The sequence below is a fragment of the Arthrobacter sp. NA-172 genome, from assembly GCF_043952055.1.
Lineage (GTDB): Bacteria > Actinomycetota > Actinomycetes > Actinomycetales > Micrococcaceae > Arthrobacter.
Map to the genome: position 1 here is coordinate 800989 of NZ_JBINOT010000001.1, position 918943 is coordinate 1719931.

755 protein-coding genes, 13 tRNA genes, 1 other RNA gene, 140 pseudogenes and 3 riboswitches are annotated in these 918943 nt (G+C 62.8%); of the genes and pseudogenes, 352 read left to right on the forward strand and 557 right to left on the reverse strand.

Annotated elements, in window-relative coordinates; all coding sequences use genetic code 11:
- Positions 1 to 45 precede the first annotated feature (45 nt).
- Together leuD and leuC are read right to left on the reverse strand one after the other, a co-directional pair.
- Positions 46 to 648, reverse strand: a complete 603-nt coding sequence (leuD, locus tag ACF0H6_RS04045) for a 3-isopropylmalate dehydratase small subunit (RefSeq protein WP_395248553.1) — start codon at positions 646 to 648, stop codon at positions 46 to 48.
- Between the two features lie 10 nt (positions 649 to 658).
- Positions 659 to 2112: pseudogene (gene leuC / locus ACF0H6_RS04050) on the reverse strand (3-isopropylmalate dehydratase large subunit).
- Positions 2113 to 2224: 112 nt separating this feature from the next.
- Here leuC and ACF0H6_RS04055 point away from each other — a divergent pair.
- The 4 genes from ACF0H6_RS04055 (at position 2225) to ACF0H6_RS04070 (ending at position 5833) form a co-directional block, all read left to right on the forward strand.
- On the forward strand, positions 2225 to 2944 hold the full coding sequence (locus tag ACF0H6_RS04055) for an IclR family transcriptional regulator (RefSeq protein WP_395248554.1): 720 nt from the start codon (positions 2225 to 2227) through the stop codon (positions 2942 to 2944).
- Between the two features lie 215 nt (positions 2945 to 3159).
- The gene (locus tag ACF0H6_RS04060) at positions 3160 to 4677 is read left to right on the forward strand and encodes a purine-cytosine permease family protein (protein ID WP_395248555.1); all 1518 of its coding nucleotides are present in this window, start codon (positions 3160 to 3162) and stop codon (positions 4675 to 4677) included.
- Positions 4670 to 5257, forward strand: a complete 588-nt coding sequence (locus ACF0H6_RS04065; RefSeq protein WP_395248556.1) for a TetR/AcrR family transcriptional regulator — start codon at positions 4670 to 4672, stop codon at positions 5255 to 5257. Before ACF0H6_RS04060 ends, ACF0H6_RS04065 begins: the two co-directional genes overlap by 8 nt.
- A gap of 9 nt (positions 5258 to 5266) precedes the next feature.
- The gene (locus ACF0H6_RS04070; protein ID WP_395248557.1) at positions 5267 to 5833 is read left to right on the forward strand and encodes a DUF1697 domain-containing protein; all 567 of its coding nucleotides are present in this window, start codon (positions 5267 to 5269) and stop codon (positions 5831 to 5833) included.
- Between the two features lie 95 nt (positions 5834 to 5928).
- On the opposite strand, the gene ACF0H6_RS04075 is transcribed toward ACF0H6_RS04070, so the two are convergent.
- A tRNA-Glu gene (locus ACF0H6_RS04075) sits at positions 5929 to 6001 on the reverse strand.
- 156 nt (positions 6002 to 6157) lie between these two features.
- Positions 6158 to 6229, reverse strand: a tRNA-Gln gene (locus ACF0H6_RS04080).
- A gap of 327 nt (positions 6230 to 6556) precedes the next feature.
- Between ACF0H6_RS04080 and ACF0H6_RS04085 the strand changes: the two genes are divergently transcribed.
- The gene (locus ACF0H6_RS04085; protein WP_395248558.1) at positions 6557 to 8020 is read left to right on the forward strand and encodes a hypothetical protein; all 1464 of its coding nucleotides are present in this window, start codon (positions 6557 to 6559) and stop codon (positions 8018 to 8020) included.
- A 36-nt stretch (positions 8021 to 8056) separates the two neighbouring features.
- On the opposite strand, the gene ACF0H6_RS04090 is transcribed toward ACF0H6_RS04085, so the two are convergent.
- The 4 genes and pseudogenes from ACF0H6_RS04090 to ACF0H6_RS04105 form a co-directional block, all read right to left on the reverse strand.
- A complete protein-coding gene (locus tag ACF0H6_RS04090) occupies positions 8057 to 8770 on the reverse strand; it encodes an HAD family hydrolase (RefSeq protein ID WP_395248559.1) in 714 nt (237 codons plus the stop codon).
- Positions 8771 to 8782: 12 nt separating this feature from the next.
- Positions 8783 to 10297, reverse strand: coding sequence for a glutamate--tRNA ligase (gltX, locus tag ACF0H6_RS04095; protein ID WP_395248560.1), 1515 nt, complete (start codon positions 10295 to 10297; stop codon positions 8783 to 8785).
- 125 nt (positions 10298 to 10422) lie between these two features.
- Positions 10423 to 11199 (reverse strand): fumarylacetoacetate hydrolase family protein, encoded by a 777-nt coding sequence (locus tag ACF0H6_RS04100; RefSeq protein ID WP_395248561.1) that lies wholly within the window; start codon positions 11197 to 11199, stop codon positions 10423 to 10425.
- A 57-nt stretch (positions 11200 to 11256) separates the two neighbouring features.
- Positions 11257 to 12080: pseudogene (locus ACF0H6_RS04105) on the reverse strand (MBL fold metallo-hydrolase).
- A gap of 114 nt (positions 12081 to 12194) precedes the next feature.
- On the opposite strand from ACF0H6_RS04105, the gene ACF0H6_RS04110 reads away from it, so the two are divergent.
- The gene (locus ACF0H6_RS04110) at positions 12195 to 12914 is read left to right on the forward strand and encodes an SGNH/GDSL hydrolase family protein (protein WP_395248562.1); all 720 of its coding nucleotides are present in this window, start codon (positions 12195 to 12197) and stop codon (positions 12912 to 12914) included.
- 84 nt (positions 12915 to 12998) lie between these two features.
- Here the strand turns inward: ACF0H6_RS04110 and ACF0H6_RS04115 are convergent, their stop codons facing one another.
- The 10 genes and pseudogenes from ACF0H6_RS04115 to ilvD form a co-directional block, all read right to left on the reverse strand.
- On the reverse strand, positions 12999 to 14111 hold the full coding sequence (locus tag ACF0H6_RS04115) for a branched-chain amino acid aminotransferase (protein ID WP_395248563.1): 1113 nt from the start codon (positions 14109 to 14111) through the stop codon (positions 12999 to 13001).
- A 115-nt stretch (positions 14112 to 14226) separates the two neighbouring features.
- Positions 14227 to 15291 (reverse strand): 3-isopropylmalate dehydrogenase, encoded by a 1065-nt coding sequence (locus tag ACF0H6_RS04120; RefSeq protein ID WP_395248564.1) that lies wholly within the window; start codon positions 15289 to 15291, stop codon positions 14227 to 14229.
- 65 nt (positions 15292 to 15356) lie between these two features.
- Positions 15357 to 16916, reverse strand: a complete 1560-nt coding sequence (metG, locus tag ACF0H6_RS04125; RefSeq protein WP_395248565.1) for a methionine--tRNA ligase — start codon at positions 16914 to 16916, stop codon at positions 15357 to 15359.
- Between the two features lie 78 nt (positions 16917 to 16994).
- Positions 16995 to 17750, reverse strand: coding sequence for an ABC transporter ATP-binding protein (locus tag ACF0H6_RS04130; RefSeq protein WP_395248566.1), 756 nt, complete (start codon positions 17748 to 17750; stop codon positions 16995 to 16997).
- A pseudogene (locus ACF0H6_RS04135) lies at positions 17747 to 20550 on the reverse strand (FtsX-like permease family protein). The gene ACF0H6_RS04130 and the pseudogene ACF0H6_RS04135 overlap by 4 nt, the downstream one beginning before the upstream one ends.
- 210 nt (positions 20551 to 20760) lie before the next feature.
- On the reverse strand, positions 20761 to 22356 hold the full coding sequence (gene serA, locus ACF0H6_RS04140) for a phosphoglycerate dehydrogenase (RefSeq protein ID WP_395248567.1): 1596 nt from the start codon (positions 22354 to 22356) through the stop codon (positions 20761 to 20763).
- Positions 22357 to 22542: 186 nt separating this feature from the next.
- Positions 22543 to 23568 carry a ketol-acid reductoisomerase gene (ilvC, locus tag ACF0H6_RS04145; RefSeq protein ID WP_395248568.1) on the reverse strand — a complete coding sequence of 342 codons (1026 nt, stop codon included), beginning with the start codon at positions 23566 to 23568 and terminating at the stop codon, positions 22543 to 22545.
- A 117-nt stretch (positions 23569 to 23685) separates the two neighbouring features.
- Positions 23686 to 24198 carry an acetolactate synthase small subunit gene (gene ilvN / locus ACF0H6_RS04150; protein ID WP_395248569.1) on the reverse strand — a complete coding sequence of 171 codons (513 nt, stop codon included), beginning with the start codon at positions 24196 to 24198 and terminating at the stop codon, positions 23686 to 23688.
- Positions 24199 to 24200: 2 nt separating this feature from the next.
- Positions 24201 to 26102: an acetolactate synthase large subunit gene (locus ACF0H6_RS04155; RefSeq protein ID WP_395248570.1), complete on the reverse strand. Its 1902-nt coding sequence runs from the start codon at positions 26100 to 26102 to the stop codon at positions 24201 to 24203.
- A 332-nt stretch (positions 26103 to 26434) separates the two neighbouring features.
- Complete coding sequence (gene ilvD / locus ACF0H6_RS04160) at positions 26435 to 28156, reverse strand: dihydroxy-acid dehydratase (RefSeq protein ID WP_395248571.1); 1722 nt, start codon at positions 28154 to 28156, stop codon at positions 26435 to 26437.
- 245 nt (positions 28157 to 28401) lie between these two features.
- Between ilvD and ACF0H6_RS04165 the strand changes: the two genes are divergently transcribed.
- The 3 genes from ACF0H6_RS04165 (at position 28402) to ACF0H6_RS04175 (ending at position 29766) form a co-directional block, all read left to right on the forward strand.
- Positions 28402 to 29358, forward strand: coding sequence for a hypothetical protein (locus tag ACF0H6_RS04165; protein ID WP_395248572.1), 957 nt, complete (start codon positions 28402 to 28404; stop codon positions 29356 to 29358).
- A 187-nt stretch (positions 29359 to 29545) separates the two neighbouring features.
- Positions 29546 to 29621 (forward strand) — tRNA-Lys (locus tag ACF0H6_RS04170).
- Between the two features lie 69 nt (positions 29622 to 29690).
- A tRNA-Lys gene (locus ACF0H6_RS04175) sits at positions 29691 to 29766 on the forward strand.
- A gap of 148 nt (positions 29767 to 29914) precedes the next feature.
- Here ACF0H6_RS04175 and ACF0H6_RS04180 read toward each other — a convergent pair.
- Positions 29915 to 30403 carry a MarR family winged helix-turn-helix transcriptional regulator gene (locus tag ACF0H6_RS04180; RefSeq protein ID WP_395248573.1) on the reverse strand — a complete coding sequence of 163 codons (489 nt, stop codon included), beginning with the start codon at positions 30401 to 30403 and terminating at the stop codon, positions 29915 to 29917.
- A gap of 109 nt (positions 30404 to 30512) precedes the next feature.
- Between ACF0H6_RS04180 and bcp the strand changes: the two genes are divergently transcribed.
- The 7 genes and pseudogenes from bcp (at position 30513) to ACF0H6_RS04215 (ending at position 39604) form a co-directional block, all read left to right on the forward strand.
- The gene (gene bcp, locus ACF0H6_RS04185; protein ID WP_395248574.1) at positions 30513 to 30986 is read left to right on the forward strand and encodes a thioredoxin-dependent thiol peroxidase; all 474 of its coding nucleotides are present in this window, start codon (positions 30513 to 30515) and stop codon (positions 30984 to 30986) included.
- A 144-nt stretch (positions 30987 to 31130) separates the two neighbouring features.
- Positions 31131 to 31212, forward strand: a tRNA-Leu gene (locus ACF0H6_RS04190).
- Positions 31213 to 31346: 134 nt separating this feature from the next.
- On the forward strand, positions 31347 to 33014 hold the full coding sequence (locus tag ACF0H6_RS04195) for an ABC transporter substrate-binding protein (RefSeq protein WP_395248575.1): 1668 nt from the start codon (positions 31347 to 31349) through the stop codon (positions 33012 to 33014).
- A gap of 79 nt (positions 33015 to 33093) precedes the next feature.
- Entirely contained in the window at positions 33094 to 34599 is a 1506-nt protein-coding gene (locus ACF0H6_RS04200; protein ID WP_395248576.1) for a malate:quinone oxidoreductase, read from the forward strand.
- A gap of 64 nt (positions 34600 to 34663) precedes the next feature.
- Positions 34664 to 37884 (forward strand): annotated as a pseudogene (locus ACF0H6_RS04205) (efflux RND transporter permease subunit).
- A gap of 125 nt (positions 37885 to 38009) precedes the next feature.
- Positions 38010 to 39143 (forward strand): LLM class flavin-dependent oxidoreductase, encoded by a 1134-nt coding sequence (locus tag ACF0H6_RS04210; RefSeq protein WP_395248577.1) that lies wholly within the window; start codon positions 38010 to 38012, stop codon positions 39141 to 39143.
- Positions 39144 to 39145: 2 nt separating this feature from the next.
- The gene (locus ACF0H6_RS04215) at positions 39146 to 39604 is read left to right on the forward strand and encodes a MarR family winged helix-turn-helix transcriptional regulator (RefSeq protein WP_395249872.1); all 459 of its coding nucleotides are present in this window, start codon (positions 39146 to 39148) and stop codon (positions 39602 to 39604) included.
- A gap of 48 nt (positions 39605 to 39652) precedes the next feature.
- On the opposite strand, the gene ACF0H6_RS04220 is transcribed toward ACF0H6_RS04215, so the two are convergent.
- Both ACF0H6_RS04220 and ACF0H6_RS04225 read right to left on the reverse strand, forming a co-directional pair.
- Entirely contained in the window at positions 39653 to 40459 is an 807-nt protein-coding gene (locus tag ACF0H6_RS04220) for a transglutaminase family protein (protein WP_395248578.1), read from the reverse strand.
- Positions 40460 to 40539: 80 nt separating this feature from the next.
- Positions 40540 to 41355 (reverse strand): hypothetical protein, encoded by an 816-nt coding sequence (locus ACF0H6_RS04225; protein ID WP_395248579.1) that lies wholly within the window; start codon positions 41353 to 41355, stop codon positions 40540 to 40542.
- A gap of 118 nt (positions 41356 to 41473) precedes the next feature.
- On the opposite strand from ACF0H6_RS04225, the pseudogene ACF0H6_RS04230 reads away from it, so the two are divergent.
- The 4 genes and pseudogenes from ACF0H6_RS04230 (at position 41474) to ACF0H6_RS04245 (ending at position 43523) form a co-directional block, all read left to right on the forward strand.
- A pseudogene (locus tag ACF0H6_RS04230) lies at positions 41474 to 42143 on the forward strand (DUF1684 domain-containing protein).
- Positions 42144 to 42166: 23 nt separating this feature from the next.
- On the forward strand, positions 42167 to 42850 hold the full coding sequence (locus tag ACF0H6_RS04235; protein WP_395248580.1) for a fumarylacetoacetate hydrolase family protein: 684 nt from the start codon (positions 42167 to 42169) through the stop codon (positions 42848 to 42850).
- Between the two features lie 13 nt (positions 42851 to 42863).
- Positions 42864 to 43019 carry a fumarylacetoacetate hydrolase family protein gene (locus ACF0H6_RS04240; RefSeq protein ID WP_395248581.1) on the forward strand — a complete coding sequence of 52 codons (156 nt, stop codon included), beginning with the start codon at positions 42864 to 42866 and terminating at the stop codon, positions 43017 to 43019.
- A 12-nt stretch (positions 43020 to 43031) separates the two neighbouring features.
- Complete coding sequence (locus ACF0H6_RS04245) at positions 43032 to 43523, forward strand: GtrA family protein (RefSeq protein WP_395248582.1); 492 nt, start codon at positions 43032 to 43034, stop codon at positions 43521 to 43523.
- Positions 43524 to 43536: 13 nt separating this feature from the next.
- On the opposite strand, the gene ACF0H6_RS04250 is transcribed toward ACF0H6_RS04245, so the two are convergent.
- From ACF0H6_RS04250 to ACF0H6_RS04275, 6 genes and pseudogenes are all read right to left on the reverse strand, one after another.
- The gene (locus ACF0H6_RS04250) at positions 43537 to 44694 is read right to left on the reverse strand and encodes a cysteine desulfurase family protein (protein ID WP_395249873.1); all 1158 of its coding nucleotides are present in this window, start codon (positions 44692 to 44694) and stop codon (positions 43537 to 43539) included.
- A gap of 36 nt (positions 44695 to 44730) precedes the next feature.
- Positions 44731 to 45597 (reverse strand): annotated as a pseudogene (nadC, locus tag ACF0H6_RS04255) (carboxylating nicotinate-nucleotide diphosphorylase); the annotation flags it as partial.
- Positions 45590 to 47316 (reverse strand): annotated as a pseudogene (gene nadB / locus ACF0H6_RS04260) (L-aspartate oxidase). The pseudogenes nadC and nadB, both read right to left, overlap by 8 nt.
- Before the next feature lie 37 nt (positions 47317 to 47353).
- The gene (gene nadA, locus ACF0H6_RS04265; protein ID WP_395248583.1) at positions 47354 to 48661 is read right to left on the reverse strand and encodes a quinolinate synthase NadA; all 1308 of its coding nucleotides are present in this window, start codon (positions 48659 to 48661) and stop codon (positions 47354 to 47356) included.
- Complete coding sequence (locus ACF0H6_RS04270) at positions 48658 to 49368, reverse strand: NUDIX hydrolase (RefSeq protein WP_395248584.1); 711 nt, start codon at positions 49366 to 49368, stop codon at positions 48658 to 48660. The genes nadA and ACF0H6_RS04270 overlap by 4 nt, the downstream gene beginning before the upstream one ends.
- Positions 49369 to 49460: 92 nt before the next feature.
- A complete protein-coding gene (locus ACF0H6_RS04275; protein ID WP_395248585.1) occupies positions 49461 to 49943 on the reverse strand; it encodes an Lrp/AsnC family transcriptional regulator in 483 nt (160 codons plus the stop codon).
- Between the two features lie 174 nt (positions 49944 to 50117).
- On the opposite strand from ACF0H6_RS04275, the gene ACF0H6_RS04280 reads away from it, so the two are divergent.
- The 5 genes and pseudogenes from ACF0H6_RS04280 to ACF0H6_RS04300 all read left to right on the forward strand — a co-directional run bounded on the left by ACF0H6_RS04280 (position 50118) and on the right by ACF0H6_RS04300 (position 54848).
- Complete coding sequence (locus ACF0H6_RS04280; protein WP_395248586.1) at positions 50118 to 51500, forward strand: amino acid permease; 1383 nt, start codon at positions 50118 to 50120, stop codon at positions 51498 to 51500.
- Positions 51501 to 51621: 121 nt separating this feature from the next.
- Positions 51622 to 52660, forward strand: a pseudogene (locus tag ACF0H6_RS04285) (thiamine pyrophosphate-dependent enzyme).
- Complete coding sequence (locus ACF0H6_RS04290) at positions 52653 to 53690, forward strand: alpha-ketoacid dehydrogenase subunit beta (protein WP_395248587.1); 1038 nt, start codon at positions 52653 to 52655, stop codon at positions 53688 to 53690. Before ACF0H6_RS04285 ends, ACF0H6_RS04290 begins: the two are co-directional and overlap by 8 nt.
- Positions 53683 to 54011, forward strand: a pseudogene (locus tag ACF0H6_RS04295) (biotin/lipoyl-containing protein). Before ACF0H6_RS04290 ends, ACF0H6_RS04295 begins: the two are co-directional and overlap by 8 nt.
- 4 nt (positions 54012 to 54015) lie before the next feature.
- Positions 54016 to 54848 (forward strand): annotated as a pseudogene (locus tag ACF0H6_RS04300) (alpha/beta fold hydrolase).
- A gap of 12 nt (positions 54849 to 54860) precedes the next feature.
- On the opposite strand, the gene ACF0H6_RS04305 reads toward ACF0H6_RS04300, so the two are convergent.
- Positions 54861 to 55181 (reverse strand): MarR family transcriptional regulator, encoded by a 321-nt coding sequence (locus tag ACF0H6_RS04305; protein ID WP_395248588.1) that lies wholly within the window; start codon positions 55179 to 55181, stop codon positions 54861 to 54863.
- A 174-nt stretch (positions 55182 to 55355) separates the two neighbouring features.
- On the opposite strand from ACF0H6_RS04305, the gene ACF0H6_RS04310 reads away from it, so the two are divergent.
- Positions 55356 to 56105, forward strand: coding sequence for a phosphoribosyltransferase (locus tag ACF0H6_RS04310; RefSeq protein ID WP_395248589.1), 750 nt, complete (start codon positions 55356 to 55358; stop codon positions 56103 to 56105).
- Positions 56106 to 56174: 69 nt separating this feature from the next.
- Here ACF0H6_RS04310 and hpaB read toward each other — a convergent pair.
- Both hpaB and ACF0H6_RS04320 read right to left on the reverse strand, forming a co-directional pair.
- A pseudogene (gene hpaB / locus ACF0H6_RS04315) lies at positions 56175 to 57781 on the reverse strand (4-hydroxyphenylacetate 3-monooxygenase, oxygenase component).
- Positions 57702 to 58259: a flavin reductase family protein gene (locus tag ACF0H6_RS04320; protein WP_395248590.1), complete on the reverse strand. Its 558-nt coding sequence runs from the start codon at positions 58257 to 58259 to the stop codon at positions 57702 to 57704. The pseudogene hpaB and the gene ACF0H6_RS04320 overlap by 80 nt, the downstream one beginning before the upstream one ends.
- 147 nt (positions 58260 to 58406) lie before the next feature.
- On the opposite strand from ACF0H6_RS04320, the pseudogene ACF0H6_RS04325 reads away from it, so the two are divergent.
- A pseudogene (locus ACF0H6_RS04325) lies at positions 58407 to 59142 on the forward strand (IclR family transcriptional regulator).
- A gap of 39 nt (positions 59143 to 59181) precedes the next feature.
- Here ACF0H6_RS04325 and ACF0H6_RS04330 read toward each other — a convergent pair.
- The 7 genes from ACF0H6_RS04330 to ACF0H6_RS04360 form a co-directional block, all read right to left on the reverse strand.
- The gene (locus tag ACF0H6_RS04330; RefSeq protein ID WP_395249874.1) at positions 59182 to 60567 is read right to left on the reverse strand and encodes an MFS transporter; all 1386 of its coding nucleotides are present in this window, start codon (positions 60565 to 60567) and stop codon (positions 59182 to 59184) included.
- Positions 60568 to 60811: 244 nt separating this feature from the next.
- On the reverse strand, positions 60812 to 61828 hold the full coding sequence (locus ACF0H6_RS04335) for an SbcC/MukB-like Walker B domain-containing protein (RefSeq protein WP_395248591.1): 1017 nt from the start codon (positions 61826 to 61828) through the stop codon (positions 60812 to 60814).
- A 38-nt stretch (positions 61829 to 61866) separates the two neighbouring features.
- Positions 61867 to 63825: an AAA family ATPase gene (locus ACF0H6_RS04340; protein ID WP_395248592.1), complete on the reverse strand. Its 1959-nt coding sequence runs from the start codon at positions 63823 to 63825 to the stop codon at positions 61867 to 61869.
- Positions 63822 to 64055, reverse strand: coding sequence for a hypothetical protein (locus tag ACF0H6_RS04345; protein WP_395248593.1), 234 nt, complete (start codon positions 64053 to 64055; stop codon positions 63822 to 63824). Before ACF0H6_RS04345 ends, ACF0H6_RS04340 begins: the two co-directional genes overlap by 4 nt.
- Positions 64056 to 64087: 32 nt before the next feature.
- Entirely contained in the window at positions 64088 to 65011 is a 924-nt protein-coding gene (locus tag ACF0H6_RS04350) for an exonuclease SbcCD subunit D (protein ID WP_395248594.1), read from the reverse strand.
- Between the two features lie 90 nt (positions 65012 to 65101).
- Positions 65102 to 66058, reverse strand: a complete 957-nt coding sequence (locus tag ACF0H6_RS04355) for an MIP/aquaporin family protein (RefSeq protein WP_395248595.1) — start codon at positions 66056 to 66058, stop codon at positions 65102 to 65104.
- Between the two features lie 144 nt (positions 66059 to 66202).
- Positions 66203 to 66907: a DUF202 domain-containing protein gene (locus ACF0H6_RS04360; protein WP_395248596.1), complete on the reverse strand. Its 705-nt coding sequence runs from the start codon at positions 66905 to 66907 to the stop codon at positions 66203 to 66205.
- A 76-nt stretch (positions 66908 to 66983) separates the two neighbouring features.
- Between ACF0H6_RS04360 and ACF0H6_RS04365 the strand changes: the two genes are divergently transcribed.
- A complete protein-coding gene (locus ACF0H6_RS04365; protein ID WP_395248597.1) occupies positions 66984 to 68069 on the forward strand; it encodes an ADP-ribosylglycohydrolase family protein in 1086 nt (361 codons plus the stop codon).
- A gap of 6 nt (positions 68070 to 68075) precedes the next feature.
- On the opposite strand, the gene ACF0H6_RS04370 is transcribed toward ACF0H6_RS04365, so the two are convergent.
- From ACF0H6_RS04370 to ACF0H6_RS04385, 4 genes are all read right to left on the reverse strand, one after another.
- Positions 68076 to 68624 (reverse strand): DUF4395 domain-containing protein, encoded by a 549-nt coding sequence (locus ACF0H6_RS04370; RefSeq protein WP_395248598.1) that lies wholly within the window; start codon positions 68622 to 68624, stop codon positions 68076 to 68078.
- A gap of 70 nt (positions 68625 to 68694) precedes the next feature.
- Positions 68695 to 69723, reverse strand: coding sequence for an exonuclease domain-containing protein (locus ACF0H6_RS04375; RefSeq protein ID WP_395248599.1), 1029 nt, complete (start codon positions 69721 to 69723; stop codon positions 68695 to 68697).
- A gap of 32 nt (positions 69724 to 69755) precedes the next feature.
- On the reverse strand, positions 69756 to 70016 hold the full coding sequence (locus tag ACF0H6_RS04380) for a DUF4235 domain-containing protein (protein WP_395248600.1): 261 nt from the start codon (positions 70014 to 70016) through the stop codon (positions 69756 to 69758).
- Between the two features lie 73 nt (positions 70017 to 70089).
- On the reverse strand, positions 70090 to 70266 hold the full coding sequence (locus tag ACF0H6_RS04385; protein WP_395249952.1) for a hypothetical protein: 177 nt from the start codon (positions 70264 to 70266) through the stop codon (positions 70090 to 70092).
- A 221-nt stretch (positions 70267 to 70487) separates the two neighbouring features.
- Between ACF0H6_RS04385 and ACF0H6_RS04390 the strand changes: the two genes are divergently transcribed.
- The 3 genes from ACF0H6_RS04390 to ACF0H6_RS04400 all read left to right on the forward strand — a co-directional run bounded on the left by ACF0H6_RS04390 (position 70488) and on the right by ACF0H6_RS04400 (position 72445).
- Positions 70488 to 71210, forward strand: a complete 723-nt coding sequence (locus ACF0H6_RS04390; RefSeq protein ID WP_395249875.1) for a histidine phosphatase family protein — start codon at positions 70488 to 70490, stop codon at positions 71208 to 71210.
- A complete protein-coding gene (locus ACF0H6_RS04395) occupies positions 71194 to 72108 on the forward strand; it encodes an NAD(P)H-hydrate dehydratase (RefSeq protein ID WP_395248601.1) in 915 nt (304 codons plus the stop codon). Before ACF0H6_RS04390 ends, ACF0H6_RS04395 begins: the two co-directional genes overlap by 17 nt.
- Positions 72109 to 72178: 70 nt before the next feature.
- Entirely contained in the window at positions 72179 to 72445 is a 267-nt protein-coding gene (locus tag ACF0H6_RS04400) for a hypothetical protein (RefSeq protein WP_395248602.1), read from the forward strand.
- A gap of 14 nt (positions 72446 to 72459) precedes the next feature.
- On the opposite strand, the gene ACF0H6_RS04405 is transcribed toward ACF0H6_RS04400, so the two are convergent.
- The 3 genes from ACF0H6_RS04405 to ACF0H6_RS04415 are packed head-to-tail and all read right to left on the reverse strand — an operon-like array spanning position 72460 to position 74209.
- Complete coding sequence (locus ACF0H6_RS04405) at positions 72460 to 72711, reverse strand: hypothetical protein (protein WP_395248603.1); 252 nt, start codon at positions 72709 to 72711, stop codon at positions 72460 to 72462.
- A 38-nt stretch (positions 72712 to 72749) separates the two neighbouring features.
- Positions 72750 to 72950 (reverse strand): hypothetical protein, encoded by a 201-nt coding sequence (locus ACF0H6_RS04410; protein ID WP_395248604.1) that lies wholly within the window; start codon positions 72948 to 72950, stop codon positions 72750 to 72752.
- Positions 72951 to 72988: 38 nt separating this feature from the next.
- On the reverse strand, positions 72989 to 74209 hold the full coding sequence (locus ACF0H6_RS04415; protein WP_395249876.1) for an MFS transporter: 1221 nt from the start codon (positions 74207 to 74209) through the stop codon (positions 72989 to 72991).
- 182 nt (positions 74210 to 74391) lie between these two features.
- Between ACF0H6_RS04415 and ACF0H6_RS04420 the strand changes: the two genes are divergently transcribed.
- Positions 74392 to 75132, forward strand: coding sequence for a VTT domain-containing protein (locus ACF0H6_RS04420; RefSeq protein ID WP_395249877.1), 741 nt, complete (start codon positions 74392 to 74394; stop codon positions 75130 to 75132).
- Positions 75133 to 75238: 106 nt separating this feature from the next.
- On the opposite strand, the pseudogene rdgB reads toward ACF0H6_RS04420, so the two are convergent.
- From rdgB to clpS, 6 genes and pseudogenes are all read right to left on the reverse strand, one after another.
- Positions 75239 to 75878 (reverse strand): annotated as a pseudogene (gene rdgB / locus ACF0H6_RS04425) (RdgB/HAM1 family non-canonical purine NTP pyrophosphatase).
- 8 nt (positions 75879 to 75886) lie between these two features.
- Entirely contained in the window at positions 75887 to 76645 is a 759-nt protein-coding gene (gene rph / locus ACF0H6_RS04430; RefSeq protein ID WP_028264720.1) for a ribonuclease PH, read from the reverse strand.
- A gap of 82 nt (positions 76646 to 76727) precedes the next feature.
- Positions 76728 to 77526, reverse strand: a pseudogene (locus tag ACF0H6_RS04435) (MBL fold metallo-hydrolase).
- Positions 77523 to 78593 (reverse strand): glutamate racemase, encoded by a 1071-nt coding sequence (gene murI / locus ACF0H6_RS04440; RefSeq protein WP_395248605.1) that lies wholly within the window; start codon positions 78591 to 78593, stop codon positions 77523 to 77525. The pseudogene ACF0H6_RS04435 and the gene murI overlap by 4 nt, the downstream one beginning before the upstream one ends.
- Before the next feature lie 104 nt (positions 78594 to 78697).
- Positions 78698 to 79264, reverse strand: a complete 567-nt coding sequence (locus ACF0H6_RS04445; RefSeq protein ID WP_395248606.1) for a DUF2017 domain-containing protein — start codon at positions 79262 to 79264, stop codon at positions 78698 to 78700.
- Positions 79257 to 79640, reverse strand: a complete 384-nt coding sequence (gene clpS, locus ACF0H6_RS04450) for an ATP-dependent Clp protease adapter ClpS (RefSeq protein WP_395248607.1) — start codon at positions 79638 to 79640, stop codon at positions 79257 to 79259. Before clpS ends, ACF0H6_RS04445 begins: the two co-directional genes overlap by 8 nt.
- 152 nt (positions 79641 to 79792) lie before the next feature.
- Here clpS and ACF0H6_RS04455 point away from each other — a divergent pair, with 152 nt between their 5' ends.
- Both ACF0H6_RS04455 and ACF0H6_RS04460 read left to right on the forward strand, forming a co-directional pair.
- Positions 79793 to 81121 (forward strand): nicotinate phosphoribosyltransferase, encoded by a 1329-nt coding sequence (locus ACF0H6_RS04455; RefSeq protein ID WP_395248608.1) that lies wholly within the window; start codon positions 79793 to 79795, stop codon positions 81119 to 81121.
- Positions 81122 to 81736: pseudogene (locus ACF0H6_RS04460) on the forward strand (isochorismatase family protein); the annotation flags it as partial. It lies immediately after the preceding gene.
- A 21-nt stretch (positions 81737 to 81757) separates the two neighbouring features.
- Here ACF0H6_RS04460 and ACF0H6_RS04465 read toward each other — a convergent pair.
- From ACF0H6_RS04465 to ACF0H6_RS04500, 8 genes and pseudogenes are all read right to left on the reverse strand, one after another.
- Complete coding sequence (locus tag ACF0H6_RS04465) at positions 81758 to 83536, reverse strand: DEAD/DEAH box helicase (RefSeq protein ID WP_395248609.1); 1779 nt, start codon at positions 83534 to 83536, stop codon at positions 81758 to 81760.
- A gap of 320 nt (positions 83537 to 83856) precedes the next feature.
- The gene (locus ACF0H6_RS04470) at positions 83857 to 84198 is read right to left on the reverse strand and encodes a DUF3039 domain-containing protein (RefSeq protein ID WP_395248610.1); all 342 of its coding nucleotides are present in this window, start codon (positions 84196 to 84198) and stop codon (positions 83857 to 83859) included.
- Between the two features lie 64 nt (positions 84199 to 84262).
- Positions 84263 to 85045, reverse strand: coding sequence for a glucosamine-6-phosphate deaminase (gene nagB, locus ACF0H6_RS04475; RefSeq protein WP_395248611.1), 783 nt, complete (start codon positions 85043 to 85045; stop codon positions 84263 to 84265).
- Positions 85046 to 85131: 86 nt separating this feature from the next.
- A complete protein-coding gene (locus tag ACF0H6_RS04480) occupies positions 85132 to 86703 on the reverse strand; it encodes a transporter (protein ID WP_395248612.1) in 1572 nt (523 codons plus the stop codon).
- Positions 86685 to 87477 (reverse strand): annotated as a pseudogene (locus tag ACF0H6_RS04485) (ABC transporter ATP-binding protein). Before ACF0H6_RS04485 ends, ACF0H6_RS04480 begins: the two are co-directional and overlap by 19 nt.
- A gap of 25 nt (positions 87478 to 87502) precedes the next feature.
- Positions 87503 to 88606: an NADH:flavin oxidoreductase/NADH oxidase gene (locus ACF0H6_RS04490; protein ID WP_395248613.1), complete on the reverse strand. Its 1104-nt coding sequence runs from the start codon at positions 88604 to 88606 to the stop codon at positions 87503 to 87505.
- Positions 88606 to 89571, reverse strand: coding sequence for a co-chaperone YbbN (locus tag ACF0H6_RS04495; protein WP_395248614.1), 966 nt, complete (start codon positions 89569 to 89571; stop codon positions 88606 to 88608). Before ACF0H6_RS04495 ends, ACF0H6_RS04490 begins: the two co-directional genes overlap by 1 nt.
- A 36-nt stretch (positions 89572 to 89607) precedes the next feature.
- Positions 89608 to 91414 (reverse strand): annotated as a pseudogene (locus tag ACF0H6_RS04500) (hypothetical protein).
- Positions 91415 to 91713: 299 nt separating this feature from the next.
- On the opposite strand from ACF0H6_RS04500, the pseudogene ACF0H6_RS04505 reads away from it, so the two are divergent.
- A pseudogene (locus ACF0H6_RS04505) lies at positions 91714 to 92906 on the forward strand (AI-2E family transporter).
- A gap of 20 nt (positions 92907 to 92926) precedes the next feature.
- On the opposite strand, the gene ACF0H6_RS04510 reads toward ACF0H6_RS04505, so the two are convergent.
- Together ACF0H6_RS04510 and ACF0H6_RS04515 are read right to left on the reverse strand one after the other, a co-directional pair.
- Positions 92927 to 93721, reverse strand: coding sequence for an alpha/beta hydrolase (locus ACF0H6_RS04510; RefSeq protein WP_395248615.1), 795 nt, complete (start codon positions 93719 to 93721; stop codon positions 92927 to 92929).
- A gap of 18 nt (positions 93722 to 93739) precedes the next feature.
- The gene (locus ACF0H6_RS04515) at positions 93740 to 94072 is read right to left on the reverse strand and encodes an ATP/GTP-binding protein (protein WP_395248616.1); all 333 of its coding nucleotides are present in this window, start codon (positions 94070 to 94072) and stop codon (positions 93740 to 93742) included.
- 57 nt (positions 94073 to 94129) lie between these two features.
- On the opposite strand from ACF0H6_RS04515, the gene nucS reads away from it, so the two are divergent.
- The 3 genes and pseudogenes from nucS to ACF0H6_RS04530 all read left to right on the forward strand — a co-directional run bounded on the left by nucS (position 94130) and on the right by ACF0H6_RS04530 (position 96655).
- A complete protein-coding gene (gene nucS / locus ACF0H6_RS04520) occupies positions 94130 to 94825 on the forward strand; it encodes an endonuclease NucS (protein WP_395248617.1) in 696 nt (231 codons plus the stop codon).
- Between the two features lie 84 nt (positions 94826 to 94909).
- Positions 94910 to 96158, forward strand: a pseudogene (gene nagA / locus ACF0H6_RS04525) (N-acetylglucosamine-6-phosphate deacetylase).
- Positions 96159 to 96451: 293 nt separating this feature from the next.
- Entirely contained in the window at positions 96452 to 96655 is a 204-nt protein-coding gene (locus tag ACF0H6_RS04530) for a cold-shock protein (protein WP_395248618.1), read from the forward strand.
- Positions 96656 to 96774: 119 nt separating this feature from the next.
- Here the strand turns inward: ACF0H6_RS04530 and ACF0H6_RS04535 are convergent, their stop codons facing one another.
- The 14 genes and pseudogenes from ACF0H6_RS04535 to ACF0H6_RS04600 all read right to left on the reverse strand — a co-directional run bounded on the left by ACF0H6_RS04535 (position 96775) and on the right by ACF0H6_RS04600 (position 110085).
- Positions 96775 to 99267 (reverse strand): bifunctional lysylphosphatidylglycerol flippase/synthetase MprF, encoded by a 2493-nt coding sequence (locus ACF0H6_RS04535; protein WP_395249878.1) that lies wholly within the window; start codon positions 99265 to 99267, stop codon positions 96775 to 96777.
- 68 nt (positions 99268 to 99335) lie between these two features.
- A complete protein-coding gene (locus ACF0H6_RS04540; protein ID WP_395248619.1) occupies positions 99336 to 100589 on the reverse strand; it encodes an alpha/beta hydrolase in 1254 nt (417 codons plus the stop codon).
- Positions 100590 to 100612: 23 nt separating this feature from the next.
- Positions 100613 to 101044, reverse strand: a complete 432-nt coding sequence (locus ACF0H6_RS04545) for a DUF2550 domain-containing protein (protein ID WP_395248620.1) — start codon at positions 101042 to 101044, stop codon at positions 100613 to 100615.
- Positions 101045 to 101054: 10 nt separating this feature from the next.
- Complete coding sequence (locus tag ACF0H6_RS04550) at positions 101055 to 101339, reverse strand: F0F1 ATP synthase subunit epsilon (RefSeq protein WP_395248621.1); 285 nt, start codon at positions 101337 to 101339, stop codon at positions 101055 to 101057.
- Position 101340: 1 nt separating this feature from the next.
- Positions 101341 to 102795 (reverse strand): F0F1 ATP synthase subunit beta, encoded by a 1455-nt coding sequence (gene atpD / locus ACF0H6_RS04555; RefSeq protein WP_395248622.1) that lies wholly within the window; start codon positions 102793 to 102795, stop codon positions 101341 to 101343.
- A gap of 86 nt (positions 102796 to 102881) precedes the next feature.
- A complete protein-coding gene (locus ACF0H6_RS04560; RefSeq protein ID WP_395248623.1) occupies positions 102882 to 103769 on the reverse strand; it encodes a F0F1 ATP synthase subunit gamma in 888 nt (295 codons plus the stop codon).
- A gap of 94 nt (positions 103770 to 103863) precedes the next feature.
- Positions 103864 to 105501 (reverse strand): F0F1 ATP synthase subunit alpha, encoded by a 1638-nt coding sequence (atpA, locus tag ACF0H6_RS04565; protein WP_395249879.1) that lies wholly within the window; start codon positions 105499 to 105501, stop codon positions 103864 to 103866.
- A gap of 82 nt (positions 105502 to 105583) precedes the next feature.
- Complete coding sequence (locus ACF0H6_RS04570) at positions 105584 to 106411, reverse strand: F0F1 ATP synthase subunit delta (protein WP_395248624.1); 828 nt, start codon at positions 106409 to 106411, stop codon at positions 105584 to 105586.
- Positions 106411 to 106971: a F0F1 ATP synthase subunit B gene (locus ACF0H6_RS04575; RefSeq protein WP_395248625.1), complete on the reverse strand. Its 561-nt coding sequence runs from the start codon at positions 106969 to 106971 to the stop codon at positions 106411 to 106413. Before ACF0H6_RS04575 ends, ACF0H6_RS04570 begins: the two co-directional genes overlap by 1 nt.
- A gap of 54 nt (positions 106972 to 107025) precedes the next feature.
- Positions 107026 to 107244 (reverse strand): ATP synthase F0 subunit C, encoded by a 219-nt coding sequence (gene atpE, locus ACF0H6_RS04580; protein WP_028264751.1) that lies wholly within the window; start codon positions 107242 to 107244, stop codon positions 107026 to 107028.
- A gap of 80 nt (positions 107245 to 107324) precedes the next feature.
- Positions 107325 to 108125 (reverse strand): F0F1 ATP synthase subunit A, encoded by an 801-nt coding sequence (gene atpB, locus ACF0H6_RS04585; protein ID WP_395248626.1) that lies wholly within the window; start codon positions 108123 to 108125, stop codon positions 107325 to 107327.
- Between the two features lie 81 nt (positions 108126 to 108206).
- Positions 108207 to 108547 (reverse strand): annotated as a pseudogene (locus ACF0H6_RS04590) (hypothetical protein).
- Positions 108534 to 109022, reverse strand: a complete 489-nt coding sequence (locus tag ACF0H6_RS04595) for a hypothetical protein (RefSeq protein ID WP_395248627.1) — start codon at positions 109020 to 109022, stop codon at positions 108534 to 108536. The pseudogene ACF0H6_RS04590 and the gene ACF0H6_RS04595 overlap by 14 nt, the downstream one beginning before the upstream one ends.
- A 118-nt stretch (positions 109023 to 109140) precedes the next feature.
- The gene (locus tag ACF0H6_RS04600) at positions 109141 to 110085 is read right to left on the reverse strand and encodes an MraY family glycosyltransferase (RefSeq protein WP_395248628.1); all 945 of its coding nucleotides are present in this window, start codon (positions 110083 to 110085) and stop codon (positions 109141 to 109143) included.
- A gap of 388 nt (positions 110086 to 110473) precedes the next feature.
- On the opposite strand from ACF0H6_RS04600, the gene ACF0H6_RS04605 reads away from it, so the two are divergent.
- Positions 110474 to 111370, forward strand: coding sequence for a glycosyltransferase (locus ACF0H6_RS04605; protein WP_395248629.1), 897 nt, complete (start codon positions 110474 to 110476; stop codon positions 111368 to 111370).
- A gap of 25 nt (positions 111371 to 111395) precedes the next feature.
- Here the strand turns inward: ACF0H6_RS04605 and ACF0H6_RS04610 are convergent, their stop codons facing one another.
- From ACF0H6_RS04610 to argS, 10 genes and pseudogenes are all read right to left on the reverse strand, one after another.
- A complete protein-coding gene (locus ACF0H6_RS04610) occupies positions 111396 to 112184 on the reverse strand; it encodes a WecB/TagA/CpsF family glycosyltransferase (protein WP_395249880.1) in 789 nt (262 codons plus the stop codon).
- A 219-nt stretch (positions 112185 to 112403) separates the two neighbouring features.
- Positions 112404 to 113072, reverse strand: a pseudogene (locus tag ACF0H6_RS04615) (L-threonylcarbamoyladenylate synthase); the annotation flags it as partial.
- Positions 113073 to 113084: 12 nt separating this feature from the next.
- A complete protein-coding gene (prmC, locus tag ACF0H6_RS04620; RefSeq protein ID WP_395248630.1) occupies positions 113085 to 113957 on the reverse strand; it encodes a peptide chain release factor N(5)-glutamine methyltransferase in 873 nt (290 codons plus the stop codon).
- 30 nt (positions 113958 to 113987) lie between these two features.
- Positions 113988 to 115061, reverse strand: coding sequence for a peptide chain release factor 1 (prfA, locus tag ACF0H6_RS04625; protein ID WP_395248631.1), 1074 nt, complete (start codon positions 115059 to 115061; stop codon positions 113988 to 113990).
- 176 nt (positions 115062 to 115237) lie between these two features.
- Positions 115238 to 117442 carry a transcription termination factor Rho gene (rho, locus tag ACF0H6_RS04630; RefSeq protein WP_395248632.1) on the reverse strand — a complete coding sequence of 735 codons (2205 nt, stop codon included), beginning with the start codon at positions 117440 to 117442 and terminating at the stop codon, positions 115238 to 115240.
- 301 nt (positions 117443 to 117743) lie between these two features.
- A pseudogene (gene thrB / locus ACF0H6_RS04635) lies at positions 117744 to 118719 on the reverse strand (homoserine kinase).
- 2 nt (positions 118720 to 118721) lie between these two features.
- Positions 118722 to 119828 carry a threonine synthase gene (gene thrC, locus ACF0H6_RS04640; RefSeq protein ID WP_395248633.1) on the reverse strand — a complete coding sequence of 369 codons (1107 nt, stop codon included), beginning with the start codon at positions 119826 to 119828 and terminating at the stop codon, positions 118722 to 118724.
- Positions 119829 to 121152 (reverse strand): annotated as a pseudogene (locus ACF0H6_RS04645) (homoserine dehydrogenase). It abuts the gene before it with no gap.
- Entirely contained in the window at positions 121145 to 122635 is a 1491-nt protein-coding gene (gene lysA, locus ACF0H6_RS04650; protein WP_395248634.1) for a diaminopimelate decarboxylase, read from the reverse strand. The pseudogene ACF0H6_RS04645 and the gene lysA overlap by 8 nt, the downstream one beginning before the upstream one ends.
- Positions 122636 to 122640: 5 nt before the next feature.
- A complete protein-coding gene (argS, locus tag ACF0H6_RS04655) occupies positions 122641 to 124290 on the reverse strand; it encodes an arginine--tRNA ligase (RefSeq protein WP_395248635.1) in 1650 nt (549 codons plus the stop codon).
- Positions 124291 to 124531: 241 nt separating this feature from the next.
- On the opposite strand from argS, the gene ACF0H6_RS04660 reads away from it, so the two are divergent.
- From ACF0H6_RS04660 to ACF0H6_RS04690, 7 genes and pseudogenes are all read left to right on the forward strand, one after another.
- On the forward strand, positions 124532 to 124969 hold the full coding sequence (locus ACF0H6_RS04660) for a hypothetical protein (protein ID WP_395248636.1): 438 nt from the start codon (positions 124532 to 124534) through the stop codon (positions 124967 to 124969).
- 5 nt (positions 124970 to 124974) lie between these two features.
- Positions 124975 to 125847: an FAD:protein FMN transferase gene (locus tag ACF0H6_RS04665; protein ID WP_395248637.1), complete on the forward strand. Its 873-nt coding sequence runs from the start codon at positions 124975 to 124977 to the stop codon at positions 125845 to 125847.
- A complete protein-coding gene (locus ACF0H6_RS04670) occupies positions 125844 to 127364 on the forward strand; it encodes an FAD-dependent oxidoreductase (protein ID WP_395248638.1) in 1521 nt (506 codons plus the stop codon). The genes ACF0H6_RS04665 and ACF0H6_RS04670 overlap by 4 nt, the downstream gene beginning before the upstream one ends.
- Positions 127365 to 127470: 106 nt before the next feature.
- Positions 127471 to 127543, forward strand: a tRNA-Arg gene (locus tag ACF0H6_RS04675).
- 494 nt (positions 127544 to 128037) lie between these two features.
- Positions 128038 to 128208, forward strand: a complete 171-nt coding sequence (locus ACF0H6_RS04680) for a hypothetical protein (protein ID WP_395248639.1) — start codon at positions 128038 to 128040, stop codon at positions 128206 to 128208.
- 95 nt (positions 128209 to 128303) lie between these two features.
- Positions 128304 to 129348: pseudogene (locus ACF0H6_RS04685) on the forward strand (M4 family metallopeptidase).
- A gap of 33 nt (positions 129349 to 129381) precedes the next feature.
- Complete coding sequence (locus ACF0H6_RS04690) at positions 129382 to 129693, forward strand: protealysin inhibitor emfourin (protein ID WP_395248640.1); 312 nt, start codon at positions 129382 to 129384, stop codon at positions 129691 to 129693.
- A 45-nt stretch (positions 129694 to 129738) separates the two neighbouring features.
- Here ACF0H6_RS04690 and ACF0H6_RS04695 read toward each other — a convergent pair.
- A pseudogene (locus ACF0H6_RS04695) lies at positions 129739 to 130707 on the reverse strand (GlxA family transcriptional regulator).
- Between the two features lie 87 nt (positions 130708 to 130794).
- Between ACF0H6_RS04695 and ACF0H6_RS04700 the strand changes: the two are divergent.
- The 3 genes from ACF0H6_RS04700 (at position 130795) to hrpA (ending at position 136013) form a co-directional block, all read left to right on the forward strand.
- Positions 130795 to 130956, forward strand: coding sequence for a hypothetical protein (locus ACF0H6_RS04700; protein ID WP_395248641.1), 162 nt, complete (start codon positions 130795 to 130797; stop codon positions 130954 to 130956).
- 79 nt (positions 130957 to 131035) lie between these two features.
- Positions 131036 to 132022, forward strand: a complete 987-nt coding sequence (locus ACF0H6_RS04705; RefSeq protein ID WP_395248642.1) for a helix-turn-helix transcriptional regulator — start codon at positions 131036 to 131038, stop codon at positions 132020 to 132022.
- Positions 132023 to 132035: 13 nt separating this feature from the next.
- Complete coding sequence (gene hrpA / locus ACF0H6_RS04710; protein WP_395248643.1) at positions 132036 to 136013, forward strand: ATP-dependent RNA helicase HrpA; 3978 nt, start codon at positions 132036 to 132038, stop codon at positions 136011 to 136013.
- Positions 136014 to 136037: 24 nt separating this feature from the next.
- On the opposite strand, the gene ACF0H6_RS04715 is transcribed toward hrpA, so the two are convergent.
- The 3 genes from ACF0H6_RS04715 to ACF0H6_RS04725 all read right to left on the reverse strand — a co-directional run bounded on the left by ACF0H6_RS04715 (position 136038) and on the right by ACF0H6_RS04725 (position 138637).
- On the reverse strand, positions 136038 to 136466 hold the full coding sequence (locus ACF0H6_RS04715) for an HIT family protein (protein WP_395248644.1): 429 nt from the start codon (positions 136464 to 136466) through the stop codon (positions 136038 to 136040).
- On the reverse strand, positions 136463 to 137680 hold the full coding sequence (locus ACF0H6_RS04720; protein ID WP_395248645.1) for an NAD(P)-dependent alcohol dehydrogenase: 1218 nt from the start codon (positions 137678 to 137680) through the stop codon (positions 136463 to 136465). Before ACF0H6_RS04720 ends, ACF0H6_RS04715 begins: the two co-directional genes overlap by 4 nt.
- Before the next feature lie 105 nt (positions 137681 to 137785).
- Positions 137786 to 138637, reverse strand: coding sequence for a sulfurtransferase (locus ACF0H6_RS04725; RefSeq protein WP_395248646.1), 852 nt, complete (start codon positions 138635 to 138637; stop codon positions 137786 to 137788).
- A 115-nt stretch (positions 138638 to 138752) separates the two neighbouring features.
- On the opposite strand from ACF0H6_RS04725, the gene ACF0H6_RS04730 reads away from it, so the two are divergent.
- The gene (locus tag ACF0H6_RS04730; RefSeq protein ID WP_395248647.1) at positions 138753 to 139841 is read left to right on the forward strand and encodes a PLP-dependent cysteine synthase family protein; all 1089 of its coding nucleotides are present in this window, start codon (positions 138753 to 138755) and stop codon (positions 139839 to 139841) included.
- Positions 139842 to 139852: 11 nt separating this feature from the next.
- Here the strand turns inward: ACF0H6_RS04730 and ACF0H6_RS04735 are convergent.
- Positions 139853 to 140510, reverse strand: a pseudogene (locus tag ACF0H6_RS04735) (MBL fold metallo-hydrolase).
- 109 nt (positions 140511 to 140619) lie between these two features.
- Here ACF0H6_RS04735 and ACF0H6_RS04740 point away from each other — a divergent pair.
- Positions 140620 to 141102 (forward strand): Fur family transcriptional regulator, encoded by a 483-nt coding sequence (locus tag ACF0H6_RS04740; protein WP_395248648.1) that lies wholly within the window; start codon positions 140620 to 140622, stop codon positions 141100 to 141102.
- Here ACF0H6_RS04740 and ACF0H6_RS04745 read toward each other — a convergent pair.
- The 5 genes and pseudogenes from ACF0H6_RS04745 to ACF0H6_RS04765 form a co-directional block, all read right to left on the reverse strand.
- Positions 141099 to 142020 (reverse strand): annotated as a pseudogene (locus ACF0H6_RS04745) (metal ABC transporter permease). The gene ACF0H6_RS04740 and the pseudogene ACF0H6_RS04745 sit on opposite strands and share 4 nt — an antisense overlap.
- The gene (locus tag ACF0H6_RS04750) at positions 142021 to 142854 is read right to left on the reverse strand and encodes a metal ABC transporter ATP-binding protein (RefSeq protein WP_395248649.1); all 834 of its coding nucleotides are present in this window, start codon (positions 142852 to 142854) and stop codon (positions 142021 to 142023) included.
- A 122-nt stretch (positions 142855 to 142976) separates the two neighbouring features.
- Positions 142977 to 143921, reverse strand: coding sequence for a metal ABC transporter solute-binding protein, Zn/Mn family (locus ACF0H6_RS04755; protein WP_395248650.1), 945 nt, complete (start codon positions 143919 to 143921; stop codon positions 142977 to 142979).
- 131 nt (positions 143922 to 144052) lie between these two features.
- The gene (locus tag ACF0H6_RS04760; RefSeq protein WP_395248651.1) at positions 144053 to 145123 is read right to left on the reverse strand and encodes a hemolysin family protein; all 1071 of its coding nucleotides are present in this window, start codon (positions 145121 to 145123) and stop codon (positions 144053 to 144055) included.
- Positions 145120 to 146507, reverse strand: a pseudogene (locus ACF0H6_RS04765) (hemolysin family protein). Before ACF0H6_RS04765 ends, ACF0H6_RS04760 begins: the two are co-directional and overlap by 4 nt.
- Between ACF0H6_RS04765 and ACF0H6_RS04770 the strand changes: the two are divergent.
- The 6 genes from ACF0H6_RS04770 to ACF0H6_RS04795 all read left to right on the forward strand — a co-directional run bounded on the left by ACF0H6_RS04770 (position 146457) and on the right by ACF0H6_RS04795 (position 153429).
- Positions 146457 to 146588, forward strand: a complete 132-nt coding sequence (locus ACF0H6_RS04770; protein WP_395249953.1) for a hypothetical protein — start codon at positions 146457 to 146459, stop codon at positions 146586 to 146588. The pseudogene ACF0H6_RS04765 and the gene ACF0H6_RS04770 sit on opposite strands and share 51 nt — an antisense overlap.
- Positions 146589 to 147128: 540 nt before the next feature.
- Complete coding sequence (locus tag ACF0H6_RS04775) at positions 147129 to 150929, forward strand: multifunctional oxoglutarate decarboxylase/oxoglutarate dehydrogenase thiamine pyrophosphate-binding subunit/dihydrolipoyllysine-residue succinyltransferase subunit (RefSeq protein ID WP_395248652.1); 3801 nt, start codon at positions 147129 to 147131, stop codon at positions 150927 to 150929.
- Between the two features lie 144 nt (positions 150930 to 151073).
- A complete protein-coding gene (locus ACF0H6_RS04780; protein WP_269992429.1) occupies positions 151074 to 151673 on the forward strand; it encodes a GDSL-type esterase/lipase family protein in 600 nt (199 codons plus the stop codon).
- Positions 151674 to 151782: 109 nt separating this feature from the next.
- On the forward strand, positions 151783 to 152631 hold the full coding sequence (locus ACF0H6_RS04785) for a DUF4097 family beta strand repeat-containing protein (RefSeq protein WP_395248653.1): 849 nt from the start codon (positions 151783 to 151785) through the stop codon (positions 152629 to 152631).
- Positions 152631 to 153245 carry a PadR family transcriptional regulator gene (locus ACF0H6_RS04790; RefSeq protein ID WP_395248654.1) on the forward strand — a complete coding sequence of 205 codons (615 nt, stop codon included), beginning with the start codon at positions 152631 to 152633 and terminating at the stop codon, positions 153243 to 153245. Before ACF0H6_RS04785 ends, ACF0H6_RS04790 begins: the two co-directional genes overlap by 1 nt.
- A gap of 109 nt (positions 153246 to 153354) precedes the next feature.
- Positions 153355 to 153429: a 50S ribosomal protein bL37 gene (locus ACF0H6_RS04795; RefSeq protein ID WP_369299106.1), complete on the forward strand. Its 75-nt coding sequence runs from the start codon at positions 153355 to 153357 to the stop codon at positions 153427 to 153429.
- Positions 153430 to 153524: 95 nt separating this feature from the next.
- On the opposite strand, the gene rsrA is transcribed toward ACF0H6_RS04795, so the two are convergent.
- Both rsrA and ACF0H6_RS04805 read right to left on the reverse strand, forming a co-directional pair.
- Entirely contained in the window at positions 153525 to 153782 is a 258-nt protein-coding gene (gene rsrA / locus ACF0H6_RS04800) for a mycothiol system anti-sigma-R factor (protein ID WP_395248655.1), read from the reverse strand.
- The gene (locus ACF0H6_RS04805; protein WP_395248656.1) at positions 153779 to 154528 is read right to left on the reverse strand and encodes a sigma-70 family RNA polymerase sigma factor; all 750 of its coding nucleotides are present in this window, start codon (positions 154526 to 154528) and stop codon (positions 153779 to 153781) included. Before ACF0H6_RS04805 ends, rsrA begins: the two co-directional genes overlap by 4 nt.
- 306 nt (positions 154529 to 154834) lie before the next feature.
- Between ACF0H6_RS04805 and ACF0H6_RS04810 the strand changes: the two genes are divergently transcribed.
- From ACF0H6_RS04810 to ACF0H6_RS04840, 7 genes are all read left to right on the forward strand, one after another.
- Positions 154835 to 155350, forward strand: coding sequence for a DoxX family protein (locus tag ACF0H6_RS04810; protein WP_395248657.1), 516 nt, complete (start codon positions 154835 to 154837; stop codon positions 155348 to 155350).
- Between the two features lie 7 nt (positions 155351 to 155357).
- A complete protein-coding gene (gene aroA / locus ACF0H6_RS04815; RefSeq protein ID WP_395248658.1) occupies positions 155358 to 156797 on the forward strand; it encodes a 3-phosphoshikimate 1-carboxyvinyltransferase in 1440 nt (479 codons plus the stop codon).
- Positions 156798 to 156799: 2 nt separating this feature from the next.
- Positions 156800 to 157915 carry a ribosome small subunit-dependent GTPase A gene (gene rsgA, locus ACF0H6_RS04820; RefSeq protein WP_395248659.1) on the forward strand — a complete coding sequence of 372 codons (1116 nt, stop codon included), beginning with the start codon at positions 156800 to 156802 and terminating at the stop codon, positions 157913 to 157915.
- Between the two features lie 112 nt (positions 157916 to 158027).
- Complete coding sequence (gene hisN / locus ACF0H6_RS04825) at positions 158028 to 158840, forward strand: histidinol-phosphatase (RefSeq protein WP_395248660.1); 813 nt, start codon at positions 158028 to 158030, stop codon at positions 158838 to 158840.
- A 161-nt stretch (positions 158841 to 159001) separates the two neighbouring features.
- Positions 159002 to 159114: riboswitch (SAM riboswitch) on the forward strand.
- Positions 159115 to 159149: 35 nt separating this feature from the next.
- On the forward strand, positions 159150 to 160562 hold the full coding sequence (locus ACF0H6_RS04830; protein WP_395248661.1) for an aminotransferase class V-fold PLP-dependent enzyme: 1413 nt from the start codon (positions 159150 to 159152) through the stop codon (positions 160560 to 160562).
- Between the two features lie 52 nt (positions 160563 to 160614).
- Positions 160615 to 161391, forward strand: coding sequence for a class I SAM-dependent methyltransferase (locus tag ACF0H6_RS04835; RefSeq protein ID WP_395248662.1), 777 nt, complete (start codon positions 160615 to 160617; stop codon positions 161389 to 161391).
- A 29-nt stretch (positions 161392 to 161420) separates the two neighbouring features.
- The gene (locus ACF0H6_RS04840; protein ID WP_395248663.1) at positions 161421 to 162134 is read left to right on the forward strand and encodes a metal-dependent transcriptional regulator; all 714 of its coding nucleotides are present in this window, start codon (positions 161421 to 161423) and stop codon (positions 162132 to 162134) included.
- Between the two features lie 8 nt (positions 162135 to 162142).
- On the opposite strand, the pseudogene ACF0H6_RS04845 reads toward ACF0H6_RS04840, so the two are convergent.
- Positions 162143 to 163595 (reverse strand): annotated as a pseudogene (locus ACF0H6_RS04845) (MFS transporter).
- A 74-nt stretch (positions 163596 to 163669) separates the two neighbouring features.
- On the opposite strand from ACF0H6_RS04845, the gene ACF0H6_RS04850 reads away from it, so the two are divergent.
- Both ACF0H6_RS04850 and ACF0H6_RS04855 read left to right on the forward strand, forming a co-directional pair.
- On the forward strand, positions 163670 to 164044 hold the full coding sequence (locus ACF0H6_RS04850) for a hypothetical protein (protein ID WP_395248664.1): 375 nt from the start codon (positions 163670 to 163672) through the stop codon (positions 164042 to 164044).
- A 135-nt stretch (positions 164045 to 164179) separates the two neighbouring features.
- Positions 164180 to 164320 carry a hypothetical protein gene (locus ACF0H6_RS04855; RefSeq protein ID WP_234747959.1) on the forward strand — a complete coding sequence of 47 codons (141 nt, stop codon included), beginning with the start codon at positions 164180 to 164182 and terminating at the stop codon, positions 164318 to 164320.
- A 64-nt stretch (positions 164321 to 164384) separates the two neighbouring features.
- On the opposite strand, the gene ACF0H6_RS04860 is transcribed toward ACF0H6_RS04855, so the two are convergent.
- Positions 164385 to 165383, reverse strand: a complete 999-nt coding sequence (locus ACF0H6_RS04860) for a S1C family serine protease (RefSeq protein ID WP_395248665.1) — start codon at positions 165381 to 165383, stop codon at positions 164385 to 164387.
- Positions 165384 to 165774: 391 nt separating this feature from the next.
- On the opposite strand from ACF0H6_RS04860, the gene ACF0H6_RS04865 reads away from it, so the two are divergent.
- The 4 genes from ACF0H6_RS04865 (at position 165775) to ACF0H6_RS04880 (ending at position 167862) form a co-directional block, all read left to right on the forward strand.
- Positions 165775 to 166140 (forward strand): hypothetical protein, encoded by a 366-nt coding sequence (locus ACF0H6_RS04865; RefSeq protein ID WP_395248666.1) that lies wholly within the window; start codon positions 165775 to 165777, stop codon positions 166138 to 166140.
- Positions 166141 to 166305: 165 nt separating this feature from the next.
- Entirely contained in the window at positions 166306 to 166560 is a 255-nt protein-coding gene (locus ACF0H6_RS04870; protein ID WP_395248667.1) for a hypothetical protein, read from the forward strand.
- A 579-nt stretch (positions 166561 to 167139) separates the two neighbouring features.
- Positions 167140 to 167448, forward strand: coding sequence for a hypothetical protein (locus ACF0H6_RS04875; protein ID WP_395248668.1), 309 nt, complete (start codon positions 167140 to 167142; stop codon positions 167446 to 167448).
- Between the two features lie 3 nt (positions 167449 to 167451).
- The gene (locus tag ACF0H6_RS04880) at positions 167452 to 167862 is read left to right on the forward strand and encodes a MauE/DoxX family redox-associated membrane protein (RefSeq protein WP_395248669.1); all 411 of its coding nucleotides are present in this window, start codon (positions 167452 to 167454) and stop codon (positions 167860 to 167862) included.
- 14 nt (positions 167863 to 167876) lie between these two features.
- Here the strand turns inward: ACF0H6_RS04880 and ACF0H6_RS04885 are convergent, their stop codons facing one another.
- A complete protein-coding gene (locus ACF0H6_RS04885; protein WP_395248670.1) occupies positions 167877 to 168347 on the reverse strand; it encodes a MarR family winged helix-turn-helix transcriptional regulator in 471 nt (156 codons plus the stop codon).
- 123 nt (positions 168348 to 168470) lie between these two features.
- On the opposite strand from ACF0H6_RS04885, the gene ACF0H6_RS04890 reads away from it, so the two are divergent.
- From ACF0H6_RS04890 to menE, 6 genes and pseudogenes are all read left to right on the forward strand, one after another.
- Positions 168471 to 169415 (forward strand): SDR family NAD(P)-dependent oxidoreductase, encoded by a 945-nt coding sequence (locus tag ACF0H6_RS04890; RefSeq protein WP_395248671.1) that lies wholly within the window; start codon positions 168471 to 168473, stop codon positions 169413 to 169415.
- A 1-nt stretch (position 169416) separates the two neighbouring features.
- Positions 169417 to 170310, forward strand: coding sequence for an amidohydrolase family protein (locus tag ACF0H6_RS04895; RefSeq protein WP_395248672.1), 894 nt, complete (start codon positions 169417 to 169419; stop codon positions 170308 to 170310).
- A gap of 1 nt (position 170311) precedes the next feature.
- Positions 170312 to 171538 (forward strand): acyl-CoA dehydrogenase family protein, encoded by a 1227-nt coding sequence (locus ACF0H6_RS04900; protein ID WP_395248673.1) that lies wholly within the window; start codon positions 170312 to 170314, stop codon positions 171536 to 171538.
- A gap of 34 nt (positions 171539 to 171572) precedes the next feature.
- A pseudogene (locus ACF0H6_RS04905) lies at positions 171573 to 172027 on the forward strand (MaoC family dehydratase).
- Between the two features lie 43 nt (positions 172028 to 172070).
- Positions 172071 to 173436: pseudogene (locus ACF0H6_RS04910) on the forward strand (MFS transporter).
- A gap of 32 nt (positions 173437 to 173468) precedes the next feature.
- Positions 173469 to 175036, forward strand: a pseudogene (gene menE, locus ACF0H6_RS04915) (o-succinylbenzoate--CoA ligase).
- Between the two features lie 42 nt (positions 175037 to 175078).
- On the opposite strand, the gene ACF0H6_RS04920 reads toward menE, so the two are convergent.
- On the reverse strand, positions 175079 to 176008 hold the full coding sequence (locus tag ACF0H6_RS04920) for a PaaX family transcriptional regulator C-terminal domain-containing protein (protein ID WP_395248674.1): 930 nt from the start codon (positions 176006 to 176008) through the stop codon (positions 175079 to 175081).
- A gap of 598 nt (positions 176009 to 176606) precedes the next feature.
- On the opposite strand from ACF0H6_RS04920, the gene ACF0H6_RS04925 reads away from it, so the two are divergent.
- The 3 genes from ACF0H6_RS04925 (at position 176607) to ACF0H6_RS04935 (ending at position 180277) form a co-directional block, all read left to right on the forward strand.
- A complete protein-coding gene (locus ACF0H6_RS04925) occupies positions 176607 to 177977 on the forward strand; it encodes an MFS transporter (RefSeq protein ID WP_395248675.1) in 1371 nt (456 codons plus the stop codon).
- An 81-nt stretch (positions 177978 to 178058) separates the two neighbouring features.
- Complete coding sequence (locus ACF0H6_RS04930; protein WP_395248676.1) at positions 178059 to 179807, forward strand: CocE/NonD family hydrolase; 1749 nt, start codon at positions 178059 to 178061, stop codon at positions 179805 to 179807.
- Positions 179804 to 180277, forward strand: coding sequence for a DUF3237 domain-containing protein (locus tag ACF0H6_RS04935; protein WP_395248677.1), 474 nt, complete (start codon positions 179804 to 179806; stop codon positions 180275 to 180277). Before ACF0H6_RS04930 ends, ACF0H6_RS04935 begins: the two co-directional genes overlap by 4 nt.
- 1360 nt (positions 180278 to 181637) lie before the next feature.
- Here ACF0H6_RS04935 and ACF0H6_RS04940 read toward each other — a convergent pair.
- Positions 181638 to 181847, reverse strand: a complete 210-nt coding sequence (locus ACF0H6_RS04940; protein ID WP_395248678.1) for a hypothetical protein — start codon at positions 181845 to 181847, stop codon at positions 181638 to 181640.
- 106 nt (positions 181848 to 181953) lie between these two features.
- Here ACF0H6_RS04940 and ACF0H6_RS04945 point away from each other — a divergent pair, with 106 nt between their 5' ends.
- A complete protein-coding gene (locus tag ACF0H6_RS04945; RefSeq protein ID WP_395248679.1) occupies positions 181954 to 184077 on the forward strand; it encodes an acyltransferase family protein in 2124 nt (707 codons plus the stop codon).
- 297 nt (positions 184078 to 184374) lie between these two features.
- On the opposite strand, the gene ACF0H6_RS04950 is transcribed toward ACF0H6_RS04945, so the two are convergent.
- The gene (locus tag ACF0H6_RS04950) at positions 184375 to 184617 is read right to left on the reverse strand and encodes an SOS response-associated peptidase family protein (RefSeq protein ID WP_395249881.1); all 243 of its coding nucleotides are present in this window, start codon (positions 184615 to 184617) and stop codon (positions 184375 to 184377) included.
- 753 nt (positions 184618 to 185370) lie between these two features.
- Between ACF0H6_RS04950 and ACF0H6_RS04955 the strand changes: the two are divergent.
- Positions 185371 to 185460, forward strand: a pseudogene (locus ACF0H6_RS04955) (DUF2510 domain-containing protein); the annotation flags it as partial.
- 678 nt (positions 185461 to 186138) lie between these two features.
- The gene (locus ACF0H6_RS04960) at positions 186139 to 186684 is read left to right on the forward strand and encodes a DUF3761 domain-containing protein (protein ID WP_395249882.1); all 546 of its coding nucleotides are present in this window, start codon (positions 186139 to 186141) and stop codon (positions 186682 to 186684) included.
- Between the two features lie 44 nt (positions 186685 to 186728).
- Here the strand turns inward: ACF0H6_RS04960 and ACF0H6_RS04965 are convergent, their stop codons facing one another.
- From ACF0H6_RS04965 to ACF0H6_RS05040, 16 genes are all read right to left on the reverse strand, one after another.
- Entirely contained in the window at positions 186729 to 187169 is a 441-nt protein-coding gene (locus tag ACF0H6_RS04965; RefSeq protein ID WP_395248680.1) for a tyrosine-type recombinase/integrase, read from the reverse strand.
- Positions 187066 to 187575, reverse strand: coding sequence for a hypothetical protein (locus ACF0H6_RS04970; protein WP_395249954.1), 510 nt, complete (start codon positions 187573 to 187575; stop codon positions 187066 to 187068). Before ACF0H6_RS04970 ends, ACF0H6_RS04965 begins: the two co-directional genes overlap by 104 nt.
- The gene (locus tag ACF0H6_RS04975; RefSeq protein ID WP_395248681.1) at positions 187527 to 187853 is read right to left on the reverse strand and encodes a hypothetical protein; all 327 of its coding nucleotides are present in this window, start codon (positions 187851 to 187853) and stop codon (positions 187527 to 187529) included. Before ACF0H6_RS04975 ends, ACF0H6_RS04970 begins: the two co-directional genes overlap by 49 nt.
- 147 nt (positions 187854 to 188000) lie before the next feature.
- Positions 188001 to 188369: a transfer-messenger RNA gene (ssrA, locus tag ACF0H6_RS04980) on the reverse strand.
- A 126-nt stretch (positions 188370 to 188495) separates the two neighbouring features.
- Positions 188496 to 188966: an SsrA-binding protein SmpB gene (gene smpB, locus ACF0H6_RS04985; RefSeq protein ID WP_395248682.1), complete on the reverse strand. Its 471-nt coding sequence runs from the start codon at positions 188964 to 188966 to the stop codon at positions 188496 to 188498.
- A 67-nt stretch (positions 188967 to 189033) separates the two neighbouring features.
- Positions 189034 to 190410, reverse strand: coding sequence for a peptidoglycan DD-metalloendopeptidase family protein (locus tag ACF0H6_RS04990; protein WP_395249883.1), 1377 nt, complete (start codon positions 190408 to 190410; stop codon positions 189034 to 189036).
- A gap of 74 nt (positions 190411 to 190484) precedes the next feature.
- A complete protein-coding gene (ftsX, locus tag ACF0H6_RS04995; protein ID WP_395248683.1) occupies positions 190485 to 191399 on the reverse strand; it encodes a permease-like cell division protein FtsX in 915 nt (304 codons plus the stop codon).
- Positions 191396 to 192160 carry a cell division ATP-binding protein FtsE gene (gene ftsE / locus ACF0H6_RS05000; RefSeq protein ID WP_395248684.1) on the reverse strand — a complete coding sequence of 255 codons (765 nt, stop codon included), beginning with the start codon at positions 192158 to 192160 and terminating at the stop codon, positions 191396 to 191398. The genes ftsX and ftsE overlap by 4 nt, the downstream gene beginning before the upstream one ends.
- 163 nt (positions 192161 to 192323) lie before the next feature.
- Positions 192324 to 193439: a peptide chain release factor 2 gene (gene prfB / locus ACF0H6_RS05005; RefSeq protein WP_395248685.1), complete on the reverse strand. Its 1116-nt coding sequence runs from the start codon at positions 193437 to 193439 to the stop codon at positions 192324 to 192326.
- Positions 193440 to 193505: 66 nt separating this feature from the next.
- The gene (locus tag ACF0H6_RS05010) at positions 193506 to 193952 is read right to left on the reverse strand and encodes a pilus assembly protein TadG-related protein (RefSeq protein WP_395248686.1); all 447 of its coding nucleotides are present in this window, start codon (positions 193950 to 193952) and stop codon (positions 193506 to 193508) included.
- A gap of 29 nt (positions 193953 to 193981) precedes the next feature.
- Positions 193982 to 194605: a hypothetical protein gene (locus tag ACF0H6_RS05015; RefSeq protein WP_395248687.1), complete on the reverse strand. Its 624-nt coding sequence runs from the start codon at positions 194603 to 194605 to the stop codon at positions 193982 to 193984.
- The gene (locus ACF0H6_RS05020) at positions 194586 to 195005 is read right to left on the reverse strand and encodes a TadE family protein (RefSeq protein WP_395248688.1); all 420 of its coding nucleotides are present in this window, start codon (positions 195003 to 195005) and stop codon (positions 194586 to 194588) included. The genes ACF0H6_RS05015 and ACF0H6_RS05020 overlap by 20 nt, the downstream gene beginning before the upstream one ends.
- A 3-nt stretch (positions 195006 to 195008) precedes the next feature.
- The gene (locus tag ACF0H6_RS05025) at positions 195009 to 195272 is read right to left on the reverse strand and encodes a hypothetical protein (RefSeq protein ID WP_395249884.1); all 264 of its coding nucleotides are present in this window, start codon (positions 195270 to 195272) and stop codon (positions 195009 to 195011) included.
- 110 nt (positions 195273 to 195382) lie between these two features.
- Positions 195383 to 196321, reverse strand: a complete 939-nt coding sequence (locus tag ACF0H6_RS05030; RefSeq protein WP_395248689.1) for a type II secretion system F family protein — start codon at positions 196319 to 196321, stop codon at positions 195383 to 195385.
- The gene (locus ACF0H6_RS05035) at positions 196318 to 197172 is read right to left on the reverse strand and encodes a type II secretion system F family protein (protein ID WP_395248690.1); all 855 of its coding nucleotides are present in this window, start codon (positions 197170 to 197172) and stop codon (positions 196318 to 196320) included. Before ACF0H6_RS05035 ends, ACF0H6_RS05030 begins: the two co-directional genes overlap by 4 nt.
- Complete coding sequence (locus tag ACF0H6_RS05040) at positions 197172 to 198395, reverse strand: CpaF family protein (protein WP_395248691.1); 1224 nt, start codon at positions 198393 to 198395, stop codon at positions 197172 to 197174. The genes ACF0H6_RS05035 and ACF0H6_RS05040 overlap by 1 nt, the downstream gene beginning before the upstream one ends.
- 500 nt (positions 198396 to 198895) lie before the next feature.
- Here ACF0H6_RS05040 and istA point away from each other — a divergent pair.
- The 3 genes and pseudogenes from istA (at position 198896) to ACF0H6_RS05055 (ending at position 201910) form a co-directional block, all read left to right on the forward strand.
- Positions 198896 to 200445, forward strand: a pseudogene (gene istA / locus ACF0H6_RS05045) (IS21 family transposase).
- Positions 200442 to 201188: an ATP-binding protein gene (locus tag ACF0H6_RS05050; protein ID WP_395248692.1), complete on the forward strand. Its 747-nt coding sequence runs from the start codon at positions 200442 to 200444 to the stop codon at positions 201186 to 201188. The pseudogene istA and the gene ACF0H6_RS05050 overlap by 4 nt, the downstream one beginning before the upstream one ends.
- Positions 201189 to 201427: 239 nt before the next feature.
- Positions 201428 to 201910: a hypothetical protein gene (locus tag ACF0H6_RS05055; RefSeq protein ID WP_395248693.1), complete on the forward strand. Its 483-nt coding sequence runs from the start codon at positions 201428 to 201430 to the stop codon at positions 201908 to 201910.
- A 273-nt stretch (positions 201911 to 202183) separates the two neighbouring features.
- Here the strand turns inward: ACF0H6_RS05055 and ACF0H6_RS05060 are convergent, their stop codons facing one another.
- A complete protein-coding gene (locus tag ACF0H6_RS05060; RefSeq protein ID WP_395248694.1) occupies positions 202184 to 202405 on the reverse strand; it encodes a hypothetical protein in 222 nt (73 codons plus the stop codon).
- Positions 202406 to 202475: 70 nt separating this feature from the next.
- On the opposite strand from ACF0H6_RS05060, the gene ACF0H6_RS05065 reads away from it, so the two are divergent.
- From ACF0H6_RS05065 to ACF0H6_RS05075, 3 genes are all read left to right on the forward strand, one after another.
- Positions 202476 to 204542 (forward strand): lysozyme, encoded by a 2067-nt coding sequence (locus tag ACF0H6_RS05065; protein ID WP_395248695.1) that lies wholly within the window; start codon positions 202476 to 202478, stop codon positions 204540 to 204542.
- 184 nt (positions 204543 to 204726) lie between these two features.
- Positions 204727 to 205746: a substrate-binding domain-containing protein gene (locus ACF0H6_RS05070; RefSeq protein ID WP_395248696.1), complete on the forward strand. Its 1020-nt coding sequence runs from the start codon at positions 204727 to 204729 to the stop codon at positions 205744 to 205746.
- Positions 205743 to 207440: a DUF2142 domain-containing protein gene (locus tag ACF0H6_RS05075; RefSeq protein ID WP_395248697.1), complete on the forward strand. Its 1698-nt coding sequence runs from the start codon at positions 205743 to 205745 to the stop codon at positions 207438 to 207440. Before ACF0H6_RS05070 ends, ACF0H6_RS05075 begins: the two co-directional genes overlap by 4 nt.
- A 114-nt stretch (positions 207441 to 207554) precedes the next feature.
- Here the strand turns inward: ACF0H6_RS05075 and ACF0H6_RS05080 are convergent, their stop codons facing one another.
- The 3 genes from ACF0H6_RS05080 to ACF0H6_RS05090 are packed head-to-tail and all read right to left on the reverse strand — an operon-like array spanning position 207555 to position 210756.
- The gene (locus ACF0H6_RS05080) at positions 207555 to 208964 is read right to left on the reverse strand and encodes a sugar nucleotide-binding protein (protein WP_395248698.1); all 1410 of its coding nucleotides are present in this window, start codon (positions 208962 to 208964) and stop codon (positions 207555 to 207557) included.
- Positions 208965 to 208967: 3 nt separating this feature from the next.
- Positions 208968 to 209966 carry a dTDP-glucose 4,6-dehydratase gene (gene rfbB / locus ACF0H6_RS05085; RefSeq protein WP_395248699.1) on the reverse strand — a complete coding sequence of 333 codons (999 nt, stop codon included), beginning with the start codon at positions 209964 to 209966 and terminating at the stop codon, positions 208968 to 208970.
- Positions 209967 to 210000: 34 nt separating this feature from the next.
- Positions 210001 to 210756 (reverse strand): glycosyltransferase, encoded by a 756-nt coding sequence (locus ACF0H6_RS05090; protein WP_395248700.1) that lies wholly within the window; start codon positions 210754 to 210756, stop codon positions 210001 to 210003.
- A 96-nt stretch (positions 210757 to 210852) separates the two neighbouring features.
- Here ACF0H6_RS05090 and ACF0H6_RS05095 point away from each other — a divergent pair, with 96 nt between their 5' ends.
- The 10 genes and pseudogenes from ACF0H6_RS05095 to ACF0H6_RS05140 all read left to right on the forward strand — a co-directional run bounded on the left by ACF0H6_RS05095 (position 210853) and on the right by ACF0H6_RS05140 (position 218921).
- Positions 210853 to 212091, forward strand: a complete 1239-nt coding sequence (locus ACF0H6_RS05095; RefSeq protein ID WP_395248701.1) for a polysaccharide biosynthesis protein — start codon at positions 210853 to 210855, stop codon at positions 212089 to 212091.
- A gap of 10 nt (positions 212092 to 212101) precedes the next feature.
- On the forward strand, positions 212102 to 212455 hold the full coding sequence (locus tag ACF0H6_RS05100; RefSeq protein WP_395248702.1) for a glycosyltransferase: 354 nt from the start codon (positions 212102 to 212104) through the stop codon (positions 212453 to 212455).
- A 10-nt stretch (positions 212456 to 212465) separates the two neighbouring features.
- Positions 212466 to 213035: a hypothetical protein gene (locus ACF0H6_RS05105; RefSeq protein ID WP_395248703.1), complete on the forward strand. Its 570-nt coding sequence runs from the start codon at positions 212466 to 212468 to the stop codon at positions 213033 to 213035.
- A 14-nt stretch (positions 213036 to 213049) separates the two neighbouring features.
- Positions 213050 to 213803: pseudogene (locus ACF0H6_RS05110) on the forward strand (glycosyltransferase family 2 protein).
- A complete protein-coding gene (locus tag ACF0H6_RS05115) occupies positions 213803 to 214186 on the forward strand; it encodes a DUF2304 domain-containing protein (protein ID WP_395248704.1) in 384 nt (127 codons plus the stop codon). The pseudogene ACF0H6_RS05110 and the gene ACF0H6_RS05115 overlap by 1 nt, the downstream one beginning before the upstream one ends.
- Positions 214187 to 214194: 8 nt before the next feature.
- The gene (locus tag ACF0H6_RS05120) at positions 214195 to 215082 is read left to right on the forward strand and encodes a glycosyltransferase (protein ID WP_395248705.1); all 888 of its coding nucleotides are present in this window, start codon (positions 214195 to 214197) and stop codon (positions 215080 to 215082) included.
- A 10-nt stretch (positions 215083 to 215092) separates the two neighbouring features.
- Positions 215093 to 215263: a hypothetical protein gene (locus ACF0H6_RS05125; protein ID WP_395248706.1), complete on the forward strand. Its 171-nt coding sequence runs from the start codon at positions 215093 to 215095 to the stop codon at positions 215261 to 215263.
- A gap of 25 nt (positions 215264 to 215288) precedes the next feature.
- A complete protein-coding gene (locus tag ACF0H6_RS05130; protein WP_395249885.1) occupies positions 215289 to 216008 on the forward strand; it encodes a glycosyltransferase in 720 nt (239 codons plus the stop codon).
- Between the two features lie 72 nt (positions 216009 to 216080).
- Positions 216081 to 216944, forward strand: a complete 864-nt coding sequence (rfbA, locus tag ACF0H6_RS05135) for a glucose-1-phosphate thymidylyltransferase RfbA (RefSeq protein ID WP_395248707.1) — start codon at positions 216081 to 216083, stop codon at positions 216942 to 216944.
- A gap of 9 nt (positions 216945 to 216953) precedes the next feature.
- Positions 216954 to 218921 carry a DUF6541 family protein gene (locus ACF0H6_RS05140; protein WP_395248708.1) on the forward strand — a complete coding sequence of 656 codons (1968 nt, stop codon included), beginning with the start codon at positions 216954 to 216956 and terminating at the stop codon, positions 218919 to 218921.
- 49 nt (positions 218922 to 218970) lie between these two features.
- Here ACF0H6_RS05140 and ACF0H6_RS05145 read toward each other — a convergent pair whose 3' ends face one another.
- The 4 genes from ACF0H6_RS05145 to glf are packed head-to-tail and all read right to left on the reverse strand — an operon-like array spanning position 218971 to position 223770.
- Complete coding sequence (locus tag ACF0H6_RS05145) at positions 218971 to 219732, reverse strand: ABC transporter ATP-binding protein (protein WP_395248709.1); 762 nt, start codon at positions 219730 to 219732, stop codon at positions 218971 to 218973.
- A gap of 1 nt (position 219733) precedes the next feature.
- Positions 219734 to 220603 carry an ABC transporter permease gene (locus ACF0H6_RS05150; protein WP_395248710.1) on the reverse strand — a complete coding sequence of 290 codons (870 nt, stop codon included), beginning with the start codon at positions 220601 to 220603 and terminating at the stop codon, positions 219734 to 219736.
- Positions 220604 to 222568, reverse strand: a complete 1965-nt coding sequence (locus ACF0H6_RS05155; protein WP_395249886.1) for a glycosyltransferase — start codon at positions 222566 to 222568, stop codon at positions 220604 to 220606.
- Between the two features lie 14 nt (positions 222569 to 222582).
- Positions 222583 to 223770: a UDP-galactopyranose mutase gene (gene glf, locus ACF0H6_RS05160; protein WP_395248711.1), complete on the reverse strand. Its 1188-nt coding sequence runs from the start codon at positions 223768 to 223770 to the stop codon at positions 222583 to 222585.
- 212 nt (positions 223771 to 223982) lie between these two features.
- Between glf and ACF0H6_RS05165 the strand changes: the two genes are divergently transcribed.
- Positions 223983 to 225878 (forward strand): FHA domain-containing protein, encoded by a 1896-nt coding sequence (locus ACF0H6_RS05165; RefSeq protein ID WP_395248712.1) that lies wholly within the window; start codon positions 223983 to 223985, stop codon positions 225876 to 225878.
- Positions 225781 to 228162 carry an FtsK/SpoIIIE domain-containing protein gene (locus ACF0H6_RS05170; protein WP_395248713.1) on the forward strand — a complete coding sequence of 794 codons (2382 nt, stop codon included), beginning with the start codon at positions 225781 to 225783 and terminating at the stop codon, positions 228160 to 228162. Before ACF0H6_RS05165 ends, ACF0H6_RS05170 begins: the two co-directional genes overlap by 98 nt.
- Positions 228163 to 228198: 36 nt before the next feature.
- Here ACF0H6_RS05170 and ACF0H6_RS05175 read toward each other — a convergent pair whose 3' ends face one another.
- A complete protein-coding gene (locus tag ACF0H6_RS05175) occupies positions 228199 to 228696 on the reverse strand; it encodes a hypothetical protein (protein ID WP_395248714.1) in 498 nt (165 codons plus the stop codon).
- 228 nt (positions 228697 to 228924) lie between these two features.
- On the opposite strand from ACF0H6_RS05175, the gene ACF0H6_RS05180 reads away from it, so the two are divergent.
- Positions 228925 to 229173, forward strand: a complete 249-nt coding sequence (locus tag ACF0H6_RS05180; protein WP_003804966.1) for a WhiB family transcriptional regulator — start codon at positions 228925 to 228927, stop codon at positions 229171 to 229173.
- Between the two features lie 144 nt (positions 229174 to 229317).
- Here ACF0H6_RS05180 and ACF0H6_RS05185 read toward each other — a convergent pair whose 3' ends face one another.
- Genes ACF0H6_RS05185 through ACF0H6_RS05200 form a run of 4 tightly spaced genes read right to left on the reverse strand, consistent with a single transcriptional unit; the run spans position 229318 to position 237683 of the window.
- Positions 229318 to 230787 (reverse strand): sensor histidine kinase, encoded by a 1470-nt coding sequence (locus ACF0H6_RS05185; RefSeq protein WP_395248715.1) that lies wholly within the window; start codon positions 230785 to 230787, stop codon positions 229318 to 229320.
- A 30-nt stretch (positions 230788 to 230817) separates the two neighbouring features.
- Complete coding sequence (locus tag ACF0H6_RS05190) at positions 230818 to 235671, reverse strand: NAD-glutamate dehydrogenase (protein ID WP_395248716.1); 4854 nt, start codon at positions 235669 to 235671, stop codon at positions 230818 to 230820.
- A gap of 57 nt (positions 235672 to 235728) precedes the next feature.
- Entirely contained in the window at positions 235729 to 237042 is a 1314-nt protein-coding gene (locus ACF0H6_RS05195) for a CpaE family protein (RefSeq protein ID WP_395248717.1), read from the reverse strand.
- Positions 237039 to 237683, reverse strand: a complete 645-nt coding sequence (locus ACF0H6_RS05200) for an SAF domain-containing protein (RefSeq protein ID WP_395248718.1) — start codon at positions 237681 to 237683, stop codon at positions 237039 to 237041. Before ACF0H6_RS05200 ends, ACF0H6_RS05195 begins: the two co-directional genes overlap by 4 nt.
- A gap of 152 nt (positions 237684 to 237835) precedes the next feature.
- Here ACF0H6_RS05200 and ACF0H6_RS05205 point away from each other — a divergent pair, with 152 nt between their 5' ends.
- Entirely contained in the window at positions 237836 to 238051 is a 216-nt protein-coding gene (locus ACF0H6_RS05205; RefSeq protein WP_395248719.1) for a helix-turn-helix domain-containing protein, read from the forward strand.
- A 10-nt stretch (positions 238052 to 238061) separates the two neighbouring features.
- Here the strand turns inward: ACF0H6_RS05205 and ACF0H6_RS05210 are convergent, their stop codons facing one another.
- The gene (locus tag ACF0H6_RS05210; protein WP_395248720.1) at positions 238062 to 238655 is read right to left on the reverse strand and encodes a hypothetical protein; all 594 of its coding nucleotides are present in this window, start codon (positions 238653 to 238655) and stop codon (positions 238062 to 238064) included.
- A 120-nt stretch (positions 238656 to 238775) separates the two neighbouring features.
- Between ACF0H6_RS05210 and ACF0H6_RS05215 the strand changes: the two genes are divergently transcribed.
- Positions 238776 to 239591 (forward strand): LysM peptidoglycan-binding domain-containing protein, encoded by an 816-nt coding sequence (locus tag ACF0H6_RS05215; RefSeq protein ID WP_395248721.1) that lies wholly within the window; start codon positions 238776 to 238778, stop codon positions 239589 to 239591.
- A 50-nt stretch (positions 239592 to 239641) separates the two neighbouring features.
- Entirely contained in the window at positions 239642 to 240151 is a 510-nt protein-coding gene (locus ACF0H6_RS05220; RefSeq protein ID WP_395248722.1) for an Rv3235 family protein, read from the forward strand.
- A gap of 22 nt (positions 240152 to 240173) precedes the next feature.
- Here the strand turns inward: ACF0H6_RS05220 and secA are convergent, their stop codons facing one another.
- The 7 genes and pseudogenes from secA to mtrA all read right to left on the reverse strand — a co-directional run bounded on the left by secA (position 240174) and on the right by mtrA (position 250647).
- Entirely contained in the window at positions 240174 to 242918 is a 2745-nt protein-coding gene (gene secA / locus ACF0H6_RS05225) for a preprotein translocase subunit SecA (RefSeq protein ID WP_395248723.1), read from the reverse strand.
- Between the two features lie 42 nt (positions 242919 to 242960).
- A pseudogene (locus ACF0H6_RS05230) lies at positions 242961 to 244289 on the reverse strand (winged helix-turn-helix domain-containing protein).
- Between the two features lie 32 nt (positions 244290 to 244321).
- Positions 244322 to 245047, reverse strand: a complete 726-nt coding sequence (gene hpf, locus ACF0H6_RS05235; RefSeq protein WP_395248724.1) for a ribosome hibernation-promoting factor, HPF/YfiA family — start codon at positions 245045 to 245047, stop codon at positions 244322 to 244324.
- Between the two features lie 158 nt (positions 245048 to 245205).
- The gene (locus ACF0H6_RS05240) at positions 245206 to 246195 is read right to left on the reverse strand and encodes a ComF family protein (protein WP_395248725.1); all 990 of its coding nucleotides are present in this window, start codon (positions 246193 to 246195) and stop codon (positions 245206 to 245208) included.
- A gap of 118 nt (positions 246196 to 246313) precedes the next feature.
- A pseudogene (locus ACF0H6_RS05245) lies at positions 246314 to 247976 on the reverse strand (LpqB family beta-propeller domain-containing protein).
- 53 nt (positions 247977 to 248029) lie between these two features.
- A pseudogene (gene mtrB, locus ACF0H6_RS05250) lies at positions 248030 to 249866 on the reverse strand (MtrAB system histidine kinase MtrB).
- 106 nt (positions 249867 to 249972) lie between these two features.
- Positions 249973 to 250647: an MtrAB system response regulator MtrA gene (mtrA, locus tag ACF0H6_RS05255; protein WP_395248726.1), complete on the reverse strand. Its 675-nt coding sequence runs from the start codon at positions 250645 to 250647 to the stop codon at positions 249973 to 249975.
- A gap of 986 nt (positions 250648 to 251633) precedes the next feature.
- Between mtrA and ACF0H6_RS05260 the strand changes: the two genes are divergently transcribed.
- From ACF0H6_RS05260 to ACF0H6_RS05280, 5 genes are all read left to right on the forward strand, one after another.
- A complete protein-coding gene (locus tag ACF0H6_RS05260; RefSeq protein ID WP_395248727.1) occupies positions 251634 to 252074 on the forward strand; it encodes a hypothetical protein in 441 nt (146 codons plus the stop codon).
- A complete protein-coding gene (locus ACF0H6_RS05265) occupies positions 252035 to 253816 on the forward strand; it encodes a DUF4350 domain-containing protein (RefSeq protein WP_395248728.1) in 1782 nt (593 codons plus the stop codon). The genes ACF0H6_RS05260 and ACF0H6_RS05265 overlap by 40 nt, the downstream gene beginning before the upstream one ends.
- 193 nt (positions 253817 to 254009) lie before the next feature.
- Entirely contained in the window at positions 254010 to 255134 is a 1125-nt protein-coding gene (locus ACF0H6_RS05270; RefSeq protein ID WP_395248729.1) for an AAA family ATPase, read from the forward strand.
- A 35-nt stretch (positions 255135 to 255169) separates the two neighbouring features.
- A complete protein-coding gene (locus tag ACF0H6_RS05275; RefSeq protein ID WP_395248730.1) occupies positions 255170 to 256462 on the forward strand; it encodes a DUF58 domain-containing protein in 1293 nt (430 codons plus the stop codon).
- Between the two features lie 101 nt (positions 256463 to 256563).
- A complete protein-coding gene (locus ACF0H6_RS05280) occupies positions 256564 to 257295 on the forward strand; it encodes a DUF4166 domain-containing protein (RefSeq protein WP_395248731.1) in 732 nt (243 codons plus the stop codon).
- Positions 257296 to 257316: 21 nt separating this feature from the next.
- Here the strand turns inward: ACF0H6_RS05280 and ACF0H6_RS05285 are convergent, their stop codons facing one another.
- The gene (locus tag ACF0H6_RS05285; RefSeq protein ID WP_395248732.1) at positions 257317 to 258354 is read right to left on the reverse strand and encodes a hypothetical protein; all 1038 of its coding nucleotides are present in this window, start codon (positions 258352 to 258354) and stop codon (positions 257317 to 257319) included.
- Between the two features lie 4 nt (positions 258355 to 258358).
- Positions 258359 to 258745 (reverse strand): chorismate mutase, encoded by a 387-nt coding sequence (locus tag ACF0H6_RS05290; RefSeq protein WP_395248733.1) that lies wholly within the window; start codon positions 258743 to 258745, stop codon positions 258359 to 258361.
- Between the two features lie 76 nt (positions 258746 to 258821).
- On the opposite strand from ACF0H6_RS05290, the gene ACF0H6_RS05295 reads away from it, so the two are divergent.
- Positions 258822 to 259481: an NADPH-dependent F420 reductase gene (locus ACF0H6_RS05295; RefSeq protein WP_395248734.1), complete on the forward strand. Its 660-nt coding sequence runs from the start codon at positions 258822 to 258824 to the stop codon at positions 259479 to 259481.
- Between the two features lie 80 nt (positions 259482 to 259561).
- On the opposite strand, the pseudogene ACF0H6_RS05300 reads toward ACF0H6_RS05295, so the two are convergent.
- The 5 genes and pseudogenes from ACF0H6_RS05300 to mnmA form a co-directional block, all read right to left on the reverse strand.
- A pseudogene (locus tag ACF0H6_RS05300) lies at positions 259562 to 261270 on the reverse strand (dipeptide ABC transporter ATP-binding protein).
- The gene (locus ACF0H6_RS05305) at positions 261267 to 262301 is read right to left on the reverse strand and encodes an ABC transporter permease (protein ID WP_395248735.1); all 1035 of its coding nucleotides are present in this window, start codon (positions 262299 to 262301) and stop codon (positions 261267 to 261269) included. The pseudogene ACF0H6_RS05300 and the gene ACF0H6_RS05305 overlap by 4 nt, the downstream one beginning before the upstream one ends.
- Position 262302: 1 nt before the next feature.
- Complete coding sequence (locus ACF0H6_RS05310) at positions 262303 to 263391, reverse strand: ABC transporter permease (protein WP_395248736.1); 1089 nt, start codon at positions 263389 to 263391, stop codon at positions 262303 to 262305.
- A 115-nt stretch (positions 263392 to 263506) separates the two neighbouring features.
- A pseudogene (locus ACF0H6_RS05315) lies at positions 263507 to 265140 on the reverse strand (ABC transporter substrate-binding protein).
- A 252-nt stretch (positions 265141 to 265392) separates the two neighbouring features.
- Positions 265393 to 266514 carry a tRNA 2-thiouridine(34) synthase MnmA gene (gene mnmA, locus ACF0H6_RS05320; protein WP_395249887.1) on the reverse strand — a complete coding sequence of 374 codons (1122 nt, stop codon included), beginning with the start codon at positions 266512 to 266514 and terminating at the stop codon, positions 265393 to 265395.
- Between the two features lie 219 nt (positions 266515 to 266733).
- Between mnmA and ACF0H6_RS05325 the strand changes: the two genes are divergently transcribed.
- Positions 266734 to 267969, forward strand: a complete 1236-nt coding sequence (locus ACF0H6_RS05325; protein WP_395248737.1) for an NAD(P)/FAD-dependent oxidoreductase — start codon at positions 266734 to 266736, stop codon at positions 267967 to 267969.
- Here the strand turns inward: ACF0H6_RS05325 and ACF0H6_RS05330 are convergent.
- The 3 genes and pseudogenes from ACF0H6_RS05330 to ACF0H6_RS05340 form a co-directional block, all read right to left on the reverse strand.
- Positions 267948 to 269181: pseudogene (locus ACF0H6_RS05330) on the reverse strand (cysteine desulfurase family protein). The gene ACF0H6_RS05325 and the pseudogene ACF0H6_RS05330 sit on opposite strands and share 22 nt — an antisense overlap.
- A 184-nt stretch (positions 269182 to 269365) precedes the next feature.
- Complete coding sequence (locus ACF0H6_RS05335; RefSeq protein ID WP_395248738.1) at positions 269366 to 269920, reverse strand: helix-turn-helix domain-containing protein; 555 nt, start codon at positions 269918 to 269920, stop codon at positions 269366 to 269368.
- An 80-nt stretch (positions 269921 to 270000) separates the two neighbouring features.
- On the reverse strand, positions 270001 to 270411 hold the full coding sequence (locus ACF0H6_RS05340) for a diacylglycerol/lipid kinase family protein (protein WP_395249888.1): 411 nt from the start codon (positions 270409 to 270411) through the stop codon (positions 270001 to 270003).
- A gap of 79 nt (positions 270412 to 270490) precedes the next feature.
- Between ACF0H6_RS05340 and ACF0H6_RS05345 the strand changes: the two genes are divergently transcribed.
- The 5 genes from ACF0H6_RS05345 (at position 270491) to ACF0H6_RS05365 (ending at position 274536) form a co-directional block, all read left to right on the forward strand.
- Entirely contained in the window at positions 270491 to 271450 is a 960-nt protein-coding gene (locus tag ACF0H6_RS05345; RefSeq protein ID WP_395248739.1) for a J domain-containing protein, read from the forward strand.
- 98 nt (positions 271451 to 271548) lie between these two features.
- Positions 271549 to 272016, forward strand: a complete 468-nt coding sequence (locus tag ACF0H6_RS05350) for a tRNA (cytidine(34)-2'-O)-methyltransferase (protein ID WP_395248740.1) — start codon at positions 271549 to 271551, stop codon at positions 272014 to 272016.
- Positions 272017 to 272249: 233 nt separating this feature from the next.
- Complete coding sequence (gene sigK, locus ACF0H6_RS05355) at positions 272250 to 272846, forward strand: ECF RNA polymerase sigma factor SigK (protein WP_395248741.1); 597 nt, start codon at positions 272250 to 272252, stop codon at positions 272844 to 272846.
- Position 272847: 1 nt separating this feature from the next.
- Positions 272848 to 273714 (forward strand): anti-sigma factor domain-containing protein, encoded by an 867-nt coding sequence (locus ACF0H6_RS05360; RefSeq protein WP_395248742.1) that lies wholly within the window; start codon positions 272848 to 272850, stop codon positions 273712 to 273714.
- Between the two features lie 60 nt (positions 273715 to 273774).
- Positions 273775 to 274536 carry a MerR family transcriptional regulator gene (locus tag ACF0H6_RS05365; RefSeq protein WP_395248743.1) on the forward strand — a complete coding sequence of 254 codons (762 nt, stop codon included), beginning with the start codon at positions 273775 to 273777 and terminating at the stop codon, positions 274534 to 274536.
- Between the two features lie 104 nt (positions 274537 to 274640).
- Here ACF0H6_RS05365 and ACF0H6_RS05370 read toward each other — a convergent pair whose 3' ends face one another.
- The 6 genes and pseudogenes from ACF0H6_RS05370 to ACF0H6_RS05395 all read right to left on the reverse strand — a co-directional run bounded on the left by ACF0H6_RS05370 (position 274641) and on the right by ACF0H6_RS05395 (position 281192).
- The gene (locus ACF0H6_RS05370) at positions 274641 to 276014 is read right to left on the reverse strand and encodes a gluconate:H+ symporter (protein WP_395248744.1); all 1374 of its coding nucleotides are present in this window, start codon (positions 276012 to 276014) and stop codon (positions 274641 to 274643) included.
- A complete protein-coding gene (locus tag ACF0H6_RS05375; protein ID WP_395248745.1) occupies positions 276011 to 276556 on the reverse strand; it encodes a gluconokinase in 546 nt (181 codons plus the stop codon). Before ACF0H6_RS05375 ends, ACF0H6_RS05370 begins: the two co-directional genes overlap by 4 nt.
- A 73-nt stretch (positions 276557 to 276629) precedes the next feature.
- On the reverse strand, positions 276630 to 277409 hold the full coding sequence (locus tag ACF0H6_RS05380; protein ID WP_395248746.1) for a PIG-L deacetylase family protein: 780 nt from the start codon (positions 277407 to 277409) through the stop codon (positions 276630 to 276632).
- Between the two features lie 5 nt (positions 277410 to 277414).
- The gene (locus ACF0H6_RS05385; RefSeq protein ID WP_395248747.1) at positions 277415 to 278368 is read right to left on the reverse strand and encodes an electron transfer flavoprotein subunit alpha/FixB family protein; all 954 of its coding nucleotides are present in this window, start codon (positions 278366 to 278368) and stop codon (positions 277415 to 277417) included.
- Positions 278369 to 278382: 14 nt separating this feature from the next.
- A pseudogene (locus ACF0H6_RS05390) lies at positions 278383 to 279184 on the reverse strand (electron transfer flavoprotein subunit beta/FixA family protein).
- Between the two features lie 319 nt (positions 279185 to 279503).
- The gene (locus ACF0H6_RS05395; RefSeq protein WP_395248748.1) at positions 279504 to 281192 is read right to left on the reverse strand and encodes a trypsin-like peptidase domain-containing protein; all 1689 of its coding nucleotides are present in this window, start codon (positions 281190 to 281192) and stop codon (positions 279504 to 279506) included.
- A gap of 331 nt (positions 281193 to 281523) precedes the next feature.
- Here ACF0H6_RS05395 and ACF0H6_RS05400 point away from each other — a divergent pair, with 331 nt between their 5' ends.
- Together ACF0H6_RS05400 and ACF0H6_RS05405 are read left to right on the forward strand one after the other, a co-directional pair.
- Positions 281524 to 283572 carry a TPM domain-containing protein gene (locus ACF0H6_RS05400; RefSeq protein WP_395248749.1) on the forward strand — a complete coding sequence of 683 codons (2049 nt, stop codon included), beginning with the start codon at positions 281524 to 281526 and terminating at the stop codon, positions 283570 to 283572.
- A gap of 101 nt (positions 283573 to 283673) precedes the next feature.
- A complete protein-coding gene (locus ACF0H6_RS05405; RefSeq protein WP_395248750.1) occupies positions 283674 to 284462 on the forward strand; it encodes a PspA/IM30 family protein in 789 nt (262 codons plus the stop codon).
- Between the two features lie 111 nt (positions 284463 to 284573).
- On the opposite strand, the gene ACF0H6_RS05410 is transcribed toward ACF0H6_RS05405, so the two are convergent.
- The 13 genes from ACF0H6_RS05410 to ACF0H6_RS05470 form a co-directional block, all read right to left on the reverse strand.
- Positions 284574 to 285710: an acyl-CoA dehydrogenase family protein gene (locus ACF0H6_RS05410; RefSeq protein WP_395248751.1), complete on the reverse strand. Its 1137-nt coding sequence runs from the start codon at positions 285708 to 285710 to the stop codon at positions 284574 to 284576.
- A 57-nt stretch (positions 285711 to 285767) separates the two neighbouring features.
- Entirely contained in the window at positions 285768 to 286700 is a 933-nt protein-coding gene (locus ACF0H6_RS05415) for a cytochrome b/b6 domain-containing protein (protein ID WP_395249889.1), read from the reverse strand.
- Positions 286701 to 286790: 90 nt separating this feature from the next.
- Positions 286791 to 287762: an electron transfer flavoprotein subunit alpha/FixB family protein gene (locus tag ACF0H6_RS05420; protein ID WP_395248752.1), complete on the reverse strand. Its 972-nt coding sequence runs from the start codon at positions 287760 to 287762 to the stop codon at positions 286791 to 286793.
- 13 nt (positions 287763 to 287775) lie between these two features.
- Positions 287776 to 288543, reverse strand: a complete 768-nt coding sequence (locus ACF0H6_RS05425) for an electron transfer flavoprotein subunit beta/FixA family protein (protein WP_395248753.1) — start codon at positions 288541 to 288543, stop codon at positions 287776 to 287778.
- A 107-nt stretch (positions 288544 to 288650) separates the two neighbouring features.
- Positions 288651 to 289400 carry a hypothetical protein gene (locus tag ACF0H6_RS05430; RefSeq protein WP_395248754.1) on the reverse strand — a complete coding sequence of 250 codons (750 nt, stop codon included), beginning with the start codon at positions 289398 to 289400 and terminating at the stop codon, positions 288651 to 288653.
- The gene (locus tag ACF0H6_RS05435) at positions 289393 to 290901 is read right to left on the reverse strand and encodes a hypothetical protein (protein WP_395248755.1); all 1509 of its coding nucleotides are present in this window, start codon (positions 290899 to 290901) and stop codon (positions 289393 to 289395) included. Before ACF0H6_RS05435 ends, ACF0H6_RS05430 begins: the two co-directional genes overlap by 8 nt.
- Entirely contained in the window at positions 290901 to 291194 is a 294-nt protein-coding gene (locus ACF0H6_RS05440) for a hypothetical protein (RefSeq protein ID WP_395248756.1), read from the reverse strand. The genes ACF0H6_RS05435 and ACF0H6_RS05440 overlap by 1 nt, the downstream gene beginning before the upstream one ends.
- Positions 291191 to 292000 (reverse strand): ABC transporter ATP-binding protein, encoded by an 810-nt coding sequence (locus tag ACF0H6_RS05445; protein ID WP_395248757.1) that lies wholly within the window; start codon positions 291998 to 292000, stop codon positions 291191 to 291193. The genes ACF0H6_RS05440 and ACF0H6_RS05445 overlap by 4 nt, the downstream gene beginning before the upstream one ends.
- Before the next feature lie 12 nt (positions 292001 to 292012).
- Complete coding sequence (locus ACF0H6_RS05450; protein ID WP_395248758.1) at positions 292013 to 292258, reverse strand: hypothetical protein; 246 nt, start codon at positions 292256 to 292258, stop codon at positions 292013 to 292015.
- A gap of 590 nt (positions 292259 to 292848) precedes the next feature.
- Positions 292849 to 292925: transfer RNA gene (locus ACF0H6_RS05455), tRNA-Met, on the reverse strand.
- Between the two features lie 156 nt (positions 292926 to 293081).
- A tRNA-Met gene (locus ACF0H6_RS05460) sits at positions 293082 to 293155 on the reverse strand.
- 228 nt (positions 293156 to 293383) lie between these two features.
- Positions 293384 to 296398 (reverse strand): UPF0182 family protein, encoded by a 3015-nt coding sequence (locus tag ACF0H6_RS05465; RefSeq protein ID WP_395248759.1) that lies wholly within the window; start codon positions 296396 to 296398, stop codon positions 293384 to 293386.
- A 133-nt stretch (positions 296399 to 296531) separates the two neighbouring features.
- Entirely contained in the window at positions 296532 to 297560 is a 1029-nt protein-coding gene (locus tag ACF0H6_RS05470; protein WP_395249890.1) for a PDZ domain-containing protein, read from the reverse strand.
- 357 nt (positions 297561 to 297917) lie between these two features.
- On the opposite strand from ACF0H6_RS05470, the gene ACF0H6_RS05475 reads away from it, so the two are divergent.
- Positions 297918 to 299315, forward strand: coding sequence for a zinc-dependent metalloprotease (locus tag ACF0H6_RS05475; RefSeq protein ID WP_395248760.1), 1398 nt, complete (start codon positions 297918 to 297920; stop codon positions 299313 to 299315).
- On the opposite strand, the pseudogene ACF0H6_RS05480 reads toward ACF0H6_RS05475, so the two are convergent.
- From ACF0H6_RS05480 to nudC, 3 genes and pseudogenes are all read right to left on the reverse strand, one after another.
- Positions 299312 to 299936: pseudogene (locus ACF0H6_RS05480) on the reverse strand (M48 family metallopeptidase). The gene ACF0H6_RS05475 and the pseudogene ACF0H6_RS05480 overlap by 4 nt on opposite strands.
- Entirely contained in the window at positions 299936 to 302068 is a 2133-nt protein-coding gene (locus ACF0H6_RS05485) for an ATP-dependent DNA helicase UvrD2 (RefSeq protein WP_395248761.1), read from the reverse strand. Before ACF0H6_RS05485 ends, ACF0H6_RS05480 begins: the two are co-directional and overlap by 1 nt.
- A complete protein-coding gene (nudC, locus tag ACF0H6_RS05490) occupies positions 302065 to 303099 on the reverse strand; it encodes an NAD(+) diphosphatase (RefSeq protein ID WP_395248762.1) in 1035 nt (344 codons plus the stop codon). The genes ACF0H6_RS05485 and nudC overlap by 4 nt, the downstream gene beginning before the upstream one ends.
- Before the next feature lie 144 nt (positions 303100 to 303243).
- On the opposite strand from nudC, the gene ACF0H6_RS05495 reads away from it, so the two are divergent.
- The gene (locus ACF0H6_RS05495) at positions 303244 to 304464 is read left to right on the forward strand and encodes a macrolide 2'-phosphotransferase (protein ID WP_395248763.1); all 1221 of its coding nucleotides are present in this window, start codon (positions 303244 to 303246) and stop codon (positions 304462 to 304464) included.
- A gap of 60 nt (positions 304465 to 304524) precedes the next feature.
- On the opposite strand, the gene ACF0H6_RS05500 is transcribed toward ACF0H6_RS05495, so the two are convergent.
- The 4 genes and pseudogenes from ACF0H6_RS05500 to ACF0H6_RS05515 form a co-directional block, all read right to left on the reverse strand.
- Positions 304525 to 304986 (reverse strand): PD-(D/E)XK nuclease family protein, encoded by a 462-nt coding sequence (locus ACF0H6_RS05500; RefSeq protein ID WP_395248764.1) that lies wholly within the window; start codon positions 304984 to 304986, stop codon positions 304525 to 304527.
- Positions 304895 to 308119: an ATP-dependent helicase gene (locus ACF0H6_RS05505; protein WP_395248765.1), complete on the reverse strand. Its 3225-nt coding sequence runs from the start codon at positions 308117 to 308119 to the stop codon at positions 304895 to 304897. The genes ACF0H6_RS05500 and ACF0H6_RS05505 overlap by 92 nt, the downstream gene beginning before the upstream one ends.
- A pseudogene (locus ACF0H6_RS05510) lies at positions 308116 to 311443 on the reverse strand (ATP-dependent helicase). Before ACF0H6_RS05510 ends, ACF0H6_RS05505 begins: the two are co-directional and overlap by 4 nt.
- 170 nt (positions 311444 to 311613) lie before the next feature.
- On the reverse strand, positions 311614 to 312030 hold the full coding sequence (locus ACF0H6_RS05515) for an MGMT family protein (RefSeq protein WP_395248766.1): 417 nt from the start codon (positions 312028 to 312030) through the stop codon (positions 311614 to 311616).
- An 89-nt stretch (positions 312031 to 312119) separates the two neighbouring features.
- Between ACF0H6_RS05515 and ACF0H6_RS05520 the strand changes: the two are divergent.
- The 4 genes and pseudogenes from ACF0H6_RS05520 to ACF0H6_RS05535 all read left to right on the forward strand — a co-directional run bounded on the left by ACF0H6_RS05520 (position 312120) and on the right by ACF0H6_RS05535 (position 315659).
- Positions 312120 to 312831, forward strand: a pseudogene (locus tag ACF0H6_RS05520) (3'-5' exonuclease).
- Between the two features lie 353 nt (positions 312832 to 313184).
- Positions 313185 to 314139 (forward strand): annotated as a pseudogene (locus ACF0H6_RS05525) (ABC transporter substrate-binding protein).
- A 12-nt stretch (positions 314140 to 314151) separates the two neighbouring features.
- Positions 314152 to 314925 carry an amino acid ABC transporter permease gene (locus tag ACF0H6_RS05530; protein WP_395248767.1) on the forward strand — a complete coding sequence of 258 codons (774 nt, stop codon included), beginning with the start codon at positions 314152 to 314154 and terminating at the stop codon, positions 314923 to 314925.
- A complete protein-coding gene (locus tag ACF0H6_RS05535; RefSeq protein ID WP_395248768.1) occupies positions 314922 to 315659 on the forward strand; it encodes an amino acid ABC transporter ATP-binding protein in 738 nt (245 codons plus the stop codon). Before ACF0H6_RS05530 ends, ACF0H6_RS05535 begins: the two co-directional genes overlap by 4 nt.
- Positions 315660 to 315780: 121 nt before the next feature.
- Here the strand turns inward: ACF0H6_RS05535 and ACF0H6_RS05540 are convergent, their stop codons facing one another.
- The 10 genes and pseudogenes from ACF0H6_RS05540 to hemE all read right to left on the reverse strand — a co-directional run bounded on the left by ACF0H6_RS05540 (position 315781) and on the right by hemE (position 327045).
- Positions 315781 to 317085, reverse strand: coding sequence for a glycoside hydrolase family 3 N-terminal domain-containing protein (locus ACF0H6_RS05540; protein ID WP_395248769.1), 1305 nt, complete (start codon positions 317083 to 317085; stop codon positions 315781 to 315783).
- 57 nt (positions 317086 to 317142) lie between these two features.
- The gene (hemL, locus tag ACF0H6_RS05545; protein ID WP_395248770.1) at positions 317143 to 318462 is read right to left on the reverse strand and encodes a glutamate-1-semialdehyde 2,1-aminomutase; all 1320 of its coding nucleotides are present in this window, start codon (positions 318460 to 318462) and stop codon (positions 317143 to 317145) included.
- 60 nt (positions 318463 to 318522) lie between these two features.
- The gene (locus tag ACF0H6_RS05550; RefSeq protein WP_395248771.1) at positions 318523 to 319599 is read right to left on the reverse strand and encodes an LLM class flavin-dependent oxidoreductase; all 1077 of its coding nucleotides are present in this window, start codon (positions 319597 to 319599) and stop codon (positions 318523 to 318525) included.
- Complete coding sequence (hemB, locus tag ACF0H6_RS05555; RefSeq protein WP_395248772.1) at positions 319599 to 320579, reverse strand: porphobilinogen synthase; 981 nt, start codon at positions 320577 to 320579, stop codon at positions 319599 to 319601. The genes ACF0H6_RS05550 and hemB overlap by 1 nt, the downstream gene beginning before the upstream one ends.
- Positions 320576 to 321469: a uroporphyrinogen-III synthase gene (locus ACF0H6_RS05560; protein WP_395248773.1), complete on the reverse strand. Its 894-nt coding sequence runs from the start codon at positions 321467 to 321469 to the stop codon at positions 320576 to 320578. The genes hemB and ACF0H6_RS05560 overlap by 4 nt, the downstream gene beginning before the upstream one ends.
- Positions 321470 to 321491: 22 nt before the next feature.
- On the reverse strand, positions 321492 to 322463 hold the full coding sequence (gene hemC / locus ACF0H6_RS05565) for a hydroxymethylbilane synthase (RefSeq protein ID WP_395248774.1): 972 nt from the start codon (positions 322461 to 322463) through the stop codon (positions 321492 to 321494).
- The gene (locus ACF0H6_RS05570) at positions 322460 to 323704 is read right to left on the reverse strand and encodes a ferrochelatase (RefSeq protein ID WP_395248775.1); all 1245 of its coding nucleotides are present in this window, start codon (positions 323702 to 323704) and stop codon (positions 322460 to 322462) included. Before ACF0H6_RS05570 ends, hemC begins: the two co-directional genes overlap by 4 nt.
- A complete protein-coding gene (gene hemQ / locus ACF0H6_RS05575) occupies positions 323701 to 324402 on the reverse strand; it encodes a hydrogen peroxide-dependent heme synthase (RefSeq protein WP_395248776.1) in 702 nt (233 codons plus the stop codon). Before hemQ ends, ACF0H6_RS05570 begins: the two co-directional genes overlap by 4 nt.
- Positions 324403 to 324474: 72 nt before the next feature.
- Positions 324475 to 325911 carry a protoporphyrinogen oxidase gene (gene hemG, locus ACF0H6_RS05580; protein ID WP_395248777.1) on the reverse strand — a complete coding sequence of 479 codons (1437 nt, stop codon included), beginning with the start codon at positions 325909 to 325911 and terminating at the stop codon, positions 324475 to 324477.
- Positions 325912 to 325916: 5 nt separating this feature from the next.
- A pseudogene (gene hemE, locus ACF0H6_RS05585) lies at positions 325917 to 327045 on the reverse strand (uroporphyrinogen decarboxylase).
- A gap of 148 nt (positions 327046 to 327193) precedes the next feature.
- On the opposite strand from hemE, the gene ACF0H6_RS05590 reads away from it, so the two are divergent.
- Complete coding sequence (locus ACF0H6_RS05590) at positions 327194 to 328525, forward strand: glutamyl-tRNA reductase (RefSeq protein ID WP_395248778.1); 1332 nt, start codon at positions 327194 to 327196, stop codon at positions 328523 to 328525.
- 35 nt (positions 328526 to 328560) lie between these two features.
- Here ACF0H6_RS05590 and ACF0H6_RS05595 read toward each other — a convergent pair whose 3' ends face one another.
- Both ACF0H6_RS05595 and moeB read right to left on the reverse strand, forming a co-directional pair.
- Positions 328561 to 329553 (reverse strand): SDR family NAD(P)-dependent oxidoreductase, encoded by a 993-nt coding sequence (locus ACF0H6_RS05595; RefSeq protein ID WP_395248779.1) that lies wholly within the window; start codon positions 329551 to 329553, stop codon positions 328561 to 328563.
- A gap of 34 nt (positions 329554 to 329587) precedes the next feature.
- Entirely contained in the window at positions 329588 to 330799 is a 1212-nt protein-coding gene (gene moeB, locus ACF0H6_RS05600) for a molybdopterin-synthase adenylyltransferase MoeB (RefSeq protein ID WP_395248780.1), read from the reverse strand.
- A gap of 86 nt (positions 330800 to 330885) precedes the next feature.
- Here moeB and ACF0H6_RS05605 point away from each other — a divergent pair, with 86 nt between their 5' ends.
- Genes ACF0H6_RS05605 through ACF0H6_RS05615 form a run of 3 tightly spaced genes read left to right on the forward strand, consistent with a single transcriptional unit; the run spans position 330886 to position 332156 of the window.
- On the forward strand, positions 330886 to 331542 hold the full coding sequence (locus tag ACF0H6_RS05605; protein ID WP_395248781.1) for a TetR/AcrR family transcriptional regulator: 657 nt from the start codon (positions 330886 to 330888) through the stop codon (positions 331540 to 331542).
- Positions 331543 to 331592: 50 nt separating this feature from the next.
- Positions 331593 to 331817: a DUF3107 domain-containing protein gene (locus ACF0H6_RS05610; protein ID WP_395248782.1), complete on the forward strand. Its 225-nt coding sequence runs from the start codon at positions 331593 to 331595 to the stop codon at positions 331815 to 331817.
- 36 nt (positions 331818 to 331853) lie between these two features.
- Positions 331854 to 332156, forward strand: a complete 303-nt coding sequence (locus ACF0H6_RS05615) for a hypothetical protein (protein WP_395248783.1) — start codon at positions 331854 to 331856, stop codon at positions 332154 to 332156.
- On the opposite strand, the gene ACF0H6_RS05620 is transcribed toward ACF0H6_RS05615, so the two are convergent.
- From ACF0H6_RS05620 to thiO, 4 genes are all read right to left on the reverse strand, one after another.
- Complete coding sequence (locus tag ACF0H6_RS05620; protein ID WP_395248784.1) at positions 332153 to 332470, reverse strand: 4a-hydroxytetrahydrobiopterin dehydratase; 318 nt, start codon at positions 332468 to 332470, stop codon at positions 332153 to 332155. The two genes, ACF0H6_RS05615 and ACF0H6_RS05620, sit on opposite strands and share 4 nt — an antisense overlap.
- 16 nt (positions 332471 to 332486) lie before the next feature.
- Positions 332487 to 333293 (reverse strand): thiazole synthase, encoded by an 807-nt coding sequence (locus ACF0H6_RS05625; RefSeq protein ID WP_395248785.1) that lies wholly within the window; start codon positions 333291 to 333293, stop codon positions 332487 to 332489.
- Positions 333294 to 333296: 3 nt separating this feature from the next.
- A complete protein-coding gene (gene thiS / locus ACF0H6_RS05630) occupies positions 333297 to 333533 on the reverse strand; it encodes a sulfur carrier protein ThiS (RefSeq protein ID WP_395248786.1) in 237 nt (78 codons plus the stop codon).
- A complete protein-coding gene (thiO, locus tag ACF0H6_RS05635) occupies positions 333530 to 334846 on the reverse strand; it encodes a glycine oxidase ThiO (protein WP_395248787.1) in 1317 nt (438 codons plus the stop codon). The genes thiS and thiO overlap by 4 nt, the downstream gene beginning before the upstream one ends.
- Positions 334838 to 334957: riboswitch (TPP riboswitch) on the reverse strand. It overlaps the preceding gene by 9 nt.
- A 26-nt stretch (positions 334958 to 334983) precedes the next feature.
- Here thiO and thiE point away from each other — a divergent pair.
- From thiE to ACF0H6_RS05655, 4 genes are all read left to right on the forward strand, one after another.
- Complete coding sequence (thiE, locus tag ACF0H6_RS05640) at positions 334984 to 335673, forward strand: thiamine phosphate synthase (RefSeq protein ID WP_395248788.1); 690 nt, start codon at positions 334984 to 334986, stop codon at positions 335671 to 335673.
- A 37-nt stretch (positions 335674 to 335710) separates the two neighbouring features.
- A complete protein-coding gene (locus tag ACF0H6_RS05645; protein WP_395248789.1) occupies positions 335711 to 337204 on the forward strand; it encodes an RNB domain-containing ribonuclease in 1494 nt (497 codons plus the stop codon).
- A 290-nt stretch (positions 337205 to 337494) separates the two neighbouring features.
- Positions 337495 to 339201, forward strand: a complete 1707-nt coding sequence (locus ACF0H6_RS05650) for a DEAD/DEAH box helicase (RefSeq protein ID WP_395248790.1) — start codon at positions 337495 to 337497, stop codon at positions 339199 to 339201.
- Positions 339202 to 339209: 8 nt separating this feature from the next.
- On the forward strand, positions 339210 to 340073 hold the full coding sequence (locus ACF0H6_RS05655; RefSeq protein WP_395248791.1) for a DNA-methyltransferase: 864 nt from the start codon (positions 339210 to 339212) through the stop codon (positions 340071 to 340073).
- Between the two features lie 40 nt (positions 340074 to 340113).
- Here ACF0H6_RS05655 and ACF0H6_RS05660 read toward each other — a convergent pair whose 3' ends face one another.
- Positions 340114 to 340959 carry a PHP domain-containing protein gene (locus ACF0H6_RS05660; RefSeq protein ID WP_395248792.1) on the reverse strand — a complete coding sequence of 282 codons (846 nt, stop codon included), beginning with the start codon at positions 340957 to 340959 and terminating at the stop codon, positions 340114 to 340116.
- Between the two features lie 81 nt (positions 340960 to 341040).
- Between ACF0H6_RS05660 and ACF0H6_RS05665 the strand changes: the two genes are divergently transcribed.
- The gene (locus ACF0H6_RS05665; RefSeq protein WP_395248793.1) at positions 341041 to 342624 is read left to right on the forward strand and encodes an aminopeptidase P family protein; all 1584 of its coding nucleotides are present in this window, start codon (positions 341041 to 341043) and stop codon (positions 342622 to 342624) included.
- A gap of 77 nt (positions 342625 to 342701) precedes the next feature.
- Here ACF0H6_RS05665 and ACF0H6_RS05670 read toward each other — a convergent pair whose 3' ends face one another.
- Genes ACF0H6_RS05670 through ACF0H6_RS05680 form a run of 3 tightly spaced genes read right to left on the reverse strand, consistent with a single transcriptional unit; the run spans position 342702 to position 344077 of the window.
- Positions 342702 to 342956: a Txe/YoeB family addiction module toxin gene (locus tag ACF0H6_RS05670; RefSeq protein ID WP_395248794.1), complete on the reverse strand. Its 255-nt coding sequence runs from the start codon at positions 342954 to 342956 to the stop codon at positions 342702 to 342704.
- The gene (locus ACF0H6_RS05675; protein WP_395248795.1) at positions 342953 to 343198 is read right to left on the reverse strand and encodes a type II toxin-antitoxin system Phd/YefM family antitoxin; all 246 of its coding nucleotides are present in this window, start codon (positions 343196 to 343198) and stop codon (positions 342953 to 342955) included. Before ACF0H6_RS05675 ends, ACF0H6_RS05670 begins: the two co-directional genes overlap by 4 nt.
- Before the next feature lie 60 nt (positions 343199 to 343258).
- Positions 343259 to 344077, reverse strand: a complete 819-nt coding sequence (locus ACF0H6_RS05680) for a general stress protein (RefSeq protein WP_395248796.1) — start codon at positions 344075 to 344077, stop codon at positions 343259 to 343261.
- A 76-nt stretch (positions 344078 to 344153) separates the two neighbouring features.
- On the opposite strand from ACF0H6_RS05680, the gene ACF0H6_RS05685 reads away from it, so the two are divergent.
- Genes ACF0H6_RS05685 through ACF0H6_RS05695 form a run of 3 tightly spaced genes read left to right on the forward strand, consistent with a single transcriptional unit; the run spans position 344154 to position 347270 of the window.
- Complete coding sequence (locus tag ACF0H6_RS05685) at positions 344154 to 345437, forward strand: magnesium transporter MgtE N-terminal domain-containing protein (protein ID WP_364532998.1); 1284 nt, start codon at positions 344154 to 344156, stop codon at positions 345435 to 345437.
- 49 nt (positions 345438 to 345486) lie between these two features.
- The gene (locus ACF0H6_RS05690; RefSeq protein ID WP_395249891.1) at positions 345487 to 346131 is read left to right on the forward strand and encodes a DUF1003 domain-containing protein; all 645 of its coding nucleotides are present in this window, start codon (positions 345487 to 345489) and stop codon (positions 346129 to 346131) included.
- A gap of 11 nt (positions 346132 to 346142) precedes the next feature.
- Complete coding sequence (locus tag ACF0H6_RS05695; protein ID WP_395248797.1) at positions 346143 to 347270, forward strand: Mrp/NBP35 family ATP-binding protein; 1128 nt, start codon at positions 346143 to 346145, stop codon at positions 347268 to 347270.
- Positions 347271 to 347272: 2 nt separating this feature from the next.
- Here ACF0H6_RS05695 and ACF0H6_RS05700 read toward each other — a convergent pair whose 3' ends face one another.
- From ACF0H6_RS05700 to sigE, 3 genes are read right to left on the reverse strand one after another with little or no spacing between them, the layout of a single operon-like run.
- Positions 347273 to 347656, reverse strand: coding sequence for a twin-arginine translocase TatA/TatE family subunit (locus ACF0H6_RS05700; RefSeq protein ID WP_395249892.1), 384 nt, complete (start codon positions 347654 to 347656; stop codon positions 347273 to 347275).
- Positions 347657 to 347687: 31 nt separating this feature from the next.
- Complete coding sequence (locus tag ACF0H6_RS05705; protein WP_395248798.1) at positions 347688 to 348596, reverse strand: hypothetical protein; 909 nt, start codon at positions 348594 to 348596, stop codon at positions 347688 to 347690.
- Between the two features lie 6 nt (positions 348597 to 348602).
- On the reverse strand, positions 348603 to 349247 hold the full coding sequence (sigE, locus tag ACF0H6_RS05710; protein ID WP_395248799.1) for an RNA polymerase sigma factor SigE: 645 nt from the start codon (positions 349245 to 349247) through the stop codon (positions 348603 to 348605).
- A gap of 258 nt (positions 349248 to 349505) precedes the next feature.
- On the opposite strand from sigE, the gene ACF0H6_RS05715 reads away from it, so the two are divergent.
- On the forward strand, positions 349506 to 350138 hold the full coding sequence (locus ACF0H6_RS05715; RefSeq protein WP_395248800.1) for an O-methyltransferase: 633 nt from the start codon (positions 349506 to 349508) through the stop codon (positions 350136 to 350138).
- A 101-nt stretch (positions 350139 to 350239) separates the two neighbouring features.
- Here the strand turns inward: ACF0H6_RS05715 and ACF0H6_RS05720 are convergent, their stop codons facing one another.
- The 4 genes from ACF0H6_RS05720 to ACF0H6_RS05735 all read right to left on the reverse strand — a co-directional run bounded on the left by ACF0H6_RS05720 (position 350240) and on the right by ACF0H6_RS05735 (position 353131).
- Positions 350240 to 350407, reverse strand: a complete 168-nt coding sequence (locus ACF0H6_RS05720; protein WP_009357720.1) for a DUF3117 domain-containing protein — start codon at positions 350405 to 350407, stop codon at positions 350240 to 350242.
- A gap of 231 nt (positions 350408 to 350638) precedes the next feature.
- Positions 350639 to 351910, reverse strand: a complete 1272-nt coding sequence (locus ACF0H6_RS05725) for a hypothetical protein (RefSeq protein ID WP_395248801.1) — start codon at positions 351908 to 351910, stop codon at positions 350639 to 350641.
- Positions 351907 to 352242, reverse strand: coding sequence for a DivIVA domain-containing protein (locus ACF0H6_RS05730; protein WP_395248802.1), 336 nt, complete (start codon positions 352240 to 352242; stop codon positions 351907 to 351909). Before ACF0H6_RS05730 ends, ACF0H6_RS05725 begins: the two co-directional genes overlap by 4 nt.
- Before the next feature lie 37 nt (positions 352243 to 352279).
- Positions 352280 to 353131 carry a TIGR00730 family Rossman fold protein gene (locus ACF0H6_RS05735; protein ID WP_395248803.1) on the reverse strand — a complete coding sequence of 284 codons (852 nt, stop codon included), beginning with the start codon at positions 353129 to 353131 and terminating at the stop codon, positions 352280 to 352282.
- Positions 353132 to 353315: 184 nt separating this feature from the next.
- Here ACF0H6_RS05735 and ACF0H6_RS05740 point away from each other — a divergent pair.
- The 4 genes and pseudogenes from ACF0H6_RS05740 to ACF0H6_RS05755 all read left to right on the forward strand — a co-directional run bounded on the left by ACF0H6_RS05740 (position 353316) and on the right by ACF0H6_RS05755 (position 356580).
- Positions 353316 to 354072, forward strand: a pseudogene (locus ACF0H6_RS05740) (amino acid ABC transporter ATP-binding protein).
- A gap of 116 nt (positions 354073 to 354188) precedes the next feature.
- A complete protein-coding gene (locus ACF0H6_RS05745) occupies positions 354189 to 355022 on the forward strand; it encodes a glutamate ABC transporter substrate-binding protein (protein WP_395248804.1) in 834 nt (277 codons plus the stop codon).
- A gap of 62 nt (positions 355023 to 355084) precedes the next feature.
- Positions 355085 to 355732: an amino acid ABC transporter permease gene (locus ACF0H6_RS05750; RefSeq protein ID WP_395248805.1), complete on the forward strand. Its 648-nt coding sequence runs from the start codon at positions 355085 to 355087 to the stop codon at positions 355730 to 355732.
- On the forward strand, positions 355729 to 356580 hold the full coding sequence (locus ACF0H6_RS05755) for an amino acid ABC transporter permease (RefSeq protein ID WP_395248806.1): 852 nt from the start codon (positions 355729 to 355731) through the stop codon (positions 356578 to 356580). Before ACF0H6_RS05750 ends, ACF0H6_RS05755 begins: the two co-directional genes overlap by 4 nt.
- Positions 356581 to 356662: 82 nt before the next feature.
- Here ACF0H6_RS05755 and dapE read toward each other — a convergent pair whose 3' ends face one another.
- Positions 356663 to 357787: a succinyl-diaminopimelate desuccinylase gene (gene dapE, locus ACF0H6_RS05760; RefSeq protein WP_395248807.1), complete on the reverse strand. Its 1125-nt coding sequence runs from the start codon at positions 357785 to 357787 to the stop codon at positions 356663 to 356665.
- A gap of 86 nt (positions 357788 to 357873) precedes the next feature.
- Here dapE and dapD point away from each other — a divergent pair, with 86 nt between their 5' ends.
- A complete protein-coding gene (gene dapD / locus ACF0H6_RS05765) occupies positions 357874 to 358899 on the forward strand; it encodes a 2,3,4,5-tetrahydropyridine-2,6-dicarboxylate N-succinyltransferase (RefSeq protein ID WP_395248808.1) in 1026 nt (341 codons plus the stop codon).
- Positions 358900 to 358910: 11 nt separating this feature from the next.
- Positions 358911 to 359752: pseudogene (locus ACF0H6_RS05770) on the forward strand (hypothetical protein).
- A 4-nt stretch (positions 359753 to 359756) separates the two neighbouring features.
- On the opposite strand, the gene ACF0H6_RS05775 reads toward ACF0H6_RS05770, so the two are convergent.
- Positions 359757 to 360368, reverse strand: coding sequence for a hypothetical protein (locus tag ACF0H6_RS05775; protein ID WP_395248809.1), 612 nt, complete (start codon positions 360366 to 360368; stop codon positions 359757 to 359759).
- A gap of 70 nt (positions 360369 to 360438) precedes the next feature.
- On the reverse strand, positions 360439 to 361056 hold the full coding sequence (locus ACF0H6_RS05780) for a TetR/AcrR family transcriptional regulator (protein WP_395248810.1): 618 nt from the start codon (positions 361054 to 361056) through the stop codon (positions 360439 to 360441).
- Positions 361057 to 361170: 114 nt separating this feature from the next.
- Here ACF0H6_RS05780 and galE point away from each other — a divergent pair, with 114 nt between their 5' ends.
- Positions 361171 to 362184, forward strand: a complete 1014-nt coding sequence (gene galE / locus ACF0H6_RS05785) for a UDP-glucose 4-epimerase GalE (RefSeq protein ID WP_395248811.1) — start codon at positions 361171 to 361173, stop codon at positions 362182 to 362184.
- 67 nt (positions 362185 to 362251) lie between these two features.
- On the opposite strand, the gene ACF0H6_RS05790 is transcribed toward galE, so the two are convergent.
- From ACF0H6_RS05790 to fdxA, 3 genes and pseudogenes are all read right to left on the reverse strand, one after another.
- On the reverse strand, positions 362252 to 363535 hold the full coding sequence (locus tag ACF0H6_RS05790; RefSeq protein WP_395248812.1) for a citrate synthase: 1284 nt from the start codon (positions 363533 to 363535) through the stop codon (positions 362252 to 362254).
- 244 nt (positions 363536 to 363779) lie between these two features.
- A pseudogene (gene dapC, locus ACF0H6_RS05795) lies at positions 363780 to 364927 on the reverse strand (succinyldiaminopimelate transaminase).
- A 15-nt stretch (positions 364928 to 364942) separates the two neighbouring features.
- Positions 364943 to 365269, reverse strand: coding sequence for a ferredoxin (fdxA, locus tag ACF0H6_RS05800; RefSeq protein ID WP_018776555.1), 327 nt, complete (start codon positions 365267 to 365269; stop codon positions 364943 to 364945).
- Between the two features lie 136 nt (positions 365270 to 365405).
- On the opposite strand from fdxA, the gene ACF0H6_RS05805 reads away from it, so the two are divergent.
- Positions 365406 to 365648, forward strand: coding sequence for a hypothetical protein (locus tag ACF0H6_RS05805; RefSeq protein ID WP_395248813.1), 243 nt, complete (start codon positions 365406 to 365408; stop codon positions 365646 to 365648).
- Positions 365649 to 365677: 29 nt separating this feature from the next.
- Here the strand turns inward: ACF0H6_RS05805 and ACF0H6_RS05810 are convergent, their stop codons facing one another.
- From ACF0H6_RS05810 to ACF0H6_RS05820, 3 genes and pseudogenes are all read right to left on the reverse strand, one after another.
- Positions 365678 to 366157 carry a hypothetical protein gene (locus ACF0H6_RS05810; RefSeq protein ID WP_395249955.1) on the reverse strand — a complete coding sequence of 160 codons (480 nt, stop codon included), beginning with the start codon at positions 366155 to 366157 and terminating at the stop codon, positions 365678 to 365680.
- Positions 366158 to 366349: 192 nt separating this feature from the next.
- Positions 366350 to 366583, reverse strand: a pseudogene (locus ACF0H6_RS05815) (type IV toxin-antitoxin system AbiEi family antitoxin domain-containing protein); the annotation flags it as partial.
- A gap of 102 nt (positions 366584 to 366685) precedes the next feature.
- Positions 366686 to 367966 (reverse strand): MFS transporter, encoded by a 1281-nt coding sequence (locus ACF0H6_RS05820; protein WP_395248814.1) that lies wholly within the window; start codon positions 367964 to 367966, stop codon positions 366686 to 366688.
- 63 nt (positions 367967 to 368029) lie between these two features.
- On the opposite strand from ACF0H6_RS05820, the gene ACF0H6_RS05825 reads away from it, so the two are divergent.
- On the forward strand, positions 368030 to 368536 hold the full coding sequence (locus ACF0H6_RS05825; protein ID WP_395248815.1) for an ArsR family transcriptional regulator: 507 nt from the start codon (positions 368030 to 368032) through the stop codon (positions 368534 to 368536).
- Here the strand turns inward: ACF0H6_RS05825 and ACF0H6_RS05830 are convergent.
- The 7 genes and pseudogenes from ACF0H6_RS05830 to ACF0H6_RS05860 form a co-directional block, all read right to left on the reverse strand.
- The gene (locus tag ACF0H6_RS05830; RefSeq protein ID WP_395248816.1) at positions 368533 to 368913 is read right to left on the reverse strand and encodes a hypothetical protein; all 381 of its coding nucleotides are present in this window, start codon (positions 368911 to 368913) and stop codon (positions 368533 to 368535) included. The genes ACF0H6_RS05825 and ACF0H6_RS05830 overlap by 4 nt on opposite strands.
- 43 nt (positions 368914 to 368956) lie before the next feature.
- The gene (gene typA / locus ACF0H6_RS05835; RefSeq protein ID WP_395248817.1) at positions 368957 to 370885 is read right to left on the reverse strand and encodes a translational GTPase TypA; all 1929 of its coding nucleotides are present in this window, start codon (positions 370883 to 370885) and stop codon (positions 368957 to 368959) included.
- Between the two features lie 297 nt (positions 370886 to 371182).
- Positions 371183 to 372898: pseudogene (locus ACF0H6_RS05840) on the reverse strand (dipeptide ABC transporter ATP-binding protein).
- 11 nt (positions 372899 to 372909) lie between these two features.
- Positions 372910 to 373861, reverse strand: a pseudogene (locus tag ACF0H6_RS05845) (ABC transporter permease).
- Positions 373851 to 374779 (reverse strand): annotated as a pseudogene (locus ACF0H6_RS05850) (ABC transporter permease). Before ACF0H6_RS05850 ends, ACF0H6_RS05845 begins: the two co-directional pseudogenes overlap by 11 nt.
- 133 nt (positions 374780 to 374912) lie before the next feature.
- Positions 374913 to 376598, reverse strand: a pseudogene (locus tag ACF0H6_RS05855) (ABC transporter substrate-binding protein).
- Between the two features lie 422 nt (positions 376599 to 377020).
- Positions 377021 to 378868 carry a dipeptide ABC transporter ATP-binding protein gene (locus ACF0H6_RS05860; protein WP_395248818.1) on the reverse strand — a complete coding sequence of 616 codons (1848 nt, stop codon included), beginning with the start codon at positions 378866 to 378868 and terminating at the stop codon, positions 377021 to 377023.
- A 79-nt stretch (positions 378869 to 378947) separates the two neighbouring features.
- Between ACF0H6_RS05860 and ACF0H6_RS05865 the strand changes: the two genes are divergently transcribed.
- Complete coding sequence (locus ACF0H6_RS05865; protein WP_395248819.1) at positions 378948 to 379484, forward strand: PH domain-containing protein; 537 nt, start codon at positions 378948 to 378950, stop codon at positions 379482 to 379484.
- An 87-nt stretch (positions 379485 to 379571) separates the two neighbouring features.
- Here ACF0H6_RS05865 and ACF0H6_RS05870 read toward each other — a convergent pair.
- The 4 genes and pseudogenes from ACF0H6_RS05870 to ACF0H6_RS05885 all read right to left on the reverse strand — a co-directional run bounded on the left by ACF0H6_RS05870 (position 379572) and on the right by ACF0H6_RS05885 (position 384947).
- A pseudogene (locus ACF0H6_RS05870) lies at positions 379572 to 380696 on the reverse strand (ABC transporter permease).
- Complete coding sequence (locus ACF0H6_RS05875; protein ID WP_395248820.1) at positions 380693 to 382234, reverse strand: ABC transporter permease; 1542 nt, start codon at positions 382232 to 382234, stop codon at positions 380693 to 380695. Before ACF0H6_RS05875 ends, ACF0H6_RS05870 begins: the two are co-directional and overlap by 4 nt.
- A 180-nt stretch (positions 382235 to 382414) precedes the next feature.
- A pseudogene (locus tag ACF0H6_RS05880) lies at positions 382415 to 384192 on the reverse strand (ABC transporter family substrate-binding protein).
- Positions 384193 to 384704: 512 nt separating this feature from the next.
- Positions 384705 to 384947, reverse strand: coding sequence for a hypothetical protein (locus ACF0H6_RS05885; protein WP_395248821.1), 243 nt, complete (start codon positions 384945 to 384947; stop codon positions 384705 to 384707).
- A 2-nt stretch (positions 384948 to 384949) separates the two neighbouring features.
- On the opposite strand from ACF0H6_RS05885, the gene ACF0H6_RS05890 reads away from it, so the two are divergent.
- On the forward strand, positions 384950 to 385087 hold the full coding sequence (locus ACF0H6_RS05890) for a hypothetical protein (RefSeq protein ID WP_395248822.1): 138 nt from the start codon (positions 384950 to 384952) through the stop codon (positions 385085 to 385087).
- Between the two features lie 96 nt (positions 385088 to 385183).
- Here the strand turns inward: ACF0H6_RS05890 and ACF0H6_RS05895 are convergent, their stop codons facing one another.
- A complete protein-coding gene (locus tag ACF0H6_RS05895; protein WP_395248823.1) occupies positions 385184 to 385696 on the reverse strand; it encodes a hypothetical protein in 513 nt (170 codons plus the stop codon).
- Between the two features lie 792 nt (positions 385697 to 386488).
- Between ACF0H6_RS05895 and ACF0H6_RS05900 the strand changes: the two genes are divergently transcribed.
- Positions 386489 to 388549 (forward strand): phosphocholine-specific phospholipase C, encoded by a 2061-nt coding sequence (locus ACF0H6_RS05900; RefSeq protein ID WP_395248824.1) that lies wholly within the window; start codon positions 386489 to 386491, stop codon positions 388547 to 388549.
- Between the two features lie 126 nt (positions 388550 to 388675).
- On the forward strand, positions 388676 to 389899 hold the full coding sequence (locus ACF0H6_RS05905) for an alkaline phosphatase family protein (protein WP_395248825.1): 1224 nt from the start codon (positions 388676 to 388678) through the stop codon (positions 389897 to 389899).
- Positions 389900 to 390407: 508 nt separating this feature from the next.
- On the opposite strand, the gene ACF0H6_RS05910 is transcribed toward ACF0H6_RS05905, so the two are convergent.
- The 3 genes from ACF0H6_RS05910 to ACF0H6_RS05920 all read right to left on the reverse strand — a co-directional run bounded on the left by ACF0H6_RS05910 (position 390408) and on the right by ACF0H6_RS05920 (position 392563).
- A complete protein-coding gene (locus ACF0H6_RS05910; RefSeq protein ID WP_395248826.1) occupies positions 390408 to 390947 on the reverse strand; it encodes a hypothetical protein in 540 nt (179 codons plus the stop codon).
- Between the two features lie 45 nt (positions 390948 to 390992).
- Complete coding sequence (locus ACF0H6_RS05915; protein WP_395248827.1) at positions 390993 to 391607, reverse strand: isochorismatase family cysteine hydrolase; 615 nt, start codon at positions 391605 to 391607, stop codon at positions 390993 to 390995.
- Between the two features lie 65 nt (positions 391608 to 391672).
- Positions 391673 to 392563 carry an MBL fold metallo-hydrolase gene (locus ACF0H6_RS05920; protein ID WP_395248828.1) on the reverse strand — a complete coding sequence of 297 codons (891 nt, stop codon included), beginning with the start codon at positions 392561 to 392563 and terminating at the stop codon, positions 391673 to 391675.
- Between the two features lie 162 nt (positions 392564 to 392725).
- Between ACF0H6_RS05920 and ACF0H6_RS05925 the strand changes: the two genes are divergently transcribed.
- Positions 392726 to 393271: a TetR/AcrR family transcriptional regulator gene (locus tag ACF0H6_RS05925; RefSeq protein ID WP_395248829.1), complete on the forward strand. Its 546-nt coding sequence runs from the start codon at positions 392726 to 392728 to the stop codon at positions 393269 to 393271.
- Positions 393272 to 393522: 251 nt separating this feature from the next.
- On the opposite strand, the gene ACF0H6_RS05930 is transcribed toward ACF0H6_RS05925, so the two are convergent.
- Positions 393523 to 393708 (reverse strand): hypothetical protein, encoded by a 186-nt coding sequence (locus tag ACF0H6_RS05930; protein ID WP_395248830.1) that lies wholly within the window; start codon positions 393706 to 393708, stop codon positions 393523 to 393525.
- A gap of 400 nt (positions 393709 to 394108) precedes the next feature.
- Here ACF0H6_RS05930 and ACF0H6_RS05935 point away from each other — a divergent pair.
- The 6 genes and pseudogenes from ACF0H6_RS05935 to ACF0H6_RS05960 all read left to right on the forward strand — a co-directional run bounded on the left by ACF0H6_RS05935 (position 394109) and on the right by ACF0H6_RS05960 (position 399400).
- Positions 394109 to 394815 (forward strand): annotated as a pseudogene (locus tag ACF0H6_RS05935) (histidine phosphatase family protein).
- Between the two features lie 9 nt (positions 394816 to 394824).
- Positions 394825 to 395385: a DUF3090 domain-containing protein gene (locus ACF0H6_RS05940; protein ID WP_395248831.1), complete on the forward strand. Its 561-nt coding sequence runs from the start codon at positions 394825 to 394827 to the stop codon at positions 395383 to 395385.
- Positions 395385 to 396152 (forward strand): SCO1664 family protein, encoded by a 768-nt coding sequence (locus ACF0H6_RS05945; RefSeq protein WP_395248832.1) that lies wholly within the window; start codon positions 395385 to 395387, stop codon positions 396150 to 396152. The genes ACF0H6_RS05940 and ACF0H6_RS05945 overlap by 1 nt, the downstream gene beginning before the upstream one ends.
- Positions 396153 to 396308: 156 nt before the next feature.
- Entirely contained in the window at positions 396309 to 397094 is a 786-nt protein-coding gene (locus tag ACF0H6_RS05950; protein WP_395248833.1) for an SDR family NAD(P)-dependent oxidoreductase, read from the forward strand.
- A gap of 318 nt (positions 397095 to 397412) precedes the next feature.
- The gene (locus ACF0H6_RS05955) at positions 397413 to 398099 is read left to right on the forward strand and encodes a helix-turn-helix domain-containing protein (RefSeq protein WP_395248834.1); all 687 of its coding nucleotides are present in this window, start codon (positions 397413 to 397415) and stop codon (positions 398097 to 398099) included.
- 623 nt (positions 398100 to 398722) lie between these two features.
- Positions 398723 to 399400, forward strand: coding sequence for a hypothetical protein (locus ACF0H6_RS05960; protein ID WP_395248835.1), 678 nt, complete (start codon positions 398723 to 398725; stop codon positions 399398 to 399400).
- A 159-nt stretch (positions 399401 to 399559) separates the two neighbouring features.
- On the opposite strand, the gene ACF0H6_RS05965 is transcribed toward ACF0H6_RS05960, so the two are convergent.
- Entirely contained in the window at positions 399560 to 400027 is a 468-nt protein-coding gene (locus ACF0H6_RS05965; protein WP_395248836.1) for a DUF2199 domain-containing protein, read from the reverse strand.
- Positions 400028 to 400224: 197 nt separating this feature from the next.
- Here ACF0H6_RS05965 and ACF0H6_RS05970 point away from each other — a divergent pair, with 197 nt between their 5' ends.
- Positions 400225 to 400884 (forward strand): DUF3841 domain-containing protein, encoded by a 660-nt coding sequence (locus tag ACF0H6_RS05970; protein WP_395248837.1) that lies wholly within the window; start codon positions 400225 to 400227, stop codon positions 400882 to 400884.
- A gap of 174 nt (positions 400885 to 401058) precedes the next feature.
- Here ACF0H6_RS05970 and ychF read toward each other — a convergent pair whose 3' ends face one another.
- Complete coding sequence (gene ychF, locus ACF0H6_RS05975; RefSeq protein ID WP_395248838.1) at positions 401059 to 402144, reverse strand: redox-regulated ATPase YchF; 1086 nt, start codon at positions 402142 to 402144, stop codon at positions 401059 to 401061.
- Between the two features lie 147 nt (positions 402145 to 402291).
- Here ychF and ACF0H6_RS05980 point away from each other — a divergent pair.
- A pseudogene (locus tag ACF0H6_RS05980) lies at positions 402292 to 403508 on the forward strand (DNA recombination protein RmuC).
- A 36-nt stretch (positions 403509 to 403544) separates the two neighbouring features.
- Here ACF0H6_RS05980 and ACF0H6_RS05985 read toward each other — a convergent pair.
- A pseudogene (locus tag ACF0H6_RS05985) lies at positions 403545 to 404602 on the reverse strand (4-hydroxy-3-methylbut-2-enyl diphosphate reductase); the annotation flags it as partial.
- Entirely contained in the window at positions 404599 to 405474 is an 876-nt protein-coding gene (locus tag ACF0H6_RS05990; protein WP_395248839.1) for a hypothetical protein, read from the reverse strand. The gene ACF0H6_RS05990 and the pseudogene ACF0H6_RS05985, both read right to left, overlap by 4 nt.
- A gap of 261 nt (positions 405475 to 405735) precedes the next feature.
- Between ACF0H6_RS05990 and xseA the strand changes: the two are divergent.
- Together xseA and ACF0H6_RS06000 are read left to right on the forward strand one after the other, a co-directional pair.
- Positions 405736 to 407099: pseudogene (xseA, locus tag ACF0H6_RS05995) on the forward strand (exodeoxyribonuclease VII large subunit).
- 3 nt (positions 407100 to 407102) lie between these two features.
- Positions 407103 to 407363 carry an exodeoxyribonuclease VII small subunit gene (locus ACF0H6_RS06000; protein WP_395248840.1) on the forward strand — a complete coding sequence of 87 codons (261 nt, stop codon included), beginning with the start codon at positions 407103 to 407105 and terminating at the stop codon, positions 407361 to 407363.
- Positions 407364 to 407449: 86 nt separating this feature from the next.
- On the opposite strand, the gene ACF0H6_RS06005 is transcribed toward ACF0H6_RS06000, so the two are convergent.
- The 7 genes and pseudogenes from ACF0H6_RS06005 to ACF0H6_RS06035 form a co-directional block, all read right to left on the reverse strand.
- Positions 407450 to 408304 carry a polyphosphate kinase 2 family protein gene (locus ACF0H6_RS06005; RefSeq protein ID WP_395248841.1) on the reverse strand — a complete coding sequence of 285 codons (855 nt, stop codon included), beginning with the start codon at positions 408302 to 408304 and terminating at the stop codon, positions 407450 to 407452.
- Between the two features lie 49 nt (positions 408305 to 408353).
- A complete protein-coding gene (locus ACF0H6_RS06010) occupies positions 408354 to 409574 on the reverse strand; it encodes a pyridoxal phosphate-dependent aminotransferase (RefSeq protein ID WP_395248842.1) in 1221 nt (406 codons plus the stop codon).
- Between the two features lie 171 nt (positions 409575 to 409745).
- Positions 409746 to 410693 (reverse strand): annotated as a pseudogene (locus ACF0H6_RS06015) (ABC transporter substrate-binding protein).
- Positions 410690 to 411435, reverse strand: a pseudogene (locus ACF0H6_RS06020) (ABC transporter permease). The pseudogenes ACF0H6_RS06015 and ACF0H6_RS06020 overlap by 4 nt, the downstream one beginning before the upstream one ends.
- Positions 411432 to 412142, reverse strand: coding sequence for an ABC transporter permease (locus tag ACF0H6_RS06025; protein WP_395248843.1), 711 nt, complete (start codon positions 412140 to 412142; stop codon positions 411432 to 411434). The pseudogene ACF0H6_RS06020 and the gene ACF0H6_RS06025 overlap by 4 nt, the downstream one beginning before the upstream one ends.
- The gene (locus ACF0H6_RS06030; RefSeq protein ID WP_395248844.1) at positions 412142 to 413227 is read right to left on the reverse strand and encodes an ABC transporter ATP-binding protein; all 1086 of its coding nucleotides are present in this window, start codon (positions 413225 to 413227) and stop codon (positions 412142 to 412144) included. Before ACF0H6_RS06030 ends, ACF0H6_RS06025 begins: the two co-directional genes overlap by 1 nt.
- Positions 413228 to 413362: 135 nt before the next feature.
- Positions 413363 to 413822: pseudogene (locus ACF0H6_RS06035) on the reverse strand (NUDIX hydrolase).
- Positions 413823 to 413878: 56 nt separating this feature from the next.
- Here ACF0H6_RS06035 and ACF0H6_RS06040 point away from each other — a divergent pair.
- Positions 413879 to 414923: pseudogene (locus ACF0H6_RS06040) on the forward strand (pirin family protein).
- Positions 414924 to 414946: 23 nt separating this feature from the next.
- Here the strand turns inward: ACF0H6_RS06040 and ACF0H6_RS06045 are convergent.
- Both ACF0H6_RS06045 and ACF0H6_RS06050 read right to left on the reverse strand, forming a co-directional pair.
- Positions 414947 to 415877: pseudogene (locus ACF0H6_RS06045) on the reverse strand (N-acetylglucosamine kinase).
- A gap of 34 nt (positions 415878 to 415911) precedes the next feature.
- Positions 415912 to 416886 carry a LysR substrate-binding domain-containing protein gene (locus ACF0H6_RS06050; RefSeq protein ID WP_395249893.1) on the reverse strand — a complete coding sequence of 325 codons (975 nt, stop codon included), beginning with the start codon at positions 416884 to 416886 and terminating at the stop codon, positions 415912 to 415914.
- A 124-nt stretch (positions 416887 to 417010) separates the two neighbouring features.
- Between ACF0H6_RS06050 and ACF0H6_RS06055 the strand changes: the two are divergent.
- Positions 417011 to 418257, forward strand: a pseudogene (locus ACF0H6_RS06055) (MFS transporter).
- A 6-nt stretch (positions 418258 to 418263) separates the two neighbouring features.
- Here ACF0H6_RS06055 and ACF0H6_RS06060 read toward each other — a convergent pair.
- Positions 418264 to 419427: a trans-sulfuration enzyme family protein gene (locus tag ACF0H6_RS06060; RefSeq protein WP_395248845.1), complete on the reverse strand. Its 1164-nt coding sequence runs from the start codon at positions 419425 to 419427 to the stop codon at positions 418264 to 418266.
- A gap of 131 nt (positions 419428 to 419558) precedes the next feature.
- Here ACF0H6_RS06060 and ACF0H6_RS06065 point away from each other — a divergent pair, with 131 nt between their 5' ends.
- The gene (locus ACF0H6_RS06065) at positions 419559 to 420062 is read left to right on the forward strand and encodes an Lrp/AsnC family transcriptional regulator (RefSeq protein ID WP_395248846.1); all 504 of its coding nucleotides are present in this window, start codon (positions 419559 to 419561) and stop codon (positions 420060 to 420062) included.
- A gap of 34 nt (positions 420063 to 420096) precedes the next feature.
- Here ACF0H6_RS06065 and ACF0H6_RS06070 read toward each other — a convergent pair whose 3' ends face one another.
- From ACF0H6_RS06070 to ACF0H6_RS06080, 3 genes are all read right to left on the reverse strand, one after another.
- The gene (locus tag ACF0H6_RS06070; RefSeq protein WP_395248847.1) at positions 420097 to 420324 is read right to left on the reverse strand and encodes a 2-nitropropane dioxygenase; all 228 of its coding nucleotides are present in this window, start codon (positions 420322 to 420324) and stop codon (positions 420097 to 420099) included.
- A complete protein-coding gene (locus tag ACF0H6_RS06075) occupies positions 420321 to 420986 on the reverse strand; it encodes an ArsR family transcriptional regulator (RefSeq protein WP_395248848.1) in 666 nt (221 codons plus the stop codon). The genes ACF0H6_RS06070 and ACF0H6_RS06075 overlap by 4 nt, the downstream gene beginning before the upstream one ends.
- A 102-nt stretch (positions 420987 to 421088) precedes the next feature.
- On the reverse strand, positions 421089 to 422327 hold the full coding sequence (locus ACF0H6_RS06080; protein ID WP_395248849.1) for an MFS transporter: 1239 nt from the start codon (positions 422325 to 422327) through the stop codon (positions 421089 to 421091).
- A 167-nt stretch (positions 422328 to 422494) separates the two neighbouring features.
- Here ACF0H6_RS06080 and ACF0H6_RS06085 point away from each other — a divergent pair.
- From ACF0H6_RS06085 to zapE, 3 genes and pseudogenes are all read left to right on the forward strand, one after another.
- Positions 422495 to 423056, forward strand: a pseudogene (locus ACF0H6_RS06085) (Lrp/AsnC family transcriptional regulator).
- Between the two features lie 9 nt (positions 423057 to 423065).
- Positions 423066 to 423491 carry a DUF1761 domain-containing protein gene (locus ACF0H6_RS06090; protein ID WP_395248850.1) on the forward strand — a complete coding sequence of 142 codons (426 nt, stop codon included), beginning with the start codon at positions 423066 to 423068 and terminating at the stop codon, positions 423489 to 423491.
- Between the two features lie 7 nt (positions 423492 to 423498).
- Entirely contained in the window at positions 423499 to 423945 is a 447-nt protein-coding gene (zapE, locus tag ACF0H6_RS06095; protein ID WP_395248851.1) for an AFG1/ZapE family ATPase, read from the forward strand.
- Positions 423946 to 424086: 141 nt separating this feature from the next.
- Here the strand turns inward: zapE and ACF0H6_RS06100 are convergent, their stop codons facing one another.
- The 9 genes and pseudogenes from ACF0H6_RS06100 to ACF0H6_RS06140 all read right to left on the reverse strand — a co-directional run bounded on the left by ACF0H6_RS06100 (position 424087) and on the right by ACF0H6_RS06140 (position 430076).
- Positions 424087 to 424944, reverse strand: coding sequence for an NAD(P)H-dependent flavin oxidoreductase (locus tag ACF0H6_RS06100; protein WP_395248852.1), 858 nt, complete (start codon positions 424942 to 424944; stop codon positions 424087 to 424089).
- A 62-nt stretch (positions 424945 to 425006) separates the two neighbouring features.
- The gene (locus ACF0H6_RS06105; RefSeq protein ID WP_395248853.1) at positions 425007 to 425570 is read right to left on the reverse strand and encodes a GNAT family N-acetyltransferase; all 564 of its coding nucleotides are present in this window, start codon (positions 425568 to 425570) and stop codon (positions 425007 to 425009) included.
- A gap of 264 nt (positions 425571 to 425834) precedes the next feature.
- Positions 425835 to 426311 carry a hypothetical protein gene (locus tag ACF0H6_RS06110; protein ID WP_395248854.1) on the reverse strand — a complete coding sequence of 159 codons (477 nt, stop codon included), beginning with the start codon at positions 426309 to 426311 and terminating at the stop codon, positions 425835 to 425837.
- Positions 426312 to 426446: 135 nt separating this feature from the next.
- Entirely contained in the window at positions 426447 to 427103 is a 657-nt protein-coding gene (locus tag ACF0H6_RS06115) for a nuclease-related domain-containing protein (RefSeq protein WP_395249894.1), read from the reverse strand.
- A gap of 54 nt (positions 427104 to 427157) precedes the next feature.
- Positions 427158 to 427715, reverse strand: a pseudogene (locus ACF0H6_RS06120) (dihydrofolate reductase family protein); the annotation flags it as partial.
- A gap of 382 nt (positions 427716 to 428097) precedes the next feature.
- Complete coding sequence (locus ACF0H6_RS06125; protein ID WP_395248855.1) at positions 428098 to 428358, reverse strand: ribbon-helix-helix protein, CopG family; 261 nt, start codon at positions 428356 to 428358, stop codon at positions 428098 to 428100.
- A 319-nt stretch (positions 428359 to 428677) separates the two neighbouring features.
- Positions 428678 to 429046, reverse strand: coding sequence for a fluoride efflux transporter CrcB (gene crcB / locus ACF0H6_RS06130; RefSeq protein ID WP_395248856.1), 369 nt, complete (start codon positions 429044 to 429046; stop codon positions 428678 to 428680).
- Complete coding sequence (locus ACF0H6_RS06135) at positions 429043 to 429543, reverse strand: fluoride efflux transporter FluC (protein WP_395248857.1); 501 nt, start codon at positions 429541 to 429543, stop codon at positions 429043 to 429045. The genes crcB and ACF0H6_RS06135 overlap by 4 nt, the downstream gene beginning before the upstream one ends.
- Positions 429540 to 430076 (reverse strand): universal stress protein, encoded by a 537-nt coding sequence (locus ACF0H6_RS06140; protein WP_395248858.1) that lies wholly within the window; start codon positions 430074 to 430076, stop codon positions 429540 to 429542. The genes ACF0H6_RS06135 and ACF0H6_RS06140 overlap by 4 nt, the downstream gene beginning before the upstream one ends.
- Before the next feature lie 105 nt (positions 430077 to 430181).
- On the opposite strand from ACF0H6_RS06140, the gene ACF0H6_RS06145 reads away from it, so the two are divergent.
- From ACF0H6_RS06145 to ACF0H6_RS06180, 8 genes are all read left to right on the forward strand, one after another.
- On the forward strand, positions 430182 to 430526 hold the full coding sequence (locus ACF0H6_RS06145) for an SOS response-associated peptidase family protein (RefSeq protein WP_395248859.1): 345 nt from the start codon (positions 430182 to 430184) through the stop codon (positions 430524 to 430526).
- A 167-nt stretch (positions 430527 to 430693) separates the two neighbouring features.
- A complete protein-coding gene (locus ACF0H6_RS06150; RefSeq protein ID WP_395248860.1) occupies positions 430694 to 431929 on the forward strand; it encodes a tyrosine-type recombinase/integrase in 1236 nt (411 codons plus the stop codon).
- Positions 431930 to 431955: 26 nt separating this feature from the next.
- Complete coding sequence (locus ACF0H6_RS06155; protein WP_395248861.1) at positions 431956 to 433995, forward strand: tyrosine-type recombinase/integrase; 2040 nt, start codon at positions 431956 to 431958, stop codon at positions 433993 to 433995.
- Positions 433995 to 434489: a DUF6262 family protein gene (locus ACF0H6_RS06160; protein ID WP_395248862.1), complete on the forward strand. Its 495-nt coding sequence runs from the start codon at positions 433995 to 433997 to the stop codon at positions 434487 to 434489. Before ACF0H6_RS06155 ends, ACF0H6_RS06160 begins: the two co-directional genes overlap by 1 nt.
- Positions 434489 to 435388 (forward strand): SOS response-associated peptidase, encoded by a 900-nt coding sequence (locus tag ACF0H6_RS06165; protein ID WP_395248863.1) that lies wholly within the window; start codon positions 434489 to 434491, stop codon positions 435386 to 435388. The genes ACF0H6_RS06160 and ACF0H6_RS06165 overlap by 1 nt, the downstream gene beginning before the upstream one ends.
- Positions 435389 to 435491: 103 nt before the next feature.
- On the forward strand, positions 435492 to 435983 hold the full coding sequence (locus ACF0H6_RS06170) for a pilus assembly protein TadG-related protein (protein WP_395248864.1): 492 nt from the start codon (positions 435492 to 435494) through the stop codon (positions 435981 to 435983).
- Entirely contained in the window at positions 435904 to 436500 is a 597-nt protein-coding gene (locus ACF0H6_RS06175; RefSeq protein WP_395248865.1) for a hypothetical protein, read from the forward strand. The genes ACF0H6_RS06170 and ACF0H6_RS06175 overlap by 80 nt, the downstream gene beginning before the upstream one ends.
- A 403-nt stretch (positions 436501 to 436903) precedes the next feature.
- Positions 436904 to 437401 carry an SOS response-associated peptidase family protein gene (locus ACF0H6_RS06180; RefSeq protein WP_395249895.1) on the forward strand — a complete coding sequence of 166 codons (498 nt, stop codon included), beginning with the start codon at positions 436904 to 436906 and terminating at the stop codon, positions 437399 to 437401.
- A 1-nt stretch (position 437402) separates the two neighbouring features.
- On the opposite strand, the gene ACF0H6_RS06185 is transcribed toward ACF0H6_RS06180, so the two are convergent.
- The 13 genes and pseudogenes from ACF0H6_RS06185 to ACF0H6_RS06245 all read right to left on the reverse strand — a co-directional run bounded on the left by ACF0H6_RS06185 (position 437403) and on the right by ACF0H6_RS06245 (position 453001).
- A complete protein-coding gene (locus tag ACF0H6_RS06185) occupies positions 437403 to 437672 on the reverse strand; it encodes a hypothetical protein (RefSeq protein ID WP_395248866.1) in 270 nt (89 codons plus the stop codon).
- A gap of 98 nt (positions 437673 to 437770) precedes the next feature.
- Positions 437771 to 440118 (reverse strand): annotated as a pseudogene (locus ACF0H6_RS06190) (gluconokinase, GntK/IdnK-type).
- Entirely contained in the window at positions 440108 to 441337 is a 1230-nt protein-coding gene (gene manD / locus ACF0H6_RS06195; RefSeq protein ID WP_395248867.1) for a D-mannonate dehydratase ManD, read from the reverse strand. Before manD ends, ACF0H6_RS06190 begins: the two are co-directional and overlap by 11 nt.
- Before the next feature lie 193 nt (positions 441338 to 441530).
- Complete coding sequence (uidB, locus tag ACF0H6_RS06200) at positions 441531 to 442889, reverse strand: glucuronide transporter (protein ID WP_395248868.1); 1359 nt, start codon at positions 442887 to 442889, stop codon at positions 441531 to 441533.
- Positions 442890 to 443151: 262 nt separating this feature from the next.
- Positions 443152 to 444481, reverse strand: a pseudogene (locus tag ACF0H6_RS06205) (mannitol dehydrogenase family protein).
- An 86-nt stretch (positions 444482 to 444567) separates the two neighbouring features.
- A complete protein-coding gene (gene uxaC / locus ACF0H6_RS06210) occupies positions 444568 to 445974 on the reverse strand; it encodes a glucuronate isomerase (RefSeq protein WP_395248869.1) in 1407 nt (468 codons plus the stop codon).
- A gap of 89 nt (positions 445975 to 446063) precedes the next feature.
- Positions 446064 to 447110, reverse strand: a complete 1047-nt coding sequence (locus tag ACF0H6_RS06215) for a LacI family DNA-binding transcriptional regulator (protein WP_395248870.1) — start codon at positions 447108 to 447110, stop codon at positions 446064 to 446066.
- A 98-nt stretch (positions 447111 to 447208) separates the two neighbouring features.
- The gene (locus ACF0H6_RS06220; RefSeq protein ID WP_395248871.1) at positions 447209 to 447775 is read right to left on the reverse strand and encodes a Gfo/Idh/MocA family oxidoreductase; all 567 of its coding nucleotides are present in this window, start codon (positions 447773 to 447775) and stop codon (positions 447209 to 447211) included.
- Positions 447729 to 448376: a Gfo/Idh/MocA family protein gene (locus ACF0H6_RS06225; RefSeq protein ID WP_395248872.1), complete on the reverse strand. Its 648-nt coding sequence runs from the start codon at positions 448374 to 448376 to the stop codon at positions 447729 to 447731. Before ACF0H6_RS06225 ends, ACF0H6_RS06220 begins: the two co-directional genes overlap by 47 nt.
- 55 nt (positions 448377 to 448431) lie before the next feature.
- A complete protein-coding gene (locus ACF0H6_RS06230) occupies positions 448432 to 449379 on the reverse strand; it encodes a sugar phosphate isomerase/epimerase family protein (protein ID WP_395248873.1) in 948 nt (315 codons plus the stop codon).
- A gap of 76 nt (positions 449380 to 449455) precedes the next feature.
- Positions 449456 to 450463, reverse strand: coding sequence for a Gfo/Idh/MocA family protein (locus ACF0H6_RS06235; RefSeq protein ID WP_395248874.1), 1008 nt, complete (start codon positions 450461 to 450463; stop codon positions 449456 to 449458).
- A gap of 43 nt (positions 450464 to 450506) precedes the next feature.
- Positions 450507 to 451382 (reverse strand): sugar phosphate isomerase/epimerase family protein, encoded by an 876-nt coding sequence (locus ACF0H6_RS06240; protein ID WP_395248875.1) that lies wholly within the window; start codon positions 451380 to 451382, stop codon positions 450507 to 450509.
- 170 nt (positions 451383 to 451552) lie between these two features.
- Positions 451553 to 453001, reverse strand: a complete 1449-nt coding sequence (locus ACF0H6_RS06245) for an MFS transporter (protein WP_395248876.1) — start codon at positions 452999 to 453001, stop codon at positions 451553 to 451555.
- Positions 453002 to 453367: 366 nt separating this feature from the next.
- Here ACF0H6_RS06245 and ACF0H6_RS06250 point away from each other — a divergent pair, with 366 nt between their 5' ends.
- Complete coding sequence (locus tag ACF0H6_RS06250; protein ID WP_395249896.1) at positions 453368 to 454828, forward strand: SLC13 family permease; 1461 nt, start codon at positions 453368 to 453370, stop codon at positions 454826 to 454828.
- A gap of 58 nt (positions 454829 to 454886) precedes the next feature.
- Here the strand turns inward: ACF0H6_RS06250 and ACF0H6_RS06255 are convergent, their stop codons facing one another.
- The 9 genes from ACF0H6_RS06255 to ACF0H6_RS06295 form a co-directional block, all read right to left on the reverse strand.
- Positions 454887 to 456599, reverse strand: a complete 1713-nt coding sequence (locus ACF0H6_RS06255) for an ABC1 kinase family protein (RefSeq protein ID WP_395248877.1) — start codon at positions 456597 to 456599, stop codon at positions 454887 to 454889.
- Positions 456600 to 456604: 5 nt separating this feature from the next.
- Entirely contained in the window at positions 456605 to 457147 is a 543-nt protein-coding gene (locus tag ACF0H6_RS06260; RefSeq protein WP_395248878.1) for a PadR family transcriptional regulator, read from the reverse strand.
- Positions 457148 to 457770: 623 nt separating this feature from the next.
- Positions 457771 to 458649, reverse strand: coding sequence for an SMP-30/gluconolactonase/LRE family protein (locus ACF0H6_RS06265; RefSeq protein ID WP_395248879.1), 879 nt, complete (start codon positions 458647 to 458649; stop codon positions 457771 to 457773).
- A 99-nt stretch (positions 458650 to 458748) separates the two neighbouring features.
- Positions 458749 to 459894, reverse strand: a complete 1146-nt coding sequence (locus ACF0H6_RS06270; RefSeq protein WP_395248880.1) for a mandelate racemase/muconate lactonizing enzyme family protein — start codon at positions 459892 to 459894, stop codon at positions 458749 to 458751.
- A gap of 154 nt (positions 459895 to 460048) precedes the next feature.
- Positions 460049 to 460699 carry a gluconate 2-dehydrogenase subunit 3 family protein gene (locus ACF0H6_RS06275; protein WP_395248881.1) on the reverse strand — a complete coding sequence of 217 codons (651 nt, stop codon included), beginning with the start codon at positions 460697 to 460699 and terminating at the stop codon, positions 460049 to 460051.
- Positions 460700 to 460716: 17 nt separating this feature from the next.
- Entirely contained in the window at positions 460717 to 462387 is a 1671-nt protein-coding gene (locus ACF0H6_RS06280) for a GMC family oxidoreductase (RefSeq protein ID WP_395248882.1), read from the reverse strand.
- Positions 462388 to 462571: 184 nt separating this feature from the next.
- The gene (locus ACF0H6_RS06285) at positions 462572 to 463189 is read right to left on the reverse strand and encodes a type 1 glutamine amidotransferase domain-containing protein (protein ID WP_395248883.1); all 618 of its coding nucleotides are present in this window, start codon (positions 463187 to 463189) and stop codon (positions 462572 to 462574) included.
- A gap of 233 nt (positions 463190 to 463422) precedes the next feature.
- On the reverse strand, positions 463423 to 464067 hold the full coding sequence (gene dhaL, locus ACF0H6_RS06290) for a dihydroxyacetone kinase subunit DhaL (protein WP_395248884.1): 645 nt from the start codon (positions 464065 to 464067) through the stop codon (positions 463423 to 463425).
- 2 nt (positions 464068 to 464069) lie between these two features.
- Positions 464070 to 465071, reverse strand: a complete 1002-nt coding sequence (locus ACF0H6_RS06295; protein ID WP_395248885.1) for a dihydroxyacetone kinase subunit DhaK — start codon at positions 465069 to 465071, stop codon at positions 464070 to 464072.
- A 390-nt stretch (positions 465072 to 465461) separates the two neighbouring features.
- Between ACF0H6_RS06295 and ACF0H6_RS06300 the strand changes: the two genes are divergently transcribed.
- The 10 genes from ACF0H6_RS06300 (at position 465462) to ACF0H6_RS06345 (ending at position 474003) form a co-directional block, all read left to right on the forward strand.
- Entirely contained in the window at positions 465462 to 465818 is a 357-nt protein-coding gene (locus ACF0H6_RS06300) for a hypothetical protein (protein ID WP_395248886.1), read from the forward strand.
- 7 nt (positions 465819 to 465825) lie between these two features.
- Positions 465826 to 466167, forward strand: a complete 342-nt coding sequence (locus ACF0H6_RS06305; protein WP_395248887.1) for a cysteine hydrolase family protein — start codon at positions 465826 to 465828, stop codon at positions 466165 to 466167.
- Positions 466168 to 466374: 207 nt separating this feature from the next.
- The gene (locus tag ACF0H6_RS06310; RefSeq protein WP_395248888.1) at positions 466375 to 467985 is read left to right on the forward strand and encodes a sugar ABC transporter ATP-binding protein; all 1611 of its coding nucleotides are present in this window, start codon (positions 466375 to 466377) and stop codon (positions 467983 to 467985) included.
- The gene (locus tag ACF0H6_RS06315; RefSeq protein WP_395248889.1) at positions 467982 to 468296 is read left to right on the forward strand and encodes a hypothetical protein; all 315 of its coding nucleotides are present in this window, start codon (positions 467982 to 467984) and stop codon (positions 468294 to 468296) included. The genes ACF0H6_RS06310 and ACF0H6_RS06315 overlap by 4 nt, the downstream gene beginning before the upstream one ends.
- 11 nt (positions 468297 to 468307) lie before the next feature.
- On the forward strand, positions 468308 to 468985 hold the full coding sequence (locus ACF0H6_RS06320; RefSeq protein WP_395248890.1) for an ABC transporter permease: 678 nt from the start codon (positions 468308 to 468310) through the stop codon (positions 468983 to 468985).
- A gap of 11 nt (positions 468986 to 468996) precedes the next feature.
- Positions 468997 to 470064 carry an ABC transporter permease gene (locus ACF0H6_RS06325; protein WP_395248891.1) on the forward strand — a complete coding sequence of 356 codons (1068 nt, stop codon included), beginning with the start codon at positions 468997 to 468999 and terminating at the stop codon, positions 470062 to 470064.
- Positions 470065 to 470167: 103 nt separating this feature from the next.
- On the forward strand, positions 470168 to 471325 hold the full coding sequence (locus ACF0H6_RS06330; RefSeq protein WP_395248892.1) for a sugar ABC transporter substrate-binding protein: 1158 nt from the start codon (positions 470168 to 470170) through the stop codon (positions 471323 to 471325).
- A 183-nt stretch (positions 471326 to 471508) separates the two neighbouring features.
- The gene (locus ACF0H6_RS06335) at positions 471509 to 472234 is read left to right on the forward strand and encodes a FadR/GntR family transcriptional regulator (RefSeq protein ID WP_395248893.1); all 726 of its coding nucleotides are present in this window, start codon (positions 471509 to 471511) and stop codon (positions 472232 to 472234) included.
- A 108-nt stretch (positions 472235 to 472342) separates the two neighbouring features.
- A complete protein-coding gene (locus ACF0H6_RS06340; RefSeq protein WP_395248894.1) occupies positions 472343 to 473011 on the forward strand; it encodes a bifunctional 4-hydroxy-2-oxoglutarate aldolase/2-dehydro-3-deoxy-phosphogluconate aldolase in 669 nt (222 codons plus the stop codon).
- A complete protein-coding gene (locus tag ACF0H6_RS06345; protein WP_395248895.1) occupies positions 473008 to 474003 on the forward strand; it encodes a sugar kinase in 996 nt (331 codons plus the stop codon). Before ACF0H6_RS06340 ends, ACF0H6_RS06345 begins: the two co-directional genes overlap by 4 nt.
- Before the next feature lie 29 nt (positions 474004 to 474032).
- Here ACF0H6_RS06345 and ACF0H6_RS06350 read toward each other — a convergent pair whose 3' ends face one another.
- Positions 474033 to 474302 (reverse strand): hypothetical protein, encoded by a 270-nt coding sequence (locus ACF0H6_RS06350; protein ID WP_395248896.1) that lies wholly within the window; start codon positions 474300 to 474302, stop codon positions 474033 to 474035.
- A gap of 77 nt (positions 474303 to 474379) precedes the next feature.
- Between ACF0H6_RS06350 and glgX (ACF0H6_RS06355) the strand changes: the two genes are divergently transcribed.
- The gene (gene glgX / locus ACF0H6_RS06355; RefSeq protein WP_395248897.1) at positions 474380 to 476431 is read left to right on the forward strand and encodes a glycogen debranching protein GlgX; all 2052 of its coding nucleotides are present in this window, start codon (positions 474380 to 474382) and stop codon (positions 476429 to 476431) included.
- A 42-nt stretch (positions 476432 to 476473) separates the two neighbouring features.
- On the opposite strand, the gene ACF0H6_RS06360 is transcribed toward glgX (ACF0H6_RS06355), so the two are convergent.
- The 3 genes from ACF0H6_RS06360 to ACF0H6_RS06370 all read right to left on the reverse strand — a co-directional run bounded on the left by ACF0H6_RS06360 (position 476474) and on the right by ACF0H6_RS06370 (position 480479).
- Positions 476474 to 477373 (reverse strand): diacylglycerol/lipid kinase family protein, encoded by a 900-nt coding sequence (locus ACF0H6_RS06360; protein WP_395248898.1) that lies wholly within the window; start codon positions 477371 to 477373, stop codon positions 476474 to 476476.
- A gap of 709 nt (positions 477374 to 478082) precedes the next feature.
- Positions 478083 to 479843 carry a hypothetical protein gene (locus tag ACF0H6_RS06365; RefSeq protein ID WP_395248899.1) on the reverse strand — a complete coding sequence of 587 codons (1761 nt, stop codon included), beginning with the start codon at positions 479841 to 479843 and terminating at the stop codon, positions 478083 to 478085.
- Between the two features lie 6 nt (positions 479844 to 479849).
- The gene (locus ACF0H6_RS06370) at positions 479850 to 480479 is read right to left on the reverse strand and encodes a peptidoglycan-binding protein (protein WP_395248900.1); all 630 of its coding nucleotides are present in this window, start codon (positions 480477 to 480479) and stop codon (positions 479850 to 479852) included.
- A gap of 320 nt (positions 480480 to 480799) precedes the next feature.
- On the opposite strand from ACF0H6_RS06370, the gene ACF0H6_RS06375 reads away from it, so the two are divergent.
- The 8 genes from ACF0H6_RS06375 (at position 480800) to ACF0H6_RS06410 (ending at position 485357) form a co-directional block, all read left to right on the forward strand.
- Positions 480800 to 481360, forward strand: a complete 561-nt coding sequence (locus ACF0H6_RS06375) for a hypothetical protein (protein WP_395248901.1) — start codon at positions 480800 to 480802, stop codon at positions 481358 to 481360.
- A gap of 152 nt (positions 481361 to 481512) precedes the next feature.
- Positions 481513 to 481683, forward strand: coding sequence for a CsbD family protein (locus ACF0H6_RS06380; protein WP_395248902.1), 171 nt, complete (start codon positions 481513 to 481515; stop codon positions 481681 to 481683).
- A 216-nt stretch (positions 481684 to 481899) separates the two neighbouring features.
- Positions 481900 to 482793 carry a serine/threonine-protein kinase gene (locus ACF0H6_RS06385; protein ID WP_395248903.1) on the forward strand — a complete coding sequence of 298 codons (894 nt, stop codon included), beginning with the start codon at positions 481900 to 481902 and terminating at the stop codon, positions 482791 to 482793.
- Entirely contained in the window at positions 482765 to 483289 is a 525-nt protein-coding gene (locus ACF0H6_RS06390; RefSeq protein ID WP_395248904.1) for a GAF domain-containing protein, read from the forward strand. Before ACF0H6_RS06385 ends, ACF0H6_RS06390 begins: the two co-directional genes overlap by 29 nt.
- Positions 483290 to 483451: 162 nt before the next feature.
- Positions 483452 to 483877, forward strand: a complete 426-nt coding sequence (locus ACF0H6_RS06395) for an Hsp20/alpha crystallin family protein (protein ID WP_395248905.1) — start codon at positions 483452 to 483454, stop codon at positions 483875 to 483877.
- A gap of 244 nt (positions 483878 to 484121) precedes the next feature.
- Positions 484122 to 484583 (forward strand): J domain-containing protein, encoded by a 462-nt coding sequence (locus ACF0H6_RS06400; protein WP_395248906.1) that lies wholly within the window; start codon positions 484122 to 484124, stop codon positions 484581 to 484583.
- 63 nt (positions 484584 to 484646) lie between these two features.
- A complete protein-coding gene (locus ACF0H6_RS06405; RefSeq protein WP_395248907.1) occupies positions 484647 to 485024 on the forward strand; it encodes a hypothetical protein in 378 nt (125 codons plus the stop codon).
- 186 nt (positions 485025 to 485210) lie between these two features.
- A complete protein-coding gene (locus tag ACF0H6_RS06410; protein WP_395248908.1) occupies positions 485211 to 485357 on the forward strand; it encodes a lmo0937 family membrane protein in 147 nt (48 codons plus the stop codon).
- A gap of 345 nt (positions 485358 to 485702) precedes the next feature.
- On the opposite strand, the gene ACF0H6_RS06415 is transcribed toward ACF0H6_RS06410, so the two are convergent.
- The 9 genes and pseudogenes from ACF0H6_RS06415 to galU (ACF0H6_RS06455) form a co-directional block, all read right to left on the reverse strand.
- Positions 485703 to 485942 (reverse strand): XRE family transcriptional regulator, encoded by a 240-nt coding sequence (locus ACF0H6_RS06415; protein WP_395248909.1) that lies wholly within the window; start codon positions 485940 to 485942, stop codon positions 485703 to 485705.
- 485 nt (positions 485943 to 486427) lie between these two features.
- Positions 486428 to 486637 (reverse strand): hypothetical protein, encoded by a 210-nt coding sequence (locus ACF0H6_RS06420; RefSeq protein ID WP_395248910.1) that lies wholly within the window; start codon positions 486635 to 486637, stop codon positions 486428 to 486430.
- A 285-nt stretch (positions 486638 to 486922) separates the two neighbouring features.
- Positions 486923 to 487985: pseudogene (locus tag ACF0H6_RS06425) on the reverse strand (YhcG family protein).
- Positions 487986 to 488058: 73 nt separating this feature from the next.
- Positions 488059 to 488181 (reverse strand): hypothetical protein, encoded by a 123-nt coding sequence (locus ACF0H6_RS06430; protein ID WP_395248911.1) that lies wholly within the window; start codon positions 488179 to 488181, stop codon positions 488059 to 488061.
- A gap of 393 nt (positions 488182 to 488574) precedes the next feature.
- A tRNA-Ala gene (locus ACF0H6_RS06435) sits at positions 488575 to 488647 on the reverse strand.
- A gap of 31 nt (positions 488648 to 488678) precedes the next feature.
- Positions 488679 to 489479, reverse strand: a complete 801-nt coding sequence (locus tag ACF0H6_RS06440; RefSeq protein ID WP_395248912.1) for an SDR family oxidoreductase — start codon at positions 489477 to 489479, stop codon at positions 488679 to 488681.
- A gap of 6 nt (positions 489480 to 489485) precedes the next feature.
- Positions 489486 to 490211, reverse strand: coding sequence for a hypothetical protein (locus tag ACF0H6_RS06445; protein ID WP_395248913.1), 726 nt, complete (start codon positions 490209 to 490211; stop codon positions 489486 to 489488).
- Between the two features lie 307 nt (positions 490212 to 490518).
- Positions 490519 to 491124 (reverse strand): GNAT family N-acetyltransferase, encoded by a 606-nt coding sequence (locus ACF0H6_RS06450; RefSeq protein ID WP_395248914.1) that lies wholly within the window; start codon positions 491122 to 491124, stop codon positions 490519 to 490521.
- Positions 491125 to 491145: 21 nt separating this feature from the next.
- Complete coding sequence (gene galU, locus ACF0H6_RS06455) at positions 491146 to 492051, reverse strand: UTP--glucose-1-phosphate uridylyltransferase GalU (protein ID WP_395248915.1); 906 nt, start codon at positions 492049 to 492051, stop codon at positions 491146 to 491148.
- Between the two features lie 117 nt (positions 492052 to 492168).
- Here galU (ACF0H6_RS06455) and ACF0H6_RS06460 point away from each other — a divergent pair, with 117 nt between their 5' ends.
- The 3 genes from ACF0H6_RS06460 (at position 492169) to ACF0H6_RS06470 (ending at position 494032) form a co-directional block, all read left to right on the forward strand.
- Entirely contained in the window at positions 492169 to 492774 is a 606-nt protein-coding gene (locus tag ACF0H6_RS06460) for a 5-formyltetrahydrofolate cyclo-ligase (RefSeq protein WP_395248916.1), read from the forward strand.
- A 157-nt stretch (positions 492775 to 492931) separates the two neighbouring features.
- Entirely contained in the window at positions 492932 to 493195 is a 264-nt protein-coding gene (locus ACF0H6_RS06465; protein ID WP_395248917.1) for an FmdB family zinc ribbon protein, read from the forward strand.
- A gap of 135 nt (positions 493196 to 493330) precedes the next feature.
- A complete protein-coding gene (locus tag ACF0H6_RS06470; RefSeq protein WP_395248918.1) occupies positions 493331 to 494032 on the forward strand; it encodes an SAF domain-containing protein in 702 nt (233 codons plus the stop codon).
- Here ACF0H6_RS06470 and ACF0H6_RS06475 read toward each other — a convergent pair.
- From ACF0H6_RS06475 to ACF0H6_RS06535, 13 genes and pseudogenes are all read right to left on the reverse strand, one after another.
- Positions 494025 to 494153, reverse strand: coding sequence for a hypothetical protein (locus ACF0H6_RS06475; RefSeq protein ID WP_395248919.1), 129 nt, complete (start codon positions 494151 to 494153; stop codon positions 494025 to 494027). The two genes, ACF0H6_RS06470 and ACF0H6_RS06475, sit on opposite strands and share 8 nt — an antisense overlap.
- 41 nt (positions 494154 to 494194) lie before the next feature.
- A pseudogene (locus ACF0H6_RS06480) lies at positions 494195 to 498371 on the reverse strand (AAA family ATPase).
- Between the two features lie 126 nt (positions 498372 to 498497).
- On the reverse strand, positions 498498 to 500105 hold the full coding sequence (gene guaA / locus ACF0H6_RS06485) for a glutamine-hydrolyzing GMP synthase (protein WP_395248920.1): 1608 nt from the start codon (positions 500103 to 500105) through the stop codon (positions 498498 to 498500).
- A gap of 106 nt (positions 500106 to 500211) precedes the next feature.
- The gene (locus ACF0H6_RS06490; protein ID WP_395248921.1) at positions 500212 to 500760 is read right to left on the reverse strand and encodes a DUF3817 domain-containing protein; all 549 of its coding nucleotides are present in this window, start codon (positions 500758 to 500760) and stop codon (positions 500212 to 500214) included.
- Positions 500757 to 501599, reverse strand: coding sequence for an SURF1 family protein (locus tag ACF0H6_RS06495; RefSeq protein ID WP_395248922.1), 843 nt, complete (start codon positions 501597 to 501599; stop codon positions 500757 to 500759). The genes ACF0H6_RS06490 and ACF0H6_RS06495 overlap by 4 nt, the downstream gene beginning before the upstream one ends.
- A 104-nt stretch (positions 501600 to 501703) precedes the next feature.
- Positions 501704 to 502192, reverse strand: coding sequence for a PTS sugar transporter subunit IIA (locus ACF0H6_RS06500; RefSeq protein ID WP_395248923.1), 489 nt, complete (start codon positions 502190 to 502192; stop codon positions 501704 to 501706).
- A gap of 43 nt (positions 502193 to 502235) precedes the next feature.
- Positions 502236 to 503996, reverse strand: a complete 1761-nt coding sequence (locus ACF0H6_RS06505) for a glycerol-3-phosphate dehydrogenase/oxidase (RefSeq protein WP_395248924.1) — start codon at positions 503994 to 503996, stop codon at positions 502236 to 502238.
- A 103-nt stretch (positions 503997 to 504099) separates the two neighbouring features.
- Positions 504100 to 505236 (reverse strand): GuaB3 family IMP dehydrogenase-related protein, encoded by a 1137-nt coding sequence (locus ACF0H6_RS06510; RefSeq protein ID WP_395248925.1) that lies wholly within the window; start codon positions 505234 to 505236, stop codon positions 504100 to 504102.
- 179 nt (positions 505237 to 505415) lie between these two features.
- Positions 505416 to 506927 carry an IMP dehydrogenase gene (gene guaB / locus ACF0H6_RS06515; RefSeq protein WP_395248926.1) on the reverse strand — a complete coding sequence of 504 codons (1512 nt, stop codon included), beginning with the start codon at positions 506925 to 506927 and terminating at the stop codon, positions 505416 to 505418.
- Positions 506928 to 507128: 201 nt separating this feature from the next.
- Positions 507129 to 509165 (reverse strand): acyltransferase family protein, encoded by a 2037-nt coding sequence (locus tag ACF0H6_RS06520; protein WP_395249897.1) that lies wholly within the window; start codon positions 509163 to 509165, stop codon positions 507129 to 507131.
- Between the two features lie 257 nt (positions 509166 to 509422).
- A complete protein-coding gene (gene groL, locus ACF0H6_RS06525; RefSeq protein ID WP_395248927.1) occupies positions 509423 to 511033 on the reverse strand; it encodes a chaperonin GroEL in 1611 nt (536 codons plus the stop codon).
- 87 nt (positions 511034 to 511120) lie between these two features.
- Positions 511121 to 511417 carry a co-chaperone GroES gene (gene groES / locus ACF0H6_RS06530; protein WP_133202308.1) on the reverse strand — a complete coding sequence of 99 codons (297 nt, stop codon included), beginning with the start codon at positions 511415 to 511417 and terminating at the stop codon, positions 511121 to 511123.
- A gap of 225 nt (positions 511418 to 511642) precedes the next feature.
- Entirely contained in the window at positions 511643 to 512053 is a 411-nt protein-coding gene (locus tag ACF0H6_RS06535; RefSeq protein ID WP_395248928.1) for a hypothetical protein, read from the reverse strand.
- Between the two features lie 87 nt (positions 512054 to 512140).
- On the opposite strand from ACF0H6_RS06535, the gene ACF0H6_RS06540 reads away from it, so the two are divergent.
- The gene (locus ACF0H6_RS06540) at positions 512141 to 513376 is read left to right on the forward strand and encodes an SAM-dependent methyltransferase (protein WP_395248929.1); all 1236 of its coding nucleotides are present in this window, start codon (positions 512141 to 512143) and stop codon (positions 513374 to 513376) included.
- A 7-nt stretch (positions 513377 to 513383) separates the two neighbouring features.
- Here the strand turns inward: ACF0H6_RS06540 and ACF0H6_RS06545 are convergent, their stop codons facing one another.
- The 3 genes from ACF0H6_RS06545 to ACF0H6_RS06555 all read right to left on the reverse strand — a co-directional run bounded on the left by ACF0H6_RS06545 (position 513384) and on the right by ACF0H6_RS06555 (position 515602).
- Positions 513384 to 514202, reverse strand: a complete 819-nt coding sequence (locus tag ACF0H6_RS06545; protein ID WP_395248930.1) for a shikimate 5-dehydrogenase — start codon at positions 514200 to 514202, stop codon at positions 513384 to 513386.
- A 50-nt stretch (positions 514203 to 514252) separates the two neighbouring features.
- Positions 514253 to 514375 carry a type B 50S ribosomal protein L36 gene (ykgO, locus tag ACF0H6_RS06550; RefSeq protein ID WP_395248931.1) on the reverse strand — a complete coding sequence of 41 codons (123 nt, stop codon included), beginning with the start codon at positions 514373 to 514375 and terminating at the stop codon, positions 514253 to 514255.
- Positions 514376 to 514441: 66 nt separating this feature from the next.
- Positions 514442 to 515602 carry a GTP-binding protein gene (locus ACF0H6_RS06555; protein WP_395248932.1) on the reverse strand — a complete coding sequence of 387 codons (1161 nt, stop codon included), beginning with the start codon at positions 515600 to 515602 and terminating at the stop codon, positions 514442 to 514444.
- Between the two features lie 168 nt (positions 515603 to 515770).
- Here ACF0H6_RS06555 and ACF0H6_RS06560 point away from each other — a divergent pair, with 168 nt between their 5' ends.
- On the forward strand, positions 515771 to 516922 hold the full coding sequence (locus ACF0H6_RS06560; RefSeq protein ID WP_395248933.1) for a glutamate--cysteine ligase: 1152 nt from the start codon (positions 515771 to 515773) through the stop codon (positions 516920 to 516922).
- Positions 516923 to 516928: 6 nt separating this feature from the next.
- Here the strand turns inward: ACF0H6_RS06560 and tsaD are convergent, their stop codons facing one another.
- From tsaD to ACF0H6_RS06595, 7 genes and pseudogenes are all read right to left on the reverse strand, one after another.
- Positions 516929 to 518053 (reverse strand): tRNA (adenosine(37)-N6)-threonylcarbamoyltransferase complex transferase subunit TsaD, encoded by a 1125-nt coding sequence (gene tsaD / locus ACF0H6_RS06565; protein WP_395248934.1) that lies wholly within the window; start codon positions 518051 to 518053, stop codon positions 516929 to 516931.
- Positions 518050 to 518490 carry a ribosomal protein S18-alanine N-acetyltransferase gene (gene rimI, locus ACF0H6_RS06570; RefSeq protein WP_395248936.1) on the reverse strand — a complete coding sequence of 147 codons (441 nt, stop codon included), beginning with the start codon at positions 518488 to 518490 and terminating at the stop codon, positions 518050 to 518052. The genes tsaD and rimI overlap by 4 nt, the downstream gene beginning before the upstream one ends.
- A 61-nt stretch (positions 518491 to 518551) precedes the next feature.
- Positions 518552 to 519205: pseudogene (gene tsaB / locus ACF0H6_RS06575) on the reverse strand (tRNA (adenosine(37)-N6)-threonylcarbamoyltransferase complex dimerization subunit type 1 TsaB); the annotation flags it as partial.
- Complete coding sequence (tsaE, locus tag ACF0H6_RS06580) at positions 519205 to 519795, reverse strand: tRNA (adenosine(37)-N6)-threonylcarbamoyltransferase complex ATPase subunit type 1 TsaE (protein WP_395248937.1); 591 nt, start codon at positions 519793 to 519795, stop codon at positions 519205 to 519207. The gene tsaE and the pseudogene tsaB, both read right to left, overlap by 1 nt.
- Positions 519792 to 520998 (reverse strand): annotated as a pseudogene (alr, locus tag ACF0H6_RS06585) (alanine racemase). Before alr ends, tsaE begins: the two are co-directional and overlap by 4 nt.
- A gap of 93 nt (positions 520999 to 521091) precedes the next feature.
- The gene (locus tag ACF0H6_RS06590) at positions 521092 to 522198 is read right to left on the reverse strand and encodes a carbohydrate kinase family protein (RefSeq protein ID WP_395248938.1); all 1107 of its coding nucleotides are present in this window, start codon (positions 522196 to 522198) and stop codon (positions 521092 to 521094) included.
- Between the two features lie 74 nt (positions 522199 to 522272).
- Positions 522273 to 522698, reverse strand: coding sequence for a GNAT family N-acetyltransferase (locus ACF0H6_RS06595; RefSeq protein ID WP_395248939.1), 426 nt, complete (start codon positions 522696 to 522698; stop codon positions 522273 to 522275).
- A gap of 254 nt (positions 522699 to 522952) precedes the next feature.
- Here ACF0H6_RS06595 and mshA point away from each other — a divergent pair, with 254 nt between their 5' ends.
- Entirely contained in the window at positions 522953 to 524197 is a 1245-nt protein-coding gene (mshA, locus tag ACF0H6_RS06600; protein ID WP_395248940.1) for a D-inositol-3-phosphate glycosyltransferase, read from the forward strand.
- A gap of 104 nt (positions 524198 to 524301) precedes the next feature.
- The gene (locus ACF0H6_RS06605; RefSeq protein ID WP_395248941.1) at positions 524302 to 525996 is read left to right on the forward strand and encodes a formate--tetrahydrofolate ligase; all 1695 of its coding nucleotides are present in this window, start codon (positions 524302 to 524304) and stop codon (positions 525994 to 525996) included.
- 88 nt (positions 525997 to 526084) lie between these two features.
- Here the strand turns inward: ACF0H6_RS06605 and ACF0H6_RS06610 are convergent.
- The 9 genes and pseudogenes from ACF0H6_RS06610 to glmS all read right to left on the reverse strand — a co-directional run bounded on the left by ACF0H6_RS06610 (position 526085) and on the right by glmS (position 538899).
- Positions 526085 to 527171, reverse strand: a pseudogene (locus tag ACF0H6_RS06610) (inositol-3-phosphate synthase).
- A 165-nt stretch (positions 527172 to 527336) separates the two neighbouring features.
- Positions 527337 to 528373 (reverse strand): annotated as a pseudogene (mgrA, locus tag ACF0H6_RS06615) (L-glyceraldehyde 3-phosphate reductase).
- A gap of 94 nt (positions 528374 to 528467) precedes the next feature.
- Positions 528468 to 530225, reverse strand: coding sequence for a malto-oligosyltrehalose trehalohydrolase (gene treZ / locus ACF0H6_RS06620; RefSeq protein ID WP_395248942.1), 1758 nt, complete (start codon positions 530223 to 530225; stop codon positions 528468 to 528470).
- A gap of 58 nt (positions 530226 to 530283) precedes the next feature.
- Positions 530284 to 532603, reverse strand: a pseudogene (gene treY / locus ACF0H6_RS06625) (malto-oligosyltrehalose synthase).
- Entirely contained in the window at positions 532600 to 535023 is a 2424-nt protein-coding gene (gene glgX, locus ACF0H6_RS06630; RefSeq protein ID WP_395248943.1) for a glycogen debranching protein GlgX, read from the reverse strand. The pseudogene treY and the gene glgX (ACF0H6_RS06630) overlap by 4 nt, the downstream one beginning before the upstream one ends.
- A gap of 73 nt (positions 535024 to 535096) precedes the next feature.
- Entirely contained in the window at positions 535097 to 535897 is an 801-nt protein-coding gene (locus ACF0H6_RS06635) for an NAD(P)H-hydrate dehydratase (protein ID WP_395249898.1), read from the reverse strand.
- A complete protein-coding gene (locus ACF0H6_RS06640) occupies positions 535789 to 536640 on the reverse strand; it encodes an NAD(P)H-hydrate epimerase (RefSeq protein ID WP_395248944.1) in 852 nt (283 codons plus the stop codon). The genes ACF0H6_RS06635 and ACF0H6_RS06640 overlap by 109 nt, the downstream gene beginning before the upstream one ends.
- 14 nt (positions 536641 to 536654) lie before the next feature.
- Positions 536655 to 537002 carry a holo-ACP synthase gene (locus tag ACF0H6_RS06645; RefSeq protein ID WP_395248945.1) on the reverse strand — a complete coding sequence of 116 codons (348 nt, stop codon included), beginning with the start codon at positions 537000 to 537002 and terminating at the stop codon, positions 536655 to 536657.
- Between the two features lie 4 nt (positions 537003 to 537006).
- Positions 537007 to 538899, reverse strand: coding sequence for a glutamine--fructose-6-phosphate transaminase (isomerizing) (glmS, locus tag ACF0H6_RS06650; protein ID WP_395248946.1), 1893 nt, complete (start codon positions 538897 to 538899; stop codon positions 537007 to 537009).
- Between the two features lie 179 nt (positions 538900 to 539078).
- Here glmS and coaA point away from each other — a divergent pair, with 179 nt between their 5' ends.
- The 3 genes from coaA to mscL all read left to right on the forward strand — a co-directional run bounded on the left by coaA (position 539079) and on the right by mscL (position 541357).
- Complete coding sequence (gene coaA / locus ACF0H6_RS06655) at positions 539079 to 540044, forward strand: type I pantothenate kinase (RefSeq protein ID WP_395248947.1); 966 nt, start codon at positions 539079 to 539081, stop codon at positions 540042 to 540044.
- A gap of 5 nt (positions 540045 to 540049) precedes the next feature.
- A complete protein-coding gene (locus tag ACF0H6_RS06660; RefSeq protein WP_395248948.1) occupies positions 540050 to 540877 on the forward strand; it encodes a D-alanyl-D-alanine carboxypeptidase family protein in 828 nt (275 codons plus the stop codon).
- A 90-nt stretch (positions 540878 to 540967) separates the two neighbouring features.
- Positions 540968 to 541357 (forward strand): large conductance mechanosensitive channel protein MscL, encoded by a 390-nt coding sequence (gene mscL / locus ACF0H6_RS06665; RefSeq protein WP_395248949.1) that lies wholly within the window; start codon positions 540968 to 540970, stop codon positions 541355 to 541357.
- A gap of 83 nt (positions 541358 to 541440) precedes the next feature.
- On the opposite strand, the pseudogene glmM reads toward mscL, so the two are convergent.
- The 3 genes and pseudogenes from glmM to rplM all read right to left on the reverse strand — a co-directional run bounded on the left by glmM (position 541441) and on the right by rplM (position 544025).
- Positions 541441 to 542806: pseudogene (gene glmM / locus ACF0H6_RS06670) on the reverse strand (phosphoglucosamine mutase).
- 228 nt (positions 542807 to 543034) lie between these two features.
- The gene (gene rpsI / locus ACF0H6_RS06675; RefSeq protein WP_395248950.1) at positions 543035 to 543544 is read right to left on the reverse strand and encodes a 30S ribosomal protein S9; all 510 of its coding nucleotides are present in this window, start codon (positions 543542 to 543544) and stop codon (positions 543035 to 543037) included.
- 37 nt (positions 543545 to 543581) lie between these two features.
- Positions 543582 to 544025, reverse strand: coding sequence for a 50S ribosomal protein L13 (gene rplM / locus ACF0H6_RS06680; RefSeq protein WP_024817563.1), 444 nt, complete (start codon positions 544023 to 544025; stop codon positions 543582 to 543584).
- A gap of 295 nt (positions 544026 to 544320) precedes the next feature.
- On the opposite strand from rplM, the gene ACF0H6_RS06685 reads away from it, so the two are divergent.
- From ACF0H6_RS06685 to ACF0H6_RS06740, 12 genes and pseudogenes are all read left to right on the forward strand, one after another.
- Positions 544321 to 544974, forward strand: coding sequence for a prepilin peptidase (locus tag ACF0H6_RS06685; protein WP_395248951.1), 654 nt, complete (start codon positions 544321 to 544323; stop codon positions 544972 to 544974).
- A gap of 267 nt (positions 544975 to 545241) precedes the next feature.
- Positions 545242 to 545445: a Flp family type IVb pilin gene (locus tag ACF0H6_RS06690; RefSeq protein ID WP_395248952.1), complete on the forward strand. Its 204-nt coding sequence runs from the start codon at positions 545242 to 545244 to the stop codon at positions 545443 to 545445.
- A 356-nt stretch (positions 545446 to 545801) separates the two neighbouring features.
- Complete coding sequence (gene cpaB / locus ACF0H6_RS06695; protein WP_395248953.1) at positions 545802 to 546548, forward strand: Flp pilus assembly protein CpaB; 747 nt, start codon at positions 545802 to 545804, stop codon at positions 546546 to 546548.
- A pseudogene (locus ACF0H6_RS06700) lies at positions 546545 to 547741 on the forward strand (AAA family ATPase). Before cpaB ends, ACF0H6_RS06700 begins: the two are co-directional and overlap by 4 nt.
- A pseudogene (locus ACF0H6_RS06705) lies at positions 547738 to 549183 on the forward strand (CpaF family protein). Before ACF0H6_RS06700 ends, ACF0H6_RS06705 begins: the two co-directional pseudogenes overlap by 4 nt.
- Complete coding sequence (locus tag ACF0H6_RS06710; protein ID WP_395248954.1) at positions 549180 to 550127, forward strand: type II secretion system F family protein; 948 nt, start codon at positions 549180 to 549182, stop codon at positions 550125 to 550127. The pseudogene ACF0H6_RS06705 and the gene ACF0H6_RS06710 overlap by 4 nt, the downstream one beginning before the upstream one ends.
- 8 nt (positions 550128 to 550135) lie before the next feature.
- On the forward strand, positions 550136 to 551038 hold the full coding sequence (locus ACF0H6_RS06715; RefSeq protein WP_395248955.1) for a type II secretion system F family protein: 903 nt from the start codon (positions 550136 to 550138) through the stop codon (positions 551036 to 551038).
- Positions 551039 to 551106: 68 nt separating this feature from the next.
- Positions 551107 to 551562 carry a TadE/TadG family type IV pilus assembly protein gene (locus ACF0H6_RS06720; RefSeq protein WP_395248956.1) on the forward strand — a complete coding sequence of 152 codons (456 nt, stop codon included), beginning with the start codon at positions 551107 to 551109 and terminating at the stop codon, positions 551560 to 551562.
- Positions 551550 to 552854: a pilus assembly protein TadG-related protein gene (locus ACF0H6_RS06725; protein ID WP_395248957.1), complete on the forward strand. Its 1305-nt coding sequence runs from the start codon at positions 551550 to 551552 to the stop codon at positions 552852 to 552854. Before ACF0H6_RS06720 ends, ACF0H6_RS06725 begins: the two co-directional genes overlap by 13 nt.
- Before the next feature lie 499 nt (positions 552855 to 553353).
- Entirely contained in the window at positions 553354 to 553935 is a 582-nt protein-coding gene (locus ACF0H6_RS06730; protein ID WP_395248958.1) for a glycosyltransferase, read from the forward strand.
- Positions 553818 to 554579, forward strand: a complete 762-nt coding sequence (locus ACF0H6_RS06735) for a GtrA family protein (protein ID WP_395248959.1) — start codon at positions 553818 to 553820, stop codon at positions 554577 to 554579. The genes ACF0H6_RS06730 and ACF0H6_RS06735 overlap by 118 nt, the downstream gene beginning before the upstream one ends.
- A 361-nt stretch (positions 554580 to 554940) precedes the next feature.
- On the forward strand, positions 554941 to 556521 hold the full coding sequence (locus tag ACF0H6_RS06740; protein ID WP_395248960.1) for an ArnT family glycosyltransferase: 1581 nt from the start codon (positions 554941 to 554943) through the stop codon (positions 556519 to 556521).
- A gap of 365 nt (positions 556522 to 556886) precedes the next feature.
- On the opposite strand, the pseudogene ACF0H6_RS06745 reads toward ACF0H6_RS06740, so the two are convergent.
- The 8 genes and pseudogenes from ACF0H6_RS06745 to ACF0H6_RS06780 all read right to left on the reverse strand — a co-directional run bounded on the left by ACF0H6_RS06745 (position 556887) and on the right by ACF0H6_RS06780 (position 562191).
- Positions 556887 to 557778: pseudogene (locus ACF0H6_RS06745) on the reverse strand (tRNA pseudouridine synthase A).
- Positions 557779 to 557810: 32 nt separating this feature from the next.
- Positions 557811 to 558353 carry a 50S ribosomal protein L17 gene (gene rplQ / locus ACF0H6_RS06750; RefSeq protein ID WP_395248961.1) on the reverse strand — a complete coding sequence of 181 codons (543 nt, stop codon included), beginning with the start codon at positions 558351 to 558353 and terminating at the stop codon, positions 557811 to 557813.
- 66 nt (positions 558354 to 558419) lie between these two features.
- Positions 558420 to 559430 carry a DNA-directed RNA polymerase subunit alpha gene (locus ACF0H6_RS06755; RefSeq protein WP_265979357.1) on the reverse strand — a complete coding sequence of 337 codons (1011 nt, stop codon included), beginning with the start codon at positions 559428 to 559430 and terminating at the stop codon, positions 558420 to 558422.
- A gap of 143 nt (positions 559431 to 559573) precedes the next feature.
- Positions 559574 to 559975 carry a 30S ribosomal protein S11 gene (gene rpsK / locus ACF0H6_RS06760; protein ID WP_028265083.1) on the reverse strand — a complete coding sequence of 134 codons (402 nt, stop codon included), beginning with the start codon at positions 559973 to 559975 and terminating at the stop codon, positions 559574 to 559576.
- Positions 559976 to 560020: 45 nt separating this feature from the next.
- Positions 560021 to 560398: a 30S ribosomal protein S13 gene (gene rpsM, locus ACF0H6_RS06765; RefSeq protein ID WP_011775569.1), complete on the reverse strand. Its 378-nt coding sequence runs from the start codon at positions 560396 to 560398 to the stop codon at positions 560021 to 560023.
- 191 nt (positions 560399 to 560589) lie between these two features.
- Positions 560590 to 560703: a 50S ribosomal protein L36 gene (gene rpmJ / locus ACF0H6_RS06770; RefSeq protein WP_011775570.1), complete on the reverse strand. Its 114-nt coding sequence runs from the start codon at positions 560701 to 560703 to the stop codon at positions 560590 to 560592.
- A 73-nt stretch (positions 560704 to 560776) separates the two neighbouring features.
- Positions 560777 to 560998, reverse strand: coding sequence for a translation initiation factor IF-1 (gene infA, locus ACF0H6_RS06775; RefSeq protein WP_009358723.1), 222 nt, complete (start codon positions 560996 to 560998; stop codon positions 560777 to 560779).
- 257 nt (positions 560999 to 561255) lie between these two features.
- Positions 561256 to 562191 carry a P1 family peptidase gene (locus tag ACF0H6_RS06780; protein ID WP_395248962.1) on the reverse strand — a complete coding sequence of 312 codons (936 nt, stop codon included), beginning with the start codon at positions 562189 to 562191 and terminating at the stop codon, positions 561256 to 561258.
- A gap of 235 nt (positions 562192 to 562426) precedes the next feature.
- Between ACF0H6_RS06780 and ACF0H6_RS06785 the strand changes: the two are divergent.
- From ACF0H6_RS06785 to ACF0H6_RS06795, 3 genes and pseudogenes are all read left to right on the forward strand, one after another.
- Positions 562427 to 563378: pseudogene (locus tag ACF0H6_RS06785) on the forward strand (carbohydrate ABC transporter permease).
- Positions 563375 to 564313: a carbohydrate ABC transporter permease gene (locus ACF0H6_RS06790; RefSeq protein WP_395248963.1), complete on the forward strand. Its 939-nt coding sequence runs from the start codon at positions 563375 to 563377 to the stop codon at positions 564311 to 564313. Before ACF0H6_RS06785 ends, ACF0H6_RS06790 begins: the two are co-directional and overlap by 4 nt.
- A gap of 94 nt (positions 564314 to 564407) precedes the next feature.
- Entirely contained in the window at positions 564408 to 565754 is a 1347-nt protein-coding gene (locus ACF0H6_RS06795) for an ABC transporter substrate-binding protein (protein WP_395248964.1), read from the forward strand.
- Positions 565755 to 565845: 91 nt separating this feature from the next.
- Here ACF0H6_RS06795 and map read toward each other — a convergent pair whose 3' ends face one another.
- The 23 genes and pseudogenes from map to rpsJ form a co-directional block, all read right to left on the reverse strand.
- Entirely contained in the window at positions 565846 to 566673 is an 828-nt protein-coding gene (map, locus tag ACF0H6_RS06800; protein ID WP_395248965.1) for a type I methionyl aminopeptidase, read from the reverse strand.
- 116 nt (positions 566674 to 566789) lie between these two features.
- Positions 566790 to 567359 (reverse strand): adenylate kinase, encoded by a 570-nt coding sequence (locus tag ACF0H6_RS06805; RefSeq protein WP_395249899.1) that lies wholly within the window; start codon positions 567357 to 567359, stop codon positions 566790 to 566792.
- Between the two features lie 5 nt (positions 567360 to 567364).
- Positions 567365 to 568676, reverse strand: a pseudogene (secY, locus tag ACF0H6_RS06810) (preprotein translocase subunit SecY).
- A gap of 186 nt (positions 568677 to 568862) precedes the next feature.
- A complete protein-coding gene (rplO, locus tag ACF0H6_RS06815) occupies positions 568863 to 569351 on the reverse strand; it encodes a 50S ribosomal protein L15 (RefSeq protein WP_395248966.1) in 489 nt (162 codons plus the stop codon).
- Positions 569351 to 569557 carry a 50S ribosomal protein L30 gene (rpmD, locus tag ACF0H6_RS06820; RefSeq protein ID WP_395248967.1) on the reverse strand — a complete coding sequence of 69 codons (207 nt, stop codon included), beginning with the start codon at positions 569555 to 569557 and terminating at the stop codon, positions 569351 to 569353. Before rpmD ends, rplO begins: the two co-directional genes overlap by 1 nt.
- 2 nt (positions 569558 to 569559) lie before the next feature.
- The gene (gene rpsE / locus ACF0H6_RS06825; protein ID WP_395249900.1) at positions 569560 to 570231 is read right to left on the reverse strand and encodes a 30S ribosomal protein S5; all 672 of its coding nucleotides are present in this window, start codon (positions 570229 to 570231) and stop codon (positions 569560 to 569562) included.
- Between the two features lie 44 nt (positions 570232 to 570275).
- Positions 570276 to 570659, reverse strand: coding sequence for a 50S ribosomal protein L18 (rplR, locus tag ACF0H6_RS06830; RefSeq protein ID WP_395248968.1), 384 nt, complete (start codon positions 570657 to 570659; stop codon positions 570276 to 570278).
- A gap of 3 nt (positions 570660 to 570662) precedes the next feature.
- The gene (gene rplF, locus ACF0H6_RS06835; protein WP_236812277.1) at positions 570663 to 571199 is read right to left on the reverse strand and encodes a 50S ribosomal protein L6; all 537 of its coding nucleotides are present in this window, start codon (positions 571197 to 571199) and stop codon (positions 570663 to 570665) included.
- 18 nt (positions 571200 to 571217) lie between these two features.
- On the reverse strand, positions 571218 to 571616 hold the full coding sequence (rpsH, locus tag ACF0H6_RS06840) for a 30S ribosomal protein S8 (RefSeq protein ID WP_028265096.1): 399 nt from the start codon (positions 571614 to 571616) through the stop codon (positions 571218 to 571220).
- 77 nt (positions 571617 to 571693) lie between these two features.
- A complete protein-coding gene (gene rplE, locus ACF0H6_RS06845) occupies positions 571694 to 572269 on the reverse strand; it encodes a 50S ribosomal protein L5 (protein WP_395248969.1) in 576 nt (191 codons plus the stop codon).
- The gene (gene rplX, locus ACF0H6_RS06850; RefSeq protein ID WP_184740616.1) at positions 572269 to 572631 is read right to left on the reverse strand and encodes a 50S ribosomal protein L24; all 363 of its coding nucleotides are present in this window, start codon (positions 572629 to 572631) and stop codon (positions 572269 to 572271) included. The genes rplE and rplX overlap by 1 nt, the downstream gene beginning before the upstream one ends.
- 3 nt (positions 572632 to 572634) lie before the next feature.
- Positions 572635 to 573003: a 50S ribosomal protein L14 gene (gene rplN / locus ACF0H6_RS06855; protein ID WP_003803789.1), complete on the reverse strand. Its 369-nt coding sequence runs from the start codon at positions 573001 to 573003 to the stop codon at positions 572635 to 572637.
- A 347-nt stretch (positions 573004 to 573350) separates the two neighbouring features.
- Positions 573351 to 573650, reverse strand: a complete 300-nt coding sequence (gene rpsQ / locus ACF0H6_RS06860; protein WP_059387365.1) for a 30S ribosomal protein S17 — start codon at positions 573648 to 573650, stop codon at positions 573351 to 573353.
- A complete protein-coding gene (gene rpmC, locus ACF0H6_RS06865) occupies positions 573647 to 573970 on the reverse strand; it encodes a 50S ribosomal protein L29 (RefSeq protein ID WP_269995957.1) in 324 nt (107 codons plus the stop codon). The genes rpsQ and rpmC overlap by 4 nt, the downstream gene beginning before the upstream one ends.
- 2 nt (positions 573971 to 573972) lie before the next feature.
- Positions 573973 to 574389, reverse strand: coding sequence for a 50S ribosomal protein L16 (gene rplP, locus ACF0H6_RS06870; protein WP_013601829.1), 417 nt, complete (start codon positions 574387 to 574389; stop codon positions 573973 to 573975).
- Entirely contained in the window at positions 574390 to 575229 is an 840-nt protein-coding gene (gene rpsC / locus ACF0H6_RS06875; protein WP_395248970.1) for a 30S ribosomal protein S3, read from the reverse strand.
- A complete protein-coding gene (gene rplV, locus ACF0H6_RS06880) occupies positions 575230 to 575595 on the reverse strand; it encodes a 50S ribosomal protein L22 (protein WP_184740617.1) in 366 nt (121 codons plus the stop codon).
- A gap of 38 nt (positions 575596 to 575633) precedes the next feature.
- Complete coding sequence (rpsS, locus tag ACF0H6_RS06885; RefSeq protein WP_011775591.1) at positions 575634 to 575915, reverse strand: 30S ribosomal protein S19; 282 nt, start codon at positions 575913 to 575915, stop codon at positions 575634 to 575636.
- A gap of 12 nt (positions 575916 to 575927) precedes the next feature.
- The gene (gene rplB / locus ACF0H6_RS06890; RefSeq protein ID WP_028265104.1) at positions 575928 to 576767 is read right to left on the reverse strand and encodes a 50S ribosomal protein L2; all 840 of its coding nucleotides are present in this window, start codon (positions 576765 to 576767) and stop codon (positions 575928 to 575930) included.
- 29 nt (positions 576768 to 576796) lie between these two features.
- Positions 576797 to 577102 carry a 50S ribosomal protein L23 gene (gene rplW, locus ACF0H6_RS06895; RefSeq protein WP_059387362.1) on the reverse strand — a complete coding sequence of 102 codons (306 nt, stop codon included), beginning with the start codon at positions 577100 to 577102 and terminating at the stop codon, positions 576797 to 576799.
- Positions 577099 to 577716 carry a 50S ribosomal protein L4 gene (gene rplD, locus ACF0H6_RS06900; protein ID WP_395248971.1) on the reverse strand — a complete coding sequence of 206 codons (618 nt, stop codon included), beginning with the start codon at positions 577714 to 577716 and terminating at the stop codon, positions 577099 to 577101. The genes rplW and rplD overlap by 4 nt, the downstream gene beginning before the upstream one ends.
- A gap of 4 nt (positions 577717 to 577720) precedes the next feature.
- Positions 577721 to 578372: pseudogene (gene rplC / locus ACF0H6_RS06905) on the reverse strand (50S ribosomal protein L3).
- Positions 578373 to 578389: 17 nt separating this feature from the next.
- Positions 578390 to 578698 (reverse strand): 30S ribosomal protein S10, encoded by a 309-nt coding sequence (rpsJ, locus tag ACF0H6_RS06910; protein WP_003803825.1) that lies wholly within the window; start codon positions 578696 to 578698, stop codon positions 578390 to 578392.
- A 399-nt stretch (positions 578699 to 579097) separates the two neighbouring features.
- Here rpsJ and ACF0H6_RS06915 point away from each other — a divergent pair, with 399 nt between their 5' ends.
- Complete coding sequence (locus tag ACF0H6_RS06915; RefSeq protein ID WP_395248972.1) at positions 579098 to 580525, forward strand: GH1 family beta-glucosidase; 1428 nt, start codon at positions 579098 to 579100, stop codon at positions 580523 to 580525.
- A 32-nt stretch (positions 580526 to 580557) separates the two neighbouring features.
- On the opposite strand, the gene ACF0H6_RS06920 is transcribed toward ACF0H6_RS06915, so the two are convergent.
- The 7 genes and pseudogenes from ACF0H6_RS06920 to rpoB form a co-directional block, all read right to left on the reverse strand.
- A complete protein-coding gene (locus tag ACF0H6_RS06920) occupies positions 580558 to 580683 on the reverse strand; it encodes a hypothetical protein (protein WP_395248973.1) in 126 nt (41 codons plus the stop codon).
- A gap of 139 nt (positions 580684 to 580822) precedes the next feature.
- Positions 580823 to 582014, reverse strand: a pseudogene (gene tuf / locus ACF0H6_RS06925) (elongation factor Tu).
- Between the two features lie 238 nt (positions 582015 to 582252).
- Positions 582253 to 584367 carry an elongation factor G gene (fusA, locus tag ACF0H6_RS06930; RefSeq protein WP_395248974.1) on the reverse strand — a complete coding sequence of 705 codons (2115 nt, stop codon included), beginning with the start codon at positions 584365 to 584367 and terminating at the stop codon, positions 582253 to 582255.
- A gap of 68 nt (positions 584368 to 584435) precedes the next feature.
- Positions 584436 to 584906, reverse strand: a complete 471-nt coding sequence (gene rpsG, locus ACF0H6_RS06935; RefSeq protein ID WP_395248975.1) for a 30S ribosomal protein S7 — start codon at positions 584904 to 584906, stop codon at positions 584436 to 584438.
- 1 nt (position 584907) lies between these two features.
- Positions 584908 to 585282: a 30S ribosomal protein S12 gene (gene rpsL / locus ACF0H6_RS06940; protein WP_011692814.1), complete on the reverse strand. Its 375-nt coding sequence runs from the start codon at positions 585280 to 585282 to the stop codon at positions 584908 to 584910.
- Between the two features lie 401 nt (positions 585283 to 585683).
- Positions 585684 to 589584, reverse strand: a pseudogene (locus ACF0H6_RS06945) (DNA-directed RNA polymerase subunit beta').
- Between the two features lie 103 nt (positions 589585 to 589687).
- Positions 589688 to 593194: pseudogene (rpoB, locus tag ACF0H6_RS06950) on the reverse strand (DNA-directed RNA polymerase subunit beta).
- Between the two features lie 427 nt (positions 593195 to 593621).
- Between rpoB and ACF0H6_RS06955 the strand changes: the two are divergent.
- Positions 593622 to 594830, forward strand: a complete 1209-nt coding sequence (locus ACF0H6_RS06955) for an acetyl-CoA C-acetyltransferase (protein ID WP_395248976.1) — start codon at positions 593622 to 593624, stop codon at positions 594828 to 594830.
- Positions 594831 to 594862: 32 nt separating this feature from the next.
- Positions 594863 to 595330, forward strand: a complete 468-nt coding sequence (locus tag ACF0H6_RS06960) for an aminoacyl-tRNA deacylase (protein WP_395248977.1) — start codon at positions 594863 to 594865, stop codon at positions 595328 to 595330.
- Positions 595331 to 595466: 136 nt separating this feature from the next.
- Here the strand turns inward: ACF0H6_RS06960 and rplL are convergent.
- The 9 genes and pseudogenes from rplL to ACF0H6_RS07005 all read right to left on the reverse strand — a co-directional run bounded on the left by rplL (position 595467) and on the right by ACF0H6_RS07005 (position 601192).
- Positions 595467 to 595845 (reverse strand): annotated as a pseudogene (gene rplL, locus ACF0H6_RS06965) (50S ribosomal protein L7/L12).
- A 76-nt stretch (positions 595846 to 595921) separates the two neighbouring features.
- Positions 595922 to 596539, reverse strand: a complete 618-nt coding sequence (gene rplJ / locus ACF0H6_RS06970) for a 50S ribosomal protein L10 (protein WP_395248978.1) — start codon at positions 596537 to 596539, stop codon at positions 595922 to 595924.
- A 301-nt stretch (positions 596540 to 596840) separates the two neighbouring features.
- Positions 596841 to 597973, reverse strand: a pseudogene (locus ACF0H6_RS06975) (GNAT family N-acetyltransferase).
- A complete protein-coding gene (locus ACF0H6_RS06980; protein WP_395248979.1) occupies positions 597970 to 598128 on the reverse strand; it encodes a hypothetical protein in 159 nt (52 codons plus the stop codon). Before ACF0H6_RS06980 ends, ACF0H6_RS06975 begins: the two are co-directional and overlap by 4 nt.
- 191 nt (positions 598129 to 598319) lie before the next feature.
- Entirely contained in the window at positions 598320 to 599027 is a 708-nt protein-coding gene (rplA, locus tag ACF0H6_RS06985; protein ID WP_234749040.1) for a 50S ribosomal protein L1, read from the reverse strand.
- 228 nt (positions 599028 to 599255) lie between these two features.
- A complete protein-coding gene (rplK, locus tag ACF0H6_RS06990; protein ID WP_184741995.1) occupies positions 599256 to 599684 on the reverse strand; it encodes a 50S ribosomal protein L11 in 429 nt (142 codons plus the stop codon).
- Between the two features lie 129 nt (positions 599685 to 599813).
- Positions 599814 to 600641 (reverse strand): transcription termination/antitermination protein NusG, encoded by an 828-nt coding sequence (nusG, locus tag ACF0H6_RS06995; RefSeq protein ID WP_395248980.1) that lies wholly within the window; start codon positions 600639 to 600641, stop codon positions 599814 to 599816.
- A 114-nt stretch (positions 600642 to 600755) separates the two neighbouring features.
- Positions 600756 to 601037 (reverse strand): preprotein translocase subunit SecE, encoded by a 282-nt coding sequence (secE, locus tag ACF0H6_RS07000; RefSeq protein ID WP_395248981.1) that lies wholly within the window; start codon positions 601035 to 601037, stop codon positions 600756 to 600758.
- 82 nt (positions 601038 to 601119) lie between these two features.
- Positions 601120 to 601192 (reverse strand) — tRNA-Trp (locus ACF0H6_RS07005).
- A gap of 325 nt (positions 601193 to 601517) precedes the next feature.
- On the opposite strand from ACF0H6_RS07005, the pseudogene ACF0H6_RS07010 reads away from it, so the two are divergent.
- Positions 601518 to 602744: pseudogene (locus tag ACF0H6_RS07010) on the forward strand (pyridoxal phosphate-dependent aminotransferase); the annotation flags it as partial.
- 86 nt (positions 602745 to 602830) lie between these two features.
- On the opposite strand, the gene ACF0H6_RS07015 reads toward ACF0H6_RS07010, so the two are convergent.
- Entirely contained in the window at positions 602831 to 603502 is a 672-nt protein-coding gene (locus tag ACF0H6_RS07015; RefSeq protein ID WP_395248982.1) for a LuxR C-terminal-related transcriptional regulator, read from the reverse strand.
- Positions 603499 to 604886 (reverse strand): annotated as a pseudogene (locus ACF0H6_RS07020) (PspC domain-containing protein). Before ACF0H6_RS07020 ends, ACF0H6_RS07015 begins: the two are co-directional and overlap by 4 nt.
- Positions 604887 to 605011: 125 nt before the next feature.
- Here ACF0H6_RS07020 and ACF0H6_RS07025 point away from each other — a divergent pair.
- From ACF0H6_RS07025 to ACF0H6_RS07045, 5 genes and pseudogenes are all read left to right on the forward strand, one after another.
- On the forward strand, positions 605012 to 606568 hold the full coding sequence (locus tag ACF0H6_RS07025) for a PspC domain-containing protein (RefSeq protein WP_395248983.1): 1557 nt from the start codon (positions 605012 to 605014) through the stop codon (positions 606566 to 606568).
- A 1-nt stretch (position 606569) separates the two neighbouring features.
- Entirely contained in the window at positions 606570 to 606893 is a 324-nt protein-coding gene (locus ACF0H6_RS07030) for a hypothetical protein (protein ID WP_395248984.1), read from the forward strand.
- Between the two features lie 59 nt (positions 606894 to 606952).
- Complete coding sequence (locus ACF0H6_RS07035; protein ID WP_395248985.1) at positions 606953 to 607210, forward strand: PspC domain-containing protein; 258 nt, start codon at positions 606953 to 606955, stop codon at positions 607208 to 607210.
- 195 nt (positions 607211 to 607405) lie between these two features.
- Positions 607406 to 608432: pseudogene (locus ACF0H6_RS07040) on the forward strand (ATP-dependent 6-phosphofructokinase).
- Between the two features lie 82 nt (positions 608433 to 608514).
- Entirely contained in the window at positions 608515 to 609246 is a 732-nt protein-coding gene (locus tag ACF0H6_RS07045; RefSeq protein WP_395248986.1) for a GNAT family N-acetyltransferase, read from the forward strand.
- A gap of 113 nt (positions 609247 to 609359) precedes the next feature.
- Here ACF0H6_RS07045 and ACF0H6_RS07050 read toward each other — a convergent pair whose 3' ends face one another.
- From ACF0H6_RS07050 to ACF0H6_RS07080, 7 genes and pseudogenes are all read right to left on the reverse strand, one after another.
- Complete coding sequence (locus ACF0H6_RS07050; RefSeq protein ID WP_395248987.1) at positions 609360 to 610874, reverse strand: DHA2 family efflux MFS transporter permease subunit; 1515 nt, start codon at positions 610872 to 610874, stop codon at positions 609360 to 609362.
- Between the two features lie 66 nt (positions 610875 to 610940).
- Positions 610941 to 611501 carry a PadR family transcriptional regulator gene (locus ACF0H6_RS07055; protein WP_395248988.1) on the reverse strand — a complete coding sequence of 187 codons (561 nt, stop codon included), beginning with the start codon at positions 611499 to 611501 and terminating at the stop codon, positions 610941 to 610943.
- A 119-nt stretch (positions 611502 to 611620) separates the two neighbouring features.
- Positions 611621 to 612033 (reverse strand): annotated as a pseudogene (locus ACF0H6_RS07060) (ankyrin repeat domain-containing protein).
- Positions 612030 to 613115 carry a YgfZ/GcvT domain-containing protein gene (locus ACF0H6_RS07065; protein ID WP_395248989.1) on the reverse strand — a complete coding sequence of 362 codons (1086 nt, stop codon included), beginning with the start codon at positions 613113 to 613115 and terminating at the stop codon, positions 612030 to 612032. The pseudogene ACF0H6_RS07060 and the gene ACF0H6_RS07065 overlap by 4 nt, the downstream one beginning before the upstream one ends.
- 22 nt (positions 613116 to 613137) lie before the next feature.
- On the reverse strand, positions 613138 to 613860 hold the full coding sequence (locus tag ACF0H6_RS07070) for a flavodoxin family protein (protein ID WP_395248990.1): 723 nt from the start codon (positions 613858 to 613860) through the stop codon (positions 613138 to 613140).
- A 99-nt stretch (positions 613861 to 613959) separates the two neighbouring features.
- The gene (locus ACF0H6_RS07075) at positions 613960 to 614559 is read right to left on the reverse strand and encodes an FABP family protein (protein WP_395248991.1); all 600 of its coding nucleotides are present in this window, start codon (positions 614557 to 614559) and stop codon (positions 613960 to 613962) included.
- Positions 614560 to 614725: 166 nt separating this feature from the next.
- Positions 614726 to 615460 carry a permease gene (locus ACF0H6_RS07080; protein ID WP_395248992.1) on the reverse strand — a complete coding sequence of 245 codons (735 nt, stop codon included), beginning with the start codon at positions 615458 to 615460 and terminating at the stop codon, positions 614726 to 614728.
- Between the two features lie 279 nt (positions 615461 to 615739).
- On the opposite strand from ACF0H6_RS07080, the gene ACF0H6_RS07085 reads away from it, so the two are divergent.
- The 8 genes and pseudogenes from ACF0H6_RS07085 (at position 615740) to asd (ending at position 623887) form a co-directional block, all read left to right on the forward strand.
- Positions 615740 to 616438, forward strand: a complete 699-nt coding sequence (locus ACF0H6_RS07085; protein WP_395248993.1) for a winged-helix domain-containing protein — start codon at positions 615740 to 615742, stop codon at positions 616436 to 616438.
- 248 nt (positions 616439 to 616686) lie between these two features.
- On the forward strand, positions 616687 to 617658 hold the full coding sequence (gene mshD, locus ACF0H6_RS07090; RefSeq protein ID WP_395248994.1) for a mycothiol synthase: 972 nt from the start codon (positions 616687 to 616689) through the stop codon (positions 617656 to 617658).
- A gap of 101 nt (positions 617659 to 617759) precedes the next feature.
- Positions 617760 to 620008 (forward strand): annotated as a pseudogene (locus tag ACF0H6_RS07095) (RNA degradosome polyphosphate kinase).
- Between the two features lie 11 nt (positions 620009 to 620019).
- On the forward strand, positions 620020 to 620988 hold the full coding sequence (locus ACF0H6_RS07100) for an NUDIX domain-containing protein (RefSeq protein WP_395248995.1): 969 nt from the start codon (positions 620020 to 620022) through the stop codon (positions 620986 to 620988).
- Positions 620989 to 621006: 18 nt separating this feature from the next.
- Entirely contained in the window at positions 621007 to 621810 is an 804-nt protein-coding gene (locus ACF0H6_RS07105) for a thymidylate synthase (RefSeq protein ID WP_395248996.1), read from the forward strand.
- Positions 621807 to 622409 (forward strand): dihydrofolate reductase, encoded by a 603-nt coding sequence (locus ACF0H6_RS07110; protein WP_395248997.1) that lies wholly within the window; start codon positions 621807 to 621809, stop codon positions 622407 to 622409. Before ACF0H6_RS07105 ends, ACF0H6_RS07110 begins: the two co-directional genes overlap by 4 nt.
- Positions 622410 to 622411: 2 nt before the next feature.
- Entirely contained in the window at positions 622412 to 622633 is a 222-nt protein-coding gene (locus tag ACF0H6_RS07115; RefSeq protein WP_395248998.1) for an NF038396 family protein, read from the forward strand.
- 102 nt (positions 622634 to 622735) lie between these two features.
- Positions 622736 to 623887, forward strand: coding sequence for an aspartate-semialdehyde dehydrogenase (gene asd / locus ACF0H6_RS07120; protein WP_395248999.1), 1152 nt, complete (start codon positions 622736 to 622738; stop codon positions 623885 to 623887).
- Between the two features lie 48 nt (positions 623888 to 623935).
- On the opposite strand, the gene ACF0H6_RS07125 is transcribed toward asd, so the two are convergent.
- Both ACF0H6_RS07125 and ACF0H6_RS07130 read right to left on the reverse strand, forming a co-directional pair.
- Positions 623936 to 624676, reverse strand: coding sequence for a winged helix DNA-binding domain-containing protein (locus tag ACF0H6_RS07125; RefSeq protein WP_395249000.1), 741 nt, complete (start codon positions 624674 to 624676; stop codon positions 623936 to 623938).
- Entirely contained in the window at positions 624633 to 625055 is a 423-nt protein-coding gene (locus ACF0H6_RS07130; protein ID WP_395249001.1) for a DNA glycosylase AlkZ-like family protein, read from the reverse strand. The genes ACF0H6_RS07125 and ACF0H6_RS07130 overlap by 44 nt, the downstream gene beginning before the upstream one ends.
- Positions 625056 to 625166: 111 nt before the next feature.
- On the opposite strand from ACF0H6_RS07130, the gene ACF0H6_RS07135 reads away from it, so the two are divergent.
- Positions 625167 to 625637 (forward strand): hypothetical protein, encoded by a 471-nt coding sequence (locus ACF0H6_RS07135; RefSeq protein ID WP_395249002.1) that lies wholly within the window; start codon positions 625167 to 625169, stop codon positions 625635 to 625637.
- A 178-nt stretch (positions 625638 to 625815) separates the two neighbouring features.
- On the forward strand, positions 625816 to 626310 hold the full coding sequence (locus ACF0H6_RS07140; protein ID WP_395249003.1) for a hypothetical protein: 495 nt from the start codon (positions 625816 to 625818) through the stop codon (positions 626308 to 626310).
- Positions 626311 to 626353: 43 nt separating this feature from the next.
- Here ACF0H6_RS07140 and ACF0H6_RS07145 read toward each other — a convergent pair whose 3' ends face one another.
- From ACF0H6_RS07145 to ACF0H6_RS07185, 9 genes and pseudogenes are all read right to left on the reverse strand, one after another.
- Positions 626354 to 627421, reverse strand: coding sequence for a UDP-N-acetylmuramate dehydrogenase (locus tag ACF0H6_RS07145; protein WP_395249004.1), 1068 nt, complete (start codon positions 627419 to 627421; stop codon positions 626354 to 626356).
- Between the two features lie 9 nt (positions 627422 to 627430).
- A pseudogene (locus ACF0H6_RS07150) lies at positions 627431 to 628776 on the reverse strand (MFS transporter).
- Positions 628773 to 629210 carry a MaoC family dehydratase gene (locus tag ACF0H6_RS07155; protein WP_395249005.1) on the reverse strand — a complete coding sequence of 146 codons (438 nt, stop codon included), beginning with the start codon at positions 629208 to 629210 and terminating at the stop codon, positions 628773 to 628775. Before ACF0H6_RS07155 ends, ACF0H6_RS07150 begins: the two are co-directional and overlap by 4 nt.
- Before the next feature lie 2 nt (positions 629211 to 629212).
- The gene (locus ACF0H6_RS07160; RefSeq protein WP_395249006.1) at positions 629213 to 629662 is read right to left on the reverse strand and encodes a MaoC family dehydratase N-terminal domain-containing protein; all 450 of its coding nucleotides are present in this window, start codon (positions 629660 to 629662) and stop codon (positions 629213 to 629215) included.
- A gap of 41 nt (positions 629663 to 629703) precedes the next feature.
- A complete protein-coding gene (locus ACF0H6_RS07165; RefSeq protein WP_395249007.1) occupies positions 629704 to 629928 on the reverse strand; it encodes a DUF3188 domain-containing protein in 225 nt (74 codons plus the stop codon).
- Positions 629929 to 629949: 21 nt separating this feature from the next.
- Positions 629950 to 630588: a DUF2797 domain-containing protein gene (locus ACF0H6_RS07170; RefSeq protein ID WP_395249008.1), complete on the reverse strand. Its 639-nt coding sequence runs from the start codon at positions 630586 to 630588 to the stop codon at positions 629950 to 629952.
- A gap of 291 nt (positions 630589 to 630879) precedes the next feature.
- Positions 630880 to 631744: pseudogene (locus ACF0H6_RS07175) on the reverse strand (HpcH/HpaI aldolase/citrate lyase family protein).
- 99 nt (positions 631745 to 631843) lie between these two features.
- The gene (locus ACF0H6_RS07180; protein WP_395249009.1) at positions 631844 to 632809 is read right to left on the reverse strand and encodes an aldo/keto reductase family oxidoreductase; all 966 of its coding nucleotides are present in this window, start codon (positions 632807 to 632809) and stop codon (positions 631844 to 631846) included.
- A gap of 168 nt (positions 632810 to 632977) precedes the next feature.
- Positions 632978 to 634681: a glycoside hydrolase family 13 protein gene (locus ACF0H6_RS07185; protein ID WP_395249010.1), complete on the reverse strand. Its 1704-nt coding sequence runs from the start codon at positions 634679 to 634681 to the stop codon at positions 632978 to 632980.
- A 106-nt stretch (positions 634682 to 634787) separates the two neighbouring features.
- On the opposite strand from ACF0H6_RS07185, the gene ACF0H6_RS07190 reads away from it, so the two are divergent.
- A complete protein-coding gene (locus tag ACF0H6_RS07190) occupies positions 634788 to 635528 on the forward strand; it encodes an ROK family protein (protein ID WP_395249011.1) in 741 nt (246 codons plus the stop codon).
- A gap of 107 nt (positions 635529 to 635635) precedes the next feature.
- Positions 635636 to 635995, forward strand: coding sequence for an ROK family protein (locus ACF0H6_RS07195; protein WP_395249901.1), 360 nt, complete (start codon positions 635636 to 635638; stop codon positions 635993 to 635995).
- A gap of 36 nt (positions 635996 to 636031) precedes the next feature.
- Here ACF0H6_RS07195 and ACF0H6_RS07200 read toward each other — a convergent pair whose 3' ends face one another.
- On the reverse strand, positions 636032 to 637603 hold the full coding sequence (locus tag ACF0H6_RS07200) for a Na+/H+ antiporter (RefSeq protein WP_395249012.1): 1572 nt from the start codon (positions 637601 to 637603) through the stop codon (positions 636032 to 636034).
- 150 nt (positions 637604 to 637753) lie between these two features.
- Positions 637754 to 638411, reverse strand: a pseudogene (locus tag ACF0H6_RS07205) (NAD(P)H-binding protein).
- Positions 638412 to 638952: 541 nt separating this feature from the next.
- On the opposite strand from ACF0H6_RS07205, the gene ACF0H6_RS07210 reads away from it, so the two are divergent.
- Entirely contained in the window at positions 638953 to 639888 is a 936-nt protein-coding gene (locus tag ACF0H6_RS07210; RefSeq protein WP_395249013.1) for a LysM peptidoglycan-binding domain-containing protein, read from the forward strand.
- A 282-nt stretch (positions 639889 to 640170) separates the two neighbouring features.
- Here ACF0H6_RS07210 and ACF0H6_RS07215 read toward each other — a convergent pair.
- Together ACF0H6_RS07215 and ACF0H6_RS07220 are read right to left on the reverse strand one after the other, a co-directional pair.
- Positions 640171 to 640244, reverse strand: a tRNA-Met gene (locus ACF0H6_RS07215).
- Positions 640245 to 640306: 62 nt separating this feature from the next.
- A tRNA-Thr gene (locus ACF0H6_RS07220) sits at positions 640307 to 640378 on the reverse strand.
- 640 nt (positions 640379 to 641018) lie between these two features.
- Here ACF0H6_RS07220 and ACF0H6_RS07225 point away from each other — a divergent pair.
- Positions 641019 to 642308: an ISL3 family transposase gene (locus tag ACF0H6_RS07225; protein WP_395249014.1), complete on the forward strand. Its 1290-nt coding sequence runs from the start codon at positions 641019 to 641021 to the stop codon at positions 642306 to 642308.
- A gap of 21 nt (positions 642309 to 642329) precedes the next feature.
- Here the strand turns inward: ACF0H6_RS07225 and ACF0H6_RS07230 are convergent, their stop codons facing one another.
- The 6 genes from ACF0H6_RS07230 to ACF0H6_RS07255 all read right to left on the reverse strand — a co-directional run bounded on the left by ACF0H6_RS07230 (position 642330) and on the right by ACF0H6_RS07255 (position 649196).
- Positions 642330 to 643559 (reverse strand): DDE-type integrase/transposase/recombinase, encoded by a 1230-nt coding sequence (locus ACF0H6_RS07230; RefSeq protein ID WP_395249015.1) that lies wholly within the window; start codon positions 643557 to 643559, stop codon positions 642330 to 642332.
- A gap of 170 nt (positions 643560 to 643729) precedes the next feature.
- A complete protein-coding gene (locus ACF0H6_RS07235; RefSeq protein WP_395249016.1) occupies positions 643730 to 645943 on the reverse strand; it encodes a DEAD/DEAH box helicase in 2214 nt (737 codons plus the stop codon).
- A 414-nt stretch (positions 645944 to 646357) separates the two neighbouring features.
- Complete coding sequence (locus ACF0H6_RS07240; protein ID WP_395249017.1) at positions 646358 to 647020, reverse strand: MOSC domain-containing protein; 663 nt, start codon at positions 647018 to 647020, stop codon at positions 646358 to 646360.
- 21 nt (positions 647021 to 647041) lie between these two features.
- A complete protein-coding gene (locus ACF0H6_RS07245) occupies positions 647042 to 647716 on the reverse strand; it encodes a response regulator (protein ID WP_395249018.1) in 675 nt (224 codons plus the stop codon).
- Positions 647713 to 648321: a sensor histidine kinase gene (locus tag ACF0H6_RS07250; RefSeq protein WP_395249019.1), complete on the reverse strand. Its 609-nt coding sequence runs from the start codon at positions 648319 to 648321 to the stop codon at positions 647713 to 647715. The genes ACF0H6_RS07245 and ACF0H6_RS07250 overlap by 4 nt, the downstream gene beginning before the upstream one ends.
- Complete coding sequence (locus ACF0H6_RS07255; RefSeq protein WP_395249020.1) at positions 648318 to 649196, reverse strand: DUF4118 domain-containing protein; 879 nt, start codon at positions 649194 to 649196, stop codon at positions 648318 to 648320. Before ACF0H6_RS07255 ends, ACF0H6_RS07250 begins: the two co-directional genes overlap by 4 nt.
- Positions 649197 to 649291: 95 nt before the next feature.
- On the opposite strand from ACF0H6_RS07255, the gene ACF0H6_RS07260 reads away from it, so the two are divergent.
- Positions 649292 to 650476 (forward strand): acyl-CoA dehydrogenase family protein, encoded by a 1185-nt coding sequence (locus ACF0H6_RS07260; RefSeq protein ID WP_395249021.1) that lies wholly within the window; start codon positions 649292 to 649294, stop codon positions 650474 to 650476.
- A 26-nt stretch (positions 650477 to 650502) separates the two neighbouring features.
- On the opposite strand, the gene ACF0H6_RS07265 is transcribed toward ACF0H6_RS07260, so the two are convergent.
- The 4 genes from ACF0H6_RS07265 to ACF0H6_RS07280 form a co-directional block, all read right to left on the reverse strand.
- Positions 650503 to 651867 (reverse strand): MFS transporter, encoded by a 1365-nt coding sequence (locus tag ACF0H6_RS07265; RefSeq protein WP_395249022.1) that lies wholly within the window; start codon positions 651865 to 651867, stop codon positions 650503 to 650505.
- Positions 651864 to 652394, reverse strand: a complete 531-nt coding sequence (locus ACF0H6_RS07270) for a winged helix-turn-helix transcriptional regulator (protein ID WP_395249023.1) — start codon at positions 652392 to 652394, stop codon at positions 651864 to 651866. The genes ACF0H6_RS07265 and ACF0H6_RS07270 overlap by 4 nt, the downstream gene beginning before the upstream one ends.
- A 158-nt stretch (positions 652395 to 652552) precedes the next feature.
- Positions 652553 to 653716 carry a cystathionine gamma-synthase gene (locus ACF0H6_RS07275; RefSeq protein WP_395249024.1) on the reverse strand — a complete coding sequence of 388 codons (1164 nt, stop codon included), beginning with the start codon at positions 653714 to 653716 and terminating at the stop codon, positions 652553 to 652555.
- A 14-nt stretch (positions 653717 to 653730) separates the two neighbouring features.
- Entirely contained in the window at positions 653731 to 655116 is a 1386-nt protein-coding gene (locus ACF0H6_RS07280; RefSeq protein WP_395249025.1) for a cystathionine beta-synthase, read from the reverse strand.
- A 198-nt stretch (positions 655117 to 655314) separates the two neighbouring features.
- Here ACF0H6_RS07280 and ACF0H6_RS07285 point away from each other — a divergent pair, with 198 nt between their 5' ends.
- On the forward strand, positions 655315 to 655746 hold the full coding sequence (locus tag ACF0H6_RS07285; protein ID WP_395249026.1) for a VOC family protein: 432 nt from the start codon (positions 655315 to 655317) through the stop codon (positions 655744 to 655746).
- A gap of 76 nt (positions 655747 to 655822) precedes the next feature.
- On the forward strand, positions 655823 to 656956 hold the full coding sequence (locus ACF0H6_RS07290) for an SLC13 family permease (RefSeq protein ID WP_395249902.1): 1134 nt from the start codon (positions 655823 to 655825) through the stop codon (positions 656954 to 656956).
- Positions 656957 to 656971: 15 nt separating this feature from the next.
- Here the strand turns inward: ACF0H6_RS07290 and ACF0H6_RS07295 are convergent, their stop codons facing one another.
- Complete coding sequence (locus ACF0H6_RS07295; RefSeq protein ID WP_395249027.1) at positions 656972 to 657370, reverse strand: VOC family protein; 399 nt, start codon at positions 657368 to 657370, stop codon at positions 656972 to 656974.
- A 215-nt stretch (positions 657371 to 657585) separates the two neighbouring features.
- Between ACF0H6_RS07295 and ACF0H6_RS07300 the strand changes: the two are divergent.
- Together ACF0H6_RS07300 and ACF0H6_RS07305 are read left to right on the forward strand one after the other, a co-directional pair.
- Positions 657586 to 659563: pseudogene (locus ACF0H6_RS07300) on the forward strand (amino acid transporter).
- A gap of 71 nt (positions 659564 to 659634) precedes the next feature.
- Positions 659635 to 660630: pseudogene (locus tag ACF0H6_RS07305) on the forward strand (DNA-3-methyladenine glycosylase family protein).
- Between the two features lie 128 nt (positions 660631 to 660758).
- Here the strand turns inward: ACF0H6_RS07305 and ACF0H6_RS07310 are convergent.
- Together ACF0H6_RS07310 and ACF0H6_RS07315 are read right to left on the reverse strand one after the other, a co-directional pair.
- Positions 660759 to 661616, reverse strand: a complete 858-nt coding sequence (locus ACF0H6_RS07310; protein WP_395249028.1) for a hypothetical protein — start codon at positions 661614 to 661616, stop codon at positions 660759 to 660761.
- 131 nt (positions 661617 to 661747) lie between these two features.
- Positions 661748 to 663422, reverse strand: a pseudogene (locus ACF0H6_RS07315) (AMP-binding protein).
- Positions 663423 to 663524: 102 nt separating this feature from the next.
- Between ACF0H6_RS07315 and ACF0H6_RS07320 the strand changes: the two are divergent.
- Positions 663525 to 663803 carry a putative quinol monooxygenase gene (locus ACF0H6_RS07320; protein ID WP_395249029.1) on the forward strand — a complete coding sequence of 93 codons (279 nt, stop codon included), beginning with the start codon at positions 663525 to 663527 and terminating at the stop codon, positions 663801 to 663803.
- Here ACF0H6_RS07320 and trxA read toward each other — a convergent pair.
- Both trxA and ACF0H6_RS07330 read right to left on the reverse strand, forming a co-directional pair.
- Complete coding sequence (gene trxA, locus ACF0H6_RS07325; RefSeq protein ID WP_395249030.1) at positions 663800 to 664171, reverse strand: thioredoxin; 372 nt, start codon at positions 664169 to 664171, stop codon at positions 663800 to 663802. The genes ACF0H6_RS07320 and trxA overlap by 4 nt on opposite strands.
- A gap of 131 nt (positions 664172 to 664302) precedes the next feature.
- Positions 664303 to 664848, reverse strand: a complete 546-nt coding sequence (locus tag ACF0H6_RS07330; RefSeq protein ID WP_395249031.1) for an acyl-CoA thioesterase — start codon at positions 664846 to 664848, stop codon at positions 664303 to 664305.
- Positions 664849 to 664986: 138 nt separating this feature from the next.
- On the opposite strand from ACF0H6_RS07330, the gene ACF0H6_RS07335 reads away from it, so the two are divergent.
- Together ACF0H6_RS07335 and ACF0H6_RS07340 are read left to right on the forward strand one after the other, a co-directional pair.
- The gene (locus tag ACF0H6_RS07335; RefSeq protein ID WP_395249032.1) at positions 664987 to 665202 is read left to right on the forward strand and encodes a hypothetical protein; all 216 of its coding nucleotides are present in this window, start codon (positions 664987 to 664989) and stop codon (positions 665200 to 665202) included.
- Positions 665203 to 665370: 168 nt separating this feature from the next.
- Positions 665371 to 666519: pseudogene (locus tag ACF0H6_RS07340) on the forward strand (IS3 family transposase).
- Positions 666520 to 666784: 265 nt separating this feature from the next.
- Here ACF0H6_RS07340 and ACF0H6_RS07345 read toward each other — a convergent pair.
- Both ACF0H6_RS07345 and ACF0H6_RS07350 read right to left on the reverse strand, forming a co-directional pair.
- Positions 666785 to 666869 (reverse strand) — tRNA-Tyr (locus tag ACF0H6_RS07345).
- Between the two features lie 130 nt (positions 666870 to 666999).
- On the reverse strand, positions 667000 to 667266 hold the full coding sequence (locus ACF0H6_RS07350) for a hypothetical protein (protein ID WP_395249033.1): 267 nt from the start codon (positions 667264 to 667266) through the stop codon (positions 667000 to 667002).
- Positions 667267 to 667468: 202 nt separating this feature from the next.
- On the opposite strand from ACF0H6_RS07350, the gene ACF0H6_RS07355 reads away from it, so the two are divergent.
- The 4 genes and pseudogenes from ACF0H6_RS07355 (at position 667469) to efeB (ending at position 671763) form a co-directional block, all read left to right on the forward strand.
- On the forward strand, positions 667469 to 667960 hold the full coding sequence (locus tag ACF0H6_RS07355) for a YajQ family cyclic di-GMP-binding protein (RefSeq protein WP_395249034.1): 492 nt from the start codon (positions 667469 to 667471) through the stop codon (positions 667958 to 667960).
- 229 nt (positions 667961 to 668189) lie between these two features.
- Complete coding sequence (gene efeU, locus ACF0H6_RS07360) at positions 668190 to 669059, forward strand: iron uptake transporter permease EfeU (RefSeq protein ID WP_395249035.1); 870 nt, start codon at positions 668190 to 668192, stop codon at positions 669057 to 669059.
- A 61-nt stretch (positions 669060 to 669120) separates the two neighbouring features.
- A pseudogene (gene efeO / locus ACF0H6_RS07365) lies at positions 669121 to 670336 on the forward strand (iron uptake system protein EfeO).
- Complete coding sequence (gene efeB, locus ACF0H6_RS07370) at positions 670333 to 671763, forward strand: iron uptake transporter deferrochelatase/peroxidase subunit (protein ID WP_395249036.1); 1431 nt, start codon at positions 670333 to 670335, stop codon at positions 671761 to 671763. The pseudogene efeO and the gene efeB overlap by 4 nt, the downstream one beginning before the upstream one ends.
- 159 nt (positions 671764 to 671922) lie before the next feature.
- Here efeB and htpX read toward each other — a convergent pair whose 3' ends face one another.
- Together htpX and ACF0H6_RS07380 are read right to left on the reverse strand one after the other, a co-directional pair.
- Entirely contained in the window at positions 671923 to 672789 is an 867-nt protein-coding gene (htpX, locus tag ACF0H6_RS07375) for a zinc metalloprotease HtpX (protein WP_395249037.1), read from the reverse strand.
- Between the two features lie 99 nt (positions 672790 to 672888).
- A complete protein-coding gene (locus ACF0H6_RS07380; protein WP_395249038.1) occupies positions 672889 to 674160 on the reverse strand; it encodes an MFS transporter in 1272 nt (423 codons plus the stop codon).
- A gap of 186 nt (positions 674161 to 674346) precedes the next feature.
- Between ACF0H6_RS07380 and ACF0H6_RS07385 the strand changes: the two are divergent.
- Positions 674347 to 675034, forward strand: a pseudogene (locus ACF0H6_RS07385) (response regulator transcription factor).
- Positions 675035 to 675071: 37 nt separating this feature from the next.
- Here the strand turns inward: ACF0H6_RS07385 and ACF0H6_RS07390 are convergent.
- A complete protein-coding gene (locus tag ACF0H6_RS07390; protein ID WP_395249039.1) occupies positions 675072 to 676115 on the reverse strand; it encodes a sensor histidine kinase in 1044 nt (347 codons plus the stop codon).
- 507 nt (positions 676116 to 676622) lie between these two features.
- Positions 676623 to 676964, reverse strand: a complete 342-nt coding sequence (locus ACF0H6_RS07395) for a hypothetical protein (RefSeq protein ID WP_395249040.1) — start codon at positions 676962 to 676964, stop codon at positions 676623 to 676625.
- A gap of 388 nt (positions 676965 to 677352) precedes the next feature.
- Between ACF0H6_RS07395 and ACF0H6_RS07400 the strand changes: the two genes are divergently transcribed.
- The 3 genes and pseudogenes from ACF0H6_RS07400 to ACF0H6_RS07410 all read left to right on the forward strand — a co-directional run bounded on the left by ACF0H6_RS07400 (position 677353) and on the right by ACF0H6_RS07410 (position 680018).
- Positions 677353 to 677757 carry a Fur family transcriptional regulator gene (locus ACF0H6_RS07400; RefSeq protein ID WP_395249041.1) on the forward strand — a complete coding sequence of 135 codons (405 nt, stop codon included), beginning with the start codon at positions 677353 to 677355 and terminating at the stop codon, positions 677755 to 677757.
- Positions 677758 to 677775: 18 nt separating this feature from the next.
- Positions 677776 to 679259, forward strand: a pseudogene (locus ACF0H6_RS07405) (catalase).
- Positions 679260 to 679383: 124 nt separating this feature from the next.
- Positions 679384 to 680018: pseudogene (locus ACF0H6_RS07410) on the forward strand (DUF2461 domain-containing protein).
- 63 nt (positions 680019 to 680081) lie between these two features.
- Here ACF0H6_RS07410 and ACF0H6_RS07415 read toward each other — a convergent pair.
- The 6 genes and pseudogenes from ACF0H6_RS07415 to ACF0H6_RS07440 form a co-directional block, all read right to left on the reverse strand.
- Positions 680082 to 681614, reverse strand: coding sequence for an amino acid permease (locus ACF0H6_RS07415; RefSeq protein ID WP_395249903.1), 1533 nt, complete (start codon positions 681612 to 681614; stop codon positions 680082 to 680084).
- 104 nt (positions 681615 to 681718) lie between these two features.
- Positions 681719 to 682141: a DUF779 domain-containing protein gene (locus ACF0H6_RS07420; RefSeq protein ID WP_395249042.1), complete on the reverse strand. Its 423-nt coding sequence runs from the start codon at positions 682139 to 682141 to the stop codon at positions 681719 to 681721.
- 3 nt (positions 682142 to 682144) lie between these two features.
- Positions 682145 to 683667 (reverse strand): annotated as a pseudogene (locus tag ACF0H6_RS07425) (aldehyde dehydrogenase family protein).
- Positions 683668 to 683812: 145 nt separating this feature from the next.
- Entirely contained in the window at positions 683813 to 684286 is a 474-nt protein-coding gene (locus ACF0H6_RS07430) for a hypothetical protein (protein ID WP_395249043.1), read from the reverse strand.
- Between the two features lie 227 nt (positions 684287 to 684513).
- Positions 684514 to 685879 (reverse strand): annotated as a pseudogene (locus tag ACF0H6_RS07435) (GAF domain-containing protein).
- Positions 685880 to 686021: 142 nt separating this feature from the next.
- Positions 686022 to 687455, reverse strand: coding sequence for an FAD-dependent oxidoreductase (locus tag ACF0H6_RS07440; RefSeq protein ID WP_395249044.1), 1434 nt, complete (start codon positions 687453 to 687455; stop codon positions 686022 to 686024).
- Between the two features lie 276 nt (positions 687456 to 687731).
- Between ACF0H6_RS07440 and rarD the strand changes: the two genes are divergently transcribed.
- A complete protein-coding gene (gene rarD / locus ACF0H6_RS07445) occupies positions 687732 to 688658 on the forward strand; it encodes an EamA family transporter RarD (RefSeq protein WP_395249045.1) in 927 nt (308 codons plus the stop codon).
- 145 nt (positions 688659 to 688803) lie between these two features.
- Positions 688804 to 690081, forward strand: coding sequence for a low temperature requirement protein A (locus ACF0H6_RS07450; RefSeq protein WP_395249046.1), 1278 nt, complete (start codon positions 688804 to 688806; stop codon positions 690079 to 690081).
- Between the two features lie 127 nt (positions 690082 to 690208).
- Here the strand turns inward: ACF0H6_RS07450 and gabT are convergent, their stop codons facing one another.
- Entirely contained in the window at positions 690209 to 691576 is a 1368-nt protein-coding gene (gene gabT / locus ACF0H6_RS07455; protein ID WP_395249047.1) for a 4-aminobutyrate--2-oxoglutarate transaminase, read from the reverse strand.
- Positions 691577 to 691592: 16 nt separating this feature from the next.
- The gene (locus ACF0H6_RS07460) at positions 691593 to 693023 is read right to left on the reverse strand and encodes a gamma-aminobutyraldehyde dehydrogenase (RefSeq protein WP_395249048.1); all 1431 of its coding nucleotides are present in this window, start codon (positions 693021 to 693023) and stop codon (positions 691593 to 691595) included.
- Positions 693024 to 693167: 144 nt separating this feature from the next.
- Between ACF0H6_RS07460 and ACF0H6_RS07465 the strand changes: the two genes are divergently transcribed.
- A complete protein-coding gene (locus ACF0H6_RS07465; protein WP_395249049.1) occupies positions 693168 to 694610 on the forward strand; it encodes a PucR family transcriptional regulator in 1443 nt (480 codons plus the stop codon).
- Positions 694611 to 694648: 38 nt separating this feature from the next.
- Positions 694649 to 695212 (forward strand): annotated as a pseudogene (locus ACF0H6_RS07470) (FadR/GntR family transcriptional regulator); the annotation flags it as partial.
- 90 nt (positions 695213 to 695302) lie between these two features.
- Here the strand turns inward: ACF0H6_RS07470 and ACF0H6_RS07475 are convergent.
- The 7 genes and pseudogenes from ACF0H6_RS07475 to ACF0H6_RS07505 all read right to left on the reverse strand — a co-directional run bounded on the left by ACF0H6_RS07475 (position 695303) and on the right by ACF0H6_RS07505 (position 703698).
- Positions 695303 to 696682: a rhodanese-like domain-containing protein gene (locus ACF0H6_RS07475; RefSeq protein WP_395249050.1), complete on the reverse strand. Its 1380-nt coding sequence runs from the start codon at positions 696680 to 696682 to the stop codon at positions 695303 to 695305.
- A 140-nt stretch (positions 696683 to 696822) separates the two neighbouring features.
- The gene (locus ACF0H6_RS07480; RefSeq protein ID WP_395249051.1) at positions 696823 to 698289 is read right to left on the reverse strand and encodes an FAD-dependent oxidoreductase; all 1467 of its coding nucleotides are present in this window, start codon (positions 698287 to 698289) and stop codon (positions 696823 to 696825) included.
- A gap of 34 nt (positions 698290 to 698323) precedes the next feature.
- Positions 698324 to 699580, reverse strand: coding sequence for a uroporphyrinogen-III C-methyltransferase (gene cobA / locus ACF0H6_RS07485; RefSeq protein WP_395249052.1), 1257 nt, complete (start codon positions 699578 to 699580; stop codon positions 698324 to 698326).
- Between the two features lie 79 nt (positions 699581 to 699659).
- A complete protein-coding gene (locus ACF0H6_RS07490; protein WP_395249053.1) occupies positions 699660 to 700700 on the reverse strand; it encodes an LLM class flavin-dependent oxidoreductase in 1041 nt (346 codons plus the stop codon).
- Between the two features lie 112 nt (positions 700701 to 700812).
- Positions 700813 to 701752 (reverse strand): annotated as a pseudogene (locus ACF0H6_RS07495) (ABC transporter permease).
- Positions 701742 to 702479, reverse strand: a complete 738-nt coding sequence (locus ACF0H6_RS07500) for an ABC transporter ATP-binding protein (protein WP_395249054.1) — start codon at positions 702477 to 702479, stop codon at positions 701742 to 701744. The pseudogene ACF0H6_RS07495 and the gene ACF0H6_RS07500 overlap by 11 nt, the downstream one beginning before the upstream one ends.
- A gap of 46 nt (positions 702480 to 702525) precedes the next feature.
- A complete protein-coding gene (locus ACF0H6_RS07505; protein ID WP_395249055.1) occupies positions 702526 to 703698 on the reverse strand; it encodes an ABC transporter substrate-binding protein in 1173 nt (390 codons plus the stop codon).
- Between the two features lie 709 nt (positions 703699 to 704407).
- Here ACF0H6_RS07505 and ACF0H6_RS07510 point away from each other — a divergent pair.
- From ACF0H6_RS07510 to ACF0H6_RS07525, 4 genes and pseudogenes are all read left to right on the forward strand, one after another.
- Positions 704408 to 704572 (forward strand): annotated as a pseudogene (locus ACF0H6_RS07510) (alcohol dehydrogenase catalytic domain-containing protein); the annotation flags it as partial.
- 155 nt (positions 704573 to 704727) lie between these two features.
- A complete protein-coding gene (locus ACF0H6_RS07515) occupies positions 704728 to 705429 on the forward strand; it encodes a zinc-binding dehydrogenase (protein WP_395249056.1) in 702 nt (233 codons plus the stop codon).
- Positions 705430 to 705487: 58 nt separating this feature from the next.
- On the forward strand, positions 705488 to 706636 hold the full coding sequence (locus tag ACF0H6_RS07520) for a zinc-dependent alcohol dehydrogenase (RefSeq protein WP_395249057.1): 1149 nt from the start codon (positions 705488 to 705490) through the stop codon (positions 706634 to 706636).
- Positions 706637 to 706649: 13 nt separating this feature from the next.
- Positions 706650 to 707237: a hypothetical protein gene (locus ACF0H6_RS07525; RefSeq protein WP_395249058.1), complete on the forward strand. Its 588-nt coding sequence runs from the start codon at positions 706650 to 706652 to the stop codon at positions 707235 to 707237.
- A 13-nt stretch (positions 707238 to 707250) separates the two neighbouring features.
- Here the strand turns inward: ACF0H6_RS07525 and ACF0H6_RS07530 are convergent, their stop codons facing one another.
- From ACF0H6_RS07530 to ACF0H6_RS07550, 5 genes and pseudogenes are all read right to left on the reverse strand, one after another.
- Positions 707251 to 708663, reverse strand: coding sequence for a sulfate adenylyltransferase subunit 1 (locus tag ACF0H6_RS07530; protein ID WP_395249059.1), 1413 nt, complete (start codon positions 708661 to 708663; stop codon positions 707251 to 707253).
- Positions 708663 to 709625 carry a sulfate adenylyltransferase subunit CysD gene (gene cysD, locus ACF0H6_RS07535; RefSeq protein WP_395249060.1) on the reverse strand — a complete coding sequence of 321 codons (963 nt, stop codon included), beginning with the start codon at positions 709623 to 709625 and terminating at the stop codon, positions 708663 to 708665. Before cysD ends, ACF0H6_RS07530 begins: the two co-directional genes overlap by 1 nt.
- The gene (locus ACF0H6_RS07540) at positions 709622 to 710338 is read right to left on the reverse strand and encodes a phosphoadenylyl-sulfate reductase (protein WP_395249061.1); all 717 of its coding nucleotides are present in this window, start codon (positions 710336 to 710338) and stop codon (positions 709622 to 709624) included. The genes cysD and ACF0H6_RS07540 overlap by 4 nt, the downstream gene beginning before the upstream one ends.
- Positions 710335 to 712084, reverse strand: a pseudogene (locus tag ACF0H6_RS07545) (nitrite/sulfite reductase). Before ACF0H6_RS07545 ends, ACF0H6_RS07540 begins: the two are co-directional and overlap by 4 nt.
- Positions 712085 to 712217: 133 nt before the next feature.
- A complete protein-coding gene (locus tag ACF0H6_RS07550) occupies positions 712218 to 712976 on the reverse strand; it encodes a sirohydrochlorin chelatase (RefSeq protein WP_395249062.1) in 759 nt (252 codons plus the stop codon).
- Between the two features lie 63 nt (positions 712977 to 713039).
- On the opposite strand from ACF0H6_RS07550, the gene ACF0H6_RS07555 reads away from it, so the two are divergent.
- The gene (locus ACF0H6_RS07555) at positions 713040 to 713711 is read left to right on the forward strand and encodes a trimeric intracellular cation channel family protein (RefSeq protein WP_395249063.1); all 672 of its coding nucleotides are present in this window, start codon (positions 713040 to 713042) and stop codon (positions 713709 to 713711) included.
- Positions 713712 to 713724: 13 nt separating this feature from the next.
- Positions 713725 to 714147, forward strand: a complete 423-nt coding sequence (locus ACF0H6_RS07560) for a hypothetical protein (protein ID WP_395249064.1) — start codon at positions 713725 to 713727, stop codon at positions 714145 to 714147.
- Between the two features lie 224 nt (positions 714148 to 714371).
- On the opposite strand, the gene ACF0H6_RS07565 is transcribed toward ACF0H6_RS07560, so the two are convergent.
- The 5 genes and pseudogenes from ACF0H6_RS07565 to ACF0H6_RS07585 all read right to left on the reverse strand — a co-directional run bounded on the left by ACF0H6_RS07565 (position 714372) and on the right by ACF0H6_RS07585 (position 718893).
- Positions 714372 to 715109 carry a hypothetical protein gene (locus tag ACF0H6_RS07565; protein WP_395249956.1) on the reverse strand — a complete coding sequence of 246 codons (738 nt, stop codon included), beginning with the start codon at positions 715107 to 715109 and terminating at the stop codon, positions 714372 to 714374.
- Positions 715110 to 715193 (reverse strand): annotated as a pseudogene (locus ACF0H6_RS07570) (hypothetical protein); the annotation flags it as partial.
- A 420-nt stretch (positions 715194 to 715613) separates the two neighbouring features.
- Positions 715614 to 716717 (reverse strand): polyprenyl synthetase family protein, encoded by a 1104-nt coding sequence (locus tag ACF0H6_RS07575; protein ID WP_395249065.1) that lies wholly within the window; start codon positions 716715 to 716717, stop codon positions 715614 to 715616.
- A gap of 9 nt (positions 716718 to 716726) precedes the next feature.
- Complete coding sequence (locus ACF0H6_RS07580) at positions 716727 to 718085, reverse strand: geranylgeranyl reductase family protein (RefSeq protein ID WP_395249066.1); 1359 nt, start codon at positions 718083 to 718085, stop codon at positions 716727 to 716729.
- 31 nt (positions 718086 to 718116) lie between these two features.
- Positions 718117 to 718893, reverse strand: coding sequence for a demethylmenaquinone methyltransferase (locus ACF0H6_RS07585; protein WP_395249067.1), 777 nt, complete (start codon positions 718891 to 718893; stop codon positions 718117 to 718119).
- A gap of 92 nt (positions 718894 to 718985) precedes the next feature.
- Between ACF0H6_RS07585 and ACF0H6_RS07590 the strand changes: the two are divergent.
- From ACF0H6_RS07590 to ACF0H6_RS07605, 4 genes and pseudogenes are all read left to right on the forward strand, one after another.
- Positions 718986 to 720327, forward strand: a pseudogene (locus tag ACF0H6_RS07590) (isochorismate synthase MenF).
- Positions 720328 to 720527: 200 nt separating this feature from the next.
- Positions 720528 to 721481: an ABC transporter substrate-binding protein gene (locus ACF0H6_RS07595; protein WP_395249068.1), complete on the forward strand. Its 954-nt coding sequence runs from the start codon at positions 720528 to 720530 to the stop codon at positions 721479 to 721481.
- 35 nt (positions 721482 to 721516) lie between these two features.
- Positions 721517 to 722491, forward strand: coding sequence for an amino acid ABC transporter permease (locus tag ACF0H6_RS07600; RefSeq protein WP_395249069.1), 975 nt, complete (start codon positions 721517 to 721519; stop codon positions 722489 to 722491).
- Positions 722488 to 723264 (forward strand): amino acid ABC transporter ATP-binding protein, encoded by a 777-nt coding sequence (locus ACF0H6_RS07605; protein WP_395249070.1) that lies wholly within the window; start codon positions 722488 to 722490, stop codon positions 723262 to 723264. Before ACF0H6_RS07600 ends, ACF0H6_RS07605 begins: the two co-directional genes overlap by 4 nt.
- A 112-nt stretch (positions 723265 to 723376) precedes the next feature.
- Here ACF0H6_RS07605 and menD read toward each other — a convergent pair whose 3' ends face one another.
- The 3 genes from menD to ACF0H6_RS07620 form a co-directional block, all read right to left on the reverse strand.
- The gene (gene menD / locus ACF0H6_RS07610; RefSeq protein ID WP_395249071.1) at positions 723377 to 725086 is read right to left on the reverse strand and encodes a 2-succinyl-5-enolpyruvyl-6-hydroxy-3-cyclohexene-1-carboxylic-acid synthase; all 1710 of its coding nucleotides are present in this window, start codon (positions 725084 to 725086) and stop codon (positions 723377 to 723379) included.
- A gap of 120 nt (positions 725087 to 725206) precedes the next feature.
- The gene (locus tag ACF0H6_RS07615) at positions 725207 to 727300 is read right to left on the reverse strand and encodes a PhoX family protein (RefSeq protein WP_395249072.1); all 2094 of its coding nucleotides are present in this window, start codon (positions 727298 to 727300) and stop codon (positions 725207 to 725209) included.
- A gap of 109 nt (positions 727301 to 727409) precedes the next feature.
- Positions 727410 to 728402 (reverse strand): o-succinylbenzoate synthase, encoded by a 993-nt coding sequence (locus ACF0H6_RS07620; RefSeq protein ID WP_395249073.1) that lies wholly within the window; start codon positions 728400 to 728402, stop codon positions 727410 to 727412.
- Between the two features lie 150 nt (positions 728403 to 728552).
- Between ACF0H6_RS07620 and ACF0H6_RS07625 the strand changes: the two genes are divergently transcribed.
- Entirely contained in the window at positions 728553 to 729632 is a 1080-nt protein-coding gene (locus ACF0H6_RS07625) for a LacI family DNA-binding transcriptional regulator (RefSeq protein WP_395249074.1), read from the forward strand.
- A 31-nt stretch (positions 729633 to 729663) separates the two neighbouring features.
- Here ACF0H6_RS07625 and ACF0H6_RS07630 read toward each other — a convergent pair whose 3' ends face one another.
- Genes ACF0H6_RS07630 through ACF0H6_RS07645 form a run of 4 tightly spaced genes read right to left on the reverse strand, consistent with a single transcriptional unit; the run spans position 729664 to position 734393 of the window.
- Positions 729664 to 731097: a glycoside hydrolase family 32 protein gene (locus ACF0H6_RS07630; RefSeq protein WP_395249075.1), complete on the reverse strand. Its 1434-nt coding sequence runs from the start codon at positions 731095 to 731097 to the stop codon at positions 729664 to 729666.
- A gap of 19 nt (positions 731098 to 731116) precedes the next feature.
- Positions 731117 to 732004, reverse strand: coding sequence for a carbohydrate ABC transporter permease (locus ACF0H6_RS07635; RefSeq protein ID WP_395249076.1), 888 nt, complete (start codon positions 732002 to 732004; stop codon positions 731117 to 731119).
- An 8-nt stretch (positions 732005 to 732012) separates the two neighbouring features.
- Complete coding sequence (locus ACF0H6_RS07640) at positions 732013 to 732972, reverse strand: carbohydrate ABC transporter permease (RefSeq protein ID WP_395249904.1); 960 nt, start codon at positions 732970 to 732972, stop codon at positions 732013 to 732015.
- 2 nt (positions 732973 to 732974) lie between these two features.
- The gene (locus ACF0H6_RS07645) at positions 732975 to 734393 is read right to left on the reverse strand and encodes an ABC transporter substrate-binding protein (RefSeq protein ID WP_395249077.1); all 1419 of its coding nucleotides are present in this window, start codon (positions 734391 to 734393) and stop codon (positions 732975 to 732977) included.
- 174 nt (positions 734394 to 734567) lie between these two features.
- Between ACF0H6_RS07645 and ACF0H6_RS07650 the strand changes: the two genes are divergently transcribed.
- The gene (locus ACF0H6_RS07650) at positions 734568 to 735488 is read left to right on the forward strand and encodes a phosphatase PAP2 family protein (RefSeq protein ID WP_395249078.1); all 921 of its coding nucleotides are present in this window, start codon (positions 734568 to 734570) and stop codon (positions 735486 to 735488) included.
- A gap of 31 nt (positions 735489 to 735519) precedes the next feature.
- Here the strand turns inward: ACF0H6_RS07650 and ACF0H6_RS07655 are convergent, their stop codons facing one another.
- The 4 genes from ACF0H6_RS07655 to ACF0H6_RS07670 all read right to left on the reverse strand — a co-directional run bounded on the left by ACF0H6_RS07655 (position 735520) and on the right by ACF0H6_RS07670 (position 740500).
- Entirely contained in the window at positions 735520 to 736746 is a 1227-nt protein-coding gene (locus ACF0H6_RS07655) for an acyltransferase family protein (protein ID WP_395249079.1), read from the reverse strand.
- 121 nt (positions 736747 to 736867) lie between these two features.
- Positions 736868 to 738088 (reverse strand): MFS transporter, encoded by a 1221-nt coding sequence (locus tag ACF0H6_RS07660; RefSeq protein WP_395249080.1) that lies wholly within the window; start codon positions 738086 to 738088, stop codon positions 736868 to 736870.
- A gap of 346 nt (positions 738089 to 738434) precedes the next feature.
- Positions 738435 to 739388, reverse strand: coding sequence for a hypothetical protein (locus tag ACF0H6_RS07665; protein ID WP_395249081.1), 954 nt, complete (start codon positions 739386 to 739388; stop codon positions 738435 to 738437).
- Positions 739389 to 739588: 200 nt separating this feature from the next.
- Positions 739589 to 740500 (reverse strand): hypothetical protein, encoded by a 912-nt coding sequence (locus ACF0H6_RS07670; RefSeq protein WP_395249082.1) that lies wholly within the window; start codon positions 740498 to 740500, stop codon positions 739589 to 739591.
- A 1359-nt stretch (positions 740501 to 741859) separates the two neighbouring features.
- On the opposite strand from ACF0H6_RS07670, the pseudogene ACF0H6_RS07675 reads away from it, so the two are divergent.
- Positions 741860 to 741973 (forward strand): annotated as a pseudogene (locus ACF0H6_RS07675) (hypothetical protein); the annotation flags it as partial.
- A gap of 1348 nt (positions 741974 to 743321) precedes the next feature.
- On the opposite strand, the pseudogene ACF0H6_RS07680 reads toward ACF0H6_RS07675, so the two are convergent.
- Positions 743322 to 744810: pseudogene (locus ACF0H6_RS07680) on the reverse strand (SDR family oxidoreductase).
- Positions 744811 to 744894: 84 nt separating this feature from the next.
- On the reverse strand, positions 744895 to 747318 hold the full coding sequence (locus ACF0H6_RS07685; protein ID WP_395249083.1) for a glycosyltransferase family 2 protein: 2424 nt from the start codon (positions 747316 to 747318) through the stop codon (positions 744895 to 744897).
- Between the two features lie 208 nt (positions 747319 to 747526).
- Between ACF0H6_RS07685 and ACF0H6_RS07690 the strand changes: the two genes are divergently transcribed.
- Positions 747527 to 747910 carry a hypothetical protein gene (locus ACF0H6_RS07690; protein ID WP_395249084.1) on the forward strand — a complete coding sequence of 128 codons (384 nt, stop codon included), beginning with the start codon at positions 747527 to 747529 and terminating at the stop codon, positions 747908 to 747910.
- Positions 747911 to 748488: 578 nt separating this feature from the next.
- Positions 748489 to 749085, forward strand: a complete 597-nt coding sequence (locus tag ACF0H6_RS07695) for a carbohydrate-binding protein (RefSeq protein ID WP_395249905.1) — start codon at positions 748489 to 748491, stop codon at positions 749083 to 749085.
- Positions 749086 to 749110: 25 nt separating this feature from the next.
- Here ACF0H6_RS07695 and ACF0H6_RS07700 read toward each other — a convergent pair.
- A pseudogene (locus ACF0H6_RS07700) lies at positions 749111 to 749928 on the reverse strand (MBL fold metallo-hydrolase).
- A gap of 255 nt (positions 749929 to 750183) precedes the next feature.
- Between ACF0H6_RS07700 and ACF0H6_RS07705 the strand changes: the two are divergent.
- Entirely contained in the window at positions 750184 to 751308 is a 1125-nt protein-coding gene (locus ACF0H6_RS07705; RefSeq protein WP_395249085.1) for an EAL domain-containing protein, read from the forward strand.
- Positions 751309 to 751327: 19 nt separating this feature from the next.
- On the opposite strand, the pseudogene ACF0H6_RS07710 reads toward ACF0H6_RS07705, so the two are convergent.
- A pseudogene (locus tag ACF0H6_RS07710) lies at positions 751328 to 751982 on the reverse strand (TetR/AcrR family transcriptional regulator).
- Positions 751983 to 752205: 223 nt separating this feature from the next.
- Here ACF0H6_RS07710 and ACF0H6_RS07715 point away from each other — a divergent pair.
- The 16 genes and pseudogenes from ACF0H6_RS07715 to ACF0H6_RS07790 all read left to right on the forward strand — a co-directional run bounded on the left by ACF0H6_RS07715 (position 752206) and on the right by ACF0H6_RS07790 (position 771462).
- Positions 752206 to 753727, forward strand: a pseudogene (locus ACF0H6_RS07715) (FAD-dependent oxidoreductase).
- 866 nt (positions 753728 to 754593) lie between these two features.
- On the forward strand, positions 754594 to 755682 hold the full coding sequence (locus ACF0H6_RS07720) for a polysaccharide biosynthesis protein (RefSeq protein ID WP_395249086.1): 1089 nt from the start codon (positions 754594 to 754596) through the stop codon (positions 755680 to 755682).
- Positions 755670 to 756821 carry a glycosyltransferase family 2 protein gene (locus ACF0H6_RS07725; protein ID WP_395249087.1) on the forward strand — a complete coding sequence of 384 codons (1152 nt, stop codon included), beginning with the start codon at positions 755670 to 755672 and terminating at the stop codon, positions 756819 to 756821. The genes ACF0H6_RS07720 and ACF0H6_RS07725 overlap by 13 nt, the downstream gene beginning before the upstream one ends.
- 298 nt (positions 756822 to 757119) lie before the next feature.
- Positions 757120 to 758442 (forward strand): ISL3 family transposase, encoded by a 1323-nt coding sequence (locus ACF0H6_RS07730; RefSeq protein ID WP_395249088.1) that lies wholly within the window; start codon positions 757120 to 757122, stop codon positions 758440 to 758442.
- A 151-nt stretch (positions 758443 to 758593) separates the two neighbouring features.
- Entirely contained in the window at positions 758594 to 758857 is a 264-nt protein-coding gene (locus tag ACF0H6_RS07735; protein WP_395249089.1) for a hypothetical protein, read from the forward strand.
- 159 nt (positions 758858 to 759016) lie between these two features.
- Positions 759017 to 759187: riboswitch (M-box (ykoK) riboswitch) on the forward strand.
- Positions 759188 to 759439: 252 nt separating this feature from the next.
- Positions 759440 to 761101: an Nramp family divalent metal transporter gene (locus tag ACF0H6_RS07740; protein ID WP_395249090.1), complete on the forward strand. Its 1662-nt coding sequence runs from the start codon at positions 759440 to 759442 to the stop codon at positions 761099 to 761101.
- Between the two features lie 668 nt (positions 761102 to 761769).
- Positions 761770 to 762339 (forward strand): YdcF family protein, encoded by a 570-nt coding sequence (locus ACF0H6_RS07745; RefSeq protein WP_395249091.1) that lies wholly within the window; start codon positions 761770 to 761772, stop codon positions 762337 to 762339.
- A 222-nt stretch (positions 762340 to 762561) separates the two neighbouring features.
- Positions 762562 to 763115, forward strand: a pseudogene (locus ACF0H6_RS07750) (IS21 family transposase); the annotation flags it as partial.
- A 184-nt stretch (positions 763116 to 763299) separates the two neighbouring features.
- Positions 763300 to 764097 carry a tyrosine-type recombinase/integrase gene (locus ACF0H6_RS07755; RefSeq protein WP_395249092.1) on the forward strand — a complete coding sequence of 266 codons (798 nt, stop codon included), beginning with the start codon at positions 763300 to 763302 and terminating at the stop codon, positions 764095 to 764097.
- A 3-nt stretch (positions 764098 to 764100) separates the two neighbouring features.
- Complete coding sequence (locus ACF0H6_RS07760; RefSeq protein ID WP_395249906.1) at positions 764101 to 764562, forward strand: tyrosine-type recombinase/integrase; 462 nt, start codon at positions 764101 to 764103, stop codon at positions 764560 to 764562.
- Complete coding sequence (locus ACF0H6_RS07765; RefSeq protein ID WP_395249093.1) at positions 764559 to 765524, forward strand: tyrosine-type recombinase/integrase; 966 nt, start codon at positions 764559 to 764561, stop codon at positions 765522 to 765524. Before ACF0H6_RS07760 ends, ACF0H6_RS07765 begins: the two co-directional genes overlap by 4 nt.
- The gene (locus ACF0H6_RS07770; RefSeq protein ID WP_395249094.1) at positions 765521 to 766234 is read left to right on the forward strand and encodes a tyrosine-type recombinase/integrase; all 714 of its coding nucleotides are present in this window, start codon (positions 765521 to 765523) and stop codon (positions 766232 to 766234) included. Before ACF0H6_RS07765 ends, ACF0H6_RS07770 begins: the two co-directional genes overlap by 4 nt.
- Before the next feature lie 86 nt (positions 766235 to 766320).
- Positions 766321 to 767295 (forward strand): annotated as a pseudogene (locus tag ACF0H6_RS07775) (IS21 family transposase); the annotation flags it as partial.
- Positions 767292 to 768080: an IS21-like element helper ATPase IstB gene (gene istB / locus ACF0H6_RS07780; RefSeq protein ID WP_395249095.1), complete on the forward strand. Its 789-nt coding sequence runs from the start codon at positions 767292 to 767294 to the stop codon at positions 768078 to 768080. The pseudogene ACF0H6_RS07775 and the gene istB, both read left to right, overlap by 4 nt.
- A 1900-nt stretch (positions 768081 to 769980) precedes the next feature.
- A complete protein-coding gene (locus ACF0H6_RS07785; protein WP_395249096.1) occupies positions 769981 to 770235 on the forward strand; it encodes a hypothetical protein in 255 nt (84 codons plus the stop codon).
- A 132-nt stretch (positions 770236 to 770367) separates the two neighbouring features.
- The gene (locus ACF0H6_RS07790) at positions 770368 to 771462 is read left to right on the forward strand and encodes a glycosyltransferase family 4 protein (protein WP_395249097.1); all 1095 of its coding nucleotides are present in this window, start codon (positions 770368 to 770370) and stop codon (positions 771460 to 771462) included.
- Between the two features lie 313 nt (positions 771463 to 771775).
- On the opposite strand, the gene ACF0H6_RS07795 is transcribed toward ACF0H6_RS07790, so the two are convergent.
- The 5 genes and pseudogenes from ACF0H6_RS07795 to pdhA all read right to left on the reverse strand — a co-directional run bounded on the left by ACF0H6_RS07795 (position 771776) and on the right by pdhA (position 776910).
- Positions 771776 to 772414 carry an acyltransferase family protein gene (locus tag ACF0H6_RS07795; RefSeq protein ID WP_395249098.1) on the reverse strand — a complete coding sequence of 213 codons (639 nt, stop codon included), beginning with the start codon at positions 772412 to 772414 and terminating at the stop codon, positions 771776 to 771778.
- 20 nt (positions 772415 to 772434) lie between these two features.
- The gene (locus ACF0H6_RS07800; protein WP_395249099.1) at positions 772435 to 772920 is read right to left on the reverse strand and encodes an acyltransferase family protein; all 486 of its coding nucleotides are present in this window, start codon (positions 772918 to 772920) and stop codon (positions 772435 to 772437) included.
- A 213-nt stretch (positions 772921 to 773133) separates the two neighbouring features.
- Positions 773134 to 774564, reverse strand: coding sequence for a dihydrolipoamide acetyltransferase family protein (locus tag ACF0H6_RS07805; RefSeq protein ID WP_395249100.1), 1431 nt, complete (start codon positions 774562 to 774564; stop codon positions 773134 to 773136).
- Between the two features lie 2 nt (positions 774565 to 774566).
- On the reverse strand, positions 774567 to 775685 hold the full coding sequence (locus tag ACF0H6_RS07810) for an alpha-ketoacid dehydrogenase subunit beta (RefSeq protein WP_395249101.1): 1119 nt from the start codon (positions 775683 to 775685) through the stop codon (positions 774567 to 774569).
- Positions 775682 to 776910, reverse strand: a pseudogene (gene pdhA / locus ACF0H6_RS07815) (pyruvate dehydrogenase (acetyl-transferring) E1 component subunit alpha). Before pdhA ends, ACF0H6_RS07810 begins: the two are co-directional and overlap by 4 nt.
- Positions 776911 to 777095: 185 nt before the next feature.
- Here pdhA and ACF0H6_RS07820 point away from each other — a divergent pair.
- Positions 777096 to 777546, forward strand: a pseudogene (locus ACF0H6_RS07820) (Lrp/AsnC family transcriptional regulator).
- Between the two features lie 3 nt (positions 777547 to 777549).
- Here ACF0H6_RS07820 and ACF0H6_RS07825 read toward each other — a convergent pair.
- Complete coding sequence (locus ACF0H6_RS07825; RefSeq protein ID WP_395249102.1) at positions 777550 to 777684, reverse strand: hypothetical protein; 135 nt, start codon at positions 777682 to 777684, stop codon at positions 777550 to 777552.
- 462 nt (positions 777685 to 778146) lie between these two features.
- Between ACF0H6_RS07825 and ACF0H6_RS07830 the strand changes: the two genes are divergently transcribed.
- From ACF0H6_RS07830 to ACF0H6_RS07850, 5 genes and pseudogenes are all read left to right on the forward strand, one after another.
- Complete coding sequence (locus tag ACF0H6_RS07830) at positions 778147 to 779673, forward strand: polysaccharide biosynthesis tyrosine autokinase (protein WP_395249103.1); 1527 nt, start codon at positions 778147 to 778149, stop codon at positions 779671 to 779673.
- A gap of 92 nt (positions 779674 to 779765) precedes the next feature.
- Positions 779766 to 780635, forward strand: a complete 870-nt coding sequence (locus ACF0H6_RS07835) for a glycosyltransferase family 2 protein (RefSeq protein WP_395249104.1) — start codon at positions 779766 to 779768, stop codon at positions 780633 to 780635.
- A gap of 116 nt (positions 780636 to 780751) precedes the next feature.
- Positions 780752 to 781180 (forward strand): annotated as a pseudogene (locus tag ACF0H6_RS07840) (ISL3 family transposase); the annotation flags it as partial.
- A 79-nt stretch (positions 781181 to 781259) separates the two neighbouring features.
- A protein-coding gene (locus ACF0H6_RS07845) for an IS3 family transposase (RefSeq protein WP_395249105.1) occupies positions 781260 to 782407 on the forward strand; the annotation gives its coding sequence in 2 pieces (ribosomal slippage) (positions 781260 to 781533 and positions 781533 to 782407; 1149 coding nt in all).
- 28 nt (positions 782408 to 782435) lie between these two features.
- Positions 782436 to 782612: pseudogene (locus ACF0H6_RS07850) on the forward strand (ISL3 family transposase); the annotation flags it as partial.
- Positions 782613 to 782654: 42 nt separating this feature from the next.
- Here ACF0H6_RS07850 and ACF0H6_RS07855 read toward each other — a convergent pair.
- From ACF0H6_RS07855 to ACF0H6_RS07865, 3 genes and pseudogenes are all read right to left on the reverse strand, one after another.
- A complete protein-coding gene (locus ACF0H6_RS07855) occupies positions 782655 to 782888 on the reverse strand; it encodes a transposase (RefSeq protein ID WP_395249907.1) in 234 nt (77 codons plus the stop codon).
- Positions 782876 to 783382 (reverse strand): transposase, encoded by a 507-nt coding sequence (locus ACF0H6_RS07860; RefSeq protein ID WP_395249106.1) that lies wholly within the window; start codon positions 783380 to 783382, stop codon positions 782876 to 782878. Before ACF0H6_RS07860 ends, ACF0H6_RS07855 begins: the two co-directional genes overlap by 13 nt.
- A 188-nt stretch (positions 783383 to 783570) precedes the next feature.
- Positions 783571 to 783987 (reverse strand): annotated as a pseudogene (locus ACF0H6_RS07865) (transposase family protein); the annotation flags it as partial.
- A gap of 70 nt (positions 783988 to 784057) precedes the next feature.
- On the opposite strand from ACF0H6_RS07865, the pseudogene ACF0H6_RS07870 reads away from it, so the two are divergent.
- A pseudogene (locus ACF0H6_RS07870) lies at positions 784058 to 784781 on the forward strand (ISL3 family transposase); the annotation flags it as partial.
- Positions 784782 to 784835: 54 nt separating this feature from the next.
- Here the strand turns inward: ACF0H6_RS07870 and ACF0H6_RS07875 are convergent.
- The 6 genes from ACF0H6_RS07875 to ACF0H6_RS07900 form a co-directional block, all read right to left on the reverse strand.
- Positions 784836 to 786101: a hypothetical protein gene (locus ACF0H6_RS07875; RefSeq protein ID WP_395249107.1), complete on the reverse strand. Its 1266-nt coding sequence runs from the start codon at positions 786099 to 786101 to the stop codon at positions 784836 to 784838.
- A 74-nt stretch (positions 786102 to 786175) separates the two neighbouring features.
- The gene (locus tag ACF0H6_RS07880; RefSeq protein WP_395249108.1) at positions 786176 to 787459 is read right to left on the reverse strand and encodes a lipopolysaccharide biosynthesis protein; all 1284 of its coding nucleotides are present in this window, start codon (positions 787457 to 787459) and stop codon (positions 786176 to 786178) included.
- 122 nt (positions 787460 to 787581) lie between these two features.
- Positions 787582 to 788670 carry a glycosyltransferase gene (locus ACF0H6_RS07885; RefSeq protein ID WP_395249109.1) on the reverse strand — a complete coding sequence of 363 codons (1089 nt, stop codon included), beginning with the start codon at positions 788668 to 788670 and terminating at the stop codon, positions 787582 to 787584.
- A 14-nt stretch (positions 788671 to 788684) separates the two neighbouring features.
- Complete coding sequence (locus ACF0H6_RS07890; protein WP_395249110.1) at positions 788685 to 789692, reverse strand: glycosyltransferase family 4 protein; 1008 nt, start codon at positions 789690 to 789692, stop codon at positions 788685 to 788687.
- Between the two features lies 1 nt (position 789693).
- On the reverse strand, positions 789694 to 790698 hold the full coding sequence (locus ACF0H6_RS07895) for a glycosyltransferase (RefSeq protein WP_395249111.1): 1005 nt from the start codon (positions 790696 to 790698) through the stop codon (positions 789694 to 789696).
- A 67-nt stretch (positions 790699 to 790765) separates the two neighbouring features.
- The gene (locus tag ACF0H6_RS07900; RefSeq protein WP_395249112.1) at positions 790766 to 791272 is read right to left on the reverse strand and encodes a glycosyltransferase; all 507 of its coding nucleotides are present in this window, start codon (positions 791270 to 791272) and stop codon (positions 790766 to 790768) included.
- Positions 791273 to 792159: 887 nt separating this feature from the next.
- Here ACF0H6_RS07900 and ACF0H6_RS07905 point away from each other — a divergent pair.
- The 5 genes and pseudogenes from ACF0H6_RS07905 to ACF0H6_RS07925 all read left to right on the forward strand — a co-directional run bounded on the left by ACF0H6_RS07905 (position 792160) and on the right by ACF0H6_RS07925 (position 798615).
- Positions 792160 to 793658: pseudogene (locus ACF0H6_RS07905) on the forward strand (sugar transferase).
- A 67-nt stretch (positions 793659 to 793725) separates the two neighbouring features.
- Positions 793726 to 795039 carry a UDP-glucose dehydrogenase family protein gene (locus ACF0H6_RS07910; protein ID WP_395249113.1) on the forward strand — a complete coding sequence of 438 codons (1314 nt, stop codon included), beginning with the start codon at positions 793726 to 793728 and terminating at the stop codon, positions 795037 to 795039.
- Between the two features lie 2 nt (positions 795040 to 795041).
- Positions 795042 to 796928 carry a DUF4012 domain-containing protein gene (locus ACF0H6_RS07915; protein ID WP_395249114.1) on the forward strand — a complete coding sequence of 629 codons (1887 nt, stop codon included), beginning with the start codon at positions 795042 to 795044 and terminating at the stop codon, positions 796926 to 796928.
- A 250-nt stretch (positions 796929 to 797178) separates the two neighbouring features.
- Entirely contained in the window at positions 797179 to 797727 is a 549-nt protein-coding gene (locus ACF0H6_RS07920; RefSeq protein WP_395249115.1) for an LPXTG cell wall anchor domain-containing protein, read from the forward strand.
- A gap of 284 nt (positions 797728 to 798011) precedes the next feature.
- Positions 798012 to 798615 (forward strand): annotated as a pseudogene (locus ACF0H6_RS07925) (low molecular weight phosphatase family protein).
- Here ACF0H6_RS07925 and galU (ACF0H6_RS07930) read toward each other — a convergent pair.
- Entirely contained in the window at positions 798612 to 799502 is an 891-nt protein-coding gene (gene galU, locus ACF0H6_RS07930; protein ID WP_395249116.1) for a UTP--glucose-1-phosphate uridylyltransferase GalU, read from the reverse strand. The pseudogene ACF0H6_RS07925 and the gene galU (ACF0H6_RS07930) overlap by 4 nt on opposite strands.
- A 568-nt stretch (positions 799503 to 800070) precedes the next feature.
- On the opposite strand from galU (ACF0H6_RS07930), the gene ACF0H6_RS07935 reads away from it, so the two are divergent.
- Complete coding sequence (locus ACF0H6_RS07935; protein WP_395249117.1) at positions 800071 to 803796, forward strand: fibronectin type III domain-containing protein; 3726 nt, start codon at positions 800071 to 800073, stop codon at positions 803794 to 803796.
- A 188-nt stretch (positions 803797 to 803984) separates the two neighbouring features.
- On the forward strand, positions 803985 to 804680 hold the full coding sequence (locus ACF0H6_RS07940) for a hypothetical protein (protein ID WP_395249118.1): 696 nt from the start codon (positions 803985 to 803987) through the stop codon (positions 804678 to 804680).
- Between the two features lie 43 nt (positions 804681 to 804723).
- On the opposite strand, the gene ACF0H6_RS07945 is transcribed toward ACF0H6_RS07940, so the two are convergent.
- Together ACF0H6_RS07945 and ACF0H6_RS07950 are read right to left on the reverse strand one after the other, a co-directional pair.
- A complete protein-coding gene (locus ACF0H6_RS07945) occupies positions 804724 to 805206 on the reverse strand; it encodes a carboxymuconolactone decarboxylase family protein (protein WP_395249119.1) in 483 nt (160 codons plus the stop codon).
- Between the two features lie 48 nt (positions 805207 to 805254).
- Positions 805255 to 806616, reverse strand: a complete 1362-nt coding sequence (locus ACF0H6_RS07950; RefSeq protein ID WP_395249120.1) for an LCP family protein — start codon at positions 806614 to 806616, stop codon at positions 805255 to 805257.
- 174 nt (positions 806617 to 806790) lie between these two features.
- Between ACF0H6_RS07950 and ACF0H6_RS07955 the strand changes: the two genes are divergently transcribed.
- Positions 806791 to 807306 (forward strand): DUF2127 domain-containing protein, encoded by a 516-nt coding sequence (locus ACF0H6_RS07955; RefSeq protein WP_395249121.1) that lies wholly within the window; start codon positions 806791 to 806793, stop codon positions 807304 to 807306.
- A gap of 110 nt (positions 807307 to 807416) precedes the next feature.
- Positions 807417 to 808951, forward strand: a pseudogene (locus ACF0H6_RS07960) (HNH endonuclease).
- A gap of 38 nt (positions 808952 to 808989) precedes the next feature.
- Here the strand turns inward: ACF0H6_RS07960 and ACF0H6_RS07965 are convergent.
- The 11 genes from ACF0H6_RS07965 to paaA form a co-directional block, all read right to left on the reverse strand.
- Positions 808990 to 809820: a permease prefix domain 1-containing protein gene (locus tag ACF0H6_RS07965; protein WP_395249122.1), complete on the reverse strand. Its 831-nt coding sequence runs from the start codon at positions 809818 to 809820 to the stop codon at positions 808990 to 808992.
- Positions 809769 to 810092: a PadR family transcriptional regulator gene (locus ACF0H6_RS07970; RefSeq protein ID WP_395249123.1), complete on the reverse strand. Its 324-nt coding sequence runs from the start codon at positions 810090 to 810092 to the stop codon at positions 809769 to 809771. Before ACF0H6_RS07970 ends, ACF0H6_RS07965 begins: the two co-directional genes overlap by 52 nt.
- 131 nt (positions 810093 to 810223) lie before the next feature.
- Entirely contained in the window at positions 810224 to 811471 is a 1248-nt protein-coding gene (locus ACF0H6_RS07975; protein WP_395249124.1) for a hypothetical protein, read from the reverse strand.
- A gap of 254 nt (positions 811472 to 811725) precedes the next feature.
- Positions 811726 to 812046 carry a type II toxin-antitoxin system PemK/MazF family toxin gene (locus tag ACF0H6_RS07980; protein ID WP_395249125.1) on the reverse strand — a complete coding sequence of 107 codons (321 nt, stop codon included), beginning with the start codon at positions 812044 to 812046 and terminating at the stop codon, positions 811726 to 811728.
- Positions 812043 to 812249, reverse strand: a complete 207-nt coding sequence (locus ACF0H6_RS07985) for an antitoxin MazE family protein (RefSeq protein WP_395249126.1) — start codon at positions 812247 to 812249, stop codon at positions 812043 to 812045. Before ACF0H6_RS07985 ends, ACF0H6_RS07980 begins: the two co-directional genes overlap by 4 nt.
- Positions 812250 to 812341: 92 nt before the next feature.
- Positions 812342 to 813121 carry an enoyl-CoA hydratase/isomerase family protein gene (locus ACF0H6_RS07990; protein WP_395249127.1) on the reverse strand — a complete coding sequence of 260 codons (780 nt, stop codon included), beginning with the start codon at positions 813119 to 813121 and terminating at the stop codon, positions 812342 to 812344.
- Between the two features lie 11 nt (positions 813122 to 813132).
- Complete coding sequence (gene paaE / locus ACF0H6_RS07995; protein ID WP_395249128.1) at positions 813133 to 814368, reverse strand: 1,2-phenylacetyl-CoA epoxidase subunit PaaE; 1236 nt, start codon at positions 814366 to 814368, stop codon at positions 813133 to 813135.
- A gap of 10 nt (positions 814369 to 814378) precedes the next feature.
- A complete protein-coding gene (gene paaD, locus ACF0H6_RS08000) occupies positions 814379 to 814933 on the reverse strand; it encodes a 1,2-phenylacetyl-CoA epoxidase subunit PaaD (RefSeq protein ID WP_395249129.1) in 555 nt (184 codons plus the stop codon).
- Between the two features lie 5 nt (positions 814934 to 814938).
- Positions 814939 to 815880 carry a 1,2-phenylacetyl-CoA epoxidase subunit PaaC gene (paaC, locus tag ACF0H6_RS08005; protein WP_395249130.1) on the reverse strand — a complete coding sequence of 314 codons (942 nt, stop codon included), beginning with the start codon at positions 815878 to 815880 and terminating at the stop codon, positions 814939 to 814941.
- Entirely contained in the window at positions 815877 to 816194 is a 318-nt protein-coding gene (paaB, locus tag ACF0H6_RS08010; protein ID WP_395249131.1) for a 1,2-phenylacetyl-CoA epoxidase subunit PaaB, read from the reverse strand. The genes paaC and paaB overlap by 4 nt, the downstream gene beginning before the upstream one ends.
- On the reverse strand, positions 816191 to 817186 hold the full coding sequence (gene paaA, locus ACF0H6_RS08015) for a 1,2-phenylacetyl-CoA epoxidase subunit PaaA (RefSeq protein WP_395249132.1): 996 nt from the start codon (positions 817184 to 817186) through the stop codon (positions 816191 to 816193). Before paaA ends, paaB begins: the two co-directional genes overlap by 4 nt.
- Positions 817187 to 817590: 404 nt before the next feature.
- Here paaA and ACF0H6_RS08020 point away from each other — a divergent pair.
- Positions 817591 to 818760, forward strand: a pseudogene (locus ACF0H6_RS08020) (DDE-type integrase/transposase/recombinase); the annotation flags it as partial.
- 101 nt (positions 818761 to 818861) lie between these two features.
- Here ACF0H6_RS08020 and ACF0H6_RS08025 read toward each other — a convergent pair.
- From ACF0H6_RS08025 to ACF0H6_RS08035, 3 genes are all read right to left on the reverse strand, one after another.
- Positions 818862 to 819254, reverse strand: a complete 393-nt coding sequence (locus tag ACF0H6_RS08025) for a hypothetical protein (RefSeq protein WP_395249908.1) — start codon at positions 819252 to 819254, stop codon at positions 818862 to 818864.
- Between the two features lie 259 nt (positions 819255 to 819513).
- Positions 819514 to 820713, reverse strand: a complete 1200-nt coding sequence (locus tag ACF0H6_RS08030; protein ID WP_395249133.1) for a sensor histidine kinase — start codon at positions 820711 to 820713, stop codon at positions 819514 to 819516.
- A 116-nt stretch (positions 820714 to 820829) separates the two neighbouring features.
- Complete coding sequence (locus tag ACF0H6_RS08035) at positions 820830 to 821213, reverse strand: hypothetical protein (RefSeq protein WP_395249134.1); 384 nt, start codon at positions 821211 to 821213, stop codon at positions 820830 to 820832.
- A 253-nt stretch (positions 821214 to 821466) separates the two neighbouring features.
- On the opposite strand from ACF0H6_RS08035, the gene ACF0H6_RS08040 reads away from it, so the two are divergent.
- Positions 821467 to 822309, forward strand: coding sequence for a response regulator transcription factor (locus ACF0H6_RS08040; protein ID WP_395249135.1), 843 nt, complete (start codon positions 821467 to 821469; stop codon positions 822307 to 822309).
- Between the two features lie 11 nt (positions 822310 to 822320).
- On the opposite strand, the gene ACF0H6_RS08045 is transcribed toward ACF0H6_RS08040, so the two are convergent.
- From ACF0H6_RS08045 to ACF0H6_RS08110, 14 genes are all read right to left on the reverse strand, one after another.
- Positions 822321 to 822776, reverse strand: a complete 456-nt coding sequence (locus tag ACF0H6_RS08045; protein WP_395249136.1) for an Hpt domain-containing protein — start codon at positions 822774 to 822776, stop codon at positions 822321 to 822323.
- 126 nt (positions 822777 to 822902) lie between these two features.
- A complete protein-coding gene (locus tag ACF0H6_RS08050; protein ID WP_395249137.1) occupies positions 822903 to 823787 on the reverse strand; it encodes a type II secretion system F family protein in 885 nt (294 codons plus the stop codon).
- 8 nt (positions 823788 to 823795) lie between these two features.
- Positions 823796 to 824728, reverse strand: coding sequence for a type II secretion system F family protein (locus tag ACF0H6_RS08055; protein ID WP_395249138.1), 933 nt, complete (start codon positions 824726 to 824728; stop codon positions 823796 to 823798).
- A gap of 7 nt (positions 824729 to 824735) precedes the next feature.
- The gene (locus ACF0H6_RS08060; RefSeq protein WP_395249139.1) at positions 824736 to 826262 is read right to left on the reverse strand and encodes a CpaF family protein; all 1527 of its coding nucleotides are present in this window, start codon (positions 826260 to 826262) and stop codon (positions 824736 to 824738) included.
- On the reverse strand, positions 826262 to 827455 hold the full coding sequence (locus tag ACF0H6_RS08065; protein WP_395249140.1) for a CpaE family protein: 1194 nt from the start codon (positions 827453 to 827455) through the stop codon (positions 826262 to 826264). Before ACF0H6_RS08065 ends, ACF0H6_RS08060 begins: the two co-directional genes overlap by 1 nt.
- Positions 827452 to 827928 (reverse strand): RcpC/CpaB family pilus assembly protein, encoded by a 477-nt coding sequence (locus ACF0H6_RS08070; RefSeq protein ID WP_395249141.1) that lies wholly within the window; start codon positions 827926 to 827928, stop codon positions 827452 to 827454. The genes ACF0H6_RS08065 and ACF0H6_RS08070 overlap by 4 nt, the downstream gene beginning before the upstream one ends.
- Complete coding sequence (locus ACF0H6_RS08075) at positions 827865 to 828221, reverse strand: hypothetical protein (RefSeq protein WP_395249142.1); 357 nt, start codon at positions 828219 to 828221, stop codon at positions 827865 to 827867. Before ACF0H6_RS08075 ends, ACF0H6_RS08070 begins: the two co-directional genes overlap by 64 nt.
- Before the next feature lie 33 nt (positions 828222 to 828254).
- Entirely contained in the window at positions 828255 to 829286 is a 1032-nt protein-coding gene (locus tag ACF0H6_RS08080; protein ID WP_395249143.1) for a pilus assembly protein TadG-related protein, read from the reverse strand.
- Positions 829274 to 829648 carry a TadE/TadG family type IV pilus assembly protein gene (locus ACF0H6_RS08085; protein ID WP_395249144.1) on the reverse strand — a complete coding sequence of 125 codons (375 nt, stop codon included), beginning with the start codon at positions 829646 to 829648 and terminating at the stop codon, positions 829274 to 829276. The genes ACF0H6_RS08080 and ACF0H6_RS08085 overlap by 13 nt, the downstream gene beginning before the upstream one ends.
- Before the next feature lie 124 nt (positions 829649 to 829772).
- Entirely contained in the window at positions 829773 to 830000 is a 228-nt protein-coding gene (locus tag ACF0H6_RS08090; protein WP_395249145.1) for a Flp family type IVb pilin, read from the reverse strand.
- A 49-nt stretch (positions 830001 to 830049) separates the two neighbouring features.
- Positions 830050 to 830262 carry a Flp family type IVb pilin gene (locus ACF0H6_RS08095; protein ID WP_395249146.1) on the reverse strand — a complete coding sequence of 71 codons (213 nt, stop codon included), beginning with the start codon at positions 830260 to 830262 and terminating at the stop codon, positions 830050 to 830052.
- Between the two features lie 276 nt (positions 830263 to 830538).
- The gene (locus ACF0H6_RS08100; protein WP_395249147.1) at positions 830539 to 831204 is read right to left on the reverse strand and encodes a PAS and ANTAR domain-containing protein; all 666 of its coding nucleotides are present in this window, start codon (positions 831202 to 831204) and stop codon (positions 830539 to 830541) included.
- Between the two features lie 129 nt (positions 831205 to 831333).
- Positions 831334 to 831642 carry a DUF4190 domain-containing protein gene (locus tag ACF0H6_RS08105; protein ID WP_395249148.1) on the reverse strand — a complete coding sequence of 103 codons (309 nt, stop codon included), beginning with the start codon at positions 831640 to 831642 and terminating at the stop codon, positions 831334 to 831336.
- A 91-nt stretch (positions 831643 to 831733) separates the two neighbouring features.
- Entirely contained in the window at positions 831734 to 832696 is a 963-nt protein-coding gene (locus ACF0H6_RS08110) for a plastocyanin/azurin family copper-binding protein (protein ID WP_395249149.1), read from the reverse strand.
- Positions 832697 to 833193: 497 nt separating this feature from the next.
- On the opposite strand from ACF0H6_RS08110, the gene ACF0H6_RS08115 reads away from it, so the two are divergent.
- The 5 genes from ACF0H6_RS08115 to ACF0H6_RS08135 all read left to right on the forward strand — a co-directional run bounded on the left by ACF0H6_RS08115 (position 833194) and on the right by ACF0H6_RS08135 (position 839465).
- The gene (locus ACF0H6_RS08115) at positions 833194 to 833817 is read left to right on the forward strand and encodes a TasA family protein (protein WP_395249150.1); all 624 of its coding nucleotides are present in this window, start codon (positions 833194 to 833196) and stop codon (positions 833815 to 833817) included.
- A gap of 95 nt (positions 833818 to 833912) precedes the next feature.
- On the forward strand, positions 833913 to 834971 hold the full coding sequence (locus ACF0H6_RS08120) for a signal peptidase I (RefSeq protein WP_395249151.1): 1059 nt from the start codon (positions 833913 to 833915) through the stop codon (positions 834969 to 834971).
- A 91-nt stretch (positions 834972 to 835062) separates the two neighbouring features.
- Positions 835063 to 835527, forward strand: coding sequence for a hypothetical protein (locus ACF0H6_RS08125; protein ID WP_395249152.1), 465 nt, complete (start codon positions 835063 to 835065; stop codon positions 835525 to 835527).
- A 63-nt stretch (positions 835528 to 835590) separates the two neighbouring features.
- A complete protein-coding gene (locus ACF0H6_RS08130) occupies positions 835591 to 837801 on the forward strand; it encodes a S9 family peptidase (protein WP_395249153.1) in 2211 nt (736 codons plus the stop codon).
- Between the two features lie 38 nt (positions 837802 to 837839).
- Positions 837840 to 839465 carry an ATP-binding protein gene (locus tag ACF0H6_RS08135; protein WP_395249154.1) on the forward strand — a complete coding sequence of 542 codons (1626 nt, stop codon included), beginning with the start codon at positions 837840 to 837842 and terminating at the stop codon, positions 839463 to 839465.
- Positions 839466 to 839472: 7 nt separating this feature from the next.
- Here the strand turns inward: ACF0H6_RS08135 and ACF0H6_RS08140 are convergent, their stop codons facing one another.
- The 3 genes and pseudogenes from ACF0H6_RS08140 to ACF0H6_RS08150 all read right to left on the reverse strand — a co-directional run bounded on the left by ACF0H6_RS08140 (position 839473) and on the right by ACF0H6_RS08150 (position 841263).
- Positions 839473 to 839649 (reverse strand): hypothetical protein, encoded by a 177-nt coding sequence (locus ACF0H6_RS08140; RefSeq protein ID WP_395249155.1) that lies wholly within the window; start codon positions 839647 to 839649, stop codon positions 839473 to 839475.
- Between the two features lie 99 nt (positions 839650 to 839748).
- Complete coding sequence (locus ACF0H6_RS08145) at positions 839749 to 840582, reverse strand: response regulator transcription factor (RefSeq protein ID WP_395249156.1); 834 nt, start codon at positions 840580 to 840582, stop codon at positions 839749 to 839751.
- 125 nt (positions 840583 to 840707) lie between these two features.
- Positions 840708 to 841263, reverse strand: a pseudogene (locus tag ACF0H6_RS08150) (GNAT family N-acetyltransferase).
- 163 nt (positions 841264 to 841426) lie between these two features.
- On the opposite strand from ACF0H6_RS08150, the gene ACF0H6_RS08155 reads away from it, so the two are divergent.
- The 3 genes from ACF0H6_RS08155 to ACF0H6_RS08165 are packed head-to-tail and all read left to right on the forward strand — an operon-like array spanning position 841427 to position 843904.
- Complete coding sequence (locus ACF0H6_RS08155; protein WP_395249157.1) at positions 841427 to 841909, forward strand: hotdog fold thioesterase; 483 nt, start codon at positions 841427 to 841429, stop codon at positions 841907 to 841909.
- A gap of 7 nt (positions 841910 to 841916) precedes the next feature.
- A complete protein-coding gene (paaK, locus tag ACF0H6_RS08160) occupies positions 841917 to 843260 on the forward strand; it encodes a phenylacetate--CoA ligase PaaK (RefSeq protein ID WP_395249158.1) in 1344 nt (447 codons plus the stop codon).
- A gap of 41 nt (positions 843261 to 843301) precedes the next feature.
- Positions 843302 to 843904 (forward strand): TetR/AcrR family transcriptional regulator, encoded by a 603-nt coding sequence (locus ACF0H6_RS08165; RefSeq protein ID WP_395249159.1) that lies wholly within the window; start codon positions 843302 to 843304, stop codon positions 843902 to 843904.
- Between the two features lie 26 nt (positions 843905 to 843930).
- Here the strand turns inward: ACF0H6_RS08165 and ACF0H6_RS08170 are convergent, their stop codons facing one another.
- The 9 genes from ACF0H6_RS08170 to ACF0H6_RS08210 all read right to left on the reverse strand — a co-directional run bounded on the left by ACF0H6_RS08170 (position 843931) and on the right by ACF0H6_RS08210 (position 852365).
- Positions 843931 to 844338, reverse strand: a complete 408-nt coding sequence (locus ACF0H6_RS08170) for a VOC family protein (protein ID WP_395249160.1) — start codon at positions 844336 to 844338, stop codon at positions 843931 to 843933.
- A gap of 71 nt (positions 844339 to 844409) precedes the next feature.
- Positions 844410 to 846512 (reverse strand): phenylacetic acid degradation bifunctional protein PaaZ, encoded by a 2103-nt coding sequence (gene paaZ / locus ACF0H6_RS08175; RefSeq protein WP_395249161.1) that lies wholly within the window; start codon positions 846510 to 846512, stop codon positions 844410 to 844412.
- 245 nt (positions 846513 to 846757) lie between these two features.
- The gene (locus tag ACF0H6_RS08180; protein WP_395249162.1) at positions 846758 to 847483 is read right to left on the reverse strand and encodes a tyrosine-protein phosphatase; all 726 of its coding nucleotides are present in this window, start codon (positions 847481 to 847483) and stop codon (positions 846758 to 846760) included.
- A gap of 106 nt (positions 847484 to 847589) precedes the next feature.
- Complete coding sequence (locus ACF0H6_RS08185) at positions 847590 to 848189, reverse strand: GNAT family N-acetyltransferase (RefSeq protein ID WP_395249163.1); 600 nt, start codon at positions 848187 to 848189, stop codon at positions 847590 to 847592.
- 43 nt (positions 848190 to 848232) lie between these two features.
- Positions 848233 to 849096 carry a 3-hydroxyacyl-CoA dehydrogenase family protein gene (locus tag ACF0H6_RS08190; RefSeq protein ID WP_395249164.1) on the reverse strand — a complete coding sequence of 288 codons (864 nt, stop codon included), beginning with the start codon at positions 849094 to 849096 and terminating at the stop codon, positions 848233 to 848235.
- Positions 849093 to 849905 (reverse strand): enoyl-CoA hydratase/isomerase family protein, encoded by an 813-nt coding sequence (locus tag ACF0H6_RS08195; RefSeq protein ID WP_395249165.1) that lies wholly within the window; start codon positions 849903 to 849905, stop codon positions 849093 to 849095. The genes ACF0H6_RS08190 and ACF0H6_RS08195 overlap by 4 nt, the downstream gene beginning before the upstream one ends.
- Positions 849905 to 851128: a thiolase family protein gene (locus ACF0H6_RS08200; protein ID WP_395249166.1), complete on the reverse strand. Its 1224-nt coding sequence runs from the start codon at positions 851126 to 851128 to the stop codon at positions 849905 to 849907. The genes ACF0H6_RS08195 and ACF0H6_RS08200 overlap by 1 nt, the downstream gene beginning before the upstream one ends.
- Before the next feature lie 122 nt (positions 851129 to 851250).
- Positions 851251 to 851907, reverse strand: coding sequence for a pentapeptide repeat-containing protein (locus tag ACF0H6_RS08205; protein ID WP_395249167.1), 657 nt, complete (start codon positions 851905 to 851907; stop codon positions 851251 to 851253).
- On the reverse strand, positions 851907 to 852365 hold the full coding sequence (locus ACF0H6_RS08210; protein ID WP_395249168.1) for an SRPBCC family protein: 459 nt from the start codon (positions 852363 to 852365) through the stop codon (positions 851907 to 851909). The genes ACF0H6_RS08205 and ACF0H6_RS08210 overlap by 1 nt, the downstream gene beginning before the upstream one ends.
- Positions 852366 to 852444: 79 nt before the next feature.
- Between ACF0H6_RS08210 and ACF0H6_RS08215 the strand changes: the two genes are divergently transcribed.
- Together ACF0H6_RS08215 and ACF0H6_RS08220 are read left to right on the forward strand one after the other, a co-directional pair.
- The gene (locus ACF0H6_RS08215) at positions 852445 to 852846 is read left to right on the forward strand and encodes a dienelactone hydrolase family protein (protein WP_395249169.1); all 402 of its coding nucleotides are present in this window, start codon (positions 852445 to 852447) and stop codon (positions 852844 to 852846) included.
- Positions 852812 to 853183 carry a dienelactone hydrolase family protein gene (locus tag ACF0H6_RS08220; RefSeq protein WP_395249170.1) on the forward strand — a complete coding sequence of 124 codons (372 nt, stop codon included), beginning with the start codon at positions 852812 to 852814 and terminating at the stop codon, positions 853181 to 853183. Before ACF0H6_RS08215 ends, ACF0H6_RS08220 begins: the two co-directional genes overlap by 35 nt.
- 89 nt (positions 853184 to 853272) lie before the next feature.
- Here ACF0H6_RS08220 and ACF0H6_RS08225 read toward each other — a convergent pair whose 3' ends face one another.
- Entirely contained in the window at positions 853273 to 854751 is a 1479-nt protein-coding gene (locus ACF0H6_RS08225; RefSeq protein ID WP_395249171.1) for an amino acid permease, read from the reverse strand.
- 232 nt (positions 854752 to 854983) lie between these two features.
- On the opposite strand from ACF0H6_RS08225, the gene ACF0H6_RS08230 reads away from it, so the two are divergent.
- The 5 genes from ACF0H6_RS08230 to ACF0H6_RS08250 all read left to right on the forward strand — a co-directional run bounded on the left by ACF0H6_RS08230 (position 854984) and on the right by ACF0H6_RS08250 (position 859301).
- Entirely contained in the window at positions 854984 to 855712 is a 729-nt protein-coding gene (locus tag ACF0H6_RS08230) for a lysostaphin resistance A-like protein (RefSeq protein WP_395249172.1), read from the forward strand.
- 76 nt (positions 855713 to 855788) lie between these two features.
- Entirely contained in the window at positions 855789 to 856226 is a 438-nt protein-coding gene (locus ACF0H6_RS08235; RefSeq protein ID WP_395249173.1) for a VOC family protein, read from the forward strand.
- 21 nt (positions 856227 to 856247) lie between these two features.
- Positions 856248 to 857201 carry a 1,4-dihydroxy-2-naphthoyl-CoA synthase gene (locus ACF0H6_RS08240; protein WP_395249174.1) on the forward strand — a complete coding sequence of 318 codons (954 nt, stop codon included), beginning with the start codon at positions 856248 to 856250 and terminating at the stop codon, positions 857199 to 857201.
- An 11-nt stretch (positions 857202 to 857212) separates the two neighbouring features.
- The gene (locus ACF0H6_RS08245; RefSeq protein WP_395249175.1) at positions 857213 to 858346 is read left to right on the forward strand and encodes an AMP-binding protein; all 1134 of its coding nucleotides are present in this window, start codon (positions 857213 to 857215) and stop codon (positions 858344 to 858346) included.
- 73 nt (positions 858347 to 858419) lie between these two features.
- On the forward strand, positions 858420 to 859301 hold the full coding sequence (locus ACF0H6_RS08250) for a 1,4-dihydroxy-2-naphthoate polyprenyltransferase (protein WP_395249176.1): 882 nt from the start codon (positions 858420 to 858422) through the stop codon (positions 859299 to 859301).
- A gap of 73 nt (positions 859302 to 859374) precedes the next feature.
- On the opposite strand, the gene ACF0H6_RS08255 is transcribed toward ACF0H6_RS08250, so the two are convergent.
- Positions 859375 to 859701 carry a DUF4229 domain-containing protein gene (locus ACF0H6_RS08255; protein WP_395249177.1) on the reverse strand — a complete coding sequence of 109 codons (327 nt, stop codon included), beginning with the start codon at positions 859699 to 859701 and terminating at the stop codon, positions 859375 to 859377.
- 81 nt (positions 859702 to 859782) lie between these two features.
- Here ACF0H6_RS08255 and ACF0H6_RS08260 point away from each other — a divergent pair, with 81 nt between their 5' ends.
- Positions 859783 to 860160 carry a PLD nuclease N-terminal domain-containing protein gene (locus ACF0H6_RS08260; protein WP_395249178.1) on the forward strand — a complete coding sequence of 126 codons (378 nt, stop codon included), beginning with the start codon at positions 859783 to 859785 and terminating at the stop codon, positions 860158 to 860160.
- A 129-nt stretch (positions 860161 to 860289) separates the two neighbouring features.
- Here the strand turns inward: ACF0H6_RS08260 and ccsB are convergent.
- The 5 genes and pseudogenes from ccsB to ACF0H6_RS08285 form a co-directional block, all read right to left on the reverse strand.
- A pseudogene (gene ccsB / locus ACF0H6_RS08265) lies at positions 860290 to 861359 on the reverse strand (c-type cytochrome biogenesis protein CcsB).
- On the reverse strand, positions 861359 to 863098 hold the full coding sequence (locus ACF0H6_RS08270) for a cytochrome c biogenesis protein ResB (protein ID WP_395249179.1): 1740 nt from the start codon (positions 863096 to 863098) through the stop codon (positions 861359 to 861361). Before ACF0H6_RS08270 ends, ccsB begins: the two are co-directional and overlap by 1 nt.
- Positions 863098 to 863853, reverse strand: a complete 756-nt coding sequence (locus ACF0H6_RS08275; protein WP_395249180.1) for a cytochrome c biogenesis CcdA family protein — start codon at positions 863851 to 863853, stop codon at positions 863098 to 863100. The genes ACF0H6_RS08270 and ACF0H6_RS08275 overlap by 1 nt, the downstream gene beginning before the upstream one ends.
- A gap of 14 nt (positions 863854 to 863867) precedes the next feature.
- On the reverse strand, positions 863868 to 864500 hold the full coding sequence (locus tag ACF0H6_RS08280) for a TlpA family protein disulfide reductase (RefSeq protein ID WP_395249181.1): 633 nt from the start codon (positions 864498 to 864500) through the stop codon (positions 863868 to 863870).
- Between the two features lie 2 nt (positions 864501 to 864502).
- Complete coding sequence (locus tag ACF0H6_RS08285; protein ID WP_395249182.1) at positions 864503 to 865168, reverse strand: histidine phosphatase family protein; 666 nt, start codon at positions 865166 to 865168, stop codon at positions 864503 to 864505.
- 203 nt (positions 865169 to 865371) lie between these two features.
- On the opposite strand from ACF0H6_RS08285, the gene ACF0H6_RS08290 reads away from it, so the two are divergent.
- The 3 genes from ACF0H6_RS08290 to ACF0H6_RS08300 all read left to right on the forward strand — a co-directional run bounded on the left by ACF0H6_RS08290 (position 865372) and on the right by ACF0H6_RS08300 (position 867941).
- Complete coding sequence (locus tag ACF0H6_RS08290) at positions 865372 to 865920, forward strand: YceI family protein (protein ID WP_395249183.1); 549 nt, start codon at positions 865372 to 865374, stop codon at positions 865918 to 865920.
- 205 nt (positions 865921 to 866125) lie between these two features.
- Complete coding sequence (locus ACF0H6_RS08295) at positions 866126 to 866827, forward strand: hypothetical protein (protein WP_395249184.1); 702 nt, start codon at positions 866126 to 866128, stop codon at positions 866825 to 866827.
- A gap of 229 nt (positions 866828 to 867056) precedes the next feature.
- Positions 867057 to 867941, forward strand: a complete 885-nt coding sequence (locus ACF0H6_RS08300) for a hypothetical protein (protein ID WP_395249185.1) — start codon at positions 867057 to 867059, stop codon at positions 867939 to 867941.
- Between the two features lie 48 nt (positions 867942 to 867989).
- On the opposite strand, the gene ACF0H6_RS08305 is transcribed toward ACF0H6_RS08300, so the two are convergent.
- Together ACF0H6_RS08305 and ACF0H6_RS08310 are read right to left on the reverse strand one after the other, a co-directional pair.
- The gene (locus tag ACF0H6_RS08305) at positions 867990 to 868697 is read right to left on the reverse strand and encodes a redox-sensing transcriptional repressor Rex (RefSeq protein WP_395249186.1); all 708 of its coding nucleotides are present in this window, start codon (positions 868695 to 868697) and stop codon (positions 867990 to 867992) included.
- A gap of 53 nt (positions 868698 to 868750) precedes the next feature.
- Entirely contained in the window at positions 868751 to 869005 is a 255-nt protein-coding gene (locus tag ACF0H6_RS08310) for a glutaredoxin family protein (RefSeq protein ID WP_395249187.1), read from the reverse strand.
- Between the two features lie 131 nt (positions 869006 to 869136).
- Here ACF0H6_RS08310 and ACF0H6_RS08315 point away from each other — a divergent pair, with 131 nt between their 5' ends.
- Complete coding sequence (locus ACF0H6_RS08315) at positions 869137 to 869955, forward strand: HAD family hydrolase (RefSeq protein WP_395249188.1); 819 nt, start codon at positions 869137 to 869139, stop codon at positions 869953 to 869955.
- 174 nt (positions 869956 to 870129) lie between these two features.
- On the opposite strand, the gene ACF0H6_RS08320 is transcribed toward ACF0H6_RS08315, so the two are convergent.
- The 3 genes from ACF0H6_RS08320 to ACF0H6_RS08330 form a co-directional block, all read right to left on the reverse strand.
- Complete coding sequence (locus tag ACF0H6_RS08320) at positions 870130 to 870228, reverse strand: 30S ribosomal protein bS22 (protein ID WP_395249189.1); 99 nt, start codon at positions 870226 to 870228, stop codon at positions 870130 to 870132.
- Positions 870229 to 870401: 173 nt separating this feature from the next.
- Positions 870402 to 870614 carry a helix-turn-helix domain-containing protein gene (locus ACF0H6_RS08325; protein ID WP_234758321.1) on the reverse strand — a complete coding sequence of 71 codons (213 nt, stop codon included), beginning with the start codon at positions 870612 to 870614 and terminating at the stop codon, positions 870402 to 870404.
- A 159-nt stretch (positions 870615 to 870773) separates the two neighbouring features.
- Entirely contained in the window at positions 870774 to 871931 is a 1158-nt protein-coding gene (locus ACF0H6_RS08330; protein WP_395249190.1) for a 3-deoxy-7-phosphoheptulonate synthase, read from the reverse strand.
- A 335-nt stretch (positions 871932 to 872266) separates the two neighbouring features.
- On the opposite strand from ACF0H6_RS08330, the gene ACF0H6_RS08335 reads away from it, so the two are divergent.
- Positions 872267 to 873280 carry a LacI family DNA-binding transcriptional regulator gene (locus ACF0H6_RS08335; protein WP_395249191.1) on the forward strand — a complete coding sequence of 338 codons (1014 nt, stop codon included), beginning with the start codon at positions 872267 to 872269 and terminating at the stop codon, positions 873278 to 873280.
- Here ACF0H6_RS08335 and ACF0H6_RS08340 read toward each other — a convergent pair.
- A complete protein-coding gene (locus tag ACF0H6_RS08340) occupies positions 873270 to 873974 on the reverse strand; it encodes a FadR/GntR family transcriptional regulator (RefSeq protein ID WP_395249192.1) in 705 nt (234 codons plus the stop codon). The two genes, ACF0H6_RS08335 and ACF0H6_RS08340, sit on opposite strands and share 11 nt — an antisense overlap.
- Before the next feature lie 82 nt (positions 873975 to 874056).
- On the opposite strand from ACF0H6_RS08340, the pseudogene ACF0H6_RS08345 reads away from it, so the two are divergent.
- A pseudogene (locus ACF0H6_RS08345) lies at positions 874057 to 875363 on the forward strand (alpha-hydroxy-acid oxidizing protein).
- 19 nt (positions 875364 to 875382) lie between these two features.
- On the opposite strand, the gene gdhA reads toward ACF0H6_RS08345, so the two are convergent.
- The 3 genes from gdhA to ACF0H6_RS08360 form a co-directional block, all read right to left on the reverse strand.
- Positions 875383 to 876720, reverse strand: a complete 1338-nt coding sequence (gene gdhA / locus ACF0H6_RS08350) for an NADP-specific glutamate dehydrogenase (protein WP_395249193.1) — start codon at positions 876718 to 876720, stop codon at positions 875383 to 875385.
- Between the two features lie 187 nt (positions 876721 to 876907).
- Complete coding sequence (locus ACF0H6_RS08355; RefSeq protein ID WP_395249194.1) at positions 876908 to 877474, reverse strand: ArsR/SmtB family transcription factor; 567 nt, start codon at positions 877472 to 877474, stop codon at positions 876908 to 876910.
- 108 nt (positions 877475 to 877582) lie between these two features.
- Positions 877583 to 878794, reverse strand: a complete 1212-nt coding sequence (locus tag ACF0H6_RS08360) for an acetoin utilization protein AcuC (RefSeq protein ID WP_395249195.1) — start codon at positions 878792 to 878794, stop codon at positions 877583 to 877585.
- Positions 878795 to 878906: 112 nt separating this feature from the next.
- Here ACF0H6_RS08360 and ACF0H6_RS08365 point away from each other — a divergent pair, with 112 nt between their 5' ends.
- Both ACF0H6_RS08365 and ACF0H6_RS08370 read left to right on the forward strand, forming a co-directional pair.
- The gene (locus tag ACF0H6_RS08365; RefSeq protein WP_395249196.1) at positions 878907 to 880337 is read left to right on the forward strand and encodes a TrkH family potassium uptake protein; all 1431 of its coding nucleotides are present in this window, start codon (positions 878907 to 878909) and stop codon (positions 880335 to 880337) included.
- A gap of 40 nt (positions 880338 to 880377) precedes the next feature.
- The gene (locus ACF0H6_RS08370; protein ID WP_171983496.1) at positions 880378 to 881016 is read left to right on the forward strand and encodes a TrkA family potassium uptake protein; all 639 of its coding nucleotides are present in this window, start codon (positions 880378 to 880380) and stop codon (positions 881014 to 881016) included.
- An 82-nt stretch (positions 881017 to 881098) separates the two neighbouring features.
- Here the strand turns inward: ACF0H6_RS08370 and proC are convergent, their stop codons facing one another.
- The 7 genes and pseudogenes from proC to ACF0H6_RS08405 all read right to left on the reverse strand — a co-directional run bounded on the left by proC (position 881099) and on the right by ACF0H6_RS08405 (position 890088).
- Positions 881099 to 881929: a pyrroline-5-carboxylate reductase gene (proC, locus tag ACF0H6_RS08375; protein ID WP_395249197.1), complete on the reverse strand. Its 831-nt coding sequence runs from the start codon at positions 881927 to 881929 to the stop codon at positions 881099 to 881101.
- A 379-nt stretch (positions 881930 to 882308) separates the two neighbouring features.
- Positions 882309 to 883146: pseudogene (locus ACF0H6_RS08380) on the reverse strand (sugar phosphate isomerase/epimerase family protein).
- A gap of 1 nt (position 883147) precedes the next feature.
- Positions 883148 to 884212 (reverse strand): Ppx/GppA phosphatase family protein, encoded by a 1065-nt coding sequence (locus ACF0H6_RS08385; protein ID WP_395249198.1) that lies wholly within the window; start codon positions 884210 to 884212, stop codon positions 883148 to 883150.
- A gap of 71 nt (positions 884213 to 884283) precedes the next feature.
- Complete coding sequence (locus ACF0H6_RS08390; RefSeq protein ID WP_395249199.1) at positions 884284 to 884793, reverse strand: SseB family protein; 510 nt, start codon at positions 884791 to 884793, stop codon at positions 884284 to 884286.
- Between the two features lie 164 nt (positions 884794 to 884957).
- Positions 884958 to 887684, reverse strand: a complete 2727-nt coding sequence (gene topA / locus ACF0H6_RS08395) for a type I DNA topoisomerase (protein WP_395249200.1) — start codon at positions 887682 to 887684, stop codon at positions 884958 to 884960.
- A 119-nt stretch (positions 887685 to 887803) separates the two neighbouring features.
- Positions 887804 to 888445, reverse strand: a complete 642-nt coding sequence (locus tag ACF0H6_RS08400; protein ID WP_395249201.1) for an ArsR/SmtB family transcription factor — start codon at positions 888443 to 888445, stop codon at positions 887804 to 887806.
- Between the two features lie 35 nt (positions 888446 to 888480).
- Positions 888481 to 890088, reverse strand: a complete 1608-nt coding sequence (locus tag ACF0H6_RS08405) for a methyltransferase (RefSeq protein WP_395249909.1) — start codon at positions 890086 to 890088, stop codon at positions 888481 to 888483.
- A 202-nt stretch (positions 890089 to 890290) separates the two neighbouring features.
- Here ACF0H6_RS08405 and ACF0H6_RS08410 point away from each other — a divergent pair, with 202 nt between their 5' ends.
- Entirely contained in the window at positions 890291 to 890728 is a 438-nt protein-coding gene (locus ACF0H6_RS08410) for a hypothetical protein (protein ID WP_395249202.1), read from the forward strand.
- Between the two features lie 43 nt (positions 890729 to 890771).
- On the forward strand, positions 890772 to 891308 hold the full coding sequence (locus tag ACF0H6_RS08415; protein WP_395249203.1) for a DUF6023 family protein: 537 nt from the start codon (positions 890772 to 890774) through the stop codon (positions 891306 to 891308).
- Between the two features lie 40 nt (positions 891309 to 891348).
- Here ACF0H6_RS08415 and ACF0H6_RS08420 read toward each other — a convergent pair whose 3' ends face one another.
- A complete protein-coding gene (locus ACF0H6_RS08420) occupies positions 891349 to 892242 on the reverse strand; it encodes a rhodanese-related sulfurtransferase (RefSeq protein ID WP_395249204.1) in 894 nt (297 codons plus the stop codon).
- 126 nt (positions 892243 to 892368) lie between these two features.
- Between ACF0H6_RS08420 and ACF0H6_RS08425 the strand changes: the two genes are divergently transcribed.
- The gene (locus tag ACF0H6_RS08425) at positions 892369 to 893064 is read left to right on the forward strand and encodes a GNAT family N-acetyltransferase (protein WP_395249205.1); all 696 of its coding nucleotides are present in this window, start codon (positions 892369 to 892371) and stop codon (positions 893062 to 893064) included.
- Positions 893065 to 893195: 131 nt separating this feature from the next.
- Positions 893196 to 895521 (forward strand): annotated as a pseudogene (locus tag ACF0H6_RS08430) (DEAD/DEAH box helicase).
- Positions 895522 to 895541: 20 nt separating this feature from the next.
- Here the strand turns inward: ACF0H6_RS08430 and ACF0H6_RS08435 are convergent.
- The 7 genes and pseudogenes from ACF0H6_RS08435 to ssd form a co-directional block, all read right to left on the reverse strand.
- On the reverse strand, positions 895542 to 896027 hold the full coding sequence (locus ACF0H6_RS08435; RefSeq protein WP_395249206.1) for an Rv3654c family TadE-like protein: 486 nt from the start codon (positions 896025 to 896027) through the stop codon (positions 895542 to 895544).
- Positions 896024 to 896467, reverse strand: a complete 444-nt coding sequence (locus tag ACF0H6_RS08440) for a TadE family type IV pilus minor pilin (RefSeq protein ID WP_395249910.1) — start codon at positions 896465 to 896467, stop codon at positions 896024 to 896026. Before ACF0H6_RS08440 ends, ACF0H6_RS08435 begins: the two co-directional genes overlap by 4 nt.
- A 27-nt stretch (positions 896468 to 896494) precedes the next feature.
- A pseudogene (locus tag ACF0H6_RS08445) lies at positions 896495 to 896653 on the reverse strand (DUF4244 domain-containing protein); the annotation flags it as partial.
- Positions 896654 to 897014: 361 nt separating this feature from the next.
- Positions 897015 to 897647 (reverse strand): type II secretion system F family protein, encoded by a 633-nt coding sequence (locus ACF0H6_RS08450; protein WP_395249207.1) that lies wholly within the window; start codon positions 897645 to 897647, stop codon positions 897015 to 897017.
- On the reverse strand, positions 897647 to 898438 hold the full coding sequence (locus ACF0H6_RS08455) for a type II secretion system F family protein (RefSeq protein WP_395249208.1): 792 nt from the start codon (positions 898436 to 898438) through the stop codon (positions 897647 to 897649). Before ACF0H6_RS08455 ends, ACF0H6_RS08450 begins: the two co-directional genes overlap by 1 nt.
- The gene (locus ACF0H6_RS08460; RefSeq protein WP_395249209.1) at positions 898435 to 899688 is read right to left on the reverse strand and encodes a TadA family conjugal transfer-associated ATPase; all 1254 of its coding nucleotides are present in this window, start codon (positions 899686 to 899688) and stop codon (positions 898435 to 898437) included. The genes ACF0H6_RS08455 and ACF0H6_RS08460 overlap by 4 nt, the downstream gene beginning before the upstream one ends.
- A complete protein-coding gene (ssd, locus tag ACF0H6_RS08465; protein WP_395249210.1) occupies positions 899685 to 900428 on the reverse strand; it encodes a septum site-determining protein Ssd in 744 nt (247 codons plus the stop codon). The genes ACF0H6_RS08460 and ssd overlap by 4 nt, the downstream gene beginning before the upstream one ends.
- Positions 900429 to 901006: 578 nt before the next feature.
- Here ssd and ACF0H6_RS08470 point away from each other — a divergent pair.
- Together ACF0H6_RS08470 and ACF0H6_RS08475 are read left to right on the forward strand one after the other, a co-directional pair.
- The gene (locus ACF0H6_RS08470; RefSeq protein WP_395249911.1) at positions 901007 to 902704 is read left to right on the forward strand and encodes a bifunctional 3'-5' exonuclease/DNA polymerase; all 1698 of its coding nucleotides are present in this window, start codon (positions 901007 to 901009) and stop codon (positions 902702 to 902704) included.
- A 43-nt stretch (positions 902705 to 902747) separates the two neighbouring features.
- Positions 902748 to 903611 (forward strand): CHAD domain-containing protein, encoded by an 864-nt coding sequence (locus ACF0H6_RS08475; RefSeq protein WP_395249211.1) that lies wholly within the window; start codon positions 902748 to 902750, stop codon positions 903609 to 903611.
- On the opposite strand, the gene ACF0H6_RS08480 is transcribed toward ACF0H6_RS08475, so the two are convergent.
- From ACF0H6_RS08480 to ACF0H6_RS08490, 3 genes are read right to left on the reverse strand one after another with little or no spacing between them, the layout of a single operon-like run.
- Entirely contained in the window at positions 903608 to 903928 is a 321-nt protein-coding gene (locus ACF0H6_RS08480) for an EamA family transporter (protein ID WP_395249912.1), read from the reverse strand. The genes ACF0H6_RS08475 and ACF0H6_RS08480 overlap by 4 nt on opposite strands.
- Positions 903819 to 904595, reverse strand: a complete 777-nt coding sequence (locus tag ACF0H6_RS08485; RefSeq protein WP_395249212.1) for a DMT family transporter — start codon at positions 904593 to 904595, stop codon at positions 903819 to 903821. The genes ACF0H6_RS08480 and ACF0H6_RS08485 overlap by 110 nt, the downstream gene beginning before the upstream one ends.
- On the reverse strand, positions 904592 to 904969 hold the full coding sequence (locus ACF0H6_RS08490; RefSeq protein WP_395249213.1) for a DUF2000 family protein: 378 nt from the start codon (positions 904967 to 904969) through the stop codon (positions 904592 to 904594). The genes ACF0H6_RS08485 and ACF0H6_RS08490 overlap by 4 nt, the downstream gene beginning before the upstream one ends.
- 109 nt (positions 904970 to 905078) lie before the next feature.
- Between ACF0H6_RS08490 and ACF0H6_RS08495 the strand changes: the two genes are divergently transcribed.
- Positions 905079 to 905555: an Lrp/AsnC family transcriptional regulator gene (locus ACF0H6_RS08495; protein ID WP_395249214.1), complete on the forward strand. Its 477-nt coding sequence runs from the start codon at positions 905079 to 905081 to the stop codon at positions 905553 to 905555.
- Positions 905556 to 905755: 200 nt separating this feature from the next.
- Here the strand turns inward: ACF0H6_RS08495 and ACF0H6_RS08500 are convergent.
- Positions 905756 to 906110: pseudogene (locus tag ACF0H6_RS08500) on the reverse strand (recombinase family protein); the annotation flags it as partial.
- A gap of 7 nt (positions 906111 to 906117) precedes the next feature.
- Positions 906118 to 906690, reverse strand: a pseudogene (locus ACF0H6_RS08505) (recombinase family protein).
- A gap of 241 nt (positions 906691 to 906931) precedes the next feature.
- On the opposite strand from ACF0H6_RS08505, the gene ACF0H6_RS08510 reads away from it, so the two are divergent.
- The 3 genes from ACF0H6_RS08510 to ACF0H6_RS08520 all read left to right on the forward strand — a co-directional run bounded on the left by ACF0H6_RS08510 (position 906932) and on the right by ACF0H6_RS08520 (position 909318).
- Positions 906932 to 907456: an RNA polymerase sigma factor gene (locus tag ACF0H6_RS08510; RefSeq protein WP_395249215.1), complete on the forward strand. Its 525-nt coding sequence runs from the start codon at positions 906932 to 906934 to the stop codon at positions 907454 to 907456.
- A complete protein-coding gene (locus tag ACF0H6_RS08515) occupies positions 907453 to 908652 on the forward strand; it encodes a hypothetical protein (protein WP_395249216.1) in 1200 nt (399 codons plus the stop codon). The genes ACF0H6_RS08510 and ACF0H6_RS08515 overlap by 4 nt, the downstream gene beginning before the upstream one ends.
- A 150-nt stretch (positions 908653 to 908802) precedes the next feature.
- Positions 908803 to 909318: an AAA family ATPase gene (locus ACF0H6_RS08520; RefSeq protein WP_395249217.1), complete on the forward strand. Its 516-nt coding sequence runs from the start codon at positions 908803 to 908805 to the stop codon at positions 909316 to 909318.
- Between the two features lie 330 nt (positions 909319 to 909648).
- On the opposite strand, the gene ACF0H6_RS08525 is transcribed toward ACF0H6_RS08520, so the two are convergent.
- Positions 909649 to 910047 carry a VOC family protein gene (locus ACF0H6_RS08525; protein WP_395249218.1) on the reverse strand — a complete coding sequence of 133 codons (399 nt, stop codon included), beginning with the start codon at positions 910045 to 910047 and terminating at the stop codon, positions 909649 to 909651.
- 91 nt (positions 910048 to 910138) lie between these two features.
- On the opposite strand from ACF0H6_RS08525, the gene ACF0H6_RS08530 reads away from it, so the two are divergent.
- Complete coding sequence (locus ACF0H6_RS08530) at positions 910139 to 910618, forward strand: MarR family winged helix-turn-helix transcriptional regulator (RefSeq protein WP_395249219.1); 480 nt, start codon at positions 910139 to 910141, stop codon at positions 910616 to 910618.
- 117 nt (positions 910619 to 910735) lie between these two features.
- On the opposite strand, the gene ACF0H6_RS08535 is transcribed toward ACF0H6_RS08530, so the two are convergent.
- Positions 910736 to 911053: a hypothetical protein gene (locus ACF0H6_RS08535; RefSeq protein ID WP_395249220.1), complete on the reverse strand. Its 318-nt coding sequence runs from the start codon at positions 911051 to 911053 to the stop codon at positions 910736 to 910738.
- Positions 911054 to 911255: 202 nt separating this feature from the next.
- Here ACF0H6_RS08535 and ACF0H6_RS08540 point away from each other — a divergent pair, with 202 nt between their 5' ends.
- Positions 911256 to 911480, forward strand: coding sequence for a MafI family immunity protein (locus ACF0H6_RS08540; RefSeq protein ID WP_395249221.1), 225 nt, complete (start codon positions 911256 to 911258; stop codon positions 911478 to 911480).
- Positions 911481 to 912083: 603 nt separating this feature from the next.
- Here ACF0H6_RS08540 and ACF0H6_RS08545 read toward each other — a convergent pair.
- The 3 genes from ACF0H6_RS08545 to ACF0H6_RS08555 form a co-directional block, all read right to left on the reverse strand.
- Positions 912084 to 913418: an MFS transporter gene (locus tag ACF0H6_RS08545; protein WP_395249222.1), complete on the reverse strand. Its 1335-nt coding sequence runs from the start codon at positions 913416 to 913418 to the stop codon at positions 912084 to 912086.
- Positions 913419 to 913534: 116 nt separating this feature from the next.
- Positions 913535 to 913924, reverse strand: a complete 390-nt coding sequence (locus tag ACF0H6_RS08550; protein WP_395249223.1) for an RpiB/LacA/LacB family sugar-phosphate isomerase — start codon at positions 913922 to 913924, stop codon at positions 913535 to 913537.
- Positions 913921 to 914877, reverse strand: coding sequence for a PfkB family carbohydrate kinase (locus tag ACF0H6_RS08555; RefSeq protein ID WP_395249224.1), 957 nt, complete (start codon positions 914875 to 914877; stop codon positions 913921 to 913923). The genes ACF0H6_RS08550 and ACF0H6_RS08555 overlap by 4 nt, the downstream gene beginning before the upstream one ends.
- Before the next feature lie 186 nt (positions 914878 to 915063).
- Between ACF0H6_RS08555 and ACF0H6_RS08560 the strand changes: the two are divergent.
- From ACF0H6_RS08560 to ACF0H6_RS08570, 3 genes and pseudogenes are all read left to right on the forward strand, one after another.
- A pseudogene (locus tag ACF0H6_RS08560) lies at positions 915064 to 915438 on the forward strand (LacI family DNA-binding transcriptional regulator); the annotation flags it as partial.
- Positions 915439 to 915526: 88 nt separating this feature from the next.
- A complete protein-coding gene (locus ACF0H6_RS08565; protein WP_395249225.1) occupies positions 915527 to 916057 on the forward strand; it encodes a substrate-binding domain-containing protein in 531 nt (176 codons plus the stop codon).
- A 252-nt stretch (positions 916058 to 916309) separates the two neighbouring features.
- Positions 916310 to 916477, forward strand: a complete 168-nt coding sequence (locus ACF0H6_RS08570; RefSeq protein WP_395249226.1) for a hypothetical protein — start codon at positions 916310 to 916312, stop codon at positions 916475 to 916477.
- 101 nt (positions 916478 to 916578) lie between these two features.
- Here ACF0H6_RS08570 and ACF0H6_RS08575 read toward each other — a convergent pair whose 3' ends face one another.
- The 3 genes from ACF0H6_RS08575 to ACF0H6_RS08585 are packed head-to-tail and all read right to left on the reverse strand — an operon-like array spanning position 916579 to position 918409.
- Positions 916579 to 917259: an NUDIX hydrolase gene (locus ACF0H6_RS08575; protein WP_395249227.1), complete on the reverse strand. Its 681-nt coding sequence runs from the start codon at positions 917257 to 917259 to the stop codon at positions 916579 to 916581.
- Positions 917256 to 918047 carry an endonuclease III gene (gene nth, locus ACF0H6_RS08580; protein ID WP_395249228.1) on the reverse strand — a complete coding sequence of 264 codons (792 nt, stop codon included), beginning with the start codon at positions 918045 to 918047 and terminating at the stop codon, positions 917256 to 917258. The genes ACF0H6_RS08575 and nth overlap by 4 nt, the downstream gene beginning before the upstream one ends.
- 11 nt (positions 918048 to 918058) lie before the next feature.
- Positions 918059 to 918409, reverse strand: a complete 351-nt coding sequence (locus tag ACF0H6_RS08585) for a hypothetical protein (protein WP_395249229.1) — start codon at positions 918407 to 918409, stop codon at positions 918059 to 918061.
- Between the last annotated feature and the right edge of the window lie 534 nt (positions 918410 to 918943).

Genomic DNA, 918943 nt, shown 5'->3' on the forward strand with positions numbered 1-918943 from the left:
CCTGCGGCCTGCCCGGCGTTCGGCTGCCCAAGGGGGGTCGCGGGCCTACTGGGTCCGGGCTGGCAAGGTCTTCGGCTTGAACGAGGGCCGCGTAGCCTCGTAGGCCGTGATGTCTTCCTCATGCTGGAGCGTCAGGCCGATGTCATCGAGGCCCTCCAGGAGGCGCCAGCGCGTGTAGTCGTCTATTTCGAACGGTGCCACCACGTTGCCGCATTCAACGGTCTTGGACACGAGGTCCACCTTGACCTCGGTGCCGGGAGCATTTTCCAACACCTTCCAGATGAGTTCGATGTCGTCCTGGGCAAGCTCGGCCGCGAGAAGGCCCTGCTTCCCCGAGTTTCCGCGGAAGATATCCGCAAATCGGGAGGACAACACGGCTTTGAAGCCGTAGTCCTTGAGGGCCCAGACTGCGTGTTCCCGCGATGAACCGGTGCCAAAGTCGGGGCCGGCAACCAACACTGAGCCCGCGCTGAACGGTTCCTGGTTCAGGATGAAGGACGGGTCCTTGCGCCAGGCTGAGAACAGGGCGTCTTCGAAGCCTGTACGCGTAATGCGCTTCAGGTACACAGCCGGAATGATCTGGTCCGTGTCAACATTGCTTTGGCGCAGCGGAACACCGATGCCGGTGTGGGTGGTGAACTTTTCCATGAGGGTCCTCCTAGACGGCGTCGGTGGCGGTGGATGCGGAGACGAAGGCGGGCTCCAGGTCCGACGGCGAGCTGAGCGTCCCGCGCACTGCGGTGGCTGCAGCGACCACCGGCGAAACCAAGTGCGTGCGGCCGCCCTTGCCCTGGCGTCCTTCGAAGTTGCGGTTCGAGGTGGAGGCGCAACGCTCCCCCGGTTCGAGCTGGTCGGGGTTCATGCCCAGGCACATGGAGCAACCGGCAAAGCGCCACTCGGCACCGAATTCCTTGAACACCTTGTCCAGGCCTTCGGCTTCGGCCTCGAGGCGGACGCGTGCCGAGCCGGGAACCACCAGCATGCGCACCTTGGGATCCTTTTCCCTGCCGCGGATAACATCGGCCGCGGCACGGAGGTCCTCGATGCGGGAGTTGGTGCAGGAACCGAGGAAGACCGTGTCCACCCGGATGTCCTTCATGGGCGTGCCGGCCTCAAGACCCATGTACTGCAGCGCGCGTTCGGCCGCCAGCTTGGCGTTCTCGTCACCGAAGTCCGCGGGGAACGGCACTGCTTCGTTGAGCGAAATACCCTGACCCGGGTTGGTCCCCCAGGTCACGAACGGCTCCAGGGTATCGGCGTCGAGCTCCACCTCGACGTCGAAAGTGGCGTCGTCGTCGGTGTGCAGCGTGTTCCAGTATTCGACGGCGGCATCCCACGCTTCACCCTGGGGCGCATGCGGGCGGCCATCCATGTAGTCGTACGTGGTGTGGTCCGGAGCTACCAAGCCCGCGCGGGCACCAGCTTCGATGGACATGTTGCAGATGGTCATGCGGGCATCCATGGAAAGCGCCCGGATGGCCGAGCCCCGGTACTCCAGGACATAGCCCTGGCCGCCGCCGGTGCCGATCTTGGCGATGACCGCCAGGATGATGTCCTTGGCCGACACACCAGGGCGCAGGGTGCCCTCAACGTTGATGGCCATGGTCTTGAACGGTTTGAGGGACAGCGTCTGGGTGGCCATGACGTGTTCCACCTCGGAGGTGCCAATGCCCATGGCGAGCGCACCGAATGCTCCGTGCGTCGACGTGTGGGAATCGCCACAGACAACGGTCATGCCGGGCTGCGTGAGGCCCAGCTGCGGTCCGACCACGTGCACGATTCCCTGCTCAGCGTCGCCGAGTGAGTGCAGCCGGACACCAAACTCCTCGCAGTTGTTGCGCAAGGTCTGGATCTGGGTGCGGCTCGTGAGATCGGCAATCGGCTTGTCGATGTCCAGCGTGGGGGTGTTGTGATCCTCGGTCGCGATGGTGAGGTCCGGCCGGCGCAAGGGACGCCCGGCCAGACGCAGGCCTTCAAAGGCCTGGGCGAGGTCACTTCATGCACGAGATGCAGGTCGATAAACAGAAGATCGGGCTGGGCGTTGGCTCCTTCGCCTTCGCCCTTACGCACCACGTGCGCATCCCAAACTTTCTCGGCCAGTGTCTTTCCCACGGCCTGCTCCCTTCACTGCGGTTGGCTTGACTACTTCCACTGAACAACAGCGATCCGAAGTACGCCAGCGAAACAACTTGCATCTCAGATATTGAGACGGCAATATCATCACATGGACAATTCTAGTGGAGTCGGCGTCATCGATAAAGCGGCCCAGGTGCTCGACGCACTTGAGGCGGGGCCCACCACCCTCGCACAACTTGTGGCAGCAACCGGGCTGGCCCGCCCCACTGTGCACCGGCTGGCGTTGGCTCTGGTGCACCACCGCCTCGTCAGCCGTGACATCCAGGGCCGCTTTGTGCTGGGCAGCCGCCTTGTCGAGCTTGCTTCGGCGGCCGGCGAAGACAGGCTTATCGCTTCGGCCGGACCCGTCCTCATCCAACTCCGGGATGCGACCGGAGAAAGCGCCCAGATTTTCCGACGCCAGGGCGACTGGCGCGTCTGCGTTGCCTCGGCCGAACGCCCGATCGGCCTGCGGGACACCATTCCCGTGGGCACCCAGCTCTCGATGAAGGCCGGCTCCGCCGCCCAGATCCTGCTGGCATGGGAAGACCACGACCGCCTTCTGGACGGACTTCAGAATGCCCGGTTCACGCCGACCGTCTTGGCAGGAGTACGACGCCGGGGCTGGGCTCAGAGCCTCGGCGAACGCGAGCCTGGAGTCGCCTCGGTTTCCGCCCCGGTGCGCGGACCTTCCGGACGGGTTATCGCCGCGGTGTCCATCTCGGGCCCCATCGAGCGCCTGACCCGCCAGCCGGGACGCCTCCACGCGGAGGTTGTGTGCAGTGCCGCCCGCGTACTGACCGAGGCCCTGCGCAAGAACAACGACTGACCCGTTTCTCCAAAGGTAGGGTGGGCCGCCTGCCATTTATGGTCGGGCCGCCACTCAAGCGCCCCCACCACGCAGCCCCTCCCGCGACACAAAAGGACGTGCGTTCCAGACCTGCCCCTTTCGCCGTCATATCCGCAGCACTATTGACTGAAAATTCAGTCAGGATTATGGTTGTGGAACACATCACCGTGATGTAGCTCACGAAAGGGCTTGCCATGATCAGCACGCGCATTCGCAAAGACGCGAATTCCGCCGGTGCCGCATCCGCGCACAAAGACAGCTTCGGCCGGGTCGAATCGGCCGGCATTGAGTTCATTCCCGACGCGGAACGCACTTCCCGCCCCCGGAACCTGTTCACCGTGTTCTTCGGCGGGAACTTCGCGTTCTCCGTCATCGTCTTCGGTTGGCTCCCCATCACTTTCGGCCTCGACTTCGTAGGAGCGGCCACCGCGAGCCTCACCGGACTCCTCCTGGGCACTCTCCTGATCGGCCCGCTCGCCCTCCTCGGCCCACGAACCGGCACCAACAACACCGTCTCCAGCGCCGCCCACTTCGGCACCCGCGGCCGGTTGATCGGATCAGGGCTGACCCTGCTGTTCGCCTTGGCCTATGCGGCCATTGCCGTCTGGACCTCCGGCGATGCGCTCGTCGCCGCCGCCCAACGCCTGCTGGGAGTCCCTGTCGACGGCGTCACGCTCGCCATCGGCTACGCCGTGATTTCGGTAGAAATCGTCCTTGTGGCACTCTTCGGGCACGGCACCGTGGTGGCCATGCAAAAGTTCGTGGCGCCCGTGGTCGGCATTCTGCTGCTGATCGGAGTTTTCGCCTTCGCGCCCACCTTCAGCCCCACAACAGTCGACGCCACATACCTCCTCGGCGACTTCTGGCCCACCTGGATTCTGTCCGTGGTGATCTCCATTGGCGGCCCCCTCTCCTATGCGCCGACGTTGGGCGACTACAGCCGGCGTATCTCCAGCACACGGTATTCGGACCGCTCCGTCATGGGTTCCGCATGCCTGGGCGTCTTCCTCGGCCTGTTCGTCACTGCACTCTTCGGCGCATTCACTGCCTCGGCCATCCCGGAGCTGGGCGGATCCTACGTTGCGGACCTCGTACGGTCCTCGCCGGCCTGGTACCTGCTGCCCATCCTCATCATCGCGCTGGCCGGTGGCCTCGGCCAGGGCGTGCTCAACCTCTATGCAAGCGGCCTGGACCTCGAAGCCCTGTTCCCCCGGCTTCGGCGTATCCACACCACCCTCATTACGTCGGTGATCGCCGTCGGGCTCCTCTACGTCGGGGTCTTTGTTTTCAATGCGGTGGATTCCATCACGGCGATGACGCTGGTCCTCAACGGCTTCGCGGGACCTTGGGTGGCCATCAACGTCCTGGGCTTCCTGGTGGCGCGGCGAGGAAAATACTACGCCGGCGACCTGCAGCTTTTCCGGGCCAGCGGCCCTCGGGGACGCTACTGGTTCAGCAATGGGTGGAACCTGCGTGCAGTGATCCCCTGGGCTGTGGGTTCGCTGTTCGGGGTCCTCGCGACCGACACTTCCCTCTACACGGGCCCCCTCTCGCAGCTCGCCGGCGGGATCGACCTCAGCTTCATCGGGTCAACGGCGATTGGCGCCGTCGGGTACCTGCTCGCGCTCCGGCTCTGGCCCGAACCGGCCGCCGCCCCGGCCGAGGCCTCAGCGGAGAACGGTGATCAGGCATTAGTGTCAAATCATGAGTGAAAAACTAGCCAGGATCCTCACTGCCGCGACCACCTGCATCGCCAGGAACGGGGTCCGGGGAATGCGGGTCAATGACGTGGCCGCGGAGGCCGGGGTGTCGCCGGGGCTGCTCTACTACCACTTCACGGACCGTGCCGGCCTGCTTGCCGCAACGCTTGACCACATCAATAAGCAGGTCGGGAAGGACGACGCCGCCCCCTCCCCCGACGTCGAAAGCCGCACCAAGCATTACCGCCACCTTCTCCTGGACGAGGTCAAGGACGATCCCGACGTGCGCCGGAATTCGGTGGCATGGAACGAACTGAGGGCTTGCTCCATCTTCGAACATGACATCGCAGAACCCCTCTCCCGGACCACTGCTGAATGGAACCGGGAAATCGCCCAGGCCATCGCTGCCGCCCACGAAGGCTTCAGCGAGGACAGGGCTGCCATCAGCGCAGAGATCCTCACGAGCTTGGTGGAAGGCATCTCCGGCCGCTGGCTCAATGGCTTCATCACCACAGAGCACGCGCGCTCCTTGATCACCACGGCGATCGAATCTCTCACCGCCGCCATCAGCCCCGCGCCAGCCCCGTTATAGGGTTGGCGCATGAACAGCTTTGCTGTATTCCTGCGCGGCATCAACGTGGGCGGGATCAACATCAAGATGGCCGATCTCAAAGCGGCCCTCAAGGGATACCCATTCACTGACGTCAAAACCCTGCTCGCCAGCGGCAACGTGGTTCTCCAAAGTGAGCTTGACGTAGCGGGAGTCAAAAAGCAGTTTGAAAAGTGCTTGAGGGAAGCATTCGGTTACGACGCCTGGGTGGTTGTTTTGACCGCCGAAAGAGTTGCCGAACTAGTGGAGGCCTGCCCTTACCCGGCCGACGACAAAACCACGCACAGCTACATCACTCTTGCGTCGGACACGGCGATGCTGGACGAACTGTTCGACGCAGGCACGGCCCTCGGCAGCCCTGGCGAGGGCGGCGTGGAACACGTCAGGCTGGGCGCGGAAGCCTCAGCCTGGCTCGCTCCGGCGGGAGGCACCTTGGACAGCCCGTTCAGCAAACTTGCTTCGAAGGCCCGCTACAAGGCGAGCACCACTACCCGGAACCTGCGCACGCTCATCAAGGTAAGAGACGCCGCAGGAGCCCTCCAAAAGGACAACACCTAGGCGTTCCGAGCGGACCTCTAGGAGTTGACGTGAATTGGGCGTGACAAGCAAAAAAGAATCCCCCGGAACCTGTTGGTTCCGGGGGATTCATCTTGTGACCCCAGCGGGATTCGAACCCGCGTTACCGCCGTGAGAGGGCAGCGTACTAGGCCGCTATACGATGGGGCCGTGCACTTTGAAAGCAATACTTTTCAATATCGCAGTTTTTGAATGCCGCTTCCGGCATTCAAGCTGAATGATTGTTTCATACATTCACCTTCGTTTCAAAACGGCGAACCGTTTGAAACTCCCGAATTCCCGCGCAATTAGGCGGATTATTCAGAGCTGGGATACCAGGACTCGAACCTAGAATGACGGTACCAGAAACCGTAGTGTTGCCAATTACACCATATCCCATGGGCGCTTTTAGGCCGGATTCGATGGCCTAAACCTTCGCTCCGTGCCCCTCAGCACGAGTAATTACTTTACCCGAGACTTTCGATGCGCACAAATCGAGCGCGCCAGTCCGCGAGCAACGCCACCTCCAACGATCCGACCAAGATCGCGAAAACCCTTGCAATACCCCGGACCTTAAGTTTACTCTCGGTAAGTTACCACTCGGTAACCCAAGCCAAACATTTGTTTCGTGGCACAGCTGCAGGTCAAGCAACCTGTTAGCTGCGTCACATGGGGGGATCCCCGGCAGCAGCGCCGCGGCCGGGAAGTCATCGAGAGGAATTGCCCATGACACGCAACCCTGTCATCGCCATCAAAACACGAAGCCGCGCCCAAATCATCGCTATTGCTGTCCTCGCACTCTTGCTGATCGCCCTCCTCGGCTTCTATACCCTGGTCATGGGGAAGATCGCAGCAGGATCCGGACAGCTTAATGACGGTGCAGGCCAGGCATCAGCAGGCGCTGGTCAGCTGAAGGACGGCGCCGCAAAGCTTGCGGGAGGAGCCGCCCAAGCCGGGACTGGTGCAGCCAAGCTGGCTGACGGCGCGGCAAAAGTCCAATCCGGAATCCAGGCGAAACTTGCTCCGGGGGCCCAGCAGTTGAAGGACGGCGCCGACAAACTGGCGACAGGGGCAGTGAAGATCCAAAACGACGTCAACGCCAAGCTTGCTCCCGGGGTCTACAAAGTGGACGACGGCGCACAGAAACTTGCCGCCGGGGCCGTGCAACTCTCCGCCGCGTTGACCCCGACGCCGGCCGGTAACGCGGAAAACAATCTCGCTGACGGGGCCACCCAGCTCAACAACGGCGCGAACCAGCTCAACAGCGGAGCCGCTCAACTCGACGCCGGTGCAGCCCAACTCGACGCCGGATCCGCCCGGCTGGCAGCGGGCACCGATCAACTCAAGGGTTACCCCGGTGCTGGAAACGATCCCACCCGGGGAACTGGTTCCGCTGCTTTGGCACAGGGGCTCCAGCAACTTGCGGATGCTGCCAACGGGATCCAGGGCGTCGTGCCGCTGGCCGCGTTGAAGGCCCAGATCAACGCCCTCAACGATGGCGCACATCGGCTTGACGCCGGAGCAGGGCAACTGCAGGCCGGGGCCGGTCAGCTTCGGGCCGGCGCGGCACAGCTCCACGACGGCACGGGACGCCTCGCAGACGGCACCGGGAAACTAGCGGCAGGCACCGGAAAATTGACTGCAGGTTTTATGACACTCGCCGGAAAGCTCAACAGCCAGGACCCGGCCGCACCTGGCGTGGTGCTTGGTACCCAAATGCTCGCTGATGGAACGTCCAAGATCCGCGTGGGCATGGACGGAGTTCCGGGAGACCCCGAGCACCCCGGGCTCCTCAAAGCCACGGCCAGCATGACCGATGGAACATCCCGTCTGGCCGCAGGCACGGATGCGCTGATGGCCGGCATCAAGGGAAGCCCGGCTGATCCTTCCACCCCCGGCCTCCTTGATGGCTCAACTGCCTTGGCGGCGGGTGCCTCCAAGTTGTCCGATGGAAACGCCCAGCTGGCCGCAGGCTCAGCTCAGTTGTCCACCGGCGCCGACAAGCTCGCCGACGGGAACGCCCGGATCGCGGCGGGCACGGCAGAGCTTCACCAGGGAGCCGCGGCAGTGTCGCCGTCGAGCATGGCAGAGAAGTCGGATACCGGCACTGCGCTTGGACTTGTGGGCGTCTTGGGTGCCGGTTCCGTGGGCGCGTTCGTCTTCCTGCGGAAGTTCCGGCTCGCCGGGTAGCTGTGTAGCCATATAGCCGGGTAGCCCGGGAAAGCGTCAGGCGAGCAGCCGCGACAGGGAGTCTATTTCCGGGCCGGAAAAGTCCGGGACGATCTCCCCAGTGCGGTTCAGCCAAACGCCCCGCAATCCTGCCGCGGTTGCTCCGTCGGCGTCGAGCAGGCGGTTGTCTCCCACGAAGAGAGTTTCAGCCGGAGAAATGCCCAAACGCCGGACCCCCTCCAGATAAATTGCGGGGTCCGGCTTGGGCACCCCGACCGTGTCCGTTCCTACAAGGACGGAGACTCTGGCAAGTCCGGCGCTGTCGAGCTTGACCCGCTGATAGTCGTGGACGTTGTTGCTCACTGCGCCATAGGGAATGCCGGCAACATCCAGTGCATCAAGGACGGGCAGCACATCGCTGAAGGCCTTGACATAGCTGGGCTGCAAGCGGGAGTAGTCGTTGAGCCAAGTGTGCGAGTCCTCGCCCCCGAGCTCGACGCCGAAATGCCCCAGGGCCGCACGGCCACGCAGGAGCCGTTGCTCGTTGAAAGTCAATTCACCGGCGAGGTAGCGGTCATAAAAATGCGTGGTCTCGTGCGTGAAGATCCGTCCGAACCTCTCCCACCCGGCCTGGTCCAGGCCGGGGAGGAGATGTTCACTGACGTCGCGAAGGGCCGTGGTCATGGAGAACTCGAGGTCCACCAAGGTGTCGTCGATATCGAACAGGACGCCCCGGACCGTGCCGAATGACTCATGAAGTGCGTTGATCACGGCGTGCCCGGATTAGCCGCGGAACGAACGCAAACGGGTGAGCGAGGAATCCTTGCCCAGGATGACCATCGACTCGAAGAGCGGCGGTGAAATGCGGCGGCCGGAGATTGCCGTGCGCACAGGGCCGAAGGCCAGGCGCGGCTTGATTCCGAGGTCCTCCACGAGGGCCTGCTTGAGGGCAGCCTGGATGCTCTCCGCGCTCCAGTCATCAAGGGGCTCCAGGGCAACCAACGCGGCGTCCAAAACTTCGCCCAGGTTCGTGGGAAGGCCCTTGAGGGCATCCTCCGCGACGTCGATTTCGCCGTCGTTCTTGAACAGGAAGGCGAGCATTTCGGGAGCCTCCCCCAGCAGCGTGATCCGCTCCTGGACCAGCGGCGCAGCCTCTGCGAGGATTTCTTCCTGGCGCGGGGTCAGGATCTCCCCTACGAAACCGGCGGCACGCAGGTACGGGACGAGCCGTTCCCGGAAATCCTCCGGGGGGAGCATGCGCACATGGGTGCCGTTGATGGCTTCGGCCTTCTTGATGTCGAAGCGCGCCGGGTTACCCAGAACGTCGTGGATGTCGAAGTTGGCGACAAGCTGCTCCACCGTGAAGATGTCCTCGTCGGCGCTGAGTGACCAACCCAGGAGGGACAGGTAGTTGAGCAGTCCTTCGGGGATGAAGCCACGTTCGCGGTGCAGGAACAGGCTGGACTCCGGATCGCGCTTGGAAAGCTTCTTGTTGCCCTGGCCCATGACGTAGGGAAGGTGGCCGAACTCCGGCATGTACTCGGCCACGCCAATGGCGTACAGCGCACGGTAGAGGGCGATCTGCCGCGGAGTGGAGCTCAGCAGGTCCTCGCCGCGGAGAACGTGCGTGATGCCCATGAGTGCGTCATCAACCGGGTTTACCAGGGTGTACAGCGGCGCTCCGTTGGCACGCACCACGGCGAAGTCAGGCACGGAGCCCGCTTTGAACGTGATCTCTCCGCGCACAAGGTCATTGAAGGTCAAGTCCTCGTCCGGCATGCGCAGGCGCAGAACGGCCTGTCGGCCCTCGGCCTTGTACTGGGCGAGCTGCTCTTCCGTGACGTGGCGGTCGAAGCCGTCGTAACCGAGCTTCGGATCGCGGCCCGCGGCGCGGTGCCGCGCTTCGATCTCGTCCGGCGTGGAATACGACTCGTAGATGTGGCCGCCGGCTTTGAGCTTGCCGATGACGTCTTGGTACAGGTCGCTCCGCTGGGACTGGCGGTACGGTTCGTGCGGTCCCCCGACCTCCACACCCTCGTCCCAGTCGATGCCCAGCCACTTCAGCGCGTCCAGCAGCTGGTGGTAGCTTTCCTCGCTGTCGCGGGCCGAGTCCGTGTCCTCGATGCGGAAAATCAGCTTGCCGCCCGTGTGCCGCGCGTAAGCCCAGTTGAAGAGGGCGGTACGGATCAATCCGACGTGCGGGGTTCCGGTGGGTGACGGGCAGAACCGGACGCGGACCGGGGTTTCGGCATTCACGGCAGGGATAGCAGCAGAGTTCGACGCAGCAACAGTAGTCATAATGGTTCCAACTTTACCGCCTGCCCGTGGACGGAATTTCTCGTGCTTCTGCCCCCGGAGTTTGTGTACAGCTCGTGCCCCTTAAGACCGACCTTAAGGGGCACGAACTGTACATAAACTCTCCCCTACCGCCGCACTACCGGGTTCGACAGGCGGCCGATGCCTTCGATCTCAATCTCGTAGCGGTCGCCTTCCTGGACCAGGCCGACGCCGGCCGGAGTGCCGGTCATGATGACATCGCCCGGGAGCAAGGTGAAGGCCTGCGAAACGATCGACACGAGCTCCCGCACGCTGCGGATCATCTGGTTGGTGCTGCCATCCTGGCGGAGTTCGCCGTTGAGCCAGCCCTTGATGGCCAGGTCTTCTGGGTCCAAGTCGGTCTCGATCCACGGACCCAGGGGGGCCGAGGTGTCGAAGCCCTTGGCGCGCGCCCACTGCAGGTCGGTCTTCTGGACGTCGCGGGCCGTGAGGTCGTTGCCGCAGGTGTAACCGAAAATGACATCGTCCACGCGGTCTTCGGGCACGTCCTTGCAAATGCGGCCGATGACCACGCAGAGTTCCGCTTCAAAGGAGACTTCCTCAGAGAACTCGGGCAGCACGATCGGGTCCCCTGGACCGACGACGGCGGTGTTCGGCTTCAAGAACAGCAGGGGCTGCTGAGGGACCTCGTTGCCAAGCTCGCGCGCATGCTCCGCGAAGTTCCGTCCGACGCCGATTACCTTGCTGCGGGGAATGATGGGTGCCAGCAGGCGCACATCTTCCAACTTATGGCGGACCGAAGTCCGCTCCACGCCATTGAAGAAGGGATCGCCGTGGATGACAGTGACGACTTCACTGCCGGGCTCACCTTCGACGACGCCGTAGACGGGATCAGAATCAACAACAAACCGGGCGATACGCATGGTTTCTACCCTACAGTCCAAGCACAGCTGCCAAGCCCGACCGAGTGGTTGGGCAGGCTAGTCCCGCAGGTAATCCAACTGGGCCGCAACCGACGTCTCCGCCGCCCACCGCACCGCAGGATCGACGTCGGGATACACAGCGTCAGTGACGGCCTGGACCCCGGCTTGGGCTCCGAGGCGGGCCAATGCTTCGCGGATCTGATCGAGCCGCATCTCCCGGTGGGCCCGGTACTCGCGGCACACAGCGTCCACAGCCGGCAGGACGGGCCCATGCGCAGGCAAAAGCGTGGCCGGAGCACCAGGTTTTCGAGGATGTCGAGGCTGGCAAGGTAATCCCCCAGCCTGCCGTCCGGATAGTCCAGGACTGCGGTGCCGCGTCCGAGGATGGTATCGCCCGTCAGCACAGAGCCGTCGGGGCCGTCACCGGGAAGGTGGAAGCAGACTGAATCCGAGGTGTGCCCCGGTGTCGCGAGGACTCGGATCTCAACCCCCGCCGCCTCAATGACCTCGCCGTCCGCCAATGGCGTGCCGCCATGGCAGTGCATTGGATCCGCCGCGCGGACCGGTGCGCCAGTGAGTTCGTGGAAGCGGGCCGAGGCCTCGGTGTGGTCCCCGTGGCGATGGGTGATGAGGACGAGCTCAACCGTCCCGCTGGCCGCCAAAGCCGCAAGATGCATCTCGTCGAGAGGCCCGGGATCGACCACCACCACGCCCCCGGAGTCCGGCGCGGCAATGACGTACGAGTTGGTGCCGTCGAGGCTCATCGGCCCCGGATTGGGAGCCAGCCGGAAGCGGGTAAGGGTGCTGCTGTATTGGAAAGAGGCGTCATCGTCCGAACTCACGACTCCATCCTTGCACAGGCCTCTTTGCACAGGCCTCATGGCCGGACTTTGGCCAAAGTGCCAAGGAGTCGGGAACCGCACACGACGTACCATGGTTCCTAAGCATTGAGACAGGCAGGCACCTTGGGCACATGCAGAGGAGTGATCGAATTGTTGCGGACTCAAGCCTCACGAAAAGGTCTCCTCTGGACGACGACAGCGATCACCACCGTTTGCCTCTCCGTCCTCGCGATCCTCAGCGCATGTTCGTCCGACGCCGGCCCCCGTTCTTCGGCAGCATCGGGCCAACCCACTGTGGTGATCATCGGAGACTCCCTCAGCACAGGTCATGGCACCTCGCCTGCCGACGCGTGGCCGAAACTCGTGGAGAACGATCCCGCCTTTCAACCGCTCCAGGCCAACATCGTCAATGCTGCGAGGGACGGCAGCGGCTATGTTTCGGCCGGCGACAACGGATCGACCTTCGGATCCCAAGTGGATGCGGCCGTCACCGACGCGACGCGTGTGGTGGTGTTCTTCGGCTCCGAAAACGATATGGGTACTGCCTCGGGCGAGACCGAGCTTGCTGCGGCCCAAGCCTTTGCATCGGTGAAGGCCCGGGCTCCCCACGCCGATATCGTGGTGGTGGGACCGCCGTCGTACACCAGCTCGCCGGAACCGGGAAGGCTCGACATCCGCGATCAGGACAAGGCCGCCGCCCTGAAAGCAGGCGCCGACTTTGTGGATCCGATAGACCTCGGCTGGATCATGAACGATGCCCCGAACCTTATTGGCCCCGACGGCGACCACCCCTCCGCTGCCGGCCAACTGTACCTACAGGCCAAGATGGAAGCGCTCATCGAACCGCTGATTCAGCGAGACCGCCCCCAATAGCCGCGGCTTTCCGCGGAGACGCCGACGGCGGCCCGCCCACCGAAGTGGGAGGCCGACGTCGGGCACTTCAGGTGCCGCTATGCCCTACGCGAGGCGCGTCAGCCACCCATGCGTGTCTTCGACCGTTCCGGTCTGGATGCCGAGCAGCTGCTGGCGGATTGCCATAGTGGTTTCGCCTGCCGTCGCGTCTTCGGAGCCGATGAACTCGGTCTTGTCTTTGAGCACGCCGATGGGTGTGATGACGGCCGCGGTGCCGCAAGCGAAGACCTCGGCGATCTCGCCGGAGGCCACGCCGTCGCGCCACTCCGCGAGGGTGATCTTGCGCTCGGAAACTTCGCGGCCCATGTCCTTGGCAACCTGGATGACGGAAGAACGGGTCACGCCTTCAAGGATGGTTCCGGAAAGTGCCGGCGTGACGAGTGAGCCGTCCTTCATGACGAAGAAGACGTTCATGCCCCCGAGCTCCTCGACGGCGTCGTCGTTGAAGTGATCCAGGAAAAGGACCTGCTTGCAGCCGTTCTCCTCGGCTTCCATCTGGGCAATCAGGGAAGCGGCGTAGTTTCCGCCGCACTTGGCTGCGCCGGTGCCGCCGCGGCCCGCACGCGCGTATTCACGGGAGATCCAGATGGATACCGGCTTGAGCTCGCCGCCGAAGTAGTTGCCTGCCGGAGATGCGATGACCCGGAAGGAAACCTCGCGGGCAGCGCGGACGCCAAGGAACGCCTCGGTGGCGATCATGAACGGGCGCAAGTACAGGGCTTCGCCGTCGCCGGACGGGACCCATTCCCGGTCTGCCTGCACGATTTCGCGGATGGCGCCGAGGAAGTATTCCTCGGGCAGTTCCGGGAGGGCCAAGCGGCGGGCCGACTTGTTCAGGCGTGCCGAGTTGGCTTCGGGACGGAAGGTCCAAATGGAGCCGTCGGCGTGACGGTAGGCCTTGAGCCCCTCGAAGATCTCCTGGCCATAGTGCAGCACGGCTGCCGACGGGTCCAGGGAGATCGGTCCGTATGCCTCGACCCGGGCGCTGTGCCAGCCGCCCTTGCCCTCGGTGTCAACGCTGTAGTCGACAATGACGGTGTTGTCGGTGAAGTAGTCGCCAAACCCCGGGTTTGCCAGGATCGCTGCACGCTCCTCAGCAGACTTCGGGGTCGCCGAGAGCTGCTGGCTGAATTCGACGCCGTGGGCAGTCTGAGTCATGTTTCCTCCAGTCGGCTGCCGCGCAGTGCGAACCTTCTCGCGGAGGATATGGTTCAGCGTCGGACCACGGCAGCAGGTAAATAATTCAAGTAAAGCTTACGCCTGAGTGCTTGCCCTAAAGTGCCGCGGCGATGGCGTCGCCGATGGCCGCGGTGCTGCGGCTGTCGCCATTGCGGCTCTCGATATCCGCCACGACGGCGGCTTCGATCCTTCGGGCGGCCGTGGCATAGCCGAGGTGGTTCAGCAGCAGGGCCGCGGACAGGATGGCCGCGGTGGGATCAGCCTTCTGCTGGCCGGCGATGTCCGGAGCGGAGCCGTGCACGGGTTCGAACATGGAAGGCGCGGTGCGGTCCATGTTGATGTTGCCCGAGGCGGCCAGCCCGATGCCGCCCGTGATGGCCGCGGCGAGGTCAGTGATGATGTCGCCGAAGAGGTTGTCGGTGACAATAACGTCGAAACGCGAAGGGTCGGTCACCATGAAGATCGTGGCTGCATCGATGTGCAGGTAGTCGTGGGTGACCTCCGGGAATTCCTTCGCTACGGCCTCAACCGTGCGCTTCCACAGGTGGCCGGCGAAGACCAGCACGTTGTGCTTGTGGACCAGAGTGACGTGCTTGCGGGGCCGCTCGCTGGCGCGGCGGAAAGCGTCACGGACGACGCGCTCGACGCCGTGGGCCGTGTTGAGCGACACTTCGGTGGCCACCTCATGGGGGGTTCCTCCGCGCAGCGTTCCGCCGTTGCCGACATAGGGACCCTCGGTGCCTTCACGGACCACGATGAAATCGATGTTTCCGGGGTTGGCCAAGGGGCTGCCGACCGTGCCATAGAGGCGCGAGGGGCGGAGGTTCACAAAGTGGTCCAGGCTGAAGCGGAGCTTGAGCAGCATCTCGCGTTCAATGATGCCGGAAGGAATGCGGGTGTCTCCCGGTGCCGCACCGACCGCGCCGAACAGGATGGCATCCCGGGTGCGCAGATCGGCCAAGACCTCATCCGGGAGAGTCTCCCCGGTCTCAAGCCAGTGCTGGGCTCCGAGCCTGTATTCGGTCTGCTCCAGGGTGACGCCTTCTTCGGCAACAACCTTTTCAAGGACCTTGAGGGCTTCGGCAATGACTTCGGGGCCAATGCCGTCGCCGGGAATGACAGCCAGGTTGATCGTTGCGGCGGGTTGCGTTGCGCTCATGTTTTCAGACTGCCAACCCATCCACATGTTGGTCAAAATAGTCTCATCATTTGAACGCCCAACGCTTAGGGCTCGGCGGGCTCTTCGTAACGAGGGAAGATCGGGGCCGGGGCCGGAAGCTCCGTGCCGGGGACGATCGGAGTGCCGATGGCCGCGAATTGGCGGGCCTCCCCTTCCGGTTGTCCCAGCACCTCGAGCAATTTAGCCGCCGACGTCGGCATGACCGGTTGGGCGAGGACCGCCACGATGCGGACGACTTCCAGCGTGACGTACAGGACCGTGTTCATGCGCTCGACATCGGTCTTTCGCAGCACCCACGGAGCCTGCTCCGCGAAGTACGCGTTGGTGTCGCCCAGCACGGCCCAGATTGCCTCCAGGGCACGGCTGAATTCCTGCTTTTCGAAGGCAGCCCGAGCCACCTCCAACAGTCCGCCGGCCTGCGCCAGCAGCGCAGAGTCCTCGGGGGTAAAGGACCCGGGAACTGGTACCTTGCCTTCGCAGTTTTTGGCCACCATGGACAGCGAACGCTGCGCGAGGTTGCCGAAGTTGTTGGCGAGGTCGGCATTCATGCGGCCCACGATTGCCTCGTGGTTGTAGCTGCCGTCCGCGCCGAAGGGCACTTCGCGGAGGAAGAAGAAACGCACCTGGTCCAGGCCGTACTGCTCCACGAAATCCGCAGGAGCAACAACGTTGCCGAGGGACTTGGACATCTTGACGCCGTTGTTGGTGAGGAAGCCATGGATCATGACCCGCTTGGGCAGTTCCAGGCCGGCGCTCATCAGGAAGGCAGGCCAGAAGATGGCGTGGAACCGGGAGATGTCCTTGCCAATGACATGGACGTCCGCGGGCCAGTACTTTCCGAATGCCTCCGAGTCGGCATCCGGGTAGCCGACTCCGGTCAAATAATTGGTCAGGGCATCAACCCACACATACATGACGTGTTTGTCGTTCCCCGGCACCGGAACACCCCAGTCGAACGTGGTACGGCTGATGGACAAGTCCTGCAGGCCCTGCTTGACGAAGCTGATGACCTCGTTGAAGCGGTACTGCGGCGCACCGAATTCCGGCTGCTCCTCGTACAAGGCGAGCAGCTTGTCCTGGTAAGCGGACAGCCGGAAGAAGTAGCTCTCTTCCGCAGTCCAGGTCACCTCGGTGTCCGTGCCGCGCGAGTAGCGGACGCCGTCGTCCTTCAGGACGGTCTCGTCCTCCGTGTAGTAGGCCTCGTCGCGGACGGAGTACCAGCCCTCGTACTTGGACAGGTAAATGTCCCCCTTGGCTTCCATCTTCTTCCAGATGGCCTGCGAGGCGGCGTAGTGATCAGCATCCGTGGTGCGGATGAAGCGGTCGTAGGAGATGCCCAGGGCAGCATGGGCCGCCTTGTAGATTTCGGCATTCCGGTCCACGAGCTCCTTGGGCGTGATGCCTTCCTTCTCCGCCGCCTGGGCAATCTTCATGCCGTGCTCGTCCGTGCCCGTCAGGAACATCACGTCGTAGCCGTCGAGGCGCTTGAACCGGGCCATTGCATCGGTGGCGATGTACTCGTAGGCATGGCCGATGTGCGGCACGCCGTTCGGATACGTGATGGCGGTGGTGATGTAGAACGGGGGTTTTTCTGGAGACGTCACTCTACGAAGTTACCTTCTCTTGGAGATGGAAAGACCGGGCTGGCCGCATGTGACGGCCAGCCCGGAGGCAATCTGTTACTAGTTCAATTCAGTCAGCGTATCGCTGAGCCGGACCAGTTCGTGGTCGTGCGACGCCACCAAGACCGCGATGCCGTCGCTGGTGGTGTCCTTCAGGATGCTGATGATGCGGTTGGCCGAGGTCCGGTCCAAGCTGGCCGTGGGTTCGTCCACCACCAGGACGCGGGTGCCCAGAATCAGGGCGCGGGCAATAGCGACGCGCTGGCGCTCACCGCCGGAAAGCTGTGCCGGACGGTGGCGCATGCGCCGGCCCAGGCCGACCAAATCCAGCAAGTCCTTGGCCATTTCGGTGCGCTGCTCCACTTCGCCGTCGGGAACAGCAGGCAACAGCACATTTTCCAAGGCACTCATGCCGTCGATCAAGGCGCCGCCCTGGTCAACATAACCGATCAATGCGCGGCGGCGGTCGGCGATTTCGTCGTCGCCCATCGTCTCGAGGGAGTCGCCCTCCCAGAGAACACGGCCCGACGTCGGAAGCGTGAGTCCGGCTCCCACTGTCAGGATGCTGGTCTTGCCGGAGCCGCTTCGCCCGGCGACGCAATGCATCTCACCGGCGTGCAGGATCAGGTTGAAGTCCTCGACGACGGTGACCGGCTCCGCGCCACCCTTGTCTCCGCCATAGCGGATGGTGATGTTGCTCAACTGCAGGGGCATGCCGTGGTCGGCAGCCCGCACGATGGTGTTGGCGCGGGTCTGGAACGACTCGTCGGTGGATTCCGTGGTCGCAGTCAGATCGGGTTCGAGATTGTCAGTCATTTGACCACTTTCGTTGCAATGGGAATCCAGCAAAGTACGGCCAACACTCCGGCCAAGGCGGCCCATAGTGCGGCATAAGGAGCGAGCAACAGACCAAGGCCCAGCGCTCCCAGGACGCCAGGATCAGGGCCACAGCCCCGACCAAGGCATTTTCGAAGAACCGGACCTGGCCAAGCATGTCCGGATTCCAGCCCATGGCCTTGAGCGTGCCGAGCTGTTCACGCTTGGCACGGAGTTCGAATCGTCCGGTGACCAGAGTCAGCACGAGTCCCACGAGCACCCCGCAGACTGCCAGGATGACGCTCGGCAGCGCGACGGTGGCCGAGGCCACTCCGCTGAGGGCGCTGGCTCCTGCCGCCCGCGGGATGTCAATGAGCAAGGCGATCAGGGCACCGACGGCGGCCCCGAAAACGCCCACGGCCACGGCCAGCGCCACCGAGTTGAAACGGTTGGTGGTCAGCTGGCGGTATGCGAAGGCAAGTGGCGAATCCACGGCCATGAGGCGTTCATCGTGTTGCGGTTCTTGGTCCACAACGTCCCGGTGCCGCAATTGCCGCGCAGCGAGGTAGGCGGCCGCAAAGTAGATGATCAACACCGACGCGGAAACGATGATCGTGGCCAGGTTCCAACTCAAAAGGCTCAACGCGATGCCTGCGACGGCGAGTATCCCGGCGCCAATGCCGAACTCCTCAAGGACCCATCTGCGGATCCTCTTTTGGGTCCAGCCCATAGCCCGGAGGATCCCGGCTTCGCTGCGTCGTTGACGGATGTAGCTGACGGTCGAAGCGCCAGTCAGCAAGGTGGCGCCGCACAGGGTCAGGAACAAGAGGGTGATGTTGGTGCCCGTCAGGGAGCCGGAAACGGCGTCCGCAGCATTCTGCCGGACCCAGGACTGCTGTACGGTGCCCAGAGCGGACTCCTTGCCGGCGTCGTCCTTTGAATAGCCCGGGATGTAGATGTTGGCGTCTTCACGTGCGGAACCGGCCACAACCGTGGCTTCGAGGCCCATGTCGCGGATCTGGGCCGCGAGCTTGTCTACCTCCGGCTGGGCTTGCTTCCAGTTACCAGGGGCGCTGGCGCGAACCCGGACAGCATCGATCACGTTGGCGTTGGAATCGTACCCGCGCGCCGCGGCGAGGCCGTAGTAGTCGGTAATGGCACCGGCAGACTGGCTCACGAGGCCCGAGGCGCTCAGCGAGGGCTTGAGCCTCTTGGCGGCGGTGTCATTGCCTGCGGCGTCCTTTTGGAGCGTCATCGGTGCGGGGTCGTAACCGCCCAAAGGCAACTTGTTGACGTCGCCGGATGCCTTCTGGATCTGGGCGGGATCAAAGGTCCCGTAAACCATCGGCAAAGGCGTTGCCGGCTTCGATCCCGTAGAGAGGTTTTCGCGATACGAGCGTTCGTCGACCGGCTTGCGCTGGGACTGGTCCACGATGGCCCCGAAGGCCGACTTCTCGGGCAGCTTGTTGACAGTCACCCAATCGCCCGGCGTCGCGGATTTGCCGACGGCGCCGTTCGCGGAAGTTGCGCCGTCTTTGTATTTCGGCGCTGCTGCGAAGTCCGTGCTCCATTGGGCGGGCTGGTACAAGCCCTGGCTGAAGTTGCCCATATTGCCGAGCAACTGGCTGTGGTCCGTGGATCCGGGCCATTGCAGGGCGAATGGTGACTTTGACACGAAGGGCAGGTAATCCTTGTCCAGGGAACGCGAGACAGTGCCGACGTCGTTGATGACCTTGCCGGAAGCATCGATTTCCTGGATCTTGACCGAGTACTTCAGATCAAGTGAGGTTCCCTGGCGGACGATCAATGGAATCGCCTGCGAGGCATCCGTGATCTGGCCGGACAGCTTGGCTTGCTGGTACTGGGTCATGAGGGGTGCCCAGTATTTGAGCTTGACGCCCATGAAATCCGGGCCTTGTTCGAGCTCCTGCTGCGTAGGGCTCTTGGCGAAGAGCTGTTCGAAGTAGCGGCCGATGGCACCGGCATTGCGTGTGTCGGCGGGCGGTGCCTTTTGCAGCGGTGCCAGGAAGTCACCTGCCGAGCCAAGGAGGGCACGTTCGGCTGTCGGGTCGACGGCGACCACGGACTCGGTGACCTGGGGAGCCATGGGCAGCGCCACCGAAAGGTTGAAGAGGTTGTGTTCCGAGCCACCGGCAGGCGCAGGGAACTTGATGCCGGTCTCCCCTGCGGGGCCCGCGATGCGGATGCTCTTGCCTCCGGCAGTCTGCTGCTCGACCACACCGCCCTTGCCGAGGGTGCCCTCAGCGCTGGTGCTGAACAGGGTCTGCTGGGATACACCGTCCGAGCTCACGGCGCTTGCCGTCAGCCGGTATTTCTTGGGCTGAGCAGAAAGGACTGACTCGGGCGCCGGCCAATTCTTGGAGTCCGTTCCAGTCGGGTCTCCCGCCGTCGCGCCACCAGCCAGGCCGGCGTTGTAGCCGAGGTAGTCCATCGCATCGAGCCGTGGCGTCTCCAGGTTCTGTGTGACCCTGGAAACCAAGCTGATGGGGGCAGCAACGGACGTCCCGCCCAACCCGCGGATCTTCTCGAGCTGCGGGAAGCTGATCCCACCCTGGCCGTTCGCGATGTCCGGCTGGATGAGTGCCCCGGTGTCCTTCACATTCGGTGACTTGGGCTGCACCAGGATGTCGTACAGGCCTCGAGAGTTCTCATCCACTGTCCGGTTTAGCGCGGCCTGCGACTGGCTCTGGATGAATACGGACAAGCACATGGCGACGATCAAAATGGCCGCGGTCAACAGAAGCACGCGGCTTCTGATGAACCTCTGGACGGCGTTCATAGGGCTCCCTGAGTCCTGGATTGCGGGCGTGCACACTGCTCTCCCTGGAACCATGCCGAGGCAAGAGGGATCCATCGGGTGTGTGCAAAAGGTATTGGCCGGCCTGCCGCCGGATCCGAATTTCGGACCAAGCCATTGTATGCAGACCGGCCAATCATATGTGGCCGAGGTGAACTCCGGCGCACGTAGCTAGCTCAAACGGGTTCGGTCCTAATCCTCCAGGTCCACTTCACGAACCATGTCGGCACCGATGCCGGCCTTGATGGCTTCGAGGACCTGCTGCGGCACCGACGTGTCGATCGTCAGCAGCGCCAGGGCCTGGCCGCCCTCGCTCTGACGGGCCACCTGCATGCCGCCGATATTGATGTTGTTCATTCCCAGGATGTGGCCGATGGTGCCGATGACGCCCGGACGGTCAGCGTAGGAAACAACCACCAAGTGCTCGCTGATCGGGATTTCGACGTCGTAGCCGTTGACGCCCACCAGCTTCTGGACCTGCTTGGGTCCCGTGAGCGTCCCGGCCACCGAGATCTGGGAGCCGTCGCTGAGCGCACCACGGATGGTCAGGACGTTGCGGTAGTCCTCGGCCTCCGGCGTCGTGATCAGGCGGGTATTGATGCCGCGCTGCTCGGCGATGACCGGAGCGTTGACGTAGGAGACTTGCTCGGTCACGACGTCGGCGAACACGCCTTTGAGGGCCGCGAGCTCGAGGACCTTCACGTCGAGGCTGGCGATTTCGCCTGCAACCTCGACGTCGATCTGCGTCAGGGATGCGTGGGTCAGGGCGGTGAAGATACGGCCGAGCTTCTCGATCAGCGGGATTCCAGGGCGTACGTCGGAAGCGATGACACCGCCGGCAACGTTGACGGCGTCCGGCACCAGTTCGCCGGCGAGGGCGAGGCGCACGGACTTCGCCACGGAGACGCCGGCCTTTTCCTGGGCTTCATCGGTGGAGGCGCCGAGGTGCGGCGTCACGATGACGTTGTCCAGGCCGAAGAACGGGAGGTCGGTACTTGGCTCCTTGACGAAGACGTCGACGCCGGCTCCGGCGATCTGACCGTCTTCCAGGGCTTCGTGAAGGGCTTCCTCGTCAATCAGGCCACCGCGGGCGACGTTGACCACGTAGGCCGTTTCCTTCATCTTCTTGAAGGCATCGGCACCCAGCATGCCCACGGTTTCCGGGGTCTTGGGCATGTGGATGGTGATGAAGTCGGATTTCTCCAGCAGTTCGTCCAGCGTGACCAACTTGACGCCGAGCTGCGCTGCGCGAGCGGAAGTGATGTACGGGTCATAGGCAAGGATCTCGGTCTCGAAGCCCTGCAGGCGGGCGGCTACGAGCGCACCAATGCGTCCGAGGCCGATGATGCCGATCTTCTTTTCGAAGAGCTCGATGCCGGTGTACTTGGAGCGCTTCCATTCGCCGCCCTTGAGGGCGGAACTGGCCTGCGGAATGTGGCGGGCAAGGCTGAGGATGTGACCGACCGTCAGTTCGGCAGCGGACACGATGTTGGACGTCGGTGCGTTGACCACCATGACACCTGCCTGGGTGGCGGCCTTGATGTCGACGTTGTCCAGGCCGACGCCGGCGCGGGCGATGATCTTGAGGTTCTTGGCTGCGGCAATTGCCTCTGCGTCAACCTGGGTGGCTGAACGCACGAGGATGGCGTCGACGTCGACGATTGCGGAGAGCAGCTGGGAGCGGTCCGCGCCGTCGGTTTGGCGGATCTCGAAGTCCGGACCAAGGGCCTCGATCGTGGCGGGCGAAAGTTCCTCAGCGAGGAGTACTACTGGCTTGGTGCTAGTCACCGGTGACCTCTTTAGCTCTCTTTATTCAGGCGGGGTTTTGGTGAAACGATTCTTTGACGACGAAGGCCGGACCCGGTATACCGGGTCCGGCCTCCATGCCGGGCGGCTTCTTTTCGAGCCTATCCCGAACGGCGTTCTGTGTTGAATTGCTACGGCGCCTGCCGCGGCTTCAACGGGTGCCTTGGCTTAGCGGGCTACAGAGCCATCCACGTAGTCTTCGTCCTGCTGCTTCCAGGAGAACAAAGAGCGCAGTTCACGGCCAACGGCCTCGATCGGGTGCTGCTCGCCCTTGGCACGCAGCTCCTTGAACTCGGCGCCGCCGTTGTCCTGGTCTTCGATGAAGCGCTTCGCGAAGGCACCGGACTGGATGTCGGCGAGAACGCCGGCCATGTTCTCCTTGACGCGGGGGTCGATGACGCGCGGGCCGGAGACGTAGTCGCCGTACTCTGCGGTGTCGGAAACGCTCCAGCGCTGCTTGGCGATGCCGCCTTCCCACATGAGGTCAACGATCAGCTTGAGCTCGTGGAGCACCTCGAAGTAGGCGATCTGCGGCTGGTAGCCGGCCTCGGTCAGGGTCTCGAAGCCGTACTGGACCAGCTGGGAGACGCCGCCGCACAGCACAGCCTGCTCGCCGAAGAGGTCGGTTTCGGTCTCTTCGGTGAAGGTGGTCTTGATGACGCCGGCGCGGGTGCCGCCGATTGCCTTCGCGTAGGACTTGGCCAGGTCCCAAGCAGCGCCGGAAGCGTCCTGCTCAACGGCAATGATGTCCGGGATGCCACGGCCGGCTTCGAACTCGCGGCGCACGGTGTGGCCCGGAGCCTTCGGTGCGATCAGGATGACGTCAACACCTTCGGGCGCTTCGATGTAGCCGAAACGGATGTTGAAGCCGTGGGCGAAGGCAAGCGCCTTGCCCGCGGTCAGCTTGTCCTTGATGGAGTCGTTGTAGATCGCGCGCTGGTGCTGGTCCGGCGCCAGGATCATGATGACGTCGGCCCATTCGGCGGCGTCGGCAACGTTCTTGACCGTGAAGCCTGCGTCTTCGGCCTTGGCGATCGACTTGGAGCCCTCCTTGAGGGCAATGACAACCTCGACGCCGGAATCACGAAGGTTCAGCGCGTGGGCGTGGCCCTGGGAACCGTAGCCGACAATGGCAACCTTGCGACCCTGGATGATCGACAGGTCTGCGTCGTCGTCGTAGAACATTTCAGTCACTTGCGTAACTCCTCTTGAGTGGTTTGTAGATATTGTCTGTGGTTCGGTATCGGGCTGCTGCGCAGTGCCTAAGACGGTGTCAAAGACGGTGTCTTACTCTGTGTCTTACGCAGTGTCTTAAGCGCTGCGTAGAGCCCTGTCACTCATGGAGCGGGATCCCCGCCCAACGGCCAAGGTGCCGGACTGCACTATTTCGCGGATGCCGAACGGCTCGAGCACTGAGAGCAGTGCCGCGAGCTTTTCCGGGGTACCAGTCGCCTCAATGACCACCGAGTCTGTGGAAACGTCAACCACTGAGGCACGGAACAAGTCTGCAGCTTGGGTGACCTGCAGGCGTGTCGCGGCATCCGCACGTACCTTGACCAGGATGTGGTCACGCTGCACGGAAGATTCTGAGGTCAGCTCGACAATCTTGATCACGTTGATCAGTTTGTTGAGCTGCTTGGTGACCTGTTCGATGAGGTCGCCATCGGCGTCGACGACGACGGTCATCCGGGAAACCCCGTGGACCTCCGTGGGGCCGACCGCGAGGGAGTTGATGTTGAAGGCGCGCCGGGCAAAGAGGCTGGCAACGCGGGTCAACACGCCGGGCTTGTCTTCGACCAGAACGGACAGTGTGTGGCGGCTCATGGCTAGTCCTCCTCTTCCCAATCCGGGGTCATATTGCGGGCAACCTGGATCTGGTCATTGGAGACCCCCGAGGGGACCATCGGCCACACCATGGAGTTCGGACTGACCACGAAGTCGATGACCACGGGGCGGTCATTGATTTCCAGGGCCTTCTGGATGGTGGCATCGATGTCCTCGTCCCGCTCGCAGCGGAACGCGGCGCAGCCGTAGGCATCTGCCAGCTTGACGAAGTCCGGGATGCGGACGGTGTCGTGGCCGGTGTTCAAATCGGTATTCGAGTAGCGGCCTTCGTAGAACAGGGTCTGCCACTGGCGCACCATGCCCAGCGAAGAGTTGTTGATGATGGCAACCTTGATGGGAATCTTGTTGATGGCGCAGGTGGCCAACTCCTGGTTGGTCATCTGGAAGCAACCATCGCCGTCGATCGCCCAGACCACACGGTCCGGTTCGCCGACTTTGGCGCCCATGGCTGCCGGCACGGCATAACCCATGGTGCCGGCGCCGCCGGAGTTCAGCCAGGCATGGGGACGCTCGTACTTGATGAACTGAGAGGCCCACATCTGGTGCTGGCCGACGCCCGCGACATAGATGCCTTCCGGACCCGTCAGCGCACCGATGCGTTCAATGACCCGTTGGGGGGCACTGAGTCCGTCCTCAGGTTCCGTCCAACCCAGGGGGTAGGTGTCGCGGAGGTTGCCCAGGAACGCCCACCAGCTGGCCAAGTCCGGGGTGCCGGACAGTTCGAACGCTGTCCTGACTGCCTCACTCAGCTCCGGAATGATCTCCTTCACGGATCCCACGATCGGAACGTCCGCCACGCGGTTCTTGGAAATTTCCGCGGGATCGATGTCCGCGTGAATGATCTTTGCATGCGGAGCGAAGGTGCTCAAGACGCCCGTCACCCGGTCGTCGAAGCGGGCGCCCAGGGTGATCAACAGATCGGACTGTTGCAGTGCGGTGACCGCGGAGACCGTGCCGTGCATGCCTGGCATGCCGACGTGCAAGGGGTGCGAATCCGGGAAGGCACCACGGGCCATGAGCGTCGTCACCACAGGTGCGCCGGTCAGCTCTGCGAGTTCGCGAAGCTCGGCCGAAGCATGCGCTTTGACGACGCCGCCGCCTACATACAGCACAGGCTTGCTTGCCGCGGCGATCAGCCGGGCCGCTTCCCGTACCTGCTTGTTGTGGCCGCGGACCACCGGACGGTAGCCCGGCAGATCGATCTTTGGCGGCCAGGAGAAGGTCATGGTGCCCTGCTGGGCGTTCTTGGCGATGTCCACGAGGACCGGACCGGGACGTCCGGTGCTGGCAAGGTGGAACGCCTCGGCCATGACATGCGGAATGTCGTTGGGATCGGTCACCAGGAAAGAGTGCTTGGTGATCGGCATGGTGATGCCGACGATGTCTGCTTCCTGGAACGCATCAGTGCCGATCACGGAAGCCGACACCTGGCCGGTGATGGCCACGAGCGGCACGGAGTCCATGTGGGCATCCATGATGGGGGTAACGAGGTTGGTGGCACCGGGGCCCGAGGTGGCGATGCACACGCCAACCCGTCCGGTAACCATGGCGTAGCCTTGGGCTGCGTGGCCGGCTCCCTGTTCGTGACGGACCAGGACGTGATTCATCTTGGAGGCCATCAAAGGGTCATAGGTGGGGAGGATCGCGCCACCGGGCAAACCAAAAATATCGTCGACGCCGAGTTCTTCGAGCGAGCGGACAATAGCTTCCGAGCCTGTCATCACCGTTGGGGGTACAACGTTGTTGGGCCCGAGTACAGGAGAGAGAGTTGCAGCATTGTCGACGACGGTGTCAGCCGGACGGTCGACCTTTTCCGGAGCCTTGGGGGCTCCAGCGGACTTTGCAGCCATCAGCGAGGGGCTGATCGGCGATCCTTTGCTCATCGGACTCTTCCTTTGGGGATCTTCAATTAGTGAGTTACTGCTGGGGTACTGCGGTCCCACGGGTTCTTGCTTGGTGCGCTTTCTCCCGGGGGAAATAAAAAAACCCCTCAGCCTTGCGGCTCTTCGAGGGGTTGCGCGTGACGGTTCGTTACCAGTCGGGCTAGGAGGCCACGCGCTTGGTAAGTACGACAGTGCCAACGTTGGCGCCGACTGTAACGAATGCGATCATGCGTTCAGTGTTCCCTCTTTGTGAGATGAGTGTCAACGCCAAGAGGCGTCATCTCACTATGTGGACCTCTTTGTCCGCGGATTGGTACTCCCCCGCTCCGGCATCACCCGCAGTAGGCCCCGGTGGAGGCGCTGTGCACGAGCTTGGCGTACTTGGCGAGGACACCCTTGGTGAACTTGGCCGGGAGGGGCTCCCAACCGATCTTGCGGGACTCGAGCTCGGCTTCATCCACCAGGAGGTCGAACGAGCGGGCGCCAATGTCCACACGGATCTTGTCGCCGTCCTTGACGAACGCGATGGGACCGCCGTCGACGGCTTCAGGCGCGACGTGGCCGATGCACAGCCCCGTGGTGCCGCCGGAGAAACGGCCATCGGTCAACAGGAGCACGTCTTTGCCCAGCCCCGCGCCCTTGATGGCGCCGGTGATGGCGAGCATCTCACGCATGCCCGGGCCGCCCTTGGGACCTTCATACCGGATCACGACGACGTCCCCCGCCTTGATCTCACCCTGGTCCAGCGCGTCGAGGGCGCCTTGTTCCCGTTCGAACACGCGGGCGGTTCCTTCGAAGACATCGGCGTCGAAGCCGGCACTCTTGACCACCGCACCTTCCGGCGCCATGGAACCGTGCAGGATGGTAATGCCGCCGGTCTTGTGGATCGGGTTGTCCAGGGCGCGCAGGATCTTGCCGTCGAGGTCCGGCGGGTTGATGGCGGCAAGGTTCTCGGCAAGGGTCTTGCCGGTGACGGTCAGGCAGTCGCCGTGCAGCAGGCCGGCGTCGAGAAGTGCCTTCATGATGACCGGCACGCCCCCGATCCTGTCGACGTCGGTCATGACATAGCGGCCGAAGGGCTTGAGGTCACCCAGGTGCGGGATCTTGTCGCCGATGCGGTTGAAGTCGTCCAGGGTCAGTTCCACCTCGGCTTCGCGGGCAATCGCGAGCAGGTGCAGGACGGCGTTCGTGGAACCGCCAAAGGCCATGGTGACGGCGATGGCGTTCTCGAACGCCTTTTTGGTCATGATGTCGCGGGCGGTGATGCCGAGGCGGAGCAGGTTGACCACTGCCTCGCCGGACTTGCGGGCAAAGTCATCACGACGGCGGTCTGCCGACGGCGGGGCGGCCGAGCCCGGCAGGGACATGCCCAGCGCTTCGCCGATGCACGCCATGGTGTTGGCCGTGTACATACCGCCGCAAGCGCCTTCACCCGGGCAGATAGCCCTTTCGATGCGGTCCAGGTCCCCGCGGCTCATCTTGCCGGCGGCGCATGCTCCCACGGCTTCGAAAGCGTCGATGAGGGTGACTTCCTTTTCCGAGCCATCCTCGAGCTTGACCCAGCCTGGCATGATCGAACCGGCATAAAGGAAAACGCTCGCGAGATCCAGGCGGGCAGCCGCCATGAGCATGCCCGGAAGCGACTTGTCGCAGCCGGCCAGCAAAACCGAGCCGTCGATGCGCTCGGCCTGCATGACAGTTTCCACGGAGTCGGCAATGACTTCACGGGAAACCAGGGAAAAATGCATGCCCTCGTGGCCCATGGAAATGCCGTCCGACACGGAGATGGTGCCGAACTGCATGGGGAACCCGCCGCCGGCGTGCACGCCTTCCTTGGCGCCCTGGGCGAGCCGGTTCAACGAGAGGTTGCAGGGCGTAATTTCGTTCCACGAGCTCGCGACGCCGATCTGGGGCTTGGCGAAGTCATCATCGCCCATGCCTACGGCCCGGAACATGCCTCGCGCTGGGGCAGCATGGATGCCGTCCGTGACGACCCGGCTGCGCGGCTTGATGTCCGGCTGGTTGTCTGTGGCAAGGGGAGTGTGGTCGCTCATGGGCACGAGTCTATGACTCCAGAGCTGTGGCCAACGAACACTCTTGGTGGGTTAAGGCAAATTCTGGTCTATTTCATTCAATATTTCATTTCAGATAATGGACGGCCGTCTCAATATATGAGACTCAGCCGGAACGGCCCCTCATAGGCCCGCCTCGAATCGATTGACTAATCTAGACAGCCCCGTGACACGGACGTAACGTCAAATCACGAACAACTGTGCCACTCGAACAGAAGGGCTCCTCCATGGATTGGTTGATCTGGGTCATCGTCATTGTGTTGATCGTCGCAATTGTCTGGTGGCTCATGAGCCGCAACAGCTCCAAATCTTCCGCGGGCAGCATGACTCCATCCTCTCCGTCGCAAAGTGCCTCGTCTCCTCAGATAGACACGACGGCCGCCGCTTTGACAGGCTCCGCCCCTTTGCTCGCCGCAGCGGCGACCGCCGAACAAGATGTATCCGCGACGCACGCAGCCGTACCGGAACCCGCGCCGGAACCCACGCCCGACCCCGCCTTGGAGTCCACGGCGGAGCCGGTGCTCGATGAACCCACCCTCGAGGAACCTCTGCTGGACGAAAACACCGTTTCCGCAGCCACAGGAAGCGCGGCACCCGAACCGGAACTCCAAGGCGGCGTGACAGCCGATGACGTGACGGCGGCCGACGTCGGACCTTCCACTCCCCTCGTGGGCGGCGGTCCGGAACTACCCACCCCCGAACAACTCGCTGACAGCGCCGAGTGGGAAGCAACCTGGAGCGAGGGCGGCGCGCAAGCGGCCGCCGTCGCACCGGCCCACCACCATGAGTACACGGACACGCATGCGCCGACACTCCCCGGCGCGGAATCCGCCGCGGCGGAGGGAGCCGAATCCGCTCCGGACGGTGCGCAAGAAGACTGGACGACGGCTCCCGACGTCGTTGCGGCGCCCACGGCGGTGGACAGCCCGTCCCCAGAGGCCGCTGACGCAACGCCGCTTGGCGGGCATCTCGCCGCCGAGCAGCCGTACGGCGACGGCTCCGCGGCGGCTGCGGCTGACGGGAGCGGACCTGATGGCTACACCGTCAAGGGCAATGCGGACACCATGATCTATCACGATGAAGACAGCCCGTCCTATGAGGACGTCAGAGCCGAGGTCTGGTTTGCGTCGAGTGCCCACGCTGAGGCCGCAGGCTTCAGGCCGCCCCGCAGGGACCGGCGCTGAGGCCGCAGGCCGCACCCGGCACTGCGCTGATACGACCGTCGACGGCGGAGCTCCCCGAGCCTCAACGATGGCTGGCCGGACCGAGTCCGGGTCGATTTCACACTTCGGCAAGTGTCGTGTAGAGTTACATGTCGTTGCGGAGATCAATGGGGGAAGAAAAGCCCTCAGCTGATCGAAATCGACAAATGCACCTCTAGCTCAATTGGCAGAGCAATTGACTCTTAATCAATGGGTTCCGGGTTCAAGTCCCGGGGGGTGCACCAAGGGAAGGGCCCTTGAGCGGCAGTAGCCGTTCAAGGGTTATTTCTTTGCATTGTGAGAAAAAAATAATTGCACCTCTAGCTCAATTGGCAGAGCAATTGACTCTTAATCAATGGGTTCCGGGTTCAAGTCCCGGGGGGTGCACCAAGGGAAAGATCCTTGGATGGCTGAAACGCTGTCCAGGGATCTTTTTTGTTTCCGGCGCGCCCCGGGAACCGGGCCGCCCTCCGGAACCGCTTGCCCCCGGGAAACGCTTGCCCCTCCCCGGCCGAACGATGGGCGACTGAGCCGGAGATTAGCTGTGGGCTTCGCCCTGAGACGCGCCCGGATCGCTTGCGGCCACAATCTCGCTAACGGCGGCAGAGGAAGTATTGTTGGCCAGTTCCCGCACCAAGGCTTGAAGCTCCCGCCGCAGTTTGGCGGTATCCACGGGAACGGGGTCAAGCACTTCCCCTTCCAATTGCGTGGCGAGGCCGAGAGTGTGGACTCCCGCTTCGGTCAGGCTGACCACCTGGCTTCGGCGATCGGAAATGCTGCGCGTACGGCTGACATGGCCGTGGGCCTCCAGCCTGGCGAGCGTCTTACCCATGGTTTGCGCCTGGACCCGAACAGTCTGGGCGAGCATCGACTGGGTGGTGGGACCTTTGACAGCAAGTACTTCCATGACAATGACACCGGCGTGGGTCAGGCCCATTCCGCGCAATTTCTCGTTCCAGGCGTGCTCCACGAGACGCGCCGCAGTGGAGAGCAGGCGCCCGGTGGGCCACCGTTCCATATCAGGCATAGGGGTCAGTATATCGGTCACATTGTGCAGATGTGCACCGGGGTCAATTCGTGAACCGAACGGCTCATCACTAAGCTCAGTGGTCGTTAGCGAAAGCAAGGAGCACATCATGGCTGAACGACTCATTCCAGGCGACACTGCGCCCGATTTCACCCTCAAGGACCACACTGGCCGGGAGGTCAGCCTGGCTTTCTACCGTGGCCGCAAGACGGTCATCTATTTCTACCCAGCGGCGTCCACCCCTGCATGCGCCAAGCAAGCCTGCGATTTCCGAGATTCCCTCGCGACCCTGCAGGCTGCAGGCTACGAGGTCCTTGGCGTCTCCCCCGACACGGTCAAGGACCTCGAGAAGTTTGTGGCCGAGGAATCGCTGACGTTCCCTCTGCTGTCCGACGAAGGACACCAGGTAGCTGACGCCTATGCGGCATGGGGCGAAAAGAAGAACTACGGACGCACCTACCAGGGACTGGTCAGATCGACGATCGTGGTCGACCCCGACGGCAAGGTAGCCGTGGCCCAGTACAACGTGCGGGCCACCGGACATGTCGCCAAGCTCCGCAGGGATCTCAAACTCGACAAGTAGCCGCACCGAGTAGCCGCACCCAGCGTCCGCTGAAACGGCCCACACAAAACCGCGGGTACAATAGAGGGCGGTATATGCCCGGACCCAGGACCCGAACGAGGAATCGAACCAGCTCCTCTGGATCCCGGCCCAGGTACCGCACCAGCGCGAGTGGTGAAATTGGCAGACACGCAGGATTTAGGTTCCTGTGCCTTCGGGCGTGGGGGTTCAAGTCCCCCCTTGCGCACATGTCGGAAGTGCCCCGGTCCCTTGACCGGGGCACTTCCCGTTTTCAGCCAGGACTCAGGGCCCTGAACTAGACTGGACTGCGGTCCGGCTGCCACGGGCCCCAGCCCGTCCAACTGCCTTGAGGGGACAAGAGTGGTAAGCAGCAAGCTTCGCCGAGTCACGCTACACATCGGCGCAGGCCTCCTGGCCATGGCCTTGACCTCGTGCACGGTATCTCCGGGACCGGCACCTTCAACGTCGTCCGCAGGCGACGCTGCGGCGGAGCCTAGCAAGACCTTCAACTTCGGCACACCGTCCATGCCCCTTGGACTCGATCCCGCCCTGACGAACGATTCCGAGTCGTACCGCATCACCCGGCAGGTGATGGAGGGCCTCGTGGGAGTCGATCCCTCCACCGGCCAACCAACACCGTTGCTGGCCACATCCTGGTCCCAAGGGAACGACGGGCTCAGCTACGACTTCACCCTTCGGTCAAAAGTCACTTTCCAGGATGGAACCACCTTTGACGCCGCGGCTGTCTGCAGCAACTTCAACCGCTGGTTCAATTTCCCGGCAACCCTGCGCCAGCAGGTGCCCGGCATTCCCTTCAGGAGCGTCTTCAAGTCCTTCTCGGACGAGGCTGCGCTTTCTCTCTTCAAAAGCTGCAAGGTCATCTCTGCCGACCATGTCGAGATCAATCTGACCAAGCCCTTCACCGGATTCCTCCAAGCCTTGACGCTGCCGGCTTTCGCTATGTCTTCGCCGAAAGCGATGGCCGAACGCAACGCCAACGTGCTGGACCAGAAACTGGCAGGGCAGCCGGCATCCGCCTACGCCTCCCACCCCGTGGGCACCGGACCTTACGTCTTCTCGTCGTGGGCACCGGACCGGATCACCCTCACGAGCTACAAGGGTTACTGGGGCAATCGTGGACAAATAGCCACCGTGAACTTCATACCCTTTGACTATCCGCAAGCCCGCGTTCAAGCCCTCCTTGCGGGCACGATCGACGGCTATGACCTCGTCACCGCCGGCACCTTCGACCAACTGGTGAAGAAGGGCATGCAAATCGTCCAGCGGGATCCGTTCTCCGTGATGTATCTGGGCATCAACGAATCTTCGGGGCCCCTGCAGAAGCTCGAGGTCCGCCAGGCAATCGAAATGGCGATCGACAAAGACACCATCATCCACAAGTTCTTCATCGACAACACCTCACCGGCATCCCAGTTCGTTCCGCCCAAGCTGAGCGGATTCAACAACAATGCTCCGTCGCTGGGATATGACCCGGACAAGGCCAAGCAGCTCCTCGCGAAGGGCGGGTACAAGGGCGAAGAAATCAAGTTCTACTACCCCCTCAACGTCACACGGGCCTATATGCCTACCCCGGAAAAGATCTACGCGGAGATCAGCGCGGAACTGACGGCCATCGGGCTCAACGTCAAACCGGTGCCCGTGAACTGGGACGACGGTTACCTCCAGAAGGTCCAGTCTCCCGGCGACCACGGACTCCACTTGCTGGGCTGGAATGGCGCCTACTCCGACCCGGACAACTTCGTCGGAACCCTTTTTGGTGAGAACAACGGCGAGTTCGGCTACAGCGATCCGCAGGTATTCTCAAAAATCGACCGGGCCCGGGGCCTTCCCGAGGGCTCTGACCGGAACTCCCAGTACCAAACCATCAATGCCCAAATCGCTGCGACCGTTCCGGCGGTCCCCATTGCCTTCCCCATCTCGGCTTTGGCCCTTTCCGACCGCGTTGAGAAGTACCCTGCTTCGCCGGTCTTAAACGAAGTTTTTACAAACGTTCGCCTGAAGTCTTGACGGCCCGGCGCAATTTCAGTTATGTGGCTACGCGGGGATATTCTGTGACAGCCAGTGCCGCCGCTATCGGAGATTGATCGTGACCTTCATTTCCAAGACAAACCACGCTGACGTCGTCCTTATTGGGGGCGGGATCATGAGCGCAACCCTGGGTGCGTTCATCAAGCAACTCGAACCCAACTGGACCATCTCCCTCTTCGAGCGACTCGACGAAGCCGGCCTTGAAAGCTCCGGGCCGTGGAACAACGCCGGAACCGGACACGCAGCCCTCTGTGAGCTTAATTACTCCCCCGCGGCGAAAGACGGATCGGTCGACCCGTCCAAGGCCCTGCACATCAACGAGCAATTCCAGCTTTCCCGGCAGTTCTGGTCCCATTTGGTGGACAACAAGCTGATCGGCTCCCCCAAGGGATTCATCAACACCGTTCCGCACATGAGCTTCGTCATCGGCGACAAGCACGCGGACTTCCTCAAGAACCGCTACGAGGCGCTCAAACCCAACACGCTCTTCCGCAGCATGGAATACACGGAAGACCAGGCACAGATCGCCAAGTGGGCGCCGCTGATCGTCAAGGGCCGCGACGCGAAGCAGCGCGTTGCAGCCACCCGCGCAGCGGAAGGCACCGACGTCGACTTCGGCGCGCTGACCCGTGAGCTGACCGGCTACCTCGCCAACAACGGCGTTGAAGTCAACTACGGCCACAACGTCACCAATGTCCGCAAAGCGTCCGACGGCGGCTGGGACCTTTCGATCAAGCACCCCGCTTCCGGCGAACACGGCCAGATCCACGCAAAGTTCGTGTTTGTCGGTGCCGGCGGTGGAGCACTCCACCTGCTGCAGGCATCCGGCATTCCGGAGAGCAAGGGCTACGGCGGTTTCCCGGTCTCGGGCCAGTTCTTCCGCTGCACCGACGAGGCCATCGCCGGCCAGCACAGTGCCAAGGTGTATGGTCAGGCTTCCGTGGGCGCCCCGCCCATGTCCGTGCCCCACCTGGATACCCGCTACGTCAATGGCAAGCGTTCCCTGCTTTTCGGTCCGTACGCCGGTTTCTCCACCAACTTCCTCAAGACCAGCAGCTATCTTGACCTGCCGCTGTCCATCCGCCCGGGAAACATCATCCCGATGCTGGCCGTGGCCAAGGACAACATGGACCTGACGGCCTACTTGATCAAGGAAGTGGCCAAGCGCCACGATGCCAAGGTGGAGTCCCTCCGCGAGTACTACCCCCAGGCTGAGGGTGGAAACTGGGAGCTCATCACCGCCGGCCAGCGTGTGCAGATCATCAAGAAGGACTCCAAGAAGGGCGGCGTGCTGCAGTTCGGCACCGAAGTCATCACTGCTCGCGACGGCTCCATCGGCGCACTGCTCGGCGCCTCCCCCGGTGCGTCCACCGCTGTTCCCATCATGATCGAGATGCTGCAGCGCTCCTTCCCGAAGAACTTCAAGGGCTGGCAATCCAAGCTCAAGGAAATGATGCCCGGCTACGGCGTCAAGCTGAACGACAATGCGGAACTCGCCGCCGAGCTGGAAGCAAGCACGTCCCGTTCGCTCCAACTTGACGCCGCGGAAGCCATCCAGCACTAGCAACAATCCTGGCTGCGGCCGGTTCCCGACACGAAACAGACCGTAGACCCCAGGAGACAACCCAATGTTCCGTCTGGCTAGGCTTTCACTCGGGAACAGGGCACTGATCGCGCTGATCACCGTTTTCGCGGCGGTGTTCGGCGTGATCACCATGTCTTCCCTCAAGCAGGAACTCATCCCCTCGATCGAGTTTCCGCAGATTTCAGTGATTACCTCAATGCCGGGCGCGTCCCCCGACGTCGTCGACAAACAACTGAGCCGTCCCCTCGAAACAGCATTGAACAGCGTCGAGGGGCTGGAATCGACCACCTCGACATCGCGCAACGGCGTCTCGCAGATCACCATGGCGTTCACGTACGGATCCAACCTGGACCGCGCGCGCAATCAGATCGATCGCGCCATTTCCAACGCCAAGCGGGTGCTGCCGGCCAACGTCGATCCCCAGTCCTTCGCCGGCAGCATCAGCGACTTCCCCATCGTGTACCTGGCAGTGTCTTCCGACAAGCCGTTAAGTGAACTGAACACGGACCTGCAGCGCCTGAGCGTTCCCCGCCTCCAGAAGCTGGACGGGGTCCGTAGCGCTGACGTCACGGGCGGCGCCACCCAGCACATCCTGATCCAGCCCAAAGCCCCGGCCATGGCTGCCAGCGGCGCCACAGTCCAGTCGCTCACGAATGCCCTCAAGAACAACGGAACCCTGGTCCCGGCGGGAACCATCGAGGACCAAGGCAAGACGCTCTCCCTGCAGATCGGCAGCCCGGTGGACTCCCTGGATGTCATCAAGGGCCTGCCCCTCACCGGGGCCAAGGGTGGGACGACGATCGGCACGGTTGCCGATGTGAGTATCCAGGACGACGCCGCGACGTCGATCACCCGCACTAACGGAAAGCCGACCCTGGCCCTGTCCGTCACGAAGAAGCCCGACGGCGATACCGTTGCCATTTCGCACGCCGTCAAGGATTCCATTGCCCAGATGGAGGCCGAACTCGGCTCCAACGCGCATTTCACCCCGGTGTTCGATCAGGCCCCCTACATCGAAAAATCCATCAAGGACCTCACCACCGAAGGGCTCCTTGGACTCGGTTTCGCCGTGGCGGTGATCCTTGTATTCCTGATGTCCGTCCGGTCCACCCTGGTGACGGCAGTATCCATTCCGTTGTCGCTCCTGATCACGTTCATCGGAATATCGGCAACCCACTATTCACTCAACATCCTCACCCTCGGCGCGTTGACCATTGCGATCGGCCGCGTAGTGGACGACTCGATCGTGGTGATCGAGAACATCAAGCGCCACCTGAGCTACGGCGAAGACAAACTCGCGGCCATCCTCAATTCCATCCGGGAAGTCGCCGGGGCCATTACGGCGTCCACCCTGACCACCGTTGCCGTCTTCCTGCCGATCGCGTTCGTGGGCAATCTGGCGGGCGAACTGTTCCGGCCTTTCGCCCTCACGGTAACCATCGCGCTGTTGTCCTCGTTGCTGGTGTCCCTCACCATCGTTCCCGTGCTGGCCTATTGGTTCCTCAAGTCGCCGTCTGGGGCGGGTGCCGCGGACGCCCGGGAAGCGGCGCGCGCCCTTGCCGCGGCGCATGAGGCGGAACAACGCAGCTGGCTGCAGCGCGGCTATCTGCCGGTCCTGGCCAAAACACAACAACACCCGGTCCTGACCATCGTCGCGGCAGTTCTGGTGCTGGGCGGCACGGCGGCCATGTCGCCTCTGCTTGCCACGGACTTGCTGGGCAATTCCGGCCAAAACAGCATGACTGTACGCCAGGTCCTTCCTGCGGGTACCAGCCTGCAACAGACCGGTGCCGCTGCCGCTCAGGTGGAATCAGTCCTCCGCGGGATAGATGGCATCAAGGACGTCCAGGTGACGTCGGGCAATGCCCGGACGGGTTTCGCGGCCCTCAGCTCGAACGGCGCGTCGAACTCGTCGTTCACAGTGGTCACCGACGACAAGGCTGACCAGGGAAACTGCAGGACACGGTCCGGTCCCGGCTCGCTGGCGCTTCGGCGGCCGGGAAAGTCACGGTTGGTGCGCAGCAGGGTGGCCTGGGCACGTCTTCCAGCGTGGACATCACCATCAACGCCGCCAACTCAGCTGACCTCAAGTCCGCCAGCGACGCCGTGGCGAAGGCCATGGACGGCGTGCCCGGCAGTTCCGAGGTAGCCACCAACCTGGACGCCAGCCAGTCCGTGGTCCAGGTAAAAGTTGATCGAGCGAAGGCCGTCGCGGCCGGGCTGAACGAGGAACAAGTCGGCGCCGTCCTGGCCGCCACAGTCAGCCCGGTTCCGGCCGGCACGGTCCGGATCGACACCACGGATTTCCCGGTACAGATCGGTGAAGGCACGCATTTCACCAGCATTGCCGACGTCAAAGCCATCACCCTCCCGACGGCGGCTGGGCCCGTTACGCTGTCCAGCATTGCTTCAGTTGAGCAGGTGGACACCCCGGTTTCCATCACCAGCAGCAACGGCCAGCGAAGCGCGAAGGTGACGGTCACGCCGTCGGGCTCCAACCTTGGCGCCGTCAGTACGGCAGTCAGCGACCGGCTGGCCTCTGTGCAGCTGCCGGCAGGCGTTACCGCCACGATCGGCGGCGCCACGACCCAGCAGGCGGACTCCTTCCGCCAGCTCGGCCTCGCGCTCCTGGCCGCCGTCGCGATTGTCTACGTGATCATGGTGGCCGCGTTCAAATCCCTCATCCAGCCCCTCATCCTGCTGGTGTCCGTGCCGTTTGCCGCCACGGGCGCCATCGCGTTGCTCCTGGCCACGGGCGTCCCGCTTGGACTGCCCTCACTGATCGGCATGTTGATGTTGGTGGGAATCGTGGTCACTAATGCGATCGTGCTGATCGACCTCATCAACCAGTACCGCAAGCCACACGATGGCAGCCCCGGAATGAGCGTGGCCGATGCGATTACCCATGGTGCCCGGCGGCGGTTGCGGCCCATCCTGATGACCGCCCTCGCCACCGTTTTCGCCCTCACGCCCATGGCCCTGGGTATCACGGGAGGCGGCGGGTTCATATCCCGGCCGCTGGCGATCGTGGTGATCGGTGGACTGGTTTCGTCCACGGCGCTGACCCTGGTTTTGGTGCCGGTCCTCTACAAACTGGTCGAAGGCCGGCGCGAGAAGAAGGCACTGCTCAAGGTACTGGCACAACGCCCCGATGTCGTCAAGGACGGCACCGCCGGCCACGGCGATGCCGACCCCCTGGACTGGACCACGGGAATGATCCCCAGGGTCACCGGCCGTCGAGCCGCTCCGGGCCCCGCCGAGTAGGCAGCACACCGGGAACAAAATGGTGCCGAGCCCTGTTACAGACGTCGATACATGCAAATGCATCTATCTTGCGGTAGACTGTTGGAAGCGCTCGAACACCAATCGGGCAGGCAGAAAGGCACATCATGGAGATCGGCGTATTCAGCGTCAGCGACATCACCACTGACCCCACCACGGGCCACACCCCCACGGAAAACGAGCGCATCAAGGCCTCCGTGGCCATCGCCAAGAAGGTTGAAGAGATCGGCATGGATGTCTATGCGATCGGCGAGCACCACAACCGCCCCTTCTTCTCATCGTCCCCCACCACCACCTTGGCCTACATCGCGGCACAGACGGAACGCATCACGCTGTCCACGGCCACCACGCTGATCACCACGAATGACCCCGTGAAGATCGCCGAAGACTTCGCCATGCTCCAGCACCTGGCAGATGGCCGCGTGGACCTCATCATGGGCCGCGGCAACACGGCGCCGGTGTACCCCTGGTTCGGCAAGAACATCCAGGATGGGATCGAACTCGCCGTTGAAAACTACTCCCTGCTGCGCCGCCTCTGGGACGAGGAAACGGTGAACTGGAGCGGCAAGTACCGCACCCCGCTGCAGAACTTCACGTCCACGCCCCGCCCGCTCGACGGCGTCGCCCCCTTTGTCTGGCACGGCTCCATCCGGAGTCCCCAGATCGCGGAGCTCGCCGCATATTATGGCGACGGCTTCTTCGCCAACAACATCTTCTGGCCCAAGGAGCACTACCAGCAGCTCATTGGCCTGTACCGCGAACGCTATGAGCACTACGGCCACGGCAAGGCAGACCAGGCCATCGTGGGACTCGGCGGGCAGTTCTTCATGCGCAAGAACTCCCAGGACGCCGTCAAGGAGTTCCGTCCTTACTTCGACAACGCTCCGGTCTATGGCCACGGGCCCTCGCTGGAGGACTTCACCTCCCAGACCCCGCTGACCGTCGGCAGCCCGCAGGAAGTCATCGAAAAGACCCTCACTTTCCGCGAGTACTTCGGCGACTACCAGCGCCAGCTGTTCCTGGTTGACCACGCGGGCTTGCCGCTGAAGACCGTCCTGGAGCAACTGGACCTCTTCGGCGAAGAAGTCTTGCCGGTCCTGCGCAAGGAGTTCGAGGACCGCAAGCCGGCCCACGTACCGGACGCTCCAACTCACGCTTCGCGGGTCGCCGCGTCGCTCGCCGGTGCTTCCAGTGACGATCTGGCCGATCCCGTCACAGAATCCGCCAGGAGGGATGTGTGAGCATCAAAGCGCCATCCTCGTCGTCCGTGCGCCTTGCCGCCGAAACCTGGGAGTCCTTGTTCCGCTCCCAGGTGGCGGTGATGCGCCGGCTCCAGGCCGGGCCGGCGTTCAAGAAGCTGCCCATCAGGGAGTACGACGTTCTGTTCACCCTTTCGCGGTGCCCTACGGGCAAACTCCGGTTGAACGAGATCAACGATCACGTCCTGCTCAGCCAGTCCAGCCTGAGCCGGCTGGTGGATCGCTTGGAGAATCGCGGATTGGTGGAACGCAGCATTGCCCCCGACGACGGCCGCGGGATCCTGCTCGGGCTGACGGCGGCCGGGCAGGAGCTGCAAAAGGAGATCGGCCGCGAGCACGTCCGCGATATCGCCGATCTTGTGGCTCCGGCCCTCACAGCCGACGAGCAGCGGGAGCTTCTCCGGCTGACCGAAAAGCTGCAGGCGTTCGTCGCGAGCAAGTAGGAAGTTGCCGCTGCCGCTCCTGCTGCTGTCGCAGCTTTGGAGGGGCGCCTAGCGCAGGACGATGAGCTTTGCCGGATCCTCATCCGGCAGCTCGTCGGCCACCACCGCGGTAACCTTCAGGCTCTTCAACGACAGGCTGCCGCCCACCGTGGAAAGGAACGCGGTGTCCGAGGAATCGCGTCCGGCGGTGATGCGGAGCATGGCTTCGCGCGGGGCCAGGCCAGTGGGGTCGATCACATACCAGGTTCCGTCAATGTGCGCTTCTGCCACCGCGTGGAAGTCCATGGGGCTCAATCCCGGCGCATACACCGCAGCGAGCCGGGCCGGGATGTCTTTGGAGCGGAGGAGGGCGATGGCCAAGTGGGCGAAATCCCGGCAAACACCTTTGCGGTGCAGGAGCGTTTCCACCGCACCGTCCGTCCCCCGCGAGGAACCGCTCACATAACGAAGTTCATCGTGGACCCAGTTCCGGACTGCCTGTAGCAACTCTTCGCCATGCAGGCCCCCGAACTCCGCGTACGACGTCGGAAGCAGCCGGTCCGACTCGGCATAGCGGCTGGGCCGCACGTAACGGATGAGCTCCATCCGCGAGGGCTCGTCGGGGACGCCGAAACCCTCCACTGAGGCGCGATAGTCGACCGTCACCTCGCTGGGCTCAGCGAACTCCATGTAATGGAAACGCCCACCATGGTGGTCCGTCAGCTCAGTGAGCGGAACGGCTTCGCCTTCCACCGTGACAGACAGCTCTTCAGTCAACGAGTCGTAGCCTGAATTGCTGGCCACAGCGATTGCCATGGCCACCTTGGTATTCGCGACGGTCTTAAAAACGAGCTGCGCAGCAACGTTGCGTTCCATGGATCTCCGGAGGGTTGCGGCTGGACAACCCGTTAAATATCCAGGGTTGGCGCCGGCGTGTTGATAAGTCAATCGTTGTTCTACAGATTGATCTTCAGAGACAGTAGCATCCGCTGGACATTGGCGAATTCCGAACTCTGGTCAACGTACTTGGCGGCTTGGTCGAGGGTGTCAAAAGACTTCGCAGGGGCAACTACTTCGTCCGTGGCAAAGGGATGCACGGACGGCATATCGCCGAAGTAGTAGTTGCCCTTTCCTGCTGGGCCCATCACAAGGTTCCTGAGCTGGCAGGCCTGGCCATCCGATCCGGCCACGATGTTGGTGATGCCGTACGAACCGAAGAATTTGTAGCCCTGAATGACCCGGAAAACTACGTGCGGAGGAATCGTGGAATCACCGTCGGCATGGGGCAAGTCAATAGGAACGCTGTTGACTACCACGTAAGGGCGCTTGGCGGCCGGGCTGCAATCAGCCGGGCTCGCCGTGGGCAGACCGGTGGCCAGGGTTGCCAGATAACCGCCCTTGGCGTCCTTAACTACGATTTTCAGAGCGCCCGGCATCGAACCGGCGTCGGGCGTGGCCGATTGCGCGATCCAGTCGCTCGGGAGATCAAAGCTGACGGTCTTGGCCGTGTCCGAGTAGGTTTTCCACGACGACGCCGTTGGTCCCGGCGTCGCGGTACTTCCAGCGGAGGGATTTCCCGAAGCAGTGGAACCGCCCGACGGCGTGGCCGTACTGGCGCCCGACGCTGCCGGGGTTCCGGGTGCCGTGCTGGAACCAGCCGTCCACACTGGCCCGCCTGCGCCGCCCCCGGAACTGCAGCCGGCCGCGGTTGCGACGATGAGCGCACCCAGGACGGCGACTGAAATCTTCAACGGGATCCGCTTCGCTCTCATGCCCACCAGCCTAACGGGGCAGCACCGCCGACTCCCCGTCCGGGTCGGCGTTTCGCGACGACAAGCCGCCAAGAGGGTAGGGCGCCGCTTGCCCGCACCGTGGGACTAGGCTGGACGCATGTCTCCCAATCAGTTTGATGAGGACGAAAACAATGTGGCGGGAATCTCCGCGGTCGATATCGCGGACTGGCGTTTGCGTACATTCGCCTTGTACGACGAGGTACGTAAGATTGCGGTGACCGACCCCTTCCAAGCCCATGTCTACTGGCGCCAGGAAACGCGACCGCATGTTCGGAACGCATGCAGCGTCGGCATTGACTCCAGCCAGCAAGCAAGCTTTCTCGGGCCTCCGCACCGCAGACTATGATTCCCGCTATCGCCGCTACGCCACATTGTCGCCGGAAGGCGCCGGCCAGGAGATGAACGTCCAGACTGGTACCGACGGCGTGGTCCCGTTCGTGCGCCTGGGCACTTTCGATCTCGACGAGCTTGGCTCGCTGGCTGTCTGGCGCCTCCGCAGCTACGGCGGCGGCATCTTCGTACCTTTCCGCGACGCCACAGCAGGCAAACCCGGAGGGAGCTACGGCGCTGGCAGATACCTGCTGGACACCATCAAGGGCGCTTTCCACGGCCTTCGGGGATCCGGGCAACAGGAGTTCGTACTCGACTTCAATTTCGGCTACAACCCGTCCTGCGCGTACAACGAGGCCTGGGCCTGCCCGCTGGCCGGGCCGGCGAATCGCCTGGCCGCGGACATCCCGGTCGGAGAGCTTTACCTTCCGGCCTAGCTTAGAGGACGTAGGATGTCTTCATGACTTCTTCACGTTCACGTCGGATTGCCCGCGTCCGTCCGCTCTCCCCTGCCGCGCCGGACGAACAATTCTTCGTGGAGAACGACGCCGTCGACTTCGCCTCCCCCGCCGGCCGAAGCTGGAAAGTGGTGGATAGCCCCTTTCAGGGCTCGCCGGCTAATTCCAACAGCGCGGCGCGGAGCGGGTGGCACACGGGCGCGGAGGTTTCGGAGGATGCATTTGCTTTCCTGGCTCCGTCTGTCCCTGCCAACGTTTTCGGAATGGCACACAACACCGGCCAGCCCGGCCGGGACCTGCCTGCGCAGGCGTTCCACAAGGCCGCCACGAGTGTGATCGGACCGGGCGACGCCATCGAACTCGCCTCGGACGTGGGCTACGTGGACCCCGAAGCGGAACTGACCGCCGTCGTCGGCCGCAAAGTCCGAGGGCTGACGCTCGGCAACGCGCGCGAGGCCATCCTGGGCCTCACGATCGGCAATGATGTCTCGGCGCGGGACCTGCAGAAGACCGACGAACTATGGATCAGCGCCAAGAGCCAGGACACCTTCACCCCTGCCGGACCATGGATCGTGACTGACCTGAACGACAGCGATCTTTCGATCGGCATCGTGCACAATGGCCGGGAGTTGCGGACGGCCAGTTCCGCCGACCTCGGCTGGAAAGTGGACGAGATCCTGGTCTGACCTGAGCTCGTTCATGACCTTGCACCCGGGCGACCTGGTGCTCACGGGATTCCCTGCAGAATGCGCCCGGATCCAACCCGGCGACACAGTGACCTGCCGAGTCGAGGGCATCGGGGAGCTCAGCAACCCGGTCAAAGCCGCTTCTTGGGAGAAACACAGCTTGGTGTGACAGGCTTGTGACATGGAGTCCCCTGCCGCGCCCGCCGCTGACCCGCGGCAGACATTCCTCTCGAGGACAGCGGCAAGCAAGCGCCGCAAAGGTGTACTGCGCTATCCGGTGGTCCGCCAGCTCATCCGTTTCACCGGCGTCGGGATCATATGCACCGCGACGTCGCTGGCGCTTTACGCGCTGTTCCGCCCATGGATGGGCCCGCAATTTGCCAACGCCGCAGCACTGATCATCACTTCGCTCATGAACACGGCGCTCAACCGGCGGCTGACCTTCAAAATCACCGGCAACCGGAAAAGGACCCGGGACCATCTGAACGGGCTGATCGTGATCGCGGTGGCGTTGGTCATCACAGGCGGGAGCCTTGGCATACTCCATGCGTTCCGCCCCGACGCCACCCTCGAGGAGGACCTCTGGACCACCACGCTGTCCGGATTCGTCGCCACGGCCGTGCGGTTCACGATGCTGCGGCACTGGATTTTCCGCAGGGCACGCAACGCCTGATCCACCGTTGGCGTCAGCGTCGGCCGAGCCCCTGCACGCTCCCGACGGCGGCAGCCACGGCTTCCGCGGCTTCCTCCAGCTCCGCTTGAGTCACCGTCGAGTTGAAGCTGAAGCGCACGGCCGTGTGGGCTACCTCGGGCTCAATTCCCAAAGCCAGCAGCACTGGAGAGGGCGCGTCCGAGCCCGCCGCACATGCCGATCCACTGGAACACACCACGCCTAGGCGCTCAAGCTCCAGGAGGACCGACTCTCCGCTGGTGCCCGGGAAACAGAAAGACGCAACTGAGGGCAGTCGCTGCGAGGGGTGACCGGTCAGCACGGCACCATGCACGGCTTCAAGGACAGAGCCGATGAAGGCATCCCGCAGCTCCGTGACACGCGCGGCGAGTCCTGACAGCTCGGCGTGGGCCATCGTCAAGGCCGTGGCGAGTGCAACGGCACCCGCAACGTTTTCCGTTCCGGAGCGCCGGCCGCGCTCTTGGCCGCCGCCGTGAAGCAGCGGCTCGAGCTGCAGCCTTCCCTTCGCATAGAGCACCCCGCTGCCCTTTGGCGCGCCGAGTTTATGGCCCGAAATGCTGAGCGCGTCGACTCCCAGTTCCTTGACGTTTATCGGGAGCCACCCGGCGGCTTGGACGGCATCCGTGTGGAAGGGCACGCCGTGTTCCGCGGCCACCTCCGCGAGTTGCCGCACGGGCTGCACCGTTCCGATCTCGTTATTGGCATACATGATGCTGATGAGGGCCGTCTCCGGACGCAGGGCAGCCCGGAGCGCCTCAGCCGTCACTACACCGTGCCGGTCCACGGGGACCACGTCCAGTTCGAACCCATGGACGCGATGCAGGTAAAGCGCGGATTCCTCGACGGCGGGATGCTCGATGGCGCTGATGACGACGCGATTCAGGGAGGGATCCGCCGCGCGTCTCGCGAGGGCGATTCCTTTCACCGCCAGGTTGTCCGCCTCTGTACCGCCGGAAGTGAAGGTGATCTCCCCCGGCCGGCAGCCCAGTGCCTTAGCTACCGCCGCGCGGGCCGCGGACAACGCGTTCGCGGCTGCTTCGCCGAGGCTGTGATGGCTCGAGGGATTGCCGAATTCCCCCGTCAGATACGGCCACATCGCTTCGAGCACTTCCCTGCGGACGGGTGTGGTCGCCGCGGCGTCGAGGAAGATCATGGCGTCAGCCGGAAGAACCAGGGATGGGTCGGGCGTCACGTCGAGCGTCACGTCCAGGCCCAGATCCAGGGCGTTGACACTGTGCGTGAGTCCGCCGATGGAAATAACATCCACTCCCGTGGCGGCGATTTCCGTCACAGTGTTGACGTTGACGTTGCCGCTCGCCTCGACGACGGCGCGCCCCGCCACCTGCTTCACGCCTGCACGGAGCTCCTCAATCGAGAAGTTGTCCAGCATGATCGTGTCCACACCGGCCGCCAGTACGGGTTCGATCTGCTCGGCACTGTCCACTTCAACTTCGAAGTGCGTGGTGTGGCCCAGCTGGGCCTTGGCGGCTTTGAGGAGTGCGGTCAACTTGGTGGAATCGCCACCAGTCATCACCGCCAAGTGGTTGTCCTTGGCCAGAACGGCATCGGACAAGCTGTAGCGGTGGTTGGCTCCCCCGCCGCAGCGCACGGCATAGCGTTCCAGGACACGCAGCCCTGGGGTCGTTTTCCGCGTGTCCGTGATGCGTGCTTTGGTGCCGTCCACCAGTCTGACGAATTCAGCGGTCTTGGTGGCAATGGCGCTCATGCGCTGGGCAAGGTTGAGCCCCACGCGTTCGGCCAGCAACACCGAGCGGGCGCGGCCACTGACCTTGGCGAGGTGGGTTCCGGCGTCGAACGCTTCACCGTCAGCGAGCAGCAGTTCCACTTCGGTGTCCGGGTCGATGATCAGCATGGCGTCGCGGAACACCGTTCCTCCGCTGAAGACCCCCGGGACCCGGGCATTCAGCACGGCGGTGGCCCGGGCTTCAGCGGGAATGAGCAGCTGGGAGGTGATGTCGCCGCTCGGCGCGTCCTCCGCGAAAGCCCGCTCCAGAATGTCCCGGACGGGTGTTGCGGGGAGGGTCAGGCTAGTCATTGACGAGGCTCGCTTTCCGGCGGATGGTGTATCTCTGGTTTGGTTCTTCAGGCAGCAATGCGGCATCGCTGTCACTGCGGTAGTGGGCGCCCAGCGATCCCTGCCGCGCCCCCGCAGCCCGCACCAACAACTGCGCAGCCAAAAGGAGGTTGGCATCCTCGTGCACCCGCGGGTCCACAGAATCCGAAACAGCCTCAGGAAGCACGACGTCGGCCCAAGCGTTGAGTGCCTCAGCCGCCTCCTCGAGCAACCCCCCGGTCCGGAGCACCCCGGCCTTGGCAGTCATCAACCGACGAAGGGCAGCGCGGCCGAATGGCGTCAAAGAATAATCAACCGACGCGGCGAGGCGACTATCGACTGGCGGTATCCCGGCAGCGTGCGTAAAAGCGAGGCCGCCCGCGGCCGAGCTAGCACGCAGAGGGTTGCCGTCAGGCGGCCCCAAAGGCGACCCGACAGCGTCGAGAAGGAAGGCTTCGACTGCCCGCCGCCCGAACACCAACCCTTCGAGCAAGGAGTTGCTGGCCAACCGGTTGGCGCCCTGCACGCCGGTGCACGCAACTTCGCCAGCGGCGAGCAGCCCTGGCACTGAAGTGCGGCCGTGCAGATCGGTGACGACGCCGCCCATCCAATAGTGGGCAGCCGGGGCGACCGGAACGGGCTCGAGGGTCCAGTCGATGCCGGCTTCGCGAGTCCGGGCGCTGAGCGTGGGGAAACGCTTCTCAAGGAAGCCCTCTCCCTTGTTCGCTTCCACGACCCGGGCGTCAAGGAAGACGTGACCGTTGGGATGACCCAGCGCAGCCAGGTGGAGGGCGATGCTGCGGGAGACGACGTCGCGCGGTGCTAATTCGGCGTCCGGGTGGTAGTCAGGCATGAATCGCTGGCCCTGGCGTCCACCAGGATGGCGCCTTCGCCTCGCACGGCTTCGGAGATCAGGAGGGGCTCGGCACTTTCTCCGGTGTTTCCGGCGGCCGAGAGCACCATGCTGGTCGGGTGGAACTGGAAGAACTCCAGGTCCGCGAGCTCAGCTCCTGCCCGCCAGGCGAGTGCGAGACCGTCGGCCGTTGCAACCGAAGGGTTGGTGGTCTGGGCAAAGAGCTGCCCCGCTCCACCAGTGGCAAGCAACACGGCATCGCCAAATACGCTTTCGAGGCGTCCGTTCCTCAGGAATTCAACCCCTGTCACCCGCCCCTCGGACTGGATCAGAGAGGTAGCTTGCGCATGCCCCAGCACCCGGATTTTTCCGGCTGCCTGCGCGTCCAGGACCGTGCGGATGAGCGCCTTCGCGACTCCTGCGCCCGTGGCGTCACCGCCTGCGTGCAGGATCCTTGGAGCAGAGTGGGCGGCTTCGAGCCCCAAGGCGGGATCGCCGTCGTCGTCCGCGTCAAAACGGACACCGAACCGCTCCAGCCCCATGATGTCCAAGCGCGCTTCGGTGCACAGCACCCGTACGGCTTCGTCGTTGCAGTGTCCCGCCCCGGCCTTGAGGGTGTCGGCGATGTGCGCGGCAACCGTATCACCGGGAGCCGGATCATCCAGCACTGCAGAAATGCCGCCCTGGGCGAAAAAGGTGTTGCTGTCCGCGAGCGCGCCTTTGCTGAGCAGGACGACGTCGGCACCGGCTTCGGCGGCCAGCAGGCCGGAATATAGTCCGGCAATACCGCTGCCGACGACGACGAGTCGTGGCCGCGCCGGCGTACCGGGTGTGCGTTCTGCAGTCATGTGAGGCTCGATTCGACTGGTTGCTACGGGGAGATACCTAGAGCGGACGCGCGGCGAGCATGCGTTCGAGGGCGATCTTGGCGTTGTCTTTGACGGAGTCGTCCACCGTGATGCGGTTGACCACGCGGCCTTCCACCAGCTCCTCAAGGACCCAGGCAAGGTAGCCGGGGTGGATGCGGTACATCGTGGAGCAGGGGCAGATCACCGGGTCCAGGCAGAAGATGGTGTGCTGCGGGTTCTCGGCGGCAAGGCGATTCACCATGTTGATTTCGGTGCCGATCGCAAACGTGGTGGGCTCGGTCGCGGCCGCAATGGCCTTCTTGATGAAGTCTGTGGAGCCTGCACCGTCTGCTGCGTCAACAACTTCCATGGGGCATTCGGGGTGCACAATGACGTTCACGCCCGGGAATTCGGCGCGGGCCTTCTCAATCTGGCCCACGTTGAAGCGCTTGTGGACCGAGCAGAAGCCGTGCCAGAGAATGACTCGGGAATCCATCAGGGTTTGCTGGTCGTTGCCGCCGAGTTCCTTGCGCGGGTTCCACATGGGCATCTGCTCCAGCGGCACGCCAAGGGCTTTGGCGGTGTTGCGGCCCAGGTGCTGGTCTGGGAAGAAGAGCACCCGCTGGCCGCGTTCGAAGGCCCATTCGAGCACCGTCTTGGCGTTGGAGGACGTGCAGACAATGCCGCCGTTGCGCCCACAGAATGCCTTCAATGCGGCCGAGGAGTTCATGTACGTGACGGGGATGACCGGCGCACGGCCCTCGGAATCAGGAGCGTTCCCGAAGAGCTCTTCCAGCTGTTCCCAGCACTCCTCCACTGAATCCTCGTCTGCCATGTCTGCCATGGAGCAGCCAGCGGCCAGGCTCGGCAGGATGACGGCCTGGTCCTCGCTGGAGAGAATGTCCGCGGTTTCGGCCATGAAGTGCACACCACAGAAGATGATGGCCTCGGCGTCGGGCTTGGTGAGCGCCGCGTTGGCCAGCTGGAAGGAGTCACCCACGAAATCCGCATACTGGACCACTTCGTCACGCTGGTAGAAGTGGCCGAGGATGACGGCACGGTCTCCCAGTGTCGCTTTCGCGGCGCGGATACGGACATCCAACTCGGCGTCAGTGGCCAGCTTGTACTCTTCGGGCAGCTGACCTTGGCGAGGGGTGGCCTTCGGGGCGTCGTCGGAGCTTGAGGCGCCGGGACCGTAAGCAGGGACGCCGGCGAGCGCCTCAGCGAGGTCGTATTCCCACGGGCCTTGGGCCAGCGCCGGGCTGCACGTCTCGCCCTTTGCCGACGAACCGCGTTCGGCTTCCTCCCGCGTAATCAGCTGGATCGCTGTGTTGACGCTGCTCATGGTGTGCTCCTAATGTCTGGCCCGAGACCGGGTGTGCCGGTAAAGCGATAGAGGCGTGGCGGGCGGTGTTTTCCGCCCTGGAGGTATTCGCCGGTCTCTTCGATTTCCGGCGCTCCCTTGATTTGCCGGCGGAAGTTCGCCGGGTCCAACCGACGGTCCAGGACAGCCTCATAGACTTCGCGGACCTGTGCAAGGGTGAAGAACTCCCCCAGCAAGTGATAGGCGATGGACCCGTAGGCCATCTTGTTGCGCAGCCGCCACAGGGCGTAGTCCACGATCGAGTTGTGATCGAAAGCCAGTTCCGAGAGCCTGTCTGCGCGAAACCAACGCACATTTTCGGACTCGTCGGCCAAGGCGGCTTCCGTGGGCTGAACCAAAGCCCAGTAGACGATCGAGACGACCCGCTGGGCGGGCGAGCGATGCAGGCCGCCGAACGCGTAGAGCTGTTCGAGGTAGTGCGGCGTCAAGCCCGTGGTTTCGCGCAGGTTCCGCGAAGCGGCATCCTGAAGCGAATCATCGTGCTGCAGCGGGCCCCCGGGCAGCGCCCACATGTCTTTGAACGGTTCCCGAATGCGGCGGACCAACGGCAGCCACAGCGTAGGGCGGCCAGAGCTTTCACTCGGGCGGAGGGCGAATATCACGGTCGATATGGCCAACGACGGCGGCGCGAGCCTGCGCTCTGCCACATTTGCGGAGTTGGCGTACACGGCATTTACCCCGCTTCGTTGCCCTAGGAATAGTTATAGTCAATATGACTAGAACTAATGGTACGACCACCACCGAACAGTTTCCAAATGTTTCACCCTGCGTTCTCCTTGGCAGCTGCTTCAAGCAGCGGCAAAGTGCGGCCCTGGAAATGGGTGTTCAGCACGATCACCGACGACGATCTGAGCACGGTCTTGGTGGCGATGAGCGAATCCAGTACGCGCTGCAGATCAGAGTTGGACTTGCCCACCACCCTGACCATGAGGTCCGAACTGCCGGAAACCGTGTGGATCTCAATGAGTTCGGGGATGGCTGCCAAGGCTTCGACGACGGCGTCGTGCCCCAAGTCCTGATTGATAGTCAAAGAGCAGAAGGCCACCACCGGATAACCGAAGCCGGCAGGGTCCGGCTGGGGAACCCACGGAGCCACCACTCCTCGTTCAGCCATTCTGTCCAGCCGCGACTGGACCGTAGCCCGTGCGACCTTCAAGACACGGGAAGCCTCAAGAACGGACGCCCTCGGAGAGTCGGTGAAAAAACGAACAACCTTTGCATCGAGCGCATCAACGGCTACCAATTTTCCCGACCTCCACACAGAAACTGTACAAATCGATACACAATTCTCCAATTCCAGTTCACATTGCATCAATCCTCCCACAGGTGTTCTTCGCCACTTTGCTGTGTGAAGCGGTAAATTCGATAAGTCCCATCAGGACCACCTGACAATCCGTCCACAAGAAGGTAAGCACGAATGACAACGAAGTCCGCCGCTGTTCAACCCGCCATTCATTCGGAAGGCCTTGGCCACTCGATGAAGCCGCGCCAACTCACCATGATGGGTTTGGGCAGTGCCATCGGCGCAGGACTGTTCCTCGGCTCTGGCGCCGGAATCCACGCCGCCGGACCCGCAGTGCTGATCTCCTACCTGGTAGCCGGCACGCTGATCATCCTGGTGATGTGGGCGTTGGGCGAGATGGCTGCCGCCAACCCCAACAGCGGCGCCTTCTCGGTCTATGCCGAAAAGGCCATGGGTAAGACCGCCGGATCCACAGTTGGCTGGCTATGGTGGCTGCAGCTTGTGGTGGTCATCGCCGCAGAGGCACTCGGCGCGGCAGGACTCCTGTTCTCCGTTTGGCCGATCATTCCCGTGTGGGCACTGGCTTTGGTCTTCATGGTGGCCTTTACCGCGATCAACCTCGCCGGAGTCAAGAACTTCGGCGAGTTCGAATTCTGGTTCGCTATCTTGAAGGTTGCCGCCATTGTGGTGTTCCTCATCATCGGCGCGGCACTGATCTTCGGCTGGCTGCCCGGCGTGGCTTCCCCGGGCCTCGGAAACATCACCGGCAATTTCGCTCCGTCCGGCTGGGCTGGAATTGCTACAGCGCTTTTCGTAGTGATTTTCGCCTTCGGTGGCACCGAAATCGTGAGCGTGGCGGCTGCCGAGACGCAGGACCCGGTCCGCAGCGTCGGCCAAGCTATTCGCACGGTTGTATGGCGCATCTTGGTTTTCTACATCGGCTCGGTCTTCGTCATCGCGGCCGTCCTGCCGTCAGACTCCGATGGATTGAAGTCGCCCTTTGCTGGTGTCCTGAACCTTGCGGGCATCCCGGGAGCCGGTACCACCATCACCCTTGTTGCCGTGGTTGCCTTGCTTTCGGCACTCAACGCGAACCTCTACGGCGCGTCGCGTATGGTCTTCTCCTTGTCCGAACGCGGCGAAGCACCCGCCTTCCTGTCGCAGCTGCGCGGCGCGCAGGTGCCCATGGCCGCCGTCGGGGTCTCTGTTGCATTCGGCTTCATCGCCGCGGTGCTGGAATTGCTCTTTCCCGACCACGTCCTGCCAGCCCTCCTCAACCTCGTAGGCTCCACGTGCCTCGTGGTGTGGGGCACCGCCCTCGTGTCCCAGCTGATCCTCCGCCGGCGTGCGGACCGCGAGGGAACTGAACTGCCCCTGCGAATGAAGGGATTCCCCTTCTTGACGATCTTCGGGCTGGCGCTGCTTGGCCTCATCTTCGTGGTGGGCTTCTCGAACGCCGAGAGTGCCGGCCAGTTGATCGGCACGTTCCTGCTGATCGCGGGCATCGCGCTGGCTTGCTGGATCGGCGCCAAGGTCAAGTCTGCACGAAACGCCTAACCCCGCGGGAGGTGCGCAAACTGCTATGCGTTTCACGCGAGCCGCTGGCAGTTCATGGCAGTTTGACTAGCCTCAAGTAGGCGGATTGCCCACGGCACGTACAGTGACTACGGTCACGTCCATGGACTCATTTCTTCCCGCTGTGGCCGCAGCCGACGCCGCGCCCCTGGCCTCAGAACAGCTCAGGGAGCTTTACTCCCTGATGGCTGCCGTTCGATACCTGGACACCTCGGCCGTCGCCTGGCAGCGTCAGGGAATCATTCCCGGCTATGCGCCCGAACTCGGCCAGGAAGCTGCCCAGGTCGGCAGTGCCTACGCCTTGGATACCGCCCGCGATTTCGCGTTTCCGACCTACCGCGAAATGGGCGTTGCCCGGACCATGGGCGTGGACATGGTGGCGTACATGTCCACTCACAAGGCAACGTGGCACGGCGGCATGTACGATCCCCTCGCAAGCCGCCTCGCGCCCATCCAGGCAGTGGTAGCCGGCTCGGTTCTCCATGCTGTCGGCTGGGCGCACGGCCAGACACTCGGCGGAAACGACGGCGTTGCCCTCGCCTACTTCGGCGACGGCGCCTCCTCCCAAGGCGATGTCCATGAGGCCATGAACTTCGCCGCCGTGATGAAGGCTCCCGTTGTCTTCTTCATCCAGAACAACGGCTGGGCGATCTCCGTACCCACGGAGCGGCAGGTAGCTGGCGGGTCCGTAGCCGCCCGCGCCGGAGGTTACGGCATCCCGGGCGTTCAGGTAGATGGTAACGATGTGGTGGCCGTCTATGAGGCCTCGCGCGACGCGTTCGCCCATTGCCGCGCGGGAAATGGCCCCGTGGTGGTCGAAGCGAGGACGTACCGCCGCGGCCCGCACTCCACAGCCGACGATCCCGGCCGGTACCTGGAGCCTCGACGACGAGCGCATCGACGCCGGCGAGGACCCGCTGGAGCGTCTCCGCAAGCGATTGCTCGCTGACGGCGTGGCGGACGAAGCCTTCTTCGCCGCGGCCCACGAAGCTGCCCAGGCGAGGAAGAAGTGATCCGTACGGGAATCGAAGCCCTCGGTTCCCGGCCCGGCAACGAGATGTTCGAATTCGTCTTCCAGGAAACCACCCCCGCTCTTGAAAACCAGGCCGACCCGTTGGCGCGAGGAGTCCGAACATGTCTGAGAGCATCACAGCCACCATCGAAGCCGAAGGAACCGCCGAGACGCGGCAGTCCACCCGGCTTTCCATGCAGCAGGCACTCAACCGGGCGCTGGACGAGGTCCTCACCACCGATCCAAAATCCCTCGTCTTCGGTGAGGACTGCGGCCAATTGGGCGGAGTCTTCCGCATCACCGACGGACTTCAGGCCAAGCACGGCGATTCCCGCGTTTTCGACACACCGCTCGCGGAGTCCGGCATCCTGGGTATGTCCGTGGGACTGGCCATGGCCGGCTTCCACCCGATCCCGGAGGTCCAGTTCGACGGTTTCGCGTATCCCGCGATCAACCAGATCGTGTGCCAGATCGCCCGGATGAACTACCGCAGCCGGGGCAAGGTGCCGATGCCCATCACGCTGCGCGTACCCAGCTTCGGCGGCATCCGCGCGCCGGAGCACCACGGCGAAAGCCTCGAGGCACTCTTCGCACACGTTCCGGGCCTCAAGGTGGTCTCGCCGTCGGACCCGCACGACGCCTACCACCTGCTCAAGTACGCGGCTTCGCGGCCCGACCCGGTGATCTTCATGGAGCCCAAGTCCCGCTATTGGCAAAAGGGCGACGTCGACGCGTCCGACGGCGGTACCCTCACCGGCGCCCGCATTGTCCGGCCAGGGCGGCACCTGACCCTCGTGGCCTGGGGTGCGATGGTGGCCCGGTGCCTGCAGGTTGCCGAACTCGCGGCGGAAGACGGAATCGACGTCGAGGTCCTGGATTTGCGTTGGCTCAAGCCGATCGACGCCGAATCCCTGGCGAGGTCCGTCGGGAAGACGCGGCGCGCCGTCGTCGTGCACGAAGCTCCGCTGACCTCAGGACTCGGTGCCGAAGTAGCCCAACTGATCACGCAGAGCTGCTTCGATACCCTCAAGGCACCTGTGGAGCGCGTTACCGGCTTCGACGTGCCGTATCCGTCCGGCGATCTGGAGGACGAATACATTCCGAACATTGACCGCATCCTCCTGGGGATCGAACGAGTACTGGAGTATCGACGTGGCTGAAATCAGCTTCCCCCTGCCCGATCTTGGCGAAGGCCTCATCGAAGCGACCGTGCTGGACTGGCTCGTCGCGCCGGGCGACCAGGTGAACGGAACCAGCCCCTCGTGGAGCTGGAAACGAGTAAATCCGCTCTCGAGTTGCCGAGTCCGCAGGCGGGTAAAGTGATCCGTATCCACGGTGCGCCGGGCGAGACCATCAACGTCGGTGAGCCGCTGGTGGTGTTCGAGGTGCCGGACAATACTGCCGGCATCGTGGGCACGGTTCCTAAGGAAGACGCACCCAAGCGCCGGGTCCGCCTGAGCGCCGTACTTGATGAGGACTGACACCATGAGCGGCAGGCACACAGGAGAGCACCTACATACGGTGGAAGGGACGGATCCGCATATTTTCGTGGAAGTCCATGAACCCGCCGCAGGGACCGATGCCGGACTGCGCCCCATCCTGTTGCTGCATGGATTCTCGTCTTCGAGCAAGCTCAACTGGGGCGACACGGGCTGGATTTCCACCCTTCAGGCAGCCGGCCGGCGCGTCATAACCGTGGACCTTCCGGGACACGGCCGCAGCGCTTCGCCGGAGGACCTGGAACTCTCTACTCCCCCAGCCGGATTCGCGCGGACCTTCTTCAGATAGTGTCCGACGCCGGTGTACGGCCATTGCGCGACGGCGATCCTGCCAGCGGGCTCGACGTCGTCGGCTATTCCTTGGGCTCCCGGCTCGCCCTGGAGTTCGGGGCAACCCAGCCGGAATTCGTCCACCGGCTGGTGCTGGGCGGCCCGAACAAGGAAGACCCGCTGGCGTCCTTCGACCTGGCGGCGGCACAGCGCTACCTCGCGGACGGCACAGCCGTTGAGGACGAGTCCACTGCGGGCTTGCTCAAAATGGCGCAGCTCTTGCCGAGCAACGATCTCTTTGCGCTCTTGTCCCTTATCGAGGCCATCAAGGGCGAACCGTACGATCCCGCGGAAGCCGTCCCGCACATGCCGATGCTGCTCGTGGCCGGCGACAAGGACGAACGGGCTGTCACCATGCCAGAGCTCGCTGCCATCGCGGCCCACGCCGGCGGCATGGTGGAACAGCTGCTCATCCCGGGCCGGAACCACAGCAATGCCGTGACCAGCAGGCTGTTCAAGGACGCGACGGTGGCATTCCTCGGCGTCTAGGACGGCTGGCTTCTACCGAGCCAGCCGCTCCGCGTTGAGTGTCATGCGCTCCAGCACGCTGAGGGCCATGGCATATTCGTCCATTCCGATCCCCATCGAGATGTCCAGCCGGGAGTCTTCGACGAGCCGCTGGGCTTCCGTGTTTTTGGCGTGACCCAGTTCGCTCAAGCTGATCCGGTCGTGAACCATGATGATCAGTCCGCGCCCCACCAGCGCGGCCAGCTCGCTTTCGCGACGTCGCGTATCGCTGCCCCAAAAGGGGTTGAGAACACCGTCAAGATCTCCTGGGCTGAGCGGCGCGTCGGCCAGGACATTGAGGGTTTGCCACTGCATCCGGCTGAGTTTCAATCTCGCCAAGGTGCTGTCCAGATGCGCGTCCAATGCGGCATCCAGCGTTTCATCCAGTAACCGATGGGCTTGTTCACACGGCCAATCGTGGCAGCGCGGAGCGGTCCCGGCAAGAAAGGTAGGCTTGTTTCAGCGCCGGATGACGTGGAAATGAGACGAATGGGCATGCGCTTCAAGGACCGTGCGGAGGCCGGACGCCATTTGGCAGCCGTGCTGGCACAGCTCCGGGAACGGCCGGACACCATCCTGCTGGGTCTCGCCCGCGGTGGTGTCCCCGTCGCGGCGGCTGCCGCCGTCGAGCTTGACCAACCCTATGGTGCCGTCTTGGTGCGCAAACTTGGCATTCCGGGGCGCGAAGAAACAGCGTTCGGCGCCCTCGCCTGTCTCAACGGCAGGATTGTCCGTATGGTCAACCGGCCCCTCATCGAACGCATGCGTCAGCACGGAATTCTTCAGGATTCGCTCGTCGCCGTTGAGGCGCGCGAGCGGGGCGAACTCCTGCGGCGTGTGGAAACCTACCCGGCTATCAGCTTCGATCTCTCGGGCAAAACCGTAGTACTCGTTGACGACGGTCTGGCCACAGGAGCAACAATGCGGGCAGCGGTCGAGGCTGTCCGCGCAGGCGGCGCGGTGACCGTGGTGGCGGCTGTTCCGGTTTCCTCCTTGGAGGCGCAAGCCTCGATCAGCCGCGTGTGCGACGCCATGATGTGCCTGCACACGCCGGGTAGGTTCCACGCCGTGGGTGCGTTCTACGAGCATTTCGAACAGTTGACCGACGACGACGCCGTGCGGCTCCTGGAAGCGGGCGGGCGTCTAATGGCACACGCGTCCGGAGTGGGCCCGCGTATTCTCGACGCACATCCGGCCTCGCGCGCCGCTAAATCCATTTCGACGCGGGAATTCCGGTAGCGCCAGTCATTTACTGCGTCGGCATAGAGAACCTGCAGTGATGGGGTCGTTCTCGCCCGCGCGGCGCGTTCAGTCTTGCCGCTCGAGGAATTCCCGGACGCGGGCGCGGGCCGGTTCGCGGTCATAGCTGTTGACGAGGGCACCAGCCATGCGGACGGGATCGCCAAAGAAGAAATACTCGTACAGCGCCTGCGGCCGGCAAATGAAGAAATGCTGGCGTCGAAGGCAAGCTTGAAGAGGCGCACGCGCTCCGGGCCCGTCAGGGTCTTCGCCTGCAGGTAGAGCTCAATATCCGGCAATGCATCGCTGGCCACGTCGGCTTCGCCGGGCAGCGCCATCAGCCCTGACGCGGAGAATTTGCGGATGATCGCCGGGAAACGCTGGGCAACCTTGGGGTACCAGTTCCGGGCTGCATTCAGGGTGGGCCAATGCGGCAGGAATACGCCATCCGGGCTGGGAGCAGCTTGAGCCTCCGCGGCCACCATCAGGGCCTTGCCGATTTCAACCGTCTCGATCAGCTCAGCCAGATCTTCCTGGATGTGCTGGAAGCCGTCAATCCCGATCGATGCCGCGATCTCCGAGGCGAGGCCCAGGAAGAACTCGCTCTTCGCAATGGTCCGCGTCACCACTTGATGGGTCATAAGGGCGCCGGCGCCTGTCTCCGAGTAGAAGGCGTTGCACAATTCCGGATGGCCGAGCATGAAGATCCGCTCGTTGGGAACAAACACATGATCGAAAACCACGACGGCGTCCATCTCCTCGAAGCGGCTCGCGAGGGGCTCGTCGTGCGTACTTCCGCCGTTGTAAAGGGAGCTCCGGCACAGGTAGCGCATTCCCGGCGCGTCATTCGGGAGGGCGAAGGCGTAGGAGTACGGAGCGTCTTCCGGCGTCGCGCGAAGGAGGGTCGAAGGGAACACGAGGAGCTCGTCGGCGATTGGGGCGATGGTTGCGAGCATGCGCGCACCGTGGACAACGATTCCATCCTCACGCTCCTCCACTACCCTGGCCGAGAGCTGCCCGCCGAGTTGTTCGGATCCGGACACCGAGCGGTTGACTTGCGGCGGAATCAGGGTGTGCGTGGCAAGCAGATCGTTCTCGCGGCAATGTTCGTAGTATTTGCGGATGTTTTCGCCGAACATCGGATCAGCCTGGGCAAACCACTTTTCCGCAGCCGAGAGCGCCGTAAGCGCACCGTTCATGTAGTCGCCGGTCCGGCCCAGGAATCCGTGGGAGTATTCCGCCCAAGTGCGGATTGCCGCATGCCGGCGCTCGAGGTCCTCCTTGCTGCGCGGCACGAGGAACGAGGCACTCACCCGATCACCCGTGGTCGGGGATTCATAGGTGAGGGCGTCCGCATACTTCGGGTCATGCTGCATATCGAAGAGCTTCGCGTACGTGCGGGCCACGTTCCTGAAGGACGGGTGGTCAGCGATCTTTTCGGTCACCATTTCGCCGTCGATCAGGACGTGCGGGGTCATCGCGTTGAGTTTGTCCAGGTACTGCTGTCCGGTCCGGATTCCCATGGTTGCCTCCAATGATGGTTGAGCTGAAACGGCATTATTGTGACGAATGCGGCATTCCGGGCGCCGCGGGCAACTACAGAAGGTCCTCCATTCCCAATTGGCTTTCCGGAATGGTGGTGAAGGAACTGTTGGCGAAGGCAAGCGCGTCGCCATTGCGGTAATTGAAGTCCACCACTTCGCCCAGATAAAGGGTGTGGTCTCCGCCGTCGTAGGCGGCCCACGGCTTGCATTCGAAATAGGCGAGCACATTCGAGAGCCGGGGTGCCGTGCCGCCTTCGACCCACAGGGGTTCCGGCCCTGGCCGCCCCGCGAAGTGCAAGGCGAGCTGTTGTTGCTCAGCCCCCAGGATGTTGACGCTGAAGGGCCGCCCGGGGAGCTCGTCGTGGGCTTTCGTCGTGCGGGCGATGCTCACGAGTACCAGCGGGGGCTCCATGGACACCGAGGTGAAGGAATTGACGGTGATGCCATGACGTTTGCTGGTTCCACCTACTCCAGGGGCACCGTCGAACGTCACAATGGCGACGCCCGTGGCAAACCGGCCGAGGCTACCGCGGAAATGATGTGCCCGCGGCCGCGTGGTGCGGCTCAAGGGGCCCGGTTCCCCATTGTGGCTGGACTTGGCAATCATCATTGGTTCCCGGCTGGAGATTGTTCCATATGCGAACCTGTTCTATATTTGAACAAGAAATTCTCATACAGAACCCTAGTCTCTTGCTTCTCACAGCACAAGACAAGAGGGCCGTCCGTGTGAGGACCCCAACATAGGATGGAGCGCATGATGTCTCCCAGCGCCGCGAACAATCTGCAGGAAACGACGGCGACCGTCTCGCCGTCGCAGACCCTCTCCCGCGGAATCCAGGCCTTGGAAATCCTGGCCGCCGCCGAGCGCTCCCTCACCATTGCAGAACTCGCCGGCGCCCTCGGCGTTCATCGCTCGGTGGCGTACCGGATCCTGCGCACCCTTGAGGACCATTCACTACTGGTGCGCGACGACGCCGGCCGCGTCCAGCCGGGCCCGGGCCTGGCGGTGCTGGCGCGAGGCGTCTCCCGCGATCTTCAGACGGCCGCGCTCCCCGAACTCACCCAGCTCGCAAACACCCTGATTATGACGGCCTTCGTGGCGGTCTGGGACCATCAGGACTGCGTCACATTGGTCACAGTGGAGCCGCGCCATTCGGCTGCGACTTTGGCCCAGCACCCGGGTACCCGCCACCCCGTCAACACCGGAGCGCCGGGTATCGCCATCCAGTCCACCATGAGCGAGGAAGAATGGGCCGCCCGCGCCCCCGGGTTGCCCTATCGGCCCGAAGCCGCGGAAGCACGCAGGCTCGGCTACGCCGCAAGCCACGACGAGGTCATCGCGGGACTGTCATCCTTAGCTGCCCCCATCCAGGTTTCCAGGCGGACGGCCCGCCGCGATCGCCGTCGTCTACATTCGCCGCGAACAGGACCAGGCAGCAGTCGGGGAGGCACTGGCCGCGAGTGCGGCGCGCATAGAGTCCCAGCTGGCGTAAGGACGGGGAGGTCAACCACCCTACGGTCGGGTGCTTGGCTTACGCCGGTTGGGTGCTTGGCCTCTGCCGAAGTATGAATCGCGCAACGATGCCGAGCACCAGGAGCGCGCCGGACGCTGCGGAGGACACCACAAAGGCAGCGGCTGGCCCCTGCGTTTGCGCCAGTTGGCCTGCAAAGTAGGCACCCAAAGCCGTACCCGCCACAATCCCGCTCGCCAAGGCCGTCATGACGGTGGCCATGCGGCCCGCCGGCGCCACCACTCCCCCGATACTGAAGACCGTCACCATGACGGGTCCCACAGGAATACCGAGCACCAGCAGGACTATGACCATGGGCCAGAGTCCGGCCGGCAGGAACAGCAAAAGGGAGAAAGCAGTCATCGCCCCCGCGGCAGCAACCCATCGGCTGGCCAGCCCGAAACGCTGTGGCCAGTAGGCGACCGAGAGGGCCGCGACAGCAGAACTCAGGCCCATGACGGAATACATCAGTCCGGCGATTTCCGCGGTCGCGAACTGGGCCGAAAAAGCGCTCAATGCATTCTGCGTGGCACCGAAGAACGTTCCCATGCAGACCATGGCCAACACGGGAATTGCCACCTTCACCAGTGAGCGAACGCTTGATTTCCGGCCCGCAGGACCGCTCCCGACGCCGGCCTGCGCCTTGCGCTTTGCCGGCACCACCGCCAACTGAGAAGGGTGGACGGCGAAAGCGGGCACCAAGGTGGCAGTGAGGACGGCAGCCAATCCCAGTGGTAGCCACGGTGCTACGAGGCTGGCCAGAATGCCGACCAGCGCCGGCCCCAGGACGAACGTGACCTCGTCAGCGGTTCCTTCGTAGGACAAGGCCGTGTCAAGGTCTGCTCGATTGGCTGCAACGCTGCCGGAACCAGCAGTTTTACCGCTGGCTCCGGAGCTCGGGTTCCGTGGGCTCGGGTTGCTTGTGCTCAGGTTGCGCGTGGTCAGGTTGCGCGTGGTCAGGGCCATCCACCTGACGCGGGCCATGGGACCCACCTGCGGGCAGCTCGCTCCGGACAGGAAGGCGGTCACCAGAATAGCGAGAGCGTCCGTAGGGACAGTGAAGTCGGGCGTCAGGTATGCGGCGAACAGGAGTGCAACAACCGTGGCGGCGTTGACGGCCGCGGCGACCAGCAGGACCGGGCGCTGGCCTACCCTGTCAGCCAGCGAACCGAGCACGGGCGCACCCAGTGCCGATCCGATGCCGACAGCTCCAGCTGCCAAGCCGCCAATGGCGTAAGAGTGGCTGACCGCCGTGACAAGGGTCAGCGTGCCAACGGTCAGCATGGCGAGGGGCAGCCTTGCGAAGAGCCCCAGCGGCAGGAAGCTTCGGCCGGCGAGTTCGGGCAGGCGCGCGAAGCGGCCGGGCAAACGCGAGCGGCGCGGCGCGGCCGGAGAACTAGCCGGCATCGCGGCCGCATCGCGGGATTTCACGCCGGGAGCTTCGGTGCCGGCTTCCTCAAGCTGAGGAGCCGGAGATGAAGGGTCAGAATGGAGCGCGGTGTCGGCCGCAGAGTTCCGTGGGGAGGAGTTCATGATTCCGGGTTCGCTGAAAGATGCGCATCGTCCCTCCTCCCGATGCGCGCGACCCGGTGTAACCCTTCAAGTCTAGCGGATGTCCTGCTGGACCGCCTCTGATTCGAGTGGCCTGCCCCTATGCAGCTGCGGCGTCCACGATTCGCACGGTGGAGCCGGTTCGGGTTTTGATTACCTGCAACTGGCTGCTGATCCTCTGCTTCATTTCCGCAACGTGGCTGACGAGCCCGACCACCCTGCCGCCGTCGCGCAGTCCCTCCAGCGCGTCCATGACTTGTTCAAGGGACTGCTCATCGAGGCTACCGAAGCCTTCGTCAACGAACAGGGTTTCGATGTCCACACCTCCCGCCTCCTGCTGCACCACGTCGGCGAGTCCCAGGGCCAAAGCCAGCGAAGCCATGAAGGATTCGCCTCCGGACAGTGTGGCGGTATCCCGCCGCTGGCCCGTCCACTCGTCCACGACCTCGAGACCCAGCCCGGATTTCGCGCCCCGGGCTGCCTTGGCGTCCGTGTGTTGAAGCGTGTAACGGCCATCGCTCATGGCGACAAGGCGCTCCGAGGCTGCAGCCGCGACCTGTTCGAGCCGGGCCGCAAGGACATAGCTGTTGAGGCTCATTTTGTAGCCGTTCTCGCCGGACCCCCGGGCGGTTTCGGCCAGCTCGCCGAGTACCCGGGCGCGTTCCCGGGGTTCCCGACCGGATGCCGCCGCTTCTTCGTACTGCGAGCGAATCGCTGTCAGGCTGGTCACCGTCCGGGCGGCGAGTCCCGCAGCAAGCGCCGCAGTGCGTGACATTTCATCCGCCTGCCCGGCCTCCTGTTCAAGTGCGGCGAGTTCGACGGCGGCCAAGGGCACCTCGCCCAGCCGTGCTTCCTTTGCAGCGAGCACAAGATCCTCGGACTCGAAAAGCTCGGCAAGACGGGCGTTCTCGGTCTCGGCGGCCCTGATGCCTTCATCCAGCCGGGCGAGGTGCTGCTCGTCCAGGATTTCGTTCCGAGCAGCCTCAGCCGTGGCGAATCCATTTGCCGCCAGGCCTCGTTCCAAGGCGCTGGACGCTTCGTCGAAGGCCTCCCGGGACCTTTCCAACTGGACACCTGCATTGACGGCGGACTGCAGGAGCTCACGCTGTCCGGTCAATGCCTCGATCCTGCCCCGAATTGTGCCGAATCCATCCCTCAGCCCGGAAAGGAGGGTCTCCAGGATTCGCGCTGTTCGTTCAGCAGGGCCATGGCGGACTCAGCCTGCGCCGTTGCCGTGTCCTCCTGAAGTTGCTCTTCTTCCAAGCGGGCAATGCCCTCCAGCACGCGGGCAAGATCCGTCTTGACCCGCTTGAGTCCGTCCACGGCGGAGCGCGCCGAGACCAGGGCAGCCTTGGCCGCGGTGTCCGCCAAGGCGGCTTCCTTTGGATCGAGATCCCCGCCTTGGGCGGCCAGCACGGCGACCTCCTGCTCGGCCGACGACAGTTCAGCTGCGGCCTGCAGAAGTTCATGCTCGCTTTCGTCGTAGCGTTCGTGAGCGGATTGCTCTTCTTCGGCGAGAGCGAGGGCCGTCACTCCGGCAGGCGCCGGCGTGGGGTGCTCAGCACTTCCGCAGACAGGGCATGGGTCGCCATCCCGTAGCTTCGCGGCCAACTCGGCGGCTGCGTTGGCGAGCCGGGATTCGCGCAGGTCCAACCAGAGTTGGCGGAGATCTTGGGAGAGCGCGCGGGCAAATGCGTGCCGCTTCACCGCCGCAGAGAGGGAATCCACGGCAGTTTTGTAGCGGGCCACGGTCTCGCGGGTGATTTGCGCCGTTGCAGCTTCGCGTTCCCTGAGCGGCAGTTCCACAGCTGCCGCCTCCAACGGGTCCAGATCGTTTTCCAACCCGGAAGCTTCCGCCCGAAGCCCGGCCAAGGCGATGGAGGTCTCTTCCTTTGCCGCGGCCCGCTTTCCCGCGGAAACGCCGAACGCGGCAAGCCTGGCGGCGATGTCTTCAAGCTTCTGTTCGTCCGCAGCCCGGGCTTCGAGGATGGCCATGGTTTCCTGGATCCCGGCCAGGGCCGAGGCGGGATCTTCTGCGTCCAGGGATGCCGCGAGAAGCCTCGCCGTTGCCGACTCGGCCTTTGATGCTGCAGAGCCCAGCGCCTTCGAGGTACGTTCTACGGCGTCAAGCTGTCCGCCGAGGACGGCAGCCTTCCGGTGGCGTCCAAGACGGTCACGATATTCCTGGACTTCTGCCGCACGGGCGGTAAGCGTTTCGCGTCGGCGCTTTGCGGCGTCGAGCTTCGCATGCCGTTGAACCTGTTCCCGTGAGGAGTGGAGCTTGTCCGCGAGCCGAAGCCGGACGGCTTCGGCAGAGACTGCCGCTTGCTGCCGCCCTAGCGATTCTGCCTGTGCCTGGGACTCGAGGAGTTCCAAGCGCAGTTCCGGCGAACCGACGCCGGGGTCATGGTCCTCCGACTCCTTGGACTCTTCGATGCCCAGTTGCGCATACTCCGCCTCCGCGCGCTGCATGATTAGCTGAAGACGGTTCTGGTTGTCCTCGACCTTTGCGCGCGCGGCATGCGCCTGGAGTGTCAACTGCTGTTCGATGGCTTCAAAACGCTGGGTGCCGAAGAGCTTCTGCAACAGGTCCAGCCGGTCAGAAGCCTTGGACCTCAGGAAGGCAGCGAAGTCTCCTTGCGGAAGCATGACCACCCTGGCGAACTGCTCGCGGTCCATTCCGAGGACGTCACCGATTTCCGCGCCGGCCTCGTCATTGCGGGAAGTCTTTTCTTCCCACAAACCATTAACCCGTTCGCGCAGGAGGGTTTTGGCCTGCTGGGTGGTGAAGCCGTTACGCCCGCGGGCACTGGGCCTGTCCCATGCCGGAGAGCGAGTGACCTCGAAGCGCCTGCCGCGCGCAGAGAATTCGCACGAAACACGAGGCTCCGCAGCCGGTTCCGCGTGGTCGCTCCGCAAGCGTTTGCCGTCCTGCCGGGCACCCGGTACCGAGCCGTACAACGCGAAGCAGATAGCGTCGAGCACGCTCGTCTTACCCGCGCCAGTAGCACCGTTCAGGAGGAACAACCCTTGGGCGCCCAGCTGGTCGAAATCAATCGACTGCTGCCCGGCAAACGGCCCGAATGCCTCGATCTCAAGGCGGTGGATTCTCACAGCTCTGCTCCTGCCAGCCGGACCTCTTCCAAGGCATCACGAAGAGCGGAAAGTTCAGTTTCGTCAGCAGGCCGCCCGCGCACGTGGTCTAGGAAGCCGCAGCAAACGCCGAGATCGTCTTCCGCTTCGGCAAGCCTGCTGCTGTAGCTGGCCTTGACTTTTCCTGCGGCGTCTTCGGGATCGAAGCCCAGCACCAGGGTGTCCGGGAACCGCGTCCGCAGCTGTTCCATGGCCTGCGCCGGGCGCGCGGAGTCCGTCAGGGTTACCTGCAGTATGCCGACTCTGCCCAGCGGTACTCCTCAAGTTCCAGCAACTCGGCAAGCTTCCCCCTGAGGATCGCGAGTTCCCGCGGTGCTTTCCACAGGATTTCCTCGACGTTCCCGACGCCGTCGGCGCCGACGTCGATCAACCATGCACCCTTCCGATGCCTCGCTTCGGAGAACGAGTAGGCCAGCGGGGAACCCGAATAGCGAACGTGCTCCGAGAGTTCCTGGCTGCCCGTGAAGGTGACCCAAAGCCGTGTAGCCAAATCCATCGAAGAGATCCAGGGCACCGCTCCCAAGCCCCCGATGCTCAGATCGCGTTCGCTGTCCGAAGTGATGCCGCCACTCGCGAAGGTATGTGCCAGCACCACCGAATGCACCGGTCCCGATTCGCTCCGCCGCGCGATGTCCTCACGTATGAGCTGCACCGCGGCCCGGGTGACATCGAAATGGCTCGCCGTTTGAACGCCGAGCCGTTCCGCGACAAGCCTCGGTTCAAGATACGGAATACCGTAGACCGCAAGCACCGGGGCGTCCGGTTTGGCAGACCCGGCGCCGTTGCCATCCAGCCCGAACAGGACCGGGGAATCAAGATCCTCCACGCGGGTCCTCAGATGAACCCCTCCCCGCTCCAGCAAACGGGACGCGAAACCGAGGCGGATGGCGGAATCGTGATTGCCGCTGGTCAGTACCACTTTGGCGCCCGCGTCCGTGATCCGCACCAAGGCATCGTCCAGAAGCTTCACGACATCCAGGCCAGGAAGCGCGCGGTCGTAGACATCGCCGGCAATCAGCACGACGTCCACCGACTGTTCACGGATAACCGACAACAATTGTTCGATGAAGTTGCGCTGGGCGTCGAGCATCCCGACGCCGTGGAAGGAACGTCCGAGGTGCCAATCCGAAGTGTGAAGAAGCCTCATGTTTTTCACGCTAACCGGAGGCTCCGACATTATTGGCGCGGCGCGGCGGCACCGGCAATATCAGGGCCTTCCAGGCGGTAATTTTCGGTCTCAGCCCCGTTTACCGTCGAAGAAGTCACGCGCCGGGTCTGCCTCCGGCTTCGCAGCCGGCGCGACGTCGGGCTGCGCTTCGGCGGGTGCAGCAGCTGGTACGGCAGCGTCGTCGGCGCGTTCAGCAACAGGTGCGCCTTCAGTAACACGGGCGTCAGTGTCGCCGTCGGATGCTGCATCCCATTCCTCGTCGTGAGCGGGCTCTTCGATCTCAGCGACGGCTGCCGGAGCAGATTCACCAAAGCCGCGGAAGATGAGGCCCGCGATCGCTGCGCCTACCAACGGGGCAACCCAGAAGAGCCAGAGCTGCTCCAGTGCCCAGCTCGAGCTGAAAATCGCGGACGCGGTTGCACGTGCGGGGTTGAAGGCGAGGTTGCCGGTGGATTGCCCCAACTGCAGCAACACTGCGAAGGTCAGGCCGACGGCGAACGGCGCGGCGGCTTTGCCGGGATTGCGGCGGGCGGTGACGCCCAAGAAGACCCCTACCAAGATTGCGGCGCCGATGACCTCTATAAGCATCACGCCAGTGATAGGGACCTGGAAACTGGAATGCGTTCCGAACCCCGAGGTTGCGGTGTCAAATACGGTGCGGCTGTCCGTGATCCCAGGCACCGTCCGCACAACGGCGAAGAGCGCCAAGGCACCCAACAGGCCGCCCACAATCTGGGCCCCAATGTACGCAGCGCCGTCCACGAGCTTGATGCGGCCGGCAACCATGTGGCCAACCGTGATTGCGGGGTTGAAGTGCCCGCCGGACAGGTAGCCGAAGGCGAGCATTGCAGCCGCCACAGCCAGGCCACTGGCGAGTGATCCCGGCATGGGAACCGCCTGGGGGTTAATGAAAATAAGCACGCCCAAGCCAATAACCACAAGGAACAGCGTCCCCAGAGCTTCAGCGAACGCCCGGGCAAGAAGCCGGGTACCGCGGGAGGAGGGACCGGACACAGCTGTGGTCATGTCGAATGATTCCTTAGTTCGAAGTTCGGTTGGCCTTTGGCGGAGCGCATTCTCCAAGCACGGCGGCAGGCGGCCATGCAATGGACCAAGCGCTTGCCCTGCAGCATCCTGTCAGCCGAGTCTGGACGCTTCCTGAATCCGAGCCTAGTCGCCCAACGCGATCGCGGCGACCGCAGCGCAGCCGAGGGCAACAATGGACAGTGCGCTTACCAGCATCAAAACGGCCGACGCTTCTTCCACTCCGTGGTGGAGCTGCCGGGACCGCGTCCAGACAACGCAGCCCAGGACGATCGTCGCTGCGGCGGCCGTCAGGGCACAGATTCCCTGGTAGTCGAGCCCCGGTATTCCGGTGGAAATCTGCCCTGCGCCGGCCTTGGCAGACAGCCACCTGCGCCAAAGAAACAGATCCACTACCAAGAGCGAAATCAGCGTCCGGCGCCACGCGAGGGTTGTGCGCTCCGGCTGTAGCCCCGGGTCCCTTGCTTCACCGTTCAACGCGCCACCAGGATCAATACCGCAAAGGTGAAGGCCGCCGCGGCCACCACGATGGTCATGAGCAGCATGACCCGCGAGAAGGGCAGGGCCCTGGTCATTGCGCATGGCCGCTTCCATCTGCGCCCACCTGCGGTAGGCAAGCGTCGCGAGGCCCGCGCCAATGATGGAAAGCACGACGCACAGGACAATACGCACGGGTTGCGGCGCGATGTTCGGAGCCAGCTGATCTATCGCAACAGCACCTGCCAGGAGGGCCAGCGCAGTACGGATCCAGGCAAGGAAAGTGCGCTCGTTTGCGAGGGAGAATCTGTAGTCCGGGGTCTTTCCGGATTTCCGCCACGCCGGTTCACGCATTGTTGCCTCCTGGTTCAGGTGCCACCGTATCAGTGGGCATGTGAAGTCCCGGAAGCAGCCGCGGTAAATTACCACTATGAGCGCTGAACCTTCCCCCTCCGCCGTGCCAACCTTCGAATCCAGGGTCCACGGTTGCCTGCTCGGAGGCGCCTTGGGCGATTCGCTCGGCTACGCGGTTGAATTCGACAGCATCAACGCCATCCGATCGCGCTACGGCACCGCGGGCCTCACCTCTTTTGGGCAGCTCGACGGCGGCAGTCACTTTTCGGACGACACCCAGATGACGCTGTACACCGTGGACGGGCTCGTAGAGGCCCTCGAATGGGCCAACGACGGCGTGGCCGCGGATGAAACGGCGTGCCTTTGGCTGGCCTACCTCCGCTGGCTCGCCACCCAGGGGGTCCCGTTGCCGGCGTCGGCTCCGGTTCCTCAACCGCGCTGGATTGACGGCCAGGACGTCCTCCGGCACCGCAGGGATCCCGGCTCTGCCTGCCTCAGCGGGCTTGCCACCGGAGACATGGGAACTGTCGCCCGTCCGGTCAATCCCGATTCGAAGGGTTGCGGCACCGTGATGCGGTCAGCGCCCTTTGGCCTTGTCCCGCACATCCCGGAAGCCGCGGTCTACAGGTTGAGCGCTGCTGCGGCCTCCTTGACCCACGGTCACCCTTCGGCCCGGCAGAGCGCCGCTGCCTTCAGCCTCCTCGTACACAAGTTGGCTACGGGCTCGGATGTGCGGACTGCGGCTGAGCACGCCTTGAGTGTTGTGGAGGCATTGCCGGATCCTGCCCCGGAACTCTTGGAGCGCCTACGCCAGGCGCTAATATTGTCCGCAACCGGCACCCTGCTCAACCCGGAGGAACTCACCGCGCAGCTGGGCGAGGGATGGGTCGCGGAGGAGGCACTCGCCGTCGGGCTCTATTCAGTGTTGGCAACCGAAGCTACGGCCGATGTGCAGCTCGATCCGGCCGCCCATTTCCGGAGGGCGATCGGCGTGGCGCTGAACCATAGCGGTGACAGCGACTCCACGGCCTCCATCGCGGGAAACATCCTGGGGGCACTCCATGGCGAGGCTGCCCTTCCTGCGGACTGGCTCGAGGCCCTTGAGGCTCCGGACGTCATCCGCGGGATGGCGCAACGGCTGATCGCCGTCACTGTCGGCTAGTAGCACTCAGCGGCGGCGAAGCGCGATGTTGTTGCAGGCTTCGCAGACATCTTCGGGGATCAGGCCATGCTTCTGCAGGAAACCGAAAATGGTGCAGCCCAGGCAGAACCCCGCAAAAGATTCGAGGGATGCCGCCACAATCAGCAGCGCGAGCAGGATCCACGCTCCCAAAGCGAAATCGGCGAAGAAGAGAATTGCAGCCGCCGTGCTGAGCACTGCACCGATTCCCTGGGCGAAACGCTTGGGCGGTCCCGGGACGAGCTTGGCTGGACCGATCCGGGGAGCCAGGACTTTGACGGACAGCAGGGCAAACGGCGAGATTCTCGGCCCGAACAGCACCCGCAACCAGAAACCGGCCGCGATCAGTACAAGTCCCCAGCCGAAGCCACTCACGAGGGTGGCTACCGCCGCCAGCACCACCAGGCCGGCCGTGATTCTCGCCGCATACTCATTAACAGGATTGGGAAAAGCGAAGACTGCCCGCCATCCGGACACGGCTGACGGCTGGGTTCCGGCGGCGGAACGCGCGATGTCGATCTGATTGCCCTGTGTCATGGCTCAAGGCTAGGAGCGCACGGAGGGAACTGGAAGTTTTGTTGCTTCGTGTGAATTGTGGGCCGGATTCCTAGCTGCCGCCAACCATTTGCAGGAACTCCCCTTCGGACAGCACCTCGATCTGTTGGCCGCGGCTATGCAGTTCCAATACCCGCTTTGCCTTGCCCGTGAGCCGGCCGTTCCGGAGATCCCCGGCCACGAACCCGTCGCCCACCACGAGGACCGTGGTCCTCCCGGTCACCCGGCTCTCTGGACGCGCGCCCATTTCCGCCGCCCGCTGTTTCGCTTCCGGCCGGGCAATCGCAAGCTCACCGGTGAAGACGACGGTCTGTCCGAACAGTGGGTGGCCAGGTTCCGCGGCGGGGTTGGGCACGGGATTGCTGCCCTCCTCGGGCCAGTTGTTCCAGGCCCGCCCAAGGACGCCGTCGCCGATCCCGACGCCGGGCCGCCCCGCAGGCGCTCCGTCCCGCACTGCGCCGACGGATGCGAGCGCCGCGATCGTTTGCTTCGAGAAGGTTTCTCCGGGCCGGAAGCCCTGCTGTTTGGGCAACGCCAGGCCGAGTGACAAATAGAGCTCAGCAATACTATTGGCGTTGTTCCTGCGGGCGATATCCACCAGGATCCCTGCGCAGGCCCGGGCGTCCTCGGCGGCATCGTGATGGTTGATGAGGGGCACGCCGGCTTCCTGCGCCGCGTAGGGCAAGGAATTGGAGACCAAGGAATAGCAGCGCCTGGACAACATCACAGTGCACACGTATTCATAGGCGGGCCCGGGCAACCCGGAAACCTCAAGCCCGGAGCGGATGACCCCGAGATCGAAAGCTGCATTGTGGGCTGCCAAAATATCCCCGCCGATGAAAGCGCCGATTTCAGGGAACAGTTCGCCAAAGCGGGGAGCATCGGCGACGTCTTGGGCCCGGATGCCGTGGATACGCGTGTTGTGGTACTCGAAGTGGTCGTGGTTTTCCGGCGGCCGCATGCGCCAGGAAGCTTCTTCCACCACGACGCCGCCGCGGACCTTGCTTAAGCCAACCGAACACGGCGAACCCCTGAAGCCGTTCGCAGTTTCAAAGTCGATCGCTGTAAAGTCCAATGCCACTGGTCAAGGTTACAGGCGTTTGACGGACGGTCTCAGACTTCACTCGCCGTCTCTTGCAATTTGACGAGGGCGTTCTTGGTTGTCCTTTGGGTGAGGACATGAATGACTGCCCCGACCCCGGCCCCCGCAAGGGCAAACAGGATTACGCCGGGCAAGGAATCCTCCAGATTGGTCGCGTCCTTGGGGGCGGGCTTGCCGGTTGACTTGCTCCAGATGGACTCCAAGGCCTTGTTCGCCGCAATTCCGGCACCCATTCCCGCCAACGTACCCAGCAGCTTGATCAGGACATTCATCTCGTTCCCCTTTTGCTCTAGGCTGATTTAGCATCTGGATAATAAGCATACTTAGATGCTCCGCGCCGGCCGCTCACCGCAAGCTCCCCAATGCCCGCGCGGACGTCTTCACCGGCAAGTTTTTCTCCAGTTCGCTGGTCGTGTTCGCCATCATCGCTGCCACCGCGGCCGTGTGCGCGGCGTCTTGCTCCTCTTCAGGCAGGTACGTGAAGGCAACGTCCGCTCCTTCCCGGGCATAGGCAATCGCCACAACGTTGATTTCATGACTGAGGGACGGGCTGCGCCTCTAGCCTTTCCCCCGAGCGCTCGGTATCGTGTGGCGCACCGGGCGAGCGAGGGTTGGATTGGCGCCCGGGACGACGATCCGGCCGGCATCGACGCCGGCCGGCAGTCCGGCCCCTATCACGGCGAAGGAGATTCTTTGTGAGCGATAGCACTCGAGCGCGATCCGGCCAGGGAGCCGTCGAACTGATGCTGGTCCGTCACGGTGAGAGCTTGGGAAATGTGGCCGCCTCGGCTGCCACATTGTCCGGAGCGGAGGTCATTGACGTCCCGGCGCGGGATGCCGACATTGATCTTTCCCGGATCGGTCACGAGCAGGCCGCCGCGTTAGGCAGTTCATTCACCAAGCTCCCGCCTTCGGAGCGCCCGGACATCGTCTGGTGCTCCCCGTACGCCCGGGCGCGTCGTACTGCGGAAATCATCGTCGCGGCCGCTGGCTGGACGGTCCCGGTCCTCGCGGACGAGCGGCTCAGGGACCGCGAGCTTGGCATCCTGGACATGCTTACCGCCGAGGGTGTTGAACTCAGGCTGCCGGAGGAGGCGCACCGTCGCCGATGGTTGGGAAAGTTCTACTACAGGCCGCCCGGTGGTGAGTCGTGGACCGACGTCGCACTGAGGCTGCGGAGCTTTCGCTCCGACGTCGAACAGCTCTCCAGAGGGGAGCGGGTACTCGTGGTCAGCCATGATGCCGTTATCCTGCTGTTCCGGTACCTTCTGGACGGCCTCTCCGAACAAGGGCTCCTCGATATCGCAGCCACCACCACGATTCTGAACGCTTCCCTCACACGGTATGTCCGCGCCGAAGGTCTCGGTCCCTGGACCCTTGAGAGCTTCAACGTCGCAGACCATCTTATGGAGCACGGGGTGACCCTCACTGAACACGGAAGCGATGCCGATGTCCATCCGCGATGACCTTCCACCCATCCCGGTGACCCCGACCCTGTTGCGGAGTTGGCCACTGCCGGCAACCGGCTCCGGCAAGCTCCAACGCGGGTCCGTTCTCGTCATCGGCGCGGCCCGGAAGACGCCGGGTGCCGCTCTTCTCGCCGGCACCGCTGCGCTCCGTGCGGGCGCCGGCCGCCTGACGCTTGCCGTTGCCGAATCAACGGCCGTAGCCTTGGCAGTCGCCATGCCTGAGGCCGGCGTGATCGGCCTGCCCGAAACGCCCGCCGGCTCGGTCCGCTCGACAGGACTTGAGGCGTTGGAAGCGGAACTGGAGGCAGCCGACGCCGTACTCATCGGGCCAGGCCTGGATAACCCCGAAGAGACGGCACAGTTACTGCGATACCTTGCGGCCAGGGAGCGGCTTCCCGAAAACCAGTCAATCATTTTGGACGCCTATGCCCTGGGCGTCCTTCAGCAGCTTTTGCCTCATATCGAGCCTTGGGCCGGCCGCCTCATCCTCACTCCCAACCGGGTCGAACTGGGGCGGCTCCTCGGTCGCGATCCCGCAGAACTACGCGAGGACGTCGCGGAAGTTTCCGATACCTACCATGCGGTGGTCAGCTGTCAGGGCATCGTTGCCCGGCCCCGCGACGCAGACCCAGGGGAAACCGATTCGACCGCCTGCTGGGAGATCACCACCGGTTCCGGCGGGCTGGGAACTTCCGGCAGCGGCGACGTCCTTGCCGGCACCATCGCCGGACTCCGGGCCCGCGGAACAACGGACGTGCAGGCGGCCTGCTGGGGATCGCACCTGCATGCCGCAGCCGGGGACCGGCTGGCCAGCCGGAAAGGAAGCCCCGGCTACCTCGCCAGGGAACTTGCCGACGAACTACCACCCCTCATGATGGAACTGGGCACATCATAGAACGGGACCATGGACCAAATCGAAGCACTCTTAGTAGAGGCCTTGGCGGGTAGCCTGTGCGGATTTTCTGATGACCACCAGCCCGAACGCAATCTTGTATTCCGCGATCGACGGATGGCGCGTGTTGGAGGACGAGCTGCTGGCGGTCGAGTCCTCTCGCGACCTTGACCGGATGCAGATCCTGATGGATCTTTCCGGACTCGGCATCAGCGATTATTCCCGGCGAAAGGATCAACGCCGCCGTGGTCGACTACCTGGAAACAGGGCTCAAAGCCGGCATGGTCCTCCAGGACCCGGCGGACCCGAGCCTGAAACAATCCGGGTCCTCCGGCATTAGGCAGCGCTGAACTGCTAGTCGCTCGGCGCCAAGTCGGTGGTCAGGCCGCGGTCGTCTCCCCCGGCATCGTCCTGGTCTTCTGCCGGGCCGCTCGGTCCGTCGGCCTCGCCGCCGGAGACATTCCCGAAGTCGGCAGGCCTTTCGTCCGGTTGGTGCAGCGGCCGATCCTCGGAAGGGCCGCCCGACTCCTTGGGGACCGGGTCGGTCCTGTCCTGCACGCCGTCGTGGACGGGTTCCTCCGGATTGCTCGTCGGCTCAACGCCCATGTCCGTTCCTTCCTCAACCGGCCCCTGCGGCCGGAGAATCAGCTTCCAGTTTCTTCGGGGTGCTTCCGGGCGCGCTCTTCATCGGGGTTTTCGTGGCTTTCGGCCGGGATGAAGTCCGGGTCCAGCTTGCTCCCCACGGTTGCGGCCGGGAGGTCCATGCCACGCTCTTCGCCGGGTTCCCCAGCCCCCTTCCTGTCGTCCCCCGTTTCGTCCCGCTTTGGCACATGCTCTTCGCTCATACGCCCAAGGTAGCGGCGCGGGAGAAGACTGTCGAGGCCTAGCCCGGTCGCCTCGCGTGAGTCCGGGCCCGTAACTCCCGGGGGCCGGCGGGGTAACCGCCGCGGCGGCTCGCCACGATGATCGCGAGGGCTGCCGCCGTCGGGACAGCTGCGGCCAGTGGCACCAGCTCGGCTCCGGCGGTGGTCAGGGCCAGCGCACCGTACCCTGCCCCTAAAGCGATGCCGAGCTGAATGGTGACAACCGTGAGGCCGTTGGCTGCGTCTTTATGTTCTCCACCGGCGCGGAGGATCGCGGCCTGGTTGTAAATGCCGATCGCTCCAAATGCGGTTCCCCACATGGTCACCAGTACGAGTTCCCCCACCCAGGTGCCGCCCAGAAGCGGCAACAGCGCGAAGGCAGCCACGAGCAGGCCCACCGCGGAGAGCAGCGAACGTCGCGGGCGGGAATCGGCCGTGAGGCCGGCAATCCAGATCCCCACGAGGCTCGCGACCCCGACCACCGACAAGGAGATGCTGGTGGCCGCACTCGGAAGGCCTGCGGCGTGGAGGAACGGGGCAATGTAGGTGAAGAGGGTGAAATGGCCCAGGAGCAGGAGCGGCCAGGCTGTCGCTATGGCGATCACGCCTGGCAACTTCAGGGCTCCGCGGAGGGTCGGCGTCGCCGCCGTGCCTTCATCCGGGGCTGCAGGCAGCATCCACACCGCCAGGAGCGCAAGGACCGCGCCGACCCCGGCAAGGACAAGGAAAGAAGCCCGCCAAGTCAGCACCGTGCCCATGAGCGTTCCGATCGGAGCACCTACTGCCATGGCGATGCTGTTTCCGCTGAAGACAATAGCCATCGCCTTTCCGACCGAGTGCGCAGGAACGATCCTCGCCACGTAAGGAGCCATGCTTGACCACAGCATCCCGTGGGCGACGCCACCGAGGAGCCTCGCTGCGACCGCCAAGCCCAGGCTGGGGCTGGAGGCCAACAACACATTGCTCACAGCGAATGCGAGGACGGTCGCAATCAACAACGCCTTGCGGGGTATCCGCCCGCTCAACAGCCGCGACAAAGGCAGCGCGGTGAAAACGATCACGGCCGCGTAGGCCGCCGTCAGAGACCCCACAGCCGATTCCTCCACACCCAGGTCCCTGCTGATCTGCGGCAGCAGCCCGGACGGCAGGAGTTCGGTGGTGACGGCGGTGAACCCCGCAGCGGCGAGAATCAAGAGTCCACCCCACGGGAACTTTGCCGCGTGCCCCGCGCCCTCCGGCATTACCCCCGGCGAAGCGGTCTGCACAACCTGCAACTCACGATTTTCTTCTCTACTCTCCACGCCCATCACGTTACGCAGCCCGGGCGGCAAGAGGCAGGTCCTGTCAGACACCCCCACATTCGTGACGTTCAAAGCGTCCGACGGCGGTTGTCCCGTACCCTTGAGGGGTGACCCTTTCTGCGATAAACGACTTTGCCGTATCCGCTTTGGGCGGCGCAGGACCGGTGCAGCCGCACATGTCCTCGCTCCTCCCCGACTGGTTGAACCCCCAGGTCTTCCTGGCCGACCCTGCTTTGGCTCCGTGGGTTGTCCTGCTCGTGTGCGGCATTGTGTTTGCCGAGACAGGACTCTTGGTGGGATTCTTCCTGCCTGGCGATTCCATGCTCTTCACCGCCGGACTGCTCGTCGCCACGGGCACCATCAAGTTCAACATCTGGGCACTCGCGGCCCTCATCGTCGTCTCGGCCATCCTTGGCAACCAGAGCGGCTACCTCATCGGTTCCAAAGCCGGCCCCGCCCTCTTCAACAAGCCTGATTCCAAGCTGTTCAAGCGGGAGAACGTCGAGAGCGCACACACATTCTTCGAAAAGCACGGCGGCAAGGCCCTGATTCTGGCCCGATTCGTTCCGATCATCCGCACCTTTGTTCCGGTGATTGTCGGCGTGGCGCAAATGGACAAGCGCAAGTTCTTCTTTTTCAACGTGATTGGCGCCGTGCTGTGGGGCGGTGGCGTTACTTTGTTGGGCTACCTTCTGGGAGACCGCGTGCCGTGGGTCCGTGACAACCTCGACATCATCTTTGTGGTGATCGTGCTGCTCTCGGTGATTCCTGTGGCGGTCGAGGTGATCCGTAGCTTCCTGACCAAGCGCAAGTCCACGGCCGGCGAAACAGCACACGAAACCAGCAAGCGCAGCGAGGGCTAAGTTCCCCGTCGCGGAGCTTTAGACATAACCCAGAGCTTAAGACTCATGAAGAGAGGCACCCAGCAGCTGCTGGGTGCCTCTCTTCATGAGCTTGACCTGCACGGAATCAGCGCAGGGCGTCCACGATGGCCGGGAGCAGGGCCCGGAAAGCCTTGCCGCGGTGGCTGATGGCGTTCTTCTCTTCCGAACTCAGTTCAGCGCAGCTGCGGTCGAGGCCCTGGGGCAGCAACACAGGATCGTAGCCGAATCCACCGGCACCGCGGGGTTCACGCAAGAGGGTGCCTTCCAGCTGGCCGTATTCGACCACCTCGCGGGCGCCGCCGTCAACGACGCCCGGTACGGCGAGTGCCGCCGCGCAGACAAACGCCGCTCCCCTGTGTGCTTCGGGGACGTCGGAAAGTTGCGCGAGCAAGAGCTTCCAGGTTGGCGGCATCGTCACCGTGCCGTCCGGACCAGCGGGCAGAGAAGATGCCGGGTGCTCCGCCCAGTACATCCACGGCCAGTCCCGAATCATCGGCGATCGCCACCAGCCCTGTGGCTTCGGCCACAGCCCGTGCCTTCAGCAGGGAGTTTTCGGCGAACGTCACCCCGGTCTCGGCAACGTCAGGTGCACCGGCCGCCGCTGCGTCGATCACTTGGGTATCGACGTCGAGTCCCGGCACCTGCCCTCTGAGGAGCTCCCTGAGTTCGCGCAGCTTGCCCTTGTTGTGGGTGGCGAGAACGAGTCGCGGCGAAACTTCTGTCATCGCCCCGCTCACGGGGCCTCGGCCAGGGTTTCGCGCTGGATGGCAGCCAGCTCGCCGGTGCCGATGAGGGCCAGGTCCAGCAAGGCATTCAGCTCGTCGCGGTCGAAGGGAGCACCCTCGGCGGTTCCCTGAACTTCCACGAACTTTCCTGAGCCGGTGACCACCACGTTCATGTCGGTCTCGGCGCGTACGTCTTCGACGTAGGGCAGGTCCAGCATCGGAATACCGTCGATGATCCCCACCGAAACAGCAGCGATCGTGTCGATCAGCGGCTGCGCATTCTTCGCGATCATTTTGTTCTCCCGCGCGAAGCGGATGGCCTCGGCGAGCGCCACGTAGGCTCCGGTGATGGCCGCGGTGCGGGTGCCGCCGTCGGCCTGCAGGACATCGCAGTCCAGGACGATCGTGTTCTCGCCCAGCGCTTTGGTGTCGATGATGGAGCGCAGCGAGCGGCCGATCAGGCGCGAGATCTCGTGGGTGCGTCCACCGATCTTGCCTTTGACCGACTCACGGTCGGAACGGGTGTTTGTGGCGCGCGGCAGCATGGCGTATTCGGCCGTGACCCAGCCGCGCCCTTCACCTTTGAGCCAGCGCGGAACGCCCTCGGTCAGGGAAGCCGTGCAGAGCACCCGGGTGTTGCCGAATTCGATGAGTGCAGAGCCTTCGGCCTGCTTGGACCAGCCGCGGGTGATGCTGATGGGGCGGAGCTGATCGGGAGTACGGCCGTCGGCACGGATGACGGGAACAGATGTGGCTTCGGAAGTCATACTGCAAGCTTAGCGATCCCCCGGCCCTCGCCGGACTGCCCAGTTGGACTGCGCAGCCGGATCCATTCGTCGGGCGGTGGGTTCAGATGGTGTAGTGAACCCCGGCCACAGCGACGGCGACATCGCCCGCGAATTCAGGCCGCGCCTCGGCCATGACTTTGGTCTGTGACGTCCACACGGGGATGTGGGTCAACAGGAGGCGCCGGGCTCCAGCGGCTGTGGCTGCTTGTCCCGCCCGTTTGCCGGTCAGGTGAACATCTTTGATGGCGTCGTCGCGCCCTTCTTCGAAGGCTGCTTCGCACAGGAAGAGATCCGCGTTGCGGGCGGCATCCTCGAGTCCCTGGCAGGAGTCGGTGTCCCCGGAATACGTCAGGGTCGCTGGTGGCGGGATTTCCTTCTTTGTCCGGCTCCGTGACCTCCACGCGCAGGGCATAGGCTTCTTCGACCGGGTGGTTCACGGCGTACGGCGTCACGGTGAACGGGCCCAGCTGAACGGACTGGCGTTCGCTCCAGTTGCTGAAATCGAATTCCTCGTGCATTCCTGGGTCCAACTCCAACCCATACGCCGTGGCCATGCGGTTCGCGGTCGCGGCTGGCCCCCAAACGGGGATCCTGTCCCGTCCCCAGCCGCCCGGCTTCCAACGCACGGCAACGTGCAGTCCACACAGGTCCATGCAGTGATCCGGGTGCAAGTGGGTCAGGAAGATAGCGTCGATGTCTTCGAGATCTGTGTACCGCTGCATGGCCCCGAGAGCCCCGCTGCCGAGGTCCATGACAATCTTCCACTGACGTTCGCCGTCGTGCGCGGTCAGCAGATAGCACGACGCCGGGGAGCCGGGACCGGGAAAGGAACCTGTACAGCCAACGATGGTCATTTTCACTGGATGCGGCCCCCGCGGGCCGCGCCGAATTCATTCACGGTGAAGGCCGCAGCGTCAACGAAGTTGGACCTCCTGGCGTGGTGGCCTCCTGCGCGGGCGGCCTCAAGCATTTCCGGCGTGATGCGGGCGAGGCTGCCGGTGGGGTACTGGGCGGCTACGTGGTCCACGTGCCGCACGGAAAGGACCTCCGGACCGAGGAAGCGCCGGGCCAGGGTTTCGAACTGGACGGCATCGCCGGTCGCCATGAAGTCGTGGCGGGGATGGCCGGCTTCAGTTCGCTGGATTCCGTGGGTAGCCAGCGCGCGGTAGACGTCCTTGGCCGTTTCCTCGGCACTTGACACGAGAGTGACATCCTCGCCCATGACGTACGCGATCACTCCGGTCAGCAAGGGGTAGTGGGTGCAACCCAGCACCACAGTGTCTACCCCGGCGTTCTTGAGCGGTTCCAGGTACTCGTGGGCTGCGGCCAGGAGCTCGGGGCCGGTGGTGATTCCGGCTTCCACGAAACTCACGAATTCCGGGCAGGCCGCCGAGGTGATGCTCAGGTCCGGGGCCGCGGCGAATGTGTCCTCGTAGGCGCGGGAACCCACGGTGGCCGATGTCCCGATCACGCCGATCCGGCCAGATCGCGTAGCGGCGACGGCCCGGCGCACGGCCGGCTGGATGACCTCGATGACGGGAATTCCGTAGCGCGCCGTATAGCGTTCGCGGGCATCGCGCAGGACTGCTGCCGAGGCCGAGTTGCACGCAATGGTCAGGAGTTTGACGCCGGAGTCCACCAGCTCGTCCATGACGCCGAGGGCGTTTGCCCGGACTTCGGCAATGGGGAGCGGACCGTACGGTCCGTTGGCGGTGTCCCCCACGTAGATGATTGATTCGTTGGGCAATTGGTCGATGATGGACCTCGCCACGGTGAGTCCGCCGACTCCGGAATCAAACACACCTATGGGGCGTGATCCCAACAAAGTGCTGTCTGCATTGTTGTTCAATGTTTCCGACGTGCGCTGGGATTCCGGCGCCGGTGTAGCGCGCTCCCCAACCGATCCCGGGTCCGATGCTGAGTTCATGATTCTTAGAGAATAAGGCAACGTATGTGCTGCAGCCATGACTTGTGGCGGGGGCCTCGTGTCTGATTTGTCACACGCACGGCCGCGGGCACAGGTTTTTCACCTCAGGATTTCCGCTCCATCGAGGCCATCATGGCCTGCACCAACGTTTCCTGAAGCCAGGTGGTGAAGTTGTAGACGAGCGCCAGATAGCTCTCGACGTCTTCGGCCTGGGACCAGTCCTGCATGGCGTGGACGTGGTCCGCATCGGCTTCGTCCCGGATGTCGAGGCGCTCGGCCAGGCCCAGGCGGACGTCGTTGAGCGCCTTCGACCAAAGCTTCGCTTCCTCCGGCGTGAGGACGAGCTCGTTGCGGTCCAGGCCCATCGCTGCGGCCCGAAGGGCCCCGATTTTCCCTTCCCTCAGCGAGCGCTCAGTGAGCTGACGGAACTCGAGGGACGCGGCGTCGTCGTTCTTCATGACGTTCGGCAACAACCGCAGCAAGGCGCGATCAGACGGCTCCTTGACGTTCATGTCCAGGCCGATCAGTGCGGTCAAGGGGTCTTCATCCCGGGACAGCTGTGGTTCCAGCATGGAAATGACATCGTCCAGGAGCCCACGCAGGAGTTCCCGCTCGGCGGGCTCAAGGTAACCGGTAATGCCCTTGAGTCCGTACTTGAAAGCCTTAGCCACGTGCGCCGCCCTTGCGTCCCCGGCCGTCGCCGTTGCTGTTCGCTTTTTCAACCGTTGCCCACAAACCATAGCCGTGCATGGCAACTGCGTGCTGCTCCACCTGTTCCTTGCCACCATAGGCCACGATGGAACGGCCCTTCTTGTGGACCTCCAGCATGAGTCTGTTGGACTTGGCCTCGGAATAGCCGAAGTAGCTCCGGAACACGTAGCTCACGTAGCTCATGAGGTTGACGGGATCGTTCCAGATCACGAGGTTCCAGGGGATGTCAGCAGCGCTCAGGAGGTCGGTGGACGACTGCTCCGCGGTGTCCGTCCGTCCCTCTCCGTTGAGGCCCGCATCTGTCACGGGGGCGCCGGGGGCAACGGTAGTGGTCATCTGTCCATTCTAAGGCGATGGTGGGCCCACGCCGGCGAGGGCCCCTGGTCGAGCGGGGCGAGGCCTGGGAGCCGGTGGGTGGGCCCACGCCGGCGAGGGCCCCTGGTCGAGCGGAGCGAGACCTGGGAGCCGGTGGGGACTAGAGTGAATTCGTGAGTAGATCCGTCGCCTGGGACCACCCCCGCACGTCGTTGTACACCGACCACTACGAGCTAACCATGCTGGAGGCCGCCCTCCATTCCGGTGCGGCTCACCGGCGCTCAGTCTTCGAAGCATTCGCCCGGCGCTTGCCCGACGGCCGCCGCTACGGCATCGTCGCCGGAACCGGCCGGCTGCTTGAGGGAATCAAGGACTTCCGTTTCGGCGACGCCGAGCTCACCTTCCTGGACCGGAACAAAGTCGTGGACCAGCAGACACTGGACTTTCTTGCCGACTATAGGTTTACCGGCGACATCTGGGGCTATCCGGAGGGCGAGGCCTACTTCCCCAACTCCCCTATCCTGATCGTCGAATCCACGTTCGCTGAAGCATGCATTCTGGAAACGTACATTCTGTCCGTCCTGAACCATGACACTGCCATTGCCTCCGCTGCCTCCCGCATGACCGGTGCCGCAGGAAACAGGCCATGCATCGAGATGGGTTCACGACGCACCCAGGAGGAATCGGCGACGGCGGCGGCCCGCGCCGCGGTCATCGCCGGCTTTGGCAGCACCTCCAACCTTGAGGCCGGCCGGCGCTTTGGGCTCAAGACGGTGGGCACGGCCGCCCATTCGTTCACGCTCCTGCATGACACGGAGCGCGCGGCCTTCGAAGCGCAGATCTCGGCATTCGGGCCGGAAACCACCCTTCTGGTGGACACATACGACGTCGAGACCGGGGTGCGCACCGCCGTCGAACTCGCCGGTGACAAGCTCGGCGCCGTCCGCTTGGACTCCGGAGGCCTGGTGGCCCAGGCGCAATCGGTCCGTGAATTGCTGGACAGCCTCGGAAACGTCAATACCAGGATCGTCGTTACCTCGGATCTTGATGAATTCGCCATCGCAGCCCTGCAATCGGCCCCGGTGGATGTCTACGGCGTAGGTACCTCGCTGGTCACAGGATCGGGAGCGGCGACAGCCAGCATGGTCTACAAGCTGGTCAGCCGGACCAACGACGCGGGGGAATTCGTCTCCGTCGCCAAACTTGCCAAAAACAAGGCGAGCGTAGGTGGCCGCAAATACGCCCTTCGTAAACTCAACGAGCACGGCATCGCAACCCAGGAAATTGTCGGCATCGGACACCGGCCCGAAGACGACGGCAACGATCGCCAGCTGCTCCAGCAGTTCATCAAGAACGGAGAACTGCTTCCCGGGTGGACAGGGCACGAGGGCGTGGTCCGGGCACAGGAGCGCCATACTTCCACCATGGCCGAACTCCCGCCGGTGGTCCGGCGGCTGCAACGCGGCGAGCCGGCAATCCCGACCATCTACGAGGAGGACTGAATGTCCCGTGCCCTGATCATCGTCGACGTCCAGAACGACTTCTGCGAGGGCGGTTCGCTCGCGGTGGAGGGTGGTGCCGCCACCGCCGCCGCCATCAGCGAGTACCTTGATGACAACCACCAGCATTTCGACCACGTCGTGGCGACGCAGGACTGGCATGTGGATCCGGGCAGCCATTTTTCCGACGAACCGGACATGGTGGACAGTTGGCCTCCACATTGCCGCGCCGGGACCAAAGGCGCTGAGCTTCATCCGGACCTCGACGCCGAGTACATCCAGGCTTATTTCCGCAAGGGGCAGTTCACGGCGGCCTACTCAGGATTCGAAGGGGTCCTGGCCCCGGAGGACGAGGTGCCTATGGGCGAGCTCACGCCCGGCGCGGTTCCCACGGTGGAACTGGACGAAGATTCCTTGGGGCTCGACGACTGGCTGCAGAGCCACGGGGTGGAGGACGTAGTGGTCGTGGGAATCGCCACGGACTATTGCGTCAAGGCAACCGCCTTGGACGCTGTTCAGGCGGGCTATTCGGTGACTGTTATCAGCGAACTCACCGCGGGCATCGCTGAGGACCTGAGCGAGACTTACGCTGAACTCGAGGAGAACGGCGTCGAGCTCGCCCAGGGCCTGAACAGGCTCCTACTTCCGCCCGATGAACCAATCCTGAAGCTTGCGCAGCCGCGCCTGCAATTGCTCTTCGTTCGCCTGTGCCACAGCGGGCCCGCCGCACACTTCGCGCAACTTGGTGTGAACGACGCCGTGCGGGGTGCCCGTCCGGGCAGACCAGGCCGCGACGTTCTTCGCGAGTTCGTTGCGCAGGTCCATCAGCATGCGGTGGTCCGGGACCGCGGGTGACGCCGCGGCAGCCAACGGCGACTGGCGCTTCTTCCGGGACTGTTGGTCATGCTGGCGTTGCCGGAGCAATGTGCCCACCTGTTCGGCGTCGAGCAATCCCGGGATGCCAAGGAAATCAAGCTCGTCCTCGGACCCGATATCGGCTCCAGTACCGAATTCGCCGCCGTCAAAGAGCACACGGTCAAAGGACGCTTGGGAATCGAGGGCCTCGAACTTGCCCTTTTCGAGGGAATCCGAGGCCTTCTCTTCGCGATTCGCCTCCGCCATGAGATTTTCTTCGGGATTGAAAAGTCCGTCCGCGTCTTCCTTCTCCGGCCGGTCCAGGGCGTGGTCCCGCTCGGCTTCCATGGAGTTGGCCAGCACCATGAGAGGCGGCACGGAGGGCAGGAAAACCGAGGCGGTTTCGCCGCGTTTGCGGGCACGGACAAAGCGGCCCACGGCTTGGGCGAAGAACAATGGAGTGGACGTTGACGTCGCATAGACGCCGACCGAAAGCCGGGGGACGTCAACGCCTTCGGACACCATGCGGACAGCCACCATCCAGCGCTTGTCGCTGGCGGTGAACTCCTCGATCTTGTGCGAAGCCTTGGAATCGTCGGACAGAATCACCGTGGGCGACTGGCCCGTGATCTTTTTGAGCTGACCCGCGTACGCCCGGGCGTCGTCGTGATCCGTGGCAATGACCAGGCCGCCGGCGTCGGGTACTGTTCGGCGCACTTCGCTGAGGCGCTTGTCGGCGGCGGCAAGAACCGCAGGGATCCACTCTCCGCTGGGATTCAACGCTGTACGCCATGCCTGCGAGGTGATGTCCTTGGTCACGGCAGCTTCGCCAAGGGAGGCTGCCATCTCGTCGCCCGCGCTGGTCCGCCAGCGCATCTGGCCTGAATACGCCATGAACAACACCGGGCGGACAACATGGTCCCTCAAGGCATTGCCGTAGCCGTACGTGTAGTCCGCCTTCGAGCGGCGGATGCCGTCGCGGTCTTCGGCATATTCAACAAAAGGAATGGGCGAGGTATCCGAGCGGAACGGCGTACCGGTAAGCGCCAACCGGCGGGCGGCGGGATCGAAAGCCTCACGCAGACCGTCGCCCCAGGACAATGCCTCGCCGCCGTGGTGGATTTCATCCAAAATGACCAGCGTACGGGCGGCCTCGGTCTTGGCCCGGTGGAGCATTGGCTTGCTGGCCACCTGCGCGTAGGTCACTGCGACGCCCACGAAGCCCCGGCCGTGCTGGCCGTCGGAATTCTTGAAGTTCGGATCGATGGCAATCCCCACCTTGGCCGCCGCATCCGCCCACTGCCGCTTGAGGTGGTCCGTAGGGGCCACGATCGTCACGCGGTTGACGGTCCCGCTGTCGAGAAGCATCGACGCGATCCGGAGTGCGAAGGTGGTTTTACCGGCACCCGGAGTTGCCACGGCGAGGAAATCGCGCGGGCTGGCGCCCAGGTAGAGGTCCAGGGCTTCCTGCTGCCAGGCGCGCAGCTTCTGGGCGGTTCCCCAGGCTGCGCGTTCCGGATATGCCGGAGGCAGCCCGGGGCCGCCGAAAAGTGTTTCAGTCATGCAGATTCCACCTGCCTCGCAGCGACGATTCCAAGCAAGGCCGCTGCAGCCAGCGAAACCCAAATAACCACAAAAACACCAATCTGTTCCGAATGCGCAGGATCACGCACGATCACGCACGGCGGCAATATCATCCCGGCTCCGCGGCGCCGATCACCGCACGTGATCGTGCCGGGCCACGCCGCCAAGTGAGGGGCCGAAGTTCCGGCCGCGCCCGTCCTGGCCAGAAAACTCAGCACAAGGACCGGCGTCGTCGCTGAGACCACACCGATGCCGCACCGACAACCGTCGGCGGATTCAGCATGCAGTGCCGCTCAATCCTACTTGGAGTCGCCCGAGCCGCTGCCCTTGTCTCCGCCGTCCTTGCCGGGGCGAAGTCCATCATAGATTTCTTTGCACTCGGGGCAGACCGGGAACTTCTGCGGGTCACGGCCAGGAGTCCACACTTTGCCGCACAGGGCAATCACGGGTTCGCCCGTCATGGCGGATTCCATGATCTTTTCCTTGCGGACATAGTGCGAGAACCGCTCCCGGTCACCGGGTTCCACTTCCTGGCGCACTTCCTCGCGCTCAATGGTTGCAGTGGATGTTCCGGCTCCGGAAAGCTCGCGCATGGGATCGTTTTCGAATGGGTCCGGAGGCAGCGTCGTCATGCCTTCCATCTTAGCCGCTGCGGCTAAGGCATTGGCTGCACCGCGTCAGTTGCCCGGCGTCAGTTGCATCGCGTCAGATGCTTTGCCACTGAGGCTTGTTGTCGTAAGTGTGACGGTAGTAGTCCGCAAGCTTGAGCGAGGAAGCCGCGGCTTCGTCAATCAGGATGGTGGCGTGCGGGTGCATCTGCAGCACCGACGCAGCGCAGATAGCTGCTACCGGCCCCTCCACGAAGTCCCGGACAGCCTGGGCTTTCTGCGCGCCGGTGGCGATCAGGACCACATGCCGGGCATCCATGATGGTTCCGAGGCCCTGGGTGACCACATGGTGGGGAACGTCGTCGATGCTCTTGAAGAAGCGGGCGTTGTCCTTGCGCGTCTGCTCGATCAGGGTCTTGATGCGGGTCCTCGACGCGAGGGAGGAACCTGGCGCATTGAAGCCGATATGACCGTCCGTTCCCACCCCGAGAATCTGCAAGTCCACGCCGCCAAGTTGCCGCATGGAGTCCTCGTACGCTTGGCAGGCGGCAGGAAGGTCCGTTGCGGTACCGTCCGGGCTGTGGACGTTGGCGGGGTCGATGTTGACCCTGTCGGTGAATTCGCGGCGGATGACCTCCCGGTACGATTCCGGATGCCCAAGCTCCAGCCCGACGTATTCATCAAGGGCGAAGCCATGCGCCTGGCTGAAGTCTAGGCCCCCTTCCTTGTGCCGGCGCGCAAGTTCATCGTAGACAGGGAGCGGAGAGGACCCCGTGGCCAGGCCAAGGACGGCGTTCGGCTTTCGGCTGAGCAGCGCCTCGATGGCATCCGCGGCCAGTGCCCCGATCTGTTTGCTTCCCGGAAGGATGACAACTTCCATCGTCCACGACCTTTCTCGTTATGTTGTCCGGAGGACTGGTTCAACTGTGAGGTTATCCCATGTCCCACAAGTTGTCATTGTTCGATTCAACGGTTGACGATCAGCTGCGCGAAGAGCTCCGGCCCGCGTTGGTCGAGCCACCGGCCTCCGATCCGGACACCTGCCACGAAGAGGATGACCCCCAGGACTGCACCAACGGCCAGATTGATCCATCCCCACAGCGGATCGCCCGTGACGGATTGCACTATGACAAGCGCTAATTCCGGAAGGACAAGAAGGAACAGTACCGCCATTCCCCCGAACTGGACGGCGAGTGTCTGGGCAACGTTTCCCGGCGGTTTCTTGAACGGACTGTCGCCAGGCAACGGCACGTTTGACGTGTACCGGGCCGACACAACGGAGGACAAACCCAGGCCTGTGAACAGGACGCCCAGGGAAAGGCCAAGAACGCCGGGAAGCCAACTCCAGTCCCTCGTCAGGAAAAAGGGTCCGACGGCGAAGATCAGCACCACGGGGAGCGCGAATGACAGGCACGCCAAGGCCCGCCCCAGCCTGTCATGGACCCCGCGGACTCCGGCGGCCAGATGCAAGGCAAACGCCGTGTTGTCATACGAGACGTCGGCTGCAATGGACCAGGCAAGGACAAATGCGCCCAGAGGTCCCAGAATCGTCAGCATTGAGTAGTTTCCGGACTGGCTGGACTGGAACAGGAAAATTGCCGGAAACAGCGGGACCACCAGCAGGGCAGCCGCATACCGCGGATCGCGGAGCCAGTAGCTGAGGGACCGTGCGGCCACGGCCCCCGTGGGAGTGGCCGGAAGGATTCCGAACAGGCCGAGTTTTCCGCCACGTTTTCCCGATCCGCCGGAGTATGGCGGAGTGACCAGCGCGCGCTTGAGCAAGGCGTTCCAGCAAGCGAACAACGCGAGAAGGGTGGCCAAAGCGATAAGCGCCTTGAGAAGGGCAGCCGCGACATTTCCCGACGCCAGATCCCCGCCAACAGCCCATGCGGCTCCAAGCGGAGTCCAGGAGACCGTCCGGGCAAGCTCCGGAAGATACCCCGTGGAGCCGGACACTCCCCGTCCGACGACGGCCACGATCGGCCCCATCAGCATCAGCGGCACCAGGACCGCCACGCCGCTGACGTCCTTGAAGCGACGGGACGCGGCAAGGCTGGCTGTCGCCGTCGTGATCACTTTCGACAACACGACGCAGATCAAGACGCCGAGCACGGCACCCACCAGCGCGCCGACGGCCGCCGGCACACTGCGCCACCAGGTTGCCACCGTGAACAACGCCACCACGAGAGTCGACAACCCGGGCAGACCGATGAAGCCAGCGAGGGCAAGGCCAAGCAACAATTGGCGCATGGGGATCGCCGACGTCGTGAAGCGGGCAGGGTCAAGCGTCATGTCAGCGGCGGAAGCCAGCAGCGGGACCACCGCCCAGCCCAGGGTCGCAGCGGCGCCGCCAAGGACGACGGCGGTATGAGCCGTTTCGATGTCGGCCCAGCGCAGGCTAACGAGCCCCACCAGGAGGGCGGCCACGACTCCGAGCGCGTAGAGCCCCCCGATCGCGATACCCACAACCTGGCCCGGACTTCGCCGGAAACCGTTCAGCAGGAGCCGCCACTTGAGGCTCAGAAGGTGCGCAACCATTCCAGGCCTTCCGTCCGGTTTCCGCCGCCCACCAGCTGCACAAAGCGGTCTTCCAGCGTTGCGCCGTCACGGACCTGATCCACCGTCCCGGCAGCCAGGACCCTGCCGGCTGCCACTACGGCCACATGGTCGCACATGCGTTGCACGAGGTCCATGACGTGGCTGGAGACAATGACCGTCCCACCCGAGGCTACATAGTTGTCCAGGATCCCGCGGATGTTCGCTGCGGATATGGGATCCACTGATTCAAAAGGCTCGTCCAGCACCAGGGAGTCGTGGAGCATGGATGAGCGCCGAGGCGAGGGCGATCTTCTTCGTCATGCCGGCGGAATAGTCCACCACGAGCGTTCCGGCGTCTCCGCTTAAATCCAGCGCGGCCAGCAGTTCGCCCACCCGGTGGGCAACCACTTCCCTGTCCATGACGCGGAGCAGGCCGGCGTAAGTGACCAGTTGTTCACCGGTCAATCTGTCGAAGAGTCGAACCCCGTCCGGCAGGATTCCCATCAACTTCTTGGCTTCCAGCGGTTTCGCCCAAACGTCGACGCCATGGATGAACGCGGTTCCGAAGTCCGGCCGCAGGAGCCCGGTTGCCATGGACAACGTGGTGGTTTTCCCCGCACCGTTGGGGCCGACGACGCCGTAGAAGGAGCCGGCGGGCACGTCCAGGCTGATGCCGTCGACGGCGATCTTGGCACCGAAGCGTTTCGCCAGTCCCCGCAACGCCAATGCAGGCACCGGGTAGGCGGGAGAGGACTCGGCAGGCTGGGCACTCATGCAGCCAGCCTAGTCCCGGCGACGCTCAGAAGCTGTGCCGTGGAACCGCGCGCTGATATTGCGGCGCCCATTCCAAGGGGAAACCGAGTTCAAAGGCTGCGCGAAGCCACCAATGCGGATCGCGGAGGGCCGCCCGCGCCATGAAGACGCCGTCGGCTTGGCCTGTGGCCACCGTGTGTTCGGCCTGTCCGGAGGAGGTCAGGAATCCGACAGCCCCTGTAGCCACCCCTGCCTCGCGCCTGATCTGCTCCGAGAAGCCTGTCTGATAGCCGGGCCCTGCTTTGATTTGCTGGTGGGCCACAGCACCACCGCTGGAGACATCCACCAGGTCCACACCGTGCTCGGCCGCCGCCCGGGCAAGGCGCACGGAGGCATCAATGCCCACGCCACCATCGGCCCAGTCACTGGCGGAAATCCGCAGCAGCAAGGGCATCGAATCGGGGATGACAGCACGGACTGCGTCGATCACCGCGAGCATCAGGCGGTTACGGCCCGCCTCGCTGCCTCCCCACGCATCGTCGCGCTTGTTGATCAGCGGGCTTTGGAACTCGTGCAAGAGATATCCATGGGCGCCGTGAATCTCGACCGTGTCGAACCCCGCGTCCACCGCCCGCACCGCTGCAGCAGCGAAATCGGAAATCACGGCCTCGATGTCAGCCTCGCTCATGGCTACGGGCTCCGCCAGCCCCGCAAAAGCCTCGTTGCCTGGACCACGGGCCACCCAGCCGCCGTCGGCCTCCGCGACCGACCCGCTTTGTTCGGCGAAAGGCCAGTAGGTCGAAGCCTTCCGGCCGGCATGCGCCAGTTGGGCGCCGATCTTGCCGGACACGGCGCTGTTGCGGTGGACGAAGTTGACGATCCGTTCCCAAGCAGCCGCCTGCTCATCGGTATACAGGCCGGCATCCCGTGGACTGATCCGGCCCTCGGGATTGACTGCCGCCGCCTCGGTGAGAATGAGGCCGGCACCGCCCGCGGCAAAGGCCCCCAGATGCACGAGGTGCCAATCGTTGGGTACCCCGCCACCGCCGTCGGGCGAGCAACTGTACTGGCACATCGGCGAAACCCAGCCGCGATGCGGCAAAGTCAGGGAACGCAACTGAAGGGGGCTGAACAGCGCCGGCTGCGCCATCAGAAGAGGACCCGTGCGAGGCCCTGCCGGGCCTTGGCCACGCGTTCATCCGACATCCCGACGACGTCGAACAGTTCCAGCAGGCGCACGCGCGCCGTTTCGCGTTCCGGCCCGAAGTTGCGGCCAATAAAGGCAATGATGCGGTTGAGCGCGTCTTCGATGTGTCCACCTGAGATGTCCAGATCCGCCACGCCGAGCTGCACCTGGATGTTGTCAGGTTCCTGTGCCGCCAGATGGCGCAAGGCCTCTGCGTCTTGCGCAGTCAGGGATTCGATCCTGCCCATCAATTCCACCTGGGCGAGTCCGGCCTTCGCTTCGGCATCGGCAGGCATTTCCGCGAGGGCCTGGCGGTATGCCACCGCCGCAGCGGCGTAGTCCCCGGCCTCAATGGCATCAAAGGCTGCTTGGTGCAGGGGCGGCAAGGGCGGCGCTTCGGCGTCGGGAGCTCCCGCACCGATTGCGCCAGTCACTCCGTTGGCTTCGGCCACTTTGAGGAGCTCATCGACGAGGCCGCGGATTTCCTGGTCCGAGGCGGGCCCCTCGAAGAGCGGCACGGGCTGGCCCTTCAATACCGCGATGGCAGTGGGGATGGCCTGGACCTGGAATGCCTGCGCAAGCTGCGGGAATGCGTCAACGTCCGCCGCGGCCAACACCACTTTACCGGCGTAGCTTTCTACGACGCTTTCGAGGCTGCGCAGCAGGGTCGAAGCTTCCACGGAGCGGTTGGACCACAAGAGGAAAAGGACGGGAATCTGGGAGGACAGCTGGACGAGGTCCTGAAAATTGGCCTCAGTGGCATCTACGCGGAGCGGCTGGCCGTTTCCGCGGTTTCCGCCGGAGGCAGCAACGCCACCGTTCGACGGCGGGGCCGCGGGGCGCCGCAACGCAGAGAGGTCGACGGCGCCGCGAAGGTTGAGCTGGCTCGCAGCGGCTGGAGGGACGGGACGGGATCCTGGCGAACTCATACCGTCCACTCTAGCCGCTGCGCCGGCAGCGTTTACTTACTTGAAGCTGGCTCCCACCAAGCCGCGGACCGCGGCCACAAGCTTCATCGGAGCAGTTGAACCGGCGGGCGGAATGTACACGGCCACTGACTCCGCGAAGGTCTGCACGAGGCCGACCTTGGTGGAGTCCCCGCCCGCAAGCACGGCTGCAGCCTTGTCTACTGTCAGAGTGTCGCCGTCGGCCTTGGGCTTGCTGGTGAAGTCAAAGTCCAGCTTGCCTACCACCACGGCACCGCCATCGGACGTACGGAACACCGAGGTGTCCGCGGGCGTCGGTGTGTGGGTGAACGTGAAGTTTCCATTGGTGCCGGACTTGACGGTGCTCGCCTGGTAGTCCAGGACGTCAGCAATATAGGGCGAGTTGGTTCCCTCTACCAGCTTGTCCTTGAATGCCGAATCCGCCTTGGTGAGGCGATCGCCCAAGGCTGCCAGCGCCTCGGTACCGCTGTACTGCAGCCCGGACTTGTCCCCGGCCGCCACCTGCTGGGTTCCGCCCAAGGGGATCGCCGGGAAGGAGGTCCCGGGCTGAAGCGGAGACGTGTTCTTCAATTTGTAATTCTCGCGCGGCGACGCTTGGACAAGGGTCAGGATCTGGGGAACCACATTTCCGTCACCTTGCGTCACGGCGATGACGGTGCGCGGCCATGAGCGCTGGGTAGTGATGACGCTGCCCAGCAACTTGGTGGAGCGAACGGGCATTCGTGCCTCGTGCGTCGCAACCTGTGACCGGATCTTGTAGTTCTGCGTACGCACTTGAAGTTCCGTGCCATCAACGCGCGGGCTGAGTTTGGCCGCGTCACGCGCCGCGTCGCCCGCGGACACCGCGCCGGCGACCTGCTCCAGGATGCGCTTGAGCTGTGCGTCCACGAGAACAGGCGCGGTCTGCGCACCTGTTGCCCCGGACGGGACCGCGGTGGAGGAGCCGGACGGAGACGGGGTCTCCGCCGCTTGGGCGCCGGCCGCAGTGCCGCCTACCAGCGCGGCGGCAACAACCGCAGCCACTACCGAAACACGGAGCGCGGGGCCACTGCCTGCACCCTCCTTGGGGTCCCGTCCCGCGACGTCGCCACCGGATTCGCTGGTGTGAGCGTCACCAGTGTGAGGGTCAACCGCGTGGGCGGATTCCGTGTTCTCGACCGGTGCCGGAGTGCCGCGTCCCGGACCCTTGGGTCCTACGCCTTTGCCGCGGCCGCGGGTGAACTTGCTGACGAACGGCAGCGCCGCACCCGCGAGGATGAGGAGCACGCCAATGACTATCAGCGGGACGGCCCACGGCATGGTGGCATCGTTGGCATACGTCACCGAGATCGACGACGGCGCAGGCTTGGTTCCGTCGCTCGCAAGGAGGAGCGACCAGTTGCCAGCCGCCGGAGGGGTCCAGGTGTAGTCCAACTGGCCGTTGGCGTTCTCCGTCACCACCCACAGGTCCGATCCGGCCGGAGACGGAGCCGTAGCCTCGCCATCAGTGCCGGCAGACCTGGAGCGCCTTGCCGTCCGCGGACACACCGGTGACGCTGTTGTGCGCGGTCTTGCCTACCCATGCATCAACGTCATCCGGACGCCCGACAGCCAGCACGAAGGTGCCGTCTCCCTTGATGCTGATCTTTGTGGGTCCCCCCTTGTGTCCCAACACGTCTTGGTTGATCACGGTCAGTGGAGCGGCTTTGGAGTCGCCAGGGGCGGACGCGGTCACGGTCTCGGCCGGGGCCCAAAAGGTCAGCTGGCCGATGCCGGCCAACAGTGTCAGCAGGCCAAGCAGCACCAGCGAAACTGCAGTCTTCAATCGCACAGGAATACCAATCATCAGCGGTCGTTGAACTTCAAGGGTAACGGTTTTGTTACCGAACAGTCAGTTCGGGGTCCTTCCAAAGGTCCTCCCGACGCACCGATTGCCGCCTGGAATTCGGCAATTCGGCCCTGCTGATAGTGTGGCGAACAACATCACATCGGGCATCCCCGGAGCCTGACCGCAGAACGAAAAGGCAGCTGAAACACGTGAAAGAGCGCAAGGATCCGACTCCCGCCGGACAACACCCCGGGACCATCCCGGATGGCCCGGTTAACGGGTCCGTCCAGGATGGCAAGGATCACAGCGACGGGCTGATGGCATCCTTCGTCCGCCGGCTCCGCCAGCCGATTCCCGGCGCCCAACCGCGGGTCCGCTTCGAAATGCCTCCCGAGCTTGAGCACGATGAAACAGCCGACACCGAACAGGATGAATCAGGCGGTCCGCGCTTCGGCTCCCCCGGCCCCCGGATGTCCACGCAACATCCGCTGTACCTGGGATTCATGGGCACCGCCGGCGTCGGCATCGCCCTCTTGCTGTTCTACATCGGCACCAATACCGCACAACTGTTGTTGTGGATCGTCACTGCGTTGTTCATCGCGCTCGGCTTGGATCCCGTGGTCCGCTGGCTCGAAGGCCGCAAAGTTCCGCGCCCGGCCGGCGTCGCCATCGCCGTCGGGGTACTCGTTGCCGGAGTTGCAGCATTTTTCGCCACCCTTATTCCCACGATCGTGGAGCAGGTCTCGCAGATCGTGCAACAAGCTCCGGACTGGATCCGGGGTTTTGTGGATTCCGATTTCTTCCGGTCCCTTGACAGCCAGTTCGGCGTGCGAGACAAGATCAGTCAGGAACTGGACAAGTTCGTCAAGAACCCCGACGCCATGAGCGGTATCTTCGGCGGGGTGGTCGGTTTCGGCTCAACCGTGGCAAACGGCGTTTTCGGCACGCTGATTGTCCTGGTCCTCAGCCTCTACTTCCTTGGCGCGCTGCCGGCCATGAAGAGGTGGGGCTACCGGCTCGCACCCCGGTCACGCCGGCCACGGGTCGAGGCGCTGTCCGAGGAAATCACGCGCTCTGTTGGCAACTACGTGATAGGCCAGGTGTGCGTCGCACTGCTGAACGCCTTGTTCGCGTTCATTGTCATGAGCATCCTGCACATTCCATTCAGCGTCCTCTTGGCCTTCATCGTCGCCCTTCCTGGCGTTCATTCCCCTGGTCGGGGGGTTGATCGCAGCTGTAGTGGTCAGTCCTGGTGGCGCTGACCAGCGGCTGGCAGACAGCCGTGATCTATGCCATCTGCTACTTCGCCTACCTGCAGTTCGAGGCGTACTTCATCTCTCCGCGCATCATGCAGAAGGCCGTCGCCGTTCCGGGTGCTGTTGCCGTGATCTCGGTGATCGCGGGCGGCAGCCTGCTGGGTGTCCTGGGTGCCTTGATTGCCATCCCGACGGCAGCAGCCATCATGCTACTGATGAAGGAAGTCTTCATCGCCCGCCAGGACCGCCACTAAACCGTCTGCCGGGACGGCCGCTAGGCCGTAGCTACTGGACCTGACCATTGGCGCGGCAGACCATCAGGTCCGGCACCGGCTTCCGTCACGTCGTCGACGATTTCGTCGAGGACCCGCGCCGCGTACTTCTCCCCCACCCACAGGTGCTTGGCGCCGTCGATCCCCAGGACCCGCGCCTGCGGCACCAGGCTGAAACGCTCAACGGCTTCGGCTGGCTGAAGATAATCGTCGTGTTCCGGAACGAGGACAGTCAGCGGCTTGCCCGACGCGGCCCACTCCTTCAGGTGCACATCCGTGGCCCGGTGCAGGGGCGGCGACAGGAGGACAGCGCCCTCCACGTGGGGCGCCACCGGCTCAACTGCCCCGTACATCAACGCGAGCTCCGTGCCAAAGGACCAGCCCACCAACCAACGGTTCGGGAGCCCGCGGTCAACGGCAAAGCGAACGGCGGCCTCTACGTCGAACCGTTCACCGATTCCCTCTTCAAAGTGACCTTGGCTGGTCCCGCGGGGTGAGTGCGTGCCCCGCGTATTGAAACGTAAAACCGCGACGCCGGCTAGCGCCGGGAGCCGATAGGACGCCTTGCGGTACACGTGCGAATCCATGAATCCGCCGTGAGTGGGCAAAGGGTGCAGGGTAATAAGGGTTGCCGAGATCTCACCGTTTTCCGGCAGGGCCAGCTCTCCCACGAGCAGTTTGCCGTCTTCCGTGACGATCTCCACGTTTTCGCGGTGCGCCGGCAGGACCGTGGACGCGCGGATATCCGTGGCAGACTCCGGCTGGCTGAAAACAAGGGAGGCGGGATCGAAACTCATGCTTCCAAGCTTAAGTGGTCAACGGTACCTATAGGTGCGGCCAGTCCAGCAGTTGTTGTGCCAGTGGCGACGTTCAGCCAGTCCTGCGGCGTCGCCGAAAAGGTGCGTCTCGGACCACACCACAAGGTGCGCGATGCCGGGGACGATCGCCATTGAACAGCCGGGGCACACATAAGTCTTCTCGGCATTCCGGGCAGTCATGGTCCGGACCATCCAGTCACCGTCGGGAGCGCTTTCCCTTCGGGCAATGCCCGACCGGGCACGTTCCAGATCCAACTCCGGCGACTCGCCGGTCCGTTTCCAGCTTGCCTTGGCTGATTCGGTGCGTCGGGGGCGGTTGGAGCGGGGCATGACTCCATTCTGCCCCAGTCGCCGATTGGAGGCGGCGGAGGAAGTAAAGTTGAGCGGGTGCGACTCGTCATAGCCCGTTGTTCCGTTGATTACGTTGGCCGCCTGAAGGCCCACCTCCCGCTTGCCACCCGGCTCTTGGTCGTCAAGGCCGACGGCTCTGTGCTGGTCCACTCCGACGGCGGTTCCTACAAGCCGTTGAACTGGATGAGCCCACCCGCCACCCTGCGGGTGACAACGCCGGAGGAAACCGAGGTCGAAGAAGGCGTGGTGGAACAGTGGACCGTGCAGTCGGCGAAGACCGATGACCGGCTCATCATCAACATCTACGAGCAAATCCACGACACCTCCCATGACCTCGGCACGGACCCCGGGCTCATCAAGGATGGTGTCGAAGCCGATCTGCAGCGGCTGCTGGCCGAACAGATCGAGACCCTCGGCAGTGGCTATTCGCTGATCCGCCGCGAGTACTTCACTGCCATCGGGCCCGTGGACATCCTCGCGAGGGACGGCGACGGCGGGACAGTCGCCGTCGAACTCAAACGGCGCGGCGACATCGACGGCGTCGAACAGCTCACGCGCTACCTTGAACTCCTCAACCGCGATCCGTTGCTGGCACCGGTGCGGGGCATTTTCGCCGCCCAGCAGATCAAGCCACAAGCCAAAGTCCTCGCCAATGACCGGGGAATTGACTGTGTCACCTTGGACTATGACGCCATGCGCGGCGTAGATGACAGCGAGTCGCGCTTGTTCTAGATGGCCTCCGGGCCACCAGGTGTCCCAGTCGTTCCTCCTGGGCAAACCGGGTCAGATGCAACTACGGGCAACTAGAATCAGAGCATGACTGTCCCAGACCAGCCGGCACCCTCTACTGCGCCTGTGCGCCACCTCATCACCGGAACCATCGTCAGTGACGGTGTGGTGATCGAGGATGGCTTGGTTGCCGTGGAAGACGACCGCATCGCTTTTGCTGGGCCGGCCGCCGAGTTTCACGAAGCAGCCCTTGAAGGCTTCGAGGAAACGCCGCGGACCGATTTCCCGGACGAGCGGTACATTGTTCCGGGATTCGTTGACGTGCACTGCCACGGCGGAAACGGCGGCGACTTCCCGGCGGCCGATGAATCCTCGGCACGCAAAGCCATCGATTTCCTGCACCGGTCCGGAACTACGACTTTCCTCGCCAGCATGGTCACGGCGCCACGGGAAGACCTCCTCCGGGGCATCGAGCTCTACGTGCGGCTGGCAGATGAAGGACTTGTCGCCGGAATCCACCTTGAAGGGCCCTTCCTGTCCCACGCCCGTTGCGGCGCGCAGAACCCGGCCTATCTGCTGGAGCCGGATCTGGCGCTCATGAATGAACTGGTTGAGGCCGCTGCAGGCAAACTGGCCACCATGACATACGCCCCCGAGCTCCCCGGCGCGGCTGCGCTGGTTGACTTGATGACGTTCCACGGTGTGACCCCATCCCTCGGTCATACGGATTGCGACGACGCGACTGCGGCGGCTTCGCTCGTTGCCGCACGGGAAGGCCTGGAATCCGCCGGGTTCGACGGCGTCAGCTCGCTGCCTACCGTCACGCACCTTTTCAATGGCATGCCGCCCATGCACCACCGCGCCCCCGGTCCAGTGGCCGCCTCTCTGCGCGCGGCACAGGAAGGCAAAGCCGTCGTGGAGCTGATTGCCGACGGTACCCACCTGGACCCCAGCACGGTCGCAACTGTTTTTCAACTCGTCGGTGCCGCAAACGTTGTCCTCGTGACCGATTCGATGGCTGCAGCGGGACTCTCCGATGGAAACTACATGCTGGGCCCCTCCCCCGTAACAGTGACGGCCGGTGTGGCCACCTTGGACGCCACCGGTTCCATTGCGGGCGGCACCGCCACCATGCTCGACGTCGTCCGCCGTACCGTTGCGGCCGGCGTCGGACTCGCCGATGCCATATGCTCGGCGACGGCGGTTCCCGCCGCCGTCGCTGGGCCTCTCCGATGAACTTGGCGGCGTTCGCAGGGGTTTGCGCGCTGACCTTGTCATCGTGGACAAGGATCTACAACTCGCGGGGGTATTGCGCAATGGAGATTGGCTGGCCTAGGTACAATTCAGGGCCGCCCAATGGTGGAAGCGCGCTTTCTTCCGTTACCTTCTTTTTACTTAGAATTTGTCGGAATTCCTGAAAAGACCGTTGACCTCCAGTATTCGCCATGAAAGTGTTGTAGCAGTCTTTGTGTAGGTGTGATTCATGCTCGCAAGACGTGTTGCGAGCGTGAAGCGCCTGCGAAGCCAACCAAGCCTGTCTTGGACGGAAAACCAGGTCTTCTCGCGGAGTAACCAAGGCCGGCACGCGGTGTGCCGGACTTAAAAGTTCCACAATGAGGAGAAACAAAAATGGCACTGGGCACCGTCAAGTGGTTCAACGCTGAAAAGGGCTTCGGCTTCATCACTCCGGACGACGCCGATGGCGACGTCTTTGTCCACTATTCCGAGATCCAGACCGGTGGCTTCCGCACCCTCGACGAGAACCAGCGTGTTCAGTTCGAGATCGGTCAGGGCGCCAAGGGCCCGCAGGCCACCGGCGTCACCGCTGTCTAGTTTGACTGTTTGAATTCTGCTGCAGATTTAGCTACAGGGGATTCAACAACAATGGAGCCCCGTGCTGAGCACGGGGCTCCATTTGTTGCGCGGGTCTTTCCAAATGATATTTGGGTTGGTCAGGCAACAAGGGTGCGGAGGAGCCTGGCAGTTTGCCTCACCGACAGTCCAGGCAGATATGCCCGGCTTAGCGCCGCTCCGATTGCGGGAATCTCCAAGCTGTCCTGATAGTACATATAGAGGGTCCTGTACTCAGGCTGGAACCTTGATTTGAAGCGGGCCAGGGACCGGAATCCGTAAACCGGTTCCAAGGTCCTTCCTACGAGGTCAAGGATGCCCGCCATACCGGCTTCTCCGTCAGGGAATTCCTCGGCTTCCCCGGCCAGGGGTGAACCCGACAAGGAAATTACTTCCACACCTTGCCGCAACTCCTGCACGGCCGAAGCAATCATGAATTCCATGATGCCCGGGAAGGCATCGCTGCGTCGACGCATGAAGTCAAGCGTCCAACTGACCACCTGGCCCTCACGAAACACGGGCAGCCAACTGGTGACCCCATAGACAAACCCCTTGCGGTCGACGGCGATGCAACACAGCACTTCATCGTCCATCAACTCGTCGAGGGAACCCAGGGTGAAGCCCATCTCGGGTACCTGTTTCCTGGCTGCCCACTCCTCCGACACCTCGCCGAGTTGGGAGCGTAGGTGTTGTGAGAACTCCGAGTAGCGCCCCCAACGGGCTTCAACACCCGCCTTCTGTGCCCGGTTCCTCGCAGTCCGGACGTTTTGCCACGCTTTGCCCGTGAACTCCAGGTCGCGGATGGAAAGCCTGGTTTCCTGCGCGACCGCTATGCGGCGGAACCCGATGGGCTGCAGCATAGGCCACAGTTCTTCGGTGCAGGAGTAGAGGCACGGCACCAAAGCGTGCTCCGCGCAGTAGTCCAGGAAACCCTCGGTGGCGGCGCGGGCTTGTCCTGGAGCGCCGAACGGACCAGCAAGAGTCAGGGCGACGTTTCCGTGCTGCTGGTAGGCAATGCCTGCGTCCCTACCTGGGGTAAACCAGAACTTGTTCGGCTCCCACAAGGCCATCCAGGAGAGGGATTCCCCACCGCGCTTGAGTAATTCCCTGGCCATGAAACGGGCCGGGTCGTCCCCGCCAGGGCCGTGTTGCCGCTTGAGGAGCAACGTCCAGACTGCGGCGAGGGCCACAAGCCAGAAGATAATCCCCGACCACGCGAACAATATCGATTCCGCAGCACTGCGGCCGGCAAACACCCGCCCGAACGCTGACGGTATCGGCAATGGGAGATATTGCCGGGCGAGTTCGGCAACGAGTTTCAGGATGCCGCCGTCGTGCTCCAAACCGCCCGAGCCGAGCCAGGCACCAGCGTATGCGCTCGCCAACACCAGCCAGGTGGTACCAACCAGCCACGCCATCTTCCGGCGAAGAGGTGCCCTCGATCCCACCACAAAGTTGCCCCTGAACAGGAAAAGCAGAACCGCCAGGACCAACGGAACCAGCGCGAGGGCCAAAATGTGGAAAACTGCCGAGCCCATCACCACCGTTCGCCCCCGCCCCGGAAAGTGCGGAATGCTGGCAAACAGGACCAGGTAGGCGAAGGACAGTGCCACGACGCTCAGTTGCACTCCGATGGCGATCTTCAGTGCCAGCCGCCTTCCTTGGCGCATGCCGACCGCACAGATCAAGAGGAGCAACGCCGGCACCACCGCGAGGGCCACGCCGGCTGGACCGGGATAGCCTTGCCGCCCAAGTTGCAGGCAGCTGATGTCCACGGTTCCGCCGCAGTTGGCCTGCAGTTGCGTGATGGTCGGAACCGGGTTCAGGACCATTTCGCGGAGCAGCGCCAGCGGCCCCGTCGGGCTCCTGACGGCGCCCGCCACGAGGGGCCCGACGCCGAAAATCGCCACCATCAGGGACAGCAGGTTCCGCGTCTCCCTCCTGGTGGCGCGATGGCTCGGCTGAATCCCCTGGTCGAGCTGAAGCCACAGGCCGGCCCCGAGACCGAGCAGCGCGCCGGCCAGTGCCATGACAGCCGAGGGGTCGCCCACGTACAGGACCAACAGAAGCGCAAGCGAGACAACCGTTGCCCTTAACCGTCGACGCCACAGGGTGGACAGGAGGCCGCTCGCCGCCATCGAGACGAAGAGCGTTGCGGGGAGGGGCCCGGACGTCCTCGCATCCATCATCCGGCCGAGCCAACCGTCGTCGGCATAGGCAGCGAGCTGAACCACCAACATGAACGCGGTGACCGTCGCAAACTGGCCCCCGAGGAAGCCTGCCGCAGTACGGAACCATCCCAGTTTGCGCTCGGAGGAGCCGAGCAGGACGACCAGCAGCAACGAGCTCATCACATAGTCGAACGGGTTGGCCGCAAAGAACATCGAAGTCCATATGGACCACCAGTCCCCCGATTTCAATCCGCCACCGCTCACGTTGGCGATGTGTCGCACCACGTCGGGGCTGAAAGAGACGTCTCCGTCGAAGATCGCTGGAGCCAGCAGGTAAAGCGCGAGCACCACCACCGTGAACGGGATCGCGCCAATATGGGCAGCGGCGTTTCCCACCAAAGCCCGGATCAGCATTGCGGCCATCTTCCGCGCTGGCTTTGCCTCGGTACGGTCGGCTGAGCTCTCCGTGGACAATCGCGCTTCTTGGGTGCTCACTTGGTCAGGCCCCATCGAGGCGCCAGGAACTCCATGGCGGAAGGGAGCGCTTGCACGGCCACGGCCCACGAGTGGCCGGCACCGGAGACCGTCATTTCCCTCAGGTCAAAACCGGAATCGCGGGCTGCCGCCCCTAGCTCGGTGGCGTAGCGGATGAATTCGCCATCCGATCCACCAACGGCAATAAAGCCCGCATGGCCGGCATAGCTTTGCTTCTTCATCATAGTCAGGTGTGTCCGGGCATCGAAGGCGGCGGAGTCACCGCCAAATGCAGTCTGGATGGTCCGCTTGCGATCGGGACCAAGTGACGGCTCCCGCTCGCCCGAGAAAGCAATGAAAGAAGGGTAGATCTCGGGATGCAGGGTGGTCATCTGCATGGCGCAGGTTCCACCAAAGGAGAACCCGCCAACCGCCCATTTCCTGGGATCGGCGGACACCTCGATCGTCGAGTTGATCCAGCGTGGAACATCGATCGAGAGGTAGGTATCGGCACGCGCGATCCGGCTGTCCATGCACATGGTATTGGCCGTGTCTGAGCCGTTGGGATCGACCACCACGACGACGGGCGACACGCCTCCGTGCCGGGCCGCGAAGGAATTCATAGTGGGCTCGATCATCCCGCCAGTCAGCCAATCGGCGGGACGTCCGGGCTGGCCCGCAAACAAGACCAGCACGGGAAGCTGGCTGCGGTCGGCCTTCAGGTAGCTCGGTGGCAGGTAAATAAAGGCATCCTGCGCCCTGAAGCCGGATTCGATCCCCGGGATCGATGCCTTGCGGACAAATCCTGCACCAGGCGCTGACGCGGGCAGGGTTCCGGAATTGCCCCTCTTGAACCCCTCCTCGAGCACGGGGATGCGCCCCACGTTATGGCCGAAGAGATCCGCCGCCGTGTGGTTGAGGCCAAAATAGCTGTTGATCTGAAGCGAGGACAAGAGAAGAACCGCCACGAAAGAGGCTGCGGCGACGCTCCTTCCACCCCACGAAGAACCCACGAGCCGGAACAGGAAAAGGAACAACGCTGAGAAGGCAACCACGGACCAGGCGAGGACATCGAAGGGCAGATCCTCGGGAAACACAGCCAAGGCATTGACAAGCAACCAGTGGATGACCGCAACAACTCCGCATGCTGCGGCGACGGCGAGAACAATGGCAAGGAGCCAGCGCCGGCTCCGCCGGAAGAGGAGGAATGCGCTCCCAAGGATTCCGAACGCAAGGACAACCCAGAACAGAGGACCGTCAACAAGACTCATTTTGTCCAGGAAGTCCACTGTCTTCAGCGCCAGGTGCCAACGCCCACCACGGGGCCGGCTTCAAGCCAGGAAGACAACCCGGCGTAGGCGTCAAATCTCATCGCCAGCATGAACGACTGACCTTCATGCAGGAGCTCCACAACCACGACGTCGGGCTGAAGGCTTGTCCGTTCTTCCTCGGTGGGCTTCCGTCGGCCCAGGAGCTCCAAAGAGCTCCGGCGGAAGCTGTGCCTCGGACGGAAGCTGAGGGAGAGCAGGCGGAACCATTCGAGTTCCGAGTCCTGATAACGACAAACCCCCATCCGCCAGCTGTTTCCAGCCGTGCAAATGGAGGCGTCGACCGTGCCGAGGGCGCGCCGCAGATTAAAGCGGCGCACCCCGACGAGGCACAGTATAAAAATCAGCAACGCAAACGCCGTTGCCAAGGCGATGAACGGAATAGCAGAATCGTCCATCAAGGTCTTGCTATCGGATCCCTGCAGTAGCTGCTTCGCCCAGCTGGGCGTTGTCAGCGACGATCACCACGCGGTTGTTGTCGACGGAGAAGAACCCACCGTCCACAACGACTGCCAGGCGGTCTCCGGTTACCGGCTCGATGGCCAGCTCTCCCGCGGCCAGAATGGCGAGGAGCGGTGAGTGGCCGGGCAGGATCCCGATTTCACCATCGCTGGTGCGGGCCTTGACCATCTTGGCCGCACCGGACCACACAAAGTGGTCCGCTGCGACAATCTCAACCTCGAGCTCAGCCATACTACTTGGTCTGTTCCTGGATCTTGGCCCACTGGCGCTCGACGTCATCCAGGCCACCGACGTTGAAGAACGCCTGCTCTGCGATGTGGTCCAGCTCGCCGTCGCAGATCGCCGTGAAGCCTTCCACGGTGTCCTTGATGGACACGGTGGAACCCTCGACGCCGGTGAACTGCTTGGCGGTGTAGGTGTTCTGGGACAGGAACTGCTGGATGCGACGTGCACGCGACACGACGATCTTGTCTTCTTCGGACAGTTCGTCAACACCGAGGATGGCGATGATGTCCTGGAGTTCCTTGTTCTTCTGCAGGATCTGCTTCACACGGACAGCCGTGTTGTAGTGGTCCTTGCCGATGTACTGGGGATCCATGATGCGGGACGTCGACGTCAGCGGGTCAACGGCCGGGTACAGACCACGGGATGCGATTTCACGGGAAAGTTCCGTGGTCGCGTCGAGGTGTGCGAAGGTCGTTGCCGGAGCCGGGTCGGTGTAGTCATCAGCGGGCACGTAAATGGCCTGCATCGACGTGATCGAGTGACCCTTGGTCGAGGTGATGCGCTCCTGGAGGAGGCCCATCTCGTCGGCGAGGTTCGGCTGGTAACCAACTGCGGACGGCATGCGGCCGAGCAGCGTGGAGACCTCGGAACCGGCCTGCGTGAAGCGGAAGATGTTGTCGATGAAGAGCAACACGTCCTGGTTCTGCACATCGCGGAAGTACTCCGCCATGGTCAGCGCAGAGAGTGCCACGCGCAGTCGCGTTCCCGGCGGTTCGTCCATCTGGCCGAACACAAGGGCGGTGTCCTTGAGGACGCCGGCCTCTTCCATTTCAACCCAGAGGTCGTTGCCTTCACGGGTACGCTCGCCAACACCGGCGAATACGGAAGTACCACCGAAGTTGCGGGCAACACGGGTGATCATTTCCTGGATCAGAACGGTCTTGCCAACACCGGCACCACCGAACAGACCGATCTTTCCACCCTTGATGTACGGGGTGAGAAGGTCGATGACCTTGATACCGGTCTCGAGCATCTCCGTGGAGCCCTCGAGGGACGCGAAAGCCGGAGCCTTGCGGTGGATCGGCCAGTAGGCGTCAGCCTTGATCTCGGACTCGTCAACGTCCAGCGGCTTGCCGAGAACGTTGAAGATGTGGCCCTTGACGCCGTCGCCCACAGGCACGGAGATCGGGGCGCCGGAGTCCTGCACGGAGGTGCCGCGGACGAGTCCGTCGGTGGCCTGCAGGGAAATGGCGCGGACGAGGTTGTCTCCCAAGTGCTGGGAGGTCTCGAACGTGATGGTCTTGGTCTCACCGTTGAGGGTTACCTCGGTGGTGAGTGCGTTGTAGATCGACGGGATTGCGTCAGCCGGGAATTCGACGTCGACAACCGGGCCGATGACGCGGGCAATGCGGCCGGTGGCGCCGGCCGTTGCGGCTACGTGCTCGGTAGCGGTGGCAGTCATCTCTCTCACTTCACTCAGTAGATGGCGTGGGGTTAAGTTTAGCTATTTGGTGCAGGTGCAGCTTGCGCCGAACCGTGCACCGGCGATTACGCGCTCAGAGCGTCGGCGCCGGCAACGATTTCGGAAAGCTCCTGCGTGATCTCGGCCTGGCGGGCCGTGTTGCGCAGACGCGTGTACTTCTTGATCAGGTCGGTCGCGTTGTCGCCGGCCGACTTCATGGCCCGCTGGCGGGCGGCGAGCTCGGAAGCTGCTGCCTGCAGCATCGCTGCGAAGATGCGGGACTCGATGTAACGCGGCAACAGGGCGTCAAGCACCTGCTCCGATTCCGGTTCGAATTCGTACAACGGCAGAAGGTCGGACTCGCTGACTGCCTGCTCTTCAACTTCGAGCGGCAACAGGCGAACAACCGTGGGTTCCTGCGTCACCATCGACTTGAAGCGGGTGTAGACGACATGGATCTCATCCACTCCACCCTCAGCGAAGTCGTTGGCGAACTCTTCGAGAAGAGCAGTACCGATTTCCCTGGCAGTCCCGAATTCCGGTGCGTCAGTTCCGCCGGTCCAAACCCGTGCGTACGAACGGCCACGGAAGTCGAAGTATGCCTGGGCCTTGCGGCCAAGCAGATAGGTCTTGACTTCCTTGCCCTCTGCACGGAGGAGCTCGTTGAGTCCTTCGGCCTGCTTGAGCACGCTCGCGGAGTAAGAACCAGCAAGGCCACGATCCGAGGTGATGACGAGGACAGCGGCACGGCGGATCTGCTCCGGCTCGGTGACCAGCGGGTGATCGATTTCGCTCTGGCTTGCGACAGCAGAAACAGCACGGGTAATCGCGTTTGCGTAAGGCAGTGAAGCAGCAACGCGGGCGCGGGCCTTACCGATGCGCGAGGTAGCGATCAGTTCCATCGCCTTGAAGATCTTGCGCATCGACGTCGTCGAGCTGATCTTCTGGCGGTAGACCCGAATCTGGGCTCCCATACATTTCCTTTCCTAAGATCCCGATGGATCAGCGGCTAAGGCTTTGGCGAAGGCCCCGGGCCTGCGTTGGTACGCGGGCCCGGGAACCAATGCTCTAGCGCTTCTGCTTGACGATCTTTTCCTGGTCGACTGCGCCACCGGCGATCGCTTGGTGCTCTTCGTGGCCGGCACCAACCAAGTGGCTGTCGCCTTCGCCGAAGAAACCCTTCTTGAAGTCGATGATCGAGGACTTCAGCGCTTCAGCGGTGTCGTCGTCCAGGACGTTGGTCTGTGCCAGCGTGGTCAGGATCGAAGACGAGTGCTTGAGGTGCTCCAGGAACTCGGACTCGAAACGGCTAATATCCTCAACCGGGACATCATCCAAGTAGCCCTTTGTACCGGCCCAGATGGAAACAACCTGGTCCTCGACCGGGAACGGCGAGTACTGGCCCTGCTTGAGCAGTTCCATCAGGCGGGCGCCACGGGTCAGCTGCTGGCGTGACGCGGCGTCGAGGTCGGATGCGAACATCGCAAACGCCTGCATGTCGCGGTACTGTGCCAGGTCCAGCTTCAAAGTACCGGAGACCTTCTTCATGGACTTGACCTGTGCAGCGCCACCAACGCGGGACACGGACACACCAACGTCAACAGCGGGGCGCTGGTTGGCGTTGAAGAGGTCGGACTGCAGGAAGATCTGGCCATCGGTGATGGAGATGACGTTGGTCGGGATGTAGGCCGAGACGTCGTTTGCCTTGGTTTCGACGATCGGGAGACCGGTCATCGAGCCCGCGCCCAGCTCGTCGGAGAGCTTGGCACAACGCTCCAGCAGGCGGGAGTGCAAGTAGAAAACGTCACCCGGGTATGCTTCGCGTCCCGGCGGGCGGCGGAGCAACAGGGAGACTGCGCGGTAGGCTTCGGCCTGCTTCGACAGGTCATCGAAGATCACCAGTACGTGCTTGCCGCCGTACATCCAGTGCTGGCCGATAGCCGAGCCTGCGTACGGAGCCAGGTACTTGAAGCCGGCCGGGTCCGAAGCCGGGGAAGCCACGATAGTGGTGTATTCCAGCGCGCCGTGGTCTTCCAAGGTCTGGCGGACAGCGGCAATGGTGGAAGCCTTCTGGCCGACGCCGACGTAAACGCAGCGAACCTGCTTGGTGACATCGCCCGAAGCCCAGTTGGCCTTCTGGTTGATGATGGTGTCCACGGCGATGGCGGTCTTGCCCGTCTGGCGGTCACCGATGATCAGCTGACGCTGGCCACGGCCGATCGGAATCATGGCGTCGATAGCCTTGAGACCGGTCTGCATGGGCTCGTGAACCGACTTGCGCTGGGTCACGCCCGGAGCCTGGAGTTCCAGTGCACGGGTGGTCTCGGCCTTGATCTCGCCGAGGTCATCGATCGGCTGACCCAGGGGGTCAACCACGCGGCCCAGGAAGGCGTCGCCTACCGGGACGGACAGGATTTCACCAGTGCGGTGAACTTCCTGGCCTTCTTCGATACCGGTGAAGTCTCCGAGGATAATGACGCCGATTTCGCGGACGTCAAGGTTCTGGGCCAAGCCCAGGGTGCCGTCTTCGAAGCGAAGCAACTCGTTCGCCATGACCGAGGGAAGACCCTCAACACGGGCGATGCCGTCACTTGCGGCGGTCACGCGGCCGACCTCTACGCGCTCTGCGTTTCCGGGTTCGTAGGACGCCGCGAACTCGTTCAACGCATTACGGACGTCGTCGGCGTTGATGGTCAATTCGGCCATCTGCAGTCCCTGCTCTCCTGTTTCGTGATCATCGTTGCTCACGATGACCGGTTTTTGTATCAGTTAAGTTGTGCTTGTCTGGCTAGCCAGCGAGTTGCCGGCGGAGCTCGGACAGTCGGGCGACGACGGATGCATCAAGCACTTCGTCCCCAATCTGGACCCGGATTCCACCGATCAGCGTCGGATCAACGCTGACGTTGACCTTCAGCTCGCGGCCATAGAGGGCATCAAGCCCGGCCTGCAGACGGCTGGCCTGCGCTTCCGTCAGCGGACGGGTAACGCGGACAGTTGCGATCCAGCGCTGCTGGCGCTTGGCTGCAAGCTTGGCGAAGTTGTCGATGAGCTTGCTCGGCTTGATGCCGCGCGGCTGCGACACAGCCTGGCCGATGAGAAGCTTGGCCTCCTCGCTTGCGCCAGGAACGAGCCTCTCGGCCAGGGTGATCTTAGCCGCAGCATGTGCCTGCGACTCTCCCAGGGCACGTTGTACCTCGTGGCTGGAAGCAACGGCCTGATTGAAAGCAAACAGATCGTTTTCCAGCTCTTCCAGCCCCGTGATTCCGGAGGCAGAAACGGCCGACTTGTTTTCAGCCACGGCAATGACCACCGTGGCGGCAAGAGTCTCGAGTGCATCGCCGATATCACGCGCGGATGCCCAGCGTAAGCTGGCCAATCCACTCGCGATTTCCGCAGCATCAGCGGAGACTTTCCCGCCAACCAGCTGCTTGACCAGCGCCGACTTTTCCTCTCCGCTGCGGGAGGGGTCAGTCAGGGCGCGGCGCAAGCCAGCCGAGCTGTCCACCGTTCCCAGGATTCCGAAGAGGTCCTTAGCCAACTGCAGCGAGGCCGTGGGAAGCATGGCTTCCAACTGCTCCAGCGCTTTGGTCAGCGATTCGCTCGATACACCTGCCATTACTTAGCTGCACCTGCGCTCTGGGTCTCCAGATCTGCCAGGAAACGGTCCACTACGCGGGCTGCACGCTCGTCATCGCTGAGCGATTCGCCAACGATGCGCTCAGCCAGGGTCGTGGCCAACGTGCCCACCTCGGAACGCAGGGAGACAACAGCTGCCTGACGCTCTGATTCGATCTGGACGTGTGCCTGCTCGGTGATCCGTGCCGACTCGGCTGCTGCCTTGGTCTTCAGGTCCGCAAGGATCTGAGCACCTTCGGCACGAGCTTCTTCGCGGATGCGGTTGGCCTCGGCGCGGGCGTCGTGGAGCTGCTGCTTGTACTCTTCGAGAGCTGCAGAAGCTTCAGCCTGAGCCTTTTCAGCCTTGGCAATGCCGCCCTCAATCGCCTCTGCCCGCTCGGCAAAAGTCTTCTCGAACATCGGGACAACAAACTTGACCACGATGTAATAGAGGACCGCGAAGCCTGCGAGGACGACGCCCATTTCCCAGAGGTTGGGAACGAGCGGATTAGCCGACTCGGCGGCGCCTTGAGCGGCGGCTGAGATGATCTGCTGATTCATATTTCACCCGTCCTTATCTACTCGGTTCTGAATGTTCGCTTGGTTCTTAGCGGTTTACTTGAGAACGAAAGCGAAGACCAGGCCGAGGATGGCGAGGGCTTCCGTCAGAGCCAGACCAAGGAACGCGATCGGCTGGAGCACGCGCTGGGCTTCCGGCTGACGTGCAACACCGTTGATGTAAGCAGCAAATACGAGACCCACACCGATACCACCGCCGATTGCGGAGAGACCGTAGCCAATGAGGTTAAGGGAGCCGTTGATATCGCCGTTCATTGTTTTCCTTTCAAGATGCCGCACTCGCGGCAGGTTGTTTGGTTTGCTTCAACCCCCGAGGGGGAAGATTAAGGGATTGCCTAGTGGCTGTCGGCGTGGAGTGCGCCTTCGATGTAAATCGCAGTCAGCAGGGTGAAGACGTAAGCCTGAAGCACCATGATCAGCGCCTCCAGCATGTACATGGCGATGGCACCTGCAAGGACCAACGCCGAAGCACCCTTGAGCAGGACGTTCTCCTGCATGACAAGGAATTCAATGCCCGAGCCGGCGATCATCACAATGAGGTGTCCTGCCATCATGGTGGCAAAGAGACGAAGGCTGTGGGTGACCGGACGTACCAGGAAATTCGAGATGATTTCGATCGGAACGACGATAATCAGAATGGGCCACGGAATACCGCTCGGAACGGTGGCGAGCTTGAAGTACTTCAAGCCGTTCTTCTTGATGCCGATGCCGATCCAGGTGATGTACACGACGACTGCCAGCACATAGGCTCCGCCGACGTGGGAGAAGCTCGGAAGCTGGATGACGGGAATGGCGCCGTAGATGTTGTTCACCAGGATAAAGAAGAACAGGGAGAACAGGAGCGGCACGTACTTCATGAAGTCCCGGCCGCCGATGATGTCCTTGGCGATGCTGTTGCGGACGAAGCCATAGGCCATCTCGCCTGCGAACTGCAGCTTGCCGGGAACCAGCTGCTGCTTCCGTGCAGCGCGAATAAAGAATGTAGCGATAAGGACCACGGACAGGATCACCAGAAGCATTTGCTTGGAGAAACCATCGCTCGCACCCCACGGCAGAATAGCCGGCAGGTGCATTTGGTCGATTCCGGGAGGAGTGAAGGTCCCTGAATCCTGGGCCGGGAGCGCAAGCGCGATCAACGCGTTTCCTCTCTGCAGTGTCCATCATTGGGCGTTGTTGAGGATCCGGCCGCGTTACTTGCAGCCATTTCCCGTGTGAAATTATTTGGCATTACTGTTCCCGTTCACTGGGACGGACCACTGTCTGCTGTGCTCTCACTGGATGACGAGCGCTGACTAGTGAGGCCGTGCATATGGGAAAGATAGAACCCTCCTGCAGCTCCAAGCAGAGCGCCAAGGAGCACAATCCAGCGAGTCCCCCACAGATTATCCAGACCCCAGCCTATCAAACTCCAGACTAGGATTCCGCCAATAATGTAGCTGAAGACGGCGATGCCGGCGTTGTATCCGCCGTCGTTTCCGTCAGTGGCAGCCCCGACGGAATCGCCGGGTTTCGCGGATTTGGAAATGGCCGAGTGTCCCTTGTTCTTACGAATGGACATCATCGCCCCCTTTACCCGCGGTGGGGTCGTTGTAGATCTGGAGCCGGGCCTTGCTGAAGCCGTAGATTTCTGCCGCCTGCCAGGAGACGACGGCGACGACGGCGCCGATCACGAACCAGCGTCCGTGCAGCCAAGCAGGTGCGCCGAGAACAAACAGCACCACGGCGAAGCCGACCACCTTGACGAAATAGCTGGCAACAAAGAGGCCGACGGCTCCGGAAGGGTTGTCCCGGCCGACAAAATGGCCGATCAGCAAGCTGATGGCAAAGAACGCCATTACCAGCACGCCGCCGAAAGCGGCAGAAAGAACGCCTACGCCGCCGTTCATCAGGGCGGCGACAACGGAGGTTGCCGCAAGAGCCAGCACGGCCGCCGTCGAACTGAGAAACAGAAGCCGGAGCCACAGCGAGGAGGGGGCCCGGGAGCCAGCAACGCCGCTCGAGTCGGACTGTTGTCCGCCGGCGTTGGAAGTCATGGGGATGCCAATCGTCGTGGCAATGATGCCAAGTTCTCAAAAAAGGGTGGGTGCGCGGGCGAGTGACTGTCCGCCCTAAAATTCTACACGAGATAGAACTGTGATGTTAACGCCCCCGTCATACGCCGTCTACGGGACGACGCCCTCTCCGGACAAAATACGGCCAGGCTGTCACGACGGCCATGATGAACGCTGCAACGATGTCCGCGGTGAGGACCATCTGCCACGGGAAAATGGCGAATGCCAAGCCGCCGAAGGCCAAGATGCAGGTCCAGACATACATCATGAGTACCGCCGTCCGGTGCGTGTGTCCGAGCTCGATGAGCTTGTGGTGCAGATGCCCGCGATCAGCGGACCACGGCGATTGCCCACGTGCCGTACGCCGCAAGACGGCCAGGCCGAGGTCGAGCAACGGTAGGGAGAGAATCGCGAACGGCAGCAGGATGGGGACGATCGTTGGAATACCACTCGCGCGGTCGTAGAGTCCTGAACTGATCTGACCGGTGGACACCACGGCGGCCGAGGCCATGACGAGGCCCAAAAGCATGGCGCCGGAGTCACCCATGAAGATCTTGGCAGGGAACCAGTTGTGCGGCAGGAATCCGATGCAGCTGCCTACGATGATGGCCATCAGGAGCGCGGCCAGGTCAGAACGGTCAGTGAGAACGGCATTGCGGTGGACCCAGTACGCGGTCAGGAAGAACGCAACGCCGCCAATGGCAGCGACGCCTGCTGCTAGGCCATCAAGCCCATCGATGAAATTGACGGCGTTCATGGTGGTCACGATGAGGAGGGCAGTCAGGACGATCCGCAGCGGTTCCGAATCAATCCGGATGGGCTCCGGAACAAACGGAATGACCGACATCTGCACGCCCCAGATCGCGACGATCAGGCCGGCAGTGCACTGACCGATGAGTTTGACCCACCAGCGGATGTCCATGAGATCGTCGGCAACCCCCACTGCCACGATCACGAGCGCGCCGGCCAGGATCCCCCATGGCGCACCGTTCCCATGGAAGATGTCCTTCACGAAGAACGAATTACTCGCCACGAAGAGGGCCACGGCAAAGCCTGCGAAGAGTCCCAGGCCGCCAGCCTGGAAATGGGCACTGAGTGCATGTCCCGGCTGCGGATGGGGGCAAACAACCGAAGTTTTTTCCCCATCCGGCGCGCTCCCCAGGTCGCAAGATAGGACACGACGGCAGCCGTGAGCATCATGAGCGAATACATGATCACGTGGCGGCTCCTGTAGGCGGTGGTGGTGGATTTTCGTCCCTGGCGATTAGCTGCCGGCACAAGACCTGCAACACCTCTGCGCACCGCCGAATATTGCTGTACTACAGTTGGACTCTGTCAAGATACTAGCGGCTACGGCGGCTTTGCTCCGTTTCACGCGCCCCTAGGGCGAGCCGGGAGGACACTCCCCCGCGACTGCCCGGAAGGAACCCTACATGACTGTCTCCGTTGCCGTTGCGGCCGTAACCTTTGACCGCCGCGCAGAGCTTGCAGTCCTGCTCGACGCCGTCAACAAGCAGTCCGTAGCGGTGGACACGATCTGCCTCGTGGACAGCGGTACAACCCCTTCGCGGGAGCTTGCATCGAGCCATTCAAACGTAGACTACGTTCGCTCCGAGGCCAATCTGGGCGGAGCGGGAGGCTTCGCCCTTGCGATCCTCAAGGCTGTGGCCAGCGGCGCTGAATGGGTCTGGATCATGGACGATGACGCCGAACCGGGCGATCCCGAATGTCTCCAAACCCTGATTCGCGAAGCGGAAGCCCGCGGGTTGGATGCCGTGGTCCCGCTCGTGGTGGCACCCGGCCATCCGGACAAGCTCTCCTTCTTCTTCCGGATAGACGGCAAAGTGACCCACGACCGGGCGGAAGTCGAGAAGGCGGGGTTCCTGCCCGACGTCGGGCACTTCTTCAACGGCGCGCTCATCCGTTCAAGTGTCTTCTTCAAAGTAGGCGTGCCGGACATCCGGCTCTTTATCCGGGGCGATGAAGTAGATTTCATGATCCGCCTCAGGAAAGCAGGAGTACGTTTCGGTACGGTCGCGACGGCGTGGATCACCCACCCGCATGCGTTCACCGAGACGAAGCACGTCTTCGGCGCCCGCTGGCACGTGATCGTGCCGGATTCGGCGTTCAAACGCTACTTCTACTACCGCAATCGCGGCTATTTGATCCGCCGCTATCGCCGCGGCAAGTCCATGGTGGCCGACGTCGGAGGCTACCTGGGCTATTTCCTCCAACGCGGTGACTTCCGCGGACTCGCGGAGTGGTTCCGCGCGTTTTCCGCCGGTTTGCGCAATAAGGGCTTCGGTCCGTTGGAGGACCAGAAGTTCTGACAGTCCACCTAGGCCCGTCTTTGGCTCAGTTTGCGGTCTTAGCCAGCCGACGGCGGACCAGCAGGCCGAGAAGCACCCACGGCTCTCCGAACACCCGATACGCGACGCGTCCCGGGTGAAGCACGAGCCGCCAGGCCCACTCCAGCCCGAGCCGGCCGAGCCAGCGCGGGGCGAGCTTCTGGAGGCCCGCCAACTGTTCGATCGCCCCGCCTACAGTGCAGTAGATCGCTGGCGGAAGCTCGTCCAGACGGCGGTGGAGGACTGATTCCTGCAGGGGCATGCCGAGACCGAGAAGCACCAACTGGGGACGGAATTCCGTCAGCCACGCAACCGCCGCCTCCTCGCTTGCGCTGTCCCAATTTTCGCCTGAGCGCCCGGCGACCTCGGCCCCCGGCACGATTCCGCGGAGCCGTTCGACCGTCCTGGCGTTCGCCTCGGGACCCGCTCCGACGACGGCGATCCGGTGCAGACCCCGGACACCGCCCAACGCCGGCACCCAGTCCGTCGAGCCCAAGCGGTGTTCCATCAGCCCCGGGCCGTCGCTTCGCGGGCCTCCCCGGCGGCCAAGTCCCCAGAGCATGGCAACAGGCGCACCATCCATCAGGACCACGTCGCCGCGTTCGTAGAGAAGCCGAAAGTCGGGGCTGGAGTGAAACAGCGTGACACTGTGAAGGTTGTGTCCCAGAACCACCTTGGTGGAGCCGTCCGAAACGAATCCGCTCATGGCCTCGATGAGTTCGTCGGCGCACAGGGCGGTGACGTCTACGTCCAGAAGGGGAACACGATCCCGGACCAGGCTCGATTCGGCCCTTATCTCGCCGGGAACAGCGGTTTTGCTGGGAAGCGAAGCTTCGCCCTCGACGGACTCGCCGGGAGCTTCAGTCTCGCCGGCTGTCGGCTCGGCTGCGGGCTCCGCTGCGGGCGCAGCTGTCGGCTCCGCTGTTGGCTCGGGTGCGGGCGCAGCTGCGGGCTCCGCTGTCGGCTCGGCTGTTGGCTCGACTGCGGGCTCAGGTGCTGGCTCGGCTGCCGCTTCAGGCGCAGTTTCTCCGAAGCCCAGCACACCCGGAACAACCTCGCGGAGGCGTTCGAGGGAAATTGCGCCATCCCGGACAACGCGGAGCGGCACGGTGGTGGCGTCGACGATGGTGGATGGGAGAGATTCGGTTCCTTCGACGGGCCGGAACCCGCCCTCGAGGTAGACCTCCACTGATTCAGCGAGCTGGGTCCGTGCCTCAGCGGCCGTCTGTGCGGCAGCTTGGCCAGTGCGGTTGGCCGACGACACCGCGAGCGGTCCGGTGCGGCGGAGCAACTCAAGGGCGATTTCGTCGTCGGGCATGCGCAGGGCCACGGTTCCGCGAGTCTCGCCCAGATCCCAGTCAAGGGACGGCTGGGCGTGGAAGATCAGGGTCAGGCCACCGGGCCAAAAGGCATCCGCAAGTTTGCGGGCTTCCTCCGATACCTCGGTTGCGAGCCCGTCCATGGCATTTTGCCGCGGGATCAACACCGGCGGCGGCATGTGGCGGCCTCGGCCCTTGGAGACGAGGAGCATAGTCACGGCCTGCGGCGAGAACGCATCGGCGGCGATACCGTAGACCGTGTCGGTCGGCATGACGATGCACTTCTTCTCGTTGATGGCGCGCTGGGCATGCTCCAGGCCTTCGGCGCGATTTTCCTCTGACGTGCAGTTGTAGCTAGTGGTCACAGCGCTATTCTTTCACTCCCCGGAGGCAGCGATGGCCAACACCGCACTTGTGGCACGTTCCTTGCCATTGAGATCGACGTGCGTGGTGACCTGCGTCCAGCCGCCAACGCTCCTCAAATGGTCGGCAATCCACCGTGCCTGAACCTCAGCATGCTCCATCACGAAGTAGCCGCCGGGCTTCAGGAGCCGGGCAGCCGACGCGGCGGCCGCCGTCGGGAGTTCCATCCCGTCCGCTCCCCCGCCGTACAGGGCCTCGGGTGGATCGTGCAGGGCCACTTCAGGTTCGTTCGGTATCGCCGCTGCGGGGATATAGGGCGGATTGGAAACGACGACGTCGAAGGTGCCGTTGTGTTCCGGTAAAGCATCGCGGAGGTCGCCCTGCACCAGCTTGACGCCGAGTGGCTTCAAGTTCTTGGTGGCCCACGCATGGGCGAAAGTACTGAATTCGACGGCGTGGACCTCGGCCCCTGGCACTTCGTGGGCGATCGAGCCGGCAATCGCACCCGAGCCTGTGCCAAGATCGACAACCTTGGAGTGCGCCATGCCCCGCAAATGGTCAATAACCAGTTGGACCACCGATTCCGTTTCCGGCCGCGGAATGAAAACGCCCGGTCCCACAGCAAGCGTGAGGTTGCGGAAGTGCGCGACGCCGGTGATGTGCTGCAGCGGAACCCGCTGCGCGCGCTCGGCCACCAGGTCGGCGTACCCTTCAGGGGCAGCGGAATCGCCGAGCAGCATGGCCCGGAGGCGGCCGAGGCCAACACCCAGGAGGTGTTCCGCAAGCAGTTCAGCGTCCACGCGCGGAGTGGGTACTCCGGCGTCGGACAAGATGGCGGTAGCCTCGCGAACGGCGTCAGCGAGGCTTTGGCCCGAATAGAGCGTCATGGAGATCCCTGCAGGCTGTTACTCGCGTTCCTAGTCCCCGAGGGCATCCAGCCGCGACTGTTCATCCATCTCGATAGCCGATTGGATGACCGGTTCCAGATCGCCGTTCATGACCTGGTCCAGGTTGTACGCCTTGTAACCGGTGCGGTGGTCGGCAATCCGGTTTTCCGGGAAGTTGTAAGTGCGGATGCGCTCCGAGCGGTCCATGGTGCGGATCTGCGACTTGCGCTGGGCCGAGTTTTCGGCGTCAATCTGTTGCTGCTGGTGGGCGAGGATGCGGGCGCGCAGGACGCGCATACCGGCTTCGCGGTTCTGCAGCTGGGACTTTTCGTTCTGCATGGCCACCACAATGCCTGTGGGAAGGTGGGTGATGCGAACTGCGGAGTCGGTGGTATTGACGGACTGGCCGCCGGGACCCGAAGACCGGTAGACGTCGATCTTGAGATCGTTCTGGTTGATTTCGAGTTCCTCGGGCTCATCCACTTCCGGGAGCACCAGGACACCGGCTGCCGACGTGTGGATACGGCCCTGCGACTCGGTGACGGGAACGCGCTGGACACGGTGCACGCCGCCTTCGAACTTCAACCGGGCGTAGACACCTTCGGCCGGATCGTTCGAATTTCCCTTGACGGCCATCTGGACGTCCTTGTAGCCGCCAAGATCGGATTCCGTGGCGGAAATGAGTTCGGTCTTCCAGCCGCGCGACTCGGCGTAGCGCATGTACATGCGGAGCAGGTCGCCAGCGAAGAGGGCAGCCTCGTCCCCGCCTTCGCCGCCCTTGACCTCGAGGATGACGTTCCGGGCGTCGTCGGGATCGCGGGGAATCAAGAGCCGACGCAACTTCTCCTGTGCGGCTGGGAGCTGCGCCTCGATGTCAGCTACCTCAGCAGCAAAATCGGCATCCTCCGCAGCCATTTCCTTGGCCGCTTCAAGATCGTCCATGAGTCCGTGCCAGCGGTTGTAAGCCTCCACGATGCCCTGCAACTGAGCAGAACGCCGCCCCAGCTTGCGAGCCAACGACTGCTCGGCATAAACAGCAGGATCACTCAACTGCGCCTGAATAGCAGCATGCTCATCAAGCAATCCCTGTACGGACTCAAACATTTCAAACCTCTTTCGACTTCTACAAGTCTAATAACTGCAACGCGGGGTCACTTACGGCCCATCCCAAGGGCCAACATGGGCCGTATCTGACCCCGCGTTGCAAAGCGAAGGGGCGGGGGCGGAACATCCGCGCGGCACCAACCGCACGAACGAACCAGCGCCCGCCCCTAAAACAGCTACTTGTCGTTATCCGACTTGGCTCCAAGAGTCGTCTTCTGCACCTGCATGAGGAACTCGACGTTGCTCCCGGTCTCCCGGATCTTGTTGGTCAGGAGTTCAAGGCTCTGCTGGGTCTCAAGTCCGGAGAGGACGCGGCGCAGCTTCCACATGATCTTGACTTCCTCAGCCGAGAGCAGGTTCTCTTCGCGACGGGTACCCGAGGCGTTGACGTCCACTGCCGGGAAGATGCGCTTGTCCGCCAGCTGGCGGGACAAGCGGAGCTCCATGTTGCCGGTGCCCTTGAACTCCTCGAAGATGACCTCGTCCATCTTGGAACCGGTCTCCACGAGGGCGGTTGCCAGAATGGTCAGCGAGCCACCGTTTTCGATGTTGCGCGCAGCACCGAAGAAACGCTTCGGCGGGTAGAGCGCAGCGGAGTCGACGCCACCGGACAGGATACGGCCGGAGGCCGGTGCTGCCAGGTTGTAAGCGCGGCCCAGGCGGGTCATGGAGTCCAGGAGGACCACCACGTCCATGCCCATCTCCACGAGGCGCTTGGCGCGTTCGATGGAAAGCTCGGCAACGGTGGTGTGGTCATCGGCGGGACGGTCGAAGGTGGAGGCAATGACCTCACCCTTGACTGTGCGCTGCATGTCCGTGACTTCTTCGGGACGTTCGTCAACCAGCACCATCATGAGGTGGACCTCAGGGTTGTTGGTGGTGATTGCGTTGGCAATGGACTGCAGGATGAGAGTCTTGCCGGCCTTGGGCGGGGAGACAATCAGGCCACGCTGGCCCTTGCCGATCGGGGCCACGAGGTCGATGACGCGCGGGCCGATCTTCTTGGGGTCCGTTTCGAGGCGCAAGCGCTCGGACGGGTACAGCGGGACGAGCTTCGCGAATTCGACGCGGTCCTTGAGCTCTTCCGGCGTCTTGCCGTTGACCGACGTGACGCGGACGAGCGCGTTGAACTTCTGGCGCGCGGACTGCTGGCTGCGGTCCTCGCCGTCGCGCGGGGCGCGGATTGCGCCGACGACGGCGTCACCCTTGCGCAGGTTGTACTTCTTGACCTGGGCGAGGGACACGTATACGTCGTTGGCGCCGGGCAGGTAACCCGAGGTGCGGATGAACGCGTAGTTCTCCAGTACGTCTAGGATGCCGGCAACCGGCAGCAGGACGTCGTCCTCGGTGACCTCGACGTCGTCGACGTCGGGCCCCTGGCCACGGCCACGGCGGCGTTCGTTGCGGTCGCGGAAGCGGTCGCTGCGCGTGTTTCCATCGCGGTTGTCACGGTTATCGCGGTTGTCCTGCGTCCCCGGGCGATCGTTGCGGTCGCGACGGTTGCGCCGGTTACGGCGGTTGCCTGTGTCGTCGCCATCGTTGTTGTCGTCGCGGCGGGTGCGGGTGTTGTCGCGACGTTCGCGCTGGCCGGATTCGCCTGCCTCGACGGAGGCCTGCTCACCTTGGCGCGGCTGTGCTTGACGCTGCTGATCGGCCTGCCGCTGATCGCCTTGACGCTGCTCTGCTTGACGCGGTTCTGCCTGACGCTGTTCACCTCGGGGCTGTTCAGCCTGAGGCTGCTCGGCCTGGTTCTGCTCGGCGGCGCGGGTGTCGCTGGATTCGCCGGCTTCCGGGGAAGCAACGGGGGCCTCACCACGACGGCGATTCCGCGTGCGCGGCTGGCGGCGTTCGCTACCGGCCTCGGAAGCGGGAGCAGCGGAAGCGGGAGCAGCGGAAGCGGGAGCAGCGGAAGCGGGAGCAGCGGAAGCCTCGGCAACGGGAGCCTCTACAGCGGCCGGAGCCTCCGGGGTTTCCGTCGCAGCGGGAGCTGCAATAACGCCGTCGCTGGTCGCGCGCCGGCTACGGCCACGGCCACGTGCCCGGGTGCCTTCCTGCGCGGAAGCTTCGGTGGACGCTGCTGCCGACGAGGCAACGGTCCCCGCATCCGGAGCTACGGACGGCGCTGATTTTGCTGCCACGGCCTTGGCCGTGGTAGGAGCCTTGCTGGTTGATGCACCGGCACGGTGGGCTGAAATAGCCGAAACCAAGTCCCCCTTGCGCATCCGGGATCCGCCCGAAATGCCCAGCTGACTGGCCAAGGCCTGAAGCTGCGCGAGCTTGAGGCCTGCAAGGCCGCTGCTCTTAGCGGTTGCGGCCGTTGACGACTCAGCTGCAGAAGATGTTGTGTCCACAGCTGAAGCCAGCTCAGTGGTTTCTGTCACGAAGGATCCTTCCCCCTCGACGGCGTCCAGACCTAGAGCTGGACGCGATGATTTGTTCTGGACTGCAGTTCAGATCTGCAGCCGTGATTTCGGTCTTGCCGGTTTAGTTTCAGCAGGGCCGGATACTGATACGTCTTCGATGCTCCGGCGGGCGGGGCGCGGGCTGACGGTTCGGTTGACAGAAAGGGTTCTGTGGCACGTGCGACAGGCCGATAAGTAGACGGCACCGGCAGACTTCGACACAGTAGAAGACGGGAACGGCATTGAGCCGGGATCCAATGTCAGGGAACTGCCCGCGGTATTACCGCCGGTGCAAGTCCACTCTAGCACCTTCAACGTCCACTGCCAGCGTCATAACGCGCCAAGCAACGTCCGGTGTGTTGTCCGCAATGAAAGAGGCAATCAATCCCGTAATCGCTTCGGCTTCATCCGTGCCGTTTGCCAATGCCAGTGACGGTGGGTCCCGCACCGGAAACAACGGCCGCATGGCCCGAAGACCGCAGTGCCGAAATCAACGCTGCACTGGGCCGCATTGCCTCGGCGCGGTAGCTCTGGTGCAGATAGTCCTCGGTTCCCGGAAGCAGGAAACGGGGCTCCGCAGTCAGCGCGTGAATCAAGAGCGCTGCACGCCCTGAATTCATGGCGGCCGCGTGGTGGCCGATGGAGGCAGGAAGCAGACCACGGGCGGTCTCGGTGGACAATTCGTAGTCCGGCACCGCAACGATGGGGATGACCGATGGGAGTACTTCCGCGCGAGTGCTGCTGTACTGCTCGCTGTCCTGCCACGACAAGGCCAGTCCGCCGAAAATCGCCGGTGCGACGTTGTCCGGGTGGCCTTCCATCTCGCTCGTGAGCTGCAGGATCCACTCGCGGTCGCGCTGCGCCGACTCGGGTACCAGAGCGTTGGCTGCGATCACGGCGGCGACGACGGCCGAAGCCGAGGAACCGAGTCCGCGGCCGTGCGGATTGACGTTGTTTGCGGCGATCCTCAGACCGCTGTGCCGGAAGCCAAGACGCTCCAGGGCCGTGGTGATGGCACGGACAACGAGGTGGCTGGCATCGCGCGGGAGCGTGTCTGCCCCCTCACCGGAGAGCTCGAATTCGAGCTCTCCGGTGGTGAGTGTTTCGACCGTCAAGGTGTCGTAGATCGACAATGCCAGGCCGAGGCTGTCGTAGCCGGGACCCAGATTGGCGCTGGTACCGGGTACCCTGACCGTCAGCTGCTGGCCTGCCGCGACAAGCTGGAGACCGGTCGCGGTGGGCTGCGTGGTTTTCACTCTTAGTTTTCTTCCAGTCCCAGTTCAGTTGCCACCGTCACGACGTCGTTCGATACCTTGACTGGCTGAACCTCGCTGCCGTCTTCGGTGCGGAGGGCCCACTGCGGGTCCTTGAGTCCGTGCCCGGTGACCGTGATGACGATCGTCTTGCCGACGGGAACCTCGCCTGCGGCGTGCTTCTTAATGAGGCCGGCAACGCCCGCTGCGGAGCCCGGTTCCACGAAGACGCCTTCTTTAGCGGAGAGCCAGCGGTGGGCGTCGAGGATTTCCTCGTCGGTCACGGCCTCGATGAAGCCGCCGGATTCATCGCGCGCTGCGATCGCAGTGTCCCAGGACGCCGGGTTGCCGATGCGGATGGCCGTGGCGATGGTGTCCGGTTCAGTGATGGGGTGGCCTGCCACAAAGGGTGCAGCCCCCGCTGCCTGGAAGCCCCACATGGCGGGCGTCTTGGTGGAGACGGCGGGGAGGGTGCCGGCGGTTGCGGACTCGAAGGGCGCGGAATACTCCTTGTAGCCCTTCCAGTACGCGGTGATGTTGCCCGCGTTGCCCACCGGCAGGACGTGGATGTCCGGGGCGTCTCCGAGGGCGTCGACGATTTCGAAGGCACCGGTCTTCTGGCCCTGGATACGCGCCGGGTTGACGGAGTTCACGAGGAACACCGGGTAGGACTCACCGAGCTTGCGGGCAATGTCCAGGCAGTTGTCGAAGTTGCCGTCCACCTGCAGGAGGGTGGCCCCGTGCGCGATCGCCTGGCTGAGCTTGCCCATGGAAATCTTGCCTTCGGGAACCAGCACGGCACACTTGAGCCCCGCGGCCGTGGCGTACGCAGCGGCAGAAGCTGAGGTGTTGCCGGTGGAAGCACAAACCACCGCCTTGGCACCTGCCTCAACAGCCGCCGTCATGGCCATGGTCATGCCGCGGTCCTTGAACGAGCCGGTGGGGTTCATGCCCTCCACCTTCAGGTACACGGTGGAACCGGTGAGATCGGAAAGCTTCTGCGCGTGGACGAGCGGAGTGCCGCCTTCGCCGAGGGTAATGACCTTCGTGGCTTCAGTTACGGGCAAACGATCGGCATATTCGCGGATTACTCCGCGCCATTGGTGAGCCACTTAGACCCCTTCTACCCGCAGGACGGATGTCACAGAATTGACGACGTCCAGGCCCTTGATGGCCTCGACGGTTGCCGCGAGTGCGGCTTCGGATGCACGGTGGGTGACGATCTTCAGCTCGGCCGACTCAACCTTCGAAGCGGCATCGCGCTGGATCTTCTGGCGCATGATTTCGATGGACACGCCGTGCTCCGAGAAGATGTGGGCGATCCGGGCCAGAACGCCGGCCTGGTCTGCGACGTCGAGACCAACGTAGTAGCTGGTGTTCGATGCATCGATCGGAAGTGCGGGCACGTAGCCGGTGGTGGTCTCGGTTCGGCCGGGGCCGCCGAGAACCAAACGGCGGGCAGCAGAGACGAGATCGCCCAGGACGGCAGACGCGGTCGGGGTTCCGCCGGCGCCCTGGCCGTAAAACATCAGCTCGCCAGCGTTTTCCGCCTCGATGAAGACTGCGTTGAACGCACCGCGAACGGCTGCAAGCGGGTGTTCGCGGGGCAAGAGCGTGGGGTGGACGCGCACCGAGATGCCTCCGCCGTTGCCGGGTTCCGCGCTCTCGATCTTCTCGGCGATGGCGAGCAGCTTGATGACAAAGCCGGCTTCCTTCGCTGCTGCGATATCCGCTGCGCTGACCTTTGTGATGCCTTCGCAGTAGACGTCGTCGAGGGCAAAGCGCGTGTGGAAGGACAGCGAAGCAAGGATGGCGGCCTTGGCCGCGGCGTCATGGCCCTCGACGTCGGCAGTCGGGTCGGCTTCTGCGTAGCCGAGGCGCTGGGCCTCGGCAAGGGCGTCGGCGAACTGTGCACCGGTGCTGTCCATCTGGTCAAGGATGAAGTTGGTGGTGCCGTTGACGATGCCGAGGACCCGAGTGATGCGGTCGCCGGAAAGGCTGTCGCGGATGGGGCGCAGGATCGGAATGGCTCCGGCGACGGCGGCCTCATACGAGAGCTGGACGCCTGCCTTGTCGGCCTCTTCGTAGAGAGTAGGGCCGTCCTGTGCGAGGAGCGCCTTGTTGCCGGTGACAACGCAAGCGCCGTTCTGCATGGCGGTCAGGATGAGCGAACGGGCCGGCTCGATGCCGCCCATGAGCTCGATCACCAGATCGGCGTCCTTGACCAGGGTGTCCGCGTCAGTAGTAAAGAGTTCGCGCGGCAGCTCGACGTCGCGCTCTGAATCAACGTTGCGCACGGCGATGCCGGACAGCTGCAAGCGTGCGCCTGTGCGGGCCGCAAGGGCGTCGGCGTCGTCAAGGAGAATCCGCGCTACCTGGGCTCCCACGTTGCCAGCAGCCCAGGAGGGCCACCTTCAGGGTTCGCACTTCAGACATTCGCCACTCCCATGTCGCGGTTCAAAAGATCTTCTTCGGTTTCCCCGCGGACGATCAGCCGGGCGGATCCGTTGCGCACAGCGACAACGCCAGGCCTGGCCAGATAGTTGTAGTTGCTTGAGAGGGCCCAGCAGTAAGCGCCGGTTCCCGGTACAGCGAGCAGATCACCGGCTGCCACGTCTTCGGGCAGATATATATCTCTAACAACTATGTCGCCGCTCTCGCAATGTTTGCCCACTACTCGGGACAGTTGCGGAGCCGCGTCTGAGGCCCGCGAGGCGAGAATTGCCGAATAATCCGCGTCGTACAGCACCGGACGGGCGTTATCGCTCATGCCGCCGTCCACCGACACATAGCGACGCGGGAACGTAACGTTTTCCTGACCTGCTGCTTCCTGCCCTGCTGCCCCTGCAGGCGCATCCACGCGAACTGTTTTCAGCGTCCCGACCTCGTACAAGGTGAATGTGCTGCTGCCGACGATTGCGCGGCCGGGTTCGATCGAAATGCGCGGCGAAGTAATTCCCAGCTCTGCGCATTTGGAACGCACGACGGCGGCCATCGCCCCCGCGATCTCGGCTGGCGGACGCGGGGTGTCCACCGGCGTGTAGGCAATGCCGTAGCCGCCACCCAGGTCCAGTTCCGGCAGGACGATGGAGTACTTGTCCTGCATTGCGGCGAGGAATCCCAACAGTTTCTCGGCGGCCACAGCGAAGCCGTCCGGTTCGAAGATTTGCGAACCGATGTGGCAGTGCAGGCCCAGCAGATCGACGTTGGGGTAGGACGTGGCCGCAGCCACGGCTTCCTCCGCAGCAGAGAGGCCGGCTGCCTCGGTGGAGTCCTCGGCCATGGATAGACCGAATTTCTGGTCCTCGTGGGCCGTGGCAATGAACTCGTGGGTGTGGGCGTGGACGCCGGGGGTCAGCCGCAGCATCACTTTCACAGTTTCGCCTCGGCCGGAGGCGATCTTGGCTACCCGCTCCAGCTCATCGAGGCTATCCACCACGATGCGTCCGAGCTTCATGTCCAGCGCCCGGTTGATTTCGGCGTCGGACTTGTTGTTGCCGTGAAGGCCCAGGTTGGCTCCGTCGATGCCGGCACGGGCCGCAACAGCGAGCTCGCCACCGGAACAGGTGTCCAGACGCAGGCCTTCCTCGGCAACCCAACTGGCCACGGCCGTGCACAAGAAGGACTTTCCGGCGTAGTAGACGTCCACTCCCCCGCAAATGTCCTCGAAAGCTGCATCAAAGGCATCCTTGAAGGAGCGTGCGCGCGCACGGAAATCGCTCTCGCTCATGACGAACAAGGGGGTGCCGAACTGGGCCTTGAGTTCGCTGACGGGAATGCCGTCGATGGCGAGCTCGGCGTCGTCGTTCCTCCGGACGTCCGCAGCCCACATCGGGGCGTGCAGCGCGTTCACATCCTCGGGGACGGCGAGCCATTCGGGCGCAAGCGGTGAGGCTGCGCTTTCGTTATGGTGCTGCACGCCGATCACATCCGTTCCGGAGCCGAAACGCCAAGGAGGTCAAGTCCGTTGGCCAGCACTTGGCTGGTGGCGTCGTTGAGCCAGAGCCGGGTGCGGTTGACGTCCTGAACCGGCTCGTCCCCCAATGGCGAAACGCGGCACGCGTCGTACCAGCGGTGGTAGGCGCCCGCGATGACCTCAAGGTGCCGGGCAACGCGGTGCGGTTCACGGAGTTCGGCAGCCTTGGCCACGATGGACGGGTAGCTGCCCAAGTAGGAAAGCAGTTCGTTCTCGGTGGGGTGGTCCAGCAGGGATGCATCGAAAGCGCTGTGGTCCACGCCGGCCTCGATCGCGTTGCGGGCAGTTCCGCGCGAACGGGCGTGTGCGTACTGGACGTAGAAAACCGGGTTTTCATTGCTGTTCTTCTTCAGCAGTTCCGGATCCAGCGTCAGCGGCGAATCAGCGGGGAAACGGGCCAGCGAATAGCGGACCGCGTCCTTCCCGAGCCACTCGATCAGGTCCTTGAGCTCGATGATGTTTCCGGCGCGCTTGGACAGCTTGGCGCCGTTGACGGAGACCAGCTGTCCGATCAGGACCTCGATGTTAACCTCGGGGTCGTCACCGGCACAGGCGGCAATGGCCTTGAGCCGGTTGATGTAACCATGGTGGTCCGCACCAAGCAGGTAGATCTTCTCCGTGAAGCCGCGGTCCTTCTTCGACAGGTAGTAGGCAGCGTCGGCAGCGAAATACGTGGGTTCGCCGTTGGCGCGGATCATCACGCGGTCTTTGTCATCGCCGAAGTCCGTGGTGCGCAGCCAGACCGCCCCGCCGTCGTCGAACACGTGGCCTTGCTCCCGCAGGCGCGCGACAGCGGACTCGATCGCGCCGGCGTCGTGCAGTTCCTGCTCCGAGAAGTAGACATCGAAGCTCACGCCGAACTCGGCAAGCGTGACCTTGATGTCCTTCATCTGGGCCTGGTAAGCGGCGGCCCGGATCACCGGCAGGGCGGCTGCGTCGGTGAGCTCGCGGATGCCGGGGTGTGCCTTGAGGACCTCGTCCCCGAGTTCCCGGATGTACTCACCGGGATAGCCGCCCTCCGGAACACCGCGTCCGTGCAGGCGGGACAGCACCGAGTTCCCAAAAACGTTCATCTGCGAGCCGGCGTCGTTGATGTAGTACTCTGCGGTGACGTCCGCACCGGAGGCGCGCAGCACGCGGGCAATGGAATCACCCAGGGCGGCCCAGCGCGTGTGGCCAATGTGCAGCGGTCCCGTGGGGTTCGCCGAGACGAATTCCATGTTGACCACGTGGCCTGCGAGCGCCTGGTTCGTTCCGTAGGAACTTCCCGCCTCGACAATGACCTTGGCCAGCGCACCGGCTGCGGCTGCGTCCACGGTGATATTGAGGAACCCGGGGCCGGCGATTTCCACTGCGGTGACGCCGCGGATTGCTTCCAACCGCTTGCTCAGGATGGTGGCGAATTCGCGTGGGTTGGTGCCGGCATGCTTAGCCAGCTGCAAGGCAATGTTGGTGGCCCAGTCGCCGTGCTCCCGGTTCTTGGGTCGCTCCACGCGCACGTCCTCCGGGAGGGCGGATTCGGAAAGCGCAAGCTCGCCGGCGGCGACAGCGTCTTTCAGGCAGGCGGATATGGCGGCGGAGAGTTCTTCGGGAGTCACTCGTCTAGCCTACCGGTGGGGCTTGCAAGTGGTGGAATTCTTTGCGTTCACGACCGCATACACGCGAGCGCCAGCCAGCATCCAGCGGGCGCACAGCTTCACCCCCTGGAGCTCTCAGGCTGAACCGATACGCTTGGTTGAACGTTGAACATGTGAGCGACCCCCGGGCCTCGCAGCCGTTGAGCCCCGGACCTTTTCTTGTCCAGTTGACCTTTTCTGTCCAGTTGAAACGAGCAGATCCATGACCACGCCACTCCGCAAGAGCCTCCTCGTCGGCGCCGCCGGCCTTTCACTGGCCGGGTCCGTGGCAGGCTGCGCGCCCGCAGCACAAGGCAGCACGCAGCAAAACCCTGCACAGCCCAAACCGAGTTCTTCTTTTTCGGCGCCCTATAAGGACGGCACCTACAGTGCCGACGGCAACTATGTGTCGCCCAACGGCGACGAGACCTTGGGCGTCCAATTGACCCTGTCCGGCAACACCGTCTCGAAGGTCGACGTCACCGTCCACCCGACCAGCCCGAACACTCAGATGTTCCAGAGCCAGTTCAAGGACGGCATTGCCGCGCAGGTGGTCGGAAAGAAGCTGGATGACATCAATGTCTCCAAGGTAGCCGGCTCTTCGTTGACCGGCGGCGGGTTCAACCAGGCCGTGGAACTTATCAAGGCCAAGGCCAAATAACCGCCATGCCGCACGGGGGCTGGAGCGACTTCAGCTTCGACGGAATCGGAACCCGGTGGGAGATTTCGACGCCGGAGCAACTGTCGGGAGCGGTGCGCGGCAAGCTGTTGGAAGTTGTAGAGGATTACGACCGAAGCTACTCGCGGTTCCGCGGCGACTCCTTGATCGCTGGACTCTCCCGGGAAGCCGGATCCGTCACTCTCCCGGCAGGCGGCGCCGAACTGGAAGCGCTATTCGGGAAGTTGTACCGGCTCAGTCATGGCGCCATGACGCCACTCATTGGCGGCAGCCTTGAGCAATTGGGCTACGGAGCGGACTACGCCCTGCGGCCTCTCGGCCATCCGGTGCCGGCGCCGCGGTGGGAGGACGTCCTCCTGTGGACCGGCACGGAAATCACCACGTCCGCGCCCTTGGTGCTGGACATTGGAGCCGCCGGTAAAGGCCAACTGGTGGACCTCACGGCCGCCGTCCTGCGCGCCGCTGGAATCACGGAGTTCATTGTCGATGCGAGCGGTGACATGCTCCATTCCGGGCCGGAGCCGCTGAGTGTGGCCCTTGAACACCCTTACGACCCCACCCAGGCGATCGGCGTCGTCGAACTCCACGGAGGTGCGTTGTGCGCCTCCGCGGCCAACCGGCGCGCGTGGGGCGACGGCCTGCACCACGTCCTCGACGGCGCCACCGGGCGCCCGATCCAGACGGTGGTGGCGACGTGGGCCATGGCTGCCACCACAATGGAAGCCGACGCCCTGGCTACAGCGCTCTTCATGGTGGACCCGAAGACGCTTGAGGAAGAATTCGATTTCTCCTGGCTCAATGTCTATTCGGACGGACACGCTGCTTTTTCGGCGGGATTTGAAGGGACACTTTTCACATGATTGCCATCAAAGCCCGCGTTGACGCCTGGCTTGGCCGTTTCACGATGTACCGGCTGATTCTCTGGGTCCTCGGCGTCCTTGTGCTCTACAGCATGGTGTTGAACATCCTGGGCTGGCTCACTTTCGGCCTGCCTGAAATGCTGGTCCACCTGCTGCTGTGCCTCGGATTGACGTATGCGTCCAGCCGGCTCGTGGCCATGCTGTTCAAAGTCCAGCCACACTCCGAATCCGCGCTCATCACCGGCCTTCTGTTGTACTTCCTGTTCTGGCCAACTGAGCTGATTCCCTCAGTCCAGCTGCCGAATCTCGCCGGAGTCGCCTTGGCGTGCGTCGTGGCTTCGCTCTCCAAATATGTTTTGGCCTTCCGTGGCCGTCACATCTTCAATCCTGCCGCGGCTGGCGCCTTCGTTGTTGGCCTCACCGGCCTCAATGTCGCTACTTGGTGGGCAGCAACTCCGGCCATGCTGTGGCTCCTGGTGCCGGGCGTCCTGCTCGTCTTGTACCGGACCCTCAAGGTGCAAATGGCGGCCACTTTCCTTGTGGTGACTGTAGCCATCGTGTGCGCCGTGCTCTTGCGGAGCGGCATGAGCTTCGGGTCAGCCCTGTGGCAGCCGATCTCGCAGCAGCCCCTCCTGTTTTTCGCCGGCTTCATGCTGACGGAGCCCCTTACCCTGCCTCCCCGGCGGTGGCAGCAAATGGCGCTGGCGATCGTGGTCGGAGTCTTCTTTGCGGTGCCCTTCCACGTAGGCATCGTTGCCAATTCGCCCGAACTCGCGCTCCTCATCGGAAACCTCCTCGCGTTCCTTGTAGGACAGCGAGGAGGGGTCATGTTGACGTTCAAGGGTTCGCGTCCGCTGACGCCATTCACCACCGAATTCCGCTTTGAGCCACAACGGCCCGTTCGCTTCTTGCCGGGACAATTCATGGAACTCAACCTCCCGCACTCGAGGTCCGACGGAAAAGGGCGGCGACGCGTCTTCAGCATCACCAGCGCGCCGGACGCGCCCGAGGTGACTTTCGGCGTCGGCACCGGGGAGCCTGTCTCCACCGCCAAACGTGCGCTGCTCGCGCTTGAGCCGGGCGAATGCGTTCGCGGCACCTCTGTGGGTGGCGACTTTATCCTTCCTCCCGACGCCGGCAAACCCGTGCTGCTTATCGCGGCGGGAATCGGGATTACGCCTTTCCTGTCGCAACTGGCGTCCGGCGACTCCCGGAGAAGGGACATCGTCGTGTTGTATCTCGCCCCCAGCGCCGCCGAGCTTGCCGGGCACGAAGTTCTGGAGGCCTCCGGGGCGCGGGTCATTGCGCGCGTGGCAGACGGTTCCGCGCCGCCGTCGTTCATGAGCGACGCCGGACGCCGCCGGATCGACGGCGACTCACTGCGGGAACTCGTGCCGGACGTAGCAGACCGGGATGTGTACGTTTCCGGGTCCCCGGCAAACGTGGACACCCTCCGTGCTGCCGCACGCCACGCGGGAGCCCGGCGAATCCACGTGGACTCATTTTCGGGCTACTGACGGCGCGCGCCGCCCGTTTTCCGTTGCAGCGTCCCGTTTTCCATTGCGGTGCGGTGACCTGCTAAGCTCATGGACGTCCCTCCGGCAACGGATGGGAGCCCCGGATGCCCTCGTAGCTCAGGGGATAGAGCGTCTGCCTCCGGAGCAGAAGGCCGTAGGTTCGAATCCTATCGAGGGCACAACAAAAACCCCGTCAGTTCAGAGAACTGACGGGGTTTTTCCTTGCGCTTTCCGGCAGCGAGGGGTGACACGCCGGGGTCGATAGGGGTTATAGGACAAGACGTGTGTAACTCCCGGGTGTGTCACGTCCGCGTCCGGCCAGGGGTGGAGCCGTCCTGACCTTCTTTGGAGGAGCTCCTAGCACAACACGCCGCCGACACGCCATTCAGAGGGCCACTTCGCGGTCAAAGAGGGTCAGGACGGCGCTCGGCTGAGCGCTCGCCGTGCTGCGGTGGGCCGGTACAAAAACGGCCCGGCGCCAAAAATTTGCGTAAATTGGCGTCACGTTTTGGGTCCTGCGCCCACATAGTCCTTGTGCAGACCGCCAACGAGGAGGAGCCGATGTCCGCTTTCCCGGAGCTGGAGATCAAAACCCCAGTCCTCGCGATGAAGCTTTCGCGACTTCCCCCGTCGCAGCTCGCAACCATCCTTTGCCCCAAACCCAAGGACACCGATGCCTGAATGTGAAGCAGCCCGCCGCAACAAGCAAGCCCTCTACGAAATTGAGCTTGCATGGGGCAATGGCATCGTGGATCTCGGAAAGCTGCGAGGGATCCTGATGGGATCCGAAAGAGAGGCGGAACCGTTAGAAGTTTGCCTGGTGGAGGACTCCCACCGCTCGTGATCCCGGACATGCCGCACGTGGCCGGCCAAAATGTCGGTGGCCACTCCTAAGCTGTTCGTACCCGGCCAAGTCCAACAGCTACGAAAGGGTTCGCCATGATCTGTTCCATTATTCCGCCCTACATGCTGCGCAGGTTGGCCACCCAGAACGAGCCCCGCCTTCGGATCATTGCGCGCGCGGCCAAGGAATCCCTGCTCCAGATCAAGAGCCTCCAGGCGGTCCGCGCCCTTCCTGTGCCGCCCGCCATACCCACGGCGCGCCAGGCGAAACCCGGTCCACCCAAACGGACCATCTTCGACGCCGGCTCCACCGAAGCGCTGCCCTGGCAAGCTCATCCGCAAGGAGGACGGCCCGGCCACGGGGGACGCAGCCGCCGATGAAGCCTACGAAGGACTGGGCGAAACCCACAGGCTCTACGCAGAAGCGTTCAGCCGAAATTCGATCGACGGAGCCGGCCTGAAACTCAACGCGACGGTCCACTACGGTGAGCTCTACGACAACGCGTTCTGGAATGGCAGCCAAATGGTCTTCGGCGATGGCGACGGCGAGATCTTCCAAAGGTTCACGAAGTCGCTCAGTGTGATCGGCCATGAACTTACCCACGGCGTCACCCAGTACACGGCTGCCCTCGCCTACCGGAACCAAGCCGGCGCCCTCAACGAGTCCATGTCTGACGTCTTCGGCGCGCTCGTGGAACAACATGCGAGGAACCAGTCTGCTTCCGAGGCCAGTTGGCTAATCGGCGAAGGCTTATTCACTGACTCCGTCCAGGGCGCCGCCCTCCGTTCAATGAAAGCCCCCGGCACGGCCTACGACGACGACGTCCTCGGCAAGGATCCGCAACCGGACTCCATGGACAGCTACGTCCGCACCACAGCGGACAACGGCGGCGTCCACATCAACTCGGGAATCCCCAACCGTGCCTTTTCGACGGTTGCCCTTGAACTGGGCGGCAATGCATGGGAGGCGCCGGGACAGATCTGGTACAACACTCTGACCAGCGGTTCGCTTCCTGCCACGTGCACTTTCAGGCGCTTCGCGAAGGCCACCGAGGCGTCGGCAGAGGAGCTGTTCGGCACTGGTTCAACCGAGCACGACGCCGTCTTGAAGGCATGGGAAACTGTGAAGGTAAAGCTCTAGCAACCCCTCCGGAGCCGTGGAAGCCGTCGAACAATGAAAATCACCGTCCAGCGCAGCGGCGGCGTCGCCGCAATGACGCGCATCTGGACCGTGGATGTAGCCAGCTCCGAAGACAAGCTGCGGTGGATGCCGATCGTGGAAGCCTGCCCTTGGGACGAAGTGCCCTCCCGCCCGCAAACTGCCGGGACGGCGAGCCCTGCGGCAGGCGGCGAGGCTGACAGGTTCGTGTATTCGATCCGCGCCGGACAACGCAGGGCCACACTACCGGAGAACGCAGTGACCGGGCCCTGGCACATCCTCGTGGAGAAGGCCAAGGGAGAGGGGCGGGAGACCTTCCGCCGCTAGCGGGCGTTCCGGTGCAGCGCGCGGGGAACCCGGCTTCCCGCCGTTCTAGCTGACTTCTGCCAACTGGCCGCGGAACGCCCTCCGGTATGACTGCGGGCTCGTATCCAAGACCTTCGCAAAGTGGTGCCGCAATAGCACTGGATGTCCGAACCCGGCAGCGCGAGCGACTTCGTCAATGTTCAAGTCCGTGGTTTCCAGGAGCTTCCTGGGCCCGGAGCACTCGCTGTGAACTGCGCCAGGCCGCGGGCGTGGCGCCCGTTTCTGCCCGGAAACGGCGCGCGAAGGTTCGGGCGGACATGTGCAGCCGCGCCGCGAGCTCGTTGACACTGTGGTCCCGCTCAAGGTTCTCCACCATCCAGCGCAGCAACGCCTCCATGGGGGCGGAGCCGCATGTTGGCATGGGTCGGTCAATGAACTGGGCCTGGCCGCCGTCCCGGTGCGGCGGAACCACCATGTCCCGTGCAATGGCTGCTGCGACGTTTGCGCCCAACTCCACCCGGATCAGATGCAGGCAGGCGTCTATGCCCGCTGCCGTGCCCGCACTCGTGATCAGCTTTCCGTCCTGGACGTAAAGCACATTCTCGTCAACGTGGATCTTCGGAAACCTGCTCGCCAAGTCCTGCGAGTAGTGCCAGTGCGTGGTGCAGCGGCGGCCGTCCAAAAGTCCCGCCCGCGCGAGTGCGTAGGCGCCGGAACAAATCGACATGACCCATGCTCCGCGGGCATGCGCAGCCGTCAACGCATCGAGCACGGAAACCGGCACGTCCTCGTCGCGGCCGTAGGGGGCCATGATGACAAGGTCGGCATCGGCCGTTGCCTCCAGCCCGAGGGGAACGTGCATTGACAGGCCGGACTTCATTAGCACCTCGCCTGGGTTCGGCGTGCACACCCTGAATTCAAAGCGTGGAACGCCGCTCCCCGGGCCTCCCGGTCAATGCCAAAGACCTCACAGGCGGTCCCGAACTCGAACATCGAAAAGTTGGGAACAACAATGATTGCCACCGTTTTCAACATGATTCCATCATGGCAGAAAATTGCTTAAGTGGGTCGTTTCTGCCACTGTTTCTTGACCCGGAGAAAGAACACGATGGAGTCATGGAAATGGTCGGAGTCTTAGTGTTCATCCTCCTCCTCGTCACGCTCGCGGGTACCGTCTCAGCTGTCCTTCGGGACGGCCGCGGCCACCATCTGCCCGACCACGCCGAGCCTTGGTCCGCGCGGGACCTGCCTAGCAACTCTTGCTGGACGCTGCGCGCGTTTTAATCAACCTGCCTTTCGACCCACGTGCCCTTCAAAGAAATAAGGACGGCTATTGTCCGCATAGTGGGCTAGATTCAATGCCATGATCCAGACGTCTGCCAGGCTGCTGCAACTGCTGTCCTTGCTGCAGGTCCGGCGCGAATGGACAGGCCCGGCCTTGGCCAACCGCATGGGCGTCACCGAGCGGACCGTTCGCCGCGACATCGACAAACTACGCAACCTCGGCTACCCCATCCACGCTTCGCCCGGGATAGCCGGGGGCTACCAGCTGGGCGCCGGCGCCCAGCTCCCGCCCTTGTTGCTCGACGACAATGAAGCCCTCGCCGTCGCCCTGGGCCTGAACTCCGTGGCGGCAGGCCCCGTGGCCGGCATCGGAGAAGCCTCTGTAAGGGCTCTAGCCAAACTCGAACAGGTCCTGCCCTCGCGCCTCCGCCCCAAATTCGCCATGCTCAAGGCCGCGGTCACCACCCTGCCCAGCAATGCGGCCTCCGTGGATCCCCAGCAGCTCACCGTGGTCTCCGCGGCGATCGCGGACAAACGGCAGCTCAGTTTCGACTACGTCAAAGCCGACGGCGACGCCGGCCGCCGCTTGGTAGAGCCTTACCGACTGGTGGATACCGGGAGACGTTGGTATCTCGTGGCGTGGGACGTTGACCGGGAAGACTGGCGCACGTTCCGCGCCGACCGCATCGCTTCCCTGCCTGTCGAACGGAAAAAGTATGCGCCGCGCCCCTTGCCCGCCGAGGACCTCGCGGACTATGTCCAACGCTCGGTCACCCGCTCGCCATACCGCTACGACGTCGTGGTGCGCCTTCACGCCCCCATCGGCGACGTGGCCGCCGTCGTCGGCCCGCAACTCGCCAGCTTGAGCGACGACGGCGGGAACGCCACCCTCCTCCGGGCTGGCTGGGACAGCCTCGCTCAACCGGCAGCGCACCTCGCTGCCCTGGACATGGACTTCGAGATCATCTCTCCGGAGGAGTTCAAAGACTACGCCCGCGTCATGGCGGGGCGACTGGAAAAAGCGGCCGGCGATCACGCACTGCAAGGCAACGCGCCGCCGCAGTAGACTGTCAGCAGCCATGACACTTCATATTTCCTACCCCGCAGAGCTGCCCGTTTCCGAGCGCCGCGAGGACCTGATGGCGGCTATCGCCGCAAACCAGGTGACCATCATCGCCGGTGAGACCGGTTCCGGCAAGACCACCCAGATCCCGAAGATGTGCCTGGAACTCGGCCTCGGGGACAAGGGCCTGATCGGCCACACCCAGCCCCGCCGCCTTGCCGCGCGGACCGTTGCCGAACGCATCGCGTTCGAGATGGGCGTGGAGATCGGCCAGGAAGTCGGCTTCCAGGTCCGTTTCACCGGCGAGGTCAGCAGGGCTACGAAGATCAAGCTGATGACGGACGGCATCCTGCTGGCAGAAATCCAGCGCGACAAACTGCTGCGCAAATACAGCACGATCATCATCGACGAGGCGCACGAGCGCAGCCTCAACATTGACTTCATCCTGGGCTACCTCAAGCGGATCCTTCCGCAGCGGCCGGACCTGAAAGTCATCATCACCTCGGCTACCATCGATCCCCAACGTTTCGCCAAGCACTTCGGCAGCGAGGAAGAACCCGCACCGATTATCGAGGTCTCAGGCCGGACGTACCCGGTGGAGATCCGCTACCGGCCGCTGTCCCAACCCGCCCCGGGCTCGGCTGAAAGCGATGAGGACGCGTCCGACGACCAACTCGAGGAAGACCGCGATCCGCTAGACGCCGTGTGTGACGCCGTCGACGAACTTTCGAAGGAGGCGCCAGGAGATATTCTTGTATTTTTCTCCGGCGAGCGCGAAATTCGCGACGCAGCCGAGGCCCTCAACGGCCGGATCCAGTCCAACCGCAGGCTGGCCGGCACAGAGGTTCTGCCCCTTTTCGCCCGGCTGAGCCTGCAGGAGCAGCACAGGGTCTTCAACCCCGGCGGAAAACGACGCATCATCTTGGCAACCAACGTCGCGGAAACGTCCCTGACGGTGCCCGGCATCAAGTACGTCATCGACACCGGCACCGCCCGCATTTCGCGCTATTCGCACCGCACCAAGGTGCAACGGCTGCCGATCGAACGCGTATCACAGGCCTCGGCCAGCCAGCGCTCCGGACGCTGCGGGCGTGTATCCGAGGGCATTGCCATCCGGCTCTATTCCGAAGAAGATTTCAAGTCCCGCCCCCAATTCACCGATCCGGAGATCCTGCGAACCAATCTGGCCGCTGTCATCCTTCAGATGACGGCCATGGGAGTGGCCCGCGGCCCCAAGGACGTCGAGAACTTCCCCTTTGTTGAGCCGCCGGACTCCCGCGCCATCAACGACGGCGTCACTTTGCTTCGCGAACTCGGCGCCCTGAGCGCCGCCCGCACTAGCGACGGCGGCAACGGGCGCACGGGAGGCCTCACCGCCGTCGGGCAGAAACTGGCGCAACTGCCAGTGGACCCCCGGCTCGGCAGGATGATCGTGGAGGCCGGGAAGCGCGGCTGCGTCAAGGAAGTCATGATCCTGGCGGCTGCACTCACCATCCAGGATCCGCGTGAACGCCCCCAGGGGGACGGCTCTGGCAAACAACAGCTTGCTGCGGAGAAGCACGCACGCTTCCGGGACGAGAATTCCGACTTCACCGGATTCCTGAACCTGTGGAACTACATCCAGGAAAAGCAGCAGGAGCTCTCCTCCACGCAGTTCCGCCGGCTGTGCAGGAACGAATTTATCAACTACCTGCGCGTCCGCGAATGGCAGGACCTCTTCCAGCAATTGCGCCAGCTCGCGAAGCCGCTGGGCATCACTATCGACAACAAGCGCGAGGCCGACCCCGTGGGTAACAACGAGGGCATCCACATCAGCTTGCTTTCGGGGCTCCTGAGCCACATCGGCATGCTGGATGAACGAAAGCGCGAATATGCCGGGGCCCGGGGCAGCCGTTTCGCCATCTTCCCGGGCTCGGCACTGTTCAAGAAATCGCCGGTGTTTGTCATGGCCGCGGAATTGGTTGAAACCAGCAGGCTGTGGGCGCGGGTCGCTGCGAAATTCGATCCCCTGTGGGCCGAGCAGGTAGCTCCGGATCTCGTCAAGCGCTCGTACAGCGAACCACATTGGTCCACCCGCACGGGCTCGGTCATGGCGCACGAAAAGGTCATGCTCTACGGGGTTCCCATCATCCCGAACCGCCGGATCAACTACGGCAGGATCGACCCCGAGCTCTCCCGCGAACTCTTCATCCGGCATGCCCTCGTTGAGGGCGATTGGCGGACCCACCACAAATTCTTCCATCGCAACCGTGCCCTGCTCCTTGAGATCGAAGAACTCGAGACGCGAATGCGTCGGCGTGACATTCTGGTGGACGACCACGCACTATTCGAGTTCTATGACGCCAGGGTCGGCAAGGACGTCGTCTCCGAACGGCACTTCGACAAATGGTGGAAGGAAGCCCGGCAGCAGGATCCGACGCTGCTGGACTTCGACCAATCGCTGCTCATCAGCGAGGACGCCGAGGCACTGGACGATTCCGCCTACCCTAAGACCTGGCTACACAAGGGTTTTGAATTGCCACTCAGCTACGAGTTCCATCCCGTGGCTCCGGGATCGCTCCCCAACCCCTCGGACGGTGTCACAGCCGAGGTCCCGGTGCTGTTCCTCAACCAGCTCGACGACGCCGCCTTCCGTTGGCAGATCCCCGGCCAGAGGGTGGAGCTCGTCACGGCATTGATCAAGTCGCTGCCGAAGCAGATCCGCAAAAACTTCGTTCCCGCTCCGGATGTTGCCCGGCAAGCCACGGCCGCTTTGGAAAACGACTTCGAACCTGAGTCAGACGATCTTGAGTCCTCACTGGAGCTCGTGCTGCGCCGAATCCGCGGCCACATCATCCCTCCCGGCTCGTGGAACTGGGACGCCGTGCCGGCGCATCTGCGCGTCAGCTTCAAAGTAGTGGACAGCCGCGGCAAGGTGCTGGACGAGGGCAAGGACCTCGCAGCGCTTCAAGAGCAGCTGGCCCCCGCTACCCGCCGCGCCATCGCGGAATCCCTCGGAGTAACGCCCGCGACGGCGGCACGCACCAAAGTTCCGCAAGGCACCGGAGCTGCCATCGAGGCCGCTACTGCTCGTGTCTCCGCTTCTCCCGGCGGCAGCGGCGGACCGCAGACCGCAGGTTTTCTGTCTGAGCAGTCCGGGCTCACCGAGTGGACGTTCGGAACGATCGAGCGTCAAGTGACCCGCATGGTGAAGGGCCACGACGTCACGGGATTCCCGGCCCTGGTGGACGAGGGCAAGTCTGTCGCGTTACGCGTGTTCCAAACCCGTGCGGAGCAAGAGGCTGCCATGCGCGGCGGCGTTATCAGGCTCCTTGCGCTCCGGGTTCCCGCCCCGGACCGCTATGTCCTGGAACACCTGAACAACACCGAGAAACTCACCTTCAGCCAGAACCCGCACGGTTCAGTGAGCGCGCTGATCGCCGACTGCGCCCTGGCGGCCATCGACAAGCTAACCCCGGCCGAGCTTCCGTGGGACAAGAAAGCGTTCGATGCCCTGTATGAGGTGGTCCGCGCGGAACTGATCGACACCGTCTTCACGGTGACGGCCGTCGTCGAACGCGTCCTGGCGAGTACCCGGCGGATCGAAAAGCAACTTAAGGGCAGTACCAGTCTTGCCTTGATCAGCTCGCTGAACGACATGAAAAGCCAGCTGGAGCAGCTCGTGTTCCCCGGTTTTGTGGCACGGACGGGCTACGCCCAGTTGAGCCAGTTGCCGCGCTATCTGGCCGGAATCGAGAAGCGCCTCGAAAAGCTCCCGAACAATGTCCAGCGCGATGGGCTGAACATGTCCGTTGTCCAGGCTCTGGAAGATGACTACGACGACGCTGTCTCGGCGCTGCTGCCCGGCCGGCGGGCCGGCGCTGAGCTGACCCGGGTGCGCTGGATGATCGAAGAACTTCGCGTGAGCCTTTTCGCCGTCGAGCTCGGCACGGCCTACTCGGTGTCGGAAAAGCGTATCCGAACGGTCCTCAACCGGGCTTTGGCCCCGGCGTAGGCGGGGCCAAAGCCTCAAGCCGGTTCAGTTAGCCGGCACGAACTCGCCGTGGCCTGCGTCAATGAGGCCTGCGCGGAGTTTCGCCGCATTCGCGTCGAGCCGGGCAGGGTCCGGGTTGTGCTCTACGGTTCCGAAGTCGAAGTCAGCCAGGGACGTTGCCGGGAAGACGTGCACGTGGAAGTGCTCCACTTCGAAGCCGACCACTGACAAACCCGCCCGGGGTGCGTCGAACACCTTCACCTGGGCCTGGCCGACGGTCTGGGCAACGGCCATGACCTTCACGAGAAGTTCGGGAGCCGCATCCGTCCAACGGTCCACTTCCTGGCGCGGCACCACGAGCGTGTGGCCGTCGGTCAGCGGAGCGATGGTCAGGAAGGCCACCACGTCGTCGTCCTTCCAGACAAAACGTCCGGGAATCTCGCCGTTGATGATCTTGGTAAACAGGGTGCTCATACGTCTGCCTTTTCCGAAGCGGGCTGAAGGGTCTTGGTATCGAGGACGAAACGGTATTTCACGTCGCCGGCAACCATGCGGTCGTAGGCCTCGTTGAGTTGCCGGGCAGTAACGACTTCGACGTCGCTGACTACGCCATGCTCCGCACAGAAGTCCAGCATTTCCTGGGTTTCGGCGATGCCGCCGATCAAGGAGCCTGCATAAGAAAGCCGACGCCGGATCAGTGCACCGGGGCTCACCGGTGGCATGGCAGAGGATGGCAGTCCCAATTGGAAGAGGGCCCCTTCCAGGCGCAGGGTGCGGAAGTACGGGTTCAGGTCATGGGGTGCCGCTACCGTATCGATGATGACGTCGATCGTCCGGTCTGCGCCCTCCATGGCTTCCGGGTCCTTCGAAAGGATCACCTCGTCCGCCCCGAGTTCCCTTGCCGCATCGATCTTGGCGTCCGACGTCGTAAACACCACCACCTGTGCCCCCATGGCCTTGGCAATCTTGACAGCCATATGGCCCAGGCCTCCGAGACCGACGACGCCCACCACGTTGCCTTCATCGACGTCGAAGTAGCGCAGTGGCGAGTAGGTGGTGATGCCCGCGCAGAGCAGGGGCGCCACCGCGGCGGGGTCCAGGCCCTCGGGCACGCGCAGGACGAACCGGCGGTCCACCACCACCGAAGTGGAGTAACCGCCCTGGGTGATGGAATCTCCGTTGCGGGCGTCCTTGACGCCGTAAGTGCCTACGTTTCCGCGTTCGCAATATTGTTCCAGGCCTTTGAGGCAGCTTTCGCATTCCCGGCAGGAATCCACCAAGCAACCGACGCCAACCAGATCACCCGGCGCGAAGTCGTCGACGGCGGAGCCCACGCTCCGTACCCGGCCCACGATTTCGTGGCCGGGAATCAGTGGATAGCTCTGTGCGCCCCACTCGCCCCGTGTCGCGTGCACATCGGAGTGACACAGTCCGCAGAAATCGATCTCGATCTCGACGTCGTCCTCTTTGGGGGCGCGGCGGGCCACGGTCAGCGGGACAAGACCGCTCTCCGCGGAAGTGGCGCCGTAGGCGGCCGCGAGGGTTGGCGTGCCGTAGGCGGCCGCGAGGGTTGGCGTGCCGTAGGCGGCCGCGAGGGTCGGCGCGTCAGACGGATCGGCGCTCGGTGTCTCGTCATTCAAGAGGAGCGGCTTGCCAAGGGGCGGGGGAACGGGGCGTCCGGGAGTCATGCTCCGACGCTACCCCCGCTGGCTGAATCTTTGCCAGTCGGCGTTAGCCACTCCCCCTCGGATTCAATGGCAGGCTTCATTGGCCCGGTTCATCGGCCTGGTTCATTAGCCCGCGGATCCAAGCGGCTCGGCTCCGGTGACTACGGGGTTGGAGTCAAGCGAGGACCACTGCGAAAAGGATCCCGGGAAGAGCGCCGCCCTGAATCCGGCAATCTCGAGGGCGGCGATTTCATGGGCCGCCGTGACACCGGAGCCACAGTAGACTGCAACCTTGCTGCCATCGTCCACGCCCAGGCCTGCGAACCTGGCGCGGAGCTGGTCCGGCTTGAGGAAGCTGCCGTCCGGGCCAAGGTTTGCGCTGGTGGGGGCGCTCAGCGCGCCGGGAATGTGTCCGGCCCGGGGATCGATGGGTTCGATCTCGCCGCGGTAGCGCTCCCCCGCCCGGGCATCGAGAAGAATTCCACGGCTGTGCCAGTCCGCTGCCTCGTCCATGCTGATGGCATCCATGTGGCCGTGTCCAAGCACGACGTCGCCCGGAACCGGCGGTTGCTCGTCCTGCGCCAGCGGATAGCCGGCCGAGCGCCAGGCGCCCAAGCCGCCGTCGAGCAGTAGCACGGAATGGAAACCGGCATCGCGGAGCAGCCACCACAACCGCGCCGCAGCGGTGCTGCCACTGTCGTCGTAGGCCACTACGGTGTCGCCGTCGTTGATGCCCCAGGCACGGGCGCTGCGCTGCAGCGCCGCAGTGGGCGGCAGCGGGTGCCTGCCCTGGCCCTCGGCGGTGGGATCCGCAAGTTCATTGTGCAGGTTCACGTAGACGGCGCCCGGGATATGGGCCTGGCGGAAGTGCGAATGGCCGTGGGGATCGCCCAGAACCCAGCGGACATCGAGCAATACGGTCCGCCGGCCCGCATCCATGCGGTCCTTGAGCGCGGCTACGTCAATGAGGGTGGCCATCAAATCTCCTTCGTTGTGCAGTAGCTACCAGACGACTATCGAGCTGCTGCGCTGCAGCTGCCGACCGGCTCCCAGCCTATCCTTGGGCGGCAGACAGCGCCGGTAGGCTGGATCGGTGAGCACTCTACGCAATCAGGACCGGGCTTGGGCCAGCGAAGCAATACGCCGAATCGAGGCCGAGAACAACCGCTCGGCGGATACGCACCTCTATGCCGTCCCCCTCCCCGAACACTGGGGTGTCCAGCTCTATCTCAAGGACGAGTCAACCCACCGTTCCGGCAGCCTCAAGCACCGCTTGGCCCGCTCACTCTTCCTGTATGGCCTGGTCAACGGCTGGATCACGGAGGGGACCACCATCGTCGAGGCTTCCAGCGGGAGCACAGCGGTCTCCGAAGCGTACTTCGCCCGGCTGATCGGGCTTCCGTTCATCGCTGTGATGACCCGGACAACCAGCCCGGAAAAGATTGCCCTCATCGAGGAATTCGGGGGCGCCTGCCTACTGGTGGACCATGCCTCCGAGGTCTACGCCATGGCGGAGGACGTTGCCCGTACGTCCGGCGGTTATTACATGGACCAGTTCACTTACGCTGAGCGCGCTACCGACTGGCGGGGCAACAACAACATCGCGGAATCGATTTTCGAGCAACTCGCCCTCGAAGAGCATCCGGTCCCCGAGTGGATCGTGGTGGGTGCCGGAACCGGCGGGACCAGCGCAACGATCGGCCGGTATTTGAGGTACCACTGCCACCAGACCCGGCTAGCCGTGGTCGATCCCGAAAATTCCGCGTTCTACCCCGGCTGGCGCGACGGCGTGCCGGACTACTCCACAGGCATGCCCTCCAGGATCGAAGGCATTGGACGGCCGCGCATGGAGCCCAGTTTCGTTCCGGCCGTCATCGACACCATGATCCAGGTTCCGGATGCTGCCTCCGTGGCCGCCATGCGGCAATTGCACCGGCTCGCAGGGCTCCATGCCGGACCGTCCACGGGAACCAATCTGTGGGGGGTCTGCCAGGTGGTCGCCGACATGGTGGCACAAGGGAAGCGCGGCAGCATTGTGTCCCTCATGTGCGACGCCGGCGATCGTTACGCGGGAAGCTATTACAACCCGGACTGGCTCGCCGAACGTGGCCTGGATCCTGCTCCCTACGAGGCCGTGCTGGCTGACTTTTTCGAAACCGGCACCTGGCCGGGCAATATATAGCCAGCTTCCGGCTAAACCTCCACCGAGTCCCGCGGCGACAGCCGCGAGTAACTGGTGCCGTACTTCGCGCCGATCCTGGTCACGTGGGCTTCCACGAGGCCACGGCCGAGTTCGTTGAGCAACGCGTCGTGAACCGGATAGGCCTTGGGCGCCCGGACGGCGATCACAAAGTCAACCACTTCGCCCACTTTCGAGCCAGGGCGCGTGGAGGGGAACCAGCAAGGTCTGTACGTCAATGCCGTCGGGCACAACAAAAGAGTCTCCCGGGTGGAAGACGTTTTCGTCCACCAGATAGCCGATGTTGGCCACTACGGGAATCTGCGGGTGGATGAGGGCATGCTGGCCTCCGAAGGAACGCACGGCAAAGCCGCCCGCCTCAAAAGAGGTTCCCGGTTCGACGGCGTGCACGCGGCCGCCGTCGTCCCCTGCCTTGTCAGCAAGCTGGGAAGCGAGACCAGAGGGCGCATGCACCTGCAGTCCGGGGTTTCCTTTGAGCGCTTCGACGACCGCGTCGGCATCCACGTGGTCCGCGTGCTCGTGCGTGATCAGCACGGCATGAGCGCCCGTGAGCGCTTCCGCCGACTCTGAAAAGGTACCGGGATCAATCGCCAGGACCTGGCTGTCCTTTTGCAGGCGGACACAAGCGTGGGTGAACTTGGTGAGCTTCATGAAGCCAGCCTAGGGGCGGTCCTCCGGCGCTGTCCACGAACCGGGGCCGAAGCGTGGCCGGCTGGTAACCTTGGTGTCTGCGAACATCCACATCGAAATGAGTCCACGAATGTCAAACGGCGCCAGTGCCGCCACGTCCGGGCCCGCAGCCCAGCCGCTTCCGGTTGCAAAGGATCCCGCCGTCAAGGAGCAACGCGTCACTAAGCAGCGCTTGGCTGTCAGCGCCGCCTTGGACGAACTGGACGACTTCGTGAGCACCCAGGAACTGTACCGGCTGCTCCAGAACAACGGTATCTCGGTATCTTTGGCCACGGCCTACCGGATTCTGCAGTCGCTCGCCGATGATGGCCTGATCGATGTCCTCCGCAATGCCGAGGGTGAGGCGGTCTACCGACGCTGCGCGGTCACCGGCCACCACCATCACTTGCTGTGCCGCAATTGCGGCAAGGCGGTCGAAGTGGAGGCCCCCGCCGTCGAGACGTGGGCGGCGAGGGTGGCAGCAGAAAACGGCTATACGGCAGTGGCGCACACCGTGGAGATTTTCGGACTCTGCCCTGAGTGCACCGCCAAGAAGGCCGCGGGCCAGCTCTAGCTGGCTACCGACCGATCCTCTGCCGTTTGGGCGATGGCAGCCTGATGTGGACGGACCACCCTGCCGTTGATTCCGCGTTTGGCGCGCACGTTGCCCATGATCCGGCACACCACGTAGATCAGGAACGACAACGTGGTGACATACGGGCTGATCGGGATGCTGCTGCCGAGCGCCAGGAGGATGCCGCCCACCGTGGCCGTGATCGCAAAGAGGACGCTCAGCAGGACAACCAGCCGTGGTGACGTGGTGACCCGCAGGGCGGCCGCCGCCGGAGTGATCAGCAATGCCAGCACCAGCAGGGCGCCGACTATCTGGATAGACAAAGCTACGCTGACACCGAGCAACACCATGAAGGCAATCGCCAGGGCGCGAACCGGCACTCCCCTGGCTTCCGCCATTTCGGGGTCGACGCTGGCGAAGTTGAGGGGCCGCCACATTGCGGCTAACGCGATCATGACGATCACGGCCGTGCCTGCCAGAACCTGGAGCTGCACCGTGTCCACGGAAACGATCTGGCCCGTCAAGAGCCCGAACTTATTGGCCGCCCGGCCCTGGTAAAGCGCCAGGAACAAGATCCCGAGGCCCAGCCCGAACGGCATGATGACGCCAATGATCGAGTTCTTGTCCCGTGCCCGGACGCCCATGAGTCCCAACAGAAGCGCGGCCGCAACGGATCCTGCAAGCGAACCGAAAATGATGTCCGCTCCAACAAGCAAGGCGAAGGAGGCACCCGCGAAGGACAATTCCGAAATGCCGTGAACCGCGAAAGCGAGGTCCCGCTTCATGACGAAAGTGCCGACGAGCCCGCCGAGCAGGCCCAGGACGGCACCGGCCCAGATGGAATTCTGCACCAATGCCAGCAGTTCGCCGTAGTTTTCAAAGTTGAAAGATGGCGTGAAGGATGCTTCCGAGGTCCATTTAGTGCCCCTCGTCCACGCCTGCGTGCGCGTCATCGTGGTAGTGCGTGGTAGCGTCCGGGAGCCCGACGACGACGATCCTGCCGTTCGCGCGGATGACCTCCACATTGCTGTTGTACAGCTCGGACAAGACCTCGGTGGTCATGACCTCTTCCGGTGTTCCCACCCTGAACCTGCCTCCTGCGAGATAGAGGACACGGTCAACATATTCAATGACCGGGTTGATCTCGTGGGTCACGAACACCACTGCGCTGTTCCGATCGTGGCATTGTTCGTTGATGAGGGAGCTCACGGCCTGCTGGTGGTGCAGATCCAGGGACAGCAGCGGTTCGTCGCAGAGCAGGAGCTCAGGCTCCGCGGCCAGCGCCTGCGCCACCCGGAGCCTCTGCTGCTCTCCCCCGGACAATTGGCCAAGCGGCACGCGGGCGTAGTCGCTCGCCCCGACCAATTCCAAGAGACCGTCAACACGCTCGTTGACGGCCCTGGCGTTCATCCGCAGGCCCCAACGGTGGCCGTCGACGCCCAGGGCAACCAAATCCCTGGCACGCAAGGGCGCGTCGGGGGCAAAAGACTTCTGCTGCGGAACGTAGCCGATCTTCCGGCTGCCCCGTTCCACGGGAAAGCCGCTCACCGTCACTGTTCCGGCATGAAGCTTCTGCAGGCCGAGCAGCACCTTGAGGAAGCTGGTCTTGCCGCTGCCGTTGGGACCAAGCACGGCAAAGAACTCGCCTGCTTGGATATCCACATCGAGATCCTTCCACAGGGCCCGTTGGCCAAATTGGAGACCCGCGCCGCGAAGGCTCACTACCGGTGTCAAAAAGAATCCTCGATCCATGGGGTTCGCGAAGCTATGCTGCTGGCGGCCCGCGCTTGGATGAAAAGAGAAGGCCCCGCAGCCGCCCTGTATATCTTAGGACGATTGCGGGGCCTGCCTGTCCTTATTGTGCTTGGGGCCGTCTACTTGCTCAGCGCGGCTGCCACGTTGCTCACATTGGCTGTCATCCAGGTGACGTAGTCCTTACCTTCCGGGAGCGTTTCCGTGAAACCGACAACCGGAACTCCGGCAGTTGATGCTGCGGCCTTCAGCTTTTCCGTCTCGGCGCTCGCGGTCTGCTCGTTGTATGCCAGGAAGCGAACGGCTTTCGAGGTGATCAGATCGCTCGTTTCCTTGACCGCTGCAGGCGGAACGTCCGAGCCCGCTTCAATCGCATGGCTAAAGGCTTCCGGTGTCTTGTTTTCCAGGCCCGCAGCGTCAAGCAAATAGCCCGGGACAGGCTCGGTGATGGCTACCGGAGCGGAAGCCTTGGAAGCCTTGATCTCAGCGACTTTGGCGCTCAGCCCGGTCAGCGAGGCCTTGAACTTGTCCGCGTTGGCAGTGAAGGTCTTGGCGTCGGTGGAGTTCAAGCTTCCGAGCTTCGCGGCCACGGCATCGGCCACCTTTCCCATAGCGTCAAAGTTGTACCAGACATGCTCATTGAACCCTTCCGGTACCGCTGCAGGAGATGCGCTGCTGGTGCCCGCGGGCAGGAGACCGGATGCGTTGACGGCGGTAATGATTTTGTCCGCCGGGACTTTACTGTCACTGCTGAGCTTGGTGAAGAAGTCGTCATAGCCTGCGCCATTGTCGATCAGCAACTGGGCCTTGGAGATGGCCAGCTTGTCCTGGGTGTTTGCCTCGTAGGAGTGCGGATCCTGGCTGGTCTTGGCGATGATGGACGTCACGGAAACTTTGTCACCGCCGACCGTCTTGACGATGTCGCCGTAGACACTCGTGGAAGCGACCACATTTATCGCGCCTGTTGAGGACGACGGCGCCGTCGCGCCGGGTGCCGCGCAGGCGGCGAGCAGAACGGCAAGTCCAGCGGAAGCGGTCAGTGAAAAACGGGCGGCGAGACGTCGCACGGGAACCTCGGATCTACTCTAATGAGAATCAAGCACAATAGTTGGCTCACTGAGTCTATCCATAAATGGGAATGATTCCTATTTAGGATTTGAGAAAGCCCTTGCCGGCCTCTTGAGGGCCGGCAAGGGAGCTATCCGGACTCTGATCCGCCCAGCCTCCGGATCCCCGTTGCCTGGGTCGCATCCCGGATCTCGCCAACCAACTGCTCGATAACGTCCTCCAGGAACAACACACCCAGCGTCGCCCCACCTGTGCCCACAACACGGCCAAGGTGGGACCCTGTCCGCTGCATGACGGACATGGCATCCTCAATCTCGTCTTCAGGAGCGAGGTTCACGAGGGACCGAATCCTGCTTTCCGCAATCGGATAGCGTTGCCCTTCCTCCGGGATGGAGAGCACATCCTTGATATGCAGGTAGCCAGTCAGCGCGCCGTCGTCGTCCAGCACAGGGAAGCGCGAGAACCCGGTGCGGCTCACAACCTTCTCGAGTTGCCGCGGCGTAGAGCCAGGCTTGAGCATTACCAACTTGTCGATCGGCACCATGATGTGTGCCGCTGTGTGCTCAGAGAATTCCAAGGCACCGCTTAGCAATCCTGCGCCGTCGGCCACCAATCCGTGCCGCGTCGATTCCTGGACGATTGACTGCACCTCTTCGAGCGTGAAAGAGGAGGTCACCTCATCCTTCGGCTCGATCTTCATCAGCCGCAGGATGTGGTTCGCCAACCAGTTCAGTGTCCAGATAACGGGCTTCACGAACCGGGCGATATGGACCAGCGGAGGTGCGAGCAACAACGCTGCCTTGTCCGCTACGGAAACCGAGATGTTCTTGGGGACCATCTCGCCAAAGGTTACGTGCAGGAAAGTCACCGCCAACAAGGCAATCGCGAAAGCGATGACGTCCGCCAGTTCAACCGGGACACCCACGGCCTCTAGAGGCGCACCGAACAGGTGGTGGATGGCGGGCTCGGCCACTTGGAGGATGAGCAAGGAGCAGACGGTAATGCCGAGCTGGGCACAGGCCAACATCAGCGAGACGTTCTCCATCGCATGCAGTGTGGTCTGAGCGCGCTTGGAACCGTCCCGGGCCAAAGGCTCGATCTGGCTGCGGCGCGCAGACATCACCGCAAACTCCGCGCCCACAAAAAAGGCGTTGCCGATCAACAGCACCACGAGCCACAAGATTCCAGCCCAGTCACTCATGCTGCACGGCCTTTGCGGTTGGATTTGGCTGCGGAGTTGCGCACAGCGTCGCCGGCGGACTTGCCGCTGCTCCTGGCCGCCCGCTTGCTGGCTTGCTTACTGCTTTGCCATGCGGCCGAAGCCAGATCCACCGCCCCGCCTTGGTCATCATCTTCATCGTCAGGGCCGAGCACCGTGGGATGGAAACAGATGCGGTCGATCCGGCGCCCGTCCATGCGGGTGACGGACAGGGTGCCGCCGCCTGCTTCGACAGCATCGCCAACAACGGCGATCCGCCCCAGTTGGCTCATGACATAGCCGCCCACTGTTTCATACGCGGGATCATCAGGAACCGTCAGGCCCGGGATCTGTTCGCTGACTTCGTCCGGGCGCAATAGTCCGGGAAAGTACCAATCCCCGGAGGCACTTTGCAGCAAGCCCGGCCGGACCCTGTCGTGTTCATCCGCCACTTCGCCCACAATTTCCTCCACCAGGTCCTCAAGGGTTGCAATCCCTGCGGTTCCGCCGTATTCATCGAGCACGACGGCGAGTTGCAGGTTGCCCTCGCGGAGTTCCAGAAGCAGGGAGTCAAGATGGATGGTTTCGGGAACGCTCAAGACCTCAGACATGATGGCACCGGCCTCAAGGCGGCCCCTGCGTTCCGCGGGAACGGACACTGCTTTCTTGATGTGCACCACGCCGCGGATGTCATCGGCGGAATCACCAATGACCGGAAAGCGCGAATATCCCGTGCGCCGGGCAGCCTCGATGATGTCCGATACCGGCTGATCGGCGTCGATGGTTTCCATGCGGATGCGCGGCGTCATGACATCGGCCGCCGTGCGGGCTGAGAATTTCAGCGTCCGCGCAACGAAGTTTGCCGTTCCGGCGTCGAGGGTCCCCAACTCTGCCGAACGGCGCACCAGGGACGCCAGTTCAGAAGGCGAGCGGGCGCCCGAAATCTCTTCTTTGGCCTCGAGCCCCACGAGGTTGAGCATCTTGTTGGAAAAACCGTTGAGCACCACGATGGCGGGTTTGAAGACGGCCGTGAACACGAGCTGCGGCCGGGCCAAGGCGCGGCCCAGGGAAACGCCAAGGCGATGGCCATGTTCTTGGGGACGAGCTCACCGATCAGCATCGACAACACCGTGGCGAAGACCATCGCGAGGATGAGTGACAGGGACTCCGCGGCGGCCTCAGGCATTCCCACCCAGAGCAGCGGCCCATGCAGGAGGTAGCCGACCGACGGCTCCATGACGAAGCCGGTCAGCAAAGTGGTCAGGGTGATCCCCAATTGGCAGCTCGAGAGCTGCGTTGATAAGGATTTAAGGCACTTGAGGAGCGCGACGGCGGCATGGTCGCCGTCGTTGACTGCTCTTTGGACGGTCGCCTGGTCCAGTGCCACAAGAGAGAATTCGACGGCGACGAAGAAGCCCGTGCCAAGAATCAGGAGCACGCCGGCGAGAAGGAGCAACCACTCCATTAAAGGCCACCACCGGATGCAGCAGACAGCCGGGAAAAACGCCGGCGAACGTTAGAGGCTGGTTGACCCGGCGGGGGTTGGTCGGACGCAGCGGATGAACGATCCGCTGCCGCGCCGGCCTGGAGCTCCGGGGTGCGATGGGCATGTGTACGGGCATTGCCGGCTCGACGGGTGCGCTGCGCGGAGGTTGCCAAGCGGCTTCCCCTGCAGTTCCCAGGCCGGCACCTAGAATTACTGTCCATAAGAACTCCAGTCTACAGTCCGGCAGCCTGGCGAATTCACCAGCCATAGCAAGGCCAGCAGGCGTCTGAACAGTTGCCAGCCGCGGAAAAACACAGGAAAATCGGCCCCCCTCAAAGTGCGGGGCACGGCGCAAATCCGGATTGACATGATTTAGGTCACCACTATTGGCAGATAGACGTCGCACGTCACTAGACTGGCTAGGGTCTGAGTTCGCGGGACCCAGACCCTGGCTTGCCTTTGCATCCCTGCAGTTTCCCGGGCCAGCTGGAAATCAACACTCATGGAAGAGGCGTATTTCAAGTGCCAGAGCAGCCAAGCCACCGTCTACCCGAGGAATTTGGCGGAAACGAGTGGCTCGTTGACGAACTGTACGAGCGGTACCAGCAGGACAAGAACTCGGTGGACGCCAAGTGGTGGCCGCTTTTCGAATCCTTCGATACCGCTGACGGCACTTCTTCCAACGGAACCTCCGCAGCCCCTTCGAATCCTCCCACTCGTGAACTTCCTGTCGTGGCACAGGCCGCCGCAACGGCAATGACGCCGATTGCGCCCGTGGTTGCCCCGGCAGCCGCCTCCACACCCGCTCCGGCTGCTCCCGCGCCGGTCAAGAAGGCTCCGGCTACTGTCGCCAAGGACGGCGCACAGAAGGTGTCCGACGGCAGCCAGTCCCAGCCGATTCCGGCACAGCTTCCCAAGAGCACCAAGGCTCCCACCCCGCCGGAAGAGGACGTCGTCTCCGTCCTCCGGGGCCCGGCCAAGGCCATTGCCACCAACATGGTCATGAGCCTCGAAGTTCCTACCGCGACGAGCGTCCGGGCCGTGCCCGCAAAGCTCCTGATCGACAACCGCGTTGTCATCAACTCCAACCTTGCCCGTGCCCGCGGCGGCAAGGTCTCCTTCACCCACCTCATCGGCTACGCAGTGGTCCGCGCACTGTCCCAATTCCCGTCGATGAACGTGTACTACGACGAAGTAGACGGCAAGCCCGTTGCCGTGCAGCCCGCACACGTCAACTTCGGCATCGCCATTGACATGCCCAAGCCCGACGGCACCCGCCTCCTGATGGTTCCCAACATCAAGAAGGCCGAGACCATGAACTTCGCGGAGTTCTGGCATACCTACGAAGACCTCATCAAGCGCGCCCGCAACGGCAAGCTCACGGCCGACGACCACGCGGGCACTACCGTCTCCCTGACAAACCCGGGTGGCATCGGTACCGTGCACTCCGTGCCCCGGCTCTCGAAGGGCCAGGCCGCCATCATCGGCGTCGGCGCGCTCGACTACCCGGCTGAATGGCAAGGCGCCAGCGAGAAGATCATCGCCCAGAACGCCATCAGCAAGATCCTCACCCTGACGTCCACCTATGACCACCGCGTCATCCAGGGTGCCGGCAGCGGCGAATTCCTCAAGCTCGTCCACCAGCTGCTCCTCGGTGCCCAGAACTTCTACGACGAGATCTTCGAAGCCCTGCGCATTCCCTACGAGCCCGTCCGTTGGAGCCCCGACCTCCAGGTCGATCCCGCTGACGAGATCAACAAGGTCGCCCGGATCCAGCAGCTGATCCACTCCTACCGGGTCCGCGGCCACCTCATGGCAGACACGAACCCCCTCGAATACGTCCAGCGCAAGCACCCGGACCTCGATGTCCTGACCTATGGCCTCACCCTGTGGGACCTGGACCGCGAGTGGCCCACCGGCGGTTTCGGCGGCAAGCCGATGCTCAAGTTCCGCGACATCCTCGGCGTCCTTCGCGATGCCTACTGCCGGACCACTGGCATTGAATACATGCACATCCAGGAGCCTGAGGAACGCAAGTGGTTCCAGGACCAGGTGGAACACCCGTATTCGAAGCCGAGCCGCGAAGAGCAGCTGCGCATCGTTTCCAAGCTCAACGCAGCAGAGGCTTTCGAAACGTTCCTGCAGACCAAGTTCGTGGGCCAGAAGCGCTTCTCCCTCGAAGGCGGCGAATCCCTGATTCCGCTGCTGGACACCATCATTTCCGACGCCGCCGACGACGGCCTTGACGAGGTTGCGATCGGCATGGCCCACCGTGGCCGGCTCAACGTGCTGACCAACATCGCCGGCAAGACCTACGCCCAGGTTTTCCGCGAATTCGAAGGCACCCAGGACCCCCGCTCCGTGCAGGGCTCCGGCGACGTCAAGTACCACTTGGGCACCGAAGGCACCTTCACTTCGGACAACGGCAATGAGACCAAGGTCTACCTCGCCGCCAACCCGTCCCACCTTGAAGCAGTGGACTCCGTGCTTGAAGGCATCGTCCGTGCCAAGCAGGACCGGCTGGACCAGGGCGAGGCATTCCCCGTGCTGCCCATCATGGTTCACGGCGACGCCGCCTTCGCAGGCCAGGGCGTAGTGGCAGAGACGCTCAACCTCTCCCAGCTGCGTGGCTACCGCACCGGTGGAACCATCCACATCGTCGTGAACAACCAGGTCGGCTTCACCACCGCCCCGTCGTCCTCGCGCTCGTCCACCTACTCCACCGACGTTGCCAAGATGATCCAGGCACCGGTCTTCCACGTCAACGGAGACGACCCCGAGGCCGTTGTGCGCATCGCGCAGCTTGCCTACCAGTTCCGCCAGCGCTTCCACAAGGACGTCATCGTGGACATGGTGTGCTACCGCCGCCGCGGACACAACGAGGGCGACGACCCCTCGATGACGCAGCCGCTCATGTACAACCTGATCGAGGCCAAGCGTTCCGTCCGCAAGCTCTACACGGAATCCCTCATCGGCCGTGGCGACATCACCGAGGACGAAGCCGAACAGCTCCTCCGCGACTACCAGGAACGCCTCGAACGCGTCTTTGCCGAGACCCATGCGGCGCAAACGTCGCCGATCCCGATCATCACGGCGGACTCCGCTGCGGTTTCCGACATCGAGCGTCCCATCGCCCAGCAGGCGGACTTCGGCACCAACTCACCGACGTCTACTGCCATTTCGGCCGAGATGCTCCACCGGATCGGCCAGGCGCACCTGGACATTCCGGAGGACTTCACCGTTCACTCAAAGCTCAAGCAGCTCCTGGAGAAGCGCGAGCAGATGTCCCGTGAGGGCGGCATCGACTGGGGCTTCGGCGAGATTGCGGCCTTTGGTTCGCTCAGCATGGAGGGCGTCCCCGTGCGCCTCGCAGGCCAAGACTCCCGGCGCGGCACGTTCGTGCAGCGCCACGCGGTCTTCCACGACCGCGCCAACGGCAGCCAGTGGATGCCGCTTGCGAACCTCAGCGATGACCAAGCCAAGCTGTGGATCTACGATTCGCTGCTGTCCGAATACGCCGCTATGGGCTTCGAATACGGTTATTCCGTGGAACGCCCGGATGCGTTGGTGCTCTGGGAAGCCCAGTTCGGCGACTTCGTCAACGGCGCACAGACCATCATTGACGAATTCATCTCCTCTGCCGAACAGAAGTGGGGCCAGCGTTCCTCACTCGTGCTGATGCTGCCGCACGGCTACGAAGGGCAGGGACCGGACCATTCGTCCGCCCGGATCGAACGATTCCTACAGATGTGTGCCGAGGACAACATGATCGTGGCCAATCCCACCACGGCTGCCTCGCACTTCCACCTGCTGCGTCGCCAGGCATACAGCCGTCCGCGCAAGCCGTTGATCATCTTCACCCCGAAGCAGCTTCTGCGCCTCAAGGCTGCGGCTTCGGGGGTGGAGGACTTCACCACGGGCGGCTTCAACCCGGTCATCGGTGAGCACGAGAACTTCGATGCGCAGAAGGTCGACCGAGTGATCCTCGTGTCCGGCCGCCTCTACTACGATCTGCTGTCGAACCGCCAGAAGACCGGCGATACCTCCACCGCGATCGTCCGCGTCGAGCAGCTGTACCCATTGCCCCAGGCTCAGATCGAGGCGGAACTGGCCAAGTACCCGAACGCGGACATCGTCTGGGCACAGGACGAGCCGGCCAACCAGGGCCCGTGGCCGTTCATTGGCTTGAACCTTCCGCAGGCATTGGAGCGCCACGTCCGCCTTGTGTCGCGTCCGGCGTCGGCCTCCACCGCGGCCGGTTCCATGAAGCGCCACAGCGCGGAGCAGGCCACTTTGCTGAAGCAGGCATTCGAACGCAAGTAAACTCTCAATACAGAAAGCCGCCCGGCTGGAGGTTCAATACCCGCTTCCAGCCGGGCAGTTCTGTTAATGGAACAAGTGTCCGGCAATCCAGCCGCCCAGCCGGACACAATGCAAGGACCGCAACGTTTTGGTAAAGAGGTAACTGTGGAAGACAGGAAGCTGCGCATTGCAGCTGTTGGTGATGAACTACTCGCCGGGCTCGGTGACCCCCGGGCTCTGGGCTGGCTCGGAAGGGTTCTCGCGCGCACTCCCCAGGACGCCGTTCTTGTCGAGAGCTATTCCCTCCCCTGCCCCATGGAGGGCACTGAAGGGCTTGCGGGGCGCTGGCTCGACGAAGCCGGACGACGCTTCAGCAATGTCCACGAGAACCGCCTCGTGATCGGACTGTCCGGCCGCGACATCGAATTCGGCGTGTCCACTGCGCGGAGCCGCCTGAATCTGGCCAACATCCTCGACGGGGCCTCACAAAGCAACATCGAAGTATTCGTCGTAGGGCCCCCACCCACGCTCGACCCGGCCAAGAACCGCCGGATCGCTGAACTCAACGCCGCTTTTGCCGACGTCACGACGCGCCGCAACCACCAGTATGTGGACACCTTCTCGCCCTTGCTCAACCACGAACAGTGGCGCACCGACCTCGCAGCCAACGGAGGCACGCCGGGCCAGGCGGGATACGGGCTCATGGCGTGGCTCGTGCTACATCGCGGCTGGTTCCAGTGGCTCAGGATCGCCCAGCCCGAGTAGGCCAAACAAAACCTATTATCAAGACCCATTGCCAACTCCGCATTCGCGATATATCGTGAATTTATGACGCGATATATCGCGTTGGGGGGAATTCACCATTGGAGGGGTCATGACAGAAGAGAACTGGACCGTTACCGGTCCGCAAACCATCGACGTCGACGGCGTGAGCTCACTCAAGCTCGGGATCGTCAAGGGGCGCTTTGACGTCGTCACCCACGATGAAGCGGCCACCAGGATCGAAGTCTCGGAGATCGACGGCGACCCCCTGATGGTGAGCCTCGTTGATGGCCGGCTTGAGGTCCGGCACCAGCTGCACGGGGCCCAGGGCTGGTTCCGCAACCTGATGGGAACTGTCAACAACACCAGCGCAAACACGATCGTCATCAGCATCGCCTTGCCGGCCGGCGTCGACGTTGAGGCGGGAACCGTGAGCGGGGACGGCATGGTGTCGCGCGTGACCGGACACATCCGCCTGAACACTGTGTCGGGCTCCGTTCTCGCAGACGGCACCCACGGCGAGCTCCATGTCAATACCGTCAGCGGCGAAGTCATTGCCCGGAATCACGACGGCGTGATGACCGCCAAGAGCGTCTCGGGCGAAGTCACGGCTTCGGGCCGCTTCAAGAACATCCGGGCCAACACTGTCAGCGGCGACCTCAGCTTCGACCTCCACGGCTACACCAAGGATTTCGGTGCCAATTCTGTCTCGGGTGACCTCACCATCCGCTTGCCCCACGACCTGGGGGTAGACATCGTGGCCAAATCGGCCACTGGCACCGTCATGATCGATGACAGGCTCTATGCCCAACCCGGCGTCAAGGTCGAGACGATCGCGGGTCCCGACGAGCAGCTCATGGTGTCGCGCACCAACACGGTCTCAGGCAAGACCTTCATCATCCACGCCAGCGCGCCCACGCCCGGAGCGGCGCACTCGGTTCCGGGGGAAGAGGGACTCTGATGCCGCCCGTCTTTGCGCACGGAGCCCTCCGGCTCTATTTGCTGGCGCTTCTCGAATCTGGCCCCAAGCACGGTTATGAACTCATCAAGGCCCTCGGCGAACGCTTCGGCGGGACCTACTCCCCCAGCGCCGGAACCATCTATCCGCGACTCGGGAAACTGGAGGAGGAGGGACTTGTCGCCACAAGCAGCGACGGGCGCCGGACCAACTACTCCATCACCGTTGCCGGGTTGGCGGAACTTAACAGCCGCCGCGAGGAACTGGCCGACGTCGAGGACAACATCTCCGCCTCCGTGCGGCGGTTGGCTGACAATCTCCGCGATGACATCCGCAGCAACATGCGCGGCTTGCGTGCAGACCTGGCCGCGACCGCCGAAGCCGCGCGAGCCAATGCGAAGTCCGCGGAATTCCAGTCCTGGGCCGGTAGCTACTCTCCGGAGGGTCACCGCATCCTCAAGGAGGCCGAGCTGATGGTCCAGTCCTTCCGCGACGACCTCCGCATCGAGCTGCGCCAGCATGCCGGCTCCAAGGCTTTGACCCCGGTGGCTCTGGAAACCGTGCGGACTGTCCTGAACCAGGCCAGGATCTCCATCCGGAATTCGCTGCGGGGCTGACTCCGGAATCCGGTCCGCGGCCGAACCCTCGCGGTTCGCGGGGCGCCCCCCGGATGTGGGAGACTGGAGGGCAGCTTTATTGAGTATCAAGAATCTAAGGAGGCCAGCTATGAGCAAGCGTGCACGTAAGCGTCGTGACCGTAAGCGCGGCGGCGCAAACCACGGCAAGCGTCCCAACACCTAAGCCAACGGCTTAGCGTAAGACTTAATGCGGAGGGCCCCGGAAACCATCAGGTTTCCGGGGCCCTTGCCGTTCACGCTCTTAGACGTTCCAAGCTCTTAGACATCCACCGACTTCATCGAGTGGATCCTGTCCAGGATCGAGGCCTTGAGGTTCTCAGGAGCCGCCTCCGTGCAGGAGCGCTTGACCACGGTGCGGATGACGCACTCAAGGTCGTATTGCTCAGTGCACTCCGGGCAGTCTTCCAGATGTACTTTGATCTCTGCGATGTCTTCGCGGGTCAATGCACCATCGAGGTACTCGTAGATACGCTGCATCCGAGCATCGTCGCAGTCGCCCAATCCTTGGCAGCTCATTTCCTTTTCTCCTGTTTTTTGCTTGTAGCCGCGCCGACGGCCGAGGCCTTTTCTTCCGCGCCGGCGCTGATTCCCCGTTCTGCGGCATAATCCGCCAGCAAATCGCGCAACATTTTCCTGCCGCGATGAAGCCGGGACATCACGGTCCCGATCGGGGTATTCATAATGTCTGATATTTCCTTGTAGGCGAAGCCTTCGACGTCAGCGAAGTACACCGCGAGCCGGAATTCCTCCGGAATGGACTGCAGGGCGCTCTTCACGTCCGAGTCCGGTAGATGATCCAGTGCCTCCGCCTCCGCAGAGCGCAGCCCCGTGGACGTATGGGATTCCGCCCGCGCCAGCTGCCAGTCTTCGATGGTGTCCGAATTCGACTGCAGTGGTTCGCGCTGCCGTTTCCGGTAGAGGTTGATATAGGTGTTGGTCAGGATGCGGTACAGCCACGCTTTGAGGTTGGTACCCGGCTTGTACTGGTGGAAGGCCGAGAAAGCTTTGGTGTAGGCCTCTTGAACCAGGTCCTCCGCGTCCGAGGGATTTCTGGCCATGCGCATGGCGGCCGAATAGAGCTGGTCCACATACTGCATGGCGTCGCGCTCGAACCGCGCCCTCCGTTGCTCAGGCGTCTCGGATGCGAAATCGACTGCAACCTCGACGTCGGCCTCAACAGTTGCGTCGTCACCGGGCTTTGCGTCCGGGACTTCGGTGGCTGCTTTATACATGGCCGCTGCGGCCGGATCCATGGTGCTCATTGAATCCAAGTCTACTGTCACCCTCCGCGGGTCCACTCGCAGCTCCCGCCCAGGCGCCAAGTGTTCCTCGCGATCCTTAACCAAGGTCAAAAAACCATCTCCGCTCCGTGACGTGACACAGGCGCAGCGCAATGCGCACACTACAACCCGAGGTCCAGCCAATACCGCACCTTCTTCTGACAACGGCAGGTTCCGGGCAAATATTCCGCAAAGATGCAAGACTAGACCCGACTGCACCCTTGAACTACGCCCCATTCGAACGCAGCACCACCTGAACATCGTGGCACGCCATCCAGGAGGCAAAATATGTCCCTCGTCCGTTTTCTCGCCAGGCCAATGTTGGCTTCCAGCTTTGTTATTGCCGGGCTGAACAAGCTCAAGAACGCAGACGATACTGCCAAGCAGCTCTCACCGCTGCTCCGCCGCGCTTCGACGTCACTGCCCTTCCCTGCGGACGAGAAAATGCTGGCGCGGGTCATCGGCGGTACCCAGGTGGGTGCCGGCGCGTTGCTCGCCCTCGGCAAGTATTCCCGGTTCTCGGCCACCCTCCTTGCGGGCATCTCGGCACTCAACACCTTTGTCGAGTGGCGTTCCGCGGACATTAGCACCAAAGAAGGCCGGCTCGCCCGCCGCGCCAAGTTGCTCAAGAACATCTCCCTGACCGGCGGCGTCCTGCTTGCCGCCGTCGACACCGCGGGCAAGCCAGGCCTGGCATGGCGCGCAGAACACCTCGCCATGGACGCCAAGAAGGCCACGGGCAAGCAGATCAAGAAGACAGACCGCGCCGTTCGCAAGGCCGTAGACAACGCAGTTGGAGCATAAAGAAGCAATGCCAGCATCCCCCGCCACGCAGACCGGCGATTCAGGCAGCACTGCGGCCCCCATGCTCCCGTTGTGGCCGGCGCCCTTCGCCAGCCACCCGGTGGATGCCACTGTTACCGTTCCTGGATCGAAGTCGCTGACCAACCGCTACCTCGTTCTGGCGGCATTGGCAGACGGTCCTTCACGCCTGCGGGCACCCTTGCATTCGCGGGACTCTGCACTGATGGTCGAGGCCCTGCGCCAGCTTGGCGCCACGATCACCGAGATCCCCGGCGACGGGCACTACGGCCCTGATCTCGAAATCACCCCGATCGACCCCGCTGTGGCGGGATCCGAGGCCGCGATCGATTGCGGACTCGCCGGCACGGTCATGCGCTTCGTCCCGCCGCTTGCGGCCCTCCGCAGGGGCGCTACCGTGTTCGACGGCGATCCGCACGCCCGTCAGCGCCCCATGGGCACCATCATCGAAGCCCTGCGGGCCCTCGGAGTAGACGTGGGCACGGAGGGCGGACAGCCCGCTACATCTTTGCCGTTCAAGGTTGCAGGCACGGGTTCCGTCAACGGTGGCCACTTGGTGATCGACGCGAGTGCTTCTTCGCAGTTCGTCTCCGCCTTGCTGCTGGTTGGTGCCCGCTTCGACGAGGGCCTCCACCTTGAGCACGTCGGCAAGCCCGTACCCAGTCTCGACCACATCAACATGACCGTCTCGGTCCTGCGCGGCGTGGGAGTGCAGGTGGATGACTCCGTGCCGAACCATTGGCGCGTTGCCCCCGGCATCATTGAAGCCTTCGACCAGCGGGTCGAGCAGGATCTCTCCAATGCGGGCCCCTTCCTTGCCGCGGCGCTGGCCACCAGGGGAACCATCCGCATTCCCAACTGGCCGGTCAACACCACCCAGGTAGGAGACCTTTGGCGGGACATTCTGAGCACCATGGGCGCCGCAGTTACTCTGGAAAACGGCACGCTGACAGTCACGGGCGGCTCCGAAATCCTCGGTGCGGACTTCGACGAAACCAGCGAGCTGGCCCCCACGGTTGCAGCACTGTGCGCGCTGGCCTCGAGCCCGTCGCGGCTCACGGGCATCGCGCATTTGCGTGGCCACGAAACAGACAGGCTGGCAGCGCTGGTCGCTGAGATCAACAGGCTTGGCGGCGACGCCGAGGAAACCAGCGACGGGCTGGTCATCCGGCCCGCAACGCTGCATTCCGGCGTCGTCCGCAGTTATGCCGATCACCGCATGGCGACGGCGGGCGCTATTCTTGGGCTCGCCGTCGAGGGCGTCCAGGTTGAAGACATAGCCACGACGTCCAAGACCATGCCCGAATTTCCGCTCATCTGGGCGGCGATGCTCGCTGCTGGGCCTCAAGCCGCAGGCGCCGTTTCTCCAGGCGCCGTTTCTCCAGGCGCCGTTTCTTCAGACACCGGTTCTACGGACACAAGCAACTGACGATGGCTCGAGACGCACGTTCCTGGGATGAATCCGATGTCCGGATCCGGCCCAACAAGAAGGGCTCACGCCCCCGCACCAAGGACCGCCCCAGCCACGACGACGCGGTGATCGGGCGCATCATCACGGTGGACCGCGGACGCTACACCGCCGTAGTGGGCGAGGGTTCAGACAACGAACGCGTAGTCATTGCGGCGCGCGCCCGTGAACTCCGCCGCTCCCCCGTGGTTCCGGGAGACTTCGTGGCACTTGTTGGTGATGTGTCCGGAGCGCCGGACACGCTCGCCCGGCTGGTACGAGTCCAGGAGCGCAAGACCCTCCTGCGACGAAGCGCCGATGACACGGATCCCATCGAACGGGCCGTGGTGGCGAACGCCGATCAACTCGTGGTGGTGGTTGCGGCCGCCAATCCGGAGCCCCGCACCGGATTTATCGACCGCGCTTTGGTGGCAGCGTACGACGCCGGGATCGAACCTTTACTGCTCGTCACCAAGGCGGACGTCAAGGATCCGACAGAGCTTCTGGCCAACTATGTGAGCCTGGGCTTCCCGATCATCATCAGCCGCACGGCGGATGCCGGCGCCTCCGGCATCGACGCCCGTTCCGACGACGGCCTGTCCGCCCGGCTTGATGGGGATGCTGTGGGACAGCTGCGGGACTACCTCGACGGCAAGGTCACAGTGCTGCTGGGCCACTCCGGCGTCGGAAAATCCACCATGGTGAATGCCCTGACCGGTGCCGAGCGCGCCACCGGCGGAGTCAACGCGGTGACGGGCCGTGGCCGCCACACCTCATCCTCCGCCCTTGCCCTGAAACTCAACGAGGCCCCCGACGGCAGCTGGATCATCGACACCCCCGGGATCCGCTCCTTCGGCCTCGCCCATGTGAACCCGGACCGCATCCTCCATGCGTTCCCGGACCTGGAACCGGGAACGGAAGTGTGCGAGCGAGGCTGCAAACACGACGCAACCGCTGTCCGTTGCGGCCTGGATTCGTGGGTCGCCGACGGGCATGCCGGAGAGTCGGGTCCCGCCCGCCTCGCGTCGTTGCGCAGGCTCCTTGGCGCAGACCCGCGGCTGGAAGCCCAGGAAACCAAGGAACTAGGCAGCGTCAACTAAAAAGCGGCGTTAGCAAAAAGCAGCGCCGACTAATCCTCAGCGCGAAGCAACGGCGTGGCCCTTGCCGTCCTACCTCCCCGTTTCACCGGCAAATTGACGATAGTTTGGAACCATGATCCAACCCGATTCGAGCTACAACGACGACCTGCGGCTGGCCCATGTCCTGGCCGACTCCGTCGATTCCCTGACCATGGACCGGTTCAAGGCACTGGACCTTCAGGTAGAGACCAAACCGGACCTGAGCCCCGTCACCGATGCAGACAGGGCGGCCGAGGAGGCAATCCGCGGGCAGCTCTCCCGTTCCCGTCCCCGCGACGCCGTTCTCGGAGAAGAATTCGGCAGCACGGGGCACGGCTCGCGGCGCTGGATCATTGATCCCATCGACGGGACCAAGAACTTTGTGCGTGGAGTTCCCGTCTGGGCAACGCTGATCGCCCTGGTGGACGAGGGCGAGGTAGTGGTGGGTCTCGTCAGCGCTCCGGCTCTCGGCAAGCGCTGGTGGGCGGCCAAGGGATCGGGGGCCTACATGGGCCGGTCGCTCGCCGCGGCCACCCGCCTGAAGGTCTCCAATGTGTCACGCATCGAGGATGCATCACTTTCCTACTCCGAGCTTTCCGAATGGAAGCAGCACGGTTCGCTCGACAACTTCCTCGGCCTTGAGAACGATGTCTGGCGTAGCCGCGCCTACGGGGATTTCTGGTCCTATTGCCTGGTGGCCGAGGGCGCCGTGGACATCGCCGCCGAGCCGGAACTCCAGCTCTATGACATGGCCGCTTTGGTGCCGATCGTAACGGAGGCCGGCGGACGCTTCACCTCGCTGGAAGGCGCGGATGGTCCCTTTGGCGGAAATGCCGTTGCCACGAACTCGATCCTGCACTCCGAGGTCCTCAAGCGGCTGAACCCGGAGCTCGACGATCTCCTCTGAACAATCCTGATCACTGAATAATCGACGGCGGACGCTCCCTTTTCGGGGCGTCCGCCACTTTTTATTCGGCGGAAGGCACATTTTTCGTTGACCGTAATAATCCGCTTAACAATCGCCGGTCACATTGGAACCGGCCTTGTGGGTGTCCTACTCTTTTTATAGGTCACGAGTGCCAGCGCGAAACCCCGGTTTGCTGGCCGGCAACCCTCCATCGCGGCGGGGTGCCCCGGGTGACGACCCGGCCGGTCCGGAATGGATGCGGCAAGCGCGGACCCCCTGCACGCAGGGGTCCCTCTTGAGTGAGGTCCCATGAGCACAGCCACGTTTACTTCTTCCGCTATTGGCGCTCCCCGTGCCGCGCAGGGCAGCAACGCCACGGCGTCGCGTCCATTGGCCGCCGTCACCGGGGCCGAGCTTCAGGCCCCCCTGATCCAAGGCGGCCATGTCCGCTACGCCAACCTTGACTACGGCGCATCAGCACCTGCCCTGACCGTGGTTTCGGCGTATCTCAACGAAATCCTCCCGTACTACGCGAGCGTCCACCGCGGCGCAGGCTATGCCTCCCAGATCAGCACCTCGGTCTATGAGAACGCCCGCAACATCGTCCGTGATTTCGTTGGCGGCCGGGCGGACGATTCCGTCATATTCACCCGCAACACCACCGACTCCCTCAACCTTCTGGCCGGTTGCCTGCCCGTAGAGGATGGCCGGCACACCGGCGAAGTCCTGTACTTGGACATCGAGCACCACGCCAACCTGCTGCCTTGGCAAGGCGTCCCGCACCGCAGCATTGTGGCAGCGGGAACCTTGGCGGAGACTATCGCCAAGGTTCGAACGGCCCTCTCCCAAGGTGGCATCAGCCTTCTGGCAGTCACCGGCGCCTCGAACGTGACCGGCGAGATCCTGCCCATCACGGCCCTTGCGGCCCTGGCTCATGAATTCGGGGCGCGCATAGTGGTGGACGCCGCACAGCTCGCTCCGCACCGCCGCATAGATGTCGCCGCCGCGGACGTTGATTACCTGGTCTTCTCGGGGCACAAGCTCTATGCGCCCTTTGGCGCAGGTGTACTGGTGGGCCGCTCTGATTGGCTCGACGCCGGCACTCCCCATCTGGCAGGAGGCGGAGCCGTCCGCGAGGCACGCCTGGACTCCGTCAGTTGGGCGACAGGACCGGCCAGGCACGAAGGCGGCTCGCCGAATGTGCTCGGTGCTGCCACCCTCGCCCGGGCCACCCAAGTCATTGCCGGCCTCGACCACGACCAATGGCACGCACACGAAGCCGCCATCCGGACGCATTTGGTCGAGGGCCTCAACGAGATCGAGGGCGTGACCGTCCACCACATCTTCAGCGATACCGATCCCCAGGACACCATTGGCGTGGTGAACTTCTCCCTTCAGGGTTACGACGCCGGCCTGGTGGCGGCTTATCTTGCAGCCGAGCACGGCATTGGCCTGCGCGACGGACGCTTTTGCGCACACCCGCTGCTCAAGCGCCTTGGCCTTCCGTCCGGATCCCTGCGCGCCAGCTTCGGCGTGGGCTCGCGGCTCGAGGACGCCACCCGGCTCATCACAGGGATCAGGGCGCTCAAGAGCAATGGCCTGGGCTGGGACTACGTCGTGGATGCCGGCCGTTGGGTGCCTTCGAACGACCACCGCAGCTACCCGGAGTGGGCACCCAACACTCCGGGAACCGCAGGCGCGGCCCCCTGCAGCACCGACTGATTGCGGTAGATTCGTAGGGTATTTTTCATCATCACCCTAAAGGAGTCCCTGCGTGGCCCCGCGATCCACAGGCACCTCAGCCGGCCCCAAGCTCTACGAGGAACGGCGCCTTGAGCTTGGCCAGAGTTTCCAGGACGGCGGCGAACACTATGACCGCGTCCGGCCCGGCTACCCCCCGGATTCCGCAGACTGGTTCTTGCCGGGCGGGGCGCGGGACGCGGCCGACGTCGGTGCCGGCACCGGAAAATTCACGGCGCTCCTGGTGGAACGCGGACTGAACGTGTCCGCCGTCGACCCTTCCACGGACATGCTCACCCAGCTCCGCAGGATGTATCCGCAGGTCGTCTCTTTGGAGGGAACGGCAGAAGCGACGGGACTGGCGGACTCAGCATTCGACGTCGTCAGCGTTGCCCAAGCCTGGCACTGGTGCGATCCCCTCGCAGCCAGCACCGAGATCGCCCGGATCCTCCGGCCCCAGGGGGTGATCGGATTGATCTGGAACCAATTGGATACCTCCGTGCCCTGGGTTCACCGCTTGTCCCGCATCATGCATGCCGGCGATGTCCACAAACCGGATTTCCGGCCCGTGATTGGCCCCGAGTTCGCGGGCCTAGAGAGCCACCGGACGCGTTGGGAAGATCCCGTGACCCCGGCCGACATTCTCGAATTGGTGAAGTCGCGAAGCTACTACCTGAGAGCCAATGACGCTACCCGGGCCAAGGTCATGGGGAATCTGCAGTGGTATCTCTCCGAGCGCCTGGGCCATTCCGAGGGCGAGGTTATCCCGTTGCCCTATCTCACGCAAAGCTGGCGGGCGCGGAAGGTCTGAGCGCGCCGGTTCACGATAGGCTTGGGACCGTGAAGACCAGTGCGCCCTCCTCCTCGATCGAGGACTACGTCAAGGTCATCTACTCCTTTACGGAGTGGCAGGACAAACCCATCACGTCCTCGCAGCTGGCGCAGCGGCTGGGCGTCGCCAACTCTTCCGTCTCGGAAATGGTCCGGAAACTCAAGGGCCAGGGCCTCGTGGACCACCAGCCGTACAGCGCAGTCACGCTGACGCCTCAGGGAGTCCGGCTTGCGCTGGGCATGGTCCGCCGGCACCGCCTGATCGAGACGTATCTTGTCAGGGAATTGGGCTACAGCTGGGACGAAGTCCATGACGAGGCCGAGATGCTGGAGCACGCGGTCTCAGACACCTTCATCGATCGCATGGCAGCGAAGCTTGGCAATCCCGGACGCGATCCGCACGGCGATCCCATTCCGGCGGCGGACGGTTCGGTGACATTGCCCCACGCGCACCGGATGATCGAACTCGACGACGGCCACTCTGGGAAGATCACCCGGATCAGCGACGACAACCCGGAGCTGCTGCGTTACCTGGCTGCCGAGGAAATAGACCTCGATGCCAGTGTCCAGGTGATTGGCCGCAAGCCGTTTGGCGGTGCGCTGGTGGTCCGGATCGGCAAGGGCCCGGGCAGCCGCGATTACGATCTCGCCGATGAAGTAACTTCTTCGCTATGGGTGGCCACGGACGCAGCTCACGAAGGTTGCGTCCTCGCGGAACGCTGACGAAACTGTCAGGCGTGCTGGGCGGCCGCACCGCCGTCGTCGGGGGCTGGGCCTTCCGAAGATTCCGTCACGGCGGCCCCCAACACCGGATTCCGGATCCCGACGGCGGAAGCCGCCGCCCCGATGAAGAACAGCACCGCGGTGACCACCACGGCATTCATGAGACCTTGGCGGCTGAAGACCGGGCCGATGATGAGCCCGGCGAAGGCGATGCAGATCAAGCCTGCGATGCGCGCCACGGCGTTGTTTACTGCGGAACCGATCCCTGCCTCTTCGGTAGGTACCGCCCCGAGGATGGCCGCCGTGAGGGGCGCCACCAAGGCGCTGAGGCCGATCCCGAAGACGATCTGCCCGGGCAGCACCTGCGTCCAGTAATTCAAGGGCTCCTGGACGGCCAAGGTCATGAGGAACCCGATCCCGCAAATGAACGGACCGGCCGTCATGAACCACCGCGGACCGTACTTGCCCGCCAGTCCGCCGAAGAATGAGGCCGTGAGCATCAGGAGGACCGTCGCGGGGAGCAACGCGATGCCGGCAGTGGTGGCCTTCATCCCTCCCACTTGCTGCAAGTAGATTCCTACGGCGAAGAAGCCCAGAGACAGGGCGCCGTAGATGGCCAGCGTGGCGATGTTTCCCCAACCGAAATTGCGGATGCCGAACAGCCGCAAGGGCAGCATCGGCTCCGGGGTTCTGGCTTCGTGGATCAGGAAGAGAACCAGTCCAACGGCCCCAAGGGCGAGCGGCATCCAGACCACCATGTTCCCCCAGCCCATGCGCCCTTGTTCGATGAAAGCGTAGACCGGGCCACCGAGTCCCACCATGGCCAGGAAACGCGCCGAGGTAGTCGATCTTCTTGCTCCTGTCCGTGGCGGCATCGGACTTGCGGAGCCCCGCGAGAATCGGCCACACGGCGACGGCGGGTACCACATTGATGAAGAAGATCACCCGCCAGGACAACAAGTCCACGGAGGCGCCGCCGATGAGCGGGGCGACGATGGCGGCAGCGCTGGTCCATCCGGACCATTGACCGATTGCCTTGGATTGCGCGGGCCCGGAGAAGAACGTGACGATCATGGCAAGCGAACTCGGGACAAGCAGGGCACCGGCGATCCCTTGGAGGGCCCGCGATACCACCAGCACCTCCCCGTTCCAGGCGAGTCCGCACAAGACGGAGGTGAGGGTGAAGCCGGCGAGTCCCCATTCAAGGATGCGTGCCCGGCCGAAATGGTCGGACAAGGACCCTGCAACCAGGATCAATGCCCCAAGGGTCAAAAGGTAGGCATCCACCACCCATTGCTGGATGACCAGTCCGCCGCCCAGCTCACGGCCAATCGCCGGAAGTGCCAGGTTCACCACGAAGCCATCCAAAATGGCGATGAAGGAAGCCACAATAGCCACAACAAGGACCCGCTTTTGGAGCGGAGTGCTTGGCAGCAGGGCCGCTGCGTCGGTCATGAGCACAGCCTACGCCTGCTTGTCCGTTGGCGCCCGGATTCCTGCCCGGTCCTGCCACCGCGAAAGTCCCGTATCGTTGAATGGTGATTAGCAGACGTGACGCCGCCCTGGCCCTTGATATTCCGATGGAAATGGCCCAACGCCACGGCATCCCCTCCAGGCTTTCACAAGCCGAGCTGAACGAGCTGCAAGATAATCCACCCCAGTGGCTCGTGCAGTCACGCGCCAATCGCACCGGCAAGCGTCCTGTGTGGGTGCACCTGAGCTGCGTCGTCTGCGGTTACACCGAAGCGGCACGTCCCAAGAAATGGTGGCCGGAGTTCACCTACGTCTTCTGTGGCCACCACCGCAACAGCGAGGTTCCCGGGATCCTGCCCGGTGAGGTACGCAGCGAATACGAAGGAATCGGCTCCCGGTTTGTGGGCGTATTGGACGTCCCTGCGTCCAAGGCTTAGCCGTTTTGGGCCTCTTATTGGCGCCCAGCGGGCACGGTTGCTTTCGCCTGAAACAGGCGTAACTTACAAGGAGAGGGCCTTTCAGGACCCTCTTTGCAGGATCTTCAGGGAAGATCCGTAGTTAGGGAGCATGACATGCCTGACAAAGCGCCGCACCAGCACGAAACGAAAAAGAGCATCAAGACCATCAAGGAAAAACGGGCAGTGAAACGTGCCAAGCACGAATCCGACGCCGCGGTGGATCCGGTGGCCCATTTGAGGATGCGGAAGAAGTAAGAACAGCCGGGACCGCTGTGGCCCCGGCTGTTTCATGTTCCTGCACTTCCTGAATCGCGCTGTTTCACAAGTCCGTGTCAGTCATTTCGCTCGGGACCGCCACGAGATCGTGGATCTTGCCGTCACGCATGACCGTCAGGGGAAACGGCTCCCCTATCGCTTGGGAAAACAAGAGTTTTTGAAGGCTCTCAGCACTCGATACTGCCCGCGACTGTGCACTGAGGACCAGGTCGCCCGCGAGCAGTCCTGCCCGCTCCGCCGGAGATCCGGCGATGACTTCCACCACCCGGAGCGCTTCCTTCTGGCCTGTCCGGATCACCGCACTCGCGTCCAACGGAATAGGGGTGCTCACCAAGCCAAGGTATGCCCGGCGGACCCGGCCGTCCCTCAGCAAGGCGGCGATGATCCGTTGAGTGGTGGTGTTGATGGGCACTGCGAGTCCGAGGCCTAAACCAGCCACGGCGGTGTTGATTCCCACAATTCGCCCCTTGGTGTCAGCAAGGGCGCCTCCGGAATTTCCCGGATTCAATGCCGCGTCAGTCTGGATCACGTCCTCGATGACCCTGCTGTGCCTACCGGATCTGACTGGAATGGACCGTCCCAGGCCACTAACAACGCCCGCGGTCACGGATCCTGCCAGCCCGAGCGGGTTGCCCACAGCGATCACCAATTGGCCCACGTGCAGCGACTCCGCGTTGCCCAAAGTGGCGGGCAGCGGCGTGTGATGCCCCCGGACAATAGCGAGATCGGACAAGGGGTCCGCGCCAACCAGTTCGACGTCGGTATGGGTTCCGTCGGCGAATATTGCGCGTCCGGAGCGGAGCCCGGCGACCACGTGGGCATTGGTCAGCATGTAGCCGTCCCCTGTGAACACCACAGCCGAGCCGCTTCCCATCCTGACTTGGCCGTTCCTGCGAGCGCTGCTCATCTCCAAAGCTGCAACATGCGGCGTGACCGTCTCTGCGACGTGCATCACCGTCCGCGAGTAGGCGTCCAGGGCTTCGTCGTCCGACGGGGCGTCAGGGATGTCCTCGGGAAAAGTTTGTTCCGGCAATGTAGTCATCGTGCACCTCCTGTAACCGGTGGTGTCTATATCAACGAATACGCAGCTGCGGTTAGTCCGTTCCGCCCTACGCCGTGGGTGAACTCCGTCACGCCGCGTCAGAGGCGATGCCCGACGAGCAGAGGAGATTATAAGCACCATGACATTTGCCTGACCAAACCATCATTGACTTAATTTCTGCTTTTCTGCTAGCTTCGGGGAACTCACAAGGACGTTTGGAATTTCGGGGGGGAAATTCATGCGCACTTCAATAAAAGCAACCATTCTCGTCGGCGCAGTCTGCGTTTCCGGCATCACACTGACAGCCGCAACGCTCAACGCTCCTCCGTCGATATCATCAGCCTCAGACGTCGTGCCGGCTTTCTTATCCCGTCAGGTGGAGTCTGATAAATTGCCGGACACATTCATTGCCACTTTTGGGCCAACGGCCGCTGATCTGACAAACGCCCGGTTTCTTGGGGCCGGCCCTAACGCCCGATACTTCGCTGTCACCCGCGGTTCGGACAAGATTTGCATCGCAACCGTCGGCAAAGCTGCCGAGCCACTCGGTTTGTCCTGCACCAACGTCAGGGGCTTCGAGGGATATGGTCTGCGGGTTGGCAACGATGACCACAGCGAACAGGCCTGGTTGATATCTCCACGCGGCATCGCGGGAAATACGCTGAAGAGCGCTGACGCCGTGGCTGCCACGAGCAAGGGCGGTCAATGGAAACAGGTTGCCTCCAGCCTCCTTGTACTGGAGCCGAGTAACCAATAGACGAGCAGTCAACGTTCAACTCAAAATTCCTGTCATGAATTTGGGGGAAGTATGAGAAACATCAAGCGATTTACAATCGTTGTTCTCACAATCGTGTGTTCCGGGTTCATCTCAGCTCCACCGGCAAATGCCTACGGAGCCAACACATGGCAGGCTCAGCCATACATGTGTAACCCGGGCACGTTCTGGGGCGGCAGCAGTTGGCTCTATTACGGCGTGGCAAAGGCTGAAACGAAAGAGGACGGCAACTTTTGTTGGAACGGAAACAACACCGTTTCCGCCGCCGTCCACGATAGCTATCGCAACGGATACAACTGGGCCGTCGGCCACAACGCGGTGGAAACCTACTACTCCACGCCGTATTACTCCACCTGGGGCGGCTTCCATTCGTGGGGCAACTCGGGCGCGCAGGTCACCTAATTGGACGAGTGGCGGGCCACCGTCATTACCGACCAACCTTGCCTCGCTTTCCCTTCCAGGAACTCACTGGCAGGGCCGGCCCCAAGTGGCTCGAACTCTAGCGAACACTGCCTACTCGGCTCAAAGTTGGTTTGCGCTCACGTGCCGTGATTGGCGTTAGTTGCCACATTGGAATCCAGCAGCCACCGCCACACCGCCTTCGGAAGGCGTTAGCAGCAACATCGAAAGAATGGATGAGCATGATGGATCGTGATGAAAGCAAGGTTCCTCACCGGCCCAGCACGAGAAGATCCTTCATAAAGGGGGTAGCAGGAACTCTCGGCGTGGGTGCGATTTCAGCAGCTGGATTGGCATCCGCAGCCGGGACCGCATTCGCGGAACCAGCTCACCAGCATTGCGTCAGCACGGCACAGAAATTCATCGGAATGAGCTGCATAAACGGCGTATGGTGGTATTACTACAAAGTGTAATGCACCGTTTGCCTCGGGACATGCGGGCCGGATCGTGCGATAAACCAGTGTGTGCTTTGCTAGCGCCCCAAGACGTCACTGCGCCTATTCCAAATTAGGAGAGTTTAACGTGAAAAACAAACTAATTCTTGAGTATGTAGGGGACTATCCATCCGGGGAATCTCCTGATCCGAGCAACACCGGAATAATCAGCTTGGAATTCGCACTCAATCATCATGGCGGGTATAGCTTTGACATGGAATTGCCAGATGGCACTTTCATCCCCGTCTCCCTCGAGGAATTTCGCGGCAAAAATCCCAAAACCACATTCATTGTCCTCGGGGTTGAATTAATCGACGACGGCCCCGAGGACCGCGCACGTTGGGAGGCCAGTGTCGTTGCCAAGCGCGGGCCTTTTCGGAAAACACCGCTCAGGTAGTCAATGACCGTCCTGCGGATCGCTCTAACGGGATACTTGGCAATGACGCTGCTGTTCCCCGCCATCCAAAAGTTCCGCGCCCGGGGGAGGCTGTCGTCCTACTATGCGGAGCTATTCAACATGAACGAGCCTCGGGCTCGCGCGGGGATCGTTGCTCTGTGCGCTATCGAGGCCGTCCTCGCCGTTCTCCTTGTACTTCACGTCCAGCCGATCATCACAGGTGTTGCAGTAATCGCACTTTTCCTGGGATTCCTTGCCTTCCGACTCAGACTCCTACAACGATTCAACGGCACCGCCGATTGCGGATGCAACGCCGAAACCGGAGCGACCACGCGGTCGGAAAGCCGCGGAGGTGTAGCAGGCGTAAGCCTGCTGGTCGTCTTCGCCTTTGCCTGGACCCTCGTAGCCATCTAGAGCGCCCGCAACGCCTACCCCCACAATGCCTTCCCCAGCAGAGCCCTAAGCTGCTCAAGTTCCCGATCATCAAGCGACGCGAGCACCCTGGCCTCTGCGCGGCCAGCGGCGACGGATGCCTGGGCCAGAAGTTGACTTCCTTGGACGGTTGCCGTCACCGTCTTGGCCCGGCGGTCCTGTTTTCCGGGCGCTCTGACCACCAGCTTCCGCTTTTCAAGCTCATCCACCAAAGACACAATCTGGCTGGGATCAAGGCTGAGGAAGTCCGCGAGCTCCCGTTGGGTGGGCTCCAGTCCGCTGTCGGCCAGCATCAACACCGAGTACGAGCGTTCCTTGAGGTCGAACTCGGCAAGCGCCCGGTTGTTCACGGCCGACCCGCCAACATGCAGCTTGGCCAACAGGAACCCCACGTCCTGGCTGATCCGTGAGGCAACCAGCCGGTCCTTCGTGGCAGCCTGCTGCTCGTCCTGCGCCTCGATCGTCATAACAAACTCCAATAATATTCAAAATCAATCATTGACATTTTCAACTATGCGTATTCTCATGGATATAGAACAGCATCCCACGCCGCAGGGCGGGATGCACACGGAACGCGCAAAGGAGCAGCGATGAGCCTGTCAGGAAAAGTAGCGATTGTCACCGGAAGCGGACGCGGCTTGGGGCTGGCTTACGCCCGGGAACTCGCCCTCCAAGGCGCAGCAGTGGTCATCAACGACGTCGACGCCGGGGTGGCTGAAGAAGCAGTCCGCACCATCGAGGCCGACGGCGGCCGGGCAGTCGCCGTCGTCGCTCCCGTCGGCTCCTCGGAAGCCGCAAAGCAGCTGGTGGAGAAGGCGGTGGAGGCCTTTGGCCGACTGGACATCCTGGTCAGCAACGCCGGAATCCTGCGCGACAAGAGCCTCCTGAAGATGACGGACGAAGATTTCGACCTCGTCATCAACGTCCACCTTCGCGGCACCTTCACGTGCGCCCGGGAAGCGTTCGGATACTTCAAGGAGAACGGCATCGCCGGGCGCATCATCGCGATCGGTTCCCCCACCGGGCAGCGCGGCACCTTCGGCCAGAGCAACTATGCTGCGGCGAAGGCAGGAATCGTGGGCATGGTCCGGACCTGGGCGCTGGAAATGAAGAAGGCGGGAGTCACCGCCAACGTAGTCATCCCCGTGGCCGCCACGGCCATGACCAAGACCATCCCGTATTTCCAGAAAGCCGTGGAAGCCGACGAGCGCGGCGAGTCCATGCCACGCTTCTTCCGCCACGAGCTGGGCTTTGGAACCGCCGACGACGTCTCCGGGCTCATTGCCTTCCTCGCCTCCGACTCCGCGAGCGGGATCACCGGGCAAGCCATCGGCGCCGGCGGTGACCGCCTCCAGCTGTGGACACACCCGGAAGCCGCCGCAACTGAGTACCGCGAGGGCGGCTGGGGTTACCAGGACCTCGTGGAATCATTCGACTCACTCTTCGGCGACAAGCTGCAAAGCGTCGGCGAAGACTTCCTGCCCCTCCCGGCGGAGCTGCAGCCCGAAGCCGCCACGGCTGCACAGGTTCGCTGACATGGCTGCACAGCGCTACGAGCCCGGCATCCACGTTGCAAAGCTTGATGCCATCGACATGCACGTCCACCTCGAAGTGGACGGGCACGGCCACGAATCCCTGCCGCAAGTACTGACGGAAGCGTCCGCCAAGTACTTCAAGGCCGAGGACCGCTCCCCTTCGCTGGACCGGATCGCCGAGGTATACCGCGAACTGAATATGGCCGCCGTCGTGTTCACCGTCGACGCCCGCACACAGCTCAAACACGAGCCCAACAGCATCCCGGAACTCATCGCGGGAGCCGCAAGGAACAACGACGTGCTGATCCCCTTCGGCAGTGTGGATCCCCGCACCGGCGCCGAAGCCATCCAGGGCGCCAAGCACCAGGCGATCGATCTGGGGGCCCGCGGCTTCAAGTTCCACCCCAGCCTGCAAGGCTTCGATCCCTCCAACGAACAGTTCTACCCGCTCTGGGAGACGCTCCAGGAGCTCGGGCTTCCGGCCATTTTCCATACTGGGCAGAACGGAATGGGAGCCGGCCTTCCCGGGGGCTACGGCATCAAACTTGCCTACTCCAATCCGCTTCTGCTGGACGCTGTGGCCGCCGACTTCCCCGAACTGCAAATCATCATGGCCCACCCGTCGGTACCGTGGCAGGACGAGGCCAACTCCATCGCTACGCACAAATCCAACGTGTTCATCGACCTCTCCGGTTGGTCTCCCAAGTACTTCCCGGAGTCACTGGTCAGGATGGCCAACTCGGTGCTGCGGGACAAAGTCCTCTTTGGCACGGACTTCCCGCTCATTACGCCGCAGAAGTGGCTTGGCGCCTTCGCGGACCTCCCGCTCAAGGATGAGGTCCGGCCCAAGATCCTCAAGCACAACGCAGTGCGCCTGCTCGGGTTGGAGGGCTGACATGGGCTTGGAGACGCGCACGGGGACGGCGGCAGCGGAGCGCCTCTACAACGTCTGCGACTATTACGACGCCGAATCCCTCCTCACTGCGGACGAGCGGCACGTACTTGGCAGGCTGCGCAATTTCCTCGACCAAAACGCGCGGCCGTTGTTGGCGGACTACTGGGAGCGGGGCGAGTTCCCCTCCCAGTTGGCCCAGCCACTCATCGATCTGGACCTCATGGAACCCGCTGAACTCACGGGTCCCGGGCCAAGGAACATCCCGGCCCGCGGCATCTACCACGGGTTCAGGATCTTCGAACTGGCCCGCACGGACGCTTCACTCGCGACGTGGTACACGGCGCAAGCAGGCCTCTTCCGCACGGCTATCCGCGTAGGCGCCTCGGCGGAACAGCAAGCCGAGTGGATGCCGCAGGTTGTCGATTTTTCCCTCAAGGGCGTCTTCTCCTTGACGGAACCAGAGTCCGGTTCGGACATTGCCGGTGGACTATCCACCACGGCCCGCCGCGGAAGCGACGGGAACTGGACACTCGACGGAGCCAAGCGCTGGATCGGAGGCGCGTCGACGGCGGACGTCCTCGCGGTGTTCGCCCGGGACGTTGCTGACGGCCAGGTCAAGGCGTTCCTCGTTGACCGCGAGGCGGCTGGCGTGACGCTGGAGAAGATCCATCGGAAAACGTCCTTGCGGATGATGCAGAACGCTCACATCACGCTGAACAACGTCCGGGTTCCCGAGTCCATGCGCCTGCACAAGGTGAATTCCTTCAAGGACGTGGCCGCGATGCTCAGGGCAATGCGCTCGGACGTTGCGTGGATCGCCACGGGCATCCAAGCCGGCGCGTTCGAGGCGGCGCTTCGCTATGTCTGCGAGCGCCGGCAGTTCGGCCGCTCCCTTGGTTCCTTCCAGTTGGTGCAGGAGAAGCTGGCCCGCATGCTCGGCAACCTCACGGCGTCGTTGTCCCTCGTGGTCCGGCTGACCGAGCAGCAGGCCGCGGGCGTTTACCGCGACCAGGACTCGGCCCTCGCGAAGATGCAGAGCTGCCTGGCAATGCGCGAAACCGTTGCCCTCGCCCGCGAATTGGTCGGCGGCAACGGCATCACGCTGGACAGTGATGTCGCCCGGTTCCATGCCGACGCCGAGGCCGTCTATTCCTATGAAGGAACCCACGAAATCAACGCGCTGATCATTGGGCGCGCACTCACCGGCGAAAGCGCCTTTGCGCGCTAGCCATTGTCATCAAAACCCACAACAGGAGGCCACAATGCCCAATCTCGTCGTCGACTTCGAGAAACTGCTTTCCCTCGCCGGCAGCGATCTCGGCGTCACAGAATACCGCGAAATCACCCAGGAACAGATCAACAGGTTCGCGGACGCAACCGGAGATCACCAGTGGATCCACGTCGATCCGGAACGCGCGAAGGATGGTCCGTTCGGCGCTCCGATCGCCCACGGCTTCCTCACGCTCTCTTCATCATCCCGTTCTGGGGCGAATTGTTCGACGTCGAAGGCGTCACCACGAAGGTGAACTACGGCTTGGACAAAGTCCGCTTCACGTCACCGGTCAAGGCGGGAGCCCGCATCCGCATGCAGGCCACCATCGCCGAGGTCACCGAGGTCAAGGGCGGCGCCCAGATCAAAGTAGCCAGCACCATCGAAATCGAAGGCCAGGACCGCCCCGCGGTCGTGGCTGAATTCCTCGCCCGGTTCTACAAGTAAACAGCCTCCAAAAACACCCTCGCCCCTGCTTTAAGGAACAACGATGTCCCAAATATCGCAGCTTCAATCCATGGACGTGGCCGCCAAGCGCAAGGAAGCGCGCACCGTCATTGCCTCCAGCTACCTTGGCAGCACCATTGAGTACTACGACTTCCTTCTCTATGCCACAGCCGCAGCCGTGGTCTTCCCCAAAGTCTTCTTCTCCGGAATGGACGATTGGGTAGGGGTGGTTGCCTCTTACAGCACTTTCGCCGTCGGATACGTCGCCCGTCCGCTGGGCGGCGTCATCTTCGGGCACTTTGGCGACAAACTGGGCCGAAAGGGAATGCTCATCGTCTCCATGTTGGTCATGGGGATAGCTTCCACGCTGATCGGCGTGGTCCCCGACGCATCGGTGGCCGGACCGTGGGGCGCCGTCCTGCTTGTTGTCCTTCGAGTTTTCCAGGGCATCGCGGTTGGCGGCGAGTGGGGCGGAGCCGCCTTGATGGCACTGGAGCACTCGGAATCGGGGAAGCGCGGTTTCGCAGCCTCGTTCGTCAATGCAGGGGCACCGTCGGGCGCCGTTCTAGGCACCCTCGTCATGGGCGCCTTCGCGGCCTTGCCGAATGCGCAATTCCTCGCCTGGGGGTGGCGTGTGCCGTTCCTGCTCTCCTTCGTCCTACTCGGAGTGGGCATGTTCGTCCGGCTGAAAGTGTCAGAAAGCCCGATCTTCCAAGCCGCCGTCGAGCAGGAAACGGCAGCCCGGGCTGCGGACGCCGGTGCCGGCGCCGAAACCAAGCCCGTCATCCCGCTCCTCCAAGTGCTGCGCCGGCCCAAGACCCTGATCTTCACTGTGCTCGCCGGAGCCGGCGGCTTCGCCCTCCAAGTGGTCCTTTCAACGTTCGCGGTCACGTTCGCCGTCTCCAAGGGCGCCGACCGCCAGGGCGTGCTGTACGCCTTCGCCGCTGCCGCCTTCGTATCCATCGCCTTCGTGATTCTTGGCGGCAAACTCTCGGACAGGCTCGGAAGGCGGCCCGTGATGATTGGCGGACTCGTGCTTTTCATCGCTTACCTGATCCCGATGTTCCAGCTATTGTCCTCGAACAACATCTTCCTGATCTTCGTGGCCTTCGCCGTGGGGCTGATGATCCACTCAACACTGTTCGGGCCGCTGGCCGCGTTCGTGTCCGAGCAGTTCGGCACTACCTCCCGCTACACGGGAGCTTCGCTCGGATACCAGCTCGCGACGCTCCTTGGTGGGGGTTTCACGCCGGGGATCGTGGCCCAGATCTTCAAGGATTCGGGCCAGAACACGGGTTCCGTGGTCTTCTACCTGGGCTGCAATGTCCGTGGTCTCCATCATCTTCATCCTGTTGACCCGGGAACCGAAGAACAACGATTTGCAGACCGTCCGGCCCGGAGACCGCTGAGCGGTCTAGCTTGGGAAGAAGAAAGGACCATCATGGAGAATTTTGGCATCGGATCGTGGCTGCAGCGTCGCCGCCCGAAGTCCGGAAGCAAGATTGCGTTGATCTACGGAGACCGGTATCTCAGCTATAAGGATTTTGCTGAACGATCGGACAAACTGGCCAATGCCCTCAAGGTCGAAGGTGTGGCCAAGGGAGACCGGGTGGCCTATCTCGGCGAAAACCATCCCGCCTTCCTGGAAACGCTTTTTGCTTGCGGGCAGCTCGGGGCGATCTTCGTACCTCTCAACACGCGGTTGGCCCCGCCGGAGATCACCTTCCAGCTTCAAGACTGCGGTGCCGTTGCGCTGATCCACTCCGCGAGCCTGGGCAGACTTGCGGCCAGCGGCGCGAAAGGTACCCCAGGTAACTCGGCGCATCGCCGTCGGGGACTCCTTCCCGGACTCCGCAGAGGCATCCGGCCGCGGAGAACCTGAAATCCCGACGGCGGTGGAGGACTATGAGGATGTCCTCGCCTCGGGGGCTCCCCGGTACCTCGACGTGGAAGTAGGTCTCGACGACGGCGCCATGATCCTTTACACGTCCGGAACCACGGGACGTCCCAAGGGTGCCCTGCTGACCCACGGCAACATCACATGGAACTGCATTAACGTGATTGTCGACTTCGATTTCTCCTCCACCGACGTCGCCTTGATGATCTCGCCGATGTTCCACGTCGCTTCGCTCGACATGGGAGTGCTGCCCACGCTGCTCAAGGGCGGAACCGTCGTCACTGGAGTCGAAGTTCGATCCGCAACGGACCCTGGAACTCATCGAGCGGCACAAGGCCACCACCATTAGCGGAGTGCCCACCACCTACCAGATGCTCTGCGAGCATCCGGCGTGGCCGACGTCGGACCTTGGCTCCCTCAACAAGCTGACCTGCGGCGGATCGGCCGTCCCAATGCGGGTGCTGGAAGCGTACGAGGCGCGCGGGCTGCGATTCTCCAACGGCTACGGAATGACGGAGACCGCGCCGGGCGCCACCACGCTGCCAGCCTCCCGGTCCCGGGACAAGGTGGGATCATCCGGGCTCCCCCACTTTTTCAGCGACGTCCGGATTGCCGACATCGCCGGAGGGCTTGCCGAACAGGGCGAGGTCGGGGAAATCCAAATCAAGGGTCCCAACGTCATCCACGAATACTGGGAGCGGCCCGACGCCACTGCCGAGTCCTATGCAGACGGCGGCTGGTTCAAGTCCGGAGACATGGGCTACAAGGACTCGGACGGTTTCGTCTTCGTCTCGGACAGGCTCAAGGACATGATCATTTCCGGAGGCGAAAACATCTACCCCGCCGAGGTGGAACAGGCGATCAGCGAACTAGAATCCGTGGGCAGCGTCGCCGTCATCGGCGTTCCGGACGAGAAGTGGGGAGAGGTACCACGCGCCGTCGTCGTGCTCCGGGAGGGAGCCCTTTTGACGGAGGACGAACTCAAGGCACATTTGGCGGGCAAACTTGCCCGCTACAAAATCCCGAAGACCGTGGTGTTCGTGGAGGACATGCCGCGAACGGCAAGCGGAAAGATCCGGAAGAGCGAACTACGCCGGAGCACCGTTTCCTGAGGTATTCGCTTGTCAGGTGCACGGCGGATCAGCCTTGTTTCGTCAGCGTCCGGCCTCGATAGGGAGGCATGACGCAGTTGCGCGAAGGGATGGTGCGGCGTCTTCAACGATCGCACCGACATGGCCCAGGGCCGAAGCTGCAAGGCCGTCGTACAGCCGTACGAAGATCTTGCGGGCTTCGGCCAATGGCCATTTTTCGGGCAGAAGTTCTGCCGGCAGATCGGGGTCGTTCCAAGGAAAGGCGCGCCAGGCGTCCATGGCCATCGTGCGGATGCGGAATGCGTCCGCAGCAGTAACCAACCCAGCATCCGCCTTCTCAAGCCAGGGGCCGTAGGTTTCGATGAAGGGCTCGTACTGTTCCGAAAGTTCCTCGGGCGACCACGCCGCGATGAGGCTTTTCCCGCGCAGGGACTGGTCCGAGGTCCGGAAGATGACGTAGTCCTCGACGCCGAATGACGCACAGTTTTCTTCCAGCTCCTCCGCATGGTCACGCGGGGACACCCACAGCGCGCCGTAGAGCGGAGCGAATCCCCGCCACCGAAGCCGCGAACGGAACAAGTCACGGATTTCCCTGGACGTCTCGGGAACGGAAAAAGCAATCACCGTCCAAGAGCCGTCCCAAGGGCTGGTTTGGCCACCGAATGAGCGCACTTGTTCGAATCCGATCCGCAGCCGGACCCGCGCAAGCTTCGTGAACCGGTACCGCGAGGTCCGTCCTGCGCTGGACTGCTCCAATACTCCCCGGCTTGCCAAGCGGCTAAGGCCGGTTGCACACGCGGACGGCGACACTCCAAGCGATGCCGCCAACGCCGTGATGAGCTTGGCCGGAATCCAATCGTCCGTGTTCTGCCAGAAGTCACCGAGCATCGTAATGAGCAGGTGCTGGGTCGAAGAGCCCTTCAGGGGTCGCGGAAAATCCACTGCGGCCCCGGGGACCAGCCCAGGAGCGGAGGAGGCAGTCACTGGCGTCACCCCTTCATTCTGCCAGCCTCCGCACGAGCCTAGGAAAGTGCCAGGCCTGGAATGCTGAAAAGCGATGTCCGTTTTGCGACACGATCCGGGCAGGACGGGCACATAGAGAGTGTCTGGCATGAGGGGACGGCGTTCCCTGAGGACCTGTTGGGGGACCTCGAGAGACGTCCTACTGAAATCGCGTGCCAGGCCGTGCCATTGGCGGTTTGCGTTCCCCATGCGACCCGTGCCGCCTGGTGCGCGCCGGTACAGGGATCCCGGCAAAAGCGTGCGGCCGGGTCCTGAGACCGCCCGGCCGCACGTTCCCCGCCCGGACCGCCGCGTTCCGCGGGTTCCGCGGGTTCCGCCTATGGCGAAGTGCACAACCGACCACACAGCCGATCCACCCGACGGCGGGTGCGAAGGTCGCCCATTTACTGTCTTTCCAGGATCTCCGCGACCGCGTTTCGAAATCTTACTATGCATATGCATTGACGGACGTGTATTAAGTCGCATAGTATTCTTGTACGAGTGATGCAGACCACAATTCTCGGCGGAAACTCGAACCCTGCTGCGCCGCGAGCCCCAAGCCTCCCCCTTTACCTTCAGGAGATCCGCAATGACCGCTGGTCCCATCGATCCACCGACGGCACTGACGCCGTCGACTGACATCGCCCCTTCCACCGCGCACTCCGGCACCGGGCATGCCCGCCGGGCTGCCGCCGCCAGCTTCATCGGAAGCACCCTTGAGTACTACGACTTCTTCATCTACGGCTCGGCGTCGGCCTTGATCTTCAACAAGATCTTCTTCCCGGGCATCGACCCGGCCCTGGGAACCACCCTTTCCTTGGCGACCATCGGCGTCGGCTATTTCGTCCGCCCAATAGCCGCCGGCGTCATCGGGCACTTCGGTGACCGGGTTGGCCGCCGCCAGATGCTGGTCCTCACGCTCGTCATGATGGGCATCGCCACGTTCCTCATCGGCTGTTTGCCGCCCACTGCCGCGATCGGGGCTGCCGCCCCGGTGCTGCTCGTGGTGTTGCGCGCCCTGCAAGGCGCTTCCGCTGCGGGAGAGTCTGTGGGCGCGGTCACCATGACGCTGGAACACGCGCCGAGCAACAAGCGCGCGTTCTACGGGAGCTGGGTCAACACGGGCGCCGTTGCCGGAATCATGCTCGCCTCCCTGGCGTTCCTCGCTGTGTCCCTCTTACCGCAAGCCGAATTGCTGAGCTGGGGTTGGCGGCTGCCGTTCCTCGCCAGCATCATTGTGGTGGCGGTCGGTCTGTACATCAGGCTCCGCCTCCCCGAGTCCGAGGTATTCGAATCTGCGAAGGACGAGGAAGCCTCTCGTGAACTGCCCTTGAAAGTGGTCCTGCGTGACCACTGGACCACCATCATCAAGGTCATCTTCTTTGGCCTCTGGAGCGTCGTGTCCTCGATCTTCGCCGCCTTCGCGCTGGCCTACTCCGGAAAGTTCGGAGTTCCGGCGGCTGTCATGCTCACCGTCACCATCGTGACCGCGGCCCTCGGAATCGTCGCCCAGCCCTACGCAGGCATGCTCGCGGACCGAATCGGGCGCAAGCCGGTGTTCATTGCCGGCAACATCATCTGCTCGGTGGCAGCCTTCGCATTCTTCTGGTCCATCAGCGCCGGCTCCATCACGCTGATTTTCATCACGGCCATCCTGTTCATGACGGTCGGCTACGGCCTGGTCAACCCGCTCGGACCGGCCATGACGGCCGAGATGTTCGAAACCCGAATCCGATACACCGGCGCCGCCACGGCCTCCCAGCTGGGATTGATCGTCACCGGATTCGCGCCCACCATCGCCGCAGCAATCGTGCAGCCCGGCCCTAACGGCTGGATTCCTGTGGCTGCCTTCACCGCTGGCTGCTGCCTCATCTCAGCCGCCGTGACGGCCATCTGGGTCAAGGAAACCTACAAAATACCGACCGAGGCATTGGGCACCAAAGCCTCAAGTCACTCCTGAACGTTCCGTGGAAGAGGCACGGGCGCGCCCGTGCCTCTTCCACGGAACCCTTAACTCCCTCCAAGCAAAAGGACCGCCCGCGTGAGCCCGCTCCCCGTACTCATCGAACCCGACGTCGAAACGCGCATGAGCGACGGGACGGTCCTGCGTTCGACCGTTTATCGCCCAGCGAACGACGGCGGACGCTACCCGGTCCTGCTGACCAGGACCCCTTACGGCCGGAACCTCGCGGTGAATTCCGCCTACTTCAACCCCGCGACGGTAGCCGCAGAGGGCTACGGAGTGATCCTCCAGGACTGCCGGGGCAGGTTCGGTTCCGACGGCATCTTCAATCCATCGGTCAACGAGGCGTCCGACGGCGCGGACACCATCGCGTGGGCGGCCGGATTGCCCTGGTCCAATGGCAGCGTCGGGATGTGGGGCCGATCCTATTTTGCCGAGACACAATGGCGCGCTGCGTCCTTGTCCCCACCCGCCCTTCGCGCCCTCGCTCCCGGCATTTCGGCCGGCGGGAATGCCAACAACGGCGCACTTTACCGGGGCGGGGCCTACGAGCTCGGCAGCAGGCTTGGCTGGGGCCACGCCTCCATCTCGGCGAACGAACTGTTGCGCGAGTTCGACGACGATCCCGAGCGCCGCGAAAAGGAACTCGAGTCCTGGCTGGACCTTGACCGCGGCTTCGCCGACGGATCGCTCTTCGAGACGCTCCCGCTGCGCAAGCTCTCTTCGCAACTCGGATCGTTCATGAATTCCCACGTTCTGCCCTCCGCGGGTGAAGATCCCGGCAGCCCCTTTACCCGGCTATGGGATGCTGCATCAGAGAAGCCTGTGCCTCTGCCCACCCTGCACATCGGCGGCTGGTTCGACATCTTCGCGCCGAACACCTTCGATCAGTACAGTGGGCAACTCGAGATGAGCCGGTCCCAAAAGGGACCCGTACCGCGCTTAATCGTCGGCCCCTGGACCCACACAAACTTCACCGGCTCATACCCGGACATCAACTTCGGCATCGCCGCAGCCTCCGGGATGATGGACGGATTGGGCGACTTGTCGCGGCTCCACACAGACTGGTTCGACGCCGTCCTCAAAGATCGCCCCGAACGCCTACACCGCGTCCCCCCGGTGTTGCTGTACTTCATGGGCGAGAATCGTTGGCGCGGCTTCGAGGAACTCCCCGTTCCGGCCGGCGAACGATCCTGGTACTTCGGATGCGACGGCGCCCTCTCCCCCGAGCCGGGACCAAGTGGCGCTGCCGAATACGATTACGATCCGTTAGACCCCGTGCCCACTGTCGGCGGAGCCACGATGATCCACGGCGCCTTCCCGGCAGGACCCGCGCACCAGAAAACCATCGAGGCGCGGGACGATGTCATAGTCTTCACCAGCGAAGCCTTCACCGAGTCGCTCACCCTTTTCGGGGAAGTGCGCGCCAGCTTCTTCGCTTCCACCTCCGCCGTCGACACTGACTTCGTAGTGCGTCTTTGCCGCGTAGCCGCGGACGGAACGTCCTTGTCACTAGCCGACGGAATCGTGAGGGCCTCCTGGCGGCACAGCTACACAGGCAACGGCCGTTATGTGCCTGGCCACGAGCCGTCCCTGGTTGCCCCCGGCAGCGTCCATGAATACACCGTAAGCCTCTGGCAGACGGCCTACACCTTCGCACCCGGCGAACGGCTCAGGGTCCAGGTCACCTCCAGCTGCCATCCGCGGTGGGACAGGAATCTGAACACCGGAAGGAGCGCCTACGAGTCCGCCGAAACCGTAGTCGCGCGGCAAAGAATCCACTTCGGTGAGCTGCACCCCAGCCGACTGAGCGCAGGCATACTGTGACTCCAGACCGGAATGCGGCGCCCGCGCTGACTTTCTTCGCCGAGTTGTCCGTCGCCGTCGGGGCGCCCATCGACGTCGGGCCTACACCGGAGGGCCACCGCCGGATCGTGCCAATCATCGGAGGCACTTTCAACGGACCGCAGATCAACGGCAAGGTTTTGAGCGGCGGCGCGGACCACCAAATCCTTCGCAGCCGGGAGCTCACCGAACTCGATGCCAGATATGCGTTGGAAACGGACGCAGGGCAGCGCATCTACGTGCACAATACTGCCCTACGCCATGGAACGGCGGAGGACATCGAGTGCCTGAACCGCGGCGAGGAAGTCGCCCCTGAGCGCATCTATTTTCGCTGCTGGCCGCGCCTGACTACTTCCGCGCCCGAACTCGCCTGGCTCAACAACCAGCTGGCCGTCGGAACCGGCGAACGCCATCCCGGCCGCGTAGTGGTGCGGGTCTTCCTGATCGACTAGTGCTGGTTGGTTAACTACCGGAGCAGGTGGCGTTGGCAAAGTTGTTGCGTATGAAATCACGAAGCCGAGTAATGACCACTCGCGACGTCAGCTAACCGCGGACTTAGGCTGGCAGATGGTGTCCATCCTGGGATGGACGGGCTGATTGCGACGATGGGGCCCACGGCGTCGATGGGTCCACAACCAAGGTACAAAGCGAAAACGGCTGGACGGAGTACTCGCAGTTCAAGAATCAGGGTCAGGTGAACTGACTTCTAACCGGGTCTGTCATCCCGGCCTAGTCCGCCGGAGCGAGGGTCCTTCGCAGTGATACCGGACTCAGCTGACCGGTTGGATTGGGGCCGAACTTGGACGGGCAACAATGGATATGGGTTGTGATGGTGCTTGTTGGAGCGGCGGTGGTAGCAACCGTAATGGTTTTTGGACGCCAGCGGCGGAACCGGGACGACCGCCGACACGTAGCCAAGCATCGTGAACCGGACTCTGGATTTCCTCCGGAGATCGATGAACGTGCGGCTGACGAGCCCGAGCTTCACGGGCAGCGGACCGGCACTCCACATCCGAAGTCCAGACAAAGAAAAACACCCCGGTCCGAAGACCGGGGTGTAACCGATGACTCGAGCCATCCGTGAAGGATGTCTCGACTCATCACAAAAGTGGAGATGGGGGGAATTGAAATCCCCATCTGCCACTTTTTGCGGATCATCCATGATGGACTTCCGCAGAGTCTCGGGGATTTTCAAGCATCCGTGTTCCCTGAGGCAACGCCAGACTAGCCGCGAAACCGACGATGATCCCCGATGGGAACCGAGCGCAATGATCGACATCTCACCTCCGGGTGAGGGGCTGTTTCGTTTGTTTAACGGACGTGACGCTCGGGGGAGCTCACGCTGCCGAATATCGGCAGGTGCCGCTCGAATCGGTTGAAGGCTACACGAATTGGGGCGGATAGATCCGGCTTCGGTTTCTGCGCAATTCGCGATGGCGTGGATGCGATCAAAGCATTTGACCTAGTCGGTCGACTGCACACCATCCCCATGTCGTGAGGTGCTTTTTTGTGTTTACCGTACCCTTGGATCGATCTTTCGGCGGCGCACCTTGGACGCTGCAACCCACACCTGTTTGCCCGCCCTCGTAGTATTCCTCCGGCCATGGCACGTTCACGAGGACGAGCGTCTTCGTCCAGCCGTATGCGAACGTTGGCACCTCGTGACTCTCGCCGTTGTCGTAATCCAGCATCACAAAACCGGCATAGCCTCACGAGCCCTGGTCGCACGTTCCACGGCGGCCGGATCCACCGGCGCCACCACGGGCGGGGGTCCATTCCCACGCGGCGGACATTGCCGGCGGGTATCCATGCTCATTGCGGCCGGCGGTCGTCGTCCTCCCAGCGTGCTTGTACGTGGGTCCGGTTCCAGCGTTCGGCGTGCGCGTAGACGGTTCCGGTCGTGTGGGTGATGGTGGCACGGACCTTGGGGTAGTGGCCGTACACCCAAGAGCGGGTGCTGTCAGGGTCGCCGGGTGGGGTCCTCATGCACGTACGTGACCCGTCAAGGGTGAATGATGCCATGGCGTAATCGTAGCGGGCACTAAAAGGGGACCTGCCCACCGAAATGGACGGGGCATATGGCGGCATCGGATAGAATCTTTTGCAGGTCTCAAGTTGGGGGAATTCCATGTCGATTCAAACGGCACCTCGTCATGCCACAAATCCCGCAGTGGCCAAGGCACAAAACAGAAGCAAAATCCGTCTCGACATCCAGGGCCTTCGCGCACTGGCCGTTCTTTCCGTCGTCGCAGATCACTTCTTCAAGTGGCCGACCGGTGGGTTCGTTGGCGTGGACGTATTCTTCGTCATCTCAGGCTTCCTGATCTCGGGCATTCTCTTGCGGTCCTACGAAAAGCAGGGGCGAATTTCCTTTGCGGATTTTTACCGGAAGCGTGCCCGTAGGATCCTCCCCGCCGCGCTGCTGGTTCTAGCGGTGACGATCGCTGCTGTCTGGGCTTTATTCCCCAGTGGGCGCGCAAAAGAGGTAACTTGGGACGGCCTGTTCGCCCTGGTATTCGGAGCGAACTGGCGGTTCGTTATCGCCGGTACTGACTACATGCAGGCCGCTGGCCCAGTATCGCCGCTCCAGCACTTCTGGTCATTGGCGGTCGAGGAACAGTTCTACGTGGCCTGGCCGCTCATTATCGTGGGAGTCCTCGGATTACTCGTACATCGCATGGGCTGGGATTTCGCCAGGGCACGACGGGTTCTGACGTTGTCAATGGTCATCATCGTCGCCGGCAGCTTCCTGATCTCGGTGGCCCAAACCGCCAACGCTCCCACGATCGCCTATTTCTCAACAACGTCCCGCGTGTGGGAGCTGGGCATCGGCGCGCTACTGGCTCTGATGGTCCCGGTGCTCCAGCGAATACCAGCCGCGGCGCGGCCAGCGCTTGGCTATGTCGGACTCGGCGGAATCATTGCCAGCCTTTTCGTCATCACATCGGAGACCCCGTTCCCGGCACCCGGAGCGGCGCTGCCGGTAATTGCCACGGCAATGGTTATCGCTTCTGGCACTGGCGGCAGCAACTTCCTGTACCCGCTCACGAATCGGGTGGCTGTCTACGTGGGAGACATTTCTTATTCTCTGTACCTCTGGCACTTTCCGATCATCATCGTCGGTGCGGCGCTCTTGCCCCGCACCCGTGCCGCCGTTGACCTGCTCTTCCTTGCCGCTATGTTCGCGGTTTCGGCTGCCTCCTACCATCTAGTGGAAGACAAGGTACGGAAATCATCGTGGCTTGAACCAGGCGGGAAAAGCGGCCGGCCCCAGCCCGTAGGCAACAGGTTTAAGTTGGTCGCGGTCGGCATGCTCGCTCTACTGATCTTTGCCACCACGGCTATGGCTCTTGCTGTTCCGAATACGCCATCTGCGGCCAGCGCCTCGGCACAGCCTGCTGATGCTTCGGTCACCCCGGAGCAAGCGCTGGCTGCCCAAGTGAAAGCGGCCGTGGATGCCGATGTTTGGCCCGAGTTGCAGCCAAGCGCTGACTCCCTCAATGGCAACTTCGTTCCTGAGTGGAAGGATGACAAGTGCCTGGACACGAACGACCAGAATGTCGCGAGGTGCGTGTATGGGGACCCCACAGCCACCAAAACGGCCGTCCTGCTGGGCGACTCCGCCGCCATCAGCTGGATGCCAGGCCTGCGTGAGTCCCTCGGTAAGCAGGGGTGGAAGATTCAGGCTCTGACGCTGGCCCAGTGCCCCGCGATCGAAGTACCGATGACCCGGCCCAATGACCCGACCTTCGCAGAGACTTGCAGCGCTCACCAGCAGTGGGCCTTCGAGAAGGTACGCCAGATTCAGCCGCAAATGGTCATCGCATCAAGTACCCTCGCGACACCAGTCCGAATGGTGGGGGCGAAGGGGGATCCCAATGTGTTCAACATTTGGCGTGACGCGAGCACGAAGACGCTCACCAAGATTCGGGGGCTATCCAAAGCGCAGGTAGTGCTTTTGTCCCCGCCGCCTAATGGCAAGAACCTTGAGGTGTGTGCTACCAAGATCAGCAAACCGTCCGATTGCGTGTCTGATGGCGGGCCGTTCAAAATCGTACTTCAGGCTAATAAGGATGCGGCGGCGGCGGTGCCCGGAGTGCGCTATGTATCGACCTCATCCTGGTTCTGCACACAGGAGGGCGTCTGCCCCTCATTCGTTGGCAACACTCCGGTCTCTGTGGAGGGGGAGCACCTAACGCCGGCCTTCTCTGCAAAGCTGGCGCCAGTTCTTGGCCGCGCCATACTGGGCTAGCCTCTAGCGCCGGACCCCTTCCCCGGGGCCCGGGCGCGGGTATTAGCAGGTAGTGGCGTCGAGGGTGAAGACGGCCACGGAGCCACCGTATCCGGGCACGACAAAGGCCCCCGTACCAGCAGGGATACGGGGCCTTATGCTTGTGTCATGCGACCTATTGACCGGCTTATTGCGTGGTGGTTATTCGCCCGCGCCAAACCAAAGCAGTGTGAGGTATGCCGGGACATCCTCAGGGTGGGTCAGGACCGGCGACTTTGTTCCGGCGCCTGCGCCGACGCCTATCACGAGGCACACGCCCTATAGGTTCAGGCCGGGGCTGAAGCCTAACCTTGTTCGCTGTCTGCTGGATCGCTTAGGAGTAGACGGCGTGTCCTCCCCGGAGTTCCGCTCCAGAATCAACGGCACGGTGTCAGTTGGGGCGACGTTGTAGGAACGCTGCAGCCCATCGACGTACGACTCATGGACGTCGAAGGCGGCCATGAGGTCAGCAGTCGATTTCGAAACAACGTAGCGTCCACACGTGACTTCATCATGCCGCAGCGAGTCGAAAGTTACTCATCGCCCCTAGTGCCAGCGGATTGGATGGCCACAAGACAACGCTGTCTGGTGGTAAGGCATCAAGCAGATGTCCATCAACGTGGTAAACCTGCGAGGAAGAGGGCTGCGGTGCACCTGCGGGTGCTGTGCTGGCGGAGGGGCTGGGTGCCGGCTGACGATCTGGCTTAATTGTTTGCCCTCTCAGGCAATTGCGCCTTTCCGGTCACAGGCTCCACGGTTGATCCCGGTCTGTATACCGACTGGACCAGTCCGCTCAGAGGCGTCCCCAACGGAGATAGCCGCGCGCGCCCCTTCGAACGAGTTGCCTGAAAGAAGTGAGCAGTTGTTCAAGATACGAAGGCCGTGCAGGTTGAACAGGAGGTCGACACCGCCGTGGCGGGGATTTTCTTGGTAGCGGTGGGGAGGCTCGATCTCCCGACCTCACGATAAGGAGTCGTGCGGTGCGGACACTACCACAGCGCAGCGGCAGCCATTCCGGGCCGCTTCTTGGCTCACCATTGCTGCTCGTCGTGCAGCAAGTCCGACCCGGTCCAGCGATTCTGGCGCCGCTGTTGGAGGTGGTTGCCAGCACTCAGCCCTGGAACCCAGAAACCGAACCTGGTCTTGGCCGCATTGTGTAACCGAGGAAGGAAGCGCTAAAGGCGTTGATCACGGTTCCCCCGCTACATTTCTGGTCCTATGATGAGGTGTTATCCGGCGGCGTCTCCGCCATAGTCGCACTTCGGGGGCAGTAAAATGGCAGTACCTGCTGGCTGGTATCCGGACTCGAATGTTCCAGGACAGCTACGGTGGTGGGACGGCAACAAGTGGACTCCACAGGTTCGCCCTCCGCAGAAGCATGTCCTCCCTTCTAACGTAATCAGTCAGGGCCTCTTAGCCACGCCAACAAGGCCGGCCAGAAAGGGGTTCTTTCGGCGCATGGGGGCCTCAACCTACGTGGCGATTGGCTTGCTCGGATTGCTGGGACTGCTCATGATCCCTGTCGGAATCAGCGGATTCTTGGTATGGCTTTTCCTCATTACGATTGTCGTGTTCGTCACTGGCCTGTACACCACCATCACTGGGCGCCGATCGTGGGCTCATATCGCGGGGCGGCGCGTGGGGATTATTGTCGTTGCTGCAAGCTTCGTAGGATTCTTAACCTCGGCGGTAGCAGTGGGGGCCACAGCCCCGGCTAGTTCGTATACACCCGTCACTCCGACGTGGGCTGCGGTGGCGCCAACTAATACCGCTTCATCAGCTTCCTCCCCCACGCCGGCCCCCTCCCCGACACGGACGGCGACCGCGACACCCACGCCCACTCCGACACCTAGCCCTTCGCCGACGACAGATCCTCTGGCTGGCGCAAACACCCGAGGCACCCCTGCGCTCAACGCTGCTGGGGCGATCTTACCGGACAGAACTGTCACGCCCGGAGCCACGAACCCTGCCGTCCTCCAAGGGACGATTTCCCAAACGATCTGCGTAAGCGGCTGGACCGCCACCATTCGACCAGACTCTTCGGTGGCCACTGCCCTCAAGGTGCGCCAGCTGGCTTCCGGCTATGTGTACCAGGGCGATGCCAACCCCGCAGACTATGAAGAGGACCACCTCATTCCGCTCGAGCTTGGCGGAGCTCCTCAGAGCGCCCTAAATCTTTGGCCCGAACCATATAGCGTCCCGGAGGGCGCCACGGTGAAGGACACCCTCGAAAATAAACTCCACGACCTGGCCTGCTCGGGATCGTTGCAATTGGCTACAGCCCAACAAGCCATAGCCTCCGACTGGTGGGCGGCCTACGAAACTTACGTTGGGCCCGCACCAGCACCCGCCGCACCAGCACCAGCTCCAGCCGCACCCGCACCCGCCCCCGCACCGGAGCCAGCGCCCGCGGCACCTGCACCAGTTGCACCACCACCAGCTGCACCGGCACCGGAGCCAGCGCCCGCACCGGCGCCGGCACTCGGTGGCGGTGCTACCGCGCTATGCGTAGACGGTACGTATTCGTTCTCTGCAACGCACCAAGGCACCTGCTCCCACCACAAAGGTGTCGCCGTCTGGTACAAGTAGCCCAACCGCACAAGGGAGCCTGGCGCGCATCGGGCCTGACGGGGCTAGCCCAGCGCGTCGGCAGCGGCAGCGTTAGAGGCTTTGGAGAGTCGAGCGTAGACGCGAAGGGTGGTCTGCGGGTCTTCGTGGCCAAGCCGGGCCTGTACGACATGCACCGGCACATTGGCGTCCAGCAAACGAGTGGTGTGCGCGTGTCGAATCTCGTATATCCATGGCTTCCTGTCCAAACTGCCATCCTCTAGCAGCTTGGCCATGAGTGGCTGCCATACCTCCTTGTGAAAGCGCGAGTTACGCACATACTCACCGTCCGGCTGCTGGAACACGAACGCATCCAGGCCGAGCGGCTTCATGTGCTCGATCAGGTCTTCCGTGAGCTTGGCGTTACATGTTACAGTTCGCTTGGCTTTCTTGGTCTTGGGTGGTCCGATTTCTTCGCCCTTGCCGACTGACTTCCATGCCCGCGTCACGTTGACGACTGCGCTCACGAATTGTAATGTCACGCCGACGGAGCGCGGTTGCCTCTGAATATTGGAGTCCTGTCCCTGCGAGAAACCGGATAAACAGCGAATAGTGCGGGTCGATGCGTTCGGCCAGCATAGCGAGATCTTCCGGTTCAAGGTAGACGGCCTCGCGGGCCTCGTTGAGGTCGGCCTCCGCAACACCCTTGGCCGGGTTCCGGGTCATGAGCTCAAGGTCAATGGCCGTCACGAAGGCTGCGGACACGAGAGCGTGAAAGTTCTGCTTCGACTTTTGAGCGAGGGGCTCCCCCACCTTCTGATTTACGCCCTTCAGCACCTTGAGTTGGTCGAGCCAATCGATCACCGCAGACTTGGTGACTTTGTCTACCGGGGTCTTACCAAGGTCGCTTGGATCGATATGGCCGGCGGCCAAGCGCCGGTACTTGGCATAGTGCCCGCCTGCGGCTTGCGAAGCAGATCGAGATGCCGCACCACAACTTCGGAGACGGTCGGTGCGGTTGAGTCCTTTCGAGCCTTAGCCTTCGAGGCAAGCGCGAAGGTATTCCCGTTCGCGTCTAGAAAATCCTTGAGTTCACGGGCTTTGTCAGCATCGCTATAGGTGCGGGACTTGAATGCACCACCAGGCTCCCGCCACGTTACCGTGTGCGAGGCGCCGCCCTTCTTGAGCTCCCGCGTACGAACGGTTGCCATGGGTCAGCCTCGTTCTTCCCGTACGGCTCTGTCCTCGTGCTTCACCAACCCTGTCCCCTATCTGTACCGTTTCCGTCAACAAAGTCGGGGTTCCGGCCAACAGGCAAAAAGAAAACCCCTAGATCACAAGGATCTAGGGGCTATCTCTGGTGGAGATGGGGGGAATTGAACCCCCGTCCGATGTCGTGTTGTCAGGGCTTCTCCGGGCGCAGTTCGCGTCGGATTTTCTCGGCCCCAGCCATCCTGCGAACAAGTAGCTGATCCGGGCCCAGTCATCTAAGAGTCCCGTTTACCTCGATGACGAAGGTAAACAGCAGTGGCTATCTAAATGACGCCAGGATCCGGGGCAATAGCAACCTCGGGCTGACGGACTGTCTTACTGCTTAGGCAGCAAGAGCGAAGTCAGTGCGCTTAGAATTGGCACTTATTGGTTTGCAGACAGCGTTTACGAGATAATTCTGCATCCTCGGCCCGCTTCACCTGTCGCGACTAACATCGTCGAAACCGATCATCCCCGTATTTTGTTATCAATCCTGCAGGATCGCGATCGCTCTGGAGCCATCACTTAAAATCCCTGCCGGGTTACTTATCATAACGCATGACTGCGCTGGAACATTCCGGGACACACCCGGGCTGAGCGTGCTAACGCCGGTTGCGCTCGCGTAGTTCACGAAGTGATTCGCGCTTGTCCTGCTGCTCCCGCAGGGTCTGCCTCTTGTCGTAATCCTTCTTGCCTCGAGCCAAGGCAATCTCGACTTTGGCGCGTCCGTCCAGAAAATACAGTTGGAGCGGCACCACCGTGAGGCCTGTTTCCCGGATCTTTCCGGAGATTTTGTTAAGTTCCTCGCGGTGAAGCAATAGCTTCCGACGGCGGCGGGCGGCGTGGTTGGTCCAGCTCCCCTGGCTGTACTCAGGGATGTGGATGCCCTCCATCCACAGCTCATCGTTGTAGAAGGTGCAGAACCCATCAACCATGGAGGCATGACCCTCGCGCAGGGACTTTACTTCAGTCCCCATGAGGGCAATGCCAGCCTCATAGGTATCCATGATGTGGTAGTCATGCCGGGCCTTGCGATTGGTGGCCACTACCTTACGGCCACTTTCTTTGGGCACGGTAGAACTCCTTGGTTGTCGAAGAATCCCACTAGTCTACGCCAGCGGAGAACCCCGCAGTGTGGGGCTACAAAAGGTTCATGGGGTCCACGGCTTGACCATTTACCCAGGTTTCAAAGTGCACGTGGCAGCCGGTGGAGTTACCGGTGGTCCCTGAATAGGCAATGAGCTGCCCCTGGGCCACCTGTTGTCCGGAGGAAACCACCACGCTGGTGTTGTGGTAGTAAATGGTGGTCAAGGTATCTCCGTTGATGACTCCGTGCGAAATCTTGACTCTGTTGCCACCGCCGTCGTTACCCCAGCCAGCCGAAAAGACCGTGCCGGCCGCGGCTGCGTAAACAGGCGTGCCGCAAGGAGCGCCGAAATCGATACCAGTGTGCATATAGCCGCCCTGGCCGTAGAAATCAATCGTTCCTGGCGGCGTCGCACGCCAACCGAAGCCTGAGGTGATGGGGATGTTCGACGGAACCGGGTGGATCAGGCCGAAGTTGCCGCGCGGGTTGCTCGCTGGCGGGACATAGGGCTGCGGGGCCGGGGCCTGAGCCTGGCCCTGCGCCTGGGCGGCGGCCGCAGCGGCTGCCGCAGCGGCCGCCGCCAGTCGCTGTTGCTCAGCCAGCCACGCTTCACGAAGCTTACGGTCGCGATCAGCGATATCCGCGGCGACCGCGTCCTGCTGGGCCTTCACCTGGGCAAGCTGAGTCTGGATCCCCGGTTTGGCCGCCTGCAGCTGGCTATCGAGCCGGGTGGTGTCGGAAATGAGCTTGTCGACATCCGCTTTCTTGGCCGCGGCGTCATCGCGAGCGGCTTTTTCACGCTCAAGCGCCGCGTCGGCCTTCGCCTTGAGATCGCGGATTTCCTGTTCGACGGCGGCCAGCCGGGCCTGGGAGTTGACGTTGGTGGCGCTCTGCTGCGTCAATTTGGTCATCGCCGCGTTCTGGCTGCGCATCGCCTGATTGGCGAGGTCCATGCTTTCGGTGAGGTTACCGCCGTCGTTCGATCCGAACATCAAAGCCACGTTCGTCGGTACGCCACCGGATTTGTACGCCTGGGATGCGATCTGGCCGATAAGTTTCTTGGTGTCGGTGATCTTTTGCTTGTCGTTTTCCAACTGCTGGGTGATATTGGCCTTGCTTTGCTGCGCCAGATCCACCCGTGCTGCCAGCGCGTCGGCCTCCTTGACGGCGGACGCAACCCTGCCTTGGGCTTCGAGCAGAGCCTGCTGCGCTCCTGGGAGCCTGCCCTGGTAGATCACCAGGTCGCCGGCGGCCTTGGCGATGTTGGCGTCGACGAATTCCAACGATTGTTGTACGCGCGCCGATTCGGCGTTGAGTGCCGCCTGCTGGTCATCAAGGTTGTCTGCGTGTGCCAGGGGCGCGGTCCCGAGGCTCGCCGCCAGTGCGAGGACGAGCACGGAGCCGGCAACCTTCGCACGGCCGTTCACCATGCGCAGCTGCAGGGCAGCCTGGTACTTTCCGGTCATCAGCCGTCCTGTCCGCTCGAGGTCATTGTTTTTCATCGCTACACCTTGAGGTATCGGCGAAGGGTCAGGAGCGAGGAGATCCCGGCCAAGCCGCCGCCCAGCGCTATCAGGACCGGCGCTATCACCAGCACTTGGGTCGAAGAGATAAAAGGGGTATTCAGGAACTGTTGCGACAAGTTTCCATTGAGCCAGAACTGGGCCACCAACCATAGTGTGCCGGACGCCAGGACCGCTCCCACTACGGCGGCAATGACACCTTCAAGGATGAACGGCAACTGGATCACGGTCTTTGATGCTCCCACGAGACGCATGATGCCAGTCTCCCTCCGTCTACTGAACGCGGAGAGCCGAATGGTTGTTGTGATGAGCAGGACTGCACAGAAGATCATGACTCCCGCCACGACCATGGCCGCCAAGGAGGCGCCGTTCATCCACTCGAAGATCCGCTCCAGCACCTGCCGCTGATCGCTGACGGTTTCCACACCTGCCTGGGAGGAGAACGTCTCGCTGATGATTTGGTATTTCTCGGGGTTCTTCATGTTGATCCGGAAGGACGCCGGCAGCTGATCCTGGGTCACCGAGTCAACAATCGGAGAGTTGGAAAACTGTTCTTTGAAGTGTTTGAACGCGTCGGCCTGCGACTCGAACTGGTAATCGCTGATGTACTGCTTCACGGCCGGGGAATCAAGCATCTTCGCCAGGTTGGCCTGCTGTTCCTTGGTCACCGCGCCGGACGCACAGCCTGCCGCCGTGGACGAATCATTGCAGAGGAAGATGGCGACCTGGACTTTGTCGTACCAGTACCCCTTCATCTGGTTGATCTGCATCTGAAGCATGCCGGCCGCGCCGACGAAAGTCAGGGATACGAACGTCACCAGGACGACGGAAATCACCATGGACAGGTTCCGGCGCAGACCGCTGCCGATCTCGCCCAGAATAAATGCGAGCCTCACAGCTGGACCCCCTGTGCACGGTCGATTTCCGCTCCGCTGGCGTCTTTCATGCGACGGGACTCCCCCACGACCGGAATCATCGAGGTGTAAAGAGCCCTTGCTTCGTCGCGAACCACCACTCCGTTCCGGAGCTCCACTACGCGCTTGCGCATCTCGTTCACAATGTCGTCGTCGTGGGTGGCCATGACCACGGTAGTCCCGTTCTGATTGATTTTGTCGAGCACCCCCATGATGCCCATCGAGGTGATGGGGTCCAGGCTTCCCGTCGGTTCGTCCGCCAGCAGGATACCGGGACGGTTGACGACGGCGCGGGCAATTGCCACTCGTTGCTGCTCACCGCCGGAAAGCTCGTGGGGCATGCGGCGTTCCTTGCCTTCAAGTCCGACCGTCTTCAGCACTTCGGGGACGGTCTCCCGGATGATGCTCCGGCTCTTGCCGATCACCTGCATGGCGAAAGCCACATTGGCGAAGACATTCTTCTGCGGCAGCAGACGGAAGTCTTGGAAGACGACGCCGATGCCACGGCGAAGCTTGGGGACCCGCCAGCTCGAAATATTGGCTACGTTCTGGCCGGCCACGTAGACGGAACCGGATGTTGCCCGGTCTTCCTTCAGAATGAGCCGTAGAAACGTCGACTTGCCAGAGCCTGAGGCCCCGACGAGGAACGTGAATTCCCCGCGGTCTATCTCAAGGTTGACAGCATCCAGTGCTGGACGGGCATGGGGGTCGTAGACCTTGGTGACATTCTCAAATCGGATCATGACTCTTCAGAACCCCGCCGGACATGCCACGTTAGGCCGGTCCAACCGCCAGCGCACGGGCTTTCGATGGGGGAAGTTGAGCGCCGGCTCTCCGACTATATCCACGCTCCGTGGCGTATTTGTGGGCTTGTTGGGGTGTGTCGCCCAATCAGGCTTCCGGGGCCTAGGTTCCTGCGTTGCGGTTACCGGTGCGCCACCGGATGCCGGCGTCGATGAAGTCGTCAATATCGCCGTCGAGCACCGCCGAGGTGTTGCCCACTTCGTGTTCGGTGCGCAGATCCTTGACCATCTGGTACGGGTTGAGGACATATGAGCGCATCTGGTCGCCCCACGAGGCCTTCACGTCGCCCGCGAAGGCCTTCTTCTCGGCGTCCTCCTGCTCCTTCTTCAGCAGGAGGAGACGCGATTGGAGCACGCGCATGGCCGCTGCGCGGTTCTGCAGCTGGGACTTCTCGTTCTGCATGGACACCACAACCCCCGTAGGGATGTGAGTCAGGCGTACGGCGGAGTCGGTGGTGTTGACGGACTGCCCGCCGGGACCGGAAGACCGGAAGACATCGACGCGGATCTCATTGTCCGGAATGTCGATCGAGTCGGTCTGCTCAATGAGCGGGATGACTTCGACGGCGGCAAACGAGGTCTGGCGGCGGCCCTGGTTGTCGAAGGGGCTGATGCGGACCAGCCGGTGCGTTCCGGCTTCGACGCTCAGCGTACCGAAGGCATAAGGCGCCTTGACCTCGAACGTGGCCGATTTGAGCCCCGCCTCTTCTGCGTACGAGGTGTCCATGACAGTCGTCGGGTAGCCGTGGCGTTCGGCCCAGCGAAGGTACATGCGCATAAGCATCTCTGCGAAATCGGCGGCGTCCACTCCCCCGGCACCAGCACGGATGGTGACCACGGCCTCGCGTTCGTCATATTCTCCCGAGAGCAAGGTAACTACCTCAAGCTCAGTGAGGGCCTTGCGGATTGATTCAAGTTCCGTGGCGGCTTCGACCATGGAAGCGTCGTCGTCTTCGTCCTGGCCGAGCTCTACGAGAACTTCGAGGTCGTCCATGCGGCCCGCCAGCTTGTTCAACCGTTCGAGTTCGGATTGGCGGTGGGACAACTTGGAGGTAATCACCTGCGCGGAAGCGGGATCGTCCCAGAGGTTCGGCTCACCGGCTTGCTCGCTTAGCTCTGCGATCTCTTCCTTGAGCTTCTCGACATCGGAAACCTGTTCGATGGAGCGGTAGGTGGAGCGAAGCGCGCGGATTTCTGCGGGAAAGTCAATCTGAGCCATGGTTGTTCCAGACTACGCCATCAGCTGGCTGGCACCGCGCGGGTAGCGGAACCGTGACAGCGTCAACTAGCGGCTCAGCCGGGAACGGGCAGTGGACCGGGCTTCGATCAACACGCCGTCGGGTAGCAGGAAGCTGACCACGGGCAGATGGGCCACCGCGTTCAGCACTACCTCGGCCGTGGAGCTGTCCGGACTTCCTGTGCCAGGTCCGACCGCGAGTTGATCGAAACGTGAATGGGCGCTGTTTCGGAGCAAGTAAGTCTCGGTAGCGCCTCGCACCCGCTCGCTGGAGAGGACGGCAGATGGCCTTTCGACGCTTCCTTCCACCTGACCGAGCGAATAGCTGTCTGCTGCGGCCACCGATGCTCCATCCGCCATGGAGAGGAGCTTCTTGTGTTCGATGTAGATTGCCGAGGCCGCCGCAACGACAGTTGCCAGCAAGAGTGCGATCACCACATAGCCGATGATCAGGAGCATCATCTGGCCCTCTTCGCTGGCCGTCTCAGGCCTCACGGGAGCTCCCGCCGTGGGACGAAGACCTTTCATTGAAACCGTCCGACGATTTGGGTGGCAGACGAATTCAGATGCGCGGCATCCAGATGCAGGGCGTCGCCGAACGGCACCATCGTCAGCGGCACCGTGAGCTTGACAGTAACTGTGACCGCTGTTCCGGCAGATAGACAATCTTCGCGGTCGCACCCGACGTCCACCGAAGCCCGCTCTCCAGGATGCCCATAGTCGGCAAGCGTGATGAGGGCTGCCTGTTCAGCAGCGGCACGCGCGCGGGAAGCATCCTTCTGTGTGACATAGACCTTGGCGGCTTGGTCCGCAGCCCCCACCACCGCGAAGGAACCGCCCTGGATCTGTCCAATCGTCACGACGAAATAGACCACGGGAACCATGAGCAGGAGGGACAGGAACGTGAACTCGACCACCGCGCTTCCCTGCTCGGAAGAGGCCCGCTCCGAGGCGGCCTGTCCTGCGTCGGATTGTTCGGAGTCGGATTGTTCGGGATCGGATTGTTCGGTGTCCGGCTCCCCGGAGACGCACTGCTGGGGCGCAATCCGAGGGCCGTCCGTTCCCGCGGCTTCCCGGACCTGCAGACAGAGAGCCTCGCCGAAGCGAGCACGCCCGGCCCGGAACAGATTAGTCAGAGAACGCAGCATGACCTCTCACTTCCAGGCCCGGTCCCGCGCCAATAAGCCCGATGACCGGCAAGGGCGCCCGGACTATCACCTCCAGGGTGCGGATGCCTCGGGAACTAGCCTCCGACGTCGAGATGTCCCGGGAATAGTCTGCGTTCAGAGCGGTGCCGATCAAGTCTGCAGTGCGCTCACGCGCATCGCTGGGCGTCCGGTCCGCGAGAGTTCCGTATCGGGCTCCGGACGAGGCAGCGTCAACGAGGGTGTTATGTACATGGAGCACCAGTGTCAGCTGAATGATTGCAAGGAAGAACACCGTCAGAAGGCCGCCGACCAAGACGAAATCCACCACAGCAGATCCCCGCTCGTCACGGCGGCAGGCACGGGGACGGCTGTCCTCCGTCACCGGGTCGCGGAACGGCATGGGCTACTTTCCGACTTTGCTGATGGCCTGGTTGAAGAGTCCTTCGAGCGCCGGACCGGCCAGCGCCAATAGTCCCGCTACCAACGCCGCCGTCATCAAAGTAATCATGACCCAACCAGGTACGTCGCCGCGCTCGGCGTGATCCTCTCCGGGGGCCAAATTCTTGTAATGGCCAGTTTTGAAGCCTGCTCCGGATGGCAAGAGGGTCCACAGTTGCCAAAGCAAAAGTCCTGACGGGCGCAAACTGCGGCCTCCGAATTTCTTCATCATTCCCCATTTCCGTGTGCAGGAATCCATATTGGAAAATCCGTGCGGTTCTTTATTGATGGACATTCAGGCGAATACCCATGTTCGAAAAGCTTGTTGGAGATCACGCGTCAGAATCCAAGACTCAACGCGGCCAGGCCGGGGTAGACGGCGAAGATCACCGTCAATGGCAGGACACCGAAGATAAGCGGCACCATCATGGCGATTTCCTTGCGCCCCGCCGCTTCCATCAGTTCCCGTTTGGCGGAGTCGCGGGCGTCTGCAGCCTGTGCCCGCAACACATCAACCAAGGGAGTACCCCGTTCGACAGCAACGACCATTCCGTCCACGAACCGGACCAAGGGGCCGAGTTCGGTTCGTCCCGAAAACTCATGAAGGGCGTCGACCAGAGGTTTACCTGCACGCGTGGCGGCCAGTACCAAGGCAAATTCCTTCGCCAATTCACCCCTGACGGTACGACCCACTCGATCAAGGGCACCTATAGCGCTCTCCCCCGCCCCCACAGCAAGCGCCATGAGCTCGGCAACGCTGGGGAATTCCGACAGCATCCGGCGCTCACGACGTTTGATCTGCACCCCCAGCAGGTAGTCACGGAAAAGGAAACCGCCCGACGCACAAACGAGGACCGCGACAACGGCAAGCATTGGACTAAACCGGCCAGCCGTTGCGCTGAGAACCACAGTGACAACCGCGATGACAAAACCTGCCGCTGCCCACAGCAACTGCTCCGCCCGGAAGTCCAAGGCAGTCTTTCGGGAGCCGGCCTTGGCCAATCTCTTGTTGAGGGCAGCAGTCCCGAAGTTGAACCGCGCCAGATAATGAAGGGCGTCCCGGAACACGGGTCGCAGAATGCGCTCCAAAGGCCCGAACGGGGCGAGGTCAGAGGTTGAAGCCAAGAGCCGAGATTCAAGGTTGTGGGACTTGAGTTGCGGCTCAACGCGCTCCGCGAACGTCGTGGCGCGCATGAACGGCAGGCGAACGAAGATGAGCCACAACCCGGCTCCCAGAAGCAGGCCGAACAACACGGTCACCGCGGTCAAGGCGGTCATCGAAGCACCCGTTCGTCATCGGGAAGGGCACCGATGCGCAGCATGACCCAGTAACAAAGCGCAGAGATCAACAGTCCGCCTCCCAACACGCTGATGCCCGCCGCCGAGTTGTACGCGGCAACGGCTTCCGGTCTGCTCGCCAGCAGCATCAGGACGATCCAGGGAGCGGCAACCGCAAGGCGCGCCGCATTGATGGTCCAGGATTGTCGCGCCTCAAGCTCACTGCGGGTTCTGGCGCTCTCACGAAGGAACTCCGCGAGCGTTCCAAGAAGTCGGCCGAGATCGGAGCCGCCTACCTCACGGGTCAGTCTCAGCGCCTCGATGATCCGGTCGGCAACCGGATCGGCCAACCGCTCCTTGAGCTTGTTCAATGCTGAATCAAACTGCCCGCCGGAGCGGTAATCTGCACCGAACTCCCGAAAAAGGCCCCGAAGCTCCCCGGGGCCCTTATCGCCGAGCTGGATGAGCGCTTCGGGCAGCGAGAGCCCAGCTCGAATTGCGGAGCGTAAATGGTCGACGACGTCCGGCCACAGTGCGCGCAGCATGGCTGTCCGCTTGCGCGCCCGCCACCTGACCACGGCCAAGGGAAGCCAGGCACCGAACAGGCCGAAGCACGCCGCGATCGACAAGGAGGCAGTCATGATGAAAACCACCAGCATTGTGAAAAGGCCCAGTCCCAGACAGGATGCGATGAATCCCCCGCGGCTCACCTTTTCGATTCCGGCAGTGAGCAGCAACGTCTCCAGGCGTTTCGGCGTGGGTTCCTTGACCGTGACCGGTTGTTGCACCCAGGCGGACCACCAGATGAGAAATATGCCCAAGCCACACAGAACGCCCAGCAGCGGCGCCATTATCCGTTCTCCAGGAGCGAGGCAACGTCAAATCCTGCCCGCGCAAACTTCTCGGCGGCAGGCATGGAATTCAATTTGGGCTCAAGCCTGCCGTCCTGCAATGCGAATACTGTGGACGATTCAATGATTCCGTTCTCCACGCGCCGGCCAAGCGAAAGGATTTCGGTAACTTGCCTGCGTCCATCCGCATGGCGGCTGCAGTGGACCACAAGGTCGATGCAGGATGCCACCGTGGGAACGACGAACGCGCTTGAAATGTTTTCTCCGGCCAGCAGCGGCAAGGTGCAGATCTTGGTCACGGCGTCGTGGGCAGAGTTTGCGTGCACGGTACACATACCGGGAAGGCCGGAATTCAAGGCGATGAGCATGTCCAGGCTTTCGGCTTCACGGACTTCCCCCACCACGAGACGGTCCGGCCTCATGCGTAGAGCCTCCTTGACGAGCCGGCGGAGCGGAATTTCGCCCTGACCTTCAAGGTTTGGCTGCCGACACTGCAGACCGACGACGTCCCGCAGCGGGAACTGAAGTTCAAAAATCTCTTCGACAGTAACGACGCGCTCGCGCGAACCGATATTGGCAGCCAGGCAATTGAGCATGGTGGTCTTTCCAGCCTGGGTGGCTCCAGAGACCAGTATGTTCAGGCCGCTGGCCACCGCCGCTCCCAAAAACCGGGCTGATTGAGGCGTCAAGGTACTCAATTCGACCAGGTGTTCGAGCCGGCTCGCCTTCACGACGAACTTGCGAATGTTCACTGCCCAATGCCGGCGAGTGACATCGGGAATGACAACGTGCAGCCGCGAACCGTCGGGCATGGCTGCATCGACAAACGGCGACGAGAGATCCAGCCGACGTCCTGAACTCTTAAGCATCCGTTCCACGAGGTCGCGAACCTGCTGTTCGCTGAGACTTAGCGAGGTGAGCTCGGACTCGCCGTTTCGTGCAACGTAAACCTCGTTCGGGGCGTTGAGCCAGATCTCTTCGATGGCGGGGTCATCCAGAAGCGGCTGCAGCGGACCGAAGCCCGCAACGGCGTCGAACACGTACTTCCGCGCGGTGTCCGGATGCCCTAGCGGAGGCAACGGACCGAGGAGGGCGCGCTCATCGTAATCGCCTACAGCAGCCTCGACGAGCCGAATTATCTCGGCCGCCTGATTGAGCGGGTCCAGGCCACGCCGCCGGATCAGCTCGCGGACTTCATCCTCGACGATGCGCAATGCATCCATTATTCCCCCAATTCAGCAAGCACCCCGGGCGCACCGAAAACCATCAATGAGGTTAAAAATAGGCGAGAATTCACCACGGAACCAAGTCAAATTGCGGCAACTGTGGATAACTTTTAACTCACTGGTCGCACCCGTAACATATGCAACTCTGGTCACTCCAGATAACGGGAACTACATTGACATTGGGCCTGCATCGATTGATCTTCATCGCAAACAGGCAACGCTTCCAGATCCGCGAAGTAGGAACGGATTTTTCGCCCTACTCGAGTGTTGGCGGTGATTACGAGCGAGTTTTGACACCCCCAAAAGTCGCAGCTAATAACAAATGAATGCCCACTGAATATTTGCGCTTTTGGGGTCCATCTGTCGTGTGTTTGGGGGCCGGTTGGCAGAGCGCGCAGTAGCGGCCTTGGGTGCCGGTAGTGGCGTGTCTGGGGGCCACCGAGTTTAGGCTCCTTCCGTCGTGTGTATAGGGCGCACGGCGGAAGGAGTAATCATCAATGGTACGGAAGATTAGAGCGAAGCTCGTGTTGCAGTTGCGCGCCGAGGGCCTCTCAGGCCGGGCAATCGCGGCATCGCAGGGAATGTCGCGCAAGAGCATCACGGCGGTGCTGGAGGCTGCCGACGCGGCCGGCGTGGTTTGGGACGATATCGCCGACAGCACGGACCGCGAGGTGTATGCCCGGTTGTTCCCGGGGCGCGGTGAGCATCAAAGCGTGTTCGCGCAGCCGGACTGGGAGCAGGTCCACCGGGAGATGGCCCGGGTCGGGGTGACGCTGAAGCTGCTGCATGGCGAGTACGCCGATTCATGCGCCGCTACCGGGGAGCCGATGATGGGTTATGACCGGTTCTGCAGGACCTACCAGCGGCATGTGTTGGTCACGGGGGCGGCATCCCGGGTCGGGCATAAAGCCGGGCAGACGGTGGAGGTCGACTGGTCGGGGCCGACGATGCAGCTGGCCGATCCGGTCGCGGGCAAGGCCAGGACCGTGTATCTGTTCGTGGGATGCCTGCCTTTCAGCCGGTATGCGTTCGTTGAACCCGCCCTGGACATGAAGCAGGACACCTGGTTGCGGGCCCACGTGGCGATGTTCGAGGCCTTCACCGGTTCGGTGCCGCGGATCGTGCCGGACAATCTGAAGACCGGTGTCATCAAGCATCCCCGTGAGGGCGAGGTCGTGCTCAATGACGCTTACGGGAGATGGCGGCGCACTATTCGGCGGCGGTGCTGCCGGGGAGGGTGAAACACCCGAAGGACAAGGCCAGCGTGGAGAACACGGTCGCCCACGTGGCTACGCTGGATCATCGCCGGGCTGCGTCAGCGGCAGTTCACTTCGTTGCCGGAGCTCAGGGCCGCCATCATCGAGCGGGTGGCGGCCTACAATGCGGAGCCGTTCCAGAAGCGGGCCGGGTCCAGGGCCAGCGTGTTCGCAGCCGAGGAGCAGCCGTTGCTGACGGGGCTGCCGGCGGCGGCCTACGAGATCAGCAAGTGGGCATACGGGCGCCGGGTGGGCCGGAACGGGCACGTGGTCTGGGAGAGGAACTACTACTCGGTGCCCTTTGCCAATATCGGCACCACGGTGGACCTGCGGATCACCGATCGGGTGATTCAGGCCTACCGGGGCACCGAACGGCTGACCAGCCACCTGCTGCTGCCCGAGGGCGCGGCCAACGAGTACCGCACCAACGACGCCGACCTGCCAGCCGGCGAGAAGTACCGGCAGTGGGACCCGGCCCGGGTGCGGGAGTGGGCCGGACGGATCGGACCGGCGGCGGTGACCGTGGTCAACCGGATCTTCGAGTCCGTCCCGGTCGACGAGCAGGGCCTGGACGCGGCACTGGCCGTGTTGCGGCTCTCCCGGCGGTACTCGGCGCGGCCTGCCGGCTTGCGTTGGCAGGCCGGGTGCGGTCCCCGCGGTATGCGCATCTGCAGCCGATCCTGGCCACAGATCAGGACAAAGCCGCCGGTCTCAGGCCACCACGGGATGAACCGGCCGAACACGGCGGATACGTGCGCGGCGCCGAATACTACGCCGGTGGTGCCAAGTGAGCGGGATCGATATCGAAACCAAACGCAAGCTCCGCGAGATGGGTGCCGCCCCGATGCTGGAGGCGCTCGAGGCTCAGGACGAGACGCTCGTGCTCGGCATGGCCTTCGAGGAACGGCTCCGCCTGATCGTCGACGAGGCCCACTCCGGGTTCAACCACGCCAAAGTTGAAGGACTGATCCGGCGGGCCGGGCTACGCTACCCAGGCGCGGATCTGCGCCGGCTCGACCTCGTGGACGAGCGTGGTCTGGACCGGAACGTGATCGCCCAGCTCGGCACGTGTTCGTTCATCGAACGGCAGCAGAACGTCGTGCTTCAAGGATTCACCGGATCCGGGAAGTCCTACCTGGGGTGCGCTCTGGCCAAACAGGCCTGCCAGCACCGGATCCGGGCCCACTACGTCCGCATGCCCGACCTTGAGGAAGCCTGGGCGCTGGCGAAGGACAAGCCACAGGGACAAACCAAATTCCTGAACAAGTACGCGGCCTTCACCCTGCTCGTGATCGACGAATGGCTTCTCGACCACCCCGACGAAGGCATGCGCAGCATGCTGCTGGAGCTGCTCGAGCGCCGGTACGACACAGCTTCGACCGTGTTCTGCACCCAATACGCCAAAAAAGACTGGCACCAGCGGCTCGGCTCCGGCGTCCACGCCGATGCGATCATGGACCGCATCGTGCACAACACCATCTGGGTCGATACCGGCAACCACAACATGCGCCAACACTCCGCCATGAAGCAGTAAGAACACGTCGGTGGGAGCCGGTGGCCCCCACAACCCCGGCCACTGGCCCCCACCGGCAATATCAATGGCCCCGAAAGGGAATATCAGGTGGCTTCCAAACCTTCAAATACTCACCCACGATGAGTACTGGCAAATCCGATCTGTGCAAGCGGAAACACATATGCCCCTGAAGGTCCCACCAGTCAGGTTGAATTGAAAGGGAATGACGGGAACCTTCTTCCTTCCCTCCGGCTACCTGAATGCGCCGACCTCTGAAAAGCAAAACCGCTCCAACGCTGACTGAAGTCGCTGAACCGTTGCCGTGTCCAGCAGCGGACCTCTATTTCACCAGGGCACGTGACGAGGTGGACAACAACAGCACCCCGGTGGCACCGAACCGAACTGTCTCTTTCCAAGTCGGCGGGGTGAGTGGAATACCGACGACGGTCTCGGCAGTGACGCTTAGACTCACGGTTGCGAATCCGACGTCGTTCGGTTTCGTCACGGCCTACCCCTCCGGGACCGCGAGACCGAACGCTTCGAACCTGAACTACGCCGCCGGGCAGATCGTGCCCAAGCTGGTCACCGTACCGGCAGGGGCCGACGGGAAGGTCACCCTTTACAGCGCGTCGTCCGGTACAACTCAACTCATCACGGAACATCGCGGACCGCGACCGTTCGTCCGCGGCCCAGGGTGTCGTGCCGGCGCTGGCCAACTGAGGGCTTACGATTTCGAAGGCTGATATGGCAGTGGAAGCAACTGCCGCTTCTTTTACCCGCCACGCGGGGGATTCACTCAAGTCCCACTGACCACATTGGCACCACCTTGCACATCGATGTTATGGTTGCCTTCGAATTAGATGTGCCAATAGTCAATTACCGCCGCACCGCAGGTTTGCAGCGGCGGAATAATCGGGTGCCGATCTGCCAGGAAACGGTATTCTCACGTGGAGCCAAGAAATGAAGACCATTCAATCTAAAGCCTCTGCCTCCACTCTCCGGGCGCGCACCTTCCATCATCTTGCGCTAACCGCCATGTGCGGCGCAGCGGTCTTGCTTCTTTCGGCGACGACGGCGATCGCGGCACCGGCGCCTTCCCCGACAGCGTCCACCGCAACCTCGACGCAGTCGACGCCGGTACCCTCGCCGACCGCGTCACCCACAGCTCCTCGGCAATCAACGCCTTCGCCGACGTCGTCGTCGGGCGCCACGACCCAGCCGGCATCGCCGTCACCCACCCCGACCAGCTCAACCAGCGCAGATCGCCAAGCCGCAATGCGGGCGGCCGCTGGTCCGGGTGGTGCGCAAATGGGACAACGCTCCCCGCGTGTACAAGGACTCCTGACAACACAAAGCAGCTGGACTCCGCCGTTCGGCGTCCAGGGCCTCGATGTCAGCTCCTACCAGCCTTCAGTCGATTGGCAGGCACAGTGGAACATGGGCGTGCGCTTCGCCTACGTCAAGGCCACTGAGGGGAACTACTACACGAGTCCTACATACAGTTCGCAGTACAACGGTTCCCGCAGTGTCGGAATGATCCGGGGCGCCTACCACTTCGCGATTCCCAGTTGGTCAACAGGTGCGGACCAAGCAAACTACTTCGTACAAAACGGCGGGGGATGGAGCTCCGACGGGGCAACGATGCCTCCGGTCCTCGACATCGAATACGCGCCGTCATACGTGGGAACAAATAGCTGCTACGGGATGTCGCCCTCCGCGCTCGTCGCGTGGATCCACAACTTCGGCGATACAGTCCGTTCCCTCACGGGCCGGAACCCAATGATCTATTCGACGACCGACTGGTGGCAGACCTGCACAGGCGATGCGACCGGATTCAGCGACTATCCCCTCTGGATTGCGTCGTACACCACCAACACGGCAATCAGCGTCCCGTCCAGCTGGTCGACATACAGCGTGTGGCAGTACAGCAGCACCGGACCCTTCGCCGGCGACTCCAATGTTTGGAACGGGGACTACTCCTCGCTGCAAAAATTCGCCGGCGATCCGGCAAGGGGTTCCTTCGATTCGCTCGCCTTGGTCCGGGACACCACCTCGGCATATCTCAGGTTCACAGGTTGGTCGGTTGACCTCTCAAGACCGTGGGTATCGACTCCCGTCAACATATCGGTAACGGATCCGAACAACACCACCACCGGGTATTCCTATACCGCTAACAGCTACCGGCCAGATGTGGACCAGGTATACGGCTATGGCCCGGCGCACGGCTTCGACAACAACATCCAAATCACCGCATCGGGCACGTATAAGGTTTGTGCCAGTGCGGTCAGTGTGAACGGCACCGTCGATCTTGGTTGCAAGAGCTTTCAGGCAAGTGGTGTTGAACCGCCGGTCGGTTCCTTCGATACGTTGTCTCAGGTCCGTACGCCCACCGATGTTTCGCTGCGCCTGACCGGCTGGGCAGTGGACCGCGCGAACGCCAGCACTGCTTCGTTCGCTGATGCGTACATCACGGACCCCAGCGGACAGACCACGGGCTATCGCATCGCTGCAAACGGATCCAGGCCTGACGTGGGAACCGCCACCGGGTACGGCCCGAACCATGGTTTCGATAAGTCGTTCAGCCTCAGCAACGCCGGCAATTACCACGTGTGCGTTTACGCCATTGGGCAGTACTACAACACAGCTATGGGCTGCAGAGACATAACGGTCGGGTCCAACCCGGCGCCGAAGGGTTACTACGATTCCATTCGCATAGTGCAGGCGCCGGGCGCGGCCAACATCGTGGTGACGGGCTGGGCCTTCGATCCCACCAACACCGCAGCCAGCATTCCTGTCCATGTGTATGTCCAGGCTCCGGATGGAAGCACTGTCGGCACTCCTTTTACTGCAAACCAATCACGGCCCGACCTGAACAATGCCTTCGGAATAACCGGCAATCACGGGTTTAGTGCTTCGGTGGGCGTCAAGAGCACCGGCACTTATACCGCGTGCGCTTACGCCATACCTGTCGCTCCCCTCGCGTCCGGCAATACGGCACTTGGATGCATGGCCATCCAGATTGGCAACACGCCTAGCCCCAGCGGTTATCTCGATTCAGTTGGAATTGCCAGTGTCTCGGGACAAGCCAATATCAGGGCGACTGGATGGACGTACGACCCAGCGGTTCCGGGCTCGTCCAACCCTGTGCATGTGTACATCACCTATCCGGACGGCACTCGTCAGGGATACCCCTTTACGGCCAATCTCCCCCGGGCCGATGTGAACAATGCCTTTGGTCTCACGGGAAACCACGGCTACTCCACCTTGGTTCCTGTGACTCAACGGGGCAAATATTCCGTCTGCGCCTACGGCATCGGCATAGCGCAGTTCAGCTCAGGAAACGTATTGCTCGCTTGCCAAAACCTCACATACTGAACTGACGGGGACACGACGGGCGTCGCACCCCTACCGCTTAGCTCCTGCCGTGCCGCTGCCCACGGGCCGCGGCCTGCAGGCTGAACGGTTAGGGTTATTAAGACGCAAGTCTCAGCTATACCCGTCATCGAAAGGACCCCCGGTGCATCATCGGTCGATTCCCCGGGCGGCAGGATGCCTCCTGTTGCTCGGCATCAGCTTGGCCGCCTGTGCCAGTCCCCCAGCCAAGCAGGAAGTCCGCGGCGCTCTGACTGCGATTGGAAGTCCCATCCAAAGCGATCCGATCGGTGCTTGGGCCAGTGCCTGGAAGAATACCCACACAGCCACTTCATTGAACTACTCACCGGACGGCGCCGACGTCGGGCTGAATGCCCTGGCCACAGGCCAGGCCTACTACGCTGCCCTGGACGCCCCTTTGACGCAGCAACAACAGGACTCGACAAAGGCTCAGTGCGGCCCCGGCGGCGCGTTCAGCGTCCCGACCTCGGTCACCTCGATCGGTGTCGTATTCAACATGCCAAGCATCCGGAGCCTCAAGCTCAACCCGGACGTCCTTGCGAAGATTTTCTCCGGCGACATCAATCGCTGGAACGACAAGGCGATCGCGGCCATCAATCCGGGAACCACGCTGCCGAACGGGCCAATTGTTCCGATCACCGCCACCACGGCTTCGGCCCTCACCTCCGCCAGTACGCGTTATCTCTCGACCTCCGCCAATTGGTCCGCGGGGGTGACCGCCAAGTGGGCGAAGGCACCGGGCGGCCAGCAGGTCAAGAACTTCAGCGACGTCGCGAAGAAAGTCGACGATACCGCCGGCGCAATCGCATTCATGGATACAGCGTCGATTGGATCCCGGTTTGACACAGCTTTGTTGTCCTTCGGGGGCGGTTTCGTCAGGATGTCGAAAGACTCCGTGGCTGCAGCGGTCCAAGACGGCACAACCACTACGGCAGGCACGGGCGTCGAATTCCATCTTCCGGACAAGACGGATCACGGCTATGCCTTGGGGAACGTGAACTACCAGGCATTTTGCACCACCTACAAGAACGAGCATGTTGCTTCCCTTGTGAAGTCCTGGGCGGATTTCGTGGTCGGTGCCAACGGGCAGGTTGCCGCAACGTATTTCGCAGGGGTGGCCTCACCCAGCGAACAATCCCTGCAGGATGCTTCGCGCCTGATTGAGAAGATCGGGAGCACCCAGTGATCCACCAACCAGCTACCAACGGCCCCACACGCCTCGACACGTCGGAAGAAAAGCCCGCGCCTGCGGGGCGTCTCCGATCCCGGGCCCGAAATGTATCGCCTGAAACCAAGGCGGGCTTCGGATTCTTCATCCGCATCTTTGCGTTATTGGCCGCGCTGATCACCTTGTGGATCCTCGCCACTCCACTGATGGCTTATCCTGACGAGCCCGCGCACACGATCAAGGCTGCGGCCGTCGCGCGCGGCCAGTTCTTCCCGGCGCTAGGCGAGTCCTATGGCAACGGCATCCATGTGCAGGTGCCCTCCTACATTGCCAACGTCGACTCCCAGCGGTGCTTTGCCTTCATCATCGGGAAACCCGCAGGTTGCGCGCCCGATATCCCCCTTGATGACAGCTACACGACCATTGGCGTGACTTCAGCCGGCTTGTACAACCCCTTCTACTATTGGTTCGTCGGGCTGCCCAGCCTCTTCATGTCCGGGGCTCCCGCGATCTTCGCCATGCGGATCGTCAGCGGACTTATGTCCGCGGCCTTCTACGCTGCCGGTTTCACCGCATTGTCCAGGCTCCGGCATCCCAAGTGGCCCATGGTTGCGGCCGCGGTTGCCACGACGCCCATGGTGTTCTTCCTGGCTACCGGCGTCAATCCAAATTCACTCGAAGTCGCGGCATCGATGGCGGCGTTCTGTGGTTTGGTCTCTGTCCTTGAGAACTCAAGGCAACTCCATCTTGCCCGCCCCGGAATCCTGGCAGTCGGCATATCGGCCGCGACATTGGCCAACACAAGGAATGTCTCCTTAGTGTGGCTTCTTTGCGGCGCAATCGTGGCTTGCCTCTTCTTCCGAGGGGCCGACATCGTCGCGATCTTCCGCAACCGGCTATTGCTCGTCGTTGCAGGGCTGTCCGCGATCGGGGTGGCGCTCGGTGTCATGTGGAACTTCGTCATGCTGGCGGCGCCGCCGTCAGCCGGCGAAGCACCTGCCGGAATCTCCAACACGGTCGAAGGTCTTCGCCCGTCCAACGCATTCGTCACTATGCTGGACCGTTCCTTCGATTTCGTGAATCAGTACATCGGGGTCGCTGGTTGGCTTGATGCTCCCGTGCCCCAAGCAGTCCTGATGTTTTGGAACATGCTGCTCATAGCGCTCTTGCTGATGGTTTTCCTGATGCGCCCAGCGCGATTGCAACTGGGTTTCTGGGTGGCCATTGGCATGCTTGCAGTGGTTCCTGCCTTGGTTCAGGCGGCCCTCATTACCACCAGCGGTTTCATTTGGCAGGGAAGGTACAGCCTGCCACTGTTCGCGATCGCGGTCATTTCGGCCGGCCTAGCGCTTCGCTTCCGGAACTTCAAGTCCAATCTCATCAGCCGGAGACTCACCAAGATCTTGTTGTGGGCGGGGTGCGTAGCCCATCTGTATGGCTTCGTGTACATCCTGCGGCGCTACGTGGTTGGCATCCCGGATTTCGCGAACTGGCTGGTGATGTTCACAAAGCCGGATTGGCAGCCGCCTCTTTCGTGGGAAGTCCTCACAATCCTTTTCGCTGCCGCGTTAGTGTTTGCCGCATCCCGGCTATATCGCTTCCTCTATCCCGGCATGCACTTCCTCCCGGACAGAGTGAACCGTGCTCTGCGTTGGGCGGCGCGCCGCCCCTCATCCAGCGTCCCGGTCAAAGTAAGCAGCCCAGTCAAATAAGTAATCCAGTCAAGTAGGCAGCCCGTCCGGTAACCAACCCGGCCGGAAGAGACGAAACGCAAAGGGTCTGGCCAGGCGATGCCTGGCCAGACCCTTTTAGCTTTGTCCTAGCAACTAGCCCCGAAGATACTCAGCCAGCCTGCCGGCGCTGCTGGCTGGAGCGAATCCTGCGTCTTTGATCTTGCCCAGGCTCAGGGTGCTCTTCAGCGGACGCGGCGCCGCGGCTTTGCCAGCGAAGTACTCCTCGGTGCTCACGCCTGTAACGTCAGCCCCCGATGCGCCGCAGAGCTCGTAGACGTCGCCTGCGATGTCCGCCCAGGATTGCGGTTCGCCATCATTGCTGAGGTTGTAGGCACCATACGGGGCGTTGGACTCCAGCAAGTGCTTGATTCCGGCCGCGATGTCTTCCGTGAAGCTGAGCCGCCCGATCTGGTCATTGACGACGCTCGGCTTGATTCCACGGTTAGCGAGCGAGGCCATGGTCCGGACGAAGTTGTTGCCCTCTCCAATGACCCAGCTGGTCCGCACAATATAGTGGCGCGGAACCACACTGACAACGGCGTCCCCGGCGGCCTTGGTCTGGCCGTAGACGCCAAGCGGGGTGAACGGCTCATCCTCGTCATGCGATTCGCGCGTTCCATCGAATACATAGTCCGACGAGATATGGACCAAAGTCAGATCCTGCTCAATCGCGGTCCTGGCCAAGCGTGCCACTGCGGATACGTTGACCTGCCAGGCGGCTTCCCGGCCCTCGGAGCTTTCAGCAGCGTCGACGGCGGTGAATGCGGCCGCGTTGACGATCGTGGAGTATTTCTTCCAGTTCCGCGCGGCAAACGACTCGTCCTTCGACAAGTCAAAATCCGCCCTTGCTGCGAACTCGACGGAAGCGTCGCCGTCGTACGCTGCACGCAACGCCTTACCGAGCTGTCCGTCGGCACCCACGACGAGGATCTTTCGGGCAGGCATCGGCGCCACTTCGGCCAAGCGTGGGTGGGCTTTGTCCTTGTCAGAGAGCTCTGCCTGATCCAACGGGACGGGCCAGTCGATAGCCGCTGTTTCGTCTGCAAGGTTCAGGAACGTGTATTGGCTCTGAGCGTCCGCGGACCAATGGTCATTGACCAAATACGTGTAGGCAGTGTTGTCTTCCAGCGTTTGAAACGCGTTGCCCACCCCGCGCGGAATGAAGATGGCCTGGCTCGGATCAAGCTCCGTGGTGAAGACCGCTCCAAAGGACGGACCTTCGCGCAAGTCGACCCAGGCACCGAAAATCCGGCCTGTGGCCACAGAGATGAACTTGTCCCACGGCTCCGCGTGGATCCCGCGGGTTGTACCTGCCTTCTCGTTGAAGGAAATGTTGTTCTGAACCGGGCGGAAGTCCGGCAAACCAAGAGCCAGCATCTTCTCGCGCTGCCAGTTCTCCTTGAACCACCCGCGGTTGTCGCCGTGAACGGGGAGGTCATAGACAACCACGCCCGGAATCGGCGTTTCGTGGGCAGCGAGAGGCTTCGAGAACTCGATCGTCATCTTCTACTGTCCCTGTTCCTTGTACTTGGCTTCAGTAGCAGCTTTCTGCGACCGCCACCAGGACTCATTGTCCCGGTACCAAGCAATGGTGGCCTCTATTCCGGCGTCGAAGTTGGAATATTCCGGCTGCCAGCCGAGTTCGTCGCGGAGCTTGCTGGAATCGATCGCATAGCGGAGGTCGTGGCCAGGCCGGTCCACAACGTGGTCGTAAGCGTCAGGCGACTGGCCCATGTGCTTGAGGATGAGCTCAACAACGTCCTTGTTGTTCTTCTCGCCATCAGCGCCGATCAGGTACGTCTCGCCGATCCGGCCCTTTTCAATGATCGCAAGCACGGCGGACGAGTGATCATTTGCGTGAATCCAGTCACGAACGTTCTCGCCCTTGCCATAGAGCTTGGGCCGGATTCCGTCAATCACATTGGTGATCTGGCGGGGAATGAACTTCTCGACGTGCTGGTACGGACCATAGTTGTTGGAGCAGTTGCTGATGGTCGCCTGGAGTCCGAAGGACCGCACCCAAGCGCGCACCAACAAGTCGGAGCCCGCTTTGGTTGAAGAGTAAGGACTCGACGGATTGTAGGGGGTAGCTTCCGTGAAGCGCTCAGGGTCGTCCAATTCGAGGTCACCGTAAACCTCATCCGTGGAGATGTGGTGGAAACGCTTGCCGTGCTTCCGTGCGGCCTCGATCAGCGTGTACGTTCCAATGATGTTGGTGTCCAGGAACGGGCGTGGGTCGTGCAAGGAGTTGTCGTTGTGCGACTCCGCTGCGTAGTGGACAACCACGTCACAGTCTCCAACGAGCCGATCCACCAGCTCAGCATCGGAAATGTCGCCCTGAACAAACTGGAACCGTTCCTTCGGTAGGCCATTCAAGGATTCAAGATTGCCCGCGTACGTTAGTTTGTCGAGAACCGTAACGTTGTCTTCGGTCCGCTCGAGGACATAGTGGACAAAATTCGAACCGATGAAGCCGGCACCGCCGGTGACCAGAAGTTTTTGCATGAGACCAGCCTACCGAACGCCAAGGTCAAGGCAGTCAAGACCTCAGGCGCACCCGGCGTGTGGCTTCGAACATGAGTCGAAGAATCATGATGCGTGCCTTCACGATTCTCGACAAGGAACGCCACCCTGCCGGTGTCTGGTTGTCGTCATGCAACCGGCGAAGCACAGTGGATTCATCGAGGTGGCGAATCGAACGGGCAACATTGCCGCAGATGGCCAGCCAAAGGTCATGGGATTCATTGACATACGCAGGGATCGGCACGAAATAGCTCAGCGCTTCCCGGCGGAAGCCCATCGCGCACCCGTAGTACGCCCGGTATCCGAGCAGGATCGCAAAAAGATTGGCCAGATGCCGTCGGGAGTCCGACGAGCGCAGGCGAGGGATCCACGGCCGAGGTCCACCACCGAGGACGTCAAAATTTCCAGCAACGATCTTGTGGTCTGCCAACGCCGCCAGCATGCGGTCCACTCTCCCATGAACCCACACGTCGTCCTGGTCGGAAAGCATGATGAACTCGCCCCGGCTCAATTCCACGGCCTGTTCAAACGTCCGGACATATCCCTTGTTGACCGATGCTCCAACGAAGCGGATTCTGGGGTCCACATTGGCACTGACGATTGCCGCGGTGTTGTCGGGCGACGCATCGTCCACAATCACCAACTCATCGTCAGGCCCAAGGTCACTGAGAATGGAGTCAATCTGCTCTTCAATAAAGAGGGATCCCTTGTAAGCCGCCATGCAGACACTCACCCGGATCGCCTGCCCGTCCGGCGTCGTCGAATCGTTCATGAACTCCACTCTAGGCGAGTTGCCAAGACGTAGGCGGGCATGCCTAATCACGTATCATCGTAAGGTCACGCCGTCGAGCAATAGGACCTATCAGTAATGAAACCCGTGTTGCTCCGACTCGCCGGCTTCACGCTGCTTCCTCTTCTCGCCTTGGTACTGCCCTTCCTCCTGTTGCCTGTCATCGCCCGCGTCGTAGGTGCCGCGGGGTGGTCGAGCATTACATCCGGCCAAGCCATCGGGGTCTTTGGCGCCACCATCATTCTATGGAGCTGGAATATTTCCGGCCCCGTTGCCATTGCGCGGAGCCGCTCCCCCAAGGATCGCGCGTCGATTTATTCAAGAAGCCTGCGGACGCGGATTGTCATTGCCGTCGTGGTCCTTCCGCTCATGAGCATCGTCGTGGCCCTCGTCGCACGCGAGGGCTACCGTCTCGACGCAATCACGATGGCCTGGTCCACGGCCCTCACGGGGTTTTCTCCAGCGTGGTTCGGAATCGGCACCGGTCAACCGCGGATTTTGGCTATTTACGACACCCTCCCCCGGTTTTGCGGAGCACTGCTGAGCGTTCCCCTGATTATTCTCACAGGGCAGATTTGGATCTATGGTGTCCTCGCACTGCTCGCAACCGTTGCCGCATTGGTGGCGTTCCAGCGGCGGTTCGGAGAAGTCGGCACCTGGTTTCCAGCGCGTCCCGGGAATGTCATTCGGGAGATCGCTCCGGAAACGGGGACCGCGGCCATCAATTTTGCCGGCAGCGCCTACGCCTCGTCCCCCGTTCCTATCGCAACCGCAACTGTGCCGCTCGCCACGGCAACGGCCGGTTTTGCTTCTGCGGACAGCATCTACCGGTTCGGTCTTTTCAGCGTCGTGGCCGTCGGGAACACTTTTCAAAGCTGGACTCTTGAAGGCAGTCCGGAGGACTCCCGACGGCGGCATGCAGTGGCACTGCTGACCAACCTCGCGCTCGGGGCAGTCGGCGCGCTTGGTTTGGGATTCCTTGGTCCTTGGGCTTCAGCGATCCTGTTCAGCGATGTAAACAAGGCGGACACCGTGACATCGGTCTTCTATGGGCTGTCCTTCTTTTTCCTCTCGGCGTCTACACCGCTGATCAGAAATCTCCTCATTCCAGCCGGGCGTCAAAGAACAGTCCTGATCTGGACGGGGCTGTCGGCCGTGGTTGGAGTCGCGTTCATGGTCGTGGCGGGCCTAGGCTCGAATGTTTCGGGTGTGGCACTGGGAATGGCCATCAGCGAGGCATTGCTCTTCTTCGGACTTCTCCTTCCGGCGTCAAGGCTGCTACCCGCCAAGGCGCTTCCTGTAAGTGTGGACAGGTAGGATCGTCTCCGTGATTGAAAGCCCACAACGACGAACCGCAGCAGTCATCGCTGCGTTCAACCCGGACGATGATCTGCTTAGCAACGCTGAATCCATTGGGAAGCAAGTTGACGAAATCATCGTCGTCGACGACTGCAGCACGTCGCCGGCGTCGGAGTCGATCCTTGATCAGCTTGCCGCGACCGGAGTGAAGATCCTGCGGCTGAGCAGCAACTCCGGCATTGCTGCCGCGCTCAATTTCGGAATCGAAGAATTGGAGTCGACAACTCGACCTGATTTTGTGCTGACCTTCGATCAGGATTCACTCCCAGTTCCAGGATTACGTCGCAAAGGCGCTTGCGACGCTCGACCGCGCGACCGCTGATGGACACAAAGTGGGCTTCGTAAGTGCTGAAACGTTCAGCGGACATCCAGTACCGTCCCTCGGAACGTCCAACGGATTGTCAGAAGCGTTCGACCCCATGCAGTCAGGCTTCTTCATACCGAGTTCCACTTTGGCCGATGTCGGCAAGTTCGAGGCGGGGTTCTTCATCGACTGCGTGGATTCCGAGTTCACTGCACGCGTGAGGGCTGCCGGCTACAGCATCGTCATCGGGACCGGCTGCGAAGTCGGGCACCGCCTCGGCGCGCGTCTCCCGGCGAAGGTACTAGGACTGCCTCTGCGGCTTCGTGGAAATGATTTGTCCTTCAACTACTACTCACCTTTCCGGATGTACTACATCATGCGGAACGGGACTACCCTCGCGCGGAGGTACTGGCTTCGCAATCCAGGATGGGTCCTGCGGCGGATGGTCGAAGACGCGAAGGCACAGCTTCTCCGCTTCGCGTTCAGCCCGGATCGACGATATCTGGCGATCGCCGCTTGGGAGGGGCTCATCGATTCATGCCGCGGACGGCAAGGTCGTATCAGCCAAGATCTCCTCAACCGCATCCAGCCACGTTGACATATAGGAGAACGATGGAAATTCATGATTCAACGAGGGTCCTGGTCATCATGCCGGCATGGAACGAAGCCGAATCAGTGGGCAACACAGTTCGCGAAGTGCTTGGAGTCGGACGCCCCTACGATGTCTTGGTCGTCAATGATGGTTCCACCGATGCCACAGCGGAACTTGCCGCGGAGGCAGGCGCCACGGTACTGAACCTTCCCTTCAACCTCGGCGTCGGCGGAGCCATGCGCGCTGGCTTCAAATACGCCAAGCGCTTGGGCTACTGCCGGGTCATCCAGGTCGACGCCGATGGGCAACATGACCCGCGGAATATCGGCGAAGTCCTCGCTGGACTTGAGCATGCCGACATTTCGATCGGTGCCCGATTCGCTGAGAAGGGCGAATACCAGGGTAAGCGGGCCTCGGAAGTGGGCAATGCAATTCCTCGCGAAAGTCATCTCCGGCCTGGCAAAAACCCGCCTCACCGACGTGACGTCGGGCTTCAGGGCCGCCAACGATCGTGCCATCACCCAATATCTGGACCACTACCCTGCCGAGTACCTGGGCGACACCATCGACTCTCTCGTCGTAGCAATCCGTTCGGGATGCAAGGTAACCCAGATCCCGGTCGCGATGCGCCCGCGGCAGGGCGGCACTCCTAGCCACAACCCCGCCAAGGCAGCGATCTATCTTGGCCGCTCCACGTTCGCGCTCCTCTTCGCGCTTACCCGTAAGCGGTCCGCCATTCCATCTGTATCATCGTCGGCCCAGGGGGCTTCCTGATGGGAAATCTTGCTGCCTTCCTCCTCGCTTTGGCGATTGTGGGAATTGTGTTTGAGATGCTTCGGCGCAAGAAGCTTCGTGAGAAGTACGCTGCGCTGTGGCTTGTCGTCGGCATCGGAACGCTTGTCCTTGCTGCGTTCCCGCGACTGCTGACTATCGTTGCCGAGCTGGTCGGCGTGCAGCTGCCATCAAACCTGCTATTCATCATCAGCATCCTGCTGCTGTTGGGAGTCTGTTTACACCTGTCCTGGGAGATTTCCGTCGTTGAAGACGAGACCAGGACGTTGGCTGAAGAAGTTGCCATCATGCGTGCCCTCCTTGAGCGCCTGCAGAGCACCGAAACCGCGGAGGATGACACCCCAACTCCCTCCAGCCCGAAGTAAGGAACCGAATGGCCCTGGACATCTTCATCCCCTATTGGGGGGATCCTGACTACATGCGGCAGGCAGTTGACAGCGTACTGGCACAGGATTCGCACGATTGGCTCCTGACCGTTGTGGACGACGCGTATCCCGGTGACGAGGTCCGCCTATACCTGGAGCAGATCAACGATCCTCGAATCACCTACATTCGCAAGGAAAACAACGAGGGCATTACGGAGAACTTCCGGACATGTGTCTCACTGGCAACACAGGACACGCTGGTAGTCATGGGTTGCGACGACGTCCTCTTGCCCAACTTCGTTGACGTCGCGCTCCGTGCCCACAAGGACTTCCCGGATGCCTGGATCATCCAGCCAGGCGTGCAGGTGATCGATGAAGCCGGCGAAACCGCGCGGCCGATTGCGGATCTTGTGAAGCAGCACTTGGTCAAACCCCGCGGATCCCAAGCCAGGGTGGTCAGCGGCGAGAAGTTGGCCGTCAGCCTCCTTCACGGCGACTGGCTCTATTGGCCGTCTTTGATTTTCCGACGGGACAGGATCACGGACTTCGATTTTCGTGACGGCCTCCACGTCATTCAGGATCTTGGACTGATCATCGACATGGTCCTGGCAGGGGCCGAGCTACTCATCGAACCCGAAGTGTGTTTCGCATACCGCAGACACACTGGCAGCGCTTCATCGAGCAAGCTGCTGGATGGTTCCCGTTTCGCCGGGGAGCGTGCATATTTCGATCTTGCCGCCGATCTCTGCATGAAGAGAGGATGGCGGAAGGCATCGCGAGCCGCGGCCTTGCGCATCACGTCCAGGGCGTATGCACTCCTCCTCCTCCCGAATGCGGCATTGCACGGCGGCCGCGCGGCAGTCGGTTCCCTCCTTCGGCACACTCTTGGAAACTAGGGAAATCGACGTGAACCCCGATAATGACGCGTCCACGCGGCTGAGCCACGTTGCCGCCGTAGTTACCGCCTTTCGGCCGACGGCTCACCTGGTCGAAAACGTCTCGTCCTTGCTTCGGCAACTAACAACTGTGGTCGTCGTCGACGACGGCGGCGGACCTGCGTTTCGACCAGGTCTTTGACTCCGCTGAGGAAGCCGGCGCTTTGGTGCTGCGTCTCAAGGAAAACTCCGGAATTGCATCAGCTCTGAACGCGGGGATCGAACTGGCACGAACCAAGCCTGTCGAGTACATCATCACGGTTGACCAAGATTCGCTCCTGACCGCCGAATATGTCCGCCGGCTAGTGGACGCTGCTGACTCTGCGGCGGCTGCCGGTATCACCCCGGGGCTCGTATCGCCTGCACGAATTCATGGCAATCCGGTCAAAACAGCTGGTTCGAAGTCCGGAGTCCCGCTGGGTCGCGAGCCAATTCAATCAGGATTGCTGATACCGGTTTCCACCCTGGATACGATCGGCAACTTCTGGGACGGCTTGTTCATCGACCTCGTGGACACGGAGTACTACTTCCGCGCCCTCGACGCTGGGCTGCCAACGGTACTAGCGGATGCGGAATTCGATCATTCGCTGGGGACGTTGGTAGATGCCAACATTTGGGGCAAAGACATCAATTTTCAGGATAGGGCCCTGAAAGTCCGCATCGCGGCTTCCTGGCGCTATTACTACATCTTCCGAAACAGGATTCTTGTCGGTCGGCGATATATCAAAGTCCATCCGGGCTGGGTAGCGGGGGGTTTGTTCTTGGACCTAAGGCACCTCCTTTTCGTCACCGTGCTTGCACCGGGCCGCGCTGCACGTCTGAAGTCAGCGTTCAAGGGAACCATTGATGGCATCCGTGGGCGAAGCGGACGGGCGCACACCAGCTAGACGTTTGGATCCTGTCCCCGCGTTCAACTGCTGGTTTTGCCGCGGACTGGAAGGTAGGGGATGATGGAGACCATGCGTGGAATCATTCTTGCCGGTGGCACCGGCTCTCGGCTGCATCCTATTACTCACGGCATCAGCAAGCAGTTGGTCCCGGTGTACGACAAGCCAATGATCTACTACCCCCTCTCCACGCTCATCCTGGCGGGCATTCGCGACATCCTCGTTATCACGACGCCGCATGACGCAGAGCAGTTTCAACGGCTCCTGGGGGACGGATCCCAGTTCGGCGTGAACATTTCCTACGTCCAGCAGCCTTCACCTGACGGACTCGCCCAAGCGTTTATCCTCGGCGAGGAACACATCGGAAATGAAACCGTCGCCCTCGTACTGGGTGACAACATCTTCTACGGGCAGGGCATGGGCACGCAATTGCGGAAGCATGCAAACATCGACGGCGGCGCCGTCTTTGGTTATTGGGTGAAAGACCCCAAGGCCTACGGCGTGGTGGAATTCGATGAAGACGGCAAGGCGATTTCACTTGAGGAAAAGCCTGAACACCCCAAGTCGCATTATGCAGTTCCCGGCCTGTATTTCTATGACAATGACGTTGTGGAGATCGCGAAGAATCTGAAACCTTCGGCTCGCGGCGAGCTCGAAATCACCGACATCAACCGGACATATCTTCAGAACGAAAAGCTTCGTGTCGAGATCCTTCCGCGGGGCACTGCCTGGCTCGACACTGGTACTTTCAACGATCTGAACGACGCCTCAAACTTCATCCGGACGGTAGAGAACCGCCAGGGCCTGAAGATCGGCGCTCCTGAAGAAATCGCGTGGCGGCAGGGCTTCCTTTCAGACGACGAGCTGCGTGAACGTGCCGAGCCTCTGATAAAGAGTGGTTACGGAGCATATCTCCACGGCCTGCTCGAAGGTTAGTCCCGGCCCGTGTGGTGGTCTGTCCTGCCGCAATTAGTCGGCGCTGCCCTGTTGCTGCTTGCGCCGGGCCTGCTTGTGGCACTGGGATTGCGCTACCGCGGGTTTGATGCCTTGGGCATCTCCCCTGCCCTCTCGGTAGGCGTGATCGCCATTGCTTCGACCGCGAGTCCGTTCGTGAATGTGCGGTTCAACCTGATTCCGGTGGCCGCTGTGGCCGTGGTGCTTGGCGTCGTCGCATTCTTTGTTTCGCGATCCCGCAGGGGCACGGAAAAGACCCCGAGACCAGGCCTTTGGCGGCGTTCCGTTCCGTTCGTTTCCGCCGGATTGGCGATGGTGGTGATCGGCGCCCGCGTCATGCAAGCTGTCGGCGCCCCCGAACATTTTTCTCAGACCTACGATGCCGTTTTCCATCTCAATTCCGTCAAGTACGCCCTTGACACTGGTAACGCCTCGTCCTTGACGATTGGAAACATGACCGGCGGCGGCTTCTACCCGGCCGGCTGGAACGCAGTGGCAACTCTGGTTGCCTCCACCTTCGCGCTGGACGTGCCTTCAGCGGTGAATATCACCAGCATCGTCATTGCGGCAGTATTTTGGCCACTGAGCTGTCTTTTGATGGCCCGGTGGGCCATTGGCCGCTCTGCTGCCGTGGCGCTGACAACGGGAGTCGCCTGCGCCTCACTTGGCGCGTTCCCGCTGCTGATGATGGATTTTGGTGTGCTATACCCCAATCTTTTGTCAATCAGCATTTTGCCCGGGTCCATTGCACTCGCCGTGGCGATTTCCCGCGTCTCCCCCACGTGGTTGCCCCGCGATCTGCCGGCGATCCTTGCCCTCTTGTTGAGTCTGTCCGGACTGGTCGTGGCGCATCCAACCACCTTCATGGCGTGGCTGACGTGGACTGCACCCATGGTTGGCGTCCTAGCTTGGAAGGCTTTCAAGCTCCGCCGAAGCGGTCTGCTACGTGTCCGCCGGGCAAGGCTAATAGCACGCTTGATCGCCTATTGCGTGGTCTTCATTGTCCTCTGGGTGGTTCTCCGGCCACCATCCGACGCATCGTTCTGGGGCCCGTACCACACAGCCCCTCAAGCTCTCGGCGAGGCTCTAGTTTTCTCCCCGCTAGATTTGCCGACCGCGTGGTTGGTGGCACCGGTCGCGTTGTTGGGTGTTTGGACATGCTTCAGGAGACCCCGGTATAGGTGGATCGCCGCCGTCTTCCTGATTTTCACTGTTTTGTTCGTCGTTGTTTCGGGCCTCCCCATTTCCAGGATGAGGAGCCTGCTTACTGGAGTTTGGTACAACGACAGCTACCGCATCGCTGCCCTTCTTCCAGTAGTTGCCGTCTTGCTTGCCGCGATCGGCGTCGAATGGATCTGCCATAACCCGCATGTTTCCCGGTGGTTCCAGCGGCTTTTCCGAAGTGGGCGCGTGCTTGGAGCCGGTCGTTCGGGTCTCGGCATTGCCCTTCAGGGCTGCGTAGGCGTCGTTCTCATTGCCATGGCCGTCTTTCTGGGGCAACTAGGCGGGGTCAACAAGGAAGTTGAGCAAGCGGCGTCGAAATATGCCTTGTCAGTGAACTCGCCCCTGGTCTCGAGCGACGAGTTGGCCATCATCCAAAGACTGCACAACGTTGTTCCGCAGGACGCAGTCTTGATCGGGAACCCGTATACAGGAGCGTCGCTTTCCTACGCTCTGGGTGACCGTAAGTCAGCGCAGCTTCATATTCTCAGTTACGTTTCCCCTGATCTCCAAGAGATATACGACCACTTGGGAACCATCTCGAAAGACCCTGATGTATGCAGGGCCGTCCGGAGCCAGCATACCTACTACGTTCTTGACTTCGGTCTGCTGGAAGTCCACGGCGGCAACCACACGCCGGCCGGCCTCACGCATCTGGACCAAAACCCGGGAGTGCAACTGCTCGACAGCCAGGGAGACGCCAAGGTCTACAAAATAGCAGCCTGCGGAAGTAACTGATCCAGGCTGTTTGCGATTCCGTGCCGCAGCGGACCGGTTCGAGCCGCTGCTAAGCGGCGGACCGCCGTCGAAGTTCCTTCACCACTGCGTGCACTTCGCCATCCATGATGATCTCACCGTGTTCCAAGAGCACGCCCCGCTTGCACACCGAAGCCACCAGATCCAGGTCGTGGCTCACCACGAAGAGAGTCTTACCTGCGGCCGCCAGTTCGTTGATTTTGGTGATGCATTTGCGTTGGAAAGGTTCGTCGCCCACAGCCAGGATCTCATCGATGAGGAAGACTTCGGGGTCTGTGTGGACCGCAATGGAAAACGCCAGCTTCAGGTACATGCCCGAAGAATAGAATTTGACCTCAGTGTCGATGAATTCTCCGATCTCGGAGAACTCAACGATTGAATCGAACATGTCATCGATCTGGCTCTGGCTCATACCTAGGATCGCGCCGTTGAGGTATACATTGTCACGGCCACTGAGGTCGTGATGGAACCCGGCCCCGACTTCGATGAGCCCAGCGACCCTTCCCCGCGTATGCACGGTACCCTCATCCGGCTGCAGGACTCCTGATATGAGCTTCAAGAGTGTTGATTTACCCGAGCCGTTGAGACCTAGCAAAGCCACGGTTTCGCCCTGTTCGACGTCCAACGAAACGTCCTTCAGCGCGTCAAACTTCTTGGACAGATCCCCTTTTCGCCCTGTCAGCAACCATACGATTGCTTCCTTCATGCTGCGGGTGTGCCTGAGCACAAATTTCTTCCGCAGATTGCGGCAGGTAATAGCCACGCTGTCGGAGACTCCCGTTGGTACAGCCATTTCAGAGTTCCTGGGCAAAATGTACGGACAGCTTCATGAAGACGAGCTGGCCGATCACGAGGACAAGTACAGCCACGCCAAAGGCTGATGGGAACCAGACAGTAAGCAGGTCCGGGGGCATGGAAATCGAGCCCGCTTGCGCGGGGCTCAGCGTCGGTGACCAAAACGCCCAATGGAAAATCTCGACGGCGACAGTCACCGGGTTCAGTTGGTACAGGAAGAACCAAGGACCCATGACCCGTTGCACCATTGGCCACACATAAAGCACGGGCGAGGCCCAAGTGACGATCATCAGGATCATGTCGACGATGTTCTCCGAGTCACGGAAGTACACATTCGCAGCGCCGAACAACAATCCGAGCCCGGTGGAAAGAATCGCCGTGAGAACGAAGGCCCCAACCACCGCTAGCAGTTGCCATATTGAAGGGCTCCAGCCAGTCAGCAAGCAAGCGCCGACCAACACCACCACTTGGGGAAGCAGGTGGGCCGCTGAAACCCATACCGTAGAGACCGGGAATAGTTCCCTGGGCAGGTAGATCTTACGGATGAGATCTCTATTGTCGACAATGGAACGCGTTGCGTTGCCTAGCGACTCCGTAAAGAAATTGACCAGCACGATTCCTGCAAAAAGATACACCGCGTAGTTCGGCGTTCCCTTTTGCATGTCGAGGAAAACACCGAGGGCCACGAAGTAGATCAAGAACTGCATCAACGGCTTCACGTACGACCACAGCAGTCCCAGCACAGAACCGCGGTAGCGGATCTTGATCTCCTTGCGGACAAGCAGTTGGAGAAGGAACTTGTGTTTGTAGACGTCGACGATGCCGCGGCCACGACCAGGTTGGACCAACTCGGTCACGGGCTGTGTCATCTAGTGACCTTCCTCGTCGGCCAGGCCAAACGTCTTCTTCCAGGCTTCCATGGAGGTGATCTCCGGCAGTGCCTTCCGGTACTGCTCCGAGAGTTTCTCCCATTGGCGATAGAGATTGGCGTGTTGTTTTCCTGCTTCGGCCAGCATGGACTTGAGCTTTTCGGGGTCCCGTTTGTACCAAGAGGCAGCCGTGCCGTCCGCATTGGAGACCACGACGCTGTCATAGTGCGCCAGCCGGAACCATCGGTTGTCCCGGTGGGCAAGGAAGCCTTGAGGCCGCTCTGCGGATTCTGCCGACGGCCTCTTCACCAACTGGCGGGCCACAGTGGTGACTCCCCATTTGACGAGATCCTTTTTGTTAGGAAGCCCGATGGGTTTGAGGCCGGAGGGCCCTTGGCCCAAGGCCGGAGCCGGGAAGTCATCAACGTTCTCCCGCATCTCTGCATCGGGATACTGCGACTTCAACGCATTAATTTCGCCGAGCTTCGTGGCAATATTGCGATGCAGGTGTTCGGGCCCGAGGAAGAGGTCCTGCAAAGCGTCGAGCCGGGACTGTTCGGTGAAGTACTGCATGGAAACCAAGTGCTTTACGTCGGCCTGGAACGATTCCCGAATAACGCGGCCCCCCTTCTTATAGGGGCTGTAGATCAGCGTTGTGATGAGGCGGTTCCGGCCATGGAAATAGGCCTGCCAGCCCACCAGATCGTCCTTGTCGATCCAGGACACATGCCACACTGCGGCACCTGGCAATGACACCGTGGCGAAACCTGCTTCACGAGCGCGAAGTCCGTACTCGGCGTCGTCCCACTTGATGAAGAGCGGGAGGGACAGCCCTATCTCCCGGATGATCGCGGTCGGGATCATGCACAACCACCAACCGTTGTAGTCGACGTCGACCCGACGGTGAAGCCACGGCGTTTGCCGAAGGTTCGCGACGCTGAAGTCATGCCTCATTTCCATATCGGCATGGGGCATTGCGGGCACAAAGCGATACGGATCCACCACTTCGCCAAAGGTGTGCAGTACGCTCCGGCTGTAGAGGTCGAACATGTGGCCGCCCACGATGGTGGGCTTACTGCAGTGGTCAGAGAAAACCAGCAGCCGCGAAATGCTTTCCGGCTCGATAACGACATCGTCGTCCAGCAGGAGCGCATAGTCGCTGCCGTTTTCCACAGCCTCATACATTCCGCGGGAAAAGCCACCGGAGCCACCGAGATTGGCTTGGTCGATGATCCGGAGCTTGTCTCCGAGTGCTGCCTTCACGTCGGCAAAACCGGGCTGCTCGGCGACCTTCTGTGTTCCTTGATCCACGATGAGGATCTCCCGGACGTGCTTCAGCACGTCCGGATGTTCCGAGAGGATCCTGGCGTTGTTAAGGCAGAAATCCGGCTTGTTCATAGTGGTTATTTCGAGGGTCACCGTGCCAGGATTACCCTCGCGCTCCGAGCCCTGCCATTCCGCGGAATCAAGCGTCAGTTCTTCGCGGCTGGAAGCAAGATCGAACCAGTACCAGCCGCCGTCGCCGAAGGGCTTCAGCGAAAGGTCGAATTCGGTAACGGCAGTGCCTTCGACACGTGCGCCGTCAACGCGCTGGATAGTGCCCCGCGCGTTCGACTTGTAGACCGTGACGGTGCCGTGGCCGGTTGTGCGGACAACGAGTCGGATCGACCGAAGGTCAGTCCAGCGGCGCCAGTAACTCGCTGGAAATGCATTGAAGTACGTTCCAAACGAGAGCTGCTCTCCAGCGCGGAGCCTGACCGAGCTCCTTGAGAGGACGTCTTCAAAATGGACCTCTTCGGTACCCGAACTGACGAAGTGCAGCTTCTCTTCAGAGGACTTGGGGTTCCGGGCGAACTCGTCGTTTTCGCGCAAGCGGATACCATTTGCGGGGCCGGCATCCACGTAGAGGGCCGTGGTGTCGAGTTGGTCATCGGCGGGCAGGATAACCCGCTGCAGTACTTGCATTTTGGTTTCGGTGCTCACGCGTCCACTCCTCCGCTTTCAATTGCTGCACCGCTTTCGAAATGCGGCCGGATCTTGTTGTCAAACATGGAGAGCGCCGAACCGATTGCCATGTGCATGTCCAGGTACTTGTAGGTGCCCAGCCTGCCGCCGAAAAGTACGTCTCTTTCCGAGGCAGCGAGATCCCGGTACTTGAGCAACTTCTCGCGGTCCTCCGCGGTATTGACCGGATAGTACGGTTCGTCGCCCTTTTCCGCGAAGCGGGAAAACTCCCGCATGATGACGGTTTTTTCGGTCTGGTATCCACGCTCAGGATGGAAATGGCGAGGTTCGATGATCCGGGTGAACTGGACGTCGTCGTCGTTGTAGTTCACTACGGAAGTTCCCTGGAAGTCTCCAACATCCAGGACCTCTTCCTCGAAATCGATCGTTCGCCACGAAAGGTCGCCGGCCACAAAGTCGAAGTAGCGGTCAACCGGGCCGGTGTAGACAACGGGAATCTTCCCAACGACCTTGTCCTTCGAATACTCATGCGAGTCGTCAAAGAAGTCCGTATTCAGGCGTACTTCGATGTTCGGGTGCTCGGCCATCTTCTCGATCCACGCCGTGTACCCGTTGGTCGGGAGACCCTCGTATTTATCATTGAAGTAGCGGTTGTCATAGTTGTACCTGACAGGAAGCCGCGAAATGATCCCAGCTGGCAGGTCCTTGGGATCCGTCTGCCATTGCTTCCCGGTGTAATGCTTGATGAAAGCCTCGTACAGGGGGCGACCGATCAGTTGGATGCCCTTGTCATTGAGATTCTGCGGATCAGTTCCCGCGAGTTCGCCCGATTGCTCCTTGATCAGGGCCTGCGCCTGGCTGGGAGTCAGATTGGCACGGAAGAACTGGTTGATCGTTGCCAGGTTGATGGGCAGGGAGTACACCTCGCCCTTGTGGACGCCGTACACCTTGTGAACGTAGTTCGTGAACGTCGTAAACCGGTTGACGTACTCCCAAACCCTCTCATTTGAGGTATGGAAAAGGTGTGCACCATAGCGGTGCACCTCGATTCCGGTCCGCTCTTCCGTTTCGCTGTATGCGTTGCCTCCGACGTGATGCCGGCGGTCGATGACAACAACCTTCAAGCCCAGCTCGGTGGCTGCCTGTTCTGCGATTGTCAGGCCAAAAAAGCCTGACCCGACAATGACGAGGTCAGCGGTCACAAAATCTCCTGGTTCGAATATGAGCAGCCCAATGGTCTGCATTGGCTGCAGGTCAAGCCTACCTGAGATGCCGCATCCAATTGCCGCATCGCCGGTTCAATACCCGGCGAGCGCGGGGTTTTCCACATAGGCCAACTGACCAAAGACATCCGGTCCTCATCGCACATACCTTGGAAGGAACATCGATCCCGCGAGCCGAAGGAGCGGACCCAGTGACATTCCATTGCACCCTGGTCCGGGGCCCGCTGGCGCTGCTGCAAGATCCACCCGTTGAGCTGGCTATCACCATCGTCGACGGCGGCTCGGGCGCCCTCGTCCAGGCCGCGGTCGCCGCCGAATTCAAGACCGGGGAACTAGTGGTTGGCGGATTGCCGCTCAGCGGCCTCACTGTCGGGGCGCCGCCCCTCGTGCCTGGAGCCGTGTTGGTTGACGGCGCGGACCCAGGAGAACAGGACGCCCCCCACGCCGGACCCGGCCCTGCTGCGTTATCCCTGCTTGTCCATGCGGGACCGGCTGCCGGCGTCATCGTTCCGCTGGAACGGGGCAGTTACAGGATCGGCCGCAGCCACACGGATATTTGCCTCGCGGATCCCGACGTTTCCAGGGATCACGCGGTCCTCACGGTTTCCGAAACGGCGGTCACGATCACCGACAACGCGAGCTCGAATGGAACCACCGTGGACGGACGGAAAATCCGCACCGCGGTCCTCTCAACGGCTTCCAGAATCCGATGTGGTGACTCCGTCATGTCAATAGTCTTCGACCACGACGAACTCGGAATAGACTCACTACGCGCAGCGGGCCGGAGCGTCGCGGAGCCCCTCTCGGTGCCACGGAGCAGTCATGCAAGCAGCAGAGCCCAAGTGCTCCTCACCGCCGGGCTGCCGCTCTTGCTCGGAGTCGCCATGGCCCTCGCCACAGGCATGTGGATGTTCCTCGGATTCACTGCAATATCCGCAGTCGCGGTTCTTGCCCCGGCGATCGCGGGAAGGCGGCAACGCCACGCGCTGGCCGTCGCCGTCGAAGAGGCCGTGGAACAAGACCGGAATCGACGACGGCGGTCCTCACCGTCCGCAGCCGAACTCGCCTTCACCATCAACTCATCTTCTTTCGTTGCTGCACGGGAACGCGGGCCAAACCAGTTGACTGTGCCAGTAGCCGGGACGGCGCACGTTACTGGAGCGGGGCAGGGAACCGGGACGACGAAGGGAACTGTTGCGGCGGAGGGAACAACCACCGGCCAGGAAACAGTGGCGTGTAACGAAATATGGCTTCGGATCGGCACCAGTCAACAAAAAGCCCGGGTTGAACTGGATCCCGTCGATCCAAGCTTTCAGCCGCCGCTGTTGGGTCAAGCTCCTCTTACGCTCGACCCCGGGATCCAGACCGTTTCGGTAGCCGGACCTCAAGCCAAGGTGGAAGGCATGTTCAGATTTCTGCTCATGCAACTCGCAGCCTTTCCGGCCGTGACGGACATTCCTGTCCTGATACACGGCCCCCTCGCACATCTGCCAATCGGTGCCCGTTTCCTGCCCGGTGTCGCCATGTCCGTGGACCTCGATTCGGCCGAAGCCATTCTCTCCGCCCGGGCCAACAGAGCCGGGGCGCTGTTCCTGGTCGGGTCCGTGCTTGACTCCGGTGTGGCCGCACTACGGCAAAAGGCGGTCCAATCCGGTTGGCGGGTTTTCCAATGCACTGAGGACGGAGATCAGGCAGAGTGCGTGGTGGAGCTTTGGGACAAACGCGCGGTCCTCCGCTCCGGGCTTTCGAAATCGGAATTTGACCCTGATCTGGTCCCGCACTTTGTCTTTGATCGTTTTTGCCGCTCGTTGGCAGCGATGCCCGTTGTGACGACCCAGGGCTTCGGTGATGCCCTCTGCCTGTTCCTTGGTGGACTTGCATCCAACGGACTCCTCCGGAATCGCGGCCCATTGGAGCGCCTCTTCAGCGCGGGGTGGATTATTCGCAGTCATTGGGCAAGGGGCCGGCCGGCCCCAGTCTTTGGATCTCGTGTCCGACGGTCCGCATCTCCTGGTGGCCGGAACCACCGGATCGGGAAAGTCCGAGCTCCTGCGCACTATTGTGTCGGCGATCTCGCTGACCCATAGCCCGGACAAGGTCAATTTCTTGTTCGTTGACTTCAAGGGAGGCTCCGGCCTCGGGCCTTTGGTCGATCTGCCTCATTGCGTCGGAATGGTCACGGATCTCAGCGAACACGAGCTGGAGCGTACTCTCTCCTCGCTCCGGGCTGAGGTCCGGTTGCGGGAAGCGTGCCTGGCGAAGGCGAATGTCCCTGACCTGCCGGCATATTGGGGCACGTTCATCGCGGCTAAGGAAGGGATCGCGGCAGGACGACGGCAACAATATCCAGTCTTTCCCCGTCTCGTACTTGTGATCGACGAATTTAGGATGCTCATTGAAACCGCACCGGCGGCCCTAACCGAACTTATGCGGATCGCCACAGTGGGCCGATCTCTGGGCATACACCTGATCATGGCGACGCAACGCCCGCAGGGCGCCCTGAGTCCCGACATCAGGGCCAACGTCACCACCAGCATCGCTCTTCGGGTCCAATCAGAAATGGAATCCCGGGACATCATCAATTCGCCGGCAGCGGCAGCGATTCCGGTATCCCTCCCCGGCCGTGCCTATATTGTCCGCGGCTCGGAGGAGGCCGAGCCTTTCCAGTCAGCGGTTCTCTCCTTCAGGGAGCGCCCTCGACTACCGGCAGGGACCGTTGCGCGAACGGCGGCCGAATCGCTCAGCCTCGGCGGCTCGTCGCCCACTGCCGAAGCGGGGATTCACTGTCCGGCGGAAACCCCCGCGGAAGCCGCGCGTCCAACTATCAAAGCAATCAGTCGGGCTTGGGACATGCATGGAAAGAGGACGCTCCGAAGACCTGTTGCGGACCCTCTTCCGGAGTTCATCCCCCCGCGCCAATCCCTCGGCTCCGCTGCATCGGCGGGCAAGCATGCGGCACCCGGAAGACCGGCAGGCCCAGCGGCGTACCTTGGCTTGGTCGATTTGCCGGCCCACCAACGGGTTGCCACCCTGCGTTGGATCCCCCATGCCCACGGGAGCCTCGCTCTGCTGGGTCCTTCTGCGAGTGGAGTCGAAGGCGCCTGCCGCTCTGCAACGGCGCAGCTTGTGGAAAGTACGGAATTACTCCACGTCTATGTACTCGACGGAGACGGCTCTTTTGCCGATGCGGCCGCTGAAGGGTGCATCGGAGCTGTGGTGCCCCTCGACCACGTCAGAAGGGGCGTCCGCGTCTTGGAGAGGCTGGCGGCTGAAGTCTCGTCGCGGCAATCCCGCAGCCCCGTGGCTCGTGAGATTCCCTTGCTGCTCGTCATTTCCAGTTGGGGTTCCTGGGTGGGGCAATTCCGTGCCGGGCCGCTGGCGTGGGCCGAAGACCTCGTCCACACAATAGTCCGCGATGGCCCGAAGACGGGATTGACTGTCTTGCTCACAGGCGACCGCGAACTGGTCGCCTCCCGTATGTTCGCGTCGATTCCCAACCGCGCATATTTTCCCACCGGCACTACGGAAGAGGGGCGGCTGGCGTGGCCGCGTTTTGCTGCAATGAAGCCACTCCAAGGCCGGGCGATCGTGAGCGGTACTTTCCTTGACGCGGACACGGCTGTTGCCCAGTTCATCGCAGCGCCGCCAAGGACGCCGTGGCCCTCCGTCGAGATTCTTGAGCCCGAACGTCGACCATTCAAGGTGGAACCGTTGCCGCCCATCGTCCGGGCCTCGGACATCATGGCAGATGCTCACATCGCGGCCGCCGCCTTTTCCCCAGCCGGAGCGGCTCGAGCAGTCCTGCTTGGTTTAGGCGGCGACGAAGCCGAACCCGCCTGGATCACGCTACCGCGCACGGCCGTCCTTTTGGTCCTTGGCGGTCCCGGTACAGGGAAATCATGGCTGCTCAAGGCATTGCCCCTCCTCAACCCAAGCCAACAGCTCAACCCAAGTCAACAGCTCAACCCAAGCCGTCAGTGGCTCTCAGCGCCCGCGGAGGCAGATCCCGACACCTTCTGGCGCGACTTCTGCAGGGACGCAAGCCGCAATCTGGACGGCGCCGGCACCATTCTCCTCGTGGACGACGTCGAACGTTTGGAAAGCAGCACAGGAGCTCTCCTTGCTGAACTTCCAGGCAAGGGTTTCTCCGTGGTGGCAACTGCCGCGCACCATCCAGCCCTGCTCCAACGCGCGGCGCTTGCTTCCCTCGCCCGGACCCAAGGAACCGGGATACTGCTAGGCCCTCGCTCGCCTAACGATGGGGACTTCTTCGGCCTCCGCGTCGACGTCGAACAGGAGCCGCCGCCTGGGCGTGCTGTCCTGATCGAAAACGGTCGAACCCGTGCGCTCCAGATCGCCGCTCCCGAATAAGGCGCCGCGATAAGGCGCCGCGCCCTGGCTAAACCGTCAGAGCGCCGAGCGGGATCCACCGGTTCGTGACGCAAAGGAGATGACTCGCTTGGAGAACAAAAAGACAATCACAGCCAAAGCCGGTACCACCATGGCGAGGCCTGCGAGGAGTAGGCCGCCGGTCATCGTCGGAAACCCGATCGTCAGGACGAACAACTGTGCCACCAATGCGGCCGAGCGGGGCCAACGGTAGCCGCGGAACAGGAAGTGGCCCACCGCAAACAACCACGCAGAGAAAGCGAGCAACAGGCCCAGGGTGAAGACGGCTCCCCAGAATGAGGCCACGGGCGCCCCGATGACCAACTGGTAGGTATACAGCGCCGCTGCGGTCAGTAGCGCCAAGGCTTCGAGCACGACGACTATCGAAATAACAACGATTCCCACCGGTCGCTGATCCCCGCCGGATGCTCCGGCAGAGTGGTTGGGGGCAGTCCCTTGGCCATCGTTGCCAGGTGCGGCTGGGTCATGGGGGGAGTTCAGCGGGGGTCTTGACACACTGGCACACTACCCGACATAGTCGGATACCTGTGAGCACACCTTCAGCCGATGTGATGCATCGCTCACGGTTTCAAACGCTTGAACCCCTTGTTTACATGGCGTTAACATGACACGCTTGACTCAGACGACCGAGGGGGCCCAATGGGTCCCCTTTCCTATGAAGCCTCTCGTGAATATTTTCACAAAAGGCTTAACTAGTACTCACGAATGGAGTGACTGATCAGCATGGATTGGCGTAACCGCGCAGCCTGCCTCGACAAGGACCCGGAGCTTTTCTTCCCAGTAGGCAATACCGGCCCTGCGCTTCTTCAAATCGAGGAAGCAAAGAGCGTCTGCCGTCGCTGTCCAGTGGTGGACACCTGTCTTCAGTGGGCTCTTGAATCGGGCCAGGACGCCGGTGTCTGGGGCGGGATGAGCGAAGACGAGCGCCGCGCACTCAAGCGCCGGGCCGCCCGGGCCCGCCGCGCTTCCTAAGGCGTCTGGACCCAACACAGCGCCCGTCACCAACGCAGCGCCTGCAGTCAAAAGAATAAAGAAGGATGGCCCGGACCTTAGGTCCGGGCCATCCTTCTTTATCTCACCGCAATTGCCGGCCCTGCGGCTCGTTGGCACACAGTCTCAGCTTCGCACCAAGTTCAGGACGATCTCGACGGCGGTGCCCCCGCCGTCGCGCGGCATCCACTGGATGCTGCCTCCAAGCTCACTGGTGACAAGCGTTCGAACGATTTGAAGGCCGAGGCCCTCTGTGTATGAGCCCTCCGGCAGTCCGACGCCATCATCTGCAATCGTCACCGTCAAGAGCTCGTCGTCGCGCTCCCCCTTAGAACGATCGGCCATCAGCCATACTGTTCCGGCCCGGCCTTCGAGGCCGTGCTCCACGGCGTTCGTCACGAGTTCATTAATGACAAGGGCAAGGGGGGTGGCGAAGTCGCTCGGCAATTCACCGAACAGGCCCGCGCGCTCAGTCCGGACGTGCTGCGAAGGGGACGCTACTTCCGCCGAGAGCCGGAACTGACGTCCAATGAGTTCATCGAAATCAACGCTCTGCGTGAGGCCTTGGGAAAGGGTCTCGTGCACCAGGGCAATAGTCGCCACGCGGCGCATTGCTTGTTCCAAGCCTTGCTTCGCCTCATCGCTGACCATGCGCCGCGACTGCATGCGCAGCAAAGCCGCCACCGTCTGCAGGTTGTTTTTGACGCGGTGGTGGATTTCACGGATCGTCGCGTCCTTGGTCACCAGCTCGAGCTCACGGCGTCGCAGTTCGGACACATCGCGGCACAGCACTAAGGCACCGAATCGATGCTTTTCATCGCGCAACGGAATCGCGCGCAACGACAAGCTGACGCCGCGGGACTCAATTTCGCTCCGCCACGGCATACGACCGGTAACGACGAGCGGCAACGTCTCGTCCACCATCCGCCGATCCTTGAGGAGGCCTGCTGTGACCTCCGCAAGCGACCGCCCTTCCAAGGTCTCCACCTCGCCAAGGCGACGGAAAGCGGAGACACCGTTCGGACTCGCATACTGGACGATCCCATCGGCGTCGAGCCTTATCAAGCCGTCGCCCACGCGGGGCGCACCGCGACGGGAGCCCGTGGGAGAGGCGAAGTCGGGCCACAACCCGAGTGTTCCCATGCGGAGCAGATCGTAGGCGCATTGCCTGTACGTCAGCTCCAGACGGGAAGGCATCCGTGAACTGGAGAGGTCCATGTGCGAAGTAACCACAGCAAGAGTCCGGCCATTTCGAACCATGGGCACTGCTTCAACCCGCAGTGCCATCTCGCTGCTCCAACTCGTTTCGCTGGAGCGCTCGATGGAACGGCTGGACCATGCCTTGTCGACTATCGGCTGCAGGTCGGAACGGATCCCTTCGCCCACGAAGTCCGCATGAAACACCGTGTGGCTCGTTGACGGCCGCACGTGTGCCAACGCGATATAGCCGAACTCCGGATGCGGAAACCACAGAGCCAGGTCCGCGAACGCAAGGTCGGCGACCATCTGCCAGTCGCCGACCAGGAGGTGCAGCCATTCAGCATCTCCAGGCCCGAAATCAGCGTGCTCCCTGATGGGGTCTGTAAAGATTGCCACTGCACCTCCATATAACGCCGGGGCTTGTCCCTAGCGTCGAACGATTGACCTCAAGAGCCTCAATGCTACCGACAGAGAAGCCATGTCGTCGGCCTCCAACGCGTTGACCTCGTCGAACATGCTCTTCGCACGCCCCAGTTGATCGGCGTTGAGGTCCTCCCACGCCCGCAAACGGGCTTCGGCGTCGAGGGCGGGGTCGGTCGATTCGAGCACCGACGTCGTCATGTCCGCGACTGTCGAGTAGAGATCGTCCCGCAGTGCCGCACGGGCAAGCGCCTGCCACCGGTCATTTCGAGGAAGTGCCGTGATCCGCTCGAGCAATGAATCGGCATGGAACCGGTCGAACACCGTGTAGAAGACGTGGCTGACCTCTTCCACCCGGGACCCGCGGCTTTGCGCGATCTTTGCGATGTCGAGAAGCACGAAGCTCTCGAAGAGCTCAGCCCAGCGATGGGCCAGCATGTCGGGGAGGCCCCATGCGCGCGCCTTCTCGAGCCAACCGGTCACCCGCTCCTTGTCGCTGCCACGCAAGTAGTCAAGCACGCGTGCCCGCATCGGATCCATCATCGGCTTGAATTCAGCGACGACCTCCGAGATCGGCATGGAAGCGTTGCCCTCGGTCAGCAACCAACGAACCGCGCGGTCCAGGAGCCTCCGAATGTCGAGATGGACGGTGCTCCAATGTTCCGTGGGGAACGAAGCCGGCAGTGCATTGAGTTCCCGCACCATCGAATCCAATTCGTAGATCTCGCGGAGGGCTACGAACGCCTTCGCTACGGCAACCTCGGTGGCCGAGGTCTCTTCCATAGTGCGGAACGCGAAGGTAATGCCACCCAGATTGATCATGTCGTTGGCAACTACAGTCGCGATGATCTCGCGACGCAGGGGGTGCGTGTCCAGTTCCGCGTCGAACCGTTCCCGGAGCTGCTTCGGGAAGTAGGAACGGATCGTCTTGCGGAGCCAGGGGTCGTCCGCCAGATCGCTGTCGCGCAATGCCGATCCCAATTCGATCTTGGCGTATGCGGCGAGGACAGACAGTTCCGGAGACGTCAGGCCCTGGCCCTGTTCCAGCCGCTCGCGAAGCGTGTCGGTGGTCGGCAGCGCTTCGAGGTCGCGCTTGAGGTCGGCGGACTTCTCCAGCCAGTCCATCAGCCGCTCGTAGCTGGGGCTCCATTCGGCAACGCGGGTACGGTCATTGAGCAACAGGATGTTCTGATCGATGTTGTCCTCGAGCACCAGGCGGCCGACCTCGTCGGTCATGTCAGCGAGGAACGACGTGCGCTCTGAGGCATCAAGTTTACCTGCGGCAACCATACGGTCGACGAAGATCTTGATGTTGACCTCATGGTCGGAGCAATCCACACCGGCCGAGTTGTCGATGGCGTCAGTGTTGAGGATGACGCCCTGAAGTGCGGCCTCAATTCGTCCGCGTTGCGTCATTCCGAGGTTGCCACCTTCGCCGACAACCTTGACCCGCAACTCGCGCCCGTTCACGCGGATGCCGTCGTTTGCCTTATCCCCCACTTCGGCGTGGGACTCGGTGCTGGCCTTGACGTACGTCCCGATCCCACCGTTGTACAGGAGATCGGCCGGTGCCAGGAGTATGGCCCGCAGAAGTTCCGGAGGGCTCAGCTGTACCGTTCCGTCCGGAAGGCCGAGCGCCCTGCGGATCTCCGGCGAGACCGGAATGACCTTGGCCTGACGCGGGAACACCCCGCCGCCTGCACTGATGAGCGAGCGGTCGTAGTCATCCCAGGACGAGCGGGGAAGATCGAAGAGACGCTGCCGCTCAACGAACGATGAAGCGGCATCCGGCGTCGGGTCCAGGAAAATGTGGCGGTGGTCGAAGGCGGCCAGCAGGCGGATGTGCTTGGAAAGCAGCATTCCGTTGCCGAAAACGTCGCCGGACATGTCCCCCACGCCCACCACAGTGAATTCCTCGGTCTGGGTGTCCAAGTCCAGCTCGCTGAAGTGGCGCTTGACCGATTCCCAAGCGCCACGTGCCGTAATGCCCATGGCCTTATGGTCGTAGCCGATCGAACCGCCGGACGCGAATGCATCACCGAGCCAGAATCCATACTCGGCGGCCAGGCCATTGGCGGTGTCGGAGAACGTTGCCGTGCCCTTGTCGGCTGCCACCACGAGGTAGGAGTCGTCGTCATCCTGCCGAACAACGTCCGACGGCGGCACGATCGTCTCGCCGTCGGCCGTCGTCACGAGATTGTCGGTGAGGTCGAGCAGACCTCGGATGAAAGTCTTGTAGCTCTCGATGCCTTCGGCCATCCAAGCTGCGCGGTCAATTGCCGGGTCCGGAAGCTGCTTCGCGAAGAAACCGCCCTTGGCGCCGGTGGGCACGATCACGGCGTTCTTCACCGTCTGCGCCTTGACCAGGCCCAGGATCTCGGTCCGGAAGTCTTCACGACGGTCCGACCACCGGAGGCCGCCACGGGCCACCTTGCCGAATCGCAGATGCACGCCTTCAACGCGCGGGGAGTACACCCAGATCTCGTACTTTGGCCGCGGGAACGGCAGGCCATCGATCTTCGTCGGATCCAGCTTGAAGCTGACGTAGGACTTGCCTTGGAAGTAGTTCGTGCGCAGCGTCGACTCGATGAGGTTGACGAAGGTTCGCAAGACCCGGTCGGCGTCGAGCGTGGCCACCTGGTCAATCGCCTCAGCCAGTGCACCACGGGCGCTTTCCTGGCGCGACGGACGCGCAGCCTCATCCGAAGCAGGATCGAAACGGGCTCCGAAGAGATCAATCAGGCCCCGGGCAACCTCGGGGTTGGCGAGAAGGGTGTCTGCAATGAACTCGAAGGAGTTGGTGTTTCCCATTTGGCGCATGTACTTCGCATAGGCGCGGAGCATCACCACCTGCCTCCAGTGAATCCCCTCGCGGAGGACCAGCCGATCGAAGCTGTCCGATTCCACCGCGCCGGTTACGGCTGCGCTGAAGGAGTCAGCCAGGAGCTGACCGGTGGCAACGGGATCTACCCCGGCAGGGTACTTCAGGCCGAGGTCGTAGAGGAAGAAGTCCCGGTGGTCTGCCGTCTCAATTTCGAAGGGGCGTTCGTCCAGGACTTCGAGGCCAAGATTGTGGAAGTAGGGCAGGATCTGGCTCAGGCTCTTGGGCTCCAGGAGGTAGAGCTTGACGCGCGCATCTTCCTCGAGGGCCTCGCCGGCGCCGCTGGGCAAGTAGACATGAACACCGGGAATCCCCTGGACGGCGACGCCAGAGTCATCGCTCGTGGCACCGTACTTCTCGAACCGTTCAATGTCCTGAAGGGCATCCTCGACCTCATAGTCCACGCGGTAGCCCGCTGGGAATGCATCTGCCCAGAGGGCGGACAATTTCTCGGAATCCAAACCGCTGGCATTCTCGCGAAGTACTTCCGCCACCCCTTCTGCCCAGGACCGCGATGCCCGGACAAGGCGCATCTCGAGTTCCCGGGTGTCGACGTCGCGCAGTTCGGCCTCACGTGGGAGCCGGATACGGAAGAAAACCCTAGCCAGTGCAGACTCCGTTATACGGGCCTCATAGTCGATGCTCTCGGCTTCGAACGTCTCGCGGAGTTCCTGTTCGATTCGCTGCCGGACGTTGGTGGTGTAGCGGTCGCGGGGCAGGTAGACCAGGGCGGACATGAACCGTCCGTAAATATCGGGACGCAAAAAGAGCTTCGTGCGGCGCCGTTCCTGGAGCCGCTGGATGCCCAAAGCCGTTGCGGCCAGATCTTCGGTCTCGATCTGGAACAGTTCGTCACGGGGATACGTCTCGAGAATGCCTACGAGGTCCTTGCCGGAATGGGAATCCTGGGGGAACCCAGCCGAGCGGAGGACGGCGTCCACCTTTTCCCTGACGATGGGAATATTCCTGACGGAACCGGTGTAGGCGCTCGTGGCGAAAAGGCCGATGAAGCGGCGCTCGCCGTTGACGTTGCCTGCCACATCGAAGCTCTTGACACCGATGTAATCCAGGTACGCGGGGCGGTGCACAGTGGAGCGCGAGTTGGCCTTGGTGATGACCAGGGCCCGCTTCTCGCGTGCCTTCCTGCGTCCGGCATCAGTGAGGTGCTGGATCTGGTGCGGATGATCACCCGCCCGCAAGAGACCCAAGCCGCTCCCGTCACGCAGCTCAAGGACGTCTTCGCCGTTTTCGCTAACGAGGTCGTACTCCCTGTAACCGAGGAAAGTGAAGTTGCCGTTGTCCAACCAACGCAGGAGATCTTGGGCTTGCCGGAGTTCAGTAATGTCCTCGGGGTGGGCCACCTTATCCAGGGATGAAGCCAGCTCCAGCGCCTTGGTGCGCATCTTGGGCCAGTCTTCGACGGCGGCGCGGACATCACTCAGGACACGGTGGATTCCTTCGACGAGTTCCTTCTGGAAGTCATCCGCCACCCGGTCAACCTCGACTGCGATCCACGACTCCATGTGGGAGATATTGTCGCCCTGGGCGATCAGATGGGCGACGTTCGGCATCGCGGCGGTGTCGCCGCTCGAGATGCCGAGAGTGGAGGGCACGCGGGCAATGTCGGAAAGATCGCCTGTCCGGTGATCACGCGACACCACGAAGAGCGGGTGCATGACGAAACGGATAGCGCAGTTCTGGCGCACGAGTTCTGCGTTAACCGAGTCCACCAGGAACGGCATGTCATCCGTCACGATGTACAGCACGCTGCGGTCCGCCTCGTTGGCAATCGTGACGTTGGCGGTTCCCGGTTTGCGGGTCATTCCTGCTTCCCGGTGGGCACGTGCCCTTGAGGTCAGCTGCTCGGCAGCGTATCCGCGTGCGTCCTCCTCTGCGAGATGCTCGTAGTAGTCTCCGAAGAACCCCTCACGGACTACTGCAGGTTTCGAACGATCCTCCACGCTGGATCCTGACGACATCTACAAACGCCTCCATCACATCTTGATTGCTGCGTCCTTGCAGCCCACATGGCGAGCCTAACGCTTTAGCCGCCGCCTTGCTCTGGAATAAATGACAGAGGATTTGCCATTTTGCTGGACGGGTGCACAGACCAATTTGACGATTGCATGCCGCAGGGCCGATTCGGGCGCAGTTTCGAAGAGCACTGCGCCCGACAGCAGGGCAGCATCGCAAGCCCCCGGGTCGGACGGAAGGAAGGCCTCGACACCGCGATCGGGGCCATACCGTTCCCAGGCTTCGCGAAGTTCACGCTCGGGTGACCGGCCCGCGGAAGCTGCCCGGACCCTGTTCAAGACCACTCTTGGCGCTGCCTGCGGGATGGCCCGTTCGAGTTCGGCGAGGCCACGCACGAGGCGCGGGACCCCGATGGCATCGGCCGAGCCCACTGCGTACACCGTGTCCGCCAGTTCGATGCTGCGGAGGGTGGCGGCGTTGCGCCTCGGGGCAATGCTGTCGAAACTGAGTTCTTCGTCGGCTTCCAGGCAGAAGCCTGCATCAACCACCACGACGTCGGCGACCTCCTTGGCGTATTCCAGCACCGAAGATAGTGCGGCCGCCCGGAGCTCGGTCCACCGATCTGCACGTGTAACGCCCGTAAGAACCCTGAAGACCCCGGCCTTCGTGAAGACGGGCGAGGCGATCCGCTTGAGCGATTCCGAATCCAACAATCCTTGATCGGCCAATCGACAAGCCTGCGCGAGACCGGCGGACTCGTCCAGCAGGCCCAGGGAGGCCGCGACGCTGGCCCCGTAGCTGTCCGCATCCACCAGGATGACGGAGTTCCCTTCGCGCGCGAGCTCCGCGGCGATGTTGACAGCCACAAAAGTCCGGCCCGGCGCTCCGGCAGGTCCCCAGACCGCGATGATCCTGCCGGCCCCTGCTGGTTCGTGTTCTGTTTCCTGCGCAACACCGGAGTGACGGAGTTCCGCGGCGGGGTCCGCATACCCCGAGTCCCGCCGCTCCTCACGTGGCCGCGCCTGTCCTGCCAGCTGACCAACTGCAACGGAGATCTTTGAAGCCAGCGTCGCGGAATCTACATCCAACGGCGCTGTCACGACGCCGATGCTGCGCAGCCGGACCACCTCGGCCGGATCATCGCTCAGGGCGACGACGGACACGCCGACAGCCGCCAGCCGATCGACCAGCGATGCCGACAGCTCTTCTGCACTCTCGGCGATGACTGCTGCGCGCGCGAGGCCGCTTTGGCACGCGGCCAGAAGTTCGGCGAGTTCTCCGCACCGACGCACTACCGTCACCGGCCCGTGGAGCCGTTCTAGGCCTCCGACCAAATCTTCCCGGGACTGCCCAACCGTAACAACGGGGATACTCACTTGCCGGCACCGCCCGGATTCCAAACAACTGCAACCTTTGCCTTGTTCGCCTGCGCACCAAGGAGTTTCGGCATCTGGTCATCGGTCACCAGGGCCAGGACAACTTTCTCCTTGGATCCTCCGAGCGAGGACGCGCCTTCGGTGACATGGGCGATTTCCGCACCGGGCAAGAGCAGCTGTGGCGTGCCGAAACCATTACGCGCATCCGGGAGGGACACCCAGACGTCAACACGCGATCCCGCCACGGCCTGGGCCGGCAGTGATTCCTGGATCGGGATTGCGACCGGTTTGCGGTCCAGGGAATCGGCCGCTCCCAGGCTTTCCTGTGGCACTAGCTGGTTCTTGGCGATTCTCTGGACTGCAACCTGTCCCTCGGGTAAGCCCTCCGCGACAGTCACATAGCTGGACTCGACGTCGTCGAGCCGCACTTTGACGACATCGAGAACGTCCTTGCTGACTCGCTGACCAACTGCAATCGGTTCGCGAGCGGCGTAGACCTGAATGGTACGGTCCGCGCTTCCCACGACGGCTATAACACCGGTCAGCGACGCCAGGGCCAGGAGAATCCCCACCAGAAGGCGAGGGTCCTTCCACGACGGTCGCTTGAGTCTCGCTGCAGCTGCCGCGGTGGTGATACTCATCCTGCTCCCCCAATTGCGTAGATCGTCGACGTGACCTTCAATAGGACCTCATTCTGACCACAGGGAGGCAGCTTCCAAAAGCCAAGTGCTTCAAATCACCTCAAACTGTGGATAACCCCAGCGAGGGGGGTGAAGAGTGGCAAAATAGAGGCATGCCCCGATTCCTCACCTTGGCTGATGTTGCCGAACAGCTCCAGATCAACTCACCGCAGGCATACTCGCTGGTGCGAAGCGGAGAACTCAAAGCAATCCAGGTGGGTGGCAGGGGGCAGTGGCGCGTGGAAGAGAAGATGCTTGAGCAGTACATCGAGGAACGCTATGCCGAGGCCAGCAGGATGATCCAAGAGGCCAAATCCAAGTCCTCGTGATCCGCATGTGTTACCGGTCCTCGCCCCGTAAGGAACGCAGCGCCGCAAGGGATTGGAAGGGCACTGTGGCCACGGAAAGGACATTGCCGGAGCGGCGCACTTCACCCGGCATCACGATGGCGAGATCAAAATGGTCCTTGCCCACACGGTCAATCACACCGCGCATCGCCGGGCCCTCGGACGTCCCCGCAAGCAGATAGACCGCCAGTTCCGCCCTGTCCCGGGCAAGCATCCGGAATGCGCTGGCCATGCCAAGCCGCTGCGGGATCTTCGACCGACCAACTGTCACCTGGCGGCCCAACCCCTGATACGTCAACACTGCCGCTCCCGGCACGAACCACTGATGGCGGCCTTCATTCAGGACCAACCATTCGCTCCCCACGTGGCTCAAAGCCCCGGACGCTACCCTTCCTGAGCGGAGCATCACATCAATCGTGAGGCCGACCGCTCCACGAAGCCTGTCGGAAACTTCAATTCCGGCGATTTCCACCCGCGCTCGCTCTGAAATCTCGGATTCAAGCTCCAGCAACCGTTCAGAGGCAAGCTGTGCCTCCATGTCTTCAAACAGGGCATCCCAACGCATTGCGCCAGCGTAAGCGGGCACTCCTTGCTGGTCAATCCTTCTCCGCCCACACAAATCATAGACAAGTGACGCATTTTGTGGTCAAAATTGTCTTAGATGTATCAAATTGCATCAAATGACATCAAATGGGCAGGGGGCCCGATGGAACAGAACACCCTGGATCCGAACGCCGAGGATCAAACCGCCAAAATCGTCCGGAATGACGCTGCCATGGCAACGACCGTTCTTGCTATCGGCCTTCTGCTTGCTGCCGCCGGGCTGACCTTGATTGCCCGTTGGCAGTCCGCAGCAAGTCGTCACGAAGCACACGCGTTCGAGGATCTCCTCGGATTTGTTGCAACTGCCGCCGGACTTTTGATCGTGGGATGGTGGATCACGACGTTTCTCCTGGCCATGGCCGAAGTGTTGCTCCGGAAATCGGGAAAGGGTCGCATCGCAGCCGCCACCGCCAGGCTCAGCCCGGCCTTCATGCGCAGGCTGGCGGTGGTGATTCTTGGCCTGAACCTCGCGGGAATTCCCATTGCGGACGCTGCGCCGGCACCCGTTGAACCGGGGTGGAACCCCACGAACTGGACGGGGACAACCCCTAGCGTGTCCGCCCCACGGACGCCCGTCTCCGGCCCGCCGGCGCAACGATTCAGTGTGCCTTCAAGTGAGTCTGTTCCGCCCGCGATCGAACCGAAGTGGCAACCGCGCGCACCGTCTATCGAGCCCGGGCTTCTGGGGTCACAGGCGCAACGGGCCACGGAACAAACTTCCTCGCCTGGCCAAGGCGCAGTAGTGGTAGGCCGCGGAGATTCGTTGTGGTCGATCGCCGCGCGGCAGCTGGGTCCGATGGCCAGCGACGTCGACATCGCCCTTCGCTGGCCTCAGTGGTACGCCGCGAACCGGGCCGTCATCGGAGAGGACCCCGGATTCCTCGTCCCGGGGCAGATCCTCCAGCCACCGCCGCCATAGCCGAACCACGCCATCCGCAACCATTCACCGATCCCTACCCGAGGACCTCCATGAGCGCAACATCAGCCACCCACCCTCCGTCCAATACCATCCGGACGGCAACGGCGCCACGCGTTGTTCCTGTCCTGGCCGCACCGCCCCCTCGCGCCAAAGCCCGGCGGCGCAGCGGTTCGGGCGAAGGTCCGGGTTCCGCCCCCAAGGTGGTCCGAATGGTCAGTGGCGGCAGGGAAATACACACCTTGGCACGAAGTATCGCCCAGGCCGCTGTCGAAGTCCTTGCCGGCACCCGGCCTGTCCATCAGCTCTCACGGTCCCTGGACCCGAGATCCCTCAACGCACTGCAGCATCGGGCAGCGTTGACGCGGGCCTATTCAGCCCGCGCCGGGCGGTCACGGCTTCACCGCAGTCCGATAGTCCGGTCGGTCCATGTATGCAGCGTGAGCGAAGGAGTGTACGAGGCCAGCGTGGTTGTCTCCGAAGAACTCCGCTCACGCGCCGTAGCCATGAGGCTGGAAGGAAGCAACGGCGTGTGGAAGGTGACAGCGCTTGAAATTGGCTGAGGCGATGTCAGCAGCGGGCTGGTTAGCGGCGCTTCTTCTTGCTGCTCCCGCGCTGCTTATCATCGGCCGCGGCCTTGGCGGGGTTTCCTGAGCGTCCGGAGGCCCGTCCCTCAATCCGGGTCTGGCTCGCCCCGTCTTCGCCGGGCGCTGTGTACTGCAGCTGGACAGGCTTCTCAGGGGCTTCGAGGCCGGCGGCGCGGATCTGCGGGTCGTGGTGTTCCACGTGACCGCCATCAGGGCTGCCGTCCATCACCACTACGTCTTCGGCGGGAGTTACCTCAACTTCCAAGTTGTAAAGGAAGCCGACGCTCTCCTCGCGGATGGCCTCCATCATGCTCTGGAACATCATGAATCCCTCGCGCTGGTATTCGACCAGGGGATCCCTTTGGGCCATGGCGCGCAGGCCAATACCTTCCTTGAGGTAGTCCATCTCGTAGAGGTGTTCTTGCCACTTGCGTCCGAGCACCGAGAGAACAACCCTGCGCTCGAGTTCGCGCATGCTCTCCGAGCCAATGGTTTCCTCGCGCTCCTTGTAGACGAGCTGGGCATCCGAAAGGATCTCATTCTTGAGGAACTCCACGGAAATCCGGGACTTTCCACCGGCTTCGTCAATGACATCCTGAGCGGTGACAGTTACCGGGTACAAGGTTTTGAGGTTGGTCCAGAGCTGGTTGAAGTCCCAATCGTCGCCGGTTCCCTCCGCCGTAGCAGCCTCGATCGCGGCATTGATGGTGTCTTCAAGGAAGAACTGGACCTTTTCATGCAGGTCATCGCCCTCGAGGATCCTCCGGCGGTCGCCGTAGATGGCTTCACGCTGGCGGTTCAGGACGTCGTCGTACTTAAGGACGTTCTTGCGCTGCTCAGCGTTTCGGCCTTCAACCTGGCCCTGAGCCGAAGCGATGGCGCGGGACACGAGCTTGGATTCCAGGGCGACGTCGTCCGGTATGGAACTGTTCATGAGGCGCTCGGCACCACCGGAGTTGAAGAGCCTCATGAGGTCATCGGTCAGCGAGAGGTAGAACCGGGACTCCCCCGGGTCACCTTGGCGGCCTGAGCGGCCGCGGAGCTGGTTGTCGATGCGACGGGATTCGTGGCGCTCGGTGCCCAGCACGTACAGTCCGCCAAGTTCAAGCACTTCCTCATGCTCGTCCTTGACTGCCTGCTTGGCGGCTTCGAGTGCATCAGGCCACGCGGCCTCGTACTCCTCGGAGTTTTCTTCAGGATCCAAGCCCCGCGAGGCCAATTCCGCGATAGCCGTGAACTCGGCGTTTCCGCCCAGCATGATGTCAGTACCACGGCCGGCCATGTTGGTAGCGACAGTGACTGCGCCCTTGCGTCCGGCTTGCGCGACGATTGCCGCCTCGCGTGCGTGGTTCTTTGCGTTCAGGACCTCGTGGCGGATGCCTTCCTTGGCAAGCAGCTTGGCAAGGTATTCGCTCTTCTCCACGCTAGTGGTACCGACGAGCACGGGCTGGCCGTTTTCGTGGCGTTCCGCGATGTCCTTCACTACGGCGTCGAACTTAACGATTTCGTTCTTGTAGACGAGGTCCGACTGGTCGATGCGCTGCATATCCCGGTTGGTGGGGATGGGCACAACGCCAAGCTTGTAGGTGCTCATGAACTCGGCTGCCTCGGTCTCAGCCGTACCGGTCATGCCCGAGAGCTTCGAATACATGCGGAAGTAGTTCTGCAGCGTGACAGTGGCGAGCGTCTGGTTCTCAGCCTTGATCTCGACGTTTTCCTTGGCCTCGATCGCCTGGTGCATGCCTTCGTTGTAGCGACGTCCAGCGAGGATGCGGCCCGTGTGCTCATCAACGATGAGGACTTCGCCATCCAGGATGACGTAGTCCTTGTCCCGTTTGAAGAGTTCCTTGGCTTTGATGGCGTTATTCAGGAAGCCGATGAGCGGGGTGTTGGCGGACTCGTAGAGGTTCTGGATGCCCAGGTAGTCCTCGACCTTTTCGATGCCGGCCTCGAGAACACCGACTGTCCGCTTCTTTTCGTCCACTTCGTAGTCGGTTTCAGGCTGGAGACGCTGGACGACCTTGGCGAATTCGCTGTACCAGCGGTTGGTGTCGCCTTGGGCCGGACCGGAAATAATGAGCGGGGTACGCGCCTCGTCAATAAGGATGGAGTCGACTTCGTCGACAATCGCGAAGTGATGGCCGCGCTGGACGAGCTCGGACTTGTCCCATGCCATGTTGTCACGCAGGTAGTCGAAGCCGAATTCGTTATTGGTGCCGTAGGTGATGTCTGCCGCGTACATCTCCCGGCGCACTGCGGGATCCTGGTTGGACAGGATGCAACCACTGGTGAGGCCCAGGAAACGGTACACACGGCCCATGAGTTCGGACTGGTACTCGGCGAGGTAATCGTTGACTGTGACGACGTGCACGCCATTGCCTGCAAGGGCATTGAGGTAGGCCGGAGCGGTGGCCACGAGGGTCTTGCCTTCACCGGTCTTCATTTCGGCGATATTGCCGAGGTGAAGGGCGGCCCCACCCATGAGCTGGACATCGAAGTGGCGCATGCCAAGCGTGCGGGAGGAAGCCTCGCGCACAGCGGCGAAAGCTTCCGGCAGGAGCTCGTCCAGCTGCTCACCGTCCGCGTGGCGGGCACGAAGCCTGTCCGTCTCTTCGCGCAATTCGGCGTCGGAGAAGGTCTTGAAAGAGTCTTCGAGGGCGTTGATGGAATCGGCATAGACCCGCAGTTGCCTTAGGGTTTTTTTGTCACCCGTGCGGAGAAGTTTTTCGATAAGTGATGCCACGTGAAGTTGCTCCCAGTCTCAAGCTGCCGAATTCTGGCGGTTTCAGTCTACGGGAGAGACCAAGGCCACGCAGTTCCGTTTCCCTGAGAGCGGAGCGCCGGGTTTCGCGTTGCCCGGCATCCCCCTGAACTCAGCCCCGGGCCGTTGCAGCGGCGAGCGCCGGGGAGAGGTCGCCCATCGGTGACACGACGACGTCGTCGAGCCCGAGCCAGTCCGCCATGAGCCGCAGCTCGGCAGAAAGTTCGACGGCGGTGTCCGGCGGCGCGCCCGGCTCAGCATGAGCGGCGCGCACCAGAAGCTGCTTGGCGGTGCGGTCCGCCTTGAGGTCAACGCGGGCCACCACGGCGTCCCGGAGGAGGAAAGGCAGCACGTAATAGCCGAACTTGCGCTTCTCCGCAGGAGTGTAGATTTCGATTCGGTAGTGGAATCCAAACAGCTCTTCAAGTCGCCTTCGCTCAAAAACCAAGGAATCAAAGGGACTGAGCAAAGCCCGGCCGGTGGCGGAGCGTGGAAGGCGCGCTTCCGCGTGACGATACAGCGGCCGGTCCCAGCCGCGGACCGTGACCGGCTCCAGGCGCCCTGCAGCGACGAGTCGGCCGAGCGACGCGGCAGCAGCCTTCACCGGGGTCCGGAAATAGTCGGCGAAGCAGCGGATGGTGCCTATGCCATGGGCCTGGGCCGCGGCGTCGATCAACCTGTCCATGGATGCCGCCAGGCAATCGGCGTTGCCGTCCTCAAGCGCTTCCGAGCGAGCGATGGCGGAGGGAAGTCCTGGCGGCAGAACCCTCGACGTCAGCGTGTACCTGCGCTCGAACTGCTCAGTCCTTGACGCAGCCGTCACCAGTCCTTCTTCAAAGAGGTGTTCCAGGACCCTTTTGACCAGGTTCCAATTCCAGCCCCAGTTGTCCTGCTGCCGGTTCTCCTCGTGCCCCAAATGCGCCGTCAATTGGGCAGCCGTCATGGGCCGCCCGAGAGAGAGGGCGCCAGGATCCGGTTGGCCATTTCTTCCCGGATTCCGCGCTCAAGATGGGCCGCTCCAACCCAAGCACGGTTTTGCCACAGAAGCAGGTCCTGAAAGTGTTCCGGGCGGATGAAGCTGGCCTCGTGCGCCCAGTACTCCATCATGCGACGAGGACTTCGCCCGGCCATCGTATGGAGGATGCTTCGGTCGTAGTTGCCTAGCCGTGAAAAGAAGGGGAGGTAATGGCTGCGTGAAAGGACATTGACAGAGTCGATCTGCACCACCTGGAGGCGGGCAAAGGTGCGGCCCACCGTCCGTGATGTCACGGGGCCGGTGGGCCGTTCCTTGTCCAATCCTTGGGCTGCCAATGCAATCCGCCGTGCCTGCGTGAGGCTCAGCGAAGCGGCCATGCCAGTCCTTTCATTGGAGATACACAAGCAACCTAGGCTGTGGCAGCTTGGTCATTGGAGCGATACGCGTGGATCTTTTCCTCCACGGGTTCAACTCCTGGTTCGCACGTGGAGTCGAGAGTGATGACTCCGTACGTCCAGCCACGGCGACGGTAGACAACCGACGGCGTGTTGGTTTCCTTATCCACGAACAGGTAGAAATTGTGGCCCACCAATTCCATGTTGTCCACCGCGTCATCAAGGGTGAGCGAAGCGGCAGGGAAAACTTTACGACGAATCAGGACCGGGGAATCGCCGGCCGGAATGTCATTGTCGACGTCGTAGGGGGAAGTCTCCACCGGGGGCGTCGTTGGCTCCTGGTGGTTGCTGGCCTCTACGTAAATGGGTTCGCTCGCGCTGGCAGGCTCAAGCGTTGCAGTGGCCTCACGGACGGCTTTGGGCGTGTGGCGGCCGTGGTGGACCTTCTTGCGGTCCTTGGCCCGGCGGAGTCTTTCCAGCAGCTTGCTGTAGGCGAGATCGAAGGCGGCAAACTTGTCAGCGGCGCTCGCTTCGGCCCGGATCACGGGGCCTCGGCCCAGAACTGTTACTTCCACCGTGAGCTGGTCCGGCGCCTGCCGCGGATTGGTTTCCTTTGAAACCTTCGCGTCAACCCTCTGGACCTTGTCCCCAAGCGATTCAATCTTTGAAATCTTCTCGCCTGCATACTCGCGGAAGCGATCCGAAACGGTCAGATTACGGCCGCTGATCATGAACTCCATGGTGCCCTCCAAACAACTCAGGTGACACGATAAGGGCGCTTCTAGGGGCTGATCTGACGGACAGTCGAGCCCCTTTCCGAGCCGCTATCGACAGGTACATCTGTTCTTGGTACCCATAACCGACGTTAGTTCATCGTCACAGGTAATTCACCCTTTCGTCACTTATTTTTTGTTTGAGTCGGTCTGGAACGTTCCTTCGAACCCTCTCCCGAGGGACCGCTTCCGGCTGGCGGCCGGGTGGCCGCAAGGACCACCGCGCCGCGCACCGAGCCTCCCGCCGCGGTCACAGCCCGGGCGGCTTCGGCGAGTGTGGCGCCCGTGGTGAGGACATCGTCCACGATGATGCAGTCCCTGCCCTGCAAGGAGCGCTCCCGGAAGAGCCGGACCGCCATAGAGCCGCGGACACGGCGCACGCGATCCCCTCGGCCCAAGCCTTTTTGCCCGCTTCCCCGCCCTTGGACTCCCGGTCCGATCCCACGGGAGGCGTCGCTGCTTCCGATCACTCGCTCCGCAATTCTCTCCACCCGGGCCAGCAGGGCGAGGGATCTCCCTGCCGGCCCTGGCCCCACCTTCCTCAAGGCATCCCTCATGTGCAGGCCGGACAATGCGTCCCGGCGTAGCAAATGACCGAGCAAGAGATGGACCGGACTGAATCCGCGCCGTCGGAAGGCTGCGTTACTGCTGGGAACAGGTACCAGGCAGAGATCCGCCGTTTCCCCGACCGCTGCCTTGATGGCCCTGCCTAACGCAGGCGCGAGCACCGAGGCCACCCGCCGCTGGCCCAGATGCTTCAAAGAAAGCAGGGCTTGGGCCAGTTCGTCCCGGTATTGGCCTGCGGCAACAACGGGCAGCATTACTGACCCGTCCACGCTGAGCAAGGCCGGCGCCTGCCCCTCGGCGCGGAATGGGCTGCTACACAGATGGCGCAGCTGACGCGCGCACGCACCACAGAGCGACGAATCCTCGGCACCGCAGCACACGCATTCCACGGGAGCCACCACAGCCAGCAGCTCGGTGCAGGCATCGCCCAGGCCTTGTGCGAGCCGCATCAAGAGAACGGGGTGGATTCCCCGATGCCGTCCTGAGTCGCTCCGGGGGTCCGCGAGGTCCGGATCACGCGCACGGCGGCGTCTGGTGTCATTCCCCATCCAGCAAGCATCCGGCTCCGCGGCCCGGGCCAACAGTGTGTAGCCCGCCTATGTGAATAACAGACTGTGTGGAACAGGCTATGTGGGGAACAGGCTGCGTGGGGGGAACCCGCCGGAGCTAGCCCGGGAAGGACGGATCCAACGGCCCCTTGAGTTGCAGTTCCCAGCCGTTGCCTACCCGTTGGAACACCCCGGCCGCGGACTGCCCGAAAGCCTGGTCAGGTCCGTTGCCGGCGCTGATGGTCGTGAGGCCCGGCCAAGCTGGCAACAGCTGCGGCTGACCGGATGTCAAAGAGAGCAGCTCGGGAACTACGTTTTGGGTGGACGAGCCCTTCATCACCGCGACCGTCGTGGAATTGACCCACACCCCTTGGTCGGCAGGGGCAGAAGAGAGCAAGGTAACCGGGGCGGTCAGATCCTTCGGGGTGCCATCAGGATTGCGGACAATTCCCGTGACCTGCACCGAGGACTTCCCCTTCGCCTCGGAAATGACCAGGGCGCGCGTGCCTTCGCGGGATATGCGGAAGTCCGTGACCACTCGCCCTGCCAGCCATGGCGGCGTGATGGTCACTGCGGGGACGGGCTGGCCTTGCGGGACGTTGGACGGTTTGAAGGCAACAACCTCGGTGGCACCGTTGGCTCCGGGACCTGCCGTCCAGACCCAGTCCTGCGGGCTGAAGGAGGGATGGCTCAGAGTGCTCCTGGTGGTCAGTTGACGGGCAGGCTGGCCTGGAATTATCGAATACAGCACCGTTCCGGCGTCGCCGAGGAAGGCCACGGCCTGCGAAGTCGGTGACTCTGCAGGCGCCCTCGGGTTCAGCCCTGCCACCGGCTGCATCTCCGCAAGCGGTGAGATTCTGTTGTTCTCGTACCGCACGAGCTCGCCGTTGCTGACCGCGATCTGGCGCGCAGGCGTGTTCTTCTCAACCACGGGGGGTAGCACGGAGCCATTGTCTTCCACCCGGACAAGATCCTGATCGGCCCGGAGCTGGACGTTCACCACATCCGTTTGGCTGCGGAAGGTCAAGGCAAGTTGATTTTGCATGCGCTGCCGGTCTTCGGCGGAGGCGTCGACGAGTTCCTTCGCGGACAAGTCCACTTGCGCTGCTCCGGACACGACGGGTACCGATTCCCTGGCCAGCTTCATGCCCGACGGAAAAGCACTGACGACGGCGCCGCGGAGGTAAGGCGCCGGGCCGGCAAGCAAGGCACTGGTCATTGCCTTCACGGTGTTCTTCTTGATGAACCAGCGGATATCCGGAACCGCGTAGGTGAAAGTGGGGTCATAGAAGTAGATGGGCTGGGCCGCATAGATGACCTTGAACGTTTCTTCCGGGATAGCGGTGCCGTCCGGGACCGCCGAGATCCGCCACTCGCCGTCGGCACTGGTCCAGGGTCACCGGGATCGTTTCGGTGGTTCCCTCAGGGAACTGAGTGGCGACGCCGTCGGCGTCGACCGCGTAGGCCAGGTCGAGCTGGTACTTGAACTCGTTTTCCACGCCGGTCTTGACTACTGTCGCCTTGCGGAAGACGAGTGTGCGCTTGTCGGATTTCCAACTGACTGACAACGACTGCGTAAGGTATTGCCGTGCCACCGCATAGTCGCCTTCGTAGCCGCTGCCGGCGCCGTAGAAGTCCTCGATGATGGAGGCCGGGCTGGCCCCGGGGTGTGGCGGCGGAGGGAAGAAGACGGGAGCATTCGGGTTGCCTGCGCTCTCATCCTTGCTCTTCCCCACTGGCCCGGACCGTGGAATCTGCGCGCAGGAACTGAGGACTACCATGAGGACCGCAAGAATGGCGATCACCGCTTTGAGGAGGTAGGGGCGTCGGGAACTCATGGTGCGGTCCCCCCGGGGGCGTGATCGGCGTCGGACTCTCCTGCCGGCGGCAGGGCCGGAGTGTCGTCGGCACTTGGATCTGCCGCCAAACCCTGCTCCGGTGACCCATCGCCCGTCCCTAGGACGACCATCTGACGCTCGGGGGCGGCGCCAGGTAAGTGGACATCTGCGGGTTCAAGCTGCAGTGGTGATTTCACAATGGTGCCTCCCTTCTTGAGGGGCAAAGTCAGGCGGAAGTTGGACCCGGATCCTTTGCGGCCCCACGCCTGCAGCCAACCGTTGTGGAGCTTGGTGTCCTCCTCGGCGATGGACAGCCCCAGGCCGCTGCCGCCTGTGGTCCGTGCGCGGGCCGGATCTGCCCGCCAAAAGCGGTCAAAGACCCGCGCGGCCTCCGCAGGCGTCATGCCGATGCCGAAGTCGCGCACCGAGATGGCTACGGCGTCATGGTTGGCTGCGACGGAGACATGGACCGGCCTCCCCTCACCATGCTCGACGGCGTTGAGCAGCAGGTTCCGCAGGATGCGGTCGATCCTGCGGGCATCCATCTCCACGATGATGCGCTTGTGGCGGGACGTGAGACGCACTTCGGAGCCGTATTCCGCGGCAACCGGCGAGGCGCCGTCGATAACGTGGGCTACAACTTGGAAAATATCGGTGGGCTCAGCGTCCAAAACCGCAGCACCGGCGTCGAAGCGCGAAATCTCCAGCAGGTCCGAGAGCAACGATTGGAAACGCTCCACCTGGTTGTACAGCAGTTCCGCGGAGCGCTTGTTGATGGGATCGAATTCGTCCCGGGCGTCATACAGCACCTCGGCTGCCATCCGGACGGTGGTAAGCGGTGTGCGCAGTTCGTGGGATACGTCGGACACGAACCGTTGCTGCATCTGGGACAAGGTGGCCAACTGCGTAATCTGTTCCTGCAGGCTCGCCGCCATGTGGTTGAAGGAGGCACCCAATCTGGCCACCTCGTCTTCACCCTTGACCACCATTCGCTCCTGCAACTGGCCGGCGGCCAGCTTTTCGGAGACGACGGCGGCATGGCTCACCGGACTCACGACGTTTCCTGGTCACGTACCAGGCGATACCGCCGATCATCAGGATGAGCGCGGCGCCGCCAGCCCACAGGACGTTTTGGATCTCATCCAGGGTTTGTTGGGCCGTGTCCAGGTCGTAGAGGAGGTAGAGCTCGTAGACGGTGCCGTTGAAGGTGACTTTGTTTCCGACGGCGATGCCCGGGTGGTCCTGGTTGCCGACCGGGAACTCCGTGGACGCCCAGTACTGATCCTTGCCTGATTCCTGAACCGATTTGCGCAGTGCCGGGGGGATGACGCGGACCGTCAATTGGTCCGATGCCCGCGATTCCACCCAGCGGTTGCGCGGCTTGGTTTGTTCAGGCATGGCTTCGAAGACGTATCGCCGCTGGATGACCGACCCGTTGCCCTCCACTGCCTTGAGGGTGTCGTAGACGAGCGTGATGACACTCGATTGGTCGTTGGCCTGCGAACCGTCGAAGGTGTCCTGGACTTGCTTCACGTAGTAGCGGCTCTCGGATTCGGCTTGCTTCAGCCGCTCCTGGAACAGGTTGTTCGCTATTTGATTGGAGAGGTACGCGCCGACCACCGCAAAGGACATGATCGACAGGACGATGGTCACGGCCACGGTCCTGAACTCAAGCGAGCGGCGCCACCGGCGGATCAATGCGCGCCACAAATACCGGATTCCCGGACGAATGTGGCGAAGGCCCGTCACCACCAAACGGGATACACGCAGCGTCAGGATCAGGGCGCGGCGAGTCCAGATCCGGGTACGTTCAGGATTCCAGGGGAGGTTCAGCGCCCGGGCGTCGGTGTGCTCCGGAACCGGATGTCCCGCACCGTGGTGATCGACCTCAGCCGGGGTTTCTGCCGCCTGGCCGCTTCCGGACTCACCGGTGGAAGACTCAGGAACCTGCTTTATATCCGACACCACGAACCGTCAATACAACTTCGGGGGCTTCCGGATCACGCTCGATCTTTGACCTCAGCCTCTGGACATGGACGTTGACCAGCCGCGTGTCGGCAGCGTGGCGGTAACCCCACACCTGCTCGAGGAGCAGTTCCCGTGTGAATACCTGCCAAGGCTTGCGCGCCAGCGCCACCAACAGATCAAACTTCAGGGGCGTCAGCGAAATCCGTTCTCCGCCCCGCGTCACCAAGTGGCCCGCTACGTCAACTGTGACGTCGGCAATCCGCAGGGTCTCAGGGGCTTTCTGGTCTCCCGGGCGAAGCCGGGCGCGAACCCGGGCCACGAGTTCGGCCGGCTTGAAAGGCTTGGGCACGTAGTCATCGGCACCGGATTCGAGGCCGCGGACAACATCGGAAGTGTCCGATTTTGCGGTCAGCATGACGATGGGAACGTCGGACTCCCCGCGGATCTGGCGGCACACTTCGATGCCGTCGGACCCGGGCAGCATCAGGTCAAGCAGGACAAGATCGGGCTTCGAGGAACGAAAGACCTCGAGTGCCTGCCCTCCGTCGGCGCAAAAGACCGGGTCGAAGCCGTCGTTCCGCAGCACGATGCCGATCATTTCAGCCAGCGCTTCGTCGTCGTCTACTACCAGGATGCGTGCCTTCATAGTTATATATTCCCTTATCCCCTAGCCTTTGTCCCGTTGAGCCGGATCACGGCATGGCGCGATGCGGCTCGCAAGCGCAATGGGCTATGAGGCGCGACGGCGGAACTATAGGCTGGAGCGAACGGTCCCCCACAGGGTCCGTGCATTGCTGCGGACCGCATCTTTTGGGGAGGAAAACGTGTCACAGCCATATCCCGGCAACGGACCTGAACAGGGACCGCAAGCGCCGTGGGGTACCCAGCCACAGTGGGGTCCTCCCCAGCCGGGCGCCCAGCCACAGTGGGGTCCTCCCCAGTTTCCCGGGCAGTCTTGGGGCGCCCCGGCCGATCCCCGCTGGCCGGCAGGCGGTCCCCCCCCGTACGGCCAGCCCCGTTATGTCGCTCCCCCGAAGCCCGGAATCGTGCCGCTCCGTCCGCTCTTGTTCGGCGAGATCATGGACGGCGCCTTTCAAACCATCCGCCGGAACGCCAAAACCATGTTCGGTTCCGCTCTCATAGTCCAAGGAATTACTGCGGTCTTGAGCGGTGCCGCCACGCTGGGAATGCTTGGCATCGCCCAGACCCCTGTGGGAGGTTTCAGGACCCAGTCCGAGGCCATGCAATACCTCGGCCCGATCCTCGGCATGGTTGCGGGGATCCTGGGCATTTCAATGCTGGCCATGGTGCTCGCCTCCATCCTCCAAGGTGTGATGTCAATCCCGGTCGCGAGATCGGCGTTGAACCGCCCCACCGGGTTCAAGCAAATGTGGTCCTTGGCCCGTTCCCGTATCTGGCCCCTTGTGGGTTTCGCTTTCCTCCTGCTTGCCGGATCACTACTGTTCTTCGTGGTTCTAGCAGTGCTGTCCGCCCTGATCGTGGCTGGCGCGGGCCCGGCCGGGTTGCTTTTGGTTCTTCCTTTAGTGATCGGGGCCGCAGTCATCTTTGCCTGGGTCTATACCAAGGTCCTGGTGGCGCCAGCAGCCATCACAATAGAAGGGATCGGCGTCTTTGCCGGCCTTCGGCGCTTCCTGGACCCTCACCACAAGGAACTGGTGGCGGATCTTTGGCATCACGCTTCTGGTTTCCTTTATCGTGGGAGTCGTCGAACAGGTCATCCAAATACCTCTCAGCCTGGCGTCAGGCGCAATGACCTCGGTCTTCGCCCCCCATGCCGGCGTCCAACAAGTGACCACAACCTCCGTTGTCCTGGTGGTGGTGTCGATGATCGTCGCAACCTTGGTGAGTGCGGTCGGCTTCGCCTTCAAAACCTCAGTGGCAGCGCTGATCTATATGGATCTGCGGATGCGGCGTGACGGATTGGATGTGGAACTGCTGCGGCTCCTGGAGACTGGAGAAGATCCCGACGGCATTCCCGGCCGCCGCACGGCGCATCAAGCCGGTGCGCCGACATGGCCGCCCATGACCGGTCAGGGTTCGCCAACAGGATGACCCCTGCGTCCGTTTCCATCGCCCTTTTTCCTGCCTTCGAGCCTCCCGTTGATCCAAACCGTGAGGAGGCCCGCCGGTGGGCAGCTGAGGAACTCTCCAAGGCGCAATACGCATCAGCCAAACCCTCATGGATCGATGACATATGGAACCAGTTTCTCGAGTGGCTGCGCTCCCTGAACAGCGGTTCCCTCAACGGGACGAATATCAGCTTGCCGGTGATCGGCGCGCTGGCAGTGGTCCTCATCGTGGTTGCCGTAATGGTGGTCAGACCGCGGCTGAATGCCCGACGGAAGGAATCGGCGGAGGTTTTCGACGGCGAAGTGTCCGCGAATGCCGATGTTTTCCGCGCCCGGGCATCCGCCGCGGCGGCCCGTGAAGACTGGCAGACGGCCGTCGTCGAGCAGTTCCGCGCAGTGGTTCGTTCGGCTGAGGACCGGGCGGTCATTGATATTCAGGCTGGCCGGACAGCGGATGAGGCGGCGGCTCAATTGGGGCGCGCCTTCGGGACCGCCAGTTCGAACCTTAAGAACGCCGCAGCGCTGTTCGACGGGGTGAAATACGGCAAGGCTCCTGCCACCGCCGCCGATCACGCTTCCGTCCTCGCGTTGGACATGGAAATGTCGGCGATGAAACCCGACTTCGCCGGACAAGCCAGGCAACGGCTTGGCGGTACCGCGATGACTTTGAATTCCAGCAGAGCCGCTGAACACAGTTCGCCCAGCTCCGCCGCCGATGGAACTCCGGACAGAACCCCGGACGAAACCCCGGACGAAACTCCGGACGCGCGAAAAGCCCATTGGCCCGCCCTGTTGCGGGGCTGGTCACGGCGTCACATGGCTTGGATCATCATCGGAGGAATCGTCGCCGTGCTGGGCGTAGTCTCCGTGGCCGAGTCCCCGGCCAACACGGACAAAACACCCCTGTCTGCCCGTAATCCGGCGCCGAACGGTGCCATGGCAGCGGCCGAAATCCTCCGGCGGCATGGCGTCACGGTCACGGAATCCGATGCGTTCACCACCACCACTTCACTCCTAGCCAAGAGCCCAGACGCCACCGTCTTGTTGTATGACCGCAACGGTTACCTCGACTCCACGCAGCTACACGCCCTGCTGGGGTCGGCCGGCCGCGTGGTGGTGGTGTCCGCTGGCTACAGGACTCTCACCGGACTGGGTAGCGGGATCCGGTCCGCCGGGGTGGTCCCGAGCGGCAATTCAACGTTGGAACCCGGATGCGGGCAAACGGATCCACTCGCCGCGGGGCCTGTCTCCGGCAAGGACGGGTTCCTCTACACGGGAGCCGACACGATTTGCTATAGGCCAGGCAGCAGCGACGGCGGCATGTACGCGGCCAGCGCAGACGGACGGCTGGTGGTTCTCGGCAGCACGGCCCTGCTCAGCAACGGTCTTCTGCAAGAGGAGGGCAATGCGGCATTGGCCTTCCGGGCCCTTGGAGCTGCCCCGGACCTCATCTGGTACCTCCCGGGACTGGGAGATGTGCCGAGGGACGGCAGTCCGCCGACTCTCGATGAACTGGCGCCGCCGTGGGTTGGCTTCCTGGGACTCTGGCTGGCGGTGGTCGCCGTGCTCGCTGTCCTGTGGCGCGGACGGCGGCTCGGGCCGCTCGTGTTCGAACCATTGCCCGTGGTGGTCAAGGCCGCAGAGACGGCCGAAGGACGCGCCCGCCTATCCAGGACTCCCGCGCAGTGGGCCGGGCCGCAGACAATCTCCGCGCGGGCACTTTGACGAGGCTTGCCAAGCATTTCCGGCTTGGCCCCGACGCCGGTGCGGACGCAGTCCTTGGCGCTGTGGCCGGAAAAATCGACCGGCCGGCACACGAGCTGCGGAGCCTACTGTTGGACCATCGGCCCCGCACTGAATCCGAACTGGTCCGGTGGGCACAAAGCATTGAAAAACTCGAGCAGGAGGCAATAGCCCGATGAGCACCCAAGCAAGCGGCTTCACCGACGGTAACTCCGGCTACTCGGGAGGATCGGCATCGCCGTGGCCACCGGCGCAAGCGCCCACACAACAACAGCAACCCGCACACCAGCAATCTGCCCACGAGGCCGCGGCGGTCAACCCAGGCCAGCAGGTCCGGACCTCTGCGGAGTCCGATCCCGCCCGCAAGGCGCTGCTGGACGTCCGCCACGAAGTGGGCAAGGCCGTGGTCGGGCAGGATGCGACCGTGACGGGCATGCTCATCGCGCTGCTCTGTGGTGGTCACGTTCTCCTTGAAGGAGTGCCCGGAGTTGCCAAGACGCTACTGGTGCGAGCTTTGTCCACGGCGCTGAGCTTGGACACGAAGCGCGTCCAGTTCACCCCGGACCTCATGCCTGGTGACGTCACGGGCTCGCTCGTTTACGATTCCCGCACCTCGGACTTCACGTTCCGCGAGGGACCGGTCTTCACCAACATCATGTTGGCGGACGAAATCAATCGAACGCCGCCGAAGACCCAGGCCTCCTTGCTGGAGGCCATGGAAGAGCGTCAGGTATCCGTGGACGGAATCTCCCGTCCCTTGCCATCGCCGTTCATCGTCGCCGCAACGCAGAACCCCGTGGAATACGAAGGAACCTATCCCCTGCCTGAGGCACAACTGGACCGGTTCCTCCTCAAGCTCTCCATGCCGTTGCCCGGCCGTGCCGAGGAAATCGAAGTGATCCGCAGGCACTCGGAAGGCTTTGATCCGCGCAACCTGCTGGCTGCCGGAGTCAGGCCGGTGGCCGGCGCCGCCGAACTCAATAACGCCCGCGAGGCTGTCGCCGGAGTGACGGTCGCCCCGGAGATCCTCGCCTACATTGTGGACGTGGTCCGGGCGACGCGAGCTGCCCCGTCGTTCCAGCTGGGAGTCTCCCCACGTGGCGCCACCGCGTTGCTGAACACAGCGCGGGCGTGGGCCTGGTTGTCGGGCCGCAATTTCGTGACCCCTGATGATGTCAAAGCCCTGTCCCTGCCGTGTTTGCGGCACCGGGTGGGCCTTCGTCCCGAAGCCCAGATGGACGGGGTCCAGGTGGACGATGTGCTGGGCAGCATCCTGGCTTCCGTGCCTGTGCCGCGCTGATGAGGCCGCGTCCCATGACCGTCCCGGGGTACTGAATGGCAATCACAGGCCGTCTGGTGCTGGTGGCATTCGCCGCGTTGGCTCCTCTGGTGCTTTTTCCCGGCTGGGGAACGGTCCTGCTCATCGTCGCCGTGCTGTTGGCGGCCGTGCTGTCTGACATTCTGTTGGCCGCGTCGCCGGCGAAAGTTGTTCTTCAGCGAAAGGATCCGGGCAATGTCACCCTCCACTCGGACACGGAATCCATACTGACACTGCACAACGGTAATCGACGGACTCTCCGCGCCCTCGTGCGGGACGCCTGGCAACCATCCGCGGGCACTGTCGCCCCGGTCCAGCGCGTCGAAATTCCTGCCGGCGAGCGGCGTCGGATATCGGTACGGCTAAGGCCAACACGTCGCGGCGATCTTGCAGCGCCGCACGTCACGCTGCGTTCTTTCGGCCCCCTCGGCCTGGCCGCGAGGCAACGAACGGTACCCCTTCCTGGCCGGCTGCGGGTGCTTCCGCCGTTCCACTCCAAGCGGCACCTACCCTCCAAGCTGCGCAAACTACGGGAACTCGACGGCAAGGCGGCCGTCCAGATCCGTGGGGCAGGCACGGAGTTCGATTCCCTCCGCGACTACGTCCGGGGCGACGATGTCCGCTCGATCGATTGGCGCGCAACCGCGCGCCGCACCGCCGTCGTCGTCCGGACCTGGCGTCCCGAACGGGACCGCCGCGTGGTGATCATGCTCGACACCTCGCGCACGGCAGCAGCAAGGATCGAGGACGAGCCCCGCCTGGATACCGGGATCGAGGCAGCCCTCCTGTTGGCTGTGCTCGCAGAGCGGGGCGGAGACCGCGTGGATTTCTTCGCCTTCGATCGACGCATCCGCGGACGCGTCGATTCAGCAGCCAAGGGAAATCTCCTCGGCTCCCTGGTCCAGGCCATGGCTCCCCTCGAAGCCGAACTCATCGAGATGGACTGGGGCCAGATCCCGGCCCAGGTCCGGGCAATATCCGCGCACCGTTCACTGGTGGTGCTCTTGACGTCGATCGACGGCGGAGCCCCGGAGGAAGGACTCATTCCCTTGGTGGCGCAACTGGTCCGGCAGCACGTGGTGCTGGTCGCGTCGGTCCGGGACCCTCTGCTAGGCCGGATGAAGGAAGAACGGACGACGGCGAGCCATGTCTTCCGTGCCTCCGCCGCCGAACGTGCCCTCCTCGACCGTGAAGCGGTCAGCGCCCAGTTGCGCCAGCTTGGCGCCGAGGTGGTCGACGCCGAGCCGCTTGAACTCCCGCCGCGCCTCGCAGACGCGTACATTCGGCTGAAGGCAGCGGGCCGCTTGTAGCCGAATCACGCGCGTTGCGTCCAGTCGCGGAACCCGACACCGAACACCGACTACCGATTACCGATTACCGATTACCGAGCACCGAGCACCGAGGAACCACCATGAGCACTCCGATTTACGAGTTGGCGCTAGGCACCAAGTTCCGTCAGCTGCAGCCTGAACTGCAGGAGTATTTCTCCCTTGCGCCAGGTGCCGGATCCTACGGAATCGGCGAGGGCGTGTTCGACGTGGTCGGTTGCCGGCAGGCATGGCTCCGGCCCCTCCTTGCCACCGTTTCCGGGGAACAGGCGTTCTTCCCGGAGTACGGCGAACGCGTCCCGTTCCGCATCGAAAACCATGCGCACCTCGACCCGTTCGGGCGGTCCAGCCTGACGGCCCGGCGCGAAATCTTCTTTCCCGGGCGTACCCGGCTGTTCCAGGACACCACCGTCGCGGAAACCAGCCACGGCGGCACCCGGCTCATCGACTACCTCGGCCGCTACCGCAGGCTCGCCACGGCACTTGACCTGGATGTCACACCCGAAGGGCGGCTTCGCGGCGTCTCAAGCGCCTCGCGGTTGTTCCTGGGTCCCCTTAGACTCACCTTGCCGGCTTCCCTTGACGCGACAGCCTACGCGGAACAATGGTGGGACGCGGCAGATGGCAAGCATCGGATCCAGGTGAAGGTGCTCCAAAAACACGTCGGCCTGGTCCTTATATACGCAGGTTCCTTCGACTATCGTCTGGCACCCTCGCTGCCCAACGGGGATGGTGCGGCAGCCACACGGACCGCCACCGCCGCCGTCGGGCTCCCGCGTTATGCCGAGCCGGACCGCTGGGAACGGCGGGTGTAGCGCATCGGGAGGAGGCGAAAGCTAACCGAGCGCCAGCTGGTTCAGCCCATCAGCGAGCTGGGTCAGGCGGTTCAGGACCTCTTTGGCGCCCGACGGCGAGTACCCGGCCAGCCCGTCCGACGGCGTCACGCGCACGGCGCCCAGGCTCGACGCCGGCAAGCCAAGCTGGTGCCAAGGCCGCCAGACCGTGGCCACCAGATCGGAGGTGCGCGGCAAGGAAGCCCCCGGATTTTCTGTAGGCAAGGCCCCGGCCCAGACGCGTTTGCCCGCCTCCACCGCCGTGGCAAGGTGCTCCCACTGGCGCGTAGTCAGCGCTTTGAGAGGAAGCGCAACGCCGTCGGCCCCGGAGGCAAATATCTGCTGGATGGGTGCTTCGATTTCAGGAACGGACACTACTGTTTCCGCCACGCCGGCGGCGCACAGCGCGTCGATCACCAGCCGCCAGGCAGCCGTGACCTCCTCGCCCGGGATGGAGCGCAGAGTGCGGTAACCGCTCGCCGTGGGAATGGTGCCGGCCAACACGGAAGCAATGTCCGGTTCGTCGAGCTGGATCACCAGCCCGGCGCCCGGCACTGCAGCGCGGAGCCGGGACACGTGCTCGGCGACACCGGCCGCCAGCGACTCCGCGATGTCCCTGCGGGCGCCGTAATCAAGGAGGGCGCGCTCCCCGTTGTGCAGGTACAAGCCCGCAGCGAGGCTCATGGGGCCGCGGAGCTGGATCTTCAGTTCTTCAGCGGAGGATTCTTCCGAGCCGGCAATGTCGGCAAGGACGTTGATGTCCGTCGCAAGGGCGGACTTCGCACGCCGGAGGTCTTTTCCCGGGCGGTCAACCAGGCGCCAGCCGTGCGGCTGCACATCGATGGCCAAGTCAACTAGAAGGGATGCGGTCCGGCCGAGCGCGTCGGAACCGACGCCACGGTCCGGAAGTTCTGCCAGGAACGGCAAGTGCGGACTGCCCAGCTCGCCCCGGATGACCCGTGTAGCCTCAACGGGATCCGTCCCGGGCCAAGGCCCCAACGCCGTGGCGGTGACCTGGTCCTGCGCGGTTTCGGCAGGCACGTGTTCAGGCCTGCGCGATGGAAGCCTGGTGGCCTTCGGCGATTGCGTCGTGGTGCCGGATGACCTCACTAATGATGAAATTCAGGAATTTCTCGGCGAAGGCAGGGTCGAGGTGCGCTTCTTCGGCGAGCCGGCGGAGCCGCGCAATCTGGGCGGACTCGCGGCCCGGGTCCCCGGCGGGAAGCTTGTGCGTTGCCTTGAGGACGCCCACTTTCTGGGTGGCCTTGAAGCGTTCCGCGAGGAGGAAGACCAGGGTGGCGTCGATGTTGTCGATGCTGGAGCGGATGGAGAGCAACTCGTCCATAACGGCCTGGTCCACGCGGCCAGCGAGGGAGCTGGCGGAGGGATCGAAGGAGTCGGCGTCGGGGAGGGCGTGGTTCTGCTCGGTCATTCCTCCAGTCTAGGGTGTGCCGGCCGGCCCTTGAGGGGCAGAATGGGCATGTCCGCGCCGATGATAAGGAGCACGCATGAAAATCGCAGTTCTTGGCACCGGAATGGTGGGGCACACCCTGGCCGGCAAATTGGTAGCGATGGGCCACGAGGTCATGATGGGTTCCCGGGAGGCCGGCAATCCCAAGGGGACGGCGTGGGCGGCACAGTCGGGTCCCGGAGCAAGCTCCGGTTCCTTCGCGCAGGCCGCCGCCATGGCCGAGATCGTGGTCAACGCAACCCCGGGCACCGTCTCGCTGGCGGCGTTGAGCGAAGCCGGCACAGCAAACCTTGCGGGCAAGGTCCTGGTGGATGTGTCCAACCCGCTGGACTTTTCCGCCGGCTTCCCGCCGTCGCTCTCCGTCTGCAACACCGACAGCATCGCCGAAACCATCCAGCGTGCCTTCCCCAACGCCCGTGTGGTCAAGGCCCTCAACACCTTGACTGCTCCCCTGATGGTCGACCCGCTCAGGCTTGCCGAGGGAGCACATGACGTCTTCGTGGCGGGGAACGACGACGACGCGAAAGCCACCGTCGTCGCGCTCTTGCGGGAGTTCGGCTGGATCCCGGAACACATCCACGACCTGGGCGGGCTCGATGCCGCGCGCGGCCTTGAAATGTGGATGCCGCTATGGCTCCAGATCTTCATGCGCCGGCCGAAGGACAAGCTCTTCAACATCAGCATCGTGTCCGAATAGCCCCGATAGAACGCGCATGCCCGCCCTTCGCGGAGAAGGGCGGGCATGCGCGTCTTACGGATCGCTGCTTGGAGGGCGGGCTAGATGCCCAGCAGCGCGCGGTGCTCTTCCCGGCGTCGGGCCTGTTCGTCAGGATCCGGTACCGGCAGCGAGGCGATGAGCCTCCGGGTGTAGTCGTGCTGGGGATTGCCCATGATCTGGCTGCCGATCCCCTGCTCCACGAGCTCGCCCTTGTACAACACGCCCACCCAATGGGAAAGAATGTCCACCACGGCGAGGTCGTGGCTGATGAACAGGGCGGCGAAGCCGAACTCTTCCTGGATGTCCTTGAACAGTTCCAGGACCTTTGCCTGCACCGAAACGTCGAGGGCCGAGGTGGGCTCATCGGCAATCAGGAGGCGCGGATTGAGCGCGAGCGATCGCGCCAACGAAGCGCGCTGGCGCTGTCCGCCCGAGAGCTCGTGCGGGAAGCGCTCGGCGTACGACGCCGGTAGCTGAACCGACTCGAGCAACTGCGCCACACGCAGGCGTGCTTGGGCAGGACTCGGGCGAGTATGGATCAGCAGCGGTTCCGCAACGCATTCGCCGATGGTCAGGTGCGGGTTAAAGACGCTGCCGGATCCTGGAAGACGAAGCCGATGTCCTTGCGCAACGGCTTGAACGTGTGCTCCTTGAAGCCCAGCATTTCGTAGCCGAGGACCTTGAGGCTGCCGCCGGTTGCCCGGTTGAGGCCCGCAATGGTCCGGCCGATGGTGGACTTGCCCGATCCGGACTCGCCAACCAGGCCGAAGACCTCGTTCTCGGAGAGCGTGAAGCTGACATTGTCCACCGCTTTGAAGCCCGGCTTGCCAAGGCGGCCCGGATACTCGATGGTGAGGTTCTTGGCCTCGACCAGGATCTTTCCGCTTTGGTGCAACCGTTCGGTGGCCCCTTCGGACGCTGAGTTGCGGCCAAGGTGGGGCACGGCGGCCAACAGCTTCTTGGTGTAATCCTGCTTGGGCTCGGCGAACAGTACCTTCGCCGAAGCTTCCTCCACGACGTCGCCCTGGTACATGACCACCACACGGTCGGCCAGGTCAGCCACCACACCCATGTTGTGCGTAATGAGCACAATAGAGGTGCCGTACTTGTCCCGCAGGTCCCGGAGCAGCTGCAGGATCTCGGCCTGGACGGTGACGTCCAGGGCCGTCGTCGGCTCGTCCGCCACAATGAGGCCCGGGTTCAAGGCGAGGGCGGCTGCGATGACCACGCGTTGCTTCTGGCCACCGGAAAGCTGGTGGGGATAATAGTTGACCCGAATTTCGGGATCGGGGATGCCCACCTTCCGCAGCGCTTCGGTAGCCCGTTTCTTGGCTTCCTTGGCCGATATCCGGTGTCCGTCCGAGGCATGGGCCCGGATGCCTTCGGCGATCTGCCAGCCGACGGTGAACACCGGGTTCAAGGCGGTGGAGGGTTCCTGGAAGACCATCGCCACGTCACGGCCGCGGATCTTGCGCAGTTTGGACGCGCTGACGCTGATGACGTTGTTGCCCTTGATCAGCACCGTTCCCGAGCTGATGGCCGTTTCCGGGAGCAGACCGAGAATGGACTTGGCCGTGACAGTCTTGCCGGAGCCTGACTCCCCCACGATCGCCAGGACTTCGCCGGCTTTGACCTCGAGACTGACGTCCTTGACGGCGTAGACGTCGCCGCCGTCCGTCGCAAACGTGACTTTGAGCCGCTCGATGTTCAGGACGGGCTGTCCGGAGGGCAATGGCTGGTCCGAAATGTTGCCGATGTTGGTGGTCATGCCTTACCTGCTTCTGGGCTGCCTGTTTCTGGTTTGGGAGCGGTGGTGGCCTCTGTGTTCGTGCCTGCCTTTGTTCCTGAGGCTTTGCTCCCGGCCCGCTTACGTCCGCGAAGGCGGGGGTCATTGAGGTCGTTGATGCTCTCGCCGACCAAGGTCAAACCGAGCACGGTGAGGACGATGGCGATACCGGGGAAGACGCCGGTCCACCAAATGCCGGAGGATGCATCGGCCATGGCCTTGTTGAGGTCGAAGCCCCATTCAGCGGCGGAAGACGGCTCGATGCCGAAACCCAGGAAGCCGAGGCCTGCAAGAGTCAGGATGGCCTCCGAAGCATTCAGCGTGAACATCAATGGCAGTGTCCGGGTCGCGTTCTTGAAGATGTGGCGGGTGATGATCCGCAGGCTGGACGCACCCAGGACCATGGCCGATTCCACAAACGGCTCAGCCTTGAGCCGGATGGTTTCGGCCCGGATCACGCGGAAATACTGAGGAACGAACACCACAGTGATCGAGAAGGCGCAAGCAAGGATGCCGCCCCAGAAACTCGACTGGCCACGGCTGATGACGATGGACATGACGATCGCCAGAAGCAGGGACGGGAAGGCATAGATGGCGTCCGCGATAACCACGAGGACCCGGTCCAGCCAGCCACCGAAATAGCCGCTGAGGAGACCAAGCGCGACACCGAGGAAGATGGACATCGCCACGGCGACGACGATCACGGTCACCGCGGTCTGAGAACCCCAGAGAACCCGGGACAGGACGTCGTAACCGCCGACGGTGGTGCCGAGGAAGTGCTTGCTGCTGGGAGCTTCCTGCGTGGGGAAAGTACCGGAAGCGTCGCTGAGCTGCGCATACCCGTACGGGGCAATGAACGGTGCCAGGACCGTAGACAGCAGGAAAAGTCCGGTGAGTACCAGCCCGGTGATGAGCATGCCCCGCTGGAGGCCAACGCTCTTGTTCACGTGGGAAATGACTGGGAGTCCGGACAGGAAGGACTTCTTCCGTCCTGAAATTGTCGAAGTGCTCATGTCAGTACCTCACTCGCGGGTCAATCAGCGCGGCGACGACGTCCACGACGAAGTTAGTAAATGCGACGATGACAGCCAGCAGCACCACAATGCCCTGAACCGCTACGAAGTCCCTGGCGTTCAGGTACTGGACCAGCTGATAGCCGAGTCCCTTCCATTCAAAGGTGGTCTCGGTGAGCACGGCTCCACCGAGCATGAGCGCGATCTGCAAGCCCATGACGGTGATGATGGGGATGAGCGCCGGCTTGTAGGCGTGCTTGGTCACCAGCCGGAACTCGCTGACGCCACGTGATCGGCCGGCCTCGACGTAGTCCTTGCCCAGGGTGCCGATGACGTTGGTGCGGACCAGGCGCAGGAAGACGCCGGCGGTGAGGAGGCCCAGGGCAATAGCGGGCAAAATAGCGTGCGAGATGATGTCACCCAGGGCAGTGAAGTCGCCGCTACGCAGGGCGTCGAGCCAGTAGATGCCGCTCGGGGAGGCCAATTGGCCCATGGTCAGCTCGGTGCGGGTGGAGACCCGGCCGGCCACCGGGAGCCAGCCGAGCCAGACGGAAAACGTCAGCTTGAGCAGGAGGCCCGAGAAGAAGACCGGCGTGGCGTAGCAAAGGATCGCGAAGCACCGGAGGAAAGCATCTGCGGACTTGTCGCGGCGCTGTGCGGCAATCAGTCCAAGCGGGATGCCGACGGCGAGGGCCACGATCAGTGCGTTGATTGACAGCTCAAGGGTGGCTGCGCCGAAAGTCGACAGCATCTCGACGACGGGGCGCCGGTCGGTAATGGTGGTACCGAAGTTGCCGGTGACCAGCTGGCCGAGGTATTCGAAGTACTGGACGATAATCGGCCGGTCGTAGCCGGCGTCGTGAATTCGCTGAGCGAGGACGTCCGGAGGAAGCCGCCCACCTTGGGCGGCGGTGATGGGGTCTCCGATGACCCGCATGAGGAAGAAGACCAGAGTCACGAGGATAAAGATCGTGGGGATGATCAGGAAAAACCTGACCACGATGTACCTGCCCAGACCCCCGCCCGCTGATTTGCTCTTGGGAGCGACCGCGTCCGGTTCGACGTCGGGCACCTCTATAAGTGTTGTCATTGCTACCTAAAGTTCATTGCCCGCGGATCGCGCGGGGTTTTGCTCAAAATGTGAGGCAATCAGCAATAAGGGGAGGCAAAGCACCTGTTGGCACCCGCCTCCCCCTACCGGCTGCTTACTTTGAAACAGTTCCCAGTCGGAACTTGAAGGAAGCGTCAAGCGTCTTGTCGACGCCGTTCACGCCCTTCGCCGAGATGGCAGCCTGGGACACCCTGGAGCAGCGGCAAAGTGGAAATGTCCTTCGCCAATGCGTTCTGGGTGTCCTTGATAGCCGACTCGCGGGCCGTCTTGTCCGTGGTGGTCAGCTGCTTGTTGATCAGATCCGTCACTGCCGGGTTGTTGTAGTGGTTCTTCAGGAAGCCGCCGTTCGGGAAGAACGGTGAGAGGTAGTTGTCGGCGTCGCTGAAGTCCGGGAACCAGCCAAACTGGAACAGCGGGTATTCATCGGCACGGCTGGCCTTGCTGTAGGTCACCCATTCGGTGGACTGCAGGTTGACCTTGAAGAGGCCCGACTTCTCCAGCTGGTCCTTGATCATGGCGTACTCGTCGCCCGAGGACTTGCCGTAGTGGTCCGGGTTGTACTGGAGGTTCAAGGTCACAACGTCCTTGACTCCGGCGTCGGTGAGAACCTTCTTGGCCTTGTCGAGGCTCGGCTTGCCGCTGCCGTCGCCGTATGCGTCCTTGAACGACTCGTTCGCGCCGAGGAATCCGCTGGGGACGTTCGAGTACAACGGCAGGTAAGTGCCCTTGTAGACCTGGTCTGCGATTGCCCTGGCGGTCAACGAGGTTGGCGATGGCCTGGCGCACTGCCAATGCCTTGGTCGGGTCCGCGCCGGCCGCCTTGGCGCCGAACGGCATGGTGTCGAAGTTGAACGTGATGTAGCGGATTTCGCCGCCCGGGCCAACGTTTACCTTGACCTTCGAGTCCTTCTTGAGGTCGTCGACGTCTGTGGCGCTGAGGCTACGGTTGGCAACGTCGATGTTGCCCTGCTGGATGTCCAGCTTCATGTTGGTCGGCTCGGCGTAGTACTTGATGGTCGCTGCATCATTGGCCGGCTTGCCCAGTACACCCTTGTAGTCCGGGTAGGCCTTGAGGCTGATGAGCTCGTTCTTTTTGTAGCTGTCGATCGTGTACTGACCGTAGAAAGCCTTGGCCTTGATGATGTCATCATCGGAAAGGAGCTTGTCCGCCGGGAAGACCTGGTGGTCGACAATCGGCGCGGCCGGGCTGCTGAGGATCTGCGCAAACGTCTGGTCGTTGGCGAGCTTCAGCTTGAAAACCGCGGTGTTCGCATCAGGGGTGCTGACGCTGTCCAGGTTTGCGAGCAAGCTGGCCGGACCGGCGGGGTCGTTGATCTTGAGCTGGCGGTCAAAGGAAAACTTGACGTCCGTGGAGTCCAGCGTGTGGCCATTGGCCCACTTCAGTCCGGCCTTCAGCTTCACGGTGAACTCGGTGGGGGACGTGAACGACGCCGACTCCGCCAAGTCCGGAACAGGCTCCGCGCTTCCCGGCTTCGAGTTGAGGAGGAAGGAATAGACCTGATTCATCACCATGAAGGAACCGTTGTCGTACGAACCCGCGGGATCGAGCGCGGTCACTTTGTCGGTCGTGCCGTAAGCGATCGGGGCGCTGGCAGCTGAAGAAGCAGAACCGCCACCGCCGGACGGGCCCGTGCAGGCCGTCAAAGCGAATACGGAGATGCCCGCGAACGCGATAGCGCTTCGCAAGGCTTTTTTGTTCAATGCCATCAGTGAACTTTCTGTTCGATGGATACGGCGAACCGCCGTCGGTAATTTCCTAGGAGCACATCTCCTGACTCCACGATTCAATCAGAAGCTTTTCTGGTGAAACGTTTGATTTTGTGAGTTGAGACACAAAATTTACTTTTCTTTGGCCGCAAAGTCAGCTACGCGAGTAGCGGAAAGGGTGCGCCGGGCACGCCAAAGGAACCTTCAGAGTCCTGAGGGCCCGTCTAGAGTGCCGCTGTTGGTTGTGCCTGCCTAGAGCGCTTCGCGCTGGAGCGAACGGGCGGCGTCGATGGTTGCCTGGCCCAACACGCGCGTGCCCTGGTAGAGCACGATGGTCTGCCCCGGGGCCACTCCGCGGAGGGGATCAATGAGCGTCACTACGAGGCCTTCGCGCTCGACTCCGGATTCATCATTGTGCCGCTGTACAGATGCCTTGGCAGGAACGGGGTCGCCGTGTGCACGCACCTGGGCGTAGCAGTCGAACTCGGCGCCGGAAGCAACTTCGGCGATGGGCAACCCGGCCCAAGACACTTTGATTCCGCGGATTTCGTCGATGGCGAGCATGGCTTCCGGTCCTACCACCACTTTGTTTTCCTTGGGCCGGATTTCCAGCACGAAGCGCGGCTTGCCGTCAGCGGCCGGGGTACCCAGCTTGAGCCCGCGGCGCTGGCCGACGGTGAACGCATTGGCGCCCGGGTGCTCCCCCACCTTGACGCCGGTCTCGTCCACAATTTCACCCGTGGTCATTTCGATCTTCTCGGCAAGCCAACCAGCCGTATCGCCGTCGGGGATGAAGCAGATGTCGTGGCTGTCCGGCTTGTTTGCCACGGACAGTCCGCGCCGCTCGGCCTCTGCCCGGACCTCTGCCTTGGAGGGAGTCTCAGCCAGCGGGAACATGGAATGCTTGAGCTGCTCGTGGGTCAGGACGCCTAGTACATAGCTCTGGTCCTTGGCCCAATCGGCCGCACGGTGGAGCTCGGGATTGCCCTCGGCATCCTGGATGACCTTGGCGTAGTGTCCCGTGCAGACGGCGTCAAAGCCGAGCGCAATGGCCTTCTCCAACAGGGCAGCAAATTTGATCCGCTCGTTGCAGCGCATGCACGGGTTGGGGGTGCGGCCTGCGGCGTATTCATCAATGAAGTCCTGGACGACGTCTTCTTTGAAGCGTTCCGAAAAGTCCCATACGTAGTAGGGAATCCCGAGCACGTCGCACGCACGCCAGGCGTCACGCGAGTCTTCGATCGTGCAGCACCCGCGGCTGCCCGTACGCAAAGTTCCTGGCATCCGGGACAGCGCCAAGTGGACGCCGACGACGTCGTGCCCCGCCTCGACGGCGCGGGCGGCTGCAACGGCGGAGTCGACTCCGCCGCTCATGGCTGCAAGAACTCGCATGCTGGCTTTCTGTTGTTGGGGAGAAGAAGCGCGGCTGAAGACAGCAAGCGCCCAACTATTCTAGCGCCCACGGGAATCCGCGCCAAAAAGGCCTTGACCGCCACCTCCGGCGATTCTAAAGTCAAAACTATCAGTTTTAGATGGACGGTGTGGGCCGTCCGCGCTCACGTGAACCTCCACGCCCTCGCGAATCGAGTCACCATGGACACTGAACACATCGTCATCGTGGGCGGCGGGCTGGCTGGCGCCACCGCCGCCAAAACTTTGCGGGCCGAAGGGTTCCAGGGCAAGGTCACCGTGGTTTGCGCCGAGGACGAGCAGCCTTATCTGCGCCCACCGCTTTCTAAGGAGTTTCTCCTGGGCAAAGCCGGCGAGGACACCGTCCCGGTGCTCCCGGACGGCTGGTACCGGGAGAACGACGTCGGGCTCCTCCTTGGTGAGGCTGCCGTAGCGGCCAATCCCGCGGCCCACGCGGTACTGCTGCGTTCAGGCACCGAGCTTCAGTTCAGCAAGCTGCTGATCGCCACAGGCGCCCAGCCCCGGCGGATTCCGCTACCTGGTTCCGATCTGGCCGGTGTCATGACGTTCCGTACCTTCAATGATTCGCGCAGGCTCAAGGAAGAACTGGCAGCCGGCGGCAAGAAGGTGGTGATGGTCGGCTCGGGATGGATCGGCATGGAGCTCGCCGCGGCCGCCAGCAGCTACGGCAACACGGTAACCCTTCTGGGCTTGGAGGACGTGCCGCTCAGCACGGCCATCGGACCTGAATTGGGCGGTTTCTTCCGCAGCTTGCACGAAAAGCATGGCGTGCAGTTCAGGCTTCCCGCGAGCGCAGCGGAAATCACCGGAGTGGGCAAGGCTGAAGCGGTCGTCACGAACTCCGGCGAGGTCCTCCCCGCCGACCTCGTGGTGACGGCTGTGGGCGTGGTTCCGGACACGGCTTTGGCCGAAGCCGCCGGGCTGGATATCCGGAACGGGATCGTGGTGGATTCTTCGCTCCGGACCAGCAGCCCGGACGTGTTCGCCGCAGGAGACGTGGCCAATGCCCTCCACCCGTTCACGGGCGAGCACCACCGCAGCGAGCACTGGTCCAATGCGCTCAACGGCGGGAAGGTGGCTGCGAAAGCAATGCTCGGACAGGACGTAATGCTGGACATAGTCCCGTATTTCTACACGGACCAATTCGACGTTTCCATGGAGTACTCGGGGTACCCCACCCTCGCGGCGGGCGCCGTACCCGTCATCCGCGGCTCATTGGAAGAGAACAGCTTCATCGCCTTCTGGCTCCGGGACGGGGCCGTGGTGGCGGGCATGAACGTGAACCAACAGCGGGTGCAAAAGCCCATCAAGGCACTGATCTCCGGGCGCGTTCAAGTAGACGTAGGCCGCCTCACGGATCCAGCAGTTCCCCTGGATCAGTTATTGCCGGTGCCGTAGCCCCGGGCCACCGTAGCCGCTGTCTGGATGCTGGACTCATGGCCGGCCATCCCGGCCACCTTAGCCCGGGCATGGGCATCCGGAAGAGCATTGAGCAACGCGTCCACGTCGGCGTCGTTCGAAGAATGGCCCAGGCTGAATCGCTGCGTCCCGCGGGCGGTGTCCTCATCCAGCCCCATGGCGAGCAACACATGCGACGGCCTGGGGACTCCGGCAGTGCACGCCGATCCCGTGGAGGATTCGATGCCCGCGAGGTCCAGGAGAAACAGGAGGGAATCGCCTTCGCAACCCGGGAAAGTGAAGTGTGCGTTGCCAGGGCAGCCGCGCGTCGCCGGGCGCTCCGCGAAGCACCGCCTCAGGAACGGCAATGGTGACCCCGTCAATGATCCGGTCCCGCAAGGCACTGATACGCACCCGCTCTGCCGCCAGGTTCTGCGCGGCCGACTCCGCCGCGGCGGCGAAGGCCGCGATCGACGCCGTATCCAGGGTTCCCGAGCGGACGTCGCGTTCCTGCCCTCCACCATGCTGGACAGGCGTGACCTTCGTAGACCGCCCGAGGAAGAGTGCGCCTACTCCCACGGGTCCGCCGATTTTGTGGCTCGAGACCGACATCGCGGCGAGCCCTGACTCCCGGAAGCCAAGGGGAATCGAGCCGAACGCCTGGACGGCGTCCGAGTGCACAGGAATTCCGTGGGCCGCGGCGAGTTCCACGATTTCCCGGACGGGCTGGATGCTTCCTACCTCGTTGTTTGCCCACATCACGGTGACCAAGGCCACCGAGCCCGGATCACGGCTGATCTCTTCCCGCACGGCTTCAAGCTGGACCACGCCTTGGGAATCGACGGGGAGCCAGACTGCTTCAGCCCCTTCGTGCCGCTCCAGCCATTCCACCGTGTCCTGCACGGCATGGTGCTCGACGGCGGAGCAAAGGATTCGCTTGCGGCGGCCGTCTTCGTCGCGGCGGGCCCAGAAAAGGCCTTTGACGGCGAGGTTGTCGGCCTCAGTGCCGCCGGAGGTAAAGATGAGCTCTGAAGGATGCGCCCCGGCCGCGGCGGCGATCGCCTCCCGCGCCTCTTCCACGGAACGCCGGGCGCGGCGTCCCGAAGCGTGCAGCGATGAGGGATTCCCCGTCCGGGCCAGCTCGCGGGTCATCGCAGTGAGGGCAACGGCGGCGATGGGCGTCGTGGCGGCATGGTCCAGGTAAACAGGCACTACCCAAGTCTATCGACGGAGCGGGATTCAGGCTTCCCAGGCAGGAGGCAGGAGGCCGGAGATCTATCGCCGCCTCAATCCGCCGGACGGATCCTCGCGCAGCAATGGCCTTCGCGGTTGTCATCGGCAATCCGGTCTTCGGGCAGTCCGCAGGCGGCTGCCGCTCCGCTCAGGAAGGCTCCGTTCATGGCGCAGACAACGTCGGTGTGACCTTCTGCGAGGCGGTGGAACGGGCAGTTAACCAAGGAGTACCCGCCGTCGTCATCGGCTTCCGGCCGGTAACCATAGTTCGCCAGGACTTCCTCGAAGCGTGGCTCCGCGTTCCCGGCCTCACGGCCCCGGGCATAGGCAGTTTCGAGAAGTGCTTCACGGGGGGATCCCCCTCCGCCATCAAGTTCTGTATAGCGGAGGCCATCACTTCCCCGGCGAGGTCATAGTGACGTTCCGGAACCGAAGCGCCGATCTCGTCCATGACAGGAGCGTAAAGTTTCGCGGGCCGCCCGGAACCCGGTCCTACCTTGCCACCGAGCTTGCGGAATTCAACGTTGAGGAGCCCGTCCCGGACCAGCCTGTCCAGGTGGAACGAGGCGGTGCTGCGGGGAAGCCCAAGGGCCCTCGCCGCGTCGTCGCGGCTCACCGCAAGGCGAGCTCCGCGGACGTGTTCGTACAAGCGGCGGCGGTTGCCGTCGTCGAGCGACGCCAGCGCGGAAAGTCGACGCAGCCAGGGAAGTCCGGTCATGCACCCAGCTTACTTCTAAAATCAACACTCGTTGCTTTTTTAGAATGACTGATTGCTTGTCTGCCGCGGCCCGGCGCTAGTTAGTCACGCCAACACACGGAGGGCACCTGGAACCGTGAACAGATCGCGTCGAGCACGCGCCCACCGTCGGCGAGCGCCGAAATCACGCGGGCGCAGGATCCCGCAACATCCTGCAAGGGCAGTCCAAGCATCCGCGCGGCGTCGTTTCCGGTGCCTACGGGCACTATTCCGAGGGGCAGCCCGGTCCCGGCAAGCAAGTTGACACCTAGATTGACCATGCCATCGCCGCCCACCACCACCAGAGCGTCGACGCCTGGGCGAAGTGCTTCGTCCACAGCCTCCCGCAATGCATCCATGCTGTCGCGTCGAAGGACGACGACGTCGGTGCCGGCGGCGCGGAGGCACCGGGCGGCACTGGCTCGCGTGGGATTCCGGGAACTAAAGACCGGACCGCCGTCGTTCTCATGGATGGCTGGCTAGACTTGCCAGGATCGCCGCTTTCATACCGGAACGGCGGGACTCTTCAGAATCCCAGAGAAAGGCCCATGGTTGGCTGAGGGCAGCAGTTCCCACTATCAGATCCTCCGGGTTCCCGTCACTGCGACGGACAAGGAGATCAAAGTGGCCTACCGCAAAGCTGCCAGGAGCGCCCATCCGGACCATGGCGGGGATCCGGAAGTCTTCCGCCAGGTCACGCTCGCGTACGAAACACTGATTGATCCCAAGCGGCGCGCGGATTACGACCGCCGCTATGGCAGCGGTGCTTCCGGAAGGGTTGGCCCGCAGCCGGCGCAGAGGCCGGACTACGGCGGAGCGGGAGCGCCCGGGCCGGAAAGCCATACCGCCACCGGAGTCCACCGGCCGAACGTCCCCCGCAATACCGCCGGCGACGCCCCGGTCTATGTTCCGCCCTTTGACGATCCCCACGAGGTGCCCCTCCTCTCCAAGGGCGATGCCGCGCTGCAGATCCACGGAATTCCGCGCAAGCGTGGAATCTTCGGCGCCGAGGCGCGCATCCAGCGGGAAATGCGGACAGTTCAGCTCATCAGCCGCCAAATCCTGCCTGCCGTTCCCGCAGCACGGCTCATCAACGGGCTCCTCTCCCCCTCGGACAACAGCCACATCGATCATGCCCTGCTGTCCGGTTATCGTCTGGCGTTGATCGGTTCCATGCTGCTGCCCAAGGGTGCGTATGCCTGGGATGGAGCATCGCTCCGGCACGGCGGCCGTTCGGTGCCGCCGCCGCAACTCGAACTGATCGTGCGCCATATGCAGGAAATCTTCCCGGAGCTGAACGTGACGGGGTGGGTGGTAGTGCACAGCCCGGACGGCAACCCGCACGAGCCGGTCATCGACAACTACCGGCGAACCGAAGGAGACTTTGGTTCGGTACAGATTGTCAATGCTTCGGGCCTGGCCCGCGGCCTCAAGCAGTTCCTGAGCTCCGGGCCTGTGCCGAACACGGTGGTCGTCCCTGTCCTGGCCCGGCTGCTCCGCGGCATGCACTGAGCCCTTCGCATGCACCGAATCCGTGGCATGTGCTGAGCCGGCGGCCTCGATTTGCCCCGCCGGAGGAAGCCGGCACCGCCGCTGGATAGGATGGGTACGTGTTCCGCATTCTCTTCCACACCCCTGAAATCCCGGGCAACACGGGAAACGCCATCCGGCTTGCCGCCATCACCGGCGCGGAACTCCACTTGGTGGAACCGCTCGGCTTTGACTTCTCCGACGCAAAACTGCGCCGGGCAGGACTCGATTACCACGATCTTGCCGTTGTCACGGTGCATAAGGATATCGAGGCTGCCTGGGTGGCATTACAGCCCGAGCGCGTCTTTGCCTTCACGTCCGACGGCGAATCCTCCTATACGGATATTGCGTACCAGGAAGGGGACGTACTGATGTTCGGTCCAGAATCAGTTGGACTCCCGGACTGGCTGAAGCAGGATCCGCACGTCACGGCCCGGGTTCGTTTGCCCATGCTGCCGTCCCTCCGCTCGCTGAACCTGGCCAATGCGGCCTCCATCGCGGTGTATGAAGCCTGGCGGCAGCACGGCTTTGCGGGAGCACGGGTCTAGCCGGCTGTCCCCGTGACGGCTGTCCCGACAGCTGGCGCCGGCGGCCCCGTGAACAATTTGCAACAAACGCCTGCGGGCTTCCCATCCACACCGCCCACTGCACCGAATAACCTATACAGGCACCAAAAGGCCTGTGGGACGACGGGCCGTAGAAGGGGCGCACGTGACTACTCTCAAGACTCTGAGTGCCCCTGGTACTACTCAGGGTCCCCAGCAACCTATGCTGGACGGTAATGGATACACCGAATGCGAGAGGCCCCGAGGCACCTGGCCTCCTTGCCGGCTCCAATGCGCAGCTTGCGGATTTGCTGGCTTTGATGGCCGACGGCGATCAGGCCGCCTTCAGCGAGTTCTACCGACTCACCGCACGGAGGGTCTTCGGCATGGCCAAGCGCGTCCTGGTGGACGCCGGCCTGAGCGAAGACACCACGCAGGAAGTATTCATCCAGGTCTGGCAGAACGCGGCAAAATTCGATCCTGCTGCGGGTAGCCCGCTCGCATGGCTGATGACCATCACTCATAGGCGTGCGATCGACCGCGTCCGTTCGGCCCAGTCCGCCACGGACCGCGAAGCAAAGTATGGTGCCGCGAGCCAAAACCTGGACCACGATTCCGTGGAAGAGGAAGCAAGTGGCCGGCTTGAGGCCGAAGCTGTCACGCATTGCCTCGGCACCCTCACTCAAACGCAATTGGAATCCGTGCGGCTCGCCTACTACGGGGGGCTCACCTACCGGGAAGTCGCCGAAAAGCTCGGTGCCGCGATTCCAACCATCAAGTCCCGCATCCGCGACGGACTGCTGCGGCTCAAGACCTGCCTGGGGGTGATCTGACATGACCGGGCACGACGACAAAAACCAGAACTTCGGGAAGGAAGGATACCCCCGCAGGATGTTCGCCACCGATATTGCCACTGATCTTGCCGAAGGCCGGGTCTTGGAACTTGCCGAGATCTACGCTTTGGACGCGCTCACCGATGCCGAGCGCGCAGAAATCGATCACTACATTGCCACCGCCCCCGAACGTGCTGCGTTTTTTGACAGGGTCAGGCAGTCGCGGGAGATACTAGCGACCAGCTTCACGGCCGAGGCCGAACCCCCGGCCGGGCTGCTGCAGGATATTCTGCGTCAGCTTCCCCCACAGCCAAACACAGCATCTGCGCCGTCGTCGGTGATTGAAACCGCAGGTGACAGCACCGTGGACGCAACCTCCGGCGTCGTGGACTTCGCGGCGGCTCGCAAGAAGCGCGATCGTCGGCGCTTCGGCGGCGTCCGTGGTTGGGTCGCGGCGGCTGCTGCTGCAGCAGTGATTGCCTTGGGCGGTGTAGGCGTGGGTGTCTACGTGGCCGGGCAGAACGATCCCGTCAGCCAGGTCCTGCAGGCAGGCGATGTCCGGCAAGCTACCGTCAACGTGAACGGCGGCGGCACCGCAACCGTGTCCATTTCCAGCTCGAGGAATGCCATGGTGGTCCGTATGAACGGAGTTCCCGCGCCTCCCGCCGGCAAGGTCTACCAGATGTGGCTGATCCCCAAGGATGGTTCCGATCCTGTATCCCAGGGACTCATGGATGCCGAGGCGTTGAGCCATCCGGCAGTTGTCTCGGGTATTTCCGCAGCCGCGGCGATTGGTATCACCGTGGAACCTTTGGGCGGCTCCAAGAAACCCACCCTTCCTACGGTTGCCGCTGCGCCCCTTGTCTAAGGGAACGGCACTTTCAATAAGGCTTGACCTTGACGTAGCGTCAACTTCTACGCTGGATACATGAAGCAGGACAAACCCAATACCTGGACCATTTCCGAAGTGGCGAAAGCCAGCAAGGTTTCCTCGCGAACGTTGCGGCACTATGACCAACTCGGACTGTTGGAGCCCGCCCACACGGGACACAACGGCTACAGGTATTACGGCCAGCCCGAACTGCTGCGCCTGCAGCGGATCCTCCTGCTTCGTGAACTTGGCCTGGGGCTCGAGACCATCGGCGAAGTTCTGGATGGCCAGGCAGATCCCGCAGAGGCACTTGCCGTGCACAGGAACTGGTTGCTGGCCGAGCGTGACCGCCTGGACCGGATGTCCCGGACGGTCGACGCGACTATCGCAGCACTACGTCAAGGAGAAATCATGACCGCGGAGAATATCTTTAAGGATTTCGACAGCAATCCGTACGAAGCCGAGGCGCGTGAGCGCTGGGGCGATCGAGCCGTCGAGCAGAGCAAGGCCCGCCACTCGGCCATGACACCGGCCCAAAAGCAGGCGTTCATGGAAGAGTACGCTGCCCTGAATCAAGATCTGGCCCAGTGCTTCGACGCGGACCTTCCAACGGATCACCCCGCCGTCCAGGCCGCCGTCGAACGCCATTACAAGTGGATCTGTGCCAGTTGGACACCGAATGCGGAGTCCTATGTGGGTTTGGGGCGGATGTACGTGGACGATCCCCGGTTCACCGCGAATTACGACAAGGTGCGGGCCGGTTTGGCGCCGTATCTGCTGGAAGGCATCAAGGTCTACGCAGCGGAAAAGCTCAGCTAGGGCACTGCTACTGAAAACGCAGCTGAAAACCCGACGGCGGCCCGCCTCCCCCTGAAAACAGTGGGGAGACGGGCCGCCGTCGTCGAAGCAGCCAGGTAGCCCGGCTAAATAACCAGCGAGAGCAGCATGATGAACGCGAAGCCGACCACGGAAATGAGCGTCTCCATCACCGACCACGTCTTGAATGTCTGTCCCACCGTCAACCCGAAGAGCTCCTTCACGAGCCAGAATCCGGCGTCGTTGACGTGCGAAAGGAAGAGCGAACCGGCGCCGATTGCCAAGGCCAGGAGTGCCGCGTGCGTCGGGCTCAGGGAGCTGCGCAGGGGTGCCACGATGCCGGCAGCCGTCACGGTGGCAACCGTCGCCGAGCCTGTCGCCAGGCGAAGCCCCACAGCCACAAGGAAGCCCAGGACCAGCACGGACATGTTGGCGCCTTCGGCCCATTTCTTGACGGCGTCACCGACGCCGGCCCCGATCAGCGTCTGCTTGAAGCCACCGCCGGCGCCGACGATCAGGAGGATCGCGGCAATCGGTCCGAGGCTGGCGCTCAACTTCGACGTGATCTTGCTTCCGGAGAAGCCGACGGCGTAACCGAAAGTCACCATGGCCGCGAGCACGGCCAGGGTCATGGCCACGAGGGGCTGCCCTACGAAGTCCAGGACCGTGCGGATCATCGGCGCAGTCTTGGGGTCCGCCCAGACAATGTCTGCTACGGCCTTCAGGAGCATGAGCACCACCGGGAAGATGATGGTCAGCAACGTGACGATGAAGGTCGGCTGACGCTTGACTTCACTGAGATCCACCGCGTGCTTGGTGTCGATACCGCCGGCCACCGCAGGAGCATCCACGGGAACCCAACGCGCAGCCAGGCGGGAGAACAGCGGACCACAAATGATTACTGTCGGGACGGCTACCAGGAGACCCAGTGCCAGGGTGGTGCCGAGTTCAGCCTTCACAGCGCTGATCGCGATGAGTGGCCCCGGGTGCGGAGGCACCAGGCCGTGGAGCACGGAGAGGCCCGCGAGCGCAGGGATGGCGATACGCATGAGCTTCATCTGTGAGCGCTGGGTGGCCAGGACGATCACGGGCAGGAGAAGGACCAAGCCAATCTCGAAGAACATCGGCAGGCCGATGATGACCGCCACCAGTGTGATCATCCAGACCACTTTGTTGCCGCTGGCCTTCGCCAGCAAGGTGTCCACCACCCGGTTCGCTCCGCCGGAGTCGGCCAGGAGCTTACCCAGCATGGCTCCGAGGGCAATCAGGATGCCTACTTCTTTAAGGACGCCGCCTACGCCGTCCTCGAAGTTGCTGATGACCTTTGCCAGTTCCACTCCGGATGCCAGGCCGACGAACGCCGAGCCGAGCACCAGGGACAGGAAGGGATGGACTTTGAATTTGGCGATCAACAGGACAATCAGCGCGATGCCGATTGCTGCGACCACAAGGAGTTGGGTATCGTGCCCAGTCCAGTTCACGCTGCGCCACCTATCGTTGGGGAGGGCTGGGTCTCAAGGCCGAGCCGCTCAATAATTTCGTCTGCCTCTTCTGCCGGGGAGGCAGAGACGCAGAGGGAGATGTAGTTCTCATCCTGCGTTGGCTCTTCCAACGCATCGAACTGGGATTCGAGCAACGAGGGAGGCATGAAATGACCATGACGCGAAGCCAACCGGTCGGAAATCTTGTCCTTGCTTCCTTGGAGGAAAACGAACACGACACCCTCGCCGCGCAGGACGTCCCGGTAGCGCTTCTTCAAAGCCGAACACGTGATGATGCCGGGCTTGCCGGCAGCGGTACGCTCCTTGATCCAGTCGGCAATGATGTCCAGCCAGGGCCAGCGGTCCTCATCGGTGAGCGCCTGCCCTGACTGCATCTTTGCCACATTCGCTTCGGGGTGGAGGTCGTCGCCTTCGGCGAGGTCCCAACCCAGCCTGCCGGACAGAACCCCGCCCACTGTCGATTTGCCGGAGCCGGACACGCCCATGATCACCAGCACCGGTTGTTGTGCAGTCTTCGCCATCAAAGTCTGCCTTCCTCAATTAAATATGATTTAAACGAGGCAAGCATATGACACAGATAACACAACTGCAATTTCAGAATCCGGCGATGGTTTGGGACCCGTTGACTTCCACAACATGGAACGCCTCGGCACTGCGCCCGTCGGGCAAGCCAGCGCGGGAGGCATTGTGCCGGAGCATGGCCCGGACACCCCGTTCCATACCTTCCAGGTCGGGGTGCTGGCTCGCGTGGATACGGATGGCGGCCAGTTTCGCGTCGATGTGGTCGGTGACGTCCACGAAATAATTCTCACGGGTTTCGGGGCCGGCGAAGAGCCATAGCCACGGCAGCCTGAAGGCCTCGAGGCCGGCTTCGGCCAGTTCCGGGTAGGCGAAGGGATTCTCAAGTGCGGGGTACACCGCCCGCGTCACGATCTCCCCCACTGCAAGGTGGTCCGGATGGCTCTTCTGGATCCTCTCCCAATTGCGTTCCGGGTGCATGGCAAGAACGATGTCCGGCCGGATTTCGCGGATGAGTTTCACCACTTGCTTGATGACCTCATGCGTCGGTTCCAGGTATCCATCGCGCTCATGGAGGTAGTGCACCTCCGTCACACCGACGAGTGCCGCGGCCTGTCTCTGTTCCTCGGCGCGCATGGCGATAATCTCTTCGCGGTGGGCAGGATCGAATCCTCCGGCATCGCCGTCGGTCACGACGCAGTAGCTGACCTCGACGCCGGCAGCTGTCCAGGCCGCGATGGTGCCTGCCGCGCCGAAGTCGACGTCGTCCGGGTGGGCGGTAAAACAAAGCACCCGCTCAACGCGCCCCGTGGAAGCGTTGAACGGGCTCTTTGCTGACGTGGTGTCAGGAGACAACGGGATCAGCCTTTCCGCTTTTTGATCTCTTCGGTGGCCTGCGGAACAACCTTGAAGAGGTCACCGATGATGCCAAAGTCCGCGATTTCGAAGATCGGCGATTCAGCATCCTTGTTGATCGCGACGATGACCTTCGAGGTCTGCATGCCGGCCTTCTGCTGGATGGCACCCGAAATACCCGCCGAAATGTACAGCTGGGGGGAAACGGTCTTCCCTGTCTGGCCTACCTGGTAGTCGTGGCCGATCCAGCCCGCATCCGTTGCGGCACGGGAAGCGCCGAGCGCCCCGCCCAGCGCGTCGGCCAGGTCTTCCAACGGGCCGAAGTCGCCGTCGACCCCGCGTCCACCTGCAACCACGATCCGGGCTTCGGTGAGCTCGGGACGAGCACTGGCCGGCTTGTCGGCACGCCCGGTGATCCGTGCGGCGTTCGCAGTGGCATCGGCCGGGATCTCAACGGTCACGGTTTCCGGTGCTCCTTGCGCGGCCGCGGCTTCAACGTCAACACTGTTCGGCTTGACCGTCAGCACTGCGACGGCGGTGCGTGCCTTTGCCGTGGTGGTGTACGAGCCGGCCAGGACCGACTTGTGCGCGGTGCCATCGGCGTCGACGCCCACAACGTCTGTGATGACGCCGGCGTTGAGCTTCACGCCCAGGCGGGCCGCGATTTCTTTGCCGTCAGCCGTGTTCTCCAACAAGACAGTTTCGGCGCCGGACGCAGCAACTGCCGCAGCGAGATACGCAGCTTTCGGGGCGACGAGGTACTGGTCGAGGTCCGTCGCTGACGGCCGGTAGAGGGCAGAGGCGCCGTGCGCCGCCAGGGCGGCCGCGACGTCGTCGTTCAGCTCGCCGTTGAAGGCGACCACCGCTTCCCCGAGGGAACGTGCGATCGTCAGGAGTTCCAGGCTGCTCTTCTTGAGGGCCGCGCCCGGGTTGTCAATGAATACAAGTGCTTTTGCCATGTGTCGGAATCCTCTTAGAGCAGCTTCTGGGCGGCCAGGAACTCAACCAGCTTGATGCCGGCGTCGCCTTCGTCAGTGATGATGGTGCCGGCAGTGCGCGGCGGCCGCGCGTCTGCGGTCTCGACGGCGGTCAGTGAACCCGCGGCGCCGAGCCTGGGCTGCATCGACACCGATATCGGCCAAAGTGAGTGCCGTGATTTTCTTCTTCTTCGCGGCAAGGATGCCCTTGAAGTTGGGGTATCGCGGCTCGTTGATCTGGTCCGTCACGGAGACCAAGGCCGGCAATGTTGCCTCGACGGTATCCGAGTGGGCGTCACCGTCGCGGCGCGCGACGACGCGATCGCCATCGACGTCGAGCGAGGAAGCAAAGGTGACTTGCGGCAGCCCGAGCCGCTCGGCAAGCTGGGCGGGAACCAAGGAGGTTTCACCGTCGGTGGAGGCCATGCCCGTCAGGACAAGGTCCACGGGCGCATCAGCGCCGAGGTACCGGATCGCCGCGGCGAGGGCCAGCGAGGTGGCCGAGGCATCGGAACCGGCCAAGGCGTCGTCGCTCAGATGGGCTCCCGAGGAGGCACCGATCTGCAAGGACTTCTTGACAGCGTTCACGGCGCCGGCGGGACCCATGCTCAAAGCGATGACCTCGTTGCCGGCCTTCGCGCCTCCGCGGTCCTCGCTAAGCTGCAGCGCGGCTTCGAGCGCATACTCGTCGAGCTCCGAGAGGATGCTCTCGTCGCGGTCCGTTGTGTTTCCGGGGCCTGTGAGGTGTCGGTCGAACTGCGCGTCCGGGACGTGCTTGACCAGAACAACAATCTTCAATGTATCTCCCACTGTGTTCGAGGCAGCCTTCCATATTCGGGGATGGCCAGCAGTTGGGGCATGGCCCGGAGTGCCCAGCGAATGGGCTCATCCTAGCTAAGCATATTGCGGGACAAGTCGGGCAACGGCGAGTACCCGCGTTAACTCCCGTTTCGTGGATCCCGTTGCGCGGGGCGCCCGCTCGCCACGGTAAAACGCGCGACGGCGGGCGGCACCGGTGTGATGCCGCCCGCCGCTCTGTTGCACAGCGTGAATCTTCAGTTATGGCGTTGCCGTTATGGTGCTGCTGTTACGGTGCGGGTGGTTACGGTGCGGGCTGTTACGGAGCGGCGTCCAGGGTCACGCTGAGCTCCTGAGCCTGTCCGCCACGCTGGACGGTGACCTTGACCGTCGCACCTGCGGGCTGCTCACGAACATCCGCGGTCAGCTGCTCAGGATCGGTGACGTCCATACCGGCGAACTTGATCACAACGTCACCCACCTTGAGTCCGGCCTTATCCGCCGCGGATCCCTGGGTCACGCTTGCCACCTGGGCGCCCACCGAGAACCCGGAGGTGCTTCCCGTGGCCGACTTGGGCTGCACGCTCACCCCGAACTGGCCATGGGTGGCCTTGCCGGACTTGATGATTTCCTGCGCAATGCGCTTCGCGTTGTTGATCGGGATGCTGAAGCCTACACCGATGTTTCCGCTGGACGACGACGAGGAACTGCTGCTGCCTGCGGAGGCAATGGCCACGTTGACCCCGATGATCTCACCCTTTGTGTTGACCAGCGCGCCACCGGAGTTGCCCGGGTTGATGGCCGCGTCGGTCTGGATGACGTTGAGCGAAACGCTGCCCTGGCCGGTGCTGCTCTGGCTCTGGCCACCATTTGGAGGTGCGAACTGGAATCCGCCCTGGCCACCGCCCTGCGAGTTGTCCGAGCCGCCATTGGGAACGGCCGAGGACGCCACGCTGATGGTGCGGTTGAGGGTCGAGACGATGCCGTCGGTGACGGTTCCCGGCAGGCCTAGCGGCGCGCCGATGGCGACTGCGTTGTCACCGACGTTGATCTTGCTTGAATCACCAAGGGTTGCCGGGGCGAGGCCGGACGCGTTGTCGACCTTGATGATGGCGAGGTCCGAAAGCGGATCCGTACCAACCACGGTCGCCTTCATGACGCGTCCATCGCTCAGGCGCACTTCAATCGCGGCATTGGCGCTGGCGCCGTCGAGGGTCACCACGTGGGTGTTGGTCAGGATGTGTCCCTGGTCATCGAGGATGATGCCGGAGCCGGTGCCGCCCTGGCTTCCGCTTGAAGCCATGATGGTCACCACGCTAGGCGAAGCCTTGGCGGCGGCAGCGGTAATGGCATTGACGTTGTCCGTATTGTTGACGATCACCGTTCCCGTCTGGCTGCTGCTGGCCGCGGCCGGAGTCCGGCTGCTGAACAACTGGTCGCTTGCGGCCACAACGCCGCCGCCGACGAGCCCGGCTGCGAGGATGCTGGCCACCAAAGTCCCGACGCCGAAGAGGGGCTTGCGCTTGGGGCCAGCCGCCGGACCCTGGTGGCCTGTTCCCATCGGGTGCCCGGGTGCCGCCGACTGGAACTGCTGGTTGGGATAGTGCTGGGTGGGGTTCGGTCCGCCGTAGAAAGGCTGGTGCTGCGGGTATTGGTGACCTTGGCCTGCAGGGTAGTCCGGGCGCTGGGGATCAGCATGCTGCGGAGCCGCACTGTGCTGTGGTGCACCGTGCTGCGCGTAAGCCTGCTGCTGCTCCTGCGGCTGCGTGTAGTCCTGCTTGGCCGTGTAATCGTGCTGCGCTGTGTAGTCGTTCGGCGCAGTGTAGTCGTCCGGCGCAGTGTAATCCTGCTTGGCCGTGAAATCCTGACCCGGCTGATATGCCGGCAGCGGGACCGTCGGCTGGGGATTGGCTTGCTTGTCCGCCTCCGCCTTGCCGGCGCCCTCAGGACCATGGTTGTCGGGGCCATTGTTCTCAGGCGCGGCGCCCTGTGCTGGGTTCTCCGTCATGGGACTTCCTTTCTTCCTCGTCCCCTTAACTATGGTCGCTCTTGCTGAATCAAGAGTCGACGTTCGCTGGGAGCTTGCTGAACGCTGTCGTCGACGCCGGATACGTGTTCGAATTGCCACGACTAGCCCCCACAACGCTTGGGAAAGGCAGATCTCTCCCCGTTTCGCTGGCGGCATATTTACCGCTGTGGACGCCCCAAAAGGTGCACCATAGTATCAAGTGGAATTGCCACAGCGACCTGCGGCTCGACAACCATGCGTGGGGGCGCTGAAGCATTCTGTTTCGATTGTTCCGGCCCGGACCAGTCGCAGACGTGCTGAAGGGTTGCACATGCGGTCAATGTTGAAACGTGTACTCGCCGTGATCGGCCTTGCTGGAGTGCTGGCGCTTCCGGCCACAGCAGCGTGGGCCGCTGACCCGGTGACTATCCCGTCCGGTCAGAACATCACCGATGACGCCGGCGTCCTTCGGGACAAGGCTGCCGTTCAAAACGCCATCAAGTCCCTTTACGGTGACCACCAGTTCAATCTGTACGTTGTCACCGAAAAAACCTTCACCAACCCCAGTTCGCCTACCGACTGGGCCAATGCGGTGGCAAAGAACAAGTCCTTCGGATCCACTGACGTCCTGTTGGCGATCGCCACGGACGATGGCAAAGTGAACATCACCCGCGGCCCCGGCAGCAAGATCACCAATTCCCAGCGTGACGACATCGTCAACAAGGCTGTTCTTCCCAACTTGATCCAGGGCAAGAAGAACTACGACCAAGCCGTGATTGATGCCGCCAAGGCCATCGGCGACACCCAGAATTCCGGCGCGGGCACCGCGGCACTCGTGGGTGCCGGCGTCGTTGCGGCTGGCGGCGTGGGCACGTACCTGTACTTCCGCAACCGTCGCAAGAAGAGCCAGGCAACCAGCGTTAGCTACGGCCCACAGGGAGAACAACTCGATCCCCTGGCTTCCTTGAGCATCCCGGAATTGCGGCGCAAATCCGGATCCCTGCTCATCGAAGCGGATGACACCATCAAGTCCAGCGAGCAGGAACTCGGCTTCGCCCAGGCGCAATACGGCGATGCCGCCGTCGGAAACTTCACCCAGGCGTTGCTGGAAGCAAAAAACCACATGACAGAGTCCTTCAAGCTGCAGCAACAGCTTGATGACCAGATCCCGGATACCGAAGAGCAGCAGCGCAGTTGGCTTGGCGAAATCATCCGGCGCTCGGAGGCTGCCCTTGAGTCGCTGCGAGAGCAGAAGGCGGATTTCGACTCCTTGCGTGAGCTCGAGAAGAACGCGCCCCAGGCCTTGGCCGCGGTTGCTGCGGGCGCCAAGGAAGCCGAAGCCAAGATCAACAGTGCCGAGCAATCCCTCAACGGGCTGCGCGAGAAGTACGCAGACAGTGCACTTGGCCACGTGAGCGACAACATCACGCAGGCCAAGGACCGGCTGGTATTTGTCCAGAACGCTACGACGACGGCCCAGCAAAAGCTGGCGGCAGGTGAGAGCAGCCTCGCCGCCGTGGCTGTCCGCGCCGCGGAAGAGGGGTTGCACCAGACCAACGTTCTGATCGACGCGATCTCCAAAGTAGCCGGCAGCCTCGACGAAGCACGGAACTCGCTGGAGAGCGCGGTGGTGGAAACAACCCAGGACCTCGCGCAGGCGAAGGCCATGATCCAGTCCGGGGAGCACCCCGAATTGGCTGGGCCCGTAGCTGGAGTGGAAGCCGCCCTGGCGCAGGTCAAGACCGAAATCCAGGGCGGAAGGATCGATCCCATCGCCACCCTGGACCGGGTGGAGAAGGCACACCAGACATTGGACCAGTCCCTCTCCGGAATCCGGGACCACCAGGAACAGGCCCGGCGCGCTCAGGCATCCCTGCAGCAGACCATCATGGCTGCGCAGTCCCAGATCAGTGCCACCTCGGACTACATCGCCGCGCGACGTGGCGGTGTAGGACCCGAAGCCCGTACCCGCTTGGCTGAGGCCCAACGGAATCTTGACTACGCGTTGTCCATTTCCCGCAACGACCCGATCACCGCACTGACCTACGCCCAGCAGGCCCAATCGCTCGCGGCACAGGCGGGACAGCTGGCACAATCCGACGTCGATCAGTTCGGCGGCTTCGCCAACCAAGGCTACGGCCGTGGCGGCATGTTCGGTGGTGGAGGCAGTGGTGGCGGCCTCGGCGGAGCGATCCTTGGCGGCATCCTCATCAACTCCATCCTTCACGGCGGCGGTGGCGGCTGGGGCGGCGGAAACGACGGTGGAGGCGGCGGGGGATTCTTCGGCGGCGACGGCGGCGGAGGAGGCGGCGGCTTCTTCGGTGGCGACGGCGGCGGCGGAGGCTGGGGTGGCGACTCCGGTGGAGACGGGAGCTTCTAGCCCACAAATGACTAGGTGGGGGCCGGTCCCCCACCCAGAGCGGTACAAGAACTGATCACTGGATTCAGTGGGCCCCACTGAGCAGGACGAAAGGCAACACCATGGTTAAGCAGTCCATTTTCGGGCGGATCTCTCAGCTCGCCAAGGCGAACATCAATGCCTTGCTCGACCAAGCTGAGGACCCGCAGAAGATGCTGGACCAGATGGTCCGCGACTACTCGAACAACATCGCCGAAGCCGAGTCCGCGGTGGCCCAGACCATCGGCAATCTTCGCATGCTCCAGGCCGACTACAACGAGGACATCAAGAACTCCCAGGACTGGGGCAATAAAGCCCTCGCGGCGTCCCGGAAGGCCGACGAATACCGTTCCGCCGGAAACACCACCGACGCCGGGAAGTTCGACAACCTTGCCAAGGTAGCCATCCAGCGGCAGATGTCGGCCGAAAACCAAGCCAAGGCCGCCGAGCCCAACATCGCTTCCCAGTCGGAGATTGTGGACAAGCTCAAGAGCGGTCTTGACCAGATGAAGGGCAAGCTTAACGAGCTGACCAGCAAGCGCAACGAGCTGGTAGCGCGCTCGAAGACCGTAGCCGCGCAGACCCAGATGCACGATGCCCTCAAGAGCATCGACATCATGGACCCCACCAGCGAAGTGGGCCGCTTCGAAGAGAAGATCCGCCGCGAAGAGGCCAAGGTCCTCGGCCAGCAGGAACTCGCCGCTTCCAGCCTGGACGCCCAGTTCAACCAGCTTGAGGACCTCGGTGAGCAGACCGAAATCGAGGCCAGGTTGGCGGCCTTGAAGTCGGGCGGTTCGAAGGCTGCGATTGGCGCCGGCGCCACGGCCTCGGAAGATGCCACCGTGGACGAAGCAGACTTCGACAAACTCTAGGACATCGCCGGCTGCAGCTTCCGGCAATATTGCATCAAAGGAATGGCCGGACCTCTTGAAGGTCCGGCCATTCCTGCTTTGCTCCGTTTGTGAGGACTCGCAGGCCCGTGTTTATGCCCCCACGGCAAGCCGGCCGACAATCAGCCGCATGATCTCGTTGCTGCCTTCCAGGATCTGGTGGACACGCAGGTCCCTGGCGATCTTCTCGAGGCCGTACTCGGAGAGGTAACCGTAGCCGCCGTGAAGCTGGATGGCCTTGTTTGCCACGTTGAAGCCAGCGTCCGTGGCGACACGCTTCGCCATTGCGCACAACCTCACGGTGTCCGGGGCTCCTCTGTCCAGGGCATCCGCGGCCCGAAGGATCAGGGTCCTGGCGGTTTCAAGTTCTGTATCCATGTCGGCGATATCAAACAGGAGGGACTGCTGGTTGATGAGCGGTCCACCGAATGCCGAGCGCGACTTCAGGTAGGCGATGGATTTTTCCAGGGCCGCTTGGCCGCCCCCGAGGGAGCAAGCACCCATGTTGACCCGGCCTCCGTTGAGGCCCTTCATGGCAATGCCGAATCCGGTGCCCTCCTCGCCAAGGCGGTTGGCCACAGGGACCCGTACATTCTCGAAGATGACCTGCCGCGTGGGTTGGGCATTCCATCCCATCTTCTTTTCGTTCGGGCCGAAGGAGAGGCCCGGCGCGTCGGCCGGGACCACGATTGCCGTGATGCCCTGGCTGCCAGTATCCGCGGTTCGTGCCATGACCACATAGATGCTGGAAGCTCCGGCGCCCGAAATGAACTGCTTGGTTCCGTTGAGGACGTAGCTGTCGCCGTCGAGCACTGCTTTGGTGCTGAGTGCGGCGGCGTCGGAGCCTGCTCCCGGTTCGGTGAGGCAATAACTGCCCAGGGCCTCCATGGACGCCAGCTGCGGCACCCACTGCGCGCGCTGTTGCTCGTTGCCGAAAGCATCGATCATCCAGACCACCATGTTGTGGATGGAGATGTACGCCGCGATGGTGGGGTCTGCCTTGGCCAATTCCTCGAAGATCAGGGCGGCATCCGTGCGGGTCATCCCTGAGCCGCCGAACTCTTCCCGGACATAGATGCCTCCCATGCCCAGGGTGCCGGCTTCCTGCAGGACGTCGACCGGGAAGTGCTTGGTCTCGTCCCACTCGGCGGCGTGGGGGGCAATGGCAGTCGCAGCAAAGTCGCGCACCATCTCCACCACCGCTTGCTGGTCCTCCGTGAGCTCAAACATTGGCACTCCTTTTTCCCGGCTTCCCGGTAATTCCCGGTTTTTGGCTATTTCTTGCGATTACTTGCTGACTTTCCCCATCAGCGAGGCGATGGGGCGAAGGAACAGGGGCCTGGCGAGGAACCACGCGCCCACAATCACCAGGAGCGACACGGCGAAGATGCCGAAGCCAACCCAATTGATGTCGTCGCTGCCGCCGTACATGTGGTTCAGGTTGCGCAGTGCCCCGGTAGCGAGGACCAGGGTGACGTGCACGATGGTGAAGAGCACGAAGTACACCATCACGGGGAAATGCACCGCACGCGCCAGTTCGATGGGATAGAGCCTGTTGACCGTGCCAGCCTTCTTCGGCCATGCCGAGGAGGTGCGCAGGCCGGTGATGATGGCAAGCGGGGCAGCGATGAAGACAGTGACGAAGTAGGTCAGCAACTGCAGGGCGTTGTAGTTGACCCAGCCGTCCTCAGTGGGCCAGTTCAAGGATGCGTACTGGAGAGCCGCGGAAATGGCGTTCGGAAACACGTCCCAGCTGGTGGGAATGATCCGCATCCATTGCCCGGTGGCAAAGATCACCACAATAAAGACAATGCCGTTCAGCACCCACAGGGCATCAAGGGTCAGATGGAACCACAGGTCCAGGCTGATCTTGGTCGGCGCACCCTTGGTCCGGATGAAGCCCTTGTTGTTGCGGGTCCATTGTGCCGGGGGCCTCTTCGCAGTGCGAACCTGCCAACCGGAACGGACAATCAGCACCAGAAAGAAGACGTTCAGGAAGTGCTGCCATCCGAGCCATGCCGGAAACCCCACGGGGGCACTCTCCGGGAGGCTGGATGCGCCCGGGTAGTCGTGCAAAAACGACTGCACACCCGAAAGGCCCGTCAACCATTTGGCCAACAAGACGATGATCAAAAGTACGATCAGCACGCCCGGTACCACCCAAATGGGTTGGGACCACTTGCTCTTGGCGGCTGTCGACTTTTTCGCGGGGGTGGACATCTTCTCAGACACCTCTCGGAAGAACTTTGCAATCACGGACGCATCAAGCTAACAGGCTTTGGGCTGAAGCAGCCAAAGCCTGTTACGCCGTCAGTTGGATCGGGCTTTGACGGCCTCGATGAGTTGAGGAACCACGGTGAAGATATCGCCCACGATTCCAAAGTCCGCCACCTCAAAAATGGGCGCGTCCTCGTCTTTGTTGATGGCCACAATGGTCTTGGCGGTCTGCATGCCGGCCCGGTGCTGGATGGCCCCGGAAATTCCCAAAGCGATGTAAAGCTGCGGGGACACGCTGACGCCGGTCTGGCCCACCTGGGCCGTCTGGGCAATGTATCCGGCGTCGACGGCGGCACGTGACGCGCCAACCGCCGCGCCGAGAGTGTCGGCGAGCTGTTCAACCAAAACAAAGTTTTCGGACGAACCGAGGCCCCGCCCGCCGGAGACCACCGTAGCGGCGCTGCGGAGCTCGGGCCGGGCGGAAATTGCGGCATCGTCATTGAACTGCTCGACGACGGCGGCGCCCCCGGTTCCGGCTTCCAGGGACACTGTGCTGACGTCCGGTATGGCCGCGGGAGCCTTGCCTTCGATCGCACCCTGCCGAATGGTGAGGATGGGCAATCCACCTTCCACCGTTGACTCAACGGTGTAGGCGCCGCCAAAAACCGAATGCTCGGCAACGACGGTTCCGCCGTCGCTGCGCACCTGGACAATGTCGGCAAGGACGCTGCCGCCAGTCCGCACGGCAAGCCGGGCGGCGGCTTCGCGGCCATCAACTGAGTTCGCTGTTAGGACGGCGAGCGGCTGGTAGGCTTCGACTGCCCCGCTCAGAGCGTCCACGGCAGGGGCGACCAGAACAGCGCCGGCGTCGGGCCTCACAGCCACGTGGACGCGCGCTGCCCCCAACTCGCCCAGGCGCGCGACGTCGTCGTCCGCCAGCGTTGTTGACGACACCACGACGGCGACCGGCGAACCAAGCGTGGCTGCGGCAGCCAGCAGTCCGCGGGCGGAGGCGGCAATCTCGCCCAGGTGGGAAATTTCGATGAGCGCCAAGACGTTTGACATTATTCTTTCTCCCCTAAACCAGACGATTCGCAACGAGGAAGTCGGCCAGCTCGCTTGCTGCCGTTCCGTCGTCGATGAGTTTCCTGCCAGCCGCACGTGCTGGCCGTTCAACCGTTGAAATCACCGTCGTGCGGCTGGCGGAGGCCGGGACCGCGAGCTCGGCGACCGACAAGGTGGTCACCGGTTTGCGCTTGGCCGTCAAGATGCCTTTGAAATTCGGAAACCGCGCCTCAGGGAATCGCTCGGTGACGGTGAGGATGGCTGGCAGAACGGCACGGACCTTGAGGGTGCCCCCTTCGCCCTGGCGGACGCCGCTTACTGCGCCGTCCGTGATTTCGGCGGAGATCAGCGACCCCAACAGCGGCAGCTGGAGGTGTTCGGCCACCATCGCAGGCACGACGCCGGAGCGCCCGTCGGTGGACTCGTTTCCGGCCATCACTACGTCAAAGCGGGTAGACCTCAACGCAGCCGCCAGAATCGCTGCCGTTCGGCCGGTATCGGCGCCGTTCAGGGAATCATCAACGATGTGCACGCCTGAGTCCGCCCCAATGGAGAGGGCCTTGCGCAAGGCCTGGCTGGCATCATCCGGCCCCATGGTCATTGCCACTACTTCGGTGCCCTTGTTGGCGTCCTTGATGCGCAATGCCGCCTCAAGGGCGCGCTCGTTGATTTCATCCACCACATTGTCCGGGGCCTCGCGATCGAGCTGGCCCGTTGCCAGATCTAGCTTCCGCTCTTCGGCCGTATCCGGCACTTGTTTGATGAGCACGACGATCTTCATTCAACAGCTCCCTCGATGCAAATGGCTGACGCTTGAGATCGAGAATACTAGGAACTCCTACTATTTACCATGGAGCGATCTGAGCTGTGCCGGATGCCCGCCCAAAGCTAACCTTCAGGCGGACGCTGTCCCAGGGCCGCGCGGAGCATCCCTCCGTCGCCGTCGTTGCGAAGCAGCAGGACAAGATGCGAACCTGCCACCACCGCCGAGGTCCAGAACAGGACAGGCAGCCCACTGTAAAAAGGGGACAGCAACAACGGAAGAACCCACGGAGCGGCTGGCCCGGCAACGGTGACGGCAACGTCCTGATACCTGGGCAGGCTGCATCTGACGAGCCGGAACCGCCCGGAACGGACACTGAACAAGGCCGGCGCCGAAGGGGCAAGGAATCTGAAAACTGCAAGGTGTCCTAGTTCGTGCAGGATCAGCGAGACCAGGATGAGGAAAGCCAGCGAGCCAAGCAGTGCAAAGGTTCGCTGGCCGGCGGCCTCCAAGGCGCACCAAACTGCCGCGATGAGCACCAATGGCCATCCGAGGGTTCTAAGCATCATCGCCATGGCCTGTGCAAGGGAGCGGGCGCTGCCCGGGGGCACCGCCACCGATTCGGTAGCAAGCACCGGACGGGGACACCGCAGTAAGGCAAGAGGGCCCCGGCGCGCCGCGTGCCGGGCCGACGCGAGTCCGGAATCAAGCGCCTCGTGCGCGCGTGTAAATGCTTCCGGGCTGCTGCCGAGCGTAAGGAACTGCGGCGGAGCGGGAACCGATATGCCGAGCGGGGCGTACTCCCACCTTCCGTCCAGCACGGAAATGCCCTCAACAGGATAAAGCGCGGTAATTCGGATGGCCCCATCAGCCATCTTTGGAAACCCGGACAGCAAGGAAAAACAGCATCGCCGAAAGGAGGACAGTCAAGACTGCGCTGGAGAGGATCTCGCCCATGTAGCGCGCATCACCGAAGAAATTCCCGAGTTCCGCCCCCGTCCAGCGCGCAGCCCAAGAAGAGGCCCCGTAGATCAGGAAGACCGTGAATCCCGTGGCTCCGCTGGCCAAAGGCTGTTCGCGGCTGAAGGGCACCAGCACCCCGCCAATCATGGCCGCAGTCCAGGCCAGAACAGCGTCGAATATCAGCCTCGGCCATTGATCCGCGGTGAGGAGACCAGCTGTGAACAGCGCTCCGACGAATGCGATGCCAATCGCTAACGAGATCATTGCGCACGCGATCAGCTTGGGTGCCACCCAAGCAGTGGTGCGTCCGGTGAGATGCCTGAGCGCCCAGTGGGTCCTGCTTGTCAGCCCATAGGATTGCATGCCGACGATGCAAGGTGCCACGGCCAGGCTCGGTGCAATGGCTGCTGCGAGGAACCCGAGTTCAGGGCTCCTCGATAACGCGATGGCACCGGCAAGCCCTATCGCCATCAGGAGAATCAGCACTGTGAACTGGTGGCTGCGCAAAAGTTGGACCCCGTCGATATACGCAGAGGCAAGCAGCTTGTTCCGCGGAAGCGGCGCGTTGGCGAACAGCCGAAGGGTCATGTCCTCCTGGTTGTCGATGTCCGCGCGGGCCACGAGGTACATCATCCCCAACGGGACCGCCAGCCACATCAGGCCCACCAGGAGGTCAATCCACGGCACAGGGGCGCCGGTCCACAACGGGGCCAGTGCACGGCCCCAGACGCGGTGCATGGCAAAGTTGCGGGGTCCAGCGACCGTATCGGCCATGGTTTCCGGCAGCGGGAGGATATCGGTCCAGACGAGCACCGTACTCACGATGAAACAAGAAACACCCGCGAAAGTCAGGGCGTAGTACCGCGGCAGCCGAAGCCAGCGCCTGTACCCGTAACCAAGTCCCTGGAACAAAGCGAGAACGAACAGCTGGGAGGATGCCAAGAAGGCCACAAGCAGAACTGACACAATGGCGGCCACCCACCAGTTGGCACTGCTCCGCCACAACGCGGCGAGGGACGGGATGCAGAGGCTGAAAGCCAAAATGTATGACAACGCCAACACCGGTATCTGCAGCCCAGCGAACACGGCCCTGCGGGACACCGGAAGCATCTCCAGCACGGTCGCAAGGGCGTTCCGGGATGGACCAAGTATCGAGAAGAGGGCGGTGAGAAAGGCGATCGTGAGGAAGGAGCCGCCCATCATGAAAGAAAGCATTCCCGGGGTGAGCTGGATCTGTTGAGTGCCTTCGGTCCCACCGGTCATCAAGGCAAGCATCGACCCGAAGGCGAGGGCTAAAATCACGGCTGTCACCGTGAACGCCCGGATCGCACTAACGGGGAGCCGGAGCTGCCCGGCTGTCTCGCGGGTCCAGGCTAAAAGCGCGGTTCGCGCGACCGTGGCGGCAGCGCCCACTAGTGGGGTCCTGCTTGTCGCGGGGAGGCATTGCTGTTTCGCACTGCCACCACCACGCTTATCAGCACCGACAGCACGATGACCACCACGATTCCGGCGAAGTTCGGCCGGAACTCCAGGGCCAATGCTCCGTTCTCAGTACCGGCAGTGGCCGTGAATACGCCCGGTATGGTTGCCGGGGATCCCGTCGAAATAGCGATCACGCTGGTGGCCACGCACAGAATGAAGGACAGGGCCACACCGACGGCCACTCCCCCGACGGCTGCTCCAATTACTTTCGACGTCTTGTTCATTGAGGTCCCTCCTCGAGTTGGTCGACGCGAAGCGCCGCCTGCAGTTGTTCGAGGCGCTGCGCCTGGAACTCGTCAAGTTTTGTTGCCTGGAGGAACACTGCCTCAAGCGATGCGAGACCTCCATAGGCTGCGCGAAGTCCGGCGGGGCTGCCCAGGGCAGCCTCCTCCCCGTTATGGAGGATCATCACCCGATCGCAGTCCAGCTCAGCCCGCAGCATGTCGTGAGTGGCAATGAGCACCGAGCCGCCAGCCCCGGCGAACATCTCCAGCAGGTCCCGAAGCACGGCTGCCGCTTCTGGATCGAGCCCTCGGAAGGGTTCGTCAAGGATGAGCAGCTGAGGAGAATGCATGACGGCCGCGATCAGCTGCAGCTTCCGCTTCATGCCATGCGAGTATCCGCTGATGGATCGTCCGAGAGCCGGAGTCAGACCGAGCACTTCCGCCAATTGGGCAGCAACGTCCCGGTCGTTACGCTTCCGGAGCCGGTGATGAAGGTCGAGGTATTCAGTGCCGGTCAAGGACAAAGGCAGCGGCAAGTCATCCGGCGCGAACCCGATCCACTTCCGGGCTTCCTTATCCTCGATGGGAACGCCTTTGACTTCGACATTTCCGTGGCTCGCTTCAAGCAAGCCGGTCAGGATGTGGAGCGTGGTTGATTTTCCGGACCCGTTCGGGCCGAGGAGACCGAAGACTTCTCCGGGCACCAGCGTGAACGAGATGTCCCGCACCGCTTGTACCGTTCCATAGTCCTTTCCGAGCTCCTCGACCCTGCAGGTGAAATGCGCAGATTCCAATCGTTCATTCACTGTTGGGATGATCTAGGCCCGGCAATACAGCTTCCAAGTGCCGCCGGACTGCCAGCTCGGCATGTCCATTGCCGGCCAGGCTCCGCGCTGCTGGCAATACCAGAACCAGGCGGCTGCCAGCCCCATGAAGATGATTGCGGCAATCGGGATAAGGATCAGGAACCAAACGACGTCGTTCTGACGCCGCCCTACTGGACCCGCTGCCTGTTGCCGCACGAGCACCGGCGCCGCGAGCAATAGCGTTGAGGGTTTTTGCATCGATTTCCTCCTATTTTCTTGAACTGGCGGAGGGGAAAGTCCAGCGATAAATCTCTGCTCCCCCGTCAAGAAAGTAACCCCACGAATTGGTCTCTACGTGGTCGAAGTGGCCAATCTCCGTGCAGAAAAGCCCGAACTCCGTGTGTTTTTGGCCAATCTCAGTGTGGATCTCGACCGGTCTACGTGTATGGGTCCGTTGCGAGCGATCGACAACGCGCTCACTAGGCGCACCACAACTCAGGCAAACTCAGGCGCAAACGGGATCGGCGCACAACAACCCGTGGCAATTGGACGCGTTCCTGGGATGGCTGCTGCTCCCACCCGGCCTATAACCCGGCGCAAGAGCTGAGCGACTCGGCAAATGGATTTCGACGCGTGAATTCCGGTGTCGACAGGTATTTAGCGCAACCGCAAGTAATTTGCGCGTCGCGAGGTTCCGGGGGGTATCGGGACGAAGGCCTCTGGCACCGCAAAGGCTGGGCCGGACGCACATGACACACCCGGGATTTACACACGTTTTGTCCTAAAACCCCAAAAACTCACGACAAAGCAAAAGAGTCCACCCTCTTGGGCGGACTCTTTTGCTTATCTGGTTGCGGGGACAGGATTTGAACCTGTGACCTCTGGGTTATGAGCCCAGCGAGCTACCGAACTGCTCCACCCCGCGTCGCAGGATCAACTCTACCGCACATTGAGGGCCGCCTCGGACCATGCGGGTGTGGGCTGTGGCACGTTGCGAACGAGGCTGATTTCCCATCCACCCACGCCATGGAAAACAAAAAGATCCGGCACAGTGTTTCCACTGTGCCGGATCTTTCTTCAGTTGCGGGGACAGGATTTGAACCTGTGACCTCTGGGTTATGAGCCCAGCGAGCTACCGAACTGCTCCACCCCGCGTCGCAAGAACTACTTTACCTGCAGGTGAATGTCAGGCCAAATCCACGCGACGTGACCTCCGTCTCCCCTGTTGCTGTTGGGCCCGCCGGGGCACGTTGTCGGCTCGCCGACGCCTTTCGAGGCCGCCAGATCGAGGCGGATCAAAAAGAAGACCGGACCAACCTGTGTGGGCTGGCCCGGTCTTCCATTCCTCCTAGCCAGGCCGAAACCGGCCAGCAGGAGGATTGCCTACTTGCTTGGCGAGGGCGTCGCTCTCGGTGTGGCACTCCCCGTCGGCGACGGGCTCGCAGACGGTGTGGCACTCGCCGTCGGGGCCGGGGTGACGCCGAGGCGAGACTCTGCGTCGATCGCTTTTTTCAGTGCGGCGGACAGAAGGCTCTGCTGGGTGCCGTATCCCGCGAAGTCGCCCTTTGCCAGCGCGGCCTGGCCGTCCTGGATGGCCTTGTTAGCCGCATCCAGCGCTGCCTTCAGTTGCGCTTGGGCATCCACAGCTGCGGGCGGAGTCGTGGTGCCCGGCGTGGTCGGAGTCTGGCCGTTGTTGGCCGAGTCCCCTGCCGAGGCACCGGAGTCGCCGCCGAACAAACTCTTCAGCGCGGCATCCAAGGTCGAAGCGAAGCCTACCTTGTCCCCGAAGGCCACGAGCACTCGCTGAAGCGTTGGATAGGACGTTTCACCCGTTGACTTCACGTACACCGGCTGCACATACAGCAGGCCGCCACCCACTGGAAGCGTCAGAAGGTTGCCGTTGAGCACATCCGAGGCTCCTTGCCTGAGCAGGTTAAGTTGCTGCGACACCTCAGGGTCGGAGTTGAACTTGTTCTGGGCCTGACCCGGGCCCGGAACCTGGGTGTCCGTGGGAAGTTGCAGCAAACGCAACTGCCCATAGCTGGCGGCTTTCACTCCCGCCTGGCTACCGGCGTCGGAATCGGCTGCCAGGAAGCCGTACAGGATATTCCTCGCATTACCGTTCACCACCTGTGGAATAAACGAGGAGGTCAACTGGAACGCCGGCTTGGTCTGGCCAGGCATCTGCAGGGAAAGGTAGTACGGGGGCTGCCGGACAGGATCGGTGACGGTGGGATCGTTCGGAACGCTCCACGCGTCATTGTTCTGGTAAAAGCTGTCCGCATTGGTCACGTGGTAACGCCCGAGCAGCTCCTGCTGCACCTTGAAGAGGTCCTCCGGATACCGCACGTGGCTCATGAGCGGTCCGGACATCTCCGAGAGCGGTTTGATGGTGTTAGGGAAGATCTTCTGCCACGACTTCAGGATGGGGTCCTGGGTATCCCAGGCGTAAAGCGTCACTGAGCCGTCATAGGCGTCAACCGTGGCCTTGACCGAGTTCCTGATGTAGTTAACGGTGCTGTTCGGCAGGGCCGCGGTGCGTCCTGAGGTCGTCTGAGAATCAGCAGTAGCGGTTTGCAGTTGCTGCTGCTGGGAGTACGGGAAGTACTGGCTGGTGGTGTATCCATCCACAATCCATTTCACCCGGCCGTCGACAACCGCGGGATAAGAGCTGCCGTCCACGGTAAGGTACGGAGCGACCTTTTCCACCCGCTGGCGCGGGGTCCTGTCATAGAGAATCTGCGACTTCTCGTTGACGCCGTCAGACAGGAGCAGGTCCGAGGACTGGAACTTGATGGAGTACAGGAGCTTGTTGAACCAGCTGCCCACGCTGGGGCCACCGTTGCCGGTAAAGGTGTACTGCGTTTCGGCCGAGCTGTCCGCGGCGGCCGGACGGTCCTGCTCACGGTGCGGAGCGCCGTCCGGGGCGCCAACTACCGAGTAGTCGGGCGAATCTTCACCGAAGTAGATACGCGGTTGGTAGCTCGCATCGCTGCCGAGGGTACCCATCGACGGGATGCCGGACAACAGGAAGTCCGGCTTGCCGTCAACGGTGACCGTGTTGCCCTTGGCGGCCACCACGCCATACCCGTGGGTGTAGACGATATGCCGGTTGACCCAGGTCTGCTGGCTGGCGTTCAGCCCGTCCTGGTTCAACTCGCGGACCGCAATTACCGTGTCCTGGGTCTTTCCGTCCACCGTGTATCGGTCAACATTCAGGGCCTTGGGGAACTGGTAGTAGGGGCGGTACTGCTCCAACTGGGAGAACGCAGAGGAGACCAAGTTCGGGTCCAACAGCCGAATATTGGCAGTGGTCTGCGCATCCTTGGCAAGTGCCCCGGTCTTGGCGTCCGTCGTGGCGTTATAAGGAGATACCTGAATCTGGTCCAAACCGTAGGCGGCCCGGGTCATCGCAATATTGCGGTCAATGTACTTGTTTTCCAGTGTCTGCTCCGAGGGGCGGACCTGAAACTGTTGAATGACCCAAGGATAAACGCCGCCCGCGAGGATGGACGTGATGATCAGCATGGCTGTACCGATGACGGGCAGGCGCCAACGCCCGATCACGGCGGCCACTACGAAGAGGATGGCCACCAGACCCGCGGCAACGGCAAGGATGGTCTGCGTGGGAATCACGGCGTTGACGTCGGTGTAGAGGGCGCCCGCCCAGTGTCCGCTCTGGTCTTGGACGGTGTTGTAGACGTTAAGCCAGAAGTTTGCTCCCAGCAGCAACAGGAAAACAGCTCCCGTCACGGCCAGGTGGATCTGGGCAGCACGGCTGGTGAAGATGCCCCGCTCCATCAATCGGATGCTGCCATAAAGGTAGTGGGTCAGGATTCCGGCGATCCCGGCAATCACCACGACGCTCATGAGGAACCCCGTGACGAAGCCAAGGAACGGCAGTGCCATGAGGTAGAAGCTGATGTCCAAGCCGAACTGCGGGTCCGTCTGGCCGAACGGCGACTGGTTGAAGAACAGGAGCACCTTCTGCCATTGGCTGGCAGCAGCACTGCCTGCAAAGAGACCGAAAAGCACGGGGATACCGATCATGACAACGCGGCGCACCGGCTCAAGCTGGGCCTGATAGCGGTTCATGTTGTCCCTGGCCTCGGAGTCAGGGGCATAGACGGGCCGTGATCGGTAGGCGACACGGACTGCATAGAAAACCGCGACAGCCATCAGCGCGAAGCCAGCCACGAAGATGAGGATCCGGGCCAGGTTCTCCCGGAAATAGACTTCGAAGAAGCCCAACTGCTGATACCAGAGGACGTCGGTCCACACGTTGGCGAAGAAGATGAATCCCACTACGACGATAGCCACGACGATCAGGGTAGGAGTGAGGGCACCCCGTCTCAGCTTCGGTCTTCCGGGCGGGTTTGTGCTGGCTGGACGGGACAAACTCGTACCTCATAGCTGGTCGTCAGTTAACTGTCATCAGTGCGTGTGTTCGTTCGGCCCCGGTGCCTGGTGCTGATGGCGGAGACCGTCATATGTGCCACGAGTGGCGGTGGAGCTAAGTTCCATCGTCAGTCTAGTTGTTGGAGCAAGCCGGAAGGCGGGACATGTCCTGTCCTGAGGCGAGTCGTTCCACGGCTGACTTCGCATCCGCCAGGGTGTCCACTTTTACTACCTGAAGGCCGTTCGGAATATGCCCTACCACCTCGTCGCAGTTGGAGGCCGGTGCGAGGAAAAGCGTGGCGCCGCCATTGCGGGCGCCTTGCATCTTCTGAGCGATTCCACCAATAGGTCCCACCGTGCCGTCGGGAGAAATGGTCCCTGTACCGGCCACATGCTTACCGCCCGTGAGGTCACCTGGGGTGATGCTGTCAATGATGCCCAGGGCAAACATCATGCCGGCGCTCGGTCCGCCTACTTGGTCCAAGGAGATCTTGACGTCGAACGGGAAGGTGAACTTGTACTGCAACATCACGCCCAGGATGTACTTCCCGTTTGAGCCTTTGCCCGGAGTGATGTTCACCGTCACCGGCTGCCCTTTGCGATCGACGACGACGGCGGCAGGCGCGCCCGCGCCGTCGGACAGCGCAGTTTGGATGACGCTAAGGGACGTAATGGCCTTGCCGTTGATCGACGTAAAGACATCCCCGGTTTGGAGCTTGCCTGCGGAAGCCGAACCGTCGGACAAGCCAGCGACTTGAAGCTTCTGATCGAACGGAATGTTCTCTTCCTGGAGGGCAGCCGCAACCGCGTTCTCCTGGGAGGTGGTCATGGCGAGCGCGCTTTCCTGTTCGGATTGCTGCTTGGTGACCCCGGTGGGATAGAGCAGTTCTTGGGGGTACACGGCTTTGGAACCGTCCAGCCACGCTTGGAACGCCTCGAAAATGCTGACCGGCCCGTTGGGACCACCACTGATGTAGACGGTAGTCAGGTCTAGGTTCCCCTTGGCCGGAAAAGACTGATGACCCGTGATGCTGATGACGGGTTTGTTGTTGTCCGTGCCCAGGGTGTTGAATATCGGCCCCGGGGATTCCACGACGTAAGGAACGGGAAGGGAAGCCGCGGCGATTCCCAACACAAGGGTCAGGGCCCCGGAGATCAGCATCGCGAAATACCGTCCGTCGCGAGGCTTTTCCGGTTCCTGCGGTGGGAGAACGTTCTCCGACGTCGGGCTGTCATGGGGTTGGGAGGGGCCGAGAGGCTGTCCGGGTTCCCCGGCAGCTCCGGGGCTCGGCAAACTAGTCAATGAAAGACCTCTCCGCGTCGTGAACTTAGGCCCAACGCTACAGTTTCGGCCGCCTCAGGGTGGAGGCCGGTAAACATACCAACGATCCACCCTACGACGCTGTGCCCGCCGGACGTGCTTTGCCTAGAGCGAACGACGCGTTCTTGAGGCAGACAGCCCCCGGGCATAGCGGTACCTTGAAAGTGATCACCAGTCACACCGACGATCGGCGGCACCATGACCTCCAACCCCAATACCCCCTCCAATGGAGACGATTCACCCCAGGATCCTTTAGCGGAAATGCTGAAGAACCTGATGGGCGGGCAAGGCATGGGCAACATCGACCCCGCCGAATTGGCGAAGGCCGCAGGGCTGCCGAACGACCCCAATATGCTGCAACAGATGTTTGCCCAAGTGCAGGCCATGATGAGTTCCACTTCAGAGGGCCCGGTCAATTGGCAACTCGCCCACGAGAACGCCCGGCGTGTTGCCGCCTCCGGCACGGATCCGTCGGTGAATGCCCTTCAGGCGCGCGAAGTCGATGAGGCACTCCGGCTCGCGGAACTCTGGCTGGACCCTGTGACGGATCTCCAGGCAACGGGACTGATCGGCCGGGCTTGGTCCCGCGCCGAATGGGTGGAAGCCACTTTGGCCACCTGGAAACGGCTGACCGAGCCGGTGGCCAACAGCATTGCCAACGCGCTCTCGGACGCGCTGACCCAGCAAATGCCGGAAGAAATGAAAACCATGATGGGCGGCACCTCCTCCATGTTGCAGAACATGGGCGGAGCCATCTTCGGCATGCAGTTGGGCCAGGCCATCGGCGCCCTGTCCGGCGAAGTGGTCAGCTCCACGGACATCGGTGTTCCGCTCGCGGATCTCGAAATGGCCCTGCTGCCAGCCAACGTGGCCAAATTCGGTGAAGGCCTGAGCATTCCGGAGAATGACGTCCGCCTGTTCCTCGCCGTCCGCGAAGCCGCGCATGCCCGCCTCTTCGTGCAGGTTCCCTGGCTGCGGGGCCACCTTCTGGGCGCCATCGAAGCCTATGCCCGCGGCATCCACATTGACATGTCGCGGGTCGAGGACCTCGCCCGCGATCTCGATCCCGGCAACCCGGAAGGCATCCAAGAAGCACTGTCCCAAGGCGTGTTCACGCCGGAACGCACCCCCGAACAATCGGCGGCCCTGGAGAAACTTGAGACGGCCCTGGCACTTGTTGAGGGCTGGGTGGACGAACTCACCGCCGCAGCCACCGAGAAAGTGCTGCCATCCGCCGTCGCACTCCGCGAAACGGTGCGCCGGCGCCGGGCCACCGGAGGCCCCGCTGAACACGCGTTCTCCTCGTTGGTGGGGTTGGAGCTGCGCCCGCGCCGCCTCCGCGAAGCCGCCACGCTGTGGGCTGCGTTGAAGGACGAACGTGGAATCGCCGGGCGCGATGCCATCTGGCACCACCCCGACTTGCTCCCCACGGCCCATGACCTGGACGATCCCACGGGATTCAGCGAACGGCGCCGGCTGGCGGAAGCCAGCGATACCGAAGTGGACGACGCCCTGCAGAAGCTCCTTGACGGTGGCTACGACGCGCCGAAGGATGAGGACAGCGAGGGCACTCCGAAACCTGAAGACGAAGCCTAGCCGGCGTCGGCGTCCCAGTCTTGGGCTGGGGCGCCTTCGTCATCCGGCCCCATTCCCCGCGACGTGGCAAAGGCCACGCCCTCCAGGAAACGCCTTGGCCCGCTGCGTCTCGGGATACGCCTCCAGCAAACGCCAGAACGCGGCGTTGTGACCGGCCACCAGCAGGTGCGCGAGTTCATGGAGCAGCACGTAATCGACCACCCATAGGGGCATGCCGCGGAGCTTGTCTGAAAGTCGGATGGTCCTGTCCGCCGGTGTGGCCGAACCCCACCGGGACTTCTGGTTACTGACCCAACGGACCGACGTCGGGATGGCGCGTCCGCCCAGGTACTTCGACGACAACTCGGCAGCGTGCGCGGCGAGGGCGGCGTCGCTCGCGGGACGTCTCTTGCCGGAACCTTGGGCCTGCTTCTCGCCTTGGCGTTTGAGCTTGTCCAGCATCCGCCGGACCCATTCACCTTCTTGGGCCTTCGTGAAATGGGCGGGGATCGCAACCACGGCGTTTCCGTCTTCCCAGAAAGCCGCAACAGTACGACGGCGGCGGGCTGAGCGGCGAACGACCACTGGCGAGCCGTCGTCGGTGGTCAGCGGGATGACGGGCCGCCCCGCGCCTTGTGCCACTAGGCCGATCCGTTCTCGACCAAAACCGCCAACACGGCTTCGCCGTACTTTTCCAGTTTCGAAGGCCCCACACCTGCGAGTTTCGCCAGTTCCTCAAGCGAAGCTGGCCGGGCCTCGGCGATGGCCGTCAGCGTGGCGTCCGTGAACACAACGTAGGCCGGTACCTCGTTGCTCAACGCCTCGTCCTTGCGCCATTGCCGCAAGGCCTCAAAAGTCTGTTCCTCGTAGCTCGGCGGGCACTGGCTGCAACGTCCCACTTTGCGTTCAGCGCCTGTCGCAAGCATGGTGCCACAAACCCTGCACGACGCCGGTGCTGCGGCCTTGCGCCGTGGCGTGGCGCGGCTGCGCGCACTTGCCCCGAGCACCGAATCGGGGCGCAGCCCGTCGAGGAAGCGTGACGGCTTGCGGTTGGCCCGGCCGCCGGGCGTGCGCGCGGTGGACCAGGAGAGGTTCAAATTCTCGCGTGCCCGGGTGATCCCGACGTACAGGAGCCGGCGTTCCTCGTCGACGCTCTCCGGGGTGTCGGCGAAGGAGATGGGCATCAGGCCTTCGCTCAAGCCCACCAGGAACACGGCATCCCATTCCAGGCCTTTCGCGGCGTGCAGCGATGCGAGTGTCACACCCTGGACTGTTGGAGCGTGCTGTGCAACCGAACGTTCCTGGAGTTCGTTGACGAACTCCATCAAAGTGAATTCCGGGCCGCGGCTGACGGCGAGTTCGTCGGCGAGTGCCACCAACGCTGCCAGCGACTCCCAGCGTTCACGGAGGGCCCCGCCGCTGTGCGGGGCGGAGTCCGTGTAACCGAGGGAGGCCACGATGTCCCTCACCAACTGACCGAGCGGTTCCTTGGCGGAGTCCTCCGCAACCGCTCGGGTGGCTGCGCGCAACTGCAGGATGGCGTCACGCACTTCCTTGCGGGCGAAGAAGCGTTCACCGCCTCGTAGCTGGTACCCGATACCCGCTGAAGCAAGGGCTTGTTCGTAGGCTTCCGATTGCCCGTTGGTACGGAAGAGCACAGCGATCTCGCTCGCCTTGGTGCCGGCGTCGATTAGTTCCCGGATCCGGCCGGCGACCACCGCCGCCTCAGCCTCGTCGTCGGGGCATTCCATGAACCGGGGCTCCGGACCTGCCGGACGCTGCGCTACGAGCTGCAGGGGTTTTGCCCAGGCAGCATCGGCCACCGTGCCGCCGCTGCGGCGGGACCCCAGAAGGTCGTTGGCCAACTTCACCACTTGGGGCGTGGAACGGTAATCGCGGACCAGCTTCACCACCGTCGCTGAAGGATACTGCGCTTTGAAACCCAGGAGATGCTTCGGAGAAGCGCCGGTAAAGGAGTAGATGGTCTGGCTGGCGTCGCCCACCACGCAGAGTTCGTCGCGGCCACCGAGCCACAGCTCCAGGAGCCGCTGTTGCAGCGGCGAAACGTCCTGGTACTCGTCCACTACGAAGTGCCGGTACTGTTCGCGGACCGTGGCCGCCACCTTCGGATCTTCCTGAAGGATACCCACGGTGATCAGCAGGACGTCTTCGAAGTCGATCACGTTGCGGTCCGTTTTCACGTCCTCGTAAGACTGGAATACCCGTGCGACGGCGGTGAGGTCGAAGCCACCCGGGGTGCCGCGACCGTGAGCGTTTTCAAGGTAGTTGGCTGGCGTCAGCATGGATACCTTGGCCCATTCGATCTCCGCCGCGAGGTCGCGGATGGAGGCTCGATCGGTACTGAGCCGAAGCCGACGCGCGGCTTCGGCGATCATGTTCGCTTTGTGGTCCAGCAAGTTCGGCAGGACTCCGCCGATCGCCTGCGGCCAAAAGAACTGCAACTGCCGGAGGGCCGCCGCGTGGAAGGTGCGTGCCTGGACGTTCCCGACGCCGAGATCCCGCAGCCGGCTGCGCATTTCGGCGGCAGCGCGGGAGGTGAAAGTGACAGCCAAGAGACGCTGGGGGCTGTAGACCCCGGAGTGGACACCGTAAGCAATGCGGTGCGTAATGGCCCGGGTCTTCCCCGTACCGGCGCCCGCGAGGACGCACATGGGTCCATTGAGGTTGCTGGCGACTTCCCGCTGTTCGGCATCGAGACCGCCGAGTATGCGGTCCTCGAGTGAAACGGTGTCGCTGAAATTGCCCTCTGTCACGGCTGGAGATCCTCGATGACGCCGCCGTACCAGTGCTCAATCAGGGAACGCGCAATCGAGAGCCTCGTGGAGATCGTGATCTCTCCACTGAGCACGGCCGCCTGGAGTTCCGCGCGGCTGAACCAGCGCGCACGGGTGACCTCGACGCCGTCGGGCCGGGCTTCGACGTCGTCCGTGGTTGCCGTAAAACCGAGCATCAGCGAAGCCGGAAACGGCCACGACTGCGAGCCGAGATACTGGCAGGCGGTAACCCGCACACCTACCTCTTCCCCGATTTCGCGCACGACTGCCTGTTCGAGCGATTCTCCTGGCTCGACGAAGCCAGCCAGCGTGGAGTAATTCGTGGCATCTACCGGCCCCCCGCCTCCGAGCAGCACCCTGCCGTCGGCGCCAACCACCGTGACGATAATTGCCGGATCAGTCCGTGGGTAGTGCTCGGAATTGTCGCGCGGGCAGCGACGCACCCAGCCTCCGGACTCAATGCTGGTAGGGGTTCCACACTGCGGGCAGTGGGTGTGCGTGGCATGCCAATTGGCGATGGCACTGGCCTCGACAAACAACGAGGTATCCAACGCGTCAAGACGGGCAGCGATTTCCCGGAATCCCGTCCAGACGCCATCGGCCGGGAGACCCGCGGTACCTGGGGCAGCCGGCTCGCTGGTGACGAAGAGGACGATCGGAGTTTGCGGTGGGATAGACGAAGTCTCAACGGGCGCGGGCTCGACGGGCGAAGGTGCAAACGACGACGGTGGAAGCGTCCGGCCGAGATAAACGGCCGTCAGCGGCCCGGTGGCTGTCGCCTGAAGGGTTTCACTGAGCGCGGCAGCATCCCCCAACCACAGCTTGTCACCCACTACGAGGGCCTGGCGTTGGGACAACACCATTGCTCTGGCCGCGCCTGAGGCGATCACCTCTTCAAGCATGCCGGGCTTCATGCGTTCGGCCGATCCCCGGTCAACCATGGCAGGGCGCACTGGAAGAACTGTATCGATAAGGTGGTTTGCCGGCGCCTGGAACTCGGTGAAACTCATGTACCTACCGTACTGACTCCCACCGACAAATAACATTTGGATCCATCGACGGCCCACGCTCTTGGAGTGCTGTTTTCTCGCGGATCTCAAGACTCGCCGCGCTGCATCGCTCCCAGAGCCGTCAGTCAATCTACCGTGGAAGACGTGAGAAGAACACCGTTCGAACTGGCCGCTGTAGCAACTGCGGCGGTGCCCGGCCTGACGCCGACGGCTGCCGCCTCCGCCCCGGATGACGCTGCCGATTTCGAATCGGCGCTTCTGCTGGACACCGAAGGCAAACGTTGGCGCGTCCGTTCACCACGCCACCCCGAAGCCAGCGCCCGGCTGGAGACCGAATTCATGGTTCTGCGTGCATTCACGCCTGCGATCCGGGCCGAGCTTCCCTTTCTCATGCCCACAGTGGCCGGGACGGTGCGCCAAGGTGCGCTGAGCACTTTTGTGTATGCACATTTGGCCGGGGCAACGCGGAGCATCGAGGAGTTGTCTGCCCGCAATGACGCTTTGGCGAAGGACATAGGCGCCGCGCTGGCCGCCGTGCATGATCTCCCCCAGTCCCTTGTCAACAATGCGGACCTTCCCAGCTACACCGCGAACGAATTCCGCCAGCGCAAGCTGAATGAGCTGGACCAGGCGGCCACCACAGGCAAGATCCCGCCGTCCTTGTTGCGTCGCTGGGAGCACGCACTTGAAGATGTTGCGCTGTGGCGCTTCAACCCGTGCGTGGTCCACGGCGATCTCCATGAAGACAATCTGCTGATCGACGGCGACACCGTCACGGCCCTGACCGGTTGGACCGATCTGCGCATTGGCGATCCCGCCGATGACTTTGCGTGGCTCGTCGCATCCAACGAACAGACCTTTGTTGAGTCCGTGCTGCGGCACTACACGGAAGCCCGACGGGACAACCCGGATGGACACCTGCTGCGTCGCGCAGCGTTGCTCGCCGAATTTGCGCTGGCCCAGTACCTCGTCAAGGCCCTGGCCGCAGGCCACAACGACATGACGGTCGAGGCGGAGGGGATGCTCAAATCCCTCGCCGACGACATCGAGGAGCAAAACGCTTTGGCAGCCGAGGAGCACGAGGCCGCCGCCGCGGAACTTGCTGCTGCGGAGCGTGCCGCTTCAGAGGGTGCCTCCGCTGACGGGCTGCCAGCACCGGCAGTTGTCATGGCTTCGGAAGCCAAGGCCGGGGAGGGAGACGCAGCGAAGCCCGCGGTGAGTGTCACGGCCATCCCGGTGCCTGCTGGGGATTCGGCAGATCGGACCGCCTCGACCCCCGAGGCGCCGTCCGAAGCAGACGACACCTCGACGACGGCCCTTCAGGTAGTGAAACCCACTCCCCTGCAGGACGCCACAGACCGCTAGGCCGTTCGCTTCTCCGATTCCTCCTTAGCCTCTGCCCAACCCTTAGCCTCGGCTCAACCGTTATTCTCTGCCCAACGCTGAAGCGATGACGCTCTCCAGTTCTTCTGCCGTGCCTAGGTCGTGCGGCCTCACCACAGCGTCGTCGGCAACGTAGTAGAACGCTGCACTGACTTGCTCCAACGGCACTCCCTTGAGGCGCGCCCATGCCAATCGGTACACGGCAAGTTGGACGGCACGGGTCTTCAGCTGCCTGCCGGCAGGGCGCTTGCCCGTCTTCCAGTCCACCAGTTCCCACGTCCCGTCCGCTCCGCGGAAGACGGCGTCAATACGGCCGCGAACCACCACATCCCCAATCCGTGTCTCCACGGGGACTTCAACGAAGGCCGGAGCCCGGTGTGCCCATTCCGAATGGGTGAACGTCGCCACCATGTCATCGAGTCCGTAGGCGTCGTCGATGTGGGAGTCTGACCCGGGTGCTTCGTCGAGGTCCAGCATGCCCGTGGTTCCGAAGTACTCCTCCACCCAGGCATGGAAGGCGGTGCCCTTGCGGGCCGAGATCCCGGGCTGCCGTGGCACAGGGCGGCGGAGCTGGGCAAGGACGGCCGCCGGATCGTCGCCCAGATCGACGAACATGGAAGCGGATATGTGTCCGGGCAAATGAACGTCCTGGACCGGGTTCCGCCGCATCTGCCGTTCCAACAACAGTTCCGCTTCGGCTGCCCAGCCAGCTGCCGCGCCTCGGAGCGATGGTTGGAGGGGCTGGTGATCCAGGGGCGGGTCGATCCAGGGGCTGGGTTCCCACCAACGATGCATCGGATAGCGGTGCCGAACCCGCCCGGAGCAAGTCAATGGCTTCCCTGACCCGTGTTGCCGCGACCTCCATGGCAGCCCGCCGGCCTGGTACCAGCCGGAGCCGTTCCCCGGTACGGGGATCGCTCGGACCCTCGAGCGGATCATAGGGGAAAACCGCCACTTCCGTGCCGACCGTCAGGGGGCTCTCGGTGGGCAGTGCGTCTTCGCCGAGCGACTGCGGATGAACGGCAGCCGTGGCTGCGCCACGGTCGTCGTCGCCGGCCTCACCAGCTAGGCATGCCAACTCGGCAAGAAAAGGTGAGATCTCGGCAATGCCCGCCCGGGAACCATTCCACGCGGCGCTCGATGCCCAGAGGACGAACTTTGCGCGCGTGTATGCAACATAGGCAAGCCGCCGTTCTTCAGCCTCGCCGTGGTGCTGGACCTCCGATTTGAAGTCCTTCTCGGCGTCGAGCCAGCCTTTCTGGTCCGGTTGGTCCAGATCCCATTGGGGCAAGTCTGCCCGATCCCCACGAAGCGGCCAGGGCAGGGCCGCGGTACCGCTGCTCCATCGGGAGTCGCGGTTGCTGGGAAAGGCGCCGGCATTGAGCCCGGGGACAAAGACAACGTCCCATTCCAAGCCTTTTGAGGCGTGGACCGTCAGCAATTGCACTGCCTCGTGGTTCACTTCGGCATCGGCCATGTCTAGTCCGCCTTCCTCTGATGCGGCGGCTTCAAGCCAAGAAAGGAAAGCCAGCAGATCCACGCGCTGGGAGGTTTGCAGGAAGCTCGCCGCAGCGTCATGGAAGGCGTCCAGGTTCCGGCGCGCCTGGTGGATGCTGATCCCGGGCTTCGCAGCAACTTCAATGTCGAGCAACATGGCACGTTCCACTTCGCCAAGCAAGGTGGTCAGGTCGTCTCCAATGAATCCCCGCAGGTTCCGAAGTTCTGAAGACAGGCGGCCAAGGCGCTCCAATGCCGGCGCGCTGAGGGAACGTCCGTGGCCTGAAGTCCATCCCGGGCGTGGCAGAAAGTCCAAGGCCTCCACGAGGCTGGCTGCATCGGTGATGTCGCTCTCCACCACCATCTCGGCGGGACTTTCGTCTGCGCCTGCGTGGTCATCCACACCGCTGACGTCGCCCACCCCGCCATGCGAGCGCCGTCTGGCCAGAAACTGGGACCAGTCACGGAATGCCATGAGGTCGGCGGGGCCAATCCTCCACCGGGCCCCAGCCAGCAAACGCATGAGGGCATCCGAGCGGCCAGGATCGGCCAGGACTCGGAGCGCCGCAACGAGGTCAACTACTTCAGGGGTATCGAGCAGACCGCCGAGGCCCACTATTTCGTAGGGGATTCCCTGAACTTCGAATTCACGGCGCAAGCACTCCATTTGTGCCCGACGCCGGCAGAGCACTGCCATGGTGGGCGACAAGGGGGCGCCGTCGGCCGCGGTTTCAAAGACTGTGCGCCGGTAGCGGCGGACGTCCCGGGCAATGGCCGAAGCTTCGTCTTCATCCGTAGCAAAGCGTCCAAGCACAACGCTGCCATCCACGGCCACCGGGCTCGGCTGCAGCGGAGGCACGGCCACGGAGTTGTCCGCAGTCCTCAGGCCTGCAGCTCCGTCATTCGAGGCCGTTTTGTCTTTCGAAGCAGCATTGTTGAGCGGTGCAGAAATGACGTTGGCGGCGGCCAGGATATTGCGTCCATTGCGCCACGCGGTTGTCAGATACGAGGTGGGGGCCGTTGCAAGGGAAGCCGTTCCGAACGCGTCCTCCACCCGGACAGGGAATTCCTGGACGAAGTGGAAGAGCTGGCCGGCCGAAGCACCCCTGAACCCATAGATGGATTGGTTGGGATCCCCTACGGCCGTCACGGCGTGCCCTCCCCCGAACAGGCGCGAGAACAGCACCAGCTGTGCGTGCGAGGTGTCCTGGAATTCATCCAGGAGTACCACCTTGTACCGGGCCCTCTCCGTGGCTGCCGCCAGTGGTATGTCCTGCGCAATCTTCGCGGCGAGCGCCACGAGGTCGCCGAAGTCCAGAACGCCGCGATTCCGTTTGGCACCCTGGTAACGCCCCACCATGTCCGCAACGCTTGCCCTGGTGCGTAACATGGCACTGAGATCGCCGGCGGCCTGAGTTGGATTCTTTTTCGCCTCGGACACATACGGCAGTTGCTTGAACTCGGACACGCGCTCCATCAACCAACGCTCAACTTCGGCGGGTTGGCGCAAATGCTCGGCGCATTCTCCGGCAAGCTGCATCACGGCATTGACCAAGGTGGATTTAGCGGCTGTGAAGTGCTCGTAGTCGCCGTCGTAGGCTTCAACCACCTCGCTGGCGAGTTGCCATGCCTGGGCACCTCCGAGCAGCACCACATCGCGTTCAATCCCGAGGCGCAGGCCGTAGTCGGCCACAATTCCGCTGGCATAGGAATGGTAGGTGGACACCTTTGGCTCAAGTTCGTCGGAGCCGGCAACTCCCTCGGGAAAACCGTACCGGCCGTCATCGGCGGCCGCGATGCGCTGCAATGCGGCCAATTTGGCGCGGATACGGCTTGCCAATTCCCCTGCGGCCTTGCGGGTGAAGGTGACACCCAAGACCTCTTCGGGACGGACCCATCCGTTGGCCACGAGCCACACCACACGGTCCGCCATGGTGGCGGTTTTCCCGGATCCCGCGCCCGCGATAACCAGCCGAGGGGTCAACGGCGACGAAATAATGGCGGATTGCTCCTCCGTGGGACGATTCCGTTCGCCCAGGATATCGGCCAGTTCTCCGGGGGAAAATCGGGGTTCGGGCAAGACCGCTATAGCGTCGCCGGCCTCCCGGATCCCGGCTCCGGCAAGTGTTTGGATGGTCATTCGGTGACCTGCTTTCCCTGGCGCACAATGGGCAAATATCGGGCAAACGGCAGCCATGACCTCCGTGGCTGCCTTTCGACGGATCGTGACGCGCCTCGAAGCTTGATCCGGCCATGAGCACGGCGGCCTCGCTGACAAGGTCCTGTGCCCAGTTGTCCCCCGGGTCCAAAGGCTCCTGTACTTGAATGGCCGGCGTCTTCGTCTTGGTACCGAGCTGCGCCAGAACCGCACCCCCCGGAATAAGGCCGGGAAGCAGCCCCGAAACGAGGCCTGAAACGGAATCTGAGTCCACAGCTCCAGGACCTTGATCGGTGCCCTGACCTGAGAATGCCCCGTGCAGCACTGCAGCTTGATAGGCACCAAGCTGCGGGTGCCTCTCAAGTTCGGCTTTGCCCGGCTGGCGCTTTCCGGTCTTCAGGTCAACAATCACCAACCTGCCCTCGGCATCGATTTCCAGGCGGTCAACCTGCCCCCGAAGCACGGCATCCCGGAACGCCCCGGACTCCTCGGAAAGCTGAGCTACACGAACCTGCGGGAGGGGAACTTCAAAGTCCTGCTCGACGCCGGCCAGGCTCCGCCCTTCGCTCCGCATCACCACGACGTACTGGGCCAGTTTCCTGACCATCTGCTCGGCACGTTGGAAGTCCAGCCTGCCCTCCCAGTTGTCCTTCATGCCCAGAGCCGGCCAGCGACGCACAAGCTCGGCAACGTATTCGGCGCCGGAAGCGTCAGGCAACTCCTGGGCGATCGCGTGAACCAAAGTCCCAAGGCTACGGGCAAAGTCCGTGGCGGCTTCGCCCCCCGCCGCCTGGACAAACCAATCCAACGGCGACTTGTGCACGGTTTCCACCTTCGAGGGAGAAACGAACACAGTGCCCCCCGGCGGGACCACCGGTTCCTCCGTGCTGAGGGGCGCCAATCCCCACCAGGAGTCCGGATGCGCACCCGGCACCGCGGGTTCCGCGGTGGCCAAGTGGGCCAGGACCCGGGCAGCTTCGGCCGCCTCCCCCGCAACGCCTGGCCGGGCAAGTCCGGCGTCGTCCGGCTGAACGCGCTGCCTGAGCTCGGCCACCAGGGCGCGCAGCGTCATGGGCCTATCCACCGGGGTGTAGTCACGGCGGTATTCCCCCGGTTCGAGGGGCGCCACATAATCGAGAAAGGCAGACTGCTGCTCATCCTCGGAAGAAACTGCTGTGCAAATGAGGATTTCCCGGGCGCGCGAAACGGCCGTGGAAAAGCTACGGAGTTCGTCGTAGCGGATATCCCGCAGCCTGCTCAGGGGACCGCGCTGCAAGGCATGTGCGACGCCATGCTCCACGGCGTCTGCGAACAATGTGCTGCCGAGGAGCTCGCCGCGAAGGCCTGGTGTTGGGCCAGACCCCTTCCTGCAAACCCGCGACGATAACTACCGGCCATTCCCGCCCCGCGGCGCTAGCCGGCGTCATGAGCTCCACGGCTTCCTCCAACTGCGCCCTGGCAGCGAGGGTGTCCATGGGCAGCTCTTGGCTCAAGAGGTACTCCAGGAACTGTTCAGGGCCGGAACCGGGGAGCTGGTCAACATAGCGCTCGGCAGTGTGGAACAGGGCCATCATGGCGTCAAGGTCACGATCCGCACGGGCGCCGGCAGCACCGCCGTCGAGCGCCATTTCCGTCCAGCGCGACGCGAGTCCTGTGGCTTGCCACAATGCCCACAACACAGTCTCGGCGTTGACCCCTGGCTCGGCCGCGGCGGCATGCCCTGCCGCGATCATGCCGGGCCAGGCGCCGTGCCGAGCTGCCCTCGATGCCCAACGAACCAAGCGCCCCGGGCTCCAGCAAGGCTTCAACGAGCAACGCGTCACTGGACCGTCCGCCGCCTCCCAGCAGCTCCTCCCGACGCAGGGATTGTCGCAAGCGGCGCAACTCGATGGCGGTCGCCCCGCCGATCCTCGACGTGAGAAGCGAGACCGCAGACTCAGGCGTCAGCTTCGCCGCGTCCAGCACCACGCCGTACACCTCGAGCAAGGGACGAACTGCCACTTCATCGCGCACGGCGGAATCCGCAACCGGCACCCGGACCGGAATTCCCTGGCCGCCCAGATACCGCTGCAATTGGGATAGTTGACCACCATTGCGCACAATCACCGCAATGTCCCCGAACTCGTGGCCCTCGCGCAGCTGCGCCTCAAGGATACGTTGGGCAACGTAGCGCAATTCGTGGACCGCCGAAGGAAGGACATGCGCTTCCACGCGGCCCGCGCCCTGCGCACACGCGGATTCCGCCTGCCCGGCAGCTAAAGGCAACGGATCCAGACGCCGCGCCAATTGGCCCCCGGCACGCTGCGATATTCGCGCCGCCACACCGGTCCAAGCTTTCGCGACGTCGGGGAGGTGCCGGTGGGTATGGCGGAGCGGAAGCTCAAGCACGCCGCCGGAAAGGCCCCTGAGGAGCCGAGGCAGTTCAGCGACAAGATCCGGACGGGCACCGCGAAACCCTTGGACCACGGTGTCCGGGGAGGACGCCACGAGAACGTCCTTGCCCTCTGCGATGTCTGCGAGCAGTTCGAACACCGCTGGATTCGCTTCCTGGATATCGTCCACCAGGATCAATTGGAGCCGCTGACGTTCTGCCGCGAGAAATCCGGGTGAATCCTGGAAGATCTGACGCGCGGCCGTGATGATTCCTGCCGGGTCAAAGGCCTCGGGCATGCGGAGATCCAAGACGTCCCGATATTCCGAGTACAGCGCGGCGGCGGCGATCCAGTCCGGCCTGCCGCACTCGTCAGCAAGCGCCGCGAGGTCCTCGGCGGTGCGTCCCGATTCGATGATCCTGTCGAAAAGCTGGCGGATCTCCTGCCGGAAGCCACGCGTGGGCAAAGCCGCGGACAAATCCTGCGGCCAGGGAAGTTCAAAGCCCGGCCGCGCATGGCCCGCCAGCAACTCTTTGATGATGAGGTCCTGTTCAGGCCCCGAGAGCAACTTAGGTGCCCGTTGCAGCGGCAGCACTCCCTCGGCTTTCGCGCGCCGAATCAGATCGAAGGCGTAAGACGCCCAGGTGCGTGCCGGCGTCGTACTCAAACTGCGGTCCAGACGTCCCGTGAAGGTGTCCCGCAACGCCGATGCCGCATGCCGGCCGGGTGCGAGGATCAAGATGCGTTCAGGATCCACGCCATCGCGCTGGACTCGCCGCACGGCGGCCTCCACGAGCACTGTCGATTTCCCGGTGCCCGGCGCTCCGGGCACCACCACCGGCCCGGATCCATGCGGAAGCTCGACGACGGCAGCCTGGTCGGCGGACAACACCGGCGCCGCGTACTTGACCTCACGCGGCGCGAGCAGACGCAGCCTGGCGGGCGCCGATCGCTGGGTTTGCCGGGACTGCTGGGTCTGCCGTGTTTGCTCGGTTTGACGTGGTTGCTCGGTTTGACGTGGTTGCTCGGTTTGACGTGGTTGCTCGGTTTGACGTGGTTGCTCGGTTTGCTTTGGGGCGGCTTGCGATTCTGTTGCTGCTGGACTCACATTTTCATTTCATCATCGGGCACCGACAATTTATGGAGCTGACGCTCGAGTTGCTCAGAGATCGCGTCGATACTGTCGAAATCCGCGTCCGTAGGTGCCCACCGGGCCATGCCCAGGTCGACGCGCCAGCGTCCCTCTCCGGTCCGCAGATATTCCGCGGGGGCACCGCGAAGCGGCGTTCCCTCGTCCAGATAGTGCCGCAACGCCTCCATTTCAAGCCCCGGCGGAGCCTCGCCGCTGGCACGGAGGACGCGCCACCAGGCCACGTCGCTCCCGTAGTGGCTCATCACGGAACCGACTTGCCTTGGACCACCCGAACCCAGAAGCTCTGCGACATCCCCATAGGACACGGCAACGCCGGGCGGCATGAGATCCACGACGGCCAACACCGCCGTCACAAATTCCATCCGCATTCCATCAGCCTATCGGCACGGGCAGGCCGGATCGGCGCAGAAGGAGTGTCGGTCCCGTTCTTGTCGTAGGGCGCCGTTAGCGTTGAAGCATGAGCTTCTGGAACACCCTCCCCCGCGCCGCGTTCGACCTTGAGACCACGGGCCGGAACTCCCGTTCAGCGAGGATCGTCACCGCTTCCATCACCGTCGTGAACGACGACGGCGGCGTGATCAAGGAACTCGAATGGTTGGCGGACCCGGGGGTGGAGATCCCCCTGGAGGCCAGCGAGATCCACGGGATCACTACGGAAAAGGCAAGGTCCGAGGGCCGTCCGGCGGCTGAGGTAACACGCGAAGTTGCCGCCGCACTTCCAGGAACTGTTCGACGACGAGGTGCCGGTCATTGCGTTCAATGCCAGCTATGACTTCACGGTACTGGCCGCCGAATCCGCCCGCTATGGCGTGCCGCAACTTAGCCGTTTCCCTGTCCTTGACCCGTACGTCATGAACAAGCAGGTTGACCGGTACCGCAAGGGCAAGCGGACCCTGACCGCGCTGTGCGAGGAATACGGCGTGAACCTCGATAACGCCCACACCTCGGCTGCAGACGCCCTCGCCACCCTGCGCGTCCTTGATGCCATGGCCGGCAAATTCCCGAAGCTGCAGATGCCCGCTTCGAAGCTGCACCACCTCCAGGTAGATTGGGCGGCTACACAGGCCGCCGATTTCCAGACCTACCTGCGCAAGACCAAACCAACAGCGGTCATCGAAGGCAATTGGCCGGTTCTTCCCCCCGAAGATGCCAGCCGGGGCGACTTCTAAAAGCGCGGGACTTCCGAGCGCCGTCCACAGGCTGAACACTTTTCCAGCGTCCGCATGATGGGATGCACGTCACATTGCCCTTGCTGCCTGAAAGCCAGCTGGACGTCAGTCACGAATTTCCCTCGATGTACGGGGGCGCGGCACCTGAGGGACAATTCCCATTGGGAACCGAATTTAATTCGGAGTTTCCGGAAATCATGCGTCCTATCGCCGTCAATTTATCGCCGAACACGCGGATGACATAATTAAGTTTGGCGGGTTGAGTCCTGATATTGCAGCCCGAACCTGCTTTGGCTGCGTTCCCCGCCCGTCTCGATACGAACTCGTGTTCCCCGATGAAAGTGATTTGCTTGATGAAAATCAAAGCCCTGAAGTGGTTCTCTGCTGTCCCTGTGGCTGCAGTCCTCGCCGTGTCCCTGGCCGCGTGCGGTGGCGGAGCGGGCAGCACCAGCAGCGCCTCGCCGACCGACGCCCTCCAAGGCAGCGACCAGAAGACGCTGGACAAGTACACCACCAAGGACGTCACCCCGCTGGACAAGATCGACAAGTCCAAGCTGGGTCTCATCACCGACGGCACGCTGCGCGTCGGTACCCTCTCTGACGCCCCGCCGAACATCTTCATCGACCCGTCGGGCAAGTTCACCGGTTACGACAACGAGCTCCTGCGCGCCGTTGGCGCCAAACTGGGCCTCAAGGTCGAGTTCGCCTCCACTGACTTCTCCGCGCTGCTCTCCCAGGTCAAGAACAAGCAGTTCGACGTCGGATCCTCCTCGATCTCCACCACGGACAAGCGCCGCGAGTCGGTCGGTTTCACGAATGGCTACGACTTCGGCTACATGGCGGTCGTGACCAAGAACAGCTCCCAGGTCAAGGGCTTCGCGGACCTCAAGTCGGGCGTTCGCATCGGCGTCGTTCAGGGCACTGTCCAGGACGACTACGTCACCAACACGCTCAAGCTCGAGCCGGTCCGCTTCCCGGACTACAACACGGTTTACGCCAACGTGAAGAGCGGCCAGGTGGATGCCCTGGGTCGCCCCGTCGCAGCAGGCAACCGGCCAGGTCAAGGACGGCGACAACACCAAGATCGCCGAAAAGGTCGTCAACACCCAGAACTTCACCGCCTGGGCTGTGAATAAGGACAACCAGCCCCTGATCGACGCCCTCAACTCCGGCCTCGACGCCGTGATCGCAGACGGTACCTGGACCAAGCTGACGGCCGAGTGGTACAAGGACCGCCCGACGACGGCGGAGCAGACCCCGCAGGGCTGGAAGCCAGGCAGCAAGGCCGTCCAGATCCCGGCCAAGTAACCCAGCCGTTCCATGGATCTCCAGGAAATCCTCAAACAGCTCGGCGAGACCTTTCTTGACTGGAAGGCGATGGGCGAAGTCATCCCCAAGATGTTCGCGGTCGGCTTGCCGAACACGCTTGTCCTTGCCGTCACGTCGGGCATCATCGGAACGCTGCTCGGCATGTTGCTCGCCCTCATGGGGATTTCCCGGAATCCTGCCGCCCGGTGGATTGCCAGGATCTACACGGATGTCCTCCGCGGGCTCCCGGCAGTCCTCACGATCCTCGTCATCGGCCTCGGTTTCGGCCCGATTATCCGGCATTTGACGGGCTCAACAAGCCCGTACCCGTTGGCTGTCGCGGCTCTGTCCTTGATGTCGGCGGCGTACATCGGCGAGATCTTCCGTTCCGGCATCCAGAGCGTCGACAAGGGGCAGCTCGAGGCAACACGTGCCCTGGGGTTCGGCTACGGCGCTTCCATGCGGCTCGTGGTGGTTCCCCAGGGTGTACGGCGCGTCCTGCCGGCGCTCGTGAACCAGTTCATTGCGTTGATCAAGGAGTCCTCCCTGGTGTTCGTCCTGGGCCTCCTTGCCTCTGAACGGGAAGTCTTCCAGATCGGCAAGGACTTTGCGTCCACGAGCGGCAATCTGTCCCCCTACGTGGCGGCCGGGCTGTTTTACCTGGTCATGACAATTCCGCTGACGCATTTCGTGAACTGGCTGGACCGCCGCCTGCGTTCGGGCCGACCGGAAAAGAAGGAACCGGACGAGGCCGCGGCCGTCGTCGGGAAGGGAGCCCAGGCATGAGCGAGTTCGCTTCAGGAACACTGACGGCGCGAAACATCCATTTGTCCTTCGGCTCGAACCGCGTCCTGCGCGGCATCGACCTGCACGTCGAGAAAGGCACCACGGCTTCCGTGATCGGCCCTTCCGGCTCGGGAAAGTCCACGCTCCTGCGGGTCATGAACCGGCTGATCGAACCCGAGCAGGGTGACATTCTGCTCGATGGCCGTTCGGTGCTCAAGGACAACCCGGATGAACTGCGCCGGCGGATCGGCATGGTCTTCCAGCAGTTCAACCTGTTCCCGCACAAGACCGTCGTGGAAAATGTCTCGCTCGCCCTGCGGAAGCTCCGTGGAATGTCCAAGGAGCAGGCACGGGAAGATGCCTTGACCCAACTGGACCTCGTAGGACTGAAGCACAAGGCCGACGCCCGGCCAGCCAACCTCTCCGGCGGGCAACAGCAGCGTGTGGCGATTGCCCGGGCGCTTGCCATGAAGCCCGAGGTCATGTTCTTCGACGAGGCAACATCCGCCCTTGACCCTGAACTTGTCAAGGGTGTGCTCGCACTCATGGCCGATTTGGCCAAGGGCGGCATGACCATGGTGGTGGTGACCCACGAAATGGGCTTCTCCAGAAACGTGTCGGACACCGTGACGTTCATGGACGCCGGCGTCGTTGTGGAGACCGGACCGCCGGAACAGCTCTTCACCGAGCCCCGGACCGAGCGCCTGAAAGGCTTCCTTTCGGACGTGCTCTAGCCCTTAGCAAGGAATCCCCGGCTTCCGGACAAAACACCCTCGTATGCGGGGGTGAATCGTCCGGAAGCCGGGGATTTTCGCGTCCGGCCTAGTTTCAGCCTACGTCCGGCCTAGTTCCGGCCTACTTCCCGGCCTTCACCCGGAGAACGGTCAGGGCCGCGGCATCCACTTGCCCACGGAACCCGGGATCAGCCTTCGCCCGCTGCAGGACCTGGTCATACATCACCGGAACGGCTGCCGTGTCGGCACACAGCACCATCGTGCCGCCCGCGTCAATGAAATTGGTCGCCCTGTCCCCCATGCTCCAAGGCGAGAGCTGCACGGCGTTGCACAGATCATCGGACACGATGATTCCAGTGAACCCTGCGTCGGCCCGAAGCATGGTGCGCATGATGACGGAGGAAAATGGCGCTACGTGCCCCGGATCAATCTTGTCGTAGTAGGCATTTGAAATCATGACCCATCGGACTCCGCCATCAATTGCGGCACGGAATGGCGCAAGATAGGGATCCGTCCGGGTTGTCTCGGTGTCATGGACGTTGGCGCTGACATCAGTGTTCAGGCTGACGCGTCCCATGCCCGGGAAGTGCTTGACCGCCGGCGCTACCCCCGCATCCCGCAGCCCGGCCGCCATCGCGTTCCCGTGCTCGGACACCGAGCCCGGAGTGAAGCCATACTCCCGTTGGAAGGCACCAATAGGTTTGTTCGCCGCGGCGGAGTCCGGGCTGGGAACGGTGTCCAGCACTGGTCCAAGGTCAACGTTCACGCCGGCCTGCAGCAACTGGCTGCCCCACGTCCGGGCGTCAGCATGAAGCTGATCCGGGCTTGAATTGCCTTGCGTCAAGGCCGCGGGAAGAGGCGCGAAACCGGGTCCCCGAAGGACTTGGACAGAGCCGCCTTCCTGATCGGTTGCGACGGACAGCGGCAGCCCGCGGCTTGAGTCCGGCGAAACGGCTGCCTTGAGCCTTGAAACGACCGAGGCCGTTGCATCAACGCCTGCTTGGCTGCGGCCGGCCAGATAGACATTGCCTATGTGGTTGTTCAGGAGATCTGCCACCGTTCCAGCATCGGCCCCATCCGCCTTGGCAGCCACCATGAAAAGCTGCCCTACCCTTTGTTCGAGGGTCAAGGCTGCAAGCCGTTGTTCCGGCGTCGGGTGCGGCGGAGGCGCCAGCTCTGTGGGACGGCTCGGCGTCGCAGAAGCATCCGGCGAACCGTCGGGCGGAGGAATGGGAGACATGGAGCTTGGCGCCGGAGCGGCCTGTGGAGCCCCCGGCGTTCCGCCCGCGGGGATGCCGGCTTCGGGGGTATCGGAACGCGCAGCGCCTGCAAACAGCGCGGCCATGAGGGCCATGAGGACAAGCAGTGAAGCTCTGGATGGGTTGAACAGTTGAACCATCGCCTTGTCGATTCGATCGTTGCCCACGGCCTGCTCCGGCAGCGCGCGCCGGAAGCAGGCCGTAAACCGTCGGAGAAGGGTCGCTCAGGCGGTTGCCTCTGCAGCCGCCTTGGCTGCGGCCGGCAAGGCGTCGAAGATCCGGTTCATGGCGGCGTCGTCGTGGGCAGCGGACAGGAACCACGCTTCGAAGACCGACGGCGGCAAGTAGACGCCGGAGTCCAGCATGGAGTGGAAGAACGGCGCGTAACGGAAGACCTCCTGGGCCTGGGCGTCTGCGTAGTTGTGCACGCCGTTGGCCGACGTGCCGAAAGCTACAGAGAAAAGGTTTCCTGCGCGCTGGATCGAGTGGTCCACGCCAGCCGCCTCCAGTGCAGACGAGAGCGCCGACGACAGTTCCAGCGAGCGGGCATCCACGAAACTGTAGACCTCCGGCGTCGCGAGCGTCAGGGTGGCGACGCCAGCAGCCATCGCCACCGGGTTCCCGGACAAGGTACCCGCTTGGTAGACCGGCCCAAGGGGTGCAAGGTAGTCCATGACGTCGGCACGCCCGCCGAGGGCCGCCGTCGGCATTCCGCCGCCGATGACTTTGCCGAAGGTCAGCAGGTCCGGCGCCCAGCCTTCCTGACGGCCCGTGAGGCCCCAGTAGCCCGCGTAGCCGGTGCGGAAGCCGGTGAGGACCTCGTCGAGGATCAACAGCGCGCCGTGCCCGCGGGTGATGTGGGACAACGCCGCGTTGAACCCTTCGTGCGGTGTCACCACGCCCATGTTGGCGGGAGCAGCTTCGGTGATCACGGCCGCGATGTTGTTGCCGTGCACAGCAAAAGCTGCTTCCACGGCGGCGAGGTCGTTGTAGGGCAGCACCAGGGTTTCGGCGGCGGTTGCTTCCGTCACGCCGGCCGAACCGGGCAGCGCCATGGTTGCAAGGCCCGAACCGGCGGCAGCCAGGAGCCCATCGAGGTGGCCGTGGTAGCAGCCGGCGAACTTCACGATCAAGTTGCGGCCGGTGAACCCGCGGGCCAAACGTACCGCCGTCATGGTCGCCTCGGTGCCCGTGGACACCATCCGAAGACGTTCGACGGCGGCGACGCGCTCCTTCACGATCGCGGCGAGGTTGGCCTCATCCGGCGTTGAAGCGCCAAAGGACAGACCGCGATCGACGGCGGCGTGAACGGCCTCGAGGACGGCCGGGTGGGCGTGGCCCAAGAGTGCCGGTCCCCATGAGCACACGAGGTCGACGTATTCCCGGCCATCCGCATCCGTCAGGTAGGGACCTTTCGCGGAAACCATGAACTTCGGCGTGCCGCCGACTGAGCCGAAGGCGCGCACCGGGGAGTTGACGCCCCCGGGCATCAGGGAACGGGCGCGGTCGAACAGCTGGTCGGAGACAGGGGTGTGTGAAGTCATGGTGTCCATTCTTTCAGGGATTCGATACAGTTCAGGCGCGTCCGGGCGGTTCAGGCCTGCTCAGATGGCGGCCAGCTGTTCAGCGACTAGTGGGGCCACCACGGTGCCGAAGAGTTCGATGCAGCGCATCATGGATTCGTGGGGCAGCGTTCCATTGCTGTATTTGAGGTCGAAACGGTCCACTCCGAGGTTTTGCTTCAGCAGCACGATTTTCCGGGCAACGGTTTCCGGAGAACCGACGTAGAGGGCACCCTCCGGGCTACACATGGCGTCGAATTCACCCCGGCTGGCCGGTCCCCAGCCGCGTTCGGCACCGATCCGGTTGCGCTGGGCAAGCCAGTGCGGGAACAGTTCCTCCCGTGCCTGCTCGTCGGTGGGAGCGATGTAGCCGGGCGAGTGGGTGGCAATCTGCTGCATGGGGTGCCCGTATTTGACCATGGCCTCGCGGTACAGGTTCACCAGTGGAGCGAAGCGGTGCGGTTCCCCGCCGATGATCGCGAAAATGATCGGATATCCGTATTGGGCGCAGCGAAGCACGGACTCGGGTGTTCCGCCCACCCCGATCCACGTGGGAAGCAGATGGTGTTCAAGCGGTGGGAAAACGCTGATCCCGTGCACATTTGGCCGGGTTCGCCCCTCCCAATGCACCGGCTTTTGCGCCCGGACTTTGTCGAAGAGCTCCAGTTTTTCCTCGAACAAGACCTCGTAATCAGCCAAATCCAAGCCGAACAGCGGGAAGGACTCCGCGAAGGAACCACGCCCCAGCATCACTTCCGCACGCCCGTTGGACAGCGCATCAACGGTGGAGAACCGCTGGAAAACCCGGATGGGATCGTCCGAGCTGAGTACGGTCACTGCCGAGCCGAGCCTGATCTGTGATGTCCGTGCCGCAGCGGCGGCAAGGAACACTTCGGGCGCCGAGACCGCGAAGTCGCGCCGGTGGTGCTCTCCCACCCCGAACGCATGAAGCCCGACGGCGTCCGCCAGTTCCGCTTCGGCCAGCAGCTCGCGCAACACGAGGGCGTGCGGTTTCGGGTTGCCGTCGGTGTCCACCCCGGCGTCACCGAAGGTGTTCAGCCCGAGGAGGATCTCCGCGGGTCCCACCGGGGCCGTAGGGTTGGAAACGGGATCGCTCATCAGGACTCCTTGAGCCAGTCGGCAAGCTCGGACGCCCAGTACGTCAGCACCATATCGGCGCCAGCCCGTTTGATTCCAAGCACGGATTCTGTGATGGCGCCCCGCCGGTCGATCCAGCCGTTCGCGGCAGCCGCTTCGATCATGGCGTACTCCCCGGAAATTTGATAGGCCGCCACGGGAACGGGACTCATTGCAGCGACGTCGGCCAGAATGTCGAGATAGCTCATGGCCGGTTTGACCATCACCATGTCAGCGCCCTCTTCAAGATCGAGTTCCACCTCGATGATGGCTTCCCGGCGGTTGGCGGCATCCATTTGGTAGGTGCGGCGATCTCCCTTGAGCTGCGAATCGACGGCTTCGCGGAAAGGACCGTAAAAGGCTGAGGCGTACTTCGCCGCGTAGGCCAGGACCGCGGTGTTCTGGTGTCCGGCCGCTTCCAGGGCTTGGCGAATGACGGCGATCTGGCCGTCCATCATCCCGGACGGCCCCAACACGTGGGCACCGGCCTCGGCCTGGGCCACAGCCATCTGTGCGTAGATTTCCAGCGTGGCATCGTTGTCCACATAGCCATTGGCGTCCAGGACCCCGCAGTGGCCGTGGTCCGTAAATTCGTCCAGGCACACATCCCCCATGACCACCAGGTCATCGCCCACCTCGGCACGGACATCGCGGATGGCCTTGTTCAGAACGCCTTCAGGATCGAGGGAAGCCGTGCCCCGCGCATCGCGGACGGCCGGAACACCGAAGAGCATGATGCCGCTGACGCCGAGTTCCACTGCTTCGGCAGCGGCGCGCTTGAGCGAATCCGTGGTGTGCTGCACGACGCCGGGCATGGACGTGATCGGAGCCGGCTCGCTGAGGCCTTCGCGGATAAAGGCCGGCAGGATGAGGTCCGCAGCCGCCAACCGGTGTTCGGCCGTCATTCGGCGCATGGCGGGGGTAGTGCGGAGCCGGCGGGGCCGGTGGTTTGGAAAGCTCAACTTTCGTTCCCTTCGGTGTCAAATACGGTGCGCAGGGCGGTCACGATGCCTGCCGGAGTGGGTTCCTTGGCGATTGCCGCAACCGGGATGCCGAGAGCAGCAGCCTCTGCCGCCGTCGAGCGCCCGATCGCGATGAATCGGCAGTCCTTCAGGGGTGCCAGTGAATTGTGGATGCGGCGGGCCGCGCTGGGCGAAGCGGCGACGACGGCGTGAAGCCGACCGCTGGAAAGTTCGGATTTGGCTGCTGCCGGAGTGAGCTCCGGCGCTCCGGATCCGTTACCGGGCTGCCAGCCGTTTGCTGCCGCGAGCGCGGCAGTGAGCCGCTGTCCGGGGCTGGCCGGGTAATCCACGGTGTGGTAGGCCGTGACCGCCTGGACCACGGCTCCCATGGCTTCGATTCCCGCCGCCAATTCGGCGTCGGCTATGTCCGCTTGCGGCAACAGGACGTTGACCGGGCCTGCCGGCCAAACGGCAACGAGTCCCGCCGCTGACTGGATATCTTCGGGCGCGAGGTCCACGGGAATTCCCTCGGCTTCAAGGACCCTCCGGCTCGAGGGACCAATCGTCGCGATCCGGACCGAGTCCGGAATCAGGTCCTTCAACTCCAAGCGACGCTCGGCTGCTTTCTCCTTCAGTGCCCGCACCGTGGTGATGCTGCTGACCACCAGCCAGCCGTAGGCTCCCGCGCGAAGGCCGTCCAGCGCAACTTCCAGGGAATGCTGGTCCCGGGCGCGCTCGAAGTCGATCAACGGCAACAGGAACGGTTCGGCGCCGGCTTCCCGCAGTGCGGCGACGAGCGGCGCGGCACGGTCCGGGCTGCGCGTCACAAGGACCCGGGCACCTTCAAGGAACCGGGGCTCCCCCGACTTCACTGCGCTGTGCCGTCCCATGGTCTCCTGTTGGCTCCGATTTTCAGGAAGCGGCAAGATCTGCGATGTCCCCGGCCCCCGCAGCAAGCAGGAGCTCAGCGACTTCGATGCCTAGTAACGTCGCGCCCACTTCTGTGAGCCCGTCCGTGGCCTTCTTCTCGCGGACGGATTTGCTCCCGTCCACGGCGCAGACAACCGCTTCCAAGTACAGCATGCTGCCCTTGCGATAGGCGTACGCGCCCACGGGGGCGGCACAACCGGCTTCGAGTCGCGCCAAAACGGCGCGCTCTGCCGTGACAGCAAGCCGGGTGTCTTCGTCGTTCAATGCGGCCAGCGCCTGGGCGAGGGCGCCCTTCGAAACATCCGCCGTGCGGCATTCGATCGCCAGCGAACCCTGCCCGGGGGCGGGAAGCATGACGTCGGTTTCGAAGAACTCGGTCACGACGTCAAGCCGGCTGATCCGTTCCAGTCCAGCAGCGGCAAGCACGACGGCGTCCAGGTCACCGGTCTTTCCGGGAACCAGCGCGTCTACGGAGTTGCCGGGCAGCCCTGGAACGCGGCCCAAGCGGGTGTCCACATTGCCGCGGATGTCCACGACGTCGAGGTCCGGGCGGGCGGCGCGCAACTGGGCGGCGCGGCGCGGGGATCCTGTGCCGACTTTGGCGCCGGAGGGAAGATCCGCCAGTTTCAGGCCGTCACGGGCGCACAGGGCGTCCCGGACGTCCACCCGTTTGGGCGTTGCCGCAATGGTGAGCCCCGGAGCCGATCCTGTCGGCAGGTCCTTCAGGGAGTGCACTGCGACGTCGCACTCGTTCTCCAAGAGCGCGTCACGAAGGGCTGCAACGAACACTCCGGTGCCGCCCATCTGGGACAGGGAACCCGTCCTGACATCGCCTTCCGTCTTGATGCGCACCAGTTCCACGGGGAAACCCCCGACGGCGGCCAGCTGATCGGCTGCCTGCTGGCTCTGGGTAAGCGCGAGCTTGCTCGCGCGGGTACCGATCCGGACGGTCATTTCGCGCTTTCTCCTGCGGGGTAGGCATCGTGGCCGGTGCCGACGGTGGTGTCAGCGCCGGCGATCGTGGGCTTTTCGCCACGGAAGTTGGCGCAGCAGCCGGGACGGCAGACGTCGTACCACGGGCCCAGCCCGGTCATGGCAGGGCGATCGGCGATGTTGTTGGCTACGGTCCGCTCGCAAATGAGGTCCACCAGGCCGGCAACGAACTTGCCGTGCGTACCGGGGGTGGGGACACGGGTGGCGGCAATACCGAGGTTCTTGCACGTTTCCAGGGCCTCGGTATCGAGATCCCAAGCCACTTCCATGTGGTCGGAGACGAAGCCGAGCGGAACGATCACAACCCCCTTGATCCCCTGCCCGGCCAGTTCCTCAATGGCGTCGTTGATGTCCGGTTCGAGCCACGGAACATGCGGAGCGCCCGAGCGGGACTGGTACACGAGGGACCACGGCGCAGTCAGCCCGGATTCGGCCTCAACCCGCCTCACGACTTCGGCTCCGGCGGCCAGGTGCTGTGCGACGTAAGCCGAGTCCTCTTCGAACGCGCGGGGTTCGGCCTCCGAACGTCCCGCGGCCTCGGCGTCACGGGTGGGAATGGAGTGCGTAGCGAACAGGATGTGGACCGGAGCGTCCTCTTCACCGGCGGCGGCCAATTTGGCCTTCACCTCTGCGAGGCCTGCCGAGGTTCCCTCCACGAAGGGCTCCACGAAACCCGGGTGGTCGAAGTACTGGCGGACCTTATCTACCTCGAGTTTGCCGTCAAGCCCCGTTTCCGTCAGCGCGATCCCGATATCCTCCCGGTACTGGCGGCAGCTGGAGTAGCAGGAGTAGGCGCTGGTGGTGACCATCAGCAGCTTGCGATGGCCGGCGTCGTAGGCGTCTTGAAGGGTCTGTGGGATATAAGGGTCCCAGTTGCGGTTGCCCCACAGCACAGGCAGGCTGATCCCGCGGGCTGCGAGCTCCGCTTCGAGGGCGGACTTCAGGTTCCTGTTTTGCTGATTGATGGGGCTGATGCCGCCAAAAGCGCGGTAGTGGTGGGATACCTCTTCCAAGCGCTCATCGGGGATACCGCGGCCGCGGGTGACGTTGCGCAGGAAGGGAATGACATCGTCCTGGCCTTCGGGACCGCCGAAAGAGGCGAGGAGGACGGCGTCGTACTCCTTGGGAGCCAGGCGCCCGGCCTCGGTGACCTCATTAACCTCCGTGAGGCTGGCGGGACCGGCGGAGTGGCGGCCGCTCACGCGAGGACCTCAGCGATCTCCGCAGCGGTGACCCGGCGGCCGGTGTAGAACGGGATTTCTTCGCGGACGTGGTTACGCGCGTCGGTAGCACGCAAGTGGCGCATGAGGTCAACGAGGTCAACCAGTTCAGGAGCCTCCAGGCCGAGGATCCATTCCCAGTCGCCCAGCGCGAACGAGGACACGGTGTTGGAGATGACCTGCGGGAATTCACGGCCCAGCATGCCGTGATCGCGCAACATCTTGCCGCGCTCTTCAGCGGGCAGGATGTACCACTCGTACGAGCGGACAAACGGGTAGACGCACAGCCAGGTGCTGGGCTCAACGCCGCGCGCGTAAGCGGGAACGTGGTTCTTGGCGAACTCGGCTTCCCGGTGGACACCCATGGCGGACCACACGATCTCGGTGCCGGCGAAGAGCGCGCTGCGGCGGATGTCACGGACGGCCTGCTGCAAGGCCTCGGGCTTCGCGCCGTGGAGCCAAACCATAATGTCGGCATCTGAACGCATGGCGGAGACATCGTAGCTACCGCGGAGGACCACGCCGTCCTCGGCGAGCTTGGCAGTCAGCTGCTCGAAATCCTGGACGGCATCGGCGCTGCGCAGGACACCGCCCGACCGCTTGAAGACGGTCCACAGGGTAAAGAACTGCTCTTCGGATTCGGCAGTTTTAGTGACAGATTCGGCAGAAGTGTGGCTCATGGTACAAGTCTGCCCCGTGGATGCCGCTAAGTCGAAATGCAGAACTTCTACAATGCGTAGAAGTGTCGCATCTCACAATCCGGCGTCTATTTGTGCCGATGTGTCGGCAACCACCGCAGCCAGGCCGTTTCCGGCAAGCCACCCGCCAATAACGGACAATCCCTCGGCCCCGGCACAGACCCGGCGCACCTGCGCAACGCGCTGTTTGTGACCGACGGCGGCGAATGGCAAGGCCCCTGCCCAGCGGACGACGTCCCAATCGAGGACGTCTTCGCGCACAAGCGGCACCGTCAACAAAGTCGAGGCATCGCGAAGCGCAGCCTCGAACAGGGAATCATCGTCCAGCGCGCCCGACGATTCAGGGGCGTCCGCTCCTTCGCCCCTCCCGTAGGACAGCCGCAAAACATGCGTACCCGGGCCGGCTTCCTCAGCCAGCCAATCCCATTTGGCCGTGGCGTGAGTCAGCGCCTTTGCCTGAATACCCGCGGTTTGGGGTGCAACCAGGATGCCCGTCCCTCGAGGCCGGCCGTCCAATTCGGGCACGTCCACCACCAAAGTCACCAGGCTTACCAAGGGGCCTGCGGCGGGACGCAACCCGGATAGCTCCGGAAGCGCGCCCTCCAGCAGCCCGACGGCGGCCGGACCGTCGAGCGCCACAACCAGCCGCGCGGCGTCGTACGTTTTGCCTGCCGCACTAACCCGCCAGCCACCGTCACCGCGGGTGATGGAATCCGCCCGGGCCCCTTGAACAAGAGTCACCCCTTGGGAGCGCAGTTCCGCGACCAAAGCGGAGACCAGGGTGTTCATTCCGCCTTTCAAGCCGCCGACGGCGGAGCCTGCCTTCGCGGGTCCGGTCCCGGTTTGCTTTGAACCGGCCTTGCGCTGGCTGGCCACCGCCGTTGCCAGCGAGCCGTGCTGGCGCAATGCTGCACGCAGGCCCGGTGCCACCATGTCGACGTCGAGCAGTCCGGGATCGGCGGAGTGCACTCCCCCGACCACGGGTGCCACGAGCCGTTCGAGTACCCGCTTGCCCATCCGCGCCCGGACCAGGGCGGAGACGCTGGTCACCTCGGCAGAAGTGCCCACGGACGCGGGCAAGTAACGGTCAAGGGATGCCCTCAAGGAACCGGCGAAACCCAAGGAACGCCGGACTTCCGGATCCCAGGGATTCGCGGGAATGCCGAGCACTCCCGTCTTGGGAAGTTCCCGCGGGCCGTCCGGCAGCTGCACCCAGGCACCTCCGGCATGGGGCGCCACGATGTTTTCACCGAGCCCGAGCTCGCGGGCAAGGTCGGCCACGGCGGTGGATCGCGTGGCGAAGGATTCGGCTCCGCTGTCCAGTTCGAGGCCTGCGACGGTGTGGCTTCCCACGCAACCACCCCATGCGTCGCTCGCTTCCAGCACGGTCACGGCAGTACCGCTTTTTGCCAGCAGTCGGGCCGCGAGCAGGCCGGAGATGCCGCCGCCCACCACCACTGCTTGTTGGGACGGCGTTTGTCCCTCGCGCATGCCGGCTACTCTGCCGGGATCGAGTGGATGAGTTCCACAACCCGGGTCAGGACGGTGGGATCGGTTTCCGGGGGTACGCCATGGCCAAGGTTCAGGACGTGGCCGAGGAGCGGCGGCCCCAGCCGCAATCACTTCGCGGACGTGCGCTTCCAGGACCTCCCACGGCGCGGAAAGCAGCGCCGGGTCAATGTTGCCCTGCAGCGGAACGGTGCCGCCCAGGCGACGGTTCGCCTCGTCCAACGGCAGCCGGTAGTCCACGCCGACGACGTCCACCCCGACGTCGCGCATCGCAACGAGGAGTTCCGAGGTTCCGGTGCCGAAGTGGATCAGCGGCGCTCCGAGGTGGCGGACGTGGTCAAGGGCACGCGCCGAGGCGGGGGCCACGTACTTGGTGTAGTCAGCCAAGCCGAGGGAGCCCGCCCACGAGTCAAACAGCTGCCCGGCAGACGCACCCGCCTCCAGCTGGGCCCGCAGGAACATTCCGGAAGCGTCGGCAGCCCAGTTGGCCAGAGCGTTCCAGGCTTCCGGATCGGCGTGCATCATGGTGCGCGGACCGAGGTGGTCGCGGGAAGGCTTTCCTTCCACCATGTACGCGGCCAAGGTGAACGGCGCGCCCGCGAAACCGATCAGGGGGGTGGTGCCCAGCTCTGCCACCGTCAGGCGCACGGCCTTACGGATCGGCTCGAGGGCTTCCCACGTCAATTCCGGCAACGCGGCGACGTCGGCCGCCGTGCGGACAGGCTTGTCCAAAACAGGCCCGACGCCGGGCACGATGTCCACGCCAACTCCAGCCAGCTTCAGGGGGATGACGATGTCGGAGAAGAAAATGGCTGCGTCAACATCATGGCGGCGGACCGGCTGCAAAGTGATCTCCGAGGCAAGCTCGGGGCGCAGGCACGAGTCCAGCATCGCAACGCCTTCACGGACCTTGAGGTATTCGGGCAGGGACCGGCCGGCCTGCCTCATGAACCACACCGGCCGGCGGGACGGCTTCCCACCACGGTAGGCCTGAATCAGCGGAGAGTCTGCGGTGCGGCCATCCATCAGCGGGTGGTTTGCGTCAAGGCTCGAGGCGACGGTGCCGGAAGCGCCGTTGGCCGGCACGGAATGAGGCAGTGCAGAACTGGAAGTCATGCCTTCGATTGTGCCGAAGTTTAGGCTCAAAAGATAACGACAGCCTGTCCCGTGCATTGAGACGTGGCGGGCGTCACTTGAGGCAGTGCGAAGAACCACTCGTGCGCGTTGTTCTACATGGCGCCGAAAAAGCTATGATTGCTTTGCTGTGGTTCTTTTTTCATTGGTGGCTACACACGCCGACATCGATCTCGAAACCGTCGCTCAGTTGAGCAACGGTTCATCCGAGGTTGCCTCGTCCGCTTTGGCCGATTCCCAACTTGTCTCCGGCGCCGTGGTCCTGGCCACGTGCAATCGCTATGAAATCTATGGCGAAACGCCGCATGCCGAAAACCTCGAAGCTGCCCGTTCAGAGCTCGTCACGCAGATCAGTGGCTTGAGCGGACTCAACGAGCAACTCGTCTCGCGCGCCTTCAGCACCCGCACCGGCCCGGAGGTAAGCAGGCACCTCTTTGCCGTCAGCGCCGGACTTGATTCCGCCGTCGTCGGCGAACGCGAAATCGCGGGACAGGTGCGCCGTGCCCTGATCACTGCGCAGCACGAAGGAACCGCAAGTTCCGGTCTTGTCCGGCTGTTCCAGGCCGCCTCGAAAACAGCCAAGGACGTGGGCGCCCAGACCGCGCTCGGTTCGCGGGGGCTATCTATCGTTTCGGTCGCCCTGGACCTCGCCACCGACCTCTCGGAAAGTGCCGACTGGAGCACCAAGAAGGTTGTTGTCTTCGGAACCGGTGCCTATGCCGGCGCCACCATGTCCCTGCTGCGGGACCGTGGTTGCACCGACGTTTCGGTGTACTCGTCGTCCGGCCGGGCCGAGACGTTCGTGGCGACCCGCGGCGGAACCGCGCTCGACGCCGAAACTCTTCCTGCCGCCGTCGCCGCGGCAGACGTGATGATCGGCTGCAGCGGTTCGGATACCCGAGTCGAAGCCGCGGAGCTTGCGAAGGTCCGTGCCTTGTCCACCCAGACTCTCATCGCGATCGACCTCGCACTCACCCACGATTTCGACCCCGCAGTAGGCGAGCTCGACGGCGTCGAGCTCCTGACACTCGAGTCGGTGCGTCTCGCGGCACCTCAGGAACAGGCCGAGTCCTTGGCACAGGCGAGCACTATTGTGTCCGGCGCGGCACAGTCGTTCGAGCAGGAACGCGAGGCCCGTTCGGTGGACTCGGCGATCGTGGCTCTGCGCCGCCACACCATGAGTGTGCTCGACGCCGAGATGGAGAAAGTCCGGGCCCGGCACGGCTGCACTGCCGCAGCCGAAGAAGTCGAGTTCGCACTCCGTCGCATGGTCAAGCAATTGCTCCACATCCCCACGGTGCGTGCGCGCGAACTCGCGGCCAACGGCCAGCAAGACGACTACGTGGCAGCCCTCGAAGCCTTGTACGGCATCCAAGTTGAACAGCCCGCCGCAGCGGCCTCCGCAGCCGAATGCCCCGTTCACCACGGCCAGGCGGCATCCGAGCAGGCTGAAAGCGCCTAGCCCCTACGACCCCGCACGCTCCCTGCGGCAGGGTCCTAGGCGAAAGCGTTGACGCCCGTCATTTCCGCAGACACGGCCCACAGCTTTGTTGCCGCTTCCGGATCCACAGCGTGCGCATCCACTCCCTGGTATCTGGCGAGCGGCGAGGCCGGGTCCGTGGGGTTGGCGATATCGCAGTCTTCGCAATACACCCCACCCACACCCGCCAAGGCCGACGACGTTGCCGCCCAGGTGGAGGTGGCGGCGCCCTGTTCGGGAGTCTTGAAGCCCTCCCTGACGTTGCCCGCCTCGTCCATCCAACCAGCCGCGACCATTTCCTCCTTGGGCAAGTGGCGCTGCAGCTCTGTCATGATGCCGCCCGGATGGACCGCAAACGCCCGCACTCCGGACGACTTGCCCAAGCGGTCCAACTCCACGGCGAACAGCGCGTTGGCTGTCTTCGCCTGGCCGTAGGCCCGCCATTTGTCGTAGCCGCCCTCGAAATTGATGTCCTCGAAACGGATCGGCGAGAGTTTGTGCCCGGTGGAGGACAGAGCCACCACGCGGGCCCCACCCGCAGCAGCCAGCGCGGGCCACAAAGTGTTGAGGAGCGTGAAGTGGCCCAGATGGTTGGTGGCGAACTGGGATTCCCAGCCCGGGCCCACGCGTTGCTCCGGGCTAGCCATGATGGCCGCATTGTTGATGAGGATGTCGAGGGTTCCGTTCGACGCGCGGAAGCGGGCCGCGAAGTCCTTCACACCTTCCTGATCCGCCAGATCCAGGGCCTCCACGGTCACTTGCTCCGGTGCCAGGCCGGCCGCGGCGAGGACTTCCCGCGCGTGTTCGGGCCGGCGGGCAGGAACCGTAACCCGGGCTCCAGCAGAGGACAAGGCTCGCACCGTTTCCAGGCCGAGCCCGGAATAGCCACCTGTGACAATGGCCGACTTGCCGGTGAGGTCCACTCCCGCAACCACCTCCGAGGCAGTGGACCCGTGCCCGAATCCAGATCCGATGGGGTGCTGCGGTGTGGTCATGGAGTCCTCGCTCATGTCAGGCCCTTTCGTGTTCATCAGCACTATCTGCTCAGTAGACCGGTTTGCCCGGCTCGACGTCGCGCACCCACGCCAGGATCCCGCCGTCGAGATGGCTGACGCGCGTGTAGCCGGCACGCTGTGCTGCCGCGAGCACCGCTGCAGATCGGGTGCCGCCCTTGCAGTGGAAGACGATCTCTTTGTCCTGTGGCAGCTCCGCCCAGGCCTCCCCCGCCAGGATGCGTCCCTGCGGGATGAGCACCGAACCGTCGATGTTCACAATCTCGTGTTCGCCGGTCTCCCGCACGTCCACCAGTTCAAAGTCACGTTCCCCCGCCGCGCGGGCGTCGAGCATTCCGGAAAGTTCGGTGGCCGTGACGGTCGGAACCGAGTCGCCAGCGGGCGCCGGGGTGATGCCGCAGAAAGCCTCGTAATCCGTCAATTCGGTGATTGGCTCAGCCTCCGGATCTTTGGAGACCTTGATCTCGCGCCAGCTGCCGCCGAGCGCGTCAAAGAGCGCGACGCGCCCCAGCATGGAGCGCCCGACGCCGGTGATGAGCTTGACTGCCTCCGTCACCATGAGGGAGCCGACGGCGGCGCAGAGCATGCCGAACACGCCACCTTCGCCACACGACGGGACCGAACCGGCTGGAGGGGCCTCCGGGTACAGATCGCGGTAGCTGGGCCCGTGCTTCTCCCAGAACACACTGACTTGGCCGTCGAAACGGAAAATGGAACCCCACACGTATGGCTTGCCCAGAATGGCAGCAGCATCGTTCACCAGGTATCGGGTGGCGAAATTGTCCGCACCGTCCAGAATCAGGTCATAACCGGCGAAGATTTCCAAGGCGTTGGAAGAGTCGAGGCGCACGTTGTGCAGCTGGACATCGACCAACGGATTGAGTTCCTTGATGGCGTCACGCGCCGATTCGATCTTCGGCCGTCCGACATCGCTCACTCCGTGGATGATCTGGCGTTGCAGGTTGCTGAGGTCGACGTCGTCGTCGTCCACAATGCCGAGCGTCCCCACCCCGGCGGCGGCCAGGTACAGGAGGGCGGGGGAACCCAGTCCCCCGGCGCCGATCACCAGGACTTTCGCGTTCTTGAGGCGCCGCTGACCCACCGCTCCGATTTCGGGAATAATGAGGTGGCGCGAGTAGCGTTCCACCTCATCCGTGGTCAGTTCCGCAGCCGGTTCCACCAGAGGCGGCAGCGCAGAGGAAGGCGTGGACGGCAACGTTGGGGCAGCAAAAATAGTGGCCATACTCCAAAGTATGCCCGCCGCTGCCACCGGGTCATATTACTGCGCAGTATTGTGGTCATAACTGCATAAGGAAAGGCGGCAGACAAGTGGCTGAGAGCGCACGTATCAAACAGGAGACACAGGCCAGGCAAGACCGGACTGGTTCGCCACGCTCGGCCAGGCTGCCACGCGATGAGCGCCGGGCCCAACTCTTGAACGCCGCCTTGGAAGTATTCGTTGCCAACGGCTTCCATGGTGCGGCCATGGACGAAATCGCCGAGACTGCCCATGTCAGCAAGCCGGTGCTCTATCAACACTTCCCGTCCAAGCGGGACCTCTACATGGCGCTCCTGGACAGCCACCTGGCGACGCTCACTGACCAGATGCTCACGGCGCTGAATTCCACCTCGGACAACAAAGAACGCGTCCAGGCCGTCATGCGCGCCTACTATCGCTTCATCGCGGCTGACGATCAGGCGCATCGGCTCGTCTTCGAGTCTGATTTGATCAACGACCCGGATGTCAGCTCCCGCTTGGAGACTTTTAACCGCACTTTCGCCGACGCCGTCGCCAAAGTCATTGCGGAGGACACCAAACTGCCCCCGCTGGAGGCCCAGTTGCTGGGCCGCGGCCTGGCCGGGATGGCGCAGGTCAGCGCCCGGTATTGGCTCGAAACCGCCGGCGATTTGGACCTCGATGTCGCGAGCGATCTGATCTACCGTTTAGCTTGGCGCGGAATCAGTCGCTTCCCGAAAGAGTCCTAGGCTACAAATAGATGACTGAGTAAATCCTTGATTGGCTGGGAGGCCCTGCTGTGGAAGTAAAGATCGGCATTCAGAACGTTGGCCGTGAGATCGTGCTGGAGTCCGCTCTGGATGCCGAGGCTGTTGCCAAGATCGTGGGCGACGCCATCGCCAACGGCACGGACTTGCGCCTCACCGACGAAAAAGGCCGCCAGGTCATTATTCCCGGCAGCGTCCTGGGGTACGTGGAGATCGGCGCCGAAGAAGTACGCAGGGTCGGTTTCGGCGCCCTCTAAGCAACAAGCAAGAACACCAGCGAGCCAGGAGTCCGCATGCTCTCAATTGTCATCGTGGTACTAGCCACTGTCGCCTCAGGCTTCATTGTCTGGGGAAATGACAAACACCGTGGCACCTACGGAATCGCCCTGCCCGCCGGTGTTTCGGTGGCCGTCTCCATGCTGAGTTGGATGGTCTTCATCCAACTCGGCTTTGGCTATCTGCCCGGTTTGACGTGGATTCCGTGGGTCTTGCCCATCATTGCGGGTACCGTGGCGGCAGCGCTTGTGGTCAACTTCCTGGGCCGCAGCCGGACCCGGCACGACACCGCCAAGCTGACGGCAGCACTGCGCCTCTAGCGTGCGGGGTCGGCCACGGCCCCGACGTCCACGGCGGCCCGGCTGGCCGCGCCGGCGGCCCGGATGTCACGCTGGGTCACATCGCTCCCGGCGTCGTGGGAGGTGTACCGGATGAACACTCGGTTGTACCGCCAGTCCAGGTCCGGATGATGGTTCTGTTCCTCGGCAAGGCGCCCGACGGCGGCAATCAGCTCCAGCGCGGCCGCCGACGTCGGGCATTTGTAGACGGTAACGAGGGCACCGAGGCGGTACCGCCAGTCCGGTAGGTCTGCCAAGGCGTTACCAATCGCGGACCTGTTGAGAATTTCGTCCATAGGGCCCCCAGCTGTATTAGAGGAACTCGGCCCGGCCCTCCATGGCCGAGGACGCCAGCGCGTGTTCCCGGCGCGGGATACGGCCAGCCTGCTTCGCCAGCCTACCGGCGATGACAGCGTGTTTGAAGGCCTCACCCATCTGCACCGGGTTCTGGGCACGGGTCACCGCGGTAGCCAGGAGCACGGCGTCGCAGCCAAGCTCCATGGCCAGGGCGGCGTCGGACGCGGTGCCGATTCCGGCGTCGAGCACTACCGGAACAGAGGCGCGGGACACGATCAGTTCAATGTTGTGTGGATTCAGGATGCCCAGGCCGGTGCCGATAGGCGCGCCCAGAGGCATCACCGCCGCGGCTCCGAGATTCTCCAGACGAAGGGCCAGGACGGGGTCGTCGTTCGTGTAGGCGAAGACCTTGAAGCCGCGGTCCACCAGTTTCTCGGTGGCATCCACCAACTCCACGGCGTCAGGCAGCAGCGTCTGTTCGTCGGCGATGACTTCTAGCTTCACCCAGTCCGTCTCCAGGGCCTCCCGGGCAAGCTCGGCCGTCATGATGGCATCCTTGGCGGTAAAACAGCCGGCGGTGTTGGGCAGGACACGGATGCCGTGGTCCACGAGTAGCTGGAACAAAGAACCTGTTTCCGCGGGCGAGTACCTCCGCATGGCCACAGTGGTGAGTTCGGTGCCTGAAGCCAGCAGGGCTGCCCCCAGGCCGTCCAAGCTAGGCGCTCCACCGGTCCCCATGATGAGGCGCGAGCCGAACTCGACGCCGTCTATCACCAAGGTTTCGGTTCGGGTGCTTGCTGCTTGCGTGCTTGCTGCGGTCATGGTTCAGCCTCCCTGTACGGCGGTGACGATTTCGAGTTCGTCGCCTTCTGCGAGCGCGGTAGCGGCCCATTGGCTGCGCGGCACTACTTCGGAATTGCGTGCGACGGCGACGCCGATCTTGCGTCCGTCAGCCGCTTGGCCGCTGGCGTCAAGAGCGCGCCCAGTGATGTGGCTGACGAGGGTGGTGACAGAGGCTTCGTCGCTGAGCGTGTGGTCTTCGCCGTTCAACTTGATGTTCATTCGTGGTCCTTCGGAAGGGGATGTGAAGTCGCAGCCTGTGGGCCGCTGGTCGGGGCGCCCGCTGCCGAGAGCGGGCGCGAGAAGCGGTCGGGGCGGAATATACTCCAGCGCGGATCGGACGTGCCGTCCATGAGTCCGACGCAGATTTTCGCCGCTGCCGGAGTCAGAAGCACGCCGTGCCGGAAGAATCCGCTGGCCACGATGAGGCCTGAGACGGTCCCTTCGCTTCCTTTCACCCGACCCAGGAGCGGCGCGTTGTCCGGTGTGCCCGGACGGGCACGGGCAGTTGCTTCCAGGAGTTCCAGTTCAGCCACAGCCGGGACCAGTGCCTGGGCATCGCGAAGCAATTGGTAGACGCCGCCGGCCGACACCGGATGGGCAGATCCGCCCGACGCCGACAAGCCGTCCTCACGCTGCGTCGCGCCGATCACCACAGTTCCGTCGTCCCGGGGAACGATGTACACCGGGACTCCGCGCACCATCCCGCGGACGGTGGCTGTGACCAAGGGCTGAAGATGTTCAGGGACGCGCAGCCGCAGTATGTCGCCGTACACGGGGCGCAGCGGGAGGAAGAGGCCATCGGGCAGACCGTTCAAGCGGGCGGCATCCAGTCCGTTGGCAACCACTGTTTCCGTTGCGATCACGTTGGCGCCTGAGTCCAGCTCAACCCCGACAACGCGCCCGTCCTCCCACAGGAGGCCCGCCGCGGTGTCGTGGACCGCAAAGCCGTCCTCGGCCCCGGCAATCCAGCTCGAATCGCCGGGCTGGTGCCCTGCCAGAGCGTCGAGGATCGCGGAAGCAAGTCGGCGAGGATCCACTTGGTGATCGCCCGGGATGTCGAAGGCACAGGAAATCTGCGGGCTCAAGAGCGGCTCACGCTCCCGGGCCTCACGCAATGGCACAGATTCCACCACCAGGCCGTTGGCGAGCTGGACGTCCCGGAGGTCGGCGAGCGCCCGGCGGTCCGCAGCGTCCGCGCCGACGGCGAGGGTCGGCGTCGTACGGTAACCCGTGCTGGGTCCGGTACGTGAGCCGGTCACATTGCGTTGGAAGTCCGGCCAGAGTGCCGACGATTCGAGCATGAGCTCCAGGAGGTCCTCTTCCTGGTAGTGCAGTTCGCTCACAGGTGCCAACATGCCGGCGGCCGCGAAGGTGGCGCCGCTGGCCGGTGCAGGATCGATCAGCACAACGGAGCGGCCGGATCTGCGGGCTTCCCACGCGATGCCGAGGCCGATCACGCCGCCCCCGATCACCGCCACATCTGCGTGTAGAGGCGCGTTATCGGGTTCGCGATGAGTGTTTACTGCGTCCATGGAGTCCTTCCCTACGCCGGTACTAGCCGGATCAGGTCAAGCGGTCGGCGCTGAAGCCCTCTCAGCCGCGCGGCGATTGTGACTGCCGCCGCGGCTCCCGCGGTACCAGCCCAGTTTAGAGGAACTACTCTGTTTCCATGACCCAGCACCATGTCCACACCACCGCCCGCCTGTACCTCTGCACCGACGCCCGCAAGCAACAGGGTGATTTTGAGCAGTTTGTCGATGCCGCATTCGAGGGCGGCGTGGACATCATCCAGCTGCGGGACAAGACCATTGAAGCAGCCGAGGAGCTGGAGCTCCTGGAGGTCCTGCACTCGGTGGCGCACCGCCACGGACGGCTCTGGGCCGTCAACGACCGCGCGGACGTGGCGTCACTTTCCGGCGCTCCGGTATTCCACATCGGCCAGAAGGACCTTCCCCTGCGTTCAGCCCGGAAGCTGCTCCACGACCGCACCGTCATCGGTCTCTCCACCCACACGCCGGAGCAGATTGACGCTGCCATCGCCGCTTCCCCCGGCCGCAGCGGTTTGGACTACTTCTGCGTCGGGCCGGTGTGGGCAACGCCCACCAAGCCGGGGCGCTCCGCCGTCGGACTCGATCTGGTGAAGTACGCCGCGGACGCGGTGAAGAAGGCAGACGGAGAGACGGTTGGCGGTGTTGTTCTTCCTTGGTTTGCGATCGGCGGCGTCGATCTGAGCAACGTCGAGGACGTGGTGCGGGCCGGCGCAAGCCGCATCGTGGTGGTCCGGGCAATCACCGAGGCGGAGGATCCGACGGCGGCAGCACAGGCCCTTCTTGCCGCCCTCGACGCCGCGGCGGCCTAGCGAGACGCCGGGAGATTTTGGCGTTACCCTGACTTTCGTGTCACATCAGCGGATAGCCCCGAATGTCAGTGAAACGTCGAACACGCTCGCTGAAGCTCTCGCTGCGCTTCGAACGGAACTCGAGCTGCCCGCGGGTTATCCCACCGAGGCCTTGCGCGACGCCGAAGCGGCCGTTTCTGGCCACAGCCTGCCAGCGCAGGACCTCACAGACATCCCGTTCATCACGATCGACCCTGCTTCTTCCACCGATCTTGACCAGGCACTATTCATTGAACGCTCCGGGGATGGTTACAGGGTTCTTTACGCCATCTCGGATGTACCGTCCTTTGTAACCCCCGGAGGGGCGCTCGACGCCGAGACCCGCCACCGCGGGCAAACGTACTATGCCCCGGACGGCCGCATACCGCTTCACCCCGAGATCATCAGCGAGCACGCCGGAAGTCTCCTGGCAGGCCAGACCTGCGGCGCGTTCGTGTGGGACTTCGAACTCGATGCCGAAGCGGAGTTCCACACGGTCTCTGTTCGTCGGTCCAGCGTGCGCAGCCGCGCCAAACTCAACTACAAGGGCGTGCAGGCGGAGATCGATTCCGGTACCGCGGGTCCTGTCCTCCAGCTCCTCAAGGAAGTCGGGCTCAAACGGGTGGAGCTCGAACGCCGCCGCGGCGGAGCCAGCCTGAACATGCCTGAGCAGGAAATAGTCCAACTGCCCGACGGCGGCGGGTACAGGATCGTCGCAGCCCCTTCCCTGCCGGTGGAGGACTGGAACGCGCAAATATCGCTCATGACCGGGATGGCCGCGGCACAGCTGATGCTCGACGGCAAAGTGGGAATCCTGCGCACCATGCCTGCACCCGACGAGCGCTCCCTGCGCCATTTCAAGCGCCAAGCCGGTGCCCTCGGCAAGCCGTGGAACGACCGGATCAGCTACGGCGAGTACTTAAGGACGCTTGATGCCAAGGATCCGCGGCAACTGGCGATTCTCCATTCGGCGGGAATGCTGTTCCGGGGTGCCGGCTACACGCCTTTCGACGGCAAGGTACCGGACAGCGTGATGCAGTCAGCAATCGGCGCACCGTACGCCCACACCACAGCGCCGCTGCGCCGGTTGATCGATCGCTTCGTGCTGGTCATCTGCGAGGCCCTGAGCAACGGAGAAGAGATCCCTGGATGGGCACGGGACGCCTTGCCGAGCCTGCCGGAGATCATGGCATTCTCCGATCAGCTTGCCGGCAAAATGGAGCGCCTGGCCCTGGACACGGTGGAAGCAGCGCTTCTGGTGAACCACATCGGCGAGGAATTCGACGCCGTCGTGATCTCAGGATCGAAGCCGGCGAAGAACAACGGCAACGGCAACGGCAATAGCAACGGGAATGGGAACGGCTCCCACGGCCCTTACGGTACTGTCCAGATTGCCGAACCCGCAGTCACTGCCCGTTGCGACGGCGAAATGGAGTCCGGCACGAAGGTCCGCGTAAAACTGCTTGACGCAGACATCGCAACCCGCCAAATCACCTTCGAACTGCTCGCTTAGGCCACTTCGCAGACAGACCCGGTGTGGCGAAGCAGGGCTGATCGGGGGTTTAAGGGCCCCTAACGCTAGACTGTGTAAGTAGTAATGGATGCCCGGTCGTTGATTCAGTTAATTTTTTGACATCAACAAGCCCGCCCCTACGCGATCTTGAGATACACCAGCTGGTCCCCAGTGCCAGTATTTAGATAGCCCGCGATCGGCTTCCACTGGATTTGCTTGCGCGACCATTCGTGCTCCGGCCACCACCGTTGAGCACGCAGCGCAGCCCAAATGAATAAGGAAACTCCACTGTGAGTGAATTGCACACCCATGAAGTTCTGACTGACGGTACCGAAACGATCGAACCCGAGGAAACCATTTCCTCGGACGAAACACCCCATGAGATCGCGGAAAAGTCCTTCGCCGACTACAACGTCCGTGCCGACATTGTTGAATCGCTCGCCGACGCCGGTATCACCCACCCCTTCCCCATCCAGGCCATGACCCTCCCGGTCGCCCTGGGTGGACACGACATCATCGGCCAGGCCAAGACGGGTACCGGAAAGACCCTTGGCTTCGGCATCCCCGCCCTGCAGCGCGTCGTCGGACCGGGCGATGCCGGCCACGACAAGCTCGCTGTCCCGGGTGCACCCCAGGCCCTCGTGATCGTTCCGACCCGCGAACTCGCCGTCCAGGTGGCCAACGACCTGCAGACGGCATCCCGGAAGCGCAACGCGCGCATCGCCACGATCTACGGCGGCCGTGCCTACGAGCCCCAGATCGACGCCCTGCAGAAGGGCGTCGAGGTGGTTGTCGGTACGCCGGGCCGCCTGATCGACCTTTACAAGCAGAAGCACCTGAACCTCAAGAACGTCAAGATGGTCATTCTTGACGAAGCAGACGAGATGCTGGACCTCGGCTTCCTCCCGGATGTCGAGACCCTGATCGCCGGCACTCCCGCCGTCCGCCAGACCTTGCTCTTCTCGGCCACCATGCCCGGCCCCGTCATCGCCATGGCGCGCCGCTACATGACGCAGCCCACCCACATCCGTGCCGCGGACCCCGATGATGAAGGTCTGACCAAGCGAGACATCCGCCAGCTGATTTACCGTGCCCACAGCATGGACAAGGCGGAGGTTGTGGCCCGCATCCTGCAGTCGCGCGGCCGCGGCCGGACCATCATCTTCACCAAGACCAAGCGCACCGCCGCCAAGGTAGCCGAGGAACTGGTGGATCGTGGCTTCGCTGCCGCAGCCATCCACGGCGATCTCGGCCAGGGTGCCCGCGAGCAGGCACTTCGCGCCTTCCGCAACAACAAGGTTGATGTCCTCGTGGCCACCGACGTCGCCGCTCGCGGCATCGACGTCGACGACGTCACGCACGTTATCAACTACCAGTGCGTCGAAGACGAAAAGATCTACCTGCACCGCGTTGGCCGCACGGGCCGTGCCGGCAACAAGGGCACCGCGGTCACCTTCGTCGATTGGGACGATGTCCCCCGCTGGGCGTTGATCAACAAGGCATTGGGCTTGAACTATCCCGAGCCTGTGGAGACGTATTCGTCTTCCCCGCACCTGTTCGCTGACTTGGATATCCCGGAAGGCACCAAGGGCCGCCTGCCCCGCAACCAGCGCACCCTTGCGGGCGTTGACGCCGAGGTCCTCGAGGACCTGGGCGAGACCGGAAAGAAGAACTCCCGCTCCGGTGGTGCCGGGCGCGGTCGCAGCGAAGGCGGTCGCGACGGTGGGCGTGAAGGCGGACGTGACGGTGGGCGCCGCGCCGCCAAGTCCGGTGATGCTCCCGCTCGCGAAAGCAGCGACGAGGGCGGACGCAACCGCACGCGCCGCCGTCGTACTTCCGAGGGCGAAGCAGCCCCTGAAGGCACAGCCCAGACAACCGAGTCCGCATCCGGCGAGGGCGCGGACAAGCCTGCCCGGGCACGCCGTTCCCGCACCCGCCGCCGCAACGGCGAAGTGGTGCCCGCTGCCGGCGCATCCGCCGAAAGCACCGAGGCTTAACCGCTTCAATGAGTGACACTGTTTGGGCGCCGGACGGCAGCAATTTAGTGGTGCACGCGGACAACGCGGACTTCCTCCCCACGCTGCCGGACGGCGCCTTCACTCTGATCTATGTGGACCCGCCCTTCAACACGGGCCGGGTCCAACGTCGCCAGGAAACGCGCATGGTCCGCAACGCCGACGGCGACGGTGATCGCGTCGGCTTCAAGGGCCGCTCCTATGACACCATCAAGGGCGCCCTGCATAGCTATGACGACGCCTTCAGCGACTACTGGTCCTTCCTGGAACCGCGGCTCCTGGAGGCGTGGCGCCTGCTGGCCGACGACGGCACGTTGTACCTGCATTTGGACTATCGCGAGGTCCACTATGCCAAGGTCATGCTCGACTCGATCTTCGGCCGGGAATGCTTCCTGAACGAGATCATCTGGGCCTACGATTACGGCGCCCGCGCCAAGAACCGCTGGCCCACCAAGCACGACAACATCCTCGTGTACGTCAAGAACCCCGCCAAGTACCACTTCAACAATGCCGAGGTGGACCGGGAGCCGTACATGGCACCGGGCCTCGTGACGCCGGCCAAACGGGAACTGGGAAAGCTCCCCACGGATGTTTGGTGGCACACCATCGTTTCGCCCACCGGCAAGGAAAAGACCGGCTACCCCACCCAGAAGCCGGAAGGCCTGATCCGGCGCATCGTCACGGCGTCAAGCCGCCCGGGAGACTGGTGCCTGGACTTCTTTGCAGGCTCCGGCACGCTTGGCTCGGTCGCGGCTAAGCTGGAGCGCAGGTTCGTATGCGTGGACCAGAACGCCCCGGCCATCGAAGTGATGCGTAAACGCCTGGATGGCAGGGCAGTTTTCCACCCCAGCTGACGCTTCCACCCCAACTGACGCTTCCACCCCAACTGGGAGGTTAGCGGACCACTGAACTTCCAGTGCCCAGCTCCTCGATGCGGGCCAGGGCCTCCGGTGAAGTCAGGTTCTCCCCGAGCAGATTGGGCTTGCCGGCCCCGTGATAGTCGGAGGAACCCGTCATGAAGAGCCCATGCTCAGCTGCCAGGCGGCGTAGGTACTCACGGCCTTCCTCGGGGTTGTCGCGGTGCTCGACTTCCAAGCCGAGGAGGCCCGCGTCGATCATTTCGCGGTAGGTCCGCTCCCCGACCACCCGACCCCGGGCCGAGGCGACCGGATGCGCGAAGACGGGAACGCCACCAGCCGCCCGGACGAGTTCGACGGCGAGCGCCGGGTCGGGTGCATAGTGCTGCACAAAGTAGCGCGAGTGCGAGGTCAGGATCGCCGTGAAGGCCTCGGACCGGTCCGCGACCGCCCCTGCTGCCACAAGCGCGTCGGCAATGTGTGGCCGGCCCACGGTCGCACCAGGAGCAACATGGTGGATCACGTCGTCCCAGCTCAAGGGGTAATCCTCTGACAGGAGCGTGACCATGCGCTTCGCCCGCGTGAGCCTGGCGTCCTTCGCCTTGGTGATTTCCTCAAGCAGACCGGGGTGCGCAGGGTCGTGAAGATAGCTCAACAGGTGGACACTGATTCCTTCCCGGGTGCGGCAGGAAATCTCCATCCCCGGCACGAAAGCCACCCCGAGTTCAACAGCGGCAGCGGACGCCGGAGCCCAACCATCCGTGGAATCGTGGTCGGTCAAGGCCACCACATCCAGACCCGCAGCAGACGCGGAAGCAATCACTCCCGCGGGAGGCTCGGTCCCGTCGGAAACGTTGGAATGCGCATGCAGGTCGATCTTCACTTTCCAAGCCTATTTGATCAAGGACAACTTGGGCCGTTTCGAGGTTGGCCTAGTGTCTGCCTTTGATGGGACGATGGGACGGTGAATGATGCAGATAACACCCAAATCGGTGAAACCACAGCCTCCCAGCCCCTGGAGGAGCGCGTCAACAACCGCTCCCAGCGGCCCACATCCGATGCCTTCAAGGCGTTCATGGCCAGTAGTTGGGCGCCCGCGCCGCAGGTGACCCCTGCGCGCGACGCCGTCGCTGACCACGCCGCGGCGCGTCGTCGGGCCATCTCTGACAAGTTCGCCGGGGTACGCCTCGTCCTGCCTGCCGGTCCACTCAAGGTCCGCTCGAACGATTGCGATTACCGCTTCCGCCCCCATTCCGGCTTTGCCCACCTCACCGGCTTGGGCCTGGACCACGAGCCCGATGCCGTGCTGGTCCTGGAACCTGTCGAGGAAGGAACCGGCGACGACGGCGGCAACCACCTTGCGACCCTCTACTTCCGTCCGCTCGCCGGCAGAGATACAGAACAGTTCTATGCAGACGCCCGCTCCGGAGAGTTCTGGATCGGAGCCCGGCCCACGCTCGCCGAATTCGAGGCACGCCTCGGCATCAAGACCGCACACATCGACGAGCTTGAAATCGCCATCACCAAGAATGTCGGTGCGCCGGAAATCGGCGGCATCGCCATCCGCTTGGTCCGCAAGGTTGACGAGAACATTGACGCCCTCGTAGACACCGCACGGTACAACACGGCAAAGGATCCGGAAAACCTGGACCTCGGTGAACTCGATGCCCTGGATGAGTTGCTCAGCGAGGCACTCTCCGAGCTGCGCCTGCTCAAGGACCACTGGGAGATCGAGCAGATGCAGATCGCCGTGGCCGCAACGGTGGAAGGTTTCGCCGACGTCGTCCGTGCCCTCCCGCGCGCCATGACCCACCACCGCGGCGAGCGCGTCATCGAGGGCGCCTTCTTCGCCCGCGCCCGTGAAGAAGGCAATGAACTCGGCTACGACACCATCGCGGCCGCCGGAAGCAACGCCACGGTGCTGCACTGGACCCGGAACACGGGCAAGGTCAACGCCGGTGAACTCCTGCTGCTCGACGCCGGGGTGGAGGCAGACTCGCTCTACACCGCCGACGTCACGCGGACCATCCCGGCGAATGGAAAGTTCTCGGACATCCAGCGCAAGGTCTATGAGGCCGTGCTCGATGCCGCCGACGCCGGTTTCGCCGCAGCCCGGCCGGGCGTGAAGTTCCGCGACATCCACACCGCCGCCACCACGGTGCTCGCAGAGCGCCTCGCCGAGTGGGGTTTGCTTCCAGTCTCCGTGGAGGAAGCCATCAGCGCTGAAGGCCAGCAGCACCGCCGCTGGATGCCCCACGGCACCAGCCACCACCTCGGCCTTGACGTCCACGACTGTGCGCAGGCCAAGCGCGATCTCTACTTGGACGGAGTGCTCACCGAGGGCATGGTATTCACCATAGAGCCCGGGCTTTACTTCAAGAACGAGGACCTCGCCATTCCTGAGGAATACCGTGGAATCGGCGTCCGGATCGAGGACGACATCCTCATGACCGCCGACGGTCCGGTCAATCTCAGCGCGGCACTCCCACGCAAGGCCGACGACGTCGAATCCTGGATGGCAGGCATCTACCAAGACGCAGAGGCCTAAAAGAGCCAGCCAAACGCAAAGAGGCGGGCTACCGGATATTGATCCGGTAGCCCGCCTCTTTTGTTTTGGGGACAAGCCTAGTAGTGATGACGGGCCGCGATGATGACGAGCTGCTCCGGTTCGACCGCGTAGACAAGTCTGTGCTCTTCGGTGATTCGTCGGGACCAGTACCCAGCAAGCTGATGTTTGAGTGCTTCGGGCTTGCCAATGCCTTCGAAAGGGTCACGTTGGCAATCTTTGATCAGCGAATTGATGCGTTTCGTCATCGCTTTATCCGTACCGAGCCAGTAGACATAGTCATCCCAGGCCTTGTCGGTATAGAGAATATTCATTCAGCCAATTCTCGCCGAACTGCTGTGCCGGCGCGGTGCTGCGCAATGCTATCGAGCAAGTGTGCCGCGTTCGCGGGTGTTCGCAACAGGTAGGCCGTTTCTTCCAGGGCCTCATAATCCGCCAAAGACATCAGAACAGCGCTGCCCTTCTTGGACACGATTTCAATGGCTGTGTGATCGGCATTGACCTGCTCAATAAGCGGGAACAGCTCCGCTCTGGCTTTTGATGCGGTGATTGCCATGGCTTAACTCCTCGCTTCATAGTGGTACCAAATATTGTACCGCCTCAGGGCGTGCAATAACTACTGCTTGGCAGCATCCCCGCCGTCAGCGGCCGGTTTGCCGTTTCCGGCGTCGTCCACCCGCACGCCGTACTGCGGCCGGCCGTCCGGAAGATCCGGGTAACGCACACCGGGGGTGGGCCGCGCGGCTTCGGCTGGAGCATCTGCACTCGGCTGGACGGCGGGCTCGCCGCCGGGCCGTGCTTCGGGTCCGCGCTGGCCATACGGGTCTTGCCAGGAACCGGGCCGTTCCGGAGCCGGCGCCTGCGGCGCACCCGGCTGGACGGGCGGGTTCCGGTGGTCCTGCGGAGTGAATGCCTGGGGCGGCCGGCCGAATGCCGCCTCGGAGGGATTCATGGGCAACTGGTGCAGAAGACGGCGGGCTTCCTGCGATACCTCCAGCGCAACAATGACGTCATAGTTCGTCGCCACTACCTGGCTGGTGGAGGTGAAGTCGCGTTTCCCGCGCTGCGCAGCGTAGGTGACGATCCCGAAGAGCATGAAGAATGCCGCGCCCATGAGAACCGAGGTCACAATCGAGAACGGACCGCCCGCTGGGGTGAAGAACGAAAGCATGACCCCGACGAACAGACCGAACCACATGCCGCTCAAGGCACCTGACAAAGCGACCCGGGGGTAACTGAGCCGTCCCGTCACCCGCTCCACCATTTTGAGGTCGTTTCCGACAATGGAGACATGCTGGACCGGGAACTGCTGGTCGGCAAGATAATCCACCGCCTTCTGGGCATCGAGATAGGAAGTGTAAGAGCCCACGGTATCGCCTTTGGGGACGCTGCGGGATTCCTCCGTGGCCTTGGGGGCACCGAAAATGTTCGCCATATCCCCATTCTGTCCCATACACATGTGAACCGGCTGAAATTCAGCTAAAAGAGAGCAGACTCGGTAGCCTGTAAGGGTGAGCACAAATCCTTCACGCATCTTTGTTGCGCGCTTGCTCGGCCTCGACGTTTTCGACCCCCTTGGCGACCGCCTGGGCCGGCTGCGCGACGTCGTGGTGCTCTCGCGCGGCTTGCGCGGGGCCCCGCATGCCGTGGGTATCGTCGTCGAAGTTCCGGGTAAGAAGCGCGTCTTCGTTCCCATGACAAGGCTGACTTCCATGGACCAGAGCCAGATCATCTGCACCGGCCTGGTCAATCTGCGGCGCTTCCAGCAACGCGGTGCCGAACAGCTGGTGGTCGGCGAGCTCTTTGACCGCAAGGTGACCCTCAAGGACGGCAGCGGCGACGCCATCATCGAAGACATCGCAATGGACCAGCAGCGCAATGGTGACTGGCTCGTCTCCAAGCTTTTCGTTCGACGCGGCACGTCCACCTCCAGGCTTCGGGGGCTGCGCCGCGGTCACACCCTGCTGGTGGACTGGGCGGACACACTGCAGGGCTCCGAGAACGATCCCCAGGGCGCAAGCCACTTCGTTGCCACGCACGAAGACCTCAAGCCGGCCGACTTTGCGGACGCACTCCAGGAGATGTCGGACAAGCGACGGATCGAAGTGGCCAGCGAGCTGCAGGACGAACGGCTCGCCGACGTGCTCCAGGAATTGCCGGAAGAAGACCAGGTCACACTGTTGTCCGCTTTGGACAACGAACGCGCAGCCGATGTCCTGGAAGAAATGGACCCTGACGACGCCGCAGACCTGTTGGCCGACTTGCCTTCCGCGAAGGCCGAGGAACTGCTGCTCCTAATGGAGCCAGACGAAGCTGACGACGTCCGCAGGCTCCTGCAGTATGACGAAGACACTGCCGGCGGACTGATGACTCCGGTCCCCGTCATTCTTCCTCCGGAAGCTACGGTGGCCGAAGCGCTGGCCCACGTGCGAAGCGAGGAACTCTCCCCCGCCCTGGCCTCGGCCATCTTCATCTGCCGGCCGCCGTTGGAGACCCCTACGGGACGTTTCCTCGGCGTGGTCCATATCCAGCAATTGCTCCGCAGCGCCCCGCCGGAACAGCTGGGGAGCATCGTGGATAAGAACCTGGAGCCGGTTTCCGATCACGCCAGCGTGAGCGAGGTAAGCCACACCATGGCCTCGTACAACCTCAATTCCCTCCCGGTGGTCAACAGCGCCGGCCGCCTCGTAGGGGCGGTGACTGTTGATGACCTCCTGGACCATTTACTCCCGGACGACTGGCGAACCCACGAAGACGGAGCCCCGATCAGGAAACTAGGAGGCCGAATTGGCTGAGAAGCCCACCAGCGGAGGACTGGACACCCCGCTCGAGCTGCGCTCCCGCATGCTGCCGAATTTCGGTAGCGATCCCGATGCCTTCGGCCGATTTGCCGAGCGCTTCGCCCGCTACATGGGTACGGCCAATTTCCTGTTCTACATGACGATCTTCGTGATCGTCTGGATCGCGTTCAACGTCATTGGCTTGTTCGGCTTTCAATGGGATCCCTACCCGTTCATCCTCCTCAATCTTTTCTTCTCCACGCAAGCTTCCTACGCCGCACCCCTGATCCTGTTGGCCCAGAACCGCCAGGACGACAGGGACCGGGTGACCATCGAGCAGGACCGCGCCCGTGACGAGCGCAATCTGGCTGACACCGAATACCTGACCCGTGAGGTCGCGGCTCTCCGCATCGCCTTGCGCGAGGTCGCTACCAGGGACTACGTGCGTGCCGAACTCCGTTCGCTGCTGTCAGATCTGCTCGAAGCGCAGGAAGAGTTGGGTCCGAACAAGTCCGGCGGCTCCAACAACGGCGAGAAAGCCAAGGACAAAATCAAGGACAAGCGCAACAAACAGCGCAATCCCCCCACGCAGCAGATTCCCAAGGTCCATCCGGCACATTCCAACGCGGAGCAACCTGCCCCCGACCTCTCGGCCGTCGGCACTTCGCCGGCGCGCCACTCAAATCCCCCCGCCCAGCCTGAAAGCTGAACATCCACCCCATGAGCACACCATCCGTCGAGGCCCTGAACGCTGCCTTGGCAACCGTCATCGATCCCGAACTCCGCCGTCCGATCACCGAGTTGGGGATGCTGGATTCGGTCGAGGCCAGTACGGACGGAACCGTCCGTGTTGCGGTGCTGCTGACCATCGCCGGCTGCCCCCTGCGCGAGACGATCACGGCCGACGCTACAGCTGCCCTGACGAGGGTTCCGGGCGTGACGGGCGTCGAAGTCGAGCTCAAGGTCATGACAAAAGCGCAACGCGACGCACTCAAGGAACAGTTGCGAGGCGCAGGTGCGCAACGCGGAATCCCGTTCAATGAGCCGGGCTCCCTGACGAAGGTCTTCGCTGTGGCCAGCGGCAAAGGCGGAGTCGGCAAGTCCTCGGTGACAGTCAACCTTGCCTGCGTGCTCGCGGCGCAAGGGCTGCGGGTCGGAATCGTGGACGCCGACGTCCATGGTTTCTCGGTCCCGGCGCTCCTGGGAATCACCCAGGCGCCCACGCAGGTGGACGACATGATCCTGCCGCCGGTGGCGTACGGCATCAAGGTGATCTCCGTCGGCATGTTCGTTTCAGGGAACCAAGCGGTGGCCTGGCGGGGGCCCATGTTGCACCGTGCCCTGGAGCAATTCCTCACGGATGTCTATTTCGGCGATCTGGATGCCTTGTTCCTGGATCTTCCGCCTGGCACCGGCGACATCGCCATTTCAGTGGCGCAGTTGCTTCCGAACGCCGAAATCCTCGTGGTGACCACCCCGCAGGCCGCAGCAGCGGATGTTGCCGAGAGGGCCGGAACGATCGCAACGCAGACGGGCCAGAAGCTTGCCGGCGTCGTGGAGAACATGTCCTTCCTGGAGATGCCCGACGGCGGCAGGATGGAATTGTTCGGAAGCGGCGGCGGGCGGGTGCTGGCTGAGCGGCTGAGCGCCGCCGTTGGGACCGACGTTCCGTTGTTGGGGCAGATCCCCCTGGACATCCGTCTGCGCGAAGGCGGGGACGCGGGCCGCCCTGTGGTGCTGGCCGCTCCGGAAACTGCCGCCGCGCAGGCACTTCACGGCATCGCGGTAAAGCTCAACGCCAGGCCGCGCGGCCTGGCCGGAATGCCGCTGGGGATCCAGCCGAAATAGCTTTAGGTGGCCTCGGAGTCGAAGGGCGGCTTTTCACCGATGGAAAGCCGCTCAAGAACCCGTTCGGGGGCCTTTGGCGCCATATCCATGGCTGCGGCTGCAACAGGCGCACCGTCACTCACAGGCTTCGTGTCGTCGTCGAGCAGCGCTTCTTTGATGATCCGGCGCGGATCGTACTGACGCGGGTCATATTTCTTCCAGTCGACGTCATCGATGTCAATGCCGACTTCTTCCTTGATCTGCTCGCGGGCACCGGACGCCATGCGCCGCAGTTCCTTGACCAGATTCGTCAGCTTCCGCGTGTATTCAGGCAAACGACTGGGACCGATCACGATGACGCCGATGATCAGCAGGACGAGAAACTCCGAGCCATTGATTCCAAACACGTATCGAAGATTACCTTGTCCGTCAGTCCGCTCAGAAACCTGCCATGCCGGCAAGGGTGCGAAGTCCCCGTTGCAACCGCTCATTCCATGTCTCTGCACTGATCGCGACAGGCCTGGAAACCAGCGAATCACCCGCCCTCACAAGCTCAGGAACGGCACCTGCGGCCTGGTCGGCAGGCAGATCGGAAGAATAGCGCAGCACTGCCACCGGCGAGGAATAAACGGCCTCCCACGAAGCTCCCTTGGTGATGGACAGCTGGGTCCCCGACGTGCCGGTGCCCTCCAGGTGCTGCTCCACGAGCGTCGCGTGGTGCTCACCGTTGCTGAGGTGCAGCTCCACTGCCGGGTGCCCATCCTCCATCATGGCGCCGGCAGAAACCACATGGTATCCCATGCTTGCCATCTCGGGACATGCCCAGCCGTCCTTCCGTAGTTCGGACAGCTGCTGCGCGTTGAGGCTAACGGTTCCGGGGACGGCGAGAGGCAGGCTCAACTGCGAACCCGTGAGAGGTAGTTGCTGTTCCGCGCTGCCGGGCGCCGTCGAACTGACCAGGGTCCGGACTTCCTGCTCGCCGCGGTTCGACGCCTGCGGAGCAGTTTCGCCGCCGAGTGCGTAGGCTGCGACCGCCAGTATTCCGGCGCTTACGGCGAGGCCGCCGGCAGCCACGCCAACAACCCTGATGCCGCGCCACATGCTGCTCCCGGGCGCCAAGTCTTGAGGGGCCTCGCATTGCGCCAATCGCTGAGTGTGTTCAATCAGGCGGGCAGTGAAATCGTGGCTCGCTTCGGGGACGGCCGCACGGCGAAGCCGTTCCAAATACTGCCGTTCCCGGAGTATCGCGGCCTGGCATTCAGAGCACTCCTGCAGATGCCCGGGGGCACGGCTGTGCCGGAGGACTCCCCGTTGCACGCCACCTCGTCGTCCGTTCAGCAGACCCATCGGCGACTAAAGGAGACCGGCGATGCGCGGTATCTTGAGCCGGGGCTTGCGGGCCTGCACCGGACGCGGATCCCGATGGGCCAGCTTTTCACGGAGCATGGTCCGTCCACGGTGGATGCGGGACCTGACGGTCCCCAGCTTGACGCCGAGCGCTTCGGCAACTTCGTCGTAGGAGAGGCCTTCAAGATCGCAGAGCACGACGGCGGCACGGAAGTCCGGTGGGAGTTCTTCCAAGGCGCGCTGGACGTCAAGATCCAGGTTGTTCAGCTCGAAGCTCTGCTCGGGACCGGGCTCGTGCCCAGGCAGCCGTGATTCGGCGTCCTCGGCCAAGGCATCGAAGCGGATGCGGCTCTTCCGGCGGGCCTGATCGAGGAAGAGGTTGGTAGTGATCCGGTGCAACCAGCCGTCGAGCGTGCCGGGCTTGAAGTTTTCAAGTGAACGGAAGACCCTGACGAAGACTTCCTGGGTGAGGTCCTCGGCGTCGAACTTGTTTCCGGTGAGCCGATAGGCAAGGCGGAAGACCTTGGCGGAGTGGTTTTCCACCACTTCCTCCCAGCTAGGCCTGACCCAGTCTTCCGCGGGCGGAGCCACGTCGGTGCTACTGAGGACTGCTGCCGTTGTCTGGACTGGCGCAGCACTTGATGCCCGCATCGTCCGCTCCCCTCAAACTGTTTGTCGTCCTGCCGGTCACTCAGGAGTTCGTTGCCGGCCGTCACTTGGATGGCTGGATATATATCATCCCAGTGTTGTCTGAGATTTTGCTGATCGCACGCCCGTTTTTCCCGCAGAGCGAACATCGTCCGGGTAGACCGGAAAGACACAGAAATACGGGCCGCGGGCGTCCGGGCTGGGTGGCACAAAGACAGTAGTCTGGAAACAATACCCCTCTGCCTGGAAAGCGAACCCCTCATGAGTGCCGACAAGTCAACCAGCTGGTCCTACGCAGAAGATCTGCCTGCCGAGGACGACGTGTTGCTTCGCGCCCGTGAACGTTCCTTCGAGCTGGGCGTCACTCCGGTCAGCCCCGGGGTCGGTGCTGTGCTCACAGTGCTGGCTGCGGCGTCGAAGGCCCAGACTGTGGTGGAGGTCGGTTCCGGGGCCGGCGTCTCTGGGGTTTGTCTTCTGCGCGGCCTCAGCCCGCAGGCTGTCCTGACCACTATCGACGTCGACGTCGAGCACCTCAAGGCGGCCCGCGAGGCCTTCCTGGAATCCGGCAGCCCGGCGAACCGCACCCGGACCATCTCCGGCCGCGCAGCGGATGTCCTGCCGCGGCTCACCGATTCCGCCTACGACCTCGTGTTCATCGACGCTGACAAGCCCAACTTTCCCGGCTACGTTGAGCAAGCCATCAGGTTGCTGAAGTCCGGCGGGACCCTGGTCATCAACGACGCCCTGGACAAGGACAAAGTGTCCAACCCGGCCGCCAGGGACAGCACCACCGTGGTACTGCGCCACATCGGAAAGGCCATCCGCGACGACGAACGCCTCTCCTCGGCAATGCTTCCCACAGGTGACGGCCTGCTGGTAGCGGTCAAGAAGTAGCTCCGGGCCGGGCGGAGTTGAGCACGCCATCGAGGCCTAAACATGAAAGCAGGGCGTCGGCTCTCCGCCGCGCCCTGCCCTGTGAATCTCTTCGATAACGCCTATTCGGTAACGCCTACAAGGCATTCCTTGAGGTTCGCCGCTTCTGCTGCGTTGAGCTCGACCACAAGCCGTCCTCCGCCTTCGAGCGGCACACGCATGATCAGGCTGCGGCCCTCTTTGGTTACTTCCATAGGGCCGTCGCCAGTACGTGGTTTCATAGCCGCCATTAGGAAAATCCCCTCCAGTTGTCCCAAATCCCGCCAACCCGGCCGGGCTGGCTCCGCGTGGAATGTACGGCGTCGACAGTCATGGCAGTTCAGTCGTCGTCGCCGAGCACCCGAGAGTGCTTTTTGTCCTTGCTTGTGTCCATTATCTCGTAATTACCCGCCCGTAGCTAATTGATGGACTTTTTCCGGCGGGCCGTGTTGGCGCTGGAACCAGCTACAGGACGCGTGGCATCACGGCGGGTAGTCGCCGCCGCCCGGAAGCTGAGCCCACGCCCATAGCCAGACGATCCACACGATCTGGAGCAGGATAAACATGACAACGACTGTTCCGCGGTAAGCCTTCGAGCGGGACAACCACGCCGCGCTCAATGCCAGGGGGAACAAGGGCAGGAGCATACGGAACGTACTCGTCTGCGGCTGCAGGAAGACCACGAGGTAGCCCATGTAACAGGTGCACCACAGCCTCAGTTCGGTGCCCAGGGCCCGGACCGGCTTGCTCATCATCAGCAAGGCAAAGGCCGCCACGAATACAAACGGCGCGAGCACCCCGAGCACCGGCCCGAAGAGCATTTGGCCGGTGTCGAACCACGGCTTAAAGAGGACCAGATCGTCCCCGCGCCACACGGTTTCGGTCTTGGTGTAGGCCAGCGGATCCCCGGTCACCGCCCACGCGATGGCCGGCCACGCGAGCGCCCCTGACGCGCTGACCACCACTAGCGCTCCCAGCGATGCAAGTTCCCGGGGCGTGGGAACGTGAGCGGCCCTGGGTAGTGTTCCGAATTCAGGCAAGGCCCCCGTCGCGCGCCGCCCGAATCTCTTCCAGAGGTGGTGGACCAAAAGCAGCCCGGCCATAGCCGCGAAGGGCACGCCCGTGGGCCGCGACAGGCACATGAGCAGCACCACGGGGATCGCCACAAGGTACTTCCGGCGCACCACCAGCAGCAGTGAAGCCGCCAGCAGGAGGGTATTGAGGGATTCCGCATAAGGAACTTGCAGGATGGGCGAGACGGGGAACGTCGAAAAGAAAACGACTGCCCAGAGAGCTGTGTTGCGCCCCGCGAATTCCCGGAAAAGTTTATAGACGACGAAAGCTGCCCCTAGCCCGGCCACCATGGCGATTACTGTCAGGGCCGGGAGGGTGGCCAATCCGGTAAGCGCGCCGAGGGCCCTTGCCAGGTAGGGAAACAGGGCATAGAACGCCCATGAGTTTTCCGCGACATTCCCGCTCGAATTGAGCGGCAGGGTAGACGGATAACCATTGTTTGCTGCTTCGGCGTACCAGCGCCCATCCCAAATAGTGATGAAGTTCCAGTAATCGGGCGCGGGTGGGAACCACGGATTGACGCCCTGCTGCAAAGCGGCAGCCATGAAGATGCACGCGCTGACAAGCCTCGCGGCAACGTAGATCAGGCTGACGTGGACCCACCACGGCCAGCTCGCACCATGGGCGGCGATCCGGCCCAGCCCCTTCATCGGTGTCCGCTCGTCGACCGTTTGGATCATGCCTTCGGTTCTTCCGGGTTCGCGGATTCTTCGAGGGCTCGTTTCAGCCGCTCGATCTCCCTGTCCTGGACGGTCAACTGATCCCTCAGTTCATCGAGCACTTCGTCCACCTGGTCCATCCGGTACCCCCGCAGGCCCAAGGCAAAACGCACGCGGTCGACGTCGGACGCCTTGGCTCCGGCGGGTAGCAGCACCGGCGGGAGGTTTGGCACAGGCTCGTCCAGGCCTGCGCCGGCGTTACGGCTGGACCGGGCTATTCCCGTGCCGAGGAACAACACAGCGCCGACGAGGACGATCGCGAGGAAGACGAGAAAGAAGCTCACAACACCCATCGTGCCAGATTCAGCTGAGAGCTCCCGGCCGGCACCACTACTCGGGGCGTTGGTCGCCGTTGGTCGAGGGTGGCCGCGGGATGCCGTGAAGGACGCGGTGCACCGCGTCCGCGGGATCGTCCACGAGTTGGATGAGATCCAGGTCCTTCGCGGAGACCATGCCCTCTGCCACCAAGGTTCCCTTGATCCAGTCGATCATCGGGCTCCAGAAGTCAACGCCCAGCAGGACTATCGGGAACGATGTCACCTTGCGTGTCTGCACCAGGACCATGGCTTCAAACAATTCGTCCAAGGTTCCCAAACCGCCGGGCAAGACGATGAACCCTTGTGCGTACTTCACGAACATGGTCTTCCGGGCGAAGAAGTACCTGAAGTTGATCCCCAGGTCCACCCAACGGTTCAGGCCCTGTTCAAACGGCAACTCGATGCCAAGGCCAACGGAGATCCCGTTTCCTTCGACTGCGCCCCTGTTGGCAGCCTCCATGGATCCTGGCCCACCGCCAGTGATGACGGCGACGCCGGCCTCGGCAAGGTGGCGGCCTACCTGCACGCCCATCTCGTAAAAGCCCGTGCCCGGCTTGGTGCGGGCGGAACCAAAGACGCTGACCGCGGGGCCGAGCTCGGCGAGTGCACCGAAACCTTCAACGAATTCACTCTGGATACGTAGCACCCGCCACGGGTCGGTGTGAATGAAGTGGTCCGCTCCCCTGGTGTCCAGGAGCCGCTGGTCAGACATAGGCATAGCAGCCTGTTTGCGCCGAAGCTCCAAGGGTCCTTTGTGCTTGGCTGGCACCTCTGCGGCGACGGCGGGAGCTGACGCCGTCGTTCCGTTACTGGTCGCTTTGCCATTGGCGTCTGGACTGGGAATCTGGGGCTGGCTGGTACTCATTGACATAGGCTAGCGCGGATGGACGGTGCTGCCGTTCCGGCGTGGCTCACTGGAATGAAGTTGTTGCGATCGTTAGCACTTTTTCCTCTTTCCTAGCTGCAGGAAAGATATCCGTTGAATCACGATCTTCAGAAGTTGCTGTGACCCACCTCATCGGTGGACATTTCTTCGCTAGATTCGACGTATGACTATTCAAGCCTCCAGCGATACCCTCGTCTCCCTGAACGGCGTCAACAAGCACTATGGTCAACTCCATGTCTTGAAGGACATCAACCTTCAGGTCAAGAAGGGTGAGGTTGTCGTGGTGATCGGGCCGTCGGGCTCAGGCAAGTCCACCCTGTGCCGCGCCATCAACCGCCTGGAGACCATCGACACTGGCGAGATCTCGATTGACGGCAAGAAGCTTCCGGAGGAAGGCAAGGAACTTGCAACCCTCCGGGCCGACGTCGGGATGGTGTTCCAATCCTTCAACCTCTTTGCCCACAAGACGATCCTCGAGAACGTCACGCTCGGACCGATCAAGGTCAAGAAACTGGACAAGGCAGCCGCAGACAAGGACGCCATGGCGTTGTTGGAGCGGGTCGGCGTCGGGCAACAGGCTCCGAAGATGCCCGCGCAGCTATCCGGCGGCCAGCAGCAGCGTGTCGCGATCGCCATGGGCTTTGGCCATGAAGCCGAAAGTCATGTTGTTCGATGAGCCCACTTCCGCGCTTGACCCGGAAATGATCAACGAGGTCCTGGACGTCATGGTCCAGCTGGCCAAAGAAGGCATGACCATGATCGTGGTCACCCATGAAATGGGCTTTGCCCGCAAAGCCGCGGATCGCGTGGTCTTCATGGCCGACGGCCAGATCGTGGAAGACGCCACACCTGAGGAATTCTTCACTAATCCCCAGAGCAATCGAGCCAAGGATTTCCTCTCCAAACTCCTGACCCACTAGCACCCATCGCACCCGGGCCGCAGGGCCGCAGGGCCGCACAATGAAAGGACTACCATGAAGGCTTTTATCACCCGGAGGAAATCCCTCCTGTCGCTGCAGGCGCAGCGCTCGCCCTTTTGCTTAGCGCATGCGGCGGCGGGGGTTCCACCACCGCGCCAAGCAGCGAGTCCGCGCCGTTTACCGTGGCCCAGAACGTGTCCATCACCGGCAGCCCTACGTTCGACACGATCAAATCGAACGGAAAAATCAGGATTGGCGTCAAGCAGGACCAGCCTGGCCTGGGCTTTAAGGACGCCGCGACCGGCGAGTACAGCGGTTTTGACATCCAGATTGCCCAGTGGATTGCGGCATCCCTCGGATTCTCCAAGGACAAGATCGAATACAAGCCGATCCCCTCAGCCAACCGCGAATCTGCCATCACCAATGGCGATATCGACTACTACGTCGGCACTTACTCCATTACTGACAAGCGCAAGCAGCTGATTGATTTCGCCGGTCCCTACTTCGTGACAGGTCAAGGCCTGCTGGTCAAGAAGGGCAACACGACGATCAACAGCGAGAAGGACCTGTCAGGGAAGAACGTCTGTTCAGCCACGGGTTCAACCCCCATCCAGAACATCAAGGCAAACTTCCCGAGTACAAAGACCACCGAATTCGACACCTACTCTCAGTGTGTTGAAGCGCTTAAGAGCGGCCAGGTCGATGCAGTGACCACCGACCAGGCAATTCTGATCGGCTACGCGTCGCAGGACACCGACAACCTCAAGGTTGTCGGCCAGCCCTTCACGGTTGAGAAGTACGGAGTTGGCCTGAAGAAGGGCGACAAGGCGCTTCGCCAGTTCGTGAACAAGATGTTCACCGACGGCGGCTCCACGTGGCAGAAGATCTATGACTCCACCCTGGGACAGTCCGGCACCAAGGTCACCCAGCCCGCAGTGGACAACTACTAAACCCATGTCGAGGGGGCGGCCAGTGGCCGCCCCCTCGAATATCGGCTGAAAGCGACCATTCTGTGAATACGCTGCTGAATAACTCCGACCTCTTCATCACGGGTTTCCGGAATACCCTCATACTTTTCTTCTTCTCGGGAATCTTTGCCCTGATCTTGGGCACCGTCGTGGCAACCCTGCGGGTTTCCCCGATCCCCGCGATGCGCGCGGCTGCCACGCTGTATATCAACGTCGTTCGCAACACTCCCTTGACCTTGATTTTGTTCTTTTTTGCCCTTGGCTATCCGAAGCTTGGGCTCGTGGAAATTGACTTCATGACCGCGGCGACGGTCGGATTGAGCCTCTACACCGCAACCTACGTGGCGGAAGCGGTCCGCTCCGGCATCAACACCGTGCCCGTGGGCCAGGCCGAGGCCGCACGTGCCATCGGGCTTCCGTTCACCCAAACCCTGACGCTGGTGATTCTCCCCCAGGCTTTCCGGGCTGTCATTCCACCCATGTTCAGCGTGTTCATAGCATTGCTGAAAAACACGACGGTTGCCGCGGGGTTCTCGGTCTTCGAGGCTGGAGCCATCCGGTCAAACCTGTCCGAGCGTGGCGAACCTGCCATGGCGGGCCTGCTCTGGGTCGCACTGGTCTTCGTTCTCCTCGTTTTCATCCTTTCCTACGTACAGCGAAAGCTTGAAAAGAAATGGAAGGTGGCACGATGAGCTCGGTCCTTTTTGACGCTCCGGGGCCAAAAGCCCGTGCACGCTACAGGATCTTTGGGGTCGTAACCGCCCTGGTGATCATCGCCGTCGTCGGGTTCGTGATTCTTCGTTTCGCCCAGAGCGGGCAGTTCGATGCGAAGAAGTGGCAGTTGTTCACGTTCCCGCTGGTCCAGCAGACAATCGTCCAGTCGGTAGGCGCCACACTTTCGGCTTTTGCCACGGCGGCGGTATTGAGCCTGGCGCTGGGTGTCCTGCTGGCCTTCGGCAGGCTCTCCGACCGCAAATGGATCAGCCTGCCGTGCTACGGGTTCACTGAGCTCTTCCGTGCGATTCCGTTGCTGATCCTCATGATGATTTTTTACTACGGACTTCCACCGCTCGGTGTGCAGATCACGCCCTTCACAGCGGTTGTTGCGGGCCTGGTGCTGTACAACGGATCGGTATTGGCGGAAGTCTTCCGTGCCGGCATCGAATCGCTCCCCCGCGGGCAGAGCGAGGCCGGCTATGCCATCGGTTTGCCCAAGAGTGCGGTCATGACAAACATCCTGCTGCCGCAGGCAGTCCGCTCGATGCTCCCGGTGATCATCTCCCAACTTGTGGTCATTCTGAAGGACACCGCGTTGGGCTTCATCGTGACGTACAACGAAATCCTCTTCCAGGCAAAGTACTTCGGAAGCCAGGCCCAGTACGGTTCACCCATCATTCCTTCCGCGATCATTGCCGGGGGCCTGTACGTCGGTATGTGCCTGATCCTGGCCGGGATCGCCAAGTGGCTGGAAGGCCGGATGCGCCGCAGCCTCAAAGTGGTGAAGGTAGCCAAGCCGGAAATCGTGGCCGTCGAAGGTTAGGCGCAAGGGCTCTTTTCGCCAGGCCAAACAAGGAGGGTCCGCAAGCAACAGCTTGCGGACCCTCCATGTTTCTTTGCGGAAGTCAGTCGGCCAGCCACAGCCGCAATGCGCGGAGGCACTCACGGATGGCGTCGGCGTCGACGTGTTCGTTGTCTTTATGGGCCAAAAGCGGATCGCCCGGGCCGAAGTTGACCGCCGGGACGCCCAGTTCACTGAAGCGGGCGACGTCGGTCCAACCGTATTTGGGCTTGGGCTCAGCACCGACGGCGGCGACGAAGGACGCGGCAGCCGGGTGGTTGAGGCCGGGCCGCGCCCCGGCGGCAGCATCGGTACGGACGACGTCGAAGCCCTCGAGCAGTTCCCGGACGTGGGCTTCGGCCTGGTCCGGAGTCTTGTCGGGGGCGAAGCGGTAGTTGATCTCCACCACGCAGCGGTCCGGGATCACGTTGCCCGCGGTGCCGCCCTTGATCTTGACTGCGTTGAGACTCTCCCGATAGTCCAGACCGTCCACGTTGACTGTCCGCGGTTCGTAGGCTGCCAAACGGCTCAGAATGGGCGCGGCAGCATGGATCGCATTGATGCCCATCCACGCGCGGGCCGAATGCGCGGTCTCCCCGACCGTGGTGGCTTCGAAGCGGCTGGTCCCGTTGCAGCCACCCTCCACGGTGCCGTCCGTGGGTTCGAGCAGGATGGCGAAGTCGCCCTCGAGGAGGTGGCCATGATTGCGGACGAGGCGGCCCAGGCCGCTTTTGACCGCTTCCACTTCCTCATGGTCGTAGAAAACGAAAGTGACGTCTTTACCCGGCTCGGCGCCGCCGTCGAACATTGTCGCGGCGAGCGCAAGCTGCACCGCCACGCCACCCTTCATGTCCGTGGCTCCGCGTCCATAGAGCAGCCCGGTGCCCGGGATGCCGGACTCCCAGGTGGAGGGCACGGTGCCGAGGGAGCCCTCGACGGTGGGCAGCGGAACAGTATCGAGGTGTCCTGCCAGGATGACCCGCTCCGGGCGGCCCAGCTCGGTCCGCGCGATGATGGCGTCGCCGTCGCGCACCAAGCGCAGGCCGGGAATTGCGCGGAGGGCGGATTCGACAGCGTCAGCCAACGCGGCTTCGTTGCCGGATACGCTGTTGACATTCATGAGCGCGGCGGTCAGCAACGCGACGTCTTGCCGGAGGTCAAGAAGAATCGGAGTAGTTTCAACGGTCACTTGTCCACTGTATCCCGGGCCAATTGCGACTCTTTCGGTCCACACACGGTTTCTAGGGAGTCAGTGGCTCTCGATAGACTTGCGTCATGACTGAAACCGCTGCCTCTGCCGCACTCGATAGCGCATCTGCAAACCATCGTTCCGCCTATGGCTTTGGCTTGGCCACTATCGCGATCTCCGACGCGGGCGAAGCGACAGTACTGGACGCATGGTTTCCGGCACCGGCCTTGGGCGTAGCGGCCGAATCGCTGCGTGCCGTCGAGCACGCAGATGAATCGCTGACAGCCCTTGCGGCCGAAGGTCGCGACGCGGACCGTGGCACCGAGCAGAAGGTGGTCTTCGCCCAGATCAACCTGGACGAGGCCCCGGCGGACACCGTTGATGCTTACCTGCGCCTGCACCTGCTTTCACACCGCTTGGTTCAGCCCAACAGCATCAACCTGGACGGCATCTTCGGGAAGCTCCCCAATGTTGTGTGGACCAACTTCGGTCCCGCCGCCGTGGACGGCTTTGAACTGACCCGTGCCCGCCTGCGCAAGCGCGGCGCCGTCACCGTCTACGGAGTGGACAAGTTCCCGCGCATGGTGGACTACGTGATCCCCACGGGCGTCAGGATCGCCGACGCCGATCGCGTCCGCTTGGGTGCCTACCTCTCCGAAGGCACCACGGTCATGCACGAGGGTTTCGTGAACTTCAACGCCGGCACACTCGGCACCTCCATGGTGGAAGGCCGAATCTCCGCAGGTGTCGTCGCAGGTGACGGCACCGACGTCGGCGGCGGCGCCTCCATCATGGGAACCCTCTCCGGTGGCGGCAAGGAAAAGATCTCCCTGGGTGAGCGCGTACTCCTGGGCGCCAACTCCGGCGTGGGCATCAGCATCGGCGATGACTCCGTGGTTGAAGCCGGCCTGTACGTGACGGCAGGAACCCGCGTCCGTATCCCCGGCCCGAAGGACCACAACGGTGAGGACACCAGCAGCATCATCAAGGCAGTAGAACTCTCAGGCGTGCCGAACTTGCTGTTCCGCCGTAACTCCACCACCGGTGAAGTTGAGGTCCTCCCCCGCAAGGGACAAACGGTGGAACTCAACGAAGCCCTCCACGCCAACTAGCTGAGACCTGGATGCGCCGTCTCCGACGCACCATCATCTTGCTGCTGGCGCTTGCCCTGGTGGCCGGCGCCTTCTACGCCGTGGTGACAATATTGCAGCGCTCCGACACTCTGGTGACGGAGCGCTGCGTCGCCGTCGTTGGCTCTGATTCATACGAGTTGGCGACCGATCAAGCGGCGAACGCCGCCCTCATCACGGCCGTTTCCGTACAAAGGGGACTGCCCCCGCGCGCAGCAACCATCGCCTTGGCCACCGCCATGCAGGAATCAAAACTTCGCAACATCGGCCATGGCGACGAGGTAGGCCCTGATTCCAGGGGCTGTTCCAACAGCGCCCGTCGCAGGGATGGGGCACCGAAGCCCAGGTCATGGACCCTGTCTATGCCACCAACGCTTTCTACGATCACTTGGTGAAAGTGCAGGGCTACGAAACCATGGCGATCACGGATGCAGCGCAAGCCGTCCAGCATTCAGCGTTCCCGCAAGCGTACGCACAGCACGAAGCGATGGGGCGCGCCTATGCCTCCGCCCTGACAGGCCATTCCGAGCGGGCCCTGAATTGCACCCTCCGTCCGGCGGACGCCGCCGGGGATCCGAACGTTGTTGTGGATACCATGACGACGGCGTTCGGTTCCTTGCCGGCCGTAGCGCAGGGCCGCACGGTCCAGCTGAATGCCGCTGGTCCGCAAGCGTGGGCTGTGGCTCAGTGGGCCGTGGCGAATGCCAAAGCGCTGTCCATCACCCAAGTGGACGTTGCCGGTGCAACGTGGAACCGGCAGGACCAGAAGGGTTGGCAGGACTCCACCGCACCGTCCGGTACGGTCACCATCACGGTATCCGCTCCGAAGACCTAGTTCCTCAAACCAAAAGCTCTACCACGGGCTGGACGTAGCTGCGGAAAACCTCCGGCTGGGACAATAAGCGGTGGCTCATGATCATCTTGTCCGGTTCCAGGTACCAGGCCCTTGGCTCGTTGAGGGGCAGCTCGATGATTGTCAGATTAAAGTCCCGCGAGCTCCGTCCGACTTCCAGCAACCGGTCCTCCACCATGTCACCAAGAAGCATGGTGGCGCCGCTGGCCTCACGTTCAGCTTCAAGTTTCTCGTACTCTTCAACGCGTTCACGGGCCCAGCTCAGGGCAGCGCCGAAATGGGCCTGAAGCACCCGTCGGAGGGCAGGCGAGTTGCCGAAGGCATTGAATCCAGGGGGTGAGAGCTCAGGCGCAGCTTCCGGATGCGCTTTCAGCAGTTGTTCCCACCACGCTTCCCACTCAGTCTTGAGGGCGTGTACCCCGCCTACCTCGGCGGTCAAATGAGTGTGGTCCGCTTGCCTGACTTTGGGCGTGGCATGGGAAAGGGACGGCGTTCCAGCGCCGTCCAGTCCGGCAACATCTCTCAGATACAAGGCAATGAGCATCGGTCCGGAGGTGTCCATTGTGATCCGCCACCCCTGACCGCCTGTGTCATGCATCCGAATGCCTCCCTTGGCAGGTGCCCGCTCAGAGCTCCAGTCTATTCCCGATGGGCCTTGGCGTTACCGTTTAGCCAGCAGCAACAAGGGTGCCCAGATGCGCTGTCAGGACGTCGCGGCACACCTCGGCCGTCATCCACTCCGGCTGCAAAAGTGCGTGCATGCACAGTCCGTCCAGGGTAGCGAGGAGGCGCTCGGCTTCCGTCACCAAGCGGGCCTGGCCGGCACCGGCGTCGGGCATTAAACGCAATACAAGCCGGCCGACAACGGCGGCCACCGCGCGGTGGCTGCGTGCGGCCTCCTCCTCGAGTACCGGCCTGATGCGGGCCGCGTGCCGAAATGCCATCCACGCGCAAGCGTCCACGGCCAGTTCCTCGTCCAGCGGCAGGAATTGACCCAGCAGGGTTAACATGGCGTCATCGTGTTCGGACGAGCCCGGCTCCAAGGATTCGACGACGGCGAACGCGTCCTCGAGCCGCCCGGCGATCCTGTCGATGACCACGGCAAAGGAGTGGACCAGGAGTTCGTCGCTGCTGGCAAAGTAGTGCCGGACCGAACCAACGGCCAGGCCGGCTTCATCGGCAACTTCCCGCAGGGACGCGCGTTCGAGGCCATCTGTGGCGATGATCCTGAAGACGGCTTCGACTACTTCCTGGCGCCGGGCTTCGGCATCAACAAACTTGGGCACAGAACTTTTTAGCACAGACGTGCTTGAACCGCGTCGAGCGGCACACGGGAAAGGCGGATTGTGGCGCACGCAACACTCGGCATGCAGGTGCCAACTTCGGCTAGCGTTGCTTGCATGAGAATTCTTGTTACGGGTGGCACCGGATATATCGGATCACACACCGTCCTGTCACTGTTGGAAACCGGACACGAAGTAGTCGTGGTGGACAACCTTGTGAATTCAAGCGAGGAATCCCTGCGTCGCGTTGGTGAGCTGGCAGGCAAGACTGCGGTCTTCCATCAAGTGGATCTGTTGGATGAAGCCGCGCTCGGGTCGGTGTTCGATCAGCACAGCATCGACGCCGTCATCCACTTCGCCGGCCTCAAGGCCGTTGGCGAGTCCGTGCAGGAACCCCTCAACTACTACTACAACAACATTGTTGGCACCCTGAACCTGCTCAGGGCCATGGACAAGCACGGCGTCCGCTCCATCGTCTTCAGTTCCTCAGCAACGGTGTATGGCGAGCACAACCCCATCCCCTACGTTGAGAAGATGGAGATCGGGGCGAACAACCCCTACGGCCGCACCAAGGAGCAGATCGAGGATGTCCTCACGGACCTCGGTGCCGCGGATGAACGCTGGCACATCGCTTTGCTTCGCTACTTCAACCCCGTGGGCGCGCATCCTTCCGGCCGGATCGGCGAGGATCCCCAAGGCATCCCCAACAACCTGGTGCCGTACATCGCCCAGGTTGCCGTCGGCCGCCGCGACAAGCTCATGGTCTTCGGCGGAGACTACGACACCCCGGATGGCACCTGCCTGCGGGACTACATCCACGTCGTCGACCTTGCCGAGGGCCACGTCGCCGCACTGGACTACGTCGCCGCCCGGCCTGGCGTGCACCGCTGGAACCTTGGCTCAGGGAAGGGCACGTCCGTGCTCGAGATGCTCCACGCCTTCGAACAGGCCGTGGGCCACCCGCTGCCCTACGAGATCACAGGACGCCGTGCCGGAGACCTGCCTGCGTTCTGGGCCGACGCCTCCTCTGCCCTGGCGGACCTCAGCTGGTCCACCACCAAGACCGTGGACCAGATGTGCGAAGACCACTGGCGCTGGCAGAAGAACAACCCCCTCGGCTACAGCTCTTAAAGCAACGCGGGGTCACTTACGGCCCATAATGTCCCTCAGGACGGGCCGTAAGTGACCCCGCGTTGTGTTAGATCGCCGGGTAGTCGCGCTCCGGCTCCCCTGTGTAGAGCTGCCGCGGACGGCCGATCTTCGTCTGGGGATCGTTGATCATTTCGCGCCACTGGGCAATCCAGCCCGGGAGGCGTCCGATGGCGAACAGCACCGTGAACATCTTCTCCGGGAAGCCCATGGCCTTGTAGATCAGGCCGGTGTAGAAGTCCACGTTCGGGTACAGCTTGCGCTGGATGAAGTAATCGTCAGCCAAGGCCTTCTCTTCGAGGCGCATGGCGATGTCCAAGAGTTCGTCATTGCCGCCGAGCTTGCCGAGGATCTCGTGTGCGGTTGCCTTGATGATCTTCGCGCGGGGGTCGTAGTTCTTGTAGACCCGGTGCCCGAAGCCCATGAGGCGGACGCCGTCTTCCTTGTTCTTGACCTTCTCCATGTAGTCCTCGGGCTTGATGCCGTCGGCCTGGATCTGGCGCAGCATTTTCAGCACGGCCTCGTTCGCGCCGCCGTGGGCGGGCCCGAAGAGGGCGTTGATACCCGCGGAAACCGACGCGAAGAGGTTCGCGTTCGAGGAGCCCACCAGGCGGACGGTCGACGTCGAGCAGTTCTGCTCGTGGTCGGCGTGCAGGATGAGGAGGAGGTCAAGTGCCTTGACCACCACAGGATCGAGCTCGTACTGCTCTGCCGGCAGACCGAAGCTCAACCGCAGGAAGTTCTCCACGAGGTTCATGGAGTTGTCCGGGTACAGCATGGGCTGGCCGATGGACTTCTTGTGGGCGTAGGCCGCGATGACCGGGAGCTTCGCCATGAGGCGGATGGTGGAAACTTCCACGTGCTCAGGGTTGAACGGGTCCAGGGAGTCCTGGTAGAACGTGGACAGCGCGGAGACGGCCGAAGACAAGACAGGCATTGGGTGTGCATCGCGCGGGAAGCCGCCGAAGAAACCCTTGAGTTCTTCGTGGAGCAGCGTGTGGTGGCGGATGCGCTGGTCAAACGCCTCAAGCTCAGTAGGCGTGGGCAGGTTGCCGTAGATCAGCAGGTAGGAAACTTCGAGGAAACTGGAGTGCTGGGCGAGCTGCTCGATCGGGTAGCCGCGGTAGCGCAGGACGCCGGCGTCGCCATCGATGTAGGTGATTGCCGAAGTGGTTGCGGCGGTGTTCATGAAGCCGGGGTCATAGGCGACGGCGCCCGTCTGCTTCAGCAGCTTGGAAACGTCGTATCCCTCGTTCCCTTCTACAACCTTGATCCGCGGGAGCTCGAGCTCGCCGCCGGCATGGCGCAGTGTAGCGCTGGTGGTCTCAGTCATGGAGTCCCCTTCATGAGGCTCTTGGCCTCTGTCGAAAGCTTGATCCAACCAACATCCGGTGACGCCGTCCGTGTGCCTGCTGGTGCAGAAGCCATCGGCCAGACTGCCTTCTTGGAGAAAGCCACCATTGATAGTCAGTTAAAAGCTACCGCCAGTAGGCGGGACAAACTAATCCACAACCTCCGGTTACTGGCGGATTGACGCGCCCTGTGCCGCAAGTCACAGCTTTGTTACCGGGCGGTTGTTATCGGGCGGCGTTCAAGCGTTCGACGGCGGCATCGATGCGTTCGTCGGTGCCCGTGAGCGCCACCCGGATGAAACCGTTTCCGGCGTCCCCGTAGAACACTCCGGGCCCGACGACGATCCCCAAGTCAGCGAAACGCTGAACCGTGTCCCACGTCGCCTCACCTGCAGTGGACCACAGGTACAGTCCCGCCTTGGACTCGTGAATCTTCAGGCCGAACTTCTGCAGTGCCGGCAGCAGCCGTTCGCGGCGGCCGCGGTAGAGGTCCTTTTGGGCCATCACGTGGCTGGTATCGCCGAGCGCGGCGCGCATGGCTTCCTGGACCGGGTAGGGCACGATCATGCCTGCGTGCTTGCGGCTGTTGACCAGATTCGCCACGATCGAGGAGTCGCCGGCCACGAAAGCCGCACGGTAGCCGGCCAGGTTCGATTGCTTGCTGAGGGAGTAAACGCAAAGCAGGCCGTTATTGGAGCCGCCCGTGACTCGCGGGTCAAGGAGACTCGGCACCGGTTCGCCACCGCGCTGGGCGTCCCATTCGCCCCAACCGAGTTCGGCATAACATTCGTCGGACGCGACCACAGCACCGATTTCGCGTGCCTGGGCCACGATCTGCTGAAGGGATTCGATGTCCCGGACGCTGCCGGTGGGGTTGCCCGGGGAGTTGATCCAGATGAGGCGGACCTTGGCGCGCGTGGCGGCGTCGAGTTCCTCCAGATTGTCCGCAGCCACCGCAGTGGCCCCGGCAAACATGGCACCGATGTCGTAGGTGGGATAGGCGACCGTGGGGCGGACCACGACGTCCCCGGCGCTCAGCCCCAGCAGGAACGGCAGCCAGGCCACCAGTTCCTTGGAGCCAACGGTGGGCAAAATGTCCTGGGGTCAATGCCGGGAACGCCACGACGGTTGGCGAACCAGACGGACACAGCCTCGCGAAGAGCTTCCGTGCCGTGGACTGTCGGGTAACCATGGGCATCCGATGCTCCGGCGAGGGCTTCGCGAACCAGCTCCGGCGTGGGGTCCACGGGCGTCCCGATGGACAGATTGACGGCGCCGCCCGGGTGTTCCGCAGCTTTGGCCACGTACGGCGCCATAGCTTCCCAGGGGTAATCGGGCAGCTTGAGGCCGAAGGCGGGAGCAGCAGAAATCAAAGGAAGCAACCGTTCTTAGTGGTCTTGGTTCTGCGGAGGCAGTGCGGCGATGAACGGGTGGTCCTTGCCGGTGTTGCCGATCTTGGCGGCTCCGCCAGGGGAACCAAGATCATCGAAGAACTCGACGTTGGCCTTGTAGTAGTCGGCCCATTCCTCCGGGGTGTCGTCCTCGTAGTAGATCGCTTCCACCGGGCATACGGGCTCGCACGCTCCGCAGTCCACGCACTCATCCGGGTGGATATAGAGGGAACGCTCGCCTTCGTAGATGCAGTCAACAGGGCATTCTTCAATACACGCCTTGTCCTTGACGTCCACACACGGCTGAGCGATTACGTAGGTCACGTCCCTTGCCTCTCCACAGTTGTTCCGGACAATTTCCGGGTAGTTCCACCGGCCGTGTGGCCGGTACATCGAATTCTGAGCCTATTATCCACCAGCTCGAACTCACCAACCTAGCCGAGCGTCTTACTATGAACTGGTGAACGCGCCCCGCCCCCAGGATTTCCTCCTCAACGCCGTGTCCGGAACGCGGGTAGTTGTCCGATACCGGGTGGACAGTGGCTTTACCGATGCGCTCGGCTACCTGCTCGCCGTCGCCGAAGACGCCTGCACCATCCGCACCCGCCAGTCCGACGTCGAGATCCCGCTTGCCCTTGTAGTGGCCGCAAAAGAGGTCCCCCCTCCCCCGCCGCGCCGCACCCCTCGAACTACCCGGCCATAGGCCCGCACGAGGCCCCGGCAAGCCCGGAGTTATGCAGCGCGATCGAGGGTCCTCAGGGTTTCCCGCACCATCGCAACAAATTCCTGCGGCCGGTTCCTCAGCATCGAATAGCTCACAACCAAGGTGGGGACACCCAGCCTGGTAGTGACATTCCACCGGCGTCGATCCTCCTCGAAGCTTGGCTTGTCCCTGTGGAATCCAGCGCCGTCGGTCTCAATCCCCAATCTTCCGTCCACCATCAAATCCAGATGCCCCACGCCGGGAATGTTGACCTGAGACTCGACATGAAAACCCGCTTCGCGTAGGAGATGCCTGGCGATGCACTCGATGATCGACTTCGATTGCGGAACGATCCTCGACACAAGTCTCCGTTCGCGCTGATCGTTCCGCCCCATGAGCCTCATCCTGAGACTTGGGAGCGACAGCCGGCCGAGAACCACTGCGGACTCGGCAATAACCAGGCCGTCCAGATCGGGCAAGCATCGCAGGGCCTGAATAACTGAATCCATCAAGGTAGGCGGCGCTGCAGAGCGATGGCATCGGAAACCCGCATGCTTTCGGCTATGCGGGACGGCCACGTGGGGAAATTCAGGGGGATCCAGAACCCACAAACCTGCCAGCTCGGCCGCAGAAATACAGGCAGGTTCGGCCGGAAGGGAGCGGATAGCGAGCAGAGCTGAGTCGGCCCCCGGGACCGTATAAACCCCACGCGCTACGCGGAGAACCCGCCCGCTCGCCAACGCGGTTTTCACATGGAAATGCGAGACGCCAGCCGCTGCGAGATGCTTAGCCCGGGCCACGCCGTCGTACGCTGAAAGGACTTCCTCAATCTTGACCATGTCGCCATCGTCCCGGGCGAAGCCCGACGTGTGGAAGCACCAAACTTGGCTATGTGGACAACTCTCAGTCCAACGCTGCCGCTGAACATTGGACATGCGCCTTCATCTCCGCCGAGCATGCTCGTTGCTAGACCCAACGACTGCGCATAATCCCACTATGTCCATTGGTGCGAGCGAAAGCTGGGCATGTCCCGGGGGCTATGGGCCGTGAATCCCGTCGGGCAACTTGCGCATCCCCCACAGGGGCGAGAACAACACCGGCGCAATGCAAACTGCGCTGCCAGCGAAGCCGATCCAGAGCGTTGGAACGAGGCCAAGGTTTTCGGCAAAGAGACCCGAGGCCAGGGCGGCGATGGGCATGACACCCCAGACCACGAAGCGAATGGAAGCATTCATGCGCCCGAGCAGCCGCGGCGGACACACGCGCTGCCTCATGCTGAGCTGCATGATGTTGTAGACCAGGACCCCGAACGCGAACCCAAACTCGGAGACGATGAGCATCGCCAGGGACATCCACCGTTCCGGAGCCAGCACGCTCAACGGCACCAAAACGAGGAAAAGTGAACTGATCATCGAGGCCACGGGAATGGCGGTTCCCTCGCCGATCCACGCCGCAAATCTGGGCGCGGAGACGGCACCGAGCAGTCCTCCCACAGCCCCCACGGCCATGATGAGCCCCATGCCCTGAGGACCGAGTTCCAGTTCACGAAGCACCAGCACGGGCATCAAAGTAAAGGCGAGCGTGGTGAAAAAGTTGACCCCGCCGGTGCACGCCGCGATCCTGCTGATCAATGGATGCCTGATCACGAAGACAAGGCCTTCCTTGATTTCGCTGACGAGCGGCTGCCTGTCCTTGGCCTGCACTGGCTGTTCCGCATCCCGGGTCCTCAACAGGAAGATGGCCGAAAGCAGATAACCAGCGGCCTCCCCGACGAACAACACAGGAGCGGAAACGACGGTGAGCAGTGCACCGCCCGCAGCGGGACCTCCGATCCTCGCGATCTGGGAGGTGGCTTCCAGCTTGGAATTTGCTTGAGCCACCTTCGCGGCATGCACGAGCACCGGCACATAGCTTTGGTACGAGACGTCGAAGAAAACGGTCGCTGCACCCACGACGGCGGCAACGACGTATAGGTGCCAGATCTGCAGCACGCCCGCCCACCAGAGGAGGGGTGCAGTCGCCATCGCCAAGGTCCGGACCAGGCCCGCCACAATCATGGTGCGACGCTTTAACCAGCGGTCCACCCAGGCCCCGGCCGGCAAGCCAATCACAAGGAACGCCGCCAGACCGGCAGCATTGAGGGCGCCAACTTCAAACTCACTGGCACCCAGCAAAGTCACGGCCAGGACGGGAAATGCCAGCTGCCCCAGTTGTGCACCCAGCTGGCTAACAGCCTGGCCCGACCAGAACGTGGTGAAATTCCGGTCCCGCCAGAGCGAGACGGGCTCTTGAGCGGTGTTGGTTGCGCTGGCGGTCACGCGCCCAGTTTCCATCAGTGATTGGTTTATGTCAATCACTGGTGGATCGCTACACTGTCCACCATGACGGAACAAGAGCGGTCCGATAGTGACCTCATCGCAAAGGGGCGAGCCTTGAGTTCACCCCTGCGCTTGAGGATCCTCCGGCTCTGCCTGCACCACGCGCGCACCAACAAGGAGATTGCCGGACTCTTGGACATCAATCCGGCGTCGAGCCTGCATCATGTGCGCACCCTGGTCCGCACGGGCTTCCTTATGCCCCAGGAAGGCCGGAAGGGAAAACGGGGCGCCAAGGAAGTGCCGTATCTCGCTACCCGCACGTCGTGGAGCACACCCGTCAACGGCATTTCCCCGGTCCTGATCGAAACATTCGTTCAGGAAACGCGCGGACTTGCCCCGGAGGATATGGACGTCTGGCGGCTTGGGGTGAAGTTCAACGCCGCGCGGCAGCAGGAAATGATGGGTAAGTTGCGCGCGGTAGTGGAGGAGTACAAGAGACTTCCGGCGGACGACGACGGCGAGGCCACCTCGCTCCTGATCGCCCACCACCGGGACCCCAACGCAGATTAGCGGCTCCGCGGACGCCTGTAGCGCCTGCACCACAGGAGCATCACGAGAGTCACGCCCGCAATCCCGTAGACCCACACATTCCCGGGTACGTCCGCGACGATCAGCTGCTTGCCCGTTCCGGTAGCCGACAACAAGCCAACGGCCGCATAGCAGACGATGCCTGCCACCGCCGTCGGGAGCAAAGATCTTGACCATGCCCCGAGCAGAAGCTGTAGCGAGGCAAGCAAAAGCAGCGCCCCTGCCGCACCCCAATAAACGTCGACGCCGCCAATCGGGAGCGTCTGCCGGTGCAGAGCGGTGCCACAAAAGGCAGCAAAAAGAGCCACCGGAACAGCAGCGGCAATGCCGCGTACTGTTCCGGTGGCTCCCTTATTCAATGCGTCAATCCGTTCAATGCGTCAATCCGCAATCAGTGCCGGATCAGGCCTTTGCGCGGGCACGGGTGGCCTTGGCGCGCTCGTTGGCGTCCAGGATCACCTTGCGGATACGGATGGACTCCGGGGTCACCTCAACGCACTCGTCCTCGCGGGCGAATTCGAGGGACTCTTCGAGGGTCAAGTCGCGCGGCGGCGTCAGGTTCTCGAAGGTGTCGGAGGAAGCGGCACGCATGTTGGTGAGCTTCTTTTCCTTGGTGATGTTGACGTCCATGTCGTCGGCGCGGGAGTTCTCGCCGACGATCATGCCTTCGTAGACCTCGGACGTGGGCCTCACGAAGAAGGAGCCGCGTTCCTGCAGGTTGATCATGGCGAAGGGAGTAACAACACCGGCGCGGTCGGCAACCATCGAACCGTTGGTGCGGTACTCGATGGGGCCGGCCCACGGCTCGTAGCCCTCGGAGATCGAGGAGGCGATGCCGGCGCCACGGGTGTCCGTCAGGAACTTGGTGCGGAAGCCGATGAGGCCACGCGCAGGAACGATGAATTCCATGCGGCACCAGCCCGTGCCGTGGTTGGCCATGTTGGTCATGCGGCCCTTGCGGGCAGCCATGAGCTGAGTGACTGCGCCGAGGTACTCTTCGGGCACGTCGATGGTCATGTGTTCCATCGGCTCGTGGATCTTGCCATCGATGGTCCGGGTAACAACCTGCGGCTTGCCGACGGTCAGTTCGAAGCCTTCGCGACGCATCTGCTCGACGAGGATGGCAAGGGCAAGTTCACCACGACCTTGGACTTCCCAGGCGTCAGGACGCTCGGTGGGCAGAACCTTGATGGAGACGTTACCGATCAGTTCCTTGTCCAGGCGGTCTTTCACCTGGCGGGCCGTAACCTTGGCACCCTTGACCTTGCCGGCCAGCGGAGAGGTGTTGATACCGATGGTCATGGAGATCGCGGGGTCATCAACCGTGATGAGCGGCAGCGGCTGCGGGTTCTCGGCGTCGGTCAGGGTCTCACCAATGGTGATTTCCTCGATACCGGCAACAGCAACAATCTCACCGGGACCGGCGGACTCGGTCGGAACGCGTTCCAGGGCCTTGGTGGCGAGGAGCTCGGTGATCTTGACGTTCTTCAGTTCGCCGTTGGCGCGTGCCCAAGCAACGGTCTGGCCCTTGCGCAGGGTGCCGTTGTAAATGCGCAGCAGTGCCAGACGTCCGAGGAACGGGGAAGCGTCAAGGTTGGTGACGTGGGCCTGGAGGACGCCCTCGGGGTTGTACGTCGGGGCAGGAATGTGCTCGATGATCGTCTTGAAGAGAGGTTCGAGATCTTCGTTGTCCGGTGCTGAACCATCAGCGGGCTGGTCGAGGGAGGCGCGGCCGACCTTGGCTGCGGCGTAAACCACGGGTACTTCCAGGATCTTGTCCAGGTCCAGATCCGGAACTTCGTCCGCGAGGTCCGAAGCCAGGCCGAGGAGCAGGTCCATGGACTCGTGGACAACTTCCTCGATGCGGGCGTCGGGGCGGTCGGTCTTGTTGACAAGCAGGATCACCGGCAGGTGCGCGGCGAGGGCCTTGCGGAGCACGAAGCGGGTCTGCGGCAGCGGACCCTCGGAAGCGTCAACCAGGAGGACAACGCCATCAACCATGGACAGGCCGCGCTCCACCTCGCCACCGAAGTCGGCGTGGCCGGGGGTGTCGATCACGTTGATGGTGATGGTCTCGCCATTGGAAGACGGGCCGTTGTACGCAACCGTCGTGTTCTTCGCGAGGATGGTGATGCCCTTTTCGCGCTCCAGGTCACCGGAGTCCATGACGCGGTCTTCCAAGTGGTTGTGCTCGGCGAAGGAGTGGGTCTGCTTGAGCATGGCGTCAACCAGGGTGGTCTTGCCGTGGTCAACGTGGGCCACAATCGCGACGTTGCGCAAATCACTGCGTGATGCAGTGGCCGCGGCGGTGTTGGTGGTGGTTTCAGACATGCGTAATGGCTCGATTCAGTGGTGAAGTCAGCTGTTGTATCGCGACATTTCCAACCGGAACGCACGACGGATTAGACCCTTTGACACAGGGCACCTTCCTAGAGTCTAAACGCTGTGGTATTTGTTGGCCTAAAAATCACCCCCATGGCCTCGAAACTGTGCCCTTCATCACAGTCCCAGCGGCCTCGGAGGGGCGCTGCCGAAAAAGCGAAGAGCCAGCGCCACCTCCCCCCCAGAGAAGTGGCGCCGGCTCTTTCGCTCGCTATCGGTCGCTCAGTGTCGGTTGATAAAACCGGGTCAGGCCACCGCGGGCGGCAACATGAGGCTCGCGCCCGGAATCGCATTGAGCAATGCCTTGGTGTAATCCTGTTGCGGCGAATCGAAGACATCGTCGGTGCTGCCGGTCTCCACGAGCTTGCCCTTCTGCATCACGCAGACGTGGTCCGCGATCTGCCGGACAACGGCAAGGTCGTGCGTGATGAACAGGTACGTCAGTCCGAGGTCCGCCTGCAGTTCAGCCAAGAGGTTCAGTACCTGTGCCTGCACCAAAACGTCGAGGGCTGAGACCGCCTCGTCGCAGATGATCACCTCTGGGTCGAGGGCCAGGGCTCGGGCGATCGCGACGCGCTGCCGCTGGCCGCCGGAGAGCTCGTTCGGGTACCGCTGCATGGTGGACTGTGGAAGGGCAACCTGATTCCAGGAGCTCGCGGACTTTCTTCTCGCGGCTGGCCTTATCGCCGATCTTGTGAGTCCGGAGCGGTTCCTCGATAGTCCTGAAGATGTTGTACATCGGGTCGAGGGAACCGTACGGGTCCTGGAAGATCGGCTGGACACGACGCCGGAACTTGAAGATTTCCCTGCTGTTCAGCGTGGAGGTGTCGACGCCGTCGAACACAATCCGGCCCGAGGTGGGCGTGAGCAGGTTAAGGACCACCTGCGCAACGGTGGACTTGCCGGAACCCGACTCCCCCACGATCGCCGTCGTCGTTCCCCGCTTGACGTTGAAGGAGACGTTGTCCACTGCCGCAAAATCGGTGGCCTTGCCGATTCCCGAACGCAACTTGAAAATCTTGGTGAGGCTTTCGACCTTCAGGACATCTTCGGTGAGCGCTTTTTCCGCCACTGTTTCGGTGGGCGCCAGAAGTTCTTCCGTCTGGATGCCTTCAGCCTTGGCTGCCTGAATTCTGCGGGAAGCCAGCGACGGGGCCGACGCCACCAACCGCTGGGTGTACGGGTGCTGCGGGTTGCGGAGAAGTTCCAGCGAAGGGCCGGCTTCCACCACGTTGCCGCGGTACATGACCACCACCTTGTCAGCGCGCTCGGCAGCGAGGCCAAGATCGTGGGTGATGAGCAGGACCGCAGTTCCCAGTTCCGCCGTCATGGTTTCAAGGTGATCCAGGATCTGGCGCTGCACAGTCACGTCGAGGGCCGACGTCGGTTCGTCGGCGATCAGGAGGCGCGGCTGGCAGGACAGGCCAATGGCGATCAGTGCGCGCTGGCGCATGCCCCCGGAGAATTCGTGCGGGTACTGCTTGGCGCGCCGTGCCGAGTCCGGCAAACCGGCTTCCGCAAGGGCAACTGGGCAACATCAGCAGGAGAGTTGGGCTTGCCGTTGGCCCGCAGTGTCTCGCGGACCTGGTAGCCGATCTTCCACACCGGGTTGAGGTTGGACATCGGATCCTGCGGGACCATGCCGATCGTGTTGCCGCGAAGCTCGATCATGCGCCGTTCCGGCGCGTCCGAGATGTCCTCGCCGTCAAGCAGGATCTGGCCGCCCGAAACCCTGCCGTTTGCCGGCAAGAGACCGATGGCGGCAAGCGCCGTCGTGGACTTTCCGGAGCCGGACTCCCCCACGATGGCGACGGTCTCACCGGGCATGATGGTCAGGTGCGCATTCTTGACGGCTTGGAACTCACCGTTCGCCGTCTGGAAGGAAATCGCGAGGTCCCTGATTTCAAGGAGCGGACGCTCTTCGGTTTCGGCCTCGGCCATAGTGACGTTGGACGTTGTCATGATTGCCTCCTTCATCGCTTGCGGCTCTTGGGGTCAAGGGCGTCACGCAGCGCATCGCCAAGCATGATGAAGCTCAAGACCGTGATGGACAGTGCGGTTGCGGGGTACATCAGCACTTCGGGGTTGGTGCGCAGCGTATCTTTCGCCGCCGAAATGTCGTTACCCCACGACATGATGCTGCCGGGAAGGCCAATGCCAAGGAAGGAGAGGGTTGCTTCCGTGACGATGAAGACACCCAGTTCCATGGTGGCCAGGACGATGATCGGTGCCAGTGCGTTCGGAACAACGTGGCGGACCAGCGTGCCGATCTTGGAGACACCCAGCGAGCGTGCAGCGGTGACGAAATCAGCGTTGCGGACCTCGATCACCGCGCCACGGGTGATGCGGGCCATTTGCGGCCAGCCGAGCATCACAATGACCATGACCACTGTGAGGACGCTCTTGTTCTCGCGGAAGTAGGGGAGCTGGGTAACAACCAGTGCGCCAAGGACCAAGGGCAGGGCAAAGAAGATGTCGCCGATGCGGGCAATGACGGTGTCAACCCAGCCACCGAAGAAGCCGGCCAATGCGCCCAGCGTCACTCCGATAATGAGGACAAAGATGACCGAGACGACGCCGACTGTCAGGGACGCCTGCGTGCCGTGGATGACGCGGGAGTAGATGTCACAACCTTGGAAGGTGAATCCCAAGGGGTGGCCGGCGGAGGGGCCCGCGAGGGAGTCCCCTAGCTGGCAGTTGTCGTTGGGTGCCGTCTGGGTGAACAGTCCAGGGAAGAACGCGACTACCAGCAGCAGCAAGATCATGAGCGCCGAAATAATGAACAGCGGACGACGGCGGAGCTTCCGCCAGGGCATCGGCCCACAGGCTCAGGGGTGCTGCGTCGACCTTGAGGGTATCGGTGGCCAGCAGCGGTGTCTCGTCGATGGGGGCAACGTAGTGCTCGATCTGACGGTTACTTTTCATAGCGGATCCTCGGGTCAAGCCAGGCGTACAGGAGGTCGACCAACAGGTTGGCGGCAACAAATACCAGCACCAGCACGCTCACGATGGCGACGACGGTGGGGCCTTCGCTGCGGATGACTGCTTGGTAGAGCTTTTGGCCGACGCCGGGCACGTTGAAGATGCCTTCCGTGACGATTGCGCCACCCATCAAGCCACCCAGGTTGGCACCCAGGTAGGTGACCACGGGAATCATGGAGTTTCGCAGGATGTGGGCCAGAACCACGCGAGGGCGGGAGAGCCCTTTCGCGGTTGCGGTCCGCACATAGTCTGCGTTCATGTTTTCGATTACTGAGGCGCGGGTCAGGCGCAGCACGTAAGCAAAAGACACGAGGCCAAGAACCGCAGCCGGGAGGATCAGAGTCCCCAGTTGGCGTTGGCACCGACGGTCGGTTTGGCCCAGCCGAGCTGCACGCCGACAACGAGCTGTAGCACGAAGCCCAGGACGAAAGTGGGGACTGCGATGACCACGAGGGAAGCAACCAACACCGTGGAGTCAAAGAGCTTGCCCTTGCGCAGGCCAGCGACCAGGCCGAAGGCCACGCCGAAAACGGCCTGGATGGCCAGTGCTTCAACAGCGAGCATTGCCGTGACGGGGAAGACACGTCCGAGGGTGGCGGCAATCGGTTGGCCAGTGAAGTCCACGCCGAGGTTGAAGGTGAACAGGTTCTTGAGGAACAGCCCGTACTGCACCCAGAACGGCTGGTTCAGGTTGTATTGCTGGCGCAATGCCGCAATGACGGACTCGCTGGGCGGCCGGTCGCCGAACAAGGCGCGGATGGGGTCGCCCGGAAGGGCAAAGACCATGAAGTAAACGAGCAGAGTGGTTCCCAGGAAGACCGGGATGACCTGCAACAAACGCCGGAGGATGTACTGGATCACAGCAAGGCTTCCTGAGCGCTCTTGAAACTAAGGGGATTCATGTGGGACAGCTTTCGTGCTGGAGCAAGTGCAGAGGGGCCCGGTTTGCGGCCGGGCCCCCATGCACTAGCGAGCTTGGAACAAGTCCAGAGGACTACTTTGCGGTGATGTTGTAGTAGAGCAGGACGCCGTTCCAACCGGAGTCAACGTTGCTGACGTTCTGGCTCCACACAGCCTGGCGAGCCCTGGTACCACAGGGGCAGGTTCGGCAGGTCCTTGAAGAGGATTTCCTGTGCCTGGGTGAACTTCTTGTTGGCGTCGTCCGTCGACTTGGAAGCCAAGCCTTCGGTCAGCAGCTTGTCGAACGCGGGGTTACTGTAGCCCTCGTAGTTGGCGCTGGCGCCAGTCTTCAGCAGCGGGCCGAGGAAGTTGAACAGGGACGGGTAGTCTGCCTGCCATCCGGCGCGGGTGAAGCCCGGAAGGGTCTTGGCCGTGCGGAGGTTCAGGATCTCAGCGAACTTGGCGAAGGGCTGGCCTTCGGCCTGGATGCCGAGGTTGTTCTTCAGGTTGTTGGCAACGGCGTCGATCCATTCCTTGTTGCCACCATCGGTGTTGTATGCAAGCTGGAGAACCTTGCCGGCGGGCCACGGGCTCATGGCGTTTGCCTGGCTCCACAGGTCCTTGGCCTTCGCGGCATCGAACTTCAGGACGTCGGAGCCAGCCACGTTGGCGTTGTAGCCATCAATGGAGGGGGACGTGAAGTCCTTCGCCGGGATGCGGGTGCCGTTGAAGACAACCTTGGTGATCTCATCGCGGTTGATTGCCATGGAAATGGCCTGGCGACGCAGCTGGCCTGCAGGTCCTGGAACTCCGGCAGGTAGTTCGGGATGTTCAGGGTGGCGTTGCCAGCGAAAGCCTTGTTCAGGTTGTGGTCCGGGAAGTCCGCGGTGTAGGTCTTCAGCGCGTTCGTCGGCAGGACATCAGTGACGTCAAGGTTGTTCGCCTGGACATCGGTGTAAGCCGGGGCCGGGTCGGTGTAGAACTTGAAGGTCACGCCACCGTTCTTGGCGGCACGGTTGCCCTGGTAGTCGGCGTTCTTGACGAGGGCGATCTGGCTGTCGTGCTGCCAGGCACCCTTAGCGGCCATCTTGTACGGGCCGTTGCCGATCGGGTTTTCGCCGAAGGCCTTCGGGTCCTTGAGTGCGTCGGCCGGAAGCGGCATAAACGCGGAGTATCCGAGGCGCTGCGGCCAGTCGGCTTCCGGCTGGGCCAGCTTGACCGTGATGGTCGAGTCGTCCTTCAGCACCAGGCCGGACATGGTCTGGGCGGTCGGCGCGGGGGTCGACGTGGACTTGCCGTCCGCGCCCTTGGTCTTCGTGGTGGCGCTGACGGCGTCATAGCCGTCGATCGACTCGAAGAAGCTGCTGCTGGACTGGGCGTTGGTGCTCAGGGCTGCGAAGTTCCAGGCATCAACAAAGCTCTTGGCGGTGACTGCCTCGCCGTTGGTGAACTTCGCACCGCTCTTCACCTTGATGGTGTAGTTCTGGCCATCGCTCGAGTCGATGGACTGCGCGAGGGCGTTGACGGACTTGCCGCTGGCGTCGTAGGTGGTCAGGCCTTCGAACAAGAGGTCAACCACGCGGCCGCCGTACACCTCGTTGGTGTTGGACGGCAGCAGGGGGTGCTGGGGTTCATTGCTGTATGCGGTGATGATTTTGTTCGGATCGCCGGCAGAAGCAGCCTGGCCGCTGCTTCCGGAGGCGGCGCTGCCACATCCGGTGAGGGCAAGTGCGGCCACTGCCAGCAAGCCAAGAGCTTTGGAAGTGCGCGAAAAACGCATTCCGCCTCCTATGGATTCAGGGGGATGAGTCGGGGCAACCCGTGGCTGCCCCGGGGGCCTGGCACAGAAATATCCTGTGACGCGGCCTACATGGATGTGTAATCCTAACCACACGTTGTCCGAAATGTGGAATCCCATTGGCACAAACAAGCAAGTGTGCAGTTGACAGTTTTAGTCATGAAGCGTTCATTTCACGTAATTGAAGCAGTCATTTCACGTAATGAGTTGATCCTTGGTACACTCGACATGCTTGACTCTCATTTTTCCGCGGAATGTAGGGGTATTCGGGGTGCCCAAAGGGCGCAGACAGGCATACCCAGTACCCCGATTAATTACGAAAAGAGCCCCGCTAGCCAATGGCCAGAGGGGCTCTTTGCGGTTGCGGCAGCATGTTCGTGCCGCAGGGAATGCCTCTCGGGTTGCTACTCGATGCCTGCGGCCATGAGCTGGGCTCGCAGCTCGCGGCGCTCCCGCTGCTTCTCCGGGTCCGGAAGCGGCACGGCGGCAAGCAGCCTTTGAGTGTAGGGCTCCTGCGGGTTGCGGAGGATCTGTTCCCGGGTTCCCTGCTCCACGATCCGGCCACGCTGCATGACGCAGATCCGATCGGCGAGCACGTCAACGACGGCGAGGTCGTGCGTGACGAAGAGGCACGCGAATCCCAGCTCCTTCTGCAGGTTCTGGAAGAGTTCCAGAACCTTCGCCTGCACCGAAACGTCAAGCGCCGACGTCGGCTCATCTGCCACCATGAGCTTGGGCTGCAGGGACAACGCCCGGGCAATACCGACGCGCTGCTTCTGCCCGCCCGACAGTTCGTGCGGGTAGCGGTTGCGGTACTCGCGAGGAAGTTCCACCTGGTCCAGAAGGTTCTCGATCCGCTTCTGCAGCGCGACGCCCTTGGCTACCCCGGCCAGGAACATCGGTTCGCCGATGCTCTCACCGATGGGAAGGCGCGGATTCAGCGAGGACGCCGGATCCTGGAAAACCATACCGATGTCCCGCCGCACTTCGTGCAGCTGCTTGCCGTTCCGCTTCGCGGAGGAAATGTCCTGCCCCACCACGCGCATGCTGCCGGCGGCCACAGGCAAGAGCCCGACGGCGGCGCGGCCAATGGTCGTCTTGCCCGATCCGGACTCCCCGACAAGGCCGACCACTTGGCCGGGGTAAATCACCAGGTTGGCGCCCTCCACGGCACGGAACGCCGGAACCCGCCCTTGCTTTGGGTACTCGATCGCGACGTCGATTAGTTCGAGTACGGGATTGACTTTTGGCTTGGCGGCGTATTCCGCGGCAGCCTGCAACGCGAACTGGTTTTCACGTTCCCGGCGGACCAGCTCATCGTGATCAACCGATTCCAGCTCCGTGTGGGTCGCGGCAGCCAACGCGGCGGTGACGTCGACGTCGGCGCTGTCCGCACCCTGTCCCAGGTGAGGAACAGCGGCCAGAAGAGCCTGGGTGTACTCGTGCTGCGGGCTACTGAAGATCTGTTGTGCTGTGCCGCTCTCGACAATGACACCCTTGCGCATCACGGCAATTCGGTCGGCGAGGTCGGCCACCACCCCCATGTCGTGAGTGATCAAGACGATGGCGCTGTCCAGCTTGTTGCGCAGGTTGCGCATCAGATCCAGGATTTCAGCCTGGACAGTCACGTCCAAGGCTGTAGTGGGTTCGTCAGCGATCAGGAGTTTGGGATCGCAAGACAATGACTGCGCGATCATCGCTCGCTGCCGCTGGCCGCCGGAGAGCTGGTGCGGATAAGACTTGAAGGCCTTCTCCGGGTCCGGAAGCTCCACGAGATCCAGCATGCGCAGTGCCCGCTGCTTGGCTTCGTCCGGCGAGATCGAATTGTGCAGCCGGAGCGTCTCCACAATCTGCGCGCCCACTGTGTACACAGGGTTGAGCGCAGTCATGGGTTCCTGGAAAATGACCGCGACGTCTTTGCCGCGGACCTCACGGATGTTGCCCGACTTCTCGCCCAGCAACTCCTTGCCCGAAAGTTTCACACTTCCCCGGACACGGCTGTTGCTCGGCAGCAAACCGAGCAGGGCCATGGAACTGGCGCTCTTGCCGGAACCAGACTCACCGACAATCGCGAGAACCTCACCAGCCCTGACCTCATAGTTCAGTCCGATGGCTGCAGGGACCCATTTCTTGTCCACACCGAAGTCGACGCTGAGATCGCGTACTTCCAGGACCATGGCCCCTCGCGTGCTCTTGTCAGACGCGGTTTCAATCGGCGTAGCCTCCGGTTCGGGGCTGGCGTTGTCAGTCATGTTGGGTCTTCCCTTCCACCCGGGCCACCCTCCAAGGGGTGATTAGTGAAGTAGCCCGGAATCCTGAATTATTAGGGGCATGAGCAGAGAGCCGCATGCCGGAAATGTCGAAATCTTCAAGGCCCGCACCAGCAAGCTGTTCGCTTGGATCTGCTGGGCCGTTGCGGTTTTCGGAGTGCTCGTGACGCTCCTGGTAGCCGGGCCGCGCGCCCTTCCGGGAACCACTCCCCTGCTCTTCATAGCGTTCCTGGGCTGGTTGCTCTTCTGGCGCCCGGCGGTGGTGGTCCAGGATTCCGGCGTAACTCTGGAGAATCCCTACCGGACCATCTATGTTCCGTGGGACGCCCTGGTACAGGTTGATACCCGCTACGCCCTCACGCTCATGACGCCCCGCAAGAAGTACCCGGCGTGGGCTGCGCCCGCTCCGGGGATCTGGGGCGGGCGCAATGCCCGCCCCGAGCACCTCAAAGGACTCCCGGGCACCACGTACGGTCCCGGCAGCTCGGTCCGCCCCGGAGATCTCAAGAACACCGATTCCGGTGCCGCGGCCCGTCCTGGTGCGCTCCCGCTGGCAAGACCTCGTAGAGGCTGGCCGGATAGAACCCGGCCGGGCTGAGGACGCTTTGGTGACGGTTACCGTCGGATGGTTCCGCATAGCAGCCACCGTAGCCCTGGCCGCGGCCAGTTACTGGGCAATCTTCCTCTAGGACGACTCCCTGGACGGGTAACACTCAGCTGCCTTCGAGGAATCGGCTACCGGCGCCGTCGTCGTGCTGGAGTGGCGGGTGGTTTCAACAGCGGTCTTGGCCTTGAACTTCTTTTGCCGTGGATCGAAGGCGTCCCGCAGGCCATCGCCGATGAAGTTGATGCTCAAGCAAATGAGGATGATGAACAGGCCGGGGAACCAGAACAGCCACGGCCTGGTGGCAAAAGCTTCCTGGTTCTGCGCGACCAAAAGGCCGAGCGACGTGTCGGGAGCCTTCACGCCGAGGCCCAGGTAGCTGAGTGCAGTTTCCAGCAGAATGGCAGCGGACATCGTGAGCGTTACGTTGACGATCAGGACCCCGACGGCGTTCGGAAGGATGTGCTTGAAGATGATCCTGGCGTTAGAGGCACCGGAGATACCTGGCCGCGTCGACGAATTCCCGCTCGCGGAGCGTCAGGAACTCGCCACGGACAAGGCGGGCGAGGCCAACCCAGCTGACAAAACCGAGGAAGATGCCCAGAATCACGACGCCGTTGTTCGCGGCGAATCCGTTCAACCAGCTGCCCTCATCCCTGCGATTGGCAATCTGACCCACGACTGCGGCGAGGAGAAGCAACGGAATGATGATGATGACGTCGGTGAGGCGCATGAGAACGGCTTCGACCCAGCCTCGGAAATAGCCGGCCAGTCCTCCGACTATTGCGCCGACTGCACCTGCAATGGCACCGATCAGGACCATGACCGTGATGGACTGCTGAGCGCCACGCATTGTCATGGCAAACAGGTCGCGTCCAATCCGGTCCTGGCCGAACGGATGCTCGCCCAGGCAAAGGGCCATAGTGACGAGGTCGGAGCGCCGTCGTTCACAAGCGGCGAGACGTCCACGTGGTTGTACTTCCACCACCCGGGAATCCCAAAGGCGCCCACCGAAGTGAAAGCAAGCAGGAAGATGACCGCGAACACCGCGAGTCCTATGAGGGCTCCGGTGTGGCCGAAAAACCTTTTTCGGACAATCTGGCCCTGGCTCAGGCCGCTGGTAACTTCGCTGCCTGCATGGGTGGCTGCAGCTTCGGAGAGCGCCTGTTGCGCGAGGAGTTCGTCCTCTTGGGTTGGCTGGCTCATGCTTTGATCCTTACGCGTGGGTCGAGTGCGGAGTACGCGAGGTCCGCTATCAGGTTGAAGACCATGGCGGTGATAGCTACACAGAGGAAGACGCCCATGACCGGGTTCGGGTCCGTGTGGAGCAATCCGTCAATGAACAAGAAACCCATGCCTCGAACGGAAAAGACGGTTTCGGTGATGACGGCACCACCGATCAGCGCCCCGATGTCAAAGGCGACGATTGTCGCAATCGGAATGAGCGCGTTCCTGAAGGCGTGGCCCATGATGACGGAACGTTCGCTCAATCCCTTGGCTCGCGCCGTCCGGATGTAGTCCATGTTCATGATTTCAAGCATCGACGAGCGCGTGAATCGCGTGTAGCTGGCCAAGGAGACCAAAATGAGGGCAATGGTCGGCAGCACCAAGTGGGTCAAGGTGTCCGTTGACATGATCCAGAAATCGCCTTGGATATTCGGCGTTCCTGCTCCGATCGTGGCGATCGGGCGTCCGCGCACACGGCTGTTGTTGAAATATTCCGGCCAGGCCTGCATGAATCGGTCCACAACCACAAGGGCCCCCACGAGGAAGGCCGTCAGTCCCGCGGCACGCATGGACTGACCACGGTCGTAGCCGCCCATGAAGTACCCCACGGCCACACCAATGAGGATGGTGGCGATGGCGAGGAGGAAGATCATGAGTCCGGTTGCGTCGTTGAGCAACGGCTGCACGGCAAAGTAGGCAATGATGCCGATGCCGACCACAATCAAGCTCGATTGCAGTGCCTTGCGGTTCTTGAGTCCGGAAACCAGTATGGTCACGCCGACGGCGATTCCCGCTCCCATGATTGCGATGATGACCGGACCCAAGCCCGGATTGCGGAACCACTGCGTCAGCGAGAAGTAGAAGAGGATAAGCGAAACGGCCGCAAAGACCGAGCCGCCGACGATCAGCCGGCGTTTCGATTCACCGCCCACCGCGACGGCGGCGATGACACCCAAAACTGCCCCGATTCCAAGGGCGACTACCGGTGGTATTTCCGGATTTCGAAGGAAGTCATTAAAGCCGATGGCGCCGAATTCCTTGAGGAGGACGGCCACCCAGAAGATCGGCAGGGAGAAGAACAGGAATGCCATGAACGTCACGCCGTAGTCCAACGCGCTGTACTGGCGCAGCGCGGTGACGATGCCGAGCGAAATACCGATCAGGATCGCGAGGATGGTCGCACCGGTGACCAGTGTCAGGGTTTGAATCAATGCAAAGCCGAGCGCCTCAGTAATCGGCTGCCCGGAGATGTTCTTGCCGAGATTGCAGGCATTGCCGAACGGAACGAGACACTGGGCAGCCCCTCCCAACCACTTGAAATAGCGAAGCGGCGCAGGGGTGTCCAGATCAAGCAGGTTGATTCGCGCGTCCATCAACGCTTGCCGGTTGGGTGCGCTGCTAGTGCGGAGCTCCTCCAAAGGATCCCCAGACAACGCTGTCAGGAGATACACCAGGAACGATGCTCCAAGAAGTATGAGTGCGGCGGTTACCAGCCGCCGGACAATATAGGTCACCATCGTGAAGAACCTCGAAATCCAGGCCCGGGGTCGCCGGCGCCTATAGCAGAATCGTGCCCCTTCCCTGCTTGAGGTGGTTGGGAAGCAGGCAATATGCCGGTTTACCAACCCGAAGGCGCCGGGACCATGATACGTCGGTCCCGGCGCCTCGGTTGGTGCTATTGCTAGCTCAGTTGGATCTTACTTCTGAGCCCACTCCCAGAAGTTCCACCAAACGCCAGTCTGGTTCGGCATGAGCTTCACGCCGGTGATGCGGTCGCTGTAGGCGTCCACGTTCACGGACTGGAAGAGCGGCACACCGTACGCGCTGTCCCAGATCTTCTTGTCGATCTGCTTCTGCAGGTCGTCCTGCTTGGCGCGGTCAGTGGTGACCACGAGCTGTTCCATCAACTTGTCGGCATCGGTGTTGCTGAACTGGTTGAAGTTGTTGCCGCCGTTGGTCTTGAAGATCTGCGGAACACCGGAAACACCGACGCCCGGGTTGATCCAGCCGAAGATGGTGGCATCGTAGCCGCCCTTGCCCAGAGCCTTGCCCCAGTCAGACTTGCCCAGGCCGCCGTCGACGATCTTGAAGCCGGCCTTGGTTGCGGACTCGCGGATCAGCGAGAAAGCGTCAACACGGTTGGGGTTGTCCTTGTTGTACATGATGCGGATTTCCGGAGTTGCACCGTTGAGGAGCTTCTTGGCGCCGTCAATGTCAACGTCCTGGTAGGCGGAGGAGCCGTTGTTCTTGGCGGAATCCGCGTAAGCAGCCTGCTGGGGGACAAAGATCTGCGAGTCAAGGGGCTTGGCATTCGGGTCAAGCTTGCCAATGATCTTGCTGACGATGTCCTTGCGGGGCACAGTCTTCATGAAGGCCGTGCGCACGTTCTGGTCGGCCAGCGGGCCTGAGAAGTTCAGGTCCAAGTGGTCGAAGGCCAGCTGGTTGCCCTGATCAACGGTAACGCCCTGGCTGGAGAGCGCCTTCAACTGATCGAGGGTGTCAGCTGAGGCCTGCGGGGCAATAATGTCTGCCTCGCCGTTCTTGAGGGCCTGGACCTGAGCCGGCGCCGATCCGATGTAGCGGACGGTGATTTCGTCGAGGCTAGGCGTCGGACCCCAGTTGTAGTCCTTGTTGCGGACCATGGTGAGGGACTGGTTCCATGGTTCATGCTCTTGACGATGTAAGGACCGTTGGAGAGGAACAGGGTTGGGTCTGCGGGGAGCGTCTTCGTGTCGAAGCCGGTGTTCCACATGTCCGACATTGCCTTCAATTTCGCGTCCGCCGGCAGCGGTGCCTTGGAATCTCCGCGCGGCTTGCTCTTGAAGAAGTCAATCAGGGCCTGAGTGTCCTTCAGCCCTGCCTTTTGAGCGACTACGTGGGCAGGAACGTCAATGCCCGGTCCACCCAGCACGATTTCCCAGTCAGCGAGCGGCTTGGAGTACTTGAGGGTGAGGGTCTTGTTGTTGTTGCTGATGTCGGGGAAATCCGTCAGGCTGAGGCCCGTGTTGTCGCCCGCGTAGGAGAAGTACGACGTGCCGGTCTTGGCCTTGGGATCGGCGTCGTCGTAGTAACCGGAGAAGGCCGCCCACTGCAGGAGGAGGTCCGCTGCGGTGACCGGGGTCCCGTCGGACCACTTCACGCCATCGTTAACGGTGTATTTGACCGTCAGTGGGTTGTCCGAGACCTTTTCCATCTTGCCGAACTTGTCGTTGTGGACGACGTTCAGCTTGTTGTCGATGTAGTAGAAGCCCGAGTGCGTTGCGTAGCTGACCTTGGAGTTGATGTCAGTGTTGCCGTCAGCCGTGTTGGGGTTGAACGTATTGAAAGCGTTGACCTCGACCACTGTGGCCGTGCCGCCCGTCTTGGCTGCTCCGGTGGACTGGGTATTGCCACCGCTATTGCCCGCGCAGGCGCTCAGTGCGATTGCGGCGATTGCCGCGATACCCACTGCTTTGGAAGTACGTCCGAAACGCATTCCGCCTCCTATTTTTTTGAGTGGAAAAAGCCGGCGCTGTTGACTCCGGCAGACTGCCACACGCCCCTCAGCAGGTTTGTGGCTCGTCTCACATGAGCAGTAGCCTAGCGCCCGGAACGAACGTTTGGGCGCAAAGTTTCCCACCGGTAACGTTTGTTATCGAGATGCAATAATTGAAGGACGTCCAAGTGGTTGTCTGATCCGTCAGACAGGACAAAAGCCCCGGTTCACAGCGAACCGGGGCCCATATCAGTTAATTCCCCATCACTGAAGCTTCCAGGCGGGAGCGCAGGGAAAGAGATTGCGGGAAGACACGCGGGTTGGGCTCACTTTCCCCCTTGCCCAGGGCTAGTCTTTTCTCAATTTACTGGTCTATTTTGGGGGAATCATGGTCTCAACCCGCTCCATTCAGCGTGCCTTCATCGGCGCATTCGTCGGCTTGGCGCTGGCCGCCTGCGGCGCCCCGGCTTCTCAAGTGCGCAACTTGCCAAGCGAAACAGCTGTGATTACGGCTACTGCTTCGCCAAGCGAAAGAGCCAGTTCGACATTTTCTTCGTCGTCGCCTTCTCCCGCGGCCCCCACACCAGCTGCCGTTGCTCCGTCATCAGCGGCACCCGTAGCCGTCCCAGCAGCGCCCGTCGCACCGGCACCCGTCGCACCAGCAGTGCAGGCACCGGCGCCTGTTGTGCCAGCCGCACCGGCACCGGCAGCACCCGCCGATCCTGTCCCCGCTGCTCCGCAACCCGCAGCACCAAACGTGGTCCAAGGAATCATCCCTGGAGCCTTCTGCCCGAATGCCGACGTCGGCATGCAAGGCGTTGCGGCAAATGGCCGGACCTACATCTGCGGAGGCAAAGGCGCCGACAAGAACGGCCACTACCACTGGAACGTCTAAAAGGGCGGCGTCACCGGCGCAAGGGAACTCGGGTCCCAATCACAGGTTGAACCTAAGCTCCACGACATCGCCCCACTTACGCCCCCGACTGTCTGCCTACCCAATCATGGAGACCATGCCGCGCCCCTCGTCGGCGAGATTCGAGGCGAAGACCCGTGCGCGACGCAGATAACCCACGGCATACTCAACGTCAACGTCCCGAGCAACATACGGCGAAACCGGCAGCCGTAGCCTCACCTCCGCATCAGAGACATCCTCCAAATCCTGAGCAGTCGTCAAAACCTCCGACGGAGTCAGCGCCCGCACCCACGGCTCCCAACCTTCGGCATGCATGGTCACTGTGCCTTCAAACATACGAAAAGCGGGTCGCGCCGCCATGCCAGCTCGCAGTGGGCCAGTGAGAACCTGCAGATGCCGCCATGCCTTGTCCAAGTAGAGCATGTCGCGCTCAGATACCGACTGAGCGAAGGCGGTTCTACTGGTCCCGACACCGGGTTCAATTCCCCAAGCATCAACAAGTGGATCGGACGACATGACACTGGTCGGGTCGGAAAGCGCCTGTTCAGTGACGTCGGCGTCGAATGCGTATGCGTAATATCTGATTCCCATTCCCCAAGTATCGCCAGGTTGCAAGCTGCGCCGGACCGCCGCGTTTGCGTATGTGGATAACTCGAGAGATGGACTCTCCTGGATCACTGTTTGAGACCTGACGAATGTGGGAACCCCCGCATCGCCTGCCCGCGCCGCCAGGATCCGTACATGAGACTTTCAGAGGCGGGATGGCACGTTGATCGACACGGCGAGCCTGTTCTCCGTGATGCCGAAACACTCCATGAAACCGTCTTGCTGTTCACCAAGCGAGCCCGCGCAGCGACGACGATTCGACGCCAACCGCACGGCTCATAGAACGGGACGACCCCTTCACGGCAGCCAAGATAGCCGAAGTCGATGCGCCCGACGTCGACCATCGATCTGGCCGCGTAGGCCATCGCGATGCCGCGCTTGCCATGCACAATCTCGTTGATCCGCCGCGGCGGCACACGGATCTGCGGGAATTTGTCCGGAGCACCAGCTTCAGCACGATCATGACGAGATGCCAGCCTTCAGGCCTGATGCTGATAGTCCTTTCGTCGAACTGCAGAGAACGGCTGGGAGTGACTGACTCCTACGCCCGCCGCGGCATTCCGGTCCCTCGTCGCTGCACTGACGCTGGCCTCCGTGCAGTTCGCGGCCGCGGACAACGGAGCAGGGGCGCTACGTTGCCATCTTCCTTCCGCGCGCCATCGTTTAGGTAAGTATGCTGCGCATTGTTCACTCGGAGTGCACCGGGCTTTTACCCGAGACTGGGAGACTCCATGCGGGGGCCACTAACTTGTAAGACAATGCATTAGGAGCAGCTCCATGGCCGGTTTGGACCGCCGTCGTTTTCTTCAGCTTTCGGCCGCTGGTGCCGCGGGTACTGCGATCTCGCAGATGCTTGGGCAGAGCATCGCCCGGGCCGCGGAGATCCCCGCGAGCCGGGCCACTGGCTCGATTAAGGACGTTGAGCATGTGGTGATCTTCATGCAGGAGAACCGCGCTTTCGACCATTACTTCGGCACGCTCAAGGGCGTGCGCGGGTTCTCGGACCCGCACCCCGCGGTTTTGCCGTCCGGCAAGGACGCGTTCCACCAGGCCAACGCCACACGCGAGGTTACTCCGTTCCACCCGACGGCGCCGAACCTGGGTATGCAGTTCATGGAAGACCTTGACCACTCGTGGCAGCTCACCCATGAAGCTTTTAACAACGGCAAGTACGATAAGTGGCTGCCGGAGAAGACCGACGCGACGATGGCGTTTTACGGGCGCACGGACATCCCGTTCCACTTCGCCCTTGCCGACGCGTTCACGGTCTGCGATCAGTACCACTGCTCGGTCCTTGGTCCGACGGACCCGAACCGCTACTTCATGTTCGCCGGCGGGGATGACCCTGGCCGGAAGGGCGGCGGTCCTGACTTGTGGAACGAGGAAAAAGGGTACTGGTGGAGCACCTACCCCGAGGAGCTTGAGAAGGCAGGCGTTTCCTGGAAGGTCTACCAGGATATCGGCGAGGGCCTCGACCCCGCGCACTATGAGGGCTGGACTGACGATGCGTACATCGGCAACTACGGGGACAACTCGCTCCTGTATTTCAAGCAGTACCAGGACGCGAAGCCCGGAAGCCCGTTGTACGAGAAGGCCCGCACCGGCACGAACGCGAAGGCCGGCGATGACCTCTTCCGGGTCCTGCGCGAGGATGTAGCAGGCGGCAAGCTTCCCCAGGTGTCCTATATCGTGGCGCCCGAGGCCTACACGGAGCACTCGAACTGGCCGCCGAACTTCGGCGCATGGTATGCGGCGAACGTCTTGGACATCCTGACCTCCAGCCCTGAGGTGTGGAGCAAGACAGCGGTGCTGTTCATGTACGACGAGAACGACGGCTTCTTCGACCACATTGTCCCGCCGCACCCGAACACCCCCAACATCCCGGGAGCGTCCACCGTCTCGACCGCCGGCGAGTGGTACGACGGGACCCCGACGTTCTACGGCAGCAAGGACGTCCCGGGGCACTTCGGCCTTGGCGTCCGCGTTCCGATGATCGTGGCCTCGCCGTGGAGCATGGGCGGCTTCGTCTGCTCCGAGACATTCGACCACACGTCGATCGTGCGGTTCCTCGAAGCCCGCTTCGGCGTCGCCTCGCCGAACATCACCCCGTGGCGCCGCGCGGTCAGCGGCGACCTCACCAGCGCCTTCGACTTTTCCGACCGCGGCGGCGCGGCGCCGTCCCTGCCGGACACCTCGGCCTACAAGCCGGTGGACCATAACCGCCACCCGAGCTATGTTCCGACACCCCCGGGGATGAATACAGTGCCCGCGCAGGAGAAGGGCACACGTCCGTCCCGTCCTCTGGGCTACGCCCTCGAGGTCGAGACGAAGGTCGAGGCAGGTAAGCTCACGGCGCGTTGGTCAAACCAAGGCACCTTGGGCGCACACGTACAGGTTCGTTCGAACCTGCTGCCGCAGGCTCCCTACTCCTACACCATCGGGGCAGCGTCCGCACTCGACGGGTCCTGGGCACTGGGCACGGAGTACGACGTGCACATGCACGGGCCAGCCGGCTGGTACCGGCGCCTCGCCGGCGCCACGGCCGGCGCGGACCTCCGCGTCACCGTCACCGCCGACGGCAAAGCCCCGCACGCGAAGTTCCGGATCGAGAACACCGGCTCCGCGGGCGCAGCCCTGACCCTCAAGGACGCGTACGGGTCCGGAACCCAGACGCTCTCGCTCAACCCCGGCCAGAGCAAGACCGTTGTCATCCCCACCCAGGGCGGCTGGTATGACCTGACCATCACCTCGGCCGGTGACCCGAAGCTCGTCCGCGTTCTGGCCGGCCGGCTCGAAAACGGGCGCCCGCTTACCAGCGACCCCCAGCTCGGCCGATAACCGCACCGGCGTAGGAGCGCGGGCCGATAGCGCTGTCGTCGATCCGGCCACCAACTCAGCCTTACTTTGATGGACTACCCGAGAAACAGGCGCCCCGCCCGGGGCGCAACCCGAAAGGATTATTCAATGCTCAGCATGCTGAAGAGCCGGAGGGCAGGCGCAACAGCGCTTGCTGCCGCCGTCGCGTTCACCGGAATCGCAGTCGCCGGTGGTGCCGCACCCGCGGACGCACGCACGACGTCGGGCAGTGTCGCCCAGGCCAACGAGCAGGCCAAAGGGGAGGGGACGGACGGTCCCGATCACGTTTTCGTCATCATGATGGAGAACCACGGATATGACCAGGTCATCGGCAACACCGCCGACGCGCCGTACATCAATACCCTTGCCCAGCGCTACAATACCGCGACGAACTACCACGGCGTGACCCACCCGAGCCTGCCCAACTACCTGGCCACCATTTCGGGAAGCTCCCAGGGCATCTGGGATGACTGCAAAGCCGGCGCAGATGTAAAGTGTGCCCCCGAAGAGTTTGTTCCCGGTTCCAGCGACACGGCGGTCACCGGGAGCCTCACCCCGGCCCAGGTCGCCAGCGCCTCCTCCACCGCTCACATGTTCTCGGGCAAAAACATTGTCGACCAGCTTGAGAACAAGGGCCTGAGCTGGAAGGCGTACATGGAGAGCCTTCCAAGCGCCGGCTCCCAGGTCGAGTACGCGCCCACGATCGGCTCGACCACGGTCAAGCTATACGCGCAGAAACACAACCCCTTCATGTACTTCTCGGACATCAACTACCCCGGCAGCCCGCGCCTGCAGAACATCGTGCCCCAGGAAAACAACCTCAAGGCCGATCTGGCCAGCAGCAAGGTGCCGAACTTCGTCTGGATCAGCCCGAATCAGTGCCACGACATGCACGGGGTCTCCCCGTCGGGGGCCGCCCTCGTTGGGATGCCCCAGTGCGGTTATCCTGACTCCGGCCTTGACCACGGAGCGATCCAGCTCGGCGACAACTATGTCAAGCAGACGGTCCAGCAGATCATGGACTCCACGACGTGGAAGACGACCAAGTCCAGCATTGTCCTGGCCTGGGACGAGAATGACTACTCCGGGTCCGACGGGGGACCGGGCAGCCCGGTCGGACAGAACGGCGCCGTTCTGGGCGGCGGGCACGCCCCCATGATCGTGATCAACTCGTCCGAAGGGCCCCACAAAACAACCAACCAGGCTCTCGGACCACTACACCCTGCTCTCCACCATCGAGCACATGTGGCACCTCGGCTGCCTGGCAAACACCTGCTCACCCACCACCTCGGGCACCTTCGAAGAACTCTTCCACTCCTCATCGCAGGATAACTCCGGCGACTCCAACGCCCGTGCCCGGGATTAAGAAAAGTACAAACATTCAATATTGACGGCCTGCCTGCACACCACGTGCGAGCAGGTCGTCCCGCTATCCGGCCACGGCGTCATCCGCTTTGATAGCTTTCGTGCTGATCCGCGGTAACACGTGCCGCTCGCCCGCAAGCACGGGTCTGCGGGACTGTCCGATAAACGGTGTGGGAGTCCGGCGGTTTTCATTATTGAGTGGTTTCACAGTTCGTTGCGGTTCTGCTGTGAACGCAGCGCTAAGTGGCGTTCAATACGCTCCACAAAGGACTATCCGGGTCCTTTAACCACTCCTCGCCATACGGACTTGCCCGACCTTGCCTCGGGTTCTGGACAACGTTCCAGCTACGCAGCTGCTCGTCGATGGCGTTCCCTTATCGCGATTTCGACCGTCCCGATCATTTCAAAGACCCACCAGTTAGACGCATATTCCAGAGGTAGAGCGCGAAGGCCTGCGGCGCTGCCTACGTGAGCACTACCGCCGCCAGCGGCCATTGAGGGCTTTGCGTTCGATGTCGCGTGCGAACAGCGGCGTCTCTTCGATATTGTGCGGGATGAGCGCGGCCTCGGTGCGCTCCCGTACCTGTTCCATGGTGGCGCCTTGCCGACGAAGCTCTTCCTGGTAGCCAGCCGCAGCGTTGACCCGGATGTGGTTGGTGAACTTGGCGGTCCCGTCGTCAACTGCTTCGACGGAAAACTGCCAGAGCACGCCGAGCTGGCCGCGGTCGTCGACGTCAGGGCCGAATGTGTCGGAGGCGGAGATGAGTCGGCAGTGGGCGCGGTCTGCGATGTCTTCGATGTAATGCTGGACGATCAGCGGGCCTACTCGCTCGATGTTGATCGACATCCGTCTGCCGTCGGCGGTGCGCGTGGCCGCAGCGGCGATGTGGTTGATGGAGCAGGCTTGGTATTCGGCGTCGGTCATGCCGAAGACCCAGTCGGCGAGGTCGATGCTGTCGACCGGGGCGTTGATGGTCACGTCGGGGCTGGTTTCAGCCAGGATCGGGAAGTCCATGGGTTCTCCTGAAGTCCGGTTGTGGCGGCGAATGTAGGCCCGCGCTCAGGCGGTCAGCTGGTTGATCAGCTCGTCGGTGGTGAGGATGGCGTGGGCGAAGGTCGGCCCGTTGATGGCGTGGGCGGAGTGCATGGCATCGGGGCTGAAGGCGCCGGTGGCGTCGGTGACGAGGGTCACGTGGTAGCCGAGTTCCATGCCGAAGCGGGCCGACGACTCGATGCAGGTGTTGGCGATCATGCCGATCAGGACGATGCGGCGGATGCCGTGTTGTTTGAGTTGGAGGTCGAGGTCGGTGTTGGCGAAGCCGCTTGACCCCCAGTGTTCCGCCGCGACGATGTCGCCGGGCTGGGTTTGGAAGTCGTCGTGGAAGGTGCCTCCCCACGTGCCTTTGGCGAAGACCTGGGCCTCGGCCGAGCTCAGCTGGTAGGGCGTAGCGTTCTGGAAGTCCGCGTAGTCCCCCGGCTGCCAGCGGTGGTGAGGCACGAAAATGATCTGGACGCCAGTGATCCGGGCGGTCGAGACGATCTGGCGTAGGTGATCAAGCAAGTGGACTTTTTCGGCTATGGCCGCGACGCGGGGCCATAGTTTGCCACCCTCGCTGAGGAAGTCGTTGTAGGGGTCGACCAGAAGGATGGCAGTTGTAGAGGGATCGTGGCTCATAGCAATGTCTCCGTAGTCTCGGTTTCGTGGGGCCAGTCGTGACGTCTCGTCGTTTCCGGGTCCCGTTAGTCCCGCTTGGAGACGGCCAAGCGGGCGGAGTACCAAAGGGTGCGGGGGTTGTCGCGGTCGCCGTGCAGCTTGAGCATCTCGGCAACGACGTCTTCGACGCCGCCGCCGTCGTTGACGATGCGGCTGAAGTCGCGCAGATATTGCCGGCTGGCCACGATGGATTCCGGTAGGTCGGGGGCGCCAACGCTCTTGTGGCCCGCAACCACGATCTTCGGGTTCAGCGCGGCGACCCTATCCAGGCTCTCGATCCAGGCCTGGCGGCTGGCTGCGTCGGTTTCTCCCGTCATCATGTGTACGCCGTTGTAGACGACTTCTCCCGTCATCATGTGTACGCCGTTGTAGACGACGTCACCGCCCTCAACGAGGTCGGCTGAGGGGACGTGCAGCACCGTGGAGTGTTCGGTGTCGCCTTGGCCAACCGAGACGGCCCGCAGCACGTGGCCTTCGAGTTCGAATGTGTCGCCGGTCATGGCCTCAGGCAGCACGGGCTCGGTCGGGATCTCGCCGGGGAAGCTGGCCTGCCAGTAGTTCGACAGTCCGTGGTCGGTCGCCTCGAAGGTGGCCCGCGCGACGACATCGGGGGTAGCAATGCCCTTGACACCGGGGAAGTGTTTTTGCAGTTGGGCCAGACCGATCCAGTGGTCGGAGTGCCCGTGGGTGACGTAGACGGCCACGACGCGCTTGTCGAATCTGCGGACCCAGTCCGCGAGTCTGTCGACCTGTTCATGGGCGACCAGCGTGTCGACGAGGATAGCGTCCCGCTCTCCGGCGATGAGGGTGCTGCTCATCGGGGACCAAATCGGCTGGTCCCCCGCCTCGCCGGAAGCCCCGACGAACGGGCGCATGGGTGCGACGTACACATGGACGGACAGGGGTGCTGCGGACACGGTTTACCTCCAGGCGAAAGGGAAGATCGATGGGAACAAGAAGCAGCATATGCTATGTAACATAGCATAGTCAATCGTCCAACCGAGTATGTACCATGGCATAGTGTGTTTTTTGGCCTAGATTCAGCAGGTCGACAAGGGGACGACAGGGAGAGTGGCGCGGTGTCTCAGAATGTGCGTGATGCGATGATCGAGGCTGCGTGGTTGCTGATTGCCGAACGGGGCTTAGAAGGTATGGCCACCCGCGAGGTGCTCGCCCGCACGGGAGCCCCTCGCGGCTCGGTTTACCACCACTTTCCGCGCGGCCGCACCGAACTCATTGAGGCCGCGATCGAGCACTCGATCGAATGGATGTCAGACCAGATCGCCTTGATCAGTCCGAAGGGGCCGGCCGACGTCGTGCGCGGCTATTTTGACATCTGGCGTCGCATCCTCGAAGCCACCGATTTCAAAGCTGGCTGTGCGGTTGCAGGCGTCGTTATTGGCGGCAACGACGCCAACATGCTCGACCGGGGTGCCGTCGCTTTCGCGGCCAGCATTGATGCCCTTGTCGGCTTGTTTGCCCGGGTGGGGGTTCCAGTTGCGGAGGCTCGACAACGATCGACCCTGCTAGTTGCGGCGGCCGAAGGAGCCGTCCTGCTTGCCCGGGCTCAACGGAGCACCGGCCCGCTCATCCGGATCGCTGATCAGCTTGCGAACACCAACTAGGAGCGCGACAACCGCAGTCCGAGCACGCCGCAACCCCGCCTGACGACAGCTCACGAACTTGTACCCCGGCTGTCTCGACCCCTCCCGTCCGGTCCAATAAGGGCTGGGTAAGGGTTGCAGGTCACTGCATGCAATGGAAGGGAAAGAGACATCGGATTCGGGTGCCGAGATGCCACGACCCGTTCAAGGTTCTGGTTTCCGTTGCGCTGCAGCGCAACCACAACATAGGCAAACCCTGGGAGCCGTTGCCGTCAGGAAGCGCCCGCACCGGCCGGCGGACCGCCGAAGAACAAGCTCGACACAAGTAGTAGGAGCACATGATGGATGTCGAAGCGACGGAAGCAGCGGGCTACTGGCGGCTCGCAGAAACCCTTGCGAGTCTTCAGGGAGTCGTCGCTCCCCGCCGTTGCGATGAGGTCGGTGAATTGTGAAACCACCGCCAACTGCTTGTCGCGGTCAAGAGCGCCAGCATTCGTGAGCACTTGACCGCGTACGTAGTTCGAGTGGCACCGGACAGGACATTCACGGACCAGGGCCCACCGGCGCCAACCGGGCATGGCCGGGATTCCGGCAAGCGCTGGCCGCCTGCCGAAACGGGGACATCTCTGTCGGGACCACTCTCGACCGCCTATCCTCCATGCGGGGGCCGACTTTGGTCGGGTGTTCTTGCTGTGGCGGTTCTTCCGGCCGTGAGCTGGTCAACGCGCGCCGCGTCCGCATGGGCGGCCTTGAGCGCGTCGGCGTGTTTGAAGGGTTCCGCCGGTGCTTTATCTGCCTGCTCGACGCACGACCCAGTGCGGTTCACACAGCCAGCGAGCGAGTGGTTAGGCTGTGTGGATGGCGACAGTTATTCTCGTGCGGCACGGCCGCACCACAGCCAATGCCACTGGGCTGCTGGCCGGTCGGGCCGTCGGCGTCAGCCTGGACCAGATCGGGCGCGACAGGCGGCCCTGACCGGAGACCGGCTCGCGGCCGTGCCCTTAGTCGCGGTGGTTTCGAGCCCTCTTGAGCGTTGTCAGCAAACGGCCCGGCTCATCCTCGATCGCCAGGCTGGCGCGCCGTACGCGCCGGTCGATCCCGATCTCACCGAGTGCGATTACGGCCAGTGGCAGGGCCGCACGCTCAGTGATCTCGCGACCGAGGATTTGTGGCCGGTTGTGCAGACGCAACCGTCCGCCGTCGTCTTTCCGAGCGGTGAATCCATGGCGGGGATGCAGGCTCGGTCGGTGGCAGCGATTCGACGCCGCGATGCAGCCTTCGAAGCCGAGTACGGGCCAGGGGCCGTGTGGGCGGCGGTGAGTCACGGTGACATCATCAAGTCAATCCTCGCCGACGCGCTCGGCATGCACCTTGACCTGTTCCAGCGTATAAACGTGGGCCCCGCCTCCGTGTCAATCGTGCGCTACGGTGCTAGCCGGCCGAGCGTCCATGCGATCAACACCGACGCGGGGAATCTGTCGTGGCTGTCGAACGGCATCCACTCTGGCGATGCGCCGGTGGGTGGCGGTCCAGGGCAAGAGGCGCCACGAACCACATGTGCCTAGAATACTGACATGCCTACACGTGTTCACGAGTTTGCCTGGCCTGATCGGGTCGTCGTCGGCACCATTGGGCTTCCGGGGGCGCGTACGTTCTACCTGCAGGTGCGCGCAGGGAAGCAGATCGTGAGTATTGCCTTGGAGAAGCAGCAGTCGGCTCTGCTCGCGGAGAAGATCGACGAAATTCTCGACCAGCTCATCACCGTCGAGGGCAACCCCTTCAGCATTCCCACGAGTACACCCATTGAACTTGTCGACAATGACCAGCTCGAGGCCGTTCAGGAGCAGTTCCGCACCGGCGCCATGAGCTTAGGTTGGGACCCAACCACGGCCCAGGTCGTACTAGAGGCCTACCCCCTCACCGATGTCGATGTCGACGCCGATGACAACGAATTATCCCTTGATGAGGACGGCGCTAACGAGAGCGAAATGCTGCTCGTGCGAATGCCTGTCGGCACCGCCCGCGCTTTCGCCAAACGCACCCGTGAGGTCGTGGGCGCCGGGCGTCCGATATGCCCGCTCTGCGGTAACCCCATAGACGCCGACGGGCACATCTGCACCCTTCCCGAGGTCTGATGCCAGCGCCGGACCTGGTGACCGCCGAGCTGACGCTCACCGGCCGCATCACGACGGCTTCAAACGCCACATTCCTGGGCAGCATCGGCGACGTGGTGGTCGTCTATAAGCCCATAGCAGGCGAAACTCCGCTATGGGATTTTCCCCACGGCACCCTGGCTCACCGGGAGGTGGCCGCCTACCTGGTCTCGCAGGCCTTCGGCTGGGACATCGTGCCGCACACCTGGCTGCGCGATGGTCCGATGGGCAAAGGAATGGTGCAGCTCTGGCAGGACCAGGACCCCGCCCAAAACGCCGTGGACCTGGTCGCGACGGACCACGTGCCGGAGACGGGCTGGAAACACGTCCTCGAGGGACGAGATGAAAACGGACAGATGGTCACCCTCGTTCACGAAGACTCGCCAGCGCTAAGGCGCATGGCGGTGTTCGACACTGTCGTCAACAACGCCGACCGCAAAGGCGACCACATTCTTGCCATGCCGGACGGACACCGGCACGGCGTCGACCATGGGCTCACCTTTCACCGTGACCACAAACTGCGCACGGTGCTGTGGGGATGGATAGGAGGCGCTCTGACCACCGAGGAACGCGACGGCATCGACCGTGTCAGCGAAGGACTGCACGGTGAGCTGGGCCAAAACCTGGCGGACTTGCTCAGCGCCGAAGAAATCGCTTCGCTCGCCGCGCGCTGCGCCGGGTTGCGTTTGGCAGGGCGGTTTCCGGCTCCGAGCGGTGAGATGTCGGCGGTGCCTTGGCCGCTGTTCTAAGGGAATTACGGCTACGGGCCTCGCAGGGAGGCTTGTTTGGTGAATCGACAGCGGTGTTGGACGCTGAGGCTTTCCTGGCGCCATTGGAATAGTGCGGGTGATAGACGGACGTGAGGTAGCGTTCTAACCACGTCGTTGGAGTTGGAAAGGGGCATAATGACAATCACTGACTGCCTTCCTGCCGAGGTTTGTTCACCCGAGCCGGGCTCAGTCGCGCTGGTGACCGGAGGCAACAGCGGCATCGGATTCGAGACGGCGAGACAATTGCTCGACCACGGCGTGACCGTGTGGATCGGGGTGCGCGACCTCGACAAGGGACAGCATGCCTCGAAAGAACTTGGCTCGGCTGTGCGGATCGTGCAACTCGACGTCACGGATCCGCCGTCGGTCGCCGCGGCGGTGCAGCAGATCGACGAGCTGGACATCCTGGTCAACAACGCGGGAGTAAACCCCGGTGGGGAAGACATCAACGGCGCCACTCTCGAGCAGGTGCGGGTCGCGTTTGAGACTAACGTCTTCGGCCTCATTTCCGTCACTCAGGGGTTCCTTCCTGCGTTACTGAGGTCGGCGCACCCCCGCATCGTCAACGTGTCCAGCGGAACCGGATCACTCACTTGGAGCGGCGGCCCGAACCCGCAGTTCGACTGGGAACGAGCAAAAGGGGGTGGCTTGGCTTATCGGGGCTCGAAAACCGCGGTCAACGCCGTCACATTGCTGACGGCTCAGGCCCTCGGTGAGGGGGTCAAGGTGAATGCTTTAGCACCAGGGTCTGCGCCGCACCAATCTCATCGCGGGCATGTCGGTTGGCTGGGACCCGGCCGAGGCTGCCACGGGAGTCGTTCGTCTCGCGCTCATCCCCGACGATGGCCCCACCGGGGCCCTCTGGTCTGGGGACGGCACACGCGTTCCTTGGTAGGAAAAGGGTCACGTTGCTGTCTTTGAGATACATGCCGCCGATCGCGACCGTCTCGGTAGCGCCGGTGGCCGCAAGAGCGCGGGTGACCTCCCAGCCGAGCCGGCTACGCCCGCCGGTGACGATTGGCCTCATGCCCGCTCAGATCGACGCCCTCGAGGATGTCGGCGGCGGTGTCAGCGGCGGCGAATGATGTGCTTCCGGCCCGTCAACAGCCTGACAGGCAGTCGGCGGCGGCAACGAGCATGGCTGCGTTCACGACGGCCTGCCCCTAGGAACACACTAATACGTCGATAAGCAAGCATTAGTGTATTGACACTATTGCTTTGACAAGAAAGTATTAGTGTATGTCTACGACGACCACCATGACCACCCGCGAGGCAGCGGAACGCCTTGGCATCACCCAGCAATCAGTGCGCCAGCTCATCAACAACGGCCAGCTGAAGGTTGAGGGCACAGCCGGTAGGGCAAAGCTATTAAGCCGGTCATCCGTGGAGCGCCTCGCGGCAGCCGGAACCCGCCGGGGTCGCCCCTGGACCGCCAAAGTCGCCTGGGCCGCTCTGGCGCTGCTCTCCGGCCGCAACCCGAACTGGATCTCCTCCTCGGAGAAATCCCGGCTAAAAAGCAGGCTGAATGAGATGGACGCGGACACCGTGCGTATCCTGGCCCGGAACAAAGACAGGACCCTGCGCTTCAGGGTCAGCCCCGACGGGATCGCCATCCTGATCGACCATCTGATCGTCAGCGGAGCGGCCGCCATGCAGGATCAGGACATGGCCGAGACCTTCGGGATGTCCGGGGGCGGGGGAATCGCCGAAGGCTATGTCATGGCCGGAGACGCCCAGGCCCTCGCAGACGCACTCGGCATGGTCCAGGACCCCGACGGCAACGCCATTATCCACGAGGTTGATTTCAACCCCTTCGAAGAAGGGAAGGCACCGGTCGCCGCGATTGCCGTGGACCTGATGGATTCCCTCGCCACGCGGGAACGTAGCGCCGGCCGGCGCGTCATCGACGGGCTGCTCCATGCCTGAGTCCGCAGAAAAAGCCGACGACGGCTGACAGCCCGCAAACCACGGGCTGCTCCTCGTCCGATCAGTACGTCCATAAGGGCCGTGCCAACTCCCGTGCCGCGGTGGCCCGGCAGCACCCGATCATGAGTTCGGGGATGTCCGGGGCGACAAACCCTTACCCGGCATCGTCAGCGGCAAACAGGCGACACCAAGCCGCGCCCCCAGGTGTCCCATCAACAGTCTCGGCCGTGATACCGAAGCGCCGGCCTGAGGCCGTCCTCCGATGTCGTGCGAGAGCGCGGGTGTGCTCGTGGTTGAGACGGGGGCATCGCCGATCTTTACTCCAGTCTTAGAAAACATGGTTGCAGTAATCCTCCGTCATCGTGCATGTCACCGTGCGGGTCTTACGCAGATCGCCTAGGCCACAGCAACGGTGTGAACTTTGCCGCTGTCTGGCGGCGTTCCGCGGCACGGTGATCGACCGGCTTACGGGCGCCTGTTCTCGCTACCGAGCAGCAAGCCGGTGCACTGGCCAAGTCCCTACACGGTCTCAGTGGAGGGCATACGGAGACCGTCGGGCTTGTCTTGACGATTGGAGAGCCGGAACGGCGACGGACCGCACGAGGCTGGATAATGCTCTAGTGATGACTTTGCTTAGATTCCTCGCCGGTGTTCTTGTCATTGTCGGCTTCGCTGGACTCCTCGTGCTTGCTGCCATGGCTGACGCTGCAGGTAATCCCCAGCTTGGATTCGGGATGATCGCCGGGCTGGTGATTCTGATGGTCGCCCTGACGGCTGCCGGCTGGTTCCTCAGATCAAGAAGCCGACGGGCAGTCAGGCGTTACCATCAGGCAGCGGCACAGGGCGTAATTGCTCCCGGCCGCACACTCCGGGCTGAAGAGTCGGAAAGCTACCCGTGCGAGGCAGAGTTAGTGTGGTCGCTGATCCACCCGGCCGAGAGCGCTGTCATGTTGTCGAATGCGGCACGTGCGTTCACGGTGTCTGGAACCCCGACAGGGGTAGGGGAACAACAGCGGTTCATCCGGGCAGACGGGTCAGCCTCGACGGTCGAGGTTGTTGAGGAAGAAGCCCCGTATTGGGCAAAGACGGTTACTGTCGCGCCTTCCAATGATGACATGGTACAGACCTACCGGATTGAGCCATCGGAAAGCGGGTGCACTCTCACGATAGGGATGACAGCTACGATCCCGGCAATCCCCGGGTTCTCCAGCCGGTACGAGAAGGTGTGGCGAAAAAATATACGGCGGTATCTGACCCGCGTCGAGGAAACCGTCAAGTTAGAGACCACGCGTCACGGATGACCATCACAAGGGAAACAAGGGCGGGGGATGCTGCACGATGACCGGACGTCGCGGTAAACGAGGCTGGTGCCGCGGTTAAGCTGAGCCATTCCGCGGTTGAATGGACGGAACGCACCGATCGGCACGAATGCGGCCGCGGGCCGCCAGCAGGCTGCTGTATTAGGGCAGTGACGCGAGGACGTCGTGGGGCCACACCTTGGTGAGCACTTCGCTTAGCTGCTCGTTGGCGCTGCTCACACAATACGGAGTGTGGTCCGGATTCAGGACGGCGAGGTTCACCGGGACCGCGAAGAGGCCCCATGGTTCGATCCTGTTGGCCAGGTAGCCAGTGATTTTCAGCTCGCTGTATTCGGGAGCGTTCCACGCCGCGAAAGCCCGCTGAAGATCGTCCGGGTGAACGGCGACCCAAACACCGAAGCGAACTTCGTGACCGCCCTCAACTCGTACGGAAAGCAGCGCACGGACGAAGGGGCTGACCTCCGGGATTTGCATGAGCGTGGCAACATTCGGGTCCGGGTCGCTAAGCCAGCTGCCTTCGGCCGTGTGCTGGTCAGGGCTGTTTAGGACCGGGTCCGGAAGCCGGAAGCGGACGTCCCTGTTGCGGTCCGTCGGCCGCGTTCCGCACATCGCGCATGCCTGCACAGATGAAGGCCTCATGTGTTCCCCCAGATCTTGTTGGTCTCTGAGGTGAGTCTATGCTGCGGCGAATGGGCAGGCTCGCATTTTGCTGTCTCATCGAAATCCGCCTGTGAAGCATCCTGATATGGACACGGAGCGGCAGTCCAGACGACCGAAATGTCACAGAGGGCGCCCATGATAGGCGTATGAAGTTTCCCATCCGGACCGCTCGCCGAGACCGCGCGGTCCCGCCGGGACGCATCCCCAACGACATCGGATCATCGGTCCTGTTACTCCATACTCTCCAGGCCGAGGAGGCCTTCGAGGAGCTCCTCTCCACCGGACGGATCGTACCGGACCCTTCCCGCGCTGATCCTGACTTTGAGGACGCCTACGCCTGGATGTTCCGCCAGATGGAGCAGCGTCTGCCGACTCGGGGCGAGGGGGCCTTGTGGCTTTGGGCGAAGATCCGGCGCCGGGACCTGGTGTCCAATTGGTGCTGGCCGGACGGGAATATACTCCTGACCCGCCGAGTTCCGCGGGAACGCGTGCTCCTGTCGATGTATGGCCACTGGCACCGGGTGCTGAACGCGTCGCCTAACGTCCTGCCGCTCCCGGGCGAGAGCGACGACGCCTACGGTGACAGGCTCGACGTCGAACTCGACGACTTCTTCGACCAGGTGCAGGCCGCTGGCGTCCGATACGACGCGGTCAGTACCTGGCCCGATTATCTGCGGAACGAGATTGAAGCATCCTGGGAGTCGATCTTCGACCCCGCCGTCTCTGAAAGGACCTCCTACTGGCAAGCGACCGTGCATGAGCTTCGCGTTGAGGACGTCGTTGAGGCCGTCCGACTGCAGAACTGAGCGACGGGGCAGCCGGAAGCAGATCAGAGCTGCCCTTTGAGCATTCGACGTTGAGCATTCAAACGGGACACCGAACCCCGCCAGGCCGGTACCGACGCATTGATGTAAAAGCTGATGGCCGCCAAGAACTTGTGTTCTTAGCGGCCATCGCAATAGGTCTCAGGAGGTCAGGACCTATACGTTGAATCTAAATTCCACCACATCGCCGTCGGCCATGACATATTCCTTGCCTTCAATGCGAACCTTGCCGCGGGACTTGGCCTCGGACATGGAACCGGCGGCAATAAGGTCATCGAAGGAGACAACTTCGGCCTTGATGAATCCCCGCTGGAAGTCCGAGTGGATGACCCCGGCCGCCTGCGGAGCGGTGTCGCCCCGGTGGATGGTCCAGGCACGGGCTTCCTTGGGACCGGCCGTGAGGTAGGTCTGGAGCCCGAGTGTGTGGAATCCGACCCGTGCCAGCTGATCGAGGCCGGATTCGTCCTGGCCGTTCATCTCGAGCATCTCGCGGGCTTCTTCCTCGTCGAGCTCAACGAGATCGGATTCGAGCTTGGCATCAAGGAAAATGCAATCGGCCGGCGCCACCATGGCGCGCAGTTCTTCCTGCTTCTCAGGGCTGCCCAGGATTCCCTCGTCCGCGTTGAAGACGTAGATGAAGGGCTTGGCTGTCAAGAGGCTGAGTTCCTTGAGGTGCTCCATTTCGAGCTTGTCGCTCTTGACCGACGAGAAAATGGTGTCGCCGCGTTCCAGCACGGTCTGCGCAGCCAGGATTGCTGCCAGTTCCGCGGCTTCCCGCTTCTTGATCTTCACTTCTTTTTCGATACGGGGGATGGCCTTCTCGATGGTCTGCAGATCAGCGAGGATAAGTTCGGTGTTGATGGTTTCCATGTCCGAGCGAGGGTCTACCTTGCCGTCGACGTGGATAACGTCCGGATCGTCGAACACCCGCACCACCTGGGCAATGGCCTCTGCCTCACGAATGTTGGCAAGGAACTGGTTGCCCAGTCCTTCGCCTTCGGAAGCGCCCTTAACGATCCCGGCGATATCAACGAAGGAAACCGCGGCCGGGAGCAGGCGCTGGGATCCAAAGATGTCCGCGAGCTGCTGGAGCCTGGGATCGGGCAGGTTAACGACGCCGACATTGGGCTCGATGGTGGCGAACGGGTAGTTCGCGGCCAGCACCTGGTTGCGGGTCAGTGCGTTGAAAAGAGTTGATTTGCCGACGTTGGGCAGTCCGACGATGCCGATAGTAAGAGCCACGAGCATTGATTCTACCCGTTGAGCGTGCGTCCATGCTTTGCGGAAGCTTTGCGGAAGCTTTGCGGGAAGGAATGCCCGGAAAGGGGTGACCGGGGCCGAGGGCCCGTCTTCCCTATATTGTCCGGCCCCTGTGCCAAGGTTGGAGACATGGATGGTTTTGCAGTGATTCTCGCTTTGTTCATGCTCCTTCTGGGGGCTGCCGCGCCTGGTGGCCGGGTTCCTTTTGTTTCGGCGTCGCAACGTCGCATTGGAAGAAGATTTCGACGGCGTCTCGGCCCGGCTTTCCGCCGTGAACGCCCAGTTTGCTGCGGCCGACGCCGAGCGGCGGCTTTTGTTGTCGCAGAACCGTGAGCTGAACGAATCCAGGAAGCCAGGACGGCAATGTATTGCGTGCGCTTGCCCCTGTTGCCGAGAAACTGACGGCCGTCCAGCAGCAGGTCTCGCTTCTGGAACGGGACCGCCTGGAACAGTACGGCCAGCTTGCCCAACAGCTGCAAGAAGCCCGCCTCTCCGACGAACAGCTCTTGCGCTCCACCCACGCACTGGCGTCGGCACTGCGATCCAACAGCGCCCGGGGGCAATGGGGCGAGGTCCAGCTGCGCAGAGTCGTAGAAGCCGCAGGCATGCTGCGGCACGTCGATTTTCACGAACAAGTGCACTCTGCTTCCGCGGATACCACCGTCCGGCCGGACCTTGTTGTCCAGTTGCCGGGTGGAAAACAGCTGGTGGTGGATGCCAAGGTTCCGTTGGCGTCCTACCTCGCCGCGCAGGAACAGGGCAACACCATGCACCCGGCAGGGAACGGCATGCAGTCGTCAGGCAATGGCACAGATGCCCTGCTGTTGGCCCATGCAAAGGCCCTCAAGGCCCACGTGGATGCGCTGGGTTCCAAGAAATACTGGGACATCTCCGGCAACTCCCCGGAGCTTGTGATCTGCTTCCTTCCCGCAGAATCCATCCTGGCCGCTGCGCTCGAAGCGGATCCCGCGCTCTTGGACCACGCCCTTTCCCGGAACGTGGTGCTGGCATCCCCGGGAACCTTGTTGGCGGTTCTCAAGTCTGTTGCCTTCACCTGGCGGCAAGATGTGTTGACGGACAACGCACGGGAGCTCTTCGAACTAGCCCGTCAACTGTACGAACGCATGGGTACGCTCGGTGACAATGTGGGCAAGCTAGGTTCGTCGTTGAAGACTTCGGTGGACCGTTACAACGCGCTCGTAGGAACGCTGGAAGCTCGCGTCTTGCCCACAGCGCGAAAACTCAATGCGATGGACACCGATGGCCTGCAGACTCCTCCCGCGGTGGAGTCTGTGCCGCGGACCTTGGCTGCACCCGAACTGATCGAGGGAGAAACCGCGGCTTAGGACTGGCCTACGACGTTGCCCGGTTCCCGCGTCCGCCAGGGCGCGCGTGACGTCGCCGGCCTTCTTAAGGCTGGCGCGCAGTTCCTTGGGCAACGAGAACAGCAAGTCTTCCTCCGCCGTCACTACCTCTTCAACAGCGCCATAACCATAATCGGCCAGCAACCGCAGGACGTCACTGGACCAAGACTTCGGGAACGGACGCGCCGGAGGTGACGCCAACGGTGGCAACGCCTTCGAACCAGCTCTCGTCCACCTCGTTTGCGAAGTCGACGCGGTGGGAAGCCTTGGCACCATATTCGAGGGCCACTTCGACGAGCCGCACGGAATTGGAGGAATTCGCCGATCCCACCACGATCACCAGGTCCGCTTGAGGTGCAATCTTTTTGATGGCTACTTGGCGGTTGGTGGTGGCGTAGCAAATATCGTCGCTGGGCGGATCCTGAAGCGTGGGGAATCGTTCCTTGAGCATCCTGACCGTCTCCATGGTCTCGTCGACGCTCAAAGTGGTCTGTGAAAGCCAGATGGTCTTTTCCGGATTGCGCACGGTGACTTTGTCAACTTCGTGCGGGCCGTTGATGATCTGGATGTGGTCCGGAGCTTCGCCGGCCGTGCCTTCCACTTCCTCGTGACCGTCATGGCCGATGAGGAGGATATCGTAGTCTTCCTTGGCAAAGCGGACGGCTTCGCGGTGCACCTTGGTCGACCAGGGGACACGTGGCATCGATGGTACGCAGGCCGCGGTCTTCGGCCGATTGCACCACTGCCGGGGACACGCCGTGGGCAGAGAAGATCACCAGTGCGCCTTCGGGGACCTCGTCCGTCTCGTCGACGAAGATGGCCCCTTTTTCTTCCAAGGACGTGACAACGTGCACGTTATGCACGATCTGCTTGCGTACGTAAACGGGCGGACCGTAGTGTTCCAGCGCCTTTTCCACCGCGATGACCGCGCGGTCCACTCCTGCGCAATATCCGCGGGGAGCCGCGAGCAGGACTCGTTTGGGGCCGGATACCGGGGCGGCGGCCAGCACCTCTTCCGGTGTCCGGCGCCTGCGCGGGACGGTGGGCATCGGAATGGAAACTGCTGAGCTGGTCATCCCTCCATGCTACCGGCAGCGTTCGCCCGCCCGCGCGCCCTTGCTTTGGGCGACAGGATCAACATGAGCAGTCCAACGACCGCAAGCACTCCCCCGGCAATTGCTGCGTCGACGATCCAGCCGCTGAAGTTGTCCGCTGATGCCGCCACCAGCTCCCGTACGAACACTCCTCCTGTAGTGGTCCCGCCCAGACCCGCGTCGCCCACGCCCCTCAACACGGTGGAGCCGGCTTGCCATAGTCCGGCAAGTGCTGCCAGACCCAGCCCGGCAAACAGGACAACCACGCTTCGGCGCCTCGCGGCCAAGAGCGCCAGGGCCAACAGCAAGACGGCCCCGAGAGCGGCGATCCACCACATCGGGGCATACGCTGCAACGGCCTCGACCTGCTGGCGCTGGGCGGGGCTTCCTATGTTGATCAGGGTAGATTTCGGGGCTTCGATAGGAAGTCCGGTGGCGGTTGCCAGCCTTTTCGCGACGAGGCTAGCCAAGGGCGCGACGTCGAGCACCAGGGTCGCCGCCGACGTGTTCCCGGAAGCGGCGTTACCGGCGAAATTCAGTTGGTGGCTCCGGCGGACCGTGTCATTCCACGCCTGCGGATATTCCGGCCACACGGACATTGACGACGCCGCGTCTTTGAGGAGCGACGCGCCGAGCTGTTCCACGGGAGCCGGCAATTGGACTTTGGATTCGAGGCTTCCGACGGCGGCTGCTGCCAGGCCGGACTGGAACGCTTGGTCCTTTCCGAGCGGAGAGATGAGCGCCACGAACCCGTCCTCCCGGACGATGTTGGCGTCCGTCCACGCCATGGGGACGGCGATTGCTGTGAGCAGAAGGGTAAAGATCACTGCGATTGCAGAGACAAACGTGCGCAATGGATTCCTCAAGTTTGGGGTGCAGCCGTTCCAAGCGGGGCGACGACGGGTAAATGTCGGTCATGCGTGCTAAAAGGTATGGATAGAGTTGGAAGCCGGCCACCAACTCTTATGTCGCGAACTTTTCAGTTGTACTAAGAGAAATACCCGCACCGGCAGCCTTTTAGCAAAGTACCAGCGAGGACGGAACCATGCACCAGCCACCAACGGGAGGCTACCCGCGTGTCCTATGACGCCGTACCTGGCGGCACGCCACGGGCGCTGCCGGCTGCAGGGTCGCCGGATGGATCCCCAAATGCAGAGTCCACGGACGCAGATTCAACCCTGCCCGCCACCGCGTCCGAGACCAGCCCGGACAATCCTTGGCCGCTGCAATTGTTGTCCCGCAAGCTCAAAACGCACATTGAGCGAGCCCCTGCCGCTGGATTGAGGGGCAGGTTATCGAACTCAACCGCCGCGGCACCAGCGCATTCGTGACGTTGCGGGACACCGACGCTGAAATCTCCTTGCCCGCGTCCCTTTGGTCCAACGTCCTGGACCGCCAAAAGGTACCGCTGGAGCGCGGCTCACGCGTGGTTGCGCTGGTCAAACCGGAATTCTGGCTCAAGACCGGCCGGCTTAACATGTCGATCAAGGACATCCGCCCGGTGGGCCTCGGCGATCTCCTCGCGAGAATCGAGCGCCTCAGGCAAGCCCTTGGAGCCGAGGGGTTGTTTTCAGATTCGCGGAAGAAGCGGCTCCCCCTGCTCCCCCACCGGATCGGACTCATCACCGGCCGCGATTCCGACGCCAAGAAAGACGTCCTACGCAACGCGGCGCTTCGCTGGCCGGCCGTGGAGTTCGCAGTGCGCGAGGTCGCGGTCCAAGGCGTCACCGCTGTCAGTCAGATCACTGGCTGCTTAAGGGAGCTCGACAATGATCCCCACGTGGATGTGATCGTGATTGCCCGCGGCGGCGGAGCCTTGGAGGATTTGCTTCCCTTCAGCAACGAAGAGTTGGTCCGTGCCGTATCCGCGGCAGCTACTCCGGTGGTCAGTGCCATTGGCCACGAGGCCGACCATCCCATCTTGGACGACGTCGCCGATCTGCGGGCGTCCACACCCACCGATGCCGCAAAAAGGATCGTGCCCGACGTCGCCGAGGAATTGATGCGGGTCCGCCAGGCCCGCGAGCAATTGCACCGAAGCGTGGGCCGCTTGGTGGACCGGGAAACGGATCGACTTCACGCGTTGAGATCACGCCCCGTGTTGGCCTCCCCCGAAGGGATGGTCACGGCGCGGGAAGAGGACGTGGAGCGGCTCCGAAAACATGCCCACACCGCGGTGAGCTCGGCGGTTGTCCGTGCGCTTGACCAAGTACAACACCTCCGCGCCCAGGTACGGGCGCTGTCTCCGCAAAAAACGCTGGACCGCGGCTACGCCGTGGTCCAAGTGGCGGGATCCGACGGCGTCGGCCACGACGTGGTGCGGAATCCGGACCAGGCTCCGGAGGGCACTGAACTCACGCTTCGGCTGGCGGAAGGCCGCCTTGCCGCCGTATCTTCCGGAACCGGCGTATCTTCCGGAGCCGGCGTATCTTCCGCAGCTGGCGAAAACCCAAGTAAGCAAAAGCAGAATGAGGACTAAGAGATGACCGCAGAGAATTCCTCCCCTGAAGCCAAGGCCTCGGCTGGGAACCTGGACGCCCTCAGCTACGAGGAAGCCCGCGAACAGCTCATGGGAGTGGTAGGCCGCTTGGAAGCCGGCGGGGCAAGCCTTGAGGAATCACTCGCTCTTTGGGAGCGCGGCGAGGCTTTGGCCAAGCGTTGCGAAGAATGGCTTGAGGGTGCCCGGAGGAGGCTTGCCGCTGCCCGGAATGACGGCGAAGATGGCGCGACGTCCGCCCGCTGAGACCCGCAAAAGCCTGCTAAGTCCCGCTGAGACCCGAAAAAGCCTGCTAGACCGGGCCGAGGAAGGGCAGCAGTTACGGCTGATTCCTAGGACTCGACGACCCGTGCACGTTCAGCCGCGACGTCGAACTCGGCTTTCGGCCAGCTCAGGTCCAGCTTCCCAAGTGCCTCCAGAAGCAACTCCTGGACAGCGATCCGTGCGAACCACTTCCGGTTCGCGGGAACCACGTACCACGGCGCTACTTCCGTTGACGTCTTCTCGAAGACCCGCTGATAGGCATCCATATAGGAATCCCAAAAAGCGCGTTCCTTGAGATCGTCCGTACTGTACTTCCAATGCTTGGATGGGTCATCCAGCCGAGCCAGCAGGCGCGCTTTCTGTTCATCGCGGCTGATGTTCAACATCACTTTGATGATGGCGGTGCCCTGTTCTGCGAGGCGCGCCTCGAACTCGTTGATGGCGGCATAACGCCGTTCCAGTTCAGCTTCATTGGCCCAACCGTGCACGCGGTGTATCAGCACGTCTTCGTAATGGGAACGGTCAAAAACCCCGACGAATCCAGCGGCGGGCACGGCCTTCTCGATCCGCCAGAGGAAATCGTGGACTTTCTCCTCATCAGTCGGAGCTTTGAACGGAGCAACCTTGACACCTTGGGGATCCATCGATCCGACCACGTGCTTAACAATCCCGCCCTTGCCGGCCGTGTCCATAGCCTGAAGGATCAAAAGCACCCGTTTGGAGCTGCCGAATTTTCCCTCGGCGAAGAGCATCTCCTGCAGGACGTCCAAACGACCATCTTGCGCTGCCAGCAAAGCGACGCCGTTAGACTTCTTCCCTTTGTACCCGGGCGTCGATTCCGGGTCCGCCTCTGACAGCGAGAAGCCGGGCCCGGCCTTGAGTTCCTTTGACGGACTGTCCTTGAAACCCACAACAGCGGCCATTCGACTTCTCCTCTGGTCTGGCCGCATTGATCGCGGCTTGCAGTACAGGCTAGTTGCCCTGGTACCGCCCGAGGAAGTCTGCCATACGGCCAATTGCCTCTTCGATATCCTTGACGTTCGGCAAGGTCACCATACGGAAATGGTCCGGACGCACCCAGTTGAAGGCACGGCCATGTGAGACCAGGATCTTTTGTTCCTTGAGGAGGTCGAGAACGAACTTTTCGTCGTCACGGATTTGATAGACCTCGGGGTCCAACTTCGGGAAGAGATACAGGGCACCGCGGGCCTGCTGCGTACTGACGCCGGGGATCGCGTTCAGCAGATCGTAGGCCTTGTTCCGCTGTTCAAGGAGCCTGCCGCCAGGCAGGATGAGATCGTTGATGCTTTGGTGGCCGCCGAGTGCGGTCTGGATGGCGTGCTGTGCCGGCACGTTGGCGCACAGACGCATGTTGGCCAGCAGGTTGATGCCCTCAAGGTAGTCCGCTGCGTCTTTCTTCGGACCGGAGATGGCCATCCATCCGGCGCGGTAGCCACACACCCGGTAGGCCTTGGACAATCCGCTGAACGTCAGGCAGAGGACGTCGTCGCCCGTGAGTCCGGCAAGATTCACGTGGACAGCGTCTTCGTAGAGGATCTTCTCGTAGATCTCATCGGCGAACACCACAAGGTCATGCTTTTCGGCGAGGGCCACGATCTTCTTGAGGGTCTCCTCCGGGTACACGGCACCAGTGGGGTTGTTGGGGTTGATGACCACAATGCCCTTGGTTTGAGGCGTGATCTTGGATTCCATGTCCTCAAGGTCCGGCTGCCAGCCCGATTCTTCGTCGCACAGATAGTGGACCGGACGGCCACCGGCCAGCGCCACCGAGGCGGTCCAGAGGGGGTAGTCGGGAGTGGGGATAAGAATCTCATCCCCCACTTCCAGCAAAGCCATGAGCGACATGGTGATGAGCTCGCTGACGCCGTTGCCAAGGTAAATGTCGTCAACATGGATGTTTTGGATGCCGCGGGTCTGGTAGTACTGCGAGACGGCGGTGCGGGCCGAGAATATACCGCGGGAATCGCTGTATCCCTGGGCGTGGGGCAGGTGGCGGATCATGTCCACCAAAATCGCATCCGGCGCTTCGAAGCCAAACGGTGCAGGGTTTCCGATATTCAGTTTGAGGATGCGGTGACCCTCTGCCTCCATTTGCTGGGCGGCCTGAAGAATCGGTCCACGGATGTCGTAAAGGACATTATGAAGCTTGGTGGACTGCTTGAATTCTGCCATTCATCAAATATGCCACACCGGGGATGTTCTTCCGTTGAGACATCACTCACACCTACGGACGACGGCGGCGAGGCCCCCAAAGGGTTCCTCGCCGCCGTCGTCCTTGGCAGGGGCCTCCGCCGCCGCGGGTTCCCTGGACGAGCGGAGCGAGGCGAGGGAGGCGGTGGGGACTTACTTCACGATGCCCTTGTCCTTGAGCCAAGCGGCCGCAGCGTCCTTGGGATTCTGCTTCTGGTTGCCACTGACTGCGCGGTTGAGGTTGATGAGGTCATCCGTGGTCAGAATCTTGGATACGTTGTTCAGGGCTTCTTTCGCCTTGTCCGTCATCTTGGCGGTGTTGTACAGCGGGAGGACCTGCTGGGCCTTGAAGTTGTTCTTCGGATCGTCCAGGACCACCAAGGCATTGTCCTGGATGGACGGCGTGGTGGTGTAGATGTCAGCAACCTGGACGTCGTTGGACAACAGTGCCTGCAACGTGAGGTTGCCGCCGCCGTCGCTGAACGGCTTCAGGCCCTTAAGCACGCAGTTGTAGTTGGCCTTGAGGCCCGGGAAACCGTAAGCACGGGTCTCGAAGGTTGCCGGCGCTGCCATCGTGAGGTCCCCGCAGACCTTGGAGAGGTCTGCGATGGACTTCAGCTGGTACTTCTCCGCCGTCGCCTTGGTGACAACCATGGCGTCCTTGTCCTCGGCTTTCGCGGCGTCCAGTACTCCCAGCCCCTGCGGAAGCTTGGCGGGAAGCGCCTTGAAGACGTCATCAGCCGAGGACCTGGGTGGCGTTGCGCGTCCAGGTAGGACAGCAGGTTGCCCGAATAGTCCGGAGCGAGATCGATCGAACCGTCATGGACGGCCTTGAAGTAGATTTCGCGCGATCCGATGTTGGGCTTGGTGGTAGCGGTAACGCCTGCGGCGTTCAAGGCTCCAGCGTAGATTTCGGCAATCGACCTGGCTCTCCGGGAAATCTGCCGAACCCACGGTCAGCGAGCCTCCGGCACCGGAGGCAGCGCTGGTGGAAGGCGTGGACAGCGGGCTGCCGCCACATGCGCTCAGGGCAAGCGCGACGCCGACTCCGGCCGCTAGGCCGCCGAGCCCGCGGCGGGTCAGGGTGACGGGGTGCTTCATGCGGTACCTCCTTGAACGGCAGCCCCTGCTGGTGCGGCGGCTGCGAGATCTCCGGCGGCCTTGTGGCCGCCGTTCGAATCGATGGAAAGTCCCGACGGGAGGAGGATCCTCTGCGCCAGGGCCAGAATGAGGTCGACGACGATTGCCAACGCCGCGATGAGCAGTGACCCGCCGAGCATGCGGGGGAAGTCCTGAAGGACCAATCCGTCAAAAAGATAACGCCCCAAGCCTCCCAACGGAAGGTACGCCACTACGGAAACTGTCGCGATGACCTGGAGGACCGCTGTGCGGATGCCGCCAAACATGACTTGGAGTCCGTTCGGCAGTTCTACGCGGAACAAAATCTGGAGTTCGGTCGATGCCCATGGCCCGGGCTCCGTCCACCACTGTTGGATCCACGCTGGAAATCCCGGCATACGTCCCCGCCAGCAGCGGCGGCACGGTCAGAATCACAGGGCCCAGACGGGCGGCATGAGTCCGCTTCCGGCCAACAAGGCAAAGAGGACAAGCAGTCCGAGGGTTGGAAGGGCACGCAAGGCACCGGCGAATGCCACAGCGACAACGCGGCCATGTCCCGTGTGGCCAATGAAAAGACCGACGGGCACGGCAATGGCAGCGGCAATCACCGGACCAGCCCGGAATATTGCAGGTGCTCAAGGAGCCTCGTAGCGATTCCGCTGCTCCCTGACCAGTGCACCGGATCCGTGAGCCAAGCGAGGGTGTCCGCAAAGATGTTGCTCATGGGCCGACCCCCGCATGGATCCTGGTATCGGCGATGACCTGGCCCGCTTTAGCCTCTTGCTTCGCGGTTACCGCACTGGCCCGCGTCCAAGGTGTCAGCAGTTTCTCCAGCATGACCAGGAACGTGTCCATGATGAGGGCCAGCAGGAGGATGGCGATAATGCCCACCATCACTTCGGTCACAAATGCGCGCTGCAGTCCGTCGGTGAACAACATTCCGAGGTTCCCGACCCCCAGGAGCGCGGCCACGCTGACCAAGGAAATATTGCTGACGGACACGACGCGCAGGCCTGCGAAGAGCACCGGCAAGGAAAGCGGGAGATCGATCTGCAGGAACCGTGCGGTGGGCTTGAATCCCATGGAGACGGCAGCCATGCGGAGATCGTCGTCAACCGAGTCGAAAGCGTCCATGGCTGCCCGTACCAGCAAGGCAACCGCATAGATGGTGAGGGCAATCACCACGTTGAGCGGATCGAGGATACGGGTTCCGAGGATCGGCGGCAGGATGATGAAGAGCGCCAGCGAAGGAATGGTGTAGAGCAGGGAACTTCCAGTGGTGACAACCACCCTGAGGGTCCGGTTCCTGCGGGCCAGTTGCCCCAAAGGTACCGCGATAAGCAGGCCAAGAACCATGGGAATCAGGGCCAGGACAAGGTGCTCGCCTGCCCGTTCGAAGACCATCCCGCTGTTCGCCAGGAACCATTCCATCAGGTGGCGTCCTCCCGGTTGTGCCGGGTTTCTTCGATCAAGGCCAGGACTTCCGCGCCTTTGAGGACACCGGCGAACTTTCCGTCGTCGTCCACCACAACGCCTAGGCCGGAAGGTGAGGACAACGCGGCATCCAGCGCTCGTCGGAGCGTCTCGCCGCGCCGGAACAAGGAACCTCCCGGAATCAGCCCGGCACCGTCGCGAGGCGAGGCCCAGCCCATGGGCCGGGAGTCGCCGTCGAGCACCAATGCCCATTCGCTGCCGCCCGCGGAAACTTGCGCAATCTCCACAGTCTTGACCGGATGCACCGTCACGGAATCGGCGGCGTTGAACGCCAAGTGGCGGAATCCCCGGTCACGGCCTACAAAAGAGGCTACGAAATCGTTCGCGGGAGCTCGGAGGATCTCTTCCGGTGCCGCATATTGGGCTAGTTTCCCACCGACACCGAACACTGCCACTTTGTCGCCCAAAACCGTGGCTTCATCGATGTCGTGGGTGACGAAGACAATGGTCTTGGCCAATTCGCGTTGGAGCCGGAGGAGTTCCTGCTGGAGTTCGTCGCGGACCACAGGATCCACGGCACTGAAGGGCTCATCCATCAGCAATACCGGCGGGTCCGCTGCCAGGGCGCGGGCCACTCCCACGCGCTGCTGCTGACCGCCGGACAACTGGGACGGGTACCGCTTGCCGAGCATAGAGGCCAGCCCGACGACGTCGAGCAGTTCCTGTGCCCGCTTGCGGGCGGCCGCTCTGGAGACACCGTTGAGACGTGGAACTGTGGCGATGTTGTCCAGCACCGAGCGGTGCGGCATAAGCCCCGATGACTGCATGACATAGCCCATGGAGCGGCGCAACTGGGCGGCCGGTTCACTGGAAACATCGCGGCCGCCGACCGTGATGGTGCCCGAGGTCGGTTCCACCATGCGGTTGATCATCCGCAGGGAAGTGGTCTTTCCACAGCCCGAGGGGCCGACGAATACGGTGATGGCACCCTTATCGATGGACATGCTCAATCCGTCCACAGCGGGTTGCCCGCCCTGATACTGCTTGGTGACGCTCTGGAACTCAATCATGGCTTCAGCCATTCCCGGGCTTACCTAACTGTTGGGCCGCAATATCAACGATGTATTCAATCAACAGCGAACTTATATTTCTACAGCCTAACCAGCACCACCGACGATGTCAGCGCGGGCGCGAAGACCGTAATGAATCGGCAATGCTCAGGGCTGGGAGAGTTTTCCGTTGAGGGGCCGCTCGGTGTGCAAACGGAGGCCTATATCCACCAGCGAGACCCTGTTCAGTCCGGGGACCTTACCCAGCGGTATCCACGCCGCGTGGGTGGTGCTGCCGTCAATCTCGTGGGTCAATTCGCCGCCCGTGATGCTTGCCTCGTAGACCAGGCGGATTGCCTGGAAGTCTCGGTCTGATCCATCCAGCCGTTCCTCGCCCGGCCAGTGACCTACGTCCGTTCCGAGCATTACTCCGATCTCGGCGTCGTAGCCGGTTTCCTCGAGTATCTCGCGGCGGCAACCATCCACGGGGTGTTCGCCCAGGTGCCAAGCCTCCGCCGGGAAGGGTCCACCCTTCTTTGCCGTCTTGCTTCCAGTACGCGAGAAGAATTGATCCGTCACGGATGACCACTCCGTAGGCGGCCGGGCGGGTGTCGAACTGGATGCTCATGGAGCCAGCCTAGGCCTAAGCTGGGAGGAACACTGTTCAGCACATGGAGTTGTATTGTGACCAACTTGGAAACGGCCCCGTCGCAGGAAGTCTGCCCAGCCGGACATCCCGGGCAGGGACCCTTTGTGCAGCTCTGGCCGGCCCGCGAAGTTCCCCTCGGGGGCGTCCGGGCCATGAATGTCTCCCGCACCCTCCCCCAGCGCGGCATGCCGACGGTAGGAGCATGGTGCTTCCTGGACAGCTTCGGCCCGGACCGCGTGGCGATGAGCGTTCTTCCCCACCCGCACATGGGACTGCAAACGGTCACGTGGCCCCTCCAGGGCGAGGTGCGGCACCGCGACAGCGTCGGAAGCGACGTGGTGGTCCGTCCCGGACAGTTGAACATCATGACGGCCGGTCGCGGCATTTCCCATTCAGAGTTCGGCGTCCTGCCAGCAGGACTTCACCCGGACGCGCCCGACGGCGGCGCCCTCGTGCCGCTGTCCCGTGGCCTGCAGTTGTGGGTTGCTCTGCCCGACGCCGTAAGGCACCGGGCGCCGTCGTTCCAGCAGATCGTCGACCTGCCGGTGGTCGCCGCGGATGGATTCAGTGCCACTGTGCTCGTGGGCGAATTCGCCGGACAACGCTCCCCTGCCATCATGTACAGCCCGATTGTCGGCGTCGAAATCTCAGCCTCGGGCGCAGTGCAGCTGCCGCTGAATCCCGTCTTTGAACACGCGGTCCTGGTCCTGGACGGATCCGTGGTCATCGACGGCCAAACGGTTGACCCCGGCCCGCTGGCTTTCCTCGGGATGGGCCGGGAATCGCTCCGCCTCGATTCAGCCCCTGGAAACCCGCTTCATGCTTCTGGGTGGTGAACCTTTCGAAGAGGACATCCTGATGTGGTGGAACTTCGTTGGCCGGACACATGAGGAAGTGGAGCAGGCGCGCGACGAGTGGGAATCCCAGGCGCTCTTGGCCGAGGCTGACGCGAGTGGTGCGCGCTTCGGTTTCATCAAGGGCCACGGGCCCGACGCCGGACCGGAGGCGGGCCGCATTCCCGCACCGCCGATGCCGGGGGTCCAGCTCAAGCCGAGGTCCCGGAACAGGGTTACGGAGTAAGAGTTACGGACTGAGGGTCACGGCTAGGGCAGCTCCGCGACAATCCGCAGCACACCAAAAACGGGTTCCTGATCCATGGACCCGCACATCGGTGATTCCATGTGCGGCCAGTCCCGCCCGGAATGCGGATTGCACGGCTTCAACGTTCATTCCCAGACCGCCGCCCAGAATCACCGGTCCGTCGAGGCCAAGCTGCCGAACGGCCTGGGCCGCCAGCTCAGCAAGATCCCGCCCTGCTTGATCCAGCAACTGCCGGCTGATCCCGAACCCCTCGCGCGCGGTCTGCACCACGGGAGTTGCGCGCTGGGCCCAATAACGCCGGTCCGTGTCCGCTGAATGGAACAGAGCAATGAGTTTGTTGGGATCATCCACCCCGCAGGATTCCAGGAGGGCGACGGTGAGGTCATCAGGTTCCAGCCCTTTATTCATCCGGCGGAGGCTGTGACGCACTGCCTCCCGGCCTAGCCAGTAGCCGCTGCCCTCGTCGCCCAGCAGGAAACCCCAGCCGCCGGCACGGGCTTCGTCTCCGTCCGCGTTCTTTCCCCACGCCGCGGATCCGGTCCCCGCGATGACGGCCACTCCCGTGCTCGCGCCGCCCGCCGCCAGCAGCAACCGGGAATCGTGAACCACCGTGACCTGGGCGCCGGGTACGTGTGGCTCGATCAATTCGGCGAGGGCACGGGCATCGGCGTCGGTGTCTATTCCGCCGGCACCGGCAAGGACGCGGTCCACCTGGCCGCCGCCGATCATCGCGAAGAGGTCCGCGAGGTTCTTGGCGGCCGTTTCCCGGCTGACGTTCTGGACGTTGGAACTGCCGGTGCTCTCGTCGCGGACCGGAATGCCGTCCTCGAACCGCACGCCGCGCGTCTTGGTGCCACCGATGTCCAATCCGATGACCGCGGCCGGGACCGATGCGTCGTCGGGCAGGTCGGTCGTGTTCTCTGGAGTCTCCACGTCCAAAAGCGTAGCGCGGGGGTACTCCGTGATCCTATTGGCTTCCGGACCGCGCTTTGACGAGCCCGGCGAGCAGGCCGGGCCCCTCGGAGAGGACCAACTCGCGGAAAAGCCGCACGGGATCCGGTTCCTTTCGGCGTTCCCGCCAAGCAATCCCAATCTCGCGGTAGGCGAGTTCCGAATCAAGGGACACTTCCACCCAGCCGAGGTCCGTAGAATCCAGCACTCCTTGGGGCCCCGGCCCCAATCCCCCGGGCGGGAGGATGCTGTAGCCCAACCCGGCGGACACCAGCCCGCGGATCGTGTGCGAATCCTGGCTTTCGAATGCAAGCCTCGGACGAAATCCCGCATCCCGGAAAATCGCGTCGGTCAACGAGCGCAGGCCGAAACCGGGTCCCATCGAGATGAACGGCTCATGCTTGAGCTCGGAGAGCCGCACGCTGGGGCGTCCGGCAACGGCATGGCGGTGATGGACGACGAGCCGCAACGGCTCCCGGTACAGCGCTGCCGAGCCGATGTTCCTCCCCGCGGTGGCGACCGGAGCTATCAGGGCGAAATCGGCGTCGCCAGCAGTGAGCAATTCCAGGCAAGCCGCGCGAGCTCCCTGGGTGAGCTCGAACGCCGTGGAGGGGTGCCGTCCCCGGAAGGCGCTCATCAGCAACGGCAGCGTCGCTTCGCCGAAAGTGTGCTGGAAAGTCACCGCGATCCGGCCACGGACCACGTCGGATTCGTGGCGGACCACATCCAGTCCGGCTTGAAATTCGGCGAGCGCGGCTTCGATATAGGGAAGCAGAGTCTTCGCGGCCGGAGTCAAGCGCACGCCGCGGCCTTCGCGAATGAGCAGTTCGGTCCCGACGACGGCGCTTGCCCGGGCCAGCGCTCGGCTCACCGTCGATTGCGGTACTCCGAGCAACTCGGCAGTCTCAGTGACGTGTTCTGTGCGTCCAAGCTCGGCGAGCAGGGGAAGCATGGGCAACAGTTGGATCAGCTGCTTGTGTTCGATGTCCATGCTTGCCTCCGGTTCGAAATCATCCATATTTGCCATGAATCCTAAGTGAATCATGCATTGGAATCATCACTTGTAGTCGCCATACTGTGGAAAAGTGAGTACAAGCGCAGTATCTGAAAGCAGCATCGAGTCAACGTGGGAAGGCCATCTGAAGGGCTCCACGGCGTACCGGAGGATCCTCGCCGGACTGGCCCTCGCCGGGGTGGCCACGTTCGCCCAGCTGTACTCCACCCAGGCGGTGTTGCCGCTCATGGCCACCGAACTCCACATCACTGCGGCCGAGGCTGCACTCACCATTTCCCTGGCCACTGTGGGCCTCGCGGCAACCGTCCTGCCTTGGTCCTTCGTGGCCGACAAGATCGGCCGCGTGCGGGCCATGGCCATCGGCATCGCCGCGGCCACAGTCCTGGGCTGCTCGTCCCCATGGCTCCCACGTTTCCCCTCGTCCTCGGCTTGAGGGCCTTGGAGGGCATGGCCCTGGGCGGCATTCCTGCCATCGCCATCGCGTACTTGAACGAGGAAGTCAACAAGGTGCACGCTGCGTTGGCGGCAGGAAGCTATGTCGCGGGAACCACCCTCGGCGGGCTGGCCGGCCGATTGCTTGCGGGTCCGATCGGCGAGTTGTGGGGTTGGCGCGCAGCCGCCCTCGCCGTCTCTATCCTGGCAACGCTCTCGGCAGCCCTTTTCCTTCTCCTGGTTCCGAAGCCGCGACGCTTCACCCCCAGTTCGGCCGGTGGTTTCCGCGGCGCCATGAAGACCCTGGCCGGCCACTCTTCCAACCCCCGGCTGCTCGCCCTGTACGTTCAGGCATTCCTGCTGATGGGCGGCTTCGTGGCCGTGTACAACTACCTCGGATTCCGCCTGCACGCGGAACCCTTCGGATTACCTGCCACGGCGGTGAGCCTGATCTTCCTGGCCTATTTGTCCGGGACCGTGAGCTCCCGTTGGAGCGCCGGACTGTCCATGCGCTTCGGCCGCCGGACCGTATTGCTTGCGGGGATCGCGACCATGACCGCCGGGCTTGGGCTCACCTTATGGGACAACATTGCCGCGATTCTGGCAGGTCTGGTGGTCTTCACGGGCGGTTTCTTCGCGGCCCACAGCATCGGAGCAGGCTGGACCGGCACCATTGCAAGCAGCGGACCCGCACAAGCTGCGTCCCTGTACAACCTCTCCTACTACCTCGGATCCAGCATCATCGGCTGGGCCGGAGGACTCGCTTTCCAAGCCTTCGGGTGGGCCGCGCTCGCCTGGACGGTCATCGCCATGGGGTGCACGACGGCGATGATCACCGCCGTCGTGCACCGCTCCCCCGGGCGGGAAATCGCCGTCGTCGGCTCCTCCTTGGAGGCAGTGGGGCAGCGAAAATAGCGGGAGCTAACGCGTGGACTCGATGGCCTGGACCAGATCGTCGACAATATCGGCCGGATCTTCCAAGCCGATCGAAAGCCTGAGCATTCGCGCATGCGGCTTCGCCTCCGGGGACACCGGGCGGTGGGTCAATCCGGCGGGGTGCTGGATGAGCGTGTCGATTCCGCCCAGCGACACCGCGTGGGTGATGAGCTTCACCGCGCCAGGCATGCGCTCCGCGTGCTCGGCTGATTCGAGGTCGAAAGATATCAATGAGCCCGGTCCGCTCATCTGCGTTCCCACCAGGTGAAGGGGATCGCACTCGGGAAGCCCCGGGTAGTACACCTTGGCGACAAGGTCGTGGCCTGCGAGTGCTGATGCGATCTTGTGGGCGTGGTCCTGCTGTGCCCGGACGCGGAGGGGAAGCGTCGCCAAGCCGCGGTGCAGAAGGTAAGCAGGCCACGGAGTCAGGATGCCCCCGGTTACCGCACGGACCCGGCGAAGCCGCGTGGCCCATTCTTCGCTTGTTGCCACCACTCCACCCATGGCATCGCCGTGGCCGCCCAGGAACTTCGTGGCACTGTGAAGCACCATCGCGACGCCGTGCTTGAGGGGTTGCTGGAGAACCGGCGTGGCGAAGGTGTTATCCACCAGCACGGGGACATCTCCCGCGTCGGCCACCAACCGCGTCAGGTCCACCAGGTCAAGGCTCGGGTTCGCCGGGGTTTCCACCACCACCAAACCGGTGTCCGGGCGGAGGGCATCCCGCACGCCGGAGGGTTTGACGAACGTGACCTGGTTTCCAAGGAGTCCGCTGGCGAGGACGTGGTCCGTTCCGCCATAAAGGGGCCGGACAGCGACCACGTGAGTCTTGCCCTCTGATTGGGCAGCGAGCAACGCGGCGCTGACGGCGGCCATGCCTGACGCGAAACCGACGGATTGCGACGCACCTTCGAGGGCAGCAACACCGTCCTCGAACCTGGCTACCGTAGGATTCCAGAGACGCTGGTAGACCGTGCTCTGGCCTTCGAGGTGCACGCCGCCCGTGGCCATCTGCTCGTAGGCAAGTCCGCCGTCGTGGACTGAGGGCAAAGGTGCGGTGGTTGAAAGGTCGATGGGAACGGCGTGGACGCCCTGTTCCGTGAGTCCTGTCCGGCCCGCGTGAACCGCGAGAGTGTCGAAGCTTTTCACTGCTCTCCTTGAATTATTCGCCGTTGAATGCGGTAAGTATCTGGCAATAATTCGGAATTTGACAGTGCAAATGAATGGATTGAGCGGAAATTGGCGCTTATGATGAATACACCGCACTTTCAGGAGGATCCGTGAGTACCACCACGAAGAATGTTCGACCCGTCGGCGTCAGCGAGCCCTTGGACGCGATCGACGAACGCATCCTCGCCGCCTTGGTTGACGACGCCCGGATTTCCAACAAGCAGCTCGCTGAGCTCGTTGGAATTGCCCCGTCCACTGCGCTGATGCGCACGCGTTCGCTCTCCGAGCGCGGGATCATCGAGGGTTTCGAAGCCGTCCTGAGCCTGCCGGCAATCGGGCGTTCAGTGCAGGCCTTGATCGCCGTACGCCTGCGCGCCCACGACCGTGACCAGATTGACCGCTTTACCGCCCGCGTTCCCGCGCTCCCTGCCGTGATCTCCACGTTCCATACGTCCGGCTCCGTGGACTACTTGTTGCATATCGCGGTAGCCAACACGGACCACCTCCGCGACTGGGTCCTGGACAATCTCGCCACGGACCCCGTGGTGGGCCATACGGAGACCACCCTGGTCTTTGCCCACATCCAGGGCAACCACGGACCGCTGCCGGAATAGCAACGCTTGCCGGCTTCGCCGTCGGCCGCAGAGCTCAGTGGCGCGGCTCTATGCCGGAGTGCGCCGCCCCCATTGCATCTTGGCGCAGATCGCCGAGTTCCTGCCGACGCCTGAAGGCTGCCCGCTGCAGGGCCACGTCCACCGGCGGGATGTAGCGCCTGCGCTCGGACCACGAAATCAGGGTGGCTCCTATGCCTTCGGCTGCCGACTCGAGCCTGGAAGGCCGGCGGTAGGTGCCGCATGTTGCGGTAACGCTGCTCATGACTCTTTCCCTTCGGTGGATGCTGCGTGCGACTTCGCGTCGCGGGATTTTTTGTCTCCGGCCCAAGCAGGGACGCCCAGGATCGGGAAGGCGTTGAAGTGGATCTGTACGGGACGCGCGTCCTCCGGCTCGGGTTCGCTCCGGATTTCGTCCAGCAGCTTGCGGGCCGCGGCCTCCATGGCATGCGCATAACGGCCCAGCTGCTCCGCTGACATCCGGGCGTTGGCCGTGTTGACGATGGCCGCCTCAAGCCATTCCTGCTCCAAGGAGTCCATGCCGTGGGCCATGAAGTCGGCCAGGACAGCCTGCCTGCTGCGTTCGAATTCACGGGTGACCAGCCGGGAGGCTTCCTGAGTTGCCGGTGAATGGGCCAGATCGGGTGAGGTGATCTGGATGGCCCCCTTTGGCCGTTCCCACCACCGCTCCCTCGCCGTCCCTTTGCCTTGGACCTCACGGACGAAGTCAAACTTGGCGAGTTGCCGCAGGTGATAGCTCGTGGCCCCGCTGGATTCGTTCAGGAGTTCGGCCAGGCTGCACGCCGTTTGCGCCCCGTATCGGGATAGCATCTCGAGGATTTGCACGCGCAGGGGGTGCGCGAGCGCTTTGAGGGATGCTGTATCGACCTTGCGGACGGGGAATTCCGCTTCCTGAACCTTGTCCATGCGGAACACGCTACGCTTGCAAAGAAACCTTTGCAAGCACTTCTTTGCAAATAAATCTTTGTGAACTGTTCCTTGTTGTTTGGGCGCCGCTCGTGGGAAACCTCAGCCCTTACGGCGAACTCCACGGAGTGACACGGCGGCCAGCACTATCGCCGCGATCCCGCACACCACCGTGAAGTAGCTTGCCGCGACACCTAGTCCAAGGACCGAAGCAGCCATTCCAAGACCGATAACAGGCACGGCGCTGCCAAGGTAGGTAATGACGTAAAGGGTGCTGATGATCTGGGCATGCCGTGACGCCTCCACCTTTCCAGCAACGTCATTGAACACAAGGCGGAACGCGATGCCCTGCCCGACCCCGGCAGACAGGCTCGCGGCCACGAGCAGCACTGGACTGGACAGGGAGGCCGCGGCGCCAACCAGGACAATGGAAACACCCAGGACCGCCAGCCCGGCGGGCACAGCGAACCTGCTGCGGACGGTCAGCAATTGGCTCAGTGCCGACGCACCCAGCGTCAATCCGGCGAGGAGCCCGGTCATGGGGCGGGAATCGGCGTGCACGACGACGGCGAAGTAGCCAGGTGCCAGCGAAAGGCAGAATCCGAACACGGCAAAGCTCAAGAAGCCCACGCTCGAGGCCAGCCAGAACGCGCCTCTAGCCTCCCGCGAAACGGAGGGCCGCCGAGGTGCGAGCACCGTGTAGGGCCGCGGGCCTTCGGCAGGCCGAATCGCGGGCCGCGCTTTAAGCAGCCAAAGCGGCGCAAGCAAGAAGAGCAGGACTGCGGCGTGGATGAAGAACGGTGTCGACGTCGCACCGGGCAGGAGCGAGAGCAGTCCACCGATAGCAGGACCGGCGGCCACGCCTCCGGACGAGGAAAGAAGCGTGAAGCGCGAGGCCCACTCAGGCCGGTAAGGGAGCAATTCGCGGAGCGCCGCAGAGCTCGCGCCAGTGGCAAGGCCGACTGCCACCCCCTGAAGCATCCGGCCGGCCGAAAGCATCAGGAGATTGTCCGCGTTGGCGAAAACAAGTCCACCCGCCAGGCCAACGAGCACGGCCAGCACCAGGGCCGCACGCCTGCCGATATGGTCAGACCAGTGGCCGGCCAGCATCAGCACCGCCACGAGCGCCAGCACGTAGCTCGCAAAAGCGATGGTGACGCCGAGCGATGTAATTCCCAGTTCCGCTTGAAGCAGCGGATACAGCGGGCTCGCCAGGTTGGCACCGACCAGCAGTGTGAACATTACGACGCCGGCCAGGACCAGCCGCGCCGTAGTGGAAGCATCCCAGCCCCAGCGGTCGGCGGTGGCCGGACGCATGCGGAGTTCGCTAAAGACAGTCATTCCCGTGCCTTCGCCTCAGCGGCCATACCGGTGCCCGGCTTTGTGAGCCGGGACAGTCACGGCCCAAATATTGATGGCAACAGAATGTCGCATTCTTGCCGGATAGGGCAGATATCCATGGAATAATTGATCAAAACAGTCAATATTGATGCTATTGATGACTGCAGATGATGCGGAGTGACGATGTGAACGCCCTTGACCCGACCGATCTGAAGATCCTGCTGGAGCTGATCCGTGATCCCCGGGTCCAGATTGGCGAACTCAGCGATTCCCTGGGTATTGCGCGCAATACCGCCCAATCGAGGATGCGGCGCCTGGTCCGTTCGGGCGTCCTGAACGACGGCGGGCGCGACGTTGACCTCGAAAAGGTGGGGTACGACGTCGTCGGCTTCGTGACGCTGGAGGTGACCCACCGGGAACTCGACGGCGTGATCGGAGCCCTGCGCCGCATCCCCCAGGTACTCGAGGTGCATGAGATCTCCGGAAGAGGGCGATCTCCTGTGCCGGGTCGTGGCCACTGACACGCACAACCTGCAGACCGCGCTTCGCTCCATCCTCAGGATCAAGGGCGTGATCCGCACGGAAACGGTCCTTGCCCTCCACACCCATATCCCCTACCGGGCAGAGCCGCTCATCGGCAGGCTCGTGGACGCGGCGGAGACGGCCGGAAGCGCAAAACGGGGCAAACCGCAGGTTTCCATCCATTCACCCACCAGCGAAGCCGATTAGGATTTCAGAATGGATTGGCTCTCTTCAATTTCGCACATCAACTGGCTTGCCATACTCGTGGCCTTCGTTTCAAGCATGGTCATCGGATTTGTCTGGTACATGCCTGCGGTCCTTGGCCGGCAATGGATGCAGGCCATCGGCAAGACCGAGGAAGACCTCAAGAAGATCGACGGCGGCGCTGGAATCTGGATCCCCATGATGGTCGCCGCAGCACTCACCAGCATCCTGTTGGCGATTCTGATCGGCAGCCTAGGCGTGCACGGGAGCGTGGCCGGTGGGTTCTTTGCCTTGGTGATGGCCGCCGTTTTCCGCGTCGGCGGGCACGTCATCCACAACGGTTTCGCGGGCAGGCCGTCCGCCGTGACCCTCATCGACTCCGGGCATGACATCGTGGCCATGACAGTCGCCGGTGTAATCATCGGGGCGTGGCAGTAGCGGGGCGATGATGGAGATCGACGGAGACAGGGACTCCCGGGCCTTCAGCAGGGGCAAGATCATTACGCCCGGAACGCCGGCGCAATTGGGCGCCTTCGGTTTGTTCCCGCCGTCGACGTCGCAAGAGCGGGTCCTCACCCTCGCAACGCGGGAACTCACCGTCAAAGCGGCCGGCGACGTGCTCTGGGTCAGCTTCCTCGCGCTATGCGGCGTGCCGACGTCGACGGCGGACTACTTGGCCTTGGCGGACGGGTACCGAACCTGGGTGATCGACGGCGTACCCTCGCCAACGGTCGAGTCGGTTGCCGGGTCCGCAACAGGCCTGGCAACGGTTCAGCAATGTGGTGGATGTCCTGTACCGCCAGGACGTCACGCTGTTCCTGGTGGGCCACGGCCCGTTGGACTGGGACTTGGCCCAGGATCCGGCCCACCGGACCAGCGCCCAGCCCGTTGACGTGGCCAGAATCGGGAGCCGCCTGTCGCTCCTCGGCAGGGTGGAATCGTCGGCGCCTTTTGAAGAGGCAGAGGCCGGAGGTAGCTGAAGGCTGATTATCGGTCGCGACGCGTGGGCTGCCCGGCTGAAGGAGACTGGCCGTCAGTCCAGCAGCGACGTCAGCTCGGCGACAATCTCGCGAGCCGACTGCGGCCGGTGCACGTGATCGATCGAAAGGCCCGCGTACCACGGCATCATCCCGGGCTGCTCGGATCCGCTGGCCGCGGGCAGGGTGCTTCGGTTGCCCACGGACTGGGCCCCGTCGAGTGAGGCCCGGATAACGCGCACGGTTGCGGGCCAATCGCCGTCGTCATCAAAATGATCGGTGAGCACGGTGTCGCCGGCCCTTCCGGCGATCAGTGCAGCAAGGTACTTCGGATGAACCCCCGCCTCCCGGGCGGCAAGGAATCGCGTGCCGATGCGCACCGCATGCGCTCGGGCGTCGATCAGTTCACGAACCCGCTCAGGTGTGCCGATGCCGCCTGCCGCGACGACGGGAATGCTCACGCTCGCCAGGGTTTCGGGAAGCAGCTCGTCAAGGGGACCTGTTCCCCGGACGTGGCCACCGGCCTCGATCCCCTGGATCACCACAAGATCGCACCCTGCCGCCTCCGCCAAGACAGCCTCCGCGGCGGAACCTACCTGCCACGAGACCAGCGCGCCGGCTTGGTGGCCTGCTTTCACGGCCGCGGCTGCGGGCTCGCCCCAGAAGAACTCGACCACCCGCGCCCCGCGCGTCTGCTCGGCTATGCCCTCGAACGTTGGCAGGTAAGGGAGAAGGAACCCCATGCCCAGCGCGCCGGCGGGGTGGGCAGGCAAGCCGAGCCCCATCGGAAGCATACCGAGGCCGCCGGCGGCCGCGACTTCCTGTGCCAGCTCCTCGGTTCCGACCCCGCCGAGGGCGGCCAGTTGCAGGGGCAGCTTGCAGCCGACCAGATCGGTGAACGGTGTTGTTCTCACCGCTGCATTGTGACACGGCAACCGCCCGCGTGGTATGGAGGCCGCCGTCGGGGTGGCGTCTGTCATTGAGCGATAACAGGCCGTCTACTCATCCATTCGGCACGAAGTATTGAAAATACCTCTTTGTCGTAACGATTCCCCTCGTAGACCCAGCTACTGCGAAGAACGCCTTCCGAACGCATACCTAGTCGATGCGCGACGGCAACACTGCGGTCGTTGTCGGTGCGGCATCGCCATTCAACGCGAGACATCCCCCGCTCTACGAAGGCCCACTCCATGAGCAGTTCGACTGACCGGGTGATGAGGCCGCCTCCGACAGCATTGGGTTCGAGCCAACAGCCGACCTCGCAAATGCCCCAGACCGAATCAAACGTGACAAACATCGCGCCTCCGACGAGCTTGCCTTCGTCCCAGAGGCCATAGATGCGCGCTCCATCATTCGCGGTGGCTGTGGCGTAACGCTGGAGGGTAGCGCGGGCACCGTCAACGGTGTCGGTGACGAAAGCCGGTCCGACCCATGGCCGGATATGGTCTCTTGCCCGGCTCATATGCTCTGCAAACTCGCTGGCGTGCCAAGTCTCAAGAGGCTTCAAGACGACCCCGTCCCGCACGACTGTTTCAAACATGGTTTCTCCAGAAGGTCTCCCCGGGTTTGATTGCCCTGGGGGTGGGTGAATTTCTTGCCTCGGGCGGCGTCTTGGTGGACAGCTAGGGAGCGCACCTCCTTTCATGGTGTCCGCGGCCGCCTCGCGGTCCCCTGCTGTCAGCTTCGCTCGGGTTGCCGCATTGCTCCTTCTGGCCCCGAGCAACCGAAAACGTCGCCCTTCATTCGGCCGTAATTCTCACTCCAGCGACGGCCCCGGTCCAAGGACCATTCGGGTCGTGTCGCATCAGCACTGCGGCGACGTATCCTTCCTGCAACTCGACAACCTGCGACGAAACGCCTGAGCAATCAAGATCGAGCGACAACGGATCCTCGACCCCGGGGCGGAGATGAACATTTGCGCGTTCTGGATGCCTACGCAAGCTGCCGTGACCGTATAACGGCCGGTTGTCGTCACTTTTACTGTTTTGCTGAAACCGACCCCGGGTCCGTCGGCAGGGCCGGAGTCGTCAAGGAGCACAGCACCTTGGGCTACTGCAAGGCGTTTCTCCAATTCGGCGTAGTTGCGCGTTTCGGCATCCAGGATCTCCGGGCCCTTCGTCGACGCTGCAGGGGCGGGGCGGCTGCTGCGCTTGACGGTTGCTGTCTGCATCGGATCACCCACATCCTCATAGGTGCAGGCTGCCAGGACAACGACCGGCAGCATGCCCAACACCGTCGCCGCAGCACGGCCGACTAGTCTCGTTCCCCCACGGCCTGACATGGGGCGAGTCTACGGTCCGTTCGCCGAAAGGCAAGTCACACCCAACCCCCGATAGGGTTGCGAGCCCAAAACGGCCACGAACGAACGCTCCAAAGGATTGCAACGTTGAGCGAGCGCGTCGGTGGCTACCTGATGTCACGCAGACTTGAACCGCGAGGCTATTGACTCACGCATGGCCGCCACATCAACGGCGCCGGCTGTCTCCTCTACAAGTACTTTGGCTAGCCGTTTCGGCCGCAGGACGTGAACGCCGCGAGTCGAGAACGCACCCCCAAGCAGAGGCCAGTCGGCTTCGATGAAGCACAACGCCCCGGTGACCGGAACATCCCCAACAAGGTCGCGCACGACGTCGACCTGTTTGATTGCCCCATCGACCAGCTTCGTGCAATCACGACGGCCGACGAGAAGCTTCTCGACGCGTGGGCGAAGGATGCCGCCCTCGATCTTCAGCTCAGGCCGTCCTTTGTACCGCTTGGCGTCGATCACCCAGATTCCACTTCGAGTGATGGCGATGTGGTCGATGTTGGCCTTCGAGCCGGGGATGCGGCGGTCGTGAAGAACCGCGACGTCATCGGTGGCCAGAGCATCCAGCCGAGCGCCCAGGCGTTCCTCACCGATCGCACCTCGATCCCAAGCCTTGGTGCTTTGCCGCTCGTCAACGAGGGCGACCGCGAGGCCACCGAATTGACCCCACTTCGCACGGGTCTCCTCCTCGTCCTTCGCCTTGCGGCGCTCATATTCACGTCGGGCGGACGCCCCGGCTACTCCGGACTCAGTGGACGACTCAGCCATATCAGGAACCTTTCCGGGGCATGCCGCCTTGGATCGACGTCGAGCCCTCAGCGCCTGGGCCTCGTACCCGGGAAGGACCACACCGTCGGGAAACGTCCGGGTCTCCACCAGGCTCAGGTTCACCCAGCTGTCCAGTTTTGTGAAGAACGGCGTGCCGCCGCCCACCAGGACCGGATGGGTGACGATCGCGTACTCGTCGATCAGCCCGGCCCGCATGGCCGCCGCGGCGAGTGTGGCACCGCCGATGTCCATGGGGCCGCCGTCGTCGGCCTTGAGCCGGGTGATCTCGGTGACCGCGTCGCCGGTGACCAGGCGGGTATTCCAGTCGACCGTGCTGGTCGTCGAGGAGAACACCACCTTCGGCATGTCCCGCCAGCGGCGGGCAAACTCGATCTGCGCCGGTGTGGCGCCAGGCTGCTGGTCGGCGGTCGGCCAGTGCGAGCTCATCGTCTCCCACAGTTTGCGCCCATATAGCGCCAGGCCCGTCGCCTCCACCCGGTCGCACCACCATTGGAACAGCTCGTCGCTCGGTATGCTCCAGCCGAGGTCGTCCCCGGGCGCGGCGATGTAGCCATCCAGGCTCAGGTTCATGCCGTAGGTCAGTTTGCGCATGGCGCCAGTCTCCCGTGAGCCGGTATTCGTTGTACAGACCAGCACGGCGCGGAAAAGTCGTCGGTCAGGCCACACGGAAGGCCAGTTGACCACCACGCCAAGCAGATGCTCAGTTCGGGAGGGATCCCTCAACGGAAACTTTGGGGCGGTTCCAACACGCCAGAGCCGCCATGGTAGGTGGCTCAACAGTAAGAGGGACTTGGCAGTGGCACGTAGGGGGTTGCGCGGGTAGTCGTGTCGAGAAGAACTGACTCCCGGTCGATTGCGCCTTACGCAAAGGATGCATGAAACCTAAAATAGCGAGTCCGAGGATGACGGGCTGGCTAGCCGAGCATCCCGCCCATGGAACTGACCCCGTGCTTATGTGCGGAGCGGCGGACGATCACGCCGCGTGCGACCAGGCGGCCAAGGCAGCGCGGATAGCCTCGGAGCGGTTGAGGTGCTCCCGCTCGGCCCGCGCCATTACCGCCGCTAGTTCCTCGGCCGTCAGTCGTACGGGAATGACCTGCGACGCCTCCGCGCCCCGAGCGGGGCGTCCCATCCGCGACTTCAGCTCCTCGACGTCGTAACCAGCCTCGGCTTCCTTCACCCACTGATCGATTTCGGCCTCGGAGACCTCGCGCCCATGCATCTTACGTTCCATGCAAATAATCGTATTACGAATACTTTCACTCTGGCTAGATGGGCCTACTGTCGCCCGGTCGCCTCGGTCAAATGCGCGCCGCGCAACTGGCACTGACAACTCCGGCGAGACGCACGTCGCGATTCCGTACGCTGACTGGTCCGGTGAGAAAACGGACAACTGTGTTGAGACCGGAGACCCTGTTTCGCGACACCGGCGGTGGGCAGCGCGCCGGTGTCATTCCCGCCGTCGCCGACTGCTCCGCAACTTCGACCGGCTCATGTCTTCCCCGCCAAGCGCCCGATACTACCTTTAGCATTTCGCGTCGCGGACAGCCGCTTCAGAGCAACAAAGCCAGCCCGACGCCGGCTGCCGCGGCTCCGACACAAGCCGCCATGGTGCCTACTCCGTTGAGGAGGGCCAGGCCAATCCGTCCGCTCTGGACAAGCCTGACGGTCTCCAAGCTTGCCGTACTGAAGGTCGTGTATCCACCAAGGAATCCGGTGCCGGCAATCAACTGAAGGGATTCGGGAGCCTGATGGGCCATGACCAGCCCCGCCAGGATACCCATGAGCAGCGACCCGGAGACGTTAATGAAGATAGTGCCCAGCGGCAGCGCAGTCCGGGCCCAGGACCGGACCACCCCGTCCACGACGAAACGGGCGGCCGCCCCAGCGCCGCCCGCGAGCGCTATCAGAAGGAGGGTCATGGCAGGGACTTCTGACCCTGTTGTGCGGATTTGTGCCGGAGCGCCGCGAGCCAAATACCCAGTGTTGTTGCCGCGACACCGCCTAACAGGCTGACTGCCATGTACCAGAAAGCGTCCATCCCGCGTCCTGCTCCGAAGAGACGCACCGAGTCGAGCGCGAGGGTGCTGTAGGTGGTGTAGGCCCCAAGGAAACCACTTCCAATGCCCAAGCGGGCAATCCGGCGGAGACCGGCGTCGGGCCCGCTCCGGGCGAGCGCTTCGAGGAGCCAGCCCAACGCGAGCGCGCCTGTCAGGTTGATGAGCAAGGTGGGCAGCGGCCACGCATCCGGAGCCGGAATGGCCACGCCAAGCCAATAGCGGCTCAGCGCGCCCAGGATTCCGCCGGCCGCCACGAGCAGAACGAACCGCCCGTGCAGATGGAGCGGGCGGTGCGGATGCCGCCCCGTTGGCGCGACCTGGGTTTCGGCTCCGGGCGGGGCTGTGCTGCTTTCCTTCATTGATCCCTGCTTGGGTCCTGACCGCCCAAGGGAACCACAAGCACAGGGCAGTTTTGACGATGTGCCAGATGCAAGGCTATCGATCCGGTCACCAGTCCTTCAAACTTCGATCCGAGGCCATGTTCCTTGGTTCCCACGACGATCATGGAAGCCTTGATACTCGCGGCGTAACGGCCAAGTGACCGTGCTGGCTCGCCGGCGAGCGTCACAAAGGACCACCGCACGCCCGTTCCGTCGAGTTGATCCGCGATGCGCGACTTAAGCGATTCCGAGATGGCCGCTGCGTCGTCGTCGATTCCATCGGGGTCGATCGGTTGGGCCGCCAGATGCCCGTCTCGGTCGCCTGCCGCAGGGAAGCTCGTGATATCGGCAAAGGCCAGAACCAATTCCCACCCAGCGCTGAGGGCTATTTCTGCGGCCTTCTCCACGACGGTAGCGGACTGGTTCGGGAGCACGCCCGTCAACACGGGTCCGGCCAGCCGAGCCGGCCGATGTCCGGCCAGAGGCGTGTCATCGCCACGGGGAACGCTCATGGAAGCCTCCAAATGTCCGGGTTGTCAGGATGTGGTTCTTCCATCTTGCTCCAGTATGGGCTTCTGCGACTGGCGCTGTCCCAAGCCCTAGGCGAGAATATCGATATGTGCGGTCGGTTCAGTGTCGGTTTCGAAGCAGACTATCTCTCCAGAAAGCTGGGTGCGGTACTGCGCGGTGATACCGACTACCCCTCGCCGACGCTCCAAATCAATCCCACTGACCCCGTGGCTTTCTTGCGTGGGCGGGCACGAGACGGCACTGTGGGACGGGAGCTCGCAGCGGGGCGGTGGGGCCTGGTTCCCACCTTCTCAAAGTCCTTCGATTCGAAGGTGCCCACTTGGAACGCTCGCTCGGAAACGGCCGGCGGGATTCCCACCTTCAAAGCGTCCCTGCCCAAATGGCGGGCAGTGGTCCCGGCTTATCCGGTACCCCTTCTGGGCTGTCTTTAACGGCGTCAAGAGCGGCAGCACGCTACGCCCTTCCTCTTGAGGACGGGTTTATCCGGTAGCTGTCTTTAACGGTCCCCGAGATTTCACCGACGAAGCGGCGTGTCGTTCCTGGCGGGACGGAATGCTGATCAGCGTTCCCGTTCTTTGGCGACCGAAGGAACCCGTGGATGGTGAGAGTCCAGCGTGTCCGGATCAACGACAACGACATTACGTGGACCGTGCTCGGTGACGACCTTCTTCCCGTGGCCGTTATCGAGTTGTTCCTCGAGCATCTCCGTCAGACCGGTTGTTCACCGAACACTGTGAAATCCTATGCCCGGGCACTGCAGTTGTGGTGGCAGTTCCTGGGCTTGCGGGACAAGCCGTGGGACGCCTTGGTGTTGGAGGACCTGTCCGGGTTCCTTGCCTGGATCCGGAGCGGGGTTCCCCCGGGTGTGCGCCTGATCCGGGAACCGGGTGAGCACCGTATCTCGGATGCCACGGCGGCCGTGCGGTTGCAGGGTGTCCGCTCGTTTTACCTTTTCCATCAATGGCGCGGCGCCGACATCAGTCCCAGTTTGTTCTCCTCCCACCCCGCAGGGTCTCCCTACAAACCGTTCCTCGGGCACACGCGACGGCATGAGCCACGGGCGGCGACGGTGCGGGTGCGAAGACGGCGCAGGGTCGCCCCTGTGCTGACTCCTCGGCAGATCGAGGTGATCAAGGATTCCTGTGCCCGGTTTGACGCCGAAGCCGGAGCCTGGACGGGGGCCTTGCGGGACAGGTTGTTTTTTACCCTTTTGGAAGAAACGGGGCTCCGGATGGGTGAATCCTTGTCCCTGCAGCACCGGGACTGGCATACAGGCCAGGGCGAGAGCCCGTTCATCGAGATCGTGCCACGGACCCATCCGCACGGGGCTCGGGTCAAGGGCGGGAACTACCGCAAGCTGTATATCTCCGACCGGCTGGACCGCCTCTATGCCGAGTACATATGGCAGTTGTGCGAGGCAGGGATGGACCTTGCCGTGGGGGCCCTCAATGAGGCGTACGTCTTCGTGAATCTGCACGGACCACGGAAATTCGGTCCGATGCGGCCCGAGACGATCTACAAACTGGTCGGGCGGATCCGCCGCAGGCTGGGCAGCAACACACCACCGGCCTGGACGCCGCATTGGTTCCGGCATACCCATGCGACGGCCTTGCTGTTGTCCGGGCGCCCTCTGCACGTTGTCAGCCGGCGGCTGGGACACGCGGACGTGCAGACGACGCTGGACATCTACGCGTGGGTGACCGAAGACGAGGAACTGCGGGCCTTGGCCGAATGGAAGACCGTAACGGAACGATGGAGAGACGGACATGAAATCGAGCTGATGCCAGGGTTCTCGGGGCACTCCAGGAGCACAACAACCGCCCTTTCGACCTGACCGCGAACCTGGCCCTTCTGGAGCAAGTGCCCGAAGTGCTCCAGCTTCTGCACTACACGAGACAATCGATCCCGGGCCAGTATCTGAGGTCTTTTGCCTATTACCACGATAAGATCGGCAACGTTCACTTGGACGGGCTGCCCGAGACCATGCAGCGGGAGTTGATGTTCGTCATCTGGCGGATCATTGACATGGGCGGCCGGGTGCCCTGCGCCTCACTCGGGCTGCTTTGCCGTGAACTTGCCGAGACAAGCCGGAGGCTGAAGAGCCGCGGGCTGCCTTCGGCAAGCCTGATGGACCGGACGCCTGGCGAATGGCGGACCGAACTGAACACCACCTGGGCCCGCCGGATCAAGGCGCTGCCGAATGCCTCGACCATGCGCACGATCGCCGGGCCGTTGGACAGGGCCTGCAAGCTTCTCTGGTTTGCCTACGACGACAGCCCTTGGTGGGAGCGTGAAGTGTGGTCCCTGGACATGGACCCCCGGATACCGCGGCGCGAACAGGAACCCGCACGCGGTTACACCATCCATTGGCACGACGTGGAGCCACAATGGTTGCGCCGGGGAGCGATGTTCTATGTGAAGACCCTGCTGGAAAGCGGTCGGGCAACATGGACGACCGTGATGGGTCAAAAACACTCCTTCCGGCTCTTCGGGACGTTCGTCACCGAACGGGGCCTGGCCTCGCCGCGGCTTGCCGAGGATGAGACGAAGGTCCGGGCCATCATGATGGACTTCCTGACCTGCGACTCCTTGCGCAGCGCGTCCGGGCGGCAACGATCACACTCCACCATCGCCGGCATCACCGCGGCGGTCCGGGGGCTGTATGGGTTCATGCACGACCATGGCGAGGACGCGGCCAGCGCAACCGGCGATCCCCGGTGGGCTGGGCTCAGCCCGGAGTATTTACGCTTCTGGAGGCCCGGGGACGTCCCCCGGTTCAAGAAGCAGGCTTTCACGGAAGATCATCTGTTCAGTGACCAGGTGCTATCCCGGATCGCGGCGCAGGCACCGCTGCTCGCCGCTCCCCAGTCCGAGGGAGGCTTCGGAGATCCGCAGGCCATGCGGATCCTGCTGCTGATGATCGCCACCGGACGGCGGCTAAGTGAAATCTGCATGCTTGACGCGAATCCCCTGCTGCCGGTCACCGGACCGGAACCCAAGGACGGGACACGCATCGCCAAACTCTGTTACCAGCAGACCAAGATCGAGGGCGCGCCCGAGACGATCTTCGTCGACTCCGAAGTCATCGAAATCATCGCCGAGCAGCAACGCTGGCTCAAGTCCCACCTTGAAAAGGTCGGGATCACCGACCCGCCAGCATATCTTTTCCTGAAGGACCACAACAACCTGCACTGCCGGCACCACTACTACAGCCATGTCTTCCGCAGGCAGATGGAGAAGCTGGTCCAACGGGCAGAACTGAAGGACGATGACGGCCAGCCGCTGAAGCTGTCCAAGACGCACCGTTTCCGTCACACCAAGGCCACCAGCCTGATCAACGCCGGCGTGCCGCTGCACGTCGTTCAACGCTATATGGGGCATGCGAGCCCGGAGATGACAATGCACTACGCCCAGACACTGGACTCCACAGCCAAAGCGGAATTCCTGAAATACCGGAAGATCACGACGAACGGCGAGGGCCCCGGGGTTTCCCCGGAGGATCTGTATGACCTGATGGCTCTGGACTCCCGAACGGACAGGGTGCTTCCCAACGGCTGGTGCACCTTGCCTCCAACCAAATCCTGTGACAAAGGCAATGCCTGCCTTGGCTGCGATCTCTTCGTCACCGACGAGCGGTTCCTGAACGTGCATGAAGGTGAACTCGTCGCGCTCGACTCCTTGATCGACAAACGCCAGGAAGCCCACACAACCCGCACCGGCGAACCCATGTCGGAGAACCATGTGTGGCTGACCCTGAGGCGCAGGGAACAAGGCGCCCTCGGGACCATCATCGAGACACTGAAAGGACCGGACCGTCGGAACGGGCCCGTGAAAGGCCCCGGCACTGCCCCCAGAGCTGAGGCCGACATTGCCAAAGCACCACGACAGGTCGCCAGATAATGGCGCGAGGCAACGTTGAGAACCTGCGTAAGGCTGCCCAGGCAAAACACGCCGCCGCCATCAAACGGGCCGAGACAGGACTGCGGGGTCTACTCAAGAGCGGAGAGCCCGTCAACTTTGAAGGCGTCGCCGCCGCAGGCGGCGTCTCCAAAGACTTTCTCTACCGCACCCCGGACCTTCGCGAGCGTATCCAGACACTGCGCTCCCGGCAATCTCCCGTCTCCGCGCGCACGGCACCTGCCCCGGCGTCAGATGAAGGGCGGGTACCCGACACCAGCAGCATCATCCGGACACTCACGTGCAAACTCACCGAAGAACGCGCCAGGAGCCGCCAACGAATCACCGAGCTCGAGACCGCCCTGGCCGCAGCCCACGGCCAGATCCTCATCCTTCAACGCCAGCAGGGCACCCGGCCATGGACGCCATGGACCGGACCCGGGATAATGGGCTCATGTGTGGACGATACGTTGTCTCCAAGTCAACCGCTGATCTGATGGCCGCGTTTGACGTCGACGAGTCCTATATCGACGAGCTGACCCCGTCCTACAACGTTGCGCCCACCGACCCCGTTCCCCTGATCCTGGACCGCAGCTCCGGTGAGGGTGAGCCCGTGACCCGCAAGCTGGTCACGGCACGCTGGGGGCTGGTCCCGTCCTGGGCGAAAGACCCCAAAGGCGGCGCACGGCTGATCAACGCCAGAATGGAAACCGTCACCGAGAAGCCATCCTTCCGGAAAGCCGCCTCGAAAAGACGCGGATTACTCGTCGGCGACGGATACTACGAATGGCAGAAAACCCCCGCCGGGGGGAAGGTCCCGACATACCTCCACGGCGTCGAGGACCAGATCCTCGCCTTCGCCGCACTGTTCGAAAACTGGCCCGACCCCGCCCTGCCAGCGGACCACCCGGACAAATGGCTCCGGACAGCCACGATCATCACCACTGCAGCCTCCGATACCCTCGGCCACATCCACGACCGCACACCCCTGATCGTGCCCCCGGACATGTATTCGGACTGGCTGGACCCCGACACGACCTCCGAAGCCGACGTGCGCGCGCTGCTGGACTCCATGCCCGAACCACACCTGGTGCCCCCTGGTCGTCAGCGACAAGGTCAATTCCGTCCGCAACAACGGACCCGAACTCATCGAACCGGTCCCTGGCTGACAGCTAACGGCTTCCTCGTAGCTTCGCCCGCTCATTCTGCGTGGCCGAACTCGGCGAAGTCCCGCTGGTCGGGCCAGCCCGGCGAGGTACCGGAACACTACACGGGTTGGTGTGGCATTCTACTGGCCGGGGTTTGGTTCTTCGATTTGGAGCTCGATGCGATCTGTTGGCCCGGCGGCCGCTGTCGGCGGGGACGGCACGAAGCATATCCTGATGCGGATGACTGAACTATGCTGTCGGACAGGGCAGGTATCCGTTCGCTGGCTGGGGCCAGCTGTATTTCCCGGAGATTTGCACTCGCTGTGTTTCTGAGGATTTCCGGAAGGTCTCATGTCACTCTTCTCAGCCTTTGCGCGCAAACGCCAGGCCGTGGGCTCCGGGGAACACGGCGCCGTGGCGGTGCTCATTGCGTTGTTGATGGTGGTGCTTCTGGTTTTCGCCGCACTCGCCATAGATGTCGGAAGCATGTACGCGGAGAAGGCGCAGCTGCAGAATGGTGCCGACGCCGCAGTCCTGGCCATCGCCCAGGACTGCGCGAAGAACGGTTTGGTCACTTGTCAGGCGAACGCGCCCGCAAAGGCACAATCCCTGGCCGCCGCGAACGTCAACAACGGGCAGGCCGGGGTTCAGCCCCCGGTATTTCCGAACGCCAATTCGGTCAAAGTGACTGCGGCCGCCGGCAAGAACGGATCCGGTCTCAACATGTCCCTCGCCCCCGTCACTGGGAATCACCAAAGCGTCCGTGACCGCGACCGCTTCCGCGGCATGGGGCAGCCCCATCAAAGGGAATGCGATCCTGCCGATTGCGCTTTCCCAGTGTGAATTCACGCAGTACGGTTTCCGCGGCAACACCGAATTCGTCATGCGCTACGACGGCGCGCAAGACACGACTTGCAACGGACGCGGCGGAGCAGAAATCGCAGGGGGATTTTATTGGCTGAAGCACAGCTCAACGGTATGCAGCACGTTCGTGGACATTACCTTGGCTCAGACGCCGCGGGATCCTTCGCCGGCTTTTCCGGACATCTGCCGCGCCAGCCTTCCCGCGCTGAAGACGGCGAACACCGTGCTGTTGCCGGTCTACGATCTGGACTCCCCCTCGAACGCCGTTTATACGAAAAAGACCGCGTTTTCCCTCTACACCTTCGCCGCCTTCAAGATCACCGGGTGGAAATTCAGCCAAACCGACCCTTCACTTCAATGGAACCTGCCAGCGAGCCAGTGCGGCACCGGATGCCTGGGCATCAAAGGCTACTTCACCCAATTCGTCTCCGTCGACAGCAGCTTCGAACTGGGAGGACCAGCCAACGGCGCGACCGTCGTCAAACTAACCCTCTGACCCTCTGACCTTCGCCCCCGGGGGTTCAGCGGGGTCCCGAACGTCAATGAACCTCGGGTTACGCGCCGCTATCTGGCGCGGTTGCGGGCGTCAGTTTCGAACGAAAACTTGTGACCAAATGGCGTCCGTATTCCCGCGCGCGGGCCACCGGGCGCAGACCTGCAACCCGCCACAACGATCAACTACACGGCAGTCTCCACCGAGGACATGAACGTGCTCAGCGGGGCCGGATCGCCGTCACCGGTACCGACTTCAATGCCGCTCCAGCCTGCCAAGATCCGGCTCACGAACCACGAAGAGCCACCTTAGGTCCGGCATGCACCCTCCCTTGTTCGGCCGGCCCTGAATCTCCTTCTGTCCGGCTTTATCCAGAAGAACGCCTAAAGTCGTCCCCTCGCACGGAATTCTTGATGACGCGTCTTCAACGTTCCTATCTGGGGCTACGCTACCCCACAGACAAGGGGCTGCAGATAAATGGGACTCCGCCTATTACGAGTGGAAAAAATCGGGCCCCGGCCGCAAGGATCCCAAACAGCGCTACATCGTGGAGCCGCAGGATGAGCTGATCACCTTTGCCGGCCTGTTTGCGCCGTGGCGTGACGAAAGCATCGCGGACAAGTCGGCGCCGGGTGCTTGGCGGCTGTCCTGCTCGATCCTGACTATGGATTCCCCTCCGGAGGGCGTCCACGAAAGACTGCACAATTTGCACGACCGGATCCCGGTGCCGATCTCCCCCGACATGATCGACGACTGGATCGACCCCAAGGAATCCCGGGGCCAGGCCCTGCTGGATGCCGTGCTTGGGGAGGCGTACGGGTTGGCCTCGTCGTGGAGGCTCAGGCCTGTGGAACTCGTGGACGACAACACCCGGCTGATGGACGTCGCGAACCCCGCCGCCTGACTCAACGCTCGTAGCGCAACTCGGCCCGCACGTCCGTATCTTTCAGCCACGTCAGCCTTGTGGCCGACCCGAAGGGGTTCGGCCACCACTGCACCAGCACCCTGCCCTCCGCCGTCCGGGTGACCATGGCCGGAACGTACTGAATGTACTTCGGCCATATGAGCTTGGCGATCACGGGCACCCTCGAGACGGTTGACAGCGGCTCGGTTTGCCGCGGCAGCGGCGCGGAAACCGAGTTCAACGGCGCGGGATACTCAGGCTGGTCAGGCATGCCCGAATACTACGTCGAGGCATGGACAATATGCAGGACACAGGAACGGCCATCCCCCGGGATCGCCAGGGAATGGCCGTCATACAGTCCACCGCGGTCTAAAGCCGGGTGTCGAACGAATCGCAGAACACGTTCTCGTTGAACGTTCCCTGAAACTCGGACTTGCCTTGGATCTTCTGGATGGTCGCCCGAATGGCCTCGCGAGTCCCTGCATGGGCGTTGATGGCGGTCTTGACCATCGGCACGTCGATCAGGTGGTTCGGCTGGTTCAGGGACACGAATACCGTGGGCACCTCCGTGACGTACCAGGGAATTTCCGCCGCCATGGGGCTGGACCACCTGATGCGGATGGCAGCCTCTTGCGCAAAGCCTTTGACGTTGGCGAAGACGAATGCGGCGTCGTACTTGTCCGCATAATCGCCGGTGGCCTCGTCGGAGATCACGCTCATGAAGTTCACTCCGCTCTCACCCGCGGCTTCACGTTGCTCTGCCGTTTTGAAGACGTAGACCTCGAAGCCAGCGCTTTCCAGTTCCTCTTTCACGGTGTCCAGGTAGGCCAGCGGATCTGCACGGGTGAAATCGGAACCGCCGGAGATGCCGTACAGCCGGATGCGCCGATGGGTTTCCGGGGTGATGGGCAGGTTGCGGGCCGTGTCCTTGACCAGGGTGACGGTCTTGTCGGCGATCTCGGCGGCGATAGCTAAGTGCGCATCGCTGCCGATCAGCCGGAGCGCTTCAATGGGCGGGACGAGGGATTCGCGCGCCTTCTGGTGCAGTCCCAGGCTTGCCTTCAGCCCAAGGATCCGGCGCAAGGCATCGTGAAGCCGCTGCTCGGTGATGACGCCGGATTTGTAACCGTCCAGCATGAACTGGAAATCCTCCGCCGGATTGCGGAAGAAAAGGAACATGTCGCAGCCGGCGGCAATGGTGGCCGGAACCAGATCCCTGCGCTTCATCGCCTGGGTCAGTCCCACCATTTGCGAGGCATCCGTGAGGATCAGGCCATTGAAAGCGAGTTCGCCACGGAGCAGATCCTGAGTAGTTCCGGGGAAAGAGTGGCGGGCAGGATGTCCGCGTCTTCCATGCCCGGGCGGAAATGCCTGAACAGTTCCGGGGCGCCGATGTGTCCCACCATGATCGATTGGACCCCGTGGCCGATCATTTCCCGGTACACATGCCCGTAGCTGGAGTTCCAGTCTGCGTACGCGAGCGTGTTGTAAGACGTGACCACATGCTGGTCCCGCTCGTCAACGCCGTCGCCCGGGAAGTGCTTGATGGCGCAGACTGTGGGCGATTCGCTGATGCCGTCGAAGTACTCTTTGGCGCGCTCCACCACAACTTCCGGGGTATTACCGAACGCCCGGGTGGAGATCACGGTATTCCGCCAGTTGTAGTGGATGTCCACGATCGGCGCGAAGGCCCAATTGCAGCCCAAGGCCGCGGTCTCCACACCGGCCACCTGACCCATTTTCCTGGCAATGGACTTATCCGGGTGGGAACCGGCCTGCAGGTGCGTCGACACAAAGGTCCCGTCGTCGCAGCTTCCGGCTCCCCCCATTTCAGGGTTGGAAGCTACCAGAAGCGGGATGCGTGTTTTGGACTGGGCATAGCGGATATGCTGCTGGACAGCCTCCGACGGACCCGGCCGGTACCGCATGCCGCCGACGTGATACTTCTCCAGCACGCCATCGAGGTATTCCGGGGAGTAATCGTTGTTGTGGTTGATGAAGAGCTGGCCGATTTTCTCCTCAAGGCTCATGCCGCTGATGGTCGAATCCACCCAGGTAACGGCGTCGTCGTCGAGATTGAACGGCGCTGCGCGGAGGTCGACGTCGAACTGCCGTGGTTGGATGCCCGCGGTACCGGCGGCGCTGTTACCCGCCGGAGCCTTGGAACCTGCGACGGCGGCAATCCCGGCCAGCGCCTGAGCGACCACCTCGCTTACCGGGGCGGCGATGTCGACGACGAACCCGGCCTCGTCGGCGTCGAGCGGTTCCAGGGTGGCCAGCTGTGAATCAAGAAGGGCAGGCGGCATGAAGTGGCCGGAACGCCCTTCTGTCCTTTCCTTAAGCACCTCTTTGCTGCCGTGCAGGTGCAGGAAGACGGTGTCCGGGGCTTTCTCGCGGATGGCATCCCGATAGCTGCGCCGGAGGGCGGAACAGGCGAGAACCAGCCCGCCGTCTCCGGCGTTGGCCAGTTCGGTACCAACGGTCGCCAGCCACGGCCAGCGGTCTTCATCAGTCAGTGGGGTTCCGGCGGCCATTTTGGCGACGTTTTCCACCGGGTGGAGCGAATCGCCGTCGAGGAACGGAACTCCCAGCGCCCGGGCGACGAGATCCCCGATGGTGGTCTTTCCGCAACCCGAAACGCCCATCACCACAATGCGGCGCGGCGAGCCGGCGGCCGTGTTCGGACCGCCGGTCACGGCCGCGTTCCTACCAGTCATGAACGGTGCCGTCCACCAGGCGGTTGTACGGCAGATAGGCCTGCTGGTACGGGAAGGAGTTCGCGGCTTCTTCGTTGAACTCGACGCCCAGGCCTGGATTGTCGCCCGGGTGCAGGTAACCGTCGGTGAAGGTCATGGACTGCTGGAAGACCTCGTTGGTCTTGTCCGAGTGCTGCATGTACTCCTGGATGCCGTAGTTGTGGATCGCCAGGCCTACGTGCAGCTGGGCGGCGAAACCGACGGGGGAAATGTCGGTGGGGCCGTGGAAGCCGGACTTGATCTGGTACTGGGCGGCGAAGTCCATGACCTTTTTCAACGGGGAGATGCCGCCGAAGTGGGTGGACGCGGCCCGGACGTAGTCGATCAGCTGTTCCTTGATGAGGGTCTGGAAGTCATAGACCGTGTTGAAGATTTCACCGATGGCCAGCGGCGTGGTGGTGTGCTGGCGCACCAAGCGGAGCCCTTCCTGGTTTTCGGCCGGGGTGCAGTCCTCGAGCCAGAACAGGTCGTACGGTTCCAGGGCCTTGCCGAGCTTCGCGGCCTGGATGGGCGTCATGCGGTGGTGACCGTCGTGCAGCAATGGGATTTCCGGGCCGAATTCATTGCGCACCGCTTCAAACACGGTGGGCAGGTGCCGCAGGTAGGCCCGGGTGTCCCAGTCCTCTTCCTGCGGGAACGCGCCGCGGCCGGCGGGCTCATAGTCGTAGCGCTCGCCCGAGGCCTGCGCCTGGGCAGCCACCCCATACACGGCCTTGATGCCGGGGATGGCAGTCTGGATACGGATCGATTTGTACCCGAGCTCCAGGTGTTCGCGGACGGAATCGAACAGGGACGGGATGTCCGCGCCGGAAGCATGCCCATAGGCGCGCAGGCCGTTGCGGGACGCGCCACCCAACAGTTGGTAGACCGGCAGTCCGGCCACCTTTCCCTTGATATCCCAAAGGGCCATGTCGACGGCGGCAATGGCGGCCATGGTGACCGGGCCGCGGCGCCAGTACGAGCTGCGGTAAAGGAACTGCCAGGTGTCCTCGATGCGGTGGGGGTCCTTGCCGATCAGCAGCTGTGCGACGTGTTCCTTCAGGTACGCGGCGACGGCGAGTTCACGCCCGTTGAGCGTTGCGTCGCCGATGCCGGTGACGCCGTCTTCGGTGGTGATCCTCAAGGTCACGAAGTTGCGGGTCGGGCTGGTCACAAAGACCTCCGCGGCAATGATTTTCACAGCTTGGTCCTTTCAAGGTTGCTGATCGAGGTCTGACGTTGCCCGGATGCGACGGGCATCACTAGGCGGTTATGAATGAGTTTAGGGTGGATGACAATTGTTGGCAACCGGTTGCACTCCTATTTCGCGGAAATCCTTCCCGGGGTAGCGCCTTCCCCGACGAGCAGTTCCGCGGCAGCTTGGGCCCCACCCGTCATGCCGGACGCTTCCGCACCGGATACTTCAAGTGCGCGGCGGGCCTTGATTTCGCCAGGATCTGGGCATGGAACTCGTCGGTCAGCTTGTACTTGGCCATGACGACGATTGCGAGGATGGTCATGATGGCAGGCAAGGCGCCTGTGGCGAACTGGATCGCCTGCAGGGATTCTGCACTGTGGGTGGCGCCGGACTTGTAGCCGCCGGCGGCGAGGGCATATGCGGCAAGTGCGCCACCCACCGCCTGGCCGGTCTTGCGGGTGAAGGAAAACAACGCATACGTGATGCCTTCTGTCCTGACTCCGGTCTTCCACTCGCCGTATTCCACCGTGTCCGATTCCAAGGCCCACACCACGATGTTGACGGCCATGACGCCAAGCATGCTCACGAGCAGACCCGAGAATCCGATCCAGACCATGCTGGCCGGGGAGAAGAAGACGATCCCGCCGCCGATGACGGTCAGGACTCCCGCAGCCACATAGATAGCTTTTTTGCCGAGGTTCCGGACCAGCTTGGGCATGAGCGGCGCGAGGATAAAGGTCATCACCAACTGGGCAATCGAGAGCACCGCGTATAGATCCAGCCTGCCCAGGACGTCGCGCATGTAGTAGAGCTGCACCGAAGACAAGGCCATGTACCCCGTCAGGAAAAAGAACGAGCTCAGGCAGAGCATGAGGAGCGGACGGTTGGTCTTCAGCGTCGCCATGCTCTGCTTGAAGGAGACCTTCGGTACCGAACGGTGGACGCGTTCCTTGGCGGTCATGACCGTGAAGAAGTACAGGGCGGCGCCAATCACCACGAAGACCAAGGTGATGGTGGTGAATGTGGCTTGCAGGTTGGCGCCGGGCTTGACCAGCGGAGCAACGAAAATGCCTAGGCCGGAGGCCACCAAGAGTCCCCCGACCATGCGTGCCGAGCCGAGCTTGGCACGCTCGCCGGCGTTCTGGGTCATGGCACCCGCCAGTGAACCGTACGGGATATTTACCAACGAGTAAGCCAGCCCCAGGGCAGCGTACGTCACGTAGGCATAGAGCAGCATCCCCGATTCGCCGATCTGCGGCACGGAGAAGGCCGCGACACTCAGGAGCAGCAACGGAATGGAGCCGAACATGATGAACGGGCGGAACTTTCCGAAACGCCTGCTGAAGGCGCGGTCAACCCATCGTCCGGCAAAGACGTCGGAGAAGGCATCGAAGATCCTGACAGTGAGGAGCAAGGTTCCAGCGGCAGCTGCCGAGATCCCTGCCACGTCGGTGTAGTAGACCAGCAGGAACATGGTGGCGGTGGTGAAGGCCAGGTTGTTGGCGGCGTCGCCCGCTCCATAGCCTAAAATGCTGAGTTTGCTGAGCTTGTTCATTGCGGGCTCCTTTACCCTTGCCGGTACAGCGTGTACCCGCGTGCGAATGACGAAACGTCCTTTGTTGAAGCTTTATTGTTGAAGCTTTATGTAATTCTAATCACTCTGGCAACCGCTCGGCAAGCGGTTGCCAAATGTTTCCATAGAATTTTCGACCGCGGCCGTTGACGCTCCGACGCTCGCTCACAAATCCGGGCCTCAACGACGGCGCCCGTTGCCTTCACGTGGAAGGCAACGGGCGCCGTCGGACGTGCCGCGCTGATTAGCCGGGGTTGCCGGCGGCGGCGAAGGCGCCGGACAAGCCCTCAATGAGGTCAACGATCCCCGCGTCGGCGGCCAGTTCCGGATTCCAGGATGCCCAGCAAGGCCTCGAGCCTGGTACGGCCCCGAAGCAGGTTCGCGGCGCTGATGTCTTCGGTCCGGGGGTCTTGCAGACCGGTGGCCGTTGCGGTGTACGCGGACCAGGCCGCGATCATCCGGGCGGCGGCTTTGCCGCTCCGGCCGGCGGCGCGCTCGGCGCGGAGCACCGGCACGGCACGCATGCGCAGCTTCGTGCTGCCGTCCATGGCTATCTGCGCCAGGTGGTGGGCAATCCGGGAGTTGCCGAAGCGCTCCAAGAGGTCGGCCCGGTACTCGGGGATGCGCAACTCGACACCGTGCAGGTTGGCGGCAGCCTCGTCCCAGAAGTCTTCGACCGCCCGGCGGCAATCATCGTCAGCCAGGGCTTCGGCCACCGTCTTGTGGCCGCGCAGCTGACCGGCATAGGCGAGGAGCGAGTGGGCGCCGTTCAGGAGCCACAGTTTGCGGTTCTCGTATGGTTCGATCTCGTCCACGAAGACGGCACCGGCATCTTCCCAGTGGGGTCGTCCCGCGGGGAAGTCGCCGCTGAGGACCCAGCTGCGGAAAGGCTCGGTGACCACCGGAGATTCGTCTCGGTAACCGCATGCGGCCGCGACGGCGTCGATATCGGCATCCGTGGTTCGCGGGGTGATCCGGTCAACGGAAGTACTGACAAAACTGACGTTGGCGTCGATCCAGGCGGCGAGCCCGGCGTCGAACGCCTTGGCCATCCCCATCACGGCGCTTCTGGCAACGGTCCCGTTGTTGGAGAGGTTGTCGCAGCAAACCACGGCAAGTGGGCCGGCGTCGGCGTTACGGCGGGCGGCGAGGCCCAGCACCAGGCGGCCAAGCGGCGTCGTCGGCTTGCTGGACGCAGAGTCACCAGCGTCGGCAAGCAAGGCGAGGTCCGCCGCGACGTCGGGCGCTCGGCTGTCCAATTTGCCGTTGACGCCCAGCCGGTACGCTGCCTCGGTGATGGTAAGGGTGACCACCGAGGTCAGCGGGGCCGCGACGAGGCCGACGAAACGGTCAACGTCGGCGCCATCGACGGCCTCGACAATGCTGCCGATGACCTCGAACGAGTCACCCGCATCCGACCGCTCCACCAAGGTGTACAAACCGTCCTGGGCAGCCAGGACGTCTGCTGCGTCCGGGCGGCGGCCGGTGAAGGAGGCGATGCCCCACTCCTCCGCGTCACCGGCGTGCTGGGTGTACCAGGCCTGGTGGGAACGGTGGAAGGCCCCGAGTCCCATGTGGACGATGCGCACAGGAGCGCTGACGGAAGGCCTGACCGCACGGCTCAAACGTGGAAGATCCGTGGACTGCTTGGATTCGGCGGTCACAGTTTGAAAACCCTTCGCGGGGATGAATCGACGACCTCAACAATGAGTTCATGGGCGCGGTCTTCGGTGACGCGGTGCTCGGCGACGAGGCGGGCCAGGAACGAGGATTCGATCCTGCGGGAGGCGTCGTGGCGGGCAGGGATGGAGCAGAACGCGCGGGTGTCGTCGATGAACCCTGAGGACCGGGAGAAACCCGTGGTTTCCGTGACGGCAGAACGGAAGCGCAGCATCGCATCCGGGGCGTCGAGGAACCACCAGGGTGCCCCAAGGTACACGGACGGGTAGAACCCAGCCAGCGGGGCCAGCTCGCGGGAAAACACGGTCTCGTCCAGGGTGAAGAGCACCAAGTGGAAGTCTTTTGCGGTTCCAAAGTCCTGGAGCAACGGCCGGATCGCCTCGGTGTAGTTGACCGCGAACGGGATGTCGTGCCCGGTGTCCGCGCCGAATGCGTCGAAGGTGGGCTGGTGGTGGTTGCGGAACGATCCGGGATGGATGGTCATGACCAGGCCATCTTCAACGGACATCCGCGCCATCTGGTAGATCATGTGCGCTTCGAAGGTGTTGCGGTCTGCGGCCGTCGCCTTGCCGGCCCGGGCCAGTTCGAAGATTCGCTCCGCCTCGACGGCGTCGAGCTTGAGCGTTGCCGGGGTGGGGACTCCGTGGTCCGCGGAGACCGCGCCATGGTCCACGAAATAACGACGGCGGTTCTCCAGCGCCGTGATGTAGCCCGCATAGCCAGTGGCGCCGTCGCCGGCAGTTTCGATCAGCCGCTCAACGTTGGAACCCCAGGCCGGGTGCGCAATGTTCAAGTAGGCATCCGGACGGAAGGTCGGCAGCACGCGGCCATTGAAGGTGGGGTCCTCGGCGATCGCGCGGTGGCTGTCGAGGCTGTCCAGGGGATCGTCCGTGGTGGCCAGAACCTCGATGTTAAAGTCCTTGAAGAGCTGGCGGGGGCGGAAACCGGGTTCGAGGAGTTTGGTGGCGATGGCGTCGTAGCTTGCATCGGCGGACATCTCGCCAAGATCGGCACCGAGCTTGAACACGCTCTCAAACTGGGTCCGCAGCCAGTACCCGGACGCCGTGCCTTCAAAGAGAGGCCAGGCATCCACGAAGGTTCGCCAGACGTCCCTCGATTCGGAGGCCGAGGATCCTGCCGCGTGCAGCCTGTCCATCGACACTCCGTTGGCGTGGATCAGGCGGGTGACGTAGTGGTCCGGGCTGACCAGGAGCGCGGCCGGATCGGGAAACGCAGTGTTGTGCTCGATGACGGCGGCGTCAACGTGGCCGTGCGGGGAAATGATGGGCAGGTCCTGGACGCGCTCAAGCAAAGATCGCGCAATGCTGCGCGTCCCTGGATCCGCGGGCAGGAGTCGGTCAGGGTTGGCTGCGATCGACTGTGACATAGATCAATTTTCGACCCATCGGAACATTTCTGTCAACCGGTTGCCATCAATTGCCACCCCGTTGCAACCATGACCGCGTGCGGGAGGACTTAGGCCATCAGCCTTCCGCTGGAGCCTCGAACCACGAGCTCCGTATCCACCCGTACCGCTCCCACAGGGCCGTCATGGCCAAGCAACATGTCCAGCAAGAGGGTGGCCGCACGGGACCCGCACTCCCCCAACGGCGATCTGACGGTGGTGAGCGGTGGCGTCGTGAAGTCTGCTCCGAAGATATCGTCAAAGCCGACAATGCTGATTTGGTCGGGAACGCGCATGCCGGCGGCCTGCAATTCCTGCATGAGACCAATCGCGAGCAGATCGTTGTAAGTGATCACTGCCGTAGTGCCGCTCGCGAGGACGTCGCGCGCTACTTGGCGGCCGCCGTCGACCGTTGGCATGGAAGATTCCAAGCGGACGGCCTGCAGTTTGTACCATTCGCAGGCCGCTTGGACACCCTCCCAGCGGCGGCGGGACATCCAGGACTGCGGCGGGCCGGCCACGTAGGCGAGCTGCTTGTGTCCGTTGGCCGCGAGGCTCCGCACGGCCTGGCTGATGCCCTTGTTGACATCGGGAACGACGCACGGGACACCGTCGATTTCGCGGTTGATGACCGCCACCGGCTTGTCCGATGCCAGGTCACGGATCTTTTCATCGTCCATGCGCGGGCTTGCCAGGATGAGGCCGTCAACCGTGCTCAACATCCGGCGGGCCGCTTTGAGCTCGGTTTCCGGGGATTCCGCGGACTCTGCCAACACCATGGTGTAATCCCGGGCGGAACCGGTGGTCTCGGCTCCGCGGATGATGTCAAAGAACGTCGGATTGGTGATATCGGCGACGATGAGCCCAATTGTCTGGGTCCGGCCGGTGGGTAGCGCCCGGGCGAAGGGGTTCACCTGGTAGTTGAGCTGCTCTGCGGCATCCTCAATGATCTTCTGGGTCTTGGCACTGACCCTGCCCGGTTTGCTCAGCGCGCGTGACACCGTGGACGGATTGACTCCCGCAAGCTTCGCGATGTCGTAGATGGTGGGTGAGGATTTCTCCCCGCGCCCGCGTTTGCTGGGGAGGGTTACTGCTCCGGCGTTCGTCGCTTCAGTCACGGCTCCATCGTAATCCGGCCTGGCAACAAAAGGAGGACGGTTGCCACACCGGCTGGCTGGCGACCGTCCTCCTCTACCGTCCTCCTTCGGAGAACAGACTAGGAGCGCTCGGCGAACTTGCCCTCTTCGCTGATCCGCTTGTTGAGCTCCCGCATGTATTCCTCTTCGTCGAAGTCGAGCGGGACTTCCCGGCCGGTCCAGCTGGACAGGTGGATGGCATTGGCCAAACGGACGCCCTTGATGCCGTCCGAACCCGGGGCCAGCAACGGAGTGCCGTCCAGGATGTTAGCTGCGAAGTTTTCCAGGACTCCAGCGTGCTGCCCGCCCCACACGGACTCAAACTCGATGACCTCGGTGGTGTAGTAGTCCTCGGACTTCAATTCGCCCATGAAGAGCTTGCGGACATCCTCCATGTCCATGCCGTCGCTGAGTTCGCGCTCGGGCTTGATCAGGCGCGTCACGGTGGCGACCTTGCTGTTTTCCACCACGATCTTGCCTTGGTCGCCCAGAATCTCGAAACGGTCGGTTCCCACGAGGTCGTGCGTCGCCGTGACGAACACGCCGGTGGCGCCGTCGCCGTAGTCCACGACGGCGGTGACCTCGTCTTCCACGGCGATGTCACGGCGGAAACCGTATGCCACCTTGGAGTAGACGGACTTCGGCACACCGCAGATCCACTGCCAGAGGTCTAGCTGGTGCGGGGCCTGCGTTGACCAGGACACCGCCGCCTTCGCCGCCCCACGTCGCGCGCCATTCGCTGGAGTTGTAGTAGCCCTGTGGGCGCCACCAGTTGGTGATGATCCAGTTGGTGCGGCGGATTCTGCCGATCTCGCCGTTGTCGACGATCTCCTTGAGTTTCTTGTAGAGCGGGTTGTTGCGCTGGTTGAACATGATGCCGAAGGAAAGCTCAGGTTTGGAAGCAGCGAACTCGTTCAGTTCTTTGACCTGTTTGGTGTAGACGCCGGCCGGCTTCTCCACGAGCGCGTGGATGTTGCGCTTGAGCGCTTCGATGCCCATTTCCGGGTGCAGGTAGTGAGGCACGCACGTGACGATCGCATCGACGTCGCCGCTTTCGATCATGGCGATGTAGTCGTCGTAGAACGGCGCATCAGGATACTGGGTGGCGGCCAGTTCCTTCTTGGCGGGGTCGATATCGCAGATGGCGCCAATCACCATGTTCGGGACCAGGCCGTCCGTGATGAACTTGGCGTACGAGCCGCCCTGTTGGCCCAGGCCGATGATGCCGAGGCGTACTTTCGTGCTCATGAATGAATCTCCGTCTTCGGTTGGGGTGAAGTCTTATGGATCCGGGAAGGCGAACCTAGAAGAGGTCGGCGTGGCCCATTGCCACCAGGTTGTCGTATGACGTCTGCAGGGCTTCCCAGACCGTGCGTCCGTAAAGCTCGTCCTGCTCCACGAGCAGGTACTCAGCGCCGGCGGCCTGGGCGGCGGGAATGATGGACGGGAAGTCGAGGTTGCCCTCGCCCACTTCGGCAAATTGGACCACGTTCTTGAACTCGGCCATGAAGCCCATGACGTCCCCCGTTTCCAGGAGTCCGAAGGCCGGCTCCGGAAGTTCCCCAATCCGGTAGTCCTTCAGGTGCACCATCGCAGTGCGCCCGGCGTACTTGGCGAGGGTCCGGACAGGGTCCAGGCCGCCGCGCTGTACCCAGTGGACGTCGATCTCCATGCCCATCGCCGGAGAGTTTTCGGCAATGATGTCCAGCACGTACTTGCCGCCGAACTTCGCGAACTCGATGTGGTGGTTGTGGTAGTAAAGTCCGAGGCCCTGTTCCTGGAGCCTTTCGGCGTACTCATTGGCCTGCTTCGCGAATTCCACCACCGCGTCTATCGACTTCATGGCCGGGAACGGCATCATGCCGATCCGCAGGAGGTGTGCATCCAGGCGCTTCGCATCGTCAACGATCTTCTCGAAATGGTCCTTGAGCGAATCACCCGGCACGCCTTTGGGTGTCTCCGTCGCGACGGACAGTGCTGCGATGTCCATGCCCAGTTCATCGCGGGAACGGTCCAGCTCGGCAACGTTCTCCGGCGTCATCGGAATCTGGGAGATCTCGACGGCGTTGTACCCGATCGCGCTTACCTTGCGAAGCGTTTCAAACGCTCCGAGTTCGGCGAAACTGCCTTTCAGCATCATCGCTTGTACGCCAATTTTGGCCAATTTGTCCTCCGTGTGTTCTGGGCCCTCACGGGTCATTTGCCGGGCCTCATGGACCACCGCGACGTCCTCGGCACAGATGTGTCGCACGCCACCTGATTTCCCCGGTATGTGATTCAGAATACGGCCTTAGTCAGAACTTGGCAACCGGTTGTCAAGAATTGCTTTAGCCCACCAGCCCGGGAACATCCGGGTAGCTCTGGGCGTAGATGTCCTTGACGATCCTGAGTGACTTCTCGGCTTCAGCAGGGCTGATCCAGAACGGCGCAGGGTCTCCGAGTTTTGCGTAAAAGTCTTTGATGAGGAGCTCGTGCGATACGCCCCAGTACGCCCGGCCTCCGGACTCCACGACCCGTTCCGGGATGGTCTCCACGGTGCCGTCGGCGTAGCTGACAGTGAGGTCGCCGCGAAGGCTGAGCGTGGCCTTTTCGGTCACGATGTCCAGCGTCACGGGGGCATTCGTGGCGTTTGCCAAGGTGGCGTAGAAGACGCTTTGGGCGCCGTTCGCGTGCCCGGCGATGAACTCCGCGGTGTCCTCAACTTCGATCACGCCACCCAGTGCGCGGGTGGAAGCGCGGCCTTCCACTTTTTTCACATCGCCCACCAACCACTGGAGCAGATCGACGGTGTGGATTGCCTGATTCATCATCAGACCGCCTCCGCCTTCTGCCCAGGTCCCGCGCCACGGACGGTCTTGGTAGTACTCCGCCGTCCGGTGCCACATCACGGTTGCCGAGGCGCCCAGAACCTGACCCAGGCCGCCGTCGTCGAGCAGGCGCCGCATCGCCTGCGCCGTCGCGTTGTAGCGATTCTGGAAACAGACTGCAATTTTCGCCGTGCTCCGTTGAGCCGCCTCGACCACCCGACGCCCTTCTTCGAGAGTGTGGGCCAGAGGCTTCTCGACAATCACGCTGATGCCACGATCAAGGCAGTCCACAGCCACCGAAGCATGCTGGTGATGAGGAGTACAGATGTGTACGACGTCGGGCCTCACCGCCTCAAGCATCTCCAGGCGGTCAGCGTACCCGGCGACGTTGAAGGCGTTGGCTGCGGCCTTCAGTCGACCGGGATCGGTATCGCAGACTGCAACGAGTTCAACGTTATCCATCTTGGCCAGCGCCCCGAAGTGCACGCTCGATACATCACCGCAACCGATGACTGCTGCTGTAAACATTCTTGCTCCCTCGGAAGATGTTTTTCTTTGAACCTACAGGCCCTCAGGCGAGGGCAACACCGTTCGTGGCTGCGAGCGCCGCAAAGGCTCGCGCCGCATTGCCGAAGGTGACCGGCCCGGAAAAACCGCCCAGCTCGTGGGCGCTGGCGAGGTGCGGTTCCAGCGAGGCAAAGCCGGAAAAACCGTCGGCCTTGAGCGCGGCAATGGTGGCGTCCAGTTCGCCGTCGCCTTCACCTGAGGGCACCACTTCACCCGTGCCGGCGATTGCATCCTTGACCTGGAAGTACTCGAGATAAGGGCGCAACATGGCATAGCCCTCCGTGTAGGGCTTGACGCCCACCTGCACAAAGTTGGCGCTATCCCAGGCGATGCGGAGCGCCGGCGAATCGACGGTTTCCATGATGTCCAGGACGCGTTCCGGAGTGTCGCCGTAGATGCCCTTTTCGTTTTCGTGCAGAAGCACGACGCCGGACGCGGCGGCTTCCTGGGCGAGCGCGGTCATGCGCTCCATGACTGAGTCGCGGATGTCCTCCTGGCTCTGGCCCTCAGCTCGGTAAAAGGAGAAGATACGGATGTATCTTGTCTCCAGGCCCTTGGCTACCGAAATAATCTGCCGCAGCCGGGCGAGCTCATGGTCTACGGGCAGGCTGACATCCACCTTGCCAATGGGGCTTGCGACCGCGGAAACCTTCAAGCCTTTTTCGTCCAGGATGGCCTTGAGCCGCCCGACCGCTTCCGGCTCAAGCTCGGAAACATTGGTGCCCCACGCGCTGCGCACCTCGATATGGCTGGCTCCAAGGGCCAGCAGAACGGCCGCCTGGACCGCCGGATCGGGATCTATTTCGTCGCCGAAACCGGACAGGCTCCACACGACTTTGGTTTCAGACACGGAAATCTCCTTTGGATCCGGCGGTCGCATGGCGATGGCGCGGAAATGTAGTTCACAGGCGTGCGGTATTCCCAAAAGTCTAACCATTCCTGCAACCGATTGCCATAATATTGGCAACACATGTTTGGAGCATCGACGGGTGACCCAAAGGTGAACCGGGCCCGCCCGCCCACGGGAGAGCCGCCGTCGGACTGGCGTTTCTAGGTTTGGGCGGTGATGGGAGCAGCTATGTCCTCCAATGTCCGTCCTGCGGCCTCAACACCGAACACAATCTCGACGACTCCCGCGGCAACCATCAGCACCGCGCCGATGACATAGCCGAAGGCGACTGCTTGGATTCCTTGTTCAACGAACTGACCGAACAGGATGGGGCCGATAATGCCGCCGAGTCCAGTGCCAACTGCGTAGAAAAACGCGATGGCCATGGCCCTGGTCTCCATCGGGAAGATTTCACTCACGGTCAGATAGGCGGAACTTGCGCCCGCGGAAGCGAAGAAGAAGATCACCATCCAGCAAGCGGTGAGCCAGAAGGCGTCCAGCGCCCCGCTGGAGAACAGGAATGCCGTGCCGGCCAGCAGGACACCGGACGCAATGTAGGTACCGGAGATCATGGTGCGGCGGCCGACGCTGTCGAAGAAACGGCCCAGGATCAGCGGGCCAAGGAAATTCCCGACGGCGATCGGAACCAGGGACCATGGGGCGACGTCTCCCGGGACATTCAAAAGTTTTGTCAACACCAGCGCGTAGGTGAAGAACACCGCGTTGTAGAGAAACGCCTGGCCAATGAACAGCGACAGGCCCAGGACAACCCGCTTCGGGTAGCGCTGAACCGCCGTCTTGATGATGACACCGAAACCGATCGACTTGCGCTGACGGACCTTGAGTGTTTCGTGAACGGTGGACAGCTTCTCCCCCGTGGACTCTTCCACCTGGTCCTCGATGGTACGAACCAATTGATCCGCCTCTTTGTCGCGGCCGTGGATGAACATCCACCGCGGCGATTCAGGCACGTTGCGCCGCACGAGCAAGATCAGCAAACCGAGAAAAGCGCCCAGGCCGAACGCGAGGCGCCAGCCGATGCCCGGAGCGAAGAAACTCGGGTTGAGCAGCAGCACCGACACCGAAGCGCCGAATGCCGTCCCGAGCCAGTAAGAGCCGTTGATGGCCAAATCCACAAGGCCACGGCGCGCCGCCGGGATGAGCTCGTCGATTGCGGAGTTGATCGCCGCATATTCCCCGCCGATGCCCGCACCCGTGAAGAAGCGGCAAACGAAGAACCACAGTGGATTGAGGGAGAACGCGGTGGCTACTGTGGCAACCAGATAGAGCCCGAGGGTCAGCAGGAAGAGTTTCTTCCGCCCGAACCTGTCAGTGAGATGGCCGAACCCAAGGGCCCCGACGCACGCGCCGGACACATAAATCGCGGCAGCCAAGCCGATGTCCGCGGTAGACATGCCGAGGCCGCCCTTCGGCTGTGTGAGGCTGTCGCCGATAGCTCCGACGATCGTCACCTCCAGGCCGTCGAGGATCCAGACTGTTCCCAAGCCGACAACGATCATCCAATGCCAGCGAGACCAAGGGAGGCGATCCAAGCGGCCCGGGATGTTGGTTTCGATGATGTCGCTCGTTGCACCTCGCGTTGCTGGCATGCCCTCTCCTCGTTGAGCAGTAGATCAGTTGAGCAGTAGATCATCAGTATGCTTCTCATTTTGGCGTGAAGGAAGCATTTACCCTGCTCAGAAGCCCGCTGGGCGCGAATCCTGAACCCCCCGGGGCCTTGCATCCCTCAACAAATATCGACAAGATAGCCGCGGGACAATGCGCAGACCTCGCGGAACTGTCTTGAGGCGAGGCCGAAATCCGGATCAACGTCGGTCCGGCTCCGGGATTATTGCCCAACGAATCGTGGACAAGTTCGGCCGGGGGCCGAGCGGAACAGGACGGGAACCATGAACGGAATCTCCATCCTCAACAGGCCCTTTGCCAGGGTCGCAACCGACGCCACCACCGACGCGATGCATCAACCTTGGAACGGCCACGACACACAAGTGCTTGTGGTAGCGGCCATCGGAATCGCGATCGTCGTCCTGCTCATCATCTGGGCGAAGTTGCACGCCTTCCTGGCCTTGAGCATCGGCGCCCTTTTCGTCGGTATTGCCTCAGGTATCGCCTTGGACAAAGTGACCACCTCCTACGAAAACGGGGTCGGTGGCGTGCTGGGCTATGTCGGCGTCCTCATCGCACTCGGAGCCATGCTGGGCAAGCTATTGGCTGACTCCGGCGGCGCGGACAAGATCGTGGACACCCTTCTCCACGGCCGGCCGGCAACGCTTCCTTGGAAAATGGCGCTCATCGCCGGCATCATCGGCATCCCCATGTTTTTCGAGATCGGGCTCGTGCTGCTCATCCCGGTGGTGATGCTCGCCGTGCACCGTTCCAAGGGCCCGGCGATGCGGCTTGGCATTCCAGCCCTGGCCGGCCTGTCGGTACTCCACGGCTTCATCCCTCCGCACCCGGGACCTTTGGCCGCAATCGGTATCCTGCACGCCAATGTCGGTGTGACTCTTGCCTTTGGCCTCCTCATAGCGATCCCAACTGTCATCCTCGCCGGGCCCCTGTTTGGCCGTCTCGCGGCGCGAATGGTGCCCATCGGCGCCGCCGGCGCCGGCCTCGCCGTGACGGTTGGAGCCGGCGCGGTTGGAGCCGGCACGAATGCCCAGCCGAAGCGATCCCAGGGTCCAGGCGCACAAGCCGCCAGTCCGCGCCACGACGCGCCCTCCGGTAAAGCACAGGATCCGGAAGCCACGGCCAGCCCGTCGTTCGCCTGGACTCTGGTCACCCTGCTGTCGCCGTTGGTGCTGATGCTGATCAAAGCCGGGGCGGACATTTGGCTGGACAAAAGCGCTGCCGTGCGGCCCTTGCTGGACTTCATCGGCGATCCGGTCTTCGCGCTGCTCGTGGCGGTGCTCCTTGCCATGGTTACGTTCGGCACCAGGGTGGGCTTCTCCGCCTCAACCTTGACGACGAAAATTGGCCAGAGCCTGTTGCCGATTGTCGGAGTCATGCTCATCGTTGGCGCAGGCGGCGGCTTCAAGCAGGTTCTGGTGGACGGCGGTACCGGAACCGCGATCGCCAAAATCGCAGTAGCTGCCAGCTTGTCGGCCTTGGTGCTGGGGTGGATAATCGCAGTGCTGATTCGTCTTGCCACAGGCTCGGCGACGGTGGCTACCGTCACCGCGGCTGGCATCATCGCTCCCTTGGCAACCGGTCTGGCGCCGGCTCAGTTAGCTCTGGTTGTGCTCGCCATCGGTGCCGGGTCGCTGTTCTTCTCGCACGTCAACGACGCCGGTTTTTGGCTGGTCAAGGAATACTTCGGGTTGACCGTGGGAGAAACGATCAAGACCTGGTCGGTCATGGAAACCATCATCTCCGTCGTGGGATTCGGATTCACTCTGTTGCTATCCCTTTTTGTCTGATCCGAGCATCTCTTGGCCCGTTGTCCTCGCTGGCACCGACAGCTGCCCACGGGCTTGCTTAGCGGCCACGGCGTCCCCGCCACAACACACTCAGTAGCGGAACCACCGACACGATCATGAGCACATTCCCGAGCACGGTGTCGTCCGCTCGGACCACGGAACCCGCGATGAGCAAGGCTCCAAACACCAGTGCCGATGCCAGTCGTTGCACCGTGCGGTTGAGACGTGCCGCCTGCCGTTCAAGGCGCGGATTGGATATCGAAAGTGAACCGTCCTCGATCCGGCTGAGGAGCCCATCCAGCCGTTTCGGCAGACGCACGGCGACCCCCGCGGCGTCGAGCGCTTGCTGAGCCACATCCTGCACAATATTGCCGCGCTCGTCTCGCAGCAGCTGCGCCGCGTAGGGCTCGACCGAATCCCACAGATTGAACCGGGCGTCCAGCGAGCTGCACACACCCGACGTCAGCGACATCGCGCGGATAATGAGGAGAAAATTCTCCGGCAACTGGAACGGCAACGACCGGACTACGTCACCGAACTCCACTGCAAAATCACGGAACTCCCGGGGGTCGACCTCGCGAAGCTCGGCGAAGCCCATCCCGCCAAACCGGGCGAAGAGATGCGTCATCGCTTGCTCAAGCTTAACCGTGTCGGCTGACGGCACCAGGACACCCACGTCGCTGATCGCGGCCACCAACCCCTTACCGTCACGCGAGGCAGCCGCGATGAGAAGCTTCCTCAGGCCGCTGCGCGTCTTGGGTGGAACCTCACCCATCATGCCGAAGTCAATGAAGGTCAGCTTCCATGGATGCTCTGCGGATGAATCGGTAGTCGGAGTGATGAAGATATTGCCCGGGTGCGGATCTGCATGGAAAAAACCGTTCGTGAACAGCTGATCGAACATGACCGACGCAAAAACCGGGGCAACCTCCGCTGGGTCGATCCCTGCCTTAAGAAGCGCCTCTGCGTCCGTGATCTTGATCGCAGTGACATCCTCGAGAGTGAGCGCGCGGCGCGTGGTCCGCTCCCATACGACGTCGGGCACCGCTACTCTGCCGTCGTCGGCGAAATCACCGGCAAAACGCTCCGCATTCGCTGCCTCGTTCAGGTAGTCGATCTCCTCGAGACTGGTCTGCGCAAACTCCTTGACCAGGGCAGGGATGTCGGCACGGTCCGACACGACGCGCACGTGGCTAAGCCAGCCGGCCACCTTGCGCAGCGCGGCCAGATCGACGTCGACAATCGCGCCAATACCCGGCCGCTGCACCTTCAACACGGCGCTAGCGAGCCCGGCGTCCGCGGCATTGCCGGGAAGAAGCTGCGCCCGGTGCGCCTGTCCAAGGGAGGCCGCGGCAATGGGAGTCTCCTCGACTGAGGCGAACACCGCCTCCAACGGCGCACCTAGCTCCGCCTCGGCCAGGGCACGGATCGCATGGAATGGGACGGCCGGCACCTCGTCCTGAAGACCTTCCAGTTCAGCGGTGATTTCCGGCGGGAGCACATCGAGCCGAGATGACATGAACTGGCCAACCTTGATCATCAGACCGCCGAGCTCCACCGCGAGCGCATGGAAGCGCTGCGCGAAGCGCTGCATCCTCTTGGTCCGGGTGCGTTCCGCGATCCTGCTCAGACCGATACGAGGGAGGAAGAGCTCAAACCACCAAGTAATCGCGAGATGCCACAGAGCGAAGCGGAGGATACGCCGGTAACGGGCGCGGGTGTCCCCCGCACCGGGCCCCACATCTGCCCGGTCGCGTCGAACAGACGTCACCCCTGTCAGTCCTGGGCGAGGATCGAGTACAGCCGACGACGTGCGTCGTCGAGCACCGCCACGGCCTCCCGAACCTGCTTCGGCGAGCCACTGCGGCCCACTTGGGCCGCGACCTGCGCGAGCTCAACACCAGCCTTGGGCAACGCGGCGAAGTCGGCGCCTGACGCCGGTCCCGTCGACTCCCAGGGCGCTGACGCATCGGCACCCTCAGCCTCTTCACGACCTGCCTCGGTCAGCGAGTAGATCTTGCGGCCATTGGATTCTTCGGCAGTGATGAGCCCCTCGTCGGCCAGCAACTGCAGCGTAGGGTAAACGGAGCCTGCACTGGGCTTCCAGTTGCCACCGCTGCGTTCCTCGATTTCGTGGATGATCTGATAGCCATGCATTGGCCGCTCCGCCAACAGGGCTAGCACCGCCGACCGGACTTCACCGCGACCCGCTCGCGTGCCCGGGCGCTTCTCAAACTTTGAGCGCAGCTCCTCAAAGAAGTCCCACACACTGTCAATGTTGCCGGGCCCAAATCCGCCTGCCGGGAATGAATTACGCATCACGCTCTCCTCTGTTAATCACGCCTGTTAATCACGTCTGTCAATCACGTCTGTCAATCACGTCTGTCAATCACGAACGATATTCAACGATAGTTAAAGATACATTCCCACACTGGCAAAAATCTAGGGTTCGAACACAGTGGCATAGAAGCAGCGAGGAGCGTGTGTGTGCCCGCACTTTCACCGGAATTTCGGAGCCGACGGTCTTTCTAGGACGACTTGTCAGGAGACTTTCGCCCCATCAGTTCGTGGAGCAAAGCTTGTGCGCTGCCGGGCTCCACTCAGAGTCCCGTGCTCCTCCTGCGATATTGAGCGATACAGTCGCTCCGTCTAAATACCACCGCTGCTGTTGTTGTTCAGGACTGCTGACCTCCCTGGTGGTGCGGCGTCGCACGCACCGTAGCGTTTTAGGTTGACGCCAGCGTGGGCATTAGGCGTCTCTATCTCGTCGAAGCCTGCCCAGGCGGTATGAATCAGCAGGACTCTGGGCCGCTGCTCCCATTGCCTTTGTCAGACGCGGTGCGACGAAAACATCGGCGTCCCCGAGCGCCGACAGCACGCCGGAACCATCCCAAGATTTGTGCCAGGAGAGGCTCTGCGGCACTAGCTCCCGGTATGGTGCTCTAGCCGCGGAAAGAGTACGGGGATCTTCCCGTAACGCCCGGCTCCAGTACGAAGATTGCACCTGCATGGGGCTGGTCCTGGAGCTGCCGGGGAGTCAGCCCGTTGCGAGCGGAGGTGATGAATAACTGATTGAGGGCGGGGCCGCCGAAGGCGACACTCGTAGGCCTGGTAACGGGCAGATCGAGCGTTTCCAGCAACCTACCCTTGGTGCTGAAGCGGTGGACACAACCCCCGTCCCACATGGCCACCCAGATGGTTCCCTCGGCGTCGACCGCTATTCCGTCCGGCGTGGCGATAGGATCAGGCAGATCGACCAGAACGCGGCCGTTGCTTATCTCGCCCGTATCGATATCGAAATCGTAGGCATCCAGCCTTTTAGTGGTCGAATCGGTGAAGTAGAACGTTTGGCCATCGGGAGACCAGTCCAGACCGTTTGAGATGGAAACGTTCGAGAGTACCGGTGTCACCTGGAGTGTGCTGCTGATCCGGTAGAGGCTCCCGGCCGATGGTGAGAGGTCCGTTGCCATTGTCCCGGCCCAGAGGCGTCCGGCAGGGTCGCAGGCGCCGTCATTCATCCGATTACCGGGAATGGCTGACTCAATGGGGACAGCGAGCTCGAAGGCGTTTCCATCAGTGTGGATGAAAACGATCCCGTCGCGTACTGCGCACACCAGTCCCCCTGACTGGCGACGGGCGACCATGCCAATCGGTTGGCCGACGTCGATGCTGCGGTCCAGACCTGATGCGGGGTCAAGCACGTGGATCCTACCGGCGAAGATGTCAACCCACAGGAGTTCCTGCCGCTGCTCGTCCCACCACGGTCCCTCGGCAAGATCGGCGGCGGCATCGATGGCAATGTCGACGTGCTTGCTTTTCATGATCAGGACTCTCCAGACAGTGGTTTTAATCAGGTGCGGTCAAGCCCCGCTGGTGTCGCGCGGCTGGGAGCGCGACACCAGCGCCAACGCTTATGTCATTCACGCAGCCGAGGCGAACCGTGCATCGGTTAGCGTGTATTTTTCCAATGCTCCATCTGCAAAGTCGATGCCCAGTCCGGGAACCTCCCGTGCTTCAACATATCCGCCCGTGGCTGTGAGAGGCTGTTCAAGCAGCCCGTCCCAGCCCGGTCCCCCGTAGGCGTCAAATTCGATCATGGGCGCATTCTCGCAGCTCAGAATCATATGAAGCCCGGCGGCCAGAGCCACTCCGGTTCCGGAGCTGCAGGCAATGTGGGGGACGCACCATAGGTTCCAGGAACTAGCCATATCCGCCACCCGCTTGCACTCCGAGATTCCGCCGACGCTCGTGCAGTCCGGCTGCAGGACATCAAAGGTCCGCTTGCGCAGAAGGTCGAGGTACTCGTAGCGGGTAAGCAGTGACTCGCCACCGGCGAGTTTGAGCGAAACGCGGTCAGAGAGCCACGAATGATCGTCGATGTACTGTGTGAGACTGCGGGAAAGAATGGGTTCTTCAAGCCACAACACGCCTAATTGCTCAAGTTCAGTGGCAAGGGCAAGCGCCTCCCGGCGGTCGAAGGCCATGTTCGCATCCACCATGATGTCGACGTCGGGACCGACGGCTTCACGGACCCGGGCGACCATGTCCACGCCCTTGCTGAGACTGGGACCGTTGCGCAGCTTCATGGCGCAGAAGCCCTGCTCCACGGCGGCTATAGACTCTTCAACTATTTCCTCGGTCGGCTTTAGGGACGGCGCGTAGTACGCTTTCACCTTCGACTTCGAGGCTCCAAGGAGACGGTAGACAGGCTGGTTGCTGGCCTTACCGAGAAGATCCCACAGGGCGATGTCGATGCCACTCAGCGCGTAGGTCTCGATCCCCCGGCGACCCCACATGTGTGTGGCGTTGAGCATGTCCTGCCAGATGGACGCAATATCCAGTGGGTCACGCCCGACGAGCATGGGACCCAGCTGGTGGTTGATGATGGGACCCACGGTGGGGAAGTATTCTGCTGAGAACCCGGCTTCACCGATCCCTTCGATACCTTCGTCGGTTTTTACCCGGACGATGATGCCGCCTTTAACGTTAACTTCCATCGCGCCCCAGCGAAGCGGCTCATCCAGTGGCACCCCGACGGGGAAGGCCTTTACCTCTGTTATTTTCATGCTCTTAGGTCCTTTCGCGGGTGTTGCGAATCTGCGGAAGGCGGCCCGGCACTTTGGGGAATACCAGGCCGCCGCCTTCCGTGCTTACGGTTAGTGATCGCGGGGGGCCGACTGGTTCAGGTGCGGGATCAGGTCGTACCAGTCATAGTCGCCGTCATAGAAGTACTCGGTGGTGTCGTAAGTACCGTCCATGGTGTCCTTGAGCGATTTCGGACGCAGGAAATCCAATGGTTTTCCACCCCATCTGATCCTTGTTACCGCCGTACACCGGGTCGCTGTAGAAGCCCTGGCGTGTGTGCAGGCACAGCGTGTCAAAGAACGGAAGGTTCTCATCGAACGATCCCTGAAGGAACGTCGTGACCGGTTCCTTTGTGCCAAGGGTGACCTTGATCGGCTTCGGGGCCCCTGAAAGTGCAATCAGCACCTGGTCCTGCTGCTCCTCGTCAAGGTCTACGAAGTTCTTTCCGTCCACGTTCCGGGCAATGGCGTCCAAAGCCTTGACGCCGTCACGGTAGAGCTCCTGCATCTTGAATTGCCGGCCGCGCCACGCGTCGGCGTGTTTGCCTGCGAGCTTCAGGAACCCCGAGCCGTCCGCTGCCGCGAAGATGTAGTCGATCCCCGACACGTACCGGTCGATGAAGACGACCACTCGGGCTTCCCTAGCCCCCGGGTCCTGGTCCGTGGGCATGATGCGTGCGGTTGCCGCCTCGACAGTGTTCCATTCGTGGTCGGTGAAGAAGTACCGCTCCGTGGAATCCGGGTCGACGGGTTCGCCGACAATTTCCCATTCTGATTTCAGCGTCATTTCAGCAAGTCCTTCCGTCAGGCCGGCTGGGCGAGCCGTTCGGCCCGACCCTTGGAGTAGGTAGTGGCGATATAGTCCGAGCAGCGCCACGCGTTAGCCATCATGGTCAGCGTGGGGTTGACACCGGTGGCAGTCGGGAAGCCGGAGCCGTCAACGACAAACAGGTTGTCGACGTCGTGGGACTGGCCCCATTCGTTGAGCACACTCTTGGCCGGGTCCACGCCCATGCGGGCCGTGCCGTGCTGGTGGCAGGTATTGCCGGTCATCTTGTCCAGGTAGACCGGGACCGTCTTGCGGGCACCGGCGGCTTCGAGGATTTCGGCGTTTTTGTCTACCTGCCATTTGCCCATGGCGATGTCGTTGGCGTGGGGCCGGTGGGTGATCCGGGCCACCGGAAGCCCCCAAGCGTCCTTGATCGTGGGGTCAAGGTCGACCCGGTTTGATTCCACGGGCATGTCATGAAGGATCAGGCCGATCTTCATGGCGTAGTTGAAATAGTTTCGGTCCGCGTCCTTGAGGGCGTCCCCCCAGGTGGGCCGGCCCGGGAAGACCCAATTGACTGGATGACAGGTCTGCGAGGCGGAAATGATGCACCCGCCAATGTGTCCGCGGTTTTCATCCGTTTCGTAAAATTCGAGGGATCCGCCGGAGATGTAGTTACCGGTGAAGCCGTTCAACGGCTCGTCGAGCTCGTTGTCGAACAGGCCAACGGCGAACAGGTATTCGTGGAACGTCGCGTTCTTGCCCACCAGCCCAGAACTGTTCCCCAGCCCGTCCGGGAACTGCGAAGAGCGGGAGAGCAACATTAGGCGCGCAGATTCGATGGCACCCAGGGCCAGGATGACGACCTTGGCGTCCTGTTCGACCTCGTTTCCGTCCGGGTCCACGTAGAGGACACCGGTGGCTTTGCCGTCTTTGCCGATTTTCACTTCGCGGACGAAGCTCTCCGCGCGGACCTCAAAATTTCCCGTGGCCAGCGCGTCCGGGATGAAGGTGGTCAGGACGTTGGACCGGGCGCCGGAGGGATCACCGTACTGGTTCCAGAAGCTGGTTTTGTTGAAGGGGTCACGTCCGTTGTGGTTGTTGGTGACCATCGCGTGTGGGATCGGAAATGCGTTGATACCCATCTTGTTGCAGGCGTCATAGAAGCGTTTTCCGTAGCGGGTGGGACGCAGGGGCGGGCTCGGGTACCCCTTGGAGCGGTAGGGCTCGTACTTATCGGCGCCGGCGATGCCCGAGACCCCGAAGGCCCATTCGACTTTCGTCAGGTAGGGTTCCAAGTGCTCGTACCGGAACGGCCAGTCAGCCAGGTTCATGCCGTCGACGTCGCCGTGGAGGGAGCGCAGCATGAAGTCCGATTCCCGCGGTCTGGGAACCCAGCCGGCCCAGTGGTTCGTTCCGCCGCCGACCATCTGGGGGGTCGGGGAGAACGAGAACGGCTGCGCCACTTCGTCCTCCGCATACCGGAGGGTTCGCGGGAACAGCGTCGGGTCAGGCCACATGTAGTTGCGGTTGACGAATTTCAACTCGTCGCCGGAGTAGTGTTCGTGGGCACGAAGCCAGGGCCCGCGGTCAAAACCGATCACCTTCAGCCCTGCCTCGCTCAAGACTTTCGCCGCTGTACCGCCGTTGGCACCCAGTCCGACGACGACGGCGTCAACGGGTTCAGGCTTCTTCGTTGTAGCCACTGAGATTCTCCTAAGTTCGATGACGGCACCACGTGCCGTTCATACCTTCTGTCTTTTCGGTTTTACGCTCCAGGAACCGGTGCTGTGCGGTTGGGCCGCCCACCTCGCGGAAACGCGGCCCGTCCGCACCGATCCGCGGGTCAACACGCACTGGTGCTTCTGCCCGCGGGGATGGCCGCATCCGCTAGGAGACGGACGCCCCGGTCTCGTACCGCGTGCCGGCCGGGTCACCGGTCAGGTCCGTGGCGCGGTTGTGTGTGGCGTGTTCGGTTTCGGTCGGGCGGCCTTCGAGGTAGGCGATGATCGCGCGGGTGAAATCGGGAAGATCGACCGGGGTCCTCGAGGTGATGACGTTCCCGTCCACGACAACCGCTTCATCGACCCAGGTGCCGCCCGCGTTTTCCACGTCGTCCTTGATCGGCAGGTAACCGGTGGCGTTCTTGCCCTTGAGCACACCGGCAGATACCAGGACCCATCCGCCATGGCAGATAGCGGTGACGAGCTTGCCTGCCTCATTCATGTCCCGGACGAGGCCGATCATTTCAGGGTGAAGGCGCATGTTGTCCGGCGCGAAGCCGCCCGGGACGACGACGGCGTCGAAGTCGGAGGCGCTGACGTCGGCCGCAGCCGCGTCGACCTCCATCGGGTAGTTCTCCTTGCTGTGGTAACTGTTCTTCGTGCCGCTGCCGATGACCCGCACATCCGCTCCGGCCTCCTGCAGGCGGAGCAGGGGGTACCAGCCCTCCAGGATCTGGTACTCATCTTCGATCAACAGGGCAATCTTGGATCCATGCAAACTCATGGGTGGCTCACTTTCTCATTGTGTGTATAGCTGACGGGGAATAACGCTGCGCTCAATGGTGGCATGTCTGACCCGACCAAGCGGCCTGGCCTCCGAACTGCAGGTTTGGTGAACGCTGTCGCCCACCATTCCAATCATCCGGTTATCAGGTGGTCTGAACTCTTCCGCATTTGCTCGTCGGTGTCAAGGGTCTAAGCGCCCTGATCCTGCCCGGGAAAAACGCTGCGGGCCAGTTATCCGAGGGTTCTGGCCGCCGAGCGGATCAGCATGGCAACGGACACTGCCCCGGGATCAATGAACCCTCTGGAGTTCTCCCGCGCGTAGCTGGATTTGCCCTTGCGGGCGACCATGTCGGAGGTCGCGTCGCGGCCGGCTTCAGCCGCCGTCGCTGCCGATTCCAGGGCCTCTGACAGCGATTTCTTCTCCGTCAACTTCGCCTTCAGCATTTGAACGGACAGCGCCAGGGCGTCAAACATGGTCTTGTCCCCTTGTTTTACGTTGCCTCTCTCAACGACGCCCTGCGCTGCCGCTTCGAAGGCGTCCGAGAGCCGTCCCGGGTTGATCGTCGGCGCGGCGCCCACCGCTCTTGCCATCCGAAGGAAGATCGTTCCGTAGAGCGCACCGCTGGACCCTCCGACCGAGGAAACGATGTGCAGGCCGACGTCCTTGAGGAACTCCCCTGGAGTCGCGGCCTTGTCCCAATCGGGCACGGACTTGAGCAGTGCAGACATTCCCCGCTCCATGTTCGAGCCGTGATCTGCGTCGCCGCTGGCGGCGTCCAGATCGCTGAGGACGAGGTGCTGTTCGATAATCTGGTCTGCAAAATCCAGGATCCACCGCTCCAGGTCGGTTCTTGTCAGGTTGGTGTCTGTTGTCATTTTCATCGTCCCCACCGCAGTGCGGCTGTTTGGACCGGAGCATCCCATAGGTTTGTCAGCTCCTGGTCGAGTTCAAGGAAGGTTACTGCGGCGCCCGCCTGATCGAGGGAAGTCACGAAATTTCCCACCAGCTGACGTGTGACGCGGGCGCTGCGGGCCTCTGCCGCCGCGACCAGTTCGCCGGCGAGAAGATAGAGCTCGTGATGCGGCGTGGCTCCCATCCCGGTGACCAGCATGAGAAGGTCACCGCCTTCCTCCGGTGCGAGGTCAGCTAAGACCTCGTCGACCATCAGACGGGCAATTTCCTTAGCGTTGGCCATCGGGACCCGTTCACGCCCGGGTTCACCGCTGATGCCGATACCAAGATCCATGTCGGTTTCGGCAAGTTCATACACCGGCTTTCCGCGTGCAGGAGGCGTGCACGAGGACAGTCCAACCGCGAACGTTCCCGAGCGGGAGACCACTTTCTGGGCAACGGCCAGCACCTCGGACAGATCCCGGCCCTCCTCAGCTGCAGCGCCTGCGATCTTTTCGACGAGGACCGTGGCACCGAGGCCCCGACGCCCGGCAGTTTCCCCGTCGTCGGGGATCGATACGTCATCGTTGACGACGACCTGGGCAACCTGGATGTCCTCGAAGTACAGAATCTCCTGAGCCATCCCGAAATTCATCACCTCGCCCGTAAAGTTCTTGATGATATGCAGAACCCCCTTTCCCGAATCGGCGCGGCGGGTAGCGGCCACGATCTGGTTCGGGACGGGGGATGTGAAGATCTGGCCCGGCGCGGCGGCGTCAAGCATCCCATAACCGACGAAACCGGTATGTGTTGGTTCGCAGCCTGATCCACCGCCCCCCACGAGCCCAACCTTGGGAAGAGGGGGAACTTCCCGGCGTTGAAGCACCCGATTCCCGCTGTCCCACTCCAGGATTTCCCGATGCGCGCCTACCAGCCCCGCCACATAGTCATCCACCGCAGCCGATGGTTCATTCACGAATTTTTTCATTGGCTTCCACTTACCTCCGGCTTTAGGGTCCGCGTAATTCCTCGGTCGCACCGATCAAAGGCCTCTGGTTCGATGATCAGGTGGTCTGACCGGAAGCATTCCCTAGAAAACTGTTTCCGTCAATCCCCGCCCTTTGATACGGAATGAGAATGCCCCCCCGATTTATCCCGTCGCCCGTCTGCAGCCGGCGGTCCGCTGTCAATGCAGTGGCAGAAATCACGGAAAAGTATTGACAGTGCTTTTTCCGTCTCGTAGTGTTCAGACCACCGGATCACCTGCCATCCAGCTCTCTCTACCGCAGGAAGAGGGGTCCGGTGAGGCTTGAAGACCGCGACCGCGCGGAAAACCGAGGGTGCAGGCAATGCTGCCGCCCCGTATCAAGGAGAACAAATGTCTTCACTGGACTACACCTACGAAAACATCGACAAGATTATCGACCGTTCGCACTACCTTGCTCCGACCATCGATCCCAAGAAGACGATGCTGCTCGTACTCGACATGCAGAAGGCATGTGCAGAGCCCGGCGGCGCCATGTACATTCCCAGCGTCGGGGGCGCCCCGGAGGGCAAGGACACCATCGAGCCGGTCAAGAACGTGCTTGAAGCCTGCCGCGCGAAGGGCATTCCTGTCGTGTGGTCGCTGTGGGGTCTCCGCGGGGACGGTAAGGACGCCGGCTTCGCCGACGTCAAATGGGGCCTGGAAGGCCAACTCGGTAGCTTCCCAGGCTTCCTGGGGCAACGGGGGTGACGAGCTTGTGGATGAGCTCAAACCGCTGGATGACGAGCCGGTGATCCGCAAGCACCGTTTCTCATCGTTTTACGGCACGCCGCTAACCGAGTACATGCGCCGCGCGGGTGCTGATACTCTCGTCATCGCCGGCCTCTCGACGGGCAACTGCCAGATGGCCACGGCCATCGACGGAGCCAACCAGGACTTCAAGATCATCACCCTCGCCGACACCTGCGCAGCCATCCCCTCGGGACAGGACGACCCGCTGGGCTATGGCCAGCACTGGGAGGCACTGAGGAATATCCAGGCCAACCACGGCGACGTTCGCACGAGCAAAGAATTTCTCGAACTCATCGACGCCGCTTAGGCGCTCTTTGATTCACCGGCTCGTCCCGCCGGGTCTCCGGCGGGACGAGGCCCTCGTCAACTGCTCCTAACTGCTTTCCGATTATTGACAGCCGACCTCCCCGGCCCGCTTCGCGGGCACGCAGGAGATCCGCGCCAAGTCATCAGACCACCGGGTTACCGGGGTACCCAATAGCCACAGGGAAACTATTTCGACGATGAGGTTGGAATGAACAACAACGAAAAGTCTCAAAGCGCCCCGGCTGGACCTGACGATCAGCCCATCGTGTCCGTACGGGGAGTCGGGAAGGTCTACCCGGGCGTCGTGGCCCTGGCCAACGTCGACATCGATCTGCGCCCCGGCGAGATCCATGGACTTCTCGGCGAGAACGGCGCGGGAAAGTCGACTCTAATTAACATCCTGTCCGGAACGGTGTCCCCTACGGCCGGAACAGTCCGGATTGCCGGCTCCGAGGTCACGATCGGGACCCCGCGGGACGCCCAAGATCTCGGCATTTCGACGGTCCACCAGGAACAGTCGCTTGCCCCGAATCTCACCGCCGTGGAGAACATCTTCCTCGGCCGCGAACTCATCAGCGGCAGGAACCGCGTGGCGGGTGTTCTGGACGAAAAGGAAATGCGCACCCGGGTCCATGAACTCGCGCATGAGTTCGGCCTCACCGACCACGACACTAGAGTCCCGGTCGAAGCCCTCGGAGCCCTTAAGCAGCACGTCGTGCAGATCATCAAAGCATTGGCCTTCCGGACACAGGTCCTGATCCTGGATGAACCAACATCCGGCTTGGCCGATCACGAACGTCTCACATTGTTCAGCTACATGCGCCAGCTACGCCAGAAGGGGATCTCCCTGCTCTGGGTCACACACCGTCTCGATGAGCTCTTCGGACTGGCCGACACCATCACAGTGCTCCGCGATGGCCAACTGGTCGCAACCGTAGACCCTGCCGGACAGACAGCCGAATCGCTCGTCCGACTCATGGTCGGGCGGTCCAACCTGGCAGCACGGGAAGAGATCGTCGAGGAAGGACGGGTGCACGGCTTCATCGGGGCACGGGACGAGGTCCTGCGGCTGGATTCAGTCACCCGCCACCCCCTACTTCATGACATCAGCCTCTCCGTCCGCCGGGGAGAGATCCTCGGACTGGCTGGAATCGCCGGTGCAGGACGGACGGAAACTGCAATGGTCGTCCTGGGCGCCGACCGCCCGGACTCAGGAAAAATCTTCCTGCATTCCCAGCCCGTGGTCATCCGCTCCCCCCGCGACGCCCGCAGAAGTGGCATCGCCTACGTGCCCGAAGAGCGCAAAACCCACGCTATTCTCGGAGACTTCTCGATCAAGCGGAACATCACAATCTCGGATCTGAAAAGGACGGCCGCCGCTGGCCTGTTCCTCCGCGGCCGCCAAGAGACGGCCACCGCGAAAAGGTACGTCAGTGACCTGGGCGTAAAGACAGGTTCCGTGCAGGAAAAAATCCGCAATCTCAGTGGCGGGAACCAGCAGAAGGTCGTCATCGCACGCTGCCTCTTCACCGAACCCGACCTGATTATTTTCGATGAGCCCACCCAGGGCATCGACGTCGGCGCCAAGGCCGACGTCTACCGGTTGATCTACGAATTCGTTGACCAGGGAGGTGCGGCAATCGTGATCAGCTCCGAACTGCCCGAACTGATCCGGGTATCCGACCGTATCGCCGTGATGCGCGAAGGAACCATCGTAGGCGAACTCGAGAGCACCGGCCGTGACGAAACAGCGTCCGAAACCAGTGAACTCGGCGAACGAATCATCTCTCTGGCAACCCGAGGAGCGGTAGCAGTATGAGCATCTTCCAGCGTTCTTCACGAGTACTGGCCATTGACGGCGTCGCCGTCTCGATCGTCTTCCTGATCATGTGCGTTTACTTTGCCGTCGCATCTCCGTATTTCCTTAGCCCCGACAATATTTACAACACCTTCGTCGAATCCGTTTCCGCAGTGCTGCTGGCGGCCGGCCTGACCTTCGTACTGATCAGCGGCGGAATCGACCTGTCCATAGGCTCTAACATCGGCCTGAGTGCAGCGGCAACCCTCTTCGCCATCATGAACGGAGCGCCCCCTTCCTTGCGGTACTTGCCGGTGTCGCCACCGGGCTGATCTTCGGGCTCGTGAACGGGGCATTCGTGGCGGGGTTGGGCGTCAGCGACTTTATCGTCACGCTGGCGACCCTGAGCATCGGGGCGGGGGTGCTACAGGTCTTCACAGCCCGCACGCAGCTCACCGGAACAGCGGACAGCTCCTTCCTCGCTCTCGCAGGAGGAAAAATCGCCGGGATCCCGACAGGGGTGCTCATCACAGCAGTCATCCTGCTCATTCTGGAGGTCGCGCTCATCAAAACACCTTTCGGACGCACGATCTACGCCGTGGGCATCAACCCAAACGCGGCGTACTTGGCCGCGGTCAGCGTGCGCCGGACCAAGTTCTCGGTTTTCATCATCTCCGGAATTATCGCCGGCATCGGCGGAGTGCTCCTGGCATCGCACCTCAACTCCGTCCAGCCAGGACTCGGGGGCGGCTATGAGCTGACAGCGATCGCCGGGTGCGTAGTGGGCGGAGTCGCCCTCGCCGGTGGCCGAGGAAGCATCTGGCGCGCTGCCCTCGGAGCCTTCTTCTTATCCGTCCTCAGCCGCGGTCTGCAACTGATCGGAGTCGACCCGCTCTGGTTCTCGATCGTGACCGGCGCGGCCATCGTTGCTGCGGTGGCCTTCGACCGCGGCGCCCAAAAATGGCTGCAGTCCGCACTTCGCCCGGTGTCCCCGGTACCGGCCGCAACCCAGAATGCTTAGTGAGGCCCGAAATGTCTTCTTCCTTGAACGCAGCTGCCCTCAGCAACCGGATCGAAACGCTCCTCGCCAAGCCTGGATCCGGCCTGGTGGCCCTGCTCATCCTGTTCATCCTTACGATGACCTTCGTGGCACCGTCTTTTCTCAGTTTCGGAAACTGGGAAAACATAGCAAACCAGGCGGTCTTCGTGCTGATTCTCGCCCTCGGCATGACGATCGTGCTCATCGCGCGTGGAATCGACCTCTCCGTTGGGTCGGTCATGGGCCTCTCGGCCGGCGTAGCAGCCTTCCTGATCAACCAGGGGCTCATCTTTCCATTCGCGTTGTTAGCAGGCATTGGCTGCGGGCTCCTCTGCGGCCTGCTGAATTCACTGATGATCACAAAGCTGGGGCTGCCCGATTTTGTTGCCACCCTCGCCATGCTCGGTGTTGCCCGGGGGGTGCTGTTCCTCTGGACCAAGGGAACGCCCTTCACCCGATACATGACCCCCGAATACAGGATCGTTGGAGGCCAGGTCAAGCTCGGCGGCGTCATTAGTGTCCCGATCATCGTTGCCATTGTCTTGTGCATCCTCGTCTCCCTTATGCTGCGAAAATCCGTCATCGGACGCTACCTGTACGCCATAGGGGGCAGCCCAGACGCGGCCAGGCTCTCGGGTATTTCAGTCTCGAAGGTGAAGACATTCGCCTATGTCGTGAGCGGTGGGTGTGCCGGACTCGCCGGAGTAATCCTTGCCGGGCGTGCCACCAATGTGGCCCCGACTCTGGGAACGGGCTATGAAATCCTGGCCATTACCGCCGCCATCATCGGCGGTGCAGCCCTGACCGGAGGCCACGGCCGGATGGTAGGCGCCGTTCTCGGCGCCCTGACTATCACCCTGATCGCAAACGCAATGAACATTGCCGGTGTCACGTCCGAATGGCAGCAGGTCGTCACCGGAATCATCCTGTTGCTTGCCGTACTTCTTGATCGCATTACCGCCTACTTCAAGCAGCGTCAGAACAGCGCGGAAATCGAACTGTCCCCGCAGCAAGCGCAAGAATCGGCCCCCTCGGCGATGCCCAAACAGGCCTTGAACTGATCCACTTGCCCGAAGCCTGGGCCCGGCTACCCGCTGATAGTGACCCGCTCCCCTGCCATACAACAGCACCGCACCCCTGCCTGAATTTCAAAGGAGAAATACAATGGATACAACCTCGACACGAAACGAGAACGCGACGACAGGATCCACCCGCCGCAACATTCTCGGGGCAGGTGCCCTGATGGGGACACTCGGCCTTCTCACTGCCTGCACCACTCCTCCCGGCGGGTCCGCCACAGGAGGCGGCGGCGCCGGAGGCAGCGGCGCCGAAGGCAGCGCCGCATTCACCGACGCCCTCAAAAAACTCGTCAACGGGCGCACGGTCCAAGTCGGCTTCACTCCTCCGGTCCTGTCCGAGTACTACACGCAGATGGAAAACGCCGCCTTCACGCGGATGGCGCAATTGGAAGACCTCTATGGGGTCAAATGGAAGTGGGAAAAGTCCTCCCCCACCGGCAACTTCAACGCCGTTGAACAACAGATCAGCACGGTCCAGACCTGGACAAGCCGCAAGTTCGACGTTGTCTTCATCTGCACGGGCGCCAACTTCGCCACCATGCAGGGCGTCTACAAGAACGCCATGAACGCCGGTACCAAGATCTTCCAATTCAACCAGCCCGTCGAGCTCTATCCCGTTGATCAGATCAACACCGTCTCCAATATTGGCTACGACAACCGCACACAGTCCGGCTACGTGGCCGGAAAATATATCGCGGATACCCTTAAAGGCAAGGGCAAAATCGTTCAGATCATGGGCCCCTCCGGCTCTGACTGGACCAAGGCACGGCTGATCGGCTTCAATCAGGCCCTGGCCGAAAACCCGGGCATCGAGGTCGTGGGAACGGCCGACGGCGGCTATTTGCGCGACAAGGGACTCACCGCAGCCCAAGACCTCCTCACCCGGCACCCTGACATCAATGCCATCTACGGAGAAAACGAAGACATGGCTCTCGGCGCCTCACAGGCCGTCGATGCTGCTGGACTGAAACAGTGGGACGGGTCCCAGGGAATCGTGATCGTGGGTGCCGACGGCCTGCTCTCGGGCATGGACGCTATCCGGAACGGCAAACTGACCGCCTCAGTGGACGTGAATTCCGTCGATAACGCAACCAGGATGATCGACACAGCCTTCCAGTCCGTGGTCCTGAAAAACTATGTCCCCAAGATCTCCAACATCACGACGCATCTGGTGACCAAGGACAACGTCGAAGCCTACGCCTCGTACATCAACGGCATCATGGCCCCGAAGAAAACATACTGAGCCGACGCTCCACCCGCATAGGAATTCAAAGGGCGTGAAGCACCTCCCATGTGTGGCCAAGCGGCGGGAAAGGATTACTTTCACCGCCGCGCCCGGTCCTTAGCGCTGAATGGGCCGGTGTTCAGGCCACCGGACCAGTACCATTGGATGTACCGAGCATTTTCGGTTGGCGAAAGAGGGATCATGACCGAATCTACAAGCAGGATCGAGCGTGTGGCGCGGCTGAGAGTATCCGACTCCGTGGCTGCCCAGCTCACGCAACTGATCACCAACGGCGCCTACGCTGTGGGTGAGAAGCTTCCTGCCGAGCGCGTCCTCGCGGACGAATTCGGAGTAAGCCGCAGTTCGATGCGCGAAGCAATCCGGGGCATCGAGGCAAGCGGCCTGGTGAGTAGCAGTCATGGCGTCGGAGTCTTCGTGGTCAGCAATACCGTCGCTTCCCACGGCCTGGCAGACATGCTCGTGTTCGAAGATTTCACTGTTCCCGAACTGTTTGAGGTGCGGCGCATGATCGAACGCGATGCGGCCGGATGGGCAGCGCAAAGAATCACACCCGCCACTACCGATGCGCTGCAGAGCATCATGGAAACATGCTCGGATCCGGATCTTTCCGACGAGGAATTCGTGCAGCTGGATATAAAGCTCCACCAAACAATCGCGAAGGCTTCGAAGAACGAGCTGCTGGCAACCATCTACGGCAGCCTGGAGCCGATGCTGATCAAATATTCGCTACGGGTGATTTCCCTGCCAGGGCGTCGGGAAGACTCCCACGCAGGGCACGGGCGAATTGTTGACGCCATTGTCGCCGGGCGTGTGCGCGAGGCGCGAGATGCCGCCGTGGCCCACATTCGCGACGTCGAAAGGGACATCGCGAAAAACCTGGCACAACCGGTAGCCAGTCAAACCTAACTCGGGCTCTACCCCCGCTCCCCGGTTGGTCGCGGCAGGATAAACACCCCAATCCTCCGGGATTTTTTCGCGGAGCCCGACTCATCATGGACGAACGGATAACGCAATATGGTCGCATCTTCTTCCCGACAGTCGGCGCTTCCGCTCACCGGTCAGGTGATAGCGGTGCTGCGCACTTCGCACGCGAGCGAATATCTGCCCGTGATCGAGAGTCTGGTCGCCGGTGGCGTCCGGTTCATCGAGCTCACGCTCACAACCGCGGGCGTGTTCGATCATCTGGCGGAGATTAAGGCAGCACTCGGAGACACTGCGGAAATAGGCATCGGCACCGTCACCACCACAGGACAGGCCGAACGCGCCCTCGACGTCGGAGCCCAGTTCCTGGTGACGCCGTCAACGAACCTTGACATCGTCCATACCGCTGTGGCGCGTGGAATTCCCATTGTCCCCGGCGGGCTGACCCCGACCGAACTGTACGCGGGATGGAGCGCGGGCGCGGCAGCCGTCAAAGTCTTCCCCGCTTCCACCGTGGGGCCGGACTACATCGGTCAACTCCACGGCCCGTTCCCCGAAATGCAGCTCATACCCAGCGGCGGAGTCACTGTCGAGGACGCACCTCGGTGGATTTCCGCCGGCGCCCTCGCCGTCAGCCTTGGCGGCCCGCTGGTGGGTGACGCCTTCGACGGCGGCAACCTTGTCCGGCTCACAGAAAGGGCCCGACGCGTGACCGAATTGGTGGCTGCGGCGACCCAGGACCGTAAAGGCATAAACCTGTGATCACCGTCGATTCCGAGGCTGATAGCCCTGCTGTCACCCCTGACAACGTCACCGACGTCGTGACCATGGGCGAAACCATGGCGCTAATGAAGGCCGAGTCCCCCGGGCCCCTTGCCCACGTCGCTTCACTAAGCCTGGGTATGGGGGGCGCAGAGAGCAACTTTGCGATAGCACTGCGCAGGCTCGGCACTTCCGTGACATGGGCAGGCAGGGTCGGAGCCGACAGCTTAGGAGAAATGGTGCTGCGTGAACTCGCAGCGGAAGCAATCACCACATTCGCCTCCCGTGACCATACAGCTCCCACCGGGCTCATGATTAAGGAACGTAGAACAGCTGAGGCTGTAAAGGTTTGGTACTACCGCAGAGGCAGCGCCGGATCCCGGCTATGCCGCGAGGACGTCCCAGCTGAGCAGATCGCCCAAGCCAAACTTCTGCACATAACAGGCATTACCCCGGCGCTGTCCGCAAGCGCAGCCGACGCGGTCAGCTACGCCCTCGACTGTGCCCAGGCGGCCGGCACTCTGGTCTCCTTTGATTTGAACTACAGGGCGGCACTCTGGTCCCCGGAAGAAGCAGGCGAACAATACCGCCGAATAATACCCAGGGCGGACGTTGTGTTTGCTGGGGACGCGGAAGCGGCCATGGCAGTAGGCGATGCACAAGACCCATGGGAACTCGCTCGGCGAATAAACGAAATGGGAGCATCACAAGCGGTCATAAAACTTGGCGCCGACGGTTGCGTCGCAGTCGTGGACGGCGAACCGCACGCTCAGCGTGCAGTTCCGATCCGGGCCGTGGACACAGTAGGGGCGGGAGACGCTTTTGTCGCCGGATATATCGCCGAGCTACTCAATGACCGGGACGTTTCCCAACGCCTCCTGACCGCGGTCCGGACTGGGGCCTTCGCTTGTCTGGTGCCCGGAGACTGGGAAGGCATGCCCCGACGTACTGAGCTGGGCCTTCTGGACTCCACAGAACCTGTCTCCCGATAAACACAGGCCTTGCAGATGCGGGTCCTTCATCATGCAATCCTGCGGCGGACGCGCCCGCGCTTCCTGAGGTCCTTCTCCTCGACCAGCCGCGGGGCGACCATGTCCAGGGCCCTCAGCGGAGTCATCTTTGGCCCGTCAGCCGGGGCGAATGCTGCGATCCCCGTCCAGTGCATTGAAGCCCTCTTGACGTCCTTCTTGATGTGGGGCAGCCAGGCGATCCCGGTTAAGAACTGGGGGCGGCCGTCCGGGAGCTGGCCTTCGTGGAAAGTGGCGTGGAAGATCTTTGCTCGAATGGACAACCGACGGTGGCATTCCCACAGTTCGTAAGCATGCTTACTATACTGAGTGGACAACTTCGTACAGAAACGAGAATCGCATGACTTCGGCTGCTGCCACGCGTTCCCTTCCATATCCTCTGGGCGTCACACTGAGAGACGGCGGCGCGAATGTCGCCATCTACTCCCAGACAGCCGACGCGGTGGAAATCTGCACTTTCGACGGCGATGGAGTCGAGACCCGTACCGCTTTGCCGGAACGGACCGGACATGTATTCCACGGCGTGGTCCCCGGAATCGAGGTCGGTACCCGCTACGGCATCCGTGTCGACGAGGCCTGGAACCCCGACGCCGGGCTGCGGCACAACCCCAACAAGTTGCTGTTGGATCCGCACGCGACCGCGATCGAGGGCGGTTACGACTGGGGCCAGGCTGTCTTCTCCCACGATCTGAACAACCCGACCGAATTCGACGACACGGACTCAGCCGCATCAACCCCCCGCTGCGTGGTCGCGGACCCGTCCTTCGACTGGGACGCCGGCTCCGCCGACGTTGCGCCGCGGATCCCCCTGGCCGAGACAGTGATCTACGAGGTCCACGTCAAGGGGTTCACCGCGCAACACCCGGACATTCCCAAGGACATCCGCGGCACCTATGCCGGGTTGGCGCACCCGGCAGCGATCAAACACCTCACGGACCTGGGCGTGACCGCCGTCGAACTCCTTCCGGTGCACCAGTTCGTTCAGGATAGCCACCTTGAGGAAAAGCGCCTTCGTAACTATTGGGGTTACAACAGCATCGGCTTTTTCGCCCCGCACGGCGAGTACAGCTCGGCCGGCGACGGCGGCGGTCAGGTCGCGGAGTTCAAAGCCATGGTGAAGGCCCTCCACGCCGCCGGGCTCGAAGTCATCCTCGATGTTGTTTACAACCACACCGCCGAGGGCAACCACTTGGGCCCCACTTTGTCTTTCAAGGGCATCGACAACGCCGCCTACTACCGCCTGGTCGAGGGCGAGGAGTCCGCCTACTTCGACACGACCGGAACGGGCAACAGCCTCAACGTGGGCCATCCGGCGGCGCTGGGTCTGATCATGGACTCGCTGCGGTACTGGGTCACGGAAATGCACGTGGATGGCTTCCGCTTCGATCTGGCCACCACCCTGACCAGGCAGGACGGCAGCGCCGAGCTGCACAGCGCCTTCCTCACCCTGATCCAGCAGGACCCGGTCCTGGCACCGGTCAAGATGATCGCAGAGCCCTGGGACACCGCCGGTTACCAGGTGGGCGGATTCCCGGCTGACTGGTCCGAGTGGAACGGCAAGTTCCGCGATGACGCACGCGATTTCTGGCATGGCGGCGAGAACGTGCTCGGCGACTTCGCCCAGCGCTTCCTAGGCAGCCCAGACGTGTACGAGGGCAGCCGCCGCGCTCCGGTATCAAGCGTCAACTTCATCACCGCGCACGACGGTTTCACACTGGCTGACCTCACCGCCTACGCCGAAAAGCACAACGAAGCGAACGGTGAAGACAATAACGACGGCGAGAGCGACAACCGCTCGGCCAACCACGGCATTGAAGGCCCCACCGATGATCCCGCCGTCACCGAGCTCCGCGACCGCCAACGCCGCAACTTCCTGGCGACCCTGCTCCTGTCCACCGGCGTGCCAATGATTCTAGGCGGCGACGAAATGGGCCGAAGCCAGGGCGGAAACAACAACGCCTACTGCCAGGACGATGAAATCTCCTGGTTTGACTGGAACAAGGTCGACACCGGACTCCTGGAGTTCACCACGGAGCTGATCGCGCTCCGGCGGGATAGCCCGTCACTGCGCCCGAGCTGGTTCCGCCACGCACCGGAAGCCGGCAGTGCCGACTCCGTCCGGGTGCTCCGGGCCGACGCCGCGAGCTTCAGCGAAGAGGATTGGACCGCGGACCACCGCGCCATCACGTTCGTACTGGAGCACGACGGCGCCGACGCATTCGCCATATTGCTCAATGCCGCGGAAAACGGCGTCGAATTCAACATTCCGGCAGCGCCGCTGCAGGAGTGGGAGCTGGCAGTCTCAACCGACCAGGATCAGCAGGTGGAACAGCCGTTGAGCACACTGATCGTGCGCGACCGTTCCGTTACTGTCCTGCGGTCCCGCGCATAGAGCAATGAGGGCCCCGGCTGATCTCCGCGACTCAGCCTTCGCTTATCCCAGGGTTGGGAGGGCGGCCGGGGCGCACTCAATCCTGACCGGAACCTCCGCGTCCACGAATTTCACTTCACCATCAAGCTGATAAGGCAGGGGCTCGAGTGTAGTGAAGGAATAGCTTTTCACGCTGGGCTGTTCCCCCAAGCCTCGAGTTGCGGCCCGGATGGCCAGCAAAAGCACCCGCCACTTTGCCATATGGGGAAAGCTGATCACTTCAAATCTTCCATCGGCGAGATTGTCGTCGGCCTCGCTGAGTGTGGCGTACTTCGCCATCTCGGTGATGTTCGCGAGTACGAGGCTGTCGAATTTTCGATGCTTGCCGTCCGCATTGCGTATTTCGAAGGGCTGGTGTCTTGAGAACGTCCGCATCACGGAGGCTATTTCCTTCAGGGCACCTTTGCTGCCCTTTTCCAGGTCCATAGCCATAACCGGTGTCAGCCCGAATCCGACGTAGGAATGTGCGTATTCTGCGGTCGAGTCCCGTCCCCGGCCCGTATGGACGCGCAACAAGTCGATGCTTCGCACCCTGCCCTCCGCGATCGCTTCGTCCAGCGGCCTGGTGCGGGTTGTCCGCCGGTGATCGTTGGCGTTCCCGGCCCCGAGCACTGCGCATACGGCTCTGGGGTTGCCGGCCTGCATCACGCCGTTCACCACCTCGTTGTACCCGCCGTCACCGCTGACAGACACCACCAATACGTGCCCGGCGCCGCGGGCAGCATCGCGTGCCAGCTCCACCGCATGGCCAGCATGGCTAGTCGGCTGGAGCGTGATGTCGACGTCGTAGGTGAGGCTATCTTCCAACTGGCGGCAGAGCCGCTCCGCCAACCTTGGGGCATCCCCGGTGCTGTTGGGATTGAAAATGATAACGATCGATTCGAAGGTTCTTGCAGAAGTCATTGCGTCTCCAGATATTCGTTCGTAATGCCCGGTCAGGCCGGTTCCGCGGTCAGCCAGCCTAGCCGGGCGTTCAATTGCTACGCGCGCCGGCCGACGGCGGGAATCCCGCATCGCATTATGGGGTGGGGCTGGGGGCGGGCGTCGGTGGTTGTGTAACAAGTGGCGCGGTCTGTACTGGTGCAGGGCTGCAGGCGATACCGGGGTTGGGGCTGGCCCGGGTGCCGAGGGGGTTGCCGCTGGGCCGGCCGGGGCAAGCTGGCCCGGAGTCGAACTTGGCACTGGGCCCGGCGTTGCACCGGCGGGAATCGTGGGGGCTGACGAGGGCATGCCGGTGGGCGACTGCGTGGCGGGAGTGGCTGTTCCGTGAGTTGCGGAGGGATCTTCCTGAATGATCTTTTGGATCCGGTTCTTATAATCGGACAAACGTGCCTGAAGATCCGAAAGGGGTACATCACGGATGTTGGCGCTGAACTGCCGGATTTCGTCCCACACCTTCGCCAGTTGGTCCATTCCTGCGGGGCTCAAGGGCCCGTCGAGGGTCAGGACAAGCTGGCTGGCCAGAGCATAGCTCAGGCACTGAACACAGTTGTAATTTGCGGCTGCCGACAAGTTCTGAGGGACGATGACATTGGTTTGCCCTGCGATCAGCACTACCTGGAACGCGACGGCGACCGCCCCGCAGTCCTTGCAACTCGCGAAAGCGTAGGCCTCATTCGTGTTGAGTGCCGAACCGTCTTCCACCCAAACGAGGGCGAATGCGACGTCGTAAACCACCGACCCGTCGCGGGTATTCACGGCAGGGCCTGGTTCCGCCGTCGCCTGGGGGAAGCGGCTTGTCGAATGGGAAAACCCAAGACGGTGCCGGCGCCGGTCCGGCTCCCTGTTGCACTTTCGGAACCAGCACCATGGCAAGCTGCGGGTGGTCCGCCGTCGGCCGCGAGCTACCGGAAGGCCAGATCGCGGCCAATTCTCCTTGTCCGCCCTGTACCAAGCCGCCCGGCTTCGCCGCCACCGAGGACAAGGCATCAATGACGGTGCCGTGCTCGTATGGTTGGATCGGCCGGTAAGTACGGCCGCTCGGCCACCAAGCCGCCACCAGCAACGCCGCGATCAAAACCCCGGCGATCACTGCGGCACCGCGCCGCCCAGGCCGGTTCCGGGTCTTGCGCCACAGCGCCATGGCGCCCTGCCGCAGCATACGGAACAAGATGAAGAAGATACCAAGAATGGGCAGCGCAACAGCCAGGATCATGAGCACTTGCGCTGCGACGGATGCCAAGTCCCCGCGGTTCCAGCTGTCCACGAGTGCTATCTGTCTGCGGCTGATGCTCGCCCATGCAGTGGCCAGGACCCGCGGAAGTGTGAGCACCATCATCACGAGGCTGGAAAGCAGCATGGGAACTACGATGAGGACCCAAAGGCTGACCACAGCACGGGCCCACGGCTTGAGGATCTTCGACTCGGGGCGCCCCCAGCGCCAAGGCAGCAGGCCCAAGAGCGTTGGCCGGATCCGTTGAAAAAGATCCGGAACCCCCGTGACATCGGCCAGCACGTGGTAGCCATCGAACCGGACGATGGGCAGCAACTGACGGACCATCTGCAGAATCTGGGTCAAGAGCACCAAGAGAAGCGCGTCATACGCTGTAGCCCACCAGATACCCATGATGAGCACGGTAACTATCGCATTGAAATACAGGCCACCGAGATCAGTACGGACCCGTCCGGCACGCCCGAGCCGGTAGGAGTCTGTCACGTCCGTGTAAAAAGCCGGCCAGAACAGGTATAGACCGGCACCCATCACACCGGGAGCGGCTCCCCCGTAACGGGCAGCGGCGGCGTGGCCGAATTCGTGGAATCCCGCAGACAAGATTGTTACCGCAACCACGAGCAGAAGCAGAACAGGATTCTCGAAAGCGTCGTACGCAGCGGAGGCAAGGCCTTTGTCCACCAGCACCCACCAGCACACGAAAAAGAAGGCGGCCAAGACTGGCACCACCACCACAGGGTGGAATAGAGGAGCAAATGGCGCTGTCAGGCGCCTGGTGGTGTTTGGGTTCGTGATGGAAAAGCGGAAACGCAGGCTCAGCAAAGGGTTTGAGCGCTTGACCTCCGGTTGTGATCCATCCGCCAACTCCAGCAACCCCAGAGGCCGAAGCTGGGAATCGATCAGACTAGCGATGTTACCGACGCTGACTTTTCGACCGAACCCGTCGCTTACTCCTTGGGCAATCTCTTCCAAACTCTTGCGGCCGTCAACCGCGGACAAGACAAGATAAAGCAGCCGGGTCAGCTGCAGCGTCTGACCATCCGCACGGCGGACAAGGGCAGGCGGCTCGCGGTAGCCGGAACCCTGCATCTCCCCGATCAGGTCTACGCCTTGCGCCCGTGCCGGGGGAATCTGATCCGTTGGCTGCCCCGGTGGCGCCGCCAAACTGCCTTGGTTCGCCGGCCCGCCGGGAGACACCGTCATCGTCGCTTAGTGCTGCAGGTCGGAGTGCTGGTTCGACGTAGCGGTCGCCGCACCCGTGACATGCTGGTTGATGACCGCGTCCTGCTGTGCGGCAGCAACCGCGTTGCTGTCAATTGATCCAATGTTGGCCGCCACACCGGCATCGATCGGGGCGGCGACGTTCGCGTTCGCCGCAACAGCACCGTTGATCGGGGCGTCAATGCCGGCATTCGCATCCAGCTTCACGTCCACGTTCAGTAGGTTCCCGTTCACAGCGGCCGGACTTGCCACCGCCTGAGGGGCCGGAGCGGCTTGCGGAGTGCTGGCCGGCGCCGCCGCATGGCCGATGGTGCTGTCCTGGGTGGAATTCGCTGTCGCGTCAGCATTGATCCCCTGATCGATCAGGGCGCTCTGATGGGCCACACCGGCGGCAGTCGAGCCGAACGACAGAACATTCGCAGACGCCGACGCGTCAATCGGCGCCGCAACGTTGGCATTGGCAGCAACGCCCAAGTCGATCGGGGCCGCGGCCTGAATGCCCAGATTCAAGTCCGCATTAAGGTCAAGGATGGAAGCCACCTCCTTGTCCGGCAGAGCCGTAATTGCCTCCGCAGCGAGCTCATCCGCGGACAGGCCAAGTTCCTGCTCTTCGTTCATGACAACTCCGTTTCCGGCGCAAGAAACCTTCCAAGCGCGCTTTCGAGTACTAAACAAGCAGCCCGAGCTGCATCAGCAACCCGGCTACATCGGGCAGTCAATGGAACGACCGTGCGGCGGGAACGCCCCACCCCAAGGGTCACCCCGCACAAATACTAAGGGTACTGTCGAATTTTTGCCACCAGACCTGCCGAGGCTTTCGACTCCCCGGGCCCAAGAGCCACCGACCTATCGCGTGGGCATGCCAAAAGAACTAAGCTTGCTTATCATTGGCGGTTTCGATCACCGGAGTCGTCGGAATTAAGAGGTGGATCACGAGTTTGAAACAGGAATCGGCACTGACCCAGGGCCCGCTCCAGGCGAATACGACGTCGCGGGGCGGCTTCCGGCCCCGTAGACCCGGGCGTCGGGCGGCACATGCCGGGAACGAAAAGTCTTCAGCGACGGAGTCCGGGACCGAGCCCGAGGAACTGTTGGTCCGGGGTCTCCATTACACGAAGCAGATCCGGCAGGCCGAGGCGCTCAGAGCGCGGGGTGAATTCCGCGCGGCCTTGGACCTGGCATTGGAGTGTGTTGCGGCCGCCGAATCAGATCTCGAGGCCCGGCGAATGGGCGCTACCGCGGCGAATGAGGGGGCACTGGGACCTCCCCAACCCTCGGTCACGTGGCTCGCTTGCCAACTATGCCGGGAGCTAGGGGAATACCGGCTGGAGGCAACCCTGATCGAAGGATGGCTGGCACACATGCACGCCGGTCCGGGACAGGATTGTGACGGGGCCGGCGAGCAGATGAAGTGGAGGCTCGCCACAGCGAGGGAGTTCCTTCGAACGGGGCCGGGACCGGCCTGGCGACCGGGCGAACAGCAAATCCCGGTCCTGTAGCTGGGTCGATCATCCAGTGACGGGCACCCCGGAAGCGGCCGGGCGCCATCCGGACCGTTTCTTGGGAGGCGCACGGCAGCCTCATCATGCTAAGTTTGCTTAGTATTGTTCGGCCGCCGGAATTCCGGCGGAAGCCTATCGAGGAGGACACCATGGGTTTGGGCGACAAGATCAAGAACACGGGCGAGAAACTGACCGGTAAAGCCAAAGAGGGCGCCGGGGAAGCAACGGACGACGACGGCCTGAAGGCCGAGGGCAAGGCCGACCAGGGCAAGGCTGACCTCAAGCAGGCCGGGGAACACGTCAAGGACGCGTTCAAATAAACACCCGCATTATCTGCTGACGGAGGAGGGGCGCACAACGGTGTGCCCCTCCTCCGTCCCCATACCCTGCGTGATCCCCGGGCTACTCAGGTAACCGATACAGCCAGTTACTTCCCGACGGCCGCTCCCCGAGAGCGGGACCGCCGTCGGAACGGGATTGCCGGCAAGGTCCGGCCCCGGACTCCGCCTCCCAGGTCCGGGAAAGTAAGGGTATTAATGAACATCCAAGCCGACCGCGGCAACACAGTTCCTTTCCTTGCCGGCAGATACCAGGTGCACGAGCGCATCGGCTCCGGGGCAATGGCGACCGTATACCGGGCAACAGATCGGCTCCTCAGCCGGGATGTAGCTGTCAAAATCCTCACGCGGCCAGCCCATCGCGGGGGCACGGCCGGCGAGAATGACGATGAAGTGAAAATCCTTGCCCGCATGCAGCATCACGGACTGGTCACCCTGCTCGATGCCGGGGTGGACCGCAACGAGCCCGGTGAGCCCCGGGTCTACCTGGTGATGGAGCTGATTGAGGGACCGGACCTGAAACAGCACCTGGCCCGGGGACCCCTTGGCCCGCGCCACACAGCACAGATTGGGCATGACCTCGCCGACGCTCTGGCCTACATCCACCGCAATGGCGTGATCCACCGGGACGTCAAACCAAGCAACATCATGATCTTTGACTACCATCAGGACGCCACGAGGATGCGCGCGAAACTGACCGATTTCGGCATCGCGCTCATCGCGGAAGCCCCGGAAGATGTCGACGGCGGCCTGCTGGGGACAGCGGCCTATCTCAGTCCGGAACAGGCCCGCGCCGAACCCGTCACTCCGGCCAGCGACGTCTACTCTCTTGGCTTGGTGCTCCTGGAGAGTCTCACCGGAAAAGTAGCCTTCCCCGGGGATCCGCTGCAAAGCGCCGTTGCCAGGCTGATTCCAGGACCCTATCATCCCTGCGGAAATAGATCAGGAATGGAAGACCCTTCTGGCCGCCATGACCGCAGCGGACCCGCAGAACCGGCCGACCGCACGGGAAGTGTCGCTGGCGCTGTACGACCAGGCCACAGCAGGGCGGGGCAGACACAAAGTGGACCCCTCCATCATTCCCGGCGATGAACCAGCACGCATGGCCGCCGTTCATGAGTACCAAGTTCTGGACACCCCTCCTGATGGCACCTACGACAAAATCACTGCCTTGGCAGCCAGACTCTTCAATGTCCCCGTAGCAATCGTGAGTATCGTCGACCACGACCGGATCTGGTTCAAGTCCCACCACGGGACCACCGTCGAGCAGATCGACCGGGACCCGGGTCTGTGCGCCTCAGCCATCCTCCACGGCGATGTCTGGGTCGTAGAGAACGCGTCCGCTGACCCCCGGACACTCTCCAATCCCCTCGTCGCCGGGGATTTTGGTCTCAAATTTTATGCAGGGGCCCCGCTCAGGACCCGCCAAGGCCACAACCTCGGAACCCTGTGCATACTCGACGTCGCCCCGCGGACCATGTCCCCGGCTGACACGACCACCCTCCAGGACTTAGCGGGACTGGTCATGAACGACCTGGAACTCCGCCTCGAAAACCGGAAAACGGCACAAACCGTTCCGGCCCCTTGATCCCGGGATCCGCTCCTGGCCACGAATCCGGCCCGGCGGGCATCAAAAATTTCAAAAACCCCCTTGCTTCACTTTCACACCCAGTGCTATAAAAAATCTATACCAGCCACAACAGATAAGTGGGCTGGACCGAACCGAAAAATGATCTGCAAGGAGGAGACCATGCTGATGCGCACCGACCCGTTCCGCGAGCTCGACAGGCTCGCCCAACAGGTTCTCGGCACCACTGCCCGGCCGGCGGCCATGCCCATGGACGCCTGGCAGGAAGGGGAAGAATTCGTCGTCGCGTTCGACCTGCCCGGAGTCGCCGTCGAATCGGTGGACATCGACATCGAACGCAACGTCCTGACCGTGAAGGCCGAACGCAAAGACCCGGCGGGGGAAAATACTGAGCTGATCGCCGCCGAACGGCCCCGCGGCGTTTTCAGCCGCCAGATCATCCTCGGCGATGCCTTGGATACCGACGCGGTCAAGGCCAGCTACGACGCCGGAGTGCTGACACTGCGGATACCGGTGGCCGAAAAGGCCAAGCCGCGCCGGATCGAGATCGCATCGGAGAAGAACCAGCGCCAGGCAATCAACGCCTGATGCCCAGCGCCAGGGTCCGCAAGACCGGGAGCATTGGACCGGCCGCCGGAAGAGTAAAAGGGCGATGCACAGAGTAGCCACGCCACCGCGCCAGTTGCGCACCGAAGAAAGCGGCCCCCGACGATGCCTCCCGCAGCGATGGTCCCCGGCCCAAACGGGCCGGGGACCATCCCAACATCTTTGGCGCCCCTGCCCTGCCGTGCTGCCGGGCACGGACAGGACAAAAACAGCGGAAGCCCGCACCATGACAGAACACAGCCCGGACCCTTACGAGATTCTCCATTTGGATCCCGCAGCGACGGCCGGTGACCTAGCACGCGCCTACCGAGCGCTGATGCGCACCCACCACCCCGACGCCACCCCGCCCGAAGCCACGCCCGCAGAACGGCAGTCCAGGGCACAGGAACTGCCCGACATCATGGACGCCTACGCGCTCCTGCGCGACCCCGCCAAGCGGGCAGCCCATGACCGGCAGCGGCACAGCCCTCCCTTGCCGGAGCCGGCACCACACCACCGCCTCCACGCCTCGTCCGGCGCCGCCCTGATTATCGGCCCGGTGCGATGGGAAAGCCGCGCCGCTCCCGCTCACAGCCAACGTCCCGGCGGCCCGCCGGACCCATCCTGCTGGACCCTGATTCGGCCAGCACAGACTGAATCCCCACCCGCACCAGAGGGATACCGGATTCTCTGGTGGATACACCGATGAATCCGACACGTAGTGCGCCTCCCGGCCGCACCGGCCACCACCCCGACTGGAAAGGAAACAGCCATGAGCCCCTGGCACCCGTACGACGAGCAGCTGATGCCCGCATTTTACGAGCGGTTCGAAGAACGGTGGGGCAACGGCACAGCACCGTTCCTGGACCCGGAAATTCACGAAGAACCGTTGCCCCGGGCCCAGTGGATCAACCCGGACACCGGTGCTGCGGTAGCAGTGGTGCCCATCTGGGCCGAAGACCCCCGGCGCCGTTCCTTCGGCGTCTTCTACCTCCCGCCCGCCGGAGACATCTGGGTACTGCGACCCGGACACACCGCATACACGGAGGCAGGAAAAACGAATACCGAAGAACAAATCACCCTCCGCAACGACTCCTTCAGGAAAGCCGTCAACCACGCGAAAGAATTCATCTACGGCACCCAGCTATAGGGTAAATCGGTTGCTCAATTCACCGGTCGCGGGCAGTGCCAGCAGGGGGTCTTGCCGCCTGTACAGAAAGAGTCCGTCCTCGATGTCATGGTGTACTTCGGCCAGTCCGTGTCATTTATAAGTATACTTACTAACGAATGCCCTAGGCTGCCGGCCGGGGCACGCAAACAAAAAAGGGAGACTCACATGTTGCTTTGGATAGCCATCATCATCGCCGTTCTCTGGCTTCTCGGCTTGCTCGGCGGCATCGGCGGCGGGCTCATTCACCTGCTCTTGGTTGTCGCCGTGGTCGTTTTGATTTTCCACTTCGTCCGCGGCAGGTCACGCGTTTAGGAATCTAACCGCCGCGCCGCCCCCTGCCTGGGCTTGGGCCCTGGCAGGGGGCGGATTCCAGCTGGGTTGGAGCCGCTTCCTTCCCCAAGAATGCTTTGCAGCGTTCCTGGGGAAGGAACTGGCTCCAGTCGCGGGTCAGCTCCGCTCCCCCGGCCGCGCTGGGCCCCGGAATCGGAAGCCCTGTGGGCGTACGGATTCCCCTCCTACTGCTGGACCTGGGCCAGGCTCCGGCCAGTTACGTGGCAATGAAACGCACCCGGGTCGGGCTGATTGACCTTCCCGACATGCCCACCGAACAGCAGGAAGCAAAGTTCGGGTCGCTGCATTGTTGAAAACAGGAAAGTTTTAGTCCCGGGCCTGACGGTGAAGGCTGCGGAGGTCCAGTTCTATTTCACGACCATTCACATGAACGACCATCTTTGCGTCTACCACGCCAGCGGCGGAAAGATAATCCATGAGAGTCGATAGAAGCATGTCCTCCAGTCGCTCCGTCTTCGAGACCACGCTCTGATCTATCCCGAGCTTCTGCGCCAGATCGTTCTGGGTCAGCTCCGCCGTTTTGCGTATCGTGGCCAAATTCAGCAAGTCATAGTGGGGCCACTCATCCCTTCAGGGAATTGTCATCATGCTCGACATCAGCACCGGTGAGTTCCGGCGCCGCCCCAGCAATAGCGCCACCCAAAGCGGTCGACAAGAACACGACCGCGGGAATCCCTTTGGCAGGTGTCAGTTCAGAGGCATGGCATGTCAACGTTTTTCATCGTTTCCGTGGGGTGGACCTTGGACAGAAATCGGGGCGCTTCCGACCCGGTCTTCGCTGATTTCAGCACCGCCCCCACGAGGACACGGTCGAGCCGGACTAACGGCCACCTAGCCGGATTCCCAAAGCACTCGTGCCGGCGATCCTGAAATTCGGATGCAGCAACACAATGCAGCTTGACGGAAGGTCCATTATCGCCAGTTAAACTTCGGGACTTGAAGTAGCTGCCAGGGCTCCCATTCAATTGCGCGGACGGTATCTGGCAGCAGATCAGGAAACACGGGTGCATCTTGCGGAATCCCTTGCAATCTCAGGAGCCGAACTCGATTCCTGTGCGCGCGCGGCGCGTTGCGGCGAACTGGATAGCCGGGCACTTCCCCTCCTGGCGGAGGAGCTTGATACTCAGCCGAAGCAGTTCGCGGTCGGCTACCTGAGTGTCCTCGCGGGGGTGCTGCTTGCTGCTGAAGCCGTAAAAGAAAGGGCTACTTCTAAGTGAAACCTGGACGACGACGTGAACCACGTCAGCATCCAGACGTTGAGCCCTTGGTCCCAACGTAATGACGCAACCAGATATCTGTGCCAAGAAAACTGCGTCTTTGCGGTACGGCCAGCTCTTCCACATTGCTGAACATGTGGGACAGCCGCTTCAGCCACCGTTAGAACCGCCAGAATCCTACGACGCTCGGCAAGGCCGCTTCAACGGGGCAGGAGTTGGTCAATCGCCGATAACAGCGCATATGGCGTTTTTGTAGCCGACGGCTTCACGAGACCTCGTCCTTCAGGCGCCCGAACAGAAACTGTTTGCCTAGACATCCTCCGAATCAAAGTCCGTGTGCTCATTGGGTTCGGCCCATTCGAGTGCGGCGACAAGGTGGTCTTCGGCCGGGAGAGCGTCTCTTTCTGCAACGGGGAGTTTGTCGTAGGTGCAGGCGGCGACTGCCATGGGGGAGGTGGAGCGGCCCAGGCTGTAACGGACGCTGCGGTCATTCTTCGTACCGCAAATCAGGATCCCGATTGTTTCATTGTGATGGTCCCGGCGGAGCGTGTCGTCGACGAGGGCTACGTAGAAGTTCAACTTGCCGGCCCATTCCGGCTGAAACTTACCTGCTTTAAGTTCGATGACGACGTACCGAAGCTGTTCTATGTGGAAGAACAGCAAATCGACGTAGTAGTCGTCGCCATCGACGTCAAAATGTACTTGCCGCCCGACGAAGGAAAAGCCCGGCCCGAGCTCCCGCAGGGTTTCGGTGATTCTGTTCGTTAGGGCGTTCTCGAGGTCCCGTTCGGCGACTTCACCGGACAGGCCAAGGAACTCGAAGTTGTAGGGGTCTTTGGCGACTTGTTGGGCGAGCTCCGAATCTGGTGCAACAAGCTGTTGCACAAAGTTCGACGGAGCTGCCCCGGTGCGTTCCATGGATTTGCTCATCATCATGTTCAGGAGTACGTTCCTGGACCAGCCGTATTCGACGGCCGCCGACGCGTACCAGGCCCGTTGCGCCGAGGTTTCCGCTTTGTCCAACAAGACGGTGACGTGGCCCCACGGCAATTGTGCAACAGGCTGTTGCACAATTGGATCCGGCCATGCGGCTGCGAATCCGCGCATGTAGAAAAGATTGCGGTGCGACAGTCCCTTCATCTCCGGGAACTCCACCCGTAGGTCCGCTGCCAGTCGTCCAATGACCCCGCTCCCCCAGCTTTCGATTTCCTGGCGCTCTCACGATCGCCCGCCCGATGGACCAGTACAACTCGACAAGCTGGGTGTTGACTGTTCGCAGCGCCTTGGTGCGCGCTTCCCGGACCCGGTTCTTGAGCTCGACGAGGAGCTCTGGGTAGCCGGTAGGGAGGGCAAGATCGCGGGTGTCCGTCATGACTTCGATCCTACCGACCCACGAGGCGCCGGCGGCCTAGCACTCATTTGCCCGGCCGCGTGAGCTGACAGCATTAGAGCACTACGGAGAGATCGACGGCAGCGGCACGGTTAAGAAGTGCGAGCCTCTGGCCGACCGAGTCGATCTCCGTCATCATTTCGACCAGCTTCCGTCCCTTGCGCCTGGCATCCTCCACGCTCCATAGATTCGCTCTCCGTCGCCTTCGGGAGCGCCCCGGACCATTCGGCAGGGGCCGCAACACACGGCCAGATCCTCCGCGCTGGCAGCGTTTTCATCCAATACGTGGGGTAAACGTGGGGTGGGTTCAGATCTCGCCGCGAAAAGACCCATCCCACCTGCCTTGACTCACGGGTCCTAGTTTTCGATCGCGTAGGGCTCCGACCTGCGGCGATGCCTTCCGCCTGGTGCCTTTTCACGCACTCATTGATGTTGTTCTAGTGTCGCGGTGTGGTCCGGCCCGGCGCGCGTCTTCGTCCCAAAACGTGGGGCTTTCGTGGGGTGGGTTCAAAACTCGCGACGAAAAAGGCCCTCCGCCCCAACGTTTCCGCAGGTCAAAGGGCCTTCACTGTGGAGCTAAGGAGATTCGAACTCCTGACCTCTTCGATGCGAACGAAGCGCTCTACCAACTGAGCTATAGCCCCTGGTCAACCGAGGGTTGCCAACTCCCCTAGGCTACAAACTTTCTCCCCGCTTGGCCAACCACGACTCGAACGTGTCCGTCCCCGTCCGTTCGTCCGGGACCAGGTTCAGCCCGCTGCGAAGATACTTGCCCGTCTCCCCGGGCAACGGAAGCTCAACCATCAGTCCGCGCTGCCCAGTAGCCTTCCGCCAGATCTCAGCGAGTTCGCGCATAGTCCGGATGTCCGGTCCGCCGACGGTTCGTGTCCGGTGATGCTCAACAGAAGCCTCACTTAGGGCCTCTACAAGCAACTCGGACGCCACATCCGACGGCGAAATCGTTTGAAAGCGCGCGCCCTTGAAGACCGGAATCAGGCGCACTTTCGCTCCGGCTTGGAAGACCGACGCCGCGAGGCTGTGGAACTGCGTGGCCCGCACAACAACCGTCTCAAGCGCAGAAGTTGCGTAGACCCGCTCTTTGTCTGCTTTGGAGACGTAAAACGCCGCCTTGCTCCTGTCGCAATTGATGATCGAGAGGAGAACGGCCTTGCGGACTCCGGCATCAGCGGCCACGGCAAGCAGTCGGGCGCCGCCGTCGGAGAATTTTTTCCGCGCCTTCCCGAATTGCCCTTCCAAGCAATCGATCACGACGTCGACTCCCTGAAGAGCTTCCGCGAGCCCAGCGCCTGTGGTGACATCAGCCTGGAAGTAGCGGGCGCCGTCGTGGTGTGCAGGTGAGGTGCCCGACGGCGGGCGGCGGCTTAGCACCGCCACGTCAAGTCCGGCGTCGAGCGCCAGGCGGACGACTTCGCGGCCCACCTGTCCGGTGCCGCCTGCTACGCAGACTGTGGTCACAGGAGACTATGCCCGGCGGCGCTGCAAAACGTCGTCGAGGTTGCTGAGGGCGCTCTGAGGCTTGCCGTGCTGCTCCTGGACCGCCACTCCCGCGGCTGGCGCGCTAGCCGGCTTCAAGGTCGGCTTGCCGAGGGGCTTGGGAGCCTCAGGCAAGTCGAGGGGTTCGGGTGCCGGTCGAGGTGCCTTGGCGGCGTCAACGTATGTTGGTTTGGGAACGTCCACGGGCTGCCATTCAGAATCCTTGGATTCCGCCGTGAACCGGACCGTGTTATCGCCAGCGGCGACGGCAACGTTGAGGGCAGCCTGACGAAGTTCGACGGCGGTCAGGCGCGTCGCCTCGCGGGCGTGGGCTTCCGCGTCGAAAATCTCAGTGGCCGGGCGGTCCGATACTGGAGGACTTACGCGGGAACTCTCAACTGTGGGACCCATTGCATTGCGGAAGGCCCTGTTCATCTTCGCCCTGCGATCCCTGATTGCCAGCCGGCGAAGCAGGAACACGGTCCCCACCACACCGACGATGGAGACCAGCGGCAGCCAGCCCGAAACAAGGCCCAGAAGGCGCAGCACGCCTGAAACAGCCGCCGTGAGCAGCAGCGCAACGCCCGCAAGAGCAAGCGCACAGCGCCCGTATCTGACTTTGAAGACCACCGGCTCCGTTGCAGCATCACGCCGTTCGCCGGCGTCGGCCGATTGCTTGGGCAATGCGGTTGCGGTGCTCTGCATGGTCTCCATTGCTTTCTCCTGCCGAGGGGTGATTGACAGAACCACCCCGGCTTGCAGTTCCTGAGCGTCTTCGTCAATTTGATCTGCTGGCACGTCCCCGGCTAACTGGACGTGCTGGCGGCGATTCCGCAGTATGTATGGCGCAACCCAAACGATCCACAGCGCGACAGCAATCACCAGTATCACTGAGCTGCTGAGAGGGAAGTCCACAATCAAAACCGTAGAAGCAAATACGTAGGGGCCACCGCATTGCCGTCGGTGTGTCGCCGGACTGTCGGCAAATCACTGGGTTTAAGCCCGTCATTCGCCGAATGGGCTAGCTGGTTCCCCGTCTGAGCCAGGCAGCCAGCAGACCGCCGGGAACTTCCTCCGAGGTCAACGCGAAGCTCCGATGGTCGGCCCATTCTCCGTTGATGTGAAGGAAACGCTCACGGCGACCTTCGTCACGGAATCCAAGCTTCTCAACGACGCGTAGGCTGGGCCCGTTTTCAGGCCTGATGTTGATCTCCATACGGTGCAAGCCAAGCGCTGTGAAGCAATGATCAGTCGCCATGGCAACCGCGGTAGGAACAATCCCGCGACCGGCACGCCCTTGGTCCACCCAATAGCCAAGCGTGGCCATCATCGCCGAACCCCACATGATGGAGGAGACGGTCAACTGCCCGACGATTCTTGGCTCCCTGAATCCTGGGATCCGCTCGGTAATCACGAACGGAAGGGCACTCGCTTGCCGTGCCTGGGAATTGAGGGAAGCGACCATCTGCCGATAGTTTGGCAGACGCCCACCCGGAGCCGGATTGGAGGCTTCCCAGGGCGCGAGCCAATCACTGTTCCGCGAGCGGACTTCAGTCCATTCCTTCTTGTCCCGGTAATGAATGGGGCGCAAGATGAGGTCGCCGCATTCAAGCGTTACGGGCCACATGGCCGGCCCCCACACAATGAGCTACTTGTTGAGGCCGGCGGCAAAGCCCGGCAGCCACTCACGCAGACCGGGCCCAAGGTCTTCACTGTCGCACGCAAGCTGAACGCAAGCCTTGAGATAGCTGAGCTTGTCTCCGGTGTCGTACCGACGTCCGCGGAAAACGACTCCGTAGACACCGCTACCTTCGCCTTCTCCAGCGGCGAGTACCTGGAGGGCATCCGTCAGTTGGATCTCTCCTCCGCGGCCAGGTTCGGTTTTCTCCAGAACATCGAAAACCGAAGGGTGAAGTACGTAGCGGCCAATGAGGGCCAAGTTGGACGGAGCTTCCTCGACAGCGGGCTTTTCCACAAGTTGCTTGATGCGTACGTAGCCATCTTCGCCGATGTCCTCGATGTCCGCGCAGCCATAAGCGCTGATCTGGGAGGGCTCGACTTCGATGAGGGCCACAACTGATCCACCGGTCTTGTGCTGGACCTCGATCATGTCGCTGAGGAGGGTGTCCCGAGCGTCGATGAGGTCGTCACCGAGAAGAACCGCGAACGGTTCGTACCCAACGTGCTGCTTGGCACGCAACACTGCGTGCCCCAGGCCCTTGGGGTCGCCTTGACGAACGTAGTGGATGTCACCGAGATTGCTAGTAGCCTGCACCGAGTCCAGCTTGGTGGTATCCCCCTTGGCCTCCAAGGTCGCCTCCAGGGCCGGCACCCGGTCGAAGTGGTCCTCCAGTGCGCGCTTGTTACGGCCCGTGATCATGAGGATGTCGTTGAGTCCAACGCCTACCGCTTCCTCGACGACGTACTGGATGGCCGGCTTGTCGACTACCGGAAGCATCTCCTTGGGCATCGCCTTGGTGGCGGGCAGGAACCTGGTGCCGAGCCCGGCAACGGGGATCACGGCCTTGCGGACGGTGCAGTTATTGGAAGTCACCGGACTAATCTAACGGAAGGAACTGGACATTGGGCAAAAGGAACGCTGCTCGATGGAAGACAGCCTGCTGGTCCTCCGCATCGTCGCAACCGGACAGCAGCAAGAACTGGAGTGAAAATGACTTTGAAAGACGACATCCGTCGCGAGAACCGCAACCGCCGGCTCGCCTTGACGGAGCAAGAGCGCAGCGACGCCGGAGCCCGGATAGCCCGGCGCGGCCTCACCTGGGCAAATGCGATTTCGCAAGGGAAGCCGGCAACTTTTGCCGCGTACGTCGGTGTAGCGGCCGAACCGCCAACCATGCCTTTGCTTGCGGCACTCCACGAGGCAGGGCACAAGATTTTGCTTCCTGTCTGCGAACCGGAACGGCGCCTGAGCTGGGTGTATTGGACTCCGGAGACAGCTTTTGTTCGCTCAAAATATGCGCCGATTGATGAGCCTGTCGGCGAACGACACGGCGGCGACGCCGTCCAAGCCGCGGCAGGAATATTTCTTCCTGCTACTGCGGTGGACGGCGGTGGCACCCGCATCGGCCAGGGCGGCGGGTACTACGACCGGCTCCTTGACGGGCTCGACGCCGGGGGGCAACGTCCGCCGACAGTCGCCGTCGTCTACGACCATGAAGTCTTGCCCGCGAGTACTATCCCGGCCGAACCATTCGATAGGCCCGTTGCGGAGGCGCTTACCCCCTCCCGCATCGTTCGACTCACGGCGGCCGAATAAACCGGGCTTTGGGCGGATTGTTCCGTCCACCACATTCTCTGGTAATGGGTCCTGCGCCGGATGATAGAATTGGCACTCAGGCCCTGGGACTGCTAAGGACGGACTAATCCATCTTGGCGGCGCAGGACCTGCAGTTCGTCCCGGAGGAGGATCACCCGTGCCCACATATGCCTACGCCTGCAAAGACTGCGGCCATGCCTTTGACATTGTTCAGGCTTTCACAGACAGCTCCCTGTCCGACTGCCCCGAATGCCAAGGATCGTTGCGCAAGAAGTTCAACAGCGTCGGGGTTGTTTTCAAGGGATCGGGCTTCTACCGCACAGACTCACGGGACTCCAAGGGAAGCACAGTTTCTCCTGCGCCCGCCGCACCGGCGGCGGCCCCGGCTCCAGCGTCGGTTCCGGCGGCAGCCGCCAACTGATTGCGGCTTCCGGCTGAGTTCGCTGTTCATTCGAGTTCGGCTTTCCACCTGGGTTCAGTTTCACTTGCGTGCGGTTTTCCACATAGCGCAATAAAGGTCTGTCCCCGCGACTTCACGCACGGTTAGCGTGGCAACATGCCAGCGACCCCGCGTGTACCCCAAGGCGTCCATCCAGCGAGGCCCCCGTCGATTCCAGGCACCAGAAACCTCCCGCCGGTCACCAAGCCCCGCCGCCGTAATGGTTTGGCTCCCCTCGGTCGTTTCGGGCCGGCCTGGAGCATCGGTGCGCCTCCAACGCGTTCCAGCCACCACCGCTTAGGCAGTTGGCTGAACCGTCATCGCCGCCTTGTGGTTGCACTCCTGCTGTGCGTGGCCGCCGGGATCGCGGTCCATCAACTGACGCCGGCGTCGGAAAAGCGGGTGACGGTGCTCGCCGCTGCCCGGGATCTTCCGGCCGGGTCCAGTTTGGCTGATGCCGATCTCAAACCTTTCGAAGTGCTTCCCGACGGGGCTCCCGCGGGAGCACTCACCTCCAGCACTGGATACCAGGGGAAACAGCTTGCCTCACCGTTGCGGAAGGGACAGATCCCCACCGACGCCCAGCTCTTGGGTCCCGGCCTGCTCACCGGCGCTGCGCCAGGCACAGCGGCCGTTCCGCTGCGAATGGCCGATCCCTCGTCAATTCAGCTTGTTTCGCCGGGTCAATTGGTCAATGTTGTACTGACGGCGGCAGACGGGCTTGAAGCAACCGGCAGGAAATCCGAAGTCGCTGGCTGCAGCCGTCCCCGTCTTGTGGACGTCCGCGCAGGGAGGCAAGGCCAGCCAGTGGCTAGGTAATGGCGAGTCTGACGGCCTCGTGGTGGTTGCGGCGAATCCGCAACAGGCCGAATTCCTCGCCGGAGCTTCCACCCGCGGAAAATTGTTCTTCGTCTTGGTCAGTCCTGCCGGCAATCGACAATTCGAAACTCCTGCAGGATCGCCAGGATCATCGTGGGACCTTCAGCCCCAATGCGGAGGCCTTTGCTCCTTGAGCCAGGCGTCGTGATCGTAACCGGACTCATCACCCCAACGGCGTGGATCATCCTCGGACGCCTTTTTGGGCAAGATGCCATCTCCCGCCGGCTTCCGCTCCGCTGCGGACTCCACTTCAGTTTTCTCCGGTTTGTCCTCACCGGCAGCAGGCTCCGCATCCGCCGAGGTCGAGTTTGGGCTGATGTCCGCAGGCTGCGTAGCCGAAGTGTTCTTGTTTTCCGCCATGGTGCTTCCTTAGGGAACAGCTGGTCCCGTGCCAGGGCCTTGGGTGCCGGGGCCTTGGGTGCCGTCGAGCTCTGCCGGAGCGGGCTGCTGACTGTCCAGTTCCAATTGTTCAACATCCATGTCCAGGAATCCATGCTGGACGGCGCCATACGAAGGCGCTACCGGCTTCTCCAGCCCCAAATAGGAGCCAATGCGGTCCGCGCAGGACGATGGATCCGTGAACACTTCGATGGTCCACAAGGACATGTAACGCCAACCGAGGCGTTCCAAGAGTTGGGGCCGCAGCCTGCTGCGTTCCCTGACGCTCATGCGGCGGTATCGCTCTGTGCCGTCCGATTCGATGGCCACCGGGGTAGGCATTTCGGTGTCATCACGTCCAATGGTGTGCACCGGGTCAGCTGCGGCGGCGATGTCCAAGGCTCCGTCATAGTGGTGCCACACCCGGGCCCCGCGGGCACGGAGTCGCTCGCCCAAATCCGCCACCAACGGATCCTCGCCGAGAGCTTGTTCGCTGGCCGCGGCCCTCGTGGCCGGCGTCCCAGGTCCGAATTACCCGAAAGTTCGCGGTCAAGGAGTTCGTGGAAATCAACGGCCCCGTGGGCCAGCCTGTCGAGGTCCAGGTCCTCCGGACGGAAGCAGCTCAGCACGTGCAGCGATCTCCGCGAACGGGTCATCGCCAACGCAAACTTGTTGCGGCCACCTTCGACCGACAGCGGTCCGAAACTGTGCAGCGCCCGGCCATGCGGAGTGCGCCCGAAACCCAGCGAGAAGATGATGTGGTCCCGGACCAGCCCCTGGGCGCGTTCCAAATCCACCACGCGGAAGGACTCGGCACCGGCGTTGAAAAAACCGGACATCAGCGGATAGTTGGGCAGTTGGAGCCTAATGGCTTCGCCGATCCTTGCCGCGTGTCGCAGGCTTGCCGTGACCACGGCCAGCGAAGTCCGGGGCCGAAGCTTGGCGTGTTCAAAAAGCAGGTCAACCACGCGGTTCACTTCGGCGGCGACCGATTCAACGCCCTCGTGGTCCGAACCCGGCAGACCGGTCCCATCCGGGATGTACTCGACCACTACCGAGCGGTCCAGCCCCGTGACGGATTGGCCGTCAGGCAGCCGGCGCAGGCCGCCATCGTAGTAATTCTTGCTGAGCTGCAGCACGAGATCTTCATCAACTGCCCGGTACACCCAGTTCAGCTGCCACGTCGGCAAGACCCGAGCCAACGCAGTGAACGCGCTGTCTACTGTGTCGTGGCTCGCGACGCCCGCCATTGGAGGCTCCACGGCCACGCTGAACGTACGGGCATTGGCGATCTTCGCGTCACCAAAGGCAATTACTTGTTTGGCCCGGGCGATAGCCGGCAGCACAGCCTGCAAAGATGTGGCCTCGGCGTCAAGAATTACGACGGCATCGAATTTATGCTCCGCAGGCAAGAGCCCGGTCAACAGGTACGGGCTGATGGACCACACCGGCACCAGCCGGGAAACCAAGTCCGGAGCCCTGGGCGCTGAGGGCCGAGAGGGTGACGCGACCATCCTTGATCAGGTTTCGCAGGAGCTCGGCCTGGCGGGGATGCTCCGTGATTCCAGCCCGCCACATTTCAGCGAGCCTCCACCGCAGCCGCGCGGCGCCGCTGGCAATGTGTGCGTGGTCCGCAAGTCGGTACTCTGCTTCGAGCCGCCGGAGCGAATCACCGTCGGACATCGCAAGGTAGTCGTCACCGCTGATCATCGCTTCAAGGGCGGACTGCCACCACGCAAGATCCAGTTCTGCGCCAACGGCCTCGGCGGGGACTTCACGCTCAGCCAAATCCGCAAGAAGCTCACCGAGTCCGTGCTCGCGCATGTTCTCGACCAGAAGGGTTCGCTCCGGCAGCGTCTCCAGGGTTCCTGTGTCGGCCACAAGACGCTCAAGACGCTCCATCAGTCCTTCATAACGGGCCGCGTGGAGGTCACCGCCGTCGGCCGTGTGTTTCAGGCAGTCGCCCAGACGGCGGAGAACGCGGTCCAGTTCGCGGTAGCTCGCGCCCAAGTCTGCGAGTCCGGAAGGTACTGCGGGGTGACGCTGGGTGGTGGCGTACCCGGCCCAAAGCGCCCGCTGCTCCTGGACAAGTGCCAAGGAACTGTGCAGATCCAAAATATGGACGCCGGGCCGGACATATTCTTTGGCCACGCGACGCAGGCGCGAGCGCTGCATGGACGGCATCTCAACGCCCCGCTCACGGCGCCAGGCGGACGTAGCAGTAGCGGAAATCAAATCGTGGACAGGGCGGTCAAAAATGTCCGGGGTGAACTTGTCCAGGCTTTCCCGCACCGCCATCAACAGCTCAAGTTGCGCACCCCATTCGGCAAAGTTCGCCCCGAGCCGGATTTCGGAGTGCTCCGCAGACCTGGTTCATGAGTTCCCGCAGCTGCGGAAGTTGTTCCTCGGCTGTCCTGGCCAGTTGCTGGGCTTCCTCGGTTTCCTTGCGGGTGACCAAACGCGCCCCGTACCAAGGGCTAGAGGTCGACGCACGGCTGAAGCTGCCGAGTTCGGCGGCCCGGCGCAGTCTTTCGGCCAGCTCCGCGCGATCTTTGATGTTGTCCAGCACGCTGCGTTTCAAGCGCACAGTCGTGGCAGGGGCAGGCTGGATGGAGGTCAGCTCCGCGAGCGACTGCATTGCCTGATACGGCGAGCACCCCCACCTCTGGCGAACGTTGTGCAAGGACGCGACGTGATCCATCAGCGCATGACGGTGCTCGGTCAAAGTCTTGTGGAGGTTCGCAAGCTGCGGCTCCAAGGACTTCTCGTTGCGGATGATCGCGCTGACCAACTGGCCCTTGAGCTGCTGCGGCGTGGCGCCGTTGCCCGGCCTGAACAGCATCGACTCGAGGCCCAATGCTTCGAAATTGCCGGCGAGGCCGTTGAGGCTCGCTCTCCTGTCGCCAACCACCAGAACCGACTTGCCCTCGTTGACAAGCGCGCCGATAACGTTGATGGCGGTTTGGGTCTGGCCGCTGCCTGGCGGAGTGCTGACCACCAGCGAATCGCCTGCCCGGGCGGCATCGACGACGTATTGCTGGTCCGTATCCGCATCCAGGAGCAGCGACTCCTCGGCAGGGTCGCGTTCGTCAAGGTTCGCGAACCGCCCGGACTTGATGGGCTCGGGTTCGACGTCCCCGCCATTGGCGACATCAAACAGGGATGCAACAACGCTGCTGTTTTCGTTGATCCAAGGGTCGTCCAGGTTACCGGACAGATCCGCCAAGGTTGTTACGAGGAGATTGTGCGTTACCTCGGCACCATGGATCGGCTGGATCAGGGTGGCAAGACGTTCAAGCACGGGCTGTGGATCCAGCCTGGCGGTGTTGTATGCCATGCGGCTCACGGCATTGACGTCGAAAACAATTCCATGGACAGTCTTCAAGTGCCTGACCAACGCGGGGTTGATGCCGGCTTGCTCCGTGAGCTGCAGCTCATAGTCATCTTCGCCGGGCCGGGCCGTGAGCGAGATGGCTGCCAGCATGACGGGAGCGGAGACTCTCTGGGGCTTTCCTCCGACTGCCGAGGTCCACACGACTGTTCCGCAAGACAGGTAACCGGCGTCGATCCCCCGCTCGTTACCCAGTTCGAAGATCTTCGAGCGAAGGTTCCTGGCAGCACGCGCGGCAACAAGATACTGCTGGCGGTCCCTGATCAAGGTGGAAAGGCGCGTTCGACGTCCGGCAAGGAGCTGAGCAAGGCCTGACGGGTGGCCGCTGCTCAGGTCAATGGACCCTTCCGGCGTCTTGACGAAGCGCAGCATGGTGTCCGCGCCAGTCACAGGTTTGAGCCCCGACAGCCATTTCCGAAGCTCTGCTGAGCTCTCTTCGGGGGTTTGACCTACTGACACCGCTGCCTTCTTTTCTGTTCTAGCTCGAGACGACTTGGACCAAATCGGCATACTTTCGAGGGTAGCGGGAATCGGCCTGCTGTCCGATCCGCAACACTGGTGGAAAGGCAAATTACCCCTGATTTCAGGGGAAATACAAAGTGGCCGGCCCTGGAAAGAGACCGGCCACTCAGAATGCTATTCCCACTCGATGGTTCCCGGTGGCTTGCTGGTGACGTCCAGCACCACGCGGTTGACACCGTCCACCTCGTTGGTAATCCTGTTGGAGATCCTGGCGAGGAGGTCGTAAGGGAGCCTCGACCAGTCGGCCGTCATGGCATCTTCGGAAGACACGGGACGCAGCACGATCGGATGTCCGTAGGTGCGTCCGTCACCCTGTACGCCGACGCTTCGGACGTCTGCCAGCAGTACCACCGGCATCTGCCAAACGTCATTATCGAGCCCGGCTGCCGTGAGTTCGGCGCGCGCGATGGCATCTGCCTTGCGTAGGAGGTCCAGCCGCTCTTTGTTGACTTCACCGACAATGCGAATACCAAGGCCGGGGCCCGGGAACGGCTGGCGTCCAACGATTTCCTGCGGCAGGCCGAGCTGTGCGCCTACTGCACGGACCTCATCCTTGAACAGAGCGCGGAGCGGCTCAACGAGTTCGAACTGCAGGTCCTCGGGAAGGCCGCCGACGTTGTGGTGGCTCTTGATGTTCGCGGCACCTTCGCCACCACCGGATTCGACGACGTCCGGGTACAGCGTGCCCTGGACGAGGAACTTGATGCTCTCGCCTTCAGAGGCAGCTTCGGCGATGATGGCCCGCTCTGCTTCTTCGAACGCACGAATGAACTCGCGGCCGATGATCTTGCGCTTGGTCTCGGGATCGCTGACACCGGCCAGGGCGGACAGGAAACGCTCCTGCTCGTTAGCGACATAAAGCTTGACGCCGGTTGCGGCAACGAAGTCGCGCTCAACCTGTTCGGCCTCACCTTCGCGCAGCAAGCCATGGTCCACGAACACGCAAGTGAGCTGATCGCCCACGGCACGCTGGACGAGGGCAGCGGCAACGGCCGAGTCGACTCCGCCAGAGAGGCCGCAGATAACCTTCGAATCGCCGATCTGCCGACGGATCCGGTCCACCTGCTCTTCCAGGATGTTTCCGGTGGTCCAGTTCGGCTTCAGGCCCGCCCCGTTGAACAGGAAGTTCTCCAGGACCTGCTGGCCATGTGCTGAGTGCTTGACCTCCGGGTGCCATTGCACGCCGTAGAGGTGCTTCTCCTCGTTTGCAAAGGCAGCTACGGGCGCACCCGCGGTGGTCGCCAGGACCTCGAAGCCCGCCGGGGCTTCATGAACGGAATCTCCGTGGCTCATCCACGTGTTCTGGGAGTCCGGCACGCCCGCAAGGATGGAGCGTGCCTCGCCGACCGTGGTGGCCTCGGTGGAACCGTACTCGCGCATACCCGTCTGGGCGACCTTGCCGCCGAGCGCGTTGGCCATGGCCTGAAAGCCGTAACAAATACCGAAGACCGGCACGCCTGCTTCGAAAAGGTCTGCGCCAACGCTCGGGGCACCCTCGGCATAAACGCTTGAAGGTCCGCCAGAGAGGATGATCGCTGCCGGGTTCTTGGCCAGAAGCTGCTCGGTGGTGAAAGTGTGCGGAACAATCTCCGAGTACACATTCGCTTCACGGACGCGGCGGGCAATCAGCTGCGCGTACTGGGCACCGTAGTCAACAACCAGCACCGGCTTCTGGGAAGTCTGAGCTTCAGAACTGAAGGGTGCGGTGGGAGTAGTCACCATGACAGCCTACTTTGCCGGGATGCCCCGGTGCACCTTGAAGAGGCTCATGAAGGCAGCAAAACCGGTCCGACGTTAGCGATCTCACAATGCCCGACGGACCGGCCCGTCAGTAGCGCTTGGACGCCTGCGGATGAGCGGCGAGCTCTGCCTCTACGTCAGAGTGGAATCTTTTCTCCACAATGAAGGACATCAGCGGGACAACGCCGCCCAAAGCAAGCAGGATCAGCTTGGTGAACTGCCAGCGCATGAGCGACCACAGCCGGAAGTCGGAGATGAGGTAGAGCACGTACATCCAGCCGTGGACAATCAGCACCGCGATGGAGACATTGACGCCGCCAAGGACGGCTTTGGACTCGGCGTCCGCAAATCCGAAACCGAAGGCCTGCCCGGTGGCTGCGTTCGTGCCCCCGGCGAACAGGTACACGCCAAACACATAGCGCGCAACGAGTTCCGCACACAGAAGCAAGAGCATGGTACCGGTGAGGTAGGCCATGACTTTGTAGAACTTCAGTGCCGAGCGGATCTGGGTGGTGGTTCCGCCGAATCGCCGCTTTTTGGACGAACCGCTCTTTGCGGATCCTTGCGTTGCCGCACTTGGCTTCGCGGCAGTTTCTCCGGACTGTTCGGGCTGGATGGCCGGTTTGGGCTCAATCATGGCTTTACCTGTTCTGGCTTGGTAATTGCTGGCAAATCTTCTGATGGAAAGTCGTCGTCAGGCTCGTCGTCCTCATCTTCGAGGCTGCGCCGGTAGTCATCGGCCACCATGCGCCACCAGACGTAGAGGGCAAATCCTGCAAAGACCACCCATTCCACGGAGTAAAAGAGGTTGAGCCAGTTGATCTGTTGATTTGGCGGCTGTGCCGGGATATCGAGGGGCTTCAGCTGCTCCGGAAGTGCGATGGTCTTGCCCGCTGACACTTCCGATGTCGCGGCGACGAAACCGGGGTAGCTTGAGACTCCCCACGTGTTGATGAGTTCCGCGACCGAAACTGCGGACGCGCGGCCCGCTCCGGCGTCGACGTTTGGCACTGGCGCCTCGGACGGCAGGAGCCGTCCGGTCACTTCGATAGTCCCCGACGGCGGCGGGCCGGCTTGGGCGGGATCGGCGATCCAGCCCCGTGCCACGGGGATCCAGGTCTTCGGTGAAGCGCCGACGCCATGGAGGACGGGGGCGCCGTCGACCGCAAATGCGTTGACTATCCAATAACCTTTTTGCCCGGCCATGAGCCGACCCTCCACGAGAACCTGCTTCGTGGGGTCGTAACTGCCTTTCGCGCTGACCATTTGGTCAGAGACCGAACCCGGGAAAAACGTCCCCGGCTGCAATACACCAGTGAGCGGCTTGACCTGCTCCACCGCGGGGTCGTCAACTGGGACGTCGCTCTGGGTGGATCTGCCGAACTGCCACTGACTGAGCAGCACAAACACCCCGGAGAGCAGGAGCGCGAACACAAGTCCTGCGATCCAGCGGGGCTTCAGAGCGGTTTTTAACACCCTTAAAGGTACTTCGTCAAGCTGTAGAACAGCTAAACGCCATTAGAGTGGGGCAGCAGGGTTCCTACGCGGCGCGGAACGCGACACGAAAGGGCCTGCCCCAATCAGTGGTCGAAGAACACCAAGCTGGAGTTGATCAGTTCGGCGATGACTTCCGGATCGTGGGCACGTCGCAGGGATTCCCGGAATGATTCCTTGGAGAGTGAACGCGCCAGGGTCGCAAGGACTTCCAGGTGGTCCGAGAATGAGCTCGCCGGTGTGGCGATCAGCAGTACCAGGGTGGCCGGTCCGTCGCTGGCGCCGAAGTCCAAGGAGTGGCCGTACTTCGTGACGCCAACAGCAATCGAGACGCGCGAAACGAACTCGCTGCGGGCGTGCGGCAATCCGATGCCGCCGGGAAGCCCCGTGGCCAGTTGGTGCTCCCGGGAGTTGACGTGCTCAAGGAAACCCTCAAGGTCCGTGATCCGTCCCGCGGCGTAGAGCTTCTCCGCGAGCTGGGCTGCAGCATCTGTTTTGTCTGCCGCTTCCATCTCAAGGATGACTGTTTCCGGCGTCGTCAGTTCGGCATCATAAGGGTCCAGTGGTTCCGCCAAGATTGTTTCCCTCCAGTGTGCCCAGCCAAGCTACCGGGGCCGCTCAGCGCAGGGGAACGATGTCATCGACACCCATGCGCGCGGCGTCCGCCGATTCGTCGTCGGGCTGCTGTTGGCTGAGCCGCTCAGCTTCCACCCGGGCCAGGTAGTGCTTGATTTCGCTTTCCCGCTGCGCGTCGCTCCAGCCAAGAATTTCTCCCATCAGCTTAGCGACAACAGGGACCGCGGAAACACCTCTATCCCACGACTCGATCGAGATGCGGGTGCGGCGGGTCAACACATCGTGGACGTGGCGGGCGCCTTCATGCGTGGCGGCATAGACAACCTCTGCCGAAAGATAGTCGTCAGCACCCGGCAGTGGCTCAGCCATGGCCGGGTTGTCTTTGATGATGGCAAGGACTTCCTGGGTCATGGATCCGTAGCGGTTGAGCAGGTGTTCCACCCTGGCGACGTGGACTCCGGCCTCGTCCGCGGCTCTGCCCCGGCGGTTCCACGCGGCCTTGAACCCCTCCGCGCCAAGGAGCGGGATGGTGTCGGTGCAACTCGCGGGCACACGCTCGTCCATGGCCCGGGTTGCTTCGTCCACCGCATCCTTCGCCATGACCCGGTACGTGGTGAACTTGCCGCCGGCGACCACCACCAAGCCCGGAACGGGGTGGGCCACAACGTGTTCACGTGAAAGTTTGGCCGTGGAGTCACTCTCCCCCGCCAGCAACGGACGGAGTCCGGCGTACACGCCCTCGACGTCTTCACGGGTCAGCGGCCGTTTCAGGACCCGGTTGACGTGCTCCAGGACGTAGTCGATGTCCTTGGTGGACGCTGCAGGATGTGCTTTGTCCAGCTTCCAGTCGGTGTCTGTGGTGCCGATGATCCAGTGCCGCCCCCACGGGATCACGAACAGCACGGATTTCTCAGTCCGCAGGATCAAGCCGACCGTGGACTGGAAACGGTCGCGCGGGACCACAAGGTGAATGCCCTTGGAAGCTCGGACCTTGAGCTGGCCGCGATCCGTCACCATGGCCTGGGTCTCGTCGGTCCACACGCCCGTGGCATTCACCACTTGCTTGGCGCGGACTTCGATAATGCTGCCGTCTTCCTGGTTTTCCAGTTTCGCGCCCACAACGCGTTCACCTTCGCGGATAAAGGAAACCACACGCATCCTGTTCACGGCATGCGCCCCGTAGTGCGCCGCCGTACGGACGAGATTGACGACGAGCCTCGCGTCGTCAACTTGTGCATCGTAGTACCGGATGGAACCGACGAACGCGTCGCTCTTCAGGCTCGGGGCTGCTCTCAGCGTTCCGCGCCTGAAGAGGTGTTTGTGCATGGGGACGCCGCGGCTGTGGCCAGAGGTGAGGCCAAGCGTGTCGTAAAGGAGAATGCCCGCACCCACATACGGCCTCTCCCAAAAACGCCGGGTGAGCGGGTACAGGAACGGGACCGGCCGGACAAGGTGCGGAGCGATGACCTGGATCAGCAGGCCACGTTCCTGCAACGCTTCCTGGACCAGTGCGAAATCCAGCATCTCCAAGTAGCGCAGGCCGCCGTGGATCAGCTTCGATGACCTCGACGACGTGCCGGAAGCCCAGTCCCGGGCCTCGACAATGCCCACCGACAGCCCCCGCGTGACTGCGTCCAACGCCGCACCGGCACCCACCACGCCGCCCCCGACAATGAGGATGTCGAGCTCCTGGCCGGGTTCCGCAGTGCCGCGAAGAACGTCGAGTGACCTGCCACGGGCCTGTGGACTCAATGCACCGGCTGATGCATCGCTAGCTTGCGAACCATCTGCAACACTGCTCATCGGACGCCTCCCATTCGCACAAAGTCTTAGTTCCCCAGACTACTTCTTGTGCGCGGGCTTGGGCAGAGCTTTCGTGCGGCGGCTAGCGCGGCCCGAGCGGCCGCTACTGGCCCGAGTAAGGCGAGACGACGACGTCGACCCTCTGGAACTCCTTCAGGTCCGAATACCCGGTGGTGGCCATGGAGCGGCGCAGCGCACCGATCAGGTTGGAGGTGCCATTGGTGTGGTGGCCAGGCCCGAAGAGTACTTCTTCCAGTGGACCGACCGTGCCGACGTTGACCCTGTCGCCTCGGGGCAGCTCAAGGTGGTGGGCCTCCTGTCCCCAGTGCCAGCCCTTGCCGGGTGCTTCTTCAGCACGCGCCAACGCGCTGCCGAGCATGACGGCGTCAGCTCCCATCGCGATGGCCTTGACGATGTCACCTGAAGTGCCCATACCGCCGTCGGCGATCACGTGCACGTAACGACCGCCGGACTCATCCATGTAGTCGCGACGAGCAGCCGCGACGTCGGAAATCGAGGAGGCCATGGGCGAATGAATGCCAAGTGCCCGGCGCGTGGTTGTCGTCGCACCGCCGCCGAAGCCCACCAGGACGCCAGCCGCGCCAGTGCGCATCAGGTGCAGTGCCGGGGTGTAGCCGGCGGCTCCGCCGACGATCACCGGAACGTCGAGTTCGTAGATGAACTGCTTGAGGTTCAGCGGCTCATGGTTCTTGGAAACGTGCTCAGCCGAGACTGTGGTGCCCCGGATGACGAAAATGTCGACGCCGGCAGCAACCACGGTCTTGTAGTGCTCCTGCGTGCGCTGCGGGGTCAGCGCGCCGGCCACGGTGACGCCTGAGGCGCGGATCTCGGCGAGCCTGCTGGTGATCAGTTCGGGCTGGATGGGCGCCTTGTAAAGCTCTTGCATGCGCCGCGTGACCGCGGGGCTGGCCGTCTCATCCTCGAGGGCGGAGATCTCGTCCAGGACCGACTGAGCGTCCTCGTAGCGCGTCCAAAGACCTTCCAGGTCCAGCACGCCCAGACCGCCCAGCCGGCCAAGGGCGATGGCCGTTTCAGGCGACATGGCGGAGTCCATGGGTGCGGCGATCACTGGCATCTCGAACTTGTAGGCATCAATCTGCCAGGAGACGGAAACGTCCTTGGGGTCGCGCGTTCGGCGGTTGGGGACGATCGCGATGTCATCCAGAGAGTAGGCGCGACGCCCACGCTTGCCACGGCCAATCTCAATCTCGTAAGTCACTGCTCTAGGTTATCCCAGTGCGGCGTGATGTCGGCTTTCGCGAAGGCCGGCCGCCGCTGACCGCAGCGGTTTAGCGGAGTGCCGGTGAAGCGAGGCACACGCCAACAACAAACGAGCCCGCCACCTTCATGATGAAAGTGACGGGCAACGCTTGAAACCAACCTTCGGAGGAGTTCCGCCTACCGGGAACCGTAGTTCGGAGCCTCGACGGTCATTTGGATGTCATGCGGGTGGGACTCCTTCAGCCCCGCGGCAGTGATGCGGACGAACTTGCCGCGGGCCTTGAGCTCAGGGATGGTGGGCGCACCGGTGTAGAACATGGTCTGGCGCAAGCCGCCGACCAATTGGTATGCCACCGAGGACAGCGGGCCACGGTATGCGACCCGGCCTTCGATGCCCTCGGGAATGAGTTTGTCATCGCCCGAAACGTCTGCCTGGAAATAACGGTCCTTGGAGTACGACGTGTTCTTGCCGCGGGACTGCATGGCACCGAGCGACCCCATTCCGCGGTAGCTCTTGAACTGCTTGCCATTGACGAAGATCAGCTCTCCCGGCGATTCATCACAACCAGCCAGCAAAGAACCGAGCATGACAGTGTCGGCGCCTGCCACGAGGGCCTTGCCGATATCGCCCGAGTACTGCAGGCCGCCGTCGGCGATCAGCGGGACACCGGCGGGGATGGCCGCTTTGGAGGACTCGTAGATCGCCGTGATCTGCGGGACGCCCACACCGGCCACAACGCGCGTGGTGCAGATGGAGCCGGGGCCGACGCCCACCTTGATACCGTCGGCGCCCGCGTCGATCAATGCCTGGGCGCCTTCACGGGTTGCGGCCTGGCCGCCGATGATGTCCACATGCGCGGCAACGGGATCGGACTTCAGGCGCGTGATCATGTCAAGCACACCTTGGGAGTGGCCGTTGGCGGTGTCGACGAACAATGCGTCGACGCCGGCGTCGATCAGCGTCATGGCGCGCTCCCAGCCATCGCCGAAGAACCCGATGGCGGCGCCCACGCGGAGGCGGCCTCCTTCGTCCTTCGTGGCGAGCGGGTACTGCTCGGCCTTGGTGAAGTCCTTGGTGGTGATAAGGCCCTTGAGGCGTCCCTGCTCGTCAACTAGCGGCAGCTTCTCGATCTTGTTGGTGGCCAGCTTGTGCGAGGCTTCTTCGCGGCTGATTCCGACGTGGCCGGTGATGAGGGGCATCTTGGTCATGACATCGCTGACAAGGCGCAGCGGGAAATCGGATTCCGGCACAAAGCGGGTGTCCCGGTTGGTGACGATGCCGAGCAGGCGGCCATCCGGGTCGATGACGGGCAGGCCGGAGACCCGGTAACGCGAACACAGTTCATCCAGTTCCCGCAGGGTAGCCTCCGGGTGGATGGTCAGGGGGTTGGTGATCATCCCTGACTCGGAGCGCTTGACGCGGTCAACGTGGTCCGCCTGGTCTTCGACTGACAGGTTGCGGTGGATCACGCCAAGACCGCCCTGGCGGGCCATGGCGATGGCCATGCGGGACTCGGTCACGGTGTCCATGGCCGCCGACAGGAGTGGCGTCTGGACCGAAATACGCTTGGAGATCCGGGAAGAGGTATCGGCCTCCGACGGAATGACGTTGGTGTGGCCCGGCAACAGCAGGACGTCGTCATATGTCAGGCCGACAAAGCCAAAGGGATCGTGTTCGGGCTGGGTCATGAGTGCGCCTCTTACCTTGGTTCTTGGGGTTGCTCTGGTAGGGGTTGCAGCTGATGACCAGCCCGTCATTACGGGACTGGCCTGTGCAGAAAGATTCTGAATTAATAGTAGAACCTCGCCGCCGATCCCCATATTCCGCATAGGCAATGTGAGCAACGGCACCTGCAGCGTCCCGACGTCGGGACGCTTGGCCCGAGTACTTTAGCTCCACCCGGTGGCGGCCATGAACGCCTTCTCGAAGTAAGGAGTCAACGTCTTCATGTACGTGCCGGTCACGTGGTTGTCGTCCTTGTAGACCATCACGTTGCCAATCACGGCCGGACAGTTTGAATCCGGGCAGAAGTATTTGGAGAGATCCAGGAACTTCGTGTCAGGCAATTCTCCGGCCACCGCGGCAGTCGGAGAGTCCTCCAAGTAGATTGCGTCACGTTGTGAACCACAGGCAACGTATGCCCCGGGGGTCTTCTCGAGGCAGGCGGGAACTGGTTGCGCCGGACGCGGGGTATCTCGGAAGGCAACTACCTGGATACCCGCGTCATTCAAGGTCTTCACTTCCGAAACCCATGAAGGATCAAGCCGCTCGGGCACGTTGCTCTGCGCATTCGTGCGCGTGCTCGTGGTGACCACAACGTCCGGCTTCATCTTCAGGACTTCTGCGAGCGTGGCCTTGTTGAAATCAACACAGCTCTGGGTAATGTCTGCCGCAGTGTCCTCGCCAAGCGGGCAGTATCCCTTGGTGATGGAGGTAAGGCTCCAATTATTCTGCTTGGCCATGGTGATAAGCGGAGTGTTCAGCACATGGGCGTGGGAACTGCCAATGACCACCACCGACTTTGTCCCGTTCGTAATCCCATTGGTGCATCGGTTGACGAAGTCATTCGGATCACCGACCGACTTGCATGCGCTCGGGAAGACGGGCCAGTCAGCATCTACGGCCGTCATGGTTGGCACCAGGGGCACACTCGGATCGGGGGTGTAGACGAAAGCCCCGCCAACGGCAGCTGCACCCGGGTTGCGGGCGTCCATGTTTGCTATCAGAGTCTTGTTTGTCTGGTCGATCTGGAAGCGCCATCCGGCCAAGGGGACCACTGCAACCGCCAGGGCGGCAACCATGGCAATCACGCTTCGGCGCCGGTTGGCCTCAGGCCACTTCCATTCGCGCCAGGGCTTCTCGATGAACTTGGTGGTCAATATCGCCAGAATCATGGCCGCAAGAATGATGACCGTGCCGGACAACCAACCAGCGTGGCTCTTCCCCGACCAAGCCAGGTAAATAACCAGCATGGGCCAGTGCCACAGATATAGCGCGTAAGAGTTGTTACCCATACGAACCAGCGGCTTGGAACTGAGAATACGGTCGACGCCGAACTTACTCTGGGTCTGACCAGCCGCGATGACCGCTGCTGCTGCCATTGTGGGCCACAAGGCAGTGAAGCCGGGAAAGGCTTCCTCGACTTGAAGGAGGATTCCGCAACTGAGCATGGCAATGATGCCGAGCCAGCCCAAGACCACCGCTGCCTTCCTCGGAATCTTCAGCGACGGCAAGAAAAGGGCCAGAAGCGTGCCCAAAGCAAATTCCCACAACCGTGCCGGCGTTGAGAAGTACGCCTGCGCTTGGTCCGTGGCCGTGAAAACGACGGAAAAGGCCAGGGAAACGAGGAAAATCGCACCGAAAATGTAGCGAAGCAACGGAATATAGGCTAGCTTGAACCGCTTTGCGAGCAAACCTGCCCCAACAAGGATGAGTGGCCAAAGAATGAAGACCTGCCCCTGGATGGACAACGACCAGAAGTGCTGGAGGGGACTGGCCAAACTGTGGTCAGCCGCGTAGTAGTCAACCGCTTGTGACTGGAGCAAGAAGTTTTCGACGTAGAAGAGCGAAGCCCAGCCCTGCTGAATTGTGTCCATCCACCGGGTGGCCGGCATAAAGAAGTAAGTCGCCACCAGGGTTCCAACGATGACAGTCACCGCCGCCGGAAGAAGCCGCCGGAAAAGGTGGAGCCAGTGCTTAAGCAGCGCTGTCGACTGACCCTTGGCGTAACGCCGGGTGAATTGCAGGGTCATGAGAAATGCCGAGACAAGCAAGAAAACGTCGACACCGCCGGAAACCCGGCCGAACCATATGTGGTACGTGACAACCATGAGGACGGCCACAGAACGAAGTCCCTGGATTTCGGGCCGAAACGTAGATTTAGCCGTCGATTTTGGCGTCCCGCTTTGGTGCCGGGAAGGCACCATTGCGCGCGTGGTTGTCAAAGTCTTGCCTCCAGGGTGCTCACACGAACCCTCTATGTTACTGATTCGTAATCTTCATCGCCAATTGAGTCCGTGTTCAATTTGAGACCGTGTTCAATCAACTTCATTCACTCCATTAGGTCACCCCCTGCTGAGAGTTCCCGGGGCGTTGGCTGGGCCAAAGCTCCGCGCTCGGCAGTAAAAAGCAGGAGGTCCGGCCCCCGAATGGGGACCGGACCTCCTTCAATCAGTAGCCAGGGTTAGTGGCTGTGACCTGCGTGCTCGTCTTCCTCGGCCGGCTTCTCGACAACCAGGGTCTCAGTGGTGAGAACCAGGGCTGCGATGGATGCGGCGTTCTGGAGCGCAGAACGGGTGACCTTGACGGGATCGATCACGCCAGCGGCGATCAGGTCCTCGTACACACCGGATTTGGCGTTGAAACCGTGGTTGTCTTCGAGCTCGGCAACCTTGGCGACGACGACGTAGCCGTCGAAGCCGGCGTTCTGGGCGATCCAGCGCAGCGGCTGGGTCAGGGCGCGGCGGACGATCCCGACGGCGGCAGCCGCGTCGCCTTCCAGGGCCTTGACTGCGCTGTCCTCGTCCAGGGCCTTAAGGGCGTGGATGAGGGCAGAGCCACCGCCGGAGACGATGCCTTCTTCAAGAGCAGCACGCGTGGAGGACACTGCGTCCTCGATGCGGTGCTTCTTTTCCTTGAGCTCAACCTCAGTGGCTGCGCCAACCTTGATGACGCCGATGCCACCGGCCAGCTTGGCGAGCCGTTCCTGCAGCTTTTCCCGGTCCCAATCAGAATCGGTGCGGGTCAGCTCGGCGCGGAGCTGGGATACGCGTGCCGCGACATCCTCAGCCGTGCCGGCGCCGTCAACGATGGTGGTGTTGTCCTTGGTGACGGTAATGCGGCGGGCAGTACCGAGGACCTCGAGGCCAACCTGGTCCAGGGACAAGCCGAGCTCCTGGGAGACAACCTGTGCACCGGTCAGCGTAGCGATGTCCTGCAGCATGGCCTTCCGGCGGTCACCGAAGCCCGGGGCCTTGACGGCAACGACGTTCAGGGTGCCGCGGATACGGTTCACGATCAGCGTGGACAATGCTTCGCCGTCGATGTCCTCAGCAATGATGAAGAGCGGCTTGGCAGCCTGGAGGGCCTTCTCCAGGAGCGGCAGGAATTCCTGCAGCGAGGAGATCTTGCCCTGGTTGATCAGGATGAGCGCGTCTTCCAGGACAGCTTCCTGGCGTTCTGCGTCAGTGACGAAGTACGGGGACAGGTAGCCCTTGTCGAACTGCATGCCCTCGGTGAGGACCAGTTCGGTCTGAGTGGTGGAGGACTCTTCGATGGTGATGACACCATCCTTGCCGACCTTGCCGAAGGCCTCGGCCAGAAGCTCACCAACCTCATCGCTCTGGGCGGAGATCGCGGCAACGTTGGCAACCTGGGTGCCTTCTACTTCGCGGGCGTTGGCGAGGAGGCGAGCGGCAACAGCCTCGACAGAGACCTCGATGCCGCGCTTGATTTCGCCGGGGGCGGCTCCTGCGGCAACGTTGCGCAGGCCTTCCTTGACAAGCGCCTGTGCGAGCACGGTAGCCGTGGTGGTGCCGTCGCCTGCGACGTCGTTGGTCTTGGTGGCGACTTCCTTGGCCAGCTGGGCGCCAAGGTTCTCATACGGGTCGTCGAGTTCGACTTCGCGTGCGATGGTCACGCCGTCGTTGGTGATGGTGGGAGCTCCCCACTTCTTGTCCAGAACGACGTTGCGGCCACGCGGGCCAAGGGTGACCTTGACGGTGTTGGCGAGCTTGTCAATGCCTGCTTCGAGCGAGCGACGGGCAGCGTCGTTAAACGCAAGCTGCTTTGCCATGGTTGTGTCCTTTCAAGACGGAAAACCCGCACCGCTGATTCAGTCGGAAGAGTTCCAACCCAATCTGCGGTGCGGGATTCCAGGAGATTACTTAACGACGATTGCCAGAACGTCGCGGGCGGACAGAACGAGGTATTCGCTGCCACCGGTCTTGACTTCAGTTCCGCCGTACTTGGAGTAGATGACGACGTCACCAACGGTTACATCGACGGGCACGCGGTTGCCGTTGTCATCGAAGCGGCCGGGGCCAACTGCAACAACTTCGCCTTCCTGCGGCTTTTCCTGTGCAGTGTCCGGGATGACCAGGCCGGAAGCCGTGGTCTGCTCTGCTTCGAGCGGGCGGACAACAATGCGATCCTCGAGAGGCTTAATGGAGACCGACACTCGGATCTCTCCTTTACGTGAGGTAGTACATGGACTATCGAACCAGGGGTGCCGAGGCGGGCTTACCGTCGTCGCGGTGCCGGTAAGTGCCTGGCGGCATGATTAGCACCCGCCTAGGGAGAGTGCTAACCAAGACTCTATGTAAGCATTAGCACTCGGTCAAGGCGAGTGCCAGAATTTCGTCCTCGGTGAAAGGCGGCAGGACGCATTTCCGGCTCAAGCAGTTCATTGTCCGGCGAGGTCGTCGAAGTCCACGTCCTCGCCGTCGTCGTACTCTTCCTTCGGTGCAGTCCCGCGGTTCAGGTAAAGCACCACCGCACCGGCGAGGGCAACGACGCCGGACACCACCAATCCGATGATCGTCCCGATGCGGACGCCCGCGTAGGTGTCGCGGATGTCGCGGGCCTCGTCCGTGGCGTCCTGGACGCTCTTTCCGGTCATCGAATAAGTAGCGGCGTTGAAGGAGTCAAGAATGAAAATGATGATCAGGAGCGCGATGCAGACAACCGCAATCGAGGCACCTGCAATGAGCGCAGGACGGGCGTACCTGGAAAGCTTTCCGGCGAAGGGACGTTGATCGGGGGCGGAGGGAGAACCATTGGCGTCGTCAGGCTGGCGTACTGGGTTGTCTTCCATGGAATCAACCCTAGCCGCCTGAGCGGACCTGAAGGCGCTTAGTTCCCTCTCCGCCGCGTATGACGGACGAGCACTAGGCTAGTTCCCATGGCTGACACACCCCCGGACCAGATTGCCCCCTTGCTGACAACAGAGGGTTGGGAACTGCTGGCATCCTTGGGACCGTATAAGGAGAGCGAAGCGTATGCCCTGAATGCGCAGCTCCGTAAAGACGGCCACTCCCCCGGACTGGTGGCCGCCGTACTCACCCAGTTCAGGCTCCGCACGCGGGCCGAAGCGAAGTTCGGCGAATTTGCGCGCCAGATGCTCTTCACCCAGGCCGGACTGGAACAGGCAACGCGGCTCAATGTGGCGGCCAGGCACGCCGAACGCTTCGCCAAGGCAGGTACGCAGCACGTAGCGGACCTCGGCTGCGGACTCGGAGCCGACTCGATGGCCATAGCCTCCATGGACATCAAGGTCACTGCCGTGGAAATGGATGAGACCACCGCGGCCTGCGCCACCATCAACCTCATGTCCTTCCCGCACGCAACGGTGGTGCACGCCGATGCCGCGTCGGTTCCCCTCGACGGTATCGACGGTGTGTGGCTCGATCCTGCGCGCCGCACGACGTCGTCGTCGGGAACCAAGCGGATCTGGGATCCGGAGGCCTTCTCGCCGCCGTTGTCCTTCGTTGAATCATTGGCCGCTACGGGCAAGTCTGTCGGGGTCAAGATGGGCCCGGGCATGCCGCACGAATCAGTTCCGGCCGGCTGCGAGGCACAGTGGGTTTCGGTGGGAGGAGACGTCACCGAGGTGACACTGTGGTTCAACGACGTCGCGCGCCCCGGCATCCGCCGCGCCGCTTTGGTCCTCGGGTCGCAGGGCGCGGCCGAGATCACCAGCGGCGAAGACTTCGACGGCGGCCCGGTACCCGACGTCGGGCCTGTTGAGGGGTACCTCTACGAACCGGACGGCGCGGTGATCCGCGCAGGTTTGGTTGCCGACATCGCGCTCCGGTTGGGCGGACACCTGGTGGACGAGCACATCGCGTACATCTGCGCGCCGGTCCTGACGGAGACCCCCTTCGCCCGCGCCTACAAGGTCCTGGAAGTCATGCCATACAACGTCAAGACCCTCAAGGCGTGGGTGAAGGCCAATGGCGTCGGTGTCCTGGACATCAAGAAACGCGGCACGTCCGTCACTCCCGAGGAACTGCGGAAACAGTTGCTGCCGGCAGGAAAAGGCTCGTCGAAAGCGCATGGCAACAAGACAGCTACCCTGGTCCTCACCAGGATCGGCGAAGAACGGGTGACCGTTGTGGTGGAGCCGGTAGCTTCCTGAGCCCGCCCTACTGGGCGCGAGTGAATTCCTCGGCCGCCGCCACTTGCTCCGGCGTCGGCGTGATCCCCGTGTACAGCACGAACTGTTCCAGCGCCTGGATGGTGGCCACTTCCGCGCCGCTGATCACGGCCTTCCCCGCCGCGCGGCCGGCCTTGATGAGCGGCGTCTCCGCAGGGAGCGCGACGACGTCGAACACCACGCGCGCCGCCGCCACCGCTTCCTCGGGGAAGGACAGTGAGCCGGCCTCCGGTCCACCGGCCATGCCGATCGGCGTGACGTTGACGATAACGTCCGCCGTCGAATCCCCTACGTCGGACTGCCAGCCGAAGCCGTAGAGTCCCGCGAGGGATTTCCCGAGCTTTTCGTTCCTTGCAACAACCGTGACCCGCGAGAATCCGGCGTCGCGGAAGGCCGCCGCGGTGGCCTTGGCCATCCCACCGGAGCCTCGGAGCAGCACGGAGGACGCGGGGGCGATCGCATTGCGCTCGATCAACTGGGCAATCGCCGTGTAGTCCGTGTTATAGGCCGTCAGCACCCCGGCGTCGTTCACGATCGTGTTGACCGAGTCGATTGCGGCCGCCGAGGCGTCCATGCGGTCCACGAGGGCGATGACGTCTTCCTTGTACGGCATCGAAACGGCGCAGCCGCGGATGCCCAGGCCGCGCACGCCCGCGATCGCGTTCGCCAAGTCCGTGGGGGCAAAGGCCTTGTAGATCCAGTTCAGGCCGAGCGCCTCGTAGAGGAAGTTGTGGAAACGTGTCCCGTTATTGCTGGGCCGGGCAGAGAGAGAAATACAGAGCGTCATGTCTTTATTGAGGATCGGCATAACGGGACTTCCTTCACGTAGCGGGTTCTCTGCCCAGCCTAGACGGGGAGCTAGCCTTGGCGCGCCTTGAAGCGCGGATTCAGCTTGTTAATGACATAGGTGCGTCCGCGCCGGCGAACCACCTGCGCCCCGGGGACCTTCTTGAGCGCGCGCAACGAATTCCTGACTTTCACGGGGTTCTCCTTCTCGGGTTTTGATTTGTTGGATTGCGGCTTTGTCCCACCGATGCTGGATCTCGGCTAAAGGGCGGATTCGAGTTCAAAAGGGTCTTCGAGCCCGGCGAAGCCGAGCCGCATCTCCGCTTCGCTCAGCGCGCATCCGTCCAGGAGTGCCCGGATTTCGGCGGCGTCGAGGTCCTCCTCCCGTCCGGTCACGGCCAGTACCGTGCCCCGGTCGCCGAAGCGGGGGTGCCAGTCGAGAACGGCGTCGACGTCGTGGAGTCCGTTTCCGTGCTGCAGGCCCTTGCCGCTGAGGACAGGGCCGGTGCCGGCGTCCGCGAGCCACTCGCCTGTGCTCTCGAGCCAGACCCGGGGTCCGATTCCCTGAACGGCGATCCGGACTTTGGCAGCCGAGGCAATCCACAAGCGGCCCCTCATCCAGTGGCACCCCTCGGCCAACTTGGGCAGCGCCTCCTGGAATCGGCCTGGATGAAGGGGTCGCTCCACTTTGTGGAGTACGGTCCGGAAACTCCCCGACTCTTCCTCGAGGGGAACCCTCACGGAACCGCGACGAACCCTGGCGAGAGCCTCGGCGCCGTCATAGCAGCCGGGCCGGAAGTCGTCGTCGCTCGCGGAAATGGCGGCGTGTGGCGCAAGCTGCCCAAGCAGTTCCAGCCCTTGGGCCCAAGCCTCGCTTGCGTCCGGGCGCAAGCCCGCCAACTCCGCCCCAAGTCCGGCGTGCACCATGACGGTATCCGCGTGGCCCAATTCCCCGATGAGAAATTCTCCGCTGGTGCGCTCATCCTCCGGCATGGCCGTGAAGCCGGATTCATACAGGGTGTGCTTGTCCCAGATGTGGTCTTCCAGCCCGGAGGGATCGATCGCCAACACGGCATTGTCGATGACGGCGGGCCGTTCCAGTCCACGCTTGAGTTCCGCCACCGCCATGTCCACGGAGACGCCGGGAGGCAGGCCGAGGACGATGTGGTCATGACCCGAGGACGCGAGGCGTTCCGCCGTCGGGACAACATCGAGGCGGACCGTGCAGCTGAGGCAGCCGTGCTCCAAGGCGGTTTGCGCCTGCTCCACCAGTTGCCCATTGCGGAAGATCCTTCGCAAAACGATGGATCCGTCCAGGAGGTCGTGCAGGACCACGACCGAATCGCGATGGGTCCGCCCAAGCCTGGTGGTGGCTGCTTCGCGGCATTGGCTGTCCAGTGAGCTGACAACAGAAAGATGCATGCCAAACATTTTATATGCAAATCATTCTCATTAGCAAGACGGGCAATGCGCTGGATTTCCCCTCCACCCGGCGCCGTATCGCCCCTGCACTAGACTTGAGCCAACCTCTGACGGGCCTACACCGGCGTCGATCAAGGGATCTTGGCATATCATCGAGGGGACCTCTACGTGCAGATTGATTTCGCTCCATCCAGGCAATCGACCCTGGGGGTGGAATGGGAGCTCGCGCTCGTCAACGCACGCACCGGCGAATTGGCCTCTGTGGCCAACGAAGTCCTCCGAGGTGTCGCCTCCCGGCATCCGGGCCTGACCGAAGACGACGAGCATCCGCACATCAAGCGGGAATTGCTCCTGAACACCGTGGAACTCGTCACGGGCGTGTGCAACACCGTCAAGGAAGCCAAGGAAGACCTGGCCCGCTCGCTGCAGGCCGTCAGGGAAGTCACAGACCCCATGGGTGTCGAGCTTTTCTGCGCCGGAAGCCATCCTTTCAGCCCGCCTCAGCTTCAGCCGGTCTCGGACAAAGAGCGCTACGCCAAACTGATCGACCGCACCCAATGGTGGGGGCGGCAAATGGTCATTTACGGAGTCCACGTCCACGTCGGCCTGGACCGGAGGGACAAGGCCCTCCCCATCCTCGATGGGCTGGTCAATTATTTCCCTCATTTCCAGGCATTGTCCGCTTCGAGCCCGTTCTGGGGCGGCGAAGACACGGGCTACGCTTCGCAACGAGCGCTCATGTTCCAGCAGCTTCCCACGGCCGGTTTGCCCTTCCAGTTCCCCAGCTGGGCCGAATACGAGTCCTATGTGCAGGACATGTTCACCACCGGGGTGATCGACACCCTGTCCGAAATTCGCTGGGACATCCGGCCCGTGCCGAACTTGGGCACCATCGAAATGCGCATTTGCGACGGCCTGGCAACCCTGGAAGAAGTCGGCGCTGTTGCGGCCCTGACCCAATGCCTCGTGGACGAGTTCTCCACCATCCTGGACAACGGCGGAACCATTCCCACCATGCCGCCCTGGCATATCCAGGAAAACAAATGGCGCGCCGCCCGCTATGGGATGGAAGCGATCATCATCCTGGATGCCGAAGGCAACGAGCAGCTCGTGACTGAGCACCTGAAGGAAACGCTGCTGCGCCTGGCGCCTGTCGCTGAGAAGCTGGGGTGCTCGGAGGAACTGGCCGACGTCGAAAAGATCATCGCCCGCGGAGCCGGCTACCAGCGCCAGCGCCGCGTCGCGGCCCAGCACGACGGCGATCTTCATGCGGTCGTCCAGGATCTCGTGCAGCAAATGCGGTCCGTTCCGACCGCCTAGCTGCTCCTAAACCGAAACGGTGGTCACCGGCAGGGACGAGTCAGGAGCAAAGGCGACCCCGCTGGGACCGATTCCAGCCATGATGAGTTGTGCCCCCAGGGCGGCGACCATGGCGCCGTTGTCAGTGCACAGCGCCAGCGGCGGCACGTGCAAGGTGATTCCCGCGGAGGTGCAACGCTGCCCCGTCAGGTCACGGAGACGGGAGTTCGCGGCCACGCCACCGCCCAGCAAGAGGTCCGTGATGCCGTTTTCCTTGCAGGCCAGCACAGCCTTGGACGTGATGACGTCCACCACCGCTTCCTGGAACGCCGCAGCAATATCGGCCACGGGGACGTCCTCGCCCCGCGCTTCGAACTGCTCCACGCAGCGCGCGACGGCGGTCTTGAGACCGCTGAACGACCAATCGTAGCGATGAGGTCCCGGCTCCTCCGCAGTACCCATGTACTTGGGTTGCGTCAGGCCACGCGGAAAGCGGATGGCTTTGGGGTTGCCTTGCTTCGCGAGTTTGTCGATGGCCGGGCCCCCGGGGTAACCAAGGCCCAGGAGCCTCGCCACTTTGTCGTATGCCTCCCCCGCGGCGTCGTCGATGGTGGAGCCGAGCATCTCGACGTCATGGGTGATGTTGCGGATGCGCAGGATTTCCGTGTGTCCACCGGAAACCAGCAGCGCGCCCAGATTCTCCGGCAACCGTCCGTCGGTACCGAGTCTGGAAGTATCGTTCGTCTTTCCATCAAGCAGCCCGACGCCGACGTGTGCCACCAGGTGGTTGATCGCATAGAGCGGTTTGCCGGTGGCCACAGAGAGGGCCTTGGCCGCACAAACGCCGACCATCAGTGCGCCTGCCAGGCCCGGCCCGGAGGTCACGGCGATGGCGTCGATCTGGTCCAGTGTCACTCCTGCCTCGTGCAAAGCCTCCTGCAGCGTGGGCACAAAGGCGTCCAGGTGCGCACGCGAAGCGATCTCCGGAATAACGCCGCCGAAACGGACATGCTCATCCATCGATGAGGACACCGTGTTGGTCAGCAGGCTGGTGCCGCGGACAATCCCGACGCCGGTTTCGTCGCAGGATGACTCGATCCCCAGCACGAGCGGCTGGGCTCGATTCGGCTGGGCTGGGCTTGTCTGGTTCACGCCGGGTTTCCTTCAGTCAATGTCAGCCTCATGATGAGGGCGTCGGTGCCGTCGCGGTAATAGCGCTGCCGGACATGGATCTGCTCGAAGCCGAACCGCACGTACAGCGCCTGCGCGCGGGGGTTGTCCGCCCGGACTTCCAGGAGCACGTCCGCCGCGCCACGCCGTCGGGCCTCATCGATAAGTTCGGTGAGGATGGCTGAACCGATTCCCTTTCCTTCGAATTCGGGCACGACGGCGATCGTCTGGACATCCGCGATCGGCTCGATGCACATCAGCCCGGCGTAGGCCACAATCTGACCGCCGGCTTCGGCCACCACGTAACGGCGGGTATCCACCTGGGCGAGCTCATCGAAGAACATTTGCAGCGGCCATGCGTCTACCGGGAAGAGCCGGCGTTCGAGGGCTTCCACGGCGGTCACGTCGGCGGCCGTCATGTCCCGGAGCGTCACGCCGTCGAGCGCGAAAAGGGGCGAGGTATTCACAGTGCCCGCTTCCTGGGCCAGGTACCTGCGCGTCAGATTCGCGCAGGTACAAGGGCGTGGAGTCCGGGAGTGTTTCGCCCGCGGCGATGCGGGCCATGGCGAACTGGCCAAGCGAGGCGGCGTCGGGCTGGGTGGTGCTGAATTCCTCGTTCGCGTTGACGACGTCGGCGTAGATGCCGCCGCCTGCCCCGAAGACGGAAAGGGCAGGCAACTCGGAGGCGAAACCCACGTGCGGGCCGTCCACGAGTTGTGGAAGCTGGCCTTCGTCGAGCGTGTAGCGCGCCCAGTAGACCTCCTTGCGGCGGGCATCCGTGGCCACCAGGAACTCGGTTTGCGCCTCGGTGGACTCGGCCACTTCCAAGGCAATCGCGTCCAAGCTCATGAGGCCGAAGAGGGGCTTGTTCCAGGCGAATGCCAAAGTCCGGGCAGTCGCAATCCCTGAGCGAAGCCCGGTGAACGGCCCCGGGCCAACGCCGGTCACGATCAGATCAATGTCTGCTCCGCGTACCCCTGCGTCGTTCATGAGCTTCTCGATACCGGGTGCCAGGACCTCGGCATGGCTGCGCGTGTCCTCGGTAGCGAAGGAATCCACCACGCCTTCCATGGCATCGTCAGAGATGAGCGCGGCACTCGCCACGGCCGAGGTATCAATGGCCAGAATCAGCATCAGGCGTTCTCTTCCAGTATTTCGGGCACGTGGCTCCAGCGTGGGCCGAAGCCACGGAAAACGATGGTGCGTGGCTCGTCGTCGTCCTCGGGGTCGAAGTCCAACACCGCATCCTGTCCCGTTTCCGCGGAGTCGAGCGCGGAATCCGTGCCGCCGACGGTCCGGTGCAGCTCGATGTCCAGGCGACTGTCCGAAAGGTGCTCTACCCGTTCGCGTCCCCATTCCACCACCGTCACGGAGCTGTCCAGGGTGTTTTCGAGGTCAATGTCGTCGATCTCCGCCGCGGAACCCAATCGGTAAGCATCAACGTGGACCAGATCGGGGCCGCCGGGCCGCCTGCCTTCGGGCAGGTTCGGGTGGATGCGCACCAGGACAAACGTGGGCGAGATGACACCGGCGCGGACGCCCAGGCCTTCGCCGAGTCCTTGGGTGAAGGTGGTCTTGCCGGCGCCGAGTTCCCCCGTGAGGACCAGCAGGTCTCCGGGCACAAGAACCCCGCCCAACGCCGAGCCCAAAGCATGCGTCTGCTCCGCCGTCGCGACTTTGACCGTGCGCTCCCACAGTGCCCCCGGCACAGCGTTACTGCTCACAGGACATCCGTTCCCGGGGCCTCATTGATGTAGATGCGCGGCACCCGCGGGCTGATGCGGGTGACGATCTCATAGTTGTTGGTGCCGGCGGCCGCGGCCCAATCGTCCGCCGTCGGGCCTCCGTCGGTGCCATCGCCAAACATGACGGCTTCAGCGCCAAGCAAGGCGCCCTCGTCAGTCCCCACGTTCCCGAGGTCAATGACCATCTGGTCCATGGCAATCCGTCCCACCACGGGATAGTTGACTCCGTTGACCCGCACCGGCCCGCCCGTGGCGATGCGCGGCACGCCGTCGGCATATCCGAGCGGAATCAGGCCCAAGGTGCTCTCGGCAGAGGTCCGGTAGTTGAGTCCGTAGGACACTCCTTGGCCCTCAGGCACGCGTTTGCAGTTGGATACCAGGGTGCGCACGGTCATGGCGGGGCGGAGGCCGAGTTCCTTGGAGCTTTGACCCTCGAACGGAGACAGTCCGTAGAGCCCGAGCCCCACGCGGACGAGGTTGAAGTGGGTGTCCGGGCGGGAAAGCGTGGCGGGTGTATTGGCAAGGTGCCGCACTTCGGTGTCCACCCCGGCGTCCTCCGCTACGGCAATCGCCTCACGGAACGCAGCGAGTTGCTCATCGGTTTCAGGCCGGTGCGGTTCGTCCGCCACCGCCAAATGGGAGAAGATGCCCACCACGCGCAGGAGCCCCTCGTTCCTGGCACTCCATGGCTTTGCCCACCAGCTTGTCCCATTGGGCGATCGTGGAGCCATTGCGGCCCAGGCCGGTGTCCACTTTCAGGTGGATACGGGCCGGACGTTCCTGTTCGCGGGCCGCTGCCACAACGGCGTCGAGCTCCCAGCCGGAAATCCCGACGTCGACGCCGGCCGCTACAGCCGCTTGGAAGTTGCTTTCCGTGGTGTGCAGCCATGCCAGCATGGGGGCATCAATGCCGGCGGCGCGCAGGACGAGCGCCTCCGAAATGTGGGCGACGCCGAGCCACCGGGCACCGGCATCGAGGGCCGCCCGCGCCACCTGCACTGCGCCGTGTCCATAGGCATCGGCCTTGACCACGGCCATGACCTTCGCGGGCGACGCGATGGCCACGAACTGGCGCACATTGTGCCGGATAGCATCCAAGTCAATGACGGCTGATCGTTCCAAGACCGTTGCCGAAACCGATTTCACCACGGGTTCGAAACTGGCAGCTGCTTCGTAAGTCACCTCACGATTCTAGTGCCGCGAGGAGGCAGGGACCGACTTGAGCGGGCGGGCCTGGTCTGGCTTGGAGCACCCGTTGGGGCTTCTGTTCCGGGTTCAGGCGTCGGAATTGTGGGCGATCGTGGCCGATGCGCGCCGCTGGGCCCCCGGGGGAACATTGCGGACAATGTCCTCGAGGAAAGCGAACCGCTTGAGCCATTGGCTGGACTGCCGCTCGCGGCGGGCGTTGGCCCGCTGCCACCAATCGGCGATGTCGCCCCAGCCCGGCGCGGCCAGCGAGCCCCCCACCTCCTGCACGGCCAGCGAGGCACAAAGATTGGCAAATCGGAGCCGATCTCCCAAAGGCCAGCCGGCCAGGCAGCCCACAACAAATGCCGCGCCAAAGCAGTCGCCCGCCCCGGTGGGATCATAGGACGTGACGGGAAGGGACGGCACCCATTCCTCCTCACCGGTTTCGGAATCCACCGCCATGGCCCCTTGTGCTCCGAGAGTCACCACAGCTACCGGAACCCTGTCGGCGAGCGCGTAGAGCGCAGACCAGGGATTGTCCTTGCCGGTAAAGGCCATGGCCTCGCGCTGGTTCGGCATAAACGCATGAAAATTTTCGAGCTGGTCCAGCCGCTTAGGCGACCATTCCCCTGTCGGGTCCCAACCGGCGTCGCCGAAGAGCTTGACCCCGGATTTTCTCGCCGCCAGCATCCACGGCTCAGGTTCCTCACCGAGATCCGCGACGGCGGCGAGCGCCTTGGGCGGTTCGCCAATCAGTTCCGAGGCGCTCATGGGTGCGGGGTGTCCGTGGGTGACCATTGAACGGTCGTGATCGACGCACAGGGAGACAGTGACCGGGGAGTGCCAACCATCGAACCGTCTGGAAAGGGAGAGATCCACGTGCTCTTGGCTCTCCAGGATCCGCCAGTTGAAGTCTCCGTACCCGTCATCTCCGAAGGCCGCCGCCAGGCTGGTCCGCAGCCCAAGCCGTGCAGCTGCGATGGCCTGGTTGGCCACCCCGCCGGGGCATGTGCCCATGCCTTGGCTCCACACCTCTGTCCCTGGCTCAGGACTGTGGTCCAGCCCGGTGAAGATGATGTCCTGGAACACCGTGCCCGTCAGGAGCAGATCGCAGCTCGAATCATCCCCGGTGTCGCTCGCGTCTAGGCGGATGGCTGCGAGGGGATCGAATCCAGCCCTGGGCGTTGCGTCCATGCACGGCAGACTACGCTGTGGCCACCTGCGTGCATAGCTTTCCCCGGCGCGGACCGCGCCAATCCCGGGACGGACTAGAGCTCCTGGTACATGACGTGCAGCCCCATGTAGCCGAGGGTTGGATGCTGGAAGGCCCGGGGGATCGTCGCCAGGATGCGGAAGCCCATGGACTGCCACAGGCCCACTGCGCGGACGTTGCTCTCGACGACGGCATTGAACTGCATGGCCTTGAACCCGGCATCCCTGGCGGCAACCAAGGAATAGGCACAAAGTGCTCGCGCGATTCCCTGCCCGCCGTGATCGGCATGGACCATGTAGCCGGCGTTGGCCACGTGGCTTCCGCCGCCGCCCTGGTTGGCGTGCCGTTCGCCGGTACCCAGCACGTCGCCGTCGCGCACTGCCACAAAGGTCAGGCCGGGCGCTTCCTTGAACCACTTGCTTCGGGCAGCTTCTTCGCTAGTGTCGCGGTCCCAGGTGAAGGTCTCCCCAGCCCGGATCACGGGTTCCAGGGACGGCCCAGATCCCGGGCCAGTCGCTTGCCTCGGCGACCCGGATCTCGTAGCTAACGGGCGCCGGCGTTCCTGCTTCGCTGTTTGAGTGGCTCACGTCCGTTACGGTATCAGCCCGCCATGCACGGTCGGCCCTGCAGGCCGGCTGCAATGCCGTGGAGGTCAGGAGTAGTGTTTTCGCTGGGACGCAGAGGATCTCTCACTTTGCGGAGCTCGTTGAGTTGCTTTGGATACAGGAGGTAGCGGTGTCGTTGATCCGTCGCGTGGCCTTCTTGTCACTCCACACTTCCCCCATGGAGCAGCCCGGTTCGGGCGATGCCGGCGGGATGAATGTCTACGTCAGGGCGCTGGCCATGGCATTGGCGGATCTTGGCGTGGAGGTAGAGATCTTTACGCGTTCGACGTCGGTCGGGCAGCCCGCCGTCGAACACCCCGGTCCCGGCGTTTGCGTCCATAACGTCCTGGCAGGGCCGGCCCGGAAGCTGCCCAAAGAGGAACTTCCCGAGCTCCTCCACACCATGGTGACCGAAATCGAGAGGATCCGGCAGCGGCAACCGCACGGCCGTTACGACGCCATCCATTCGCACTATTGGGTATCCGGCGTGGCCGGCCTTGAACTGTCCGCATTGTGGAACGTGCCGCTGATCCACACGATGCACACGATGGCGAAGGTCAAGAATTTGGTGCTCGAATCCGGCGAGCGGCCCGAACCGCGCCTTCGCGAGGACGGCGAACAGAGGATCGTGGATGGAGCCACTCGACTCGTGGCCAACACCCCCGCGGAAGCCCAGGAGCTCGTCTCGCACTACAACGCCGACTTCGACCACATCGATATCGCTCCCCCCGGCGTCGACCTCACTGTGTTCACGCCCGCGTTCCGGGCCCGCTCCCGGGCCGAGCTTGGCGTGCGGCCCGACAGTTTCCACCTGCTCTTCGCCGGGCGCATCCAGCGGCTCAAGGGTCCGCAGGTTTTCGTCGAGGCTGCAGGCATCCTCCGCAAGAGGCGGCCGGACATCGACCTCGAGCTGACCATCCTGGGTGCCCTGAGCGGTGCCAAGGACTTCAACCTGCAGTCCTTCATCACGGCCGCAGGGCTCGACGACGTCGTAACCCACCGTGCGCCGGTCAAGGCGCCCAAGCTGGCGGGCTGGTTCCGTTCAGCCGACGTCGTGGTGATGCCATCCTTCAGCGAATCGTTCGGGCTCGTTGCCCTCGAGGCGCAGGCTTGCGGCACCCCGGTGGTGGCCACCAACGTGGGTGGCCTGTCCCGCGCCGTTGCCGACGGTCGCACGGGCATTTTGGTTGACGGCCACGATCCCTCCCGCTGGGCCGACGTCATCGAAGCCCTGTACGACGATCCCCGCACCCGCGAAGACATGGGCCGTGCCGCTGCCGTCCATGCGGAGGCCTTCGGCTGGCAAAGGACGGCAGCCCTCACGCTCGAGAGCTACCACGCAGCCATCGGCGCCGTCCTCGTCCGCCCAAGCTAGATGCCCGCTAACCTACGGCGGCAATCCCGACGACGCCCGCTCACCTAAGAGGACACGACTGATAGATTGTCGCGAACAGTGTTCCCGAGGAGTTGAGGACAAGGATGTCTGAAAACAAGATCTTGAGCGACCTCGAAATTGCCCAGAGTGCGGCGATACGTCCCATCGAGGAAATCGCCGAGCGTGCCGGGATCAACGTCGATGCTTTGGAACTGTACGGCCGGTTCAAGGCGAAGATCGATCCCGCCAAACTCCGTCTCCCGGAGGCCAAACGCGCGGGCAAGATAGTCCTCGTCTCGGCCATGTCCCCGACGCCGGCGGGTGAGGGAAAGTCCACAACCACGGTGGGCCTTGCCGATTCCTTGGCACGGGCTGGTCACCGCGTGATGATCGCGCTGCGCGAACCGTCCCTTGGACCGATTCTGGGTATGAAGGGAGGAGCAACCGGTGGCGGCTACTCCCAGGTTCTTCCCATGGACGAGATCAACCTGCATTTCACCGGCGACTTCCACGCAATCACCTCTGCCAATAATGCCCTTATGGCCCTCGTGGACAACCACATTTTCCAAGGCAACGAGCTCAACATTGATCCCCGCCGCATGACGTTCAAACGGGTCCTCGATATGAACGACCGCTCGCTGCGCGAGGTCATCATCGGCCTGGGCGGCCCAGCTCAAGGAGTCCCGCGACAGGACGGTTTCGACATCACCGTCGCGTCGGAAATCATGGCCGTCTTCTGCCTCGCGACGGACCTGGATGATCTCCGCGAGCGCCTTGGCCGCATCACTTTCGGATACAGCTATGACCGGCGGCCGGTCACCGTGGCCGATCTCGGGGTCCAGGGCGCACTGACAATGCTGTTGAGGGACGCCATCAAACCGAACCTCGTTCAGACCATCGCAGGAACGCCGGCCCTGGTGCACGGCGGCCCGTTCGCCAACATCGCGCACGGCTGCAACTCGCTCATCGCCACGCGAACGGCCCAACAGCTCGCCGACATTGTGGTCACGGAAGCGGGATTCGGCGCCGACCTTGGCGCAGAAAAGTACATGGACATCAAGTCGCGCATCGCGGACGTGGCGCCGTCCGCCGTCGTCGTGGTCGCGACTATCCGGGCGCTGAAGATGCAGGGCGGTATCCCGAAGGAGCTTCTCAAGGAGCCTAACGTCGAGGCGCTCGCTGCCGGCGTCGAGAACTTGAAGCGGCATGTGCACAATGTCGAGAAGTTTGGCGTCACCCCGGTGGTTGCCATTAACAAGTTCGCGACGGACACAACAGAAGAGCTCGACTGGCTGCTGGCCTGGCGCGCCCAGGAGGGAGTGCAGGCGGCGGTGGCGGATGTCTGGGGCAGAGGTGGAGGGGGCGACGGCGGCGACGAGCTCGCGGCGAAGGTCGCCGCAGTGGTGGCGGCAGCAACGCCGTCGGACTTCCGTCATTTGTATCCTCTGAGCCTGTCCGTGGAGGACAAGATCCGCACGATAGTCCAGGAAATCTACGGCGCCGACGGTGTGGAGTTTTCCGTTCCCGCGCTCAGGCGCCTCGCGGACATCCGGAAAAATGGCTGGAGCGGGATGCCCGTTTGTATGGCCAAGACGCAGTATTCATTCACCGACGACGCCTCCCAGTTGGGTGCCCCCAAGAGATTCACGGTGCACGTGCGAGAGCTGATTCCCAAGACCGGGGCGGGCTTCATTGTCGCGCTGACCGGTGCGGTCATGACGATGCCCGGTTTACCCAAGGAGCCTGCCGCGATGCGGATGGACGTCGATGAACACGGCAACCCGGTGGGCCTCTTCTGACCCTTCTCAAACAACGCGGGGTCACTTACGGCCGGTGGTGGTGAGGTTAATGGGCTGTAAGTGACCCCGCGTTGACGGGAAAGCGGGGTTAGCGTTCGACGTCGCCGCGGATGAAGGCTTCGACCTTATCGCGGCCGAGATCGTCATTGAGCTGCTCCGGCGGTGACTTCATGAAGTAGCTCGACGCCGAGAGCAGCGGGCCGCCGATGCCACGGTCCAGGCCAATCTTGGCGGCACGGATCGCATCGATGATCACGCCTGCCGAGTTCGGGGAGTCCCAGACCTCGAGCTTGTACTCCAGGGAAACCGGGGCATCGCCGAAGTTGCGGCCTTCGAGACGGACGAACGCCCACTTGCGGTCGTCGAGCCAGGCAACGTAGTCGGACGGGCCGATGTGGACGTCGTCGGCGTGCAGCTTGGCCTCGACGTTGGAGGTCACTGCCTGGGTCTTGGAGATCTTCTTGGACTCCAGACGGTCACGCTCCAGCATGTTCTTGAAGTCCATGTTGCCGCCGACGTTCAGCTGGTACGTGCGGTCCAACGTGACGCCGCGGTCTTCGAAGAGCTTGGCCATGACGCGGTGCGTGATGGTGGCGCCGATCTGGCTCTTGATGTCATCGCCGACGATCGGCACACCCGCAGCGGTGAACTTGTCGGCCCATTCCTTGGTGCCCGCGATGAAGACCGGCAGGGCGTTGACGAAGGCAACACCGGCGTCAATGGCACACTGCGCGTAGAAGTGTGCGGCGTCCTCGGAACCAACGGGCAGGTAGCAGACCAGGACGTCGGCCTTGGCTTCGCGCAGTGCGGCGACGATGTCCACTGCCTCTTCCGGGGCCTCGACGATGGTCTCGCGGTAGTACTTGCCCAGGCCGTCCAGGGTGTGGCCGCGCTGTACGGTCACACCTGTGGAGGGAACATCCGCGATCTTGATGGTGTTGTTTTCGCTCGCGCCGATGGCGTCTGCAAGGTCCAGGCCGACCTTCTTGCTGTCAACGTCGAAAGCAGCAACAAACTGAACGTCGTTGACGTGGTACTTGCCGAACTCAACGTGCATCAGACCTGGAATCGTCGGCCTGGGGATCGGCGTCGCGATAGTAGTGGACACCTTGGACCAGCGAAGCGGCGCAGTTACCTACGCCGACAATGGCGACACGAATCGGATGTGAAGACACGGAACTCCTTTGAGAACTAACCTCAGGTGCCAGGCGCGTCCGTACCTGAGTGTACGACGGCGTCTTAGAGGCACAGCGCCATTCGGCGCTCTTTGCATTGTAACCAACCTGAACGGGGCCGGCTTTGTTCCCAGCCGGCCCCGCACGTGGATAATTTATCCGAAACTACCTTTGTGCCCACAGATTGATGTCGGATTCGACGGCGAACTCGTCAATCGCTGTCAGTTCCTCCGACGTGAAGTGGAGGTTGTTGATGGCGGACAGCGTGTCCTCCAGCTGCGCGACACTCGAGGCGCCCACCAAGGCCGAGGTCACAGGTGAACCCTTCGGCTGATCCCGCAGGATCCAGGCGATAGCCATCTGCGCGAGGGTCTGGCCGCGCCCGTCGGCGATGGCATTCAAACCACGCACCCGGTTCAGCTTTTCCTCGGTCAGTGCTGATTCGGAGAGGAACCGTTCCTTGGCGGCGCGCGAGTCCGCGGGGACTCCGTTCAGGTACCGGTTGGTGAGCATCCCCTGGGCCAGCGGCGAGAAGGCGATGGATCCAGCACCCACCTGGTCCAACGCCTCGTAGAGGTTCGGCGAACCGTTCTCGGTCCAGCGGTTCAGCATGGAATAGCTGGGCTGGTGGATGAGCAGCGGAGTACCCATCTCCTTGAGAATCCGGGCTGCCTCAAGAGTCTGCTCCGGAGTGTAGGAGGAGATACCGGCATAGAGCGCCTTACCGGACCGGACTGCGTAGTCCAAGGCACCCATGGTTTCTTCCAGGGCGTTTCCGGATCGGGACGGTGGCTGTAGAAGATGTCCACGTAATCCAGTCCCATGCGCTGAAGCGACTGGTCGAGGCTGGAGAGCAGGTACTTGCGGGATCCCCATTCTCCGTAGGGGCCGGGCCACATGTAGTAACCGGCCTTGGTGGAGATGACGAGTTCATCGCGGTAGGGCTTGAAGTCGTCCTTCAGGTGGCGGCCGAAGTTCGTTTCAGCCGAACCGTCCGGCGGCCCGTAGTTGTTGGCAAGGTCGAAGTGGTTGACCCCTAGATCGAAGGCCCGGCGGAGGATGGCGCGCTGCTCTTCGAAACGCTTGTCGTCGCCGAAGTTGTGCCAAAGTCCCAGCGAGATGGCGGGAAGTTTGAGGCCGCTGCGTCCGACGCGGCGGTAGGGCATGGTTTCATAGCGGTTTCCCGCGGCCGAATAAGTCATACCTACCATCCTGCCACCGCCTTCCATGCTCGAAGCGTGATGTCCGTCATGTGGGCACGGTCACTTAAAGTGAACGGTCACGTAAAGTGCACGGTCACTTAAGGCGCACGACGGCGGCGCTCTCCCCCGGGATTGTCAGGTTTCCGTTCCCGATGGCGGCCGTGGAGTCCGTGGCTAGCAGCAGTTCGCCGCTCATGGGCCTACTCAGGGGCTCGTTCCCAAAGTTGCAGGCAACCCTCACGGAGCCCCTGCTAAGGACCAGCCATTTGTCCTCTTCGCTGAAGTCGACGTGGGTATCGGTGAATCCGCCGCCCGCTAGCTCCGGCGTCGAGCGCCTGAGGTTGGCCAAGGCTCGGTAAAGTTCGAGCAGCCGGCCGTGATCGCCGTCGTGCGCTTCTTCCCATCGGAGCTTGGAACGCGTGAACGTCTCCGGATCCTGGGGGTTAGGCACCGAGGCAGGGTCCCAACCCATCCGTTCGAATTCCTTGAGCCGGCCGTTTGCTGTGGCCTCAGCCAGCCATTCCTCAGGATGGGAGGTGAAAAACTGCCAGGGCGTGGAGGCGGCGAATTCTTCCCCCATGAACAACATCGGGGTGAACGGCGACGTCATGGTCAGCACCGCGGCCAGCGCCAGCCTTCCGTAAGACAGGCTCGCACTCAGGCGGTCACCGGTGGCGCGATTGCCAATTTGATCGTGGTTTTGGTTGCAGACCACCAAGGCGGCAGGATGGACCAGCCCTGGGCGGATGGGCCGGCCGTGGTGCCTGCCGCGGAAACTCGAATAGCTTCCGTCGTGGAAGAAGCCATGCTCAAGGACTTTTGCCAAAGCAGTCAAGGAATCGAAGTCGGCATAGTAGCCCGCCGTCTCCCCGGTGAGATTCACGTGCACGGCATGGTGGAAGTCGTCACTCCACTGCCCTTCCAGACCGTAGCCGTTGGTGTCCCGGCGGTAGATCAGGCGCGGATTGTTCAGATCCGATTCCGCAATCAGGGTCTTGGGGATGCCCGTTTCAGCTTCGATGCCATCCGCGAGGCTGGCAAGATCCTCGAGGATATGCACGGCACGCTCATCGCGCAGTGCATGCACAGCGTCAAGCCGCAGCCCGTCCACGTGAAAATCACTCAACCACATGGCGGCGTTGTCCAAAATGTACTGGCGAACTTCGTCCGAGCCGGGGCCATCCAGATTCACCGAATCACCCCAGGTGTTGCCTTCCCCGGACTTCAGGTACGGGCCAAACTTGGGCAGATAGTTCCCGCTCGGCCCCAGGTGGTTGTAGACGACATCCTGGATTACGCCGAGCCCGGCCGCATGCGCGGCATCCACAAACCGCTGATAGGCCTCCGGTCCCCCGTATGGTTCATGGACAGCGAACCACAGCACTCCGTCGTACCCCCAGTTGTGGGTGCCGTTGAAGGCGTTGACCGGCAGAAGCTCCACGAAGTCGATGCCCAGTTCAACGAGGTAGTCGAGCTTTTCCGCCGCCGCGTCGAGAGTACCTTCCGGCGTGAACGTCCCCAGGTGAAGCTCGTAAATGACGGCGCCACCGAGGCCACGCCCCGTCCAATCAGAGTCGCTCCAGGCATACGACGACGTGTCAAACGTCCGGGACAGTCCGTGGACCCCCTCGGGCTGGCGCTGCGACCTCGGGTCGGGGAAGGGCCCCTCCCCGTCCACGAGGTACCCATAATCAGTCCCAGCCACCTGAGGAAGGTCCGCCGTCCACCAGCCGGAGGCTCCGCCGTCGTCATGCCGCATTTCGTGGTGCTCACCGGCTGCAAGCAGGGTGACAGAATCTGCAAACGGTGCCCAAAGGTCGAATCGTTGCCTTGCGTTTTTCTTCGCCGCCATGGCTCCCCCTCAATCGTTTTTGTCTAGGCTGGGATGCCCGCCGTTGTTCGTGCTGTGACTATGCCGTCGGTACAAGCAGGGCCACGGGGTATCTCAACAGAAGGCTCCCGAGGTGTGCCTGTCCCGCTGGGTAACTGTTGCCCGTGAGTTCGTCCCGAACCGCACGATCAATGGTGATGAATGTGTTTTGCCACCCGCCGGCTCGTTCGAGTTTCCGAGGGAGGCGCGTTGCCAAAGTAATGGCGCCGCCACCCGTGCCGGGCGCTCTGCGGTCGAAAGCAAGCAAGTGTTCGGCCGCAGGACCTTCGGCAAGGACGGGACTGTAACCGCCAAAGAGCTCCGGCCGGTCGCGACGCAAGCGTAGTGCCCGGGACGTCAGCAGCAGCTTGGCCAACTCGTCCCGCGCCTCCGTCTGGGCACCGGAGTCGAGGGCTGCGAGTGCCGCCCTCCGCCGTTCGAAGTCCACCGTGCGGCGATTGTCCGGATCGGTCAGCGACCGGTCCCAAAACTCGGTGCCCTGATAGACGTCAGGCACGCCGGGCATGGTCAGTTGAACGAGCTTTGCCGACAGCGAGTTGGACACCCCGTAGGGGTCCAAAAGAGCCACGAACTTCTCCAGGGCAGCGGTCACCTCCGGCACATCGAAGGCGGCGTCGACGGCGGTTGCCAGCTTGGCTTCGAACTCTTCAGCGGGCGCCGTCCAGCTCGTGGAGTTGCCGGCCTCGCGTGCTGCCTTGGTTACATATCCTTGAAGGCGTTCCCGGCTGGCCGGCCAAGCACCCGCAACGGCCTGCCATACGAGGCTTGCCAGGGGCCCGTCGGGAATTGGCGCCAGTTCCTGCATCTGTTGCACGAAAGCTTCCCACTCGGGGGCAGCCTCGGAGATGGCCGAGATCCTCGCCCGGGTGTCTTCGCTGCGCTTAGTGTCATGCGTGGTCAACGTGGTCATGGAAAGTGGCAGCCGTGCCTGGCGCCGCACCATGCGCTCATGGAATCCAGCCGGGGACAGCGAGAATTCGGTGGGATCGGCACCCACCTCGGTCAGTGTCCCAAGGCGCGTGTAGCGGAAGAACGCGGTGTCCTCCACGCCTTTCGCCATGACCATGCCGGAGGTCTGCTGGAAGCGGCGGCCCAGTTCATTGCCGGCATCGAGCAGCAGAGGAAGGAGCGCCTTGAGGGACCTGGGCCAACTCCGGCCTGGTGCGGGCGGCCCGTTCGACGGCCTCTATCAAGGCGTCTTTGCCGTACGGGAGATAGCTCCGGTAGACGTGAAACGAGGCGATGATTTCGGCCAGAGCGTCGGCCACTTCTTCACGGGGCAGTTCGGGAGACTCCGGGACGAGCCGCGCGAGCCGCAGGATTTCCGAATGCAGGATGCCGTCAGTGATACCTCGCTTAGTGCCGTGAATCATCGCCTCATAATCGGGCGGTGTTTCAGTGCCCCGGAGCCTGGCGTCCAGGGCGTCCAGCTGCTCTTCGGCGTCGGGATCAACGAAAAGACGGTCGACGTCGGCGAGCGCGTCGTAGCCGGTGGTCCCCTCGCAGTCGAAACTCTCCGGAAGTTCCTCGCCAGGCTCCAGGATCTTTTCGACGAGCACGTAAGAACCGCCTGTGGTCTCCTTCAAGCGCGCCAGGTAGCCAGAAGGGTCCGCTAGGCCATCCGGATGATCGATCCTCAATCCGTCCACCAGCCCCTCGCGGAACCAACGAGTGACCTCCGCGTGATCCTCATCGAAGACCCACGGTACTTCGACGCGAATCCCGGCCAGGGTGTTGACCCCGAAGAACCGGCGGTAATTCAGTTCGTTGTCAGCCCGGCGCCAATCGACAAGTTCGTAGTGCTGGCGTGAATGGACGTCGCGGGGGTTGTCGCCGGCCGAGTAGCTGCCTTCGGCGAGCGGGAAGCGGTGGTCGAAGTAGTGCAATTCGCCGTCGACAACTTCCAGTTGGTCAAGACCCTCATCGCTGCCGAGGACCGGGAGCCGTAGCTTGCCTCCGCCGAAATCCCAATCGACATCGAACGCTTCGGCGTAGCGGGAGGACTTGCCCTCTTTGAGAAGCGACCACCACCAAGCATTTTGCGAAGGCGACGCAACACCCATGTGGTTGGGGACAATATCCACCAAGACTCCGAGCCCGGATTCCCGCGCCGCCTTGGAGACAGCGGCGAGACCTTCGGCACCACCGCGCGAAGCATCAACCGTGGACGGGTCGGTGACGTCGTAGCCGTGGTCCGAGCCTTCCTCTGCTGTGAGGATGGGCGACAAGTACACCCAGTCCACCCCCAGGTCACGCAGATAGCCCGTGAGGGCTGCCGCATCCTGAAGCGTGAACGAGGGACGGATCTGGAGCCGGTACGTTGAAACGGGCGTCCTCATGATCCTCCGTTCTTCGGCGCGCGCGCCTTTCTGGGCTTCTTCGGCGCAGCGGCCGGCTTCGAGTCGGCCGGTTTGGAGTCAGCCGGTTTCGAGTCAGCGGCCCGCTTTTCGGGGGCGGCCTGGGTCTCCGGGGCAGGTTCCTCGTCCGGAGCAGGTTGCGCTTCCGGGCCGGGTGCTGCTTCCGGTGCAGCCCCGAGCGTCGGAGTGGATGGTGCTGGCGTGGCCGGAGCAGTCAGGGATGCCGTCTCAGTGGTGGCTGTCTGCGTCAACGCGGCCAGCGATGCCGCAACGGAGTGGTCCGGCTCGGTGTCCGGAACACTGTGTGCCCTCAGCACCACGAGTGATTTGGCCCCAACACCCAGGACTGTTTCGGCCTGCACGGGTTCGGTGTCGGCCCCGCCGCCGGCGGTGTCGATGATGATGTCCCACGCGGGTGCGTATTCGTCGGAGGGCACCTTGAAGCCGACTTCTTCGTCGTGGGCGTTGAAGTAGAGCAGGAAGTTGACGTCCGTGATGCGCCGGCCTTGGTTGTCCCGGCCGCGGATCCCGTCACCGTTGAGGAACACGCCCACGGAGCGGCCGAAACCGCTGTCCCAGTCCGACGGCGTCATGGTGGTTCCGTCGACGTCGAGCCACACGATGTCCGGAAGCCTTTCGCCTTCGCCTCGCAGTACCGGGCGTCCATCGAAGAACCGGCTGCGCCGGAAGGTGGGATGCTTGGCGCGCAAAGCACTGACCGCGGCCGTGAATTCCACCAACGGCTGGTCCACGCTGTCCCAGTTGATCCACGTCAGCTCGGAGTCTTGGCAGTAGCCGTTGTTGTTGCCCCGCTGTGTCCGGCCGAGCTCGTCACCGTGCAGCAGCATCGGGACACCCTGGGACAGGAGCATGGAGGCGATGAAGTTCCGCTGCTGGCGGGCACGGAGGCCCAAGACCTTCGGGTCTTCCGTTGGCCCCTCGATACCGCAGTTCCAAGAGCGGTTGTGCGATTCGCCGTCGTTGTTGCCTTCGCCGTTCGCCTCATTGTGCTTCTCGTTGTAGGACACCAGGTCAGCCAAGGTGAAGCCGTCGTGGGCCGTGACGAAGTTGATGGAGGCCACCGGGCGGCGCCCGGAGTGTTCGTAAAGGTCCGCCGATCCGGTGAGTCGTGAGGCGAATTCACCCAGGGTGGAAGGCTCACCCCGCCAGAAGTCACGGACGGTGTCCCGGTACTTGCCGTTCCATTCCGTCCACTGCGGGGGAAAGTTACCGACCTGGTACCCGCCCGGACCGACGTCCCAGGGCTCGGCGATCAGTTTGACCTGCGAAACCACCGGGTCCTGCTGGATGAGTTCGAAGAAGGTGGACAGCTTGTCCACGTCGTAGAACTCACGGGCAAGCGTCGAAGCGAGGTCGAAACGGAAACCGTCGACGTGCATTTCAGTGATCCAATAGCGCAGGGAGTCCATGAGCAGCTGAAGCGAGTGCGGGCTGCGCACGTTCAGGGAGTTGCCGGTGCCCGTGTAGTCCATGTAGTGCTTAAGGTCGCCCTCCACCAAGCGGTAATACGCGGAGTTGTCGATCCCTTTGAAGGAAAGGGTCGGGCCAAGGTGGTTACCCTCGGCGGTGTGGTTGTACACGACGTCAAGAATGACCTCGATGCCGGCTCGGTGGAGGGAACGGACCATGGCCTTGAAGTCCTGGACCTGCTGGCCGGTATCGCCCTTGGAGCTGTAGCTGTTGTGCGGGGCGAAGAACCCGATGGTGTTGTAGCCCCAGTAGTTGTTCAGCCCCTTGTCCTGCAGGATGCCGTCGTTCGTGAACTGGTGCACCGGCATGAGCTCGATCGCCGTGACCCCGAGCTTCTGCAGGTGGGAAATCACGGCCGGGTGGGCGACGCCGGCGTAGGTGCCGCGCTGCTCCTCCGGAACCTCCGGGTGGAGCTGGGTCAGGCCCTTGACGTGCGCCTCGTAAATCACGGACCGGTGGTACGGGATCCGCGGGAGGTGGTCGCCGTCCCAGTCGAAGAACGGGTTGATGACCACGCCCATCATCATGTGGGGCGCGGAGTCCTTGTCGTTGCGGGAGTCCGGATCGCCCATGTTGTAAGAGAAGAGCGCCGGGTCCCAGTCGATCTGCCGGTGGATGGCCTTGGCGTAAGGGTCCAGGAGGAGCTTGTTGGGATTGAAGCGCTGCCCGGCGGCGGGGTCATACGGACCGTGCACGCGGTAGCCATACTTCTGTCCGGGCTGGACGTGCGGCAGGTAGCAATGCCACACATAACCGTCCACCTCGCTGACGGTGTAGGAAATTTCTTCCCCGTCATCGTCAAAGAGACACAATTCCACCTTTTCCGCGTTCCCGCTGAACAGCGCGAAGTTGGTTCCGGTGCCATCGAAAGTGGCTCCCAACGGGTATGCGGTTCCTGGCCAAACGTCCATGTGTTCTCCTTCAGGTGCCGGATAACTTGCTCACAGCCTAACGACAGGGAGCGACAATCAAGAACTTCCGGATTTATCCGGCGCGAGTCTCCTGAAGGGTCCGGAAGACGCCCGGGACCGCCCGGGCGATGCCGGACGCAGTCAAAGGTCCGCCCGCCGAGGCTGCGCTGCCCGCCATTCCGTGGATGCTTGCGCCGACGGCGGCTACCGCGGCCCAGCGCTCATCAGGGGCGATTCCCACCGCGGCGAAGGGTCCGTCGTCGTCCAGGCCGGAGTCCGCGTACGCCGCGGCAAGGGCACCAAGTACCCCGCCAAGAACATCGCCGCTTCCCGCCGTCGACATCCATGGGCACCCCTCCGCTTGGCTGAAGACCGCCCCTGAAGGGGAAGCAACCAACGTTGTGGCCCCTTTAAGGAGGACAACGGCACCAGTATGTTGGGCCGCGAGCCGGGCGAAATGCATTGTCCTAGATTCCACGTCTTCACGGGTGACGCGCACTTCGCCTCGGCCGAGAAGGGCGGCGAGTTCCCCCGCGTGCGGGGTCAGGATCCAGTTGGGCGGGCAACGTTCCGGCAGCAGCTTAAGCGCTCCGGCGTCGACGACGGCGGGCTGGCCGGCATCGAACGCCGCGGTAAGGGTGTGCCGGGCCCGTCCGAGTTGTTCAGCCCCGTCCAGGCCACGGACCAGCAGGCAGCCTGGACTCTGCCCTGGTTCGGCTGGCTCCCAGATTGCCTCAGGCGTTCCTATCAGGACCTGCCGCGCCACTACCTCCGGACCGAGATAGCGCACCATTCCCGCACCGGCCGCCGATGCCGCCGAGACAGAGAGTGCCGCGGCCCCGGTGTAGCGCTCCGAACCTGCAACGATTCCCAGGACTCCCTGGTGTACTTCTGGGCCCGGCGCCCGGGGGCCGGCAGGACAGCTGCCAGGTCTTTGAGCGCGAAGCGGCGGAGGGTTGGATCCGGAAGGTGGTCCTCGACGCCGATAGGTACCAGGATGACGCGGCCGGCACAGCCCTCTCCGGGATCAGCCATCAACCCCGCCTTGACTCCGCCGAATGCGACCGTCAGCCGCGCCGTCAGAACGGGCCAGTGGACTTCGCCCGTGTCCGGGTCCACGCCGCTGGGAATATCGCAGGCCACCACCAAATCCGGCCGTAGCTCCTGCAAAGCAGCAATCAACTCCGCAGCAGGTCCGCTCAGGCCGCCTCGAGCGCCCGTTCCCAGGACGGCATCTATGACGGCATCGTCACCGGCGGCCACCACGGCAAGTTCTTCGGCGTTGCCTTCGTCAAGGACGTGGACGCGCCCGCCTGCGGCTCGAAAAGCTGCCAGAGCATCCGGATGGGCGGACCCGGCGGTGAGCACCGCCGTCGTACGCATGCCGCGCTGCGCAAGCATTGCGGCAGCGAACAGTCCGTCCCCGCCGTTGTTTCCCTTGCCTGCGAGCACGGTGACACTTGAGCCGTAGACGCGGCGGCCCTCCGCGCGGAATTCACCGACGACGGCGTTCGCCAGTCCGTAGGCAGCCCGCTGCATGAGAACAGCGCCTTCGCCGGTGTCAAGGAACGGTTTTTCCGCTGCCCTGATCTGTGTTCCGGTGAAGGCGCTGATCATGGTTGCTTGTGCTGCTAGGCTTCGGCGATGACCATGGCTGTGGCGATTCCGCCATCGTGGCTCATGGACACGTGCCAGTGTTTGACGCCTTTGGACTCGGCGACTGCCAGCACTGTGCCTTTGACCTTGATAGTGGGACCGTTCTGGTCCAGGCCAATCCAGCAGTCCTGCCAGTTCATGCCCGCCGGAGCTCCCAATACCTTGGCTACGGCCTCCTTGGCCGCGAAACGCGCTGCCAAGGATCGCGTGTTGAGCTCGCGTTCCGCGGGAACGAACAAGCGGTCACGGAGACCCGGGGTCCTCTCGAGCTGGCGCCCGAAGCGCTCAATGTCTACGACGTCTACGCCTATGCCAACAATCATGCGGCTATTCTACGGTCACGCTCTTGGCCAGGTTACGCGGCTGGTCCACGTCATAACCCTTGGCCTTGGCGAGTTCTGCCGCGAAAATCTGCAGCGGAACCGTGGTGAGCAGCGGCATCAGGAGAGTGGGCGTCTGCGGGACGTAGAAGACGTGCTCGGCATAGGCCCGCACTGCTTCGTCCCCCTCTTCGGCGATCACCAGGGTGCGCGCACCACGGGCGCGAATTTCCTGGATGTTGCTGACGACTTTTGCGTGGAGGGAGTCGCGGCCGCGGGGTGAAGGGACCACGACGAAGACAGGCTGTCCTTCGTCGATAAGCGCGATCGGGCCGTGCTTGAGTTCGCCGGCAGCGAAACCTTCGGCGTGGATATAGGCGATCTCCTTGAGCTTCAAAGCACCCTCGAGCGCCACCGGGAAGCCCACGTGGCGGCCCAGGAAAAGCACCGACTTCTCGTCCTTCATGCTACGGGCGAGCTCGCGGAGGGGACCCGCGCCGTCGAGGATCTTCTGGATGTTGGCGGGCACTTTGCCAAGGTCCGCTAAGACGTCCTTGATCTGGCCGGAGAAGATGTTTCCGCGCAACTGGGCCAAGTAGAGACCGAGAAGGTAGGCGGCAGTGATTTGGGCGAGGAAGGCCTTGGTCGAGGCGACGGCGATCTCCGGCCCGGCGTGCGTGTAAAGCACGGCGTCGGATTCGCGCGGAATCGTGGAGCCGTTGGTGTTGCAGATGGAGATCGTCTTGGCGCCCTGCTCGCGGGCATAACGGACGGCCATCAGGGTGTCCATGGTCTCGCCGGACTGGCTGATGGAAACCACCAGGGTGTTGGCGTCAACGATCGGATCGCGGTAGCGGAACTCATGGGCGAGTTCCACCTCGGTGGGAATGCGGCACCAGTTCTCAATGGCGTACTTGGCAACCATTCCCGCGTAGGCGGCCGTGCCACAAGCCAACACGATGATCTTGTTGACCTTCTTCAGCAGCTCCGGGTCAATGCGGAGCTCGCTCAAGGTCAGCTTGCCGTTGATGTCCGAACGGCCGAGGAGTGTTTGGGTGACGGCGTCGGGCTGGTCGTGGATTTCCTTCTCCATGAAGGAGCTGAAGCCGCCCTTTTCCGCGGAGGCGGGGTCCCAGTCCACGTGGTATTCCTTGCCCTGGGCAGGAGCGCCGAAGAAATCGGTGATTTCGACGGAGTCGGCCGTAATGGTGACCACTTGGTCCTGGCCCAGTTCGACGGCGCGGCGGGTGTGGTCAATGAAACCCGAAACGTCCGAGCCGAGGAAGTTCTCTCCATCGCCAAGTCCTACTACAAGGGGGGAATTGCGGCGGGCGGCCACGACGACGTCGGGCTGCTCGGCGTGGACGGCGAGGAGAGTGAATGCGCCTTCGAGCCGCTGGCAAGCAAGCTGCATGGCCTTGGTGAGGTTGCCGTTGGATGCGTCACCGTTGAGTTGGTTGCGGAAGATGTCCGCAAGGAGAGCTGCTGCTACTTCGGTGTCCGTCTCGGAAGCGAAGGTGACACCCTTGGCGGTCAGCTCCTGCTTGAGCTCCGCGAAGTTCTCGATGATTCCGTTGTGGATCATGGCGAGGCGCCCGCCATCGGCCAGATGCGGATGCGCGTTCTGGTCGGTGGGTCCACCGTGGGTGGCCCAGCGGGTGTGGCCGATGCCGGTCATGGAGCTCGGCAGCGGATTGCCCTCAAGCTCGTTCAGCAGGTTGCTGAGCTTTCCGGACTTCTTCCTGGAGGCGATGGTTCCATCGGCGACCACGGCGACTCCAGCTGAATCATAGCCGCGGTACTCCAGCCGGCGGAGTCCTTCTAGTACGACGTCAAGTGCCGAGTGTCCTGCATCTGCCCGGCGGGATGAATTGCCAACGTATCCAACGATTCCACACATGCGTACAAGACTAGCTGGTGCCCCGCGATAAGGACGTAGGATATCCAGCGCCCGCAGCAAGTCCATCCTCGTAAGTTGCCGGATCGCGCGCCATCACCCTGAGAGCAGCCTCACTCAAAATCTTCCTGGCGTTCATGCCATATTTCCGGATCAGCCCGGTGAGGGGCAGAATCTCTTAGGTGACTTTGCAACGCAACGAAGCGAACGGCGACGGCTCCTCTCCGTTCGTGGAACTGGACAGGCAGACGTGGTCCAGGCTGGCGGCACAGATGGAGCAGCCGCTTAACGAAGAGGACATCATCCGGCTTCGCGGCCTTGGCGATCCCTTGGACATGAAGGAAATCCGCGAGGTCTACCTGCCTCTCTCCCGCCTGTTGCATCTCTATGTCCAAGCGTCGCAACAGCTGCATGCGGCCACCACGACGTTCCTTGGCGAACAAACTCAACGGACGCCTTTCGTGATCGGGGTGGCAGGCTCGGTGGCGGTCGGAAAGTCCACTATCGCCCGCGTGCTCCGCGAAATGCTCCGCCGTTGGCCCGGTACTCCGAACGTTGAACTCATCACCACCGACGGGTTCCTGTATCCCCTCGCCGAGCTGAAGCGCAGGCATTTGCTTGAGCGCAAAGGCTTTCCAGAGTCCTACGACCGCCGGGCCCTGCTTCGTTTCGTGAGTGCCATCAAGGGCGGGGCGGAAGAAGTTCGCGCTCCTTGGTATTCGCACGTCACCTACGACATCGTCCCGGACCGGGAAGTGGTAGTCCGCCGCCCCGACGTCCTCATCGTCGAAGGCCTCAACGTGTTGGCGCCCGCGCGGCCGCGGCTGGACGGCCGGCAGGGCCTGGCGCTGAGCGACTTCTTTGATTTCTCCATTTACGTTGACGCCAAGACCTCGTTCATCGAAGACTGGTACGTGGACCGTTTCCGTAAGCTCCGAAGCACTGCCTTCGCCCAACCCGAATCCTATTTCCACCGTTACGCGACACTCTCCGATGTCGAAGCGGAAGCCACTGCCCGGGGTATTTGGAAGCGCATCAACGAGCCCAACCTAGAGGAAAACGTGCTTCCAACCCGCGGCCGGGCGCAACTGGTCCTCACCAAGGACGCCGACCATTCCATCCGGCGCATGCTGCTCCGAAAGGTCTAGCACAGATGTGCTACGACTGCCGCCCGAGCAGAAGATCCTTCACCGCGCTGCTGGCCGCAGGCGCGGGAATGACAGCTTTGGCGGCCTGCACTCCGGCTCCAGCCCCATCCGGCCCGGTTCCCACCACGGCGACGCCGACTCCGGCAGTAGCGACCACGACGGCGGTTCCGGCACCTTCGGCGAGCGGCGCGCCGGCGTCGAGCGCTCCGCCGTCAGCGAGTCTGTCCCAAAAGTATTCCCTGAGCGATCCTGCCAGCCAATGGATCATCGTCAACAAACACCGGCCCTTGACGCCTTTGCAGTTCGTACCCGCTGACTTGGTTCAACCGCGCGTCCAGCTCGCCGTCAGCGGTGAAGCTTCCTTCCTCAACAGCACGACGGCCGCGGCGGCGGAAAAGCTCTTTGCCGGCGCCGCCTCGGCTGGTGTGACCATGACCTTGGCCTCCGGCTACCGTTCGTTCCAAACCCAAACCGTCACATACAACGGATACGCGAGCACGCGCGGCCAGGCTTCGGCGGACACAGCCTCTGCCCGTCCGGGTTTCTCCGAGCACCAGACCGGCTGGGCTTTCGACATTGGCGACGGCGGCGGGGCGTGCAGCTTCCAGCCGTGCTTTGCCGAGCAGCCTGCCGCCGTGTGGGCCAAGGCCAACGCATTCAAATTTGGTTTTGTTGTCAGGTACCCGTGGATGCTCAATGAAATCACTGGCTATTACTACGAGTCGTGGCATTTGCGGTTTATCGGCGTTGAAGCGGCAACCGATATGGCCAAAAGAGGCATCGGCACCCTCGAAGAGTATTTTGGCCTCGAAGCGGCACCGGACTACCTTTAGTGGTTGATTAACCCGGAAAGTACCCGTCTGTGGGGCCGGAATTGATCGTACGCTCTCCCTGATTCCACACGCATGCACTACCTTGGTGCCATGTTGAGTGGATTTAAGAACTTCATTCTGAAAGGCAACGTCGTAGACCTTGCCGTAGCCGTCGTCATGGGTGCAGCTTTCGGTGCAGTTGTTGATGCACTCGTCAAGAACGTCCTCATGCCTCTGATCGCCGCCATGGTTGGCTCACCCAACTTTGACAGCTTTGCCAAGGTAACCATCAACGGAAACGATCTGCAGTTCGGCGTCCTGCTGACTGCGATCGTGAACTTCGTCCTAGTTGCGGCTGCCATCTACTTTGTAGTGGTGGCCCCGATGAACCACATGATCGATCGCCGCAATGCGAAGTTGGGCATCTCGGAGGCAGAACCCGCCGCCGATCCCGCGGTCACGCTCCTCACGGAGATCCGCGACAGCCTGGCCCAACGGTAAACAGTTCCAAACCTGTGGCCCGCCTCCCCAGGGAGACGGGCCACAATGGTTTTGGGCGCCAGGCGGCCTTGCGATAGTGGGGCTTAGACGGCCAGTTCGCGCGGTATCGCGAGGCGGTTTTCGACGACGCCGGCCAGTTCAGTACAGATGCGGGTGGCTGTCTCCATGTCCGCCGCCTCGACCATCACGCGCACCAAGGCCTCGGTACCCGACGGCCGCAGGAGGACCCGGCCCGTCTCGCCAAGTTCGAGTTCGGCTGCAGCCACCGCTGCAGCAACGCCTTCATCCGTGGCGGCACGGGACTTGTCCACGCCCTTCACATTGATCATGAGCTGCGGCAGCTTGGTCATGGCGGCGGCCAGATCGCTGGAGGGTTCGGCCGGTCCCGGCCACCTGAGCAGCGATCTGCAAGCCTGTCAGCAGCCCGTCACCGGTGGTGGCGTAGTCGGAGAAGATCACGTGGCCCGACTGCTCACCACCAAGACTGAAGCCCCCGTCGCGCATTTCCTCCAGGACGTAGCGGTCCCCCACCGCGGTTTCACGAACCGATATTCCGGCCTCGCGCAATGCAATCTTGAGTCCAAGGTTACTCATCACGGTGGCCACCAGGACGTCGTCCTTCAGCTTCCCGGATTCCTTGAGCGCCAGGGCCAGGACCGCCATGATTTGGTCGCCGTCAACCTCGTTGCCTTCATGGTCCACCGCCAGGCAGCGGTCGGCGTCGCCATCGTGGGCTATGCCAAAGTCCGCCCCGTGCTCGACCACCGCAGCCTTCAGGGGACCCAAGTGGGTGGAACCGACGCCGTCGTTGATATTCAGGCCATCAGGTTCCGCGCCAATCACCACAACTTCGGCGCCGGCACTTGCGAAGACCTGCGGGGAACAGCCACTGGCCGCCCCGTGGGCGCAGTCCAGAACGACTTTGAGGCCCTCAAGGCGGTGCGGGAGGGTGCCGAGCAGGTGGACGATGTAGCGGTCCTCTGCGTCGGAGAAGCGTTGGATCCGGCCGACGTCGCCCGCAACAGGACGGGAAGGTTCCTTGCCGAGCTGTGCTTCGATCGCGTCCTCCACCTCGTCCGGGAGCTTCTGCCCACCGCGGGCAAAGAACTTGATGCCGTTGTCCGGCGCCGGGTTGTGCGAGGCGGAGATCATCACGCCGAAGTCGGCATCGAGATCCGCGATGAGGTAGGCAGCCGCGGGTGTCGGCAGCACACCGGCGTCGTACACATCAATCCCGGAGCTTGACAGTCCGGCCTCCACGGCCGCCGCAATAAACTCACCGCTGGCCCGGGGATCCCGGGCGACGACGGCGCGGGGCCGCGTTCCGTTGGCTGAGCGCTCATGGCCGAGTACCACGGCCGCCGCTTGAGCCAACTGGAGAGCAAGCTCTGCAGTGAGCAATCCATTGGCGAGACCACGCACGCCATCTGTTCCAAATAATCTAGCCATCGCGTCCAAGTGTAGACGACCGCCGGCTTCCTCCTGCCGAACCGCTCCGGTTTGGCAGCCTCGGCGCCATTTGGTGCGGCCGCCTCTTAACGACGGACGCCCGCCCCGCCAAATGGCGGAACAGGCGTTCGTGCAAGCGCGTTTTGCGCTTGTGGAGCCGAGCGCGCAAAACGCGCTGTGGGCCCCGGACTGCGGTCGCGCCAGCGGCCACGGTCCGGGAAAGCGCGTTTAGCGCTTGGAGTACTGCTGAGCCTTGCGTGCCTTCTTGAGACCAGCCTTCTTACGCTCGATGACGCGTGCGTCACGGCGCAGGAAGCCAGCCTTCTTCAGCGTGGCGCGGTTGTTCTCGGTGTCGATCTCGTTCAGTGAACGGGCGATGCCGAGGCGCAGGGCACCTGCCTGGCCGGAAATGCCGCCGCCGTGGATGCGTGCGAAGACGTCGTACGCGTCTTCAAGGTCAAGGATCTTGAAGGGCTCCTTGACATCCTGCTGGTGGAGCTTGTTCGGGAAGTAGTTCGCCAGCTCGCGGCCGTTGATGATCCACTTGCCGGAACCCGGTACAATGCGGACACGTGCAACAGCTTCTTTGCGGCGGCCAACAGCAGCGCCGGGAACGGTCAGTGCCGGGCGTTCCTTCTTCGGCGCTTCTGCTTCCGCAGGACCGCTTTCAGAGGTATAGCTGGTGAGGGTTTCCTCAGCCTCGACGGCTTCGGCGGTCAGTTCTTCGTTCTGAGCCACGATTCTCCTTGTATTAAAAGTTGTTTGGTGGCCAGGACTACTGGGCGACCTGGGTGATTTCGAAAGTCTTCGGCTGCTGTGCAGCGTGGGGGTGCTCAGCGCCACGGTAGACCTTGAGCTTGCCCAGCTGCTGTGCAGCGAGGGAGTTCTTCGGGAGCATGCCCTTGATGGCCTTCTCCACGGCGCGGACCGGGTTGGATTCCAGCAGCTCCGCGTAGTTGACGGAAGTCAGGCCGCCCGGGTAGCCGGAGTGGCGGTATGCGCGCTTCTGCTCCAGCTTGGCGCCGGTCAGGGCAACCTTTTCAGCGTTGATGATGATGACGAAGTCGCCCATGTCCATGTGGGACGCAAAGGTCGGCTTGTGCTTTCCGCGCAGCAGTGTTGCGGTCTGGCTGGCAAGACGACCAAGGACAACGTCGGTGGCGTCAATGACGTGCCACTGGCGGTTGATATCGCCGGGCTTCGGGGTGTACGTACGCACGGTTTTGCCTCGTTCTTGTTCTGGCGTTCATGTTTTAGGCGGCACGCTTGAAACGTGTGCCTACTAGGTATGCGTTACCGGAGCAGAGGTGAGGACTCTATGTACCAGTCATCCCGAGGTCTCGATATGCCTGTCGAGTTAATGATCCTGCAACCGGATCCCCAAGCGGGCATGTGTCATCGAGAAAGGACACGCACAACGACTATCAACAATAGCGGCTAGGAGCTGCAGGGTCAAAATAGGCTGTCAACCAGCGTGAACGCCTCAGACCCTTTCTAAGCTCCCAGGAGACGCCATGACAGCAACTGCCGCCCAGCCCTTGCTCGTTGGCGCCGTTGGACTGCTCGGGCTGCACTTGAGCCCGGTTGCGGAGCTTCTGATAGTCCGGTCCCTGCCGCGGCTTGGCGGACTCCCGTCCCCAATTATCCGGATCACGACGGCGGTGGTCACCGCTGCACTGCTTGTCCTCCTGACGCTCCGGTTCGGTTTCTCCGCTGAGCTCCCCGCCTACTTGGTGCTGGCGGTGCTGGCTGTGCAGTTGTCGCGGCTGGATGTGGCACACCATTTACTTCCAAACCCACTCATATTGTTTCTCCTTGGGGCCGGCCTTGCCCTATTAATTTCGTCCGCGGCACTGACTCCGGACTGGCCGGGACTGGTGCGCGCCGCTGCCGGCGGGGTCATTTTGTTCCTCGGGTACTTAATTCTTGGATTAATTTCTCCGGGTGGCCTCGGAATGGGCGACGTGAAGCTCTCGGCACCACTCGGAATGTATCTGGGCTACTTGGGCTGGAGTCACCTGTTCTACGGGGGGCTGTTGGGTTTCGTGGTGGGCGGGGTGACAACGGTGCTGTTGTTGCGCCTGAAGCGCGGAATCAAGCCCGCGGAAGTGGCTCACGGCCCAGCCATGTTCGCTGCAGCAATTGGAGTGGTCCTTCTCGTCAGGTGAGTCGTAGTCATCCTCGCAGGCGCCCTTTCAGCCCCTCGACCCACTTCTGTTACGCAAATCAAGTAGTACTTAGCCAGAAAAACCGAGTACCCGCGTCGCTCCTTCGAGTAGTCCACGGTGCATGTGGGTGAAAAGTCGAGTACCACTACGCATTGTTAGTTAACCCCACCCTGGGCAATTCTTGTCATAACGAAATCCGAACCGCCAAAGGGAAATGTAAACGGCCGGTATTCGTTAGCAAATTCACCTAACTGGGAAGGTTTTCCAATGTCATCTCTCATGGTCCACACTCTCGCATTCATCGCCGGCGTCAAGAACCGCTTCTCCTCCGAAAAAGGCGCAACCGCCGTTGAATACGGGCTCCTGGTCGCACTGATTGCCGCCGTGATCATCACCGTCGTGGCAACCCTCGGCGGCCAGATCAACGCGGCATTCACGACCATTTCAGGCAGGCTGCCGGTGCTCGGATAGTTGGTGTCGTAACAACTCCCGGCATTCTGATTGGCCCGGCATTCGCCAGTATTTCAGGCATGCTGCAGCGCAACGTATCAAACCAATGAGCCCAGGGGCGGGGACAGGACAGTTCGAGCATCTGCTCCGTAGGTCCTGACTCCGCTCCTGGGTTCTTTGTTTCCTGCAATCACTCTCTCTTGCAAATGCTGCCTTATTGGAACCAATCTAATTCTTGGATTCCCGCCGCGATGTTCTGATCCCTAAACGATCGGCCGACGCCGCCACTACCCCAAAAAGCGGACTTCATAACAGTCCCCGGACAAATTGGGGCGACCGCGATTCAGTTTCCGACAAGATTTATCTGAGGTGAACAAGTGAAAACTCGCCTACTGGGAGGCATTGTTGCTCTTGTGCTGGCCGTTGTTGGCACATTGCTGCTGGTCTCGTACGTTCAAGGGTCCGAAGCCCGGGCCCAACAAGATCTTCAACCCGTCAACGTCTTGGTGGTGCAAAACCAGATCCCTTCGGGGGCAACCGTTGACACGATCAAAGCCGCCGTAAAACTCGTCTCGCTACCGCAATCTTCGGTGCCCAACGGGGCATTGAAAAGCCTGGACGGTCTGGACGGCAAGGTCGCTTCAACGGACCTGCTCCCCGGTGAGGCGCTCCTTGGTGCCCGTCTGGTGGATCCGAGCACCTTGGCGGCTCCTGGTTCGGTTCCAGTTCCAACAGGGATGCAGGAAATCTCCGTGCAACTGGACGCGCAGCGGGTCATCGGAGGCCGGCTACAACCCGGAGACACCGTCGGGGTCATCGTGCTCTTCGCGAACGGGGCAGGGAACGCCTCCGGAGAAACAGCCCAACAAGTCTTCCATAAAGTCCTCGTCACCAGCGTCCAACGCGCTGAGTCCAAACCTTCAACCACCGCCCAGGACCCTCAGGCGCAAGCCAACACCCAGGTTCCTTCCGGATCGCTGCTGGTCACGCTTGCCCGTAACGACGTGGACTCGGCCAAAGTAGCCTTGGCCGCGCAATTCGGGACAATCTGGTTGACCAAGGAGCCGGCGTCCACGACAGAAAGCGCACCCACCGTCGTCAAAAAGGCGGATGTATTCCGATGAGCCGCTTCCTGCTAATCACACCGGACCAGGATTTCGACCGGCGCGGCCGGCAGGCCGCGCAGGGGCTCCACGGCACCATCCACGTCATCGCTGCCGATTATCTGCCACCGAGTCCTGACGATATTCTGCGGGTCCTGACAGGCGAACCTGTGGAAGTCATCCTTCTGGGCCCTGGCCTTCCCTGGAGGACTCCATACGGCTGGCCAGTCTCTTCGACCTCCAATACCCGGAAATCAGCATCGTGGTTGTGACGGAAAAGGAAGCAGACGTCGCATTGCCGGCAATGCGCGCCGGCGTCCGTGACCTCCTGCCGCCTCTGGCTCAACCGGAGGAAATCCGGGCCATGCTGGAACGCTCCAGCCTGGCAGCGGCAAGCCGGCGGCGAGGTTTGGGCACGATCGTTGAGGCACGCCCGGGCGCCGGCAGGATCATCTCGGTCATGTCGCCCAAGGGAGGGGTCGGTAAAACAACCGTCACCACGAACCTCGCGGTGGGGCTCGGGAAAGTCGCCCCCCTAGGGGTTGTGGTCCTGGACCTGGACCTGCAGTTCGGTGACGTTGCCTCCGGACTGATGCTGGAGCCGGAGCGCACCCTGGCCGATGCCGTGCAGGGTGCGGCGGTTCAAGACAGCATGGTGCTTAAGTCCTATCTCTCTGTCCATCCGGCCGGGATCTACGCACTGTGTGCCCCGCTAAATCCGGCAGATTCGGACAAGATTTCCGGGGCCCAGGTGGCCCACTTGATCCAACAGCTTTCCACGGAATTTCAATTCGTGGTGGTCGATACGGCTCCGGGCTTGGGCGAACACGTCCTGGCCACCTTGGACGTCGCCACGGATGCTGTCTGGGTGTGCGGCATGGACATCCCCAGTATCAGGGGCCTGCGGGCAGGTTTCGGTGTTCTCAACGAGGTCGGGTTGTTCAGCGAGCACCGGCACATCGTCCTCAACTTCGCCGATCGCCGCAGTGGACTCTCCCTCCAGGAATGTCGAAGCCACCATCGGCTGCTCTGTTGACGTCGTCCTTCCACGGTCCCGGACCTTGCCGTACTCGACCAACAAGGGGGTGCCGCTCTTACAGGACGGCACGAGGGACCCGGCGAGCAAGGGCCTGGCCCAGCTGGTGGAGCGGTTCACACCCGGCTGGGGAGAACGATCCCACAAGAAGCTTCACAGAAGGGTGGTAGTCCAATGAATCTGAGCAGACGAGTCCAGGCTGCGCAAGGAGTAGATACCGCCCTCGCGGCCTCCCCGGGTACCGGCGGCTCGGGTCCCTGGGGCACCCCGCTGAGCGTCGGCCAAGCTCCGGCCCCTGATCATTCCGCGGCGAGGGACGCTTCGGACTCCAACGAGGCCCTGAACGCGGTCAAGGAACGCGTCAGCACCGCCCTGTATGAGCGGATGGGGTCCAGAATCACGGAGGCCTCCCTGGACGAGACCGAACTGCACCAATACGTCAAAGACGAACTGCGCGTCATTATCGAAAAAGATGACATCCCGCTGACCCTTCATGAACGGCAGCGGCTCGTACAGGAAATCATCGACGATGTCCTTGGCCTGGGTCCGCTGCAGAAATTCCTGGACGAGGAATCTGTCACGGAAATCATGGTCAACGGACCCGACAAGGTCTACGTGGAGCGCGCCGGGCGACTGCATCTTACCGGCGGAAAATTCAACGACGAAGAGCACCTGCGGCGGATCATCGAACGCATCGTCACCAGGGTCGGCCGGCGCATCGACGAGTCCTCACCCTGCTCGATGCCCGCCTTGCAGACGGTTCCCGCGTCAATGCCATCATCCCGCCTCTTGCCGTCAACGGATCGGCCCTGACCATCCGCAAATTCGGCCAAGTGCCCCTGGGCGTGGAGAAGCTGATCTCCTACGGGACGATTTCCCCGGAAATGGCCGAACTGCTTCACGCCTGTGTCCAGGCCCGGCTCAACATCCTCGTCTCCGGAGGAACAGGCACCGGTAAGACCACGCTGTTGAACGTCCTCTCCAGCTTCCTTCCCGAGGACGAAAGAATCGTCACCATCGAAGACGCCGTCGAGCTTCAACTACAACAAGACCACGTCGTCCGCCTGGAGAGCCGCCCGCGCAATATTGAAGGCAGGGGCGAAATAAGCATCCGGGACCCTGGTACGGAATTCCCTCCGCATGCGCCCGGACCGCATCGTCATCGGCGAAGTACGCGGCGGCGAATCCCTGGACATGCTCCAGGCGATGAACACCGGCCACGACGGCTCCATCTCCACCGTGCACGCCAACTCCCCGCGAGATGCGATCGCCCGCCTGGAAACCCTCGTACTCATGGCAGGCATGGATCTGCCGTTGCGCGCCATACGCGAACAAATCGCGTCCGCGATCAACCTGATCGTCCACATTTCCAGGCTCCGGGACGGGACAAGACGGGTCACGCATGTGACAGAGGTACAAGGCATGGAAGGGGACACCGTCACGCTCCAGGACGCGTTTGTCTTCGACTACACAGCAGGGGTCGATGCCAACGGCCGGTTCCTTGGACAGCCGGTTCCCACCGGGGTCCGTCCCCGGTTCGCGGACCACTTCGCCGAACTCGGCATCGCCCTCTCCCCGGCCGTTTTCGCCCCGGCACGCACCGGAGGTGCGTTCAGGTGACAAGCACCAACCCCGTTTTTCTTGCCCTGGGCATCGGACTGTGCTTCGCCGCCCTGTCCATCCTGCTGATCGTCACGCTGCGATCCGCCCGCGGCCACATCGCCCTGTCCCGCCGGCGCCCAGGGAAGGTAGATAAACGGTCCCTGCTGACCAAAGCCACCGACCAGGCAACAACGTTCGTCGAACACCGTCTCGGCCGCGGCGCCACCTTCGGCAGCCGCGCCTCCCTGGATCAGGCAGGTGTGAAGATGAGCCAGGCAGACTTCATTCTGCTGGTCGCATGTACTGCCGCCACTGCGGGATTCCTCGGATTCTTCATCAATGGAATCGCGTTCGGGATCATGTTCTGTTTGGCCACGCCAATAGGGGCAATCATCGTCCTGAAGTTCCTGACAGGCCGACGTCGGGCGAAATTCGACGCGCAGCTGGGCGACACCCTCCAAATGCTCGCCGGCGGTCTGCGGGCCGGTCACAGTCTTCTGCGCTCGGTCGATGCTGTGTCGAAGGAAACCGAGGCCCCCACCTCCGAAGAACTGGCACGAATCGTCAACGAAACCCGGCTGGGCCGCGATCTCCGGGACTCCATGCAGGATACCGCGCAGCGGCTCGACAGCGATGACTTCGACTGGACGGGGCAGGCAGTGGAAATCCACCGGGAAGTCGGCGGGGATCTGGCCGAAGTCCTGGACCACGTCGGCGAGACCATCCGGGAAAGGTCCCAGATCAAGGGACAGGTGAAATCCCTGAGCGCGGAGGGCCGGCTATCGGCGTACATCCTCATCGGCCTGCCCATCGGAGTGTTCCTGTGGCTGAGTGTGGCAAATCCCAGCTACCTCGGACCTCTGTACACCACCGGTTTGGGTTGGATCATGCTCATCGTCGGGACGCTGCTGCTCATCACCGGCAGTTTCTGGCTCAGCCGGGTCATCAAGATCAAGTTCTAGGGGAAATCATGAACTCAATGGCATGGGTGATCGTGGCACTCATCATCGTTCCGGCCACGTACCTTGTGTGGTCCGTCGTATCCGTGGACCGGAAGGGATCCGCAGCCGTCCGTTCCAACCTCAACCGCGGCCGAAGCATCCTTGCCGGCCCCGGCGCAGGGGTCGTTTCAACGAACGAGATCAAGCAATCCATACCCCTGGGAGTACGCGTTACCCCCAAGGGTTACGCGGCCTGGCTCGATAAGCTTCTCGCCAAAGCCGGCCGGCCGGTCGGGCTTCCCCTTGACCGGCTGCTGATGGCCAAACCGGCCCTCGCACTTATTGCCGCGGTCCTGACGATCATGGTCCTGCTGAAAACACCCAGCGGAGCGACCCTGCTTCTGGCAATTATCCTCACCGCCCTGGCCTATTTCGTCCCGGACATCCTGATCCACGGCCGCGGGGCCCAGCGTCAAAAGGCCATCGAACTGGAACTTCCCAACACCCTGGACCAGATGCTGATCTCCGTCGAAGCAGGACTCGGCTTCGAAACCGCCATGGCCCGGGCCAGCCAGAACGGCAAGGGACCCCTTGCCGCCGAACTGGCCCGCACGCTGCAGGACATGCAAGTCGGACGGACCCGCAAAGACGCGTACCTCGCCATGGCCGAGCGCACCGCTGTCCCGGACCTTCGCAGTTTCGTCTCGGCGATCGTCCAAGCAGACATCTACGGGATCGCCATCGCGAACGTCCTGCGCTCCCAAGCCAAACAAATGCGGATCAAGCGGCGGCAACGCGCAGAAGAACAAGCGATGAAACTGCCAGTGAAAGTCCTGTTCCCCCTGATGTTCTGCATCATGCCGGCGCTTTTCATCGTGATCATTGGCCCGGCCATCATCAAAGTGATGGACAGCATGGCAGGGACCTTCTAGGACCTCCGGTGACGACTTAACCTGCGGAGGTCCTCACATACCCACAACACCTTTGTAAGGAGCAACTGATGTCTAGATTCCGGCCACGACGAGCAGTGAATCGGGATGTTCGCCAGCACGGGGCGGCAGCCGTTGAATTCGCCCTCATCCTGCCGCTGCTGCTGTCCCTGGTCCTTGGAATCATCGACTTCGGCGACGCCCTGTCGCAAAGCATCAGTCTGCAAGGAGCGGCACGCGAGGCCGCACGGCAAGGAGTAACGCAAGGCGACGTCATCGCCTCGGCCAACCAAGCCAAGGGACTGATGGACAACACAAAACTCCAGGTGAATTTCGTCGTGGACACCTCCGGAGGCGCGCCCGGGGTCATGGTCGTCTGCCTGCGCTACCCGCAATCGTCCTTGTCAGGTTTCTACTCCTGGGCACTCAACGGCTACTTCGAGGCCAAATCGGTCATGAAAATGGAAGGTACAGCTGCTGTGACCTCAGGTTCGCAGGGCTGGAGCGGAGGATCATGCACTCTCTAAAGGATAGAAACGGTAATACTGCGGGTAGCGCCGGAGAAGGTGAGAACCCGGTACGTCCAAGAATCACTCCGGGCACCAGTCGTCCGGAGCCGACGGGCCGGGAACGCGGCGCATCAATTCTCATCTTCGCCCTCCTGGTCCCTGTGCTCTTTGGCTCGGTAGCGTTGGCCATCGATTTCGGTCACCTGCTGTTCGAGCGCCAGCACCTGAGCAACGCTCTGGATGCCGCCGCTTTGGCGGGCGTGACCTCCCTGCCGAACGATCCGGCGACGGCGCAGAGCACTGCGCTCACGTATGCCGACAGGAACGACCCCGGTACCGTCCCTACTGTCACCTTCTGGTGTGTGGTCGCCTCCACAGGAGCCGGCAAGACCGTTGCCAGCGGCCAGGTGCCTGCCGTCTGCGACCCGGGAACCACCGCCGGGGCAAAATGTAACACCACCATCTGCGCGATACCCTGCATCACCGGAAGCGGGCACACCTGTAACTCGATCACCGTCGCCGGCTCCACAAACGTTGCTTTCGCGTTCGCGCCTGTTATCGGCATAAACACGGGCGATACCGGTTCGCTGTCCTCCAACGCCTGCAAGGGATCCTGCGGCGCCCAGAGCCCCAACCCCATGAATGTTGCCATTGTCGCGGACCGCACGGGCAGCATGAGCGACACTGATCTATCGTCACTCAAATCGGGGATCCAGAGCACACTACAGACGATGACGAAGGACCAGCAATACGTGGCTCTCGGCACCATCGGCAGAAGCAGCTCAACCTCCGGTTGCATCACCAACCCCTCCGGCTCGCAAACAAGTGGTCCGTGGCTTCCGGTTCCCTTTTCCAACGACTACACCACGGCTGCTTCGCCTCCCGCGCTCAACAACAGCAGTCCCATCGTCAAGGGATTGCAATGCCTGACACACTCGGGCACAGGTACGAGCCTTGCGTCGCCGATGAAAGCCGCGGCCAGGTACCTGCTGGGCTTCGACGCCAACAATCTGGGGAGCCTGCCTGCCCGTTCCGGTACCCCACGCAACGCCATCATTTTGGAGACGGATGGTCAGCCCAACGAACCCGACGTCTCCGGCTCCACATCAATCTCGGCGCCCGGGGACATCGGCAGCTCCAACGGCATCACAGCGTGCAACAATCTCATTGCAGTCGCGGCCGACGCCAAGGCCCGCGGCATCCGTGGTCGTCACCGTCGGGTACAACCTCGCCACGGAACGATGCGGAGGAACCGGGCCGTACGTCCGGGACGTCCTCGCCGCCGCGGCATCGCCGGACTCCCTCGGTAACCCGAGCACAGCGAATAGCTGTACCACCTCTGCGGACATCACTGCGGAGAATTCTGATGGAGACTACTTCTTCTGCGCGGGGAGCGGGACGGCCCTCGGCCCGATCTTTGTCTCGGCGATCAACGCCATCAGCGGCAACTCCCACCTGATCCAAATCCCGAGCTGACCGTTCGTCCATGCGACAGCTCAGTTCCCCGAAAGACCGGCCCTCCTCGAAACCCAGAGTCGAGGAGGACCCTTTTCGGACCAGACCCGACATTCTGAACTGCGCCTCCCGGCTTGGACTGTCCTTCAGTTCCGTACCTGCTTCACCACCAGCGCTAAGAGAGCGAAAGGCGTCCGCATCCTGGCCGGCCTACCGACACGGCAGACGGGCGGTTTCTGGTCCTGAGAGGCGGGATTGTCATTTATTAAGGAGCTCGAGAGCAGTGATCGAATATTTAACAAATCTTAATGGAATCCTTACAGGATCCCTCACTGTGATAGTTAGGATCGCCGCATGAAACCTAGCTCTGGGGGCTTGGCGCTGGAAATAATTGTCCCCGTTTTCAACGAGTCCGCCATACTCGAAAGAAGCATCCACCGGCTCGCCGACTATTTGTCGCGGGAATTGTTATACAGCTGGAAAATCACGATTGCAGATAACGCCAGCACTGACGCAACCGGTGCAATTTCACGGAAGCTCGCGAGTGAACTTCCCAACGTCGGCTATCGACGCCTGGAGACCAAAGGCCGTGGCTTCGCGCTCCGCGACGCTTGGATGTCCTCTGAAGCAAAAGTTCTCGCGTATGTAGACGTGGACCTTTCGACAGATCTGGCCGCCCTCCCCCGCTTATCGCGCCGCTGCTTTCCGGACATTCCGACGTCAGCATCGGCACCCGACTTGGCCGGACCTCCCGGGTGGTCAGGGGCCCCAAGCGGGAAATCATCTCCCGCTGCTACAACTTTCTCCTCAAACGGACCATGCAGGTTCAGTTTTCCGATGCCCAATGCGGATTCAAGGCCGTTCGGGCAGAGGTCGCTCATCGTTTGCTTCCCTACGTCGAGGACAACCGCTGGTTCTTCGATACCGAACTGTTGATCCTGGCAGAGCGTGCAGGGCTTCGCATCCACGAAATCCCGGTCGACTGGATCGACGATCCAGACAGCCGGGTGGATATCCGTCAAACCGCCATGGACGACATCAAGGGCCTCGTGCGCGTCGCTGGTTCGATTGTGAAGGGAAGGATTCCCCTGCAAGCGATCTATGCCGAGCTCGGCCGCGGCCCCATAGCCACGCCCACCCGGCCAAGTTTCTTCGGCCAAGTGGTCCGATTCGGCATCGTCGGCGCGTTTTCGACCCTCGCGTTTGCTTTGCTCTATCTAATCTTCCAAGGACCCTTCGGCGCTCAGCAAGGAAACTTCCTTGCCCTGCTGCTCACGACAGTCGCCAATACCGCGGCCAACCGTCGCTTCACGTTCAGGATCCACGGACCGGAGCGGCTGTTCACCCAACAGATTCAAGGGCTAGTAGTATTCATGGTCGCGTGGGGCATCACCTCGTCTGCCCTGCTGCTGCTACACAGTGTTCACATGGACGCATCCCCCAAGACCGAGCTGATCGTCCTGACCTCCGCGAACGTACTCGCCACGCTAATCCGCTTTGTCTTGCTCCGGATTTGGGTCTTCCGGGCCCGACGGTCGGATGAGCGCCGACGCACGGCCTCTGCACAGCTGGCAATATGAGCAACAAATCCAGCTCGCTTCCCGGACCAACGCGCCCATCCGGCGCTGTCCTGGTCCGCTCTCAAGCAATTTCAAGATGGCTTCCCATCCCGAGGTGGCTTCGTGGGAATCCCTCGACCCCTCCGTGGGAACGCCCGGCCCTTCTGAGCCTTCTGGCGTTAACCTCCGTGCTCTACATGTGGGGACTGGACCGTAACGGCTGGGCCAACTCATATTACTCAGCGGCTGTCATGGCCGGCTCGGAAGATTGGACGGCCTTTTTCTTCGGCTCCTCGGATCCGGCCAATGCGATAACCGTAGACAAACCACCGATGTCGTTGTGGATCATGTCCCTCTCCGTGCGGATTTTCGGACTCAACCCATGGAGCATCCTGCTCCCCAGGCCGTGATGGGAATTCTCAGCGTCTATCTGATCTATAAAGTGGTGCGTAAGCGGACCAACCCCGCAACCGGACTACTCGCGGGGCTTTTCTTCGCAGTCACCCCCGTTGCCACCGTTATGTTCCGGTACAACAATCCGGACGCACTGCTGACATTGCTCATGATTGGGGCCGCCTACGCCGCACTCGAATCAATCGACAGGAGTAGATTGCGTTGGCTACTCGCCGCAGGGGCCCTGATCGGTGCCGGATTCCTCACGAAGCAGCTCCAAGTCGCCCTCATCCTGCCAGCGATCGCCTTGGCGTACATTCTTTTCGCTCGGTTCCCCATGTATGTCAGGTTGCTTCACCTAGGTGCGGGACTGCTTTCCGCTTTCGTGGCCTCGGGCTGGTGGTTCGTGATCGCCCAAACGGCCGATCCCGGGTCGAGGCCATTCGTAGGTGGCTCCAGATCCAACAGCATCTGGGAACTCACCCTGGGATACAACGGTCTGGACCGGCTGACCGGCGCGGACGCGAGCCGCACGATCTCAGGTGCCTCGGCCGAACTAGTCACCACACTTGACCCTGGAATTACGCGCTTCCTCAACCCGGAACTTTCCGGCCAGTTCGCTTGGTTCTTTCCGCTCGCCATTGCCGGACTCGGCATAACAATACTGTTCCTTATCCGCCGTCACGGCACCTCCGAACAGCGGTCCTTCCTGATACTGTGCTCGGCGTGGCTTGTTTGTTCGGCTACGGTCCTAGCCATGATGTCAGGCATAGTGCACCCCTATTACGCGCTCACAACCGTGCCCGCGCTCAGTTGTCTGGCCGCGTTCGCGGTGACCTACCTGATCAGGCGGCTAACAAGCCGGATGATCCGCCTCGTGTCTGGCCTTGTTCTGGCACTGTGCCTGATGGTGGGGTACGTTTCCGCATCCCAGTCCGTGGTGGATTTCCCCTGGCTACCTCAGGTTTTGTTGATCACAGGTGGGGTGGCAATTGCCATCACACTGCTCCCACCTGTCAACAAGCGACTTCGGGCCGGCGCCGTTCTGCTCGTCGGGGCCACAATTCTCCTAGGTCCCACAATCTGGTCCGTAAACACGGTCCTCAGTCCGCACATTGGAGCCGGAGTGGTCGCCGGGCCCAGCATCCAAGGCATAAGAACCGACCACCCGGATCGAACCCAGCTGCCTCCGAGCACACCGCCCGCCTTCATTGCCGTCATGTTCGGCGACGTCCCTTCCCCGGGCGTCCTTGAGAGGATCAAAGCGAGCCCTGTGTCCCAACGCTGGCCGGCTGCTGTTGTCGGCTCCGAGACAGCCGCAAACTATCAGCTGGACAGTTCCAAAGCCATTCTGCCGCTGGGTGGATTCGACGGCACGGACCCCTTCCCGACGCTAGAGCAATTCCAGAGCATGGTCCGCAGCGGCAATGTGGGATCGTTGGTGGTCCAGAATCTTCCACCTTTGGCCTCTGAAGGGAAGGGAGAGTCTGCGCGCATCGTCCACTGGGTCGAAAGCAACTTCTCCCCCGAAGTCATCGACGGGGCGTCCTTCTACCGACTCACCCAATAACGCCCAACGCCGCCTGATCAGGGCCTGCTGCAGCGCGCTCAAGCCAGGTGCGGGCGGATCCGCTCCGGAACGCGCTGTGGTGGCCGGGGCTTTCAGCGTCTGGGCCGGTTCGCGTTCCCTGCTGGAACCGATGCCCTGGTGGCTCCAACTGTCCTACCTACAAACCTGCTGGTTCGGCATGCTCTCGCCGATCTCCGACGAGACCGCCGGGCTGGAAATGGTCATTGTTGATGCGCTCACGGACGAGTTGTCGGCTGGCAGCCAGCCAAAACCCCCTGGGATGATCTGTCCGGACGGGCTGTCACTGACACACGTGGTGGTCCCGTGCACGGCCGTCCAACATCGAGGCGCGCCCGGGGCCCCCGCTACTCCCGCCTCGCCCGCGTCAGCTCAGCCCGTGCAAACAGTTGGGCGTCGGAGGGATAGGACACTTCCTCAAGGACCAAGGGATGCGGCGCGGCCAGCACCGATTTGGCGTCCCGAACTCCGGCGAGCAAGCGTTCATGCAACCATTCCGGCGCCTCCAGCCCTTCACCGACCCAGAGGGCCGAGCCGACCAAGGCACGCACCATGTTGTGGCAGAAAGCGTCGGCCTGGACGTTCGCCACAAGGACGCCATCACTGCCGCGCACGAACTCACACCGCTGCAGTTCACGAATGGTGGTGGCACCCTCACGGGGCTTGCAGTACGCCCGGAAGTCGCTGGAGCCCCAACAATGCGGCGGCTCCCTCGTTCATCGCTCCCTCATCCAGCGCCGACTTGTGCCAGAGGGTCAGCCTGCGGAGAACCGGATCCCAACGTTCCGGGCCGTCGGCAATCCGGTAACTGTAGCGGCGCCACAACGCTGAGAAGCGAGCGTCAAAACCGTCAGGCGCCAGTCCGACGTCGTGCACCTCAATGGCGCCGGTGTCATCCTGAAGGACCCGGCTCAAGGCTCCGCGGAGCCTCCGCAGCAGCGCGGCGGCGGGGTCAATCTCGTGGCCCCTTGGCAGTCCGCTCCACTCGGCCTCGGTCAGGTCGATGTGTACCACTTGTCCGCGGGCGTGGACACCGGCGTCGGTCCGGCCGGCTACGGTCACCCGTACCCGACGCCGCATGATCAGCGCCAGTCCCTCCTCCAGTGAACCCTGCACGGTCTGAAGACCAGGCTGAATGGCCCATCCATTGAAAGGGCCGCCGTCGTACGAAAGATCCAGCCGGACACGCAAAAACCCGCCGCCCCCCAAAACGGGGGCAGCGGGTTTTTGTTCGTTCATAGACTTAAGTCTACTGCGAAGAATTCAATGAATTACTTCGTTTCCTCAGCGGCCGGAGCCTCTTCGGTAGCAGCTTCTTCGGTCTCAGCAGCTTCAGCTTCAACGGCTTCGGTCTCAACGACCTCTTCCTCAGCAACCGGAGCAGCTTCTTCGGCGGCCGGAGCAGCCTTGGCGGCAGCGGCAGTTGCCTCGGCAACTACAGCCTGCTTCGGGGAAACCGGCTCAAGAACCAGCTCGATGACAGCCATGGGAGCGTTGTCGCCCTTGCGGTTGCCGATCTTGGTGATGCGGGTGTAGCCACCATCGCGCTTGGCAACGGCGCCGGCGATGTCGGTGAACAGCTCGTGGACGATGCCCTTGTCGCTGATCAGGCCGAGTACGCGACGGCGGGAGGAAAGGTCGCCGCGCTTGGCGAAGGTCACGAGGCGCTCTGCGTACGGCTTCAGGCGCTTGGCCTTGGTGACCGTGGTGGTGATGCGCTTGTGCTCGAACAGCGATGCTGCCAGGTTCGCGAGCATCAGGCGCTCGTGAGCCGGACCGCCTCCGAGGCGCGGACCCTTAGTGGGGGTAGGCATAGTAATTTCTCCTGTAATGAAGGCCGTCCGGGTCCGAACGTGGACTCGGTGGCCAAGATCTGCTTGTTAGAGCTCGTCGTCGCTGAACGCGGCGTCGTCCTCTTCGATGGCTGCGGCGCGGGCTGCCAGGTCGAAACCGGGAGGGGAGTCCTTGAGGGACAGACCCAGTTCAACCAGCTTTGCCTTGACCTCATCAATGGACTTCGCACCGAAGTTACGGATGTCCATCAGGTCAGCCTCGGAGCGGGCAACGAGTTCACCCACGGTGTGGATGCCCTCACGCTTGAGGCAGTTGTAGGACCGGACGGTGAGGTCCAGATCCTCGATCGGCAGTGCCATGTCCGCTGCCAAGGCAGCATCCGTCGGCGACGGGCCAATCTCGATACCTTCAGCTGCGGTGTTCAGCTCACGTGCCAGACCGAACAGTTCCACCAGGGTGGTACCTGCCGAAGCAACGGCATCGCGCGGGGCGATGGCCTGCTTGGTCTCGACGTCGACAATCAGCTTGTCGAAGTCAGTGCGCTGCTCAACACGGGTGGCTTCCACGCGGAAGGTCACCTTCAAGACCGGCGAGTAGATCGAGTCGACCGGAATGCGGCCGATCTCGGAGTCGCCGGACTTGTTCTGAGCTGCCGAAACGTAGCCGCGACCGCGTTCGATGGTCAGTTCGAGTTCGAACTTGCCCTTCGAGTTCAGCGTGGCAATGTGCAGATCCGGGTTGTGGAATTCGACGCCGGCCGGCGGAGCGATGTCCGCAGCCGTGACGATTCCGGGGCCCTGCTTGCGCAGGTATGCAACAACCGGCTCGTCGTGCTCGGAGGACACGGAAAGGCTCTTGATGTTCAGGATGATCTCAGTGACATCTTCCTTGACACCCGGAACCGTGGTGAACTCGTGCAGCACGCCATCGATCCGGATGCTGGTTACAGCGGCACCGGGGATGGAGGAGAGCAGGGTACGGCGGAGGGAGTTTCCGAGGGTGTAGCCGAAGCCCGGTTCCAACGGTTCAATGATGAAACGCGAGCGGTTCTCGGAGACTACTTCTTCAGACAGAGTGGGGCGCTGTGCAATGAGCACTTAGGTTTCCTTTCGGCGAGCATCCGCTATATGACGCAACACAGGTGGTGGAAATCGGCTTGGTTCCGGCTTTGCCGGCCGGGATTCGCGGGACAGTCAAACTGTTCCGCAAGGGACCTTGCCGGCAAAAGCCAAGAAGCCAATTAGACGCGGCGGCGCTTCGGCGGGCGGCAACCGTTGTGGGCGCTGGGGGTGACATCCTGGATGGAGCCAACCTCGAGGCCAGCGGCCTGAAGCGAACGGATCGCGGTCTCGCGTCCGGATCCCGGTCCCTTGACGAACACGTCAACCTTGCGCAGACCGTGCTCCTGGGCGCGCTTTGCAGCAGCCTCGGCAGCCATCTGGGCGGCGAACGGGGTGGACTTGCGGGAGCCCTTGAATCCAACCTCACCGGCGGAAGCCCAGGAGATGACAGCACCGTTCGGGTCCGTGATGGACACGATGGTGTTGTTAAAGGTGCTCTTGATGTGCGCCTGGCCAAGCGCGATATTCTTCTTGTCCTTCTTACGCGGCTTGCGAACCGCGCCACGAGTCTTCGGGGGCATTATTTCTCCTACAGAAAGTTATCGGGGGAAAGTCGGCGGCTATTTTTAGCGGCCGGCCTTCTTCTTGCCGGCGACGGTGCGCTTCGGGCCCTTGCGGGTACGAGCGTTGGTCTTCGTACGCTGACCGCGTACGGGCAGGCCCTTGCGGTGACGCAGGCCTTCGTAGCTGCCGATTTCAACCTTGCGGCGGATATCTGCTGCTACTTCGCGGCGAAGGTCACCCTCAACCTTGTAGTTGCCTTCAATGTAATCACGCAGCTGGACCAGCTCGGCGTCGGTCAGGTCCTTGACCCGAACGTCAGCGCTGATGCCGGTGGCAGCCAGGGTTTCGTGTGCACGGGTCTTGCCCACGCCGTAGATGTAAGTAAGCGCAATTTCCAACCGCTTTTCGCGGGGAATGTCTACGCCAGCGAGACGAGCCATAGTGGCAGTACTCCTTGAATAAACCGGAGGTCGTAGGCAGTACACCCGCACTTTCAGTGCGGCCCCAGCCTCCGACCGGGGGTTAGCTGTCCGGGCTCTGAGCGTCCCAATTCAGCTTGTGCTGCCTTTATTTACTTGCGTGGGTTAGCAACCCAGGTTGCCCTCGCGGGCGCTAGTTCCCTTGCGGGGAATTAGCCCTGGCGCTGCTTGTGGCGCGGGTTCTCGCAGATCACCATGACCCGGCCATTACGGCGGATCACTTTGCACTTGTCGCAGATCTGCTTAACGCTCGGCTTGACCTTCATGGCGTTCCTTTGCGTGTTGCAGTTGGTCAGCTGTTGCGGCTCATCCTTGTTTCACAAGGCTGCCGCCCAGCAATTACTTGTAGCGGTAGACGATGCGACCACGTGTGAGGTCGTAAGGGCTCAGCTCTACCACTACACGGTCCTCAGGGAGAATCCTGATGTAGTGCTGTCGCATCTTCCCCGAGATATGTGCAAGAACGATGTGCTTGTTGGTGAGCTCAACGCGAAACATCGCGTTGGGCAGCGCCTCAGTCACAACGCCCTCGATCTCAATGACCCCGTCCTTCTTGGCCATATCCTCCGCTAACTGTTGTTTGCCGCAGCCCTCCGGTTAGGCACCGGAAAATCTGCGGACGTTTTTTGTTTGTTTGGCCGTCCATCTCCTGCCACTCCACACAGCAAGTCGTACGACCTGCAAAATGGGCGTGGCTGTGCAGACAACCAACAGACAACTCTACGCCAATGCGGCGCGAAAGTTAAATCCGCCCATGCTAGCGCAGACAGCGTCGGGATGTCACTCTTCCGCGGACCGAGGAGTCACGTTACAACCCTCTAAACGGCGCCAAAACGCGGAAAGGTGCCTGCCGCCGTCGTGATGGATTCCGCGGCCTCGATGCCGTCGATGACTGCCAGACGCACCGCGTCTGCGGCCGCGCTCTGCAGGGTAATGAGCGAAACCTGCCTCGCCTGCTCGGAACTGCGGTCCAGCCCGACGGCGCCGGTCGCCAGCGCGAACACGGTGTCGCCGTCGGCGAGGGTATGGGAGGGGTTGAGCGCCCTGGCGAGGCCGGCGTGCGCCGCGCTGGCGGTGCGTTTGCATTCGGCAGGATCAAGGACGGCATTCGTCGCGACCACCGCGAGCGTGGTGTTCAACGCCGGGGGTTCGCCAAGAAGCCCTGAGTCCCGCGATGAGCCAAAAGGCATTCCCAACGCGTTCACCACCGCGATCGCACCGACCACTACACCGTTGTCGAGCGTGATGGATGAGGTGCCCACTCCCCCTTTGAACGCCCCGCGACCGATCACCGCACCCGTGCCGGCACCGACGTTGCCGCGTCCGACGTCGGCGTGCTCGCTTGTGGTGGCGGCCGCAGCCACCGCTGCATAACCCATAGCTTCGTCCGGGCGGGCGGCCACGTCGCCACCGCGACCCAAATCGAAGATTGCCGCGGCGGGAACGATCGGCACCACTCCCCCGGGCACGGCGAAACCGCGCCCTTGTTCCTCACACCAACGTTGGACACCGTGGGCCGTAATCAACCCGAAGGCGCTCCCGCCGGTCAGGACGACTGCATCGACTGTGGGCACCAGCGTGGTGGGGTCAAGCGCGTCCGTCTCGTGAGTCCCGGGGCCGCCGCCGCGCACGTCGACGGACCCCGCTGTCCCCCGCGGCGGGAGGATCACCGTCACGCCGCTCAGCCAACCATCGCCGATCCGCTGGACATGTCCCACACGGATTCCCGGCACATCAGTGATCTTGGAGGTCATGTGCCCATTGTGCTCCCTCCCGACCAAACGGTAGTCATGCCTCGAATGTAAACATCGCCCCACCCGCCACGAAACATCGAGTAAACGATCACAGAAGGCTTGTCCAACAATCCCGGCAAAGGCCTATTTATTGACTTGACAGGTACTCCCGTGTGGTGAGGTAAATCTAGCCGCCCCTCGACCCAACTGTTTGAGTCCGGCGCGCCCCGATATCTGCAAACCGTTAGAGATCCCCATGACAAGACAACTGATAGGCAGCACCGCGGCCCCCGCACAGACTGCCCCGGCAGTTCAGCGCCGGGGACGATGGTCCGGCCGAAGCCGACGCGACTTCTTTGTGTTCCTGGCATTGGCATTGCCGAACCTGGCGCTGATTGCGGTCTTCACCTACCTGCCCCTGATAAATAACATGTACTACTCGACCCTCGACTGGACCTTGGGCTCCGCATCGGCCACGGTCGTCGGGTTCGACAACTACATCAACTTCTTCACCAGCTCCGATGCTCCGCAAGTACTTGGCACCACAGCCATTTTCACGGTGGTCACGGTCGGCGGTTCCATGGTGCTGGGGCTCCTGGTCTGCCCTGGCGTTGAACTCCAAGGTCCGCGGCACCACGTTCGCCCGTTCTGCGGTCTTCGCTCCCTATGTCCTCAGCGGCGTAGGGGTGGGACTCGTGTGGTTGTTCATCTTCGACCCCGGCTATGGCGTCTTGTCGTGGCTACTCCGGGGCATCGGCCAGCAAAGCCCGCAATGGATCAACGATCCGCAGCTTTCCCTCGTGATGGTCATCATCGTCTACGTCTGGAAGAACCTGGGCTACTGCGCCGTGGTCTATCTCGCAGGGCTGCAGTCCCTGCCGAAGGACGTCATGGAGGCTGCCTCCTTGGATGGCGCCGGCGGATTCCGCCGCTTCTTGAGCATCTCTGTTCCGCTGTTGTCCCCCACCACCTTCTTCCTGCTGATCACCACGATGATCAGCTCGCTGCAGGCCTTCGACCTGATCCGGATCATGACACCCCTGGGCAACGGCACCAGCACCCTGATCTATGAGGCTTATCTGCAGGCCTTCGGGGCCTACAACCGCGCCGGGTACTCCGCCTCCATCTCGGTGGTGCTCTTCGCCATCCTGCTCATCATCACCGTGCTCCAGCTGCGGTTCGTCGAACGGAAGGTGCACTACTCATGAGCACGCTCTCTCCCGTCAGCCCCAACCCCGGCACCGGCGTCGGGACCCTGAACGCCCCCGACGGCGGTCCTGAGCTCCCTGTGCGGCGCGAGCGCCCGTTTTCCCGCTCGAACCTCATCCAGACCCTGGTGGGAGGCTACATCCCCCTGATCGTGGCAACCCTGGTGGTGGTCCTACCCTTGTTGTGGATGGTGCTGAGCTCTTTCAAGCAGCCCGGCGAGATCGTCACAACGGATCTCAAAGTACTGCCGCAGGGGCTGAACCTGGAGAACTACCACACGGCCATGACCACCGTGCCGTTTGCACAGTTCTTCCTGAACAGCCTGATCGTCACCACGGTGGGATCTACGGTAAAGGTGATTCTGGCCATCCTGACGGCCTATGCCCTGGTGTTCGTCCGCTTCCCTTTCAAGAACGTCATTTTCGTCGTGATCCTCGTGGCCCTGATGGTGCCCCCGCAGGTCTCGATCCTCCCGAACTACATCCTGATCGCGGGAATCGGCGGGAAGAACACCTTGTGGGGCATCATTCTGCCCGGCCTCGGCACGGCCTTCGGAACCTTCCTCCTGCGGCAGCACTTCAAGACTCTTCCGGGGTCCATCCTGGAAGCAGCGGAAATCGACGGGGCAGGCCATTGGCGCAGGCTGTGGCAGGTGGTGGCCCCGGTGTCACTCCCGTCGATCGCTACCGTGGCCCTGGTCACTGTGGTCAGCGAATGGAACGACTACATCTGGCCGCTGATCATCACGGACCGCCCGGAAACCATGACCCTTCCCGTCGGCCTGACGCTCCTTCAGAACTCTGAAGGAAATGGCGCCGGCTGGGGGATTTTGATGGCCGGGGCAGTCTTGGTGATCATCCCCATCCTCCTGGTCTTCGCGGCGTTGCAACGCTACATCGTTGCAGGGCTCACCCAGGGAAGCGTCACAGGCTAGCACCCCCCATCCCAGCGGCCTGCCCGTCAAGCCAGGCTGGCGCAATGTCTCGACAATCATCACCCCCCCTTTGAATCCTTGAGAGGACCAAACCATGGCAATGAATCTTGATCGTAGAAACTTCCTAGGGCTCGCCGGACTCGGAGTCGGAGCAGCCGCCCTGGCAGCCTGTGGTGGTCCGGCGACCAGCGGCGGCGCAGCGAGCACCGCTCCGTCCGACATCGATTTCACTGGCGTAAAGCCAGCTGGCACATTCGACTTCTGGACCAGCCACCCCGGCCAGTCCCAGAGCGTCGAGCAGTCCATCATCGACAAGTTTCAGGCGAAGTTCCCGGACATCAAAGTGAATCTGGTGACCGCCGGAGCCAACTACGAGGAAATCGCGCAGAAGTTCCAGACGTCCCAGGCCGCGAAGTCAGCCCTCCCCGGCCTCGTGGTGCTCTCCGACGTGTGGTGGTTCCGCTACTACACCAACGGCAACATCATCCCGTTGGACGGACTCATCAAGCAGCTGGACATCAAGATCGATGACTTCCAGAAGTCCCTGGTGGCGGACTACAAGTACGCCGACAAGCAGTGGGCGCTCCCCTACGGCCGCTCCACCCCGCTCTTCTACTACAACAAGGACCACTTCAAGGCAGCGGGCCTTCCGGACCGTGCACCGAACACGTGGCAGGAATTCGCCGAGTGGGCACCCAAGCTGCAGGCCAGCTCGGGCGCGAAGTACTCCTACATGTACCCTGCCTTGGCTGGTTACGCCGGTTGGACGCTTCAGAACAACTTGTGGGGCTGGGGCGGCGGCTGGTCAAACGGCTGGGACGTCACCGCGGACTCCGCTGAGTCTGTCACGGCCCTGCAGTGGGTACAGGACACCATCTACAAGGACAAGTGGGCCGGCGTTTCTTCCAAGAATGCCGCTGACGACTTCTCCGCGGGCATTGCGTCAACCACGATTTCCTCCACCGGTGACCTGCTGGGTGTGCTGAAGTCGGCCAAGTTCAATGTCGGCGTCGGCTTCCTCCCGGGCGGTCCCAAGGCCCAGAGCAACGTCTGCCCCACAGGCGGCGCCGGTCTTGGCATTCCCAGTGGGGTCAGCAAGGAAGTCCAGCTTGCCGCCGCTACCTTCCTGAAGTTCATGACCGAACCGGAGAACACCGCCGCATTCTCGGCTGCCACCGGATACATGCCCACGCGTGTCTCCGCAGACATGACCGCGGTCCTCGCCAAGACTCCGCAGATCAAGACCGCTATGGACCAGCTCGCTGTGACCAAGGTCCAGGACAACGCCCGCGTGTTCCTGCCCGGAGCGGACCAGGAGATGGCCAAGGCTGCCGCCAAGATCATGACCCAGCAGGGCGATGTGAAGGCGACCATGACCGAGCTCAAGTCAACCCTGGATGGCATCTACACCAAGGACGTCAAGCCCAAGCTCAAGAGCTAGCTTCAACGCTCCCGACACGCAAAATCCCTGGCAAGGCCGAAATACCGGCCTCGCCAGGGATTTTCTGTATCTCAGGCGCTTTTGCGTGTCGTCAGGGAATCGGGACGGGCACGACGCCGAGCGGCGCCAGTTGCGCTGCGCCGCCGTCGGGGGCGGAAAGTACCCAGATGCCGTTTTCATGGACGGCTACAGAATGCTCCCACTGGCATGAGCGCTTCCCGTCCGTGGTCACCACGGTCCAGTCGTCGTCGAGGGTTGCAGTCTCGATGCCGCCACGGACAAGCATGGGTTCGATGGCCAGGCACAATCCCGGCCGGATCTTGGGGCCTCGGTGCGTAGTGCGGTAGTTCAGCACGTCCGGGGCCATGTGCATCTCCGAGCCGATTCCGTGGCCTACGTAGTCCTTCAGGATGCCAAGGGGCTTCCCCGGCACGGAGGAGACGTAGTCGTCCACGGCGTTGCCGATATCGCCTACGAACTTACCCTTGGCCAAAGCCGCGATTCCATGCCACATTGCGGCCCGGGTGACATCCGACAGCCGTTGGTCTTCGGGATCGGCGGTGCCAACTATGACGGTACGTGCGGAGTCCGAGTGCCAGCCATCAACAATCGCTCCGCCGTCGATGGAAATGATGTCCCCATCCTGCAGCACGCGGTCGCCGGGGATGCCGTGGACTACTTCTTCGTTGACCGAGGCACAGATCGTGGCCGGGAAGCCGTGGTAGCCGAGAAAGTTCGACTTCGCTCCAGCCCCGCTGAGGACCGCCGCAAAGACCGCGTCGATCTCCCGAGTGGTCACACCCGGTTTCGCAGCCGAAACGGCTGCGTCGAGGGCGCTGCTGAGAACCAAACCGGCCTCCTGCATCTTGCGCATTTGCTCGTTGGTTTTGTATTCGATGCGGGGCTGGCCGAACGCCATGGTCTCCTCTTGTGGTGTGCTCTCGGAACAGATCGATTTCTAAAAAAGGGCGTGTTCCGCGCCAGGAGCAGGTAGCTCACGGCGCGGAACACACCCTTTCAACAGTCAAATGGCGGCTAGACCGCCTTGGCCGCCTCGATGGCCAACAACACGCGGTCGGTGACCTCATCGATGCCGCCAATGCCATCAACTTGGGTCAGGATGCCGCGTTCGGCGTACTTGGCCACCACAGCCTCCGTCTGGCCGTGGTAGAGATCCAGGCGGTGGCGGATGACAGCTTCGTTATCGTCCGAGCGTCCGGTTTCCTTGGCGCGGCCCAGCAGGCGTGAAACAAGTTCCTCGTCGTCGGCCGTCAGCTGAAGCACGACGTCGAGCTTCTCTTCCTGGTCGGCGAGGATCTGGTCCAGGTATTCCGCCTGGGCGGTGGTGCGCGGGTATCCGTCCAGCAGGAAGCCGTTTTCGACGTCGGCCTCGCTCAGGCGATCACGGACCATCTTGTTGGTCACGCTGTCCGGAACGAAATCTCCGGCGTCCATGTACTTCTTCGCTTCGATGCCCAGGGGTGTCTCGCCCTTGACGTTTGCACGGAAGATGTCACCGGTGGAAATAGCGACAACGCCAAGTCGCTCCGAAATCCGCTCAGCCTGGGTTCCCTTGCCCGAACCTGGAGGTCCAATGATCAACATTCTCGTCATCGCAAAAGCCCTTCGTAGTGCCGTTGTTGTAGCTGCGCATCAATCTGCTTGACGGTCTCCAGGCCTACACCCACCATGATCAGAATTGATGTGCCACCGAACGGGAAGTTCTGGTTGGCGCTGATCAGGACGAGTGCAACCAACGGAATCAACGCCACGAAGCCCAGATAAAAGGCGCCGGGGAGAGTGATACCTGGAAAGCACGTACTGCAGGTAGTCCGCGGTCGGTTTACCCGCCCGGATGCCCGGAATGAACCCGCCGTACTTCTTCATGTTGTCCGATACCTCTTCAGGGTTGAAGGTAATCGCGACATAGAAGTACGTGAAGAATACGATCATGACAAAGTACAACGCCATGTAGATGGGGTGGTCACCCTTGGTGAGGTTGTTGTTGATCCACTCAACCCACGGGGCAATAGTCTCCCCGGCTTTCGGCTGATTGAACTGAGCAATCAGACCGGGCAGGTAGAGCATTGACGACGCAAAGATGACAGGAACGACGCCGGCCATGTTCACCTTGATGGGGATGTAGGTGCTGGTACCGCCCACGGTGCGCCGGCCGATCATGCGCTTGGCGTACTGGACCGGAATTCGCCGCTGAGACTGTTCCACGAACACGACGAGCGCGACTGTCACCAGGCCGATGGCCAACGCCAGGAAGAACGTGCCCGGACCCCGGGAGTTCCAGATGGCGCCCAGGGAAGTCGGGAAGCCCGCAGCGATGGACGTGAAGATGAGCAGGGACATACCGTTGCCCACGCCCTTCTCGGTGACCAGTTCGCCCATCCACATGATCAGGCCAGTACCGGCCGTCAGCGTGATGACGACAAGAATCGTGGCGATGATGCTGGTGTCCGGGATGATCGGCAACTGGCAGTTGGGCAGCAACTGCCCGGATCGCGCCAGCGATACCAGGGTGGTGGCGTTCAACAGGCCAAGCGCGATCGTCAGATAGCGCGTGTACTGCGTCAGCTTCGACTGGCCCGAGGCACCTTCCTCATACAACTGCTGGAACCGCGGAATGACCACGCGCAGCAACTGAACGATAATGCTGGCCGTGATGTACGGCATGATACCCAGGGCAAAGATCGAAACCTGCAGCAGTGCACCACCGCTGAACAGGTTGACGAGCTGGTAGAGGCCGCCCTGGTCCTGATTGCTTGACAAACATTGCTGTACATTGTGGTAGCTCACACCAGGCGAGGGGATAAAGGCCCCCAAGCGGAAAATGGCGATGATTCCCAGCGTGAACAACAACTTGCGTCGCAGATCAGGCGTCCGAAATGCCCGGCCGAATGCGCTTAGCAAGCGTCCTCCTGAGTTAAAGTCCAAGGGTGTCGAAGGGGTCATTGAAACCCAACACCCGAGTCTAACGGTTTGACACGCCTTGCGAACAATCGGGGGGTGCGTGCTACACGAAAAAACTCCCGATGCAGGGGGCCGAAGCCCTCCGCACCGGGAGTCTTTTCACAGCGGGCGATTGCCCCAGAGCCCTTAGAGGGCAGTGGTGGTTCCGCCTGCTGCTGCGATCTTTTCAGCTGCACTGGAAGAAAAAGCGTGGACGGTGACGTCAACCTTGACGGTGATGTCGCCGGTGCCCAGCACCTTGACGGGCTGGTTCTTGCGAACGGCGCCCTTTTCAACCAGGGACTCGACGGTGACAGCGCCACCTTCCGGGAACAGCTCGTTGAGCTTGTCCAGGTTGACAACCTGGAACTCAACCCGGAACGGGTTCTTGAAGCCGCGAAGCTTCGGCAGGCGCATGTGCAGCGGCAACTGGCCGCCGGCAAAGCCAGCCTTGACTTGGTAGCGGGCCTTCGTACCCTTGGTACCACGGCCAGCAGTCTTACCCTTAGAGCCTTCACCACGACCAACACGGGTCTTGGTAGTCTTGGCACCCGGGGCGGGACGCAGGTGGTGGACCTTCAGAGTGTTCTGCTTGTCAGCAGCCTCTGCCTTATCGGCAGTCTTGTTCTCAGCCATTACTTCGCCTCCTCTACATTCACGAGGTGCGGAACCGTGTTGATCATTCCAACGGTTACGGCATCAGCGGTACGGACAACGGTGTGTCCGATGCGCTTGAGGCCGAGGGACCGCAGGGTGTCACGCTGGTTCTGCTTGGCGCCGACGACGCCCTTGATCTGGGTGATCTCCAACTGGGCGTCGGAGGGAGTCAGGTTCTTAGCCATGACTAAACACCTGCCTTCTGGTTCTGGAGTGCGCGCACCAGAGCAGCCGGAGCAACCTCGTCCAGCGGCAGGCCACGGCGGGCTGCCACGGAAGCGGGCTCTTCCAGACGCTTGAGAGCGTCAACAGTCGCGTGAACGATGTTGATGGCGTTCGAGGAACCGAGCGACTTGGAGAGAACGTCGTGGATACCGACGCATTCCAGTACCGCGCGGACCGGACCACCAGCGATAACACCGGTACCCGGGGAAGCCGGGCGCAGCATGACAACGCCTGCTGCGGCCTCACCCTGCACGCGGTGCGGGATGGTGTTGCCAATGCGCGGAACGCGGAAGAAGGACTTCTTAGCCTCTTCAACGCCCTTCGCGATAGCTGCAGGAACTTCCTTCGCCTTGCCGTAGCCGACACCAACCATGCCGTTACCGTCACCGACGACGACGAGGGCGGTGAAGCTAAAGCGACGACCACCCTTGACGACCTTGGCAACGCGGTTGATGGTGACAACGCGCTCTACGAACTGGCTCTTCTCGGCCTCGCGACCGCCGTCGCGGCCACCACGGCCACCACGGTCGCCGCGGCCCTGGCCACGGTCGCCACGCTCGCCACGACGGCCGCCGCGGCGGTCATCGGTGGCAGCAGCGGTCTCAGTTGCCTCAGCAGTTGCGGCTTCAGTCACATTCTGGTCAGCAGACACAGTGTCCTTTTCCTTGTTTACTTCGGTCACAGTGCCAGCCCACCTTCACGTGCACCGTCAGCGACGGCGGCGATACGGCCGTGGTACTTGTTACCACCGCGGTCGAAGACAACAGCTTCGATGCCTGCAGCCTTGGCACGCTCGGCAACGAGCTCGCCGACGCGCTTGGCCTTGGCAGTCTTGTCGCCGTCGAGTGCGCGAAGGTCAGCTTCCAGGGTGGAAGCGTAAGCCACGGTTACACCCTTGCTGTCATCGACAACCTGGACGAAGATGTGGCGTGCGGAGCGGTTGACGACCAGACGAGGACGAACAGCCGTGCCGGTGATGCGCTTGCGGATACGAAGCTGGCGACGGCTGCGTGCAGCAGACTTGCTCTTGTTCGTACGCTTCTTGTTAATTGCGATGGCCATGGTTTACTTACCAGCCTTTCCGACCTTGCGGCGGATAACTTCGCCGGCGTAACGGACACCCTTGCCCTTGTAGGGGTCGGGCTTGCGCAGCTTGCGAATGTTGGCAGCAACCTCGCCGACCTGCTGCTTGGAGATACCAGCGACGGAGAGCTTGGTCGGCCCCTCCACCGTGAAAGTGATGCCCTCGGGAGCGGAGACATTCACCGGGTGGCTGAAGCCGAGAGCGAACTCAAGGTCAGAACCCTTGGCCTGAACGCGGTAACCAGTACCAACGATTTCAAGCTTCTTCTCGTAGCCCTTGGTGACGCCCTCGATCATGTTGGCGATCAGGGTGCGGGTCAGGCCGTGCAGGGAACGCGAAGTGCGCTCGTCGTTCGGCCGGGTGACAGTCAAGGTGCTCTCGTCCAGGGTGACCTCGATCGGGCTGGCAACAGTGTGGCTCAGCTCGCCCTTGGTGCCCTTGACGTTGATGACAGAGCCATCAACCTTAACTTCAACGCCGGCAGGAACGGTGATGGGGAGACGTCCAATACGTGACATTATTCTCTTCCTTTCCCGTTACCAGACGTACGCGAGGACTTCGCCGCCCACGCCCTTCTTGCCGGCCTGCTTGTCAGTCAGGAGGCCGGAAGAGGTGGACAGGATTGCGATACCGAGGCCACCCAGCACGTGAGGCAGGTTAGTGGACTTCGCGTAAACGCGGAGACCAGGCTTGGAAATGCGGCGGACACCAGCAATCGAACGCTCGCGGTTCGGACCGAACTTGAGGTCGATGGTCAGCTTCTTGCCAACTTCGGCTTCCTCTTCCTTCCAAGCAGCGATGTAGCCTTCTGCCTTCAGGATGTCGGCAACGCGTGCCTTGAGCTTGCTGTAAGGCATGCTCACGGTGTCGTGGTATGCCGAGTTGGCGTTGCGCAGACGCGTAAGCATGTCTGCGACAGGATCTGTCATAGTCATTTGGGCTCTTGCCCTTCCTCGTAATGGTTTCCGCGTTGGCTGTTCAAACAGCCGCGGCCGGACCTACTACGTAGTTGTTAGTCTTCGGATTTGAACGGGAAGCCAAGCGCCTTGAGCAGCGCGCGGCCTTCGTCATCGGTCTTTGCAGTGGTGACAACCGTGATGTCCATACCGCGAACGCGGTCGATGGAGTCCTGGTCGATTTCGTGGAACATAACCTGTTCGGTCAGACCGAAGGTGTAGTTACCATTGCCATCGAACTGCTTGCCGTTGAGGCCGCGGAAGTCGCGGATACGGGGCAGGGCGAGGGACACGAGGCGATCCACGAATTCCCACATGCGGTCTCCACGCAGAGTTGCGTGTGCACCGATGGGCATGCCTTCGCGCAGCTTGAACTGGGCGATCGACTTGCGGGCCTTGGTTACCTGCGGCTTCTGGCCGGTGATCAGGGTGAGGTCGCGGACAGCGCCGTCGATCAGCTTGGAGTCCTTGGCGGCATCTCCAACACCCATGTTCACAACAACCTTCACCAGGCGGGGAGCCTGGTTCACGTTCTGGTACTTGAATTCCTCAACCAGGGTCTGCTTGATGGAATCGGCGTACTTCGTCTTCAGACGCGGCACGATCTTCGTAGCAACGGAAGTTTCGCTCATTAGATGTCCTTCCCGGATGCCTTGGAGACGCGGATACGGACGGTCTTGGAGACGCCGTCCTTCTCAACGGTCTCGAGACGGAAACCAACGCGGGTCGGCTTCTTGGTCGAGGGGTCAACAAGAGCAACGTTGGAGACGTGGATCGGGGCCTCAACGACCTCGATGCCACCAGTCTTGGTGCCGCGCTGCGACTGACCGACCTTGGTGTGCTTGGTGACGCGGTTGATGCCTTCTACCAGGACGCGGTTGGTCTCGGTGAAAACGCGCAGAACCTTGCCCTGCTTGCCACGGTCGCCGCCACGTTCCTGCTTGGCGCCGGTGATGACCTGAACGAGGTCACCCTTCTTGATCTTTGCACCCATGGGTTACAGCACCTCCGGAGCCAGCGAAACGATCTTCATGAACTTCTTGTCACGGAGTTCACGCCCAACCGGGCCGAAGATACGGGTACCGCGGGGGTCACCGTCGTTCTTCAGGATCACAGCTGCGTTCTCGTCAAACTTGATGTAGGAACCATCCGCACGGCGGCGTTCCTTCTTGGTACGAACGATGACAGCCTTGACGACGTCACCCTTCTTTACGTTGCCGCCCGGGATAGCGTCCTTGACGGTTGCGACGATGACGTCGCCAATGCCTGCGTAGCGACGTCCGGATCCGCCGAGAACGCGAATGGTAAGGATTTCCTTAGCACCCGTGTTGTCGGCGACCTTAAGTCGCGACTCCTGCTGAATCAATTTTTACTCCTTGCGTCGCGCCGGTTCTCAGACCGAAATGGAGCATACGGAATGAGCCTTGCGGAACGGTTGATCGGGGTGTCTCTTGACCTGCCTGGATTTTGCCAGAGAAGGCCTAAACTCCCGTGCCGCCAGCATCAGCTTCCCTTGCGGAAATAACTGCGCGGGGCAGTATGCCGCGGCACGATTGTTTACGAGGTGGTTGTTGACGCACAATTCGCGCCATACAAACTCAATATCCTAGCACGTTTTGTGCTGTGGACCGAAACGCGGGAAGGCCCGCATTCCTTTCGGAACACGGGCCTTCCTGCCAATCCAATTCGCTGCCGGACAAAGCCGGCGCGGGATTACTTAGCCTTTTCGAGGATCTCGACCAGGCGCCACCGCTTGGTAGCGGAGAGCGGGCGGGTCTCAGAGATCAGGACGAGGTCGCCGATGCCGGCGGTGTTCTGCTCGTCGTGAGCCTTGATCTTCGAGGTGCGGCGAATGACCTTGCCGTACAGAGCGTGCTTCACGCGGTCTTCAACCTGAACAACGATGGTCTTTTCCATCTTGTCAGAGACAACGTAGCCGCGACGCGTCTTACGGTAACCGCGCTGTTCAGCGCTGGCTGCTGCTTCCGTCACAGTTTCCTTCTGTTCGCTCACTTGGCGTCCTCTCCAGCCTCGGCTTCGGCCTTCTCAGCCTTGGCTTCTGCCTTCTTGGACTTCTTCTCTTCCTTGGCTTCCACAACCGGTGCGGCAACCTCGGCACGAATGCCCAGTTCGCGCTCACGGAGAACGGTGTAGATACGTGCGATGTCCTTCTTTACCGCGCGCAGACGACCGTGGTTCTCCAGCTGACCGGTGGCGGACTGGAAACGCAGGTTGAACAGCTCTTCCTTAGCCTTGCGGAGTTCTTCAACCAGACGCTCGTTATCGAAACCGTCCAGCTGTGCGGAGGCAAGTTCCTTGGATCCTACTGCCATTTCTATTCACCACCTTCGCGACGCAGAATGCGTGCCTTCAACGGGAGCTTGTGAATGGCAAGGCGCAATGCCTCGCGAGCTACCGATTCTTCGACGCCGGAGATCTCAAAGAGAACCCGGCCCGGCTTGACGTTTGCGACCCACCATTCCGGAGAACCCTTACCGGAACCCATGCGGGTTTCGGCCGGCTTCTTCGTCAGCGGACGGTCCGGATAGATGTTGATCCAGACCTTACCGCCACGCTTGATGTGGCGGGTCATTGCAATACGGGCAGATTCGATCTGGCGGTTCGTCACGTAAGCCGGGCTCAGAGCCTGGATGCCGTACTCGCCGAAGCTAACCTTCGTGCCACCCGTTGCAGCGCCGGAACGACCCGGGTGGTGCTGCTTACGGTGCTTGACTCGACGTGGGATAAGCATTTAAGCCTGTCCTCCTTCTGCTGCTGCAGGAGCAGCAGCTTCAGCTGCCGGAGCTTCTGCAGCTACAGGTGCTGCGTCGGCTGCCGGACGGTCGGTACGACGACGGCGGTCACCACGGTCAGCGCCGCCCGGACGGCCCGGACGATCGCTGGGGCCGCGGCCGCGGGACGGAGCAGCAGCTGCCTGCTGAGCCAGTTCCTTGGCGGTGACGTCGCCCTTGTAGATCCAGACCTTCACGCCGATACGGCCGAAGGTGGTCTTGGCCTCGTAGAAGCCGTAGTCGATGTTCGCACGCAGGGTGTGCAGGGGCACACGGCCTTCGCGGTAGAACTCCGAGCGGGACATTTCTGCGCCACCCAGTCGACCCGAGCAAGCGATACGGATACCCTTGGCACCCGCGCGCTGTGCGGACTGCATAGCCTTCTTCATCGCACGGCGGAAAGCCACGCGGGAAGTCAGCTGCTCAGCAACGCCCTGGGCAACAAGCTGGGCTTCCATCTCGGGGTTCTTGACCTCGAGGATGTTCAGCTGAACCTGCTTACCGGTGAGCTTTTCGAGCTCGCCGCGAATGCGGTCCGCTTCTGCACCGCGGCGGCCGATGACGATACCCGGGCGAGCCGTGTGGATGTCCACGCGGACACGGTCGCGGGTGCGCTCGATTTCGACCTTGGCGATACCAGCGCGCTCCATGCCCGTGGACATGAGCTGGCGGATACGGATGTCTTCGCGAACGAAGTCCTTGTACCGCTGGCCGGCCTTGGTGCTGTCAGCAAACCAGTGCGATACGTGATCGGTGGTGATGCCGAGTCGGAACCCGTGCGGGTTTACTTTCTGTCCCACTTAGCGAGCCTCCTCTTTCTCCGGGGTAGCGACTACCACGGTGATGTGGCTCGTGCGCTTCTTGATCTGAAATGCGCGACCCTGAGCACGCGGCTGGAACCGCTTCATGGTCGGGCCTTCATCAACAAACGCTTCGCTGATGTAGAGGTCTCCTTCGTCAAAGGCAACGCCGTCGCGGTCCGCGAGGACCCGTGCGTTTGCCATTGCCGACTGAACTACCTTGAATACCGGCTCCGAAGCTGCCTGTTGGGCAAACTTCAGAATTGCCAGAGCCTCATTCGCTTGCTTGCCACGAACAAGGTTGACGACGCGCCGGGCCTTCATAGGCGTTACGCGGATGTGACGCGCAATAGCCTTGGCTTCCATTGCTTTCCTTCTCTCGTCTAAGCCGTAGAGCCAGCGCCTTAGCGGCGCTTGCCCTTACGGTCGTCCTTGACATGGCCGCGGAATGTCCGCGTAGGAGCGAATTCGCCGAGCTTGTGCCCGACCATCGACTCAGTGACAAACACGGGGATGTGCTTGCGTCCGTCGTGAACGGCGATCGTGTGACCCAGCATGTCCGGGATGATCATCGAACGGCGGGACCAGGTCTTGATGACGTTCTTGGTGCCCTTATCGTTTTCCCTGGCGACCTTTACAAAGAGGTGCTGGTCAACGAAAGGACCTTTTTTCAGGCTGCGTGGCATGTGTCCAGGCTCCTATCGCTTGTTCTTGCCAGTACGGCGGCGACGAACAATAAGCTTGTCGCTCTCTTTGTTGGGGCGGCGGGTGCGGCCTTCGCGCTTACCGTTCGGGTTGACCGGGTGACGTCCACCGGAAGTCTTACCTTCACCACCACCGTGCGGGTGATCGACCGGGTTCATGGCGACACCACGGACGGTCGGGCGAACGCCCTTCCAGCGCATACGGCCGGCCTTGCCCCAGTTGATGTTCGACTGCTCGGCGTTGCCGACCTCGCCGACGGTTGCGCGGCAGCGCACGTCAACGTTGCGGATTTCACCGGAGGGCAGACGCAGCTGGGCGAAACGGCCTTCCTTGGCGACGAGCTGAACCGAAGCACCTGCGGAACGGGCCATCTTGGCGCCGCCACCCGGACGCAGTTCAACAGCGTGGATGGTGGTACCAACCGGGATGTTGCGCAGCGGCAGGTTGTTACCCGGCTTGATGTCAGCGTCGGGGCCAGCCTCGACGAAGTCACCCTGGGACAACTTGTTCGGGGCGATGATGTAACGCTTGGTGCCATCAACGTAGTGCAGGAGGGCGATGCGAGCCGTGCGGTTCGGATCGTACTCGATTTCGGCAACGCGGGCGTTGACGCCGTCCTTGTCGTGACGACGGAAGTCGATCAGACGGTACTGGCGCTTGTGGCCACCACCCTTGTGACGGGTAGTGATCTTACCGGTGTTGTTACGGCCGCCAGTCTTGTGCAGCGGACGCAGCAACGACTTTTCCGGAGTCGATCGCGTGATTTCGGAGAAGTCGGCTACGCTCGAGCCGCGACGGCCCGGGGTAGTCGGCTTGTATTTACGGATTCCCATAATTCATTTCCTCGTTAAAGTGGTCTCCGCTACGCGAGCGGACCGCCGAAGATGTCGATAGTGCCTTCTTTGAGGGTGACAATTGCACGCTTGGTGCTCTTGCGCTGTCCCCATCCGAATTTGGTGCGCTTGCGCTTACCGGCACGGTTGATGGTGTTGATCGATTCGACCTTGACGGAGAAAATTTTCTCCACGGCCAGCTTGATCTCGGTCTTGTTCGAGCGGGGGTCCACCAGGAAGGTGTACTTGCCCTCATCGATCAGGCCGTAGCTCTTTTCCGAAACGACGGGTGCAATGACGACGTCGCGCGGGTCTTTGATGGTGGCTGCACTCACTTGGCATCCTCCTCGTTCTTTGCCTTGTCAGCGATGAAAGCCTCGAAAGCAGCCTTGGTGAAGACCACGTCGTCGGAAACCAGCACGTCGTAGGTGTTCAGCTGGTCTGCGTACAGAACGTGAACATCTGTGAGGTTGCGCACGGACAGTGCAGCAACATCGTTGGCGCGCTCGATAACAACGAGCAGGTTCTTGCGCTCGGAGACTGCGCGCAGTGCGGCCAGTGCTTCCTTGGAGGACGGCTTGGTGCCGGCGACCAGATCTGCAATGACGTGGATGCGACCGTTGCGGGCGCGGTCAGACAGGGCGCCACGGAGTGCGGCAGCCTTCATCTTCTTGGGGGTGCGCTGGCTGTAGTCACGCGGTGTCGGGCCGTGGACGACGCCACCACCGGTCATGTGAGGAGCACGGATGGAACCCTGACGGGCGCGGCCGGTGCCCTTCTGCTTGAACGGCTTGCGGCCTGCACCGGAAACTTCAGCGCGGGTCTTGGTCTTGTGGGTACCCTGGCGAGCAGCAGCGAGCTGTGCGACGACGACCTGGTGCAGCAGCGGCACGTTGGTCTGGACGTCGAAGATCTCTGCAGGCAGGTCTACCTTGACAGTGCTAGTCATTGAACTAGGCTCCCTTCACGGCGGTGCGTACGAGGACGGCCTGGCCGCGGGCGCCGGGAACGGCACCCTTGATAAGGAGCAGCGACTTCTCGACGTCAACGGCGTGAACCGTGAGGTTCAGCGTGGTGTGACGTTCTGCGCCCATGCGGCCGGCCATTTTCAGACCCTTGAAGACGCGGCTCGGGGTGGATGCGCCACCGATGGAACCGGGCTTGCGGTGGTTCTTGTGCGCACCGTGGGAGGCTCCAACACCGTGGAAGCCGTGACGCTTCATAACACCGGCGAAGCCTTTACCCTTGCTGGTGCCGACGACGTCGATCTTCTGGCCGGCTTCGAAGAGCTCAACAGAAAGCTCATGGCCCAGCTCGTAAGACGCGGCGTCTGCAGTGCGCAATTCGACGACGTGGCGGCGAGGAGTTACGCCAGCCTTTTCAAAGTGACCAGCCAGCGGCTTGGTGACCTTGCGGGGATCGATCTGGCCGTAGCCGATCTGAACGGCGACGTAGCCATCGGTGTCTGCGTTGCGCAGTTGGGTGATGACGTTGGAGTCAGCCCTGGACGACAGTTACCGGGATGAGCTTGTTGTTCTCGTCCCAGGCCTGGGTCATGCCGAGCTTCGTGCCCAGCAGGCCCTTTACGTTACGGGTTGCGGTCATAGTTTTCTCAGCACCTCCTACAGCTTGATTTCGATGTTCACGTCAGCCGGCAGGTCGAGACGCATAAGCGAGTCGACAGCCTTGGGCGTGGGGTCGATGATGTCGATCAGACGCTTGTGAGTACGCATTTCAAAGTGCTCACGGCTGTCCTTGTACTTGTGGGGAGAGCGGATAACGCAGTACACGTTCTTCTCCGTCGGCAGCGGCACGGGGCCAACTACCGTTGCGCCTGCGCGCGTGACCGTCTCAACGATCTTCCGCGCTGAAACATCAATGACCTCGTGGTCATATGACTTCAGCCGGATGCGGATTTTTTGTCCCGCCATGTCGCCTGACTCTCTTTCAGTCTGTGCTGCCCTCGAATAAGGGCTGCCCTGTTCACTTACCTGTTGTATGTGGCTGCCGAAGCATTTGAAGTAGTACTACCACCCGCCGCACAAGCTGAATCCGGAGGGATCCGGGTTCCTCAACTTGCCGGTGTAACCGACCCCCGCGGTCGGGCGTGTCGCGATTTCCACGCAAACGCGGCCGTATTCCTTTGGGGATCTGGGTTATGTTTGGTCTTCAGCTTGGACCCTGACACCCGGCATTATCCGGATCGGGACACGAAGAAGCGCTTGAACAACTCACCTAGTATGCCGGAAATCCTCGGCATACGCCAATTGGGCCCTCATTGCCCAGCCGGAAGCATTGCCATTGGCTTCTGCCGTCAGGATGATAGGGGCATGACTGTCCAAGATGCTGCCACGGTGGAGGATCTTGCGAGCCATATCCGGCCGGGCTTCACCTTGGGCGTCGCTGCGGCGGCCTTCCAGATCGAGGGCTCGCTCACAGCCGATGGACGGGGGCCATCCAGTTGGGACGCGTTCGCCGAGAAGCCCGGCGCGATCATCGACGGGCACTCCCCCGCAGTTGCGTGCGATCACTACAACCGCACCGACCAGGACATCGCCCTCATGCAGGACCTGGGCGTGGACTCCTACCGGTTCTCCCTGTCATGGCCACGGATCCAACCCGGCGGCAAGGGACCCATCAACCAGCAGGGCCTGGACTTCTACGACCGCCTGATCGACAAGCTCATGACCGCGGGGATCTCTCCCATGGTGACCCTCTTCCATTGGGACACTCCCCTGCCGTTGGAGCACGACGGCGGCTGGCTGAATCGTGCGACGGCGGAGCGGTTCGCCGAATATTCCGCTGCTGCCGCGGGCCGCTTTGGGGACCGCGTAGCCCAATGGGTGACCTTGAACGAGCCTGTTTCGGTCGCATTGCAAGGCTATGCGCTGGGCATCCATGCGCCCGGCAGACGGCTGCTCTTCGATGCGCTCCCGGCGGCACACCACCAGCTGCTGGGGCACGGATTGGCTGTCCAGGCCTTGCGCGCTGCCGGAGTTGCGGGCGCCATTGGCGTTGCCAATATGCATTCGCCGGTCCGGCCGGCCAGCAAACGGCTCACGGACGGGTTGATGGCGAAGGCCTTCGATCTCGTCTTCAACAGGGTGTATGCGGATCCCATTCTCCTGGGACGGTATCCCAAGCCGCCGCTGCAGGTGAAACCTTGGTTCCGGTCCTTGGGCAACGTTCCGGAAGAGGACCTCAAGACCATTCACCAGCCGCTGGATTTCTACGGAGTCAACTACTACTACCCCGTCAAGGTCGCGTCCGGTCGCGGGGACGGGAGCACTCCGGTCAACAACTCGGAGATGATGGCCAAGCTGCCCTTCCACCTCGCGGCCTTTCCCGAATACCAAACCACGGGATTTGGCTGGCCCGTAGCCCCCGAACACCTCGGGATCCTGCTGCGGGAGCTGAAAGACCGCTACGGGGCGGCATTGCCGCCCCTGTTCATCACGGAGAGCGGTGCGAGTTTCCCCGAACCGGACCACACCCCGGGCCCAGTGCACGACGGCGACCGCATCAATTATCTTGCTTCGCACCTTGGCCAGGCGTTGAGGGCCACAGCCCCTGGCGGGATCGCCCACGACGTGGACCTTCTCGGCTATTACGTCTGGACGCTGCTGGACAACTTCGAGTGGGCCGCCGGGTACTCACAACGGTTCGGTCTGGTGCACGTGGACTTCGATACCCTCGAGCGAACCCCGAAGGACTCGTTCTATTGGTACCAATCCTTGAGCAAGGCACGCGAGGGCTGATGCGGACCGCTTTTTAGTGCGATCGTGCTAAATCAGTCTTTCCGGTTGGCCCGGTTGATGCGTTTGGCGCGCTCGATCTCGCGACGGAAGAACTTCCTGCCCCACATAACCCCGACAGTCAACACAACAACCAGGATCAGAACTATGAACCATCCCATTTCGGCACCCTTCTTCTCGATCCAACGCTAGCAAGGGCCCTTGCAAAGAAGAACCCCGCCACGGATGTGACGGGGTTCTTCTTTTGGCTTGTTACCGGTTGCCAGGCAACCGGTGCCTCACCGATCTACAAGCAGAAAACTACTTGATGATCTTGGTGACACGTCCCGAACCAACGGTGCGGCCACCTTCACGGATTGCGAAGCCGAGGCCCTCTTCCATAGCGATCGGCTGGATGAGCTCAACGGTCATCTCAGTGTTGTCGCCAGGGCATAACCATTTCCGTGCCTTCCGGCAGGGTGATAACGCCGGTTACGTCCGTGGTACGGAAGTAGAACTGCGGGCGGTAGTTCGAGTAGAACGGGTTGTGACGTCCGCCTTCGTCCTTGGAAAGGATGTAGACGTTGGCTTCGAAGTCGGTGTGCGGGGTGATGGAACCCGGCTTGACGACAACCTGGCCACGCTCGACGTCGTCGCGCTTCAGACCGCGGAGCAGGAGGCCACAGTTCTCGCCGGCCCATGCTTCGTCGAGCTGCTTGTGGAACATCTCGATACCGGTAACCGTGGTCTTCTGGACCGGACGGATACCAACGATTTCAACCTCAGAGTTGATCGCGAGGGTACCGCGCTCGGCGCGACCCGTCACAACGGTGCCACGACCGGTGATCGTGAAGACGTCTTCGATCGGCATCAGGAACGGCTTGTCACGGTCACGTACGGGGTCCGGAACGGACTCGTCGACAGCTTCCATGAGGTCCTCGACGGACTTGACCCAGATGGGGTCGCCTTCGAGTGCCTTCAGACCGGAGACGCGGACAACCGGAGCGTCGTCGCCATCGAAGCCCTGTGCGCTGAGCAGCTCACGAACTTCCATTTCAACGAGGTCGAGGAGCTCTTCGTCATCGACCATGTCCGACTTGTTCAGCGCGACCAGCAGGTAGGGAACACCAACCTGGCGGGCGAGCAGAACGTGCTCGCGGGTCTGAGCCATCGGGCCGTCAGTGGCGGCAACCACGAGGATTGCACCGTCCATCTGTGCAGCACCGGTGATCATGTTCTTGATGTAGTCAGCGTGACCCGGAGCGTCTACGTGTGCGTAGTGGCGCTTCTCGGTCTGGTACTCCACGTGGGAGATGTTGATCGTGATACCACGCTGGCGCTCTTCCGGAGCAGAGTCAATCGACGCGAAGTCGCGCTGCTCGTTGAGAGTCGGGTACTTGTCGTACAGCACCTTGGAAATGGCGGCAGTCAGCGTCGTCTTACCGTGGTCAACGTGACCAATGGTGCCGATGTTGACGTGCGGCTTAGTCCGCTCGAACTTTGCCTTTGCCACAGGTTCCTCCTAGAAACGATTTCAAGTGAGTTGCTTCTCGGCCGCGCTTTTCGCGGCAGAAACTCCAGCAAGTCTACTTGGGGGCTTTGGTTTGGTGAAATTGCAGATTCAGGAACCAATACTAGTGCCTGGAGTCTGTTCGTACAGCGGCCGGGCTGCGGCCTTGACCACAGCCCCGCCACCTGCACTGGACGCTATCCCCGGAACCGGCTCAGCATCCTGGTTTTTCCGTCGGTGATTACTCGCCGCGGTTCTTCTGGATGATCTCGTCGGCTACTGCCTTCGGGACCTCGGCGTAGCTGTTGAACGTCATGGAGTACACAGCGCGGCCCTGGGTCTTCGAACGCAGGTCACCGATGTAGCCGAACATGCCGGACAGCGGAACGTGCGCACGGATCACCTTGACGCCAGCGGCATCTTCCATGGACTGCATCTGGCCACGACGGGAGTTCAGGTCACCGATAACTTCACCCATGTATTCCTCAGGGGTGCGGACCTCAACATCCATCAGCGGTTCGAGCAGAACCGGGTTCGCCTTGCGTGCGGCTTCCTTGAAAGCCATACGGCCGGCGATCTTGAACGCCATCTCCGAGGAGTCAACATCGTGGTACGCGCCATCAATCAGCGTAGCCTTGATGCCGACAACCGGGTAGCCTGCCAGAACGCCGTCGTTGAGTGCATCCTGGATGCCCGCGTCAACGGACGGGATGTACTCGCGGGGCACGCGGCCACCGGTGACCTTGTTCTCGAACGCGTAAAGCTCGCCGTCGGCGGTGTCCATCGGTTCGATCGCGATCTGGATCTTTGCGAACTGGCCGGAGCCACCGGTCTGCTTCTTGTGCGTGTAGTCGTGACGCTCTACAGCGCGCTTGATGGTTTCGCGGTACGCAACCTGGGGCTTGCCAACGTTGGCCTCGACCTTGAATTCGCGGCGCATGCGGTCCACCAGGATGTCCAGGTGGAGCTCGCCCATGCCGGCGATGATGGTCTGGCCGGTGTCTTCGTTGAGGGAAACCTGGAAGGTCGGGTCCTCAGCGGAGAGCTTCTGGATGGCCGTGGAAAGCTTCTCCTGGTCACCCTTGGTGTTCGGCTCGATGGCAACAGAGATCACGGGCTCCGGGAAGCTCATGGACTCCAGCACAATCTGGTTGCTGGAATCGCACAGGGTGTCGCCCGTGGTGGTGTCCTTGAGACCGATGGCTGCATAGATGTGGCCGGCGGTAGCGCCATCAACAGGCATTTCCTTGTTGGCGTGCATCTGGAACAGCTTGCCGATGCGCTCCTTCTTGCCCTTCGTGGAGTTAACCACCTGGGCACCTGCTTCCACGTGACCGGAGTACACGCGGATGAAGGTCAGCTGGCCGAAGAACGGGTGCGCGGCAATCTTGAAGGCGAGGGCCGAGAACGGCTCGTCTGCAGACGGCTTGCGGGTGAGTTCCTTCTCTTCGTCGCGCGGGTCGTGACCGACCATGGGCGGGACGTCAAGCGGGTTCGGCAGGAAGTCAACCACGGCATCCAGCATCGGCTGTACGCCACGGTTCTTGAAGGCAGAGCCACAAAGAACCGGGTAGAGCTCGGAGTTGATGGTCATCTTGCGGATGCCGGCCTTGAGTTCCTCAACGGTGAGTTCTTCACCTTCGAGGTACTTCTCCATGAGCTCTTCGGAAGCCTCGGCAACAGTCTCAACGAGCTGTGCGCGGTATTCCTCAGCCTTGGCCTGGAGATCAGCGGGGATCTCCTGGACCTCGTACTTGGCACCCATGGTGACGTCACCCTTGGCATCGCCAGGCCACACCAGTGCGCGCATCTCGAGGAGATCCACGACGCCGATGAAGTCGTTCTCGGAACCGATCGGCAGCTGGAGAACCAGCGGCTTGGCGCCGAGGCGGCTGATGATGGTGTCTACGGTGAAGTAGAAGTCAGCGCCGAGCTTGTCCATCTTGTTGACGAAGCAGATACGCGGCACGTTGTACTTGTCGGCCTGGCGCCAAACAGTCTCGGACTGCGGCTCAACGCCTTCCTTGCCATCGAAGACAGCAACGGCACCGTCGAGGACGCGCAAGGAGCGCTCAACCTCAACCGTGAAGTCCACGTGGCCCGGGGTGTCAATGATGTTGATCTGGTTCTTGTCCCAGAAGCAAGTCACGGCGGCAGACGTGATGGTGATGCCGCGTTCCTTTTCCTGTTCCATCCAGTCGGTCGTCGAAGCGCCGTCGTGCGTCTCGCCGATCTTGTGGTTCACACCCGTGTAGAACAGGATGCGCTCGGTGGTGGTGGTCTTGCCGGCATCGATGTGGGCCATGATGCCGATGTTGCGGACCTTGCTAAGGTCGGTAAGCACGTCCTGTGCCACGGTGTCTCCCTTTCGGATGGACTACACGTTCGCCGCCGGCTCAGGGAGCCGACGGCGTACGGGAAGTTTTACCAGCGGTAGTGTGCGAAGGCCTTGTTCGACTCGGCCATCTTGTGGGTGTCTTCGCGACGCTTCACAGCGGCACCGAGACCGTTGGACGCATCCAGGATTTCGTTCTGGAGGCGTTCGGTCATCGTCTTTTCGCGGCGGGCCTTGGAGTAGCCAACCAGCCAACGCAGAGCGAGGGCAGTGGAGCGGCCCGGCTTGACCTCAACCGGAGCCTGGTAGGTGGCGCCACCGACACGGCGGGAGCGGACCTCGAGGGAAGGCTTGACGTTGTCCATAGCCTTCTTGAGGGCGGCGACGGGGTCGCCACCGGACTTGGCACGTGCACCTTCGAGGGCACCGTAAACGATGCGCTCTGCGGTGGACTTCTTGCCGTCAATCAGAACCTTGTTGATCAGCTGGGTGACCAACGGGGAACCGTAAACGGGATCGGAAACTAGCGGCCGCTTCGGGGCCGGACCCTTGCGAGGCATATTACTTCTTCTCCATCTTTGCGCCGTAGCGGCTGCGGGCCTGCTTGCGGTTCTTGACACCCTGGGTATCGAGGGCACCACGGACGATCTTGTAACGGACACCGGGGAGGTCCTTCACACGACCACCACGGACGAGCACGATGGAGTGCTCCTGGAGGTTGTGGCCAACACCGGGGATGTAGGCGGTAACTTCAACGCCACCGTTGAGGCGCACACGTGCAACCTTACGCAGAGCCGAGTTCGGCTTCTTCGGGGTGGTGGTGTAAACGCGGGTGCAAACACCGCGACGCATCGGGCTGCCGTTAAGAGCGGGAGCCTTGGTCTTTTTGACCTTAGGCGTGCGGCCCTTGCGGACCAGCTGGTTAATCGTAGGCACTTTCGTGTTCTCCGTTGGTTTGATCTCTGCCCCCGCGCCCAGACGTGAGCCTGCGTGTGCGTGAGAGCTTTGGCGTTGTCCCTGCGGCCCTGGCCCGAAGACCCGATGGGCGTGCAAAAGTGCGGCATTCGTTGCGCACGTAGCCCGCAACCCGGAAACAGGCTCCACCAAAACATCATGAGAACAAAACCGAAATGATGCTGCGGCGGCCTTCATCCACTGCCACACAGAACAATTACGAAAATTCTAACATGGCTTGATCTGAGGCCTTAATCGGGTGTAAGGCAAGAACCCCCGGCGGCGGCCGCGGCCGCCGCCGTCGGGCCCTGGAAAATTAGGCCCAAACGGGAAGAACCCCGCACTCACTGAGTACGGGGTTCTTCCTTTGCGCTGCGGACTTCTTACCGGAAGTCGTTGCCGAGATCGTAGTCGTCCAGCGGGATGGCGTGGAACTCGGGAGCTCCGTCGCCGCCCAGGGCGTCGTACGAGAAGTCGGTGAAGGCGCTGGGGCCCGTGAACAGGCTTGCCTTTGCTTCTTCAGTCGGCTCCACAGTGACCTCGGTGTAACGGGGCAGGCCCGTACCGGCCGGGATGAGCTTACCGATGATGACGTTCTCCTTGAGGCCGAGCAGCGGGTCGCTCTTGCCTTCCATGGCCGCCTGCGTCAGAACGCGGGTGGTCTCCTGGAAGGAAGCGGCCGACAGCCAGGACTCGGTTGCCAGAGATGCCTTGGTGATACCCATGAGTTCCGGACGACCGGAAGCCGGGGTACGGCCCTCGGACACCACGCGACGGTTCTCGTCTTCGAAACGGCTGCGCTCAGCGAGCTCGCCCGGAAGCAGATCGGAGTCGCCGGATTCGATGACGGTCACGCGGCGCAGCATCTGACGGACGATGACTTCCACGTGCTTGTCGTGGATGCCAATGCCCTGGCTGCGGTAAACGCCCTGGACCTCGTCCACCAGGAACTTCTGGGCGGCACGCGGACCCATGATGCGCAGAACCTGCTTCGGGTCCACCGGACCGTTGATCAGCTTCTGGCCGACGCTGACGTGCTCGCCATCCTCGATGAGGAGGCGGGAACGGCGCAGCACCGGGTAGGCAATCTCCTCGGAACCATCGTCCGGGGTGATGATGAGGCGCATCTGGCGCTCGGACTCTTCGATGGCGATGCGGCCGGCTGCTTCAGCAATCGGTGCAACACCCTTCGGAGTACGGGCTTCGAAGAGCTCCTGGATACGGGGCAGACCCTGGGTGATGTCGTCGCCACCGCTGGCGGAAACAGCACCACCGGTGTGGAACGTACGCATGGTCAGCTGGGTACCGGGCTCACCGATCGACTGTGCGGCGATGATGCCGACGGCCTCTCCGATGTCCACGGTCTTGCCAGTGGCCAGCGAACGGCCGTAGCAGAGCGCACAGGTGCCGACCTTGGACTCACAGGTGAGTACAGAGCGGACCTTGACCTCGGTGATGCCGGCCGCGAGCAGCTCGGCAATGACGACGTCGCCGCAGTCGGTGCCGGCAGCAGCCAGTACTGCACCCTTGGAGTCGACGACGTCGACGGCGAGGGTACGTGCGTAGGCGCTGTTCTCGACGTTCTCGTTCAGGATCAGCTCACCGTTGGAGTCCGGCACGGCGATTGCGGTCATGAGGCCGCGCTCAGTGCCGCAGTCCTCTTCACGGACGATGACGTCCTGCGAAACGTCCACCAGACGACGGGTCAAGTAACCCGAGTTGGCGGTACGCAGAGCGGTATCGGCCAGACCCTTACGGGCACCGTGCGTAGCGATGAAGTATTCCAGCACCGACAGGCCCTCGCGGTACGAGGACTTGATGGGACGCGGGATGATCTCACCCTTCGGGTTGGCCACAAGACCACGGATACCCGCGATCTGGCGGACCTGCATCCAGTTACCACGTGCACCGGAGGACACCATGCGGTTGATGGTGTTCATCGGGGACAGGCTGTCACGCATCGCCTGGGCGATCTCGTTGGTGGCCTTGTTCCAGATCTCGATCAGTTCCTGGCGACGCTCGTCGTCGTCGATCAGGCCCTTGTCGTACTGGCCCTGGATCTTGGCAGCCATGGTCTCGTAACCGGCCAGGATGGCCGGCTTGGAGGTAGGCACCTCGATGTCGGAGATTGCCACGGTGACACCCGAGCGGGTGGCCCAGTAGAAACCGGCATCCTTCAGGTTGTCCAGCGTTGCAGCCGTGACAACCTTCGGGTAGCGCTCTGCGAGGTCGTTGACGATCCGGGAAAGCTCGCCCTTGTCTGCAACAGCCTCAACCCAGGGGTAGTCCTCGGGCAGGGTCTCGTTGAAGAGGACCTGGCCCAGGGAAGTCTGGACAAGCGCGGTCTGACCCGGCTCCCAGCCTTCCGGAGCTTCCCAGCCGGCGTAGGGCACAAAGCCCTCAAGACGGATCTTGACCTGCGAGTTCAAGTGCAGCTCGCGGGAGTCGTAGGCCATGATGGCTTCCGAAACCGAGGAGAAGATACGGCCTTCGCCTGCGGAACCAACACGCTTGGTGGTCAGGTGGTACAGACCGATGATCATGTCCTGCGAAGGCAGGGTCACCGGGCGGCCATCGGACGGCTTCAGGATGTTGTTCGACGAGAGCATCAGGATGCGGGCTTCAGCCTGGGCTTCGGGGCTCAGCGGCAGGTGGACTGCCATCTGGTCGCCGTCGAAGTCGGCGTTGAAGGCACCACAAACCAGCGGGTGAAGCTGGATGGCCTTGCCTTCAACAAGCTGCGGCTCGAATCGCCTGGATACCGAGGCGGTGCAGGGTAGGTGCACGGTTGAGCAGCACCGGGTGTTCGGTGATGATCTCTTCCAGCACGTCCCAGACCTGCGGACGGTAACGCTCGACCATGCGCTTTGCCGACTTGATGTTCTGCGCGTGGTTGAGGTCAACCAGTCGCTTCATCACGAACGGCTTGAAGAGCTCCAGAGCCATCTGCTTCGGCAGACCACACTGGTGCAGCTTCAGCTGCGGACCGACGACGATGACCGAACGGCCCGAGTAGTCGACGCGCTTGCCGAGCAGGTTCTGGCGGAAACGACCCTGCTTGCCCTTGAGCATGTCGCTCAGGGACTTCAGCGGACGGTTGCCCGGACCCGTGACGGGACGGCCACGACGGCCGTTGTCGAAGAGGCTGTCAACAGCTTCCTGAAGCATGCGCTTCTCGTTGTTGACGATGATCTCCGGAGCACCGAGGTCAAGCAGTCGCTTGAGTCGGTTGTTTCGGTTGATCACGCGGCGGTAGAGGTCGTTGAGGTCGGAGGTCGCGAAGCGGCCACCGTCCAGCTGGACCATCGGGCGCAGTTCCGGCGGGATCACCGGGACGGCGTCCAACACCATGCCGAGCGGGCTGTTGCTGGTGGTCAGGAACGCGTTGACAACCTTCAGGCGCTTGAGGGCACGGGTCTTGCGCTGGCCCTTGCCGTTCTGGATGGTGTCGCGCAGGGACTCCGATTCTGCCTGCATGTCGAAGTTCTCAAGACGCTTCTTGATGGCTTCGGCACCCATGGAGCCTTCGAAGTACATGCCGTAGCGGTCGCGCAGTTCGCGGTACAGGCCTTCGTCGCCTTCGAGGTCTGCGACCTTGAGGTTCTTGAATCGGTCCCAGACCTGCTCAAGGCGCTCGATCTCGGCGTCGGCACGCTTACGCACGTTGGCCATCTGACGGTCCGCGGAGTCGCGGGCCTTCTTCTTATCGGCAGCCTTGGCGCCTTCGCCTTCGAGGCGAGCGAGCTCGTCCTCAAGGTCGCGGGCGATCGTGGCGATGTCGCTGTCGCGGTTGTCGACGAGCTGCTTCTTCTCGAGGTCGTGCTCGACCTGGAGGTTCGGCAGTTCCGCGTGACGGCTTTCGGTGTCAACGCTGGTGATCATGTAGGCAGCGAAGTAGATGACCTTTTCAAGGTCCTTCGGCGCCAGGTCAAGGAGGTAGCCCAAACGGGAGGGAACACCCTTGAAGTACCAGATGTGCGTGACGGGAGCAGCCAGTTCGATGTGGCCCATGCGCTCGCGGCGCACCTTGGCACGCGTGACCTCAACGCCACAACGCTCACAGATGATGCCCTTGAAGCGCACGCGCTTGTACTTACCGCAGTAGCATTCCCAGTCCCGGGACGGGCCGAAGATCTTCTCGCAGAAGAGGCCGTCCTTCTCGGGCTTGAGCGTGCGGTAGTTGATGGTTTCCGGCTTCTTGACCTCACCGTACGACCAGCCGCGGATGTCTTCCGCGGTGGCGAGGCCGATCTGCATGAGGCCGAAGGAGGATTCGCTGGACATATGGTCCCTGTTCTCTCTTGTTCTCTAAATTCTGAAGTCTTGATTTACGGAAAGAGGCAGCTGCCCTGGCTGACGGTTCGCACCGCCAGCCAAGAGCGGCTGTTTAGACCTCTTCTACGGAGCTGGGCTCTGCGCGAGACAGATCAATGCCCAGTTCTTCCGCAGCCGTAAAGACTGCGTCATCAGAGTCACGCATTTCGATCGTCGTACCGTCGGTGGAAAGAACTTCCACGTTCAGGCACAGCGACTGCATTTCCTTGATCAAGACCTTGAAAGATTCCGGAACGCCAGGCTCGGGGATGTTCTCGCCCTTGACGATGGCTTCGTAAACCTTCACGCGGCCGTGGATGTCATCCGACTTGATCGTGAGCAGTTCCTGGAGAGTGTAGGCAGCGCCGTATGCTTCGAGCGCCCACACTTCCATTTCACCGAAGCGCTGGCCACCGAACTGTGCCTTACCACCCAGCGGCTGCTGCGTGATCATGGAGTACGGGCCGGTGGAGCGCGCGTGGATCTTGTCGTCCACCAAGTGGTGGAGCTTCAGGATGTACATGTAGCCCACGGAAATCGGGTCCGGGAACGGCTCGCCGGAGCGGCCGTCGAACAGACGCGTCTTGCCGGAGGAGTCGATCAGGCGATCGCCGTCGCGGGTCACGTTGGTGGAATCCAGCAGACCTGTGATTTCCTCTTCGCGTGCACCGTCGAACACCGGGGTGGCGACAGTGGTCTGGCCGGATTCACGGGGCAGGTTCGGGAGGTTCTTGACCCACTCCGGCTCGCCTTCGATCTTCCAACCGGTCTTGGCAACCCAGCCAAGGTGCGTTTCCAGCACCTGGCCGACGTTCATTCGACCCGGAACACCCAGCGGGTTCAGGACGATGTCCACCGGCGTACCGTCGGCAAGGAACGGCATGTCTTCGATCGGGAGGATCTTGGAGATGACGCCCTTGTTGCCGTGGCGGCCGGCAAGCTTGTCGCCGTCGGTGATCTTGCGCTTGGCAGCAACGTAGACGCGAACGAGCTGGTTCACGCCCGGGGGCAGCTCGTCGTCGTTGTCCCGGTCGAAGACGCGGACGCCGATGACGGTACCGGACTCACCGTGGGGAACCTTCAGGGAGGTGTCACGCACTTCGCGGGACTTCTCACCGAAGATCGCACGGAGCAGGCGCTCTTCCGGAGTCAGTTCGGTTTCACCCTTCGGGGTGACCTTTCCGACCAGGATGTCGCCGGCTTCAACCTCGGCACCGATGTGGATGATGCCGCGCTCGTCCAGTCCTGCGAGGACTTCCTCGGACACGTTGGGGATGTCACGGGTGATTTCCTCGGCACCAAGCTTGGTGTCGCGGGCATCGATTTCGTGCTCCTCGATGTGAATGGAGGAGAGAACATCCTCAGCGACAATGCGCTGGGACAGGATGATGGCGTCCTCGAAGTTGTGGCCTTCCCAGGACATGAATGCCACAAGAAGGTTCTTTCCGAGGGCGAGCTCACCCTGGTGCCGTTGCGGGACCGTCGGCGATGATGCCGCCGAGCTCGAGGCGCTGGCCTTCGTTGACCAAGACGCGGTGGTTGTAGCAGTTGCCCTGGTTGGAACGGGCGAACTTGTTGATGCGGTAGCTGGTTTCCGTGCCGTCGTCGTTAAGCATGGTGACGAGGTCAGCGGAAACTTCGTTGACAACACCGGCCTTCTTGGCGATGACAACGTCACCGGCGTCGACGGCGGCAGCGCGCTCCATGCCGGTACCCACGAACGGGGCCTCGGAACGGACCAGCGGCACGGCCTGGCGCTGCATGTTGGCACCCATGAGTGCGCGGTTTGCATCGTCATGCTCGAGGAACGGAATCAGGGCCGTAGCCACGGACACCATCTGGCGCGGGAAACGTCCATGAACTGGACCTCTCCGGCCGGAACCAGGACAGGCTCGCCTCCACCACCACGGGCACGGACAAGCACGGTCTCTTCCGCGAACTTCTTGTCAGCATCCAGAGGAGCGTTGGCCTGAGCAATCAGGACCTCGGCTTCGTCGTCAGCGGTGAGGTACTGTACCTCGTCGGAAACGACGCCCTCGGAGACCAAGCGGTACGGAGTCTCGATGAAACCGAACGGGTTGATGCGGCCGTAGGAAGCCAACGAACCGATCAGACCAATGTTCGGGCCTTCAGGAGTTTCGATGGGGCACATACGTCCGTAGTGGGACGGGTGAACGTCTCGAACTTCCATGCCTGCGCGGTCACGGGACAGACCACCCGGGCCAAGGGCCGACAGGCGGCGCTTGTGGGTCAGACCCGACAGCGGGTTGTTCTGGTCCATGAACTGCGACAGCTGGGACGTTCCGAAGAACTCCTTGATGGCTGCCACTACAGGGCGGATGTTGATCAGGGTCTGCGGCGTGATGGCTTCGACGTCCTGCGTGGTCATGCGTTCGCGGACGACGCGCTCCATGCGGGACAGGCCGGTGCGGACCTGGTTTTCGATCAATTCGCCGACGGCGCGGATGCGGCGGTTGCCGAAGTGGTCGATGTCATCGATCTCGACGCGGAGCTCGTGGTCTTCGCCGTCGCGCTTGCCCATGAGGGTCTTCTCGCCGGCGTGAAGCGCGACGAGGAACTTGATCATGGCGACGATGTCTTCAACGTGCAGGACCGAAGCTTCCTTGTCACCAAGGGAGCGGTCGATGCCGAGCTTGCGGTTGATCTTGTAACGGCCAACCTTGGCCAGATCGTAGCGCTTGGCGTTGAAGTACAGGTTGTCCAGCAGGGACTGGGCAGCCTCGACTGTGGGCGGCTCGCCCGGACGCAGCTTGCGGTAGATGTCCAGCAGGGCGTCTTCGCGGGTTTCGGTGGCGTCCTTCTCCAGCGTTGCGCGCATGGAGTCGTACTGGCCGAACTCTTCGAGGATCTGGCCTTCGGTCCAGCCGAGGGCCTTCAGCAGAACGGTGACCGACTGCTTGCGCTTGCGGTCGAGGCGAACGCCGACCTGGTCGCGCTTGTCGATTTCAAGCTCGAACCATGCACCACGCGACGGGATGATCTTCGCAGTGAAGATGTCCTTGTCACTGGTCTTGTCAGCGGTGCGCTCGAAGTAAGCGCCCGGCGAACGGACCAGCTGCGAGACGACGACACGCTCGGTGCCGTTGACAACGAACGTTCCCTTCTCGGTCATGAGAGGGAAGTCGCCCATGAACACGGTCTGCTGCTTGATTTCACCCGTGTTGTTGTTCATGAACTCGGCCTTGACGTACAGCGGTGCCGAGTACGTGGCGTCACGGTCCTTGCATTCGGCCATGGTGTACTTCGGGTCAGCGAACTCCGGCTCGGAGAAGCTCAGGGACATAGTGCCCTGGAAGTCCTCGATGGGGGAGATCTCTTCGAAGATGTCAGCAAGTCCAGAGGTGGTGGCGACGCTCAGGTCGCCTTCCTCGACAGCCTTCGCAACACGCGACTGCCAGCGTTCGTTTCCGACCAGCCAATCAAAGCTGTCCGTCTGCAGTGCGAGCAGATTCGGAACGTCCAGAGGTTCGTGAATCTTTGCGAATGAGAGCCGGCGAGTTGCACCATCGGTGCTTGCCGTATTAGCGGTTTCGTTATTAGAGGTGCTCGAGGCGACCAAGAGGGATCCTTCCACAGACCTTCAGGCGTTTTCAGATCTCCCCCGCTTTGCACCCTGCAGATTGAATCCGCAAGGTACCTTTCCGGTTCCGCTATATGACCCGGGACCCCGGCTGGCCAAGACTATGCTCGTTCTAAACGGCACATCAATGACGCAGCTGAGAGGTAAAGCCCACCGCTATATGAAGGCTGAAGGTTAACAGGGAAGACGCAAATATCCATAATACGGCAAATCAACCCACCTGTCTACCCCACATTTCGCCCGAATGCAAGCACGGTTGCTGCAGGCACCTATGCGGCCGGCAGCTGGAACTGCGGCAGCTGGAAGGCTGCGCGGACGGAATGTTGTTCCGGGCTCCATTGTTGAATGGAGAGGTGATGAGCGCCACGGTAGCCTTGGCTCACCAACCCTGATCGGAAGAGAGAAAATGAGCAGCCCCTCGGACAACAACGACAACAACGACGTTGTCATCCTTTCCGCCACCCGCACCCCACAGGGTCGGTTGAACGGTCAGCTGGCTGGATTCACCGCCGTCGAACTCGGTGCACACGCCATTTCAGCCGCCATCGCGGCGAGCGGAATCACAGCCGACAACGTGGATGCAGTGATCATGGGACAGGTCCTGCAAGCCGGTGCCGGCCAGAACCCGGCCCGGCAAAGTGCCATCGCCGCGGGCATCGGATGGAACATCCCGGCGGTCACTATCAACAAGGTCTGCTTGTCGGGCCTGACTGCCGTGATTGACGCCGCGCGCATGATCCGCAGCGGGGACGCCACCGTGGTGGTTGCAGGCGGCCAGGAATCGATGAGCCGCGCTCCCCACCTGCTGCCAGGTTCACGGCAAGGGTGGAGCTATGGTGCGATTCAGGCTCTGGACGTCGCAGCCCACGACGGCCTCACCGATGCCTTTGATGGACAGTCAATGGGTCTGTCCACGGAGATCAAGAACCTCGCACTGCGCATCGATCGCCGCTCCCAGGATGAAGTTGCCGCCGCGTCGCACCGCCGCGCCGCCGCAGCTGCCGAACAAGGAGTATTCGACGGCGAGATCGCCCCCATGAGCGTCAAACAGCGCAAGGGTGAGCCCATAGTGCTGGCGAGCGACGAAGGAATCCGCCCCCAGACCACGCTGGAGACTTTGGCCCCGCTGAAGAGCGCTTTTGCCACGGACGGAACCATCACGGCCGGCAACTCCTCTCCCCTGTCCGACGGCGCCTCCGCACTCGTGCTCACCAGCCGCCGTTTTGCGGAAGACCATGGCCTTGAGTATCTGGCAATTCTTGGCAAGCCCGGGCAGGTGGCCGGACCTGACAACAGCCTGCATTCGCAGCCGTCCCACGCCATCCGGCACGCTTTGGACCGCGCAGGGTGGACCACGGCCGATCTGGACTTCATCGAGATCAATGAAGCTTTCGGATCAGTTGCCGTGCAGTCCTTGAAGGATCTGGACTATCCGCTGGAAAAGTGCAATATCCACGGTGGCGCCATCGCGCTCGGACACCCGATCGGAGCGTCCGGTGCTCGGCTCGCCCTGCATGCAGCCCACGAGCTGAAGCGCCGCGGCAAAGGCAAGGCAGCGGTCGCGCTGTGCGGTGGCGGCGGCCAAGGCGAAGCGCTGCTTCTGTACCGCGACTAGAAACCCGACCTTCGAGCGGAAATGAGTGACTAATGCGGGGCACTGAGCGATTCCTCACTGACGCGGCCGCACGTGGACTTGAGGTCCAACTTGTGGAACGGGCGGCGGCCCGCAGTCTCGAGGAGGCGGCCCGCATTATGGGGATCACGCCGTCGGACATTGTGAAATCGCTCGTTGTGAAGCACCGGGACGGAACGTTCCTGTTCGCGTTGGTTCCGGGTGATCGGCAGATCTCCTGGCCCAAGCTACGCGGCCTCCTCGGCGTCAATAAGCTCTCCATGCCGTCCGCCGACATCGCGTTCGAGGCCACTGGCTATGAGCGGGGCACCATCACTCCGCTGGGAAGCTCCAAGCCCTGGCCGGTCTATGCGGACGCCAGCATCGTGGGACGCAGGGTTTACATGGGCGCCGGCGAACACGGATACAGTGCCTTCGTGAACGCCGACGAGCTCACTGCAGCCCTGCGCGCGGTGGTGGCTGACATCAGCGATCCCACCTGAGCCACCCAAAGAGCAAGGCGGGGTCACTTACAGCCCATCCAGCAGCACCTAATGGGCCGTAAGTGACCCCGCGTTGCCCTTAAATGCAGGAAGCCCCGCCCGGACGAATCCGGTCGGGGCTCCCTGAAAAGGCGAGTTACTTGACAGTAACGCGAGCGCCAGCTTCTTCGAGCTGACCCTTTGCCTTCTCTGCAGCTTCCTTGGTGGCGCCCTCGAGAACAGCCTTCGGTGCACTGTCAACCAGGTCCCTTGGCTTCCTTGAGGCCGAGGGAGGTGATAGCGCGAACTTCCTTGATCACTGCGATCTTCTTGTCGCCAGCAGCTTCGAGGATGACGTCGAATTCCGTCTGCTCCTCAGCTTCTTCGCCAGCGCCGCCAGCGGCCGGGCCGGCAACTGCAACAGCAGCAGCGGTAACTTCGAAGGTCTCTTCGAAGAGCTTGACGAACTCGGAGAGCTCGATGATGGTCAGTTCCTTGAAAGCTTCAATGAGCTCTTCGTTGCTGAGCTTCGCCATGTTTGGCGTCCTTCCTTTAGGTGGTGCCGCCACGGACATCGTCCGTTACTGCACCACATTTTGATTTGGGGAGAACTTAGTTCTCTTCGGTTGCTGCTTCAGCGGCTTCTGCCGGAGCAGCAGCCTCTTCTGCAGCAGCCTCGGCGGGAGCCTCTTCGGCAGCCGGTGCTTCTTCAGCGGGCTGTGCTTCGGCAGATGCCACAGCGCCGCCCTCTTCTTCAAGCTTGAGGCGCAGAGCGTCAATGATGCGTGCAGCAGCGGCAGCAGGAGCCTTGAGGATACCTGCGACCTTGGCGAGCTGCAGCTCACGGGACTCGAGGGCTGCCAGAGCGGCAACCTCTGTTGCGTTCAGTGCCTTGCCTTCGAAGTAACCGGTCTTGATGACCAGCTGCTTGTGGGCCTTGGCAAAGTCCGTCAGGCTCTTGGCGGCAGCAACCGCGTCACCCTTGATGAACGCGATTGCAGTGGGGCCGGCGAGCTGACCGTCGAATGCTTCGACACCAGCTTCCTTGGCTGCAATAGCGGTCAGGGTGTTCTTGACGACCGAGAACTTGGTGTCCAGGCCGAGAGAAACACGCAGCTCCTTGAGCTGTGCAACAGAGAGCCCGCGGTATTCGGTCAGGACAGCGGCGTTCGATTCCTTGAAATCGTTGGTGATCTCAGCTACTGCAGAGATCTTGCTAGGCGTTGCCATAACCCTCCTTCCGGGGAATAAAGCCGGTTTTCCGGGTCCCCGCTCAAAAGAGCTGTAACTAAAAAACGCCCCGCGCAGATGCACGGGGCTTGGCTCGACACGATCAAATGACCATGGAGACTTGCTTCGTTCACCTGCGCCGGCCGCCCTTTGTCAGGGTCCTTCGTCTAGGAAACCACTTGGTTCTTCCGCGCGTGGCTACAGTGTTGAGCTGCGCCCAGAGGAGTGGATTCCCATCAACCGACGGTCTTTGGTAGTTCAAGCTTACGGGACGGGCCAGCGCATCGCCAAATCGCCCGGCTCACTCGGAAGAAGTGACCTTCGGGCCCATATCCGGCAGTTCCTTCTGCCACAGCCCCGTCACCCCGGCGGTGGTGAATCCCAATTGTTTGTTCACCGTCAGCAGGTACCGGTTTTCAGGAGCATTCCAGGTGTAGATCACCCGGGCGTCAGGGAACTGCTCGCTAAGGCGCTGCATATTGGCGACCTTGATGAGGAGCCCGAGCTTGTTTCCGCGGTGTTCCTGCAGCACGGTCGTGTCGTCTTGGAAGACAACGTCCTGACGTTGCGCCAGGACACCGATGGTGGTCAGCCCCACGATTCGCCCGCTGGCGACGTGCTCGACGGCGGTGACCACCGTGCGGCGACCCTGCGCGACGGCGGCGTCTTCCGCCTGACGGAGGACACCGGCGTCGAACACTAACTGCTGTTGTTCAGCCTCCGCGCTCTCGCCGCCCTCGGAGACGAGTTCTCCGGCAGCGTTCTCCAACGCGGCAACGGCCTCAAGCCATTGCTCCGGGCACCGGTCTGTCCAGTGGTGGAGACTGTAACGGCCCGCGTTGGCGTCCTCCGCTTCGGCTTCAAGCTCTGCCACCAGTTTCGAATCCAGCGGCAGCGCACAGGAACTGAACTGTTCAATGTGCTGGAGCGTATAGCCGGTACGCCGGGCGAAATCGACCTCGCGGCTGGCCAAGGGCACAAAGCCCAGGCCACTGCCGGGAACCAGTTGCTCCTCAGCTCCGCCGTGCAGGGACGAGGCGGGGTGGTTGGTGTCCACCATGATCATTGTCCGGCCCTCGCTCTTGGCGAAGTGTTCGGCTGCCTCCAAGAGCTGCCGACCAACCCCCTGCGTTGGAACTCCGGAAGGATGTCGAGGGTGAACTCGGCGAGGTCCATGTTGTCGGCAAGGGGCAGCGCGATGTCTACCGTGCCGACAATGCGCCCGTCAACGCGGGCCACGAGGATAACCTGGCGTTCGTAGGGGTCTTCGAGTTCGAGCAGCTTCTCCAGCGGAGTGTAGGCGAGATCGTCGCTGCCCCAGACCTGCATCCGGACTTTGCGGCTGACTTCGACGGCGGCCAGAAAGTCCTTCGCGTCTCCGGCGTCAAGGGAATCCGGAATCCAGAGTTGGCCGATCTCCACCGTGCTGGTCATTTGGTCCTCTTTTGCCATTCGCCGTCGTGTCCCACCGGCCCGAAACAGGGTTTCACGTTGATGGTCAGCATATGTTCGTTTTCCTCGGCGTTATAGGTCATGACGCGTTGGATGACCGCATATTCCGTGGGGAAATCCGCAGCCAGGTCTGTCATGCCCTCAGCCTAATCAGCGGCTGCCAGCCGCGATAGGTACTTGTCTGGCACACCGCGACGCCGGATTCCGCGAAGTGCGGGCCGCCGTCGAACGCCTCCCACGGCTTCAGAAGGCCGCGTCCCGGACGCAACAAAAGGACCGCCCGGTATGGTGCCGGACGGTCCTTTCAGAGTTCGATACTCGTCGAGGCTTACGCCTCGGTGAGAACCTTGGTGACGTTCGGGTCAACGGAGATGCCCGGACCGAACGTGGTGGCGACTGTAGCCTTCTGGATGTAGCGGCCCTTGGAAGCGGACGGCTTCAGACGAAGCACCTCTTCCAGAGCAGCTGCGTAGTTCTCAGCCAGCTTCAGTTCATCGAAGGAAACCTTGCCGATGATGAAGTGCAGGTTCGAGTGCTTGTCGACGCGGAAGTCGATCTTGCCACCCTTGATGTCGTTGACGGCCTTGGTGACGTCTGCGGTCACGGTACCGGTCTTCGGGTTCGGCATGAGGTTACGCGGGCCGAGGACCTTACCGAGACGGCCAACCTTGCCCATGAGGTCAGGGGTTGCCACTGCGGCGTCGAAGTCGGTCCAGCCGGCTGCGATCTTTTCGATCAGGTCATCGGAACCAACGAAGTCGGCGCCTGCAGCGATTGCTGCTTCGGCCTTGTCGCCCGTTGCGAAAACGAGGACGCGGGCAGTCTTACCCGTGCCGTGCGGCAGGTTGACGGTGCCGCGGACCATCTGGTCGGCCTTACGCGGGTCAACGCCCAGACGGAAAGCGACCTCAACGGTGGCGTCGAACTTGGACGGGTTGGTGTCCTTGGCGAGCTTGATGGCCTCGAACGGGGCGTAGAACTTGTCTGCCTCGATCTTGGCTACGGCTGCCTCATATGCTTTGCTGCGCTTTGCCATGCTGCTTATTCTCCTTGTGCAGTTGTGGTCTGCGGACCGCGCTGGGCCCTGCCACAGTTGGACATCCGGCGTGGATCTCCAACATTTTCAATATTTCAATGGTGCCGGTCGCCCGGCGGTTGAAGGCTGGAATTAGCCTTCGACAGTATCTGATTGTCGAAAGTCTCCGGGGACTCACTTCCGGCGAGTGCTTCGTTCCTCAGCCCTCACCGTCCGTTCATTCCTCGACTATTCGACGGTGATGCCCATGGAGCGTGCGGTGCCCGCGATGATCTTGGCAGCACCCTCGAGGCTGGTGGCGTTGAGGTCTTCCATCTTGGTGGTGGCGATCTCGTTAACCTGTGCCTGGGTCAGCTTGGCAACCTTGACGGTGTGCGGCGTAGCCGAACCCTTTGCAACGCCTGCAGCCTTCTTGATGAGCTCTGCAGCCGGCGGGGTCTTGGTGATGAAGGTGAAAGAACGGTCTTCGTAGACCGTGATTTCAACCGGGATAACGTTTCCGCGCTGGGATTCCGTTGCAGCGTTGTACGCCTTGCAGAATTCCATGATGTTGACACCGTGCTGGCCAAGCGCAGGACCGATGGGCGGGGCCGGGTTGGCGGCACCTGCCTGGATCTGCAGCTTGATGAGGCCGGTGACCTTCTTCTTGGGAGCCAATGTAGGTCCTTCTCTCAATAACTTCCTAGGACACAGGAGCGTGCCTCAGGTTTGTGGCCGCCATGGCGTGGCGACCGGCCGCTCCGTGGCTGCTAAGCGGGCAACCGCGGGGCGAAATTCTGGGATCAACTAGATCTTGGTGACCTGGTTGAAGGCGAGCGTAACCGGGGTTTCGCGTTCGAAGATGGACACCAGCACAACGAGGGTCTGGGATTCAACCTTGATCTCGGAGATCGTGGCGGGAAGGGTCTCGAACGGACCTTCCTTGACGATGACGGACTCGCCGACCTCGAAGTCGATGTCGACTGGCGTCTGGTGCTGCTTGTTGACCGGCTTGCCCTTCTCGGCCTGCTCCTCTTCGAAGACCGGAGCCAGCATGGAGAAGACCTCGTCGAGGCGCAGCGGGACCGGGTTATGGGCGTTACCCACGAAACCGGTGACGCCGGGAGTGTGGCGGACAGCGCCCCAGGATGCGTCGGTCAGGTCCATGCGGACCAGGACGTAACCCGGGATGCGCACGCGGTTGATGATCTTGCGCTGGGCGTTCTTGATCTCGACGACTTCCTCCATGGGCACCTGGATCTCGAAGATGTAATCTTCCATGTCCAGGGTCTGGATGCGGGTCTCAAGGTTGGCCTTGACGCGGTTTTCGTAGCCGGCGTAGGAGTGGATGACGTACCAGTCACCTTCCTGGCGGCGAAGCTTGCCCTTGAACTCTTCGGCGGGATCGGCGGGCGCTACGGCTGCAGCGGCGGCCAGGGCGTCGTCGTCGGACGCTTCCTCAGCGGACTCGTCGTTGTCGGACGCTTCCTCAGCGGACTCGTCGTTGTCGGCGTCGTCGACGTCGGCAGTTTCGGGCGCAGCAGAATCTACCTCGGACACTTCCGCGGCGTCAGCCGTGTTCTCCGCGGACCCATCCAGCTCAGTCTCAGTTACCTCGAGCTCCTGCTCAGACACTTGGTCTCCTGCTTCCTCATTGCCTAACATGCCTATTTAAATGGCTCAATTCCGCAAACCCTGTGAAATCCCCCGAATTCTCGAGAATTCCACGCGGCTTACGGAGAGATCCGCTTAGCGGTTCGTGACGCCAGTACCGCCGAAAACCCATTTGATTCCAGTACCGAAGGCCAGATCCAAGAGTGTGACGACGAGCATCATGATGACCACGAACACCAGCACCACGAGCGTGTAGTTGATCAGTTCCTTGCGGGTGGGCGCCACAACCTTCTTCAGTTCGCCAATCACCTGGCGGACAAAAAGTGCAATTCGAGCGAAGAGGCCGGAATCGGACTTCTTGGCAGGACGGCCCTTCGAGCTGCTCGCAGCTGTTTCGGTCACCTGATCCTCACTCATCTATGCAAACGTCGTTGACCCGACTCTGATCAGAGCCATGGTTGCTGCGCTTGTTCCGGAGAAAACCCCGGAACAGCTTGCGCAGGGCAGACAGGACTCGAACCTGCAACCTGCGGTTTTGGAGACCGCTGCGCTACCAATTGCGCCACTACCCTATGGAATGAATCCAAGTTTTGGCCGAACTCCATCAAAGCCAAGAAACCCCGAAGATACAGGTGATTCCGGGCCCAGTCTGGGGCGCGAACCATTGTGATGTTTTTCAACACCGGTGAACCAGTCTACGCAACAACGTCGCGATAGTCGAACCGGGCCAATTCCGGAGTGTCCGGGCCGATCCGCTCGTGTGATCAGCACTCGTTTGATCAGCACTCCCTGTCACTTTCACGACGATAGCCCGATAGCTCCGCAGAACAGCATAAAGTAGATTCCGTCGAATCCCACCATCCAGCTCATGAGCTGCCCGCGAAGAACGGTGCTTTAATGTCTGCCGGAATACCTGCCGCCCGCATTTCACAGCGAATTTCCGCCATCGCCGAATCCGCCACCCTTGCCGTTGACGCCAAGGCCAAGGCGCTCAAGGCGGCGGGTCGTCCCGTGATTGGCTTTGGCGCCGGAGAGCCCGATTTCCCGACACCCGACTACATTGTGAAGGCCGCCGTCGAGGCCGCCGCCCAGCCGAAGTACCACCGCTACTCCCCCGCCGCCGGCCTGCCGGAGCTGAAGCAGGCCATTGCGGACAAGACGTTCCGCGATTCCGGCTACAGGGTTGAAGCATCCCAGGTAATGGTTACCAATGGCGGCAAGCAGGCTGTCTACAACACCTTCGCCACCCTGGTTGACCCGGGCGACGAGGTCATCATCCCCACACCGTTCTGGACCACGTATCCGGAGGCAATCCGTTTGGCCGGTGGCGTACCCGTTGAGGTCTTCGCCGGTCCGGAGCAGGGTTACCTGGTCACCGTGGAGCAGCTCGAAGCCGCAGTCACCAGCAAGACCAAGATCCTCCTGTTCGTTTCCCCGTCCAACCCGACCGGTGCCGTCTACAGCCCCGAACAGGTGGCCGAGATTGGAAAATGGGCCGCGGCGAAGGGCCTTTGGGTCGTCACCGACGAAATCTATGAGCACCTCACCTACGACGGCGTGCCCTTCACGTCGATTGCCACCGCAGCGCCTGAGCTGGGGGACAAGGTGGTCATCCTCAACGGCGTGGCCAAGACCTACGCCATGACCGGATGGCGTGTCGGCTGGATGATCGGCCCGGCCGACGTCATCAAGGCCGCCACCAACCTCCAGTCGCACGCGACGTCGAACGTTTCCAACATCATGCAGATCGCAGCCCTCGCGGCAGTCTCGGGCCCGCTGACCGCCGTCGACGAGATGAAGGTCGCCTTTGACCGCCGCCGCAAGGCGATTGTTGCCGGACTCAACGCGATCGAAGGCGTGGAATGCCCGACGCCGGCCGGCGCCTTCTACGTGTACGCGGACGTCCGCGGGCTGCTGGGCAAGGAATTCCCGACGTCGAACGGTCCCGTCCGTCCGTCAACGTCTGCCGAGCTGGCCTCGCTGATTCTCGACGAGGTTGAGGTCGCCGTCGTTCCTGGTGAGGCGTTCGGCCCCTCGGGTTACCTCCGCCTGTCCTACGCCTTGGGTGACGAAGACCTCGCCGAGGGTGTTCGACGCCTCCAGGAATTCCTCGGCCAGGCCGAAGTAGCCTTCCGAAACTCAAACGCCCGCTCACCTTGGGATATAGGTGAGCGGGCGTTTGGGTTTAAGGCGCTAAAGGTGAGCGGGCGTCAGAGGAGGCGGCGTTCGGCGGCCCACTTTGTCAGTTCGTGACGGCTGGAGAGCTGGAGTTTGCGGAGTACCGCGGACACGTGGGTTTCCACTGTCTTGATGGAAATGAACAGCTCCTTGGCCACCTCCTTGTAGCTGTAGCCGCGGGCAATGAGCCGCATGACTTCGAGTTCACGGGCAGAAAGGCGGTCCAGCTCGTCATCTGCTATCTCGGCGGGAGACGTTCCAAACGCGTCCAGGACGAAGCCGGCCAACCTCGGCGAGAAGACGGCGTCACCGTCGGCCACGCGGATCACGGCATCGGAGATTTCGGGGCCTGAAATGGTTTTGGTGACGTAGCCGCGCGCCCCGGCCCGGATGACGGCCACGACGTCCTCGGCAGCGTCGGAGACGCTCAACGCCAGGAAACTCGTGCTCCCGAGCAAAGGTATGGACGCGCTGATGACCTCCCGGCCGCCGCCGCCAAGGCCACCGGGCAAGTGCACATCAAGCAACACGACTTCCGGCCGGGCCTCGGCAATCACCGCAACGGCTTGCTCGACTGTTCCGGCTTCACCCACCACATGGATCCTGGAATCGAGATCGGCCTTGAGTCCGGATCGGAAAATGGCGTGATCATCCACAATCACCACCCGGACCGTCCGCGGCGCTTGCTCCGGTGTCCCCGTCATGCCCTGGCCTCTCCATTTCGGTTCTCTGCCTTCTCGGCATTCTCGGCTGGCAGCTTCAAACGGACTTCAGTGCCCTCTGAGCTGCTGCTGATGACCGCCGAACCGCCATGGCGTTTCATCCGCCCAATGATCGATTCCTTGACGCCAAGCCTGTCTTCCGGGACTGCGTCAGGGTCAAAGCCCGGCCCCCTGTCGCGGACGAATATTTCGCTGCCGGCGTCCGAGCTCTCGAGGTAGACAGACACGGCTCCGCCGCTGTGCCGGGCGGCATTGTGCATTGCCTCGCGAGCCGCCTGGACGAGGGCCTCGTGCCGGTCCGTCATGGCCGTGTCACCCACGTTGACAACTTCCACTGCGTGCCCGTGGGCGTCTTCCACCTCGGCTGCTGCCGCGGCAATCCGCTCCGCCAGAAGCCCGGCGTCCTTGGCAGCATCCCGGTAAAGCCAGGCACGCAGCTCCCGCTCCTGGGCACGGGCGAGGCGGATCACGTCCTGCTCGGAACCGGCACGGCGCTGGATCAAAGCAAGAGTCTGCAGAACGGAGTCGTGCAAATGAGCGGCAATCTCAGCGCGCTCAGTCTCACGCACTCGCCCTGCGCGTTCCGTTTCAAGGTCCTTCCAGAACTTCAGGCCCCATGGCAGCAGGACCAGCGCGACACCACCCAGAACCGCGATCGACGCCAGAAGCGCAAGCCACGTCTGCTCCCAGGATCCGGAACCGGACACCATCACCAGCACCCCCGCAACCACGAGGGCCAGGCCCGCAGCCAGGCGGACCCACCCCCGGCTTGGTCCGCCTTGGTCTTGTCCACCAATCCGGCCCGCCGCGTCTCGTCCAGTTGCATCCACGCGATCGCCGCTCCACCCAGAATGGCCGCCGCGGGGATCAGCGTGCCGAGGGGAAGCTCGACGCCGAACTGCCGCGCGATGAGGATGGCGGCCACGAGAAGGAGCCCGGCTCCGAGCAGAATCTCTTTCCCGTATTGCATGGGGCGCATCCTGAACCAAGTGGCGGATGCGGGACCAGGAACGGGCTCCGCCGGAGGGGAGGCAAGAGGCTGTGCGCCGACGTCGGGCGCGCTGCCCTGGAACTCACCGCCCTGGAACGCGCCGCCTTGGAAGGCGAGGGGCATGCTCACCGCGGGAGCAATGGGCGACGCCGGGCGGCGGCCATTGCGGCGAGCGCTTTCGTCCGCGGTGGGCACCATGACCCAAAGCCAAGCGTAGAAAAGCAGGCCGGCGCCGCCTGCGAATGACGCGAGGAGCATCCCGAGCCGTAAGTACTTCACTGGCCAGCCCAAGTGGTCAGCCAGCCCGCTGCACACACCCGCGATCATCCGGTCGCTGCTGCGGACCAGCGGCGGGCGTTGCATCGCGGTTGTCATGAATCCATCCAAACACGAATCAGGGCCGTAGGGTCTGGAAAGGGCGGCATCTCAGGGGGCCGCTCAGGGAACGTTCAGGGTATCCCCCAATAGAGGGAGTGGCCACCAGACGGCAAGATCGAAGTATGAATCCGAACAGCGTGAATCCAGGGGAGTCCGGACGTCCTGGAGGATCCGGACAAGAAGCCGAATCCGGGCAACCCGAAGAACCGACACGGACCGAAGAAACCGGTTCGCCGCAGGAACCTGTCCAGCCAGACGCCGGAAACGACTCCACTTACAGTGGCAACGCCGGCTACGGCGGCAGCTACAACGCACCGAACTACGCCGCACCCGCTCCCTCGCAGAATCTTTTCAGCTGGATCCGACGTCGGGGCATCAGCCGGGGGCGGGACCGGTGGATCGGAGGCGTGGCCAGCGGCATCGCACACCGATTCGGCATTGACCCGTTGATTGTCCGCGGCATCTTCATCGTTCTTACTATCATTGCCGGAATCGGCGTCCTGCTCTACGGCATCGCCTGGGCGCTCCTGCCTGAACCCGATGGCCGTATCCACGCCCAGGAGGCCGGGGCAGGCCGCTGGTCCGCAGGCATGACCGGTGCTGTCATCACTACCATCATCGGACTGCCGAGCCTCGGCACTGGATTCTGGGGATGGGGTTGGAAGGGCCTTCCCGGGCTCTTCTGGACACTCTTCTGGATCGGTGGGGTGATCTATCTGGTGTACTTCCTTGTCCAGCGCAACAAATCCCGCAACGGAGGGCAACCCGTGGGCACCCAGCATCATCACGCTGCTCCCAGCTCCCCATCCGGCACCTTGGGCGGAGCCTACGGCCCGGCGCAGGGCACCCCCTATGAAGGCGGGATGTACGGCTACGGCGCGGCACCGCCGTCGGGCGCTGGCTACCCCGGCCCTTACAGCTCCGCCCCACCCAGCTCCGGCCATTATGGTGCCGGCGGACCCGCTACGCCGTCTGGCCCGGCCAATCCGGCGGGGCCATACCCGCCGGGAGGCGGAAACCAGCGGCCCCAGCGGCCCCAGCGACCGAAGCGGCAGGGACCGGGCGCGGCAATCGTCGCGGTCTCAGCGGGGGCGGCCCTGCTGGCCGGCGGAACGCTCAAGCTGCTCGACGCCGGCAACGTCATTCACCTCGGCGACGCCGCCAACGCAGTCATCTGGGCAACAGGTGCAGCGGTCCTCGGCCTCGGCATCCTGGTTGCGGGACTTCGTGGCCGTACATCCGGGTTGTTGGGATTCCTGGCGGTTGCGACGCTGGCGATCGGCGGGATATTCAATGTGGCGCCTAGCGCGGACCAATTCCATCTGCGGAGTGGTCAATGGAATCCTGTGAGCATCGACGATGCGCGCAAGGGATTCAACATTACCGGGAGCAACGGGACCGTTGACCTGACGAAGCTGAACCTGGCTGCGCCTCTCAGCTCCGACGTCGTGGTTCCCATGGATGTGACCGCCAGCAACATCAAACTTCTGATCCCCGCGAATGTGCCGGTGGAGGTCCAGACCGACATGACTTTCGCGAACCTCAAGCAGGACGGCAGCTTGGCCAGCCAAAGCGCCGGCGGCAATCAGACCAGCTACAACCCGGGCAAACCCGGAGCCAAGCTGCTTATCAAGCTCGATGGAACTTTCAGCAACGTCACCGTTCAGGAAGGAAACTGACATGAGCGCGCAGAAACCAATACCGGCGTTTGAAGCGGGCCAGCCCGTGCGTGAACCGCTCGGGCAGGCTGGGCGGCCGAGGATTGGCACCGTGGTCTGGGGACTGATTGTCGTGGCACTCGCGGCCTTGATTGTCATTTCCAAGCTGGGCCTCGTTGCCCTCAACGGCAATTACGTGCTGATCGGACTCATGATCGGAGCCGGCGCGGCACTGGTGATCGGCGGCCTGTTGTCGGCCCGCTCCCGCAAGAGCAACGGATCGGGTGTGGGCAACGGGTCCGGCCAGGACTCTGGGACCGGCCCCGCCGGGTCCGACCGGCTGTAAAAAGTCGGCTGTGGCAACCGGCACGTGACAAAGCAACCACAACAGGGAAGGCTCTAGCCATGAACAAGTTCTTCAGCATCGTACGGGGCATCGGCTTGAAGCGCGGACCGCAGCGTTGGGTCGGGGGGGTTTGCGGTGGCATTGCCGCCAAACTGAATGTGGATGTGGCCTACGTCCGCGTTGGCTACCTGCTCTTCTGCCTTCTGCCCGGACCCGCCGTCGTGATCTACGTGGTGGCCTGGCTGCTGCTTCCCAACCAGAGCGACGCCATTGCGCTTGAGTCTTTCCTCAACCAACGTTCGCAAGGCAAGAGCTAAAACCGCAGGAAATAGCGCCGCTCCCCTAAATCGGGTCTTCGTGCCGGCACTCGCGCGATATTTCAGTACTGTTTCAAGAGTCTCATTGCCTGCGGTGGTCATGGTTTGTGTCCTGCCCCACATTGCCGCCTACAATCGTTGTGAGCTCAGCGTGGCGCTCTGCACGTATACCTCCTAGCCAGGAACTGAGCCCTCATGAAAATTGGAATCCTTACCAGCGGTGGCGACTGCCCCGGACTCAACGCGGTTATCCGTGGCGCCGTCCTCAAGGGAATTGCCATTCACGGCCAGGAATTCGTCGGTTTCCGCGATGGTTGGCGCGGCGTCGTGGAGGGCGACGTCATCGACATCCCCCGCACCATGGTCCGCGGTATCGCCAAGCAGGGTGGAACCATCGCTGGGTACGTCCCGCACCAACCCCTTCGAGAACGGCGGCGGCCCGGACGTCATCAAGGCCCACATGGACCGTCTCGGCATCGACGCCATCATCGCGATCGGCGGCGAAGGGACCTTGGCCGCCGCGAAGCGCCTCACCGATGCCGGGTTGAAGATCGTGGGTGTTCCCAAGACCGTTGACAACGATCTCGACGCCACCGACTACACCTTCGGTTTCGACACAGCCGTCCAGATCGCCACTGAGGCCATCGACCGGCTGCGCACCACCGGGGAATCGCACCACCGCTGCATGATTGCCGAGGTTATGGGCCGTCACGTGGGTTGGATCGCGCTGCATGCTGGCATGGCTGCGGGCGCTCACGCCATCCTGATCCCCGAGCAGAAGGTCAGCATCGAACAGATCACCGAGTGGGTCCAGGAAGCCCACGACCGTGGCCGCGCGCCCCTGATTGTGGTTGCCGAAGGCTTTGTTCCCGACCACATGGAAGCCCCGCACTCCGAGCGCGGATTGGACACGTTCGGCCGCCCCCGCCTAGGCGGCATCGCGGATCAACTCGCCCCGGAAATCGAAGCCCGCACCGGCATCGAGACCCGCGCCACGATCCTTGGCCACATCCAGCGCGGCGGTGTGCCTTCGGCGTTTGACCGAGTGCTCGCCACCCGTTTGGGCATGGCCGCCATCGATTCCGTGGTGGAAGGCCGCTGGGGAACCATGGTGGCGCTCAAGGGAACGGACATCGAACACGTGGGCTTCGAGGCTGCCCTCGGCAAGCTCAAGGTTGTCCCGCAGAACCGCTACGACGAGGCCGCAGTGCTGTTCGGCTAAATTAGTATGCCCAAAAGAGCAGGCGGGCGCCTTCGGGGCCTGCCTGCTTTTTCCCTTCGACGGACTGCATAGACTCGACCTCATGGAACTTGATGCGGGATCGGCCGAAATCGTGCTGCTGGCTTGGGCCCGTCACTTAGGGTTCGACGACGAAGCGTTCAGTCTCACTTCAGGGTCACCAGCGGCCCGCACCGGAGAACGGCTGGTCCGGGAGGACGCCGACGCCGAATCCATCACGTTCGTCAGGCTCTTTGGCCGCTCCGCCTTGGTGGGCCCGGAGTGGGCGGTGACGGCCGCCGTCGAACTCTCAGACGATCAACTGAGCGAGCATTCCGCGCTCTTGCGACTTAGCCGCGAGCACGGCGGCCACGGCCTGGGGACGTCCGCGCTGCTCTTCGCCGACGACCTTCCCGTCTTCCAGCCTGGTGGCGAGGTCACCATCTCCCACGGCCATCCCGAGGCGATCGAGTTAGAGGGCAGATGTCCCCCGGACGACGTCAACGAAGTCCACCTCTCAAGGATGGACCACTGTTTTACGGTGATGGATGGCAACGATCCGGGACGCAAACCGGTGGCTTGCGGTGCGTATGCCGAATGGCAGGGAATCCTCGCGGATATCGGCGTCCTGGTGCCACCGGAATCGCGCAGGCAAGGCCTCGGGACCTTGGCCTCCTCGATTGCGGCGCACGAGGCACTCGCCTCCGGGCTGACCCTGCAATGGCGGACGGCGCTCGACAACCGGGGTTCGCTGGCCTTGGCCCGGAGGCTGGGATTCGTCGACGGCGGCATCCAAACGTCCGTGCTTCTTCGCTAACCCCGCCTTCGCTAACCCCGCGAGTTGGCAGCAGATGCCCGCAAAATCGGATTTTGCGGGCATCTGCTGCCAGTTCGCGCGGGGGGGTGAGGTGAGGTGGAGGTGGGGGTGTCTCAGTTCTCCGTTTGGGAGACCGTCTCTGGGGCAGCGACCGGGGAACTCCAGCCTTGGACGGCCTTGGGCTTGCCGAAGAACAACGCCACGGCAGCTCCGATCAGGATCGCAAACGCCGGCAAGAGGACCGACTGGCTCATGGCCGTCGAGAAGCCTGCGTGCAGGAATTCGGGGAGGTTGCCCGTGAACCCACCTTCGCCGGCCGGGGCACCGCCCGGTGCTGCCGGCAGTTCAGCGGCGAGCCGGGACTGGATCAAGGCGGCAATCGCGGCCGAACCGAGCACTGCACCGATCTGGCGTGTCGTGTTGAAAACACCGGAACCGGCCCCCGCCTGACGCGGCGGGAGGTTGCGTGTGGTGGCGTTCGAAACCGGACCCCAAATGAAACCGTTGGCCACACCCTGAAGGGCGCTGGGCAGAAGGAACATCCAGATGGGAGTGTCCGGCTTCAGGAGGCCCGAGGTCCAGAACAGTGCGCCGGAGAGGCAGACGAGGCCGAACGCGGCGAACCATCGCGGGTTGATGCGGTCGATCAGTTTGCCAACGAAAGGCGCCAACGCACCGGAGATCACGGCCATGGGGATCATGAGCAGCGCCGACTGTGTGGGGCTCAGTCCGCGGACTACCTGGTAGTAGAAGATGGTGGGCAGCGGGAATGCGGTGATGGTGAAGCCGACAGCCATGATGGTGGTGTTGCCCAAGGAGAAGTTTCGGTCCTTGAACAGGCCCAGGGGCAAGAGAGGTTCGCCGCCGCGGCGCTCCAGCACCCACTGCCACAAGACAAAGAGGGCCAGGACAACGATGCCCGTGATAATCAGGCCCCACACAGTAATGGGTCCGGTAACGGTGCCCCACTTGTAGCTCTGGCCTTCCTGGATGCCGAACACCAGCAAGAACATGCCGGCCGCGGACAACAGCACACCCGGGACGTCGAACTTGTGGCTGTGCGTGGTCAGCTTCGGTACCAGCCGGGTCACCAGGACGAAAGCGACAATGCCGATGGGGACGTTGACGAAGAAGATCCATTCCCAGCCAAGACCGTCAACCAACACGCCGCCGAGGATCGGGCCGACGAGGATAGCCATGCCTGCGGTGGCTCCCCAGAGGCCCATGGCTGCGCCACGGCGGTCCGGCGGGAAGATCCGGGTGATGACGGCCATGGTTTGGGGCGTCATCATGGCTGCGCCGATGCCCTGGACCACGCGGGCCGAGATCAGCATGCCAATATCGCTTGAGAGTCCGCACCACAGCGACGCAAGGGTGAACACCACCAAGCCGATCAGGTAGAGGTTCTTGGGTCCGAAGCGGTCACCAAGCCTCCCGGTGATCAGCAGAGGAACGGCGTAGGCGAGAAGGTAGGCGCTCGTCACCCAGATGACGGCGTTGATATCGGTGTGCAGGCCCTGCATGATCCGCGGGTTCGCCACGGAAACGATGGTGGTGTCGATCAGGATCATGAAGAACCCGACCACGAGGGACCACAGTGCGGGCCACGGTTTAGTGACGTTTTCCATGGGATTCCTTAGGCTGTGTTGAATTTCTTGCAAGTTTTTTTGGGCGAGTAAGAGACGGATGGACGGTTACCACGGCAACTCCCCGCTGCGGAGATCGCTTTGGAAGCTACGGATCCAGTCGATTTCCGTTCGCAGCATGGACTGCTGGTACTTGATGTCTGTCCAGAACTTCCGCTCCACACCTTTGGCGGTGACCGATTCTTCGCCGCGAAGAAGGAAGTCGAGTTGGTCCTCGAGGCTCGCTACCCGACGGTCCAGGAGTTCCAGTACGACGCCGGAGGGCAGGTTGTGAGCCTCCGCTATCGCATGGGGGAAGCTCGGGTATTCGTTCACGGGTTCCGCGAGCATGTTCTGGAGGCGCTCGGTCAGGGCTTCCCTGCCGGCCCCCGTGATTCGGTATGTGGTGCGCTCGGGCCGGTTGCCCGCGCGGTCAATACCCGCGGCCTCCACCAAGCCGCCATCTTCGAGGCGACCCACTGCGTGGTAGAGCGTACCCGGCCGCACCTTGATCAAGCGGTCCTCGTGGCGGGCCATCAAGAGCTGGTACATCTCGTAAGGATGCATTGGCGCCTCAACGAGGAGGGCAAGTGCGGCGACGCCCAGCGGAGTCAGTGCGGCTCGTGCCATTTTCTATCCTCCATGAGAACTATTCCACAACAACTATTCCACATGGAATAATCGAGTGCAAGCGACCCCCGCTCAAGGCCCGGCAGACCGGGAAATCCCGGCCTCCTTAACAACCCGGACTACCCGAGCAGTTCGAGAATCTCAGTGCGGGCGAACATCCGGGCGGCGTCGCGCGCCGTGGGCGATCCGGCGTCGGGATCGGCCCCGGCGTCGATCAGCACCCTGGCCACCTCGGCGTACCCCTTGAAGACTGCGCCGGCCAGCGGAGTCTGGCCACGATCGTTGGCGGTGTTGGCTGGGCGCCGTGGTGGAGCAGCAGTTGGACGGTGTCAGCGTGGCCATGGTACGCGGCCAGCATCAGGAGCGAATCACCCGCGGCGTTGCTCATTCCGGCCGGTGCACCGGCGTTGAGGTAACTGCGCAGGAGCTCCGAATTTCCCTCCCGGGCAGCATCGAACAGAGTATGCGCCAAGGCGATTGCCTCGTCATCGGCACCCGTCGGTTGCTCCGAGGCACTGGCCGTTTCGCTCATCGGTGGGGTCCCTTCAGGAATCCGGCCTGACGCCCCACCACTTGTCCGGCGTCGGGCGCAACGATTACTTCCTGAGCGGCCGGATAAGGCTCCTCACCGTCCAGCACGGTCAGCACTTCCTGGGGATCCACGGACCGCTTGATGAGTGCCAGTCCTACCGCTCCCATTTCGAAATGCTGGCCCACGGATGTCAGCGTACCCACCTTGCGCTCCCCGGCAAAGACGACGCTGCCCGCCGCCGGGAGGGTATGCTGCGAGCCGTCTAGTTGAAGGAAGACGAGCCGCCGCGGCGGGTGTCCCAGGTTGTGGACGCGGGCGATGGTTTCCTGGCCCTTGTAACAGCCCTTGGACAGATGGACCGAGGTCCGCAGGAGGTCGAGCTCGTGCGGAATGGTTTTCTCGTCCGTCTCGGCGCCGAGGCGGGGACGCCAAGCGGCAATGCGGAGTGCCTCTGCGGCCAGCGAGCCGGCGAGGGCCATGCCGTCAACGGCCGCTTCAAGCTCGGACGCGGGAATGAGGTACTCGAACCACGGCCGCTCGAGGCCGGGATGGGACCCCTCTTCCACCACGCTGTAGGAGTAGCCGCCGACGCCGATATGCGGCCACGGATCCTCCCAGACGAGCCGCCCGGACAAGGTATCAACGGGCTTCGTTGAGCCGACGACGGCCCAATCGGCCGATACGTCCGCCACCTCGACGCGCAACATGAAGCGCATTTTGTTAAGCCACTCCGCCAGCGGGGCAGCCTCGGCGGCTTCGACCAGCAGCCAGGTGGTCCCGCCGTCGTCCACCACGCGGGCATCAAACTCGATGCGGCCCTGGATGGTGAGGAGCAATAGCTCGCTTGAGACGCGCGGCTGGAGGTTGGTCAGCTGCTGCGAGGAAAGGGTGTTGAGCCAGCTGAGCCGGTCCGGTCCCGTAACGGTAACAACGCCGCGGTAGGACAGATCGACGACGGCGGTACCGGAGGCCAGCGCACGCTGCTCCCGCAGGGGCTCGCCGTAGTGGGCCGCGACGCCGGAGTCCTCGCCGCCGCCTTCGACAGCTCCGGGGCGCGACAATAAGGGGCTCTTGTAAGTCATATGTAGTAGAAGTCCTTGAGGCTTAGCGGTATTCCGGGTTTTCAAAATCGAAGCGTGTGCCGGCTTTCCATTCCTCCGGGAGGTTGCCGTAGGCGGGGATGCCGCCAGCGTCCTTGAGCATCCGGGCGTAATGGAGCAGGTTCCACGTCATGAAGGTGGTGTTCCTGTTGGTGAAGTCGCTCTCGGGGCCACCGGAACCTTGGTCGAGGTAGCTTGGCCCGGGGCCGACCGCGCCGATCCAGCCGGCATCGGCCTGTGGAGGAATGGTGAACCCGACATGCTGCAGGCTGTACAGGACATTCATGGCGCAGTGCTTGATGCCGTCCTCGTTGCCGGTGATAAGGCAGCCGCCCACTTTTGGATAGTAGGCCCACTGGCCTTTGCTGTTGAGCTGGCCGGAATGGGCATAAAGGCGCTCGATGAGCTTCTTGGTTTCGGAGGAATTGTCGCCCAGCCAGATAGGACCCGCCACCACCACGATGTCGGCCTCAAGGACCGCCGGATACAGTTCCGGCCATTCATCCGTGGCCCACCCGTGTTCGCGCATGTCCGGGTACACCCCGGGAGCCACGTGGTGGTCAACGGTACGAATGAGCTGGGTACTGACGCCCTGCTTCTCCATGATGCGTCGGCTGATCGCAATCAGCCCGTCAGTGTTGCTCACCTGCGGGGACGGCTTGAGCGTCCCGTTGAAGAACACGGCCTTGAGATCGTCATAGCTGGCAGGTTTTGCTGCTTCGTTCACTTGCTGCTCCCTTGGGTTCGTGTGGCGAAACGGGATATTAGCGATACCTTGTCAGCGAGACCTTGGAGCTAGGGAACTGGCTTTCCGGGGAGAGCTTATTCAGGAGAGCTTGTTCAGGAAAGCCGAAGCGTGGGCCTCGAGCGACTTACCCGGCATGGACACATCCCAGCGCCACAATAGATTGCCGTCCACGAGGCCGAAGATGCGTGTGGCCGCAGTGTATTCCTTGGAGTGGCCGCCGCGCATCACCATGTCGGTGCTGATGTGGATCTGCGGTCCCTTGATCTGCCCGTAGTAGAGCTCGTTGATGCCTCCGGGGTGGGCGATCGACACCGAGATGTCGAACCCGCCGTCCGCGTTGCGGTGCGCCTCGACGTCGTCGGCCGTCTTCAAAACCGGGACTATCTCCGCGGGGATCAGGCCCGGGCCACCGTCGGCGTCGAGCATTTTCCGCTCCAGGGCCCAGAATCCGGTCTCCACCGTCAGGGGCCGCAGCTTGATGCCGTCCTCATCGCTGAGCCAGCTTTCCGCGCGGTACTCAAGATACGGCAGGCCGTGATGCGTAAAGGAGACGTGCTGGATGAAGTGATCCGAGTCTTCGTCGCCGTTTCCGAGCCGTCCCCGGCCTTCCCACTCACCAATGAGCCAGGAAAGAGGCACCAGTTCAGGTGTCAGGTCTGTAGGAATTTCGATAGGCACAGCAATTACCTCAGTGAACCAGTTTGTACAGAAGCTTTACTTCTGGCCCTTGAACAGGCGGTAAACGACAAAGCCAGCAAACCACGCCATCGAGAGGCTGGCCAAGCCGAGGAGGACAAGGAAGAAGATTTCAAATGCAAGTACGGACATGATGCCATCCTAACTGTTAGTAGATGAGTAATTTGTCGATGAAGTAGCACAGGGCACCAACCGCCCAGACGGGGGCGACACCCATTCCAAGGACCGCCGGGAAGTTCAGGCGGCCGAGCCGTAGCGTCACCATCCTGCGGAAACTCACCAGGACCGAGCCGATAACGACGCCCACAACAATCGCGGGCAGGATCGAGATATTGGAGAACACCAGCCCAGCCAGCGGTGCCACCAGTCCGGCTGCAACGATCCCCAAAGGGGCCACCACCCTGTCCGGCCACCGCAACAATCCCGCGAGGAGGGCGACGGCGGCGCTAAGACCGGCAACCAGCAGCATTTCCTTGATGCCGTTGAACCTTGCACCCGCGATCCAGCCAGCGCCAAGGCAGCTCAATAACACGCCGGCACAGCTACCAAGGGTGGATTCGAGCCGCTGGGCCTGGCCCGTTCCGCGGATCAACTGCACGACGAACACCGCGATCACTCCGGCGGCGATAAACGCCGGCGTGGCGTCAAGAAAGCCGGGCGCTGGAATGAACCCGGCGGCAACGGCCGAACCGGCGCCGCTTAGCCCGATCACCGAGGCAAGGGTTTTCTTTGCGGGAACCGCGAGGAAGTGGGGCCATCCGATTCCGACGGCGGCTGCCGCCAGAACGCCTACGGCCACCAACCCTTCCGGGGGGCCGTACGAGCTGGCCACGACAACGGCGAGCGCGACGAGGCCAACCACCCCGATACTCCAAGACTTCACTGTGCCCCTGACCCGGGCCCCTCCGGGCCTCGTTTCGATCCAAGCTGCGTCCAGCCTCTTGCCAATCCTGCCTTATACGGCCGAAATATGTCGCAAACAGGGAGGGAAGGTGTCACGAATCCCTGACGTGGCAGGGGCCTTTGGGTATACTCGGTTGTCAACAGCGCTTCTTGTTGCAAGGCCTCCGTTACAACGGAAGCTTGCCCCATGAGCAGCTGCAGGCCGGTGGAAACCCGGTTCAGACGCCCGATGATGCGCGGACCGCCCCTTGGAGGAACTATGTCGCACATCCTGCTCCTGACGAACAGCACCGGATCGTCGGTAGACATCCTGCCTGCTTTGGAGCTACTGAACCACCGGGTCCATATCCTTCCTGCAGAGCCGACTGCCTTGCTCGAAACCGACCCCACCGACGTCGTCTTCCTCGATGCCCGCAAGGATCTTGTGGGAGCCCGTTCCCTGACTCAATTGCTCAAGGCCACCGGCCTGAGCGCCCCGCTCATCCTGATCCTCACTGAGGGCGGCATGGCCGCCGTCTCCTCGGCATGGTCTGTGGATGACATCGTCCTTGATTCCGCGGGACCGGCCGAAGTCGAAGCCCGGATCCGCCTGGCGGTGGCCCGCGCTGTACCCGGCGATGAGGAGCCCAACACCGAAATCCGCGCTGCCGGCGTCGTGATTGACGAGGCAAGCTATACGGCCCGAGTGAACGGGCAGCCGCTCAACCTGACTTTCAAGGAATTCGAGCTCTTGAAGTACCTGGCCCAGCACCCGGGCAGGGTCTTCACGCGTCAGCAGCTACTCACCGAGGTGTGGGGCTACGACTACTACGGCGGCACCCGAACGGTTGACGTCCATGTCCGGCGCCTGCGTGCCAAGCTGGGCGTGGACCACGAAAACCTGATCAGTACTGTGCGCAACGTTGGCTACCGGCTGACGCTGGTCCGTTTGCCCGAAGATGAGCTCACGGAGGCCTGAGCTTCCGAAACAAGGAAAGGCCTGGACTCGCTGAGTCCAGGCCTTCCTTATGCCGGTTGATACCGGCTTACGCCGCGTAACGGCTTGAGTGGAGGACATACGGGTCGAACGTATCGCGGCCACCCCACTGGTGGATCCCCCTCGTTTCCTGCTTCGCAAAGCCGGACGAGATATCGACCATACACGCCCAAACGCATCCCCGCAAAATCCATCCCGCCAAACCGGCCCCGGACGTATAGCCTTGCAACATGAGTCCTGCGCACCCGGAGAACTGGCCCGTCCTCGTCGTCAAAGGCGCCTCGGATCGCGAGTTGTTGAGAGACATCAAGGCCCTCGCCGCGGCTGCCGAGGAGTCTGACGGCAATCCCCCGCTGTCCGAACAGACCTTGGTCATGCTGCGCGGAGCCGATGCCGGCGATCACTCAGTGCTCACGCTCGCGCTGTACGCCCCCGACGAGGAATCCGATCCCGGGAGCGGCCAGGATTTGGCGGGAATCGCCGTCGTCGTCGAAGCGGATGACGGGACCGGGGTGCTGGAAATGGCGGTCCACCCGAGCTACCGCAACCAGGGAGTCGCGGGCAGGCTGTTGGACTCCCTTCAGGACGGCCGCGGGCTCGCCGGGCTGAACGCCTGGTCCCATGGGAATCACGAGGCCGCCACGGACCTCGCCGCCCGTTATGGCTATGGCGCGGTGCGTGAATTGTGGAAGATGCGTCTCATGACATCCGCCGCGGAACTGCCCGACGCCGCCCTGCCTGAGGGAGTCTCGCTGCGCGCCTTCGTACCGGGACAGGACGAGTCCGCGTGGCTAGCCGCCAACAGGGCCGCGTTTGCGCATCATCCCGAGCAGGGGTCACTCACCCGCGCGGACTTGGACGCCCGAATGGCCGAGGACTGGTTTGATCCCGAAGGATTCCTGCTGGCCGTGAACCCGGCCGGGGAACTGCTCGGCTTCCACTGGACCAAGGTGCACCCCCGGCAAGGGCCCCATCCGGCCATCGGCGAGGTCTACGTGGTCGGGGTGACCCCTGCGGCCCAAGGCCTGGGACTCGGCAAAGCGCTCACGGTTGCCGGGATCAGGTATCTCCAGAGCCACGAATTGCATTCGGTGATGTTGTACGTGGATGCCGACAACACCGCCGCTGTCGCGCTTTACCACAAACTGGGTTTCGTCCGCTGGGACGTAGATGTCATGTATGCACCACTAAACCGCTCGTAACCCGAGACAAAGCGCATCTGAAAGGCTAGGACATCTAGGATTCCGGAACGCGGAATCCTTGTAGGGTTGAAGCAAACCCGCTCTGAACGAAGGAGAGTCCGATGAATCCGGACCCGGTCGGAACCACCAAAACCGAGGTCAAGGGCGCAACCTTGCCTCCGCGCTTCGGTTCTTCCGAAGTCCCGGCTGCGCGGGCCACTCAGGACCGCATCGACATTCCTGAGTTCGCGCCTTCGCCAGAGCCGGAAGGCGACATTACGCCTGACCGTTTCCTGAACCGTGAACTGAGCTGGCTTGCCTTCAACTCCCGCGTTCTCGAACTCGCGGAGGATCCGGACCTTTTCCTGCTGGAGAGGGTCAATTTCCTCTCGATCTTTGCCTCCAACCTGGACGAATTCTTCATGGTGCGCGTTGCCGGGTTGAAGCGCCGCATCGCCACCGGACTCGCGGTGCCCTCCCCCGCCGGGCTGAGCCCCATCGAAGTCCTGGAGCAGATCGGCGATGCGGCCCGAAAGCTGCAGGAACGCCATGCCCGAGTGTTTGCTGAGCAGATCCGCCCCGCGCTGGCCTACGAACACATCCACCTCATGCGTTGGGACGAGCTCGACGACGATGCACAGCACCGCTTGAGCGTGATGTTCGGCGAGAAGGTCTTCCCGATCCTTACTCCCCTCGCGGTTGATCCCGCCCACCCGTTCCCCTACATTTCCGGCCTTTCCCTGAACTTGGCCGTGATTGTCCGCAACCCCGTAAGTGACAAGGAACTCTTCGCCCGGGTCAAGGTCCCGGACCAGTTGCCCCGGCTTGTCTCGATCGACGGCCCGCGTGCCGGCGCCGTTCCGGGCCGGGTAGCACGCTTCATCGCACTCGAAGAAGTCATTGCGGTTCATCTGGACAAGCTGTTCCCGGGCATGGAAGTCATGGAGCACCACAGCTTCCGGGTCACCCGCAATGAGGACGTCGAGGTTGAAGAGGACGACGCCGAAAACCTCCTGCAGGCGCTCGAGAAGGAACTGTTGCGCCGCCGGTTCGGGCCGCCCGTCCGTCTCGAGGTCACCACGGACATCAACCCGAATATCCGTGCGCTCCTGGTCCGGGAACTCGGCGTCGAGGAATCCGAGGTCTACTCCGTTCCGGCGCCGCTGGACCTCCGCGGCTTGTCTGTCATTGGTGGAATTGACCGCGCCGATCTTCACTACCCGAAGCACGTGCCGCACACCTCCCGGTATTTGAACGAATCCGAGACGTCCAAGGCCGCTAACGTCTTCGCAGCGATGCGCCGGCGCGACATCCTGCTGCACCACCCGTATGACTCGTTCTCGACGTCGGTGCAGGCATTCCTGGAGCAGGCAGCCGCTGATCCCAAGGTCCAGGCCATCAAGCAGACCCTGTACCGCACTTCCGGGGATTCCCCGATTGTGGACGCCTTGATCGACGCGGCCGAGGCCGGCAAGCAGGTCCTGGCCCTTGTGGAAATCAAGGCCCGGTTCGACGAGCAGGCCAACATCTCCTGGGCCCGCAAGCTGGAGCAGGCCGGCGTGCATGTGGTGTACGGCATCGTAGGACTCAAGACGCACTGCAAGCTGTCCCTGGTGGTCCGTCAGGAAGTGGATGGCCTTCGCCGTTACTGCCATATCGGTACAGGCAACTACCACCCGCGGACTGCCCGCTACTACGAGGACCTGGGCCTGCTGACCTCCAATGAGCAGGTAGGCGAGGACCTGTCCAAGCTCTTAACCAGCTTTCCGGTTACGCCCCCAAGTCCACCTTCAAGCGGCTCCTCGTGGCGCCGCGCTCGGTGCGCTCCGGGTTGATTGACAGGATTGAGACCGAGATCCGTAACGCGCGTGCCGGAATCGCCGCCCGGGTCCAGATCAAGGTCAATTCCATGGTGGACGAAGCCATCATCGACGCCCTCTACCGCGCGTCCCAGGCGGGCGTCAAGGTGGACGTCATTGTGCGCGGCATCTGCTCGTTGCGTCCGAGCGTGCCTGGATTGAGCGAGAACATCACCGTTCGTTCGGTTCTCGGCCGCTTCCTGGAGCACTCGCGTGTGTTTGCCTTTGCAAATACCAACGATCCAGTGGTTTACATCGGCTCCGCTGACATGATGCACCGCAACCTCGACCGACGGGTCGAAGCCTTGGTGCAGCTCTCCAGTCGCGAGGACACAGCCGAGGTCATGGACTTGCTGCGCCGCTACATGGACCCAGGCACTGCAAGCTGGCATCTCGACAACGAGGGCCACTGGACCCGGTTCCACCAGACCGAAGACGGCACGCCACTGTTGGACATCCAGTCCTGGCTGCTCGCCTCCCGGTCACGCCAACGTGCAGTCGCCCGGCGGTAGGCAGCGAAAAGTTGAAGAGCGATACACCTGTTGAAGACCAGACGGACCATCCCGGGGAGCTGATTGCCGTCACGGCGGCCGGCGCCATTCCTTGGCGCGTCAACAAGGGTGCCCTTGAGGTCCTGCTGATTCATCGGCCTAAGTACGACGACTGGTCCTGGCCCAAGGGCAAGCTCGACGCCGGGGAAACCATCCCGGAGTGCGCCGTCCGCGAGGTCAGGGAAGAAATCGGCCTCGAGGCTGCCCTTGGGATCCCGCTTCCTCCGACGCACTACCATGTGGCGGCCGGGCTGAAGGTGGTGCACTACTGGGCGATGCACGTCAAAGGGTCCATCATCAAGCCTGACGGCGAGGAAGTGGACGCCTACATGTGGGCAGCACCGGACAAGGCGGCACGTTTCCTGAGCAACCCGACAGATGTGGGCCCTCTCCAGGCACTGGCGAAGGCACACCTCAACGAGGAGTTGGAGACGTGGCCGCTGATCCTGGTGCGCCACGCCAAGGCCAAGCCACGATCCTCGTGGTCCAAGGCCGAAGGCAGCCGGCCGCTGGCCGTGACCGGTCTGCGGCAGGCGCTGGCCGTGGAACGGCTCCTGGGCGTGTGGAAGCCCCTGCGGATCGTGAGCAGTCCCTGGGTCAGGTGCGTGTCCACCATCGCGCCGTACGCAAAGTCAGCCGGAGCCAAGGTGAAACTTGTGGAGGCCCTGACGGAACACCATCACCAGCGGAGCCCGAAGAAGACGTCCGCCGTCGTCGAGGGCTTGTTCGACAAGCAGCGGGGGGTTGCGGTGTGCACCCACAGGCCGGCACTCCCTACCGTCTTGAAGACTCTTGGCGAGCGCATGGGCCCCGAGCTTCACGGGATGCTGCCTGCCCAGGACCCGTACTTGGCGCCCGGCGAAATGATCGTGTGCCACGTGGCCCGTGGAAACGGCCAGCGCGTAGTTGCCGTGGAACGGATCAAGCCCTTCGACGACTGACTCCAGTAAGCTGGGTGCGTGAGCATCCCCACCCCATATGAAGACCTCCTGCGCGACGTCATGGCCAACGGCACCCACAAGTCGGACCGCACGGGTACCGGCACGCGGAGCGTTTTCGGCCGTCAGTTGCGCTTCGACCTGAGCCAGGGTTTCCCGCTCATGACCACTAAGCGGGTGCACTTCAAGTCGCTGGCGCTGGAACTTCTGTGGTTCCTCCGCGGCGAGTCCAACGTGAAGTGGCTTCAGGAACAGGGCGTCACCATTTGGGATGAATGGGCGGATGCCGACGGCGAACTCGGTCCTGTCTACGGCGTGCAATGGCGCAGCTGGCCGACCCCCGACGGCGGACACATTGACCAGATCGCCGGGCTCATGAAGGGCCTGGCCGCCAACCCGGATTCGCGCCGGCACATCGTTTCGGCATGGAACGTGTCCGAGATCAAAGACATGGCTTTGCCGCCGTGCCACGCGTTCTTCCAGTTCTACGTGGCTGACGGCAAGTTGTCCTGCCAGTTGTACCAGCGTTCGGCCGACATGTTCCTGGGCGTGCCATTCAACATTGCCTCCTACGCTCTGCTGACCTGCATGGTGGCCCAGCAACTGGATCTGGAACTGGGCGACTTCGTCTGGACCGGCGGGGATGTCCACGTTTACGACAACCACGTGGAGCAAGTGACGGAGCAGCTCTCCCGGGAACCCTACGAGTACCCGCAGCTGCGCTTCGCCCGTAAGCCGGACTCGATCTTCGACTACACCTTCGAGGACTTCGAGGTAGTGGGCTATCGCCACCACCCCTCCATCAAGGCTCCAGTGGCGGTATGAACACCCACGAAACCTCACCGGCAGCGTCGCCTTCCTCGGGGTCGCCTTCCTCAGGGGAGCCCGCAGAGGCGACGGACGGCATCGGCCTGGCCTGGGCGCAGACCGGCAGCGGAGTGATCGGTAAGGGCGGCACCATGCCCTGGCACGTCCCCGAAGATTTGAAACACTTCAGCAATCTGACAACAGGGCACCCTGTCATCATGGGTCGCAAGACTTGGGAGTCGTTTCCGGAAAAATACCGCCCCTTGCCCGGTCGCACCAATATTGTGGTGACCCGCCAGCAGGGCTGGGCGGACTCGCCCGTCGCGAGCGGCGCCGTCGTCGTCCCGTCCCTTGATGCGGCGCTCCTGGAGTCCCAGTTCGCGCCCGGCGGCCAGAACGTTTGGATCATCGGGGGCGGCGAGATCTACCGGCAGTCGATCGACATTGCGAATGTCGCCGTCGTCACGGTGATCGATTCCGACACCGACGGGGACACTTTCGCGCCCGAGTTCGGCGAGGCCTGGAACCTTGAGGCGACACAGCCCGCAGAAGGCTGGCTGACCTCCAGGAACGGCACCAACTACCGGATCGCCACGTGGCGCCGGACGGAAGACTGAGAATGCTGAAGAAACCTGAGACCCTGTTCGTGCTCGGCTATATGCTGCTGCCGTTGTTCGCGCTGCTGTCCGCGGTCATTGGACTCACGATGATCCTGGGCGGTAACAAGATCCTGGGGATCATCGTCCTGGTGGTGGTGACCCAGATTTTCACCTTCGGTGCGTTCTACGCCTTGCGCGCCCGTAAAGCGGCCCTGCAGGAAGAGCCCGACGCCGGCAAGTAGTATCGCGCCCGGCTCCACTGGCGCGGCTGGGCGCCGTCGTCGTGGATTGCTGCGTGACGTAACGGACAGCGTCCGGCGGCCGCAAAAGTCTAGACTGGTCCAATGACTACAGCAGCTAATCCGTCCGTAGGACTGGTCGGTTGGCGTGGCATGGTCGGCTCCGTCCTGATGCACCGCATGCAGGAAGAGGGCGACTTCGCCAACATCAACCCGGTATTTTTCTCCACCTCGAACGCGGGAGGTGCCCCCCCGACTCTTGCTGGTACAGCAGAGGGCAGCGCTGGCAAGCTCGAAGACGCGTTCGATATCGAGACGCTTGCCAAGCTGCCGATTATTGTCACCGCGCAAGGCGGCGACTACACCAAGCAGGTCCACGGCGAGCTCCGCAGCCGCGGCTGGGACGGGCTCTGGATCGATGCCGCGTCCACCCTGCGCATGAACGACGATTCCATCATCGTGCTGGACCCCATCAACCGCGACGTCATCGACGCCGGCCTTTCCGGCGGCGTGAAGGACTTCATCGGCGGCAACTGCACGGTCTCCTGCATGCTCATGGGGCTCGGCGGGCTGTTCAAGAACAACCTGGTCGAGTGGGGTACCTCCATGACCTACCAGGCTGCTTCCGGCGGCGGTGCCCGCCACATGCGCGAACTGCTCAACCAGTTCGGCACCCTCAACAACGAAGTCCGCAGCGAATTGGACGATCCCGCCTCGGCCATCCTGGAAATCGACCGCAAGGTGCTGGCGACCCAACGCTCCGGCGTCGATGCCTCCCAGTTCGGCGTTCCGCTGGCCGGCTCGCTGATCCCGTGGATCGACGCCGACCTCGGCAACGGGCAGTCCAAAGAAGAATGGAAGGCCGGGGTGGAAACCAACAAGATCCTCGGCACGGGCAACGGCGACGGCAGGGACCACGTGGTCATGGATGGCCTTTGCATCCGCATCGGCGCCATGCGCTCCCACTCCCAGGCGCTGACGCTCAAGCTGCGCGAGGACCTGTCCGTCGCAGAGATCGAGAAGCTCCTGGACGCTGACAACGAGTGGGCCAAGGTGGTGCCCAACACCAAGGAAGCGTCCATGTCGGACCTCACCCCTGTGGCTGCTTCCGGCACCTTGGAGATCCCTGTGGGCCGGATCCGCAAGCTCGACATGGGTCCGGAATACATCAGCGCGTTCACCGTGGGTGACCAGCTCCTCTGGGGTGCGGCCGAGCCGCTGCGCCGCATGCTGAAGATCGCTACCGGGAACCTCTAGTTTCATCAGCTGACTCAACTGGCTCGCAGTTGAGTCAGCTGGATGCGCTCAGCCTGCGAGGAACTTTTGGTACTTGGATGCCTGGACTTCGAAGGAACGGTGGGCGGCCGGGGCCGGGGCCTCCGGGCTAAACGGTTCCGGCACGACGACGGCGCTCCGGCCCGTGCCGATGCGGGACCAGGTGCCAATCACCTCGCCGCCGGACACGATCATTCGCTTGAAAACGCCGTTGCCACCTGGGACTACCTTGTCAGCATGCTCCGGAGGCAAGACGAGGCTGCGGTCCGTGTATCCGAGCAGGAATTCGTCGAACCCCGGCAAGGCGAGGACCGTCCGCGAGCCCGGAACGCCGTCGTCGAGCAGTGAAGCGGTTTCGGGCGAGAGCCAATACGAGGTTCCCTGGAAGTCGAGCTCAACGAGTTCTCCGCGGATAGCCTCGTGGGCTGCCCGCACCTCGGCTTTGGGGATATTGCTCCACCAAGCGAAGTCGTGGAGGGTGGCCGGCCCGTGGCTGCGCAGGTACCTAAGCAGGAATTCGGCAATCCCCTCTTCACGGCCCAATGCCCTGGATTGGGGAATCCATTCATCGAAGGCCACGAAAAGTTGCTGCCCAAGCGCCTTCCCGGCGGTGCCGGCCGGAGGCCCCTGAACCAGCCAAGCGTTCTGGCATAGTATCCACAGCAAATGGATGCCACGCTGGGCCGTGGTTACTTGTCCCGCGGATTCGAAGATCTTGAATAGCTCCTCACGTGTGGCGCCTGGATCTGCCAGCCACCCGCTCGAGGGCAAGGTCCCGGCAGACAACGATGTCGGATTCCCCGATGTCCAGCTCCCGGTGCCGCGTAGCCGCCGAGCGCATGGACCGTTCCGTGGTGATGGCCAGGATCCAACGCAAGTCCTGCGGCGGAACCAGATGCAGTGTGCCTCTCATGGGCCACGACCGGACCACCGTGCCGTTCTCGAGCGATTCAAGGACGTCCGAGAGTCCGGCACCGGCTACCCGTTGCCCTACGGCCCAGAACGCCGAGGCGAGGTCTTGGGCCTGCATGGCACCCATCCGGGACACGCATTCGTCCACGCTGCCGAATCCGCCGAGCAATCCTTGACTGACCATGCGCAACCTTCCCATGACTTTGGGAGTGACCCGGATCTTCGTCGAAGCTGCCATGGCCTCATCATAGGCCGGGCAGCGGACAGCTTCAGTCCTCAATTCGACGTACAAGATCAACTCCCATGGTGCTCACAGGGGCCTTCCAGCAGGCCCTCCTAGGGTAAAGGGATGCTGTTTGGTGAGTTGGGTTCGCTACTGCGGCCGCTCTGCCGGCGGTTAGCAGCCGCCGGCTGGTGCGCTGCCGCCGTCGGCCTTGTTTGCGGCCTGTCGATAGCGGTTGGTGCGGGAGTCCGGTTGTCCTCCTCCATGCAGACCGTCCAAGAGGTGGGACTGGCCGCTACAGGCGCCGCGGCCCTTCTGCTCGGGCTCGCTGCTGCGTGCCAGCCGTCATCCGAACGGCAGCCAAACGATCCCGAGTCAGGGTTCCAAATCGGTGCTACCGATCAAGTGCGCAGCTTCCTGTTCGCCGCTGTGGTCATGCTGATCGGTGTGGCAGGTTTCGCCACCGTTGGCTGGATTTCGCCCGGCGGACCCTCACCGCAGAGCCTTGCGTTCAGCCAAATCTTCCTTTTGGGGGCCTCGAGCTGCGGGCTGACGTTCCTGCTGCTCAACAAAGTCCTTCCGACGGGAAAGCGCTAAAGCGCTTCTTTTGCGGTCAGCCACTCAGTGCGAGAGCTCTCTCGGCAGGCATTTACACCTAATCGTCGCCAATCCACCACCTAATTCGGGCCAATCGACCACCTAATTCGCTATTTTCACCACTCAGTGGTCGATTCCGCTCATAGTCTGCTCAGACGCCGACCCAGGCGTTTGAAAGGTGGACTTCGCCGTGAGAAGAAAAGTCAGTTCAGCAGTCATCGCAATCGGAATTGCCCTTGTTGGCAAACGACTATTCCAGTTCATCGGCGCCGTCCTGCTGTTTGTGACCCTCTCGGGTTGTGGACCCCTCAGTGGGCCCGGGACCCTCCCCAAACCTGAGTTACGGGATGAAACGGTCAGAAAAGTCATGTCCTACCTACACGCCAAGGACGCCGCCGGTCTAAAAACCATGGCACCCGCGGAATTCATTGAGGTCGAGCAGGCCGCGGATGACTGGCTCAGGAAGTGGGGCGGAGTCAGCGCCACCGACTACGAGGTCTCATATAGGGCCCCTGGGGGCACAACAATCTATGACGCGACTATCCATGCAAAGTCGGCTAATGGCTCAGCAACCACGATCCCAATCTGGCTGAGCTGGGTGAAAGATCGGTGGGAGGTAGGGCCACTCGGGCGGCATCCGAACCCAGTGGTAACCACCACACGTGACAAATAACATCGGCAAGATCGAGAACCCCCACCGGCACCACAAGGCTCCCCTATAACGCCAAACCGATAAGCAGCGGCTCCGGGTGGAGTTCAATGCCAAAGCGCTCGACGACGCCGCGGCGCACCTCGCGTGCGATTGCCACCATGTCCTCCGCGCGGGCCGCTCCCCTGTTGGTGATCGCCAAGGTGTGCTTGGTAGACAGGGAGGCGCGGCCCCGGGACACGCTCGAGGGATCGAGTCCGAAGCCCTTGCCGAATCCTGCCTGGTCAATCAGCCAAGCTGCAGAAAGCTTCACCAGGCCATCGCTTCCGGCCGGGTACTGGGGCGCGCCCGCCGGGAGTGAAGCAGCCGCGGCGGCCGGAACAATCGGGTTGGTGAAGAAAGAACCGGTCGAGTACGTGTCCCTGTCGGACGGGTCCAGCACCATGCCTTTGGAGGCCCGGAGCCGCAGGACTTCGCGGCGAACGTCGTTGGAGTAGGCGCGCTTCCCGGCCTCGACTCCCAAGGTCCGGGCGAGTTCCGCGTACCGGACGGGGGCGCTCATGCGTCCAAGCGGCAGCTGGAACTCAACCGTCAACACCACATAGCGGGGGGAGCCCTCAACGGTGGTCTGCTTGAGGACGGAGTCCCGGTAACCGAACTTGAGCTCGGAGTTGGTGAAAGTCTGGACTGCGTTGCGTTGACGGTCCCAGGTGCGGACGGCGGCGATGGTCTGGGAGACATCGGCCCCGTAGGCGCCCACGTTCTGCACCGGAGTGGCACCCGTGGCCCCGGGAATGCCGGAAAGGGCTTCCAGCCCGGACCACGCGTGCAGGACGGAATGCTCCACGAGGGCATCCCAGTTGTGTCCCGCTTGCACCACTACCGAGACTCCGCCGCAGCTGTCCTCCGAATTGACGGTGAATCCTTGCGAGGCGATCCTGAGCACGGTACCGGGGTACCCGGCGTCGGAGATCAGCAGGTTGGATCCGCCGCCGATGATAAGCAGCTTCTCGCCTGCAGCGTCCGCCGAACGGACGGCGTCGATGATCTCCGACTCGGTGCGGGCCTCCACGAAAGTGCCGGCAGGGCCACCGACGGCGGCCGTGGTCAGTTCGGAGATCATCGTCTGGGTCACCAAACAAGCCTAGCGGGGATTGCTGGCGGCGACCGACTCCGGGGCACGCTTCCGGGAGACGGGCGCAAGGAAGAAGCTCGCAACCAGCAGGACCAGCGAACGGCGAGCAAGGAATGCAGTATGCCGAAGTGCTCCGCCAGCAGCCCCAACAGTGGTGGGCCGCAAAGGAACGCCCCGTAACCGATCGTGGAGACCACCGAAACCCGGGCTGCGGCATGTGCTGGATCGTCCGCGGCGGCGGACATGCCCACCGGGAAGCCCAGCGAGGCGCCAAGCCCCCAGACGGCCAAGGCAGCGAAGGCAAGCCACGGCGCAGGGGCGAAGACAAACAGGGCCAGGCCAAGCACAGCGGTGGCTGAACACCAACGCATCACCGGCACCCGGCCGAAGCGGTCCAGGACAACAGTCCCGGCAAAGCGGCCCACCGTCATGAAGGTCACGAAGATTCCGTAGCCCACGGCTCCCGCGGCCTCGGATTGGCCGTGGCCGTCGGCCAACGCCAGGGCCACCCAGTCCCCCGCGGCGCCTTCCGCCAAAGCGAGCCCCAGGACCAGCATGCCGAGCAGCAGGGTCCGCCGTTCGCGCCAGGCCCGGGCCACCATGCGTTTGCTGTCCAACGGCTCCGTGCTTGCCGGGGCTGCCTCCTGCCCGGGCTGGATGATGGGCAAAGGTCCGGTTGAAGGATCCTCGAAGGTGTCCGGTTTTTCGGGCTTAAACGCCTTTGCCGGGCCGCTCGCGGCGGGATGGCGGGTGGAGTCCGCGCGGAACCAGGCAGCCGCCGTTACCACTGAGACGGCGACCACCAAGCCTGCGGCGGCCAGATGCCAAAAAACCGGCAAGCCGGCGGCAGCAGCCCACGCGCCGAGTCCTGCACCCGCCACGGTCCCGAGGCTGAAGGATCCATGGAGGCGGGGCATGATGTGCCGTTCAAGGGCGCGTTCCAATGACGCACCCTCAACATTGGATGCCGTGTTCCAGCTGGCCGTCCCGAGGCCGATCACCATGAGGCCCGCCGCCACGGCCACCGGGCTGACTAGCACGGATGTGCCAAAACCCGCGAGAGCCAGGCCGATGCCCACCATGGTGCCGCCGATCCGGGTGGTCAAGCGCGATCCGAGCCGGATGACGATCACCCCGGACGCGGAAACGGACACGAACGATGCCACCGTCATGCACATCAACAGAAGGCCAACTGTGCCCGGGGTGAGATTCAGTCCATCTCGGATGGCGGGCAGCCGGGAGACCCAGGACGCAAAGGCGATGCCGCTGGCGCCATACGCGACCACCACAGCATTGCGCCACCGCGACAATTCCGCCGCGGTGGCGCGTGGGGCAGATTTTTGCAGCTGGCTCAAGCGAGCTTCACAACGGCCTGGGACTTCATCAGGACTTTCTGGCCGCCAAAGGTGACAGTCAGGTCGATACGCGCGGTGCGGGCCTCGGCGTCGAGCGCTCCCACCACTCCGGCAACCTCGATCACCGCGCCAGGCTCGCTGGTACCGGTGGTGTCGGTAACCAGCACCGGCTTGGTGAAGCGCGTCTGGTAGTCGACGACGGCGGCAGGGTCGCCCGCCCAGTCGCTCACCAATTGCACGGCGGAACCCATGGTGAACATACCGTGGGCAATGACCCCCGGAAGTTCGACACTGGTGGCAAAGGATTCGTTCCAGTGAATCGGGTTGAAGTCGCCCGACGCGCCGGCGTACTTGACGAGGTCCTGGCGGGTGACCTCGATGCTGCGGGTGCCGATTTCCTGCCCGACGGTGAGTTCTTCAAGTTTCAAGCTCATGGCTACTGTCCCTCTCCCCGGACCAGAATGGACGACGTCGTGGTGGCGACCCGCCCGCCGTCGGCATCAGTGATTTCCGATCGCGTGGTGATCATGGCCCCGCCGCCCATGGCGCGGACGCCGTCGACGTGCAGTTCGGCCCGCAACCGATCCCCGGCAACGATGGCGCGGTGGTGCGTGAACCGCTGGTCGGCGTGGACCACGCGGCTGAAATCAATCCCCGAGTCGGGGTCCTCAACAAGCTGGGCATCGGCCCGCTGCGCCACGATGATGGCAAAGGTCGGCGGGGCGACCAGGTCGCTGTGCCCGAGGGCTTTGGCGGCGTCGACGTCGAAGTGGGCGGGGTGGGTAGCTTTCACGGCCCGGGCGAACTCCCGGATCTTTTCGCGGCCTACGTCGTACACCTCTGCGGCAGGGTAACTGCGGCCCTGGAGGTCCGGGTTAATAGTCATGTTCCAACCCTATCGGCCCGCGAGTGGGCCGGGGGAAGGCGTTACTTCTTCAAGCTCTTGCGGATCTGCTGTCCACGGACAACCCTGCCGGCAACGTGCAAGACCAGGCCGAGCCCGATCACGAACAAGGACATGACCGCGAGGCCTTGGTTATGCGAGGTATTGCCGATGATCGTGAGGATGATCCCGACGGCGACAAGCCCCATCGCGCTGAAAACCAGCGTCTTGTATGTGGTGGAGGCCGTGGCCCAGAATTCGTTCAGCACCACCCAAGTTTAGGGCACTCGTCAGAACAACGAGTCCTGCAGCGCAGGAATCTCCGTCCGGTAGTCCCCGAATTCGATCCGACGCCCTTTCAGGCTGCCTAAGTCTGCCACGAATTCGCCACTGTCTCCGGGCAACGATGCCAGGGCAATGCCGCCGGAGAGCGACTTCACGGCAAGCCCGTGGGCGCCGCCGTCGAAAGCCACCGGGTAAGGATGGCGACGGCCGGAGCCACAGAGCCCATCCGCGAACGCGGGGCGCTGCCACTCTTCCTCCACAGTCGAATAGCCGCTCATCGCGATACCGTCCAAGAGCTCCCGCGTCCGCGCCGCGGCTTGCTTGTTGATGCCGGAAAGCTCGACGTCGGGGCGCGGCTCCAGCAGCGCGGCGGCCTTCGCGGAGGCACGGATGAGCTGGACGATCCCAAGTTCACTTGTCACGAGGTCCTCCAGCACGCGGACAACACGACCGTCGCCGGCATGGGCAACGTAGGACGCGTGAACGGCACCTTGCTCAGCGAGCCGGTTCCATTTCCGCGGGGCCGACGCTGTGCCGATCTTGGTGGCGCCGTTGGCGAACGTGGCGACGTAGAGCCAGTGCGGTTGCATCAGGTAGGCGCGCAGCCCCGGGGGCACGGCGCCGCCGCGATGGAAATCATGCATGAGCCGCGAGTCTTCGCGGGCAAAACACCGGCCACATTGCTTGCCCCGTTCAGCAAACGCGCCATCGGGGCAAACCAAGTGGGTGCGTTCGCCTGGGCCCTGGATTTTTGTGTGGCCAAGGCACCAGAGCCCGTCCAGAACACGGAAGCTGAGCGAGGCACCGCCGGCGAGCCCAACGGAGCCGAACGCACCGGAGGGCAACTGGAGCCGCAAGGCCGGGGACCCGGCGTCGTGCGCTCTTTCCTCCTGGGTATGCGGGCCGTCCCAGCGAGACGCCGTGGACCAACACGGCTACAGCGAGGGCTGGACTCCGAAAGCCACCGCGAGCTTCATGATCTTCTCGGCGCGGCCCAGGCGCGGGAGGTCGGAGCCGTCGCGGATGACCCGGCCGTTGGCTTCGAAGTCGTTCATGAAGTCGGTGGCCCAGGCAACGTCGGACGGCGTGGGGCTGATGACCTCGTTGATGACGGTGGTCTGGTCGATGGCCAGGCAGAGCTTGCCCGTCATGCCCATGGTCACCGTGATGCCGGTCTGCTCGCGCAGGATCGGGTGGTTGGTGCCGACGGTGGGGCCGTCGATAGGGCCCGGCAGGTTACCCACGCGGCTCGCGACCACCAGCTTGGCACGCGGGTAGGCCATTGCCTCGGGCGTGGCGGCCATTCCGGTGTCCCGGCGGAAGTCGCCCGAACCGAATGCAAGGCGGAAGGCGCCCTGGGCACGTGCGATGTGGTTGGCTTCCTCGATGCCGAGGGCCGACTCCACGAGGGCGATGACCGGAGTCTTCCCATCCATGCGGTGGAAGGATTCGGTGACTTGGTCAGCAGACTCCGTCTTAGCCAGCATCACGCCGAGCAGTCCGGAGGTGCCACGGAGCCCAGCGAGGTCATCTGCCCAGAAGGGGCTCGTGGCGTCATTGACGCGGACCGCGCCTGCGCCGCCGGCAGCCAGCCAATTAATGACGTTTTCGCGGGCAATGTCCTTCTGGGACGGGTCCACGGCATCTTCGATGTCAAGGATGATGGCGTCCGCGCGCGATGAGGCCGACTGGTCAAAAAGTTCCGTTTTCATGGCGTTCACGAGGAGCCAGGAAGCGGGCAATGTCGGCGGGAATGCTGCGGGTGGACCGAATGGACTCGGCGGCGGTGCTAGACGTCATGTATCTACCGTATCCGTCCAGCCACCAGGAAACGCCAAGAATCGGACGCTGGTGTGAGCATCAATACGAACAAAACGATTGTGACAGCGCCCAACGGGCCTAGGGAAGGTTGCTACCCCGGGCGGCCACCCACAGGCCGTACCACTCGGTCCGCGTCATGGCCGCGGCAACGGCAGCCGCGTCCGCGCAGGCCGCGATCCGGGCCGGGTTGGAACTGCCGACCACCGGGGAAATACGCGCCGGGTGCTTCATGAGCCACCCCAACACCACGGCCTCGGGCGTGACGCCCTTCTCCTCCGCGAGCTCCGCAACGAGCGCGGCAGTCGCCGTATCGGCAGGCGTGGCTTCCTCCGGCGTCGAGCCCGTGAACCGGCCCCGGGTGAGGGAACCGTAGGCCTGAAGCTCAATCCCCTGGCTGACGCAATGTTCAACGGTGCCGTGCGGGAAACTGTAGCCGAGGGCGTCGTCGTGGTTGACCAAGACGGTGCTCTCGAGCCAGGCACGCCGGTGCAGGCTCATTTCCAGCTGGTTAGCCACAATCGGCACCTCCAGCTGGTCCTGAAGGAACGCAATCTGCGCGCCGGACATGTTGGACACGCCCAGTTGCCGCACTTTGCCCTCCGCCATCAGCTGCCCGACGGCGGCCGCCACCTCTGCGGGTTCCATCAAGGGGTCGGGGCGGTGGAGCAACAGCACGTCGACGTAGTCGGTCCTGAGCCGTTGCAGGCTTCCGTTGACCCGCTCAAGGATGGCGGCCTTGCTCAGGTCGTAGTGACCGCCGACTCCGGGTTGGGCAAGCCGGATCCCGCACTTGGTCTGGAGCTGGATTCTTTCACGCAGCCCCGGCGCCCGGGCCAGGACTTCGCCGAACACAGCCTCGGACTTGCCGTTGCGGTAGATGTCGGCGTGGTCGAACAGGGTAATGCCGATGCCCATGGCGGCTTCGATCGCCGCCGCGGTCTGGTCAATCTCAGCAGCCCCGTATTCGCTGCCTTCCCAAGGACCTCCGAGGCCCATGCACCCATAGATGAGCCGGCCGGACGCGGTTTCACTCTTTGCGGTCATTTTCCAACTCTTTCACAACACAACTGACTCGCAGTTGTTGTCGTGATGAGGGTTCAAAACGACAACAACTGCGTGGGCCCACGCCGCCAGGGTTCCCTGGCCGAGCTTGCGAGGCGAGGGTGGCGGTGGGGACCAGTTGAGTCAGGGGTCAGCGGTTTGGGGATGAGGTCAGACGAGCCAGGCGGTCGTGTTCGCCGGGAGCTTGCCGCCGTCGAGCGGTGCACTGCTCACGACGACGGTGCCTTCCGGAAGTGCCACGGGCTCAGTGCCGAAGTTCGTCACCGACTGCCAGCCGTTGGGCCGCGCGAAGTGCAGCACGGACTGGTTGCTGGAGGGGATCCACACAAGATCCTCGGCAGCCTGCAGCTCCGCACGCAGCTTCAGGGCCTTGCGGTACAGCTCCAGCGTGGAGCCGGGAAGGTTGTCCTGCGCCTCCACGGCGTAACCGGAGAACCATTCCGGCTGCGGCAGGTGGGCATGTCCATCGCCGAAGCCGAAGGAGGAACCTTCGCTCTTCCACGGCAGCGGCACACGGCACCCGTCACGTCCGACGTCGACACCCGGGTTCCGGAAGAACGCCGGGTCCTGGCGCTCGCTGTCCACGATGTCGCCGACTTCCTGCAGGCCGAGTTCTTCGCCCTGGTACAGGTACGCGGAGCCGGGCAGGGCGAACATCAGCAACGACGCTGCGCGGGCACGGCGCAAGCCGAGCTCGGCGTCGACGTCGGCGGTCAAACCGCCGTCGAGCAGCCACGCCTTGCCATCCTGGCCGGCATCGTCCTGGCCACCACCCTGCGGCAGGCCGTAACGGGTGGCGTGGCGGACCACATCGTGGTTGGAGAAGACCCACGTGGAGGACGCGCCGGATGCTGCAGCCTCGGCCAGGTTCTTGGTGATGATGGTGCGGAACTGCTCGGCATCGAAATCGGCCTTGAGGAGGTCGAAGTTGAATGCCTGGCCCAAGCCGTCGGGGCTGGCGTAGCGGGCCCGGCGGTCCGCGTGCACCCAGGCCTCGGCAACGGCGGTCCGGGGCGGGTTGTACTCGTTGAAGACCTTGCGCCACTCGGAATAGATCTCGTGCACCTCGTCGCGGTCCCAGAACGGGTGGGCTCCCAGGGCGTTGTCGCCTTCCTTGGGCAGCTCGGCCTTCGAGGGCAGCACCTCCGGCAGGTCCTTCGTCAGTGCATGGGCGACGTCAATGCGGAAGCCGTCCACGCCACGATCGGACCAGAAGCGCAGGGTCTTCAGGAAGTCCTCGCGAACCTCGGGGTTGTCCCAGTTGAAGTCCGGCTGCTCCTTGGTGAAGATGTGCATGTACCACTGTCCCGGAGTGCCGTCCGGCTCAGTGATGCGCTCCCAGGCCGGGCCGCCGAAGACCGAGTCCCAGTCTGCAGGGGGCAGTTCGCCGTTCTCGCCCAAGCCGTCGCGGAAGATGTAGCGTTCACGCGCCGCCGAGCCCTTCGGAGAAGCCAGCGCCTCCTTGAACCATTCGTGCTGGTCCGAAGAGTGGTTCGGAACGATGTCCGCGATCAACTTGATGCCCGCGGCATGCAGGGCGGCGGCCATCTTATCGAAGTCGGCCAGCGTACCCAGCTTCGGGTCCACGTTGCGGTAATCGTCGACGTCGTAACCGCCGTCGGCGAGCGCGGAAGGGTAGAACGGGCTCAGCCAGACGGCGTCGATCCCCAGAGCCTTCAGGTACGGGACCTTGGCGGTGATGCCCTTGATGTCGCCCAGTCCGTCGCCGTTCGCATCGGAGAAACTGCGTGGGTAGATCTGGTAGACGGCGGCTTGGCGCCACCAATTGGGATCGGCCATGCGCTCGGAGCTGTTTGAGTCGAGGAGAGTTGCCGTGGTGGCGGTGGAGGACAAAGGGATTCCTTTTCTGTGTCGACGCGGCGATGGGTGGCACATTTATATAGAATCTAAATTTAGTGCCTCAAGTATTATGTTACGCATACCGACAGGAGGTCAAGGGATGCCCGATATTGCCACCGCCACGCCGCAGATGCTCCGGCGGGTCAACGCTGCCAGCGTGCTTGGAGTCATCCGTTCCTCGAACGTCGTGACCGTCTCGGAGCTGATGGACGCCACCGGCTTGACCCGGGCAACCACCATCTCCGTGTGCGAGGACCTCATGGCCCGGGGTTGGATCCGCGAGCTGGAAAACCAGCGCGATTTCGGCACGTACCAGAAGGGGCGCCCCGCGCGGCGCTTCGAACTCGACGAAAGCGCCGGCTGTGTCTTGGGTATCGACGTCGGCGTCCTCAAGACCACCGTGGTGGTCGCCGATCTTCGCGGCAACGCCGTGGGCCGGTCCAGCAAGCCTTTCAGGACCAAGGAGATTGACGCGCAAGAACGAATCGGGGTCATCAGCGAGACGGCATTGCTGGCCTTGGAGGCCGCTGGAATCGCGCCCGAGAAAGTTCTCGCCGTGACCGTTGGGCTCGCTGCACCCGTGGACCGGGACGGGAATATCCTCGTCAGCCAACCTTTCTGGAGCCTATTCGACGTCGGCCTGAAGAAAGCCTTGTTCGATCTGCACGGTTGGGCGGTGCTGCTGGAGAACGATGCCAACCTGGCGGCCTTGGGCGAATGTTGGCGCGGAGCCGGCAGCGGCGTCCAGGACCTGGCTGTACTTCCTGGCCGGCGAGCGCTTTGGTGCGGGCCTGGTGGAATCCGGCCGGCTACTCCACGGCAGCCGCGGAGGTGCCGGTGAAATGGCCTACCTGGACATGGTGGAAGGCGTAGGCTCCCCCGAGGGCCTCGCGGCGCTGGCCAGGTTGGTGGGCAGCCGAAGCGCTGGCAGGAAAGGCCGCAACCACTCTGCGGACTGCAGCCGGCCGTGGCCACGAAGTCACCGCACAACACGTCTTCGCCGCCGCCAGCCGCGGCGACAAGGTGGCGCTGGGCATCCTGGACAGGCTTTCGGACAGGCTGGCCCGGGTGGTGTCAACCATGGCCATCATGCTCAACCCGGCACTCGTGGTGATTGGCGGCGCAGTGGCGGATTCGGCGTCGGTCCTTCTTGAGCCGACGGTTCGGAAAATGGCCAAATACACCGCCACTCCCCCGCGGCTCGCGGCATCGCCGCTGGGTGATGCAATCGTCAGCATCGGCGCGGTGCGGCACGCCTTGGACCACGTGGAGAAGAACTCCCTGGACCTGCAGCTACGGCGCGCTTAAGCGCTTTTGCTGCGCTTGCGTTCTCAGCGAGGCCGGCTACTCCGGCATGGCCATGGTGCGGAGGTCCAGCTGGCGCAGCACACGGTCGGCCACTTCGGGATCCATGCCGGGCTCGCTTCGTGCGGCGACCACTTCCTGGCGTGCGGCGTCAAGCGCGATGGTCTGGACCGCGATGGCCAACTCCCGGCCACGTTGGCGCTTTTCCGCCTCTGACTCGTTTTTCAAGGTCCCATCGAGCAGCTCTGAGTGCAGGCGGGTCATCTTTTCCTTGACGAGGGCCACCTTGTCCGCGGGCAACTCCCTCATCAGCTCATGATCTTTGAGCGCCGAGATGGCAGCGGTCTGGGCTCGTTTTGCCAAGAGGCGTGCGGCATCCTTTTCCTGCGAACCGTCTTCGGAAGCTTTGAGCACGCGCATGAGCCACGGAAGGGTGAGTCCCGGCAGCACCAACGTGGCCAGCAATACCGCACACGCGATGACCAGGATCTCGTGCCGGGCAGGGAAGTCGCTCCCGTCGGCAATCGTCAGCGGAAGTGCCAGCGCGAGGGCCAAGGTAGCAAGGCCACGCATGCCGCACCACGTAAGAATCAGCACTTCTTTGGCCGAAACCGGCTGCAGGAGGTCCCTCCGCTTGGGCGCCGAGATCGCCAAGAGCCCCAACCAGGCGAAGCGGACCGCGAAAACCAGCAGGCACACCACCACAGCCGTGCCGATCATTCCGAAAATAGCGGCGCCTTCGTCCCGGACCACATGGCGAATCTCCAATCCCACCAGCCCGAACGCCAGGCCGGTGGCAAGGAGTTCAACCACGTCCCAGAAGGCCCTGCGCGTGACCCGCTCGGCGGCGTCTTGGGGCCGCGCGTGCCGTTGCGTCTCAAGGGCGGTGACGACGACGGCGATCACCCCCGAGGCGTGGAGCTCTTCCGCCAGGATGTAAGCCGCAAACGGAATGACCAGGGTCACAGCGCTTCGGGCCACCATGGAGGTGACCAGCTTGGTGATCAGCCTCGTCAACCAGCCCATCGCGATGCCGACCAAGACGGCCAGGGCCGCGCCGATCACAAATTGGAGCACGACGTCGGGCCCCATCCTGCTGCCCGAGACGGTTGCCGCCACTGCGGCTTGGAAGATGACGATGGCGGCTGCGTCGTTGAACAAGCCCTCGCTTTGCAGCACGGTGATGAGCCTTCGCGGCATGTGGACACGGCCGGCGACTGATTCCACAGCCACAGGGTCCGGCGGAGCCACCATGGCACCCAGTGCGATTGCCGCAGGAATCCCGATCCCTGGAATCATGAGCCACGCAGCTCCAGCGACCACCGCCGTCGAAACCACCACAAGTGCCACTGCCATGAGGAGCAGGGTCCGCCAGCGAACCCGGAACACCGCCCAAGAACTCTTCTGGGCAGTGGCGAACAGGAGGGGCGGAAGGAAGATCGGCAGGATGAGCTCGGGTGAAAGCTCAAAGTCCGGGAAGCCCGGAATGAAAGTCATTGCCACAGCCAGCAGCAACATCAGGACGGGGTAAGGGAGCCGCAGACGGTCCCCCAGACCCACAGCCAAGACCGTGGCGAGCAGCAATCCGACAATCAGTGCCAACTGGTCCATGTTCCCGATTTCCCCAGACGTCGTAGCGGCGGCATCCCCCGCGCGTGCCGGGGATTTGCCCTACCAACTTTATCCCGGGCGGGCTCGGCTAGGTGTTGCCGGTGGCCGGCTTGGTGTGGACGCTGGCCGGCCTGGTGTGGCCTGTCACAGCTAGGACGACGTCAGGGCCTCCACCACAGGGACCGAGCCATCTCTGAACTCAATGGTGCGGCGAATAGTTTCCGGCAATTCCAAGACGGCGGCAGCAACCAACGCAACATTGGCCCTCGACGTCGACGTCCCGGTGCCGGGATCCGAGGGATCCACCTCGATGAGCGCCGATCCCGGAATGGCGGTCAGCGCCCCCGGACCCAGAATCGTCCAGTCGAGATCAGTACCGCGAAGGTATTCGTCAGCCGCCGCCTTGGCCTCCGCGTAGGCAAAGAAGCTGTTGTCTTCCGGGATGCCGTGCGCAGGCCCCGCGCCGAAGTAGGACACCATCACATACCGCGAAACGCCCTGCCTGGCTAGCGGCATCCATGGATCGGATGGCGGCGTCCCTGTCCACCGCGTACGTCCGCTCCGGACTACCCCCGCCCGCTCCGGCAGACCACACCACGGCGTCGTGGCCGTCAAGCGCTGAGGCGATCTCCGACGTCGGCGAGTTCTCGATATCGAGAATCACCGGCGCCGCGCCGGTCGCAGCGACGTCCGCGACGTGTTCCGGATTGCGGATGAAGGACGTGACCATGTGACCTTCGTTGCTCAGGAGGCGGGACAGGTGCAAGGCCACTTTGCCATGGCCGCCGATGATTGCGATTCGACTCATGGACCTATTCTGTCGCAGCCGTCAAGCCCGCCACCAAACGATGGTTAAATAGCCCAAAAAATGCAACTCCTCATTTGCGGAAAGAATGCGTGACTTTGCCAGTTCTCTGGAAATAAAGCAATGGCTTTAGATTCAGGTATTTTTTTCGCTACACGAGCGTCTGGGCGCCCGTGCTGTCGTCATGAGAACCGCAAGCCATCAGCACCTACTACCAATAAGGCCTCTGCGAGTGCCCGGCGGAAAGTCGAAATAAAAGCGAGTGGCATTTACTCGTGTGGGATGAATTCTGCGTTCCTACACTCAAATTACCTGCAGCAGGGAAAGGAATACCTCTTTTATAAATCGCATTGATGGATTTATTCAAATAGGAGGATTTACACATCCCCCTGATGGATCTGTCCAATTTGACGAAGTTGAGGGCTTCCTCAGTGCTGCGCATTTAAGCAAAAGGGCCTCACCAAGCGCCATCCCCTGCGCCTGCGTATCACGTCCCGGGCCAGCCATCCGGCTAGTCCAGAAACGACAAAGCAGGGGATTCGAGATGTATCAGCAGGAGTACAGGCACACCGGGCTCGGCGGAGGCAGCGTCTTCGTCCTGATATCCACCGCCGTAAGAACACTCGCCCGATACAAGGCGTCAATGGTCACTTGGGCAATTGTGGCCGCGGTAGTCCTGGGGGCCGTGATCACGCAGAACTACGTACACGCCCTGGCGCCGGCCAGCACGGGCACCGTTGGCTCAGGAACCGCGATTGCCGCCCCGTCACCAGCCATGGCTAGTCCGACGCCGGCCGAGAGTCGCGCCCCGGCCACGGCGGCTCCCGCGGTACAGGCACCGGCGCCGGCCGCCGTCGTCGTGCCACCAGCCCCCGCAGCGGCGCCCGTTGCGCCACCTGCAGCAGTGGTGGCAGCGCCCGCAGCCGACACTAACGCGTATACAGTCGCCAGCGGCGACACCGTGGGCCAGATAGCCGCGAGGTTCGGAGTCGACGTCAACGCAATGCTGGCAGCCAACGGGTTGAGCGCTTCTTCCATCATTGTCCCGGGCCAGGTATTGAAGCTGACAGGACCGCCGGTCGCAGCGGTGGCGCCGGCCGTCCCCGCGGCCGCAGCTCCAGCCGCGGCACCTGCACCGGCTCCGGCCGCGGCTGTGCGGACCATCTATGTTGCAGGTTCAGGCGGCCAGGCCGCAGTGGACAGTTGCATCGGGCCAATCCATTTCACTCCGACGGATGCCTACTCGCTGTTTATCACCGAGCATGATTTCTGCGGAGGATGGGCACAATTCTCGGGCATCGGCGTCGGCGAGACGGTAAGCATCCCCGGTTACGGCACCTACAAAGTGTCGGCGCGCGGTCAGGTACCCCAGGGCGGGACCACCAACGACGTGGCTGCGGTATTCGGCGGCTTTCCGCGGGCGGTGTTGCAGACCTGTGTCCCAGGCACCAGCCAGATGCTGGTGATCGCGCTTAACTAATCGCGCTTAACTAAGGGGACAGGCTGCTGATGATTCAAGTTGACGTCAATCCCGTCCTGACCCTCTTTGGCCGCGAAGTGGTCCTCCGAAGGGCGTGTCGGCGGCGTGTTGCGCTAGGTGCTCCTCCAAAGAAGGTCAGGAAGGCTCCCACCTCTGGCCGGACGAGGACGTGACACACCCGGGACTTACACACGTTTTGTCCTATAACCCATAACCGGACGTTGGGTCAGGTACTTAAAACAGAAGCAGACCAGAAGCTGAACGCTTCTGGCCTGCTGTCTGTAGCGGTGGGGAGGCTCGATCTCCCGACCTCACGATTATGAGTCGTGCGCTCTAACCAACTGAGCTACACCGCCACGAATGAGAAAAACCTGCGTCAAGCCGGTCAAAAACCGCCTTGACACAGGCCCTCATTCCGAGCCCCCCACCGGAATCGATCCGGTGACCTCGTTCTTACCAAGAACGCGCTCTACCACTGAGCTAGGGGGGCAACGAGTAAATACTCTACCGGACGACTTCTCAGTCAACAAATCGGCTGCGGGACAGGGAAAAACGGCATCGACACAATTTGCATCAGCTGTGGATTTTTGATCCAGAACAGCACTGAAACTGAGCCTGCCGGACCACTTGGCCCGGGTATGTGGTTCGGATTTGGCACTGAAGGTACCGCGTTCAGCGCGCGACTGCTCCGGCGCCCTGTGAGGTCTCAACGTCGTCATTCCGGACCCCGCTTCCGGCAGGGGCTCCTCCGCCGTCTGCGGTGGCTCCGCGCCCCGCACATCGGGCTTCTGCTGTGCGGTGTCAAAGCCAAGGTTTCGTCAAACCGTCGACGCACCCCGTGCACAGCTCGTTGAGGCGTGAGATCTCAACCTTTTCGCACGGTGTGATGTCTCGGCACATCGTGGACACTTCATGTCTCGGGACATCGTGGACGGTTCATGTCTCAGGACATTGTGGACAGTTGGTTGGCCATAAATTCGCGGGGTTTGTTGTTGCCGACGTAGTTCGTGCCTTTCGGGGCTCTCCGTGGTTGGTGGTGAATTCGGGCTCGTGTCCTTAGACGTGAGGGGCCCGTAGCCCTGTTGTGATGGATGTTCTTGACGCATTCATCGATGACAGGACTACGAGCCTTGACCGAGCTTACTTCCCGGTGCCCTGACGCTGCCACCGCCATCTTCAACTTGCCTGACTACCGCGTTCTTTCAACCGAGATCCTGGGCTTCGGCCAGCGCAGAATCCACGTCGAGAGCACCGTCGAGTCCGGATGTCCGGACTGCGGTGTGATCGGTGTCCGGCGGCACTCCCGGCGCCATCAGCGGATCCGCGACATTCCCGTCGCCGGACCGGTGGAGGTCATCTGGTCCAAGTATCGGTTCTTTTGTGATGAATCCGAATGCCCCCGCGGGACGTTCTTCGAAGCCACCCTCGAGGTCCCGCGCCTGGCCCGTTCCACGCGCCGGCTGCGGGACATGCTCGTCTCTGCAGTCATTGATTCCGGCCGAGCCGCTACCGAGACCGCTGCCGCGCACGGGGTTTCATGGTGGCTGGTCCAGCGGGCCCTGAACATGGCGGCCACCAGGCTTCCTGACGTGGACCAGCTGCGGCCCAGGATGCTGGGCATCGACGAGCACCGGTTCCGTTCCGTCCGGTTCTTCAGGGACCCCGCCACCGGCGCCTGGACACGCTTCGAACCCTGGATGAGCACGATCGTCGATCTGGACACCGGGCAGGTCCTCGGTGTGGTCGACGGCCGCGATCACAAGGGCGTCGGCGAGTGGCTGTTCAAACGCCCGCTTGAATGGCGCCTCGGCGTGCAGGTCGTCGCGATCGACCCGTCGGCTGCGTTCCGCAAGGCCCTGCGGATGTGGCTGCCACGCACCGCCGTCTCGGTCGACGCCTTCCACCTGGTCCTGCTCGGCAACAACATGCTCACCGAAGTCCGCCAGCGACTGACCCAGGAAACCAAGGGCCGGCGCGGACGCACCGCCGACCCGGTCTGGGTCAACCGCCGGCTGCTGCTCCGGGCCGGTGAGACACTCTCAGACCGGGGCAGCGACCGCCTCAAGAACGTCTTCGACATTGACGATCCGACCGGCAAGCTGCAGGCGGCGTGGAACGTCAAAGAGCAGCTCCGCGCGCTGCTGCGCACCGGCTCACTCGAAGACGCCGCCGCGGCGAAGAACCGGCTCCAGGAGCTCGTCGAACACGCCGCCCAGCCCGAGACGACCAGGCTCTGGCGCACCGTCTGCCGCTGGTGGAAAGAAATCGAAGTCCTCATCGTCACGGGCGCAACCACAGCGAAAGTGGAAGCGAACAACACCGCCATCAAACACCTAAAACGGACCGGCCGCGGATTCGTCAATAGCCGGAACTACACCACGCGCATTATGCTCAGAAGCGCCGCCCGAACAGCGGCCTGAACATTCACCGCACAGTGGAAATCACCACGAACCGCGGAGAGCCCCTTTCGGAGGGCGCTGGTGGCTGATGATTTCCGTTCCGCGGGTGTCGAAAAACATGATCGTTTCATCGTCGTAGAGGACGTGAATTTCGTGGCCGATGTATTCCTTGCCGAGTTTGAAGCGGGTGCCGACGACGGTGGCCTCGCCGTGTAGATTGGCGGTTCGCCGGACGCTGCGGCGTGCGTTCGCTTTGGTGGTTTCCGGGGTGGGCGGCTGCGGGGGCATGGCCTTCGGGGTGGTGTTCCATGCCTCGATCGGCGTTGTTCCGGGCGGGAGCGACTGGTGTTCGCGCTCGGTGTTGTAGTACTGGTCGAACGTGTCGATGTGGGCCTGGAGCTCTTCCATCGTGGCAGCCGGCGGTTGCTTGTTCAGGAATCTGTGCAGCGTCCGGTGGAAGCGTTCGTTCTTGCCCTGTGTGGTGGGTTTGTATGGTTTGCCGGTGATCGGTTCCACGCCTAGGGATTTCAGGTAGTCCACCAGGGCCCCGGTCCGTCCCATCCGGGTGGGGTTGAACGCGGATCCGTTGTCCGAGAGGAACTTCCGCGGTACTCCGTGGCGTTCGATCGCTGTTTTTACGACCCGGATGGCCGCTTCGCTGGTCTCTCCGCTCGCCACGAGCGAGGCCAGCGCCAAACGGGAGTGGTCATCGACGATCTGAAAGATTGCAACCTTCGTTCCCTTGGCAAGCATCCACTCGGTCGAGTCGATCTGCCAGCACCCGTTGGGCTCCGGATAAACGAACCTGCGAAGAGCGCTGCGGGGCTTCTTCCGTGGTTCCGGGACCACGACCCCGGCCCTGGTGAAGATCCGGGCCAGAGTCGCGCGGGAGGGCGGCTCGAAGCCTTGCCGGCGCATTTTCGCGGCCACACTCAAAGGCCCGTGGTCATAACCGGCCTGCTCCAGGGAATCCCTCGTCAACAGCGCCACTTCAACCATTCCCGAGCCGATTTGCGCCGGGCTGCTTTTCGGTTTCGTGGACCCCAATTCCATGGCCCTGATCGATCCGGAAGCCTCGGCCGCGGCCCTGACTTTATAGAACCAAGACCGGGACACTTTGTGCTGCCGGCAGAACCGCGCCACTGCACCCCTCGGAGCGTCCTCGGGCCATGTCGCCACCAAAAGCCGGATCTTGATATCCGGAGTGAAATTGCTCATGACCAGAGCAAATCCCGCCATAGTGTCCACGAAGTCCTGAGACACACTGTCCACGATGTCCTGAGACAGAAGTGTCCATTAAGTCATGAGACTCCACAAACCTTTTCGCACGGCCAAAGAGTCGAGATCTCACTTTTGGATTCCGGCGGCGTACAGCGCAGCTTAAACAGCCAGAGGCCGGCTCGAAAGCCGGCCTCTGACGAGAACCCAGGAACTAGTCCTGTTTACCACTTGCCCTTGCGGTTGAAATCGCGGTGGCCAGCGTCGCCGCCACTGCGGGGCTTGCGCGCACCGTTGCCGTGTCCGCCGAGGCGGGAATCGCTCGACTGGCCACGGTCGCGGTCGCCATAGCTACCGGCGCCTGCGCTGCTGCGGTCGCTGTAAGAACGGCCGCCACGGTCTGCGGAGGAACGCTCGCCGCCGGCGTAACCGCCACGATCGCCTTCAGACTTACGGAACTCCTTCTTGAAGCCACCGTTGCCCTTGAAGTTTCCGCCACGCTCGCCACCGGAGTATCCGCCGCGCTCGCCGCCACGGCTGCCACCGGAGTAGCTGCCACGGTCACCGGAGGGCTTGCGGCCGTTGTCCAGCTCGAGGTGGATCAGCTCGCCGCCGATCCGGGTGCGGGACAGGGCCTTCAGCTGATCGGCGCTCAGGTCCGCCGGGAGCTCCACGAGGGAGTGGTCCGAGCGGATGTCGATGCCGCCGATCTGTGCGGAGGAGATCCCGCCTTCGTTGGCAATGGCACCCACGATGGAACCCGGCATGACGCGCTGGCGGCGTCCGACGGCGATCCGGTAGGTGGCGTTGCCCTCGGTCAGTGTGCGGGTCGGGCCACGGGAACCGAAGCCGTCCTTGGAACGCTCACGCTTCTGGAATTCCGGCGCGGCCGGCAGTTCCTTGACCAGCAGAGGCTGTCCGCCCTGGGCCATGACAGCCAGTGCGGCAGCAATCTCGGCGGCCGGAACGCTGTGCTCTTCCTCGTAGGAAGCGATCAGGTCGCGGAACAGCGAAACATCTTCGGATTCGAGGGTCTCGGTGATGCGCTCGGCGAACTTGCCAAGGCGCAGCGAGTTGACCGTCTCGGCGGTGGGCAGGTGCATCTGTTCCACCGGCTGGCGGGTGGCCTTCTCGATGGAACGCAGCAAGTACTTCTCCCGCGGCGTCATGAACAAGATGGCGTCGCCGGAACGTCCTGCACGGCCGGTGCGGCCGATGCGGTGCACGTAGGACTCAGTGTCGTGAGGAATGTCGTAGTTGATGACGTGGCTGATGCGCTCCACGTCAAGGCCACGGGCTGCGACGTCGGTGGCCACCAGGATGTCGATGCGGCCTTCCTTCAGCGCGTCCACAGTGCGCTCGCGCTGCTGCTGCGGGATGTCGCCGTTGATGGCTGCAGCCTGGAAGCCGCGGGACTTCAGCTTGTCAGCGAGGTCTTCGGTAGCCATCTTGGTGCGCACGAAGGCGATAACGCCGTCGAAGTCTTCAACCTCAAGGATGCGGGTCAGGGCATCGAGCTTGTGCGGGCCCATGACCTGCAGGTAGCGCTGCTTGGTGTTGGCACCCGTGGTGGTCTTGGACTTCACGGAGATTTCGGCGGGGTCGTTCAGGTACTGCTTGGACATGCGGCGGATCTGGCTCGGCATGGTGGCAGAGAACAAGGCAACCTGGCGGTCTTCCGGGGTCTGCTGGAAGATCTGCTCGACGTCCTCGGCGAAGCCCATGCGGAGCATTTCGTCGGCTTCGTCCAGTACGAGGTACTGCAGCTCGGACAGGTCCAAGGAACCCTTGGAGATGTGGTCGATGACGCGGCCCGGGGTACCGACAACAACCTGTGCACCGCGGCGCAGGCCGGCAAGCTGCGGGCCATAGGCGGAGCCACCGTACACGGGGAGAACCGTGAAGTCATCAATGTGCTTGGCGTACGAGGTGAAGGCCTCGGCAACCTGGAGCGCAAGCTCGCGGGTCGGAGCGAGAACCAAGGCCTGGGTCTTGCGGGACGGGCCGTTGAGGTCGTGGAGTTCAGCCAAACGGGACAGCGCCGGTACTGCGAATGCTGCAGTCTTACCGGTACCGGTCTGGGCGAGGCCCACGACGTCGCGGCCTTCGAGCAGCAGCGGAATGGTTGCGGCCTGGATCGGAGACGGCTTCTCGTAGCCAACGTCCTGCAGGGCGGCCAGGACGCGGGGGTCGATTCCGAGGTCGACGAAACGAACGCCGTCTTCCTCGTCTTCGGCGGAGGCAGGCGCTGAGGCTTCAACCGGAGCTGCAGCCTCGGCAGGCGCTGACGCTTCAACCGGTGCTTCGGTTTCAACCGGAGCTGCGGCCTCAACGGGCGCTACAGCCTCGGCGACCTCAGCCTCGGGGGTAGTCTCGACGGCGGTCTCTGCGATGTCAGCAGACTCGGCGGCGAAGGGGTCGTTCAGGTTTTCAGGCATAGGAGAAATGTTCCTCATCCATAGGGGGCCAGTCGGCGCGGCCCGGTTGGGCTTGGCCGCAGTACACGTTGCGCGCAGAAGAACCAAAGGCTCTGGTGCTCGCAAGAAGTCCGGCGCTGTCGCAATCCCATGGCAGGACTTCCCGCTGCATCTATCGACTGCTATCCCAGCAGTCTGTACAGCGTTTTCTTCGCCCGGCTCTCCCTATGAAAATGCCCGCTCACATTTGCGGGCCCCAACACTGACCAGTCCTGCCTCAAGAATTGGGCAGGAAAAAGGGATTTCCGGAGTGGGGGATACTTCAATTGTAGGGCACAGAATAGTCCCCTCGCCACTTAGCTGTCGACGACGGCGGTGAGCTTGCGCACATTGGCCCCTCACCGGCGTCGGGCCTTCCTCCTAAAAGGGCAGCTTTCAGGCGTCTACACCGTTGCGGCGCAGCAGTTTTTCGAAGGTGTCGTGATAGTCGGACTGCAGGAGAACTTCCCCGTCTGCCTCTGCGTCGAGCAGCACTTGCATGTCTTCGAGGTTGGGGTTGCTGAACCATTGCCCCACCGTGATGCCATGTTTCGGCACGAACAGTTTGTGGATGTAGTCGCCAGCCGAGATGGTGCCGGTTTTCACGACGCGCAGGTAAGTGCCGACCCTCCCGGCCTCAGTGAAACGCTTGACCCACTGCGTCTCGTTCATGCGGCGCTGGAAGGTTGCGCAGGGCACACGCGGCGAGGTGACTTCAACCTCGACGTCCAGGCCGATCTTCCAGCGTTCGCCAATCACCGCGCCGGTTGTCTCGATCCCGGCGACGCGGAGGTTCTCCCCGAAGATACCAGCGGGCATGTCCCTCTGGAGCTCATTCACCCAGTAATCGGCATCGGCTTGGGAGTAGGCATAGAGCGCTTGGTCCTCACCGCCGTGATGGATCCGGCTGGCCTGGATGTCTCCGTGGATCCCCAGCTTGTGGACTTTCACCGGACCGTCGACGGGGCGCTTGTCGATGGCCGTCACTCCGACCGACCCTTCCAGGTCAGGCAGGAGCCCGTGTACCCGGCAAACAGCAAGCAACGATGCGGTATCCATGATTACAGTCTACGTACGCAGCTACGGATCGAAGCGGTAGCCCATGCCGGCTTCCGTGTGCAGGTGGCGGGGCTGAGCGGGGTCACGCTCGAGCTTGCGCCGAAGCTGGGCGATGTACACGCGGAGGTACTGGGTCTCCTTGGCATAGGCCTGCCCCCACACCTGCGTGAGGATCTGCTGCTGGCTGACCAGCCGGCCCGCGTTTCGCACCAGCAGTTCCAGGATGTTCCATTCAGTGGGCGTCAACCGCACTTCGGCGCCGTCCCTGGTGATCTTCTTTCCCGCCAGGTCGACCAGGAAGTCTGCGGTCTGGAGAGTGGGCATTTCATGCCTGGGGGCCGCCCGCCGCGAGGCCGCCCGGAGCCTCGCCAGGAGTTCGTCGAGGCCGAAAGGCTTGGTCACATAGTCGTCCGCCCCAGCGTCGAGGGCTTCTACTTTGTCTTCCGAACCGTGCCGGGCGGACAACACGATGATGGGCATGGTGCTCCAGCCACGGATCCCCCGGATGACATCCACGCCATCCATATCCGGCAGGCCAAGATCGAGGACCACGATGTCAACGGGCTGCTGCGCCACGGCTTTGAGGGCATCCGTGCCGTTGCCGACGCTGATGGCGCGGTACCCGTGGGCATGGAGGTTGATCTGCATGGCCCGGGCGATCTGGGCTTCATCTTCCACGATAAGGACCAGGTTCATGCCTGCCCGCCTGTCCACAGAGGGAGTGTGACCACCATGGTCAGCCCGCCTCCGGGCGTCGCCTCCGCCATGAGCGTCCCGCCCATGGCTTCGGTGAACCCCTTGGCGACGGCGAGTCCCAGACCGATTCCGCTGCGGTCTTCCCGGCTTGACGCGGAATCATCGAGGCGTTGGAAAGCGCGGAACAGGTCCAATACGTCAGCGGGTGCTATGCCTCTTCCGTGATCCATCACCAGCAGTTCGCTGGCGGGCCGTCCACCGACTGTTATGCCGGCGCCGGTGCGCGCCACCAGCACAACGTCCGAGTCCGGAGCGTATTTCACGGCGTTCTCCACAAGGTTCGCCACGACGCGTTCCAGCATCCCGGCGTCGGCCTCTATATAGGGAAGGTTGGCGGCAAGCTCGTTGCGGATGCGCTCCCCCGGCACACCGCGCAAAGCCTCCTGCAGGATCTGGTGCCAGCCCAGGCCGCGCAGCAGGGGGTTCACGGCGTCCGCCGTAATACGGGACATGTCCAGCAGGTTGTTCACCAAGTGATCCAAGCGGTCGGCATAGTCCTCGATGGTGGCCAACAATTCACGCTCGTCCTCGGGAGCAAACGTCACGTCATCCTGGCGCAGGCTGCTGACGGCAAGCTTGATCCCGGCCAGGGTGTACGTAGGTCGTGGGAAACCGCGCGGAGGATGGACGTGCGCATTTTGTTGCCTTCAGCCAGGCGCACGTTGTCCTGCCTGCTTTTGACCAGTTGCTGCCGCTCCCGGACCGCCACGACGAAGGCGCCGAACGCGGCGAGCATGCGGCGGTGCTGCTCCGAAAGCGGTCCGCCGCGGAGCAGGAGTGTGTAGTTGGGATCGACGACGGCGGCATGGTCCGCGGCCGCATGGGTCACCGGCGGCTGAAGCCCGGAACTCGCGAGGACCCGCCAGCTTGGCCCGGTTGCGCCCGGCGATTCAAACGTGGATAACAGCGTCACCGCCTCCATGCCCAGGTTGACCCGGATTTTGTCCAGGAAAGACTCCAGGCTGCCGTCCGAGCGCAGGATGCGGAGGGCCAATTCGCTCAGCGCCCGGGCCTCCGCTCCTGAATACGCGGCTTCCTGAGCTCGCCGGGTTGCCAAGCCCACTGCGAGCGCAACGCCGCACGCCACCGCAAGAAAGATGACCAGAGTGAAGAGCGTGGCGGGATCGGCGATGGACAGGGAACCCACGGGCTCGGCCGAAAAATAGTTCAGGAGCAGGCTGCCCAACACGGCGGACACTACTGCCGGCCACAAGCCCCCGATAGCCGCAACGGCAGCAGCAACGGCCAACTGGAAGAGCATGATCATTGCGAAGTTCCGGTAGTTCAGCACGGAAACCAGGACTTCGATGGCGATGGGAAACAGCAGGGCCAGGACCAAACCAGCCAGTATGCGGCGTCGCCCGATCCCCCGGACTGCCCTTAGCGGCAGTACAGTTCCGTTCACTTCCGCCGAGGCCATGGCTCAATTCTGGCACGGGGTAGAAGCCGGCCGCGCAGATGTCCGCGGCCGGGGAGACAGGCTCTTGGGGACATGTCCGGCCTTAGGATGCTGGAATGAGCCATTCAGCGACGAATACCTCCGATGTCCTCGACCTCGATTCCCTCCTGAGCGTTGAGGAACTGGAGCTTCGAGAGAAGGTGCGGGATTTCACGGACCAGCGCATCCGGCCCAACATCGCGCGCTGGTACGAGGACGCGGTCTTCCCCCGGGAAATCCCGGCGGAACTTGGCGAACTCGGCGTCCTGGGCATGCACTTGGAGGGTTACGGCTGCCCGGGCCGCACCGCCGTCGAATACGGCCTAGCCGCGATGGAACTGGAGGCCGGCGATTCCGGCATTCGCACGTTCGTGTCCGTCCAGGGCTCGCTGGCCATGACGGCGATCCACAAGTGGGGCGACGAAGACCAGAAGGAACAGTGGCTGCCGCGAATGGCAGCGGGTGAACTGATCGGCTGTTTTGCGTTGACGGAGCCGACGGCGGGTTCGGACCCGTCGGCCATGGCCACCTTTGCGCACCGCGACGGCACAGGCAACGACGCCGGTTGGGTGCTGAATGGTTCCAAGCGCTGGATCGGTTTGGCCTCGATCGCGGACGTCATGGTGGTGTGGGCGAACACGGACGACGGCATCCGGGGCTTCCTGGTTCCCGCCGGCACACCGGGAGTCACCGCGACTCCCATCGACGCGAAACTCTCGATGCGTGCCTCGATCCAGTGCGATGTGGCGTTCGACGGCGTCCAGCTGGGTCCGGAGGCCCTGCTCCCGGGTGCCCAGGGACTCCGCGGGCCGTTTACTTGCCTCAATGAAGCGCGCTACGGCATTGCCTGGGGCGCCATGGGTGCGGCCCGCGACTCCTTCGAAGCTGCCCTCGAATATGCCGGAACCCGCATGCAATTCGGCAAGCCCCTGAGCAGTTACCAGCTGACCCAGGAGAAACTCGTCAACATGCTCGTGGAAATCCAAAAGGGAACCATGCTGGCCCTGCATCTTGGACGACTCAAGGATGCCGGCCACCTACGGCCGGAACAGATCTCCCTGGGCAAACTGAACAATGTGCGCGAGGCCATCAAGGTCGCCCGCGAAGCCCGCACCATCTTGGGTGGCAACGGCATCACCCTGGACTACCCGCCCTTGCGGCATGCCAACAATCTGGAATCGGTACGAACTTATGAAGGAACGGACGAGGTCCACACGTTGATCCTGGGCAACCACATCACAGGAGTTCCGGCTTTCCGCTGATTCACCGGCGGCTCCATGACAAGGGATCAGGCTGCGACCGGAAGTGGTTCCTTTTTCCCCGCGTCCTTACGGATGGTTGCGCTGATGATCGCGGCCACGGTGCACATCGCGGCTGCACCGATCCATGCATAGGTGTAGTGGCCTGTGGCGTCGCGGATGTAACCCGCGAGCAACGCGGCCGCGGCGGCGCCGAGCTGGTGTGCGGCGAATACCCAGCCGAACACTACTGAACCGTCCGCACCGAAGACCTTGCGGCAGATGGCCGCCGTCGGAGGCACTGTGGCCACCCAGTCAAGGCCATAGACCACCACGAACAGGATCATGCTGGGTTCCACGGTAGAGCTCAACAGCACGGGCAACACCAGTAGCCCGACGCCGCGGAACTGGTAATACACCGCCAGGAGCACCTTCGGATTGAATCGGTCCGTCAGCCAGCCGGAGGCGATGGTGCCCACAATGTCGAAGACCCCGACGACAGCCAGCAAGCCCGCCGCTGTGGTTTCCGGCATTCCGTGGTCGTGCGCAGAGGGGATGAAGTGGGTGCCGATGAGTCCGTTGGTGGTGGCACCGCAAATCGCGAAACCAGCAACGAGGGCCCAGAAGGTGCGTACTTTACTGGCACGTTTGAGGACTTGAAGTGCCCGGACTGCGGCGTTGGGCGTCTTGGTGCCGTCGTCATCAGCGGCGACTTCCGCCGTCGTCGTCGGCTCTTCTTCGGCACTGTATTCCCCGCCGCCATGTTCCTCAGCGCCGTAGGGCCGGACCCCGACGTCGGCCGGTGAGTTCTTGAGCCAGCGCAGCACGAGCGGCACCACGGCAAGCGCCCCGGCCGCTATCAGCAGGGAGGCTCCTCGCCAGCCCGGGTTTTGCGCGAGCGCGGCCATGAACGGCAGGAAGACCAGCTGCCCGGCGGCGCTGCCTGCCGTCAGGATGCCGATCACGAGGCCCCGGCCCTTCGAGAACCAGGTGTTGGCGATGGTCGCGGCGAACACCAAGGCCATGGATCCGGTGCCCAAGCCGATCAGCACGCCCCACGTGAGCAGGATCTGCCAGGACTGGCTCACGAAAACGGTCAATGCGGAGCCAAGGCCGATCAGGCAGAGGGCAATCGAGGTGACGGCGCGGATGCCGAAGCGTTCCATGAGCGCCGCTGCGAACGGCGCCGTGAGTCCGAACAACACCAGGTTGATGCTGACGGCAAGCGACAGGACAGTGGTGGACCAGCCGAATTCCTGCTGCAGCGGCACCATGAGTACACCGGGAGCCGCACGGAACCCGGCCGCGCCCACCAGCGCCAAGAATGCGACGGCGGCCACCATCCAAGCGGGGTGAATCCGGCGCTTTCGCGGAGACTTGCCGGCGGAAAGATCTGTGAGTTCGGGCGCGGTCATGCGGCGGGCTCCGATTCGTGCGGGCGGACTGCTGTCTGCTGGGGGGCAGTAGCCAAAGCCAACGGCTGTTCCGAGCGCGTCAGGCTATGCCAGCTGGTGTTGGCGGCGGTGAGCCGGGACCCGCAGTGGGAACACGTATCTGCCGAGGCAGTCGGAAGTCCGCAGCCGTTGTGGATCACGCGCATGTGGGCGTTGTCGGCCGGCGCATCGAGATGCTTCTCCGACCACAGGATGATGGCGTTCAAGACAGGCAAAGCGTCTTCGCCTTTGGGCGTGAGGACGTACTCCTGGCGCTCTCGCGCGCCGTCCAGATAAGGCCGCCGGGCAAGGAGGCCGGCCTCGAGCAGCCAGCCCAGCCGTTTGCTGAGGACATTGTCCGCCGCTCCCAGCCGCGTCTTCATGGCATCGAAACGTCCATTGCCGAAAAAGACTTCCCGCAGCACGAGGCTTCCCCAAGGGTCGCCGAGGATATCGAGGCCCCGCGCCAAGCTGCACGTGCGCTCGGACCAATCGGATCGTAAGGGCATGGATTGAGGGTAGCTGGCTTTTCTAAAGAAAGCTAGGCCTCTTTCGGGAGGCGCTCCGTTCCTGACCCTTTTTGAACGCAAGTCGGCCGGGACACGCCGCTGTTATGGCGTGTCCCGGCCGATCCGACAATCAAAGAAGGTCAGGAAGGGAGGGCCTCTCAGGCCGTGATGTTGCCAATCGCCTGCTCGAGGTCCGCAATGAGGTCCTCGACGTCCTCGATGCCGCAGGAAAGCCTGATCAGGTTGACCGGAACAGCCAGCTCGGTGCCCTTGACCGAGGCATGGGTCATCTCCGAGGGGTAGTTCATGAGCGACTCGATGCCGCCCAAGGACTCCGCCAAAGTGAAAACGGACGTGGACTCTGCAACCTTGCGGGCCGCCGCTTCGCCGCCCTTGAACTGCACCGAAATCATGCCGCCAAACTTCCTCATCTGCTTCGCGGCGAGCTCGTGGCCCGGGTGGGAAGGCAAGCCCGGGTAGAGAACGGCTTCAACTTCGGGGCACTCAAGCAACCATTCGGCGACGGCCTGGGCGTTCTCGCTGTGGCGGTCCATGCGCACGCCGAGGGTCTTGAGGCCGCGGGTGGTCAGGAATGCATCCATGGGACCGGACACGGCCCCGACGGCGAACTGCACAAAGCCGATCTTCTCGGCCAGCTCGGCGTCCTTCACCACGATGGCACCGCCCACCACATCCGAGTGGCCGCCGATGTACTTGGTGGTGGAGTGGACCACGACGTCGGCACCCAGGGCGAGCGGGTTCTGCAAGTAGGGCGATGCGAAGGTGTTGTCCACCACCAGGAGGGCACCGGCGTCGTGCGCTACTGTGGCGAGCGCTTCGATATCGGTGATCTTCATCATCGGGTTGGACGGTGTCTCAACCCAGACAATGCGGGTTTTGTTCGCGGCGACGGCCGCCGCAACGGCGTCAAGGTTGGACATGTCCACTGGTGTGTTCCCGACGCCCCACTCACCGAGCACGCGGTTGATCAGCCGGTACGTTCCGCCATAGGCGTCGTTGCCAAGGACGATGTGGTCGCCCGGGCGGGAAATGGCGCGGATCAGGGAGTCTTCGGCGGCCAGGCCCGAGCTGAAGCTGAACGCGTGGGTCCCGCCTTCGAGCGCGGCAAGCTGCTCTTGGAGCGCATCGCGGGTGGGGTTGGTGCCACGGCCGTATTCGTAGCCGTCGCGCAGACCGCCTATGCCGTCCTGGGCATACGTTGAGCTGAAGTGCACTGGCGGAACCACCGCGCCGGTGCGCGGTTCGAAGGCCTGGCCGGCGTGGACGGCACGGGTGTTGAATCCTGCTTGGTTGGCAGACATGTGAACTCCTAGGGTTAGTTGCTCAGGTAGGCAAGTAGGTCGTGGCGGGTCAGGATGCCCACGGGCGCTCCGACGAACGTCACCATGACGGTGTCGACGTCGGACAACAGCTCCCGTGCGGCCGAGATGGTTTCCAATGAGCCGATCACGGGCATCCGTGCCCCCATGTGCTCGGAAATCTTGTCAGTCAGTTTCGCCTCGCCGCGGAACAGCTTGGAGGTCAGGGTGCGCTCATCCACGGCCCCCAGAACCTCCCCCATGACCACGGGCGGTTCCTGCGAGAGGACCGGGATGTTCGAGACCCCGAACTCATTCATGATGTTGATGACATCGCGGACGGTCTCGTTGGGGTGGATATGGACGAGGTCCGGCATCTCGCCGGTCTTGGACTTCAGGACCTCGCCCACCGAGGCTTCCTCGCCGCCGGAAAGGAAACCGTAGGAGCGCATCCACTTGTCGTTGAAGATCTTCGCCAGGTAGCCGCGGCCGGAGTCCGGCAGGATCACGACGACGACGGCTTCCTCGCCCAGGTCTTTGGCCACCTGGAGCGCGGCCACAACGGCCATGCCGGAAGAGCCACCCACCAGGAGGCCTTCCTCGCGGGCAAGGCGCCGGGTCATCTCGAAGGAGTCCGCGTCGCTGACAGCGATGACGTCGTCTGGGACGGTCTTGTCATAGTTGACCGGCCACATGTCCTCGCCGACGCCCTCCACGAAATACGGGCGCCCGGTACCGCCGGAGTAGACCGAGCCCGCGGGGTCTGCGCCGATCACCTTGACCCGGCCGCCGTCGGACTCCGGCCGGTTGGCAGAGACCTCCTTGAGGTACCGGCCGGTGCCGGTGATGGTGCCGCCCGTGCCGGCACCGATCACCACATGGGTGATCTTGCCGTCGGTGTCGCTCCAGATCTCGGGCCCGGTGCTCTCGTAGTGGCTGCCGGGAGCGGCAGGGTTGGAAAACTGGTCCGGTTTGTAGGCTCCGGGGATTTCGGAAACGAGCCGGTCGGAGACGCTGTAATAGCTTTGGGGGCTGTCCGGGGCCACAGAGGTGGGCGTGACCACCACTTCGGCGCCGTAAGCCTGGAGCACGGCGCGTTTGTCCTCGCCCACTTTGTCCGGGACAACAAAGATGCACTTGTATCCCTTTTGCTGGGCAACAAGTGCGAGTCCGACGCCGGTGTTGCCCGAAGTGGGTTCAACGATGGTTCCGCCGGGCTTGAGCTTCCCGTCGCGCTCTGCTTCCTCGATCATCTTCACCGCGATGCGGTCCTTGATGGACCCGCCGGGGTTCACGTATTCCAGCTTCACCAGAATGGTGGCTTTGATGTCCCCGGTCACGTGGTTGAGCTTGATGAGCGGTGTATTGCCAATGAGGTCCAGAACGGACTGGGCGTACTTCATAGGTACCAAGTTACCGCTTGGCCGGGACTGCTTCGGCGCCGGGCCCGGTATCGGGCCGGGTGTTGGGCCGGTATCGGGCCCGGCGCGAGGCCGGGTGTCGGGCGCCTGTCGGGCCGGGTGTCGGGCGCCTCCGGCTGGCCAAAGGACGCTTCGCAGGGCAAGCTAACCGGGACACCTTCCAAGGAAAGGACACGCACCATGGATTGGACCCTCGAAGTTGTAGTACTCCCCGTGAGTGACATCGACCGTGCTATCGAGTTCTACCGCGACAAAGTGGGCTTCAACCTTGACCACAACACCACCAACGAGCACATGCACATAGCGCAACTGACTCCCCCGGGTTCCGGATGCTCGATCGTCGTCGGAACCCTCCCGGCGCAGAATGAAATGGCGCCGGGCTCCATGCGGGGACTGCAACTTGTGGTCGCTGATGCGCGGGCTGCGCGCGAAGAATTGCTCAGCCGCGGCGTCGAGGCCAGCGAAATCACCGTCTTTGACGAGCGCGACGGCGGCACGTTCTTCGGTTTCAGCGATCCGGACGGCAACACCTGGGCGGTTCAGGAACTCAAGGTCCGTGCCGAGAAGCCACTGATTCCCGTGGAAACGCGAGGGCGTTTCGGAGCAGAGTAAAGCAACCCGGGGGACATCCGCTGTGAGGGCCAGAAAATGGTTAGGAAGGCATCGCAGCTACTTCCTTCCCGTCGGCATGCTCGTGGCCGGTATCTTGTGCCTGGCCTTCGGGGTCCTACCCCTCCCCGCTTTCGGGGAGTTGACGGCGCGGACCGTGCCCATACTTGCCTTCGTGTTGGCAATGACCGTGGTCACTGAACTGGTGGCGGACGCGGGCCTGTTCCAAGTATTGACGGACAGAATCGCCGTCTTCGGCCGTGGGCGCGTCTGGCTCCTGTGGCTTCTGGTGATTGCGCTCGCGACCGTTTCCACCGTCTTCCTGTCCTTGGACACGACGGCGGTTTTGGTTACTCCCGTGGTCGTGCTCCTTGCCATGCACGCGCGGATCCCGGCTTTGCCCTTCGCCCTGACCGCCGTCTGGCTCGCCAATACGGCGTCCCTCCTGCTGCCCGTATCCAACCTGACGAATCTGCTCGCCCAGAGCCGCCTCGGCCTGTCGCCCGCAGCCTTTGCCGGACTCGTGTGGGCGCCCGCGCTCGCCGGGATCGTGTTGCCCGTGGCCATGTTGGGCATCGCTTTCCGGAAGCAGTTGGGCGGACAGTATGGCCCCCAGCCGCCCCATAAGGTTCAGGACAGGCCTCTGCTTCTCACGTGCGCGGCAACCTTGGCGGTCCTCCTGCCCGCACTGGTGTCCGGGGTACCCGTGCAAATCCCGGCTATGGCCGCAGCACTCATCCTCCTCGGCGTTTTCGCGCGACGGCGTCCGGGTTCCTTGCGCTGGTCCATGGTTCCTTGGCGCCCGCTCATGCTGACGATCGGCCTGTTCATGGTGGTGGAGTCGCTGCACGCAATTGGCCTGACACCTTTGCTGGGCGGCGTTTCCGGCTCCGGGGACGGCCTTCCATCCCTCCTGCGGCTCGCCGGACTTGGCGCCGCAACAGCCAACATCGCCAACAACCTACCGGCCTACCTCGCACTCGAACCCGAAGCAGGCTCGCCTGTCCGGCTGGCGGCATTGCTCATCGGCGTCAATTTGGGTCCGCTCATCTCCCCGTGGGCTTCACTGGCCACGCTGCTCTGGCACGAACGGTTGAAAGCCCTCAACGTTCAAGTCCGCTGGGGTGGATTTGCCGCGGCGGGACTCTGTTGCGTGGTGCTGCTTCTACCGCTTTCCGTCCTCGTCCTCTGGCTGGCGTCGGGAACAACCTGAACCGCAATTCCGGTCCTATTCGGCTGGTCCACCGGCCGGGAGGTTCTCCCACAGGCCCAGCACGTTGCCCTCGGTGTCCTTGAAATAGGCATAAAAACCCATTCCCGGGATGGCATCCTTCGGTTTGACCACGGAGCCGCCCAGACGTTCGATCTCCGCCAGGGCTGAGTCGATGCTCTCCACGTCCACCGTAATGATGGGGGTCTTCAAATCTTCGGTGCGCGGGAACAATGCACCGTTGATCGCCCCGGGCGCGCTCGGCATGCCGGTCTTCTCGTCTGACGGCGTGGTAATAGCTAGCGTGTAGTCCATCCCCTGCATGGGATTGAGCATCCAGCCGAAAGCGCCCTGGTAGAAACTGTTGGCCCGTTCCTGGTCATCCGCGGGTATCTCAAAATGCACAATTCCGGCCATTTCATTCTCGCTGGGTTCGTTCTTGAAGGGCGCGGACGCCCCGCGCCACACGTGGAGTCTAGTCGCCCGGGTTTCGCGGCATAAGGGGCTTCTCGGCTCCGGACCGGCACCGTAAAGAATCCGTCAAGATTGGCCTCGGCGGGGCCAAGAGTTTCGGTGCCAGTGATATGTTCGGGCCGTAATCGGGGTGCGTTGCGCCACGAGGAGAGGCAGAGTTGACAACGTTAAGTAGGCCGCCAGCGGACCCGTCGGCGCCGAAACCCGGGGCCGGAGCCTCCCTCCGCACCTGGCTGCTGTTCGGCTTGCAGGACAGTAAAGGGACCCATCAGGGGCCCGGCGCCGTCGGCGACTCCCATTTGAAGAAGCACTCATGGTGGCAGGTCATGTGCCTGACCGGTGTGGACTACTTCTCCAGCCTGGGCTACGCGCCCGCCATCGCGGCACTTGCCGCCGGGGTGATTTCCCCGATCGCCACCTTGGTGCTGGTTGCCCTCACCTTGCTCGGCGCCCTGCCGGTGTACCGCAGAGTGGCAGGCGAAAGCCACCGCGGCGAGGGGTCGATCGCCATGTTGGAGCGCCTGATGCCGCGTTGGACCGGCAAATTCTTCGTCCTGGCGCTGCTGGGCTTCGCCGCGACCGACTTCATGATTACCATGACCCTCTCCGCCGCGGATGCCACCGCCCACTTGATCCAGAATCCGATCGCGCCCGGCTGGCTGCAGGGACAAAATGTCACCGTCACGTTATTCCTGCTGGCACTGCTCGCTGCCGTGTTCCTGCGGGGATTCAAGGAAGCGATCGGGGTGGCCGTTACCCTTGTGGTCCTGTATCTAGGGCTTAACGTCGTGCTGGTAGTGGTGACGATGGCTGCGGTGATTTCCCATCCGGCGAACGTGACTGACTGGTGGACGGCGTTGTCCACCTCGCACGGCAGTCCGCTCATGGTGATCGGTATTGCCCTGGTGGTTTTCCCCAAACTTGCGCTGGGCATGTCCGGCTTCGAGACCGGCGTCGCGGTCATGCCGCAGATCAAGGGCGGCCCCAGCGACACCGAGGAAAATCCGGTGGTCCGTATCAGAGGCGCCCGGCGGCTGCTCACCTCGGCCGCAGTCATCATGAGTTCCTTCCTTCTTTCCACCAGCTTCATCACTGTGGTTCTGATCCCGCAGCAGGAATTCCAGCCCGGTGGCCAAGCCAACGGCCGCGCTTTGGCCTTCCTTGCGCACCAGTATCTGGGGGTGGGCTTCGGCACCGTTTACGACTTGAGCACCATCAGCATCCTCTGGTTCGCCGGCGCCTCGGCCATGGCTGGCCTGCTCAACCTGGTGCCCCGCTACCTGCCCCGCTACGGCATGGCTCCCGAGTGGGCCAAAGCAGTGCGTCCTCTGGTCTTGGTGTTCACCCTCGTCGGGTTCCTGATTACCTTTCTGTTCAACGCCGACGTCGACGCCCAGGGCGGCGCCTACGCAACCGGCGTCCTGGTCCTGATGACCTCCGCCGCCGTCGCCGTCACCCTCTCAGCCCGGCGAGCGCGGCAACGCAAGCGCACCGTGGGCTTCGGAATCATTGCAGTCGTGTTCATCTACACCACCATCGCGAACATGTTCGAGCGTCCCGAAGGCATCCGGATCGCCGCGATCTTCATTGCGGGCATCGTCTTGATCTCCCTGCTTTCCCGTATCATGCGCTCCTTTGAGCTGCACGCCACGCATGTTCGTCTGGATCGGCAGGCGCTTGAATTCCTGTCCGATGCACAGGACGGACCCCTCGCGGTCATTTCCCACGAACCGCTGCGAATCAGCAGGGAGGCCTACCGCGACAAGCTCAATTCCGCGATCGAGGTCAGCCACCTGCCTTTGGATCCAGGAGGCGCTGTTCCTGGAGGTGATTGTCGACGATTCGTCCGACTTCGAGACGGAGCTTGAGGTGCGCGGCGTGAACAGGCACGGCTACCGCATTCTGGAAGTGCATGGGCCGGTCGTGCCCAACACCATTGCCTCGGTGCTCCTCCACATCCGGGACGTAACCGGCCTGATGCCCCATATCTACTTCCGTTGGACGGAGGGCAATCCAGTCATCAACCTCCTCAAATTCCTCTTCCTCGGCGAAGGCGAAATCGCCCCCGTCACCAGGGAAGTGTTGCGCGAGGCCGAACCAGAGGTCACCCGACGCCCCTGGGTCCACGTGGGCTGACCTGTCCTGGATCAGGGCCGGACCGGTTCGGGTTTTCGGAACTTGTCAGACGAGCATGCGACCATGATTGGGTGACCCTCGTCGACGCCCCTCCTGCCGCAGCTGCTGCGGCAGACGCGTCGGCGCGCTGGCATCCAGGCGGCCCCCTCGATCTTCTTCAAACCGTGGGAATCATCATGCGCGGCAACGGCGATCCCACCTTCTCGGCGCGGCAAGACGGCGTGTGGATGGCCTTCACGACGCCGGACGGTCCAGTCACCCTTCGCCTCACTGCCGCTGGAACCGGCCCGGACACGCATGTCGATGCCTGAGGCGTGGGGGCCCGGCGCCGATTCTGCCATCAGCTCGGTGCCTGCCCTGTTGGGGAGCGGCGACGATTGGTCCGGCTTTGACGAGGCCGGCTTCCATGCCACCCTCCCCCGGATGGTCAGGGAGGCCCGACGCCGGAACCCCGCCGTCCGCTTACCCACCACGGGGCGGGTGGTGGACTCACTCGTGCCCACCATCCTTGAGCAAAAGGTCACCATAATCGAAGCCCGGCGGGGCTACCGCTACCTGATGTACCGTCACGGGACCGCAGCGCCAAGCGCCGGCCGACTTTCGACGTCGGGCCCCCCGTCGGGCCTGCTGGTTGCACCGTCACCAGCAAATTGGCTTGCGGTTCCCCTCGCTGGGAATGGCACAAGGCCGGCGTGGGTCCCCAGCGCTCGGCGACCGTGATGCGGGCGCTGCGATCCGCCGTCGCGCTTGAACGGCTTGCCTCACTGAGCGCACGTGAAGCCGGGGCCAAGTTGCAGACCATTCCGGGTATCGGCGTCTGGACCGCCGCCGAAGTTGTCCAGCGGACCCATGGCTGCCCGGACTCGATCGCAGTGGGCGACTACCACTTGGCCTCGTATGTCGGCTACGCGCTGACGGGCAGGAAGACGGACGACGCCGGAATGATCGCCCTTCTGGAACCCTGGCGTGGGCACCGGCAGCGGGTGGTCCGGATGCTGGGGCTCAGCGGCTTCCGCAAGCCCACGTTCGGGCCCCGCATGACCATCCAGGACCACCGAAGGCACTAGCCTCCTCTTAACTAGCAACGCGGGGTCACTTACGGCCCATGTTGCTGCCTGACATGGGTCGTAAGTGACCCCGCCTTGGATGAGACCGTTTGACCCGGGCAATAAGGCCGGTGAACCTTTCGGCCAGGTCATGGGCGTTGGCCTTGAAGTATGACCAGCCGGCGCTGGTGAAAGCCTCGTCCCTCCGGTAGTCCCGGGTCTGCTGTTCCCGCGCCGAGATGCGGGGCACCGTCATACTGCACGGCGATCCGGAACCGCCGGTACCCCAGGTCCGCAGACGGCGACCACGGATCGTCCGGATCGAGGCGGAGCTGCAACTCCGGTTCAGGCAGCCCTGCTTCCAACACGGCCATCCGCAGGAATGTTTCCGGAAACGAGTCGGCGCCGACCCGCATGTCTTCAAGGGCAAGCCGGGCCTTCTCCACGCCGTTCATGTTCGGATGCTGCCGGACAAGCAAGCGCAGCCCTTCCTTGTTCGCGTATGGCTCGGTCCTTCCTTCAAAGCCCGGACGGGGAATACGGATCAGCTGGTCGCCCATGGCAATCACGTACGGCAGCGGTAACTGATGCGCCAGATCAAGCCACGTCCGGGACGGGGAAGACACCGGGATTCCGTCTATTTCCGTGACTTCGCCAGGGAGGACGCGCACTCGGTGTCCCGTCACTCCGGTGCGGCGTACCCGGGGAAGCTCATGGGGCTTGCTGAGGTGGACCGTCTCACCGCCGCCCAGCCACGGAGGAAGGCCGAGCCGGGTGAGTATCGCGGCGCTCTCGTGGGACACCCAGCCACCCGGAGTTGCCGCTACGAGGGCCCGCGCCCGTTCGGCAAGCCCAAACTCACGGCCCGCAGGCAGGTGAATCAGCCGCCCGCCGTCGGACACGTCCCCGGCCCGGAGCCACTTCGGTGCGACGCCAAGGGCACGGGATTCAAAGACCGTGAAAGGACGGTCACCGAGTTCCTCGGGCAGCGGAATGATGCGGACCATACGGTCTAGTTTGTCCGCAAAACGACGCCGGCAAGGAGTTATCCACAGGCACACTTCCATACACAGCAACGCGGGGTCACTTACGGCCCATGTTGCTGCCCATCATGGGCCGTAAGTGACCCCGCGTTGGATCAGAGTCCCAAGCGGGCGATCGCCTCTTCGCGCATGTCAATTTTGCGCACTTTGCCCGATACCGTCATGGGGAAGGTCTCCCGGATGTCCACGTACCTTGGAATCTTGTAGTGGGCCAGTTTGCCGCGGCAGAACTCCTGCACTCCGGCCAAATCCAGAGGCGTGGCCCCTGGCTTGAGGATGATGCAAGCCATGAGTTCTTCGCCGTACTTAGCATCCGGGACACCGATCACCTGCACATCCTGGATAGCGGGATGCCGGTAGAGGAACTCCTCGATTTCACGCGGATAGACGTTCTCACCTCCGCGAATGACCATGTCCTTCATGCGGCCTTCGATCACGATAAAGCCGTTCTCGTCCATCCGGGCGAGGTCACCGGTGTGCATCCACCCGTCGTCGATTGCCTCGGCTGTCTTCTCCGGCTGGCCCCAATATCCCGCCATCACGGCGTAGCCACGCGTGCAGAGTTCGCCGATCTCTCCGCGTTCCAAGGTTTCGCCGGTTCCGGGATCCACAATCTTGGACTCGAGCCTCGGCATGGTGCGCCCCACGGTCGTGGTTCGCTGCTCCATGGTGTCCGTGGCAAGGGTCATGGTGGACACTGGCGAGGTCTCGGTCATGCCGTAGCAAATGGCCACATCCCGCATGTTCATTTCCGCGATGACGCGCTCCATGACCTCGATGGGGCACAGGGAGCCGGCCATCACACCGGTGCGGAGCGTCGAAAGGTCATAGGAGGCGAAATCAGGCAACGCCAGCTCGGCAATGAACATGGTGGGCACGCCGTACAGCGAGGTCCCGCCGAAATCCTGCACGGCTTCGAGGGCAGAAGAAGGGGTGAATCCGCGGCACTGGAATGATGGTGGCCGCACCGAAGCTGAGGGCGTTCAGGTTTCCGATGACCATGCCGAAGCAGTGGTAGAACGGCACGGGAAGGACCACCCGGTCGCGTTCCGTGTAGCCCAGCAGCCTGCCGATCTGGTTGCCGTTGTTGAGGATGTTGTGGTGCGTGAGCGTAGCGCCTTTGGGGAATCCGGTGGTTCCGGAGGTGTATTGCAGATTGATGGGATCGTGCGGATCCAGTTCCGCCATTCGCGCCTTGAGCGTTGAGGGTACGACGTCGTCTGCCCGCTTGAGCAGCTCAGCGAAGGTCAGCTCGGCGTCGCTTTGCGGGACGCCGCCGTCGAGCATGTCCGATCCGAGATCGGAGAGGAAGACCAGCTCTTGCAGCTCTGGGCAGTCCGCGAGTACCAGCCTGGACATGTCCACATAGTCGCTGTTCTTGTCCGACGGCGCGGCCACCAGCATCCGCATGCCGTTCTGCCGGACCACGAATTCGAGCTCGTGGCTGCGGTATGCCGGGTTGACGTTGACCAGGATTGCGCCGACCTTCGCCGTGGCGTACTGCAAGATGGTCCACTCGGCGCAGTTCGGGCTCCAGATGCCTATCCGGTCCCCCTTGGCGACGTTCAGGGCGAGCAGCGCGCGGGCGAGCCGATCGACGTCGTCGTTCAGTTTTTCGTAGCTCCAGCGCCGGGCCTCCCCGCCGGGCACCGGGGCGGCTTCGATAAGCGCATCCCGGAGCGGGAACCGCGCCGCGACGCGTTCGAAGTTGGCGCCGATAGTCTCTTCAAGCAGCGGGACGTCAGTGTCCCCGGCTGTGTAGGAAAGCATGAAGGCACGCTACCAACTACGCCCGTCCAAGAGAAGTCTTTTGCTTGGAAGTCCTACAAAATATTTCAGGGGCTTGCCGGGTCGGCCGGTAAAGTGAATCCCATGAGTGCACCCATTGACCTGCAGGCCACGTTCATTCCCAACGACGGCGAATTCTTCCGCGTTAAGCTCGCCTTGGAAATTGCGATCGAAGAGGTGGTGAACGAGCCCGGCTGCATCCGTTACGAGCTCACGGAAGCCAACGAGGACAAGCTGATCTTGACCGAGCAGTGGGCCTCCGAAGAACACCTCGACAAGCACTCCAAGGGCATTGCCGTCCAGGACCTCAATGAATCCCTCAGTGCACTGCTGGCGGAACCGGCGAAGCTCGAGCGCCTCTAGGGGTTTTCGGCCTGCTGCTTCGCGACGTGGGCGTGGACCTCATCCATGTCCAGGCCCTTGACAGCCTCGATGACCTGCTCCAGCTGGGGTCCGTTCAGTGCGCCCGGCTGGGAGAACACGAGGACCTTTTCGCGGAACGCCATCAGCGTGGGGATGGAGGAAATGCCGGCTTCGGCGGCGAGCTGCTGCTCGGCCTCGGTGTCCACCTTGGCGAAAACCACATCGTCATGCTTCTCGGAAGCGGCTTGATATGTGGGCGCAAACTGCCTGCACGGGCCGCACCACGCAGCCCAGAAATCCACCAGGACAATGTCGTTGCCCTCGATAGTCGTTGCGAACTGTTCGCCGGTGATGTCAACTGTAGCCATGCTTCCACGGTACGCGACGGCGCCGTCGAAGTCCCCCTTGTTCGCTACCCGGCAAACCGGGAATAAAGCACGACGGCGGCGGTTGGGTCCGGGGGTTTCAGCGCCAGAGACGTTTCAGTGCCAGAGACGTTTCAGTGCCAGAGGTGCGGGGCGGCTTTTCGGGCGCCGGGCAACGAGTTGTTCTCGCGCCACTCGTGGATCCATTCCGGAAGTTCCAGATCTGCGGGCGGTTCGCCGAACTCGGCAAGGATTTCCTCTTGGCTCACAGGCCGGCCCTTGGCCACAAGCCGCGTGGCGATGTGCGCCCGCGCGTAAATCTCACCGTCAACCACCATGCGTTGCTCAAAGTAGATGGCCTTGGAATCGAGCCCGATGATTTTCGACTCGATGGTGTACTCCTGCCACAGCTGAAGGGACTTCCGGAAGGCGATGGTTTCCCCCGCAGCAACCGGGCTCCAGCCGCGGCGACGCATCTTCTGCCAGATTCCTGCGCGGACCATGAGATCGAAGCGTCCGAGGTCCATCAGGGAGAAATACATTCCGTTATTGACATGCATTGCGATGTCAATGTCCGTGGGGAGGACACGCATGGGCAGCGACGAGGTCTCCCAAACGCTGAGCCGGCTCCGCTTGGACGAAGTGAACAAGAGCAAGAGGGTTCGGAGAAGCAGGTGCATGCACACCATGTTACTCCCGAGTAACATTCGGCGATAGCTTTGTTTTGTGTGTCACCGCAAGGCATGTCGTTTACCGCCGGTTCACATGCCGTGGGCAGAATGTCTGAAAACAAAAGTAGAAGGCATCAAGGAGATCCAGTGAGCGCCACCCAAACGGCCAGGGCACATATCGGTATGTGGCCCGAACTTCCGCTCCATCAGGAGCTGGTCCTGCAGGACACCCGCGGCAACAGGATCGTGGGCACCCTGGACGGCATGACCAACGATCGCAGCACGCTCTGGATTCAACTTGCCGGCGGACTCGGCCGCCAACTGGTGCACCACCAGGACGGTTACTGGCTGGAGTCCCGCTAACCCGGCTGCACGCTCGCCGGTGCGCGTGCCGTCGTGACCCTGCACGCTCGCCGGTACGCGCGCCGGTACGCGCGCCGTCGTGACCCTGTGGTTGGGTCCCCGAGTAGGAGTCCAGTGTTTGTGTGAGTTTCGTGTCCGAGAATGGACACAGGAGGAAATTCACGAATCATGGCACGCAGACACACCCCTGAGCAGGTCATCGCCAAGGTCCGGCAGGGCCAGAAGATGCTCAACGACGGCCGCCCGATGGTCGAGGTCATCAAGGCGCTCCAGGTCACCGAGGCGACGCTGGTACCGCTGGTTGAACCAGTACGGGTCCGAGAAGAACGCCGAGGCGTCCAAACGGACCAAGGAGCTGGAGAAGGAAAATGCCCGCCTCAAGCGCCTGCTGGCGGAGAAGGAACTGGCCATCGACATCCTCAACGAGGTGGCGAAGGGAAAATTCTGAGCCCCGAACCCCGCCGCCGTGCCGTGCGCATGGCGCTGGAAAAGTTCGGGGCGTCCGAACGCTTCGCGTGCGCGGTCCTGGGGCAAAACCGGTCTGCGTTCCGCAAGAAGAAGCCCGAGATGGGATTTGAGGAAGCCCGGCTCCGGGCAGCCCTGCGCACCGTTGCCGGGCAGCACCCCGCCTGGGGCTGGCGGAAAGCGCGCTGGCACCTGCTGGCCCAGCCTGAGTGGGACGGCGTGGCGCTGAACAGGAAGCGGGTGCGGCGGCTCTGGCGCGACGAAGGCCTTGTCTGTAAACCCAGGGCGAGGAAGAAGCGCCGCACCGGGCCCGGCGCCGGTGAACAGAAGCGCCTCACAGCCCAGTACCCGATGCACGTGGTCAGCTTCGACTTCCAGTCCGACGTGACCTCCTGCGGACGGCACATCCGCTTCTTCAACGTCATCGACGAATACACCCGCACCGCGCTGGCCATCATCCCGCGCCGCTCCTTCAAAGCCACCGACGTGGTCGCAGTCCTCGAGAACATCATCGCCGAAACCGGCACCGTCCCGACCTACCTCAGGTGTGACAACGGGCCGGAGTTCACCGCCGCCGCACTGATCGAGTGGTGCAACACCGCCGGCGTCGACACGGCCTTCATCGACCCGGGATCACCCTGGCAGAACGGCTTCATCGAATCCTTCAACGCCCAATTCAGAAGGGAACAACTCTCCGGAGAAATCATGGACACCATGGCCGAAGCGAAGTATTTGGCCGAGGAATGGAAAGCTATCTACAATCATGAACGGCCCCACGGATCCCTGGACGGCATGACGCCAAAACACTACTGGGAAAACTGGACGCAAGAAAACCAATCAGCTATCGCATAGACGCTGGACTGCTAACGGGGGCCCAACCACCTGCACGCTCGCCGGTACGCGCGCCGTCGTGACCCTGCACGCTCGCCAGTACGCGCGCGCCGTCCTGACCCTCTTTAAACCGGGAAAGCGCTTGTGACACGGCGAGTCGGGTCATTTCGACGGCGTGACGCGCCAAACAAGGTCAGGACGGCGCAGGTTGGAGCGATAGCCAGGGGCGCACCGGTAGGAGAAACTAAAAAAATCCCCGGAACCATATGGTTCCGGGGATTTAATTTGGTGGCAGATGAGGGATTCGAACCCCCGTAGGCGTTGCCAGCTGATTTACAGTCAGCCCCCTTTGGCCGCTCGGGTAATCTGCCGAACTTCAAAAGAAGATCACTCTCAATCACCGTTCCGTTTCCGATCCGGTAAGCGCGAGCAAGACAACCTTACAGAACTTCCGCCGAAGAATCGAATCGAGGCAACGGAGCCCCAAAATCATCGAAAAGATCAGGCGCCACCAAAGATACGTCCCGCTAGCTTGGCCTCGAAACTGACTGCTTGCTCCAGCGTGATCTGGTTGAGCTGCACAGCCCGTTGCAGATCAGCATGGATGCCGTCCATCCTGGATGCCGCGTCCGGGACCGGACTCAAGACCACCGAAGCGGCAAGGGCGGCAGCTGCAACCGCACTCGCGGCGGTGGCAGCAGCGACTCCGATTGAGCCGGCGGCGGCAGCCGCTGACTTGGTGACGTATCGGATGGCCTGGTGACTCATAGTGCTCCCTTTCAGGATGGGCTGTTCCAACTGATACAACTCTGACCGGGCAGCCTCGGTTCCGGCCATGTGTGTGCTGTGAGCGAACTGTGAACGTACAGCCCGCGCTGAACCCGGGACGCACGGCCGCTTCCGTATTAGGCTGGATGGCAGACAAAGCCGCCCGCTTCCGGGCCGCAACAAGCCGATCAATAGGAGAGTCATGGCAGGCGAATCCACATTCGACGTCGTCAGCAAGGTAGACAAGCAGGAAGTCGCCAACGCGCTCAACCAGTCCCAGAAGGAAATCGTGCAGCGCTACGACTTCAAGGGCGTGGGCGCGGAGATCGACTTCAGCGGCGAAAAGATCCTCATGAAGGCCAACTCCGAGGACCGCGTCTTGGCAGTTCTGGACGTCTTCCAGTCCAAGCTCATCAAGCGTGGAATCTCCCTGAAGTCCCTCGACCAGGGCGAGCCTTATCCTTCAGGCAAGGAGTTCCGCCTGGAATGCTCCATCAAGGAGGGCATTGCCCAGGACATCGCCAAGAAGATCAACAAGATCATCCGCGACGAGGCTCCGAAGTCCGTCAAGTCCCAGATCCAGGGCGACGAGCTCCGCGTCACCTCGAAGTCCCGCGATGACCTGCAGGAAACCATGAACATCCTGAAGAAGTTCGACGAGGCCGATCTCCAGTTTGTGAACTTCCGTAGCTAAGAGAGGCCCGGGCCTCCAAGCCCGGAAGTCCGACGACGGCGCGTTGCAGCGAAAGCGGCAGCGCGCCGTCGTCGTCGTTTAAGTCGTCGTCGTTTAAGCAGCTCGTTGCGCGGCCCTCAATGACCTCACCCTAAATAATTACGGCACGTTTCTTTTGCGCAATCGCTCCGGACAGGTACTGTTCTTCATTAGGCAAGCCTAAGTGTGGCTCCCCTAACGAAAGAATCCCATGACTGCCAACTTCCTGATCGGCCTGCGCGAGGGCCTTGAAGCCACACTCGTCGTGGTCCTGCTCATGGCCTATCTGGTCAAGACCGGCCGCCGCTCCCTGCTCCCCCGGCTGTGGGTTGGGGTAGGCATCGCCGTGGCCGTATCCATCGCTTTCGGTGCACTGCTGACTTTCGGCCCACAGGGACTGACTTTCGCGGCGCAAGAGGCGATCGGAGGCGGACTGTCCATTGTCGCCGTCGCGCTCGTCACCTGGATGGTTTTTTGGATGGCCCGCGCCGCCCGCAGCCTCGGTGGCGAACTCAAGTCGCAGGTGGACAAAATGGCCGACGGCGCCGCTTGGGGGCTCGTCGTCGTGGCAGCCCTCGCAGTGGGCCGGGAAGGGCTGGAAACAGCGCTGTTCCTCTGGGCTGCGGCCCAAGCCGCCGGCGAGTCGACGCAGCCGCTGATCGGCGCCCTGCTCGGCCTGACTGTCGCGGCCGGGCTCGGATACCTGCTTCACCGCGGAGTCCTGAAGGTCAACCTCTCGCGCTTCTTCACGTGGACTGGCGTCGGGCTTATCGTGATCGCTGGTGGCGTGCTCGCCTATGGGATCCATGACCTGCAGGAAGCCGGAATCCTGCCGGGGCTCCACAACCTGGCTTTTGACGTTTCCGCCGCCATCCCGCCGTCATCCTGGTACGGCACCCTTTTGAAGGGCACCCTCAATCTGTCCCCGGCCACCACCTGGCTCGAAGCGGGAGTCTGGCTGCTGTACGTGGTTCCGGTTCTCTACTTCTACATCCGCGCCAACGGGTCAACACCGGCAAGATCCGGCGAGGAAGCCGGCACGGACAGCGGGCGCGCTTCCCACACCGTTACAGCGTCCTAAACGCTTTCACCGCACTCCCAAAACAGAAGGAAACCCCATGCCTGGCACTCCCCTGCCCAAAATGACCCCGCGCAAAACGATCCTGCCCAAAACCGCGCTGCCCAAAACCACCTCGCGGTTGCGGAAGTCGCTCGCCCTCGTCGCGGCAGCCACCGCGGTTCCGCTGGCGTTGTCCGGCTGCACGGACAACGGGACGACTCCCGGCTCCAGCGCGTCGGCCGGAGCGATCCAGGTCACGAGCACCAAAACCGAGTGCAAGGTTTCCACCGGAAGCGTTCCAAGCGGCAACCTGAGCTTTGCGGTCAAGAACGAGGGCACGGAAATCACTGAGTTCTACCTCCTCGCTGAAGACGGCTTGAGGATCGTCGGCGAAGTGGAGAACATCGGTCCGGGATTGACCCGCAACCTGGTTGTCACTGCCCCAGCGGGCAAGTACACCACCGCGTGCAAGCCTGGCATGCAGGGAGACGGGATCCGCGCGGCTTTCGAGGTGACCGAGTCCGGGAACAAGGTGGTCGATGCCGATTTCCAGAAGCTCGTGGATACGGGGGTGCAGCAGTACACGTCGTATGTCAATGACCAGACGGAACAGCTCGTCACAGGCACCAAAGACTTCGCCGACGCCTATGCCGCGGGGGATGCCACCAAGGCGCGCGAGCTATATGCCGCGACACGCATGCATTGGGAACGGATCGAACCTGTCGCGGAATCCTTCGGGGACCTTGACCCCAAGCTCGACGCCCGTGAGGCCGACCTTGAGCCTGGCCAGGAATGGACCGGCTGGCACCGCGCGGAGAAGGACCTGTTTCCGCCGGCCGGCTACACAGCCCTGACCGCCGCCGAGCGAGCCAAGATCGCCACCCAACTCGTGGCCGACACCGAAGAGCTCGGCAAGCGCACCCGGACAGTGCAACTGTCCGCGGACAAGCTCGGCAACGGCGCCAAGGAGCTTCCTGGACGAGGTAGCACGTGGCAAGGTCACCGGCGAGGAAGAAATTTGGTCCCACACGGACCTTTGGGATTTCCAGGCCAACGTCGACGGCGCCCGGATCGCCTTCGAAAACCTCAAGCCGGCTCTCGCGCAAAAAGATCCGGCCTTGGCCACGAGCCTGGATGAGAAGTTCACGGCCCTGCAAGCCGGACTGACAAAACACGCCAAGGGCACGGGCTTCGCCTATTACAACGAGCTCAGTCCCGCCCAGGTCCAGCAGCTCGCTACGCTGGTCGACGCCTTGGGAGAACCGCTGTCCAAGCTCACCTCGGCCGTGGTCCTGTGAGCGGCTGCCCCTTCAACCACGAGCTTGGTGAAGGGCCCGACGGCGGCACCCCGCCTGCCGCCGTCGAGCCGGCCACCGCGCCGGAGTCCGGGGCCGCCGTCGGGTCCCCGCCGGCCACCGCGCCCGGCGTCCCGCCCCGCGTCGTATCCGTCAAGAGGGGCATGTCCCGGAGGGGACTGTTCTCCCTCGCCGGTGTGGGCGGGGCCGGTGCCATCGCAGGGATTGCCGCCGGCTTCCTGAGCCATGACGCGGTGGCCGCAGTGGCCGCCCCGGCCAGCCCTGCAGGCAATGCGGTTCCGTTCTACGACGAGCGGCAGGCAGGCATCGTCACTCCGGCCCAGGACCGCCTCCATATGGCGGCCTTCGACGTCACGGTCGAAGACCGGGCCGCAGTGATCCAGCTCCTGAAGGATTGGACTGCCGCCGCCGAAGCACTGACCGCCGGCCGCACAACGGGCGGGACCGGCGCCGTCGACGGCCCTTACTACGCACCGCCGGAAGACACTGGCGAGGCCTTGGACCTCGACGCCGGCAAGCTGACACTGACTTTTGGCTTCGGCCCGGGTCTTTTCGAAAAGGACGGCAAGCCCCGCTTCGCTCTGGACGGCCGCCGCCCGGACGCTTTGATCGACCTTCCACGCTTCCCCGGCGATGCCCTCGAAGCGGAACGAACCGGGGGCGACATCGTGGTCCAGGCTTGCGCCGATGATCCCCAGGTTGCCGTGCACGCCATCCGGAACCTCGCCCGGATCGGCTTTGGAAAGGTGCGCGTCCGCTGGTCGCAGCTGGGTTTTGGTCGGACCTCGTCCACCTCACGTGCGCAGACCACGGCGCGCAACCTCTTCGGTTTCAAGGACGGCACCGCCAACCTCAAGGCAGAGGACGCCGGACTCTTGGACGAACATGTCTGGGCCACTGCCGGCAGCCGTGCGGACGAAGCGTGGATGGCTGGCGGAAGCTATCTCGTCTCCCGGCGGATCCGCATGCACATCGAGATCTGGGACCGGACGTCGCTGCGCGAACAGGAAGGGCTGATCGGCCGCACCAAGGGCACAGGAGCGCCCTTGTCCGGAGGAGAGGAGTTCACGGCGCCGGACTTCGGGCTCAAGGGCAACGACGGCGGCCCTCTGATCGCGGTCGATTCCCACGTCCGTCTGGCCCACGCGACCCAGAACAACGGCGTGAAGATGCTCCGCCGCGGATACAACTACACCGATGGCTCAGACGGGCTCGGCCACCTCGACGCAGGACTGTTCTTCATCGCCTTCGTCAAAGACCCTCGGACGCACTATGTACCCATGCAAATGGCCATGGCAAAGAGCGACAAGCTGGCCCTGGAGTACCTCAAGCACACCGGCTCCGGCTTGTTCGCGGTTCCCCCGGGCATCAAGCCGGGTGGCTTCGTTGGTGAGGGCTTGTTCGCGTGAAGCCACCCGCCGTCGAACGCTGGCCGCCGTCGAACGCTGGCGCGAACTGGCAGCTGTTGCCCCCAAATCCGCGTTTTGAGGTCATAAGCTGCCAGTTCGCGCTCTCGGAAGTGCGCGCCGGGGGAAGGGCGCCGGGAGGGAAGGGCGCGCAGGGAGGGGCTAGGAAAGCGGCCGCCCGGCCATCCGTTCGAGCCGCTCGATGCGCTCGCGCATGGGTGGGTGGGTGGCGAAGAGTTTGGTCACGACGCCGCCGCGGAACGGGTTGGCAATCATGAGGTGCGACGTGTTCACGAGGCGCTGATCCTGCGGCAGGGGCACCTGCTTGACGCCGGCTTCGATCCTGCGCAGGGCTGAGGCGAGAGCCAGCGGATCGCCGGTGAGCTCCGCGCCGTCGTGGTCGGCGTCGTACTCCCGGGTGCGGGAAATGGCGAGCTGGATCAGTGAGGCCGCAAACGGTGCAAGGAGCGCCATGGCGATCATCGCGATCGGATTCGCGTTCCGCCGGTCCCCGCCGAAGAACAGCAGCATCTGGCCCACCGAAGTAATGACGCCGGCGACGGCGGCCGCAATGGACGAGGTGAGGATGTCACGGTTGTAGACGTGCATGAGTTCGTGGCCGAGGACGCCGCGGAGTTCACGGGCATCGAGCAAGTTCAGGATGCCTTGCGTGCAGCACACAGCGGCGTTCTTCGGATTACGTCCGGTGGCGAAGGCGTTGGGCGTCATGGTCGGAGAAACGTAGATGCGGGGCATGGGTTGGTTCGCCCGCACGGAGAGCTCGCGGACAATCTGGTACAGCTGGGGAGCCTGCGCTTCGGAGACCGGGTAGGCGGCCATGGAGCGGATGGCGATCTTGTCGCTGTTCCAATATCCATACGCCGTTGTGGCCACGCCGATCAGGGCCATGATCCAAAGGGGCGCCGCGCTGCGGGTACCCACGCCAATCACGGCGCCAAGTCCGAGGAGCACCGCCCAGAGCACACCGAACAGCGCTGTGGTCTTCAGGCCATTGTGATGATTATGCACTTCACTACTTTCTTGCAGTTTTCTCGCGATTTTCTTGGGATGCACGTGGTTATGTTCCGGTTAACGCCGACGGCGGCCCGGACGTTCCGGGTCGCCACACTAGGGCACGGGGTGTACGGAGTCGTACCGCAGGAAGCCGCCCTGCCAACGGGCCACGAGCCACGCCAACACGGCGCACAGCACTCCGCCCAGCAGCAATACCCAGCCTTCACTGAGTGCTTTGGTAACGCCACCAGCGAGCATGTCCCCCACTCTTGGGCCACCGGCAACCACCACGATGAACACCCCTTGCAACCGTCCGCGCATGTGGTCAGGAGTGGCCGACTGCAGGATGGTGGTGCGGAAGACGGCACTGACGGAGTCCGAGATTCCAGCGAGGGCGCAACAGAGCGCAGCCGGGATAATCCAGAGTGTCACACCGCCGCGTCCCCCATCACCGGCCAGGACCACCACCAGGCCGAAGGCGGCAATGGAGAAACCCCATCCCGCGACGGCCCACACCACCGCGTAGCCTTGGCGCCGCACCCGCCCCAGGGGTCCGGAGAACAGCCCCGCCAGGAAAGCCCCAACAGCTGTCGCGGCCAGCAGCACTCCGACCGTAGTGTCCCCTCCGCCGATCATGGTGGCGGCGATCGCCGGCATGAGGGCGCGCGGCTGGGCGCAGATCATCGCGATGAGGTCAATGATGAAGGTCATGCGCAGATTGGGCCGCGTGCCCAGGAAACGGAATCCCTCGACGACTGAGCGCAGGCCCGGCGCCGACGCATTCTCGGCTGGCGGGAGGGACGGGAGCTTAAACAGGCTCCACAGTGCGAAAGCAAAGCTCAAGGCATCGATCGTGTAAGTCCAGCCAAAACCGCTCGAAGCAACGAGCACACCTGCAAGCAAGGGACCCGCTGTCATGGAAATGCCCATATTGAGCATGCTCAGAGCGTTGGCGGCGGGCAGCAGCTCCTTGCGGACCAGCAGGGGCATGATAGCGCTGCGGGCAGGCCCGTTGATGCCTTGCGCCCCGCTTTGGATCGCGACGAGCACAAACAGGATCCAGACATTGTTCAACTGGAACCAGGCTTGGAGTGCGAGACCTACGGTGCAGCCCCACAAAACGAGGGACGAAACGATCGCGACCTTCCGCCTGTCATAGGCATCGGAAATCGCGCCGCCGAACAAACCCGCTATCACCAGCGGAACCAAAGCAAAAATGCTGAGCAGGCCCACATAGAGGCTCTGCTGGGTGATGCTGTAGACCTCAAGGCTCACCGCAACCAGCGTCAGCTGGGATCCGACCATCGACACGGAAGACCCCAGCCACAGACGGCGGAACGCAGGGCTTTCGCGAAGCGGGGTCATGTCAGCCAGGAGTTTTGCCACCGTCCAACCCTATCCAGCATTTCGCCTGACCCGGTCAGCCCGAAGGAGGCGTCGCTTGAGTGCCGTGGTCCCTGAGAATTTGGCGGCCGCCGTGGTGGAGAAGAGGGCTGAGGACGGGCTGGGTTCTCAGGTTCCGTTCAAGGAAGGCCCGTCATACTGCATAGACCTAGGGAGAGGACAACCACAATGCGGATTCTGATGGTCGAGGACGAGAAGAGGTTGGCCGAAACCCTCCGCCGCGGACTGGCTAATGAGGGCTTCATGGTGGATGTGACCCACGACGGGGTCAGCGGGCTGTGGGCAGCCACGGAGAACCCGTATGACGCGATCATCGCTGGATCTGATGCTGCCGCTGAAAAACGGGTACGACGTACTGAGGGAAGTGCGGGAACGCAAGATCTGGACCCCGGTTCTGATGCTGACCGCGAAGGACGGTGAGTACGACCAGACCGATGCTTTTGATCTGGGGGCCGATGACTACTTGACCAAACCCTTCAGCTTCCTTGTCCTGGTTGCCCGGCTCAGGGCACTGATCCGCCGCGGCGCCCCGGAACGGCCGGTAGTGCTCTCGCTCGGAACCCTGATCCTCGATCCGACCAACCGCAGCGTCCACCGGAGAAATACACCCATTTCGCTCACAGCCCGCGAGTACGGGCTCCTGCAATACTTGATGCGCCGTCACGACCAGGTGGTTTCCAAAGCCGAAATCCTGGAAAACGTCTGGGATCCCGCATTTGAGGGCGGGGACAATGTGGTGGAAGTCTACATCGGCTACTTGCGCCGCAAAATCGACGCCCCGTTCGCCCTCAGCACCCTCACCACAGTGCGCGGCATGGGATACCGGCTCGGCGCCGACCGGGAATCCGAAACCTAGGTTCGGGCCCCCGGAGGCACCTTACTTTGGAGCATGTTCAGGAATGCGGGATTTCCCGGTTATGAAAATCCAGCGGCAGGCGCAGCTCAAACCGGCAGTGCCCTTCGGCGGTTTGAGCTGCGCTGATCGTGCCGTGATGAGCAGCCATGATCCCCGCCGCGATCGCCAGGCCTAGGCCGCTGCCCCCGCTTTCACGTGACCGGCTGTCATCCAGGCGAACAAAGCGTTCAAAGATCCGGTCCCGGTCCGCCTCGGGGACCGGATCGCCGTCGTTGTCTATGTCCAGCACGACGCCGGTCTGTCCGGTTGCCAGACGCACGTCGATCCTAGTGCGGGCGTGCCGGTTCGCGTTGTCCAGCACGTTCCGCAGAACCTGTCCCAGCCGCCGGGCATCTCCCATGACGCGGACCGGGACGAGCTCTGCCGTGATGTGATGTCCGCTCGTGGAGCTCAGCCGGCGGATCTCCGCCTCGAGGACGTCGTCGAGGTCGACGTCCTCGGCGAGGACGTCGATGCCGCTGTCGTTGGTTTTGGCAAGAGTCAACAGATCCTCGACCAGAGAGCGCATTCGGGCCGTTTCTTCGCCCAAGACATCCTGCATCTGCCGCCAAGTCTCCCCGGAGGGGTCTGTCGATGCGATCTCCACCCCTGCGCTCAGGGTGGCCAGAGGGCTGCGCAGTTCATGGCTGGCGTCGGAGACGAACCGGCGCTGGTCCTTGTCGGAGGCCTGCAACCGGTCCAGCATCGTGTTCATTGTCAGCGCCAGTTCATGGATCTCATCGTTGGTTGCTGGAATGTCCACCCTCTCATCTAGACGGGAGGAGTTGATGCGGGCAACCTGTCCGCGGATCTTCTCGACCTGGCGCAGCGATCGGCCCACCAGAACCCACACCGAGATCCCAACCACCCCCTGCAGCACTGGCGTGGCCCCGAGCATGAACCAAGCCACCGTGGACACAGTGTCAGCCTGCACTTGCGCCGTGGCGGCAACCACCACCGTGTAGACGCCGTCAGCGCTGGGGACTCCGGTGGCGACGATGAGGAAGGAGTCGTTGTCGCCGATGCTGTGCAGGCTGGACACAGTCGCTGGACCAGTGTCTGCCCGGCGCCGGGACGAAGCTCGGACAGCGGCCTTACACTGGCGGCGGTTTCCGATGATGCCACGACCGCTCCGCCGGGGCTGATGATCTGCACATACTGGCCGCTGTGCGCCGTGGTGGCCAGAGATCGGCCAGCCTCGGAGACATCTTGGCTGGTGATTTGCGCTGCCACGTCGATGGCCTTGCGCTTCGCGGCTGTCTCGGTGGCGGCAATCAGTGAGCTCTGCAACAGGACTAGCAACAGCAGGCCACCAACCAGCAGCGCGGCAGTTACAACAACGACGGCCGTCGCCGTCGCCCTTTTACGGACGCCCCAGACCGGTCGGTCCGCCCGAAGCAGGGAGCGGGGCCACGGGCGTGTTCGCGTCATGGTTCACCGGGTTTCATGGTTCACCGGGTTTCATGGTTCAACAATGGCCGCACCGAAGCGGATTGCCTAATCATGGCCGCCGCTCCTCAGGCTCATCACAAGGACACTTAGGTTCTTCTCAGCGGTCCCGGAACAGACTGGATTCATCGCCACCCGCTCCGGATGGCAGCAGCGGACACAGCAGGTGCCCACGATGAAAGGAACCAGCCATGACTGGCAGGAAAGATACGACCATCAAGGAGACCATCGCGAAGATGGACATAAAGAAGAGGGTGCTCATAGGTGCCGTCGGTGTGATGGCCTTGGCGGGCCTCGGTGCCGGCGCGGCCAGTGCCGCTACCCCGGCACCGGCACCGGCACCACCGTCCTCTACGGCCCCGGCAACAACGGACATTTCGACGCCGGGGGCGCCCGAAACCCTGGCGACACCGGTCCCGATGTCCAGCAGACCGGTGACCACACGGACCCCGGTGACCTGCCTGGCTCCCCTTAGCCGAACCGGACACCGCACACCCCGAACCACGAGGAGTCGCCCATGGGAACCAGGGCAGAGGAAGCACCCCTCGGGTGTCTTCTGAAGTAGATCGAATGGCCCGTGAAGGAAACCCCATCCTTTGCGGGCCTTTCCCTGTGCCTCCCTGGTATGTGGCCAACGATTCCGGTATTGCCGTCCAGGATCTTCCGAGGGCTTGGGTTTTAGGCGACGTCTGCTGTTCCGTGCGGGGTTCATCGGAAGTTAGCCTCACCTTATTGTGAAGCACTCATAATAAGTGCTTCAATGGGCGTATGGCAGATCACACGGCAGGCAGGAAGCGTGGGCTTCCGCCCTGCATTCCCACGGACGCCGCGTGACCAAACAGCGTTTGGCGGTCCTCGCCGCCGTTCAGCACAATCCACATTCCCCCGCTGAAGGCATTCTGGCTGCAGCGCGCAAGGATCTTCCCGAACTGACAGCGCAGTCTGTTTATGTGGTGCTGAGCGACCTCACGGACCTGCAGATGCTGCGACGTTTCGAACCGCCCCACTCCCCGGCACTGTACGAGACGCGCGTGGGTGACAACCACCATCACGCCGTCTGCATCAGTTGCGGCCGGGTGGAGGACGTGGACTGCGCCGTGGGCCATGCCCCCTGCCTCACCCCGCATTGGGACGAACACTCCAAACCCATGACCATCCAGATCGCAGATGTCTTGTACCAAGGTATCTGCCAGGACTGCAGGCCAAACAACAGCTTCCTACTCAAACGCAAGTAACCACGAAATAGGAGAACGATGACCGCGAACATCTCAACTACCCAGTCGGGCGCGCCTGTCACGTCAGACGCGCATTCCAAGTCCGTTGGTGCCGATGGTGCCATCATCCTGACCGACCACTACCTGGTGGAAAAGCTCGCCCAGTTCAACCGCGAGCGCGTCCCGGAGCGTGTTGTCCACGCCAAGGGCGGCGGCGCTTTCGGTACCTTCAAGACTTCCTCGGACGTTTCCCAGTACACCAAGGCTGCACTGTTCCAGCCCGGCGTCGAGACGGACATGCTCATTCGTTTCTCCTCCGTTGCAGGCGAGAGCGGCTCCCCTGACACCTGGCGCGACCCCCGCGGTTTCGCCGTCAAGTTCTACACCTCCGAGGGCAACTACGACCTCGTGGGCAACGACACTCCGGTGTTCTTCATCCGCGACGGCATCAAGTTCCCGGACTTCATCCACTCGCAGAAGCGCCTCCCGGGCACCCACCTGCGCGACGCCGACATGCAGTGGGACTTCTGGACTCTCTCCCCCGAGTCCGCACGCCAGGTCACCTGGCTCATGGGCGACCGTGGGCTGCCGGCTTCCTGGCGTGAAATGCAGGGCTACGGCTCGCACACCTACCAATGGATCAACGCCGAGGGCGAGCGCTTCTGGGTGAAGTACCACTTCAAGTCCAACCAGGGCGTCAAGTCCATCACGGGTGACGAAGCCGCTGAACTGGCTGGCTCAGACGCAGACTTCTACATCCGCGATCTCCAGGAGAACATTGCCGACGGCAACTTCCCGTCGTGGGAACTGCACGTTCAGGTCATGCCTTACGAGGACGCCAAGACGTACCGCTTCAACCCGTTCGACCTCACCAAGGTGTGGCCGCACGCTGACTACCCGCTGATCCACGTGGGCACCATGGAGCTGAACAAGAACCCGGAGAACTACTTCGCGCAGATCGAGCAGGCCACCTTCGCGCCGTCGAACTTCGTTCCGGGTATTGAGGCTTCCCGGACAAGATGCTGCAGGCCCGCATCTTCTCCTACGCTGATGCACACCGCTACCGTGTGGGCACCAACCACGCCCAGATCCCGGTGAACCAGCCGAAGAGCCAGGTCAACAACTACAGCCAGGATGGCGCCGGACGCTACCTGTTCAACGCTCCTTCGGTTCCGGTCTACGCACCGAACTCCGTGGGTGGTCCGGCTGCTGTTGAGCCGCAGAACCCGGCCGGCGGCTGGGAGAACGACGGCGAGCTGACGCTCTCCGCACACTCCCTGCACGCCGAGGACGGCGACTTCGTCCAGGCCGGCGCGCTGTACCGCGAGGTGTACGACGACGGCGCCAAGGCCCGTCTGCTGGAAACCATCACGGGTGCCGTGGGCGGCGTCAAGAGCCCCGGCATCAAGGAACGCGCCATCCAGTACTGGACCAACGTCGACGTCGAACTCGGTGCGAAGCTGCGCGCCAACCTCGGCGCGGGTCAAGGTGCTTCCGACGCCGAAGCGGCCAACAAGCTGTAAATAGCCTGCATCAACGAAGCAACCCCGCTGCGGATTCCGCGGCGGGGTTGCTTCGTTAAGGATTTATCCACATACGGGAATCGGGCTATGGCCACAGCTCGCGGGGCATCCCTAGGATCTTTTTATGAGTACATTTACCGGGATCCCCGCCGAAGCCGCCGCTTTCTATGCCGAGCTTGAAGAGAACAACAACCGGGAATGGTGGCTGGCGCACAAAGACGTCTACGACACGTCGATCAAAGAGCCCCTCTCGCTCCTGCTTGCCGAACTGGAGGACGAATTCGGGCCGGCCAAGATCTTCCGCCCGAATAGGGACGTCCGTTTTCGCCTGACAAATCGCCGTACAAGACCGCCCAGGGTGCTTTCGCCGCCACCAAGGAAGGCACCGGCTTCTACGTCCAGTTGAGCGCCGAAGGCCTGCTTGTCGGCGGCGGTTGCCACTCGCATTCGCCCGAGCAAATCACCCGTTTCCGGGCGGCCGTAGATGCTCCCGTCACCGGCGAGGCCCTGCAGCAGATTGTGGACGCAGTAGCTGCAGCCGGCTTCGTCGTCGAAGGCGAAAAACTGAAGACCGTGCCCCGTGGATTCGACAAGGAACACCCCCGGGCGGAGCTACTTAAGCACAAGTCCTTGTCCGCCGGTGTGGAGCTAGGCCAACCTGCCTGGTTGTCCACCGCCGCAGCAAGAAAGGAAATCGCTGCGCGGTGGGAGCAGTTGCGGCCGTTGGTGGAGTGGATGAGCGAGCATGCAGCGCCCTGATGCTCCGCTCCCTGGTACCTTCCGCACCAAGCTTCCTGGTGCCTTCCGCGCCACGAGGGAGAGCTAGACCATCGTGAGGTCTTCACGGTCGGCGTCAGGAGCAGTAACAGCCGCCCTCGCCGCGGCGAATTTCTCGTTCAGGCGGGAGTGGCGTTGACCGTACGCAAAGTAGATGGCAAGTCCGATTGCCAGCCAGATCGCGAAGAAGATCCAGGTCTCCACGGCCAGGTTGGTCATGAGGTAGAGACACAGCACAGCCGAGACCACGGGAAGCACTTTACCGAACGGAACCTGGAAAGCCGGCTTCAGGTCCGGACGCTTCTTGCGAAGGACCAAAATGCCCAGGCTCACCATGACGAAGGCCGAGAGCGTCCCGATGTTGATCATTTCTTCGAGGAGATCCACATTGGTCAGGCCAGCCACGATTGCCACCGCGGCGCCGCAGATGATCTGGAGACGGACCGGCGTCGAACGCTTTTCGCTCGTCTTGGACAGCGCGCGAGGGAGCAAACCATCGCGGCTCATGGCCAGAACCACTCGGGCGAGGCCCATGAGCAGCACCATGATGACGGTGGTTAGACCGATCAGGGAGCCGAAGGCGATGACCTTTGCCGCGTCGGTGTTGCCGACGGCTTCAAACGCCGTGGTCAAGGTGGGGCTCTTGGCTTCGGCCAGCTGCGTGTAGGACACCATGCCGGTCAAGGCCAGGAAGACCAGGATGTACAGCAGCGTCACAAGGGCCAGTCCGCCAAAGATGCCACGGGGCAAGGTCTTCTGCGGGTTCTTGACCTCTTCGGCGGAGGTAGCCACCACGTCGAATCCGATGAAGGCAAAGAACACCAAAGCAGCGCCGGCAAAAATGCCCAAGGTTCCGTACTGCGCTGGAACCGCTCCAGTGAGGAAACCAAAGAAGGACTGCTTCATGACATCCGCGCCGTCGCTGCCGCCGGTCGGCTGCGAGGCCGGGACAAAGGGGGTGTAGTTGGAGAACTTCACATAGGTGAAGCCCACCACAATCACGAACAGCACCACCGCGATCTTGATCAGCGTGAAGATGTTGCCTACACGGGCGGAGAGCTTGGTGCCGAGTACCAGGAGAACCGTGAAGATAGCGACAATCAGGAACGCACCCCAATAGAGATCCACTCCTGCAATGTTCAGGGCCGGGGGCATGTCCACGCCCATGAGTCCGAACACCTTGCTGAGGTAGATACCCCAGTACTTGGCGATCACAGCAGCAGCCGTGAAGAGCTCAAGAATGAGGTTCCAGCCAATGATCCAGGCGAGCACTTCACCCATGGTGGCGTAAGTAAAGACGTAGGCGGACCCGGCCACCGGGATCGCCGTGGCGAACTCGGCGTAACACATGATCGCCAACGCACACGTGACGGCTGCGACTGCGAAAGAGATCGTCACTGCGGGGCCGGCAAAGTTTGCGGCTGCCTTGGCGCCGACGGAGAAAATGCCGGCGCCCACCGCAACGGCGACACCCATGATCATCAAATCCCAGGTGCTGAGGGAACGTTTGAGCTTGCGTCCGGGTTCATCGGCGTCCGCAATGGACTGCTCGATCGACTTGGTCCGGAAGAGGTTCATAGGAGAGTCCACAATCTTGATGGGCGGGAAAAACAGACTCATCAACCGTAGTGTCCGGGCAATGGACTCTCATATTTGTCTCGGATCGTGAGACGCGGGGGCAGTTATCCCTCAAGTTTGGGGACGTTCCAGTCCATCAAAGTGGAGCGGATCAGGAAGCGTTTCCCCTCAGGCGACTCCACGGAGAAGCCACTCCCCCGGCCGCTCACCACGTCCACCGTCAGATGGGTGTGGGACCAGTAATTGAACTGTTCCCGGGACATCCAGAACTCCAACGGCTGCGGCTGCTCGTGGTCGCCGATGTCGAAAAGACCCAGCAAAACGTCCGAGTCCCCGGTGATGAATTCGCCAGCCGGGTAACACATGGGCGAAGAACCATCGCAGCAGCCGCCCGACTGGTGGAACATGAGCGGACCGTGCTGCTCCCATAGTTTCTTCAGCAGGCCGATTGAAGCGGCGGTGAGCGCCACCCGGGAAAAGGTTTCCCCGGGCAGCGTCACTGCGGCGTCGAGCTGGTCAGTTGACACGGTTTAGAAGAAACCGAGCTTGTTCTCGTTGTAGCTGACCAGGAGGTTCTTGGTCTGCTGGTAGTGGTCCAGCATCATGGCGTGGTTCTCCCGGCCGATGCCCGAGGACTTGTACCCGCCGAACGCCGCACCGGCCGGGTAGGCGTGGTAGTTGTTGACCCAGACGCGGCCGGCTTGGATTTCCCGGCCGGCCCGGTACGCGACGTTGCCGTTGCGGGACCACACGCCGGCGCCCAAACCGTAAAGAGTGTCGTTGGCGATGCCGATGGCGTCGTTGTAGTCGCTGAATTTCGTCACGGAAACCACCGGCCCGAAGATCTCTTCCTGGAAGATCCGCATCCGGTTGTGGCCCTCGAAGATGGTCGGCTGGACGTAGTAGCCCCCGGCGAGGTCTCCCGTGAGTTCTGCGCGGGCGCCGCCGGTGAGGACCTTGGCGCCTTCCTGCTTTCCAATGTCGATGTAGGAAAGGATCTTCTCGAGCTGGTCGTTGGAGGCCTGGGCACCCAGCTGCGTTTCGGTGTCCAACGGGTTGCCCTGGATGATCTTGTTGGTGCGGGCCACGGCGTCGGCCATGAATGAATCGTAGATGCCATCCTGAACGAGGGCGCGGGACGGGCAAGTGCAGACCTCGCCCTGGTTGAAAGCGAAGAGCGTGAAGCCTTCCTGTGCCTTGTCGTAGAAAGCGTCGTTCTGCGCGGCGACGTCGTCGAAGAAGATGTTCGGGCTCTTGCCACCCAGTTCAAGGGTCACCGGGATCAGATTCTGGCTGGCGTACTGGCTGATCAGCCGGCCCGTGGTGGTCTCGCCGGTGAAAGCGATCTTACGGATCCGCGGGCTGGATGCGAGCGGCTTGCCTGCCTCGACGCCGAATCCGTTGACGACGTTCACGACGCCGGCGGGGAGCAGGTCGGAGATCAGTTCCATCAGGACCAGGATGGAGGACGGGGTCTGCTCAGCGGGCTTGAGGACGACGGCGTTGCCCGCGGCCAGTGCCGGGGCGAGCTTCCACACAGCCATAAGGATGGGGAAGTTCCACGGGATGATCTGGCCCACCACGCCCAAGGGTTCGTGGAAGTGATACGCCGTGGTGTCGTCGTCCAGCTGCGAGAGGTGACCTTCCTGCGCGCGGATGGCCGAGGCGAAGTAGCGGAAGTGGTCTGCTGCCAGGGGGATGTCCGCGTTCAGGGTTTCTCTGATGGGCTTGCCGTTGTCCCAGGTCTCGGCGACGGCCAGCAGTTCGACGTTTTCGTCAATGCGGTCCGCGATCTTGTTCAGGATCGCGGCGCGCTCGGCCGCGGACGTCTTGCCCAGGACGGAGCGACCTTGTGGGCGGCGTCCAGCGCCAGCTCGATGTCCTCAGCCGTGCCACGCGCAACCTCGCAAAAAGCCTTCCCGGTCACCGGAGTGATGTTCTCGAAGTACTGCCCCTTGACCGGCGCAACCCACTCGCCACCGATCCAGTTCTCATAACGGTCCTTGAAGGTAACCTTCGAACCCTCGGCGCCTGGCTGTGCGTAAACGGTCATTTGTAGCTCCTTTGCTGCGCATGGTGGTGGCTTTCGCCATTGCGTCGAGCGTAGGAGCGGGAAGGTTGCAAGCAGGTTGCAACCTTGTGGGTTGGATCACTTTCACGGCCCAGCTGAGGCCCGGGATCCTTCGGAGGTCAGGGGCCTAGAGACCCGCAGGGAAATTGTAGGAGCTCGGTACCGGCGAGGGCGCCGTGCCGTACGAGAGCACAACCTCGTCGTGGGCCTTGAGGACGACGCCTGTCACCGCCGCATCCTGCTTTGTGCCGTTCACGTAAGCGGTCCAGCCGCCGGTTCCGCCGTGCGGAGCACCAGTGGCGTCTTTGCCGTCCAGGACTCCCCATTCGGTGAGGACCTGGCCGAGGGTGTACTTCAGTCCGGGTGTGGGCGCTTCGATATGGATGACGCCGGACGTGTCGTGTGTGTGAAGTGCCGAGATCCCATTGGGCCGCCCGTCAGCCCCGAAACTGAAGCCAATCTCAGCGGGGACCGTGACGGCTTTGCCATCAACGAGGACGTCCAGATGGGCGTGATAGTGCTCGGCGGTGCCTTCGGCGGTGAGGATATCCAGACCTGCGGCCTTGATTCTCGGTGCCCCGCACCTGGATCGAGTTCCCAAGTGCCGGCGGAAGCCGTAGTGGCCGACGGCGACGGCGTTACCGATGTGGGCGCTGTCTGGCCGGGTGCCCCGCAGGCTGTGGCTCCGGCAAGGAGTCCGGACACGGTCAGGGCAACGGCGAGGCGTTTGTTCAACACGGAGGAAGCTTCTTTCGTTTGGCTCGCTTCTACGATACGGGCCAGACGAAAGAAGTCCCCCATGACGCGACTGCCACACGAGGGACCGCGTCAGGCCGAAAGTTCACTTTCCAGGCGTTCAAGCTCCGCGACGACGGCGGCCCGCTTGGGCGAGCGCGGCGGCAGGAGCTTAAGGGCGACAAGCCGGACATCGACGTCGTTCTTTGCCTCGGGAAGGGCCGCATACTTGAGCAGCGCCTCGGCACTGCCGTCCGTGAGGACCGCTTCGCGAAGGAGCGCCGAGACCTTTTGCCGGAGCTCCACGATGCCGGGTGCTTCCGAGTGCGGCAGGACGGCGCCCTTGTAGATCTCCAAGGCGATACGGTGGGCACCTCGTTGAAGGCACGAGAGAACCTGGGCAGCATCCCTGGCCGAGGTCCGTGGGGAGCCGGTACGGCCGGGATTTCGGGACCGCCGCGGGGTCAAGCCCGTGAAGCACCTTGCGAAGGCGCACCATTTCGGCGCGAAGGGTGACCGTGAAGCCCTCCCCCGGATACAGGGCCAGGGCGAGCTCCTCGGCGCTGAGTCCTTCGGGACATGTACCCAGCAAAGCCAAGATCTCGCTGTGCCGCGCGGAAAGTGGAATGCTGCGCCCGCCCATGCTCAGCAGCGCCTGATCCCGGCCCAACAACTGAAGGCTGTTGCGGTACAGTCCGGGGCCCTGCGGCGAGCCGGCGGCGGGAGGCGAGTTCCGATGTCGGGCTGGCGCCGTTCGCTTGCTCGCCGCGAGCTGCAGCCTTTCGACGCGCAATTGGGCCTGTGCCGCCGCAACCGTCGCTTCGACGAGTGAAAGCGTGTGGGGCGCGACGGCAGCTTCCGTGCCGGTGATGTCGACGACGCCGAGCAGCGCTCCGGAGTCGGGGTCGTTGAACGGCACGGCGGTGCAGCTCCACGGATGGACCGAGCGTTTGTAGTGTTCAGCACCGGAAATCTGGACGCCCCGGCCCAAGGCGAGGGCCGTGCCGGGGGCGCTCGTGCCCACTGCTGCTTCAGACCAATCCGCGCCGGCTACGAACATCATGCCCTCGGCGCGACGACGCATCGAGGGGTTCCCCTCGACCCACAGCAAGCGGCCGAGCGCGTCCCCGACAGCCACCAGCAGTCCGCTGTCAGAGCTGGGCTGGATGAGGAGCTTCTGGATGACGGGCATGATGGTGGCCAGCGGGTGTTGGCGGCGGTATTCCTCAAGCTCATCGAGGCCCATGACCAGCGGGGCCTCAGGCTGGTCCGGATTCGCATTGAGGCGCGCGGATCGCTGCCAGGATTCGCGGACCATTCCGCGCAGGCCGGGAAGTTCGCCTGCCTCGGGAAGCCCGTAGCGCCACGAATCCAATTGTTCGTGCCCGTCGCGGGCATGGCGCTGAAGCAGCTCGGCGGGATCGTTGACCGACGCTGCCGGATGGATCGGATTCCTCATCGAACTCCCAAAACCGGACAACTCCCAAACCGGACACGGCACAGTACGGGCCAGTCTAGTTGCGCCGTCGGAGTTTGTGTACAGATCGTGCCCCTTAAGCGTGCGGTTTAAGGGGCACGATCTGTACACAAACTCGGGTGGGTTAGTCGCGGGAGATCCCGATCATGTCCTCGCGCGGGACTACTTTGATGCGTTCGCGGACGACGCCGGCGTCCGGGTTTTCGGCGGTCCATGCGGCGCCAAGAGCTACTTCGTGCGCATCGAGCTTGTTCCAGCCTTCCCAGGTGGTGTACGCGATCCCGCGCTCCTCCAGGAGGTCAATGATGGCCTGGGGGTTCGGGTTCTCGGCCGGGGGCAGGGTGAGACGGTCCTCCAAAAGGCAACCGATGGTCTCCAACGCATCGCCCTTCGTGTGCCCGATCAGGCCCACCGGCCCGCGCTTGATCCAGCCGGTGGCGTAGATACCGGGTACCGGCTTGCCGTCGGCGTTCAGGACCCGTCCGCCGTCGTTCGGTATGACGCCCCGGCGGGCGTCGTACTCAAGCTCGTCCAGCGGGGAACCGTGATAGCCGATGGCGCGGTAGACGGCCTGAATGGGATAGTCCACAAACTCGCCGGTGCCCTTTGCGTTGCCGGTGCCGTCCAGCTGCATGCGTTCGAACTTGATGCCGGAGACCTTTCCGGTGCCGTCTTCGGAAACGATCTCCACAGGGCTATGCAGGAAATGCAGGTGCAAGCGACGGGATGAGGGCTGCTCGGCTTCGGCGTGTTCCTCGACGAGCCAGTTGGTCAGCGTGTTGACCATGGTCTTGATCTGGTTGTTGTTGCGGATGGCCTCGTCTGAGGCCTCGTCGAACTCGAAATCCTCCGGGTACAGCACAATGTCTACGTCGTTGCAGTGCGAGAGTTCGCGCAGTTCCAAGGGAGTGAACTTGATCTGTGCCGGGCCGCGGCGGCCGAAGACGTGGACATCCGTGACGGGCGAGCTCTTGAGGCCGGCATAGACGTTGTCCGGAATTTCGGTGACCAATAGGTCATCGGCATGCTTGGAAAGCATGCGGGCCACGTCCAGCGCCACGTTGCCGTTGCCGATGACGGCAACTTCCTTCGCATCCAGCGGCCATTCACGGGGCACGTCCGGGTGTCCGTCATACCAGGACACGAAGTCGGCGCCTCCGAACGAACCTTCCAGCTCGATCCCAGGGATGTTCAATTCCGCGTCCTTGATGGCCCCCGTGGAGAAGATCACGGCGTCGTAGAAGGAACGGAAGTCATGCAGCGTGAGGTCGCGGCCGTACGTGACGTTGCCAAGGAAACGGATATCGCCACGATCAAGGACCTTGTGGAGCGCGTTGACGATGCCCTTGATGCGGGGATGGTCCGGGGCCACGCCGTAGCGGATCAGTCCATACGGCGCGGGATATGCCTCAAAAAGGTCGATGCTGACCTCGACGTCGCCATCCTTGACCTCGTTCGATTTGGTCAGGATATCCGCGGCGTACACGCCGGCCGGTCCTGCGCCGACGATGGCGACGCGCAGTGGACGTTGTGAGGTGGTTTCGGCCGAGTTGGACACCGTGAACCCTTCTGAGACAGGAATCCGCCCCGCGTGGTGGGGCGCGCAGTTTCCAATTCTAGTTCTCAGTTGCCGTGAGGGTGTCAGTACGTGGCGGGAGGTGACACAACGGGGCGAGGAAACTCACACCAACTTTCCGGCCGTACGGTCAGGAATACCTTCGCGCCATGTGATGTTCTTGATTTTGTGTCTACGCCAGAGCAAACCGCGCCCGCCCTGTCCGCCACCAGTGCTTCCAGCGCCGCGACTGCACCAGCAGCTTCGGCTGCCGCTGCCATGGCTAAGAAGGAGACGACGGCGGGGGTCGTATTCGGTATCGGGGCGTACGGCCTGTGGGGGCTGCTTCCGCTCTACTTCCTGGTGCTGCACCCAGCCGGAGCTGTGGAAATCGTTGCGAACCGAGTCGTGTGGTCGCTCATCTTTTGCGCCCTGCTCATCACCGTCACACGGACTTGGCGCCTCCTCGGCAATGCTTTCAGGGACCGGGCCGTCCTGGGACCGCTCGCGATCGCTGCCGGGCTGATTGCCATCAACTGGCTGACCTACACCTTCGGCGTCACCACGGGGCACGCGGTCGAAGCTTCGCTCGGCTACTTCATCAACCCGCTCGTGTCGGTGCTCCTTGGGGTCTTCGTCCTGAAGGAAAAGCTCCGCCCGCTCCAGTGGGCCGCCGTCGGGATCGGCTTCATCGCCGTCGGGGTCCTGACGGTTTCTTATGGCAAGCTGCCGTGGATCGCCCTGGTCCTGGCGTTCAGCTTCGGACTCTACGGTTTCGTGAAGAAGCGCGTTGGGCCTAAGGTCAATGCCGCCACGAGCCTCACTGTGGAAACCGTGGTCCTCGCTCCGATCGCCGGCGCCACCATGATTGTCCTCGGCCTCACGGGTGCCGGAACTTTGGGCAGCAATGGTCCTGGCCATTTCTGGCTGCTGGCGGCTTCGGGCATCATCACCGCCGTGCCGCTCCTCTTCTTCGGTGCCTCCGCACGCCGACTGCCCATGACCACCATCGGCCTGCTGCAATACTTCGCGCCGGTCCTTCAGTTCATCGTGGCGCTGGCCGTCTTCCACGAGGCCATGACGCCGGACCGCTGGGTGGGCTTCGGAATCGTATGGCTGGCGTTGCTGCTCCTGACCCTCGACATGCTGCGAACGGCACGCAAGAACTCGGTTATCCGGAAGAAGGCACGGCTCAGCGCGGCCTAAACAGCCTCCATGTCCCGCCTCCACGGGGGACATGCCCCGCGTTAAACGCAAAGGATGGGCATAGTCACACTATGTCCATCCCTGAACTGCAAAGATGGGCATGTGCCTGCGCGGGGTTGGCCATGGGTCTGGACGGAGGACGGCCATGACAACCGACGGCGAGCGCTTCTACCGTCACGGGCTGCGGCGCATGACGGGGCGGGACATCAACGAGCGCCACCGGGCCGCGAGTACCCTTGAACTGTTTTTCGACCTGACCTTCGTGACTGCGTTTGGGGTCGCGGGCGCCGAGTTCGCGCATGGCATCGCCGTCGGGCACGCCGGCCCCGCGTCGATCGCGTTCTTCATCGCGATGCTCGCAATCGTCTGGGCCTGGACGAGCTACTCGTGGTTCGCTTCCGCGTTCGATAACGACGACTGGCTCTTCAGGGTGCTCACGCTCGTCCAGATGGCCGGGGTGATCGTCGTGGCGATAGGGATACCAGCGCTCTTCGAATCCGTGGCCGAAGGGCAGCACTTCGTCGGCGCGGTGATGGTGGCCGGTTACGTGATCATGAGGCTCGCGGTCATCGCCCAGTGGCTGCGCGTCGCGACGGGAGACCCCCGCTTCCGCGGACTTGCCATTTCCAACGTGGTCACGGTCGGCGTCGCGCAAGTGGGCTGGGTGGTCTTCATCGTGCTCCCGGTTGCCCTGTTCTTCTCATTGTGGCTGCTGGTGCTCTTATGGCTGTTTGATCTGGGCGGCCCCCTCGTCGTCGAGCTCTGGAGCAGGCGGAGGGGAGCGGGTTCGCCGTGGCATCCGCACCACATTGCCGAGCGCTACAGCCTCATGGCGATCATCGCGCTTGGTGAGACCGTGACCGGAACGCTCTCCGCCGCCCAACAGATTTCTGCAGCGCAAGGTTGGACGCTCGACGCAGTGGTGGTCATCGCTACGGGTATTGTCGTCTCCTTCGCGCTGTGGTGGGCGTACTTCCTCCTCCCGTCCGCCCCAATGCTGGCCATCCGACGCGACAAGGTCATTCCCTGGGCTTACGGCCACTTGGTGCTCTTCGGCAGCATCGCGGCGGTGGGCGCCGGACTCCATGTCATCGGATACGTCTACGACGCCCACGCCCCGGCGAGCGTCCTCACCGCGATCTCGGCCATCGCCCTTCCGGTGCTCCTCTTCATGGGCTGCGTCTACGCGCTGCACGCCTGGCTCGTCTCCGCGCCGTCACGCAACGCCCTCCACATCGTCACTTTCCTCGCGCCCCTCGCCGCGATTGCCCTCGCAGCCGCGGGCTGGCCGCTTTGGGCCTGCCTGCTGGTGGTGCTCGCCTCGCCTGCCGCCGTCGTCGTCTCCTACGAACTCTGGGAATGGCGAACCCTGGCAACCCAACTCAACCGGGCCATGAGCAGCGCACGAAACAACGCGGAGTAGCACCCGCCTCGGCGAAGGCCAGCTGAACACATGGGACATGCCCCCCGTTAAACGCAAAGGATGGACATAGCAGCACTATGTCCATCCTTTGCGCGCAGAGGTGGGCATGTCCACCTGGGCGTTGTGGCTAAGCGTTGGCCTTGATGGCCGCTGCGAGTACGTCGAGGCCGTCGATGAGCAGCTCGTCGCTGATGACCAGCGGGGGCAGCAAGCGGATCACGTTGCCGTAGGTACCGCAGGTCAGGATGATGACGCCTTCCTGGAGGCAGGCGGCGGCAACAGCCTTGGTCAGTTCCGCGTTCGGTTCCTTCGAGCCGGCCTGGACCAGTTCGATCGCGAGCATGGCGCCGCGGCCGCGAACGTCGCCGATAGCGGAAACTTCAGCCGCGAGCTCGTTCAGACGGCCGAGCGCGATCTCCTCGATGTGGCGAGCGCGGGCGTTGAGGTCGTGCTGCTCCATGGTGCCGATTGCAGCCAGAGCTGCAGCACAAGCAACCGGGTTGCCACCGTAGGTTCCGCCGAGGCCGCCCGGGTGGACGGCGTCGAGCAGGTCTGCGCGGCCGGTGATGGCGGACAGCGGGAGGCCGCCGGCAATGCCCTTGGCCATGGTGATGATGTCCGGGACAACACCCTCGTGGTTGACGGCGAACCATTCGCCGGTGCGGCAGAAGCCTGACTGAACCTCGTCGGCGATGAAGACGATGCCCTTTTCCTTGGCCCATGCGGACAGTGCCGGCAGGAAGCCTTCGGCCGGGACGATGAAGCCGCCCTCGCCCTGGATCGGCTCGATGATGATCGCGGCAACTTGGTCGCCGCCGATCTGCTTCTCGATCATGGTGATGGCGCGCTTTGCGGCCTCGGCACCGGTGATCTCCGGGTTTTCCTCGCGGAACGGGTAGCTCATGGGCATGCGGTAGACCTCGGGCGCGAAGGGGCCGAAGCCACCAGAAGGGCCAGACTTGTACGGCATGGCCTTGGCGGTCAGTGCCATGGTCAGGTTGGTGCGGCCGTGGTAGGCATGGTCGAACGCGACAACGGCGTCACGGCCGGTTGCCAAGCGTGCCACCTTGACGGCGTTCTCAACTGCCTCGGCACCGGAGTTGAAGAGCACGGTGCGCTTCTCGTGGTCGCCCGGGGTGAGGCGGTTCAGCTGCTCGGCGACGGCTATGTAGCCCTCGTAGGGCGTAACCATGAAGCAGGTGTGGGTGAAGTGCGCAGCTGCGTCCTGGACGGCGGCGACGACGGCGGGGTCCGAGGCGCCCACGCTGGTCACGGCGATGCCCGAGCCGAGATCGATGAAGGAGTTGCCGTCGACGTCGCGGACGATGCCGCCGTCGGCGTCCTCTACGTAGACGGGAACGCCCGAGGAGACGCCGGCAGCGACGACGGCGGCGCGGCGCTCGTTGAGGGCCTGCGACTTAGGGCCGGGGAAGGCGCCGTTGATGCTGCGCTTCTGGTCCAGGCGGTAGGAGAGTTCATGTGCTGTTGCGGTCATGGTGATTCTTTCTTTCTTATGCGTCCAGTGCAGACATCACGTGCTTGATGCGCGTGTAGTCCTCGACGCCGTACATGGACAGGTCCTTGCCGTAACCGGACTGCTTGAAGCCGCCGTGCGGCATCTCAGCGGTCAGCAGGATGTGGGTGTTGATCCAGACTGCGCCGAAGTCCAGGTCGCGGCTCATCCGCATCGCGGTGCCGTGGTCCGTGGTCCAGACGCTGGAGGCCAGGGCGTATTCGACGTCGTTGGCCAGCTCGAGTGCTTCGGCCTCAGTGGTGAACTTCTGGACCGTGATGACGGGTCCGAAGGTTTCCTTCTGGACGATGTCGTCGCTCTGCTTTGCACCAGTGATGATGGTGGGTTCGAAGAAGAAGCCCTTCTCACCCGCACGGTGTCCACCGGTTTCGATCTTGCAGTTGGCCGGCAGGTGCTCCACCACCGAGTTCACGGCGTTGAAGTGGTTCACGTTGTTGAGCGGGCCGAAGTAGTTCTCGTCGTCGTTCTGCGAACCGGTATGCAGCGTCTTGGTGTGCTCCACCATGGCGGTAACCATGTCGTCGTGGATGGAATCTTCAATGAGCACGCGGGTGATGGCCGTGCAGTCCTGGCCGGCGTTGAAGAAAGCGAATTCGGCGATGGCCGCTGCGCTTTTCTTGATGTCGGCGTCCTTGAAGACGATGGCCGGCGCCTTGCCGCCGAGCTCCAGGTGGGCACGCTTGAGTCCCTTGGCCGCTCCGCTGGCTACGGCGATGCCGGCACGGACGGAACCGGTGATCGAGACAAGGCCAGGGACCTTGTGTTCCACCATCATGGAGCCGGTGGCCGCGTTGCCGAGGACCACGTTGAGGACGCCGGCCGGGAAGATCTCCCCTGCCAACCGGGCCAGGACCAACGTGGATTCCGGGGTGGTGTCGGAGGGCTTGAGCACAATTGTGTTGCCCGCGGCGAGGGCGGGGCCGATCTTCCAGATACCCATGAGGAACGGGTAGTTCCACGGTGCAACCTGGGCCACGACGCCGATCGGTTCGCGGCGGACGTACGAGGTGTGGCCCTCGAAGTACTCGCCGGCGGACTTGCCTTCCATGATGCGCGCGGCGCCTGCGAAGAAGCGGAGCTGGTCTGCACCCGCGGCGACTTCCTCGGACGCGATGAGGGCGCGGACCTGGCCGGTGTTGCGGTGCTGTGCCTCAACGAGCTCGTCGCTGTTGGCTTCGATGGCGTCTGCGAGCTTGAGCAGCATGAGCTGGCGCTGGCCCGGCGTGACTTGCTTCCAGGACTTGAAGGCTTCCTTCGCCGCATTCATGGCAGCATCGACGTCGGCCTGGACGGAAACCGGCGACTTCGCGACGACGTCCCCGTTAGTGGGGTTCACGATGTCGAGCAGTTCGGTGCCGGCCGGCGTGACGAACTCGCCATTGATGAAGTTCTGCAAGGTTTGGACCACGGTGTACAACCTCTTTCGGTGTCTAGGCATTGGTTGCAGCTGCTCCGAGCCTATGCCAGCACCCGGCAGGGCGGAATAGTCAGGTGCACACCTTGAATACCCCGGCTTAGTGCGAATGACCAGTGCCGGGATATCCTTTTTTGCATGGCAATGTCTCTCGCCGCGCTAGTCGCCGTCCCCTCTCTTCAGCTCCGGAAAGCCGGCCTCGCCGAAACCACCTGGACCGACGATATCCGCTGGGTGGCCGTGACCGAGCAGGAGGATCCGCAGCGCTTCCTCAACGGCGGCGAGCTGATCCTGACGACGGGACTCAGGCTCAACGGAGCCGCGGAACAGCGCCGCTTTGTGCGCCAGGTCCAACGAGCGGGCGCCGTCGGCATCGGTTTCGGTACCGGGCTGACTCACGAGGCAGTACCGTCGGCCCTCATTGCCGAGGCGAACCGCTGGGGCCTACCCCTCGTGGAGGTCCCGTACGAAACCCCTTTCATCGCCATCGGCAAGCTGGTGGCCGATTCCCAGTCCGCGGACCACTACTCCAAGCTGGAGCGCCTGATCGCCGGCCACCAGATCCTTGCCCGGGCCTTGCTGACCGGTGGCGGCCTCGGCGAACTGCTCAAGCAACTGGGCAGCATGCTGCGGACCGACATCGCACTCACGCAGTTCAGCGCCCAGCTCTACAACAGCGCGGCCGGCAACCCCGCACCGACCGCCGACGAATGGGCGTCCTTCCCCATTCCCACCGGCCGCCGCGACGCCTGCACCCTATGGATCAAACAGCCCTTCGGCGACACAGGGATTGTGGGCTACGCCCAGAACCTGATCAGCGTGGAACTCAACAACATGGTCAAGCAACGCCAGAGCCAGCGGGCTTTGGCGGGCCAAGTGCTTGACGACGTCATTCATGGAACGTTGGACACGATCGAGTCAGCGCGCCGCTTGGCCGGCGTCGGAATCAACAGCACCCGCAAAAACGTCGTGCTGCTGGTGGTCTCCGCCGCCCACCACAAACAACTCAGCAGCACCTCGCTGCCGCAGTCGCTCGACGGCGGGGTGACCGCCGTCGTCGGGAAGGACCTCGTGACGGTAGTGCCCGACGACGGTAGTTCCGCGAGCGCGCTGGCCAAGGACCTCAGCGACCATCTTTTGGAAGCGGGGATCCATGCGGTGATCGGAATCGGCGGCGCCTACACGAAACCGAACGGCGTGCGTTGGAGCTATTTTGAAGCGCGCGACGCCGTGGCGCACGGCCTGCCGGTCAACGAACCCGAGCGGCTCAGCCTGACCTCGCTGCTGCTGGCGAGCGAGGACGTTCCGCTGGCCGACATGGCCAGTGAGGCCCTCACTCCCCTGCGCAAGTTCGACGCCGTGCATGGCTCCGAACTCGTTTCGACGCTGGAAAGCTACCTCAACCACAACGGTTCGGTGGCCGCCGTCGCCGAAGCCCTGACCCTGCACCGGAACACGGTCCGGTACCGGCTGGCGCAAATCACGGATCTCACGGGCTACGATCCCGCCCAGACCCAGGACCGGGTGCAGTTGTGGCTGGCCCTGGCGGTGCAGCGGCTGGGAGCCCGCAACCCGCGGTAGCAACTCTCCCGGCTTACCCAAGCGCCCGGGAGACGTTAACCGAACCTGAACTCATGGCCTCGCTGGGAGTCTCCCGCGGCACGCTCCGCGAAGCCATCAAGGCCCTGGCGCACAGCGGCATGCTGGAGGTCCGACGCGGTGACGGCACGTATGTGCGGGCCACCAGCGAAATTTCGGGTGCGGCCCAGCGGATGTATAGGGAACATACGCAGGAGCACGTGATCGAGGTCCGGGTGGGGCTCGACACCCAGGCTGCTCGGCTGGCCACGAAATATGCCACGGCAGACGACATCGCCGCCATGCGGGGCCTGCTCCAGGTGCGGCACGACGCCTGGTTCGCGGCCGACTACCCCGCCTGGGCCCGAGCGGATTGGGATTTCCATGAACGGGTGGCGCTGGCTTCGGGCAACCCGTTGCTGCACCAGCTGTACGTTTCCTTCGGCGGGGTCTTCCACGACGATCTCCTGCGCCAGCAGCGCAAGGCCGGGTTCAACGGCGTCCCCCACGAAGGCCACGACGAGCTCGCCGACGCCATCGAGGCACGCGACGAAGCCGCCGCCGTCGCGAGCGTCTACCGCAACCTGGACTTCGCCGCCGAGTGAATAAAGCAACGCGGGGTCACTTAGGGCCCATCCGGAGCCTCGGAATGGGCGCTAAGTGACCCCGCGTTGTTGGGGCCCCCGTTGTAGGTCTTAGGCCGGAGCGGCGCTCGTCAGTTCGACACCGGCATCGGCTGCGTCGTGGAAGTGAGCGTCAATGAGGACTACCTCTCGGCTGGCCCGGTGGAGGAGGCTCGCGGCGACACCCGCCCGGTAGCCGGAGTTGCAGTGCACCCAGATCCGACCGCCCGGAAGCTCGCCCATCCGAAGCAAAAGCTCATGCAGCGGAACATTCAGTGCCCCGGACACATGGGACGCGGCAAATTCGTCGCTGCGGCGAACGTCCAGCACGGTTTCGCCCGGAACTCGTTCTTGCACCAACCCCGTCCAGCCGGCAACCGGGAAATGTACCAACGGCGTGTGCGGTGCCAGCGCCCGCGGATCCGCACCGACGGCGGCGTCAGGCAAGTCGATTCCGATCCTTGCGAGGTCCCGGATCGCTTTCTCCACCTCGTCCAAGGGCCCCAGCAAGGTCAACGGCTGGTTCCACGGCAGCACCCAGCCGAGGTAGCTGGTGAAGCTGGATCCGGTGCCGTACTCGAAGCTGACGCTGCCGAGCAAATGGTTGGCAGCAAACGCCACGCGGTTGCGCAGGTCCACCACCCATTCGCCGTCCTCAAGCCTGCGCTCGAGCTCCGAAGTATTCACTGATTCCGGCACGTCAAGCGCCGCCGCGTCCGGGCCGAGGGCATTGAGCGGACTCATGTGCGCGTAGTAACTCGGGTACGCGCTGACATTGGCTAGGAGATGCCTGACAAAGTGGTCCTCGTCCGGGTCCGTGAGCGCGTGGTTAGTGGCGGCTTGCTCACCAACGGTAGAGGCGGGGATTTTGCTTGCCGGGCCGATGGAGCAGAAGGAACCGAAGCCATGGGTGGGATACAGGCCGGCGTCCGGTGCTGCCTCAGCCACGAGCCGCCGAACCGAGGCGTATTGGTCGTGGGCCAGCTCAGAAGTATCTTCCGGCGCAATCAAATCGGTCCGTCCTACCGAACCGTAGAGCAGGCTGCCGCCGGAGAACACCGCTTGACGGACGCCGGCACCGGGATCGTCGTCGTCCACCACATACGCCAGGTGCGTGTGCGTATGCCCAGGAGTCGCCAGCGCCTTGACCATGAGCCGGCCCACGCGAAACATCTGGCCGTCAACCACGGGCTCGCGCTCAAACGCCACTTTGTCTGCGGCGTTCACCAAGTAGACGGCGTTGTGCGCCCGGGAAAGGACCAACCCGCCGGTGAGGTAGTCGTTGTGGAGGTGGGTTTCAGCGACGTGCGTGATGGTCACACCGGCTGCACGGGCGGCTTCTTCGACGCGGTCTGTGTCGCGCTGCGGGTCGATCACCAGCGCCGCCGCGCCGTCATGAACGAGGTAGGTGCGGTCCCCCAGTTGGGTTGTTTCGACGACGACAACGTCCATGACCCCATTTAAGGCAACGCGGGGTCACTTAGCGCCCATCCGGAGCCTCGGAATGGGCGCTAAGTGACCCTCCCCACCCGCCCCCTAGCCTCGCAAGCTCGGCCAGGGAACCCTGCGGATGTGGGCCCCCGTTGAAGTCCTTAAACGTCCGCCGTCACGCCGTCGCGGGAGATGTCCACCATGTCCGCACGCGGCACAACCTTGATGCGTTCGCGCTTGACCTCGACGCCGTGGGACGTACCTGCTTCGGAAGCGGCCGCGCCCAGGGCAAGCTCGTGGGCGTCCAGTGCCAGCCAACCTTCCCAGCTGGTGAACTTCACGCCGCGGGCGTCAAGGAGCTCGACGACGGCGTCTGCCGCGGGAACGGTGGCGAACGGCAGGTTTTCGCGGTCTTCCAAGAGGTACGTGACGGTCTCCAGGGCGTCGCCCTTGGTGTGGCCGATCAGGCCGATGGGGCCGCGCTTGATCCAACCCGTTGCATACAGCCCGGGGACGTGCTCGCCCGAAGCGTCCAGTACACGGCCGCCGTCGTTCGTTACAACGCCCTTCTTGTGGTCGAACTCAACGTCCGGCAGGGCAGAACCGAAGTAGCCGATGGCGCGGTACACCGCCTGAACGGGGTAGTCGACGAACTCGCCGGTACCGCGCGCGTTGCCTGTGCCATCCAGCTCGGTGCGCTCGAACTTGATCGCGGCAACCTTGCCCGGAGTTTCCGCGGAATCCACGATCTCCACCGGGCTGTGCAGGAAGTGCAGGTGCAGGCGACGGGAGGCCTTGAGCTCGGAGAGGTCCTCGGGTTGCTCGGCGATCCAGTTGGTGAGCGTGCCCACCATGGTCTTGGTCTGGTTGTTCGTCTGGATCTGACGATCCGATTCTTCGTCGAACTCGAAGTCCTCGGCGTAGAGGATGATGTCAACGTCCTTGGAGTGCGACAGTTCGCGGAGTTCCAGCGGGGTGAACTTCACCTGGGCCGGACCGCGGCGGCCGAAGACGTGAACATCGGTGACGGGTGAGGCCTTGAGGCCGGCGTAGACGTTGTCCGGGATTTCGGTGACCAGCAGATCATCAGCGTGCTTGGAGAGGACACGGGCCACGTCCAAAGCCACGTTGCCGTTGCCGAGTATGGCAACAGAAGTGGCTTCGAGCGGCCATTCGCGCGAAACGTCCGGGTGGCCGTCGTACCACGAGACGAAGTCGGCGCCGCCGAACGAACCCTCGAGTTCGATGCCCGGGATGTTCAGGTCCGCGTCCTTGATGGCGCCGGTGGCGAAGATGACGGCGTCGTAGTGCGTGCGCAGGTCCTCGATGGAGATGTCCGTGCCGTAGTCGACGTTGCCGAAGAAGCGGATGTCGCCGCGGTCCAGGACCTTGTGCAGGGCGTTCACGATGCCCTTGATGCGCGGGTGGTCCGGGGCAACGCCGTAGCGGATCAGGCCGTAGGGGGCCGGGTAGCGGTCGAAGAGGTCGATACTGACGGTCAGCTCGCCGCTCTTGACGGCCTCGCTCTTGGTGAGGATGTCCGCCGCGTAGACGCCGGCCGGGCCGGAGCCGACGACGGCGACGCGCAGCGGACGTGCGGCGGTTCCTACGGTGGTGCTAGATGACACGGCTGTGTTCCTATTCTTCGGTGCTTCCCGGGGGCTACAGGGTGGAGACGCGGGGCTGGTTCGGGGTCAGGGTGCTGTAATCAGCGGTCTTGAAATGCTCAGGTGCAAACGGGCTCACACGCACCACGTCGCCAATCACAATCACTGCGGGATTCGCGACGCCGGCGGCCTCGGCTTGGTCGGCGATGGTTGCCAAGGTGCCGATCGTGACGCGCTGTTCGGGCATGTAGCCGTTCTCTACGATACCCACCGGCGTGTCCAAGGGCATTCCGGAGCCAGCGAGGGCAGCCGCGGATTCGCGGAGCTTGGCAACACCCATGAGCAGAATCACGGTGTGGTCGGGGCGGGCCGGGACCTCGGACAGTTCCTCGTGGCCGGTCACCACGCTGAAGCCCTTCGCGAGTCCGCGGTGCGTGACGGGGATGCCTGCGGCCGCGGGCACCGAGATCGCCGACGTAACGCCGGGAACCACTTCAACCTCGACGCCGTTCTGGCGGCAGAATTCCACTTCCTCGCCACCACGTCCCAGGACATAGGGGTCGCCGCCCTTGAGCCGGACTACCCGGTTCCCTGCGAGCGCTTCCTCGACCAGGATCCGATTGATCTCGAGCTGCGGCACAGGGTGGTTGCCGGGAGTCTTGCCGACCTCGATGACGCGGACGTCCGGAGCGAGTTCCTTCAGCAAGTCGCGCGGGCCGAGGCGGTCTGCCACGACGACGTCGGCCTGGCCCAGCAGGCGGCGGCCGCGGACCGTGATGAGTCCGGTATCACCGGGACCACCACCCACGAGGGCAACGCTTCCGGCTGAGGCCCGACGACGGCGGAGCGGCAAGTCGCCCGTCTCGAGGGCGGTGGCAACAGCGTCGCGCAACGCCATGGCACGGCGAGGGTCTCCCCCGGCGTTGATCGCGATTTTGACATCGTCCACAACGGCCACGGCCGGCGTCCAGGCCGCGGAGGATTCGTGGGTAGAGGCGTTGACGCACCAGATCCGCTGCGCCTCGGCGTCGGCCGCTACTTGGGCGTCCACAGCGGCAACGCCAGTGGCGGTCTGGACGAACCAGACGCCGTCGACGTCGGATGACAGGTAAGTGCGCGGCTCCCAGGTGAGCAGGCCGGAGGCAGCGAGTTCGCGAAGCGCGTCGGAGGCAACGGGAGCCACCACGGTCACCCGGGCGCCGGCGTCGAGCAGTCCCTTGGCGCGTCGCGCAGCCACGGGTCCGCCGCCCACCACCAGCACCGGGCGGCCGAGCAGCCGCAGGGCTGTGGGGTAGATGTCCTGTATTGCCATGAAAAAACTGTAGAGCCGGGCCGTAACATGCTTCAAAGGTCCGGAAACACCAGTTCACGCTAGGTAACGCTGCGTCACATTACACTTTCGCTCCAGGCGGTTCCCAGCCAATTGCCGGAGCGACGTGTTTGGCAATGTTGCCGAGCATCTTGATGTTGTAGTCCACCCCGAGTTGGTTGGGCACAGTAATCAGCACCGTGTCCGCAGCCTGCACCGCCGCGTCCTTGGCGAGTTCTTCGGCCAGCGCATCGGGCTCGCCGACGTAACTTTTGCCGAATCGCGACAACGCACCGTCGAGCATGCCCACTTGATCGCGGTTCTCCACCTGCGCGCGGAGCCCGAAATAGTGTTCATCCTCGGCGTCCACCACGGGAATGATGCTGCGACTGACTGAAACGCGCGGCTCAAAATCGTGTCCAGCTGTTGCCCATGCCTCCCGGAACATGCTGATCTGTTCGGCCTGGAGCTGGTCGAAGGGAACTCCGGTGTCCTCGGTGAGCAGGGTGGAGCTCATGAGGTTCATGCCTTGTTCCGCGGACCACACGGCAGTCTTTCGGGTGCCTGCGCCCCACCAAATGCGCTGCGGAAGCCCGGGCGACGTCGGTTGGATCGGCAGGAGCCCACGGCCTCCGCCCATGAAGGAGGGATCGGCTTCGGCTACTCCATGGCCTGCGATGGCGTGCCGGAACACGGCTGTATGGCGGCGGGCCATGGCAGCGTCGTCCTCACCCTCGGCAGGCGCATAGCCGAAGTACCGTGCGCCATGCAGCGCCGGCTCGGGTGAACCACGGCTGATGCCGAGCTGGAGCCTGCCCCGGCTGATGAGGTCCGTGGCCGCGGCTTCCTCGGCCATGTAGAGCGGGTTTTCATAGCGCATGTCGATCACGCCGGTGCCCATTTCGATCCGGTTCGTCCGGGCCGCGATGGCCGCCAGCAAGGGGAACGGCGAGGCCTGCTGTCGGGCAAAGTGGTGCACGCGGAAGAAGGCTCCGTTGATGCCAAGCTCTTCCGCTGCAACGGCCAGGTCGATCCCCTGCAGCAGTGCGTCGCCGGCCGAAGGAGTCTGCGAGCCCTGGACATGTCCCCAATGGCCGAATGAGAGAAAACCGATTCGTTTCATGCCCGCGTCAACCACGGGGTGGGCCGAGTCATTCCACTCACGCGAGTTTGTGTACAGATGATGCCCCTAAGACGCGTCTATGAGGGCATCACCTGTACACAAACTCCGGAGGCTAGCGGGTGCTGCCCGCCAGGAGGCCACGGCGCAGCAGGAGGCGGCGCTCGATCGGTGCGAACACGAGCAACTCGATGAGGATGCCCACGAACAGGATTGCCAGGATTGCGGCCATAACAGTGGACATGTCCGACAGTGTGCGGCCTTGGTCCAGGAGCGAGCCGAGTCCGAATCCGATAGTGCCACCGACAGCAATGATTTCAGCGGCCATGAGTGAGCGCCAAGAGAAGGCCCAACCCTGCTTGAGTCCGCCCAAGTAGCCGGGAAGAGCCGCCGGCAGGACAATCTGCAGGGCCATCTGGAGGCGGGATGCACCGAGAACCTTGCCAACGCTTCGGTATTGCGGCGGGATCTGGTCGACGCCGGAAATCAGCCCGTTGATGATGGACGGGATGGCACCCATGAGCACCACGAAGTACACGGTGCCGTCCGAGAGCCCGAACCAGATGATGGCAGCGGGAACCCACGCCACGGACGGCAGCACCTGAAGCCCGGAGATGAGCGGTCCGAAGGCGCGGCGCAGGGGCTGCACCTGCGCCAGCAGCAGGCCCACAGGAGTAGCCACGGCGACACTGATGAGGAACCCGATCACGCCGCGCTGCAGCGAAGTCAGGATGGCTTCCTGGGCTTTCCCCTCGGCCCATAGAGAACCGAACTGGCTCAGGACATCAAGCGGTCCGGGAACCCTGGCCACGGCGCTTGAAGCCGAGGGAAACGTAGAACTGCCACGCCAGGATGAGCACCAGGAGTGCCGCAATCGGGAGAATGATCCGGGTCCAGTCGATGCGCGTCTTGCGGTGCGCATCCGACTGCAGTTTGTCCAGGCCGGCTTCGAGGTCCCGGAGTTCGTCCGGGTTTCCCTTCAGGGACGGCGAGGTGATGCGGCCGGACTCGGCCGTGCTCTCCCGCGGGCTGAACGTGTCCTGTTCAATTGGCATGGCGGCGGATCTCCTCGCGCAGGCGGCGGGTAATGGTTCCAGTCAATTCACCAGCGCGGCCGGCGTCGGTCCGGTGTTCCTCGCCCACGTTCCACTCGGCCACCACCCGTCCCGGACGGGAGGACAGCAGCAGGACCCGCTGTCCCAGCCGCACGGCTTCGCGCACGTTGTGGGTCACGAAAACGATAGTGCGGCCGGTTTCCTTCCAGATCCGTTCGAGCTCGTCGTGCAAAAGGTCGCGAGTGATGGCATCGAGGGCTGCAAACGGTTCGTCCATGAGCAGCAGTTGCCGGTCCTGTGCCAAAGCCCTCGCCAGTGCGACGCGTTGCCTCATGCCGCCGGAGAGCTCATGCGGCCGCTTATCTCCGGCACCACCCAAATGGACGAGGTCCAACAGCTCGCCCGCACGGGCAGCACGCGAAACCTTGCTGGTGCGGCCGGATTTGTCGGCGAGCTTCAGCGCGAGTTCGATGTTCCCGCGGGCGGTGAGCCACGGAAACAGCGCCGAATCCTGGAACATGAAGGCCGCGCCGTCGCTGGGAACCTCCAGAGCGCCCGACGTCGGCTGGTCCAGCCCCGCGAGAATGTTCAGCAGGGTGGATTTGCCGCAGCCGGACGCACCGAGGAGCGCGACGAACTCGCCCTGCTCGATGGTGGCATTGACGTCGTCGAGCACCGGGGCGCCGTCGCCGAAGCGTTTACCCAAGTGTTCCAGTACGACTGGCATGGTCCCGTCCTTCGCTTGTTGCTTCGTTGTTTGAATGTCCTGAGGCTTAGTCTTGGCCCAGTCCTGCGGCCGAGGTCTTCTGCCCGGTCACGCTGTTGAGGGCGCGGAGGTCGAAGATCCCGTTGATGTCGGCCGGTTTGGTGATACCGGCGTCCACGCCATCCTGAAGGAGTTTCTTGTAGGTTCCGGCGAGAGGGTCCACGGTGAAGGTGATGTTCTTCAGGGAACGGTCGATGACGTCAGCCGGGAGGGTGCTGCCCGCGGTCGCCTTGAGGGCAGCGTTGATGGCGCTGGCCTTGTCAGCAGCTGAAGCGGTGTTGAGCCACTTGATGGAGGCGTCATTGCCCTGGAGCAGGGCCGTCACCGTCTCCGGGTGTTCTGCGGCGAACTTCTTGCTCACGATCAGGATGGTGGTGGGGAACTGGCCGGGTTTGCCGGTCTGGGAGCCGTCCCACAAATCCTTCTCGTCCACCAGAACTTTTCCACCGCCCTGGAGCACCAGCCGGGAGGCCCAGGGCTCGGGTACCCACGCGCCGTCGAGCTTTCCGTCTTGGAAGAGCTTGAGGGTCTGCGCGTTTTCCGTCGGGTTGATGGCGACGTCGCCACCGCCGTTCGCGTTGGTCTTCAGGCCCTGCTTGCCCAACCAGGCGCGCAGTGCCACGTCCTGGGTGCCGCCGAGTTGTGGTGAGGCGAGGGTCTTGCCCTTGAGGTCTGCCGCGGAATTGATGCCGGGTTTGACCACCAGCTGTGCGCCGCCAGCCGCTGCACCGGCGATGATGCTGATGGATTCGCCTTTGCTCTGGACGAAGGAGTTGATGGCCGGATTCGGGCCGAGGTATGCGGCATCAATAGCGCCGGCGTTAAGGGCCTCGATCGCTGCGGGACCGGCATTGAAAATCTGGGTGCTGAGCTTGGTGCTACCCAGCTTGCTGGCGATGATGCCCTTGCTGACGCCCACCAAAGCGGGAGCGTGGGTGACGTTGCCGAAGTAGCCGAGCCGTAGTTCGGCGGCGGGACTCGTGGACGCCGCAGCTGTCGTTTCGTTGTTCTTCGCAACAACCGACGCGACTGCCGCGCCAGCGCCAATCAGCAGGACGAGTCCGACGGCGATGCCGATCTCGAGCGTGCGGCGTCGCTTGGGCTTGTTGCTCTCACCGGCGACGATGCGGGTGGTTCCCGGGTTCGAGGCGGGCGGCGTGGGTTCTGGGGTGTTTGACATGGGGGAATCCTTGGGATGCGTTGCGGAAGGGACAGGGCGTTTATCAGGCCCTGCGACATCGCCCCGAAAGGGCAGGCAAGGACCAATCCGATGAGGTCATGGATTCACCATAGGGACTGTCATATTTGCCGTTCAATGACCCGGAAACCCGGGGTCACGCAGGTTCATGCGGCGTCACAATTCCAAATGCGGTGCCGCCGAGGTCTGACGCCGAGGCGCCTACGCTCTCGCAGACAGGGTTGAGTGTGGATCGCCGCGCGTCGATCCCTTTTTTGAATTGCCCCTCGACACAATTACTAAGTGTGCTTAGCATTAAGGCTCGATTAGTTTCTCTTTTGCGTACGGACCGGCAAGCGCGTTTCGCGGACAGCCTGCCGTCCGGCAGCCTTCGGCCTGCCACCCCCTTCGGCTGGACTCACAGGCCAGAATCCTTATTCCCCCGCTTCCTCGCTGGCCCAATACGTGTATTCGGGTGATTTCCGCGCTGACTTGCGGCCACCGGCCCTGCAACGCCTACACCCCCGGAAGCTACGACTACTTGGCCACGATCAAGACGGGCAACAAAGAAAAGAGCGGAAAAGTGAAGGCAGTAGTTTACAAAGGACCCAACGACGTCAGTGTCGAGGATGTACCGGATGCCAAAATCGAGCACCCTGCCGACGTGCTGGTGCGGATCACGTCGGCGAATATCTGCGGTTCGGACCTGCACATGTACGAGGGCCGCACCAGCTTTGAACCCGGGCGTGCATTCGGACACGAGAATCTTGGAGAAGTGATTGAGACCGGCCCCGCAGTGAGCAAGGTGAAGGTGGGCGACCGGGTCGTGATCCCGTTCAACATCGCCTGCGGATTCTGTAAAAACTGCGAGCGTGGCTTCACCAACTACTGCCTCACCATGCAGCCTGAACCCAAGCTCGCCGGCGCGGCCTACGGGTTCGCCGACATGGGCCCGTACCAGGGCGGCCAGCTGCCGAGTACCTGCGCGTACCGTACGGGGACTTCAACTGCCTGCGCCTGGGCGAGGACTCCGTGGAGAAAGAACTCGACTACGTCATGCTCGCCGACATTTTCCCCACCGGCTGGCACGCCACGGAACTGGCCGGGGTATACCCGGGGGACTCGGTGGTCATTTATGGTGCCGGTCCGGTCGGACTCATGGCAGCCTACTCAGCCATCATCAAAGGCGCCGGCAAAGTGATGGTCGTGGACCGCCAAAGCGACCGCCTGAAGCTGGCGGAACAGATCGGCGCCATACCCGTGGACGATTCGGCAACGGACCCCGTCGAGTTCGTCAAGGACCAGACCATGGGATTCGGGGCAGACCGGGGCTGCGAATGCGTTGGCTACCAGGCGCACGACCCGGCTGGAAACGAACAACCCAACCTGACCCTGAACCGGCTCGTGGACTCCGTGCGGTTCGTCGGTGGCCTGGGCGTGGTCGGTGTGTTCCTGCCCCAGGACCCCGGGGCCTCCGACAAACTCGCCCAACAGGGACAGGTGGCCTTCGACTATGGCAACTACTGGCTCAAGGGACAGACGATGGGCTCTGGCCAGTGCCCAGTCAAGAAGTACAACCGGGCCTTGCGCGACCTCATCGCCGGCGGAAAAGCGAGCCCATCCTTCATCGTCAGCCACGAGTTGCAGCTGGATCAAGCTCCCGAGGGCTACAGGAACTTCGACAGCCGCGAAGACGGCTGGACCAAAGTCGTCCTCCACCCGGCCGGGGCCTGAGAGAGCCCGGACCGGACATTTTTGATGTCACAATGAGCAATTTCCGGAGGTGGTACTAATGCGGTCAATGGTGTATCGCGGGCCCTACAAGGTGCGCGTGGAAGAAAAGGAGATGCCGCCCATCGAGCATCCGAATGATGCGATCGTGCGGGTGACGTTGGCCGCGATCTGCGGATCTGACCTGCACTTGTACCACGGCATGATGCCGGACACCAGGGTGGGCATGACGTTCGGTCACGAATTCATCGGCGTGGTGGAGCAGGTCGGCCCGTCGGTGGAGCGGCTCAAGCCCGGGGACCGGGTGATGGTGCCGTTTAATGTCTACTGCGGGTCCTGCTACTTCTGCGCCCGCGGCCTCTACTCCAACTGCCACAACGTCAACCCCAACGCCACCGCCGTCGGCGGGATCTACGGCTACTCGCACACGTGTGGCGGATACGACGGCGGCCAGGCCGAGTATGTGCGGGTCCCCTTCGCCGACGTCGGGCCAGGCTTGATTCCGGACTGGATGGACGAGGAGGACGCACTGCTGCTCACCGATGCGCTTCCCACGGGCTATTTCGGTGCGCAGCTGGGCGACATCGTTGAGGGCGACACCGTGGTGGTGTTCGGTGCCGGGCCTGTGGGTCTGTTCGCGGCCAAGTCCGCCTGGCTGATGGGTGCCGGACGGGTGATCGTCATCGACCACCTGGAGTACCGGCTGGAGAAGGCGCGGACCTTTGCGCACGCCGAGACGTACAACTTTGCGGAGTACGACGACATTGTGGTGCTCCTGAAGAAAGCCACCGACCACCTGGGTGCCGACGTCGTCATCGACGCCGTGGGGGCCGAGGCGGATGGCAACTTCCTCCAGCACCTTACCTCCGCAAAGCTGAAGCTGCAGGGCGGATCCCCTATCGCCCTTAACTGGGCCATCGACTCCGTCCGCAAAGGTGGCACGGTGTCGGTGGTGGGCGCGTATGGGCCGATTTTCAGTGCCGTGAAGTTCGGCGATGCCATGAATAAGGGCCTGACTCTGCGGATGAACCAGTGTCCGGTCAAAAGGCAGTGGCCCCGGTTGTTCGAACACATCCAGAACGGTTACCTGAAGCCCAGCGAGATCGTCACGCACCGCATCCCACTTGAGCACATCGCCGAGGGATACCACATCTTCTCTGCGAAGCTCGATGATTGCATCAAGCCCCTCATCGTTCCCACCACTGCCTGAAAGGAAGAGAATTGTGGCTGAGATACCAACGCCGTACACCGCCGGCAAGCCTGCTCTGAAGGAGTCCTTGGAGGACCTGCGGGTCCGAATTCCAGGATGGGGAGCCGACCTCGATCCGGCGGACAGGCCCTCCTACCCCCGGGAGCAGCCCGGCATCGAGACTGGTGCGCACTGGGACTTCCCTGAGCGCCAAGAAGAGAAGTGGCCCCGGGAGCGGTCCATCGAGCACGCTTTCGTAACGCCCGTTTTTGGCACCTCTACCCCTCCCAAAGGTGCCTCGGGCGCAATTCGAAAGTACGCCTACAAGTACAGCGAAGGACGCGCCGCCCACTGGCTGCTGCTCATCGCCGCAGACCGGGTCGATGCGTGGGAACATCACCTTCGCTCATTTGCCACCCTGCGCCCGGACAACCCGATCACCGAGACCGGGGTGCTCAGCGAGTTTTCCCGCCATGGCGTGAGCTCCCGGTTCGGGAAAAAGCGCGCCGACCTGAGCCATCAGTGGATTGATCCCATCATCGCTGGCGCCCCTTGGGCACTGGCGGCCGGCGCACTCGCGGTCGCCGCCCGCAAGGCGCTGCGAAAGCACCGCGTGGCCTGACACCTTACGGGCGTCAGATGACGTAGCGTTCGTCCTCGTGGTCGCCCGGGTGGTCTTTCACGAGACCGGCAGCCAAGGTGTTGCCATCCACGGGATCGATCACCAGGAACGCGCCGGTACGGCGGTGGTGCAAGTAGTTCTCCAGCGGCAACGGCGCGGCCAGTCGAAGCTGGGCGTTGCCGATGTCGTTCAACTCAAGGCTGGAAGCACCCTCCACGTTGAACGTGGCCAGGTCGAGCTTGCCCGTCACATTGCGAACCAGAGCCTGGACTGTACGCGTCCCGTGCTTCACGAGCACCTTGGCACCTTCGCGCAACGGCTTGGGCGAAAGCCAGCACAGCGCGGCGTACAGGTCGGCCGAGCTCTCGCGCACCGTCCCTGCCGCGGCAATGGTGTCACCACGGGCGACGTCGATCTCATCCGCAAGGCGGATTGCCACGGACTGCGGTGCCGTCGCTTCAGTCAGCTCGCCGCCGGCGAAATCGATCCCGGTCACGGTGGTGATGCGGGGTTCCGCGCCCGGGCTCAGGACGGTGACCTTGTCGCCGAGCCTCACAGTGCCTTCGGTGATCTGTCCGGCATAGGCGCGATAGTCGCGGTACGCCTCGACGTCGAGCCCTGCGGCGACGGCGTCGGGAGCCAACGCGCCCTGCGGCCGGATGACGAGTTGGACCGGGAAGCGGAAGCTTTCCAAGTGGCTTTCGAGCTCATCTGCGGCCGGAAGTGTTTCCAGGACCTCGAGCAGGGCCGGGCCGGAGTACCAAGGGGTGCGCTCAGACCGGTCCACGATGTTGTCGCCGTCGAGCGCTGACACAGGGATGACGAGGAGATCAGAGATTCCATCAGCACCGAGGCCAAGCTCCCGGGCAACCTTCTGCACGTCCGCTTCGATTTCGCGGAAGACCGACTCGCTGAAGTCCACGAGGTCGATCTTGTTCACGGCCACAATCACATGGGCCACGCGAAGCAACTGCAGCACGGACAAGTGCCGGCGGGTCTGCTCCAGGACTCCCTTGCGGGCGTCAATGAGTACGACGACGGCATCCGCAGTGGACGCGCCCGTCACCGTGTTCTTGGTGTACTGCACGTGGCCGGGGCAGTCCGCGAGGATGAAGCTGCGGCGGTCGGTGGCGAAGTAGCGGTACGCGACGTCGATGGTGATGCCCTGTTCGCGCTCGGCACGGAGGCCGTCGGTCAGGAGGGCGAGGTCAATCGCCTGGGTGCCAGTGGCGCCGGCTCCACCAAAGCCACGGTCGGCGGAGGTGCGGGCCACGGCGTCGAGCTGGTCGGCGAGGATCGCCTTGGAGTCATGCAGGAGGCGGCCCACCAGGGTGGACTTGCCGTCGTCGACGGATCCGGCCGTGGCGAAGCGGAACAGCGTGGATTCGCGCAGGCCGGTCTCCAGAAGTGAAGTCTCAGTGCTCATTAGAAGTAGCCGTCCTTCTTGCGGTCTTCCATGGCTGCCTCGGAGATGCGGTCATCTGCGCGGGTGGCGCCACGTTCGGTGAGTGTGGATGCGGCAACTTCGACAACAACCTCGGCAACAGTGCGGGCGTCGGAGACGACGGCGCCAGTGCAGGACATGTCCCCAACAGTGCGGTAACGGACGGTCTTGGTGATGACTTCCTCGTGCGGGAGCGGCATGGAAACCTCACCCACCGCACGCCACATGCCGTCGCGTTCGTAAACCTCGCGCTCGTGGGCGTAGTACAAACCGGGAAGCTCAATGCCTTCGCGTTCGATGTACCGCCAGACGTCCAGTTCGGTCCAGTTGCTGATGGGGAACGCCCGGACGTGTTGGCCCACGGTGTGGCGGCCGTTGTACAGGTTCCACAGTTCGGGGCGCTGGTTCCGCGGATCCCACTGGCCGAATTCGTCGCGCAGGCTCAGGATGCGTTCCTTCGCACGGGCCTTGTCCTCATCGCGGCGTCCGCCGCCGAAAACGGCGTCGAACTTGTTGCGCTGAATGGCGTCCAGCAGCGGAACGGTCTGCAACGGGTTGCGGGTGCCGTCGGCGCGCTCGGTGAGTTCGCCGCGGTCGATGAACTCCTGCACGGAGCCCACCACCAGTTTCAGGCCCAGGCGTTCCACCGTGCGGTCACGGAAATCGATGACCTCGGGGAAGTTGTGGCCGGTGTCCACGTGCAGCACGGGGAACGGAACCTTGCCCGGCCAGAACGCCTTGGTGGCAAGGTGCAGCATGACCACGGAGTCCTTGCCGCCGGAGAACAGCAGCGCAGGCTTCTCGAACTCGGCAACAACCTCACGGATGATGTGGATAGCCTCGGACTCGAGGGTGTCGAGTGAGCTGAGACGCTCGGCTGGTTCGACGCCGTCGGTTTCCAGCACTGACAGCTCCAGGTCCTCGTTGGTGATTTGGGTGCTCATACGTGTAGTCCGCATTCTGTCTTGTCGGTTCCTGCCCAGCGGCCGGAGCGGGGGTCAGCCCCCGGGGCCACTTTCCTGGTGCAGGGCTGGCATCCGATGGACGGGTAGCCCTGGCTCAGGAGGGGGTTGACAGGGAGGATGTTGTCTTCGGAGTACTGGACGAGCTGATCGAAGCTCCAGTCCGCCATGGGATTGACTTTGACCAATCCGTTGGTCTCGTCCCACGTGATCAACGGGGTATTTGTACGTGTGGGGGCTTCGTCGCGGCGGACGCCGGTGAACCACACTTCGTAGCCGGCGAGCGTCCGGCGAAGCGGCTGAACCTTCCGCAGTGCGCAGCATTGGGCTGCGTCGCGGGCGAAGAGGTCCTTGCCGAGAAGCCGGTCCTGCTGCTCCACAGTGTTTTCCGGGAGCACGTCCACGATGTTCACGCGCAGGTTCGCGGCGACCTCATCGCGTGTGGCGTGCGTTTCCGGGAAGTGGTAGCCGGTCTCCAGGAAGAGAACGTCGACGCCGGGCAACTGGTCGGCGACCAAGGCCGGCAGTACGGCGTCGGCCATGGAGCAGGCGACGGCGACCGTCGGCAGCTCGAAGTTGCGGGTCACCCAGGCAATGACATCGCGGGCGGGTGCGTTCCAGCCGAGCTCGGCAGCACCGGCTTCGGCCAGCGCCTTGAGTTCGTCGTGGGAGCGCTTGGTCTCAACCGGTGTCATTGGAGGTCTCCTTCATCGGCTGCGTGTGCCCATTCGGCGAAGGTCTGGCCCTCGGCCCGGTCGGCCACGAACTTCCGGACCACGCGCTCGACGTAATCGGGCAGGTCTTCCACGTAAACCTTGAGGCCACGAACGGTGCGTCCGAGGCCTGCCTCGTCACGCTCGGAGGAAGCCAGCCCGCCGCCCAGGTGAACCTGGAAGCCCGGGGTGGGGTCGCCGTCGGGCGTTGGCAGCATCATGCCCTTAAGCCCGATGTCCGCGGTCTGGATGCGGGCGCAGGAGTTGGGGCAACCGTTGATGTGCAGGGACAATGCCTGCGGCAGCTGCCCGCTGTCCGCGAGGTCAGCGCAGGCGCTTCTCCAATTCGGCGACAGCGGTGGCTGCCGTGACCTTGGTTTCCACGATGGCAAGCTTGCAGTATTCAATGCCCGTGCAGGCGATGGTGCCACGGCGGAACACGGAGGGCCGGGCCGAGAGGCCCAAGGTGTCGAGCTCGGCAAGCAGGGGCTCCACCTGCTCCTTGGCAACGTCCAGCACAACGATCTTCTGGTGCGGCGTGGTGCGCAGGCGGAAGGAGCCGCGGGCCTCGAGGGTGTCGGCGAGCTTCACGAGCTGGCCGCCGGAGAGGCGTCCGGCCAAGGGAGTGGCGCCGATGAAGAACTTGCCGTCCTTCTGCTCGTGGACGCCGACGTGATCGCCGGGCGTTGAAGGCTTGGGCGCTGCGGGACCGTCGGCTAGCTTGAAACCGAGGTATTCGTCTTCAAGGATCTGACGGAACTTCTCCGGACCCCAATCGGCCAGGAGGAACTTCAAGCGGGCCTTGGTGCGCATGCGGCGGTAGCCGTAGTCGCGGAAAATGCTCGTGACGCCGAGCCATACCTCGGCGGCTTCCTCAGGCTTGACGAACGCTCCGAGACGCTTGGCCAGCATGGGGTTCGTGGAAAGTGCGCCGCCCACCCAGAGGTCGTAGCCTGCGCCAAGTTCCGGGTGGACCATGCCCACCAGGCCGAAGTCGTTGATCTCGTGGACAACGTCCTGCGAGGGGTGGCCGGTGATGGCGGTCTTGTACTTGCGCGGCAGGTTGGCGAGCTCCGGGTCGCCGATGAACCGCTCGGCAAGCTCGTGAATCAGAGGCGTGGGATCGATGATCTCGTCCTTGGCGATGCCGGCAACCGGCGAGCCGAGAATGACGCGCGGGACGTCGCCGCAAGCTTCGGTGGTGGAGAGTCCAGCGCCTTCGAGGCGGCGCCAGATCTCCGGGACGTCCTCGACGCGGATCCAGTGCAGCTGAATGTTCTGGCGATCCGTCAGGTCGGCGCTTCCGCGCGCGAAATCCACGGAAATCTGGCCGATCACGCGGAGCTGCTCGGTGGTGAGCGCACCGCCGTCGATCCTCACGCGCAGCATGAAGTACTTGTCCTCGAGCTCGTGCGGCTCAAGCGTGGCGGTCTTGCCGCCGTCGATTCCGGGCTTGCGCTGGGTGTAGAGGCCCCACCAGCGGAAGCGGCCGTGCAGGTCCGTGCTATCGATCGAGTCGAAGCCGTGCTTGGAGTAGACCGACTCGATACGCTCACGGACGTTGAGCCCGCTGTCCTCCTGCTTCCAGGTTTCGTTGGCGTTGAGCGGCGCGGTGCCGTCAACTTTCCACTGGCCATGGGGCTTTGCGGCAGGACGGTTGGACGTCCGCGCCGGGCGCTTGGGGGCGGCCTGGTCCGCGGAGGCTCCAGCTACAGCAGTATCAGTCATGCATCGACTGTAGAGGCGGCCGGATTTACGTAACAAAGGGTCGGGAAACGGAAAGTCACCTAGGGAAACATTTCGTCACGAACCGCCGCTGGGCCTTGTTCAGCCAGCCTCGCTGTGCATCCTCAAGAACTCTTCAGGACTGCGCTGCGATGACTGCGTCGAAGCGCTCCAGGGCGATCTCCGCGAGGACCGGAGAGGGCAGCAGGGGCGCGGTCACGACGTCGGCGCCGGCTTTGGCGAGCTGGTCGTGGAAGTAGCCCGTGGCCAGCAGGTAGGAGGCCACCACCACCCGGCCGCCCGCTTTGGCGCCTTCGGCGCCGGTGAGTTCGGCGCCAGTGACTTCCGCGGCGGTGAGTTCGGCACCGGTTAGTTCCGCACGCAGTGCCCTGACGCCGTCGGGCACGTTCGGTTCGGCACTGGCGCCATAGACGACGCGCACCTTGTTGGGCAGCAGCGCGGCGAGCTGGCGCGCTTGCTCCTCCGAATCGACGGATCCGTCCGGCAGGGACGAGCCCGCGGCGGCGAGCAGGACGCCGTCGTTCTTGCCCAGGCCTGCGTCCAGCAGCCGCGCGGCGAGCAGCTCCGCGAGCCGCGGATCCGGCCCCAGCGGAGGTGCCGCGGACACCTCGGGCCGGGCCTTGATCGCCTTGGGGATGTCCACCTGGACGTGGTAGCCGGTGCTGAGCAGCAAGGGAACGACGACGGCGGGCGTGCCTTCCGGGAGGCCGGCCACCACTCCGGACAGCTCGGGTTCCTGGACGTCCACGTAGGCCTCGACGACCCTTAGCCCGGGCCGGAGGGCCTCAATCTCGGCCATGACCTGGCGGATGGCCGCCTGCCCTTCGACGTTCCGGGTTCCGTGGGCGCACGCGATCAAGACGGGGCTGTTCATGCGTGCAAGCGTAACGTTGGGCAAGCATGATCGCCCGTCTGTGAACGAAGAACGGAGCTGCATTTGTTCACTTTTGACCTTGCGCTGGTATGGCTGGATCTGGCCGGCGTCTTCTTTTTCGCCGTATCCGGATCATTGTTGGCGGCAAAGAAGCAGTTCGACATCATCGGCTCGATTCTTTTGGCGTCGCTCGTGGCCCTCGGCGGCGGGGTTATCCGCGACATCATCATCAACGCAGGCCCGCCCGCCGCGTTCACCAACCCCGTCTATCTCGTGCCGCCCCTGCTGGCCGCGATACTGGTGTACTTCCTGTTCTCGAGCATCCAGCGCTTCACGTCCCTGCTGACCCTGTTCGACGCCGGCGGGCTGGCCCTGTTCTGCATCACGGGGACTCTCAGGGCCCTGGCCGCCGGGATGAATCCGGTGGCTGCGGTCCTGTTGGGCGTCACCACGGCGGTGGGCGGCGGGCTGCTGCGCGACATCACCGCCAACGAGATTCCCACCCTTTTCGATGCCCGCGACTTGTATGCGCTGCCGGCCTTCAGCGGAGCCGCCCTGACGGCCTTGCTCTGGAACACCGGAGCCTTCAATGGGCTGACAGCGGCACTCATTGCGGCCCTGGTTTTTGCCTTTCGGGTGGTGGCTTGGCGTCGCGCCTGGCGGGCGCCCCTGGCGGTCCGGGGATGGCACCGCGCCGGGGTCTCTTCGGGCGCCGATTCACGGTCCCGGGATTAGCTAGGATGGGAGCATGACTGACATGTTCCTCGAGAAGTTCCGCGCGCTTGTACCGAAGTATCTCGAGGACGAATGGCAGGAAGAAGACGGACTGACTCCCGCTGAATTGGACGAGGCCCTGTCTGCCCACTCCTTCACTGTTCCGATGGTGCTGCGCGAGTTCTACCTTGCGATTGGTGGCTGCGAGGACCTCATGGAGGCATACCACTACTTCTGGGACCCCGAGGAGCTCGAAGTAGATGATGAAGGCTTCCTCATGTTCCTGGAGGACGAGGAAGAACAGTTCACGTGGGGCTTCCGCATTGGGGACCTCAGCGTCCCGGATCCCATCGTGTGGCGCCGCAACAACGCCCGTGGCCAGTGGAAGTCCGAGGAAGGCACCTTCTCCGAGTTCGTCTTCGACATGTTCGACTGGGCTTTCAGCGACGAAGACTGAGGACTTCTGTAGGGGCGGCCTCGCGGCGACGGCTCGCGGCGACGGCGACGCCTTCCTGACCCTGTTTGATTTTCCAAGGGCCGCGACACGCCTTGTTCAAGGTGCGTCGCGGCCTTTATCGTGCCAAAGAGGGTCAGGACGGCGCGCCACTTGCTGGATTACGACGGCGGAACCCACTCCGGCGCGTACCTTGGGGGGCGCGAACCTGCCGGACTCCCGCGCGTTCAGGATCGCCAGTACCTCCATGACCAGTCCCCTGGGCGATGGACGACGTCAACGTAGTAGTAATGCAGGGCGAGGAGCCCGCCTTTGATGGTGGCGTTGTTCCGGTACTGGTCTTTCTTGACCTGCTTGCCTTCAAGGTGGGTACCGCCGTCGAGTTCCACCACGAGGCACTCATTGATGAGGCAGTCCTCTTCACCCACTCCGGGCAACTCCACGTGCATCCGGACCCGGAGCCCGGCCCTGACAAAGTGCGTGTGCGCGAGCACTTCGAGCAAAGAATCAGCCCTGGGCAGCACGAGGTTCAGCACCGACCTGGCTGCCCCATTGCGGTTGCCTTGGAGTTTCTTGCGGAGGAAGTCCGTGGTGATCAAACCGTGGCCAACTGCAGACTGCACCATCACCAAGGCCTCAAGTTCCGGCCGGCATCTCAGAGCATGGATGAGGACGTCGGCCAGGCCAGCCACAGGAAGGTAGGGATGCCGCGGGTGGATGCACGGCGTGTGGTCCACCACTCCGGCCCGGGCCAGTCCGCTACCGCAGCTGAGGTGGAGGGGCGAGGGACCCTGAACAGCCTTTGGTTCAAGTAGCTGCCACAAGTTGTAGAAGCGACAAGCGGAAACACAGGTCAGCACCCCATTCTCCCGAAACGCAGAGACGATGTCCGGATCGGCACCCTGAACCGTGTAGACGCCGCGGCGCAGCAAGCTCAGCGATCCGTTGTTAACTGCTTTTGCCAACGCTGATTTGGAAAAGCCAGCACTCCGCAACTGCGCGGTCCTCGCTGCGCCACCCCGGTTCCGGAGGAATTGAACCGCATCCATAAGTCCACTTCAGCAGGGCCGCCCGCTTGTGTGTAGCCGCAAATCCTCATATGTGGACAACTCTCTGCGCGCCTTCCTGACCTTCTTTGAGACCGGAATCCGCCCAACACACCCCTTGGCAGGCGTGTCGAGGCCACGGCGAAATTAAAGACTGTCAGGAAGGCCGCGCGAGGCCCCTGCAACCCCGAAAACCTATTGACGGGGAAAGTTGCGTACGTGACAAAGTTGTCATAAGCTGTAACCGGATTCACTAAATGCCTCCGGTGGGTCTGATGCGAACGGAGATTATGGTCCCGGTTCGTTGCAGCGCGTGACTCGTAGCGTTGCAAGGAACCGGGGCCATTGCATTTAAGCCCGACCCCACGTCGCAAGTCCCCACCGCCAGGGGACGCTGGCGGCGGGGATTGAGAGGCGAAGTAGCTAGCTCGCGCGCTCCACGACGGCGTGGGCAAAGTTGGTCAGCGATTCCTTGACCACGCCTTCGGGCAGCGACTTCAAGGCTTCGATGGCTTCCGCAGACCACTGACGTGCAATGACCCAGGATTCGGCGGTCACCGGGTGCTCGCGAAGTCCGGCGACGGCCAGCGCCAGCGCCTCATCGGAGGACAGGTCACCGTCCACCAGCTTCAAGAGTTCGACGGCGGAGTGGTCGCCGTTGTCGGCGGCCTTGCGGAGGAGCAGGACGGGCAGAGTGGGAACGCCCTCGCGAAGGTCCGTGCCCGGGGATTTGCCGGACTTGACCTTGACACCCGTGACGTCGATGACGTCGTCTGCCAGTTGGAAGGCCACGCCAACCTTCTCACCGTATTCCACCAGCACGTCTTCGAAGGCTTCGTCGGCGCCGGCGAAGATCGCGCCGAGCTGGCCGGAGGCTGCCACCAGGGAACCGGTCTTGTCTGCAATGACGGAGAGGTAGTGTTCCACAGCGTCTTCGCCCTCGCGCGGGCCAACGGTTTCGTGCAACTGGCCCAGGCACAGGCGCTCGAAGGTACGGGCCTGGATTCCCAGGGCACGCGAACCGAGCTCGGACACCAGGATCGAGGCCCGGGCAAAGATCAGGTCGCCCGTGAGGATAGCTACGGAGTTGCCCCAGACCTCGTGGGCCGTGGGGGCACCGCGGCGGAAAGGAGCCGAGTCCATCACGTCGTCGTGGTACAGCGTGGCGAGGTGCGTCAATTCGACGACGACGGCGGCCTGGACCACCTCGGGACGGGATGCGTCACCAAGGTGGGCACACAGAAGAGTCAACAGCGGGCGGATGCGCTTGCCGCCGGCTTCCACCAAGTGACGCGACGTTGCGTCAGCCAGGGGGTCCGAGTTGGCAATGGCTTCGCGAAGCTTCTTTTCCACGCGTGCAAGGTTGGTGGTGATGGCAGGACCCAGCTCCACATCCTTGGCAATAGCCGCAAAACCTGCAGGAAGCTGCAGGCCAGTAGCTATCGCGGTGGTGGTGGGAGCGGGTTCAACAGTGTTCGGCAGGCCGTGCCCGGCGTGCGTCCAACTGTGGTCGGCAGAGTGAGTCACGGGTTAACCCTAACTTTTCGCGGTGGAAAGCGTTGATTCGGTGCCGGCGCGGGTGGAAGCGACGGGGGACGTGGTGTTGGATGTGGCCGGGACAAGCATCTCGAGGACTCGGATGACGCGGTCTTCGAAACCCTTTGCAGATGCATCCGTGAGGTTGGCGAGCATTCTCACTACAAAGCGCATCAGCACCGGGATGGGCATGCCAGTCCGCAGGGCGAGTTTCATGACGGCCGGCTTGCCGATGAGCGTGGCAAACATCCGCCCCAGCGTGAAGTGCGAACCCCACTGGTCCCGCACGTAGTCCGCGTACCGCGAAAGGTGCGCATCGCCGGCCCTGGAAGCCTCCGTCCCGGACCCCCATCCCGCGGAACGCGAACGCGCGGCGCCCTCGATGATGAACTCGGCGGCAAAGCGGGCCGACTCCATGGCGTAGGAAATGCCCTCGCCGTTGAACGGCGAAACCATGCCGCCGGCATCGCCCAGAAGCATGATCCCCGGGGCATAGTGCGGCGTGCGGTTGAAGCCCATGGGCAGCGCAGCGCCGCGGATTTCGCCCATCTGGTTTTCCGGAGTGAAGCCCCATTCGGACGGCATTCCGGCGGTCCATTCGCGCAGGACCTGTTTGTAGTCGAGCTTGCCGAATTCCTTGGAGGAGTTCAGGATGCCCAGGCCCACATTGGAGGTGCCGTCCCCGACGCCGAAAACCCAGCCGTAACCCGGCAGCGGTTTGCCGGACTTGCCCGGGAGCTCAAGCCAGCCTTCCATCCAGTCGTCGTCGTGCCGGGGCGAGGTGAAGTAGGTTCGCACCGCGACGCCCAGCGGCCGGTCATCGCGTTTGTGCATGCCGAGCGAAACGGCCGTGCGGGTCGAATTGCCATCAGCGGCGAGCACGACGTCGGCATGGAAGTCACGCGTTTCGCCCGTCTTGCGTCCGGACTCGTCGAGTATCGCGGCCCGTGCGCCGATCACGCGCCCGTCCTCGGACCGCAGGGCTTCGGTAACGCTGTGGCGTTCAAGGACGACGGCGCCCGCCGACTGGGCGTGCCGGGCCAGCTCCTCATCGAAGCCGAGGCGCGTGCGGATGAGGCCATATGTGGGAAAATCGGCAACCTCCGGCCACGGCAGCTCAATCGTGCGGCCGCCGGCGATCAGCCGGAGACCCTTATTGCGGCGCCAACCCTCGTCCTCGGCGTGCGGGAGGCCAAGCTTCTGGATTTCCCGGACCGCCCGGGGCGTGAGTCCATCGCCGCAGACCTTCTCGCGCGGAAAGCTGGTCTTTTCCAGCACCGTCACGGCAATGCCGGCCTGGGCAAGGTAGTACGCAGCGGTGGATCCGGCTGGCCCTGCGCCGACTATCAGTACGTTCACAGCGTCCTTGTTACTAGGGTTGCTAGGCCGGTCAGCGGGACTGGTCGCCGGTTTGGTGGCGTGGCTTGATCTGGCGGCGTAGCTTTGCCACGGGAACGCTTTCCCGGTGTTCGGCGCCGGGCTTCTGGGCGCGATGCACCGCCACGATGCCGCCGCTCAGGTTGCGGTAGTTGACGTCTGTCCAGCCGGCTTCCTGCAGCCACGCGGCCAGGTGGTCCTGGTCCGGCCACGCGCGGATGGACTCGGCGAGGTACACGTAGGCGTCCGGGTTGGAGGAGACTTTGGTGGCGATCGCGGGCAGTGCGCGCATGAGGTATTCGGTATACATGGTCCGCCAAAGGGGCACTACCGGGGCCGAGAATTCGGCGATCACAAGGCGTCCGCCCGGCTTGGTGACGCGGAACATCTCCGCGAGGGCCTTGTGCGGTTCGTTGACGTTGCGCAGGCCGAAGGAAATGGTGGACGCGTCGAAGGAGTTGTCCGCGAAAGGGAGCTTGGTGGCGTCCCCGGCAACGAAGTCGATGTCCGGACGGCGGCGTTTGCCAACTTTCAGCATCCCCAGCGAGAAGTCGCAGGCCACAACGTCCACTCCGGCGTCGGCGTACGGTTCGCTGGAGGTGCCCGTACCGGCGGCTAGATCCAGGACTTTTTGGCCTACCCGAACATCCATCGCGTCGACGACCACGCGGCGCCAACGCCGGGTCTGTCCCATGGACAGGACATCGTTCACGACGTCGTATTTGGGGGCGACATCGTCAAACATCGTCGCAACTTCGTCCGGACGCTTTTCCAAGGATGCTCGGTTCACCCTGCAATTGTCTCAGACAAAATTGGGAAGAACTTTCGGGGCACTCCGGTCCGCGCGGCTACCGTTGCCCGCGGGAGTAATGTTGTTCCATCATGACGAGTACGCTCCGCACCTTGACAGTCCCCCTCGATGTTGATCCATCCTCCGGGGGGCTGCCGCCGTTTCTGGTCCGGGACGACGTCCTGTGCTGGTCCCGCCGAGAGAACGGACTGGTGGGCTTTGGCGAACTCGCGCGATTCACCGCTTCCGGGCCGGATCGCTTTCTCGAGGCCGATATCTGGTGGCGCCACCTTGTCATCGAGGCCGATATCACGGATCCCCTTGAAATCCCCGGCACCGGCCCTGTCGCCTTCGGCTCCTTTGCCTTCTCCAAGACCTCCGACTTTGAATCCCGTCTGGTCCTTCCGGAAATTGTTGTCGGGATCCGGGATGGGCAGTCGTGGCTCACCCAGTTGACGCTCGACGACGTCGAACTCACCGAGGCGGGCGCCCTCGCCGCCCTGGCGCGCTGGCTTAGCCCGGCGAACGGTAAGCTCACGGCGGCGGGAGGCTCCGCCGTCGGGCACCCAACTTTCACGGGCAACGGGAAGGTCACACTGGAGAGCGGTTCGCTGAGCGAAACCGCCTGGAAGCAGGCCGTAGCGGATGGCGTCGCGGAAATCCGGACGGGAAAGCTTGAGAAGCTGGTCCTCGCCCGCGATGTCGTGGCAACGTTGCCCGACGGCGTCAACGCCGCCCAGGTGCTCCGCCAGCTGGCCGGCCGATACCGCGAATGCTGGACATACGGCGTCGACGGTTTGGTAGGGGCGACGCCCGAAATGCTCATCCAGGTAGAGGGCCGCACTGCACAGGCGCGGGTCCTGGCCGGGACGCTGGACCGGCGCGACGCCGAAGGCGTGGACGGCTCCCCCATGGAATACGCCGAACGCGTGCTCGCCGGTTCGGAGAAACAGCGGCACGAGCACGAGATCGCTATCCAGTCCCTGACGAAGCAACTGGCGCCGTTCTCCGAGGCAATGAATGCGCACAGCGAACCCTTCATCCTCGAGCTCCCCAATGTGTGGCACCTGGCATCGGATGTGAAGGCCGAGCTCGCCGATATTGAGGGACATGTTCCTACGTGCCTTGCCCTGATCAATGCGCTTCACCCCACGGCCGCCGTGTGTGGCACACCTACCTTGGTTGCCGGGGAGCTGATCCGGGAGCTTGAGCACATGGATCGCGGGCCGTACGCCGGACCGGTCGGGTGGCTCGACGCCGCGGGCAATGGTGAGTGGGGCATCGCACTTCGGGGCGCGATCATCGAAAGTTCCACCACCGTCCGCCTTTATGCGGGCTGCGGGATCGTTGAAGGCTCCGTTCCCGACGCCGAACTGGCGGAGGCGCTGGGCCAAATTCCGGCCAATGCTCGAGTCGCTGGGCATCAGCAACTAAGCGTCCAACCCGAGGATTTCGTTCGAAAACTACGCCCGCGGATGTCTGGGGTGCGAGACAATAGCCCTGTTGGGGGTCTTGATTTTTTGCTTGGTAGGTTATCCAATAGTAAAACTTAGTTTTCTGTGACGCACATCTCATGTTCGGCGCTACACTATGAACCGATAAGTTTCGCATCCACTGCAACAAAAGGTAAGAAAATGCAGAAATCCCGTTCGCTTCCGGTCAGTTCAACGCTCAAAGCTGCAACTATCATCGCAATCGGAGCGCTGGCCCTCACCGCCTGCACCAACGCCTCCCAGTCAGGCACGGCGGGTACCTCCGCACCTTCGGGCAGCGCGAGCGCGAGCTTTGACCCCACCACCATCCAGAAGGATGACTCCCTGGCCGCAATGGTCCCGGCAGCCATCAAGTCCAAGGGCACGCTGACCGTCGGCTCGGACACCACCTACGCGCCCGCGGAATTCCTCGGAACCGACGGCCAGACCCCGGTTGGCTACGACGTGGACATCGCCAAGGCAATCGGCGCCACCCTCGGCCTGAAGGTTCAGGTGCAGACCGCCGAATTCACGGGCATCCTCCCGGCCCTGGGCCCCAAGTACGATCTCGGCATTTCCTCGTTCACGATCAACCCTGAGCGACTCGGCGCCGTCAACATGGTCAGCTACTTCAACGCCGGCACCGCTTGGGCCGTGCAGAAGGGCAACCCGAAGAAGTTCTCCTTGGATGACGTCTGCGGCAAGTCCATCGGTGTGCAGACCGGCACCGTCCAGGAAGACCCGGACCTCTCCGGCCGCAACAAGAAGTGCGCCGCCGACGGCAAGCAGCCGATCAACATCGTCACCCTCAAGAACCAGACCGACGTCACCACGCGACTCGTCAACGGCAGCATCGATGCCATGGCAGCCGACTCGCCCATCATCGGTTACGCGCTGACCCAGACCAACGGCCAGCTTGAGAAGCTCGGCGACGTTTACGACGCCGCTCCGCAGGGCATCGCCGTTGCCAAGCCGGACACCGCCCTCGCCGATGTCATCCAGAAGACGCTGACCAAGCTCATGTCTGACGGTTCCTACAAGAAGATCCTCACTGGCTGGGGCAACGCCGAAGGCGCCATCACCAAGTCTGAGGTCAACCCGGCGGTCAAGTCTTGAGTATTCCCGCCACCGATAACAAATCAGGTGCACAGATGGATCATCATCAATCAGGCCACGCCGCGCCGGTGCTGAACAATGCGGTACCGGTCAGGCACCCTGGCCGTTGGATCAGCGCCATCATCATTGTTGGCGTACTAGCACTGATGGTGCAGAGCGTGATCACCAACCACAATTTCCGTTGGGATGTTGTGGGAACCTACATCCTTGATGTGAAGGTGGTCCAGGGTGTGGGCTGGACGCTGCTCCTGACTGTAGCTTCGATGGTAATTGCGATTGTCCTGGCCATCCTGCTGGCCGTCATGCGCCAGTCCGATAACCCGGTTCTTCGCTACACCAGCTGGGTCTGGGTCTGGTTCTTCCGCGGCACCCCGGTTTACACCCAGTTGGTGTTCTGGGGCCTGATCGCCGTGTTGTATCCCAAGATCAGCGCAGGGGTCCCGTTCGGCCCCGAACTGTTCAGCCTTGATACCAGCACCGTCATCACGGCACTTGTTGCGGCGATCCTGGGCCTTGGCCTCAACGAATCCGCGTACCTGGCCGAAATCTTCCGGGCTGGCCTGAAGTCCGTGGACAAAGGCCAGACCGAAGCCGCAGAAGCCTTGGGCATGAGCAAGGGCAAGATTATGTGGCGGATCATCCTGCCCCAGGCGATGCGCATCATCGTTCCGCCGACGGGCAACGAGACGATCGGCATGCTCAAGACCACGTCGCTGGTTTTGGCCGTTCCGTTCACCTTGGACCTGACCTTCGCTACCAATGCCCTGGCCAACCGCATCTACCTTCCGGTGCCGCTGCTGATCGTGGCAGCCATCTGGTACCTGGTCATCACCAGCATTCTTATGGTCGGCCAGCGCTACATCGAGGCGTACTACGGCAAGGGCGTGGACACCAACCTTGCCCCTGCCATCATCAACCCGGCGGCCGCGAAGGCCGCATCAGCTGTCGCGCCGAGCGCCGAAGCAGAGCCTGCGCTGAAGATGGACTTCCCCGAGGAGGAGGCAAAATGACCGTCACCACCCAGAAACCGCTGGTGCGGATCGAAGGCCTCCACAAGTACTTCGGGCAGCACCATGTGCTTCGCGGCATTGACCTGACGGTCAACCAGGGCGAAGTGTCCGTTGTCATTGGTCCGTCCGGCTCAGGCAAGTCCACCATGCTCCGCTGCGTGAACCTGCTGGAGACCATTAGCGCTGGCCGCATCTCCGTCGGCGACCAGCTGATCGGCTACCGCGAAGTCAACGGCCGTCTCCATGACCTGAAGGTCAAGGAAATCGCCGCCCAGCGCCGCGAAATCGGCATGGTTTTCCAGCGCTTCAACCTGTTCCCGCACAAGACCGCCCTGTACAACGTCATGGAAGCTCCCATGCAGGTCAAGGGCAACGGCAAGGCGACAGCCAAGAAGGCCGCCCTCGAACTGTTGGACCGGGTGGGCCTCGCTGATCGAGCCAACCACTACCCGGCGCAGCTCTCCGGCGGCCAGCAGCAACGTGTCGCGATCGCCCGGGCCCTGGCCATGGAACCTGAGTTGATGCTCTTCGACGAGCCCACCTCTGCCCTTGACCCCGAACTCGTGGGCGATGTGCTCAACGTGATGAAGGACTTGGCCAAGTCCGGCATGACCATGATCGTGGTGACGCACGAGATCGGTTTTGCCCGCGAAGTCGGCGACACCCTGACCTTCATGGACGGAGGCGTCGTGGTGGAATCCGGTGACCCCCGCGACATCATCGCGAACCCCCAGCACGCCCGCACCAAGGAGTTCCTCAGCCGCGTGCTGTAACGTCTGCGGCACCCAAACGGGCTGTCGACACGCAAAATGCCCGGCGCAGCTGGAATTCCAGCCGCGCCGGGCATTTTGCGCCGCGCAGGGAACTACCGGTAGCTCCGAGCGCCTACGCCTCGAGCAGAACTTGGGACACTGCCGCACCCACCGCGGCCTTGATGCGCGCGTGCAACGGACGCAGCCCGGAGCGGTCCGCGCGTACTTCGACAATGCTGCGGCCCTTCAAAGGTGCGGCCAGCGCGGTGGCCAGCTCCGCCGTCGTACGCACAACGCTGTGCCCGACGCCGTATGCCGCGGCCAGCGCTGCAATGTCCACTGTGTGCGGGGTACCGAAGAGTCGCTCGACGGCGGTGCCGTAGCCGCCGTCGTCCTCCACCTTGCCGTGTTCGAGGAGTCCGAAGATGCCCCCGCCAGCGTCGTTGAGGACCACAATGCGCAGGTCCGGGCCGGGCTCGCCTGCTCCGAGGAGGAGGCCGCCGACGTCGTGCAGGAAGGTGACGTCGCCGAGGAGAAGGGTCGTTTCGCGGCCGGCGCCGAGGGCGATCCCCGTTGCCGTGGAAATCGTCCCGTCGATGCCGGCGAGGCCGCGGTTCGCGAACACTGCGGCGAGGGGCTCGGGGCTGGGCTGTCCGGCGAGGTCGACGTCGCGGATGCCGTTCGAGGAGCCCAGGACCAACTGTCCGCGGGCGTGTCTCCAGACGGTGGCTCCCACGGCGGGTCCGTTGGCTGCAGCTTCTGCCTCGAGGACGCCGTCGAGCGCGTGTTGGGCTGCAGCACCGGCCAGAAGCCAGGCGTCGAGCCACTCAGCCGAACCACGGCCAGCGAACCCGGCCAACTCGGTCAAGGACTCAAAGCGTTCCTCGCTGCGCCGGCCGTGCTCGTACCAGGCCACCGGAACGGGCTCATACATGGCGGCGCGAAGGTCGCCGCGGGCGAGCAAAGCGGCAACCGGCCGGGAAAGCGTAGGCCGCCCGAAGACCACCACCCGCTCGATCGGCAGCGCAGAGCCACGCCCGAAGTTGTCCAGCATGAGGCGGTACGGACCCACGGCGTTCGGCCCGAAGCGCGCGTTGGACGAGGGTTCGGCGAGGAGCGGAAGGCCGTGGGCACGGGCGAAAGCCTCGGCGACCGGACCGGCGTCGTGGCCGGCCAAAACCACCGTCCGGCGCTCGGTTAGCTCGTCGGGTGCAGGGGACATGCTCAGTGGTTGGGGACCGGAGTCATAGTGGAAAACGCCATGGCCCTGGGTGGCCGGGAGTGCCTCGCCTGGTTCCGGAACCAACGGCTCGCGGAAGGCCAGGTTGAGCTGCACCGGACCGGGAGGAGTGTCCTCGAGTGCGCCGGTGGCTGCGTAGAGGGCGGTCTCGACGGCCCTCTGGGGATTGGTGCCCGCGGGAACGTCGACGGCGAAGCGCACGTGCTCGCCGAAGAGGTCCAGCTGGATGGTGGTTTGGTTGGCCCCGGTGCCGTGAAGCTCAGCCGGGCGGTCGGCAGACAGTACCACGAGCGGCACAGCGGCGTGGTTGGCCTCCATGACTGCGGGCAAGAGATTCCCGACGGCGGTGCCTGAGGTGGTCAGGACAGCCGCCGGGGCGCCCGTGGACAAGGCCAAGCCGAGGGCAGTGAACCCGGCTGAGCGTTCATCGATCCGGATGTGGAGGCGGACGTTCCCGGCGGCTTCAGCCTCAGCCAATGCGTACGCCATGGGTGCCGAGCGCGAACCCGGAGCGACCACCACGTGCCGCACACCGCCGTCGAGCAGCGCCTTGACAGCGATCCGGGCAGCGGCGAGGGAGCTCAGGGAGCCTTGCGAAGTCACCGCACCAGTCTATTAGCGGCCGCCTCCCTCCCGACGCTCACTCACCTCGAACCCCCAAAACCCAAACGCCCGCTCACTCCCCTCAAGGAAGTGAGCGAGCGTCGGTGGTGACGCTAAGCGCTAGCCGTCCTTGCGGAACACTTGCACGATCGACGGACGCGGGGCGCGGACCTTGCCGGAGGCCGGTGCGGTTCCGGTGCCCACGTAGTCCGGGAAGTACGAGTGCGGCGCGTCGAACGTTCCTTCCTCGCCCGGGTGTTGCACGGCGACGAAGACGGTCCGCTCGTCGTCGTTCACGATCGGCCCACAGGTCTCGGCGTCGCGCGGGACGGCCAGGAACTGTTCTACCTTGCCGCGTTCGCCGCCAGCCAAGGTGACCTTGAAGAGGCCGTCCGCATACCCGATGGACGACGGCGCGCCGTCAGTTGCGATCCACATGTTGCCCGCCGAGTCGAAGGCCACGTTGTCCGGGCAGGAAATGGGCGAAACCTTGTCGGCCGGGAAGCCGGAGAAGTAGGCGGAGGAATTCTTGGCCGGATCTCCGCAAACCATCAGAAGGGTCCAGTTGAAGTGCGTGGACGTCTGGTCTCCGGTTTCTGTGATTTCGACGATGTGCCCGTCCCGGTTGAGCGTGCGCGGGTTGACCTCAGTGGCGCCTTCCTTGCCCGGCTTGCCGCGGTCCGAGTTGTTGGTGCAGACCACGTAGACCTTGCCGGTCGCCAGGTTCGGTTCGACGTCTTCGCAGCGGTCCATCTTCGTGGGGCCGACCTTGTCCGCGGCGAGGCGGGTGTAGACCAGGACTTCGGGGACGGACATGTCCGGAACTGCGGAGACGCCGTCGACCACCAAGGGAAGCCACTCGCCGGAACCATCGAACGCGCCGTCGGAGGGCAGCGCACCGGTACCGGTGATTTCAGACGCCGGGGAGTCGCCGGTGAACTTGGCCACGTAGAGGTCGCCTTCGGAGAGAAGGTTCATGTTGTTCCGGCGGGCCGCGGCCGAGTCGCCGGCCATGTACTTGCCCTTGGAGACGAATTTGTAGAGGTAGTCGAAGCGCTCGTCGTCGCCCATGTAGGCCACCACACGGCCAGAAGCGGCAACAATCACGTTGGCGCCCTCGTGCTTGAAGCGACCCATGGCAGAGTGCTTCTTAGGTGTGGAGGAGGGGTCGAACGGGTCGACCTCGACGATCCAGCCAAAGCGGTTGCTCTCGTTCGCGTAGCCGGCGTTGTTGGTGTTGAAACGCGGCTCATCCAGTTCCCACTGGCGGGCAGTTGGCTTGTTCGACAGGCCGTAGCGCTTGTCGCCCGCCGAGGTCCCGGGAGCCACGAAGTAGCCGTTGAAGTTTTCCTCGCCGGAGAGGATGGTTCCCCACGGGGTGGTGCCGCCGGAACAGTTGCCCAAGGTGCCTTTGATCTTCCGGCCTGAGGGATCGTCGATGGTCTTGACCAGGTCCGTGCCAGCGGCAGGGCCGGTGAGCTCATACGTCGTGTCGGTCAGGAAGCGGCGGTTGAGCGGTGCGCCCTTGACGTAGTTCCACGGCTTGTTCTTGTTCTTGCGCTCGAGTTCAACAACCGTGAGTCCGTGTGCGGCACGCCCGATCGCGCGCGCCTCCGCACCCGCCAAAGTGGCCGGGAACATGATGTTCTCGTTGGTGTACTCGTGGTTGGTGAAGAGCACGGCACGGCGGTCCTTGGAATCCGGAATAGGCAGGATGTCCGTGTAGTCGTTGTTGTAGCCGAACTGGCGGGCCTGCGCCGCTGCAGTCTGGCCGTTCAACTCGAAGGCCGGTGAGTCGGCAAAGAGCGGATCGCCCCAACGGATGATCGGCTGCCACGCGAAACCTTCCGGCACGGTGAAGGCGTCAACCGTATAGTCCACCGGCTTGATCGGCGTGAACTTAAGCTTGGCCTTGTCGAAGCCCGTCTTTGCCGCGGTTGAAAGGCCGGGACCGCCGTCGGCCACTGCCTTTTCAGCGGAACCCAGCCCACCCAGTACGACGGCGAGCGCACCCACGGCGCCAAAGCCCAGGGCGGCACGGCGGGACACCGCAGCGGAAGCGATGTCGCGGAAGTAGGCGTTGGAGCTCGTGTTGCACACCTCGCCCGAGCAGGCGTTGTAGCACTTCAGGGCGCACGTCACAGGACTGCGCTTGCCCTTCGTATGGCCGAGCATGGGGAGCAAGTCAAACCTGCGCTTGGTTGATTCAGACATGGGAAATACCTCCGGGGATTGAGTGATTTCCCCACCCTTACAGCGCTAGCGGAATCCGAGAGGAAACTTCGGTAAATTCCCGGTGAAATCCCAGGCTTTTCCCAGAAATCTATGCACCCAGGAGTGCATGCACTCGGCGGAGCCGGTCCAGCCACCAATCGCGACGTTCAGCGGACGCCGCATACTGCTCCAGCAGCCCTTCGTCGGCGACAGCATCGCGAATGCGAATAGCGCCGTCGTCGGGCACTAGCGGATCCCGGGTAATGTCCGAGGCGAACAGCCGCACGGTCCCCAGCCCGCACGCGTACGGCAGTTCCGGCAGCGCGGCGGCGAGCGCCAGCCCCGCGCGGATCCCCACCGAAGTGTCCAGCGCCGAGCTCACGACGGCGGGAAGCCCGGCCTGCGCGACGATGTCCAGCGCGCGCCGCACTCCCCCGAGCGGCGCCACCTTGACCACGATCAGATCGGCCGCCCCGGCCCGGGCCACTTTGAGGGGATCGTCTTCCTTGCGCACGGATTCATCGGCGGCGATGAGCACAGGGGTTCCCTGCCGGTCCAGCCGACGGCGGACTTCGGCGAGGCCTTCGATCTGAGCGACGGGCTGCTCGGCGTATTCGAGCCCGACGGCGGAGAGCCGGCCGAGCGCCTCGACCGCCTGCGGTACGTCCCAACCGGCGTTCGCGTCCACCCGGATCGCGGCGTCCGGCAGGGCGTTCCGGACCGCGGTGACGCGCGCGACGTCGTCGGCTAGTTCCTGACCACGCTCGGCCACCTTGACCTTGACGGCGTCCACGCGGCCGAAGCGCTCCAGGATTTCGGGTACCCGGGCGGCAGGCACGGCGGGGACGGTGGCGTTGACGGGAATGGTGTCCCTTAGCTGCGGCGGAAAACCCTGCCATGCGGCTTCGACGGCGGCGGCGAGCCAGCGGGACGCCTCGGTATCGCCGTACTCGGGGAACGGGCAAAACTCGCCCCAGCCCGCCGGGCCGCGGAACAGCAGGGTCTCGCGCTCGGTGATCCCCCGGAACCTGACCCGCATCGGGAGGCTGACCACTTTCGCGGTGGCAAGAAGTTCTTCAAGTGTGGGGACAGTTGCGGACACGCCGTAACCTTACCGCTTGCGCACACCCAAGTAGTCCCCACCGCCACCCTCGCCTCGCAAGTCCCCACCGGCAGGGAAGGCGAGCGGCCACCCCTCACACGCGTTAGGTAGAATGCAGCAAGAACCGGAACCACCGCCCGAGGAGCCAGCATGCAGCGCAAGGCCACAGCACTCGACGTCGCCAAACGGGCGGGTGTCTCGCGAAGTGCGGTGTCCCTGGTGCTCAACGGCCGGGGCGACGGCAATGTTGCCAAGGAGAGCCAGGACCGAATCCGGGAAGCCGCGGCCGATCTCAACTACTCGCCCAACCCCATCGCCCTGAGCCTGCGGAATCAACGGACACGCGTAATCGGCATCGTGTCGGACGAGGTGGTGGTGAGCCCGTTCGACGGCAACATCATCGGCGGCGCCGACGATGTTGCCCGAGCCCACGGCTTTGTCACCCTGGTGATGGACACCGAGCGCGACGCCTCCCGCGACGAGAGCGCCGTCGAGACCTTGCTCGACCGGCAAGTGGACGGACTCATGTATGTCACGGTCGGTTTGAAGCCGCTCGACGTACCCCAAGGAATGCTTCGCGTCCCCTCTGTCCTCGCCAATTGCTTCGACAGCAGCCCCACCCCGCGGCTCCACCATGTGATCCCGGACGAAGTTTCGGGCGGTCGGGAAGCCACCGAGCACTTGCTGCAGCTGGGCCATCGCGACATCGCTTTCCTCGCCGGCGCCGCCACCTCCCCGGCTGTGCCATTGCGCATCGTGGGGCATCGGGAAGCCATGGCCAAGGCCGCCATCCCCGTTCGAGAAGACCGCGTGTTCATGGCCGGTTGGGACATCAACGACGGATTCCGCGGCGCCATGAAATTGCTCGACGGCGTGTCCGCCGCCGAGCGTCCGACGGCGATTGTGTGCGCCAACGATCGACTCGCCATCGGCGTCGCCCTGGCTGCAGCGCGGCTGGGCCTGACCGTACCGCGCGACCTCTCGATCATGGGTTACGACGACGAGTCACGCATCGCGGCCACGATGGTCCCCGCGCTCACCACCATGGCGCTTCCGCTGCGGGAAATGGGCGCGGCCGCGATGAGCATGTTGCTGGAGCAGATTGAGCATCCGGCCCAGCGGCCGACGTCGGGCGGCGGCACCGGTTTGCAGGCAAACGCCGACTTGGAAACCATGGTTCCCTGCCGTTTGGTGGTCCGTGAGTCCACGGGACCCGTTCCGGCCCGCTAGATTCGACCAGCGCACGACGGCGGCCGGCCGCCTATTCCGGCAGCTTCAGTTCCCAGACGTCCGCCGCGGCACCTTCGGGAAGCTTAAGGATCCACGTTTCCCCGGCCGCAGGGTAGGCACGGAGTGTGGTGGCGACGGAACCCTTCCGATACACCTCTACCAAGGAAGCATCCACGAAGATCCGCAGCTCTTCGCCCTCGGACAAAGACCCCGCAAACACGACTTGCTGTTCCGTGCCCGTGCCCGCACCCGAGGCCAGGACCAGACGCACCTCGCCCGCTCCCCCTACAGTTCGAGCCGTTACAACAGCCTCGGCAAACGCCGGCAAGGAAACGGTCCCGGAAGCCCCGCCCGCAGCCAGGGTGCCACGATACGCCTCGATCTCCGGCGCAGGAGCAACCACCAATACACCGTCCTCAACCGAGAGGAAGCGCGGGTGGGTTAAGACGCCCGCCCAGCCTGCGGCGTCGACGTCGTCTTGCGAACGGCCCCGTCGGCCATCACGGCCGGGGCCTTCGTTGGCCCATCCCCACAGCAGGGCACGCGGACCCGATCCCGTCCCCAGCCCAGATGCAGAATCCAGCTGAACAATCTGCGGGGCATAAAAGTCCCGGCCAAGGTCGGACCTGCCGCCGGAACGCGGGACGAACACGGGCAGCCCGGTGGACGGGTCCTCGTCCAGCGAGCCGATCAGGTGGCCCACCCCGTTGGCGTGCTCGTGGTCGTCACTGGAGAGCCACAGGGAGAACATCATGACCCAGGTGTCGGCCCCGTCGGAAGGCAACCCGTCCGAAGGCACCTCGACAAGTTGCGGGCACTCCCAGATCTCGGCGGGCGCATGAGCCGCAGCCACAGGGTTTTCGGTGGTCAGCCAAATACCTTGGTACTTCCAGTCGGACATGTCCTCCACGGTGTATAGCAGCAAAGCAGCATGTCCATTGGCCAGCCCGGCGCCCTGCATGGCGTAGCGCTTGCCGTTCAAGTGGAAGATGAAGGGGTCGCGCACGGCGGTGACCAGGCCATCGCACGGCATCGACGCGGCAAGGTGGCCATCCTGTTCCCAGGTCACCAGGTCCGCGGAGCCTCGGGAAATCACCACTTGCGAGTGACCCCCGTCGCCCCGTACGCCCGAGTACGCAGCGGTGGGGACACCGCTGTCGTCGGTCACAACGCCGGTCCAGCAGCCGAACTCGTCCGGCCCGCCGTCCTGCGGGCGCAACGCGACGGGGTGTTCCTCCCAGTGGACCAGGTCCGGGGAACTGACGTGACCCCACTGGATGCGGTGGTGCCGCGCGGACTCCGGATTGAACTGGAAGAACACATGGTAGCGGCCGTTGATGTAGCTGACACCGTTGGGATCGTTGATCCAGCCTTCGGCAGGTCGGGGGTGGAACCGCGGGAATGCGGTGTCGGGATGGGTGGCCGCCGCGGCCAGGGAAGCGGCGGGTGAAGCGAGGTCCTTCATTGGTGTCCTTCCAAGGGGTTTACTTACCGGTGCCCGCCGTGAGTCCGTCACGCAGGGCGCGTTGACCGAACATGAACACCACCAGGGCGGGAATCATGGAGAGGATCACGCCTGCCAGCACCACGGAGATGCTGCCGGTGCCGAGGTTGCCCTGCAGCGACACCAGGCCCAGCGGGAGCGTGAAGTTCTGCTCGGAGATGGTCAGGATGAGTGGTCGGAAGAACTCATTCCAGTGGTAGTTGAAAGCCAGGATGCCTACGATCGCCATGCCCGGCATCGCCAGCGGCGCATACACGGAACGGAAGGTGCGCCACGGCGAGGCTCCGTCGATCGCGGCAGCCTCGCCCAAATCACTTGGTAGCCCGAGAAAGTACTGCCGCATCAGGAAGGTGCCGAACGCCGTCGGGATCGCCGGAAGGATCAGCGCGAGGAGCGTGTCGGACAAACCGATGCCACGGATCAGCATGAAGACCGGAACGATCGTCACCTGCGCCGGGACCATCATTGTGGCCAGCACAATCGAGAACAGTGCCCCGCGCCCCCGGAACTTGAGGTTCGCGAATGCGTAGCCGGCCAGCGCCGCCGTGAACATCTGCCCGACGGCGATCAGTCCCGTCACAAGGGCGCTGTTGAGGACCAGAAGCATGATGTTGAGCTGCTTGAAGACCTGGTCGTAGGACGAGAAATCGGGGTTGAGCGGAAGGAACGACGGCGGCAGCTGGAACGATTCCGCCGGTGGCCGCAGCGAGGTGGACAGAGTCCACAGCACCGGACCGGGGATGAAGACGGACGCGATCAGGAGCAGCACGATTCGTCCCGCCATGCTCCAGTTCCGCTTCTTGCGGGGCGCGGGCCGCTGGGGAGCCAAGCGATCGACGACGGCGCGCTGGGTTGAAGTTGTAGTCATGGCGGGCCTTACTGGTAGAAGACGAATCGTTTGCTGAGCCGGAACTGGGCGGCGGTGATGGCCATGATGATCAGCGTCAGGATGACGCCGATCGCCGAGGCCTGGCCGAACTCGAGGCGCTGGAACGCGGACTCGAAGATCACCATCACTGCGGTGCGCGTGGAGTCGCCCGGGCCGCCGCGGGTCAGGACGTAGGGCTGGTCGAATACTTGCAGGGCGTTGATAATCGCCATGACCGACGCCACCAAGGTGGTTGGGCTCAGGAGCGGCAGCGTCACGTGGAGGTGTTTGCGCCAGCCGGTGGCGCCGTCGATCGAGGCTGCCTCGTACGTTTCAACCGGAATGGAGGCCAGGCCGCCGATAAACAGCAGGAACGAGAACCCGAAGTTCTGCCACACGTACACGAGGATCACGACGGCGGCAGAACCGGCCGGCGTCGTCAGCCACGGGACGGCGGGGACGCCTATGAAAGACAAGAGCCAGTTGACCACGCCGAATTGTTCGTTGAACAGGTAGCGCATGAAGATCGACACCGAGGCCGCGGACAGGATCAGAGGGAAGAAGAAGGCACTCCTGAAGAACACCCTGAGCCACGCCGGAAGCTTCTCCTGCACCATGATGGCCAAGCCCAGCGCGATCCCCAACTGCAATGCCACCGCCACCACGACGAACATGATGGTGTTGAGGAACGAGACACGCACCGTGGGGTCCTGAACCACTTCGGCGAAGTTGTCAAACCCGACGAAGCTCGGCGCGGAAATAATGTCCCAGCGGAAGAACGCGAGGACCACGGAAGCGACGATCGGCACGAGCGTGAACAGCCCCATGCCAAGGATGGTGGGAGCCAGGAACGCCCAGGGCAGCCAGCGCTGGCGCTGCCTTCCGGTTGTCTCGTTCTTCGCCGCACCCTTTCGGCGTTTGGACCCCGCGTCGTTTCGGCGTTTGGTGGACATGTCCGTCGTAGCCATGATCATGCCTGCCTCCTCAAGGCAATCTCAAGGTCGCGCTGCATGGAGGCGAGGGCCTGCTTGAGCTGGTTCTCGTCACCGCTGACGGCCAGGGATACGTTTTTCATCAATGCGGTCTCGACGGCGGCCTGCTGGGGCGGTGCCGGAATGGGACCTGTAGTGGGGAATTTGTCGAGGGTGTCGTAAAAGACCTTCCAGTGCTTGGGTCCGCGGCCGGCGTACAACTGCTCGTTGACCATGGAACGGCGCGCCGGGGTGGTGTTCGGCGTCGGGAAGACCAAGCGCATGGCTTCCAGGCTGGAAGCGAACTTGAGCCACTCCCACGCCGCATCCTTGTCCTTGGCGGTCTTCATGATGGCGTAGCCGGCGGTGCCGAACTGGTGCCGCTGGGTGCGCCAGCGCGGGAAGAACTGGACGTCGAAGCCGTCTTCCTTCATTCCGGCCTCGTGGAGGCCCTCAACCCAGTAGCCGCCGGCCGGTGTCATGCCGATCCTGTTGGAGGCGAACAGCCCGACGAGTGAATTTCCGCCGCCTTCTTCGGGACGGACGCCCAAGCCATCCTTGACGAGCCCACGGAGGTAGTCGAAGGACTCGTAGACCCGCGGGTCATCCGCGTTTGGCTCAAGCCATTCGTATCCGCCGGAGCGCAGCGAGCGTGAGGGGTCCTTGGCATAGAAGCTGTCCCAGAGCCATTCCCCGCCGCCGGATTTGGATTCCTTGAGGAAGCTGGTGTCGTTGGCATAGAGCCAGGGCACCACGCCGCCGAAGAGCCTGTTGGTCCAGTAGTACGGAGTGAAGTCCTGCGGCCTCGCTTTCCGCATGGCAGCGAGGGTGTTTCGGAAATCAGCCTGGGTCCAGTTATCCGCGGGACGTCCAAGTCCGGCTTGCTGCAGGGCCGAGGTGTTGTAGTACATGTTGGCGGCGTTCCAGTCGATGGGAAGCTGGAACAGGCTGCCCTTGTACATGAACGCCTCCACGAGGCTCGGGTGGACGTCCGCGAAGTACTCCTTCATGTCCGCGGCATCGCGGCGAAGGTATTCGTCCAAGGGGTGCGCCAGTTTCTCGGCGAAGAGCTGGGCACCTTCGGTGGCCACGTAGACCACATCCGGTGGCGTTCCCGCTGCCACCATGGTGAGGATCTTGGTGAAGAAGTCCTTCCAGTCCGCTGCCTGGATAGCTTGGACCTTAACCTTGATGTCCGGGTGCACCTTCGCGAACGCATCAATGACCCGCTGGCGGGCGGCGGCGTCCGCTGCGGTTCCCATGATGGCGATGCTGAGACTGTTGTCCCCACGGCCCGGGATGTCCATGCCAGTCAACCGCGGCCACGACGCCACAGTTGCTCCCACAATTCCCGCGCCCAAGGCACCAAGGGCCGTCCTGCGTGAGATCTCACGCAGCTTCCCATTGCTTCCTGCCATGTCTTTTCCTTCCTAACACGTGTTAGGTAGCGTAAATCCATGACCTAACACGTGTCAAGTGTCACATGCGTGTTACGCGGCCCTCTCGGCGCAATCCTCCCGCACATATCGCCCCAACCGCCGTGAATGCCGCACGAAGTGAGCCTCCCAGCGAGGTGTGACACCCTGAAGATCATGACTTTTCCTAAGCCAGGCCGGCTGCCGGCCATACAGAGGACCGTGATCAAGCGTTGGGCAGGCGCCGGAACGGGGCTCCTTTTTGTGCTCGCAACCTTGGCGTGCGTGGCCGGATTCGTGGCTACGTTCTATTTCTTCGTGCGCACCACAACGGGACAATTCATCGATGAATCCGCTTTGGTGGAGGCCACGACCCTCAACGGCCCAGCCGAGCGCGCAAGCACCCGGTTCCTCGATTGGCTTCCGGTCACCTCGCTGGCGATCGCCGCCGTCGTGGTTCTTTTCGTCACCATTGCGCGCCGGCGCTGGAAGGCGGCGGGCATCGCCGTGGCCGCGTGTGTGGCCGCCAACCTGGCCGCGCAGGTCCTGAAGGATTGGTTCCCGGACCGGCCGTTCCGTGGCGTCCAGACCATTGAACTGAACTCGCTGCCGTCCGGCCACACTACCCTGGCGGCCTCCGCGGCTGCGGCGGTGTTCCTGGTGGTGTCGCCGCGCTGGCGCCCTGTGGCCGGCTTCCTCGGCGGCACCTTTGCGGTGGCGGCCGGGGTTTCCACGCTGATCAACCAGTGGCACCGGCCCGCCGACGTCGTCGCCGCGTTTCTCCTGGTGGGTGCGGTCATGCTTCCGGCCGGCTGGCTGGTGCTCCGCACCGGAAACATCTGGAACGTTCAGGACGGCCGCGGCGACCACTGGGCGTCGTCGCGTTTATGGGTTTTGCTGTCGGCGCTGGCAGGCGTGGCTGCGGCCGCGGTTGCGGTGTACTCGCTGATCAAGCTCGACCCGGGATTCGGCCAGGAAACCAGCACCACCAACTATTTCTGGGCCGGCGTCTCCTTGATCGTGATCACCGGCTATCTGGCAACGGTCGCCGCTACCTGGCTTTTCGGATTGAGCGTCCGACGGCGGCCTACACCCTGAGCGCCCGACGGCGGCTGTTTGACAAACGCGCTTACGCAACCGGCCGCGGCACCAATGCACGCAGCCGGAGCCGGGCAGGTTCCTCGACGTACTTGAACAGCAGATGGGTGGCCAAGGCAATACCGGCAAGGCATGCCGCGGCGAGCAGGTTCATCGGGACCGGACCCGCACCGCGCAGCCAGTCCCTGTTCACCCAGTAGAAGAGGTAGATGAAGAACATGTGGACCAGGTACAGGCTGTAGGAGCTGTGCCCGCCATACTGCAGCCAGCGCACGGACAGTGCCGATCGGAGCCGGCCGCGGGTCAGGCTGAGCAGGGCGATCAGGAGCGGCAAGGCCAGCACGGCCAGCCGACCCGGTCCGGGTTTACCGGCCACCGTCAAGAAGACGACGACGGCGGTTCCGACCAGCAGCGCACCCGGCCCCGCCAAGCCAAGGTTGAAGCTAGTGCGGTCTACATTCCGGGCGGCGATACAAGCGAACGCGCCCGCGGTGAAGCAGCAGGCAATCCGTAACAGCCACTCGTACGGCTGGGGCTCACTGGTGGGGATTGGCAGGTCCGGACCCCAGACAGCCGTTGGCAACAGAACCAGCACCGATGCCGTCAGGGCCGCCAACGGATGGAGCCGGCGCAGCCTGAACAGGGCCACAGCCAGCAGGGGGAACGCCAGATAGGCCAGCCACTCGGCACTGACGGTCCAGCCTGGGCCGAACCAGCTGGCTCCATCGGTCCCGGGCTGGAACCAAAGGTGCACCATCAGCAACTGCTTGAGCATTCCCCACGGCGTCAGGTCCGGAGCCTGAGTCTGCAACGACCAGCTCTGGACGGATTGCTGGGCGGCCCCATACGCCAACCACAAGCCAAGCACACCCACCACCAGCGCGAAGGCCGGCCACATCCGGGCGAATCGGGCCCAGACAAAGTCTCCGGCCGCGCGCCACCGGAACCGTGGGCCGAGCCGGTCCAAGTAGGTGTAGGTGATGATGAAGCCGCTGAGCACAAAGAAGACGTCCACGCCCAGATCGCCGTTGGCAATGACCGGACGGAACAGTTCATAGATGGGCGCGAGGAAGGTCTGCCGCATGGCCTGCAGATGGAAGAAAACCACCCACAATGCAGCAACGAAGCGCAACGCGGTCAGCGTTCCGAGATCGGGCCGGGACCTCTGTGAATCCGCCCTGGGGCTGACCGGTGTGGCATTTTCCAGGGTCGCATTCCGGGGGCTGGCACGGCGCGGAGGCGAGATGACTGAAACCATCCGATCCACCATACCGGAGGCTTCTGACCGGAGTCTGGGAGCGTGCTGCGCGCGATCGGGGTGCCGGACACGCGTTGTTTAGCGCCCGCATCCAGACGGACGCGCGTTGTTCAGCCGAGCCTCAGTAGTTCCTGCGATGCTTCAGTTTCGGGAGTGCGACGGCGAACACCGCCGCGGCGGCTACGCCCAGGAAGCCCGTGGCCCAGACGCCCGCCGCGAGCGATATCGCAGCGGTGAGGGCGGACAACAGGACGGGTCCACCTGTGGCTCCGGCGTCGGAGATGAACCGCCACAAGCCAAGGAATTGCCCCCTGCCCTTGTTCGGTGAGAAGTCGGCGCCGAGAGTCATGATGAGTCCGGAGCTGATGCCGTTGCCGAAGCCGATCAGCAACGAAGCCAGCAGCAGGCCCACAAACTCGGCCGATAAGGGCATCAGGAACAATGCAGTTCCCATGATGAGGGTGGACGGAACGGCGACCCACATTCGCCCCTTGCGGTCCATGAGCTTGCCGGCCGGATAGAACACGAGCATGTCGATGGCGCCGGACAGGCCATAGATGAGTGACGCGTGCGTTGCATCGAGTCCGAGGTGGTCCGCCCATAGCGGGATGACCACCTGGCGGGAGGCGCGAAGGGCGCTGAGCAAAAGGATTCCGGTCCCGACGGTCAGGAACACCCCCGCGTGCGAAACCGCAACGCCACGGAGGGTGGGCTCGGGACCCTTGCGGCCGCCGTCGACGTCGTCCGGCACCACAAGATCCGGGATGGTGAGGGACAGCACAGCAGCAGCGGCCATACCCACAACGCCAACCCAATACGCACCGCTGATCCCGGCGAACTGCATCACGGCCGCGCCCAAGAACGGACCGATGAACACGCCGATTCGGGTGACGCCACCCAGGGTCGAAAGGGCACGCGCCCGGTAAATGACCGGGACGGCCTCGGTGAGGTACTTCTGGCGGGCCAGGTTGAACACGCTCGTGGACATCCCGACCACAGTCATCGCCGCGGCGAGCAACCAGATTCCGTTGTGCGCAAGGAGCGGGGCGAATCCCGCAGCAAGCAGGGCCAAGGCTCCGGCGGCGCCCGCAGCGACGATGGCCCACCGTTCGCCGAACTTGATGGTGATGAGCGAAGCGGGCAGGTTGAAGAACCAGGACCCCAGTCCGATCAACGTGACCACCAGCGCGGAGACGGCCACGGAAGCGCCAAGATCGCGGGCGGACAATGCCACCACCGGCAACACCGCGCCCTCACCGATACAGAACAGCAGGGCAGGCCCAAACGCGGGCAGGGCGATGCTGCGCAGGTTGAATGGCTGCTCAGTGCGGGTTGTTGTCATCACCTTCATCCTAGGACTCCGCGCTCACACACCGGGTTTTGCTACGCCGCGGTGCCTGCGACGCGCGAAATACCTGTCGCACGGGGAATTCCGGTGGCGCAGGGCTCGCAGGGTCGCGCCAAGCCATACCCGCGTCGCCAGGGAATTCGGGTGGCGCAAGGCTCGCAGGGTCGCGCCAAGCCATACCCGCGTCGCCAGGGAATTCGGGTCGCGCAAGGCTCGCGGGGTGGCGCAGGGCTCGCAGGGTCGCGCCAAGGAATTTGCGCGTCGCCAGGGAATTCGGGTGGCGCAAGGCTCGCAGGGTCGCGCCAAGCCATACCCGCGGCGCCAGGCCATACACGCTGCGTCATGAGCTACAACGCGGACGACGGCGGGGCACACCCGCCGTCGTCAGCTTCCATTCGAGGACACCGGGCGACATGAGCTCTGACCACACCCAGCGGACAACGCCGCAGCCCGTGGCACGGATCCGGTCCTCACGCCGTTTCTCGTCGACCACGGCTTGGGCAGCTGTCCGTCCCTTCAAATATTCGGGCTTCAGGTACTTATCAATGCCGTCGAACTCCCCCGCCACGTTCGCATCCTTCCAGTAGAAGTCCGAGTAGCCCACCAGGCCCGCTGCGTCGCGGAATTCTTGCTGAAGAACCGGGGTCTCGAACCCCATCGTCCGCATCAATGCCCTGCTGTATGACTCCCCCGGAGATCCGGAGAGAGGATCCGCGAAATCCACGGCGGCTTGGATCCTCCGGATGGCAGCGGCCGTGTAATTTCCCTCCGCACCAGCCAGAAGTGCTTCCTTCGTGACGGGCGGCAGCCTGCGCTTCCTGTCGGTTTTGAGCACGTGGTCCACGGGCGCGACGGATTCGATGAACGGCGTGAACGCAGCCAGATCCAGTACCGTGCGCACCCTGTCCGTCACCAGTAGTCCCTCGCGGCGATACACTTTGAGGCCGTCGGGATCGGCGTAGTGGCGCGCTATCCCGGCACGCGAGCGGCCGCCGTCGTTCGTCAAAGTGACGGCCTGGACCGGATGGTGCACCCCGATGGTAGGGATACCCCAAACCGATGCTGCCGAATGCCTTCCGAAGATCAACCGGGCCTCAGCTGTTTCTGCCGCGGCGTTGACCCGGACACGGTATTGTTCCCACGGTTTCAGCTCAGCCCAGGCAACGCCGTCGACGTAAACCCCCTGCCGGACCCTGTGTAGAGTACCCGCCTTGGCGCGTCGGGCGAGTTCCTTGGCGGTGAGCCCGTGGTACAGCTGATCTCGGCTGAGGATGAGTCGGGGCAAATCGGTCATGCATTAGAAGATGACACGTGGACTGCACCCCGCGGGAGCGCCTAGTTGCTCTATGTGGACAACTTCGGCGAAACAATGCCGACGCGCCCCGTGCCACGCGCGCCCGTTTATTCCCTGCGCTAGTGGAATTCCACGCGCGTCAGGCATTCAGCGCAGCGCGCAGAACAAACCGCAGCGCCAAACGAAAACCCCAGCGCCGCCTACTTCAGGAAGCCGGCGCTGAACGAGTTCAGGTCTACATTGACGCCGTTCAGGGTGTGCTCGAACTTCTGCTGGATCCCCACGCGCATGGTGCCTGCCGTGTTCCAGCCGCCGTACTGCACAGGTGCCGGCGCCAGGTAGTCTGCGGTCCAGGAGGCGTAGTTGAGGTTGCTCGTGTCGGTGTCCCACAGTGGTACGTCCGCGAACGCGGTGCTGTTGTTCATCAGCCCTGGCCACATGCCGCTGCCGCTGTAGATCACGGGCCGCACGCCCAGGGTCCGCACGCCATCCACCATGGCCCGGGTTACCAAGGATCCCCCGGGCTCGACGTCCAAGGCGAAGAACTGCAGTTGGGACATGTACGGGCCAGCTGCCTTGATGCCGCCTTCCCAGCACGAGGCATCGCGGGTGTAGACCGCGATCTTGAGTCCGGCGTCGAGCGCCATTTTCAGTTGCTCCTGCGTCCGCTGCCAAGGGGTGCAGGTGCCCCAGACCGTGGAGTGCATCACGTAGAGGCGGAAACCCTCGGCGTAGGCCTGGCGAAACCAGTTGGGGTCGGTGATGGCCGCGGTGGTGTCGAGCACCTTCACTGATCCGTTCGAAACAGCAGCGCCGTTCGGGACGGCTTGGGGCACGACGACGGCGGCCGCAGGTGCGGCGGCTGGCGCTGGAGCGGCCTGAGGTGCTGGAGCCACTGCCGAGGCGGGCGCGGCCGCGGGTGCAGCAACCGGCGCCGGCGTGGGCACGGGAGCTACCTCAGCGACGGGCGCGGCATTCGCGATCGGTGCGGGGCCGGCGTCGGGCGCTGGGGTGGCAGCGCGAGCGGACGGGCCGGAATGGGGGACGGACGCGCCGGACAGCCCGAGCAGAAGCAATGCAGCGAACACGAACGCAAAGTTTTTAGCGATCAAAATGAGGCTCCTGGGCGCTGGCCTCGGGTTCAGAAACGGGCGCAGCGAAATGTCATGGAAGTGAGTGAAGGCTGTGCACCATGCCCGGGCCCAGTTCCCGGTCATGGCGAGGACGCCCAGCAGTCAGAGGACGTCAGGAGCAATTTTAGGAAAATTTGGCGGGAACCAACAATTTGCTATCCACGTAGCACTCGGGTATACACCTGCCCGGGCCGGAGCAATCCAAGTAGTAAATAGAGTGTTCGCACCACCGCTCGAAGGCCCAGCTAAGTAGTCCCACCCAACGTGGGGTGCGCAAGCAAAACGGAGGCGCTACACGTACCCGTCCACGATCGCAGCCGCGATCTCCTTGTAGGCCCGGCGCGTTTCGGGGCGCAGGACATCCAGGGTCACCAGGTCACCGTCGGCCACTCCCCTGTCATGCGGCACGGCAATCAACTGGCGGCAGATCCCGGAAAGGTGTTCCTCGATGGCGTTCTTGTCCACGCGGGATGACACCTCGTCCTTGTCCGTGATCACCACAATCGCGTTGCGGGCCAGCTCCTCATAGCCGTGGCTCGCGAGCCACTGGAGGGTGCTGCGCGCACGCTTGGCGCCGCTCACGGCATAGCCGGCGGCGATGATCAGGTTGTCCGCCGACTGCAGGATGCCGCTCATCGCGTTGTGGGTGACGCCGGTACCGCAGTCGGTCAACGCAATGGAGTAGTAGCCCGAGATCAGCTGCCGGATCCGCAGGTACTCCTCCGCGGTCAGCGAATCCGAGACCTCCGGATCCTGTTCGCCGGCGATCAGGTGCAGCCGGCCAGCATGGTGCATGTAACGGGCAAGCGCCGTGAGCGAATCGACGTTGTCGACGTTCTTGAGCAGGTCCATGATGGTGCGCGGAGTGGCTTTTTGGTAGATGCCCTCGCCCAAGGCGCGCTCCACGAGGTCGCCGGAATCCGGGTTGGCATCGATGGCACACGGCGGATCGCCGCGGAATTCTGCGAGGGTCAGACCCACACCAACGGTGGTGGAGGTCTTGCCGATCCCGCCCTTGAGGCTCAGGACTGCAGTGTTGTAGCTGCCCTGGAGCTGGCGGGAAATGCGCCGCGCCAGCTCGTCTTCCTCGCGCTGCTTGGCGCTGGGTCCGAGGTTCCAGGCGCCGCCCGTCAAGTTGTACAGCATGCCGCGGAAGCCGCCGATCGGGCGGGGCTTCTGTTCCTTCACGAAGGAACCCGGCGAAGAGATGAAGTCGGAAATCGGAGCACTGGCGGCCGCCGAACGTCCCGCCCGGGATGCGGTTGAAACAGCAGCGCCCGATGCCGGTGCTGCGTCCGTCGAGCTCTCACGGCCCGTTTCCGGAACGCCCGGTTCAGCTACGCCCGATTGCGCTACGCCCGATTCAGCGGGGAGTTGCGGAACGCTCGGTTCCGACGGATCAACAGACGCTTCAACCGACGCATCGGCCGCCGCAGCCGCTTCAGCCCATGACCTGCTTTGGAGCCGGGGAGGCGCTGTTGCGGGCGCGTTGGAATCGTCGGGCGTAATGATCGGCATAGTTCCTGTCCAAGCGTCGTCACCCTCTGCACGACGGCGATCGCGGCGTCGCCGAAGTTCCGGCTGCCCTTCGTTTGATGCAACAGCGCTGGCTTCGTTGTTCGCAGAATCCGGCATGGTCTTGTCCCCTAGGACTCGCGGCGTTGTGCGCCGCGGCTCTCGTTTAGATTGCTTCAACCAACAATTCTAGGTGGGTGCGGCCCCAAACCTGACATATGGGCCGTGCCGCGCAGTTTTGTCAGCGGTTTCGGAGCCTCGTTTGGGCCCGTGCGTCAGGTTTGGCGGGGGCGGTGACGGCGGCTGCGGCTGCGGCTGCGGCTGCGGCTGCGGCTGCGGCTGCGGACCATTCTGCTGGATCATCCGGAGGGGCCCACGGCTGATGCCCGGAAACACGCGGGTCTTGCTCCGGTGCCTCGGCGATGATCCAGCAGAATGTGCACGGAACCCCGGCGATTGTTAGGTCGGGGTGGCCCGGCAGGTGGCACGCCCCGCAAAAAGGGCGCCCGCAACGTCCCCAACCGGCAGGGAGGCGTTACCTTGCGGCAGGCGTGAGCGACTCGATGCCCAGCTCCGCGATGGCCTCGACGGCAGCCGGATTGACCTTATCCGGCTGCGGCTGCGGCTGCGGCTGCGGCTGCGGCTGCGGCGAACGGGGCGCGGACCATTCTGCTGGATCATCCGGCGGAGCCCACGGCCGATGCCCCGGAAACACGCGGGTCTTGCTCCGGTGCCTCGGCGATGATCCAGCAGAAAGTGCAGCGAACCCCGGCGATTGTTAGGTCGGGGAGGCCCGGCAGGCGGCACCCCCCGCCAAAAGGGCGCCCGCAACAAAAGGGTGCCCGCAACGTCCCCAACCGGCAGCGAGACGTTACCTTGCGGCAGGCGTGAGCGACTCGATGCCGAGCTCCGCCATGGCCTCGACGGCAGCCGGATTGACCTTATCCGGGGGCTGCGGGGCTGGGGACCATTCTGCTGGATCATCCGGCGGAGCCCACGGCTGATGCCCCGGAAACACGCGGGTCTTGCTCCGGAGCCTCGGCGATGATCCAGCAGAATGTGCAGGAGGGCCGCCGCCGTCTGGGAACGTCCGGCGTTGTGCACGCGGACGAACAAGGCCGCCGCCGTCTGGGAACGTCCGGCGTTGTGCACGCGGACGAACAAGGCCGCCGCCGTCTGGGAACGTCCGGCGTTGTGCACGCGGACGAACAGGACGGAGGGCTTGTAGCTCATGAGAGAAGCGGGGGCGAAGCAGGAATGCAGCGGTTACCGGAGATCCGGAGCGTCACTGCCGTTGTTCATCCACAATCGACGCCGCTGCGGCCGTAATACGGTTGGCCATCCCCTTGAAAACCACACCATGGAAGGGAAGGACCGCCAGCCAATACAGCCGTCCTCCCAACCCCTTGGGGAAGAAGACTGCCCGCTGCCGGTATAGCGCTCCGCCACCTTCGGCTTCGTCGGCCCGCATTTCCAGCCACGCGCGGCCGGGGACTTTCATTTCGGCCCGAAGTCGCAGCAGCGAACCCCGGTCGATCTGCTCCACGCGCCAGAAGTCCAGGGCGTCCCCGGTATTCAGGCGGGTCGGATTCAACCGGCCACGGCGGAGCCCCACTCCTCCCGCAATCTTGTCCATCCAACCGCGCACGGGCCAGGGGAAACGAGTACCAGCCGTTATCGCCTCCGATGCCTTCTATCACCTGCCATAGCTGTTGCCGAGTGGCAGTGGTCGATTGCTCCTGATTGCTCCGTGGTAGCACCAGGTGCCCGGCCCACTGAGGGTCGCTGGGAAGCGGATCACTCGGTGCGCCGTGGACGGAGGAGTTCAGCCAACTCGTTTCCACTTCGCCGGTGGCTTCCCGCGCCAAGGCCAACCGGAGCGATTCCCGGTAGCTGAGGAGCCCCGCTTCGGGAGGATCGATGAAGCCGTGGATATCCTGCTCCCCCACGACGCAATTCTGCTGCAGTGACCCAATCAGCGGCACCGCCAGCGAACGGGGTATGGGGGTGACGAGGTTGACCCACTGGGAAGCCAGCCACGGCGTCAGGACCGGCAGTGAGATCACCGGCCGGCGCCGGAGTCCCGCTTCCGCGGCGTAACCGTTCATCATCTGGTCGTACCGGAGGACGTCCGGACCACCCAGATCAAAGGCGCGATTGAGCGAATCCGGAAGTCCAGCCGCCGCCACAAGGTAATACAGCACGTCGCGGACGGCGATCGGTTGGACCTTGTTCTTCACCCACCGCGGAGCCACCATGACGGGCAGGACTTCAGTCAGTTGCCGGATCATCTCGAAGGAGGCGGAACCCGAACCGATCACGACGCCGGCCTGAAGCACTACCGTAGGCACCGACGAGTTCAGGAGTATCTCGCCTACTTCCTTGCGGGAGCGCAGGTGCCGGCTAAGCTCCGCTCCTTCCGGGTGCAATCCGCCCAAGTAAATGATTCGGCCGGCGCCTATGTCCGCCGCGGCGCGCGCAACATTGCCGGCGCAGAGCCTCTCCGTCTGTTCAAAGGACCGGCGTTGGCCGGAAGGACCCATCGAATGCACCAGGTAGTAGATCACGTCCGCACCGGCAAAGGCCGAGCGCAGCGATTCCACATCCTCAAGGTCACCAGTCACCACGTCTACCCGTGATACCCAGGGAACGTCGCTGAGTTTATTGGCACGGCGTACCAGGACACGGACGTCGTAGCCAGCCTCGAGCAGCCGAGGCACCAGCCGTCCGCCGATATACCCGGTGGATCCCAGTACCACTGCCAGAGGCTTCATTTAGCCATCGTAACCAGCAATCCCATCGCTAGAAAGAAATGAGCTCCCGGCCCCGTTCAGGCCCCGTTCAGGCCCGGAAGAGACCTAGCGGGTTCCGGCCCGCTTCCGCCGGTCGTTGGTCCCGCGGAGGTCTCGGTTCAGGCGGCGATCGCCATGGTAGAGCAGGGACTCCCAGTCGGTCTGTTCTGGAGATTTGGGAATGATGGCCGGTGGCTGCGCTTTAGGCTTCTTCGGTGCGACGTACAGCCAGTTCAGCACGCCCAGGTATAGATCCACCCCGGAGTTGGCCAAGCCAATATAGGCCCGGATCGCTCCGGCGGCCATGACGGCATTGAAGGCAGCGAATGCAGCGTTGCCCCAGTTTCCGAGTTCCCAGTTACGCCAGACGGTCAACAAGGAGAAGGCGACAATCAGGTACGGAGCCAGGACGTAGAGGGCCGGGGCTGCGGTGCGGTCCTTGACTTTCGGGGTGCGGACGAACGGGATCTTGTCCCCCGTCAGCGCTTGCTCGAGGGATTTCAAGACGCCTGCCAGGTTGACCGGCAGCAGGACCAGGTTGAAGCCGTAGATCCTGAAGATGTCGCTGAACCGGTGGCCGCAATCCCGCAGATCGCTGCCCATGGCCAGGAAGTAGGGCAGCGCGGCGAAGAAGACCAACGGGCTCAGGAGACGGCTGTCATAGGGGTAGGCCAGCAGGAACATCAGCCCGAAGCTGGCCCAGGTGATGGAGGCCATGTAGTTGACGCGCAGGAGGATTTCGCGGAAGAGGATTGGCCGTTCCGGGCCACGACGGCGGCGGATCTGTTCCCAGAGTTTCGGCAGGATCAGCAGGCCACCGTTGGCCCAGCGGCGCCTTTGCACCACCAGCGAGCCGAAGTCCGGAGGGGTGGCACTGTAGCTGAGCCTCTCGGGGTAATTGGCGAGGGTCCAGCCGTGATTGCCGAGGTCCACGCTGGACTCCGTGTCCTCGATGACAGTGCGGTCCTGAATGTAGGTCCGGACTTCAAAACCGCCCATCGTGGAGACTTCCACGATGTCTTCCAGAGCGCGTTTGCGGATCACGGCGTTCGCGCCCACCCAGAACGTGGCGCCGTAGCGGGTCATGCCCTGGTGCTGGATGTGCTGGATGTCAGTGGTAGCCCCCGCGATGCGTTCGATCCGGGTCGGCGCGCCGCGGAACGAGGAGTACGGGGTCTGCGTGACGGCGATTCGCTCGTTGCCCGGGGATTCGAGGAGATGGACCAGGCGCAGGCAGTAGTCGCGCAGTAGCAGTGAGTCCGCATCCAGGGTCAAAACGTAAGTGGTGTCCGGGACCAGCAGCTCGTTAACGCCCTCGACGGCGGCGGGCATCGCCGCTGCCCCGGCCCCCTCGACGACGGCGGCCCCCGCCGAAGCGGCCGGCCCCACCGCGCCCGGCCCCGCCAGACCCCCGGCGGCGGGCCGCAAAACGGTTCCGTCCGCGGTGTGTTTCAGGCGCCACCGCCCACCCATGAGCGAGAGGTAGGCGTTCAGGTTCATGGCCTTGTTGGCCTCGTGCGAGAGGCTGGCGAACCGCTTGCGCTCGAACGTGGACACCCGGGCGTTGAAAGTCCAGGTAAGGCGCGCGTACAGCTCGGAGATGCGTTCCGCGCCGGGCGAGGTCAACTGTGCCTTTGCGGCTGTCAGGGCCAGCATCACGAGGCGCAGTTCCCGGGCCAGGCCCATGAGGACCAGATCGACGAAGAACTCATCCACGTGGTCCTCGACGCTCTCCGTTTCCGCCATCGCTTCAAGCCATCCGGCAGCGTATTCGTATTCGGCGATCAGCTGCTGCACCTCGGTCCCCGCGTCCAGGGTGTTCCCTTCAAGATGACGACGCCGGAAGGTTGCGTATGCGGCGTTGACCCTGGCTGCCGGTTCCCTGAGGGTCTCCGTGATCTGGCCTGCGAGCGCGCGGGTGGCCTCAAGGCGCCGGAGCACCTCGGGGTCCTCCGGAAAGGGTGGGTCATCGAGGAGCAGCACAACGTTCAGGTTCGGGAATTCCTGCAGGACCGCGGACCACATGGTGCCCCGGACAACGTTCGGCTCCTCCGCATATGAAGGAATGAGCACCGTGACACCCTCCGAGTAATCGGAGAAATGCCGGTCCAGTTCCCCGCGCGGAACCCGCCGGTGCTCACGGAATCGGGTCAGGGCGCCCTGGCGGGCGGTGAGATACATCAGGGCGGAGAACGTCAGAAATGTCACCACCACCAGATAGGAGAGGGTTTCGACGCCGAAGCGGAACCCTGCGCCGGGATTGTCCACCAGTTGCTTGATGACCGTGGTGACTACGTAGCCAACCCAAGCGATCAAGGTGACCAGAATGCCGATGCGGCCAAGGATGATTTTCCGCCGTGACGGTGCCGGATGGACGATTGAAAGTGGTTCGGAGCGTTTTTCCGCGCCCCACTGACGTTTTCGCCCTTTTGTAGCCTGCGATTCCGCTGTTTCCTGTGTATCAGGGCGCAGCAATAACTGTTCCGACATGAATCCCCATTCGCTGTCCGGGCACCCCCAGCGGGCACGCGGCACTGTGCGGGCGTAATGTGACGGCCCGCACTCCAGTGCGCCCCTATGATAGGCGAAGAACGCGGAGTTCCGACAGGACCAGGGAAATGCTACGCAAGCTGCGCCACTTGGTGAGAACCTCCCGAACATCCGCGAAGTCCTAATCAGAAGCTATGGGGGTATCTCTGTGTCGAACCGCTTTCCTGGCCGGCGGCTTTCCGTGCTGCGCCTGGTCGTCCTATGCGTCATTGTGGCCGGAGCGGTCACGGCAGGCTATCTCGGCCTCCGCAACGTCCAGGATGTCAGCGCCGCCGCGTCCATGCCGTCCATATTTTCCGGTTATGTGGACGTGACGGCCACTCCGCGTTTCGCGTTCGAAGACCCGGCCGTACCCAGCGCGAAAGCCGTGGTGCTGTCCTTCGTCGTCGCCGACCCGAAGCAGGATTGTGCCCCGTTCGCTGGGGTGCGGCATACAGCCCTGCCCTGGCGGGAACCGAGCTCGATCTGGACCGCCGGATCGCCCGCCTCCGCCAACTGGGCGGAACCACCGCCGTTTCGTTCGGCGGCCTGAGCAATACCGAACTCGCGGTTTCCTGCAAGGACACGCAGTCACTGACCAGCGCCTACCGGCAAATCGTGGATCGGTACGATCTCACCACCATCGATCTCGACATCGAGAGCAGCGCCTTGGGCGATACGGCCGCTGCCGACCGCCGGGCGCAGGCCATCTCCGCACTCCAGAAGGAGCGCAAAAACAGCGGCAAGCCGCTCGCCGTCTGGTTGACACTTGCGGCAGACCCCAATGGCCTCACGGATCAAGGCAAGGAGATCGTGTCCCACACACTGGCCGGCGGGGTGGAGCTGGAGGGCGTGAATATCATGGCGATGGATTTCGGCGCCAGCAAGCCCGCTGGGCAGAGCATGTCCCAGGCCGCGGAATCCGCCGCCGGAGCAGCACATGACCAGCTCGCCACTCTCTACCGAGGCGCAGGAACGGACATCGGCAGCGAAACCCTTTGGCGCAAGCTTGGGCTGACAGTCATGATCGGCCAGAACGATACGGCCGGCGAGATCTTCACCCTCAGCGACGCCACAACCATGAACAGCTTCGTCAAAACCAAGGGCCTCGGCAGGATGTCGATGTGGTCCATGAACAGGGACAGGACCTGCAGCCCCAACTATCCGGACGTCAGCAAGGTCTCGGACAGCTGTAGCGGGATCAACCAAGGGTCCACGTTGTTCTCCACCACGCTGGCCACCGACGTCGGGCTCCCCGTGCAGGCCACTGTTCCATCGCCCACGCCCAGTGCTACCCGGGCCGTGACTGACGATCCGTCAACCAGCCCCTACCCTGTGTGGAGTCCCTACGCCGCCTACACCGCCGCGGACAGGATTGTTTGGCACGGCAGCGTCTACGAAGCCAAATGGTGGACCCGTGCGGACACTCCTGACAATCCGGTATTGCAGGGCGGAGCCACCCCGTGGAAACTCGTGGGTCCGGTGCTGCCTGGGGACAGGCCCACTCCGAAAGTAACAGTGCCCCCGGGCACGTTCCCGGGTTGGGCTCCGGAGACGGTCTACGTCAAGGGCGATCGGGTTCTGTTTGAAGGAACTGCGTTCGAGGCCAAATGGTGGACCCGGGGAGACAGCCCCGAAGCCGCAATCCAAGGCGCAGCGGACTCCCCTTGGGCAAAGTTGAGCCTCGCCCAACTCCAGACGCCATCCCCCGCGCCGTCAGCGCCCTGATGCCAAGGGCGATGATCCCGAAAACTTAGTGGTGGGCTTGGGTTTCCTGGAGCCGCTTGATGAACCAGCGTGACTGGTCCGGGCCGTAGGGAAGCACAGGGATCGCTTTGGTGGCGTCCGACGGCGTGTCCCGGATCGACTGCCTAGCTTGCCGTACCGCTGTGGACATGGTGTTCGCCATGGTCTTCACGAATTGATCGCTGCAAGGCTTGCCGTGGCCGGGGATCAGGAATTCATAGCGGTGGCGCAGGGCGGAGATATGCCGCAGGGCGTCTGCCCAGTCCTCCGGGTAAGAGTCTTCGAACGAGGGATGTGCGCCCTGTTCCACGAGGTCCCCGGCAAAAAGAGTGCTGGGGGTGCCCACCAAAAGATCGCCGTCGGTGTGGCCGCGGCCCAGGTAGAACAGGGTGGCGGTCACGCCGCCCAGGTGCCGACCAGGACGGGTTGGTCCTTGACGATCGCGTTGGGGATGACGATCCCGACGGCGTCGCCGTCGCCCGCCGCCATTTCCGGCTCCGTGGCGGCGACGAAGCGGCGCTGGTGGTCGCCGTCGTCGTCGATTGTTGCCGCACAGTTGACGTGGCCCCAAAACTCCGTGACGCCGTCGTCCGCGAAAACCGCGTTGCCGAAGTAGTGGTCATAGTGAGCGTGGGTGTTCACGACCACCAGCGGCAACTGGGTCTTTTCGCGGACGGCGGCGAGGATCTGCCTGCCCTGGCGGGGGCCGCAACCGGTATCGATCACCATGGCTCGTTCCGTGCCCACCACGAGGCCCGTGTTGAGAAGGCACCCCTCGGTCTCCATCACGTAGTTGTCCGGGCCGACTTCGAGCCATGCTGACATTGTTTCTCCGTCTTCAGATGCGTTCCCGCGGTGTTCTGGCCTCGATTCTACCCACCTGCTGCTGCGAGGATCGTGAACCCGCCGGGCGTCCACACAGGAGAAACGGCGTGCCAAGCAATTTCCCGCCAATACAGACAGACCAGTTTGTCTGGCGGTAAAATTCCCTTAGTTTGCGGCGTTTGGCTTCCGGACATGGACGGATTGGCTGCAAATAGGTTCCGGGCTCAGCCGGGGCCGATGACAAAGGAATAGCTCATGTCGACGCAGAAACCTTCTGTTCTTGCATTGACCGACGCCCAAGGACGGGCGGCCCCTGAAACCTCAGGGCTGCCAGCAACCTCAGGCCTGCCAGTCGGCGGCGACCTGTCGGTGCTGCGTCGCCAAGTGCAGGAAATCATCGATGAAGTCCTGGCGGACACTTCTCCTGCAAGTGCTGAAGTGCGGGAACAACTGAGCCGGCACGTTGACGCCCATCCAGATCAACCGGAAAAAGCCTTGCTGGAACACCTGACTTCCCTCAGGCCGGAAGAGTCCGTCGACGGTGTCGCCGATATGCCTGTCCCGGAGACGCCTGTCCCGGAGACGCCGGAGCCCGTTAGCCACCCACGGCTCGAGGCGGTACTCAGGGACCGGATGCTGATGACCGCCTTCCAGCCCATTTACGATCTCGTCACGGGAACCGTCATCGGTGCCGAGGCCTTGACCCGTTTCGTCAGCGACGGCGGAGACCCAGCGGACTACTGGTTCGCGGAAGCTGAGGACATTGGGCTCCGGACGGATCTTGAATTCGCGGCGCTTGAGTCGGCACTCACGGCTGCACTGGATCTACCGCCCCAGCTCTTCGTGGCGTTGAAGCTTTCCCATGCCGCTTGCCTGGACCCGCGCCTGCCGGCACTTTTCGATCAGTCCCCGGTGGAGCCCGTTCGCATCGTCCTGGAGATCTCCGGGCACTTTGCCGCGGACCAGAACGTTTGCCTGGACGCGGTGCTGGCGTCGCTCCGTGCGGAAGGCATGCGCTTGTCCATCGAGAACACGGGTTCCTACTTCGCGTCCGTTGGCCATATCCTCCGGCTCAGGCCGGAGATGATCAAGCTTGACCGGAGCCTGACCGCCGGGATTGACCAGGACACCCTCCGGCAGGAACTCGTCGCGGCTGAAGTCGAGTTCGCCAGGCAGATCGGCGCGGCTTTGACAGCTCAGCGCATCGAAACCGCAGACGAACTCGCCGCCGTAAAGGCACTCGGAATTACCGTCGGGGAGGGCTATCACTTGGGCCGCCCTTCGGTTCAGCCCCGCGATTGGGCCGCTTGGGGCAAAGCCGCCGGCTCTCTGACACACCCCGGCAGCCGTGGCCGTGCCATCCGGTCCGGAAAGCGCTGAACCCTCGGAAAGCGGCCCCTCAGGAAAGTGGTGCGGACGCCGGGTGCGCGGGGATGCGGTGGTGATCTATCAACCAGGCGCCCATCTGCTGGGCCCGCGTCGACGCCAGGGAGTCTCCTTCGGTGGCCGAGATGATGCAGCCTTTCATCAGGATGTGCCAGGAGCGCGCGAACTCCTCGGTATGGTCCAGTCCGGCTTCTTCTGCCAAAAGCCTGGATATGTCCCCTGATCCTGGCGAGGTAGCCGATGCTGGCTTTCCCCAGTGGATGTTCACGTCCCATCTCCAACAGGACGTTAATGAACGTGCACGCTTCGAAGTCGTCCCGTCTGAACCATTCGCCGAACACATCAAAAATCGCAAGGAGCTGGTCTTCGGCGGTGTTTCCGCGGCGTCTGGCTTCGGAGACGATCAAGTCCACGGTCCAGATCTGGTCACGGAGCGCGAGGAAAGCAAGAACCACATCGTCTTTTGACGTGAAATGACGGTAGAACGTGGCCTTCGCAACCCCCGAGCGCTCAATCAGCTCATTGACCCCGACGGCACGGATGCCGCGCCGGGAGAACAGATAGTAGGCAGCGCCCAGTATGCGGTCCACCGCACCATCACGGGTGGCCGTTTTCCCTGCCGGCAACTGGTCAGGGCTGGCGGCATCTGCGGCGTCTGGCGAGCTCATGGTGATTACCATTTTAGCTACCCAACCCGAAAGACAGACCTGTCTGTTCAAACTCTTTTTCGGGCGTTCACCTCGGGTTTCACATCTTCCGTCCACGGATGGGACCCCCGTGCCCGCTCCCCTCTTGCTTCTCTCCCGGCCTTCTGCTTCGCTGGCACTACCGGGCCGCCACCGCGCTAATTCCGGTGTGGACCGTGCCCGGCTGAAGGGACGTGAGACCGCTATGACTTCTCTGTGGCTAGACACGCGCGGACCGGACGGGGGCGCCGCCGGCGCCATCAGTCCCGATGAATTCACTCCGGGAAGCAGCTACGACACCGTAGTAGTCGGCGCCGGAATCACGGGCTTGGCTACAGCGCTCATGCTGGCGCGGACCGGGAGCAGCGTGCTGGTCCTGGAAGCCCGGCATGTGGGCGCGGTCAACACCGGGAACACCACGGCCAAGTTGAGCCTGTTGCAGGGCACCACACTGTCCCGGCTCCGCAACCAGTACTCCGTCAATGTGGTCCGTGCCTACGTTGACGCGAACAGAGCGGGCCAGATGTGGCTTCTCAACTACCTGGAGGGGCGCGGCGTGCCTTTCCAGTACCGGGATGCGTACACTTTCGCGACGACGCCAGCCGGCGCGGAACGGCTCCGTGCGGAGGCCGGCGTCGCCCGGGCTGCCGGGCTCAACGTCAAGTCCACCCGGGAAACGGGGCTGCCGTTCGACGTCGACGACGCCTTGCGGCTTCCGGATCAGGCCCAGTTCAACCCGATGGACGTTTTGGATGCGCTGGCCGCGGATGTTCGGGCTGCCGGCGGCACCATCGTGGAGGGCGTCCGGGTGATGAACGTCCGCAACGGCGATCCGTTGACCGTGGTCACCAGGCGCGGCGAGATCAGCGCCCGCAACGTGGTTCTCGGCACCGGGACACCCATCCTGAACCGCGGCCTCTACTTCGCCAAGCTGCGGCCCAATCGCTCTTATGCCGCCGCGCTGCGGCTACCCGACGGCATGAGCCCCCCGCCGGGAATGTACCTCTCCGCCGAGGCGCCCACCCGCTCGCTGAGAGACTATCCAGTGCCCGACGGCGGCGCCTTGCTCTTGGTAGGCGGGTTCGGGCATGCGGGTGGCCGGGCGCCGTCGCCGCAGGTCCACCTAGATGAGATGCTCGCTTGGGCCCAACAGCACTATCCCGGGGCTGAAGCCACGCACACCTGGTCTGCCCAGGACTACCCAGGCCACCAATCTCATGCCGTTCTTCGGCAGATTGCCGCGGGGTCATGGCAAGATCCTGTTCGGAACCGGCTACAACAAGTGGGGCATGACCAACGGGGTTGCGGCCGCGCTGGACGTGGTTTCGGACATCACCGGGAGCGCACAGTATCCGTGGGCAAAGACCATCCACCACCGGCTCACGTCTGCCCGTGGCGCCGCGTCTGCGGTATCGCTCAACGTCGAGACACAACGGCAGAATTTCCAGGACAAGGCGGCCTTGAAGGAGAAGCCGGCCATCACGGAGGAAACCAGTCCCGCCGAGGGAACGGGCGTCACAGGGCTTTTCCACGGGAAGCCGGCAGCTATTTGCACGGTGGACGGTGAGGTGTGCAGGGTGTCGGCTGAATGCGCCCACCTCGGCGGGATCCTCCATTGGAACGACGCGGAGAAGTCTTGGGACTGCCCGCTGCACGGCTCGCGCTTTACTGCGGCCGGCAAACTGCTGGAAGGCCCGGCAACGCACAATTTGATGAAGCTGCAATAGAAGGTTGGACGCCCAGCGCACGCTTCATCGCGTCCTAGGGGCGTCGACTGCTCGTCGTTGAAGAGAAAGGGCGTGCCCCTGCTGGGGTGCTTACTACTACCCGAACCTCTAATCCGCATCCCATAAAAGGGGCATTTGAATCGTTGACTGTGCTGGCCTGCCTGGATGAACGCCCGCTGAGAAACTATCCCGTGCCCGACGGCGGGGAGTTGCTTCCGGTGAGCGGCTTGTGGCACGCCGGTGGCAGCGCACCGTCGACGTAGGTACATGTGAATGAACTGCTCAGCTGCCCCCGACAGTACTATCAGGGTGCAGAGGGCCGCCGAGGACTACTAGGCGCCAATCTCATTCCATCGAACGATTAGCCGCCAGGGCCTATCGGCTCATTGCTTCCCGACTCTCCACGCGACCTTCGGTCAGCATCGTCACAATCACTGCAACGACCAACGAATTGATGTGGGCAGTCAGGCCGGCCATCGCCCTCCCCGCGGAGCAACGTAACTTTCATTCCGGCATCCTAACCCTCCGCGAGGGCTCCTCAAAGGCTTGGGACCACTTGTATTTCCGCGAGTGTCGCCGGAGGGTCCATTCGAAAGAATTCCAAGTATCCCCTCGGATAATTCGAGTGTCTTCTGTTCAACACTCAAGTAAACAGTACTCGTGTGTCGCATTGGAATGTCCTGTCGAATAGCCGGAAGGTCTCAGATCAGAAGAAAGTACTCGGGTTCTGGATGTACGCATTAGATTTCCCGGTCAGTCACTGAGTTGGACCGTCGCACTAAAGCGGCTTCCCAAAGACTCCGCTTTGTGTTTAGGCAGCGCAATTCGACGCTGCTCCGTGAAATAAATATTGGGGGCGACAGATAGTGATCGAAAAATTTTGCGTGGAAAGACTACTGGGTCGCGAAGCAATCCACGTCTATGGACCCGGCGCAAGGGAACTAATTGAGGGTAAGACCATCCTGGTTACGGGCGCTGGGGGTTCCATAGGCTCCGAAATTGTCCGGCAGATGCGACTGCTCGAAGCCGGGAAAGTCTATTACGTCGACAACGACGAGTTTGCCCTTTACAACCTCCAGATGGGGACAGAAGGCGTTGCCCTATTGGACGACGATGCCTATTGTTTGGCAGACGTCAAAGATGAGCAGTTAATGCGGCGAATCATGCAGGAGGTACAGCCGGACATCGTTTTCCACGCTGCGGCGCACAAACATCTGCCGCTCTTGGAACGAGCGCCGGAAGCTGCCGTTAAGACAAATGTCTTCGGAACCGAATCCGTAATCCTAGCTGCTATTGCCGCCAATGTTGATCGGGTGGTGAATATCAGCACAGACAAGGCCGCAAATCCAACCTCTGCCTTGGGCTGGTCCAAGCGCCTTGCTGAACACGTAGTGGCTAAGTACGCCGGCACTTCCGCCACAAAGGTGGTTAGCGTCCGTTTTGGAAATGTCCTGGGCAGCCGCGGCTCCTTCCTTCCAACACTGATCACGCAGATGGAAAATGGGCAGACAGTCCGACTCACGGACCCGGAGGTTTCGCGCTTCTTTATGACCATCCCGGAAGCGGCAGGTCTTGTCATCGAAGCGGCTTGTCTTGCTGAACAAGGGGAGACGTACGTCCTTGATATGGGTTCGCCGGTGAGAATTCAGGCACTCATCAACCGCTTTGTCGAATTGTCCGGACACCTTCCGCCAGAGATCGAATACACAGGACTACGTCCGGGTGAAAAGCTATCAGAGGAGCTCTTCGATCGGCGTGAGACGTACTATTCCACTGCTCATCCTCGCATCCTGAAGGCGGACGTGGGCTACTATCCGATCGAGGAAACCCTCGCCCTCCTTCGCCATCTTATTACGCATTCAGCCCATCCGGCGCTCGTCCGATCGGCACTGGAATTCAATACTGATCGAAAGGCAGACAATGGACTGGTCCATGGGGCTTGTTGGCGATTCTAGCGTTACCAGCGCTGGCCGTCCTAGTTGACGCAATTGCCGCTGTGCGAAGCGGCAGATTTACTCCGCAAGAATCCGCGCTCAGGGCCCTTGATAAGCCGTTTGACATATTGGTTCCGATATACGGTGATATTAGTTACCTGACAAACATCGACTATCTTCGCCGGTACGGAGGAAGAGTAATTCTCTGTACCACTTCCAGCGAGTCTGAAAGTTTCCTGAAGTCGCTGCGGACGATAGCTGCCGTTCACGGGTTCAGGATCTTTCTCAGTAGCTACGCTCCAGCCCAGTCCAACAGCCGCAGGAAAACCGGCGGCACGATACGCGACCGGATAATCAGGGACGCGCTCCGGGCGGTGGTGACCGCCGAGTATGTTGTGTGCATGGATGCCGACACGACGTCTTCCCGGGGCCTGGGCGAGCTGGTGGACGAACTCAGCCGCCGGGGATCCGACCTAGCTTCAGTCGAGCTTGTACCCCAAGACTCTCGCTCCGGACTCGTGCAGCTTCAACGCCACGAGTACCGACTGGCGATGCGTCTAAGGTTCGTCATGCCGTGGCTAATCAGCGGTGCCTGCCATGTTGGGACAACTTCCGCAATGCGCATGATCATGAATCAGCATTCCTTGTTCTTTCAGGGAAATGACGTTGAAACCGGATTGATCGGCGAGCGGCTCGGATTCCGGGTGACACACATCCCATTTGCCGTCCACACTGACGTTCCGTCATCCTTCAGGGCCTGGTGGAGGCAACGGCTGGCCTGGACTGGGGGGGAATTTCGACTTTACGTTGTAAATATTCGCTTCAGCATTTGGCATCCATACTTCTGGATCTATGGAGTGGTCGTGCTCTTCGCCTTCTTTATTTTGCGCTGGGCGGCCGTCATTCACCCCGGCTGGCCACTGCTCGTGGGAGCTATTCTGTATTTCGCGATGGTCTATTCTATTCACTGGAAGCATCGAAACAGATGGCTCCTGCTAATGCCCTTCTATACACTGTTTGCGAGCCTTATCCTTCTTCCCATGGGCGTTTTCTGGTATTTTGCCATGGCAATACCGGAAAGGAACTTCGGTCTCATCCGATTCAGGCGAGGGAGGTTGGGGGATCAGATGGCCGGCACCTTGCGAAACAATGCACCTTGAGAAATGGGGCTCTTCGCAGATGAGCATGGTTAGAGCCGTCTGAGGCTGGTGGCAGCGGGGCTTGTGTAGCCGTTGCGGCGTGGTGCGGCGGGAAAGAGGTCAGGGCCTCTTTGAATTGGTAGCGACCAAGCAACCAATACCCAAAAGAGGCTCTTCGCAGATGAGCATGGTTAGAGCCGTCTGAGGCTGGTGGCAGCGGGGCTTGTGTAGCCGTTGCGGCGTGGTGCGGCGGGAAAGAGGTCAGGGCCTCTTTGAATTGGTAGCGACCAAGCAACCAATACCCAAAAGAGACCCTGACATGAATAACTTTATGTCCTGTTCCTGCGGTCGCTGGTGCACACGCGCGGACGCGCTGCTCGGTGTCGAGGGAATCCATGTCCGCTCCGTTACTGCAACCGGGACCGGTCTGGTCCTGCGCGTTGAAACCGGCGAAACAATGACCGGATGCCCTGACTGCGGCGTCGTTGCCGTGGGTCATGGCCGCCGGCAGGTCCGGCTCCATGACATTCCTTGTTTCGGCCAGCCGGTGCGGTTGCTATGGGCCAAGCGCATCTGGCGGTGCCCTGACCCGGACTGCCTGAGAACCACGTTCACCGAAGACCACACGCTGGCAGGTTCCCGGGCGAAACTGACCGCCCGGGCCGCTGCCTGGGCGACCGACGCGCTGGCCCGCTTCGATACCTCGGTCTCGGCCTTGGCCCACCAGCTCGGAGTGTCCTGGCACACCGTCTGGGACGCGGTCCGCGCCGAGGCGACCCGCCGGATCGGAGCCGAGGAACGGTTGAGAGGCGTGAATGCTCTCGGCGTCGACGAGCATGTCTGGTCCCACACCGGCCCGCCCGGGACAGGCATGGTCACCGGCATCGTGGACCACACCCGCGACGCCAAAGGCATTGTCCATGCCCGGCTCCTGGACCTCGTCCCGGGACGGTCCGGGAAGGCCTACGCCGACTGGCTCAAAGAACGCGGCGATGAATTCACCGCCGGAATCAAGACTGCGGCGCTGGACCCGTTCCGCGGCTACGCGAACGCGATCCGCGACGAACTGCCCGAGGCCATCACCGTGCTGGACGCTTTCCACGTCGTCAAGCTCGGTTCTGCCATGGTCGATGAGGTCCGCCGGCGCATCCAGCAGGACACGCTCGGACACCGCGGACGAAAGGGCGATCCGCTCTACGAGATCCGCCGGACCCTGCAGATCGGCGCCGAACACCTCACCGACAAACAAGCCGCCAGGCTGGACGCCAAGCTCACGGCCGGGGACCCGGACCAGGAAGTCACCTTGGCCTGGCAGTGCTATCAGAAGCTCCGCAACATCTACCACGCCCGGCCGGAGCGAGGACGGGAGCTCGTGAGCGAGGTGATCTCATCGTTCCCGTCCTGCCCGATCCCGGAAGTCGCACGGCTCGGCCGGACCCTGCGCGCCTGGAAACAGGCCATCCTTGCCTACTTCGAGACCAGCGGTGCATCCAATGGACCCACCGAAGCCATCAACGGCGTCATCGAAACCACCCGCCGCATCGCCCGCGGCTTCCGCAATTACACCAACTACAGACTCCGATGCCTACTCGCCGCCGGCGGCCACCGCCCATACCGGATCAAACATGCCAACCATGCTTAAACGCGAAGGGCCAGAAATGGTGACGAGTGCCGCAATGTCTACCCGCTGTCGCTTCCCGGGAGCCCGGCTGTCTGTGGCTTCAGCGCCAGACTTGGCCACAGCTCCATTCCGCATCGACCGGTCCATACGGTAGCTTCTCCCAAAGATGAAGGTGAGTCTGGCTCAGTGCGGCTGGAATCCGGGCCGCCAACCATTGCTTGGCGTTGGGCAGAGCGCGGATGTCCTGACGGCCCAGTTCCACGTGACCCGGGCCAGCGTGATCGTGGACCGTTGCTACAAAGGTGAGCTGCATATGGTCGCGGACAGGAGGGGTCTGCCATTGGTCTCCGTGACCGATCCAACGTACTCATCGGCCTATCAGTACCTCTACCAAACCGCGGCCTTCGTTAAGGTGGCGGTCCATCCGGAGTGCTGATCAGCTCCGGATTGCAGACCCGACGCGGACGGATTCCGTGTGGCGAGGGCCAAGCCGGCGTTTGCGACCATTTTCATAGCAACGGGGTCAGCCAGCCGAGAGCCCCGGAATCTGGTGGTTTTGTCGAACGTGATTCGATGCCATAGCATCGGACCGTAAGGTGCCATTCGTTAGCTGAGGCTCCTTCGCGGATATATGCCAGCGACCCCCAACGTCGAGAGACGCCCCGGGTCAGGACAGGCTCCCCCGGATTAAGGGGTTGCCCCGATTGGCTCCCGGATTGCCGGGTTCACGCCGCGAAGTGCCAAAGGTCTTACGAGGAGGGGCAACCGCCGGGTGGGATGCCCGGCCTCCTCCCTGGCTGTGCAGAGCGCCGATTGGAGGTGGTCACCAATGAGTGGTGATCATAGTCGATCCAGCGGTGCCGCCTCTGCGCGGCACTGACTCCAGCTTTTGAGCAGGTCCAAACCTGCAGGCTGTTCCCCTTAACTAGTACCCCCGCGCTTCCCATTGGCTGCCACGGCAGCCGTGATTTTGCGTGTCTGCGGGGCGGACCTCTTCATGTCCCGGGAAGGACATCCCATGCCTACAAACATTCAGACGCGCCCGCAGGGCACAACGCCCGCGGCACTCAAAGCATCGGCGTCGCTCGACAGCGCTCACGTCGGTGACATCAAGGGCGCTTTCGGCACTATCAAAATCGATGGCGAGGTTCCCACCAAAGGTTGGAAGGCCAAGCTGAAGACCCTCTTGGCCGTCGTCGGGCCTGGCCTGATCGTGATGGTCGGAGACAACGACGCCGGAGCGTTCGGCACCTACACGCAGGCCGGCCAGAACTACGGCACGGCGCTGCTGTGGACCCTTCTGCTGCTGATTCCTGTGCTCTACGTCAACCAGGAAATGGTACTCAGGCTGGGCATCGTCACAGGCGTTGGCCACGCGCGCCTCATCCTGGAGCGGTTCGGCAAATTCTGGGGTGCGTTCAGCGTCATCGACTTGTTCATACTCAATGCCCTGACGATCGTGACGGAGTTCATCGGCATCAGTCTGGGCCTTGACTATCTGGGCGTCCCGAAGGTCATCGGGGTGCTGGTCGCGGCCCTCATCATCATCGGCGCCGCCTCCACGGGATCGTTCAAGCGTTTCGAGCGCGTCTGCATGATCCTCGTGGCGGGGTCATTGTTGCTGGTTCCAGTCTTCGTGATGGCACACCCTGACATGGGCCAAGTGGCCCATGATTTTGTTGTTCCCGGCATTCCTGCTGGGTCGGATCTATCAACAGTGACGCTCCTCATAATCGGAATTGTCGGAACCACCATTGCGCCCTGGCAGCTCTTCTTCCAACAGTCCTACCTGATCGACAAGCGCATCACCCCGCGCTTCATCAACTACGAAAAGGCCGACCTCTGGATCGGTATCGCCATCGTGGTTGTTGGAGCAGCCGCAATCATGGGATTCACTGCGGCCGCTTTCGCGGGCAAGACTGAATTCGGGAATTTCACCGACGCCGGAGGTGTCGCCGATGGGCTCGAAAAGTACGTTGGAAAGACTGCCGGCGTGCTCTTCGCCGTAGCGCTGATTGACGCTTCGATCATCGGCGCCGCAGCCGTAGGCCTGTCCACCTCGTATGCTCTGGGTGATGTCCTGGGCTTGAAGCACTCCCTGCACCGCAAGTTCTCCGATGCCAAGGGCTTCTACACGGCCTTTGCCGGCATCCTGTTGATCTCGGCAATCGTCGTTCTCATTCCCGGAGCGCCCCTGGGCCTGCTCACGGTCGGCGTCCAGGTACTTGCGGGGGTTCTGCTGCCCTCGGCCACCGTGTTCCTGCTGCTCTTGTGCAATGACAAGCAGGTGCTCGGGCCATGGGTCAACGGCAAATTCCTGAACATTTTCACCGCGTTCATCATCGGTGTGCTCGTGATCCTGTCCCTGGTTTTGACCTCAAGCGTCCTGTTCCCGGACATGACCGGCGATACCATCGTTGCGATCATCTTCATCGGGGCCGGCGTGTGCCTCCTTGGCTGCATCGCCTATGTGATCTACCGCGCCTTCCGGCCAGGCCCCGAGAAGGAAGCCGTCAGCCAAGCTGAGCGCCGCGACTGGAGGATGCCACCGCTGGCGCTCCTAGAGGCACCGAAGCTCTCCACCGTACGCAGGGCAGGACTCACGGTTTTGCGTGCGTACCTCCTGATCGCGATGATCTTAGTGATCGTGCGCGTCGTCCAGCTGGCTCTTGGCGGCTGACTCCCCCAACCCACACACCGCGCGCTTGGTCAAACACGGCTTCAGCGCGCGGTATGGGTCGGGAGGGTCCTTGCCGGTAGGCGAATGGTGTGGCCGGCCAGGTCGGATTGACCGGCCACAGGCTTTGCAAAGCGGGACCCGAGCAAAACCTAACGCCCGGAACCTCAGGGGGACTGACATTTCGGGCGCACCATCCGGGGGCGTAACCCCACGAAGAACGCTATGGCCGAAAAAGACGACTAGGTGGCGATTTGCCCAAATTGAGTGGTGATTGCAGCCAAATTGAGTGGTAGAACGGCCACCACTCAGTGAAATAGGGGCGGGCGGATCAAAGACGCACAGTTTGACTCGAACCGAAATTAAGAAGTTCCGATTAATTCTCTTCGGGTGAGGCTCCTGGATGCATCGGTGGGGTCGAACTTAGGAAGTGTCCGCTCTTGGGAAACGAATTCGTTGCCGGGCAGGGCATGGCAATGTTGGGCACTCATTTGCCGACGCGCTGCGACTTGCGGGGCGAGATGAGTCCCCCCCGAGGAACGTGCCTTACGCCGAGCAAACTGCCTTTCCCCTGAGGGGCCACCCGAAGCCGACGGCGCGTTGCTGTGGGGTGGTCGGGTTTTGGGCAATCGGGTGGCCGAGCGTCATTGCCATAGGTTGGGTCGTTTGAGATGCTCTCCTGGGCCCAACGGCTGACCCTTCGGGCGTGTGCGGTGATCGGCGCCTTGGCGACCGCCTGGGCCATTGCAGGCATCTTTTTGTATGTGGTGCCGCCTGCCGACGACCCCGCACACGCGGATGTGCTGTTCGTGCTCGGGCCTCCCGATCAACGCATCAGCTACGCAGAACAACGGATGCAACAGGGGTATGCACCCACGCTCGCGTTCTCAAGCCCCACGGGAAAAGACGGCAGATTCGAAGCGGACATTTGCAACACCGGCCGCCCATACCGGGTCATCTGTTTCAGGCCTGACCCCTTCACCACTCAAGGCGAAGCGCGGGCCCTGAGGGACCTATCGAGCCAACATGGCTGGAAGAGCGCGGACGTTCTGACGGCCCAGTTCCACGTCACCCGGTCACGCGTTATCGTGGACCGCTGCTACAAAGGTGAGCCGCACATGCTCGCATACAGGAACGGCCTGCCGCTGGTCTCCCTGACCGATCCAACCTACTCCTGGGCCTACCAGTACCTCTACCAAACCGCGGCCTTCGTTAAGGTTCCGCTCCACGCGGAGTGCTGATCGGTTCCGGATTGATGAGCCGACGATTGTTAGCGGCCATGAAAAACTGCCCGTAGGCGGCCACGAAAATGCCCGCTGGCGGCCAGTGGAACTGCCCGCCGGTGGCCATGAGATCTGCCCACTTCCTTACTGAACCTGCCGCGTCTTGAGCGGCGGGGGCCTCTCCCCGGGGTTTGATGACGGTGTCTAGACGCACCAAAGTCGCCCAGGAAGAGGCCCTGTATGAAGCATGACGGAGAAATCATGGAAATTCTTGCTGCCTACGATCTGACCGGATCGTTGCGTTCAACAGCCGAGCTCACGGGCTGTTCCCACCACACCGTTGCCAGGCATGTCGCCGCCCGTGATGCGGGCCGGCCGATCGCCGAGCCCGCGGCCAGGGGCAGGGTCACCGATGCGTTCCTGCCCAAGATCGAGGAATGGGTGGAAGCGTCCAAGGGCCGGATCCGCGCTGACAAGGCCCACGAAAAGCTCCTCGGTCTGGCCTATGAGGGTTCCGAGCGGTCCACCCGCCGCGCGATCGCTCAGGTCAAGGCCGCGTGGCGGCTCGGACACGTGCGCGTGCACCGGCCCTGGATCACCGAGCCGGGAATGTGGTGCAGTACGACTTCGGCGACGGGCCACGCATCGAGGGGGTGAAGACCATCCTTTTCGTCGCCTGGCTGGCGTTCTCCAGGTTCCGGATCGTGATCCCGTTGCGGGACCGGACCGCGCCGAGCGTGTTCGCCGCGCTGGACCGGTGCTTCCGCGTCCTGGGCGGGGCACCGACGTATGTGCCTTCGAATTATGTTCCACGGAACATAATCCGTGTTCTGTGGCCTGTCTGGTTATGTGGCCTCAACTGCGACGTGGTGGGCGTTGGCGGCGGGCTCTCAGTCTGAGCCGGTGTTCCATGGCACATAACGGTTGGCTGGGGCGATGGTGGTTACTTCAATTTCTTCGATGAGAAAGGAAGTTGCCATGTTGGAGGAGTATTTCGCCAAGCCGGCCACTGTCGATCGGCTCCGGGGCTCATGGATGGGTGCGGAGATCGAGACGTACGTTGATTGGCTGGCCGCGCACCAGTACAAGGACCGGTACATCTGGTCCCGGGTCCCGGTCGTCTTTGCGTTCGGCGAATTTGCCGGCGCGCGGGGTGCCGCCACCATTGTGGAGTTACCGGCGCACGTGGACGCGTTCGTTGAGCACCGGGTTGCACTTCACCACGAGCACACGCGCTCGACCCGTCCGATGACCAATGAAGTCCGGGGCCCTGTGGAGCACATGCTCGCGGTTGTCCTGGACGGGTACGCGCCGACCGGACGGAAGCGCGGTCTTCATCCGTTCGCCGACACTGCCCCGGGCTTCTTCGACTATCTGGTCCAGGAGCGAGGCCTCCGTCCGTTTACGGTGCGGCGCTACCGCATCCACCTCGATCACTTCGAAACCTACCTGCGAAAGATCGGCGTGGAGTCGATTCGGGAGATCTCCCCGACGATCCTCAGTGCCTTCCTCGTGGAGCGCGCCGGCGCCGGACTGGCCAAGACTACGGTGCGTGATGAAGCGGGTTCGTTGAAGGTCTTCCTGCGTTACGCCCACCGCCAGGGCGTCCTGTCCAGAGACCTGAGCTCGGCCGTCGGATGGCCCCAGGCCTACCGGCTATCGGAGATTCCCCGCTCCATTTCCTGGGCCGACGTCAATCAGGTCTTGGCCAGTGTTGACCGCCGGACCGAGACGGGCAGGCGCGACTATGCCATTCTGCTCCTGCTGGTCACCTAGGGGCTGCGTGGCCGGGAAGTCGCCGCGTTGACCCTTGATGACATCGACTGGAAGCATGAGCGTTTGGCGGTCCCCGAGCGCAAGGCCGGGCACTCCACGGCATTTCCTCTGTCTGTTGTGGTCGGCGAGGCTGTCCTTGACTACCTTCAGCATGGGCGCCCACCAAGCAGCGACCGCCACGTGTTCTTTCGTGCCGTGGCTCCGCGCCAGCCGATCAGCGCCGCCGGGGTTTCGTCCTGCGCCCGCTTCTATCTGCTCAAGGCGGGCATCAACGTGCCCCGGCCGGGCTCACACACGTTACGCCACTCGGCGGTGCAGCGCCTCCTTGATGCAAACCTCACCCTGAAGACCATCGGTGACTTCGTCGGGCACCGCTCGTCACGTTCCACCGAGGTCTATGCCAAGGTCGCCGTCGAGGCTCTGCGCGAGGTCGCCCTGGGGGACGGGGAGGCGGTGCTGGGATGAACGGGAACCTTGCTGCCGCCGTGGCCGACTTTTTGGCCTACAAGCGGGCGCTGGGCCGGAAATACCTGAGCGAGGAAGCGACTCTGCATTTGCTCCTTGGCTTCGCCGAACAGCACGCGGTGACCGATCTGGCGGACCTCACCCCGCGCGTGCTCGATGAGTTTGTTGGCTTCAGGCCAAGGCCCCGGGCCCGGAGCTTCAACCACCTCATCGGAGTACTCGGAAGTTTCCTTGACTGGGCCGTCAGCCAGCAACGTATGGTTGCATCACCCTGGCACGGAACCCGGCGCCGGGACACGGACCGGCGGCTGCCCTTCCTGTTCGATCCAGCCCAGGCGCGCCGGCTGCTCGAGGCGGCAGCTGCGCTTCCCGACAACCCCCGGGCCCCCGGCCGGGGCCCGACCTACCATGCCATTTTCGCCCTGTTTTACGGACTCGGACTCAGGGTCGGGGAGGCCTGCGGCCTGCACTTGGACGATATTGATACAGGCAGGCAGCTTCTCATCGTCCATGGCGGTAAGTTCGGCAAGAGCCGCCTGGTTCCCTTCGGACCGCACATCGGAGAGCTGCTGGCCCTCCACCTCGAGCGCCGACACCAGGAAGATCGGGCCGAACCGGGTGCGCCGCTGTTCACTTTCGACGGCCGGCGGTGCGTGCACACGGGCAGTGCGAGCGAAACGTTCAGCCGCCTCGCCGCCGGCCTGGCGTTCCCTGTTCCCGAGGGCACCACGGCGCCCCGCTTGCACTGTCCGCGTCATTCCTTCGCCGTCGGATGCTTGCTGCGCTGGTACCGGGAAGGCGTGGATCCATCGGCGAGGCTCTTCCAGCTCTCAACGTTCATGGGCCACGTGAACCCATCCTCGACCGCTGTCTACCTGACTATCACCCCGGACCTTCTCTCCGAGGCAAGCCACCGGTTCGAAGCCTATGCCGAACCCGCCTGGTCGGAGGCGGAGCAATGACTGGAACACAACGGCTGGGGCCACTGATCCACTCCTTCTTCATAGACCACCTCGTCACGGTCAAGGGCCTGCGCCCTGCTTCAGTGCGAAGCTACAGCGACACCATCCGGCTGCTGTTGTGCTTCGTGGCCCAGCAAAAGGGAACCAAGATCACCAGACTCACCCTCGAGGACCTGAGCTTCGAGCACGTCCTTGGCTTCCTGCGCTACCTCGAATACGACCGCCACAACCACGTGCGGACCCGCAACCAACGCCTGGCCGCCCTGCACACCCTTTTCGACTACATCGCCACCCGGGAACCGACGATGCTCGAAACCTGCCAACGGATACAGGCCATCCCCATAAAACGGGCGACACCTGCCGAGACGCACTCAACCGGTGAAGCGCTTACCCGCTTCGGCATCTACAAGGCCGTTCGGCGCCTCGCCGGGCACCTCGACGATCCCGGCAGCGACCGCACCGTCAGCCCGCATGTTTTCCGCCACACCGCGGCCATGCACCTCTTGGAATCCGGAGTCGAAATCAACGTCATCCGCGGCTGGCTTGGGCACGCCGACCTGACCACCACGAATCGCTACGCTGAAATCAACACGAGGACAAAAATGGAAGCCCTGCGCGCCACCGAGCCGTCCGACACTTCGGCGGCACGCCGCCCCACGCCCGTGTGGCGTTCCGATGAATCACTGCTGAACTGGCTCTCAAACCTCTGATAGTTATGTGGCCCCGAATCTACCAAACCAGCCGTCCAGAACCGGGTACCGGTGGTCGGGCCACATAACCAGCCAGGCCACAGAACACGGACAACGAGAAGACCGTCACGACCGCCCATGTTGCCGGGGTTCCGGTGCGGAACCAGCAGACCCTGGACTTCGCCCGCCACTACGGCATCACCGTGCTGACCTGCCAGCCGGCGGACCCGGCCTCGAAGGGAGGGGTGGAAGCATCCGTGAAGCTGGCCAAGGCCGATCTCGTGCCCACGGACACCAACCTGCGCCCCGACTACGGCTCTTTCGCTGAACTCGAAGCCGCCTGCGAGGCGTTCATGGGCGAGGTCAACCATCGCGAGCACCGCGCGACCCGCCGCAAACCCGCCGCCGTGCTGGCCGAAGAGGCACCCAGGCTGCACCGGATCCCGGAGACCGCTCACACCGTCGCGTTCGGCCCGGCCCGCACCGTGCCGGAGAACACCCCGATGGTCACCTTCGAAAACGCCCAGTACTCTGTCCCGGCGCATCTGCTCGGCGCCCGGGTCTTCGTCCGCGCCCACGGCGCCGGACCCGGCGAGCAGGTCATCATCGTCCACCACGGCCCCGGCGGTCCCGTGGAGGTCGCACGCCACGGCCGGGCCCGGCCCGGCAGCCCAGCCATCAACGACGGACACTTCCCCGGCACCAGAACCAGGATCCCGGGCGACTACACGCCCAGGCCCCGCAGCGCCGACGAGGCCGAGTTCCTGGCCATCGGCCAGGGTGCCAGGCCCTGGCTGGTCGAAGCCGCCGCGGCCGGCACGGCCCGGATGAACGTGAAGATGGCAGAGGCCGTCACCCTCGCCAAAATCGCCGGCACCGCCGAAGTCGACAAAGCCCTGGGCAACGCGGCATTCCACGGACGGTTCGCCCACGGCGACCTCGCCTCCATCCTGAACGCCGACATCAGACGCACCACCGCCCACTCCGCGGACGAAACCCGCTCCCTGACCCAAGGCACCGGCGCCTGGGCAGGCCTGGGCACGGGACCGTCCACCACCGCGACGAAGGAACAGAACCGATGAGCCCGGTCACCACGACGAACACCACGGCCCCGGCACTTCCGGCGGAACTGGAAACCCTGATGCGGCAACTGAAAATGCCCCACGCCCGGGCACTGGCCCCGGAACTTATCGCCACCGCCCGCGCCCAGCGCTGGGAACCAACCGAAATCATCAAGGCCCTCTTCACCGAAGAAACCGCCGGCCGGGCCCGGTCCATGCTCGCCACCCGCCGGAAGGCAGCAGGATTCCCCACCGGGAAAACCTTCGACGTCTGGGACCCCGCAGTCTCCTCCATCCCCGCCCCGACCCAGCAGGCCCTGCGCACCCTGGAATGGATCGGCCGGCGGGAGAACCTGGTCGTCTGCGGACCCTCCGGCACCGGGAAAACCTTCTTCCTCGAGGCCCTGGGCCAGCAAGCCGTCGAAGCCGGCATGCGCGTCGCCTGGTTCAGGCTCGAGGACCTCGGCGCCCTGATCCGGGCCCACCGCACCGACGACAGCGTCACCCGCGCCGTCAGCCGGATCCTGCGCGCCGAGCTCGTCGTGATCGATGACATCGGCCTGCTGCCCGTGGCCACGGACGCCGCCGAAGGACTCTACCGGGTCGTGGACGCAGCCTACGAAAAACGCTCCGTCGCGATCTCCTCAAACCTGCACCCAGCCGGGTTCGACGAGCTCATGCCCAAAACCCTGGCCACCGCCACAGTGGACCGGCTCCTGCACCACGCCCACGTCTGCCAGACCAGCGGCGACTCCATCCGCCTCACCCAGGCCCTCGCCGGGAAAGGAGTCACCCAACTGAACTAACCAAACCCCACGATGGCCAACCCCGCCGAACCAACCAGTGGGCAGATCTATTGGCCATCACCGGGCAGTTTCACTGGCCACCAGCGGGCACCTTTACTGGCCGCCGATGGGCAGAAACCAATGGCCATTGACAGACGATTCGTTTTGGCGAAGGGAAAACGGGGCGTCGGCAGGGCACCCCAGATAGGATCCGCACCTAGGAAACTCAATTCGCTAATCCCCCAAACACCACAAATACGACGACGGCGGTTGCGGCAGCGAGTACCGCGAGACTGCAATATTGCATCAATAGCCATCTGCGTCGCCTCGCGCTGCGCTGCAGTTCGCGCATGCCTGTTGCCCTCAGTGTTCATCTGTTCTCCCCATTGACTCGCCTGGCTGAAACCCCACAGCTTGCCTACGCCTCTGAGCCTTTCAGGCGGACTGACCGTCGAAATAGAGTGGCGACTTGTCGTTGAGCCCCGGATTATTCGCTTCACCCGCACAATCGATCAGCTACCTCGACGGCGGTGCGCTTGGAGATCTCCACAGTCAAGTCCGCGGCTGATCCCCTTAGTCCGGGCGCACCAGATCGAGACGTACTACCGGATGACGCTGAGAGCCGAGTTCGGCGCAGTTACGCAGCGCCGATTTCTTCGAGGGTGACGACCAGGTCAGCGTTGGTCCGTTGCGCGGATCAGTTCCGCGTTCTTTTCACCGACGGTGTTCACCCACGCCTCGGCTTCTGCCGGGCTGTTGCCGAATTCAATGTGGCGTTGGACGAGTCGCTGCACCCGAAGGGTCTCGTCCTGCTCGCGGTACCAGATTTCCGTGCACTGGTTGCGGACTTCGAGAAGGAGGTAGTATCAATACTCCGTCCGCAAAATCGTCTCACAAATCCGTGTAGATGGTACGCACTAATCTGTGGGGGTAGGCCCGCTTTCCATCAAGATTCGGGCCTCAGTAGATCCTATAATACTCCCAGTTTCCCCAACACTCGGTTGAGCAGAAATCAGAAGTCAATTTGCGGGGAACGCGTTTCCCGCAGAACTGGCAGCTTCTATCTGGCATAAATAGCTGCCGGAGCTTTGCGAACATATGGAAACCTTCATCGGTTGGCTGGTGTGGGTTGTTACCCCAAGACAGTCGAAGAACGACATGGGGACTACGTGGACAAAGGTAACTTGACACATGGCGGTTGAGGGACGTGTCGCCGCGATCTTAACGATTCCTTTACGGGAGAGCTCTAAGAGTTCGCTGACGAGAACCTGCGAGTACACCTACAATCAACCTGCCGTTCAGCCGGCAGATACAGCAAGTTCGATAGACATCTATCGGCGGCCCCTCCCGCCACAATCGTCAAAAACGGGCTCAGCCTCGAACCCACGTGATCGAAACGGCTACGAAGACCATTGCAGCCACAGCCAAAGGAACCTCCCCTCCAATTGCCGCGCCTGAAAGGGCCAGTCGGAAACGGCGAAGGTATTCACATACACAGCTGACGGTGGGGCTGCAACGACCTATGACACCCAAGGAACCACCGGCTCCCTTCCTGTGCCGGCCTGAAGTCAAGCACCCTCGGCGCGCCAGGGAGGCACACGAACGTGTTCACTTGGTCAAGGGGTGAAGCCTCATGCCTGTTGGGGCTGATCGGCTACGACGGGGATGAGACCAATGGCGTTCACGTGTGGGCGGCTTGGCATGGCGGATACGAAACTGGCGACTACCTCATCGTTGCGTCGGGCTCCGGGGAGTCGGCCAGCCGCCATGTCGCACGAGTGGCGAGCCTCCCGATCGCCGATCATCCTTGCGCTAAGGGAAAACGACTACCCCCACAACAAGACCACCGCATCATTTCAAAGCCCATCAGCGATACAGGGCGGCCGGCGCAGCGGGCCGCCAGTCATGTTTCCCGATCGTCATGAATTACAAGTCCAACGCCGACGGTGCCAACATTGCGCCGTCGTCTGATTATGTGAATGCGGCTAGAGATATCGCAACATCGGACGCGTACGGTCCCGGCGGTATTTCTGAAGTCGCCCTGATGGACCTGTCTGCACGCGTGCCGTTGATTCTGGGCGACACATTCGACCTCTACCCCGACGAGTACCATCCCAACGATGCCGGATATCTTATGACGACGCCGCCAGTTATGAAGGCGGTGTGCCCAAGGTAAGGGACCGGCAGCGAGGCTCCGGATAACCGGGGCGCAACCATATCACGGGTAGCCGTCGTACCGGAGAGCATCTAGGTAGACTATGGCGGGTGGGGGCAAATGGCTCTCACCCGCCCATGCCTCCCTCGCGAGATGAGTCACCTCTTGAACATCACCTTCCTCCTTCCCGGTTACTCGCCCAACCCCATCGGCGGATACAAAGTCGCATACGAGTACGCTAACCACCTCGCCCGCCTCGGGAATGACGTAAAGATCATCCACGCATGGCGGTTCAGCATGGATGAAAGCGGTGCTGACAAGCCAATCGACATCCTCAGGCGGGTCCGGTACATGCCCGAGGTGGTGCGCAACACCAAGCCAGGGTGGTTCAACTTCCACTCCGACGTACGGATCATCAACAAGTTCCTGACCATCAGCCGCGACCTCGACGGTTCTGATATTGTCGTGGCGACCGCATGCCAGAGCGCACCGATCACCAACGAACACTCCCTCGCGGGCAAGTCCTCCGGCGTCTATTTCATCCAGCACTACGAGGACTGGTCTAAAGACGCCTCCTTCGTGGACCGGACATGGAAGCTCCCACTCCGCAAGGTTGTCATTGCCCCTTGGCTGCAAGAGAAAGCCTCTGAACTCGGCGTCGCCGCCGAGCTGGTGCCTAACGCCATCGATGCTGACCGCTTCGCCCCGGGCCCCGCCATACCCGCCCGCCCCCTCAGCGTTACCGCCATAGTGTCCCCGCAGGAATGGAAGCGGACGGATCTGGTTTGCGAGGTGCTGGCCCTAGCGAAAGCCACTGTGCCTGACCTGGAAGGGACCACGTTCGGCGTGTGCCCCCGCCCCGAAGGCCTGCCCGCATGGGTACAGCATGTCCAACAGCCAGCCCCTGCGGACCTCTCAGCCATCTACCAGCGGGCACGGGTCTACCTGTGCGCCAGCGATGCCGAAGGATGGCATCTTCCGCCCGCTGAAGCCATGATGAGCGGGACCGCTGTGGTTTCCACGAATATCGGCGGGGTCCGCGCTTACGCAGACGGGAGCGCCCTGTTCTCCCCGACCGGCGACGCGGAAGCGCTCGCTGACAACGTGGTCCGGCTGCTCACCGACGAAGCCGAATGCACCCGCTTGGCCGAAGCAGGCTACGCAAAGCTCTCCGGCTACACCAGCCACGACGCCGCTTCAGCCTTCACCAAAGTCATCGAATCGGCCGCCGAAAACTGCATCGGATAAGCCATGCCCAAACCTGGCATATAAATCCAGTACTTGAAGATACTCGGCAATTGCGTCCGGTGGGAACGGGCTGCTCGGCGGCATACCTACGCTTGGCTACACGGGCGGGAAGCTCAGGATCTACTGTGACATCGACGCGACACTGCCATTCTCAACAACACGGAACCCCGAGTTGTACATGTGCGATGTGGGGACCATCAGCATCACTGCAAACACGGCCCAGATCTTCGACCTAGCCCCTTACCTCGACGGCAACCTGCTCGGCTTCCGACTCTCAGCAAACGCCGCACTCGAAGGGTCCTTCACCCCTCACCTAGCGATTAGCGGAAACGCCCGCTCCGCCGCTCTTCGTCAAAGTGCTGGCGTAGGCGCGACCACTAAACCTCCTATAGGCCGGGATTTCAACATACTTGTGAAGTAGCTCGGCAGCTCCCAAAGAAATGGCAAGGGCAGTCAACATGCCGAGGCCATGGATTAGTCCCCCGAATCGCGCAAGGGTGACATTCTCCAGGCGGATAACCAGTTGATGCACGAGGTAGAAATAGTAACTGGCAGAACCAAGGCGCAAGAGAATCGGGTGGTGAACAATCGATGGCTCTCCGGCGGCATCACTCTGGGCGAGTACCACTATAAAGATGCACAGCGGCACAAGGGTCAAAGCGGCCGAGCCGATACCGGAGGGGTTCACTGCGGCCAAAAGGTAGGATGCCGCAAGAATTGAGCCAGACGCGACCTTCCCCACACGTAGGCGCGGGCCACGGATAGTAGAAACCAGCGTCATGCCGATAACAAACTCGGCCACACGCGACAACGAAAAGATGTTGGTCAGCCAAGCTGCCGCCGTATTCGGCTCGTAGTAAGCCGCCTGATCAAAGGGTGTGTTGGGAAGTGCCAACACCGCATATATCCCGAATCCGAGGACAGCCGCGAACGCCACGGTACGGACAGCCACCAAACCCCGACGCTAAAGATTCATGATTGCGGGCGCAAGAAGCGGAAACACCAGATAGAAGAACGCCTCAACGCTGAGCGACCAACTGACGCCATTCCACGCGAAATCACCCCATTATCCGGAACCCATGACTGCAGGAGTAACACAGCAAGGACCCCGCTTCCAGGGTCCCTTGCGCCGTTCGCGGTTGAGTAACTGAGGATGGCACCGGCGCCCAGCGCCACCACACAAGCTGGGTATATCCTTGAGACCCGGCGCCTATAAAAATCTCCGAGCGCTTCTCCAGGCTTCCAAGCCCAGGCCAACAGAGAACCCGACAGGATGAAAAAGAACGAGACCCCAACGCGCCCCTGACTGGCAACCGGCGCCAGCGCTGGGATTGCCAAGTGGTATGAGAACACAAGCAGCGCAGCGAACGCCCTCATGCTCGTCAGTGATTTCAGATTCTGGCGCGCCGGAACCGCTTCCCCCAATGTCATGAGCCTGCGTCTACAGGTCGGGCCCATCCGGGTAAGTCGCCTTGCATGGCTTGTCGTCAATGTTTGCAGACGAGTCCGGTCGTCGGTCGGACGCGCCGACCGACGACCGGCCGTCTCTTTCGCGCTTACCTCCGAGCCGGCTCTTTGAACCAGTCATCAGGGGACCTTGAGCGTTGCCACGAAGGCGGCCCATCGTCCGAGGTCCAGCAACACCCTCGGAGCGGGAACCCCGCGTTGACCCTACAAATCCACAAGCGCCGTCCCCGGGTTCTCGATCGCATCCGCAACATACCGCAGGAACCCGGCAGCCGTTTCGCCATCGCACACGCGGTGATCGAATGCGAGCGTCAGTTCGGTGACCTTGCGGACGGCCAGCTGTCCGTCCACTACCCAGGGCTTGTCGATGATTCGGCCCACGCCGAGCATGGCAACCTCGGGGTAGTTGATGATCGCTGCGGAACCGTCGACACCGAACACGCCGTAGTTGTTCAGAGTAAAGGTGCCGCTGGACAACTCCGTCGGTGTTGCCTTGCCGTCACGGGCAACGGCGGTCAGACGACGGATCTCCGCATCGAGTTCGCGAGCGCTCAGCAGGTGGGCGTTGCGGACCGACGGAACCACGAGTCCGCGGTCCGTCTGCGCGGCAAAGCCAAGATTGATGCCGTCGAAGGCGATGATCTCCTGCATCTCGCCGCCCGCAGCGTCTTCAGCCGTGACGATCCGGGTGTTCAGCTCCGGGAATTTTTTTAGCCCAGCTGTGACAAAACGAGCCATGAACGCGAGCAGGCCCGGAGCGCCGTGCGGGTCACGCCTCTTGAGTTCAGCACGCATCTCAAGCAGCGCGGTGGCGTCGACGTCCACCCAGACAGTTGCCTCCGGGATCTCGGCCCGGCTCCGGGTCATGTTCGCCGCGACAGCCTTCCGTATCCCCCGGACCGGGGTGCGCGAAGCGACGGTCAAACCGGTACGGGAATCCTGGACCCCGGCGGAAGACTGGGCAACGGCTGGGGCCTCGGCGGGAGCGGCCTCACGCACGGCCCCACCGATGGCGGCCTCAACATCCCGTCGCAGGATGAGCCCGCTATCCCCCGAACCAGGCACGGCATCCAGCGAGACCCCATGGTCCCGGGCCATCTTGCGCACCAAGGGGGAAATAACGGCAGAGAGCTTCCCGGGAATCCGAGTACGGGACAAGGAGAGTTCGGCGAAATCCGGCTCCGAGGTGAAAGCGACTGCAGAACCAGCAGACACCCTCCTCGGCCGGGTGCGGCGAGCCTCGCCACCTCCGGATGTGCCGTAGCCAATGAGGACGTTCCCGGATCCGGCTTTCTCTTCAGTCCGGTATGCCTGGGCAGCTGCAGAAGCAGCGGGCGCCTCATCAACCTGTTCCTCCACAGCTGCAGGCTCTTCGGCAACCGAAGCACCTACCGGAGCCACCGAGATCAGCGGCTTCCCGACGTCGAGCGTTTGGCCGGCCTCGCCGTGCAACACGGCAACGATGCCCGCATACGGCGAGGGCACTTCGACCATGGACTTCGCGGTCTCGACTTCGGCGATCGGCTGGTCAACGCGGATCTCGTCGCCGACAGCCACGAGCCAGTTGACGAGTTCGGCCTCGGTCAGGCCCTCTCCCAGGTCCGGAAGGAGGAACACTTGCATTTCTGCGCTCATGGTCAGTTCTCCCATTGAAGGTCGTCAACGGCGTCGAGGATGCGGTCGACGCTTGGCAAGTAGAAGTGCTCCAGCTTCGGAGCCGGGTACGGGACGTCAAAGCCGGTCACGCGGCGGATGGGCGCAGCCAGGTGGTGGAAACAACGCTCCTGAACGCGAGCCACAATCTCGGAGGCAATCGAAGCGAATCCGTGGGCTTCTGCAATCACCACGGCGCGGCCGGTCTTGCGCACGGAGGCGCAGACGGTCTCGTCATCGAAGGGCACGATCGAGCGGACATCGATCACTTCAAGTGAGCGGCCCTCTTCGGCGGCCGCAGCCGCCGCGGCAAGCGCGGTCGGGACGGAAGGTCCATAAGCAATGAGCGTGGCATCAGTACCGGGGCGTGCGACGGCGGCCCGTCCCTCGCTGCTGGATCCAGCCGAAACGTTCGCGGCGTGCTCGGCACGCAGAGCGCCCAAGTCCACCTGGTCCTTGGACCAGTAGAGCTTCTTTGGCTCCATGAACATGACGGGATCGTCGGAATCGATAGCCTCGCGGAGCATGCGATAGCCATCCGCCACGGTGGCCGGGGTGTAGACCTTCAGGCCGGCCGTGTGGGCGTAGTAAGACTCCGACGAGTCGCAATGGTGCTCGACGCCGCCGATCCCGCCTGCATAGGGCACGCGGATGACCATGGGCAGTTTGACGGCGCCTTTGGTGCGGTTGTGCATCTTGGCAACGTGGCTGACTATCTGCTCGAATGCCGGGTAGGCGAAGGCGTCGAACTGCATCTCAATCACGGGTCGCATTCCGTTCATGGCCATACCCACGGCCATGCCTACGATGCCGGACTCGGCCAACGGGGTGTCGAAGCAGCGTTGCTCTCCGAACGTGGCCATGAGGCCATCGGTGATCCGGAAGACGCCACCGAGGCGGCCAACGTCTTCACCGAACACGAGAACCGAAGAATCCGCCGCCATGGCGTCTGCCATAGCTGTGTTGAGCGCTTTGGCCATGGTGATGGTCTGGGGACCCGAAGCTTCGGCGATGGCGGCTGCGCTAGCTGCCGCACTGGCGGTGGCGGAGCTGACATCACCTGTCGCGGCCGTCTCGGAGGATGCGGTGACGGCGGGGCTCATTTGCCTGCCTCCTGGCTGGATGCTTCACGGGCGAGTTCATCGGCGAGCAGGGCCGACTGCTCTTTCAACTGCGGAGTGGGAGTAGAGAAGACGTAGCGGAAGAGGTTCTGCGGATCCACCGGAACGTCCTCCCCAGGCCCTGGCGAAGCTGCGAAGCAACGGCTTCGGCCTTCGCTGCAATCCGGGTGGAACCGTCGTCGTCCAACAGCCCGCGTTCGGAGAGGTACGCGGTCATGCGGCTGATCGGGTCCTTGGCGGTCCATTCGGCCACTTCGCTGTCCTCCCGGTAGCGGGTAGCGTCGTCGGCGTTGGTGTGGGCCTGCATGCGGTAGGTGTGGGCCTCGATCAAGAGCGGGCCCGAGCCTTCGCGGGCCAGTTTCACTGCCCGGTCCAGCACGGCGAGCAACGCGACCAGGTCGTTGCCATCAACGCGTTCACCGGCCATGCCGTAGCCCACGGCCTTGTGCGCCAGCGACGGCGCCACGGACTGGTGGCTCAGCGGAACGGAGATGGCGTACTTGTTGTTCTGCACGAAGAAGATGACGGGCAGGTGGAAGACAGCCGCAAAGTTAAGGGCCTCGTGGAAGTCCCCTTCGCTGGTGGCACCGTCGCCACACATCGCAAGTACAACGGTGTCTTCCCCGCGAAGCTTGGCGGCGTGGGCAACGCCGACCGCGTGGAGCAGCTGAGTGGTGAGCGGCGTGCATTGGATGCCCACCTTGTGCTTGGTGGGGTCGTAACCGCCGTGCCAGTCACCGCGGAAGATGGTCATGGCCTCCACAGGGTCCACGCCCTTGGCCATGACGGCGACGGCGTCCCGGTAGGTGGGGAACAGCCAGTCGCCTTCGCGAAGACAAAGAGCAGCCGCTACCTGACATGCCTCTTGGCCGTGGCTGGACGGGTACACAGCCATGCGGCCCTGCCGGACAAGGGCGGAGTTCTGGTCATTGACGCGGCGCCCGACTACGAGCTGTTCGTACGCTGCCATCAGTTCGGTGTCACCGGGGATGGGATATTCGTGGCCGGGTTCAGTGCCCTGCTCAGTTTCAGGCATCAGCGTGCCTGTAGGGTCCACCATCTGGATCTGGTGGCGGGCCGGCAGCATGTAAACTTCCACGCTGATTCCCAACTTGCGCCGAACTTCGGAAGCGTGATCGTTCACTTCCGAGTCGCCCGGGCGAGCGTCGGCCAGACCCTGGGCCTCCTGGTCCGCGGAGATCGTCATTGTCCGTCCTTCGTTGTCCACTATTTGCCTTCAGTATGTTCCATGGAGAAGTTTCGTATCCAGCGTTGGCCAGAATCATGGAAAAGCTTGCCGAAAAGGGCTAGTCTGGAAGACAAATTGCAAATGTGAGCTTGCTAACGGGCTCAGGCTGTGGACGAATTGGAGGTGCGGTGGTGGACGCGGAAATGGATCAGGCGGAGGTGCCCCTTGACCAAGTGGACCGGGACATCATTGCCGAGCTGACTCGGGACGGCCGGATGTCCGTCACCCAGGTAGCGGAGAACGTCCACATCAGCAGGGCGCACGCGTACTCAAGAATCTCCCGGCTGACGGGCGAAGGTGTGCTGACTAAGTTCACGGCATTGGTGGATCCCATCAAGGCCGGATTGAAATCATCGGCCTACGTCACCCTCAAGGTGCAGCAGCATTTCCTGGCGCGAACTCCGGGAAGAGCTTCGGCTTATTCCCGAGGTGCAGCACATTGCGCTGGTGGGCGGCGACTTTGACGTCATCCTGCTGGTCCGTGCCACCGACAATATTCATCTGCGTAGGGTCATCTTCGACCAGCTGCAGTCAATGCCTGGCGTGCAGGATACGCAGACGTTCCTGGTGTTCGAGGATGTGGATACGCGGTAGGGGTTAGCGCGACAGCGCCAAGTAGACCACGCCTGCTGTGACAATCAACAAGACGAGCAGCCCACCGATCTTGAACCGCTTCCGCGGCGTTTTTCGGTAGGGGTTAATGTCCACGTAGCCCGGCAAAGCGTCCTCCATAATTGATGTTCCTGAGAGATCCCTGAATTATTATCGGCTACAAACGGACTCAGGTAAGAACGCCTGGAAGACAGCCAACCGACTTCAACGCGATCGGAGACTGGCGGGCGCCCTCGCAGTCCGACTAGGAACGTGGCGCGGACCCTCCCGGAAAAGACAGCGGGACGGCCGACGGCTTCCGATTCAATTATTCCAGAGTTGCGAGCTTCCTACCGGCATTCACAGGCGGCATCAGTCGTCACCGGCTCGGGCCGTGCCCTTTGTTTTCTGTCAAACGGGTGGGTCATCGCTTCCCCTGGGTCGGGCGTCCGTCGCCGAGCACTAGGGCAGTCTGGCTCGAAAATGACGATGTAACGGTCATGTGCAGCCGAGCCGGTAGAATGTCAATTAACCGCATGAATATTGCCGTTCTGGTGGCATGCCAATTGGCTCCATCCAGTATGAACACAGGGGGACTTCGGTTTGGACCTACGCGATTACCTGCGCATCTTGCGCCGCAATTGGATACTCATCGCTTCTGCAACTCTTTTGGGTCTACTTGCCGGCAGCGCTGCGTCGATCATTACGAAGCCCACCTACACCTCCGAAACGCAGCTATTCGTTGCGACCCAAGGGTCCGGATCAATCAACGAACTCCAAGCCGGCAACTCCTTTGGTCAGGCTCGAGTGCAGTCTTATGTAAAGACGGTCACCACTCCGACAGTGCTGCAGCCAGTCATTGACAGCCTCGGATTGAGCGAAACGGCAGCGGAGCTCGGACGCAAAGTCAAAGCCACAACAGATCTCAATACCGTTCTCATCACAGTCTCAGTCGTGGATGAGTCGCCTGTCCGGTCCGCTGCGATCGCTCAGGGCGTTGCGTCTAGTCTTGTGAAAGCCGTCGAAGTTCTAGAGAAGCCTACGACAGGCGGGTCTTCGCCCATTCGTATCTCCATCGTGACGCCGGCCACCGCTCCCTCAGCTCCGTCGGCTCCAAATGTCCAGCTGTACCTAATCTTGGGCATGGGCTGCGGCCTTGTACTCGGAGCCGTGGGCGCCCTTTTGAAAAGTACGTTAGACAATCGGGTGCGGGGAGAGGACGACGTAAGGACGATTACCTCGTCCTCAATTCTCGGGGGCATACCATTCGATCCGGAAGCCGAATCGAAGCCTCTTGTCACAACAACAGGAGATCGAAGCCTGCGGGCAGAGTCTTTCAGGCAACTGAGAACCAACCTGCAATTTGCCCATGTTGACCACAAAAGCAAGACTCTTCTAATTACCTCGTCCCTACCTGGCGAAGGTAAGACGACCACCGCTGTCAATCTGGCCATAACGATTGCTGAGACCGGCCGGTCAGTCGTTTTAGTGGAGGCCGATCTTCGGCGGCCGATGGTCGGAGAGTACCTCGGTTTGGATGGCAATGCGGGCCTTACGACCGCGCTGGTTGCTGAAGCCGATGTCAACGACCTTCTGCAACCATGGGGCAGTCACGATCTCTTCGTTCTAACGTCTGGGCAAATCCCTCCGAACCCCAGTGAACTTCTGGGTTCTGCAGCAATGAAAGATCTTATCGAGCGACTCGCAAGCGCATTCGATACCGTGATCATAGATGCCCCTCCGCTGCTTCCTGTTACGGATGCTACGGTGCTGGCACAAATTAGCGGCGGCGTTGCCGTCGTCGTAGGCAGCGGCAGAATTCGCCAAAAAAACCTCGAGAAGTCACTACAGTCGCTGGAACTCGTAGACGCGGATATTGTTGGCATCATTCTTAATCGCGTCCCTACGAAGGGGCCTGAGGCTTCCTCGTACGGCTACTATAGCTACGATTCACACTCGTCCGATGTCAAAAACAAGAACCAAGTTCACTCGGCGAAAGTGGTTGGGCCACGAGCCCGCCGCCAAAACCGACTCTCAGAGGCTCATGCCCATGAGTTCAACGATTTTGAAGTAGAACGCGAGTTGGCTGACACCCAAGAGACTAGGGCGCCCAGTCGCTTTCCCCTCTGACCCAACCCTCACCAATCGATAGACCGTGCCCAACGTTGACAACGGCCACAGGTCATATATTGCCGCGACATTTATCGAGAAGAAGGTAACCGGTGAACATTGGGTTTGCTATTACAACGCTGGGTTCCCATCGACCTATCGAAAGGCTCCTCAAGTCGTTGGCGGGACAGCTCGACCACAACGACTGGATTGTAATTTCTGCCGTCGGAGATGGACAGCGGATCCGAACAATTGTCGACGAACTCGATTTCGGTCCTGCCCGTGTAACAGTTGTAGATGGTCCGCGCGGCGCAGCTGCAGGTAGGAACTTTGCAGTACACAGTGCACCACACCTGGCAGACTTCATTTTGTTCCCCAACGATACTTCATGGTTCCCCTCTGACTTTGTCGAGACTTTCAAGTCCCAGGACATTAGAGGCACAGCTGGCGCTCTGACTGTTGTGGACGAGTTCGGCCCGAAGTTCCGCCTTGCACAGTCTGGGGCTGGGTTGACTCGAAAAAACGTCTGGAACGTGATCGAGCCTGGACTATTCATGGACCATCAAACGTTCCTAAGCCTGGGCGGCTTTGATGAATCTATTGGAACCGGGGCACCGACTCCCTGGCAGTCAGGAGAAGGGACGGAACTCCTTCTCCGATGGATGGAATCTAGAATAGAAGAATACTTCGAATGGATCCATTGCCCTCACGTCCTCGGAATATCCGATCCGCAAGGCTTGAGCGATAGTGAGCGGCGCGTTAAATTAAGGGCTTATGCGCGGGGATACGGGAGACTGTTGGTCACCGGAAATTTTGTCGCGATCGATCGTTTCAAAGCTGTTGCTGGAGGGGTTTCATTTGGACTGCGGAAGGGCCATCCATACAAACCTATCGATGGATTGTGGGTATTCGTCGGGAGAATCGAAGGAATAACCGGAAGACTTATGTCCCGCAAATCCATGATCAGGGCCGTTGAAAGGTAATTAACTGGCTCATCGCATTTGAGGGTGTAGTCGGGGTGGGCGCGTCGGTGGCCGGGTAGAGGTCGAGGTCTTCCGATGGTGGAAGTTCCTACACTGCCCATCGGGAAGACCTCGACATGTCTCACGCTACCTTCCTGCCTCCTGATCTGACTACGTTCTGCCGGCTTGATGAGCTTGGGCTGGAAGCTGCCGGGCTGCTTCTGGGGCCTGGCCGTGCGGTGTTGGAATGCCGTGCCGTTGATCCGGATGATTGGTGCCGTTCTTGTGGTGCGCAGGGCCTTGCGCGCGGCACGGTCACACGGCCGCTCGCGCACGAACCATTGGGCTGGCGGCCGACGACGTTGCTGGTGAGGGTCCGCCGTTACAAGTGCACGGGTTGCGGACGCGTGTGGCGCCAGGACATCTCGAAAGCCGCGCAGCCGCGGGCGAAGATCTCCCGTCGCGGGCTGCGCTGGGCGCTGGAGGGCATTGTGTGCCAGCACCTCACGGTCGCCCGCGTCGCGGAAGGCCTGGGCGTGTCCTGGCATACCGCGAACAGCGCGATTGGTTGGGTCCCCGCTGAGGAGTCCGGTGTTTGTGTGAGTTTCGTGTCCGAGAATGGACACAGGAGGAATTTCACGAATCATGGCACGCAGACACACCCCGGAGCAGGTCACTGCCAAGGTCCGTCAGGGCCAGAAGATGCTCAATGACGGCCGCCCGATGGTCGAGGTCATCAAGGAGCTTCAGGTTACCGAGGCGACCTGGTATCGGTGGCTGAAGGAGTACGGGTCCGAGAACAACGCCGAGGCGTCCAGGCGTACCAAGGAGTTGGAGAAGGAGAACGCCCGGCTCAAGCGGCTGCTGGCAGAGAAGGAACTGGCCATCGACATCCTGAACGAGGTGGCGAAGGGAAAATTCTGAGCCCCGAGCCCCGCCGTCGTGCCGTGCGCATGGCGGTGGAGAAGTTCGGGGCGTCCGAACGTTTCGCGTGCAAGGTCATCGGGCAGAACCGGTCCGCTTTCCGGAAGAAGAAACCCGATATGGGTGTCGAGGAAGCGCGGCTTCGTGCCGCCCTGCGTGAGATTGCCGGCAAGCATCCGGCGTGGGGCTGGCGGAAAGCCCGCTGGCACCTGCTGGCCCAGCCAGCATGGGCTGCCGTGGCGCTGAACAGGAAGCGGGTGCGCCGGCTCTGGCGCGACGAAGGCCTGACCTGCAAACCGAAGGCGCGGAAGAAGCGGCGCACCGGGCCCGGCGCCGGGGAACAAAAGCGGCTCACGGCCCAGTACCCGATGCACGTGGTCAGCTTCGACTTCCAGTCCGACGTGACCTCCTGCGGCCGGCACATCCGGTTCTTCAACGTTATCGACGAATACACCCGCACGGCGCTGGCCGTCATCCCGCGCCGGTCGTTCAAGGCCGCCGACGTCATCGCGGTGCTGGAGAACATCATCGCCGAAACCGGCACCGCCCCGGCCTACGTCCGGTGCGATAACGGGCCGGAATTCACCGCCGCGGCACTGGTCAACTGGTGCAGCACCGCCGGCGTGGACACAGCCTTCATCGACCCGGGATCACCGTGGCAGAACGGCTTCATCGAATCATTCAACGCCCAGTTCAGAAGGGAACAACTCTCCGGAGAAATCATGGACACCATGGCCGAAGCGAAGTATTTGGCCGAGGAATGGAAAGCTATCTACAATCATGAACGGCCCCACGGATCCCTGGACGGCATGACGCCGAACCGATACTGGGAAACCTGGACGCAAGAAAACCAATCAGCTATCGCATAGACGCTGGACTGCTAACGGGGACCCAACCACGATCCTTGCGGAGGGCAAGCGGCTGTTGATCGAGGACCCTGCCCGGTTCAACGGGGTGGCCGTGATCGGGGTCGATGAGCATGTCTGGCGGCACACCCGGCGCGGGGACAAATACGTCACCGTAATCATCGACCTCACCCCGGTCCGTGACAGAACCGGCCCGGCACGGTTGCTGGCTCTTGGTGGTTCGTGGGGAAAGGGATTCCCGAGATGAGCGTCATGCCGCCGTCCGGACGGCACTTCTCAAGAGAATAACCGATTTGTAATTGACCGGGTTGCGGTAGCCACGGGCCGTGCGCTTTATGTTTTTTATGGCGGTGTTGTTGGCCTCAACCTTACCCGTTGTGGCGCCGGTGACGATGAGCACCTCGATCTCTTTCCACCACCTGCAGACAGTGCGGTAGAGCCGGTTCGTTTCCGGTCGTCCGGCCGCCTTGACTAGTTCCTCCAGATGTTCTTTTGCTGCCGCGGCGTCCTACAGGGCGCCGGTGCGCAGCAAGACCCGGAGCTGTTCCTTGACCTCCACACCGCCTGGAGAGTGCCGGTCGGATCGTCCGCGGCGAACACTTCCGCCAGGCGCTGGGCTGCCTTCCCGGAGAGTGAGTCGCCGGCCCTCAGGAGCAGCATCCGGTGCGCCCAGGCCTTGTCGACGGCCCGCCCGCGCCGGCCCTTGACCTGCTGGGAGAGATCCTGCCGCGTCTCGGTCACGGCCTGGTTGGCCAAGGAAACCAAATGGAAATGGTCGACCGCGACGGCGGTGCGCGGAAGCCACATCCGCAGCGCCTTACGGAACGCCGCCGACGGGTCGATCGCCACGACTTGTACGGCCAGACGCCATGCCAGGGGACGGGCGAACAGCCACTCCCCGACACCCTTGTGGTCCCGGCCATCGACCACGCCAAGGGCACCTGGCTGCTGTCCAGGTCCACGATCGTGGTCATCCACGGCTCGAACCGCGTCCAGACCTTGGATTCGGGGTCCTGGAAGTAGCGCACCGACCGGAACCGGTGCTCATCGATGCCCAGCATCCTCGGGCTCAGCCGATCCACATCGGGCAGGGCGAGGAAGCAGGCTTCGTTCAGCGCGGTACGGACCATCCACCAGGACACCGCGAACGCGGCAGCAGTCTCCGAGACGGCCCGGCCCGAACGGATGACCGCGTCCACGAGCTGATCCCGGAGCCGTCCGGTCGAGCGGGCACGGCGCGGCACCTGGGGCGTGGATTCAAAGAACGACAGCCGGTCGCAGGCTATTTCTTCGCAGTACCAGCGGTACTTGGACCAGAGGACCTCCACGGGCCCGGCGACAGGAATATCCCTCAGCCGCTGCAGGCGGCGTTCCTTCCGTCGAGAAGAAATGACACCGCAGCTCGGGCAGCCCGGTGGCTGGTCGGTTTCGACAATGACCCGGCGACCTCCATCGGCGCTCACGCCGGTGGCGATGACACGGTAATCAGGCAGGTTGAAGATGCTGGTGGCAGCGTCAGCTGCGACCCCGGTAGGCTCGTTCAAGGCTCGTGGTCCTGTTCCAGGTTGAATGCTTAGACACACTCATCCCAACAGGGCCACGGGCCCCTTTGTCTTCAACGACACGAACTCAATTCCCCACCAACCACGAAGAGCCCGGTTGCTGGACATGATCGAGGGCCGCTCGAAGCAGGTGTTCAAGGCCTGGCTGGCCGAGCGGCCGCAGCCCTGGCGGGACGGGATAGAGGTCGTTGCGATGGACGGGTTCACCGGGTTCAAGACCGCAGCCGCCGAGGAGCTTCCGGACGCGGTCGAGGTCATGGACCCGTTTCACGTCGTCCGGCTTGCCGGCGACGCTCTGGACAGGTGCCGCCAGCGCGTTCAGCAGCAGACCCGTCGGCACCGCGGACGGACCGGGGACCCGCTCTACGCCGCCCGCCGGACCCTGCACACCGGGCACGATCTGCTCACCGACAAGCAGAAGGACAGGCTCGAGGGCCTGTTCGTTGCGGATGACCATGCCGAAGTCGAAGCGACCTGGGGCATCTATCAACGCGTCGTCGCCGCCTACCGCGAACCTGACGGCGCCCGGGGGGAAACAGCTCATGCAGGCACTGATCGACGCAATCAGTACCCGCGTTCCGGCTGCACTAACCGAAGTCATCACGCTTGGCCGGACGCTGAAACGCCGTGCAGGTGACGTGCTCGCATACTTCGACCGGCCCGGCACCAGCAACGGACCCACGGAAGCACTCAACGGCCGCCTCGAACACCTCCGCGGCTCCGCCCTCGGCTTCCGGAACCTTGCCAACTACATCGCCCGATCACTCCTCGAGACCGGCGGATTCAGACCGCAGCTACACCCTCAAATGCGATGAGCCTCTTATCTTCAACGACACCGACTCAATTTCTTTACCAACCACGAAGATCCCTTAGCGCCGCAGAAGAACGCTCTTTCGACGTGGTTGGGAATGCGTCTCGTATTCGAGTCTCGCCGAAGTCGCCCAAACCGAGACGAAGGCTGAAATAAATATGATGAGAAAGAGATACACAACGATGCCTTGATTAAAGAGAAATATTCTCCAGTACTCGGCCAACAAATATAGTGCAAGACCAGCTCCGAGAACCATCCCGGACTTGTATTGTTTACAATGGCCGTAGATCATCCCCGCCACTAAGACCGCAATCAGGCTCCAGAGAAGACCCCACGTGCCGACCGTATTGTACATATCGGCGAAAGCAGAGTTTGTCGTCAAATTTCCAGCTACGTCCACTTGATTGGCGTAGAGCGAATCACTACCAATCACGGACCCGGCATTCTTGTCCTGAAAGAAAGTTGGAATGAGTATCTGCAAAGAACGCACAAAGTCTCCTCTATCAGGAAATGTTCCCTGAAAGATCGAACCAGCCACTCCTTCCGAAACTTGGAAAGGAGCACCGAGATATGAAAGTATCTGATAACAATTCATAAGAAGCGGATTATCTACGCCGTAGACCACATAATATTTGGCGTTTCGAAAGAAATTCAGAACTCCTAAAAGGCAAAAGACTACAAGCCCAGCTCCTGCTACGCGGGACAGCTTTATACGGGCGCCGGGATTATCATGACTGTAAAGGAATCCGAACAGAACAACAGCCATGACTAACGACATACGCGACGAAAACAGCGAACTCGTGAACAACAGTGCGACGTTCCAAACGGCTACCCCTAAAGGGGAGCGTTTCCTAAGCCAAAGCGCAATAGCAAAAGGCGCGGCTATCACAGTGGTGTACCTTGTCGTCGCGAGTCCGGCACCGTCTTTTAGTGGCTCGGACAGATCGTTTCCGGAATTCTGCGCCAATGCTGCCAATATGGATCCTTGCTGCTGCGCAAGGAAAAGAGAGTAAGCCACGCCTACAGTGGCGAGAATGGTCAAAATTCGCAGAAATGTTACTTCATAGCGCGACGTCGATTCAAGCGACGAAATCAACTTAAGTGGAGTAACGGATCTCCCCACTTTCATTCCGGTGCTGAATACGATGAAACAGAGACAATACCAGGCGACTAGAATAATCAGGCCTCCAGCAGTAAATTGAGTACGCTGAGAGAATCCGCGCAGAAATGTCGACTCACCAGGAACAGCCCAAGCCGCAGCACTTACTAAAAGCGGAACGACAAAAATAACTCCGGGCCGCACAGCGGATTCGAGTTTCAACATAGGTTCCTTTGTAGTGAGCAGTAAGAGCATGTCAATGTATTGGGCCGCCTAAATCCGAAAAGGGCGAACCGTATTCAATTAATCCGCTCGCTCGTCCCATTCTCCAACTGCATTAAAGCGGACGTTTCAGAATCTTCGAGATGCCTGAAGTTCCCAATAAGGGGTATCGCGGCAAAGACTGTTATCACAAGAACCAAAACCTCACTAATCGCGAGCCCGAGAGCGACTCCAGAGGCGCCGGACGTCGAATTAAAGAGCATCATGGACGGGAGGCCTATAACGGCACCGATAATAGTCGCAGACAAGACGACGCGCGTTTTACCGGCTGGAATAAGTAAATTTCGGACAAAAGGCGTAGACGCGGAAACCGAAAAATAAGCGACACCATAAAATGCCATCATTGGATTCTTTGCTGCAACTGAGGATCCAAAGAGAATCTCCGTTGCCAGAGGACCCGCGACACACAGGAACACGAGGCCGATGAGACCGAGCGTAATGTGCGCAACTATTGCAACTATGTGGCGACGAAATGCGTCGCTTGCCTTCGGTTCTAAAACCCATCCCTGAACCGCATTAGCCAGAGCAACTATCCCAAATAAGCCATATCTGTAGATTTTGTCCCCCGATGCAACAGAGCTTATCTCACTCACGTTGCCGCCAGTTGAAACAACGGGAATCGGCGCAGCTACGTATGCAACACCTGATGCATCTATTAGGGCCGCATTTGATCGGAACCGTAACATTCTCAGCGTGTCGAGGCTGAACGGTCTAATCCGTGGCCACATGGAACCTAGAACTTGACGGTGAAAAAGGCTCAAACCCAACCCGGTGGCCAAGATCAGACAAAGTGGGTAGAACCAGATAATCCCTGTCCAAAGAAGCAGACATGCGGAGAGCGCTGTGGCCACGAGCTTCGGAATGGTTTCAACTATCGCGATTGGTCCAGGTTTGCCAAGTCCTATTAAGTACCATGACGGAGACCAGCCAATAAGGGCCATGGACAATGCCATGCCGATTCCTTCAAGCAAATGTTTTGGCGGCGACATCATCATTGTTATGAGAACAATGGAGGGGAAAACGATGCATGAAATCAAAACCTTGGATGAAAGCACCCGCGCATAAATGGCGCGGCGATCTACGTCTCTACTGGAGCTCGCGATGGCCGGCGGACCCCAGATCATGCTTCCATATCCTATCGCCACGGATCCAAACGCGCCGACTGCTTGACCAATGGAAACGCTTGCCCACCCTTCAGGTCCTCCCAGCCTGGCCACAATCGGGAGGAGCAAGAGTGGTGTCATCGCGGAGATGAACGGCAGCGCCGAAAATCCAAGAAGTCGTTTTAATCGACTCTTCATGCTATTTCTTGTGTCCGTTCTTTCGTGACGGCCGACAACTAGGGGGAACGGCTTGGTTCGAGCAAGCCCTTCAGAGTATGAGCATCCTCGATTAGTAGATTCGAGTTTCCGTGGCTCCTCGGCTAAGATCTTCCCCATTCTACCCGGTCAGCAAACTTGAGTATCTCAGCAGCTTTCGATGCCCAATCCTCGCCAAATGCCCTCCGCGATCCGAGAACGTTTTGCTGTGTTTCTTTGAACCAACGAGACAACTGCCAGTCGGCTTCCTCGTATGAAGCGTATGCACTGAACCCAGGAATACTGGGGTTGTTTCCACCTGCTCCCCGACTACCCACGACAAACAGTCCTGCTGCCAGGTACTCGAAAAGCTTCATGGGGCTCCGACCAGCGTTCAGTTCAGTTTCCGTAAACGGCAGCAGTCCAACTTTTGCTTGCGCTAGGACAGCCGGAATCTCGTGGTAAGGCACGGGACCCGCGACAATTACATTGGGCGGCAGGCACGCGGGCGCTGGGTTCACGACAGGACCAATAATCGTGAAAGGCTCGGCTGGGCTGGCGAGGGCGAAATGGACAACCGCCTGCCAATCAAAGCGCCCATCGATGGCGCCAACATAAACAGCGCCGCTTCGCTGCTGGTTCTGCTCCGAGGCGAACCTGGCATATTCGACTCCGTTTCTCACAACAATCCGGGGCTGTTGTGGCACGTCTGGTAAACGGTCTAGCACCGGTTGCGAGGTCGCGACGACGCCGTGAGCGTGACGAACTAGTCTTCGTTGCGCCGCGGCAGCTCCGCCAGTATACAAGTCTGTTGGGCGATAAATACGAGTCCTACCCAGTGAACGCAGATAGCGACTGTCCATTAGCGGTTGGTCAATCAGCACCAGGTCCGGCTCCTCGAAGCCGATCTGGAGCAACAGCCGTTCGAGATAAGCACCCGGACTCAGACGACTTGGCAACAGAGTTCGACAGCAAGCATGCACGACGCCGTGTTCATCTACCCTGGGGCCATCCGTGGCCAAATCGCGGCGAATCCGATCACCGCGCCCAAGAATCCGGTGGACCAAGGACCAAGGTGTTGAAACGTGCGCTACGTTGGCCCCTGTTAGAGCCATTTCGCGAGCTAGATGGTGGCTGCCCACTTTGAACACGCCGCCGTCAGCCGAGTGACTTACAAACAGGATTCTCTTAAGCGTTTGGACGACACTGCCCATCTCTTGAGGTGCCTTCAGGCCCGATGGTAGGCGAGAAGCGCGTCCGAGACATTTCTCGCGACGTTCTGCCAATCATACCGGCTCTTCCAATGATCGTCGGGACGAATCGGGCCCTCCTCGCTGAGCCGAGAGCAAGCATCCATGGCAAACGCCCAACCCTCCGGATCATGTGCATCGTCAACGGCGATCCCATGATCGCGCGCAATTTCTGCGACAGTTGAACATCCAGCCCAGTAGGCAACCCGCGTCCCACAACGGATGGCTTCAACCGCAGGCAGGCCGAAACCCTCCAAAATCGAGGGAAATAGCAAGGCAGCGGACTGCCGGTACAACTCGGCCAGCTGTGAGTCTGAAAGATGGCTGTAGACGCGAATCTGCGAATCCACACCGAACTCATGGGCGAGAAGCCTAATTCCTGCTTCATCAGAAGAAACGACGGCGACAGAGAAACTCGGTCTCAACCGGAGAGCTTGGAATATGGATCGGAGATTCTTATGTGCCTTTAGATTTCCCACAAAGACAAAATTAGTCGGGGATGCGGTTGAAGACTCTTGAACTATTGAAAAATCTTCGGAGACTCCATTGCCCACGTTGACCACCCTAATGCGATCGTCATCAAGCCAAGAGCGGATCTTCTCTCGTGATGTTTCTGAGACAGTGAAAACGAGACGTGCGTTGGCTACAGTGGGCCTCACAACAAGATCATAATAGGCCTTCTTTAGGACTGAACTTTCTTCACTAATATCCAGGTGGATAAGATCGTGAATTGTCAATATTTGCGCTCCTCGACAGATACCAGCATTAAACCCAGGGGTGAAAAGGATATCGTGGGGACTCAATTTCAGTCTTGCCAGGTTGAAGGCGTCGAATGGTGAAGCCGGTTTCAGGGGAGATTCAAGTGTCTTGAAAGGGACCGGAAATCGAGCTATTACCTCACGTCCAAATCTGGCAATGCCGTGGTGACCGATCCAGCGTTGATCAACATAAATCGAGGCGGTTCCCGACTTCAATACGGGCCGCATATCACCCAACACCTTTCAGTGATAGTTGATTGCCCATTTTTCGAAGAACCCCATCTCGACAGGCACTGAAATAGACAACAAGGAACGATCGACTGCGATGGCGCAAGCACATTGCAACTACGTAGGCAGAATAGATTACAAAATTCGATAAGAAGCGCGGCACCACTCGATTGCGGCGCGCGCGGGCGATGTCCAGAACGATGCTATTTCTGTAGGAATAGTATGTGCGAACATCGTTCTGGGCTTTTATCATTCCCGACAAGTATCTATTTTTGGTCGAATCGACCCATTTACTGCCGGCATCCGTGATTTTGGCATCCGAACACAGGAAGATGCTTACACCCATGTCGTTCATTCGCCGAGTGTACTCCACGTCATCAAAATAGAGAACAAAGTCTTTCCGCGGCAATCCGACCCTTTGAAATACGACGCTTGGAGCAAATAATCCACCGTAAGGGGCTTGGGGAAGTTTCCGATCTACCGTTGATGTGGTCGCGCTTCGAGTTCCATTTTTCTTTCCAAATAGACGAGAGAATAGATCGAATCCAAAAAAAACTCCGTCCGGTTCGAACACACTTGCATAATCCTCTCCCGAGGTCAGCAGCGCATGATGTTCATCCGTGTTCCTGTTACAAGAGAGCGCCGTTGAGTGCGGGGGAGATCCGAGGGCATCCATGAAATCGAAGCAGGCCTCGAGGCAGCCTGGCTCGGGCCAATTATCATCATCGAGGATCCAGATATGCGTTGCCTTGAGTTCGAGTGCCGCCAAGATCCCGGCCCCGAAGGCTATAGCTGTTCCAGCGTTTTCTTCGAACTTTTGAATATCCAATGCGCCGTCCGCAACGATTTGGAAGGCCTCGAGTGCCGCCCTGCTGTTGTCGGTTGAGCCGTTATCAACAACAATGACTTTTGCGGCACCGGAGTCCAAAGCTCGGCGGACTGTCTCGATGCACATGTCAGACCGATCACCATAGGTGACCGTAATGGCGACCGTTTCGGTATTCATCAAACTCACAATCTAAAGGTCGAACGAACTATCAACCGCGCAACAAATTAGTTCCGTACTTGCGCGCTCAGGTTTGTGCGTGATGGGTCACCCATTCTCGTATCTCATCCTGAAATCGCTGTTTAGAAAAACGATCGGTGTGGTCGGCAATTAGGGATCGATTCACCGCCAGAGCCCGATCTATTGAGGAAGCCATCGTCGTCTGATCCAGTGGATCAAACAATGCACCCGTCACTCCGTCGATTACCGACTCGCTGGCCCCACCTAATCGATTTGCAAGCACCGGTGCCCCTGCAGCCATGGCTTCGACGGGCATGATTCCAAAATCCTCAACTGGTGGAAATATGTAAAGGAGCGTTCGCTGGTAGATGGCGCGTAATAGTTCTGTCGAAGGTCTCGCTACGAATGTGACAGGCACGTTGGCTACCGCAGCGATGGCGCGTAGTCGACTTTCATCTGGACCGCCGCCGGCCAATACGACAGGAATTCCGGATAGTTCTCCCGCCTTGATCACGACGTCCAAGCGTTTGTAGGAGACGAAACGTGAAGCGCCGAGGATGAATTCAGAGGGCAACGTGTCGAGGATCGCTCGATCACTAGCTGTCAGAGTTGAGGACCAATCGGACCTAGCTCGGATCTGTGCTACGTCAACCGGCGGATATATAACCCGGGCATCTCGATCCCAGGCTCGCTGTACGCGTTCCTTCACAAATTGGCTATTCGCCGCAATCTCGGTGGCTTCTTGCGCGCGACGTCGATCTAGTGGTTTGAGTACAGCTGAAGCGACTCTTGCGAGTGGCGATTTGCCGCGTTCATCGAGGGCGGGTTCCCATATGTATCGCGCAGGCGTGTGAACGTAGACGAGTTTGTGCGTTTGGGGCGGAAGCCGGACGTGATGGGCGAACAAATGAGAGCTAACCAGTGCAACCTGCGCATCGCTTGAGCGGACGCTGGTATTTCGCCACACTAGCGGCATGAATGGAAGCGACAGCATCTTCCGACCCCGGAATGGACGAAGGGCTAACACGCTTTCCACTACAGACGCCTCGACGCCCACGGCTGCCCCAGACGAGCGCCACAGACAGAACACTGACGATCCGGGAAAGGTCTGCATCATGGCCGTGGCAACGTTTTCTGACCCGCCAATCTCCGAGAACCACTCATGAACAACCATGACGCGCGGTGCCTGAATTGCCATCTCTTGACTCGACACGATATTCCCCCTGACTTTAGCGAGTTCGGGCGCCTGACTCCAAGTGCCACCACTAGAACTACCACAACGTTCAGGTATCCTGTCCGTCGGGCGTTACGCTAGAAGAAATCTAGCGTCTCAAGTCTCGACAGCTTCGGTCCTCCTCTTTCGCCTACGACTCCGTTTTGTAAGCGAGAGTCGCGCCATCTGCTTGATCATCCTGCCTTTTGGTCCCACCCAGTAAGTACCTTGTGTGGGCTTAAGGCGTCATGCATCAAGTAGTATACGGTCCGGCACGACAGTTGGTACGCGGCACAGGGGGACGACATGGGGAAGCTGTACCAGGGCAAAATTGGCGGCGAAAATATGCAGGTCGACTGCGTTTAGTCGATGCAGGAGTCGTCGTCTGGGCGGTCGCCGGCGCTTTTGGCGTCCGTTTCGGTTTCTTGGGTGGCGGTACGGTGCGAGATGTTGACTATGTGCTGCTCTCTAGCGCACTCGTAATCGCGTGGTGGCTTATGCTTGAGTTATGGGGCTCTAGGGAGGCTAGGGTACTCGGTTCAGGGTCGGAAGAATATAAGCGGATCATCGCAAGTTCCGCCTGGTTGTTTGGTTTCGTAGCCATCGTGTCATATGGACTAAGAATCGATACCGCCCGGGGATTTGTAGGCTTGGCTTTCCCCGCAGGGGCGCTTGGCCTGTTTGTGGGGAGGTGGCTGGTCCGCCAACATCTGAGCCTCGACCGTAAACACGGCAAGAGCAATTCCCGAGTGCTAATAGTCGGAGGGCCGGATTCCGCGGCTCATCTCATAGAGTCACTCAGGAGTGCACCGGCTGCAGGTTATATGCCCGTCGCTGCCCACATACCCAGCACGGTTTCTGACACGCCTCGGCTCTCGGGCCTGCCTGTGCCAGTCACTGGCGTGGACGGGGACTTTGATAGCATTCTTGCTGCAATTCTAGCTTCGAACGTAGACGCCGTTGCAGTTTCGGCTGGTGTTAATATTCATCCGCGGGATCTTCGAAGGCTGGGCTGGGAATTGGCTGCTCGGGACATAGGTATGATCTTGGCACCCGCCCTTACCGACATAGCCGGGCCACGAATTCACACACAACCGGTTGCCGGACTGCCACTTATCCATGTCTCGACACCGAAACTCACGGGCGGGAAAAAGGTAGCCAAGCGGGCATTTGATATCGCAATTGCAGGAATGCTCATAGTCTGCCTTTCGCCTCTCTTCGTGATGCTGGCCTTGCTTGTTCGGTTCACTGACTCTGGCCCCGTCTTGTACCGGCAAGAGAGAGTTGGGCTGCGTGGGAGTACGTTCCAAATGCTGAAGTTCCGCTCCATGAAGGTCAATGCTGATGTCGAGCTGACAAAGCTGCTCGAGGCACAAGGGTCGAGTGACAGACCGCTATTCAAAATCGAGAATGACCCACGCGTAACACCGCTTGGGAGGATTTTGCGAAAATATTCCCTTGACGAAATTCCTCAGTTACTCAATGTTCTAGGGGGAGCATGAGTCTGGTGGGTCCAAGGCCACAGCGCGAAGGTGAAGTAGCACTGTACGATGATTCGGCCCATCGCCGCCTCTATGTCAGTCCAGGGATGAGTGGTCTCTGGCAGGTCAGCGGTCGCTCCAACCTGAGTTGGGACGAGAGCATCAGGCTCGATCTCTACTACGTCGAGAACTGGTCACTTATGGGTGATGTCGTAATACTCTTCAAGACATTCAAAGCAGTATTTGCAAGCACTGGAGCGGTCTGACAATGGTCCGCCACGATTTCCGCGGATCATTTGCCGCATATTCCGGGTTTTGGGGAGGCCAACAAAAATGCGTATTTCTGTCATCGGCTGTGGTTATCTCGGCGCTGTGCACGCGGCGTGCATGGCGAAGCTCGGTCACGAGGTCATCGGCATCGACGTAGACGAGCAGAAAATTGGCGCCCTATCCGAGGCTCGCTCGCCGTTCTTTGAGCCCGGTTTGGATCAGCTACTCAAGAACGTCCAGGAAACAGGCCGGCTGTCGTTCACTCTTGACATGGCCGAGGCAGAGGGAAGCGGCGTCCACTTCATCTGCGTGGGAACACCGCAGAAGTACGGGGAAAACGGCGCCGACCTCAGCCATGTGAATGCAGCGATGGAGGCGCTTCTCCCTTACGTGAGGCCAGACGACATAATAGTTGGCAAGTCCACCGTCCCGGTGGGAACCGCCGCCCGTCTGTCCATCATCTTGGCCGAACATGAACCCAGAGCTCACCTCGTGTGGAATCCCGAGTTCCTGCGCGAAGGCCACGCAGTGAAGGATACCCTTTCCCCCGATCGCCTGGTCTACGGCGTCGCCGACGGCTCCGACGATCACGCTGCGGTTTCCGTTCTGGATGAGGTTTATGCGGCTCCCCTCTCCTCGGGAACCCCTCGATTGGTCACCGATCTCCCAACGGCCGAACTGGTCAAAGCGGCTGCCAACTCCTTCCTCGCCACCAAAATCTCTTTCATCAACGCGATGGCCGAGGTTTGCGAGGCCGCGGGCGCGGACGTCACCCGGCTCGCAGATGCCATCGGCATGGATGACAGGATCGGCCGCAAATTCCTCAACGCTGGGATCGGTTTTGGAGGTGGATGCCTCCCCAAGGACATCCGGGCCTTCATGGCCAGAGCAGGGGAACTGGGCGCCGATCAGGCCCTGACCTTCCTGCGAGAAGTGGATGCGATCAACATGCGGCGCCGGACGCGCGTTGTTGAGCTCACACGCGAACTCTGCGGGGGAAGCCTGTTGGGACAACACATCACGGTTCTCGGTGCCGCGTTCAAACCCGAAAGCGATGACGTGCGGGACTCGCCGGCGCTCAGCATCGCCGCCCAGCTCCAACTCCAGGGCGCGGTTGTGACTGTCACAGATCCAAAAGCCCTGAAAAACGCCGCCAAACGCTTTCCTGAGCTGCGGTACGAACCGGATCTAGATTCAGCGATCGGCGGAGCGGACGCACTGCTCCTACTCACCGAATGGCAGCAGTACAGAGAGCTTGACCCCTTTGATGTGAGCAGTGGCGTTGCCGGGTTACGGATCCTGGACGGACGAAATGTCCTAGACGCTGACAAATGGCGTGCCGCTGGTTGGCACTATCGCGGACTCGGAAGGCCCTGAACGTGACCAACACTCAACAACACAAGAGCGCCCCGGACCAACCGGAACTGCGCCGGCGCTCCCGGAAGGCCGCCCCAGGCGGACTCCGCCGTCGTTTGATCATCGCTGGCATGTCCGTTGCCGCTCTTGTGCTCATCGTGGGGGTAGCTGCTGCATGGCTGGGCGCGAAAGCATCCACCATCAAGACAGAGCTTGAGGCTTCAACGCAGCTGGTCCCCAAGCTCAAGGAGGACATCCTCCAGAACCGCCCGGCGGACGCTACCGCCGTTGTCGACGAGCTTCGACGCCACACCGCGTCGGCCCGGGACGCCGTCTCCGATCCGCTCTGGTCCTTGGCCTCGGCCACCCCGTGGCTCGGCGCGAATTTTTCTGCCACCGCCGAAATAGCCCGCTCAGCTGACGACGTAGCCACGCTGGGCGTCACGCCGCTAGTAAATGTTTTCGATTCCCTGAAATGGGACAAGCTGATGCCGAGCGCAGGCGGCACTGACCTGGAACCAATCCGCAAGGCAGCGCCCGCAGTGTCCTCCGCCGCTCAAGCCGTGCGCGCCTCTGCGCAGCGCCTGAACGGTATCGATGCCGGCGGCCTGCTCCCCCAGATCGCTGGACCTCTGACACAGGCCAGACAACAACTTAGCTCTGTCGTGGACGAGTTGGACACGGCGTCCGACGCGGCGGGCCTGGCTCCGGGCCTGTTGGGCTCTGACAAGCCGCGGCACTACCTGCTGCTTGTCCAGAACAACGCCGAGGCGCGGGCCACCGGCGGCATCCCGGGAGCACTGGCAGTGCTTACGGCGGACAAAGGGAAAGTCAGTCTTTCCGCTGAGACCAGCGCAGCTGAGCTTGGGGTGTTCAATCCCCCGGTATCAGTCGATGTCGAGCAACAACGCATCTATACCGACCGCGTCGGCACCTTCATGCAGGATGTCAACTTCACCCCGGACTTCCCTACTTCCGCGACCACAGCGCTAAGAATGTGGGAGCAGAAGAAGGGCGAGCGACTAGACGGCGCAGTCTCGATCGACCCCGTGGCTCTCGGCTACATCCTGGACGCAACAGGACCGGTCAGCCTCGAGGATCCGCAGACGCCTGCACGGACTGAAGGAAGGCTGCCGGCCCAGCTCTCCGGCAAAAACGTGGTGAAGACCCTGCTCTCCGACGTCTACGCCCAAATCCAAGATCCTAAAGCCCAGGATCTCTACTTCGCTGCGGTGGCCAAGGAAATCTTCGGCGCGCTCTCCTCTGGGAAAGGCGAAGCCAAGAATCTCCTAGCTGGCGTCGGGAAGGGCGTGGCCGAGCACAGGGTGCTGCTTTGGTCATCGGACATTGCAGAACAGTCCACTCTTGCGAAGTACACGCTCAGTGGGTCCATTTCCGGGCCCAGTGTGCCAGCTGCCCAATTCGGTGCCTATTTCAATGACGGTACTGGGGCAAAAATGGACTACTACGTGAAACGCACTGTTCAGCTCATCCAGCAATGCACGGCTGCCGACGGTTACGAGACAGTCAAGATGCGCATCACGAGCACCAACACGGCCCCCGCGGATGCGGCTACATCATTGCCGGCTTACGTTACCGGAGGTGGAGTCTTTGGGGTGCCACCCGGTACCGCCCAAACCAACGTGATTGCCTACGGTCCCGCCCAGGCCAATGTTGAAACTGCATCGCAGGATGGGAAAGCGGTCCCCTTCGGTGCCCAGCGCCACGACAACCGGCCAGTTGGCACACTCTCGGTACGTCTGGCGCCTGGACAGACCAGCACCGTGGAATTCACTTTCGGGAAAATCGTCCAGCACAGCCAGCCCGAAGTGGTAGTAACACCGACTGTCCAATCCATGGACAAGGTAATACTCTCGACTCAATCGGCAAGCTGTGGAGCCACAGGATAGCCATCAGGTTAACCCTTTGTAACGACTTTGGATTAACTTTGCAGTAAGTAGTCTTAGGATGATAGCTTCTCTCTGGGGTAGGACTCAGATTTCAGTTCACGTGTTCGTGGTGAATGAAATCACACCATCACAAAGAACTACGTATCAATCTCAAATGCGTATCAAGGTCTCAGGGGGACAAAAATTGAAGAAATCACTTGCAGTACTCGCGCTTGCGAGCACCATCGCACTTGCCGCTTCGGCTCCAGCAATGGCAGTTGATTACCCGGCACCCGTCCCAGGCACCGTTTCCAGTGCAACCGTAACTGTGGGCGGAACCGTCGTATTTTCCGGAACAGGCTTCACGCCCGGCGAAACCATCACTATCACGATCGTCTTTACTCCCGCTCCTCAGGGCGCGGCAGCACCCGGCACCAGCAATGGCATCGCCATGGCCGTACCTGGAGCCCTTCCGCTGGCTTCCACGACGACTACACTGACCGCTGTTGCCAACAGTTCCGGCGCTTTCTCCAGTGACGTCACGCTGAACGCGGCGGGCACCTACCAGCTGACCGCAGTAGGCGCAACGTCCCACCACTCCGTGACGGCAACTGTGGTTGCCGCCGGAGTCAGCGGAGCGGGCCTGGCAAACACGGGCGGCGCTGCTCTGGCCAACACCGGCACAGGCCTCGCCAGCACCGGTGTTGACTCCAGCATGATTCTGTGGGGCCTGGTTGGCGCTGGCGCCCTCGTTGCCGGCACGGCTTCCGTAGTGGTGGTTCGCCGCCGCGCAAAGAACGAACCCGTAGCTGCAGCCTAAACGCTCAGCAAAAGGAGGGGTTGTTTCCGGTGATCCGGAAACAACCCCTCCTTGTTTGCATGTACGGTACTTTATGACCATGGGGAGACATTGGCGGAGACGGAAGAGACTGAGCTTCAGGGTGGAATTGCCGTCGATTTCACGAATTCCGGCCATTTCAAAGCAAGCCTGGTCGGTCATACTTCTGGTTCTTCTGGCACTGGCTTCCCTCAGCGTGGCCGCTTTGGCTTTGACGCGGCACTCGTGATATTGACTCTCTGACAGCTAGTGAAAGAGCTATACCTTTGGAATTGCTCCACCCGGTCCGGATTCTGACCGTTTGCACCGGCAATATTTGCCGCTCCCCCGTCGCCGAACGTTTGCTTCAGGCAGGTCTGGACCAGGATTCTCCCTGGCGGCTTCGAGGTTCGCAGCGCCGGCACCAGGGCCATGGTGGGCAGCCCGATCCAGCCGTTGTCCGCCGATATCATCCGAACGTATGGCGGCACGCCCGATGACTTCGCCTCGCGCCAGCTCACTCCTAAGATCCTGAGGCAATCGGATCTGGTCCTCACCATGGCGTCAACCCATCGTGGGGAAGTCCTACAGCTGGACGCCTCGTTGCTCAAGCGGACCTTCACCATCCGGGAGTTCGCTCGAATGTTGACCGCCCTGGAAGAACGAGGCGACGCGTCGCCGTCGGATGCTGACTACACGCAACTTTGGCGCGAACTTCCGGCAAGGGCATCGTCCGTGCGCCACCTCGTCCTGGCGGCGCAGCGCTCGGACAACGACGTCGCTGACCCTTACAAGCAGGGCGCCGAGGCATATCTACGAATGGAAGACGAGCTGGCGCCAGCCGTCCTCAGGATCCTGCGCTACGCCCGACTAAGCATGGAACAGCCCTAGCCGAGGAACCCCTTCATCCAGGTTTTGAGGTCTTCACCGAATTCGGCGCGCTCCGACGCCATGGTGATAACAGCCTTCAAGTAGCTGAGCTTATCCCCGGTGTCGTAGCGACGTCCGCGGAAGACAACCCCGTAAACGCCCGCGCCTTCCCCCTCGCCCTTTGCGAGGGTCTGAAGGGCGTCGGTCAGCTGGATCTCGCCACCACGCCCGGGGCCGGTCTCTTCGAGGACATCGAACACAGCTGGGTGCAGAACATAGCGCCCAATGACAGCCAAATTTGATGGCGCTTCCTCAACAGAAGGCTTCTCCACAAGGCTGTTGACCCGAACGTAATCTTCCCCCTCGATGGGCGTAATGTCGGCGCAGCCATATGCGCTGATTTGCGACGGATCCACTTCGATGAGCGCAATGACCGAGCCGCCGGCCTTCGCTTGGACGTCGATCATGGTTGACAGGAGCTGATCTTGCTCGTCAATCAGGTCGTCCCCCAAAAGCACGGCAAACGGTTCATCACCTACGTGCTGCTTGGCACAGAGCACGGCATGGCCCAGACCCCTCGGTTCCCCCTGCCGCACATAATGGATAGGCCCAAGCCCGGAGGCATGCTGCACGGCGTCCAAACGGGCTTCGTCGCCCTTCAACTCCAAAGTGCGTTCAAGATCAGGTGCGCGGTCGAAATGGTCTTCAAGAGTGCGCTTGTTGCGACCTGTGATCATCAGCACGTCGCTGAGGCCCGCCTTCACAGCCTCCTCAACCACATATTGGATGGCCGGTTGATCTACCACCGGCAACATTTCCTTCGGCATCGCCTTGGTGGCAGGCAAGAAGCGCGTGCCCAATCCGGCGGCCGGAATAACTGCTTTACGAACTAATCTCCCCATAGACATAGGGCAAATCATACGAATGGATTTTCAAAAGCGCGAATCCTGATGCAGGATTTCGGGCTCCCTCGACCCGGGATGGTCACCAGGCGCTCAACCCTTCCGAAGTCGATTACGGAAAACTGGTGACAGTCGCAAGGCGCCTGGAGTAGCCTTTCGCACACCCGTCCAGCCGAGAAGCAGAGGCCGGACGGCCCGAGGCTGAGCCAAGACGTGAGATCGGGGGGGGAACGTGGACGGACAACAGTGGATCTGGGTGGCAGCGGTGCTAATGAGCGCGGCCCTGGTAGCCCTTGTTATGGCCTTTGGACGCAAGTGACGCGCTTCGGTTGTTAACCAGTTTTAGCGTGCCCCCGGGCATCCGTCGTTGCTCAATCGGGTGAAGCACACTCGTGACCTGTCAGGATGTGGCGCCGTAACGTCAGCGCAGGTCTTGTGGGGGGGAGCACTCCCATCTGTGGCCGGATGATCCGGATTCGATTGGACGGTGAGTGTGGTGAGTGAACTCTCGACGCAAAAGAGGACCGCGCGGCGCCTCGGAGCCCTTTGGGGGGCCGTTGGATCGTGCGCTGCGATGGTACTGGCACTCCTGAGCGGTTTTGCTTTGCCGGCCCATGCGGCCGCAAACACCGTCATCACGCTCACTTTCGATGACGGAAATGCCGACCAGATGACTGCCGCAGCCACGATGAAGAGCGTCGGATTGCACGGTACTTTTTACGTCCCGTCCGGGTGGGTGGATCAGCCGAGCTATTTCACCTCGGCGAACCTGCACCAACTCTTCACAGACGGCAACGAAATCGCCGGGCACACGGTCACCCACCCCGATTTGGTTACCCTAACGTCGGACGAAGTGACGCGGCAAGTCTGCAACGGCAGGGTCGCCCTGGCCAACATGGGTTTCAAGGTCACAAGCTTCGCCTACCCCTTTGCTTCCACGGATCCTGCGGTGCAGGCCATCGTGAAGAACTGCGGCTTCAACAGTGCACGCGGGCTCGGGGACCTTTACAGCAAAGACGACACCTCGCTACCGCCCGCGGAAACCATCCCGCCGGCCAACCCGTATGACACCGCGGCGCCGGAGGAAGTGGACAGCACGTGGACGCTGGCCAACTTGGAAGACTCCGTGACCAAGGCCCAGGCCGCTGGGGGTGGCTGGGTTCAGCTGACCTTCCACCACATCGCCGTAGGCACCGATCCGACCCTCACCATCAGCCCCGACTTGTTCAGCCAATTCACGTCCTGGCTCGCGCAGCAACAGACGGCGGGCAGCGTTGCCGTGAAGACCGTCGACCAAGTAATCGGCGGCGCGGTCCAGCCGCTCGTCTCCGGGCCGGCCGTGCCCCCGCCGCCTCCCCAGGGCACCAACATGATCCAAAACCCGAGCCTCGAAACGCTCACCAGCGGAATTCCGCAGTGCTGGGCTGCGGGTGGGTACGGCACCAACACGCCCAGCTACGCCGTGGTCTCGCCAGGCCACACAGGCAACAACGCGGAACAGCTGACCATGAGCGGCTACGTCAGCGGTGACGCGAAGCTCCTGCCCGCCCTGGACTTAGGCGGCTGCTCACCCACGGGCACCCCCGGCCATGCCTATCAGCTCAGCGCTTGGTACAAATCCGACGTAATCACCCAGTTCGAGCTCTATTACCGCACGGGAACCGGGTACTGGACCTACTGGACCTCGAGTCCGTTGTTCAACGCCAGCAGCAACTGGTCGCAAGTATCCTGGACCACGCCGGCTCTGCCTGCAGGCGCCTCCGGGGTCAGCTACGGACTAAACATCCAATCCAACGGTTCGATCACCACGGACGATTACTCGATGATCGATGTCACAGCCGCGTCGACGGCGCCCGCGGCTCCGACAGGTGTAGGCGCCACGGCGGGTAATGCTTCCGCGGTGGTGTCGTGGACGGCCCCGGCCAACGGCGGGTCCGCGATCACGTCCTATGCGGTCACCCCGCACGCCGGCAACACCGTCCTGGCCCCGGTCACGGTGACGGGTAACCCGCCCGCGACGACGGCAACCGTCACCGGGCTGACGAACGGCACGGCTTATACGTTCACGGTCACGGCAACGAACGCCGTCGGGACCTCACCGGCGTCGGCCGCCTCGGCACCGGTCACTCCGGCGGCGGCGGCGACGGCGCCTTCGGCTCCGACCGGTGTTACCGCGACGGCGGGTAATGCTTCCGCGGTGGTGTCGTGGACGGTCCCGGCCAACGGCGGGTCACCGATCACCTCCTACGCCGTCACCCCGCACGCCGGCAGCACGACACTGGCCCCGGTCACGGTGACAGGCAACCCGCCCGCTACAACGGCAACCATCACCGGACTCACCAACGGCACGGCCTACACCTTCACGGTCACGGCCACGAACGCGGTCGGTACCTCACCGGCCTCGGCCGCCTCGGCACCGGTCACTCCGACGGGTACGACGACCTCGACCATCACCAACGGCGGCTTCGAATCCGGACTCACCGCCTGGGCCGCCGGCGGCGTCAAAGCGCCCGTGGCCTCCACCGTTGCCCACACCGGCACCGGCTCGGCACTCCTCGGCCTGGCGTCAGGTGCGGAGCCTTTGGGAGACAGCAGCCTGTCCCAGACCATCACTATTCCTGCCACGGGGACGTCCACGCTGTCCTTCTGGTACCAGCCCCACACCGCCGACGACACCTGCAGCGGCACCACCTGCCAGTACGACTGGATGGAAGCACAGGTCCGCTCCACCAGCGGCACCACCCTGGGCAGCCTGTTCAAACTCAGCAACAACAACGGCACCTGGACTCAGCTCAGCGCCGATCTGTCCGCCTACAAAGGCCAAACCATCACGCTCTGGTTCAACGTCCACCTCGACGGCTCCAGCCCCGCGGACGACACCTGGATGTACCTCGACGACGTCACCCTCACCAACAACCAGACAACGCCCACGGCGCCCGCAGCCCCCACCGCCGTGACGGCGACGGCGGGCAACGCCTCCGCCACTGTGTCCTGGACCGCGCCGGCAAACGGCGGCTCCGCGATCACCTCCTACGCCGTCACCCCGCACGCAGGAACCACCGCCCTGGCCCCGGTCACCGTGACCGGGAACCCGCCCGCGACGACGGCGAACATCACCGGACTGACTAACGGCACCGCCTACACGTTCACCGTCACCGCCACCAACGCCATCGGCACCTCACCGGCGTCGGCCGCCTCGGCACCGGTGACCCCCACCGCGGGGGCGACGGCGCCTTCCGCACCAACAGGCGTCACCGCCACCGCAGGAAGCGCCTCCGCCACCGTGTCCTGGTCCGCCCCGGCCAACGGCGGCTCGGCGATCACCTCCTACGCCGTCACCCCGCACGCAGGAGCCACCAATCTGACGCCGGTCACCGTGACGGGCAACCCGCCCGCGACAACGGCGAACATCACCGGACTCACCAACGGCACCGCGTACACGTTCACGGTCACGGCCACCAACGCCATCGGCACCTCACCGGCGTCGGCGGCGTCTGCGCCGGTCACACCCACCGCGACAGCGACGGCGCCCGCGGCCCCGACAGGTGTAAGCGCGACGGCGGGCAACGCCTCCGCCACCGTGACCTGGACGGCGCCAAGCAACGGCGGCTCAGCGATCACCTCGTACGCCGTCACCCCGCACGCCGGGGCCACCGCCCTGACCCCGGTTACCGTGACCGGGAACCCGCCCGTGACGACGGCGAGCATCACCGGACTGACTAACGGCACCGCCTACACCTTCACGGTCACGGCCACCAACGGGATCGGCACCTCACCGGCGTCGGCCTCATCGGCACCAGTCACTCCCACGGGAACAACGACCTCGACCATCACCAACGGCGGCTTCGAATCCGGGCTCACGTCTTGGATCACCGGCGGGGTCAGGGCACCCGTGACCTCCAACGTTGCCCACACCGGCACCGGCTCCGCACTCCTGGGCCTGGCTTCGGGGGCTGAGCCTCTGGGTGACAGCAGCCTGTCCCAGACCATCACCGTCCCCGCCACCGGAACCACCACACTCTCCTTCTGGTACCAGCCCCACTCCGCGGAGGATCCCTGCAGCGGCGCTGCCTGCCAGTACGACTGGATGGAAGCCCAAGTCCGCTCCACCAGCGGCACGGTCCTGAGCAGCCTGCTCAAACTCTGCAACGACAACGGCACCTGGACCCAACTCACCGCCGACCTCACCGCCTACAAAGGCCAGACCATCACCCTCTGGTTCAACGTCCACCTCGACGGGTCCAGCCCGGCAGATGACACCTGGATGTACCTCGACGACGTCACCCTCACCAACCGCTGAAAGTCTCCGGCGGCCGGATAGGCGCCGCGAAATATCTCCGCAGATGCTTGCCGACCATAGGAAACCCGGCATAGCCTAGGTGTCGCATCACATCAGATGCAAGACGCGTCGTCGTCTACCGGGCTGGGGCCGGGACCTGCGCAACATCATCGCGCTGGACTCATCCATGCCTGCGCTAGGAGCACCCCTTGTACAACAACACGACTGCCAGAAACGCCATCGCCGTTGTAACAGCCTTATTGATCGTCTTCGGCCTTGCTTCCGCCCCCGTCGCAAATGCGGCGAGCCCGTCCGTGAAAGTCCTCGATTCTGCGAACACCATCACGGACCCCCATTGGTTCGTGAAGGCCTATCAGGCCGGATTCCGGCTGTATGTCATGCATTCCACCGCATGGGGAACCTGCAACACTTGGTCCCAGACCCAGCCCCAGCTGAAAATGGCCCTCGACGCCGGCCTGAAAATCGCCGTATACACGCGGGACCCCAACTGCTGGCAAGGCGGGATCAACGCTGCCGGTCCCTATGCGTCGCAACTCCAGTTCTTCGCCCTTGACGCCGAAACTGGCGGCCCTCAAGTCACGCGCGCCATGGTCGACGGTGTTAAGGGAATGGGTGTCCGGCCCGTGATCTACTCCGGGTCCGGGATGTGGCCTCAGCTGATGAACAACAGCACAGCGTTCTCCGACGTACCGCTCTGGGACACCGACACGCGCAACATCAACTACAACACGTGGAGGGCCAACTACCTATCCCCGACGCCGGTCCAATATGGAGGCTGGAATACGCCAACCACGATGCGCGTCGGCGTCCAGCAGAAATTCAACCAAAGCCTCAACGGAGTCGTGGTTGACCTGGACTCCTTCAACGCAACCTTCCTGAAGTGAGGTGCACAGCCCCTGATTCACGGGCTGGCGTGTTCGCGCGCCGTTAGGGCGACGAACGCGCCTTGCGCACCCGATGTTCGCTCAGGATGGAGAGCCGATTGAAGGCATTGATGCCTATACACGCCATGCACAGCACGCTGATCTGCTCCTCGGAGTAGACAAGCCGTGCGCGGGAAAACAACTCCGCCGTGGGACGCGCTGTGCTCATTCGAGTGATTTGTTCGGCCAACTCAAGCGCCACCTTTTCGGCCTCGTTGAAGAGCTCTACTTCGCCATAGACGGGAACCAAAGCCAGCCGCTGCTCAGTCTCTCCGAGGCCGATGGCGCGGCGGTGGTGGAGGTCCAGACAGAAGGCGCAGCCGTTGATCTGCGAGGCCCGGTAGTTCACCAACTCCAAGGTGGTGCGTGGGATCCCGGTCCTGTCCGCCTCGGCCGTGACCTGCTCGGCGTAACCTGAGAGCGCTTGGTAAAGATCAGGCAGTTGCTTGTCCAGATAGCCAGCGAGTCTCGGTGTATTTTCGCTCATTCGCAGAGCCTATCGGAGGAACCTTCCCAGTCCCTGCAGACCGCTGCGTTATTTGACGCAGGGAATGGCACCACCTTGGAGTGCCCCGGTGGAATCCGCGTAGACGTTGCTTGCGGGTGCTGACGGGGTAGCTGCTGGTGCTGACGGGGTAGTTGCGGCTTCCGAGGCGGGTGGCACTTCGGGTGCGGGCGCGGCAGGCGAGGCAGCCGCCGTCGCGGTCGCCGTCGTCGTCGGTGCGGGTGGGACCGGGGTGAGGAGTTCCTTGACGGTCGCCTGCACCTGGTTGATGTCCACGGTGTTGATGGAGGCGCCATCCGGGGACGTTCCGAAACCTGTGATCGGCAAGGTGGTGAAAGAGATGTTTCCCCCGGTCAGGGAAGTCGCCTGCTGGGCGAGTTCCAGGAGGTTCAGTTCCGAGTCCACCACGATGTTCTTGCTCACGGCATCCAAGACGCCTTGCATTTTCCCGAGGTCGGTGAAGGTTCCTGCATCTTTGAGTTGGTGGGAGACGGATGCGATGAACGCTTGTTGGCGGCGTTCGCGGTCCAGGTCAGAGAAGAGGTAATTCGGGTCGCTGGTGTCCCTGCGTTGTCGGACGAAGGCCATGGCCTGTTTTGCATCGATCTGCTGCATGCCGCCCTTGAAGTTCGCCCCGGAGAAAGTGTCCTGCGTGGCCCGGTTGATGCACACGGTGATGGGCGCAATTGCCTGAGCTGTCTGGTAGAACGCCGCCATGGTGACTTCGAGGAAGTGGTCGATGTGCACGCTGCCTAGGAACTTCGTCACGGTGGCGATCTCGGCCGTTCGGCCGGCGTCGCGGGCTGCTTGGTATGTCGTGTCGTCGTCGGGTTTGCCCGCATTTATCAAGGAGGTCTTCTCCGCCGCGAAACCGTAGCCGTATGCCTCCTTGATTTTCGCTTTGAACGGGCCGCTCCCCGGTATCCCGTCAACCTGGACATAATCATCACGAGGAATGGATATCCCCGTGGCTTTGGACCCGTCTGCGGGGATATGGATGAGCATCAGGACGTTGGAGTTGTAGCCTCCGATGTTTTCGTCCCCGGCGTGGAGGGCGTCATACATCTCTGGGGGAAGAGGCTTGCCTTTCTCATCAACTCTTGTATCCAGTCCCATGATCAGGATGTTGGTGTCCTGGCTGAGCTTCGGCACCGCCTGAGGCTGGGATTTCAGATCCTTGAGAACCTCGGATCGTTGGACGTTGTTGTTGACTTTCACCGCTGTCGCGCCCACATAGGCGAGGGGGACGGTGATGGCCAATGCAACGCAGGCAACCGCCGAGAGCATGATGATGGATTTGCGCCGCGACTTTCGGCGCATGTGCCGTGGGCCTCCGGCAGTTCCCTCTCCGCGCGGCGGTGCGACGGGTGGGCGGTGGTGCCCATCGACCATGAAATCCTCCTGACAGCCGACATTGACTTGTGCAGGGATTCGCGGCAATGTCTGAAGCCAATAATGACAGCAGTCGGGGCGTCAGCAGTTGATGATTGTTGCTGGCGCCGTTATTTTTCTGAGTTGATTGGTCTTAACCTCCGCCGACGCCCATAGAAATGCTAGGGAAGTACAGTGAGAACGAATCAATCCGGAACAACCCTGCTCGACAGGACGTTTCGCGTCAGCCTTGTCCTGAAGGGACTGGATGGCGTTCTGGAACTGATCGGCGGCATACTTCTTCTCTTGGTGACGCCGCAGCAAATCGGAGATCTAGTCCGGTCGCTCACCCAGCACGAACTCGCCCAGGACCCTCACGATTTCGTGGCCAATAGCCTGCTGCACGCGACGTCCAACCTCTCGGGGTCCGCGTCGCTGTTCGGGGCCGTTTACCTTCTGCTCCACGGCCTGGTCAAAATCGTCCTGGCCTGGGCCGTCCTGAAGGACAAGCTGTGGGCCTACCCGTGGATGATCGCGTTCCTGCTCGTGTTCATCCTTTACCAGGGCTACAAGATCGCCGTGGCCTTCTCGTGGGGCATGGTTCTCCTGACCGCTTTCGATATTTTCATTGTCTGGATCACCGCCCGGGAATATCGCATCCACAAGGCGCGAATCCAGCAGCCCTCCCCTGCGTCCCAGCCGGCCGACTGAGGCCGTCCGCACGCGAGCTAGCTCGAAAAGTCCTGCCGATTATCCTGCTTTTTGAGCGGGAAGAGATTCTCCGACCTAATAATGTCGTACCCCTCTGGAAGGCTTTGGTTATGGCCGTAATACGGGGAACACAGCGATTCGGATCAGGCGCGCCATTCGGCGACGCGATCCCGGATGCCACGGTTCAAGATGACGCGGTCCTGCGCGTCCGGGTGAGGCACCTGATCGATGCCGTGAACTCGCTTCGGCCAGGCTCCGACAGTGCTGAACTGATAAACGAGTTGCGTGCTCTTGAGGACCTGAAGTCCGCGGCCGCGGCTGCGCAGGCCCGGATCACTGTCGCGTTCGACTCCGCCCAGCGCAGCAGTGACGCGGCGGCCGGCATCCCTAACGAGGAGCAGGGCCGCGGCGTCGGAGCGCAGATCGCGTTGGCCCGGAGGGAGTCCCCGGCCCGCGGATCCCGGCTCCTCGGACTCGCCAAAGCCCTGGTCACCGAAATGCCGCACACCCTCGCGGCTTTGGACACCGGACAACTGAACGAATGGCGCGCCACCTTGCTGGTGAAGGAAACAGCCTGCCTGGCCGCTGCGGACCGCTGCGCCGTCGATGAGGAACTCTGCGCCGACACCGGAGTCTTCGACGGCGCCGGAGACAAGGCGATCATCGCCGCGGCCCGGACCGCGGCCTACCGGCGGGACCCGCGCTCCGTCATGCAACGAGCCAGCCACGCCGCCACTGAGCGGCACGTCAGCCTCCGCCCGGCACCGGACACCATGACCTACCTGACCGCCCTGCTCCCCGTCGCCCAGGGCGTCGCCGTGCACGCGGCCCTGTCCCGGCACGCAGACTCGCTGCGCTCCGACGGGGATACCCGGTCCCGGGGCCAGGTCATGGCCGACGCCCTGGTGGAACGCACCACCGGAACGCCTGGGGGATCGCCGGTGTCGAGGTCCAGCTCGTCATGACCGACCGCACCCTCTTCCAGGGCGACAGCGAGCCGGCCCGCCTGCCCGGCTACGGCATCGTCCCCGCGGGCTGGGCGAGGGAACTCCTGGCGGGGACAAGCGGCAACACCAAACGCGGCCAGCCCGCAGTCGCCGAACCCGGCCAGCGCGGCCAGCGCGGGCAGCGCGGGCCGGGCGGACAGTCCCAAGCCGAAGAGGACCCGGCCTTCAAGGTCTGGCTCCGGCGCCTGTTCACGGCTCCCCGGACCGGGGAGCTTGTCGGCGTGGATTCGCGGGCGCGGCTCTTCCCGGCAGGTCTGCGGCGCTTCATCCAGGCCCGCGACGACACCTGCCGCACCCCCTACTGCGACGCGCCCATCCGGCATTTCGACCACATCGTCCCCTGGCACGACGGCGGACCCACCAGCCTGGCCAACGGGGCGGGACTGTGCGAAGCATGCAACCACACCAAAGAACTGACCGGCTGGACGGCACAAACCGGGTCAACACGCCCCGGGACAAGGCATGTCCTCGAAATCCGCACCCCCACCGGACACACCTACCGCTCAACAGCCCCACCACCGCCCGGGACGCGCGAGCCAGAAATTAAACGTGCGCATTCCAGGCACCACCGGCGGCGACTACGCCACCAAGCCAAGGCGTTGAAGTACGCCCATGTGACGGAATCCCAGGCTGCGTGAGTAGTGTCCGGACGTCATGAATCACCGCTACCCGCCGGCTATGAACCCACGGGCTTCATGGGCATCCTGCGCAGGGCGGCTACCGCGAACACGACGGCGAGCGGCAAGGCAACGACGACGGCGCTCAGCCACGCCCCCGTGCCCTGCCAGCCTTGGACGGCGGCGTTGAGGGCCTGAATGCTAGTCGCCGCGGCGGCGAGCAGGAAAGCCGCGGCCGCGAGCGACGGTACGAGGCCTGCCGGGAGCGCGGCTTCGCGGGGCAAGAGCCGCCATACGAGCAGGAGGACAAGGCCCAGCACTCCGAGGATCACACGGTATTCGACCACCTCGCCCCAGTGGTGCTCGGCGGCGGCCTGGGCACAGTCGAGTCCAGCGTAAGGGGCCTGCAGGACTGCGCACCTGGCGGCTGTGTAGGAGACACCGGGGAGATCGCCGGCCACGAAGCCCGCACCCCAGATCCGGCCGAACAGCTCCGACATGGCGCCGCTTATGCCGACGGCGATCGCGCCAACAGCCGCGAGGCCGATCAAGGGGCGCACGAACGCGCGCAACGGCAGCCGGGCGACGTCGCGAACGGTCGGGCGCAGAACCGGCGTCACAGTGCCGACCGGTCCGAACCGGCGGACAGCCTCGCGCTCGGCATCCTCCGGGTCCAGGCCCTGCCCACGGAGCCGTGCGGCGCATTCGCGTAGATGCGCCTCGGTCTCAGCGAGGAGCCTGCGTGCGGCAGAGGGATCGCCGTCACGCGCAGCCACGAAGAGCTCGTCGAGGTATGCGTCGATGGGCCCCACTTCGGCCCCGGCCCCGCTCCCCGCGTTCACGATGCCGCCCCAAGAACGCCCTGCACCGCGGCCGAGAAGCCTTTCCATTCCTCCACCATGCGGGCAAACTCGGCATGCCCGGCCCCGGTGAGCGCATAGACGCGCCTGCGGCCGCCGGAGTCGTCCGCCCAGCGGCTCGAGACGCACCCTGCCGCCTCGAGCTTGTGCAATGCCGGGTAGACGGAACCTTCCTGAAGCTCGAGCCGCGCGCCGCTGCGTTCGTGAACGCGCGCGATGAGGGCGTAGCCGTGCGCCTCGCCCGCACCGAGCGAGCCAAGCAGTAGGAGGTCAAGCTGTCCGTTCACTGAACTTCGTCCCATACCTAGAGAGTCTAGGTAGGAAGGAAGGTGCTGACAAGATCAAACGACCGGGCTATTTGCGGCTGGAATTCGGGCTGGCTAATGTGGCGGCAGCGCCGTCGTCGGACGCTACTCCAGAGCGGGTCTGCGGGTCATTTGAGGATATGGCAGGGCACATTGACGCCCTTGATCGGCCAGTCCACCGGGGCAATCGGGACCATGGCCACCGGACCGGCGTCCTGCGCCTGGCATGCCGTGCGAGCCTGCTCGAGGTGGTCCGCCCAGATCGGCCCGAACTCGCGGCCAACGCTCATGGGGAAAAAGTAGACCAGCAATAGCACGGCCAAGACACTGATCGAAGCTGCTCTAGCGGTGCGGCCGAGGACCTCGCCCAGAAGCGGAATGAGGGCGAGCAGGAGCATGGACGGTGCCATCGCGTAACGGCCGAGGTGCAAGCCGGCCCACCCGGCGGCGTCGAAGTGCGCATAGTCGAGGAAGTCGCGGAAGTTCAGTGCCACGGCAGCGCACGCGGTGATCACCGAGCCGCCAAGCAGCGCGCATGCGGCCACCCTCTCCCGGATCCCGCCGCGCACAAGGATGAGCACGAACGCCGCAAGGAAAAGCGCCGCGGCCAATGCCACGGGCACCCAACCGAAGCGGACCACAACACGGGATATCTGCCCGGCCGTTCCGAAGACGACTGCGGACGGACCGTCGATGAACCATCCGTACACCACCGACAGCCAGTTCACGGGTGGCGCAGCAGGGTTCTCGCGCGGGAAGGACAGTGTGGTGAACGCCTGGGCGCCCACACCGACGAGAAGGGCCAATCGCGGACCCCACATGCGCTTGTCCCGTAGCCGGTACAAGAACAGAGGGACGAACATTGCCGTCTGAATCTCGGTCAGGCCCACCAACAGGGCGGCAACTGTCAGAACGGTGCCCTCGGCCCAGGTTCGGGGCCGCTTCAGTAAGAGCCAAGGCGCCAGATACAGGAAGTACCAGTGCAGGTTCGCGAGGTTTCCGAGCGCCTCCTCCGGGCTGACGGCAACCAAGACGGGAACGGCTGCGAACCCTAGCCGGACCCAAACATTCTGGGACAGCGCAGACGAGCAGTGGAACACAAGGGCCGCAACGGCACCAACAATCAGGCACGCCGCCACTGAGACGGCGATTGCCCACCCCTCCACCGGAATCACCTTCACGACTAGCCACGCAACGCCGCGTGGCACAACGTGGAGGTACCCCTGGTAGGGGGAGAAAATGTTCCGCAGGCCGGCGTTCTTGAGCACGTCGTTGACAAAGATCCCGCCGTCCTCGGCCCACAGCGTGCCGATGGCCGGGCCCGGAAGCCTCGCCAGCGAGACCAGAGTCGAGATGAAGACGATCAAGCCGTACATGACAGGCGTTCGCCAGCGGACCGCTCGAACACGAGCGGAAACGGGAAGAGCACGACGACGCGCAACGAGAACAGCCAAATGGGACCCCCAGTGAAAATGGCAGACAGAAGACCTATACTACCGCCCCGTCGCCCGGGCCCTTGACACGGCGCGGATAATTCGCCCGGCGCGCCTTCATTGGATCCATCGGACAGATATTTCGAGGAATCGGAATGCACTGCCATCGTGAGTACGAGGGTGTGCGGAGATCTCCGTCAGGCGATTCCGAGGAAGACGAGCAGCGCCCGCTCGACCTCGACCATCTCTGTTGAGGTCAGGTGGCCGACCCGTTTGTGGGCATTGGCGCGGGGCACCGTGGTCATCTTGTCGATCATGAGCTGGCTCGTTTGCGTCAGGCCCGACCGTTGGGACGGCTCCACCGAGATCCGCAGCAGAGGTGTGTCATTCAAGGTAGAGGTCAGCGGGATCACCGTCAGGGAGTCCACATCATCAAACCGGTCATCCTGGATGACGAGGGCCGGGCGCGGCTTGGAAGCGTAACCGCCTCCGGCCACCGTCCAGATCTCACCCCTCACTCGTCGCCCCAGGGCACCGACACGGCCTCAATCCACTCATGAATGTCCGAGTGCCGGTCAGACTCCGCCACGATGGCGCTCTGCCGCTTTGCCTCCTCGGCAAAGGTCTTGGAGCGGGTGTCCGGCACCCACACCTGAATCGGCCGGAATCCCGCCTCCCGCATCCGGCGCCTGTGCTCACGTACGCGATCGTTAACACTCATGCCCCTATTGTTTCATGTAACGGCGCATGACAATAGTGGGGGGTGATCTTCTTCAACCACATGTGGGCATAAGGCACCCGGGCCACCCAGCCCTAACCCTTGAAGACCGGTGCCCGCTTCTCCTGGAACGCGCGGAAACCTTCGGCGTAGTCTTCGGTCTTGCACAGCCGCGCCTGCTCGTCGTTCTCTTCGGCCATCGCCGTCCAGAGCCCAAGGCGCTGATCGCGGATGTGCGCCACCAGCTCCTTGCTGGCCGTAAATGCGCCGGTTGCTCCCGCGGCCACCCGCTCCACGATGATCCGTGTGGCCTCCAGCAAGGCGTCGTCCGGCATGACCCGGCTGAACATCCCCTGCGCCACAGCCTCAGCGCCACTGATCAAGTCAGCCGTGTAGATAAGGTCCAGGGTCCTGTGCATACCCAGGCGTTCCGTGAAGTACCAGTGCCCGCCAGAGTCCAACGTGGCGCCCAGCTTGGCGAACGGTGAACCGAACTTGGCGTTCTCGGCCACGTATACGACGTCCGTGGCCAGCAACAGGCCGAGCCCGACGCCGAGGCACGCACCGTGCGCTGCCGCGAACGTCGGGGCGGGGAAGGCTGCCATCTTCTTGAGCAGTGGCTCCACCAGCCCGTTCAAGTAGGCCTTCGCGTCGTCGCTCTCCGGCGTCACGCCAGCAATGTCGCGTCCCGCGCAAAAGGCGCGGCCCTCTCCCCGGAGGAGAAGCGCCCGCACCATGCCGCGGGAGGCGGCGGCAGCGGCGTCGTCGTACGCTCTATCCAGTTCCGCAAGCGCTGCCTCGTCCAGCGAGTTCAGCTTTTCCGGGGCATTGAGGACAACTTCGGCGATGCCGTTGGCGATGGAGAGCTCAATCATTCGTTTCTTCCTTAGACGTCGAAGTCGACCGTGACGGATTCACTGGTGGGGTGGGCCTGGCACGTCAGCACGTAGCCCTTGTCCAGTTCATCCTGCTCCAAGGCGTAGTTCTCGTCCATGCTGACCGTCCCCGTGACCAGTTTGGCGCGGCAGGTGCCGCACACGCCACCGGCGCACGCGAACGGTACATCCGGGCGGACGCGCAACGCCGCGTTGAGGATGGATTCCCGTGCGTGGGTGGGGCTGGCGACGTCGCCGGTCAAACCATCCAGCTTGAAGGTGATCTTGAACGTGTCCTTCGACTCGTCCTCCACAACAGGCCGGCCGGCGTTGCCCTCGGGGCGATCCGGGCGGCCGGTGGTGAAGAGCTCAAAGCGTACGTGCTCGGGCGCCACGCCGCGGGCAGCAAGGGTGTCCCGGCACAGCTGGACCAACTCGAACGGCCCGCAAAGGAACCATTCGTCCACATCCTCGGCATGGATGGCGGTGCCGAGCAGCTGCTGCAGCTTCTCGGCGTCGATCCGCCCGGTCATGAGCGGCGCAATGCGCTGCTCGCGCGACAACACATGGTGGAGCGCCAGTCGCGACGGGTACTTGTCCTTCAGGTCCGCCAATTCCTCGAGGAACATGACGTCCATCGCGGCTTTGTTGGCGTAGATGAGGTCGAAGCGCGTCTCCGGGTTGGCGGCCAGCAGCGTGCGGGCGATCGCGATCACCGGGGTGATGCCGGAACCGGCAGCGATGGCCACGAAGGACCCGGCATCGCCGAACTCCCCTGCCATGTCCTGCGGATTGTTCATGGAGTTCATGACGTTCTGCTGGACGGTTTTGCCGTCCTTGCCGTGCTTGGAAACGAACGCGCCCATGGGGCTCATGACGTCCAGCGCATCGCCGGCTTTGAGCTCCGCATTCGCCCACGTGGAGAAGATGCCGCCCAGGTCCTTCTTGATGGCCACCCGGATCTCGCTGCTGCCATCCGCGAAGCTGCGCGGCTCGGTGCAGATCGAGTAGCTGCGGCGGGTCTCTTTCGGCTCGCCGCTCTCGTCCGGAAGCGTGGTGCGAAGTGCCACGTACTGACCAGGGAGGTAGTCGTACTGGCCGGCGAGCTCTGCCGGAACACCGAACGTGACCTCAATGGCGTCTTCAGTCAGGCGGCGGACTTCCGAAACGGTGAGGGAATGGAAGGACGCACGACGGCGGCCGGTGGCCTCCGCCTGTTCGGCGGCAGTCTGGCGGACAACGGGCATGTCGGATTCCTTACAGGACTTTGAAGTAGTCGAACGGTTCCCTGCAGTCCTGGCAGACGAAGAGCGCCTTGCAGGACGTGGAACCAAAGCGGGTGAGTTCCTTGGTATTCAGCGAAGAACACTGAGGGCATTTCACGGCGAGGCTGAGCCTTACGGGGCCCGAATGTCCCCCGGCTTTGGAGTGACCCGACGGCGGCGCGATGCCGTACTCCTCGAGCTTTGCCTTTCCCGAGTCGGTCATCCAGTCCGTGGTCCAGGCCGGAGCCAAGACCAGCTCAACGTAGACGCTCGGGTAGCCCTCTTTGTGGAAGGCGGTCTTGAGGTCGTCACGGATGGCGTCCATCGCGGGGCAGCCCGAGTAGGTGGGCGTAATGGTGACCTGGACAGCGGGGACCAGGCCGCCGTCTGCGTTCTGTTCCTCCGTCACCCGGACGTTCCGGAGGATCCCCAGATCCTCAATAGTGAGGACGGGAATTTCCGGATCGCAGACGGTGGCCGCAATTCCCCAGGCCTTCTGCTCGGCGGTTGTTGCCTTGGTTTGCGTTGACGTCTCTTGAAGGAACATGACGGCTACCAGCTCGCCCCGGGGTGCTCGCGGGCCAGCACCTGCATCTCGGCCAGCACGTAGCCCAGGTGCTCGGAATGCTTGCCCTGGCGGCCGCCGCCCAAGGACTGCGGGATGCGTTCGAGGTTGAGTTCATCGTCGAGACCGGCTTCGCTCAGGATCTCGCCCGTGAGCTGATCGAAGTCCGCGCGGAGGCTGGACGGCTGCACGCCCGTCTTGTCATTGGAGACGCGTGTGGTGAGCTCGTCGTCTTCGAAGAGTTCGTCCACGTACGGCCACACGAGTTTGAAAGCCTGGACCATACGACGGCGGGACTCTTCCGTTCCGCCGGCAAGCCGTAACACCCACTGGGCGCTGTGGTCACGGTGATAATCCACTTCCTTGAGCGCCTTCGCCGCAATGGCAGCGATGGTGGCATCCGTGGAACCGGTCAGGCGCTTGTAAAGCTCGAACTGGTAGAAGCTCACAATGAACTGCCGTGCGATAGTGACGGCGAAGTCCCCGTTCGGCTGCTCGAACAAGTGGGCGGAACGGAACTCGGGCTCACGGCGGAAGTACGCCAGATCGTCCTCGGACTTGTCCCAGGCCGCACCTGCGTAGGTGAGGAAGGACCGGGCGTGGCCGAGCTGATCCAGGGCGATGTTGCCCAGGGCCACGTCTTCTTCGAGCTCGGGGGCACGGGAGATCCAGTGGCCGAGTCGCTGAGCGAGGATCAGGCCGTCGTCGCCGATGCGCAGCGCATACTCGGCGACGTCGTCGCTGGGCTTGACCTGTCCCTTGCGGATCTCGAGCGCAATGTCCTCCGGACGCAGGGCGTTGCCGGGGGTAATGCGGGTGGCACTGGCGGAACCGTCGCCTGACGCGCCGGCACCAGTGACGCCTACGGAAATGTCCCCGTGGCCGTCGATGGCGAAGTCTGTGTTGTTTTCGGTGTTTTCCGCGGTCACAGGTGCTTCACGCCTTCGCTCTTTGTGTAATACGTCGCGTGGCGGTAGTCCTTGCCCTGCGGGGACTCGAAGAAGGAACCCTTGGAGTCCGGGTCGCTGGAAGAAATGGCGTCGGCGGGAACAACCCAGATGGACACGCCTTCGTTGCGGCGCGTGTACAGGTCACGGGCGTTGCGCAGCGCCATCGCCGCGTCAGGTGCGTGCAAGGAGCCCGCGTGGACGTGGGACAGGCCGCGGCTGGAGCGGACGAAAACTTCCCAGAGGGACCACGGGGTTTCGTGGGGTTCGTTGGCTCGGTTCGCTGGGGTGCTCATGCTGCGTGTTCCTTCTCTGCTTGCTTGCGGGCGTACTCGGCGGCCGCTTCGCGGACCCAGGCGCCGTCGTCGTGCGCTTCACGGCGGCGCTCAAGCCGCTGCGCGTTGCAGGGACCCCGCCCGGCGAGAACGTCTTTGAACTCGTTCCAGTCCAGGGGGCCGTGCTCCCACTTCTTGGTTTCTTCGTTGAAACGGACGTCCTTGTCCGGGAGCGTCAGGCCCAGGACCTTGATCTGCTCCACCATCATGCCGACGAAGCGGTTGCGGAGCTCATCGTTGCTGAACCGCTTGATGTTCCAGGCCATGGACTGCTTGGAGTTGGGGGAATCGTCGTCCGGCGGGCCGAACATCATCAGCGCCGGGGCGTACCAGCGGTTGACTGCTTCCTGGGCCATCTGCTTCTGGGCAGGCGTGCCGTTGGACAGTTCAAGCAGGATCTCGAAGCCTTGGCGCTGGTGGAACGACTCTTCCTTGCAGACGCGCACCATCGCGCGTCCGTAGGGGCCGTAAGACGCCCGGCACAGCGGCACCTGGTTGCAGATGGCTGCGCCGTCAACCAGCCAGCCGATGGCACCCATGTCCGCCCAGGAAACTGCGGGGTAGTTGAAGATGGACGAGTACCGGGCCTTGCCCGCAATCAAATCGCTCATCATCTGGTCTCTGCTCTGGCCGAGAGTTTCCGCAGCCGAGTAGAGATACAGTCCGTGGCCTGCCTCGTCCTGCACCTTCGCCATGAGGATGGCCTTGCGCTTGAGGCTCGGAGCCCTGGTGATCCAGTTGGCTTCCGGCTGCATGCCGATGATCTCCGAGTGTGCGTGCTGCGAGATCTGGCGGAGCAGGGTCTTGCGGTAGGCCTCCGGCATCCAGTCGCGGGGTTCGATGCGCGAGTCCTCGGAGATGATGCGGTTAAAGTACGCCTGACCGGCAGCCTCCCGCTCTTGCTCTTCCGGGGACAGCTCAGCGGGCACAGACTGCAGATTCTGCGATGCCATGGTTGCTCCTAAATATTTACCGACCGTTCGTTCAGAATATGCGGAAGGCGCGAGATGCGTCAAGCGTTCGGCGTCGGCGAGGCGGCGCGGGGCACAGGGATTTGACCGACGCGGACTCACATAAAAGACCACCTACAACGGCCCAGACTCACATCAAGGAAGCAAGGGTCCGAGAAAGGTCGACCGTCATCCAGACGTGAGATCTCGGCGTTTTCACGCGCACAAAAGGGCTGTGGAGTCTCATGACTTAATGGACACTTCTGTCTCAGGACATCGTGGACAGTGTGTCTCAGGACTTCGTGGACACTATGGCGGGATTTGCTCTGGTCATGAGCAATTTCACTCCGGATATCAAGATCCGGCTTTTGGTGGCGACATGGCCCGAGGACGCTCCGAGGGGTGCAGTGGCGCGGTTCTGCCGGCAGCACAAAGTGTCCCGGTCTTGGTTCTATAAAGTCAGGGCCGCGGCCGAGGCTTCCGGATCGATCAGGGCCATGGAATTGGGGTCCACGAAACCGAAAAGCAGCCCGGCGCAAATCGGCTCGGGAATGGTTGAAGTGGCGCTGTTGACGAGGGATTCCCTGGAGCAGGCCGGTTATGACCACGGGCCTTTGAGTGTGGCCGCGAAAATGCGCCGGCAAGGCTTCGAGCCGCCCTCCCGCGCGACTCTGGCCCGGATCTTCACCAGGGCCGGGGTCGTGGTCCCGGAACCACGGAAGAAGCCCCGCAGCGCTCTTCGCAGGTTCGTTTATCCGGAGCCCAACGGGTGCTGGCAGATCGACTCGACCGAGTGGATGCTTGCCAAGGGAACGAAGGTTGCAATCTTTCAGATCGTCGATGACCACTCCCGTTTGGCGCTGGCCTCGCTCGTGGCGAGCGGAGAGACCAGCGAAGCGGCCATCCGGGTCGTAAAAACAGCGATCGAACGCCACGGAGTACCGCGGAAGTTCCTCTCGGACAACGGATCCGCGTTCAACCCCACCCGGATGGGACGGACCGGGGCCCTGGTGGACTACCTGAAATCCCTAGGCGTGGAACCGATCACCGGCAAACCATACAAACCCACCACACAGGGCAAGAACGAACGCTTCCACCGGACGCTGCACAGATTCCTGAACAAGCAACCGCCGGCTGCCACGATGGAAGAGCTTCCAGGCCCACATCGACACGTTCGACCAGTACTACAACACCGAGCGCGAACACCAGTCGCTCCCGCCCGGAACAACGCCGATCGAGGCATGGAACACCACCCCGAAGGCCATGCCCCCGCAGCCGCCCACCCCGGAAACCACCAAAGCGAACGCACGCCGCAGCGTCCGGCGAACCGCCAATCTACACGGCGAGGCCACCGTCGTCGGCACCCGCTTCAAACTCGGCAAGGAATACATCGGCCACGAAATTCACGTCCTCTACGACGATGAAACGATCATGTTTTTCGACACCCGCGGAACGGAAATCATCAGCCACCAGCGCCCTCCGAAAGGCACGAACTACGTCGGCAACAACAAACCCCGCGGATTTATGGCCAACCAACTGTCCACAATGTCCTGAGACATGAACCGTCCACGATGTCCCGAGACATGAAGTGTCCACGATGTGCCGAGACATCACACGCGCACAAAAGGGCGAGATCTCACTTCTGGGCAGGCAGCGAGCGTCGGACGGAGGGTGGCGCTCAGGCTGCGGACGACACCGGGGCCAAGGCGGGCGGCGGTGCCAGTTGCTTCCGCGCCCAGCGGGCCAGCTTCTTGCCTTTGCCCTTCCACCAGTTGTCCTCATCCTTGTCGTGGTGCAAGCGGAAGATGATCATGACCATAACGAAAACGCCCATGGTCACGTCCATCCAAGACCATTGGATCGCCTTAGCCAGCACGCTGACGCCCATGACGAGAATCGACGGCACTGCCAGGGTCCTGAAGATGGTGCTGGCCACGTAGCGCCGATGCGAACGCGGCACGGACAGGGCACGCACCATGTCGAAACACAGGCAAACCACCACCATTGTCTGGCCTAGGTCCATCAGGATCAGCCCGGGCAACGACCCCGCGAACATGGAAGCCGATTCCATCCCCGTGCTCAACGGACTCCCTCCGTCGCTGCGGGACGCGAAATGGACACAACAGGATTGCAGGAAATACACATACGGATAACCCCCAGAGACCGGGAACTGCGTTTGAGACCAACTGAGTTCCATTCAATCGGCTGCCCCTGGGGCCGGTCACGAGTAGTGGGTACTCTACTTTGCTCGGCCGACTACTTGCACGGCGGGCAGTCACCCGGTCCGGAAACGGGCTTAATGCAGTGCCATCCTTAGTACAGTGCCATCCTTAATACAGTGCCGGCGCGTCTGTCCGTGAAGGCTCCTGGGGCTCGCCGGCCGGCAGCGCCACTGTGAAGGTGCTTCCGCTGCCGGGCTCACTGCTGCAGGAGATGCTGCCCCCATGGCGTTCCACGATGGACTTGGTAATGGACAGTCCCAGCCCGACGCCCGGAATCGCGGCCTGACGGGCAGCGTTTGTCCGGAAGAACCGGGTGAAAATCCTGGCCGACTCGTCCACGGTCATCCCCATTCCCGTGTCCTTCACTTCAAGCCGGACCCATCCGTCGTTCCGCTCGGCCCGTATCGTCACCAGTCCGCCATCAGGGGAATACTTGATGGCGTTGGATACCAAATTGTCCAAGGCCTGTCCCAGCCTCAAGGGGTCTGCGTTCGCCCACAGGGGTGCCGGAACGTCGGCGACTAGGCCCACGTTGGCAGCGTCAGCGTGCGCCCGTGCAGAAACCAAGCTATTTTCGACCAGACCGGCCAAATCCGTGCGCCGCAGATGTACGCTCTCTACTGCCGCGGCTGACGAGAGCAGGTCCTCCACCAATGCCCGGAGCCGCTCGGCATTCCGCTCCGCAATTTCCAAGCCAAGCCTTGTTGCCGGCTGAAGCTCCTGGGCGCGGCGCAGCACAAGATCGATGTTGCCCAAGATCGAGGTCAGCGGGGAACCGAACTCGTGCGAGACGTTGGCAACCAATTCATCCTTGGCCGCAAGTGCATCGAAAACATCAGTCACGTCCTTGAAGACGATCACCGCGCCGCCAAATCCGTCCTCGACGTCGCTCTTCATACCCCGCGCGGCGGTAGAGATAGCCCGTTGGTCGGAACCGGCGCCGAACCAAAGGAGATAATCGGAAAATGTTTCCCCTTGAACGGCCCTCCGAACAGGGCCCTTTTCATGTTGAATCGGTGTCCGCCTGTCCTGGCCGAAAACCAGCCAGTCTTCCTCTGCGGGCCCCCGCGGGCCTTCGGCAGGCATTGCCATCTTGAGGAATGCCTTTTGTTGGTTGTTGATCAGGAGGGTTTCGCCCTTGGAATCGACGGCGACAATTCCGACGTCGATCGTGTCCAGGATTGTCTTGAGCAGCGTTTCCCGCTCCCTGCTGGCGGCCAACAATTGCCGCAGGACGTGATCCCGCTGGCTTACTCGCCGTTGCTGGAGGCGAGCATTTGAGCCCGCCAAACGAATAGACACTGCCATTGCGAACATCATGAGGGGCAAAAGCAGCACAGAAGAAATGTCCGATGCGGTGGGACGGGGAAAGTGCGAAACCACGGGCGGAAGCGCAATGATGAAAGGACCCGCAAAACTGAGGATCAGGCTTGTCCTGAAAGCATGCCTGAGGCAGACAGCCAGATCAGGGGAAAGATCGCCAAGGTGATGAGGCCGGGTATCGCGCTTAAAGCGCCGTTTCGCGTGAACCAGAGGGCAACAAGATCCAAAATAGGGATTGCCAGGCCTGCGCTCGGCGCCAATCGCTCCCACGGGACCAGCAGGCAGCTCAGGAACAAGACGCCATGGAGAAGGACTCCCGTAACGAATAACCAATTTTGAATTAACCCCGGCCAAAGAGTTGGTGCCGCGATCGCCAAGCCCGCGATGATGAGCGTTAGTGGCAATTCACAGACAGCCAGCCGGGCGCGAGGCGTGAGCTTTCTAAAGAAACGCGCGGCCGCGCGGAAAAACGGCTGCTCACTCAAAGTCGAGACCCTTCGTTGGAGATTCGCGAACCAATTACTGCCCCACGCGATTCCCGAAGGAAGCGCCCGGAGTCCCCTATTCCCCCAAGGAACCACAATACGACGGTCCGAACGATCAAACTGGAGGTTCGGACCGGCGCTTAATCCACATATTAGATGCCAGATGGCTTCAATGCTTGTATCGTGAGTATTTGGGTGGCATTTACCGCATTGCGCTGGGCTTTGCGGCGATGAGCACCCTCAAGGATGTCCAATGAGCGAGCCTGGGGTAGCTGTAGTCATTGAGGATGACGAAGATGTGCGAAATCTGGTTGACGCCATCCTCAAAGAAGCCGGATTTGTGGTGCACTCTGCGGCCACCGGACGCGAAGGCGTCGAAGTGGTGCGAGATCATCGTGCCTCCGTGGTGACGCTCGACGTCGGGCTTCCGGATATGGACGGCCACGAGGTCCTGCGGCGTATTCGGCAATTCAGCGACGCGTATGTCGTGATGCTGACGGCCAGGCGCGACGAGCCCGACACGTTGACGGCTTTCCTCACTGGCGCGGACGACTACGTCAAAAAGCCGTTCTTGCCGCGTGAATTGAGGGCCCGGGTCACCGCCATGATGCGGCGGCCACGCGCGGAAGGCAGGCTTGCGTTGCCGGAGGAAGGTCGCGGTTACGGGGGGCCCGGCGGCGGTTCGGTCGGGGCCGGTTACCCGGCCGGTTCGACAGTGGCCGACGGCGTTTCAGCTTGGGCCGGTTCAGCCGGGCCCGAGCAAGGTGTGATCAAGCACAATGGCTTGGCCCTGAACTACAAATCACGCACGGTGACGCTTCAAGGTTCAGCCCTGACGTTGACGAGAAGCGAATTCGATCTCCTCTTCGACCTGCTTCGCGCCAAAGGCGAGGTGCGCACCCGGGCTGACCTTGTGAGGGCAGCGCGCGGTGACTACTACGACGACGATGCGTACATCAGCGACGCCGACGAACGTGCTGTTGAGACCCACATCGGGAACCTCCGCCGAAAGCTTCGTGAAGATCCACAGTCGCCACGCTTTCTACAGACTGTCCGAGGAGTCGGGTATCGGCTCACGCCGAAAAGACCAGATTAATTAGGCGAGCGTCAATCGTTCCGGAGGACGTAACTGTCCTTGAGTTCCTGGACCGTTAGGTGCCCGCATTCTGCCACTTCCTTCAGCAGGGGCCGGGCCTCACGCAGTTCACTATTTCGAATGCGTTCCTCCAGTTGCGCTGCAAGTACCGCAAGGCGAACACCGCCAACCATGATGGACGAGGTTCTGAGGCTTAGGACAGCGTTCAGGGCCGCGGCAACGTCGCCGCGCTCGACGGCGGTCGCGAGGATTTCGTATCGCTTCACCCAGAGTTTTGTGAAGTCGCCGGCAAACGTGCGTGCGATCAGCGGATTGTCCACTTGATCTTCCAGGAGTTGGAATTCCGCGAGGTCCAGTACGGGAAGTTCGGCAAGCGGGACGATGGGCAGCTCATTGGAAGCGTCACCTGAGCCGGGATGGCTCGGATTTGAATCCTCGTTGACATCGCTGGAACCTGAACTGAACATAGCCCAATGCTACTTTCTGAATTCCGGAAAAAACTGAACTTATGCCTATCTTAAGGAAATCTTAGGCCTTTCTTGATTTAAACCCTTTTATCCAGCTCGCCCAATTCGGAGAATGCGGTATTCCGCTCAGCCGCCGCTGAAGGTGGCTATAGCGTTGATGACAGCCGGCCCCAGGATGGTGATGAACAGCACGGGGAAGATAAAGAGCAGAAGCGGGAAGAGGACCATCACCGGAAGCTTCATCGCCTTCTCTTCGGCACGTTGGCGGCGCTTCACCCGCATCACCTTCGCTTGGACCCGCAAGACCCGGCTGATGGCAATGCCGTAAGTATCCGCCTGAATCACGGCCTGTACGAAGCTTCGGAGCTCCGGAACGTTGGTACGTTCAGCGAGAGCCAGATAGGACTCGCGGCGGCTCCGTCCAACCTGCATGTCCTGCAGGGTCCGCACCAACTCCTCAGCCAACGGCCCTTTCCCGTTTTCTCCGGCGCGGGCCATCGCTCCTTCAAAACCGAGTCCCGCTTCGACCGATATCAGCATTTGGTCCATGGTATTTGCGAGTTCCAATTGCATGGCCTTTTGGCGCTCTTGCCCTTTGCTGTATAGCATCAAGTCCGGGATAAAGTATCCAAGCAATACAACAAATATCCCCACGAGCTTAAGGAATCCGCTTGAGCTGTTGGCACTGATCAAAAAGCCAAAAAGTGCGCCAGACGATCCAAGCAGCGGTTTGGCTGCGAGGACGCGTCCCAAAGGAAGCGACGGCGGACGACCGGCCAATGCCAGCAGCCGGTCCAGCTTCTGGACGTAGCTTCCGGGAGTCAGGCGATAGCCAATGAGCTCGAGTCCACCGCCACGACTTTGTGGACCGGCCTCGGCAATGTTTTCGCCCCTCGTCAAAAGCACTCGCACGGCGCGTTGGGCTTTGCGGTCAACCGACAGGAAGGACCAGGCGAGGTAGGCGATAGGCAGGGGAACTAACAGCAGCGAAAGAAGGAGAGAGGGATTCACGGGTCACCTCAAAACTTCAAGTCGATGATCTTGCGCATCCAGAGACCGCCGATCGTCATGAGAATGACTGACAACCCGATCATTCCCCAACCAAGCGGCTGAGTGAACATCACGTTCATGTAGCCGGGGTTGACAAGCAAGAGCATTGTGACGATGCCGAAGGGAAGCGCCATCAGGATGTATCCCGAGAACTTTCCCTCCGCGGCCAAGGATTTGATATGTCCCTTGATCTCGCTGCGTTCGCGTATGGTCTCGTTGACCTGGTCGAAGACCTCCGCAAGGTTTCCGCCCACCTCGCGGTTGATTTGGATGGCTTGTGCAATCCACACAAAGTCCTCGCTCCGCATTCGCACCGCTGTGTCGTTCAGCGATGCCTCAAGATCGCGGCCAAGGCTTGTCTCTGTAATGATCCGCCGCATTTCCTCGGACGTGGGGCTGGCAGATTCTGTGGCCGCAGCGTCGATGGCACGAAGTATGCTGTGCCCGGCCCGCAAGCCACCAGCCAGTAGTTGGAGGGTGTCCCCAAGCTGAGCATCGAATTTCGCCCGCCTCTTGCCGGCCAAGGAGCTGAGGATGAGCCGTGCCACGAAAGGCGCCGGAATGAAGAATAAGATGGCGAGGAACGGGCCGCCGACGACCAGCCCGATCAAGGCACCCACGAAGGCACCGGCAATCACAAGGATGAAGAAATCCGCCTGGCGCATACGCAGCCCGGCATTCTCCAGTTGCTCACGGTTGAAGAGCCGAACGTTACGCCTGGTCAGGACCCCACCAACCACGTCGGCGGCGGAACCTGCAAAACGCGTCAGTTGGGAGCCTGAGCCTACTTGATGAGGCCGCCTTCGATCGAACGGAACTTCGGGGGTTTTCGGCAAGATCACGGCCACCCCGATGAGCAGGATGGCTGAAAACATCAACGCCGTTCCGGTCAAGAGCATCATTTTCCGCTCACGTCCTTGCCGCTGTTGCTGTTGCCAGGGGAGCGGCGAATACTCCGGGAGATACATGAATGCCCAAGTCATCGAAGCGGTCGATGAAGCGCGGACGGATACCCGTTGGGACCGGCCGTCCAAGAAACCTTCCGTGGGCGTCGACGCCGGCCGAGTAGTCAAAAACAAAGGCGTCTTGAAGGGTGACAATGTCACCTTCCATGCCCTGAACCTCAGTCACGTGTGTGATGCGGCGCGTTCCGTCCCGCAACCGGGAGATCTGGATGATGAGATTCACGGCGGACGCTATTTGCTCACGGATTGCCCGCAATGGCAGGTCCATGCCTGCCATGAGCACCAGGGTTTCGAGACGCGCCACGGCGTCGCGCGGGGAATTCGAGTGCACCGTGGAGAGGGAACCATCGTGACCGGTGTTCATGGCCTGCAGCATGTCGAGGGACTCTCCACCGCGGACCTCGCCGACGACGATCCTGTCCGGACGCATACGAAGCGAGTTCCTGAGCAGCTCCCTGATGGTCACTGCGCCCTTGCCCTCGGTGTTCGGTGGCCTGCTCTCAAGCCTGACCACATGTTGCTGCTGGATCTGCAGTTCTACGGCATCTTCAATGGTGACAATGCGGTTGTCTTCCGGGATGAAAGATGAGAGCACATTCAACAATGTGGTCTTGCCGGTTCCGGTGCCTCCGGAAACAATGATGTTCAGTTTCGCTTTGACGCAAGCATTGAGGAGTTCAGCCATCTCGGGTGTCAGGGTGCCGAAATCGATCAGGTTTCTGATGGTCAACGGTATTTTGCTGAATTTTCGGATGGTCAGAGACGAGCCGCCCACTGCAAGTGGAGGGATCACTGCGTTGACTCGGGACCCGTCCTCAAGCCGCGCGTCAACAAGGGGGGACGACTCGTCGATCCTGCGCCCCACCTTCGAAACGATGCGTTCAATGACCCTCCGGAGATGGTCCTCGGAGCTGAATCCGGAATCCGTCAGGGTGAGCTTGCCGTTTCGTTCGACGTAGATCTGGTCCATCCTGTTGACCATGATTTCGGTGACTTCTGGATCGTCCAGCAGGCGTTGGAGCGGCCCATAGCCAAGGACGTCGTCCGCCACGTCCGCCACGAGCCTACTGCGCTCGTCCGCGGACAGCGGGACCTGCTCGGCGTCGATGATCCGGATGAGTTCTTCCCGAGCAGTGGACCGCAACTCACGTTCGCTGACACTCGAATCGTTGAATCTCGCTCCTAGCCGCTCGAACAACGCCGTGGCGGCGCGCACCTTGAGGGCGGCGAACGCATCCACCGGTTGCTGGGACCTGGGCTTCGGCGAGTCAGGGATGTCTGACAGCTTGACTGAAGTGTGGGGATTTATGGCGCCGCCGGGCTTCCCCGCGGGATGTTGCATGACTTGCTGAGTGGATTCAGCGAATGTCGGTTGAGGCGTAGAGAGCGCGCTCGGGCCAAGGCCCACCCCCGCGCCGAGCTGCGCTTCCCTCTTGTCCTCGGAAGCATGGAGGCGTTCGGACAGCTTCATTAGACCACTACCCTTCTGTGCAGTTTGCGCTGTGCCGTGGCACGCCACGTGGGATTGAAGCGCTCTACAAGTTGCTTGAGTCCCCTGACGGCCGGATCCTTCACCGCGTCCTGCAGCACGGGAATGCCGCGGTTGGTGGAGAACGCCACGGCCTTCGATCGAGGGATGCTGACGTCAACCGGGGCGCCGACGGTCGATTCGACGTCCTGGACCGACAGCCCGGATTTGGAATCTGCCATGTTAAGCACCACGTGCCGGGTTTCCGGTAACAGATTCAGCCTGCGGAGAATGTCCAGGCCGGAACGGAGGCCTCGGACGCTTGGAACGTCCATGCCCGTTACCCACACAGCGTCCGAGCATTGTTCAAGGGCGGCGAGTCCGATTTCGGGTAGTCCGGGTGCCGTATCCACCACGACGTACTGGAACTCTTGGGCCAGCTGTTCGAGGAGCCGACCCACCTGTTCCGGCGAGATCCCGTCTGCTTCGACGGGGTCCTTCGGCGCGCACAAGGCATAAATGCTTGCCGGGTGGACAGTGAGAAAGGCCTTGAGTACCAGGGAATCCTGGCTGGCCGAAGGAGTGACGGCATCGGTGACAGTGTGTTCCGGATTGAGGTAGAGCCCGGAGGCAACATCACCGAATTGCAGGTCCAGATCCACGATCACCACGCTCATTGGTGCGATCTTGCCTAACCCCACTGCGATGTTGGTGGCGATTGTCGTCTTGCCCACACCGCCCTTGGGGGAAAAGACGCCGATCACCAAGCCCTTCGGCGAGCCCGGTTGCTTGGGTTCCATGGTGCGCTGCCGGCTGGCGAATGACTGGCACGCGCGCTCAAGCATCACCCGTATCTGGGCCAGATCCGCGGCCGGGCTCATGATGTCGCGAATGCCGGACCGCATGGCTTGGAGGACGAATTCGGGATCCAGTTCACTGACAAGGATGACGCTCAGCTCCGGCAACTGGACATCGAAAACCCTGGCAAGGCGCAGTGCGTCCTCCACTGGCACGTCGGGTCCCAGAATCAGCACTTCGAGTTGTTCCTGGTTGAGCGCGCCGAAGAGTTCTGCTGGATCGGCCGGCAAAATGCTCGTGAAGAAGGTCTGCACGCTTCCGGGCAGGCCACCCGCGACGGCTTGGCGCAACCGTTGGTCAAAGTCCGTGCTGGGTGTAATCAGGACAAATCGGCTCACTTGTACACCCCGCTCTGCTGCATGACAGTGGGGCCACTGTCTTTGGCATCCAACGGCTCTTTGCTGAGCCAGATCTTTTCGAACTCGGCGGCGAAGACAATCTTGGATGCGTCCACATCGCTAACAGCAACGGTCAGCAAGAGGGATCCTGTGGGAAGTGCGCTGTCCTTGGAGCCGGCCGCACCCGAACTGGGATTCGGCGTCGCCTGTGCACTCGCTGCTGCTTGGGGGGCGCGTTGGACCATGGTCACAAGAACCTTGTGAATCGCCAATTCGGTAGTTTGCTTGTCCGGCTTCGCCTCGATTCCGCCGCTGGGCATGGAGATGAATATTCCAATGTGGTCGCCAGGAACCAGCAGTCCCCCGACCACCCGCTGGGGTTCCAGTTGAAAGGAGACCTCCTGCAGCCCTACCGGCACCTTGACGTCCCCCGGAGTTTTGAGTGCATCCGGGGCCACCAAACGTTCGGCCACCAACGTCTCACCAGGACCAGGCCGACGGCGGCCACCTTGCCGGTGGAGTCGGCGAGTGTGTGCAGGGCCGACTGCGGGACGGCCGATTGCGGGAGTTGCTCGGTAACGAGGGAATCCTTCATGGCGTCCACCGAGGTCCCGGCAGGAATGGCCGCCTTGACCACCAGCACGTCAACAGGCGCCAGGTTCTGGACTGCCCGTTGGTCCGCGCCTTGCGCGTAGGAGAAGACGAGAATCACCCCGACGACGGCCAGCAGTGCCGCTGCCGATCCGGCCAACAAGCGTGACTTCACTTACTACTCCTGTGCTCAAAAAATGGATGAAAACTAGTTGGTGAGACGGACAATGGTGGCCCCGTAGGCGTCTACCGGCCCCAGAGTGTAGCCGTCCGCCAGCGAGACATACTTGACGAAACTCCCGATGATTCCGCGGCAGCTTCCGGTGCAGGAAAGCGTTGGAGACACGTAGGGACTGTTGTTATGGAAACTGTCCGGAAGACTGTTGTTGCCCCCGCTGAACTTCCACCCCGTCACTTTGAATGCGGCGAAGGACACGAGATGGTAGATAGCCCCGGCTCCTGTACCTGTTGCAACGTCGAAGACCGGGAGCAGAACGATGACATCCCCACCAGCGGTGAGCGTGTCGCCCCACTTTTGAAGCGTGGCTAAACAGTTTCCCGGCAAACTGTTCCCCGAGGAACTGCCGGCTTCGCTGGTGGCGAGGTTGATCGTGCTGCCACACAACCCGGCATCCTGGGCTAGCCACCCGAAACCCCCAGGCACCGCAGCCCCGGAGGGGCCGTAATTGCAGCTGGGATTGGCACCGGAGCCGTGATTCTGAAGTAGTTGCAAGGCTCCCCCGATATATCCCTGCACCTGGCAGATGGAATACGCGAGGGGAAATGGGGTGGTGCCGGCGACGGCGCTCCCCCACTGAACGCTGGAGGTGGTCACAACGTTGCTCGTGCTGAAGCCCAGGACACGCGCGAAAAAGAGCGAAACGGCGTTCGGCGCACCGCCGGCCTGCTGGGCTCCGGCGGTCATCGTGACTTTCCGGTTGTTCAGATCCAAGCTGACAGATTTGATGTTGCCCAAGCCATCGTTTGCGTTCTTGTTGGCCATGTCTGTCGCGACCTGGGACGTGGCGGAACAATTCGGATCGCTCGTGTTCGCTGCGCATTTCTGCGCCACGGCGAGGGCGGCTGCGTCGGACCCGTTCTGTACTTGCGCCCTTTCCGAGTACAGCATTCCCGCGTCCACTGCGAGTGCGGCAAAACCGAGCAGCACCACCAGCATGAGAGCGACAAGAACGGCAATCGCACCGCGCTCGCCGTCGTCGTGGATCATCAGCCGCCGCATACCATGACTCCTACTCCTTGCATGGGGAAAGGCCCCGCGATTCCCGTGAGGGTGCTGAGGGTGTACTTGATGGTCACGGACATCTGGGCACCGGAGGTACAGCTGGCCGGACTGAAAGTGAAGTTCGTGTCTGCCAGCTGTGGATTTAACGACACGGCAGCGTTCTTCGCCGCAGTCTTGGCAGCCGTTTGGTCATTCGAGATTGCCATGACGCGGACGCCTTCACGGGCCGCGTTCGACAGCGACACCTGAACGTTGTAAGCCCTGCCGAATTCCATGATGCCCAGGAGCAGCATGATCAGGAGCGGTGCCAGGATGGCGAACTCGACTGCCACGGCACCGCGCTCTGAAGCCCTCGGCATGATGTTGCCCTCCCAGAGAACGGATAGTTCGAGTCAAGCAAAGTGGCGGCCGCCTGAACGCTGCCGCCACTCGGATTTGCTTGGTGTGCTGGCATTGCCCTCCCGGGCACTCGCCGCACGACTTCTAGGCGCAGGTGCCAGTACCACCCGAAGTGGTGGCAGCCGTCCAGGCCTTGCCGCTGACGGAGCACTGGACCTGGGAAAACGTCTCCCTGACCGTGCTGCCCAACAGCGTCACAGCGGCGATGATAACCACTGCGATGAGGGCGACCATGATGCCGTATTCGACGGCGGTAGCGCCGGATTCGTCGCGCCGCACGTGAGACGCCGACTTTAGGAAAGCGGAAAGCATTTGGGCTCCTTGTTGTCTGGTGCGAACGGGCGGGAGGAGGCCGGACGCCCTAGGGGCAGGTGTTCGTGGTGGTGTTCCACGTTTTACCGGACACTGAGCACTGGACCTGGCCGAACGTGTTCTTGACCGTCCCACCCAGCAGGGAGACTGCGGCGATGATGACAACGGCGATAAGGGCGACCATGATGCCGTATTCGACGGCGGTGGCGCCCTTTTCGTCACGACGGATACGGGATGCGGCGTTGGAGAAGAAAGCAAACATGTGAAACTCCTGAGCGAGTTGGGGGATGTGGGCTGGTCCAGCACCAGCTCTCTAGCAACTTAGCAACGCTCAATACCCCGTGGAGCAGTCCTTGGGACATCCTGTGTCAAGACTCGCGATCCTGCGCATTTCTTGGGTCAAACCTAGGGAAACCCTGCGATCTTGGGCTTCCGAGCCGAGCCCGACCAAAGGTGAGAAAACAGCGCAACGGCCCTGCCGCCGTCGGCCGCCAAGGATTCGCGCACGGAGGCGTGTGGACAGCGGCGAGATCGCGCCTTAGTGCGGGTCCAACGCGCGCTGGACTCCCTGATGGTCGCAAGCCTGGAGAACACGAATGAACTCGTCCATTGCTTCCGGCCCCTGATCGGTGTCAGCCACGCGAACAAGGTGGGAGGCGAGGACTGCGACCTTGACGTTCGTCATGCTGCTGCAACTCGCCAGCAGTTTGAAGGCAGCCTCGGAGCTGAGGAGCAACCGCCCCATCAGGATCCCGCGCGCCTGATTGATGACGCCGCGCGTAGCGTTTGCGCCCGCGACGGCGTCACGCGCCGCCTGCTCGGTTTCCCGACGCAGAGTGGAGGTCAGGTCGATCGTGGTCCCCTCTACCGCGACGGTCCCCGATGGGCCCAGTTTCGCATTCCCCGCCGTCAGCACGCGATGGGTATGCCCTTGTGCATCAACGATCCGGTGGTAGATGCAGAAGTGGCCGCCCTTACGGAATACCTCCGTGAGGATCTCCATTGTCCGCGGCCTGTCGTCGCGGTGTTTGTGCGACATCAGCAGCGCAAGCGTGGGCACCACTTCACCTCGCTGGTAGCCGTGGAGATTGAAGAGGCCGTCCGACCATTCCGCTTTCCCCGAGAGCGGGTCGAAGAGGAAGGTTCCAGCTAGAAAGCCGGGGGCGCCCAGTGCACTCGAGTACGTATAAGGGCTGTCCAGCATGACGCAAAAACTCGTTTCCTAAGCGTGCTTATTAATTCAGGGTGGGGTTCAGAATACAACGCCTCCCCGATCAGATCCTTGCACGCCGTAACAGTCGGTTCGCCTCGTCAGCTACTGAGCCCTTTTTCCTTACGGATGAACGAGGAACTGGGCGGTTAGATAGAACACAAAATCCAGGACACCTATGATCAAGCCTGCGATCGCGAGCCCGCGCCCACGCAAGCCGCGTTCCCTGATGCGCCGCAGGCTCACAACCGAAATCACGGCCCCGAGCAGGCCGGCCGCCGCAAAGACGATGAGGCCGACGCAGCTGATGACGAAACCCGCGATGGCGGCTTTGCTGAACGGGGCGCGCGCCGTGGCGGGCGCGTGGGGATTAGGTATCTGCGGGCCCTCGGACGGCCAGCGCTTTTCGGGAGGCTGGGGAAGTTGCGTCATGTGGTCTGCTCTTTCTGCAGGAACGGTGGTGTGCGTGAGCTTACGACACGAGGGGTGGGAGCCAAAGCTCCCACCCCTCGCTTAGCCGGAATCAGTCTTTCACCACCACCTTGCCGACCATTCCCAAGTAGTCGTGCAGTCCGCAGATGTAGTCGTAGACACCTGCTTTGTTGAACGTCACGGTGAATGTGGTGTTCGGAGGCATGAGGCCGGAATTCAGCTGCCCTCCCGTGTAATTCGTTGGGTCACCGAGCGGCGGGAAAACGTTTGCCGGTTCGGTACCGAAGGTCACCGTGTGCGGCTCGCCCATGCCGTTGTTCACGAAGCTCACGCTCTCGCCAACATGGATAACAACTTTCTCCTCGATGAACCGCATGACCGAAGCTACGCCGTCGTCGGCCCCGGCAATAACGGTGTGATTGTCGGCCTGATCGCGGGCTGCGCTCCATTGGTCATAACCGTCGCTGAGGATGGCTCGCTCAGACCGCTTCACACCGCGGTTGTACTGTCCCTGGGTGTACGGATAGTCAGTGCCCTTGTCCCGCACGTGGACTGTACCCACCATGGCCATCCCATGCACCAGGCAGTAGTACGTGAAGTCGCCCGTGTTCGGGAATGTGAGGCTGTAGGACTCCACGGCAGGAAAGCCGCTGTTCGAGACGTTGGTCATGACTCCGGAGTTGTAATAAGAGTGCCCGTCATAGGACGTGCCGCCCTGGGCAGAAACGTCGAGCGGGTTGGCAGGATCAAATGGTTGCGTGGACTCGATCGTCTGTCCCGCGGCCAAGAAACTCACGGTATGGATTTCGGCAGCGTTGGCTTCCCATGTGACCTTGTCACCAGCATTGATGAAGATGTCCTTCGGCAGGAAGGACATTCCCTGGATGGCCTGATCCGACGATTCCGATCCGACCTGAACTGTCCAGGTCCGCGCAGATTTGCCGCCGTCCGCAACGGCGGCGCCACTGAGTGCGAGCGGCAACACGAGGGCTAGGAGTAATACGAGGAGTGCCCGAAGGCGCGACAAAAGGAGGGGTTTTGGATGAGCAGTCATAAGACGCATTCCTTTGAAATCAGTGTGCTGACTGGCTGTTTCCAGCCTGGAAAATTGGGGCGCCGGAGACCATGGCGTCGCTTGACGGTGACTCGGTTTCCTTGAACTTCCCTTTGAACGTCAGCTCGCAGCTACTGACCATCCCCCGCATACGGTGCGGCGCCGCGGCATTGGGGCCATGCGGGATCCTCCCTTGCTCGGAGGGATAACGTCCGGTTCCGTGGGCCAAGAGCCCCCCATTGCGGAACGGATAGGACACGGCAAAGCCGGCCCATGTGAAGGCGGAGAGATTTTAAGTCCCATGGTGCTCCCGGAAACAGGCTTTGTCGAGATGCTGGCTTCTGGGTGGGGATCTTGAGCTGATATTTAACTAATCTTGAAGTAAAGCTTGAGGGATACTTGCGGCTTCCTTAAAGTCCTGCCGGAAAGTAGTGGTTATCGGGCAGCACAGTCCGTGGAACACCCGGTCTCACGGGCTTCAAGGAATGGAAACGATCATGGGTCTCAACCTGAAAACCACCACCGGCAAGGTCATTGCTTCCCTGGCCCTGGTCGGCACCGCAGCCGGCGTGGCGGGACTGGGAACCTACGGTGCGTTCACCTCCAGCACCTCGGCCAGCAACACGGTCGCCTCCGGCATCGTGAACATCGCCCTGGGCGCGTCCGGGACCACGAACCGGCTCAGCGTCGCCGCGGCCGGTCTGGTCCCCGGAGACACCGTGCAGCGCGTGGCCACCCTGAGCAACGCCGCCGGCAACCAGTCGCTCTCGGCGATCACGCTGACCACCTCGGCCCTGCCGACCTCGAAGCTGGACACCGACGCCAGCAACGGCCTGCAGATGGTCATCGACAACTGCTCCGTGCCGTGGACCGAGTCCGGCACTGCCCCCGCCTACACGTACACCTGCACCGGTGGCACCACGACCTCGGTCCTGGCCAGCCGCGCCGTCACCGGTTCCAACCTGGCCCTGGCCAACCTGGCCTCGGTCGCCCCGAACGCGACCGACAACCTGCGCGTCACCCTCACCCTGCCGGCCGCCGCGGACAACACCTTCCAGAACCTTTCCAGCACGGTCGCGTTCAACTTCACCGGCGCCCAGCGCACCGCCACCAGCAAGTAACCCCCCGAAAATACCCCCCGAAGCCAGCCCTTCGCCGTCGAGCCCCCCTGAAATACCGACGGCGGAGGGCCTGCACCAAAGAACGGAGACCCGCCATGACCGCATCACTGCTCCGCCGCCCGCGGGCCTCCCGGACCCCCACCACCGATACAACCGTGACGGCGACGACTGACGGGAAGCCCGGCCTGGGTGCGAGGGTTCTGCAGTCCGCCGTGCGGCTGAGTGCCACGGCGTTGATGGTCGCGGCGGTCGCGGCGTTCCTGTTCCTCGCCGTCGGGCCCCGGATCCTGGGGTACCAGACCAGCACGATGCTGACCGGTTCGATGGCGCCGCTGATCAACCCCGGGGACGTGGTCATCACCGTTCCGGTCCCGGTCGCGGACCTGAAGGTCGGGGACATCATCACTTACCACATTCCGGTGGATGACCAGCGGGTGGAGACGCACCGGATCATCGAGCTCGCCGTGAACAGCCAGGGCACCGCGACGGTGCGCACCAAGGGCGACGCGAACAACGGCGCCGACCCGTGGACGGCAACCCTGGCAGCGGGCCAGGTGGACCGGCAGGTCTTCACCGTCCCGTACCTGGGCAACGCCATCCGGGCCCTGCGGGACCCGGTGGTCCTGAAGGTCCTGATGTACGGGGCCCCCGCCGCCCTCGTGGTCATGGTCCTGGTCTCCATCTGGCGGAAAAAACCCGACACCACCACCGCCGACACCACCGACACCGACGGCGACGGCGACGGCGACGCTGCCACCGGGACCGCCACCGCTGCTGCCGCCGGCGTCGCGGGACGGCCCCTGCCGGCCCTGGACCGGCGCCCCCTCAAGCTCCTGGCCAAGGAAATGAACAGCAAGGACGCCGCCAGGAAATTCGCCGCCTCCTACACGAGGATGCTCCCGCAGCGGGTGGAGCGCATCAGCCAGGCCCTGAGCACCGGAAACAACGACCAGGCCATGGACGCGGTCCTCAGCCTGAAAACCAGCTCCTCCATGATCGGGGCCCTCGCCATGGAACAACACTGCGTCCGCCTCGAACGCGCCCTGGCCACGACCGACCACACCGCCGCAGCCCAAGCCGGAGAAGACGTACGCAACCACCAGCCGAAACTGGAAAAAGCACTGGGTGGTTCCACCGCCCGGCATACTGCGTGAGAATGTCCCCAGAGAACTGAACTGGGTCCGCCGCCTCTACCGCGAAAACCAGTAAGAATGGAACCGGACCACAGGCCCTGACAGAAAGCCGATGACCTTGCGAAGAAGCCCCAGCACCGCCGACGTCGCGAAGACGCCCGCGATCGGGCGCGTCGCCGCGGTCCTGGCAGCCGCCGCGGTCCTGATCTTCGCCCCCGGCATCGCCCAAGCCGCATTCAAATCCTCCACGAGCGGCTCAACCAGCGCATCAACTCTGAAGCTCGCGACGCCGACCGCTTCTCAGGTCACCTCCACCTGCAACAACAGCACGCTCGTCATCACCCTCAAAACACCCGTGACCGGCGCCAACTACCATCAGCTGATCGTCAAAGACAAGTCTTCCGCGGTCGTGTACACGGGCGATCTCAACACTTCAAACCACTGGACATACACGCTGAACAACACCTACAACGGGCAAAACGGAAACTACACCTTCCAGATCCGCGGCCAGTACCACGTGCCCTCCAGCAGCAACATCTGGACGGGTTCCCCTTACACAAAGATCATCGGCTGCTGACCGGGCGGCCGCTCTGAGCGAAATCGGTAGTCGCCTGTCAGCCGCCCTCTATAGAGTTGCCCCATGAGCCAGACTCCCACTTCCTTCGTTCCCCCCGTCGCCAAGAAGGTGCCCGTTACGCGCGAGCACCACGGTGATGTGTTCGTGGACAACTACGAGTGGCTACGGGACAAGGAATCCGCCGAGGTCGTTGAGCATTTGAAGGCTGAAAACGCCTACCAGGAGGCCGTCACCGCGCACCAGGAACCGCTGCGCGAGGCCATCTTCCAGGAAATCAAGGGCCGCACCCAGGAGACGGACCTCTCCGTCCCGAGCCGAAAAGACGACTGGTGGTACTACACCCGCTCCGTCGAAGGCAAGGAATACGGCATCCACTGCCGTGTCCGGGCCGCACACTCCGGCGATGCGGTGGCGGACTGGACGCCTCCGGCGGTGGAACCCGGCCTCGCACTCCAGGGCGAAGAAGTCCTGCTTGACGGCAACATCGAGGCCGAAGGCAAACCGTTCTTCTCCATTGGCGGCACCGCCGTGACGGCGGATGGCAACCTTTATGCCTATGCCGTGGACAATTCCGGCGAGGAACGCTTCACGCTCCGTATCAAAGACCTGCGAACCGGGGAACTGCTGCCCGACGCCATCGAAAACATCTTCTACGGCGTGGCCTTCTCCCCCGACGGCACCCGGATCTTCTACACCGTGGTGGACGACGCGTGGCGCCCGTACCAGGTGAAGTCGCACGTCTTGGGGACGCCCGTCAGTGAGGACGAGGTCATCTACCAAGAGGACGACGTCGCCATGTGGCTCGGCTTCGAGCTCTCCTCGGACCGCCGCTACCTTGTGCTGGGCATCGGCTGCTCGGAATTCAGCGAGACGCGGCTGCTGCGCTTTGACGACTACGACGCCGGACTGTCCACCGTGATCTCCCGCGACGAGCACATCCTCTACGAGGCCGAACCGTTCCTCCTCGAGGGTGCTGATGGACAAAAAGCGGAGACGATTCTCCTGACCCACAACAAGGACGCCATCAACTCGATGGTCTCCATCGCGGACCCGGCTGAGTTCACGAAGCCGCTGGTCGAGCAGCAGTGGCGCACCGTCGTCGAGCATTCCGACGCCGTTCGCGTCAACGGGGCGGGCGTCACCGCGACGCATCTGGTGGTGTCCGTGCGGCAGGACACGATTGAACGTGTCCAGGTGCTGCCGCTCGCCGGACTGGGAGCTTCCACCCAGGGTGCCGCCGTGGAGCCTGCCTTCGACGAGGAGCTGTACACGGCCGGCGTGGCCGGATCGGATTACGAAGCGCCGGTGATCCGGATCGGGTACACCTCCTACTTCACACCGTCGCGGGTGTATGACTTCGTGCTGCCCACGGCTTCGTCCCCGAGCGGTGAGCTGCTGCTTCGCAAGGAAAGCCCGGTGCTGGGCGGGTACGACGGGTCCCACTACGTGGCCACGAGGGAATGGGCGACGGCGGCGGACGGCACGCGGGTGCCATTGTCAGTGCTCCGACACTCGTCCGTCGCGCAGGATTCAACCGCCGCAGGCCTCGTGTATGGCTACGGCTCCTACGAAGTCAGCATGGATCCGGGCTTCGGCGTGGCGCGTTTGTCCCTCCTGGACCGCGGAATCGTCATGGTAATCGCTCACATCCGCGGCGGCGGCGAACTCGGCCGGCACTGGTACGAGGACGGCAAGAAGCTCCACAAAAAGAACACTTTCACGGACTTCGTCGCAGCAACGGACTGGTTGGCGTCGTCAGGCTGGGTGGCCCCGGACCGGATTGCAGCAATGGGCGGGTCGGCGGGCGGCCTGCTGATGGGCGCCGTCGCGAACCTCGCGCCCGAAAAATACGCCGCTATTGTGGCTGCCGTACCGTTCGTGGACGCCTTGAACACCATCCTGGATCCCGAATTGCCGCTTTCCGCGCTCGAGTGGGAGGAGTGGGGCAACCCCATTACCGATCCCGAAGTGTACGGGTACATGAAGTCCTACACTCCGTACGAGAACGTACGCTCGGTTCCGTACCCCAAAATCGCGGCTGTCACGTCCTTCAACGACACCCGCGTGCTCTATGTGGAGCCCGCCAAGTGGGTGCAGGTGCTGCGCTCCGAGACCACCGGCGCGGCGCCCATCGTGATGAAGATCGAGATGGACGGCGGACACGGCGGAGCCTCCGGACGGTACGTGCAATGGCGTGAGCGCGCTTGGGACTACGCCTTCGTGGCGGACTCGCTCGGCGCCGTCGGACTCCTGCCCGGTGCCGGACTGAAGTAACGTTCTCTTTGGGGGCCGGACCGGACAGTAGGAGTGCAGTGGAAAATGGTCTCAAGATCGATGCGTCGGTGCCAAACCGGGCTTTGGTGGCCGATCCTGACCCTGCCCGCCTCGCAGAGACGGTTGCGGCGCTCACCTCTGTAGGGTTCCTGGTCCGCACAGCGTCCGACGCCGGTTCGCTTGCGGCCGCGCTGGAAGACGCGCAGAGCGATGTGGTGTTGTTGGACAACCACCTTCGCGACGACCTCCCGAAGTATGCCGCCCCTGTCCTCCTCATGCTGGATCCCGAGGACGACCTTGATGTTGCGGTCCTGGAAGCCTGGAGAATCGCGGACTTTGTCTACAAAGCCCAGTCTGCCGAGTTTCGGGCACACAGGGCACTGATACTGATCGCCCGCGCTGCCGAACAGAAGCGGCGTCGTTCTGAGGCCGAGTCCCTGCGGGAGCGCCTGCGGAACGTGTCCTCCGCGATCCGGTCAACTATTGATGCGGGGCAGATTGCCCGGCACTTGGTGGACGGAATCGGCGAGGCCCTCGGTGCGGATCACGTCTGGTTCACCACGTTCCCGGATGCACGTGTGCCACAGGTCAGCGCCGAGTGGAACGCCCCAGGGCTTGAACGAGGAGTCCTGCCTAGCGAACTGACGGATGAGATCGCGACGTTCGAGCTGGCTGGGCGCTTGTGGGCCGAAGCGGAAGTGCAGCTGCTGGTCGGTGCGGGCGCGCCGTCTGCTGACAGGCTGGGTGGCGCGGGCGCGCCGTCGACCTCTGTGGTGGTGCCCGTGGGCGAGGGAGATCTCGTCCTCGGTGTCATCTGGATCGCTCGCCGGGACACGGCCCACGATTGGACCCGGGCCGAAACGGGGCTGATTCAGCACGTTTCCGGGAACTTGGCGTATGGCCTGATACAAAGCCACCTGATCGGTGCGCAACAGCAGGTCATGTACAAGCTCCAGGAATTGGACCAGGCCAAAACCGACTTCCTGACCACGGTGAACCACGAACTTCGAACTCCGCTGACGTCGATCACGGCTTATCTGGACATGATCCGCACCGGTGCAGGTGGATCAATTCCTGCGGGTGTCGAGCGGATGCTTGAGGTCATTTCGCGAAATACCGAGCGACTCCGCCGGCTGATCGAGGACATGCTCACCGTCTCGCATCAAGGCTCTGCGGGCGAGCTCCAGTTGAGCCGCGTCAATGTGGGCACCATGCTCAGGCTTGTTGTCTCCGCGCTGCAACCCCTGGCCGAATCCCGCTCGCTCTCGCTCACAGTGATGCATGCCCCGGGGACCGTGACTGTCCAGGCCGACGAGGCGAAGCTGGAGCAAGTCTTCGCCAACATCATCAGCAACGCCATCAAGTTCACCCCCGACGGCGGTCACGTGGCCGTGAGCAGCGGGATCACCTCGGATCCAGACACGGATCCCAGCGTGGTGGTGCGCGTGGAGGACACCGGCGTCGGGATCCCCGCAACGGAAATCGATCAAGTGTTTACGCGATTCTTCCGCGCTTCGAATGCTTCGACTGCGGCTATCCCCGGCAGTGGGCTCGGCCTGGCCATCGCCCACGACATTGTGGAACGGCATTCCGGCAGGCTTGATATCGAGTCCGGACTGGGTGTGGGAACGACGGTTTCGGTCCGACTCCCGCTGGAAAAGTGACCCGAAGTTAGTTGGGCCACCAGCCGATCTGTGCGTAGTGCACCGGGTCAGTTGTCACGGGAACAGTGGTCACCGTGGTGCTGATGGGGACGTGCGGCGTCTTCGGTGCAGCGTTGGCAGGAGTGACAAACCCGCCAATAGCCAGCAGACCGGTCATGAGAAGAGTTGCGGTGAATTTTTTCATTCATTGCTCCTGTGTGCCGTTGAGAACCTGTGCCGTTGAGAATCCGGAGGGGACTTTCTCAGCGTACGGAGCCTTGTTAAAGGTTCGCTTAAGATCGGCTCAGTTTTCCGACGACTTTGCGGCCAAGCGGTACCCAATGCCACGCACGGTTTCCACCCAGCGTGGCGACTGCGCTGAATCACCGAGTTTCCGCCGCAGGTTGGCGATGTGAACCTGGATGGCGCGCTCTTCCGACTCGCTGACGTAGCCCCCGGTTTCGTACTCCCTGGCATGCAGCCAGCGAGCCAGGCCGGTGGTGCTCCGGACGACGCGTCCGGCCTCCATGATTGCCTGGAGCAGGTCGAACTCGGTGCGGGTCAACTGCACCTCTGCATTACCGACGCGGGTTGTCCGTGTGGCTACGTCCAAGTAGAGGCCGTTATGCTCCAGCCCGGCTGATTCCCCTGCCTGGTGCCCGTTCTCTCCGGCCGACTCTGGGAGTGCCGCTGGTGCTACCAACGCCGCGGTTGGCGCCAGCTCCGCCGTCGTACTCCTTCCGGAGGTGCCGCTCTCGAGTTTGCTGCCGCGGGGGCGGCGGAGGAGCGTCTCAACCCGGGCCAGGAGCTCGCGGGGGCGGAAGGGTTTGGTGACAAAGTCGTCCGCGCCGACGGCGAGTCCCTGCAGGGTGTCCACCTCGCGGGCACGGGCCGTCAGCATGACGATGTACGCGTCGCTGAATTCGCGGACGCGGCGGGTGACCTCTATCCCGTCAATGTCCGGCAGGCCCAGGTCCAAGGTAATGACGTCCGGGTTGTGACGGCGGACCGCGTCCACCCCATCGATGCCGTTTCCGGCCGCGTAAACCTCAAGGCCCGACGCCTCGAGGACAGCGTGAACCACCTCGCGGATGTCATCGTCATCCTCGATTACTACAGCTACGCCCGATGCGCCCACGTCAAGATCCCCATCTCTTATGCTCAGCCCACCTTAACATCAGCGGTACCTGCTATTCTCCCGCACTTCACGGTAAGTCACGCGCGACCCCTGCGTCGGTTGCTCCGTCAGCGCCGTTTGGATGCCTACTTCCGTGTCCGCCACTCGGAATCGAGCATCGCGTAGATGACTTCGGTGGACCACTGGCCCTTGTAGTGCCAGTTGTCCACGAGCTCGGCTTCGCGGCGCATCCCGAGCCGCTCGCACAGGCCCGACGACGAGGTGTTCAGTGCGTCGAGCTTGGCGTCGATGCGGTGGAACATCAAGGTTTCGAAGCCCAACCGGAGCACGGACTCGGCGGCCTCGGCGGCGTAGCCATGGCCCCGGCTTTCGGGGGCCAAAATCCAGCCGATCTCCGCCTGCCCCGTGCCCGGCAGCCATTTGAGCACCACTTCGCCCAGGAAGTCCCGGTGAATCCGCGCGCTCGATGGCCAGGCACAGCCAGTCGCCTTCCTGCTCGAAAGCGAAGTTGGCGTAGCGCCCCAGCGCCTCCATGGATTGCGTCAGGGTGAGTTCCTGCCTGAGCAGGAAACGCGCCGTCTCCGGCAAGGACTGGTATGCGTGGAATCGCTCCAGATCGGAGGCCTCAAAGCGCCGAAGCACCAGCCTCGGCGTGCGGAGGGGAAGTTCGATGCGGGGCATGCCTCGAGGCTACTCCATTGCTCCCGAGGGCCGATTTTGTGCCGTCAAAACGACGCTGGCGGAACACTAGAATCGGTCCCGCCACGCGGGCGCCCCTTGACAGTTCAAGCAAACTGGGATTACCTAATGAACATTCGGTAAATAAAGCTGGAGGCAATGACGCATGGTTGAGACCACCCTTTCTGGCGCAGCGCAGCACCAGATCCTCAAGAACGACTACGCCTCCGAATGGATGGGCCTTGAGGTGCTCAAGGTCGACGACGGCCACGCCACCGTCCGCATGAAGCTTCGGCAGGAAATGCTCAACGGCTTCGGAATGGCCCACGGCGGCATGATTTTCGCCTTCGCGGATTCAGCGTTTGCCCTCGCGTGCAACCCAGCCGCCCCATCGCCGTCGGACGCTGACACCATCACTGTGGCCGCCGGCGTCGACATCAACTTCCTCAAGCCGGCCTATCAGGGGCAGGTGATCACCGCCGTCGCGAACCGTCGCGCCAAGAACGGGCGCAGCGGCCTTTACGACATCCAAATCTTCGCGCGCGACGCCGCGGAATTGACCGCCTCCGAGTCCCCGGATGACTCGAGCAGCTACGGCGAGCTCATCGCCGAGTTCCGTGGCCGCAGCCGCACCATCTCCAAGAAGTAGGAAGACCATGACACAGAACACCGTCGCCGCTCCCGACGCACCAGCCAAGCTCGATCGCGAAGAAACCATCTCCCGCGACGAGCTCGAGGCGCTGCAGCTCAGCCGGCTCCAGTACACCCTCGCCTACGCTTATGATCGCGTCCCGCTGTACAAGCGCAAGTTCGACGACGCCGGCATCCACCCTTCGGACCTGCGCGAGCTCGCCGACCTGGGCGGCTTCCCCTTCACCACTAAGGAAGACCTCCGCCAGGAATACCCCTTCGGCATGTTCGCGGTGCCGCAGAACGAGGTTGCCCGCGTCCACGCCAGCTCCGGCACTACCGGCCGCCCCACCGTGGTCGGGTACACCAAAAACGACCTCGCCAACTGGGCCACGCTGGTTGCCCGGTCACTCAGGGCCTCCGGCGTCCGTCCGGGCATGAAGGTCCACAACGCCTACGGCTACGGCCTGTTTACCGGCGGCTTGGGCGCCCACGCGGGTGCCGAAGCACTCGGATGCACCGTCATCCCGATGTCCGGCGGCCAGACCGAACGCCAGATCCAGCTGATCCAGGACTTCAAGCCGGACGCGATCCTGGCGACACCCACGTACCTGTTGACCATCGCCGACGCCATGGCGCACATGGGTATCGATCCGGCGTCGACCTCCCTCAAGTACGCCGTGCTTGGCGCCGAACCGTGGACCGAAGAAATGCGCCACGAGCTCGAAACCACCATGAACATCAAGGCCTGCGACATTTATGGCCTGTCAGAGGTCATGGGCCCGGGCGTTGCCGGCGAGGCGGTGGAGACGCAGGACGGTTGCCACATCTGGGAGGACCACTTCCGGCCCGAGATCATCGACGCCTTCAACCCCACGGTGGGCAAGGACGCCGTGCTGGCCGACGGCGAACCGGGCGAGCTGGTCTTCACGTCGCTCACCAAGGAAGCGCTGCCGATCATCCGGTACCGCACCAAGGACCTCACTCGCCTGTTGCCCGGCACCGCCCGCCCGGCGCACCGCCGCATGGGCCGCATCACCGGCCGCAGCGACGACATGATCATCCTCCGCGGCGTTAACCTCTTCCCCTCGCAAATCGAGGAAATCGCGCTGCGCATCCCGGAGCTCAGCCCGCACTTCCAGCTCGAAATCAGCCGCCCCGAAGGCAGGCGCATGGATTCGCTGACGGTTCGCATCGAACGGCGGGAGAACGTCTCCACTGAAGCGAGTACGACGGCGGCCCACGCCTTGCGAGAGCAGATCAAGATCCACGTGGGTTCTTCGTGCGTGGTTGACGTCGTCGAACCCGGGTCGCTTGAGCGTTCCAATGGCAAGCTGCGCCGCGTCTACGACATGCGTCCTAAGGGGTAACTTGGCCGGGATTACCGACCGTTCATGAGAAAATGACCAGCATGCCTAGTGAAACAGCAACCAAGCGGGGACGCCCCGGATACGACCAGCAATCAGTGCTGCTGATCGCCGTCGACGTCTTCAACCGCCACGGTTACGACGCCACATCCATGGGCATTCTGGCCGAAAACCTCGGAATCTCAAAGTCGGCCATTTACCACCATGTGCCGTCCAAGGGCGACCTCCTGAAGCTCGCCCTCGAGCATGCGCTTGGTGGGCTCGAGGCCATCCTCGAACAGCCCGAGGCTGTTTCCGGGGCGGCGGATGCACGGCTGGAATTCGTTCTGCGGCAGACCATCGCCGTGCTGGTGGACCGCTTGCCGTTCGTCACGCTGCTCCTGCGGCTCCGGGGCAATACGGACATCGAGCGGGACGCGCTGGAACGGCGTCGAGCCTTTGACCACAAGGTGGCAGCGCTGATCTCGGCCGCCCGCGAGGAAGGTACCCTGCGCCAGGACATCGATCCCCGCACCGTGACCCGGCTTCTTTTCGGCACCATCAACTCGATCGTCGAGTGGTACAAACCTGGCGGCTCGCTCTCCCCGCAGCGGCTCGCCGACGACGTCATCACCATGGCGTTCGACGGCCTGCACGCCTCGGCCTAGTCCTCGTTCTCCGTTCTTTCAACCGGTCAGAGCTGGTACTCGGCCTGGGTACCCAAGCCCTCGTGGACACACAAAACGTTGTTCTCGGTGTCCATAAACCAGGCGCATCTATCAGCGTCCGTCGTACAAATGTGGTGTTCGGTCTTGAGGTCCGGGAGGTCGTAGTCTCGGAATTCGACGCCGTTCGCCTCCATTTCGTCGACGGTCCGCTCAATATCGCTGACTTCAAAAGAAAGGGCAGTATGCGATGAGTGCATGCCGTCCTTGATAGGCATCAGCTGCAGCATGGGGCCGCCGTCGTTGCCAAACAAATCGTTTCCATCCCATGTCATGCCGCGGTGCGGGAGGCCGAGTTTCTCCGCGTAAAAGCTGCGGGCCCGGGCTACATCATCGACCGGCAAAACGGTTGTGGCTGTTCTGAGTGCTAGGTTCACTTCGCCACCTCCTACGCTGAAAATCTTACGCCGGGCGCGGCAGTAAAGAACTTTTGAACGAGCGTCCGGGGTTACTTCTCCACGAGGGTCAGGACGTCGTAGGTGGCTACGATTTCGTCGTTCTGGTTGGTGAGCACGGCGTCCCACGAAACCTCGCCGTATTCGTCGGTTTCACGCGGGGTGATCTTCTTTGCGGTCAGGGTGACCCGGATCGAATCCCCGGCGGCCACGGGTGTGATGAAGCGCAGGTTTTCCAGGCCGTAGTTGGCCAGCACGGGACCCGGTGCGGGCTCCACGAACAGCCCGGCGGCCCAGCTCAGCAGCAGATACCCGTGCGCCACGATTCCCGGGAAGAACGGGTTTGCCTCGGCAGCTTCCTGGTTGGTGTGGGCGTAAAAGGTGTCGCCGGTGGAGTTGGCGAAGGCCGTGATGTCCTCCAGGGTGACTTGGCGCAGTTCGGACCGCACGGCGTCGCCGATCCGCAGCGTAGCCAGCGACTTCCGGAACGGGTGCGTCGACTCCGTCTCCACCGTGAAATTACGGTCCGCGCCGGTGTGCCAGACGCCGGTCACGGCCGTCAGCATGTTCGGCGAACCCTGGATGGCCGTGCGCTGCATGTGGTGCATGACCGAGCGGATACCGCCGAGTTCTTCGCCGCCACCGGCACGTCCGGGTCCGCCGTGGACCAAGTGCGGCACGGGCGAACCGTGACCGGTTGAGGAACGCGCGTCCTCGCGGTTGAGCATCAGGACACGGCCGTGGTGCGCCGCGATTCCGGTCACCAATTCGCGTGCGACGGCGGGGTCGTTGGTGCACACGGAGGCCACCAGGGAGCCGCCACCGCGGGCGGCGAGGCGGACGGCGTCGTCGAGGTCCTTGTACCCGATCACGGAAGACACGGGACCGAAGGCCTCGAGCGAGTGGACAGCTTCGGCGTCGACGTCGTCCCAGCTCAGGACGACAGGCGACATGAATGCACCGCCCTCCACGACGCCCACGGTGCCGTCCAGCGAGGTGACCGACGGCGAATCGAGCGTTCCGTATGCGAGCTCCCCACCGGCGTCGAGCATGGACTGAACTGCGGCGCGGACGTCTGCGAGCTGCTCCAGGGACGCGAGGGCACCCATTGTGACGCCCTCGGCGCGGGGGTCCCCCAGCACGACACGCTCGTCAACCCGCGCGCCGATGGCGGAGACGACGTCGGACACCAGGCTTTCAGGCACGATGGTGCGGCGGATCGACGTGCACTTCTGGCCGGCTTTGACGGTCATTTCGGTGACGACCGACTTGATGAACGCGTCGAACTCGGGGGTGCCGGGTAAGGCGTCCGGTCCCAGGATGGCGGCGTTGAGCGAGTCGGTTTCGGAGGTGAAGCGGACGCCGCCCTGGACCACGTTGACGTGGGACTTCAGCGAGTTGGCGGTGGAAGCGGAGCCGGTGAACGCGAGGAGGTCGCGGTAATCGAGGTGGTCCAGGAGGTTTCGCGCGGATCCCGAAATGAGCTGGAGCGAACCTTCCGGAAGGATGCCCGACTCGACGATCGCCCTGACCACGACGGCGGCAACGTAACCGGTGGGGGTGGCTGGCTTGACGATGGTGGGGACGCCGGCGATGAATGCGGGCGCGAACTTCTCGAGCATGCCCCAGACCGGGAAGTTGAACGCGTTGATTTGCGCGGCGACGCCCGGAATGCGGGTGTAGATGTGCTCTCCGGCGAAGGATCCGTCCCTGGACAGTACTTCCATGGGGCCGTCCACCACGACCTGCGAGTTCGGCAGTTCGCGGCGGCCTTTGGACCCGAAGGTGAAGAGCACGCCGATGCCGCCGTCGATGTCCACCATGGAGTCGATCTTGGTGGCACCGGTTTTGAAGGAGGAAGCGTAGAACTCGTCGCGCCGCCCGTTGAGGTACTGGGCAAGTTCCTTGAGTTTGAGGGCACGCTGGTGGAAGGTGAGCTTGCCGAGTTCCTGCTGGCCGACGGTGCGGCCGTAGTTCACGACGCCGGCAAGGTCCATTCCGTCAGTGCTGACCGTTGCAAGGACTTCGCCGGTGCTGGCGTCGCGGACGGGCACGCCGGCTGAGGCGTCGGCGCTGGGGGTCCACCACTTGCCCTGGACGAAACTGGGCACGGTTTCAACAGCTGTGGCTTCCGGAGCGACTGCGGTACTGGTCATCGTCGACGGGTCCTTCCAAGGCACGGGGCGAAATGGGAATGAACGACCGCAAATTACTGACCGGCCGTTCGGTAATAATCCCAGAATACATGAGAGCCCCGATGTGCACACTAGATGCGTCTTGGGGCTGCGCCCTTCCTGACCTTCTTTGACGTGTTTTATCGCCCGGATGGTGCGACTCGCCGTGTCGTAAGCGCTTTCCGACATCAAAGAAGGTCACGACGGCGCGTGGTCGGGGCCGCTGTCTACCTCGCCGGGGTTTCGAGCTTGGCACGGACGGCACCGATTTCCTCTGCCGAGACGCCGTTCGCCCCCAGGAACTCCTTAGCGTCTAAGGAATGCGCGAATTCCAACAAGCTCACGCTGCGTGATGCCAGCATGGCTTCAAGTGCGTCTTCCTTGAGAAAGGGATCATGGGCGTGCGGGGCGCGATGGTGACGGTGGCGTTCGTTGATTCCACGCATTCCCTGCTGGTAGCCCAGTACGATTTCTTCGTCACTGGCGCCCACGAGATCCTGCAACATCACGGCGATGATTCCACTGCGGTCCCGGCCAGCAGCACAATGCACCACCACCCCGCCACGTGCCACGGCGATGGTCTTGAAGACCCTGGCGAGCTTGTCCGGGAAGAGCCGCACATAGTCGGCGTAGTGCGCAGGGTCTTTCAGATACGGGCCAAAGCGCTCGGTGAACTCTTTGTCCTCTGGGTCTTCGGTGGGGCAATGGACGATGTCGAATCGTGCGGTCGCCTCCGCTGAAACCGCTGGATCGACCTCCCTGGGCTGCTGCTCGCGCAGAGTCCGCAGATCGATGACGGTGCGGACACCGGCGTCGTGCATTTGCTGCCACCCGGCGTCGGTAAGCCATTCCCGACGACCCATCCGATACACGCTTCCGGCGATATGCCAGGCGTTCACCGCACCGTCCCAATGGACGCCCCGCTGCTTGGCGGCGGTTGAGATCCCATCCATACCGGACAGCTAACCACACGGCGGGATGGGTGAGCGAGGGTTGCCAAGAAGGGCGATATATGTGAGCGGGGATCGAGTCAACGCCCAGAACGAAACCTTTTGCCAGCTACTTGGGTTGGCGCTTCGCCAATCGGAACTCGAGGCCCGTGCGCACGGCCGGCCATTCGTGTTCGAGGATGGAGAACACCACGGTGTCGCGGAGCACTCCGTCCAAAGTTCGCGAGTGGTTGCGCAGCACGCCGTCCTGCTTGGCGCCCAGCCGGGCAATGGCTTCACGGGACTGGTGGTTGAGCCAATGAGTGCGGAATTCGACGGCGGGGCAGCCGACGGTTTCGAAAGCGTGGCGCAGGAGCAGCAGCTTGGAGTCGGGGTTGCTGCCGCTGCCGTGTGCGGAGGCGGCGTTCCACGTGGAGCCGATCTCGACGCGCGGGGTGGCGGCGTCGATGTTCATGTAGGTGGTCATGCCGATCAATTTGCCGTCCGCCTTCAACCGGGTGGCAAACGGCAGCATGGATCCCTGCTCCTGCAGCGTGAGGCGACGGTCGATCTCGGTGGCCATGCCCTCAGGCGAAGGCACCGAGGTGTACCAAAGCTTCCACAACTCGCCGTCCCTCGCAGCATCCACGAGTCCGTCGTGGTGCTCGCGGCTCAGCGGTTCCAGTGTTACGAAGCGCCCATCCAAGGTCACGGGTTCGATTGAAGTCACCCGGTTAGCCTAGCTGTTGCGGGGCGGCGCCGCGGCAGGAAAACTAGTCAGTCCAGTCGAAGAATCCCTTGCCGGTCTTCCGACCGAGCTCGCCGCGGGCAACCTTGTCGCGCAGGATCTGCGGCGGCGCAAAGCGCTCCCCTAGCGTCGATTCCAAGTATTCCGCGATGCCCAGACGCACATCCAGGCCCACGATATCCGTGGTCTTGAGCGGCCCCGTGGGGTGCTTGTAGCCGAGCACCATGGCGGCGTCGATGTCTTCGGCCGAGGCCACGCCCTCTTCCACCATGCGCATCGCCTCCAGCGCGATCGCGACGCCCAGCCGCGAGGACGCAAAGCCTGGCGCATCATTGACGACGACGGCGGTCTTGCCGAGTGCCTCCGTCCAGCTTTTCGCCGTGGCAGCAAGCTCCGGCGAGGTCTCCTTGGCCAGGACCACCTCGATGAGCGTGGACGCCGGGACGGGGTTGAAGAAGTGCAGGCCCACGAAATTGGCGGGCCTGCGAAGCTGCGAAGCGAGGCCGGTCACGGAGAGGGACGAGGTGTTGGAGGCCAGGAAGGCGTCCGCCGAGAGGTGTTCCTCCACAGCCTTGAGTGCTGCGACCTTGAGCTCGTAGTCCTCGGGCACTGCTTCCACCACGAGCCCGCAGTGGACAAAGGAATCGTAGTCGGTGGAAGTGCTGAACCGGGACAAGGCCTCGTCGGCGGTTCCCGTCAGTGTGCCGCGGGCCGCGGACTTGGCGACGGCTTCAGCCACACGTCCCTGCGCGCCAGCGGCAGCTTCATGGTCGCGCTCCACGACAACCACGGTAGCGCCCTTGATCAGGAAGGCATGGGCGATGCCGGCGCCCATGCGGCCGCCGCCGAGGACTCCGACAACGTGTGGGATGGCGGGAATTGCTGTCATTTACGGGTCCTGTCTGAGGTATCGGCGGTATCGGCGGTTTCGGCTGTATCGGCCTTCGAGCTCTTCTTGTCGAGGAACGCCTGCATACGGTCGAACTTGGCTTGCGATTCGAAGAGCATGCCTTGTGCGAGCGTGTCGATGACGGGGTGCGCCTCGGCCGGAGCATGGAAGACCGACTTGGTGATCCGGACGGCGAGGGGGTCCTGCCGGCCGATCCTGTCAGCAAGGTTGTGGGCAGCTTCCATGAGCACCGGAGCTTCGTGGATCTGGGTGATGAGGTTGATCCGGAGGGCTTCGTCGGCGCGGAGGACGGCCCCGGCCAAGAGGATTTCCTTCGCGATCGGCTCCCCCACGAGTTCCTTGAGCCGCCAAGTGGCCCCGGCGGCCGCCATGATGCCAAGGCCAGTTTCGGGGTTGCCGATCCGAACGCCCGGCGTCCCGATGCGGAAGTCCGCCGCGTAGGCGAGTTCGGCACCCCCGCCCAGGCAGTAGCCGTCCAGGGCCGCGATGACGGGCATGGGCAGCTTCGCGATCCGCACAAAAATGGTGGAGTTGATACCGCGCAGGGCGTCATCGCGGCGGCGTTCCCTCAGCTGGCCGATGTCGGCGCCCGAGGCAAAAACGCCGTCGACGCCGGCAATGATCAGGACTTTCGGTTCGCGCTCAAGGTACTCGCACACCTGGTGAAGTTCATCCACCATCTGCTGGTCAATCGCGTTGCGGACCTCTGGCCGGTTCAGGAGCACGGTGACCCGGTCCTCGCGTTCCTCGATAAGCAGCGTCGCGAAATCCTCGGGATTCAGTGCCATTACACACCTTCCAGGAGGATCGCGGCACCCTGGCCGACGCCGATGCACATCGTTGCGAGGCCGATCTTCCGCTCAGCGCCACTCAGCTCGCGCTCCATGCGGCCAAGAAGCGTAATGGCGATACGCGAGCCGCTGGAACCGAGCGGATGCCCCAAAGAAATGGCACCGCCGTCGTTATTCACCATGTCCGGGTCCAGGCCCAAACGCCGCATGCTCGCGAGCGATTGCGTCGCGAAAGCCTCATTAAGTTCGACGGCGCCAAGGTCCCCGACCGTAATGCCGGACCGGGCCATGATCTTTTGTGTGGCCGGAACCGGGCCGATGCCCATGATTTCGGGTTCGCAGCCGGCCGAGCCGCCGTCGATGATGCGGGCCCGCGGAGTGAGGCCGTACTTGGCAATGGCAGCTTCCGAAGCAACAATGATGGCTGACGCGCCGTCGTTGAGCGTGGACGAGTTGCCGGCCGTGACAACCGAGCCGCCCGCCACCACGGGACGAAGGCCGGCGAGGACCTCCATGCTGGTTCCTTCACGCGGGCCTTCGTCGGTGTCAACAACGGTTTCGCCCTTGCGGGTCTTCACAGTGACCGGGACGATCTCGTCTTTGAAACGACCGGCAGCGATCGCGGCCAGCGCGCGTTCGTGGGAGCGGACGGCGAAGGCATCGGCGTCTTCGCGGGAAATGCTGTCCACGCGGGCAACTTCCTCAGCCGTTTCCGGCATGGAATAGGTCATCTTCCCGCCGCGGGAGAACTCCCCCTTGGTGAAAAGGGGGTTGGCAAAGCGCCAGCCGATAGAGGTATCGAAAATCTGGCCCGGCTTGGCGAAAGCTGTGGAGGGCTTCTCCTGGACCCACGGGGCCCGGCTCATGGATTCGACGCCGCCAGCCACCACGATGTCCGCGGCGCCTGCCTTGATCATGTGGCTGGCCATGATGATGGCGCTCATGCCCGAAGCACAAAGGCGGTTTACGGTAATGCCCGGGATGTGGAGGGGCAGTCCCGCGAGGATGGTGGCCATGCGGGCCACGTTGCGGTTTTCCTCGCCGGCGCCGTTGGCGTTGCCGAGGATGACTTCATCGATGGCATCGGGGTCGACGCCGGCCCGGGCCACGGCCTCGCGGAGCACGAGGGCTGCCAAGTCATCGGGCCGCACCGCAGAGAGCGCGCCGCCGTAACGGCCTACAGGTGTGCGGGCACCGCCAACAAGAAAAGCCTCGACCATGAGAACATCCTTCGCGAAGGGAGCGGGGCCGGTGAATAATTTACCGACCGTTCGTTCTATAAAGATTACACGGCACCGCCCCGTGGTCAACTGTCCTGTGGTCAACGGCGCCGCGGCGCCACTCAGATCACCCTGATACCCAGATGCCCTGCCAAAAGGGGCGCCATCAGGCTGAGCTGATAATCATCGATGACCACTCCGGACAAGCCGCCAAGTCCATTGATCATCCGGAAATCCGAGCCACGCAGGTCCACATCCTTGAGCTTGGCTCCTGCCACATCCAGCGTGCCGATGGTGCAGTCCTTGAGCACCACGCGCGTCGCAGTACAGGCACCGAGGTCAAGGTCGTTGATGATGCAGCCCGTGATCGCCACATCCATGAGCTTGGACCCGCGCAGATTCAGGAAGTCCAGCTTGCCGCCGTCGATCTTCACCGAGTGCCAGGTGCCCTCGTACATTTCCGCGGAACCCCAGCGCGGGTTGCTGATCTCCACTTCACGCCATGAGGTGCGTGCAGCGGTAAACACCGGCGCGTACGGCTCATTCAGGATGCAGTCCCGGAAGGTCGCACCCCGCAACTGGGCCTCATTGAAGGAGACTCCGTTGAATTCGCACTCGATGAAGTCCGCTCCGCTTAATTCAGTCCCGTCAGCAACTGCGCGGGTGAAACGGACGCCGTCGTACCGTTCGCCGCGCTGGAAATCCGGGGCGGGATCGTCGCGGAGCTCGTCAAGGCTGATGGGCGAAATACGGGGCGCTGTGACTTTCGAGACCGCCATCAGTTCGCCTCCGCTTTCGCAGCGATTTCCGCGAGATCCTTCGCGAGCGCCTTGCGCGTGACGCTCATCCCGATCTTGCCAAAGGCGGCCATCATGATTTGGCTGAGCAGGGTCGGCTTGAGGATCTCGGCGCCGAAGAACAGCGTCACTTCGGTCCCGCCGTCGCGCTCTTCCAAGGTGAAGAGAGTGGTGTAGTCCGCGCCGCCCTGCCTGGCCGTGACGGTGGTACCCCGCGGCGGATCGCTCTGGGAAACGTACATTTCCACCGTTTCATCCCTACCCATCATGGCGCGGGTTTCCTTCCAACGCGTCCCCTCACCGTAGGGGCCCTCACTGAGCATCTGAATGGCCTTGACGCCGGACAGAGTCTTGGCCGAGCCCGGAATGTCAGAGATGACGGCCCAGACTTTCTCCGGCGAGGCATTGATGTGCTTGCTGAGAGTGGTGCTGTGGTCCATGTATCGAGCCTATCTGCGGACACTGACAAAAACAGCTGAGCCCCCATCAGCCCTTGCGCCGACAGGTAGGCTTCCCCACATGGTGCACATCGATTTGAGCGCGGAGAGCGCGGCGGCCGGAGGGTCCCGCACCTTGCAGGGTTACCTTGCCGTACCCACCGGCGGGTCCACCGGCGCAGGGCCGTTCCCCGGCGTCGTGCTCGTTCATGAAGCCTTCGGGCTCGACGACGTCATGCGCGGCCACGCGGACCGGCTCGCGTCAGCGGGGTACTTGACTCTCGCCGTCGACCTTTACAGCGACGGCGGTGCGAGGCGCTGCCTCGTGGCGACCATGCGCTCGCTGATGTCCGGTGCGGGCCGGGCATTCACGGATCTTTCGACGGCGCGGTCCATGGCTCCGCGACGATGCCAGGTGTTCGGGAAAAATAGGGGTCATCGGGTTCTGCATGGGAGGCGCATTTGCCCTGCTCGCGGCCCATGACGACTTCGACGCCGCTTCCGTGAATTACGGGCAGCTGCCGCGGAACCTGGAACAGGCTTTGGAAGGAGCATGTCCGGTGGTGGCCAACTACGGAGCCAAGGATCGGACCATGCCGGGAGCGGCCGCGAAGTTGGAGGCCGCGCTCACGAACCTCGGGATCGAGCACGACGTCAAGGAATTCCCGACGGCGGGTCACGCCTTCATGAACGACGCCCCGGTTGGACCCCGGCCGCTGCGGCCGCTGATGCGGGTGATGGGAATCAAACCCGATCCCGCTGCCGCTCCGGAAGCGTGGCAGCGCATTGAGGAGCACTTCGCGAGGTACCTCAAGGATTAAATGCCCGACGGCGGCCGCCCCGCTGAAGAGGCGACCGCCGTCGAACGTTTTGGATGCCTAGCTTTTTGGATGCCTAGCTTTTTGGATGCCTAGCTAAAGAGCTCGCTCTTGGGCTCGTTGTTCTTGACCTTCTGCCAACCAATCCACAGGATCAGCGCGAAGACCGGGATGGTGGCCAGGGTCCAAAGGCCCAACGGGAACACTTCGCCGGTAGCTTTGTCCGTCATGGTGTCCATGCCAATCAGCACCGTGATGGCCAACAGGGCAATGAGGCCCACCCAGCTGGTCCATGGCGAGCCGGGCATCGGCAGGCTAGACACGTTGCCCTTCTTCTTGCGCAGCGCGATCTGGCTGGCGAAGATGGAGCCCCACGTGAAGATGACGCCGATCGATGCCGTGTTCAGCGCGAGGTCGAAGGCGTGCGAGCCGCCCAGCCAGATGTTGAGCAGGATGCCTACGAGGTAGACGGCGCCGATCGCCAGGATCGCGGCGTAAGGCACGTAACGGGTGGACATCTTCGTAAGCCACTTCGGAGCATGTCCATTGTTGGCCATGGTGCGGAAGATGCGGCCGATCGAGTACAAGCCCGAGTTGCACGAGGACAGCGCGGCGGTGATGACGATCATGTTCATGACGTCGCCCATCCACGGCAAGCCCATCTGCCCGAATACCGTCACGAACGGGGAGGTGCCCGCGTGGTACTGGTCCGAGGGCAGGAGCATCGCCAGGAGAGTCACGGAACCGACGTAAAAGACCACAATGCGGATCACGACGGCGCGGATCGCCTTGGGCACTTCGCGTTCCGGATCCTGCATCTCACCAGCGGTAATGCCGACGAGTTCAATGGCGTTGTAGGCGAAGATCACGGCGTTGAGGACCAGGATCATCACCAGGCCGCCCTTGGGGAACATTCCGCCGTCGGCCGCGAAGAGGTTGTTCACCGAAGCGTGGCCGGTGCCGACCTGCGCGTTGGTGACCACCATGAAGGCGCCCACCGCCAGGAAGATCAGGATGGCGGCGACCTTGAGGCAGGAGGCCCAGAATTCGAATTCGCCGAAGGCCTTGACGCTAAAGAGGTTCACGGCCACCAGAAGCACAAGCGCGGCGATGGCGGAAAATTCAACGGGGACGTTGGGGAAGAAGAACTGGAAGTACAGGCCGATCGCAATGAGTTCGGCAATGCCCGTCATGGCCCAGTTGATGAAATACATCCAGCCAGAGAGGAAGGCGCCTTTCTTGCCGAACATTTCGCCGGCGTAGCTCACAAAAGAGCCCGAGGTCTGGCGGTACATGATCAATTCGCCGAGTGCCCGCATCAGCAGGTAGGCGATGACGCCGGCGATGGCGTACGAGAAAATCAGGGCCGGGCCGGTGGAGGCCAGGCGTCCACCGGCGCCCATGAAGAGGCCGACGCCGATCGCGCCACCCATCGCGATCATGGTGACGTGCCGGCGGCTCAGGGTCTTCTTGTAGCCCTCGGCGCTGAGGTTTTCGGAAGTTGTAGGGGTGCTGGGCGCAGCCAGGGTTCCCGGCTCACGCTGAAGGTCGGTTGTGGAGTTTTGAGGCACAGCGGTTCCTTGTGGGTCGAAGATATGCCGGCCCTGGCTTCGCGTGTATCGGCACAAGTAATTCGAGCTTTTGGTCGCTAGGCGAGTCGAATCAGTAGCGAAAACACGGAAGCGTCGAAGGTAAATCCGGCAAAACCATCGTACCCGGTGATTCCGGCGGAGCGTGACGGGGGCAACAATTGGAGCGGCTCAGCCTCAAGTCGCACCTACGGCCGGGCGCTACGCTGGACCCATGGGCACCATTCCGCCGGCCGGCAGGCTATACCGTTTTACAGGCCTGGATGCTGCGGCGGCCGGGCTCTATGTGTCGTTGGCAGCAGCCCTGAGTTTCGCTGCAGCCCCGGTGGCTGCCCTCGTGCAGCGGGTTTTCCCGGATCCCACCACGGCTGTCTTCGCGGTCAACCTTGCCTTCTACGTTTCGGTCGGTTTGTTCGCGGTGGCGGCAGCGTGGCGCGTCTTGGCCCGCGACCTCCTGATTCTCGCCACCAGGCCGTGGTTCACGGTAGCCATGATTCCGTTGGCCATTGTGGCGATGCTCGTACTCACGGCCGTTTTGGTGACAGCCACCGGTTCGGCCAAGGAATCGCAAAACCAGCTGGGCCTCCAGTCGTTGGTCCAACAGTTGCCGGCCTGGTTTGTGGTGCCTTTATTGGTGGTGTTAGGTCCATTCGTTGAGGAATACCTGTTCCGGCATCTTCTGATCGGCAAGCTGTCCCGTCACCTCAATATTTGGATCTGCTGCGTCTTGTCCGCTCTCTGCTTCGCCGCCATCCATGTGGTGGGACGTGAAGGGTTGGCGGTTCCCGCCTTGGCGCCCTACCTCGGAATGGGCGCGGTCCTGGTGGCCGCATACGTATGGACAGGCAAGAACGTGATGTTCTCCTATTTTGTCCACGCCTCGAAGAACCTGTTGGCTGTCGTACTGATCTACGCGATACCGCCGCAACTCCTCGGTGGCTAGCTCAGTTGGGCAACCCGGACGGAAACTGTCCGCAACCCACTTCCCCGGCCACGCGCCGTCGTCGTAGTTTCGGTCTATGGGACTGAACATTCAGGTAGTTGTCGATTGCAAGAATCCGCATGTCCTCGCCGATTGGTGGGCCGAGACGCTCGGCTGGGTGGTGGAGCCCCAGGACGAGGCCTTCATCCGCTCCATGGTTGAACAGGGCTACGCCACCGAGAACCAAACCACCACCCACAACGGCAAGCTGGTCTGGAAGGACGGCGCCGCCATCGGACCAGCCGAGGACGCAGGGAAGGAAGCCCCGCGGAGGTTCCTTTTCCAGACATCCACAGACGAGAAGACCGTCAAAAACCGCGTCCACTGGGATGTGCGGCTCGACGGCCGAGATAAGGACGACGCACGCACAGCACTCGAAGCACGGGGTGCGAAACACCTGTGGACCGCGAGCCAGGGTCCGCACGAATGGCACACCATGGCCGATCCCGAAGGCAACGAGTTCTGCATCAGCTGAGCGGATTACTAGACTCGGAGGGTGAGCAACGACTTCCCCGCCAAGGTATCCGACATCTTTGACCCGTCGCGCTGGCGCACTGTGTCCGGTTTCGACGATTTCCAGGACATGACGTACCACCGGCAAGTGGAGCGGGACGCCGACGGTTCCATCACGCGAGACCTTCCAACGGTCCGGATCGCCTTCAACCGTCCGGAGGTCCGCAACGCTTTCCGCCCCGGCACGGTGGACGAGCTCTACCGTGCCATGGACCACGCCCGGATGACCCCGGACGTCGCCACGGTGCTCCTCACGGGCAACGGCCCCTCCCCCAAGGACGGCGGCCATTCGTTCTGTTCCGGCGGCGACCAGCGGATCCGTGGACGGGACGGCTACCGCTATGCCGACGGCGAGACGCAGGAGAGCATCGACCCCGCCCGCGCCGGCCGCCTGCACATCCTGGAGGTCCAGAGGCTGATGCGGACCATGCCCAAGGTGGTCATCGCTGTCGTGAACGGCTGGGCAGCAGGCGGCGGCCACTCACTTCACGTCGTGAGCGACCTCACCATCGCGTCCCGCGAGCACGGCAAGTTCAAGCAGACCGACGCCACGGTGGGAAGTTTCGACGCCGGTTACGGCTCAGCACTGCTCGCCCGCCAGATCGGGCAGAAAGCCGCCCGCGAAATCTTCTTCCTGGCCCGCGAATATTCCGCCGAGGACATGGTGCGGAGGGGCGCCGTCAACGAAGCCGTGGACCACGAGCGCCTCGAAGAAGTTGCGTTGGAGTACGCTGCGGACATCGCGCGACAGTCCCCGCAGGCCATCCGCATGCTCAAGTTCGCCTTCAACCTGGCCGACGACGGCCTGGCCGGCCAGCAGGTCTTCGCCGGCGAGGCCACCCGCCTGGCTTATATGACGGACGAGGCAGTCGAGGGCAAGGAAGCCTTCCTCGAGAAGCGCGATCCGGACTGGTCAACTTTCCCCTACTACTTCTAGGACGCCTGCCCGTGGACATCGATCCGGTTCTCAAGGCCCTGGCCGCCGCCCTCCACGACGAGGGTCCCGCCGTCGAGATCGTCGTCTCGGAGGACGGCACCGCGGTGGCCGTGCCCGTTGAAACGCTCGGTTTCGAGGACGCCGCCGTGGTGGTCCGCACCTCCGGTTCCACCGGCACACCCAAGGCGACGGTGCTCACAGTCGATCAGCTTGCCGCATCCTCCATGGCCACTGCCGTGACGCTCCGTGGCGAGGGACAGTGGCTTCTGGCCCTTCCGCTGCAGTACGTCGCCGGGCTGCAGGTGCTGGCCCGATCGCTTTTCGCGGGCACGCGTCCGTGGGTCATGGACCTCTCCAACGGCTTCACGCCGGAGGCCTTCACCGCCGCCGCCGAAGAACTGACCGACAAGATCCGTTTCACTTCGTTGGTGCCCACACAGCTCCAGCGGCTCCTGGACTCGCCCTCGCCGCGCACACTTGCGGCCCTCCGACGCTTCAACGCCATCCTGTTGGGCGGGGCGCCCTCGGGGGTCGGGCTGCTGGATGCTGCCAAGGAGGCCGGGCTGAACGTCGTGACCACCTATGGCTCTGCTGAGACATGCGGCGGTTGCGTGTACGACGGAAGGCCGCTGGAGGGTGTCCAGGTCATGCTCGACGACGGCGGTCGCATCCTTCTGGGCGGCGACACCGTGGCTTCGGGTTACCTGGACGCGAGCGATTCGAGCGCAGAGGCGTTCTTCGAGAAAGACGGCACCCGCTGGTACCGCACCAACGACCTCGGCGAACTCGCCGACGACGGCACGCTCACCGTGCTGGGGCGCGCCGACGACGTCATCATCACCGGCGGCGTCAAAGCCTCGGCCGCGTTCATCCAGGCTGAGCTGGAAAAGTTCGACGGCGTGACCGCGGCTTTCGTGTCCGGCGTGCCTTCCCGTGAATGGGGCCAGGCGGTGGCGGCCTACGTTTCCGTGGCCGACACTTCGCCCGAAGGTATCCGGGAATTTACCGCACATAGCCAGAATGCCTTGGGGGCACTCGCCCCTAAAACCGTGCTGACCACGGATGGGCTCATCATGCTCCCCAACGGAAAACCGGATCGGATGGCCATGATCGGCCTCCTCACCGAGGCACATCAGGGAGAATAGACAAGTCCTCCCTGACCGTCGTTCGACTGCCCCAAATGCGAACACCCCTGCGAAACAACACGAGGTACTGAACGTGGCAACAGCTGCACAATGGATTCAAGGCGCCCGCCTGCGCACGCTCCCGGCGGCGATCGCGCCGGTGCTGATCGGCACCGCGGCCGCCTATGAGCTGCAGTCATTCCGGCTTTTGAATGCCATCCTTGCCGCCCTCGTGGCATTGCTGCTGCAGGTCGGGGTCAACTACGCCAACGACTACTCGGACGGCATCCGTGGCACCGATGAGGACCGCGTGGGCCCCCTCCGCTTGGTAGGCTCCGGCGCCGCACGCCCTGACCACGTGAAGTGGGCTGCCTTCGGCGCCTTCGGCCTGGCAATGGCATTCGGGCTGGTCTTGGTGATCATCACGCAGAGCTGGTGGCTGCTCCTGGTGGGCGTCGGCTGCGTCATGGCCGCTTGGGGGTACACCGGCGGAAAGAACCCGTATGGCTACATGGGCCTGGGCGATCTTTTCGTGTTTGTCTTCTTCGGGCTGGTGGCAACCCTTGGCACCACCTACACGCAGGCCGGGCAGGTGAGTCTTCCGGCTGTCATTGGCGCCATTGGTACCGGATTGATTGCCTGCGCGCTGCTGATGGCCAACAACGTGCGGGACATCCCGACCGATATGGTGGCGGGCAAGCGGACTCTCGCAGTGCGGCTAGGCGACCGACACGCACGCGAAAGCTATGTCCTGATGTTGGCCGTCGCCATCTTGCTGGTGATCGTCCTGGCGCCCACGAAGCCGTGGATGCTGATCGTGCTGCTGCTGATCCCGGCCTGCCTCATGCCGGCATGGCTCATGGTCAATGGCAGGAAGCGCAAGAGCCTCATCCCCGTGCTCAAGCAGACCGGAATGATCAACCTTGGCTACAGCGTTCTGTTCGCGCTGGGCCTAGTGCTGAGCCACGGGTTCTAACCCGCACGCTCGCACGCTCGCTCACCTATACGCCGGTTCCGCCGACGCTCCTGCAGCTTGAGCTTCCAGGATTCTAGGATTCCTTGGATTCCTTGGATTCCTTGGGGCGCCGGTCGTTCTCGACTGTTACTGCGGGGTTTTCGTCCACCAGTCGATCCTCGATATCGGCATCTTCGATCTCCAATGCAGAGCGGATGGGCTTGGCCCGGCCGGAGAAACGTTCGTGCATCGATGCGGTGGCGTCGTCACGCTGCTTCTTGAAGAACAGGTAGCTGATGGCGAACGCGATGAGACCCGCGAAAATCGCCGCCAGCAACAACCCCGTCTGAAGGAAGGCGAAGACGATGAAGAGCGGCACGAAGAGCGCCAGGCGGATCAGGGAGTATTTGAGGAAAGCCACGGATCAAGTTTAGCCTCACAGCCTGATTGCACGCTGATCACGCCGCTATCACCGGGCCCGACGGCGACTAGACTTGACGGTATGCTCCGCGTTGTTGCAGTCGTCCTGATCTTGCTCGTGTTCGTCTATGGGCTGGTGGACGTCATACGCACTGACCGCCGCGCTACCCGGGGAATCTCCAAGACCGCCTGGCTTGTGGTGATGATCCTGCTTCCGATTCTGGGCGCCGTTCTCTGGTTCCTTATCGGCCGGCCCTACAACATCCGCGCCGTTCCGCAACCTGCGAGTCACCCCACCGCACCCGACGACGACCCCGACTTCCTCCGGAACCTGGAGATCCGCCGTCGCAACCAGGCCGAAGCCGAACGCCTGAAGAAGCTCAAGGCCGAGCTGGACGCCAAGGAACGCAAACTCAAGGGCGACTCCAACGCCGAAGACAGCGGCGACGTCAACACCTGACCCCTGGGTGCTCCCTTCCCGACCTGCTTTGAAACGCGAACGACGGCGACACGCCCGCAAGTGCGGTGTGTCGCCGTCGTCGTTCATTCAGAAAGGGTCAGGAAGGCAAGGTGCCCTTCCGGAGCAGACTTACTGCAGCCCAGAGTAAGAGTGCAAGCCGTTGAAGAACACGTTGACCACGGTGAAGTTGAAGATCACGCACAGGTAGCCCGTAATCGACAACCAAGCAGCACGGGTACCGGTCCAGCCGCGGGTAGCACGGGCGTGCAGGTAACCGGCGTAGACAACCCAGATGACGAACGTCCAGACTTCCTTGGTGTCCCAGCCCCAGAACCGGCCCAGGCCTTTTCTGCCCAGATGGCGCCGAACATGAGGGTGAAGGTCCAGCCCACGAATGCCACGGTATTGATGCGGTAGGACAGGTTTTCCAGGCTCAGGGCGTTAGGAACCAGCCGCATGAAGCCCAGCTTGTCGGCGCCGCCGGCAGCCAAGGTCTTTTGCCGGTGGGACTGCACCAACTGCAGGGCAGACATGGCAAACGTCAGCGTGAACAAGGACGCGGAAATCACGGCAATGGAGACGTGGATGACCAGCCAGTAGCTCTGTAGGGCCGGCACCAAGTGACCCACCGGAGTCCAGTAGGTCACGGACGCCGCCACCATCATGATCACGGCCAGGCCCAGGACGAAGGTGCCAAGGAAGCGCAGGTCACGGCGGATGATCGAAATCAGGAACACCAAAACGACCAGGAACGCGCCAGTGGTGAGGAACTCGTACATGTTGCCCCACGGCACACGTCCCGCGCCGATCGCGCGGGTGATCACACCGGCACCATGGATCACCACGCCGATGATCGCGACTGCCACGGCCACGCGGGCCGGAATACGGCGCTCGGTGGCGTACTTCATGTCGCCGCCAGCGGTCTGGCTGACCGAGGTGACTGCCGACGTCGGGCGCTCAGCGCGGCCAGCGGGGCCACCGACGTCGTTCCCACCAGCGCGGCCCGCGGCGACCGGAACCTTGACCGCTGCTGCAACAGAAACAGCCGCCGAGGCCGCCTTCAGGTCCACGGTCCGCAGCGTCTTACTGCTCTTGGCGAGGTCCCACGCGAAAGCGATGAACGCCACCGTGTACGTGCCGGCCGCGAGCAGCATGAACAGCTCGCTGTATTGGCCCATGGTTTCGTTGATGGGGAACATTACTGGTCCTTCGAGGTTGAGGAAGAAACGGTGTCGGTGGGTTGCTCCGCGGACAGCAGCCATTCGCGGTGCAACAGTTCGCGGATCGCAGCAGCTTCGCCAGCCAGTCTGTGGTCCTCGCCGCGGGCAAGGAGACCGTACTCCACCATTGTGCGCCCGTCGTCATGGGTTCCGGTCCGGACCCAGACGCGGCGGCGGTTCAGGTAGAGGGAGAGAATCAGTCCGGCAACCGCCAGCAGGGCAAACACGAGCGCGGTGGCCTGGCCGGGATTGTGGTGGATATCGACGCCGACGTACTTCTTGACGCCGTCGAACGTGATGCTGCCCTTGCCTTCCGGAAGGGTGTAGGTGCCGCCCGGTGCGAGCGAGATGGCCTTCGAGGCCATGCCACGGCCATTGAGCGGGGTCAGCTTGGCGACATCGAGTTCGAAGACGTTCTGCGGGGTGCCCTTGTTCAGCCCAAGATCGCCGTAGTACGAGTTGAGGCTCAGCTGCGGGTTGATGAGCGAGGGATCCCCGCTGAAGGAGACGCCCTTGTCCGTCACCATCGCGGTGGGCAGGAAAAAGCCTGCGAAGCCCAACTGATCGGGCTTGGCGTCGGGGACCTTGATGACCAACGAGGAATAGTAGTTGTCGCCTTGCAGCTTGGCCACCACCGGGCCCTGCAGCGCAACGTTGCCGGCACCGTCACGAACGGTGACCACCGGGGCATAGCCGTTGCCCGTCAGGTAAATGCTGGTGTCGCCGAGCATCACAGGATCGTTGACCTTGAGAACCTGCTTCTTGGCGGCCGCGTCCGGGGTTTCCTTGGTGGTGACGTCCGCCGTGAAGTCGATGGGCTGGCCGAAGTGCGACGGCGATTCGCGATCGAACTGGACGTCGAACTTATCCAGCTGGATGGAGTACGGCTGGAGCCAGCTGCTCTGGAAGTTGCTTCCGGGGCTGAATTGGTCATAACCCACCAAGGTGTTCACGAACGTGTCGCCTTCTACCAAGATGCGCTGGCCGCTGTACCCGAACAGGCCGCCGACGGCCACCGAAACCAGCACCCCGATCAGCGAGGCGTGGAACAACAGGTTGCCCACTTCCTTGAGGAAGCCGCGCTCGGCACCCAAGGAAGGTAAAGCGCCGTCGACGTCGCGCACCTCCACGCGGTAACCACGCTTCTTCAGCACCGCAGCGGCGTCGGTAATAGCCTTCGACGCCGGGATCCCGGCGTCGGCGGGCAGCACCAGCGTGCCGTACTCCGGGAGGCGGGAGAGCCGTTTGGGGGTCCGCGGCGGCTGGGAGCGCATGGCCTTGTAGTGAGCGATGGCCCGGGGCGTGACGCAACCGATCAGGGAGATGAACAAAAGAATGTAGATGGCCGAGAACCAGGCCGAGGAATACACGTCGTACAGCTGCACGGAGTCGAGGAGCTTGCCGTAGTCCGGGTGGTCCGCGATGTACTGGGTGACGATCGAAGGGTTCGCCGGGCGCTGCGGGAACAGCGAGCCGGGAACTGCCGCGACGGCCAGGAGCAGCAGCAGGAACAGCGCAGTGCGCATGCTGGTCAGCTGGGTCCAGGCCCAGCGCAGCATGCCAATGATCCCCAGGACCGGCAGGGCCGCCTCGGCTTTAGCCCTGTCAACGGCCCGGTCAACGGCCTTGTCAGGGGCGTTGTCAGGGGCGTTGTCAGCTCCCGCGGGCTCGCTGGCGGACTTGTTGGACTTCTTTTTACCTTGCACGGGCTCGCTCATCAGATCGGCAACTTCACATCGGTTTGGAACCAGTACTGCAGCCCGGTAACCCAGGCGCCCCACACTCCCGTGGCCATCAGGATTCCCAGCAGGATCAGGATGCCCCCGCCAATCCGCTGGATGGCCAGGCGGTGCTTCCGGAAGAAGGACATCACGCCGATTCCCCGCCGGACCGCAAGGGCGATCAGGAGGAAGGGAATGCCCAGGCCAAGACTATAGACAAACGCCAGGAGCGCCCCCTTCGCCGCGGACGATCCCCCGGAAAGGCTCAGCAGCTGGACGGCGGAATACGTGGGCCCGATGCACGGCGCCCAACCCAGCCCGAAGGTGATGCCCAACAACGGCGCACCCCACAGTCCGGCCGGTGGCTTCGCGTGGATTTTCGCGTCACGCTGCAACCAGCCGAAGCCGCCCAGGAAGACGACGCCCATAACGATCACCAGCACACCAAGCACTTGCGTGATCCACGCGTTCTGCGGGCCGGTAATGAGGGTTCCCAATTGGCCGAAGGCGCCGCCGAGCAGGACAAAAATCAGCGAAAAACCAAGGACGAACAGTCCGATTCCCGCGAGCATGCGCCCGCGCTTCTGCTTCTGGAGGTCGACGCCGGTCAGCCCTGTCACGTAGCCGAGGTATCCCGGGACAAGCGGCAGGACGCACGGCGACAGGAAGGACACGAATCCGGCCAGCAAAGCCACGGGAATGGCAAGCAACAAGGAACCACTCAGGATGGTCTCGGCGAAAGGGCTGTTCACGCTGTCCGGGCCACCTACTCGGCTACCGCGGAAGTGATGAGCGCCTTGAGCGTGCTCTTCTCGATCTCACCCAGGACGCGGGAGGCAACTTTGCCTTCCTTATCCAGGACCAGCGTGGTGGGGACCGCGCCGGGAGGCACGATGCCGGAGACGGACAGCAGAACGGCACCGTCTTTATCGTTGAAGCTTTGGTAGGTGAGGTTGAAGGTCTTGTCGAACGCATCGGCCGTAGCCTTCTCGTCCCGGAGATTCACGCCGTAGAACTGGACGCCCTTGCTCTTGAACTCCTGGTGCAGTTCTTCGAGGATGGGCGCCTCGACCCGGCACGGCGCACACGCGGCGAACCAGAAGTTGAGGACAGTCACCTTGCCGATCAGATCCTGCGGGTTCACCGCGGTTCCGTCAAACAACGTGCCTTTGATCCCGACGGCGGCCTTGCGGTCCGTTTTGGCGAACTCGGTCACCGAGCCGTCGCCAGCCACATAGTTCTTGTTGTCACCGGCTTTAGCCTGCTGCGCGAGTGCGTCTTGCTGGGCGCAGGCGGACAAGCCCATGGTGAGCGCGGTGAGGGCCACTCCCCCCACGGCAAGGAGGCTGCGCCGGGACGTGACTGCTAATCCGAGGGATTTTCGAGTGTTGCGGTCCATCGTCATGCTCCGGGGGTTTTCGCGGCACCGGGCAGCAGCACAGCGGCGGGTTCGCTGTAGTCCACCCGCGCAACCTTGCCGTCGTCGTCGAACACCAGGGACGTCAGGGACGTCAAAGTGCACTGGCGTTTGCGGGGATCGTGCCACAGCCGCCGGCCTTCCGCGCTGAGGCGCGTGGAATAGATGGGCAGCTGGTGGCTGACAAGGATGGCTTCCGCGCCGTCGCCGCCGAGCTCAATAGCCTTCAGGCGGGCGTCCTCGACGGCGGCACGCATGCGGGTGACCTGGTCGTGGTAGGACTCGCCCCAGGAAGGGCGCAGCGGATTGCGGAGCTGGAACCAGTGCTTCGGCTTGATGAACTCGGAGATGCCGGCCTTGAGTCCCTCGAAGTGGTTTTCCGCCTCGATGATCCGCGGCTCCGTGACGATCTCCAGCCCCAACGCCTCGGAGGTGGGCAGGGCAGTTTCCTGCGCGCGGATCAGTGGCGATGCGACGAGGTGGACGATGTTCGCCCCCTGCGAGACGCGGGCTGCGAAGTGGTCCGCGAGCATCTGGGCCATCTCGCGGCCACGTTCGGAGAGGTGGAATTCGGGCAGCCTGCCGTACAGAATTCCGTCGGGATTGTAGACCTCGCCATGGCGGAGCAGATGGACAGTTGCTTGGGGCATGTTTACCAGTTTCTCAAAGAAGGCGGGCGATCCGAAATCTTCTACGTTTCGTAGAACTGAAAGTTTCTTCTAAATGTTCCCGAAAGGAGGAATAAAAGATGCATTTGCATGTTTATACTTGACACAAGGTTCGGTTGACACTTCAACTAAGTGTGATCGAACGTTCGATGAAGCTACAACCACACCTTCCCAAGGAGAACCCCATGACTCTTCCCGCCAACGTCACCACCGGCATCTGGACCCTCGACAACTCCCACAGCGAGATCGGCTTCACCGTCCGCCACGCAGGCATCAGCAAGGTCCGGGGCCAGTTCGCCGAGGCCGAAGCCACCCTTGAAGTCGGCAACGGATTGAACGACTCCAAGGTCAGCGCCACCATCAAGACCCCCAGCTTCGACTCGGGCGACGCCAACCGCGACGGCCACGTCAAGGGCGAGGACTTCTTCGATGTGGAGAAGTTCCCGGAAATCACTTTCGTTTCCCGCCACGTCCAGGCCAACGGCGACAGCTTCGACCTCGTGGGCGATCTGACCATCAAGGGCGTCACCAAAGAGGTAACCATCGAAACCGAGTTCAACGGCGTCGCCGTTGACCCGTTCGGCAACACCCGCGCAGGCGTCTCCGGTGAGACCACCATCAGCCGCAAGGACTTCGGCCTGACCTGGAACGCAGTGCTCGAAGCCGGTGGCGTGCTGGTCAGCGACAAGGTTGCCATCAACCTCGAACTGGCTTTCATCGCACCTGCCGCCTAGTTCACGCGACTTCCGGGTTCCCCCTGGATCCCGGACCAAATGGCGCCTTCGGCGCTGCACACGTACATCCATCGTGCAGCCCCGAAGGCGCCATTTCGTTGCTTGCGGCATCACCCGCCTATTGTTCGGCCAAAAGCCGATATTTAGCAGCGAATTGGCCGGGAATTTCCTATGAATCCTTAAACCTCCGGTCTACAGTGATGCCATGAGTAACCCAAACGAAGCTCCTCCGCCACAGCAGCCCGGCTCTGAGCCACCGCAGCCCGGCAACGTCCCTCCTGCGGGTTACCAGCCTCCGCAGGGAACCCCGGCTCCGCCTTCGTACCAAGCACCGCCTTCCTACGAAGCGCCCCCTTCTTACCAAGCACCGCCTTCCTACCAACAGCCGGCTCCTGGCTATCAGCAGCAGGGCCAGCCAGCGTACGGCATGCCGATGGCGGGCCCCAACAATGCCCCGCCCGCGGGACTCGGTTACGCAGCCCCGGCCCGGAACACCTTTGGACTCGACTTCAACAACGTCGCGCAGCGCTTCCGGGACACCACAGGCCTGCCCCAGCGGCTGATGGTCTCCTACTGGTTGTGGGTCGCGGCCGCAGCAATCGGCGTGGTTGCCAGCTTCCTGAACATCTTCATCGTCCGGGGCTTGTTCGGAGAGATGATGGTCGGTGCAGGCATTGTGGGCCTGATTTTCAGCCTGATCTTCGCGGCGCTCTACATCTTTATTGCCATCCGGCTCAAAGAAGGCTCCCGCTGGGCACGGCTGGTCCTCACCATCCTTGGAGCCCTAGCGGCAATATCCCTGCTGTTCCAGGGAGTCACCCTCAATATCAACTTCATCGGATCAGCGGCAGCGGTCGCAGCCGCCATCCTGATGTGGCTTCCGGAGTCCAGGAAGCACTTCGAGTAGCAACACGGTAGTTAAAAGCTGAAGGCCGCGGCAGGTTCCTGGGACCCCGCGGCCTTCCCTTTGCCCTGGCACCGCCCAGCGGGAAATAGCCGAACCTCAATCGGGGAGAATTCTTCCGCGAATCATCCCCAGCCCTGGGCCGCCGGGGTACGGTGGAATTAAGCCGAGCTGGGGGCAGGGCACGTTGCTCCCGGCAGCCGTATCTGCAGTCGACACGCAAAGGAATGCCATGAGCAACCCTCCGTACCCGCCGTCCTCTCCGGGGACTCCGGACGAAAAACCCACACCTGAGCAGCCGCAGTATGGCCAGCAGACACCGCAGTATGGGCAGCCCTCCGCGCCTCAGTATGGTCAGAAGGCTCCCCAGTTCGGGCAGCAGGCGCCCCAGTACGGCCAGCAGACTCCGCCGCAAGCGCCGCAGTACGGGCAGCAAGCGCCGCAGTACGGCCAGCAGACACCGCCGCAAGCGCCGCAGTACGGTCAGCAAGCGCCGCAAGCTCCCCAGTACGGTCAGCAAGCACCCCAGTACGGGCAGCAAGCACCCCAGTACGGGCAGCAGGCTCCAGGCCAGCAGCCCCAGTACGGCCAGCCGTCCGTCCCGCAGTACGGTCAGGGCGGCCCTTGGCCGAGCCAGCAGCCCACAACGACGTCGGGCGTGCCAAAGTTGGTCAACATCTCGTTCTGGCTCATCATTGCGGCCGGCGTACTGACCCTGATCGGAATTCCCTTCAGCATCGCTTCGCTGAATTCCGCGGCGGGCAAGGGCATGATCGATCAGGCCTTGGCAGCGCAGGGAGCCAACACTTCGGGCGTGGACACTGCCAGCGTTATCGGCGTCATTGTCACCGTCATGGTTATTTTCTCGGTGATCTTCGCCGGACTTTACGCATTGGTTGCGTTCAAAGTACGCAAGGGCAAGAACTGGGCCCGTATCCTCGGCACGGTTTTCGCCGCGATTTCGCTGCTGGGCCTGACCCAGATCGGCATGGGTACCATCACCATCCTCCTGGGCATCGCCGCCATGGTGATGTTGTACTTGCCAGCCTCGGCACCGTATTTCCGGAAGGCACAGCCGTTCGCCAACCCGTACAACCAGGCTCCCTACGGGCGCTAGGCCCGGGTCCGAATCAACACATGCTGACGGGCGCAGGCCCGGTTTGGCCTAAAAGGGCTGGCCGGGCGTCTGCGCCCGTTGTGCGTGGTAGGCAAGGATCTGCAGCTCCGTGGCCATGTCCACCTTGCGGAGATTCACGTGCGGCGGAACCTGGAGCAGCACGGGGGCGAAGCTGAGGATGCTGCGGATCCCCGCGCCGATCACGCGATCGCAAACGTCCTGGGCCACCGCCGCCGGGAGTGCCAAAACCACCATGTTGGTACCGGTCCGCTGAAGGACCAATTCAAGATTCGCGGCATCGCTCACCCGCAGCCAGCCGACTTCGTTTCCGATGATCATGGGATCGGCGTCGAGGATGGCGACCACATCGAAGCCCCTTGATTCGAATCCTCCGTACCGTGCCAAAGCCTTGCCGAGATTGCCGGCGCCCACAATTGCGACTTTCCAGTCGTGGGTCAGCCCGAGCGCCGCTGCAATGTGCCGGCTCAGGTACTGGACCTCGTATCCCACGCCACGTGTTCCGTAGGAGCCGACATAGGAGAGGTCCTTGCGGAGAGTAGATGAACTGACGCCCGACGCCTCGGCCAGCGCCTCGGAAGAAACCCGCTCCACGCCTTCGCCCAGCAGGGAGTTCAACGCGCGCAAGTAAAGCGTCATCCGGGCCACGGCCGCGGGCGGTATCTGCTTGGCGGCAGAGTCCTTGTCCCCTGGTACAGCTTCGGCGGACGGTTCCAGCGCAGTCACGTTCTTCTCCATTGCGTCGCTTTGTTTTCCCACTCTATTGCCAACAAAGCACCGGACGCGCATGTTCAGGCAGCGAGGACCTTCTTCAAGACCCGCGCTAGCCGCGCCTCGTCAATTTTCCAGAAGTCCCGCTGGATTCCGTCCACGAAAACCACCGGGATCTCTTCGGCGTAGCGTTCCCGCAAAATGGGGTCGGTATCGATCGACTCTTCCGTCCAGGCGAGACCCAAGCTTGAGGTCACGCGTTCGACGGCGTCACGCGCCGCGGCGCACAGGTGACAGTCAGCTTTGGTGAGGAGGACGACGTCGGGATTTGGCATGGCTCAACGGTATCCCGGCCGTCGACACAGCGTCGACAGCGCGGCCCGCACAGCCCCGAGAACCGTCGACGCGGTATGCGGCGGCACGCTCGCAGACAGCGATGGCCCGGGCGATTGACTAGACTCGTGACATGCCCGTCGAGAAGAACACCGTTGTGGCCACCACACCGGCAGCAACGCAGCAACACGGCGAAGCTGCATTCTTCGACGTCGACAACACCCTGATGAAGGGTGCCAGCCTCTTCCACGTCGCCCGGAAGATGTACGAACGCAAAGCATTCACCCTCACCCAAGCCGCGGGATTCGCCTGGAAACAGTTCAAGTTCGTCCTGCGGGGCGAAAAAATGGAGGACGTCCATTCCGTCCGGGATTCCGCGCTGATCCTCGCTGCCGGCATCAAGGTTTCCGATATCAAGGAGCTGGGCGAAGAGGTCTACGACGAGATGATCGAGTCGCGGATCTGGCCTGGTACCAAGGCCTTGGCCGAACAGCACCTGCGTGTTGGCCGGAAGGTCTGGCTGGTCACTGCCACTCCCATCGAAGTCGCAACCGTCATTTCCACACGGCTTGGGCTGACCGGCGCCCTGGGCACGGTCGGCGAAGTTGCAGACGGCGCCTACACGGGCCGGCTCGTCGGAGAAATCCTCCACGGAGCTGCCAAGGCGGTGGCCGTGCAGCGGGTAGCCGACGAAGAAGGCTTGGACCTGACCCGCTGCTGGGCTTATAGCGACTCACACAACGACATCCCCCTGCTCACCGTGGTGGGCCACCCCGTCTGCATCAATCCGGATGCCGGGCTGCGCCGCCATGCCCGCGCGAACAACTGGCCCGTTTATGACTTCCGTTCCGGCCGACGGGCAGCCACGCTCGGCCTCAAGGCTGCGACAGTCGGGGGCGCCGTGTACGGCCTGTGGCGGGGATTCTCAAAGTTCCGCGCTCCGAGGGCCTAGCGCGACACCCAAAGAATCGAGCGCTACGGATATTCCTCGGCGCACCCCGAATTCCAGCCTCGTCAGGCAATATGCGCAGCGTCAGACCTGAACCGCAGCGTCAGCACCTGTCCGAGACGCAAAAATGCCCGCCGCCTCGAGAGGCAACGGGCATTCACGCTGTTGGAAGTATCTCTACTTCTTATTGCGACGCTGGTGGCGGGTCTTGCGAAGCAGTTTGCGGTGCTTCTTCTTGGCCATACGCTTGCGGCGCTTGTTAATAACTGAACCCACGTAAGTTCCTTACCAAACTAGATTGAGACTCTGTCTGCTGGGTGAGGTCCTTGAACTGAGCAACAGACTTTACAACTGACAGATTCTTACAATGACGTAAAACGTTCCTTAACAGGGTACCGCCTATCGGGGGCACCCAATGACCGCCGGCCCTTAGGGGGACCAAGCCAGACTCAAGCCGTCTCTGAGTGTCCGTCGACGACCGCGCCCTTGAGGTATTGGCTCACGGCTTCTTCGGGGACCCGGAATGATCGTCCAAATCGGACGGCCGGCAAATCTCCCGAGTGGACCAGACGGTACACGGTCATTTTGGAAACCCGGAGGACTTCGGCAACTTCAGCCACTGTCATGAAACGCGCGTTCGAGAAGTTAGTCTCTGCGGACATTTCTCCATATTCCTTTGCTCTCAGCGGTTAGCGGCGAACCCCAGCGTTCATTACCTGGTGTGCCGATGCTGAGCCATCAAAACAACCATGTGCTAGATACTCTAGAGGCTGCTGGTACCAAAGTGAAAGTCTTTCCTCCAAGTGGAGACGAGGTTTCACTTAGTTGGAAGCAGCCACGCGGCGCTTGCGGGACGACGCCGCCAACTGATCCAGGACGGACACCGTGACGTCCCATTCCATGCAAGCGTCGGTGACACTCTGGCCATAGACCAAGTCCAGTTCCCCGGCCAGCTGGAGCTCCACGTCCAGGTTCTGCGCCCCGCCAACCAGGAAGCTTTCCAGCATGACGCCGGCAATCGCCGACGCCGGCTCAGCCTCCAGTTGGGCGCCGATCTCCAGTGCGACTTCGGCTTGGCGGTGGTGGCTCTTTCCGCTGTTGGCGTGGCTCGCGTCCACGATCAGCCGCGGATTCAGTCCCTTGGCCGAGAGCTTCCCGGAGGCAGCGGCGACGTCGGCGGCGGAGTAGTTGGGCCCCTTGCGTCCGCCGCGCAGGATCACGTGGGTGTCCGGGTTGCCTGAAGTGGCCACGAGGGCGGCGCGGCCATCGCCGTCGATCCCCAGGAACGCCTGGGCCGCGGCAGACGCACCGCAGGCATCGATCGCCACTTGGAGGTCGCCGTCGGTCCCATTCTTGAAGCCGATGGGCATGGACAGCCCGGAAGCGAGCTGGCGGTGGATCTGGCTTTCAGTGGTGCGGGCACCAATGGCGCCCCACGCGACGAGGTCGGCCATGTACTGGGGGCTGATCGGCTCCAGGAACTCGGTGGCAGTGGGCAAGCCCAACGCCGTGACTTGCTGCAGGAATCCGCGCGCCGCACGGAGCCCGGCCGCGATGTCATGGCTGCCGTCCAAGTGCGGATCGTTGATGAGGCCCTTCCAGCCCACTGTGGTGCGCGGCTTCTCGAAGTAGGCCCGCATGACGATCAAGAGGTCTTCCTTGTGCTTCTCGGCCTGGCTGACCAGCCTGCGGGCGTACTCCAGCCCGGCCTTCGGATCGTGGATGGAGCACGGGCCTACGATGACCAAGAGGCGATCGTCCACACCGTCCATGATGGCGCGGACTCCGTCACGGCCGCGCTCGACGACGGCGGACTCCTTGGCACTCAGCGGAAGTTCCGCGCTGACTTCCTGCGGGGTGGGAAGAGGCTCGAAGCGGCTGACGCGCAAGTTGGATGTCGAAAGGGCAGACGCCGACGGCGCGTCTACAGTCTCGGCGTCGACAAGATGTGCGGTGGGCTCTGCGGCGATGCTGGTCATGAAAGGGGTCCTGTTCCGGAGAGGAGCGGACCCTGCTCAGAGCCCGCCTGGAAATGGCGAAGGGCAGAGAATGATCTCTGCCCTGTTGGCTCTGAAGGAAAGTTGGATGCGTGTCAGTTAGACGCGGGCCCCTCCAGAGCCAACGAAAAATACGCATACCAACGGTTAGTCATAGCCAAAACCATAGCGTCGGCCCCCGGATGCCGCAAATCGCAAGACTCCGAAATGCGACGACATCAAGGGAAACCGTTTCCCCATGCACTATAAACTTCACCTCAGAACAACGTCGCCGTCGCAATGGCGCAGGCAACTGTTGGCTTTCCAGAAAGGAACCGATGGCAGGCAGAGCAAATACCCGGCGGGTGGGCATCGCAGATGTGGCATCCATGGCCGGCGTTTCGCATGCCACGGTTTCCCGGGTCATGAACGGTAACACCACCGTGGACGTGGTCATCGCCGCCCGCGTGCGCGCAGCCGCAATCGAACTGAAGTACAAGCCCAACCCGGTGGGCCGCAGCCTGGCCTTGGGAAAGACTGACACCATCGGCATCGTGGTCCCGGACCTGTCCAACCCCACGTTCCAGGCGATCCTTCGCGGGCTGAGCATCGCCGCTGCCCGCGACGGCTACCGTGTGCTGATTGCCGACTCCTCCGAGGTTTCGAGCGAAGAAGCAATCCTCGCCGGAGAAGCCCGGAGGCGATGCGACGGCGTCGTCCTTTGCGCCCCCCGCATGAGTGACGCCGAATTGGAAGAGCTCGCCCCCACGCTCTATCCACTCGTCCTGATCAACCGGACCACCGAATCCGTGCCGACGCCCAGCCTGGTAGTGGACTACGGCCAAGGCATCCAGGAACTCGCCGCGCATCTGGTGAGCCTGGGCCATCGCAAACTGGCCTATCTGACGGGGCCGGACCGCAGCGCCTCCAACGTGCAGCGGCTCAGGGGGCTCGAGAAATTCAAAGCGGAATTCGCGGACATCGAATTGCAGTACATTCCCGGCGGCAACACGTACGACGCCGGTTTTGAGTCGAGCGATGCCGTCGCCGGATGTGGCGCCACCGGCATCCTTGTCTTCAACGATGTGGCCGCCATGGGCTTGCTCAGCGGGCTGAGCCAGCGCGGGATCCGCGTGCCGGAAGACTTGTCACTCACAGGCTTCGACGACATGCCGTTCGCCCGATACACCATGCCTCCGCTGACCACCGCTGCCGTGCCCATCTCGGACCTCGGGGACCTTGCGTGGCGCCGCATGCGGGAGCAGATCCAGACGCACGACGCCGCCTCCCCCACGAATTACTTCCCGCCTCGGATTGAGCTCAGGGGCAGTACCGGGCCCGTCAAAGCCTAGTTTCCGCGGGCGGCTGACCCAGCCCGGCCTCGCGATAATATCCCTCGATATGTGCGGCCACGAGCGTCGCCGCCCTCTCGCCGTCGCCGTCGTTCACGGCCGCCAAAATGGCGCGGTGCTCGCAGCGCAAACGTTGTGCGGTGCTCTCCCAATTCGGCAGGTTGGCGGTCAACGCGGCGGCATAACCCTCAATCGCCTCCCGCAGCGAACCCATAATGGTGCTCACCACGGCGTTTCCGGCGGCTTCCGCAAGCGCCAAGTGAAAGGCGACGTCCAGTGCGAGGAAGTCGTCGACGGCGGGGCGCACCTCCATTTGGTCCAACAGCCTGGCCGCTTCCATCAGTTCAGGGGCGTCTGCTTTGGCGCGTGACACCGCCCATGATTCGAGCAGGACGCGCGTTTGGACAATGTCTGCGACGGGCAAATGCTGCGTCGCCACATGGAGCCGGAGCGCGGAGCCGAGGGCCGCAGCCGGTTCCGCGATGACAACCGTCCCGGCGTCCTTCCCGGAGCCGACACCTGCCCGCACCACGCCCATGGCTTCGAGGATCCGGATGGCTTCGCGGACCGATGTCCTCGAGACTTCCAATTGCTCGGCCAATGCCCGTTCCGCGGGAAGCCGCCCTCCCAGCACCAAATGCCCGTCGGACAATTGCTTTTCTATCCAACCCAGGACGAGCTCGTGCGTGCGCATGGATAAATAGTAGTTGATGTGGTTGGACCACATCGCATAGAGTGTGGTCCAACCACACAACCGCGATCCTGGAGAAAGCACAATGACGCAGACCGTCCAGCCGGGCAGCACACCTTCCCTCGAGGTGCCCGCAAAGGCGCCCACCGCCGTCGGGCGCCCTGCTGCACTCAAGAGGCGGGTTCCCAAGTACGCGGACCTGGCGCCCCTCATGAAATTCAAGAAGCCCGAGTTCAGCAACGGGGCGAAGCTGCGGCGCGCGTCCACCATTTGGGAACTTCGTGACATGGCGAAGCGGCGCACGCCCCAGGCACCCTTCGACTACACGGATGGAGCTGCCGAGGCCGAGATCACCCTCCGCCGGGCGCGCCAGGCATTCCACGGACATCGAGTTCCGGCCGGGGATTCTGCGCGACGTCTCCAAGATCGACCTCCGTACCTCGATTCTGGGCAAAGAGTCCCGGCTCCCGTTCGGCATCGCGCCCACGGGATTCACGCGCATGATGCAGTCAGAGGGTGAATACGCGGGCTCGCAGGCTGCCGAAGCGGCCGGCATTCCGTACACGTTGTCTACGATGGGGACCGCTTCCATCGAAGCCGTGGCCGCGGCCGCTCCGAACGGCCGCAATTGGTTCCAGCTGTACCTTTGGACGGACCGGGACCGCTCCCTCGAACTGATCGAGCGCGCCGCCAAAGCCGGAAACGACACCCTCATGGTCACGGTGGACACCGCCGTCGCGGGCGCCCGTTTGCGGGACGTCCGCAACGGCATGACCATTCCGCCGGCGCTCACGGTGAAGACGGTGCTGGATGCGTCCTACCGGCCCGCTTGGTGGTTCAACTTCCTCACGCACGAGCCGCTGACTTTCGCTTCGCTCTCGCGCTACACAGGCACGGTGGCCGACCTCATCAACTCCATGTTTGATCCCACCCTGACCTTCGATGACCTCGCCTGGCTGCGCGAAACGTGGAAGGGCAAGCTGGTGGTCAAGGGCATCCAGACCGTGGACGACGCCCGCAAGGTAGTGGACCACGGCGCGGACGGCGTCGTGATCTCCAACCACGGCGGGCGCCAATTGGACCGGGCACCGATTCCGCTGCACCTCGTGCCGGAGGTCGCCTCGGCGCTGAAAGCGGACAACAGCGGCGCGGCCGTGATCCTGGACACTGGCATCATGAGCGGCGCGGACATCGTGGCAGCGCTGGCCCTCGGCGCCGACTTCGCGCTGATCGGCCGGGCATACCTGTATGGGCTCATGGCCGGCGGCCGGTCCGGGGTGGACCGCACCATCCAGATCGCTGGAGAAGGACATGTCCCGCACTATGGCACTGCTTGGCGTCACTAAGATCTCGGAACTCACCCCGGACCACGTGCGGCTGCTGCAGCGCTAGCGCGCCGGGGGCAGGCGCCCTAGATGAGGCCCTGCGCCAACATGGCGTCGGCGACCTTCACGAAGCCGCCGATGTTGGCACCCAGCACATAGTTGCCCGGGGCGCCGTATTCCTCGGCGGTCTCGGCGCAGCGATCGTGGATACCCACCATGATTTCCGTCAGGCGAGCTTCTGTATGCTCAAACGTCCAGGAATCGCGGCTCGCGTTTTGCTGCATCTCCAACGCCGAGGTTGCTACGCCACCCGCGTTCGCTGCCTTGCCCGGGGCGAACAGGATGCCCGCGTCCTGGAAAACCCCGACGGCGGCACGCGTCGACGGCATGTTGGCCCCCTCGGCGACTGCCAACAGGCCGTTGCTGACGAGCTTGGCGGCGGCTTCGCCGTCGAGCTCGTTTTGCGTTGCGCACGGCAGCGCAACGGTACCGTTGACGTCCCACACAGAACCGCCGGCAACGTAGCGGGCACCCGGACGGCGTTCCGCATAGTCGGTGAGGCGGCCGCGCTCGACCTCCTTGATCTGGCGGAGCAGCGCGACGTCGATGCCGGCCTCGTCAACCACATAGCCGGCGGAGTCGGAACAGGCCACCACGGTGGCACCAAGGGACTGGGCTTTGGCGATGGCGTAGATGGCCACATTGCCTGAGCCGGAGACTACGACGCGCTGGCCGTCGAAGGACTGGCCGCGGGTCTTGAGCATCTCCTGGGCGAAGATCACTGTGCCGAAACCGGTGGCTTCCGGACGGACCAGGGAGCCGCCCCACGACATTCCCTTGCCCGTGAGCACGCCCGACTCGTAGCGGTTGGTGATGCGCTTGTACTGGCCGAACAGGTAGCCGATCTCGCGGCCTCCCACGCCGATGTCGCCGGCGGGAACGTCCGTGTATTCGCCGATGTGGCGGTACAACTCGGTCATGAAGGACTGGCAAAAGCGCATGATTTCGGCGTCAGAGCGGCCACGGGGATCGAAGTCCGAGCCGCCCTTGCCGCCACCGATGGGCATGCCCGTCAGGGCGTTCTTGAAGATCTGTTCGAATCCGAGGAACTTGACGATGCCCAGGTAGACCGAAGGATGGAACCGCAGGCCGCCCTTGTAGGGGCCCAAGGCCGAGTTGAACTCGACGCGGAAGCCACGGTTGACGTGGACCCGGCCACTGTCGTCGGTCCACGGAACCCGGAAAATGATCTGCCGCTCCGGCTCGCACAGGCGCTCAAGCACGGCACCTTCGAGGAATTCCGGGTGCCTGTCATGCACCGGGCCGAGGCTCTCAAAGACCTCGGTGACGGCCTGGTGAAATTCCAGCTCGCCCGGGTTCCGCGCCAAGACGGTGTCCCGGACTGCTTCCAGCCTCGAATCCATGTGACTCCCTACAACTTCTGCGCCGAGCGGCGGGTCTGAGTACAAGCCCTCCCATGCTCCCATCAGGCGCGCGGCAGTCTCCATTCGAACCGTTTACGACTCCAGCAGCACCCACGGCAAAACGGCAAAGCCAGTGAAAGAGTGGAGATTCGAGGAAATCACCCATGAGACCACTCCGAAGGTGCCGCTACTTCTTCCGCCCGAACTTCGGCAGGTTAGGCAAGTTGGCCAAAAGGTCCGCAGCCTTGGTGGCGGCACGGCCAACCGTGCGTCCGATCTGCTGCGGCCTGGTGTCGTCGAGGCCTGGGACAGAGGCAGCAGCTCCGGAGTCGGGAACGGTTTCAGCCGAGCGCTCGACGTCGGTGCTCGCCGGAGAAGCGACGAGCGGCTCGCCGTCGGGCTGCTTCTTCGTAGCGTCCTGGCCCGGCTGGCCAACCGACCGTGAACGGGGGCTGCGGGCCGGCGTGGCGGCTTCGGCTGCGGGCTTGGCGGGTCCGACGTCGAACGTCTCCAGCCAGTTGGCAACCCCGACGAGCGGCTTCGGGTTCAACGCATAGAAGCGTTTCTGACCCTGGGCACGCATGCTGACGAGATCTGCCTCCCGGAGCACCTTCAAATGCTTAGAAATGGTGGGCTGGCTCGCTGCGAGCTCCTCCACCAGTTCCCCCACAGCCTTATCCCCAGAGCGGAGGGAAACCAGAATGTCACGCCGGGTTGCCTCAGCAATGACGGCAAATACGTCGTCAGTCACCATGCCTCCCACCCTAGCGACATATACGCCAAAAGGCATCAACTATTTCGCCTGTGCGCGCCGCGCGGGTCCAACCCCGCGCAGCGTGGGCCGAAACGGCGGCCGGTCTCACTAGTCGAACCAGGGATCCAGCCCGTAGAGCGGAAAGATTTCCTTGCGGGTGGCAATGATGGTCCGGTCAACCGCGTCGGCAGGGTCATACCCGACCTCCCATGAACGCCACCAGGTATCGACTCCGTCGCCCATGAGTTCCGGAACATCTTCGCCGTATTTCTCTTTGACATAGCTCCGGAACTCAACCGGGACGGGAGCCGTCAACTGCACGGGATTCTGGGCCACGATCCCTATCAAGTGGCTCCATGTCCTGGGCACGACGCCGGTAATATCGTAGCCGCCTCCCCCGGTGGCGATCCAACGATTCTCGCAGAACCTGGCGGCGAGGCCCGCGACGGCGTTGGCCGCCTCCCGCTGGCCATCCACACTGAGATTGAGGTGCGTTAGGGGATCGAGTTTGTGGGAATCGCAGCCGTGCTGGCTCACAATGACTTCCGGTTCAAAAGCCCGCACGAGTTGCGGCACCACGGCATGGAAGGCGCGCAACCACCCGGCGTCGCCGGTCCACGCAGGCAACGCAACGTTGACGGCGGCGCCCAAGGCATCCCGGCCGCCGATTTCATTGGCGAAACCGGTTCCGGGGAACAGCGAGAGGCCGCTTTCATGCAGGGAAATCGTCAGGACCCTGGGGTCGTTCCAGAAAATGCTCTGGGTGCCGTCGCCGTGGTGCGCATCGACGTCAATGTACGCAACTTTCGTGACACCGCCGTCGAGCAGCCTCTGCACGGCAAGGGCGGCGTCGTTATAGATGCAGAAGCCGCTGGCACGCTCACGGGAGGCGTGATGCATGCCGCCGCCGAAGTTGACCGCCCGGACCGCGGATTCGGACAGGATGGATGCGGCCGCGAGCAGCGAACCGCCGGCAAGCCGGGCGCTGGCTTCGTGCATCCCCGCAAACGCCGGATCGTCTTCGGTCCCGAGCCCGCGATCCGGGTCCGGCGTCGTCGGGTCTTCACTCGCACGCCGCACAGCGGCGACGTATTCGGCGCTGTGGACGGCCAGGAGTTCCACGTCGGACGCGACCTCGGGCGCCTGGACGGACACGTGCTCCAAATCGAAGAGTCCAAGCGCCGCGGCGAGCCGGGCAGTCAGTTCAAGCCGCGCCGGCGCCATCGGGTGCGAGGGGCCGAAATTGTATGCGGTCATGGCGGGATCCCACGCTACCGTCGTTGGGAGCGCGGACGGACGGAGGCCTGCCCAGGAAGTCATCAATGACAGGCTACCCGAGCGGCGGGAGCGCCACTGCCCCGTTAGAGCGGGCGATTAGTGGTTTACTACTCAGGAAAGCAGAATCAATCGACCAGAAGCGAACAGCACTGCCATGACTCAGAGCCAGTCGAGGTCCCGGGACCCGGCCAGCTGGCAAACCGTCCAGCCGGAGCGGGGAGGCCTGTGGATTTTCACGGGTATCCGCGACTTCCTCGACGACATCGCCAACACCTCACCGGCGCGATTGGCGCTGACGGCGTACGTCGTCGCGATTCTCTTGTTCACCGGTCTGCTTTCCCTGCCAGCGGCATCGGCTGACGGTACGGTCACCCCCATCCACCAGGCCTTGTTCACCGCTGTTTCCAGCGTTTGCGTCACCGGTTTGACCGTTGTTTCGACGGCAACGCACTGGACCTTCTTCGGCCAGCTCGTGATTCTGGTGGGCATTTTCGTGGGCGGCCTGGGTACTCTGACCCTCGCTTCCTTGCTCGCGCTGATGGTCAGCAAGCGGCTTGGCGTCCGCGGCAAGCTCATCGCCCAAGAGGCCATGAACGCCGGCCGCTTGGGCGAAGTGGGCACCCTGTTGCGAATCGTCATCACTACGTCTGTTGTGATTGAAGCCGTTCTGGCGCTGTCCCTGATTCCGCGGTTCATCACGCTGGGAGAGGGCTTCTGGCAGGCCGTCTGGCACGGAGTCTTCTACTCGATCTCTTCCTTCAACAATGCCGGCTTCACACCCCATTCCGACGGAATCGTGCCGTACGAGACCGACCTGTGGATTCTTGTGCCGCTCATGCTTGGCGTGTTCCTCGGCAGCCTCGGATTCCCGGTGATGCTGGTGCTCCGACGGCATGGTTTCAATTGGAAGAAATGGAACCTCCACACCAAGCTCACCATCCAGGTCTCCCTGATCCTCCTCATTGCCGGAGCAGTCCTTTGGGCCTTGATGGAGTGGGACAACACCAACACCATCGCCAACATGAGCGTTAGCGACAAGATCACGCATTCCATTTTCGCCTCGATCATGACGCGCTCCGGTGGCTTCAACCTGGTCGACCAAGGCCATATGGATTCCACCACCAGGCTGCTGTCAGACGCGCTCATGTTCGCCGGCGGCGGTTCGGCGTCGACGGCGGGCGGCATCAAGGTGACCACCATCGCGGTGATGTTCCTCGCCATCGTGGCTGAAGCCCGGGGCGACGACGACGTCAAGGTCTACGGCCGCACGATCCCCGAAGGCACTATGCGGGTAGCCATCTCGGTGATCGTCGCCGGCGCCACCTTGGTATGCGTATCCGCATTCTTGCTTTTGGCCATCAGCGGCGCCAGCCTGGACCGCGTACTCTTCGAAACCATTTCAGCCTTTGCCACCGTGGGACTCAGCACGAACCTCAGCGCCGAGCTACCGCCGTCGGGGGTCTACGTTCTCGCCGCGCTCATGTTCGCGGGCCGCATCGGCACTATAACCCTTGCCTCCGCCCTGGCCCTCCGCCAACGCAGGCAACTATTCCATTATCCGGAAGAGAGGCCGATCATTGGCTAATTCAACAGGCGCCCCCAACCGGCCGGCGCACAACGCGCCCGTGCTGGTGATCGGCTTGGGCCGCTTCGGTGCAGCCACCGCCGAACAACTCGTCAAGCAGGGACGCGAAGTCCTGGCTATCGAGCGGGACCGCACGCTCGTGCAGAATTGGGCTTCCGTGCTAACCCACGTAGTCGAAGCGGATGCCACCAACATCGATGCCCTCCGCCAGCTCGGCGCGCAGGAATTCAGCTCCGCGGTAGTGGGCGTGGGAACGTCAATCGAGTCCTCGGTGCTCATCACCGTAAACCTCGTGGACCTTGGAATCGAACACCTCTGGGTGAAAGCGATCACTGCCTCGCACGGCAAGATCCTCACCCGCATCGGCGCCAACCACGTCATCTACCCCGAAGCCGACGCCGGCGTCCGCGCGGCCCACCTGGTCTCGGGCCGCATGCTGGACTTCATCGAGTTCGACGACGATTTCGCCATCGTGAAAATGTACCCGCCCAAGGAAACCGTGGGCTTCACGCTGGACGAGTCCAAGGTCCGCTCGAAGTACGGCGTGACCATTGTCGGCGTGAAATCCCCGGGCGAAGACTTCACCTACGCCCGCCCGGATACGAAGGTTTCCGGCCGCGACATGCTGATTGTGTCCGGGCACGTGGATCTGCTGGAGCGCTTCGCGGCCCGCCCGTAACTTCTCTTCGAGTTTGTGTACAGATCAGGTCCCTTAAACGCGCGTTTAGGGGACCTGATCTGTACACAAACTCCGGCCGGAGCTAGGCGAGCTGCTGCGTTATTTCCGCGGCGCGGGCGGCCGCGGCGCGGGCTCCGTCGGCGATGATCGCGGGGATTCCGCCGTCGTTGAATGCAGCGATGGCGCGCTCTGTGGTTCCGTTGGGGCTCGTCACGGCGATGCGCAGTGCGGTGGGGTCTGCTCCCGGCTCCGCGAGCATGAAACCGGCACCGGCCACGGTTTCACGCGAAATCATGAGGGAGAGTTCGGGGTCCAAACCAAGTTCGACGCCGGCAGCAGCCATGGCTTCGGCGAGGTAGAACGCGTAGGCCGGGCCGGAGCCGCTAATAGCCGAGAGGGCATCCACCTGTTCCTCCGGAATTTCCACCACGGTGCCAGCAGCGGCGAGGATCTCCTTGGCCTGCTGGAGTTGAGCGGGGCTGCAGTTGGTTCCGGCCGAAACGGACACTACGCCTCGGCCGAGCTTGGCAGGGGTATTCGGCATGGTGCGGATGACCGGCTGGCCTGCTGGCAGCGCTGCCTCAAGCTGGGCGATGGACACGGCAGCCGCAACGCTGATCACGATGGTGTTCTTGCCCAGTGCGGGTGAGATCTCGCGAGCAAGGTCGGCAATGCCCACCGGCTTGACGCCCAGAATGACCACCGAAGCGCCCTTGGTTGCCAGCTTGTTGTTGTCTGGTTCCTCGGCACCTGCAATAGTCATGACTCCGTGACGCTCGGCCAGTTCGGCGGCACGTTCTGCGCGGCGGACGGTGGCCACAATGTCCGACGGATCTGTTCCGGCAGCCAGCAGGCCGCCCAGAATGGCCTCGTTCATGGACCCACAGCCAAGGAATGCGATTCGGTTGCTCATGGCTCCATGATGCCAGTTAGGCCCCGTCGCTGCCGAACGCTTGCGCGAACTAGCAGCAGATGCCCGCAGGAGGGATTTTTGAGGGCATTTGATGCCAGCTCGCGCTCAGGACAGAGAGAGATTTGGATTCCCAGCTTGCTCCCAACCTTATTGCAGGCTCTACTCAATATCGGTCCGTAAGTTAGTAATTACCTCATTGAGGGTGCGAGTGATGAGGCGGGCATGGGGATGTCCGCCACAAGCACCGGTGGTCGAACGGGTTTCCCCCCATTTTCCCGATTCGACCGCCGGTGCTTTCTCGTTTAAGCATCGTGATCGTTTAGGCGCGCCGAGCGGCACTTGGCCGCCCGACGTCGTCGGGCCCTGAATCCCGGGGAACCTAAATCTCGAAGGCCCCCACGAGCGGCGCCCCCAAATGCTGGCGCGCGAAGCGCAGCGTTTCGGCGAGCCATTCCTCGCGCTCTCCGGCAGCTTTGGCCTTGCGCGTGGAGATCTCGGCAACCACAGTGCCCTCGAACCCGTTGGATGCCAGATGCTGCAGCACCTCGGCACATTGCTGGGTGCCGTAGCCGGGGATCAGGTGTTCGTCCTTGCCCGAGCCCGAACCGTCCGTCAGATGGACGTGGCGCAGCTTGCTTCCGAGCGCCCGCACCGCCTCAAGGCTGTTGGCCCCGGCGGTGGCGGCGTGCGAGAAGTCCCAGGTGACGTCGTCGTAGATCCTGGCCCAACGGATCCCAGTGCGGAAGGTAGGCCAGCGCCTCGCGGCCACGCACGCGCCACGGGTACATGTTCTCGACGGCGATATGCACCTGGTACATCGCCGCGATCTCGCGCACACCGGCAGCGAAGTTCTCGGCGTAGTTCGACTGCCAGCGGAACGGCGGGTGAACCACCACAGTGTTGCAGCCGACTTCCCGCGCCATCTGGCAGGACATCTCAATCTTGTTCCATGCCGGACCCCAGACCTGCTGGGTCAGCAACAAAGTTGGCGCGTGGATGGAGACAATCTGCTGCTCGTAGCGGTGGCTGAGCTGAATAAGCGCATCCGGGTTTTGACTGGTGGCGTTGTTGGTCACCATCACCTCGACGCCGTCGTACCCGAGGTCCTGCGCCACAGCGAAGGCGTCGTGAACGCTGAGCGGATAGACGGAAGCGCTGGAAAGCGCCACCGGAATCCTCGGGGTATCTTCTTCGGAGTGCTCGACGTCGGTACTCATGTCAGTTGACCTGCCTGCCCGCGGTTGGAATGGGAATGGACACCGCCGCAGGGACGGACGCTCCGGTGCTAGCGCCCACGCCGGGCACTGGTACGGCGCTGCCGAGCCCCACATGGGGTGCGGGGTCGAGCGGGCCGTCGAAGATCAGTTGGTCGAGGCGGCGCAGGATGAGCCCCTCGCGCAGGGCCCAGGGGCAGATCTCCATGCTGGGAAACTCGAACATTTCCAATGCGGCCTCGGCCACGAGGGCACCGGCGAGGATCTGCCTGGCACGCGCGTCCGAAACGCCGGGGAGGTAGAGCCTGTCCTCGACCGTCATGGCCGAGATGCGCTGCGCCCAGAGCCCAAGGTCTGTTGCGTGGAGTTCGCGTTTGACGTATGGTCCTGCGCCGCTGGGCGCCGCCCCCGCGATGCGTGCGAGCGAACGGAAAGTCTTCGATGTTCCTGCCACAAGATTTGCGCGGCCCAAATGTTTGAATTCACGCACCACGGGCTTGAGCGTGTGGCGGATGTACTTGCGCAATTCCTTGACGCTCTTGGCCGATGGCGGATCGTTGTGCAGCCAGTCCCGGGTCAGGCGACTGGCGCCCAGCGGCACGGAAACCGCATATTCGGGCAGTTCGTCCTGGCCAAACGCCATCTCGAAGGAGCCGCCGCCAATGTCGAGATCCAGGATGGGACCAGCTCCCCAGCCATACCAGCGTCGAACTGCGAAGAAGGTCATGGAGGCCTCTTCCCTGCCCGTGAGTTCCTGCAGCGTCACTGTGGTCTCGTGCTTGACCCGGGCCAGGACTTCGGCACCGTTGGTGGCCTCGCGAATGGCCGAGGTACAAAATGCCAGGAGATCCTCGGCCTTGTGCCGGGCCGCAAACTCCCATGCTTCGAGGACAAACTCGATCAGCTCGTGCTGTCCGGCATCGTTGATGTTCCCGTCGGCGTCCAAGAATTGAACCAGCGACAGGGGTCGCTTATGAGAGGCAAACGCCACCGGGCGTGCGCCCGGGTGCGCGTCCACCAAAAGCAAATGGACGGTGTTGGAACCGATGTCTAGGACGCCAAGACGCATTCTGCCATTATTCCCCGATTCGAAGTGTGTGAAGCAAGTTCGACGGCTGATTCGTGCTGGTGGGCGGTCACTTACTGCTGAGGCTCGGCTGTTGTGGTTGGGGCTGTAGTGGTTTGGCCGGCGGCAGCTGGGTCACCGGTAGCGACGTCGGCCGGGTCATCGTCGGCCGGGTCCACCCGGGTGAAGTCCCGGCGAACATTGGCGATGCCTTCCGGGCCCATCTCGAAGCCGTGCTCGCTTCCAGGGTTGATAACCAGGCCAAGCTCGTCACCGATGCTGTCCAGAATCGCGGCACCATTGGTTCCTAGAACGTTGGGCGCAGCCTCCAGGAACTGCGATTCCACTCGGTTGGGGTGGCTGAACACTGCCAGGACAGGCTGGCCCTCGGCGTTGGAGAGAACCAGCGGCTCCACCGCGGCGTCGGGCGCATCCAGGAGGTCGGCGCTCAGGATGTAGACCTCGTTGTTCAGGAAGGACAGGATCACGTCCACAGGGTTCGCGTCTGCTTGTCCGGCCTTCGCGAGCTTGGACTCAAGGTCGTTCAGGGGCAGGGATTCCGGGGCTGCTGGCTGATCAGTCATAGTTCCACTCGATCACGAGACCACGCCGGGACGCAATCTGGGACTCCCGACGCTTCCCTATCCATCCAACCAGCAGTCCGAACGGGAGTGATCCGGCAGCGTGCGTCTAAGCGAGGAACGAGCGAGGACGCAGAGGATTGCCCCCGTTCGGACTGCGGCAACCCCTACTTCTTCGCGGCAGCCTTCTTCGCCGGTGCCTTGCGGGCCGTGAGGGTCCGCTTGACCGGACCCTTGGCGCGCTTCTCGGCAAGGAGCTCGATGGCTTGCTCCCGGGTCAGCTCCTCGAGGGACGTGGCCCGGGGGACGGTGATGTTGGTGACGCCGTCGGTGATGTACGGGCCGAAGCGGCCTTCTTTCACCACAATGTTCTTCTCTGAAACCGGGTCCGGGCCGAACTCCGCCAGGGGCGGGACGGCGGCACGCGCGCCGCGCTGCTTCGGCTGGGAGTAAATTTCCAATGCCTGTTCCAGCGTGAAGGTGAAGATCTCTTCTTCTGTCCCGATGGAACGCGAATCCGTGCCCTTCTTCAGGTACGGACCGAAGCGGCCATTCTGAACCGTGATGGGGTTGCCTTCGGCGTCCTCGCCGAGGACGCGGGGCAGGCTCATCAGCTGCATGGCTTCTTCCAGGCTCACAGAATCAACAGTCATGGACTTGAACAGCGAACCCGTTCGCGGCTTGGCCTTGACGGGCTTCTTCGGCGGCTTGGGTTTGCCGTTCTTGTAGTACTCCACAGGCTGGTTTGCCAGCTGCTCCTCGGTCATCTCGGGGATGATCTCAGTGACATAGGCGCCGTAGCGGCCGTTCTTGGCAACCACCGTGTGGCCCGTATGCGGGTCCGCGCCCAGGACGCGTTCTTCCGGCGCGGCAGTTTCCATCAGCTCCATGGCCTTGGCGGCAGTGAGCTCATCCGGGGCAAGATCCTCCGGGACGTTCGCCCGCGCCGACTCAACTACCTCGCCGGTTTTGGGGTCGACCGTGGGGATCGAGCTCTCCAAGTATGGGCCGAACTTGCCGACGCGCAAGGTAATCCCCTCTGCAATCGGCACGGAGTTGATCTCCCGGGCATCGATTTCACCGAGGTTGTTGACGATGCTCAGCAGGCCGGGATCGGCGTCTTCGCCGTAGTAGAAGTGCTTGAGCCAAGCGGCACCAACGGCTTGGCCGTTGGCGATCTTGTCCAGGTCGCCTTCCATGTCTGCGGTGAATTCGTAGTCCACGTAGTCATGGAAATGCTGCTCCAGGAGGCGGATCACGGAGAAAGCGATCCAGCTGGGGACCAGCGCGGAGCCCTGCTTCCGGACATATCCGCGGTCCTGGATGGTGGAAATCGTGGACGCATAGGTGGACGGGCGGCCGATGCCGCGCTTTTCCAACTCTGCCGTCAACGAAGCTTCGGTGTATCGCGGCGGCGGCGAGGTCTCGTGGCCCACGGCAACGATGTCCGAGGCCGTGAGTGCATCGCCCTTCGCCACGTTGGGCAGGCGGCGGGCTTCATCCGAATCGTCGTCTCCGCGACTCTCGTCCTTGCCCTCTTCGTAGGCCGCGAGGAAGCCGGGGAAGGTGATGACCGTGCCTGAAGCCGAGAACTCGGCGTCGCGCCCGTCAGCAGCAACGGCACCCAGGCGGATGGTGGCAGTTGAGCCCTTGGCGTCGCCCATCTGGGAGGCGATGGTGCGCTTCCAGATGAGTTCGTAGAGCCGGAAAGCGTCGCCGGTCAACTGGTTGGCAACCTGGGCCGGCGTGCGGAACGAGTCGCCCGCAGGACGGATGGCTTCGTGGGCTTCCTGCGCGTTTGCCGCCTTGTTGGCGTACAGGCGGGGAGACTGGGGTACGTACTCGGGGCCATACAGCTCGGCAGCCTGACGACGGGCGGCCGTCAGGGCTTCGTCGCTCAGCGCAGACGAGTCGGTACGCATATAAGTGATGTAGCCGTTTTCATACAGTCGCTGGGCGATCTGCATGGTGCTCTTCGAGGTGAAGCGCAGCTTGCGGCCGGCCTCCTGCTGAAGCGTCGACGTCGTGAACGGCGCGGCAGGGCGGCGGGTGTACGGCTTGGTGTCCACCGAGCGGACGCGGAAGTCCGCGGTCTCCAGGCCGGCCGCCAACGACGTCGCGAGTTCCTCGTTGAGGTGCACCGCGTTCGCGGAGGTGAGGACGCCCTCGTCGTTGAAGTCACGGCCGCTGGCTACCTTGGCGCCGTCCACAGCAGCGAGCTTCGCTTTGAAGGACGCGGAGCCGGTGCCGAACTGGCCAGTCAGGTCCCAGTAGGACGCGGACTTGAAGGCCATGCGTTCGCGTTCGCGGTCCACCACCATGCGGGTGACCACCGACTGCACGCGGCCGGCTGACAGACCGCGGGCCACCTTGCGCCACAGCACCGGGGAAATTTCGTAGCCGTACAGGCGGTCCAGGATGCGCCGGGTTTCCTGGGCATCCACCAGGGCGCTATCGACGTCGCGCAGGTTGCCCATGGCGCGGTGGATGGCTTCCTTGGTGATTTCACCAAAGGTCATGCGGTAGACGGGAACCTTGGGTTTCAGGACCTCCAGGAGGTGCCACGCGATGGCCTCGCCCTCGCGGTCCCCATCGGTTGCGAGGTAAAGCTCGTCAGCGTCTTTCAGCTGGGCCTTGAGCTCGGCAACCTTTTTCCTCTTGTCCGGAGACACCACGTAGTACGGCTTGAAGTCGTTTTCGATGTCGACGGCGAACTTGCCGACCGAGGTCTTCTTCAGTTCAGCAGGGAGGTCCGATGGCTGCGGGAGGTCGCGGATGTGGCCGATCGAGGCCTCGACAATGAAGCCCTCGCCCAAGTACTTGGCGATGGTCTTGCTTTTGGCCGGAGACTCCACGATCACGAGTTTCTTGCCGGTTTTTGCCTTGCTGGGCACGGTTCTCCTACAGAAAAATGAATTGCTTGGGCTGGTGCCCATATTGGCCTAGTTCACCATATTTTGCAGAATCGTGCGTTTCTATGTGCACAAGTGCTGTGGAGGAACAGTGCTCTGGGCTAGCTGGCGGAAGGCGTCCGATCATCCGGAATCATCGACCACATCGTAGCGATCCGCACCGCGTTTTCCGGAATCTGCGTGGGATCTTCGAGCTCATATGACCTGATAAGTTCGTGGAATTTGGACTTGAGATCCGTCCGCTGCTCTGGAGTCAAGTAAAGCAGATCGCTGGACAGCACCATGGCGGCCGCCTCGTTCGCGGCCTCGCCGCGCTGGCGCCGCTCTCCGCGGGCCCGGGTGAAGGCAGTCGCCCGACGCCGGAATGCGTCCAGTTCGAGTTCGACGACGGCGATCTCCGGGCTGGGCGCGTTGCCGCCCGATTTGATGGTGAAGTCCGAACCGGCGGCCTTCCACCGGCGTTCGCGCGCATCGCCTTCGTTGTCCGCGGCGGTCACGATCCCCCACTTCTCGAGGGCTCGCAGGTGGTAGCTCATGGCGCTGGGCGTCAGCCCGGTCTGCACGGCGAGCTCCGTTGCAGTACGGCTCAGTTGCGTGGAGTACAGCTCCGAGATGACCTCGAGCCGTGCGGCGTGGGCCAGCGCACGGATGGCTTTGGGGTCGGTGATCTCCACCGTTTTCCCGGGCCGTTTCCGGCGTTTCGGAGAGGCCAGCCCGGTTGATACCCCATTGTCTTCATTCACCGCAACAGTTTATCCGGCGCTTTCGCTGAAATTGTCTAGGCAACCCCGTCCGGCGCCACAGGCAGGAGGAACCCGTCGCGAACCAGGTTCCCGACGTCGGAGAGCAACCCGGCGCGGAAAGCGCCGTCGTCGAACCCGTCCCCTCCACCCAGCAAGGCAGACAAGGCGCCGATCAACTGTCGGACGGAGAGCTCGCCGTCGCACGCGGAAACAAAACCGGCCAGCTCAGTGCTCAGCAGATTCGTCCGCCGCAACCCGGCACCTTGGCGCAACAGGATGACTCCGGGGTGTTCGGCACCGGGCCGCTGGTGACGTTCCTCCGTCACGTCGTCCGCCACCACCAAGTGGGCATCGGCGAGCTCGTGGGCTTCCAGCCAATCGGCGCGTTCGATGGCCGCAGCAAGGTGCGGACCGATCGGTTGCTCGATGGGATAGGTGATCTCCTCGAAGCGCTTGGCGACCGTGTTTCCAGCCTGCTGCGGCCGGCGCAACCAGATCATCCCGAAGCCGATGGCCTCCACGTTGCGGGAAGCGAAGTCCTCGAGGTAGGCGGCGTAGGCATCCCGATAAAGCCCGCGGTCGCGGCCCTCGGAGGCGTCCTGCAGCCACGTCTCCGCGTACAGCTCGGGGCCAACTTGCTCGCGCTGGATGAACCAGGCCTCGGTGCCTGAACCGTCAAGCCAGGACGCCGGCCGCTCGCTCCATCCGGTGCCCGCGGGGGTTTCCCAGTTGCCGAGCATTTGCGCGGTCCCGCCGGGCGCCAGGATGTCCGGCAACGTGCGGACGAGGTTGGCGACGATATCGTCGCCCGGCAGGCCGCCGTCGCGGTACGTGAACTGATCCGAAGCGTGTTCGTCGGCACTTCGCGGAGTAATGACGAACGGCGGGTTCGACACCACCACATCGAAAGACTCGCCCTCCACAGGCTCCAGCAGGGACCCAAGGCGCAAGCTCACGCGCGATTCAAGGTCAGCGGGGTCGAGGTGCAAGGCCTCCGCATTGAGCATCAGGTTAAAACGGGTGAACGCGAGGGCCCGCTCGGAGATGTCCGTTGCGGTGACATGCTCGCTGTGGTGGAGAAGGTGGAAGGTCTGGATTCCACAGCCCGTGCCAAGATCCAAGGCGCGCTTAGAATGCCGCCGGATAGTGGTCTGGACGAGCGTCGTGGAGGCCTGCCCGATGCCCAACACGTGATCATGCCGGAGCACGCCAGGCTGCTGATGGGCCGCGAGATCACTGGAAACCCACAGTTCGGCGCCGCCGTTTCCGCTGCTGTCTGCTCCGGAGTCGCCCTCCCAGCCATACGGCCGCAGATCCACTTTGGCCGCGACAGCACCGGCGTCGTTCTTCTCCACCAGACCAAGCTCCACCAGGCCGGCGGTGCGGATCCGCGGCAACGCGGCGTCGATGTCCTCCGCCTTTTGCGGAACCGCGAGGAGCCACAAACGGATGACGACGGCGAGCGCTGCTTTCGCGCGGACCGTCGCCGGATCTCCGGTCAGGTCAGCCGGTTCGGTGACGATCAGCGCGGGGATGAGCTGGTCCCGGGCGAGGGCCGCGTGGGCGGACTCTCCCAGGAGTTCCGCCACTCCATCCACGGTGTAGCCGACGTTTCGCAAGTCGCCGGCGAGCGCTACGAGCATCTCCGGGAGGTCGCTGCGGGGAGCGTCGGGTGTGTTTCCAAAGGCGGCGGGCGTTGCGGGATCAGTCACCGTGCAAGTCTATTGGCGTCTTTAGGCGGCCGCCTTCCAGGGCCGGCGGCTGCATCAGGGGCCGGCGCCGGCGTCAGCGGGCCGGATTCTCCCGGCGTCCGCGGGCCGGTGCCCCAGCGGGTAGCGTTGAGTCATGGCATTTCACCCGTCCGCTTGGCGACGCGCAGCATTGTTGGTCATCGGCGCAGGCACCCTGGCCGTGACGGCGTGCTCCTCCGGGGGTTCCGTCGCAAACGCCGACATCTCTGCGTGGAAGGCGACAACCATGCCCTCCGCCACGGGGGTGGTCCTGGAAGACTCCGGGAAGATTCCGAACCGTGACCCGCTGGTCAAGAGCTTCCCCGGTATCGCGGCGGGAACCTACACCTTGACTGTGGCTTGCGACGGCGGCGGCAAGGCATTCTTCGATGTTTCCTCAGGCGGGAAGCAGATCACGGAAGCCGGGGCGGCATGCAATGGCAGCCGCGAAACCTCCAGCATCAAAGTGCCCGCCGCAGGACCCTTGAGCATCAGCGCTAGCAGCGTGGATGCGCCCGTGATCTACGCGTACCAGCTAGTGCGAGCTTCGTAACTTTCGTCTCGATCACGGCTGCGGCCCGGCGTAGAGTCGGACCATGGGGTGGGTACTCGCCCTCAAGGTACCGGCGACGCGCGTGGCGATTTCCGCCGTCGCACTGTGTGGCGCGCTTGCGTGCGGCACGCTGACGTCTTGCGAATACACGTACGACGACGGGCGCGCCCAAGCGAGCAGTCCGCCGTCGGCAGCTTTCACGGATCCGGTACTTCCCAACGACCCGTCGTTGACTGAGACTGTCACCGGCGACGCACTGACGGCCTGGGCGCAGGACGTGCTCCCGGACGTGACGGGACAGTCCTTCTATAGCAGCTACGGATTACTTTCCCCCGGAGAATCCCACATCGAAGAGACAACGCAGCTTCCCGGCGGTTCGTATGCGGTGACGCTGGCTTGCCGAGGTACCCGCAGCGTCGAATTCACTGTGCGAAACGGGGGCGATGTGCTTGTTGAGCGCACGTTGCAATGTGGAACGACGCGGATCAACGTGCTGCAACTGGACAAGGACGCAGTCCTCGGCATGACCATAACGGCCGACGCTCCGGCGAACTTCGCGTACCGTGTGAGCCGGATCTAGACGCTGGGGTCTAGGCCGCTGGGATCTAGGCCGCTTGGGTCTAGGCCGCACAGCCTTCCGGGCAGCGAAGGGTCTCCGGGCTTGAAGCGCACTCGGCGCAATAAAGTGTCAGGTTGCGGCAACTCAGATTGGAGCAATTCTCGAACTTATTGGTAGGCGCCTGGCAGCGGACGCACTGACCGATGGTTTTGGCGTCCTCGCTGAATTCCACGTGCATACGCTTGTCAAAGACGTAGAGGGATCCTTCCCACAGGCCCTGGTCCTTGTACGTTTCGCCGTAGCGGACAATCCCGCCGTCGAGCTGGTAGACCTCTTTGAATCCGCGGTTCACCATGAGGCTGGACAGGACTTCGCACCGAATCCCGCCGGTGCAATAGGTGACCACGGGCTGGTCTTTGAGGTCGTCGTATTTCCCCGAGTCGAGTTCCTTGATGAAGTCGTGGGTCGTGGCAACGTCGGGAACGATCGCGTCCTTGAACTTGCCGATCTGCGCTTCGAACGCATTGCGGCCGTCAAAGAACTTCACTTCCTGCCCGGCCGCCTTCTTCTCCTCCAACAGCGCGTGGAGTTCTTCGGGCTCAAGGTGGGTTCCGCCGCCGACAACGCCCTTCTCGTCCACCTTCAGTTCCCCGGGGGCACCGAAGGACACGATCTCGTCGCGAACTTTGACGCTCAACCGGGGAAAATCTGCGGCTCCGCCTTCGGACCATTTAAAGTCGATGCCGTGGAAACCCTTGTACTCCTTGGTGGTCTTCACGTATTGCTTGACGTTGTTCAACTCCCCGCCGACAGTGGCGTTGATGCCGTCCCGTGAGATGAGGATGCGACCGGTCAAGCCGAGCTTCTCGCACAGGGCACGCTGCCAGAGACGCACGGCGTCCGGGTCCGCGATCGGGGTAAAGCCATAGAAGAGCACAATTCTGTTCAAAGCCACGTATTTAAGGGTACTTGGTGGCCCCAAACCTGCGTGTCGAGCACCCCTTCCAGCCACCCAAAGTGTTAACGGAGCTGTTACTGACGTCCCCTGTTGATTCGCAGACGGCTAGCATAGTCTCTCTACATGAGTCACGACGCCTTGGTTGGAGACATCGCTGATCTGTTGGAAGTCTGGGTAGCCGGCTGGTCGGGCTCCCGGAGTTACGAGACACGCAAGGAAGGCCGCTTCCCGGCAGCACTGCGTGCGGATATAACCGGCGACTGGGAATACTTTGCGCACGATCCCTCGGAGGCGGAGTTCTCCGATCTGGCCGCCAGGACCCGCGAAGCGGACACCCGCATCCTGACGATCCTCACCAACGACGTTGCGCGCTACACCCAACTGGCACAAGAGCACGGTCTGAACGTTACGTCCGATTCCCAGACCATGATGATCGTCGATATGGGAACCCAGGACGCGGAAGACCCGTGGCTCTCGGATGACGACTTGGAACTTGCGACTTCCGAGAGCAACGGCGTCCATTTCGCGGTGGTCCATGCCGATGACAAGGTGGCAGCCAGCGGCCAGGTTTTCGTGGTCAGGCAGGTGGCCGTGTTCGACAAGATTGTCACCGAACCCGACTTCCAGCGCCGGGGCCTGGGCAGCTTCATCATGAAAGCCCTCGCTGCGCAGGCGTTTGAGCACGACGTCGAAAGGGGCCTTCTCCTTGCTTCTCTGGACGGTCAGCACCTCTATTCGCACCTTGGCTGGAAGAACGTGAGCCAAGTACTTATGTTGTCCACAAAACGGGTCGACGAAGTCGACTTGTCTGTGGCGTAGTCCAAGAACCCGAAGCCTCGGCACGAATACTCCTGCATGAACAGTCCGGCGCCCACAGCGTCAGCGGCCGCGATGATACGCGTCGGTTTCCGGTGCGATGACAGAATGTTCAGGTGGATGCAACTGAATCGATGATCTCCCTGCTGGGCAGGAGCCCGGACCCGGAGCAGTTGCGACATGTCCGCATTATTCCGGCACGCAAGGCAGTCCATGAGGCGTGGCCGGGCTGGGCCCACCCCGATATCGTTGCCGCCTACGGAACCTTGGGGATCCATGAACCGTACCGGCACCAAATCGAAGCAGCCGAGCTCGCCCACTCGGGCCAACACGTAGTCATTGCCACGGGCACTGCCTCCGGTAAATCGCTTGCGTACCAGTTGCCTGCCCTCGACGCGATCCACCGGTCCGAGTTGCGGGTGCTGTCCGAACCGGGCAAGATCCACGACGACGGTGCGGTCACCTTGTATCTCTCCCCCACCAAAGCGCTTGCAGCGGACCAGCTGGCAGCGATCCGCTCGCTCAAGCTCCCCACGGTCAGGGCCGAAACGTACGACGGCGATACCGAGCAGTCCCAGCGCCGCTGGATCAGAGACCATGCCAACTTCATCCTCGCCAATCCCGACATGCTGCATTTCGGGATTCTGCCCAACCACACTTGGTGGGCCCGCTTCTTCCGACGGCTGCGCTACGTCATCGTGGACGAAGCCCACAGCTACCGCGGAGTGTTCGGATCCCACGTCGCCAATCTGATGCGCCGGCTTCGGAGAATCTGCGCCTACTACGGTGCCGGCACCTCCTTTCCTGAACCTGTGTTCATTGCGGCATCCGCTACTGCCGCGGACCCCGGAAATTCCTTTGCCCGTCTCATCGGGACTCCCGTGCGCGAGGTTTCGGAGGACTGTTCGCCACACGGCTCCACAACTGTCGCCTTCTGGGAACCTGCCCTCACCGAGCTGAAGGGAGAAAACGGAGCCAAGACCCGCAGGACTGCCGTCGCCGAAACCGCGGACATGCTGGCCAATCTGGTCTCCTCACGTGTCCGGACCATCGCCTTCATCAAGTCCAGGCGCGGTGCGGAGACGATTTCGTCCATCACCAAGCGTCTACTCGACGAGGTCGATCCCAGCCTGCCCCAGCGGGTGGCCGCGTACCGCTCCGGCTATCTCCCCGAAGAGAGACGCGCCTTGGAGAAGGCACTCCGCTCCGGTGAACTGCTGGGGATCTCCAGTACGTCGGCGTTGGAGTTGGGTATCGACATTTCCGGGCTGGACGCTGTGTTGGTCGCGGGCTGGCCTGGACGCAGGGCATCCCTGTTCCAACAGATCGGGCGGGCTGGCCGCGCGGGCCAAAACGCCATTGCCGCATTCGTCGCCAGCGACGATCCCCTTGACACTTACCTCGTCAACCATCCGGAGGCAATCTTTGATGTGTCGGTCGAGGCCACGGTTTTCGACCCCGGGAATCCCTACGTATTGGGCCCCCACCTGTGCGCGGCGGCTGCCGAGCTTCCGATCGCGCCGGCCGAGCTGGGCTTGTTCGGACCAACATCCGAGCCTCTGCTGAATCAATTGGTGGATCAGGGGTACCTCCGGAAGCGGCCCGCTGGCTGGTTCTGGACCCATCCCGAGAGCGCCGCGGCCATGGTGAACCTTCGCGCCGACGGTGGCGGTCCCGTGAGCATCGTGGACTCGGAGACTGGCTCCCTCCTGGGCACCATGGATTCGCCGCAGACGCACTACCAGGCTCATACGGGTGCCATCTACGTGCATCAAGGGGACAGTTATCTGGTCGAGGAACTGAACGAGGAGGACCATTGCGTAATGGTCCGCCGAGCCAACCCGGACTACTACACGACAGCCCGGGACGTGACGCAGATCGAGGTCCATGGAGACTCTCCGGACCATGGAATGGGGGGACGTCTCAGTTCACTTCGGGGAAGTGAAAGTAACAACACAGGTGGTCTCCTTCCAACGTAAGGCATTGATATCCAATGAGGTCTTGGGGGAAGAACCCTTGGAACTCGGGGCCAGGGATCTCTTCACCAAGGCAGTCTGGTTTCTGGTCCACAACCGTTCACTGACGGGTGCAGGCCTTATCGAGGCACAGTTCCCGGGTGCGCTCCACGCCGCCGAGCACGCAGCGATCGGGCTTCTCCCGCTGGTGGCTTCAAGCGACCGTTGGGACATCGGCGGTGTCTCAACAGCTCTTCACGCCGATACCGGAGTACCCACAATCTTTGTCTACGACGGCCATCCGGGCGGGGCAGGATTTGCCGAACGCGGATTCGAGAAAGCCAAGGTGTGGTTGACCGCTACAAGGGACGCCATCAAGGCGTGCGAGTGCGAGAACGGCTGCCCTTCCTGTGTCCAGTCCCCCAAGTGTGGCAACAAGAACAACCCATTGGACAAGGGTGCCGCAGTCACCCTGATCGACGTACTGCTGCGCGACGCCGTCTGACGACGAGGGAGCCGTCCGGCCTACGGCGGCGGACCGGCCCGTGAGCGGCCGGTCGCCGTCCCGAAAACCATGCCCCGAACCGACTCTGTGTGAATCTCCACGATCTCACCTCCGCGCACCGTGCAGGCCGACAACGACGCTCCATTCCGTGCGGCGATTTCGCCGGCGACGACGCAGGGGTCTCCGGTGGTCAAGCCACGGGCGGCGTCGGCGCCCGCGAGCGCAGCCAAGTCCGCGGCAGCAGCTGCACGATGCGCCATCGCTGCGGCTTGGGCGAACGTGAGGACTGCTGCCATAAGGATCATGACGACAAGACCCAGGGCGACGGCCAGGATGGTTCCGGAGCCACGGCCCGGATCGCTACACCATGTTCCGGCGCGGGCTATTCCGACCCCCACGCCACGCTTCGCCCCGTCGCGGCTGGCAACTGCGCGGGCTAGTCCGACCCCCACGCCATACTTCGCCCCGTCGCGGCTGGCAACTGCGCTTGCGGGCCCGGCGCTCACACCGCGACCCTTTCCTTACGGCCCCTCGTCCCTTCAGCGGGCACTGCGCCCTTGAAGTCGACACCACCGTCTCCGACATCGAGGACGGGCAAGGTGGCTGCCGACGCGCGAGGCGTCTCTCCCCTGGCCGACGCCGCGGCTGAAAGGCTCCACGGGATAAGGGAGCCCATTGGGCCAACAACCCTGGCTGAGACCGTCACTCTGATCCATTCCCCGTCCTCCGAAACGGCGGCCGAGGCGGCATCGCCGGCCATTTTCCGAACGATCCCGTCCACGGCCGCGTTGCCGTCGCCACGGGCCAGAGCCCGGGCCGCTGCCCTGGCTGCTTCTTCGAGACGGAGCTGGGTGATCCCCGCGGCCGATCCGGCCAGTGAGCAGCGCCAAAAGAAGTAGGACGGCGGGCAATGCCACGGCGAACTCCGCAGTGACCGCCCCGCCAGCGGAGCGCTTGGAACTCTCCTGCTTTTTCATGGCAGGGAGAGCGCGCTGCGAATGAGGTTGAGGAGGAAGCCGCGTACTTCCTCGCTGCGTAGGATGACCACAAGGAGTCCGGCGAAGCCCACCGCGGCAAGCGTGGCAATGGCATACTCCGCCGTGGCCATGCCAAGTTCCGAGCCCATGGACCGCTTTTTCGACCGTTCCGTTTTCTTCGAGTGCTTCGTTGCAGAAGAGTCATCGCGGGACCAATCTTGGCTTGATTCCCCAGCGGAATGCGTTTCGGCGGGACTCCGAACCGGCTCCCTTCCTAGAGAGCCCGGGAACAACTCAAGAACCTGGGCCTCCTGCCGAGAAGCGGCTCGGATCAACGTATCTGCGGTTGCATTCATTTTAATTCCTTTCGCTTGGACCGGCATGCTGCCAGCTCTACTTCGACTCTCCCGCCGGGATCCGGCCTTCAAAAGAGCCCAAGTCCCGTAAGTGGAAAACTTTCCTTCGGAGGGCCGTGTGGAGGGAAACTCAAGCGTCTAGAGCGGTCTTCGTGAACTGTTACTCCGCTGAAGGAAGCATGGCCAGAAGCACCGGCACGACGCCAAGACAGATAAAGGCAGGCAAGGAACACAAGCCCAGAGGGATCACGAGTTTCACGCCGAGGGCCGCGGCGCGCTTTTCCGCAGCCCTGAACTGTTCTCGCCGGAGGCGGGCTGCCTGGGCATAAAGTATGGCCGCAGATGGCGCGCCCGTCAGGGCTGCGAAGGAAAGGGCATCCTTCAGTTTTCGCGCCTCAGCGCATTGCTCGCCTGAACTCCGCCACGCCGTCTCCCAATCCGTTCCGACGTCAAGTCCGGCCACCACAATGCGCAGGGAGCGGCTGAGCTGCCGGGACGCGCAGCTGGCAATCAGTTCGAGGGACCGTCCGAGTCCGGCTCCGGAATCGAGCATCGCAGCCACCAATTCAAGCATCATGGGCACATTCCCCAGGCCTCCGTGCCCTTGGAAACTCGGAGCCGTGCCAAGGTCCGGGGCCTGTCGAGCCTCCTTCAGTGGAGCAGTGCTGCCAGGCGCGCCGTGGAGAGTCCGCAAGAGCGTGCGCCGGCGTACTGTTCCCGGAAGCGCCACCTCCAGGACTACTGCGGAAATCAGCACCATGGACACCGCAACCGCAGGGAAGGTCGGGTCCATTAGTCAACACCCGCCGCTGCGTGCACCAATCGCGACGACCAGATCCTACCGGCTACCGTCAGCAAAACCCCGGCCACGAGCGCCGCGATTCCGATGCCGTTGCCCAGCAGGATCCGCAATGGGTCCACCCCAAGCACCACGCCAAGCCCTAGCCCAAAAAGGGGCAGCCATGTCAGGAGGCGAACGGTGGCTTTCGGCCCCGCCAGTGCGGTCTGCCGAGCGTCTCCGGCGTCGTCCTCTGCCTCAAGCTGGGAGGCGAACCGCGTCAGCACGTCCGCCAACGGACATCCACTCGCCTCGGCAACGTCCAGGCAGGCGGCGAGTTCTCCCCAGATCCGCTGTTCCAGGGAATTCCCGCCCCCTAAATCCTTCGCCACGGACGTTCTGATGGCTGCGGCTACCGAAGTCCCGATGATCGAGGCCGCCCGCGCGGCCGCCAGAACACGAACGGATCCTGACGGCAGCTTGGGCACCCCCGAGGCATTGCTTCGTGCCCTGCCCACTCCGGAACCGCCAGGACGAACGCCGTGGCCCGCATCGCCATGTACCATCCACAGCTCTTCCCAAAGCCTCGACGGCGATCGGCCACCCCGAAGGAGCGCGGCAAGCTGCTGTACGAGCACCGTGAGCGGCAAAGCGTCGACGGGTGCGCGTCTCCAGGACATTCGCGCTACGGGCGCGGCAGTTAAGGCGGGCGTCAATGCGCGCAGTACCCGTTTGGCACGTCGCCTGGACGGTTGGAATGTCACCCATACAGCGGTGGCGAGCACGAATGCCAAGAATCCGGTCATGCGGCAACTCGACGGTGATCGGAGCTGGCCATTGGTTCTTGTGTCCCTGGCAGGAGCCATGGGTCCAGCTGAAGGCGCTCTGCGAGATCAGTCCAAGCAGGACCGGCGACGGCGGCCCCTGCCCGAAGCTCAACAGCAGGAACCACGAATTGGCCCGAAAGGCGGTCCGCCAGCAATCCGATGCACGAGACTCTTCGGCCGGCAGCCGTTCGTTCGAGGTGGACCACGGCGTCCACGGCCGTCGAGATCTGAAGCTGAACGGCTTCCTGGCTCAAGCCTGCGAGCGCGCCCAGAGCCACAAGCCTGGCCGGAACAGCAGCCGCAGTGTTTGCGTGAATCGTTCCGCCGCCGCCGGTGTGGCCGGTATTGAGGGCGGTCAATAGCTCACGGACCTCTGCCCCGCGGCATTCGCCCACCACCAGCCGGTCCGGGCGCATTCGCAGCGCTTGCCGGACGAGCTCGCCGAGATCGAGGGCGCCGCCGCCTTCAAGGTTTCCGTGCCTGGACTCAAGGGATACGACGTGCGGGTGCACCGGGTTCAGCTCCGCGGCGTCTTCAATCAGGACAAGCCGCTCCTTGGGATCGCTCAGCCCGAGCATTGTTGACAGCAGCGTGGTTTTCCCGGATCCGGTGGCGCCGCTGATCAGGAAGCTCAGCCTCCTTTGAACGATGGCCTGCAGCACCTGTTGAACGGGTGCTCCAAACATCCCTCCCGAGGAGAGCTCGTCCATGGAGAACACCTCTTCGCGCCGGATCCGCACTGACAGCAAGGTTCCCGCCGCGGAGATCGGCGGCAGCACAGCGTGGACACGGTACCCGCCATCCAGACGGACGTCGACGCATGGCGAACCGTCATCCAAACGGCGTCCACCAGCAGCGACGAGCCGGGAGGCCAGGGCACGAATTTGTGGTTCGCCGTCGAAGTGCAGCTGCGCTCTTTCCAGCCCTTTGCCGCGGTCGAACCAAACAGAGTCCGGGCCATTCACGAAAATGTCCGTCACCGCAGCATCCCGGGCAAGCTGCTGGAGAGGTCCCAGCCCGCTAAGTTCGGCACTGATCGAATCGACGGCCGCTAGCGCCCCGGCGGCTCCGAGCAGCCGGCCCGTTGCATGGACGGCAGCGGCAACGCGCGACGGAGTGACCGGTCCGGCGTCGGACATCACGGTGTCCCGGACGGTCTCAAGCAGGGCAGCATCCAGGCGTTGAGTCGAGCGTCGCCGCCCATCGCGTGGGAATCCAGAAGTACTCATGCTGCGTCGTCGATGAGGTGAAGGACGGACGCGGCAAAGCGGCGCACAGCCTTGCGCCTGCCGAATTCCAGAAGCCGTCCGAGCTCGGCCGCGCCGGCTGTTCCTCGAAGCTCGGGCAGGACACCGTGGAGGGGCAGTCCAAGAGATTCGGCAATGAGGGGTCCGTCCACTGCAGAAGCGGTGTTCCCGCGGATCACCAGAGCTGTATCCACAGGAGGCAGCTCATGCAACAACCCCGCGGAGGCGACTGCCGCGCGGAGCTGAGCCGGGGCTACCAGCAGGATCCTGTCGCAGTCCCAAGCGAAGCTGACAAGGGATTCCGTTCCCCGGCCGATGTCGACTACCACCAGCTCAAAGCTCCGCCTCGCGGCATCCAGAACAGCCGCAACCGCCCCTGGCTCCACGTCCAGCGGGCGGTCGCGGCTTCCCGGCCAAGACAGGAAGGAGAAGCCGCCAGCTATGGGCAGCGAGTCGCCTAACTGCCCAGGTCCGATGCTGCCGCTAGCGCCTGCAAGATCGGGCCAGCGCAGTCCGGGCGCGTCTTCAGCGGCGAGGCAAAGCTCCAGGCCGCCGCCCCTGCGATCGCCGTCGACCAACAACGTGCGCACCCCTTGCGCCGCCGCTTCCTGCGCCAACCAAACAGCAGCAGTGGATGCACCAGCCCCGCCGCACCCGCCGGTCACTCCGAGCACCAGGGCCTCCAGGGTCCGGGGCTTGGGATCTGCTGAGATGCTCCGCAAGCCAGGCCGCAGCCTCCGGTAATACGGCCACGCGTTCGGCGCCCAATGCAGCCCCTAATTGCCACAGAGTGTTCCCTTCACCATTGAGGCCAAGCAAGACGGAAGGGGCACGACGGCGGGGCGGGAGTTCGCGGATATCACTGCCGAGAAGCACCATCCCCACGGTGTCCCACACGGCCAAGGCCTCGGACGAATCGACGGCCGTCCGGAGGCTCGCGCCAACAGCAGCCGCGATCCTTTCCGTTTCTGCCCGTAACCGCGCGTTTCCCGTCACCAGCAGGATTTCGCCGGAATCGACCGGAAGCCATGGACCGATCCGGTGCCGGGGCGGGACATTGTCCAGCCGCAGGCCTGCCGCGTCCCGGCCCGTGGCGTCCGCCACCACTACCTTTGTCCTGTTGGAGATGTTGCCCGCTCATGAATCCACTCTCTCCGGTTCGCAGCGAGCCTTGAAGAACCGAATTCGCGTATGTGGATAAGTAATCCAAAGAACTCCGGTGGAGGGCGAGTCCGCTTTGCGGACGGCAGCAGTCCGCAAAGTGCGGGATTCCACGAAACCACAAGGCAGAATTGTCTTTATGTACCTGCTGCTCGCCGCCCATCCAGACGGCGCAGCCATTCAGGAAACCACTGCGGCTGGAGCAGCCGCAGCAGAGCCGCGCATCGTAGAAAAAGGCGACCTTCCCGGCGTCGTACGCGGGTTGGAAGCGAGGCGGCCGCGCTGGGTCTGGAGCCGGACGCAAGATTGGTACCCGGCGATGCTGCAGGCCGGAGTGGAGCTCGAACGTTGCCACGACCTCACGCTTTGCCGCGCCATCCTGGTTCATTCGGAGTTCACGGCTCACACGGACTATGCCCGCAGCGCGGAAAAGCTCACGCAAGACGACGAGATGACGGTTCCGCCGCGGGTCCTCCAGCCTCCACCGCCGCCGGCCGATCAGGACGCGCTGTTCGAGGACCTGGTCCCGCGCAGTACCGAGCCCGGCCTGCAAGAGATCCGCGCCGAGTTCGCAGCCCAACAACACGCGCTGAGCCAGGCATCCACCGAGGAAGGCCGGCAACACCGCCTGCGGCTGCTGCTGGCAGCGGAATCCGCCGGAGCCATGATCGCCACGGAAATGCAATTCACCGGCGTGCCGTGGCGAGAGACCTTGCACGAGGAAATCCTGGAAGGCCACCTGGGTCCCCGGCCGCTCCTCGGCCACCGGCCAGCCCGGCTCGAGGCTCTCTGCGTCGAGCTTCGGAAGATTCTCCAGACCCCGAAGCTGAACCCTGACTCACCCCGACTAGACCTCATGCGCGCCCTGCACAGGAACGGCATCGAGGTGAAGACAACCCGGCAGTGGGAGCTCAAGGAATCGAAGCATCCGGCCATCGAGCCGCTGCTGGAATACAAGAAACTCTCCCGTTTGTTCTCGGCGAACGGCTGGGCCTGGCTCGACGCATGGGTGAGCGAAGGGCGATTCCGTCCCGAGTACGTGGTGGGAGGTGTGGTTTCCGGTCGCTGGGCGTCGAGGGGAGGCGGGGCGTTGCAGATCCCCCGCCAAATCCGGGGCGCGGTACATGCCGATCCAGGGCACAAACTGATCGTCGCGGACGCGTCGCAACTGGAACCGCGCGTCCTGGTGGCACTCGCGCAGGACTCCAAGATGGCCGAAGCCGCGCGCGATAAGGACCTATACGCCGGCATCGCCGCACAAGGCTTCGGCGGCGATCGGTCCAAGGCGAAGATTGCTTTGTTGGGTGCAATTTACGGCGCCACAACGGGCGAATCGGGGCGGCTCATGCCGCAGCTCACCCGCACTTACCCCCGGGCAGTCGGGTTTGTTGAACAAGCGGCCCGCGACGGCGAAGCCGGCCGCACCGTGACCTCAAGGCTAGGCCGCAGCAGCCCGCCGCCGTCGGAACGTTGGCTCCGCAGCCAGCAGTCCACGACGGCGGAAGAACAGCGGCGCGCGGACAGCATCGCCCGCTCGCGCGGACGTTTCACGCGGAACTTTGTGGTGCAAGGTTCCGCTGCGGACTGGGCGTCATGCTGGCTGGCTGAACTTCGACGGCGGCTGCGGGCGATGGATGGCGGCACTGTGCCGGGCGGGGAACTCGTGTTCTTCCTTCACGATGAAGTCATGATCCACGCGCCGGCCGAGTCCGTAGAAGTCTGCATCGCGGCGATCGAGGAGGCCGCGTCCGCCGCTAAGGAGCTGCTGTTCGGGCGGATTCCGGTGGAATTTCCGGTGAGCATCGCCGTCGTCGATTCTTACGACAAAGCGAAGTAGGCGCCCACTTGCCCAAGGCTCAGCAGCAGAGGACGATTGCCCCGTGGGAAACAAAGGCCGGGCGTCATTGGCCGTGTACATCGCCTTCCAGCTGACGGAGCTGGAAGGCCAATTGCCCCTGATTGCAGCGGCCGACCCGGAAGCCGTGCACAACGCCAGGCTCGCCCTCCGCCGTCTCCGTTCAGTTCTCAGCTGCTTTCGCGGCATGACCCCAAAACTCCCCCGGCACGCCCGCGAGGAAATCGCTTGGCTGGCATCTTCGCTCGGCGAATCACGGGATGCGTATGTTCTGTCCCAGAGAATTCGGCTCTCCCTTGATACAAAGGACTCCTGGAATACGCCCGAGGCCCTGCGCGCGGCCGTCGATCAACTGGAAGCGTCAAGTGCTCGCTTGGCGGCTGCACTGGGTGGACATAAACGCAGCAGGAGAGCGGTGCGGGCGGCGAGGGCTGCGCTCTTGGATGCCTCTGACGACAAGGAATACAAGCACCCGACGGCGGACCTTGCGGAGCGCCTTCAGGCCCGGTGGGAGCGGCTGCAGCACAGCCTCGCCGAGGAGGCGGGCAGCGGTGACCCAGAGGTGCGCAATGCGGCGCTCCATCAGGCTCGCAAGGACGTCAAATGCCTCCGGTACTCAGTGGAGGCGGTCGCGGACGCCTTCAGCCACCGGGCTTCCGGAGTGATCCAACCGGCGATTGGCCTGCAGCGGCTGTTGGGTGAGCAACACGATGCAGTGGTGGCTGGAGAGTGGATCAGGGAACTGGCCAACACTCCCGGAGTTGACGCAGAAGATGCCCAAAGACTGGAGTCGATGGAGGTCCGGCGACGGCTCAGTGCGGAGGAAGAGTTCCGAATGGCCATTGCCGAATACCCCGTTCCGGCTCCGAGGCGCGCGCTCGCCTTCTAATTTGCGTTCTCATTGAGGCCCGGACAAACACCTGAAGGCCCTGGTGCTGGGATCAACGCTGGGCTCGGCGCGGGTGGAGGCTGGCGTAGGGCGTCGATGGCGGTGACGGTTCCCAGCCCAGCGATGAGGATGGCACAGCCGATAAGTGCGGAGGCCGTGAGGCGCTCGTGGAGGACGAGGACTCCGAGGGCTGCGGCCAGGAGTGGTTCAGCCAAGCTCAGGGTGCCGGCCGTCGGGGCGGTGGTGCGGTTCAACCCGTAGATGAATACGGCGTAGGCGGCGGCGCTCCCGGCCAGCCCGGTCCAGGCGATCAGCAGGAGTGTATTGGGGTCGGCCAGGTGGGTCGGGGTGGAGGGCCAAAAGTGGGGAGAGTGCGACTCCGGCGATGACCAGGGTGATCGTGGTGGCAGGCAGCGCCGGGACGCCGGCCTGGAGGAAGCGTTTGGCGGCGACAGTGTAGACGCCGTAGCAACTGCCGGACACCAGAGCGATCCCGATACCGGCGATGCTGGGCTGTGCCGCTGCCCAGGGATTGAGGAGTACCGCGCATCCGATCACCGCGGCGAGGGTACCGACCACCCAGCCAAGGGCGAGCTGTTCGCTGGTCCACCAGCGTGCGCACAAACCCGTAGCGACCGGCGCGACGCCGAGCGCGAACGTGGTGCCCAAGGCAGCGCCGAGCTGGTCGATGGCGTGCATGAACGTGATCTGGTAGACCCCGGTGGCCAGGGCCGCGAGCAGTACCCAGCCGATCACGCCTCGGCGGAGGACTTGTCGCCACGCCGCGAGCCTAGGGCGGAACGCGGCCAGAACGAGTCCGCCGACAAGCAAGCGCGCCACACCCACGGCGCCGGGGTCCGCGGCTGACGAGGCAAGTACCTGGGCAGGGCCGACGGTGCCCCAGAGAAGCGCGGCAACCAGAATACCTGCCGGTCCGACGGCCCGGGAACGTGCGCGAGGGTTGACGGTGACCGTGGCGGTCATGGCAACATTCCCATGCCGCCGACGATGCGGTCGCGGGTCACGTGCGCCGCGTGCGGCATGTCGACGACGAGCGAGTCGTCACGTCTGGCTGCTTGCACACGCACCTGACGGAGCTTCCCGGGCTCGGCGGCAAGGATCGCGCATCCCGACCGGGGCAGGCCCGTGTGATCTCCGCCGTCCGCATCGGTGCCCCCTTGGGCCCGCAGCCCCGGGACTGCGGGCCCGGTGGGAGCGGCGACGGAGGCGGCCGCCTTCACGATCCGGCCCGGCGGCAGCGTGCTGTCCACAACGATGACCCAATCCAGTCGTGCCTCTCGGGTGGACTCGCTCGTCCGGACTTCGTCTGCGGCGAAGTCAATAATCTGTTCAATCATTCAGAAATCGTCCCCATATTGCGTATTAATACCGTTGATTTCGAACAAGTTTATTTGTAAATCCGCGTCCTATGTTGCAATCCGTATATAATCCGACTAAGTTCGTGAAATGACCGATCTGGATGAACTTGATACGGCGATCCTCCGGGAATTGCAGCTCGATGCACGGCGCACCAACCGTGATGTGGCCGCCGCAGTCGGGGTGGCACCGACGACATCGCTGGATCGGACCCGCTCGTTGCGCGAACGCGGGATCATCACCGGCGCGCGACTTGAGGTGGACCTCGGCAAGATCGGCAGGCCCGTCCAGGCCCTCGTCGCGGTAAGGGTCCGTCCCCCAACGCGGGCCAACATCGCGGGCTTCCGCGAATGGGCAGCCGGCCTGCCCGAAGTACTGGGGGTGTTCGTTACCAGCGGCAGTGAAGACTTCCTGATACACGTCGCCGTGCCCGACAACGACCACCTCTACGCCTTCGTGATCGATCGCCTGACAGAGAAGCCCGAGGTCGCCGACGTACGGACTTCAATCGTCTACGAGCACATCCGTTCCTCCACGGTTCTGCCCGACTCCCGCCTCATCGGCTGAACGCCCGGCACCGTCGGCCATGAACACCGCTTTGGCATTGCGTCAGTCCATGTGGCTCAAGGCCGGGTCGGGACTTCACGAGCAACCACCTGACCCGGACCGCGAAGGACCTCCACTTCGAAATCGTCTACTCCACCATCGCCGGGCCCCGGGGCGCGGGAAGGTCGAACGCTTTTCGGCAGCGTCATCGGAATCGGCTAGACGTTGAAGAGCAGCTTGCCTACCGGATCAGTTCGATCATGGGTGCTGCCGCCGAGACTAAGCACTACCCCTTTGGCTGTCAGCTCGTCGGCCATATCTCTGGCGTCGGAAAGTGAGCGTGCCTAACGGTCAAGTTTGGGTCACCACAAGCGTATCGCCGGCCCGGCACGCTGCCATTGCTTCACGAAGCCTGGGCGCACCCGATTTGCTCCCGTCAGTCCTTGGTCGACGAAGATTTTCTTCTCTTCCACGCCCAGGGCAAGCGGCAAGCGGAGCGTTTCGTTGGAAAGTGAGGTCCTGATCGTTCGTTGAGACGTGGGCGTTAGTTTTGCGGTTTGCGCGTGTCTCACGCACTCCCTGATCACGCGATCGGCGTCGCACGCTGGATGGCCCGGTAAACCGTGGAGCGGGCGACTTTAAAAATCTCGGCGATCTCGGTTGTGGTGTGCTCTCCAGCCCGATGGAGGGCGACTAGATGGGCCTCCTGGGATTAGGAGAGCTTGGGCTTCTTGCCCCGGAGCTTGCCTTTTGCCTTCGCAACGGCCATGCCCTCGCGGGTTCGGGCCCGGATGAGGTCGGCTTCGAACTCGGCGACCATGCCCAGGACGTTGAACAGGAGCTTGCCCACCGGGTCGTTGGGATCATAGATGCTTCCACCGAGGTTAAGGCTCACTCCCTTGCGGGTGAGTTCATCGGCGATGTCCCTCGCATCCGGCAGCGAACGTGCCAGCCGGTCGAGCTTGGTGACTACGAGGGTGTCCCCGCCCCGGCACGCGGCTAGTGCCTCTCCCAAGCCGGGACGGTCGCGCTTCCTCCCGGTGAGACCGTGGTCGACGTAGACCGCGTCGGGGTCGACGCCAGCGGCCGGAAGTGCGTTCCGCTGCGCGGTGAGATCCTGAGAATTGGTGGAGCATCTCACGTAACCGATGAACATGCTCAGAACTGTAGCGTTTGGGGCACGCGGGATCCGGGCAATTTTGGGGGCGGGTCATATGGGAATTTGGCAGGCCCGGGATTTCGCCACTATTGAACAGCTCTGCGGGTAGCGCCGATGTGTCCGGTGGACGACCGTCTAACGGACGCGTCGGAGGTCTCCGCTCGCTGGGGTTTCGCATGGACAAAAGTTTTTCCAAGATTCTCGTTACAGTTTGTTGGCTGCCGGACATTAACAGGGCATGAGCTTGCAAACCATGGGGGAACGGCTGGATCTGGAGAGAGAAAAACGATTCCTGGCTGCCCACGCGGCGGCCCACGACCGTATCTACCGCTATTTTCGGCGCAGGACGGACGGCGCCGCCACCGCGGAGGACCTGTGCGCCGAGGTCTTCAGGATCGCATGGGAGAAATCCGCGCACGGCGATGACCTCTCGGTGATTGTCCTTTTTGGCGTGGCCAAGAATGTCCTTCGGAACTACGACAGGTCCGCGCTCCGATCGACCGGACTCATCGATGCCTTGCGGCTGGAGCGCGTGCCAGAAACACCCGCAGACGGATCCGCCGTCCTGGATGGCATCGACCGTCTGGCCCCGAAGGAAAAGGAGGTGTTGCTGCTGACGTACTGGGATGGACTCACCGCCGCCCAAGTTTCCAATCTCCTCAACACCTCATCCACAGCAGTGCGCATGCGGTTGCACCGTGCCCGTAAGGAACTAAGCCGAATACTTCAGGAGCAGACAGTGTCAGAAGGAGCAACAGAATGAGCCAAGACCCAACCGCCGCCGACCGGCTCGCAGCCTCCGATCCTGCGCTCTTGATCACCGACGAGGAACTGATCCGCAGCCGACAACGGTCGCTGTCGTTCATGAACTCCGAGGCCACCCAGATAGCCGTCGGCGGATCCGTCCACGACTTCCACCGCGCACCGGCCAAGCGTCATTGGGGGCGCTTCGCCGCTGCCGGGCTTGCGACGGCAGCCGTCGCAGCCAGCGTTCTCGTTGCCTCGAGTTGGGCAACGGGGCCGGTCGACATGGCTGCCGCTCCGACAGTCTCACAGGTCACCGCGATGCAGCCGCCCCCTGCCGGCCCGGCCCGGGACCTCTTCATCGCAGCAGATGAAGTCCTGGTCCTGCAGGCGTTGCCGAACCCTGCAGAGTGGAATCAGGGGTACCGGGAATCAGGCGTCCCGAAGCTCGGGGACGAACCGGTGAACGTGATCCAGGTTCTGAAAGGATCACGGCCCATCGGGAAGGCAACCATCGACGTCTCCGCCATGCCTGCCCCGGAGTCGTGGAAGAACACGAACGTAGTTGCGCCGCTGACCTACCTCGCATTCATCAAGAAGGACGCGGCCGGTGTCGGCCACCTGATGAACGGGCCGCTCGCCCTTCTGGAAATTCTGAACCTGCGCTCTGCAACCTTCGGGGACCCTGTTTTCCAGCACCCGGTGGCCCTTGGAACGGACCTTTCTTCAAGAATTTCCATCGGCCCGACCGGAGACGTCCCCTTGGCCAACTACCCGGCAACACAGGTTGCGGCATCACCGCCGGACGTCCTCATGGAGCGGAAAAAGAGCGCGGACGGCACATCGCAAGGAACCATTCGCGGCCATGTCACGGCAACCGGGGCCTGCTTCACCTTCGAGACCAGCGCCGAGAAAGTAGTTCTCCAGTGGCCCGCCGGATACACGGCCACCACGAGGCTGCTTCCGCAATCGGCCGACGGTGAATTCAGAATCGACGGAACCAGCGCCTCCAACCGCGCAGTCGTCCTCAACGAATGGGGAATCGTCTACACCTACGACGGCCAGCCACAACCGCTCATCACAGGCACCCGCACCGACAAAACGGCCGGCTGCAACGGACAAACGCTTCCCGTCTTCAACATCGCCCCAGGTCGGCAAGGAGTTAGTCCGTTCCGGCTCTCGCACGGCCCGGCAGGACCCAACACAAAACCATAGTTTCCCTGCCGATCTCAGCTTCGATTCAATATTGAGTCGTGGCTCCGGGGCGACCTCTTCCAGGTGTCCGGTGAGGGATCGTCTACCGGACACCAGGGTCGAGCGCTTGCATTCGACCCGCTAGCTCCGGCCGCCTCGGTAAAATCGAGCATGGGCAAGAAGAACTACTTGGTCGAAGGTGTCTCCGGTAGCGGAAAGACCTCCGTCTGCAACGAACTTCGGCGCCGCGGGTACCACGCTGTCAACGGGGATCGAGAGCTCGCCTATCAAGGTGACCCCGCGTCTGGTGTGGCGGTGGACGGCGTGACGGGGCTCGCGGTACACGCCCATCACATCTGGCGCGTGGATCTGGTCAACACCATCGTGGCCGACTACAGCGAACCGGCGACGTTCTTCTGCGGCGGCTCAAGAAACGTCGAGAAGTTTCTGGAGCTGTTCGACGAGGTGTTCGTTCTGACAATTGACGCTCCAACGCTCAGGCAGCGACTTGAGAAGCGTCCCGGCGACGAGTGGGGCGGACAAGGGAGGAGTGACGAGCGGGCGCTGGTCGAACGTCTGCACGCCACTGGGTCGGACACTCCTGTGGGTACGGCCATAGATGCCACAGCACCCCTGGCCGTAGTCGTCGACGATATCCTTCAACGAGTCAGCCCGTCAGGCAACTGATCCCTAAACGGACGTCGTGCCACATAGGCGCCATGGTTCAAGTGCTGAGACACAAAGGTACTGGACACGTCTCATGCCGAACTAACGGGCATAGCCAATCTTCATTCCGGTCATAAGTAACAAGGTTGCAGTAATTCCCCCTCGTCATCGTGCCTACCATCGTGCGGTTCTTACGTACATGGACCAGGGTCTGCAACTGCGCGGAATGTGGTGACGGGCTTCCGCAGCACGGTGATCGACCGGCTTACGGAAGGCAGAGGTGAAAAAAGCTCGGGAACCTGCCCCTGCCATAACGCAGCGACTTGCAGCTCCTGGACGAACTGGGGCAGGTCACCTGCCAGCGAAACGTGCCTGGGCTTCCTCGCTGTAGGGGGTGTAGAGGTTGACGCGGTTGCCGTCGGGGTCTGCGAGCATCATGGCCCGGTTTCCCCACGGCATCGTGGTCGGCTCCTGCAGGACCCGAGTCCGGTCCCTGAGTCGCTCTCGTTCCTGATCGACATCGTTGACTTGGAATTCAATGATGGCACTGGTGTTCGACGCGACCGTCAGCCCTGTGCCGGGGAAGAGAGGGAGGGTGGCGTCGCCGCCGATGGCGAGAGTCCCACCGGCTGTGACGAGCTCGGCGAACACGGGACTGGGGCGTTCGAATATTGCGCCGGTGACGAGCTCGTAGAAGTCCACCAGATCGTCCAGGCGGCTGGTGAGGAGGCGGATGGAGGCTAATTTCATAAGTGTCCGATCATAAAGGTGACTCTGGGTGCCACCGCTCAAACAATGTAAGGTGCCTGATATTATCAGACAGTCGACGACGAGGAGAGTGATGGCTGAAGACTTTGGGCAACGCCTGCCGTACCTGCTCCGACGGGTCAACGCCGCGCTCTCGCAGCGCCTCGACGAGGATCTGCGGGAGTTCAAGTTCACGCAATCGCAGCTCTCGGCTCTCGCAATCCTCCATATAGTTCACCCTGACGGATTGTCCGGAGCGAGGCTCAGCGCGCGGTCGGGAGTGACACCTCAGTCAATGTCCGCGGCGATCGTCGGCCTGGCGGAGCGAGGTTTTGTCGAGCGTTCACCGCACCCGACACACGGGCGGGTCCTGGAGTGCCGGATCACAGATGCGGGCGCCGATGTTCTCGAGCTTGTGCAGCGGGCCACGCGCGATAGCAACCGATATGACGCCGGCCTCAGTGCGGCACAGCAGGGGCAGCTCAGAGCGCTCCTCACCGAAATGATGTGCGCCCTCGGCCTGTACCTACCTTCCGGCGAGCCGCACGAGCCCCCACACGATGGCTTTTCGTAGCTTATCTCGCGACCGTTGCCCGCTGAGGGGTCCCCTTCCGGGTTACGCCAGGCGCCAAAGAGCGATGTGAAGACGTGGCCATTTACTGCCGAAAGTCACAGAACAGGTCGATCACGTCTAATGCCGGACGGGATAGCCAAGCTTTTCCGCTGCTTCGATAACGTCCTGTGGCCATTGAGCCAGAAACGACCAAGGCATATTTTCCTCGCCAAGGAAGTTCACCTTTACCCAAGGGTCGAGGGCACCCGGGCGGTCTACATAAACCTCACGGATTGCGGAACGCTCCAGCCGCCAGGGGCCGAAGAGGCGCGCCAGCCAGCGAAACCTCATCCTAAATTCGAGATGCGCAGTGTCAAGAGTCAGAACGACCCAAGGCCCAAGAATTCCAGTCATCACGCCAGGTCTTGTCAGGCCGCCCTTGAACACATATGCCATTTCAACACTCTAGTTGGGGGCCGGCTACGGCCGAGATCACAAGGGACTAACCTCAGCAAAATTTGGTTGCGTCCGGTAAAGGATCGCCTAACGGACACCGCCACTCCTAGGCTGTTAACTAGAGGGCATGGACGACCTTGAGGTTCCGCATCCCACGACGAATCCGCCACCAGAAGAGATCGCAGTCCGACTCCACCGAGCAATGAACGCAGCTGTCGGTCTCCCTGTCGCCGACATAGCCAACGTCCAATTGCTGATCGACGCCGGCAAACGGCTCGTGGCATTCGAGACCCTCTGCACGCAAATCTTTGAATTCGACATCGCGCTCCCTCCAGAACGCATCCGAGACTTGGAGGCTCTCGGCGAGGTACTCGGAGCCAACCGCAGCCTCACAGACTGCCTGTGGGAAAACACCGCGGGTATGTAGCAACCGATCGCCGACTTCCTGCGTCCTGAGCGGCACTTTCCCTCAGTCCGACCAGCGTCACCACACTCCGTGGGGCCACCCGACGCTAGCCCGGTGAGGGATCGGCTTGCGGGCGTGCCCTAATCGTTCATTCCGTATTAGGCTCGCGGGGTGTCTACCAGTCGGAATCCCCAAGTGATCGTACTGAACGTCCGATCAAGCTCCGGTCGGCACTTTCATCGACGCAATTCCTGCTGGGGGTGACAGCCCGCGCGCGGAAATCACCTTCGAGCAGGACGGCACTATCACTTTCACTGCTGAGCATCGGGCTGGAGAACGCAGTTGGTACGCCGGACTCAGCGGCATGGCCCGGGCAGGGCCCACTTGATCCTTGATGAGGTCCGCTGAGGATTCCCCGTACCCACCGCCATTGGCCGTGCAGACGGGCTTCGGACATTCCGTGCAGACGACTTTGAAAAATGACAGCCAGTGCACAACTGAGCAGCTCCCTCACCACGTCAGCTCTGACAGGGAGCTGCTCAGTCTTGACCGGAGAAGTCGCCGCCGGGAAGGTCACGTACTGGACCCCCCCCTAGCGGTGCAACTCGCTTTGTCGAATTGGGGTCAGGCTCCCTGTCGTTTCTCCGCGCCGACAAGGGCGGTGACGCGGGCGCGCTCTGCGCGGCCGTATGTTTCTTTGGTGACCAGAATGCCGATCAAACCGATGATGGCTGCCAGCATGTAGAGCAGTGAAGCCCCGGGCCAGCCAATCCAGCCGACGAGCAGAACAGCAAGAAGTGGCGCGAACCCGCCGATCGCAGCGGCGATCTGATAGCCGAGCGAAGCACCGGACGTGCGCGTCGAGGTGCCGAACTGTTCGGTGAGGAGCGAGCCCTGCACGCCGGTGAGAGAAGCGTGCACGACACCGATGCCGAAGATGAACACCGCGATGACAAGTGCCGGTGTGCCGTCATTGGTGAGCAGGTACATCGGGAACGCGAACAGGATTGCCGCGAGGCAAGCCACGATGTAGATCGGCCGACGGCCCACCTTGTCAGTAAGCGCCCCCATGGCGAATGTGACGACGATCGCCACGATGCTGGCCGCCGTGATGGAGCCGAGTGCTGTGGGGCGAATGTCGGGGAAGCGCTGGGAAAGGTAGCTGAGCAGGAAGGTGGCCGTCGAGTAATAGGCAAACGACTCCACCATACGCAGGGCGATCACGCGGAGGATGCTGTGCCAGTCCCGACGAACGGTGGTGAGGAACGGGTTCTTTTCGATTTTCCCCTCAGCCTTGGCCGCTTCGAACTCGGGCGACTCCGACAACCGTGACCGCACAACCAGGGCAACGACGACGAGGACGGCGCTGAAGAGGAACGGCACACGCCAAGCCCAGTCGCCTTCAAGGTGGGCGCAGATGAGGAACATCGCGCTGGCGAGTGCGATGCCGAGCGGGTTTCCGGCCTGAGGAATAGCGGCGTACATGCCACGGCGGTTCCATGGCGCATGCTCATATGTCATCGTGATGGCACCGCCCCATTCGGCTCCAAACGCGAGACCCTGGATCATCCGGATGATGACCAAGAGCACCGGTGCAATGGCACCGACCTGGGCGTAGGTAGGCAGGAGCCCGATGAGGCAGGTTGCGCCTCCCATCACCAGCATCGCGCCGACGAGAACCGGCTTCCGGCCGAACTTGTCGGCGAGGTAACCGCCGACCGCGCCGCCAAGGGGGCGCATGAGGAAGCCCACCGCGAGTGTGGCGAAGGAGAGGAGCGTGCCGATGAAACGGTCACTCTGGGGAAAGAAGACCGCGCTGAAATACAGTGCGGAAGCGGTGCCATAGGCAATGAAGTCGTAGTTCTCTACGCTCGTCCCCATTGCGGCGGCGAATGCCGTCTTGTTACGGTCTTTCGATCCGAGCGCAGATTTCTGCGGAATCGAGGTCGTTGTCGTCACGGGTGGATCTCCTTTGATCTGTGGTGGTGGGGGGAGCCTGTTTTTAGCCGGCGAATGCTGGCCGGAGATTGTCGAGGGCGTTCAACTTCTCAACGCGGCGGCGCGTATCGTCGTCGTCATCGAACGTTGCGGCGAGGAACTGTTCCACGATGTCGTCGATGAAGGCGGGCGGAACCAGCCAGGGCGCCGAACGCAAGGGCATTGGCATCGTCGTGTTCGACCATTTGATGGGCGGAGTATGCCTCGTTGGCAAGACCACACCGGATGCCGGGAATCTTGTTGGCTGCCATGATGGCGCCGGCACCCGTTCCGCACACCAGCACGGCGCGGTCCGCGCTGCCATCAAGCACGAGCGCGCAGGTCTCCTGAGTCACATCGGGGAAATCAACGGGCTCCGTGCTGATGGCGCCTCGCTCGATCACGGTGTGGCCGAGTCGCTCAACGGCGTTGATCACGCGCTGTTTGACAGGAAATCCGGCGTGGTCTGCTCCTACGGCAACGATCATGCTGATGTCCTTTCGGTGAGGGCGAGGAGCATGAGCTCGACGTCGCCGAGGTGCGGGATGGATGAGGATGCTCCCACAAGGGTGACGGCGAGGGCCCCCGCGGCGGACGCGAGGCTCAGCCGCTCCTTCATGGGGAGTCCGGCGTGCGCGGCAAGATAGCCGACCACGGTGTCACCTGCAGCAGTCGAATCGACCGCACGGACCTTCGGGGCAGGGACGCTGCCCGACAGTCCGTCCGCGAAGAAGATCGCCCCGTCAGAGCCGAGCGTGCAGATGGCGTCGGCGTCCAGCGCGCGTGCGCATTCGGCCAGGAGAACACTAAGGGCGGAGCTGCCCGGGCCCTCCCCGATGGCCTCGATTCCGAGGATTCCACTGATCTGCTTGAGCTCGTGTTCATTGACGACGAGGAGATCGATGTCGTGCACGAGATCCGTGGCCGCGGTGGGTGCAGGTGCCGCATTCCAAATGACCGTAGCGCCAAGGGACTGTGCCAGGCGAGCAGCGGCACGGTTTGCGTCGGCCGGAACTTCGTTCTGCAGCACGAGGACATCACCGGTCGAGATCGAAGCGAGGCCGGTCGCGGCCACGTCCTCATCGAGCAGGTCATTGGCGCCCGAGAGTACGACGATGGAGTTCTCACCCGAGTCCTCGACGAAGACGACCGCGCGGCCGGTCGCGACTCCGCGGCGCGTCGCGACCGAGTCGGTGTCGACGCCGCGCAAGAGGAGTGCCGCGAGCTGAGCGACCGCTTCGGAATCATCACCGACCAGTCCGATCATGCGAGTCACTGCGCCGGCGGCCGCGGCGGCGATCGCCTGATTGGCCCCTTTGCCGCCCGGTGACGCACTCCCGGTCGAGGCGATGACTGTTTCGCCGGGAGTCGGGAGCGCTGTCATTCCGTAGCTGATGTCGGCATTGATGCTGCCGAAGACCATAACCGTTCCGTTCATCATTTCACCTCCTCGTAAAAGCTCCATGGAATCGTTTCCATGGATGTGATGAGTTCAATAGTGCATGACGGGACGGGTTCGTGCAAGGGGCGCCAGCGCGCTTTCAGTCGTCCAATGGGTGCGGCCGCGCGCTATCGCACCTCCCAAAGGGAGGTATACTCGGGAACGTTTCCATGAGGAAGTAGGTAAGTGGCAACGATCAAAGATGTTGCAGCCCGGGCCGGAGTCGCGCTCGGAACGGCGTCACGCGTGCTCTCGGGAAGCAGCCAGACCTCGGCCGATTCTCGCTCACGTGTGCTGGCGGCCGCCGCGGAGCTGAATTACATCGCCAACGGGCCGGCACGCTCGCTGCGGCGCTCCAAGACCGACGTGCTCGGCCTGCTGGTGTCAGACATCCGGAATCCCTTCTTTTCGGACCTTGCCCATGCCGCTGAGCAAGAGGCCGGAAGGCACGGGTACACCGTGCTCCTTGCGAACGCCAACGAAGACCAGGCGAAGGTTGATGAGTACTTGCGCATTTTCGCTTCGCAGCGCATCGATGGACTTCTGCTGTCTCCACAAGGCGGGCACTCACCGCAACTTGAATTGCTGCGCGCGACGGGGCTACCGCTGGTGCTCTTGAAACCGCACCCTGAACGGTCTGGACGCGCCGATGTTCGGAACCGACAACGCCGGGGGCGTCGCGAGTGTGCTCGACTGGCTGCAGCGGCGGGGGCACCGAGAGGTCGCATTCGTCGGCGGCCCGTCGACTATTTCCACCGGTGCCGAGCGCCTCGCCGCATACCGGGCGGGACGCGAATCCCATGGAATCAGCATGGACGACGCACTCATCGACACCGGCGACTTCCTGCCCGGCGGCGCGGCAAAGGCGATGCACCGAATTCTCGACCGTGGCATGCGCCCAACCGCGGTGTTCGGCGCGAACGGCCCAACGACTTTGGGAGTAGTTCGCGCGCTTCGACAACGCCTCGGTACTGACTGGGCAGCGAACATCGCAATCGTTTCCTTCGATGACCTCGACTGGTTCGAATTCGCGTCGCCGGCGATCAGCGCGGTTCGAAACGATGCGGCAACCATCGGACGGCTCGGAGTCGCGGGGCTCGTCGACCTGATCAATGGGCGCAGCGTGGATTCACTGCGAGTCCCGACCGAGTTCTTCGATCGCTCCGCCGGCACTTCGTGAATGCCGCTGCATCGTCCCTAAGTTGTGTTCCCATAACGTCGCGAGTTGGGACTTGAGGCAATTTTGGTGTGTCTCGGAGCTGCGCGGACGTCCGGCATGCTTCTGTCCGGTGGAGGATCCATAAACGGACGTCGTGCCACATAGGCGCCGTTGTTCAAGTGCTGAGACACACAGGTAGTGGACACGTCTCATGCCGAACTAACGTGCGTACCCGGGCGTAATCCATCTAACCGCGACGGTTTGAAGACGGGCATGGCTGCTTCCGCGCGCGGCATGATCCATCCCGGGGTGGGCATGGTCACTTTCGCCATGCCGTTCCGCACGGCCGGGGTGACCTGGTTGCAGTCCACCTCGTGCGGCTCCAACGGGATCCGCACCAAACCCTCCAAGAGCTGCCGCGACCGCTCGTCGATGAGCTGATACTCGACATCCTGCGGCGTCTGAAAATCAGGGATGCCGTGATGGTTCCGCAGCGTCCCGCAGCCGGTTTCCGGGTTGTACGTCGCTAGGCCCGCGCAGCGCTAAATCTCAATCTCGAGCTCGCGCTCCACGTCCCATTGAACCGTCCACCCTAGGGCGTCAAAGAGGCCGCTCAGCACCATCCCGGTGAAACCCCAAACCATGAGCCCGTTCACCATGAAGACGGGGCTTGAGAAGGTTCTGCCGAATCGGGAAAGTGTCCCTGTGTATCGGTTGTCGGGGTCCAGGAGGTCCCGCACCGGAACACGGAAGACCTGCGCGGACTCGGCGTAGTCCACCACCCTCACGGGCGAGGGCGACGCCCACCACGCCAGGACCGGAGTGACCACAAAATTGCTGCGGATCAGGCCGAGTTCCGGCATGACACCCAGCACCTGCACGCCACCGCTGTCCAGGCCGGTCTCCTCCACCGCCTCCCTGAGCGCTGCCGCAACGGCTGACTCATCCCCGGGATCGATACTGCCGCCGGGGAACGCCACCTGTCCCGGATGGTCATCCAGGGTGTGGGCGCGTTCCAGAAGCAACACGTCAAGATCCGCGGGGGCCACCGGCTTGCCGGATTGGGCAGGAACGTCGTCCAAGACACCGAAGAGCATAAGCACAGCGGCTTTTCGCGCTTTGTCCGGATCCACCGTGGCAGCGGCAATCCGCGGATCAGGGCCGGGATGCAGGCCCGAATCGATCCTAGTGATGAGGCTGACGAGATCCTCGAGCGCGGTCATGCCGGCCTCCTTTGCGATTCCATCCGAATCTCCGCCGCGCGGTGCGTTTCGGCAAGCAGCTTTCCCAGAAGCGCTTCGTTGCCGGGCGCCAACTCGTACTTGAGCAACTTGGCAGCCTTGACGGGATCGGTCTCACCGTCGCCATAGCTCGGACACCAATTGGCCACTGCGCACGCTCCGCACGCCGGCCGGCGAGCATGACAGACCCTCCGTCCGTGAAAAACCACGCGGTGGGACAACATGGTCCAATCCTTGGGCTCGAACAGCTCAGCGACGTCGAACTCGATCTTCACCGGGTCCTCGGACGTCGTCCATCCAAACCTGCGTGCCAACCTGCCGAAATGTGTGTCCACTGTGATTCCCGGAACACCGAAAGCGTTCCCCAGCACCACATTGGCCGTTTTGCGCCCGACGCCGGGAAGCGTCACCAGATCTTCCAGACGGCCCGGGACCTCGCCGTCGTACTCGTCCACCAAGCGGGTGCTGAGCGCCAGGACGTTCTTCGCTTTGGCACGGAAAAAACCTGTCGGCTGCAGGATCGCCTCCAGCTCGGCAACCTCGGCTTCAGCCATGCTCCGGGCATCCGGATAGCGGGCGAACAGGATCTTGGTGACTTGGTTGACCAGCACATCGGTGGTCTGTGCGGACAGCACCGTGGCCACCACAAGCTCGAAAGGGTTCCGGAAATCAAGCTCGGCGTGGGCATAGGGGTAGAGCTCGGAAAGTGCCTTGTTGATCTTGCGCGCCCGCCGCTTCAAAGCCAGCGGGGTTTCGACGACGGTGTCCACGGCTTATCTGGCTAGCCGCGTTCGATGTTGCTGAGATCGTGCAGGACGCCCGTTTTGCCGTCAGCATCCTGCACGAGGAATTCGTTGCCGCGGTCCTCGAGGGCCAGGACCCACGTCCCCGGTTCGATCGTGAAAGCGGTCATCCCTGTGTGCTCGTCGACCACCGTGCGGGGATGGGCCACGGCGAACCAGAAGGCCTCGTATTGGGTGCCGTGCTCGTCCTCATCCCGTCGCGAGGCTGGATCAACAGTGGCACCAATGGACTGATGCACCTTCGGCTGCGCGAACTGGCTGGCTGCCCCGATGTGCTGTGTCGCGGGTCCGCTTGCCGGGTTCGGGCCTGCCACCACGGGGGTGGCCACGGTGGCCGCAAAGTGGGGCGACCCGACGTCGACCGCAGAAACCTCAGCGGGCGCAGCGGGGGCAGCCGGCTCAGCGGGTGAACCGGTCGCAACGGGCTCAGCAGGTACAAAAGGCTCGACGACGGCGCCCTCGGCCGCCGTCGCTGCGGCTGGTGCAGCGGCTGGTGCAGCGGCTGGTGCAGCGGCTGGTGCAGCGGATGCCGGAGACCACTTCGGCGTAGGGGCGATGGTGGGCTCCGCAGGTGCGGACGTGTCGGATACGGCGGCCGAAGGCGACTCAGGCGCGGCTTCCGGCTTCGGCGGTTTGGGTACGGCGGGCTTGCGGGTGGGAATGACCGCTTCCCGGGCAACAACGTGCGCGGGCCGCTCGGCCCGATCCTTGAAGTCGTCGCGCAGAATCGGCAGGTGCGGAGCCAGCGAACGGTCGCGCCCAGAAGTCCTACGGAACCGATCAGGCCCACCAGCACGTATGCGGTAAACGCGCTTGCGGCAGACAGGAAGAACAGCGCCACGGCGAACGACGCCACGACGGAA

Excerpts from the sequence above, each read along its gene's own strand:
- ACF0H6_RS07265 (WP_395249022.1), bottom strand. The coding sequence starts at position 651,867 with ATGACCGCGCCCGAACTCACAGATCTTTCCGCCGGCAAGTCTCCGCGA.
- rpsK (WP_028265083.1), bottom strand. The coding sequence starts at position 559,975 with ATGCCCCCGAAGACTCGTGGCGCGGTTCGCAAGCCGCGTAAGAAGGAC.
- ACF0H6_RS08455 (WP_395249208.1), bottom strand. The coding sequence starts at position 898,438 with ATGACCGGATTCTTGGCATTCGTGCTCGCCACCGCTGTATGGGTGACA.
- atpE (WP_028264751.1), bottom strand. The coding sequence starts at position 107,244 with ATGAACGGCGATATCAACGGCTCCCTTAACCTCATTGGCTACGGTCTC.
- ACF0H6_RS05015 (WP_395248687.1), bottom strand. The coding sequence starts at position 194,605 with ATGCTGCGTTCTCTGACTAATCTGTTCCGGGCCGGGCGTGCTCGCTTC.
- treZ (WP_395248942.1), bottom strand. The coding sequence starts at position 530,225 with ATGGCGGCGAAGAAAAACGCAAGGCAACGATTCGACCTTTGGGCACCG.
- ACF0H6_RS07155 (WP_395249005.1), bottom strand. The coding sequence starts at position 629,210 with ATGAGCTTGAAACTTGAAGAACTCACCGTCGGGCAGGAAATCGGCACC.
- ACF0H6_RS07665 (WP_395249081.1), bottom strand. The coding sequence starts at position 739,388 with ATGACCGATTTGCCCCGACTCATCCTCAGCCGAGATCAGCTGTACCAC.
- ACF0H6_RS05205 (WP_395248719.1), top strand. The coding sequence starts at position 237,836 with ATGCCCCGATTCCTCACCTTGGCTGATGTTGCCGAACAGCTCCAGATC.
- ACF0H6_RS07500 (WP_395249054.1), bottom strand. The coding sequence starts at position 702,479 with ATGCCAGTCGTACTGGAACACTTGGGTAAACGCTTCGGCGACGGCGCC.
- ACF0H6_RS04330 (WP_395249874.1), bottom strand. The coding sequence starts at position 60,567 with ATGCCGGCTAGTTCTCCGGCCGCGCCGCGCCGCTCGCGTTTGCCCGGC.
- rpmC (WP_269995957.1), bottom strand. The coding sequence starts at position 573,970 with ATGGCAGTAGGATCCAAGGAACTTGCCTCCGCACAGCTGGACGGTTTC.
- ACF0H6_RS07990 (WP_395249127.1), bottom strand. The coding sequence starts at position 813,121 with ATGATTGAGCTCTCCATCGCCAACGGCATCGCCGAAGTTGTCCTCAAT.
- ACF0H6_RS05420 (WP_395248752.1), bottom strand. The coding sequence starts at position 287,762 with ATGTCAAACGTCTTGGCGCTCATCGAAATTTCCCACCTGGGCGAGATT.
- moeB (WP_395248780.1), bottom strand. The coding sequence starts at position 330,799 with ATGGCCACTATTTTTGCTGCCCCAACGTTGCCGTCCACGCCTTCCTCT.
- ACF0H6_RS06245 (WP_395248876.1), bottom strand. The coding sequence starts at position 453,001 with ATGCCAGCAACGCGAGGTGCAACGAGCGACATCATCGAAACCAACATC.
- ACF0H6_RS04390 (WP_395249875.1), top strand. The coding sequence starts at position 70,488 with ATGCTGGTCCGTCACGGTGAGAGCTTGGGAAATGTGGCCGCCTCGGCT.
- murI (WP_395248605.1), bottom strand. The coding sequence starts at position 78,593 with ATGAACTCAGCATCGGACCCGGGATCGGTTGGGGAGCGCGCTACACCG.
- ACF0H6_RS05825 (WP_395248815.1), top strand. The coding sequence starts at position 368,030 with ATGACGGAACAAGAGCGGTCCGATAGTGACCTCATCGCAAAGGGGCGA.
- ACF0H6_RS04760 (WP_395248651.1), bottom strand. The coding sequence starts at position 145,123 with ATGAGTGACTGGGCTGGAATCTTGTGGCTCGTGGTGCTGTTGATCGGC.
- ACF0H6_RS04855 (WP_234747959.1), top strand. The coding sequence starts at position 164,180 with ATGCCTGACAAAGCGCCGCACCAGCACGAAACGAAAAAGAGCATCAAG.
- ACF0H6_RS07890 (WP_395249110.1), bottom strand. The coding sequence starts at position 789,692 with ATGCGGCCCGTATTGAAGTCGGGAACCGCCTCGATTTATGTTGATCAA.
- ACF0H6_RS08460 (WP_395249209.1), bottom strand. The coding sequence starts at position 899,688 with ATGAGTACTTCTGGATTCCCACGCGATGGGCGGCGACGCTCGACTCAA.
- rpsG (WP_395248975.1), bottom strand. The coding sequence starts at position 584,906 with ATGCCTCGCAAGGGTCCGGCCCCGAAGCGGCCGCTAGTTTCCGATCCC.
- ACF0H6_RS04120 (WP_395248564.1), bottom strand. The coding sequence starts at position 15,291 with ATGAGCGCAACGCAACCCGCCGCAACGATCAACCTGGCTGTCATTCCC.
- ilvN (WP_395248569.1), bottom strand. The coding sequence starts at position 24,198 with ATGAGCCGCCACACACTGTCCGTTCTGGTCGAAGACAAGCCCGGCGTG.
- hisN (WP_395248660.1), top strand. The coding sequence starts at position 158,028 with ATGATCCAACCCGATTCGAGCTACAACGACGACCTGCGGCTGGCCCAT.
- trxA (WP_395249030.1), bottom strand. The coding sequence starts at position 664,171 with ATGGCTACAGTTGACATCACCGGCGAACAGTTCGCAACGACTATCGAG.
- ACF0H6_RS04575 (WP_395248625.1), bottom strand. The coding sequence starts at position 106,971 with ATGAATCAGCAGATCATCTCAGCCGCCGCTCAAGGCGCCGCCGAGTCG.
- ACF0H6_RS04380 (WP_395248600.1), bottom strand. The coding sequence starts at position 70,016 with ATGAATGTCCTGATCAAGCTGCTGGGTACGTTGGCGGGAATGGGTGCC.
- ACF0H6_RS04900 (WP_395248673.1), top strand. The coding sequence starts at position 170,312 with ATGGGCTTGGAGACGCGCACGGGGACGGCGGCAGCGGAGCGCCTCTAC.
- ACF0H6_RS06645 (WP_395248945.1), bottom strand. The coding sequence starts at position 537,002 with ATGATTGTTGGCATAGGCGTAGACGTCGTAGACATTGAGCGCTTCGGG.
- ACF0H6_RS07910 (WP_395249113.1), top strand. The coding sequence starts at position 793,726 with ATGCGTATTTCTGTCATCGGCTGTGGTTATCTCGGCGCTGTGCACGCG.
- paaB (WP_395249131.1), bottom strand. The coding sequence starts at position 816,194 with ATGAGCACCCCAGCGAACCGAGCCAACGAACCCCACGAAACCCCGTGG.
- ACF0H6_RS05900 (WP_395248824.1), top strand. The coding sequence starts at position 386,489 with ATGGCCGGTTTGGACCGCCGTCGTTTTCTTCAGCTTTCGGCCGCTGGT.
- ACF0H6_RS05595 (WP_395248779.1), bottom strand. The coding sequence starts at position 329,553 with ATGAGCGAGGACTCCATGACCACACCGCAGCACCCCATCGGATCTGGA.
- map (WP_395248965.1), bottom strand. The coding sequence starts at position 566,673 with ATGGCGTTCGGCCAGCCCCGCATCGAATACAAAACCAACGAGCAAATG.
- ACF0H6_RS06260 (WP_395248878.1), bottom strand. The coding sequence starts at position 457,147 with ATGCGTAATTCATTCCCGGCAGGCGGATTTGGGCCCGGCAACATTGAC.
- ACF0H6_RS06520 (WP_395249897.1), bottom strand. The coding sequence starts at position 509,165 with ATGGTGCCTTCCCGGCACCAAAGCGGGACGCCAAAATCGACGGCTAAA.
- ACF0H6_RS08210 (WP_395249168.1), bottom strand. The coding sequence starts at position 852,365 with ATGGACCACAGCACCACTCTCAGCAAGCACATCAATGCCTCGCCGGAG.
- ACF0H6_RS08355 (WP_395249194.1), bottom strand. The coding sequence starts at position 877,474 with ATGGTGACTGACGACGTATTTGCCGTCATTGCTGAGGCAACCCGGCGT.
- ACF0H6_RS04940 (WP_395248678.1), bottom strand. The coding sequence starts at position 181,847 with ATGGCATCATTCACCCTTGACGGGTCACGTACGTGCATGAGGACCCCA.
- ACF0H6_RS05670 (WP_395248794.1), bottom strand. The coding sequence starts at position 342,956 with ATGAATATTCTCTATACCGACAAGGCCTGGGATGACTATGTCTACTGG.
- ACF0H6_RS06955 (WP_395248976.1), top strand. The coding sequence starts at position 593,622 with ATGAGCAGCCCCTCGGACAACAACGACAACAACGACGTTGTCATCCTT.
- ACF0H6_RS05030 (WP_395248689.1), bottom strand. The coding sequence starts at position 196,321 with ATGACCGCCTTGACCGCGGTGACCGTGTTGTTCGGCCTGCTTCTGGGA.
- ACF0H6_RS04345 (WP_395248593.1), bottom strand. The coding sequence starts at position 64,055 with ATGGAACAGCTGCGGACGCGGTTCCCGGACACCCTGGTGCTGGGCTTC.
- ACF0H6_RS05515 (WP_395248766.1), bottom strand. The coding sequence starts at position 312,030 with ATGCGGATGGAATTTGTGACGGCGGTGTTGGCCGTCGTGGATCTCATG.
- ACF0H6_RS08410 (WP_395249202.1), top strand. The coding sequence starts at position 890,291 with ATGGCATTTCACCCGTCCGCTTGGCGACGCGCAGCATTGTTGGTCATC.
- ACF0H6_RS04470 (WP_395248610.1), bottom strand. The coding sequence starts at position 84,198 with ATGGAAGGCATGACGACGCTGCCTCCGGACCCATTCGAAAACGATCCC.
- rpmD (WP_395248967.1), bottom strand. The coding sequence starts at position 569,557 with ATGGCTAAGAACCTGACTCCCTCCGACGCCCAGTTGGAGATCACCCAG.
- ACF0H6_RS08085 (WP_395249144.1), bottom strand. The coding sequence starts at position 829,648 with ATGCCGAGGGCTTCAGAGCGCGGTGCCGTGGCAGTCGAGTTCGCCATC.
- prfB (WP_395248685.1), bottom strand. The coding sequence starts at position 193,439 with ATGGCTCAGATTGACTTTCCCGCAGAAATCCGCGCGCTTCGCTCCACC.
- ACF0H6_RS07055 (WP_395248988.1), bottom strand. The coding sequence starts at position 611,501 with ATGGCACGAGCCGCACTGACTCCGCTGGGCGTCGCCGCACTTGCCCTC.
- ACF0H6_RS07320 (WP_395249029.1), top strand. The coding sequence starts at position 663,525 with ATGAGTGCACCCATTGACCTGCAGGCCACGTTCATTCCCAACGACGGC.
- ACF0H6_RS06025 (WP_395248843.1), bottom strand. The coding sequence starts at position 412,142 with ATGGAATGGTTCCTGGCGAACAGCGGGATGGTCTTCGAACGGGCAGGC.
- ACF0H6_RS05040 (WP_395248691.1), bottom strand. The coding sequence starts at position 198,395 with ATGGATGCATTGCGCATCGTCGAGGATGAAGTCCGCGAGCTGATCCGG.
- gabT (WP_395249047.1), bottom strand. The coding sequence starts at position 691,576 with ATGACCGCAACAGCACATGAACTCTCCTACCGCCTGGACCAGAAGCGC.
- ACF0H6_RS05675 (WP_395248795.1), bottom strand. The coding sequence starts at position 343,198 with ATGGCAATCACCGCATCAAAAGCCAGAGCGGAGCTGTTCCCGCTTATT.
- ACF0H6_RS06410 (WP_395248908.1), top strand. The coding sequence starts at position 485,211 with ATGTTGCTTTGGATAGCCATCATCATCGCCGTTCTCTGGCTTCTCGGC.
- ACF0H6_RS07965 (WP_395249122.1), bottom strand. The coding sequence starts at position 809,820 with ATGGAAAGGCTTCTCGGCCGCGGTGCAGGGCGTTCTTGGGGCGGCATC.
- ACF0H6_RS05810 (WP_395249955.1), bottom strand. The coding sequence starts at position 366,157 with ATGGATTCAGTTATTCAGGCCCTGCGATGCTTGCCCGATCTGGACGGC.
- ACF0H6_RS08335 (WP_395249191.1), top strand. The coding sequence starts at position 872,267 with ATGGCAGGCAGAGCAAATACCCGGCGGGTGGGCATCGCAGATGTGGCA.
- ACF0H6_RS06540 (WP_395248929.1), top strand. The coding sequence starts at position 512,141 with ATGGCTGACACACCCCCGGACCAGATTGCCCCCTTGCTGACAACAGAG.
- ACF0H6_RS08415 (WP_395249203.1), top strand. The coding sequence starts at position 890,772 with ATGGGGTGGGTACTCGCCCTCAAGGTACCGGCGACGCGCGTGGCGATT.
- ACF0H6_RS04540 (WP_395248619.1), bottom strand. The coding sequence starts at position 100,589 with ATGAGTCTTGTTGACGGTCCTCTGTTCTGGGTTGTCCTTGCGTTCGGA.
- ACF0H6_RS05560 (WP_395248773.1), bottom strand. The coding sequence starts at position 321,469 with ATGGGACGGCACAGCGCAGTGAAGTCGGGGGAGCCCCGGTTCCTTGAA.
- ACF0H6_RS04055 (WP_395248554.1), top strand. The coding sequence starts at position 2,225 with ATGGACAATTCTAGTGGAGTCGGCGTCATCGATAAAGCGGCCCAGGTG.
- ACF0H6_RS04810 (WP_395248657.1), top strand. The coding sequence starts at position 154,835 with ATGTCCCTCGTCCGTTTTCTCGCCAGGCCAATGTTGGCTTCCAGCTTT.
- ACF0H6_RS08200 (WP_395249166.1), bottom strand. The coding sequence starts at position 851,128 with ATGGTCGAGGCTTTTCTTGTTGGCGGTGCCCGCACACCTGTAGGCCGT.
- ACF0H6_RS04320 (WP_395248590.1), bottom strand. The coding sequence starts at position 58,259 with ATGATGATTGCCAAGTCCAGCCACAATGGGGAACCGGGCCCCTTGAGC.
- ACF0H6_RS06445 (WP_395248913.1), bottom strand. The coding sequence starts at position 490,211 with ATGGAGACCATGCAGAGCACCGCAACCGCATTGCCCAAGCAATCGGCC.
- mnmA (WP_395249887.1), bottom strand. The coding sequence starts at position 266,514 with ATGAGCGGCGGAGTCGACTCCGCCGTTGCAGCCGCCCGCGCCGTCGAG.
- ACF0H6_RS05290 (WP_395248733.1), bottom strand. The coding sequence starts at position 258,745 with ATGACCGAGCAGAACCACGCCCTCCCCGACGCCGACTCCTTCGATCCC.
- ACF0H6_RS05310 (WP_395248736.1), bottom strand. The coding sequence starts at position 263,391 with ATGACAACACTTATAGAGGTGCCCGACGTCGAACCGGACGCGGTCGCT.
- ACF0H6_RS06235 (WP_395248874.1), bottom strand. The coding sequence starts at position 450,463 with ATGTTTACAGCAGCAGTCATCGGTTGCGGTGATGTATCGAGCGTGCAC.
- ACF0H6_RS08390 (WP_395249199.1), bottom strand. The coding sequence starts at position 884,793 with ATGACTGATCAGCCAGCAGCCCCGGAATCCCTGCCCCTGAACGACCTT.
- ACF0H6_RS04165 (WP_395248572.1), top strand. The coding sequence starts at position 28,402 with ATGGATTGGTTGATCTGGGTCATCGTCATTGTGTTGATCGTCGCAATT.
- ACF0H6_RS05945 (WP_395248832.1), top strand. The coding sequence starts at position 395,385 with ATGCCAGCGCCGGACCTGGTGACCGCCGAGCTGACGCTCACCGGCCGC.
- ACF0H6_RS08340 (WP_395249192.1), bottom strand. The coding sequence starts at position 873,974 with ATGCGCACGCACGAGCTCGTCCTGGGTTGGATAGAAAAGCAATTGTCC.
- ACF0H6_RS07935 (WP_395249117.1), top strand. The coding sequence starts at position 800,071 with ATGGTACTGGCACTCCTGAGCGGTTTTGCTTTGCCGGCCCATGCGGCC.
- istB (WP_395249095.1), top strand. The coding sequence starts at position 767,292 with ATGAGCCCGGTCACCACGACGAACACCACGGCCCCGGCACTTCCGGCG.
- ACF0H6_RS04570 (WP_395248624.1), bottom strand. The coding sequence starts at position 106,411 with ATGGCAGGTGTATCGAGCGAATCGCTGACCAAAGCGCTGGAGCAGTTG.
- ACF0H6_RS05690 (WP_395249891.1), top strand. The coding sequence starts at position 345,487 with ATGCTGCCGAATTTCGGTAGCGATCCCGATGCCTTCGGCCGATTTGCC.
- ACF0H6_RS05655 (WP_395248791.1), top strand. The coding sequence starts at position 339,210 with ATGAGTGACACTGTTTGGGCGCCGGACGGCAGCAATTTAGTGGTGCAC.
- ACF0H6_RS06690 (WP_395248952.1), top strand. The coding sequence starts at position 545,242 with ATGTCATCTCTCATGGTCCACACTCTCGCATTCATCGCCGGCGTCAAG.
- ACF0H6_RS04490 (WP_395248613.1), bottom strand. The coding sequence starts at position 88,606 with ATGGCGCAGCCGGCGCTGTTCAGCCCCCTTCAGTTGCGTTCCCTGACT.
- ACF0H6_RS04725 (WP_395248646.1), bottom strand. The coding sequence starts at position 138,637 with ATGGCCACCCTCATTGACGTAGCCGCGCTCAAGGACCGCATGGATGCG.
- ACF0H6_RS06385 (WP_395248903.1), top strand. The coding sequence starts at position 481,900 with ATGAACATCCAAGCCGACCGCGGCAACACAGTTCCTTTCCTTGCCGGC.
- ACF0H6_RS06340 (WP_395248894.1), top strand. The coding sequence starts at position 472,343 with ATGGTCGCATCTTCTTCCCGACAGTCGGCGCTTCCGCTCACCGGTCAG.
- nagB (WP_395248611.1), bottom strand. The coding sequence starts at position 85,045 with ATGGAAGTTGTCATCCTTCCGGGAAGCAAACAGATCGGGGCACTGGCC.
- ACF0H6_RS06165 (WP_395248863.1), top strand. The coding sequence starts at position 434,489 with ATGGCCGCGTTTGACGTCGACGAGTCCTATATCGACGAGCTGACCCCG.
- ACF0H6_RS06315 (WP_395248889.1), top strand. The coding sequence starts at position 467,982 with ATGAGCATCTTCCAGCGTTCTTCACGAGTACTGGCCATTGACGGCGTC.
- ACF0H6_RS08080 (WP_395249143.1), bottom strand. The coding sequence starts at position 829,286 with ATGCGGCGGCTGATGATCCACGACGACGGCGAGCGCGGTGCGATTGCC.
- rplQ (WP_395248961.1), bottom strand. The coding sequence starts at position 558,353 with ATGCCTACCCCCACTAAGGGTCCGCGCCTCGGAGGCGGTCCGGCTCAC.
- ACF0H6_RS07945 (WP_395249119.1), bottom strand. The coding sequence starts at position 805,206 with ATGAGCGAAAATACACCGAGACTCGCTGGCTATCTGGACAAGCAACTG.
- ACF0H6_RS08330 (WP_395249190.1), bottom strand. The coding sequence starts at position 871,931 with ATGACCAGCATCGCCGCAGAGCCCACCGCACATCTTGTCGACGCCGAG.
- ACF0H6_RS07540 (WP_395249061.1), bottom strand. The coding sequence starts at position 710,338 with ATGACACCGGTTGAGACCAAGCGCTCCCACGACGAACTCAAGGCGCTG.
- ACF0H6_RS06365 (WP_395248899.1), bottom strand. The coding sequence starts at position 479,843 with ATGACGGTGTCTCCCGGCGGGCCGGCGAACCAAGGCAGTTTGGCGGCG.
- ACF0H6_RS08105 (WP_395249148.1), bottom strand. The coding sequence starts at position 831,642 with ATGACGCAACTTCCCCAGCCTCCCGAAAAGCGCTGGCCGTCCGAGGGC.
- ACF0H6_RS06660 (WP_395248948.1), top strand. The coding sequence starts at position 540,050 with ATGTGCTACGACTGCCGCCCGAGCAGAAGATCCTTCACCGCGCTGCTG.
- ACF0H6_RS07630 (WP_395249075.1), bottom strand. The coding sequence starts at position 731,097 with ATGAAGGACCTCGCTTCACCCGCCGCTTCCCTGGCCGCGGCGGCCACC.
- ACF0H6_RS05385 (WP_395248747.1), bottom strand. The coding sequence starts at position 278,368 with ATGGCAAAAGCACTTGTATTCATTGACAACCCGGGCGCGGCCCTCAAG.
- ACF0H6_RS07295 (WP_395249027.1), bottom strand. The coding sequence starts at position 657,370 with ATGGCCGGAATTGTGCATTTTGAGATACCCGCGGATGACCAGGAACGG.
- ACF0H6_RS04870 (WP_395248667.1), top strand. The coding sequence starts at position 166,306 with ATGTGTAACCCGGGCACGTTCTGGGGCGGCAGCAGTTGGCTCTATTAC.
- ACF0H6_RS08565 (WP_395249225.1), top strand. The coding sequence starts at position 915,527 with ATGTTCGGAACCGACAACGCCGGGGGCGTCGCGAGTGTGCTCGACTGG.
- ACF0H6_RS06370 (WP_395248900.1), bottom strand. The coding sequence starts at position 480,479 with ATGAACGAAGAGCAGGAACTTGGCCTGTCCGCGGATGAGCTCGCTGCG.
- rfbB (WP_395248699.1), bottom strand. The coding sequence starts at position 209,966 with ATGCAAAAACTTCTGGTCACCGGCGGTGCCGGCTTCATCGGTTCGAAT.
- ACF0H6_RS05895 (WP_395248823.1), bottom strand. The coding sequence starts at position 385,696 with ATGGGAATCAGATATTACGCATACGCATTCGACGCCGACGTCACTGAA.
- ACF0H6_RS07030 (WP_395248984.1), top strand. The coding sequence starts at position 606,570 with ATGAGCGCGCAGAAACCAATACCGGCGTTTGAAGCGGGCCAGCCCGTG.
- ACF0H6_RS07730 (WP_395249088.1), top strand. The coding sequence starts at position 757,120 with ATGAATAACTTTATGTCCTGTTCCTGCGGTCGCTGGTGCACACGCGCG.
- ACF0H6_RS04210 (WP_395248577.1), top strand. The coding sequence starts at position 38,010 with ATGGAGATCGGCGTATTCAGCGTCAGCGACATCACCACTGACCCCACC.
- ACF0H6_RS04415 (WP_395249876.1), bottom strand. The coding sequence starts at position 74,209 with ATGCCGGAGGGCGCGGGGCACGCGGCAAAGTTCCCGTGGGGTGGACTC.
- ACF0H6_RS05120 (WP_395248705.1), top strand. The coding sequence starts at position 214,195 with ATGGCCCTGGACATCTTCATCCCCTATTGGGGGGATCCTGACTACATG.
- ACF0H6_RS07270 (WP_395249023.1), bottom strand. The coding sequence starts at position 652,394 with ATGCCCTTACGATCCGATTGGTCCGAGCGCACGTGCAGCTTGGCGCGG.
- ACF0H6_RS08550 (WP_395249223.1), bottom strand. The coding sequence starts at position 913,924 with ATGATCGTTGCCGTAGGAGCAGACCACGCCGGATTTCCTGTCAAACAG.
- ACF0H6_RS04410 (WP_395248604.1), bottom strand. The coding sequence starts at position 72,950 with ATGAGCGAAGAGCATGTGCCAAAGCGGGACGAAACGGGGGACGACAGG.
- paaA (WP_395249132.1), bottom strand. The coding sequence starts at position 817,186 with ATGGCATCGCAGAATCTGCAGTCTGTGCCCGCTGAGCTGTCCCCGGAA.
- ACF0H6_RS06590 (WP_395248938.1), bottom strand. The coding sequence starts at position 522,198 with ATGGACGCAACGCCCAGGGCTGGATTCGATCCCCTCGCAGCCATCCGC.
- ACF0H6_RS04750 (WP_395248649.1), bottom strand. The coding sequence starts at position 142,854 with ATGGATCGAGGATTCTTTTTGACACCGGTAGTGAGCCTTCGCGGCGCG.
- ACF0H6_RS04400 (WP_395248602.1), top strand. The coding sequence starts at position 72,179 with ATGACCACCAGCCCGAACGCAATCTTGTATTCCGCGATCGACGGATGG.
- ACF0H6_RS07190 (WP_395249011.1), top strand. The coding sequence starts at position 634,788 with ATGCCCGATATTGCCACCGCCACGCCGCAGATGCTCCGGCGGGTCAAC.
- ACF0H6_RS04310 (WP_395248589.1), top strand. The coding sequence starts at position 55,356 with ATGGGCATGCGCTTCAAGGACCGTGCGGAGGCCGGACGCCATTTGGCA.
- ACF0H6_RS07355 (WP_395249034.1), top strand. The coding sequence starts at position 667,469 with ATGGCAGGCGAATCCACATTCGACGTCGTCAGCAAGGTAGACAAGCAG.
- galE (WP_395248811.1), top strand. The coding sequence starts at position 361,171 with ATGAGAATTCTTGTTACGGGTGGCACCGGATATATCGGATCACACACC.
- ACF0H6_RS07745 (WP_395249091.1), top strand. The coding sequence starts at position 761,770 with ATGCTCTCCTGGGCCCAACGGCTGACCCTTCGGGCGTGTGCGGTGATC.
- ACF0H6_RS08365 (WP_395249196.1), top strand. The coding sequence starts at position 878,907 with ATGACTCAGAGCCAGTCGAGGTCCCGGGACCCGGCCAGCTGGCAAACC.
- ACF0H6_RS04535 (WP_395249878.1), bottom strand. The coding sequence starts at position 99,267 with ATGGCCGCAATGCTGATCCGGGCTTTGGTGGGAAACGCCGCTGCCCAT.
- ACF0H6_RS05090 (WP_395248700.1), bottom strand. The coding sequence starts at position 210,756 with ATGAACGATTCGACGACGCCGGACGGGCAGGCGATCCGGGTGAGTGTC.
- ACF0H6_RS08120 (WP_395249151.1), top strand. The coding sequence starts at position 833,913 with ATGACCGCATCACTGCTCCGCCGCCCGCGGGCCTCCCGGACCCCCACC.
- ACF0H6_RS04660 (WP_395248636.1), top strand. The coding sequence starts at position 124,532 with ATGACCACGCCACTCCGCAAGAGCCTCCTCGTCGGCGCCGCCGGCCTT.
- ACF0H6_RS06405 (WP_395248907.1), top strand. The coding sequence starts at position 484,647 with ATGAGCCCCTGGCACCCGTACGACGAGCAGCTGATGCCCGCATTTTAC.
- ACF0H6_RS06300 (WP_395248886.1), top strand. The coding sequence starts at position 465,462 with ATGTCTTCACTGGACTACACCTACGAAAACATCGACAAGATTATCGAC.
- asd (WP_395248999.1), top strand. The coding sequence starts at position 622,736 with ATGACTACAGCAGCTAATCCGTCCGTAGGACTGGTCGGTTGGCGTGGC.
- ACF0H6_RS04355 (WP_395248595.1), bottom strand. The coding sequence starts at position 66,058 with ATGACCACAGCTGTGTCCGGTCCCTCCTCCCGCGGTACCCGGCTTCTT.
- ACF0H6_RS04515 (WP_395248616.1), bottom strand. The coding sequence starts at position 94,072 with ATGCCCCGCTCCAACCGCCCCCGACGCACCGAATCAGCCAAGGCAAGC.
- ACF0H6_RS06795 (WP_395248964.1), top strand. The coding sequence starts at position 564,408 with ATGGCAATGAATCTTGATCGTAGAAACTTCCTAGGGCTCGCCGGACTC.
- ACF0H6_RS04805 (WP_395248656.1), bottom strand. The coding sequence starts at position 154,528 with ATGAGCACCATGGATCCGGCCGCAGCGGCCATGTATAAAGCAGCCACC.
- ACF0H6_RS07130 (WP_395249001.1), bottom strand. The coding sequence starts at position 625,055 with ATGGCAGCTTCGACGAAGATCCGGGTCACTCCCAAAGTCATGGGAAGG.
- ACF0H6_RS08570 (WP_395249226.1), top strand. The coding sequence starts at position 916,310 with ATGGCTGCTTCCGCGCGCGGCATGATCCATCCCGGGGTGGGCATGGTC.
- ACF0H6_RS04895 (WP_395248672.1), top strand. The coding sequence starts at position 169,417 with ATGGCTGCACAGCGCTACGAGCCCGGCATCCACGTTGCAAAGCTTGAT.
- cobA (WP_395249052.1), bottom strand. The coding sequence starts at position 699,580 with ATGGCAATACAGGACATCTACCCCACAGCCCTGCGGCTGCTCGGCCGC.
- ACF0H6_RS06395 (WP_395248905.1), top strand. The coding sequence starts at position 483,452 with ATGCTGATGCGCACCGACCCGTTCCGCGAGCTCGACAGGCTCGCCCAA.
- ACF0H6_RS06105 (WP_395248853.1), bottom strand. The coding sequence starts at position 425,570 with ATGTTTGAAACAGTCGTGCGGGACGGGGTCGTCTTGAAGCCTCTTGAG.
- ACF0H6_RS06240 (WP_395248875.1), bottom strand. The coding sequence starts at position 451,382 with ATGCGACCGCCGGATCCAAAGGAGATTTCCGTGTCTGAAACCAAAGTC.
- hemL (WP_395248770.1), bottom strand. The coding sequence starts at position 318,462 with ATGACTTCACACACCCCTGTCTCCGACCAGCTGTTCGACCGCGCCCGT.
- ACF0H6_RS04975 (WP_395248681.1), bottom strand. The coding sequence starts at position 187,853 with ATGGCAACCGTTCGTACGCGGGAGCTCAAGAAGGGCGGCGCCTCGCAC.
- ACF0H6_RS04155 (WP_395248570.1), bottom strand. The coding sequence starts at position 26,102 with ATGAGCAAAGGATCGCCGATCAGCCCCTCGCTGATGGCTGCAAAGTCC.
- ACF0H6_RS04740 (WP_395248648.1), top strand. The coding sequence starts at position 140,620 with ATGTCAAACGGCGCCAGTGCCGCCACGTCCGGGCCCGCAGCCCAGCCG.
- ACF0H6_RS06185 (WP_395248866.1), bottom strand. The coding sequence starts at position 437,672 with ATGCCTGACCAGCCTGAGTATCCCGCGCCGTTGAACTCGGTTTCCGCG.
- ACF0H6_RS04065 (WP_395248556.1), top strand. The coding sequence starts at position 4,670 with ATGAGTGAAAAACTAGCCAGGATCCTCACTGCCGCGACCACCTGCATC.
- typA (WP_395248817.1), bottom strand. The coding sequence starts at position 370,885 with ATGTCTGAAACCACCACCAACACCGCCGCGGCCACTGCATCACGCAGT.
- rplF (WP_236812277.1), bottom strand. The coding sequence starts at position 571,199 with ATGTCACGTATTGGACGTCTCCCCATCACCGTTCCTGCCGGCGTTGAA.
- ACF0H6_RS08405 (WP_395249909.1), bottom strand. The coding sequence starts at position 890,088 with ATGCTCGTAGCGCTCGCCGGCGACTTGCGAAACGTCGGCTACACCGTG.
- rplA (WP_234749040.1), bottom strand. The coding sequence starts at position 599,027 with ATGGCAAAGCGCAGCAAAGCATATGAGGCAGCCGTAGCCAAGATCGAG.
- ACF0H6_RS05775 (WP_395248809.1), bottom strand. The coding sequence starts at position 360,368 with ATGCATGACACAGGCGGTCAGGGGTGGCGGATCACAATGGACACCTCC.
- ACF0H6_RS04100 (WP_395248561.1), bottom strand. The coding sequence starts at position 11,199 with ATGCGTATCGCCCGGTTTGTTGTTGATTCTGATCCCGTCTACGGCGTC.
- ACF0H6_RS05115 (WP_395248704.1), top strand. The coding sequence starts at position 213,803 with ATGGGAAATCTTGCTGCCTTCCTCCTCGCTTTGGCGATTGTGGGAATT.
- ACF0H6_RS08190 (WP_395249164.1), bottom strand. The coding sequence starts at position 849,096 with ATGACAGCAATTCCCGCCATCCCACACGTTGTCGGAGTCCTCGGCGGC.
- ACF0H6_RS05875 (WP_395248820.1), bottom strand. The coding sequence starts at position 382,234 with ATGGTGACCTATATTGTCCGGCGGCTGGTAACCGCCGCACTCATACTT.
- ACF0H6_RS05305 (WP_395248735.1), bottom strand. The coding sequence starts at position 262,301 with ATGAGCACTTCGACAATTTCAGGACGGAAGAAGTCCTTCCTGTCCGGA.
- ACF0H6_RS04790 (WP_395248654.1), top strand. The coding sequence starts at position 152,631 with ATGCCGCCCGTCTTTGCGCACGGAGCCCTCCGGCTCTATTTGCTGGCG.
- paaE (WP_395249128.1), bottom strand. The coding sequence starts at position 814,368 with ATGCCCGTTGTCCGCCAGACTGCCGCCGAACAGGCGGAGGCCACCGGC.
- ACF0H6_RS08385 (WP_395249198.1), bottom strand. The coding sequence starts at position 884,212 with ATGCGTCTTGGCGTCCTAGACATCGGTTCCAACACCGTCCATTTGCTT.
- ACF0H6_RS06090 (WP_395248850.1), top strand. The coding sequence starts at position 423,066 with ATGGATTGGCTCTCTTCAATTTCGCACATCAACTGGCTTGCCATACTC.
- ACF0H6_RS05970 (WP_395248837.1), top strand. The coding sequence starts at position 400,225 with ATGAAGTTTCCCATCCGGACCGCTCGCCGAGACCGCGCGGTCCCGCCG.
- prfA (WP_395248631.1), bottom strand. The coding sequence starts at position 115,061 with ATGTTTGAGTCCGTACAGGGATTGCTTGATGAGCATGCTGCTATTCAG.
- ACF0H6_RS05940 (WP_395248831.1), top strand. The coding sequence starts at position 394,825 with ATGCCTACACGTGTTCACGAGTTTGCCTGGCCTGATCGGGTCGTCGTC.
- ACF0H6_RS07415 (WP_395249903.1), bottom strand. The coding sequence starts at position 681,614 with ATGAACCTCTTCCGGACCAAGTCGATCGAGCAGTCCATTGCGGACGCC.
- ACF0H6_RS08310 (WP_395249187.1), bottom strand. The coding sequence starts at position 869,005 with ATGCCAAATCCCGACGTCGTCCTCCTCACCAAAGCTGACTGTCACCTG.
- ACF0H6_RS08295 (WP_395249184.1), top strand. The coding sequence starts at position 866,126 with ATGAGTAACCCAAACGAAGCTCCTCCGCCACAGCAGCCCGGCTCTGAG.
- ACF0H6_RS04670 (WP_395248638.1), top strand. The coding sequence starts at position 125,844 with ATGATTGCCATCAAAGCCCGCGTTGACGCCTGGCTTGGCCGTTTCACG.
- ACF0H6_RS04785 (WP_395248653.1), top strand. The coding sequence starts at position 151,783 with ATGACAGAAGAGAACTGGACCGTTACCGGTCCGCAAACCATCGACGTC.
- ACF0H6_RS07595 (WP_395249068.1), top strand. The coding sequence starts at position 720,528 with ATGCAGAAATCCCGTTCGCTTCCGGTCAGTTCAACGCTCAAAGCTGCA.
- ACF0H6_RS07740 (WP_395249090.1), top strand. The coding sequence starts at position 759,440 with ATGCCTACAAACATTCAGACGCGCCCGCAGGGCACAACGCCCGCGGCA.
- ACF0H6_RS08300 (WP_395249185.1), top strand. The coding sequence starts at position 867,057 with ATGAGCAACCCTCCGTACCCGCCGTCCTCTCCGGGGACTCCGGACGAA.
- ACF0H6_RS06360 (WP_395248898.1), bottom strand. The coding sequence starts at position 477,373 with ATGACTTCTGCAAGAACCTTCGAATCGATCGTTATCATTTTCAATCCC.
- hpf (WP_395248724.1), bottom strand. The coding sequence starts at position 245,047 with ATGGAGTTCATGATCAGCGGCCGTAATCTGACCGTTTCGGATCGCTTC.
- rplE (WP_395248969.1), bottom strand. The coding sequence starts at position 572,269 with ATGAGCGAAACTTCCGTTGCTACGAAGATCGTGCCGCGTCTGAAGACG.
- ACF0H6_RS05505 (WP_395248765.1), bottom strand. The coding sequence starts at position 308,119 with ATGACCATCCAAACACTTGCCGGAGCCGGGATCCGGGAGGCCGGCGAC.
- ACF0H6_RS08030 (WP_395249133.1), bottom strand. The coding sequence starts at position 820,713 with ATGGCAGTGTCTATTCGTTTGGCGGGCTCAAATGCTCGCCTCCAGCAA.
- nadA (WP_395248583.1), bottom strand. The coding sequence starts at position 48,661 with ATGAGCAGCGTCAACACAGCGATCCAGCTGATTACGCGGGAGGAAGCC.
- ACF0H6_RS04480 (WP_395248612.1), bottom strand. The coding sequence starts at position 86,703 with ATGGTTGCGCACCTTCTGAGCCTCAAGTGGCGGCTCCTGCTGAACGGT.
- ACF0H6_RS04885 (WP_395248670.1), bottom strand. The coding sequence starts at position 168,347 with ATGACGATCGAGGCGCAGGACGAGCAGCAGGCTGCCACGAAGGACCGG.
- ACF0H6_RS06325 (WP_395248891.1), top strand. The coding sequence starts at position 468,997 with ATGTCTTCTTCCTTGAACGCAGCTGCCCTCAGCAACCGGATCGAAACG.
- ACF0H6_RS07625 (WP_395249074.1), top strand. The coding sequence starts at position 728,553 with ATGCAGCGCAAGGCCACAGCACTCGACGTCGCCAAACGGGCGGGTGTC.
- ACF0H6_RS08235 (WP_395249173.1), top strand. The coding sequence starts at position 855,789 with ATGGGACTGAACATTCAGGTAGTTGTCGATTGCAAGAATCCGCATGTC.
- sigK (WP_395248741.1), top strand. The coding sequence starts at position 272,250 with ATGGATACACCGAATGCGAGAGGCCCCGAGGCACCTGGCCTCCTTGCC.
- rsgA (WP_395248659.1), top strand. The coding sequence starts at position 156,800 with ATGGCTCGAGACGCACGTTCCTGGGATGAATCCGATGTCCGGATCCGG.
- ACF0H6_RS07895 (WP_395249111.1), bottom strand. The coding sequence starts at position 790,698 with ATGAATACCGAAACGGTCGCCATTACGGTCACCTATGGTGATCGGTCT.
- ACF0H6_RS04720 (WP_395248645.1), bottom strand. The coding sequence starts at position 137,680 with ATGACTCCCGGACGCCCCGTTCCCCCGCCCCTTGGCAAGCCGCTCCTC.
- ACF0H6_RS07765 (WP_395249093.1), top strand. The coding sequence starts at position 764,559 with ATGAACGGGAACCTTGCTGCCGCCGTGGCCGACTTTTTGGCCTACAAG.
- ACF0H6_RS06070 (WP_395248847.1), bottom strand. The coding sequence starts at position 420,324 with ATGAGCAGCGTTACCGCAACATGCGGCACCTACCGCCGGCCTTCCAGG.
- ACF0H6_RS05915 (WP_395248827.1), bottom strand. The coding sequence starts at position 391,607 with ATGAGCCACGATCCCTCTACAACTGCCATCCTTCTGGTCGACCCCTAC.
- ACF0H6_RS06555 (WP_395248932.1), bottom strand. The coding sequence starts at position 515,602 with ATGCATCTTTCTGTTGTCAGCTCACTGGACAGCCAATGCCGCGAAGCA.
- ACF0H6_RS04085 (WP_395248558.1), top strand. The coding sequence starts at position 6,557 with ATGACACGCAACCCTGTCATCGCCATCAAAACACGAAGCCGCGCCCAA.
- ACF0H6_RS06685 (WP_395248951.1), top strand. The coding sequence starts at position 544,321 with ATGACAGCAACTGCCGCCCAGCCCTTGCTCGTTGGCGCCGTTGGACTG.
- ACF0H6_RS04605 (WP_395248629.1), top strand. The coding sequence starts at position 110,474 with ATGACTGTCTCCGTTGCCGTTGCGGCCGTAACCTTTGACCGCCGCGCA.
- ACF0H6_RS04550 (WP_395248621.1), bottom strand. The coding sequence starts at position 101,339 with ATGGCTGAGCTCGAGGTTGAGATTGTCGCAGCGGACCACTTTGTGTGG.
- ACF0H6_RS06125 (WP_395248855.1), bottom strand. The coding sequence starts at position 428,358 with ATGGAACGTAAGATGCATGGGCGCGAGGTCTCCGAGGCCGAAATCGAT.
- paaZ (WP_395249161.1), bottom strand. The coding sequence starts at position 846,512 with ATGACCAGTACCGCAGTCGCTCCGGAAGCCACAGCTGTTGAAACCGTG.
- ACF0H6_RS08155 (WP_395249157.1), top strand. The coding sequence starts at position 841,427 with ATGGTTGAGACCACCCTTTCTGGCGCAGCGCAGCACCAGATCCTCAAG.
- ACF0H6_RS04240 (WP_395248581.1), top strand. The coding sequence starts at position 42,864 with ATGACCTTGCACCCGGGCGACCTGGTGCTCACGGGATTCCCTGCAGAA.
- ACF0H6_RS05425 (WP_395248753.1), bottom strand. The coding sequence starts at position 288,543 with ATGAAGATCGTCGTGCTCATCAAACAAGTGCCGGATACGGCCGAAGAG.
- ACF0H6_RS05475 (WP_395248760.1), top strand. The coding sequence starts at position 297,918 with ATGACCTCCAACCCCAATACCCCCTCCAATGGAGACGATTCACCCCAG.
- rplP (WP_013601829.1), bottom strand. The coding sequence starts at position 574,389 with ATGCTTATCCCACGTCGAGTCAAGCACCGTAAGCAGCACCACCCGGGT.
- ACF0H6_RS05615 (WP_395248783.1), top strand. The coding sequence starts at position 331,854 with ATGCTCTCAATTGTCATCGTGGTACTAGCCACTGTCGCCTCAGGCTTC.
- ACF0H6_RS04405 (WP_395248603.1), bottom strand. The coding sequence starts at position 72,711 with ATGGGCGTTGAGCCGACGAGCAATCCGGAGGAACCCGTCCACGACGGC.
- ACF0H6_RS04595 (WP_395248627.1), bottom strand. The coding sequence starts at position 109,022 with ATGACTTCCAACGCCGGCGGACAACAGTCCGACTCGAGCGGCGTTGCT.
- rplX (WP_184740616.1), bottom strand. The coding sequence starts at position 572,631 with ATGGGTGCAAAGATCAAGAAGGGTGACCTCGTTCAGGTCATCACCGGC.
- ACF0H6_RS04290 (WP_395248587.1), top strand. The coding sequence starts at position 52,653 with ATGTCTGAGAGCATCACAGCCACCATCGAAGCCGAAGGAACCGCCGAG.
- ACF0H6_RS04990 (WP_395249883.1), bottom strand. The coding sequence starts at position 190,410 with ATGGTGAACGGCCGTGCGAAGGTTGCCGGCTCCGTGCTCGTCCTCGCA.
- ACF0H6_RS07805 (WP_395249100.1), bottom strand. The coding sequence starts at position 774,564 with ATGAGCGCAGAAATGCAAGTGTTCCTCCTTCCGGACCTGGGAGAGGGC.
- ACF0H6_RS06790 (WP_395248963.1), top strand. The coding sequence starts at position 563,375 with ATGAGCACGCTCTCTCCCGTCAGCCCCAACCCCGGCACCGGCGTCGGG.
- ACF0H6_RS05410 (WP_395248751.1), bottom strand. The coding sequence starts at position 285,710 with ATGTTTGAGCTCACGGAGGACCAGCAAGCGGTGGTGGAGATGGTGCGC.
- ACF0H6_RS08060 (WP_395249139.1), bottom strand. The coding sequence starts at position 826,262 with ATGAAGCTGTCCGAACGCCTCCATGCTTCCGAGGACAAGAGGGAAGCG.
- ACF0H6_RS07050 (WP_395248987.1), bottom strand. The coding sequence starts at position 610,874 with ATGGAAAACGTCACTAAACCGTGGCCCGCACTGTGGTCCCTCGTGGTC.
- ACF0H6_RS07085 (WP_395248993.1), top strand. The coding sequence starts at position 615,740 with ATGTCGCACATCCTGCTCCTGACGAACAGCACCGGATCGTCGGTAGAC.
- ACF0H6_RS08260 (WP_395249178.1), top strand. The coding sequence starts at position 859,783 with ATGCTCCGCGTTGTTGCAGTCGTCCTGATCTTGCTCGTGTTCGTCTAT.
- ACF0H6_RS04465 (WP_395248609.1), bottom strand. The coding sequence starts at position 83,536 with ATGACTGAAACACTTTTCGGCGGCCCCGGGCTGCCTCCGGCATATCCG.
- ACF0H6_RS04225 (WP_395248579.1), bottom strand. The coding sequence starts at position 41,355 with ATGAGAGCGAAGCGGATCCCGTTGAAGATTTCAGTCGCCGTCCTGGGT.
- ACF0H6_RS05905 (WP_395248825.1), top strand. The coding sequence starts at position 388,676 with ATGCTCAGCATGCTGAAGAGCCGGAGGGCAGGCGCAACAGCGCTTGCT.
- ACF0H6_RS04530 (WP_395248618.1), top strand. The coding sequence starts at position 96,452 with ATGGCACTGGGCACCGTCAAGTGGTTCAACGCTGAAAAGGGCTTCGGC.
- ACF0H6_RS05145 (WP_395248709.1), bottom strand. The coding sequence starts at position 219,732 with ATGGCTGTACCAACGGGAGTCTCCGACAGCGTGGCTATTACCTGCCGC.
- ACF0H6_RS04360 (WP_395248596.1), bottom strand. The coding sequence starts at position 66,907 with ATGCGTGAACCGGCGTGGCGGAAATCCGGAAAGACCCCGGACTACAGA.
- ACF0H6_RS06075 (WP_395248848.1), bottom strand. The coding sequence starts at position 420,986 with ATGGACAAGGTTCAGGAAGCGGAATTCCCCGTCCGCAAGGTCGATACA.
- ACF0H6_RS05280 (WP_395248731.1), top strand. The coding sequence starts at position 256,564 with ATGAGCACTCCGATTTACGAGTTGGCGCTAGGCACCAAGTTCCGTCAG.
- hemC (WP_395248774.1), bottom strand. The coding sequence starts at position 322,463 with ATGACCGTCCGGATCGGTACCCGCGCGAGCAAGCTCGCGCTTACCCAG.
- ACF0H6_RS06380 (WP_395248902.1), top strand. The coding sequence starts at position 481,513 with ATGGGTTTGGGCGACAAGATCAAGAACACGGGCGAGAAACTGACCGGT.
- ACF0H6_RS05955 (WP_395248834.1), top strand. The coding sequence starts at position 397,413 with ATGTCTACGACGACCACCATGACCACCCGCGAGGCAGCGGAACGCCTT.
- ACF0H6_RS06640 (WP_395248944.1), bottom strand. The coding sequence starts at position 536,640 with ATGATCAGCGCCTTCACCGGAACACAGATCAGGGCAGCGGAAAAACCG.
- rplB (WP_028265104.1), bottom strand. The coding sequence starts at position 576,767 with ATGGGAATCCGTAAATACAAGCCGACTACCCCGGGCCGTCGCGGCTCG.
- ACF0H6_RS08165 (WP_395249159.1), top strand. The coding sequence starts at position 843,302 with ATGCCTAGTGAAACAGCAACCAAGCGGGGACGCCCCGGATACGACCAG.
- ACF0H6_RS05395 (WP_395248748.1), bottom strand. The coding sequence starts at position 281,192 with ATGACGGAGAACCCAGCACAGGGCGCCGCGCCTGAGAACAATGGCCCC.
- ACF0H6_RS06725 (WP_395248957.1), top strand. The coding sequence starts at position 551,550 with ATGCACTCTCTAAAGGATAGAAACGGTAATACTGCGGGTAGCGCCGGA.
- rph (WP_028264720.1), bottom strand. The coding sequence starts at position 76,645 with ATGACTTCCGAAGCCACATCTGTTCCCGTCATCCGTGCCGACGGCCGT.
- ACF0H6_RS04370 (WP_395248598.1), bottom strand. The coding sequence starts at position 68,624 with ATGACACAGGGCAATCAGATCGACATCGCGCGTTCCGCCGCCGGAACC.
- ACF0H6_RS04510 (WP_395248615.1), bottom strand. The coding sequence starts at position 93,721 with ATGAGTTTCGATCCCGCCTCCCTTGTTTTCAGCCAGCCGGAGTCTGCC.
- ACF0H6_RS04280 (WP_395248586.1), top strand. The coding sequence starts at position 50,118 with ATGACAACGAAGTCCGCCGCTGTTCAACCCGCCATTCATTCGGAAGGC.
- groL (WP_395248927.1), bottom strand. The coding sequence starts at position 511,033 with ATGGCAAAGCAGCTTGCGTTTAACGACGCTGCCCGTCGCTCGCTCGAA.
- galU (WP_395249116.1), bottom strand. The coding sequence starts at position 799,502 with ATGTCTATGGGGAGATTAGTTCGTAAAGCAGTTATTCCGGCCGCCGGA.
- ACF0H6_RS08195 (WP_395249165.1), bottom strand. The coding sequence starts at position 849,905 with ATGGCACTGAATCCCGAGGATTTCGCGACGCTGCTTATCGAGGAACGC.
- ACF0H6_RS07810 (WP_395249101.1), bottom strand. The coding sequence starts at position 775,685 with ATGAGCCCCGCCGTCACCGCATCCTCCGAGACGGCCGCGACAGGTGAT.
- ACF0H6_RS04365 (WP_395248597.1), top strand. The coding sequence starts at position 66,984 with ATGAGCGCTGAACCTTCCCCCTCCGCCGTGCCAACCTTCGAATCCAGG.
- ACF0H6_RS04235 (WP_395248580.1), top strand. The coding sequence starts at position 42,167 with ATGACTTCTTCACGTTCACGTCGGATTGCCCGCGTCCGTCCGCTCTCC.
- ACF0H6_RS08095 (WP_395249146.1), bottom strand. The coding sequence starts at position 830,262 with ATGTTTGCTTTCTTCTCCAACGCCGCATCCCGTATCCGTCGTGACGAA.
- ACF0H6_RS04180 (WP_395248573.1), bottom strand. The coding sequence starts at position 30,403 with ATGCCTGATATGGAACGGTGGCCCACCGGGCGCCTGCTCTCCACTGCG.
- ACF0H6_RS05755 (WP_395248806.1), top strand. The coding sequence starts at position 355,729 with ATGAGCTCGGTCCTTTTTGACGCTCCGGGGCCAAAAGCCCGTGCACGC.
- ACF0H6_RS05020 (WP_395248688.1), bottom strand. The coding sequence starts at position 195,005 with ATGCCGTTCCGCGACCCGGTGACGGAGGACAGCCGTCCCCGTGCCTGC.
- ACF0H6_RS08270 (WP_395249179.1), bottom strand. The coding sequence starts at position 863,098 with ATGAGCGAGCCCGTGCAAGGTAAAAAGAAGTCCAACAAGTCCGCCAGC.
- ACF0H6_RS07645 (WP_395249077.1), bottom strand. The coding sequence starts at position 734,393 with ATGGCAGGAAGCAATGGGAAGCTGCGTGAGATCTCACGCAGGACGGCC.
- paaD (WP_395249129.1), bottom strand. The coding sequence starts at position 814,933 with ATGTTCCTTCAAGAGACGTCAACGCAAACCAAGGCAACAACCGCCGAG.
- ACF0H6_RS07920 (WP_395249115.1), top strand. The coding sequence starts at position 797,179 with ATGGCAGTTGATTACCCGGCACCCGTCCCAGGCACCGTTTCCAGTGCA.
- ACF0H6_RS06730 (WP_395248958.1), top strand. The coding sequence starts at position 553,354 with ATGAAACCTAGCTCTGGGGGCTTGGCGCTGGAAATAATTGTCCCCGTT.
- ACF0H6_RS04880 (WP_395248669.1), top strand. The coding sequence starts at position 167,452 with ATGACCGTCCTGCGGATCGCTCTAACGGGATACTTGGCAATGACGCTG.
- ACF0H6_RS07210 (WP_395249013.1), top strand. The coding sequence starts at position 638,953 with ATGTATCAGCAGGAGTACAGGCACACCGGGCTCGGCGGAGGCAGCGTC.
- ACF0H6_RS05035 (WP_395248690.1), bottom strand. The coding sequence starts at position 197,172 with ATGGCGCCGCTGCTGGGCGTTCTGTGTGGCTTGGGCATATTTCTCATC.
- ACF0H6_RS05025 (WP_395249884.1), bottom strand. The coding sequence starts at position 195,272 with ATGAAGAAATTCGGAGGCCGCAGTTTGCGCCCGTCAGGACTTTTGCTT.
- ACF0H6_RS07655 (WP_395249079.1), bottom strand. The coding sequence starts at position 736,746 with ATGGTTTCAGTCATCTCGCCTCCGCGCCGTGCCAGCCCCCGGAATGCG.
- ACF0H6_RS06450 (WP_395248914.1), bottom strand. The coding sequence starts at position 491,124 with ATGTGGCCCGTAACGCTTGAATGCGGCGACCTCATCTTGCGCCCCATT.
- ACF0H6_RS06605 (WP_395248941.1), top strand. The coding sequence starts at position 524,302 with ATGTCTGAAAACAAGATCTTGAGCGACCTCGAAATTGCCCAGAGTGCG.
- ACF0H6_RS08515 (WP_395249216.1), top strand. The coding sequence starts at position 907,453 with ATGAGCCAAGACCCAACCGCCGCCGACCGGCTCGCAGCCTCCGATCCT.
- ACF0H6_RS08045 (WP_395249136.1), bottom strand. The coding sequence starts at position 822,776 with ATGTTCAGTTCAGGTTCCAGCGATGTCAACGAGGATTCAAATCCGAGC.
- ACF0H6_RS06010 (WP_395248842.1), bottom strand. The coding sequence starts at position 409,574 with ATGGCAGAATTCAAGCAGTCCACCAAGCTTCATAATGTCCTTTACGAC.
- ACF0H6_RS05190 (WP_395248716.1), bottom strand. The coding sequence starts at position 235,671 with ATGTCGTCAGGATCCAGCGTGGAGGATCGTTCGAAACCTGCAGTAGTC.
- ACF0H6_RS06310 (WP_395248888.1), top strand. The coding sequence starts at position 466,375 with ATGAACAACAACGAAAAGTCTCAAAGCGCCCCGGCTGGACCTGACGAT.
- ACF0H6_RS06170 (WP_395248864.1), top strand. The coding sequence starts at position 435,492 with ATGTCACTCTTCTCAGCCTTTGCGCGCAAACGCCAGGCCGTGGGCTCC.
- ACF0H6_RS08290 (WP_395249183.1), top strand. The coding sequence starts at position 865,372 with ATGACTCTTCCCGCCAACGTCACCACCGGCATCTGGACCCTCGACAAC.
- ACF0H6_RS05910 (WP_395248826.1), bottom strand. The coding sequence starts at position 390,947 with ATGGACTTCCCGATCCTGGCTGAAACCAGCCCCGACGTGACCATCAAC.
- ACF0H6_RS07235 (WP_395249016.1), bottom strand. The coding sequence starts at position 645,943 with ATGCCTGAAAACCTGAACGACCCCTTCGCCGCCGAGTCTGCTGACATC.
- guaA (WP_395248920.1), bottom strand. The coding sequence starts at position 500,105 with ATGGTGACTACTCCCACCGCACCCTTCAGTTCTGAAGCTCAGACTTCC.
- ACF0H6_RS06275 (WP_395248881.1), bottom strand. The coding sequence starts at position 460,699 with ATGACGCTGAAATCAGAATGGGAAATTGTCGGCGAACCCGTCGACCCG.
- ACF0H6_RS08205 (WP_395249167.1), bottom strand. The coding sequence starts at position 851,907 with ATGGCGGTCTCGAAAGTCACAGCGCCCCGTATTTCGCCCATCAGCCTT.
- ACF0H6_RS05535 (WP_395248768.1), top strand. The coding sequence starts at position 314,922 with ATGAGCGAGTTCGCTTCAGGAACACTGACGGCGCGAAACATCCATTTG.
- ACF0H6_RS08575 (WP_395249227.1), bottom strand. The coding sequence starts at position 917,259 with ATGACCGCGCTCGAGGATCTCGTCAGCCTCATCACTAGGATCGATTCG.
- thiE (WP_395248788.1), top strand. The coding sequence starts at position 334,984 with ATGACCCAGCACCATGTCCACACCACCGCCCGCCTGTACCTCTGCACC.
- ACF0H6_RS08110 (WP_395249149.1), bottom strand. The coding sequence starts at position 832,696 with ATGACTGCTCATCCAAAACCCCTCCTTTTGTCGCGCCTTCGGGCACTC.
- ACF0H6_RS07280 (WP_395249025.1), bottom strand. The coding sequence starts at position 655,116 with ATGAAGTACGCCCAGTCCGTTCTGGACCTCATTGGCAATACACCGCTC.
- mscL (WP_395248949.1), top strand. The coding sequence starts at position 540,968 with ATGTTGAGTGGATTTAAGAACTTCATTCTGAAAGGCAACGTCGTAGAC.
- ACF0H6_RS08285 (WP_395249182.1), bottom strand. The coding sequence starts at position 865,168 with ATGCCCCAAGCAACTGTCCATCTGCTCCGCCATGGCGAGGTCTACAAT.
- ACF0H6_RS04545 (WP_395248620.1), bottom strand. The coding sequence starts at position 101,044 with ATGGACGATTCTGCTATTCCGTTCATCGCCTTGGCAACGGCGTTTGCG.
- ACF0H6_RS07695 (WP_395249905.1), top strand. The coding sequence starts at position 748,489 with ATGAACAGGGACAGGACCTGCAGCCCCAACTATCCGGACGTCAGCAAG.
- secE (WP_395248981.1), bottom strand. The coding sequence starts at position 601,037 with ATGAGTGAGGATCAGGTGACCGAAACAGCTGCGAGCAGCTCGAAGGGC.
- ACF0H6_RS05965 (WP_395248836.1), bottom strand. The coding sequence starts at position 400,027 with ATGTGCGGAACGCGGCCGACGGACCGCAACAGGGACGTCCGCTTCCGG.
- cysD (WP_395249060.1), bottom strand. The coding sequence starts at position 709,625 with ATGAGCACCCAAATCACCAACGAGGACCTGGAGCTGTCAGTGCTGGAA.
- ACF0H6_RS04305 (WP_395248588.1), bottom strand. The coding sequence starts at position 55,181 with ATGCAGTGGCAAACCCTCAATGTCCTGGCCGACGCGCCGCTCAGCCCA.
- ACF0H6_RS04715 (WP_395248644.1), bottom strand. The coding sequence starts at position 136,466 with ATGAGCACCCTGTTTACCAAGATCATCAACGGCGAGATTCCCGGACGT.
- ACF0H6_RS06145 (WP_395248859.1), top strand. The coding sequence starts at position 430,182 with ATGTGCGGTCGGTTCAGTGTCGGTTTCGAAGCAGACTATCTCTCCAGA.
- ACF0H6_RS07635 (WP_395249076.1), bottom strand. The coding sequence starts at position 732,004 with ATGACTACAACTTCAACCCAGCGCGCCGTCGTCGATCGCTTGGCTCCC.
- ACF0H6_RS05430 (WP_395248754.1), bottom strand. The coding sequence starts at position 289,400 with ATGGCTGATGGGGCCATCCGAATTACCGCGCTTTATCCTGTTGAGGGC.
- ACF0H6_RS08130 (WP_395249153.1), top strand. The coding sequence starts at position 835,591 with ATGAGCCAGACTCCCACTTCCTTCGTTCCCCCCGTCGCCAAGAAGGTG.
- ACF0H6_RS07330 (WP_395249031.1), bottom strand. The coding sequence starts at position 664,848 with ATGCACCTGCTTCTCCGAACCCTCTTGCTCTTGTTCACTTCGTCCAAG.
- rplJ (WP_395248978.1), bottom strand. The coding sequence starts at position 596,539 with ATGGCAACGCCTAGCAAGATCTCTGCAGTAGCTGAGATCACCAACGAT.
- hemG (WP_395248777.1), bottom strand. The coding sequence starts at position 325,911 with ATGCGCGAGGGACAAACGCCGTCCCAACAAGCAGTGGTGGTGGGCGGC.
- ACF0H6_RS06505 (WP_395248924.1), bottom strand. The coding sequence starts at position 503,996 with ATGAGCAGTGTTGCAGATGGTTCGCAAGCTAGCGATGCATCAGCCGGT.
- ACF0H6_RS08055 (WP_395249138.1), bottom strand. The coding sequence starts at position 824,728 with ATGATGCTCTTGACCGGAACGGCGTTGATGTTTTCAGCCATCCTGCTC.
- ACF0H6_RS08025 (WP_395249908.1), bottom strand. The coding sequence starts at position 819,254 with ATGGAATCGGCTTCCATGTTCGCGGGGTCGTTGCCCGGGCTGATCCTG.
- ACF0H6_RS05240 (WP_395248725.1), bottom strand. The coding sequence starts at position 246,195 with ATGGGGAATGACACCAGACGCCGCCGTGCGCGTGATCCGGACCTCGCG.
- thiS (WP_395248786.1), bottom strand. The coding sequence starts at position 333,533 with ATGAACATCAAGTTGAACGGCGAAGACCACACGCTCAGCGACGAAGCC.
- ACF0H6_RS07240 (WP_395249017.1), bottom strand. The coding sequence starts at position 647,020 with ATGGATACCGCATCGTTGCTTGCTGTTTGCCGGGTACACGGGCTCCTG.
- ACF0H6_RS05180 (WP_003804966.1), top strand. The coding sequence starts at position 228,925 with ATGGATTGGCGTAACCGCGCAGCCTGCCTCGACAAGGACCCGGAGCTT.
- rpsH (WP_028265096.1), bottom strand. The coding sequence starts at position 571,616 with ATGACTATGACAGATCCTGTCGCAGACATGCTTACGCGTCTGCGCAAC.
- hrpA (WP_395248643.1), top strand. The coding sequence starts at position 132,036 with ATGACACTTCATATTTCCTACCCCGCAGAGCTGCCCGTTTCCGAGCGC.
- ACF0H6_RS04945 (WP_395248679.1), top strand. The coding sequence starts at position 181,954 with ATGTCGATTCAAACGGCACCTCGTCATGCCACAAATCCCGCAGTGGCC.
- ACF0H6_RS06005 (WP_395248841.1), bottom strand. The coding sequence starts at position 408,304 with ATGGCCGCTGTTGTGGGTTTCAAGGACAGTCCGTCAAAGGAACTCAAG.
- ACF0H6_RS04850 (WP_395248664.1), top strand. The coding sequence starts at position 163,670 with ATGGTGATTAGCAGACGTGACGCCGCCCTGGCCCTTGATATTCCGATG.
- ACF0H6_RS06225 (WP_395248872.1), bottom strand. The coding sequence starts at position 448,376 with ATGAGCACGAAAGTACGCCTCGGCATCATCGGCCTGGGCCAACAGGGC.
- ACF0H6_RS05275 (WP_395248730.1), top strand. The coding sequence starts at position 255,170 with ATGGCAATCACAGGCCGTCTGGTGCTGGTGGCATTCGCCGCGTTGGCT.
- ACF0H6_RS08555 (WP_395249224.1), bottom strand. The coding sequence starts at position 914,877 with ATGATGAACGGAACGGTTATGGTCTTCGGCAGCATCAATGCCGACATC.
- ACF0H6_RS05450 (WP_395248758.1), bottom strand. The coding sequence starts at position 292,258 with ATGCAAAAACCCTCAACGCTATTGCTCGCGGCGCCGGTGCTCGTGCGG.
- glgX (WP_395248897.1), top strand. The coding sequence starts at position 474,380 with ATGACTTCGGCTGCTGCCACGCGTTCCCTTCCATATCCTCTGGGCGTC.
- ACF0H6_RS06115 (WP_395249894.1), bottom strand. The coding sequence starts at position 427,103 with ATGGCTGAGTCGTCCACTGAGTCCGGAGTAGCCGGGGCGTCCGCCCGA.
- ACF0H6_RS06135 (WP_395248857.1), bottom strand. The coding sequence starts at position 429,543 with ATGAAGGAAAGCAGCACAGCCCCGCCCGGAGCCGAAACCCAGGTCGCG.
- gltX (WP_395248560.1), bottom strand. The coding sequence starts at position 10,297 with ATGACTACTGTTGCTGCGTCGAACTCTGCTGCTATCCCTGCCGTGAAT.
- ACF0H6_RS06780 (WP_395248962.1), bottom strand. The coding sequence starts at position 562,191 with ATGACCTCCAAGATCACTGATGTGCCGGGAATCCGTGTGGGACATGTC.
- ACF0H6_RS05950 (WP_395248833.1), top strand. The coding sequence starts at position 396,309 with ATGACAATCACTGACTGCCTTCCTGCCGAGGTTTGTTCACCCGAGCCG.
- ACF0H6_RS05080 (WP_395248698.1), bottom strand. The coding sequence starts at position 208,964 with ATGACGATCGAGTTCTCGAAGCCTCTCGCTGCCCACGAAACGCCGATT.
- ACF0H6_RS05625 (WP_395248785.1), bottom strand. The coding sequence starts at position 333,293 with ATGACCGCAGCAAGCACGCAAGCAGCAAGCACCCGAACCGAAACCTTG.
- ACF0H6_RS08530 (WP_395249219.1), top strand. The coding sequence starts at position 910,139 with ATGGCTGAAGACTTTGGGCAACGCCTGCCGTACCTGCTCCGACGGGTC.
- ACF0H6_RS06330 (WP_395248892.1), top strand. The coding sequence starts at position 470,168 with ATGGATACAACCTCGACACGAAACGAGAACGCGACGACAGGATCCACC.
- sigE (WP_395248799.1), bottom strand. The coding sequence starts at position 349,247 with ATGCGGGCATCAAGTGCTGCGCCAGTCCAGACAACGGCAGCAGTCCTC.
- ACF0H6_RS07520 (WP_395249057.1), top strand. The coding sequence starts at position 705,488 with ATGCGGTCAATGGTGTATCGCGGGCCCTACAAGGTGCGCGTGGAAGAA.
- ACF0H6_RS06270 (WP_395248880.1), bottom strand. The coding sequence starts at position 459,894 with ATGAAAATAACAGAGGTAAAGGCCTTCCCCGTCGGGGTGCCACTGGAT.
- ACF0H6_RS07245 (WP_395249018.1), bottom strand. The coding sequence starts at position 647,716 with ATGAACCTGGTCCTTATCGTGGAAGATGAAGCCCAGATCGCCCGGGCC.
- ACF0H6_RS07290 (WP_395249902.1), top strand. The coding sequence starts at position 655,823 with ATGCTCGTGGCCGGTATCTTGTGCCTGGCCTTCGGGGTCCTACCCCTC.
- ACF0H6_RS07650 (WP_395249078.1), top strand. The coding sequence starts at position 734,568 with ATGACTTTTCCTAAGCCAGGCCGGCTGCCGGCCATACAGAGGACCGTG.
- ACF0H6_RS07685 (WP_395249083.1), bottom strand. The coding sequence starts at position 747,318 with ATGTCGGAACAGTTATTGCTGCGCCCTGATACACAGGAAACAGCGGAA.
- ACF0H6_RS04860 (WP_395248665.1), bottom strand. The coding sequence starts at position 165,383 with ATGACTACATTGCCGGAACAAACTTTTCCCGAGGACATCCCTGACGCC.
- ACF0H6_RS07200 (WP_395249012.1), bottom strand. The coding sequence starts at position 637,603 with ATGGACCAGTTGGCACTGATTGTCGGATTGCTGCTCGCCACGGTCTTG.
- ACF0H6_RS06250 (WP_395249896.1), top strand. The coding sequence starts at position 453,368 with ATGCATCAACCTTGGAACGGCCACGACACACAAGTGCTTGTGGTAGCG.
- ACF0H6_RS07705 (WP_395249085.1), top strand. The coding sequence starts at position 750,184 with ATGTCGACGCAGAAACCTTCTGTTCTTGCATTGACCGACGCCCAAGGA.
- ACF0H6_RS06285 (WP_395248883.1), bottom strand. The coding sequence starts at position 463,189 with ATGAGTTTGCATGGATCCAAGATTGCCCTGTTGATCGAAGATGAGTAC.
- ACF0H6_RS04665 (WP_395248637.1), top strand. The coding sequence starts at position 124,975 with ATGCCGCACGGGGGCTGGAGCGACTTCAGCTTCGACGGAATCGGAACC.
- mtrA (WP_395248726.1), bottom strand. The coding sequence starts at position 250,647 with ATGAAGGCACGCATCCTGGTAGTAGACGACGACGAAGCGCTGGCTGAA.
- glmS (WP_395248946.1), bottom strand. The coding sequence starts at position 538,899 with ATGTGTGGAATCGTTGGATACGTTGGCAATTCATCCCGCCGGGCAGAT.
- ACF0H6_RS06160 (WP_395248862.1), top strand. The coding sequence starts at position 433,995 with ATGGCGCGAGGCAACGTTGAGAACCTGCGTAAGGCTGCCCAGGCAAAA.
- thiO (WP_395248787.1), bottom strand. The coding sequence starts at position 334,846 with ATGGACGCAGTAAACACTCATCGCGAACCCGATAACGCGCCTCTACAC.
- ACF0H6_RS07530 (WP_395249059.1), bottom strand. The coding sequence starts at position 708,663 with ATGAGCACTGAGACTTCACTTCTGGAGACCGGCCTGCGCGAATCCACG.
- ACF0H6_RS04250 (WP_395249873.1), bottom strand. The coding sequence starts at position 44,694 with ATGATCTTCCTCGACGCCGCGGCGACCACACCCGTCCGCAGGGAAGTG.
- ACF0H6_RS06335 (WP_395248893.1), top strand. The coding sequence starts at position 471,509 with ATGACCGAATCTACAAGCAGGATCGAGCGTGTGGCGCGGCTGAGAGTA.
- ACF0H6_RS05620 (WP_395248784.1), bottom strand. The coding sequence starts at position 332,470 with ATGGACGAAATTCTCAACAGGTCCGCGATTGGTAACGCCTTGGCAGAC.
- ACF0H6_RS04060 (WP_395248555.1), top strand. The coding sequence starts at position 3,160 with ATGATCAGCACGCGCATTCGCAAAGACGCGAATTCCGCCGGTGCCGCA.
- ACF0H6_RS08470 (WP_395249911.1), top strand. The coding sequence starts at position 901,007 with ATGTACCTGCTGCTCGCCGCCCATCCAGACGGCGCAGCCATTCAGGAA.
- ACF0H6_RS04130 (WP_395248566.1), bottom strand. The coding sequence starts at position 17,750 with ATGACTGACAATCTCGAACCCGATCTGACTGCGACCACGGAATCCACC.
- ACF0H6_RS04560 (WP_395248623.1), bottom strand. The coding sequence starts at position 103,769 with ATGGGAGCCCAGATTCGGGTCTACCGCCAGAAGATCAGCTCGACGACG.
- ACF0H6_RS08220 (WP_395249170.1), top strand. The coding sequence starts at position 852,812 with ATGGGAGGCGCATTTGCCCTGCTCGCGGCCCATGACGACTTCGACGCC.
- nudC (WP_395248762.1), bottom strand. The coding sequence starts at position 303,099 with ATGAGTTTCACCGAGTTCCAGGCGCCGGCAAACCACCTTATCGATACA.
- ACF0H6_RS07135 (WP_395249002.1), top strand. The coding sequence starts at position 625,167 with ATGCTGTTTGGTGAGTTGGGTTCGCTACTGCGGCCGCTCTGCCGGCGG.
- ACF0H6_RS05270 (WP_395248729.1), top strand. The coding sequence starts at position 254,010 with ATGAGCACCCAAGCAAGCGGCTTCACCGACGGTAACTCCGGCTACTCG.
- ACF0H6_RS07490 (WP_395249053.1), bottom strand. The coding sequence starts at position 700,700 with ATGAAACGAATCGGTTTTCTCTCATTCGGCCATTGGGGACATGTCCAG.
- ACF0H6_RS06030 (WP_395248844.1), bottom strand. The coding sequence starts at position 413,227 with ATGGCTGAAGCCATGATTGAGTTCCAGAGCGTCACCAAGCAGTATCAG.
- infA (WP_009358723.1), bottom strand. The coding sequence starts at position 560,998 with ATGGCCAAGAAGGACGGGGTCATTGAGATCGAGGGCGTTGTGACTGAG.
- ACF0H6_RS06535 (WP_395248928.1), bottom strand. The coding sequence starts at position 512,053 with ATGGAAGACAACCCAGTACGCCAGCCTGACGACGCCAATGGTTCTCCC.
- ACF0H6_RS08115 (WP_395249150.1), top strand. The coding sequence starts at position 833,194 with ATGGGTCTCAACCTGAAAACCACCACCGGCAAGGTCATTGCTTCCCTG.
- ACF0H6_RS07975 (WP_395249124.1), bottom strand. The coding sequence starts at position 811,471 with ATGTACGGCTTGATCGTCTTCATCTCGACTCTGGTCTCGCTGGCGAGG.
- ACF0H6_RS06920 (WP_395248973.1), bottom strand. The coding sequence starts at position 580,683 with ATGGGATGGTTCATAGTTCTGATCCTGGTTGTTGTGTTGACTGTCGGG.
- ACF0H6_RS08180 (WP_395249162.1), bottom strand. The coding sequence starts at position 847,483 with ATGGATGGGATCTCAACCGCCGCCAAGCAGCGGGGCGTCCATTGGGAC.
- ACF0H6_RS04830 (WP_395248661.1), top strand. The coding sequence starts at position 159,150 with ATGAGCACAGCCACGTTTACTTCTTCCGCTATTGGCGCTCCCCGTGCC.
- ACF0H6_RS05150 (WP_395248710.1), bottom strand. The coding sequence starts at position 220,603 with ATGACACAGCCCGTGACCGAGTTGGTCCAACCTGGTCGTGGCCGCGGC.
- ACF0H6_RS04070 (WP_395248557.1), top strand. The coding sequence starts at position 5,267 with ATGAACAGCTTTGCTGTATTCCTGCGCGGCATCAACGTGGGCGGGATC.
- ACF0H6_RS08540 (WP_395249221.1), top strand. The coding sequence starts at position 911,256 with ATGAACGCAGCTGTCGGTCTCCCTGTCGCCGACATAGCCAACGTCCAA.
- ACF0H6_RS07115 (WP_395248998.1), top strand. The coding sequence starts at position 622,412 with ATGCTGAAGAAACCTGAGACCCTGTTCGTGCTCGGCTATATGCTGCTG.
- ACF0H6_RS08450 (WP_395249207.1), bottom strand. The coding sequence starts at position 897,647 with ATGGACCCGACCTTCCCTGCGGTTGCGGTGTCCATGGTGCTGATTTCC.
- ACF0H6_RS08510 (WP_395249215.1), top strand. The coding sequence starts at position 906,932 with ATGAGCTTGCAAACCATGGGGGAACGGCTGGATCTGGAGAGAGAAAAA.
- paaK (WP_395249158.1), top strand. The coding sequence starts at position 841,917 with ATGACACAGAACACCGTCGCCGCTCCCGACGCACCAGCCAAGCTCGAT.
- ACF0H6_RS05400 (WP_395248749.1), top strand. The coding sequence starts at position 281,524 with ATGCGGTCAATGTTGAAACGTGTACTCGCCGTGATCGGCCTTGCTGGA.
- ACF0H6_RS05200 (WP_395248718.1), bottom strand. The coding sequence starts at position 237,683 with ATGAGTATCACCACCGCGGCAGCTGCAGCGAGACTCAAGCGACCGTCG.
- atpD (WP_395248622.1), bottom strand. The coding sequence starts at position 102,795 with ATGACTGCCACCGCTACCGAGCACGTAGCCGCAACGGCCGGCGCCACC.
- ACF0H6_RS07110 (WP_395248997.1), top strand. The coding sequence starts at position 621,807 with ATGAACACCCACGAAACCTCACCGGCAGCGTCGCCTTCCTCGGGGTCG.
- ACF0H6_RS05705 (WP_395248798.1), bottom strand. The coding sequence starts at position 348,596 with ATGGGTCTGCTGAACGGACGACGAGGTGGCGTGCAACGGGGAGTCCTC.
- ACF0H6_RS08230 (WP_395249172.1), top strand. The coding sequence starts at position 854,984 with ATGGGCACCATTCCGCCGGCCGGCAGGCTATACCGTTTTACAGGCCTG.
- ACF0H6_RS06720 (WP_395248956.1), top strand. The coding sequence starts at position 551,107 with ATGTCTAGATTCCGGCCACGACGAGCAGTGAATCGGGATGTTCGCCAG.
- ACF0H6_RS05265 (WP_395248728.1), top strand. The coding sequence starts at position 252,035 with ATGGCCGCCCATGACCGGTCAGGGTTCGCCAACAGGATGACCCCTGCG.
- ACF0H6_RS06735 (WP_395248959.1), top strand. The coding sequence starts at position 553,818 with ATGCAGGTTCAGTTTTCCGATGCCCAATGCGGATTCAAGGCCGTTCGG.
- ACF0H6_RS05715 (WP_395248800.1), top strand. The coding sequence starts at position 349,506 with ATGAGTGCCGACAAGTCAACCAGCTGGTCCTACGCAGAAGATCTGCCT.
- prmC (WP_395248630.1), bottom strand. The coding sequence starts at position 113,957 with ATGACGCTCTATTCGGGCCAAAGCCTCGCTGACGCCGTTCGCGAGGCT.
- ACF0H6_RS07605 (WP_395249070.1), top strand. The coding sequence starts at position 722,488 with ATGACCGTCACCACCCAGAAACCGCTGGTGCGGATCGAAGGCCTCCAC.
- ACF0H6_RS07285 (WP_395249026.1), top strand. The coding sequence starts at position 655,315 with ATGGATTGGACCCTCGAAGTTGTAGTACTCCCCGTGAGTGACATCGAC.
- ACF0H6_RS06150 (WP_395248860.1), top strand. The coding sequence starts at position 430,694 with ATGGTGAGAGTCCAGCGTGTCCGGATCAACGACAACGACATTACGTGG.
- ACF0H6_RS05295 (WP_395248734.1), top strand. The coding sequence starts at position 258,822 with ATGAAAATCGCAGTTCTTGGCACCGGAATGGTGGGGCACACCCTGGCC.
- ACF0H6_RS06140 (WP_395248858.1), bottom strand. The coding sequence starts at position 430,076 with ATGAGCGTTCCCCGTGGCGATGACACGCCTCTGGCCGGACATCGGCCG.
- ACF0H6_RS07970 (WP_395249123.1), bottom strand. The coding sequence starts at position 810,092 with ATGGGACGAAGTTCAGTGAACGGACAGCTTGACCTCCTACTGCTTGGC.
- ACF0H6_RS05335 (WP_395248738.1), bottom strand. The coding sequence starts at position 269,920 with ATGACCGGACTTCCCTGGCTGCGTCGACTTTCCGCGCTGGCGTCGCTC.
- ACF0H6_RS04705 (WP_395248642.1), top strand. The coding sequence starts at position 131,036 with ATGATCCAGACGTCTGCCAGGCTGCTGCAACTGCTGTCCTTGCTGCAG.
- ACF0H6_RS05695 (WP_395248797.1), top strand. The coding sequence starts at position 346,143 with ATGAGCACACCATCCGTCGAGGCCCTGAACGCTGCCTTGGCAACCGTC.
- ACF0H6_RS07450 (WP_395249046.1), top strand. The coding sequence starts at position 688,804 with ATGACAACCGACGGCGAGCGCTTCTACCGTCACGGGCTGCGGCGCATG.
- ACF0H6_RS07015 (WP_395248982.1), bottom strand. The coding sequence starts at position 603,502 with ATGACGGGGACACCGGAGCAAGCGCCGCGGACGGTCCGGGTGGTGATT.
- ACF0H6_RS08140 (WP_395249155.1), bottom strand. The coding sequence starts at position 839,649 with ATGAAAAAATTCACCGCAACTCTTCTCATGACCGGTCTGCTGGCTATT.
- ACF0H6_RS07465 (WP_395249049.1), top strand. The coding sequence starts at position 693,168 with ATGGCAATGTCTCTCGCCGCGCTAGTCGCCGTCCCCTCTCTTCAGCTC.
- guaB (WP_395248926.1), bottom strand. The coding sequence starts at position 506,927 with ATGACCCAGCCCGAACACGATCCCTTTGGCTTTGTCGGCCTGACATAT.
- rimI (WP_395248936.1), bottom strand. The coding sequence starts at position 518,490 with ATGACGGCCGCCGACGTGACCGCCGTGGAAGCCCTCGAACGCCGGCTC.
- ACF0H6_RS06980 (WP_395248979.1), bottom strand. The coding sequence starts at position 598,128 with ATGACAGACCTGGCTGCGGATTTCCCCACGGAATATGCGGTCATCCAA.
- ACF0H6_RS07170 (WP_395249008.1), bottom strand. The coding sequence starts at position 630,588 with ATGCATGATTTCCATCGCGGCGGCGCCGTGCCCCCGGGGCTGCGCGCC.
- ACF0H6_RS08325 (WP_234758321.1), bottom strand. The coding sequence starts at position 870,614 with ATGTCCGCAGAGACTAACTTCTCGAACGCGCGTTTCATGACAGTGGCT.
- ACF0H6_RS07660 (WP_395249080.1), bottom strand. The coding sequence starts at position 738,088 with ATGACAACAACCCGCACTGAGCAGCCATTCAACCTGCGCAGCATCGCC.
- ACF0H6_RS07950 (WP_395249120.1), bottom strand. The coding sequence starts at position 806,616 with ATGGTCGATGGGCACCACCGCCCACCCGTCGCACCGCCGCGCGGAGAG.
- rpsS (WP_011775591.1), bottom strand. The coding sequence starts at position 575,915 with ATGCCACGCAGCCTGAAAAAAGGTCCTTTCGTTGACCAGCACCTCTTT.
- ACF0H6_RS05470 (WP_395249890.1), bottom strand. The coding sequence starts at position 297,560 with ATGCTGATCTCCGGGGCCCTGACCCTTGTGTTGGGAATCGCCGCGGCT.
- ACF0H6_RS07505 (WP_395249055.1), bottom strand. The coding sequence starts at position 703,698 with ATGTCAAACACCCCAGAACCCACGCCGCCCGCCTCGAACCCGGGAACC.
- ACF0H6_RS05680 (WP_395248796.1), bottom strand. The coding sequence starts at position 344,077 with ATGGCGAACATTTTCGGTGCCCCCAAGGCCACGGAGGAATCCCGCAGC.
- dapD (WP_395248808.1), top strand. The coding sequence starts at position 357,874 with ATGACTGAAACCGCTGCCTCTGCCGCACTCGATAGCGCATCTGCAAAC.
- ACF0H6_RS07875 (WP_395249107.1), bottom strand. The coding sequence starts at position 786,101 with ATGTTGAAACTCGAATCCGCTGTGCGGCCCGGAGTTATTTTTGTCGTT.
- ACF0H6_RS05375 (WP_395248745.1), bottom strand. The coding sequence starts at position 276,556 with ATGGCGAAGACTGCACAACAACCGGTGCTGGTGATCATGGGCGTGTCC.
- rpsM (WP_011775569.1), bottom strand. The coding sequence starts at position 560,398 with ATGGCTCGTCTCGCTGGCGTAGACATTCCCCGCGAAAAGCGGTTGGAA.
- ACF0H6_RS05790 (WP_395248812.1), bottom strand. The coding sequence starts at position 363,535 with ATGACTGAGACCACCAGCGCTACACTGCGCCATGCCGGCGGCGAGCTC.
- ACF0H6_RS07255 (WP_395249020.1), bottom strand. The coding sequence starts at position 649,196 with ATGGCCTCGGCGGAAGTGAACGGAACTGTACTGCCGCTAAGGGCAGTC.
- ACF0H6_RS08360 (WP_395249195.1), bottom strand. The coding sequence starts at position 878,794 with ATGACTTCCTGGGCAGGCCTCCGTCCGTCCGCGCTCCCAACGACGGTA.
- ACF0H6_RS07475 (WP_395249050.1), bottom strand. The coding sequence starts at position 696,682 with ATGGACGTTGTCGTCGTCGAAACAACCCAACTGGGGGACCGCACCTAC.
- ACF0H6_RS04890 (WP_395248671.1), top strand. The coding sequence starts at position 168,471 with ATGAGCCTGTCAGGAAAAGTAGCGATTGTCACCGGAAGCGGACGCGGC.
- ACF0H6_RS07615 (WP_395249072.1), bottom strand. The coding sequence starts at position 727,300 with ATGTCTGAATCAACCAAGCGCAGGTTTGACTTGCTCCCCATGCTCGGC.
- ACF0H6_RS04395 (WP_395248601.1), top strand. The coding sequence starts at position 71,194 with ATGTCCATCCGCGATGACCTTCCACCCATCCCGGTGACCCCGACCCTG.
- ACF0H6_RS07025 (WP_395248983.1), top strand. The coding sequence starts at position 605,012 with ATGAATCCGAACAGCGTGAATCCAGGGGAGTCCGGACGTCCTGGAGGA.
- ACF0H6_RS08125 (WP_395249152.1), top strand. The coding sequence starts at position 835,063 with ATGACCTTGCGAAGAAGCCCCAGCACCGCCGACGTCGCGAAGACGCCC.
- ACF0H6_RS06000 (WP_395248840.1), top strand. The coding sequence starts at position 407,103 with ATGACCGCAGAGAATTCCTCCCCTGAAGCCAAGGCCTCGGCTGGGAAC.
- ACF0H6_RS06295 (WP_395248885.1), bottom strand. The coding sequence starts at position 465,071 with ATGAAAAAATTCGTGAATGAACCATCGGCTGCGGTGGATGACTATGTG.
- ACF0H6_RS04770 (WP_395249953.1), top strand. The coding sequence starts at position 146,457 with ATGGTCGCCGTCGTTGACTGCTCTTTGGACGGTCGCCTGGTCCAGTGC.
- ACF0H6_RS06915 (WP_395248972.1), top strand. The coding sequence starts at position 579,098 with ATGACTGTCCAAGATGCTGCCACGGTGGAGGATCTTGCGAGCCATATC.
- rplD (WP_395248971.1), bottom strand. The coding sequence starts at position 577,716 with ATGACTAGCACTGTCAAGGTAGACCTGCCTGCAGAGATCTTCGACGTC.
- ACF0H6_RS06265 (WP_395248879.1), bottom strand. The coding sequence starts at position 458,649 with ATGAAAAGCAAGCACGTCGACATTGCCATCGATGCCGCCGCCGATCTT.
- ACF0H6_RS04700 (WP_395248641.1), top strand. The coding sequence starts at position 130,795 with ATGGTCGGAGTCTTAGTGTTCATCCTCCTCCTCGTCACGCTCGCGGGT.
- leuD (WP_395248553.1), bottom strand. The coding sequence starts at position 648 with ATGGAAAAGTTCACCACCCACACCGGCATCGGTGTTCCGCTGCGCCAA.
- ACF0H6_RS07800 (WP_395249099.1), bottom strand. The coding sequence starts at position 772,920 with ATGGGCCCGACCTGTAGACGCAGGCTCATGACATTGGGGGAAGCGGTT.
- rplR (WP_395248968.1), bottom strand. The coding sequence starts at position 570,659 with ATGGCCATCGCAATTAACAAGAAGCGTACGAACAAGAGCAAGTCTGCT.
- ACF0H6_RS06470 (WP_395248918.1), top strand. The coding sequence starts at position 493,331 with ATGCCAGCGACCCCGCGTGTACCCCAAGGCGTCCATCCAGCGAGGCCC.
- ACF0H6_RS07640 (WP_395249904.1), bottom strand. The coding sequence starts at position 732,972 with ATGGCTACGACGGACATGTCCACCAAACGCCGAAACGACGCGGGGTCC.
- ACF0H6_RS05055 (WP_395248693.1), top strand. The coding sequence starts at position 201,428 with ATGCGCCGACCTCTGAAAAGCAAAACCGCTCCAACGCTGACTGAAGTC.
- ftsE (WP_395248684.1), bottom strand. The coding sequence starts at position 192,160 with ATGATCCGATTTGAGAATGTCACCAAGGTCTACGACCCCCATGCCCGT.
- ACF0H6_RS05960 (WP_395248835.1), top strand. The coding sequence starts at position 398,723 with ATGACTTTGCTTAGATTCCTCGCCGGTGTTCTTGTCATTGTCGGCTTC.
- ACF0H6_RS07885 (WP_395249109.1), bottom strand. The coding sequence starts at position 788,670 with ATGGGCAGTGTCGTCCAAACGCTTAAGAGAATCCTGTTTGTAAGTCAC.
- ACF0H6_RS05730 (WP_395248802.1), bottom strand. The coding sequence starts at position 352,242 with ATGGGTGTTGTGAGCTTCTTTCTCGTCTTCCTCGCGATCGTCCTCGTC.
- ACF0H6_RS08215 (WP_395249169.1), top strand. The coding sequence starts at position 852,445 with ATGGTGCACATCGATTTGAGCGCGGAGAGCGCGGCGGCCGGAGGGTCC.
- ACF0H6_RS08425 (WP_395249205.1), top strand. The coding sequence starts at position 892,369 with ATGAGTCACGACGCCTTGGTTGGAGACATCGCTGATCTGTTGGAAGTC.
- ACF0H6_RS08485 (WP_395249212.1), bottom strand. The coding sequence starts at position 904,595 with ATGACCGCCACGGTCACCGTCAACCCTCGCGCACGTTCCCGGGCCGTC.
- ACF0H6_RS07260 (WP_395249021.1), top strand. The coding sequence starts at position 649,292 with ATGAGCCATTCAGCGACGAATACCTCCGATGTCCTCGACCTCGATTCC.
- ACF0H6_RS05415 (WP_395249889.1), bottom strand. The coding sequence starts at position 286,700 with ATGTCCACCCCCGCGAAAAAGTCGACAGCCGCCAAGAGCAAGTGGTCC.
- ACF0H6_RS08100 (WP_395249147.1), bottom strand. The coding sequence starts at position 831,204 with ATGCTGGACAGCCCTTATACGTACTCGAGTGCACTGGGCGCCCCCGGC.
- ACF0H6_RS04495 (WP_395248614.1), bottom strand. The coding sequence starts at position 89,571 with ATGAGTTCGCCAGGATCCCGTCCCGTCCCTCCAGCCGCTGCGAGCCAG.
- proC (WP_395249197.1), bottom strand. The coding sequence starts at position 881,929 with ATGAGCAACCGAATCGCATTCCTTGGCTGTGGGTCCATGAACGAGGCC.
- ACF0H6_RS07785 (WP_395249096.1), top strand. The coding sequence starts at position 769,981 with ATGAATTACAAGTCCAACGCCGACGGTGCCAACATTGCGCCGTCGTCT.
- ACF0H6_RS07600 (WP_395249069.1), top strand. The coding sequence starts at position 721,517 with ATGGATCATCATCAATCAGGCCACGCCGCGCCGGTGCTGAACAATGCG.
- ilvD (WP_395248571.1), bottom strand. The coding sequence starts at position 28,156 with ATGAGCGACCACACTCCCCTTGCCACAGACAACCAGCCGGACATCAAG.
- ACF0H6_RS06490 (WP_395248921.1), bottom strand. The coding sequence starts at position 500,760 with ATGATTGAGCCCAAACCGGCCATCCAGCCCGAACAGTCCGGAGAAACT.
- ACF0H6_RS07160 (WP_395249006.1), bottom strand. The coding sequence starts at position 629,662 with ATGACTATTAACCCGGACCTCCAGGGCCGCAGTTACCCTGCCGCAGAG.
- ACF0H6_RS05440 (WP_395248756.1), bottom strand. The coding sequence starts at position 291,194 with ATGAACAAGACGTCGAAAGTAATTGGAGCAGCCGTCGGGGGAGTGGCC.
- hemQ (WP_395248776.1), bottom strand. The coding sequence starts at position 324,402 with ATGAGCCACACTTCTGCCGAATCTGTCACTAAAACTGCCGAATCCGAA.
- ACF0H6_RS05325 (WP_395248737.1), top strand. The coding sequence starts at position 266,734 with ATGGACACTGAACACATCGTCATCGTGGGCGGCGGGCTGGCTGGCGCC.
- ACF0H6_RS06050 (WP_395249893.1), bottom strand. The coding sequence starts at position 416,886 with ATGGACATCGAACACAAGCAGCTGATCCAACTGTTGCCCATGCTTCCC.
- ACF0H6_RS08535 (WP_395249220.1), bottom strand. The coding sequence starts at position 911,053 with ATGGCATATGTGTTCAAGGGCGGCCTGACAAGACCTGGCGTGATGACT.
- ACF0H6_RS04220 (WP_395248578.1), bottom strand. The coding sequence starts at position 40,459 with ATGGAACGCAACGTTGCTGCGCAGCTCGTTTTTAAGACCGTCGCGAAT.
- rfbA (WP_395248707.1), top strand. The coding sequence starts at position 216,081 with ATGCGTGGAATCATTCTTGCCGGTGGCACCGGCTCTCGGCTGCATCCT.
- ACF0H6_RS06080 (WP_395248849.1), bottom strand. The coding sequence starts at position 422,327 with ATGACTGTCTTTAGCGAACTCCGCATGCGTCCGGCCACCGCCGACCGC.
- crcB (WP_395248856.1), bottom strand. The coding sequence starts at position 429,046 with ATGACCCTCCTTCTGATAGCGCTCGCGGGCGGCGCTGGGGCGGCCGCC.
- ACF0H6_RS07790 (WP_395249097.1), top strand. The coding sequence starts at position 770,368 with ATGAGTCACCTCTTGAACATCACCTTCCTCCTTCCCGGTTACTCGCCC.
- uxaC (WP_395248869.1), bottom strand. The coding sequence starts at position 445,974 with ATGTCACAGTCGATCGCAGCCAACCCTGACCGACTCCTGCCCGCGGAT.
- ACF0H6_RS07560 (WP_395249064.1), top strand. The coding sequence starts at position 713,725 with ATGACTGACATGTTCCTCGAGAAGTTCCGCGCGCTTGTACCGAAGTAT.
- ACF0H6_RS07755 (WP_395249092.1), top strand. The coding sequence starts at position 763,300 with ATGTTGGAGGAGTATTTCGCCAAGCCGGCCACTGTCGATCGGCTCCGG.
- ACF0H6_RS08495 (WP_395249214.1), top strand. The coding sequence starts at position 905,079 with ATGACCGATCTGGATGAACTTGATACGGCGATCCTCCGGGAATTGCAG.
- ACF0H6_RS05405 (WP_395248750.1), top strand. The coding sequence starts at position 283,674 with ATGGTTAAGCAGTCCATTTTCGGGCGGATCTCTCAGCTCGCCAAGGCG.
- ACF0H6_RS04350 (WP_395248594.1), bottom strand. The coding sequence starts at position 65,011 with ATGAGGCTTCTTCACACTTCGGATTGGCACCTCGGACGTTCCTTCCAC.
- ACF0H6_RS08490 (WP_395249213.1), bottom strand. The coding sequence starts at position 904,969 with ATGATTGAACAGATTATTGACTTCGCCGCAGACGAAGTCCGGACGAGC.
- atpA (WP_395249879.1), bottom strand. The coding sequence starts at position 105,501 with ATGGCCGAATTGACCATCAACGCCGACGACGTCCGTAATGCGTTGAAC.
- ACF0H6_RS08280 (WP_395249181.1), bottom strand. The coding sequence starts at position 864,500 with ATGGACCGCAACACTCGAAAATCCCTCGGATTAGCAGTCACGTCCCGG.
- ACF0H6_RS05735 (WP_395248803.1), bottom strand. The coding sequence starts at position 353,131 with ATGAGTACCAGCCAGCCCCAGATTCCCAGTCCAGACGCCAATGGCAAA.
- ACF0H6_RS07550 (WP_395249062.1), bottom strand. The coding sequence starts at position 712,976 with ATGAACAGCCCCGTCTTGATCGCGTGCGCCCACGGAACCCGGAACGTC.
- ACF0H6_RS06460 (WP_395248916.1), top strand. The coding sequence starts at position 492,169 with ATGACTTTGAAAGACGACATCCGTCGCGAGAACCGCAACCGCCGGCTC.
- ACF0H6_RS07180 (WP_395249009.1), bottom strand. The coding sequence starts at position 632,809 with ATGACCGCAAAGAGTGAAACCGCGTCCGGCCGGCTCATCTATGGGTGC.
- uidB (WP_395248868.1), bottom strand. The coding sequence starts at position 442,889 with ATGAACAAGCTCAGCAAACTCAGCATTTTAGGCTATGGAGCGGGCGAC.
- ACF0H6_RS07310 (WP_395249028.1), bottom strand. The coding sequence starts at position 661,616 with ATGGTCCGCATCATTCCGCTGCCCGAGGAACTCGGTGACCGTCCTTTC.
- rpsJ (WP_003803825.1), bottom strand. The coding sequence starts at position 578,698 with ATGGCGGGACAAAAAATCCGCATCCGGCTGAAGTCATATGACCACGAG.
- glgX (WP_395248943.1), bottom strand. The coding sequence starts at position 535,023 with ATGGACGTTTGGCCAGGAACCGCATACCCGTTGGGAGCCACTTTCGAT.
- ACF0H6_RS07825 (WP_395249102.1), bottom strand. The coding sequence starts at position 777,684 with ATGGAGGACGCTTTGCCGGGCTACGTGGACATTAACCCCTACCGAAAA.
- ACF0H6_RS04925 (WP_395248675.1), top strand. The coding sequence starts at position 176,607 with ATGACCGCTGGTCCCATCGATCCACCGACGGCACTGACGCCGTCGACT.
- ACF0H6_RS08520 (WP_395249217.1), top strand. The coding sequence starts at position 908,803 with ATGGGCAAGAAGAACTACTTGGTCGAAGGTGTCTCCGGTAGCGGAAAG.
- ACF0H6_RS05550 (WP_395248771.1), bottom strand. The coding sequence starts at position 319,599 with ATGAGCGATCCCGTTTCCAACCCTACGGCCCCGGTGGGACCCGCGGAG.
- ACF0H6_RS05215 (WP_395248721.1), top strand. The coding sequence starts at position 238,776 with ATGGAACAGAACACCCTGGATCCGAACGCCGAGGATCAAACCGCCAAA.
- ACF0H6_RS06110 (WP_395248854.1), bottom strand. The coding sequence starts at position 426,311 with ATGTCAGGCCGTGGGGGAACGAGACTAGTCGGCCGTGCTGCGGCGACG.
- efeU (WP_395249035.1), top strand. The coding sequence starts at position 668,190 with ATGACTGCCAACTTCCTGATCGGCCTGCGCGAGGGCCTTGAAGCCACA.
- rpmJ (WP_011775570.1), bottom strand. The coding sequence starts at position 560,703 with ATGAAGGTCAAGCCGAGCGTTAAGCAGATCTGCGACAAGTGCAAAGTG.
- ACF0H6_RS05220 (WP_395248722.1), top strand. The coding sequence starts at position 239,642 with ATGAGCGCAACATCAGCCACCCACCCTCCGTCCAATACCATCCGGACG.
- aroA (WP_395248658.1), top strand. The coding sequence starts at position 155,358 with ATGCCAGCATCCCCCGCCACGCAGACCGGCGATTCAGGCAGCACTGCG.
- ACF0H6_RS06805 (WP_395249899.1), bottom strand. The coding sequence starts at position 567,359 with ATGTTGATCATTGGACCTCCAGGTTCGGGCAAGGGAACCCAGGCTGAG.
- ACF0H6_RS07350 (WP_395249033.1), bottom strand. The coding sequence starts at position 667,266 with ATGAGTCACCAGGCCATCCGATACGTCACCAAGTCAGCGGCTGCCGCC.
- ACF0H6_RS07880 (WP_395249108.1), bottom strand. The coding sequence starts at position 787,459 with ATGAAGAGTCGATTAAAACGACTTCTTGGATTTTCGGCGCTGCCGTTC.
- ACF0H6_RS07065 (WP_395248989.1), bottom strand. The coding sequence starts at position 613,115 with ATGACTTACAAGAGCCCCTTATTGTCGCGCCCCGGAGCTGTCGAAGGC.
- mshD (WP_395248994.1), top strand. The coding sequence starts at position 616,687 with ATGAGTCCTGCGCACCCGGAGAACTGGCCCGTCCTCGTCGTCAAAGGC.
- ACF0H6_RS05720 (WP_009357720.1), bottom strand. The coding sequence starts at position 350,407 with ATGGCGGCTATGAAACCACGTACTGGCGACGGCCCTATGGAAGTAACC.
- ACF0H6_RS05860 (WP_395248818.1), bottom strand. The coding sequence starts at position 378,868 with ATGACTGACAACGCCAGCCCCGAACCGGAGGCTACGCCGATTGAAACC.
- ACF0H6_RS08305 (WP_395249186.1), bottom strand. The coding sequence starts at position 868,697 with ATGGAGAAGAACGTGACTGCGCTGGAACCGTCCGCCGAAGCTGTACCA.
- ACF0H6_RS04245 (WP_395248582.1), top strand. The coding sequence starts at position 43,032 with ATGGAGTCCCCTGCCGCGCCCGCCGCTGACCCGCGGCAGACATTCCTC.
- ACF0H6_RS05095 (WP_395248701.1), top strand. The coding sequence starts at position 210,853 with ATGAAACCCGTGTTGCTCCGACTCGCCGGCTTCACGCTGCTTCCTCTT.
- dhaL (WP_395248884.1), bottom strand. The coding sequence starts at position 464,067 with ATGACAACAGACACCAACCTGACAAGAACCGACCTGGAGCGGTGGATC.
- ACF0H6_RS04115 (WP_395248563.1), bottom strand. The coding sequence starts at position 14,111 with ATGACTCAGACTGCCCACGGCGTCGAATTCAGCCAGCAGCTCTCGGCG.
- ACF0H6_RS08315 (WP_395249188.1), top strand. The coding sequence starts at position 869,137 with ATGCCCGTCGAGAAGAACACCGTTGTGGCCACCACACCGGCAGCAACG.
- rplO (WP_395248966.1), bottom strand. The coding sequence starts at position 569,351 with ATGGCTGAGAACAAGACTGCCGATAAGGCAGAGGCTGCTGACAAGCAG.
- ACF0H6_RS05530 (WP_395248767.1), top strand. The coding sequence starts at position 314,152 with ATGGATCTCCAGGAAATCCTCAAACAGCTCGGCGAGACCTTTCTTGAC.
- rplV (WP_184740617.1), bottom strand. The coding sequence starts at position 575,595 with ATGGAAGCCAAGGCTATTGCGCGTCACATCCGCGTAACGCCTATGAAG.
- ACF0H6_RS08090 (WP_395249145.1), bottom strand. The coding sequence starts at position 830,000 with ATGCTTTCCGCTTTCCTAAAGTCGGCGTCTCACGTGCGGCGCGACGAA.
- ACF0H6_RS06400 (WP_395248906.1), top strand. The coding sequence starts at position 484,122 with ATGACAGAACACAGCCCGGACCCTTACGAGATTCTCCATTTGGATCCC.
- ACF0H6_RS05365 (WP_395248743.1), top strand. The coding sequence starts at position 273,775 with ATGAAGCAGGACAAACCCAATACCTGGACCATTTCCGAAGTGGCGAAA.
- ACF0H6_RS04680 (WP_395248639.1), top strand. The coding sequence starts at position 128,038 with ATGCCTGAATGTGAAGCAGCCCGCCGCAACAAGCAAGCCCTCTACGAA.
- ACF0H6_RS04690 (WP_395248640.1), top strand. The coding sequence starts at position 129,382 with ATGAAAATCACCGTCCAGCGCAGCGGCGGCGTCGCCGCAATGACGCGC.
- ACF0H6_RS05155 (WP_395249886.1), bottom strand. The coding sequence starts at position 222,568 with ATGCAAGTACTGCAGCGGGTTATCCTGCCCGCCGATGACCAACTCGAC.
- rarD (WP_395249045.1), top strand. The coding sequence starts at position 687,732 with ATGGCTAAGAAGGAGACGACGGCGGGGGTCGTATTCGGTATCGGGGCG.
- ACF0H6_RS05725 (WP_395248801.1), bottom strand. The coding sequence starts at position 351,910 with ATGATCCAAACGGTCGACGAGCGGACACCGATGAAGGGGCTGGGCCGG.
- ACF0H6_RS08040 (WP_395249135.1), top strand. The coding sequence starts at position 821,467 with ATGAGCGAGCCTGGGGTAGCTGTAGTCATTGAGGATGACGAAGATGTG.
- ACF0H6_RS07985 (WP_395249126.1), bottom strand. The coding sequence starts at position 812,249 with ATGAGTGTTAACGATCGCGTACGTGAGCACAGGCGCCGGATGCGGGAG.
- gdhA (WP_395249193.1), bottom strand. The coding sequence starts at position 876,720 with ATGGATTCGAGGCTGGAAGCAGTCCGGGACACCGTCTTGGCGCGGAAC.
- zapE (WP_395248851.1), top strand. The coding sequence starts at position 423,499 with ATGATGGAGATCGACGGAGACAGGGACTCCCGGGCCTTCAGCAGGGGC.
- clpS (WP_395248607.1), bottom strand. The coding sequence starts at position 79,640 with ATGACCACTACCGTTGCCCCCGGCGCCCCCGTGACAGATGCGGGCCTC.
- ACF0H6_RS06740 (WP_395248960.1), top strand. The coding sequence starts at position 554,941 with ATGGAGCATCCTGCTCCCCAGGCCGTGATGGGAATTCTCAGCGTCTAT.
- ACF0H6_RS07770 (WP_395249094.1), top strand. The coding sequence starts at position 765,521 with ATGACTGGAACACAACGGCTGGGGCCACTGATCCACTCCTTCTTCATA.
- ACF0H6_RS06715 (WP_395248955.1), top strand. The coding sequence starts at position 550,136 with ATGAACTCAATGGCATGGGTGATCGTGGCACTCATCATCGTTCCGGCC.
- rsrA (WP_395248655.1), bottom strand. The coding sequence starts at position 153,782 with ATGAGCTGCCAAGGATTGGGCGACTGCGACGATGCTCGGATGCAGCGT.
- ACF0H6_RS05360 (WP_395248742.1), top strand. The coding sequence starts at position 272,848 with ATGACCGGGCACGACGACAAAAACCAGAACTTCGGGAAGGAAGGATAC.
- bcp (WP_395248574.1), top strand. The coding sequence starts at position 30,513 with ATGGCTGAACGACTCATTCCAGGCGACACTGCGCCCGATTTCACCCTC.
- ACF0H6_RS05865 (WP_395248819.1), top strand. The coding sequence starts at position 378,948 with ATGAGCAGAGAGCCGCATGCCGGAAATGTCGAAATCTTCAAGGCCCGC.
- ACF0H6_RS06960 (WP_395248977.1), top strand. The coding sequence starts at position 594,863 with ATGCGGGGCACTGAGCGATTCCTCACTGACGCGGCCGCACGTGGACTT.
- ACF0H6_RS08525 (WP_395249218.1), bottom strand. The coding sequence starts at position 910,047 with ATGAAATTAGCCTCCATCCGCCTCCTCACCAGCCGCCTGGACGATCTG.
- ACF0H6_RS07035 (WP_395248985.1), top strand. The coding sequence starts at position 606,953 with ATGAACAAGTTCTTCAGCATCGTACGGGGCATCGGCTTGAAGCGCGGA.
- ACF0H6_RS07045 (WP_395248986.1), top strand. The coding sequence starts at position 608,515 with ATGGAACTTGATGCGGGATCGGCCGAAATCGTGCTGCTGGCTTGGGCC.
- ACF0H6_RS07275 (WP_395249024.1), bottom strand. The coding sequence starts at position 653,716 with ATGTCTGCCAACCAAGCAGGATTCAACACCCGTGCCGTCCACGCCGGC.
- ACF0H6_RS06545 (WP_395248930.1), bottom strand. The coding sequence starts at position 514,202 with ATGCCGATCCTCAATAAAGACATGACGCTCTGTATTTCTCTCTCTGCC.
- ACF0H6_RS05065 (WP_395248695.1), top strand. The coding sequence starts at position 202,476 with ATGGGACAACGCTCCCCGCGTGTACAAGGACTCCTGACAACACAAAGC.